This is a genomic window from Clostridium sp. MB05 (assembly GCF_046581255.1).
GTDB lineage: Bacteria > Bacillota > Clostridia > Clostridiales > Clostridiaceae > Clostridium.
In genome coordinates this window covers 1,284,557-2,207,302 of sequence record NZ_CP174370.1, presented here as the reverse complement: position 1 = coordinate 2,207,302, position 922,746 = coordinate 1,284,557, and the positions used below count along the sequence as shown (strand labels likewise).

Annotated in this window: 831 protein-coding genes, 1 tRNA gene, 11 pseudogenes, 9 riboswitches and 5 other annotated features (2 of these 857 only partly in view); of the genes and pseudogenes, 113 read left to right on the top strand and 730 right to left on the bottom strand. The window is 28.1% G+C overall.

Going from position 1 to position 922,746, the window contains the following annotated elements; translation table 11 throughout:
* Positions 1-1,401, bottom strand: the 5' portion of a protein-coding gene (locus ACH36K_RS10315) for a methyl-accepting chemotaxis protein (protein ID WP_411167544.1). 66 nt of this gene lie to the left of the window's left edge; the window shows 1,401 of its 1,467 coding nt (coding positions 1-1,401); the start codon lies at positions 1,399-1,401; its stop codon lies off the left edge, out of view.
* Between the two features lie 281 nt (positions 1,402-1,682).
* On the opposite strand from ACH36K_RS10315, the gene ACH36K_RS10310 reads away from it, so the two are divergent.
* On the top strand, positions 1,683-2,681 hold the full coding sequence (locus ACH36K_RS10310; protein WP_411167543.1) for a 3-oxoacyl-[acyl-carrier-protein] synthase III C-terminal domain-containing protein: 999 nt from the start codon (positions 1,683-1,685) through the stop codon (positions 2,679-2,681).
* Between the two features lie 155 nt (positions 2,682-2,836).
* On the opposite strand, the gene ACH36K_RS10305 is transcribed toward ACH36K_RS10310, so the two are convergent.
* Positions 2,837-4,486, bottom strand: a complete 1,650-nt coding sequence (locus ACH36K_RS10305; protein WP_411167542.1) for a peptide ABC transporter substrate-binding protein — start codon at positions 4,484-4,486, stop codon at positions 2,837-2,839.
* Positions 4,487-5,022: 536 nt separating this feature from the next.
* Between ACH36K_RS10305 and ACH36K_RS10300 the strand changes: the two are divergent.
* Positions 5,023-5,181 (top strand): annotated as a pseudogene (locus tag ACH36K_RS10300) (3-oxoacyl-[acyl-carrier-protein] synthase III C-terminal domain-containing protein); the annotation flags it as partial.
* A gap of 153 nt (positions 5,182-5,334) precedes the next feature.
* Here ACH36K_RS10300 and ACH36K_RS10295 read toward each other — a convergent pair.
* The 3 genes from ACH36K_RS10295 to ACH36K_RS10285 form a co-directional block, all read right to left on the bottom strand.
* Entirely contained in the window at positions 5,335-6,984 is a 1,650-nt protein-coding gene (locus tag ACH36K_RS10295; RefSeq protein ID WP_411167541.1) for a peptide ABC transporter substrate-binding protein, read from the bottom strand.
* Between the two features lie 635 nt (positions 6,985-7,619).
* Entirely contained in the window at positions 7,620-9,269 is a 1,650-nt protein-coding gene (locus tag ACH36K_RS10290; RefSeq protein WP_411167540.1) for a peptide ABC transporter substrate-binding protein, read from the bottom strand.
* Positions 9,270-9,773: 504 nt separating this feature from the next.
* Complete coding sequence (locus tag ACH36K_RS10285; RefSeq protein WP_411167539.1) at positions 9,774-10,202, bottom strand: GNAT family N-acetyltransferase; 429 nt, start codon at positions 10,200-10,202, stop codon at positions 9,774-9,776.
* A 496-nt stretch (positions 10,203-10,698) separates the two neighbouring features.
* Between ACH36K_RS10285 and ACH36K_RS10280 the strand changes: the two genes are divergently transcribed.
* Both ACH36K_RS10280 and ACH36K_RS10275 read left to right on the top strand, forming a co-directional pair.
* Positions 10,699-10,992: a zinc-ribbon domain-containing protein gene (locus ACH36K_RS10280; RefSeq protein ID WP_411167538.1), complete on the top strand. Its 294-nt coding sequence runs from the start codon at positions 10,699-10,701 to the stop codon at positions 10,990-10,992.
* Positions 10,993-10,998: 6 nt separating this feature from the next.
* Positions 10,999-11,358: a DUF2085 domain-containing protein gene (locus ACH36K_RS10275; protein WP_411167537.1), complete on the top strand. Its 360-nt coding sequence runs from the start codon at positions 10,999-11,001 to the stop codon at positions 11,356-11,358.
* Between the two features lie 98 nt (positions 11,359-11,456).
* Here the strand turns inward: ACH36K_RS10275 and ACH36K_RS10270 are convergent, their stop codons facing one another.
* The 7 genes from ACH36K_RS10270 to ACH36K_RS10240 form a co-directional block, all read right to left on the bottom strand.
* Positions 11,457-12,125, bottom strand: coding sequence for a DUF4272 domain-containing protein (locus tag ACH36K_RS10270; protein ID WP_411167536.1), 669 nt, complete (start codon positions 12,123-12,125; stop codon positions 11,457-11,459).
* A 16-nt stretch (positions 12,126-12,141) separates the two neighbouring features.
* A complete protein-coding gene (locus ACH36K_RS10265) occupies positions 12,142-12,342 on the bottom strand; it encodes a hypothetical protein (RefSeq protein WP_411167535.1) in 201 nt (66 codons plus the stop codon).
* A 79-nt stretch (positions 12,343-12,421) separates the two neighbouring features.
* A complete protein-coding gene (locus ACH36K_RS10260) occupies positions 12,422-12,865 on the bottom strand; it encodes a cell division protein ZipA C-terminal FtsZ-binding domain-containing protein (RefSeq protein WP_411170688.1) in 444 nt (147 codons plus the stop codon).
* A 33-nt stretch (positions 12,866-12,898) separates the two neighbouring features.
* Positions 12,899-13,339: a hypothetical protein gene (locus tag ACH36K_RS10255; RefSeq protein WP_411167534.1), complete on the bottom strand. Its 441-nt coding sequence runs from the start codon at positions 13,337-13,339 to the stop codon at positions 12,899-12,901.
* A gap of 56 nt (positions 13,340-13,395) precedes the next feature.
* On the bottom strand, positions 13,396-14,622 hold the full coding sequence (locus tag ACH36K_RS10250; protein ID WP_411167533.1) for a cytoplasmic protein: 1,227 nt from the start codon (positions 14,620-14,622) through the stop codon (positions 13,396-13,398).
* A gap of 1,154 nt (positions 14,623-15,776) precedes the next feature.
* Positions 15,777-15,989 carry a lysozyme inhibitor LprI family protein gene (locus ACH36K_RS10245; RefSeq protein WP_411170687.1) on the bottom strand — a complete coding sequence of 71 codons (213 nt, stop codon included), beginning with the start codon at positions 15,987-15,989 and terminating at the stop codon, positions 15,777-15,779.
* A 350-nt stretch (positions 15,990-16,339) separates the two neighbouring features.
* Positions 16,340-21,496 (bottom strand): polysaccharide lyase family 8 super-sandwich domain-containing protein, encoded by a 5,157-nt coding sequence (locus ACH36K_RS10240; protein WP_411167532.1) that lies wholly within the window; start codon positions 21,494-21,496, stop codon positions 16,340-16,342.
* Positions 21,497-22,206: 710 nt separating this feature from the next.
* On the opposite strand from ACH36K_RS10240, the gene asrA (ACH36K_RS10235) reads away from it, so the two are divergent.
* From asrA (ACH36K_RS10235) to ACH36K_RS10220, 4 genes are all read left to right on the top strand, one after another.
* Entirely contained in the window at positions 22,207-23,238 is a 1,032-nt protein-coding gene (asrA, locus tag ACH36K_RS10235) for an anaerobic sulfite reductase subunit AsrA (RefSeq protein ID WP_411167531.1), read from the top strand.
* Position 23,239: 1 nt separating this feature from the next.
* The gene (asrB, locus tag ACH36K_RS10230; RefSeq protein ID WP_411167530.1) at positions 23,240-24,034 is read left to right on the top strand and encodes an anaerobic sulfite reductase subunit AsrB; all 795 of its coding nucleotides are present in this window, start codon (positions 23,240-23,242) and stop codon (positions 24,032-24,034) included.
* Between the two features lie 12 nt (positions 24,035-24,046).
* Complete coding sequence (gene asrC / locus ACH36K_RS10225; RefSeq protein WP_411167529.1) at positions 24,047-25,096, top strand: sulfite reductase subunit C; 1,050 nt, start codon at positions 24,047-24,049, stop codon at positions 25,094-25,096.
* 79 nt (positions 25,097-25,175) lie between these two features.
* Positions 25,176-25,988: an alpha/beta fold hydrolase gene (locus tag ACH36K_RS10220; RefSeq protein ID WP_411167528.1), complete on the top strand. Its 813-nt coding sequence runs from the start codon at positions 25,176-25,178 to the stop codon at positions 25,986-25,988.
* 71 nt (positions 25,989-26,059) lie between these two features.
* On the opposite strand, the gene ACH36K_RS10215 is transcribed toward ACH36K_RS10220, so the two are convergent.
* From ACH36K_RS10215 to ACH36K_RS10200, 4 genes are all read right to left on the bottom strand, one after another.
* A protein-coding gene (locus ACH36K_RS10215; RefSeq protein ID WP_411167527.1) for an IS3 family transposase occupies positions 26,060-27,411 on the bottom strand; the annotation gives its coding sequence in 2 pieces (ribosomal slippage) (positions 26,060-27,018 and positions 27,018-27,411; 1,353 coding nt in all).
* 349 nt (positions 27,412-27,760) lie between these two features.
* Positions 27,761-28,777 carry a DUF4097 family beta strand repeat-containing protein gene (locus ACH36K_RS10210; RefSeq protein ID WP_411167526.1) on the bottom strand — a complete coding sequence of 339 codons (1,017 nt, stop codon included), beginning with the start codon at positions 28,775-28,777 and terminating at the stop codon, positions 27,761-27,763.
* A 12-nt stretch (positions 28,778-28,789) separates the two neighbouring features.
* A complete protein-coding gene (locus tag ACH36K_RS10205; protein ID WP_411167525.1) occupies positions 28,790-29,374 on the bottom strand; it encodes a DUF1700 domain-containing protein in 585 nt (194 codons plus the stop codon).
* Positions 29,367-29,690 carry a PadR family transcriptional regulator gene (locus tag ACH36K_RS10200; protein ID WP_322413089.1) on the bottom strand — a complete coding sequence of 108 codons (324 nt, stop codon included), beginning with the start codon at positions 29,688-29,690 and terminating at the stop codon, positions 29,367-29,369. The genes ACH36K_RS10205 and ACH36K_RS10200 overlap by 8 nt, the downstream gene beginning before the upstream one ends.
* A gap of 203 nt (positions 29,691-29,893) precedes the next feature.
* On the opposite strand from ACH36K_RS10200, the gene ACH36K_RS10195 reads away from it, so the two are divergent.
* Positions 29,894-30,205 carry a hypothetical protein gene (locus ACH36K_RS10195; protein WP_411167524.1) on the top strand — a complete coding sequence of 104 codons (312 nt, stop codon included), beginning with the start codon at positions 29,894-29,896 and terminating at the stop codon, positions 30,203-30,205.
* A 243-nt stretch (positions 30,206-30,448) separates the two neighbouring features.
* On the opposite strand, the gene ACH36K_RS10190 is transcribed toward ACH36K_RS10195, so the two are convergent.
* From ACH36K_RS10190 to ACH36K_RS10130, 13 genes are all read right to left on the bottom strand, one after another.
* Positions 30,449-31,669, bottom strand: a complete 1,221-nt coding sequence (locus tag ACH36K_RS10190; protein WP_411167523.1) for a radical SAM/SPASM domain-containing protein — start codon at positions 31,667-31,669, stop codon at positions 30,449-30,451.
* Positions 31,659-32,531, bottom strand: a complete 873-nt coding sequence (locus tag ACH36K_RS10185; RefSeq protein WP_411167522.1) for a class I SAM-dependent methyltransferase — start codon at positions 32,529-32,531, stop codon at positions 31,659-31,661. The genes ACH36K_RS10190 and ACH36K_RS10185 overlap by 11 nt, the downstream gene beginning before the upstream one ends.
* Before the next feature lie 25 nt (positions 32,532-32,556).
* Entirely contained in the window at positions 32,557-33,129 is a 573-nt protein-coding gene (locus ACH36K_RS10180; protein ID WP_411167521.1) for a class I SAM-dependent methyltransferase, read from the bottom strand.
* A 174-nt stretch (positions 33,130-33,303) separates the two neighbouring features.
* Entirely contained in the window at positions 33,304-34,128 is an 825-nt protein-coding gene (locus ACH36K_RS10175) for a Cof-type HAD-IIB family hydrolase (protein ID WP_411167520.1), read from the bottom strand.
* Positions 34,129-34,380: 252 nt separating this feature from the next.
* Positions 34,381-35,451, bottom strand: coding sequence for an ABC transporter permease (locus tag ACH36K_RS10170; RefSeq protein ID WP_411167519.1), 1,071 nt, complete (start codon positions 35,449-35,451; stop codon positions 34,381-34,383).
* The gene (locus ACH36K_RS10165; protein ID WP_411167518.1) at positions 35,442-36,536 is read right to left on the bottom strand and encodes an ABC transporter permease; all 1,095 of its coding nucleotides are present in this window, start codon (positions 36,534-36,536) and stop codon (positions 35,442-35,444) included. The genes ACH36K_RS10170 and ACH36K_RS10165 overlap by 10 nt, the downstream gene beginning before the upstream one ends.
* 12 nt (positions 36,537-36,548) lie before the next feature.
* A complete protein-coding gene (locus tag ACH36K_RS10160) occupies positions 36,549-37,484 on the bottom strand; it encodes an ABC transporter ATP-binding protein (RefSeq protein ID WP_411167517.1) in 936 nt (311 codons plus the stop codon).
* Positions 37,485-37,570: 86 nt separating this feature from the next.
* Complete coding sequence (locus ACH36K_RS10155; RefSeq protein WP_411167516.1) at positions 37,571-38,215, bottom strand: response regulator transcription factor; 645 nt, start codon at positions 38,213-38,215, stop codon at positions 37,571-37,573.
* Position 38,216: 1 nt separating this feature from the next.
* On the bottom strand, positions 38,217-39,368 hold the full coding sequence (locus tag ACH36K_RS10150) for a sensor histidine kinase (protein WP_411167515.1): 1,152 nt from the start codon (positions 39,366-39,368) through the stop codon (positions 38,217-38,219).
* A gap of 164 nt (positions 39,369-39,532) precedes the next feature.
* Complete coding sequence (locus tag ACH36K_RS10145; protein WP_411167514.1) at positions 39,533-39,727, bottom strand: hypothetical protein; 195 nt, start codon at positions 39,725-39,727, stop codon at positions 39,533-39,535.
* Positions 39,728-39,897: 170 nt separating this feature from the next.
* Positions 39,898-42,651 (bottom strand): glycoside hydrolase family 3 N-terminal domain-containing protein, encoded by a 2,754-nt coding sequence (locus tag ACH36K_RS10140; RefSeq protein WP_411167513.1) that lies wholly within the window; start codon positions 42,649-42,651, stop codon positions 39,898-39,900.
* 405 nt (positions 42,652-43,056) lie between these two features.
* On the bottom strand, positions 43,057-43,872 hold the full coding sequence (locus ACH36K_RS10135) for an alpha/beta fold hydrolase (RefSeq protein WP_411167512.1): 816 nt from the start codon (positions 43,870-43,872) through the stop codon (positions 43,057-43,059).
* A gap of 280 nt (positions 43,873-44,152) precedes the next feature.
* Positions 44,153-45,085, bottom strand: coding sequence for a DMT family transporter (locus ACH36K_RS10130; protein ID WP_411167511.1), 933 nt, complete (start codon positions 45,083-45,085; stop codon positions 44,153-44,155).
* Between the two features lie 321 nt (positions 45,086-45,406).
* Here ACH36K_RS10130 and ACH36K_RS10125 point away from each other — a divergent pair, with 321 nt between their 5' ends.
* The gene (locus ACH36K_RS10125) at positions 45,407-46,021 is read left to right on the top strand and encodes a nitroreductase family protein (protein ID WP_411167510.1); all 615 of its coding nucleotides are present in this window, start codon (positions 45,407-45,409) and stop codon (positions 46,019-46,021) included.
* 43 nt (positions 46,022-46,064) lie between these two features.
* Here the strand turns inward: ACH36K_RS10125 and ACH36K_RS10120 are convergent, their stop codons facing one another.
* Both ACH36K_RS10120 and ACH36K_RS10115 read right to left on the bottom strand, forming a co-directional pair.
* Positions 46,065-47,696 (bottom strand): SulP family inorganic anion transporter, encoded by a 1,632-nt coding sequence (locus tag ACH36K_RS10120; protein ID WP_411167509.1) that lies wholly within the window; start codon positions 47,694-47,696, stop codon positions 46,065-46,067.
* 147 nt (positions 47,697-47,843) lie between these two features.
* Positions 47,844-49,610 (bottom strand): methyl-accepting chemotaxis protein, encoded by a 1,767-nt coding sequence (locus ACH36K_RS10115; RefSeq protein WP_411167508.1) that lies wholly within the window; start codon positions 49,608-49,610, stop codon positions 47,844-47,846.
* Between the two features lie 518 nt (positions 49,611-50,128).
* Between ACH36K_RS10115 and ACH36K_RS10110 the strand changes: the two genes are divergently transcribed.
* Positions 50,129-50,329: a hypothetical protein gene (locus tag ACH36K_RS10110; RefSeq protein WP_411167507.1), complete on the top strand. Its 201-nt coding sequence runs from the start codon at positions 50,129-50,131 to the stop codon at positions 50,327-50,329.
* A 383-nt stretch (positions 50,330-50,712) separates the two neighbouring features.
* On the opposite strand, the gene uvsE is transcribed toward ACH36K_RS10110, so the two are convergent.
* From uvsE to ACH36K_RS10070, 8 genes are all read right to left on the bottom strand, one after another.
* Positions 50,713-51,690, bottom strand: coding sequence for a UV DNA damage repair endonuclease UvsE (uvsE, locus tag ACH36K_RS10105; protein WP_411167506.1), 978 nt, complete (start codon positions 51,688-51,690; stop codon positions 50,713-50,715).
* 296 nt (positions 51,691-51,986) lie between these two features.
* A complete protein-coding gene (locus ACH36K_RS10100) occupies positions 51,987-52,529 on the bottom strand; it encodes a DUF6512 family protein (RefSeq protein ID WP_411167505.1) in 543 nt (180 codons plus the stop codon).
* Between the two features lie 159 nt (positions 52,530-52,688).
* Positions 52,689-53,684, bottom strand: a complete 996-nt coding sequence (add, locus tag ACH36K_RS10095) for an adenosine deaminase (protein WP_411167504.1) — start codon at positions 53,682-53,684, stop codon at positions 52,689-52,691.
* Between the two features lie 142 nt (positions 53,685-53,826).
* Positions 53,827-53,926: riboswitch (purine riboswitch) on the bottom strand.
* Between the two features lie 58 nt (positions 53,927-53,984).
* Positions 53,985-55,115: a DEAD/DEAH box helicase gene (locus ACH36K_RS10090; protein WP_411167503.1), complete on the bottom strand. Its 1,131-nt coding sequence runs from the start codon at positions 55,113-55,115 to the stop codon at positions 53,985-53,987.
* Positions 55,116-55,269: 154 nt separating this feature from the next.
* Positions 55,270-56,625, bottom strand: coding sequence for a magnesium transporter (gene mgtE / locus ACH36K_RS10085; protein WP_411167502.1), 1,356 nt, complete (start codon positions 56,623-56,625; stop codon positions 55,270-55,272).
* 450 nt (positions 56,626-57,075) lie between these two features.
* Positions 57,076-57,780, bottom strand: coding sequence for a transglutaminase-like domain-containing protein (locus ACH36K_RS10080; RefSeq protein WP_411167501.1), 705 nt, complete (start codon positions 57,778-57,780; stop codon positions 57,076-57,078).
* Positions 57,781-57,815: 35 nt separating this feature from the next.
* Positions 57,816-58,586, bottom strand: a complete 771-nt coding sequence (locus tag ACH36K_RS10075; protein ID WP_411167500.1) for a helix-turn-helix transcriptional regulator — start codon at positions 58,584-58,586, stop codon at positions 57,816-57,818.
* Positions 58,587-58,713: 127 nt separating this feature from the next.
* Positions 58,714-58,989 carry a hypothetical protein gene (locus tag ACH36K_RS10070; protein ID WP_411167499.1) on the bottom strand — a complete coding sequence of 92 codons (276 nt, stop codon included), beginning with the start codon at positions 58,987-58,989 and terminating at the stop codon, positions 58,714-58,716.
* 249 nt (positions 58,990-59,238) lie between these two features.
* On the opposite strand from ACH36K_RS10070, the gene ACH36K_RS10065 reads away from it, so the two are divergent.
* On the top strand, positions 59,239-59,778 hold the full coding sequence (locus ACH36K_RS10065) for an RNA polymerase sigma factor (protein WP_411167498.1): 540 nt from the start codon (positions 59,239-59,241) through the stop codon (positions 59,776-59,778).
* Positions 59,753-60,751, top strand: a complete 999-nt coding sequence (locus ACH36K_RS10060) for a hypothetical protein (RefSeq protein WP_411167497.1) — start codon at positions 59,753-59,755, stop codon at positions 60,749-60,751. The genes ACH36K_RS10065 and ACH36K_RS10060 overlap by 26 nt, the downstream gene beginning before the upstream one ends.
* Before the next feature lie 86 nt (positions 60,752-60,837).
* Here ACH36K_RS10060 and eutM read toward each other — a convergent pair whose 3' ends face one another.
* The 41 genes from eutM to ACH36K_RS09855 form a co-directional block, all read right to left on the bottom strand.
* A complete protein-coding gene (gene eutM, locus ACH36K_RS10055) occupies positions 60,838-61,128 on the bottom strand; it encodes an ethanolamine utilization microcompartment protein EutM (RefSeq protein WP_411167496.1) in 291 nt (96 codons plus the stop codon).
* Positions 61,129-61,253: 125 nt separating this feature from the next.
* Positions 61,254-61,904 (bottom strand): phosphate propanoyltransferase, encoded by a 651-nt coding sequence (locus tag ACH36K_RS10050; protein ID WP_411167495.1) that lies wholly within the window; start codon positions 61,902-61,904, stop codon positions 61,254-61,256.
* Complete coding sequence (locus ACH36K_RS10045) at positions 61,905-63,464, bottom strand: acetaldehyde dehydrogenase (acetylating) (RefSeq protein WP_411167494.1); 1,560 nt, start codon at positions 63,462-63,464, stop codon at positions 61,905-61,907.
* A 38-nt stretch (positions 63,465-63,502) separates the two neighbouring features.
* Positions 63,503-64,276: a BMC domain-containing protein gene (locus ACH36K_RS10040; protein WP_411167493.1), complete on the bottom strand. Its 774-nt coding sequence runs from the start codon at positions 64,274-64,276 to the stop codon at positions 63,503-63,505.
* Between the two features lie 22 nt (positions 64,277-64,298).
* Positions 64,299-64,973 (bottom strand): cupin domain-containing protein, encoded by a 675-nt coding sequence (locus ACH36K_RS10035; protein ID WP_411167492.1) that lies wholly within the window; start codon positions 64,971-64,973, stop codon positions 64,299-64,301.
* 54 nt (positions 64,974-65,027) lie between these two features.
* A complete protein-coding gene (locus ACH36K_RS10030; protein WP_411167491.1) occupies positions 65,028-65,576 on the bottom strand; it encodes a BMC domain-containing protein in 549 nt (182 codons plus the stop codon).
* A gap of 1 nt (position 65,577) precedes the next feature.
* Positions 65,578-66,906 carry a 4Fe-4S dicluster domain-containing protein gene (locus ACH36K_RS10025; RefSeq protein WP_411167490.1) on the bottom strand — a complete coding sequence of 443 codons (1,329 nt, stop codon included), beginning with the start codon at positions 66,904-66,906 and terminating at the stop codon, positions 65,578-65,580.
* 17 nt (positions 66,907-66,923) lie between these two features.
* The gene (locus ACH36K_RS10020) at positions 66,924-67,187 is read right to left on the bottom strand and encodes a EutN/CcmL family microcompartment protein (protein ID WP_411167489.1); all 264 of its coding nucleotides are present in this window, start codon (positions 67,185-67,187) and stop codon (positions 66,924-66,926) included.
* Positions 67,184-67,486, bottom strand: a complete 303-nt coding sequence (locus tag ACH36K_RS10015) for a BMC domain-containing protein (protein ID WP_322459034.1) — start codon at positions 67,484-67,486, stop codon at positions 67,184-67,186. Before ACH36K_RS10015 ends, ACH36K_RS10020 begins: the two co-directional genes overlap by 4 nt.
* Positions 67,487-67,501: 15 nt before the next feature.
* Positions 67,502-68,347, bottom strand: a complete 846-nt coding sequence (eutJ, locus tag ACH36K_RS10010; RefSeq protein WP_411167488.1) for an ethanolamine utilization protein EutJ — start codon at positions 68,345-68,347, stop codon at positions 67,502-67,504.
* The gene (locus tag ACH36K_RS10005; protein ID WP_411167487.1) at positions 68,329-68,994 is read right to left on the bottom strand and encodes a cobalamin adenosyltransferase; all 666 of its coding nucleotides are present in this window, start codon (positions 68,992-68,994) and stop codon (positions 68,329-68,331) included. The genes eutJ and ACH36K_RS10005 overlap by 19 nt, the downstream gene beginning before the upstream one ends.
* A gap of 16 nt (positions 68,995-69,010) precedes the next feature.
* On the bottom strand, positions 69,011-69,451 hold the full coding sequence (locus tag ACH36K_RS10000; RefSeq protein ID WP_411167486.1) for a EutP/PduV family microcompartment system protein: 441 nt from the start codon (positions 69,449-69,451) through the stop codon (positions 69,011-69,013).
* The gene (locus ACH36K_RS09995) at positions 69,448-69,801 is read right to left on the bottom strand and encodes a BMC domain-containing protein (protein WP_411167485.1); all 354 of its coding nucleotides are present in this window, start codon (positions 69,799-69,801) and stop codon (positions 69,448-69,450) included. The genes ACH36K_RS10000 and ACH36K_RS09995 overlap by 4 nt, the downstream gene beginning before the upstream one ends.
* A gap of 27 nt (positions 69,802-69,828) precedes the next feature.
* Positions 69,829-70,782, bottom strand: a complete 954-nt coding sequence (gene cutD / locus ACH36K_RS09990) for a choline TMA-lyase-activating enzyme (protein ID WP_411167484.1) — start codon at positions 70,780-70,782, stop codon at positions 69,829-69,831.
* 164 nt (positions 70,783-70,946) lie between these two features.
* The gene (gene cutC, locus ACH36K_RS09985) at positions 70,947-73,487 is read right to left on the bottom strand and encodes a choline trimethylamine-lyase (protein ID WP_411167483.1); all 2,541 of its coding nucleotides are present in this window, start codon (positions 73,485-73,487) and stop codon (positions 70,947-70,949) included.
* Positions 73,488-73,537: 50 nt separating this feature from the next.
* The gene (locus tag ACH36K_RS09980; RefSeq protein WP_411167482.1) at positions 73,538-75,028 is read right to left on the bottom strand and encodes an aldehyde dehydrogenase family protein; all 1,491 of its coding nucleotides are present in this window, start codon (positions 75,026-75,028) and stop codon (positions 73,538-73,540) included.
* A gap of 47 nt (positions 75,029-75,075) precedes the next feature.
* Positions 75,076-75,381 carry a BMC domain-containing protein gene (locus ACH36K_RS09975; protein ID WP_411167481.1) on the bottom strand — a complete coding sequence of 102 codons (306 nt, stop codon included), beginning with the start codon at positions 75,379-75,381 and terminating at the stop codon, positions 75,076-75,078.
* Positions 75,382-75,406: 25 nt separating this feature from the next.
* Positions 75,407-75,703 carry a BMC domain-containing protein gene (locus ACH36K_RS09970; protein WP_411167480.1) on the bottom strand — a complete coding sequence of 99 codons (297 nt, stop codon included), beginning with the start codon at positions 75,701-75,703 and terminating at the stop codon, positions 75,407-75,409.
* 39 nt (positions 75,704-75,742) lie between these two features.
* Complete coding sequence (locus tag ACH36K_RS09965) at positions 75,743-76,009, bottom strand: hypothetical protein (protein ID WP_411167479.1); 267 nt, start codon at positions 76,007-76,009, stop codon at positions 75,743-75,745.
* Positions 75,996-77,123 (bottom strand): hypothetical protein, encoded by a 1,128-nt coding sequence (locus ACH36K_RS09960; protein WP_411167478.1) that lies wholly within the window; start codon positions 77,121-77,123, stop codon positions 75,996-75,998. The genes ACH36K_RS09965 and ACH36K_RS09960 overlap by 14 nt, the downstream gene beginning before the upstream one ends.
* Positions 77,124-77,676: 553 nt before the next feature.
* Complete coding sequence (locus ACH36K_RS09955) at positions 77,677-78,513, bottom strand: MerR family transcriptional regulator (protein WP_411167477.1); 837 nt, start codon at positions 78,511-78,513, stop codon at positions 77,677-77,679.
* A 362-nt stretch (positions 78,514-78,875) separates the two neighbouring features.
* Positions 78,876-80,024, bottom strand: coding sequence for a 1-propanol dehydrogenase PduQ (locus ACH36K_RS09950; RefSeq protein ID WP_411167476.1), 1,149 nt, complete (start codon positions 80,022-80,024; stop codon positions 78,876-78,878).
* Positions 80,025-80,296: 272 nt separating this feature from the next.
* Positions 80,297-80,791 (bottom strand): NAD(+) diphosphatase, encoded by a 495-nt coding sequence (locus ACH36K_RS09945; RefSeq protein ID WP_411167475.1) that lies wholly within the window; start codon positions 80,789-80,791, stop codon positions 80,297-80,299.
* 243 nt (positions 80,792-81,034) lie between these two features.
* Complete coding sequence (locus ACH36K_RS09940; RefSeq protein WP_411167474.1) at positions 81,035-81,580, bottom strand: cyclase family protein; 546 nt, start codon at positions 81,578-81,580, stop codon at positions 81,035-81,037.
* Between the two features lies 1 nt (position 81,581).
* A complete protein-coding gene (locus tag ACH36K_RS09935) occupies positions 81,582-82,022 on the bottom strand; it encodes a MarR family transcriptional regulator (protein WP_411170686.1) in 441 nt (146 codons plus the stop codon).
* Between the two features lie 264 nt (positions 82,023-82,286).
* Positions 82,287-83,354, bottom strand: coding sequence for a DUF4179 domain-containing protein (locus ACH36K_RS09930; RefSeq protein ID WP_411167473.1), 1,068 nt, complete (start codon positions 83,352-83,354; stop codon positions 82,287-82,289).
* A gap of 1 nt (position 83,355) precedes the next feature.
* Complete coding sequence (locus ACH36K_RS09925; protein ID WP_411167472.1) at positions 83,356-83,916, bottom strand: sigma-70 family RNA polymerase sigma factor; 561 nt, start codon at positions 83,914-83,916, stop codon at positions 83,356-83,358.
* Positions 83,917-84,226: 310 nt separating this feature from the next.
* Positions 84,227-85,342 (bottom strand): hypothetical protein, encoded by a 1,116-nt coding sequence (locus tag ACH36K_RS09920; RefSeq protein WP_411167471.1) that lies wholly within the window; start codon positions 85,340-85,342, stop codon positions 84,227-84,229.
* 4 nt (positions 85,343-85,346) lie between these two features.
* The gene (locus ACH36K_RS09915) at positions 85,347-86,576 is read right to left on the bottom strand and encodes an ABC transporter permease (protein ID WP_411167470.1); all 1,230 of its coding nucleotides are present in this window, start codon (positions 86,574-86,576) and stop codon (positions 85,347-85,349) included.
* A 2-nt stretch (positions 86,577-86,578) separates the two neighbouring features.
* The gene (locus ACH36K_RS09910; RefSeq protein WP_411167469.1) at positions 86,579-87,442 is read right to left on the bottom strand and encodes an ABC transporter ATP-binding protein; all 864 of its coding nucleotides are present in this window, start codon (positions 87,440-87,442) and stop codon (positions 86,579-86,581) included.
* A 111-nt stretch (positions 87,443-87,553) separates the two neighbouring features.
* A complete protein-coding gene (locus ACH36K_RS09905; RefSeq protein WP_411167468.1) occupies positions 87,554-88,660 on the bottom strand; it encodes a sensor histidine kinase in 1,107 nt (368 codons plus the stop codon).
* Positions 88,650-89,339 (bottom strand): response regulator transcription factor, encoded by a 690-nt coding sequence (locus ACH36K_RS09900; protein WP_411167467.1) that lies wholly within the window; start codon positions 89,337-89,339, stop codon positions 88,650-88,652. Before ACH36K_RS09900 ends, ACH36K_RS09905 begins: the two co-directional genes overlap by 11 nt.
* A gap of 157 nt (positions 89,340-89,496) precedes the next feature.
* Positions 89,497-91,704, bottom strand: a complete 2,208-nt coding sequence (locus tag ACH36K_RS09895; protein WP_411167466.1) for a glycoside hydrolase family 30 protein — start codon at positions 91,702-91,704, stop codon at positions 89,497-89,499.
* A 477-nt stretch (positions 91,705-92,181) separates the two neighbouring features.
* On the bottom strand, positions 92,182-93,636 hold the full coding sequence (locus tag ACH36K_RS09890) for a glycoside hydrolase family 1 protein (protein WP_411167465.1): 1,455 nt from the start codon (positions 93,634-93,636) through the stop codon (positions 92,182-92,184).
* A 65-nt stretch (positions 93,637-93,701) separates the two neighbouring features.
* Positions 93,702-95,132 carry a 6-phospho-beta-glucosidase gene (locus ACH36K_RS09885; RefSeq protein ID WP_411167464.1) on the bottom strand — a complete coding sequence of 477 codons (1,431 nt, stop codon included), beginning with the start codon at positions 95,130-95,132 and terminating at the stop codon, positions 93,702-93,704.
* 105 nt (positions 95,133-95,237) lie between these two features.
* On the bottom strand, positions 95,238-97,097 hold the full coding sequence (locus tag ACH36K_RS09880; RefSeq protein ID WP_411167463.1) for a beta-glucoside-specific PTS transporter subunit IIABC: 1,860 nt from the start codon (positions 97,095-97,097) through the stop codon (positions 95,238-95,240).
* A 256-nt stretch (positions 97,098-97,353) separates the two neighbouring features.
* Positions 97,354-98,187 (bottom strand): BglG family transcription antiterminator LicT, encoded by an 834-nt coding sequence (gene licT, locus ACH36K_RS09875; RefSeq protein WP_411167462.1) that lies wholly within the window; start codon positions 98,185-98,187, stop codon positions 97,354-97,356.
* A gap of 337 nt (positions 98,188-98,524) precedes the next feature.
* Complete coding sequence (locus tag ACH36K_RS09870) at positions 98,525-99,760, bottom strand: chloride channel protein (RefSeq protein ID WP_411167461.1); 1,236 nt, start codon at positions 99,758-99,760, stop codon at positions 98,525-98,527.
* A gap of 344 nt (positions 99,761-100,104) precedes the next feature.
* Positions 100,105-100,794: a radical SAM protein gene (locus tag ACH36K_RS09865; RefSeq protein ID WP_411170685.1), complete on the bottom strand. Its 690-nt coding sequence runs from the start codon at positions 100,792-100,794 to the stop codon at positions 100,105-100,107.
* A 1-nt stretch (position 100,795) separates the two neighbouring features.
* On the bottom strand, positions 100,796-101,356 hold the full coding sequence (locus ACH36K_RS09860; protein WP_411167460.1) for an ECF transporter S component: 561 nt from the start codon (positions 101,354-101,356) through the stop codon (positions 100,796-100,798).
* Between the two features lie 18 nt (positions 101,357-101,374).
* A complete protein-coding gene (locus ACH36K_RS09855; RefSeq protein WP_411167459.1) occupies positions 101,375-102,355 on the bottom strand; it encodes a nucleoside hydrolase in 981 nt (326 codons plus the stop codon).
* Between the two features lie 123 nt (positions 102,356-102,478).
* Positions 102,479-102,523: riboswitch (PreQ1 riboswitch) on the bottom strand.
* Between the two features lie 517 nt (positions 102,524-103,040).
* On the opposite strand from ACH36K_RS09855, the gene ACH36K_RS09850 reads away from it, so the two are divergent.
* Together ACH36K_RS09850 and ACH36K_RS09845 are read left to right on the top strand one after the other, a co-directional pair.
* The gene (locus tag ACH36K_RS09850) at positions 103,041-103,892 is read left to right on the top strand and encodes a Cof-type HAD-IIB family hydrolase (protein WP_411167458.1); all 852 of its coding nucleotides are present in this window, start codon (positions 103,041-103,043) and stop codon (positions 103,890-103,892) included.
* A gap of 66 nt (positions 103,893-103,958) precedes the next feature.
* Complete coding sequence (locus ACH36K_RS09845) at positions 103,959-104,810, top strand: MurR/RpiR family transcriptional regulator (protein WP_411167457.1); 852 nt, start codon at positions 103,959-103,961, stop codon at positions 104,808-104,810.
* A gap of 172 nt (positions 104,811-104,982) precedes the next feature.
* Here ACH36K_RS09845 and ACH36K_RS09840 read toward each other — a convergent pair whose 3' ends face one another.
* The 3 genes from ACH36K_RS09840 to ACH36K_RS09830 all read right to left on the bottom strand — a co-directional run bounded on the left by ACH36K_RS09840 (position 104,983) and on the right by ACH36K_RS09830 (position 108,304).
* Positions 104,983-105,828, bottom strand: a complete 846-nt coding sequence (locus ACH36K_RS09840; protein WP_411167456.1) for an HAD family hydrolase — start codon at positions 105,826-105,828, stop codon at positions 104,983-104,985.
* 180 nt (positions 105,829-106,008) lie between these two features.
* A complete protein-coding gene (locus ACH36K_RS09835; RefSeq protein WP_411167455.1) occupies positions 106,009-107,460 on the bottom strand; it encodes a glycoside hydrolase family 1 protein in 1,452 nt (483 codons plus the stop codon).
* A 112-nt stretch (positions 107,461-107,572) separates the two neighbouring features.
* The gene (locus tag ACH36K_RS09830; RefSeq protein ID WP_411167454.1) at positions 107,573-108,304 is read right to left on the bottom strand and encodes a MurR/RpiR family transcriptional regulator; all 732 of its coding nucleotides are present in this window, start codon (positions 108,302-108,304) and stop codon (positions 107,573-107,575) included.
* Between the two features lie 270 nt (positions 108,305-108,574).
* Here ACH36K_RS09830 and ACH36K_RS09825 point away from each other — a divergent pair, with 270 nt between their 5' ends.
* Together ACH36K_RS09825 and ACH36K_RS09820 are read left to right on the top strand one after the other, a co-directional pair.
* A complete protein-coding gene (locus tag ACH36K_RS09825; protein WP_322412774.1) occupies positions 108,575-109,060 on the top strand; it encodes a C-GCAxxG-C-C family protein in 486 nt (161 codons plus the stop codon).
* A gap of 11 nt (positions 109,061-109,071) precedes the next feature.
* Complete coding sequence (locus tag ACH36K_RS09820) at positions 109,072-110,001, top strand: TDT family transporter (protein WP_411167453.1); 930 nt, start codon at positions 109,072-109,074, stop codon at positions 109,999-110,001.
* A 156-nt stretch (positions 110,002-110,157) separates the two neighbouring features.
* Here the strand turns inward: ACH36K_RS09820 and ACH36K_RS09815 are convergent, their stop codons facing one another.
* The 4 genes from ACH36K_RS09815 to rfbA all read right to left on the bottom strand — a co-directional run bounded on the left by ACH36K_RS09815 (position 110,158) and on the right by rfbA (position 113,629).
* Positions 110,158-111,003: an aldo/keto reductase gene (locus tag ACH36K_RS09815; protein WP_411167452.1), complete on the bottom strand. Its 846-nt coding sequence runs from the start codon at positions 111,001-111,003 to the stop codon at positions 110,158-110,160.
* A gap of 270 nt (positions 111,004-111,273) precedes the next feature.
* On the bottom strand, positions 111,274-111,597 hold the full coding sequence (locus tag ACH36K_RS09810; RefSeq protein ID WP_411167451.1) for a hypothetical protein: 324 nt from the start codon (positions 111,595-111,597) through the stop codon (positions 111,274-111,276).
* Positions 111,581-112,639, bottom strand: a complete 1,059-nt coding sequence (gene rfbB, locus ACH36K_RS09805) for a dTDP-glucose 4,6-dehydratase (RefSeq protein ID WP_411167450.1) — start codon at positions 112,637-112,639, stop codon at positions 111,581-111,583. The genes ACH36K_RS09810 and rfbB overlap by 17 nt, the downstream gene beginning before the upstream one ends.
* A 108-nt stretch (positions 112,640-112,747) precedes the next feature.
* Positions 112,748-113,629 (bottom strand): glucose-1-phosphate thymidylyltransferase RfbA, encoded by an 882-nt coding sequence (gene rfbA / locus ACH36K_RS09800; protein ID WP_411167449.1) that lies wholly within the window; start codon positions 113,627-113,629, stop codon positions 112,748-112,750.
* Positions 113,630-114,046: 417 nt separating this feature from the next.
* Here rfbA and ACH36K_RS09795 point away from each other — a divergent pair, with 417 nt between their 5' ends.
* Positions 114,047-115,513, top strand: a complete 1,467-nt coding sequence (locus tag ACH36K_RS09795) for a glycosyltransferase (protein ID WP_411167448.1) — start codon at positions 114,047-114,049, stop codon at positions 115,511-115,513.
* Positions 115,514-115,826: 313 nt separating this feature from the next.
* On the opposite strand, the gene ACH36K_RS09790 is transcribed toward ACH36K_RS09795, so the two are convergent.
* Both ACH36K_RS09790 and ACH36K_RS09785 read right to left on the bottom strand, forming a co-directional pair.
* Positions 115,827-116,486: an acetyltransferase gene (locus ACH36K_RS09790; protein ID WP_411167447.1), complete on the bottom strand. Its 660-nt coding sequence runs from the start codon at positions 116,484-116,486 to the stop codon at positions 115,827-115,829.
* 43 nt (positions 116,487-116,529) lie between these two features.
* The gene (locus ACH36K_RS09785) at positions 116,530-117,606 is read right to left on the bottom strand and encodes a DegT/DnrJ/EryC1/StrS family aminotransferase (RefSeq protein ID WP_411167446.1); all 1,077 of its coding nucleotides are present in this window, start codon (positions 117,604-117,606) and stop codon (positions 116,530-116,532) included.
* A 598-nt stretch (positions 117,607-118,204) separates the two neighbouring features.
* Between ACH36K_RS09785 and ACH36K_RS09780 the strand changes: the two genes are divergently transcribed.
* Positions 118,205-118,780, top strand: coding sequence for a hypothetical protein (locus tag ACH36K_RS09780; RefSeq protein WP_411167445.1), 576 nt, complete (start codon positions 118,205-118,207; stop codon positions 118,778-118,780).
* Positions 118,781-119,012: 232 nt separating this feature from the next.
* Here ACH36K_RS09780 and ACH36K_RS09775 read toward each other — a convergent pair whose 3' ends face one another.
* From ACH36K_RS09775 to ribD, 13 genes and pseudogenes are all read right to left on the bottom strand, one after another.
* Entirely contained in the window at positions 119,013-121,250 is a 2,238-nt protein-coding gene (locus ACH36K_RS09775) for an ATP-binding cassette domain-containing protein (protein ID WP_411167444.1), read from the bottom strand.
* A gap of 432 nt (positions 121,251-121,682) precedes the next feature.
* Positions 121,683-122,015 carry a rubredoxin gene (locus ACH36K_RS09770; protein ID WP_411170684.1) on the bottom strand — a complete coding sequence of 111 codons (333 nt, stop codon included), beginning with the start codon at positions 122,013-122,015 and terminating at the stop codon, positions 121,683-121,685.
* A gap of 198 nt (positions 122,016-122,213) precedes the next feature.
* Positions 122,214-124,118, bottom strand: coding sequence for an OPT family oligopeptide transporter (locus tag ACH36K_RS09765; RefSeq protein ID WP_411167443.1), 1,905 nt, complete (start codon positions 124,116-124,118; stop codon positions 122,214-122,216).
* A 342-nt stretch (positions 124,119-124,460) separates the two neighbouring features.
* Complete coding sequence (locus ACH36K_RS09760) at positions 124,461-125,567, bottom strand: transglutaminase domain-containing protein (RefSeq protein ID WP_411167442.1); 1,107 nt, start codon at positions 125,565-125,567, stop codon at positions 124,461-124,463.
* Between the two features lie 220 nt (positions 125,568-125,787).
* Entirely contained in the window at positions 125,788-126,678 is an 891-nt protein-coding gene (locus ACH36K_RS09755; protein WP_411167441.1) for a hypothetical protein, read from the bottom strand.
* A gap of 306 nt (positions 126,679-126,984) precedes the next feature.
* A complete protein-coding gene (locus tag ACH36K_RS09750) occupies positions 126,985-127,116 on the bottom strand; it encodes a hypothetical protein (protein WP_411167440.1) in 132 nt (43 codons plus the stop codon).
* A 192-nt stretch (positions 127,117-127,308) separates the two neighbouring features.
* On the bottom strand, positions 127,309-127,980 hold the full coding sequence (locus ACH36K_RS09745; protein ID WP_411167439.1) for a hypothetical protein: 672 nt from the start codon (positions 127,978-127,980) through the stop codon (positions 127,309-127,311).
* A complete protein-coding gene (locus ACH36K_RS09740; RefSeq protein WP_411167438.1) occupies positions 127,959-128,837 on the bottom strand; it encodes a hypothetical protein in 879 nt (292 codons plus the stop codon). Before ACH36K_RS09740 ends, ACH36K_RS09745 begins: the two co-directional genes overlap by 22 nt.
* Before the next feature lie 215 nt (positions 128,838-129,052).
* Complete coding sequence (locus ACH36K_RS09735; RefSeq protein ID WP_411167437.1) at positions 129,053-129,715, bottom strand: HAD family hydrolase; 663 nt, start codon at positions 129,713-129,715, stop codon at positions 129,053-129,055.
* A gap of 4 nt (positions 129,716-129,719) precedes the next feature.
* On the bottom strand, positions 129,720-130,181 hold the full coding sequence (gene ribE, locus ACH36K_RS09730) for a 6,7-dimethyl-8-ribityllumazine synthase (RefSeq protein WP_411167436.1): 462 nt from the start codon (positions 130,179-130,181) through the stop codon (positions 129,720-129,722).
* A gap of 44 nt (positions 130,182-130,225) precedes the next feature.
* Positions 130,226-131,431 carry a bifunctional 3,4-dihydroxy-2-butanone-4-phosphate synthase/GTP cyclohydrolase II gene (locus tag ACH36K_RS09725; RefSeq protein WP_411167435.1) on the bottom strand — a complete coding sequence of 402 codons (1,206 nt, stop codon included), beginning with the start codon at positions 131,429-131,431 and terminating at the stop codon, positions 130,226-130,228.
* Positions 131,432-131,447: 16 nt separating this feature from the next.
* Positions 131,448-132,092: pseudogene (locus tag ACH36K_RS09720) on the bottom strand (riboflavin synthase); the annotation flags it as partial.
* A 30-nt stretch (positions 132,093-132,122) separates the two neighbouring features.
* Positions 132,123-133,199: pseudogene (gene ribD, locus ACH36K_RS09715) on the bottom strand (bifunctional diaminohydroxyphosphoribosylaminopyrimidine deaminase/5-amino-6-(5-phosphoribosylamino)uracil reductase RibD); the annotation flags it as partial.
* Between the two features lie 430 nt (positions 133,200-133,629).
* Positions 133,630-133,744, bottom strand: a riboswitch (FMN riboswitch).
* Between the two features lie 355 nt (positions 133,745-134,099).
* On the opposite strand from ribD, the gene ACH36K_RS09710 reads away from it, so the two are divergent.
* Both ACH36K_RS09710 and ACH36K_RS09705 read left to right on the top strand, forming a co-directional pair.
* A complete protein-coding gene (locus tag ACH36K_RS09710; RefSeq protein ID WP_411167434.1) occupies positions 134,100-134,378 on the top strand; it encodes a CD3324 family protein in 279 nt (92 codons plus the stop codon).
* A 281-nt stretch (positions 134,379-134,659) separates the two neighbouring features.
* Entirely contained in the window at positions 134,660-135,319 is a 660-nt protein-coding gene (locus tag ACH36K_RS09705; protein ID WP_411167433.1) for a FusB/FusC family EF-G-binding protein, read from the top strand.
* A 163-nt stretch (positions 135,320-135,482) separates the two neighbouring features.
* Here the strand turns inward: ACH36K_RS09705 and ACH36K_RS09700 are convergent, their stop codons facing one another.
* The 9 genes from ACH36K_RS09700 to ACH36K_RS09660 form a co-directional block, all read right to left on the bottom strand.
* Positions 135,483-136,958 (bottom strand): protein adenylyltransferase SelO, encoded by a 1,476-nt coding sequence (locus ACH36K_RS09700; protein WP_411167432.1) that lies wholly within the window; start codon positions 136,956-136,958, stop codon positions 135,483-135,485.
* A gap of 349 nt (positions 136,959-137,307) precedes the next feature.
* Entirely contained in the window at positions 137,308-138,078 is a 771-nt protein-coding gene (locus ACH36K_RS09695; RefSeq protein WP_411167431.1) for an ABC transporter permease, read from the bottom strand.
* Positions 138,066-138,710: an ATP-binding cassette domain-containing protein gene (locus ACH36K_RS09690; protein WP_411167430.1), complete on the bottom strand. Its 645-nt coding sequence runs from the start codon at positions 138,708-138,710 to the stop codon at positions 138,066-138,068. The genes ACH36K_RS09695 and ACH36K_RS09690 overlap by 13 nt, the downstream gene beginning before the upstream one ends.
* A 766-nt stretch (positions 138,711-139,476) precedes the next feature.
* On the bottom strand, positions 139,477-140,781 hold the full coding sequence (locus tag ACH36K_RS09685) for an MATE family efflux transporter (protein ID WP_411170683.1): 1,305 nt from the start codon (positions 140,779-140,781) through the stop codon (positions 139,477-139,479).
* Between the two features lie 66 nt (positions 140,782-140,847).
* On the bottom strand, positions 140,848-141,666 hold the full coding sequence (locus tag ACH36K_RS09680; protein WP_411167429.1) for a MerR family transcriptional regulator: 819 nt from the start codon (positions 141,664-141,666) through the stop codon (positions 140,848-140,850).
* Positions 141,667-141,705: 39 nt separating this feature from the next.
* Positions 141,706-141,834, bottom strand: a complete 129-nt coding sequence (locus ACH36K_RS09675; RefSeq protein ID WP_411167428.1) for a hypothetical protein — start codon at positions 141,832-141,834, stop codon at positions 141,706-141,708.
* 95 nt (positions 141,835-141,929) lie between these two features.
* Positions 141,930-142,334 carry an arsenate reductase ArsC gene (locus tag ACH36K_RS09670; RefSeq protein WP_411170682.1) on the bottom strand — a complete coding sequence of 135 codons (405 nt, stop codon included), beginning with the start codon at positions 142,332-142,334 and terminating at the stop codon, positions 141,930-141,932.
* 174 nt (positions 142,335-142,508) lie between these two features.
* A complete protein-coding gene (locus ACH36K_RS09665; RefSeq protein ID WP_411167427.1) occupies positions 142,509-143,561 on the bottom strand; it encodes a lipocalin-like domain-containing protein in 1,053 nt (350 codons plus the stop codon).
* 306 nt (positions 143,562-143,867) lie between these two features.
* Entirely contained in the window at positions 143,868-145,136 is a 1,269-nt protein-coding gene (locus ACH36K_RS09660; RefSeq protein ID WP_411167426.1) for an agmatine/peptidylarginine deiminase, read from the bottom strand.
* A gap of 112 nt (positions 145,137-145,248) precedes the next feature.
* Between ACH36K_RS09660 and ACH36K_RS09655 the strand changes: the two genes are divergently transcribed.
* The gene (locus ACH36K_RS09655) at positions 145,249-146,073 is read left to right on the top strand and encodes a MerR family transcriptional regulator (protein WP_411167425.1); all 825 of its coding nucleotides are present in this window, start codon (positions 145,249-145,251) and stop codon (positions 146,071-146,073) included.
* A 202-nt stretch (positions 146,074-146,275) separates the two neighbouring features.
* Here ACH36K_RS09655 and ACH36K_RS09650 read toward each other — a convergent pair whose 3' ends face one another.
* The 9 genes from ACH36K_RS09650 to ACH36K_RS09610 form a co-directional block, all read right to left on the bottom strand.
* Positions 146,276-147,325: a tyrosine-protein phosphatase gene (locus ACH36K_RS09650; RefSeq protein WP_411167424.1), complete on the bottom strand. Its 1,050-nt coding sequence runs from the start codon at positions 147,323-147,325 to the stop codon at positions 146,276-146,278.
* Positions 147,326-147,507: 182 nt separating this feature from the next.
* Positions 147,508-148,158, bottom strand: a complete 651-nt coding sequence (locus ACH36K_RS09645) for a response regulator transcription factor (protein ID WP_411167423.1) — start codon at positions 148,156-148,158, stop codon at positions 147,508-147,510.
* A gap of 16 nt (positions 148,159-148,174) precedes the next feature.
* Positions 148,175-148,810 (bottom strand): hypothetical protein, encoded by a 636-nt coding sequence (locus tag ACH36K_RS09640; RefSeq protein ID WP_411167422.1) that lies wholly within the window; start codon positions 148,808-148,810, stop codon positions 148,175-148,177.
* Between the two features lie 11 nt (positions 148,811-148,821).
* A complete protein-coding gene (locus ACH36K_RS09635; protein ID WP_411167421.1) occupies positions 148,822-150,246 on the bottom strand; it encodes a sensor histidine kinase in 1,425 nt (474 codons plus the stop codon).
* Positions 150,247-150,258: 12 nt separating this feature from the next.
* On the bottom strand, positions 150,259-150,993 hold the full coding sequence (locus ACH36K_RS09630) for a M15 family metallopeptidase (RefSeq protein WP_411167420.1): 735 nt from the start codon (positions 150,991-150,993) through the stop codon (positions 150,259-150,261).
* 305 nt (positions 150,994-151,298) lie between these two features.
* Positions 151,299-151,940 carry a 4Fe-4S binding protein gene (locus ACH36K_RS09625; protein ID WP_411167419.1) on the bottom strand — a complete coding sequence of 214 codons (642 nt, stop codon included), beginning with the start codon at positions 151,938-151,940 and terminating at the stop codon, positions 151,299-151,301.
* Between the two features lie 171 nt (positions 151,941-152,111).
* Positions 152,112-153,038 carry a C39 family peptidase gene (locus ACH36K_RS09620; RefSeq protein WP_411167418.1) on the bottom strand — a complete coding sequence of 309 codons (927 nt, stop codon included), beginning with the start codon at positions 153,036-153,038 and terminating at the stop codon, positions 152,112-152,114.
* Positions 153,039-153,415: 377 nt separating this feature from the next.
* Positions 153,416-153,622: a hypothetical protein gene (locus ACH36K_RS09615; RefSeq protein ID WP_322413649.1), complete on the bottom strand. Its 207-nt coding sequence runs from the start codon at positions 153,620-153,622 to the stop codon at positions 153,416-153,418.
* A gap of 196 nt (positions 153,623-153,818) precedes the next feature.
* Positions 153,819-158,585, bottom strand: coding sequence for a glycoside hydrolase family 2 TIM barrel-domain containing protein (locus ACH36K_RS09610; RefSeq protein ID WP_411167417.1), 4,767 nt, complete (start codon positions 158,583-158,585; stop codon positions 153,819-153,821).
* 295 nt (positions 158,586-158,880) lie between these two features.
* On the opposite strand from ACH36K_RS09610, the gene ACH36K_RS09605 reads away from it, so the two are divergent.
* The gene (locus ACH36K_RS09605) at positions 158,881-160,296 is read left to right on the top strand and encodes an amino acid permease (RefSeq protein WP_411167416.1); all 1,416 of its coding nucleotides are present in this window, start codon (positions 158,881-158,883) and stop codon (positions 160,294-160,296) included.
* A gap of 230 nt (positions 160,297-160,526) precedes the next feature.
* Here the strand turns inward: ACH36K_RS09605 and aspS are convergent, their stop codons facing one another.
* From aspS to ACH36K_RS09585, 4 genes are all read right to left on the bottom strand, one after another.
* Positions 160,527-161,816, bottom strand: coding sequence for an aspartate--tRNA(Asn) ligase (gene aspS / locus ACH36K_RS09600; protein WP_411167415.1), 1,290 nt, complete (start codon positions 161,814-161,816; stop codon positions 160,527-160,529).
* Between the two features lie 163 nt (positions 161,817-161,979).
* Positions 161,980-162,204: a binding site (T-box leader), on the bottom strand.
* Positions 162,205-162,260: 56 nt separating this feature from the next.
* Entirely contained in the window at positions 162,261-162,572 is a 312-nt protein-coding gene (locus ACH36K_RS09595; protein ID WP_411167414.1) for a PTS sugar transporter subunit IIB, read from the bottom strand.
* Between the two features lie 29 nt (positions 162,573-162,601).
* A complete protein-coding gene (locus ACH36K_RS09590; protein ID WP_411167413.1) occupies positions 162,602-163,783 on the bottom strand; it encodes a trans-sulfuration enzyme family protein in 1,182 nt (393 codons plus the stop codon).
* A 12-nt stretch (positions 163,784-163,795) separates the two neighbouring features.
* Entirely contained in the window at positions 163,796-165,094 is a 1,299-nt protein-coding gene (locus ACH36K_RS09585; RefSeq protein WP_411167412.1) for a PTS sugar transporter subunit IIC, read from the bottom strand.
* 151 nt (positions 165,095-165,245) lie between these two features.
* On the opposite strand from ACH36K_RS09585, the gene ACH36K_RS09580 reads away from it, so the two are divergent.
* Positions 165,246-165,965 (top strand): GntR family transcriptional regulator, encoded by a 720-nt coding sequence (locus ACH36K_RS09580; RefSeq protein WP_411167411.1) that lies wholly within the window; start codon positions 165,246-165,248, stop codon positions 165,963-165,965.
* A gap of 337 nt (positions 165,966-166,302) precedes the next feature.
* On the opposite strand, the gene ACH36K_RS09575 is transcribed toward ACH36K_RS09580, so the two are convergent.
* The 5 genes from ACH36K_RS09575 to ACH36K_RS09555 all read right to left on the bottom strand — a co-directional run bounded on the left by ACH36K_RS09575 (position 166,303) and on the right by ACH36K_RS09555 (position 171,065).
* A complete protein-coding gene (locus tag ACH36K_RS09575) occupies positions 166,303-167,025 on the bottom strand; it encodes a GntR family transcriptional regulator (RefSeq protein ID WP_411167410.1) in 723 nt (240 codons plus the stop codon).
* A gap of 131 nt (positions 167,026-167,156) precedes the next feature.
* Positions 167,157-167,873: an SIS domain-containing protein gene (locus ACH36K_RS09570; protein ID WP_411167409.1), complete on the bottom strand. Its 717-nt coding sequence runs from the start codon at positions 167,871-167,873 to the stop codon at positions 167,157-167,159.
* Between the two features lie 45 nt (positions 167,874-167,918).
* A complete protein-coding gene (locus tag ACH36K_RS09565) occupies positions 167,919-169,199 on the bottom strand; it encodes a neutral/alkaline non-lysosomal ceramidase N-terminal domain-containing protein (protein WP_411167408.1) in 1,281 nt (426 codons plus the stop codon).
* A 310-nt stretch (positions 169,200-169,509) separates the two neighbouring features.
* Complete coding sequence (locus ACH36K_RS09560) at positions 169,510-170,229, bottom strand: MBL fold metallo-hydrolase (protein ID WP_411167407.1); 720 nt, start codon at positions 170,227-170,229, stop codon at positions 169,510-169,512.
* A 248-nt stretch (positions 170,230-170,477) separates the two neighbouring features.
* Positions 170,478-171,065, bottom strand: coding sequence for a hydrolase (locus ACH36K_RS09555; RefSeq protein WP_411167406.1), 588 nt, complete (start codon positions 171,063-171,065; stop codon positions 170,478-170,480).
* A gap of 255 nt (positions 171,066-171,320) precedes the next feature.
* On the opposite strand from ACH36K_RS09555, the gene ACH36K_RS09550 reads away from it, so the two are divergent.
* Together ACH36K_RS09550 and ACH36K_RS09545 are read left to right on the top strand one after the other, a co-directional pair.
* Entirely contained in the window at positions 171,321-171,872 is a 552-nt protein-coding gene (locus ACH36K_RS09550) for a helix-turn-helix domain-containing protein (protein WP_411167405.1), read from the top strand.
* A 347-nt stretch (positions 171,873-172,219) separates the two neighbouring features.
* Positions 172,220-173,320 (top strand): PQQ-dependent sugar dehydrogenase, encoded by a 1,101-nt coding sequence (locus ACH36K_RS09545; RefSeq protein WP_411167404.1) that lies wholly within the window; start codon positions 172,220-172,222, stop codon positions 173,318-173,320.
* A 183-nt stretch (positions 173,321-173,503) separates the two neighbouring features.
* Here ACH36K_RS09545 and ACH36K_RS09540 read toward each other — a convergent pair whose 3' ends face one another.
* The 3 genes from ACH36K_RS09540 to ACH36K_RS09530 form a co-directional block, all read right to left on the bottom strand.
* Positions 173,504-175,441 carry a KUP/HAK/KT family potassium transporter gene (locus tag ACH36K_RS09540; RefSeq protein ID WP_411167403.1) on the bottom strand — a complete coding sequence of 646 codons (1,938 nt, stop codon included), beginning with the start codon at positions 175,439-175,441 and terminating at the stop codon, positions 173,504-173,506.
* Between the two features lie 296 nt (positions 175,442-175,737).
* Entirely contained in the window at positions 175,738-176,358 is a 621-nt protein-coding gene (locus tag ACH36K_RS09535) for a nuclease-related domain-containing protein (protein ID WP_411167402.1), read from the bottom strand.
* A gap of 229 nt (positions 176,359-176,587) precedes the next feature.
* Complete coding sequence (locus tag ACH36K_RS09530; protein ID WP_411167401.1) at positions 176,588-178,303, bottom strand: methyl-accepting chemotaxis protein; 1,716 nt, start codon at positions 178,301-178,303, stop codon at positions 176,588-176,590.
* Between the two features lie 446 nt (positions 178,304-178,749).
* On the opposite strand from ACH36K_RS09530, the gene ACH36K_RS09525 reads away from it, so the two are divergent.
* Positions 178,750-179,139 (top strand): hypothetical protein, encoded by a 390-nt coding sequence (locus ACH36K_RS09525; protein ID WP_411167400.1) that lies wholly within the window; start codon positions 178,750-178,752, stop codon positions 179,137-179,139.
* A 358-nt stretch (positions 179,140-179,497) separates the two neighbouring features.
* Here ACH36K_RS09525 and ACH36K_RS09520 read toward each other — a convergent pair whose 3' ends face one another.
* The 3 genes from ACH36K_RS09520 to ACH36K_RS09510 form a co-directional block, all read right to left on the bottom strand.
* On the bottom strand, positions 179,498-180,118 hold the full coding sequence (locus tag ACH36K_RS09520) for a VanZ family protein (RefSeq protein ID WP_411167399.1): 621 nt from the start codon (positions 180,116-180,118) through the stop codon (positions 179,498-179,500).
* 395 nt (positions 180,119-180,513) lie between these two features.
* Complete coding sequence (locus ACH36K_RS09515; RefSeq protein ID WP_411167398.1) at positions 180,514-181,740, bottom strand: amidohydrolase family protein; 1,227 nt, start codon at positions 181,738-181,740, stop codon at positions 180,514-180,516.
* A gap of 8 nt (positions 181,741-181,748) precedes the next feature.
* Entirely contained in the window at positions 181,749-182,819 is a 1,071-nt protein-coding gene (locus tag ACH36K_RS09510) for a hypothetical protein (protein ID WP_411167397.1), read from the bottom strand.
* A 269-nt stretch (positions 182,820-183,088) separates the two neighbouring features.
* On the opposite strand from ACH36K_RS09510, the gene ACH36K_RS09505 reads away from it, so the two are divergent.
* Together ACH36K_RS09505 and ACH36K_RS09500 are read left to right on the top strand one after the other, a co-directional pair.
* Entirely contained in the window at positions 183,089-183,262 is a 174-nt protein-coding gene (locus ACH36K_RS09505) for a DUF6440 family protein (RefSeq protein WP_411167396.1), read from the top strand.
* Between the two features lie 171 nt (positions 183,263-183,433).
* Positions 183,434-183,604 carry a hypothetical protein gene (locus ACH36K_RS09500; protein ID WP_322413194.1) on the top strand — a complete coding sequence of 57 codons (171 nt, stop codon included), beginning with the start codon at positions 183,434-183,436 and terminating at the stop codon, positions 183,602-183,604.
* A 134-nt stretch (positions 183,605-183,738) separates the two neighbouring features.
* On the opposite strand, the gene ACH36K_RS09495 is transcribed toward ACH36K_RS09500, so the two are convergent.
* From ACH36K_RS09495 to ACH36K_RS09450, 10 genes and pseudogenes are all read right to left on the bottom strand, one after another.
* On the bottom strand, positions 183,739-184,269 hold the full coding sequence (locus tag ACH36K_RS09495) for a GNAT family N-acetyltransferase (RefSeq protein ID WP_411167395.1): 531 nt from the start codon (positions 184,267-184,269) through the stop codon (positions 183,739-183,741).
* Between the two features lie 214 nt (positions 184,270-184,483).
* Positions 184,484-185,899 (bottom strand): sensor histidine kinase, encoded by a 1,416-nt coding sequence (locus ACH36K_RS09490; protein WP_411167394.1) that lies wholly within the window; start codon positions 185,897-185,899, stop codon positions 184,484-184,486.
* A 1-nt stretch (position 185,900) separates the two neighbouring features.
* A complete protein-coding gene (locus ACH36K_RS09485) occupies positions 185,901-186,608 on the bottom strand; it encodes a response regulator transcription factor (protein ID WP_411167393.1) in 708 nt (235 codons plus the stop codon).
* Between the two features lie 48 nt (positions 186,609-186,656).
* Complete coding sequence (locus ACH36K_RS09480) at positions 186,657-187,370, bottom strand: ABC transporter permease (protein ID WP_411167392.1); 714 nt, start codon at positions 187,368-187,370, stop codon at positions 186,657-186,659.
* 14 nt (positions 187,371-187,384) lie between these two features.
* Positions 187,385-188,131, bottom strand: coding sequence for an ABC transporter permease (locus ACH36K_RS09475; protein ID WP_411167391.1), 747 nt, complete (start codon positions 188,129-188,131; stop codon positions 187,385-187,387).
* Positions 188,125-189,045, bottom strand: coding sequence for an ABC transporter ATP-binding protein (locus ACH36K_RS09470; RefSeq protein ID WP_411167390.1), 921 nt, complete (start codon positions 189,043-189,045; stop codon positions 188,125-188,127). Before ACH36K_RS09470 ends, ACH36K_RS09475 begins: the two co-directional genes overlap by 7 nt.
* Before the next feature lie 177 nt (positions 189,046-189,222).
* Complete coding sequence (locus tag ACH36K_RS09465; RefSeq protein ID WP_411167389.1) at positions 189,223-189,426, bottom strand: hypothetical protein; 204 nt, start codon at positions 189,424-189,426, stop codon at positions 189,223-189,225.
* A 94-nt stretch (positions 189,427-189,520) separates the two neighbouring features.
* A complete protein-coding gene (locus ACH36K_RS09460) occupies positions 189,521-191,905 on the bottom strand; it encodes an HAD-IC family P-type ATPase (protein WP_411167388.1) in 2,385 nt (794 codons plus the stop codon).
* A gap of 233 nt (positions 191,906-192,138) precedes the next feature.
* Positions 192,139-193,182, bottom strand: a complete 1,044-nt coding sequence (locus ACH36K_RS09455; RefSeq protein WP_411167387.1) for a serine hydrolase domain-containing protein — start codon at positions 193,180-193,182, stop codon at positions 192,139-192,141.
* Positions 193,183-193,244: 62 nt separating this feature from the next.
* Positions 193,245-193,517: pseudogene (locus tag ACH36K_RS09450) on the bottom strand (GNAT family N-acetyltransferase); the annotation flags it as partial.
* Between the two features lie 409 nt (positions 193,518-193,926).
* Between ACH36K_RS09450 and ACH36K_RS09445 the strand changes: the two are divergent.
* Positions 193,927-194,625 carry an SDR family oxidoreductase gene (locus ACH36K_RS09445; RefSeq protein ID WP_411167386.1) on the top strand — a complete coding sequence of 233 codons (699 nt, stop codon included), beginning with the start codon at positions 193,927-193,929 and terminating at the stop codon, positions 194,623-194,625.
* Between the two features lie 109 nt (positions 194,626-194,734).
* Here the strand turns inward: ACH36K_RS09445 and ACH36K_RS09440 are convergent, their stop codons facing one another.
* From ACH36K_RS09440 to ACH36K_RS09430, 3 genes are all read right to left on the bottom strand, one after another.
* Complete coding sequence (locus ACH36K_RS09440; RefSeq protein WP_411167385.1) at positions 194,735-195,223, bottom strand: CarD family transcriptional regulator; 489 nt, start codon at positions 195,221-195,223, stop codon at positions 194,735-194,737.
* A 139-nt stretch (positions 195,224-195,362) separates the two neighbouring features.
* The gene (locus tag ACH36K_RS09435; protein ID WP_411167384.1) at positions 195,363-196,259 is read right to left on the bottom strand and encodes a GNAT family N-acetyltransferase; all 897 of its coding nucleotides are present in this window, start codon (positions 196,257-196,259) and stop codon (positions 195,363-195,365) included.
* Between the two features lie 130 nt (positions 196,260-196,389).
* Positions 196,390-196,584, bottom strand: a complete 195-nt coding sequence (locus tag ACH36K_RS09430) for a 2'-5' RNA ligase family protein (RefSeq protein WP_411170681.1) — start codon at positions 196,582-196,584, stop codon at positions 196,390-196,392.
* Positions 196,585-196,797: 213 nt separating this feature from the next.
* Between ACH36K_RS09430 and ACH36K_RS09425 the strand changes: the two genes are divergently transcribed.
* A complete protein-coding gene (locus ACH36K_RS09425; protein ID WP_411167383.1) occupies positions 196,798-197,013 on the top strand; it encodes a hypothetical protein in 216 nt (71 codons plus the stop codon).
* A 194-nt stretch (positions 197,014-197,207) separates the two neighbouring features.
* Here ACH36K_RS09425 and ACH36K_RS09420 read toward each other — a convergent pair whose 3' ends face one another.
* The 9 genes from ACH36K_RS09420 to ACH36K_RS09380 form a co-directional block, all read right to left on the bottom strand.
* On the bottom strand, positions 197,208-197,645 hold the full coding sequence (locus ACH36K_RS09420) for a VOC family protein (RefSeq protein ID WP_411167382.1): 438 nt from the start codon (positions 197,643-197,645) through the stop codon (positions 197,208-197,210).
* Between the two features lie 302 nt (positions 197,646-197,947).
* Positions 197,948-198,406 carry a VOC family protein gene (locus ACH36K_RS09415; RefSeq protein ID WP_411167381.1) on the bottom strand — a complete coding sequence of 153 codons (459 nt, stop codon included), beginning with the start codon at positions 198,404-198,406 and terminating at the stop codon, positions 197,948-197,950.
* A gap of 164 nt (positions 198,407-198,570) precedes the next feature.
* Complete coding sequence (locus tag ACH36K_RS09410) at positions 198,571-199,128, bottom strand: GNAT family N-acetyltransferase (RefSeq protein WP_411167380.1); 558 nt, start codon at positions 199,126-199,128, stop codon at positions 198,571-198,573.
* A gap of 171 nt (positions 199,129-199,299) precedes the next feature.
* The gene (locus ACH36K_RS09405) at positions 199,300-200,130 is read right to left on the bottom strand and encodes a pentapeptide repeat-containing protein (protein ID WP_411170680.1); all 831 of its coding nucleotides are present in this window, start codon (positions 200,128-200,130) and stop codon (positions 199,300-199,302) included.
* Between the two features lie 282 nt (positions 200,131-200,412).
* Positions 200,413-200,982 carry a hypothetical protein gene (locus ACH36K_RS09400; protein WP_411167379.1) on the bottom strand — a complete coding sequence of 190 codons (570 nt, stop codon included), beginning with the start codon at positions 200,980-200,982 and terminating at the stop codon, positions 200,413-200,415.
* 37 nt (positions 200,983-201,019) lie between these two features.
* Positions 201,020-201,133, bottom strand: coding sequence for a hypothetical protein (locus ACH36K_RS09395; RefSeq protein ID WP_411170679.1), 114 nt, complete (start codon positions 201,131-201,133; stop codon positions 201,020-201,022).
* Between the two features lie 176 nt (positions 201,134-201,309).
* Positions 201,310-201,567, bottom strand: a complete 258-nt coding sequence (locus ACH36K_RS09390; RefSeq protein ID WP_411167378.1) for a hypothetical protein — start codon at positions 201,565-201,567, stop codon at positions 201,310-201,312.
* Between the two features lie 322 nt (positions 201,568-201,889).
* Positions 201,890-202,243, bottom strand: a complete 354-nt coding sequence (locus ACH36K_RS09385; RefSeq protein ID WP_411167377.1) for a helix-turn-helix domain-containing protein — start codon at positions 202,241-202,243, stop codon at positions 201,890-201,892.
* A gap of 178 nt (positions 202,244-202,421) precedes the next feature.
* The gene (locus ACH36K_RS09380; RefSeq protein WP_322390243.1) at positions 202,422-202,706 is read right to left on the bottom strand and encodes a hypothetical protein; all 285 of its coding nucleotides are present in this window, start codon (positions 202,704-202,706) and stop codon (positions 202,422-202,424) included.
* 480 nt (positions 202,707-203,186) lie between these two features.
* On the opposite strand from ACH36K_RS09380, the gene ACH36K_RS09375 reads away from it, so the two are divergent.
* A complete protein-coding gene (locus ACH36K_RS09375) occupies positions 203,187-206,402 on the top strand; it encodes a discoidin domain-containing protein (RefSeq protein WP_411167376.1) in 3,216 nt (1,071 codons plus the stop codon).
* Positions 206,403-206,608: 206 nt separating this feature from the next.
* Here the strand turns inward: ACH36K_RS09375 and ACH36K_RS09370 are convergent, their stop codons facing one another.
* Positions 206,609-207,133, bottom strand: coding sequence for a biotin transporter BioY (locus ACH36K_RS09370; protein WP_411167375.1), 525 nt, complete (start codon positions 207,131-207,133; stop codon positions 206,609-206,611).
* A gap of 249 nt (positions 207,134-207,382) precedes the next feature.
* Here ACH36K_RS09370 and ACH36K_RS09365 point away from each other — a divergent pair, with 249 nt between their 5' ends.
* Positions 207,383-208,363: a biotin--[acetyl-CoA-carboxylase] ligase gene (locus ACH36K_RS09365; RefSeq protein WP_411167374.1), complete on the top strand. Its 981-nt coding sequence runs from the start codon at positions 207,383-207,385 to the stop codon at positions 208,361-208,363.
* A gap of 46 nt (positions 208,364-208,409) precedes the next feature.
* Here ACH36K_RS09365 and ACH36K_RS09360 read toward each other — a convergent pair whose 3' ends face one another.
* The 15 genes from ACH36K_RS09360 to ACH36K_RS09290 all read right to left on the bottom strand — a co-directional run bounded on the left by ACH36K_RS09360 (position 208,410) and on the right by ACH36K_RS09290 (position 217,535).
* Positions 208,410-208,751 (bottom strand): SdpI family protein, encoded by a 342-nt coding sequence (locus tag ACH36K_RS09360; RefSeq protein WP_411167373.1) that lies wholly within the window; start codon positions 208,749-208,751, stop codon positions 208,410-208,412.
* Positions 208,752-208,987: 236 nt separating this feature from the next.
* Positions 208,988-209,527 (bottom strand): GNAT family N-acetyltransferase, encoded by a 540-nt coding sequence (locus tag ACH36K_RS09355; RefSeq protein ID WP_411167372.1) that lies wholly within the window; start codon positions 209,525-209,527, stop codon positions 208,988-208,990.
* 96 nt (positions 209,528-209,623) lie between these two features.
* Complete coding sequence (locus tag ACH36K_RS09350; RefSeq protein ID WP_411167371.1) at positions 209,624-210,103, bottom strand: hypothetical protein; 480 nt, start codon at positions 210,101-210,103, stop codon at positions 209,624-209,626.
* 81 nt (positions 210,104-210,184) lie between these two features.
* On the bottom strand, positions 210,185-210,724 hold the full coding sequence (locus ACH36K_RS09345) for a hypothetical protein (RefSeq protein WP_411167370.1): 540 nt from the start codon (positions 210,722-210,724) through the stop codon (positions 210,185-210,187).
* A 350-nt stretch (positions 210,725-211,074) separates the two neighbouring features.
* Positions 211,075-211,263 carry a hypothetical protein gene (locus ACH36K_RS09340; RefSeq protein WP_411170678.1) on the bottom strand — a complete coding sequence of 63 codons (189 nt, stop codon included), beginning with the start codon at positions 211,261-211,263 and terminating at the stop codon, positions 211,075-211,077.
* A gap of 108 nt (positions 211,264-211,371) precedes the next feature.
* On the bottom strand, positions 211,372-211,836 hold the full coding sequence (locus ACH36K_RS09335) for a pyridoxamine 5'-phosphate oxidase family protein (RefSeq protein WP_411167369.1): 465 nt from the start codon (positions 211,834-211,836) through the stop codon (positions 211,372-211,374).
* Positions 211,837-212,040: 204 nt separating this feature from the next.
* Complete coding sequence (locus tag ACH36K_RS09330) at positions 212,041-212,388, bottom strand: NUDIX hydrolase (protein WP_411167368.1); 348 nt, start codon at positions 212,386-212,388, stop codon at positions 212,041-212,043.
* A 25-nt stretch (positions 212,389-212,413) separates the two neighbouring features.
* Positions 212,414-212,650, bottom strand: coding sequence for a hypothetical protein (locus ACH36K_RS09325; RefSeq protein ID WP_411167367.1), 237 nt, complete (start codon positions 212,648-212,650; stop codon positions 212,414-212,416).
* 114 nt (positions 212,651-212,764) lie between these two features.
* Positions 212,765-213,199: an NUDIX hydrolase gene (locus tag ACH36K_RS09320; RefSeq protein ID WP_411167366.1), complete on the bottom strand. Its 435-nt coding sequence runs from the start codon at positions 213,197-213,199 to the stop codon at positions 212,765-212,767.
* A 254-nt stretch (positions 213,200-213,453) separates the two neighbouring features.
* A complete protein-coding gene (locus ACH36K_RS09315; RefSeq protein ID WP_411167365.1) occupies positions 213,454-213,966 on the bottom strand; it encodes an adenylate kinase in 513 nt (170 codons plus the stop codon).
* A gap of 2 nt (positions 213,967-213,968) precedes the next feature.
* A complete protein-coding gene (locus ACH36K_RS09310) occupies positions 213,969-214,655 on the bottom strand; it encodes a helix-turn-helix transcriptional regulator (RefSeq protein WP_411167364.1) in 687 nt (228 codons plus the stop codon).
* 198 nt (positions 214,656-214,853) lie between these two features.
* A complete protein-coding gene (locus ACH36K_RS09305; RefSeq protein WP_411167363.1) occupies positions 214,854-215,564 on the bottom strand; it encodes a DUF5131 family protein in 711 nt (236 codons plus the stop codon).
* Positions 215,565-215,577: 13 nt separating this feature from the next.
* Positions 215,578-216,027, bottom strand: a complete 450-nt coding sequence (locus ACH36K_RS09300) for a hypothetical protein (RefSeq protein WP_411167362.1) — start codon at positions 216,025-216,027, stop codon at positions 215,578-215,580.
* A 169-nt stretch (positions 216,028-216,196) separates the two neighbouring features.
* Positions 216,197-216,529, bottom strand: coding sequence for a DUF3784 domain-containing protein (locus tag ACH36K_RS09295; protein ID WP_411170677.1), 333 nt, complete (start codon positions 216,527-216,529; stop codon positions 216,197-216,199).
* A gap of 31 nt (positions 216,530-216,560) precedes the next feature.
* Positions 216,561-217,535 (bottom strand): ROK family protein, encoded by a 975-nt coding sequence (locus ACH36K_RS09290; protein ID WP_411167361.1) that lies wholly within the window; start codon positions 217,533-217,535, stop codon positions 216,561-216,563.
* A 929-nt stretch (positions 217,536-218,464) separates the two neighbouring features.
* Between ACH36K_RS09290 and ACH36K_RS09285 the strand changes: the two are divergent.
* Positions 218,465-218,617: pseudogene (locus ACH36K_RS09285) on the top strand (DUF6262 family protein); the annotation flags it as partial.
* 119 nt (positions 218,618-218,736) lie between these two features.
* On the opposite strand, the gene ACH36K_RS09280 reads toward ACH36K_RS09285, so the two are convergent.
* Both ACH36K_RS09280 and ACH36K_RS09275 read right to left on the bottom strand, forming a co-directional pair.
* Positions 218,737-219,033, bottom strand: coding sequence for a YciI family protein (locus tag ACH36K_RS09280; RefSeq protein WP_322545853.1), 297 nt, complete (start codon positions 219,031-219,033; stop codon positions 218,737-218,739).
* Between the two features lie 97 nt (positions 219,034-219,130).
* Complete coding sequence (locus ACH36K_RS09275) at positions 219,131-219,478, bottom strand: winged helix-turn-helix transcriptional regulator (RefSeq protein WP_411167360.1); 348 nt, start codon at positions 219,476-219,478, stop codon at positions 219,131-219,133.
* 119 nt (positions 219,479-219,597) lie between these two features.
* On the opposite strand from ACH36K_RS09275, the gene ACH36K_RS09270 reads away from it, so the two are divergent.
* Positions 219,598-220,365 carry an EFR1 family ferrodoxin gene (locus ACH36K_RS09270; protein WP_411167359.1) on the top strand — a complete coding sequence of 256 codons (768 nt, stop codon included), beginning with the start codon at positions 219,598-219,600 and terminating at the stop codon, positions 220,363-220,365.
* A 176-nt stretch (positions 220,366-220,541) separates the two neighbouring features.
* Here ACH36K_RS09270 and ACH36K_RS09265 read toward each other — a convergent pair whose 3' ends face one another.
* From ACH36K_RS09265 to ACH36K_RS09245, 5 genes are all read right to left on the bottom strand, one after another.
* Complete coding sequence (locus tag ACH36K_RS09265) at positions 220,542-221,180, bottom strand: ImmA/IrrE family metallo-endopeptidase (RefSeq protein ID WP_411167358.1); 639 nt, start codon at positions 221,178-221,180, stop codon at positions 220,542-220,544.
* A gap of 185 nt (positions 221,181-221,365) precedes the next feature.
* Positions 221,366-222,070 carry a 5'-methylthioadenosine/adenosylhomocysteine nucleosidase gene (locus ACH36K_RS09260; protein ID WP_411167357.1) on the bottom strand — a complete coding sequence of 235 codons (705 nt, stop codon included), beginning with the start codon at positions 222,068-222,070 and terminating at the stop codon, positions 221,366-221,368.
* A 275-nt stretch (positions 222,071-222,345) separates the two neighbouring features.
* Positions 222,346-225,249 carry an exo-beta-N-acetylmuramidase NamZ domain-containing protein gene (locus ACH36K_RS09255; RefSeq protein WP_411167356.1) on the bottom strand — a complete coding sequence of 968 codons (2,904 nt, stop codon included), beginning with the start codon at positions 225,247-225,249 and terminating at the stop codon, positions 222,346-222,348.
* A 198-nt stretch (positions 225,250-225,447) separates the two neighbouring features.
* Positions 225,448-225,627, bottom strand: coding sequence for a hypothetical protein (locus ACH36K_RS09250; RefSeq protein WP_322382560.1), 180 nt, complete (start codon positions 225,625-225,627; stop codon positions 225,448-225,450).
* A gap of 33 nt (positions 225,628-225,660) precedes the next feature.
* The gene (locus ACH36K_RS09245; protein WP_411167355.1) at positions 225,661-226,533 is read right to left on the bottom strand and encodes an AraC family transcriptional regulator; all 873 of its coding nucleotides are present in this window, start codon (positions 226,531-226,533) and stop codon (positions 225,661-225,663) included.
* Between the two features lie 100 nt (positions 226,534-226,633).
* Here ACH36K_RS09245 and ACH36K_RS09240 point away from each other — a divergent pair, with 100 nt between their 5' ends.
* On the top strand, positions 226,634-228,820 hold the full coding sequence (locus ACH36K_RS09240; protein WP_411167354.1) for an alpha-galactosidase: 2,187 nt from the start codon (positions 226,634-226,636) through the stop codon (positions 228,818-228,820).
* A gap of 203 nt (positions 228,821-229,023) precedes the next feature.
* Here ACH36K_RS09240 and ACH36K_RS09235 read toward each other — a convergent pair whose 3' ends face one another.
* From ACH36K_RS09235 to ACH36K_RS09215, 5 genes are all read right to left on the bottom strand, one after another.
* Complete coding sequence (locus tag ACH36K_RS09235; RefSeq protein ID WP_411167353.1) at positions 229,024-229,431, bottom strand: YjdF family protein; 408 nt, start codon at positions 229,429-229,431, stop codon at positions 229,024-229,026.
* A 256-nt stretch (positions 229,432-229,687) separates the two neighbouring features.
* Positions 229,688-229,957: a hypothetical protein gene (locus tag ACH36K_RS09230; RefSeq protein ID WP_411167352.1), complete on the bottom strand. Its 270-nt coding sequence runs from the start codon at positions 229,955-229,957 to the stop codon at positions 229,688-229,690.
* 29 nt (positions 229,958-229,986) lie between these two features.
* A complete protein-coding gene (locus tag ACH36K_RS09225; protein WP_411167351.1) occupies positions 229,987-230,685 on the bottom strand; it encodes a hypothetical protein in 699 nt (232 codons plus the stop codon).
* The gene (locus ACH36K_RS09220) at positions 230,679-231,410 is read right to left on the bottom strand and encodes an ATP-binding cassette domain-containing protein (RefSeq protein ID WP_411167350.1); all 732 of its coding nucleotides are present in this window, start codon (positions 231,408-231,410) and stop codon (positions 230,679-230,681) included. The genes ACH36K_RS09225 and ACH36K_RS09220 overlap by 7 nt, the downstream gene beginning before the upstream one ends.
* A 152-nt stretch (positions 231,411-231,562) precedes the next feature.
* Positions 231,563-232,219 carry a TetR/AcrR family transcriptional regulator gene (locus ACH36K_RS09215; RefSeq protein WP_411170634.1) on the bottom strand — a complete coding sequence of 219 codons (657 nt, stop codon included), beginning with the start codon at positions 232,217-232,219 and terminating at the stop codon, positions 231,563-231,565.
* Positions 232,220-232,657: 438 nt separating this feature from the next.
* On the opposite strand from ACH36K_RS09215, the gene ACH36K_RS09210 reads away from it, so the two are divergent.
* The gene (locus ACH36K_RS09210; RefSeq protein WP_411170633.1) at positions 232,658-234,718 is read left to right on the top strand and encodes a methyl-accepting chemotaxis protein; all 2,061 of its coding nucleotides are present in this window, start codon (positions 232,658-232,660) and stop codon (positions 234,716-234,718) included.
* A 208-nt stretch (positions 234,719-234,926) separates the two neighbouring features.
* Here ACH36K_RS09210 and ACH36K_RS09205 read toward each other — a convergent pair whose 3' ends face one another.
* From ACH36K_RS09205 to ACH36K_RS09180, 6 genes are all read right to left on the bottom strand, one after another.
* Positions 234,927-235,685, bottom strand: a complete 759-nt coding sequence (locus tag ACH36K_RS09205) for a class I SAM-dependent methyltransferase (RefSeq protein WP_411170632.1) — start codon at positions 235,683-235,685, stop codon at positions 234,927-234,929.
* A gap of 165 nt (positions 235,686-235,850) precedes the next feature.
* A complete protein-coding gene (locus tag ACH36K_RS09200; RefSeq protein WP_411170631.1) occupies positions 235,851-236,723 on the bottom strand; it encodes a PHP domain-containing protein in 873 nt (290 codons plus the stop codon).
* 153 nt (positions 236,724-236,876) lie between these two features.
* A complete protein-coding gene (locus ACH36K_RS09195) occupies positions 236,877-237,104 on the bottom strand; it encodes a hypothetical protein (RefSeq protein ID WP_411170630.1) in 228 nt (75 codons plus the stop codon).
* Positions 237,105-237,327: 223 nt separating this feature from the next.
* Positions 237,328-237,759 (bottom strand): NUDIX hydrolase, encoded by a 432-nt coding sequence (locus tag ACH36K_RS09190; RefSeq protein ID WP_411170629.1) that lies wholly within the window; start codon positions 237,757-237,759, stop codon positions 237,328-237,330.
* A gap of 37 nt (positions 237,760-237,796) precedes the next feature.
* Positions 237,797-238,279, bottom strand: coding sequence for an NUDIX hydrolase (locus ACH36K_RS09185; RefSeq protein ID WP_411170628.1), 483 nt, complete (start codon positions 238,277-238,279; stop codon positions 237,797-237,799).
* A gap of 69 nt (positions 238,280-238,348) precedes the next feature.
* The gene (locus ACH36K_RS09180; RefSeq protein WP_411170627.1) at positions 238,349-238,870 is read right to left on the bottom strand and encodes a GNAT family N-acetyltransferase; all 522 of its coding nucleotides are present in this window, start codon (positions 238,868-238,870) and stop codon (positions 238,349-238,351) included.
* Between the two features lie 399 nt (positions 238,871-239,269).
* Here ACH36K_RS09180 and ACH36K_RS09175 point away from each other — a divergent pair, with 399 nt between their 5' ends.
* Complete coding sequence (locus ACH36K_RS09175) at positions 239,270-239,956, top strand: cadmium resistance transporter (RefSeq protein ID WP_411170626.1); 687 nt, start codon at positions 239,270-239,272, stop codon at positions 239,954-239,956.
* Between the two features lie 171 nt (positions 239,957-240,127).
* Here ACH36K_RS09175 and ACH36K_RS09170 read toward each other — a convergent pair whose 3' ends face one another.
* From ACH36K_RS09170 to kduI, 5 genes and pseudogenes are all read right to left on the bottom strand, one after another.
* A complete protein-coding gene (locus ACH36K_RS09170; protein WP_411170625.1) occupies positions 240,128-240,931 on the bottom strand; it encodes a carbohydrate-binding protein in 804 nt (267 codons plus the stop codon).
* A 24-nt stretch (positions 240,932-240,955) separates the two neighbouring features.
* On the bottom strand, positions 240,956-241,594 hold the full coding sequence (locus ACH36K_RS09165; RefSeq protein ID WP_411170624.1) for an RpiB/LacA/LacB family sugar-phosphate isomerase: 639 nt from the start codon (positions 241,592-241,594) through the stop codon (positions 240,956-240,958).
* 94 nt (positions 241,595-241,688) lie between these two features.
* Positions 241,689-242,477 (bottom strand): gluconate 5-dehydrogenase, encoded by a 789-nt coding sequence (locus tag ACH36K_RS09160; RefSeq protein ID WP_411170623.1) that lies wholly within the window; start codon positions 242,475-242,477, stop codon positions 241,689-241,691.
* Between the two features lie 91 nt (positions 242,478-242,568).
* Positions 242,569-242,871 (bottom strand): annotated as a pseudogene (locus tag ACH36K_RS09155) (SDR family NAD(P)-dependent oxidoreductase); the annotation flags it as partial.
* Positions 242,872-242,916: 45 nt separating this feature from the next.
* A complete protein-coding gene (gene kduI, locus ACH36K_RS09150; protein ID WP_411170622.1) occupies positions 242,917-243,744 on the bottom strand; it encodes a 5-dehydro-4-deoxy-D-glucuronate isomerase in 828 nt (275 codons plus the stop codon).
* A gap of 140 nt (positions 243,745-243,884) precedes the next feature.
* On the opposite strand from kduI, the gene ACH36K_RS09145 reads away from it, so the two are divergent.
* A complete protein-coding gene (locus ACH36K_RS09145; protein ID WP_411170621.1) occupies positions 243,885-244,745 on the top strand; it encodes an AraC family transcriptional regulator in 861 nt (286 codons plus the stop codon).
* A gap of 194 nt (positions 244,746-244,939) precedes the next feature.
* On the opposite strand, the gene ACH36K_RS09140 is transcribed toward ACH36K_RS09145, so the two are convergent.
* From ACH36K_RS09140 to ACH36K_RS09130, 3 genes are all read right to left on the bottom strand, one after another.
* Positions 244,940-245,536, bottom strand: coding sequence for a GNAT family N-acetyltransferase (locus ACH36K_RS09140; RefSeq protein ID WP_411170620.1), 597 nt, complete (start codon positions 245,534-245,536; stop codon positions 244,940-244,942).
* Positions 245,537-245,636: 100 nt separating this feature from the next.
* Positions 245,637-246,104 carry a GerMN domain-containing protein gene (locus ACH36K_RS09135; RefSeq protein WP_411170619.1) on the bottom strand — a complete coding sequence of 156 codons (468 nt, stop codon included), beginning with the start codon at positions 246,102-246,104 and terminating at the stop codon, positions 245,637-245,639.
* 74 nt (positions 246,105-246,178) lie between these two features.
* Entirely contained in the window at positions 246,179-246,484 is a 306-nt protein-coding gene (locus tag ACH36K_RS09130) for a hypothetical protein (protein ID WP_411170618.1), read from the bottom strand.
* 260 nt (positions 246,485-246,744) lie between these two features.
* On the opposite strand from ACH36K_RS09130, the gene ACH36K_RS09125 reads away from it, so the two are divergent.
* The gene (locus ACH36K_RS09125) at positions 246,745-247,176 is read left to right on the top strand and encodes a 50S ribosomal protein L7ae (protein ID WP_411170617.1); all 432 of its coding nucleotides are present in this window, start codon (positions 246,745-246,747) and stop codon (positions 247,174-247,176) included.
* Positions 247,177-247,382: 206 nt separating this feature from the next.
* Here ACH36K_RS09125 and ACH36K_RS09120 read toward each other — a convergent pair whose 3' ends face one another.
* From ACH36K_RS09120 to ACH36K_RS09075, 10 genes are all read right to left on the bottom strand, one after another.
* Positions 247,383-247,826 (bottom strand): hypothetical protein, encoded by a 444-nt coding sequence (locus tag ACH36K_RS09120; protein ID WP_411170616.1) that lies wholly within the window; start codon positions 247,824-247,826, stop codon positions 247,383-247,385.
* Between the two features lie 482 nt (positions 247,827-248,308).
* Positions 248,309-248,617, bottom strand: a complete 309-nt coding sequence (locus ACH36K_RS09115) for a hypothetical protein (RefSeq protein WP_411170615.1) — start codon at positions 248,615-248,617, stop codon at positions 248,309-248,311.
* 210 nt (positions 248,618-248,827) lie between these two features.
* Positions 248,828-249,016 (bottom strand): hypothetical protein, encoded by a 189-nt coding sequence (locus tag ACH36K_RS09110; RefSeq protein ID WP_411170614.1) that lies wholly within the window; start codon positions 249,014-249,016, stop codon positions 248,828-248,830.
* Positions 249,017-249,675: 659 nt separating this feature from the next.
* A complete protein-coding gene (locus tag ACH36K_RS09105; RefSeq protein WP_411170613.1) occupies positions 249,676-250,221 on the bottom strand; it encodes a flavodoxin domain-containing protein in 546 nt (181 codons plus the stop codon).
* A 36-nt stretch (positions 250,222-250,257) separates the two neighbouring features.
* Positions 250,258-250,512: a TfoX/Sxy family protein gene (locus ACH36K_RS09100; RefSeq protein ID WP_322382575.1), complete on the bottom strand. Its 255-nt coding sequence runs from the start codon at positions 250,510-250,512 to the stop codon at positions 250,258-250,260.
* Positions 250,513-250,563: 51 nt separating this feature from the next.
* Positions 250,564-251,019, bottom strand: coding sequence for a DJ-1/PfpI family protein (locus ACH36K_RS09095; protein WP_411170676.1), 456 nt, complete (start codon positions 251,017-251,019; stop codon positions 250,564-250,566).
* A 140-nt stretch (positions 251,020-251,159) separates the two neighbouring features.
* Complete coding sequence (locus ACH36K_RS09090) at positions 251,160-251,282, bottom strand: hypothetical protein (RefSeq protein WP_411170612.1); 123 nt, start codon at positions 251,280-251,282, stop codon at positions 251,160-251,162.
* A 46-nt stretch (positions 251,283-251,328) separates the two neighbouring features.
* The gene (locus ACH36K_RS09085; RefSeq protein WP_411170611.1) at positions 251,329-251,610 is read right to left on the bottom strand and encodes a hypothetical protein; all 282 of its coding nucleotides are present in this window, start codon (positions 251,608-251,610) and stop codon (positions 251,329-251,331) included.
* Positions 251,611-251,807: 197 nt separating this feature from the next.
* Positions 251,808-252,605, bottom strand: a complete 798-nt coding sequence (locus ACH36K_RS09080; protein WP_411170610.1) for a DUF368 domain-containing protein — start codon at positions 252,603-252,605, stop codon at positions 251,808-251,810.
* Positions 252,606-252,867: 262 nt separating this feature from the next.
* A complete protein-coding gene (locus tag ACH36K_RS09075) occupies positions 252,868-253,272 on the bottom strand; it encodes a hypothetical protein (RefSeq protein WP_411170609.1) in 405 nt (134 codons plus the stop codon).
* A gap of 501 nt (positions 253,273-253,773) precedes the next feature.
* On the opposite strand from ACH36K_RS09075, the gene ACH36K_RS09070 reads away from it, so the two are divergent.
* The gene (locus tag ACH36K_RS09070; RefSeq protein ID WP_411170608.1) at positions 253,774-254,595 is read left to right on the top strand and encodes an aminoglycoside adenylyltransferase domain-containing protein; all 822 of its coding nucleotides are present in this window, start codon (positions 253,774-253,776) and stop codon (positions 254,593-254,595) included.
* A 163-nt stretch (positions 254,596-254,758) separates the two neighbouring features.
* Here the strand turns inward: ACH36K_RS09070 and ACH36K_RS09065 are convergent, their stop codons facing one another.
* From ACH36K_RS09065 to ACH36K_RS09055, 3 genes are all read right to left on the bottom strand, one after another.
* Positions 254,759-256,150: a histidine kinase dimerization/phospho-acceptor domain-containing protein gene (locus ACH36K_RS09065; protein WP_411170607.1), complete on the bottom strand. Its 1,392-nt coding sequence runs from the start codon at positions 256,148-256,150 to the stop codon at positions 254,759-254,761.
* A 4-nt stretch (positions 256,151-256,154) separates the two neighbouring features.
* Positions 256,155-256,838, bottom strand: a complete 684-nt coding sequence (locus tag ACH36K_RS09060) for a response regulator transcription factor (protein ID WP_411170606.1) — start codon at positions 256,836-256,838, stop codon at positions 256,155-256,157.
* Positions 256,839-256,979: 141 nt separating this feature from the next.
* Complete coding sequence (locus ACH36K_RS09055; RefSeq protein ID WP_411170605.1) at positions 256,980-258,191, bottom strand: hypothetical protein; 1,212 nt, start codon at positions 258,189-258,191, stop codon at positions 256,980-256,982.
* Positions 258,192-258,459: 268 nt separating this feature from the next.
* Here ACH36K_RS09055 and ACH36K_RS09050 point away from each other — a divergent pair, with 268 nt between their 5' ends.
* Entirely contained in the window at positions 258,460-259,806 is a 1,347-nt protein-coding gene (locus ACH36K_RS09050) for an MATE family efflux transporter (RefSeq protein WP_411170604.1), read from the top strand.
* 45 nt (positions 259,807-259,851) lie between these two features.
* On the opposite strand, the gene ACH36K_RS09045 is transcribed toward ACH36K_RS09050, so the two are convergent.
* The 3 genes from ACH36K_RS09045 to ACH36K_RS09035 all read right to left on the bottom strand — a co-directional run bounded on the left by ACH36K_RS09045 (position 259,852) and on the right by ACH36K_RS09035 (position 263,131).
* Complete coding sequence (locus ACH36K_RS09045) at positions 259,852-260,637, bottom strand: class I SAM-dependent methyltransferase (RefSeq protein ID WP_411170603.1); 786 nt, start codon at positions 260,635-260,637, stop codon at positions 259,852-259,854.
* A gap of 580 nt (positions 260,638-261,217) precedes the next feature.
* A complete protein-coding gene (locus ACH36K_RS09040; protein ID WP_411170602.1) occupies positions 261,218-262,069 on the bottom strand; it encodes an aldo/keto reductase in 852 nt (283 codons plus the stop codon).
* 156 nt (positions 262,070-262,225) lie between these two features.
* Positions 262,226-263,131 carry a GNAT family N-acetyltransferase gene (locus ACH36K_RS09035; RefSeq protein WP_411170601.1) on the bottom strand — a complete coding sequence of 302 codons (906 nt, stop codon included), beginning with the start codon at positions 263,129-263,131 and terminating at the stop codon, positions 262,226-262,228.
* A gap of 219 nt (positions 263,132-263,350) precedes the next feature.
* Here ACH36K_RS09035 and ACH36K_RS09030 point away from each other — a divergent pair, with 219 nt between their 5' ends.
* Positions 263,351-263,920, top strand: coding sequence for a serine/threonine protein kinase (locus tag ACH36K_RS09030; protein WP_411170600.1), 570 nt, complete (start codon positions 263,351-263,353; stop codon positions 263,918-263,920).
* Positions 263,921-263,982: 62 nt separating this feature from the next.
* Here the strand turns inward: ACH36K_RS09030 and ACH36K_RS09025 are convergent, their stop codons facing one another.
* Positions 263,983-264,552, bottom strand: coding sequence for a GNAT family N-acetyltransferase (locus ACH36K_RS09025; protein ID WP_411170599.1), 570 nt, complete (start codon positions 264,550-264,552; stop codon positions 263,983-263,985).
* A gap of 224 nt (positions 264,553-264,776) precedes the next feature.
* Positions 264,777-265,856, bottom strand: a complete 1,080-nt coding sequence (locus ACH36K_RS09020) for a L,D-transpeptidase family protein (RefSeq protein ID WP_411170598.1) — start codon at positions 265,854-265,856, stop codon at positions 264,777-264,779.
* Positions 265,857-266,097: 241 nt separating this feature from the next.
* A riboswitch (TPP riboswitch) is annotated at positions 266,098-266,199 on the top strand.
* 63 nt (positions 266,200-266,262) lie between these two features.
* Here ACH36K_RS09020 and thiT point away from each other — a divergent pair.
* Both thiT and ACH36K_RS09010 read left to right on the top strand, forming a co-directional pair.
* Positions 266,263-266,907: an energy-coupled thiamine transporter ThiT gene (thiT, locus tag ACH36K_RS09015; protein WP_411170597.1), complete on the top strand. Its 645-nt coding sequence runs from the start codon at positions 266,263-266,265 to the stop codon at positions 266,905-266,907.
* Between the two features lie 102 nt (positions 266,908-267,009).
* The gene (locus tag ACH36K_RS09010; protein ID WP_411170596.1) at positions 267,010-267,285 is read left to right on the top strand and encodes a hypothetical protein; all 276 of its coding nucleotides are present in this window, start codon (positions 267,010-267,012) and stop codon (positions 267,283-267,285) included.
* Positions 267,286-267,482: 197 nt separating this feature from the next.
* Here ACH36K_RS09010 and pulA read toward each other — a convergent pair whose 3' ends face one another.
* Positions 267,483-270,422, bottom strand: a complete 2,940-nt coding sequence (pulA, locus tag ACH36K_RS09005) for a type I pullulanase (protein WP_411170595.1) — start codon at positions 270,420-270,422, stop codon at positions 267,483-267,485.
* 235 nt (positions 270,423-270,657) lie between these two features.
* A riboswitch (Fluoride riboswitch) is annotated at positions 270,658-270,731 on the top strand.
* 53 nt (positions 270,732-270,784) lie between these two features.
* On the opposite strand from pulA, the gene ACH36K_RS09000 reads away from it, so the two are divergent.
* Positions 270,785-271,972 carry a cation:proton antiporter gene (locus ACH36K_RS09000; protein WP_411170594.1) on the top strand — a complete coding sequence of 396 codons (1,188 nt, stop codon included), beginning with the start codon at positions 270,785-270,787 and terminating at the stop codon, positions 271,970-271,972.
* Positions 271,973-272,300: 328 nt separating this feature from the next.
* On the top strand, positions 272,301-274,646 hold the full coding sequence (locus tag ACH36K_RS08995) for a family 10 glycosylhydrolase (RefSeq protein WP_411170593.1): 2,346 nt from the start codon (positions 272,301-272,303) through the stop codon (positions 274,644-274,646).
* Between the two features lie 109 nt (positions 274,647-274,755).
* Here ACH36K_RS08995 and ACH36K_RS08990 read toward each other — a convergent pair whose 3' ends face one another.
* The 25 genes from ACH36K_RS08990 to ACH36K_RS08870 all read right to left on the bottom strand — a co-directional run bounded on the left by ACH36K_RS08990 (position 274,756) and on the right by ACH36K_RS08870 (position 307,960).
* On the bottom strand, positions 274,756-275,769 hold the full coding sequence (locus tag ACH36K_RS08990) for a sensor histidine kinase (RefSeq protein WP_411170592.1): 1,014 nt from the start codon (positions 275,767-275,769) through the stop codon (positions 274,756-274,758).
* Positions 275,766-276,437: a response regulator transcription factor gene (locus ACH36K_RS08985; RefSeq protein WP_411170591.1), complete on the bottom strand. Its 672-nt coding sequence runs from the start codon at positions 276,435-276,437 to the stop codon at positions 275,766-275,768. Before ACH36K_RS08985 ends, ACH36K_RS08990 begins: the two co-directional genes overlap by 4 nt.
* Positions 276,438-276,730: 293 nt before the next feature.
* On the bottom strand, positions 276,731-277,345 hold the full coding sequence (locus tag ACH36K_RS08980) for a VanZ family protein (RefSeq protein ID WP_411170590.1): 615 nt from the start codon (positions 277,343-277,345) through the stop codon (positions 276,731-276,733).
* Positions 277,346-277,465: 120 nt separating this feature from the next.
* Positions 277,466-279,463, bottom strand: coding sequence for an ABC transporter permease (locus ACH36K_RS08975; RefSeq protein WP_411170589.1), 1,998 nt, complete (start codon positions 279,461-279,463; stop codon positions 277,466-277,468).
* Positions 279,453-280,220 carry an ABC transporter ATP-binding protein gene (locus ACH36K_RS08970; protein WP_411170588.1) on the bottom strand — a complete coding sequence of 256 codons (768 nt, stop codon included), beginning with the start codon at positions 280,218-280,220 and terminating at the stop codon, positions 279,453-279,455. Before ACH36K_RS08970 ends, ACH36K_RS08975 begins: the two co-directional genes overlap by 11 nt.
* 201 nt (positions 280,221-280,421) lie before the next feature.
* The gene (locus ACH36K_RS08965) at positions 280,422-281,438 is read right to left on the bottom strand and encodes a lysylphosphatidylglycerol synthase domain-containing protein (protein WP_411170587.1); all 1,017 of its coding nucleotides are present in this window, start codon (positions 281,436-281,438) and stop codon (positions 280,422-280,424) included.
* 480 nt (positions 281,439-281,918) lie between these two features.
* Positions 281,919-284,444, bottom strand: a complete 2,526-nt coding sequence (gene mprF / locus ACH36K_RS08960; protein WP_411170586.1) for a bifunctional lysylphosphatidylglycerol flippase/synthetase MprF — start codon at positions 284,442-284,444, stop codon at positions 281,919-281,921.
* A gap of 459 nt (positions 284,445-284,903) precedes the next feature.
* Positions 284,904-287,465: a selenium-dependent xanthine dehydrogenase gene (xdh, locus tag ACH36K_RS08955; RefSeq protein WP_411170585.1), complete on the bottom strand. Its 2,562-nt coding sequence runs from the start codon at positions 287,463-287,465 to the stop codon at positions 284,904-284,906.
* Between the two features lie 74 nt (positions 287,466-287,539).
* A complete protein-coding gene (locus tag ACH36K_RS08950; protein ID WP_411170584.1) occupies positions 287,540-289,276 on the bottom strand; it encodes a hypothetical protein in 1,737 nt (578 codons plus the stop codon).
* A 98-nt stretch (positions 289,277-289,374) separates the two neighbouring features.
* Entirely contained in the window at positions 289,375-290,703 is a 1,329-nt protein-coding gene (ssnA, locus tag ACH36K_RS08945; protein ID WP_411170583.1) for a putative aminohydrolase SsnA, read from the bottom strand.
* Positions 290,704-291,011: 308 nt separating this feature from the next.
* Positions 291,012-291,665 carry an HAD family hydrolase gene (locus ACH36K_RS08940; RefSeq protein ID WP_411170582.1) on the bottom strand — a complete coding sequence of 218 codons (654 nt, stop codon included), beginning with the start codon at positions 291,663-291,665 and terminating at the stop codon, positions 291,012-291,014.
* Positions 291,666-291,766: 101 nt separating this feature from the next.
* The gene (locus tag ACH36K_RS08935) at positions 291,767-293,050 is read right to left on the bottom strand and encodes a sigma-54 interaction domain-containing protein (protein WP_411170581.1); all 1,284 of its coding nucleotides are present in this window, start codon (positions 293,048-293,050) and stop codon (positions 291,767-291,769) included.
* A 156-nt stretch (positions 293,051-293,206) separates the two neighbouring features.
* On the bottom strand, positions 293,207-294,427 hold the full coding sequence (locus ACH36K_RS08930; RefSeq protein ID WP_411170580.1) for a YgeY family selenium metabolism-linked hydrolase: 1,221 nt from the start codon (positions 294,425-294,427) through the stop codon (positions 293,207-293,209).
* Between the two features lie 312 nt (positions 294,428-294,739).
* A complete protein-coding gene (locus tag ACH36K_RS08925; protein ID WP_411170579.1) occupies positions 294,740-295,318 on the bottom strand; it encodes an NTP transferase domain-containing protein in 579 nt (192 codons plus the stop codon).
* 80 nt (positions 295,319-295,398) lie between these two features.
* Positions 295,399-296,760 (bottom strand): 8-oxoguanine deaminase, encoded by a 1,362-nt coding sequence (locus tag ACH36K_RS08920; RefSeq protein WP_411170578.1) that lies wholly within the window; start codon positions 296,758-296,760, stop codon positions 295,399-295,401.
* A gap of 68 nt (positions 296,761-296,828) precedes the next feature.
* Positions 296,829-297,302 (bottom strand): xanthine dehydrogenase subunit XdhC, encoded by a 474-nt coding sequence (gene xdhC / locus ACH36K_RS08915; protein WP_411170577.1) that lies wholly within the window; start codon positions 297,300-297,302, stop codon positions 296,829-296,831.
* Entirely contained in the window at positions 297,295-298,176 is an 882-nt protein-coding gene (xdhB, locus tag ACH36K_RS08910; protein ID WP_411170576.1) for a xanthine dehydrogenase FAD-binding subunit XdhB, read from the bottom strand. The genes xdhC and xdhB overlap by 8 nt, the downstream gene beginning before the upstream one ends.
* Positions 298,177-298,188: 12 nt before the next feature.
* Positions 298,189-300,480 carry a xanthine dehydrogenase molybdenum-binding subunit XdhA gene (gene xdhA / locus ACH36K_RS08905; protein ID WP_411170575.1) on the bottom strand — a complete coding sequence of 764 codons (2,292 nt, stop codon included), beginning with the start codon at positions 300,478-300,480 and terminating at the stop codon, positions 298,189-298,191.
* Positions 300,481-300,677: 197 nt separating this feature from the next.
* Entirely contained in the window at positions 300,678-302,438 is a 1,761-nt protein-coding gene (locus tag ACH36K_RS08900) for a sigma 54-interacting transcriptional regulator (RefSeq protein WP_411170574.1), read from the bottom strand.
* 195 nt (positions 302,439-302,633) lie between these two features.
* Positions 302,634-303,989 (bottom strand): uracil-xanthine permease family protein, encoded by a 1,356-nt coding sequence (locus ACH36K_RS08895; protein WP_411170573.1) that lies wholly within the window; start codon positions 303,987-303,989, stop codon positions 302,634-302,636.
* Between the two features lie 329 nt (positions 303,990-304,318).
* Entirely contained in the window at positions 304,319-305,674 is a 1,356-nt protein-coding gene (locus tag ACH36K_RS08890; RefSeq protein WP_411170572.1) for a uracil-xanthine permease family protein, read from the bottom strand.
* 423 nt (positions 305,675-306,097) lie between these two features.
* Positions 306,098-306,352 carry a hypothetical protein gene (locus tag ACH36K_RS08885; RefSeq protein ID WP_411170571.1) on the bottom strand — a complete coding sequence of 85 codons (255 nt, stop codon included), beginning with the start codon at positions 306,350-306,352 and terminating at the stop codon, positions 306,098-306,100.
* Between the two features lie 119 nt (positions 306,353-306,471).
* Positions 306,472-306,696, bottom strand: a complete 225-nt coding sequence (locus tag ACH36K_RS08880) for a hypothetical protein (protein WP_411170570.1) — start codon at positions 306,694-306,696, stop codon at positions 306,472-306,474.
* Between the two features lie 490 nt (positions 306,697-307,186).
* On the bottom strand, positions 307,187-307,600 hold the full coding sequence (locus tag ACH36K_RS08875; RefSeq protein ID WP_411170569.1) for a hypothetical protein: 414 nt from the start codon (positions 307,598-307,600) through the stop codon (positions 307,187-307,189).
* A gap of 21 nt (positions 307,601-307,621) precedes the next feature.
* Positions 307,622-307,960: an arsenate reductase family protein gene (locus ACH36K_RS08870; protein WP_411170568.1), complete on the bottom strand. Its 339-nt coding sequence runs from the start codon at positions 307,958-307,960 to the stop codon at positions 307,622-307,624.
* Positions 307,961-308,461: 501 nt separating this feature from the next.
* Here ACH36K_RS08870 and ACH36K_RS08865 point away from each other — a divergent pair.
* Positions 308,462-309,349 (top strand): hypothetical protein, encoded by an 888-nt coding sequence (locus ACH36K_RS08865; protein ID WP_411170567.1) that lies wholly within the window; start codon positions 308,462-308,464, stop codon positions 309,347-309,349.
* A gap of 55 nt (positions 309,350-309,404) precedes the next feature.
* On the opposite strand, the gene ACH36K_RS08860 is transcribed toward ACH36K_RS08865, so the two are convergent.
* The 3 genes from ACH36K_RS08860 to ACH36K_RS08850 form a co-directional block, all read right to left on the bottom strand.
* Entirely contained in the window at positions 309,405-310,133 is a 729-nt protein-coding gene (locus ACH36K_RS08860; protein ID WP_411170566.1) for a flagellar motor protein MotB, read from the bottom strand.
* 1 nt (position 310,134) lies between these two features.
* Positions 310,135-310,917: a flagellar motor protein gene (locus tag ACH36K_RS08855; RefSeq protein WP_411170565.1), complete on the bottom strand. Its 783-nt coding sequence runs from the start codon at positions 310,915-310,917 to the stop codon at positions 310,135-310,137.
* Between the two features lie 169 nt (positions 310,918-311,086).
* The gene (locus ACH36K_RS08850; RefSeq protein WP_411170564.1) at positions 311,087-312,304 is read right to left on the bottom strand and encodes a DUF6398 domain-containing protein; all 1,218 of its coding nucleotides are present in this window, start codon (positions 312,302-312,304) and stop codon (positions 311,087-311,089) included.
* 238 nt (positions 312,305-312,542) lie between these two features.
* Between ACH36K_RS08850 and ACH36K_RS08845 the strand changes: the two genes are divergently transcribed.
* Entirely contained in the window at positions 312,543-313,178 is a 636-nt protein-coding gene (locus tag ACH36K_RS08845; RefSeq protein ID WP_411170563.1) for a GerMN domain-containing protein, read from the top strand.
* 37 nt (positions 313,179-313,215) lie between these two features.
* A complete protein-coding gene (locus tag ACH36K_RS08840; RefSeq protein ID WP_411170562.1) occupies positions 313,216-313,395 on the top strand; it encodes a hypothetical protein in 180 nt (59 codons plus the stop codon).
* Between the two features lie 66 nt (positions 313,396-313,461).
* Here the strand turns inward: ACH36K_RS08840 and ACH36K_RS08835 are convergent, their stop codons facing one another.
* The 3 genes from ACH36K_RS08835 to purB form a co-directional block, all read right to left on the bottom strand.
* Complete coding sequence (locus ACH36K_RS08835; RefSeq protein WP_411170561.1) at positions 313,462-314,754, bottom strand: hypothetical protein; 1,293 nt, start codon at positions 314,752-314,754, stop codon at positions 313,462-313,464.
* 159 nt (positions 314,755-314,913) lie between these two features.
* On the bottom strand, positions 314,914-315,081 hold the full coding sequence (locus tag ACH36K_RS08830; RefSeq protein WP_411170560.1) for a hypothetical protein: 168 nt from the start codon (positions 315,079-315,081) through the stop codon (positions 314,914-314,916).
* Positions 315,082-315,232: 151 nt separating this feature from the next.
* Positions 315,233-316,663, bottom strand: a complete 1,431-nt coding sequence (gene purB, locus ACH36K_RS08825) for an adenylosuccinate lyase (protein WP_411170559.1) — start codon at positions 316,661-316,663, stop codon at positions 315,233-315,235.
* A gap of 158 nt (positions 316,664-316,821) precedes the next feature.
* Between purB and ACH36K_RS08820 the strand changes: the two genes are divergently transcribed.
* Positions 316,822-317,040 carry a DUF378 domain-containing protein gene (locus tag ACH36K_RS08820; RefSeq protein WP_411170558.1) on the top strand — a complete coding sequence of 73 codons (219 nt, stop codon included), beginning with the start codon at positions 316,822-316,824 and terminating at the stop codon, positions 317,038-317,040.
* 58 nt (positions 317,041-317,098) lie between these two features.
* Here ACH36K_RS08820 and ACH36K_RS08815 read toward each other — a convergent pair whose 3' ends face one another.
* From ACH36K_RS08815 to ACH36K_RS08635, 37 genes are all read right to left on the bottom strand, one after another.
* Positions 317,099-317,359: an HPr family phosphocarrier protein gene (locus ACH36K_RS08815; protein ID WP_411170557.1), complete on the bottom strand. Its 261-nt coding sequence runs from the start codon at positions 317,357-317,359 to the stop codon at positions 317,099-317,101.
* Positions 317,360-317,571: 212 nt separating this feature from the next.
* Positions 317,572-317,832, bottom strand: coding sequence for a stage V sporulation protein S (locus tag ACH36K_RS08810; RefSeq protein ID WP_016206312.1), 261 nt, complete (start codon positions 317,830-317,832; stop codon positions 317,572-317,574).
* 183 nt (positions 317,833-318,015) lie between these two features.
* Positions 318,016-319,560 carry a ribonuclease Y gene (gene rny, locus ACH36K_RS08805; protein ID WP_411170556.1) on the bottom strand — a complete coding sequence of 515 codons (1,545 nt, stop codon included), beginning with the start codon at positions 319,558-319,560 and terminating at the stop codon, positions 318,016-318,018.
* Between the two features lie 316 nt (positions 319,561-319,876).
* On the bottom strand, positions 319,877-320,917 hold the full coding sequence (gene recA, locus ACH36K_RS08800; RefSeq protein ID WP_411170555.1) for a recombinase RecA: 1,041 nt from the start codon (positions 320,915-320,917) through the stop codon (positions 319,877-319,879).
* Positions 320,918-321,093: 176 nt separating this feature from the next.
* Complete coding sequence (pgsA, locus tag ACH36K_RS08795; protein WP_411170554.1) at positions 321,094-321,684, bottom strand: CDP-diacylglycerol--glycerol-3-phosphate 3-phosphatidyltransferase; 591 nt, start codon at positions 321,682-321,684, stop codon at positions 321,094-321,096.
* Positions 321,668-323,005 (bottom strand): 30S ribosomal protein S12 methylthiotransferase RimO, encoded by a 1,338-nt coding sequence (gene rimO, locus ACH36K_RS08790; RefSeq protein ID WP_411170553.1) that lies wholly within the window; start codon positions 323,003-323,005, stop codon positions 321,668-321,670. The genes pgsA and rimO overlap by 17 nt, the downstream gene beginning before the upstream one ends.
* Before the next feature lie 85 nt (positions 323,006-323,090).
* Positions 323,091-325,496: a DNA translocase FtsK 4TM domain-containing protein gene (locus ACH36K_RS08785; protein ID WP_411170675.1), complete on the bottom strand. Its 2,406-nt coding sequence runs from the start codon at positions 325,494-325,496 to the stop codon at positions 323,091-323,093.
* A gap of 167 nt (positions 325,497-325,663) precedes the next feature.
* Entirely contained in the window at positions 325,664-326,413 is a 750-nt protein-coding gene (locus tag ACH36K_RS08780) for a ClpP family protease (RefSeq protein ID WP_411170552.1), read from the bottom strand.
* Between the two features lie 46 nt (positions 326,414-326,459).
* A complete protein-coding gene (dapG, locus tag ACH36K_RS08775; protein ID WP_411170551.1) occupies positions 326,460-327,662 on the bottom strand; it encodes an aspartate kinase in 1,203 nt (400 codons plus the stop codon).
* Positions 327,663-327,679: 17 nt separating this feature from the next.
* Complete coding sequence (locus tag ACH36K_RS08770; protein WP_411170550.1) at positions 327,680-328,006, bottom strand: YlmC/YmxH family sporulation protein; 327 nt, start codon at positions 328,004-328,006, stop codon at positions 327,680-327,682.
* A 76-nt stretch (positions 328,007-328,082) separates the two neighbouring features.
* Positions 328,083-329,390: a M16 family metallopeptidase gene (locus tag ACH36K_RS08765; RefSeq protein WP_411170549.1), complete on the bottom strand. Its 1,308-nt coding sequence runs from the start codon at positions 329,388-329,390 to the stop codon at positions 328,083-328,085.
* A 151-nt stretch (positions 329,391-329,541) separates the two neighbouring features.
* Positions 329,542-331,656 carry a polyribonucleotide nucleotidyltransferase gene (locus ACH36K_RS08760; protein WP_411170548.1) on the bottom strand — a complete coding sequence of 705 codons (2,115 nt, stop codon included), beginning with the start codon at positions 331,654-331,656 and terminating at the stop codon, positions 329,542-329,544.
* Positions 331,657-331,736: 80 nt separating this feature from the next.
* Positions 331,737-332,000 (bottom strand): 30S ribosomal protein S15, encoded by a 264-nt coding sequence (gene rpsO / locus ACH36K_RS08755; protein ID WP_411170547.1) that lies wholly within the window; start codon positions 331,998-332,000, stop codon positions 331,737-331,739.
* Positions 332,001-332,129: 129 nt separating this feature from the next.
* Positions 332,130-333,053, bottom strand: coding sequence for a bifunctional riboflavin kinase/FAD synthetase (locus tag ACH36K_RS08750; protein WP_411170546.1), 924 nt, complete (start codon positions 333,051-333,053; stop codon positions 332,130-332,132).
* A gap of 11 nt (positions 333,054-333,064) precedes the next feature.
* The gene (gene truB / locus ACH36K_RS08745) at positions 333,065-333,943 is read right to left on the bottom strand and encodes a tRNA pseudouridine(55) synthase TruB (protein WP_411170545.1); all 879 of its coding nucleotides are present in this window, start codon (positions 333,941-333,943) and stop codon (positions 333,065-333,067) included.
* Positions 333,943-334,920, bottom strand: coding sequence for a DHH family phosphoesterase (locus tag ACH36K_RS08740; RefSeq protein WP_411170544.1), 978 nt, complete (start codon positions 334,918-334,920; stop codon positions 333,943-333,945). The genes truB and ACH36K_RS08740 overlap by 1 nt, the downstream gene beginning before the upstream one ends.
* Positions 334,921-335,271, bottom strand: coding sequence for a 30S ribosome-binding factor RbfA (gene rbfA, locus ACH36K_RS08735; protein ID WP_411170543.1), 351 nt, complete (start codon positions 335,269-335,271; stop codon positions 334,921-334,923). It lies immediately after the preceding gene.
* 18 nt (positions 335,272-335,289) lie between these two features.
* Complete coding sequence (infB, locus tag ACH36K_RS08730; protein WP_411170542.1) at positions 335,290-337,335, bottom strand: translation initiation factor IF-2; 2,046 nt, start codon at positions 337,333-337,335, stop codon at positions 335,290-335,292.
* Positions 337,336-337,350: 15 nt separating this feature from the next.
* The gene (locus ACH36K_RS08725; protein WP_411170541.1) at positions 337,351-337,665 is read right to left on the bottom strand and encodes a ribosomal L7Ae/L30e/S12e/Gadd45 family protein; all 315 of its coding nucleotides are present in this window, start codon (positions 337,663-337,665) and stop codon (positions 337,351-337,353) included.
* A complete protein-coding gene (gene rnpM, locus ACH36K_RS08720) occupies positions 337,658-337,924 on the bottom strand; it encodes an RNase P modulator RnpM (protein ID WP_411170540.1) in 267 nt (88 codons plus the stop codon). Before rnpM ends, ACH36K_RS08725 begins: the two co-directional genes overlap by 8 nt.
* A 12-nt stretch (positions 337,925-337,936) precedes the next feature.
* Complete coding sequence (nusA, locus tag ACH36K_RS08715) at positions 337,937-339,016, bottom strand: transcription termination factor NusA (RefSeq protein WP_411170539.1); 1,080 nt, start codon at positions 339,014-339,016, stop codon at positions 337,937-337,939.
* 16 nt (positions 339,017-339,032) lie between these two features.
* A complete protein-coding gene (rimP, locus tag ACH36K_RS08710; protein ID WP_411170538.1) occupies positions 339,033-339,494 on the bottom strand; it encodes a ribosome maturation factor RimP in 462 nt (153 codons plus the stop codon).
* 260 nt (positions 339,495-339,754) lie between these two features.
* Complete coding sequence (locus ACH36K_RS08705) at positions 339,755-344,083, bottom strand: PolC-type DNA polymerase III (RefSeq protein ID WP_411170537.1); 4,329 nt, start codon at positions 344,081-344,083, stop codon at positions 339,755-339,757.
* Positions 344,084-344,248: 165 nt separating this feature from the next.
* A complete protein-coding gene (ispG, locus tag ACH36K_RS08700; RefSeq protein WP_411170536.1) occupies positions 344,249-345,298 on the bottom strand; it encodes a flavodoxin-dependent (E)-4-hydroxy-3-methylbut-2-enyl-diphosphate synthase in 1,050 nt (349 codons plus the stop codon).
* 14 nt (positions 345,299-345,312) lie between these two features.
* Entirely contained in the window at positions 345,313-346,350 is a 1,038-nt protein-coding gene (locus tag ACH36K_RS08695) for a M50 family metallopeptidase (RefSeq protein ID WP_411170535.1), read from the bottom strand.
* Positions 346,351-346,361: 11 nt separating this feature from the next.
* Positions 346,362-347,522, bottom strand: coding sequence for a 1-deoxy-D-xylulose-5-phosphate reductoisomerase (dxr, locus tag ACH36K_RS08690; protein ID WP_411170534.1), 1,161 nt, complete (start codon positions 347,520-347,522; stop codon positions 346,362-346,364).
* A 22-nt stretch (positions 347,523-347,544) separates the two neighbouring features.
* A complete protein-coding gene (locus tag ACH36K_RS08685) occupies positions 347,545-348,501 on the bottom strand; it encodes an AI-2E family transporter (protein WP_411170533.1) in 957 nt (318 codons plus the stop codon).
* Between the two features lie 342 nt (positions 348,502-348,843).
* On the bottom strand, positions 348,844-349,638 hold the full coding sequence (locus ACH36K_RS08680; RefSeq protein WP_411170532.1) for a phosphatidate cytidylyltransferase: 795 nt from the start codon (positions 349,636-349,638) through the stop codon (positions 348,844-348,846).
* Positions 349,639-349,654: 16 nt separating this feature from the next.
* The gene (locus ACH36K_RS08675) at positions 349,655-350,416 is read right to left on the bottom strand and encodes an isoprenyl transferase (RefSeq protein ID WP_411170531.1); all 762 of its coding nucleotides are present in this window, start codon (positions 350,414-350,416) and stop codon (positions 349,655-349,657) included.
* Positions 350,417-350,474: 58 nt separating this feature from the next.
* Positions 350,475-351,032: a ribosome recycling factor gene (gene frr, locus ACH36K_RS08670; RefSeq protein WP_411170530.1), complete on the bottom strand. Its 558-nt coding sequence runs from the start codon at positions 351,030-351,032 to the stop codon at positions 350,475-350,477.
* Between the two features lie 9 nt (positions 351,033-351,041).
* Positions 351,042-351,758, bottom strand: coding sequence for a UMP kinase (pyrH, locus tag ACH36K_RS08665; RefSeq protein ID WP_411170529.1), 717 nt, complete (start codon positions 351,756-351,758; stop codon positions 351,042-351,044).
* A 69-nt stretch (positions 351,759-351,827) separates the two neighbouring features.
* On the bottom strand, positions 351,828-352,739 hold the full coding sequence (gene tsf / locus ACH36K_RS08660) for a translation elongation factor Ts (protein WP_411170528.1): 912 nt from the start codon (positions 352,737-352,739) through the stop codon (positions 351,828-351,830).
* A gap of 84 nt (positions 352,740-352,823) precedes the next feature.
* Positions 352,824-353,525 carry a 30S ribosomal protein S2 gene (gene rpsB / locus ACH36K_RS08655; RefSeq protein ID WP_411170527.1) on the bottom strand — a complete coding sequence of 234 codons (702 nt, stop codon included), beginning with the start codon at positions 353,523-353,525 and terminating at the stop codon, positions 352,824-352,826.
* 351 nt (positions 353,526-353,876) lie between these two features.
* Entirely contained in the window at positions 353,877-354,653 is a 777-nt protein-coding gene (gene codY, locus ACH36K_RS08650; RefSeq protein WP_411170526.1) for a GTP-sensing pleiotropic transcriptional regulator CodY, read from the bottom strand.
* Between the two features lie 199 nt (positions 354,654-354,852).
* On the bottom strand, positions 354,853-356,943 hold the full coding sequence (topA, locus tag ACH36K_RS08645) for a type I DNA topoisomerase (protein WP_411170525.1): 2,091 nt from the start codon (positions 356,941-356,943) through the stop codon (positions 354,853-354,855).
* 45 nt (positions 356,944-356,988) lie between these two features.
* Positions 356,989-358,026: a DNA-processing protein DprA gene (dprA, locus tag ACH36K_RS08640; protein WP_411170524.1), complete on the bottom strand. Its 1,038-nt coding sequence runs from the start codon at positions 358,024-358,026 to the stop codon at positions 356,989-356,991.
* A gap of 16 nt (positions 358,027-358,042) precedes the next feature.
* Positions 358,043-359,566 (bottom strand): YifB family Mg chelatase-like AAA ATPase, encoded by a 1,524-nt coding sequence (locus tag ACH36K_RS08635; protein WP_411170523.1) that lies wholly within the window; start codon positions 359,564-359,566, stop codon positions 358,043-358,045.
* Positions 359,567-359,718: 152 nt separating this feature from the next.
* Here ACH36K_RS08635 and ACH36K_RS08630 point away from each other — a divergent pair, with 152 nt between their 5' ends.
* Positions 359,719-360,090, top strand: a complete 372-nt coding sequence (locus tag ACH36K_RS08630; protein WP_411170522.1) for a YraN family protein — start codon at positions 359,719-359,721, stop codon at positions 360,088-360,090.
* Here ACH36K_RS08630 and ACH36K_RS08625 read toward each other — a convergent pair.
* The 19 genes from ACH36K_RS08625 to pta all read right to left on the bottom strand — a co-directional run bounded on the left by ACH36K_RS08625 (position 360,077) and on the right by pta (position 377,326).
* A complete protein-coding gene (locus ACH36K_RS08625; protein ID WP_411170521.1) occupies positions 360,077-360,904 on the bottom strand; it encodes a ribonuclease HII in 828 nt (275 codons plus the stop codon). The two genes, ACH36K_RS08630 and ACH36K_RS08625, sit on opposite strands and share 14 nt — an antisense overlap.
* A gap of 4 nt (positions 360,905-360,908) precedes the next feature.
* On the bottom strand, positions 360,909-361,778 hold the full coding sequence (ylqF, locus tag ACH36K_RS08620; protein WP_411170520.1) for a ribosome biogenesis GTPase YlqF: 870 nt from the start codon (positions 361,776-361,778) through the stop codon (positions 360,909-360,911).
* A gap of 183 nt (positions 361,779-361,961) precedes the next feature.
* Positions 361,962-362,312 carry a 50S ribosomal protein L19 gene (gene rplS, locus ACH36K_RS08615; protein WP_411170519.1) on the bottom strand — a complete coding sequence of 117 codons (351 nt, stop codon included), beginning with the start codon at positions 362,310-362,312 and terminating at the stop codon, positions 361,962-361,964.
* 114 nt (positions 362,313-362,426) lie between these two features.
* Positions 362,427-363,140 (bottom strand): tRNA (guanosine(37)-N1)-methyltransferase TrmD, encoded by a 714-nt coding sequence (gene trmD / locus ACH36K_RS08610; protein WP_411170518.1) that lies wholly within the window; start codon positions 363,138-363,140, stop codon positions 362,427-362,429.
* A complete protein-coding gene (gene rimM, locus ACH36K_RS08605; RefSeq protein WP_411170517.1) occupies positions 363,130-363,627 on the bottom strand; it encodes a ribosome maturation factor RimM in 498 nt (165 codons plus the stop codon). The genes trmD and rimM overlap by 11 nt, the downstream gene beginning before the upstream one ends.
* A 232-nt stretch (positions 363,628-363,859) precedes the next feature.
* Positions 363,860-364,099, bottom strand: a complete 240-nt coding sequence (locus ACH36K_RS08600) for a KH domain-containing protein (RefSeq protein ID WP_411170516.1) — start codon at positions 364,097-364,099, stop codon at positions 363,860-363,862.
* A 44-nt stretch (positions 364,100-364,143) separates the two neighbouring features.
* Entirely contained in the window at positions 364,144-364,389 is a 246-nt protein-coding gene (rpsP, locus tag ACH36K_RS08595) for a 30S ribosomal protein S16 (RefSeq protein WP_008678375.1), read from the bottom strand.
* Positions 364,390-364,423: 34 nt separating this feature from the next.
* Positions 364,424-365,776 carry a signal recognition particle protein gene (gene ffh / locus ACH36K_RS08590; RefSeq protein ID WP_411170515.1) on the bottom strand — a complete coding sequence of 451 codons (1,353 nt, stop codon included), beginning with the start codon at positions 365,774-365,776 and terminating at the stop codon, positions 364,424-364,426.
* Between the two features lie 19 nt (positions 365,777-365,795).
* A complete protein-coding gene (locus ACH36K_RS08585; protein WP_411170514.1) occupies positions 365,796-366,125 on the bottom strand; it encodes a putative DNA-binding protein in 330 nt (109 codons plus the stop codon).
* Positions 366,126-366,308: 183 nt separating this feature from the next.
* Positions 366,309-367,220, bottom strand: a complete 912-nt coding sequence (gene ftsY, locus ACH36K_RS08580) for a signal recognition particle-docking protein FtsY (RefSeq protein WP_411170513.1) — start codon at positions 367,218-367,220, stop codon at positions 366,309-366,311.
* 10 nt (positions 367,221-367,230) lie between these two features.
* Positions 367,231-370,794, bottom strand: a complete 3,564-nt coding sequence (gene smc / locus ACH36K_RS08575; RefSeq protein ID WP_411170512.1) for a chromosome segregation protein SMC — start codon at positions 370,792-370,794, stop codon at positions 367,231-367,233.
* A gap of 189 nt (positions 370,795-370,983) precedes the next feature.
* Positions 370,984-372,018, bottom strand: a complete 1,035-nt coding sequence (locus ACH36K_RS08570; protein WP_411170511.1) for an elongator complex protein 3 — start codon at positions 372,016-372,018, stop codon at positions 370,984-370,986.
* Positions 372,011-372,709, bottom strand: a complete 699-nt coding sequence (gene rnc / locus ACH36K_RS08565) for a ribonuclease III (RefSeq protein WP_411170510.1) — start codon at positions 372,707-372,709, stop codon at positions 372,011-372,013. Before rnc ends, ACH36K_RS08570 begins: the two co-directional genes overlap by 8 nt.
* Positions 372,710-372,839: 130 nt before the next feature.
* Entirely contained in the window at positions 372,840-373,070 is a 231-nt protein-coding gene (gene acpP, locus ACH36K_RS08560) for an acyl carrier protein (RefSeq protein ID WP_322545591.1), read from the bottom strand.
* 76 nt (positions 373,071-373,146) lie between these two features.
* Positions 373,147-374,148, bottom strand: coding sequence for a phosphate acyltransferase PlsX (gene plsX / locus ACH36K_RS08555; RefSeq protein ID WP_411170509.1), 1,002 nt, complete (start codon positions 374,146-374,148; stop codon positions 373,147-373,149).
* A 57-nt stretch (positions 374,149-374,205) separates the two neighbouring features.
* Complete coding sequence (gene rpmF / locus ACH36K_RS08550; protein ID WP_008678357.1) at positions 374,206-374,391, bottom strand: 50S ribosomal protein L32; 186 nt, start codon at positions 374,389-374,391, stop codon at positions 374,206-374,208.
* A gap of 2 nt (positions 374,392-374,393) precedes the next feature.
* Positions 374,394-374,903 carry a YceD family protein gene (locus ACH36K_RS08545; protein WP_411170508.1) on the bottom strand — a complete coding sequence of 170 codons (510 nt, stop codon included), beginning with the start codon at positions 374,901-374,903 and terminating at the stop codon, positions 374,394-374,396.
* Positions 374,904-375,098: 195 nt separating this feature from the next.
* Entirely contained in the window at positions 375,099-376,298 is a 1,200-nt protein-coding gene (locus tag ACH36K_RS08540; protein WP_411170507.1) for an acetate kinase, read from the bottom strand.
* Between the two features lie 26 nt (positions 376,299-376,324).
* Positions 376,325-377,326 (bottom strand): phosphate acetyltransferase, encoded by a 1,002-nt coding sequence (pta, locus tag ACH36K_RS08535; protein WP_411170506.1) that lies wholly within the window; start codon positions 377,324-377,326, stop codon positions 376,325-376,327.
* Positions 377,327-377,551: 225 nt separating this feature from the next.
* Here pta and ACH36K_RS08530 point away from each other — a divergent pair, with 225 nt between their 5' ends.
* The gene (locus ACH36K_RS08530) at positions 377,552-378,757 is read left to right on the top strand and encodes a nucleotidyltransferase (RefSeq protein WP_411170505.1); all 1,206 of its coding nucleotides are present in this window, start codon (positions 377,552-377,554) and stop codon (positions 378,755-378,757) included.
* Positions 378,758-378,804: 47 nt separating this feature from the next.
* A complete protein-coding gene (ylbJ, locus tag ACH36K_RS08525) occupies positions 378,805-379,992 on the top strand; it encodes a sporulation integral membrane protein YlbJ (protein ID WP_411170504.1) in 1,188 nt (395 codons plus the stop codon).
* On the opposite strand, the gene ACH36K_RS08520 is transcribed toward ylbJ, so the two are convergent.
* The 6 genes from ACH36K_RS08520 to ACH36K_RS08495 all read right to left on the bottom strand — a co-directional run bounded on the left by ACH36K_RS08520 (position 379,978) and on the right by ACH36K_RS08495 (position 385,758).
* Positions 379,978-380,514, bottom strand: coding sequence for an ATPase (locus ACH36K_RS08520; RefSeq protein WP_322458768.1), 537 nt, complete (start codon positions 380,512-380,514; stop codon positions 379,978-379,980). The two genes, ylbJ and ACH36K_RS08520, sit on opposite strands and share 15 nt — an antisense overlap.
* A gap of 22 nt (positions 380,515-380,536) precedes the next feature.
* On the bottom strand, positions 380,537-381,013 hold the full coding sequence (gene coaD, locus ACH36K_RS08515; protein ID WP_411170674.1) for a pantetheine-phosphate adenylyltransferase: 477 nt from the start codon (positions 381,011-381,013) through the stop codon (positions 380,537-380,539).
* Positions 381,014-381,030: 17 nt separating this feature from the next.
* Complete coding sequence (gene rsmD, locus ACH36K_RS08510) at positions 381,031-381,585, bottom strand: 16S rRNA (guanine(966)-N(2))-methyltransferase RsmD (protein ID WP_411170503.1); 555 nt, start codon at positions 381,583-381,585, stop codon at positions 381,031-381,033.
* 64 nt (positions 381,586-381,649) lie between these two features.
* On the bottom strand, positions 381,650-383,680 hold the full coding sequence (gene recG / locus ACH36K_RS08505; protein WP_411170502.1) for an ATP-dependent DNA helicase RecG: 2,031 nt from the start codon (positions 383,678-383,680) through the stop codon (positions 381,650-381,652).
* Positions 383,681-383,764: 84 nt separating this feature from the next.
* Positions 383,765-385,399: a DAK2 domain-containing protein gene (locus ACH36K_RS08500; protein WP_411170501.1), complete on the bottom strand. Its 1,635-nt coding sequence runs from the start codon at positions 385,397-385,399 to the stop codon at positions 383,765-383,767.
* Between the two features lie 11 nt (positions 385,400-385,410).
* Complete coding sequence (locus ACH36K_RS08495; protein WP_411170500.1) at positions 385,411-385,758, bottom strand: Asp23/Gls24 family envelope stress response protein; 348 nt, start codon at positions 385,756-385,758, stop codon at positions 385,411-385,413.
* Between the two features lie 239 nt (positions 385,759-385,997).
* Here ACH36K_RS08495 and rpmB point away from each other — a divergent pair, with 239 nt between their 5' ends.
* Positions 385,998-386,189 carry a 50S ribosomal protein L28 gene (rpmB, locus tag ACH36K_RS08490; protein ID WP_008678335.1) on the top strand — a complete coding sequence of 64 codons (192 nt, stop codon included), beginning with the start codon at positions 385,998-386,000 and terminating at the stop codon, positions 386,187-386,189.
* Between the two features lie 251 nt (positions 386,190-386,440).
* Here the strand turns inward: rpmB and ACH36K_RS08485 are convergent, their stop codons facing one another.
* The 65 genes and pseudogenes from ACH36K_RS08485 to ACH36K_RS08165 all read right to left on the bottom strand — a co-directional run bounded on the left by ACH36K_RS08485 (position 386,441) and on the right by ACH36K_RS08165 (position 452,796).
* Positions 386,441-387,076 (bottom strand): thiamine diphosphokinase, encoded by a 636-nt coding sequence (locus ACH36K_RS08485; protein WP_411170499.1) that lies wholly within the window; start codon positions 387,074-387,076, stop codon positions 386,441-386,443.
* 1 nt (position 387,077) lies between these two features.
* Positions 387,078-387,725, bottom strand: a complete 648-nt coding sequence (gene rpe, locus ACH36K_RS08480; RefSeq protein ID WP_411170498.1) for a ribulose-phosphate 3-epimerase — start codon at positions 387,723-387,725, stop codon at positions 387,078-387,080.
* A complete protein-coding gene (rsgA, locus tag ACH36K_RS08475; protein ID WP_411170497.1) occupies positions 387,719-388,588 on the bottom strand; it encodes a ribosome small subunit-dependent GTPase A in 870 nt (289 codons plus the stop codon). Before rsgA ends, rpe begins: the two co-directional genes overlap by 7 nt.
* A gap of 111 nt (positions 388,589-388,699) precedes the next feature.
* The gene (pknB, locus tag ACH36K_RS08470) at positions 388,700-390,664 is read right to left on the bottom strand and encodes a Stk1 family PASTA domain-containing Ser/Thr kinase (protein ID WP_411170496.1); all 1,965 of its coding nucleotides are present in this window, start codon (positions 390,662-390,664) and stop codon (positions 388,700-388,702) included.
* Between the two features lies 1 nt (position 390,665).
* Positions 390,666-391,385: a Stp1/IreP family PP2C-type Ser/Thr phosphatase gene (locus ACH36K_RS08465; RefSeq protein WP_411170495.1), complete on the bottom strand. Its 720-nt coding sequence runs from the start codon at positions 391,383-391,385 to the stop codon at positions 390,666-390,668.
* Between the two features lie 15 nt (positions 391,386-391,400).
* Positions 391,401-392,432 carry a 23S rRNA (adenine(2503)-C(2))-methyltransferase RlmN gene (gene rlmN / locus ACH36K_RS08460; RefSeq protein ID WP_411170494.1) on the bottom strand — a complete coding sequence of 344 codons (1,032 nt, stop codon included), beginning with the start codon at positions 392,430-392,432 and terminating at the stop codon, positions 391,401-391,403.
* Positions 392,433-392,440: 8 nt separating this feature from the next.
* Positions 392,441-393,760 (bottom strand): 16S rRNA (cytosine(967)-C(5))-methyltransferase RsmB, encoded by a 1,320-nt coding sequence (gene rsmB, locus ACH36K_RS08455; RefSeq protein WP_411170493.1) that lies wholly within the window; start codon positions 393,758-393,760, stop codon positions 392,441-392,443.
* Positions 393,761-393,770: 10 nt separating this feature from the next.
* The gene (locus ACH36K_RS08450) at positions 393,771-394,469 is read right to left on the bottom strand and encodes a zinc metallopeptidase (RefSeq protein ID WP_411170492.1); all 699 of its coding nucleotides are present in this window, start codon (positions 394,467-394,469) and stop codon (positions 393,771-393,773) included.
* 45 nt (positions 394,470-394,514) lie between these two features.
* A complete protein-coding gene (fmt, locus tag ACH36K_RS08445; RefSeq protein WP_411170491.1) occupies positions 394,515-395,441 on the bottom strand; it encodes a methionyl-tRNA formyltransferase in 927 nt (308 codons plus the stop codon).
* 15 nt (positions 395,442-395,456) lie between these two features.
* Entirely contained in the window at positions 395,457-395,900 is a 444-nt protein-coding gene (gene def / locus ACH36K_RS08440) for a peptide deformylase (protein WP_411170490.1), read from the bottom strand.
* A gap of 11 nt (positions 395,901-395,911) precedes the next feature.
* Positions 395,912-398,110 carry a primosomal protein N' gene (gene priA, locus ACH36K_RS08435; protein WP_411170489.1) on the bottom strand — a complete coding sequence of 733 codons (2,199 nt, stop codon included), beginning with the start codon at positions 398,108-398,110 and terminating at the stop codon, positions 395,912-395,914.
* Positions 398,111-398,167: 57 nt separating this feature from the next.
* Positions 398,168-399,367 (bottom strand): bifunctional phosphopantothenoylcysteine decarboxylase/phosphopantothenate--cysteine ligase CoaBC, encoded by a 1,200-nt coding sequence (gene coaBC / locus ACH36K_RS08430; protein ID WP_411170488.1) that lies wholly within the window; start codon positions 399,365-399,367, stop codon positions 398,168-398,170.
* Between the two features lie 2 nt (positions 399,368-399,369).
* Positions 399,370-399,594, bottom strand: coding sequence for a DNA-directed RNA polymerase subunit omega (gene rpoZ / locus ACH36K_RS08425; RefSeq protein ID WP_322546209.1), 225 nt, complete (start codon positions 399,592-399,594; stop codon positions 399,370-399,372).
* Positions 399,575-400,213, bottom strand: a complete 639-nt coding sequence (gmk, locus tag ACH36K_RS08420; protein ID WP_411170487.1) for a guanylate kinase — start codon at positions 400,211-400,213, stop codon at positions 399,575-399,577. Before gmk ends, rpoZ begins: the two co-directional genes overlap by 20 nt.
* Positions 400,213-400,482, bottom strand: coding sequence for an extracellular matrix/biofilm regulator RemA (remA, locus tag ACH36K_RS08415; protein WP_042396960.1), 270 nt, complete (start codon positions 400,480-400,482; stop codon positions 400,213-400,215). The genes gmk and remA overlap by 1 nt, the downstream gene beginning before the upstream one ends.
* 14 nt (positions 400,483-400,496) lie before the next feature.
* A complete protein-coding gene (locus ACH36K_RS08410) occupies positions 400,497-401,378 on the bottom strand; it encodes a YicC/YloC family endoribonuclease (protein WP_411170486.1) in 882 nt (293 codons plus the stop codon).
* A 307-nt stretch (positions 401,379-401,685) separates the two neighbouring features.
* Positions 401,686-403,053, bottom strand: coding sequence for an NCS2 family permease (locus tag ACH36K_RS08405; protein ID WP_411170485.1), 1,368 nt, complete (start codon positions 403,051-403,053; stop codon positions 401,686-401,688).
* Between the two features lie 112 nt (positions 403,054-403,165).
* A riboswitch (purine riboswitch) is annotated at positions 403,166-403,267 on the bottom strand.
* Positions 403,268-403,339: 72 nt separating this feature from the next.
* Positions 403,340-404,311 (bottom strand): asparaginase, encoded by a 972-nt coding sequence (locus tag ACH36K_RS08400; protein ID WP_411170484.1) that lies wholly within the window; start codon positions 404,309-404,311, stop codon positions 403,340-403,342.
* Positions 404,312-404,787: 476 nt separating this feature from the next.
* Positions 404,788-405,183, bottom strand: a complete 396-nt coding sequence (locus tag ACH36K_RS08395) for a PBECR2 nuclease fold domain-containing protein (RefSeq protein ID WP_411170483.1) — start codon at positions 405,181-405,183, stop codon at positions 404,788-404,790.
* A 146-nt stretch (positions 405,184-405,329) separates the two neighbouring features.
* A complete protein-coding gene (gene spoIVA / locus ACH36K_RS08390; RefSeq protein ID WP_411170482.1) occupies positions 405,330-406,808 on the bottom strand; it encodes a stage IV sporulation protein A in 1,479 nt (492 codons plus the stop codon).
* A 175-nt stretch (positions 406,809-406,983) separates the two neighbouring features.
* Positions 406,984-407,979: an NAD(P)H-dependent glycerol-3-phosphate dehydrogenase gene (locus ACH36K_RS08385; protein WP_411170481.1), complete on the bottom strand. Its 996-nt coding sequence runs from the start codon at positions 407,977-407,979 to the stop codon at positions 406,984-406,986.
* A gap of 2 nt (positions 407,980-407,981) precedes the next feature.
* Positions 407,982-409,298 carry a ribosome biogenesis GTPase Der gene (der, locus tag ACH36K_RS08380; RefSeq protein WP_411170480.1) on the bottom strand — a complete coding sequence of 439 codons (1,317 nt, stop codon included), beginning with the start codon at positions 409,296-409,298 and terminating at the stop codon, positions 407,982-407,984.
* On the bottom strand, positions 409,298-410,632 hold the full coding sequence (locus tag ACH36K_RS08375) for a DUF512 domain-containing protein (protein ID WP_411170479.1): 1,335 nt from the start codon (positions 410,630-410,632) through the stop codon (positions 409,298-409,300). Before ACH36K_RS08375 ends, der begins: the two co-directional genes overlap by 1 nt.
* Positions 410,633-411,069: 437 nt before the next feature.
* Positions 411,070-411,726: a phosphate signaling complex protein PhoU gene (gene phoU, locus ACH36K_RS08370; RefSeq protein WP_411170478.1), complete on the bottom strand. Its 657-nt coding sequence runs from the start codon at positions 411,724-411,726 to the stop codon at positions 411,070-411,072.
* A gap of 24 nt (positions 411,727-411,750) precedes the next feature.
* Positions 411,751-412,515: a phosphate ABC transporter ATP-binding protein PstB gene (pstB, locus tag ACH36K_RS08365; protein ID WP_411170477.1), complete on the bottom strand. Its 765-nt coding sequence runs from the start codon at positions 412,513-412,515 to the stop codon at positions 411,751-411,753.
* 29 nt (positions 412,516-412,544) lie between these two features.
* Positions 412,545-413,369, bottom strand: a complete 825-nt coding sequence (pstA, locus tag ACH36K_RS08360; protein WP_411170476.1) for a phosphate ABC transporter permease PstA — start codon at positions 413,367-413,369, stop codon at positions 412,545-412,547.
* A gap of 2 nt (positions 413,370-413,371) precedes the next feature.
* The gene (gene pstC / locus ACH36K_RS08355; RefSeq protein ID WP_411170475.1) at positions 413,372-414,256 is read right to left on the bottom strand and encodes a phosphate ABC transporter permease subunit PstC; all 885 of its coding nucleotides are present in this window, start codon (positions 414,254-414,256) and stop codon (positions 413,372-413,374) included.
* A 61-nt stretch (positions 414,257-414,317) separates the two neighbouring features.
* Entirely contained in the window at positions 414,318-415,166 is an 849-nt protein-coding gene (locus ACH36K_RS08350; RefSeq protein ID WP_411170474.1) for a phosphate ABC transporter substrate-binding protein, read from the bottom strand.
* A gap of 210 nt (positions 415,167-415,376) precedes the next feature.
* The gene (locus ACH36K_RS08345; RefSeq protein ID WP_411170473.1) at positions 415,377-417,083 is read right to left on the bottom strand and encodes an ATP-binding protein; all 1,707 of its coding nucleotides are present in this window, start codon (positions 417,081-417,083) and stop codon (positions 415,377-415,379) included.
* A 3-nt stretch (positions 417,084-417,086) separates the two neighbouring features.
* Positions 417,087-417,785, bottom strand: coding sequence for a winged helix-turn-helix domain-containing protein (locus tag ACH36K_RS08340; protein ID WP_411170472.1), 699 nt, complete (start codon positions 417,783-417,785; stop codon positions 417,087-417,089).
* Between the two features lie 13 nt (positions 417,786-417,798).
* The gene (gene pgeF, locus ACH36K_RS08335; protein ID WP_411170471.1) at positions 417,799-418,536 is read right to left on the bottom strand and encodes a peptidoglycan editing factor PgeF; all 738 of its coding nucleotides are present in this window, start codon (positions 418,534-418,536) and stop codon (positions 417,799-417,801) included.
* A 145-nt stretch (positions 418,537-418,681) separates the two neighbouring features.
* Positions 418,682-419,137, bottom strand: coding sequence for a transcriptional regulator NrdR (nrdR, locus tag ACH36K_RS08330; protein ID WP_411170470.1), 456 nt, complete (start codon positions 419,135-419,137; stop codon positions 418,682-418,684).
* A 69-nt stretch (positions 419,138-419,206) separates the two neighbouring features.
* The gene (locus ACH36K_RS08325) at positions 419,207-419,533 is read right to left on the bottom strand and encodes a YlmC/YmxH family sporulation protein (protein ID WP_411170469.1); all 327 of its coding nucleotides are present in this window, start codon (positions 419,531-419,533) and stop codon (positions 419,207-419,209) included.
* 67 nt (positions 419,534-419,600) lie between these two features.
* Positions 419,601-420,374 carry an RNA polymerase sporulation sigma factor SigG gene (gene sigG / locus ACH36K_RS08320; RefSeq protein ID WP_411170468.1) on the bottom strand — a complete coding sequence of 258 codons (774 nt, stop codon included), beginning with the start codon at positions 420,372-420,374 and terminating at the stop codon, positions 419,601-419,603.
* A gap of 81 nt (positions 420,375-420,455) precedes the next feature.
* Positions 420,456-421,163: an RNA polymerase sporulation sigma factor SigE gene (sigE, locus tag ACH36K_RS08315; RefSeq protein WP_411170467.1), complete on the bottom strand. Its 708-nt coding sequence runs from the start codon at positions 421,161-421,163 to the stop codon at positions 420,456-420,458.
* 8 nt (positions 421,164-421,171) lie between these two features.
* Entirely contained in the window at positions 421,172-421,969 is a 798-nt protein-coding gene (gene spoIIGA / locus ACH36K_RS08310) for a sigma-E processing peptidase SpoIIGA (protein WP_411170466.1), read from the bottom strand.
* Positions 421,970-422,193: 224 nt separating this feature from the next.
* Complete coding sequence (ftsZ, locus tag ACH36K_RS08305) at positions 422,194-423,315, bottom strand: cell division protein FtsZ (RefSeq protein ID WP_411170465.1); 1,122 nt, start codon at positions 423,313-423,315, stop codon at positions 422,194-422,196.
* A gap of 533 nt (positions 423,316-423,848) precedes the next feature.
* Positions 423,849-424,904, bottom strand: a complete 1,056-nt coding sequence (locus ACH36K_RS08300; protein WP_411170464.1) for a type IV pilus twitching motility protein PilT — start codon at positions 424,902-424,904, stop codon at positions 423,849-423,851.
* A 116-nt stretch (positions 424,905-425,020) separates the two neighbouring features.
* A complete protein-coding gene (sigK, locus tag ACH36K_RS08295) occupies positions 425,021-425,716 on the bottom strand; it encodes an RNA polymerase sporulation sigma factor SigK (RefSeq protein WP_411170463.1) in 696 nt (231 codons plus the stop codon).
* A 234-nt stretch (positions 425,717-425,950) separates the two neighbouring features.
* The gene (locus ACH36K_RS08290) at positions 425,951-427,519 is read right to left on the bottom strand and encodes a penicillin-binding transpeptidase domain-containing protein (RefSeq protein WP_411170673.1); all 1,569 of its coding nucleotides are present in this window, start codon (positions 427,517-427,519) and stop codon (positions 425,951-425,953) included.
* Positions 427,520-427,626: 107 nt separating this feature from the next.
* A complete protein-coding gene (gene udk, locus ACH36K_RS08285) occupies positions 427,627-428,244 on the bottom strand; it encodes a uridine kinase (protein ID WP_411170462.1) in 618 nt (205 codons plus the stop codon).
* Between the two features lie 21 nt (positions 428,245-428,265).
* On the bottom strand, positions 428,266-429,501 hold the full coding sequence (locus ACH36K_RS08280; RefSeq protein ID WP_411170461.1) for a peptidase U32 family protein: 1,236 nt from the start codon (positions 429,499-429,501) through the stop codon (positions 428,266-428,268).
* Between the two features lie 4 nt (positions 429,502-429,505).
* Positions 429,506-430,150 carry an O-methyltransferase gene (locus tag ACH36K_RS08275; RefSeq protein ID WP_411170460.1) on the bottom strand — a complete coding sequence of 215 codons (645 nt, stop codon included), beginning with the start codon at positions 430,148-430,150 and terminating at the stop codon, positions 429,506-429,508.
* A 34-nt stretch (positions 430,151-430,184) separates the two neighbouring features.
* A complete protein-coding gene (gene mltG, locus ACH36K_RS08270; protein ID WP_411170459.1) occupies positions 430,185-431,192 on the bottom strand; it encodes an endolytic transglycosylase MltG in 1,008 nt (335 codons plus the stop codon).
* A gap of 96 nt (positions 431,193-431,288) precedes the next feature.
* Positions 431,289-433,115, bottom strand: coding sequence for a translational GTPase TypA (gene typA, locus ACH36K_RS08265; protein ID WP_411170458.1), 1,827 nt, complete (start codon positions 433,113-433,115; stop codon positions 431,289-431,291).
* A 154-nt stretch (positions 433,116-433,269) separates the two neighbouring features.
* Complete coding sequence (locus ACH36K_RS08260; protein WP_411170457.1) at positions 433,270-434,937, bottom strand: ribonuclease J; 1,668 nt, start codon at positions 434,935-434,937, stop codon at positions 433,270-433,272.
* 66 nt (positions 434,938-435,003) lie between these two features.
* Complete coding sequence (locus tag ACH36K_RS08255; RefSeq protein WP_411170456.1) at positions 435,004-435,477, bottom strand: Fur family transcriptional regulator; 474 nt, start codon at positions 435,475-435,477, stop codon at positions 435,004-435,006.
* Positions 435,478-435,511: 34 nt separating this feature from the next.
* Positions 435,512-435,787 carry a DUF1292 domain-containing protein gene (locus ACH36K_RS08250; RefSeq protein ID WP_411170455.1) on the bottom strand — a complete coding sequence of 92 codons (276 nt, stop codon included), beginning with the start codon at positions 435,785-435,787 and terminating at the stop codon, positions 435,512-435,514.
* 77 nt (positions 435,788-435,864) lie between these two features.
* Positions 435,865-436,281 carry a Holliday junction resolvase RuvX gene (gene ruvX, locus ACH36K_RS08245; protein WP_411170454.1) on the bottom strand — a complete coding sequence of 139 codons (417 nt, stop codon included), beginning with the start codon at positions 436,279-436,281 and terminating at the stop codon, positions 435,865-435,867.
* Between the two features lie 47 nt (positions 436,282-436,328).
* Positions 436,329-436,586 carry an IreB family regulatory phosphoprotein gene (locus ACH36K_RS08240; protein WP_008678270.1) on the bottom strand — a complete coding sequence of 86 codons (258 nt, stop codon included), beginning with the start codon at positions 436,584-436,586 and terminating at the stop codon, positions 436,329-436,331.
* 139 nt (positions 436,587-436,725) lie between these two features.
* Positions 436,726-439,365, bottom strand: a complete 2,640-nt coding sequence (gene alaS / locus ACH36K_RS08235; RefSeq protein ID WP_411170453.1) for an alanine--tRNA ligase — start codon at positions 439,363-439,365, stop codon at positions 436,726-436,728.
* Between the two features lie 60 nt (positions 439,366-439,425).
* Positions 439,426-439,598, bottom strand: a binding site (T-box leader).
* A gap of 63 nt (positions 439,599-439,661) precedes the next feature.
* Positions 439,662-440,693 (bottom strand): AI-2E family transporter, encoded by a 1,032-nt coding sequence (locus ACH36K_RS08230; protein WP_411170452.1) that lies wholly within the window; start codon positions 440,691-440,693, stop codon positions 439,662-439,664.
* Positions 440,687-441,169: a PRC-barrel domain-containing protein gene (locus ACH36K_RS08225; protein ID WP_411170451.1), complete on the bottom strand. Its 483-nt coding sequence runs from the start codon at positions 441,167-441,169 to the stop codon at positions 440,687-440,689. Before ACH36K_RS08225 ends, ACH36K_RS08230 begins: the two co-directional genes overlap by 7 nt.
* Before the next feature lie 93 nt (positions 441,170-441,262).
* Positions 441,263-442,345: a tRNA 2-thiouridine(34) synthase MnmA gene (gene mnmA / locus ACH36K_RS08220; RefSeq protein ID WP_411170450.1), complete on the bottom strand. Its 1,083-nt coding sequence runs from the start codon at positions 442,343-442,345 to the stop codon at positions 441,263-441,265.
* Between the two features lie 8 nt (positions 442,346-442,353).
* Complete coding sequence (gene nifU / locus ACH36K_RS08215; protein ID WP_411170449.1) at positions 442,354-442,785, bottom strand: Fe-S cluster assembly scaffold protein NifU; 432 nt, start codon at positions 442,783-442,785, stop codon at positions 442,354-442,356.
* Positions 442,769-443,968 carry a cysteine desulfurase NifS gene (nifS, locus tag ACH36K_RS08210; RefSeq protein WP_411170448.1) on the bottom strand — a complete coding sequence of 400 codons (1,200 nt, stop codon included), beginning with the start codon at positions 443,966-443,968 and terminating at the stop codon, positions 442,769-442,771. The genes nifU and nifS overlap by 17 nt, the downstream gene beginning before the upstream one ends.
* A gap of 2 nt (positions 443,969-443,970) precedes the next feature.
* Positions 443,971-444,423, bottom strand: coding sequence for an RrF2 family transcriptional regulator (locus ACH36K_RS08205; protein ID WP_411170447.1), 453 nt, complete (start codon positions 444,421-444,423; stop codon positions 443,971-443,973).
* A gap of 103 nt (positions 444,424-444,526) precedes the next feature.
* Positions 444,527-445,768 (bottom strand): replication-associated recombination protein A, encoded by a 1,242-nt coding sequence (locus ACH36K_RS08200; RefSeq protein WP_411170446.1) that lies wholly within the window; start codon positions 445,766-445,768, stop codon positions 444,527-444,529.
* 32 nt (positions 445,769-445,800) lie between these two features.
* The gene (locus ACH36K_RS08195; RefSeq protein WP_411170445.1) at positions 445,801-446,283 is read right to left on the bottom strand and encodes a hypothetical protein; all 483 of its coding nucleotides are present in this window, start codon (positions 446,281-446,283) and stop codon (positions 445,801-445,803) included.
* Positions 446,284-446,430: 147 nt separating this feature from the next.
* Positions 446,431-449,055 (bottom strand): bifunctional acetaldehyde-CoA/alcohol dehydrogenase, encoded by a 2,625-nt coding sequence (adhE, locus tag ACH36K_RS08190; RefSeq protein ID WP_411170444.1) that lies wholly within the window; start codon positions 449,053-449,055, stop codon positions 446,431-446,433.
* Positions 449,056-449,585: 530 nt separating this feature from the next.
* Positions 449,586-450,331 (bottom strand): annotated as a pseudogene (locus ACH36K_RS08185) (ABC transporter ATP-binding protein); the annotation flags it as partial.
* Between the two features lie 96 nt (positions 450,332-450,427).
* A complete protein-coding gene (locus ACH36K_RS08180; RefSeq protein ID WP_411170443.1) occupies positions 450,428-450,841 on the bottom strand; it encodes a HutP family protein in 414 nt (137 codons plus the stop codon).
* Between the two features lie 99 nt (positions 450,842-450,940).
* Positions 450,941-451,390: a MarR family winged helix-turn-helix transcriptional regulator gene (locus ACH36K_RS08175; RefSeq protein WP_322458737.1), complete on the bottom strand. Its 450-nt coding sequence runs from the start codon at positions 451,388-451,390 to the stop codon at positions 450,941-450,943.
* Between the two features lie 139 nt (positions 451,391-451,529).
* Positions 451,530-452,237 carry an MgtC/SapB family protein gene (locus tag ACH36K_RS08170; protein ID WP_411170442.1) on the bottom strand — a complete coding sequence of 236 codons (708 nt, stop codon included), beginning with the start codon at positions 452,235-452,237 and terminating at the stop codon, positions 451,530-451,532.
* Between the two features lie 154 nt (positions 452,238-452,391).
* Positions 452,392-452,796, bottom strand: coding sequence for a hypothetical protein (locus tag ACH36K_RS08165; protein WP_411170441.1), 405 nt, complete (start codon positions 452,794-452,796; stop codon positions 452,392-452,394).
* Between the two features lie 294 nt (positions 452,797-453,090).
* Between ACH36K_RS08165 and ACH36K_RS08160 the strand changes: the two genes are divergently transcribed.
* Both ACH36K_RS08160 and ACH36K_RS08155 read left to right on the top strand, forming a co-directional pair.
* Complete coding sequence (locus ACH36K_RS08160) at positions 453,091-453,411, top strand: cytochrome C biogenesis protein (protein WP_411170440.1); 321 nt, start codon at positions 453,091-453,093, stop codon at positions 453,409-453,411.
* A 130-nt stretch (positions 453,412-453,541) separates the two neighbouring features.
* The gene (locus tag ACH36K_RS08155) at positions 453,542-454,810 is read left to right on the top strand and encodes an FAD-dependent oxidoreductase (RefSeq protein ID WP_411170439.1); all 1,269 of its coding nucleotides are present in this window, start codon (positions 453,542-453,544) and stop codon (positions 454,808-454,810) included.
* Between the two features lie 62 nt (positions 454,811-454,872).
* Here ACH36K_RS08155 and ACH36K_RS08150 read toward each other — a convergent pair whose 3' ends face one another.
* The 11 genes from ACH36K_RS08150 to ACH36K_RS08100 all read right to left on the bottom strand — a co-directional run bounded on the left by ACH36K_RS08150 (position 454,873) and on the right by ACH36K_RS08100 (position 464,888).
* The gene (locus ACH36K_RS08150; RefSeq protein WP_411170438.1) at positions 454,873-455,670 is read right to left on the bottom strand and encodes an RnfABCDGE type electron transport complex subunit B; all 798 of its coding nucleotides are present in this window, start codon (positions 455,668-455,670) and stop codon (positions 454,873-454,875) included.
* Between the two features lie 13 nt (positions 455,671-455,683).
* The gene (rsxA, locus tag ACH36K_RS08145; RefSeq protein WP_411170437.1) at positions 455,684-456,262 is read right to left on the bottom strand and encodes an electron transport complex subunit RsxA; all 579 of its coding nucleotides are present in this window, start codon (positions 456,260-456,262) and stop codon (positions 455,684-455,686) included.
* 14 nt (positions 456,263-456,276) lie between these two features.
* Positions 456,277-457,005, bottom strand: coding sequence for an electron transport complex subunit RsxE (gene rsxE / locus ACH36K_RS08140; RefSeq protein WP_411170436.1), 729 nt, complete (start codon positions 457,003-457,005; stop codon positions 456,277-456,279).
* Positions 457,006-457,026: 21 nt separating this feature from the next.
* Positions 457,027-457,641: an RnfABCDGE type electron transport complex subunit G gene (locus ACH36K_RS08135; RefSeq protein ID WP_411170435.1), complete on the bottom strand. Its 615-nt coding sequence runs from the start codon at positions 457,639-457,641 to the stop codon at positions 457,027-457,029.
* A 6-nt stretch (positions 457,642-457,647) separates the two neighbouring features.
* Positions 457,648-458,538, bottom strand: coding sequence for an RnfABCDGE type electron transport complex subunit D (locus tag ACH36K_RS08130; RefSeq protein ID WP_411170434.1), 891 nt, complete (start codon positions 458,536-458,538; stop codon positions 457,648-457,650).
* A gap of 31 nt (positions 458,539-458,569) precedes the next feature.
* Entirely contained in the window at positions 458,570-459,496 is a 927-nt protein-coding gene (locus tag ACH36K_RS08125; protein WP_411170433.1) for a 4Fe-4S dicluster domain-containing protein, read from the bottom strand.
* A gap of 275 nt (positions 459,497-459,771) precedes the next feature.
* Complete coding sequence (locus ACH36K_RS08120) at positions 459,772-460,698, bottom strand: tetratricopeptide repeat protein (protein ID WP_411170432.1); 927 nt, start codon at positions 460,696-460,698, stop codon at positions 459,772-459,774.
* Between the two features lie 28 nt (positions 460,699-460,726).
* A complete protein-coding gene (locus ACH36K_RS08115; RefSeq protein WP_411170431.1) occupies positions 460,727-461,062 on the bottom strand; it encodes a hypothetical protein in 336 nt (111 codons plus the stop codon).
* Positions 461,063-461,078: 16 nt separating this feature from the next.
* Positions 461,079-462,212 carry an SEC-C metal-binding domain-containing protein gene (locus ACH36K_RS08110; protein WP_411170430.1) on the bottom strand — a complete coding sequence of 378 codons (1,134 nt, stop codon included), beginning with the start codon at positions 462,210-462,212 and terminating at the stop codon, positions 461,079-461,081.
* A 143-nt stretch (positions 462,213-462,355) separates the two neighbouring features.
* Positions 462,356-464,587 (bottom strand): AAA family ATPase, encoded by a 2,232-nt coding sequence (locus ACH36K_RS08105; RefSeq protein ID WP_411170429.1) that lies wholly within the window; start codon positions 464,585-464,587, stop codon positions 462,356-462,358.
* 1 nt (position 464,588) lies between these two features.
* On the bottom strand, positions 464,589-464,888 hold the full coding sequence (locus ACH36K_RS08100) for an ATP-dependent Clp protease adaptor ClpS (RefSeq protein WP_411170428.1): 300 nt from the start codon (positions 464,886-464,888) through the stop codon (positions 464,589-464,591).
* Positions 464,889-465,125: 237 nt separating this feature from the next.
* On the opposite strand from ACH36K_RS08100, the gene ACH36K_RS08095 reads away from it, so the two are divergent.
* Entirely contained in the window at positions 465,126-465,530 is a 405-nt protein-coding gene (locus ACH36K_RS08095) for a hypothetical protein (protein ID WP_411170427.1), read from the top strand.
* Between the two features lie 108 nt (positions 465,531-465,638).
* Here ACH36K_RS08095 and ACH36K_RS08090 read toward each other — a convergent pair whose 3' ends face one another.
* The 16 genes from ACH36K_RS08090 to ACH36K_RS08015 form a co-directional block, all read right to left on the bottom strand.
* Positions 465,639-466,187 carry a hypothetical protein gene (locus ACH36K_RS08090; RefSeq protein ID WP_411170426.1) on the bottom strand — a complete coding sequence of 183 codons (549 nt, stop codon included), beginning with the start codon at positions 466,185-466,187 and terminating at the stop codon, positions 465,639-465,641.
* A 79-nt stretch (positions 466,188-466,266) separates the two neighbouring features.
* Positions 466,267-466,491: a hypothetical protein gene (locus ACH36K_RS08085; RefSeq protein ID WP_411170425.1), complete on the bottom strand. Its 225-nt coding sequence runs from the start codon at positions 466,489-466,491 to the stop codon at positions 466,267-466,269.
* 40 nt (positions 466,492-466,531) lie between these two features.
* The gene (locus tag ACH36K_RS08080; protein WP_411170424.1) at positions 466,532-467,863 is read right to left on the bottom strand and encodes a PTS sugar transporter subunit IIC; all 1,332 of its coding nucleotides are present in this window, start codon (positions 467,861-467,863) and stop codon (positions 466,532-466,534) included.
* A gap of 447 nt (positions 467,864-468,310) precedes the next feature.
* Positions 468,311-469,402 (bottom strand): DUF871 domain-containing protein, encoded by a 1,092-nt coding sequence (locus tag ACH36K_RS08075; protein WP_411170423.1) that lies wholly within the window; start codon positions 469,400-469,402, stop codon positions 468,311-468,313.
* Complete coding sequence (locus ACH36K_RS08070) at positions 469,395-469,715, bottom strand: PTS lactose/cellobiose transporter subunit IIA (protein ID WP_411170422.1); 321 nt, start codon at positions 469,713-469,715, stop codon at positions 469,395-469,397. Before ACH36K_RS08070 ends, ACH36K_RS08075 begins: the two co-directional genes overlap by 8 nt.
* Before the next feature lie 26 nt (positions 469,716-469,741).
* On the bottom strand, positions 469,742-470,050 hold the full coding sequence (locus ACH36K_RS08065; RefSeq protein ID WP_322545722.1) for a PTS sugar transporter subunit IIB: 309 nt from the start codon (positions 470,048-470,050) through the stop codon (positions 469,742-469,744).
* Between the two features lie 198 nt (positions 470,051-470,248).
* The gene (locus tag ACH36K_RS08060) at positions 470,249-472,981 is read right to left on the bottom strand and encodes a sigma 54-interacting transcriptional regulator (RefSeq protein ID WP_411170421.1); all 2,733 of its coding nucleotides are present in this window, start codon (positions 472,979-472,981) and stop codon (positions 470,249-470,251) included.
* Between the two features lie 143 nt (positions 472,982-473,124).
* Positions 473,125-474,450, bottom strand: a complete 1,326-nt coding sequence (locus tag ACH36K_RS08055; RefSeq protein WP_411170420.1) for an APC family permease — start codon at positions 474,448-474,450, stop codon at positions 473,125-473,127.
* Between the two features lie 71 nt (positions 474,451-474,521).
* Positions 474,522-474,694, bottom strand: a riboswitch (Lysine riboswitch).
* Positions 474,695-474,756: 62 nt separating this feature from the next.
* Complete coding sequence (locus ACH36K_RS08050) at positions 474,757-477,192, bottom strand: heavy metal translocating P-type ATPase (protein WP_411170419.1); 2,436 nt, start codon at positions 477,190-477,192, stop codon at positions 474,757-474,759.
* 135 nt (positions 477,193-477,327) lie between these two features.
* Entirely contained in the window at positions 477,328-478,119 is a 792-nt protein-coding gene (locus ACH36K_RS08045; RefSeq protein ID WP_411170418.1) for an ABC transporter permease, read from the bottom strand.
* A gap of 1 nt (position 478,120) precedes the next feature.
* Entirely contained in the window at positions 478,121-478,939 is an 819-nt protein-coding gene (locus ACH36K_RS08040; protein WP_411170417.1) for an ABC transporter permease, read from the bottom strand.
* A 3-nt stretch (positions 478,940-478,942) separates the two neighbouring features.
* Entirely contained in the window at positions 478,943-479,944 is a 1,002-nt protein-coding gene (locus tag ACH36K_RS08035; RefSeq protein ID WP_411170672.1) for an ATP-binding cassette domain-containing protein, read from the bottom strand.
* Positions 479,945-480,174: 230 nt separating this feature from the next.
* Complete coding sequence (locus ACH36K_RS08030) at positions 480,175-481,050, bottom strand: hypothetical protein (RefSeq protein WP_411170416.1); 876 nt, start codon at positions 481,048-481,050, stop codon at positions 480,175-480,177.
* Positions 481,051-481,409: 359 nt separating this feature from the next.
* Positions 481,410-482,090 carry a response regulator gene (locus ACH36K_RS08025; protein ID WP_411170415.1) on the bottom strand — a complete coding sequence of 227 codons (681 nt, stop codon included), beginning with the start codon at positions 482,088-482,090 and terminating at the stop codon, positions 481,410-481,412.
* On the bottom strand, positions 482,083-483,252 hold the full coding sequence (locus ACH36K_RS08020) for a histidine kinase (protein ID WP_411170414.1): 1,170 nt from the start codon (positions 483,250-483,252) through the stop codon (positions 482,083-482,085). The genes ACH36K_RS08025 and ACH36K_RS08020 overlap by 8 nt, the downstream gene beginning before the upstream one ends.
* 139 nt (positions 483,253-483,391) lie before the next feature.
* Positions 483,392-484,198 carry a cation diffusion facilitator family transporter gene (locus ACH36K_RS08015; protein ID WP_411170413.1) on the bottom strand — a complete coding sequence of 269 codons (807 nt, stop codon included), beginning with the start codon at positions 484,196-484,198 and terminating at the stop codon, positions 483,392-483,394.
* Between the two features lie 485 nt (positions 484,199-484,683).
* On the opposite strand from ACH36K_RS08015, the gene ACH36K_RS08010 reads away from it, so the two are divergent.
* Complete coding sequence (locus ACH36K_RS08010) at positions 484,684-485,994, top strand: VanW family protein (protein ID WP_411170412.1); 1,311 nt, start codon at positions 484,684-484,686, stop codon at positions 485,992-485,994.
* Between the two features lie 61 nt (positions 485,995-486,055).
* Here the strand turns inward: ACH36K_RS08010 and ACH36K_RS08005 are convergent, their stop codons facing one another.
* The 5 genes from ACH36K_RS08005 to ACH36K_RS07985 all read right to left on the bottom strand — a co-directional run bounded on the left by ACH36K_RS08005 (position 486,056) and on the right by ACH36K_RS07985 (position 491,759).
* A complete protein-coding gene (locus ACH36K_RS08005) occupies positions 486,056-487,264 on the bottom strand; it encodes an NAD(P)/FAD-dependent oxidoreductase (RefSeq protein ID WP_411170411.1) in 1,209 nt (402 codons plus the stop codon).
* A 107-nt stretch (positions 487,265-487,371) separates the two neighbouring features.
* Positions 487,372-489,027, bottom strand: coding sequence for a hypothetical protein (locus ACH36K_RS08000; RefSeq protein ID WP_411170410.1), 1,656 nt, complete (start codon positions 489,025-489,027; stop codon positions 487,372-487,374).
* A 3-nt stretch (positions 489,028-489,030) separates the two neighbouring features.
* Positions 489,031-489,813 carry an ABC transporter ATP-binding protein gene (locus tag ACH36K_RS07995; RefSeq protein WP_411170409.1) on the bottom strand — a complete coding sequence of 261 codons (783 nt, stop codon included), beginning with the start codon at positions 489,811-489,813 and terminating at the stop codon, positions 489,031-489,033.
* A 71-nt stretch (positions 489,814-489,884) separates the two neighbouring features.
* Positions 489,885-490,859, bottom strand: a complete 975-nt coding sequence (locus ACH36K_RS07990; RefSeq protein WP_411170408.1) for an aromatic acid exporter family protein — start codon at positions 490,857-490,859, stop codon at positions 489,885-489,887.
* Between the two features lie 24 nt (positions 490,860-490,883).
* Complete coding sequence (locus ACH36K_RS07985) at positions 490,884-491,759, bottom strand: radical SAM/SPASM domain-containing protein (protein ID WP_411170407.1); 876 nt, start codon at positions 491,757-491,759, stop codon at positions 490,884-490,886.
* Between the two features lie 162 nt (positions 491,760-491,921).
* Between ACH36K_RS07985 and ACH36K_RS07980 the strand changes: the two genes are divergently transcribed.
* Positions 491,922-492,443, top strand: coding sequence for a J domain-containing protein (locus tag ACH36K_RS07980; RefSeq protein WP_411170406.1), 522 nt, complete (start codon positions 491,922-491,924; stop codon positions 492,441-492,443).
* A 63-nt stretch (positions 492,444-492,506) separates the two neighbouring features.
* Here ACH36K_RS07980 and ACH36K_RS07975 read toward each other — a convergent pair whose 3' ends face one another.
* From ACH36K_RS07975 to ACH36K_RS07965, 3 genes are all read right to left on the bottom strand, one after another.
* Entirely contained in the window at positions 492,507-493,616 is a 1,110-nt protein-coding gene (locus ACH36K_RS07975) for a M20/M25/M40 family metallo-hydrolase (RefSeq protein WP_411170405.1), read from the bottom strand.
* Positions 493,617-493,974: 358 nt separating this feature from the next.
* A complete protein-coding gene (locus ACH36K_RS07970) occupies positions 493,975-494,388 on the bottom strand; it encodes a hypothetical protein (RefSeq protein ID WP_411170404.1) in 414 nt (137 codons plus the stop codon).
* A 169-nt stretch (positions 494,389-494,557) separates the two neighbouring features.
* On the bottom strand, positions 494,558-494,896 hold the full coding sequence (locus ACH36K_RS07965) for a hypothetical protein (RefSeq protein WP_411170403.1): 339 nt from the start codon (positions 494,894-494,896) through the stop codon (positions 494,558-494,560).
* A 158-nt stretch (positions 494,897-495,054) separates the two neighbouring features.
* Between ACH36K_RS07965 and ACH36K_RS07960 the strand changes: the two genes are divergently transcribed.
* Positions 495,055-495,477 (top strand): hypothetical protein, encoded by a 423-nt coding sequence (locus ACH36K_RS07960; protein WP_411170402.1) that lies wholly within the window; start codon positions 495,055-495,057, stop codon positions 495,475-495,477.
* A gap of 71 nt (positions 495,478-495,548) precedes the next feature.
* On the opposite strand, the gene ACH36K_RS07955 is transcribed toward ACH36K_RS07960, so the two are convergent.
* Positions 495,549-496,451: an aldo/keto reductase family oxidoreductase gene (locus ACH36K_RS07955; protein WP_411170401.1), complete on the bottom strand. Its 903-nt coding sequence runs from the start codon at positions 496,449-496,451 to the stop codon at positions 495,549-495,551.
* 196 nt (positions 496,452-496,647) lie between these two features.
* Here ACH36K_RS07955 and yjeM point away from each other — a divergent pair, with 196 nt between their 5' ends.
* Entirely contained in the window at positions 496,648-498,150 is a 1,503-nt protein-coding gene (gene yjeM, locus ACH36K_RS07950; protein ID WP_411170400.1) for a glutamate/gamma-aminobutyrate family transporter YjeM, read from the top strand.
* Between the two features lie 40 nt (positions 498,151-498,190).
* On the opposite strand, the gene ACH36K_RS07945 is transcribed toward yjeM, so the two are convergent.
* Positions 498,191-499,615, bottom strand: coding sequence for a hypothetical protein (locus ACH36K_RS07945; protein ID WP_411170399.1), 1,425 nt, complete (start codon positions 499,613-499,615; stop codon positions 498,191-498,193).
* Between the two features lie 201 nt (positions 499,616-499,816).
* Here ACH36K_RS07945 and ACH36K_RS07940 point away from each other — a divergent pair, with 201 nt between their 5' ends.
* On the top strand, positions 499,817-501,019 hold the full coding sequence (locus ACH36K_RS07940) for a dicarboxylate/amino acid:cation symporter (protein WP_411170398.1): 1,203 nt from the start codon (positions 499,817-499,819) through the stop codon (positions 501,017-501,019).
* 47 nt (positions 501,020-501,066) lie between these two features.
* Here ACH36K_RS07940 and ACH36K_RS07935 read toward each other — a convergent pair whose 3' ends face one another.
* From ACH36K_RS07935 to ACH36K_RS07850, 18 genes are all read right to left on the bottom strand, one after another.
* The gene (locus ACH36K_RS07935) at positions 501,067-501,951 is read right to left on the bottom strand and encodes a ComEC/Rec2 family competence protein (protein WP_411170671.1); all 885 of its coding nucleotides are present in this window, start codon (positions 501,949-501,951) and stop codon (positions 501,067-501,069) included.
* Between the two features lie 224 nt (positions 501,952-502,175).
* Positions 502,176-502,646: a threonine/serine exporter family protein gene (locus tag ACH36K_RS07930; protein ID WP_411170397.1), complete on the bottom strand. Its 471-nt coding sequence runs from the start codon at positions 502,644-502,646 to the stop codon at positions 502,176-502,178.
* Between the two features lie 2 nt (positions 502,647-502,648).
* A complete protein-coding gene (locus ACH36K_RS07925; protein WP_411170396.1) occupies positions 502,649-503,413 on the bottom strand; it encodes a threonine/serine exporter family protein in 765 nt (254 codons plus the stop codon).
* A gap of 139 nt (positions 503,414-503,552) precedes the next feature.
* On the bottom strand, positions 503,553-503,975 hold the full coding sequence (locus ACH36K_RS07920; RefSeq protein ID WP_411170395.1) for a UDP-N-acetylglucosamine pyrophosphorylase: 423 nt from the start codon (positions 503,973-503,975) through the stop codon (positions 503,553-503,555).
* A gap of 78 nt (positions 503,976-504,053) precedes the next feature.
* Positions 504,054-506,672, bottom strand: coding sequence for a 3'-5' exonuclease (locus tag ACH36K_RS07915; protein ID WP_411170394.1), 2,619 nt, complete (start codon positions 506,670-506,672; stop codon positions 504,054-504,056).
* A 241-nt stretch (positions 506,673-506,913) separates the two neighbouring features.
* Entirely contained in the window at positions 506,914-508,692 is a 1,779-nt protein-coding gene (locus ACH36K_RS07910; RefSeq protein ID WP_411170393.1) for a M3 family oligoendopeptidase, read from the bottom strand.
* A gap of 108 nt (positions 508,693-508,800) precedes the next feature.
* On the bottom strand, positions 508,801-509,484 hold the full coding sequence (locus ACH36K_RS07905) for a helix-turn-helix domain-containing protein (protein WP_411170392.1): 684 nt from the start codon (positions 509,482-509,484) through the stop codon (positions 508,801-508,803).
* A gap of 197 nt (positions 509,485-509,681) precedes the next feature.
* Entirely contained in the window at positions 509,682-510,026 is a 345-nt protein-coding gene (locus tag ACH36K_RS07900; RefSeq protein ID WP_411170391.1) for an FMN-binding protein, read from the bottom strand.
* A 24-nt stretch (positions 510,027-510,050) separates the two neighbouring features.
* A complete protein-coding gene (locus ACH36K_RS07895; RefSeq protein ID WP_411170390.1) occupies positions 510,051-511,475 on the bottom strand; it encodes a flavocytochrome c in 1,425 nt (474 codons plus the stop codon).
* A 116-nt stretch (positions 511,476-511,591) separates the two neighbouring features.
* The gene (locus ACH36K_RS07890; RefSeq protein WP_411170389.1) at positions 511,592-512,290 is read right to left on the bottom strand and encodes a response regulator; all 699 of its coding nucleotides are present in this window, start codon (positions 512,288-512,290) and stop codon (positions 511,592-511,594) included.
* 2 nt (positions 512,291-512,292) lie between these two features.
* On the bottom strand, positions 512,293-513,831 hold the full coding sequence (locus ACH36K_RS07885; RefSeq protein WP_411170388.1) for an ATP-binding protein: 1,539 nt from the start codon (positions 513,829-513,831) through the stop codon (positions 512,293-512,295).
* Positions 513,832-514,128: 297 nt separating this feature from the next.
* The gene (locus tag ACH36K_RS07880; RefSeq protein WP_411170387.1) at positions 514,129-514,707 is read right to left on the bottom strand and encodes a hypothetical protein; all 579 of its coding nucleotides are present in this window, start codon (positions 514,705-514,707) and stop codon (positions 514,129-514,131) included.
* A gap of 92 nt (positions 514,708-514,799) precedes the next feature.
* The gene (locus ACH36K_RS07875) at positions 514,800-515,951 is read right to left on the bottom strand and encodes a helix-turn-helix domain-containing protein (protein WP_411170386.1); all 1,152 of its coding nucleotides are present in this window, start codon (positions 515,949-515,951) and stop codon (positions 514,800-514,802) included.
* Between the two features lie 120 nt (positions 515,952-516,071).
* Complete coding sequence (locus ACH36K_RS07870; protein ID WP_411170385.1) at positions 516,072-516,629, bottom strand: TlpA family protein disulfide reductase; 558 nt, start codon at positions 516,627-516,629, stop codon at positions 516,072-516,074.
* A gap of 14 nt (positions 516,630-516,643) precedes the next feature.
* On the bottom strand, positions 516,644-517,324 hold the full coding sequence (locus ACH36K_RS07865; RefSeq protein ID WP_411170384.1) for a cytochrome c biogenesis CcdA family protein: 681 nt from the start codon (positions 517,322-517,324) through the stop codon (positions 516,644-516,646).
* A gap of 223 nt (positions 517,325-517,547) precedes the next feature.
* Complete coding sequence (locus tag ACH36K_RS07860; protein ID WP_322459460.1) at positions 517,548-517,697, bottom strand: hypothetical protein; 150 nt, start codon at positions 517,695-517,697, stop codon at positions 517,548-517,550.
* A gap of 24 nt (positions 517,698-517,721) precedes the next feature.
* Entirely contained in the window at positions 517,722-518,150 is a 429-nt protein-coding gene (locus ACH36K_RS07855) for a DUF3783 domain-containing protein (RefSeq protein ID WP_411170383.1), read from the bottom strand.
* 110 nt (positions 518,151-518,260) lie between these two features.
* The gene (locus tag ACH36K_RS07850; RefSeq protein ID WP_411170382.1) at positions 518,261-518,782 is read right to left on the bottom strand and encodes a putative ABC transporter permease; all 522 of its coding nucleotides are present in this window, start codon (positions 518,780-518,782) and stop codon (positions 518,261-518,263) included.
* Positions 518,783-518,976: 194 nt separating this feature from the next.
* Here ACH36K_RS07850 and ACH36K_RS07845 point away from each other — a divergent pair, with 194 nt between their 5' ends.
* Positions 518,977-519,849 carry a cation diffusion facilitator family transporter gene (locus ACH36K_RS07845; protein ID WP_411170381.1) on the top strand — a complete coding sequence of 291 codons (873 nt, stop codon included), beginning with the start codon at positions 518,977-518,979 and terminating at the stop codon, positions 519,847-519,849.
* 69 nt (positions 519,850-519,918) lie between these two features.
* Here ACH36K_RS07845 and ACH36K_RS07840 read toward each other — a convergent pair whose 3' ends face one another.
* The 5 genes from ACH36K_RS07840 to ACH36K_RS07820 all read right to left on the bottom strand — a co-directional run bounded on the left by ACH36K_RS07840 (position 519,919) and on the right by ACH36K_RS07820 (position 524,838).
* Positions 519,919-520,572 (bottom strand): membrane-spanning protein, encoded by a 654-nt coding sequence (locus ACH36K_RS07840; RefSeq protein ID WP_411170380.1) that lies wholly within the window; start codon positions 520,570-520,572, stop codon positions 519,919-519,921.
* An 8-nt stretch (positions 520,573-520,580) separates the two neighbouring features.
* Positions 520,581-521,486 (bottom strand): permease, encoded by a 906-nt coding sequence (locus ACH36K_RS07835; RefSeq protein ID WP_411170379.1) that lies wholly within the window; start codon positions 521,484-521,486, stop codon positions 520,581-520,583.
* Between the two features lies 1 nt (position 521,487).
* Positions 521,488-522,111 (bottom strand): GTP-binding protein, encoded by a 624-nt coding sequence (locus ACH36K_RS07830; RefSeq protein WP_411170378.1) that lies wholly within the window; start codon positions 522,109-522,111, stop codon positions 521,488-521,490.
* 10 nt (positions 522,112-522,121) lie between these two features.
* Complete coding sequence (locus ACH36K_RS07825) at positions 522,122-523,063, bottom strand: CobW family GTP-binding protein (protein ID WP_411170377.1); 942 nt, start codon at positions 523,061-523,063, stop codon at positions 522,122-522,124.
* Between the two features lie 152 nt (positions 523,064-523,215).
* On the bottom strand, positions 523,216-524,838 hold the full coding sequence (locus ACH36K_RS07820) for a cell shape-determining protein (protein ID WP_411170376.1): 1,623 nt from the start codon (positions 524,836-524,838) through the stop codon (positions 523,216-523,218).
* A gap of 173 nt (positions 524,839-525,011) precedes the next feature.
* Here ACH36K_RS07820 and ACH36K_RS07815 point away from each other — a divergent pair, with 173 nt between their 5' ends.
* Positions 525,012-525,629 carry a DUF975 family protein gene (locus tag ACH36K_RS07815; RefSeq protein WP_411170375.1) on the top strand — a complete coding sequence of 206 codons (618 nt, stop codon included), beginning with the start codon at positions 525,012-525,014 and terminating at the stop codon, positions 525,627-525,629.
* 441 nt (positions 525,630-526,070) lie between these two features.
* On the opposite strand, the gene deoC is transcribed toward ACH36K_RS07815, so the two are convergent.
* The 4 genes from deoC to ACH36K_RS07795 all read right to left on the bottom strand — a co-directional run bounded on the left by deoC (position 526,071) and on the right by ACH36K_RS07795 (position 529,588).
* Positions 526,071-526,745, bottom strand: coding sequence for a deoxyribose-phosphate aldolase (deoC, locus tag ACH36K_RS07810; protein ID WP_411170374.1), 675 nt, complete (start codon positions 526,743-526,745; stop codon positions 526,071-526,073).
* A gap of 120 nt (positions 526,746-526,865) precedes the next feature.
* Complete coding sequence (locus ACH36K_RS07805) at positions 526,866-527,912, bottom strand: DNA polymerase IV (protein WP_411170373.1); 1,047 nt, start codon at positions 527,910-527,912, stop codon at positions 526,866-526,868.
* A gap of 11 nt (positions 527,913-527,923) precedes the next feature.
* The gene (locus tag ACH36K_RS07800; protein WP_411170372.1) at positions 527,924-528,874 is read right to left on the bottom strand and encodes a DUF4003 family protein; all 951 of its coding nucleotides are present in this window, start codon (positions 528,872-528,874) and stop codon (positions 527,924-527,926) included.
* Between the two features lie 438 nt (positions 528,875-529,312).
* A complete protein-coding gene (locus ACH36K_RS07795; RefSeq protein ID WP_411170371.1) occupies positions 529,313-529,588 on the bottom strand; it encodes a hypothetical protein in 276 nt (91 codons plus the stop codon).
* Between the two features lie 181 nt (positions 529,589-529,769).
* On the opposite strand from ACH36K_RS07795, the gene ACH36K_RS07790 reads away from it, so the two are divergent.
* Together ACH36K_RS07790 and ACH36K_RS07785 are read left to right on the top strand one after the other, a co-directional pair.
* A complete protein-coding gene (locus ACH36K_RS07790) occupies positions 529,770-530,291 on the top strand; it encodes a ferritin-like domain-containing protein (RefSeq protein WP_411170370.1) in 522 nt (173 codons plus the stop codon).
* 103 nt (positions 530,292-530,394) lie between these two features.
* On the top strand, positions 530,395-530,811 hold the full coding sequence (locus tag ACH36K_RS07785) for a hypothetical protein (RefSeq protein WP_411170369.1): 417 nt from the start codon (positions 530,395-530,397) through the stop codon (positions 530,809-530,811).
* A gap of 60 nt (positions 530,812-530,871) precedes the next feature.
* On the opposite strand, the gene thiI is transcribed toward ACH36K_RS07785, so the two are convergent.
* From thiI to ACH36K_RS07765, 4 genes are all read right to left on the bottom strand, one after another.
* Entirely contained in the window at positions 530,872-532,026 is a 1,155-nt protein-coding gene (thiI, locus tag ACH36K_RS07780) for a tRNA uracil 4-sulfurtransferase ThiI (RefSeq protein WP_411170368.1), read from the bottom strand.
* On the bottom strand, positions 532,023-533,168 hold the full coding sequence (locus ACH36K_RS07775; protein WP_411170367.1) for a cysteine desulfurase family protein: 1,146 nt from the start codon (positions 533,166-533,168) through the stop codon (positions 532,023-532,025). The genes thiI and ACH36K_RS07775 overlap by 4 nt, the downstream gene beginning before the upstream one ends.
* 543 nt (positions 533,169-533,711) lie before the next feature.
* Positions 533,712-534,149, bottom strand: a complete 438-nt coding sequence (locus ACH36K_RS07770; RefSeq protein WP_411170366.1) for an ACT domain-containing protein — start codon at positions 534,147-534,149, stop codon at positions 533,712-533,714.
* 126 nt (positions 534,150-534,275) lie between these two features.
* Positions 534,276-536,825, bottom strand: a complete 2,550-nt coding sequence (locus ACH36K_RS07765) for a calcium-translocating P-type ATPase, SERCA-type (protein ID WP_411170365.1) — start codon at positions 536,823-536,825, stop codon at positions 534,276-534,278.
* 243 nt (positions 536,826-537,068) lie between these two features.
* Between ACH36K_RS07765 and ACH36K_RS07760 the strand changes: the two genes are divergently transcribed.
* Complete coding sequence (locus ACH36K_RS07760; protein ID WP_411170364.1) at positions 537,069-538,709, top strand: putative manganese-dependent inorganic diphosphatase; 1,641 nt, start codon at positions 537,069-537,071, stop codon at positions 538,707-538,709.
* A 297-nt stretch (positions 538,710-539,006) separates the two neighbouring features.
* On the opposite strand, the gene ACH36K_RS07755 is transcribed toward ACH36K_RS07760, so the two are convergent.
* The 70 genes and pseudogenes from ACH36K_RS07755 to ACH36K_RS07410 all read right to left on the bottom strand — a co-directional run bounded on the left by ACH36K_RS07755 (position 539,007) and on the right by ACH36K_RS07410 (position 604,368).
* Positions 539,007-539,780, bottom strand: coding sequence for a flagellar hook-basal body complex protein (locus ACH36K_RS07755; protein ID WP_411170363.1), 774 nt, complete (start codon positions 539,778-539,780; stop codon positions 539,007-539,009).
* A 14-nt stretch (positions 539,781-539,794) separates the two neighbouring features.
* Entirely contained in the window at positions 539,795-540,577 is a 783-nt protein-coding gene (locus tag ACH36K_RS07750) for a flagellar hook-basal body complex protein (protein WP_411170362.1), read from the bottom strand.
* On the bottom strand, positions 540,570-540,734 hold the full coding sequence (locus ACH36K_RS07745) for a hypothetical protein (protein ID WP_411170361.1): 165 nt from the start codon (positions 540,732-540,734) through the stop codon (positions 540,570-540,572). Before ACH36K_RS07745 ends, ACH36K_RS07750 begins: the two co-directional genes overlap by 8 nt.
* A gap of 38 nt (positions 540,735-540,772) precedes the next feature.
* Positions 540,773-541,246: a hypothetical protein gene (locus ACH36K_RS07740; RefSeq protein WP_411170360.1), complete on the bottom strand. Its 474-nt coding sequence runs from the start codon at positions 541,244-541,246 to the stop codon at positions 540,773-540,775.
* A 110-nt stretch (positions 541,247-541,356) separates the two neighbouring features.
* Positions 541,357-542,082, bottom strand: coding sequence for a FliA/WhiG family RNA polymerase sigma factor (locus ACH36K_RS07735; RefSeq protein WP_411170359.1), 726 nt, complete (start codon positions 542,080-542,082; stop codon positions 541,357-541,359).
* Between the two features lie 14 nt (positions 542,083-542,096).
* On the bottom strand, positions 542,097-542,738 hold the full coding sequence (locus ACH36K_RS07730; RefSeq protein WP_411170358.1) for a flagellar brake protein: 642 nt from the start codon (positions 542,736-542,738) through the stop codon (positions 542,097-542,099).
* A 10-nt stretch (positions 542,739-542,748) separates the two neighbouring features.
* The gene (locus ACH36K_RS07725) at positions 542,749-543,612 is read right to left on the bottom strand and encodes a MinD/ParA family protein (protein WP_411170357.1); all 864 of its coding nucleotides are present in this window, start codon (positions 543,610-543,612) and stop codon (positions 542,749-542,751) included.
* The gene (gene flhF, locus ACH36K_RS07720; RefSeq protein WP_411170356.1) at positions 543,606-544,763 is read right to left on the bottom strand and encodes a flagellar biosynthesis protein FlhF; all 1,158 of its coding nucleotides are present in this window, start codon (positions 544,761-544,763) and stop codon (positions 543,606-543,608) included. Before flhF ends, ACH36K_RS07725 begins: the two co-directional genes overlap by 7 nt.
* The gene (gene flhA / locus ACH36K_RS07715; RefSeq protein ID WP_411170355.1) at positions 544,763-546,832 is read right to left on the bottom strand and encodes a flagellar biosynthesis protein FlhA; all 2,070 of its coding nucleotides are present in this window, start codon (positions 546,830-546,832) and stop codon (positions 544,763-544,765) included. The genes flhF and flhA overlap by 1 nt, the downstream gene beginning before the upstream one ends.
* Before the next feature lie 11 nt (positions 546,833-546,843).
* Entirely contained in the window at positions 546,844-548,688 is a 1,845-nt protein-coding gene (locus ACH36K_RS07710; protein WP_411170354.1) for a fused FliR family export protein/FlhB family type III secretion system protein, read from the bottom strand.
* A gap of 14 nt (positions 548,689-548,702) precedes the next feature.
* Positions 548,703-548,972 carry a flagellar biosynthesis protein FliQ gene (gene fliQ, locus ACH36K_RS07705; protein WP_411170353.1) on the bottom strand — a complete coding sequence of 90 codons (270 nt, stop codon included), beginning with the start codon at positions 548,970-548,972 and terminating at the stop codon, positions 548,703-548,705.
* 10 nt (positions 548,973-548,982) lie between these two features.
* The gene (gene fliP / locus ACH36K_RS07700) at positions 548,983-549,756 is read right to left on the bottom strand and encodes a flagellar type III secretion system pore protein FliP (RefSeq protein WP_411170352.1); all 774 of its coding nucleotides are present in this window, start codon (positions 549,754-549,756) and stop codon (positions 548,983-548,985) included.
* Between the two features lie 13 nt (positions 549,757-549,769).
* A complete protein-coding gene (locus ACH36K_RS07695; protein ID WP_411170351.1) occupies positions 549,770-550,138 on the bottom strand; it encodes a flagellar biosynthetic protein FliO in 369 nt (122 codons plus the stop codon).
* Positions 550,139-550,156: 18 nt separating this feature from the next.
* Positions 550,157-550,603, bottom strand: a complete 447-nt coding sequence (gene fliL, locus ACH36K_RS07690; RefSeq protein ID WP_411170350.1) for a flagellar basal body-associated protein FliL — start codon at positions 550,601-550,603, stop codon at positions 550,157-550,159.
* The gene (locus ACH36K_RS07685) at positions 550,596-551,345 is read right to left on the bottom strand and encodes a flagellar motor protein MotB (protein WP_411170349.1); all 750 of its coding nucleotides are present in this window, start codon (positions 551,343-551,345) and stop codon (positions 550,596-550,598) included. Before ACH36K_RS07685 ends, fliL begins: the two co-directional genes overlap by 8 nt.
* Positions 551,345-552,151 carry a motility protein A gene (locus tag ACH36K_RS07680; RefSeq protein WP_411170348.1) on the bottom strand — a complete coding sequence of 269 codons (807 nt, stop codon included), beginning with the start codon at positions 552,149-552,151 and terminating at the stop codon, positions 551,345-551,347. Before ACH36K_RS07680 ends, ACH36K_RS07685 begins: the two co-directional genes overlap by 1 nt.
* Before the next feature lie 14 nt (positions 552,152-552,165).
* Positions 552,166-552,357 (bottom strand): flagellar FlbD family protein, encoded by a 192-nt coding sequence (locus tag ACH36K_RS07675; protein ID WP_411170347.1) that lies wholly within the window; start codon positions 552,355-552,357, stop codon positions 552,166-552,168.
* Between the two features lie 136 nt (positions 552,358-552,493).
* The gene (locus ACH36K_RS07670) at positions 552,494-554,650 is read right to left on the bottom strand and encodes a flagellar hook-basal body complex protein (protein ID WP_411170670.1); all 2,157 of its coding nucleotides are present in this window, start codon (positions 554,648-554,650) and stop codon (positions 552,494-552,496) included.
* Positions 554,633-555,136: pseudogene (locus tag ACH36K_RS07665) on the bottom strand (flagellar hook-basal body complex protein); the annotation flags it as partial. The gene ACH36K_RS07670 and the pseudogene ACH36K_RS07665, both read right to left, overlap by 18 nt.
* 76 nt (positions 555,137-555,212) lie before the next feature.
* The gene (locus ACH36K_RS07660; RefSeq protein ID WP_322412523.1) at positions 555,213-555,599 is read right to left on the bottom strand and encodes a TIGR02530 family flagellar biosynthesis protein; all 387 of its coding nucleotides are present in this window, start codon (positions 555,597-555,599) and stop codon (positions 555,213-555,215) included.
* Positions 555,600-555,620: 21 nt separating this feature from the next.
* On the bottom strand, positions 555,621-556,325 hold the full coding sequence (locus tag ACH36K_RS07655) for a flagellar hook capping FlgD N-terminal domain-containing protein (RefSeq protein ID WP_411170346.1): 705 nt from the start codon (positions 556,323-556,325) through the stop codon (positions 555,621-555,623).
* Between the two features lie 12 nt (positions 556,326-556,337).
* Positions 556,338-557,837, bottom strand: a complete 1,500-nt coding sequence (locus tag ACH36K_RS07650; RefSeq protein WP_411170345.1) for a flagellar hook-length control protein FliK — start codon at positions 557,835-557,837, stop codon at positions 556,338-556,340.
* 17 nt (positions 557,838-557,854) lie between these two features.
* Positions 557,855-558,286, bottom strand: a complete 432-nt coding sequence (gene fliJ, locus ACH36K_RS07645) for a flagellar export protein FliJ (RefSeq protein WP_411170344.1) — start codon at positions 558,284-558,286, stop codon at positions 557,855-557,857.
* Between the two features lie 14 nt (positions 558,287-558,300).
* Complete coding sequence (fliI, locus tag ACH36K_RS07640) at positions 558,301-559,611, bottom strand: flagellar protein export ATPase FliI (protein WP_411170343.1); 1,311 nt, start codon at positions 559,609-559,611, stop codon at positions 558,301-558,303.
* A gap of 15 nt (positions 559,612-559,626) precedes the next feature.
* Positions 559,627-560,385, bottom strand: coding sequence for a FliH/SctL family protein (locus tag ACH36K_RS07635; RefSeq protein ID WP_411170342.1), 759 nt, complete (start codon positions 560,383-560,385; stop codon positions 559,627-559,629).
* Positions 560,369-561,385: a flagellar motor switch protein FliG gene (fliG, locus tag ACH36K_RS07630; RefSeq protein ID WP_411170341.1), complete on the bottom strand. Its 1,017-nt coding sequence runs from the start codon at positions 561,383-561,385 to the stop codon at positions 560,369-560,371. Before fliG ends, ACH36K_RS07635 begins: the two co-directional genes overlap by 17 nt.
* 4 nt (positions 561,386-561,389) lie before the next feature.
* Complete coding sequence (gene fliF / locus ACH36K_RS07625) at positions 561,390-562,952, bottom strand: flagellar basal-body MS-ring/collar protein FliF (protein ID WP_411170340.1); 1,563 nt, start codon at positions 562,950-562,952, stop codon at positions 561,390-561,392.
* Positions 562,953-562,972: 20 nt separating this feature from the next.
* Positions 562,973-563,272 carry a flagellar hook-basal body complex protein FliE gene (gene fliE, locus ACH36K_RS07620; RefSeq protein WP_411170339.1) on the bottom strand — a complete coding sequence of 100 codons (300 nt, stop codon included), beginning with the start codon at positions 563,270-563,272 and terminating at the stop codon, positions 562,973-562,975.
* A gap of 9 nt (positions 563,273-563,281) precedes the next feature.
* Positions 563,282-563,686, bottom strand: coding sequence for a flagellar basal body rod protein FlgC (gene flgC, locus ACH36K_RS07615; protein WP_411170338.1), 405 nt, complete (start codon positions 563,684-563,686; stop codon positions 563,282-563,284).
* A gap of 2 nt (positions 563,687-563,688) precedes the next feature.
* Positions 563,689-564,087: a flagellar basal body rod protein FlgB gene (gene flgB, locus ACH36K_RS07610; RefSeq protein ID WP_411170337.1), complete on the bottom strand. Its 399-nt coding sequence runs from the start codon at positions 564,085-564,087 to the stop codon at positions 563,689-563,691.
* Positions 564,088-564,658: 571 nt separating this feature from the next.
* Complete coding sequence (locus tag ACH36K_RS07605; RefSeq protein WP_411170336.1) at positions 564,659-565,516, bottom strand: flagellin; 858 nt, start codon at positions 565,514-565,516, stop codon at positions 564,659-564,661.
* A 282-nt stretch (positions 565,517-565,798) separates the two neighbouring features.
* Positions 565,799-566,896 (bottom strand): DegT/DnrJ/EryC1/StrS family aminotransferase, encoded by a 1,098-nt coding sequence (locus ACH36K_RS07600; protein ID WP_411170335.1) that lies wholly within the window; start codon positions 566,894-566,896, stop codon positions 565,799-565,801.
* A 53-nt stretch (positions 566,897-566,949) separates the two neighbouring features.
* Positions 566,950-567,885, bottom strand: coding sequence for a hypothetical protein (locus ACH36K_RS07595; protein WP_411170334.1), 936 nt, complete (start codon positions 567,883-567,885; stop codon positions 566,950-566,952).
* Positions 567,882-568,661 carry a class I SAM-dependent methyltransferase gene (locus tag ACH36K_RS07590; protein ID WP_411170333.1) on the bottom strand — a complete coding sequence of 260 codons (780 nt, stop codon included), beginning with the start codon at positions 568,659-568,661 and terminating at the stop codon, positions 567,882-567,884. Before ACH36K_RS07590 ends, ACH36K_RS07595 begins: the two co-directional genes overlap by 4 nt.
* Entirely contained in the window at positions 568,651-569,787 is a 1,137-nt protein-coding gene (locus ACH36K_RS07585) for a hypothetical protein (protein ID WP_411170332.1), read from the bottom strand. The genes ACH36K_RS07590 and ACH36K_RS07585 overlap by 11 nt, the downstream gene beginning before the upstream one ends.
* A gap of 92 nt (positions 569,788-569,879) precedes the next feature.
* Complete coding sequence (locus ACH36K_RS07580; RefSeq protein WP_411170331.1) at positions 569,880-571,625, bottom strand: glycosyltransferase; 1,746 nt, start codon at positions 571,623-571,625, stop codon at positions 569,880-569,882.
* 65 nt (positions 571,626-571,690) lie between these two features.
* Positions 571,691-573,850 (bottom strand): glycosyltransferase, encoded by a 2,160-nt coding sequence (locus ACH36K_RS07575; RefSeq protein WP_411170330.1) that lies wholly within the window; start codon positions 573,848-573,850, stop codon positions 571,691-571,693.
* A gap of 138 nt (positions 573,851-573,988) precedes the next feature.
* Complete coding sequence (locus tag ACH36K_RS07570) at positions 573,989-574,762, bottom strand: flagellin (protein ID WP_411170329.1); 774 nt, start codon at positions 574,760-574,762, stop codon at positions 573,989-573,991.
* A gap of 140 nt (positions 574,763-574,902) precedes the next feature.
* Complete coding sequence (locus tag ACH36K_RS07565) at positions 574,903-575,679, bottom strand: flagellin (RefSeq protein WP_411170328.1); 777 nt, start codon at positions 575,677-575,679, stop codon at positions 574,903-574,905.
* Positions 575,680-575,815: 136 nt separating this feature from the next.
* Positions 575,816-576,589 carry a flagellin gene (locus ACH36K_RS07560; RefSeq protein WP_411170327.1) on the bottom strand — a complete coding sequence of 258 codons (774 nt, stop codon included), beginning with the start codon at positions 576,587-576,589 and terminating at the stop codon, positions 575,816-575,818.
* 167 nt (positions 576,590-576,756) lie between these two features.
* Positions 576,757-577,098 (bottom strand): flagellar protein FliT, encoded by a 342-nt coding sequence (locus ACH36K_RS07555; RefSeq protein ID WP_411170326.1) that lies wholly within the window; start codon positions 577,096-577,098, stop codon positions 576,757-576,759.
* Between the two features lie 2 nt (positions 577,099-577,100).
* Positions 577,101-579,167, bottom strand: coding sequence for a flagellar filament capping protein FliD (gene fliD, locus ACH36K_RS07550; RefSeq protein WP_411170325.1), 2,067 nt, complete (start codon positions 579,165-579,167; stop codon positions 577,101-577,103).
* A gap of 108 nt (positions 579,168-579,275) precedes the next feature.
* Complete coding sequence (gene fliS, locus ACH36K_RS07545; protein WP_411170324.1) at positions 579,276-579,659, bottom strand: flagellar export chaperone FliS; 384 nt, start codon at positions 579,657-579,659, stop codon at positions 579,276-579,278.
* Positions 579,660-579,673: 14 nt separating this feature from the next.
* Positions 579,674-579,964, bottom strand: coding sequence for a hypothetical protein (locus ACH36K_RS07540; RefSeq protein ID WP_411170323.1), 291 nt, complete (start codon positions 579,962-579,964; stop codon positions 579,674-579,676).
* 15 nt (positions 579,965-579,979) lie between these two features.
* On the bottom strand, positions 579,980-580,333 hold the full coding sequence (locus tag ACH36K_RS07535; protein WP_411170322.1) for a flagellar protein FlaG: 354 nt from the start codon (positions 580,331-580,333) through the stop codon (positions 579,980-579,982).
* A 99-nt stretch (positions 580,334-580,432) separates the two neighbouring features.
* Complete coding sequence (csrA, locus tag ACH36K_RS07530) at positions 580,433-580,657, bottom strand: carbon storage regulator CsrA (RefSeq protein ID WP_411170321.1); 225 nt, start codon at positions 580,655-580,657, stop codon at positions 580,433-580,435.
* A 19-nt stretch (positions 580,658-580,676) separates the two neighbouring features.
* Positions 580,677-581,096 carry a flagellar assembly protein FliW gene (fliW, locus tag ACH36K_RS07525; RefSeq protein WP_411170320.1) on the bottom strand — a complete coding sequence of 140 codons (420 nt, stop codon included), beginning with the start codon at positions 581,094-581,096 and terminating at the stop codon, positions 580,677-580,679.
* Positions 581,097-581,109: 13 nt separating this feature from the next.
* A complete protein-coding gene (gene flgL / locus ACH36K_RS07520) occupies positions 581,110-582,105 on the bottom strand; it encodes a flagellar hook-associated protein FlgL (RefSeq protein WP_411170319.1) in 996 nt (331 codons plus the stop codon).
* 11 nt (positions 582,106-582,116) lie between these two features.
* Positions 582,117-583,952 (bottom strand): flagellar hook-associated protein FlgK, encoded by a 1,836-nt coding sequence (gene flgK / locus ACH36K_RS07515; protein WP_411170318.1) that lies wholly within the window; start codon positions 583,950-583,952, stop codon positions 582,117-582,119.
* Between the two features lie 17 nt (positions 583,953-583,969).
* The gene (locus ACH36K_RS07510) at positions 583,970-584,380 is read right to left on the bottom strand and encodes a flagellar protein FlgN (protein WP_411170317.1); all 411 of its coding nucleotides are present in this window, start codon (positions 584,378-584,380) and stop codon (positions 583,970-583,972) included.
* A complete protein-coding gene (locus ACH36K_RS07505; protein WP_322545457.1) occupies positions 584,373-584,654 on the bottom strand; it encodes a flagellar biosynthesis anti-sigma factor FlgM in 282 nt (93 codons plus the stop codon). Before ACH36K_RS07505 ends, ACH36K_RS07510 begins: the two co-directional genes overlap by 8 nt.
* A 182-nt stretch (positions 584,655-584,836) precedes the next feature.
* Entirely contained in the window at positions 584,837-585,946 is a 1,110-nt protein-coding gene (fliY, locus tag ACH36K_RS07500) for a flagellar motor switch phosphatase FliY (protein WP_411170316.1), read from the bottom strand.
* Positions 585,939-586,934, bottom strand: a complete 996-nt coding sequence (fliM, locus tag ACH36K_RS07495; protein WP_411170315.1) for a flagellar motor switch protein FliM — start codon at positions 586,932-586,934, stop codon at positions 585,939-585,941. The genes fliY and fliM overlap by 8 nt, the downstream gene beginning before the upstream one ends.
* Positions 586,935-586,950: 16 nt before the next feature.
* Entirely contained in the window at positions 586,951-587,349 is a 399-nt protein-coding gene (locus ACH36K_RS07490; RefSeq protein WP_322413014.1) for a chemotaxis protein CheW, read from the bottom strand.
* A 21-nt stretch (positions 587,350-587,370) separates the two neighbouring features.
* Complete coding sequence (locus ACH36K_RS07485; protein ID WP_411170314.1) at positions 587,371-587,730, bottom strand: response regulator; 360 nt, start codon at positions 587,728-587,730, stop codon at positions 587,371-587,373.
* A gap of 15 nt (positions 587,731-587,745) precedes the next feature.
* Positions 587,746-588,345 (bottom strand): chemotaxis protein CheC, encoded by a 600-nt coding sequence (locus ACH36K_RS07480; protein ID WP_411170313.1) that lies wholly within the window; start codon positions 588,343-588,345, stop codon positions 587,746-587,748.
* 14 nt (positions 588,346-588,359) lie between these two features.
* Positions 588,360-590,387, bottom strand: coding sequence for a chemotaxis protein CheW (locus ACH36K_RS07475; protein ID WP_411170312.1), 2,028 nt, complete (start codon positions 590,385-590,387; stop codon positions 588,360-588,362).
* A 14-nt stretch (positions 590,388-590,401) separates the two neighbouring features.
* Positions 590,402-591,166, bottom strand: a complete 765-nt coding sequence (locus ACH36K_RS07470; protein WP_411170311.1) for a CheR family methyltransferase — start codon at positions 591,164-591,166, stop codon at positions 590,402-590,404.
* Positions 591,167-591,174: 8 nt separating this feature from the next.
* On the bottom strand, positions 591,175-591,765 hold the full coding sequence (locus tag ACH36K_RS07465; RefSeq protein WP_411170310.1) for a CheB methylesterase domain-containing protein: 591 nt from the start codon (positions 591,763-591,765) through the stop codon (positions 591,175-591,177).
* Positions 591,766-591,780: 15 nt separating this feature from the next.
* On the bottom strand, positions 591,781-592,281 hold the full coding sequence (locus ACH36K_RS07460; protein ID WP_411170309.1) for a chemotaxis protein CheD: 501 nt from the start codon (positions 592,279-592,281) through the stop codon (positions 591,781-591,783).
* Positions 592,278-592,724: a chemotaxis protein CheW gene (locus ACH36K_RS07455; RefSeq protein ID WP_411170308.1), complete on the bottom strand. Its 447-nt coding sequence runs from the start codon at positions 592,722-592,724 to the stop codon at positions 592,278-592,280. The genes ACH36K_RS07460 and ACH36K_RS07455 overlap by 4 nt, the downstream gene beginning before the upstream one ends.
* A 15-nt stretch (positions 592,725-592,739) precedes the next feature.
* Positions 592,740-594,509 (bottom strand): DUF342 domain-containing protein, encoded by a 1,770-nt coding sequence (locus ACH36K_RS07450; RefSeq protein ID WP_411170307.1) that lies wholly within the window; start codon positions 594,507-594,509, stop codon positions 592,740-592,742.
* A 126-nt stretch (positions 594,510-594,635) separates the two neighbouring features.
* Positions 594,636-595,451, bottom strand: a complete 816-nt coding sequence (locus ACH36K_RS07445; RefSeq protein ID WP_411170306.1) for an aminotransferase class IV — start codon at positions 595,449-595,451, stop codon at positions 594,636-594,638.
* Between the two features lie 14 nt (positions 595,452-595,465).
* Complete coding sequence (locus ACH36K_RS07440) at positions 595,466-596,104, bottom strand: HAD-IB family hydrolase (RefSeq protein WP_411170305.1); 639 nt, start codon at positions 596,102-596,104, stop codon at positions 595,466-595,468.
* Positions 596,105-596,275: 171 nt separating this feature from the next.
* Positions 596,276-597,469 carry a pyridoxal phosphate-dependent aminotransferase gene (locus ACH36K_RS07435; protein ID WP_411170304.1) on the bottom strand — a complete coding sequence of 398 codons (1,194 nt, stop codon included), beginning with the start codon at positions 597,467-597,469 and terminating at the stop codon, positions 596,276-596,278.
* Between the two features lie 13 nt (positions 597,470-597,482).
* Positions 597,483-598,304: a PHP domain-containing protein gene (locus tag ACH36K_RS07430; protein WP_411170303.1), complete on the bottom strand. Its 822-nt coding sequence runs from the start codon at positions 598,302-598,304 to the stop codon at positions 597,483-597,485.
* Between the two features lie 222 nt (positions 598,305-598,526).
* Complete coding sequence (locus tag ACH36K_RS07425) at positions 598,527-598,856, bottom strand: DUF1292 domain-containing protein (protein ID WP_411170302.1); 330 nt, start codon at positions 598,854-598,856, stop codon at positions 598,527-598,529.
* Between the two features lie 144 nt (positions 598,857-599,000).
* Complete coding sequence (nifJ, locus tag ACH36K_RS07420; protein WP_411170669.1) at positions 599,001-602,513, bottom strand: pyruvate:ferredoxin (flavodoxin) oxidoreductase; 3,513 nt, start codon at positions 602,511-602,513, stop codon at positions 599,001-599,003.
* Positions 602,514-602,693: 180 nt separating this feature from the next.
* Positions 602,694-603,119, bottom strand: coding sequence for a flavodoxin (locus ACH36K_RS07415; protein WP_411170301.1), 426 nt, complete (start codon positions 603,117-603,119; stop codon positions 602,694-602,696).
* Between the two features lie 157 nt (positions 603,120-603,276).
* Positions 603,277-604,368, bottom strand: coding sequence for an undecaprenyldiphospho-muramoylpentapeptide beta-N-acetylglucosaminyltransferase (locus ACH36K_RS07410; protein WP_411170300.1), 1,092 nt, complete (start codon positions 604,366-604,368; stop codon positions 603,277-603,279).
* A gap of 298 nt (positions 604,369-604,666) precedes the next feature.
* On the opposite strand from ACH36K_RS07410, the gene ACH36K_RS07405 reads away from it, so the two are divergent.
* Complete coding sequence (locus tag ACH36K_RS07405) at positions 604,667-604,849, top strand: alpha/beta-type small acid-soluble spore protein (protein WP_322395167.1); 183 nt, start codon at positions 604,667-604,669, stop codon at positions 604,847-604,849.
* Positions 604,850-604,956: 107 nt separating this feature from the next.
* Here ACH36K_RS07405 and recJ read toward each other — a convergent pair whose 3' ends face one another.
* The 10 genes from recJ to ACH36K_RS07355 form a co-directional block, all read right to left on the bottom strand.
* A complete protein-coding gene (gene recJ, locus ACH36K_RS07400; RefSeq protein ID WP_411170299.1) occupies positions 604,957-606,738 on the bottom strand; it encodes a single-stranded-DNA-specific exonuclease RecJ in 1,782 nt (593 codons plus the stop codon).
* Between the two features lie 19 nt (positions 606,739-606,757).
* Positions 606,758-607,297 carry a DJ-1 family glyoxalase III gene (locus ACH36K_RS07395; RefSeq protein WP_411170298.1) on the bottom strand — a complete coding sequence of 180 codons (540 nt, stop codon included), beginning with the start codon at positions 607,295-607,297 and terminating at the stop codon, positions 606,758-606,760.
* A 16-nt stretch (positions 607,298-607,313) separates the two neighbouring features.
* The gene (locus tag ACH36K_RS07390) at positions 607,314-610,220 is read right to left on the bottom strand and encodes a DNA topoisomerase IV subunit A (RefSeq protein WP_411170297.1); all 2,907 of its coding nucleotides are present in this window, start codon (positions 610,218-610,220) and stop codon (positions 607,314-607,316) included.
* Between the two features lie 21 nt (positions 610,221-610,241).
* Complete coding sequence (locus ACH36K_RS07385; RefSeq protein ID WP_411170296.1) at positions 610,242-612,191, bottom strand: type IIA DNA topoisomerase subunit B; 1,950 nt, start codon at positions 612,189-612,191, stop codon at positions 610,242-610,244.
* Between the two features lie 206 nt (positions 612,192-612,397).
* Positions 612,398-613,789 (bottom strand): glycosyltransferase family 2 protein, encoded by a 1,392-nt coding sequence (locus ACH36K_RS07380; RefSeq protein WP_411170295.1) that lies wholly within the window; start codon positions 613,787-613,789, stop codon positions 612,398-612,400.
* Between the two features lie 312 nt (positions 613,790-614,101).
* Positions 614,102-615,448 (bottom strand): NADP-specific glutamate dehydrogenase, encoded by a 1,347-nt coding sequence (gdhA, locus tag ACH36K_RS07375; RefSeq protein WP_411170294.1) that lies wholly within the window; start codon positions 615,446-615,448, stop codon positions 614,102-614,104.
* A 181-nt stretch (positions 615,449-615,629) separates the two neighbouring features.
* Positions 615,630-616,274, bottom strand: coding sequence for a hypothetical protein (locus tag ACH36K_RS07370; protein ID WP_411170293.1), 645 nt, complete (start codon positions 616,272-616,274; stop codon positions 615,630-615,632).
* Between the two features lie 210 nt (positions 616,275-616,484).
* Positions 616,485-617,462, bottom strand: a complete 978-nt coding sequence (locus tag ACH36K_RS07365; protein ID WP_411170292.1) for a rhomboid family intramembrane serine protease — start codon at positions 617,460-617,462, stop codon at positions 616,485-616,487.
* Between the two features lie 78 nt (positions 617,463-617,540).
* Entirely contained in the window at positions 617,541-619,343 is a 1,803-nt protein-coding gene (gene pepF, locus ACH36K_RS07360) for an oligoendopeptidase F (RefSeq protein WP_411170291.1), read from the bottom strand.
* Between the two features lie 31 nt (positions 619,344-619,374).
* Entirely contained in the window at positions 619,375-619,773 is a 399-nt protein-coding gene (locus ACH36K_RS07355) for a DUF6762 family protein (RefSeq protein WP_322379199.1), read from the bottom strand.
* Positions 619,774-620,078: 305 nt separating this feature from the next.
* Between ACH36K_RS07355 and ACH36K_RS07350 the strand changes: the two genes are divergently transcribed.
* Together ACH36K_RS07350 and ACH36K_RS07345 are read left to right on the top strand one after the other, a co-directional pair.
* On the top strand, positions 620,079-620,750 hold the full coding sequence (locus ACH36K_RS07350) for a metal ABC transporter ATP-binding protein (protein WP_411170290.1): 672 nt from the start codon (positions 620,079-620,081) through the stop codon (positions 620,748-620,750).
* A gap of 27 nt (positions 620,751-620,777) precedes the next feature.
* Complete coding sequence (locus ACH36K_RS07345) at positions 620,778-621,575, top strand: metal ABC transporter permease (RefSeq protein ID WP_411170289.1); 798 nt, start codon at positions 620,778-620,780, stop codon at positions 621,573-621,575.
* Positions 621,576-621,621: 46 nt separating this feature from the next.
* On the opposite strand, the gene ACH36K_RS07340 is transcribed toward ACH36K_RS07345, so the two are convergent.
* Together ACH36K_RS07340 and ACH36K_RS07335 are read right to left on the bottom strand one after the other, a co-directional pair.
* Positions 621,622-622,032, bottom strand: coding sequence for a Fur family transcriptional regulator (locus ACH36K_RS07340; RefSeq protein WP_411170288.1), 411 nt, complete (start codon positions 622,030-622,032; stop codon positions 621,622-621,624).
* A gap of 62 nt (positions 622,033-622,094) precedes the next feature.
* Positions 622,095-622,649, bottom strand: coding sequence for a manganese efflux pump MntP family protein (locus ACH36K_RS07335; protein ID WP_411170287.1), 555 nt, complete (start codon positions 622,647-622,649; stop codon positions 622,095-622,097).
* A 189-nt stretch (positions 622,650-622,838) separates the two neighbouring features.
* On the opposite strand from ACH36K_RS07335, the gene ACH36K_RS07330 reads away from it, so the two are divergent.
* Positions 622,839-624,056: a 6-phosphofructokinase gene (locus ACH36K_RS07330; protein WP_411170286.1), complete on the top strand. Its 1,218-nt coding sequence runs from the start codon at positions 622,839-622,841 to the stop codon at positions 624,054-624,056.
* Between the two features lie 194 nt (positions 624,057-624,250).
* On the top strand, positions 624,251-626,170 hold the full coding sequence (locus tag ACH36K_RS07325) for an ABC-F family ATP-binding cassette domain-containing protein (protein ID WP_411170285.1): 1,920 nt from the start codon (positions 624,251-624,253) through the stop codon (positions 626,168-626,170).
* Between the two features lie 48 nt (positions 626,171-626,218).
* On the opposite strand, the gene dut is transcribed toward ACH36K_RS07325, so the two are convergent.
* From dut to ACH36K_RS07310, 3 genes are all read right to left on the bottom strand, one after another.
* Positions 626,219-626,659 (bottom strand): dUTP diphosphatase, encoded by a 441-nt coding sequence (gene dut, locus ACH36K_RS07320; RefSeq protein WP_411170284.1) that lies wholly within the window; start codon positions 626,657-626,659, stop codon positions 626,219-626,221.
* A 150-nt stretch (positions 626,660-626,809) separates the two neighbouring features.
* Positions 626,810-627,436, bottom strand: a complete 627-nt coding sequence (locus tag ACH36K_RS07315; protein ID WP_411170283.1) for a SpaA isopeptide-forming pilin-related protein — start codon at positions 627,434-627,436, stop codon at positions 626,810-626,812.
* Between the two features lie 78 nt (positions 627,437-627,514).
* Entirely contained in the window at positions 627,515-629,629 is a 2,115-nt protein-coding gene (locus tag ACH36K_RS07310) for an EAL domain-containing protein (RefSeq protein ID WP_411170282.1), read from the bottom strand.
* Positions 629,630-630,015: 386 nt separating this feature from the next.
* On the opposite strand from ACH36K_RS07310, the gene ACH36K_RS07305 reads away from it, so the two are divergent.
* Positions 630,016-630,762 (top strand): polysaccharide deacetylase family protein, encoded by a 747-nt coding sequence (locus ACH36K_RS07305; RefSeq protein WP_411170281.1) that lies wholly within the window; start codon positions 630,016-630,018, stop codon positions 630,760-630,762.
* A 57-nt stretch (positions 630,763-630,819) separates the two neighbouring features.
* Here the strand turns inward: ACH36K_RS07305 and ACH36K_RS07300 are convergent, their stop codons facing one another.
* The 7 genes from ACH36K_RS07300 to ACH36K_RS07270 all read right to left on the bottom strand — a co-directional run bounded on the left by ACH36K_RS07300 (position 630,820) and on the right by ACH36K_RS07270 (position 638,576).
* A complete protein-coding gene (locus ACH36K_RS07300) occupies positions 630,820-631,350 on the bottom strand; it encodes a tryptophan transporter (RefSeq protein WP_411170280.1) in 531 nt (176 codons plus the stop codon).
* Positions 631,351-631,471: 121 nt separating this feature from the next.
* Positions 631,472-631,702, bottom strand: a binding site (T-box leader).
* Positions 631,703-631,738: 36 nt separating this feature from the next.
* Positions 631,739-633,109, bottom strand: coding sequence for an MATE family efflux transporter (locus tag ACH36K_RS07295; RefSeq protein WP_411170279.1), 1,371 nt, complete (start codon positions 633,107-633,109; stop codon positions 631,739-631,741).
* A gap of 148 nt (positions 633,110-633,257) precedes the next feature.
* Positions 633,258-635,000: an EAL domain-containing protein gene (locus ACH36K_RS07290; protein WP_411170278.1), complete on the bottom strand. Its 1,743-nt coding sequence runs from the start codon at positions 634,998-635,000 to the stop codon at positions 633,258-633,260.
* Positions 635,001-635,058: 58 nt separating this feature from the next.
* Positions 635,059-635,184 (bottom strand): hypothetical protein, encoded by a 126-nt coding sequence (locus ACH36K_RS07285; RefSeq protein ID WP_411170277.1) that lies wholly within the window; start codon positions 635,182-635,184, stop codon positions 635,059-635,061.
* An 18-nt stretch (positions 635,185-635,202) separates the two neighbouring features.
* Positions 635,203-635,391 carry a DUF4250 domain-containing protein gene (locus ACH36K_RS07280; protein ID WP_411170276.1) on the bottom strand — a complete coding sequence of 63 codons (189 nt, stop codon included), beginning with the start codon at positions 635,389-635,391 and terminating at the stop codon, positions 635,203-635,205.
* Between the two features lie 732 nt (positions 635,392-636,123).
* A complete protein-coding gene (locus tag ACH36K_RS07275) occupies positions 636,124-636,990 on the bottom strand; it encodes a tRNA 2-thiocytidine biosynthesis TtcA family protein (RefSeq protein WP_411170275.1) in 867 nt (288 codons plus the stop codon).
* A 227-nt stretch (positions 636,991-637,217) separates the two neighbouring features.
* Positions 637,218-638,576, bottom strand: coding sequence for an FAD-binding protein (locus ACH36K_RS07270; protein ID WP_411170274.1), 1,359 nt, complete (start codon positions 638,574-638,576; stop codon positions 637,218-637,220).
* Between the two features lie 180 nt (positions 638,577-638,756).
* Between ACH36K_RS07270 and ACH36K_RS07265 the strand changes: the two genes are divergently transcribed.
* Genes ACH36K_RS07265 through ACH36K_RS07255 form a run of 3 tightly spaced genes read left to right on the top strand, consistent with a single transcriptional unit; the run spans position 638,757 to position 639,888 of the window.
* Positions 638,757-639,053 carry a spore coat associated protein CotJA gene (locus tag ACH36K_RS07265; RefSeq protein ID WP_411170273.1) on the top strand — a complete coding sequence of 99 codons (297 nt, stop codon included), beginning with the start codon at positions 638,757-638,759 and terminating at the stop codon, positions 639,051-639,053.
* Positions 639,050-639,313: a spore coat protein CotJB gene (locus ACH36K_RS07260; protein WP_411170272.1), complete on the top strand. Its 264-nt coding sequence runs from the start codon at positions 639,050-639,052 to the stop codon at positions 639,311-639,313. Before ACH36K_RS07265 ends, ACH36K_RS07260 begins: the two co-directional genes overlap by 4 nt.
* Complete coding sequence (locus ACH36K_RS07255; RefSeq protein WP_411170271.1) at positions 639,313-639,888, top strand: manganese catalase family protein; 576 nt, start codon at positions 639,313-639,315, stop codon at positions 639,886-639,888. Before ACH36K_RS07260 ends, ACH36K_RS07255 begins: the two co-directional genes overlap by 1 nt.
* A gap of 214 nt (positions 639,889-640,102) precedes the next feature.
* On the opposite strand, the gene ACH36K_RS07250 is transcribed toward ACH36K_RS07255, so the two are convergent.
* From ACH36K_RS07250 to ACH36K_RS07225, 6 genes are all read right to left on the bottom strand, one after another.
* Complete coding sequence (locus tag ACH36K_RS07250; RefSeq protein WP_411170270.1) at positions 640,103-645,466, bottom strand: glycosyl hydrolase family 95 catalytic domain-containing protein; 5,364 nt, start codon at positions 645,464-645,466, stop codon at positions 640,103-640,105.
* Positions 645,467-645,564: 98 nt separating this feature from the next.
* Positions 645,565-651,234, bottom strand: a complete 5,670-nt coding sequence (locus tag ACH36K_RS07245) for an endo-alpha-N-acetylgalactosaminidase family protein (RefSeq protein WP_411170269.1) — start codon at positions 651,232-651,234, stop codon at positions 645,565-645,567.
* 303 nt (positions 651,235-651,537) lie between these two features.
* Entirely contained in the window at positions 651,538-652,227 is a 690-nt protein-coding gene (locus ACH36K_RS07240) for a TraX family protein (protein WP_411170268.1), read from the bottom strand.
* A 145-nt stretch (positions 652,228-652,372) separates the two neighbouring features.
* Entirely contained in the window at positions 652,373-653,230 is an 858-nt protein-coding gene (locus ACH36K_RS07235; protein WP_411170267.1) for an MBL fold metallo-hydrolase, read from the bottom strand.
* 20 nt (positions 653,231-653,250) lie between these two features.
* A complete protein-coding gene (locus ACH36K_RS07230; protein WP_411170266.1) occupies positions 653,251-653,394 on the bottom strand; it encodes a hypothetical protein in 144 nt (47 codons plus the stop codon).
* A 29-nt stretch (positions 653,395-653,423) separates the two neighbouring features.
* A complete protein-coding gene (locus tag ACH36K_RS07225; RefSeq protein WP_411170265.1) occupies positions 653,424-654,716 on the bottom strand; it encodes a DUF2812 domain-containing protein in 1,293 nt (430 codons plus the stop codon).
* A gap of 151 nt (positions 654,717-654,867) precedes the next feature.
* Here ACH36K_RS07225 and ACH36K_RS07220 point away from each other — a divergent pair, with 151 nt between their 5' ends.
* Positions 654,868-655,254, top strand: coding sequence for a hypothetical protein (locus ACH36K_RS07220; protein WP_411170264.1), 387 nt, complete (start codon positions 654,868-654,870; stop codon positions 655,252-655,254).
* Positions 655,255-655,352: 98 nt separating this feature from the next.
* On the opposite strand, the gene ACH36K_RS07215 is transcribed toward ACH36K_RS07220, so the two are convergent.
* Complete coding sequence (locus ACH36K_RS07215) at positions 655,353-655,568, bottom strand: hypothetical protein (protein ID WP_411170263.1); 216 nt, start codon at positions 655,566-655,568, stop codon at positions 655,353-655,355.
* Between the two features lie 244 nt (positions 655,569-655,812).
* On the opposite strand from ACH36K_RS07215, the gene ACH36K_RS07210 reads away from it, so the two are divergent.
* Positions 655,813-656,328, top strand: coding sequence for a DUF6241 domain-containing protein (locus ACH36K_RS07210; RefSeq protein WP_411170262.1), 516 nt, complete (start codon positions 655,813-655,815; stop codon positions 656,326-656,328).
* Positions 656,329-656,717: 389 nt separating this feature from the next.
* Here ACH36K_RS07210 and ACH36K_RS07205 read toward each other — a convergent pair whose 3' ends face one another.
* Positions 656,718-657,707: a hypothetical protein gene (locus tag ACH36K_RS07205; protein ID WP_411170261.1), complete on the bottom strand. Its 990-nt coding sequence runs from the start codon at positions 657,705-657,707 to the stop codon at positions 656,718-656,720.
* 261 nt (positions 657,708-657,968) lie between these two features.
* On the opposite strand from ACH36K_RS07205, the gene ACH36K_RS07200 reads away from it, so the two are divergent.
* Positions 657,969-658,571, top strand: a complete 603-nt coding sequence (locus ACH36K_RS07200; RefSeq protein ID WP_411170260.1) for a maltose acetyltransferase domain-containing protein — start codon at positions 657,969-657,971, stop codon at positions 658,569-658,571.
* Positions 658,572-658,795: 224 nt separating this feature from the next.
* Here ACH36K_RS07200 and ACH36K_RS07195 read toward each other — a convergent pair whose 3' ends face one another.
* The 11 genes and pseudogenes from ACH36K_RS07195 to ACH36K_RS07145 all read right to left on the bottom strand — a co-directional run bounded on the left by ACH36K_RS07195 (position 658,796) and on the right by ACH36K_RS07145 (position 671,204).
* Positions 658,796-659,566, bottom strand: coding sequence for a GNAT family N-acetyltransferase (locus ACH36K_RS07195; RefSeq protein WP_411170668.1), 771 nt, complete (start codon positions 659,564-659,566; stop codon positions 658,796-658,798).
* A gap of 366 nt (positions 659,567-659,932) precedes the next feature.
* Positions 659,933-660,868, bottom strand: coding sequence for a DUF5692 family protein (locus ACH36K_RS07190; RefSeq protein ID WP_411170259.1), 936 nt, complete (start codon positions 660,866-660,868; stop codon positions 659,933-659,935).
* Positions 660,869-661,312: 444 nt separating this feature from the next.
* Positions 661,313-661,933: a TraR/DksA C4-type zinc finger protein gene (locus tag ACH36K_RS07185; protein WP_411170258.1), complete on the bottom strand. Its 621-nt coding sequence runs from the start codon at positions 661,931-661,933 to the stop codon at positions 661,313-661,315.
* Positions 661,934-662,158: 225 nt separating this feature from the next.
* Positions 662,159-662,617 (bottom strand): annotated as a pseudogene (locus ACH36K_RS07180) (amidohydrolase family protein); the annotation flags it as partial.
* A 45-nt stretch (positions 662,618-662,662) separates the two neighbouring features.
* Entirely contained in the window at positions 662,663-663,445 is a 783-nt protein-coding gene (locus ACH36K_RS07175) for a molecular chaperone DnaJ (protein ID WP_411170257.1), read from the bottom strand.
* A gap of 170 nt (positions 663,446-663,615) precedes the next feature.
* Positions 663,616-663,774 carry a hypothetical protein gene (locus tag ACH36K_RS07170; RefSeq protein WP_411170256.1) on the bottom strand — a complete coding sequence of 53 codons (159 nt, stop codon included), beginning with the start codon at positions 663,772-663,774 and terminating at the stop codon, positions 663,616-663,618.
* 264 nt (positions 663,775-664,038) lie between these two features.
* Positions 664,039-666,186: an alpha-amylase family glycosyl hydrolase gene (locus ACH36K_RS07165; RefSeq protein ID WP_411170255.1), complete on the bottom strand. Its 2,148-nt coding sequence runs from the start codon at positions 666,184-666,186 to the stop codon at positions 664,039-664,041.
* 68 nt (positions 666,187-666,254) lie between these two features.
* Complete coding sequence (locus tag ACH36K_RS07160; protein WP_411170254.1) at positions 666,255-667,988, bottom strand: glycoside hydrolase family 13 protein; 1,734 nt, start codon at positions 667,986-667,988, stop codon at positions 666,255-666,257.
* A gap of 18 nt (positions 667,989-668,006) precedes the next feature.
* Positions 668,007-668,915 (bottom strand): sugar ABC transporter permease, encoded by a 909-nt coding sequence (locus ACH36K_RS07155; protein WP_411170253.1) that lies wholly within the window; start codon positions 668,913-668,915, stop codon positions 668,007-668,009.
* A pseudogene (locus ACH36K_RS07150) lies at positions 668,915-669,869 on the bottom strand (carbohydrate ABC transporter permease). The gene ACH36K_RS07155 and the pseudogene ACH36K_RS07150 overlap by 1 nt, the downstream one beginning before the upstream one ends.
* A gap of 117 nt (positions 669,870-669,986) precedes the next feature.
* Positions 669,987-671,204, bottom strand: coding sequence for a maltose ABC transporter substrate-binding protein (locus ACH36K_RS07145; RefSeq protein ID WP_411170252.1), 1,218 nt, complete (start codon positions 671,202-671,204; stop codon positions 669,987-669,989).
* Between the two features lie 180 nt (positions 671,205-671,384).
* Between ACH36K_RS07145 and ACH36K_RS07140 the strand changes: the two genes are divergently transcribed.
* Positions 671,385-672,050, top strand: coding sequence for a helix-turn-helix transcriptional regulator (locus ACH36K_RS07140; protein ID WP_411170251.1), 666 nt, complete (start codon positions 671,385-671,387; stop codon positions 672,048-672,050).
* Between the two features lie 124 nt (positions 672,051-672,174).
* Here ACH36K_RS07140 and ACH36K_RS07135 read toward each other — a convergent pair whose 3' ends face one another.
* From ACH36K_RS07135 to ACH36K_RS07105, 7 genes and pseudogenes are all read right to left on the bottom strand, one after another.
* Positions 672,175-672,411 carry an HAD family hydrolase gene (locus tag ACH36K_RS07135; RefSeq protein ID WP_411170250.1) on the bottom strand — a complete coding sequence of 79 codons (237 nt, stop codon included), beginning with the start codon at positions 672,409-672,411 and terminating at the stop codon, positions 672,175-672,177.
* 186 nt (positions 672,412-672,597) lie between these two features.
* A pseudogene (locus ACH36K_RS07130) lies at positions 672,598-672,789 on the bottom strand (transposase); the annotation flags it as partial.
* 115 nt (positions 672,790-672,904) lie between these two features.
* Positions 672,905-673,894, bottom strand: a complete 990-nt coding sequence (locus ACH36K_RS07125) for a questin oxidase family protein (protein ID WP_411170249.1) — start codon at positions 673,892-673,894, stop codon at positions 672,905-672,907.
* A gap of 111 nt (positions 673,895-674,005) precedes the next feature.
* Positions 674,006-674,395 (bottom strand): DUF2809 domain-containing protein, encoded by a 390-nt coding sequence (locus ACH36K_RS07120; protein ID WP_411170248.1) that lies wholly within the window; start codon positions 674,393-674,395, stop codon positions 674,006-674,008.
* Between the two features lie 117 nt (positions 674,396-674,512).
* The gene (locus ACH36K_RS07115; RefSeq protein ID WP_411170247.1) at positions 674,513-676,066 is read right to left on the bottom strand and encodes an ABC-F family ATP-binding cassette domain-containing protein; all 1,554 of its coding nucleotides are present in this window, start codon (positions 676,064-676,066) and stop codon (positions 674,513-674,515) included.
* A gap of 200 nt (positions 676,067-676,266) precedes the next feature.
* Positions 676,267-676,554 carry a CD3324 family protein gene (locus ACH36K_RS07110; RefSeq protein ID WP_411170246.1) on the bottom strand — a complete coding sequence of 96 codons (288 nt, stop codon included), beginning with the start codon at positions 676,552-676,554 and terminating at the stop codon, positions 676,267-676,269.
* Positions 676,555-677,082: 528 nt separating this feature from the next.
* A complete protein-coding gene (locus ACH36K_RS07105; RefSeq protein ID WP_411170245.1) occupies positions 677,083-677,742 on the bottom strand; it encodes a hypothetical protein in 660 nt (219 codons plus the stop codon).
* A 328-nt stretch (positions 677,743-678,070) separates the two neighbouring features.
* On the opposite strand from ACH36K_RS07105, the gene ACH36K_RS07100 reads away from it, so the two are divergent.
* The 3 genes from ACH36K_RS07100 (at position 678,071) to ACH36K_RS07090 (ending at position 679,448) form a co-directional block, all read left to right on the top strand.
* Positions 678,071-678,217: a hypothetical protein gene (locus tag ACH36K_RS07100; RefSeq protein ID WP_411170244.1), complete on the top strand. Its 147-nt coding sequence runs from the start codon at positions 678,071-678,073 to the stop codon at positions 678,215-678,217.
* A 344-nt stretch (positions 678,218-678,561) separates the two neighbouring features.
* Positions 678,562-678,637: transfer RNA gene (locus ACH36K_RS07095), tRNA-Met, on the top strand.
* 175 nt (positions 678,638-678,812) lie between these two features.
* Entirely contained in the window at positions 678,813-679,448 is a 636-nt protein-coding gene (locus tag ACH36K_RS07090; RefSeq protein WP_411170243.1) for a hypothetical protein, read from the top strand.
* A gap of 236 nt (positions 679,449-679,684) precedes the next feature.
* Here the strand turns inward: ACH36K_RS07090 and ACH36K_RS07085 are convergent, their stop codons facing one another.
* From ACH36K_RS07085 to ACH36K_RS07070, 4 genes are all read right to left on the bottom strand, one after another.
* Positions 679,685-681,241: an ABC-F family ATP-binding cassette domain-containing protein gene (locus ACH36K_RS07085; protein ID WP_411170242.1), complete on the bottom strand. Its 1,557-nt coding sequence runs from the start codon at positions 681,239-681,241 to the stop codon at positions 679,685-679,687.
* Between the two features lie 182 nt (positions 681,242-681,423).
* Positions 681,424-681,981: a DUF3867 domain-containing protein gene (locus ACH36K_RS07080; RefSeq protein ID WP_411170241.1), complete on the bottom strand. Its 558-nt coding sequence runs from the start codon at positions 681,979-681,981 to the stop codon at positions 681,424-681,426.
* Positions 681,982-682,152: 171 nt separating this feature from the next.
* Entirely contained in the window at positions 682,153-683,205 is a 1,053-nt protein-coding gene (locus tag ACH36K_RS07075) for an ABC transporter substrate-binding protein (RefSeq protein ID WP_411170240.1), read from the bottom strand.
* Positions 683,206-683,406: 201 nt separating this feature from the next.
* A complete protein-coding gene (locus ACH36K_RS07070; protein ID WP_322413374.1) occupies positions 683,407-683,655 on the bottom strand; it encodes a hypothetical protein in 249 nt (82 codons plus the stop codon).
* Positions 683,656-683,824: 169 nt separating this feature from the next.
* Here ACH36K_RS07070 and ACH36K_RS07065 point away from each other — a divergent pair, with 169 nt between their 5' ends.
* Together ACH36K_RS07065 and ACH36K_RS07060 are read left to right on the top strand one after the other, a co-directional pair.
* Positions 683,825-685,174, top strand: a complete 1,350-nt coding sequence (locus tag ACH36K_RS07065; protein ID WP_411170239.1) for a putative DNA modification/repair radical SAM protein — start codon at positions 683,825-683,827, stop codon at positions 685,172-685,174.
* A gap of 13 nt (positions 685,175-685,187) precedes the next feature.
* Positions 685,188-685,934 (top strand): TIGR03915 family putative DNA repair protein, encoded by a 747-nt coding sequence (locus tag ACH36K_RS07060; protein WP_411170238.1) that lies wholly within the window; start codon positions 685,188-685,190, stop codon positions 685,932-685,934.
* 57 nt (positions 685,935-685,991) lie between these two features.
* On the opposite strand, the gene ACH36K_RS07055 is transcribed toward ACH36K_RS07060, so the two are convergent.
* Positions 685,992-686,369: a RidA family protein gene (locus tag ACH36K_RS07055; protein WP_411170237.1), complete on the bottom strand. Its 378-nt coding sequence runs from the start codon at positions 686,367-686,369 to the stop codon at positions 685,992-685,994.
* Between the two features lie 273 nt (positions 686,370-686,642).
* On the opposite strand from ACH36K_RS07055, the gene ACH36K_RS07050 reads away from it, so the two are divergent.
* Positions 686,643-687,665, top strand: a complete 1,023-nt coding sequence (locus ACH36K_RS07050) for a branched-chain amino acid aminotransferase (RefSeq protein ID WP_411170236.1) — start codon at positions 686,643-686,645, stop codon at positions 687,663-687,665.
* Positions 687,666-687,779: 114 nt separating this feature from the next.
* Here the strand turns inward: ACH36K_RS07050 and ACH36K_RS07045 are convergent, their stop codons facing one another.
* From ACH36K_RS07045 to ACH36K_RS06980, 14 genes are all read right to left on the bottom strand, one after another.
* Positions 687,780-688,565, bottom strand: a complete 786-nt coding sequence (locus ACH36K_RS07045) for a formate/nitrite transporter family protein (RefSeq protein WP_411170235.1) — start codon at positions 688,563-688,565, stop codon at positions 687,780-687,782.
* 129 nt (positions 688,566-688,694) lie between these two features.
* The gene (locus ACH36K_RS07040) at positions 688,695-689,474 is read right to left on the bottom strand and encodes a sirohydrochlorin cobaltochelatase (protein WP_411170234.1); all 780 of its coding nucleotides are present in this window, start codon (positions 689,472-689,474) and stop codon (positions 688,695-688,697) included.
* Between the two features lie 10 nt (positions 689,475-689,484).
* Positions 689,485-690,765 carry a glutamate-1-semialdehyde 2,1-aminomutase gene (gene hemL / locus ACH36K_RS07035; RefSeq protein ID WP_411170233.1) on the bottom strand — a complete coding sequence of 427 codons (1,281 nt, stop codon included), beginning with the start codon at positions 690,763-690,765 and terminating at the stop codon, positions 689,485-689,487.
* Positions 690,766-690,769: 4 nt separating this feature from the next.
* Positions 690,770-691,738: a porphobilinogen synthase gene (gene hemB, locus ACH36K_RS07030; protein WP_411170232.1), complete on the bottom strand. Its 969-nt coding sequence runs from the start codon at positions 691,736-691,738 to the stop codon at positions 690,770-690,772.
* A 1-nt stretch (position 691,739) separates the two neighbouring features.
* The gene (cobA, locus tag ACH36K_RS07025; RefSeq protein WP_411170231.1) at positions 691,740-693,227 is read right to left on the bottom strand and encodes a uroporphyrinogen-III C-methyltransferase; all 1,488 of its coding nucleotides are present in this window, start codon (positions 693,225-693,227) and stop codon (positions 691,740-691,742) included.
* Between the two features lie 5 nt (positions 693,228-693,232).
* Positions 693,233-694,105: a hydroxymethylbilane synthase gene (hemC, locus tag ACH36K_RS07020; protein WP_411170230.1), complete on the bottom strand. Its 873-nt coding sequence runs from the start codon at positions 694,103-694,105 to the stop codon at positions 693,233-693,235.
* Between the two features lie 23 nt (positions 694,106-694,128).
* A complete protein-coding gene (locus ACH36K_RS07015) occupies positions 694,129-694,788 on the bottom strand; it encodes an NAD(P)-dependent oxidoreductase (RefSeq protein WP_411170229.1) in 660 nt (219 codons plus the stop codon).
* Entirely contained in the window at positions 694,746-695,951 is a 1,206-nt protein-coding gene (gene hemA, locus ACH36K_RS07010) for a glutamyl-tRNA reductase (protein ID WP_411170228.1), read from the bottom strand. The genes ACH36K_RS07015 and hemA overlap by 43 nt, the downstream gene beginning before the upstream one ends.
* 213 nt (positions 695,952-696,164) lie before the next feature.
* Positions 696,165-697,127: a sulfite reductase subunit C gene (gene asrC / locus ACH36K_RS07005; protein ID WP_411170227.1), complete on the bottom strand. Its 963-nt coding sequence runs from the start codon at positions 697,125-697,127 to the stop codon at positions 696,165-696,167.
* Between the two features lie 11 nt (positions 697,128-697,138).
* Entirely contained in the window at positions 697,139-697,933 is a 795-nt protein-coding gene (gene asrB, locus ACH36K_RS07000; protein WP_411170226.1) for an anaerobic sulfite reductase subunit AsrB, read from the bottom strand.
* A gap of 1 nt (position 697,934) precedes the next feature.
* The gene (asrA, locus tag ACH36K_RS06995) at positions 697,935-698,942 is read right to left on the bottom strand and encodes an anaerobic sulfite reductase subunit AsrA (RefSeq protein WP_411170225.1); all 1,008 of its coding nucleotides are present in this window, start codon (positions 698,940-698,942) and stop codon (positions 697,935-697,937) included.
* 12 nt (positions 698,943-698,954) lie between these two features.
* Positions 698,955-699,731, bottom strand: coding sequence for a formate/nitrite transporter family protein (locus ACH36K_RS06990; RefSeq protein ID WP_411170224.1), 777 nt, complete (start codon positions 699,729-699,731; stop codon positions 698,955-698,957).
* Between the two features lie 129 nt (positions 699,732-699,860).
* Positions 699,861-700,571, bottom strand: coding sequence for a Crp/Fnr family transcriptional regulator (locus ACH36K_RS06985; RefSeq protein WP_411170223.1), 711 nt, complete (start codon positions 700,569-700,571; stop codon positions 699,861-699,863).
* Between the two features lie 284 nt (positions 700,572-700,855).
* Positions 700,856-701,254, bottom strand: coding sequence for a DUF2871 domain-containing protein (locus ACH36K_RS06980; protein ID WP_411170222.1), 399 nt, complete (start codon positions 701,252-701,254; stop codon positions 700,856-700,858).
* A 244-nt stretch (positions 701,255-701,498) separates the two neighbouring features.
* A riboswitch (purine riboswitch) is annotated at positions 701,499-701,600 on the top strand.
* A gap of 42 nt (positions 701,601-701,642) precedes the next feature.
* Here ACH36K_RS06980 and ade point away from each other — a divergent pair.
* The gene (gene ade, locus ACH36K_RS06975; protein ID WP_411170221.1) at positions 701,643-703,379 is read left to right on the top strand and encodes an adenine deaminase; all 1,737 of its coding nucleotides are present in this window, start codon (positions 701,643-701,645) and stop codon (positions 703,377-703,379) included.
* Positions 703,380-703,499: 120 nt separating this feature from the next.
* Here the strand turns inward: ade and ACH36K_RS06970 are convergent, their stop codons facing one another.
* From ACH36K_RS06970 to ACH36K_RS06925, 10 genes are all read right to left on the bottom strand, one after another.
* Positions 703,500-704,408 (bottom strand): PucR family transcriptional regulator, encoded by a 909-nt coding sequence (locus ACH36K_RS06970; protein WP_411170220.1) that lies wholly within the window; start codon positions 704,406-704,408, stop codon positions 703,500-703,502.
* 239 nt (positions 704,409-704,647) lie between these two features.
* Positions 704,648-705,883 carry an NAD(P)-dependent oxidoreductase gene (locus ACH36K_RS06965; protein WP_411170219.1) on the bottom strand — a complete coding sequence of 412 codons (1,236 nt, stop codon included), beginning with the start codon at positions 705,881-705,883 and terminating at the stop codon, positions 704,648-704,650.
* A gap of 36 nt (positions 705,884-705,919) precedes the next feature.
* Entirely contained in the window at positions 705,920-707,128 is a 1,209-nt protein-coding gene (gene hydF, locus ACH36K_RS06960; protein ID WP_411170218.1) for a [FeFe] hydrogenase H-cluster maturation GTPase HydF, read from the bottom strand.
* 12 nt (positions 707,129-707,140) lie between these two features.
* Positions 707,141-708,517, bottom strand: a complete 1,377-nt coding sequence (gene hydG, locus ACH36K_RS06955; RefSeq protein WP_411170217.1) for a [FeFe] hydrogenase H-cluster radical SAM maturase HydG — start codon at positions 708,515-708,517, stop codon at positions 707,141-707,143.
* A gap of 32 nt (positions 708,518-708,549) precedes the next feature.
* Positions 708,550-709,665 (bottom strand): [FeFe] hydrogenase H-cluster radical SAM maturase HydE, encoded by a 1,116-nt coding sequence (hydE, locus tag ACH36K_RS06950; protein WP_411170216.1) that lies wholly within the window; start codon positions 709,663-709,665, stop codon positions 708,550-708,552.
* 75 nt (positions 709,666-709,740) lie between these two features.
* Positions 709,741-709,986 carry a TM1266 family iron-only hydrogenase system putative regulator gene (locus ACH36K_RS06945; RefSeq protein ID WP_411170215.1) on the bottom strand — a complete coding sequence of 82 codons (246 nt, stop codon included), beginning with the start codon at positions 709,984-709,986 and terminating at the stop codon, positions 709,741-709,743.
* 391 nt (positions 709,987-710,377) lie between these two features.
* Complete coding sequence (locus tag ACH36K_RS06940; RefSeq protein WP_411170214.1) at positions 710,378-710,755, bottom strand: NUDIX hydrolase; 378 nt, start codon at positions 710,753-710,755, stop codon at positions 710,378-710,380.
* Between the two features lie 166 nt (positions 710,756-710,921).
* Positions 710,922-711,695 carry a YdcF family protein gene (locus ACH36K_RS06935; protein WP_411170213.1) on the bottom strand — a complete coding sequence of 258 codons (774 nt, stop codon included), beginning with the start codon at positions 711,693-711,695 and terminating at the stop codon, positions 710,922-710,924.
* Between the two features lie 153 nt (positions 711,696-711,848).
* On the bottom strand, positions 711,849-711,986 hold the full coding sequence (locus ACH36K_RS06930) for a clostri-philic family protein (protein WP_411170212.1): 138 nt from the start codon (positions 711,984-711,986) through the stop codon (positions 711,849-711,851).
* A 72-nt stretch (positions 711,987-712,058) separates the two neighbouring features.
* Positions 712,059-712,475 carry a DUF3785 family protein gene (locus ACH36K_RS06925; RefSeq protein ID WP_411170211.1) on the bottom strand — a complete coding sequence of 139 codons (417 nt, stop codon included), beginning with the start codon at positions 712,473-712,475 and terminating at the stop codon, positions 712,059-712,061.
* Positions 712,476-712,601: 126 nt separating this feature from the next.
* Between ACH36K_RS06925 and ACH36K_RS06920 the strand changes: the two genes are divergently transcribed.
* A complete protein-coding gene (locus ACH36K_RS06920; protein ID WP_411170210.1) occupies positions 712,602-713,921 on the top strand; it encodes an MATE family efflux transporter in 1,320 nt (439 codons plus the stop codon).
* Positions 713,922-713,976: 55 nt separating this feature from the next.
* Here the strand turns inward: ACH36K_RS06920 and ACH36K_RS06915 are convergent, their stop codons facing one another.
* Complete coding sequence (locus tag ACH36K_RS06915; protein ID WP_411170209.1) at positions 713,977-715,734, bottom strand: SUV3 family DEAD/DEAH box RNA helicase; 1,758 nt, start codon at positions 715,732-715,734, stop codon at positions 713,977-713,979.
* 306 nt (positions 715,735-716,040) lie between these two features.
* On the opposite strand from ACH36K_RS06915, the gene ACH36K_RS06910 reads away from it, so the two are divergent.
* Entirely contained in the window at positions 716,041-716,592 is a 552-nt protein-coding gene (locus tag ACH36K_RS06910; RefSeq protein ID WP_411170208.1) for a hypothetical protein, read from the top strand.
* Between the two features lie 33 nt (positions 716,593-716,625).
* Here the strand turns inward: ACH36K_RS06910 and ACH36K_RS06905 are convergent, their stop codons facing one another.
* From ACH36K_RS06905 to ACH36K_RS06845, 13 genes are all read right to left on the bottom strand, one after another.
* Positions 716,626-717,552, bottom strand: a complete 927-nt coding sequence (locus tag ACH36K_RS06905; RefSeq protein WP_411170207.1) for a patatin-like phospholipase family protein — start codon at positions 717,550-717,552, stop codon at positions 716,626-716,628.
* A 179-nt stretch (positions 717,553-717,731) separates the two neighbouring features.
* The gene (gene rplT / locus ACH36K_RS06900) at positions 717,732-718,088 is read right to left on the bottom strand and encodes a 50S ribosomal protein L20 (RefSeq protein WP_322382400.1); all 357 of its coding nucleotides are present in this window, start codon (positions 718,086-718,088) and stop codon (positions 717,732-717,734) included.
* 26 nt (positions 718,089-718,114) lie between these two features.
* Complete coding sequence (gene rpmI / locus ACH36K_RS06895; RefSeq protein WP_008677823.1) at positions 718,115-718,312, bottom strand: 50S ribosomal protein L35; 198 nt, start codon at positions 718,310-718,312, stop codon at positions 718,115-718,117.
* A gap of 20 nt (positions 718,313-718,332) precedes the next feature.
* Entirely contained in the window at positions 718,333-718,845 is a 513-nt protein-coding gene (infC, locus tag ACH36K_RS06890) for a translation initiation factor IF-3 (RefSeq protein ID WP_411170667.1), read from the bottom strand.
* A 32-nt stretch (positions 718,846-718,877) separates the two neighbouring features.
* Positions 718,878-719,018: a sequence feature (ribosomal protein L20 leader region), on the bottom strand.
* A 109-nt stretch (positions 719,019-719,127) separates the two neighbouring features.
* Entirely contained in the window at positions 719,128-719,442 is a 315-nt protein-coding gene (locus tag ACH36K_RS06885; RefSeq protein ID WP_322395073.1) for a rhodanese-like domain-containing protein, read from the bottom strand.
* 288 nt (positions 719,443-719,730) lie between these two features.
* On the bottom strand, positions 719,731-721,095 hold the full coding sequence (locus ACH36K_RS06880) for a PTS transporter subunit EIIC (protein ID WP_411170206.1): 1,365 nt from the start codon (positions 721,093-721,095) through the stop codon (positions 719,731-719,733).
* A 284-nt stretch (positions 721,096-721,379) separates the two neighbouring features.
* Positions 721,380-722,528: an N-acetylglucosamine-6-phosphate deacetylase gene (gene nagA, locus ACH36K_RS06875; RefSeq protein WP_411170205.1), complete on the bottom strand. Its 1,149-nt coding sequence runs from the start codon at positions 722,526-722,528 to the stop codon at positions 721,380-721,382.
* A gap of 2 nt (positions 722,529-722,530) precedes the next feature.
* Entirely contained in the window at positions 722,531-723,298 is a 768-nt protein-coding gene (locus ACH36K_RS06870) for a DeoR/GlpR family DNA-binding transcription regulator (protein ID WP_411170204.1), read from the bottom strand.
* A 301-nt stretch (positions 723,299-723,599) separates the two neighbouring features.
* On the bottom strand, positions 723,600-724,547 hold the full coding sequence (locus ACH36K_RS06865) for an ABC transporter permease (RefSeq protein WP_411169004.1): 948 nt from the start codon (positions 724,545-724,547) through the stop codon (positions 723,600-723,602).
* Positions 724,547-725,638 (bottom strand): ABC transporter permease, encoded by a 1,092-nt coding sequence (locus tag ACH36K_RS06860; RefSeq protein ID WP_411169005.1) that lies wholly within the window; start codon positions 725,636-725,638, stop codon positions 724,547-724,549. Before ACH36K_RS06860 ends, ACH36K_RS06865 begins: the two co-directional genes overlap by 1 nt.
* Positions 725,638-727,158, bottom strand: coding sequence for an ABC transporter ATP-binding protein (locus tag ACH36K_RS06855; protein WP_411170203.1), 1,521 nt, complete (start codon positions 727,156-727,158; stop codon positions 725,638-725,640). The genes ACH36K_RS06860 and ACH36K_RS06855 overlap by 1 nt, the downstream gene beginning before the upstream one ends.
* A gap of 162 nt (positions 727,159-727,320) precedes the next feature.
* Positions 727,321-728,403, bottom strand: a complete 1,083-nt coding sequence (locus ACH36K_RS06850; protein ID WP_411170202.1) for a BMP family lipoprotein — start codon at positions 728,401-728,403, stop codon at positions 727,321-727,323.
* 317 nt (positions 728,404-728,720) lie between these two features.
* Positions 728,721-729,608: a polysaccharide deacetylase family protein gene (locus ACH36K_RS06845; protein ID WP_411170201.1), complete on the bottom strand. Its 888-nt coding sequence runs from the start codon at positions 729,606-729,608 to the stop codon at positions 728,721-728,723.
* Positions 729,609-729,788: 180 nt separating this feature from the next.
* Between ACH36K_RS06845 and ACH36K_RS06840 the strand changes: the two genes are divergently transcribed.
* The 3 genes from ACH36K_RS06840 to ACH36K_RS06830 are packed head-to-tail and all read left to right on the top strand — an operon-like array spanning position 729,789 to position 731,833.
* Positions 729,789-730,700: a DUF5685 family protein gene (locus tag ACH36K_RS06840; RefSeq protein WP_411170200.1), complete on the top strand. Its 912-nt coding sequence runs from the start codon at positions 729,789-729,791 to the stop codon at positions 730,698-730,700.
* Complete coding sequence (locus ACH36K_RS06835) at positions 730,687-731,304, top strand: J domain-containing protein (RefSeq protein WP_411170199.1); 618 nt, start codon at positions 730,687-730,689, stop codon at positions 731,302-731,304. The genes ACH36K_RS06840 and ACH36K_RS06835 overlap by 14 nt, the downstream gene beginning before the upstream one ends.
* A 34-nt stretch (positions 731,305-731,338) precedes the next feature.
* Positions 731,339-731,833, top strand: coding sequence for a hypothetical protein (locus tag ACH36K_RS06830; RefSeq protein ID WP_411170198.1), 495 nt, complete (start codon positions 731,339-731,341; stop codon positions 731,831-731,833).
* 94 nt (positions 731,834-731,927) lie between these two features.
* Here ACH36K_RS06830 and ACH36K_RS06825 read toward each other — a convergent pair whose 3' ends face one another.
* The 3 genes from ACH36K_RS06825 to ACH36K_RS06815 all read right to left on the bottom strand — a co-directional run bounded on the left by ACH36K_RS06825 (position 731,928) and on the right by ACH36K_RS06815 (position 733,231).
* Complete coding sequence (locus ACH36K_RS06825; RefSeq protein WP_411170197.1) at positions 731,928-732,149, bottom strand: hypothetical protein; 222 nt, start codon at positions 732,147-732,149, stop codon at positions 731,928-731,930.
* Positions 732,150-732,331: 182 nt separating this feature from the next.
* On the bottom strand, positions 732,332-732,700 hold the full coding sequence (locus tag ACH36K_RS06820) for a YccF domain-containing protein (protein WP_411170196.1): 369 nt from the start codon (positions 732,698-732,700) through the stop codon (positions 732,332-732,334).
* Positions 732,701-732,862: 162 nt separating this feature from the next.
* A complete protein-coding gene (locus ACH36K_RS06815; protein WP_411170195.1) occupies positions 732,863-733,231 on the bottom strand; it encodes a CoA-binding protein in 369 nt (122 codons plus the stop codon).
* Between the two features lie 184 nt (positions 733,232-733,415).
* Positions 733,416-733,621, top strand: a binding site (T-box leader).
* Positions 733,622-733,675: 54 nt separating this feature from the next.
* Between ACH36K_RS06815 and leuS the strand changes: the two genes are divergently transcribed.
* Complete coding sequence (leuS, locus tag ACH36K_RS06810) at positions 733,676-736,132, top strand: leucine--tRNA ligase (RefSeq protein ID WP_411170194.1); 2,457 nt, start codon at positions 733,676-733,678, stop codon at positions 736,130-736,132.
* A 27-nt stretch (positions 736,133-736,159) separates the two neighbouring features.
* Here leuS and ACH36K_RS06805 read toward each other — a convergent pair whose 3' ends face one another.
* Positions 736,160-736,729 carry a TVP38/TMEM64 family protein gene (locus ACH36K_RS06805; protein WP_411170193.1) on the bottom strand — a complete coding sequence of 190 codons (570 nt, stop codon included), beginning with the start codon at positions 736,727-736,729 and terminating at the stop codon, positions 736,160-736,162.
* 97 nt (positions 736,730-736,826) lie between these two features.
* Complete coding sequence (locus tag ACH36K_RS06800; RefSeq protein WP_411170192.1) at positions 736,827-737,567, bottom strand: rRNA adenine N-6-methyltransferase family protein; 741 nt, start codon at positions 737,565-737,567, stop codon at positions 736,827-736,829.
* 266 nt (positions 737,568-737,833) lie between these two features.
* Here ACH36K_RS06800 and ACH36K_RS06795 point away from each other — a divergent pair, with 266 nt between their 5' ends.
* Complete coding sequence (locus ACH36K_RS06795) at positions 737,834-738,163, top strand: HesB-like protein (RefSeq protein WP_322545946.1); 330 nt, start codon at positions 737,834-737,836, stop codon at positions 738,161-738,163.
* Between the two features lie 94 nt (positions 738,164-738,257).
* On the opposite strand, the gene ACH36K_RS06790 is transcribed toward ACH36K_RS06795, so the two are convergent.
* From ACH36K_RS06790 to ACH36K_RS06760, 7 genes are all read right to left on the bottom strand, one after another.
* Positions 738,258-739,127: a methionyl aminopeptidase gene (locus ACH36K_RS06790; protein WP_411170191.1), complete on the bottom strand. Its 870-nt coding sequence runs from the start codon at positions 739,125-739,127 to the stop codon at positions 738,258-738,260.
* Between the two features lie 385 nt (positions 739,128-739,512).
* Positions 739,513-740,076 (bottom strand): hypothetical protein, encoded by a 564-nt coding sequence (locus ACH36K_RS06785; protein ID WP_411170190.1) that lies wholly within the window; start codon positions 740,074-740,076, stop codon positions 739,513-739,515.
* Positions 740,077-740,273: 197 nt separating this feature from the next.
* Positions 740,274-741,614, bottom strand: coding sequence for a VWA-like domain-containing protein (locus ACH36K_RS06780; RefSeq protein WP_411170189.1), 1,341 nt, complete (start codon positions 741,612-741,614; stop codon positions 740,274-740,276).
* A 13-nt stretch (positions 741,615-741,627) separates the two neighbouring features.
* Positions 741,628-742,713, bottom strand: a complete 1,086-nt coding sequence (locus tag ACH36K_RS06775; protein ID WP_411170188.1) for an AAA family ATPase — start codon at positions 742,711-742,713, stop codon at positions 741,628-741,630.
* Between the two features lie 19 nt (positions 742,714-742,732).
* The gene (locus ACH36K_RS06770; RefSeq protein WP_411170187.1) at positions 742,733-743,506 is read right to left on the bottom strand and encodes a hypothetical protein; all 774 of its coding nucleotides are present in this window, start codon (positions 743,504-743,506) and stop codon (positions 742,733-742,735) included.
* A 221-nt stretch (positions 743,507-743,727) separates the two neighbouring features.
* Positions 743,728-744,519, bottom strand: a complete 792-nt coding sequence (locus tag ACH36K_RS06765) for a rhomboid family intramembrane serine protease (RefSeq protein WP_411170186.1) — start codon at positions 744,517-744,519, stop codon at positions 743,728-743,730.
* 18 nt (positions 744,520-744,537) lie between these two features.
* Positions 744,538-745,101 carry a TetR/AcrR family transcriptional regulator gene (locus ACH36K_RS06760; protein WP_411170185.1) on the bottom strand — a complete coding sequence of 188 codons (564 nt, stop codon included), beginning with the start codon at positions 745,099-745,101 and terminating at the stop codon, positions 744,538-744,540.
* Positions 745,102-745,246: 145 nt separating this feature from the next.
* Between ACH36K_RS06760 and ACH36K_RS06755 the strand changes: the two genes are divergently transcribed.
* A complete protein-coding gene (locus tag ACH36K_RS06755) occupies positions 745,247-746,056 on the top strand; it encodes an N-acetylmuramoyl-L-alanine amidase family protein (protein ID WP_411170184.1) in 810 nt (269 codons plus the stop codon).
* 187 nt (positions 746,057-746,243) lie between these two features.
* Here the strand turns inward: ACH36K_RS06755 and ACH36K_RS06750 are convergent, their stop codons facing one another.
* The 12 genes from ACH36K_RS06750 to ACH36K_RS06695 form a co-directional block, all read right to left on the bottom strand.
* Entirely contained in the window at positions 746,244-747,782 is a 1,539-nt protein-coding gene (locus ACH36K_RS06750) for a response regulator (protein ID WP_411170183.1), read from the bottom strand.
* 13 nt (positions 747,783-747,795) lie between these two features.
* Positions 747,796-749,490, bottom strand: a complete 1,695-nt coding sequence (locus tag ACH36K_RS06745; protein ID WP_411170182.1) for a sensor histidine kinase — start codon at positions 749,488-749,490, stop codon at positions 747,796-747,798.
* A gap of 119 nt (positions 749,491-749,609) precedes the next feature.
* A complete protein-coding gene (locus ACH36K_RS06740) occupies positions 749,610-751,670 on the bottom strand; it encodes a DUF5054 domain-containing protein (RefSeq protein ID WP_411170181.1) in 2,061 nt (686 codons plus the stop codon).
* A gap of 19 nt (positions 751,671-751,689) precedes the next feature.
* Complete coding sequence (locus ACH36K_RS06735) at positions 751,690-752,538, bottom strand: carbohydrate ABC transporter permease (RefSeq protein WP_411170180.1); 849 nt, start codon at positions 752,536-752,538, stop codon at positions 751,690-751,692.
* 8 nt (positions 752,539-752,546) lie between these two features.
* The gene (locus ACH36K_RS06730; protein WP_411170179.1) at positions 752,547-753,428 is read right to left on the bottom strand and encodes a carbohydrate ABC transporter permease; all 882 of its coding nucleotides are present in this window, start codon (positions 753,426-753,428) and stop codon (positions 752,547-752,549) included.
* A gap of 78 nt (positions 753,429-753,506) precedes the next feature.
* Entirely contained in the window at positions 753,507-754,781 is a 1,275-nt protein-coding gene (locus tag ACH36K_RS06725; protein ID WP_411170178.1) for an ABC transporter substrate-binding protein, read from the bottom strand.
* A 400-nt stretch (positions 754,782-755,181) separates the two neighbouring features.
* Positions 755,182-756,744, bottom strand: coding sequence for a chloride channel protein (locus ACH36K_RS06720; RefSeq protein ID WP_411170177.1), 1,563 nt, complete (start codon positions 756,742-756,744; stop codon positions 755,182-755,184).
* The gene (surE, locus tag ACH36K_RS06715) at positions 756,726-757,511 is read right to left on the bottom strand and encodes a 5'/3'-nucleotidase SurE (protein ID WP_411170176.1); all 786 of its coding nucleotides are present in this window, start codon (positions 757,509-757,511) and stop codon (positions 756,726-756,728) included. The genes ACH36K_RS06720 and surE overlap by 19 nt, the downstream gene beginning before the upstream one ends.
* Positions 757,512-757,700: 189 nt before the next feature.
* Complete coding sequence (locus ACH36K_RS06710) at positions 757,701-759,692, bottom strand: ABC transporter permease (protein WP_411170175.1); 1,992 nt, start codon at positions 759,690-759,692, stop codon at positions 757,701-757,703.
* A complete protein-coding gene (locus ACH36K_RS06705; RefSeq protein ID WP_411170174.1) occupies positions 759,682-760,452 on the bottom strand; it encodes an ABC transporter ATP-binding protein in 771 nt (256 codons plus the stop codon). Before ACH36K_RS06705 ends, ACH36K_RS06710 begins: the two co-directional genes overlap by 11 nt.
* Before the next feature lie 114 nt (positions 760,453-760,566).
* Complete coding sequence (locus ACH36K_RS06700; protein ID WP_411170173.1) at positions 760,567-761,583, bottom strand: sensor histidine kinase; 1,017 nt, start codon at positions 761,581-761,583, stop codon at positions 760,567-760,569.
* Positions 761,574-762,254, bottom strand: a complete 681-nt coding sequence (locus tag ACH36K_RS06695; RefSeq protein ID WP_411170172.1) for a response regulator transcription factor — start codon at positions 762,252-762,254, stop codon at positions 761,574-761,576. Before ACH36K_RS06695 ends, ACH36K_RS06700 begins: the two co-directional genes overlap by 10 nt.
* A 209-nt stretch (positions 762,255-762,463) precedes the next feature.
* Here ACH36K_RS06695 and ACH36K_RS06690 point away from each other — a divergent pair, with 209 nt between their 5' ends.
* Positions 762,464-762,595, top strand: coding sequence for a hypothetical protein (locus tag ACH36K_RS06690; protein WP_411170171.1), 132 nt, complete (start codon positions 762,464-762,466; stop codon positions 762,593-762,595).
* Between the two features lie 47 nt (positions 762,596-762,642).
* Here ACH36K_RS06690 and ACH36K_RS06685 read toward each other — a convergent pair whose 3' ends face one another.
* A complete protein-coding gene (locus ACH36K_RS06685) occupies positions 762,643-763,407 on the bottom strand; it encodes a hypothetical protein (protein WP_411170170.1) in 765 nt (254 codons plus the stop codon).
* 375 nt (positions 763,408-763,782) lie between these two features.
* Here ACH36K_RS06685 and ACH36K_RS06680 point away from each other — a divergent pair, with 375 nt between their 5' ends.
* Positions 763,783-764,196 (top strand): EamA family transporter, encoded by a 414-nt coding sequence (locus ACH36K_RS06680; RefSeq protein ID WP_411170666.1) that lies wholly within the window; start codon positions 763,783-763,785, stop codon positions 764,194-764,196.
* Positions 764,197-764,383: 187 nt separating this feature from the next.
* Here ACH36K_RS06680 and ACH36K_RS06675 read toward each other — a convergent pair whose 3' ends face one another.
* The 4 genes from ACH36K_RS06675 to ACH36K_RS06660 form a co-directional block, all read right to left on the bottom strand.
* Positions 764,384-764,791 (bottom strand): secondary thiamine-phosphate synthase enzyme YjbQ, encoded by a 408-nt coding sequence (locus ACH36K_RS06675; protein WP_411170169.1) that lies wholly within the window; start codon positions 764,789-764,791, stop codon positions 764,384-764,386.
* Between the two features lie 29 nt (positions 764,792-764,820).
* Positions 764,821-765,657, bottom strand: a complete 837-nt coding sequence (locus tag ACH36K_RS06670) for a methyl-accepting chemotaxis protein (protein ID WP_411170168.1) — start codon at positions 765,655-765,657, stop codon at positions 764,821-764,823.
* Between the two features lie 267 nt (positions 765,658-765,924).
* Positions 765,925-768,087, bottom strand: coding sequence for a sensor histidine kinase (locus ACH36K_RS06665; protein ID WP_411170167.1), 2,163 nt, complete (start codon positions 768,085-768,087; stop codon positions 765,925-765,927).
* The gene (locus tag ACH36K_RS06660) at positions 768,062-768,766 is read right to left on the bottom strand and encodes a response regulator transcription factor (protein ID WP_411170166.1); all 705 of its coding nucleotides are present in this window, start codon (positions 768,764-768,766) and stop codon (positions 768,062-768,064) included. Before ACH36K_RS06660 ends, ACH36K_RS06665 begins: the two co-directional genes overlap by 26 nt.
* A gap of 283 nt (positions 768,767-769,049) precedes the next feature.
* Here ACH36K_RS06660 and ACH36K_RS06655 point away from each other — a divergent pair, with 283 nt between their 5' ends.
* A complete protein-coding gene (locus tag ACH36K_RS06655) occupies positions 769,050-770,162 on the top strand; it encodes a DEAD/DEAH box helicase (protein ID WP_411170165.1) in 1,113 nt (370 codons plus the stop codon).
* An 87-nt stretch (positions 770,163-770,249) separates the two neighbouring features.
* Here the strand turns inward: ACH36K_RS06655 and ACH36K_RS06650 are convergent, their stop codons facing one another.
* The 20 genes from ACH36K_RS06650 to mgtA form a co-directional block, all read right to left on the bottom strand.
* Entirely contained in the window at positions 770,250-772,400 is a 2,151-nt protein-coding gene (locus ACH36K_RS06650; protein WP_411170164.1) for a YhgE/Pip family protein, read from the bottom strand.
* A 13-nt stretch (positions 772,401-772,413) separates the two neighbouring features.
* Positions 772,414-774,564 carry a YhgE/Pip family protein gene (locus ACH36K_RS06645; RefSeq protein ID WP_411170163.1) on the bottom strand — a complete coding sequence of 717 codons (2,151 nt, stop codon included), beginning with the start codon at positions 774,562-774,564 and terminating at the stop codon, positions 772,414-772,416.
* Positions 774,565-775,157: 593 nt separating this feature from the next.
* Positions 775,158-777,419, bottom strand: coding sequence for a glycogen/starch/alpha-glucan phosphorylase (locus tag ACH36K_RS06640; RefSeq protein ID WP_411170162.1), 2,262 nt, complete (start codon positions 777,417-777,419; stop codon positions 775,158-775,160).
* 278 nt (positions 777,420-777,697) lie between these two features.
* On the bottom strand, positions 777,698-778,507 hold the full coding sequence (locus tag ACH36K_RS06635; RefSeq protein WP_411170161.1) for a nitroreductase family protein: 810 nt from the start codon (positions 778,505-778,507) through the stop codon (positions 777,698-777,700).
* Between the two features lie 84 nt (positions 778,508-778,591).
* Positions 778,592-779,305 carry a Crp/Fnr family transcriptional regulator gene (locus ACH36K_RS06630; protein WP_411170160.1) on the bottom strand — a complete coding sequence of 238 codons (714 nt, stop codon included), beginning with the start codon at positions 779,303-779,305 and terminating at the stop codon, positions 778,592-778,594.
* Positions 779,306-779,536: 231 nt separating this feature from the next.
* On the bottom strand, positions 779,537-780,343 hold the full coding sequence (locus tag ACH36K_RS06625) for a DUF438 domain-containing protein (protein ID WP_411170665.1): 807 nt from the start codon (positions 780,341-780,343) through the stop codon (positions 779,537-779,539).
* A gap of 34 nt (positions 780,344-780,377) precedes the next feature.
* Positions 780,378-781,076, bottom strand: a complete 699-nt coding sequence (ric, locus tag ACH36K_RS06620; RefSeq protein WP_411170159.1) for an iron-sulfur cluster repair di-iron protein — start codon at positions 781,074-781,076, stop codon at positions 780,378-780,380.
* Positions 781,077-781,241: 165 nt separating this feature from the next.
* Positions 781,242-782,894, bottom strand: coding sequence for a hydroxylamine reductase (hcp, locus tag ACH36K_RS06615; RefSeq protein WP_411170158.1), 1,653 nt, complete (start codon positions 782,892-782,894; stop codon positions 781,242-781,244).
* A gap of 130 nt (positions 782,895-783,024) precedes the next feature.
* Positions 783,025-784,923 carry an FtsX-like permease family protein gene (locus ACH36K_RS06610; RefSeq protein ID WP_411170157.1) on the bottom strand — a complete coding sequence of 633 codons (1,899 nt, stop codon included), beginning with the start codon at positions 784,921-784,923 and terminating at the stop codon, positions 783,025-783,027.
* Positions 784,923-785,675: an ABC transporter ATP-binding protein gene (locus ACH36K_RS06605; RefSeq protein WP_411170156.1), complete on the bottom strand. Its 753-nt coding sequence runs from the start codon at positions 785,673-785,675 to the stop codon at positions 784,923-784,925. The genes ACH36K_RS06610 and ACH36K_RS06605 overlap by 1 nt, the downstream gene beginning before the upstream one ends.
* A 95-nt stretch (positions 785,676-785,770) precedes the next feature.
* Complete coding sequence (locus ACH36K_RS06600) at positions 785,771-786,796, bottom strand: sensor histidine kinase (protein WP_411170155.1); 1,026 nt, start codon at positions 786,794-786,796, stop codon at positions 785,771-785,773.
* Complete coding sequence (locus tag ACH36K_RS06595; RefSeq protein WP_411170154.1) at positions 786,796-787,467, bottom strand: response regulator transcription factor; 672 nt, start codon at positions 787,465-787,467, stop codon at positions 786,796-786,798. Before ACH36K_RS06595 ends, ACH36K_RS06600 begins: the two co-directional genes overlap by 1 nt.
* Positions 787,468-787,580: 113 nt before the next feature.
* Entirely contained in the window at positions 787,581-789,431 is a 1,851-nt protein-coding gene (locus ACH36K_RS06590; RefSeq protein ID WP_411170153.1) for an FtsX-like permease family protein, read from the bottom strand.
* On the bottom strand, positions 789,431-790,177 hold the full coding sequence (locus tag ACH36K_RS06585; protein ID WP_411170152.1) for an ABC transporter ATP-binding protein: 747 nt from the start codon (positions 790,175-790,177) through the stop codon (positions 789,431-789,433). The genes ACH36K_RS06590 and ACH36K_RS06585 overlap by 1 nt, the downstream gene beginning before the upstream one ends.
* A 12-nt stretch (positions 790,178-790,189) precedes the next feature.
* On the bottom strand, positions 790,190-791,041 hold the full coding sequence (locus tag ACH36K_RS06580) for an undecaprenyl-diphosphate phosphatase (protein WP_411170664.1): 852 nt from the start codon (positions 791,039-791,041) through the stop codon (positions 790,190-790,192).
* 170 nt (positions 791,042-791,211) lie between these two features.
* Positions 791,212-792,192: a sensor histidine kinase gene (locus tag ACH36K_RS06575; protein ID WP_411170151.1), complete on the bottom strand. Its 981-nt coding sequence runs from the start codon at positions 792,190-792,192 to the stop codon at positions 791,212-791,214.
* Between the two features lie 10 nt (positions 792,193-792,202).
* The gene (locus ACH36K_RS06570; RefSeq protein WP_411170150.1) at positions 792,203-792,895 is read right to left on the bottom strand and encodes a response regulator; all 693 of its coding nucleotides are present in this window, start codon (positions 792,893-792,895) and stop codon (positions 792,203-792,205) included.
* 246 nt (positions 792,896-793,141) lie between these two features.
* Positions 793,142-794,164, bottom strand: a complete 1,023-nt coding sequence (locus ACH36K_RS06565; RefSeq protein WP_411170149.1) for an ROK family protein — start codon at positions 794,162-794,164, stop codon at positions 793,142-793,144.
* On the bottom strand, positions 794,164-794,793 hold the full coding sequence (locus ACH36K_RS06560) for an HAD family hydrolase (protein WP_411170148.1): 630 nt from the start codon (positions 794,791-794,793) through the stop codon (positions 794,164-794,166). The genes ACH36K_RS06565 and ACH36K_RS06560 overlap by 1 nt, the downstream gene beginning before the upstream one ends.
* Positions 794,794-794,968: 175 nt before the next feature.
* The gene (mgtA, locus tag ACH36K_RS06555; RefSeq protein WP_411170147.1) at positions 794,969-797,659 is read right to left on the bottom strand and encodes a magnesium-translocating P-type ATPase; all 2,691 of its coding nucleotides are present in this window, start codon (positions 797,657-797,659) and stop codon (positions 794,969-794,971) included.
* 346 nt (positions 797,660-798,005) lie between these two features.
* Positions 798,006-798,165, bottom strand: a riboswitch (M-box (ykoK) riboswitch).
* 233 nt (positions 798,166-798,398) lie between these two features.
* Between mgtA and ACH36K_RS06550 the strand changes: the two genes are divergently transcribed.
* Entirely contained in the window at positions 798,399-799,355 is a 957-nt protein-coding gene (locus ACH36K_RS06550) for an alpha/beta hydrolase (RefSeq protein ID WP_411170146.1), read from the top strand.
* 244 nt (positions 799,356-799,599) lie between these two features.
* Here ACH36K_RS06550 and ACH36K_RS06545 read toward each other — a convergent pair whose 3' ends face one another.
* Both ACH36K_RS06545 and ACH36K_RS06540 read right to left on the bottom strand, forming a co-directional pair.
* Complete coding sequence (locus ACH36K_RS06545; RefSeq protein ID WP_411170145.1) at positions 799,600-800,577, bottom strand: anti sigma factor C-terminal domain-containing protein; 978 nt, start codon at positions 800,575-800,577, stop codon at positions 799,600-799,602.
* On the bottom strand, positions 800,561-801,076 hold the full coding sequence (locus ACH36K_RS06540; protein ID WP_411170144.1) for an RNA polymerase sigma factor: 516 nt from the start codon (positions 801,074-801,076) through the stop codon (positions 800,561-800,563). The genes ACH36K_RS06545 and ACH36K_RS06540 overlap by 17 nt, the downstream gene beginning before the upstream one ends.
* A gap of 262 nt (positions 801,077-801,338) precedes the next feature.
* On the opposite strand from ACH36K_RS06540, the gene ACH36K_RS06535 reads away from it, so the two are divergent.
* Positions 801,339-801,821 (top strand): DUF5698 domain-containing protein, encoded by a 483-nt coding sequence (locus tag ACH36K_RS06535; protein ID WP_411170663.1) that lies wholly within the window; start codon positions 801,339-801,341, stop codon positions 801,819-801,821.
* Between the two features lie 92 nt (positions 801,822-801,913).
* Here ACH36K_RS06535 and ACH36K_RS06530 read toward each other — a convergent pair whose 3' ends face one another.
* The 7 genes from ACH36K_RS06530 to ACH36K_RS06500 form a co-directional block, all read right to left on the bottom strand.
* Positions 801,914-807,493 (bottom strand): GH92 family glycosyl hydrolase, encoded by a 5,580-nt coding sequence (locus ACH36K_RS06530; RefSeq protein ID WP_411170143.1) that lies wholly within the window; start codon positions 807,491-807,493, stop codon positions 801,914-801,916.
* Between the two features lie 224 nt (positions 807,494-807,717).
* Positions 807,718-807,858 (bottom strand): hypothetical protein, encoded by a 141-nt coding sequence (locus ACH36K_RS06525; RefSeq protein WP_411170142.1) that lies wholly within the window; start codon positions 807,856-807,858, stop codon positions 807,718-807,720.
* Between the two features lie 248 nt (positions 807,859-808,106).
* Positions 808,107-808,415, bottom strand: coding sequence for a PTS fructose-like transporter subunit IIB (locus tag ACH36K_RS06520; RefSeq protein WP_411170141.1), 309 nt, complete (start codon positions 808,413-808,415; stop codon positions 808,107-808,109).
* Between the two features lie 14 nt (positions 808,416-808,429).
* Positions 808,430-809,491 (bottom strand): PTS fructose transporter subunit EIIC, encoded by a 1,062-nt coding sequence (locus ACH36K_RS06515; protein ID WP_411170140.1) that lies wholly within the window; start codon positions 809,489-809,491, stop codon positions 808,430-808,432.
* Between the two features lies 1 nt (position 809,492).
* A complete protein-coding gene (locus ACH36K_RS06510; protein ID WP_411170139.1) occupies positions 809,493-809,945 on the bottom strand; it encodes a PTS sugar transporter subunit IIA in 453 nt (150 codons plus the stop codon).
* Positions 809,946-811,982, bottom strand: coding sequence for a BglG family transcription antiterminator (locus ACH36K_RS06505; protein WP_411170138.1), 2,037 nt, complete (start codon positions 811,980-811,982; stop codon positions 809,946-809,948). It lies immediately after the preceding gene.
* Positions 811,983-812,225: 243 nt separating this feature from the next.
* Positions 812,226-812,786, bottom strand: a complete 561-nt coding sequence (locus ACH36K_RS06500; RefSeq protein WP_411170137.1) for a beta-class carbonic anhydrase — start codon at positions 812,784-812,786, stop codon at positions 812,226-812,228.
* A gap of 359 nt (positions 812,787-813,145) precedes the next feature.
* On the opposite strand from ACH36K_RS06500, the gene ACH36K_RS06495 reads away from it, so the two are divergent.
* A complete protein-coding gene (locus ACH36K_RS06495; RefSeq protein ID WP_411170136.1) occupies positions 813,146-813,472 on the top strand; it encodes a hypothetical protein in 327 nt (108 codons plus the stop codon).
* Positions 813,473-813,829: 357 nt separating this feature from the next.
* Positions 813,830-814,345 (top strand): DUF5698 domain-containing protein, encoded by a 516-nt coding sequence (locus tag ACH36K_RS06490; RefSeq protein ID WP_411170662.1) that lies wholly within the window; start codon positions 813,830-813,832, stop codon positions 814,343-814,345.
* Between the two features lie 150 nt (positions 814,346-814,495).
* Here ACH36K_RS06490 and hisC read toward each other — a convergent pair whose 3' ends face one another.
* The 3 genes from hisC to ACH36K_RS06475 all read right to left on the bottom strand — a co-directional run bounded on the left by hisC (position 814,496) and on the right by ACH36K_RS06475 (position 817,634).
* On the bottom strand, positions 814,496-815,500 hold the full coding sequence (hisC, locus tag ACH36K_RS06485) for a histidinol-phosphate transaminase (protein WP_411170135.1): 1,005 nt from the start codon (positions 815,498-815,500) through the stop codon (positions 814,496-814,498).
* Positions 815,501-815,509: 9 nt separating this feature from the next.
* Positions 815,510-816,496, bottom strand: a complete 987-nt coding sequence (locus ACH36K_RS06480) for a D-isomer specific 2-hydroxyacid dehydrogenase family protein (protein WP_411170134.1) — start codon at positions 816,494-816,496, stop codon at positions 815,510-815,512.
* Between the two features lie 82 nt (positions 816,497-816,578).
* On the bottom strand, positions 816,579-817,634 hold the full coding sequence (locus ACH36K_RS06475) for a PTS transporter subunit IIC (protein WP_411170133.1): 1,056 nt from the start codon (positions 817,632-817,634) through the stop codon (positions 816,579-816,581).
* Between the two features lie 258 nt (positions 817,635-817,892).
* Here ACH36K_RS06475 and ACH36K_RS06470 point away from each other — a divergent pair, with 258 nt between their 5' ends.
* Entirely contained in the window at positions 817,893-819,899 is a 2,007-nt protein-coding gene (locus ACH36K_RS06470; protein WP_411170132.1) for a methyl-accepting chemotaxis protein, read from the top strand.
* A 94-nt stretch (positions 819,900-819,993) separates the two neighbouring features.
* Here the strand turns inward: ACH36K_RS06470 and ACH36K_RS06465 are convergent, their stop codons facing one another.
* The 20 genes from ACH36K_RS06465 to ACH36K_RS06370 all read right to left on the bottom strand — a co-directional run bounded on the left by ACH36K_RS06465 (position 819,994) and on the right by ACH36K_RS06370 (position 847,943).
* Positions 819,994-820,743, bottom strand: coding sequence for an SIS domain-containing protein (locus ACH36K_RS06465; protein ID WP_411170131.1), 750 nt, complete (start codon positions 820,741-820,743; stop codon positions 819,994-819,996).
* Positions 820,744-820,804: 61 nt separating this feature from the next.
* Positions 820,805-826,039 carry an alkaline phosphatase family protein gene (locus ACH36K_RS06460; RefSeq protein WP_411170130.1) on the bottom strand — a complete coding sequence of 1,745 codons (5,235 nt, stop codon included), beginning with the start codon at positions 826,037-826,039 and terminating at the stop codon, positions 820,805-820,807.
* 84 nt (positions 826,040-826,123) lie between these two features.
* Positions 826,124-828,148 carry a DUF6259 domain-containing protein gene (locus tag ACH36K_RS06455; protein ID WP_411170129.1) on the bottom strand — a complete coding sequence of 675 codons (2,025 nt, stop codon included), beginning with the start codon at positions 828,146-828,148 and terminating at the stop codon, positions 826,124-826,126.
* A 12-nt stretch (positions 828,149-828,160) separates the two neighbouring features.
* The gene (locus tag ACH36K_RS06450) at positions 828,161-828,901 is read right to left on the bottom strand and encodes a sugar isomerase domain-containing protein (protein WP_411170128.1); all 741 of its coding nucleotides are present in this window, start codon (positions 828,899-828,901) and stop codon (positions 828,161-828,163) included.
* Entirely contained in the window at positions 828,895-829,860 is a 966-nt protein-coding gene (locus ACH36K_RS06445) for an N-acetylglucosamine kinase (protein WP_411170127.1), read from the bottom strand. The genes ACH36K_RS06450 and ACH36K_RS06445 overlap by 7 nt, the downstream gene beginning before the upstream one ends.
* Positions 829,861-829,931: 71 nt before the next feature.
* A complete protein-coding gene (locus tag ACH36K_RS06440) occupies positions 829,932-831,212 on the bottom strand; it encodes an ABC transporter substrate-binding protein (RefSeq protein ID WP_411170126.1) in 1,281 nt (426 codons plus the stop codon).
* A gap of 74 nt (positions 831,213-831,286) precedes the next feature.
* On the bottom strand, positions 831,287-832,033 hold the full coding sequence (locus ACH36K_RS06435; RefSeq protein WP_411170125.1) for a carbohydrate ABC transporter permease: 747 nt from the start codon (positions 832,031-832,033) through the stop codon (positions 831,287-831,289).
* Positions 832,034-832,139: 106 nt separating this feature from the next.
* On the bottom strand, positions 832,140-833,075 hold the full coding sequence (locus tag ACH36K_RS06430) for a carbohydrate ABC transporter permease (protein WP_411170124.1): 936 nt from the start codon (positions 833,073-833,075) through the stop codon (positions 832,140-832,142).
* Positions 833,076-833,136: 61 nt separating this feature from the next.
* The gene (locus ACH36K_RS06425; RefSeq protein ID WP_411170123.1) at positions 833,137-833,436 is read right to left on the bottom strand and encodes a DUF3307 domain-containing protein; all 300 of its coding nucleotides are present in this window, start codon (positions 833,434-833,436) and stop codon (positions 833,137-833,139) included.
* A 95-nt stretch (positions 833,437-833,531) separates the two neighbouring features.
* Positions 833,532-834,668 (bottom strand): glycerate kinase, encoded by a 1,137-nt coding sequence (locus ACH36K_RS06420; protein ID WP_411170122.1) that lies wholly within the window; start codon positions 834,666-834,668, stop codon positions 833,532-833,534.
* A gap of 145 nt (positions 834,669-834,813) precedes the next feature.
* Entirely contained in the window at positions 834,814-835,965 is a 1,152-nt protein-coding gene (locus ACH36K_RS06415; RefSeq protein WP_411170121.1) for a CdaR family transcriptional regulator, read from the bottom strand.
* Positions 835,966-836,488: 523 nt separating this feature from the next.
* The gene (locus ACH36K_RS06410; RefSeq protein WP_411170120.1) at positions 836,489-837,400 is read right to left on the bottom strand and encodes a hypothetical protein; all 912 of its coding nucleotides are present in this window, start codon (positions 837,398-837,400) and stop codon (positions 836,489-836,491) included.
* Between the two features lie 80 nt (positions 837,401-837,480).
* Positions 837,481-839,268, bottom strand: coding sequence for an ABC transporter ATP-binding protein (locus tag ACH36K_RS06405; protein ID WP_411170119.1), 1,788 nt, complete (start codon positions 839,266-839,268; stop codon positions 837,481-837,483).
* The gene (locus tag ACH36K_RS06400; protein WP_411170118.1) at positions 839,268-840,995 is read right to left on the bottom strand and encodes an ABC transporter ATP-binding protein; all 1,728 of its coding nucleotides are present in this window, start codon (positions 840,993-840,995) and stop codon (positions 839,268-839,270) included. Before ACH36K_RS06400 ends, ACH36K_RS06405 begins: the two co-directional genes overlap by 1 nt.
* Before the next feature lie 430 nt (positions 840,996-841,425).
* Positions 841,426-841,929, bottom strand: a complete 504-nt coding sequence (locus tag ACH36K_RS06395; protein WP_411170117.1) for a GNAT family N-acetyltransferase — start codon at positions 841,927-841,929, stop codon at positions 841,426-841,428.
* Positions 841,930-842,086: 157 nt separating this feature from the next.
* Positions 842,087-842,548: a DUF1905 domain-containing protein gene (locus ACH36K_RS06390; protein ID WP_411170116.1), complete on the bottom strand. Its 462-nt coding sequence runs from the start codon at positions 842,546-842,548 to the stop codon at positions 842,087-842,089.
* Between the two features lie 86 nt (positions 842,549-842,634).
* A complete protein-coding gene (locus ACH36K_RS06385; RefSeq protein ID WP_411170115.1) occupies positions 842,635-844,005 on the bottom strand; it encodes a GTP pyrophosphokinase family protein in 1,371 nt (456 codons plus the stop codon).
* A gap of 233 nt (positions 844,006-844,238) precedes the next feature.
* Positions 844,239-846,611 carry an FtsX-like permease family protein gene (locus tag ACH36K_RS06380; RefSeq protein WP_411170114.1) on the bottom strand — a complete coding sequence of 791 codons (2,373 nt, stop codon included), beginning with the start codon at positions 846,609-846,611 and terminating at the stop codon, positions 844,239-844,241.
* 6 nt (positions 846,612-846,617) lie between these two features.
* On the bottom strand, positions 846,618-847,319 hold the full coding sequence (locus ACH36K_RS06375; RefSeq protein WP_411170113.1) for an ABC transporter ATP-binding protein: 702 nt from the start codon (positions 847,317-847,319) through the stop codon (positions 846,618-846,620).
* Between the two features lie 12 nt (positions 847,320-847,331).
* On the bottom strand, positions 847,332-847,943 hold the full coding sequence (locus ACH36K_RS06370) for a TetR/AcrR family transcriptional regulator (protein ID WP_411170112.1): 612 nt from the start codon (positions 847,941-847,943) through the stop codon (positions 847,332-847,334).
* Between the two features lie 138 nt (positions 847,944-848,081).
* Here ACH36K_RS06370 and ACH36K_RS06365 point away from each other — a divergent pair, with 138 nt between their 5' ends.
* Complete coding sequence (locus ACH36K_RS06365; protein ID WP_411170111.1) at positions 848,082-848,882, top strand: phosphotransferase; 801 nt, start codon at positions 848,082-848,084, stop codon at positions 848,880-848,882.
* Positions 848,883-849,012: 130 nt separating this feature from the next.
* On the opposite strand, the gene ACH36K_RS06360 is transcribed toward ACH36K_RS06365, so the two are convergent.
* The 3 genes from ACH36K_RS06360 to ACH36K_RS06350 all read right to left on the bottom strand — a co-directional run bounded on the left by ACH36K_RS06360 (position 849,013) and on the right by ACH36K_RS06350 (position 850,798).
* Positions 849,013-849,666, bottom strand: a complete 654-nt coding sequence (locus tag ACH36K_RS06360; protein ID WP_411170110.1) for a DUF3793 family protein — start codon at positions 849,664-849,666, stop codon at positions 849,013-849,015.
* Positions 849,667-849,678: 12 nt separating this feature from the next.
* A complete protein-coding gene (locus tag ACH36K_RS06355; RefSeq protein WP_411170109.1) occupies positions 849,679-850,104 on the bottom strand; it encodes a flavodoxin in 426 nt (141 codons plus the stop codon).
* Positions 850,105-850,291: 187 nt separating this feature from the next.
* Positions 850,292-850,798 (bottom strand): GNAT family N-acetyltransferase, encoded by a 507-nt coding sequence (locus ACH36K_RS06350; RefSeq protein WP_411170108.1) that lies wholly within the window; start codon positions 850,796-850,798, stop codon positions 850,292-850,294.
* 508 nt (positions 850,799-851,306) lie between these two features.
* On the opposite strand from ACH36K_RS06350, the gene ACH36K_RS06345 reads away from it, so the two are divergent.
* Positions 851,307-851,819, top strand: coding sequence for a ferritin (locus tag ACH36K_RS06345; protein WP_322412690.1), 513 nt, complete (start codon positions 851,307-851,309; stop codon positions 851,817-851,819).
* Positions 851,820-851,923: 104 nt separating this feature from the next.
* Here ACH36K_RS06345 and ACH36K_RS06340 read toward each other — a convergent pair whose 3' ends face one another.
* From ACH36K_RS06340 to ACH36K_RS06315, 6 genes are read right to left on the bottom strand one after another with little or no spacing between them, the layout of a single operon-like run.
* Positions 851,924-852,676 (bottom strand): ABC transporter permease, encoded by a 753-nt coding sequence (locus tag ACH36K_RS06340; RefSeq protein ID WP_411170107.1) that lies wholly within the window; start codon positions 852,674-852,676, stop codon positions 851,924-851,926.
* Positions 852,673-853,425, bottom strand: a complete 753-nt coding sequence (locus ACH36K_RS06335) for an ABC transporter ATP-binding protein (RefSeq protein WP_411170106.1) — start codon at positions 853,423-853,425, stop codon at positions 852,673-852,675. The genes ACH36K_RS06340 and ACH36K_RS06335 overlap by 4 nt, the downstream gene beginning before the upstream one ends.
* Before the next feature lie 17 nt (positions 853,426-853,442).
* On the bottom strand, positions 853,443-854,396 hold the full coding sequence (locus ACH36K_RS06330) for an ABC transporter substrate-binding protein (RefSeq protein WP_411170105.1): 954 nt from the start codon (positions 854,394-854,396) through the stop codon (positions 853,443-853,445).
* Positions 854,386-854,976 (bottom strand): UbiX family flavin prenyltransferase, encoded by a 591-nt coding sequence (locus ACH36K_RS06325; RefSeq protein ID WP_411170104.1) that lies wholly within the window; start codon positions 854,974-854,976, stop codon positions 854,386-854,388. Before ACH36K_RS06325 ends, ACH36K_RS06330 begins: the two co-directional genes overlap by 11 nt.
* A gap of 10 nt (positions 854,977-854,986) precedes the next feature.
* The gene (locus ACH36K_RS06320; protein WP_411170103.1) at positions 854,987-855,856 is read right to left on the bottom strand and encodes a UbiA-like polyprenyltransferase; all 870 of its coding nucleotides are present in this window, start codon (positions 855,854-855,856) and stop codon (positions 854,987-854,989) included.
* Positions 855,846-857,291: a menaquinone biosynthesis decarboxylase gene (locus tag ACH36K_RS06315; RefSeq protein WP_411170102.1), complete on the bottom strand. Its 1,446-nt coding sequence runs from the start codon at positions 857,289-857,291 to the stop codon at positions 855,846-855,848. Before ACH36K_RS06315 ends, ACH36K_RS06320 begins: the two co-directional genes overlap by 11 nt.
* Before the next feature lie 372 nt (positions 857,292-857,663).
* Between ACH36K_RS06315 and ACH36K_RS06310 the strand changes: the two genes are divergently transcribed.
* On the top strand, positions 857,664-858,032 hold the full coding sequence (locus tag ACH36K_RS06310; protein ID WP_411170101.1) for a hypothetical protein: 369 nt from the start codon (positions 857,664-857,666) through the stop codon (positions 858,030-858,032).
* A gap of 67 nt (positions 858,033-858,099) precedes the next feature.
* On the opposite strand, the gene ACH36K_RS06305 is transcribed toward ACH36K_RS06310, so the two are convergent.
* From ACH36K_RS06305 to ACH36K_RS06255, 11 genes are all read right to left on the bottom strand, one after another.
* Positions 858,100-858,723 (bottom strand): aminotransferase class III-fold pyridoxal phosphate-dependent enzyme, encoded by a 624-nt coding sequence (locus tag ACH36K_RS06305; RefSeq protein ID WP_411170661.1) that lies wholly within the window; start codon positions 858,721-858,723, stop codon positions 858,100-858,102.
* A 41-nt stretch (positions 858,724-858,764) separates the two neighbouring features.
* A complete protein-coding gene (locus ACH36K_RS06300; protein WP_411170100.1) occupies positions 858,765-859,370 on the bottom strand; it encodes an aminotransferase class III-fold pyridoxal phosphate-dependent enzyme in 606 nt (201 codons plus the stop codon).
* Positions 859,371-859,448: 78 nt separating this feature from the next.
* Entirely contained in the window at positions 859,449-861,374 is a 1,926-nt protein-coding gene (locus tag ACH36K_RS06295; RefSeq protein WP_411170099.1) for a peptidase U32 family protein, read from the bottom strand.
* 180 nt (positions 861,375-861,554) lie between these two features.
* A complete protein-coding gene (locus ACH36K_RS06290; protein WP_411170098.1) occupies positions 861,555-862,799 on the bottom strand; it encodes a sensor histidine kinase in 1,245 nt (414 codons plus the stop codon).
* Positions 862,800-862,801: 2 nt separating this feature from the next.
* A complete protein-coding gene (locus ACH36K_RS06285) occupies positions 862,802-863,482 on the bottom strand; it encodes a response regulator transcription factor (protein WP_411170097.1) in 681 nt (226 codons plus the stop codon).
* Between the two features lie 364 nt (positions 863,483-863,846).
* Positions 863,847-866,372 carry an ABC transporter permease gene (locus ACH36K_RS06280; RefSeq protein ID WP_411170096.1) on the bottom strand — a complete coding sequence of 842 codons (2,526 nt, stop codon included), beginning with the start codon at positions 866,370-866,372 and terminating at the stop codon, positions 863,847-863,849.
* An 11-nt stretch (positions 866,373-866,383) separates the two neighbouring features.
* Entirely contained in the window at positions 866,384-867,049 is a 666-nt protein-coding gene (locus tag ACH36K_RS06275) for an ABC transporter ATP-binding protein (RefSeq protein WP_411170095.1), read from the bottom strand.
* A gap of 189 nt (positions 867,050-867,238) precedes the next feature.
* Positions 867,239-867,760: a DUF1836 domain-containing protein gene (locus ACH36K_RS06270; RefSeq protein WP_411170094.1), complete on the bottom strand. Its 522-nt coding sequence runs from the start codon at positions 867,758-867,760 to the stop codon at positions 867,239-867,241.
* Between the two features lie 21 nt (positions 867,761-867,781).
* The gene (locus ACH36K_RS06265; RefSeq protein WP_411170093.1) at positions 867,782-868,633 is read right to left on the bottom strand and encodes a DegV family protein; all 852 of its coding nucleotides are present in this window, start codon (positions 868,631-868,633) and stop codon (positions 867,782-867,784) included.
* A gap of 343 nt (positions 868,634-868,976) precedes the next feature.
* Complete coding sequence (locus ACH36K_RS06260; RefSeq protein WP_411170092.1) at positions 868,977-874,241, bottom strand: SpaA isopeptide-forming pilin-related protein; 5,265 nt, start codon at positions 874,239-874,241, stop codon at positions 868,977-868,979.
* Between the two features lie 228 nt (positions 874,242-874,469).
* Positions 874,470-874,940 (bottom strand): L,D-transpeptidase, encoded by a 471-nt coding sequence (locus tag ACH36K_RS06255; RefSeq protein ID WP_322459045.1) that lies wholly within the window; start codon positions 874,938-874,940, stop codon positions 874,470-874,472.
* Positions 874,941-875,410: 470 nt separating this feature from the next.
* Here ACH36K_RS06255 and ACH36K_RS06250 point away from each other — a divergent pair, with 470 nt between their 5' ends.
* Together ACH36K_RS06250 and brnQ are read left to right on the top strand one after the other, a co-directional pair.
* The gene (locus ACH36K_RS06250) at positions 875,411-875,959 is read left to right on the top strand and encodes a 50S ribosomal protein L25 (RefSeq protein WP_411170091.1); all 549 of its coding nucleotides are present in this window, start codon (positions 875,411-875,413) and stop codon (positions 875,957-875,959) included.
* Positions 875,960-876,484: 525 nt separating this feature from the next.
* Positions 876,485-877,771 (top strand): branched-chain amino acid transport system II carrier protein, encoded by a 1,287-nt coding sequence (brnQ, locus tag ACH36K_RS06245; RefSeq protein ID WP_411170090.1) that lies wholly within the window; start codon positions 876,485-876,487, stop codon positions 877,769-877,771.
* Between the two features lie 139 nt (positions 877,772-877,910).
* On the opposite strand, the gene rpsD is transcribed toward brnQ, so the two are convergent.
* The 17 genes from rpsD to ACH36K_RS06160 form a co-directional block, all read right to left on the bottom strand.
* Complete coding sequence (gene rpsD / locus ACH36K_RS06240) at positions 877,911-878,504, bottom strand: 30S ribosomal protein S4 (protein ID WP_411170089.1); 594 nt, start codon at positions 878,502-878,504, stop codon at positions 877,911-877,913.
* Positions 878,505-878,781: 277 nt separating this feature from the next.
* Positions 878,782-880,461, bottom strand: a complete 1,680-nt coding sequence (locus tag ACH36K_RS06235) for an ABC transporter ATP-binding protein (RefSeq protein ID WP_411170088.1) — start codon at positions 880,459-880,461, stop codon at positions 878,782-878,784.
* Positions 880,462-880,742: 281 nt separating this feature from the next.
* A complete protein-coding gene (locus ACH36K_RS06230) occupies positions 880,743-881,774 on the bottom strand; it encodes an ArsR/SmtB family transcription factor (protein WP_411170087.1) in 1,032 nt (343 codons plus the stop codon).
* Positions 881,775-882,086: 312 nt separating this feature from the next.
* Positions 882,087-883,064, bottom strand: a complete 978-nt coding sequence (locus ACH36K_RS06225) for a diaminopimelate dehydrogenase (protein WP_411170660.1) — start codon at positions 883,062-883,064, stop codon at positions 882,087-882,089.
* 132 nt (positions 883,065-883,196) lie between these two features.
* Positions 883,197-884,450 (bottom strand): Nramp family divalent metal transporter, encoded by a 1,254-nt coding sequence (locus tag ACH36K_RS06220; RefSeq protein WP_411170086.1) that lies wholly within the window; start codon positions 884,448-884,450, stop codon positions 883,197-883,199.
* Between the two features lie 144 nt (positions 884,451-884,594).
* A complete protein-coding gene (locus ACH36K_RS06215) occupies positions 884,595-885,296 on the bottom strand; it encodes a DsbA family oxidoreductase (protein WP_411170085.1) in 702 nt (233 codons plus the stop codon).
* Between the two features lie 189 nt (positions 885,297-885,485).
* On the bottom strand, positions 885,486-885,689 hold the full coding sequence (locus tag ACH36K_RS06210; protein WP_411170084.1) for a heavy-metal-associated domain-containing protein: 204 nt from the start codon (positions 885,687-885,689) through the stop codon (positions 885,486-885,488).
* A 232-nt stretch (positions 885,690-885,921) separates the two neighbouring features.
* Entirely contained in the window at positions 885,922-886,569 is a 648-nt protein-coding gene (gene fsa, locus ACH36K_RS06205) for a fructose-6-phosphate aldolase (protein ID WP_411170083.1), read from the bottom strand.
* Positions 886,570-886,579: 10 nt separating this feature from the next.
* A complete protein-coding gene (locus tag ACH36K_RS06200; RefSeq protein WP_411170082.1) occupies positions 886,580-887,506 on the bottom strand; it encodes a transketolase family protein in 927 nt (308 codons plus the stop codon).
* Positions 887,507-887,519: 13 nt separating this feature from the next.
* Complete coding sequence (locus ACH36K_RS06195) at positions 887,520-888,332, bottom strand: transketolase (RefSeq protein WP_411170081.1); 813 nt, start codon at positions 888,330-888,332, stop codon at positions 887,520-887,522.
* Positions 888,333-888,413: 81 nt separating this feature from the next.
* Entirely contained in the window at positions 888,414-888,656 is a 243-nt protein-coding gene (locus ACH36K_RS06190) for a hypothetical protein (RefSeq protein WP_411170080.1), read from the bottom strand.
* Between the two features lie 106 nt (positions 888,657-888,762).
* Complete coding sequence (locus tag ACH36K_RS06185) at positions 888,763-889,599, bottom strand: PTS system mannose/fructose/sorbose family transporter subunit IID (RefSeq protein WP_411170079.1); 837 nt, start codon at positions 889,597-889,599, stop codon at positions 888,763-888,765.
* Positions 889,583-890,359: a PTS mannose/fructose/sorbose/N-acetylgalactosamine transporter subunit IIC gene (locus ACH36K_RS06180; protein WP_411170078.1), complete on the bottom strand. Its 777-nt coding sequence runs from the start codon at positions 890,357-890,359 to the stop codon at positions 889,583-889,585. Before ACH36K_RS06180 ends, ACH36K_RS06185 begins: the two co-directional genes overlap by 17 nt.
* Before the next feature lie 21 nt (positions 890,360-890,380).
* On the bottom strand, positions 890,381-890,851 hold the full coding sequence (locus tag ACH36K_RS06175) for a PTS sugar transporter subunit IIB (protein ID WP_411170077.1): 471 nt from the start codon (positions 890,849-890,851) through the stop codon (positions 890,381-890,383).
* 1 nt (position 890,852) lies between these two features.
* Positions 890,853-891,596: a BtpA/SgcQ family protein gene (locus ACH36K_RS06170; protein WP_411170076.1), complete on the bottom strand. Its 744-nt coding sequence runs from the start codon at positions 891,594-891,596 to the stop codon at positions 890,853-890,855.
* A 21-nt stretch (positions 891,597-891,617) separates the two neighbouring features.
* Complete coding sequence (locus ACH36K_RS06165) at positions 891,618-892,037, bottom strand: PTS sugar transporter subunit IIA (protein WP_411170075.1); 420 nt, start codon at positions 892,035-892,037, stop codon at positions 891,618-891,620.
* Positions 892,038-892,124: 87 nt separating this feature from the next.
* A complete protein-coding gene (locus ACH36K_RS06160) occupies positions 892,125-894,875 on the bottom strand; it encodes a sigma 54-interacting transcriptional regulator (protein WP_411170074.1) in 2,751 nt (916 codons plus the stop codon).
* 240 nt (positions 894,876-895,115) lie between these two features.
* Between ACH36K_RS06160 and ACH36K_RS06155 the strand changes: the two genes are divergently transcribed.
* On the top strand, positions 895,116-895,319 hold the full coding sequence (locus ACH36K_RS06155; protein WP_411170073.1) for a DUF3955 domain-containing protein: 204 nt from the start codon (positions 895,116-895,118) through the stop codon (positions 895,317-895,319).
* Positions 895,320-895,590: 271 nt separating this feature from the next.
* Complete coding sequence (locus ACH36K_RS06150; RefSeq protein WP_411170072.1) at positions 895,591-896,229, top strand: hypothetical protein; 639 nt, start codon at positions 895,591-895,593, stop codon at positions 896,227-896,229.
* Positions 896,230-896,398: 169 nt separating this feature from the next.
* Here ACH36K_RS06150 and ACH36K_RS06145 read toward each other — a convergent pair whose 3' ends face one another.
* Both ACH36K_RS06145 and ACH36K_RS06140 read right to left on the bottom strand, forming a co-directional pair.
* On the bottom strand, positions 896,399-902,830 hold the full coding sequence (locus ACH36K_RS06145) for a beta-N-acetylglucosaminidase domain-containing protein (protein ID WP_411170071.1): 6,432 nt from the start codon (positions 902,828-902,830) through the stop codon (positions 896,399-896,401).
* Between the two features lie 203 nt (positions 902,831-903,033).
* Positions 903,034-906,741, bottom strand: coding sequence for a family 20 glycosylhydrolase (locus ACH36K_RS06140; protein WP_411170070.1), 3,708 nt, complete (start codon positions 906,739-906,741; stop codon positions 903,034-903,036).
* A gap of 902 nt (positions 906,742-907,643) precedes the next feature.
* Between ACH36K_RS06140 and ACH36K_RS06135 the strand changes: the two genes are divergently transcribed.
* Positions 907,644-911,366 (top strand): discoidin domain-containing protein, encoded by a 3,723-nt coding sequence (locus ACH36K_RS06135; RefSeq protein ID WP_411170069.1) that lies wholly within the window; start codon positions 907,644-907,646, stop codon positions 911,364-911,366.
* A gap of 115 nt (positions 911,367-911,481) precedes the next feature.
* On the opposite strand, the gene dhaM is transcribed toward ACH36K_RS06135, so the two are convergent.
* From dhaM to dhaK, 3 genes are read right to left on the bottom strand one after another with little or no spacing between them, the layout of a single operon-like run.
* Positions 911,482-911,871 (bottom strand): dihydroxyacetone kinase phosphoryl donor subunit DhaM, encoded by a 390-nt coding sequence (gene dhaM / locus ACH36K_RS06130; protein WP_411170068.1) that lies wholly within the window; start codon positions 911,869-911,871, stop codon positions 911,482-911,484.
* 18 nt (positions 911,872-911,889) lie between these two features.
* Positions 911,890-912,513, bottom strand: coding sequence for a dihydroxyacetone kinase subunit DhaL (gene dhaL / locus ACH36K_RS06125; protein WP_411170067.1), 624 nt, complete (start codon positions 912,511-912,513; stop codon positions 911,890-911,892).
* Between the two features lie 12 nt (positions 912,514-912,525).
* Complete coding sequence (gene dhaK / locus ACH36K_RS06120) at positions 912,526-913,524, bottom strand: dihydroxyacetone kinase subunit DhaK (protein WP_411170066.1); 999 nt, start codon at positions 913,522-913,524, stop codon at positions 912,526-912,528.
* A gap of 603 nt (positions 913,525-914,127) precedes the next feature.
* Between dhaK and ACH36K_RS06115 the strand changes: the two genes are divergently transcribed.
* On the top strand, positions 914,128-915,072 hold the full coding sequence (locus tag ACH36K_RS06115; protein WP_411170065.1) for a hypothetical protein: 945 nt from the start codon (positions 914,128-914,130) through the stop codon (positions 915,070-915,072).
* 630 nt (positions 915,073-915,702) lie between these two features.
* Here the strand turns inward: ACH36K_RS06115 and ACH36K_RS06110 are convergent.
* Together ACH36K_RS06110 and ACH36K_RS06105 are read right to left on the bottom strand one after the other, a co-directional pair.
* The gene (locus ACH36K_RS06110) at positions 915,703-922,095 is read right to left on the bottom strand and encodes an Ig-like domain-containing protein (protein ID WP_411170064.1); all 6,393 of its coding nucleotides are present in this window, start codon (positions 922,093-922,095) and stop codon (positions 915,703-915,705) included.
* Between the two features lie 444 nt (positions 922,096-922,539).
* Positions 922,540-922,746: the 3' portion of a family 20 glycosylhydrolase gene (locus ACH36K_RS06105; RefSeq protein ID WP_411170063.1), read on the bottom strand. It continues 1,419 nt past the right edge of the window; only the last 207 of its 1,626 coding nucleotides appear in the window; the start codon falls outside the window, past its right edge; it ends in the stop codon at positions 922,540-922,542.

The following is a 922,746-nucleotide window of genomic DNA, read 5'->3' as shown; positions in this document are numbered from 1 at the left end:
CATTATGCTATTATTAAGCTCATCAATAGCAGCAAAAATTTCTTCCATAGCAGTTGCAGTGGCTTCTACATTTTCGCTAATATTATTTACTGAACTTAATGTATTTTTCATTGTATTTTCAAGCACTGTAGATTGTGATCCAACACTTCTTGAATAACTTAATACATTAGAAGTATTCTTATTAACATCTTTAAATAGCTCTTTAACATCATTTGTATGCTCATTACATAATTCGATTGACTTTTCTTCTTTTAATATTTCTTCCGCAACTACCTTGGTCTTATTAGATATATTATTCAATATTGATTCTACTTGATCTGTAGATATTTTTGAATCCTCAGCAAGTTTTCTTACTTCTTCTGCAACCACAGCAAAACCTCTTCCATGCTCTCCAGCTCTAGCTGCTTCTATTGATGCATTAAGAGCTAATAGATTCGTTTGCTCTGATATTTTTGTAATACTGTTAATAATATGAACTATTTTTGTATTTTCATCACTTAATTCATTTATCATAGACACTACATTTAAAATATTTGTATTTACCTTATTCATTTCAGAAGATAATATATCTACTTTATTATTACCTTCTAACACAACATTTTCAGTTGACTTAGATAATTCCTCCATAGTTTTAATGGCATTCGTAACTTCTTCTACTTTTTCTACTCCATCACCTATTGAAGCTTTCATTTCAATCATTACATCCACTTCTTTGGCTGCACTATTAGCAACATCGCTTGTAGAGCTAGTTATTTCTTCTGCTATTTGTCCTGTTGCAGAAATTCCACTTTTTATTTTCTCATTAGTTACTGTTAAAATTTTTATAGTACTATATATTTTTTCAAGTAGTAACTCTGCTCTATATTTAGCTTCTTCAGTAGCCTTATGAGTTTCTTCTAAATCTTTATAAATACGTTTGCTAGTAATAGCATTAATTGATAATATAACTGATCCTGCTATTATATATAATATATAAAATGCTAATTCATAGTATTCTACAGAAGCAAACAGAGTTGTTTTATAACCTAAGAAGAAATACACTACAAGTAATGTAGCCAAAACTGCTTCAATAATTAATATCCTTAAATCTTGATATACACTCATTACCAAAACACCATAATATACCAAAATAAAATTAGCCCAATTTGGGTCTGATATAAACATTATACATATAACAACAGTGTACATCATTACCGTATAATACATTGTTTGAATAATACATTTCTTTTTTATTAATATAAAATCAATTATAGCTAAAGGTATGGAAAGCCCAGCTAATATTAATATGGCGTTTCTATCTACCTTTAAAATTATATCAAAAATTATCCTTAATCCTACCGATAATATAAATCCTGCCAACATTATTTTATTCTTCAATTCCGCATTTTTTTTATAATCCATTACTGCTCCCCCTTACTCAATTCCATATTATTATTATTCGTAGTATTATTATATAACTTTACCATATCCTATATTTTTTTCTTTTTAATCCTTATATTCTATTAATATACATTTTATTACATCAAGAATATACAAATAACGCCTTATTATGGTATAGTTATGTATAAATGTATTTTTTCATATAATTATGTTAATTTATTGAAATATTTTTCGATAATTATAAATATGGATATATTTAATATTAAGAATATATTTAATAATAAAGATAAGGCGGAGATAAAATGAGCATAAAAATTAAAAACATCGAGTATTACACTCCTAAAACAAACTATTCTAATGAATATTTTTTGAAGCATTTTTCAGAGCAAGGAGTAGATATTTCCGGGTTATTGAATGTTACTGGAAGAGACCAGAGATATATTTCTGAAGATTTTCATGAAAACTCTTTAACTATGGCTATAGAAGCTTGTGAAAAAGTAATAAGAACTGCAAATATAGATATACAAGATATAAATTTAGTCGTATTTGTATCCAGTACCCCAGAATATCTATCTCCTACAAATGCTGTTAAAATTCATAATGCTTTAGGTTTAGCTAAAAATGCAAATGCATATGATATGAATGGTAACTGTGCAGGAATGATAATTGCAATGGATCAAGTTTGTAGAACAATGAAAAGCAATAACAGAATTAAATATAGTTTACTTGTAGGTTCAGATTTAGTAGTTAGATATTCAAGAAAATCAGAAGCTATTACTTATGCTAATTTTGGAGAATCTGCATGTGCTGTTTTATTAGAAAACACTGATGATAATATATCAGATTTCATAGATAGTTCATCTTACGTAGATAGTTCATTAAGCTGCTATATAAAATTTCCTCCTGAAGGATTTTCTAAGGTATTACCAATAGATGAAGATACACCAAAAGATAATAGAATAATAGAATGGATAGATTTTAATACAGATGAGGCATTCGCAAGTTCTGTTGATTCAATAAATGAAATACTAGGTCGAAATAATCTAACTAAAGATGATGTTAAATTATATTGTTTATCTCAATTTGCAAAGAAAAATATTGATATGATAAGAGAAGCTTTAGAAGAACCAGATCATAAATTTCCATTCGTAGGTGACAGATTTGGATATACAGGTGTTACAAGCCCATTTATGGCCTTAGCCGATTCTGTTTCAAATGGCACCATTAAGCATGGAGATTATGTTATTTTATGGACAGTTGGAGCTGGCGTAGTTGCTTCATGTATACTACTTAGATATTAATATAAAATCACAAAGTCAAATATGACCTTTTTGATACAAATTGTGTACTAGCCTTCTATAGACTAGTACAAATATAAAAGTTGTATAAGATTAATTTTAATATTTAATCTTATACAACTTTCTTAATTAATTATCATTTATTTTAATATTATTTTTTACTTTGATTCTTCTATATATGCTTTATCAAAGGCTACATGTCCTAAAGTTGAAACTCTAACACCCTTAACTTCTGGCTTAGCTCCCTTAACTTTAGTGTAGTAGTATAATGGTACGATTGGAGCTTCATCCATAAGGATATCTTCAGCTTTTCTCATAAGTTCCCATCTCTTATCTGGATCTGTTTCTTTTCTAGCATCTACAAGTAACTTATCGTATTCTGCATTTGAGAATCCAGCATCATTATTTCCTCCGCCAGTTTCCCACATATCTAAGAATGTCATTGGGTCAACATAGTCTCCATTCCAACCATGTCTAGCAATTTGGTATCCACCTTGTTGTCTTGTATTTAAGAATACCTTCCATTCTTGGTTAGTTAATTCAACTTTCACACCAATTTTAGCCCAATCTTGTTGAATAACTTGAGCTACATCCTTGTGAGATCCTTCTGTATTATACATAAACTCAAATGTTGGAAGTCCTTCTCCATTTGGGTATCCAGCTTCAGCTAATAACTTCTTAGCTTCTTCTGTATTAGCTTGATTTGGATTAAAGTATTCTTTGCTTGCAAACTCTTCACCTTTACTATTTAAAATTCCCTTTGGAACATAGCTATATGCTGGAACTTGTCCTGCTTTAGTAACTTTTTCAACTATACCTTTTCTATCAATTGCAAGTGATAAAGCTTGTCTTACTTTTTTATTGCTTAAAGCTTTTTTAACTTCTGGTGATGATATACTATCTTGCTTACCAACATTAAATGCTAACATGTATGTTGCAAGATTTGGATAAATAGTAACTAAACCTTCATTTTTACCAGATTCAATTTCTGCTGGAGGAACTGTATCAACCATATCAAATTCACCTGATTTTAATGAAGCATATGCAGTGTTTTGATCAGTAACTAATTTATAAACTATTCCTGGAAGTTTAATTTCTTTCTTATTCCAATAGTTATCATTCTTTTCAAAAATTAATTGATCTTTCATATCCCATTGAACTAATTTGAAAGGTCCATTTGAAACATAAGTTTCTGGATCAGTTGCCCATGTATCTGGATTAGCTGAAACCATATCTTCTCTTAATGGCATATAAGTTGGGAAAGCTGTTAATTCTGGGAAATACGTTGTTGGTGACTCTAAAGTTACCTTTAAAGTATGATCATCAACAACTTCTATTCCTAAGTCCTCTCTCTTAGCTTCTCCCTTATTGAATTTTAAACCATTCTTAATATAGAAAAATTGGTATGCATACTCTGCTGCTGTTTCTTTAGTTAAAGCTCTAACCCATGAATATTCAAAGTCTTTAGCTGTAACATCTTTTCCATCTGACCATTTAGCATCCTTTCTTAATTTGAAAGTATAAACTAACTTATCGTCAGATACATCCATCTTTTCAGCTACACCTGGCTTAGCCTTTTCATTTTCATCCAGTCTCATTAGCCCTTCAAAAGCATTATCAATAACAGTTCCTGATCCTGCTGCAGTATTTAAAGTTGGGTCTAGTGTTTCTGGATCCTCTCCTAAATTGTAAATTAGTTTTCTTCCGCTATCTACTGAATTATCTTTTCCGCAACCTGCGAAAACAGACATTCCAAGAGCAAGTGTTAGTGCTATTGCACAAATTTTTCTTAGCTTATTGCTTTTCATTGTTTTTCCCCCTTAATATTTATAATTTTTAACTTATTATTAAATAATAAAATTTAACCCCAATAAATTTCTTTTTATAAAACAAAAATTTGCACACAGTTTACATGTATATTTATTCTTGTAATTTAAACAAATGATACACTTTAACACATAAAATGTCAATATGTATTTTTTAAAATTTTTAATACTTTATAAAAAAATTTTTAATTTAAAAGAGTTTTTATAATTAATTTATTAAATAAATACGTATTTTACTATGCATATTATCAATTCACCTTAATGTAAATCCAGTTGAATTGTTAAAAACAATTTATGCACATAAAAATCCAATAATCTTTTATAATTTTATAGATAATATTAAAATAACTCAGAAAGACAATTTAAAATTTGTCTTTCTGAGTTATTAATTCCTATAACAACTATTTGGAATAAATAAAGCATGAATGAATTCATGTATAAACAAGAAAATAATAATAGAAATTAAATATATTAATATATTTAAACTTAGAGTTAATTCAAATTTAAATTCCTTATCTCCATTCGTAGGTGACAGATTTGGATATACAGGTGTTACAAGTCCATTTATGGTTTTAGCCGATTCTGTTTTAAATGGTACCCTTAAACATGGAGATTATGTTATCTTATGGACAGTTGGAGCTGGTGTGGTTGCTTCATGTATACTACTTAGATATTAATATCAAATTACAAAGTCATATATTACCTTTTACCCAAATTATGTACTAGCCTTCTGTAGACTAGAATAAATATAAAAGTTGTATAAGATTAATTTTAATAGTTAATCTTATACAACTTTCTTAATTAATTATCATTCATTTTAATATTATTTTTTATTTTGATTCTTCTATATATGCTTTATCAAAGAATACATGTCCTAAAGTTGAAACTCTAACACCTTTAACTTCTGGCTTAGCTCCCTTAACTTTAGTGTAGTAGTATAATGGTATGATTGGAGCTTCATCCATAAGGATATCTTCAGCTTTTTTCATAAGTTCCCATCTCTTATCTGGATCTGTTTCTTTTCTAGCATCTGCAAGTAACTTATCGTATTCTGCATTTGAGAATCCAGCATCATTATTTCCTCCGCCAGTTTCCCACATATCTAGGAATGTCATTGGATCAACATAGTCTCCATTCCAACCATGTCTAGCAATTTGATATCCACCTTGTTGTCTTGTATTTAAAAATACCTTCCATTCTTGGTTAGTTAATTCAGCTTTTACACCAATTTTAGCCCAATCTTGTTGAATAACTTGAGCTATATCCTTGTGAGATCCTTCTGAATTATACATAAACTCAAATGTTGGAAGTCCTTCACCATTTGGATATCCAGCTTCAGCTAATAACTTCTTAGCTTCTTCTGTATTAGCTTGATTTGGATTAAAGTATTCTTTGCTTGCAAACTCTTCACCTTTACTATTTAAAATTCCCTTTGGAACATAGCTATATGCTGGAACTTGTCCTGCTTTAGTAACTTTTTCAACTATACCTTTTCTATCAATTGCAAGTGATAAAGCTTGTCTTACTTTTTTATTGCTTAAAGCTCTTTTAACTTCTGGTGATGATATAGTATCTTGCTTACCAACATTAAATGCTAACATGTATGTTGCAAGATTTGGATAAATTGTAACTAAACCTTCATTTTTACCAGATTCAATTTCTGCTGGAGGAACTGTATCAACCATGTCAAATTCACCTGATTTTAGTGAAGCATATGCAGTATTCTGATCAGTAACTAGTTTGTAAACTATTCCTGGAAGTTTGATTTCTTTCTTATTCCAATAGTTATCATTCTTTTCAAAAATTAATTGATCTTTCATATCCCATTGAACTAATTTGAAAGGTCCATTTGAAACATAAGTTTCTGGATCAGTTGCCCATGTATCTGGATTAGCTGAAACCATATCTTCTCTTAATGGCATATAAGTTGGGAAAGCTGTTAATTCTGGGAAATATGCTGTTGGTGACTCTAAAGTTACCTTTAAAGTATGATCATCAACAACTTCTATTCCTAAGTCCTCTCTCTTAGCTTCTCCCTTATTGAATTTTAAACCATTCTTAATATAGAAAAATTGGTAATTATATTCTGCTGCTGTTTCTTTAGTTAAAGCTCTAACCCATGAATATTCAAAGTCTTTAGCTGTAACATTTTTTCCATCTGACCATTTAGCATCCTTTCTTAATTTGAAAGTGTATACTAATTTATCGTCAGATACATCCATCTTTTCAGCTACACCTAGCTTAGCCTTTTCATTTTCATCTAGTCTCATTAGCCCTTCAAAAGCATTATCAATAATAGTTCCTGATTCTGCTGCAGTATTTAAAGTTGGGTCTATTGTTTCTGGATCTGAACCTAAATTATAAATTAGTTTCCTTCCGCTATCTACTGAATTATCTTTTCCACAACCTGCGAAAACAGACATTCCAAGAGCAAGTGTTAGTGCTATTGCACAAATTTTTCTTAGCTTATTGCTTTTCATAAATTTATTTCCCCCTTGATATTTATAATTTTTAATTTATTATTTAATAATAAAATTAAACCCCAATGATTTTCTTTTTATAAAGTAGAAAGAACTTATATACATTTTTTATATATTTATTCTTACAATTTAAACAAATAATACACTTTATTCCACAAAATGTCAATATACATTTATCAGTAAATTTAATGTTTTTTATAAAAATTAAAAACCAAAAAGAGTTTTTATAATTAATTTATTAAACAAATGCAATTTTGTTACACATTTTATTAATTTACATCTATTTTATTTTAACTATATTTTATAGTATTGCTAAAAATGATTTTACGTATAAAAATTTAATGATTTTAATATAATTTTATAGATTATATTAAAATATCCCAGAAAGACAATTTATAATTTGTCTTTCTGGGATCATTAATTCCTATAACAACTATTTGAAATATATATTATGACCATTGCTAAGAATATACGAATTTTTAGTAACTTGTATATTAATCAAAATAACCCCCAATAAATTAACAGAAGATCCTCTATCATTTATTAGGTAAATATAAAAGTTGTATAAGATTAATTTTAATATTTAATCTTATACAACTTTCTTAATTAATTATCAGTGATTTTAATATTATTTTTTATTTTGATTCTTCTATATACGCTTTATCAAAGTATACATGTCCAAGCATTGAAACTCTAACACCTTTAACTTCTGGCTTAGCTCCCTTAACTTTATTGTAGTAGTATAATGGGATGATTGGAGCTTCATCCATAAGGATATCTTCAGCTTTTCTCATAAGTTCCCATCTCCTATTTGCATCTGTTTCTTTTCTAGCATCTGCAAGTAACTTATCGTATTCTGCATTTGAGAATCCAGTATCATTATTTCCTCCGCCAGTTTCCCACATGTCTAAGAATGTCATTGGATCAACATAGTCTCCATTCCAACCATGTCTAGCAATTTGATATCCACCTTGTTGTCTTGTATTTAAGAGTACCTTCCATTCTTGGTTAGTCAATTCAGCTTTTACACCAATTTTAGCCCAATCTTGTTGAATAACTTGAGCTATATCCTTGTGAGATCCTTCAGTATTATACATAAACTCAAATGTTGGAAGTCCTTCTCCATTTGGGTATCCAGCTTCAGCTAATAACTTCTTAGCTTCTTCTGTATTAGCTTGATTTGGATTAAAGTATTCTTTGCTTGCAAACTCTTCACCTTTATCATTTAAGATTCCCTTTGCAACATAGCTATATGCTGGAACTTGTCCTGCTTTAGTAACTTTTTCAACTATACCTTTTCTATCAATTGCAAGTGATAAAGCTTGTCTTACTTTTTTATTGCTTAAAGCTCTTTTAACTTCTGGTGATGATATACTATCTTGCTTACCAACATTAAATGCTAACATATATGTCCCAAGGTTTGGATAAATTATAACTAAACCTTCATTCTTGCCAGCTTCAATTTCTGCTGGTGGAACTGTATCAACCATGTCAAATTCGCCTGATTTTAATGAAGCGTATGCAGTGTTTTGGTCAGTAACTAGTTTATAAACTATTCCTGGAAGCTTAATTTCTTTCTTCCTCCAATAATTATCATTCTTTTCAAAAATTAATTGATCCTTCATATCCCATTGAACTAATTTGAAAGGTCCATTTGAAACATAAGTTTCTGGATTAGTTGCCCATGTATCTGGATTAGCAGAAACTATATCTTCTCTTAATGGTACATAATTTGTGAATGCTGTTAATTCTGGAAAATACGCTGTTGGTGACTCTAAAGTTACCTTTAAAGTATGATCGTCAACAACTTCTATTCCTAAGTCCTCTCTCTTAGCTTCTCCCTTATTGAATTTCAAACCATTCTTAATATAGAAAAATTGGTATGCATACTCTGCTGCTGTTTCTTTAGTTAAAGCTCTAACCCATGAGTATTCAAAGTCTTTAGCTGTAACGTCTTTTCCATCTGACCATTTAGCATCCTTTCTTAACTTGAAAGTGTATACTAATTTATCGTCAGAAACATCCATCTTTTCAGCAACTCCTGGAATTGCCTTTTCATTCTCATCCAACTTCATTAGCCCTTCAAAAGCATTATCAATAACAGTTCCTGCTTCTGTTGCAGTATTTAGAGTTGGGTCTATTGTTTCTGGATCTGAACCTAAATTGTAAATTAATTTCCTTCCATTATCTACTGAATTATCTTTTCCGCAACCTGCGAAAACAGACATTCCAAGAGCAAGTGTTAATGCTATTGCACAAATTTTTCTAAACTTTTTACCTTTCATAAATTTATTTCCCCCTTGATATTTATAATTTTCAATTTATTATTTAATAATAAAATTAAACCCTAATAATTTTCTTTTTATAAAGTAAAAAGAACTTATATACAATTTTTATATATATTTATTCTTATAATTTAAAGAAATAATACACTTAATTCCATAAAATGTAAATATATATTTATCAATAAATTTAATATTTTTTATAAAAATTAAAAATCAAAAAGAGTTTTCATAATTAATTTATTAAATAAATGCATATTTGTTACACATTTTATTAATTTACCTTTATTTTACTTTAACTATATTTTATTGTATTACTAAAAATAATTATATGCACAAAAGTTTAATCATCTTCTATAATTTTATAGACAATATTAAAATATCCCATAAAGACAATTTATAATTTGTCTTTATGGGATTATTAATTTCTATTTCTAAATAAAAAGTTATATTAAACTAAGATTGTTTAATATTGTAGCATTTAGAAACTATACTGTAATTTTTAAATTACTTATTTCCAAAATACATAGCATATTCACTTTCTTTTATATCTTCATTAATAAGCTCCTCTAAAATTACGAAATCATTTTTATGATAGAAGTTTATTGCATTTTTATTCTTTGTAAAAACATGTAATGTAAGATAAGGATATTTATCCTTACAAAAATCTATTAATTTTTGCCCTATACCCTCTCTTTGATATTCTTTTTTCACAAAAATTCCACCTATATAATTATCTTCAACAATACCTACGAAGCCCTTTATAATATCCTTTTCTTCAAATGTATAAACATCAACTTCTTTAAGCATTTCCTTAACTAAATCGTAATTTTTAATCCAATATTCTTTAGATATGAAGTCATGGGCATCTATATTTGTATCTAACCAGACTTTCATTACCTCATCTAATTTATTTAAATTCAAATTTTTTATCATACTCTTCTCCTCAATTTCTATAAATTTTAAAAGTAAGAGTTGAATACACTCATCAAGTTCACCCTTTCTAAAAATATATTTATGAAATGCCATTATAATTTTTATCTTACGTTCTCTTAAACTAGTAAATTTAATTGATTATCAAATATAATTTTCTTCTCAGCTTCTGTTAATTCTTCTTCTATCCCACACTTGTCTAAAAATTCCTTAAAAAACAATTTCCTTTTTATATTTTCATAATTATACCAGAAATCTATCTACTATTATAAATTATTTAGAAATAAATAATATAAAATTATTAAATATTTTCTTAAATAATTGAATTTTATTGCCATCTGCATAATAAAATATACTACATATATTATTTACTATTTTTTAATTTTCAACAAGATATAATATAATATATTCAAAAATCATATAATTTTACAATAACCCTATTATATTGACAATCAACCAATATTTACATATAATTTTTAATGAAAGGGGTGGAATTATAATGTTTTGTAAAAATTGCGGAAAAGAAATCGATGATAAAGCATCCATATGTGTGCATTGCGGAGTTCCAACAAACTCAAACCCAGCAGTTGTAGATAATGGTGGATTTGGATGGGGATTATTAGGATGTTGTATTCCGATTGTTGGTCTAGTTTTATTTTTAGTTTGGAAAGATACTAAACCAAAATCATCAAAAGCAGCTGGTATTGGAGCTTTAGTTTCAGTTATCCTTATAGTGTTATTATACGTATTTATTTTTATTCTTGGAGCTGCTGGAGCTATGGCTGGTTATTAAAAAATGTTGAAAAAATTTTTTTATAAGTGGCTACCAATTATCTTCGGATGCCATTGTAGAGCAGATAGATCTTTCTATTTTAAAAATAAGAAATTTCCTATATGTGCTAGATGTACTGGCGAACTAATCGGAATGATTTGTTCGCCATTTCTATTCTCTCTATATAATCCTAATATAATATACAATTTACTTTTAATGGCTCCAATGATTTTAGATGGTTTTATACAATTGTCAACTAATTATGAAAGTAATAACTTTAAAAGATTTTTTACAGGTCTTCTTTTTGGCTATGCTTTATGTAATATCTTTATAATATCGATTATTTTTATATGGCAATGTGGATATAACTTTGGTAGAAATCTTTAAATCTGCTACCTAATAAGTAAAAAAGCTATATTAGACTGAAATTAAGTCAGTCTAATATAGCTTTTTGTACTTTAATTTCTAATAGATTCTCTAATTTATTAAGTATCCGTTGAAACACTGTCCCAGTTATAATTATATGTACCTTTTCCAATAAGCCAGTTTAACCCCCAATGACGTTCGAAGACTACACCTGAATCTAAATCTGCTGGTGGATTTTTTCCATGTATTCTAGCATCTACACAAGCCCAATTATAACGATAAATTAAATCCGCCTCATCTAATATCTCATCTATACTTTTTAATCTAACTGTTTTCATAAAATCATTAAAATCTTCACAGTCTGCTACTGCATGAATTGCAAAGTTACAATCACATATTTGCGAAGGATATTCTAGTTTATCTACAATTCCTAGTGCCCAAATAAGTGTCCAATAAGCTTCATATTTCCATGCCATATTAATTACATCTTGCTTTTCTGGATTACCAAATATAATTTTCATCTCAGCTTCTGTTAATTCTTCTTTTACTTCATACTTATCTAAAAAGCCTTTAAAAAACTCTCTAGATTCTTCGATATTATCTCCACTATTAATATCACAGGCTACTTGAATAGAGATTAAACTTGCAATAGCACGCTTGGCTATTTCTTCTGCACTTCGCATCTCTATTTCATTTGCCTCCTCAATAACCGGAAGTTCCTCCATATATGGAACTTTATTAGCTTTTAATATTTCTATAGATTTTTGTTTTCTTTCTAATTGGTTCACGCTCTTTCCTCCTCCATTAATATTCATCACCAAAATCACTTGGGGCAAATTCTTGAGATGGTGTCTGAATACTTAATTGCAGTTCATAACCATTACTTGTCCCAAGTCTAATGTATTTTATTTTCTTTAAGTCTTCTTCTCTTAATATGTTATCTTTCTTATTTAAAAATTTACATAAGCATTCTTGTAGCCATCTTGATTTCAATTTTATTTCCATATCATAATCTCCATTATTTTAACATTCTTTATAATTGCAAGATATCGTCTTATATTTTACAAGTAGAAAATTAAATAATTTAAAATAAAAATAAAGCAGCATCCTCTCCAGGCTCTTGTCCATATTTATTAAATCTCTTTACTGTTTCCCTAATTTCTTTAATATAAAATTCCTTACTTATCTCTTCATTTTTCTCATTCACGATTGTTCCACCTATTTTCTCTTGTATGTAAAGAATCCCATTCCACATAATTTCAAAAACTTCTATCGGTTTATATGTTCTTGAAATATTCATTACAAACACTAAATCTTTATACTTAAATTCATTCATTTGATTTGGCATAAAATATCCTAGATTTGTATTTGTAGCTACTGAGAATAATACATCATCTCCATTTGTACAAGTATTGGGTAAATGGTACAAGTCCATATCTCTCCATTCTAAATTTAATTCTTTCATTAGAGTTTCTATTTCTTTTCCTAAAACTCCTTGGCTTTCTCTTGACTTCCAAGTTACAACTATATCATGCTCATACCCTTCTTCTAATTCATAGAATTATTCCAATTTTTGTGCTTTCAAAATAACATTTTCAATACTTTCTCTTGGCTCAATGCTTATTTTATATTTCCCTTTAAATTCATTTGTAATATAATTCAACTCTTCCTTTAAATTTTCTTTAGTTGCAGTTGCTACACAATCACAATTATCAAATATATCTACCATAATTGTCACAATATCGTAATCTAATTCCTCTCTATATCCTGTTCCAACTGCTAAAAACTTATCATATTTTACTGAATGACCATACTTTATATAGCCTTTTAACATAGCCACACATTCAGAATTACTAATAGTACCAGATATTAATTTTACATCTACTAACCAAGATGTTTTATCATCAGGAATGCGAAATATAATATTATTTATTGTATCAAAACTAACTGTATGTTTATTAAAATACACTGCTCTAGCTTGCCTATATTTAATTATTTCCATGAATAATACCACCTCTTAATAAGTATAATCTATTATAATTCTACAATTTATTATAATTAAAAATAATCATCAATTATCTTTTTAATTTCACCATAAGCAATACAATTATATTCATCATATTCAACTAGAATATTAATAAATAAATCTTCTACTTCCGTATCCCTATACTTAGATAAGAAATCAACACAAATATCCCATATCCCTTGAAATTCATTTAAAGAAAGAATCTTAAAAGATAATTCCTTAGCTTTAGTTTTATTATTAACCTTAAAATTGTAAAATATATACTCCAATTCTTCTAGAGGATCCTCTCCAATATAATTTAGTAATTCTACAATCTTTTCATCTGAGGTATCTTCTGCTAAAGATGATATAGCTATATCTCTATAATCTGGAAAATCTTCATTAGGTTTACTTATATTAATTGGTTTAGTTTGTTTTTCTTCTAAAATTATTTGTTTATATTTGTTCCTATTCCTTGTAATCTTATTTTTATTATTATAATAATTCTTTATCGCTTTTGCATTACTCAACTTATTAAAAGGAACATTATTACCTAAATAATTAATACCTTCTTCACCAGTATTGTAATTTTTATATAAATAAGGTTTTATTATTGTAATACAGCTAAGGGGTTTCCCTTCTAAATAAGAAGCTGTTGCTTTATGATGACCATCTATTAATAAAGCCATAAACCCTCTTAATTCAGTAGCAATACCAAATAATTTTTCACCATGCCTAATTTTTTCTCTATAATATTCTACTCTTTCATTGTTATAGCAATTAGTTCCTTGAGATGGCAGCATAAATTTAGGTGGTCCACAAATTGTTCCATAATTAGGACAATAATAGTATCCACTTGCATTATAATTTTTGCTTTTCATGTCTAAATTCCAAAAATAATTTCCTTCACCATCTGTAGGAATTAAATCTATTTCTTTTAATACATAATAATCACTCTCAAGCAAGGCTAGTATAGACTTAATTTTATCAAATCCATCTTCTATCTCTTTTATTGTATTAATATTATTTAAAATATTAATTACTTTGCTATCCACTTCCTCCCTACCTTCTGCTAACTGAATCATAGCAGAACAAGTTGGACAGTATTCTGTATTGCCCATAATCAAAGGTGTATCTCCTAAAAAATAAGTCATTTTTATTTCACCATTTTTATCCTTAGCAAAGCTACTATTTAATTTCCCACGTCCATTTTTTACTCTAAATAGAATATCTGAGTTATTTAACATTTGAATTCGTTCTACTTTCGTTTTTATTAACATGAAATCCCCCTTAGTGTTGTTATGGAAATTCTTTCATATTTTTTATTAATAGTGTATATCCTAATGCTATCATAACTATTGCAGTTAATTATTTCTAATTAAATTATATCATTTCCATAAAAGTGTACAAATTTATTATTTAGCTGTGTTCTAGATGTTTATATAAAAGTTATTTCACTACTAATAACAAATTTTTAGTAAAATCTTTAAAAGTTATAGTTTTCTGCATATTTAAACAGTATATAGATATTTTTTTATCTAATAAAAGAACTAATAAACCTAGGAAAATCAAAGGTTTATAAAGGTGGTCACGAAATGCGATCCCCTTTGAATATATAAAAAATAATTTATAAAGAGAGGTTTATATTATGAATAAACTAGAAATTTTTAAAAATGATACCTTTGGAGAAATTAGCTTTCCCTTTCATTACCTAATGTGATTACCATTGGTAATATCATACTAACATTTCCCTATTTTGTAAATAAATCAAATATAATTTTGTTCATATGTTTTCTAAAGTTTTACTTGAAAGTACTTAATCTCATATTAAATTTACTTTATTATTTACACTAATATATTGTTTTAAAAATAATGAGATAGTCTCATTATATATCTATATCCATAATGTTTATTAATTTTATTGTATTTATTATTAATAACAAGTTTTTATTAGAAATTTTAAAAAGTTATAGCTTTCTGCATATTTAAATAGTGTATAGAAATTTTTTATCAACTTAAATTCTTGATAAACCTAGTAAAATCAATGGTTAACAAGGGGCTAACGTTTCGTGAGGTCCTTTAAAAATAAAAAAATCAATTTAAAAAGTGGAGTTTATATTATGGAATGTCAGGTATGCAAATGAATAAAATTCTTAACTAATTAAAAGTACAATACAAATTTTCTGATAAATGGACTTTGTATCAAGATTATGCATCTGAATGATATACACACTCTAAAACAATTAATACACCTATAGGAAAGTTTATACTGTCAACATATTGGACTGAAAGAGTACGATCTTTTATCTATAGACTATTGAAAGAGAAACTAGGGATACTCCCTTGATGGAGAATAATTAAATGAGCTATATCAGATTGAGTATTAATTCAGCCTGATATAGCTTCTTTATTATTAAATGATTATTTTTCTATTTTATTTCATATATTTATTAACTAGTTCATAACATCTTTCTTTTGTAGTTTCACCTAAACTATCAGTATAAACTAATGGTTGCATGGTACCACCTTCAAACTTTTTCCCATTTTTCTCAGCAATAGAATCTCTAATATTTATCCATTGTATTTGCTTTTCCCTAACTTTATCCATTTTTTCTTGAGGTAATTGCTCTATTAAAACATTATATATTTAATTAAGCATATCATCCCATTTGTTATATTTAATACCTGCAGATTCTCTCATATGAATAGTAGTTCCATCCTTATATTTATCATTAGACAAAATAACTTTTATTTCTAATTCTAAGTTATCTAATTTGTTTAAATATATTTGTTTTTTACTATCAGTATATTGAAGAATATTACTGCTTGTATTTTTTTATTAATATCTTCATTTAATTAGTCTTTTTATACGTCGTTTAAAAATTAAGATTAAGTATCTTGGTCTTGACATAGAAGTTAAAAGTAAAGAATTTTGTTTAATTATGCAAAATAAACTTTAATAGGACTGTAACATCTCGTTACAGTCCCTCACATACTTTATTGTTCTCTTTTTCTTGGTCTAACCATTAAAGCAACTCCCAATGCTAAAATAATTAAACTTGTTGTAGTTAAAACATCTGTGCTTACTCTTGAACCTGTTTTAGGAAGATCTTTGCTTGCTTTAACATCATTTAATTCTTTATCACTTGTTTCTTTGATAATATCATTGTTGTTATTTACATCGTCAGTGTTTGTATTATTATTTCCATTAGTACCTGTATTGGAGTCATTTTTAGCAATAATACTTTCAACATCAACTTGAGTAATAAAATAATCACTACAATGTGTCAACTCAACATCAATATAGTATTTTCCATCTTTTTCGTAAGGTAATATCTTGGATTGTATTTCTTCAGCCTTCTTAGTTGTTGGATTATACCAGAAAAAGTTAACAGGCTTATTTGCATCAATTTTACTAATATCCACTGGTATTGTTACAGTCATTGGTGCCGGTAAATTACCATGATACTTAAATGATATAACTTGTGAACTACTATCATATTTTAATATTCCATTTTTATATGGTGCAACTTCATTTAAATTAAAATCCATATCTTTTTCTATGACTTTAATATTTTTAGGGTTGAATTTCCATACTAATTCCATACCTTGAGAATTCACTATAAATCCCATATTTTTATCTATTGTTTTGATCATCTCAAAAGCCTTTAGTGGTATTTCCTTATTATCATTTAATTCAATTTTAACTTCCCCTGTAAGCTTTTGTAGTATTTCTTTTAAAGTTTGTCCAATATCCTTACTTCCCTCTAATGATCCTTTAATTTCGAAAACCAATTTCACATTAGATTCATTGCCAGCCTTATCCACTGCAGTTATTTCTAAATAATGTTTTCCTATAGCATCAATTTCACCAAGTAGTTCTACTACTTTACCATCAAGTTCATAGGTAATTTTTGCACTCTCATTAACTACTACTTCTGGCTTAATTGTAGTATTTTTATATACTTCTCCATCCTTTACACCTGCTATGATAATTTGTGGAGCTATAGTATCTACTGTAAAAGTTAATGTTGTTTTGTTTCCTGCTTCATCTGTTACTACTAAAGTATGTTGTCCTTCTACACTTACTTCACTTTCATTAGTGAATTCTGCTTCATCTAATGTTGCTGTTCCTTCGTCAAAGCTTACTTTTACAGCCTTATCATATACTTTTCCATCTTCTACTCCTACTACTTTTGGTGCTGTAGTGTCTATTGTAAAAGTTAATGTTGTTTTGTTTCCTGCTTCATCTGTTACTACTAAAGTATGTTGTCCTTCTGCACTTACTTCACTTTCATTAGTGAATTCTGCTTCATCTAATGTTGCTGTTCCTTCGTCAAAGCTTACTTTTACAGCCTTATCATATACCTTTCCATCTTCTACTCCTACTACTTTTGGCGCTGTAGTATCTATTTTCTTAAATTTTACTTTAAAAGTATCACCATTAGAATTATTTACATTTACACTTAATTTTATTGTAGGTCCAAGTTGTGTAACTGTAACTTCTGAATCCGCTGAAACTACAGATTCTATCTGCTTATTTAATTCCACTTCTATTGTTCCATTATTTTTCATAGTAGGATCAGAAATAGAAATTTCTAAATAATCAGCTGATTCTTTAGTCATAATAGAAGATTTCTTATTTGCTGTTATAAAATCTATATTTTGTACTGTATCAGTAAAGAAGTTAGCACCAATCATATTAAGTTTATTTTCTTTAACAGCTTGTACACTTGATGTATTACTCAAAACAGTAATACTAGGATTCTTAGCATACTCTTCAACTTGCTGTTTTGTTTGGTTTGGTAGCATAACATATTCATATGATGCATCTGTAGGATTTACACCATGATCAAACCACATTTCAAGATAGTTATTTGTTATATTTAATGGTTGATCATTTGAGTCTACAGGGCCACTAGATCCAATTGCTTGCCATGTTCCTGTATTTTCAACATTTCTAACTTTAAGGTTTGTTTTATTAGGGAAGTAGTAACCTACATCTGCTCCACTAACATTTCCACTTATATAAGCCCAATTTGCACTCATAATATCTTGAGAATCACTATTTGGTTTTGGATCATTAGTTATATTTTGCTGAGTTAATGTTAAATTTTGATTTATGCCATTAACTGAGAATTCATTTGAATTATCTGACTTTAGCTTTCTATTATCAACTATAGTTTCTATATTTCTGCCATCAGTACTATTTATTCCAGCACCAAGAGCAACTATTTCATCCTCAAACATAAACCATGATTTTTTAGCTTCTAAAGATAATCTGTCCATCTCTTTTGTTTGAGTGTTAATTAATCCCTTTGGACCAATAGCATGATAATCCATTCCATTAATTCCATAATTACCTAGAACAGTTCCACCAACCCAGTCCCTATCAGAATTACATTTATTACCTTTACCATCAGTCATAGTTACTGTATCTACAGTAGTACCTGGAATTCTATATGGATTAATTGTTGGCCAATAATTCTTATAATAATTTAAATCATCATTATATAAATAAGTCATTCCAGCATTAGTGTACCAACCTCTTTTATTTTCATTATTCATGCTTTCAAAATTTGTAATTCTTGTTGAAAACATTGCTACACCAAATAGATAGTTATCTCCAACATGAACAGCTCTATCTGACATTGGTAGGTTTTTTTGATACTCTTGTTTTGCTGATGGAACAATATTTGGATCATTTAATATTCTGTCTAAATCATTCATAAGAGAAATTGGATATTGATTTAAATTAACTCCTCTCATATTATACATATGATCATATGATGTATCACTTTGTATCATTTGTTTTACAAATGAATACATTTCTGACTTTTGAACAGGATCTGTGATAATTCTAGCTATAAGCATCATTGCATTTAATGATGTATGTCCAACTGCATCCTCGGCACTTCTTGATATTCCTCTACCTCTCATCATATCAAGCATAATGCCATTGTATATGAAAGGTTTTAATGCATTGTCTACAAATTCTTTTAATATCTGTAGCTTTGAGCTAGAAATCTCCCATGGAGAACCTTGTAATAAACTTGCTATAGTTGGAACACCTGCAAAAAATACATTACCATAGCCTCCAACATATGATGTGGCACCTAAACCATATTGATCCTTATGTTGAATGAATGAACCATCAGTATAGAACCCATCTCCTTCAGTAGAATAAACAAGAACACTTTCAGTTGCATCTTTAGCCATTAATAACTGTTCATAATCCTTCGTTAATACACCCATTAGAGCTGAAATTCTAGCGCAATCTACTCTATTAGCACCCGTAGTTAACTTATAGGTTGGATTTGTTGGATTTAATTCAGTATAACAATTATTAAATGGATCTGGCATATAGAAATAAATTGCTTTCATATACTTTGTTAAATTATCTTTTGGAATGTCATTATATAATAGAACGCAAGCATTTTCTAATACCTGTGGAACCCCAATCTCCCAATTCCACCAGTTACCATATTCAACATTTAAATTTTCATTATATCTATTTTGATACATCCACTCAAGAGCATCTAATAAATCTGCTAGTAGATTAGTATCTCCCTTTAATGAGCTGTTATTCATTTGATAAGCCCTTGCCATTGCCTCAATTCTTTTATATGCAGTTGTTATGTACTCTGATTTTTTAAGATCTTTATTAGCTTGTGTTAGAGTAGGATCTATACTACTATCATCTAAATCAGCCCATAAATGAGTTCTTGACGGAGATTTATCCATTGAAGTCCAATAATTTTGAGCATCAGTAACTACCTTATCTACAAGTGCTTTTACATTAGGGTCGTTGTAATTATAATTACCTCCTGTAAGGTCATTAAACCATTTTAATCTTAAATTATAATAAACTGCATCATCTACAACTGGTGCGTTTACGATATGTTTAATATCTAATGTTGTTGATGCTGTTTTTCCGCCATCTTGAGTTTCTGCAGTTATTGTCACTACACCCTTATTTATACCTGTAACTACACCATTACTGTCTACCGTAGCTTTTCTTGGATCAGAACTTTTCCATATAAGTGTCTTATTAGTTGCATCAATAGGATTAAACTCTACTTGTCCACTTAATTCAAGAGTTTCCCCCTTTTGAACCTCCGTTCTTGTAGGTAATTTTATATCCACTACCTTGTTAAAACTTGATAGCACATTTAGTTCACATTTAGTACTTATGGATCCATCTAATGAACTTATGCTTATTTCAGCTGTACCAATGCTGTTAGCACTTACCTTTCCATTGTAGTCTACTGAAGCCACTGAAGGATTATTACTTGTATATCTTAACCCCTGATTTGATGCCTCTACTGGCCCTATTATAGGATTAAGTTTTATTTGAGTTCCAACACCAAGTGTTAAAGATTTATCAATTGATATATCTTTAACATCATAATACTTATAAATATTTAGATTATCTATAAGCATTTCTCCACCAACAGCATTACCAAATTGAACTATCCTAGCTTCATTAAATACATCCCATGTATCAGTTACGCTTATACCCGCTGTATTGTTATAAGTTGCTGATGGTAGTGGATGATTACTTTTCTTTAATTCATTATTTATGTATATATCTGCAGTATGTGTTGTTGTATCTACAACCAACTTAACATTGTACCATTTATTTATATCATAGTTTGATAATAATTGAGCTCCGCCTACCCCTAATGTAACGGTGCCGTTAGTGTTAAATACAACTAATTCAGAAAATGTATTTGATGGAGCCTTTGCTGCATCACTAAGTTTTTGTCTTATCATTACTCTACGTTGAAGCTTTTTATCCTTTAAGAATACGTCTACATCAACGACAGACTTACTAGAAATATTAAGACCTGATTTTGAAATTTGTAAATGTGGAGAAGCAGCTGTAGTTTTAAATAAAATACTATTATTATGATCATTATCAACTGATTCATTGGTAAAATAGTTATTATTATTTACATTGCCCAAACTTAAAGATACTCCATTTTGAACTATATTTGTAGCAGCATAACTTGGTCCTATATAGTTTTCAAAATCTGCTTGTAAATACATAGGTATAGTAGCAGCAAATGCGTTGATGTTTTTTCCAATACCAGGCATTAAATTTACTGTTAATACAACTGAAAGTATTGATGCTATTCTTTTTTTATTCATCATTTTCCCCCTAAATAATTTTAAATTTAACTATGTACATTTTTACTTATATTAAGAAATAAAAATTTTAATATTACTTAAGTACCTATAAGACTTTAACCTAAAAATTTAATTTATAAATAACAAAAAATCTATATATGCAAAATCTCAATAAAATATATAGATTGAAATCTTGTTAAACCGTTTTACTAAACTCGCTCATGTTCTATACTTTTCTTCACAATTGTATACCTTTACTCAAACTTAGTCAATATTTATTTTCACAATAACTATATCGTTTACATCATTGTCCATTAAATAAATTTAAAGTTAATATATTAGCTATAATAGTGTAAAAACACTTGAATAATTTTTCAACTATAAAATTATTCAAGTAAGAATGCACTATTATAGTAATAATTGTTTTTTGAATGATTATACCTTATTTACCAAATTATTTCTAAAGATTTAAAATCTCAATTTATTTAATAGTTATTTATGATGTTAGTATCAATCTTCTTTATTTATTTCAGATTTAGACATATCTTCAGCCATCAGAGTGTCTTCAAAAGCTCCCCCCATAACCCCCTATAAAAAACCCATTTCTCATTTCTATATAGGCTTTTACCTATCATTAACACATATTTTAAGTATTTCATTTATCTATAAAATTGGAGTATACTAAAGTTACAAATATTGTTAAAAATAAAACATAATTCGGAGGTATTCATATGGGATATAACCTTTCATTAAAGGAAGTAAATACTTTATTTGAAGAATTAAAAAAGGAATACAAAATTTATGCACCTAAAAGATTTAAAAAACAAGGAAGATACTCAGATACTGATATAATCAGGTATGATGAGGTTTCTACTGTTGAAGAAATCGAATTCAAAGAGAAATCCGATTATCCAGTTAAAGAAGTTATTACTCCTATTTCTCAAACACTTTACTTCTTTACAGAAGATGAATTTAGAGAAAGCTCTGTAGGTCATAATAAAAAGATATTAATCTTTGCCAGACCTTGTGATATTAATGCTCAAAGAAGACAAGATATGATCTATCTTCATAATGGTAACTTTAAAGATACCTTCTACAAAAGAATAAGAGATAGAGTTAAATTTGTATGTATTGAATGTGTTGAAGGATTTGATACTTGCTTCTGCACATCCATGAACAGTAATAAAACAGATGACTACTCATTAGCTGTAAGATTTAACCGTTCTTCTCTACTTTTCAATGTAAAAGATGAAGAATTTAGTAATTATTTTAACAACAAAACAGAGGAAGAATTTGAACTAAAGTTTATTGAAAACAATGAAGCTAATGTAACAATTCCAGAAATAAAGGATAAAGAAACTTTGATAGAACTTAAAAACCATCCAATGTGGGAAGAATACAATAAGAGATGTATCGAATGTGGAAGTTGTTCAATAGCTTGTAGTACTTGCTCTTGCTACACTACTCGTGATATTGTATATGATCCTGCTGGAAAAATTGGTGAAAGAAAAAGAGTACAAGCTTCTTGCCATGTAAATGGATTTGATGAAATGGCTGGAGGACATAAATTTAGAACTACTAAAGCTGATAAGATGAGATATAAAGTTCTTCATAAGATACATGATTATAAAGCGCAATTTGGAACTGAACATATGTGTGTTGGATGTGGTAGATGTACTGATAGATGTCCTGAACATATTTCAATTACAGCTACCTTTAATAAGGTAAACAATGCAGTAAATGAAATAATGGAGGTAAAATAATATGCAAAATTATATATTAACACCTAAGGCATATGAAATAATTAATGTTACTCATGAAACTGATTTAGAATACACCTTTAGAGTTGCTACAGATATAGTTCCTGAACACGGACAATTTCTACAATTATCAATACCTAAAATCGGAGAAGCTCCTATTTCTGTTAGTGGATTTGGTCTTGGATATATGGACTTTACTATAAGAGCTGTTGGGAAAGTAACAGATGAACTTTTTAAGCTTAAATCTGGAGATAAAATCTTCTTAAGAGGTGCTTATGGTAAAGGATGGCCAGTTGAAAAGTTTAAAGATAAAAATTTAATTATAATAGCTGGGGGTACAGGAGTTGCACCAGTAAGAAGTATCATTAATAAATGCTACTTTCAAGAAAATTACGTAAAAACATTAAATTTAGTATTTGGTTTCAAAAATGAAAATGGAATATTGTTTAAAAATGATTTAGAAAAATGGAGGAATAAGTTCAACACTATCTACTCTTTAGATAATGGTGAAAAAGAAGGCTGGGAACAAGGACTGGTTACTAAACACTTATCAAAATTACCTCTAGAGTCATTTAAGGATAACTATGAAGTTGTTATAGTTGGTCCACCAATAATGATGCACTTTACTGCTCTTGAAATGCTAAAGCTTGGTGTTCCTGAAGAAAAGATTTGGGTATCCTTTGAAAGAAAGATGTCTTGTGCAGTTGGCAAATGTGGGCACTGTAGAATTGATGAAACTTATGTATGTTTAGAAGGTCCAGTATTTAACTATACTAAGGCTAAAACATTATTAGATTAGGAGGATTTCATTATGAATCATGATATAAATGTTAAAAAGACTAGATTAAACTGTTTCCGTCAATCAAAGGTTCCTGGAGAATTTATGCTTCAAATGCGTGTTCCAGGAGGTACTGTTAATGCTAAATATCTAGGTGATGTTCAATATATTGCTGAAACCTATGGTAATGGTACTTTCCATATTGGAATGAGACAAACATTTAGTATACCTGGTATTAAATATGAAAATATTCCTTCTGTTAATGAATATATAGCTAACTACCTAAAGGAAGTTGAAATTGACGAATGTAACTGTGACATGACAATTGATGAGAATGGTTACCCGACAATTGGTGCTAGAAATATTATGGCTTGTATAGGTAATACTCATTGTATAAAAGCTAATGTTAACACTAAAGAATTAGCTAATAAAATAGAAAATTTAGTCTTCCCTTCTCACTACCACATTAAAGTTTCAGTAGCTGGATGTCCAAATGACTGTGCTAAAGCTCACTTCCAAGACTTTGGTGTTATTGGTCAAGCTAGAATGGAATATAATCCAGAAAGATGTATAGGCTGTGGAGCTTGTGAAAGAGCATGTGAGCATCATGCAACTAGAGTTTTAAGTTTAAATGATAAAGGACTTATAGATAAAGATCCTTGCTGCTGTGTTGGTTGTGGTGAATGTGTAATCGCCTGCCCTACAAGTGCATGGACAAGAAGTCCTAAGAAGTTTTATAGAGTTGTCCTAGGAGGAAGAACAGGAAAACAAACTCCTAGAATGGGTAAGACTTTCCTAAACTTCGTTACTGAAGATGTTGTACTAGCTATGTTTGCAAATTGGCAAAAGTTCTCTGCTTGGGCATTAGATTATAAGCCAGAATACTTACATGGTGGACATCTAATAGATAGAGCTGGATACCATAAATTTAAGGAAATAATATTAGATGGTGTAGAATTAAACCCTGAAGCATTAGTTGCTGATAATATCTTCTGGGCAGAAACAGAATATAGATCAAACTTTAATGTTAAGCCAATAGGACAACATAAAACAATAGAATCAAGTAGAGAAATTAGAAATTAAAAATATGCTATATCATTCACAAATTATTGCTCAAGTAAGTAATATATTTATATAATTACTTATTTAGTGGAGGTAATAATTGGGTTACTATATTGGTGTAGAACCAAATGTAAAACTCTATGTAGAGGATCTTAATCCAGAAGGATATAAAACAATATTATTTTTACATGGTTGGCCTGGTAGTCATAATTTATTTGAATATCAGTTTGATGAACTTCCAAAGATGGGATATAGATGCATCGGGATAGATATGAGAGGGTTTGGAAACTCAGATAGACCTTACTCCGGTTATGATTACGATCGATTATCAGATGATGTTAGATGTGTTGTTAATGCGCTAAAATTAAATAATTTCACACTAGCAGGACACTCAACTGGTGGAGCTATAGCTATTCGATACATGGCTCGCCATAAAGGACATGGAGTATCTAAGCTTGCTCTTTTTTCAGCAGCAGCCCCTAGTCTTATAAAACGTCCTAATTTTAATTATGGATTAGATAAAGAAACAGTTCTGCAACTAATTGAAGGGACATATACAGACCGACCTAAAATGCTTAGAGATTTCGGAGACATATTTTTCTTTCAGCATATAACTCAGGCATTCTCGGATTGGTTCTTTCAATTAGGATTACAGGCATCCGGATGGGCAACTGCATCTATTGCAAATACTTGGATAAATGAAGTGCTATTTTCTGATCTAGAAACTATAGATGTTCCAACATTAATTATTCATGGTATTCATGATAAGGTTGTTCCATTTGAACTTGGTGAAATACAACACAAAATGATTAAAAATTCAAAGTTCCTGCCATTTAATTTTAGCGGTCATGGAGTGTTTTATGATCAGAAAGACAAATTTAACGAAGAGTTAGTGAGATTTATTGAGGAGTAAAGTTTTTCAATTTAGAATATCTAAATAAAAATACCGTATTATTCATTAAAATGTATCCCTTGTAAAGGACATTATGAAAAAGACCGTACTAAGTTAAGAAGATGATTTCTGTATTGAACAGGAGTCATCTTCTTTAAGTTCCATTGATATCTATATTCATTATAATAAGTCATATATTGGTCTATCTCATTTCTAAGATCTTCTAAAGTTTGACACGGCTTTATGTTGACCTCATCTTTAAAATGTCCGAAGAACGATTCCTGCGGCGCGTTGTCCCAACAGTTACCGCGCCTAGACATAGATTGACCCAAGCCGCAATCTTTTACTAGCTTTTGAAATTTGGGACTTGTGTAATGTGCACCTTGATCTGAGTGAATAAAAGCTTCATTATGAATTTTTACACGTTCTGATTTTTTTAGATTAGTAAGAGTATCTATAACTATATCTAAAGTAAGGCTTTCAGATACGTTGTAGGCTAATATTTCATTAGTAGATGCATCTTTAATGGTCGACAAATAAGCCTTTTTACTCCTATCTTTATAGAATAAATAAGTGATATCAGTAAGTAGTACTTTACCCGGAATATTTTGTTTGAAATTTCTATTAAGTAGATTTGGTAAGACTTTATGTTCTCTGGTTGCTTTTACCATTCTCCTATATGGATTTGCTTTTCTATGAGGACAAACAATATTATATTTTTTCATAATTCTACGAATACGTTTTAGATTATATACAATTCCATATTCGCCTTCCAATGTCATTTTTATTTGCCTGGCACCTTTTTTACGATTTTTAAAATTAAATGCAGCTAAAACTACATTTTTAATCTCTAGGTCCTTATCGTTGCGCTTGCTACGCAAGCATTCGGATTTTGATGAAAAATAATTATAATACCCCGAACGTGACACACCAACTAATGCACATAAATAACTAGTCATATTTTTTAGTTTATATCTTTTAATTACTGATTTAATAAGAATAAATTTTTCTTTTGCTAATAAAACTATTTCTTTTTTCTCATCCTCCTTTCCATCATATCGAGCTTTTTTAGTAATTCATTCTCAGCCTTAAGTAGATTGTTTTGCGCTTTAAGACGTTCATATTTTTCTTCTATAGAAAATTCTTTATCAATAATTTTTCCTGACTTACCTTTTCTTGAATCATCTAATCCATGTATACCATTTTTCTTATATGCAGCACGCCATCTCTTACTTATTGACTCAACTCGTCCAACTCCTAATATGCTTATTACAAAACCATATTCTTCAAATATCTTTCGTGGGAATTTTCCTTTTTCGTATTCTGATATAAAAATACGTCTAAATTCATTCGTGTAAGTAATTGATCTTTCACTGACACTCTTTACATATTTATTATTAGCTAATAATTCTATTTCTTCCTTCGTAAATAACTTGCTACTCATCTAATCCACTCCTATCGTTATGTTTTATTATACATAAAAAAACCTATAAAATAGACATTTTTTAGTTGTCTATCTTATAGGGTACATTTTACATAGGTGAATTTTACGGTATTTTTATTTCATTTTATACCTCTTTTATATCATAATTTCGAAATCCAAATTTCAGCATCTTCAATACTTTTAAATGTTCTGAATTGATTTCCTTTATTAGCTTCAATAATCATTTCTTTAAATCTTTACCTATTAAATTGAAAATTCCACTGTGGAGTGTACTTCATTACTAATGCCTTTTCAAGTTCTTTTACATGCTCCACATTTTTATACTTTCTCCTAAACAGCTTACAATTTCTTATTTTACAAAATCAATTTTCAAATCTCCACTTTTACAATTAATATTAAAGTTATTTGAAGCTCCAGTATTTATTTCCTCTACATCCCCTTCAACTTCTTTGTCATCTATTTTATTAGTACCAAAATCCATATCTACTTTATATGAATATTCATTTTTGGGTAAACTAGTTTTTATGCTTATATCTCCAAAGTCACAATCTAAAGTATTATCACCCTTTAACTCACCATCTATATTAATTTCTCCTGATTTTGCTCTTACTAACAATCCATTAGTAACTAATTGAATTCCTTTAACATCACCAAAATCACTATTAATTTTAGCATTATTAGCAGTAAGTGTTTTTATATCTAACGTTCCTGATTTTAAATTGCTTTCAAAAGTAGTTGTATTAATATTTTCTGATATGACATCTCCAAAATCAACATATAAAACTAACTCTTCTAACTTAAGATTTTTAGTATAAACCTTCCCACTTTTTCCCGTTAAATTAATTTTATCTCCAGTAATATTATTAATTGTTGCATTTCCAAAATCACAATTAATATTTGAATTTTTAACCTCAATGTTATCAACTATTAAATTCCCGCTTTTATTTTGTATATCTAAATTATTTAAAGCTACATTTTCTGGAATGTACACTTTTACTAAAGTATTATTATCGATGAAACCCATACTGAAGGACATTTTTCCCCATCTTTTGTTACTTACAGTTAGTTTTTCATTTTCAACCTTGTAAGTTAGCTCTTCAACCTCTTCATTGTATTCAACTTCAATAGCGTATTTATCTGATTTAATCACTTCAATATCTCCAAAATCAACATCTATATTAACATCATTAAATTTTTCTAATTCCTTATTTTCTTTTATTATATTTGCCCTGTCATATATCTCAAGTCCATCTTTTCCCCATACAATACTACCATGACCTCCACTTAACAACCCTATAATTGCCATTGTTATGCCAAGTACTATTAAGCATATTGATAATAAAATTAATTTCTTTGTTTTTCTCATTATTATGCCCCCTTATTTGTTCTTTGATCTATTAACTTTACTTAAAAAGCTTTTAGTAATATTTCTAAATAATATAGCTACCTTTGGTACTATAGCTTTAACACCAACTGCTACTAAAATTCCAAGTCCAATTACTATTAGTCCTGTTCCTATATATAAACTACCTGTTGCTGGTCCCTGAAAGATCACTAGAAATCCTACAATAAACGCTACTACACCAGCTAATAAAAGTGTTAGTGCTACTGCAGCAAAAGTAAAAATAAGTGCTCCTACAACTATTATCATTGCAAATATAATTACTATTAATGCAATAGCTAATGGTAATGCTATTGGTGCAGCAAATATTGAAAGAATAATTAATAGTACCCTATTTATGCCACTCTTACTCTTTTCTTTTGTATTTGTATTAAATGCATAATCAGATAATATTTGTGATGCAATTGTTGAAGGTGACCCTAATTCTTTAATTACCTCTGCTTCATCTTTTTCAGCATCATCAAAATATTCTAAGTAATATGCCACTACATTATCAACTTCTTCTTTTGATAATCTCTTTAATTTTATTCTCAATTCATCAATGAAATTTTCCTTACTCATTATTTGTACCCCTTTCCAATAAAACTTTATCAACATTTTTTTTATACTCTTCCCATTGTCCTAAATATTCACTCAGCACTTGTTTACCTTTTTCTGTAATTTTATAGTATCTTCTATTTCTTCCTTGATAAGCTTGATCATATGTCGTTAAGCATTCATCTTTTTGCAACCTTCTAAGCACAGGATATAGTGTTGACTCTGAAATAGACATAATCTGTCTAACATTTTGTGTAAGTATATATCCATAAGTATCTTCTCTAGAAAGTACCGCTAAAACGCACGCATCTAATAAAGCTGCTCCTAATTGAAAAGCCATAACTTCACCTCATTTTTTATTTATATAATATGTATCTATATATAATACTATATATCATATAATATTATTCATCAAACATTTTTGCAACTAAATTTTCAAATTTTGTTTTAAATAACCATTAAAGGCCCCATTAAAACTAATAATTTATAAAATAAAACCAATACTATAAACTAGGAATACATTTAAAATGGAGGTGTATGGTTTTGAGTTTAGACAATATCTGTTGTAAGACCTGGCAAGATGTCCTTATAGAAAAAGGCTTCCACTCTTCTACTGCCAAAGCTCTTATTGGCTTTATTTCTTGGAATAAAGGAGAGGAGTTCTTTAAATTAGGAACAGAAATAACCCAGCTTCTTTCTGGATATGAAGGGAAAGTTTTTGCTAAAGATGTTACTGCTATTAATTATAATGATAAAGGATTATTATTTTTTAGCACAGACATTCCTCAAGAAATTGCTAATAAAATCTTTGAAGCAATTATGAGTTATGAGCAAAATGATGTTTATACTTTCTAATCTTATTCCATTGCTTAAATTATGTTATATTTCAAAATATTTTCTTGACATTACATATGACTTACCAGTCACAACTACAAACTGAACTCCAATATCTCGTGATCCTCTAATCGTTTGAATATTTTATTGGAAAATGATTATAAAATGATAAACTTATAAATTTGCTGAAAAACCCCTGTTTTTTTAACAGGGGTTTTTCAGCAAACTGGATAGATACTTATTATTATTTATTAAAAATTTATTCTACTTCTCTCCTCTAAGCAACCTATAATACTTAGGCAACTCCTCTTCACTACATTTATCACATTTCTTTGCATAGCAATAGTTCCTAGCTCTTTCTAATTTACTGTGCATTTTATTCCATATATCTTTAATATCTTCATTTAATACATTTCCAAAGGATTCAGGAACAAAATCACAAGGCAGGAAGTTTCCTTCATTATCTATATAGGAATGTTGCACCCCTGCTCCACATCCAAATTGATCTTTTGATTCAACATATGGAAACACTGAGGTTTTAGGATAATTTTTATCTCTATTAAATTTTACATGAAGATTGATAAGTTCTTTTTTCTCTTCTGCTGTAAATATAGCATCAGATTTTACTAGTAATGATCCGCATGGGATAGGTTCCAGTATTCTAACTTCATCTACTCCTAAGGTTTTTAAAAATTTACCAAGTTTATATATTTCTCCACTTTTTAGCATTTCCTTTGTACATACAACTTGAGCCATAGTATAAAGACCTGCTTCTTTGCAATGCTTTATTGCAGAAATTGAATTATCATATGCTCCATTGTGACCTCTCTTTTTATCATGATTTTCTTTGTATAGGCTATCAATACTTATTCCTACTCCAAAAAGTCCAGCTTCTTTTAATGCTTTTGCTTTATTAAGATCTAGTGAGTAGCCATTTGTAAATAAATATGAAATGCTTCTATTATCTATACTTGATATTATTTCTTCTAAATCATTTCTAAGAAGAGGCTCTCCTCCTGTGAATCCAATTATTCCAACGCCTAAATCTTGAATGGATTTTATTATGCTCTTCACTTCATCAGTTGTCATTTCTTTTGACTTATCATCTTTATCTTTAATAAATCTTTTTGCACTACAGTGCCAGCAATTATACATACATCTACCAGTAATAGCTATGTATGTAGAAATTGGTGCTAACCTCTTTCCTGTAGTATGATTATAAAAGAAGTCTTTGCCTTCTCCTGGAACCGCATCTACTATACTTTTATAAGCTACACTATTTAGTGGTGGTAAAAAGGAGTTAACTACAAAATCACCATTATGAATAGCTAATCTATCATTTTTTATAACATTCATTCCACATCTTATAACATTTATAGGCTTATAATCTTTGCTTTCCTTAAACCTCTTATGTATATATAGAAAGTTTTTTCTTACATCTTTGTTGAATACTGCTTTTATAATTGGCACCGTATTACTTATCATTTTTAAAAACCCCCCAAACATATTTATGAGTAATTGTATTAATTTCTTTTTCATTAAATAAATTAATCATTGTATCTTTAATCTTATTATCTTGCATATCTACCATAGCATCAAAGCCAGCTAATGCTCCTGTCGATGTTACAAAGGTGACTAAAGATTTGGTATCATCAAAAGTAAATATATGTGAACCACTTTTTACTTCTATTTTGGAAAATTTTTCTTTTTTGAACCATCTTGTGAATGTCTTATGATGAATTGGGTTAGGAAGTTCTTTCATTATTTTATTTATATTTTTATAGTTTTTTAAAATAAGTTTTGGATATATTTTTCTAACCTCTGGTAATGTATTTTTTAAATTAACTATTACTGTAAAATATCCGTCCTTTTTTAACACTCTAGAAACTTCCTTTATAATTTCATGAGGATTTTGATATTTAATTGCCCAAGCACATATAACAATATCAAAGCTATTATCTTTAGAACTTTTTAGAAGAGACAACATATCACTTTTTATAAATTCAGCATCTAAATTACAATTATTTTTAGCTTGATTTAGCATCCCCTCTGATATGTCTACTAAAGTGAACTTAGAAGATGGAATTCTAAAATTTATAAAACCACTATTAAAGCCTGTCCCACATGCGAGATCAAGAACTTTAGGAGATGATTTTGACTTAGTATCTATATATTTTATAATAACTTTATCTAACATTTCTTTATTATATTTATGCATTTCTTTTAAGAAAGAATCATTATAAACTTCACTTACTCTTGTATAAGAATTTGCTATATCCCTTAAATCTGTATATTTTTTAGTTAAAAATAATTTTATAATCCTTAATAACCCCTTTAACATTTGCATATAAATAGCCCCTTTATTTTTAAATTTATTTATTTCCTAAATATATATACTCATAGCCTGATGTTTTAACTATCTTCCCATTATTAAAATAATCAGAAGCTAATTTTTTCATCTCATTTTTAGATAGCATTTTAACTTTTTCAAAACAACTTCTTTCAAAGATATATATAAGCTTAGTTATTATATGAGTTCTATCAAATTCGTAAATAAGTATTTTACCCTTATATTTAAGTAATCTTTTACATTCCTTTAATGTTTCTTCTTTATCGCTTATATGGTGAAAGGAATCTCTCATTATAATTAAATCTATTGAAGAGTCCTTTAAATTAATGTTATTTGAACATCCATTTATAATATTAACTTTATTATTTTTTTCTTTAGCTATATTAGTCATTTTCACTTCTGGATCTAATATAGTTACATTAGCTCCTAAATTTATAAGTTCATTAGCTAATGTTCCAGTTCCCCCACCAATATCTAAAATTTCTAGATTAGAAATATCTCCTATTGTTTTTATGATTACTTGATTTTTATCTAAATTAAATATTCTCATAAATTTATCATATTGTTTGTAGTAATACTTAAATAAATAACTCATATTTGATATTTATCTCCTTAAAAACTCATATAAATTATATTAATTAAATAATACCATGTAATTCCTATAAATTGGAATATATTTCTTTATTTGATTTTTATTAGTAAGATTTTATGTATTAAAAAATTAACGGTAAATATCTATCAATATGATTAGTTATTTACCGCTTTCATATTATATTTCATAAATTTCTTTTAATGCTTTAGCTACTCCAGCCTCATCATTACTTACTGTAACCATACTAGCAATTTCTTTTAAACAATCTTCACCATTCTCTAAAGTAATAGGAAATCCTACTTCTAACAACATGGATAAATCATTCTCTCCATCTCCCATAGCAATTATCTCACCTCTATCAACTCCTAAGTCACTAGCGTATTCTATTAACGCTTTCCCTTTAGAGACATTTGCTGTTACTACATCTAAACTATTTTTAGCAGCCCTAAATACTTCAATGCCTTGAATTTGCTTTATTTTTTCATGCAAAGAAATTATTGTTTCTACATCATTTGAAGCATACATTATTTTAGTGATTTTAACATCATCATGTAAAAGTTCCTCAATATCATTAAAAATATTTATATCCATGTATTTAGCTAATCTTTTAGTAAATATAGCAAATGGATTTTTTTCTTCATTTAGTTCATTTGGGTTAAATGAATAAATAGCATCTAATGAATAAAATCTTGGATACATTCCATTGCTTTTAAAAAGATTATAAAGCTCCACTAATTGTTCTTTTCCAATATGTTTTAAATAATAAACTTCATTAGTTAAAACGTCTCTCATAGTAGCTCCATTACAGCCTAATATTGGAGCTTTTATTCCTAAAGTTTTTACATATTCTTTCGCCATCACATCTGGTCTACCAGTCACAACTACAAATTTAACCCCCATACCTTGTAATTTTCTAATTGTTTGAATATTTTCTTCTGGTATTTCGTTTTTGCTATTTAATAAAGTTCCATCAATATCAATAGCTACTAATTTGTACTTCATATATCTCTCCCCTTTTATATTTATTAACTATTATAGAAAATTGTCAAAGCTCACGACTAAGCTTATTTCTCGATTTGATTTTTATTAATTTAAATCTAACTTTTTTACAATAATAGCATTATAAAATTCCAATATCAACGTTATTTCAAATTTAGAAAATAAAGTTAAATTTCAATGCAATTATTAGCTATACGAGCATGGGATAAAAATAAAAACAACATTACTAAATAAATAATGTTGTTTTATTTCAAATTATTCTTTTACAAATTCTCTTAATCTAAAGCTTCCTGCTGTAAATAGTACTCCTGACATTAGTACTATTACTATAATAGGCATAAATATATTTCCCTTATTTATAATTTGTGCCATCCATGAAAATGGTGAAACTATACTTAAATTATTTATTATTTGTGGTACATTATCAAATTCTTGAAGTCCACTTCCAAGTATGCCTACACCAAATGATAACAATCCAAAGACTACAACTGCTAAACTTGCTATAGTTGGATGTTTAAGCCACCTTGTAGTAGCTACGATTAAGGAAGTAGTCATTAAACTGCATAAGGTAATTACTAATATGCCTTCACCTAAATTATAATTTGGTACTTTAAATATCTTTAAAGCTATAATTAAAGTTAATGAACTTACTATACTTTGCAAAATAAATGCAGATAAATATAAAGAACCTAAGATTACTTTATCAGAATTACCAGTTGATATTGTTCTCTTTAATACTTTTTGAGCTTTAAGCTTAATTATATCATCAATTAATATTGATCCACCTATCATCATAAAATAACATATCATAAGAACAGTCATAACAAAATCTTCTTTGCTTACTTCATTTTTATCAACTATTACAGCTTCTACAGTATTTGTACTTAGGCCATCATTTACTCCTTCTTCAAGTAATTCATTTACATAATTAGTTATAATATTATCTGCAATAACTGATCCCATTACAGCTTCATTACTATAACTTTTAATATTTGGTACATCACCATTATTTATATCTTTTTCAAAATTTTCATCTATTACATATATTGCTCCAATTTTTTTATCTCTTAATTCATTATAATTATCTTCAGCTTCTCCCTTTAATTCTTCTATATCATATTTTTCTGACAGATTATTTATTAAATCCTTAGAGTATTTACTTGAAGATTTATCTAATATCCCTAGTTTCCCTAGAGAAGTGTCATTTGAGCTTGGTCCAACTGCACCAAATAAAACAATCATAGGAAGAAGAAATGTCATAAGCAAAATTGCAGGATTCTTTAAACTTCTTCTTAAATTAATTATAGTTAATCTTATTAAGCGCATTTCCTTCCCCCCTCACATGAATTTACTTTTATTAATGCAATTAAAAGTAGTATTGCTGAAGCAGCAATTATTAATATTAAGTCTTTAGTATTTCCATTAAAATTTCCATTTAAATTATACAAAGTAAAAAGCTTTGAAATATAGTGTGTTGGTGCTAAGGTTGCTAAAGCATTACCCTCACCAGTAAGCATCTCCATTCCTATAATAGGAAGAGCAAAAAGTAATCCTCCAATAACTTTTCCATAGGTTGCTCCAAAAAAAGTATATATAAATTTACTTATTGAAACTACTAATATAGCTGAAGTTAAAACTAATATAATTAAAGGAATTAGATTTCCTGTAAAGCTTATTCCTGCAATTCTGAAGAAAAATACATATCCAGAAATAATTAAAGATGAATATACAAATAAAGCAAATGAATCATAATAAAAATATTGCTTTTTGGTTATAGGTGTTGAAGACACTCTTTTATCAAGATTTACGCTAATTTCTGCATAGTTAGTTTGTATAAGTCCAAAAATAAGCATACTAATTACAAATGCAATCATTGATGCAGACATTTTTTCATAACTACTAGAAGACTTCTTTGTGTCTATATCTATCTTTTCAACAATTGATTTTCCTGAGATCTTTTCTAAATCTTCATTTGATCCTCCAGATATATTAACATAAAGACTTTGATGATAATTATCTAAAATTGTTTTTAATGTATTTGTTGAGTTATTTAATCCTTCTTCTAATTTGTTTATATTTATTTCACCTTTTTTTAGAGACATGACATTATCTCCATATCCCTTTGGGATAGCAATTTCTATATTAGCTTTTTTATCAGTTATTCCAACAAGCTCTTTCATTTCTTCGCTTTCTAAAAAGGATATTAAATTTTTAGACATATCACTTTTGTCCATATCACTTATTTCTATTTTTAAAGTTTTAAGCTTTAAGGGGCTCTCCATAAGTGTCTTTTGGAAAAATCCCATAAAGGCTGCTAATAAGACTGGAAATAGTATAAGATATAAAATTGTTATAGCTCCATTAGATACCATTCCTTTTAAGGTTGTTTTTGTATAATATAATAATTTCAATTAAGTCACCCCCTAATCTCTTAGTGTCTTTCCTGTTAAAGCTAAGAATACATCTTCAAGTCTTGCATCTTCATAGCTTATTTTCTTTACATTAATACCATATTGCTCTATGATACTTAAAACATTATGAAGTTTAAAGTTTGAATCTATAGTTAAGGAAATTGTATCTTCCTGCTCCTTAACCTTTATTACTCCTTCTAATTTTTCAATATTTAAAATAACTTCGCCTGTAATATCTTTAGCTTCTATTAGTACTTTATTATTAGGAAAAATAGAAGTTTTAATTTCTTCTTCAGTTCCATAAGCAACTTCCTTACCTAAATCAATAATAAACACTCGCCTGCAAAGCTCCTCAACTTCTTCCATATAATGAGAAGTGTAAATAACTGTTGTCCCCCACTCTTTACAAATATTTTTAGTGAAAGTGAATATATGATTTCTTGATTGTGGGTCAACTCCAACAGTAGGCTCATCCATAATTAATACCTTTGGATGATGCATAATAGCAGCTGCAATATTTAATCTTCTTTTCATCCCACCTGAAAACTTTTTAACTTTTTCCTTCTTCTTTTCTTGAAGACCTGTAACTTCTAAGGCCTCTTTAATTCTTTCTTTAAGTTCTTTTCCTTTTAACCCATATAACGCGCCAAAAAATTCAAGGTTATCATAGGCATTCAGCTCTTCCATTAAAGCAATATCCTGTGGAACATAACCTATACATTCCTTAGCTTTTATTGGTTCTTTTAAAATATCATAGCCACAAATTTTAATTGTTCCACTATCTGGAGCTAAAAGACTAGTCATTATATTAATTAATGTGGATTTTCCAGCTCCATTAGGTCCTATAAATCCAAAAATCTCTCCTCTATTAACTTCATAGCTTACATTATCTAAAACTAACTTATCATTAAATCTTTTTGTAACATTTTTAACTTCTATAATACACATTTAAAATACCCCCTAGCTTTATCTTAATTCTATAATAAGATAAAGCTAGGGGGCTTGCCATTACTCTAAGTCACTATGTAAATGACTTAAGTCACTATTCCATTTTTAAATGCAAAAATTGCAATTTGTGTTCTATCTCTAAGATTTAGCTTAGATAATACGTTTGTAATATTATTTTTTATAGTTCCTTCAGATAAATAAAGCTTTTCTGAAATTTCTTTATTAGTTAAGCCTTCTGCAATATATTTAATGATTTGAAATTCCTTCTCTGAAAAATCATATTTCTCTATCTCTTTGCTATTGATATTTTGTAAATTTACACTAAGCATTTCATTTGCAACTTCTGGATGAACAACCATATTTCCCATATAAGCTGTTTTTATTCCTTCATAAATAACTTCATGAGAGCTATCTTTTAACAAATAACCAAAAGCACCATACTTTAAAGCATCTTGAATATATTCTTTATCTTTAAAGGTAGTAAGTATAATAACTTTAATTTTAGTAAATTGTTCTTTAATAAGCCTTGTACCCATAACTCCATCACAATCTTTCATTCTTATATCCATAAGTACAACATCAATATCTTTGTTTTTACATACTTCTAAAGCTTTATACCCATTTTCTGCCGTATCAACTACTTCAATTTCATCAAATGTTGAAAGCATAATTTTTAAACCTTCTCTAATTAACTTTTCATCATCTACAATTAATATTTTAATTTTCCCCATCCTAATTCTCCTTTTCCCTTTGAATTACAAATCTTACAAAGAATCCTTTTCCTTCTTCTGAGCTAAGATCAACTGTTCCACCCATTTCTTCTGCTCTTTCTCTTATATTCTTAAGCCCAAATCCGCTTTCTTCAATAGTACTGGTTCCTACACCATTATCTTTAAAAGATATTACAAAATCATTTTCTGTAAAATTCATGATTACTTTAACCTTTGATGCCTTACCATGTCTTAAAGCATTAGATAATATTTCTTGAGTTATTCTATATAAATGAGTACTTTGCTTTGTAGATAAAGTCCAACCACCCTTTGATAAAATGATGCTTACTTCTATTCCAGACATCTTTTCAAAGTTTTTACATAGCTCTTGAATTCTAATTATACCTCTGTAATTATCATAATCATCAGATTTAAGCTCACTTACAGCTTTCTTTACATCTTGAAAACTATCATTTATAAAATCTCTTAAGTTTCCTGCCATATCTTTCAAATTGCTTTCTTCTTTACTAGCTATACTTTCCATAGCAGATAATTGAATCATTGCTGTAGATAAAGCATGTCCAACACTATCATGTATTTCTCTTGATATTCTATTTCTCTCTTTAAGTACTGTTAATTCTTCTATTGAAGTAAGACATTCTTCAAGGTCATTATTAGCTTCAATTAGCTTTTCCTCTGATATCCTAAGCTTGTCATATAGCCTTTGAGCTTCTCTTTTTGTACTATATAGATTAGATATATAATTTAAAAGAATCACAAAAATAACCATAATAACTAAATTAATAATACCATTTTCTATGTTTTCATTAAATTTTGTAGATACAGCTAGAATAGATATTATAACTGCAAATAAATATTTCATATTATTGGACCTTAAAGTAAATGAATCTATGGTTATCCCTATTAAATAAAATAGAATACTTCCTCCAAAGTTTAAATAAGCTATTGGCGACACTATTAACTCTATAATCATTGAAAATATAGTTAATTTATCATCTTTAAAGAAAAACACTCTAAGATTATTATTTATTACAAATAACAAAACAAATATTATACTTTGAATACTTGTATTTTTTTCTTCAATAAATATTTGAGCTATTAAAATAATAAATGATATATATCGTGCTAATAATAATTCCTTACTTTTTCTCATAGTTCTCTCCAATTCTCTTTATAGTATAAGATAATAATACAACATATTTTAAAATTGGTGAATAGTAGTAAATTTATAAGTAAAAATAACCAAAAATAAAAGATGACTCCTGTTTGATACAGAAATCATCCTTTAAATAGCATATTATTTTAAACTTATATCCCTTACTTATATAAGTTATCTTCTATAATTTTATTAGCAAGAATACCTATATTAACTTCTTTAGTATCCATATATACATCAATAATTCTATCTACAAGAGTAACCTCAACGTACTCTATTTCTTTTCCGTCTTCATCTTTATACTTAATTATGTCATAAGTTATAATATCTTCTTTAAGTGCCTTCTTAGAAATCATAAGTTTTCCTCCTTAAGTTATATTCACTATATTTTAGCAAAGATTTAAAGCTATGTCCATTTAAATGAATTTCTAACTTTTGTGGATTAAATTTTTCTAAGGGCTTCTTATATTTCTAGTGAGGAGGTGTTTTTTCATCTCACTTTCTTGGAATTTTTTATGGAATATTCTTATTTTTTGTTCTTTCTTAAAACAGCACCAACTATAGTCATAATACTACCTAAAGCAACTGTACTTATTGGTGAAGTTCCTCCTGTATTTGGAAGATTAGAGTTTGGTTTATTATTGTTTGTACCTTCATTATTATTTTTGTCGTCATCATTGTCTGTACATGCATTGTTATCTTTTTCTTTTACAGTTACTTTAATAGTTGTTTCAGTCTTATTGTTATTACTATCTTCAACTTCATATATAACCTTATACTCTCCAGCCTTTGAAGTATCTACAGTGTTTTCTTTAACTTTAATTTTATTAGATATATCTCCATCTTCTTCATCTAAGGCTGTTACCCCTTCTAAAGGAACAAATTCATCTCCTATAGTTAGAACTTTATCTGAAGCAGTTATTACTGGAAAACTATCTGCTAATATATTAACTTTTGTTTCTGATGGTAAAGCTGTAAATACTCTATCATTACTATCTATTACTTCCATAGAATCTATCTTTATAGTTGATAAACCTACATTAGATTTAGATTTAAAAATTATATTAAAGCTTTCATTAGTTATAATTTTTTCTCCTAAAGCTTCTAAATTTACTACTAATTTATCATTTTCTATTTTACTATCTACTATTTTGATACCTTCACTATTAGACTCTGCTTTTACAAACTCTAAAAAATTGTTATCAAAATTAATTATTGCTGAGTATTTCTTACTATTTAAGCCTTCCTTAATATCCTTTAATAATATTTTAGTTTCAAACTCTTTTCCAACTTTAACATTTGAAGGTGCTTCAATATTTGTAGTACCCATTGAAGTTAAGTTAGTTATACCATATCCAAAGTTATATTTATTGCTAGTTAAGTCATAACTACCATCTTGCTTTAAATTTGGTATATCAACTGGAAGAGTTCCAACAGCTTCATGTGCTCCAAAAACTACATCGATAATAGCTGGAATATTTGGTCCAAAGGCTTTTGTAGGTGATAATCCTCCATCAGCTTCTGTTGGATCCATTCCTTTATATCCGTATGCTATTACCTTAGCTTGAGCTTCATCACGAGCCGTCACATCATAAGGATGACCAAGGCTACCTAAAACAACAGCCTTTCCCTTAGATTTTGCATATTCAAAAACTTCCGTTGGATATTTAGTTAGCCAACTGTCTAGTGATAAATGAGAAGATCTTGATATTTCAGATAACATAATAATTTTATCTGCTGAATCAATTTTAACCTTTATATCATCCTCTAATGTAGTTTTCTTATTATATGAAACTAAATCTAAATTAACATTATTTATTTTTCCTTCTTTTATTAATCTAGTTACACCAAATTTCATACCTGGCAACTCATTATCATATGGTGCTAATAAAAGTATATTTTCACCTTCCTTAGGCTTTAAAGGCAAAATATTATTTTCATTTTTAACTACAGTAATAGCATTAGCTGAGACTCTTCTCTCAATATCTCTATTTTCCTTTGATCCAACAATAGATTTAGCATTGGTAACCTTTTCTTCTAAAGTTCTATTGTCGTTTTTTAAATCCATTATACCTCTATCTATTTTTAACTTAACAATTCTCTCTGCTGATTCATTTATTCTATCTAATGGTATTTCTCCTGTATTTACAGCTTCTTTGATTGAATTTATAATATTCTCTAACTTAGACACATCATCTATACTTCTTAAAACAGTTGGCATTAAAGCAATATCAACGCCTGATTTGATAGTTAATTTAACAGCTTCTACTTCACCAAAATGATCACTAATTGCTTTCATGTTTAATGCATCAGTTACTACAACCCCATCAAAGGAAAGTTCATTTCTTAAAACCCCAGTAATTACATCGTCTGACAATGTTGCAGGATATCCAATTTGACTTCCATCTTTTTTTGAGGTGTAAGTATCCTTTTCTATTTGTGGAAATTGTATATGAGCAGTCATTATCATATCAACACCCTTATCTATGGCTGTTTTAAAAGGTTTTAATTCCATTTCTCTTAAAGCTTCTATAGGTTTATCTACTACTGGTAATCCATAATGTGAATCTGTAGCTGTGTCACCATGACCTGGAAAGTGTTTAGCTGCTGCTGCAACTCCTTGGCTTTGAATTCCCTCCATAATCTTGCTGCCTAATTTTCCAACTAATTCTGGATTGCTTGATATTGATCTTAAGTTAATAACAGGGTTATTTGGATTATTATTAATATCCATAGCTGGAGCAAAGTTAACATTAAGTCCTAAGGATTTTAATTCCCTTCCAATTACATATCCTGAATCATAAGCATCTATTTCACTTTTTGTAGCTCCTATAGCCATATTTCCAGGTAAGTTTGTACCTGTACCTAATCTAGTAACTATTCCACCTTCTTGGTCTATAGTTACTAGTAAAGGTAAGTTCCCATCTTTATCTTCAATTGCTACCTTTTGAAGATCATGAACTAACTTTACAGTTTGTTCTGTTTCTTTTACATTATTAGCAAATAAAATAACTCCTCCTAAATCATATTTGTCTACTATGTCTGATATTTCATCATTTAACACTGTCATATCACTTACTGCTTGAGCATCTTTAGCTTTCCATTGTCTAAAATCTGGCATTAGCATTTGTCCAACTTTTTCGTCTAAAGTCATACTTTTAACTATTTCCTTGGCTTTAGTTTTTGAATCTGTAGCATAGACTTTATTAGATGGTAGTGTAAATAATGAAGTGGTAATCATAGTTGCAGCTAGAAGTACAGCAATTTTCTTTTTATTCATAAAAATCCCCCTATAAAATAATAACTTTTTAATTTGTTAAAGATTGTTTATATTATTTTTTAATAATATTTAATTTTAACTTTTTTTATTATATTCTAGACTTTTCATAAAGTTTTTAACCTTACATTTTTTCTTAATATTTCTCTAAATTTTATTTATAGTATAAGATAATAATACAACATATTTTAAAATTGGTAAATAGTGGTAAAATAACAAGTAAAAATAAACAAAAATAAAAGATGACTCCTGTTTGATACAGAAATCATCTTTTAAATAGCATATTATTTTTTTAACTTAATTTATTAAAAGTACATTTTAAAATAATGTTTTTATTTTAAACTTATATCTTTTATTCTTGCTATAAAAACTATTAATCATGATTACTTCTTTTACTAATACTATTGATTATTTACTATTTTTAAATATAAACCCATATAACATACTGTTTAATTCCTTATATTTTTCAAAAATTGAAACATGACCACAATCTGGAATTATAATATACTCTGAGTTAGGTATTTCCCTAGCTAAAATATCTGAAAATTTTACTCTTTTAAGTAAATCATCTTGTCCAACTATAATTAAAGCAGGACATTTTATATTTTTAAGTTCATTTGTCATATAGACATCTTTTTTAAAAGTTTCATAAAGTATCTTTTGCCCTTCAAAATACTCTTTAGGCATTCTTTTAAAATCCTTTGCTCTTTCTTCTAACATTTTCTTATTATTAGTATAAAAGGAATTGCCATATATACTTGGAGCCATTCCTCTAAAAAATTTCTCTCCATCCATTGCATCACATAAAACTATCCATCCATCAATAAATCCTTTTAGTACTTCATCTAACTCACTAACAGAATCTATTACTGATATACTCTTTGTCATTTCTGGATACATAATTGCAAATTTCATTGCAACCTCTCCACCATAAGATGTACCTATTATATGAACCTTTTCTACTCCTAATTCTTCAAAAAGTTTTTTTGCATCTTCGGCATGTAGTGAAAATGTATATGGACCTTTTGGTTTATCAGACTTTAGTTGCCCTCTAAAATCATGTCTAATAACCATTAATCCTGTTTCTTCAAAAGTAGGTGATAAATAATTCCAACTATTTGTTGATGCCATAACTCCATTTAAAAAAACTACTGCTGTTTTTGAATTTAAATCACCACTTACCTCATAATAAATATTTACATCATTGATTTTGTAAAATGCCATACTCATTCTCCTTTTTTAAATTATACTAAATGTAAGTAATCACATACTTTTATTATATATCTTGTAAACATTTACTTCAATATTATTATCTGAAAACTAATTTTATTAACTTTATAAATGCTCTATTATATACCGTTAGTTTTTTTGATATTATAGTTACTTTAAGAAAAATTGTACTACCTATTATTTCTTTAATTACATAAAAAATAACTGTAATAAAGCTTAAAACTCTATTACAGTTACTATAAAAGTTATATATATATATTCTATTTATATGCCTCTAATTATTATTTTCTTTTTTTCTATAAACTAAATAAATTCCTGTACAAACTAATATTAGAGCTATTAATATCTTAATATCAAAAATATTTTCTTTTAAGAATATAGCAGATAATATAGTTCCAAATATAGGTACTAAAAAGTTAAAAACCGTTATTATTCCTACCTTATTATATTTAAGAAGCTGAGACCATAATGCAAAAGCTACTGAGGATAATAAAGCCATATATAAGAGTAACATACTCGATTTAACTGTGAAGTTTGAAAGATGTCCTCCTAAAACATATCCTAAAATAGTTAAAATAAGACCTCCTATTGCAAGTTGATATCCAGTTACAGTAGATGCATCTTTATTTTGAGTTATCTTCTTACCATAAATTGATGAAATTGAAAGTAAAAAAGCTGCAATCATTATGAAGCCTTCACCTTTAAATGAAAAACTACCTTCTAAAACTGATGTACCACCAAGATTAACTATAATAACCCCTGAGAATCCAACAATACATCCTAAAACCTTGTTATAATTTAGCTTGTCATTTTTATAAATAAAGTGAGCTAATAAAATGCTAAAAAATGTTCCTGTTCCATTTATAATTGCTCCTCTTACTCCTGTTGTATAAGACAGCCCTATATAAAAGAAAATATATTGAAGGGTTGTCTGCCCTAAACCTAATATAGTAACTTGTCCTAATTCTTTAGGATTTAAGTTAAAAACTTTAGATCCTCTTATTATTTGTAATAATAAAACAAAAACTCCTGCTAAGAAGAACCTATATCCAGCGAAAATAAGCTTTGATCCTATATCATTTCCTACAATATTAAAAAGTTCATATCCAATCTTTATAGCAGGATAAGCACTTCCCCATAATAATGTGCAAATGACTGCTAGCACAATTATATTTTTTCTGTTAGTATAAAATTTTGATTTGTCCAAATTTGTCTTTCCTTTCTAGTAGTAAATTATTTATATACATATTACCATATATTCTAATTTAATGTTATACCTTAAATACTTTTAAGTAATTTAATGGATTATCTTCTGATTTTATTCTTTAATTTTAAATTTTACTTGTATTTATAACTTATAATATTTTCTAAAGATTTAGTCTTTCTTAATTTTATAGTTACTTTTAAGTGCCTATGTAACTTAAAAGTAAGTACTTGATATTTATATACATATACTTGATAATATCATTATTAATTATATGAAAGTAATTATTAAATTAAGTTTTAATACATTTTGGAGGATAACGACATGATTAATAAAGATTTTATAAAGATTTTAGAAGAAAGATCTTCAATTCGTGAATTTGATAAATCTATAGAAATTTCAGAAAGTGAGCTATCAGAAATTTTAGCTTTAGCTACTAAATCACCTTCTGCTTGGAATCTACAACATTGGAAATTCATTGTGGTTAAAAGTGAGGAAGCTAAACAAAAACTTCTTCCAATTGCTTTTAATCAAAAACAAGTTTTAGATGCCGCAGCTACAGTAATTGTATTAGGTAACTTAAAAGCAAATGATAATGCTCCAAAGATTTATAACCCTATTGTAGATGCTGGACTTATGACTAAAGAATATAAAGACAAATTAATATCAGACATAAATAATGTCTATACTGTAGATGAAAGAGCTAAAAGTAGTGCAATACTAAATTCTTCTTTAGCTGCAATGCAATTTATGTTAGCTGCTAAGGCTTCAGGTTGGGATACATGCCCTATGACTGGATTTAATCATGAATTATTAGTTAAAGAGTTTAATATAGATAATGGGTTTATACCTGTAATTATTATTCCTATAGGAAAAGCTGCTGCACCTAGCTACCCAACAACTAGATTACCTATAAATGATGTAACTGAATGGGTTTAATAAAAGCAAAAAGAGATGTGATTTATGTCACATCTCTTTCTAATTAACAATATAAAGTACTTTTAATAGCTTGATCTGCACTCCAAAAAATCATATTCGAACCTATTTTTTCTTCAAATCCTGATTTATCAATAAAATCTTTTACTTGTTGCTGTAAACCACATAGCATTAATTTACAACCTCTATTTTTAAATTCAGTCATTACTTCATCTAAAGCTTGCAATGCTGATATATCCATTAAAGGAACTCCCCTCATTGATAGTATTATAACTTTAGCTTCTTCTATTGATAAAACTTGATTTTTAAACTTTTCTGCTGTTGCAAAAAATAAAGGTCCTGTAAAATATGCAACTTTTATATTAGATAAGTTACTACCTTCAAGGATTTTTTCATCTAATTTATTTTCATCTACCTCACTTATTGATATATCCATATTAGCAATTTTTACAATAAACAAAAGACTTGAAAAAATTACACCTATTAATATAGCTTGAGTTAAATCAAATACTATTGTTGCAAACATTGTTATTAAAAACTTTAATATTGCGCCTTTAAATTTTTTAGAAAATATATATTTTATACTTTCCAATTCATTCATTCTCCAAGTAGTTACCATTAAAACCCCTGCTAAGGCTGATAAAGGAATACTAGCCATAATAGGTGCTAATAAAAACATTGAAAGCATTAAAAATATTGCATGAAAAATACTTACTATTCTAGTTTTAGCTCCTGATTTTATAGCTACACTTGTTCTTGCAATAGCAGCTGTTGCAGGTACACCTCCAAAGAAAGGAATTATGAAGTTCCCAATTCCTTGTGCTATTAACTCTCTATTAGCATCAAATGAATCTCCTTTCATTTTTTTACCAACTTCACCACAAAGTAAGCTTTCAATCATAGCTAATGCAGCAATACTTATTGCTGGTGCTAACACACTTTTTATAACATTAATATTAATTGCACTAACATTAAGTCTTTCATCTAAAATTAATTTTTTTGGTATATCACCAATTACATCTATAGGTAATTTAAATACTAAGTTTATTAATAATGCAACAATTAATCCAATCAATGAAGATGGTATGATATTATTAAGTTTTTTTGGCCAAATAATCATAATACCAACTACTAAAGCTCCAATTAATAATGCATACCAATTTATATTTAGTGGTGACGTTACAAAGTTTATTAACTTTATTGCAGAAGATTCTGATGCTTTAGTTGTTACACCAAAAAAATTATCTAATTGTCCTATTGCAATTGTTAAAGCTATACCTGATGTAAAGCCTGTAATTACCGGTGCTGGTATATACGAAACTATTTTTCCAAGCTTAAATATTCCTGCCAATATAAGTATTAGTCCTGCCAATGCTCCAGCTATCCAAACTCCTTGTAGTCCATATTTTTGAAATAATACAACTAAAATTGCACTCATCGCTCCTGTTGGTCCAGATATTTGAAATGAACCTCCTGAAAGAGCTCCTATTACTAAACCTGATATTATTGAAGTTATTAGTCCAGCTGCTGCTGAAGCTCCACAACTAACTCCAAAAGCTAATGCTAGTGGAAGTGCTACTGCAGTAACTGTTATTCCTGCCATCAGATCTCGTTTAAAATTTAACAAATTATACCCCTTAAATTCCTCTTTAAGGTCATTAATATAACTTTTTAGCATTGAGATTACATCCCCTCGTGTTTTATTTAATTTTATCCACGAATAATTTTAACTCTAATATCAAATCAATACAAGCTAAGTTAAAGCAAGATATCGTTTACTTATAAAAATAAAAAAAGATTGTAAAAAATTACAATCTTTTTTATATTATATTTTAAATTTTTGTACCATTTCATTTAGCTTTTGTGCAAGATCTGCTTGACTTTGGGCAGTTTTAGCTACTTCCTCTATTGCCTTTGTTGTTTCATTCATACTCTCTCTAATATCTTCAGCTTTCTCACTAGACTTTTGAGAAGATTCAGCCATATTTTGAACTGCATCACTTACTTGACCAACTGTAGCTGTAATTTCTTCCGACATAGCAGCAATTTCATCAGACATTTTACTTACAAAATCTGAATCATCATAATATTTAATACCTGTATCACCATAGGCATCTAACTGGTCATTTACTTTTGTATTTACAAAATCTAATATATCGCTACCTGCTTCAATACTACTTTTAAATGCACCCTGTACTTTTGCAATTGTTTCTTGAATATTCTTTACTGCTTCTCCTGATTGTTCAGCAAGTTTCCTTACTTCTTCTGCTACAACAGCAAATCCTTTTCCTTGCTCTCCTGCTCTTGCTGCTTCTATAGCTGCATTTAAAGCAAGTAAATTAGTTTGCTCTGCTATTCCACCAATAGTATCAGCCATAACTTTTATACTTTCTACTATTTTTCCATCTTCTATGGCTTTTTCCATCTTTTCTTTCTTTTCATTATATATTTTTCTAGTTTCATTAATTGCATTTTCACTACTATGTTTAACTTCGATAGCTCTATCTTTAGCATTATTAGAAATATTACTTCCATCCATAGCCCTTGATGATAATATATTTATACTCGAATCTACTTCTTCAATAGATGCACTTATTTCCTCTGTAACAGCACCAGATTCTTGCATTCCAGAAGCAATTGATTCTACAGCTTCATCTATTATAACAACTTTAGAGAATAGTTCTTCAACAGTTGCTGAAAGTTCTTCTGATGATGCACTTATATCTTGAGAATTTTCCATAATTGTTTTTACTAAGTCTTTTACATTTTCTTGTGCTTGGTTTAAAGCATTGCCAGTTTGTCCAAACTCATCTTTTCTTGTAATAGTTATTTGATTGCTAAAATCATAGGAAGATAATCTTAATGCAAAATCTTTTATTTTAATTAGAGGATCTGTTATTTGTTTGCTTAAAATCATTGATAAAACTGCAGCTATAACTAAAGAAACAATAAGTAAAATCATATTAATAGTTATACTAAACATTAACTCCTTTTGTGCAATAGCTTCTCTATCTGCTATTATCTTATCTATATCATCTATATAATTCCCTGTTCCTATTACCCAATTAAAAGGAGCATATAATTTACTATAACTTCTTTTAGGTGATGATTCTGTTTCTCCACTCTTAGGGAACCAATAATCAGTATATCCACCACCTTCTTTTTTACCATTTTCAATTACATCTTTTATCATATAGTTTCCTTTACTGTCTTGAGAATTAAGTCTATTTTTACCTTCTGTTTCAGATCCTAAAAGAACAACATTTAATCCATCAACTGTATCAGCCCAAAAGTACCCTCCATTACCAAATTTTAAATTTCTTAATAAATCTGCACTTTGCTTTTTAGCTTCATCAAGGGTAATCTCACCTCTTTTAGCCTTTTCGTTTATTTTATCTATCATAGAAATTGCAATTTCTACTTGCTCTTTAATTCTTGAATCATAGTCATCCTTTAAACTCTTTCTTTGCATAGATAACGAATTAGAATTATTCTTGATAAATCCATATGTCATACTTCCAGCTATAATTATAGCTGTCAGTAAAGATATTATCATTGTAACAAGAATTACTTTGTGTTTGACTTTCCCCATAAAATCATCTCCTCTTTTTGAAAATTTAGAATTCATTAACATAATTTATAAAATTATTCCTTTTAAAATAATTAATATAGTGATTTTTCTACAAACTTCAACATATTTGTACATATTAATTATAATATATATATCGGCAATGCTTTTTATTAATTAATACTTATTCTATAATATTAAAATTAATATTTCTAAGCACTTCTCAAATAAAAAATTCACCAGACTATCGAAATAGTTCTATTCATTAAAATATGCTAACAAAATAAATCATGACCATAAGTACTGATATAAGTAATTATATTAAAGTAAGTGTAATAATCTGTAAAAGGCCTTTCATCAGGTATCATTTTTTATACTTTGTCAGTATGATACCTTTGCAAGCTAAAAATGTTAAGTTTAGTTGACAAATCTAAATTTTATTTTCATAATTACTGGAATTATAATCCATTAATTATGTATAATAAGAATATAAATAATTTATGGATTGTATTAAATTATTCATATTTGAGTGGGAAGATATTATGAGAAAATGTTTAAGATGTGATGAAGTTATGATTGAAGATTATATGTTAAAAACAGAAAATATAACTTCTACTGCGTCAGTTGTATTGGGAAAAGGGAGTGGAGTTTTTTCAGATAATAAAGGAAAGATAAAGGCTGCTATATGCCCAAAATGTGGTGAAATTTCAATATTTTTTGATAAGTTAGATAAAATTAAGTAGTGCATTTATTTAATATTAAGCGAAATAAGTATAAAAGGGGTTGTTGCACAACTAAGGTTGTTCGATGGCTTATTTTTTGCCCGAAATGAAAAAAAGCGAGTCAAAGACTCGCTAATGTTTTATAATTTATCTGTGAAAACAAAACTAAAATATCACAAAGATTATACTAAATTTAATGACAGCTATCAATTAGTTTTTTCATTAAATTTTGAAATGTTTATACCAGAGGATGACTCAGCTAGATTGTTAAACCACATATTGGAGGGATTAGATTACAGTACACTGTATAAGGCGTACTCTTCCTTAGTAGGAATTTTGCAATTTAACCTAAATTTCTATTTAAAGTAAAAAAATTCATACTTAAAATTGATTTTTTATTTATATTAGTTAATAATTAATGTAGTTTTATCCTTCCATTTATATTCAGGATTAATTTCTTTTATATCTTTAACTAGCTTAAATAAAGCTACATCTTTTTCTTTACATTCTAGCATTATATCAAAGTCTTTATTAATTTTTCTTGTTAATTCTATAAAATTTATAAAGTCTAAAGCATTTATAAAATCTGAATGTTTTCTATCTATTTTACCATCTAACTTTTCATCCCTTGGTGAAGAAAAGTGCATTTTAGGAGGTAAATTTTCATTACTCCATGTATCAAATATACCTTGTAGCATATCAGAAATATTTTCGTCATTATTATTGCAATTGTGGTGATGAATATCTAAAACCATTGGTATATTTAAAGTTTTGCATAATTCTAAAGTTTCACTAGCTGTATAAGTTTTATCATCATTTTCTATAATTAATCTTTCTTTTATTTTGCTAGGAAAATCTTTAAAATTTTCAATAAATCTTTCTATAGCCAATTCTTTCCCTCCAGTTGCTCCACCTATATGAATTACCATTTTCCCTTCTTTATAATTCATGTCTTCAAACCATTCAACTTGTCTAGTTAAATTTATAATTGTATTTTTAACAACCTTTAGATTATTACTGTTTATCACATTAAATTCATCCGGATGAGTATCTACTCTCATATTAGATTCTTTAATAAGATTACCTATATATTCGAAATCCTTTTTAAAAATTTTTCTATGTCCCCAATACCCGACTTCAGGGTGAGTAACTAACGGTACTAAGGCAGAAGTTATTCTATAAAAATGTATATCATTTTTTATATTGTATCTTAATATTTCTTCTAATGCATTTAAGTTTGAAGCAGTAATGCTTTTTAATTTTTCTAATCTTTTTTCTTCTGATATAATTTTACTATAATTTGTAAAGGTTACATTACTAGAACTTGTTATCTTCTTTCCTAATACATTTGAAATGGCAACATATCCAAGCCTTACTTTCATAAATTTTCTCCTATTTAATGATTAATTAAAAGTAGTTTTTCCTAATTAATTATTTTATAAACATAAAAAGCCCTTAGATTTTATTTAAATACTTTTAAAAACATATATTCATACTATCAAAGATGGTTTGTACTATTCAAATCAATGTAAATTATTAGCTAGAGATACAACTTAAAAGAGTTTGACTTTTTGTGTTCAATATATTGACATAAGACCAAAATAAGGTTGCCTAATCAAGACAACCTTATTTTAATATTTATATAACTAATTTATAAGTTTTATTAATTGATTATAATCTAAAGCCCGTATTGCCCTGTAATACTATCTTTAAAATATTCTATCATAGGAGGATTAAACGTAAAAAGAATAAAAATAATTATATGAATAGCTATACCTACTACAGCTATATAAAATAATGTTTTATTTTCTTTTGTTTTACAGGATATAAAGTATCCAGCTAATTGTCCTATTAAAATCCCTATAAAATAGGCAGCTATATCAACTATCATATTAGTTGTAAAACTTGCTTCTTTAAATAAAATATGCCATAACCCAACCAAAGAGAAGCATACAATTTCAAAAACTACTATAACTATAAATCTACTAAATAAAAAGTTTTTTACATGCCCTTTTACAAAAATATATTCTATAATAGAATATATTAATATTGGATATAATCCTATTTTCCAATGCTCCCACATACTTTCATTTACAGGTGCTATTAATCCTATCAGAACATTATTACCTAAAATATCATATAGATTATGCCATAAACATCCTATAAAAAATATTATAAATATACCTATAATCTCATACTTAAATAGCTTTTTACATTTCATATTATTACTCCCAAACACAATATTTACTATATATTATATGTTGATGTTAAACATATATACATTTTATATATTTCTATTCAGAATTATCTAATTTTTGTTCTAGGCTTATATCACTTTTATAATAATAATCAAAATAATATCTATAACTTATCTATTTTACTAAATTTGAAAAGAAAGTAAACCTACCTTTGTTTCTTCATCACAAAAGGCCGCATTTACACTATTTATATAAATTTCTCTATACTCATCTATGTTTACATTAAATGTTTCTATTAATTTATTTGTTTCTTCAGTTAAATTTACATTAGAAACAGTTCTATTATCGGTGCTAAGACTAACCTTTATACTATCATTATGATATTTATAAATAGGATGATCTTCATATGATGTTACAGCTTTTGTATCAAGATTACTTTTAGGACACATTTCTAATGTTACTCCATTTTCTTTAACTAAATTATATGCCTCATCATCATTATATATATACACTCCATGGCCTATTCTTTCAGCTCCCAAAAGTTTTATTGCATCTCTTACATTTTTACCGAAACCAGTTTCTCCTGCATGTATTGTAATTCTAAATCCCTTTTCCTTAGCAACCTTCATTGCCTCTATATATTCATAAGCAAAATCTTCTCTTTCAGATGCTGCTAAATCTATTGCTACAACACCTTTGCCAATATACTTTTCTCCTGCATCTATAGATTGATATACATGCTCTAAATCTAATCCTCTTATACAAGAAATTATTACATTACCTCTAATGTCGTATTTTTCCTCAGCCTCCTTTATTCCACTTATAACACTTTCTATAATTTCTTCTAAAGCTAGTCCTTTTTGAGTATGAAATACTGGTGCAAATCTAACTTCAATGTATTTAACATTTTCCTTTGCAGCATCTTCTAAAAGCTCATAAGCTACTCTTCTTAAATTTTCTTTTGTTTGCAAAACTTTATTAGGTAAATCAAATCTTTTCAAGTATTCATCTAGAGAATCACAATCTTCTGAAATAGTCAGTAAACTCTTAACGTAATCATAATCATAGCTGTCTAATTTTATATTTTCTTTTTTAGCTAATTCTATTACTGTCTCAACTCTTAAGCTACCATCTAAATGACAGTGTAGTTCTATTTTAGGTAAGTTCTTAGTATCCATAATAATTTTTCCTCCTTAAAAACATTTTTATATGTAAATTAAAAATCTTCCATTGATTAATCTGTTTATTTAAATTAACTAATATTAAATTTAAATAAATATATTTTTGTATAAAAAAAAATTCTTGATTACGAAGAAATCACAAATAAAATGATTTCCTCGTAATCAAGAATTATTGGTTCTTGGTAGAAACCCCTAATCCATATTATTAGGGTTATACGAAGCTATTTAATATATCTTTTTAAATTATATTAATTTTAGCACATATATTAAAATAGTCAATATGTAATTTAAGTTTTATTATTCTACATTTCCCTTATAAAGACGTTTTTGTTGAATGTTAATTTTAAAATTATTTTCATGTAATTTTATTAGAGATTCTTCTCTATCATCAACTAAAGAAAGTACATCTCCAGTTTCCCCTGCTCTCCCGACTCTTCCTGCTCTATGTAGATAATCATTAGAGTCTTCAGGAATGTCTAAATTAATAATATGAGTTACACCTTTTATATCTAAACCTCTAGCAGCTACATCCGAAGCAATTAAAACTTGAATTTTACCCGTTCTAAAACTTTCTAAAGCTCTTTTTCTATCTTCCATCTTTCCATTACCACCAATAGCATCTACTTTTACATTATTAAATTTTAAATATTCAACAGCTGTGTTAGTAGTATAACTATCATTATTAAATACTAAAACTTTTTCAGCTTTTAGTGCATTTATAAGCTTTCTTAAAGTTTCAATCTTTTTTCTGCCATCAGTTTTTATGTAGCTATGATTTATATTTTCATTAACTTTATTATGTTTAACTGCTACAACATTTATATCATTAGCTAAAGTCTTAGCAATATCTAAAGTTTTTCCATTTAATGTGGCAGAGAACATCATAACTTGAGTTTGCTTTTGAGTAGATTTTATAATGTCTTTTATAACAGGAAGATTATTTTTATCTAAAAGTTTATCTACTTCATCAATTACAATAGTTTTTATAGTATGAGCAGATACTTTCTTTTTACGAATTAACTCTAATATTCTTCCAGCAGAGCCAACTATAATATGAGGTTTCGCTTTTAAACTATCTATTTGCCTTTGGATATTAGCACTACCTATTAAAGATGTAGAAGTAATATCTAGTCCTGATGATTTTTTAACTTCATTTATTGTATTATTAATTTGAATAGCTAATTCATGAGTTGGAGCTAGTATTATACATTGCATTTCTTTTTTGCTTGTATCAATATTTTCTATTATAGGTAAAAGATAAGCTAAAGTCTTTCCTGTTCCTGTTTCAGACTGTCCAATTAAATTTACTTTATCAATAGCTAAAGGGATAATTTTCTTTTGTATTTCTGTAGGTTCTTTTATTCCCATAGCATTTAATCCATTAATAATTTTTTCATTTATTTTAAGATTTTCAAAGTTAATTTCCATAATCATACCTCTTTCATTAAATTATGTGCTTCTTAACTTTATCAGTAGTTTTAAATATTGTCAAAAAATATTTACGGAAGAAATAATAGAAATTCTTAACGTAGTGAATTAGTGATGAAGTAACTCTCATATCAACATTCTCATCTAACAGAGACTACATTAAAAGAGGTAAAAACATTTTTGCTAAACCTAAAAATAAGAAAAATCCAAAAACATCTGTTGCTGTTGTTAAAAATATAGCTGAAGCTAATGCTGGATCTACACCAAATAGCTTTAGAAATAATGGAATTAAAAATCCGAAAAAACCTGCTATAACTAAATTTCCAATCATTGCGACAAGAATAATTAATCCAAGATAAGGATTACCATACTCAATATAAAGTATTAACCCTGTTATAAATCCAGTGGCTGCACCATTTATTACACCTAAAGCAACTTCTTTAAAAACTAATCTCCAATTCTTTTTTAATTCTAATTCCCCAAGAGCAATACTTCTTATAACTAATGATAATGTCTGAGTTCCTGCATTTCCTCCCATACCAGCAACTATTGGCATAGCAGCTGCCAAAGCTACTACTTTAGCTATAACGTCTTCAAATAATCCTACGGTAAAAGAGGCTAAAAAAGCAGTTCCAAGATTAATAAATAGCCATGGCAATCTTCTTTTTATAGATATGGCTATTGGACTATCTAATCTTTCTTCCTTACTTACTCCACCTAAGTGTAAAATATCTTCAGTTTGTTCTTCTACAATAACATCAATAATATCATCAACTGTAATAATTCCCAAAAGAGAATTCTTACGATTAACAACTGGTATGACCTTTAAATCATATTTTGAAACAAGTAATGATACTTCTTCTTGGTCTACTTCTGGATTAACAGAGATTACATTATAATCCATTATGTTATGTAGCTTCTCTTGATCAGGTGCTACTAATATATCTCGTAAATCAGCGGTTCCAATTAACTCTTTTCTTTTATTTAATATAAATATTGTTTCAATTACTTCTGTTCTTGGTCCAATTTCCTTAATCTTCTTCAAAGATTCTACTATAGATAACGCTCCATTAAGGGCAATATATTCAGTTGTCATAATACCACCAGCACTATCTTCTGCATAGCCTAATAACTCTTGTAATTTCTTGATATCACCAGTCTTCATTAACTTCAATAAATCTTTTCTCATTCTAATTGGAAGATTCCCTAAAATATCAGCGATATCATCATTTGGCATATAAGAAAATAACTGTACTATAGCTTCAAAATCAAATAACTTAATAATTCTAATTTGTAATTCCTCACTGGATTGTTCCATAATTTCAGCCATAAGCTCATTATCTATTAAATCATAAAATTTCAATAAGTTTTCATCATCAAACTCCTCTAAAATTATAGCAATATCTATTGGATACATATTGTCAATAATTTCATATAATTTATCTTTATTATTTTCTATTAAGCTATCTATTAATTCTTCTTGTGTTTCTTTACCTGTTTCTTCAATCATATCTATCAACCTCTTCTATAGTTAAACATTATTGATATTCTATATTGAATCTTAGTTTCTTATCTCTTATAGTATATATTGCTTATTAATTGCCTATAGTATTCCCGTTTTAAAACCTTCTTTTGTAAAATATGCTTATTTAATGAATTAGTGGATATATGTAAGTTTACTTATTCCGTCGCTCCGCTCCAAGTCAACGCAATCTTACATATATCCACTTACAAACTGAAGGTAAGGAAAGTATAAAACAAGTCTACTTTTTTACATTGAGTTACTAAAAGCCTTATATAATCACATTTTCAGAACTTTAAACTTTTATACTTTCCTCTAAACATAAAAAACAAGGCAAATTATACTTAAAATAAATAATTGCCCTGTGTAATTTATTACTTTTAACTCTTTACTAAAGTTACTAATTTAATCTATATTTTTTCTTCTATTTTATCATCTCTACTGTTTAGAATTTCTAATTTTACTAATGTTCCTGTTCATCAAATGTCTAATAAAATTTCTATAAATAAACTTTTTTATAGGACTAATCGCTTGACTATGATTTTTAAAAAATTCATCTGGATTGTCAAATACACCATAATCTCTTACAATACCTTCCTTCTGTATATATGTGTCATTTTCATTCCAATCAATTATTGGATTTTGAAAATCTTTTGTTGCTACTCCATATCCACAAAAAGAGCCTGTACAATCTGAAAATTTACTTTGTAATTTATTTAGATAACTTACATCTAAAATAAATCCCTCAAGGTTATACCATTTAGAATTATAATAAACTTCTACCCAACTATGAACTATTTCCTTAGGTGAAAGCTTATAGTATAAGCCTTTCATAGCACCTTTTTGTAGTATTTTATCTATTGTAAAGCCATGCATTCTGCACTGAACTCCAACTGCACGCAATAATGCCATAAATAAAATCCCTTTTGTATTACACTGTCCATATCCGTCTTCTAAAACCTTTGAGGCAGGAATTGCATCATCCTCATTATACCCAAATGCAATATCATTTTTTACATAATTATATATCTCAAGAATTTTATTATAATCACTAAGATTTCTCCATTGCTTTTCTTCAACTAGCTTTCTAATGCAATCTGATGAAAAATCTAAAAGCTTTGTTTCTTCTAAATATCTTTCCATAAAATATAACCTCCATTTTCTTTATTGGCTATATTTTACTCTATTTTAAGATGAGGAACTTTCAAAAATACGCTATCTTTACGAATATTTTTCGCTGACATACCTGTTAACTTTTTACTTGTATATGCAAAGTGTGATGGACTATCAAATCCGGCTTTCATTGCTGCATCTGTTATACTACCATTGTCTAATAAATATATATATGCTTTTTTCAAGTTACATAATACAATATAGCTTTTAAGAGGTATCCCTATCTGCTTCTTAAATAGATGAGATATCCTACTTTCAGATAATGAAAGCATTTTAGAAAATTCTTTAAAAAAATTAACATCATAATCATATTCATCTAACATTTTTAGTAATTTAAGAATTCGTTCATCATATTTAATTTTCTTGTTTACTTCTATTTCTAAAATATTAAACATTGAAGAAGTAAAATCACTATATTTTTCTATATCTAAATCTTTAACTAGTTGTTGAAACTCTTTTTGAAGTAATCTAATTTCAGAACAATCAAGTACACAATACTCTTTTCCTAATAGATATTTTCTCTTAAATTGTTGAGCAATATCAGATGCTGCATCTATAAGCATTGTAAAATGAATATTATTATCTGAAGAAAAACAATGCTCTACATTAGTATTTACAATAATACATTTGCAAGATATATCTTCACCCTTTACTTCTATATTTAAATTATCCTTATAGCTCATAAACAATTGAAGCATATAATGCTTATGAAGTTCAGCATCAATAATATCTGTAAATGCTGATATATAACTTTCACTCATAAAAATATAATTCATACTCAACCTCCAATACATTATAAAAATAGTTTTTACCTCTTCATATTATATAGATGTTTATTATCTATACTATGCTTTATTATATAAACCATATCTTATAATGAAACCAAGTTTATTTACAGCATTATTATAAACCCATATCATCTAACACTTTATTTATGTACATTATAATATCTTCATCATTAACTTCAATTTTCCTCTCTAAATATAGCTGATTCCATATAAAATACTTCTTTAATAATATTGCTTCACTGATTTGAATATTTATTTCAAATAATTTCTCTACTAATAGCTTCTCTATATAAGCAATCTCAGAATTATCTCTTGTATTTTGCGCTAATAAAAAAATCTTACCAAGCTTATTATAAACTTCTTCACCTTTTTCTAATATTGCACTTTTCATACTTATACCTCATAAATTTTCGTTAAAACTTAATAAACTACTTTTTTAATTTCATAATTTTCTTTCTACTTGCAGTATATTATTTACATATATAATTATATATGTAAGTGATATTAAAATATAGTCGTTCTCCATACAGAACTGCTGAATTTCTATTTGAAGAACACTTAGATATTATTAATAAAAATTTTTCCAAACATGGAACAAATCAGCTATTTATAAAGTCTAGTTGGTATAAGGAGGGAACATATGGACGAAAAATTATTAATTAAAAAAGCTAAAAAAGGAAATAAAGAGGCTTTCATTGAGCTACTTAAAACTTATGAAAAAGATGTATATTTATTTGCAAAATATATGTTAAATAATGATGAGCTTGTCAGAGATGCAGTGCAAGAAACTATAACAGTTGTCTATGAGAAAATAAGCACTTTAAAAAATGATAACTCATTTAAGTCTTGGCTATTAAAGATATTAGGAAACAAGTGTAGGGATCTTTTAAAAAGAGAAAAAAATGTAACATATCTAGATTCACAAATAGAAGAGCAATATATTGACAATGGCTTTGCAGAAATTGAAATAAGGCAATGTATGGATGGTTTATCTGATGAACATAAGAAGATTATTATTTTGTATTATTTTAATGACCTAAGCTATAAAGAAATAAGTGATTTAATGGAAATTTCTGAAGGTACAGTAAAATCAAAATTATCAAGAGCAAAAGAAAGTTTAAAGAAGATAATAAGTAAAGAGGAGATGATAATAAATGAAACTAGAAGAAATGTTAAATGAAGAGAAAAATAAAGAAATTAATAAAGAATTTAAAGACTTCTATGAAGATACATTAAAAAATCTCCCAGATAAAAATAGAAATAAAAATAAAAAAAGTAACTTTGTAAAAGCAATAGCAGTAGTTATGCTATGTTTAGTTTTAACTCCCGTTATAAAAACATATGGAACTGACATATTGAAAAATATTTTGGGAGTAAAGGAAATTATAAATGATGCTGTTACAGCAGATTTATATTTAAAATATACAAATGATGAAATTGTCAATCTAGATTTTGGAGAATATAAAGTAACAGTAAATAATATTGGATATGATGATAACTTTTTAGTTTATGCATATAGCTTAGAAAGAAAAGATGGTAAAGATTTATCTCCTGATGAGAGTATGCAAATAGGGGTAAGACTAGACTTTGAGAAGAATGGATCCTCTTATGGTTCTAACGTAGATACAAAAATAGAAAGTAATAAGTTTTCTATGGTAGTATGGCAATATATTGGAGATTTAAATTTAGATGAAAATATTAAAGTTGAAGTAGTTGCAACAGATTATGTAAGTAAATTTAAAAGTGAAAAGAAAGCTAAACTAGAGCTACAAAAATCAAAGGAAGCTACTTCAAAGATAGTTGTACTTAATAAGGAGATAAAGGTTCAAGAAGGAAGTATATATTTAGATGAAATAGTATTCTCTCCTTTTGCTGCCATTTTTAAATCTGAAAACAGAGGAGAACTGGGAGATTGGAACAGAAAAGAAAAAGATCCTTATTACTATGCTATGTTTGATGAAAATGGATATCAAATATGGATGGGAAATCAAAGTCGTCATGGAATATCAGAAGAACTTACTAAAATAGGTAAAACTATATTACCATCTGAATATGTGGGAAAGAAAAAGTACACAATAAAAGTATATGATAGTAGAACATCTGAAGAAGTAGAAAATTCAGCTATAACTATAGATGTTCCAGAGATAAAATAGTTATTGGGAATTTTTAGACCTGTTGGGAGTGTTAAGTAAAAAGGAGCTATTGCAAAATAGTTTTGCAATAGCTCCTTTTATGTTAATTATTTTGTAGTGTCTTTAGCTGCTGGAAGTATTACTTCTACTTCTGAGTGTGGACGAGGTATAACGTGAACTGAAACTAACTCCCCAACACGTTGTGCAGCAGCAGCACCAGCATCTGTAGCAGCTTTTACAGCTCCTACGTCTCCTCTTACCATAACTGTTACAAGACCACCACCAACATATTCTTTACCAATTAGATAAACATTTGCAGCCTTAACCATAGCATCTGCAGCCTCTATTGAACCAACTAATCCCTTTGTTTCGATCATTCCTAAAGCATCATATTTCATTTTAAAATCCTCCATTTTATTTAATAATTTTTTGTTTAATAATTTTATATTATAATTTTTATTTTATAAGCTAATCTTTAATTTATGTTTTTTGATTTATATTTTAAAAATTTTTAATTTATATTTTACTTTATAATTTTGATTTTTGAACTAGAGCTAATATTCATAGCATTTGCTTCTTCAGTGTCAATATGGCATTCAAGTTTAGAGGCATCATTTGCTCTAATAGCTACATTACTGTAAATACCACCTCTTAAGTCATCAAACTTTATAGAGACTACTTGACCATCTGAAACACCAAAGCTTTTAGCATCTTCTGGTGTCATGTGTATATGTCTTTGTGCAACTATTACTCCTTCTTCAAGCTGAACTGAACCTTTTGGTCCAATTAAAGTGACTCCAGGTGTTTTGCACAAATCACCAGATAATCTTGGATGTTTAGTAACACCAAGTTTAAAACAATCTCCAGCTAATACTTCAACCTGAGTTTTACTTCTTGTAGGCCCAAGGATTCTAATTTTTTCAATAGCTCCCTTTGGTCCACAAATTGTTAAAGTCTCTTTGCATGCATACTGTCCAGGCTGTGACAAATCTTTCATTTTTGCCAGATGATAATCTTCACCAAATAAAATATTTAGATCCCTCTGTGAAAGATGTACATGCCTATTTGAAACACCTACTGGAATTTCAGATGAATCATTTTTCACTTCTGTATTAGCTCCATTAGCTTGTACAGCTTCCAGTAAAAGCTTCAATATAGCTTCACATCCATCCATCTATTGTTCCCCCTTCATCGCCTTTACTATCTGATTAACTAATTTCATAAGTTCTTCATTATTAGTAAATGTGCTATTCTCAGTGTTATCACACTTTGATGCTGCTACATATTCAGCAGGACTTAAAGTTCCACATTGATTTTGTATAGCATGACAGTTCTCAGCAGTTTTTATACGATTGAAAGTTGGATCAGCAGAAGCTAATGTTGCACAATCTTTTAAGCCATAAGCAACTCTCTTTATATTAACTAGATGCATTGGGGTAACATTTTCAGATACTGAACTACCTCCCCAAGTACCACAACCAAGTGTAAATGATGGCATAAGACCTGTGCTTGCACCTGTTCCACCTTGTGCACCTCCAGTATTAACTAAAATACGTGAAGCTGGTTTTCTAGCAAATTTCATTACTATATCTCTATCTTCAGTGTGAATACTCATTGTATGTCCAATTCCATTTTGAAGTAATTGAATACTTAATTCACACGCTTCTTTCCAGTCTTTTACTATATAGAATCCAAGTACTGTTGTAAGCTTTTCAAAAGATAAAGGATAACCTTCTCCTACACCTTTTTGCTCTCCGATAAGTACTTTAGTTCCTTCTGGAATAGAAATTCCTGCAGCTTTTGCAATAACTTGCGGAGATCTACCTACAAACTTAGCATTCATATTGTGTCCATTCTTAAACAACAAAGCACAAACTTTATTAGTTTCTTCTGTTGTCATAAAATATCCACCTTGCTTTTTGAATTCTTCAACAACTAAGTTATGATTGCATTCTTCACATATAATTGATTGCTCTGATGCACATATTGTACCATTATCAAATGTCTTACTTGCAATTATATTTCTAACAGCTTTTTCAACATTAGCACTTCTCTCTATATATGCTGGAGAATTTCCTGCTCCTACTCCAAGTGCAGGCTTACCAGAACTATAAGCAGCTTTTACCATACCTGGGCCACCAGTTGCTATAATGATAGCAACCTCTTTACTTTTCATTAATTCATTTGTTGCTCCAATGGTTGGTATAGAAATACATCCAATAATATCTTCAGGTGCTCCTGCTTCAATAGCTGCATCTTTCATTAATTTAGCTGCTTTAATTGTACATTCTGCTGCTGATGGATGTGGTGAAAATACTATAGCGTTTCTAGATTTAATTGCAATCATAGACTTAAAAATAGTAGTTGATGTTGGATTTGTAGATGGTACTATTCCCATTACTAAGCCAACCGGCTCTGCAATTTCAATCAGCTTATTTACCTCATCTTCTCTAATTACACCAATAGTCTTCATATCTTTTATTGCGTCATATAATATTGTAGATGCCATATGGTTTTTATAGGTCTTATCATTAACCTTACCAAACCCAGTTTCTTCTACAGCCATTTGCGCTAAACATACTGAATTTTCTTCAGCAACTTTAACCATATTACGTAAAATTCTATCAATTTGTTCTTCTGTATAATCTGCAATTTTTTCTGTTGCAACTTTTCCTAATCTTGCAAGATCTCTTGCTTCTTGTATAGAGCGCAAATCTTTATCAAAATTTCCCATTTTGTTATTCCTCCTTTTAGAATATTTGTGTATTAAAGTTATTTGTAATATGCTTTTATTTTACTAATTATTATCTTCTTACTTGCTTTTGAGATTGCTTTATTTGTAATCTCTAAATCATCATATTGACGAGCTAAATTTCTAAGGTTCATTAAATTAAGACTATTTAAAACTTTTATAGCTTTTTCCATTCCACTATCTTTTACTAGATTATCTACAGTATCTTTCTGTAAATTCTCTATATCAATTTCTAAAGATTTAGTTTTATTTTCATCTTTTAAATTTTCATCAGCTATGTTTTCTATATTCTCAATTACAATGTTAACTTCATCATTGTGATTGCAAGCTTCATTTATATTTTCAATGCTAATATCAGTATCTTTATTAAGATTAATATCTTTGTTATCATCGCTACTCTTATTAACATTTCTATCAGTATCATTATCAATCTTATCAATAACATTAATATCATCAATATTATCAGTATCATCATTAGCAGTATCATTTATATTAGAATCTTCTATGCTAACTGTTATATTTTTAATTCCAATAATACTATCTAACTCTTCATGTGGGCGTGGTATTACATGTTCTGAAACAAGCAATGAACTATCAAGCTTTTTAACAGCTGCAACACCAGCTTCTACTGCTGCTTTTACTGCACCTACATCTCCAGTTACTGCTACTGAAACAAGTCCACCACCAACATAAGTTTTATCAAAAATGCTAACATCTGCTGCTTTAAGCATTGTATCTGCACTTTCAATTGCTGCTAATAGTCCTCTTGTTTCTATTAATCCAAGTGCCTTCATAGCTTAATCCCCCCAAAGTTTACTATAAAAGATCCGCCCAGTTTGCAGGATAAGTAGTATAGAATACCCTTGCCTTATCTGGTGAACCCCAAACTACCTTAGAGCCTGATGGTACAAATAGTACATCTCCAGGATATGCAGTATAGGTCTTTCCATTAATCTCCACTGTTAAAGTTCCTTCAATAACATAATCGATTTCTTCATAAGTTAATTCCCAATCAAAGCGTGAATTTTCTATTGTTAAAAATCCAGCACTCATTTTAGATTCATCTTTGCTAACTAATTCCTGATAATAAGCCTTTACATTTGGATTACCTGTATCAAATACATCCATTTTAACTGTATTACCTCTAACAACCTTTAAACCACCTTTATCACTTTCAAAAGAGTAAGGTGTATTTGGTTTGTTTAAGCAATTAAGCATTTCTTGCACAAGACCTTTATCCATCATAGTTTTGAAAAATGTTAAAAGCATTTCACTATCTAGTCCATCTACACAAATTTTTTGTGCTTCATTTTGTTTTACTTCACAGGACTTTGTCTCACATTTAGGAGCTTCTGTAGTGAACTCTATTCCATTATTCTTTGCTAAATCTTTAGCTGATGGTGTAATAATTACATTACTATCAATATAAAATTTTGTTTCACCTTGTTTTATTAAGGCTTCAACATCTTTTGCACTAATTAACCTCTTCATTTACTCACATCCTTTCATTATAAAATTAATTTTATATAATGTTTTTACTCATTTTTAGAGTAAAGACTGTAGTAATCTGCCAGACGGAGATGGTATAATCTCTGCATTAACTAACAACCCTTTCTCCTCCATAATGGACTTTCCTGCATCAATACCTGCTTCAACTGCAGCTACATCACCAGTGAAGGTAAAGAAAGATTTTCCTCCAAGGCCTGTTCCTAGTCTAAGCTCTATTGGCTCCAAATTAGCAGCCTTTAAAACGGCATCTGCAGCTATAACCATATTTGCTATAGAGAAGGATTCTAAAATTCCTAGTGCCTGTATTCTCTCAGGCATTGTTGCTCCTGTAATTGCTGGAAAAACCAATGGACTTACATTTGGAATAATTATTGAGTCAATCCAAAACTCTCCTGCCATTTTTTCTCCTACACTTACTGATTCCTTTACAGCTGCAACGTCGCCACTAACTATTGCAATGTATTTTCCTGGACAAACAGAACTAGCAGTAACTATTTCAACTTCTGAAGTCTTAAGCATTTGATCCGCTGAATAAATTCCACGTGCAATGCTTGTAAATTCAACCATTCCTATTGCATTAGCCACATTAATCCCTCCTTATAGTTATAAAATCATTTTCAATCTCTATGATAGTTCCTGAAATACTCGTATGGATTGGAGCACCTAAACTTCCTTCTGGAACTTTACCTATTAAATCGCCAGCCTGAACATGGTCACCTATATTCACACTGCAAATAGATGGTGCACCTACATGCTGTTGCTTTGCAATATAAACTCTTTCAGGTTCTAATGTAATATCTGTTAAAGGAGCTGGTTTATCAAACTCTCTTAATCCTAGCCTAGCAATAAGTCTTTTACTTGGAACTAATCTATATTCACGAGCTTGTCTTCCTTCAAATTTATCTTGCACTGGCTTATACCTAATATTCTTTTCAGCAAGCTTTTGTTTAAAGTATAAATTAGCTGCTTTAGGATAAAGTCCAGCTGGACAAGAAAATAATTCACATAAATTACATTGACAACATAGTTGAGATATTTTTTGTCCTTCCATATCATCAAGATTATATGCCATAGCTCTCATCATTTTATGAGGTTGAGTGTTATGACCTAGTAGATATCGTGGGCACATATCAGTGCACATTCTACATTGCTCACAAGATGCTCTATTTACTCTTTTAGCTTGATCCATGCTAACAGACTTCTTACGAATCAGTGAATGACTTTTTTTAAGTATTACAAATCCTTTGTTTTTCTTTGTAACATATCCATCTAAACTTTTCATTACAGGTCCCATCATTGGACCACCATCAATAACTGCATAATCCTCAAAGTTATTGATTCCACTAAGCTTTAATACATCTATAATAGGAGTACCAACTGGTACTTTTACAGTTACAGGATTTGGAACATCTCCTGACACAGTGATATACTTTTCTGTAACTGATTTTCCAATAGAGGCATTATAGATATTTAAAGCTGTTTCACTATTAACAACTACACAACCAACTTGAATTGGAATACCAGCTTCCGGAACAACTCTTCCTGTAAGCTCATAAACAAGTACTTGTTCATCACCTGCTGGATAAATATCAGGAAGCTCTTTTACTTCAATTAAATTTCCTAATTGTAATTTGTTAATTCTATCTCTTAAAATATTAATTACTTCTTTATGCTTTCCTTTAATTCCTATAATTCCTGTCTTTGCATCAACTAGTTCTCTAGCTGCTTCAAATCCCTTTATTATCTCATCTGGAAATATCTCCATTAACTGTTGATCAACTCTCAAAAGAGGTTCACATTCTGCTCCGTTAAGAAGTATGTATTCTGCCTTTGATGCTAACTTAGCATGGGTAGGAAAACCTGCTCCACCTGCACCAATAACTCCTGCCTCTTTTACTTTATCTAAAAGACTCATTGTTATACCTCCTGAATTTATCTAAAATCACAATCTTCATCAATGATTCCTACAACAACTGCATCAACTGGAATATCATCATTACCTAACATTCTACGGGCAGAGGATCCAGTACATATAATTACTCTATCACCTATACCTGCACTAATAATATCTACTACTATTAGTCTTCTTCCTTCATTGATTCCACCAATTTCCTCAGCTAGCATAAACTTAAAACCACTAAGTGACTCAGCTTTTCTAGTTGCCCATACATTGCCAATAAGTTTTGCTGTTATCATAATGCTTTTCCTTCTTCCATCTTGATTTTAATTTCCTTGACTGCTGACTCCACAGAAGCTGTATCTCCAAAAATAGCAATTAAAATCATATTTTGCGGACAACTTCCTTTAATATCCTCAACTGTAACTCCAACAGCTTTTTCTGCAATATCTGCAGCACAAATCATTTCTATCATTCTTCCTTGAACAAGGCCAACTGCATCTATACTATTTAAATCTGTTTTGCAATTTACTCCCATACGTCGTTTTAGAATATCTATAGTCCCTTCAGAGGGTGATTTTATAATCCTAAAATCCATATCTTTTCACTCTCCTTATTCAATAATTTCTTTTGTACAGCTAAGGGCTATTCCTAATGGTGTAACAAACATTGGATTTTGAGGCTTATGTGTATATATTCCTGTTTGTTTTTGGATGATTTCTTCTATTCCAGTTAAACAACAAGTTCCACCCACTAAAGAAATCTCTTTAACATCATGGCCTTCTATATGTTCATTGATAATAGATGAAACTTTTTCAACTACAGGTTTTAATACTGGAAGTAATTCTTTATGCCTTTTATTGTCTCTTTTAAATTTATCTGCTTCTGCAAAAGACATGCCATAAGCTCCTGAAATAACTAATGAAAAGTGAGTTCCACCTGTTGGCTCATCCACTACATAAACGACTTCCCCATCCTTTAATATAGAAATACCTGTTGTTCCACCACCTATATCTACGACTGCTCCATTTTCAATTTTAAGAACTTTATTTGCAGCTGTAGGTTCATCTAATATACTTGTAAGTTCAAACCCTGCTGCTTGCACTACATTTTTAATAGCTCCTGAATCTAAAGCGTCTGTTCCTGGTGGAATAGCTGCTGCTGCATAAAGTAGCTCTGCACCTAACTTTTCTTCAAGATCTTCTTTTAATTCTCTTACAATCTTAACAGCACCAATATAGTCAACAACCATACCATCACGAACTACATCTGCATATCTATAGGCTCCTGCAACTGGTTTATAGTTTTCATCTAAAACAGCTAGTACCACACATGCAGTACCTAAATCAACGCCTGTATAGTAAATTGATGATTTTTCTATAATGGGCTTGTTTATAACTTCTTCAAAGTCATGAACAAGCTTATCACAATATTCAAAAGTTAATTCTCTCTCTGACATCTCTTTCCTCCAATAATTGAACAAATCATTTGGGATATGGTATTAATAATTGAATTTATATTTTTAATAACATCTTTCCCTAAATTGTCATCATCTTCATAAACTTCAAAAACATAAGGTTCTAATTCATGAAGAGCACAACGAAGTGTATGCAATTTTAGAATTTCCTTGCTTTTTTCAAGTTGCATATAAAACTCTGTAATTTCAAAGCAGTCATCAATGTCATCATAAAAATTATTTGAATTTATTCCAGTACATTCTTGACAACTAAGGATCTCTAATTCACTTTTTCCATCTATAAATTTTCTAATATTTGTAATCTTCTTACCTAAGGCAATAATATTTTGTGCTATGATAATATCTTCTTTTAAAATATCACTACTTGTAACAAGGAATATTGCTTCAATAGATTTTAATTTATAATAAAGCTTCTTCTTATTGTTATTTCCCCTTGGCAATGTTTTTGATTGCTTTACTTCAGGATTTTCCTTATTCTTGCAAGAAACCTCATCTAACATTTTTATACCTCTATCAGAAATATATTGTCTTGCTCCAGGTGTAAGGCGCTCTCCCTGAACTAATTGATAGGTACTAAAAGGTTCCTTCTTATATAAATCTCTTAAATACTCTTCAGTAATAAATTTCATTATTGCCCCCTTTGTTTTACCCTTCTTTTAATAAATATTCTTTTAAATCATCAATACCTATCCTTTTAGAAACACTAATGTGAAAATATGGCTCTGGAACTCCTATTATTCTTAATTGTCTTAAGCAATTTTCTTTATTTTCTGGCATTAAATCACATTTAGTTATTACTCCTATTACAGGGCATCTAAAGGACTTTGCAAATCCATGAGGATACACATCTGTGCATCTTGATTGGTCAATTAAAATTAATACATGAGATGCATCTTGGGCTGCTGCAATTATATGCTTATACATCCAAGAATTTTCTATATATGATCCTGGGACATCAATGGTATTTTTACCATAAATCATATCCTGTGTTCTTTTTAATTCACCTTGGTAATTATTTAATTCATTTACTAATGTGGTTTTTCCACATCTTGAAGGGCCAATTACCATTATTCTTTTCTTTCTCATGTTCTTGTAATGGGAGCAGGTGTAAACCCAAGTAAATTTTTCAACGTATCATTTACAGCAGTAAGTGCAGTTTCAACGCTCTGTACATCTCCATTTATAACTACACATCCTGTAAAACGATCTAAGAATCCGATTTCAACATCTGCGACCTTTGTAGCAATGTCTGCTGCAATAATAGCAGTTTCATAAGGAGTTAAAGTTAAAATTCCTATAGCTCCTTTTTCATCAATCCCTAAACGTTCATAGATATCTGGCATAGGTGAAGCAATAACATGAGCTATTGTGATTTGCTTACCTGGCACTGACTCTTGTATAACACGTTGTATATTTCTTTCAAGAAATTCTCCCATAAACCTTACCTTCCATTTTTTATTTATTTAGTGACGAATCACTTTAACAGGTAAATCATATTTTTTAATCCAGCTTTCAATTCTATCTAAGTCTTCATTGCTTAAGCTTGGATCTCCTTCAATTGGATATTCCATTCCTAATTGTTTGTATTTATTTACTCCCATCTTGTGATATGGAAGTAAGTCAATTCCTTTAAAATTCTTGTAATCTTTAAAAGGAATTAAAAATTTCATAGCATTTTCAATGTCATCTTGACAATCATTTACACCCTTTAATAAAGGCATTCTGATTTTAACATTATATTTGCGACGAAGAAGTTCTTTTAAGTTCTCTAATATTTGTTCATTTCTCACTCCAGTTAGTTGAAAGTGTTTGTCTGAATCAATATGCTTCATATCAAATAGAAATAAATCTGTAAACTCCGCAGCCTTTAATACTGATTCTAATTTTGCATATCCACAGGTTTCAATTGCAGTGTTTATACCTTCTTGTTTGCATGCCATAAGTAAATTACTAGCTGCTTCTGGTTGCATTAAAACTTCACCACCACCTAAGGTAACACCCCCACCTGAAACTTCATAAAATTCTCTATCTTCTTCAACAATTTCTACAATCTCAGAAATTGTTTTTACTTCTCCTACTATGGATAATGCTGAGTTTAAGCAAGCATTAGCACACTTTCCACACCCAATACAATCAATATTACGATTTACCTCATGCTTTAAAGTTTCGTTGGAAATAGTATGTATTCCAACCGGACAAACAGAAACGCAAGCACCACAATCAACACATGAATTACTTTTAAACATAACTCTATATTTCTTTAAAATTCCCTCAGGATTAGCACACCATTTACAACGTAATGGACATCCTTGAAAAAATATTAGAGTTCTTACTCCTGGTCCATCGTACATATTGTATTTTTGTACATTGAAAATTGTTGCTTTTCGTTCGATTATACCTAAGTTTTTATTCCCCATACTATTCAGTCTCCAGTCTCATTTATCATAACTTTAAATATATAATTTAATTGTTACCTTGCCACCAAAATCTTTAATTTCAGTGGCAAGATTTATAAAAATTAATTTATAGTCAAAAGATATTTATTTACTTGTCTGTAATTTACAAAACAATTTAAAGTGTTTTAAAAATGTGTTAGCATAGTTCTGCTGATAATTTCATCTTGAACATCTTTACATAACTCAACGAAGTATGCACTATATCCTGCAACACGAACAATTAAATCACGATATTGTTCAGGATGTTTTTGTGCTTCAATTAAGGTATTGTTATCTAAATAGTTGAATTGAATTTCACCAAGTCCAAGAGCACAAGCACTACGTAATAAAGTTATAATACCTTCTTCTCCTTCTTTTGTATCAAGAAGTCCAGCTATAAGCTTAAAGTTATGAACCATACCAATGTTCATATTGTCACAAGCCATTTTTGATACAGATTTAATTATTGCTGTTGGTCCCTTATAGTCTGCACCTTGAGTTGGACTTATACCATCAGATAATGGCATCCATGCTCTACGTCCATTAGCTGTTGCACCAGTTAATTGACCAAATGGAGTGTTATTAGAGATTGATAAAGTACCATGACTTAGTACTGAATATAAAGTTTTAAATTTACGGTGCTCCATTTCAGTAAAATTGATTAAGTCAGCAGCAATGTAATCTGCGTAATCATCATCATTACCATACTTAGGTGCTTCTAAACAATCTTTTCTAAGCTTTTCATATCCAACAAAATCAGCCTTTAATGCTTCATTTAATTCTCTTAATGTGTATTTCTTTTCTTCAAATACTAACCTTTTAATAGCAGCCATAGAGTCTGCATAAGTAGCTAGTCCACTCCATACTACTCCTGGTCCAAAGTTATACATTGCTCCACCAGCTTCAACGCCTCTACCTTTTTCCATACAACCTTCATACATTATAGACATTAAAGGTTTTGGAGCAAGATCTTTGTGAACACGTTGTGAAATTACAGTAGCAACACTACTCCACTTAGTTATATATTTAATTTGTTCCTTAACTGCAATTTCAAATTCTTCATAAGTTCTAAAGTTATCTATATTACCCATATCTGGACAAACTTGTTTTTTATACCAAAGAGGTACACCATTATTAAGTACAAGTTCTATACATATTGGCCATTGAGTGTAAGCAGTAGATGTCCATTGATAAAGTCTTCCTGATTTTTGAGGTTCAACACAACCCATTAAACAGTAATCTCTTGCATCTTCAATAGAAACTCCCTTTGCTAACATCATCTTTATGTGTATATCATCAAAGTGACAAGCTGGGAATCCCATTCCTGCACGAACTACATCAACTATCTTTTTAAGGTATTTATGTGGTGATTTCTTATGAATACGGCATGCTAATGATGGTTGATAAATCTTAACATGACGAACTGCATCCATAAGTAAGTAAGTTAAATCATTTGTAGCATCACGTCCATCTCTTGTAACACCACCAACACACATATTAACAAATGGTTGATATCCAGCGAAGAACTTAGAACCACCTTCACTTGTAATCCACATCATTTCAGACATTTTAATAAGCATACAGCCTGATAATTCAAATGCTTCAAAATCATTCATTCTGCCTGATTCAATATCAGCTTTATAATATGGATACATATATTGATCCACACGTCCTATAGACATACCTGTTTGGTTTTCTTCAACTACTAGTAAAGATTCTATAGTCCAAACTGCTTGAATTGCTTCCCAGAATGTGCTTGGCTTATGAGCTGGTACCCTTGCATTAACTTCAGATATCTTTTGAAGTTCTGCTTTACGCTTAGGATTTGTTTCTTTAGCAGCTAATTCTGCAGCATATTCTGATAAACGCTTAGCATAAATCATTACGCCTTCTGTAGTATCAATTACTGCTTTATAGAAATATATTTTTTCTATATCATCAGGATTTTCATACTGAAGCTTTTCAAGATTCTCTTTAGCTTCACGTTGAATATCTAACATACCCTTTTCCATTAAAATTACATCATATCCTGGGTTTGAGTCTCCTCCACCATTAATAGCATGATATGAACAGTCTGAAACAAAGGACTCACCTGAAAGTTCCCAAACACCGGCTTCACGATACTGATCTTCGCAGTATTCATCAACTGATTTACCTGCCCAGTATGGGAATAATTCTTCTTTCATAATCTTCTTATCTTCTTCAGAAATATAGAATGGATCTTGAGCACGATTACCTATAGTATCAATTTCATCAACCATCCATCTCCATGCTATATCAGGAGAAAATGCTCCTGCACGAGGTGCACCACATGGAGCTCCTACAATAAGTTCATTATCTTGAATTACTAAAGGTGCAGTTTCACAACAATATTTAAAACACTTAGCACGTAATAAAATCTTAGGCATACCAGGATTTTCTTTAGCTATCTTTGTAATAGCTCTTGCACGATGTGTTGTTATTGTTGGAACTTGTTTTAAATAGTTTTCCTTTAATTTTACTAAACGATTTGTTATTCCATCTGGAATTTTATCGCCTTCATTATTTAATACTGTTTTTGAAACAGGTTCTTCTTTTGAAATTTCTTTTGATATACTTTCAAACATCTTCATTAAAGATTCACGTTCTTCAGAAGACATATGTTCAGTAGCTTCCATAAACTTATTTGAAAATTCACGAATATCCAAATCCTTACCTCTCATTCTTTAAATATTTTTCAGATTTATAATCTTATCTTCTATTTTAAATTTTGTATTACCTTCTTTAATAGGCTTTCTAGAAATTCTACATTATCTAAAGTACAACCTTCTTTCACTTCAACCTCTTTAGATAAAGATGTACTTTCTTCTAATTTATCATTAACGATTTCATTAGCTTTACGTACTCCATATCCAACTTTTCTAATATATATTAGATTTCTTGGTGAAACATTATCAGATGTCATACCATGTCCTGCAGAACCACTACCTAATGTCATTGAAGGAAATAAATTAGTAGTTGCTCCCATACTTCCTAAAGCTCCAGGTGTATTTACTAGCACTCTACCTACTGGTTTTTTTAGTGCGAATTGACGGATAACTTCCTCATCTCTTGAATGTATAATTAGAGTATGTCCTTGTCTTTCACTTAGTAATAATTCAATACATTTTTCACAAGCATGCATCCAGTCATCTTCAATGTAATATGCTAAAACTGGACAAAGCTTTTCCCTAGAGTAAGGATTACTCTGTGAAACATACTTTTGCTTTGAAATAAGAACTTTTACATCATTAGAGACACTAAAGCCTGCTTTTTTTGCTAATTCTTGTGCTGATTTACCAACAACATCCGATTCAGCACTTCCATCATTATAGGAGAAAATTAAAGCAAGTTTCTTCGACTCTTCTTCATTCATAAAGTAAGCACCATTTTTTTCTAGCTCTTTCTTCACTTCAGATTCGATACAACTATCTACCACAATTGACTGTTCAGCTGCTGAAACAACTCCATTATCAAAAGTCTTACTAGCAATTATATCTTTAACAGCTTGTTTTATATCTGCTGTACGTTCTATAAAAGCTGGTCCATTACCATTTCCACCATATATTACTGGCTTTCCAGATTTATAGGCTTCTTTTAGTAAACTTGGTACACCTGTATTTATTATTAATGAAGCATCTTTATGATTCATTAGCTCTAATGTTCCACTTTTTGTAACATTATGAAGGTATGTAAGTGCTCCTTCTGGTAACCCATATCCTTCAGCTGCACGAATCAAAATATCTAAAGCTCTTGAAATTGTATTTTTAGCTCTTGGATGAGGTGAAAATATAATTGCATTTCCTGATTTTATTGCAATTAAGGCCTTATATATTGTGGTAGAAACTGGACTTGTTGATGGACAAAAGGCGATTATTACTCCCATAGGTACACCTACATCCATTGTTTTATTTTCTTTATCTTCACTAATTATTCCAACACAATTCATACCTTTTAATCTGTGACTTAGATACTTACAGATAAAATGATTCTTTATATACTTATCTTCCCATTTTCCGTAATCTGTTTCATCACTAGACATCATTGCAAGTTCTGAAAGATGCTTTTCTATTTCTTCAGTCATCCTTTCAACAATTTCATCAAGCTTTTTTTGTGAAAAAGTTGCTAATTTTCTTTGAGCTTCACGAGCATTTTCAACAAGAATTCTCGATTCTTGCATGGAGAGTAAATCGTTATCTATTATATTCATTTTTTTCTCTCCTTTTTATAAGAAATAACTATAATATTCTTTTACTTTTAAGGCATCAAATTAGTAATTTTGTAACGCTCAATAATCTTTTCAAGATCTGGGTGAGGTCTTGCAATAACAACTGAACTATAAAGGTTTCCACCTTCCATACTTTCAACTGCTTTTACTCCAGCTTCAACTGCTGTTTTACAAGCTCCTACATCTCCACGAACAAGAACCGATATATATCCTGATGCAACGTTTTCATAACCTATAAGTTCAACATCTGCTGCTTTGCACATGGCATCTGCTGCTTCTAAAACGAAAACTAAGCCAAAAGTTTCAATTAATCCTAAAGCTTCATAACGTGCCATTTAAACACCTTTCCTTTCATTAAATTTAAGAATCTATATCATGTACTGAAACAATATCTCCAACTTCTCTAATAGGACGTGGCATAACATTTTTTGCTGTTAGCTTACCTATTGCAGCTGCTGCTTCAGCACCTGCCTCTACAGCTGATCTAACTGCTGCTACATCACCTTTAACCATAATTGTAACTAGGGTTGATCCAACGTTTTCATATGATATTAATTCAACGTTTGCAGCCTTTAACATTTTGTCAGCTGCCTCAAGTGCCGGAACTAATCCGATTGTTTCTACAAGACCTAATGCTTCATCACCATAATATCTCATTCACAATTCCCCCCTCTCCTTTTAAGAAATTATCTTATCTTAGTCTTTAATATATCTATTTATTGTTGCTGCTCCTTCTTCATGAGCATGATAGTAAACTCTTAGCTCACCATTGTTATCCATATCAAATCTTGTTTCCTCAAGAAGGCCATTTGCTTCTGCTGTCATTAAAGCTGTAATTATATCTTTCTTATTAAGAGCTTTAAATTTACCATATTCACCTTTTAATGCATTAATTACATCATTAGCGCAGGCTTCTTCAACAGTAGTAAAATGCTTTAATATAGCATAATTAAGTGGCTTCATAATGGTCTACCTCCTTATCAGTATCTTTATTCTTCTTTCTAAATAAATCAAGTGGATTCATAGCAATAACTAGAATACCAAAAATCATTAGAACAGCTCCAATCCAAACTACTGGAGGTAATGCCCATCCATCCATTCCTGCGAATACTCCAAGTACAATCCAACAACAGAATGGTCCCCAGAATGAATAAGTACCATTACATGCCATACCAAGAGCTGCACCACACATACTATTACCGTTATACCAGCACATGTATGAAACGAATGCACAAAGTCCACTTAACGCAAACCAAATCATAGAAGAACTACTTGTAAATGCTTCAACAACTAAATTAGCTGAAAAACCAACTCCATCACCAAATATCATTCCAAAAATAGGAACTAGAATTATTAGATTTGATAAACCTGATGTTGCTTGACGGATTGTAATTCCAATCTCTGAATCAATCATTGATGTACCATATCCAGCAACACATCCTTCAAATCCCCATCCAAGAGCTGCTATAAATGCAATGCATAATCCAAGTAACATTCCTTCTGGAGCATCTCCTGAAAGGCTTGTACTACCAATAAGAAAACTTGAAGCAACACAAATTGCAATACCAGCCATCATACGTTTATTTAATTCTTGCTTAAATAATATTCTTCCTAAGATAGCACCGATAGCTGGACAAAGGGCTGTAATAGGAATAACTATTGATCCAGCCATTTGAAGTCCAACAACATAAGCTGTACTTGAAATTGGGCCTCCAATAAGAGCAGCTAGAATCATTACTCCACCTGGAGTTGTTCTAATACATCTAAAGAAATCACCAATTTTTCCTTTTATAGTTGCATAAATCATTGCCCAAACAGCACTACATGTATCATTTACTGCACTACCAAGAGCTCCCAGTAAATATGTAATTACAAGTACTGATAAGCCTGCATTGTTATCGCCATACCAATCGGCCCAAACACCTTTCTTCATTCCAAGTGTCATAAATGCGGAATAAAATCCATACATAAGACCTGAGAATAATGCGATAGAAATACCTTTTTTAAGGAAATTAGATGATAATTTCTTTTTAGCAGCAATTGCTGACGAATTAGCCGCTCCTGACATTTCACTCATAAATAAAACTCCCTCCATTTAAACGTTATCACGTTTGATTGTATATTATCATTAAATAAAGATTTATAATGACCATACTAAACTTTTAATAAGTATAAAATTACTTATTAAAAGCACTACAAGAACTCCTTTGAGTTTAATTACACTTGTTATAATTTTATCTCTAGGACATTTTATTTGTTTTGAAATTATGGAATAACTTTTCATCTTATGTATGTTTGTAGGTATTTTTTACTCTTGATTAAATTATAGTCCTTTCCCTATAGGGGAAAGTCAATATGTATTTTAATTGCACTGTTTAGTTTTATCTCTATAAATTTTTAATATAGATTTTCTTTTCATTAATTTTTTACTTAACTAGACCTAAACCTATTGTATTAAAGGTTTTAAAATAACCATCCAATATTTGTAATTATGTAGAATTATACTGATTTTTTTAATTTAAAAAATATAAAAAGCATCTTAACTGATAAATCTATAATAATTTATCCCTTAAAATGCTTTTATTTATAATTTATACGTTACCCTAAGGGTAACGTTTTCACCCAAGTCATTATTTTTTACCCCTACTAATCTTAACCATCACTTCTGTTACAAACTTATCAGTATTTTTAGTTGTCCAATAATCAGTAACATATCTTTCGTATGAATTATTTTCATATTTGTATTTATTTTTTTCTGCCCAATCTCTTATCTTTTTATATGTTTCATTAATTGTTTCATGTGAGCCTACATGATAGCAAGATGCTACCATACATCCACCAAATTCAACTGTTGCACACTCTTTACATTTTAATATTGTTTCCTGCATTATTTTCATCTTATTACACTTTCCATTCATCTTATCTTCAAAGGACGGAAACTGTATTATTACAGGACCAGTTATTGCATTATTTATATCTTCTATATAATTAGTAAATTCTATATTTATTATAGAATCCATATAATCATAATTAAATTTTTGATCTAAGTATACCATTCTACAGCTGTCCACATATTTTACTGAAACTTCTTTAATATCATTTTCTATAACTGTCTGGGCTTCAATTATAAGATCATACCAATCTTTTATAGATTTAAGTTTTAAATTTATTTCACTTTCTTCCTCCTTAAGTTCATCTATTTTATTTCTAAAGCTCTTTTCAAAAACTGAATAAGATGTTCCTTCAAGAAATTCCTTCATTTCTTCAAGTTTAAAGCCACTTTGTTTATAGTATTTTATCATTGGTACAGATAATAAAGTTTTTTTACTATAATATCTATACCCGCTTTCATCAGACACTTTATCAGGCGATAATATCCCCATTTTATCATAATACCTAAGTGCTTTTTTTGATAAATTACATATCTCTCCAACCTTCCCGATGCAATACAATTCACTTTGTCTCATAAAACAACCTCCCCTATTTTCTCCCCAGAATTTAGCTGTAATGAAATTCAGTTACATATCTTCCACCTTTATAGTTTACTTAAAATTTAAGTTATTTTCAATATTTAATATTTATATATATGGTTATTTTAAATGCATATAATTTTGCGTTATCCTTCTCTATCTATTTTAAATAAAAGGCTGTGTTAAATGAAAATGTTGATATGATAGTCACCTCATCAATAATTCACTAGGTTCATACAGAATCCATAGCGGCTTATAGACTGCCTACTTACTTTTAAAATAACTAATGCACTATGTTAAAACAGAACCACAAAAAAATCGAACAAAAAACCACTCATTTCTGAGTGGTTTTAATTAAACTATTTACTTCCTGAAACTTTATCTAAAATCTTTAATAAATCTTCTCTTGTTGCCTCTCTAGGATTTGTAGCTGTACAAATATCCTTCATAGCAGCAGTTATTATTTCTTCTTTTACTTCATTTAGTAAGTTTAAGTCTGATCCTTGCTCCTTTAATGTAGTAGGAATCATTAGTTTCTTTTGAAGGTCAACAATACATTTAATTAAATTGTTAACTCCAATAGGTACTGTAGAAGCATGTAAATTCAACACCTTTGCTAATCTTTGATACTTTCTAGCAGCTAAATCATATTCTTTATTATAATTATCTATATTTAAATTAGCGTTATATTCTATAACGTGAGGAAGTATTATTGCATTACTTCTCCCATGAGATATATGCAACTTTCCTCCTACAGCATGTGCTAAGCTATGTGTAATACCTAACCCTGCTGAGTTAAAAGCCATTCCTGCTAAACAAGATGCATTATGAATTTTTTCTCTTGCTAATAAATTATTTCCATCAGCAAAAGCCTCTGGTAAAAATTTAACAGCTAAAGAAAGAGCTTTTTCTGCTAAAGCATCAGAAAAATCATTAGAATCCTTTGAAACATAAGCCTCTATTGCATGTGTAATTACATCCATACCTGTGTCTGCTGTAATAGCTGCAGGTACAGAAGTTACAAGTTCAGGATCAAGTATTGCTACCATAGGAAGAAGTGATTTGTCTGATAAGGCATATTTTAAGCCTTCCTTTTTATCAGTTATTACTGCATATTGAGTAGCTTCAGAACCTGTCCCACTTGTAGTAGGAATAGCAAAACATTCTTCTATTTCAAAATCTGAACCTAGAAGTTTTTTTGAATATTCTCTTATAGCCTTAGCTGCATCAATTGAAGATCCACCACCAAGAGCTATAATAGTCCTTGCACCACAAGCTTTTAATTTTTGAATACCAGCAGCAATAATTTCCACTGAAGGATCTGGTACTATATCACTAAATATAGTTACCTCACAATTAACTAATCTTTCTTGAATCTTTGCAGCCATACCTGAAGACTCTATAAACTTGTCACATACAATTAACACTTTTTTATCTTTTATTTCACTTAATCGATTTAAAGAACCTTCTCCAAAATAAATATTGGTACTAACACTAAATTCTTTCATATAAATTTCTCCTAATTTTAAGTTTATAAAATATGAATAATTTAGTCATTCCTTAAATTTCAAAACAATAATTACCCTACAAATTAATTATAATCAATCAAAAATAAATCTTTATTTGTTAATTATACTACAATCATATTGAGATAGCAAATGATTACATGAGATTAATTCTATTTCTAAATAAATTTACTACTGAAATTTCTATTATTAGTTTCAGCGCCTTTATCTAAAGTTTTCATAATATATCTAGTCCAGTTAATTATTTAGCTTTATTATATATAATTCATTTTTTTAAGAGCATATATTAAAAATTCCTCTGCTAAACTTTCGCTTTTAATATTTTTTAGTGCATCTTTGAAAGTAAACCATTGTGCTTTATCAATTTCATCATTAATTTGTCCTAAATCTTCACTATCCGCTGTGCAAATAAAATTACACATTAGAGTGTTAGTTCTTTCAAAATATCTACTCTTCATATATTGATAATCTTTAATATTAAGACCTATCTCTTCTTTTACTTCTCTTACTAAAGTTTGTTCTGCATCTTCGCCTTTATTAATATATCCTGCTACAAGTATATTATCTAATCGTCCATACTGTTGTATAAGTAATACTTTATTTTTATCAGGGTTCAAAATAACTGCACTTATAGCTGAACTAAAAGTAGGAAAATGAAATACTTCACATTTATTACAATATGGAATTTCTCCATCATTATTACACTGCTTGTTTATTAACTTAGTTCCACAATTAAAACAATAATTCATACTATTACTCCTTGTACCTCTATATAATTTATAATCATTTATTTGCATGAATTCTCAATTTACATATCTTAGAATCAAGAACATTATAAATTATTCAATAAATCATTTTTCTTTTTCTGTAATACTATATTATAATTCCGTTATAAAGTAAATAAAAAAACCCATAGTTCATATTATATATATTTTACACTTATTTTGGGTATTATTCTTAGCATTATTACTAAGTGAGGTTTTATAAGTAATTTATAAAGTTTCAATTTCAACTTTTATCGCTGTAGCTCCATCTAACTGAATCCAATTTAGATTCGCCTTGAATTCAGAAGTAACTTTATCTAAATTGCATATATTTTCTACAACGTAAGCTCCTTTATTTTCAACATATTTATCTATTTCTACATGAGCTCTACCATGTTGAATTCCACTTAAATCAATACCTATTAATTTTACATTACAATCTAATAATTTATCTATAAGTTCATTAGTTAAATATGGACTTGATTTAGTATTAAAATACTCTTCACTTCCATATCCATAGCTTTCTAAGTATCCTGTTCTAAATATTACAAAAGAGCCTGCCTTAATTGATAAATTATCTAATATATTAACGTCTATAATATCTAAATTTCTAGCATCTACTACCCTAACATCTATTTTTGATGCTAACTCTATACTTGATAGATTATAGCAATCTATATGAGTTCCTATATGTTGCCTTTGATGTGCTGGCTGTGAGTCTCCCCACTTCAATATTTTTTCTGGAATATTAAATTCTGTTAAATGTAAATTCATATTATATTTCCTCCGATGATTCTATTATTTTATCTAAATAGTTATTAAATTTTATTAGGAATCTAGCTACAATCTCTTGATCTTCCTCAGTTATATCTTTAAAGAAATTATTATTTCTTTCTTCCCATTGCTTATGTTTTATTTCATGATATTTATATAATTCTTCACCTGATTCTGTTAACTTAAAATATATTTCTTTGTCATTCTCTGGCTTTTTATATTTAACAATAAGATTATTACTCAAAAGCTTTTTGCACAGTTTACTTATTGCACCTCTTGTCATATTCATATCTTGAGATATTTTAGTAACATTAGGCTCCTTTATTTTCCCTATAAAATCTAAGCAATGTATTTCTGAAATCCCATAATCTTCATATTCACCTTTAAATGCTAATTTTCCTATAGCTTCTTCCTTTTCATATATACTTTTTAAACTCTCCATAATAGTATTGATATTATCCACTTTAAAAACCTCCCTTAGAAACCTAATAAAATAATATTTATAATTTTGTTTCCTCAGAAACAATATTATTACATTTTTGTTTCCTTGTCAACATTTTATATGAATTAATCTAATATCTAATCCTTAATTTTATGTAATACAAAAAAGCTATCAGAATAATAATTCCAATAGCTTCTTATTAAAAAATTAAATAAAAATATTATTTTGTTATTCTCTATAAAACCTCTAGGTTTCCCAAATAAATTATTTTTCTAGCTCAATCACAATATCGTCCAATGTAAGTTCACCATCTCCATTACCTGATACTTGGTGTACATCATTTGATAAATGTACCTTAGGAGTTATTATTAGCTTAGTTGCATTTGGATCTAGTCTGCCAAAGTTTGACATAGAATCTCCTGAATATCTTCCTTCACTACCTGCATTTGTTGTACAACTTGTTGCAGTATAAACATTTCCTAAGTCATCTTTTACTTCTAGTATTGGAATATCTACAGAAAAATATTTTTCCTGTAATTCTTTAGAAACTTCTTGAAAATAGTCTAAGGTAAATGATACTTCAGTCTTAGAAATGCTCTTTATATTTAATTTAACTCCATTTTTTTCAGTCTCCTTATTTACAGATTGTTTAACATTATCCAATGCCTTTAGATTAATTTTAAAATTCCAATTTCCCTTTATTTCTTTAGAACTCTCAGAACTCATATCTCCTATATCTGCAAAGTTTAGTTCAAAACTTATAGCTTTTCTTTCTTCATCTATAGTAATATTTTCTCGACCTACATAAGTATTCTCATCAATTTTTTTTACTCCAGAATTTCCTCCTGTGCTTCCATTATAATCATTTATAGTAAGTCTAGGTCCATGCATATTAAAAAGTGGATTCTCCCCTAAATCTTTATCACTTTTTATTTCATAAGTATATGTTAATGTTCTTCCATTAAATATTGCTTCTTTTATAGTAATCTTAATACCATTACTTTCTTGCGTAAAATCTACTATATCTGCATAATCCTTATATTTATCATATGCACCTGTTCTGCCATTATCTAAAAATCTAAATATATCTCCAACTATAGGGATTTCTGCTGCATATGCTGGATTTGTTATTCCAACTGCTCCAATACTTCCAACCAATGAACAACATAACACTGCTGCAACTAGCCTCTTCTTCTTCCATCCTCTATTTTTATTTATACATTTCTTTAAATAATTTTTCACTTTTGCTTTTTCAACTTCTGATACTTCCATTGTTTCAATTTCACTTTCATCTATATCTACATCATTTATTAATTCATAAATATCCTTCATATTACATTACCTCCAAATTCAATCTAGTTGCTTGTTTACTAAGTAGCTTCTTACCTCTGTAAATCCTGTTATCTATAGCCGTTCTGCTCATTTTTAATTTTTTAGCTATATCCTCTGACTTTACACCTAATAAAAATTTCATAGTAAATATTTCTCTATCTAAAGGTTCAAGAGTGTTTATTAGCTTTATTAATTCATTCCTATTTTCCATAGTAATAATTTCATCTTCCACTAATCTATTAGTAGTTATTTCTTTGTCTTCTAAGCTTACATCAGAATTTTTAACTTCTTTTCTGTAATAATCAATAGCTTTAAACTTAGCTATTTTATATATCCATTTTTTAAAATCTACTTCTTCACCAGTGAATTTGTCTGTATTATTCCATACTGAAAGAAATACATCATTTATACATTCATCAATAATTCCATCTCTTTCAAGTGGTGAAAGTACTTTATATACAGCTGATTTAACTAAGCCTAAATATTTATCTACTATGAATTCTAAAGCATCCTCTTTTCCTTTTTTCAGTCTATCAATATAATTTTTTTCAGTACAACTCATTGAAATTTCTCCAATCTAATAGTTTTGTAAAAGCCTTTACACCTTATATAACGTAAATAAAATTATTTTCTCTCATTTTTTTATTTACTGTTTATATTTCTATTAAAAAAAACTCATCTAATTTCATTATACTTAACTCCACGATCACTTAGTTAATTTAAAATAATTTTTCCCATGTAAAATTTCAGCATATTAAAAAGAAGAAGGAGAACCTCCTCCATCTTGACTTGGTTCTCCTTAATTACTTAGACACATTATTAAGTTATTATTAAATTAGCTCTACAACATACTCTTTTTATTTCTATGTTAATTATATTTCTTCTCTACAAATTGCATGACTGAGTAGCATACCGAATGCAATAAACACCACAACCATACTCATCATAACTGCATATGGTCTCCAAATCGACATATCGAAATGAAATCCAGAAACTTCATTTATCACCTGTGATGATGCCAGTGGCAATGCATTTAAGATATATTGAAAGAATCTCCCTGGTATCTTGATAAATGAAGCCATGATAATGTAGAAAATATTTATTGAAATTCCTATTGCTGTAGTCAAATTTGTATTTGCTGTTTTGTAGGATATCCATCCCATAATAGTTGTTAAAGCCATTACTCCCAAAAGTTCACTTACAAATATCAAGAGTATTCCCCCTCCTAATGTAAAGTTTCCTATAGAAAATAACGCAAATACTTTTAAACTGCTCTTCAAAGCCTGAAGTCCCGTAGCCGAACCTAGAACTGACACCGTGCCAATTGTTGCCACTAAAGTTAACAGTAGACCATATATCATAACCGGCAGAAGGCGAACAGCCATCATTCTTTTTCCCAGCTTTGTTGCATAAATAATTTCCATACTACCATCTTCCATGCTATCAGAATAAGTAGCTGCTGCAAAAAATGTCACCATAAAGATAATTATTAGATAAATAACTTTAAGATTATCAATTCCTAAATTCCAATAATAATATCCTGGATACTTAACAAAAGGCGTCTTTACCTTGTTTAGTTCTTCCAATGCCTTTGCTTGATTCTTTTTAGGAATTTTTTCTATAAGTGCAATAGATTTTTTTCTCCAACACTCATAAAAATTTTTTGCATAATCATCTGGAAAGTCTTCAATTCTATTTTCACCATATAACACTTCAGGATGAACCTTAACTAAACCGTTTATAAAAGTTAAAAGTGATCGATATTTTATTTCATCTGATTTTTCATCTCTTACCTTTTTCAGTCCTAGCCATAATTTATCTTCCGTTATTTCACCAGAATAAACAGCTTCTTCTTTTAGTACTTCAGGTAGATTTTTCTCTCCTACTATCAGTATTGCATTTAATCCAATAGTCAAAAGAAGTATCCCTATTATTGAGAAAAGTACATATCTTGTAAAAAGTCGACGCTTTAACTCTTGATATATCATCTCTTTACCTCCTTCTATAGTTTAATGCGGTGAATACTGTGCTAAGTAAGAATATAACTCCACTTACTATTAGCAAAATTGATGGTATTAAGAAAACTTTTCCATAAAGTGTTATCATAGGGAACTTAGACAATCCTACGAATTGTAGATATGAAAATGTTGCTCCTCCAGGTAACAATATTTTAATTACATCAATAATTGGAGCATCTATATTAATAAATACACCTAATAGAAAAGCTCCTAGTATTGTCAATATAGAGAATTGAATTGCCTTTGAAGATTTCTTAGCTATAGATGAAATCCAAGTAGAAAAGCTTGCTACTGTTAAAATTCCTATAGCTCCAAAAACAAATAAATTTCTAAGTAATTCACCTTGGTTGTATGGAAGAAAGCTTTCACTAAAAACCTGTATTGATGTATTTAAAGCATCAGCAGGCAATAAAAGTCTCAGAAGCACAACATAAACACCAACTCCACAAAGATAGATAATAAATGCCATAACCCAAGGTATAACAATCTTTGCTACAGTGAGGTTTTTCCTACCCTTCATTGTAGTTGTGATAATCTCATCCATTCCATTTTCTTTATCTTTCGCTATAATGGAACCTGCAAAAATTCCTCCCATAATCATAAGAACAAATGAGAAAAACATCATATGTTCAATTCCGTTAGCCCATTGTGTAAATCCACTATAATAAGTATAAGGTTTTTTTACGCTATTCCAAATTGAAAGAGCTAATGCCTTTTCACTTTCATTATGTGCGTTTTTATCAATATAATCACGATAATAAAGATCTTCATTTTCATAAAAATGTCTTCCTGCATCCTTCGGAATATCCAAAAGATGCTCTGTAGACTCTCCTCTCATGTTTCTAAGTCTTAACTCTTGCATAACTAAAATGTCAGCATAGACAGCATGTTCTAATAGGTCTTTAGTCATCACGATATTACTTTTTTCACCATCACTCTTTAATGAGTTGAGAAACGTATCACAACCTCTTTGAAATTTATCTTCAGTCATTTCTCCAGCAGTAACGTTTCTATCCTTAGCTGCCACTTCTATTGCCGCTTTACCTTTATAGTCTTTGTAACATCCTGTCTGCATAAAGCCCTCAGTAGCACCCCCTACAATAAACCACGCCCATAATCCTGCTAATGTAATTGCAATTAATATATATGTTATCAGCCTTTTAAAATTAAGCTGTCTTTTTAACTCTTGAAAAAATATATCCATTTTTATACCTCCTTCACTTTTGAAAGGTAAAAATCATTAAGAGAAGGTGGAACTAACTTACTATTTGGTAATGGAACATCTGCAATATAGCGAATTGTAACCTGGCCCCCATGTTCATTACGAAAATTCATAATTCTATATTCATTTTCTATCCTTTTCATTTCATTTTCTGGAACAACTGTCTCAAATACATTACCATCAAGTCTTTGAATTAAAGAATCACTTTCTCCATTTGCAATTACTTCACCTTTTTCCATAATTACAAGATAATTAGCAATAAACTCAATGTCTGAAACAATATGTGTAGATAAAATAACAATTTTTTCTTTACTTATTGTTGTTAAATACTTACGAAATCTTCTTCTTTCTTCAATATCTAAACCCACAGTTGGCTCGTCTACAATCAAAATATTAGGATTATTTAACATAGCTTGACATATTCCAACTCTACGTTTCATACCTCCAGAAAGCTTATCAATCTTTTTCTTTCTGACTTCTGATAAATTAAATTGACTTAATAATTCACTGATTCTTTCATTTCTTAACTTTTTATCCATCCCTTTTAAAGATCCAATATAATGGAGAAAATCTTCCACTGATTGATTTTTATCATATCCAAATTGCTGAGGCAAGTACCCTATTTTATCCAAATATGCATTCCTAAGTTCAGCAATATTTACATCATCTAGCATTATTTTCCCTTTACTTGGCTTTATATTTCCAACCATCATTCTCATTAATGTTGTTTTTCCTGCGCCATTAGGTCCTAAAAGCCCCCAAATTCCTGGAGTAAATTCAAGATTTATGCCATCAACAGCCTTTAAATCTTTAAACTCCTTAGAAAGATTATAAACAAATAATTTCATATCTTTTCCTCCTTAATTAAAGCAAAATAAAAAACCTTTCTTCTATCTTCAGTATAACTAAGATAAAAGAAAGGTTTATTCATAAATTATTTAGTATTTATAAAGATTTTATTAAGAATTGGGTAAAGTAATAATAAATACAGTATGTCCATCCTGACTTTCAGCTTCTAAAGATCCCTGATGTCTTTCTACAATTTCTCTTGCAATAGCTAATCCAAGTCCTGCTCCAGATGATTGACTCCTTGACTGATCTCTTCTATAGAATTTTTCAAATATAAGTTTTAATTCTTGCTCACTTATTACGTCACCATCATTTTCCACAAATAATTGTATACTATATTCTCCTATTCTTCCGTTTATTTTTATGACAGAATTCTTGTTGCTATATGCTATGGCATTCTTTAATAAATTATTTAACACTCTAGCAAATAGTGATCCGTCGGCATAAATCTTCATATTAGGAGGAATATTTATATCAATTCTTAAGTTTTTATCTCTAAGTAGTGGATATAGTTCTTCAGTCAACTGTTCTAGGAAAAACTCTGCATTTAATAAACTTTTATTCAAAGGAATTTCATGAAGACTAAAACGAGCAATATCAAAAAACTGATTAGTTAAGTCTTCCAGTCTATGAGATTTTCCCAGAAGTTTTTTAATATAGTCTCGGCTCACATTCTCTGGCACCTCAGATTCATCTAAGATTGTGAGATAGCCAATGATACTTGTTAATGGAGTCTTTAAGTCGTGTGCTAAGTAGGTTACAAGGTCATTTTTTTTACTCATCTCTATTGCTATTTCCTGTCTTACAATTTCATTCTCATGTATAATCTTATTTATTTGAGAATCAATAATCTTTAGTTCTTGAACTTTTTCAGGTACCTCTTCTTTAGCTAATAAAGCTATTCTTTGCTCCAACTGATATATTATTTTTTTTCGTTCCTTATTTCGAGAATATCTTGTTGTAAAGTAAACAACAATTTCTAAAATAGCAAAACCTCCAACAGCTATAAGTGTCAATATATCTTTAAGGTGTGGCCAATAAAAGGTTCCCCTTGTACGTTCCCCTAAAAACGCTACTTTTTCTCTATCGTACAATATTTGCTTTTCAAAATATTCTGCTACAATTCCTTCCAATTCAAAATCAATAAATACCATTATTCCTATAAATATAAAAAAAGCTAAAACATAATAATTCCATTTCCATTTTTTACGCTTCAATGATATAACCTACCCCCCAAACAGTTTTAATATATTCAGGATGTTCAAAAGATTCCTCCATTTTTTCTCTTAAGTTTCGAATATGAACTGTTATTGTATTTGTAGATTTTGAATAATACTCATCCTCCCTAAGGAGATGAAACAATTTTTCTCCATTTAAGACTTGTCCTTTGTTTAATAGTAATATTTCAAGAAGGTTAAATTCTGTAGGTGTTAGTTTTAGCTCCTTTCCATTTAAATCAACATTCTTACTTTTTCTATCTAAGATTAACCCTTTATAATATATAGTATTATCTTCCTTTGTTTCTTCTCCATACTCCTTGTATCGTCTGAGCTGAGCTTTAACCCTTGCCATAACTTCCAGTGGGTTAAAAGGCTTAGTGATATAATCATCTGCACCATAAGTAAGACCTATTATTTTATCTTGATCTGCAGTCTTAGCAGTAATCATTATTATAGGATACTTATATTTTGTACGTATATTTTTACAAATATTTAGCCCATTTATATCTGGTAACATTAAGTCCAAAATAACTAAATCTGGTTCTTTATTTTCAAGAAGTTTAAAAGCTTCCTTACCATTTTCTGCTTCCCATATCTCAAAAGATTCAGACTTTAAATAGATTTTTAATATATCTCTAATATCTTCATCATCTTCCACAATCAAAATTCTCTCCATTTAATTCCTCCATATGTTTATATTAAAAAATATATAATGTCCTTAGTTCCATTTAAGTATAATTATACCAAATAAAATTACTATCTTCACGCTTTTTATATTTTCGGCTGTGTTAGACAATTTCCTCTAACACAGCCATATTCATAATTTCTTAATTTTATTTTTTAAGAAAATCTCCAATCCACTGGGTTCCATTATACCTACCACCTGTTCCGTTTAGTTTTAAGGTAATAGTGCCATTAAATGGATTAATGTCTTCATAATCATGATGCCTTTCACCATTAATCCAGAAATCTACATATACTCTAGCACTAGAGATAGGTCTATTATAGTCTAATTGTGTTATTTCTATTTTCTTGTCTCCTGAAATACTTCCTGAGTTTGTTAGATAATCACCAAGCCATTGAGTTCCATCATATTTACCCCCCTCTGTAAATAATGAAAGTTCTTTAGTATTATCCAATACACCGGTATTTTCATAGTCATAATGTTTTGCACCATTAATATAAAATTCCACAGCTACTTTTACATCTGAAATTTCTCTAGTATCATCATCTAAAATTACGATTTTATTTGGAGTATAAGTAATTGCAGTCCCATAATCAACTTGTAGTGATGTTCCTTGAGAAAAACTATTTTTATCACCTGTAATTCTTATCTTTATCTTATGATTTCCTAAAGGTAGATTACTTGGACTATAAATATAAGTGGAATCTTTAGATGATGAACTATAAAGATCTATATATTTTTCGGGACCATCGTCTACAGAAATCGCAGCAATACCTGATGTAGGGCTCTTTCTACCATATAATTCAATGTTAGTTCCAAAGAAGCTAATTTCAGCACTACTATTAATTTCTCCATTTATGAAATCACCAGTATAATTAATATCATTTATTGTTTCTAGAGTACCCTTTGAAGTAAAATTACTATTTGGTATCACAAATGTAGTAATAGAATTAGCAGGTAAAACTGCATTTAAGCATTTATCAGTTATTGAAATATCATCTTTCTTTTCAATATTTTCAGTGCTGGATGTTCTAAATACATTTGAAACTTCTGAAAGTGAATCAAAGTTAGTAAGATTATAAGAATTAGATATATCATTAGAAGTATTATTCATTGCTACAATTACAAGATTTTTTGAATCTTTATCGTAAGCAGCTATAGAATTTTTATCATCTATATCTATTAACTTATATCCCGCCTTTATAAATTTTGAAAATTGTCCAAAGGTATAATATTGTTTAGTAGTTGTGTACTGATAAGTTGTATCTAAGTAGCGAGCTTGTATAAATCCCCATGAATCACTTCTTTGTTCAATATTTTCTACTGGTTGCCAATATACCCACGCATCAGGCTTCATATCTCTTAAATCTCTTATAATTGTATCTGATAATGTTAATCCATTTGAAATAGCATTTAAATCTGTACCCGAGCCTGTGCCATATTCACTCATCCATAATCTCTTATTATTAGTCTTAGCGTATTCCCTAACACCTATTCTATCGCTACCACTATATGAATGAACATTAAACTGGGAAATAGCATTTTTTGCATTTGAATCATAATGATTCACATGGTCTGCTAATTTATCCATACTCCAAGAATCATTTGCAGTAATTTCAATCCCTGTTTGAGCAGAATCAATTTTAGCTTTTAATACATTTATAATATTTTTTTGTACCCATGGTTCTACTATCATTCCTTCTTGAGGACGGCCTGCCATCCAAAAACCATCAGGCTCATTAAAAGGTTCAATTGTTCTAAAGTTTATTCCCATAGTATCCTTTAAATGTTGAGTTACTTTTAAAAGATAATCAGCAAAATCGTTTTCGTATTTTGTATTGAAATTTGGAAGGGATAGAGTATTCCCAGCACTACAACCTGATTTAGTCATCCAATATGGTGCACTATTTGCAAAAGCTTCAAATATATTTACTCCTCTCTCTTTTGCTAACCTTAACATTTCACGTTCACCAGCATCACCATCCCAATTCCATACTCCTGGTGATGGTTGATAACCCTCCATTTCTGCATTTACAAAGCTTCCTGAATTCATATGGTTATGACCTGGATCATCGCCTCCCCCAATATTAAAACGAAGCACATTAATTCCTAGACCATCTTCACTAAATAATAAATCAGCAATTTCGTTTCTTTTATCTTCTGGCCATTTTCCAATTGTATTTCCCCACCAAGCAAGATTTACACCAAATCCTTCTAATGTTTGATATTGCATATTTGGGTCAACTCTTATAGTAGTAGCTGCTTGAGCTTTTTTAGGTAAAGTTATATTAGTACACAAAGATGTCAAAAGTGTAGCAGATAGCAATAAAGCTGTAAACAATTTTGATTTTTTCATTATAACACCTCCATTTTAAATTTATACATATATATTCAAATGTAAATTAAAAATGCAAACCAATTAACATATCTTATTAGAAAAAAAATACATGGAGCATCTTAATGTACTAATAATAAGATTTATATAAAAAGGCAAGCATATTTATAGCTATTTTTCTTCTTTTATTGTAATTTGAAATGAGAGCCTAAGACATAATTTTAACTAAAATGCTTTACTCTTAATACTTGATTGATATTCTAATGAATTATAAATTAAAGAATCACCCCTGACCGTTATATATCTTTTAAATATCTTAACTGATGTTAATAGTTTTATAGCACTTTCCGTAAATAAGAAATGTACTACTACATGTTTTTTAATTTTAAAAGGAGCCGTGCTCCTGATTATTTTAATCATTCTACAACAACTCCTTACTATATCTATTTAATTTAAATATACTTAATATCTTTAATATTCCAGTAAATATTAAAATTTTTATAACTCTTCACCATTTGTTTTTATTACATTTTTATACCAATAAAAACTCTTCTTTCTTGACCTATCCAATGTTCCTGTACCGTCATTTTCCTTATCAACATATATAAATCCATAACGTTTTTTCATTTCTCCAGTTCCTGCACTTACAAGGTCAATACATCCCCAAGGAGTATATCCCCATAATTCAACTCCATCATCAATAGCTTCTTTCATCTGCTCAATGTGAGCTTTTAAGTACGCTATTCTATAATCATCATTTATTGAACCATCTTCCTCAACTGTATCTATGGCACCTAAACCATTCTCAACTACCATTAATGGTATTTGATATCTTCCATATAATCTATTTAGTACATATCTTAATCCTTTAGCATCTATTTGCCATCCCCACTCATTTGCTTCTAAATATGGATTTTTAACACCTCTTGCAAAGTTTCCTTCAGCGCCTTGTACATCTGTATTTTCAGTAACACAAAGTGATGCATAATAACTAAATGTATAAAAATCTACTGTCCCATTTTTTATTGTTTCTAAATCTCCCTCTTCCATTTTAATTACTATATTATTATCTCTAAAGTAACGCTTTGCGAATCCTGAATATTCACCTCTTACTTGAACATCACCACATAAAAATACACTGAATTCATTTTTATATTCTGCTAATAATATATCATCTGGATGACAGCTATAAGGATAATAAGTAGGGTTAGCTATCATACATCCAATTTTAAACCCTGGATTTATTGAATGTCCTAATTGAACTGCTTTTGCACTAGCTACAAATTGATGATGTAATGCTTGGAAACATTCTTGATAATGCATATCTTCAAAACCTGTAAGTTTTATTTCTCTAATGCCGTCAAATAATACACCTGCTCCTAAAAATGCAGCAGCTCCACCATGTGTTGTGATATTTATTTCATTAAATGTTAACCAGTATTTTACTACATCTTTATATCTATTAAATACTACTTCACAGTATCTTATGAAACAATCTATAGTTTCTCTACTTAACCAGCCATTATGTTTTTTAGTTAATCCATATGGTGTTTCATAATGAGATAATGTTACTAAAGGTTCGATATTATATTTCTTTAACTCAGCAAATACATTATCATAAAATTTTAACCCTTCTTCGTTAGGCTCTAATTCATCACCATTTGGAAAAATTCTTGTCCAGTTTATAGACATTCTAAATGTCTTAAAGCCCATTTCTGCAAATAATGCTATATCTTCTTTATATCTATTATAAAAATCAATAGCTTCATGACTTGGATAGTAAGTACCTTCTTCTAATTCAGTAGTTATTCTTCTAGCTTCTGAAACAGTTCCTCCTGTTAGCATATCCGATGTGCTTAATCCTTTTCCGTCTTCTCTATATCCACCTTCAAATTGATTTGCAGCAGTAGCCCCACCCCATAAGAAATTTTCTGGGAATTTAATCTTACTCATTGTTACCTCCATAAGCTTTATCAAAAATTTTTTATTCTTTTGTATAGCTATATTTTTATTATATTTTATAACTCTTCTCCATTTGAAGAAATAACATTTTTATACCAATAGAAACTTTTCTTTCTAATTCTTTCTAATGTTCCATTTCCTTCATTATTTTTATCAACATATATGAATCCATAACGTTTCTTCATCTCTCCAGTTCCAGCACTAACTAAATCTATACATCCCCATGGAGTGTATCCTATCATTTCTACTCCATCTATTGTAATAGCTTTCTTCATTTCTGTAATATGTTGTCTTAAATAATCTATTCTATAATCATCATTGATTGATCCATCTGATTCAATTGTATCAACGGCTCCAAAACCATTCTCAACACAGAATAAAGGTAATTCATATCTATTATATAGATTATTTAATGATATTCTAAATCCAAGTGGATCTATTTGCCATCCCCAATCTGAAGCTTTAAGATATGGATTCTTAATTCCTTTAGACATATTTCCTCCAGTTAGTGTCTTTCCATCATTGTTTTCACTAACAACTAAAGACATATAATAACTGAATCCAATAAAATCTACAGTTCCAGCTTTTAAGATTCTCTCATCATCTTCTTCCATCTTGATTTCGATGTTATTTATCTTAAAATATTGTTTCATATAATTTGGATAATATCCTTTTGCTTGAACATCTCCAAAAAAGTATGTTCTCTTATTCATAAAGTCATCTACTTTTAAAACATCTTCTGGATTACATGTTTCTGCATATGCTAATGGATATAGTATCATACAACCAATTCTAAACTCTGGATTTATTTTATGTCCCAACTCAACAGCCTTAGCACTAGCTACAAATTGGTGATGAGCTGCTTGATATATAATCTGCTCTCTGTTCTCACCTTCTGTAAATCTAAGTCCTCCTGGTATAAATGGATTAACTGCTATAACATTAATTTCATTAAAAGTCATCCAATATTTAACTTTATTCTTATATCTATTAAAAATTGCATTACAATAATTAATGTAAAAATCAACTAATCTTCTATCTCTCCATCCACCGTATTTCTCAACTAGACCATAAGGCATCTCATAATGTGAAATTGTAACTACTGGCTCTATGCCGCACTTTAAACATTCATCAAATAAATCGTCATAATATTTTAAACCATCCTCATTAGCTTCAGCTTCATCCCCTAGTGGGAATATTCTTGTCCACGCAATAGATGTTCTAAAGCATTTAAAGCCCATTTCTCCAAATAATTTTATATCATCCTTATATTTATGATATAAATCTATTGCTTCATGTGAAGGATAATATTTTCCTTCTATAACTCCATTTGTAAACTCTCTTGGGACTCCAAAAGCCCCTGCTGTAGCTACATCTGATACACTTACTCCTTTACCGCCAACATTCCATGCACCTTCGCATTGATTAGCTGCTACAGCTCCTCCCCATAAAAATCCTTCTGGGAATCTATTTAAATTATTATTCATATTCTTCCTCCTAAAAATAAGTATTTAATATTTTATGAAACCTATATTGTTGATATTATATGATCCTAGTCAAAAAATATTTTTTTGACCAGGATCACTTTTTAACTACAATATTGTTAGTACTGTTTCTCCAGACTTAACATTTTTATTATCACTTGGTACCACTTCCAAATAATTATCTGTATTTGTAATGATTAGTGGTGTGACAACATCATATCCCTTAGCCTTTATTTTTTCTAAATCAAATTCTACTAATAAATCACCTACGCTAATAGTATCTCCGTCTTTAACATGAGCAGTGAAGTGTTCTCCACATAACTCAACTGTATCTAATCCAATGTGAATTAACATCTCAACCCCATCTTCTGAAGTTATTCCTATGGCATGTTTAGTTTTAAATATAGTCGAAATCTTTCCTTTTACAGGTGAAAATACTTTACCTTCATTTGGCTCAAAAGCAATTCCTTTTCCTACAATTCCACTAGCAAATGTTTCATCATTTACTTCAGATAGCGAAATACTTTTTCCAGATAGCGGGCTTGATATAGTGATCTTATTATTAAGTGGAGTCTTTTTCTCTGTCTTTTCTTCTATAGTTTCTTGTATTTCTTCTTCATTAACTGGATCTTCAAATCCTAATATCCAAGTAATAATAAAAGTAACAACAAAAGATATAGCCATTGCTATTATAATATTAACTACATTTGACAGTTCAGGACCTATATATACTGGCAATTGTAAAGGTGAACCTCCATTAGGAGCATAAGCTTTAACTCCAGTTAGTCCAGCATATAGCCCTCCACAAGCTCCCCCAATCATTACAGCATAAAGTGGTCTTTTTAATTTCATAGTTACACCATACAATGCTGGTTCTGTAATTCCTAGTAAACCTGTAATTCCTGCTGATGTACCTAATTGTTTTAATTCAGTATTTTTTGATTTAATTCCTACGCAAAGTGCTGCAGCTCCTTGCGCAACATTAGATAGCATCATTCCTGGAATAATTGTTTGGTATCCTTGTGATGCCATTTGTGCAAATACTCCTGGGATTATACTATAGTGCATTCCTGTCATTACCATTAAAGGTGAAAATGCTCCCATCATTACTGGTAAAACCCACGTAGCCTTACTATCTAAAAACATTATTCCGTTAGCTAAAGCATCACCAATTATAGTACCTAATGGTCCTATAACTATTAATGCAATTGGTGCCATAACTAATATAGTACATAAAGGAACAAATACAAGTTTAAGTGCTTTTGGAATAACTCTTTCAAAAAACCTTTGAACATATGATATTGCCCAAACTATCAATATAATAGGTACTACGGATGATCCATACTTAGCTAATGTTACAGGTAATCCAAATAATTTAACAGGGTCACCTACAGCAACTAATGCTGAAAAACTTGGATGTAATAAAACACCACCCAATACCATAGCTATATATGGCGAACATTTAAACTTAATTGCTGCTGTGTATGCTAATAAAATTGGCAAGAAATAAAATGCTGTATCCGCTACAAAATTCATAATATAATATGTCTGACTATCTTTAGACAGAATCCCTAGTGTTGTTGAAAGTGCTAAGAAAGCTTTTAATAATCCACAACCTGCTATAGCTGGTACTATTGGAACGAAAATCCCAGATATAATATCAAATACATCTGAAAACTTAAACTTTGATTCTGCTTTGCTATCTTCTACTGATCCCTTTTGCAAGTTCCCAAGCTTAATTAATTCATTATATACACTAGAAACATCGTTTCCTATTATTACTTGGAATTGACCGCCTTTATCAACAACTCCAAAAACTCCTTTAATCTTTTTTACCTCATCCTTATTTACTGTTGAAGAATCCTTAAGATTAAATCTTAGCCTTGTAGCGCAATGAGTTAAATGAATTACATTTTTCTCTCCACCAACTTTCTCCAAAATTTCAATTGCTGTTTTTTTTAAATCCATAATTAGTCCTCCATTTCAAATATTTTACTTAAATTAAGCTCTGAAATAATTTTGAATTGAAGGTTTTGCCTGATTTAACAGTTACAATCCTAACCTAATTCTTAATTGAATTAAATTTTTTGATAAGCCTCACCTCCTTTTAAATATATAAAAAACCTAAATTCAATCATTAAAAACACTCTACTATATAGAATATCTAACTATGAACTTAGGTTTTGCCTGCCTTGCCAGTTACAATCCTAACACTTTCTTTATATTATTTTTTTTGAACTACTCTTTCAATATGAATCGTTAAATATAACAACTCTTCTTTTGTAATATTATTGCCATATTTCATAGCAATAAATTCTTTAATTTTTTTACTACATTTAAAGGATCTAGGATATTTGTTTATTATCATATAATATAAATCATTATCAGTATCTTCATAATAGCTATTGTTAAAAATTCTTTCAGCAAAAAACTTTAAATGTGTTACAAATCTATAATAATTTAATGTTTCTTCGTCAAAATCTATATTTAAACTATATTTTGTAATATCCAGTATTTCTTGAACAATATTCATCATGTCCACTATTTCTGGTATATCTTTATTAAGTTGTCCATTTAAAATATGCAATGCTATTGAGGCGGCTTCATCCTCTGGCAACTGAATTCCTACCTTTTCCTTTATTATTTCTAAAGCTTTTATTCCTATTAAAAATTCTTGTTTATATAACCTTTTAATATCCCATAACATAGAATTTCTTATAAGAGTATTTTCTCTATATCTAGTTACTGAAAAACTTATATGGTCTGTAAGAGTTAAATATATGTTTTCATTTAACTTTTTTTCCAATTTATTTTCTGCATAGCTAATTATTTCTTCTGCTATTTGAATGTATTCTATTGGAATTTCACTAATTAAATTAATTAACTTATCAGTATTTAACTTATTTTCTAGTATAAAAATCTTGTTTATAAGGGATTTATCTATCTCATCACCCTTTTTCTTTTGAAATGCTATTCCTCTTCCCATAACTACTGTTTCTTCATTATTATCATTAAGTATTGTAATAGCATTATTATTTAATACTTTATGTATTATCACTTAGGTAACCTCCCTCTCTTAATTTCCTAATACATTTCAATTATTACAGAATTTTAAAAAATAAAAAACCTAAATTAATATAAAAATTTTTAAGTATTATTACTTAAAAAATCTTAAATTAATTTAGGTTTTGCCTGCACTATCAGTTACAATCCTAAAATCGTTCTTTATTTATATTTAGTTTATCACCATTTGTAAACATTGTCAACACGTTCTTACATTATCTTTCACAGATTGATTAATTTTAATATATGTATCTATTTTTATCGATTTTCCTTTAATTTTATTCATGTTTCACTTATAATTTTTTTATTTTACGATCTATATTTATGTATCTTTAATTTTTATTTTCAAGTTTATTAAACATATTTCCAGCAGCCGCTGCCATTATCATAGGTATTATAGCATTTGGTGGGAAAAAGAATATTAATAGAAATATTGCTACAAACATATTTCCTATTGCCTTACTTGCAAGACCTGTTACAATTATAGCAAGACAAAAAACTGGATCTAATGAAAATAACATTGATACACCATAAGCTGCACAACTACCTGCAAAAATCAATGGGAAGATGTGTCCTCCTCTATGACCTGTAGATAAGCAAATCTCAGTTAGTAGAAGTTTTAATAATGATAATAATATCAACATATAACCTGACATACTGCCCCATTCAAATACTAGTTTTTTCAACTCATGTTCTCCTGAAAATAATGTATAAGGAAAAATTGTTCCAAATATCCCTATAATTACTCCTCCGATTATTCCTTTTAGTAATTTTTTATTTTCAATAGATTTTAATGCTTTATGAAGTATAACACCATAAGCTTTATATATATATGCCAGTAACATAGCTATTAATATTAATGGAATTGCCCAAATAATCTCCTTTATTGTTATATTACTCTCTCCGAATTTAACAATGAATGATTCTCTATGATTAATCTTTGATAATAGAAAAAATGCTAAAAAACCAGATACAGTAGTAGTTGTATATACTATAGTTTTTATTTTTTTTAGAATCTTTGAATCATTTTCTTCCTCACCTGTTAATGTATATAGTCCAAATAAAGGTGCATTAAATATAATACTAGCACTTGCTTGAATACTATATTCTATTACAACATCTGAATTCCCAACTGCTATATTTTTCTTTTTAAACCTCTCCTTCATCTTATCTCCAATATATGTACTTATTCCTCCCACAATACCTGTTAATGCTGCTTCTGGCCCAACACTTGCTCCAAAAAAAAGTATTGTTAACGAATTAATTATTGAATTTTTTACAGATTTATATTCTATTCTTTTATTTTTCTTATACTCCTCTAAAGTTTCAGGCATATACTTGGGATATTCTCCAAGATATTTTTGAGTAAGCCCTACTAAAACACCACCAATAGTAGCAATAACTATCGTCCAATATTTCACATTTAAAAAATCACCTACTGTCTTCCATATAAAATTAGTTCCAAAGGTTACCAAACTTAGAAATGCCCATGTAAATGCACCTACTAATACTCCCATAAATATGCTATGAATCATCAATTTCAAATCTAATTTTGCAATTTTAACCAAAATATTCACTCCTCAGCTATAACTATTTAATTTTCTCGCTTTATTTAAATTGCATTTATTAATATATTTATAATTTTACTATATTTTTATAATAAATTCATAATTAAATAATATACCACTATTTTTAAATTTTTTCTATATAAAAAAACCACAATAATATATATCGTGGCTTTTTTGATTAAATATTATGTTATTTATTTTTTTGTATGCATCACTTTATTCTTAGCTATGCTTTAATATATTTTGAAATAGAATTATCTCTATCTATTACTAAATCTTCACTTTGTGTGTGAAATCATATATTATCAGCATAGTACGCTCAAACCTTTTATATAGTAGCTATATTACTCCCCTACACCAAAATCAGTATTCTCAAATAACACCTCAATTTTTTCTACTTTTTCTAAAAATCTATACTCATTGTTGAACCATTTAATTAACTCCTCATCCCTTTTTATGCTGGTACTATTTTCAGTAAAAATATTTATAGTTCCATAATCAAAATTATTTAATACTATATCAATATCATTTTTTATCATTTCTTTACTTTGCCCATTTATTCCCACTAATAGACACACTGAGGAAAAGTATTTTTTTACCTCTTTATAATCTTTAAAATTAGCATTTTTATTTAACACTATATTTCTAAAATCATTATTAAAACTTTCTACTCCAATTTTAAAAACTATTTCTATACCAAAAAAATCTCTCATTTCTTGTAATCTATTTTTATAACACCAATGACTTTCTAAAAATAATTTTTTAATATTCTTTTCTTTTATTATTTTTCTTATATGTTCTAAAGTGGCACTTGGCAATTCAAAACAACTTCCTGAATTAATTACTTCTAACACTCCATATATCCCCTTAACATTATCTAGTACTTCTTTATTAATCTTATTAATTTTTGATACATCATTTGAATTATCTTCTATATAATCACAAAATGAACACTTTCCCCAGATACATGGTAATGCCTTTAGTAATACTATTTCTCTTCTATTTTTTTCTGTTATCGAATTGTATCTATTCATTCTATTCATTCCTTACAATTTTACTCTTTATATTTAACGGCAACATTCCAATAATTGAAAAAACCACTCCAAAACTTACTGCCTTATCTAATAAATCAGTAAAAATTTGAGTTGAAAAAACGGCAGTTATAATACTTATACCTGAATTTTTTAATATTGCAACTAAAATACTTGATCCGGATGTTGTTACTCCATCAAATACAAATGAAGCAATAACCGCAGCCGTTGCTGATGCTAATAATGTAATTACTACTATTTTAAAAACAGATTTAATACCATTAGATTCTTTACTTTTAAATACTATTCCTGTACTAATACCTAAAACTAATTGTACTGGTATAAAATATAAAGATATTGGATCAAATGTAATACCATTAACTGTAGCTGATAACCCTCCAACTATTGCTCCACTTATTGGTCCAAATAATATTGAAACTAAAATAGTACCAATAGTATCAAGATAGATTGGAAGTTTAAGAGACAATGCAATAAATCCACCAACTAAATTAATAGCTATAGCTAACCCCATAAAAATTGTTTTATTTTTTCCCCTATTATTCATAACTTTTATACTCTCCTTCTAATTTAATCCATATTTGTCGTTATTTAAAACTGATAATATATCTTCCCTATGATTAGGAAATATTCTTATTAAAAACATCTTCATAAAATCTTTTGAATTTACTTCAGTTAAAACTAAGCAATTGCTTCTTTTTCTGTAAAAGTTTCCTTCATCTACTAAAGACATTCCTATAGCCTTCCCTTCTGTTACTATATCAACATAATACTCATTGCCTGAACATAATTCAGGATCAATAAAATACGCTATTGCAAGAGGATCATTTATAACGCACCCTAAAGTTCTTTCCTGAGCCCAATGAAAATCCACATAAAATCTTGTTATATTTATTATTAAATCTCCTAATGGTTCATTAAATTGTTTTATCATCTCTATGTAATTTGGAGTTAAGACACACTGTCTTGTAACATCAAGCCCCACCATTATAATTCTCCTATTTAGATCTTTAAATACCTTCTCTGTAGCATGGGGATCAACCCAAAAATTAAATTCAGCAACTTGAGAACAATTTCCAAAGCTTTTAAAGGCCCCACCCATAAGAACTAATTCCTTCATATTCCTTATTCCTTCCTCATCCTTTTCCAAAGCTTTTGCTATATTAGTTAAAGGTCCTAAAGCAATTACTGTAACATCTCTTGACTTTAAGGTCTCTAAAATAAAATCTACAGCACCTTCTTTATATCTTACTTCATCTATCATTGGTAAAAAGCTTTCGCCAAGTCCATCTGAACCATGAGTATCCTCAGCTGTAATTAACTCCCTCTTTAAAGGATCACAACTTCCAATATATACTGGTATGTCTAATCTATCTAAGGCTTTAAGAATCTTCAATGCATTTTCTGCTCCTTTTTTACCATGCACATTACCAGATACTATTGTAATACCTCTAACATCTAATTCCTCTGATTTTAATGCCATCATTATAGCTAAAGAATCATCAATTCCTGGATCACAATCTATTATTACCTTTTTCTTAATCATAATTTATCTCCCTTTATATAAATAATTTTTTCATAAAAAAATACCCTGAGAACCATCTCAAGGTATAAGTAACAAGACCATTAAAAAAGGTCGTACCAAGGATATAGTACGACCATAAAGTCTTTGTTCCTAGTTTTTTATAGAGGGATGGTTTCGAACCTCTCCCACAGAAACCTGTGGATTTTCTATTAAATTATAATCCTATAATATCATTTTTTACTCTTTACATCAATAGATCAATATTTTCCAATTAAATACTATAAGGAATCGTTAAGCTTTTGTAGCTAACTATAAATCCTAAGCAACTCTCACGCTTAATAGGATGATATGATAATATGAATCATCTCCCCTACTCCATTCTCTACTATATTCACAACTAATAACTGTTTTAGGCTATGTTCCAAATTCAAAACGCTTATGCTCAATAATTTGAATATATGATATATCTCTATACGTATAATTAACCACTACATTTCTGAGGTTTTTATATCTCCAATTGTATAATTTTCTCTTTTATACTTCTGTTAAATTCAGTAAAATTTTTTAAAAATGATAGACTTATTTCATATTATTATTTACTAACCTTATTATTTTTGATATATATTACTCATTATTCAATTATTCTATTCATTTATAAAATCAGTATTAGTATAATTAAATAAAAATAACTATGGAGGAAAGATAAATGAGTAATATAAGAGTAATTATTATGGATGTAGATGGTACATTAACTAATAGTAAAAAAGTAGTAACTGAAAAAACTAAAAATGCTTTAATTAAAGCACAAGAAGCAGGAGCTATACTAGTTTTAGCCTCAGGGAGACCTACCTCTGGATTAATGGATCTTGCTAGTGAATTGAAAATGAATGAAAATAATGGACTTTTAGTTTCTTTTAATGGGTCTAAGGTTGTCGATTGTCAAACTAATGAAGTTCTATTTAATGAAACTATGAGCATCGAAGAAGGACAAGCCGTTCTTGAACATATGAAGAATTTTGATGTTAAACCTATGATTGATAAAGGTAATTATATGTATGTTAATGATGTTTTCAATAATGAAGTAATGTACAACGGCTCACCTTTTAATATAATTCAATATGAAGCTCGTGGTGGTAAATTTAAACTATGTGAGAAAGAGGATTTAGCAGCTTTTGCTGATTATCCATTAAATAAAATTTTAACTGCAGGTGACCCAGAATATCTACAAGAAAATTATAAAGAAATGATGGAACCATTTAAAGATACTTTAAGTTGTATGTTTACAGCAGCTGTCTACTTCGAGTTTACTGCTAAAGGAATTGATAAAGCTAAGGCTTTAGATAGCGTATTAATTCCTATGGGCTATAAAAAGGAAGAAATGATTGCTTTTGGAGATGGGCATAATGATGCTTCAATGGTTAAATATGCTGGTATAGGAGTAGCTATGGCTAATGCTGTAGATGACTTAAAAGCTATAGCTGATGAAGTCACTCTATCTAATGAAGAAGATGGTATTGCTTATACACTAGATAAATATATAAAAGATATAGATATTTAAACTATCTATAAACTTTAAACACTAAAATTTAATAAAATATTATATAATGTTCATGAGGTGATCTTCATGAACATTTTTAGTAAATTGAATAAACTAACTAATTTAACTGAAAACGAAAAAACATTAGTTACATATATGCAAGATAATCCTGAAATTTTTGTAAAGATGAGTGCTGCTGAAATTAGTGAAGCATGCTTTATTTCAACTTCAACAATTTATAGATTATGTCAGAAGTTAGATTTAATAGGTCTATCAGAATTAAAAATACAAGTATCTTCTTCTATTAATGAATATTTGAAAGAGAAAAGTTTAATAGATTATAACTATCCTTTTAAAGAAAATGAAACACAATATGAAATTGTTCTTAGAATGAAGGAATTGTATGAACAAACCCTGGTATCTTCCTTAAATCTAATAGATCTTGAACAATTAAAATTAATTTCTGATGCTTTAAAAAAAGCAAAATACATAGATTTTTACACATCTGCTGGGAATATTTATTTTGCTGAGAACTTTAAATTTCAAATGCAAGAAATAGGAACATTTATTAATGTTCCTATAGAAGAATACCATCAACTATTAACAGCTTCTACTAGTGACGAAAATCATATTGCAATAATTGTATCCTTTGAGGGCAGAGGATTAATAGCAGAAAATATAGCTGAGATTTTAAAAAAGAATAAAACTCCAATTATTTTAATATCTTCTACAACTGAAAGTCCTCTTACTAAGTATGCAAACTATCAGTTGTATTTAAGTTCAAATGAAAACCACTTTAATAAAATTTCTTCTTTTTCAACAAGATTATCTTTATTATATGTTTTAGATTGTATATACACTCATTATTTTAAATTCGACTATGATAAAAATGTAAGTTATAAACTTAATGCATACAAAAAATTATCTAAAAAGCAATAATTAAGTTTATTTAATTAGTTATTTAATTAAATTAGTTTTAAAACATATTCTTTATATATATCCTTTATAAATTAAGTTTAAGATCCTTAGGTATTGATATAGAAGTTAAAAACAAAATAATAAGATGGATATTTTTCTTTGAAAAATATCCATCTTCTCTATAATCTAAGTTCTATATTAAATTGTTTTTCTTAAAGCTAAAATATATACCACCATTGCTAGCACTATATGTTACTTCATCAGCTATTTCAAGCAACTTTGGCTTTGCATTTTCCATCGCTACACCATGGTTAACACATCTAAACATCTCTATATCATTTTCTCCATCACCATAAGCTAATGTATTACTCTTATCTATATTTAAATAATCAATAACAAACTTAATAGCTGTATATTTACTTATACCTTTAATACCAACTTCCCCGCTCTCAGATCCAAATTGTGGTACTGTATTATGATATAGTTCTAAGTCTTTATTAAAAGTATTAAATACATCTTCATAAGGATGACCATTGCTAATAAATGAAATCTTATTTACATTACTATAATCAATTTGTTTATTCTTATGTTTATCTAATATTTCATTAAACCATTTAATTTCTTCTATTGCTTCTTCATAGGCCTTACTATTTTCATTAAGTCCATTAGTAACTTGTCCCAAAATAGCATCTTTGCAATTTAAACTTCCAAATAAACCATCATTTGATTCAATATAGTAAGCAATATCATATTTATTAAAATACTCTATTAATCTTATTACAAGTTCCTCAGGCATTTTTTTATGCATTAATGTTTCACCATCAACTTCAATATATCCTCCACCTGCGCAAATCATACCATCAAATCCAATTGACTCTATATCATCATTAATTTCTGGTTTTGACCTACCTGTACAAATGTACACTAAATGCCCATTATCCCTAGCTTCTTGAATTGCTTCTCTAGCTGATTTTGGTACTTCTCCTGCTAAATCACAAAGTGTTCCATCGACATCTATGAAAATCAACTTTTTATTCATTAATATTCTCCTCTAAATTATTAAGTCACAATCAAAGAAATAACAAGCCAGTATTTTCGCCTATTTGCCACTATACGTCGTCGTCAAAACCCTTACATAGTGGCACTATGAAAGGATTTTAACTCCTAGTCTCGTGACAAATATGCTTCAATCTTTGACTTGTTATTTCTTTTCAAGTGCCTAGTCTAGATTTTCTCCATTACTTTCTATAACTTTTTTATACCAATAGAAACTATCTTTCTTACTTCTACTTAAATCTCCGTTTCCATCGTTATCTTTATTTACATAGATAAATCCATATCTTTTTTTCATTTCTCCTGTTGATGCACTTACTAAATCTATACATCCCCAAGGAGTATATCCTATTAATTCTACTCCATCTTCAACTGCTTCTTTCATTTCAATTATATGATCTCTTAAATATCTAATTCTATAATCATCTTTAATAGATCCATCTTCTTCAGCTTTATCAACTGCACCTAATCCATTTTCTACAACCATCATAGGGATTTGGTATCTGTTATAAATGTTATTTAATACCCATCTTAAACCTTTAGGGTCAATTTGCCATCCCCAATCACTAGCTTTAAGATATGGATTCTTTGCTCCTCCCATTATGTTTCCTGTAGCATTTTCCACTTCCTTATCTGCTGTTGAACAGTTTGACATGTAATAGCTAAATGTATAGTAATCTACACAACCCTCTTTTAATATTTGCTCATCATTTTCTTCTATCTTTATTTCTATGTTATTTTCTTTAAAATATCTCTTTGCAAATCCTGGATATGCACCTCTTACTTGAACATCTGAACATAAGAAGTTATTTATATTATCTCTTTCTTGAGCTAAGAATACATCCTCTGGATTACATGTATAAGGATAAGTACACATATATGCAATCATACATCCTATTTTGAAATCACTATTAATTTCATGTCCTAATTTAACAGCCTTTGCACTTGCTATAAATTGATGATGAAGTGCTTGGAATCTAAGTTGTTTACTTTCATCTTTTTCATCTCCAAAGTTAAGTGCAAGATCAGCTCCACCTTCTGGTATGATTCCACCAGCCATAAGCCCACCAAATGGATGTGTTAAACAGTTAATTTCATTAAATGTTAACCAATATTTAACTTTATCTTTATATCTATTAAATATAGTTTCACAATATCTAACATAGCAATCAATCACTTCTCTACTTGCCCATCCATTGTACTTTTGAACTAATCCAAAAGGCATTTCATAATGTGATATTGTTACTAATGGTTCTATATTATATTTCTTTAATTCAGCAAAAACATTGTCATAGAAATTTAATCCTTCTTCATTTGGCTCTAACTCATCTCCATTTGGAAATATTCTAGTCCAATTTATTGACATTCTAAAAACCTTAAATCCCATTTCTCCAAATAATTTTATATCTTCCTTATAATGATGATAAAAATCTATAGCCTCATGGCTTGGATAGTATGTTCCTTCTTCTAACTTAGGTGTAACTCTTCTTGGCGTTGTGTGAGTACCTCCTGTCATAATATCTGCAGTACTAAGGCCTTTTCCACCTTCTCTATATCCACCTTCAAATTGGTTAGCAGCAGTTGCTCCTCCCCATAAAAAATCCTTTGGTAAACTCATCTTTTTTCCTCCTCTAAAAAATTTACTTGATGACTAAATTATATACTTAAATTCCTATTAAAATATTTTCATTCAAATTCTGAATAAAAAAGCGAGATGATTTGTAACTAACTCATCTCGCATTTTTTAACTCTTCTATTATATTATCTAAAAGTGCCATCATAACATAACGACTATTTTTTACTCCAATATCAATATCTAAAATAAGATGCTTGTTAAACAATTTTTTAGTTCTATTATCTAAATCTTGTATTGAAATAACTAATTTTTCGCCTTTACAATTTCTTATATATTCTTTAATAATTCTATTTCCATTAAAAAAATTTCCTGATGTAGTAAATATCAATAATAAACTATCACTACTTATATTTTGTATTTCTTCATTATCTTCAATAACTTTAACTATTTTTCCAAATGGGTGACATTCCATTTGAAAGTATTGTGCCATTAAATAGCAATAATTTAACCCTGATATATAAACTTTATCATAACTATTTATAGTTGAAGCTACATTATTAATATCTATATAATCTATTTTACTATAAAATAATTTTAAATCCTGACTTAATAAATTTATATCGGTATAATTATTATCTATATTATTTTTTACTCCCTCTATATAAAGCAAACATTCCTCTTTAAAAGCATTATAATCAACATAACCAAGCTTTTTTATAAATCTACTAGTAGTTGCTTGAGATACAAAACAAAGTTTTGAAAGCTCAGTTATATTATAATTAGGAACACTTTCTATATTATTAACTATAAAGGAAGCTATATTGTAATTTATATCTTCAATATTATGATTATTTATATAATTATTTAACTTATCTATAACTATCAATGGTTTTAATTCTCCTATTTTATGCCGAAAATTATTATAAATCATTTTCTAAAATTATACCATAAAATATTCCCTAAAACATCTATACTTGAAACATAAAATCATTCTAATATCTTCACCAATAAGTCCGAAATCAAATGCACTATTATCCCTTAATTCCTTCTCTTCTTTAAAATACTAGTATTTATTTATTTGATTAAAATATAAATTTGTATTTAATTTCCTTATAATTTATAATGAAAGTGATTATATAAAATGGAGGATTTTTGTATGAATGCGAAAAAAGAGGTAAGCATAAGAAAAATATCTGAAGATGCTGAGAATTTATTTAGAGGAGGATTTTTCTGCTCTGAAGCACTAATAAGTTCAATACGTTCTAACTTTGAGTTAGATATACCTGAAGAAATAATATCTATGGCTTCAGGATTCCCTGTTGGCATTGGACGTTCTAAGTGTCTGTGTGGAGCAGTTTCTGGTGGGGTTATGGCTTTAGGACTATTCTTTGGCCGTACTAAACAAGGAGATCCTAAAGTAGAGAAAAATTTAGAATTAGCAAAGGAATTACATGATTGGTTTAAAGAAGCTAATGGTAAAAATGCTCTTTGCTGTCGTATATTGACTAAAGAGTTTGATATGGCATCTGGTGCTCATAAAGAGCAATGTATACATTTTACAGGTATGGTTGCTGGAAAAGTTGCTGAAATAATAGTAAGAGAACTAAATCTAGTTAATACAGACACCTTAGTTACAGTATAGGAGTAAAAAATATGATAAAGAAAATACCACTCCCTATTTCAGGGGTAATGCTCGGATTTGCGGCTTTAGGTAATTTACTTCAAAGCTATTCTGAATCTATCCGTTTAGTATGCGGAGTTATATCTTTAATTTTAGGATTACTATTGATATGTAAAATTGTAATATATCCGTCTATGATAAAAGAAGATATGAAAAATCCAATTATGGCCGGTGTATCTGCAACATTTCCTATGGCTATAATGCTTTTATCTACTTATATTAAGCCTTTTATAGGACCAAAAGCTATTTATATTTGGTATTTAGGAATACTTCTTCATTTAACTTTAATAGTATACTTCTCAATAGAATTTATATTAAAGTTCAATATAAAAAAAGTTTTTACTACATATTTTATAGTTTATGTTGGACTAGCTGCTGCAAGTGTTTCTGCACCAACCTTTGAAAAAACAAATATAGGCACATTAGCATTTTGGTTTGCATTTATATTATGTATGATATTACTTGTGGTTGTAACATATAGATATGCTAAATATAAAGAAATCCCTAATTCATCTAAACCACTATTCTGCATATATACAGCTCCTGTAAGCCTTTGTCTTGCTGGATATATTCAATCAGTACAAACAAAGTCATTATTAATGATAACTTTCTTAACTATTTTATCATTCATAATATATATTATAGTTCTATTTAAATTACCAAAGTATTTAAAAATGCCATTTTTCCCAAGCTATTCAGCTTTTACATTTCCTTTTGTTATAAGTGGAATTGGAATGAAAATGACCATGTCTCACTTAAGTAAAATAGGATATAATATGGGATTTTTAAAATATGTTGTTTTATTACAAACAATTATAGCTACAATATTAGTAATATATACTTTATTCAGATTTATAATTTTTATAATTCCAGAGAAAAAAGATTATTCAATAACTCAATAATTTTAATCGTTAATTTACTTTTATAAAAGCAGAAGTAATAAGTTATAAATTAATAAAGAAAATAGCAACTCTCAAAAACAAAGTTTGCTATTTCTTTATTTCTTATCATTTATTAATCAATCTTCTGCCTATAAAAGAAATTACATATATTTTATATTACTCCTCTAATCCAGCAAAAATTTCTACAACATCAGGATCACGATGAGAGAAAAATGCACTTTCTCCTTTGTCTAATTTGGCAATATTATTCATATCATCATCATCTAATTTAAAATCAAATATATTAAAATTTTCAATCATTCTTTCTTTATGCACAGATTTAGGAATAACAATAACACCTCTTTGAATTAAATATCTTAATGCTACTTGAGCTGTAGATTTATTATATCTATCTCCAACTTTTTTCAGAGTTTCATTTGTAAAGATATTCTTTTCTCCTTCTGCAAGTGGTGCCCAAGATTCAATTTGTACCCCATATTTATCCATGATTTTCTTAGCCTTTACTTGTTGATTAAATGGATGTGTTTCAACTTGATTAATCGCTGGAACTATCTCATTAAACTTAATGAGATCTATTAATCTATCTGGATAAAAATTACTTACCCCTATAGCTCTTATTTTACCACTCTTATACATTTCCTCCATAGCTCTATATGTGCCATAATAATCATTGAAAGGTTGATGTATTAATACTAAATCCAAATATTCAAGTTGAAGCTTTTTAAGTGATTTCTCTATAGAAGTTCTTGCCTTTTCATATCCAGCATTTGATATCCACACTTTAGTTGTAATAAATAATTCTTCTCTTGGAACTTTGCACTTTTTAATTGCTCTTCCCACAGCTTCTTCATTACCATACGTCTGAGCAGTATCAATTGAGCGATATCCTACTTCAATTGCATCTAATACACACCTCTCACATTCCTTCAAATCTTCAATTTGATAAACTCCATATCCTAAAACGGGCATTTTCACCCCATTATTTAACGTTACATATTCCATATATTCCTCCTCATTTCCATAAGCTATTTTCATATATTTATTACTACTATTTCATATTATTATTTATACCTTATTTTAGTTTATTTTCATATTAAGAACATACTCTTCATATCATTCAATTTTCTTATCAAGATAATCTAATATATAATATATTATTTAAGATATTTATTTTATATAATTTAGAAAACTGATAAAAAATACAAAATAAGAACAGTTGATACAAGTTCAACTGTTCTTTCAAAATATATAATATAAAAAACATATTTTTTATCAGTTTAAGATACATAATTTATATTCCTCTTCCCAACCATCATGCCAAATATTATATTCATTGCCATCATTAATTTTATAAATATGTTCACCTCGTTTTTCTGGTGACGTATAATACTCAAAGTGCACTGCATAATTCCCATTACATATCTCATTAATTGTTCTATAAGTATTACATTTAATTATTTTATTTTTCAACGTAAAATATGATAAAATTTCCTCACTCTTGCTATTTTTTAGTACCCATACTACATTATTTCCATATACGCTAGCAAGAAAATGATTTTTAATAATTACTGGCATAATTTTACTTACTATTCTCATACATATTGTTGTAATAATTTTCGTACTCACCAGTCGTAATGTTATTTATCCAATCTTTATTATCTAAATTCCATTTTATTGTACTTTTTATTCCTACTTCAAAGGGAGTTTCTGGATACCAGCCTAATTCATCTTTTATCTTTGTTGGATCTATTGCGTATCTTTTGTCATGACCTTTTCTGTCTTCAACGTAAGTTATTAGTTTTTCTGTTATTTCTTTGTCTACTTTTTCGCTCAAGTAATTTATAATAGTTTTAACTATTTGTATATTAGTTCTTTCGTTGTGTCCACCTATATTATAAATTTCACCTACTGTACCACTATTTATAATAATATCTATTGCTTTACAGTGATCTTCTACATATAACCAATCTCTTATATTCATTCCATTACCGTATATTGGTAGACATTTATGATTTAAGCAATTGTTTATTAGTAAGGGTATTAATTTTTCTGGGAATTGGTATGGTCCATAATTATTTGAACATCTAGTTATATTTACAGGCATTTTATAGGTATCAAAGAAAGCTTTCACCATTAAATCCGCGCCTGCTTTGCTTGAAGAATATGGACTATGTGGATCTAGTGGTGTATTTTCAAGAAAATACCCGGTTTCACCGAGTGTTCCATATACTTCATCCATAGATATTTGTATAAATTTCTTACCTTGTTTAAATACACCTTGTACTTCCCATGCATTTTTAGCTACATTTAAAAGGTTTGCTGTACCTAAAACATTTGTCTTAACGAAAATCTCAGGTTCTTTTATACTTCTATCTACATGTGACTCTGCTGCAAAGTTCACAACATAGTCAATGTCATTTTCTGAAAATAATTTTTCTATTAACTCTTTATCACATATATCGCCTTGAATAAATGTATAGTTTGGATTATTTTCTACATCTTTTAAATTTTCTAAATTTCCTGCATAAGTTAATTTATCTAAATTTATAATTTTTATCTCTGAATATTTATTTAACATGTGATGAACAAAATTTGAACCTATAAATCCAGCCCCACCTGTTACCAAATACATTTTCATATATAACTACTCCTTTTTAGATATTAAATCACCATCTGCGATGCTGCAATATTAACGACTTCAGAAGGAGATTTAGACTCCCACTTATAGAAGCTGGAGTCTTTCCTCCTAAAGTGTCGTTAAAGATTCATCAGCAACTTGCAATAAATACCTACCATATTCTGTTTTCATAAAAGGTTCTGCTAATTTTAAAAATTGCTCTCTATTTATAAAGCCTTTTCTGTAAGCTACCGCTTCTATACAAGCTATACATAAACCTTGCCTTGTTTGAATAGTTTCTACAAAATTAGATGCATCTAAAAGACTTTTGTGAGTTCCTGTATCAAGCCATGCAAATCCTTTACCTAAAAGCTCTACTCTTAAATTTCCTCTTCTTAAATATTCATTATTTACTGCGGTTATTTCTAGTTCACCTCTAGCAGAGGGCTTAATATTTTTAGCTATATCAACTACATTATTATCATAGAAATATAACCCTGGAACAGCATAACTTGATTTTGGTTTTTCTGGCTTTTCTTCAATTGATACTACATTTTTATTTTCATCAAATTCAACAATACCAAACTCACTTGGATTGTCTACATGATATCCAAAAATAATAGCTCCTTCTTCTCTATCTACTACTCTTTTTAGTATTCCTGGAAAATCATATCCATAGAAAAAGTTATCCCCTAGAACTAATGCTACTTTATCATTGCCTATAAATTCTTCTCCAATAATAAAAGCGTCTGCAAGCCCTCTTGGATATTCCTGAACGGCATACTGTAATTTTAGGCCTATATCACTTTTATCACCTAATAACTCTTTAAAAGTGGCTATATCTCTAGGTGTCGAAATAATTAATATTTCTTTTATACCTGCAAGCATTAACACGGATAATGGATAATATATCATTGGCTTATCATATACTGGGAGTATTTGTTTTGATATTGCTTTTGTTACTGGATATAGTCTTGTTCCGGAACCACCAGCTAAAATAATACCTTTCATTTTTACCTCCTTATAGATTTTAGGTTTTGCCTTATAATTTGTTCATATATTAACTTCTAATAATTAATCACTTTGATATACTTATTATTTCTTACTATTAATGTCGTTATTATTTGAATGTGAGAAATATCTATAAGTATAATATTTCACCTTTAATAAATTGTTTTTTACATCTATATATACAATTATCTACAGAGTAAAAAATGCAACATACTAGATGAGGTTTACTTGAACCCACGATGTTCCATATTATTAATGTTATCTATTTAATATATTCAAATAGTACAAGCTTGGTTCTATATTTATTTTAAGCGAAACTAGTAGAATTTTTAATTTAATTAACATATTATAATACGACAGTAAATGTAAATAAGTAGAATTAAGAAAATATTACAAAAGAGGAGTGAGTGAAAGAATATGAAATGGGAATACAGTCTTCTTAACAGAATTAAAGGTTCTCTTTTAAATGAGCCTGGAGGATATAACTCATTACCAATATATTATATTATGGCGTATTTGGCATATTATTTTAAGTTAAAAAATTACGTTGAGATTGGTATGTATAAAAGTATTAGTCTATTTTCTGTTGCTCAGGCATTTAAGGATAATGAAGGAAAAGCTTATGGAATTGACTCTTCTCTCCTTGATGAAGTTAGAGAATACGATTTGGATAAAATATTAAGTAAAAGGAGCAATAAGTTTTTTGAAGGCATAGACTCTGAAGCTGAATATTTCCAAGCTATTGAAATAGATATGCTTCATATTGATGGTAACTATGATTTCCAAAGTGTTCAAGCTTATTTTAATAATTATTCACCACTAATAAGAGAGGGTGGGATTATTATATTTAATCGCATAGACTTGGATTCTGTAAAATTCTGCTATGATCAATATAAAAATGATTATATAATATTACTTGAAACAAATAATTTCGGTATACTGATGAAAAATCAGAAAAATTTAAACAGTGAAGTTGATATACCAAAAAAATTGAAAAATCTATATTTTAGATTGCTTGAGATAGAGAATAGAACAGAACAAAAAAAAGTTACCGTAAATGTAGGTGTATTAGCGTATAATCACGAAAAATATATAGTTGATTGTCTTAATTCAATAATAAAACAAAAGGGTGATTTCAACTTAAATATTATTATTTGTGAAGATAAATCCCATGATGGAACCGCAGGGATTGTTGAAGACTATATTAATAATGTAGAAATTGGCAAAAACGTAACTTTTGAATTTTTGAAAAGCAAAGAAAATTTAGGCATGGTAAAAAATTTAAAGCGATTATTAAAAGCTTGTAGCAAAAGCAAGTATACTGCATTAATTGATGGTGATGATTACTGGGAGGATGAGAACAAATTACAAACTCATATAGAATTTATGGAAAGCCACCCCCAGTGCTCTATTTCATTCGATGATATTATATTTTTTGATGAAAAAGAAAATAAATATAATTTTTATAATATACAGCAACAAATTAAAGGCGATATTTTAACTACATCAGATATAACAAGTATAAATTTTATTGCCAATCTCTCCTGCTGTTTTTATTATAGCAAGTATTTTGATCAAATTCCTAATGAGTTTTTTGAAATGTTTGTCGGAGATTGGATGTTAAATATTCAATTTTCAATGTTTGGAGAAATAGGACACGTCAAAAAAGCAATGACCGTATACAGAAGGCATGAAGATGGTATTTGGAACAGAATGAATGAAGATGATAAGAACAAACAAACTATAGAATTAATTGATGCTTACAATAAATTTTTAAATTACACCTATAACGAACAGTTTTCTAATATTCGTGAATTCTGTGAGTCAAAATTGGGCAATAGATATTTGGAATATCTTATGTACAGACCTAGTAGACTTGAATAATTTGCACTTTAAAGACAACGAACAAATAGTGATTGTTAATATCACCTCATTAAAAATTATTAACGCCATTTCAGAAGAGAGATCTCCCTATTCTATAAGTGTGAGTTCTCTCCCCTAGTAAAGAGAAACCTTCAGTGTGGTTATAAGGCTACAGAATATTTGTATGGTTTTGATAATTAAATTACTACTAGAAGTATTCAATAGTACTGAGTCTGCTTTATATCCATTACTGGTCCAAAATGGGTTTCCTTTAAATGATTTTTTAATCATTTAAAGGAAACCCTCTTTTACTCAACATAAGCTAATTTTTATTTTATAAATATTTTTCCCCAGCAATTCTATCTCGAATTACTTTCGCTGGATTACCATATGCTACAACATATTTTGGAATATCTTTTATCACAGTGGCTCCAGCTCCTATTATGGTATGATCTCCAATTTTTATTCCGTGAATCACTTTTGCACCTAAAGAAATAGATGTAAACAAACCTATTTTTACATTTCCACCAATAGATGAACCCGGGCCTAAACTTGAATAATCTAACATTTTACTGTCATGATCTAAGGATGAATTATTATTTATTATGCAAAAATCGCCTACTGTCGCCTCACTACTTATAGTAGTATTGGCCATTATCACTGTGCCTTTTCCTATTAATACATTCCTGGCTATTTGTGCAGAGGGATGAATTACTTTAATAAAGTTAAACTGAGGGATATAATGTGAAATTTTATCATAAACAATATATCTAATAAAATTATCTCCAATTGCAATAATCCCACCCTCTATTTTATGCATTTTTATCAAATTCTGTAAATCCTCTTCTTTTCCAATTATTTTATATCCGAAAGAGCTCGAACCTACTTCTTTAAATCTATCTAGCAGTCCAATAATTTCATATTTATTTTCTCTTTCAATACAATCAATTACAGCTTTCGCATGTCCAGAAGAACCAATAACGATAATATTCAAAACAAACATCTCCTAATAATTCATCGAGTATCTTTTTTAATACTCAGACTACTTTATTTATAATGCTAATAATGTTTTTTTGTACTTCCAATTCTAACGAATCATACAAAGGCAAGCAAAGGATTCTGCTTGAAATAAACTCTGAATTGTGTGCCTTATAAGTTTTGTCTTTTATATATGGTAAATTATTTAAAGATGGATAAAAATATCTTCTCGGATAAATATTTTCATTTGCAAGAGCTCCTTTTGCTTTTAATAAGTTTTCTTCATCTTTAAACACTATCGGAAAATAGCAGTAATTTAAGCTACTATTTATATTTCGCTCTTGTCTAATCACATTTTTACTTAGATAATTCATATAATTTTCATATACTTTTTTTCTATTTTCAAATATTTTGTCTATATCATCTAATACACATAATCCCATGGCTGCTTCAAATTCATTCATTCGTCCGTTAATACCAACCTCAGTTATATGCTCTTGGTCACTTATTCCAAAGTTAATTATTCTTCTGGCCTTGTCATAAATTTCATCATTGTTTATTACAAGTGCACCGCCTTCTATGGTATGAAAAATTTTTGTAGCATGAAAACTAAGGGTAGATATATCTCCATAATTGAGTACACTATTTCCTTTGTATTTAACTCCAAAAGCATGTGCAGCATCGTAAATTACTTTTAGATTAAATTTTTTTGCTATTTCATCTATTTTTTCTACATCACAGGCATTTCCAAACACATGCACAGGAATTATAGCTGAAGTAGTTTTTGAAATTTTCTCTTCGATTTTTTTATAATCTATATTAAAGGTGTCTTTATTTATATCCACAAAAATTGGATTGATACCTTGCCATACTTGACTACTAGTAGTTGCTACAAAAGAAAAGGGTGTTGTAATCGCTTCATCTTTTATATCTAAAAGATTATAGGCAATCTGAAGGGCTATTGTTCCATTTGCAACCAAAAGTATATGCTTTACTCCTAAATATTTTTCCAACCTATTTTGTAGTTCTTTTACTAATGGACCATTATTGGTAACATAAGCACGGTTAAATATTTTTTCTAAATATACTTCATATTTCTTTAGTTCAGGAAGGTAAGTTTTCGTTACGTTAACCATTTTTTCTCTCCTATACTGTTTTATTTTATAGATAAGTCTCTATATTATAATATGTAAAGACTCGGATTTTGCTTGTGTTATAGCTATTGAATGAACAAATATAGCGGAAGCTTTTTAGTGTTAGTATAATATTGTAGACACGAAAAGCCGAACTCATTAAATCAGCACCTGAGAAGCTGCAATATTGACGGCTTCAGAAGGCGATTGACCCCTTTGTATTCCTCTGTAGCAGATAACAATTCTCAATGAATTTGATACTATTATTTATACTTTATTTTAGTTTACTTTCATATTTAAGAATACGCTCTTCATACCCTCCAAGCTTATTATCAAGACGATCTAATGTGTAATATATTATTTAAGATATTTACTTTATATAATTTAGAAAACTGATAAATAATATAAAAAAGAACAGTTGATATAGGTTCAACTGTCTTTTGAAAATACCGTATTTACTTATCCTTTACATTCATTTATTCTTCTCCATACTAAATGGCGTAGGGTCTTAAAATGAGCATTATTAAGTAACACTACTTAGATTTGCTAATATACTATTAATGATAAGTCTTATAATAGTATCAATATAAAGGAGTATTATATGTATAATAACCAATTTTTCTTTTGTCCATATCACATGAATCAAGCTGCTTATCTCTCCTTCAATTCAACGTGGAGAACCATAGCCCAAAAATTTGCAGCCTTTAGTGGTACCGTTGCAAGTATTGAAGATTTTTACACAGGGCAAGATGATTCATCAGCAGGCTGCTATAAATTAATGTCGCTACAAAACATGGACATGGGGCCTGTAAATTTTGTAATTTCTCCGGGAACTTACTTTGTAAATCATGAGGTGATTGAGGTAGGCGACGAAGTAACAGGATTTTACGATGCAAATGCACCCGTACCTCTTATTTACCCTCCACAATATCGTGCAATTGTTATGGCTAAAAACACAGAACCTGAAAATGTTACTGTAGACTATTTTAATAATCAACTTATAAGCAGCGATGGAAATTTAAAACTAAATATTGCCCCATCTACAGAGATAATTCTAACAAATGATCAGATTTTTAATAGATACCCTGGAAATAGAAACCTAATTGTTCTTTATGGCCCTACAACATTTAGCATCCCTGCCCAAACTACTCCATATAAAATAATTGTTCTTTGCTAAATCAAAATATGCTATATTAGTGCATACAATTTACTTACATCATAGCCTTTCTAAAAAAATAGGATTGACTTTATTTTCACCTATAAAAATACCCTTAGCCAAGTAAAGTCAATGGCTAAGGGTAAAAGTCTCATTTATTTATGGTACAGTTCTCCGTAACTATTATAAATGATATGTATCTTATTATTTACTTTTTGTACAGCTACTATATAGCTTTTAAATAATAATATAATTATAGATACTTAGCAGTTAATGACTCATTGCACTCATATAATTCTTTAGGAGTTCCTTCAAAAATTATTTTTCCACCTTTAGTTCCACCTTCTGGTCCAAGGTCAATAATCCAATCAGCTCTTTTAATTACATCAATATTATGCTCAATAATAATTACTGTATTTCCGTTATCTACTATATTTTCAACAATATTTATAAACTTCTCAATATCAGCCATATGAAGCCCTGTTGTTGGTTCATCCATAATATATACTGAACTTTCCTTATGCAATTCACTAGCTAACTTTAGCCTTTGACATTCACCACCTGATAATGTATCTAGAGTTTGACCTAATGTTAAGTAACCTATTCCCATATCATAAATAGACTGTAGTTTTGTTTTAATAGCTTTTATATTAAAGAAATCAATAGCTTCTACTACTGTCATATCTAATACTTCAATTATATTTTTACCATGGAACCTATAATCTAAGACTTCCATCTTAAACTTTTTACCATCGCATACATCACAAGTACTCTTTATATTCTCCATAAAAGCAAGGTTAGTCTCTACAATTCCACTACCCTTACAATTTTCACATGCCCCTTCTGAATTTGAACTAAATAATGATGGATTAACGTTATTTTCTTTAGCAAAAGCTTTTCTTATATTATCCATAATTCCACTATAAGTTGCTAAGCTTGATCTTGAATTTGCTCCTACAGGACTTTGATCAATTAACACAGCTTCTTTGTTTTGTTTTAAAAATTCATCCTTAATTAATGTACTTTTTCCTGAACCTGCAACCCCTGTTACTAAAGTTAAAACACCCTTTGGTATATTAACAGAAATATTTTTTAAGTTATTTTTCTTACAATTAACAACTTTTAAATATCCCTTATGCTCTCTTACATCTTCTTTTATAGTAAGAGATTTATTTAAAGCATCTCCTGTTAAAGTTCCGGATTTAAGTAAATCTTCATAGCTGCCTTTATATACTATTTCTCCTCCATGTATTCCTGCTAGAGGTCCTATATCAATGATATGATCAGCAATCTTAATAACATCTGGATCATGTTCTACAACAATTACAGTATTACCTTTATCACGTAGCTTTTTTAAAAGATTATTTAACTTATGAACGTCTCTTGGATGAAGACCTATACTTGGTTCATCAAATATATACATTAAATCAACTAGGTTACTGTTTAGATGTTTTACCATCTTTATACGTTGAGATTCTCCCCCAGATAATGATGAAGTTTCTCTATCTAAAGTTAAATATCCAAGTCCTATATCAATAATATTATTTAATTTTTCAAGAATACCATTAACTAAAGGTTCAGCTTCTGGTTCTTTAATATCTGAAACAACTTTGACTAATTCATCGATTTGCATGCTAGTTAAATCTGCAATATTATAGCCATTAATTAAACATTTATAAACTCTTTCATGTAGTCTTCTTCCTCTACAAACAGGACATTCACCTTCAATTAGTAATTTACTAAGTTTCTTTTTAGCTGCTTCAGAAATTTCTCCTTCTCTCTTTAAATAAAGTCTATTAAACTTAACTATTAATCCCTCATAAGTTAAATTCATTGTCCCTACTTCATCTATCTTGATTTTTTCAGCCTCTCCATATAAAAACTTCTGTAACTCTTCTTCTGAATAATCAATTATCTTTTTATCATTATCAAAGAAGCCTGATTCGGTAAATAGCTTCCAATGCCATGATCCTACTCCAAAGCCTGAAAGTAAAATTGCTCCTTCATTTAAAGACTTATTCATATCAACTATCTCTTCCATATTAGGAACTAGCTTTTTACCAAGTCCCTCACACTCTGGACACATACCATTTATATCATTAAAAGAAAACATATTAGCTTTTCCTATATAGGTACTTCCAAATCTTGAATATAAAGCTCTTAGGAATGAATTAATATCTGTAATAGTTCCTAAAGTTGATCTAGAATTACCACCAATTCTACTTTGATCAATAATAATAGGTGTAGAAAGATTCTCAATATGATCGGCTTTAACCTCACCATATTTAGGTAAAAAGTTTCTTATAAAAGCACTAAAAGTCTCATTTAATTGACGTTGTGCCTCCTTTGCAACTGTTTCAAAAACAATTGAGGATTTACCTGATCCAGAAACCCCTGTAAATATAGTAATTTTTCTTTTTGGTATTTCTAATGATATGTTCTTTAAATTATTTTCCCTACATCCTTTTAAATAAATGAATTCATCTTCCACTTCATTCGCCTCCTTTAATTACTACTTATATATTATAATATTTTAATCTATTTGTAACTGCTTTAAAAATCTCTCTAAAGATTCTCACTCATACTACCTATAAGTGCTATAATCTAATTTACTCTTATTCTCTTTTATTTTATTTTCTTTGTCACCTTACCTCTTAAAGATATATATCTATACATTATTTCTGCTCTGAATATACTGAATTTATGGGCTATGGATATAGACCTTTCGATTACTTAGAAAAATTAACTGAAGCTTTCTATCTAGAAATATTTAAAAATTAATAAAAAAATTAGAAGAGTTGTCTCATTATCGATTAAGAGCTGTTAGTGATAGTACCTTTCCTATTCAATAGCTTCTAATTAATTGTAAACAAAAAAAGAGGCTGTATATTGTGAAATTACGATATACAACCCTAATATAATTTTACCACTTTCCGTTAGCCATATGTCCTGCAAGTTCTGCTTTACATCTTTGCTTTATAACCCAAGCTTCATTTTTTGCTTTTTCAAAACCAGATACACATTTCGGGTCAAGGTTTATTTCTATACCTTCTTCTGAAAGTTTAGCAATCTTTTCTGCTAATACAATGATTTCAGCATGTATGCTGTTAGTTCTATCTGAAGCATAAATTTTTTCAGCGTCTTCACTGCTAAGTTCAACAAACTTTTCTTTTCCTAAATTACATTTTGGACAAACTTCTGGAGCTTCAATTCCTTCAACATCAAGTTCACCATAATAGCATATTATCCTATTTATATCCTACTCAACAAACCTGTTACTCTATTTACTTTCAACATTTCTCTTAAATGAATAATAAGTAGCTACAAAATAGCATATATAAATAACTATTATCAATAATAATCCTATGCCAATATTGAATATAAAAGCTTTATCTCCAATATATATACTAATTAACCTCCTATTAATATAATAATCTTTTACTTAATTTAATTGTTATTTTTTATATGTTTCCTTAACTTTAGATGACATAATTGGTATTGTCGTTGCTATAACTAAAATTATTAATAATATTATTGCCATGGTATTACTAGATACAAAGCCTGTTGGAGTCATAGGAGTTATTACTCCTGTTAATTGTAATATCATTCCTACTAATCCTATTATAGAACCTCCTGCAACAAGCCCTGAAGATAAACTTATTCCATTTGACACTCTAAGTTCTCTTTCTTTATCACTTTTACTCATCTTTTCAACAAAGAAACGTATTAATGCTCCTACTAGTATTATAGAATTTGTTGATATAGGTAAATAAAACCCTATAGCAATAGTCATTATAGGCACGTTTAGTAAAAATAAGAATAGTGCCATAACAACACCTACTATAATCATAGGCCATGGTAAGTTTCCTGACATTATACCTGATGTTAAAGTCGACATTAAATTAGCTTGTGGAAGAGCAAAAGGTGCATCTACTCCTGTAATTGCTATTTGATCTTTTAGTATAAGAATTGTTCCTGTTACAACAACAACACCTACTATGCTAGCAATTGCAAAATAATTTTGCATTTCTCTTTTCCTTCCTTTTATAATATAAGTTACTTTTTGAGATTGGCTATATCCACCTGCTACTGATATAGCTACTATCATAAATAGTGCAAATAAAAGTAAAGATTTATTATCTGACTTATCAGTCCATCCCATTATAACAAATACTAATGTTAATATAACTAATGATGCGATTGTCATACCTGATACAGGAAGATTTGATGTTCCTATTGTACCAGTTAAACGTCCTGCAACTATTACAAATAATAAAGCTAGTATTAATGACACTATTGCTGCTAATATAGCCATAGTAATACTTTTAGAAATTATAAATGCAGATACAAATGTAAGTATAATTCCAACTAATAATATTAATATATGTCCTGAACTCTTTTCTGAATTACTATCATTACCGCTTTTTGCTTTTAAAGTTTCTTTTATTGAAAATACTATAGTTGGTATAAGTTTAATTGCACCTATTATACCACCACAAAGCATCATTCCTGCTCCAATATACTTAACATAATTTCCTGATATTAAGTTTACATCCATTTGATTAAGGACTATTGAAGGATCATTCCATGAATGTGCATTAGATTCTGCAAAATCAGTAAAGTATCCTATTAATGGAGCAACTCCAAAATTAGCTAAGACTGAACCTGCAAACATAGTTATGGCTACTTCTAATCCAACTATAAATCCGATACCTAATAATAGTGGATTTCCTTCAGTAGAAAATTTCCATTTGTAAAACTTACTTCCTACAAAGGTAATAGTATTGTTAATTAAATTTAAGAATGAACTTGTTAAAACATTTATAATACCACTTATTACAAACCCAATTCCCATGTACTTTACAGCATCTCCCCCCTCTTCTGAAGCAGTAAGAGTCTCTGATATTGCTAAAGATTCTGGATACATAAGTTTTTTATCTTCTTCAATTATTAAATAATTATAAACTAGTGATAATGCCCCTATCCCAAATAAAGCTCCTGCTATACTTACGCTTAGGCCTTCAAAAAAAGTAACATTACTGCCAATTAGTATAACAGCAGGTAATACAAAAATCATACCACTTGCTATGGATTCTCCACCACTTGACATACCTTGTATTATATTTTTACCAAATATGTTTTTTTTACGAGTAAATATGCCTAGAAGCATTGAACCTATTATGGCTCCTGGGATTCCTGCTGCAACAGTTAGCCCTGATTTCATACCTGAATAAGCAGTAGATGCTGCAAATACAGCTGCTAATATTATTCCTATTATCATTACAGCTAAATTTGATCCATTATTTTGTTTTTGTCCATGATTTTCTTCATAAGTCGATTTAGTCGCTTTTTTATTCATTTGTTACTTCCTTCCTTTGCTTAATGATTTTAATACGATTTTAGTAATATATTAAATCAAAACATATATTTTCACGCAATTTTTATTGTAGCAATATTTTATCTCTTAGTTAGCTTTCACAAAAAAATTCAATTTATTCTTTATGGTATTGAATACCATTGAGATATCTGTGTGAACACCCACCTATCTGAGGATAGGGATAAAAATCAGAGTACCGGTATTTTGGATTTTTATTTTAGAGATTTCAAGGCAATACTTAGTTTTAAGTATTTTTTTTTTATTTTTTATAAAATAAAAAACCAAGAAATTAGTTTTCTTGGTTTCTAAAATATTGTCATAATCTTAATTAAAACTTAGTGATACATATGCAGCTTTTGTTACTTCATCAATTTCAAGTGTGTATCGACACTGCTCTATATTTATTCCGCTTGTAAAAGCCTGCTGTATAGAATCTTCTATATCTGTTTGCCCACCTTTAAAATAAAGAATCTTATATGTTTTACCGCTTATATTACTTAAAAAATCTTCTTTTATATAGTTGGAGAATTCATTTTTATCTTTAACTACCACTATATTATCTCCATTTAAATCTTTCTCTACTAAGTTTAAATTATCAAAACTATATTCTGTTCTAGTTGCTTTTGGATAATTGCTTTCATCCCATTTATGGGTATCTTTTATTTGTTCATCTGTAATATTAAAATATGAATATCTAAGTTTGTTACTTCCATCATCCATTACAGGATCATCCCAAGTTGCATCTAAATGATAATACTCTCCGCCAAGTTTTACTAAATTCCATGCATGACTTATATAGCCATCCTTATTACGTGCCTCTCCAAGTATAGTCATTGTTTCTATCTCTGCTGCTTTTAATAACTTGTCCATAGCAACAGCATATCCCTGACAAACTGCTATACCATCTATTAGAGCTCCATAAGCTGTATATGATTCCTTTGGCATATCTTCTGAAAAAATTCTTTCATCATACTTACAATTATTAATTAAATAATCATGAAGAGCTCTTTCTTTTTCGTAATCCTTCATTTCTGCTCTTGTTACTGTACTTAGGATTTCTTCTACTTTTTTATTAATCTTATTATTCTTGTTAACTAATACCTCTTTGCTCTCATAATATTCTGGCTCTAATATTACTCTTACAAATAATTTTAAATCGATTGTCTTAACTTTTGTATTATCAAAATTACCTGAAAGCTCTAAATGATCTTCTAAAATATCATTTATAACAGCTCCGTTAAATATATTTTCATCATAGTTTTTCACATCAACAACTATTTCACTTTCATAATTGTATAACTGATTTTTTACAGCATCATAATAACCATCATAATCCTTAACTAAATTCCTACTAACTGCTTCACACCCTACCATCATTGATAGACACATTATAGCAGAAGCTAAAATTATCTTTTTAAATTTACCTGACATCTTTTCTCTTACCCCCTACCCACTCTCATAAAAAACTTTTTATGTATAACATGTAATATTATCGTTATACTTTCTCTTTCCTTAATAATATTATGCAAAGTATATAAGGACAAATAATCAAGAATTGAATCAAGTAAATATTTAATAACCTTATTTCGGCGATTTAGCGACTTACTTATGGTATGCTTCTCCGTATAGATAGTAAGTGAGGTTTTATTTTTTACATAAAATACTTACTTACTATCTTTGTTTCTATAACTTTCTTAGAAAGTCCTCCATGCGTAAGCTTAACAACATCATATTCATTATAGTTACAATAATCATACACTCTAAATTTAATTTCTCTTTTATTTGAAAAATCAGTAACATATACTTCGTAATATATACTTCTCCCTCTGTTTCCTTCTTTCATTACAATCCCTGTACATATTCCTTCAGTCTCTGTATATAGTCCCAAAATAGCATCTACAAAATATAATGTATCTGAAATAATAAAAATAAAAGCAATAACCATCATAGGAATATACACTAACCTAAAGTCACCTAAGAACGGTAATATAAATATAAGTCCAATCCAATTAATATGCTTAATTCTTTCAGTAAAACTTACTGATACATGAGGTACTAGCATAGGTTTAATCTTCCATAATAAACTGCTATCCTCATAAGAATGTTTATTATAAGCTTTTCTCCAATTCTTTTGAGTTTCAGAAAGTATAGCAACTGTCCTGATCTTACTTTTGAACATATACAAGTTTATATATCCAACATATATAATTAATGCTGAAATAATTATACTGATATTTTTTACAATAATAATTGTAAATATTATATATCCAATAAAAAATATATTTAATAGCTTCATACCATACTTTTTTTTATTAAGCTCTTTCTTCTCATCTTCTGAAAGCTTCCTACCCCTTTCAAAAAAATTAAAAAGGCAGCATATTAAAATGCAAAATAGAGTAAAAGAATTAAACTCATTAACAGCCTTTAGAGTTTCATATGAGCCTCCACTTATAAAATATGCAACATTAGTAGCTACATTTATCACTATCGGAAATATAGCAAAAAATAAAAAACTTTCAATACCTCTTTTTTCAGACCACATTTTCTCTCTCCTATATTTTGTAAAGTTAAACTAATTTTTTATTTATATAGCAATTTATTCAAGTAATTATATATTACTTTAACTATTTCGTAAATAATACAAATAAAACCCCCGCAACTACATTAAAAGTTATAGTTGATGAATTCTATATTCTACACATTATCTAGTATATCTAATCATCCCTATAAATTGGAATTTATCATGCTATTTGGATTTGTTAGCTTCTCTTACTTCATTTCTGATCTTTTCTACTAACATTCCAATATTAGCTCTATAATTTTCAAGCCGATCTTCTAATGCCTCAATTTACGATCTAGTAACAGCTTTTCGCCCATAAAATATTGTAGCAATTTCCCATTCTAATTCGCCAATCTTTTTATGAAGAAAATCAAATTCTTCTTTGTATAATTTTAATTCAAGAGTAAGTTTCTTTTCCATGGTATTCCCCTTTCTTTCAAATCGATAAATTCCTCTTTACCTTTCACTTTAAATTTATTATAACATATTTTGTAAATATAACCTTACTTATGATACACTATTTTTAGATAAAAAAAGAGCCTTAACCAAGTCATTTCAATGGTTAGGGCTATAAACCTCATTTACTTATGATACGGTTCTATATACATTATTCTAAATCTCATCTCTATTAATTAAAGCCTCAAACCACTTCTCATCACTACCAATTTCATTTCTATTTCTATCTACTGCTATAATTCTTAAGTTTGATGTATTGTCTAGTCTTAATTTTTCTTTATAATCATTTATTGATTTTCTTAAGTTAAAGCAGCCTCCATCTACGTAGTGAATGATACATATAGTTTTATTGTAATCTTCAATTAATTCTCTAAATAAGCCATTAATATGTCCATCATCGCAGTTAAAGGCAAATCCACATACACAAATAATATCTGATTCTTTAAATTTATTAAACATATCTACATATCTTTTAGACATCTTAACTGATGTCAATGGCTTTATACCACTTTGAGTAAATAAGAAGGGGACTATTATATGTTTTTTATCTTTATTTTCATCAAATGATATTATTTTATTTAAATATGGGTCATAGTAATCATTTATAGATCCATTTAAGTAATAAACTTCTTCTTTTATTATATCTTCTATGAATGAGTTATAGTTTGTTGTCCCTATTGCATTTATATCTGCAAATTCTTTTAGATATAAAACATCATGATAATATCCATTACCCTCTTTTATCTTTTCTGTATTGCTTTTTGCTATTGATTCGATATACCTTTTTACTGTATATAAAAATATAACTATTTTGTTAAATTTTCCCAATCAGTTTTAGGACTATAAATATATCTCCAGTTAGAATCAATTAATGTTTGATAATCTAATGCTCTTGAATATATATCCTCTAATATTTGTAATCCAAATCTAGTTATTTTCTCTTCATTACTATAATTTTCTTGTATATCTAAATCTTCATTTTCTATTAATAGCTCTAATCCCTTCATCCCTGTATTTGTATAATCTAATGTAAAGATTGCTCCAAGATCATCAAATAAATCTATGCTTTCTGGACTATCATAAAAAATTCCATCATTTAATCTATGTATTAAATCTTCACCTAATGATCCTATTAATAATTCAAGTATTGCTCTTGTTATATTTCTTATGCTTAACTTAAATTTATAGCTAACATTCTCTATTTCTAATAATTTTAAAAATCCAGAAAAATAGTTACTTCCAAAAAGTGAGTTATCTCCTCCTAGTAATGGATTTAACTTTATTATATGAGAGTAATTATATGAGCCTAATTCTAAACCTGTTATCTCTAAAAATACTTTATCTATATCAGTTCCATTATCATATAATCTTTGTGATATAACACCAACCTTCTCATCAAAATTATTTAAGTAATCTAATATATTGTTTCTTTTGTTTTCTAAACTACCTTTTACTATTGATTCATATTGTGTTTTAGTAAAAGCAGTTAATTTTTTATTATCAAAGCCTTCTGGTAACCATCTTGCATAATTTGATTGTTTATCAACGTTATTTAATTGTTCTTTTAAAATAATCTTATCATCACTAGTATTCATTCTAAAAATATCAAGTGCAAACTTTCCACCTGATGGCAATCCGTATGAACATTCAGCACCTGCTCCAAAAAACAAAGAAACTTTAGTCATAATACATTCCCTCCGAAGAAATATTTAATATGTTAATTGTAACATATTTACCATTTATTTACCTAAGATTTATTAGCATAAATATAAAAAAACAGGCACTTACTTGATTCATTTCCAATTATCAGTGTATGGTATATGCTACTTTACTATACACTCAAAAAAGAGGTAGTAGATCATATAAATTTAAATCTACTACCTCTATAATATATCTTAAATTAGCTAATGCTCATTATTAATTCTTTAATATCTTTAATATTTTTTGCTATTAAGCTAGCTTCCTTAAGTTCATCTTTATTACCAAATCCATACTCACATCCTACTGAATATAAGCTATTAATTTTTGCAATTTCAATATCAACAAATCTATCTCCAACAACTACAAAGTCTCCAACATACTTTTCTTTTATAAAATTAAATATTTTATGTTTTGGTGCAAAGTCAAACTGTTCAGTACAATAAAAATCTGTAAAATAGTCTTCTAACTTAAATATTTTCATATGCTTGTTCATATATTGAATTTTACAATTACTTAAAAATATTAAATTAAATTCACTATCTTTTAAACTTTTAAGTACCTCTATAGCACCATCATACAGTTCTGCCTTACCTTCTTCTAAATATTGAACCATAGCTGAGCCTATTATAGAACTGCATTTTTGCTTTTCTTGTTCTGGAAGGTTTGGCATAAAGCTATTCCACATATCCTTTGCACTATATCCTAACCATTTGCTTATCTCATAGTCCTGCCAGGTTTTCTCTTCAGCATAACCTCCTTCAACTAAGTACTTATAAGCTTTTCTAAATGCTGGTCCATAGATTTTTATACTATTGTGTAATGTTCCATCATAATCAAATATAATATTTTTAACTTTATTCATAATCTTAGAAGTTCTTTAAAAGATTTGCCATTTCTATTGCTGTTACTGCTGCATCATAGCCCTTATTTCCTGCCTTAGTTCCAGCTCTTTCAATAGCTTGCTCAATTGTATCTGTTGTTAAGACTCCAAATATTACTGGCTTTTCAGTTTGTAAGGAAACTGTTGCAATTCCTTTTGAAGCTTCAGCGCATACATAATCAAAATGAGGAGTTGAGCCCTTTATTACTGCTCCTAAACATATTATAGCATCATACCTTTTATTTTGAGCCATCTTCTTAGCTACTAGAGGAAGTTCAAATGCACCTGGTACCCAAGCAACGTCTATACTATTTTCCTCTACTCCATGTCTCTTTAATCCATCTAATGCTCCACCTAATAACTTTGAAACTATAAATTCATTAAATCTTCCCACTACTATACCAACATTAAGCCCTTGTGCTACTAAATTTCCTTCTATTATCTTCATTTCTTTTTTCCTCCTAATATTCTAATTTATTATTTATTTTAATTTTAATAATTTAACATATGATTTAATTTTTCTTTTTTAGTTTTTAAATAGAACTCATTTTTTTCATTATGATTCATCTGAATTGGAACTCTATCTACAACTTCTATTCCACACTCTGATAAACCATTTATTTTTCTTGGGTTATTTGTCATAAGTCTTAACTTTGTAACCCCTAAATCTTTTAATATTGCTGCTGCCACATCGTAGCTTCTCATATCTGCTGGAAAGCCAAGCATAACATTAGCTTCTACTGTATCATAGCCTTGATCTTGAAGAGCATAAGCTCTCATCTTATTTATAAGCCCTATTCCTCTACCTTCTTGTCTCATATAAAGTAATATTCCTGAACCTTCTTCAGCAATTCTTTTCATAGCTGCATCATATTGCTCTCCACAATCACACCTTTTAGATCCTAATGCATCTCCAGTTAAACATTCTGAGTGAATTCTTGCTAAGATTGGTATATCTTCATTTATTTCTCCTTTAACTAATGCAACATGATGTTCTCCATTTAATTTATTTATAAATCCAAGCATTTTAAAATCCCCATATCTTGTTGGCATTTTTATCTCAACAACTCTCTCAACTGAAGCTTCCATTGCTTCTTCTCTTTTTCTATACTCAACTAAATCTGATATAGTTATAATCTTTAAATTATGAGCTTTAGCAAATTCCATAAGTTCTGGTGTTCTTGCCATAGTTCCATCTTCATTCATAATTTCACATATAACTCCTGCTGGCTTTAATCCTGCAAGCTTAGCTAAGTCTACAGCAGCTTCAGTATGGCCAATTCTTTCTAATACTCCGCCATCTTTAGCTATTAATGGAAATACATGTCCTGGTCTTCTAAATTCCTCTGGCTTGCTATCTTCTAAAACCTTTTTAATAGTTAAAGCTCTTTCAAAGGCTGATATTCCTGTTGTTGTATCAATGTGATCAATAGCTACTGTAAAGGCGGTTCCATGATTATCTGTATTATTATTAACCATTGGATTAATATTTAACTCTTTCATTCTTTTGGCTTTTACAGGCATACATATAAGGCCTCTCCCATATTTAGCCATAAAGTTTATAGCTTCACCTGTAACCATATCTGCTGCCATTAATAAATCGCCCTCATTTTCTCTGTCAGGGTCATCTATTACAACTATTATTTTACCTTCTCTTATATCTTCTATAGCTTCTTCAATTGTATTAAACTTAAACATCTTCTCTCCTCCAATTTTATAGAAATCCATTTTCTCTAAGAAAGGTTTCACTTATTGATTCTTTTTTCATTGCTTCATTCTTAACTCTTAAACCTAAAAGTTTTTCAACATACTTCCCTATAACATCACACTCAAGGTTTACTGTTTCTCCTGGCTTTTTCTTTAATAAAATAGTTTCCTCTCCTGTATGAGGTATTATAGATACTTTAAATACCTCATTATCAACATAAGCAACTGTTAAGCTTATTCCATCTATTGCAATGGATCCTTTTTCAACAACATATTTCAAAATTTCTGAGGATGCTTTTATACTTACCCATGTTGCATTATCTTCTTTAACTAAAGAAATAATCTCTCCTGTTCCATCTATATGGCCACTTACTATATGACCTCCAAGTCTAGTTTCTAAACTTAAAGCTCTTTCTAAATTGATCTTACTTCCTATTGAAAGCTGTCCAAGATTACTTCTTCTAAGAGTTTCAGCCATAACATCAGCTTCAAATGTATTTCCACTTATGTTTGTTATAGTAAGACAAACTCCATTTGTGCATATACTGTCTCCTAATATTGTTTTATCTAAGACCTTATTTGCCTTGATTACAATCTTTGAAGATTTTTCACTATTTTTAATTCCTTGAATCACTCCAATTTCTTCAACAATTCCCGTAAACATCCTATTTTCAGCCCCCTTCAGATAACCTTCAATTAGCAAATCTCTCCCAACAGATATAACTTTCATATTTTCTAGCATTATTGCATTACTTAATTTTTCTATTCCTTTTCCTCCTACAGGAGTTTTTGATTTTTCTCCACCTATAATCTTAGGTGCTATATAAGCTTGTATTTTATCTACTATTTTATCTTCTAATGCTGAAAAGCTTAATGTTGATCCTCCTTCTAAAAGAATGCTATCTATATTTAATTTACCTAGTTCTACCATTAAACTTTGTAAATCTACCCTTTCATTTTTAGCTTTAATTATTATTACTTCTACACCTAGCTTTTTTAAGTCCAATACCCTATCTTTATTAGCTAATTCTGTTGTTGCAACAATCGTCCCAGCTAATTTATCAATCACTACCTTTGATTCCATAGGAATTCTAAGTGCACTATCTACAATTATTCTTATTGGGTTTCTTCCACCTTCTAACCTACAAGTTAACTCAGGATTATCTTTAATAACTGTATTAACGCCTACCATAATGGCCGATAGCTTATTCCTTAATTTATGAACTTCTTTTCTTGATTTCTCATTTGTAATCCATTTTGATTCACCTGATGAAGTAGATATTTTTCCATCTAAAGTCATAGCAGTCTTTAAAACCACAAAAGGTTTTTTTTCAACGATATATTTCATAAAAACTTCATTAACTTTTTTACATTCTTCCTCTAAAACTGATGTTACAACATCTATACCTGCATCCTTTAGCTTTTTAATTCCTCTCCCTGCAACTAAAGGATTTGGATCAAGAGCTCCAACAACTACCTTAGCGATTTTATTTTCAATTATTTTATCTACACAAGGTGGAGTTTTACCATAATGTGAACATGGTTCTAAAGTTACATAAAGAGTAGCACCTTTTGATTCTTCTATTAAACTACTAAAGGCATTAACCTCAGCATGGGCCTTCCCATATTCTTCATGGTATCCTTCACCTATTACTTTTTCATCCTTTACTATAACCGCACCAACCATTGGATTAGGGTTAACTTTTCCTACTCCTTTTTTTGCTAATTCAATAGCCATTCTCATATACTTTTCATCCAATATCATCATCTCACAATCATAATAATTTGAATTTAATAAATCTTAATCATATATAAAAACAAAAGCCCTGAGTTTTTGACTCAGGGCTTTTCTATAATAAACTACATAAAAAATCACTAATTAAATCTATTAATTAATCAATAACTTAAATAGATATAGTTATGTAATTAAATATAGTAATCTAAAAAATAGGACATATGTAAGTTTACTTATTCCGTCTCTACACTCCAAGTTAACGCAAACTTACACATATCCACGTACAAACCGAAGGTAAGGAAAGTATAAAATAAATCTACTTTTCCAAATTGAATTGCTAAAATCCTTATATAATAACATTTTCTAAACATTAAAAAAGCTCTGAAATATATAATATTTCAGAGCATAATACACAAATGGATATAGCTATTCTTAGATTTCTATACCTTCATATTTCCATCTTCTTCCATCCAGACTTTACTGTCGGCCTCGGAATTTCACCGAATCATGCCATAAGGCTCGCGGGCTTTACCGCCGGTAGGGAATTTCACCCTGCCCTGAAGATCTATTAAATTTTACACCTTAATTCTATATCTCTGATTATTATTTGTCAATATATTAATTTAATAACTTTTTCAATATATTTTCATTTAGAACAAAAAGATTTTCAATCCATATATTCAATTAAATGTTAATTATGCTATAATAGGCGTGACGTATTGGAGGTGTTTTTATGAAGGTCATTGGTACATTCAGCTCTAAATCAGCTTGCTCCTTGCAAAGACTACAACAAAGTCAGCTATGCTTTGTTTGGAGCCTAAGCTGTTAAATTAGCTGAAGTGCGAACATGTTTTAGGCTCTGTAACACATAACTTTCTAGTATTCTTTGCTTTAATACTATTATAATAGTTGAGGAGTAAGGAAATGAAATATATAAAAGCACAAGATGTGTTACCAGAGGAAATTGTAAAAATAATACAAGAATATGTAGATGGAGAATATCTTTATGTACCAAGGAAAAATGATAATCATAAAGCCTGGGGAGAAAAGAGTGGTATAAAAAGTAGTCTTAAAGTGAGAAATAATGAAATTTATAAAAAGTACCTTGCTGGGACTACTATTAATGAACTAACTAAAGAGTATTATCTATCAGAAAAAAGTATAAGAAGAATAATAAGTCAAGAAAAACTTTTATGCTCATAATCATTACAGAATTATTTGTTAGATTGAATGCTTATTTTAAACTATGATATGATTTCATCATGGCAATCCAATGAGAATTATCATTTCTAATTTAAACAAGGTTCAAAAGTAAAGTGATTATGAGTATGTAGTATGTTTTAAATCAGGATGATTATTTTTACTTTCAATTGGAGTAATAATAATCATCTTTTTTAGTTTGCTGATTGTAAAATAAAACTGTAAGTAAAGCTGCTTACATAAATAATAAAACAACATATATTAGAAAAGAGGTGTTAGATTTTATGAATGCTTTTATAAAAAAACATGAATATAATTATATAAAAAAATGTTTAAATGATTTAAATAATGCTTTTAGAGGTTGTATAGATGTTAATATTATTGAAGCAACTAAAGCATATATACAGGAAAAAATATTGCGTATTTTTACAAGTTTATCTAAAGAAGAAAAAGAAATACTTGATATTACTAGAATAAATGACCACTTGCAAATTGATAAGTATTTATCTGATTTGAATGAATATGTATATGGAATGACAAACATTACAAATGAGCAAATTAATAAATTGTTTAAAAAGGAAAAGAAATTTAAATTACCAACCTCAAATGCACAAGATTCAAAGAATGTGTATTTAGGTTGGATTGATGAATCTATTAGAAAATTATTTGTAGTTTACAATATGAATGGTAAACTCATAGGTATGGCATGTAGAATTCCAAATTATAGTTCCAATAATGCTCATATATGTACACTTTGTAATCATGTAGGCGAAAAAAATGAAGTAGCCTTTGTTTCAGCTATCTGTAAAACAGCTAATTCTAAGGAAGGTAACTATAAGTCAATAGGCTTTGATATATGTTTAGATAGTGCAAAGTGTAATGAGAGAATTGTATCAGTGGAAAAGCTTGAAAAAATTTTAAAGGATGTTAACAATATAAAATAGCAGTAGAATCTATCTTTAGCTATTCCTCACAATTGAAAAATCATGGACAGTAGGTAAACTTGTGTAAAATTAACTCTACCTACTATCCAATTATCTCATTATTAAATTCACTTTAGCTAAACTGTTGTCACATTAGATTATACTCAAAGTTGTATAATAAAAATTAAGTTCCACAAAATGTTCTATATGGACGTTTTGATGGTTCAGGCAATGTAGAATAGTATTCATAATCTTTAGAGTAATCATATGGTGATGAAAGAGCCTCTAGAAGTTTATCCATTACGCTATAGTCACCATTCTTCACTGCCGCTTCTAATGCCTCTTCTACTCTATGATTACGTGGAATTACTACTGGATTAGAACTTTGCATAAGTTGTTTTGATGCATCTTTTGACTCAGGTTGTCTTGTTAGTCTTTCTTGCCATATTTTATACCATTTTTTAAATTCTTCTGTTTTAAACATTTTAGTATCTTCTATATTATCAATTGTTAATTCACGGAATGTATTTGTATAGTCTTCACTATGCTGATACATAATTATTAAAAGGTCTCTTATTAATGCTTCATCTTCTAATTCTTCGTTAAATATCCCAAGCTTAGCTCTCATTCCAGAAAGCCAATTTGCTTTATATATCTCATCAAAATCTGAAACTGCATTTTGTGCTAATTCCACAGCTTCATCTTGATTAGTATGGAGAAGTGGTATTAGTGTTTCAGCAAATCTTGCAAGATTCCACGCAGCCAGTTTAGGTTGGTTTTCATAAGCATATCGACCTTGAGTATCAATAGAGCTAAATACAGTTGCAGGATCATATATATCCATAAAGGCACAAGGTCCGTAATCAATAGTTTCTCCACTAATTGCCATGTTATCAGTATTCATGACCCCATGTATAAAACCAACAAGTTGCCATTTTGCTATAAGCTCAGCCTGTCTTTTTATTACCTCTTGTAGTAAAGAAAGATATTTATTTTCTTTATCATCTACATTTGGAAAATGTCTATTTATAGTGTAGTCAGCTAATTCTTTAAGCTCATGAACATTTCCAAATCTTGAAGCAAATTGAAATGTTCCTACACGTATATGACTTGAGGCCACACGAGTCAGTATTGCACCAGGTAAATAGCTTTCACGTATTATTGGCTCACCCGTTGTAACAACAGCCAAACTACGAGTTGTAGGAATTCCAAAAGCATTCATTGCTTCACTTATAATATATTCTCTTAGCATTGGTCCTAATGCAGCTTTACCGTCTCCGCCTCTTGAATATGGAGTTCTACCCGAACCTTTAAGTTGAATGTCAACTCTCTCACCATTAGGAGTTATATGTTCTCCTATTAACACAGCTCTACCATCACCTAACATAGTAAAATGTCCAAATTGATGTCCTGCATAGGCTTGAGCAAGTGGCATGGAACCTTCTGGAATCTTATTTCCAGCAAATATCTCTAATCCTTCATTGCTTTGTAGAAACTTTGAATCTAGTCCTAATGATGTTATTAAAGAATAATTAAGTGCAACCAATTTTGGTGATGGCACATGACTTGGATTCTGTTCAGTAAAAAATATTTCTGGAAGACCAGCATAACTATTATCTAATTTAAAACCTGTTCCTATTATTTTCCTTTCTTCTGTCATAATATCTCCTTTGCTTATTTTAGTTTTTATATATAGTCTTTTTAAATATCCAATTCTATAATAACGTCCCACTTTTAGTTTCTACTTATAGGAACTTATTATACTAGATATATTTAAAGTAAAATCTCTTTGTAATTTAAATTATAATTGCTTAATATATATAAGCATCTAGATCCATTTTTAAAATTAAAGTAATTATAGCAATAACATATTATTAAAAATAATTATTATTAAATAAATATTATTATATATAATTATAACATGTTTACCATTTATTTACCCAAGTTTTATTATTATAAAAAAGATTATGGAAAAATTTTATTGTTTTCTCCATAATCTTATTTTAATTTTATAGAAATTGTTTTCTATTATTATATAAAGATTTATATCCTAAATTTAAAGATAAAAAGACAGTTAGGCAAACAGAGGTACAGATTGCAATCATAATAGCTATTTGGTACATAATAGCTGTAGTAGGTACTGTACCAGATAATATTTGTCCAGTCATCATTCCAGGTAAAAAGATTATCCCCATTCCAACCATGGAATTTAATGTAGGAATTAATGCAGTTTCTAAAGCATTGTTAGCAAAAGGCTTTAAAATATCTTTAGGGTCAACACCTAAATTAAGCAATGTGTTAATTTTATTTTTTTCTTTGTTTATGGAATCCATGAAAGTTTTTATCCCAATGTTTATTCCAGTCATGGCATTACCAATTATCATACCTGCTAAAGGTATGGTATATTGAGGATCAAATATAGATTTTTTCACTACTATACCAACAAAGAAAAATAGAATAAAAAGCCCTGCAAATGTTAAAGAAATTCCTATTGCAAGTTTAAAATAATTGTTTAAGTCTTTTCTACTTCTAATTACTCTATTAATAGAAAATGTAATCATGCCTACTAGAAAAATTACAGTAAATATAGGTTTGGGATTACTAAACATATATTGAAGTATATAACCTACAATCACAAGTTGAACTGACATTCTTAAACTTGCAATTAAAAGAAGTTTTGTTTGATTAATTTTTGATTTTTTCATTATAAATAACACTATAATTAGCAGTAAATAAATAAGTGAAAACTGAAAAATACCAAGTTTAGCTACTCCTTCCACAGTTTGTCCCCCTTAACTATTTCAATTTTATTCTCACAGAAATCATCAACAATACTTTTATTGTGGCTTACTATTACCATATCAATATTCTTTTCTTTACAAAATTTTATTATATTCTCCATTACTCTATGGCTATTCTCTTCATCTAAGGCTGAAGTTGGTTCATCTAATAATATAACTTCTGGGCATAATGATAAAAAAATAGATATATAAACTCTTAGACGTTCACCGCCAGAAAGGGTAGTTGCATTTTGCTCTAAAGGAACGTTTACTAAGCAAAGTTCGGTAATGTAACGTACATAATCAATTGTAGGAATAGGTTCATGTCGTAGTGAATAAAAGGTTTTAAAATTATCTAAAATGCTCTCATCAAAAAGAAATGGTTCCTGTGAAACCAAGCTTACATTACGCCTTAAAACAATGGGGTCATATTCCTCAATTGCTTTACCATTATACAGCAACTCTCCTGATATTGGACTTATGGAATTGTTCAACAGTTTTAAAAAAGTACTTTTACCACTTCCGCTCTCACCAACAATAAAATTGATTTTACCTTTTTCAATTCTTACATTATCATAAGTTAAATTAGACTTGTAAATAAGATTGCTCGCTTGAAATAATGGTTCATTCATTATATCCACTTCCTTTATCTATATTAAAGATAATATCACACCTAGCATGCCAGATATTTCCATAAATCTATAAAATTAACTTTCTACTTGATTATTAAAATATCTTTTTCGAGTTAAATCCGCTCATTGACTATAGGGTGACAAATAATATCTCTCTGAAAGACATTCCTTTTAAATAATCTTCATATATCCTTGCATTTCTATTGGATACTCACAAAGAATTTCAATAACAAGTTCATTTTCATTTATATAATATGCTTCTAATTTCTTTTGGATTAATTTATAATTTAAATCTTCTAAAATAACTTCAGCTTTATTTTTATTTGCATTTACTCTAAATTTTTCAATATTTATATAATGTGCTTTTTCATTACATTTAGGAGAATTTCTTTTTACTATCGATAAATTTTCAGAAACTAGTTCCCATTGATATTTTTTTTAATAGCTCATTTTTCTCCTCCTAGTCATTCAATTTTTAGGGTTTGCAAAGGCTATTTAATCATATTTTTATAATAATGCAATAGCCTATGCTATACATTAAAAATATCTCTTGTCATAAATAATTCATCCAATCTTTTTTTCTATATATATTTTATCAACTCTACATACTACATAAAACCTCAATCTTGTTTCATAAATAAAAATGAGCCAATATGATAAAAATCATATTGACTCAATACTTTAAAATAAAGCCTAATTTATTTATGGTACGGTTCCTAATAAATATTGTTAACTTTCATTATTGTAAATTCATCACAGAATAATATTATTTATTAATCACTGAATTAAACTCCCTCTTATAATTCATATGGCTAATCATTACTACTAAGAACACTAATAATTCTCCACCTAAATTACTAAGCCATATGCCGTTATCTCCTATTATTCTTGGCAATATTAGTAAAGAAATTTGAGTAGCCAGAAATCCTCTAAATACGCATATAGTAGTTGAAATTTTGCACATTTCGATACTTTGAAAATAGGATGCTTTAACTATATTAATACCAGCAAAGAAAGTTCCTAGGCTAAATATTTTAATTGCATTATATGTTGTTTCTATCAAATCGATATTGGTAGTAAAAAATGATATTATCCATTTTCCAAATATGAGGAAAATAAAATAATTAACAAAGGCTGCTACAAGCGCACTTTTTATAGCTAATGAATAATAGTATTTAACTTTTTCCTCTTCTCCAGCCCCGTGATAAAAGCTTAATAGCGGTTGCATCCCTTGGGATATACCTACAATTATCATATTTATAACTGTTAATATATAGTTTATTATGCTATAGGTTGCAGCACCATTTTCCCCAATTCTCTTTAAAATTACCATATTAAAAGCCATTGTTACAACTGCTATGGTACACTCTGTTAAGAATGCTGGAAATCCTATTATTGTTATATCCTTAATTGCTTTAAAGGATATTTTGCATCTTTTAAAACGGAGGACTCCTTTTCCACTTAGAAAGTAAACAATTGCTATGGCCATGCTTACAAGCTCACCTAACCCTGTAGCAATAGCAGCTCCTATAACGCCCCACTTAAATATAAAAATAAATATATAATCTAGCAATATGTTAGTTAATGCTCCTGCTATCATTGCAAACATAGCAAGTCTTGGTGCACCATCATTTCTTAAAAAACAGTTTAACCCCTGGCTTAAAACTAAAGGTACAGAAAATATGAAACAAAACCTTATATAATTATACACATCCTCTATTAAAGAATCCGGTGCTCCCAAGACATAGGCTATAGGTTTTGAAAAAAATACACCTACTATAAATATTACGATTGCCACTATAATTAAGAATAAAATAGATTCATTAAATTTATTTATAGCCTCCTGTTTTTTACCAGCTCCTAAGTTCATCGCAACTAATGTTGATCCACCAACAGAAATTATTAGCCCTAATGCTGTAGCTATCAGGTTTGGTGGGAATGCTATATTTACTGCTGCTAGTGCATTACTTCCAACCCCTTTACCAACAAACATTCCATCTACAACAATGTATAATGACGTAACTAACATTCCAATTACAGCTGGAATTACATAGTTAAAAAATTTTCTCATCAATACAATCCTCTCCTTACAGAGAAGAATTATATACTCTACAACTATTGTAGAGTCAAGAAAATTTTAATTTGCAACCTTTATAAATAATTCCATAAAACATTTCTCTTTATCATCACAGAACTCTGAAGCTATATAGCTTTCATACAAAGTTCCTTCAACTCTTAAATTTTCATCCTCAATAAATTTAAAAAGTTGTTTTACATATTTTTCGTGGTTACTATAATAGTCAATATAAAGGATAGATGCATATAATCCTTCTTTAAGTTCACAAATCTTAATCTTTTCATCTTCTTCTATATCGTTATCCGTAATATTAAAATAAATATTATATTTTGCCTCTTCTTTTCTATTAAACTCTTCATAGTTTATTTCATATAGAACTTCCAAAGTCAAAAGGTCATTTAGCTTAGGAAGTTTATTTAAGGCTTTTCTAAAATTTATTTCTGCATCTTCTAAATCTTTATTAGCCATATTTACCTTAGCAATTTTCTTTTTAGGTTTTTCATTTAGAAATGCTGCTCCTAAAGATTTCGTAAGCATAGACTTTATGTATTGGCTTTTCTTTTGAATTAAGTTTCTTTGCTTTTGCAACTCCTTAATCTGTCTATCTATTTCATATTCTTGATTTTGTAAGAGTCCAAGTGAGTCTTCTATATTAACTTTGTTTGATATAATTTCTTTTATTTCTGAAAGAGATAATCCTAATTTTCTATAAAATATTATAAAATCTAATTTATAAAATTGTTCTAAAGAATAGTATCTGTATCCATTATCCTTAACTAAACTTGGTTTTAAAATCCCCAATTTATCATAATGTCTTAATGTTTGAACAGACAAGTTAGATAGTTTAGATATCTCTCCTATTGAAAAATATTTTTCCATAATAAACCTCTCTTTAATGGCACCCATATTAGTTATAACTTACATATAAAACCTATTATATATTTCTGTTTGCATTTCTCTGTGTATTGCCCAAACATTGCAATTTTGATTAGCCAATACTGAAACAGTAATATATTCTGTACATATATTTTTAAATTCAAGAGTCACTTACAACATCCCTATTATATAAAAAATAATTCTGTGTACAATTTTACCACTATAATATTGATTATAACATATATTTTCTTCTCACATGGCTCCTCCTATATTTCATTATCTTTAATTCTTCTTGCTAAATCTTTCACTTTTTCTTCTATAATTTTTGCAACTTTAATAAATTCTTCATCAGACTTACCAGTAGGATCTTCTAATCCCCAATCTTCAATATGATTAGCTAGTAAAACAGGACATACAACATTACATCCCATTTTTATAACAATATCTGCCTTTGGTATATCAGTAAGCAATTTAGATTTTTGAGTTTCATTCATATCTACTTTATATAAATCTTTTATTATTCTTACTGCATCTTGATTAATTTGAGGTTTAGTTTCAGTTCCTGCTGAATAACTTTCAAAAACCTCACTTCCGTATAATTTACCTAATGCTTCTGCTATTTGTGATCTACATGAATTATGAACACATACAAATGCTACCTTCTTTTTCATCATTAATATCTCCTTCTATTTAATTATTTGTAATAATTTATCTTCTTATGAACTCAAAAAAACTTGACAATTAAAAGTTTATTGTCAAGTTTTTATAGATTATATTAAATCTATATTAGAATCATACCATAAGCCAAATTTAGTAAAAATTTTCAAATTCATTATTTAAATATTTTATTTTAACATCATTATTTCATATAATGATTTGTCTTTTATTGTCTCATTTATATTCTTATAATTTATATTAATTTCTGTTTCACCATTAAACCTAAAATAATATGGATTAACTATCATCCCTGAAATTTTTCTTTTCAAAAATGGCAACCCACTTAATAAACTTCTATCCTCTATTAGCTCAGGATTAGATATACTAATTTTTATATTATCCTTCTCATCTTCCCAATTAAAATTCAATTCCTTAGGATATTGTTTACCACCTGGATGGGTAATATAGTTACTTTTTTCTAAAGTAAGTTTACTTCCATCACCTGTTAAAATTTTATCTCCCTTTGCAAACATAAATAAATTAACTCTTTCAGATCCATATTTTTTATCAGCTACCATTTCAAAAAATATTGCTTTGTAATCTCCTATATCTAATCTTCCCCAATACCAATGATTAATAATCTTAGTTAGTGGTACGTTACCCCAGTTATGGTCATGATACCCTCTTCCTGCTACTTCACGTTCCTTTCCTTCAAATTTAATTTTACCATTTACTGTTCCATATGGTATTGGTACAAACCAAGCAAAGAAGTCCTTTTTTTCTTCTCCAAAAAAGGCCTTTCCTACTCCAGGTCTCCAAGAAGGAACAACACGATTAAATTGTAAATCTGCAGATATATCTTCAAAATCTACATGTAAATTATAAGTTTTCAAGTCTCCTTTAACCCAATTATTAGCTACCTTGACATCACATTGCTTATCTGATGCAGAAAAGTCCTCTTTAGGAAATTCTACTAATTTTAAGTAAGTTTTTCCCTCCGGTGTTGTTATGCTAAGCTTTACAAGTGGTGTTAATGGTACCTTTATATTTGCATATGACTTTGTAAAAAATATAGCTACAACAGTTGTCCCATCATCTAAGTGAGCATCAAAATACCACCATTCAAACTTACCTGAACTAGTATCAATCCTAATTCCATCCTCCCAAATGGCAGGTTCTTCCTTTAGCCCTTCTTTTTCAAACCATTCTTTAGACATTCCTACCTCAAGTAACTTATTCATAAATATCTCCTCCCAATATTAATTATTAAAATATCCCCACTTAATATTATATCATTTTTAAAAAACACTATTACTTTATTTTCCAATATGGTTGACATTTATGTGTTTTAATTTTACAAAACCTAAATTTCATTAACACTTATCATATTAATGCTTTTAGAAGAAAGTCTACGTTACTTATGGTACGGTTCTCAGTATCATTTGAAAGTGAGGTTTATGTTGATATAAGCTAATAAACATATTGAACCAAACAAAGCAGAAAAATTTATTATAACATTATCTTATAACTAAACTTCTAATACTGACCTACTTACCATTTGAATGAGCAATATTCTTTGTAATACAATGAATACCCCCCCCTAAAATATTAAGTGCTGTTGTGTTTATAGTAATTACTTTTCTATCAGGAAAAATACTTTCTAAAACTTTTTTTGCTTGTTCATCTTTTTCCTTTATTGATAATGGAAGTCCTTCTTTCCAATAACTCTGACCTAAAACAATACCATTTACAATAAGGAAATTACAATAACTAAGTGCTGTTTGCATTTTAATTTTTCCAGTTGGGAATTGAGAACCATCTTTTAATGTATCTCCAACTAATCCTAAAGACTTTTGATGATTCCAAAGGTAGTTCCAAGTCTCATTTAATATATCTCCAGATTCTGCTGTTATATATATTGGATCTGGGCAAGGCATACGTAATATTTTAAATGGATTTCCATTAATATCTGTAGCATTTTTTAAAATTTCATATGCTTTATCTAATCTTTCTTTTGTAATTTTAGCAGAGTTTAATGTATTTGCTTCTTCATCACTTATCTCTGCAAGTAAAATAGTATTTTCACTTACAAATCGGCACATTTCATCAATATGCCCATTTGCTGATGCAGAACGATATACATTCTCTCCATCTACTACATCTAACACTCCTTCAAATCTATTTTCATCATCAAAAGTAGGATGTGGAACCCAAATTACCTTTTCAACATTAAATAATTGTTTAAATTCATCTTCAACTTGTTGTTTAGAGTATAGTGGATTACGCTTTGTTACCTCAGTATCTTCAATAGTAATAAGTACTCCATTACCATTAAACTCTTTATCACCACCCTCAGAAATAAGGTTAGAATTTATAATATCAAAACAACCAAGATCAATTGATTGATGTGCTGCTATCTTAGCCGAAGCAATTGAAATTTCATCAGTTCCTTCTTCTTCTCCATAAGTATTGAATTTAAAGTTTATAAGACGCATATTACCTTCCTCATCTATAAGGATATCTGCACCATAATCACGAGCCCAGCTGATTCTATCTTCATATTGTGTAAAACGAATTTTAGTTATATCCATTCCTGAATTTACTAGTTTTTCTTTACAAGTTGTAATTGATCCCTCTACACCACAATTTACAAACACTTCAACTTCATCAATAAGGTTCTTTATAACCTCTACAAAAACATCATGAACATTATATCCTTTTGTTGGATACGCATCTGCAGGCCAACAAAGCATAACTGCTTTCTGCTTCTCAAATTCTCCATAATATCTAAAAGTACTTTCATTTACCTTGTTCATTTTTTCTATCTCCATTTCATAAAATTATAATTTATACTTTCCCTTGAAGTCTAAATTCATACTCCTTATAATAAAGTATAGTGTTACACGATAGTCAATAGGAGGTTTCATTATGAATGAAAATAAACAAGTTTATTTTACAACTGGTGAATTTGCAAAAATTGTTGGTGTTTCAAAACATACACTTTTCCACTATGATAAATTAGGAATATTTTCCCCTGAATTAAAAGGAGAAAATGAGTATAGATACTATTCTGCTTTTCAAGTTGAACCATTCTTTGTTATATCTTCACTAAAAGAATTAGGAATGTCATTAAAAGAAATTAAAGCATATTTAGACATAAGAAAACCAGAAGAACTAATATCTCTTTTAAATACACAGAATGAAAAAATTGATAAAGAAATCAATAAACTTGTTGCTATAAGAGAACTAATTTCACAAAAAATAAAAAGTACACAATCTCTATTTAATATAAATACAGAAAAAATTTTTATATCAAAAGAAAAGAAGGAATTACTGTTTCTTACAAATGCACTTCCCAATACAGATGAACGAAGTATAGCTGTATCTTTTGCAAATCATATGAAACGTTGTACTGAGAACAATATTACTTCTCCCTTCTCTGTAGGACAAATAATCAATCTCCAAAGTATATATAAAAGCGATTATAATTCATATAGCTTTTTTTATACAAAAATTTTATCACCATTGCTAGACGCTAATATCTATTCAAAAGGGGAAGGTAGCTATTTAACTTCTTACCATACAACTGGTTATAACTCAATAGAAGAAACCTATTTAAAAATGCTTAGATTTGCTAGTGAAAATAAATTACTTTTAGATGACTATTTTTTTGAAGATGTCATTTTAGACGAATTATCGGTAACTGGATATGAAAACTTTGTTATAAAAATTTCTATTTTAATTAGGGAGTAATTATTATTTTTCTTTTTAACTAAATATAATTCAAGAAGGCTACACTCTATAATTAATTATTTAACTTAAATGAAGCTAAACTAATAGCCAGAATGTAGCCTAAAAGATCTATTTTTAGTAATCCAATTTTAGTAAAAACCTCATTTACTTATGATACGGTTCACTCTACATAATTCTAATTCATTGGATAACACGCCTAAAGCTACCACAAATAATCTTGCTGTAATCTAGCTCTCTTTTCTTTATTAAAGCCATATTCTTTTTCTAAATATTCATCAATAGAGCCGTATCTTTCTTTGATTGCATTTAAAGCACTTTCTATATATTCTTTTCTTACCTCCATAAAGACTTTGAAAATCTCTTTGCTGTCTTCATCCGTTAACAAATTGCCAAGAGATTTAAATAATGCTTCATTCATATTTGAGCGATATACATTAGTTAATAAATAGTCTTCTATAACAGTTTCCTCTGGTACTCCTAATGCTAGTAATACTAATGCAGAACCTATACCTGTCCTATCTTTACCAGCTGTGCAATGCTGAACTATTGGCATTTTATCTGGACATTCAATACACTCCATAAGCTTTTTAAAGGCTTTGTTATCAAATAGCATCTCTAGATAACACTTTTTAAGAAGATCCTCTAGATTACCTAATGCTTTTAAGCTTTTACTTTCCTTCATTAAGGAAAACATATCAAAATTAACATCACTATTATCAAAAGATTTTATTCCAGAAATATTTATATTTCCAATTCCTTCAATTAATGGATCTGGTTTTGCATTAACTTCACCCTTTGAACGATAATCCAAAATTGTTTTTATACCTAAACTTTTTAGATATTCTATATCTTCTTCTGTTAACCCAGCTAATTCATCAGAACGATAAAAAATATTCCATTTAACCCTTCTACCATCCTTTGTTTTATATCCTCCTATATCACGAAAGTTACTAGTACCATTAAATGGTACTAATACTTCCGCAACTATTTCTGAAAAATATCCCTCAGCTTTTAAAATAAAATAATTTCTTCTTGTAGTATCTGGATCATCAAAAATAACTTCGTATTTTTCTTCTACTGTTGTAATATATTCTTCAATCCCATTTATCTCTGGAGTTCTATTCCAGTAAATTTCAACCTGCTTAAGTTCTTTTTCTGACTTCCAACTAATATTTATTTTGTTATCATTAATCCTTGTAATCTTTACATCTTTAAAATATTTTTTATCTTTTTCTACCTTTAAAAAATCCACACTCACTCTCTCCTTTTTGTAGTTTACTTATTAAATTTTATTATATCACAGAAAAAGCACCAATCTTTCAAGATTAGTGCTTTAGCCTCTTAAACTCATATAATAAATTCTATTCACTATCCCTAAGGATGCATAAGGCCAACATAAAGATTGATTAATCTATAATAAAAGCTATTTTTCATTTAGTCTTCTAGCCTATAGCCTATTTTAAATACAGTTTTAATGTAATCTTTTAGCATCAATTTTTCTCTTAATCTTTGTACATGGATATCGACAGTTCTTGTCTCACCAATATAGTCAAATCCCCATACCTGTTCTAATAACTGCTCTCTAGATAGGGCAATATTTTTATTTTGCATAAACATCATTAATAATTCATATTCTTTTAAAGTTAAGTCCACAATTTCATTATTCTTCTTTACAACTCTTTTATTAGTATCTATTTCAAGATGTTTGAAATTTATTACTGTCTCATTCTTTTCATATCTTCTTGCAACTGCTTCTATTCTTGCTATTAATTCTATAATTTCAAAAGGTTTAACTATATAGTCATCTGCCCCTAGTCTTAATCCTTTAACTTTATCCATAACAGAGTCTTTAGCTGTTATAAAAATTACTGGAACATCTTTTTTCTTAATGGTTTCTATTAAATCAAACCCGTTGACACCTGGAAGCATAACATCTAATAATACTAAATCAATTTCTTCTAACTGAAATAATCTTTTTCCTTCATTTCCATCTCCAGCAACAGCAACTTTATGCCCTATCATCTCTAAATTTATTGCAATTAAATCTCTAATAGCAACATCATCTTCTACTATTAATATATACATTTAATCTTGTACCTCCCTATGTATTAAATGATATTAACTTTTTAGAGTCCATGTCAACTACAAACTCATAATATCCAGTATCTGATTTTAATAATAATATGCCTCTATTACCTTTATAAAACCCATTAACTACATAATCTGACGGGTCTATATTCATCTTTTTCATCATTGGTGTTGCTATTTCTATAAAACTATTTAAATCTTCTTGCTCTGCTTCTTTATCTAACCCCCGATTATAATACTCTTCCATCTCTTTATTTACTATAATTACCCATGCATTTTCAACTTTTTTTGTATTTGAATTAATTATAATATTGTATTGTGAAATTACTATATTATTTTTTATATTTTTCCAATTAATACTCCAATAAAAATCTCCATTATTTTTTGACAAATTTATTGCTTCTCTTAATTCATCTCTTATAATTTTTTCATTAAATCCCTCTTCAAAAACATTTTGTGCATATTTTATAGCCTCTTCCCTTGTAAGAAATTCTTCTTGCTTTTTTTCTAAATTCTTATTTTGATAATTTGTTAAATCACTTTCAGAATATATATTTCCTTCAACATATTTTAATTGCTTGCTACAACCATTAAAAGAGGAGACAAATAGTATTAATAAAAAGCATGTTAAATTTTTTATATAACTCATGTTCATCCTCCTTATATATTATTAAATGTTAAAATAACCTCTGTTCCTATTTCTTCCTTACTATCAATTCTTAGTTTGATATTAAATAGGTTACAGATTTCACTACAAATAGAAAGTCCCAATCCCATACCATTTTGTGATCTATCTCTTGCTTTATCCACCATGTAAAAAGGTTCTAATATTTTTTCTAAGTCTTCTTTCGGAATTCCACTTCCATAATCCTTTATTTTCACCTCAGAATATTCTTCTTGTTTTTTTAAAATTAAAATATCAATATTATCATTATATTTAGAAGCTTTGATAGCATTTTCTAAAATATTTTTTATTAATACAACCGTTAATTGTTTTTCTGCAATAATATAGCTTTCCTTAATATCTACATTTACTTTCAAATGAATATTTTTACTTTCTAACTTATTTCTTAATGCATTAATGGCTTGATCTATGCTATTTTTCACATTAACTTCTTCTAATTCTATAGTTTCATTTTTAATTCTTGTTAATTTAATTAATGTAGAGCTTAAATTTTCTAATCTACGTCCTTCTGAATTTATATATGATAATGCTTTTTCCTTAATTTCATCATTAATATTTGCCTTTAACAATAAATCTGAATATCCTATTATAGAAGTTATTGGTGTTTTTATTTCATGAGTTAAATTATTTATAAACCTTTCTTTTTCAATGTTCATATCTTCTAACTCATTCATTTTTGATTGAAGGGATTCTAGCATATTATTAAAGTTTTTAGCTAAGATTCCTACCTCATCTTTTCTACCTATATCTTCAGCTCTATTATCGTATTTCCCATTAGATATTTTAACTGATAAATCTGCTAGCTTTACTATTGGTTTAGTAACACGTTTAGATATTATATACATTCCAATTACTAAAAATATATTTATAAGAATACTTAATATAAAGAATAATTTATAATTTTCTATCTTTTCTCTATATAAGTAGTTAATATCTTTTGTTAGTACTAATTTATAGTCATTATTTTGTATTTTAAACTCTGACCCTACTAACAGTACCTTCTTACCATTGTCATCTCTTATGGTAAAAAGCTTCTCTGAACCATTTATTTTTTCTAATAACTCATTAATTCCTTCAGGTTTATATTCCCTTGTAGAAGTAATAAGCTCATTTTGAAGGCTAAATATTTGAATATTCTCAATATTGGATACATTACTATATACATAGTTTCTAAGTATTAATTCAATATTGTCAACGCTCATTTCAAAATTTATTAAAGGATTAGTATCGTAACTTAAATATATTGAGTTAATTATGTTCTGTTGATTTTCTATAGCATCAGTTATCGTTCTCTCCAAATTAGAATAGTGCATTTTCTCAATGAATATTACTCCTATTCCTGTTATTAAAATTATTGTTAATGTTACGGAATATAAAAATATCTTTTTCCAAAACTTCATATAATTCACCTATTAATTTTTATTAATGTATTCTTCTAAGGTTAACCCTTTTTTCATTATTTCTGTTGATGCTTCTTCCCCAACATATCTTATATGCCATGGTTCATAAGCATATCCTGTAATATTTTCTTTTCCTTTTGGAAACCTTAATATAAATCCAAATTTACTCATATTATTTTGTAACCACCTAAATGATTCTGTATTTTCAAAGCCTTCATCTAATGTTCTATATTCATCAGCTAATACATCCATTGCTAAACCTGTCTGATGTTCACTTTCCCCTGGTTTTGCCACGTATCTATTAGCTTGTGTTTCCCCAACATTATTAACTTCATTTTTATATACAGTTTCTTGATAAGCATACGACCTATATCCTGATATTGCAAGTAAATTTATACCATCTTTTTTTGCAGCTTTAAATAACTTTTCTAAAGCTATTGTAGCATCAGTTCTTACATACTTGACCATACCATCTCCTACTCTTTGAAATCTAATTGATGGAACTACTAAGTCATTAGGTTCATAGTTTGATTTTATTGGATTATTTTTATTAACTAAAATTAAGTTTTGAGAGTTTATATTTTGATTTATAGTATTTGTCATAGTCTCTGTTGAATCTAATTTATCACTCTTATTCAATTCTACCTTTTCAGCATTTGAATTCTTACTTTCAATTATTACAAAACAAATTATCAACATTAGAAATACTACTAAATATATTTTAAACCCTCTTCTTCTTTTTTGCATTTTATTAATCAACTCCCTAACAATACTTTACTTCAGTCATTTATCAAAACCTTATATTAGTTGTTTCAGAGTTGTAAAATATTTCTTTTATTGTATTATATTTAGTTCTTTGTGAGATTTGCGATAATACTTAAATTTTAATAAAGACCATTGATAATTCGAAGGATAAACCTTGATTATGCAAAATAGATTATTAATTTACCAAAATTTTCTGTTTAAATTATATACTCCATAAAAAACACTCCTTACACTTCAATTTACTTAAAAGTATAAGGAGCATTTATACGGATTCCTTATTAATTAAATTATTTTTTTAAAATTTTAATTGATTTCTTAGGGCATTTATATAAACATTTTTCACAGAATATACAATCTGGATTCTTTACCGTATCATTTTTATATTCTTTTGGTGAAATTCCCATAGGGCAAACTTTTGTACAAAGTCCACATCCTACGCAAGATTTATCTACTGATAAGTTTACCTTTCTTCCTTTAAATTTTGCTATAAAGTAAGATAAAGAACCCATTGGGCAAAAATTGCACCAAGCTCTTGAGTTAGTAAATAATCCTAATACAATTCCAACAATAGTAGTTATCACGATTATTCTATAAAAAACAAATCCTATTCCATATAGATTTCCCCAGTTTCTATATAGTCCAAGTCCAAAGTTAACCATAATAAAGAATATCATAAATACTCTAAAGCCTGTGCTTTTTAAAAACTTTGGAGCCTTTTTCTTAGGTGTAATTTTAGATATTACATTGTCATAAAAATTTCCTCTTGGACAATAGTTTCCACACCAATATCTCCCCGTTCCAGCTAACGCTAGTATTATTGGTGCTAACATACAAATAATTGCCACAATTGCAAACCTCATATCAAATAAAGACACTATGACAACAAATAGAAATATTAAATAACTGTACTTTTTGTATAAATTTTTCACTAGTAAATTCCCCCTACAAATGTGATTACTTGATTATTATATATATAAATCTTAATTTTATATGTAACTTTATCACATTTATAGAAATCTCAATCTAATTTAAGTTAATTTAATTATATATTCTCAGACATAATTTTCTTGTATGCTTTTGTATCAGTACGGTTAATAAATTTATATAGCTTTAAAAGCCCATAAGTTTGTAGCTTCATTCATAAATATATCTATATCCCATGTTTGTTTACTTTTTATTTTGCTATCAGGATCATTTACTATTATCTTATTATTACTATCAACTCCAGTTAATACTATAAAATGTCCAGTAGTAGTAAATGTTCCAGGTCCCATACTTGCTATTATAGGTTGTCCTTTTTTCAAAGTGTTTATTATAACTTCCTTATTTAGTGATAACTCTTTACCCGTTACCCCAAAATTTTTGGCTCCCTCAGTCATAAGGCTCCAAGTTGAACCTACTCCCTCTGCTAAATACCCATTCTTTTCACTAAAATCTGCTACAACCTTTGGATTTATATTTGTATTATCTGTAAGCCCTACTGCTACCATTGATAGAGCTGTAGGCCCACACCCATTAATTGCTATAAACTCTGAACCATACTTTTCGTATCCCCATCTTTCATCCCATTGTATAAAAAGTGGAATTTGTCCTTTTTTATAATCCTGTTTTATAGATATAGCTTTATTTTTTGCCGCATCATAATTAGGGTAATTTGCTACAAAATCTATCTCTTCATCCTTTTTTGATGCTAATTCTAAAAGTTCTTTTGGATAGGCATCTATATTATTTAATATCTTATTAATTTCAGGATATTTATTTGCTTTTTTTAATAAGCTTTGTATTACTGGATCCTTTGAGTTTTTTACTTCTTCTGGAATTTTACTTAAATTATCTTCTTCAACTTTTTGTACCGTTTCTACTTTTTGTACCTCTTTATTATTAATCATTGAACTAAATATTTTTTCACTAGTTTTATAACCTATATATCCTATTAATGCTACTGTTACAATAAACATTGTAAATCTAAGCTTTCTAACTTTTCTTCTTCGCCTTTTAATTGATTTTACTCTTCTTTTTGATGTCATAATACATCTCCTTATCCTACTATGTTTTATTACTACTTCTCTAATTTTTTAATTTTACCTCTTTTTTTTATTTTTATCAAATATTTTATATCTCAATCTCTACTACAATAAATTCACACTAAATTTTTATAGAAAATTTATATTAGTTGTTTCAAAATTGTAAATTTTATAATGAATTCATTTAATCTTTATTTTTTTTATTTATCAAAAGTTTTAATTTGTTACATAAAAAAATGTGAGTTAATTCTCAATTAACTCACATTTTTATTACTATTATAATTATAAAAACTTATTTACTTATGATTGATTTTAGCATATTACTATTTTTTTATATTAAATCATAGTTATACATATTGATTAGATTACTAACTCAACTTCTACTCTTTTAGCTGCTTATTAAGAAGAAATACATTTTCTATTTCATTTCCCTGTCCATCATAGTATTTTACATCTGCTCCTGTTATATAACCTAATGTATCTCTATCAAGTACACTACCTTGAATCTTCAATAATGCTTCTTCATTCATAGGCAACTCTAATTCTTTTGTTTCATAATCTCTTTCACATACTATCTTCACTTTCATATCTATCATTCTCCTTTATAATTTTAGTATGCTTCAATAAAACCTAAAATATTTCACATTACTAATTTTCCTTTATTTTTTTACTTTTTGTTCTGATCCATAAACCATCACTGATTTTGTTATATAAAAATAAGAGAGTACAGACTCTTAATCAATACTCTCTTACATTTTATAATTATCTTTACTATTTTAGCTTTTACTTTCTTTTTCTATTTATATAGAACCCTGTAGCCGTTGTAATTATTCCAATTAATCCTATAGCAGCTGCTGGTGTGCCTCCTGTATTAGGTAACTTACCATTACCTTTTCCATTTCCAGTATCAGTATCAGTACCACTACCAGTATCACTACCATTATCTTTTAATTCAAGCTTTTCTATAGCAACCTCTAACCAATCTTCTGCATCTTTTACTTCCTTTTTAGTAGATTCTTCATTATCAAAAGTCTTCTTAGCTGATGCTAATGCTTTTTCTAAAGCCTTCCAGCTTTTCTTCGTATATTGTGATGAGTCAAGAGCTTCAGCCTTCTTTATTAAATCATCTAATTTATTTTTGCTTGGCTTTAATATTAACTCTGAGTAAGCTTTATTTAAATCATCATGAGCCTTATTGACATCTTTTTGTGTAGCACTTGAATCGGCTAATACCTTCTTAGACTTTGTTAGCTCCTTTTGTAACTTCTTCCAAGTTGATGGAATATACTCATTTTCATTTAAAGCTTCAATCTTTTCTACTAATTTATTTAAATCCTCCTTTGATACTGTTGTTTTTTCGTCTATTGTAAAGTTTATTTTATAGGTATTCATTGTACTTGATTCTGATAAGACTTTTATTGTTGTTTCTCCCGGAAGCTTATCTGCATTCGTAACAAACACTTTAGCATTTTCATTTGCTTTTGTTACTGTTACTTCTGGAACTTTTTTTGTACCTGCTGGTAAAACTACATTATATTGATAGTTATTTGGATAAAAGTCTTTTATTGCTGTTCCATTAACTTTTATTTCTGAAAGTGATGTGTCTGTACTCTTAGCATTTTTTATAAATTTAGCATCTGCCCATGCACCATGATCATACTTGATATTTCCCTCATAAGAATCAATATATAGTGCTAGCTCTTTAACGCCTTTTAAATCTACTTGCACTTTAGAAGCATTCCAAGTACTATAAATTCTTCCACTATTGAATACTTCTACTCCATCAGCTTCTACTCTAGCTACTATTGATGGACCATATCCTGATACACCTCTATCTAGACCAACATATGATTCAAACTTATCATAATCCTTTCCTTCTAAGTTATAAACTATTTTTGAATCCGAATTTGTTCCAATTCCTTTATCAAATATAGTTATATTATTATCAACCTTTACTCTTAATGGATTTCCAACTACTGTTTGGTCTTTTTTAACTTCATACATTCCTGCTGTTGCACTGTCCCATTCCACGTCTGATGCATAAACTATATTATTAGTTTTGAAGTTTAACTTATAAGTCTTATTGAATATTTTCCCTAATAATTCATCTTTATAAGTTACCTTAACTGTAGCTATACCAGATATTGTTTCCACATCGCTAACTTCTACTATTACATTATCATTAGCTATTTCAACTTCTATTACTGGAGGAGTATCTAACGAACCTTCTAAATACTCTATATCATATTCTGTAATATTTTCATTGAAGTTTGCTATATTTACTCCATTCACTTTAATACCATTAACTAAATTCTTTTGTAAGCTTGAATTTGATTTACTTATTTCCATTGGTGAATCTTCTTTACTTACACCATTTATCTTAAATGTGTAATTATACATTTTTCCACTTTCCATCATAAATTCTGGATGTGGAGTTGCTCCCCAGCTATTGTCTCCACCTACACCCATTTGTTTGTAGTTAAGTCTTAATACTACATTTCCTGTCTTTTGAAGCTCATGTGGATGACGTTTTCCTGAAGAAAGCTCCTCTGGTGTATATTCTAATGCATTAAATTCTATTATTGGTAAGCCTGATGCCATTAATCCAACACCATCATTGTTTGTTAAAGTCATCCATCTTACATCTGTTCTATTTCCTGTTTCTGATGGTTCGATATATGGTATAAATAACTCATCTACCTTTTTATTGTATACACCAACATCATAACCTGTATTTCTGTCTATATAGTTTTCCTCTGGTCCTCTTCCATACCAAGTTACATTTTCAAATTCTGATGGTAGTTGAAGCATCATACCTATTTCAGGTATTTCTGATAATCCTTCACCTGCTTTTAATGTATTACTTACTACTACTTCACCATTTCCATAAACTGTATAATCTAATTTTAATGTTGATTCTACTTCTGTTGGAACAATTAATTCTAGTTCTATTTTAGCAGCCTTATCATCAATTTTCACAATATTAATATTTTTAACTGTTGAATTTTTACCTGCTTCTTTCCATGTTGCTAATCTCTCTTCTGCTCCGTTTCCTCTATCATTATCATTTGGAGCTCTCCAGTAATTTGGTACTAGAGGTTCTTTTATTAATTCTACTTTTTTACCATTATCATTAAATTTATATGACTCTAATGCTCCTGTATTTTTATTTATTTTAACATCAAATTCGCTACCATCTATTGCTACAGCATCACTATTTTCTTTTACATTAACTGATGACATTGATGTTATATCTAAAGCTTTTTCTAATGGATTATTAAATGGAAGCTTAAATTGTTGTTTTGCAATCGTATGTCCTGCACTTGCCCAAGACTCATCTCCCTTTAGAGTAAAGCTTATATTTAACCAATATTCTGTTCCTGGTATTATTTCTGGAGTCGTAAATGGAATTGTCATCTCTTTGCTTGATAATGGATCTACAGATATATCAAAATTTCCTTGTTGTATAACTTTATCATCTGCTCTTAATTCCCAATTTCCTTGATATTTCTCTGTATTTGTAAATAAAAATTCATTCTTAATATTAATTTTACCATTTACAACGTCTACATCCTTTATTTTTATTTCTTGATATACTTTTTTAACTTCTTGAAGCTCAGGCTGTACTGTTCTATCTGCTGAGACTAATCCATTTGCACAGAAGTTTCCATCTGTAAAGTCTTCATCTCCCCAATCTCCACCATAGCTAAAATACTCTTCTCCTGTATTTTGATCTGTCATTTTTATTGATTGCTCAACCCAGTCCCAGATGTAACCACCTTGCATATTATCATATTTATCAAATACATCCCAATACTTTTGTAGATTACCTACACTATTTCCCATAGCATGAGCATATTCACATTGAATATATGGCTTTTTGTTATCCTTATCTTGTCCATAAGACTCCATTTCCTCTATTGTTCTATACATTCTTCCGTACACATCTGCTACATCTCTATATGGCTCATAGTGTATAGGTCTTGTAGGGTCCTTTTCTCTTATCCAATTAGCTGCATGTTCGAAGTTTTTTCCTCCACTTGATTCGTTACCTAATGACCACATTATTATAGATGTTTCATTTTTTGATCTTTCTAACATAGATCTTTGTCTATCTATAACTGCCTCTTTCCATTCTGGTCTACTTTGTGGAATTTCATCTAATCTTCCATGAGTTTCTAAGTTTGCTTCATCCATTACATATAATCCATATTCATTACATAAATCATACCATCTTGGATCGTTTGGATAGTGAGATGATCTTACAGAGTTTATGTTGTTTTGCTTCATAAGCTCTATATCTTTAATCATACTTTCTTCTGTTAAAGTTCTAGCTGAGTCTGGAAGGAATTCGTGTCTATTCACTCCCTTAAAAGATATTGGTTTTCCATTTATTTTAACCTGACTATCTGATATTTCTATTTCTCTAAATCCAAATTTATTACTTATTGTTTCTATTACATTTCCCTTTTCATCTTCAAGAGCAATAACAATTGTATATAAATTTGGTGTTTCTGCTGTCCATTTCTTTGGGTTTTCAACTATTGTATTAAGTTCAGCAATGGTATCCTCATTATTTGATGCAGTTATGCTTATTTCTTGTGATAGATCTTTAATTACATCTTTATTTTCATTGTAAATTAGTCCTCTTACTTTGTATTTTTCATCTTTCTCTATACCATAATTCGAAACGTTTACTTTTACATTTAATTGTGAATTTACATATTGTTCATCTAAATCAGTAACTAATGTATAGTCCCTAAGATGTGCTTTTGGTGTAGAATATAAGAATACATCTCTGAATATTCCACTTAACTTAATCATATCTTGTGATTCTAACCAGCTACCATCGCTCCATCTATGAACCTTAACTGCAATTTCATTTTCCCCTTCTTTTAGGTATTTAGCTATATTGAAGTCATGTCCTGTAAAGGTATCTTCACTATATCCTACATATTCTCCGTTTATATATAAATAATAAGCTGATTCTACTCCCTGGAATGAAACGAATACTTCCCTATCATTCCATCCTTTCGGTATAGTAAAGGTTCTCTTATAATATCCTATTGGATTATAATCTGTTGGCACATCTGGTGGATTTGGATTTGTCGCTTGATATTCCCAAGGGTAAGCTGTGTCATTATATCTTGGTTGATCATAGCCATGTAGTTGCCAGCTTGATGGTACAGCTAGAGTATTCCATTTACTAGTATCATAATCAGTCTTATAGAAATCTTTTATATCTTGTGACGGCTTGTCCACTATATTAAATTTCCAATCTCCATTTAAAGTTTGATAATTAGTTGAATTTGAATAATCTGAGTAATTAGGATTGTTTAACGCTTCTTCAATTGTGTTATAGGGCATAATAGTGGCATGGGCTCTCTCCCTATTATCTTCAAATTTTTCAGGATTGCTTGCCCAGAACTCCGTCCCATTACTTGTTTGATCCATAACATCTGCTAAGATACTTGGATACACATTATTTAATAGGATACCAGTACATAATGTAACTGCTAACACTTTAGCTAATGTCTTTTTGCTTAACATAATACTCCCTCCAAAATTTATTTTACTTTATTTTACTTTATTTTACTAACAATATATTAACACTTATTTTATATTATGTAAATGTTTTCCATAGATATTTTTATCTTATTTTCAATATTATGGTATATAAGAGCAAATTTTGCATTATACTCTCTAAAGTTTAATTTATTGTATTAAGTAAAAAAATAAGGAGGTGTTGCACTTCCTGCAGACATATTTCAACTATTCAGTATAAATCCTACCTTTTTAGGAAAACTATTTTCTATATACAAAGTAAAAATGGAGGTATAAAAAATTGAAAGAAAAACAAGAAACTCCTTCAAAGAAAATAAGCAAAGATGAATTTATATCACAGGAAGATAGTAAAAAGGAGGAAAATAAGCTCTCCGCTAAGAATTTATTGTGGATTGGGCTAGGTGGTATCATTGGATCTAGTTTTTTTCTTGCGTCAGGGTTACCTATAAGCTATGCTGGTCCTGGAGTTATTTTTTCTTATCTATTAGGTGGTTTATTAACAATCCAGATTGCAGGTGCACTAACCTCTCTCTCTGTTAATCATCCCGTTAGTGGTTCCTTTAAAGTCTACGCTGAAGAAATCTTAGGGTCTTTTATGGGATTCTATGTAGGTTGGACTTTTTGGATAGCAGCCATTCTAAGCATAGGGGCTGAAACCATTGCCATGGCTATATTTTCAAAATTATGGTTTCCAAATATCCCTGTATGGGTATTATCAATAGCTTATTCAGCAATAGTAATTGCTATAAATGCATTTGGCTTGAAAAACTTTGGTAAAATTGAAACAGTTATGTCTTTCATTAAGTCAGCTGCCTTAGTAGTATTTATTATAATCGGTATAGCAACAATATTTGGAGTATTTAATACTAATAATCCAGTTGGAATTACGACTCTATTAGATAACGGAGGCTTATTCCCCAAAGGTTTAATAGGACTACTCCAATCAATGTTAATTGTTATCTTTTCCTATGCTGGCATTGGTGTGGTTGCTATGGCATCATCAGAGGTTAAAGATCCAAGACAGGATATACCAAAGGCTATGCTTATCCTTCTCTTAGTATTAATTTTTTTATATGTTGTCTCAATTTTAACAGTTGTCTGCCTAATACCATGGAATACTATTTCAATGGAAAAATCGCCATTTATATCAGCCTTAGAGTCAATTAATATCCCCTTTGCTGCTTCAATCATGAATGCAGTGGTCTTGGTTGCATCATTTTCCGTAATGACAGGATCATATTTTTCTGCCATAATGATGCTAGTTTCTTTAGGAGAATCTCATGAAGCTCCAGCCTTTGTGAGAAAGAAAGGTAAGAACGGAGTATTTTATGGAAGCTTAATTCTAACAGCTATAGGGCTAATTGCTATCAATATAGCTTCATATATTTTGCCTAGCAAAATTTACGATTATTTAATTTCGGCATCGGCTTATTTTTCATTTTTTAGCTTGGGTACTATTTTACTTTGCTTTCTACTGTGGCGAAAAACTGTTGCAAATCAGCAAGTTTACAAATCCCCTTTAGCATTTGGTGCTCCCTGGTCAACAGTTATCACATTAGGAATAATATTTGTTTTATTTATATTTTCATTAAGCATTACCGATCAACGTATGGGATTTTATTTTGCTTTAGGTATTTCAGCTATTATCTCTATAGCTTACTTATTTATTCGTGGTAAAGTTAAAAATAGAGCTTAATATTATACAATATACATAAAAATCACCGTAGGTACTAACTTTTAAATCTGGTACCTACGGTATTTTAATTTAATTGTTATTTGAAAATATCTTAATATAGTTAAAGCTGGTTCTATTTAATATGTTAGGATTATCTATAAAAATCTTCATATTAACTCAAAATAAGAATTATCAATAAATCATCGATTATATCTATTTTCTTTAAATCATAAGCTAAGCAATCCTTATAATTATGGAATTAATCTTTTTCTATCTCTAGTAATTAAAGTCGCTTCTCTTACATTTTCTAATCCTAAAATCTTTGCTGTTATTCTCTCTAACCCAATAGCTAACCCTCCATGTTTAGGCATTCCATACTTAAACAATGCTAGATAGCTTTCATAACTTTTAGGATTAAGACCTTTATATTTCATATTATCTACTAGCATGTTATAATCATGAATTCTTTGACCACCTGTAGTAATTTCTATTCCCCTAAATAATAGGTCAAAACTATGTGTTTCATCTTCCCCATTTGGCATTGTATACATTGGCCTCTTTTTCCTAGGATAATTAGTTAAAAATATAAAATCACTATTTAGCTTTTCTTTTGAATATTCACACAGAAGTTTTTCTGCTTCGGGGTCTAAATCTCCATCTAGATCTTCTTTATTGTAATATTTTTTCAATATATTAAGTGCCTCTTTAAACTCAAGCTTAGGTATTTCTCCATTTATTACTGGCAATTGAACTTGTAATAAATCTAAATATTCTTTTCCTTTCCTATTTAGTGATTCCAATATAGATATTAATAACCTCTCTTCTATTTCCATAATATCTTTTTCATCTTCAATGAATCCCATCTCTAAATCCATACTTATATATTCATTAAGATGCCTATTAGTGTTATGCTCTTCTGCTCTATAAGCGTGACCTATTTCAAATACTCTTTCAAATCCCGCTCCAACCATCATTTGCTTGTAAAATTGAGGGCTTTGAGCTAGATAAGCTTTATTTTCAAAGTATTTCACCTCAAAAACCTCTGTACCTCCTTCTGCACCCTCTTTAACAATCTTAGGAGTATGAATTTCTGTAAATCCTTCTTTGTTTAGAAACTCTCTAAATGCATTTACTATTAAATTTTGTACTTTGAAAATTGCATTTATTTTTGGATGCCTTAAACTTAATGCTCTATTATTAATCATTGTATCTAAATTCACTTCTAAATTTTCTTTGTTTATTTCTATTGGAAGTTCACCTTCAACTTTGCTTATAACCTCTATACTTTCTACTTGTACCTCAAATGTGCTTAAGGAATTACTGCTTTCTTTAACATTTCCAATAATAGACACTACTGACTCAATACTTATTTCTGATAAATCAAATTCATTATTATTCACTATACATTGAACTAATCCAGATCTATCTCTAATAATCACAAAAGTTATAAACTTTAATTTTCTAATTTTATAAATCCACCCTTTAATACATACTTTTTCATCTATAAATTCTCTTAATTCACTTACTAATTTTCTTTTCATTTTATTATTACCTCCAAAAAAATAATCCCCTTGAGTAAAAAAACTCAAGGGGCAAAATATTTCGCGGTACCACCCTTTTTAACAATGTTCTACTAAATTAGAATATACACCATATAGAATGAGCTCTTTTCTATATACTTAAAAACAAAAAGCTCCCACTCCTTATAGGAGTGAAAGCATATCTTCACGGTACCATCCTAATTTAATAACGTATTAATACATTATTATCTCCAGTCCCTATAACGGAGGAAAACCGACTTATCCTAATATATATTTCAGATAAGTATCTCCAGGATGTCTTTCAATATTACTTTTCTCATAGGCTTACACCAACCCTACTCGCTTTGGATACTCAGTAAATATTTACTCTTCCCTTCAAAGAATTTAACTTTATTACATACTACTCTTAAGCAATTAATTTGTCAACAGATATTTAGAATAATGTTATTTAATTAAAGCAAGTGCTTGATTTAAAACTTTTTCTCCGTTCATCATTCCGTAATCAGACATATTGATAACAGCTAAAGGAATATTTTTTGAAGCTAATTTCTTTTCAAATTCATCTTTCATAAAACGAACTTGAGGGCCTAAAAGTATTACATCTAACTTTTTACTTTCGATATTACTATCAAATTCCATTGCTGAAATTGCAAATATTTCTGCTTCAATTCCTTTATCTGATGCAACCTTTATCATCTTATTAACTAACAAGCTTGTGCTCATTCCAGCAGAGCATACTAACATAATTTTTTTCATTTTTATTCCTCCTATATAATAAAATAGTCTTATTTATATACAGTATTAAATGATTGTTTTAAATCGTTAATTAGGGAATTAGTTTCCTCTAATCCTATGAACAATCTAATGTGTGTAATAGACATTCCTCTATTTTTTAAATCATCTTCATTTCCGCCTTTATAGGCTGGTAGAATTAAACTTTCAAACCCTCCCCAGCTAACTCCGATAGAAAAAATCTTTAGATTATTAACAAACTTTATCATTTTATTTATATCTTTATCCTTTAACTCAAAAGATAATAAACTTCCATATCCATCCAGGTATTTCTCAGATAATTTTTTTTGAGTATAATCTTTCGTAGTGTAAGGATGATAAATAAATTTTACATTTTTATTTGTGCTTAGAAAATCAATTACTTTTTTTACAGACTCTTCATGCTGCTTCATTCTCAAATTTAAGGTTGTTAGAGAACGAGTAGTTAACCATGAATTAAATGGACTATTAACAGCTCCAAAATTCATAAATCCATAATCAGCAATTTTATCAATAGTATTTTCATTACTTATAACAACACCTGATACTACATCTGAATTTCCGTTAATATATTTAGACATTGAATGTATGCATATGTCTATTCCATATTTCAAAGGATTTTGGAATATAGGTGTTGCCCAAGTATTATCAATAATAGTAACTATATTTCTTTTCTTCGCTAAATATGATATAGATTCTAAATCAACTAACTCCATAAATTGAGAACTTGGACTTTCTAAATAAATTATTTTAGTATTATCTTTTATATATTTTTCTATATCTCTACCTGAATATCCTTTTACGTTTGAATGTTCCACTCCATATTTTTTTAAAGAAGTGAAAAACCTATTAGCTTGTCCATATATTGTGTTTATAGATAGTAAATGGTCTCCAGTCTCAATTAAACTTAATATCGTAGCTGAAATAGCAGCCATTCCTGAGCTAAATACTTTAGCCCTTTCGCCTCCTTCTAAACAAGCTAATCTTTTTTCTAATAATGAAGTCGTTGGATTACTACCACGAGTATAAATAAAATTATCTTTTTCATTGTCTGTTTTGCTCATAAAATCTTCATAAGTGTTAAATTTAAAATTACTTGTCTGTACTAATGGAAATACAGTACTATTAAAATTACTTATTTCATCTTCTGCGAAGTGAGTGCATATGTTATTTATAGTTTCTTTATTACATTTCATATCTGACTCCTACTAATTTACTATAATTGCTTCTTCCTTTAACATTTTATTATCTGTTTCTTCCTTTAACATTTGATTATCTATTGATTTAATAAATGGATAGTATATTAAAAAGGCCACTACACAAAGAACTAGTTGTAGAATAACTCCACTTATACCTGAAACTAAATATCCACTAATAAGTACAGGTGTAGTCCAAGGGATCATTATGCCATTTGTTATAGCAACTAATCCAATTTTCATTGAATAATAAGTAATTAAACCTAGAATTGGTGTAGTTATAATCCAAGGAATAAATAAAGTTGGGTTTAAAACTATTGGTAATCCAAATATTATTGGTTCATTTATATTAAAGATAGCTGCTGGTAATGAAAGAGCCCCTAAAGTTTTAGTATGTTTTGATTTTGTAACAAAGATTAAACTTAAAACTAAAGGTAAAGTAGAACCTGACCCTCCGATTAGCATAAATACGTTTCTCATTTGTTCATTTATAATATTAGCTTGAGGAAGTCCAGCAGAGAATGCTTCTAAGTTTTCAGCAGACATTACTTGCCATATTGGTCTCATAACTGATCCTACTATATCATTACCATGTAAACCAAAGAACCATAATACTTGTCCTATAACTTCTGCTACAATTAGAGATATAACGTTAGTTCCTAAAGCTAATAAAGGTGCTTGAACTACTGTAAATACAAAGTTGTGTATATCACCGAAACGTGTCATTGCAAATAAGCCTCTTACTATTACAGCTACAATAGCGATTATCGCAATTGGAAATAATGCGGCAAATGACTTCGAAACAGCTGGTGGAACTGTATCCGGCATTTTAGGTTCTATATTTAAACTTTTAATCTTAATGTATGCGTTTGTAGAAATGAATGCTATGAATATTGCTATAAACATTCCTTTAGCGCCTAACCACTCTAAATCTAATTTTCCATCTACTACAGGTGTAAGAATCATAAATACCATTAATGAAATCATTACAGCATAAATTTCATCTGTTTCTTTAATTTTTGCATAATGATAAGCTAATGATAATAATATTACAAGTCCCATAATGCTTATTGTTGCTGTAGACGCTGTTTTTAATAAATTTTGTAAAACGTTTTCTCCAAAGATAGAGTTAAGGAATTCATCATATCCTCTTATTGGTAGATAAGCGAATAATAAGAAGAATGATCCTATTATAAAGAAAGGCGACATTGACATCATAGCGTTCCTGATAGCAGTTAAGGGTTTATTGCTTGCAATCTTTCCTGCTACAGGTAATAAATTTTTTTCGATGAATTCAATTAAACGGTTCATATATTTCCTCCTTATACTTTTTATATTTAAATTGCACATTCTTATTTTAAATTTGTCTAGGGTAATTTAAAATAAAATATTATTTATTTTAAATCTCTTTAATTTAAATTTGCTTTATGCTAATATAGATATGTAAAAGGAGGTGTTGTGTTTGTTTAAGTATCAACAAATTGCTTCAAAGATAAGAGCAGACATCATAAATGGAAAATACAATGAATCAGGAAGGCTACCAAATGAAGCTACATTATCTAGTTTATATAATTGTAGTCGTATGACTATAAAACAAGCTACCGACCATCTAGTAATTGAAGGATTAATTACAAAGAAAAAAGGTGCTGGTATGTACATAAGACCTAGATTATCTAATAAGAACTCTAGTCTATATTCAAATAAACCTAACGTATTTGGATTTAATAATAGCTTTAAAGATTTAAATACTATTACTAGAATAAAAACTTTTGAAGTTATTAAAGGTGATGATTCAATCACAGAAAAACTAAATTTAAAATCTGGCTCATTTCTTTATCATGTTGAAAGAGTTCGTATTATTGACGATGAACCTATAATTTTTGAAAATTTATATTTTCCTATAGATGTCATTGTAGGATTAACTGAAGAAATAATCTGTAATTCAATATATAACTATATTGAAAATGAACTGAATATAAAAATATATAATGCAGATAAGTTTATTAGAGCAGTTCTTCCATCTAAAGAAGTTCAAGGCATATTAGAAATATCTGAATATGACCCAGTTATAGAAATGCAACACGTTGTTTATAGCTCAAATGGAGAGCCTCTTGAATATGCTAACTTATGTTATAAAGGAAGCAAATATCAAATGCACTTTATTACTCAAAATTATGAATAAATATTTTAATATATTTTAATATATTTTTACCAAACTAAAATAATCTTATTTTTTATTTGTATTGTACTTTTGAAGCTAGTTCTTTAAACTCACTATCATATTTACAATTTATTTACCCAAATTTTATTATAAAAAAAGATTATGAAGATCTTTAATTATATTCTCCATAATCTTTTTTATTTAAATTAAGTTTTCTAATTATATTATGATATATATCTCATTAAGACGTTTATCAATAATTTAACATGATAAGAAAATTGTTTTTTAAATAGTTAAACTAATACTATAGAAACAATTTTATTATAAAGTAAGCTTTACTTAATTTTAAAGAATAATATTATTCTTTAATTACATATCTTAAAACATAAATATCACTATTTACATAATCTATACCAAATTCTATTGGTTTAGAATATTGATCATAATTTGTAGTAGCTATTTCAATAACAATTGCTTTCTCTGTTTCTGAAAAGAATTTAGCTTTTTCTCCAACTAATTCAACTGCTTTTAACTTTTGGTAAGAATGATTTATTTTAATATTATAATATTTTCTTAATATATCGTAAAATGATTCATTTTCAAAAGTATATTGATTAAGGTCAGGAAACCTATCAGCTGAAATAAATACTTTTTCTATTACTACTGGATTATTATCTGCATATCTTAATCTTTCTAAAACATAAACTTCACTATTTACAGGTATTTTCAAATTATCTGCAATATAATTATCAGCTTTAATCTTATCAAACATTAAAACTTTAGAAGAGGTTTTAAATCCTAAAGCTTCCATTGTTTCACTCCAGCCTTTAGAAACAGAGTTCATTGTTTTTTCAATATTAAAATGAGCTACAAAAGTTCCCTTACCTCTTATACGAGTTAACATTCCCTTGCTAACTAAATCATCAATGGCTCTTCTTACTGTCATACGGCTTGTATTAAAAATATTACAAAATTCCTCTTCTGTGGGAATAAGTTCCCCTTTTTCATATCTTCCATCTTTTATTGCATCTTTAATATAATCAATAATTTCTTTATAAATAGGCTTTCCTGAATCTTTCATTATCTAGTCACCTGCTCTTAACTTAATATATTTATATATACATTTTGTATATATTTTATATTCATACAGTATATTAGTCAATATTACTTTAAGTCGACTACAATTCTTTAATATATTACTTATTTTTAATATTAATAGTATTTATTAAATAATTTGTTATTATATTCATCTGCTCCATCTAAGTTTGAACTTTTAAATACTGGTGGCTCTATGCCTTCTTTTACTAATTTATCAATAACAGTTACGATTATAGCTTGAGCTATTGCTATTCCTGTAGCATCTGAAGTTGCTCCTATTGGAACATTAAATCCTTCTATATAAAATGCAGCATCACCCTTTTCAGCACAATTATCTATTACTACATCAGCTATTTCATACATATTTTTCCCTGACTTATGTCTTGATTTAACTTGAGTTGAATGCTTAAGAGATGTTAATGCAATAACACTAGCACCTATTTCCTTGGAATATAAACACATCTCCACAGGCACATTATTTCTTCCTGAATTAGAAACAACCATTATAGTATCATTTTTATCTACTTTATATAAATCTAAAATGCTCTTTGAATATCCATCTAATCTCTCTAAATATGTGCTCTTATTAGGCATTTCATGTAGCATTAATTCTGGAGGCAATATTCCTTTTACATATGCTAGTCCACCAGCACGGATATATAATTCTTCAGCTACCATATGGGAATGCCCTGATCCAAACACGTAAAATCTTCCACCCTTCTTACAAGATTCTACTATTAAATCTGCTGCTTTTTCTATATTTTCGCTTTGAGTTTCTTGTACTTCTTTTAATTTTGATATTACAAATTCTAAATATTTATTTGTTATCATTTCTATACACCCCTTATTATTCAATACTTTTAATTACTCTGTTTTTTATAAAAAGTCTTCCTTTAATTTATCTAAAATAAATAAAATTATTTTTTCTCCTTGCCCTCTTTTTATAATACTTGAAGAAGCTTCGTAGCATTTACTATCAAAAGATTTTTTGTCAGCAAAATATAAATAATATCCATTTGTATATCCTAAAATTATGTTCTTTCCAGTCTCTTTTATTTTCTTACCTAAACTTGAAAAAAGCTCTCCAGGTATTGTTATAAAGTTCCAATCATTTATTTTTATTATATTTATTTCTATACTTAGCTTGTCCATTTTATCTATATACTTAGCAAATCTTAAATTTGTGCAAGCTCCTTCATACTCTGATTCTATTAATCTTAAATCCCCAGGAGAAATTCCCTCTTTCTTAGCTTCTTCTACTTTTCTTTTTAATTCATATAAAATCTTTTCAGCATTTTCAGCACTATCTATATCTTTAATTTCTAAATCTAAGTTATAACTTTTAACTTTTAATTTATTTATAGTTCCTTTATATATTGGATTTTCTAAACTACTTTTAATTGCACTTGCTAAATTTTCTCCAAGCCTATCTACTTCATTAAATGATGATTCTTTTCTTGTAAATCTAGTACTTATATCACCAGCACTTCCATTGGTGAAAATAATCATATCGTATGAATCTTCTAGATATTTTAAAACACCAGATGGAAGATCAGCTGTAATATATAAATTTTCTTGGTTCATTATTGTTGGGTGACATGCAAAATTATACATTAATATTTTTTTACCATTACTAAGTAGAAACTCCATTGTAAATAATCCTGTATCCCAAGGAAATTCAGTATTATGTCTTTCAGTACATACATCATAAACATTTGAAACGCCTATTTGTATTTCACACTTTTCTCTATTATCTAAGGCAACTTTTACTCCTTCTGCCAACTTCCTAACATAATCTTCAACTAACTCTTTATTATAATCTCCAAAAACACTCTCTAAACCCTTAAATATTCCATTTATATTATCTGAAACTCCTTTAGGCCCAGAATGAGTATGTGTAGCTCCCACTATTATATTGTTTTTCTTTATTCCTAAATATTTGACTTTATCATATATTTTTTCAACAAAATAATTTTCTACACAAAGGATATCCATTTGTATAAAACATAACAATTCATCTTTATTATCAATTATTAATATCCTTCCAAACAACTCATCATGAATACCTTTTGATTGTCTAAAATTATCATACCCTGAAAGTAATACTCCAATTGGTGGCGTTATATTTACCTGTGAAAAACCAACTCTTGTAGACATATAATTTCCCCTTTCCATTACATTTCAATTAAATACTTTAATTAGCTTTTAATAATTATTTTATTTATGCATATCTTCCTATATATTAATTTCATAATATGTATATACAATTTGTATATACATATTATATCTTTATCTAAAATTTAAGTCAACAAAAAACAAAACTATATCTAATGAAATTATTTTTGCTATCTAGCATTTTTAATAGTTGATATAAAAAAAGATTATGGAAAATTTTTTATTGTTTTTTCCATAATCTTCGCTTTAATTTAAGTTAACTTTTCTAAGTATCTCATAATATTTTTTAATATCAAATTCTTTTAAGTGCGTTTACTATATCCCTCTCATATATTCCACCATGATAACATATCATCCTATTTATATCATAATTTAAAAGCTTTTCAACAGATTTCTTAGCTTCATTAATATCTAAAGTGTACTGAGGTAATGCAATAACTAAATCTCCGTTGTCTATAACTAAAGCATCTCCAGCTATTAAAGATTTACTTTCTTTATGGTAAATAGATATATGTCCTGGCATATGTCCAGGTGTAAATACTATTTCAATCCCTCCACAGAAATCCAAATAATCTTTATCTTTTAAATGTATATCTACATTACAGATTTCTATTGATTCAAGCATTTTATGGAAATTTTTAGCTTGCTCTTTTTCTTCTTCTGGCAAAGAATTACATATACTTTCTGCCTGTTGTAATCTTAATGATTTTTTATTACCATTAATATATGGTGCATCTTCTTTAGATGCTAACACTTGTACGCTAGGATATTTTCTCTTAAATTCTGCCAATGCTCCCATATGATCAAAATCATGGTGTGTTATAATTATTTTAGATAATTTTTTTATATCAATTTCATTACTTACTGCAACATCTTCAATTAACTTTAAAAAGTTAGGATACCCACAATCTATTAAAATCATTTCCTTTTCATCTTCTAGTATAACTGGATAAATAGTATTGTTTTCTCCATCAAAGCTAAAGTTTACTTCTAATATATTGACTTTACTCATGTTAGAGACCCCCTAGTAAATTATTAATTGCTTTAATAATACCATAACCATAAAAAATATAGTTAGTACATGAATAACTCTGTACCATATATGATCATAATACAGTGCAATTAAAGAATTTAACTAAAAATATTTTATTTAATTTTTATTCTAAGTTTTCTAATAATTCGTCTAATGCTATTTTCAGTAAGATAATATTTATTAATTTAATATATTCTTCTTTATTTTCTTTATAATAAATATATCTACTATTTATTATAAACTTCCATTTGCTTATTAATATGTTCTTCACAAGAACGCATAGCTAAAATTGTCTCTTCAAATAATTTATCTAATTCCCATCCAAGCATCTCTGCACCTTGCTTAATTACATCACGTGAACATCCAGCTGCAAATTTCTTATCTTTAAATTTTTTCTTAAGACTTGAAATTTCCATGTCCATAACACTCTTTGACGGACGCATTCTTGCAGCTGCACCAATTAATCCTGTAAGTTCATCTACTGCAAATAATACTTTTTCCATTTGATGCTCTGGTTTAGGTTGTTCCTCTAAACAAAGCCCATACCCGTGACTAGCTGCTGCTCTTATTAACCTTTCATCAATACCTCTTTCTCTCATAATTTCCTGAGTTTTGCTACAATGCTGTTCTGGATACATCTCAAAATCTAAATCGTGAAGTAGTCCCACTAAAGACCAAAAGTCTGCTTCATCTTCATATCCTAATTTTTCTGCAAAATACTTCATAGCACCTTCAACGGTTAAAGCATGTTGAATGTGAAATGACTCCTTATTGTATTCAGTAAGCAAGTTCATTGCTTCTTCTCTTGTTATCATAATAATATCCTCCTTTAAAACTTTATAAAAATTTTAACTTTCAAAAATATTATATCTACACCATAACGATTCATAACTCTGATAAAATTTAGCTTTTTAATTTCCTAAATTAATTCATAAATATTTTTTATCTCTATTGATTCCTATAAATAGTTACGATATAATATTTTACGAACGTAAAATATATTTAATGTTAATTATATTTTACACTTGTAAATTATAATTGTCAATGTGATTATAGGAGGTTATCCCTTAATGAATATAAATTTTATTATTGCAGAAAATCTAAAAGCACTTCGTACTGAGCGCAATTTAAGTTTGGGTCAACTTGCTGAATTATCTGATGTTAGCAAAGTAATGATATCTCAAATTGAAAAAGGTGATACTAATCCAACTATAAATACTTTATGGAAAATAGCTAACGGATTAAAAGTTCCTTATACTTCATTACTTGAACAAAAGGAAAATGATACTTGTATTATAAGTAAAAAAGACATTGAAGCTCAGCTTACTGAAGAAGGACATTATCGATCATATTGTTACTATACAAGTACACCTTATCGTAATTTTGAACTTTTTCAAATTGAAATTGATGAAGGTTATTCGTATAAATCCTTAGGTCATTCTGAAAAGTCACAGGAATATATTATGGTACTTGAAGGTGAATTGACATTAAAAATAAATAATAAAATTTATAAATTGAATCCTGATGATTCTATAAGCTTTTCCGCATCTACTGAACATATATATACTAATAGCGGAAATGGAATTTTAAAAGCTACAATAACAAATTTTTATCCAGCCTAATACTTAGGCAGGATATTTTAGGATTATATACCAATATCTAAATTCAATAAATTTATTCCAGCATTTCTTAAAAAAAATAAGAAGCTCCCTTCAAATAAAATAGAACCTATATAATAGACACTTGTAAAAGGTAGCCTATCTATATAGGTTCATTTTACATATGCCCTCACTTTTTATTAGGTATTTGTCTGTTTTTTATTTATACATGTACCATTAACATTGTAAATGAATAATATGATAATTAAGCCAATAATAACGATACTAAGTGATACTTTTATATTATTGTTTTGGTTAGTTTTTAAACATAGATTCTCATATGTATTTATTTAATTTGGGAGGATATCATTATGAAAAAAATAATTCATAATATTTTGCACAGTGTAATATTTCGTAGTAATAATAAGCCTAATACCAAAAAAAATTCATCTAAATTAAGACAATTTCCCTATGAAATTCAGGTTATAGCTGAAAATCTATATGTGCCTTGGGCAATAGATATAAGTGATGAAGGCAAAATATATTTTACAGAAAGATCTGGATCAATTAGAATTATTGAAAATGGTAAGCTTTATCCTCAACCACTTATCAAATTTAGCCAACCATTTACAAGTCAAGGAGAAGGTGGTCTAATGGGGATTGCTTTAGATCCAAATTATTCACAAAATCATTACATTTATGTTATGCATTCATATATAGAAGGCAGCGAAATATATAATCGTGTTGTAAGATTAATTGAAAATAATAATAAAGCATACATTGATCGTGTTCTTATTGACAAAATTCCTGGAGGACGAATTCATAATGGTGGAAGAATAAAAATTGGTCCAGATAAAAAATTATATATAACAACTGGAGATGCAGGAAATGCTGAATTAGCACAGGATCTAAAAAGTACAGCCGGGAAAATACTTAGAATAGAATTAGATGGTAGTATTCCAAAAGACAATCCAATTATTAATTCTCCTATTTATAGCTTTGGTCATAGAAACCCTCAAGGTTTAGCTTGGAATTCTAAAAATATATTATATGCATCAGAGCATGGACAGTCAGCTCATGATGAAATAAACATAATACAACCAGGAGCAAATTATGGCTGGCCTTTAGTTCAAGGATATGAAGAATCTAAAGATATTACAGTTACTAAACCTTTAATACAAAGTGGAGAAGAAACATGGGCTCCATCTGGCATTGCCTTTGCTAATCAAGGCCTATGGAAAGAAAAGTTACTTGTTGCTAATTTACGTGGACAACAATTACTTACTATTTCTTTAAATGGAAAAGGGACAATAGTTAAAAATATAGAGCCCTGGTTAAAAAATGAATATGGCCGCTTACGTGAAGTTATTCAAGGTAAAGATGGATCAATTTATATAACAACAAGTAATAGAGATGGCAGAGGAAATCCTGCTATATCTGATGATAAGATTCTTCGTCTTATTCCAAAATAATATTAAGTTGCTTAAAATAAAACTCTTTTATTTTAAATAAACAATTACATTTTCAACTCATCTGTAAAAAAGATAAAGGAGATATATCTTATCTATGATATACCTCCTTTATTCCATTAAGAAATCTTATATATTTATTATTATGTAAATATTAATTTTTTTAATCACTGCTATAATATTTTTTTAGTTTACTCTTGTTAATTTTAATGTCTCTTTATGTCCTATAATAATAGGTACCTTCTCTATTCTAACGTTACTAGTATCTATTCCAAACCATCTGGCTGGTGAGACAGTTAATTTCTTAATTAATAACTTTGTACTTGTAATAAAGCTATCCCATCTAGAAAGTTCACTTTCGTTAGAAAGTATTTCCTCTAATAATATAAATCTAAAATCTCCAACAATAAATTTTCCATTTTGGCTAATCATATAGTCCTTTTTAGTAAATTCAACCTCACCACTACTAGCTAGATCTTGGATAATTTGATGTAAAAACACATTAATTTTTTGATCTACACGGAATCCAAGGTTAAATTGAATACTAAATGCTTTATTTGGTACAATTGTTCTCACAGTATATTCTGTTGTATATGGTTCATCTGTTACCCTAACATTTACAAACCAATAAAAATTTGCACGTTTTGGTTGTTTATTAAATATAGAAAATATTATTTTACTTTCTATCTCTTTATAATTTTGTGATTCAGTTAAATAAACAAGATTAGTAGCATATAAAGGTATTTCCTTATCTTCTTGTAATGATTTAAAATGCTTCTTATAAGATCTTATATCAACATATTGACTAAATCTTTTTCTAATTATTGTACCATAAATCCAAATATACATAAGGAATATAAGTGCTCCTGAAATTATAATAGTCACATATCCACCATGTATAAATTTAAATAAATTAGCATATAAGAATGCTGTTTCTATAACCATAAAAGTAGCAAATACTATTATAGACATAATTTTTTTCTTTTTGTTAAATCTTATATATTGAGATAATAAAATAGTCGTCATAAGCATTGTTATAGTAATTGCCAAACCATATGCTGCTTCCATATTTTCTGATTTTTGAAATTTTAAAACTAATAAAACACAACCAACATATAATAAATAGTTAACAGCAGGTATATATATTTTCCCTTTATCATCATTAGGATATCTAACTTGAAGTTTTGGGAACATATTTAATTTAATAGCCTCAGAAACCAATGTAAATGATCCTGTTATTAAAGCTTGGCTAGCGATTACTGCTGCAATTGTAGCTATTATAGTTCCTGGTATAACAAACCAACTTGGCATAATTAAAAAAAATGGATTTTCTTTAATTACACTTCCTTCTCTTAGCATTAGCCATGCTCCTTGTCCTAAATAGTTTACTACTAAACATATTTTTACAAATGTCCATGTATAGTGAATATTTTTCTTACCACAATGACCAAGGTCTGAATAAAGTGCTTCTGCTCCAGTAGTACAAAGGAAAACAGCTCCTAAAATGTATACACTTCTAGGATTGGTTGCTAGTAATCGAATTCCATAATAAGGATTTAAGGCTTTTATTATTTGAGGATATTGCATTATTTGGCTAAAACCTAAAGCAAAAAGCATTAAAAACCATATAACCATCATTGGTCCAAACATTTTTCCTATTACATCAGTTCCAAATCTTTGAAGTAAGAATAATACCGTTAATATACTTATTACAATTATAATTATTCCCTTAGTTTCTATTGGAAAAACTAAAGTTAGTCCCTCGATAGCAGATGTTACTGTTACTGGTGGTGTAATCATCCCATCTGCAAGTAATGATGCTCCACCTATGACAGCAGGTATAATTAGCCATTTAGCTTTTTTCCTTACAAGAGTATATAAGGAAAATATACCCCCTTCACCTTTATTATCTGCCTCTAAAGTTATCATTACATATTTTATTGTTGTTTGAAGCGTCAAAGTCCAAAAAACAAGAGATACTCCACCTAAAATAAGCTGATTTGATATGTATCCATTGTCTACTCCAAGCATTGATTTCATAACATAGAGAGGTGATGTACCTATATCTCCATATACAATACCTAATGCTACTAAAAGAGACGCTATGCTAATTTTCTTGTTCATTTTTTATTATTTCCTTCCTATGTTTGCAAATTTAAAAATCTAACTTAATCATTATAATCCTCGCTTCTTTTAATGTCTACATCACTTGTATTTAATATTTTATCTTTATTTATAGATATAGTTATATGTATTTATCTAAATATTTATTCTTTATAACAATACTCTAAAATACTCTAAAATACTTAATAATACTCCAAAATATAAATCAGGAAGAAATATAATATCTTCTTCCTGATTCCAAATAATATAAAGTTTTTTAACACTTATATATAGGTTACTATAAAATTAATGTTTCTCTATGATATACTTCTATTAATCCTCTTAACATGTTTTTTCCTAGCTCTAACACTATGTATGTTTCCTTTTTTTATTAAATTACAAATATTTTCTATTTCTTCTTTTGAAAGTTTTATATCTGATGGGTATTTTCTTATAAATTTCTTTAGTTTTTTCAATTGAATTACTGAAGTTTCTGTTTTTACTTTTTTTAGTTTTGATTTATTTGTAAAGACTATTACTGAAATAAATATATCTCTTTTACCTAGATATTCTTCTAAGGCTTTTATGTGTCCATAGTTTTGTCTTATTGGGTTGTAAAATTGATTTTTATTTCTATTTAGAACCTGTGTCCAGTATTTTGAGTATTGTTCTCCATAAATTGAGCCACTGTAATCCTTTGTTTCTATTACAAATACTCCTTTTTTTCCTATTAGGACATGATCTATCTGGCTTGTGCCATTCTCTCTTTTTATCATTATGTCACTTAACAACTTATATCTAGGAATCTTTTCTAGAACCTCATTTACTTCTTCTTCTCCTTTGTTTATTTCTTTTTTCCATCTTCTTTTTTTAATTAATGCTACTATAACTATTATTACTAATATTAATATTACTAAAATTATCTTTTGTATATCCATTTTCCTTCTCCTAATTTTTTATCTCTTGTGCATTATTTATTTCTATCCTTTCTATTTTAGTTTTTACTTACATTTTATATTTTACTATTATCTTTGTAAATAAGGTTATTCTAATGTTAAAATAAAAAGGTTAGACATCAATTTGTCTAACCTTTTTCACTTACTATATTTACTATTGTTATAAATAGCTTTTTCAACTCTATCTATATGACCTTTTAAAATCAATTAATTAAATTTTAAATTTTTGTATCATTTCATTAAGTTTTTGTGCAAGCTCTGCTTGTCTTTGTGCTGTTTGAGCTACTTGTTCTATAGCCTTTGTAGTTTCATCCATACTTTCTTTTATTGTAACTGCTTCTTCACTAGATTTTTGTGAAGCTTCAGCCATATTTTGAACTGCTTCACTTACTTGTCCAACTGTAGCAGTAACTTCTTCTGACATAGAAGCAATTTCATCAGACATTTTACTTACAAGATCTGAATCACTGTAATATTGATTTCCTGTTTCTTTGTAGTTTTCAATTTGGTTATTTACATTTGTATTTATAAAATCTAATATATCCTTACCTGTATCTATGCTACTTTTAAATGCAGCTTGAACTTTTGAAATAGTTTCTTGAATACTTAATGCTGATTCTTTAGATCCTTCTGCAAGTTTTCTTACTTCTTCAGCTACTACAGCAAAGCCTTTTCCTTGCTCTCCTGCTCTTGCAGCTTCTATAGCTGCATTTAATGCAAGTAAATTGGTCTGCTCTGCTATACTCCCTATAGTATCTGCCATAACCTTTATAGTATCTACTATTTTACCATCTTCAATAGCTTTTTCCATATTTGTTTGTTTTTCAGCATATATTCTCCTTGTTTCTTCAATTGCTTTTTCACTATTATCCTTAACTTCTGAAGCTCTTTCTTTAGATTTATTTGCATTATTGCTTCCTTCCATAGCGGTTGAAGATAATACATTTATACTTGCGTCTACTTCTTGAACAGAAGCACTTATCTCTTCAGATGTAGCACTTGATTCTTGCATTCCTGCAGCTATGTTATTTACAGCTTCATCAATAGTTTCTGACTTTGATAACAATTCCTCTGCTGTTGCTGAAAGTTCTTCAGAGGATGCACTTATATCTTCTGAGTTTTCCATAATCATTTTTATTAAATTATTTACATTTTCTTGAGCTGCATTTAAAGCTACACCTGTTTGTCCAAATTCATCCTTTCTTGTAATAGTAAGAGGAGTTGAAAAATCATAGTTTGATAATCTTTGTGCAAGATCTTTTATTTTATTTAGCGGATTTATTATATTTTTACTTAATATATATGCCATTAAAATTATAATGACAAATACTATCACTGTATAAATTATTACTGTGTATACAACCTCATTAAATTGTTCTATATTTCTTAAATTAGCTTCTTCAGCTGATTTTTCATTTATCTCAATACATTTTACCAGTTTTGGAAACATAGATGATATTGTATTTGTTATTTCTGAATTATAAACTTTAACTGCTTCATCATAATTATTTGCTTTTACAAGATCTATTACTTTAGATTTTAACTCTCTATATTTTAATAAATCTTCTTTAAAATCAAAATATATATCTTTTTCTTCTTGAGTAGCAGCTAAACCCTCATATTCCTCCATGATTTTTTTATTTTGTTCCATAATATTATCAAGAGTTTTTACTTCTTGATCTATCTTAGATTTATCCTTTTCAAAAATAATTTTAAATACATTAGCATTATCATAATTTAAATTTGATTTTATTGCTTGTAAATCTTTAATAGATATTAAGTTAACATTATACATTTTTTTTGCACTTTCATTTATAGTCCTAGAGCTTAATATACCCTCTCCTCCAATTAATAATATAAAAATACATATTACTGAAAAGATTGTAATAAGCTTTTTCTTTACTCCTAAATTAATAAAAAATTTCATTTTAATTCTTCCTTTCTTCTTTGTTGTTTCTATATAACTTTTTCTTCCTTATAAATACTCGTCCTTTTTCTATATAATTTTAAAATATTTTAGTAAAAAATAAATTTTTTACAATTAATATATAATTTCATTAAAATTTATATTAATATTATAATTGAAACCTTTTCTTTTTAATATTTTTTATATTGTCTAATATTTTCATTTTGGTTTTTATTTTTTATATTTTATAATCATTTACGAGTATTTTATTTAAGGTAATATAGAGAAATTCACTTTAGAATAGATATCCTAATTATTTAGCTACTAAATTGATTAATATATTTTCCTCTTTTTACTTATATATGTATCAATTTTCTTCCTTTTAAAGTTAATATAGTAAAAATTTATTTCTTTTAATTGTTAATTATAATATACTAATATAAAGACTTTTGAAATGAGGAGATATATTGAATAAAACTACACTTGTTAACTTTAGTAAAATTATTTTTAGCTTATTTATAATTTCCACTATAGCTATGTTATTTATTGTGTATAAAAATATTAATCATCCATTAGCCACAAACTTTGGAATTTATTATTTATATTTAACATTTTTTGTAGTTATATTTACTCCTATAATAGTTATTATTAAGATTAGAAAATTAAAATGGATAGAAATAAAAAATAGATTAATTAAATTTATTGCTTTATTTATTTTATTAGGATCCTTGAACTTAATTCTTGATTACTTTTTTAAACCTGGCGATATAGATTTAGTTAAAAATCTAACTTTAGCCTTTGGTTTTTCATTTGGAATATCATTTTTAAATGTTTTATTCCTAAGTAAGAAAGATTAGATTATTACCTCATTATTTATATGGTTAAATGAAAATAGTATCAATATTAAGTAATTATTGATACTTTTTTATTAAATAATAGTTTATTACCTTATTCTTTATAGAAAAACATGTGTAATTATTATTTCATCGAATAATTAAAATATTATTTCCTATAGGTAAAAAAATAGTTAGTAAAACTACCTCTAGTCTACTAACTACTTTCCTAATATCACTTTTGTTAAACTAAATTTAAAAATATTGTATAGATGTCTTGTTCTTCTTTTATTTTTTAATAATTATAATTAATCACACTGGTGAAAATTATACCATTTATAATCTATATAAAATATTAAAAGAATAGCTTTTATCCTTTTCCCTAACTTAAAAATGTACTTATAATTGCAATTATACTGTACAGATAGGATTCTAATTTAATAATTACGCTATCATTAGAAGCACTTTTAACTACTGTCTTATTAGAAAGCTTATTAAAAATCTTACTCATAATATTAAAAATAAACCATCCGCAAATAGTTCCTATGGCATTCATTATTAAATCATTAATATCTGATGCACGAAATGGAATAAATAATTGACCAATTTCGATAATAATTGAAAATAATATTCCTGCAAATAATGTCGGTAATAATGTTCTATACTTTTCCCATAATGTTGGTAATAAGAATCCAAATGGCATAAAAAATATTATATTAAGTATAGCTGAAATTTCAAGTCCATCGTTAAAAGGTAATAAATTTATAGTAGGATTAAATATTGGCTTATTTGATGCTAAAAGTCTTTGCCATTCACTTAAAGAAGGAAACCCTACTACCTCTTTTAATGCAATCATAAGATATAACATAAATAGATATCCAAAAAAGTAATGTTGCCATTCTATTTTCTTTTTAAGCTTATTACTATTTCTATTTAATAAAAAATTTAAAATAGTTATTAGAAAAATTGACATTATCATTGATATCATATAACTTTTCATCATAATAATTTTCTCTTCCCCCGTTAATATTCAATTAAAAAGTAATTCAAAGAACTCTTTTTACTCATTTTAGATTTTTAAACATATTATACCATTTATTTAGCGAGTATTCTAGAAGGTTTCTCCAAAAGTAATTTTATTATAATATATTTTACCTACCATTTTACTACAATTGTTATTTATAGATATTAATATTATAATTTAGAAAAATATCTAAAATAAAAGGAGGTATGCTTATTGTTCTTTTATTTTATTAAATTTAATTTTCATCCTAAAATAAAAAAGCTATCATTTCTCATATTACTGTGAAATAATAGCTTTTAATCTTTAGCTCTGTTAGACATTTTTGTTGATATGATAGTTACGTAATCACATATGATGGAATTTTAATATCTGACCTATCTATTCTCCCTATCTACAACGCATTGTCCTTCATAAAATACTTTTATAATATCTTTAGTATCTGTAATATCTAATCCAGGAATACCTCTACTTGCAATAAAGTTTGCTTTCATTCCAATTTTTAATGCTCCGATTTTATCTTCTAATCCTAAAACTTTAGCTCCATTTAAGGTTATTAATGATAAATTTTCATTTTCATCTAATCCTAAGTTTTTTAATATTATCATTGATGGATTTGATATTTTCATTAATACTTCTGGTCCTTTTGGATTATCATCATTAAAGTTCAACCATGGCAAGCCAGTATATGGAGGTAAATATGAATCTGTCGCTATTGCAACAAGTATTCCTTCCTTAACCATACTTGCAATTTCTTCTGGTAAGTTTGGTGTTAAATGTGTTCCTCCTAATGGAGTTGCAACAATACTAATATTTAAATCTTTTACTTTTTTCATTAAATCTTTAGTTATTCCATGGCCATGATGTATAATATCCATTTTAGCTTCTAAAGCCATTTCTATTCCTTCTACTCCAGCTACATGACAGCCTATTTTCTTTCCTTTTTTATGGAACATTTCTACTATTTTATTTATTTCCTCTTGTGTATAAATTATTTCCCCTGCTCTTGGAACTAATTTTTCTTTTAAATTAGCAGGAGTTGCATTAATAAAGATATTTTCTCCTGGATACTCACTTTCTTCAATTAGCTTTTCTATTATTTCTTCATTAGTAAGAGTACTTTTATCAACTGTATTTTTTCCTGTTATAGATGTTAAATTTACTAGATTTTTAAAACCAATTGTTATGCTATTAGTTGAAAATACTATATCTATAGGTAGTTTTTTCACTCTTTCTTTATACTTATTTAAATTTATTTCATACATTGGTGAGCCACAAATTTGTTCCCCAAAGGCTGTAATTCCTGACATTAATCCATTTAAAATTAAAGCTTCTTGTGCTATTTCATAAGTAACTTCAGTTACTGGATAAACTGTTGATGGTGCATATTCAAACAAATGTGTATGACAATCTACAAGTGATGGTGTAATTACTAAATCTTTAAAATCCATTATTTCTAAATTTTTATATTTTAATTTAATACTATTGAAATCTCCTATATCTTCTATAATTCCATCACTTACTAAAAAAGCTCCATTATATAACGTTCCTAAATCACTTACTGTAATAATTTTATTTGATTTAACTATATATTTATTATCCATATAAACCTCTAAATAATTATTGGTGTTAAAAGTAATCCTATAATTAAACAGCTTATAATTCTAATAGCTGTACCTAATAAAGCTGCAAATAAGGCATCCCTTTCATTTAAATCTGAATTTTCCTTCCAAGTAACTGGTATCTGTCCAAATATCACTGATAATGGTAATCCTGAATTAGCAAGTACAAATCCTCCTACTACAAGAGCTGGTGCTATATTACTCATTTCACTTAGTTGAGCCATTGCCAGTGTGGGACTAGCAAGTATTGATACTATACCTGTAGCTGGTTCTATACTTAAGCCTTGTAATACTGTATTCATAAAGCTTTCAATTAATGACCAAATTCCGAAAAAATCAAGAACTCCAATTATAGTAAATACAGCTGCTACTGCTGGAATAATAACTAAAAATAATAGATGAGCTCCTTCTTTTGCAGAACTAAAAATAGTATCTAATATCTTTGTTTCTGGAGTGAATCTTGGTAATTCTTCTAATTCTACTGCTTTAGTATCCCTATAAACAGTTTTTGATAAGATAATTGGAACTAAAACTATAGGTAAAAATATACTAACTATCACTAAAGGTAATGCTGATATACCAAACTTAGTTAAAACAACTATACCTAACACAAGTGTTGCAAAGGATTGAGGTGATTGAATCATTGTAGCTATAGCAATTTTTTGCTCTGCCTTTGTAGCTTTTGCCTTAATTAAAACTGGACCAGCTATAGCCCCTGCTGCATTTATATCACCTAAAACATTATATATACTAGGAATAATTACAGATGGATTTATTTTAAAGACCTTCATTATTGGAATAAAAATTCTAATTAGTGCATCTGTAAATCCTAATCTCTCTAAGATTCTACCTACTATTACACTTATGATAATTGCTACACCAACCTCACTTAATAGAAATACATTTACTACTATTGGGAATACCTGTTTTGTAATACTATCGAATAAACCTGATATAGATTCTGGAGATACTAAAAGAGTTATAAAGGATAAAATAACTAATGCTAGACCTAATATTTCAATACCTCTCCACTTCTTCCTAGAATTCTTGTTTAATTCCATTTTCTATTCTCCTAATATTTTTGTGTAATATATAATATTAGGAATCTACGAAATTGTTTACCTTAGTTTGTAATGTCTAATAATCAACCTCTTCTTTGTAAAGTAAAATATTTAGTCATAGCCACTAAAGTTTTATTGTATATAAATTGTAAAATTGTTTTAAATTTACTTTTACTGCTATATAATAGATATATGGTCTAATAATTCCTCATTGTATATGGCTATAACTTATAAAAGTATCAAAAAATTTAAATTTAGGAGGTAATTTTATGAGGCAAGATAAAAGATTTGAAATTGTATCTACACAAGGAGCTATAGAAAGTTATAGAGTAATAGTTGATAAAGAAACTGGTGTTAATTACTTATATGTTAGCAATGGGACTTCTGGTGGATTAACTGTTTTACTAGACTCTGAAGGAAAACCAATCATAACAAAAAAATAAATAATGACTCTTAATCTTTAAGTTGTTTTACACAAAACTATATATAATTTATATTTAAAAATATTGAAATTTATTATAATATAAGACAAGCTATTATATAATTAATATATATTAAGAAAATCGTTAGATAGGTATAATTAAATTATACTTATAGATTGGGGGTAAATTAAAATGGATGAAAGTGGTAATACTGTAGTGAAAGAGACTATTAAAAAAGGAATTTCTTTCGGTTCTTGTTTAGCAATGATTATATCTTATACTGCATGGAAATCAATACCTTGGGCAATTTTTCACGGTATTCTAAGTTGGGTGTATGTTATTTATTACTGGATTACATATTAATAATATAGATTGTGTTAGATAAAGGTGTTGTTTAAGAGAAGTCATCTTGACTTCTCTTAATTGGTATAATAAAAGAACCCTATTTCTAGAGTTCAATATTGATTAGTTTATTTTCTTGACTATTTTAAATCATACTACTTACACCATTCTTTCTTCAATATAGCATATTCGTATGTATCAAGCCATATAGGCTCACCATTAATATCAGTTTTAAAATATATATTTTTCAAAAGCAACCCCTCACGTCTCATGTGTAAGCGTTCAAGTAGTTTCCAAGAATGTTCATTCTTTGGGCTACACATTGCTATAATACGTCTCGCTCCTAAATGTTCAAAGGCATAATTAAGTAATGCTTTTGCACTCTCTGCTGCATAACCTTGCCCTTGGTACTTCCTATTAAACACATATCCTAATTCCCATGTATCAAAGTCTCCTTCATCCAAATATAAGTTTCCAATTAACTTTCCACTTTCTTTTAAGCAAACTGCATAAAAAGACTCATCATTTGATCTTCTAATTGTCTCTTCCTTAGCCTGATTTTCTGAATAAACATCATATGGTTCGAATTTAACAACTTCTTCATCTGACAAGTATTCATATAAATCCTGCCAGTCATTTTTTTGAAACTTTCTAATAATTAATCTATCTATAACTATGTTTTCCATTCTAATCTCCCTTATTATCTATAGGAGAATGTACCTCCTACAATTTGTTTCCTCAATAAAAATTTCTGCTTTCATATCAAGTTCCTCCTTTCCCTAAAATTTAATCTATATATATTAATAGATTACTAAATAAAATATAACTGATTCTACTTCTTAACTAAAATTAAATAGTTAAGAAGTAAAGAACATTTATATTACAATTATATCATCAACTTCAAAATAATGTATATAACGAAGCTAAATATATTGTTATCTTCGTTCCTGATCCTACTTTACTTTCAATATCAATACTTCCACTATGCCAAGCTATAACTTCTTTAGCTATTGCCATTCCAAGTCCTGATCCTTTAGATGATGAGCTTGTGGTTACACCTCTATAATATCTATCGAAGATATTTCTTAAATCCTCTTCTCTTATTCCTTGTCCGTTATCTTCTATTACTATTTTTATATGTTCTTCTTCTTTTAAAATAGATATATCAACTATAGTATCTTTAGAATTATGCTCTAATGAATTAATTACAAGATTATTTAATGCTCTTTTTAAATACTTTTTATCACAATTTAATAGTATTTTTTCATCATCATAATTAAAGTTTATTTCTCTTTCGCTATACTTACTATTATTTAATAAATCTATTATAATTTCCTGAGATAAAGCTACTATATTCTCTTCTTTAAAACTAATTGGTAGTACTTTATTTTTTAATTTGTAAATTAAGGATAAATCATTAACTAATTCTTGAATATACTCACTATTGTCTAAAATACTACTACCATACCTTTTAGCATCTTCAATATTTATTTCATATGCATCACCTTTTAGAAGTTCTGCATACCCCTTAATTGAGCTTAGTGGAGTTTTTAAGTCATGACTGATATTAGCTATCCATTCTTCCTTTGCTTTATCTACTTCTTTACGATGAATTTCATTTTCCTTTAAAATAACAGATAAATCATTTATATTTTCACTTACTTCTTTATATATTCCTTGCTTATTTTTCTTATCTTTATATATTCCATTTTTTAAATCATCAATATCCTCAACTACTGATACCATTGGTTTAACTAAATTCTTACTGAAGATATAGGATACAATAATCATTACAATTAAAGCAAAAACTATAATTGCTATATGATACTTTAGACTTTCTTCTGTAAAAGTCATCTTAACTTTAAAAATCTTATTTATTGGTAATCCAACTAATAATGTATAGCTTTCATTTCCACTAACTATATTACTTGTTGAAATAGTAGTAGGTGCCTTACTTTCCCATGGGTTTTGTATAAATTCTATTAAATCTGCTGTTAAATAGCTACTTGGTACATTTTCTGGTTTATTTACTTCATATACTTCATTATTTTCTTTGTTTAAAACTTGTATCCAAATATTATTTTCTATTAATGTATCAATATTTTTATCATCTAAATTAAATTCATTATCTCTCTCTAAATCTTCTATATATGTTTCTACAAACTCTGAAGGTCTAAATGATACGCTAAATAGTTTTTCTCCAAATGTTATATTACTATTATATATTACTAAATTTAGCACTATATAAACTGTCATAGTTATATAATAAACTAATACCATAGATATTAGTAATTTTATCGTTAATTTTACTTTCATATTAATCAACTAGCTTATAGCCAATCCCCTTTAATGTTTTTATATGCTTTGGATCACTTGGATTATCTTCTAGCTTTTCTCTTAAATGTCTTATATGAACCATAATGGTGTTATCATAACCATCATAATCATATCCCCAAATTTCCTCACATAGTGAACTTTTACTAAATACTTTGTTCTTATTTTTTGCAAGATATAAAATTAGTGAATATTCCTTTGCAGTTAGTGATATATTTTCTCCTCGCTTTTTTACTTCTCCTGTATCTTCGTTTATAGATATATCGCCAAATACATATATCTTTTCTTTTTTTGTTTCACTGATGATATTTCCTCTTTTTAACTGTGATTTTACTCTAAGTACAACTTCTTTAATATTAAATGGCTTAGTTACATAGTCATCTCCACCAGCTTCTAACCCTTTAATTTTTTCTTCATCCTCACCCTTTGCTGTTAAAAAAATTATTGGACACATTGAAAATTTTCTAATTCTATCACAAACTTTGTATCCATCTATATCAGGTAAATTAACATCTAAAATTATTATATCTGGATTTGTTTCTTTAGCTAATAAAATTGCATCTATTCCATTATCAGCCTCATATATTTCCTTAAATCCTTCTTTGATAAATACTTCTTTTAATAATGATAATAATTCTCTTTCGTCATCTACTAGCATTATTTTTTTGTCTAATATTTCATCTATAGCCACGATAGTTCATCCCCCTTATCATTAGTTGTATTTTACCATAATTAGACTTTATTTTATATCTGATTTTGTAAAACTTATAAAATCTAAAGAGAACATTGCTAAAGATAATAGTATAGAAGCACCTAATATTATATATCTTTGTGAATTTGTTATGTTACCTCCAACTACCATCATGGAATATGTCCATGGAGCATAAACCCAAAAGCTACTTTGTGCAATAAATATATTTGTAATTAGCATAATAACTCCAGCAGATATTACTGGTATTATACTTGAAAAGTTTCTACCAATTATAAATAGTAAAATTATTATTGGTAATGTTGTAATAAAAATTTGTACTCCATAAGATAATATATTTAAATTAAAGCTTACGCTTTTGCTTATATAGAATCCTCCTAAGGTTGTGCAAACAATATATGATAATAATGAAGTAATTAAAGTAATTATCATTACCCTGTACTTAGAGAAATAAATACTACTTTTCTTAATAGGTAAAAGCATTAACTGTTTCCAGCCACTATTGTCATTTTCAACCTTTGTTATTACACATGCTGTATATATATTTAGTAGTGGTAAAAGTAGTGACAAATAAGCAACTGATGAAAATACTAATATTGCTTCTGAAGGATTTAGTCCACCTACAGAGCTTAAGTTTTGTGCTTGCTTTACAACTATTAATATTATTGGTATTGGAAGAAGTAACGCCATAAATAATAATGAGCTCTTTTTAATTTTTAATAATTCTACTTTTAATAATTCCATTTCTATACCTCCACCTAATAAACTTCCTTATTATTAAAATATCTTTTTATCAATAAGGAACCTATAAAAATTATAACAGCTGATATAATTAAAACTAAAGTTATTTCATCTCTACCTTGAGTTATTGAAAGTAATGAAAAACCATAAGGATTAATATTTTTAATAAAGTTTTCACTATAGTATAAATTTGAAGAAACAATACTTAACACTGCAGCTATACCTAAGGATACAAGTAAGTTCTTATTTTTTATATTTAAGAATAAATGTATAACCATTATTACTAATGATGCTATTAACTGTATAGCAAACATAACTATAAAAAATCTCCAAGGTATAGGCTCTTGAAACTTAAATATTTTACCTACTGCTATTAAAGAGAAAATATTTAATAATAACATTACTATAGAATAAAAACTTGCTACTATATATTTTGATAGTAAAATATTTGTTCTCTTTATTGGTTGAGTTAATAAAAATGTCCAAGAATTATTTTTATATTCACTTTCAAATACTGTTGCTAAAATCAACGCTGCAAATATAGGCATAAAGTCATTAAAATATAACATTCTTTGCTCCTTTATTAAAACTTGCCATGATGTTAAGCCATTTTCAATTGCTTTTGGTAATAGCCAACTTTCATATCTTATTAATAAATCTACACCTAAAAGCACAGATACTCCTAAAGGAATAGCTAGTACAAATAAAATAACTAGATTTCTTTTTTCCTTAGCAAATTCGTTTTTTATTAAACTTATTAGCATGCTTCACCCTCCTTAGTTAATCCTAAGAATATTTCTTCCAAAGAGCTTTTTTCTTCTGATAAATAATTCAATGCATATCCTGCCATAACAAGTTCTTTGCAAATTGTAGATGCAGATACATTATTTCCTTTAACCTTTAACTTACCACTTTCTTCATTAACTCTATAACCTCTTGAAACTAATAGCTTACATACTAAGTCATTTTCCTCATCATTTTCTATACCTATTAATACTTCATTAGTTGAATTTTTCTTTAAATTATTTAAAGAGCCTTGATATAGTAACTTTCCTTTATTTATTACAGCAACTTCAGTAGCAACTAATTCAATTTCACTTAATATATGACTAGAAATTATTATAGTAATATTTTTTTCTTTAGCTAAGTATTTTATTAAATTTCTTATTTCTATAATTCCAGCTGGATCTAGACCATTTGTAGGCTCGTCTAATATTAAAAGCTTTGGATTTCCCATAAGAGCTTGTGCTATTCCTAACCTTTGCTTCATACCTAGTGAAAACTCTCTAACTTTCTTATTTCTAGCATCCCATAAATTCACTAGCTTTAACTTCTTTTCTATTTCTTCTTTATTTACTTTTAATACTCTTCTTAATATATCTAGATTTTCATAAGCTGTTAAATGACCATAATATGATGGACTTTCAACTAAAGCTCCTATATCCTTTAATATTTCTTCTCTATTATTTCTTATTGATTTTCCAAAAACACTAATTTCTCCACTAGTAGGCTTTACTAGCCCTAGTATCATTTTTATTGTTGTAGATTTTCCTGCACCATTTGGTCCTAAAAACCCATAAACCTCTCCTTCTCTAACCTTTAAATTTACATTATCAACGCTATTTGCATTATTAAATTTTTTAACTAAATTTTCTGTTTTAACAATATATTGACTCATAATTACTCTCCTCTTCAACTTTATGAGTTAATTATAAGTTACTAACCTTAATGTAAATTTTAGGTTACCTTAATTCTAGCTTAATTTTAAGACTCTATTAGATTAAAATGTTGATTTGTAAAACCAAATAAGGTAGTCAATATTGACTACCTTATTTTAATTAGAACTTAATTATCTTTAATTAAATCTATATGGATTTTTCTTTTTCATTAAACAATAGCACATATATATACCCCAAACGATTATAAATACAAAAGAAATTCCTTCACAGAAGCCAAATGTAAAATCTGATAATGAACTCTTTAATATATGACTTAAAGATAAAATCAAGTAACCCAATGCTGAAAATAATAGCATTACAAACTGAAATCTTTTATTCATTTTACTAACCCCCATAAAATTATTATATATCATTCTACTAAATTATATGAATACTTCAAATAAATTGAAATTAATTTATTGCTTATTTAAATTACTAATATTTTTTATCTCCTATCTTCTTCACTATTCCTGTAATTAAAGTTATCAGTGGCCAAGATAATACTACTAAAAATAATGCTATAAACATAAATACACCACTTAAAGGAGTAAATATGAATACGTTTCTTGCTAAAGGAACTATAAAACTTATCATGAAAATGCCTATCATACTCACCACTAGAGTTAGTCTCCAAATATTTAAAGGATAAGCTACTCTAGCTAATACTACAAGACCTATTCCACCTGCCACTATTACAGATAATGTTCTGCATTCCTCTAATGAAAGGCCTGCAGTATATGTAAGAATAAATATGGTTACTGTACTTAATGCTATTACCACTCCATTAGGAATGGAAACTTGTAATATTCTCTTTAAAAATCCTTTTTCCACTCTATCCTTATTAGGTCCTAATGCTAAAAAGAAAGAAGGAATTCCTATGGAAATAGATCCTATAAGAGTTAGTTGTATTGGCATTATAGGGTAAGGAAGAAGTGCTATTGCAAATATAGTGGATAGGATTATAAAATTAATTGCCTTAGTTAAATACAACTCTGATACTTTTTCAATGTTATTTATCATCTTTCTTCCCTCTGACACTACTTCAGGTAAAGCACTAAAGTTAGAATCAAGCAAAACTAATTGAGCTACTGCCCTTGTTGCATCACTACCTGATGCCATAGCTATACCACAATCTGACTCCTTTAATGCTAATACATCATTAACCCCATCTCCAGTCATTGCAACTGTATGCCCCTTTGACTGAAGGGCTTTAACTAACGCTTTCTTCTGATGAGGAGTAACCCTTCCAAATACAGTGTTTTCCTCAACCACCTTAGCTAATTCCTCTTTGTCATCTGGCAAAGTTCTAGCATCAACATAATTTTTAGCTCCTAAGACTCCAGCTCTCTCTGCTACTGCAGCAACTGTAACTGGATTATCTCCAGAAATTATCTTTAAAGTAACTCCTTCTTTTCTAAAATACTCTAATGTTTTTGGAGCTTCTTCTCTAATTATATCCTCTATTAGTATAAGAGCTCCTTTCTCCATATTATTAGGTAACTTCTCACTTAATTCTTCTCCATTAAAGTTAGCTAATAATAATACTCTTCTTCCTTTTACTGCTTCTTCCTCAACCTGTTCTCTTATATCTTCGTATGAATCTCCTAAAATCATTTCTGGAGCCCCTAATACCCAATTTCCTTTATCTTCAATGGTTATTCCACTCCATTTTCTAGCTGATGAAAAAGGTACCTTTTTTAATATATTTAAGTTTGATGAAGTGCTATATCTTTCTAAAATTGCATGTTGAGTTGGATTTGTGTGAGGAAATGCATGAACTATAGCTGATAATACCTCGTCTATATCTTCCTTACCTCTTTCACCTAAGGCCACAACATCAATTAACTTTAAAGCTCCCTCTGTTATAGTCCCCGTTTTATCCAAACAAAGTACATCAACTCTAGCTAAAACCTCTGTAGCTGGCAGTTCTTGAACAAGAGTTTTCCACTTGGATAATCTAACTACGCCTACAACAAAAGTTAAGCTTGTTAATAATACCATTCCTTCTGGAACCATTCCAACTATTCCAGCTGTAGTCCCTATTACTGCTTCCTGCCAGCTTCTCTCACTAAAAAGAATTTGCGTTGTTACCAACAATCCTCCTATTGGAATTATTAACCACATTATTATTTTTAATATTTTATTTGTGGCTCCTTGAAGCTCTGAATTAATCAATTTAAATTTTCTTGCCTCATCTGCAAGTTTTGCGGCATATGTATTGGCTCCTACATTGCTTACTTTAGCATAACCCTCTCCTGCCACTACAAAGCTTCCTGATAGAAGATTACTACTTTCTTTTTTCCCAACAGAATCTGCTTCTCCAGTTAATAGTGATTCATCTACTTCAAATTCACTATCTTTAAGCACTATTCCATCTGCTACTATTTGATTTCCTGGAGTTAAAATCATTACATCATCTAAAACTAGTTCTTCTACATATATCTCCTTAGCCTCTCCATTCCTAATAACCTTAACCTTAGACATATTAAGTACAGAGAGCTTTTCTAGTATAGACTTTGCCCTAAGTTCTTGTATTATTCCTAATAAAGTATTACTTATTATAACTCCCGCAAAAAGTGCATTTTTAGGAGAACCTGCAGTTATTACAATTACTGCCAGCACTGCATTTATAGCATTAAAAAGAGTAAATAAGTTTGCCCTTATTATTTGTCCTATTGTCCTTGATGGTGCTTTAGGAAGTATATTTACCTGTCCTTTTTTAATTCTTTCCTGTACTTCTCCTTCGGTCAGACCTACAACTTTTGCCCCTAATTTGTCATTATTCACTGATTCATCCTGAGTTTCTAAATTTCTATCCATCTATCGCTTTAACTCCTTATTATAAAAACCTAAAATTAATACTTTTAATCTTTATTAACTTTAAATAATTCTATTTAACCATATATTAAATATACTTATCCTTTAAGAGGATTTTAATACAATGTAGTCACCTTAATTTCTTTGCTTTATAAATATTTTATATCATTAATCTTCACTTAACCTTAAAAACTTCTTAATTTTTACTTAAAATTTATTTTTAAAATAATTAATTCTTATTTTGCTGCCATTGCAAGTTGCATTGATATTCTAATAGGTAATGACGGACCTCCCATTTGATTTAAGTCACCTACAAAAAACAAATCCTTTTGAGGATAATAAAAAGCAAATGAACCTGTTGATCCTGTATGACCAACTAACTCACCTTCACCTGAAAAGAGCGTCACTACGCCACTCAAAGGAACTTGCATATATCCGCCTCCGTATCTAATTGGTCCCATTAAAAATTGTAACTTTCTATATATTGATAACTTGCCAAAAATAGCTTTGTTAAATAGTTTTCCTCCAAAGAATGCTTTGATAAATATCATCATTTCACTAGCAGTAGTAACACCTCCCCCACTTGATCCACAACAAGAAAGGTATTTAGGACGTTTCAATACTGTGTTTTTATAATAAATGTTAGGCACAACATTATCTTCATTTTCTATAAGATATGTTTTCTTTAGTCCCAAAGGGAAAAATATAAATTTCTCATATGCTTCCATTAGCGTAGTACCATTTACCCTTTCGACAATTTTACCTAACATATCAAAATTTATATCAGAGTAATAAGCTTTTCTCTTTGTTCTTGGTGCAAAGTGTGGTTTTACTTTCTTTATACACTCTACAGTTTCTTCAAATGTAATACAGAAATCCTTTTTTACTATTTTATTCTTCGTGGATGCTTTTCCCTCTTCAAATATATCTGGCAAACCGCTTGTTTGGAACATTAAATCTGATAATGTAAGATCAAAAGAGTATTCTTTCCCATAATAGACATGTAATCCCCTTAACATAGAATTGTTAAAATACTTTGTAATCTTATCATCAAGTGATAGCTTACCTTGTTCTTGTAATACTAAAATACAAGTAGTTGTAAATAATTTTGTAATGCTAGCCATTAAAAGTGGAGAATCTAATTCTTTTCCACCATAACTCTTACTAAATGAAAAGTCACCACTTGTATTTTCAATAAATAGCACACTTTCATGAATTTTTTTTAGGTTTGTAAATTTATTAAAGATTTTTTCAAACTTTTCTATTTTATTTATTTTCATAGACCCTCCTTTCAAGATTACATATACACTATATTAGGATTATATTCTTTATTATCTGTAAACTAATATAATTTAGCCATATAATATTCATCTACATACTTTCCATCAACTATCATAGAATTCTTTTTAATTCCTTCTACATTAAAACCATTTTTCTCATATAGATGTTTTGCACTAGTATTAGGATACATTACTGTTAACTCAAGTCTTGTAACAGAGTTGTCTTTTGCCCATACATCTAATTCTGAAAATAGTTTCTTGCCAATTCCTTTACCACGAAAAGCTTCACGAATACCAACAACAATATAAGCTGTATGTTTAATTCTTCTTGGTACTCATCTTTGAGCAGAAAGGAATCTTTACTTTACGAATATTCATTAATGCTACCTCCATTATAATTTTATTTTACTATATCTTATAATTATTTTTCTATTAAATTCCAAAAATTTCATCAATTATACCAATTATATATAAATTATTACGTTTTTAAAATTACTATTAAACATAAAATAAAGGAAGCTCTTTGGGGATTTTTCATTGTTATTAAATAAAAGCTTTGAAACTAGCTGCATATTTTGTAGGAATAAATTCAATAATTTCATAACTAGCTATTTTTTCTTTGTAAAATTGGTCTTCACTAATAGGTTTGATATAACTGAGACTTAGTATAAACATATTGATTCTATCATTTAAATGGGTTATTATAATGAAAAAAGTTATTCTCTATAAGAAAGGATTATAAATATGAGCAAAAATATTGTAGTTATAACAGGTGCTGGCAGTGGATTAGGTGCTGCATTAGCCAAAAAATATTCCAGTTTAGACTATCACGTATGTTTACTCGGTCGGACTAAATCAAAGCTTGAACAAACAGCAAAATTTTTAACTAACAGTTATTCTATTTATGAAGTAGATGTTACTTCAAAACAAATGGTATCTCAAATAATTCAATCTATACAAGATGATTTTGGATCAATTCATTTGCTTATTAATAACGCTGGCGTTGGATTTTTTGATTATGCAGAGAACTTGAGTGAAGATTCAATCCACCAAATGATTGATATTAATTTAAAAGGAACAATTTTTTGTACTCAAGAAGTGTTAAAAGGGATGAAAAAACATAATGAAGGAACAATTGTAAATATTGTTTCTACAGCTGGTAAAGAAGGAAAAATAACAGAATCCGTTTATTGTGCAAGTAAATTTGGTGTAAGGGGATTTACAGAGAGTCTAGCCCTAGAATTGAAAAAAACTTCTATTAATGTATTGGCTGTATACATGGGCGGTATGAAAACTGAGTTTTGGGATGGTGTATTTTCAGAGGAACAAGCCAAGAAATTAATGGACCCTAATGATATCGCGGATATTATCATTGATAATATTAAACCAAGAAAATATTTAGCTGTAACCGAAGTTGTTATTAAAAATCAAAAGGCTAATTGAGCTAAAAAAAGTAGTTACTAAAGCTAATAGATTTAGTAACTACCTCTCTTTTAATACTATATTTAGATATGTATTATAGACATTTGTATTTCTAGATTTATTAATGATATTAGATATTATTTTTAATATATTCTTGAACTTCATCAACATCAATATCTAAAACTATTGCTAATTCCTCATATAAATGCTTTCTTGCACTAATCATAATATCTTCATCAGTTTTATTAAGTTTTTTACCTAATAAATTTTTTTCATTTTCTTCTATTTTTATAGAGTTAATAACCTTTATAATTTCTTCATTATTTCCACTTTTAATAATAGATTTAAACTCTTCGTTTCTCCTTCTTGTATCCTCTATATCAATAGTCTCATTTTTAGAAATTCCTTCTATTAAATTCATTACTTCACTTTTTGTTAGGAGTTCTCTCATTAAAATTTTCTTATTATTTACAGGAATTTTAATAGTCATTTTATTATTATAAACTGGAGATAAAATATAATATTCTAACTCTTCATTTCTTGAAGAAACCTTTTCTATGTCTATAATTTTGCAAACACCGTTTGAACCATATACAACATAATCATTTATTTCAAACATAAATTTCCCTCCTTATATATTTACTTCATACTAAAAAAAGTAGCTCCTACAGCTAAAAACTTTTAGGAACTACCTGTTGTATATTAATTATACCATAAATATAATAATATTGCTTAAATCTTTCTAATAATATATATTGTTAAATATTTACTTTATAATAATTCATCACTGATTCTTCTTTAAAGCCACAGGATTTATATAAATTTAGAGCATTTTTATTTTTAACTTCTACATCTAACTCAACATCATATATACACTCTTTATTTAAATTACTCAAAACTTCCATCAAGGTTTGTCTTCCATACCCCTTACCCCTGAATTCTGGAATAATTCCAAATCCACTTATGAAGGCAGTATTTTTATCCTTACTTACTTTTATTTTACCAATAGTTTTCTTATATAATTGGATTAAATAAGTAATAGTATTATTCTTTTCTTCATCTTCTGGTAATATTAATTCACTGCTTACATATCCAAAGAAAACCTTATTTAAATTCTCAATTTGATCTACATCTTCATTTTTACACTTCACTAAAGAAATATCTTTATTATTTTCCCGTATATCATAGTTTAAACACTTCATTCTACATTCAGAAAATGAATAAATAGCTTCTGTATTTTTTATAAATTCTATTGCTGGAGTCGACTTATCATCGCAAAGTAATAATATCTCATTAAAATTTCTTTTCTTACATTCATCAATAACTAGTTTAATAAGTTTTGTAAATATGCCTCTTCTTCTAAAGCTAGGATGAACTATTCCATTTATTTCAGCAACATTTGCTCCAAAGCTTGAAATTCCTATATATCCTATTAAATCATCATTAATATAATATAAAAATTCATTTATATCATTTAATGATTTTTCATAATCTTTATAAATTTGTGTTCTATACTCTAACTCTAACTTCAAATTTACTTTATCTTCTTTTATACAAATATCTTCTAACTCTTTTATTTCCCTATGTTCCTTTTCATTTATATACTTTTTAAGAATAATATGTTGATCTAATACTTTATTATTTATATTAACCAAACAAATCCCCTCCCCATATTTATATTTACTCTTCCTCTTTCATAAAAAAAATAATTTATATAGTAAGTCCTTTAATTTTTTAGATAAACCATTTACGACTTCTCTGCGTGTTTTAAGAAAACTATAGAATTTATTTTAAATCAAATGAACCATCTCTAAAATCACCTGTAAAATCCTTCAAAGAAACACTAAACTTCTTTACATCTTTCAAAGCCTCATTAAAATGTTCTTTTAATTCATTAGTAGATATATCACTTTCAAACGGGAAAACAATGGTGATATGTGGGTCAATACAATTTGCAAGTGGGTCATACTTTCCCCTTATACTTTTAATAATATTAATGTTATTGAAATCTAGAAATAAAATTACTGACCTTTTCGAAATATCACTCCTATAAACTTATAATACCTTTAAAACTTGTGAAAATTAAAATATATACTAATTATAGCATTATATTCATATATTATTTCAATATAATAGTTAAATTTATAATTTTTGTATATAATATATATTAGAATAGTGGAGGTGATGATGTATATGAAAAAGTTAAATAATTATACAAATTGGGGATTGCTATTTTATGTTATTTTCTTGTTATCAAATTGCTTTAATTTATTTCCAGAATTTATAAAAGGATTAGGTGTAGGATTAGGCTTTACATTAATCTTTATTGGAATATATTCCGAAAAACACGATATGTCTAAATTAAGAAATTATAAAAAAATGCTATTAAGACGAGTATTATCAAAATAGCATTTGCAATGAATATTTAAAGAGGGATAATGTCCCTCTTTAAATATAATATAAAATCAGCATTATTTTAAAACAAAGCCTAAATTTAAGGCAAAACCCATCTTAAATTCATTATAAATAATGCTATGCTTAAATAAATTTTTTATTTATAATAATTTACATCATAAGAATAGGATGAATTTTAAATCAATGTATTAATTCAAATAATTTGAGTTTTCAAAGTAGGTTTTATTGCTATAAATAAGTCCTATCCCAATCAATCTTTTATCAATATCTTCAATAACAAATTCATAACTACCATAATCTGTTTTATGTGGTTTTGATACTATATGAACACCTTTGGAAACAAACTCTTCATAAATTATATCAACTCCACCAACTGTGTCAGTATCAATATAAGCATCATAACCTGCACCATATCTTTTAGTGTTTGATTGCATTTGCCCAAACTTCGATTGTACAATTACAAACTCAATAGAATCTCTATATATCGTTGCAAAATTATCACGCTTATCATAATGTGTTGCAAATTTAAATCCCAGTTTTTCAGCATAGAAATCTACAGTTTTTTGTACATCTTCAGATATAAAAACTGGACATACATTTATTAATTTAACTTCATTATTTTTCAATAAGTTCCCCTCCTTAATTTTGTAATTAGCAATGTCAATATTAGAATATAATTATTCATAGTATATTAAATTTGCTCAATACATACAGGCTGCATCACTTATTTTTACGAAATAAATTAACTTTAGATAAAATGCATATAAGCAAAATAAATCCTAATCTTAGTTAAGTATCATCAGTAAATATTCCCTTATTTAATAACTTGATAACTTAATAAATAATCATAATTTCATCTCATAAAAATTAATTATTTCTAAATATATTAAGATTATTGATTATTAAATCAGGAAATTATAGTGATTTTTTACATGCAGGACTTCACAAAATCTATAGGATGCTGAATTATTGCAGATGTTTCTTCAACAGAATATCCTTCTGATAAATATCTTTTTGCAATAATAGCCATAGATTCACCAATTTCAATCATATGGTAATCAGGATCATAAATTCTAATAACCCGTTGCTTCCATTCATGCATTTTAGTTTTATGAACATACTCAATATTAGTGTATGATTCTAATTTCTTAACAAAAGTGTTAAAATCATCAACCTCAAAATACAACTCCATATTGTTAGACTTTTTAAGTATAGATTCTTTTCGTATATCTGTTAGCCAATGAAAATCTTCTTGTATAGCAAATCCCCCACTAAATGTCACATTTCTACCAAAGTCAAAAGTAACAGTTTGTTCAAATAATTCACAATAAAACCTCTTCGATACTTCAACATCTTTTACAGCCAATAAAGCTAATTGGAATTTCATATAACACCTCTTAATAATCTAACTGAATTTTACTTTACAATATCTTACCATCATTAATTATAACATATTTTCAAATATTTGGTTATTTAATTTTCAGATATAACAGCTTTTATCCATTTCATAATATAATTAGATTATGTATAATAAAATAATGTACGAATTTATCAGTCATTATTTTTATATAAAAACTTTCCCATTATAACCGTATTATAATAATTTCCATCTTTATGAATACGATCATTTATTAATAATCCTTCTTCTACAAATTCATATCTTTTATATAATTCAATTGCTTTTTTATTTGTTTCTACAACAGTTAATGAAATTTTTTTAATTCCTGCAGTATTTGCCCATATCAAAATATTTTCTAGTAGTACTTTACCAATCCCATATCCCCAGTATTCTTTTAATATACATATTCCAAACTCTGCTTTATGTCTAAATCTACTTAGTTTATTTCCTTCACAACGTGTAAATCCTACTATCTTTCCATTTACCTCTGCTATTAAAAATAAAGTTGTTTTTGATATAGTATCTTTATAAATTATTCTTTCAAAATCTTCTGGAGTTAACAACCCTTCTCCTGGCTCCCTATCAAGGTTTTCTGTTTCTCCATCTATTTTAACTCTTAGGTTAGATAATTCCTCAGCATCTGCTTTTGTTGGACAACGAAGTATCCATGCTAAATTTTTACCTTCAATTCTTTTATCCTTAATTACCATAAACTTCTCCCATTAATATTCTTAAATAAAAAATATCGTATACTCTATTTGAATAATACGATATTTTCTATTTTTAATTTTATCCTTCACTTTTGTATTCTTTCTATGATTAATATTCATTTATAATATAAACTATATAGTTGAATATACTTTTTATTTTTGATTACTTAATCATTTTAACCAGTGATCTGGTTTAATTAGTGATTTAGGTAATCTTGTATTAACATCACCTTTAGCACTATTAATTTGAGCTTGAGTTAAGAAAATACTATTAATTAAATTTGCTCCACTTAAATCCGCATCCCTTAAATCAGAACCAATTAAATCTGCCCAACTTAAATCTACGCCTCTTAAATTTGATGCAATTAGAAAAGCTCCACTTAAATTTGCACCTCTTAGGTCTTTTTTTCTAAGATCTGCACCCATAAGATTTAAGCCCCCACCTATTGCTTTCTTTCCTTTTAAAGAATTCTTACCATTATTAACTTTTTTCCTCAAAAATCCTCTAGTTTGTAGAAGTAAAGAATTAACGCCTACTCTAATGGATGTTAAATCTAAATTTATAATTGATTCTGCCTCTAAATGCGTTAGATTTTCTATTTCATCTATCTTTTCAATCAGCTTGTCTTTATTTATATTGCTATTGTATTGTAACCTAACAGCTTCATTAAGATACCAGAGCATTTCATGAAGTTGCTTCATAATAATAAAAACATCAAACATTTGCTTTGAAGACTCAGGATTTTCCTTCCAATCACGTCCAGAATAAGTAATTTGAGCTACCTTTTGCCCTGCACCAATGCAATCATATGCTATACAACCTTTTAGTCCCTTTTTATTAAGATCTTCATGAACTTTACATTTAAAATCACCTTTTAAATTAATACAAGGTTTACCTGCATCTTTATTAACTGGAAATCCATCCATAGAAGAAAAATATAGTGCAACACAACATAGTCCAAAGCACTTTTCACAATCAGGCTGTAGTTCTTTATAATTCATTTTTATCCATCTCGCATTCATAAAATATATTATATAAATTATATCATATACATATTATTATTCAATTTCTAAAGATATTTTCTCCCTATTATTCATTAAAATCTATAGTTATTGTATTCCTACCTCCTGCTGCTCTTATAGTAAACTTATTTTCATAAATCACTATACTAATTTATCTCATTCATCATATAACCACAGAAATTATTAATTTTATATTTTTTACCTTCTAATAAATAATTCTTTTGGTAATAAGATAATGCTTATAGTATTTAGAATCTAAAACTAAAAATCATATTTAAAATACTCCTTAAGGAATTTAGCCATAGGTTCTTTTTCACTATCTCCCCCTATATAATCTAAATCTTCATCATAAAAATACAAATATGCTATGCTTTTCTTCTCTTCAGATATTCCAATCATACCAAAGGACTTAGGATATTTCGTGTTAGGAGTACCATTGTTATCTATAACTCTAAATGTATAACTCTCTACTGAAAACTCATATTCAGGAATGTAGTATTTACTTTTATCAAATTCGGACTTGATTTTTTCATCTAAAAAAGTATATTGTTCATTTAATTTCTCTTTTTCACTCTCAAATGTATTATCATCATAGCTCACAATAAGGGCAACTGAATGAGATTCAAATATTAACATAGATTTATGTGTATATTTGTATTCTATATTCTTATATTCAGGCAAATCTTCTAGCTCTGGCATAATATCTTTTGCCTTTGAATCAATTAATCTTCCACTATTAAGATAATCTTCAACATTTAAGCTTTTATTACTACAACCAGTAATAAAAATACTAAAAGCAATTGCAATAAAAATAAAGTATTTTTTTCTCATTAAAAATCACCTTTCTAAAAATAATTACTTATTTTCTTTAATTAGATCCATATATTCCTCCTAAAATTGAGGTCATTAAAACTTGCATTATACTTTGCCCAACTGGATAATGCCATAATCCAAATAAAATCGAATATATAATAGCTGCTATAACTGGAGATTTAATTAGAATCTTAACAAGTTGCTTTCCTATTCCATCTTTTGAAAATCCTACTGTTGAAAATATTGTTTTTTTGAATATGACATGTTAATATAATAAATTCTATAATACTTAGGCTTAAAATAATTGAAGTATCTATAGATACTCTTTTAGCAATTTATTTATATTTAAATAATATACACACACTGAGCATATGCTAAATAAATAAGCAGTATTAATACAAAACTAGAAAAAATTATAATTTTCTTTCTTCTATCAATATTATGGCTATTATCAACAATTCGTCTATTTAAAACACCAGTAAGCATTGGTAACATAAAAAACAATGATATTCTTTCACTAACTGAATATATTAACAAAATTAAAGTAACTATATTTATAGCTACTGCTGAAACAACTGGGTTTTTATATATTATTGACATCATATCTTCTTCCCGCTCCCTTAAATCATGATTAATTAAAATATATATAACTTATTTTTAATAAATAGCTTAACTCTAAATAAAATGAGTATCAATAATACAAATTCTAGTCTTAGATAATCCATGTAAATCCAAAATCAGCTTCTACATTTTATCCTTAAATTCATTATAAATAACTTCTCTATCCTTTTAACTACCAAAGTCCTCTTCAAAATATCCACAATCACAACATATATATTTTGTAGATGTAGAAATTCTAAAAGCATTAATACTTAAGGCATTATTGTATCTGGTTTTATCATGTGCTTTCACTATTTTATTTGAATTACATCTTAAATCTTGATGTTTCAACCCATTTATCTAATGCTTTTTTACTAAATATAAATTGTCCAGATATTTGCACACATGGTATCGATTCATCTTTAATAATTACTTGAGTTAATCTTTCCTGACTTATACCCAAGTATTGTGATGCCTCATCTAATGATAAAATATCTTTTGAATCTAAGTTATTATTTTCTTGACTAATTGTATTAGTAATATTAAATAATCCTTGGCTTATCCCCTCTCCAATGAATCGTCCATTATTTTGCATACCATTAGATATTATTGAAGCACTAATAATAATTGAAAGTGATAAACAAAAAATAGAAATAGGTAATAATTTTTCTTTTGACATAGCACATTCCCCCTACTATTAATTAATATTTTAAAGTATCTTTATAGTAAACCAATGCAATTATTCTATATGATTTTAAATTGTCCTCTATCTTAATTGATACCTTTGCATCTAGTCTATAAAAAATTATTTATTCACTTTAAAGAAACACTCTATATAAATCTTGTAAGATACTATATTAAATTAGTGATGATATAGCAATGAAGCCTAGAAAAATTGTAGATAAAGCCATTCCTGCTTTTCCATAATAACTTTCTCTATTTTTATATCCAATTAAAATAGATATACAAAATAAAATAATAGATACAATTGAATATGGAAGTGGTATTCCTAAAGAATTTAATATATGTTGACCTATATACTTACCACCTATATAGGTAAATGAGAATATTACAGCTATTGAAGATATTATTAAGGACATATATCCGTTGTTACTTTTTTTAGAATTTGTTATTTCTTTCATAATTCATACCTCTTTCAAAATTTACTTTATTAATTAGCTCTGTTAGACATTTTCATCTAAGACAACTTATTAATAAAACATTATAACCAAAAACAATCCATTTTTTAGGTTATATGTAAATAATAACATATATTTCTTCTATTTAAATAATAATTTAAATAATCTCTAATAAAAATAATTAAAGGAACTGTCGTACTAAATAATTAGTGCACAGCTTTATTTTTTGCAAAAAGATTCTATCGTGAATCAGACGTTTTATTAATTAAAACTTCCATTAAATATTGATTGCATGATACTAGCTAACGATTCATTGCGTTTACTAAGTCAATTCGTAGAGGAACAACTAAAATTGAGTCTACATAGATGAATTAGATATTAGGGTATATATTTTATTGAAAATTAGTAAAAAATATGACACAAAAATGGCTAAATAATAATAAAATATTTTGTAATAACTTTAATGAGTATAAGGAATATTTTATGAAAAAACTTAAATTTCTATTTATTTGTTTAGCTATGATGATATTACTTGCATTAACAAACTATAACCCAGGTATGAAAGTAGTCTTTGCAGCAGATACTACCAATATAGCTTTGATGAAAGTCGCAACGGCAGATAGTTGGCAAGCCATATATGGAAACAATCCTGATAAGGGTAATGATAGTAGTTTATCCACAAAATGGTGTGCTAATGATGGAGCGTGGGGACATTGGTGGAAAGTAGATTTAGATGGATTTTATTCAATTACTGGTTCAGAGGTTACTTGGGAAAAAGATAATAAAATTTACAAGTACAAAATAGAAGTATCAAGCGATGATAAAAATTGGACTACAGTAATAGATAAAACAGATAATACTAATAAAAATCAAATACAAAAGGATGATTTTGTTATAGATAACGTTAAGTTTGTGAAGATTACAGTTACAGAAACAGAAAGTGGAATCTGGGCTAGTTTTTATGATTTTAAAGTATTGGGAAAGGAAGCTCTTGGAGAGCCATATGTTTCTAATACTTTTACACCAAGTAGTACAGAAAGAAAGAACATGAATTTTAATACTGACTGGTTATATAGTAGTGAAGATATATCGAATGGTATGGATATTGAGTTAGATGAAAGTAGATTCACTAAAATAAACATACCTCATGCAAACAAAATTTTAACAACTAGAGAAAATATTGATAGCAGTCAATTTCAATTTATATCTTGGTATAGAAGGCATTTTAGTTTGCCTTTAGATTATAAAAATAGTAGAGTTATTGTTGAATTTGAGGGAGTAGGTACATTTTCAAAGATATATGTTAATGGTACATTTGTTACAGATCATAAGGGAGCATATACATCCTTCAAAGTTGATATAACAGATTATATAAACTTTGGAGATGCTGATAACGTTATCTCTATTAAAGTTGATTCTACTGAAAGAAAAGATATTCCACCAGAAAATTTCTTAGTGGACTATTATTTATTTGGTGGTATCGCAAGAGATGTGAATTTAATAATTACAAATCCTTTATATGTAGATAGAACATACCTAGTTACATCTCCAATTGATTACAATAATACAAAAAGTGTAGTAGTTTTGACTAAGACAAATGTAATTAATACAAGTGATAGTTTAGTAAACTGCAAAGTTAAAACAAATATAGTGGATAAAGATAATAATATTGTTGCTATTGCAGAAACAGTTGGAGATGTTCCAGCTAATGGGTCTTATGAATTTAACTCTCAGACTACTAGAATAGTAAATCCCGATCTTTGGCATCCAGATAATCCGTATATGTATAAAGCTTATACACAAGTAATTTATAATGATGAAAACGTAGATGAATATATAACTCCAATAGGTCTTAGATGGATTGAGTTTAGTAGTAAAGATGGCAAATTTTATATAAATAATAAATACTTAAAGTTGAGAGGACTAGATAGACATGAGACATTTCCTTATATAGGACGCGCAGCCGCTGATAGGTTACAAAGAAAAGATGCGGATATCCTTAAGTATGATTTAGGATGCAATATGATAAGATGTTCTCACTATGTTCAAGATCCAGAATTTTTGAATAGATGTGATGAGATTGGATTATTAGTATTAGAAGAAGCTCCAAGCTGGGGAAATATAGGAATGTCTGATTGGAAAGAAGTATTTATTAATAACATAAAAGAAATGATTTTAAGAGATAGAAACCATCCAAGTATAGTAACTTGGGGAGTACGGGTTAATGAATCTATAGATGACAATACTTTTTATAAAAAAACAAATGAAGTTGCAAGAGGACTAGATCCAAGTAGAGCAACTACAGGATCAAGGTTTACTTCAAATTATTTAAGTACATTTTTAGAGGATCTATTTGGATTTAATGATTTCACAGGGGGAATAAAGGCCCCTAGAGTATTGCCGTGGCTTGTAACAGAATATGAAGGACACATATTTCCAATAAGATCTTTTGATGATGAAAGTAGGCTTTTACAAAATTTCACAAGACATGCTAGCGTTCAAAATGAATCTTATGGAAGAAGCGATGTATCTGGAGCATTAGGATGGTGTGCATTTGATTATAATACACCTATAAGTGATAGTGTTAGCAGCAATAATATAAGATATCATGGCACCTATGATCTTTTTAGAAATCCAAAGCCAGTAGCTGCGTTTTATAAATCTCAAAATAATAGAGATTTATATGGAAGTATGGTATATATAGCAAATTATTGGACACCAAATGTTCCATCAAATATAACTGTTGCAAGCAACTGTGATGAAGTTGAAATTTTTGTTAATGGAGTATCTAAGGGCATAAAGAAACCAAATACTTATATGAATTTACCGTATCCATTAACTGTTTTTGATAATATTATCTATGAAACTGGAAATATACGAGCAGAAGGAAGAGTTAATGGTAATGTTGTAACAACATTTACAAGATATACTCCAGGAACTCCTAAAAAGATTATATTAAAAGCAGATGATACATCTATAGTAGCAGATGGAAGTGATACAACTAGAGTTTATGTAGCTGTTGTTGATGAGAATAATCAAGTAGTACCTTATGCTGATAATAATATAAAGTTTACTGTTAATGGACCATGTACATTAATTGGAGAGAACCCATTTAAATTAGAAGCTGGACAAGGCGCAATATTTATACAAAGTAAACTGGAGGATTTAGGACAGATCACTATAAATGCAGAATCAAATGGATTAATTAGTAGTGACATAACAATAGATACAACTGAACTTAAAGATTCAAGAGTACCTTGTAATTATAGCAATAAAACCATTGATCCACAGCCAGGCGATAATTTGGCTTTAAATAAATTTGCAACTTCTGATAGCGAACAATTAGGAAAAGGAAATAGTGCATATAAAGCTAATGATGGAAATTTATCAAGTAGATGGTGTGCAAACAATAGCAATGCTAATCATTGGTGGAAGGTTGACCTTGGAGATATTTATCCTATAGATGGAGTAGAAATTAATTGGGAATATGCAGAATTATATAATTACGTAATAGAGGTTTCAATTGATAATAATAATTGGATAAAGGTTGTAGATAAGAGCAATAATGACAGTAATGAGAAAAATCAAATGAGTGGCTTTTCAAAAGAAAATGCTAGATATGTTAGGATAACAGTTACAGGACTAAAGAGTGGTTATTGGGCTAGTATGAATGAATGTAAAGTATTTTATGCAAAGTGATATATTGAATAGAAAAATTGAAGACATTATGATATCTTTTGTTAATTTATAAGCTATAAGGTTTATGAGGTACTACTCTAATGATTAAAATAAAGGTGATAAAAATAACATGAATTTGATGATGTTAATTTATAATATTTTTAAGGAGCTATCGCACTAAAATAGTTAGTGCACAGCTCCTTTATAAATTACTTTCTAGTATATTTTTAAACTTTTAAGATTTTATTTAGTTTTACTGCAATGTATGAACTTAAAAAGCACTTAAATATATCACCAATTATAAATGGAACTACTGCTAAAGATAATGCAGACATAATACTAATTTTTTGTGATATGCTCATAAAGACTGCTCCAAAAGCGTATAGTACAGGCATTCCTACAAATATTGTAACAGCTAAATATCTTTTAAAGCTGTTATTCTTTCCTTTTAAATAGCTCATTAATGGAGCAATAGCTAAAAATCCTAATATAAAACCACCTGTTGGTCCAAATAATTTACCAAATCCACTTGTTCCTCCTGAAAAAACAGGTAATCCAAAGGCACCCAATAAGATGTATAATAAAACAACTATAAATGATTGCTTAGGTGTAAGTATTAATGCTACTAAATTAATTGCAATTGTTTGTGCTGTTACCATTGTAGGAGTAAATGGTAGTGGAAAAGAAATATATGCTGATATACAAATTATTGCTATACAAATTGACATTTTTGTCAATTCTTTTATTTTCATATTAATCCCCCATTTCTATGTATTCTGTAAAATTACATTTAAAACACAATATATTGTTAACATTTTTATATATTTCATCACTTATTTGAGTTAATGATTTTGCAAAATCTTTTATAAAGTAATCTAATATATTCTATATAATACTTCCTATTTTTATAATAGTCAACTATTTTTATATTTTAAGGTGACAATCATTATGGTATAATATATTAATAAGATAACAATAATGAAAATAAAATAGGTGGAAACATGAGTGTAAAAGATAAAACTTTAAGTGTACTTGAAAATAACAAAGGAAATTACATATCTGGTGCTGATCTTGCTAAAGAACTTTCAGTAAGTAGAAATGCTATTTGGAAAGCAATAAAATCATTACAAAATGAAGGATATAATATTTGTGCTGTTACTAACAAAGGTTATTGCCTTTCTACTGATACAGATATCCTATCTTCTCAAAGTATTTCTAAATATTTAAATAAAGGTGATAATGATTTTAATATTAATGTTTACAAAACAATTAATTCAACTAATAGTGCAATAAAAGAGCTTGCACTTAATGGAGAAAAAGAAGGTACAGTAATTATTTCAGAAGAACAAACTGAAGGACGAGGAAGATTCGGTAGAAAGTTTCACTCTCCTAAAGGTACAGGAATTTATATGAGCATTCTTCTACGCCCACAACTGCATGCTTCAAAGGCTTTTCTTATTACTGCTGCTACTGCTGTTGCTGTTGCTGAAGCTATAGAAAATGTTTCTGATAAAGAAGTTAAAATTAAATGGGTTAATGATATATATTGTAATAATAAAAAAGTCTGTGGAATATTAACAGAGGCATCTTTTGATTTTGAAAGCGGTATAATTGATTATGCTGTTTTAGGTATTGGTATTAATGTAAGAACACCAAAAGAAGGCTTTGCAGAAGAAATTAAAGACATTGCTACAGGTATTTTCGAATATGAAACTTCAGCTTCATCTGATATTAGAAGTAAACTTATAGCTGAAATTTTAGAGCGCTTTTGGAACTATTACAAACATATTGAAGATAAATCTTTCCTAAAATCATATAAAGAAAGATCCCTATTAATCAATAAAGAAGTAAATATACTTTCTAGTAAATCCTCTGAAAGAGCTGTAGTTCTTGAGATTGATGATGAATGCAGACTTAAAGTTAAAATGGAAGATGGTTCTATTAGATTATTATCTTCTGGTGAAGTTAGTGTTAGAGTATAAAAAGAGGATGTATCAAAATAAATTTTGATACATCCCCTTCTAATTTTTATTTATACAACAACTTTCTACTTCCGTCTTTATTAAAAACTTTTCTCAAGTGTACTTCATCAAGAACAATCATAATAACAACACCTATTAAAACTATTATATTTTGATAACCTATACTAATATTTTTAATTAAGTAATTTAAAACAAATTCTAAAGCAACATAAATGAAGCCCAATATAAGAAAAGTATTGCCTGAATATTTTTGTGCCTCATTCCATGTATCTTGATTTTTCATTGATAATGGGGTTCTATAACCATATATAGAATTCATTTTTCGTGCTGGAAAAGTCTTAAGTATAAAACCAGCCACTATACATATTATTCCTACAAGACCTATCATATTTACCTCCTAAATTCATTCAAAATTTAAATATTGCCATAATAAATTAATACTATTTTACTATTTATCAAGTATATAGGTATAAGTTTCTCCTCCAAATCAAACAAAACTGTAGTTACTTAAAATAATTACTTAATACCTACAAGAGTACCTTGATGAAAAACCATCTTACAATTTCCATCATTGCATTTCCATATTGAACTACGAATTGAAGATTTTTCATTATAATACACAACTTAATGAAAATACTCTGAATTTAAAATGCTATAATAAAGTATATTAACCTCTTTATTGTCTAAGAATTTTAATCTTTCTTTTTTAGTAAACCTATATTTAAATCCACACTTTTCATTTACTCTTTTAGAATTATTATTAAAATCAAAATGACCACACCAAATTAAGTCTAAATTTAATTTATTAAAACCATAATCAACTAAGCAATTTACAGCTTCAGGAACATAACCATTTCCCCAATATTTAGGATTTAAAACATATCCTATTTCTCTTTGCTCTAAATTAGTCAAATTAATATCAGGCTTTCTCCTATGCAGCCCAATACCACCAATAACTTTATTTTCAGCCTTTAAAACTATGGCATAAGTGTCATTATTACGTATAAACATTTTTATTTTTTCTTTACTTTCATTTTCATCTTTATGAGGTGGCCATCCAGCATTTGGACCCACTAAATCACTTTTAGCATATTCATATAAATCCGCGCTATCACTTTCCTTCCATTGCCTTAATACCAATCTATTGCTTATCAATTTTTCCATTTAATACTCCCCTTTTATCTCACAACTTAATACAATTTTAAACTAAATAACCATATAATCACATATACTTCTTTTATAGCAAATTATTAATAGAATTTATTGATAATATTTTATTTCTTTTAAGTGCTGATTGTGTATTCCTATATGACCAATTCCAAGAATTATTATAGATATAATCATCCAAATTACCTTTCCATATACCCCTAATAGTAAAAATGCAACAACAGGAAGAGTTGCTCCTGGCACAGGAATACCATAGAAACTGCGATAAAAATTTTTTAAAGTATGTTCCCCTATAAAATATCTAATCCAATATATCTCGTATAAAATCATCAAAATGAATGATGAAATTAACCATAGACTCCATAGAGAAAAATGAGTAGGATTGAAATCAGAGAAAATCAAAGCACAACATGTTACAGATACTTGTCCAATACGTTCAAATAACATCAATAGTTTATTTTCATTGCTATAATCATAATCTTCTGGCTGATGCTTTGTCCATATAATGTTTGGTATAAATAACATCAACAAATAAATTAATCCTATATATGAAAATCCTAAATGTCCTATCATAGAATCTCCTCCAAATAATATATATAGTTATATTAATATTCAATAATTAGATTAATTAATACTATATTCTATCCGATAAATCTATCTAGGAAATGCATACTCAATACAAGTTGAATAAATTCTACCATAATAATAATCAGATAATAGCCCTTTAGTATATTTCTGATATGCTTCTTGACATATTTTTTCTATTTTTTCTGTATTATCCTTAGTCATTGTTAATTTTATAATTTTATTAAGTAAATCATCTTCTATTTGATTTTTAAGCTCAATTACTAAATTCATTCTATCTTCATCACTTAATAATTTCATATATAAATAATCACTTTTCTGAAATGAATTTATCTTTTTTGAATGTCCTCCTCCATGATATGTTTCTGCCACTAATTCAAAAAGCTGTCCACATTTACTACATTTAAAATTATGGATCATAAAATCATCATACCAACCTCCAGCTACTGCTCCTGTTTTGTCAAATTCACATGATTCTTCTATCAATAATATTTTATTCTCATGAACTGTTGTAAGCATCTTATCTTTATAACTAATGTATGCTTTTCTGTAGTCTATCGGACATGTAAACTTATCTATTAAATAAATAGAATCACAAATTATACACATTTTATTCTCCAATCTAAATTAATAAGTATGTAATTATATACTATAATTACATACTACTCTGAGTCTTTTGAAACGAACTCTTCATCATACTATAACTACGCCTATAATACCAAGTATCTTTTTAAGTTCATTAGTTATATCATTTTAAATTTAAAAATCCCAGCACCAATATATATTTTATTTTCTCTTAATTTAAGACTATTTTAAGTATGACATATCACTTAGTCGTTTAATAATACGTTTTCCATCCTTTGTCTCACTTAAAAATGAAATACCACCTGCCATACCAAATAAGTCACATTTATTTAGCATACTAACATCTAACCCCAACCACATTGCATTAAAAATACTTAGTGTATCGCCATGGATACTATAATGATATTTTCATGTTTATCTGATAATATTATTTCATAAAACGATGTTAATCTATTCCATACATCTCTACGAGATTCTGCATCATTAAAAATCTTATCATCTACAGTTTTTTCTTGACATTCAATATTTTCTCTTAACCATTGAACTGATTTTCCCACTGCTATCCCTAGATTTCTTTCTCTTAATGTTTCAGTAATAATAGGAGTAATATTAAGATATTGTGAAACTTAATAATTAAAATCCTCTTTAAATGAATTTTACTAATAATAAAATTATCTTCTCCCTTTTCCAGAAATATGATCTATACTTATCTTTATAACTTTAGTTTTATCACTTGCATTTTTAATATATGTTTTGCCTTTTTCTATATAATCTGCTGAGTACTTATTTATTAATTCTAAAAGAGCTAAGGTTTTTTCGTCATCAAAAACTTCTTTTGCTCTTCCAAATATTATTACACTTTCATATTTAGTACTAAATTTATCTGGTAATACATCAGTTTGCCCAACTACACAAAAAGATACTTTATCATTTTTCTTTATATTCTCTAACTTATGTCCTTCTACAGCACTATGAAAATATATTGAGTCATTTGCATAAACATAACTTAACGGCACCCCATACGGATACCCATTTTCATCTACTGTAGATAAAATTCCATACTCACATTTTTTTAATACTTCTATTACTTGTGAACCTTCAATTTCTCTATCTTTTCTTCTTATTTCCTTAAACATCGTTAACTCTCCTTCTATAAAATATTTATTATCAAGTAAATTTTGCTCAAAAATATTGGTGTATATTAATTTAATTTTATTCTATAAATGAGGACTCATTCCCCTAATTTTATCTTCATTTTCTATTACTCTAATAATATCTAAAAAATACCGTATATTCACTCTAAATAATACGGCATCTTATTAATTTAGATAAATTAGAATTTAGTCAAATAATGCTTTCCAGTTTGTACTTTGATATGCTTCAAAACACATTTTGATTTGTTCTTCGTTATTTTTTTCTGTTGCTAACAATGGTAAGTTATCTAATGAAAAATAATCACTTTTTATTGTTTCAATATTTGTCTCAAATTCCCCATCTATCAAAGAACATAACAAAAAAACTTTACATACTTTATCTAAAAGTATATCTGACTTTAAGCTTATCATTTCTGCTGAAATTTCTCTAATTCTTTCGAAACGTTCTATATCAGACTTATCTTTGCAATAGTATAGTGCTCCTTGTGAAATACTTTGCAGTTCAACAGCCCACTCTAATAACTTATTATCCATTTACTATTTCTCATATTATTTTTATCTATATTTTATAAATTCCATTAGGATTTTTCCTAAAAAAATCCTCAATCTCATCTAATTTTTTCAAAGCTTCGTCTTCATCTTCATAGCTACATATCTCAATTGTATTTTTCAAAAAGAATAGTTGAGAACCATAAGTTCCTTCTAAAATAAATCGTCTTAGAATTAACCTCTCTTCTCTAATAGAAAACATCCTTATGTTTATAAGCTTCATGTTATCCCTTGTCCTTATTATCATAAATGTTCTTCCTTTTACTTAAATTTAAATAATTATTTATCAATTAACTTTATAGTTTGTTTTCATATACTACTTTTTAATACTTAAATAAATTTCATTACCTCTTGTTGATTTTTACCATCCATAAATGTCAAATTGAACACCAGACATATAATTTTCTATTGCTCTCTTGATATATGGTATAGTATTAATTGGAAGATTTTTTATTTCAAACCATGATAGATCATCGCATTTTTCTGGCTCCATATTAACTATCTCATTATTCCATGAGTCTGTTGCAAGAAAAAAGTCTATTCTTTCAACTTCTGACTTCCTATGCATAACTCCCACAATCTCTAGGTTATTTGAATTAATATCTATTCCTGCTTCTTCCTTTGCTTCTCTTATCATTGCTGCTTTTACATCTTCGTCTCCATCTAAATGCCCTGCAACTACACTATAATTTCCATCTTCGTATCCTGTATTAAGTCTTCTTAACAACAATATCTTGCCTTCTTTAATAAGTAAAAGATGTGCAGCAACTGGCATTTTAAATTTTTCACTTGCCAAATGAATCTCCTCCTTTTATAGTACAAAATATAAAACAATTATGCATAATTGTTTTTATAAACTTCAATAAAGTTTTAAATATCTCACTATTTAATTTTCTAATCTTATATTTTCTTAATTACCTTACAATAACTTCACATTCTGAAATAAAGATTAAACTAATTTGTATTATATCAAAATTATTTCTAATTTCTTAGTTAAATTGAAATTTGACGGGCTGAGGTTATGCTCATAATCTCTATGGTAAACGGAAATTATAGTTCAACATCTACCTTGTATTCTTCATCAATCAGAATATAATCGCATCTATATTTTTTACACATTTCTAAATTAGAATCATTTTCTTTTATCAGCATTTCTGGACTTAAAAATGAATCATCAAGGCGACCCTCTATTACATTTGCATATCCTTTAATATCTAAAAAGTTATTATCAATATATTTTTCTGTCATTACAAGACAATAATACTGAATGTGTTCAAGATATTCATCGCTGAAATCATCCTTCCAGTTGAAAGGAATATAGCACCCTTCAACAACCAAATTTTGATTGTTTTCTATTGCGGTTTTTGCCATTTCCCTTACGATCGGCCATAAGTAATTTGTTAATAGGTCATCATTTTCCGGCGTAAGGGTAGTCTGTCCACTGCGAATTAAACCCATCTTCAAATGGTCTATAGATAGATATGGATAACCGTATTTTTTAAGTAACTTCTGTGCTAAAAGTGTTTTTCCTGTATGTGAACTACCGGCAATTAGAATTATCATTATTACTCAATAGCAATATATACATCCATATAATAGATACCCTCTTTATTATATTCCTTTTCAAAACATGATAAGACTTCTTTATTTTCTTTATGACGTAGACCATTTACTTCCATATATCGTATAAGTGTTTTGTATGCATTCGGAATCATGGAGAATGGTGACTTAAATGGCTCCCTAATCGTAATAACTACATACTGCTGGTTTGCTTGTATAATTTTCTCCGAACAATCTAGTGGAAAATCCTTCGGTATTATACACGCAACTGCATAGCCATGCATATGGTATACATTTATCTGTTCCTGTGAAACAAAAGGGAAATCCCAGCCAATTATTTCAGGTTTCTCAATGCCACAAAAAATAGCCCAATCGTATATATGTTTTTTTGCATCATCTTCTGGTTCACCACTAATTACTACATATTTGACATATTGGAATGAAGGCACCATTTTTACACGAATATTTGTATAAGCTTCGTTGTCCGAATTCATATTTCCCAGTACCATTTCATCTAAAGAACAAGAAAAAAGTTTGCAAAGTGTAATAGCCTTTTCCATTTCTGGAAAAGCAGAATCCATCTCCCATTTTGATATTGTTTGTCTAGATACATTCATTTTTTCAGCCAATTCATCTTGCGTCATTCTTTCATGCATTTTTCTAAGAAACTGTAAATTTTGTCCAAAACTCATTTTATTATCCTCCTATTTAATTGATATCTAAAGTGTAACTGATTAAAAATGAGAAGTACACCAACTTACATTTTCTCTTTTTTAAGTATGTGCAACTTGAAGTTGCACGCTGTAAATACTGCATATATAAATGAGTTTCTATAATCTATTATATAAATTCTATTTTCCAATCTACTCTGCATATTGGAGTTTGTATAACTATATATTGTAGTTTATATTTGCCAACTTAGCTTGTTTACATAAATCTTTCACTTGCAACTTATACAGTTTTCCATCCTTTATAAAATTTGTGCCACACTGCCTAAATTCAAAGTTAACATTTGCCTTTACACATTGACTCCTTATGTCAAGTACCCAGTCATAATCTAATGTTCTTGCGTTCTTATCAGATTCACCACCAACTACAACAAGCTCAATATCTTTTAAATAATTTTCAATATTTATTTTTTCTAATAATGGTTGAGCTGTTATACATTTATGCTTTATAGGTAAATCTTTAAAAATAGATAATTTATAATCAGCATTTTTTTGATTTTCTATAGTGCAACATATAATCACATTTTCGTAACCATCATTCCAATCTTCAGGTATACAATAGCTAAATCTATCTATTCTTTTAGTTAAAAATAAGAACTTTAAATCACTTCTTTTCTTTATCATTCTCCAACATTCAGCTCTCCAAGCATCTGCTTCTTCAATAAAGAAATCTGATGAAAAGCATAAATATACTGTACCTGATTTAAACTTATAAGTACCATTAGTTAGTTTTTCTATTGGTTTATAAAAATCATTTGTTTTAATTATATTATTAGTATCTATATTCTTTTTAAAATCACCTTTATGAATATAACAATATTTGCAACCATCACTACATTTTTTACACCCACGCCAAGGATTCCACATATCCATACTTAATTACCTGTTAAAACCTTGACTTATCATAATTATACGGAATACTGGTACCAACCACTACATCATCTATTTTTTCAATAATTAGCCAATCATCCATATTGCTTTTATGGTCAAATTCTAAAGGAGTTATTTCTTCTACATTCTCAAACTCTACTAAACATAAACACTTTTTATGCCATCTTTGTTTTTGCTTTTCCGTTAATTGTAGTTTATTATTATCTTCAATATTTTTTGTTATTTCTTCATCATTTAGCTTAATGAAATTTTGAACATCACAAACCACGGCTTTAGCTGTTATTTTCTTTGAACCTTTTTCCATGAAATATAACACTTCATCCTTGAATACTCTACTATGTGGGATTTTTCTACCAGCCGCACCTCTGATAATCATAGTTTTACTTCCTTCTAAAATTTTTGATAATTCTTTTGTTTTATCATCACAATAAACCAAGTGTACCATTCCCTATACCTCTTTCTTTTAGTAATTTATCTTTTATACTTGAATAACAAATTCCTATTTTCCTGTATGTTATACAAATTATACCATATCATTGTTGGTATAATTAGTTTATTTCTCTAAATCAAATTTTAGTGAAATACAAAAAGCCAATGATTTAAATCACTGGCTTTTATTTATTTTTTATCTTACCATTTTTATTAACTTCATATATCCCTTTTATAATTCCTACTATTACAACAAAAGTCTGTGCAAAAGTTACATAATTATAATACTTGCTATTAAAAAAAACACCTATCACACCTAATAGAATAATAATTAAGCCCGTATATAGCATGTTTCCTCCCATTATCCTTGATACTTTATCTTTGTCATGTTTTTTTTCATCAAATCCATTTAGCATATCTCCTGCATTTTGACTTTTAATTATCCAACCTAAGAAAGTAAAAAATCCTCCAAGAAGAAATGTAATTATAATTAATCCATAAATATCTACATCCCTCATCACTAACACTTCCATATCTCCCCTGGTTTATCTATTCTTCTTTTCTCATATGCTTACTTGCATAAATTGCAGCACCTAGCATTCCAGAAGCATCCCCTAAATATGCTATTATAATCTCACAAGTATTTTTTGAGATTTGCAACGCATGTGCATCTACAATTTCCCTTGCAGATTTCAACAATCGTTCCCCAGCTGCAGCCATTCCGCCACCAATAATAATACATTCTGGATTATATAAATTGATTACATTAGCAAGCCCATAACCAAGCAGTTCTCCAGTTTCATAAAAAGTATTTATAGCAACCTCGTCACCTTTGTCAAAAGCTTCAGATACCATTTTTGCAGTAATTTTGTCATAATCGCCTTTTACCCATTCATGGATTATGCTATGCTCTCCCTCTTGCATTTTTTCTTTTAATGTTCTTAACATGCCAAGAGCAGATACATATCTACCTAAACAGCCAGAACTTCCACAACGACAGGGCCGACCTGAGCGATACATGTTCATATGGCCAATTTCTCCTACACTTCCAGTAGCACCGTATAATACATGACCATCTACTACAACACCAGACCCTAACCCAGTACCTAAAGTTAACAGAACAACATTTCTTTTGCCTTTTCCTGCTCCAGAATACCATTCTCCATATAAATTCATCCGCACATCATTATCAATAAATGTGAGAATTTTTAATTTGCTTTCAAACCATTGTGATACAGGGACATTTTCCCACTTTAAGAAATTTGGTGAAAATTTTGATATTCCTGTTTTAGTATCCAATAATCCAGGAACTCCAATTCCCATACAAAGTATTTGACTTTCTTGAATGCCAGAACCTTTTAATAATTCTTGAATACTATTTAACATTCTTGATAGAACAACATCAGAACCTTTTTCAGCTTGTGTCTGTATCCGACATTCTGCAACTTTTTCAAAATTGGTTGTAAATATAGCAGATTTTATATTTGTACCACCTAAATCTATACCAATATAATAGTTATTCATATCTTATCTCCTTAAATTCCTATTTTCCTAAAAGTTAATGCATAATAAAATACAATTGTTAATAATATATAAAAAAATCCTCTTGCTAACAGTTTACTTCTAGCTTTTATAAATCTTCAAATTTTCTTTCTATTATTTACTTTTAGATTTTTTATGTAAATATCTAAATATAATGCCTTTTGGAAATTATATCATATTTTTATATAAACTGTATATTTTTAACCTTTTTATTTGTTTGTATATAATATGCTTTTTTATTTTATTCTATCATCATTTACGAGTATCTCTCTCTCTTGTATTAATTAAAAATATAAAAAACACCTTACAAATTCATAAGATGTTTTCACTTTGTTATTTTCTTTATCCCATCATTTAAGCCTTCTTTTTAGCATTTAATGATTCATTTATGTGAACTACATTATGCCTTTATATATTTTTGTATGCCCTGGAACTAAAGGCATATCTTGCTTTATAGCCTCCTTATCAACTGTTATTAAAGCATTATTTGAAAATATGGCTCCTAAAATTTCTTGTTCAATTATTACTTCTTAATTTGTAAACATAATATCCATCCCCTTAATCAATATAATCTTCTATATTCATATTAATATTTCTTTTAAGCTCAGACTTGTATTTACAATAGTTACGCCATATTTCCCCATTATTCATAAATTTTTTTATATCATTAGGCTTGCTTATAAAATTTTCAAAATCCCAAACATAGTTATAATAATACTCACTTTTATAAACCTATTCTTAAATGATCATATTTTTTAATACTACTAAAAAATATTTTTATTTCTACATGTATTCCAAAGAGATTATATAAGAATTTGACTATGTTAGAGGAAAATGTTGATATGAAAATAACTATAAGCAAAAAAATATATAATTTGATAAATTATGGTAATTATAGTAAGCTATATATAATGAATGAAAGAGTTAAGTATGATAAGACAGCTAAATCTAAAGATATTATCATAATGGCAAAAGATAAGAAAATTAAAGAACTTGAAAAAGAAAATAAGAAATTAAAAGAAAAGTTAGAAATCTTAAGGGGCAGATCATATGAGATAATCTAGTTTTATTAGTTCACATTTGTAGATTATTGTAAGCATTTTTAAGAGAACCTAAATGATTCCCTTAAAAATGTCATAATTTTTCCAGCATTTTTAGCTGTTTATTTAAATTTATTCATGAATTAGTTTTTAAACCACTCACTAGCTATCGGCTGAACGTAATGAGGTGTAAACTCTGTGACACGATATTCCTGTACACCAGAAACCTTAAGTGGTTCAGCAGATAGATAAGCCTCAACTTTCTCTAAGGATTCAGCTTTCATAATAAGCATTCCACCACTCATATCATCCTTAACTCCAGACACTAGTATCACCCCTGCATCTATTGCCTTTTGAGAATAAGCTATATGTTCATTCATAAGATTTTCGTCCATTGGAACTGAATTTTTTAATATACCTTCAATAACAAAATATTTCATTTTTTATTATCCTCCTTTATACGAAATATATTTATACTATATTATATTATACTAGTAGCTGGTGGACAATATAAAAATATGTTAATAGGAATATGCACTATATATTTATTTTATTCTTTTTTTCAAATCCCCCTTGCTCTTCTCCCCAATCTTTTAAAGCTTTTAATACAGGTATAATCTTCTTTCCTTGCATTGTTAATCCGTATTCTACATGTGGCGGAACTTCAGAATATTGAATTCTAAAAATCATTCCATGGCTTTCTAATTCCTGCAAAGAACGAGTAAGCATAATATTTGTAATGCCTTGAACTTGCCTCTTTAATTCATTATATCTAACATTTCCATATGATAATCTCCATAAGATAGGAAGTTTCCATTTTCCGCTAACAAAATTAAATGCGTTAATTACATCGCAGGAACCATCGTACCAATCCCCTTTATTCATTTTTATCCCTCCATTTGAAATTATGAATCTAAGGCACAAAAATGTGCGTACTTGTAAATATATACCTTATAAATATAATAATAGTAGCAAATAATTATAAAAAAGAAAAGGAGAACCCTATGATATTCTATTTTTCTGGTACTGGAAACAGTTTGTGGGTAGCAAAAACCCTATCAAAATACCAAAATGAACAAATATTATCTATTGCAGATTTAATGCAAAAAAAGAACACTCCATTTTCCTTCTCCATAAAACCTGATGAAATGATTGGATTTGTGTTTCCAATTTATGCTTGGGCACCACCTAAAATAGTTATGGATTTTATAAGAAATCTTAAGATTACTAATTATAACAATCAATATACTTTTGCAGTATGTACCTGTGGCGATACTTCAGGACGTGCTATAAATGCCTTACGTACAAATTTAAAACATCAAAATATTATACTTAACAGTGGATTTTCTATTTTCATGCCAAATAACTACATTATTCTTTATGATGTAGATTCAAAAGAATTAACATCGAAAAAACTAGTACAAGCAGAACAAAGAATTGAATATATAAATGATATGCTTTCACAAAAAAAGTATGATATATTTGATTGTTATGAAGGAAATATGCCTAGCCTTAGAACTAAACTAATCAATCCCCTGTTTAATACTTTTGCTATGGGCACTAAAGCTTTTTATGCTAAAAGTAGTTGTATTTCTTGTGGACTATGCTCCAATGTTTGTCCAACAAAAAATATTCAATTAGTAGATGGAACTCCTAAATGGGATAAAGAATGCACAAAGTGTCTTGCTTGCATTCATAGATGTCCAGTTAGAGCTATTCAATATAGAAAATCCACAGAAAGCAAGGGCAGGTATTATAATCCAAATTGCTGATAACCTTTTTACGTCATATTATCAGTCCGTTATCTCCTTAAATGTTTTATTTTTATTTCTACGCCTTTAACAAAAGAGGAAAGATTAGAATAAATAGCTAGTAAAGCTCAATATATTTTACTAGCTATTTTAGCGTTCCTCGTTTAAAGATTTTATATAAAATTTAACTTAGATTATCAATTTTTATTTTCACAACATTGTATATCTGGATTATCTACTATTTCTAATTCAATTGAAGGCATTTCTATACCTATAGTACTCATATTCATTATAAAATCTTTTAATATTATTTCTGGCGCTTCACAATTAATTTCATATTCTCTACTTATTAGATTATCTATAGTAATATTTTCATAGCCAATGTTACTAAGTACCACTTTAAGATTTCTTTCTCTACTTAATGAACTTGCTACACATGCCATTTGAAAAAAACCATACATTGCTACTGACATTTCAAAATTACCCCAGTTTTCTCTAAAGTAATCAAGGAAATAAATATCTTCTCCAATTGGTCTAGGAATTCTTTTTAAAGCATTAGTTACTATATCCTTAACTTTTAATAAATTACTCTGTTTATCTACTTCCATCCAATATGCAACTGCAAAGTCATTAACAAACTGCTCTTCATCTGCATTTGAAAATGAAAGCCCTTTATGTGAAATTAAAATATGTCCAAGCTCGTGTATTATGTTATACCAATGAAAATATAAATCAAAATTTTCTTGTATGTTTTTATCTCCAAATAGCATTCTATAATTATCCTTTTGTTCTTCTGTACCAGTTTTATATTTACCTGTTATAATTTTATATCTCATAAGTCCCTCCAACCTCCATAATATTCCATATATTGAATATAATTATATAAAATACATATGAATTTTTCAATCATTTATAAAATTATGTAAATTTAAAACTATATTAGAATAAATTATTGATTCAAAAAATACTAAAGTACGTTATTTATAGTACCTTCTCCTTATGTCCCTATTAAGATTATGAGTTAGTCAAGATGTATTCTTTTGTTTAATGATTCTAATATTTTTTGCACAACATTAATAGATCTATTTGATGCCGTTACGCAGTTATTTTCGAATGCTTCTATGCCATATTCCTTTTCAGTATCAGTTATTGACCTTATTGCTATAAAAGGAATTTTATTTACATAACAGACATGAGCAATACTTGCTGTCTCCATATCTACGCAAAGTGGATTGTATTTAGAAATTATATCACTACGCCCACTACTGCTTATAAATGCTTCTCCAGTAACAATTTTTCCAAAGAATATATTATGTGTAAACATATTGTTATTAACCATTTCCTTACATAATTCTAATAATTTAATATCTCCTTGAAAATATATGCTTTTCATCCATGGATGGTATTCTGTTAATATCCCTTCATCCACATCATGATATGCTGTTTCCGTTGATATAACTGTATCTCCAATACTCAATTTATTATCAATTGCTCCTGCTACTCCAGTTACAATAACATGAGTAACTTGAAACTTGTCTATTAAAATTTGAGTTGCAATAGCGGCATTAACCTTGCAAACCCCACAATATAGTGCAACAACATCTATATTTTCATATTTACCACTATAGAATGTTAACATTGCATGAGCTTCTATTTTCCCATTAAAAATTTGCTCAATAAAAGGCATAATCTCCTCTTCTGATGGTCCTATAATTCCTATTCTCATAAATATATCCCCCATTTAATTCTTAATTTCTGTTAATTTACTAATTATTTATTCTATAACTATACAACTACTTAGATTTATTGTAAATATATTCCTTAGACTTAATCCTTTTCTTATAATTTATCTAGTTACAAAGTAATAAAATAAAAATAGCTATAAACGTAAATGAATTAAAATTCATTTACCGTTTATAGCTTTTTATTTATCATAAATAACCTCATAGCTTATTTAGAGATAATCTAGTGTTATTTATAAATGATATAATTTTACTAGTTTTATTTTTTATTGACTGCTTTCTTAGATTTATTTTCTAAAGCTAACTTTCCCACATATATCATAAATAAAGATATTATTATTAACAATAATGATCTATTTACAGCACTACCGGTTTGGGGTAATTTCCCAGAATTATTATTTTCTGGTTTATTTGTGTTATCACTATCTTCATTTCCTCCATTATTATTGTCATCTTCATTATCTTCTATAACTGTAACATTTATCTTTTTAGAAGTACTAGCACCATTACTATCAGAAACGCTATAGTTAACTATATATTCTCCAACCTTACTAGTATCTACAGTATTCTCTACAACTTTTATAGATGATGTTAAATCTCCATCTTCCTCATCATAAGCTGTTACATCTTTTAATGGATCAAAGTTTTCATTTAATTTTAATGTTTTATCATTTGCAGTTATAGCAGGAACTCTATTAATAGTTGACGATGGTATATATATTCTATATTTCTCTATTTCAGATTTGAACTCAGAAGATTCTTTATCTACTATTTCAAATAATTCTTCTAATGTGTATTTTCCCTCTCTTACATAACTATTTCCTGTTAGCTTGTCTATGAAATTAGTACTTAAATATTTAAACTTATCTGGATACATATCTCTAACTGTATATAACATAGCATAGCCTGTCTTAACTGAGTTGAAGCTATCTCTATCTGTTACATATACTTGTACTCCACCACAAACTTGATTTTTTCCTGTTGGATAATTTGCAGTATCTGATGCTGAATATTTTGAGAATTGTGGTGTGAATGAAGCTGCTCTAAATTTTACTCCTGGTAAACTTAGAGAATTTAGTTCATTAGCTAAATCTATAGCATTAATCCATGGTGCTCCTATTAATTCAAATGGTCTTGTTGTTCCTCTTCCTTCTGATACATTTGTTCCTTCAAATACACAAGTTCCTGTATATACTATTGCTGTATCTAATGTTGGCATATTTGGTGAAGGCATTACCCATGTATCTAAACCAGTTTCATCATAATACATATCTTGTGACCATCCACTCATCTTCACTACTTTTAAATCACAATTAATATTAAATTTTTCATTAATATATTGTGCATATTCACCCACAGTCAATCCATATCTTTGAACTATAGGATACATTCCAACGAATGAACTAAAATCAGTGTTAAGCAAATTACCTTGAACTTCACTGGATACAGGATTAGGTCTATCAAATACAACAAATGTCTTATTATTTTCAGCACATGCTTCCATTGCATAAGCTAGAGTATTTATATATGTGTAGAATCTAGCCCCTACATCTTGCATATCATAAGCTAGTATATCAACATTTTCAAGCATTTCTGGAGTTGGTTTCTTAGTTGATCCATATAAGCTATGAACTGGAAGTCCAGTAATATTATCAACTTCGCTTCCTACACTATCTCCTGCTTGTGCATATCCTCTAATTCCATGTTCAGCTGCAAATAATGTTGTTAAATTAGTATTTTCATATAATACATCTATAGAACTTTTAAAATTACTATCTATACCAGAAGGATTTGTTATTAGCCCTACTCTCTTATCTTTAAATATATCTAAGTTTTCTTCTAGATTGTCTATACCAAGTTTAATACTATTAATATTTTCTTCATTGTTATTTGATTCTTGATAAATATAATACTTTTCTGTTTTTGCCTTAAAGTCATTAGATTCCTTATCTACTATTGCAAATAATTCTTCTAATGTATATTTTCCTTCTCTTACATAGCTATTACCTGTTAACTTATCTATGAAATTAGTACTTAAATATTTAAACTTATCTGGATACATATCCCTAATTGTATATAACATAGCATATCCAGTTTTAACAGCATTAAAGTCATTTCTATCAGTTACATATACTTGCACTCCACCACAAATTTGATTTTTTCCTGTTGGATAATTAGCAGTATCTGATGCTGAATATTTTGAAAATGTTGGAGTAAATGATGCAGCTCTAAATTTAACACCTGGTAACCCTAAAGAATTTAATTCATTACTAAGATCCATAGGATCAATCCAAGGAGCACCAATTAATTCAAAAGGTCTAGTAGTTCCTCTTCCTTCTGACACATTTGTTCCTTCAAAAACACAAGTACCAGTATAAACTATTGAAGTAGTTAGTGTTGGCATATTTGGAGATGGCATAACCCATGTATTTAATCCTGTTTCATCATAATACATATCACGAGTCCAGCCTTCCATTTCAACAACTTCTAACTTACAATTTATATTAAATTCTTCATTTATAAATTTAGCATATTCTCCTACTGTCATTCCATATCTTTGCACTATAGGATACATTCCAACAAATGAACTGAAATTAGTGTTAAGTAAATTACCTTGTACTTCTCCACCAATTGGATTAGGTCTATCAAATACAACAAATGTTTTATCATTTTCAGCACATGCTTCCATTGCATAAGCTAGAGTATTTATATATGTGTAAAATCTAGCTCCTACATCTTGCATATCATAAGCTAGTATGTCAACGTTTTCAAGCATTTCTGGAGTTGGTTTTTTAGTTGATCCATATAAGCTATGAACTGGAACTCCAGTAACCTCATCAACTTCATTTCCTACATTATCTCCTGCTTGTGCGTTACCTCTAATTCCATGTTCAGCGGCAAATAAGGTTGTTAAATTAGTCTTTTCATATAATACATCTATAGAACTTTTAAAATTACTATCCATACCAGATGGATTTGTTATTAGCCCTACCTTTTTCCCTTCAAAAATTGTTAAATTTTTTTCTAAATTGTCGATACCTAATTTTACTTGAGCATTACTACTTGCATTTACAGTTTTTATATCTTTAATCTGAAATAATACTGAAGAAATTAAAAATCCACATGTAATTATTCCAATTTTTCTTTTTAACTTTAAATTCATGAAATTATCCCCCTATTTTATAACTATTTCTTAATAGATTAATAAGAAATATATACTAATTTTTTCATTTAAAAGTTTAAATAGTCATACAGTATAATAGAAACTTTAGTGCATCATAGTATAAATGATCAGGATAAAACTACCTAATCAACTTATCTTACGTATAGTTATTTTTATATTTTAATTCATTACAAATCTTTATTTCACATTATTCCCTCCATTCTTTTTAAAAGGTACACCTTTGTTTTTTATTAAATTTAAATATAGTTTATATTTAGTAATATATTCATATTTATAACAAATTATTAATTTTCCCTTTTTCTCAATTAAATCATCATGGCTTCCACGTTCTATAATCCTACCTTGTTCTAGAACCATAATTACGTCTGAATTTTTAACTGTAGATCAGCATCATTTAAAAATAATTTTATTTATATCGTATAGATTATCATTAGTTCTAAATTCTGTAGGCGACACTCCAAGGCTCTTTTTAAAAACTTTACTAAAATAATTCCCGCAGGAAAATCCTACATTTTGTGAAATTTCTTCTACCGTCATATCCTTGGCAAATAATAAAAGCTTAGCTGCTGCTTGCATCCTTACCTTTAATAAATAATTTCCTGGAGTTAACCCAACCTCTTTTAAAAACTCTCTACATAAATAATATTTTGATACTCCTACTTTTTCACATATTTCTTCAAGTCCAATTAATTTATCATAATTATTATCAATATACTCCTTACTTTTACTCACTTTTGGATTTAAACTTAACTTCCTTTGATTATGATTATAATAATCTAATAATTCCATAATTAATCCGTAAGCATAATTAGAACATTTATATACACTATCTATTTCGTCAAATAAAGCTGCTTCGTAGACCTTCCACATTTGTTTTAAAAATTTTGAGTCTTCTTCTATATGTATTACATTTCCCTTAATATAATTTATATTATGAAAAAATGCCATTGCTTCTTTTGAAAACTCTATATAAAGAATTTCTAAATAATTTGAGCTTTTAGGAAGACAATAGCAATGCTCTCCTGGTACATTAACTAAAAAGCAATCTCCCTTTTCTAAAGAATAGATTTTACCCTTTATTTCAATTTCTCCTCTTCCTGAAATAGTGTATTGAAGTAAACAATAATCTCCACTTCGCTTTCTTCCATCCCATATATAATTATGATCAGTTATCTTTTCCCAACCTATTCCTCTAATCATAATTAGTGGAACATTAGATATAAATTTAAATCCTATTGATTTTGGAACTATTTCTCTAAGCAATATTTTACCCTCCCATAGCATTTTTTACTCTTGTTTATACCACTCTTCTCTATATATTATTAAATCATAGATAATTTTTTATGAAAAGAGGTTATGTGTCATGGCAATATTTTATAGCGATAGTAAAAAAATTTTCCACCTTCAAGGTAAAAATACAAGTTATGTCCTTGGAGTAATTAATGATGGATACTTAGTGAATTTATATTGGGGTGCTAAGGTTAAAGAATATAATATAAGCAATCCTATTGTTTTTGTAGATAGAGGATTTTCACCAAATCCAACTCCTTTTGATAGAACATTTTCCTTAGATACTATTCCTCAGGAATATCCATCACATGGTAATGGTGATTTTAAAACTCCTGCTTTTCAAGTACAATTAGAAAATGGCTCTACTATAATGGATTTACGTTACAAGTCACATAAAATTTATAAAGGAAAGCCAAGCCTTAATGGACTACCAAGTACTTATCCATTAAGTGAAGATGAGTGTGAAACTTTAGAAATAACCCTTGTTGATGAATTAACTAAACTAAATGTAGTATTAATTTACTCAGTATTTAATGATTTCAATATTATAACAAGATCTGTAAAATTTATAAATAAAGGTAAAGAAAATTTAAAACTTTTAAAAGCATTAAGTGCAAGCATAGATTTTCGTGATGATGAATTTGAGCTTGTTACTCTTTATGGATCTCACGCTAATGAAAAAAATATTGCAAGAAGAAAAATTGTATCAGGCACTCAAAAGGTTGAAAGTCTAAGAGGTTCAAGTAGTGCTCAGCAAGCTCCATTTTTAGCTCTTGTCAGAAAAGATACCAATGAAGATAGAGGTGAAGTCTTCTCATTTAATTTTATTTATAGTGGAAACTTTACTGCTGAAGTTATGCTTGCTCCTTATTACACCACAAGAGTTGGAATGGGAATAAATCCTTTTAACTTTAACTGGTTATTAAAAGGAAATGATGAATTTCAAACACCAGAAGTAGTTATGACCTATTCCTCTAATGGGCTTTTAGAAATGTCTAAAACTTACCATGAGCTCTATACAACAAGACTTTGCAGAGGAAAATTTAAAGATAAAGAAAGACCTATTCTTATAAATAACTGGGAAGCTACTTACTTTGACTTTAACGAAGAAAAAATTAAAACTATTGCTTCAATTGGAAAAGAGCTTGGAATAGAATTGTTTGTCTTAGACGATGGTTGGTTTAAAGGAAGAAATTCTGATCTTACTTCTCTTGGTGATTGGATTGTAGATAAAGAAAAACTTCCAAATGGGCTTAACTCTTTAGCTAAGTATGTAAATGACTTAGGAATGGAATTTGGTTTATGGTTTGAACCTGAAATGATTTCTGAAGATAGCGATTTATATAGAAACCACCCAGACTGGTATATTCATGTTCCTAATAGAACACCTACAATTAGTAGAAATCAATTAGTTTTAGATTTATCTAGAAAAGAAATTTGTGATTATTTAATTAAAACAGTAAGCAAAATTTTATCTAATGCAAATATTACTTATGTTAAATGGGATATGAATAGAAATATAACTGATATATGGTCACCTTCTCTTCCTTATGATAGACAAGGTGAAATTTCTCACAGATATATGCTAGGACTTTATTATATTATGGAAAAAATAACTTCAGCTTTTCCAAATATTCTTTTTGAAAGCTGCTCAGGTGGCGGTGGAAGATTTGATGCAGGTATTCTTTATTACATGCCTCAAACTTGGACTAGTGATAATACAGATGCTATTTGCAGACTTAAAATTCAATATGGAACTAGCTTAGTTTATCCTCCAATAACTATGGGTTCTCACCTTTCAGCTTCACCTAACCATCAAGTTGGAAGAGTTACCCCTATTGAAACTAGAGGTTATGTTGCAATGTCTGGTAACTTTGGATATGAATTAGATTTAACAAAGTTAACTGAAGAAGAAAAAAATATAATTAAAAGTCAAGTTTCACTTTATAAAGAAATTAGACCAATAATTCAATTTGGAGATTTTTATAGAATACTTTCACCATTTGAATACAATGAAGCTGCATGGAATTTTGTATCTAAGGATAAAGAAGAAATTGTTGGAATGTATTTTAAAATTCTTTCAGAACCAGGTGCAAAAATTAGAACTTTAAAATTTAAAGGATTAGATGAAAATGCTAAATATCAAAACCTAGAAACTAAAGAGATTTTTGGTGGAGATGAGCTTATGAATGTTGGTATAAGCATACCAATGGAAAAAAGGGACTTTGAAAGTATACTTTGGATATTTAAAAGAGTTTAAGTTGTATAAAAATACCATTTAAGATAAACTATTAATTTTAATATAAATTTAATTTAATAAAAAGCAGCCAATACAAATAACTAGTTCAAAGTACCGGCTGCTTTTTAAATATTTTACTTTATTCTTCTCTTTAGATTTGGAAATAACCAAATTTTATAAAAAATATTATTTAAGTTATTTCCCAGAAAATACCACTACATTTTCTAGTGACCTTTCTTTTTTTCCTTCTTCTTTTGTTGTCTTTTTTGAAATTTTATTTTTTCTTCAATTTCTCTTTTTTCTTTTGACAAAAGCTTATCTTCACCTTTTTTATTCTCATAATCAAGTTTAAGGGCTTGTTGAGCTTTTGTACTTATGCCTTTTTCTTTAGTTGATTTTTTGATTTCTCTTTGCATTCTTTTAGGATTAACCTTTAATTGTGGCTTTTCATCTAATATCATATTCCTACTAAATTTAAGCTTAAAGTAATTTTTTAAGAGAAACCCATAAACTTCATAATCCTTAGGCTCCTGTCCAAAAACTACTCTACATACCTGAATTTTATCATTTTCTATCCTTTCAAAAATACCTATCCAAAATGGATTATCAAAAAATACTGTTAACTTTATCATTTTCTCCTCCTGTTTAAAGCTTAATTAGAGAAGGGACAACCCCAGGAGGGCAGGTTACTGACGAATTTCTTCGCATCCGGACTACCAACCGAATAGTGTTTTTATCTCAAAGCTATTTATTTCATCAATATTATATCACTAATAAAAATTGTTGGAAATATACTTTTCTGTTTATTATTTTTATCTCTCTATTAAACTAATGAACTAGAAACTAAATACTCATTAAGCTCTATAATTGAGTTAATATTATAAAAAACTATTTGCTCTTTTTCATTCTTATAGTATTAGAAATAACTGTTGTAACTCCTACTACACAACTTCCTATTCCCCATGCTCGTCCTTTTAATACTCCTGCTATACCAGTAACAATAAGCCCTACGCCAACTGTTTTCCCAATAGCTCCTCCTACCCTTCCTATTTTTTCTGATGGATTTGTAAGTTTCTGTACTGTAGCATTAGATTTCTGTAAAGTTTCTCTTGATAATGTTTTTGTTGCTTCTATTAACTTTTCATTATATTTTTTCATAATATATCCTCTCTTTAATTTAATTATTTCTAATCAACTTCCATATTATTTATTTTATTTGCTAACTCTAAGATCACAAAAGCTATAGAGCATAAAATAATTAAAACAACTATACTAATTACTGCTACGTTATCAATACTATAGACAATTATATTTCCTAAAATTCCTGATAAAATAAATGACGTTACTAACGCTGTTGGCACAGACTTTTTAATAAATCCTATTCTCATAGAAATAATTCCAATTCCACCAACGCCTAAAATACTTATAAAAATTCTCTTTAAAGTAGAAAATAAAAGCTCTAAAGAAAAAGTATCTTTTACTATAGGTGAAATTATTTCAGTTATACTAAAAAGTATGAAAGGTATTGTAGTGCAAATAAATATGCTTATTGATGAGAATATAAAAACTATAAGTATTTTTGATATTAATATTTTCTTACGATTTACTGGATATGAAAATAATAATCCTAGCCTTGCACCTTTATAATCATTTATCACTAAATTTACATACATAATGGTTGACATAATACTAAATATAAGCAAACTTATTATTCCTACAAACTTAAAAATATTATTATAATTTTGAAATTCAACTTCATTTTCTACTTTTGCTACATAAGCAACAAAATAGGTGAAAATAATTAATATAACGCATGAAATTATACTTGCCAAAATATAAGTATCAATTTTATTTCGTTTTAACTCTTGCTTCATTAAATTTAACATAATTTATTTCCTCCACTCATTATATTAAAAAAATACTCCTCAAGACTTTTATTGTATTTACTATTAATTTCTTCTAATTTAACCTCTTCTACAATAGTTCCGTTTACAATTACTCCTACTGTATCCACAATATATTGAAGTTCACTTAAAATATGACTAGATAATAAAATTGTCATTTCTTTATTTTGTGTAAGATTAAGAAATAATTCTCTCATTTCTTTTATCCCTATTGGATCTAGTCCATTTAGAGGTTCATCTAATATTAATATTTCTGGATTATGAATAATAGCTCGTGCTATAGCTAACCTTTGCCTCATCCCAAGAGAGAATTTTGAAACTGGTTTATTTCCTACATCCTTAAGTCCTACCATATGTAATGCCTCTGAGATGTTAATTCCTTCTCTTACTCCCATATAGTTAAGATGAATTTCTAAGTTTTCCATTGCTGATAAATGTTCATAAAATATTGGTACTTCAATTAAAGCTCCAACTTTACGTAATATATTATTATTAGATTTTGTTATATCTTCTCCTAAAATCTCAATAGTTCCTAATGTAGGTTTAAGAAGTCCGATAATTAATTTAAAGATTGTGGTTTTCCCTGCTCCATTTGCACCTAAAAATCCGTAAATAGAACCACGACTTACATTCATATTGCTACAATTTATTACAGTATTGCTTCCAAATTTTTTTATTAAATTTGTTGTTTTAATAGCTAAATCCATATTCTCTACTCCTTTTAAAACCAACCGTTGGTTTGTATGATTGAAAAATAAATCATATTCTTAGCAAACTAATTCTAAACTTTGTTTTTATACTAAGAATATGTAACTTATAAATTAATACTATTATCAATGTTTTAATATAATTACTTTATCTATTCTTCCTTAAATCCTTTCATATTGCTATATCCTTTCATAGTGTTTTCAATCAATTCATCACTAACGATATCAATACCTAGCTGCCTCATCATTTGTTGTAAGAATTTTAATCTCTTTTCTGTTTCAAATAAATTACGGCTAAACAAAACTGGATTAGTCCATATATTTAGTAATAACATAAAAATTTCTGCACATTCATCAGGATATTCTGTTTTAATTGACCCATCTTTAATACCTTCTAATAGTAATTTAGAAATAATACTTGCATCCTCATTTACATTACTTTGTAATCCTGAAACAACAAATTGTGGACTTTTAATTTGTGAACTTAAAATTAAATCTATAGCATGAGCTTCTCTATCAGTAACACTAGATATTAATATCTTTTTTAGTTTTTCTCTTGCATTTTCAGCTTTTGTATTTTTAATTAAATCATCTAACATTTCTTTAACATAAATAGATCGCTTATTTAAAACTGCATTTAAAATTTCCTCTTTTGATTTAAAGTGGTGATAAATCGCCCCTTTAGATAGTTTTAATTCATCCATAATATCTTGTATTGTTGTTTTTTCATAACCATTTTCTATAAATAATTTTGCAGAAGCTGATAATATTTGTTCTACAGTCTGTTCCGGATATTTATTCCTAGCCATAACTACCTCCAATATATACCGACCGTTGGTTTGATTAAATATTATCATAGCTTTCTGACTGTGTCAATAATATAAAAATAAACTTTCCCTTACTCTTATCTTCGTATTTATCTCTTTAATATTGCTATTTGTAAGTCCATTTACAAATCTTTACCTTCTTTCCTTTAGTATAATTTTACTTATTGCTTCAATACTAATTCTTATGAAATTAAGTACTAAAAATTATATATGGATTTGTGAAAAATGTGGTAAATCCTTTCAAATTAACTTAAAAGAAAATATTCAGCATTATAATTTTCAGACAATAATCTCCAAATTTATAGTAAAATAATTCTAAAAATGATACAATATAAGTGGTATTTTTTTATTCTTTATAAATTAAATTTAAAATTATATTTAATTTATATTCTAAAATAACACTAATAATGGGGGAATATTATGAGGATTAAAGGTATTAAAATTAAAAGTATTAAAGTAAAGATGCTATTGCTATTGCTTCCTGTAGTTATAGTTTCAATGCTTACATTAGGCTTTACCAGTTATTTAAGTTCAAAAAAGATAATAAATAATGAGCTTGAAATAAATATGAATAGTGAGCTAGATAAAAAATCACAGGAAATTGAAAAAAGTTTAGAAAGACATAAAAAAATATCTGAAGGCTTAGCTAAAGTAGTTCAATCTTCCTATTCATCTTTAACTAAGGACAATTCTGCAAACATATTAAAAGGTTTAATCGAAACTAATGATGAAACCTTTGGGGCAGGAGTTTGGTTTGAGCCATTTAAATACAATAAAGACATTGAGTTTTTTGGCCCTTATGCTTATAAAGATGAAGGTAAGGCAACTTATTCAGATCAATATAACAATACAAATTACACATCAGGCGATTGGTATCAATTAGGCAAAAATACAAATAAAAGTGTTGAATGGTCATCACCTTATTATGATGATTTTTTAAAAATTTCCATGGTAACGTGTACTACTCCATTTTATGATTCAAATAATAATTTTATTGGGGTTACTACAGCTGATATAAATTTATCTACTTTACAATATAATATTAAAAATATGAAAGTAGGTACTAATGGCAGGGCATTTTTAATAGATAAAGATGGATTATATATTGCAGATGAAGATTTATCTAAAATAATGAAAACTAATATAAAGGATGATAAAAACTCTACCCTTGCATCTTTAGGTGAAAAGATTCTATCTGATAAAAATGGACAAGGAACATTTGAGGATGATTATGGAGTTGAAAAAGTATATTATAAAACTATAGCAGATACTGACTGGATTATTTCTATATGTATTCCTGAGAATGAGGTTTATTCACAAGTTAATTCACTTATGTATAAAATTGGATTTATAATATTAATTTCAATTTTAATAGTAGTGGCATGTATAGTATTATTTACAAATTACATAGGAAAGAATATAAAAAAAGTTAATAGTTTTGCTATGAAGATGGCAAATGGAGATTTAACAGAACAGCTAGAAGTAAATAGTAGTGATGAATTTGGTGAAATGAGTAATCATTTAAATAAAATGACTAAAAATATTCATTCTATTATAGAAGGAGTAATGGAAAACTCTGAGAACATAAGTGCATCTGCTGAAGAACTTTCAGCAACAGTTGAAGAATTGTCTGCTAAAACTATAACAATTAATGAAGCTGTAAATACCATTGCAAGTGGTATGCAGGAATCTGGTGCCGTTACTGAAGAAATAAGTGCATCTATTGAGGAAGTAGATTCAAGTATAAATGTTCTATCTTCAAAAGCCATGGATGGAAGCAATAATGCAAGTAAAGCTAAAGAAAGAGCAAGCAAGGCACAAGACAACAGTAAAGTTGTAAAGCAAATAGCTAAAGATTTATATATTCAAAAAGAAGCTAATATGAAAAGGGTTATGGATGAAAGTTCAGTAATAGATACTATTAGAGTTATGGCAGATACTATATCCTCAATAGCAGATCAAACAAATTTACTTGCACTTAATGCAGCTATTGAAGCTGCAAGAGCAGGAGAACAAGGACGTGGTTTTTCAGTAGTTGCAGAGGAAGTAAGAAAACTTGCTGAACAATCCTCTTCAGCTGTAGTAGAAATACAAAACACTATAGAATCAGTAAAAAAAGTATTTAATAAAAGTATAGATACTGGTAGTGATATACTAAAGTTTATTGATATAGACATAATGAAAAATTATGATGAATTTGAAGAAACAGGTAAGAAATATCATTCTGATTCTGATTTTGTAAGTAATATGTCTGAAGAAATAGCTGCTATGTCTGAAGAAATTACTGCTACAGTAGGACAAGTAACTGAAGCAATTCAAAATATGGCTGAATCTTCACAAGAGTCTAGTGAACAAGCAGAATCCATAAAGGAGAATATGCACGAAACTACAAAAGCTATAGAGCAAGTGGCTCAAACGGCACAAAGTCAAGCTGAACTTGCACAAAGATTAACTGAAATGATACAACAATTTAAAATATAAGTTTTATAACTCTAATTTCTTAGAAAAACAAAGGCTATTTAAGATATAATAGAAAAAACCTAAAATAAATATTAAATGAAACTTTATTTTAAATATATTAATAAAGAGGAACAAAAAAATATTGTTCCTCTTTTAAATTACATTAATTAATCTAATTTTTAGCATTTAACCATTTTTTTATGCTTATTAATAAAACTTATTTATTCTACTATTTTAAATTTTTACCTACAGCAATAAACCTATGCTCACAGCTTTCAATGTAAGGCTTACTTTTTAACTCTTCATACATTTTACATAACTCATTAAATGCATTATCTACAGTAAATCCTGGAAACTCCCATTGAATAATTTTAGCAAAATATATAATTGCCCCCACGTCATAAAAATGTAAATATGGAAAATACTCATTTTCATATAATACTTTAAAATCATTTATACTAAATTCATTTAAAATATAGTTTAGATTAAAGTTTTCATATTGTCGATTAAAATCTTTTATAAGTCTATTTGAAAGAATTTCATTATTTCTTTCACCTACTTGTTGAGTAATAAACATTCCATTAGGCTTTAATATTCTTTTCACTTCTTTCATACTATAGGATGCATGCTTATTTATAACTATATCAAAGGTATTATCTTCAAATGGTAAGTTATCATCATCAATAACCTCTTTCACTGTGATTCCTAATGGTTTTAATTTTTCCTTACATAATTCTATATTAGGTTTCCAAGATTCTGTTATTGATGTATTTTTATATGGATGCTTTAATGATAATAAGAATTCTCCTCCACCTGTCCCCATATCTAATAAATTATAATGAGGTTTTAAATAACCTTTTAATATTTCTTCATAATCACACGGTAATTTTTCCTCTTCCCATCTATTATCTAAATAAGAAAAATCCCATCCCTTAAAGCTCTTTTCTTCATCTATCTTCCATTGCTCTTTTAATTTATCATAATTCATAACTAATCCTCTTTTCATATTATTAAAATTCTACTTTTTAAATTCTATATGAAAATCGATGCAGTTAACTGATAGTAAATTAAATATTCTCGATACAATCTACTATCAGATTATACTAACTGCATCGAGTAGTTACTTAGAATTATTTTCACTTTTAATATCCTCCTACTTTAATATTTCTTCTATTGAAATATTTTCAGGCTCAAAATCAAACTTTCCAATTTCTATATTAGGCTTAATTTTTCCATGAAAATCACTTCCACAGGTTATTATCATATTATTATTTATAGCTTTATTATAAAAATACTCAACTTGATCTTTTGTATGATAACTGCTATAAACTTCTATACCATCTATTCCTTCTTTTATTAATTCATCTATTAAATCTAAGTTATCCTTTAAATTATTCCCTGGATGAGCTATTACTGCTTGACCACCACTTCTATGAATTAAATTAATTGCTTCTTTTAAGCTGATAAATTCCATTGGAATGTAAGCAGGTTTTCCCTGTGCAAAATAATCCCAATAAAAATTTACATAAGGCATATCACTTCTATCTCCACCATCTTGATATGGCTTTAGTATAGGAGATTTTCTATTTTCATCGTCTTCTAAAAAGATTTCTGCAATTAACTCTCCTGTAACTACTCCATTTACTGATCTTTTAAGTACCTCATCCTCACTAAGGTTTAATCCTGTATATTCTTTTATCTTTTTTATTTTTTCCTTTGAAGCTGCTATTTCTTGATTAAATATACTTTCTTCAAGTTCATAAAAATCTTTTTCTTTGTAATCTATGTTATATCCAAGTAAATGTAAATCTATATTATTAAAGGTACAATCTATTTCTATGCCTGGTATTACTTTTATATTTTTTCCCTTGCTATAATTTAAAGCTCTTTCTATTGCCTTAACAGAATTATGATCACTTATAGAAATAATTTCAACATTATTTCTAATTGCTCTATCAATAACTTCTTCTGGAATAAACTCCCCATCACTAAAGCATGTATGCATATGCAAATCTATTCTGCTCATTTCTACCTCCTAAAATTCAATAAATTAACCAGTATATTTATAATAATATATTACATCATTTAAATAATATATAATTTTCAAATATAGAAAATTCTCATTCTTATTAATGAATTTATCGCTTCTATATTTTCATATCTATCCTAATTTATTAAACTACTCTTCTATTTTATTATTTGTAATTCCTATAAAATTTCTTCCATGTGGTCCTACTGCTCCATCAGCATCAATGTCCATTGGTATTACCTTTTGTGATCCATCAAAATATTCTACTAATGCAAAACATACTATTGGTAAAGTAAAATTTACACCTTCATTACTAGTGTACTCAGCATAAATATCTCTTGAATTAGGTATTATTTGAATTATTTTATAATCTTCCATTTCCCTTTATCCTTTCTATAAGGTTTTCTTGTCTCTATATTTAAGTGTTAATTGTAATATATGTAAATTAATTATATCATAAACACATTTTTATTGCGTAGTCACATATGAGCAATTTTTTTAGAATTTCATTATTTAAGTAATAAATAATAGAAATTCTTAAACTAGTGAATTAGTGATGAAGTGGCTTTTATATTAATATTCTCCTCTAACCCAGCCTAATTTATAAATCTTGTAAACTTCTAAATTCTTCAAATTTCTTAGCTAAATATGGTTGAATTAAAGGATATGTTAAATTTTCTGGTATTTTATCAAAAAGCTTTATTTCAGCTATTTCATAATTAGGTAATTCATCAAATTCATATACATCTGCATAGCTTAAACTTCCAAAAGATTTATCTTTATTGTTTTCAACGGAATATATACAAATGGGAGTTATATTAAAACTTTTTGCACCAGTTTCCTCTACTAGTTCCCTTGAAGCTGCCTTACTAATACTTTCATTTTCTTCTCTATGTCCACCAGGCATTTCCCATGTTTGTCTATCTTTATGTCTTACATATACTAATTTCCCTTTATACTTTGTAACAATAACTGCAAACTTTACTTTACTATCATCTATTGTATTTAAATCATAAAAATTTACTTTTATCATAACTTCCTCCCATTATCCTAGTTATTACTTTCTAATATTATTCTTTTGTTTCAATTATATGTTCTACACAGTTTGGTAAATTCATAATTTTTTCTTTTAAAAATAAAGGATATATGTATAAATCCTTTATTTTCTCTAATTCTACCCAAGTAAACATAAGGTTATGTTGCCCATTTTCATTAGTAATAAATTCATTGCCTTTTTTAAATATACTTTCATCTTTAATATCAAGTAAATAATATAACCCTATTTCATGAAATCTATCTCCACTTTGTTCTTCAATAAATAAATTTTCAACTACCCACAGCAATCTATTTACTTTAGTTTCTATTTTTACCTCTTCTTTAATCTCCCTAATTATGGCGCTTTCACTAGTTTCATGCATTCTAACTCTACCACCAGGAATATAATAATAAGGTGAGTTATCATCCTTCATTATAAGCAGTTTATTATCATGAATTAATATACCTGCAACCCTATAGTTAAAGCGTCCAACTTCTGTTTTAAATGTAATATCCACTAATCTACCTCCAAACAAAGTTATTAATATACTATATATCTTTAAAATATTTTCTTATTAAAAATTACTTTATAATTTAATCCAATAACGTTGTATTAATATATCGTTTTCTAATACTTCATTTTCAAGTACAGCACCATTTTTTATCATTGTTTTTGCTGAAGCCACATTGCTACTTTTACATGTAATTAAAACCTTGTCCATTCCCTTTTCTCTACATATATCAAGAGCTAATTTTAACATTTCTGTTGCATATCCCTTTTTTCTTTCTGTTGGACGAATTCCATATCCAATATTGCCTCCATAATTATATAAATAATCATTTAAACTATATCTAATATCTATAGCTCCTAAGATTCTTTTACTTTTATTATTGACAAGAAAAAATATATCTGATGGAACTCTATCATCTTGCAAATTAACTCCTAATGAGTTATTTTTAGCATTTTTAAGATATTCATTGTAATTAGTAGCTTCACCCTTAAGTGCAGATGGTGTTATTCTCTCCTTTACATTTTCTATTTCTGTAATAATATCTTGCCATTCTTCTCTAAACTCTTCTGATGGAGATACTAATTTTAAGTTATTCATTTTTACTCCTCCTTAAATCTATGTATTACAGTAATTAATTTATGTATTATATAATAACTTTTAAAGCTTATTCTTAATATGCTTTTTTCATAATGTACATACACTCATATTTATCCATTGGATTATTAATTTTTACAATATGAATATCACATTTATTTATATACATTAATTATACCTAAATATCTATAATATAAAATTAAAATTACCAATTATTATATATTTTTACTGTTTCACTATGATAAATTTATCTATTACGGACCTTAATTAACAATTATAAATTTATAGCCTTTTATTTCATATATAGTATATAATTTTAATATAAATTAATTAATATTTGTATTATATCATGTAGTAAAACAACTATTATTAATTTAAATAGGTACTAGGGAGGAAACCTTATTGATTAGGACAATGATAACTGCCTTTGTTTCATTTGCTAGTACAAATATTGATGATATATTTGTACTTATGCTGTTTTTTTCTGAAATAAATAATGGTATGAAAAAACAACATATTGTTATTGGACAGTATTTAGGTATTGGACTTTTAACTATAATAAGCATTATAGGTGCTTTAGGTATATCAATAATTCCAAGTGAATATGTTGGATTGCTTGGATTAGTTCCTATATATTTAGGAATAAAAGCTTATGTTGATCATAAAAGGGAAGGCAATAATAATGAAGATATAGTTCAGCAAAACCTTCAAAATGGTGAGAATAAGAAAATTGTGGAAGCAACTGATGTACAAGAAAAACCTACACTGAAATTTTTAAAGAATTTTATTAATCCAAGTGTTATAAAAGTATTCAGTTTCACATTAGCTAATGGTGCTGATAATATCGGAATTTATATACCTCTTTTTACAAGTATGAATTTAGTTGATATTGTGATAACAGTGCTAATGTTTATGCTTCTAATAGCACTCTGGTGTTTTTTTAGTATAAAATTATCAGAACACCCTTTTGTGCAAAAAAATATTGAGAAATATAAGAATATTTTTGTTCCAATAATATTTATAGGGTTAGGAATTTTCATCTTAATAGAGAATGAAACAATTGGTTTTATTTATACAAGAGTCTTTTAGATAGTTGATAATTTTCTTATTAACAATATTATCAATTAGATAGTAAAAGAAAGAACATACTATATATACATAGTATGTTCCTTTACTTATTTTTTGAGATTTCTTAAAAATTAGGTTTTGGTAATTTAAAAGTCCTCTTTAAAGTAATTATCTAACAAATCTATTTTAGAATTATTTATTAGGCATTAATTCTTTCCCAAAAACTTGAATTTGACTTAATGCTGGAAAAGGTGATGGGTCATCAGCTTTTATTAAATCGCTAAATGTTAACCATTCTATTTCCTTCTCTGGGAAAGTTATAACATGAGCTTTATCACTTTTTTCTAAATCACATGTTAATTCTGAGTTATCTGAGAATCTAAAAGTAACCTTTACCCACCAATTATCGTGAGGAAAATCTGATCTTGTGTATAAAACAATTTTATCAGTTACTATAGTTCTACCAAAGTCTAGCTTAAAACAAGCATCATCTCGCATTCCTATTCCCCATGATTCATAAGGCCATTTTCCATGGTCATGATTCTCACAGTTTCCATTTATTGCATTTCTAGCTGCGAAAACAGCTTCGCCTCTAGTTTCTATATTAGCTGATGCATGTGGGTATATACCAGTGATTCCTTGCTGATCCATTTTATTAAGTGCTAAATTTTTATAACATTCAATTTCGTCTTTTCTAGCAACTCTTACTGATAATAAATGTTTCTCTCCATAGAATACCTTTGGTGAATAGCTTACTCTTTTTTCTTCAAATGGAATTTCATAAGTTATTTTATTTTCTGTTACATAAACAAATGACTCTCCAATTGCATCGTCAATTTCTGCTACAAGATAAACTCCTGTTTCTGATGTTTCTATTTGAATTTTATCTCCACTCTTATATTCTTCTTTAAATACAAGCCTAGCTTCATCATATTCTGATATTTCAGCTTTAACATTTCCTTCTTTATCTAGTATTTTTAATGTTAATTTAACCATAATATCTCCTAAATTTAAAATATATTAGCCTAAAAGCTTTTCAATATATTCTTTTATTTCATCATTTTTGCAGTTAGCAAAGAAGTATTCTTTAAACTTAGCTCCACTTACAGCACCTTTTAACAACTCTTGGTCTATGTTCTTTAAAATTGTTAACATATCTGTATGTGTAACTTTCTTAACCTCATCTAATATTTTCTTATTTCTTTGTTCCGGAATAACTCTATCTCTTGGATATCCTTGTCCGCTTTCTCCTTGGAATAGTTTTTCAAATATATATTCCAGATTTAATTCTGCTCCCCATCCAAAACCTTTTGCAAAAGGTAATGCTATTGCATTTCCATCGTTAATTTGTGCAAACATATATGCATCTGATGGATCTACAACGTGTCCGCATAATACTCCTGGGAAAGAATTGCAAGCAAGCATTGCTCCTTCTCCAGTTCCACAACCTGTAATTACATAATCTGCCGCTCCAGAGTTTAATAATATAGCTGTTAAAATACCATTTTGAACATATGTTAATTGTGCTTCGTCTTCTGCACTATACATCCCATAGTTAAAAACTTCATGACCTTTTGGTTCTACTACTTTTTTTAAAGCTGCATATATCATTGAATTTTTTGCCGCTTGGCTATTTTCATTTATTAAAGCAATTTTCATTGTTCTCTCTCCTTTTTCATTTATTATATCCCCCGGGCATAATATTTTCCATTTAATGAAACTTTAACACCCTAGGGGAAGCTATTTTACAATATTATTTTGGTTGTTTTCCGATGTATGCTAATATACCACCATCTACATATAAAATATGTCCATTAACAAAATCTGAAGCATCAGAAGCTAAGAATACAGCTGGACCGCTAAGATCTTCTGGTGTTCCCCAACGTGCTGCTGGAGTTTTAGCTATAATAAACTCATTAAATGGATGTCCGTCTGTTCTAAGTGGCTCAGTTTGTGGTGTAGCGATATATCCTGGTCCAATACCATTACATTGAATGTTATATTCACCATACTCAGATGCTATATTCTTTGTTAACATCTTAAGTCCACCCTTTGCTGCTGCGTAAGCTGCAACTGTTTCTCTACCAAGTTCACTCATCATAGAGCAGATATTTATTATCTTTCCGTGGCCTTTCTTAATCATTCCTGGTATTACAGCCTTTGACACTATAAATGGTGCATTTAAGTCTACATCTATTACCTTACGGAAGTCTTCTGCTTTCATTTCAAGCATTGGAATTCTTTTTATTATACCTGCATTATTTACAAGTATATCAATTACTCCAACTTCTTCCTCTATTTGCTTAACCATTTCATTTACTCTTTGCTCATCTGTAACATCACATACATATCCATGTGCTTTTATTCCATGCTCTGCATAAGCTGCAATTCCTTTGTCAACAAATTCTTGACTAATATCATTAAATACAACTGTTGCTCCTGCTTCCCCATATGCTTTTGCTATTGAAAATCCTATTCCATAAGATGCTCCTGTTACTAAAGCAACTTTTCCTTCTAATGAAAAATTCTTCATAATATCCATAATAAATTCCTCCTAATTTTAACTTTTATATTTTAATAGTAATATTTATCTTAATTCAGTCATTTTAACAGCATCCATATCATCAAAGTCTTTGTTTTATCCAACCATACCCCTTTACAAGTATATCAATTACTCCAACTTCCTCTTCTATTTGCTTAACCATTTCATTTACTCTTTGCTCATCTGTAACATCACATACATATCCATGTGCTTTTATTCCATGCTCTGCATAAGCTGCAATTCCTTTGTCAACAAATTCTTGACTAATATCATTAAATACAACTGTTGCTCCTGCTTCCCCATATGATTTTGCTATTGGAAATCCTATTCCATAAGATGCTCCTGTTACTAAAGCTACCTTTCCTTCTAATGAAAAATTCTTCATACTATCCATGATAAATTCCTCCTAATTTTAACTTTTATATTTTAATAGTAGTATTTATCTTAATTCAGTCATTTTAACAGCATCCATATCATCAAAGTCTTGGTTTTCTCCAACCATACCCCAAATGAAAGTATAAGCTCTTGTTCCGGAACCTGAATGTATTGACCAACTTGGTGATATTACTGCTTCTTCATTTCTCATAACAATATGTCTTGTTTCTGTAGGTTCACCCATATAGTGCATTACAACGCTGTCGTCTTTCATTTCAAAATATAAGTAAACTTCCATTCTTCTGTCATGTGTATGACATGGCATTGTATTCCAAACACTTCCTGGTTTTAATTGAGTCATTCCCATTACTAGTTGACAGCTTTCTACTTGTCCTGGAAGTATGTATTTTCTTATTACACGATGATTAGATGATTCTAATGATCCTAGCTCTACAGTTACACAGTCTTCTGGTTTAATAAGTACTGTTGGGTATTTTGTATGAGCTGGAGCACTATTGAAATAGAATTTAGCTGGATTATTTTCATCTTCACTAGCGAATTCAATATTTTCAGTTCCCATTCCAATATACATTCCATCTTTATAATCTAATGTATATTTTTCTCCATCTAATGTAATAGTACCTTTTCCACCTATATTTATTACTCCAAGCTCTCTTCTTTCTAAGAAGTATTTAGCTCTAAGTTCATCACCTGCTTCTAATGTAAGAGGTTTAACTGGCACTGCTGCACCTATAATTATTCTATCGATGTGGCTATATACCATTTTTACTTCATTTGTAACAAATAAGTTTTGAATTAAAAATTCCTCTCTTAATTGATCAGTAGTATAATGCTTCACATCTTTTGGTGATGCTGCTGTTCTTAATTCCATCTCAAAATCTCCTCCTTCATATCTTATGATACTAGTTTAACATTTTAAATTTTCTATTTCTTGTGTTATTATGTCATAAATATTGCAAATATTGAACTTAAACATTATAATTAGGATAAACTGTGAAAGAGGGTGTTATTGTGAATGAATTCAACTCATGTGAGGCTGCAATAAAAAGTGCTTTAGAAAACAAATACTTTTCGATAGCTCACTTGTATAAAGAAGAAAAATCAATGGCTATGCATATACATGATTCCTATGAGATTTATTATTCAATAACAGGCGGAAAACAATTTCTTATTGGCAATAAATTTTATGATATTAAGCCTGGTGACTTATTTGTAATAAATCAATTTGAAAGTCACTACATATCTAAATTAGATAAGATAGTTCATGAAAGAATTGTTCTTTCAATTGATCCTGAATTTTTAAAATCTTCTTCTAGCAAGAAAACTGACCTAAACTATTGTTTTTCTAATCGTAATAAAGATTTTAATCATAGAATTTCTTTAAATAAGGAACAGCAAGGTCGTTTTATATATTTTATTAATAAAATAATTGCATCTGAAGGCTTTGGAAGTGATATAATTGAATATTCAACATTTTTAGAACTGATGATTTTTTTAAATAAGGTTTATATTAGTAATGAGCGTTCTATCTCTGAAGAATATTCTTATAAATATAATCAGCAGGTAGATGAAATAATAGAATACATAAATACTAACATAACTGAACCTATTACAATTGAACACTTAGCAAGTAACTTTTATTTAAGTCCATCTTATATTTGTAGAATATTTAAAGCAGCTACAGGAACAACAATTAATAAATATATTTCTGGAAGAAGAATTTCCATTGCTAAAGCTATGCTTGCAAATGGAGAAACTGTTAATGATGTTTGTGAGAAATGTGGTTTTAATGATTATAGTAATTTTCTTAAAACCTTTAAAAAAGCAGTTGGTTTTTCACCTAAGAAATATTCAACCTTCACTACAAGCTAGCAATTATAAAATAATATAAGTAAAAATATATAAAACCATAAATCATAAATAAAAGAAAAAACAGTTAAAAGATTATATAGAATTATCTTCTAACTGTTTTTTCTTTTTAAAAATTTTATTCTTTATGGGAATATTGTATATTTAAATATTACTCCACCTCTTTATTGTTCTCAATAATTTATAGCAAATTAAAATTATTTTATGGTTCGTTTCATTTCTATAAAAAATCCAAGTCCCTGTAACATGATAAAAGGATTATATATTCTTTTATATTCTTCAAATCCAATTTTCTCATATAATCTTTTAGCATTTTTATTTTTAGATAAAACTTCAATATAGCACTCCTTAAAATCAAGTTCATTGAATACAAAATTTATAAGTTTTGTTGCTATACCTTTTCCTCGATATTTTTTATCAGTTGTCAGATAATCAATATAGACATCTTTTTCTCCTTTTACTGTTGGCTTCTCCATAATATAGCTCATTTGCTTATAAACTATATAACCCTTTCCTTTTCCTAAAAGCTTTTGGCAAATGGATTTATTGAAACAAGTAGGACGTTTTATGTTATTTCCTATCCCTAAAAAACCAACAACATTATTTTCAAATAAAGCAACATAAATCATTGAGAAATCTAATGAATGCAAAAATAACTCTTGTAATATTTTTTTGTCCTTTGAAAAAGAAAGTATTTTATAAAAACCATCAACAAATAATTTAACAGCTTTAACCTTATATTCATCATCTAAATTTGATAATTTTACTATTTTAAAATTTTCTATTAATTTCACCTCACTTCAAAACAAATACTAGCAAACTCATAACATCTAAGAAATATATAATAATTGTCTCAGAATATGGCACTCTTACCAACCAAGATTACTGTAAGTGCTAGCGATTTGCTTTAATTAAATCCATATCTACATCAAATAATTCATTTATATCTATTCCATATAAAATATCACCTATATCTCCTTCTAGTTTAACCTTTTTGATACCAAAATTCTCATTTAAAATAAGTGTTGAACTTATTGAATTAATAATAGTTTTTGTAGCTGTGCTTGACCCATAAATGCCATGTTCAGCTAAAGGTACACTTTCATAGATATAGACATATGCTACTTCATCTTTAACTGATACATCTAAAATCTCTAGCTCTTTAGGTAGCGAACTTATTAATTCTTTACTTTTAGGTCCTTCTATTAATGCCTGTATAGCCTTTTGTGGAGTAGCATCTTCAATATATCTCTCTTCTCCAATAAGATATTCTGCATTAGAATCTGAAAAATATAGATTAACAACTTCTTCTTTTCCATTATTCTTAGATGAACATCCAGTAAACATTAAAAGTAAGACCATAATGGATGATAATTTCTTAAAACTAGTCACATCACTCTTCACCCTTCTAATAATTAAACTTTATTATAGCTAAGTTACATTACTTTACTTATATATTTCTTTTGTCTTTTAAATCCTATAAAGAAAATTAAGCTTTGTAAAATAAGAAAAAGCCATGGAGCTATATCGATACTCCATATAAATAAAGAATATATAATATATAAAATTCCTAAAAAATAAATCATTCCTCTGAATTCTTTTATATACGTCTCTTTATCACTAATTTTATATCCATATCTTACTCTACAAAAAATTCTTTCCGGAATAAATTTAGATAAAATTATAATCCCAATACCAAATAAACTAATTATTAGTGATATAGCTATTTCAAATAACTTCATAATACTCTCCTCTACTCTATAAACCATATATAAATCACATATAAATCACATATGATTATTATTAAAATAGTTGCTTTAATAATAATTAATAAATATAAAGAATCAAACATCCTCCCCATTTATATCCATTATATTTAATTAATGTTATAATTACCATAAAAATATACTATAATTCAATACACACTTATATAAGATTATTGAAAGAAGGGAAAGTTAAAATGAATTTTTAAAAAAGGATAATACTAACGGTTATTTTACTTATGATAATTAGTTTATTAATTGGATGCAGTAATGATATCACGAATTCTATTTATGATAACAATGCTAAAATAGCTAAATCATATGATTCTTTTGGATTAGATGATAGCAAGGAAACAATAGAATCAGGAGTATATACAGGAAAGCTTAAATTAAGTGGGTGTGGAACCATCTGGAGATATGAAAGTGATTCAGATTTTAATTTAGAAGCTCCGTGTAAATTATCAGTAAAAAGTGGAAAAGCAAAAATAGTTTTAATATCACCTGATGATACAGTTACTAATCTTGTAGAAATCTCAAATAAAGATACTACAGATGAAAACACTACCTTAACTTTACCAATAAAAAAAGGTATTAACCGTATAAAAATAGTAGGTTACGATAAAGCAGATATTAATATTGAATTAAATATAACTAAAGGTGATTTTCAATAAATATAAAGAATATTTTCAATAAATAAGTTTATAATAATACATTTAAATTTACAGTGTTAATTAATAATATTTACAAAAGCCACTAATTAAAAATATTAAAAAAACAGCAAATTAAGGGAAGTAAAAGTACTTCCCTTAATTTATATATGTATCTATAATATCATAAATCCATAAGATATTATTTTTATAGTACTAGTCATTATTTTCTAACTTCTAGACATATATTTTTGGAATAACCTGTCTGCTATTTCTGGATTAGATTGTTTTAAATCATTTAAATATACAAGAGCACTTCCCTTATATTCTTTTTCTTCTCCAAGTAAAATGACCTCATAGCAGCTTCTTAAAATATTTATTACACAATTTTCATAATGATTTTCTTTGCAACTTTTACAAGTCTTAAGTATATCTACTACCCCTTCCATTATATATTCTTTATCATATATTTTAGTATCTGTAATTGGAATTTTATTACATCCATCTATAACATATGTAACCTTATTAATCATACAATTCTTTATACATTCTGTCCCATATCCAACTAAACATTTTTCTCTTTCGCATACTCCACATTCACTTTCAGATAAACAGCATGGTCCTAACTTGTCCACCAATCTACTAAAGTTAATTTCTTTAAATGCAATTCCCATTTTTTATCCTCCATTTATTATAAACATATCTAATTTAGGCTATTTTTCTGCTTAACTATACATTCTTAAAGCATTTTTTTAATTCCTAAATTATAATTTAATAAATTCTTCACTCAAAATTTCTCTATAAAGAATTTATAAAATTTCTTCTATATTATACCATTCACGTTTCATTTTATCCAACTTTTTACCAGTAAGCCTTATAGATATCATTGCTTTTCTTTACTTTCTGCATCTATATTATTAAATACAAAACTATTATTACTAAATAGTTTTATTAATTTTAGCTAATCTAGTAGCAAATATAATAAAGTAAGTAAAAAATAAGTGATAAATAATTTCCTGTATTTAAATAATATTAAAAATAATTATTTAAATAATAAAAATCATATTCAGTATTAATACCATTTAGACATCTAAGTACTGCTATTTAAATATGTAAAGATGGGTATTTTCGTCTTTTAATACTCATATGACTAAATTTACTTATCACTTTTTTTATTTTTTATTTTATTGTTTTCTTGTTGATTATTTTGTTGTTGGTTATTTTGTTGTTGATTGTCTCCTTGCTGATTGTTTTGCTGCTGGTTATTTTGTTGCTGATTATTTTGTTGTAAAGATTCTAGACGTTGTTTCTGTGCCGCAATAGTTAACAATATACTCCCTATGTCTACAATAAGATTTCCAAGAACATTTATTTCATCAGTACTCTTACCTTGAGCTATTGTAATAGCAATAGCATTACCTAAAATTGCCAATTCTTCCGGACTTAAATTATCTGTACATATCATTTTAGACTTCTCCTACTATAGAATACATTTATCTTTTTAACTATTAAATAATATGATTATATTTCTAAGGATATGTGTATTTCCTTAATAGTATAAATGCTTAACGTTAAATTAAACTTTTTCTAAATTTAAAAATACTCAACATTTTTATTCAAAATGCTGAGTATATCTGTTATATTATTAACTTAATAAATCTTTTAAAATTACATACTAAATTATTTTTTTTATTAATATAATAATACTTTTAAATAAACTTCTTTTTTTATTGCTTAATTTTTGATAAGTTTCTTTTCTAATCTGAATTGAACTTAATCCTTCCTCTTTGCAATATTTTTCAAAGTCCATAGTGTTTTTTCCACTTTTAATTACACCATTTACAAATTCCTCAATCGTAGCCATCTATAATTCCTCCATTTCTATTTATTTCACCTATTTCCTTATGATTGTTTCTAACTTTTCTTAAATTGCTCATCTTACAAAATCCTCCTTTAAATTATTTTTATATAAAAATGACCCTAGTTTACCCAGGGTCATTAAAATATCACTTTATTTAATAAATAAATGCATAAAAAAACCATGAGCATAATAACTCATGGTGGTATACTTAATAAATTTAATTTTTCATAAAAAAATTATAAACTATCTCCACTGGTAGAGCTACTAATAAAAAACGAACTATATTTAATTTTATTCTTATTTTCCTTTAAATAAATAAACATATCTCTACCTCCTTTTTCAAAATTTATTAATTATTACTTTTTTATTATACAGTTCAATTCACATTTTGTAAATACTTAATATGTAAAAAAATAATAATTTTAGTAGTTTTTTATTCTGAGTTTTCCAATTAAGGGAATTCTTTCAATATATTCTTTACAGCATACGTAATTTATATCGATACATTTGTATTGAATTTCTTCTAGTATATTCCATCTACTTATAATAGTTTTCTCTCAAGTCTTAATTTCATGATATTTACTTATAGATTTACATTCTTATTAAATAAAAATAGAATTACAAAAGATAAGATTACTTCAAAAATCATAGTTATAAAAGTGCTATAAGGATTGACGGTAAGATTCATTTATATAATCTTCAATTTCTTTTAAATTTTCTCTACTTGTCCAATCTGCTGCCTTGTCCATGGATTCTATAAATGCTTTTTCCCAAGACTCAAATTTATCTGGATCTTTTTTGCTTAGCACTCCTTTTAACATTCCAATTAAAAATTTATCTCTAAAACTCATGCTTTTTAAATCAAACATTCCTCTTAGATAGAAAAGCTTAATGTTCTTTAGTTCATCTGAAAAATTATGTTCTTTAAGCTGAATATATGCCTTTTCATCATATGGTGAAGCTCCAACCATAAAAACTATTATGTTTTTATTTTTTAACTTATTATAATTCTTCTTTATTAAAGATAAACCCGCTATTCTAGAACCATATATTCCTCCTCCATAAATTATTGTGTCATAATCATCAAGGATTTCAATTTTACACTTATCTTGTGAATATGGATCTGCCTCAATATCCTCTGATAACCATTCAGCGTATTTTTTTGTTGCTCCATACTTGCTTTTATATATCACTGCTACCTTTGACATATAACCCCCCTATTTTTTTATTTAATGCTTATCATTTTATTTAATATTATTATAGAATTCTTTTAATTCAATTTTTACTTCTTTTGATAGATTGTGCCATCTTATTCCTTGTATTGCCCCTTCTAATGCATATAATCTATTAATACAAGCTGATCTATCTATACTTCTTATGTTTAACCAAGCTTCTTTGCTTCCAACTTCCTTTAATCTATCAATTGTATCTATTCCTATCTTATTAAGTTGTTCTTCTAATTTTTCTCCTATATTAGGTAAATCTGATAACTTATTCATTAAATAACACTCCTATAAATTAGCTTTAAATTTGTACTTACTCTAATGGTTTTATATACCTCTTATGATATTATAAAAATTATCTTTATCATATTTACTTTCAAATAAATTAAAATAATCACATATTTCTATTGCAAAATCAATAAAAGCTATACCTTGCGCAGTTATAATATTTTTATCTCTTACTACTCTATCTTCAATAAAAGTTGCTCTCGGAAAAGGATCCTTTTCTCCAAATATCTCTTTATGCTTTTGAGTCCACTCTGAAGCAGGAGTTGTATATTTAACATTATTAAGAATACCTGCCTTAGCTAAAAATACCGTACCAGCACCACATATTGCTGCAATTATCATTCCCTTTGAGTTTAAGTTTTGAATTAATTCTATTAATTCAGGTCTAGTTTCTCCATACCATCCACCAGCTATTATTAAACCTTCAACTTCCTCATTTAACACATCACTAACTAATCTTGAAGGTTTATATAAAAATCCAGATCGTCCTTCAATTAATTTATCTTCATATGCAATTGTAATTATTTTTTATCAGTACTTGTATTTAATAAGTGCATAATAAATGTAATTTCATAATCTGTCATTCCATCAAAAATGAATACTAGTATCCTCACCATATTTTTCCCTTTTTTATTTTAATTAAATTTGGGTAATTCCCATATATTTTCCCTTATATTGCTTTTGTGCATAATTAAAAATTTATCTTTATTAACTATCAATGCTTTAGTTGCAAAATATATTATTTTATTATCCTCCATACCTAACCCCTTCTATCAATATGAGTAACTCACTTAAATGCTTGTACTATCTGTAAAAAAATACTTTTATAGATGCACTTGTGAAAATTATAATACCTAATAAAACCATGAATACTCCGACACTTTTATTTCTCTTTCTAACTACTTTAGAGTTTACTCTATTTGATAGCTCAATTTGACTTAATCCTCCGAATAATTGAGTTAATCCTAAAGATATCATAATATAGTCAATATTAATATACTTCATAAAATATAGTACGACTAAGCAAATAGTTGTAACTGAAAAAATAATGGCAAGTATTGACCATACTTTTTTATTAATTTGCATAAATATATTCCTTTCTATTTACAATACTTAATAATTATTAAATTTAATATCTTTATTATATACAATTCTAAATATTATTTAAACATTATTTACCATATATACATATTAATTCTTCTTAATTATTATTTTTATATAAATTGTATAAAAAAACTGTATTAAAGTTTCTTTACTTACTAACTTTAATACAGTTCTTAAATTTATTCATTTCTACTTATATAATATGTAAATATAAATCCTAAAATTCCAAGTATAACACCTATTACACTGCTTAATCCATCAACTCCTGGAAATACTGAAAATACTGATCCTAGTATAAATCCAAATATTAATATATAAGTTTGCTCTGGATATTTTAAAAGTAGCACTTCAATTATTCTAGCTGTAGCTAAGGTACCAACTATACCTCCTATTACTAATGGTATTAAAACTGGAATATTCATTTGCACAACTGCTGTTATAACTGTGTTGTATAGCCCTAAAACATAAAGCATAAATGAACCACTAATTCCAGGTAGTATAAGTGCCACTGCTACTACTACTCCACCAATAAGAAGCCATAAGAAATTACCTAAACTTAATGAAGTTATTATAGCTGATGCATCATTATTTGGTGTTCCCATCATTAAAACAATTATTATTCCAGCAAGTAAGTATAAAATGCTACTTTTATTAAAGCCTTTAACAGTTGCTTTTCTAAACATTAGTGGTGCCCCACCTAAAATAACTCCTATAAATAAATATCCAACTGGTATAGGATAATTATCAAATAAAGTTTTAACTATATTACTAAATAGAAATATTCCTACTACTGCTCCTATACCCACTTGAAGCAATATTTTATATTGATTTTTAAAATCCTTTAAAATATTATTAACTGCATGAAGTAATTTATCATATATTCCAAGAATCATAGCAATAGTTCCCCCACTAACCCCTGGAACAATTTGAGATATACTAATTGCTACACCCTTTAGAAAATTCTTTAAGAATTCCATATCTGCACCTCTATTGTAAAATATTAATATATTTTTTCCATACTAGCATAATACTCCTGACAAAGTCAAAGCTATTAACATAGATTTAACATTAATATTATTCAAGTTTAATTTTCAGTAAATTATTCATCATTGTAAGTGGGGTGCTAAACTATTAATTTGTTATGTTTATCTTTATATTTATTTCAACATAAATCATTCTTAAAAACTACTTATATCAACGCTTTAAGTGTAGTTACTACATAAAATTATTAAATACCTACTATATACCCCATTCCTCTTTTAGCTTATTAACTATCTTCATCATTTCACCATCATCATTTGCTATATCTGGGTGGTATGTCTTTGCTAAAGTCTTATATAGTTTCTTATATTTACTTTTATCTTCCTGATTGTGGTTACTATGTTTATTACTTTGATAACTACCATACGAATGATAACTACCATATGAATTATAACTATTGTAGTTACTATTAAAATTTTCGTAATAACTACGCTCCTGTTCTTTTTTAGTTTTATACTGCTTTTTTATATTGTTTAACATTTCCTCATTTCTAAACACTCCAAATATATCATAACAATAATCATATGAATCTTTGCCATATACCTTTTCAAACTTTTCTTTTTCTTCTAACTTACTCTCTACTTCTTGTATTACACAATACATTATTTAATCACCTTCTTTGTAGTTACTTCAAAATTCCGTATAGTAGCTACATTTTTATTTTTAAATGCTTCGTCATAATTAAGAACCTTAAATATATTTGACTAATCTTATATTAATCCATATTCATGATGTATTAATGGATTTACTTCTTTTATTGCTTTTATTAGCCTTCTTCTATTAAATTTATCTACATTCTTAAATGATCAAAAAGTTACAACATTAACTTGACATTTATACTATCTCATAAGTAAATTTATTTAACATCTTTTCTTTTGTAGTGTCATTATATATTTACCACTACTTTTCACCTTTCCTATTTTCTTATCTCTATATATTCTAAATCTTTAATAAAAGATTTTAAAACATCAAATCGATATATATGGTAAATTTGTTTTAAATTTACTTTTATTTATGTATAATAAACATATTAATTGAAAAGCAATTGTAAAAAATATAAAGTAATTAATAGCAAAAATATTTTTGAAAAGTAAAAAGGTGAATATGATGAATTATATACCTGAAAAAGCTGAAGAGATTATAGACGAGCATATTAAAATCATTGAATCAAGCTTACCTAATTTCCTTGAATCATATTATATTTATGGTTCTATTTCATTAGGGGCATTCGATTCCATTTTTAGTGATATTGATTTTATTGCAGTGATTAAAAGAAAAGTAAATGAAGAAGATATAAATACTCTAAAAAAAATCCATGCCGATATGCAAAAAAAATATCATAAAACTATTTTAGATGGACTGTATGTATTGAATAGTGATCTAGAGTCTTTAAACAAAAGCAAAAGTTCATGCCTTAGATTTAACGATGGAAAATTTCAAGGTTTTAAAAGCTTTGATAGAAACTCCATAGATGCCTACCAATTAAAAAAATATGGTATAACTATAAAAGGACAAGTGATAAGAGATTTTAATTATGAGGTAAACTTTGATATTTTAATTGATGAAATGAGGAATAATCTTAATACTTATTGGATTAATTGGATTAATGACTGCAGGAAGTTAACATCCATGAAATATATTGGCTTATTTGTAAGTTTAAATATGATTGAATGGGGAGTTTTAGGTATTTCTCGCCTTTATTATACCTTCAAAGAAAGAGATATAACATCAAAAATTGGTGCTGGGGAATATGCATTACAAAATGTCCCTGAAAGATGGCATAAAATAATTAATGAGTCCATGAGATTAAGAAAAGGTAATAAAAAATCCTACTACAATTCTATTTTTGAAAGAAGAAATGATGCCTTAATATATATTAATTACATAATTCAAGAAAGCAATGAACTTTTTAATGAGAAGAAGTAATTTTCATTATTAATATATAGCAATATAAAAGGATGCATACAGGATGTCCTCCTATATCAGCTAATTTCCAGAGTTTATCAATAATTTTATGTAAACTTTAGAAAAATAATTTATATTTTGTAGGTTGGATAGTATGATCACATATCCAACCTTTATCCTCACATTATTTTAAGACAGTACCTTCATTTAATATTAATTTAAATATAATATCATCATCTATAATCTCATAAGATAAAATCCAGCCATTTTCTTTAGCTAATTCACTACATAAATATAATCCAAGTCCTGAACTACTTACTTCTTTAGATATATCCTTGTAACTATTATATTTTATAAATGGTTCTAATAGCTTATCTCTTATTTCTAAAGGAATTTCAGCATATTTATTTTTAATTTCTAAGGTTATTTCTTTTTCATCTTCATATAGATTTATATTGATTTCATTATCCACTGAATATTTAATGCTGTTATCTAAAAGGTTTAAAATAATTTGTTCAAAATCCTCTAAAACTCCATAGAACATAACTTCTTGTAAGTCTTCCTTTATATAAATACCACTACTTTTAAGCCTTAATTCTAAATCCTCTAATATCTCTTTAATTATATTAGTTAGTGAAAATTCACTTTTAGATTTGCTCTTATTAATTTTCCCTCTTGAGCTTTCTAAAATCTTCTCAACTAGCTTTTTCATCTTCTCACATTCAAGGACTATTCTACGACTTGCTCTATTTAAAAATTCATCATCCATTTCTTTTATATTTTCATCTCTTAGTATTTGAGAATACAAAGAAATAGCTGTAACTGGAGTTTTTAGCTCATGGGTAACATTATTAAAAAATTCTCTTAAGGTCTTCTCTTGGTTATTTAATTGATTTTTCATAGAATTATATGTTTTAGTTAAATCAGCTATTTCATCTTCTGTATTTATTTCTATATCTTTAATATCTTTTCCTAAAGTAAATTCCTCCATAGAAATGCTTAAGTTTCTAAGTGGCTTTGTAACCTTCTTAATAATCATAGATATAACTAATATAATTGTTATAACTACAAATACTTGTCCTAAAATTATAATTCCGATTGTTTTTATCATTTTATTATATTTATATGAATAATCCTTTTGTATTATTAAATTACCACTGAAGTTATCTTTAATATATAAAGAATAATTATAAGTTGCAAAGTAAGAATTATTTGAATGCTTAAACTTAATTATAGATTTAATATTATTACTTTCTTTTATTATACTTGTTATTTCTTCATTATTTATAATTTTTCCTACAGATTGATTTATATTGCCATTATCATCAGCTATACTAACATAACCTTGTGTTATTTCATTAATTGGAGATAATGCTTTCCAAATAGGCTCTCCCATTATTTCATTTTGCCTTATTATATTTAAAGATGTTAATTTGATTCTATTCATTTCTTCTATGATATCATTCTTAAAAGACTTATCTAAAAATAATGAAATAAATATAGTAAATATTATATTTATGGTTACAACTGAAATTATTGTCCCAATTAAAAGCTTTCCTCTCAAGGTTTTATTCAAAATATCACCTCATTATATATCCTATTCCAAATACTGTTTCTATAATAGAATTGTCTTTATCTTCGTTAAGCTTTTCTCTTAATCTTCTTATATGGACATCAACAGTTCTAGTGTCTCCTTGGTAATCATATCCCCATACCTTATCTAATAAATCATCTCTTGAAAATACAACTCCCTTATTTTCGTATAAAAAATTTATTAAATCAAACTCCTTTCTCCTTAAAGGAACCTCTGTACCTTCCTTTATTACACTTCTATCTCTTTTATTAATTTCTATAAGCCCTTCTTCTTTATCTTTATTTGAAGTAATATTTTCTTCTAGACCTTTTTCATTTCTTCTAAAGATTACTTTTATCCTAACTAAAACCTCCTTAATTTCAAAAGGCTTTACAATATAATCATCAGCTCCAAGTTCTAAACCTAATATTTTATCTATTATTTCCCCTCTTGCAGTTAACATTATTACATAAGTACTCTTAGCTATTTCCTTGCATATATCAAAACCATCAATATCAGGTAACATTAAATCTAATAAAACTAAATCTGGTTTAAACTCTTTAACTTTTTCTAACGCCTCCTTTCCGTTAAATACACTTCTTACATCATATCCTTCTTTTCTAAGCGCAAATGTTACTGCATCATTTATTGAATATTCATCCTCAACTACTAATATCTTTTTCTTTCCCATAGCTCCCCCATAAATTTATTTTTCTTTTAAGATGGAAGTTTTTACATAGCTTAATTAACTTGTTTAAAAGCTATTAAATTTATAAATTATTTATAACTTTTTTATATTAAATTTTTTTAATCAAGTATCTTGACTATATATTTAATCTTCATTCTTCGTTATTTCTATAATAGAATATTTTATATCTTCTTTTATTACTAGAGCATTATAATCTTTAATATTTTCTTCATTATATTTAATTTTAGTAACCAATATACTATTTCCCTCTTTATTAGCTACCCCAAAGAAATATCTATATCCTTCAGAATCATCTAATTTATATATTAAATTTATTTCTCCATCATCACTGATTTCTGCTAAATATCTATTTTCATTATATAGAACAATAAAAAAATTAGTATTATTAACTTTTCCTATTACGATTTTTTCTTTATCCATAGATATAAACTCATCTGATTTAACTTTATAAAAAAGATTACTATAATCATAAAACTCCTTAGATTCATTATTATGGATATTAAGGATTAACTTATCTTCAAAATAAAAACTTCCTAAATATCCGTATTTATAATATATTTCCAAATCCTCTACTCCAATATCTTTATACAACTCAAAAACTATCTCTTTTTCTTGTAATTTTAGCTTATAAATTTTTCCTAAATTATCTATAGCCATTATAGCTTCTTCATTATTATCAAAATAAAATTTAATATACCTATTGTTATTGTTTCTAACAACATAATAACTCTCATTTTTTAAATCAATAATAATTATTTCCTCATTATTTATAGATTTCCCTTTATCTTCTACATTAAAATATCCCTGAATATAATAATTTTCATTTCCTTCTAGCTTAGCCCCCCTATTTTCAAAGTTTTTGAGCTTTAACTCTATGGAATTATATATTTTTTCATATCCTTCTAGTTCAAATTTATTTTTATTTACTATATCTATATAATAAAATTTTCTTTCACTTAATCTATTATAGTTAAGCATATATACCCCTGAATCTATACATCCATAAGTATCCTTTATAAAGCCTATCTCATCTTTATCAAACTTACCTTCTTCTACCCTTTTAAAAGCTCCACTACTATCAATATAGTAAGGTATTTGGAACTCTTCAGGAGCTCCACTATTTTTAGGAGACATCGTTCCATAAATTATCTCTGAATCATAAAACAAAGGCATAAAAGATTTATCTCTTTCTGTATTTTCAATATTTTTCTCAGTTATTTTATACTTATCAGATGTCTTATTATCCTTAGTATTTTCTTCTAATACTTTAGTATTATTGCAACTAACCATAGCTATAGAAAATATAGCTATCATCAGTAAAATTATTTTTTTCATAAGAAAAAACCTCCCTATACTTTTAATTATATATTACCTGGAAGTTTTTACATAGTTTAATTAAGTTGTTACAAAGTTATTAACTATTTTAAATAATATGAACATTACAATCTCATTTTCTAAATTTGAAATAAAGTTGCTAATAAATTTTTATAGTGCTATTATTTATAATGTTTTTAAAATAGTTAAGTAACTAATTGTAATATTAAAGTCTATAATATACTTTATTTTACTATATTACAGATTTCTAAATAAAGGGGGGCTATTTTTGACAAAAGATATGACAACAGGAAATCCTGTGAAACTTATTTTAACTTTTTCTATTCCTTTACTTATTGGTAATGTATTTCAACAGTTTTATAGTATGGTTGATACTATAATAGTTGGTAGATTTCTTGGAGTTAATGCATTAGCAGCGGTAGGATCTACTGGAGCCATGGTGTTTTTAGTTAATGGTTTTGTTATTGGACTAACTAGTGGTTTTGCTGTTCTAGTTGCTCAAAAATTTGGAGCTAATAATGAAGAAGGAGTAAGGAAAGCTTTTGCTAGTTCTTTAGTTTTATCTGCCTTAATGACTATAGTTGTTACTTTTATAAGTGTTGTTTCTGCAAGACCTTTACTTGAGCTTATGAACACTCCTTCTGATATTATTCAAGATTCATTATCTTATATAATCATAATATATGCTGGTAATATTGCTATAATATTTTATAACATTCTTGCAAGCATATTAAGATCTCTTGGAGATAGCAAAACACCTTTATATTTTTTAATTATTTCTTCAATATTAAATGTTGTATTAGATATTGTATTTATTGTTAACTTCTCAATGGGAGTAGCTGGAGCTGCTTATGCAACTGTTATTTCACAAGCTGTTTCTGCAATTTTATGTGCAATATATATAATAAAGAAATTTCCTATTTTAAAGCTTAAAAAGAAGCATTGGAAAATTAGAAAAAGCTATGTTCAAAAGCAATTAAGAATTGGTGTTCCAATGGCTCTCCAATTTTCAATAACAGCTGCTGGAGCAATGATACTTCAAAGCGCACTTAATTCTTTTGGTTCTAAAGTAATTGCTTCATATACTGCTGCCTCTAAAGTTCAACAACTTGTAATGCAACCTGCTGTTACATTTGGAGTTGCTATGGCAACATACAGTGGACAAAACCTTGGAGCTGGAAGAATTGATCGTATAAAAGAGGGAGTTAAAAAATGTACTATGATAAGTATAGTTGTAAGTATTATATCTACTATAGTTGTTATATTATTTGGTGGTGCTTTTACTAGATTATTTATGAGTGGTAATGATTTAGAAGTTATAGGATATGCAAGACAATATTTAAATACAGTTTCTATATTCTATATACCGCTAGGACTTATATTTATATATAGAAATACCCTTCAAGGAATTGGAGATAGCTTTGTTCCTATGATGGCTGGTGTTGCTGAAATGGTAGCTAGAACAGTTGTTGCATTTACATTGCCAATTCTACTAGATTTTACAGGAATTGCTTTAGCTGATCCTGCTGCATGGATAGCTGCTGCTGTACCTCTTGCCATTACTTATTTTAAAAGAATCAATGTCCTTATGAAAGAAAAAGAGCTTGCTAATTAATAAATAAAGTAAGCTGTATCTAAATTAATTTAGATACAGCTTGTTTTATTTATGCAGTTCATAAAATATTTCTTCAGCGCCTTGAAAGTCAAAATCACTTTTATTAAAATTCGTATATTTATTTACTATTTTCAATCCACACTTCTCAACAATTTCATCAAGCTCATTAGGTTTGTATAGTCTTAAATAAAAGTCTTCATGTTCTGAACGAATATATTCACTATTGATATAAAGCTCATATACTCCCGGCAAATACATAATTTGCTGATAGGGATTATATGCAGATTTTTCTTTTAATAAAATTTCAAACGAGCCCTTTTCTACTCTTTTTCTTTCTTTAAAATCATCAGTTTCAAACTTATATTCATCAGCATAAGATTTATTATTGCGATAGTTAATGTCAGTTGCCACACCCAAAACGATTTTCCCTGATGATTTTAAGCTATTTTTCATCATCTCCAGGGCGTTGTTAATATCTCTTCTGTTAGTTAGTAATGAAAAAGAAATTGATGCAATAAAAATAAGGTCATACTTTTCTTTGCTATGATTAAATGTGGTAAAATCACATAAACCAATTCCTGTTGAAAGATTATTTGACAATAGTTTTTCTCTACATCTCTTTATCATATCCTTAGATAAATCAAAACCATCAATATCAAAACCCTTCTTTAAAAAAGGAATTAAAAATCTTCCTGAACCACACATAGGTTCTAAAATTTTCATATTTTCATTTGCAAATGAAAGTAAAAAATCCAATTCATCTTTTGGCGCTTCGGGCTTATGAATATCATAAAATAAAGAGCACAGGTCGCCATAGTAATATTTATCCATAATTCATCTTTCTCCTAATTAATTTTTTTCGAGACATAATTTGATAGCCTCCATAGCAAAATTTAAAATATAAGTATGACAATTTCATTATAGCAATCTATAATATATTCTACTGTTCCATTCTTGCTAAATGATGTTGTGTTAATCCATAACTAGGAATATAATGTAGATGTTTACTAATATTTCAAAAGTAATAAATATAATATTATTCGAGAACTTTATATAGACTAAATTGTTAACTGTGCCTTAAAATAGATTTATGTAAGCAACTTAACTAATAAAACTCTGGCTAATTTCGAAGTTATCTATAATGGTGAAATTAAGACTATTGCTCCTATGACAAACTTATTTCTAAACCTTTAAAATTAATAACGTATGAAAAAAATAATGTTAACCTTATTGTAAGTAGAGGTATTAGTAATAGCCTATTTCCTTTTAGAATAAATAATAGACCTCATATTCCTATAGTCATTTTAAAGAAATAAGGAGAGTCTCCCTAATTGGAAACTCTCCTTATTTCTAGTCATTACTCTCAAATCTCTTGCACTTCTATATGAGGAATATCATCTTATCCAAGTGTTTAAAAATTTATATTATCTGGATCCATTCCTGATCCACCACAATTAATTAAATTATCTATAAACTTTATATCCTCTTCTTTAAGTTCAAAATCAAACACTTCAGCATTTTCAGCAATTCTACTTGCTGTTACTGATTTTGGAAGTGGTAAGTTCCCTTTTTGAAGTGACCACCTTATACATATTTGTGCTATAGTTTTTTCATACTTATCTGCTACATCTTTTATTTCTTTTACTTCAAATATTTTTCCTGTTGATAAAGGACTCCAAGCCTCAACTAATATGTTATGTTTCTTACAGAATTCAACTGTTTCATCTTGATTTAATCCTGGATGTATCTCTATTTGATTTACCATAGGAGCTATTTCACAATTTTCTAATATATTTTGAAGATGATGAGGTTTAAAATTACTTACTCCTATTGCCCTTATTTTTCCTTGTTTATAAAGCTCTTCGAAAGCTCTCCAAGTTTCTATATTTACTTCTTTCCAATTTTCCTTAAATATCTTAGGAATTGGCCAGTGAATTAAGTATAAATCTACATACTCTAGTTGTAAATCCTCCAATGTTTTTTCAAAAGCCTTTAAAGTGCTTTCATATCCTTGTTCTGTATTCCAAAGCTTACTTGTAACAAATATCTCATTTCTAGGTATACCACTGTTTTTAATAGCTATACCAACGCTTCTTTCATTACCATATACTGCTGCTGTATCTATATGTCTATATCCCACTTTTAATGCTTCTTCTACAGATGAAATAGCAATTTCACCATTAGGTGTTTGCCATGTTCCAAATCCTACACATGGAATTTGTATTCCATTGCTTAATATATAAGTGTCTTTTAAATTTTTCATAAAATTTCCTCTCCTTATATTTTTAATATTATATTATCTAAAAATTCATAGGCTTTCTACTTAAAATATTATTTAAGTTAATTATAGTTCAATAAGGTTAATCATTAAAGAATAAGCTATACTTATTGATAATTCTACTATATTCATTTTTACTAATTAAGTATGAGAAGTTATTGGAAAGAATACACTTTCACATTTAAATTCTCCTTTGCAATTTTTTACAAATAAAGCATTATCATCATCCATTTTAGGTTTAATACTTACCTTAAATTTTTTACTTTCTGCAATAAAATTAAATATTATAACTTTATCATCTTTCTCTAGTATTTTTAATATTATATTATCTAAATTTATGGGCTTTTTACTTAAAATATCATTTAATATAAGTTCTTTATCATTTCTTTCCATTATAGCTACAGCGTCATCATCCTTAATATAATAAAGATTCTCTCTATAAATATAATTACAATAAACCTTAAGTGGCCATTCATCTTTTATAACTCCAAGCTTATTTGAAACTTGAACTCTATTTTTACACATTTTATCTATTATCTTCTTATCTTCTTTTAAATCTAAATTTAACTTTTTAATATTAGTTGTTTTCTTATTCTTTATATCTTCAATATAAATTATATTTTCAGTGTTTATCTCATATGAAGTTTCATTTACTCTATTAAATCCAAACTTAGGATAAAAGTTTAAAACAGAATTATTTGCAAATAAATATATAAAATCTACCTTCTCTTCATATTCTTTAAATATTTCATTCATAAGCCTTCTTATTAGACCTTTATTTCTATAATTTTTATCTGTCATTACTGTTCCTAATTGAATTGCTTTATTAATCTTTCTATTCTGGACTATAGTAAATTTATTTATAGAAACATTTGCAATTACCTCATCATTATGAATATAGGAATATGAAATATAATTATCATTGCAATAGCCCTCTTCAAACCACTGTTCAAAGTCTAATCTAAAGGTATCTGCTGCTAACTTACTAAAACTTTTTCTATATTTTTTATTTTTCTTTAAATCTTTTACCAAAATAAATTCATCCATTATTTTCCCCTTAACCTTCTAATTTATCCTAAATTACAAAATTCTTAACTAATTTTATTTAAGTTCAGAGACTTTCTTTAATACTTGACTTGCCTAAAATTTTTTCTTTACTTACTACAAATATAATTATTACATTATAATCTAAATAATCCAATTACTAATAACATATTATTTTTGTTTGCATATAATATTTAAAAGCAATTAATTAAGTGTGGTATTATGAACTACTTATTAGAAATTCAAGATTGTAAGCTATTAGGTTCTGGAGCTGAAGGTTCTGTTTATTTAACATCAGAAGGTTATGCACTTAAAACCTTTAAAAATATAAAAGCTGCTAAAAGTGAAGAAGAAATATTAAAAAAAACTTTAGACAGTCCCTTTTTCCCAAATCCAATTTTAAGGATAAGTAATATTTTAATAAGGGAATATGTAGGTGGAGAAAATCTTTTTAAATACATTACTAAACATGGATTGCCTTATAATTTATCAAAGGAAATTATAGATTTAATTGAAGACCTAAAAAGGCTTAAGTTTAAGAGAATTAATATTAGAAATGAACATATATTTGTAAACTCTAAGGGTAAAATAATGGTTATTGATCCAAGAAAAACTTTTACTAAAATTACTCCTTATCCTAAGAACATAATAAAAATACTAGTTAAACTTCATTTATTTGATAAGTTTTTAAAAGATGTTTTACAATACAGACCAGATTTAATCCCTTATTGGACTGATGCCTATAATTATCTTGCTTCTCCTAGAAGAAAAAGAAGTTATGGATATGGCTAATTAAGTAAAAACTAGAGCTAAATTCTAATGGATTTAACTCTAGTTTTCACTTCTAAAAAATATTACTTCATATACTCTGATTTTAATATTGAATATAACTCTAAATTAACTATTCCTTTTCCTGTCCATATATTCCCTTCTCTTATAGTACCCTCTTTTATAAAATTATTTCTTTTTAATACATTTTGAGATTTAATATTTTCAACCATTACATATGCTTGTATTCTGTTTAATTCTACTTCATTAAATAAATATTTTATTAAGGTCTTAACAATATTACTAGCTATCCCCTTACCAAAGTAATCTTCATTTAAAGTATATCCTATGGTAACTACACTCACTTTTTCATCTATATCAAAAATTTCCGCTACACCTACAAGCTTTTTAGGATTAGATTTAAGAAAAACACCTAAAAAAACTATCTTTTTCTTTTGAAAATCTCTTTGAAAATGAGCAATCATATTTTTTACTGTATCAATAGATTTCTTTGCATTTCCAGGTTTATATTTATATAAATTTTCATTTGCACAAATTTCATATAAATCCTCTAAATTAACTTCTTCTATTTTACTTAATATAATTTCTTCACTTTCAATATAAGGAAATTGACTAAATAATAAATCTTTTTTCATAATATTACCTCCCCTTTATAAGTGTTTATCAAATTATAGGTATATTAATTTTAAATTTTTTTTCCTTTTATTTATAAAGTTTAAATTTGTTCCATATTTTTCATATATCATAAAATAATTATAAATAATTTTTACTTAGCCTACAACTTATTAATAAAAAAAGCTATACACTAATAAATTTATTAATGTATAACTTTTCTTTTAAATAATATATTAATTATTTGTTAATAGCTATAAAGTTCACCATAACTTAAGGCAAGAGCTATTTTAGGGTTCGAACCTGGATTTATCCATTGTAAAATTTCTTTCATCTTGCTTTGTTCAACAGCTACACATCCCCAAGTTGGAACCCCAACATCTACATGTAAAAATATTGCAGAGCTTTTCCCTGGAACAACTGGCCATCTATTATAATCAATTACTAAAGAGTATTTATATGAATTGCTATGATCTATTAAATGCTCTGCTGAATTCCATCTACCATTTGGTTCTCCAAACTGCATTGTATTGTAATAAGGTGAATTAACATCATCTACCCAATATTCTGAACCATCTAATACTCTATATGGAACTCCACTTCCTGGATTTTGTGCTGCTCCAAAAGCTTCTGTTAAACTATATACACCTGTAGGAGTACATAAATCCATTTCATAAACTTCACTTGCATTTTTCATTCCATTTTCACCTAATCTTGCAAACATACTATCATATTCATACCATTTTCCATTGCTATCTTTTTGCCATAGAACTAACTCAGCTGTACTACCGCCTGTACTCACAACTGAAATTATTTGATTAGAATTCTTAGCAACTGATGTATTGGCAATCTTAGGCTCATTATTAGACGGAGCTATAGATTGAGTATTTGAATTTGAAGTATTATTCTCAACCTTTGAAGCCTCTTCTTTTTTCTTAGCTTCTTCAGGTAATGCTATTTCATTTTCTTTTTCCTGTTTTTCTTCTTCCTTCTTTTTCTCTTCTTCTATTTTTGCTTCATCTTGAATTCTCTTCTCAACCGAAGATTTTAAGTCCTTTAACTTATCTAAAACTTCATTTGCTTCATTTAGTTTTTTACTGCTTATAGCTTTGTTAAAGTCTTCTTTTAATTTACTATAAAGCTCTTCTTCATCATTATTCATATTTAAAATTTTAATATTATCTGCTTCTTCATATACTTCTTCTATTTTTGCATCTAATACTCTATCTTTTTTTACCTTGTTCACATAAAAAGCACTAAATCCTATAACAATAAAAATTAGTACTAACGATGCTATAATTAAATTTATCTTTTTGTTTTTTATCATTTTTCCCCCCCGTATATCAAAAAGTCTTTTGTAAATTAGTATTAAAATTATGTTCAGCATTGTAAATAAATTATTGGTAACTCTAATTATTATCATACATTTTTTTATAAACCAAATAAATAGTAAATTATTCCAATCAATTTCAAACTGATACCTTCTTATTTCTCTATATAAAATACTATATTAAAAATTATTGACTTTTATTTCATTCTTATGTAAACTTTACTTATAAATTAAATAAAAGAAGTGCTAGGGGTGCCTTTAGGCTGAGAGATGATTTTTCATTAACCCTCTTTACCTGATCTGGATAATACCAGCGTAGGAAAGTCACAATGTATTTTTATGGAATTAAATTATTATAAAGCTATAAACGTACCTCCTAGCATATTTTTAGGAGGTATTTTTAATGGAAAATTTTATTAACACATTAAGAGAAAGCTTTAGTGAAATATTAAAAAGCCCGCTTTCTTTAGCTACTCTTTTAGGAGTTATTATTTTAATACTTACTTTTATTAGATTTAAAAAAATAAAGCTTGATTCAAAGATTATGGCTAGAATTGGTATTGCTTTAGCCTTAGCTACGATCCTTCACCTTGTAAAGATAGTAGATTTACCTAATGGTGCTGGTAGTATAAATTTAGGTAGTATGGTACCAATACTACTTATTGCTTTTATTTACGGTCCTGAAATAGGTATGCTTACTGGATTTTTATTTGGGATAATATATTTAATTATCAGCCCTTATATACTTCATCCAATTCAAGTTTTATTTGACTATCCTCTTCCTTTTATGGCAGTTGGACTAGCTGGGTATTTTAAAGATAAAAAACTTTTAGGAACATTTTTCGGTATGTTTATTAAATTTATATTTCACTTTATATCAGGGTTTATATTCTTTGGACAATTTGCACCTGAAGGATGGTCTCCAGCTTTATATTCTCTTGTAGTTAATGGTGCTGTTGTTGGAGGAAATCTTATTGTAGTTTTAGTTATTATAGGATTATTACCTATAAATAGAATTATAGAAGGAAGTAAACGCCTATCTCATTAATTTTATAATTTTACATTTTTTTCACTTAGAGTTATTATTTCTTAAATTTTATAGTATAATATTTAAGAAATAATAACTTTAAGTTTTAGGGGAGTGAAAATAATGGATAATAATTTAACTAACAACACAAATAATGATATTAACTACGACAAGTATTCTCAACCAATGACATTGAAAGATTGGATAATTACACTTCTTTTAATGTTAATTCCAATTGCAAACATAGTTTTAATGTTTGTTTGGGCTTTTGGATCAAATGTGAATAAAAGTAAGAAAACTTATTTCCAAGCAACTCTTATTATGATTGCTATTGGAATAGTATTCTGGATCATATTTGGATCAATAATTATTGCAGCTATTTTAAGCTCTGGATATTAAAAGTTTTATTATATATGATTCTAATTTACTATTAAACTTGCTTTTTGAATTTTAACTATTGATTTCAATTTAAATATAGATAATGTAGAATATTAATTAGAACATATATACTACAAAAATTAAGAGGCTACGTTAAAGTTAAAATCCTTCATGTAGGATTCATTTTAGATTTAACTAGCCTCTTATTTTAATAATTCTTATGAATATATAATCATAATTGAATAAGATTTTAATTGGGGAATAAAACCATATTTAATAGTTTTTATAGTTTCTATCCCTGCATAACTATGGTCTGCTATAATATTCCACTCACCAGATTTTGATTCAGGAATATGTTGATTTACATTATAATCATCTATAGATGTTCCATTATAAATTACAATTAAATCATTTAAATTTTTTTCAATATTGTATAGGTTTCTAAAATGCCACTTTATTACTCCAGCATTTTCATCTCCATTTAAAAAACTAATCTCAATGTTGTTATTTATGTCATCTCTACTATCTAGTCTAAATTCCCTATAGTTTTTTCTGATATTTATTAATCCCTTTACATAATTAAATACATCTATATATTTTGCTTTATCCCTCCAAAAAATTGCATTTATATTATCTGGACTTTTATAACTATTGTGGTCTCCATTTTTTGTTCTTAATATTTCTGCTCCACCTTGAATAAATGGTATTCCTTGTGATGTTAATATTATTGAAAGGGATAAAATATTTCTTCTTACTAAATGATTATCTAAAACATTATTTTCTAATATTTTTCTATATTCATCTTCTTTAATATTAGGTTTTAAGCTTTTCTCTATTTGATCCCAGAGAGTGTAGTTATCATGAGCATCTACATAATTTATAGTTTCCTTAGGATTAAATGTTAATGTATTTATAGAGCCTTTTAAACCCTCTATTATATTCCATGCAGTAGGTCCATTATGTTGATTTCCATTTGAAAATCCATTTGATGGACTATTATTTCCCCTTATAAAATCTCTAAAGGTGTCATTAAATACGGAAAAATCTTCACCTCTTTGCCTTCCCTTGTAGGTTCCATTTAGTAGTGACGATTCTCCTCCTTTCCAAGGCTCTCCATAAATTAATATATTGTCGTCAATTTTCTTTATTAAGCTAGTTATTTCTTTCATAGTATCTATATCTATTAATTCCATAAGATCAAATCTTAAACCATCAATATGGTAATCCTTTATCCAATGAGTTATAGAATCTATAATAAACTTTCTAACCATAGGCCTTTCTGTTGCTATTTCATTACCACAGCCTGAACCATTAGTAAATCTTCCTCTATAATCTGTTCTAAAGTAATATGATGGAACAAGGCTATCTAAATTTCTAGTTTCTTGCATATGATTATAAACTACATCCATAACTACTCTTATTCCATTTTTATGAAGAACCTTTATCATTTCTCTTAGTTCTATTATTCTAGCTATTGGATTATATGGATCACTTGAATAACTGCCTTCAGGAGCATTATAATTTTTAGGATCATATCCCCAGTTTCTATTTCCTTTTTTGTTTGATTTTCTTTCATCAACTGAACCAAAATCAAATATAGGTAATAAATGTACATGAGTTATTCCAAGTTCTTTTAGATGATCAATACCTGTTTTAACTTCAATTTTTCTTTTTGTATCTTTGTATCTAGCTCCTTCTTTTGCTAGTCCTAAATATTTTCCTCTAATATTTTTATCTATTCCACTATCATCGCTTATAGTAAAATCTCTTACATGAATTTCATAAATTATAGAATCCTCTTTTCTTACAAGTTCTGGTTTTTTATCAAATAGCCATCCTAATGGCATAGTTTTTATATTATTTGTATCCATTAAAAAGCCTTTTTCACCATTTATACCTACAGATACTGTATAAGGGTCTACTGCATAGTTTATTTTTATATATTCTAATCCATTTCTATCTATATCTTTAAAGTAAAGCTTATATAGATAAAATTTCCCTTCATTTTCTTTTCTATTTATTTTGTTATAATAAGTTCCACTTATATTATCTCTTTTCATTTGATGTAAGCTTTTTTCATTTTCGTTTATATCATACCAATTATCATATAAACATAACTCTACCTTAAAAGAAGTTGGAGCCCAAACTCTTAAATATATATATTCTTTATCATAGACAATGCCCATATCATTTTCTTTATAATAATAACTGTCTAAAAACCTTCTCATCGTAACTTTACAAGGAAGGAATGTCTTACTTGATCTTACTTCAACTAGATCCATTGGTGATATATTTAAATTTAAATTTATAAACTCTACTTTTTTTAAATCCTTATAAATCACATATTCACAGTTTTCTTCTTTTACTTCATTTATATAAATATAAAACTCAGTTACATCTAATGGTTTTTTAGATAAAAAGGCTGTTATTTTATCCTTATCATCCATTATTGCCGTCTCTATTCTTGGTCCTATATATTCTATAACCTCTTTTAAATCTAGTATAAGCTTATCTTCACCATAAATTATATAACAATTTTTCACTCCTTTTGGTATTTCAAAGGTAGCTGTTTGTTCTGACCAATCATTACCCCAATTATCTCCCCAAGCTTTTCTTCTTGCAATTATATTTTCTTCCTTTACAAAAGCACATCTTCCAAAGTCACTTTCTTGTAATAATTCTATGGGGTAAGAATCTCCCTCATTAGAAAAACCCCATAAACCCCATTTATATCCATCACCAAAATAATCACCATCATTTTTTATAAAATGTATTAATGTATCTTCTACTTCTTTTAACACAATAGGAAATTCCCTAGAAGCTTTTTCTCCAGTTTCTTTATCAATACAACTTATTTGAATCGAGCTTTTATCTTTTAGTGATTTACTTATTTTAATGATGTCTTTTTCTATGTTTATATCTGTTCCTTTATAATCAATTGTCCAATAAACCTCTCTTAGTTCTTTTATTCCAAATATAGATTCTCTTAATGCTACAAGCTGAATTTCTTTACCTAAGTGAAATTCATTACAGGAAGCCTTAATTTCTAGTAAATTACCATCAAAACTTTCACTATTCTTTAATAATTTATTACTTATTTTAAAAGAGTTGTTATTACTTATGTCATTATACTTTATATCATCACTATATCTTACCATTATTTCAACTCCTAAAATTTTAATATTACATTTTATGTCTATTCTTAATTATTGCCTCTATCTATTTTTCTTTAATCATTTGAAAATTCAGATTCTTCTATAATATAAGGTATTCCTTATATAACTATATATTTCACCATAAATATTCCATCATCATATAATTTTCTAGAATTATGTCTTCAATTTTATTTTAAATTTTCATTGATTTCTTAATTTTTATATGGTAATATTTATAATGATTTAAGGGAATGAAGTTCTCCCTTGACTTATGTCAAAACCGCTTACTAAGCTAATGACTTCTGCAATGTTTTTTGCAGAAGTCATTAGCTTTTTTTAATTATTAAACAAAGGAGGATTTTTATATGTTAACTAGTTTAGCTCTTATTATTTTATCTGGTATATTTATGGGTTCTATTTTTTCTAAATTAAAATTGCCAAGTCTCGTAGGTATGATATTGACAGGAATTATATTAGGACCTCCTATGCTTAATTTAATAGATGGAAGTATTTTAGGAATTTCATCTGAACTTCGACAGATAGCTCTTGTAATAATTTTAACTCGTGCAGGTCTAGCATTAGATATTAAAGATTTAAAAAAGGTTGGTAGACCTGCTATTTTAATGTGCTTCGTTCCTGCTACCTTTGAAATACTGGGATTTATATTGCTTGGACCTAAACTTTTAGGATTATCTTTACTTGACTCTGCAATAATGGGCACTGTTATTGCTGCTGTTTCTCCAGCTGTTATAGTTCCTAGGATGCTAAAACTTATGAATGAAGGTTATGGAGTTAAAAAAAGTATTCCTCAATTGATTTTAGCTGGAGCCTCTGTAGATGATATATTTGTAATAGTGTTATTCACTTCATTTACAGGCATTGCTACAGGTAGTAGTAGCTTTTCTTATATGTCTTTATTAGAAATTCCAATTTCTATAGTACTTGGAATAATATTAGGCATTATGGGTGGCTTAGCTCTTGTCTACCTATTTAAAGAGATTCATATGCGCGACTCTATTAAAATTCTTATAATATTAAGTGTATCGTTTTTATTTATAACTATTGAAAACTTATTAAAGAACGTTATTCCTATTTCTGGATTACTTGCTATTATGAGCCTTGGCGCAACTATATTAAAAACTTACCCTAAATTAGCTACTAGGATATCTCTTAAATATTCAAAGCTTTGGGTTGCTGCCGAAATATTTTTGTTTGTTTTAGTTGGAGCAACTGTAAATATTAAGTATGCATTAAATTCCGGGATAGTAGCTATTCTGTTAATCTTAGGCTCATTATTATTTAGAATGATTGGAGTTTTAGTTTGTTTAATTAAAACTGAATTAACTTTTAAAGAAAGAATATTTTCTGTTATAGCATATATGCCAAAAGCTACAGTTCAAGCTGCTATTGGTGCCCTACCACTTTCAATGGGTCTGGCCTCTGGTGAGATTATACTAACAGTTGCAGTGCTTTCTATAATAATCACTGCTCCACTAGGTGCATTTTTAATTGATAGAAACTATAAAAAATTATTAATTACTTCAGAAAAATAAATTCTATAGATTCTAAAAAAACTATATAATAACCAAGTAATTTAAAAAGCTAAGTCTAAATTAAATTTTCAGGCTTAGCTTTTATTATGGAATTCTTTCTATATTGACTTTGGCAAACATATGCTATATTAAGTTATTTATTTTTAAAATTAAAGATGATTTTTTTATTTTCCTAAGTTATAAGAGCTTTTTTACTTCCCATTTTTGAAAATATATTTCAATTTTTAAAAAATATGTTGAAATATTAAATCTTATAGGTTACAATAGGAATAACATGTAAACATTTCCATGTTATATATTTACATTTTATTTATTAGGAGGGGTATTAATGAATAAGAAAAAGACTTTAGCTCTGCTTTTACTTGCTAGCATAACTAGTCAAACACTAATTTCAACTAAGGCATTCGCTTTAGAAAATGAATCACCACTATTTAACTTTAAGGAGTACAATTTCCAAACTGGAGAAATTACTTATGATGAGACTAAACCTGTTTCTCTTTATAAGGATGGACCTCAAGTCACTATTCCAAATGAATTCATAAATCCAAAAGAACAATTTAGAACAGCTTGGCTTTCGACTGTATTCAATATTGATGTTAATACAGTTACTCGTGATGCAAATCTTTCTTCTGAAGAAGAATTTAAGATTCAATTTACATCTTATCTAGATAAATTTGAAGAATTAAATTTTAATGCAGTTACATTCCAAGTAAGTCCAATGCTTGATGCTTGGTATAAATCTGATATTGCACCTTGGTCTCAATATCTTCATGAAGGTGGAAATAGTTACACTTTCCAAGGTAAAGATCCTGGATTTAATGGATTTGACCCTTTAGAATGGATGGTTTCAGAAACTCATAAAAGAGGTATGGAATTCCACGCTTGGTTTAACCCATATAGAGTCACTAATAACGCTGATGAAAGACCTGTTTCTGAAAAGTTAAATGAGCTTGCAGAAAGCAACTTTGCAAGATTACATCCAGAGTTAGTTTATGAATTCCAAAATAAACTATTTTTAGATCCTGGTAAACCTGAAGTTATTGACTATGTTGTTGCTAGAGTTAATGAAGTTGCAACTAAATATGACGTAGATGCTATTCACTTTGATGATTACTTCTATCCTTATAAATATACTAAGGATGGAAATACTATTGTTTTCGCAGAACAAGGTATAGATAAACAAACTTTCATTGATTATAATAGAGGATTTGGAGAATATAATTTAGAAAATGCTGCTAAATGGAGAGAAAATAATATAAATATTCTTATAGGAGCTATTAAAAATGAAATCGATACAATAAATACAGCTAATGATAGGTCAATACAATTTGGCGTTTCTCCATTTGGTATTTGGGGACATGCTGAGGTTTATCCAGATGGATCTAATACTCCAACTGGTTCAACTTCAAGTCTTAGAGACCAATTTGCTAATACTAGAAAATGGGTTCAAGATGGATTAGTAGATTATTTAACACCGCAAATATACTGGGCATTTAATACTCCTGCTGCTCCATATGGTGAACTATTAAAGTGGTGGGATACTCAATTTGAAGGAGTTAACAATTCTCATCTTTATATTGGACATCCAAACTATAAATATATAGATGCTTCTTGGGATGCTAACTTTAAAAATCCATATGAAATAGCTAATCAATTAAGATTTAATCAAAAATTTAAAAATGTTAAAGGTAGTGGTTTCTTCTCTTATAATAAGCTATTACCTCAAACTGTTGGTGGAGCTGGAGATAAATATGATGTATTAAATCATGCAAATGCTATTTTAAAGAAGGATTACTTTAACCTACCATCTAATGTACCAGGTAAGCCTTGGTTAGATAAAGTAGCAACTGTACCTGTGTCAAATGCTAAGTATGAAATAAATGGAAATCAAATTAAAATTAGTTGGGATGATACTAATACTGATAGTAAATTCTACTGTGTATATAGACAAGAAGGTAATTTAGATGCAGTTGATATAACTAATCCAGCTAATTTAATTGGCCGTTTTGGAGTTGAAGCTGGAAAAGAATTTGTTGATAAAAATGTAGATGCTAACAAAACATATACTTATGCTGTTACTGTAATAGATAATGCTTCAGTAGAAAACGAAGCTAAAGTATTTAATAAAGAAATTTTAGATAAAGAAGCTGCTGCACTTCCTGTTATTGAAGCAATTAATAAGATTCCTTCATTAGATAAATTAACATTAGAAGATGAAGCTATTGTTGTTTCAGCTAGAGCTTTAGTTAAGGCTTTAAATAATGATTCTTATGTTACTAACCTAGATGTTTTAGTTGCTGCTGAAAATAGAATAGCAGAGCTTAAAGCTGAACAGGTTAAGGAAGAAGAACAAAAAGCTAAAGAAAATGCTGCTATTGATGCAATAGACAAGCTTCCTGCTTTAGAGAATATAACTTTAAAGGATGAAGAAGCTATAAAAGTAGCTAGAGAATTAGTTACTATTGCAAACAATGATTCCGCTATAACTAATTTAGACAAACTTGTAAAATCTGAAGCAAAAATTAAAGAATTAAAAGAAAATAAAAATGAAAATGAACAAGGTAAGAATGAACAAGGTAAACTTCCTACTACTGGTGGAAGAAATTCATCACTTTTATTAAGCTTTGCTTCAATTCTAACTATAGCTGGAGCGGCTTTATTTAAGAAAAAATAGCCTATAAATAAAATATTTAAAATAAAAAGCACCCTAGTAAGAATTAAGTAATATACTATTCTTACTAGGGTAACTTTATTTTAGTTTTATATTTAATGGCTACTCTATTCTATCTAAACATTGTAAATTTACCTAAAGGAAATACTATTTCTACTTTTGTTCCTTCATTTTTTTTAGAATCTAATTTAAGCCCCAATCCTAATTTATCGCAAAGGCTTTTACATAAATATAATCCTATTCCTGTTGACTTACCAAAAAGCCTTCCATTTTCCCCTGTAAATCCCTTTTCAAATACCCTATCTATATCTCTTTCATTAATCCCTACTCCATTATCTTCAATAATTAATGAATTGCTATTTTCATTTGACTTTGAATATATTTTTACTTTACCTTTTCCTTTTTCGCTATATTTAATGGCATTCCCTATTAATTGATTAATAATAAAACTTACCCACTTAACATCGCTAAATATCATTACATTTATTTCATTGAGCTCTAATTTTATTCTTTTATTTATAAAATCTCTAGAATTATTTCTTATTGCAATTTTAACTGCCTCTGATAAGTTAAACTCTTTAATTATATAATCTTTACTAACATCTTCACTCTTAGAATAATATAATACCTGCTCTATAAAACCTTCTATTTTCTTTATTTCATAAGATACTTTTGAAGCAATTTCGCTCTCATTATTTTCTAATATTAACTTTGTTGAAGCAATTGGGGTTTTAATTTCATGAACCCATGTTTCTATATATTCTCTATACTCTATTTGTTTATTTTTAAAGTATTTAACATTTTCATTCATATTTTTATTTGTTTCTTTTAATACATCATAAACTATTTTGCCTTCTAAAAAATCGGGTTCTTCAATTACCTCTGGCAAAAGATATTTTTTATCTAATTTTTCTGATATAGAAATCATATCATTATAAAATTTATTTCGTTTAAAATATTCAACTAAAATATTAGCTATTAACGGCAATATCCATGTTGAGAAAATCAATACAGTCAACCATATATTTCTATTTGCAACTATTAAAGTTATTGCTACAAGTATAAATAAAAAAATATTTATTATTATTATAGCTTTTCTTTCCTTTATATACTCTAATATACTCATGGCATTATATAACCTAATCCTCTTCTAGTTTCTATAATATTATCTAGACCTATTTCTTCTATTTTCTTTCTTAATCTAGTTACATTTACTGATAATGTATTATCATCTAAAAATAAATCAGATTGCCAAAGAGCATCCATTAAAGCATCTCTAGAAACTATTTTACCTCTATTTTTTATTAGATGAGCTAAAATTTTAAGCTCATTTTTAGTAAGCTCTACGGTTTTAGTTTCATAAGTGATGCTTCCATTTGCCAAGTTTAACTTTAAATCACCGTAAGATATAACTTCTTCATTACTATTTTTTCCATAACTTCTTTTTAGTAAAGCAGAAACCCTAGCAATTAATATTTCTGTGTTATATGGTTTTGTTATAAAATCATCTGCTCCCAAATTCATGCTCATAAGCTCATCAACTTGACTATCTCTACTTGTAACTATAATTATAGGAACATCTGATTTTTTTCTTACTTCTCTACAAATATAATAACCATCATAAAGTGGAAGGTTTATATCTAATAATATTAAATTTGCATTACTATTATCTATATATTCTATAATATTTTCAAAGGAATCTGGTGCTTCTACATCATATCCATACCTTTCTAAATACGTCTTTAATTCTTCTCTTATAGATTCTGAATCTTCAACTATAACGATTTTATACATTTTTCACCTCTATTTTAAATTATTATCATTATGTATTTTTAATATATTTATTATATACCAAAACTTGCTATTTATCATACAAACTTAACTTATTTAATCATATAATTTATATTTTATATCTACTTTCAAAAGAATATCAACCTTATTTGGGTAAATAAGCTAGGCTTTAAAGTGCAGAAAAATTTTTCATAGTAAAATCAAAAGTATTTCCATAGTAGAATTCTCAATAAAATCATAAAGAAAAAGCCAGCATTACTTGCCGACTTTTTTAATTCTAATAATATTATAATTTTTCAGCCCAAAAATGAACTTATAATTGCAGTGACAATATATAGATAAGGTTCTAATTTAATAATTATACTGTCACTATTAGAAATTTCAACTACTGTTTTATTAGCAAGTTTATAAAAAGTATTGCTCATAATATTGAAAATAATCCACCCACAAATAGTTCCTACCGCATTCATTATTAAATCATTAATATCTGTTTCACGATGTAAAACAAATAATTGACTAATTTCAATAATAATTGAAAATACTATTCCGCTGCATAATGTTGGCCATAATATTCTATACTTTTTCCATAATGTTGGCAATAAGAATCCAAAAGGCATAAAAAATATTACATTAAGTATAGCTGAAATTTCAAATCCATCGTTAAAAGGTATTAAATTTATAATAGGATTAAATATAGGTTGATTTAATCTTGAAAGTCTTTGCCATTCTTCCAGAGAAGGAAATCCCACTACTTGTGTTAAAGAAATTATAAGATATATTATAAACATATATCCAAAAAGGTAATGTTGCCATTTTATTTCCTTATCATGGTTCCTTCTATTTTTCTTTAAAAGAATATTTAAAACAGTAATTATAAAAATTGATATTATAAAACTTTTTAACTCACCCATTTCCCTATCCCCTTTTTATATTAATTGGGTTATGCTCTCAATAATTTCGCTACGAATTTTCGTATAACTTTAAATATTGCACCCTTAAAACAAACCCATTGTATTATGATTCTATTTCTTTTATTTAACTATATTTTTATATCCTGTATATGTTGCATAGAAATATCCAGCATATACTGCTACTAAAGTAAATAAAGTAATAAATGATGATACTCCTATACTTGGCTTGTTAAATAATGTTATAAAATCATTTATAACACCAATTCCAACCATTGAATGAACTATAGCTAGAGTAAGCGGAACCATGAAGTATATTAAAGTTTGTTTAAATATAGTTTTATTAATCATCTTTTTAGATGCTCCAATTCGCTTAAGTGAGCTATATCTTTCCTTACTATCAGCAGCTTCTGATAATTGTTGCAATGATAATACTGCTGCACTAGAAATTAAAAATACAATTCCTAAATATATTGCAATAAATAATATAACAGTTGTCATGCTTTTATTAGCAATATATATTTGATCTCTTGTATATCCTATAACAAAATCGCTATAATCATTTTTTGTATAACTTCCACTCATAAAATCTGAGAATAACTCAGCATACTTATCTTCGTATTTTTTATCAGGATAATTAACATTTAAAATTGATCTAGAAGGAATTAACTCTTCTTTAAAATCGTCTGGAACTATAACAGTAAATATATTTCCTGATAGTACGTCAGTATAGAAAGATTTAGTTATTAACTCTGAGTTTGCTATATTATAACTTTTATTACTAATAGTTATACTTTTTGCATTTTTAGCGAACTCTTCTATCTTTTTAATTTTATTTCCATACGTGGAAGATATCAGAACTTCATTTTGCTTTAAAGACACTTCTTCTTCTCCTCTAAGAATCATTATATTATTGTAATCTGATACCTTTATAATATCTATAGAATTATCTCCGAAGCCTTTAATATCATTTGGATTTTTTATATAATCTTTAAGAACATCTTTTAATTTTTCATTTGATTTATATTCAGTATAAAATATATACTTCTCATCATTATTAAATTTAACATTCAACTTATCTAGGTTTTCTTTTATATCCTTTGAATTAGTTTTTTCATCTAAGTACATTATAGCTGATGCAGAAAATGGTGTAGTATCTTTTAAACTGCTCTCTACGGCATTTTTAAAACTAAGTCCTGTTGAAAGAGTTGTTATTGTTAAAAATAGCATTAATGAAATTACTGTCATAGATACAAAGTTAGTATTTATTTTGCTGCTTATTTGTCTTAAAACAAATATATTAAGTTCTTTAAAGTAAGTTTTTTTGCTTCTTTGTACTAAAGATATACTAAATCCACCTAAGCTTATAAAAAATAATAAAGTTCCTACTATTCCTAATATTAAAGACATAACAAACTTAATATCCTCTGGTCTTAATCCTGCTTTTATTACTAAATAATATGCAGCTGATAATATTAAAATTGAAACTATAAAAATTATAATATTTACAATTGGATTTTTAAGTTTTACATTTTCACTTTTTCTTGAAGCTGTTAGCATATCAATTAATTTATATTTTGAAACTACAATAGTATTAAATACCATAACTAATAAAAACATAATTCCAAAGTAAATTGTACTTTTAATAATTGCTTCAAATGATACAACAAACTTATATTCTCCCATCGCTACATCAAATAATTTAGCTGTAAACACTGATAGTCCTTGAGAAAATACAATCCCCACTATTAGCCCTGCTACTAATGATATAACACCTATTATTAGCGTTTCGCCAAGTAACATCTTAGAAATCTTATTTTTTCCCATTCCTAATGTCATATAAATTCCAAGTTCTTTTTTACGCTTTTTAATTAAAAAGTTATTTGCATATATTATTAAGCTTCCAAGAATAAATGATACAAATATTGATACAACTCCTAAGGCTTTACTTAACCCTGCTATTGTGTCTGATTGGCTACTATTCATTTCAAATAATGCTTTTTGAGATTCTATAGAATTAAAACTATAAAATATGCAAACTGCAAATGTTAATGTTAAGAAATATATTGCATAATCTTTTAAACTCTTTTTTACGTTGTTAAATGCTATCTTAGAATACATCGCCTGCGTCACCTCCTAAAAGAGTAACTACTTCTATAATTCTGTTGAAGAATTCCTTTCTAGAGTCCCCTCCCCTTACAAGTTCATTAAATATCTTTCCATCTTTGATAAATAAAATTCTATGTGCATAACTTGCTGTAAAGGCATCATGAGTAACCATTAATATTGTTGCTTCTAATTCTTTATTAAGAGTTTCAAAAGAATCTAAAAGTAATCTTGATGATTTAGAATCTAAAGCTCCTGTAGGTTCATCTGCTAATATTAATGATGGGTTAGTAACAATTGCTCTTGCTGAAGCTACTCTCTGCTTTTGTCCTCCTGACATTTGGTAAGGATATTTACTTAATACTTCTGTAATACCAAGGCTATCTGCAACACCTTTAATAAGTCCATCAATTTTATTGTGACTTCTACCTTGAATAGTCAATGCTAATGCTATATTTTCATAAGCAGTTAATGTATCTAACAGATTAAAATCTTGGAATATAAAGCCTAATTCATCTCTTCTAAATTTTTCAAGTTCTTTTAATTTTAATTTTGTAATATCTTTATCATTTATTATTATATTTCCTGTTGTTACAGTATCTATAGTTGAAATACAATTAAGTAATGTTGTTTTCCCACTACCTGATGGTCCCATTATTCCAACGAACTCACCTTTTTCAACTTTAAAACTAATATTGTCTATGGCCTTAGTTACATTTTCTTTATTACCATAATATTTTTCGATTTTTTCTACACTTAAAATGTTTTTCATATTTCTCCTCCAATAATGTACTATATGTTTTATTTAATATTTATTATTTCTGTTTACAAATATAGTTTAACCTACGATTAAGTAATTACATATTTATCTAACTTTCATTAACCTTTCATTTTTGTAAGATAACTATAGTTAAGCAAAAAAAACAAACCTTCTTAACTTAAAGGTTTGCTGTATATTTATTATAATAACTTTTTAAACTTCTTTACTTTTATTAGAGCTACTTATCTTATTTTGACTATATAACTTTATTTTATTAATAAGTTTTTTAACAATAATCTTAAATACATCAATATAATTTTTATTTATTTTCTTTTTAGTTTCATATACTAAAAGTACTATTCCAACAGTTAATGGTATAATATAATAACTTACCCTATATAAAACTAAAGCTAGTAGTGCTTCTTCTTTATTTATTCCTAATGCTCCTACCCCTAAAATAAATGAAAGATCAAAACCTCCAAGCCCTCCAGGCATCATGCTTACAATCCCTATAGCTGAGGACACTACATATATTGGAAATATTCTTGATATTGTTAACTTAGTTCCTAGCAATTTAAGAATACTATATAATAATAAAGCCATTGCTGTCCATTCTAAAATTGAAATTATCATTATTTTAATAGTCTTTATAGCATTTTCACGTTTATCTTTATTTACATATCTATATAAATTATATATTAGAAGAATTGGTGCGTAAAGCCCTGCTAAAAATATACCTAATTTCACTAATTCCATTTTTTTTAAATCATCTATGTTTAATACTGAATAAATAAAGCAAAGTAGTGAAAATCCAGTAAAATTTAATAATACTACCTTTGAAACCTCTTTTACCAAAGCTGCTTTATCTTTAATATAAGGTGAATAAAAATAGCTTTTAAGAGCTATTGCAGCTGCACCTCCAAAGCCTATTATACTTGAAATTGAACTTGCAATCCAAGAAGACTTATAAAGACTTTTATTGTCTAATGATATATTGCATGTGTCTTTAATTATAAAATCATATAACGATAATGGTAAATATGATAGTATTCCCAAAATTATAATAATACTTAAGCTTATAAAGGAAAGCTTGTCTCTATAAGAGTAAAATGTATTTATATCGAAATCTGAAAATAATCTTTTAAACTGAATAAGTATAATCATTGATATACCAAGCATAAAAATTACTTTCATCCATACTTTTACTTTGTCTTCAACCTTAACTAACATATAAATTCTCCCTGCTAAATTAATTTATATAATAAAAAATATTTACCCAACCTTTATCAGTATATATTAATAACAATATAAATTCAAAAGTTTTTATATCATTTATATATAAATTAAGGAAAATTATTTTATTTACTACTATTTAAATAATTAATATGTTTATTTCTAGTCTATTAATTATAGATTAAATTTCTCTTCATCATATCCTGCAAATAATACTAATGCTACAACAGTTAATACATCTTTAATTTTTTTCATAAAAATCATCTCCTTGCTTAACTTTATATATTTATTATATTGTTTATCTATACTTTATAGTATTTATGTATATTACTTTAAACTTTCATTTATGTAATGTAACACTAAAAATTTTTATAAAAAATCACCTTCCTAAGTGAATGATAAAATAGTTTTTATCTAAATTACTTAAAAAGGTGATTTTAATTACAAAATTTAATTTTATTTTATAAACTACAAACTCTAACTTGCTTTAACTTTTCTATGACATAAATATATTATCTGAATCATAGTAAATGGTAATGAGCTTTTTTTTCTATATGCCAAATATTTTGGTACCCATTGTTTTGTATATTTTTCTTTAAAGCTTCTTAATCCTGTAAAGGAATAAAACGATTGTCCATGAATGCATATTTGAGCTGCAATCTTCTCACTTATAAAGGAGTATTTTGATGTCCCTACATTAGCTAATGGAGCCATTCCAATATCAAAATTCTTATAATCATTCTCTTTACCATAAGCTATAAGATTTATCATAAGGAAATCCATTGTACCAATTATTGCATCATTTGAATACCTCATTAAATCTATAGAAAAACTTCTTTCCGAATCATACATAGGCATTAAATTAGCAAAACACTTAATTTTTCCATTTTCATCTTTAACTACTGCCATTTTATCTAATGATAAATATTCTTCATTAAAAAAGCCAATTGAAAAACCCTTTTCGTATCTCTCTCCAAGCCATTCATTAGAAACTTCTCTTAACTCAGCTATAAAATCCTTGTTAAAGGGTGGCTCTATAATCTCAAAGGTATATCCAGCTCTTTCTATCTTATTATAAGTTGCTCTTAATCCTCTTGTCTTTTTCCCTGATACAGAAAAATTGGATAAGTCTACAACACCTTCTTGTCCTAGCTTCATAAATTCATAACCATATTCATGAAGCATAGGTATCATTTCTTTATCTACCTGATAAAATATAGGAGTGTATCCGTATCTATCTGCTAAATCATAAAATTCTTCTATTGCACTTAATATACTATTTCTATCTCCTATTGGATTTCCTAAAACAACTAATTTATCTGATTGTTTTTGATATTGAATAAGAACTGTATTGTCTTCATTAATGAATACATATTTATCTTTTAAATATATTAAATGTGTTAATGGATTACCTTTATAATTACTTAAAATATTTTTTATTTTATCTTTATTATCTTCAAAGGTTTCAAATGGATATCTATTTCTTTTATTAATTAAATAAATTACCCCTATGAATATTATTGAAATTATAAATCCTATTATGCTACTAATAAATAAGTAATTATAACCATTTTCTACCACTTCTTTAGTGTAAGCACTAAATTTATGCAATCTTTTAGGAAATCTAGGAAAATACATTATTAGATATACTAATAAAAATCCAAATAATGCAATTGAATCCTTAAGTAGTTTTTCCCATGAAAATACAAAACTTTTCCTATAAAAGTTATGTCTACTTAAAAACAAGAAAATTATCACAAAGGTCAAAAATCCAGTTTGCCAATAACGATATACTCCAATTACTGAGCCTGTCCAAGCAATTGATACTAAAACCATAACAATTTTAAAAGTTTGCTTTGATTTATATAAAAGCATAGTTGAAATTGCAATAAGTAAAAATCCCATAACTATTTCCATAGTAATAGATAAATTATTTATTGGTTCTCTCATTACATACATCCTTCTAAAAGTAGACTTCATATGCGGCATTACTCTAAATAATAAAATCATTACTCCAGTTAAAAATATTAAAATTGATGATACTGTATATGAAAGATTAGTTAAAATTGAAGTAAATATATTGTTATATTTTTTATCTATTTCTTTTTTAATTTCATTTATAAATAAGATTAATCCTATAAATAAAGGTACTATATAATAGCTTACTCTATACAAAACTAGAGCTAATAATGCTTCTTCCTTTGGAACACCTAAAGCCCCTACTCCTAAAATAAATGATAAATCAAATGTTCCAAGACCTCCTGGAACCATGCTTATTATTCCTATTGCACATGCAACTACATATATAGGGAATATTTGAGATAATCCTAATTTAGTTCCTAATAAAGTTAATATTCCAAATATTAAAATTACTGATGTTATCCACTCTAGTATAGATGTGCACATTATTTTAATTGTTTTAATTGCATCTTTACGTTTCTCTATATTTCTATATCTAAATAAATTATAAATTAAAAGACTTGGCGTATAAAATGAAGCTATTATTATTGCTAATTGAACTAATTGAAAATCTCTTAATTTTGAAATATTAAAAATAGAATAAACAAAACATACCATAGAAAATCCAGTAAAATTTAATGCTACAACTTTAGATACTTCTTTCACTAATTTGCTTTTATCCTTTATGTATGGTGAATAAAAGTAACTCTTCAAAGCTATTGCTGAGGTGCCTCCAAAACCTACAATACTTGAAATAGAACTTGCAATCCAAGAAAATCTATAAAGACTCTTATTATCTAAATCTATTTCACAAGTATCTTTTATGATTAAATCGTATAATGATAAAGGAAAATAAGATACAATTCCTAATATCCCAATAATCACCAAACTAAATATAGATAGCTTATCCTTATAAAAGTAAAATACACTGGCATTAAAGTCTAAAAATAGTTTCTTAAACTCCATAAATATTATTGTAAAAATAGCTAATATAAAAGCTACTTTTATTAACATTTTTAGTTTCTTCTCGAGTTTTAATTTCATATAAATTCTCCCTACAAACTTATTTTATACTTTTAAAATAATTAAATTAATAATGATACGCTTATAAGTATATATTAATCAACTAACTAATTTCAAAAGAAAACTTAATATTTATGTTTATTTTAAGGTTATCTTAAGATTATTTTAATATATCATTATTTCTTTTAATCTTTTATTTATATTTAATAATTCTCTCTATTATAGATTGAATTTTTCTTCATTATATCCTGCAAATAATACTAATGCTACTACTGATAAAACATCCTTAACTTTTTTCAAAATAATCATCTCCTCATTTACTTTATCTTATGTTTCTATTATAGTATCTCTTAATAATTTATGATATTTATTTACCTTACTTAATCCTTTCATTTTTGTAATATAAATATTTTTTATTTTAAAAGTATATAAAATAAAAAACAGCATTAATAATCTAATGCTGTTTTTATATAATTATATTTAAACTTTTTTTAATTTTTTATAAAAAGTATTTTGTAATGGTAATTTAGTTCTAAATTCTCCATCTAGCTTAAAGTAAGCTCCTTGCATAGCTGGTGCTGCTGGGACAACAACAATTTCTCCAACGCCCTTTGCTCCATAAGCTAAACTAGCTTTATTTTTTTCAACTAATATAGTTTCAATTTCTGGAATCCCTGTTGATCTAAATAATCCTAGTGTACCAAACTTAGCTAAAGGAACTCCATCTTTTAATGGATAGTCTTCTGTTAATGCATAACCAAGTCCCATAACTACTCCACCTTCTATTTGTCCTTCTACTGCTACAGGATTAACAGCTCTTCCAATATCATGAGCAGCTATAACTTTAATTACTTTTCCATTATCATCTAAAACTACTACTTGAGTTGCATATCCATAAGCAACATGGCTTACAGGATTAGGCTTTGTACTTCCCATTGGATCTGTATCTGAAACATATTCTCCATAAAACTCTTGACCTTCAAGATCTTCTAGTGATTTACTTTTTAATGCCTCTTTTAACTTTAAAGATGCTACTCTTGTTGCTTCTCCTGTAAATACAGTTTGCCTTGAAGCTGTTGTAGTTCCTGAATTTGGAGTTGTAAAGGTATCTGGATTATCTACTGAAACATTTTCTGGATTTATTCCTGTAGTCTCACATAAAATTTGTGTTGCTATAGTTCCGAGCCCTTGTCCTATACAAGCTGCAGAAGTTCTAATAACTGCTTTATTATCTTTAATCACTATTCTACATCTACCTGTATCTGGAATACCAACTCCTAACCCTGCATTTTTAAAAGCACAAGCTATTCCAACATGATCATTATTTTCGTAAGCATCCTTTACTGCTTCTAAAGTTTCTACTAAAGCAGTTCCTTCATCAGCAATTTGTCCGTTTGGTAATACTTGTCCTGGTCTAATTGCATTTCTATATCTAAATTCCCATGGAGAAAGTCCTACCATATCTGCAAGCTTATTTATATTACATTCATTTGCAAAAGCTGATTGAGTAACACCAAATCCTCTAAACGCTCCTGCTGGTGGATTATTAGTATATACTGCTATACCTTCAATTTCTATATTTTGATAATTATAAGGTCCAGCTGCATGAGTACATGCTCTTTGTAGTACAGGTCCACCTAATGATGCATAAGCACCTGTATCTGATATTATTCTTCCTTTCATTCCTGTTAGAATTCCATTTTCATCACAAGCTGTAGTAAATTCCATTTCCATAGCATGTCTCTTTGGATGAATAATTAAGCTTTCCTTTCTACTTAAAGCAACTTTAACTGGTTTTTTTGTGAAGTAAGTCAAAAGTGCTGCATGATGCTGAACACTCATATCCTCTTTGCCTCCAAATCCTCCACCCACAAGCATACTTTTAATTCTTAGCTTGCTTGGGTCTAGATTTAAAAGCTTTCCTATTTCACGAAGCTCATCATAAACTCCTTGACCACCTGTATAAACTGTTAAAACTTCATCTTCATAATTTGCAACTGCACATTCTGGTTCTAAAAATGCATGCTCTGTTGGAGGAGTGCTATACCTTTCAGTTACAACATACTTAGAGTTTTTTATAGCCTCATCTGCATCTCCTCTTTTTAAATATTGCCTACTTAATATATTCCCACTTGAATGAACTTTTGGAGCATCATCTTTCATACCTATTTCAGGACTTGTTACAGGTGGAAGTTCTTCATAGTCTACTTCTATAAGAGTTAATGCTTCTTTTAATATCTTTTTATTCTTAGCTGCTACTAAGGCAACTGCATCTCCTAAGTATCTAGTTTCTTCTCCGATATCTATCATTGCTGGCCAATCTTGAACTAAATGTCCAATAAATCTATCTCCTGGAATATCCTTTGCTGTTATTACTGCATAAACGCCTTCTAAAGCTTTTGCTTTTGATGTATCTATATTTTTAACTAAAGCTCTTGGATATTTTGCTCTTAAAGCTGAACCATAAAGCATTCCATCAAAATGTAAATCATCTGCGTATTTACCTATTCCTAATGTTTTAATCTCGGCATCAATTCTAGGTAAATTTTCTCCAACTAATCCTTTACAATAAACCTTAGGTACCTCTTCATTATTTCTTAAAAGCTCTGCAACTAAATTAATTGCTTTTATGATTTTTACATATCCTGTACATCTACATATATTACCTTTAAGTGCATTTTTTATTTCATCTTCAGTAGGATTTAAATTTTTATCAAGTAATCCCTTTGCACTTATAACCATTCCTGGAATACAGAATCCACATTGGACTGCTCCACATTTACCAAAGGCATAAGCAAAAGCATCTCTTTCTTTTTCACTAATTCCTTCAACTGTAATTACTTCTTTATTTTCAAGTCTACTTAATTTTTGAATACATGCTCTTTGTGCTACCCCATCTACTAGGACCATACAAGCACCACAAGCCCCCTCTGCACAACCATTTTTTACAGATGTTAATTGTGCTATATCTCTTAAATAATCAAGTAAACCCATATCTTCATCTACTGATAAACTTTTACCATTGAGCCTAAAATTATACATTTAACTTGCTCCTTTCAATTATCAAACTAATAATTTTAGTGTTTTATAAATAAGGCATCTTTTAGATATCTTATTTATACATAATTTTTTAATTCGTCTTCGTTTAAAACATCTATTTTGTCAATATAGTAAGGATAATCTTTTAAAATTGTTTCAACAGTAATTTCTAATTTGCTCTTATCTTCTTTTGAATTAACTACATAGATATATTCTTTTCCATCTTCTCTTAATAAGAATTTATCTTCTCCAATTCTTAATAATCCAGTATTCTTTGAATTCTTATACTCTTCTAAATCTTGATAAATAGTTGTTTTCTTAAGATATGGAAATCCACCCTTTGGACAGAACATATGGCAGTTACCACATTCATTACACATATTTTCAACGTGAGCTATTTGATAATTAGCTGAGAGCTCTTCAACAGCCACCTTCATATTGGCTCTATTTGGACATACATCAACGCAAATTCCACAGCTCTTTAAGCAATCAAAAGTCTCTAGTTTATCTTCTAAAACTTTACCGTTGCCTTTGTTCTTGTAATTAGTATCATTCTTTGCCTTATTAGCTAATTCACTTAAAGCTTCAAGATTTAATCCTTCAGGTGTATGTCCTGCTTTTTTTATTTCATTTAATACAGCATTATTATTTGTATATCCTTTTGGTTGTAAATATAATGTTGCTATAGTAATAGGTGCAATTCCAGTATTAAATACATCTAATGCATTGTTTTTGTCTATTCCACCTGATATAGATATGTTTATGTCATTAAACTCACTAGCAATGTTTTTAGCTACATTTATCGCTATTGGGTAAAGTGGTTTTCCAGACATATACATAGCATCCCCGGGCATAACATTTCTAGTATTAACTACAGGTAATGTATTTGTTAACTTAACTGCGAATGTTACATTATTTTCTTTAGCTATTTGTAATAGCTTAGTTATTATTTCTTTAGCCACGTCAAACTGTAAGTCATGTTCAAAGTCTTCTCTTTTTAATTCTATGTCACTGTAACCTAAATCATCTAAAATTTGTCTTACAGCATCATATCCTAATAATGTAGAATTACATTTTAATAATGTATTTATTTTCTTATTAGATATTAAATGAGTTGCTATGTCTAAAATTTCACTTGCTTTACATCCATGCATTGTAGAAAGTGTAATTATATTTGTAACCTTTGAAGTAATCTTATCTATATCTTCTAGTTTAAATTTTTTAAATTTATCTATATTTTTCTTTAATACCTCTATACACTCTATAAATGCCTTAGTATTCTTTGCCTCTTTAAGGTCATCAATAAAGTCAGAAATTTTCTTTGACTGAATTCCCTTAAGGTCATACCCTACACTTATATTAAGTATAAAATCTTTTACATCTGATAATCCAAGTTCAATACCTATAACTTGTAATAATACTGAGGCTTTAATGTACTCATCTCTTGCTTCTTCAACTGTTAACTCTGTAGACCATTCTACATTGTATCCTACATTTTTAACATCAATACAAGGCCTTGCTATCATTTCTTGCATTTCTTTTCCATCTACTATTTGAACAGTCTTAGGTTCAAAATATCTGCATCCTGTTAGATAAGCTGCTAAAAAGTTTTGAGTTAATTGTGTATGAGGACCAGCTGCAGGACCTACTGGGAATCTTAAGTATTCTCCACAAAAATCCATTTCTATACTATTATCAATATCTCTATAAAAATCTTTTTCTTCTATTCCGAATATTTTTCCTTTTGTATAATAATCTTTAAGCGTTAGCTCAAGAATTTTTTCAAAAGACATTACTTTCATTACATCACTCATGGTTGTTCCACCTTTCTTAAAACAAATTTTATATGAATTCATATTGCTATATATTTTTACTATAAATAAAAAATTTTTAAATATATAATTAAGAACTATTACATTTTATCCCATAATTTTTGTGCTATTTTTCTTGAATTTGCAAATATTTTTTCTTCATCTATATTTACTAATTCTCTATTTTTCATCACAACTTTTCCATTAATTATAGTTGTTAAGACAGATCTACCTGTAAATCCAAAAAGCATATGACCATTTATATTATTTGCATTCATTGGAGTCAAAGGATTGTAATCAACTATAATCACATCTCCATAAGCACCTTCTTTTAATATTCCAAGTTCCTTGTTAAAGAATCTATTTGCTATATTTCTATTATTTTCAAATAACAATTTAAATGTCTCATTAAAAGCTACACTTGGATTACATCTATTATGTCTTTGTATTATAGGGAAGACCTTCATGGATTCAAACATATCACTAGTGTATCCATCTGTTCCCATTCCTATATTTATTCCTTTATTAATTATTTCTAGTACTGGAGAGCATCCAACTGCATTTCCCATATTAGATTCTGGATTGTTAACTACATTTGTATTAGTATATTTTAGTAAATCCATTTCTCTATTATTTATATGAACACAATGAACGGCTAAAGTTTTTTCTCCTAATATATTAAAATCATAAAGTCTTTCAATTACTCTCTTCCCACCATTCTTTAAAGCCTCATGTAAATCAGATATTCCTTCTGCGGCATGAATATGAAATCCTGAGTTTAGTCCTTGTATTTCCTTTGCACACTTTTCTAAAGTTCTATCACTTAAAGTAAAGGAAGCATGAAGTCCAAATAAACCTTTTATTAAATCATCCTCTTCTTTATTTGCATATTTTATAAAGTTTACGTTTTCATTTATACCTTCATCAGTTATATTAAATCCATCTCTATCTGATACTTCATAACATAAAGATGTTCTAATACCAAGCTCTTTAGCCACATCCCCTATAGTAAATAGACTATCAGTTATGCTCATAGGACTTGCATGATGATCAAAAACAGTAGTAACACCATTCTTAATACAATCAATATATGTTGTATATGCACTATATTTTGTATCCTCAAGTGTTAGTTTTTTATCTAGCTTCCACCAAAGTCTTTCTAATATTTCATTAAAATTTTGTGCTGGATCTTCCTTTGCATCCATTCCTCTTGCAAAAGCACTATAAATATGATGATGTGTGTTAATAAGCCCTGGCATTATTACTTTGCCTTTAGCATCAATAAATTCAAAATCCTTATATTTAATTTTTAAGCTTTCAAAATCTCCAACTTCAACTATTACCTTATCTTTTATAGCAACAGCTCCATTATTTATAATGGGGTTATTAATATCCTGAGTTATAACTATACCATTACCTATTAAAATCATTTATTTTCCCTCCAGTATAATATAATCAAAATTATATAAAGCATTATCCATGCCAAAATTGTAATAATTGAATTATTATATTCTATTTTTTTCTACTTAGTTATATAAAAGTATTAATGATGATTAAAATTTTTATTTTAAATCAATATACTTTTATAGAGTGACTTTAAAATTAATAAAATTTAAATTTATTATCAATTTAGTAAATGTAATTATCATTTTAAGAATAAAAAATAGCCTCTGAAATTTATACTATTAAAGCATAATTTTCAGAAGCATTTTGAATTTCCAGTAACTTCAAACCAATTCTATAATACCAAATCTCTTAATTCACTAACACTTGATAAATAGTAATTTGAGTTATCTTTCATGAAATCAATTATTTCCGGTATTAAATGTGACCATCCTGCACTAGCAAAATCAACATCACAACTTTTCGCCATATCTAATCCTGGTTTTAAATCATCAACAACTAAGATATCTTTACTACTTAAATTAAAGACCCTCATAGCTTCTTTAATCGGATATGGGTTTGGTTTTCTCTTATCCACTTCAAGATCCCAACCAAATATTTTATCTGGTACTATACCACAATTAATCATATAATCTCTTTTAATTTGTTCACTTTCTGAATGTGAGGCAACACAAATTATTCCACCTGCATTTTTAAAATCTTTTATTAACTCTGCGAAGCCAGGATAAAACTCTGGAATTTTTGACTTCGTATAGCTAGTCCATACTTTATATTGATATTCCTGCTCTTCTTTATTAAATTTCAAAATATCTTTGCATAGTTCTGAAAATCCTGGGCTAAAACAATTTGAAACAAAGTCTTCAAGTGTTAATATCTCTGTATTTGGTCTTAATACTTTAAGTGCCTCTACAAATGATGGATAATGTATATTAGGTGTACTCATTGTAACTGTATCATCATGATCTAAAATTAAGCATTTGTATTTCATTTATAAAACCTTCCTTAACATAGTTTATCTATATATGATTTTATATAAAATTCTACTATATTTAGTTTATATTTTAAATAAAATAAGTATTTTATTTTATATTAACTTTTTCTATATAAAGTAGCTAGTCCTATTCCAAGCTTCTTTGCAGCTTTAGATTTCCCTTTAGTGTCATGTCCATATTTTTCTAATGCATAATTTATATATCTCTTTTCTAGCTCCTCTAATGTTATAAAATCTCCATCTATAATATTATCCAAAGTACTTTCTTCATGTGAGCTATAATATTCTAAAATGTAATCAGGTAATATACTACAAGTTATTCTGTTATCATCATCTACAAGATTTATCATAAACTCTACTGCATTTTGTAATTCTCTTATATTACCTTGCCATGGATAATTTTTAAGTTTTTCTATAACATCATCTTCTATATCTATTTTTTCTAAATTATACGTTGTACAGTATTTATCTATAAAACTTAATACCAATTGTCTTATATCCTCTTTTCTCTCTGAAAGATTAGGTACTTCTATTGGTATTACATTTATTCTATAATAAAGATCTTCTCTAAATTTCTTTTCTTTTATCATTTCTTTTATATCTTTATTAGTTGCAGCTATAACTCTTATATCTAAGTTTATCATTTTATTTGAGCCTATTTTAGAAAATTTTCTTTCTTGAAGAACTCTAAGTAATTTTACTTGAAGAGAAAGAGGCATATCTCCAATTTCATCTAAAAATATTATTCCTCCATTTGCAAGCTCAAACTTTCCAACTCTACCATTATTATTTGCTCCACTAAAAGCACCTTTGGAATATCCAAATAACTCACTTTCAAGAAGTGCTTCTGGTATAGCAGCACAATTTATAGCAATAAAAGGTTTATTTCTTCTATTACTTTGTGAATGTATAGCTCTTGCTACTACCTCTTTTCCTGTTCCACTTTCCCCTGTTATAAGTATAGATGAAGTTGAATTAGCTATTTTAATAATCTTTCTTTTTATATTTTTCATAGCTTCAGACTCTCCAATTACGGATTCTAATTTTATTTCTCCCCAAGCATTACTTTCTGTTATATTATTACACTTATTCTTTTTGCATATCTTATTTAATATAACTATGCTTTTATAATTATAAGAGTCCAGATTAGTTTCTAAAAATTCCCCTATTCCATCATATTCAATACCCTTTGCCTTTAATCCTATTGTATTTTTATCTGCATCCTCTGATGTGGATATTTCTACCTTTTCTAAATCAATACTTTCAATACTTAAGGCTTTTCTTACGTAATTGTTTGCATAAATTACTTTGTTGTTAGAATTTAAAATTATAATTCCATCACTTATTCGACTAGCTATGTCCTTAATAAACTTTTCTTCCATGCTATCACCTTTTGTTTTATATTATTGATTATAATCCTCTCATATATTATCTTACCATTTTTTCCTTACCCTTACAATTATTATAATGATAAAAAACTGAAGGTAAGAAAAGTATAAAAAAAGAAGCTTTAGAAATTCTAATACTTCTTTTTTCCTTTATTTATTTTTTATTTTATTTATATATATTGTAGGAATTAATGCATACATAGCAGCTGATTTTACTATTTCACTTTTCCATGTTCTTTCATTCGGAGCATGAGCTTGATCTTCATGCCCTGGCCCAAAACCTATACATGGAATTCCGTATCTTCCCATTATAGATACTCCATTAGTTGAAAAGGTCCACTTATCTACTATAGGCTCTACATTAAATAGGTTTCTATAAGCCTCTATAAAAGTTTGGCAAACCTCATGCTCTTCTGGAATAACCCATGTTGGAAAGTATGAATCTGTTTTATATGAAAGTCCAGTATAAGATTCTTTATCATAATTATATATTGACACATCTGCTTTTGCTTTCTTTACTGAAGGTAAATTTTTAATTTGATTTATTGCAAATTCATAGCTCTCACCATCTGTTAACCTTCTATCTACTGAAATGCTACATCCATCTGCTACTGCACATCTTGAAGGAGATGAGTAAAATATTTCTGATACTGTTAATGTTCCTTTTCCTAAAAAGTCATTATCCATTAGCTCTTTATCTAAATCTTTTAATTCATTTAATATAGGAGCCATCTTAAATATAGCGTTTTCTCCTCTTTCTGGTGCAGATCCATGGCAACTTATTCCATTAGCGCTAACCCTTATTTCTACCCTTCCTCTATGACCTCTATATATATTACAAGAAGTTGGTTCTGTAATAACTACAAACTCAGGTCTTATATTATCCTCATTAATTATATATTGCCAGCATAAGCCATCACAATCTTCTTCTTGTATAGTACATGTTACTAATAAAGTATAATCATCTTCTAAATTTAGTTCCTTTATTATTTTCCCAGCATATACCATAGCAGCTATTCCACCACCTTGATCACTGGATCCTCTTCCTATGATTATTTCTTCATCTTCGTCGCCTTCATAAGGATTATAATTCCAAAGACTAGGATCACCAACTCCAACAGTATCTACATGTCCATCTAATGCAATTAAATGACTTCCTCTTCCTATATAAGCCAATATGTTTCCCATGGGATCTATCTCTACTTTATCAAAACCTACCTTTTCCATTTCTTTTTTTATTCTTAATATCTTAAGCTCCTCATTGCAACTTTCACAAGGTATGGCTATTATTTCTCTTAAAAAGTTACTCATATCATCTTTATACTTTTCTGCACACTTTACAATTTCTTCATAGATATATTTATAATCCATATTGGACCCCTCCATTTTAATTTATGTACTATATATATAACTAAATTTATATTCAGCATAATTTGTGCCAAATCTATATTTAAAGCTTTATTTATAGGTTAATTTTCAAAATAACGTTTTTAATCTTATATACTTTTATATTAATTAATTTTTTAAGAGCTAAATCTATGGAATAAAATTGCTATTTAAGCAGTGTCTTTAAAATATAAGATAGAAATTTCTATATATTTATAATAATTATAAATAATCTCTATTATATGAAATAAAGCAGTTATCAAAATAATAATTTATATCATTTTGATAACTGTTTCTTTATTTTTTTATAACTTCAATAAACTCTTTATAATCCTCTATAGTATCTATATCCTGTAAAAATAAGCAATTATCTATATCTACATATTTTACTAGATCTTTATTATTCCTAATTACTTCTTTTCCTCCAACATCTCCTTGTAAATTTTCTAAGTTCTGTTTTAAGCTTTTAGGAAAAATTACAGGACTTCCTATTTTATCAATAAATCTAGGAATTATTATATTTTCTTTATACAAATTAGAAGCATCTATTAATTTATTTATGGATTCTGTATCTATAAATGGCTGATCTCCACAAAAAAACATAAAGTTATACTCTAAATTTGCTTCTTTTAATCCTAGCTTTATGGATTGACTTTGGCCATAACCTGGAGATTCATTTTTTATAGGCTTTATTCCATAATTAATAGCAAGTTCTATAACCTTTTTATCATTTCCAACCAAAATTATATTTGAAAAATTACTTATCTTTATTGTTTTTATTACTTTTTCAATTATTAATTCTTTACCGATTTTCATTAAAAGCTTATTTTTCCCCATTCTTTTACTGAAACCAGATGCCAAAATTATTGCATTCATTCTTACACCTACTTCCTTATTTTCAAGTAACCGCTTTCATATATAGTTGGAAATTCACAAAATTATACTATTATAATTCATTATATTTTGCTAAATAAAGTTTCTACTGCTTTTCTTGCTTCAAAAGTAGTCTTTTCTTCATCTATGGTAGTAAGTTTACCATCTTTTACGACAATTTTTCCTGCTACTATTGTATAGTCAACTGGTGATTTACAACCTACAGTACCTAATATTGATTTTGGATCATATTGAGCCCCTATAAACTCTATTCTATTAGAGTTTATCATAAATAAATCTGCTGCTTTTCCAACTGAAAGCTCACCTATATCTTTTCTTCCAAGAACTCTTGCACTTCCCTTTGTTGCTATTTTTAGTATATCATAACCTGTTGGTGCTTTATTACTCCAATTTAATCTATGAAGTAAATAGCAAACTCTAAGCTCTTCTAAAAGATTAGATCCATCATTGCTTGCACTTCCATCTACAGCTAATCCAACTGGAACATCTAAATTTATCATTTCTGGAATTCTTGCAATACCTGATGATAATTTCATATTTGATATAGGGCAATGCGCTACTCCTGTTTGTGTTTTTGCTAAAACCTTAAGCTCATCATCATTAAAATGAATTCCATGAGCATACCATACATCACTACCAATCCAATCAATGGTTTCCATATATTCAAGTGGTCTCATATTAAATCTTTCAAGAGTATACCTTTCTTCATCCAATGTTTCTGCTAAGTGTGTATGAAGTCTTACGTTATATTTTCTAGCAAGTTTTGCACTTTCCTTCATTAACTCTGCAGTTACATTAAATGGAGCACAAGGCGCTAAGACTACTTGCCTCATAGAAAAATCATTCGCATCATGATATTTTTTTATTACTCTTTCTGAGTCATATAATATCTTATCCATCTTTTGAACAACTGAATCTGGTGGTAACCCTCCATCTTTTTTACTTAAATTCATACTTCCTCTTGAAGCATGAAATCTAATTCCTAAATCTTTAGCTGAATTAAATTGTGCATCTATAAGAGTTTCTTCAGCTTTCTCTGGGAAAAGATAATGATGATCAAAGCAAGTTGTGCAACCATATTTCATTAGTTCTCCCATTCCAACTAAAGCACTATATCTTACAGATTCTGAAACTACTCCCTTCCAAATTTCATACAAAGTAGTTAACCAATCAAAAAGTTCCATATTTTGAACTTGTGGTAAATTTCTAGTGAAGGTTTGGAAAAGATGATGATGACTATTTACAAGTCCTGGATACACATACATATCCTTAGCATCAATTACTTCTTCTGCTTCAAAAATGTCGTTACCTATATATTTTATAATTCCATCTTCTATATATATATTTACGTTTTCAAAGAGATTATCTTTTTCGTCACAGGTTACTAAAGCTTTAATATTTTTTATAAATAAGGTTTTTTTCATATTGACCCCTCCAAATTTTATAACTTTAATAGTCACAAGCCCTTTTATATTTAACTTTATAGAGTTCTTTAATCTTCTAAAGATTTCTTAGTTGCATTAAATATCTTTTGATATCCTGTGCAACGGCATAAATGTCCTGATATTTCTCTTTTTATCTCTTCATCTGTATATTTTTTTCCACTATTTACAAGAGAAGTAGTTGTAAGAACTAATCCTGGAGTACAAAAACCACATTGTACTGCTCCTTCATCTATATATGCTTTTTGCACCTTTGAAAGTTCTCCATTTCTCTCTAATCCTTCTACAGTTAGTATCTCTTTCCCCTCTGCCCATACAGCCATATATATACATGAATCTATAGGTGTTCCATCAACTAAAACTGTACATGCACCACATTCACCAACAGAGCAACCTCTTTTTACTCCTGTATAGTGTAATCTTTCTCTTAATACTTCTAGCAGTGTTTCTCTTATATCTACTTCTAAAGTATGTTTTTTTCCATTTACTATAAGAGTTATTTTCTTCATAAAGTCGCTACTCATTAACTTCTCCTCCTGCTCTTTTAATAACTTCTAATATTCCTCTTTTAGTTAATTCTTTAATTAGATGAGTTCTAAAATCTTTAGATCCTCTCCATGAATTTCTTGGTTTTGCATCTAACATAGCTTTTTCTGATATTTTTTCTATATTATCTATGCTTATATCTAAGTTTTTAGAAAAATCTTCAGCTTGTACACATCTTATAGGAGTTGGGGCCGCTACCCCTAAAGCTATTCTCAAATCCTTAAATTTATTTTCTTCTATATGTGCAACTACTGAAACTCCAAGCATTGCAATATCCATTGCTTTTCTATTGCTAAATTTTATATAATTTCCTTTGTAACCTTTATAATCTTCTTTTTTTATTATTATTTTTGTTAATATTTCATTTGGAAGAATGCTAACTTTACCAGGTCCAAGATAAAAATCTTTTATAGGAACAAGTCTTTCTTCTTTCTTACTCTTTAGTAAGAGAGTCGCATTTAAAGCAAAAAGAGTTGTTGCGCTATCTGCTGAAACTGCTCCATTACATACATTTCCACCTATAGTTGCCATATTCCTTACTTGAGGCCCTCCCATGGAAACACCTGCTTCTGATAGCACGTATATATTTTCATTTATTATTTCATTTCTAAATATATCAGTAAATGTTGCCATAGCTCCTATTTCTATCTCTTCTTTATCATTTAGTTTTATATCTTTTAGCTCTTCTATGTCTCTTAAACTTAAAAGTTCCACTCCTTGCATGCTTCCATGATGCAACTTTATTAATACATCTGTGCCACCAGCTATTATTTTTACATTTTCTCTACTTTCTAAAATGTCTAAGGCTCCCTCTATGGTCTTAGGTCCATGAATATTCTCTATATCAAACATCTCTATTCCCCCTTATATTAGTCCAACTTCCTTAAATCTTTCAAAAACTGACTGAGGATTCATCGGAATTTTGTTAAATGAAACTCCTGTTGCATCTAATACTGCATTACGTATTGCTGGTGCTGGAGAAATTGTTGTATTTTCACCTAGTGATTTTTGACCAAAACCAGCTGCTGGTTCAAATTTCTCTATAAAGGCTGACCCTATATTAGGAGTGTCCATTATTGTTTGTAACTTATAATCAAGCAAATTATTATTTAATGGTTTTCCAGTTTTCTCATCAAATAACATTTGTTCTGATAAAGCATATCCCAATGACATACTAACTCCACCATGAACCTGTCCTTCTGCCAACTTATGGTTCATAATTATACCTGAATCGTGAACATTGTATATTTCTAGAACTTCTATTTGTCCTGTTTTTATATCTACTTCGACCTCTGTAAAAGTAACTCCATAGGCTATTGCATTACTTCTAACATTAACAGATGTATCACTTGTAATAGGGCAGGATTTTATTCTGTCATAATAGGACTCCATAGCAATTTCTTCTAATGAACATACAATTCTACCTAATTCTTTTTCTATTATATTGCAATTTTCAAGGTCTAAAGCCTCTTTTTCTAATCCACACTTAGAACTTGCAAAGTTTAAAACCTTCTCTCTTACTTCTAATGCCGCCTTTTTTACTGCTGCTCCTGAAACAAAAGTTTGTCTAGATGCATAAGACCCTGTATCAAAAGGAGTTACATCAGTATCTTGAGTGCTTATAACATGTACCATATCCATAGGTAATCCTAAAGTTTCTGCTACCATTTGACCAAAAACCGTATCACTACCTTGTCCTATTTCAGTTGCTCCGATTTGTAACTGAACTGAACCATCTTGATTCATAACTATTCTTGCTCCTGCTGCCTCTAAAGCAACTGGATGTGTTCCACTAAAGTAGCTAAAGCAAGCCATTCCTATTCCTTTTCTTTTGTCTCCACTTTGATTTTTATATAAGTTTTTCTTTTCATCCCATTTTATTAGCTCTTTTCCTTTTTTAATACATTCAGGCAAAGCAAAAGCTCTTGCTATATTCTTACTAACTGGTTCTACATAGCCTTCACTTATTAAATTATTTAATCTAAATTCTATAGGATCTATATTTAATTCTCTTGCTATATCTTCAACATGGCTTTCTATGGCAAAAAACATTTGAGGTGCACCATATCCTCTCATAGCTCCTGCAACTGGTAGATTTGTATAAACTGTTTTGGGATTATATTTAATTGAATTAAAATCATATAATGGTCTAAATTTTCCTCCTGCACTCATGGTAACTGAATGACCATGTGAAGCATAGGCTCCATTATTAACTAAGTTCTCTATATATATTCCAAGTAATTTTCCTTCTTTTGATACTGCAGTCTTAAATTTTAATTTCATAGCATGTCTAGTTCTTGTATCTATAAAACATTCTTCTCTACTTAATCCATATCTTACTGGTCTTCCATGCACAGCCAAACTCATTGCTACTGTTAGTGGTTCAAGAACTACGTCTTGTTTGTTACCAAATCCACCTCCAATATATGGTTTAATTACTCTTATTTTTCCCCAAGGTATCCCAAAAGCTTGCCCAACTATTCTTCTAACTATATGAGGGATTTGAGTTGATGATACAACAACTATTCTTCCTTCTCCATCAACATAAGCATATGCACTGTGGTTTTCCATTTGACAGTGTTGAACCATGCTAGTTTCAAAGGTATCTTCAAAAATTCTATCCGCATTCTTAAAGTCTTCTTCTACCTTTCCTGATTCTGATCCCATTTGGCTCAAAATATTATTAGGTATTTCTTCATGTATTGCTGGAGCTCCTTCTTTTATAGCATCTTCCGGCTTTATAATATGAGGTAAAACTTCATATTCAACCTTTATAAGTTTTAAAGCTCTTTCGGCTATTATTTCATCAGTTGCTACAACTGCTGCTACTGCATCACCAACAAACCTTGCCTTATCAGTAAGTATTAACCTATCTTCAATATCTCTATGACTTTCCTCTAAAGACCATGGATGTCCTGCTGTTCCAAACTTAATATTTGGTAAATCCTTATAAGTTATTACAGCTTCTACTCCTTCTAATAATTTAGCCTCTTCAACATCTATACTTTTTATTTTAGCATGTGCATAAGGACTTCTTAGAACTTTTCCAACTAGCATATCTCTTTCAAAAAAATCGTCTACATACTTAGCTTTACCTGTTACTTTAGCAACTGCATCTAATCTATTTACGCTACTCCCTATTACTTTGTAAGTCATTTTACACCTCCACAAATTTTTTGTAATTATTTACATAACTAGAATATATAAAATTTTATTGCTATATATATCCTGTCAATGCTTGCGTATTGTGTTTATTACTTATATTTATTTTATAAAAAGCCAACACCTCTAAATAATTTTATTAGCTTTTTATTTACTAATTTGCTGTAATTTCTTTATGATAAAATTATCTTCTACCTTAATAATTTATACTCTTCTATCTTTCTATATAAAGTTGCTATTCCTATTCCTAATTTTTGTGCTATCTTCTTTTTGTTTTCAGTGGTAGTACCATATAAATCTAGTGCTTTTTTTATTTCTATTTCTTCTAATTCCTTTAATGGTATAATATCCTCTCTATCTATAAATAATTGTGCTTTTTCTGCAGATAAAATATTCTTTGGTATAACTTCCTTATCTATTATTCCATCTACACCTATCATATTAACTATAAATTCTATAGTATTTTCCAACTCTCTAACATTTCCTGGCCAAGAATAGCTATAAAAAGCTTTTTTTACTTCTTCAGTAATTGTTATAGATTTAAAACTCTTATCTAAAAGATTTGTGTACTTTTCTATAAAAAAGCTTATTAATATCTCTATATCATCTATTCTCTCTCTTAATGCTGGAATTTCAAATGGAATAACATTTAATCTATAATATAAATCTTCTCTAAACTTATTTTCTTTTATAAGTTCCTTTAGATTTTTATTTGTTGCTGCAATTACTCTAACATCTATATCTATTTCTTTATTTGATCCTACTCTTGTTATCTTTCTTTCTTGTAAAACTCTTAAAATCTTTGTTTGAAGATAAATTGGCATATCTCCTATTTCATCTAAAAATATTGTTCCTTTATTAGCAAGCTCAAACTTACCTATTTTCCCCATAGGGTCTGCTCCAGTAAATGCTCCCTTAACGTAACCAAATAATTCGCTTTCTAATAGTGTATCTGGAATTGCTCCACAGTTTATGGCTACAAAAGCCTTAGTTTTTCTATTTCCTTCATTATGTATAGCTCTAGCAAAAACCTCTTTTCCTGTACCACTTTCCCCTGTAACTAATACTGTAGAAGTTGAAAGTGCTATTTTCTTCACTTTATTCTTTAGCTCTTTCATAATTTTGGTTTGTCCTAATATATTTTCTGTCTTAATAACCTTTTTTATATTAGTATATTCTGAGATATCATCTCTAAAACCTTTATAATCTCTAAAAATAAATATCTTATCAAATTGTTTATCATTTATCCCCATAGAAAAAATATTGCCTATAAATTGAAAACTTTGATTTCCTATAGAAACTTTGTAAATTTCCATTTGAAATAAACTATCACCAGTTGATTCTATAACTACCTTTGATGCAAAAAAATTATCTACATGCTTTATAAGTTCAACACCTTTTGAATTTATATGAGTAACTTTATCATTTTTATTTAACACCATTACTCCTTGATCCATTTTATCTATTATTAGATTTAAAGATTTTACTACTACATCTTCTCTTTTTCGTTGTATATTTTCATAGGCTGCAGTACTTATAAACTCTGCTATTTGTTCCATAAAAGCTCTATAGTTTTCGAATCTTTCCATTATATGATGTTTTTGTTCTTTACTAAAACAAACTAAGCCTATAACTCCTATTATTCTACCCTGTAATTTTATTGGAGTACTCATTTCAAAAACTTCTTCACACTTTCCTCTTTTTATGCAATTTCTGCAAATGCTATCTTTACCAGGTTCAGTTATAGCTTTAAATTCTCCTGTTTTTAATACTTCTCTATAAGCATATCCTTGCTTCGATATATCTTTATCTATTCTATTTCTATATGCGCCTGTAGCTGCAATTCTTATTAAGTTTTCATCTACTACTTCTACATCTACCATAAGTATTTTTTCTACTATATTGATGTATTTCATTACAGCACCTTGAATTTCTTTCAATATAGATGACATATCTAAACACCTCTTTAAGTTTTATAATATAAGTTAAATATTTTAATATTTTACTTATATATAATTAATAGCAATTCCCATGCCATTAATTACCTTTTTGTAAATTTTATAATTATCATATGCATTTAATTTATAATATATTAAAGGCTATACATAAAGCCTTAATTTATGCTTATGTGTAGCCTTTTTATAATACTATCCTTCTATTTTGCTTCTTTCATTTTCTTCTTCTTCTATAGTTTTCTTTGGTAATATTAAATTTAATAATATTACTGATATAGTTGTTATTACCACCGGTGAAGTTCCAAAAACCATGTTCACCCCACTTGGAAATGCATCTAAAACTCCAGGAACTTGTGTTACTCCCATTCCAAGAGCAACTGAAAGTCCTACAATGCTCATGTTTCTACTTGACAATTCATCTTTAATTATTATCTTAATACCTGTCATTGTAATCATAGCAAACACTATTATAGTTGCTCCTCCTAAGACACTTTGAGGTATTGTTGTAATTAATGCTCCAAATTTAGGTATAAAACCTGCAATTAACATAAATAAAGCCGCTATCATAACTACAAATTTACTAATAACTTTTGTCATTGCAACTATTCCAACGTTTTGACTATAAGTAGCTGTCGGAAGTCCTCCAAAAAGCACACCAAGTACACTGGCTACACCGCTTCCTATTATTCCTCCTGATATCTCAGTATCTTTAGCATCTCTACTAAGTCCTCCTTCTGTTATAGCTGAAAGATCTCCTACAGCTTCTACAGAATTAACTATATATATTACACTAATAGATGCTATAGCTGAAGGTATAAACTTAATTCCAAAATGAAACGGAGTAGGAACTTGAATCCATGCTGCAGTTGAAATTGCTGTAAAATCAACTCTTCCCATAATCATGGAAATTATATAACCTACAATTATCCCTATTAATATTGAAGCTAGTTTAACATATCCTTTTGTAAAATGATTACAAAACAAAACTACAACTAATGTAATTATAGCTATTGCCCAATTAATAGGAGATCCAAAATCACTTACATCTGTTCCTCCAGCCATATATCTTATAGCTGTTGGATATAAAGATAATCCTATAGAAAATACAACAGTACCTGCAACTAGTGGCGGAAATAATTTTCTCATAGGTTTTAAGAAAGCGCCAAATAATATAGCTACAAATCCACCAGCCAGCTGAGCTCCAAATATAGCTTCTATTCCATAGGTTGATCCTATAGCAATTAATGTCGGTACATAAGTAAAGCTTACTCCTATTACCATTGGTAATCCTGATCCTATCTTCCATACAGGATATAATTGCATCAACGTTGCAATTCCTGCAATGAAAAATGAACATTGAACTAAAAGAGTTTTATCACTTAAATCCAATCCAGTTGCCCCTGCAACTATAAGAGCTGGTGTTACATTTCCAACTATCATAGCTAGTAAATGTTGTAATGATAAGGGCATTGCTTTTTTTAGCGAAGGAACTCCATCTAAATCAAAGACTGAAGTACTCCTCTTTTTCCTTTTACTCATTTCTAACATAATAATATATTCCCCCTCATGTAAGATTTATAATTTAATACATCACTCGAGAATATATCATCATTATCAACTGAAGAACTTTCTTCTCATTTTGATAATAACGCTATTCTTTTATATTATTTTTGTATTTCATAACCTTTTAAATTCCTTTTAATATTATTTTTCTTACATATATATGTTTGGAATTTCTATAATTCAAAAGGATTTTTAAAGCTTGCTTCACTTAAGTTAAAAATAGTAAATACTATAACTTTAAAATATTCTTATATTTATTTATAAACTATTAAAGACTATACATAAAATTTTAGTTCTATATATAGTCTTTTATTTTATATCTCTATTTTGCTTCTTTCGTTATCTTCTTCTTCTATAGTTTGTTTTGGTAGTATTAAATTTAATAGTATTACTGATAAAGTTGTTATTACTACTGGTGAACTTCCAAAAACCATATTAACCCAGCTTGGAAAAGTATCTAAAGCACCTGGAACTTGTGTTATACCCATTCCAAGAGCAACAGAAAGACCTACAACGCTCATATTTCTACTTGAAAGTTCGTCTTTAATAATTACTTTAATTCCTGTCATAGTAATCATAGCAAATACTATTATGGTAGCTCCACCTAAAACACTTTGTGGTATTGTTGTGATTAATGCTCCAAATTTAGGTATAAAACCTGCAATTAACATAAATACAGCTGCTATCATTATTATAAATTTACTAACAACCTTTGTCATTGCAACTATTCCAACATTTTGGCTATAAGTAGCAGTTGGAAGCCCTCCAAAAAATGCACCTATTATACTTGATACTCCATTTGCCATTATTCCTCCTGATAATTCAGTATCCTTAGGTTCTCTATTAAGTCCCCCTTCTGTTGTAGCTGAATAATCTCCTACAGCTTGTACAGAATTAACTATATATATTATAACCATAGATATTATTGCAGAAGGCATAAATTTCATCCCAAAATGCAATGGGGTAGGAACCTGAATCCATCCCGCTTCAGTAATTGCTGTAAAATCAACTTTGCCAATAACTATAGAAAAAATGTATCCTACAACTATCCCTATTAATATTGATGCTAGCTTAACATATCCTTTTGTAAAATGATTACAAATTAAAACTACAACTAATGTAACTATAGCTATAGTCCAATTAATAGGCGATCCAAAATCCTTTGCAGTAGCTCCTCCAGCCATATATTTTATAGCTGTTGGATATAGAGATAACCCTATTGTAAATACAACAGTTCCAGCTACCAAAGGAGGAAATAACTTTCTTAAAGGCTTTATAAATGCTCCAACTAATATAGCTGCAAATCCTCCAATTAACTGTGCTCCAAATATAGCTTCTATTCCATAGGCTGAACCTATGGCTGTTAGCGTTGGCACATATGCAAAGCTTATTCCCATTACTACTGGTAATCCTGAACCTAGCTTCCATACAGGATATAATTGCATTAATGTTGCAATTCCTGCCATAAATAGTGAGCATTGAACTAAAAGAGTCTTATCGCTTAAACTTAACCCAGTTACTCCTGAAACTATAATAGCAGGTGTTACGTTTCCAACTATCATAGCTAATAAATGTTGTAACGATAATGGCATTGCTTTTTTTAATGAAGGTGTTCCATCTACCTCAAAAATAGAAGTGCTCTTAGCTTTTCTTTTACCCATTTCTAACATAATAATATATTCCCCCTCATGTAAACTTATTAATTTAAACTTAATACATCACTCGAGAATATAATAACTATTATCAAAACGAGAATGGATTCTCGGATTGATAATAGACTTATTCTTTTATACCACTTTTGTAACCGTTTAAATTTTTTTGACATTATTTTTTCACATAGCTATATGTTTTAAATTTCTATAACTTAAAAGAGCCTTTAAAGTTTCACTTATTACAAAAGCAATAAGTATGCCAAACTTTAAAAGCCCTTTAAAATTTACTTAATATTCAGTCTTTTCAGTCACTTATACTATTTTTAATAGATTACACAAAGTATTAAAATGATAATTAAATTAACTTATAAATAGCGAGTTTCCTTACATTTATTTATTAATTTATCTATATCAAATTAATAATTTTTTATCATATTGATATTACCAAATAATTTCATGCTTTATATTAAGCTTAACTAGCAACCTATATATAAAACTAACTACATCCCACATATTATCTATTTCATCTTCACAATCTATTATTAAATATGAATTTTTATCTTCTGTATAGCATTCAACTATTATATCATAACCTTCTTCAACAAAATAATTTTCTAAAGTCTGGGCTAGATTATCTCCCTTTTCATATAAATAGTCTTCTCCTAACTTTATCTCTATTACATAATTTAATTTCATTAAATTATATAAATCTAAAGCGTTCTTACAAAACTCAATAAGGATTTTAATTTTTTTTATTATGTACTTTCTTTCAATTCGTTGTCTCAAATTTTCCCTTACCCTCTATCTTAATATATTTAATGTTTAATCTTCTTTTTTAATTTTGTATCTTCTATATAAGATACAATTATAGATAATATCATAAAGAAAATTCCTACGTATAATATAGGTCTATTATCCTCAATCGGACATGCTCCAACAGGTAGATGTTGTCTTACTTCATATATTTTATAAAAACCATATAAACTTATAACTATTGCTATAGTAATTAGTATGTTTGATAGTTTAATTAAATTCTTCATAATTACTTTTGCCTTTCGTAAAAATATATCTATATTATAGCACATTTATATAATTATATATATTTTTTAATTTATTGAAAATCATATATATAGGTTCTATTAAAGTTTCTACATTTAATATATTATTTCAATTATTGTAAGTTATATGGTTATAAGATGACTTTAAAGAACCTATATATGTAAAATTTAAAAATATATCTGATTCTAATTCGCTATTAAACTTATATTTTGACTTTTAACTATTAATTTTAATTTAACCGTAGATGATGCGGAATGTTAATTAGAACATATATATACCATAAAAATTAATTTAAATAAAAGTTTATAACTTAAATCAAAATTATTAAAAATACTATTTTTATATGTAACAATTATGTATTTATATTCATATAATTAAAGATAGCTATTAGCTTTATGGCTAATCCATATAAATTCATCTCCTTCATTAATTATATAAAAAAGAATCAAAGCATATAGCATTGATTCTTTTTTATATTTCTCCAAATCTAATATTTATTTTCTTAAATGCAATTTCCTTACTTAAAGTCAGATTTTCCATATCTATTTTAATTTTAAATATATTAGGGCATTTTTCCTCTCTCCATAATTTCATAAACTTAGGAGTCGCAGTTAAACTTGCATAATATTTTTCTTCAAAATCGTCCCAAAACTCAAAAAACTCTAGTTTGCTATCTTTATCTATACATAAGCTTTCCTTATTTATATTGTTTACTAAAGGCACAAAATACCTAAGTGGAACTTGATAATTATACCTTCCTTTTATCTCTTTAGCTTCAATTATAGCTCTCTTTAAAAAAGGATAATTAACTAACTCTTTATCCTTTATCCTTATTTTAAAAATAGGCTCCTCATTTTTACCTTTTTGTATTTTAAATTTAATCATTTGTTTCACCCTTAGTTTATTTTATTTCCATGTATCCCAAACTTCTTTTTTATATCCAATAGTAGCCATATTACCATTTCTTACTATTGGAGACTTAAATAGTTTAGGATTCTCTAATAAAATTTCTTCTTTCATTTCACTACTTCTAATTTTATCTAAATTTAAGCCTTTATATTCTTTTGCTAGTTGATTTATTAATTCATTTATGGAAACTTGCTTTTTTACAGAATTTAGCTCTCCCCTACTTAATCCCTTTAAATCTATATCAATGAATTGAAAGCTTATTTTTCTCTCTTTAAAATATCTTTCTGCCTTTTTAGTATCAAAGCATTTTTTTCTTCCAAATATTTGTATATTCATATTCTTCATCTCCTTTTAAACGTCAATCTATTATACCATAAAATTATTTTTTATATAAAATAGGAATAATACATTAATATACTTAATATTATTTTATAGTACTGAATTATTATTTGTATTATTTAAATCCTTGCTTAAAAAGCTTGGTTATAAGGTTTAATAGCAAATATCTATTATCTCACAGCTTTTTAAATTATATCTTGGACATTTTACTATTCTTAATATTTAATTAGCTAGAGAGTAGATTTTCTATACAGCATTAAGAAAGCTACTACATACTTTTTATGCTTTCTTAATGCTGATTTATTTTCCTAAAAACTATCACTTTTTTTATATAATACTCTATATTAATAATTAAGATGAATTTTAAGGGTGATGATTTTGCAGTATCTTATTATAACTTTAAAAATTTTTATTATAGAATATATAATTCTTTTTCTACATGAACTTAGTCACTATGTAGTATCTCTAATTTTAGGTTTTAAGTGCTCTTTTTATTATATGATTCCTTTTACCATATACAGAAAAGATTCTAAAATAAAACTTAAATTAAGACCATCAATACAGAGTGATATAACTAGTAGATTGCATTTTGATTCAATAAAAATTTCTTCTAAATTAGAGTATAATATACTTTTAAAAAGATTAAAAATCTTTCTTTGGATTGGTCCTATATTTGATTTTATAGCTTTTATAGTATTATTTTGTATAGGAGTTACTTATGTAAACCTATCATACTTAGCTTTAATTTCTTTAATTCATCTTTCTATAAGCACAATTAATTTCTTTAATAGTGATGGAAAATATGCAATTGGATCTAAAGAAGATAATAGAATTGCTTTTGATTTAATTAGAAATGCTACTATTTGTGGAAATGCTGAAGTTTCTTGTGAAAGTAAAAGAATTCTTACTGACATTCATATGGAAATATCTGAAAATATAACTCTAGAAAGCTTTGATGTTAATAATTTATGGGAATTCTTAAACAATATATCTTTCTACACTAATTCCCTATTAAGTTTTTTGAATAAAGATCTTTTAACTATTCATTCGTCTTCCTTTGCTTTTTTTGAAGGCTTAATAAATGATTTTGATAATATAAAAAAATATGATTATAGACAAATACAAAAAACTTCTATTTCTATAACTTATTATTTAATATATAAAAAGCTTAATGATATATCTTTTTATCCTAGTTCATTAATCATGGCTAAGATTTATGATGGGTGTAACTCCATTTATTTTAGAAAACTATTAGATTTATATTTCAAAAATGATTCTGGAAATATAGATTATCTAATTAATGAAGATAATATGCCTATTTCTATATCTTATTGTCAGGGATATAATAAATTACTATTTAATATTATAGAGTTATATAATTTATAGAATTTGTTAAAAGCACTGTAAAATCATAATATTTTACAGTGCTTTTAATTAAATTTTAATTTACCTCTGTTCCATCAAATTTATTATTTAAAATAAGTATATCAACCCTTCTATTTTTTGCTCTTCCTTCTTCTGTATTATTATCAGCACTACTTCTATATTCGCCATAACCTACGGCAGATAATCTATTTGGAGAAATTTCTCCATAATTTATTAAAAACTCAACTACATTAGAGGCCCTAACAGATGAAAGTTGCCAATTTGAATGGAAATCACTATTATTTATAGGTATATTATCTGTATGTCCTTCCACTCTTACATAGTTATCAATTTTATTTAAAATCTTTGATACAGAAATAAGCTTAGGTTTTAATTCGTCTTTTATATCTGCTTTTCCACTATCGAAAAACACACTATCTGTAAAGCTTATAATAAGACCTCTTTCTTCAATACTAGTTGATACGCTTCCTTCTAACTGTAAATCTTTTACTATATCATTAATTTGATTTTCTATTCCCTTTAATTTTTCTTCTTCTGTTTGAACTAACGGCTTTAACTCACCAGCATTATCACTTGAACTTCCAGAATTCTCCTCACTCCCTAACACCGTTGATCCACCAGTAAAAACTGCTCCCATTGAAGTAGCTAATTGTTTATATTTTGTTTCATTTACAGTTGAAGCTGAATATAGTACCACAAAAAATATCATAAGTAACGTTATAAGATCTGAATATGTAAGTAGCCATCTTTCATGATTTTCTGGTTTTTCTACTCTTTTTTTCATATCATTTTTCCTCACCAGCTTTAAGCTTTTTCAATTCTTCTTCTGTTAAAAAACCTTCTAATTTACTTGTTATAGAACTTGGACTAGCTCCAGCTTGTACAAGTAATAGTGCTTCTATACACATCTCTTTTTCTATTATTTCTTCACTATTTAATATTTTTAGTTTATTAGCTATTGGAAGCCACAATAAATTTGCTGTCCCTATACCATAAAGCGTTGCTATAAATGCTACTGCAATTTTAGGCCCCAAAGTGCTTGGATCATCTAAATTACCCAGAACTTGAACTAGTCCCATTACTGTTCCTATAATTCCCATAGTAGGAGCATATCCTCCTGCTGCTTCAAAAATAGAAATTCCTTGATGATGTCTTTCTGATATTTGCTCTAACATAGTTTCTAATGATCCTTTCATTATTTCTGGATCAATTCCATCTACAATCATTTGTAAGCCCTTTCTTATAAAAATATCTATGTTAGGATTGTTTAGGTCTAATTCCAAGCTAAGTAATCCATTTTTTCTTGTTTTAACTGCAATCTCCTTAAAAAATTCTACATTTTCTACAATACTGCTTTCTCTCTTCTTAAATGCAATTGCAATAACTTTAGGAAATCTTTTTAATATTTTTCCTGGAAAAGCAACTCCAATAGCCCCTATCGTTCCTCCTACAACTATTAATAAAGCTGTAAATTGATATAAAGCTCCTAAAGCTCCTCCTTCTAATATAAATCCTAAAATGATACAAGTAAATGCAAATATTATACTAATTATTATCGTAATGTCCATATTTCACCATCCATATAAATTTATCTTCTAAATTATATATTCTTTATTTTCATATATCAATTTCATTTTTCTGTTGTTTTTTATCCATTTAAGTCCATTTTATTGCATAAAAAAAAACTATTGTGCACTAACTAATTTTATCGTTATAATACACAATAGCTTAAAATTTTTATAGTTTTTTCTTAACTGCCTTAACCCATTCCTTTGCTCCACGAACTGAATCCCAAGCTGTTTCTGCATTTTTCATATAGTATATTGCATCTTCTTCCGAACCTAGACTCTTTAGTTCTGGTGGGTTTTTAGGAATTCTTTTTTGTTTTATAATATAATCTATAACAAATTGATTAGAAGCATTCGCGATTCTTAATGCCCTCTCTGCCTCATCTTTTTTACCAACTTTAAATAAATAAAGTGCCTTTGAAAACTTTGTAGATGGTAAATAATCCCCCTTATACCTTTCTAATAGATTCTCCGCCTCCTCATCTAAACTCTCTGAGATGAGCCAAGAAAGCAATATGCCTCTTATTAATAGCCTATCCTCTGGACATAACTCTATTAAATCATTAAATTCTTTTATAGCCTCTAATTTTTCATTTATACTCCAAAGTAAATTTCCAAGTCTATATTTTGCACTATAATAAGGCCTAGTAATTTCTAAATCTAAGAATTTTCCAATATAATTTTTTAGATTTTCTTTTCCTATAACATTCTCAGCGGCTTCTATTCCCTTAATTACTAAAGCTTTTTGTTCTTTTATATTTAATGAGTTATCATATGAAAGTATTATATACGCTTCTGCACAATTTTTACTTATTTCTAATGCTTCTCTAGCTAACTTAACTTTCTTATTATAATTCTTTTGGTTCCATGCTTCATTAGCTAATTTATTAGCTTTTTTTAAGTCTTCATCCTCTTTAACATTAACTTCCATTTTAGAAACACAGACTTCATCTAATGCTAACTTTTTTACAATTTCTTTACTTTCTTCTTTATCTTCTTTACCTTCTATTTCACCAACTTCACTCTTTAAAGAAGTTAATAACCATTTTTCATCTTCTATATCTATTAATGATCTTACTTCCTTCGATTTTGAAAGCCCTGTACTACTACTTACATTAAATATTTTATATAAATCCCCAGCTTTAATATTAATTTCTGTTTTATTTGTAAATAGTCCATTTTTTAATCCCAAAGCATGTACAATTCCACAAGCCCATGAATTTGCTTTTCCTTTATTTATAGAAGTTGTCTCTAATTTGCATATTTCTTTACATAAGTTCTCTGCAAGAAACAAATATTTTTTATTTAAGCTTTTTTTACAAACCTCTTCAATAGCACTCATTATTTCTAAATATCTTTCATTATTTACCCTAGATGTTTTTTGCATTACTTATTTTCTCCTCTTTCCTTTATGGTATTTGGAATCCCGTAAATTAATTCTCATCTTTAATGATTATTACTTAATTAATAATTTAAGCCAATGTTTTATATTATATTCTATATTAATACTTTTTTCAAATAATAGCATTTTTAGCTATTAGTTATAATTAAAATTTTGTAAATTTGTAACAATTGCCGAATTATGCTATAATATAAGAAAGATAATTTCAAAGGGGGAATTTTGAATGAAAAAGAACATTATAGCTACATTACTATTATTATTTATACCTTTTTCAATAATTTCTTGTACTCCTAAAACTCCAGCTAAAAACGATACAACCTCTAATATTAATGTAAATGAAAATAATTCATCTAAAATTAATGTTAATGAGAATAATTTAGCTGAAAATGATACAATTAATAAAGAGAATAATAATACTCCTCCAGAAATAATAAATGATAATGCTAAAATATATTATTACGATGCTGTTAATGATAAGATAGTTTATATAAATGAAACTATTGAAATAAAAAATAAAGCAGTTGCAACAGCTTTGGTCAATGAGTTAAAAAAGGCTCCTAATGACGAGGTTGCATCATCAATATCTACAGACATTTCACTTATATCAGCTAATGTTGACGAAGATAAGGATTGTATAACATTGAATTTTTCTTCTAACTTTGTAAAAGCTCAAAACCTAGGTGGTGGAGCTGAGTCAAGTACCCTTAATGCTATATGTAATACATTTGGTAATTATTTCAATGTAAAAAACGTTATAATAACATTAGAAGGTAAACCTTATAGCTCAGGTCATATTTTGATGAAAGATGGAGAAGCATTTAAGGTTGATTTAAGCAATACTGTTGAACTAAGTAAATAATATCTAATAAGTAAATACTAACTAAGGAGATTTTAAAATGAGATATGATGAAAGCAAATGCCCTAATTGTGGTAATACAACTAAAGGCGATATAGTTTATAAATGTACTCATTGTTATGATATTTATTGTGAAGCTTGTGCGGGAGATGGTCCTTTAGATACCACTTGTCCTCATTGTGGAGATCTATCTGCTGAAAGACTTTATGACATTAAGTAACTCTATAATAAATATAATACTAAAAATAAGTTTATATCATTAATTTAATGATATAAACTTATTTTTTTATTTATACTCAATTCCTCTTGTATAAAATAAATCATCTGATATAGCTGCAATTCCCTTTATCTTTTTACCTTTTTTTATTCTTTCTTCTTTTATAGGATCTAATGGATATGCATTTCCATTAAACTTTAATACTCTAAAATCCTCTCTCTCATTATCTAGTACTTTTAGTATTAAGTTTCTATATTCATTAGTTTTGTCTTCCGAAATAATTATAGGGCTTGTTGCATTACTTATTTTTGATATTACTTTATACTCATTATTTATTTTATCTAATACAGCTAAAGTTGCCCCTCTTTCAGTACAAAATCTAGGTCCTTCTAAATAAACTAAAACCTGATAACTATCACTATCCTTTAAATTTACTTTATTATATAAATAAGTAACTTTATCTTCTTCTGGATTTAATAAAAATTCTTTCTCTATTGTTCTCTCTATTAAGTTGTCCTTTATAACTTCTGATTCTATAAATTCAACTTTTGAAAAATCTATATACTCTTTTCCACCTATATTATTTAATACTTTTTCTTCACATCTAAGTAATGAATTAGGCCTTTTCTCTCCTAATATAGTAACAAAAGAATTTATTTTTTCAAATTTTGTATCTTTAAAGCTTAGAATGCAATTTAAATTTCCTAAAATATCATTTTCATTTATTCCTATTATCTTTTGTATTGATAAAATATCTATTTTATCATTCCTACTTAAATTTATAGGACTTATTTCAGATACAGGCAAAACCTTTCCAAATATCTCCTTTTTCAACTTTCCATTAGAGTCATAAATATTATTTAAATAAGCTTTATCCTTTTTACTTATATCTATTAAGTAATTTATATTAGTATTTATATCTACTAAATTAACTTTATAATTATCTTGATATAATACTTGATAAATTTCTTCTCTCTTATAGTAGCCTGTATCAAATATTTTCACTTCTTTATCACTATCTATTGAATACATTTCTCCTAGTATATAGCCATTATTCTCTTTATTTTCTATTGTAAATAGTATTTCCTTATTCTTATCAATTTTAAAGTTTTCTAAAGTTATTTTAGGATTATACCCTCTTATTCCTCTTAAGCTTATATCAATCATACTTCCATTTTCTCCGTCAGAAACTATAATTTGCATATTACTATAAACTGCATTCTTCCCCTTTCCCTCTACATTACCTAATAAATAAATAATATCTTCTTCTCTTTTTCCCTTTACGTTACCGATTTTAGTTATTATTACACTCTTTTGATTGGGTACTTCTAATTCAGTTCTTAATAAATCTTTTATATACATTAATATAGCAACCTCTTTTTAATTATTATTACAATACATACTATTACACTATAATAAATTTTGTTATTTTAAATAAAAAAATAAGGTAGGAGTACCCTACCTATAATATAACTTGCAACTAATTGTTAGACATATTTTTTTATTTTCTTTAGGTTTAAATTAAAATGCTCCTTCTCCATCACAAACTGGGCATTTAAAACTACCTTCTCCACTACATGTTACGCATCTTAGATTAGGTGATTTTTCTGTACCACAATCACAGCTTATTCTGCCAGTTCCGCTACAGCTAATACATTCATTCATATAAATATCTTTATTAACCTCCACAGATTCGCCTCCTATTATTAGTTCCATTAATTAATTATTGTCTAACAAAATAAATTTATTCAATTTATAAGTAAAAGTTGTTAAATATCTCTAAAACTACTAAAAGTCATAATGTATTATAAAACACATTATGACTTTTAATAATTGTAAGTTAAACAGAAATTTCGCTCTTAACTTTTAATGCTTCTTTATTATCCTCAATTATAGGATTTATGTAGTTTTCTATAAATTCTACAACTTGACTTGGTGCTCTTCCAACAAACTTAGTAGGATCTATTATATTTAATATTTCACCCTTACTTAACTTAAAGCTATCATCATTTATAATTCTTTCTATTAAATCGTTATCTAAGCCCTCTCCCTTCACTCTTTGAGCTGCTGCCATTGAATGAACTCTTATTTTTTCATGAAGCTCTTGCCTGTCTCCACCTCTTTTTACAGCTTCCATCATTATATTTTCTGTAGCCATAAAAGGAAGTTCATTATTAACATGACTCTTTATTACTTTTTCATATACTACCATATTTTCAGCAATATTAATATAAAGGTTTAATACTCCATCTAAAGCTAAGAATGCTTCTGCTACTGCAATTCTTTTATTAGCTGAATCATCTAAAGTTCTTTCAAACCATTGTGTTGCAGCTGTTATTGCTGGATTTAATGAATTTACTATAACATATCTTGCTAAAGAACTCATTCTTTCACTTCTCATTGGATTTCTCTTATACGCCATTGCAGATGATCCTATTTGATTCTTTTCAAATGGTTCCTCAACTTCTTTCATACTTTGTAGTAATCTTAAATCATTACTAAACTTATAAGCACTTTGTGCAACTTCTGATAATCTATTTAATACTATAGAATCTAATTTTCTAGGATATGTTTGACCTGTTACGCCATAGCTCCTTTCAAATCCCATCTTTTTAGCTACTATATTGTCTAACTCTTTAACTTTTTCTTCATCATCATTAAACAAAGTCATAAAACTTGCTTGAGTACCAGTAGTTCCCTTGACTCCCCTTAGCTTTAAAGTAGATAATAAGAAATCTATGTTCTCTATATCTAAAACTAAATCTTGCATCCAAAGAGTTGCTCTTTTTCCTACTGTAGTTAATTGTGCAGGTTGAAAATGGGTAAATCCAAGAGTTGGCATATCTTTATATTTCATTGCAAAATTTGATAAATGATTTAATACTGTTACTATCTTTTTCTTTACTAGTAATAGAGCATCTCTCATAATGATTATATCTGTATTATCGCCTACATAACAGCTAGTAGCTCCTAAGTGTATAATTCCCTTTGCATTAGGACATTGTAATCCATAAGCATATACATGACTCATAACATCATGTCTAACTTCTTTTTCTTTTTTTATAGCCTCTTCATAGTTTATATTATATATATTAGCTTTAAGCTCTTCTATTTGCTCTTCACTTATGTTTAACCCTAATTCTCTTTCTCCTTCTGCTAAAGCAACCCATAATTTTCTCCATGTTGAAAATTTCATATCATCTGAAAATATATAACTCATTTCTTTTGATGCATATCTTGAATTTAACGGTGTACTATATAAATCTCTCATCCTTAGATAACCTCCGAATAAATTTTTATTTTTCTTATTTATAATTCGTATTATAACATAATAAAATTATTTTTTCAGCTTTTTTAAATTATTTTCAGTTATATTTTGATTATTTTTTAATATATATATACTGTATTAATTCATAAGGGGGATAAATTATGTGTAAAATTAATTTAATGGATAAAATATCTTTTATATTAGTATTAATTGGTGCTATAAATTGGGGATTTATAGGATTACTAAGTATAAATCTTGTTACTTTATTAGTTGGTGGCTCAGTTTTACTACAAAGAATAATATATATAGCTATATTTGCAGGAGCTATTGATTTAGTTTTATTGATGTTTAAATGTAATTCCTTAAAACTATTTAATTAACTACATACTATATATTATAAATAGAAAATAAAAAAGTGCCCCTTGGCACTTTTTTATCTTAGTCTTCTAAGCTAGCTATTAAGTTAACAATTTCTTCAACTGCTAAAGCTTCGTCATCTCCACTTGCTAAAACAGTTACTTTTGCTCCTTTAGTAACTCCTAAAGAAAGAACTCCGATTAAACTCTTAACGTTAGCTTTCTTCCCATTAAATTCAATGCTTACATCTGATTTGAAAGATGAAGCCTTCTTTACTAATAAAGTTGCTGGTCTAGCATGTAAACCAGTTCCGTTGTTTACTACAACCTCTTTAGATATCATTAAACACACCTCTTTACATTAAATTTAAAATAGTTATCTACTTAACTATTTCATTATATATGCAAATAAAAAAAATTTCAAGGTTTATAATGGGCTATTTAACTTATTATGAAAAAGAACTACCTTAATGTAGTCCTTTTCTTTATTTTGCCCAAATAAATTCTCTCCCCAATTTAAACTCCATTTAAATAATATTTAAAATATGGAACTTACTATCTTGGTTGAACGATTAGTTTTATTGCTGTTCTTTCTTCACCATCTATTTCTATATCAGTGAATGCTGGAACACAAACAATATCTTTTCCGCTAGGGGCAACGAAGCCTCTTGCTATAGCAATTGCTTTTACTGCTTGATTTATAGCACCTGCTCCTACTGCTTGAATCTCTACTATATTTTTTTCTTTAATTATGGCAGCTAATGCACCTGCCACTGAATTTGGATTTGATTTTGTTGAAACCTTTAATACTTCCACTTGTCTTTACCTCCTAGATAAAAATCGTTTACAATAAAATTCAAAGTATTTACCCTTGCATTATATATATTCTATGACTACTAGAAAAATCCTTCTTTATTTTGAAAATTTTTTTATATTTAAAAAAATTCTTTCCCTTAATAAAAAATAAGGTACATTTTGCTTTGCAAAATGTACCTTATATTATTTAGCATAATCTACTGCTCTTGTTTCTCTTATAACATTAATTTTAATTTGACCTGGATATTCTAACTGTTCTTCTATACTCTTAGCTAAGCTTCTAGCTAATTCTATAGATCCAGCGTCATCTAAATGATCTGGTTTAACCATAATTCTAATCTCTCTACCAGCCTGAATCGCATATGATTTTTCTACACCTTCGTAAGAATTTGCAATTTCTTCAAGTTTCTCTAAACGCTTAATATATGCTTCTAGAGTTTCTCTTCTAGCACCTGGTCTTGCCGCTGATATAGCATCAGCTGCTTGAACTAATACAGCTTCTAGTGTTAACATTTCAACATCTCCATGATGCGCAGCTATAGCATTATATACAGCTTGTGATTCTCCATACTTCTTAGCTAAATCTCCACCTATTACAGCATGGCGACCTTCTTCTTCTTGTGTTGCTACTTTACCTATATCATGTAGTAAACCTGCTCTTTTAGCTAAGTTTACATCTAAGCCTAGCTCTGCAGCCATAACACCAGCTAAATATGAAACCTCAATAGAATGTTTTAACACATTTTGTCCATAACTAGTTCTATACTTTAGTCTACCAAGTAGTTTAATTATTTCAGGATGAACACCATGAACACCAGTTTCTAATGTTGCTTGTTCTCCTTCTTCTTTAATATCATTTTCAACATCCTTAGTAGCTCTTTCTACCATTTCCTCGATTCTAGCTGGATGAATTCTACCATCCACAATTAACTTTTCTAAAGCTATTTTAGCAATTTCTCTCCTTACTGGATCAAAACTTGATAAAATAACTGCTTCTGGAGTATCATCTATAATTAAATCTACTCCTGTTAATGTTTCAAGAGTTCTGATATTTCTACCTTCTCTACCTATAATTCTACCCTTCATTTCATCATTTGGAAGGGCAACAACATGTACTGTTGACTCTGATACATGATCTGCGGCACATCTTTGAATAGCAGTTGTTATAATTTCTCTTGCCTTTTTATCTGCTTCTTCTTTAGCCTTTGCCTCTATATCTTTGATCATAATAGCAGTTTCATGAGTTATTTCTCTTCTTACTTCTTCTAAAAGAATTTCTCTTGCTTCTTCAGTAGACAGAGTTGCTATTCTTTCAAGCTCCTCTCTTCTTTTAGAATATAGCTCCTGTACATTTGCTTCCATTTCATCGATTTCTTGTAATCTTTTATTTAGTGCTTCTTCTTTCTTTTCTAAAAGATCACTCTTTTTGTCTTGGGATTCTTCTCTTTGAATAAGTCTTCTTTCAAGTCTTTGAATTTCGTTTCTTCTTTCTCTTGAATCCCTCTCCAGATCATTTCTAAGTCTATGAACTTCTTCCTTAGCTTCTAAAATTGATTCCTTCTTAGTAGCTTCAGCTTCTCTCTTAGCATTTTCCAAAAGAGTTTCTGCTTCTTTTTCTAAGCCTTCTATCTTTGTTTTAGAAGCGCTTTGTATAGCTTTATAAAGTACTAAGCCTAATACGACTAATACTATAATATCAACTATTACCCAAATAAGAATTTTATCCATAACAACACCTCCTCCATTCATATAAACTTATAGTTTAACAGAAAATGTAGTAGGCATCATACTTAATCTAACTGATATTTGAAATATGATAAAACCAGTATTTGTTATTATTTTATCTTAAAATTAAAATTATGTCAAGTTTAGTTACATAAATAAGGAAACAAATTTTAATTGTTTACATAATTATGAAATCCTTGTTTGAGATTATTTTCTGCCAAATATAAATAATAAAGTCGATAATAGTAATTAGAATATTACTATTATCGACTATTATTATTAACATATTTATCTAACTATATTCGAATTATTATTAAATTTATTCTTCTTTGCCATTTTTATTTGTAGAAACCTCTTTCATAACTGGTAAATCATATTTTTCTCTTATCTTATTTTCTATTTCTAATGCTGTTTCAGCATTATCTTTTAAGTATTGTTTTGCATTTTCTCTACCTTGGCCAAGTCTTATATCGCCATAAGAAAACCATGCTCCACTTTTTTGAACTATTCCTTCTTTAACACCTACATCTACAATATTACCAGTCCTTGATATACCTTCATTATACATTATATCAAATTCAGCTTGCTTAAATGGAGGAGCTACTTTATTTTTCATTACCTTAACTCTTGTTCTGTTTCCTACAATGCCTTCACCTTGCTTTATTGAATCAATTCTTCTAACATCAAGTCTAACTGAAGAATAGAACTTTAAAGCTCTTCCACCTGTTGTAGTTTCAGGATTTCCAAACATAACTCCAACCTTTTCTCTTAATTGGTTTATAAATATAGCCACACAGCCTGTTTTTTGGATAGTTCCTGTTAATTTTCTTAAAGCTTGGGACATAAGTCTCGCTTGAAGACCAACGTGAGAATCACCCATTTCACCTTCAATTTCTGCTCTTGGAACTAATGCTGCAACTGAGTCAACTACTATAACATCAATTGCTCCTGAACGAACTAAAGCTTCAGCAATTTCAAGCCCTTGTTCACCTGTATCTGGTTGTGAAACTATAAGATTTTCAGTATCAACCCCTAAATTTCTCGCATAACTTGGATCTAAAGCATGTTCTGCATCTATAAACGCAACAGCTCCACCATTTTTTTGAGCTTCAGCAGCAATATGTAAAGCTACTGTTGTTTTACCTGAACTTTCTGGTCCATATATTTCTATTATTCTTCCCTTAGGAACTCCCCCTATTCCTAAAGCTATATCCAAGTCAAGACAACCTGTTGAAATAGATTCTATATTTAATGAACTATTCTCACCTAGTTTCATTATAGATCCTTTACCAAACTGCTTTTCAATTTGACCCATTGCATTTTCTATAGCTTTTAACTTATCAATATCTATATTTCCCATATAGCACCTTCCTCTCTAAAACGAACATTTGTTCTATAAATAAATTATAAAGTATTTATTGAATATAGTCAACATCTAATATATATTTTTTTAACATAATATTTTCCATATTAAAAGTTCCAACTAATTAGATGGAACTTTTATTTTAAATTATACCCATTTTTTTCTATTATAAACTATTTATTAGTATCTATTATCTTTTTATTTTTTTTAAAGTAATCATACCCTGATACTATTGTCATTATTACAGCTAAAAACAATAGATATTTGGGTCCATATTTAATAATTATCTTAAATGTATCGCTTGCTGATACTAATGACATTAAATATTTTGAAGACCCTATATTTACTTGAATTAATGAAACTATTATAGCTGCTATTTGCGTAACGGTTTTAACCTTTCCCCACATACTTGCAGCAATTACCTTTCCTTCTGATGCAGCAATTGTTCTAAGGCCTGAAACTGCAAACTCTCTTGCAATTATCACTACAGTTGCCCAAGCTGGTACAACTTGAAGTTCAACTAATGAAATTAAAGCAGCTGTAACTAAAAGTTTGTCTGCAAGTGGATCCATAAATTTTCCAAAATTAGTTACTTGATTTCTACTTCTTGCAATATATCCGTCTAATTGATCAGTTAAAGATGCAATTATAAATATAAAAGTAGCTATGAAAGTTCCATATGGAATGTCATTTACCGCAATAAATATTAAAAATAACGGTACTAAAAATATTCTTAACATTGTTAGCTTATTTGCTAAATTCATTACATACCTCTCCTACTAAATCATACTCTAAAGCCTCTTTAATTTCTACCTTAACAAATTCTCCTCTTTCAAGGTTTTTAGTGGTATTAATTAATATAATTCCATCAATTTCTGGCGCCATTTCTGAACTTCTTCCAATAAAATATTTTCCTTTTCTTCCATCTATAATAGTATCATAAACTTTAGATATTTTCAATTTGTTTAACTCTTGAACTACTATTTTTTGGACCAACATAAGTTCTTTTTGTCTTTCTTCTTTTACTTCTTCATCTATCTGATTTTCCATAACTGCAGCTGGAGTTCCGTCTTCTTTTGAATATTTAAAAACCCCAACATTATCAAGCTTATATTCATTTAGAAAATCACAAAGCTCTTTAAAGTCTCCCTCTGTTTCACCAGGGAATCCAACTATAAGAGATGTTCTAAGAGTTATCCCAGGAATTCTTTTTCTTAATTTATCTATTATTTTTGTTATTGTTTCTTTATTTGTTCTTCTTGCCATACGCTTTAATATGTTATTACTTATATGTTGTATAGGTAAATCTAGATATTTTACAACCTTTGGATTTGTTGCCATTTCTTCAATTAATTCTTCTGTTATTTCTTCTGGGTAGCAATAAAGTAATCTTATCCATTCTATGCCCTTAACTTTTGAAATTTCTCTAATTAATTCATGAAGTTTATTTTCTTTGTAGATATCCACTCCATAATAAGTTAAGTCTTGTGCTATTAAAATAATTTCCTTAACTCCATTTTCAGCAAGAATATTTACCTCTTTTAATATATTTTCTATATTTCTACTTCTAAACTTCCCTCTTATCTTTGGTATTATACAATAAGTACAATAGTTGTCACAGCCTTCTGCTACTCTTATATAAGCTGTATGTTTATCGGTAGTTAAAAGTCTTATTCCTTCATTTATATTTTCATCACTATAATTTGCTGCAAGTATCCTTCTTTCGCCTTTTATAAAGTCTAATATAAGCTTATGTAGCTTCATATAGTCATTAACACCCATAAGTATATCAATTTCTGGCATAAGATTTAAAAGCTCTTCACCATATCTTTGTGTTAAACATCCTGTTGCTATAAGCATTTTACATTTATATTTATTTTTATACTCAGCCATTTCTAGTATAGTATCTATAGATTCTTGTTTTGCACTTTCTATAAACCCACATGTATTTACTATTATTATTTCAGCTTCCTTAGGATCATTAGTTATTTCATAAAATTTATTTATTGTTCCTAGTATAAGTTCAGAATCTACTCTGTTTTTATCGCATCCTAAACTTATCATACCAACTTTATACTTTTCCAAAGATACTTCCTCCTACGTTTTCTACATTATTTCTCACTTAGCCTAAACTTATTTTAATGTACAAAAATAATATTTACAAGTTTTTTTAATCTTCAATATTTAATTCTTCTTTTGAAACTAGAACCTGCCTTGGTCTACTTCCATCTTTTTCAGAAATAACACCACGTTCCTCAAGTTCATCCATTATTCTTGAAGCTCTATTAAAACCTATTCTAAGCTTTCTTTGAAGGAATGATGTAGATGCTTGATTATATTCTATAACAACCTTTATTGCTTCCTCTAAAAGTTCATCACCATCTTCTGAATCTTCAACTCTGCCACCTTCTTTTATTCCATTTTCTATATGCTCAATTATAGATTTTTCATAGTCAGAATTAGATTCTTCATCCTTTATAAAGTTTACAACCTTTTCTACTTCTTCTTCTGATATAAATGCCCCTTGAACTCTAAGAGGTTTATTTTCACCTATTGGACAATATAACATATCCCCTCTTCCAAGAAGCTTCTCAGCTCCAGTAGAATCTAGTATTGTTCGAGAATCAATTCCTGATGAAACTGCAAAGGAAATTCTTGATGGTATATTAGCCTTAATTACACCTGTAATTACATCTACAGAAGGCCTTTGTGTTGCAATTATTAAGTGCATTCCTGCAGCTCTAGCCATTTGAGCTAATCTACATATATAGTCTTCTACATCATTTGGACACGCCATCATTAAATCTGCAAGTTCATCTACAATCATAACTATATATGGTAACTTTTCTTCAATCATCCCTTTTTCATACAGAGCATTATAGCTTTCTATATTTCTTACAGATGAATCTGCAAATAACTTATATCTTTTATTCATCTCATTAACTGCCCAATTTAAAGCTGCTGCTGCTTTTTTAGGATCTGTTACTACTGGAATTAAAAGGTGTGGTATTCCATTATAAACGCTAAGCTCTACCACCTTAGGATCTACCATAAGTAGTTTTACTTCATTTGGACTATATTTATATAATAGACTAACTATAAGTGTATTTATACATACAGATTTACCTGAGCCTGTTGCACCTGCAATTAACATATGAGGCATTGTAGCTAAATCTCCAACTACACATTTTCCTGTAATATCTTTTCCTAATGCAAAAGCTAACTTTTTATTTGAAGTTTCAAACTCTTTAGAGTCTAAAACTTCTCTTAAAAATACTGATGTTTGTTTATTATTAGGAACTTCTATTCCTATTGCCGCTTTTCCAGGTATAGGAGCTTCCATTCTTACACCACTCGCAGCAAGTCCTAATGCTATATCATCTTGTAAGTTTACTATTTTTGAAACCTTTACTCCAGGACTTGGTTGAATTTCAAATCTAGTTACAGATGGTCCCTTCGTTACTTGAACTACCTTTGCATCTACTCCAAAATCATTAAGTATCCCTTCAAGCTTCCCAGCATTTTCTATAAGTTCTTTTTTATCTTCACTTTTAAGCTTCATTTTGCTATTTATATTTAAAAGTTCTACTGATGGATGCTTGTAAATTTTTTCTTCTTTTTTCTCATCTATTAAACTTTCTTCTATTTCTTTACTAACTACATCTTTAACTGTATTATCTAACTTTTCTTTTTTCTTAGCTCTTTCATCAACCTTTACTTCTTTATTGAAATGATTTTCTGCAATTCTTTCTTCATCAAAAACTTCTACATTAAAAGGATTAATCTTTTTGCTTTCTTTAAATTCTTCACCTGAATTTTCAATAGCATTCTCATCTAATGATGAATTTTTCATAAAATCTAGAATCTTTATTTTATTATTTATTCCAGTTATAAATTCTTCTCTTTCCTTTTCTTCCCTCTTTGGTACAACATCTATTAAAGGAGTATTTTCTTTTTCCTTTACTATATTAACTTCCTTATTCAAAGCTTTTTCCTTTGTTTTAAGCTTTTTACTTTTTTCTTTAAAAAACATAACTATATCGTATAATGTTATATCAAAAAGAAGTACTGTTCCTATAACCCATAAAGCCGAATATAATATATATGAACCAATATAACCAATAAGTCTACTTAAAGGGTAAGATAGCAGATGTCCTAATAACCCACCATGAATACCTTTTATACTTACAATTTCAATCCATGTATTATAAAAACCATCTTTCTTTTCTAATATATGAATACTACCAGTAGAACATCCTAATGTTATAGCTAATATAATAAGAGTTATTCCAAAAAATCTTCTTGTTACTTTGATACTTCCTTTTGAAGCTATACTATGATATCCAAAATAAATTAAATATAACGGAAGTACAAAAGCACTAACCCCTACTAACTTATATATTACCTCCCTTGATAAAATAGATAAGGCACCTGCCCAAGTAGTATAAATTGCTATAGCTAATAAAATTCCTACAGCTATATAAATTATACCTTTAATATCTCCATTTTCTTTTATATCACTTTTTTTATTAGTGTCCTTCTTTTTACTAGTATTTTTTGCCTTAACTCTAGACACATAATCACCTCGCTGTTTTCCCATTTACTGTAAGTTACTCATTTACATAATAATATTATAAACTTTATAGAAAAAAAAGCAATTTAAATAACTACCTATTATTTAAACTGCTTAAATTAATATATCATATTATAAATAAAAACTGTCATTTTCATAAATTTCTATATCTATTCTTCCTTTTCTTCTGTCAATTCCTTTTCTTTTTCTTCTATTAATTTTTTTAATTTACTTAAGGCATCCTTTATTCCCCCTACTTCATCTATAAGCCCACAATCTACAGCTTGTTTTCCTATTAAAATAGTTCCCATGTCATTTAATAATTCATCCGATTTTAACATCATTTCTTTTAATTCATTTTTATCTATTTTTGATGTTCTTACTATAAAGCTATCTATTCTTTCCTGCATTTTTTGGAAATAATTAAATGTTTGAGCTACACCTATAACAAAGCCATTCATTCTTATTGGATGTACAATCATTGTTGCTGAAGGTGTTATAAATGAATAGCTAGATGAAGTTGCTAAAGGTACTCCTATTGAATGTCCACCACCAATTACTATTGATACTGTTGGCTTTGAAAGAGAATTTATCATTTCTGAAATAGCCAATCCCGCTTCAACATCTCCTCCAACTGTATTTAATACTATTAATACACCTTTTACATTATCATTTCGCTCCATAGAGATGAGTTGAGGAATTACATGTTCATATTTTGTTGACTTAGATTGAGCTGGTGAAACTTGATGTCCTTCTATTTGTCCTATTATTGGTAATATTTGAATGCTTTCATCTTGCGCTACTTCGTTTGCAGTTCCGAACTCTTTTATTTCTTCTCTTTTTTCTTTAGATTCTCTTAAATCTTCTTCATTTTCTATATCTTTATTTCCATCAGTCGATGAGTAAAAAAAATTATTCATAATAAAATCCTCCTATACAGTATTATTTTGCACAGGAGGATTTATTTTATTCACCTAAGTTAAATGCTTTATGAAGTAAATTTAGTGCTTTGATAATATTCTCTGATTGAATTAAACACCATATAGTCATATTAGAGTCAGCTGTTTGAAGAATTTCTATTGAACCCTCTGATAGGGTTTTTATTATTTTTGCCATTATTCCAGGGACTCCATTCATTCCAATACCTACTATAGCTATAGTGCTACAGTTTTCTTTTATATTGTAATTTATCTTCACTTCTTTAAAGACTTTTTCTAATTTTTCCTTTTTACATGAATCTATGGTAAAAATTTGTTCAGTTGGAAATATATTTATAAGATCTAAGCTTATACTACTTTTTGCTAAAGTTTCTAATAAATATCTATAATTAGTGTTATCTTTATTTTCTTTTAATCTTACTGTTACTTGTATTCTATTATTTAAATGTGTTATTCCTGAGATAACTTTTTTATGATCACTTGTCCCGTAACTGTTTACTAAAGTTCCCTTGCAATCATTCATTGTATTTTTTATAACTATTGGAATATTAGCTCTTCTTGCACACTCAACAGCTCTTGGATGTATAACTTTTGCCCCCTGATCTGCAAGTTGAAATATTTCATTGTAACTTATTGTGTCTATTAATGCTGCATCTCTTACTATTCTTGGATCAGCAGTCATTATACCATCTACATCTGTATAAATTTCAATTGCTTCTGCATTTAATGACATTCCTAATATACAAGCAGATGTATCACTTCCACCTCTTCCCAAGGTAGTTAAATATCCTTTTTCAGTTACACCTTGAAAACCTGTAACAACTGGAACTTTACCACTCTCTAAAATGTTTTGTATATTTTCTAGGTTTGTGTAAATTAGTTCAGCTTCGGAAAAGCTATCATTTGTTATAATACCTGCTTGACCTCCAGTAAGTGGAACTGATTGAATGCCTTCATTTATTAAGACATTACTCATTAATACTGAACTTATTATTTCTCCACAGCACATAAGCATATCTGTTGCTTGTAGGTTATTTCTCTTAAAATTATTATCTAATAATGATAATAAAGTATCTGTAGCATAAGGTTCACCTCTTCTTCCCATAGCAGATACTACTACTACAGGAGAAAAGCCTTTATTTATTGCATTTTTAACCTTAGATACTACTTGATTTCTTCTTTCTTCAGTAGATACAGATGTACCTCCAAATTTTTGTATAATTATTTTCAAGTAATAACCTCCCTAAGTTATGCTCTTGCCCTCCTTATCTTTTCCTTATCAGCTGAAACTACAATAACATTTGCTCCAACTTTAGTTACATAATTCCAAGGAATTTCTACATATTCTCTTCCTCCAAATAAACCCAATTTACTTCCAGCAACAGCAGCAACTACAAATTGTAAATTTCCATCTTCATCAATTATAAAATCTAGAGCTTGTTGAGTATCATATTTTTCTGCTTCTTCTGTATTAAATATTTCAAATCTTTCTAAATCACTAAGAAGCCTATACTTATACTCTCTTTTAGGATCTTCTTCATAATATTCCCCTTTTCTTTTATCGCCTCTTAACATAAGATTCACCTCCATACTATCTTATGTAAATCTTATGCTAATTAGAGATAATTTAGTACATAATATTATGGTAATATTATATACTTTTTAACCCTTCATTATTAGAGTTATCATAAGCTTTTATATTAGGCTCTATAATATGATTTAACTTTTCCCATTCTATATCTTGACCTACATATGATGAGCTTATTATGCCTGGTTTAAAGCAAGTATCTAATACATATTTTATGTCTTCACTATTTATATTGTTAATTCTTTTTATTACTTCTTCTTGAGTTTTAATCTTATTCTGAAGCAACATGCTTTTTGCATTAGCAAACATTCTAGATGAAGTACTTTCTAATCCTAATATATAACTTGCTTTTATTTTTTCTTTATTAATTTCTAATAAATCTTTTGAAATTCCTTTATCCGCAAACTTTTTAAGCTGCTTATTAATTACATCTAAAGCTTTATCTGCTGATTGCTTACTTACACCTGTATATATATTATTTATTCCTACGCCTAAATATGGTTGACCATATGAATAAATAGTATAGCAAAGACCTAATTCTTCTCTAACATTTTGGAATAATACAGATGATGCTCCTCCTCCAAAAACATTATTTAAAAGGACTAATGCATAAGATTTTTCGTGAGCATATGGTAATCCATTTAAAGTCAAATTTATATGAACTTGTTCTATTTGTTTATTTGTATAGTTACTTTCATTAAGTAAAATAGGTGTCTTGTATTCAGGTACATAGTGTCCTTCACTTTCCCAAGAACCAAAGTTTTCTTCTATCATCTTCATTAACTCTTTTTCATCAAATTTTCCACAAACAGATATTACTGAATTATGCGGTGCATAATGAGATTTAACAAATTTCTTTATCTTATTACTATTAAATGATTTTATATTATCTATACTCCCAAGTATAGGATATGATAATGAATTATCGCCAAATACTGCTTTTGATTGATTATTATCTAAAACATCTTCTGGAGTATCTTCACTCATATTTATTTCCTCAATAACTACTCCTTTTTCTTTTTCTATTTCTTCGTCATCGAATTTAGAATTTAATATCATATCAGCTAGTATTTCTATAGATAAATCTAAATGTGTACTTAAAGCTTTTATATAATAGCAAGTTGCCTCTTTACTTGTATATGCGTTAATTTGTCCACCTACATTTTCTATTTGTTGAACTATCTCCTTTGAAGTTCTATTTTCTGTTCCCTTAAAAAACATATGCTCTATAAAATGAGATATACCATTTAGCTCTAAGTCCTCGTTTCTTGAACCATTTTGAACCATCACCCCAACACTTATTGAATTTACATGATCTATATATTCTGTTACAACTCTTAATCCATTTTTTAATGTATATATATTGTACATAGCTCCTCCTCTTTATCCATTTTAAATTTATTCTATATTACTATTATTCTATATTATTTTAGAGTTATGTAATACTAATTATTTATATTTAATTAAAATTTTATCATATAAAGAAAAAAAGGCAATAAATTGCCCTTTACTAACTTTTTTTCTATTCGCTTTTTTCTGTTTCACCTTCTGAATCATCAGTTAATGCATCTTTTCTTGAAAGATTAATTCTTCCTTGATTATCTATTTCAGTTACCTTAACTAATATTTCATCTCCCACAGATACAACATCTTCAACCTTATTTACTCTTGCCTTATCTAATTTTGATATATGGCATAATCCTTCTTTATTTGGAAGAATTTCAACGAAGGCTCCAAATGTAGCTATTTTTGTTACTTTTCCTAAGTAAACTTCTCCAGCTTTAACTTCTTTAGTTAAGCCTTCTATAATAGCTATTGCTTTATTTACGCCATCATGATCTGCTGAAGATACAAATACTGTACCATCTTCTTTAATATCAATTTTAACTCCAGTTTCATCGATAATCTTGTTTATAACTTTTCCACCTGCACCTATAACATCTCTTATCTTTTCTGGATCAATACTTATTATTAAAGTTTTAGGAGCATATGTTGAAACTTCTTTTCTTGATTGTGGAATACATTCACTTATTTTATCTAATATATGCAGTCTAGCTTTTCTAGCTCCCATTATAGCATCTTCTATAACTTTAAAGCTTAAACCTTTTATTTTAGTATCAACTTGTATTGAAGTAATACCCTCTGTAGTTCCTGCAACCTTAAAGTCCATATCAGCAAAGAAGTCTTCTATTCCTTGAATATCTGTTAAAACTTCTTCTTTTGAAAAGTCTTCTGAAGTTATAAGTCCCATTGCTATACCAGCAGCTGGTCTCTTAAGAGGTACACCCGCATCCAAAAGAGCTAACGTACTACCACAAACTGAAGCTTGTGATGTAGAACCATTAGAGCTTAATACTTCTGATACTAATCTAATAGTGTATGGAAACTCTTCTTCTGAAGGTATTAATGGCTCTAAAGCTCTTTCTGCTAAAGCTCCATGTCCTATTTCTCTTCTTCCTGGTCCTCTAAGTGGTCTTACTTCACCTACTGAATAGGCTGGGAAGTTATAATGATGCATGTATCTCTTAGATTCTTCTTCACCTATCCCGTCAATTATTTGAATATCACCTACAGCTCCCAATGTAGCAACTGTCATTACTTGAGTTAATCCTCTTGTAAATAATCCTGTACCATGAGTTCTTGGAAGAATTCCAACCTCACAAGAAATTGGTCTAACCTGATCAAAGGCTCTTTCATCTGGTCTTCTGTGATGATTTAAAAGCATATCTCTTACAACTTCTTTTTGTAAGTTATAGATTATTTCTTTTACATCAGCTAGGTTTTCTGGATACTTTTCTTCAAATTCTTCATAAACCTTTTCATTTACTTCGTCCATTGCAGCATTTCTTTCATCTTTATCCTTTATCCACATAGCTTCTTTAATCATTTCACTAGCATATTCTTTAATAGCATTTTCTAATTCTTCACTTGGCTTATATAGTTCTGGAACCATTTTTTCTTTTCCAAATCTACTCATAGCTTCTTCTTGGAATTTGATTATATCTTGACAACTATCAAATCCAAATTTAATTGCACTAATCATAACATCTTCTGGAATTTCTTGACCGCCAGCTTCAATCATCATAACTCTTTCACTAGTTGCGCAAACAGTTAATTGAAGTTCACTTTCTTCTCTTTCTTTAGATGTTGGGTTTAAAATGAAGTTTCCATCGATTAGACCTACTTGCACAGCTGCAACAGGTGTTGTAAAAGGAATGCTTGATAAACATAATGATAATGACGCTGCATTAATTGCTAGAATTTCTGGTAGGTTATCCTTTTCAACTGATACTACTGTGCAAACAACTTGCACATCATTTCTATATCCCTTTGGAAATAATGGTCTTAAAGGTCTATCAACTGCTCTTCCAAATAATATAGCATTTTCTGAAGGTCTACCTTCCCTCTTAATAAATCCACCTGGAATTTTTCCTACTGAGTATAATCTTTCTTCGTATTCTACGCTTAGTGGAAAGAAATCTATACCCTCTCTTGGTTTTTCTGAAGCATTTACATTAGTTAAAATAACTGTGTCTCCATAGCTAATAAATGATGCTATATTTGATAACATCCCAACTTTTCCAAATTCTAATTTAAGCTCTCTACCAGCTATAGTTGTTTTCATTACATTGTTCATTTTGTAACCTCCCTTCGGGCTTATCTCTTATCATTTAAATTTGTTAAAATAATAGAGCGGCTTAAAAACCGCTCTAAAGACTATCTTCTTAAGCCTAATTTTTTGATTATAGCTCTGTATCTTTCGATATCTTGAGCAGCTAAGTAATTTAAAAGACCTCTTCTTTGTCCAACCATCATTAAAAGACCTCTTCTTGAGTGGTGGTCTTTCTTGTGCATCTTTAAATGACCAGTTAAAGAATTAATTCTTTCTGTTAATAAAGCGATTTGCACTTCTGGTGAACCAGTATCTCCTTCATGTCTTCCGTGTTCTTTAATTATTTCTTGCTTTCTTATTGCGTCCATTGTTCGCACCTCCGTAAAATTATCCCCTATATCCAGGAAATGAGCTAGCACCCTCATATCTTAGAATTAGGTTCTTCTTTGCTATTATAACAAATCATATACATATTGTAAATTATAAATTTATATAAATTATATTACTATATCCTTATCTTTTGCAAATTTTTCATCTTTTTTTATTTGTGCAACAAGTTCTTCTAAAGAGTTAAACTTTATTTCACCTCTTATTCTTTCTATAAAATAAATTTTAATCTCCACACCATAGATTTCTTCATTAAAATTTAATATAAAAGTTTCTATAGTTAATTGTTGCCCATTTACTGTAGGATTATTCCCGACAGATGTAATTCCTCTGTAAATTTTATTTTTATATTCTACATTGGTATAATAAACTCCTTTTTGGGGAATTATCATTTTCTCATCAAACTCTAAATTTGCAGTTGGAAATCCTATAGTTCTTCCAAGTTTTTTACCATGAATAACTTTACCTTTAATTAAATATGGCTTAGACAACATCTTAAAAGCTTCTTCTACATTTCCCTCTAAAATAGCTTTTCTTATTCTTGTACTACTTATTACATCATCTTTATACGTATATGGTTCTATTATATACAATTCGTATCCATATTTTGCTTGAAGACTCTCTAACAGCTTTACTTCACCTAGATTTTTATATCCAAACTTAAAGTTAAAGCCAACTACAATTCCTTTTACATTATAGTCTAAACAAAGCAATTTTATAAAATTCTCTGCCGACATTGACATAAACTCTTTAGTAAAGCTTCTAAGGACTACTATATCTACATTTTCTTCTTCTAAATACTTAAGTTTTGTTTCTAAATCCATAATTAATTTAGGTGCATTTTCTGGATTTACTAATGTTTTAGGGTGATTCTTATATGTGAACACCATGCTTTTCCCATTTTTTTCTTTAGCTATTTCTACAGTCTTTTTTACAAGAGATAGGTGTCCACAATGAAGTCCATCAAAGCTTCCCAACGCAACATAGTTACCCTTTTCCTTCTTATCCATAATAATATCATCTATTACTATCATATCCTGCTCCCCTAATTAATTAATAATTTTTCTATTTTAAAGCCCTGATGATCGCTTTTTCCAAGTCCAATAAAATTTCCACTTTCATCATAAACTCTATATAGTTTTCCTAATTCAACATTATCTTTAGTAAATCTCTTATCAAAAACTTTAACGCCATTAATTAAAAGCTTTGAAAATCTATTTAAAACTATTAATTTATTATAGGTATCTAATGCATCTTCTATACTTATAATATAATTCTCTATATTCTCTGAATTTATATTATCTATATTAATGGATTCTTCTTCAGTAAATTTGGATGTCTTTCTTCTTTTTAGCTTTGTCATTGTAGCTCCAACTCCCAAAGCCTCACCTATATCATAACAAAGACTCCTTATGTAGGTCCCTTTAGAACATGTTACCTTCATTCTAATATAGGGATTATTTATTTTAATATCTTCTATTTCATATATTTTAACAAGTCTACCTTCTCTTTCTACTTCTATGCCTTTTCTTGCTAGTTCATAAAGTCTTACCCCATTTTGCTTTATAGCAGAATACATAGGCGGTATTTGAGAATATTCACCTTTAAATAAATAAATAGACTTTAATATTTCTTCCTCTTCTATATTAGAAGGATCTTTTTCATCTATTATATCTCCCTCTAAATCATATGTAGTAGTTTTTATACCAAGCTTAAATTCTACTTCATATACTTTATCTGAATTCATTATATAATCTATAATTTTAGTTCCTTTTCCTATACATACCGGTAAAACTCCACATGCTTCTGGATCTAATGTTCCAGTATGTCCTACTTTACCAGTAGATGCAGCTTTTTTTACAATTCTAACTACATCAAAAGAAGTCATACCAGTATTCTTAAAAATATTAATTACACCGTCCATTACAACAACTCTTTCTCTATTTCTTCTAGAATTTTATCCTTAGCCTCTTCTAATTTTATCCCCTTTAGAGTTATCCCTGCTGCTTTTACATGGCCTCCGCCACCTAATTTTTCTGCAATATTTCTAACATCAAAATTATTCTTTGATCTTAAACTTGCTTTAGAACCATTTTCTACTTCTTTAATTAATACGGCAACTTCAACACCTTTTATTTGTAATCCAAAAGAAATTATATCTGATGTATCTCCTATTTCTACTCCTAACTCTTCCCCATAAGAAATAGGAATTTTAATAAGAGCCACTCTTCTATCAAACAATAATTCCATATTATTTAGAGCTTTACCTATTAATCTAATCTTCTCAAAACTTTTATTATCAAAAAGATTTTGATGTATGTTTGTATTATTTACACCTATGTTTTTTAATCTTGCTGCAATAGTATGAGTTCTAAAGGTTACATTTGAATGTCTAAAAGCACCTGTATCCGTAACTAATGATGTGTAAAGGCATGTTCCTATTTCCCTTATGTCATCCTTTTCCTCATTAAAATTTAAACCTAATATTTCTAATAATTCAAATACTATTTCTGCTGTTGCTGCTGCCTCTGTATCTACATAATTTAAATCTCCATACTTATCATTTGAAATATGGTGATCCACATTTAATATACTTCCTTTAAAATTATCTAAGTTTGCAGATATTCTTTCGTAATTTCCACAATCTAGAACTATAACTATAGGAGTGTCTTCAGTTGGAGATGTTAAATTTCCTGTAGCTTCATTTGCAGCAGAAAGAAATTGAAGATTTTCTGATATTATATCCTTTGAAATTAAATAAGCGTCCTTTTTTATACTTCTAAGTCCATTTAATAGTGCAAGTGCACTACCTACCGCATCACCATCTGGTGATACATGGTAGGTAATGCCTATTTTTTTACTATTTAAAATTGCTTTACTTACTTCTTGTAAAGTAGCCATCTATTTTTCTCTAGCCTTTTCTATAAGCTCTTCTATCTTCATACTATAGCTTATAGAGTCATCAAGTTCAAATAGAATTTGAGGAGTATTTCTCAAATTTATTCTTTGACCTATTTCTTTTCTTATATATCCGCTTGCACTTTTTAATGCTGCAAAGGTTTCATTCTTTTCTTCTTCATTATTTCCAAATATACTTACAAATACCTTTGCATATCTTAAATCCTTTGTTACTTTAACTGCTGTAATTGAAACCATAGCCGTCATTCTAGGATCCTTGATTTCATCTCTTATTATAACGCTTATTTCTCTTTTAACTTCTTCGTTTATTCTTCCGCCTCTGTAATTAGCCATTTAAAATCACCTCTTTATTTAAAGCTGTTTTCTTTCAATTGCTTGCATACTAAATGACTCTATTACGTCACCTTCTTTAAGATCATTGAATTTTTCTACGCTTAAACCACATTCATATCCTGTGTTTACTTCCTTAGCATCGTCTTTGAATCTCTTAAGTGAAGCTAAAGTAGATTCAAATATTACTATTCCATCCCTTATTACTCTTACTTCTGAGTTTCTTAACATCTTACCATCTGTAACGTAACATCCTGCAATTGTTCCTACATTAGAAATTTTATAAACTACTCTTACTTCTGCTTTACCATTTACAACTTCTTTGTATTCTGGATCAAGCATTCCTATCATTGCTGATTTAACATCTTCTATTGCATCATATATTATTCTATATGTTTTAATTTCAACACCATCTCTATCCGCTATCACTGTTGCATTTGAATCTGGTCTTACGTTAAATCCTATAAGTAATGCATTTGATGCTGTTGCTAGTGTAACATCTGTTTCTGTTATAGCTCCAACACCACCGTGAATTACTCTTACCTTTACATCTTCTGTTGAAAGCTTTTCTAAAGATTGTTTTATAGCTTGAACTGAACCTTGTACGTCAGCCTTAACTATTATTCCAAGCTCTTTAACAGTTCCTTCTTGAATTTGATTATATAAATCTTCAAGAGAAACTCTATTAGCTGAATGGAAGCTTTCATCCTTAATTTTTTGCTTTCTAATTTCAGCCATATTTCTAGCTGTCTTTTCATCTTTAACAACAGTAAATCTATCTCCTGCTGCTGGTACTTCTGAAAGTCCTAGTATTTCCACTGGTATAGAAGGTCCAGCTGATTTAATACTCTTTCCTTTATCATCAAACATAGCTCTAATTCTACCATATGTAGAACCAACTAATATTGAGTCTCCTACATGTAATGTACCATTTTGAACAAGAAGTGTTGCAACTGGTCCTCTACCCTTATCAAGCTGAGCTTCTATAACAGTTCCCTTAGCCTTTCTCTTTGGATCAGCTTTAAATTCTGCCATTTCAGCAGTTAATAGAACCATTTCTAATAACTGTTCTAAGTTATCACCTGTTTTTGCTGATACAGGAACACAAATAGTGTCTCCACCCCAGTCCTCAGCTACTAATTCATATTCTGTTAATTCTTGTTTAACTCTATCTATATTAGCTCCTGGTCTATCTATCTTGTTTATAGCAACTATCATAGGAACTCCAGCTGCTTTACAGTGATTTATAGCTTCTTTTGTTTGAGGCATTATTCCATCATCAGCTGCAACAACTAATATAACTACATCTGTAATTTGAGCTCCTCTAGCTCTCATTGCTGTAAAAGCTTCATGTCCTGGAGTATCCAAGAATGTTAGCCTTTCTCCATTTAAGTTAACAGTATAAGCTCCTATATGTTGAGTTATACCACCTGCTTCATTAGATGTAACATTTGCTTTTCTAATAGCATCTAATAATGAAGTCTTACCATGGTCAACGTGTCCCATAACTGTAACTATCGGTGGTCTCTTCACTAAATTTTCTTCAACCACTTCTTCTTCTTCTTCAACTATTTCTAACTCTTCTTTTTCTTCTTTTTTAACAACTAAACATTCGTATTTTTCACATACTTTTTCAGCAGTTTCAAAATCTATCTCTTGGTTTATTGCAGCCATAACACCTGTAAAAATAAGTGTTCTTATAACATCAGTAGTTGGTTTACCAAGTTTCTCTGAAAGTTCTTTTACAGTTATTGTTTCTCCGATTTCAACAACTCCTGATCCGCCTTCTCCAATTGAATCAACTTCTTCTACTTTCTTTTTCTTTCTCTTTTTAGCTTGATTATTAACTTCTTCAGCCAATATTTCTTCGTATTCATCAACTATAGTCTTATCTTCTGAAGATCCATTTTCTCCGATTAATTCTTTAATTAATTCTGCATCTTCATCCTCTATAACACTCATATGATTTTTAACATCTACGCTAAATTCATTCATTAATAATTCTATAAGCTCCTTTGAGCTTATTTGCAGTTCTTTTGCCAATTCATATACTCTGATTTTTGACAATAAAATCACCCCCGGTTAAATTTTAACTTTTTCCCCTTCGTAAAGGGTATAAAGCTTTTTAGCCATATTTTCATCTGTTACAGCTAATATTTTCACTTCTTCTCTTCCAATAGAAGCACCTAATTCTTCCTTAGAAAAGTCTTCTATAAATTGTATATTCTTCAATACACAATGATTTTTAAATTTCTTTTTTGTACTAATTGAAGCATCATTGGAGATTATGAATAAAAAAATAGCTTTTCTATTTCGTTGTTCATCGCACTTACTATACCCTTCAACTAAATTTCCTGATCTTTTAGCTAAACCTAGAAAATTAAAAAATTTATTCATGCTTAATTTCTTCCCTTAATCTATTATATATAACTTCATCTATTGCTATATCCAAATTTCTTGAAAGCCTCTTTGCTTTAAAAGCTTTCTCTAAGCATTCTATATCTTTGCAAATATATGCACCTCTACCTGATTTTTTTCCAGTCAAATCAACTGAAACTTCACCTTCTGGACTTTTCACAACTCTTATAAGCTCTTTTTTAGGTTTCATCTCCATACATCCAGTACACATTCTTAAAGGAACTTTCTTTACTTTCATAAAAATCCTCCCTTATTCTAATACTTCTGATTTTTCTGCTTTTAACGCTTCTGCTTGAGATTTACTCTTTATATCTATCTTCCAGTTAGTTAATTTTGCTGCAAGTCTAACATTTTGACCTTCTTTTCCTATAGCAAGTGATAATTGGTTATCATCTACAACTACTTTTGCTGACTTTGATTCTTCATCAGCCACAACTTCTAAAACTTTTGCAGGGCTTAATGAAGCTGCTATAAACTCTTCTGGGTTTTTACTCCACTTAATTATATCTATTTTTTCACCTTTAAGTTCATTTACTATATTTTGAACTCTAGTTCCTTTTGGTCCAACACAAGCACCCATTGGATCTACATTTTCATCATTTGAGTAAACTGCAATTTTGCTTCTTGAACCAGCCTCTCTTGATATGCTCTTTATTTCAACAACACCTTCATATATTTCAGGTACTTCTAACTCAAAAAGTCTCTTTACTAATCCTGGATGAGTTCTTGAAACTAAGATTTGTGCTCCTTTTGATCCATTTTTTACTTCTACTACATATAGTTTTATTCTTTCGTTGAATTTATATTCTTCTCCTGGAATTTGTTCGTTTGGTCCAATAGAACCTTCTATTCTTCCAAGGTTTACAAAAGTATTACCTTTGTCTTTTCTTAAAACAGTTCCAGTAATTATATCATATTCTAGTTCTTTATATTCAGAATATACTATGTTTCTTTCAGCTTCTCTTATTCTTTGAGTTACCACACCCTTAGCAAGTTGTGCTGCGACTCTTCCAAAATTCTTTGGTGTAACTTCTAAATCAACTATATCATCAAGATCATATCTTGGGCTAACTTCCTTAGCTTCTTCTAAACTTATTTCAGTTACATCATCATATACGTCTTCAACTACTACTTTTTGAGCGTACACATGAATTTCCCCTGTTTCTCTATTTATGCTTACTTTTACATTTTGTGCTGAAGTAGTTGGACTAGCATAGTTCTTTTTATAAGCTGCAACTAAAGCATCCTCTATCGTAGTAAAAATTAAATCTTCGCTAATCCCCTTATCTTTAACAATTTCTTTAAGAGCACCTATAAACTCTTGGTTCATTTTAATATCCTCCTTGTTATATTTCCCCTTCTAAATTGGCTGATTTTATTTTATCTTTTGGAATTGTAACTAATTCATCAGATTCAACTGTTACTGATTCATCATTTACTTCCTTTAATATACCTTTTATATTTTTTATTCCATTTAATGATTTCGTGAATCTTAGCATTACTTCTTTTCCTATTTGTCTCTTAAAATGATCATCTGTAAATAATCCTCTATTTAAACCAGGTGATGATACTTCCAAGAAATAAGCTACAGGGATTGGATCATTTTCATCCATAATATCACTGACTCTTCTTGATAGAGCTTCACAATCTGATAAAGTAATTCCACCACCGTCTTTATCAATATATATTCTTAAATAATATTCTCCATTTTCTTTTACATATTCAATGTGATAAATCTCATAATCTAATTCTTCTGCTACAGGTTTTACTAATTGATTAATTGTTTCTAATAATGCATCAACCTTCATATTAACCCTCCTTTTCTATATTCAGTTTTAAGACTTTAAATATTTACTAGCTAATCTATAAAAAAAGCAACTATTTGTAGTTGCAATTAAATAGAAAGAGCGGGCATTTATCATTCCCACTCCTAACTTCTAGCTATTAGTAAATTACTTCTTTTATTATCCTATCATAATTTCCTAATTAATACAAGGGGTAGTTGGATAAATTATTCAGCACCATGTATTTATTAGTTGCCCTATTTATAAGACTTTTATACTAAAAATTAGAATAATGATAACTGATTTGTTTCTGACATTCCTTCAAGACATCCATGATTACTTAAAGTCTCTATAACAGTCTTTGAAACTTTAGCTCTTATTCTTAAGTCTTCCTTTGATATAAATTCTCCTTGCTTCCTAGCTTCTACTATACTTTTTGCAGCATTTTCTCCAACCCCTTCAAGAGCTCTAATTGGAGGCCTTATTCCCTCTTTTTCTATTGTGAATTTAGTTGCTTCTGATATATATATATCTACTTTTAAGAAATTAAGTTTTCTTGCATAAAGCTCATAAGATAGTTCTAAAACTGTAATTAAACCTTTATCTTTCGCTGTTATTTTATTCCCTAATTCATAAAGCTCATCTAACTTAGCTTTTATTGCTCCAGGTCCCTTACAAATAAGATCAGCATCAAAGTCATCTGCTCTTACAGTAAAATATGTTGCGTAGTAAGCTTCTGGATAATAAACTTTAAAATAGGCAATTCTTACAGCCATCATAACGTAAGCAACTGCATGACCTTTAGGAAACATGTATTTTATTCTTTTACATGATTCTATATACCAATCAGGCACATTATTTTCCCTCATTGTCTTTTCAAAATCCTCTGTTAGTCCCTTACCTTTTCTTACACTTTCCATTATTGTAAAAGCCATTTTAGGTGGTACCCCAGCATACATTAAATAAACCATTATATCATCTCTTGTAGAAATACAATCTTTTAATGTAGTGTATCCTTCTTTTATAAAATACTGTGCATTATTAAGCCAAACATCTGTACCATGTGAAAGTCCAGATATTCTAACTAAATCTGCAAAACTTTTTGGCTGAGTGTCTACAAGCATTCCTCTAACGAATTTTGTACCAAACTCAGGTAAACCATAACTTCCAACTTCACATTCAAGTTCCTCCTTTGTTACACCAAGAGCTTCCGGAGATGTAAATAAGGATATAACCTTTTTATCATTTAATGGTATAGTTTTAGGATCTACTCCTGTTAAATCTTGAAGCATTCTAATCATAGTAGGATCGTCGTGCCCAAGTATATCAAGCTTAAGCAATCTACCTGAAATAGAGTGATAATCAAAATGTGTAGTTGTTACATCTGAAGTTGGATCGTCTGCTGGTCTTTGTATTGGCGTGAAATTGTAAATTTCATTATCACTCGGAACAACCATAATACCACCTGGATGCTGCCCTGTAGTTCTTTTTATTCCTGTACATCCAATAGTCAATCTTTCTATTTCAGCCATGGAAGCTCTTAATCCTCTTTCATCTAAATACTTTCTAACATATCCATAAGCTGTTTTTTCAGCAACAGTGCCTATTGTTCCTGCTTTAAATACATATCCTTTACCAAAAAGAACTTCGGTGTACTTATGAATTTCTCCTTGGTTATCCCCTGAAAAATTAAGATCTATATCAGGTTCTTTATCACCTTCAAAACCTAGGAAGGTTTCAAATGGTATATCATGCCCCTCTTTTATATATGTAGTTCCACACTTTGGGCAATCCTTATCTTCTAAATCTGCTCCTGAGCTTACTGATCCATCTAAGAAGAATTCCGATTTTTTGCAATTTGGACAAACATAGTGAGGAGGTAACCCATTAACTTCTGTAATGTTTGACATTGTTGCAACAAATGATGATCCAACAGATCCTCTTGATCCAACCAAGTATCCATCTTCTAGAGATTTAGCAACTAGTTTTTGTGCAATTAAATAAAGTACAGCATATCCATTATTTATTATAGAGTTTAGCTCCTTATCTAACCTTTTTTGAACTACTTCTGGAAGAGGATTCCCATAGATAGAATGAACCTTCTTCATAGTCATTTCTCTTATTTCTTCATCTGCACCTTCTATTTTTGGTGGATATGTTTCATCAGGTATAGGTTTTAATACTTCTATAGAATCTGCAATTTCTCCAGGATTGGTTATTACTACTTCCCTTGAAGCTTCTCCTCCTAAATATGAAAATTCCTTTAACATTTCTTCTGTGGTTTTTAAATATAGCGGAGGCTGATTACTAGAATCAGAAAATCCTTGACCTGCCATTATTATTCTTCTAAAAACTTCATCTTGAGGGTCTAAAAAATGGACATCTCCTGTTGCTACGACAGGTTTGTTTAGTTCTCTACCTAAATTATATATTTTCATATTTAAAGCTCTAAGTTCATCTTCATCTTTTACATTCCCTTTATTTATAAGGAATTCATTATTTGTTATAGGCTGAATTTCTAAATAATCATAAAAATTCATAATATCTTTTAATTCTTCATCACTCTTACCATCTAAGACAGCTCTATACACTTCACCAGCTTCACAAGCTGACCCTATAAGAAGTCCATCTCTCATCTCCATAAGTTTACTTTTTCTTGTTCTAGGATGCTTTTGGAAATTATCTATATGAGCTTCTGATACAAGCTTATATAAGTTTTTCATTCCAACTTGAGTTTTAGCAAATATTATTACATGATGAGCTTTTTCTTTTTTAATATCCATCTTTTCAAGGAATTCTTTATTTAAATCATGCAAACTATTCATATTTAATTCTTCTATCATTTTTTTAATAGATATTAAGAAGATTTCTGCAGTAGCCTTTGCATCATCTACTGCTCTATGGTGGTTTTCAAGAGACACACCTAGATGTTTAGCTACTAAATTTAATTTAACTCTTTTTAATTCCGGATATAAAAACCTTGCAAGGGGTACCGTATCTACTATAGTAGAATTAAATTCTAAACCTAAGTCAGTACAATTTTTCTTTATAAATCCTGTATCAAAAGCAGAATTATGAGCAACTACTACTGAATCTTTTATAAATTCCATAAACTTTGGAAGAACTACTTCTATAGAATCTGCATCCTTAACCATTTCATCCGTTATTCCTGTAAGTTCTGTTATCTTATATGGAATTCTGCATTTTGGGTATATAAACTCACTAAAGGTATCTATTACTTCTCTTCCTTTTATTTTTACAGCACCTATTTCTATAATCTTATCATTTTTAGCTGAAAAACCTGTAGTTTCTATATCAAATACTACATAAGTATCATTGAAATCTTGGCCATTTTCATTTAAAGCTATAGGTATTCCATCATTTACTAAGTATCCTTCTACTCCATATAAAACCTTGATTTTATTTTTCTTTGCTGCCATTTGTGCATCTGGAAAAGCTTGCACTACTCCATGGTCTGTAATTGCAATTGCTTTATGGCCCCACTTTGCTGCTCTTTCTATTATTTTACTTGCTGATACAACGCCATCCATAGCACTCATAGTCGTATGGCAATGAAGCTCAACTCTTTTTTCTTCAGCTCCATCCATTCTTTCTATTTTACTCATCTTTAAGATATCTCTACCCATTATTACTACTTCTCTTGCATAGGTGTCATAAATAGCCTCTCCTCTTACTTTACAGTAAAGACCTTTTTTTACCTTCTCTAAAACTTCTTCTGTTTCTTGAGGCTTTAGAAAACACTTCACAGTTATAGAGCTTGTATAATCTGTTATAAAAAATGTTAATATAATTTTTCCAGTTTTCGTTTCTACTATATCTGTTTTAAATACTTCACCAATTACAGCAACTATTCCTGAGGTTTCATCTATATCTTTAATTGGAATAGCTTCTTGACTTATGCCTCTTCCTAAGATACTATTTTCACTTTTAGGCTCTCTTTTAAATTCCCTCTTTTCATAAGTTTTCTTAGGTTTATTAGCTATCTTTTCCTCTTTCGGTTTATTTAAATCTTCAATTGAAATATTTCTTCCACTAAAAATTTCTTTTAAAACTTCTTTTTCCTGTTCAAGCTTCTGACTATAATTACTCTCTATTTCTAAATCAGAATCATACTCTAAAATCACCTTAGCTTTTATACCAAATATATTTTCTATATTAAGTGAAATTTGCTTATGGATATCTTTAACATTTAAGTGTTCATTTATTTTCTCATATCCACTTTTTATAGTTATAGTGTTTTCCTTTATTGTCTTAACTCCTTTTATTAAAACAGACTTAGATAAAGGAACTCTTTTCATAATATCTTCTATAACTTCAAGCCAATGCTTTTCTAATATCTCTTCAAGTGTTAAGGTGGATATATCTCTGTAAAATAACACTTTTATATCTATTTCAATTCCTAAAGTCTTTTTTATAGCTCTTTTCACATCATCTTCTTCTTGGTTATTTAATCCATATTTTCCTCGCAAGACCACTTTAAGAAGATTGCTTTTCCTTAAAAATTGAAACTTTACTATATTTATTTCTTTATCTTCTAATGATTCATTTTTATTTATTTCTCTTTTTATAAGTTTTAAAGCATCTTCGCCCAAATAAACACCACCTTTATAATTGACTATTAAGGCATCCTCTAATATTTTAATGGAAGTTTATTTACATAGTCCTAATTTAACGAAAGAATTGACAATGTCAAATAATCAATTCAGGCTAGATTTTCTAAACTTAATTAATCATTATTCATTGTCAATTATTTTTAATTACATATTTTCTATTTCTTTCATTAATTCATCTATTAAATCTTCTTCTTTTACTTTTTTAATAATTATGCCTTTTTTGAAGATTAAGCCTTCGCCTCTTCCACCAGCAATTCCAATATCAGCTTCTCTTGCTTCTCCTGGTCCATTAACAGCACATCCCATTACTGCAACCTTTATATTCTTATTTATACTCTCTAGCTTTTTCTCAACTTCTTGTGCTATCTTTATAAGGTTTATTTGAGTTCTTCCACAAGTTGGACAAGAAATAAATTGTAATCCACTTTCCTTTAATTTTAAAGCCTTTAATATTTCTTTTGCTACCTTTATTTCTTCAATTGGATCGCTTGTTAATGATACCCTTACAGTGTCCCCTATTCCTTCTGCTAGAAGAGTTCCAAGTCCTATACTTGACTTTATAGTTCCCCTAAAAGGAGTACCTGATTCTGTAACTCCTAAATGTAGAGGATAATTGCAAGATTCACTCATAAGTCTATAAGCTTCTATCATCATAACTACATCAGAAGATTTTATTGATACTACTATATCATAAAAATCTAATTCTTCTAATATTTTTACATGTCTTAAAGCTGATTCAACTAATCCCATAGCAGTAGGTTTTCCATCTCTTTCCAAAATATCTTTTTCTAAAGAACCTGAATTTACACCTATCCTAATAGGAATATTTTTACTTTTTGCTGCTTCTGCAACTATTTTTACTTTCTCAGTGCTTCCTATATTACCTGGATTAATTCTTAGAGCTGAAACCCCGTTTTCAACAGCTGCTAAAGCTAATTTATAATCAAAATGTATATCTGCAACTACAGGTATTGGAGATGCAGCACATATTCCCTTTAAAGCTTCTGCTGCTTTCATATCAGGAACTGCACATCTAATTATGTCACATCCCGCTTTATATAAAGTATTTATTTGATTTAATGTTGCTTCAACATCTCTTGTATCTGTATTGGTCATTGATTGGATTGAAACTGGAGCATCTCCTCCTAAATAACAACTTCCAACCTTTACTTTTCTTGTTTGTTTTCTTTCCATTTTTCTTCCCTCTCCTAAAATTGTATTGGGAATAATATGTCTTTTATCGTAACTAGTATCATAAGTCCAAAAAGTAACATTAATCCAACATAATTTACTGCCCCTACCAATTTATCTGGAACTTTTCTTCTTGTAATTAGCTCAATTAATAATATTACCGTCCAACCACCATCTAATGCTGGAAATGGTAACATATTAAACACTGCTAAGTTTATACTTATGAATGCTACAAAATACATAAGATTCCATATTCCGTTTTTTGCAGCTTGGCTTGACATTCTAATTATAGATACAGGCCCTCCTACATCTGTTTTAAAGTTTACCTTTCCAGTAATCATCATTTTAATACCCTTATAGGTCTGATTAATTGCTGATAATGTTTCTTTAAAACTTTGTTTAAAACTTTGCATAATCCCTGGATTTTCTACAGTTTCAAAGCCAAAACCTATTTCATATCTTTCCCTTTTATTTTCATTTTCCTCTTCATTTTCCTTTACAAGTCTAGGAGTAATTATTATCTCCTGTTTTTCCCCATTTCTTTCTATTAAAAAGTTTATAGGTTTATCTTTAGCCATATTTATTCCTACAAATAAATCATCAGCAGAAAAAACCCTACTTCCATCAACCTTTAAAAATTTATCTCCCACTTCAAGCCCTGCTTCTAAGGCAGGTGAATTTTCAGTTACTGTTTTTACTTGTGGCAATCTATATCCAAATTTATTTAAGAAAATTGTAAATATAATTATAGCAAATAAAAAGTTCATAACTGCTCCTGCTATAATTACACTTATTCTTCTAAGAGGTGACTTTGAAGAAAAGCTTCTTTCATCTTGAACCTCTTCTTCCTCCCCCATCATTTTAACATATCCTCCTATAGGAAACAAACCTATCGAATATTTAGTTTCTTTTCCTTGAGTAGAAAATATTTTAGGACCCATTCCAATAGCAAATTCTTCAACTTTTATACCATTCACCTTAGCCATTATGAAATGACCAAGTTCATGGACTATTATAAGTAAACTAAACCCTAATAACGCATAAATTATATACAATATATTTCCTCCTAACTCCACCTAGCCTTTATATATTCTCTAACTTTATTATCTAACTCAATTACATTCTCTAAAGTTACTTCTTTAGATTTTTCTTCCTTGAAGTACTCTAAAACCTCCTCGATTATTTCTGCTATTTGTAAAAACTTAATTTTTTCTTCTAATAGTAAAGCTACAGCTTCTTCGTTAGCTCCATTTAATATACAAGGTGCTAACCCACCCTCTTTTCCAACTCTATAAGCAAGTTTTAAACATTTAAAGGTATCTATGTCAGGCTTTTCAAAAGTTAATGTTCCAATTTCATAAAAATTAAGTCTTTTTGCTATAGCATGTTTTCTTTCTTTTTTATTTAAAGCATATTGAATTGGAAGTTTCATATCTGTTGAACCCAGCTGAGCTATAACACTCGCATCATTATATTCAACCATTGAATGAATTATACTTTGTGGATGAACAACTACTTCTATATTTTCATACGGACAGTTAAATAAAAAATGAGCTTCTATAACTTCAAGTCCTTTATTCATAAGAGTTGCTGAATCTATAGATATTTTTTGTCCCATATTCCATTTAGGGTGCTTAAGAGCATCTTTAACAGTGACATTCTTTAGCTCTTCTATATTTTTTCCTCTAAAAGGTCCACCTGATGCTGTTAATATAATTTTACTTACATCTTCTTCATTATACCCATTTAACGATTGGAATATAGCGCTATGTTCTGAATCAACTGGTAAAATTTCCACTCCCATTTCCTTTGCTTTTTTCATAACTAGCTCACCAGCAACAACTAATGTTTCTTTATTTGCTAAAGCTATGTCTTTTTTTGCTTCTATCGCCTTTATAGTTGGTCTTAATCCTATCATTCCTACAACTGAAGTTACAACCATATCTATTTCTTCTAAAGATGCAATTTTTTCAAGACCTTCTATTCCTGAAAATACTTCTATGTTTAAATTGTTTTCTAGACAATGGGTCTTAATTGACTTAACGCTTTCTTCATCCATCATAGCTACGTATTTAGGATTAAATTCATTTATTATTTCTTTAATCTTTTCTACAGATGAATTAGCTGTTACGCCTATAAGCCTTATTTCATTATTTGAACTTCTTATTACCTCTAAAGTTTGAGTACCTATTGAGCCTGTAGCCCCTAAAATTGAAATGTTTTTCATTTTTACCTCCTAGCTTCAGTATTTAACTACTGTAAATCATATCTTTTGCAATTATACTATAAATTGGACCTGAAATAATACCAATAAATCCAAACATTTTTACCCCTATATAAATTGATACTATTACCATTAATGGATGAATTTCTAATTTACTACTCAAAAACTTTGCTTCTAAAATTTCTCTAGTGAATCTTTCTAATAAATATAGTGAAATTAATCCAAATACTAATAAGTACTTCTTCATTATAATATTGTATATTATAATTGGTATAAAAACAATTGTTGTACCAATAAAAGGAAGTATGTCTAAAACTGCACATACACTTCCTAAAAAAATACTATTATGTATTCCAAGCACCTTAAATCCTAATGTTATTATAACTGCACTTAATAATATCAATTTAACTTCTATCTTAAAAACCTCTTTTAAATTTTTAATTTTTTGTGAAAAACTAGCTATTATTTCTTTAGGAAATAAATTTTTTAATAAATTATAAATTTTATTTTTATCTACTAGTATAAAATAATCTATTATATTTGCTAAGAAATATGATACTAACCCATCTCCTGTAATTATAGCGCCCTGCATTATCATATTGCCATTAAAGACTCCACTTATAGTTTGAATCATCTTATTTAAATCAAAATTTAATAGTATCTTGATATTATTAATAAAAGTATCTACTTCTACCATATTATTTCTATAAAGCTTTTGAAAGAATCCTAATATGGCATTTCCAAAATAAAATATCACTATAAATATGGATATATTTACTATAATTAAGCTTAATATTGCAGATATTACTTTAGGTATATTTCCTTTTATAAAGAATTTATATAAAGGTTGTGTTATTAAAATCATCATTATTACTATACAAAAAGGCTGAAAGTAATTTTTTATTAATATAGTTATTAACACTACAATAATAAACGCACTAACTAAATTTATTATTTTACTATAAGTTTTATATAATTCCATAGCATTACTCCTTGTTATTTCATACTATGATTATATTAAGCTTTTTACTAATACATACCTTTCACCCTTAATTTAGTATAATATAAAATAATTTTATTTTTCCAACTAAAAAAGTAGATATATATATAAATTTACTTATTCCGTCGCCGAACTCCAAGTCAACGCAAACTTACATATGTCCACTTTCAAACTGAAGCTAGGAAAGTATAAAATAAATCTATTTTTCAAAATCCAATTGCTAGAAGTCTTATATACTTACATTTTGAAAAATTTTATACTTTCCTTAAAAATTAAAAAAGGTAGAGAATTAATCCATCTCTACCTTAATCTATTACTTTATAATTATATTCCTACTATAAAAGTTAGATAATAAAAAACTACTGCCGCATTAAATAATATAGAATCGCATCTATCTAATATTCCGCCATGTCCAGGAATTAGATTGCTATAGTCTTTAATTCCAACATATCTTTTTACTGATGATGCCACTAAATCTCCGAATTGTCCCATTATTCCACATAAAGCCCCTATTAAAAAGAAATGAATAATTGAAACTTGCTGTACATTAGCTCCAATTATTAAACCAAATATTCCACATCCAATTGTACTTCCTAAAAATCCACCTACTGATCCTGCTATTGTTTTCTTCGGACTAACTTCGGGGCACAACTTTCTTTTTCCTAAGTATTTTCCCACATAATAAGCTGTAGTATCAGCAAGCACAGATCCTAGGAAAATTAACCATACCAAGTATTGTCCTCCAACCTTACTGTTAACCATAGGTATAAAACTAAATAATATCCCTACATATAAAAATCCTAATAAAGTTATTGAAACATCTATAAATGTGTATTTTAAATTTACAACAGGCAGTATTAATAAGATTATTGTTGCTAACACTATAATATACATAATTTCTTCAAAGTTATTTTCTCTTAAATAAAAAACTGCTAAAAGTGCATAACCAATTATAGGAATAGGATTAAATTTCTTTTCCTTTAAAGCCTTATAAAATTCATATAACCCACCTACTGAAAGTACTATTGTAAAAGCCTTAAGCCAAATTCCACCTAGTAAAATAAACAGTATAAATGGTGCTATCATTGCCGCCCCTAAGTATCTACTATTCAACTTCATTTCTCCACCTCAACTACTATACTCCGCCATATCTTCTATCTCTATGTTGATAGTCATATATGGCTTTATGTAAGTGCTCTTCTTTAAAGTCTGGCCAACATACATTAGAATACCAAAATTCTGAATAAGCACATTGCCATAATAGAAAATTACTAATTCTTTGTTCTCCTGAAGGTCTTATTATCAAGTCAGGATCTGGTATATCATTGGTATATAAATGTTCTTCAAAAACTTCTTCTGTTATATCATCTAAATTTATTTTCCCCTTCTTAACCTCTTCTGATACCATTTTAACAGCTCTTATTATTTCATCTCTTCCTCCATAATTAAAAGCTATATTTAAGATTACTCCCTTATTATCTTTAGTGATTCTAATTGCTTCATTAATTTCTTTTTGCGCATCAATAGGTAGCTTAGTAATATCTCCTAAAACTCTAATAACCACACCATTTTTATTTAACTCTTCTAACTCACTTCTTAAATATTCAACTAGTAATTTCATCAATGCTGAAACTTCATCATCAGGTCTTTTCCAATTCTCAGTTGAAAATGCATATAAAGTTAAGTATTTTATACCTAGTACATGTGATTCCTTTATAACTCTTCTTATAGTTTCTACACCAGCTTTATGCCCCATAGTTCTTGGAAGTTTTCTTTGTTTAGCCCATCTCCCGTTTCCATCCATGATTATAGCTATATGTTTAGGTATACTTTCATTATCTAAAACTATCTTTTCTTTACTTCTCTTGTTTTTACTAGTTTTAAAAATATCTAACATATTTTTATGTTCCCTCCACCACTTCTAATAAGGAAAAAAACCTGCTAAAGAGCAGGTTTTAAATTGACATAATCTCTTTTTCTTTTGCCACAATTATTACATCTATTTCCTTAACGAAGGAATCTATTATCTTTTGAACTTTTTCTTCTGAATTTTTAAGTTCATCTTCACTGATTTCTCCATCTTTCTTTAATGCTTTTATTTTATCATTAGCTTCTCTTCTTATAGATCTTAAAGCAACTTTTGCTTCTTCCCCTGTTTTCTTAACATTTTTAACAAGATTTTTTCTTGTTTCTTCTGTTAATTCAGGAATAACTAATCTAATTACACTACCATCATTTGATGGGTTAATTCCTAAATCTGAAGTAAGTATAGCCTTCTCTATTTCTTTCATTAAACTCTTTTCCCATGGAGATATTACTAGTACTCTTGGTTCAGGAGCTGAAATATTAGCTACTTGACTTAATGGACATGGGCTACCATAGTAGTCAACTTGTATTCTATCAAGCATTGTTGGGTTAGCTCTACCCGCTCTCATAGTTGAAAGATCAGATTTTAACACAGATATAGTTTTTTTCATTTTTTCTTCTGCTTTTTGAATAATGTCCTTAATCATAAAAACCTCCTATTTTTTAGATGAAACTAAAGTTCCTATTTTTTCACCAGAAATAGCTCTCTTTATATTTCCTGGTTCTTCTAATCCAAATACTAAGATTGGAATACTATTATCCATACATAAAGAAGTTGCAGTAGAATCCATTACTTGTAATCCTTGTTCTAAAACTTCTATATAAGTAAGTTTATCATATTTTTTAGCATCTGGGTACTTATATGGATCTTTATCGTAAACTCCATCAACCTTTTTAGCTAAAAGTATTACATCTGCTTCAATTTCAGCTGCTCTTAGCGCTGCTGTAGTATCAGTTGAGAAATATGGATTTCCTGTTCCTGCTGCAAAAATTACTACTCTTCCTTTTTCTAAGTGTCTTACAGCTCTTCTTCTTATAAAAGGTTCTGCAATTTCTTTCATTTCAATAGCAGTTTGTACTCTAGTCATAACTCCATTTTGTTCAAGGGAATCTTGAAGAGCTAAAGCATTTATACATGTTGCAAGCATTCCCATATGATCAGCTTGTGATCTATCCATGCCTTCACCACTTCTTCCTCTCCAAATGTTTCCTCCACCAACTACTAAGCCTACTTCTACTCCCATTTCCACTAATGCTTTAACTTCTAATGTGATTCTCTTTACTATATCAAAATCAAATCCAAATCCATTTACTCCAGCTAAAGCTTCACCTGAAACTTTTAGTATTACTCTTTTATATTTACTTTTCTCCATTCTTAGTACCTCCGCATATTATTTGGTTACTTCCTAAAAAAAGAGAACACATATGTGTCCTCCTTTGTATTACTTAGTCATCTTAGCTACTTCTTCAGCGAAGTTATCTTCTGCTTTCGCGATACCTTCTCCTCTTTCGAATCTTACAAACTTATTAATAGTTATAGGAGAACCAACTTCTTTTGATTTTTCTTGAAGGTATTTGCTTATGCTCTTATCTCCATCTTTTACCCATGCTTGATCTAAAAGACATACTTCTTTATAGTATTTTTGAATTCTTCCAATTACCATTTTTTCTACTATGTTTTCTGGTTTTCCTTCATTTAAAGCTTGAACTCTGTAAATTTCTTTTTCTTTTTCTAAAGATTCTTGATCTACATCTTCTCTACTTAAGAATGCTGGATTAGTAGCAGCTACTTGCATACATACATCTTTTGCTACTTCTGTTAAAACAGTAGTGTTATCAGCATCACATCCTAATTCAACAACAACACCGATTCTTCCACCACCATGGATATAGCTTTCAACTACACCATTTTCTAAAGTAAATTTAGCAAATCTTCTTACAGTCATGTTTTCACCTAACTTAGCTATTAAAGCTGTAAGCGCTTCTGAAACTGTATTTTCAGCATCAAATTTTTCAGTAACAAACTCTTCTACTGTAGCAACTGAAGTTTTTGAAGCCATTTGAGCCAATCTGTCTGCAAAGCTTACGAATTCTTCGTTAGCAGCAACGAAATCTGTTTCACAGTTTAATTCAACTATACCAGCAGATTTTTTATCTTCTGCTATGTAAGTTTTCACTATTCCTTCCGCAGCAACTCTTCCTGCTTTTTTAGCAGCAGCAGCAAGACCCTTTTCTCTTAATATTTCAATAGCTTTTTCCATATCTCCTTGAGATTCTGTTAAAGCCTTTTTGCAGTCCATCATTCCTGCGCCAGTTTTGTCTCTTAATTCTTTAACTGATTGAGCAGTTATCATAATGTAAATTCCTCCCAACTTAATGTAAACCTTATTATTTAGGTTAAAAGGTAAATGAGAAAACTCACCTACCCTTTAATTTTATTATTCAGCTAATTGTTCGCCTTGTCTTCCTTCGATTATACCATCAGCCATTTTTGCAGTTATTAATTTAACAGCTCTTATAGCATCATCGTTACCTGGAATTACGTAATCAACTTCTTCTGGATCACAGTTAGTATCAACTATACCTACTACTGGTATTCCTAATATCTTAGCTTCTGAAATAGCATTCTTTTCTTTTCTTGGGTCAACTACGAATATAGCTCCTATGTTTGAAGCATCTAAATTCTTAATTCCACCTAAGTTCTTTTCTAATTTTTCCATTTCGCCTTTTAACTTTATAACTTCTTTCTTTGGTAAAACGTCAAATGTTCCGTCTTCTTCCATAGTCTTTAAAGTTTCTAATCTGTTAATTCTAGTTTTGATAGTTTTGAAGTTAGTTAACATACCACCTAACCATCTATTATTAACAAAGTGCATGTTTGATCTTATTGCTTCTTCTTGAATAGCTTCTTGAGCTTGTTTCTTAGTTCCTACAAATAAGATATCTTTTCCTTCTGTTGCAACTTCTTTTATGAAGTTATAAGCTTCGTCTACTTTTTTAACTGTTTTTTGAAGATCTATTATATATATTCCATTTCTTTCTGTGAATATATAAGGAGCCATCTTAGGGTTCCATCTTCTAGTTTGGTGTCCAAAGTGTACACCTGCTTCTAATAATTGTTTCATTGATATAACTGCCATTTTCTTACCTCCTGGTTTTTCCTCCACTATCTTCTTATAAAGTTTCCTTAAAATAAGGCACCATCTTTACAAATCTAATAGTGTGCGTATTTGTTACCTTTGTTAGTATAACATAAGGTTATTACAGTGGCAACATTTTTTTCATCTAAAAATCAATAAATGTAAATTAAAATAATATTTACATTTATATTAAAGATTTATATCTATGCCTTTAAATTTTATAGTTAAAAATAATTTAATTATATATTTTTACATTTATAATTTATAAAATATTAATATAATTTTTCAAACCTTCTTCTATATACTAAAAGCGCCAAATTATTCTAAGTAATTTGACGCTTTTAGTATATGCTAATTTATCTTTTTTAATTCATCTAATAGCTTTTCATTTAATATTTTTATATGTGTTCCCTTCATTCCAAGAGATCTTGATTCTATTACTCCTGCACTTTCAAATTTTCTTAATGCATTTACTATAACACTTCTTGTTATACCAACTTTATCAGCAATTTTTGATGCAACTAGTAATCCTTCACTTCCTTCTAATTCATTAAATATATGTTCAACAGCTTCTAACTCTGAATAAGATAAAGTTCCTATAGCTAATTGAACTACTGCTTTCTTTCTTGCTTCTTCTTCTATTTCTACTTGTTTAGATCTTAATATTTCCATTCCTACTATTGCAGCACTATATTCAGCTAACACTAAATCTTCATCTGTAAACTCTTCTCCAAATCTTGCAAGCATTAAAGTTCCTAGTCTTTCTCTATTACCTATTATAGGAACTATTGTAGTTATTTTATCTTTCATAATACAACTTCCTTGTCCTTCAAAGACACATAATCCCTTATTATTTAGATTAGCAATACTTTCATGAATATTTAATAAATTATCATTATATTCCTTTGGAAATCTCTTCTCATCTATAACTTGATTTTTCATAATATCACACTCAAAGTTTTTTGAGAATGTATATCCAAGTATTTTACCTTTTCTACTTGTTACATATACATTACATGATAATACTTCACTTAATAATGAACATATGTCTTCAAATGCTACAGGATCTGTACCGGATTTTTGTAGTATTTTATTCAACATTCTTGTCTTATTTAATAATGATGACATCCCATCTTCCTCCTATAAATAAAGCCATTAAATTTTTTGAAAATTTAAAATTGCACAAATTTTCTCAAAATATCTTTATTACTTATTTATACTATCATAAGCCCTACTTATTTTCAACAAATTTTTTGCACTTTTCGACATTATGTATAGAAAACAGGTCATTTTATTAATTTATTAAGCTTTAATTGATTTCTATTGTTTATTTTTCATTATTTTCTGTATTTAAATTAATAGTCTTATTACAATTTGAATTTGAACATTGAGCATAATTACCTTTTGTTTTATTATATTTTAATACCATATAAGCTCCACATTCTGGACATTTATCTTTTAAAGGCTCATTCCAGCTTATAAAATCACACTCTGGGTAATTACCACAACCAAAGAACTTCTTTCCTTTTTTACTTTTCTTAGCTAAAATTTTGCCCCCACATTTTGGGCAAGGAGCATCTATTTCCTCTACTATAGGCTTAGCGTTTTTACATTCCGGATACCCTGGACATGCTAAAAAATTTCCATACCTTCCATGTTTTATTACCATCATACGACCACATTTATCGCAAGGTACATCACTTACTTTATCTTCTATAACTACTTTAGATACTTCTTTTTCAGCTTTATCTATAGCAATTTTTAATGGTCCAAAGAATTCTCCAACTACTTTTCTCCATTCTTCTTGACCTTCTTCTATGTGGTCGAGGTTTCTTTCCATTTCAGCAGTAAAATCCACATCTACAATTTGTTTAAAATACTCACTTAACATATTATTAACTATAAATCCAAGCTCTGTTGGAATTAAATTTTTCTTTTCTCTCTTTATATAGTCCCTACTTAATATTGTAGTTATTGTTGGTACATAAGTACTTGGCCTTCCTATACCTTTTTCTTCTAGTGACTTTACAAAAGATGCTTCACTATAACGTGCAGGTGGTTGTGTAAAGTGTTGTTTTCCTTCTATATCAACCTTACTTAATTCATCATTTTCTTCTAACTTAGGTAATGAAACATCTTCATTATCCTCTTCTGTTGCATATTCATAAAGCTTCATGAATCCATCAAACTTTATAGTAGATCCACTTGCTTTGAATTTATAATCTCCATTTTTAATTTCTATACTATTAGTATTTAATTCACAAGAAGCCATTTGACTTGCCATAAATCTATTCCAAATAAGAGAATATAATTTATATTGCTCAGATGTTAATGAGTTTTTCGCCATCTCTGGTGTAATTTCAATTATAGATGGTCTTATAGCTTCATGAGCGTCTTGTATATTTTTCTTTCCTTTATAAATTCTTGGAGAACTTGGAGCATACTCTTTTCCGTAAGTAGAATTAATAAATTCTAATGCTTTTCCTTGAGCTTCCTCTGATATTCTAACAGAATCTGTTCTCATATAAGTGATTAATCCTACTGTCCCATATCCTTTAACCTCTACACCTTCATATAAGACTTGAGCTATAGACATCGTTCTTTTAGTCATAAAATTTAACTTCTTTGATGCTTCTTGCTGCAGTGTACTAGTAGTAAAAGGTGGTAATGGATTTTTAAGTTTTGATCCTTTTTTAACCTTAGTAACTATAAATTTATCTTTCTTTAATTCTTCTATTATTTTATTACTTTCTTCTTCAGTATTAATTTCAATTTTCTTATTCTTATAATGAGATAACTTTATAGAAAATTTTTTTCTATCTTTAGTTGCTGTGCAATCAACACTCCAATATTCTTTTGGTTCAAACTTATTAATTTCTTCTTCTCTATCACATATAAGCTTCAATGCAGCTGATTGAACTCTTCCAGCACTTAATCCCCATTTTACATTCTTCCATAAAATCGGGCTAATTTCATAACCAACTAATCTATCTAATATTCGTCTCGCCTGCTGAGCATCTACTAAGTTGGTATTTATTTCTCTTGCTTCCTTTATAGATGATTTTACTGCACTTTTAGTTATCTCATTAAATACTATTCTACATTTTTCATCTTCTGAAATATTTAAAATATTGGCTAAATGCCATGATATTGCTTCACCTTCACGATCAGGGTCCGTTGCAAGATAAACTTTATCAGCTTTTTTTGCTGCTTTTTTAAGTTTAGTTAAAAGTTCGCCCTTGCCTCTTATAGTTATATACTTTGGATCAAAATTATTCTCTATATCAACGCCTAATTTACTTTTTGGCAAATCTCTCACATGTCCCATAGATGCTTCTACTGTATAATTCTTTCCAAGATACTTTCCTATAGTTTTAGCCTTTGCAGGTGATTCTACTATTACAAGATTTTGTCCCATACATAAAACTCCAGTAAATTTTATGGAGTTTACACCCCCTTAAATTTATAATGATTTTGCATAATAATTGCCAGGAAGGCAAATAATTTCATTTCTATTTTGCATTTCAAATAATAACTCAAATAATACCTTTCTGTCAACATTTACAGTTTTTATTATATCATCTAAGTGTTTTGGTTCATCATTTATTACCTTTAACAAACTAATTTTATATTCATTTACTTCCATTTTTCTATCTTTTTCTTTATTTATATCAAAAAAATCATATAAATCATCCATTTCAGTAAAAGGTTTTGCTCCGTCTCTTATTAGTTTGTTACATCCTTCACTATTTCCATTTAGGACTGGGCCTGGAATAGCCATTATCTCTTTTCCTATACTTAACGCAAAGTCTACTGTAATTAAAGATCCACTTTTTTTAGTAGCTTCAATTACTATTAATTTTTCACTTATACCACTTATTATTCTATTTCTTCTAGGAAAATTATAAGGCATAGGCGGAGTTCGCGGTAAAAATTCTGAAATTAATAACCCTTCCTTTATAACTTTTTCGTATAAAAACTTATTACTTTTAGGATAAACAATATCTATTCCACAACCTAAAACCCCTATGGTTTTTCCTCTAAATTCAATAGCGCTCCTTTGTGCCACAGAGTCTATTCCTGATGCTAGCCCACTAACAACAGTAATATTATTTTCACTTAATTCTTTTCCTATTATTTTAGCTACTTCTACACCGTATTGTGTACATTTTCTTGCCCCAATCACCGCCGCTAACCTCTTATTTAATAAATCAATATTTCCTTTATAAAATAATACATATGCCGGATCTGTAATATACCTTAAACTTTCTGGATATTCTTTTGACTTAATTGTAATATATCCTATTCCAAAACTATTTATGTAATTCCTAAACTCATTAATTCTTTCATCTGTATTTAGGTCAATTTTAACTTTTTTGAATTCTTTAATTTCATCTTTATATTTTTTAATTGTAGTTTCATCCCCATATTTTTCTATTAATGAAACTTTCTTTTCATTCGATATATTGGCTAAAATAAACCATAGTTCGTCACTGTTCATAAAATCCATCCTTATATTAAATTATTTCTCCCTCTACATTTTTTCTATATCCTAACGCTTCAAAAATATGATGTTCACATACATTTTCAGAGTTTTCTAAATCTGCTATGGTTCTTGAAACCTTTATTATTTTGTCATAACCTCTCATAGTCAAATTAAATTTATCGTAATACATTTTTAATAAGTTTTTTGTTCCTTCAGATATATTAAATAGCCTTTCTATATCTTTACCTTTTACTTCTGAATTATAATTATACCCGCTATTTTTATATCTAAATTTTTGCACTTCTCTAGCTTCTAATACTTTATCCTTTATTTTACTAGAAGTTAACCTATCTCTTCCTTTAGCTATGTCTTCGTATTTTAATCTAGGTACGTAACTTAATAAATCTATCCTATCTAACAGGGCTCTAGATAATCTATTTAAATACCTCTTTCTTTCACCCTCAGAACATGTACATCCATTTTCATCTATTCCTCCTAAATAAAGTCCACATGGACAAGGATTAAAGGCTCCAACTAATAAAAAATTTGATGGTAATTTATATGTTCCATTTATTCTATTGATATTTATAACTTTTTCTTCTAATGGTTCTCTTAAAATCTCTAATACCTCTCTTTTGAACTCTAAAATTTCGTCTAAGAAAAGCACTCCATTATGAGCTAAAGTAATTTCCCCTGCCTTTACCTCTTTACCTCCACCAGCTAAAGCTACTCTAGTTATTGTGTGATGTGGATTTCTAAATGGTCTATTAATTCCATTCTCTCCCGAAAACATTCCTGAAGCACTATAGATTTTTGCGATTTCTATTTCCTCTTTATATGTAAGAGGTGGCAATATAGATGGCAATGCCTTTGCAAGCATAGTTTTGCCTGAGCCAGGGGAACCAAAAAGCAATATATTATGTCTACCAGCAGCTGCTATTTGCATTGCTCTTTTTGATGTACTTTGCCCTATTATATCTGAATAATCTAATAATTCCTTTTTTACACTCTTAATCTCCTTATCAAAAATAAATGGTAATAAATCCTCATTATTAATAAAAGAAATAACCTCTTTTAATGTTTTAAAAGGATAAAAATTACCTATATTAAAGGATCTTAATTCCTTTAAATTATTTATAGGAAATATAAAATTGTTTTTCTTATTACTTTCACCTTCAAAAATTATTGGCAGAATCCCTTTTATTTCTTTTAAATCTCCTCCTAATGAAAGTTCTCCAAAAACTATAAAATCACTTAAATCTTTTTTAGATATTTGATTAGACTCCATTAATATTCCAATAGCTATCGGAAGATCAAGTAATGAACCTATTTTTCTAATATCTGCTGGTGCTAAATTTATCGTTATTCTTCCTAGTGGAAACTCAAATCCACTGTTTATTATTGCTGACCTTACTCTTTCTTTAGATTCCTTTATGGAAACATCAGGAAGACCTACTATATTAAAACTAGGCATCCCTTTATTTATATCTACTTCTACATTTATAAGTATTCCATCAAGTCCATTATGAGTGGCGCTTATTATTTCCATTGACATTATCATCACCTCTTAAACATTATTGACATTATAATTTAATTATTAAACATTAATTTTTTAAAAAATGATTTAAGATATTATTCTTGTCAATATTATAAGATGATGATTATTTAATATTATTTTAAAATAATATAGAATTGTGGTGATATTTTATGAATAGCTATAATAAATGCATAGGTACATATGGTGAAGACTTAGCTTCATCTTATTTAAAGTCTAAAGGATATTATATATTAAATAGAAACTTTAGAAATAAGCATGGTGAGATTGATTTGATATGCAAGTATAGTGATTTAATTATTTTTGTAGAAGTAAAAAGTAGGTACAATTATTCATACGGAATACCCTCTGAATCTGTTACCTACTCTAAACAAAAACAAATAATTAATTTATGTAAATTTTATATACTTTCTAGAAAATTATTTAACTATAACTGTAGATTTGATGTTATAGAAATATATTTTAATAAAAATAATGAATCTTATTTTTTAAATCATATAGAAGATGCCTTTAGAGGCTATTAATTGGAAGTATATTTTTTAAAAATGATCTTCTATGTATTTTACATGGTCCAAATTCTTTTAGTCCATCTACGTGCTTATTAGTGCCATATCCAGCATTTTCATCAAAACCATAATAAGGATATTCCTTTGAATATTCCTTCATTAAATTATCTCTATATACCTTTGCTAAAATAGATGCAGCTGCTATTGATGCTGATTTTGCATCTCCTTTAATAACGGATTTATTATGTATATTAATTCCTTTAATTAAATATCCATCTGATAATATAAGCTCCGGTTTTATCTTCATAGATATACATGCTTCTAAAAATATTTTATTATTACAATAAGCTATACCTTTTTCATCAATTTCATTATTTGAACTTTCAGAAATGTAATATGCTAATGCTTTTTCTTTTATTACTTCTGATAAAGATTCTCTTTTCTTTTCTGATAATTTCTTAGAATCATTTAACCCAAGTATCAGTTCATCATCTATTGCATCTAAGTCTAGTATTACTGCACATGCTACTATTGGTCCTGCAAGTGGCCCTCTCCCTACTTCATCTACTCCAGCTATATAAGAATATTTTCCAAAGCCTTTATCAAAGTTATACATCGACCTTACTCTTTGGATTTCTTTTTCTATTTTTTCTTTTTCTTTATAAAGCTTCACCCCTAAAGCTTTAACATTTTTTCTCTTATCTGAAGAAAGTAAATTTATTAAATCCATTAAATAAATATTATCTTTTTCTTCACTTACCTTTATATTATCTATATATGATTTTATATCTTTATAACTTAATTCTTGAATATCATTATTTAATAAATCCATTATTTTATTCCTCTAATCCCTCTTCATCATCTGGACGCTCAAGTGAAATATTACCTATTTTTCCTCCTCTAAACTCATCTAGAAGAATTACAGCTATTCTATTATAATCTATTTCTCCACCTTTAACTAAGCATCCTCTTTTTCTAGCTATACTATTCAAAGTTTCTAGGGGATCCTCATCTATTTTATCGATCTTATATCTTTCATTTAAATTTTCTCCATAGAAGCTTTGAAGCCTTTTAACTAAATTATAAGAAAGTTCTTCGATGTCCATTATTTCATCTTTTATAGCTCCTGTGAAAGCTAAATTAAGAGCTGTTTTTTCATCCTCAAATTTAGGCCATAAAACTCCAGGTGTATCTAGCATTTCAATGTCCATTTTAGTTTTTATCCATTGTTTGCTCTTTGTAACACCAGGTCTATCACCTGTCTTTGCTATATTATTTTTAGCCATCTTATTTATAAATGTAGACTTTCCTACATTTGGTATACCAACTACCATAACTCTCATTTGTATTTTCACTAAACCTTTAGATTTAAGTCTATCATGTTTTTCTTTTAATAATAAATCTAATGTTGGCTTAATTTGATTTAATCCTTTTCCTGATAAGCAATTTACTTCTATAACTTTTACATTTTCTGAAGATAAATGATTCATCCACATTTTTGTTACTTTAGCTTCTGATAAGTCACTTTTGTTTAAAAGTATTACTCTTGGCTTTCCTTCGCAAAGCTTATCTATATCAGGATTTGCAGAACTTCTTGGTATTCTAGCATCTCTAATTTCAATAATTGCATCTACTAATTTTAAATTTTCTTTTATTTCTCTTTGAGTTTTTTTCATATGCCCTGGAAACCAATTTATTGTAGCCATATTTAAATTCCTCCATATCTAATTAATTATAAGTGTATTATATCCATTTATATTCTCTATATATCAATAATAAACAAATTAACTTTTAACCACATTTTTTAATAACTTCATTTTTCAATAAATATATGATCTAAAATAAAGAAAAAGGGACTTATAAAAGTCCCTTACTTAATCATTAGATAATTATCTAACGTTTAATTCTTTAACTTTAGCAGCCTTACCTACTCTATCTCTTAAGTAGTATAATTTAGCTCTTCTTACTTTACCTTTTCTTACAACTTCCATTTTATCGATAATTGGAGAGTTCATTGGGAAAGTTCTTTCTACTCCAGTTCCGTAAGCAACTCTTCTTACAGTGAAAGTTTCTCTTAATCCACCATTTTGCTTCTTTATAACTGTTCCTTCAAACATTTGTACTCTTTCTCTTGTACCTTCTTTAATTTTAACGTAAACTTTAACGTTATCTCCTACGCTGAAATTTGGAAGATCGTTTCTCATTTGTTCAGCTTCAATAGCTCTTATTATTTCGTTCATTGTGTAGTCCCTCCTTAATATAATATTTAGACGTTCTTAACAAATAATTGACAGAGGACCGCCCGTACTAACACAAAGGTTATTTTAACATAAGTTCTGTTATATTTCAACAATTTATTTATACTTTTCTAGTATTTTTTTATCTTCTTTTGTAAGAGTTATTTTTCTATATAAATCTTCTCTTCTTTCCTTAGTTATTATTAAAGATTGAGATCTTCTCCATTTCCTTATATTTTCATGATGACCTGAAAGCAATATCTCTGGCACCCTATCTCCTTCAAACTCCTCTGGTCTTGTGTACTGAGGATATTCTAATAATCCATCTGAAAAGGATTCATCCATATAACTTTCTTCTTTCCCTAAAACTCCACTTTTTAGCCTTAAAATGGAATCTATCACAGGAATAGCAGCCATTTCTCCACCAGTTAATACAAAATCGCCCAAGGAAACTTCTGAGTCTATATATTTATATACTCTTTCATCAATTCCCTCATAATGACCACATATAAATATAAGCTCATCTTCTTTAGATAATTCTTTAGCCATCTCTTGATTAAAGGTTTTTCCTCTAGGTCCTAAGAAAACAACTTTCCCTTTATTAGTTTTTTTACAATGTCTTATAGAGTCTACTAATGGCTGAGGAGTCATAACCATTCCAACTCCACCACCATATGGGTAATCATCTACCTTTTTATGTTTATTTAAAGTAAACTCCCTTATATTTAAAGCTTCTATTTCTACTATATTTTTTTCCTTAGCTTTTCCTATTATACTATGATTAAATATGTCAAACATTTCAGGAAATAATGTAAGAATACTAATCTTCATCTTGCCATTCTCCTACTGGTTTTATTGTAATTTTTCTATTTTCTATATCTATATCTGTAACTATATCTAAAAGTACAGGAATTAATAATTCTTTAGGCTTTCTTATCCAATATACATCATTATTTTTTGTTTGGATTACATCATAAACTTCTCCTAAAGATTTACCTTCTGTATCATAAACATTGCACCCAACAATATCCGCAATAAAATATGTATCTTCTTCTAAAGGAACTGCATATTCTCTTGGAATTTCCATATACTTATTTTTATATTTTTCAGCTTCTTCTATTGTATCTATTCCTTCTAATTTAACTATTATCCTATCTTTTTGATATTTACATCCTTTTATTTTCTTCTCTATTCCATCTATTAATACAAACTTTAAATCATTATATCTTTTGGGATCATCTGTTAAAGCTATAACTTTAACTTCTCCCTTTAACCCATGAGTGTTTACTATTTTTCCAACTCTTAAAATATCTCTCATTTTAGCACCTCTTTTTTAATTAAATTATTTATATTAAATCATTTATTTAACTTAGTATTTTCCATATATACTAAAGTTAAAACACTAACTTTTAATTTAACATATTTAATATTTCTAATACTTCTACAAACATGCATAGAAGCATTAGAAATATTATAATTTAAAAATTCAATTTATTTTATTAAACTATCTTTTTATAGTAATTTTATGTTTAAAAAGAGTTAGGATAATCCTAACTCTTTACATCAATAATTTCTACTACTACTTTTTTCTCTTCTTTCATTGCTGCTGCTTTTACAACAGTTCTGATAGCTTTAGCTATCCTTCCCTGTTTACCTATTACTTTTCCCATATCTGCAGGAGCAACCTTTAGTTCCAGAATAATTGATTGCTCTCCTTGGATTTCATTTACATGAACTTCATTTGGATTATCCACAAGGGATTTAGCTATAATTTCAATTAATTCCTTCATAAACACCTGTAATTAAACTAATTACAGAGTTCACCTCCTAAAAATTACTTATTTAATCCTGCTTGAGCAAAAAGTCTCTTTACTACATCTGTAGGTTGAGCACCATTTTGTACCCATTTAGTAGCTTTTTCTTCATTGATTTTAACTTCAGCTGGTTCAGTTAAAGGATTGTAATATCCTATTTCCTCGATGAATCTACCATCTCTTGGAGCTCTTGAATCAGCAACTACTATTCTATAGAAAGGAGCTTTCTTAGCACCCATTCTTCTTAATCTGATTTTTACTGCCATGTATTTCACCTCCTTTTAAAGTGTATCATTTATATTAACTCATAAAAGGTAATTTACCAAAGAATCCTTTTTTAGATTTCTTTTGAAAGGACTTCATTTGTTTCATTTGCTTTCTCATCATATCAAAGCCCTTAATGAGTTTGTTAACTTCTTGTAATGATGTACCTGAACCTTTAGCAATTCTCTTCTTTCTTGAAGATGATCCTGCTATAAGCTTTGGATTTCTTCTTTCCTTTGGAGTCATTGAAAAAATTACAGCTTTAACTCTGCCTAATTGTTTTTCACCAGCATCAAAATCTATATCTTTCATTTCCTTAGGAATTCCAGGCACCATTTCCATTATTTTGCTTAGAGATCCAAGCTTTTTCATTTGTTCCATAGCTGTTAAATAATCTTCATAAGTGAAGTCATTTTCTAACATCTTTGCACTTAATTCTTTAGCTTCTTTATCATCGAAGGCTTGCTGAGCTTTTTCAATTAATGAAAGAACATCTCCCATTCCTAGTATTCTTGAAGCCATTCTATCTGGATAGAAAACTTCAAAATCGCTCATTTTCTCACCTACACCAATGAATTTAATTGGTTTCTCAGTAATATGTCTAATTGATAAAGCAGCCCCACCTCTTGTATCACCATCAAGCTTAGTTAATATAACACCAGAAACATCTAATATATTATTGAAGCTTTCAGCAACATTTACGGCATCTTGCCCTGTCATAGAATCTACTACAAGTAGTATTTCTTGAGGTTTTACTTCTTCTTTTATAGATTTTAGCTCATCCATAAGATTTTCATCTATATGAAGTCTACCAGCTGTATCTATTATTATAACATTATTACCATTTTCTCTTCCATGAGCTATACCTGCTTTTGCAATATCAACAGGATTAACTTTATCACCCATTTGAAAAACTGGAATATCTATTTGCTTTCCAACTACCTCTAATTGTTTAATAGCTGCTGGTCTATATATATCACAGGCTACTAAAAGAGGTTTTTTATTTTGTTTTCTAAGTTGTAGTGCAAGCTTTCCAGTCATTGTAGTTTTACCTGCCCCTTGTAGTCCAACCATCATTATTACTGTTGGTCCTACAGAGTTAAAGTTTAACTTACTTTCACTACCACCCATAAGATCCGTAAGTTCATCGTTAACAATTTTTATAACTTGTTGAGCTGGAGTTAAACTTTCTAAAACTTCATTTCCAACACACTTTTCACTGACACTTGAAATAAATTTCTTAACTACTTTAAAGTTAACATCAGCTTCAAGTAACGCAAGCTTTACTTCTCTCATAACTTCTTTTATATCTTTTTCAGTTAGCTTTCCCTTGCCCTTAAGTTTTTTGAAAGCTTCCTGCAATTTATCTGATAAACCTTCAAAAGCCACCTTAAACCCTCCTATGATTTTACAAATCTTTTAATATACTTTTATACTTTTTATAATCCTCTTCAGAAATTGAGTATTTATTTTTTAAATCCTCAAGAAGATTTGTAATTATTTTTTCTTGATTAAAACTTTTCTCAAGTAAATTAAGTTTACTTTCATAGGATAGAAATTGTTTATAGCATCTCTTTATTAAATCATGGATAGCCTGACGACTCGTGTTATTCAATTCAGCAATTTCGGCTAAGGATAAATCCTCATTATAATAAAGCTCCATAATTTTATACTGTTTCTCTGTTAGTAATGGACCATATAAATCCATTAATAATGAAATCTCAACCCTATCTTCCATTTCATCACCTTACCCACAAAAGAGATTTTAACAAAACCATCCCAGGCTGTCAAGTATTTTTACTTAACACTTGTAAAAAATTTAATAATCACGAAAAAAGTTAAGAAAACACCTTATTATTAAAACTATTAAAAAGCCTTTCCTTCACTAATTCCTATTTATTTCGGACTTTTTTATTGTTAATTAAAATAATGCTTCTGCAAATCCTTCAGCATCAAACTCTTGTAAATCTTCTATACTTTCTCCAACTCCTATATACTTAACTGGTATATTTAAAGTATTTTTTATAGAAATTACAACTCCACCTTTTGCTGTTCCATCTAACTTCGTTAAAATTATACCATCTATAGGACAAGCCTCCATAAATTGCTTTGCTTGAACTACTGCATTTTGTCCTGTAGTTGCATCCAAGACTAATAAGGTTTCTTTAGCTGCATTACTAAACTCTTTATCTATTATTCTACCTATTTTAGATAACTCATCCATAAGATTCTTTTTGTTATGAAGCCTTCCAGCAGTATCACAAATTAATAAATCAATATTTCTTGATTTAGCTGCACTTACAGCATCAAAAACTACTGCTGCAGGGTCAGAACCTTCCATATGTTTTACTATATCAACTCCAGCTCTTTGGCTCCATACTTCTAGTTGGTCAATGGCCGCAGCTCTAAATGTATCTGCTGCTGCAAGTAAAACCTTTTTGCCTTCTTTTTTATTCTTAGCCGCAAGTTTTCCTATAGATGTAGTTTTTCCAGCTCCATTTACACCTATTACTAATAATACTTTCTTATTATCAGTTTCTTCTTTTTCTTCGGCTCCATCAAGTAGCATATCCTTTATCACCGCTTTTAAAGCAGGATAAACTTCACTTGGATCATTTATTTTTTCTTTTCTAATTTTTGCTTTTAATCTATCTATAATTTCTATTGTTGTATCCATACCTATATCTGACATAACTAAAATTTCTTCTAGTTCCTCATATAAATCCTCATCTATAGTTATAGCTAATTTTAATGTTTCGTTAATTTTATCCGTTAACGCGTCCTTAGTTTTTGAAAGTCCTGATTTTAAATTATCAAAAAGTTTTCCAAACATTTTTTACCTCCTAATTATCTTTGCTTAAGTCAACTGAAACTACTTTTGATACTCCTTTTTCTTCCATAGTTATTCCATACATAACATCACTTGCTTCCATAGTCCCTTTTCTGTGTGTAATAACTATAAATTGTATATTGTCTGAAAACTGTTTTAAAAACTCTGCATATCTATATACATTTGCATCATCTAAAGCTGCTTCTATTTCATCTAATATACAAAAAGGTGTAGGCTTCATCTTTAATATTGCAAATAGCAATGCTATAGCTGAAAGCACCTTTTCTCCACCAGACATTAAGTTTATATTTTGAAGCTTTTTACCTGGTGGTTGAACATTTATTTCTATATTAGCTGTTAGCTCATCACCTTCACCTAAAATAAGTTCTGCATTTCCACCCTTAAATAAATCTTTAAAAGTTTCATTAAAGTTTTCATTTAGTATTTTGAAGTTTTCTCTAAATAGTTCTTGCATTTTTGTAGTCATTTCATAAATAACTGTCATTAGCTCGTCTTTTGCTTTATTTAAATCTTCTTCTTGTGCTGACATAAATTCATATTTTTCACAAACCTCTTCATATTCAGCTATTGCTGCTAAATTTACTGTTCCTAATGCTGTTATTTGAGTTTTTAATTTAAATATATCATCTTTAATTTTTGAAATATTTTCTACTTCCAATGCAATTTCCATGGCCTCAGCTAAAGTTAAATCTAGTTCTTCATTTAATCGTTTATAGTAATTATCTTTTTCACTTTCTATTTTAGCATATACTATTTCTCTCTTATTTAGTTCACCTTCTAGTATCCTTAATATCTCTATTAATTCTTTTGCTTCTCCATCTCTTATTTTTAACTTATCTTTTAAAGTTATTCTCTTAACTTCATCAACCTTAAATATATCCTCAAGCTCATTTAATCTTTTATTTACTTCATCTATTAAGTTTACTTTTATTTCTATTTGATTTTTTAAATAGTTTATATTACTTTCTTTTTCATTATTTTCTTCTTTAAGCTTTAATATCTTTTCTTCTTTTTCTTTTTCCTCTTTCTCTTTTCTTTTTATTTCAGATTGCTTTCCATAAACTACTTCATCTAGTGTTGCTTTATTTATTTTCAATTGTATAGCTTCATCTTTTATTTTATCAAACTTATCCTTCTTATCTATCAATGATGCTTGAATTCTCAAAATTTCATTTTTATTTAATAAGCTATCTTCTTTTAATTTGTTTAATAAATCTTCTTTATTTTTTATTTCTTCTTTTAGCTTATTTAAATTTTCATTATTTAAATATAATTCCTTCTTAGAAACTTCAAATGAATTTTTAAGCTTTAACCCCTCATTTTCTAGAGCTTTTATTTCACTTTCATATCTTGTTATATCAATAGTTTTTTCATGAACCTCATCGCTTTTATTTAAATTGTCCTCATCAATAGTCTTTATTTCTTCTTTAATATTATTTAGTGAATTATATTCTGATGAATATTTTTCTTTATTTTTTAAGATATTTTCTTCTAATTCTTGAAGTTCTCTTCTTCTACCTAAAATACTAGAGTTATTCTTTTTATAAATACTTCCACCTGTAAGGGCTCCGCCTGGACTAATAACTTCTCCATCTAAAGTTACTATTTTAAGTTTATAGTTTCCAAGTTTTGAGATTTTTAATGCAGAATCCATATCTCTTGCAATTATAGTTTTTCCTAAAGAATAATCCATTATTTCTTTAAATTTAGCATCAAAATCAATTAAATCAGATGCTAAGCCTAAAAAACCTGAAAGATTACTAATTTCATTAGAAATATTTAATCTATTTCCCTTAATAATATTTAAAGGTAAAAAGGTAGCTCTACCTAAAGAATTTTTCTTAAGATAATCTATTAATAATTTAGCTACATTCTCGTCTTTAGTTATTATATTTGAAATAGCTCCACCTAATGCTATTTCTATAGCAGTTTCATATTCCTTATTAACAGTAAATATTTCACCTAGAACCTTAGTACCTTTTCCATAGGATATTTGTCCATTATCTATTCTTTCCATAAGTCTTTTTACTGATAACTGATATCCTTCATAACTTTTTTCTAAGTCTCTTAAGGTAGTAAATTTACCTTCTAAAGTACTAATATTTTTAGATATTTCTCTTATAAGCCCCTCTTTTTTTGTAGAAAAACTACTTAAAAGAGAAAGCTTTTTCTTATTTTCCACTATAGTATTTTTTACTTCTTCTCTTATTCTTTTAGATTCCTGTATACTTTTCTTTAATCCCAATATAGTAGCTAAATTAATACTTATATTTCCTTCTATTGTTTTTAAAGCATTTTTTCCATTTAAGCCTAGTTCTTCTTTATTTAATATTTCTTTATTCAGTAAAACTATATTATTGTTTGTTTCTGAAGTCTCTCTTAAAAGCTCAAATTCCTCTTCCTTAAGGTTTTGAACTTCTTTTTCTAAATCTTGAATCTCTTTATTTAAGTGATAAACTTCTTTTTCTAATCTTTTAATATCATTTTCTTTTTGAACTTGTTCTTTTATTTTTTCTTCAAGTTCCTTACCCAACTGATTTTTTTCTTCTAAAGAAATTTTCAAGCTATTTTCTAAAGAATCTTTTTCTAGAGAATCTTTATTTATTATTTCCTCTAAATTTTTAATTCTCTCTTTAAATATCTCTATATTCTTTAGACTTTGGTTTAACTCTTCTTTTTTACTGTAATATTCACTTTTTTCTTTGTTATTTTTATTTTCTAACTCTTCAATTTTACTTTCTAAAACTAAAAGTTCTTCTTTATCCTTATGTAATTTATTTCTTTTAGTTTCTATATCTTTTTTTCTTTCATTTATATCTTTACTTACATCATTAATTTCATCTTCTATTTTTTTTATATTGTTAACTAATATAGAAACCTCTTTTATTCTTAATTCTTCTGCTAAAGTCTTATATTTTAAAGCTTTTTCTCTTTCAATTTTTAATGGTTCAATTCTTTCTTCATAGGTAGAAATTATATCTCTTATTCTAATTAAATTATTTTCAGTATTAGATAATTTTTTTTCAGCTTCTTCTTTTCTGGATTTAAATTTAACTATACCAGCAGCTTCCTCTAATAATGCTCTTCTATCTTCTGCCTTACCACTCAGTATGGCCTCTATTTTACCTTGTCCAATAAGTGAATACCCTTCTTTACCTATACCTGTATCCATAAATAGACTATTTATGTCTTTTAATCTACATTTTTGATTATTTATTAAATATTCTGTTTCACCTGATCTAAATATTCTTCTTGTAATAGTAACTTCTGAATAATCAGTATCTAATGAGCTATCTGAGTTATCTAATGTAAGTGAAACCTGGGCCAGTCCAACTGGTTTCCTATACTGGGTTCCAGCAAAAATAACATCTTCCATTTTTCCCCCTCTAAGGGTTTTTACACTTTGCTCTCCAAGAACCCATCTTACTGAGTCAGATATATTACTTTTCCCACTACCATTTGGCCCTACTACTGCTGTTACTCCTTTTTTAAATTTTAATTGGGTTTTATCCGCAAAAGATTTAAACCCTCTTATCTCTAGGGATTTTAAAAACATAGATACACTCCTTACCTATATCAATGATACCAATAGACTCATTGAAAACATGATAGCTAAAATTATAGTAATTACATATATCATTTTTTGTCTTGTTTTTTTCTTCATAATTACCACTCCTATTCTTATTTAAGTTTATAGTAAAGATAGTGAAATATCAATAATAAGGTAGGCAAAATCTTGCCTACCTTATATACTAACTTTTTCTATTCTTTTTAGTACAATAACATTAACGCTTCCTCTGTTGATCTTATCCTTGGTAGTTACTAGTATTTTTCCTTTATGATTATCTTTTAAATTATTAAAATAAAGTTTTTTATTCGCATAAAGCTTACTTAGATCCTTTGAGTTTATTTCAATTATTATATCTTCATCACAATTTATAACTGATTTTATTTTATCACAAATTAAGCTTCCCTCTACAAGTTCCCTAAATGCTGGATGAAAAGGTCCATCTATTATATCTTTTCCCCAAGTTATGGTTTCAGTTGGTTGAAGACCAATCCTAATTATGTTAACATTAGCACTATTATACAACATATATAACTCTTTAGATATTTCAACAGCTTCTTCTAATGAATAAGGCTTATATTGACCTCTCTCATACATATCTGCCATAGGTGTATCTTTAATTACTAGTGAAGGATATATTCTACATATATCTGGTTCCATTTCTATAGACTTTTTCACTGTTTCAATATCTTTTTCAAAAGTATCACCTGGAAGTCCTGGCATTATTTGATGACCTAATGTAATTCCATATTCTTTTATAAGATTAGATGCTTTTTCTACATCTTCTGCACTATGACCTCTTCCTGATAACCTTAATACTTCATCATCTAAAGATTGAACTCCAAGTTCAATTACATCTACTTTATAATCCTTCAAGTAGTCTAATATATATCTATTTATTGCATCAGGTCTTGTTGACATCCTTATTTTATCTATATAGCCTTTTTCTTTATATTCTTTTGCAACTGCTAATAATTCTTTTTGTTTATTTACATCTATAGCTGTAAATGTACCACCAAAAAATGAAATTTCAACAATTGCATTTTTATAATCTATAGTTTTAAGATAATCATCAACTGTATCTTTTACATCTTTATCAGTAACCTCTTCTTGAATAACCTTTGCTATTCTATCCTGATTACAAAATACACACTGATGAGGACATCCTTGATGAGATATAAATATAGGTATAATATAATGCTTTTTACTCATTTAATTCCTCCAAAACTCGTAAAGCTTCTTTTGCTGCATTTTGCTCTGATTCTTTTTTACTATAACCTTCTCCATTCCCAAATTCTTTATCCTCTATTATAACTGACGTGAAAAACTTTCTTCTATGTGGAGGCCCTTCATACTTTAGTAGTTCATAAACTATTGAAACTTCACCTGATTTTTGCATTTCTTCTTGAAGCTTAGTTTTATAATCTAAAACTATATCATTATTTATTGCTTTATCAATTATATCTCTAAAATACCCTATTATAAAATCTTTAGCAAACTCAAGTCCCTTATCTAGATAAATTGCTGCTAATAAAGCTTCAACAGCATCTGCTATTATAGATACTCTTTCCCTTCCTCCTGTTAACTCCTCGCCTCTACTTATTCTTATAAAAAATCCTAGATTTAACTTTTTACCAATTTCATAAAGTGAATTTTCGCAAACTATTAAACTTCTTATTTTTGTTAATTCACCTTCACTCTTGCTTTTATAATTTAAAAATAAATATTCAGTAATACATAATTGAAGAATAGAATCTCCTAAAAATTCAAATCTTTCATTATACTCCTGATCCTTATGTTGATTTGCATAGGAGCTATGAGTCAATGCAGTCTTTAAAAGCTTTGGCTCATTAAATGTTAAACCTATACTCTCCTCAACCTCTTTTATATTAAACTTCGCCATTTTATACACTCCTTGAAGTTTATTCTTCAACTTGCTTTCCAAGAAATTCTTTTTAATAGAGCAAATTCAAGAATAAACCAAATTCTCTGTAAATATTAAATATAAAATCCCGCATTAAAGCGGGATTACATTACTCTTCAACATGACTCTTTAAATACTTAACTACATCTCCAACAGTTTTAAAATTTTCTGCTTCTTCATCTGGAATTTCTGTATCTAACTCATCTTCTAAAGCCATCATAAGTTCAACTAAATCTAATGAATCTGCATTTAAATCGTCAACGAATGAAGAGTCCATTGTTATATCATCTTCGTTAATGCTTAATTTTTCAGCAATTATTTCTCTAACTTTTTCAAACATTTAATTCACCTCCTACATACATCATTTAGATAATATTATATATTATTTATCTAGTCAATATGCATATTGGCATAAATTATATATTATTTTGAAGTTCTGATTTTATTTTTTCTAATACACCCTTATCATAAAAAGTTTTAGTTTGCCTTATAGCATTTTTGAAAGCTTTTCCATCAGAGCTTCCATGTGCTTTTATACAAATACCTTCAACGCCTAAAAATGGTGCTCCACCATATTCTTTATAGTCAAACTTTACTTTTAATGATTTAAATACAGGTTTTAAAAGACCAGCACCTATCTTACTCATTATTCCTGATGATAAAATTTCTTCTTTTATCATTTTTAACAATGTGGATGCTACTCCTTCATACATTTTTAACAATGTATTTCCTACAAACCCGTCACAAACTAAAACATTTACATCACCTTTTGATGTATCCCTTGGTTCTACATTTCCAACAAAATTTAAATTCTTCTCTTCTTTTAATAGCTTATGAACACTTTTAGTTAATTCATTACCTTTTTCTTCTTCTGCTCCTATGTTAACTAGGCCTATGGAAGGATTCTCATTACCTATTACCCCTTGATAATATACTTTTCCCATCTTAGCAAATTGTACTAAGTAATTAGGCTTACAATCAACGTTTGCTCCAGCATCAACTATCATGAAGCTACCATTTTTACCTGGCATAATTGGAGCTAAAGCCGGTCTTTCCACACCTTTTATTCTTCCAACTATAAGTGTGCATCCAGCTAAGAATGCACCTGTACTCCCACCTGATATAACAGCATCACATTCTTTATCTTTAACAAGCTTCAATGCTTTACATATGCTTGAATCCTTTTTCTTCTTTAAAGCCATTACAGGATGCTCATTTGGAGAAATAACATCTCTTGCATCAACTATATTAACTAGCTTTTCATCATATTGGTATTTCTTAAGCTCTTCTTCTATTTGCTCTTTAGGACCTGTTATATAGTATTCTATTCCTTCGTATTCCTTTAAAGCTTGAATAAGGCCTTCTACTACGGCTTTAGGTGCATTATCCCCACCCATACCATCTATAGCTATCTTCATAATACCATTTCGCCCCTTTTCTTTATATATAAAGAAAAGAAAGTCATTAGACTTTCTTTATTCTTCTACTGAAGCAACTACTTCTTTACCTTTATAGAATCCACAATTCTTGCAAACTCTGTGAGCTAGCTTCATTTCGTGACATTGTGGACACTCAACTATTCCAGGTAAGCTCGCCTTAAAAGTTTGAGCTCTTCTTGAATTTCTCTTTGCTCTATATGTTTTTCTAGCAGGATTTCCCATTACTACACCTCCTTATTTCCAAACAACTCTTGTAACTTTGCCAGTCTTAAGTCTACATCATTTGTCTCACATTGACAAGAACCTTCATTAAGATTTTTACCGCATTGGTAGCAAAGTCCATTACAGTCATCTGTGCAAAGTCTCTTAATAGGTAAGGTTGAAATACTAATACTTTCAACTATTTCAGCAATATCTAATGTATTGCTATCTACAAAAATAATCTCTTCATTATCTTGAAGTTCCTTATTATTTGTAAACCTTTCTTCTATATCAATATCTATTGGATAGATAAAGGTCTCTAGGCATCTTGAACAATTAAGTTTCAATTTTGTCTTTATGGAAGCTCTTAGAGTTAAAACATCTCCAACAGAGGTAACATTTCCAACTACATTTACAGCTTCTACAGCTTCAATTTTTTCTCCATCAAAATAAAGTGGAGCTAATTCATATGTTATATTGATTTCTTTTTTTCTTTTATTTAATGAAATTAAGTCTGAAAATTGTATAATCATATGTATTTGCTCTAGACTATGTCCTCATATCCTTTAGGATACATTATACACATTATGTGTATAGCTTGAGCAAAGCTTCATTTCACTCCTTAGATAAATATTTGCCGAATAAACACAATTTATTATATAAAGTGCACCATTAAAAGTCAAGCAATTTATTGTAAATTACCCAACTAATAATTATGCACCTTAAATCTATTTGCTTATTAATTCAACAGTATCTCTTGCTATTACTAATTCTTCGTTAGTTGGTATAACAAAAGCTTTTACCTTACAACCTTCTTTTGATATTTCTCTTACTTTTCCTCTAACGTTATTTCTTTCAGTATCTACTTCTACACCTAAGAACTCTAGCCCCTTTAAAATTGCCTCTCTAGTTTCTGGACCATTTTCTCCAACTCCAGCTGTAAATACTATAGCATCAACACCACCCATAATAGCAGCATATGATCCAATTGTAGCTCTTACTTTATATTCAAATATAGAAAGTGCTAACTTTGCTCTATGAACGCCTTCTTTAAATGCAGCATCTTCTATATCTCTAAAGTCGGAACTAATTCCTGATATTCCAAGAACACCTGATTTTTTATTTAGCAAATCATTAGCTTCATCAATAGATAAACCTTCTTCTTTCATTAAGAAAGTAACTATAGCTGGATCTATATTCCCACTTCTTGTTCCCATTGCAACACCTTCAAGTGGAGTAAAGCCCATTGATGTATCTATAGAAACCCCATTCTTAATAGCACATAAACTTGCACCATTTCCTAAGTGACATGTAACTATTTTTAATTCTTTTATGTCTTTACCCATAACTTCTGCAACTTTTTGTGATACATATCTATGTGAAGTACCATGGAATCCATATTTTCTTATTCCGTGTTTTTTATATAATTCATATGGTAGTGCATATAAATATGCCTCTTCTGGCATAGTTGAATGGAATGCATTGTCAAAAACTGCTACCATCGGAATATTCGACATTAATTCTTCGCAAGCTTCTATACCAATTACGTGTGCTGGATTGTGAAGTGGAGCTAATTTAAAGCATTCTCTTATGTAATCTTTAACTCCTGCATCTATAATTACTGAACTCTTATACTTTTCTCCTCCGTGAACAACTCTATGTCCAACTGCTGTTATTTCATCCATTGATGAAATAACTCCGTTTTCTCTATCTACTAAAGCATCTAAAACTAGCTTTATAGCAACTTTATGATCTTCCATAGGTTGTTTAACTATATATTTATCTCTGCCTTCAACCTTTTGAGTTAAAACTGATCCTTCAATTCCTATTCTCTCTACTAATCCTTGAGCTAATGATTCTTCAGTAGTCATATCTATTAATTGATATTTAAGTGATGAGCTACCGCAATTAATTACTAAAACTTTCATTTTCTCTTACTCCTTCCTAATAATTATTATTTTTGAGCTTGTGCTTGAACTGCTGTTAATGCAACAACATTAACTATATCATCAGAGCTACATCCTCTTGATAAATCATTTATTGGCTTTGCAAATCCTTGACACATAGGTCCAATGGCTTCTGCATTAGCAAATCTTTGAACTAATTTATATCCTATATTTCCACTTTGTAAATCTGGGAATACAAGAACATTAGCCTTTCCTGCAACACTGCTATTTGGAGCTTTTTGAGATGCTACTTTTTCAACTATAGCTGCATCTAATTGTAATTCTCCATCTATTAATAAATCTGGTCTTAATTCCTTTGCAAGCTCTGTAGCTTTTCTAACCTTATCTACCATTTCATGATCTGCACTTCCCATAGTTGAGAATGAAAGCATAGCCACTTTTGGTTCTATTTTACAAAGGTTTTTAGCAGTATCTGCTGTTGCTATAGCTATTGCTGCTAATTGTTCATAAGTCGGATTTGGATTAACTGCACAGTCTGAGAATAGAAGCATTCCTTCTTCTCCATACTTTGAACCAGGTACCATCATTATAAAGAAGCTTGATACAACTGATACTCCTGGTGCAGTCTTTATTATTTGTAATCCTGGTCTTAGTAAATCTCCGGTTGTATGTACTGCTCCTGAAACCATTCCTTCTGCATCGTTTAATTTAACCATCATAGTTCCAAAATATAATGGATCTCTTACTATTTTATCAGCTTTTTCTAAAGTCATTCCCTTATTTTTTCTTAATTCATAAAACTCATTAACATAAGCTTGTAATCTTTCTGAAGTGTTAGGATCAACTATCTCTACCCCTTCTAAATTTACCCCTAATTCACTAGCTTTTTCTTTAATTTTACTGTTATCTCCAACTAAAATTGGATATGCTAAACCAAGCTCTTGTATTCTTTGAGCTGCTACTAAAGTTCTTTCCTCATCCCCTTCTGGAAGAACTATTTTTTTTCTGTCAGCCTTAGCTGCATCCCATAATTTATTCATAAGTTCCATAATTATTTCTCCTTTCAAAAAGATACTAACTCATCTTCATATACTAATATACTCCTAAATAACTATAGTTTTCAACATAAAAATATCCGAAAGATTTAATTCTTTATATTATAAATATTCAGAATTTTTCTCATTATATAAATAACCTACATATTATACTTTAATTTTTCTATAAAATCTTATTATGATATAATATTTTTATATTTCCCATTAAGGAGTGTATTTATGAATATAACAGGAATAATAACAGAATATAACCCTTTCCACAACGGTCATCTTTATCACTTAAATTCTGCAATAAAAGAAACAAACGCTGATGGAATAGTATGCATAATGAGTGGTAATTTTGTTCAAAGAGGTGAACCAGCATTAATTGATAAATGGAAACGAGCAGAAATGGCTATTTTAAATGGAGTTGATTTAGTTTTAGAATTGCCTACATTTTACGCTTTATCTTCTGCAGAATTTTTTGCAAAGGGCTCAATATCTATTCTTGACTCAATTGGAGTAATCAATAACATATTTTTTGGTAGCGAATGTGGTAATATAGATATTTTAACTAAAATTGCAAAAACTTTAGTTTCTGAATCTAAAGAGCTACAAGATGAAATAAAGGAAAACTTAAAGACTGGAATTACTTATGCAAAAGCTAGAGAAATATCTCTTATAAAAATTTTAAATGATAAATCAATGGAAGAAGTTTTGTCAAGCTCTAATAATATTTTAGCAATAGAATATATAAAATCCTTACTTAAATTAAATAGTGCTATTTCTCCTCTTACATTAAAACGAGAAGGCTCAAATTATAACGATAAAAAGTTAACTGACAAATATGCTTCTGCAACTAGTATAAGAGAGAGTTTTAAAAATAATTTATCTCTAGGGGACCTAAAAAATTATTTACCAAGTAAATCATTAGATATATTATCTTCTCTAAAAGAAAACTCTTACCCTTTTGTTTTCGAAAAAGATATGTATCCGTACATTAAATATAAACTCCTTGCTAATTGTATAAATTTTAACAATCTTTTTGAAATAAGAGAAGGATTAGAAAATAAATTTTTAAAAGAAATTTATTATAGTAATTCTTACGAAGATTTAATACTTAAAATAAAAACTAAAAGATATACTTACACTAAAATATCTAGATTAATGGCTCAAATATTTTTATCTTTAGATGAGTTTTCCTATGATGATTTAATAGATAAAAATAACCTTTATGCTAGAGTATTAGGATTTAATAGTACTGGAAGATCCATATTAAAAGAAATGAAAAAGAAATCTAGTATTCCAATAATAACTAAGGTACCAAGGAACATATCTAATCCCCTATTAAAATTAGATATTCAAGCTACCAAGGCTTATTCTTTGTTAAATAGCTCCCTTAATCCATTAAGTGATTATTTGCAATTACCCATAATAAAAGATTAATATTAAAAAGTCATAGGCATATAAATACTATATAGGAGGTAAATTTTATGTTTAGTATTTTTATTTTATGGCTTTTTATTTTTTTTCTTGTGGCATTATTATTAAAGCTATTAGATGTAAAAAAAAATTATATTATATGTTTTGCAATTACCATCTTTATAATTATATTTGTAATTAATTTAGAAGTTAGTATATCAGCAGCAATTAGTGGAGCTAAGTTAGTGGTTGTTGCAATACTCCCAACCATATTTCCATTTAGCGTCATATGTAATTTGTTAATTTATTATGATGGAATAACTCTTTACTCGAAGATATTAGGGCCTTTAATCTGCAAGCCACTAGGTCTTTCAAAAAGTTGTTCTTTCCCTTTAGCGGCAAGCTTTATATGTGGTTATCCATTAGGGGCAAAATATTCTTCTGATATATATGATCTTGGATATATACATAAAAGTGAATACGAAAGATTATTAAATATAGCATCTAATGCTGGCCCTATATTTATACTAGGATCTGTCTCAGCTTCTATGCTTTATGACGTAAAACTTGGTTATATCCTATTAATAGCTAATTACTTATCTATAGTAGTTGTAGGTTTTTTAACAAGAAAGAACTCTAAAAATATAACATCTTTAAAAAAAATGGAAAGCACTTATAAAGAAAATCCTTTTGGAACTAATTTAAAAAATGCAATTGAAAGTGCAATTTCTACCACTATAAATGTAGGCGCCTTTGTTATAATATTTTCAGTATTTATAAGCATAATAAAAAGCAACACTTATATAAGTACTGCTTTTGAAAACTTAGAAAACTTAATAAAATTACCTAATGGAATCTTATATAACCTTTTTTTAGGTAGTATTGAATTTACAAACGGTTGTAAATTAATTTCTACTTCTAATATCTCCATGAGCTTAAAACTAAGTATGATGAGCTTTATTTTATCATTTTCTAGCTTATCAGTAATTGCTCAAGTAAGCTCTATTGTAAGTAAAAATAATCCTAACATGAAAAAATATATTTTCTATAAATTTATTCAAGGAATAATAAGTTTTATAATAACTTTTATTTCAAGTAATATAATTCAAATTTCTACTACTACATCAAATATTACTAATGATAAAATATATAATATTTTATCATTTTATAAACTTTTTATTCCTTTTATAGTATTCCTTTTACTGACACTTTTAATATCTATGTTATTAAAACATGTTAGTATATTACATTCCTCTTAACTCAGAAATGTTTTCTTTAATTTTTGATCCAGTTTTACTTAGATCTTCATCAATTTCTTTTGCTACTAACTCGAAGGATTTTTGCATATTTTCAATTAATAGGTTTCTTTTTTCTTCAATTTCCCTATCTAATTGAGCCAAAATTTCTGTTGAGTACTCTCTTGATCCAATTCTAATTGCCTTGGCATCTCTTTGAGCTAGGGCAATTATTTCATTTGCTCGAATTTTAGCTTCCTTAACTATATCATGATTTTCAATATTTTGCTTCATTATTTCCATTGTTTCTCTTTTTACAGTCTCGTACTCCTTTTGAGCATCTCCAAGTATTCTATCTTTTTCTGTCATCACCCATTGTGCTTTTTTTAATTGATCTGGTAGATAATTTATAACTTGATCTATTACTTCTAAAAATTCTTTTTTATCAACTACACTTTTCCCTGTTATAGGCACTTTAGGTGCTGTTTCTATTAATTCTTCTAAATACTCTAAAAGTTCTATAATATTAACTTCAATCTTCTCCATCCCTCTTCCCCCTTGGTAAAAATTATCTAAACTTATCCTTAACTTCTAAAATTAATTCTTCAGGTACAAGTCCTTTAATGTTTCCACTAAACTTAGCTACTTGCTTTACTGAAGATGAGCTTACATAAGAATATGCTGAAGAAGTCATCATAAATACAGTTTCAATATCTGGATCAAGCTTAGAATTCATAAGTGCCATTTGAAACTCATATTCAAAGTCAGATACCGTTCTAAGCCCCTTTAAAATAACCTTTGAATTATGCATTCTTGCAAAATCTACTAATAATCCGTCAAAACTTAATACTTCTACATTTTTTAAATTCTTCGTAACCCTCTTAATTAATTCAACTCTTTCTTCAATATTAAATAAACATTTTTTATCCATATTGACTAAAACTGCAACTATAAGCTTATCATAAATTTGGGCTCCTCTAGTTATAATATCTAAATGTCCATTTGTAATAGGATCAAAGCTCCCAGGATAAACTGCTATATTCATGTTTTTCACCTTTTTATTTACTCCTCATATTTATAAAAACATACTGTTGTATTACCATATTTTCTACTTTGTAATAATTTAATATCTCTATATCCATGATATATATCTTCTATAGAATCTATCTTTGTTACTATTATTCCATTATCTTTGAGCATATTATGTTCTTTTACTATTTTTAATGCTTCTGGAATCATCTCCTTGCAATAAGGCGGGTCTATAAATATAATATCAAAACTTATTCCCTTTTTACTTAACATTTTTAAAGCTTCGTATGAATCCATATTTAATGGAGTACAAAAGTTTTCAAATTTTAAATTTTTGATATTTTGTTTTAATAAAGGAAATGTTGAACTACTTTTATCTATTAGATAAACTTCTTTCGCACCTCTACTTGCTGCTTCTAAACCAAGGCTTCCTGTCCCTGCAAAAACATCTACAGCAATTGCTTCTGGTATGTATCCTTGAATTATACTAAACATAGCTTCTTTTACTCTATCTAAAGTTGGTCTCGTTTCCATAGTTGCAGGAGGTATTAAATTTCTTCCTCTTGCTTTTCCGGCTATTATTCTCATTTAGTTTCCTCCTTAGGTACTATCATATCAATTTTATCATAATATTTCTTTATATACAATTTTTTTAATTAAAACAAATATATCGACTCCATCTTTCAATAGAACTTGATATTTCATTACATAATTTTAAATGCTCCATTTCTTTTGAACTAACTAATATATTGGCTTCATACCTTGCACACTTTAATATATCTATATCTTCATATATGTCTGAAAGGACTAACCCTATATCCCCACTTTGTTTTAATCCAAACATTTCTCCTGCTCCCCTAAGCTTTAAATCCTGCTCAGATATGTAGAAACCATCTGTCGATTCTGTCATTATTTCCATTCTCTTTTTTGTTCTTTCATTTTTTACCTTACCTATAAGAACACAATAAGACTCGTATTCTCCTCTACCTACTCTTCCCCTTAATTGATGAAGCTGAGCCAATCCAAATCTCTCTGAGTTTTCTATTATCATCATAGAAGCATTTGGAACATTTACCCCAACCTCAATAACAGTTGTGGAAATTATAACATTTATCTTATTTTCTTTAAATAATCCTATTATCTCATCTTTTTCCTTCGGCTTCATTTTACCATGTAACATTTCAACACCTATATTCTTAAATACTCCACTTTTTAGCTCTTCATAAAGTTTTTCTACAGAATTTAGCTCCATCTTTTCATCATCTTCTATTAATGGACATACTATATACACTTGCCTTCCCTTTTTTATTTCATCTAAAGCTAAATTATAAGCTAACATTCTATCATTTTCTGAATAAAACCTTGTATCTATCTTTTTTCTTCCTGGTGGTAACTTGTCAATTATTGAAACATCTAAGTCTGAATACATATACAAGGCTAAGGTTCTAGGTATAGGAGTTGCTGTCATAACTAAAACATCAGGCCTTCTCCCTTTATTTATAAGTTTATTTCTTTGTTCTACTCCAAATCTATGCTGCTCATCTGTAACAACTAAACCTAAATTAGTAAAGTCTACATCTTCTTGAATTAAAGCATGTGTTCCTATAACTATAATTGGCTCTCCTGTCGCTATTCTTTCTTTTATTCTTCGTTTCTCTTTTAAACTAGTACTTCCTGTTAACAATTCAATTTCTACGTTAAAACCTTTTAAAATTTTTGATGTTTCGGCATAATGTTGATTTGCTAAAATTTCTGTGGGTACCATAAGAGAAGCTTGATAACCATTTTTAATTACATTGAACATTGCTATTATAGCTACTATGGTTTTACCACTTCCAACATCTCCTTGAACTAGTCTATTCATTGAATATTTACTTTTTTGATCTCTTAAAATTTCTCTAACAACCTTAGTTTGAGCATCTGTTAAACTAAATGGAAGCATTTCTTTTAATGTAGATAATTCATTATGCCAATAAAATGAAATACCGTCATTGCTTCTTAGCTTACTTTTAAGTAATAAAAGTTTCATTGAATAAGTAAATAGTTCTTGAAACTTTAATCTTATTATCGCTTTTTCTAATTCACCTTTTCCCTTTGGAAAATGTATTTCTCTTACAGCTTTATCTAATTCTATCATTTTATATTTATCTAATATTTCTTTTGGCAAATTATCAGCTATTAAAACTTTATCTAGTATTTGGTTTATCAGCTTTGTTATTATCTTATCTGTTAAATCACTTTTTAATGGATACTTGGGTATTATTTCACTTTTTTTAGCATCACTACATCCAATCATTGGATTCACTACTTCTAACGAATTACCTACTCTTTTAAATTTCCCTACTAAATCGTAAGATTCATTTAATTTATAAGAATTCTTTATATACCTTTGATTAAACCATTTTCCAATAACTATATGTCCTTTGTAATCAAATTTTATTGTAGTTATTATCTTTCCAGTTTTAGTTTTAACATCTCTATCATATCCTATTACCCTACAAGTTAAAATTTGCTTTTCTTCACCATCTATTTCGTTAAAATCTATATCTCCTTTAATAAATTCATAATCCCTTGGAAAATATAAAAGTAAATCATATATTGTAAAAATCCCACATTTATTAAGCTTTTCAGTAAGCTTTGGTCCTACTCCTTTAAGAGCAGATATTTCCATTGATATATTCATTTGCTCACCTCAAAATTTTATTCATAAATATTAAAGCACAAGTCTCTACTTATGTAAATAAAGTAGTAACTTGTGCTTTTATAATTATTCCACTGACATTAAGAAATAGTAAAGCGGTTGTGCTCCTCTATAACATTGAACATCTAAATCTTCATATTTATCTTCAATTTTCTCTACAAATTCTTCTGCTTCTTCTTCAGTTACATCTGCTCCATAGAAAATTGTTATAAGCTCACTTTCTTCATCTATCATATCTGAAAGTATTTCTTCTGCAACATCACAATATGATGTTCCAACTTTCTTTATTTTCCCTTCAATTAGTCCAAGCATATTACCTTCTTTTATTTCTATGCCATCCATTTCTGTGTCTCTAACTGCATAAGTTACAGAACCTGTCTTAACCATTTCTATTGCATTTTTAAGATTTTCTAAATTTTCATCTACTTCTGCTTCTGGATTAAACATAGTTATGCATGTTATTCCCTGTGGAATTGTAGTTGTTGGTATTACCCTAACATCCTTATCTGATATTTCAGCTGCTTGATTAGCTGACATTAGTATATTTTTGTTATTTGGTAAAATAAATATATGCTCTGCATTTAACTTTGAAATACACTCCATTATATCTTGAGTTGAAGGATTCATTGTCTGACCACCTTCAATTACATATTCAACACCTAAATCTTTAAATATATTAGTTATACCTTCTCCCATAGCTACTGATACAAAAGCATATTTTACTTCTTCGCTTTCTTCTGTAGCTGATTCTCCTTGATTATATTCTTCTTTAGTTAAAAGAACTTCTCTATGTTCTTCTCTCATATTATCTATTTTTATTTTAGATAATTCCCCTAATTGAACAGCTTTTGCTAAAACAGAACCTGGATCATTTGTATGAATATGTACCTTTATTACATCCTCATATCCCACTACTATAGTTGAATCACCCATTTTTTCTATATCTGATCTAAAATTATTTGCTTTATCTGCATCTGCTAAAATTATAAATTCAGTACAATATCCAAATTTAATATCTATATCTTCTGTTCCTTGAGCACCTTGCATTTTAGCTTCAGCTGGTTTAATATCTTTTATTTCTGCCTTTATGTCATTTTTTAAGGCATCATACATACCTTTAAGAATTATATAAAGCCCCATTCCGCCTGAATCTACAACCTTTGCTTTTTTTAAAGCTGGTAATAATTCTGGAGTTTTATCTAGCATTACCTTAGATTCTGTTACAATTACATCCATAAGGCTAACTATATCTTTTACATCTGTATCAATAGCTGCATCAGCTGCTGCTCTAATGACAGAAAGAATCGTTCCTTCTGTAGGTCTCATAACAGCTTTGTAAGCCGCATTACTACCTTCCTTAAAAGCTATTGCAAGTTCCACAGTATTTACTTCTGTCTTTCCTTCTAAGCCTTTAGAAATACCTCTTAATATTTGAGAAAGAATTACTCCTGAATTTCCTCTTGCTCCCATTAAAGCTCCTTTAGCTAGCTTTTTAGAAGTTTCACCTATTGATTCAGAATTTAATCCTTCTATTTCCTTAACTGCAGCTTTAAATGTTGCTGACATATTTGTTCCTGTATCTCCATCTGGAACTGGGAACACATTTAAAGCATTAACGTATTCGCTTTGCTCTAACAATTTATTGCTAGCATTAACAACCATGTTATAAAAATCATGGCCATTTATTTTCTGATATTTCATCTTTTTACCTCCTAGACTCTAACTGCTTGAACATTTACTGTAACAGATGAAACTTTTAATCCAGTAAAGTTTTCCACACTATAACGTACCTTTTGTATTATGTTATTTGCAATTACAGAAATCTTTGTTCCATATTCAACCATAACATATAATTCTATAACTAATTTATCTTCATTAAATTTTAGTTTAACGCCTTTACTTAAATTCTCTATTCTCATTAATTCCCATAAGCCTTCAGTGGCATTTTTAGAAACCATACCAACTACTCCATAACATTCCATAGTTGAAAGACCAACTATCTTAGCAAGTACCTCTTCAGAGTAATGTATATTTCCAAATTCGTTTGAATATCCTACCATATAGAATCCTCCTTATAAATATCCTTATACTATATTTTATATTAGTTACATTTATTATTCAAGTAAATATTATACCGCTTATTATATGGAGTTAGCTATTATTATATAAATATTTCTATAATTAAAAAGTTTTTTCTTTTTTTTCTCATTTTCTCTTGCTTTTCTCACACTTACTATGTTAAAATTTAATCTGTCCTATTGAAGAGAAATTATCTTCAAAAATAAGGAGGTGTTTTCAAGTGGCAAGAAGATGCGAAGTTTGTAATAAAGGGGTTGTATCTGGAACTCAATACTCCCACTCACATCGTCAATCAAAGAGAACTTGGGCTCCTAACATAAAGAGAGTAAAGGCTTTAGTTAACGGAACACCAAAAACAGTTCATGTATGTACAAGATGCCTTAGATCTGGTAAGGTTCAAAGAGCGATATAAGTTCAAATAAAAAATGCAATTGAATTAACAATTGCATTTTTTATTTTATAAAGAATTTGTTTCGTATTAAGCTTTTTATTTTTCCTATGTAAGCTTATTTTTTTCTTTTAAAAAATCTTATAAAATTTGAAATAAATTTGGGTAACTTTATAGCTATTATTTTCATAAATTCTCCCTCCAATAAAAAATCACTCACCTATTTATTTACATTGTATGCAAATAAATAAAATGAGTGATTACTTTTTTATATTTTAATCTTTTGTATAAAGAACCATTAAAATTCCACTATCAAATGTTACCTTAATATCTTTACCAACAAATTCATTGGAGGTTGTTAATCCATCTCCTAAAGATAAATCATAATTAAAAAGTTCATATTTAGCTCCACTTATAGTAAGTTTTTTTACAATCTCTGAATATGCATGAAAGGATACTATATCTCCTTTACTTCCCTTTAATAAAATATTTTTATCTGTTAGAAACATTTTATTATTATCATCAACTATTTCAACATAGACTTCTTTTTTTAACCCCTTAAGCATAAGACCAATATTACTTAAAGAGTGATCATATCTTGTTCCTGTTACACCTAAAAGTAATATTTTCTTTGCTCCTTTCTCAATAGCTAATTCAAAAGCAATTTGAGTATCTGTAAAATCTTTTTCTTTCTTAAAGGTTATTTTTTCTACTCCTGAAGCTTCCATAGAGTTTATTACATCTATATTTGCTGAATCAAAATCCCCTAATATGTAATCTGGAGAAATGCTATATTCATGCAAAATTTCACAACCCTTATCAGCACCTATTATAATATCAGCATCCTTAATAGTTTCTAATAGTATGTCTTTAGATGGTGACTTTCCTCCTGATATTATTACAGCTTTCATTTTATTCTCCTCTTAAGACTTTTATATTTTCTTTTAAATTTCCATCACCAAAAATAGCTGAACCTGCAACTAAAACATTTGCTCCTGAATCTATTATAACTTTAGCATTTGTTTTATCTACTCCTCCATCTACTTCTATTAGTAAGCCTTTATTAGACGATAAACTCATTTCTTTAACTTCTTTTATTTTGTCTAAAGCGTAAGGTATAAATTTTTGACCTCCAAAGCCAGGATTAACTGACATTATAAGAACTAAATCTAATTTATTTATAATATCTTTTAAGACAAAAGTTGGTGTTCCTGGGTTTAATGAAACCCCAGCTTTTACACCTTTTGATTTAATGTATTCTATAGCTCTATCTATATGCTTTTCAGCTTCATAATGTATAGTTATTATATCTGCTCCAGCTTCTATAAAATCATCTATATATCTTGATGGATTCTCTATCATCAAGTGAACATCAAATACCTTATTAGTTTTATTTCTTATTGATTTTATAACTGGTAATCCAAGACTAATATTAGGTACAAAGTTTCCATCCATAACATCTATATGAATAAGATCAGCACCTGCCTTATCTAAGTTTATAATTTCTTCACCTAACTTTGAAAAGTCTGCTGATAATATTGATGGTGATATCTTTACCATTTGTATTTTTCCCCCTCTAACAATTCTTCTAGTATTCTTATATAAAAATTATATCTTGTTTCGTTAATTTTACTTTCTTGTAATGCTTTTTTTACTGCACATTCAGGCTCTTTATTATGAAGGCATCCTCTAAACTTACAGTTATGATTATATTCTTCAAATTCTGGAAAACAATATCTAAGTTCTTCTTTTTCCATAAAACCTATTTCTATATTTGAGAATCCTGGGCTATCCACTAAATATCCATCTTCTATTTCTATAAGCTCACTATGTCTTGTAGTATGTTTTCCTCTACCTATTTTTTCTGATACAACTCCAGTCTCCATATGAATTCTATTAATAAGTGTATTTATAAGAGTGGACTTACCAGCACCTGATGGTCCACATAAAACTGTTTCATTATTTTTTAATCTTTCTTTAAGGAGTTCTATACCTTCTCCCTTTTTAGCATTTATAAATAAAACGTCATATCCTATATCATTAATTTTTTTCTTAACTTCTTCTTTTTCCTCTTCTGTTGCTAAATCTACTTTATTTAAGCAAACTATTGCCTTTATATTATTGTATTCACATAAAATTAGAAATCTATTTAAAAGATCAAAATTAATGTCTGGACTTTTTATTGCAAATACAACAAAAGCTTGTGTAACATTTGCTACAGTAGGCCTTATAAGCTCTGATGTTCTATCAAAAATATCTTCAATTACTCCCTTTGAATTAGAAACACTTATATCCACACTATCTCCAACCATAGGCTTCATATCCTTATGTCTAAATTTCCCTCTAGCCTTACATTCTATAATACCTTCTATAGTTTTAACATAGTAAAACCCACCAATTCCCTTTATTATTTTTCCTTCCATGCTTCCTCCAAATAATTTAATCTTTATATTTATAATAAACAGATTTCATCAAAAAATGCAAATAATTTTTGCATAAAATAAAAATCAGCTAAAAGCTGATTTTTATTTCAATTACTGATTTCCATTATTGCCACTATTATTAACGTCTGGCTTTTGGGGCTTATCTGACTTTTTTGCTTTAATTTCTACAGTTTGCCCTTCTTTTATTTGGGTAGTAAAGCTTTCAACAATATCTCCACTTCCAATTATCTTGTAGCTTATATTATTTCGATCAAGTATTGTTTTTGCCTCATTTACTTCCATTCCTACTTCAATTCCTAACGAAGCAATATCTATAGTTTTTTCTTCAAATTTTCCTACTGTCAAAGTTATTGGAGTTCCTTCAGTACGTTTAGAACCTGAATCAGATTGACTTAATATTATACCATCTTTAGATTTATCGTGAGTTACTTCATAATTAACACTTACAGTAAGTTTAAGTTTTTCTAACTTATCCTTACCTTCAGCTTCTTTTTGGCCAACTACCTCAGGTACATCAACAAGCTTAACTTCTGGACCTTTACTCACAATTATTTCTATTGAAGTTTTTTTGCTTATTTTAGTATCATATTCTGGACTTTGCTTAATTAAATATCCTTTTTCTACAGAATCGCTAAATTCTTCTTTAATATTATAATTTTTAAGTCCCTTAACATCTAAAGTTTTCTTTATATCTGTAACTTCATAATTTCTAAAATCAGGCATCTCTACTTGTTCTTCTCCTGCTGAAACAACAACTTTTATAGTTGAATCCTTCTTTACTTTTGTCCCTGATTTAGGGTCAACTTCTAATATAGTATTCTCTGGCTTATCACTATTCTTTTTATCTTTTACTTCTAGTTTTAAGCCTAGTTTAGAAATCTCCAATTTAGCTTCATCTACAGTTTTTCCAACTATATTAGGTACTTCAACTTCCTTACTACTTCCCTTTCCACTAGCTAAGAAAAATCCTACAGAGCCTAGAATAAGCACTGCAATTATAATACCAATTGTAATTAAAGCTTTTTTTATTCCATTTTTATTCTTATTTTTCTTTTTATTTGAAAAATCATCCTCATCTTCAAAATCATCCTCATCATAATCTTCTTCAAAGTCATCATCATAGTAATCATCTTCTAATTTAGAAACATGGGATGTCTTTTGATTTTGAGCATTTATTGGTGTCATAATAATAGTGTGATCACTATTATCTACTACTGAATTACCAATAACTACGTCAGGATTTTCTTGTATTTTTTGCAAGTCCTGAATTATTTCCTTAGAATTTTGATACCTTTTTATAGGCTCTTTTTCCATTGCTTTAAGTATTAATTTATTTAAGCTATCTGGAATAGCTGAATTAATATTTTTAGGTGAAACAGGTTGTTCTTGCAAATGCTTTAGTGCTACTGTAACTGGAGAATCTCCTTCAAAAGGCAATCTTCCTGTTACCATTTCATATAAAACTATGCCAAAAGAATATATATCCGCTCTGAAATCTATATAAGTTCCTTTTGCTTGTTCAGGTGAAAGATAATGTGCTGATCCAATAATACTGGTAGTATTCGTTATAGTTTGAGAATCCGTAGATTTAGCTATTCCAAAGTCGGTAACTTTTACTTCTCCAGATTCAGTAACTAATATATTTTGTGGTTTTATATCTCTATGAATTATGTTATTTTTATGTGCACAATCTAAAGCTTTTGCTATTTGAAGTGCTATTTTTATAGCAGTATTATAACTAAGCTTCCCACTATAATTAATAAGTTCCTTTAATGTTTTTCCACTTATATACTCCATTACTATATAGTCCATTTCATCTTGGGTTCCTACATCTAAAACATTAACTATATTAGTATCTGATAAATTTGCAATGGCAGTTGCTTCTCTTTTAAACTTTTGAGAAATTTCTTCATTGTCTGCAAATTGCTTTTTTAATATTTTTACTGCAACATATCTATTTAGCTTATTACATTTTGCTTTATAGACTTCAGACATCCCACCTTCCCCTACTTTTTCAAGAAGCTCATATCTACCACCTAGTATGATTCCATTCATATTACACCTCTCCTCCAAATAACATTACAGTTATATTGTCTCTTCCACCTTTACTTCTTGCTAGTTCAACAAGTTTATCACAAATATCCTGTAAGTCTTTTTCTTCTATTTCAAATGATAAAACCTCTTCTAAGTTTATTTCATTAGTTAACCCATCAGTGCACATAACAAAAAAATCAAATTTATTTTGTTTTAAGTTAAATATATCTATTTCTACAACTTCCTCTGTCCCTATTGCTCTCGTTATAACATTTTTTTGAGGATGCTTTATAGCTTGTTCCTCAGAAATACTGCCACAATCTAAAAGTTCCTGAACTAACGAATGATCTTTCGTTAGTTTTGTAATACTATTAGATTTTATCCCAAAGCAACAACTATCTCCAACATTAGCTATTTGAATATTATTTTTAGTTATTAAGCATGCAACTATTGTTGTTCCCATGCCATTATAAGTTTCCTTACAATGAGATAAATTATATACCTTCAAATTTGCATGCTTAATAGCATCCTTTAATATATCTTTACTACTTCCATTCTCAAAATTATCTTTTATGTATTTTATTAAGGATTTAGACGCAGTCTTGCTAGCAATTTCACCAGCATTATGCCCTCCCATTCCATCTGCTACTACATAAATTTTAAAGTTATCTTCTTCATAAAATTCTGCATAATCCTCATTTAGGTTTCTTACGTTACCAACGTCACTTTTTATACCAACCATAAACACCCACTCCCCCTATTTTTTAGCCTTTAAGAAATTTCTCCTTAACTGACCACAAGCCGCGTTAATGTCACTACCCATTTCTCTTCTTACTGTAACTTCGATTCCATTCTCACTTACTATCTTTTCAAATTCCTCTATTGTCTTTTTTGACGGTCTTTTTAGTGTGTTTTCTTTTATTTCATTAACAGGTATAAGGTTAACGTGACAAAGTCTACCCTTTAACAATTTTGAAAGAGATTTTGCATCTTCTTTTCCATCATTTATACCTGATACTAATGAATATTCAAAAGTTATACGTCTTCCAGTTTTCTCAATATAATAATCGCAAGCATCTAATATTTCTTTTATAGAATATTTATTTGCAATTGGCATTATTTCTCTTCTCTTTTCATCACTAAAAGCATGTAGTGATATGGCTAATGTTATACTATACCCCTTGTCTGCTAACTCATAAATCTTAGGAACTAATCCACATGTTGAAAGAGTTATATGTCTTTGACCTATATTTAGTCCATATTCAGCATTTACTAAATCTAAAAATTTAGTAACATTTTCGTAATTATCAAGGGGCTCCCCACTCCCCATTAATACTATATTAGAAATTCTCTCTCCAATAATCTTTTGAGCTATTATCACTTCTGATAAAATTTCACCTGCAGTTAAATTTCTAACTCTACCTTCTAAAGTTGAGGCACAAAACTTACATCCCATTCTACATCCAATCTGTGTAGAAATACATATAGAATTCCCATGCTTATATTTCATTATTACACTTTCAATGATGTTTCCATCATTGAAAGCTAATAATAATTTTTGTGTACCATCTAATGTAGATTCAAAACTTTCTATTACTTCTGGAATTCCTATATGAAAATTCTCCTTAAGCTTTTCTACTAACTTCTGTGGTAAATTTTTCATTTCTTCAAAATCCCATACATTTTTGTATATCCAAGAAAAAACTTGCTTTGCTCTAAAAGCACTTTCTCCATTTTCCTTCATCCATAAGGAAAGTTCTTCTAAACTATAATCTAATATATTATTCATTATATCACCTATTTTATCTTCTTTATTTTTCCCATAAAGAAACCATCCATAGAATCACTTGGTAATATAGTTAAACTTCCATCTCCATTATATATAAAGTTATTGTTGTTCCCTATATATATTTTTTCTATAGCTGCATCGTTATGCTTTGATAAAAACCATTGTATATTTTCTTCATTTTCTTCTTTATTTAATGTACATGTAGAATAAACAAGAGTTCCACCTGGTTTCAAGTATTGCCAAGCATTTTCCATTATTTCTCTTTGTATTGGAACTAAATCTTTTAATTGTTGTCTTGTTTTATTCCATTTTATTTCTGGTTTCTTTCTTATTATTCCAAGTCCTGAACAAGGCACATCTATTAAGACTTTATCTCCATAACTTATATAGTTAGAATCAAGCTTAGTAGCATCCATAGTTTTACACACTATATTACCTAACCCTAATCTATTTGCATTTTCTTCTATAAGAGATAATTTATGTTCATGCAAATCAAAGGCTAATACTTCTCCTGTGTTACATAATAACTCAGCAATATGAGTAGTTTTCCCACCTGGTGCTGCACAAAGATCTAAAACTTTATCTCCTTCTTTTAAATCTAGTAATGGTGCAACAATCATCGCACTTTCATCTTGAACTGTTATAAGTCCTTCTTTAAACAATTCATTATCTTCTATTCCTTTTCCACCTTGTATAGCTATAGCTTCTGGACATGCATATCCTTCTTCTATATTATATCCAGTATCTTCAAGTCTTCTATAAACATCATCGTAGTCAGACTTAAATTCATTTACTCTAACAGTAACTTTTGGTGTTTCATTTAAGCCTGCCATTAATCTCATAGTTCTTTCTTCACCATATTGTTTTATGAAAAGTCTTATCATCCATGGTTGAAAAGAAAATTTGTATGCAAGTTCATCTATTCTATTTCCTGGAACTAAAATTTCCTTTTCATCTTTTATATAGTTTCTTAAAATACCATTTACAAGCTTAGATGATTCTAAAGAAACTTCTTTAGCCTCTTCAACTGCTTCATTACAAGCTGCATATTCTGGTATCTTATCTAAAAAGTACATTTGATAAATTGCTACTCTTAATATATTTAATACAGTAGTATCAATTAGGTTTATATCCTTAACAAAATTTCCTATTAATACATCTAAGGTTCTTTTTCTTCTTAAAGTTCCATAAACAATTTCTGTTATAAGTCCTTTATCCTTATCTTCTATTTCTCTGCTACTAAGTTCATTTGAAAGAACTAAATTAGAATATGCTCCTTCTTCTAAAACTCTTTGTATTATTTGTCTTGCAAGTTTTCTACTGTTCATTCTTCACCTCTTAATTATCGTTATATCTATTATTTATAGCTATTAATCTTAATAACTGAGAAATAGCCATAAGCGTTGCTGCTACATATGTCATTGCAGCTGCATCTAGAACTTTTTGTGCTCCTTTTAATTCATCTCCATATAAAAATGTTCTTGTTTTTAATATATTCAATGCTCTTGTAGATGCATTAAACTCCACTGGAAGAGTTATTAATTGATAAATTACTGCTCCTCCAAAAAATATTATTCCAACCTTTGCAAATAAAGGATTGCCTAAGAATATACCTATCATGAATAACCATATTGATAAGCTACTTCCTATATTAACAGCTGGCGCTATTCTAGTTCTTAAAACTAAAGGGGCATAATGAGTTTGATGTTGAATCGCATGCCCACATTCATGAGCTGCTATACCAGCAGCTGCTATAGTTGCTCCATCATATACTTCTGGTGAAAGTCTTATAACTCTTGCTGATGGATCATAATGATCTCCAAGATGTTTTCCATATCTTTCTATTCTTACATCAAAAAGACCTGCACCATCTAATATACTTCTTGCAACTTCACTTCCAGTAACACCACTTAAGGTTCTAACAGTTCTATACTTTTTGTAAGCACTATCTATCTTAAATTGTGCCCAAAAAGCTATTATTATAGCTGGTATTAAAATTATATATGTTGGATCAAATAAAAATCCTGGGTAAAACATAAAACCCTCTCCTTTTATATAAATTTTAAACTATACTTATGTTGATTAAATAACCTTCTTATTTAGTTCTATTTCATTACCATTTATATACTGTTCTATAGTTAAAGGCTTTCCATTTGGAAATTGAATTTTTTTAATTAATAATACTCCTGAGCTAGTTGAAACTTTCATTCCTTCTTTGGATACACTAATTATAGTTCCTGGCTCTTTATTACTAGTTTCTGATAAAATTTTACTTTCATAGATCTTCATAGATTTTCCATCATAAGTAGTATGTGCAATTGGCCATGGATTTAAGCCTCTAATTAAATTATGAATATCCTTAGCAGAATTATTCCAATTTATTTTTCCTAATTCCTTATTTAACATTTTAGCATAAAATGTTTCTTCACTTTGTTTTTCCGGAGTAATTTTACCTTGTACTAATCCCTCTATAGTATTTATTAAAAGATCTGCTCCTCTATTCATTAAGATATCATGTAAATCACCTGTTGTCATATCATCAGTTATTTCTACCTCATCTTTAAGAAGCATATCTCCAGTATCAAGTCCTACATCCATTAGCATAGTAGTATTACCTGATTTCTTTTCACCTTGTATTATAGCCCAATTTAAAGGAGCTGCTCCTCTATACATTGGTAATAATGATGCATGTAAATTTATACATCCATATTTAGGTATATCTAATACTTCTTTAGTTAAAATTTGTCCAAAAGCTACTACTATTATAAAATCTGGCTTTAATTGTTTTAGATAATCTAAAGCCTCTTTGTCTTCTTTTAGCTTAACTGGCTGAAAAACAGTTATATTATTTTCTAAAGCTACCTCCTTAACTGGAGAGTAAGCCATCTTTTTTCCTCTTCCTTTTGGTTTATCAGGTTGAGTAAATACACTTTCGACTCCATACGTCTCTATTATTTTTTTTAAAGATGGTACTGAAAAATCTGGAGTTCCCATAAATACTATTTTCATGTTAATCCTCCTTTGCTATTTTAGATAATCTACAAATAAAGTCCCATTTAAGTGATCATTCTCATGAAGTACAGCTCTTGCTAAAAAGTCTGTTGCTTCTAATATAAATTCTTTACCTTTTTCATTTAAAGCTTTTACCTTTACATAGTTAGGACGTTCAACATCTGCAAATTCTCCTGGTACACTTAAACATCCTTCTTCTCCCATTTGAGTTCCTGAAACCTCTAGTATTTCTGGATTAATAAAAACTCTAAGACCATAATCATCATATATATCTATAACAAATATTCTTTGAAGTATTCCAACTTGAGGTGCTGCAAGACCAACTCCATCAGCTTCATACATAGTATCTGCCATATCATTAATTAACTTTAATGTTCTCGGTGTTATTTCAGTAACAACCTTACACTTTTTCCTTAATGCTTCATCGCCATTTTTTCTTATATTTCTAATTGCCATTTTATTACCTCCTAAGTCAAGTTATTTGGATTAATATCAATAGTTACTTTTACTTCATTATATACATTCTTGTTTAATTGATAAAGTTTATCTTTTATTTTTTTGCAAAAATCTAAAGATAAATCACCTTTAAATAATATTTGCCATCTGTAATTATCTTTTATTTTAGATATAATACATGGAACTGGTCCTAACATTTCTACATTTAGATAATCTTCTTTAATTTTTTCTAAATCATTTTTTAATATATTCATAAACTCTTTTAATGATTTTTCATTTTTTGAAGACCCATTTAATAATAGTATTCTACCAAAAGGAGGGTAATACATCAAACCCCTAGCCGTAAATTCTTCATTATAAAACCCTTCATAATCATAATTTTTTGCATAGATTAAACTATAATGTTGTGGATTATATGTTTGAACTATAACTTTACCTTCTTTGCTTCCCCTTCCAGCTCTTCCTGCAACTTGTGTTATTATTTGAAAAGTTTTTTCTGCTGATCTATAGTCTGGTATGTTTATTGACATATCAGCAGCTAAAACACCTACTAAAGTAACATTTTTAAAGTCTAATCCCTTTGATATCATTTGTGTTCCTATAAGTATATCTCCTTCTCCACTTTTAAAAGAGTTATAAATATCTTCATGAGAATTTTTATTTCTTGTTGTATCTACATCCATTCTTAAAACTCTTGCATCTTTGAAGTACTTTTTAACTTCTTGTTCAACTCTTTCTGTTCCTGCACCAAAATGCTTTACATATTTACTATTGCATTTTGGACAAACTTTTTGCTGTTTTTGCGCAAAGCCACAATAATGACATACTAGGTATCCATTTCTATGATACGTCATAGATATGTCACATTTATGACATTTAAATACATATCCACAACTTCTACATGATACAAAAGTTGAAAAGCCTCTTCTATTTAAAAATAGAATAACTTGTTCTTTTCTATTTAAAGTTTCTTTAATTTCTAAGAAAAGTTTTTTACTAAACATAGATATATTCCCACTATTTAATTCTTCTCTCATATCAACTACATCCATTATAGGCATAGGCTTATTATCTATTCTATTATTTAACTCTATTAGTTCTATTTCTCCTATAATAGCTCTATAGTAAGTTTCTATAGAAGGGGTTGCAGATCCTAATATCACTTTACATCCCCTTATCTTACTGATAAATTCTGCAACTTCTCTGGCTTGATACTTCGGATTTTGTTCTGACTTATAAGTATTTTCATGCTCTTCATCTATTATGATTAAACCTAAATTTGAAACAGGTAAAAATAAAGCACTTCTTGCTCCTATAACAAGCTTAGCCTTTCCAGCTTTAACTCTATACCATTCATCATATCTTTCACCATCTGATAATCTACTATGGAATACTGCTACTTCCCGTCCAAATCTTCCTTTAAACCTTTCAATCATTTGAGGCGTTAAAGAAATTTCAGGAACTAATACTATTGAAGATTGCCCTTTAGAAATGGCTTCATTTACAAGGCTCATATAAACCTCAGTTTTTCCAGAACCAGTTACACCTTTTAATAAAAATACATTATTAGAAGATTTTTTTATTATGTCTATAGCATTATATTGATCATCATTAAGCCTTGGCTCTTTATAATATTTATATTCTTTGCAGTTATACCTATATACTATTTCTTCTTCTACCTTTAAATAACCATCTTTTATTAATTTATTAATTTTATATAGAGAAAGTGAATAAATGTTTGTAAGCTCACTTTTATTATATTTTCCATTGTTACACCTTACAAAATTTAATATATCTCCATACTTTTTCTCAATTTCTTCACTATAATTAGTATTCTCAACTGCTATAACCATTTTAGATTTATTTTTAGCACCTTTTAATATTCCTTGAGGAATAAGCAATCTAATAGCATCTATATATTTACACAAATAATTTTCTCTTATAAAGTTTATAAGCTTTAAATCATCTATACTTAAAAGCGGTTCTATAGATTCTATATTTTTTATCTTTTTTATTTTTATACCTTCTATTTTTTCTTCTATTATAGACACTACAAATCCATCTGCAATAGAATTTTTAATTCCAAAAGGCACCTTTACCCACTGACCAATTTTTATATCATTCTTGATTTCCTCTGTTACTTCATAAGTAAATGGTTTATCTATATCTAAAGCATCACTATTTATCACAACTTCTGCATATATTTTCAAATTTATCACCCTTTTATTAGGTAGTATTTTTCCCTTATAATAAGAAGAAAGCGCATTTTAGCGCTTTCCTAATATAGTTTCAAAGATCTTTAATGCAACTTCTTTTTTACTCATCTTATCTAAATATATTTCTTCTCCACCTTTTGAAATGATAATAACTTTATTATCATCACTTCCAAATCCAGTGTCAGCACTTGTAATATCATTTGCTACTATATAATCTAAATTCTTTTTTTCTAATTTTTTTTTCGCATTTTCTACTATATTATTACTTTCTGCTGCAAAACCTACAAGAATTTGATTATTTTTCTTTTCACCAAGAATTTTTAATATATCATTATCTCTTACAAAGGTTAAGGTTAAATCTCCTTCTCCTTTTTTTATTTTCTCATTACTATAGTTTTTTATTTTATAGTCTGCAACTGCTGCAGATTTAATAACAATATGACTTTCTTCAAAATTGTCTAAAATTGCATTTTTCATTTCTTCATTTGTTGTTATATTTATTACTTTTACTCCATCAGGTGGATTTATATTAGTAGGACCCGATACTAATGTAACATTAGCACCTCTACGCTTAGCTTCTTCTGCTATATAATACCCCATCTTTCCTGTTGATCTATTTGTAATAAATCTAACTGGATCTATTTTAGAATAAGTAGGCCCTGCACTAATTAAAACATTTTTACCTATTAAATCTTTAGACTGTTCTTTTTCATTTAGAGCCTCTAATACTCTTTCTACAATTGTATTTACATCTGCCAGTTTTCCTTTTCCTAAGTCCCCACAAGCAAGCCTTCCCGAAGCTGGTTCTATAAATTCATATCCATATTTTTTTAACTTTTCTATATTATCTTGAACTATTGGATTTTCATACATATTAGTATTCATAGCAGGTGCAAAAATAACCTTTGCTCTTGTTGCCATAATAGTTGTAGATAACATATCATCAGATATTCCATTTGCAACTTTACCAATTATATTTGCAGTAGCTGGTGCTACTAAAAAAACATCTGCCCTTTTTGCTAGTGATATATGCTGTATTTCAAAAGCCTTTGGTTCAGCAAACATATCTGTTACCACCATATTTTGACTTAATGATTGAAATGACAATGGAGTTACAAACTTAGTTGCAGAATCAGTCATAATCACTCTTACATCAATATCCTTTTTCCTTAAAGCACTTATAATATCTAAAGCCTTATAAACTGCAATTCCTCCACTTATACCTATACATACACACTTTTTATTATTCATTTTTATTTTAAACCTTCTTTTGTAGATGTAGCTTCATATCCAACTTCACCTTCATTAACTTCATTTATAGCAATAGTTAGAGGCTTCTTTGATTTTGTTGCAACTAATGGCTCACTTCCATTTATTATTTGTCTTGCCCTTTTTGAAGTAACTATTACTAATGAATATCTATCATCTACCTTTTTAAGTAAATCCATTATTGATGGATTAATCATAGAGTTGTTCATGAATTAAACCCTCCTTAGAATCTAAAATTGTATTTTCTTTTATTCTATCAACTCTGCATTTTTCTGCAGCTATAATTGACTCAACTTTTGATACCGCTATATCTAAAGTATCATTTACTACAGCATAATTATATTTTGAAACATAGTTTATTTCTTTATATGCATTTTTAAATCTTGTCATTAAAGATTCCTCTGTTTCACTACCTCTTTTTATTATTCTTTGTTTTAATTCTTCCATTGAAGGTGGAAGTATAAATATAAATACACCTTCTTTAAAATTCTCTTTTACTTGTAATGCTCCTTGTATATCTATTTCTAATATAACATCTTTTCCTTCTTCAAGCATTTTTTCAACATTAACTTTCGGAGTACCATAAAAATTTCCATGGACATTAGCATATTCTAAAAATCCATTTTCTTTTACTTTTGATTCAAAAACTTCTTTTGTAAAAAAGTAATAGTTTACTCCCTCTACTTCTCCTACTCTTGGAGCTCTTGTGGTAGCTGAAACTGAAAGATAAATATTTTCATCTTTCTCTAATAAGGCTTTACAAATAGTACCTTTTCCTGCTCCCGAAGGACCTGAAATAACTATTAAAACCCCTCTATTGCTCTGCATTATTCATCAACCTCATCTACTGCCTCATCTTTAACTACAAGTCTATGTGCTACAGTTTCTGGCTGAACTGCTGATAGTATAACGTGATCACTATCTGTTATTATAACAGCTCTTGTTCTTCTACCATAAGTGGCATCTATTAACATTCCTCTATCTCTAGCCTCTTGTATTATTCTTTTAATAGGTGCTGACTCTGGACTTACAATCGCAACAAGTCGATTAGCTGAAACTATATTACCAAATCCAATATTAATTAATTTTATACCCATTACTTTCCTCCTAATTATTCTATATTTTGTGATTGTTCTCTAATTTTTTCTATTAGATTTTTTATGTTAATGACATAGTTTGTCATATTCATATCGCTTGATTTTGAAGCTATTGTATTAGCTTCTCTATTCATTTCTTGGATTATAAAGTCTAATTTTCTTCCTATTTGGCCCTCTTCATTAAATGTTTCTCTCATCTGATTCAGGTGACTCTTAAGTCTAGTTATTTCTTCATCTACAGCTGATTTATCTGCTATTATAGCTATTTCTTGTGCTATTCTAGCTTCATCTATTTCTATTCCATCAAGTAAATCTTTAAGCTTATTTTCAAGCTTCTTTTTATATGTATTTGGTACTGTATCTGCTATTTCTTCTATTTTATAAACTAATGATTCTATTTCATTTAGTTTACTTAAAATATCTTCTTTAAGCTTTTCACCTTCATTAAGTCTCATATTATCCATCATAATAAGAGATGAATCTATAAGGGGTTTTATTACTTGCCAAATCTCTTCTATAGAACTTTCTTCTTCTACAATTGTTATAACATCTGAAAACCTAGCAATTTGAGTTGCTGTTATATCATTTTTTACACCTAAATTTTCCTCTATTTCTTTTAAACAATTATAATAACTCTCTGCAAGCTTTAAGTTTAGCTTTGCTACCCCTTCACCAGTTGAATAACTCTTTTGATTAATAAATATATCTACTTTTCCCCTAAAAAGCTTCGTATTAATCAATTTTCTAATTTCCTCTTCTAAAGAAATTATACTTTTAGGTAATCTGATATTTATATCTAAGTACCTACTATTTACACTCTTCATTTCTACTGAAAATAAATATTTATTTCCTTCTTCACTGCTAGCTCTGCCAAAGCTAGTCATACTTTTAACCATATATGCCTCCAAAGTTTATCTTTTATTCTTTATATATATTGTTCCCATAAATTCTTATTAACTTATATAAATTAGAACTATAAAATCCTTATATTAATTAACAAACTTCTTTAGAACATATATATATTAGTTCATATATAATTTAACTGTCAATATAATGTTCACAAATTGTTAACACTTTATTTTTCAATAACTAAAAAGAAGTAGAAAAGTTAATATTCCACTTCTTTTTAGGCTTATTAATATAAAATACTTTTTTAATTTATAAAATTGAACATTTTAAATATATTTTATATTTAATTACGTCTTATAAAACAGTTAGCTTAAATATAAAAATTATAGCAAGAATTATCATAACTACTGAAACCTTTGTTTTGCTTTCTTTATTTTTACAGAATACATTATGAACTAAATTTATAATTACATATGATAATATTCCTATAGTTAAACCATCACCAATACTATAAGTTAAAGCCATAGCTGTTATTGTTAAAAAGGCTGGAACACCTTCTGTTATATTTGTAAAATCTATTTCCTTTACAGCTCCAAGCATTAAATATCCAACATAAATTAATGCAGGTGCAGTTGCACAAGATGGTATTGCTATAAAAATTGGTGAAAAGAACATTGATAATAAGAATAATATTCCTGTAGTTATAGCTGTATATCCCGTTCTACCCCCTGCTGCTACTCCTGTTGAGCTCTCAACATATGTTGTAACAGTTGAAACCCCCATAACTGCTCCAAATGTTGTTGCTATAGCATCAACTAATAAAGCACGTCCAGCATTAGGAAGATTACCATCTTCATCAAGCATATTTGCCCTTGATGCTACTCCAACTAAAGTACCTACAGTATCAAAAAAATCTACAAACAAGAAAGTACAAACGATAACAATAAATTTACCTATGTTTTCTAGATTCGCTATATGAGAGAAATCTAATTGTCCTGCTATTGGTGCAATACTCTCAAACTTAAATATACCCTTAGGTAAATATATTCCAATACTAGATGCTGCTTCTGGATTTATTAAAGCGTATCCCCAAGCTAGTAAAGTACTTGTAACTATACCAAATAAGATAGCTCCTTTAACATTTTTCTTGTCTAAAACAGCTATTATTATAACTCCTACTAATGCTATTACAACTGTTGGAGTAAACTCCCCCATGCTAACTAATGTTGCATCATTTTTTACAACCAAACCTGATCCTACCATTCCTATAAAGGCTATAAAAACACCTATCCCTGCCGTTACAGCATGCTTCATAGTCATTGGAATCGCATTTACAACAGCTTCTCTTACTTTAAATAGAGATAACAATATAAATATAATACCTTCGATAAAAACTGCTGTTAAAGCTGTTTGCCAAGAAATTCCCATTCCTATTACAACTGAAAAAGCAAAGAAAGCGTTTAGTCCCATTCCTGATGCTAAAGCAAAAGGTAAATTAGCAAATAACCCCATTAAAATACAAGCCATAGCTGCTGTTAAACATGTAGCTGTAACTAATGCCCCAGCAGGCATTCCAGTTTGAGATAGTATATTAGGATTTACAGCTATTATATAAGCCATAGTTAAAAAAGTTGTAACACCTGCTACAATTTCCCTTTTAAAATTTACATTTTCATTTGATAGTATAGGCAATAAGCCTTGCTTTTTTGATGAGTTTTCCATTACAATCCCCCTAATATTATATATATATATATATAAAGTCGCTATAAATTATCTAAATAGATAACTCATAGCGACTTTTCACCAAATATAAATTATATAACTATAAAACTATATAATTCACACTTTTACTCATAGTCAAGATTTTTACGGTATCCTGGTAGAAACTAATGACCCTTATTGTCACTATTATATGAGGTATCTCTTACGAATATTATTATACCCTAAATTTTGTAAACCTGTCAACCGAAACGTATAAATTCTCATTATGTTAATCTAAAATTCGTATTTATTGTTGAAAAAAGTCTTTTATATCAATTTCTTTTTTACTTGAAATAGCTACTAGAAGCTTTATCCTCGCTTTTTGTCCAGGCATACTCTCTTCAAAAAGCACCCCTAAATCCTTAAGCATCTTACCTCCACCTTCATATCCATATGATTCATATACCCTTCCTTCAAAACATCTAGAAACTACAACTACAGGAATATTTCTATTCAACGCCCTTTTTATTCCATCAAGCATAGTTGGTGGAACATTTCCTCTTCCCATTGCTTCAATAACGATTCCTTTATATCCTTTTTCTATAAAATAATCTATGTAATCAGAATCCATTCCAGCTACGCATTTAATTAAAGCAACATTTTTCTCTATGCTATCAACATTATAAGCTTTATATTTCTTTGTGTTTCTATAAAATAAAACCTTATTGTTGTCTACTATTCCTATAGGTCCAAAGTTAGGAGTTCTAAATGCATTAAGAGCCATAGAATTTGCCTTAGTTACTTCTGCTGCTGAATTTAATTCACCATTAAAACAAACTAAAACTCCTCTCCCTTTTGCATCTTCAGAAATAGCAGTACATATTGATGTTGCTAGGTTAAAAGGTCCATCATATCCAAGTTCTGAACTGCTTCTCATTGCACCAGTTACTACTATAACTTTTTCTGTATTTATTGTTAAATCTAGAAAATATGCAGTCTCTTCTAAAGTATCTGTTCCATGGGTTAATACAACCCCCTCAATATCTTCTCTATCTACTAATCCTTTTATAAATTTGCTAAGCTCTAACATATTTTGAATTGTCATATGTGGAGAAGGTTTACTAGAAAAACTATACGACTCTACCTCTGCAAATTCTTCTATCCCAGTTACCATAGACATTATTTCTTCACCAGTTAAACTAGGGACTGCTGCCTTTATTCTTTCATCAACTTTCATAGATATTGTTCCACCATTAAAAACTACTGCTACCTTTTTCATACTTCCCCTCCTAAAGTTAATAATTAAATATTTTATCTTATTTAAATTTAATATCTGCAACTATTACATCATAAGTTCTTTAATTTAATATAATTATATATAAAAAAGTCGCCAAGACGAGCTTGCCGAGTCGTCGACTTTTTTCACGCATGTGCATTTCCGAAGCTTGCCTGAGGAAAATCTTGCACGCGTACTTTATTCTATTTTTTTACTCTATAAGGCTAACTTTAATAACTTATATGCTATAAATAATTTATTCACAGATTTTAGAAATATAATTTCCTATGGAGTAAAATAAAAACTCTTGGATAGTCCAAAAGTTTAAAAATAGATTATTGGTAGGTCGACTTATCCTACATCTCTTATTACTGATATTTCAGCGTGTGAGGAGCCATTTCTCACCTCAATAATCATATTTATTTTAAGCCAATATACATATTATAGCTTTAGGATTAAAATGTTTCAACTTTTATTTATTATTTCCATCTTATAAGCTTTCCACTATATAGCTTATTATTTATTTTTACATCGCTTATAGGATACATTGTAGAAACATATATATAATCTCTTTTATTATCTATATCTATACCTATTAGTATATTGCTATCTACTTTTTTTATTAATTCAATGTGAGTTCCCTTTTCAGTTAGCTTATATACCCCTATATAATCTGGATCTTCAATTACTTCTCTCATGAACTCTATTAAATTTCCAGATATTTTTTTACTTAAGTGTTTACCATGTCTCTTTTTAATATGCTTTATTACTCCTGGGGATGCATAGATGGTACCTGTAAATTTTACCCCTAAGTTTTCTGCCATTTTTTCTTTAAAATATCCTACTCTCTTATAGGCACAAAATTTTTCTTCCATAAATATTCCTCAATTCTGTATAGTGTATATTAGCTTTAATTTTTAAACATTCTATATAATATATTATTCATTGATGATACATAAATTTACTAATATTTTAATAGACAAAAAAAAGGTTAGTCAAATTTATGACTAACCTCTTTATATTATAGTATTATACAGATTAAACCACCGCTACCTTCATTTATTATCTTTTGAAGGGTTTTTTGAATTTTTATTTGGACATCATCTGGCATTTTATATAATTTATTTTGTAGGCCTTCTTTAATTAATACCTCTAAAGGCTTTCCAAACATATTACTTTGCCATAATGATGCAGGATCCTTTTCAAATTGATCCATTAATGATTTTACCAATTCTTCACTTTCTTTTTCTGATCCCATTATAGGGCTTATTTCAGTTTTAATATTGGCTTTTATAAAATGTAATGACGGAGCTGATGCTTTTAATTTAACTCCAAACTTAGTTCCTTGTTTAACCATTTCTGGCTCTTCAAATTTCATTTCTGCTAGTTGTGGTGCTACAAGACCATATCCAGTCTCTCTTACATCAATTAACGCATCCTTTACTTTATCATATTCTTTCTTAGCAAAATTAAGTTCTTTTATTAATGATAATAAATCACTTTCTGATTGAACATTTAAATCGCAAATTTCACTTAATATGTTATAGAATATTCCATCTTTAGGTTTCATTGTAATTGTAGCTGTACCCTCTCCCAAATTAACTGAACTCATTTCTGTTGGAGCTAAATTCTCTTCTTCTTTTAATAAATTTAATGTAGACCTAATATCTCTAACCTTGCTTATGTTTTCACACATTTCTTTTACTATATTAAAGAAATTTTTCTTAAGCCAATGCTCAGGCTCTAGTTTCTCAACCCAACTTGGCATATTAATATTTATTTCCTTTACAGGGAACTCCTTAAGTACATGCTTAAATATATCTTCTACATCATTTTCATTCATGTTTGCTACATCCATAGCTTGAACTGTAACATCATATTTTTCTTCTAAATCTTTTTTCATTGCTCTTGTTTCTGGAGCATTGACATATTTAGTGTTAAGTACAACTATAAAAGGCTTATTCATAGCCTTTAATTCTTCTATTACTCTTTCTTCCGCTTCTAAGTACTCACCTCTTTCTATGCCCGTAATACTACCATCAGTTGTTACTACAAGGCCTATGGTTGAATGATCTGTTATAACCTTTCTAGTTCCTATTTCTGCTGCATCTTCAAAAGGTATCTCGTATTCATACCATGGAGTATTTACCATTTTAGCTTCTTCACCATCCATATATCCTACTGCACCTTTTACAATGTATCCAACACAATCAACCATTCTAACTTTAAATTTTATGTCCTCATCAATAGTTATTTCTACTGCCTCATTCGGAATGAATTTAGGTTCCGTTGTATGAATACTCTTTCCTGATCCGCTTTGAGGTAATTCATCCTTTGCTCTTTCTTTCTTATAGTTATTATCAATCTTTGGTATTACCATAAGGTCCATGAATTTTTTAATAAATGTTGACTTACCTGTTCTAACAGGACCAACAACACCTACGTATATGTCTCCCTGTGTTCTTTCAGCTATATCCTTGTATATATTAAAACTGTCCACGGTGTACCCTCCCATTTATTTTTAACACTATATATATATTCAAGGATATAAAAAAATATACAACTTTTTAAAATTTTAATTCTTCCCTGAATTTTATATATAATAATATATTATTTCAAATTAGATAATATTACTTAACAATAAAGGAGAAGTAAAATTTACTTCTCCTTTATTGTTAATATATTTCGTTTTTTCTTTCTCTTTCCATTAAATCTACAACAGCCTCTTTAGGATTTTTATTTTGAAACAATATTTTATATAGAATATCTGTTATAGGCATCTCTATATTTAAGTCTTCTTTTAATTCATAGAAAGCCTTGCAAGCTTTAATTCCTTCTACTACCATTCCAACTTCATTTATAGCTTGATCAGTTGTTTTTCCTTCACCAATTAAAAATCCTGCTTTTCTATTTCTAGAATGAAGACTAGTACAGGTTACTATAAGGTCTCCCATTCCAGTTAGTCCAAGAAATGTCTCAGCTTTTCCACCTAGTTTCATTCCTATTCTAACTATTTCAGCCATACCTCTAGTCATAAGAGCTGCTTTTGAATTATCGCCATACCCAATTCCATCACAAACCCCAGCTGCTAATGCTATTATATTTTTAACTGCACCACCAATTTCAACACCTACTAAATCATCATTTGTATAAACTCTAAAGTTTCTATCTATAAATAGATCTTGAACTTTTTTTGCAGCCTCCATATCACGCGAGGATACAACAACTGTTGTTGGTATATTAAAAGCTACTTCTTCTGCATGACTAGGCCCAGATAATATTACAGCTTTATTATTAGGTAATTCTTCTTCTATAACTTGAGACAATCTTAAATTACTCTTCTCTTCGATTCCCTTTGCTATACTTATAATAATAGCATCATCGTTTATTTTTCCTTTTAATGATTTCGCTACAATTCTTATTACATGAGATGGAACTGATAAAACTATAAAATTTGCATCTCTTATAGCATCATCTAGATCAATATAAGCAGTGACATTTTCAGGTATATGTAAATTTTTAATATATCTGTCATTTTTTTTATTTATATTAATATCATCAACTACATGTTTATCTCTATCATATATACTAACTTTATTTCCCTTGTTAGCTAATAATATTCCTAGAGCAGTACCAAAGCTACCTCCTCCTAAAAAAGTCACATTCCTCATAATTATTCCTTCCTCTCCCTATATTCTACTTGAATACCTGTTCCACTAAAATCAAAACTTTCTCTTAATTGATTTTCTAAATATCTTTCGTAAGAAAAATGTGTTGCACTCGAATCATTAACAAAGAAAATAAACTTTGGAGGCTTTGAAGCAACTTGAGTTGCATAGTATATCTTCATTCTCTTTAGACCTACTATTGGAGGTTCTTTCATAAGAACTGCTTTGTTTATAACTTCATTTAATATCCCAGTAGGAATTCTCTTTGAATAGTTATCATAACATTCTTTTGCAATTTCTAATACTTTATGTGTTCTTTGTCCTGTCTTAGCGGATATAAATAAATATTTTGCATATTTTAAGAACTTAAGGCTCATTTGTAAATCTTCTTTATATCTTTGCATAGTTTTATCATCTTTTTCAATTAAATCCCATTTGTTAACTATAACCATTATAGCCTTATTCATTTCATGAGCATATCCTATTATTTTTTCATCTTGCTCAGTTACGCCTTCTGTAGCATCAATCATTAAAATACATACATCAGCTCTTTCTATTGCTGCATAGGTTCTAATTACTGAATATCTTTCTATTTCCTCTTTTACTTTGCTTTTTCTTCTAAGTCCTGCTGTATCAACTAGGATAAATTTTCCATGCTCTGTTTCTAAATTGCTATCTATAGAATCTCTTGTTGTTCCAGGTATATCTGAAACTATTAATCTATCTTCTCCAAGTAATTTATTTATTAAAGAAGATTTTCCTACATTAGGCTTACCTATCATGGCTATTCTTATAAATTCATCATCTTCATCATCTTCATTATATTTATCAAAGTTTTCAACTACTCTATCTAGCATATCTCCAAGACCTAATCCTTGTGATGCTGATATTGTTACTGGATCTCCTATACCTAAGTTATAGAACTCCCAAGCATTATCTTCCTCTTTTAAAGAATCTACTTTATTAACAACTAAAACAACTTCTTTTTTGCTTTTTCTAAGCATACTTGCTACTTCATGGTCAGCGGGTGTTAATCCTTCTTTACCATCAACAACAAACACTATAACATCTGCTGTTTCAATAGCTATATTAGCTTGCCTTCTCATTTGTTTAACAATTATATCTTCTCTTTCCGGTTCTATACCACCAGTATCTATCATTGTAAAATTATAGTTAAGCCATTCAGCTTGAGCATATACTCTATCTCTAGTTACACCTGGAGTGTCTTGAACTATAGATATCCTTTGCCCTGCTAACCTATTAAATAAAGTAGATTTACCTACATTTGGTCTTCCAACTATAGCAACTATCGGTTTACCCATTATTTTTCCTCCTCACAATTTGCATTTATTATGTCAATAAGGTCATCTCCTGTATAATCACAAACTATCACCTTAACGCCTAACGCTTTTTCTAAATCTTCAATTCTTAAATCATCCAGCATAATCATATCTGCTGGCCCAAGCTCATAACCTTTTCTAAACATATTATTTGGCATAATTAAATAATCTGTTTTTATCTTTCCTTTCAATTGATCTATTATATCAGTTCCAGTTAAAAGTCCTGCTACTGTTATAGTATTTCCAAAGAAATTATTAGTAACCTTATATACATCTATTTCAATATTAGCATTATTCTTCATTATAAGATCTGCGGATCTTTTTATCTCATCGTAAGCTAATTCACCAGTTACCATTGAAAAACTTCCCTTGGAAGTTGTATCTAGAAACTCTACAGATCTTTGAACAACCTCTCTAAAGTATCTAATCATACCTACTCCATCTTCTAACTGATCATATTCTGAGTAAAATTCTTCATTCGGAACATCTAAGCCAGCTACTACATAAAACTCATCTGATAATCTAACAAATGGAGCTCCTGTTTCTTCTATAAATTTCTTTTGTAGATCTTGAATCATCGTAATTTCATTCTTTGATGTTTCTTTTGTAAATGTATCTACATGAGGTAAGTTTTCTCTAAACTTAGTAATCCCTATAGGTACAACTGCAACATTTTTTACATATGGATGTAATTCGTATAAATCAGTTACAGTTTTTCTTAATTCTTCTCCATTATTTACATTAGGGATACATACTATTTGTGCATGCATTTCAATTTCTGCATCTCTTAGCTTTTTAAGCCTTTCCATTATAGCTCCAGCAAATCTATTTTTCAACATCATTACTCTTAGATCTGGATTAGTTGTATGTACTGAAATATTTATAGGACTTATCTTATATCTTATTATTCTATCTATGTCTTCATCTTTCATATTAGTTAAGGTAACAAAGTTACCTTGTAAAAATGATAATCTTGAATCATCATCTTTAAAATATAAAGTATTTCTCATACCTTTAGGAAGCTGATCTATAAAGCAAAACAGACATTTATTTGAGCAACTTTTTGCTTTATCCATTATCCCACCTTCAAATTCAAGGCCTAAATTTTCTCCATATTCCTTTTCAATTTCGTATTCCCATACCTCACCATTAGGCTTTTCAATTTCTAGAAGAATTTCTTCGTCTACTGCTAAAAATTTATAATCTATAATATCATCTATAGGCGTACCATTAATTGATAGTAATACATCATCAACTTCTATCCCAACCTCTTCTGCAATACTTCCAAGGTCTACTTTTTTAATTAAATTTTTCATATTTTTTCACCTCAATGTCTTAAACATATTATCTTTAATCATGTCATTCTATATAATAATTTTCTCCATTTATAAAAGAAAATATCTAAAATTCTCATGAATAAGCCATTTTATACTTAAAATAAAGGCTTATATTCTTATTGAGCAAACTTCACCCAAGTATAATAATCACTTGATGTTATATTACATTAATAATAATATCTAGTCAATAAAAAAGTCGCCAAGGCGAGCTTGTCTAGCCATGGACTTTTTAGCGCATGTGCATTTTCGAAGCTTGCCTGAGAAAAATCTTGCATACGCACTAAATTCGCGTTTTTACTCTTTAGGATATACCTTTAATAACTAAATATCTCACAATAGTTGTCTAAAATAAATATAAAAACATAACTTCCTAAAGAGTAAAAAACATCCCCATTATAGGGGATGTTTCATTTTATCTATTCGTTTAAGTCAACATAATTACCTTTCTTAGAGAATATTATCCATTCACATATGTTTGTTACATGGTCTCCAATTCTTTCTAAGTACTTTGATGCGAATAGTATTTGTGTTCCTTGATTTATCATTGATTCATCTGTTCCCATTTTCTTTAATACAATTGCAAACATCCCTCGATAAATCTCATCTACTCTATCATCCATATCACAAATTTCATATGCAGCTTTTTCATCTCCATTTACATAAGCCTCAATTGCCAGCTTTATCATACTTGTAATTATATCAACTATTTGCCAAACTGGAGCTATTTCATTTGAAAAGTTAACACCTTTAACTCTTGGAACTATTTTGCAAATATCTACTGCATAATCTGCCATTCTTTCAAGATCAGTTACTATTTTAGATGTAGTATATATACTTCTTAAATCTCTTGCAACTGGTGATTCAGTAGCCATAAATTTAATACACTTTTCTTCTATTTCCCTTTGAAGATTATCTACTTTATCATCGTTTTTTATAACCTCTTTAGCTAAATCTGAATTTTGATCTTTAAGTGCAATCATACTATCGTATATTTGTTTTTCTACTAAGCTAGCCATCTCAATAAGTTCTGAGTTTAGCAATTTTATCTTATTGCTCATTACTTCTCTCATCATTTCAAATCACCTCTTATATATTTTTTAACCGAATCTTCCAGTAATATAATCCTCTGTTCTCTTATCCTTAGGTTTATAGAATATATCTTCGGTATCTCCATATTCTATTATTTCACCATTTAAGAAAAATGCTGTTTTATCTGCAATTCTTCCTGCTTGTTGCATATTATGCGTTACTATTATAACTGTATACTTCTTTTTTAATTCTTCCATTAACTCTTCCATTTTATTAGTTGAAATAGGATCTAATGCAGATGTTGGTTCATCCATTAATATAACTTCAGGTGAAACTGCTATGGTTCTAGCTATACATAACCTTTGTTGTTGACCTCCTGATAAACCTAAAGCACTTTTTTTCAATCTATCTTTTACTTCATCCCAAAGTGCTGCACCTTTTAAGCTTTTCTCTACTATTTGATTTAGAGTTTTTTTATCTTTTATTCCATGAAGTCTAGGACCATATGCTATATTATCATAAATTGACATCGGAAATGGATTTGGTTTTTGAAAAACCATTCCTACTTTCGTTCTCAATGCAATTACATCTTTACTTTTATAAATATCGTCTCCATCAACTAATATTTCTCCATCTATTTTAACGTTATCTATTAAGTCATTCATTCTATTTAAAGTTCTTAAAAATGTTGATTTACCACAACCAGAAGGTCCAATAAATGCAGTAACTTTATTTTCCTCTAAATCTATATTTATATTTTTTAATGCTTGATTTTCACCATAATATAAGTTTAAATTTCTTACTTTTATTTTAGGCACTACTTCCTTTGACATCCTTACACCTCTTAGTTTTTTATTCTTAATTAGTAATTTGCCTTACTAAACTTCTTAGTTATTAATTTTGCTGAGATATTTAACACTAGTATTATAACAATTAAAACTATTCCAACAGCAGCAGCCTGTTCTATATCACCTGCTTCCTGAGTAACTAAATAAGATTGAACAGTTAATGTTCTCGCACTAGACATTATACCTTTAGGCATTTTTGCAACAGTACCTGCTGTTAAAAGTATTGCTGCTGACTCTCCAACTACACGTCCTACTGAAAGTATAACTCCAACTAATATACCTGGTATAGCACTTGGAACTACAACTTTATAAAGGGTTTGGAACCTTGTAGCTCCAAGCCCTAGTGAAGCTTCCTTATATGAAGAAGGAACTGCTTTTAAGGCCTCTTCTGTTGTTCTAATTATAACTGGTAATATTATAATTGAAACTGTTAAAGATCCTGCTAATAAAGAATATCCAAATTTTAAAGTAACAACAAAAAATATTGATCCAAATAATCCATATACAATAGATGGTATTCCAGATAAGCTTTCTGTTGCAAATCTTATTAACTTTACCATTTTCCCTTGTTTTGCATACTCTGTTAAATGAATTGCTGCAAGTACTCCTATAGGGGTTGCTACTATTATAGATATAAAAACTGTATATAAAGTAGCTACTATCATAGGTAAAATTCCACCATTACCTGATGCTGAATAATTTTTAGTTAAAAAATCTATACTTATGTGCTTATATCCTTTAATAAATATAAAACCTAAAATGCATATTAATATTCCAACTGTAAGTCCAGCAGAAATCCATAATAGCCCCTTTAAAATATTTTCTTTTAATTTTCTCATCTTTAATTACCTTCCTTATTAGAAAGTTTACTTAATACTAAATTTAATAATAATATAAACAAGAATAATATAACCCCTGTTGCAAATAACATCTCCTGATGAGTTCCAAACGCATAACCCATTTCTAATGCTATATTAGTAGTTAATGGTCTAACAGGATCTGTTAATAATTTAGGAATAATAGGTGAGTTTCCTGCTACTAATATTATTGCCATAGTTTCTCCTATTGCTCTACCTATCCCTAGCACTACAGCTGCTAAAATACCAGACTTTGCAGCTGGTACAACCACTTTAAATGTAGTTTCTATATGTGAAGCTCCAAGAGCTAAAGAGCCCTCCTTATAATGTTTAGGAACTGCTCTTATGGCAGTTTCTGAAACTGTTACTATTGTTGGTAGCATCATAACAGATAAAACTATTATAACTGCTAAAAGGCTTTGTCCCTTTGGAAGATTGAAAGTATTCATAATCCATGGTACTATCACTGCCAGACCAAACACACCATATAGAACAGAAGGAATGCCAGCTAATAATTCTACTGATGCTGATATTATTTTGCCCACTCTTTTTGGGGCAATCTCAGCTATAAATATAGCTGTTAAAATCCCAACTGGTACCCCTATTATAAGAGAACCCAATGTTCCAAATACAGAAGCTAAAACCATTGGCAAAATACCGAACTTTTCTGATGTAGGTATCCATTTTGTCCCAAATAAAAATTCTTTAAATGAATATCCTTTACTAATAAAAGGCGTTAATCCCTTATAAAATACAAAACTTATAATTAATAACAAACTTATTACTGCAATAAGAGCACTTACCAAAAATACTCCTTTTGATACATTTTCTACTATATACTTACTATTATTCTTTTTAACATTCAACATGCTTAACCCTCTCCTATGAAAGTAAGAATGCCCTTAAAGGAGCATTCTTGATAACCTAAAGTTATTTAACTGGAATTAACTTATTTTCTTTAACTATCGTTTGCCCTGCATCGCTTAATATAAAGTCTATTAGCTTTTGACCCGCTTCTGTTAAGTCTCCCTCTTTGGATAATACTAAGAATGGTCTTGAAATCTTATATTGACCTGATTTCACTAAATCAGCATTAGGCTCAACTCCCTCAACATTAACTATATTTACTTTATCATCTAAGTATTCAAAGGATACAAATCCTATTGCATTTTCATTTCCAGCTACCATTTCTTTTAATCCACCATTACCATTAGAAATCATCGCATCAGATCTTAGTTCTTCTGATTTATATTTAACTATTTCTTGGAATGCATCTCTTGTTCCTGATCCTTCTTCTCTTGAAGCAACAACTATTGGTGCATCTTTTCCGCCTTCAATTTCTTTCCAATTAGTTATTTTACCAGTATATATACCCTTTATTTGATCTAATGTAATATTCTTAATAGGATTACTTTTATTAGTTATAATTGCTATACCATCATATGCTATAACTGTTCCCTTAACTTCTTTTGCCTCTTCAGATTTCAATTCTCTTGAAGACATTCCAAGTTCTGATACTCCATTTATAGTGTCTTTAATTCCTGCTGATGATCCTACTTGATTTATCTCTATTGAAACATTCTTATTATCGCTTTCATACTTTTCAGCAAGCTTCTCCATTAATGGTCCAACTGATGTTGATCCTGAAATTGATATTGTTGTTGACTCTTTCTTGCTTTTTTTGTCGCCTTCTTTATCGCTTGAACAACCTACAAAAGCCCCTCCTACCATTGAAACTAATAAGGCAGTGCATATAAGTTTTAAGCTCTTTCTTTTCATAAAATTCTCCTCCAGATTAATAATTTAAATTTTAAAATTTAAATCTATTCATTTTTATTATTAATTTTCTTTACATACTAATATTAATCCCTAAAAGTTAAATAAATATTAGTTAAAAGTTAAGAAAAGTTATATAAATGTTAAAAAATTTTAACAATAACAGCTTTTTATATGCAAAAAAAGGAAAAGATTAATAAAATCCTTTCCTTTTTAATAGATAGAGTCATTAAATTTTATACTTTTTCTTAATTTTATAGTGAATTTAGTACCTATATTTAATTTAGACTTAACAAAAATTTCTCCATTAAACATCTTTACTATATGTTTTACTATTGCCAACCCTAAACCTGTTCCACCCTTAGCTCTTGATTTATCAACTCTATAAAACCTTTCAAATATTCTTGGTAAATCTTCTTTTGGAATGCCAACTCCATTATCTTCTACTTCTATATAAACATATTCTTTAATATCATAAGTTATTATCTTTATATTAGATCTATTGCTTGAATACTTAATCGCATTTTCTACTAAATTTAATATCATTTGAAAGAACTTATCACTATCTCCAATTAATTCATTAGTTCCTTCATTTATAAATTCAATAGTTATTTCTTTTTTGCCCATTTGAGGAGTCACCATATTTATTACATCTTCTATAACTTTATTTGGATTAAATTTATCTTTTTTCATTTTATGATTATTTTCAATATTAGAAAGAATTAAAATATCATTTATTAAATTTGTAAGCCTTTCTGCTTCTTTATCAATTATATCTAAAAATTTATTTCTAGTATTTATATCCTCAACAAACTTAAGTGTTTCTGCAAAACCTTTTATAGATGTTAATGGTGTTTTTAACTCGTGGGAAACATTTGCAACAAATTGGCTTCTAATATTTTCAAGCCTTTTTATATCTGTTATATCTTGTACAGTTACAACAACTCCTATAGGTATCTTTTTATCATTTATTATAGGAGATTTTTTTATTCTAAGTTCTTTTGGTATAGGATGAATAAGTTTTATTTCTTTCGTTTCTATTGCTGGTATATTTCTCATGAAACTTATTATATCATAATCTATTATATACTCTGATATATTTTCACCTATAATATCCTTTGTTATTCCAAACAAATTTTTAGCATATGGATTTATTAACATTACTTTTTGCTTATTGTCTATAGCAATTACTCCACTTTCCATACTTTCTAAAATGGCCTCTAATTTATTCCTCTTGTCTAAAGAATCATTTATTTTAGATTGTAACTGATCTGCCATATTATTGAATGTACTTGCTAATGAACCTATTTCATCATTTGTATATATATTCACCCTTCTACTATAATCTCCATTAGCTATTTTGTTTGTCGCAATTTCTAGTTCTTTAACAGGATAAATAATAGCTCTTATTAGCTTTAATGATAGCCCTAAGGATAAAAGAACTACAAATATTATTACAATAATATAGTATTTAATATAATCTTCTGAAAAGACCCTTATTGTATATAAAGGTAATGAAGCTCTTATTATCATGTTATCATTTATCTTTGTTGCATAGTAAACTACATTAGTCCCTTGAGTACTACTATATCTAGTTGAAGACGCCTCGTCATTTTTAAATGCTGCAATTACTTCTTCTCTATTTAAATGATTTTCTAAATTTTCATTATCTGTATCACTTAACACATTTCCATCTTTATCTATAAGTGTAAATCTAACTTTAGTATTATTTATTTTAAAATCTTGTAAGTCCTCATTATTAAATCTATTTAATTTTATTACTAAATTGTTATAAATAGATAAAACTTCCTTAGTTTTATCTATTTCTTTAAGGTTTACTAAGGCAATAAAAGAACATGTAACTATTAGTAATGCAAATATTACAGTTATTAATGATGATAATAATATTCTTTTTTTCATAGCTTAATTATTAGGATTAAACCTATATCCTACTCCTCTTATAGTCTCTATAAATCTTGGATTTTTATCATCTACTTCAATTTTCTTTCTTAAATATCTTATATGTACATCTACAGTTCTAGTTTCACCTACATATTCATATCCCCATATTTTATCTAAAAGAGTTTCCCTAGTTAATATTTTACCTCTATTTTTAACCAATATTTCTAATAATTCAAATTCTTTTAATGTTAAATCTATTTTTTTATCTTGTATAATTACTTCTCTTCTATCAAAGTTTATAAATATACCATTAGCCTTAAAGATTTCTTCACTTCTATCTAAGGATTTTGTTCTTCTTAAAACTGCTTTTATTCTTGCTAATAATTCTCTTATAGAAAAAGGTTTTGTCATATAATCATCTGCGCCAAGCTCTAATCCTAATATCTTATCTAATTCTTCCCCCTTTGCTGTAAGCATTATTACAGAAATATCTTTAGTTTCACTATCATTTCTAATAGCTTTACAAACATCAAATCCATCTAATCCAGGAATCATTAAATCTAATAACATAAGTTTTGGATTTTCTTCTTTGGCAAGTCTTACAGCATCTAACCCATTATTAGCTGTTATAACCTTATAACCTGAGCTTGTTAAATTATAACTTATTAATTCAACTATATGATCTTCATCATCTACTACTAATATCTTTTCTTCTGACATAAGTAACTCCTCCTTACTCTATAAATGCAAATGAAAATAATCGACCATAAGTACCCTCTGATTTTCTATAAGAATAAAGTTCTATATCATTTTCACAATAAGTACATAAATCAAGTAAATATATATTATTATCCATAATACCTAAATCTTTTAGGTCCTTTACAATGCATTCTTTTAAACTTAAATTTCTTCCATTAAATAGTTTTTCCTCATCTATACCTGTTTTATCTAAAAAGTTTTGTTTCAATTCATTAGAAACTTCATAGCAGCATTGTTTTATATGTGGACCTATGAAAATCTTAGTTTCTTTTATATCTATTTTAAACTCTTCCTTCATCTTTATTAATGTTTTCAGTACTATTGAATTAAATGTTCCTTTCCATCCACTGTGAATAGTAGCAATAGCCTTAGATTTTTCATTAACTATAATTATAGGAACACAATCGGCTGTAAATACCCCTATTGCAATATCTTTCTCAGAAGTTATTATTCCATCTCCTTCTTCTTCTTTTATGTTTTTATAATCTTTGTTATAAATATAAACCTTGTCACTGTGGACTTGATTTAAATAAATAACATCTTTTAACTTAAAATCTTCCTTTATACTATTTAAATTTTCTACTCCATACTCTGTATGCCTATTAAAACTTCTATCTTCTTCTGCTGTAGAAAATACTACATTTGTACTACCAACTTTGTAAATTAAAAAATCTCTTTTTTTATCAAAATTATTTGGTGTTAAGATTATCATAACGCCACCTCTTTTAATTTATTTTAATACATTTTACCATTTATTGATCATATTTTCTATTTTTTTAATTATTTAAGTATATTTTAACCTATTTTTAACCAAAAAAGTTAACTTAAAATAGATCTTTCTATTTTAAGTTAACTAATTATTCCTTAGAAACTAGATTTTTAATTTCTTCCAAAAATGTATTTATGTCTTTAAATTGTCTATAAACTGAAGCAAATCTAACATAAGATATTTCATCTAAATTCTTAAGTCTTTCCATAACCATTTCTCCAATAATCTTAGACTCTACTTCTGTTATCATCTTATTAGAAATAGATTTTTCTATATCTTCTGCCAGCTCTTCTATTTGTTTTCTTGATATAGGTCTCTTTTGACAAGCTATTATAAGTCCATTAATTATCTTTTCCTTATTAAAATTTTCTCTTGTCAAATCTCTCTTAACAACTAATATAGGAATGTCTTCAACTTTTTCATAAGTAGTATATCTTTTATTACAACTTAAACATTCTCTTCTTCTTCTAATAGTAGTGTTATCGTCTGTAGATCTAGAATCTACAACTTTACTCTCTTCAAATAAGCAAAAGGGACATCTCATTTCTATCCACGCCTTTCCTAAGTATTATCTTAAGTATATATAAATTATACAAGCTTTTTTAATCTATTGCTAGATATTATTTGATAAATTAAAATCATCTATATCAGAACCATTAACTAATATAACCTCTATACCTGCTTTTGTTACTTTACTCCATGGTATTTCCAAGTCCTCTTCCTTACTAAACCAACTCTTGTTAGCTCCTGGTAATATAATTGATATTACTTTGCTTTCTTCAACATCAATAACAAAATCTTTTATAAAACCCATTTTAGATCCTGTTTTTATATCTATTACCTCCATTGTTCTAAGAGCATTTAAAGAATGTAATAAAAGTTCTTCCTCAGTCTCTGAATACATATCAGCTTCTACTTTTGTGTTATCAAATAACCCCATAAACTTATCCCCCTTTAAATAATGGCATGTACATATTTTATTAGTTTAAAAGAGCTCTTTAAGAGCTCTATACATATTTTCTCATATGCTTTAATGCAGTTTTTTCTAATCTAGATACTTGAGCTTGAGATATGCCTATCTCATCCGCTACCTCCATTTGAGTTCTTCCATTAAAAAATCTTAATGTTAGTATTAATTTTTCTCTATCATTTAATTTTTTCATAGCCTCTTTAATAGATATATTTTCAAGCCAGTTTTCATCAGTATTTTTAGAATCACTTATTTGGTCCATTACATATATAGCATCTCCACCATCATGATATATAGGTTCAAATAGAGACACTGGATCTTGAATAGCATCTAATGCAAATACTACCTCTTCTCTTGGTAAATTAAGTTCTTTAGCTATTTGTGAGATATTAGGTTCCTTATTATTATCTTTTATAAGTTTATCTCTAACTAATAATGCCTTGTAAGCAATATCCCTTAATGATCTACTTACTCTTATTGAATTATTATCTCTTAAATACCTTCTTATTTCACCTATTATCATGGGTACTGCATAAGTTGAAAACTTAACATTTTGACCCAAATCAAAGTTATCTATGGCTTTCATTAATCCTATACATCCAACTTGAAATAAGTCATCAACATTTTCCCCTCTATTATTGAATCTCTGTATCACACTTAAAACTAACCTTAAGTTTCCCTTAATAAAAGTTTCTCTAGCATCTTTATTTCCATCTCTCATACTTAAAAGTAGTTCTCTTTTTTCTTTCTCTTTTAATATAGGTAGTTTGGAGGTATTTACACCACATATCTCTACTTTATTAATAATCAAGCTCATCAACCCCTTCGGAAGTAATAACATACTGCATTAAAAAGTATCCCCGAGAGTTATAGCTTTTATACTAAAGACAACCTAAATCATTTTATTGATTTCTTTTTTTAATCTATTTATTATTTTCTTTTCTAATCTAGAAATATAAGATTGAGATATTCCAAGCATGTCAGCTACTTCTTTTTGTGTCTTTTCTCTAGTACCATTTAAACCAAATCTTAGCTTTACAATTTCTTTTTCTCTATCATTTAAATGTTTTAATGCTAAAAATAATAATTCTCTATCAACTTCATCCTCTATTAAGTTATAAACTGTGTCATTTTCTGTTCCTAAAATATCAGATAGTAAAAGTTCATTACCATCCCAATCTATATTTAAAGGCTCATAAAATGATATTTCTGCTTTTACCTTACTATTTCTCCTTAAATACATCAAAATTTCATTTTCAATACATCTTGAAGCATATGTAGCTAACTTTATTTTCTTTTCAGGATTAAATGTATTGACAGCTTTAATTAATCCTATTGTTCCTACAGATATTAAGTCTTCTACGCATACTCCTGTATTTTCAAATTTTCTAGCTATATAAACAACTAGCCTTAAATTTCTCTCTATTAATATATCTCTTATAGATTCATCTCCATGTATAAGCTTTTCTACAAGTTCTTCTTCTTCTTCTTTTTTTAATGGTGGCGGAAGTGCATCATTCCCACCTACATAATGAACTTCTCTTCTAAAAATTTTAATCTTTTGTAAAATCCTATTTATTAATACTCTTAAACTTATCATAATATCACCTATATTACCCCTCTTGATAGTAATGCATTAAATTCATTTTCTTTACTTAATTTATTTTTACAACTACAAATTATAACTTCTACTGTTTTCCATTCTTTATCTTCTCCTCGAATTCTAACTCTTTCACTTTTGAATCCCTTTAAATTTCCTTCTTCTCCTATAGTGCTATATGGAATATAAAATTCTTCATCACTTGGTAAATTAAATCCATTCAAAAAATTATTTTCTATTATTATACAAGGCAAATTTGTTACAGGTTCCCTTAGGGCATTTCCAGTATCTAATAAACCTTTTAAAGATAAAGTATTCTTCTCATGTGAAATCTCTATTTCGTATATAAAATTTTTTATTAAGGCTCTTTCTCTTAAGTAATCTACTACTCTAACTATAACTATGTATAGTATCATTATTGAGATTATTAAATATTTTATAGAATAATTTCTAATTTCAAAAACTCTAAAAACACTATATTGATTGTCCATCATTGAAAAGGCAAAACAAATCCCGCATAATGTAAAAGATACTATCAAAAAAGTTGCTGAAGCCTTTATTATATTTATTGTTTTAAGGTTTTTATTAGTTATTACTATCATTAACAAAACAACAGCAATTTTAAATGGTAAAGATGTTAAAATACTATTTTCTAAAAATAAAGCTATTGTATAAAAAGCTCCTACTATAGCCCCAATATAAATAGTTTTGCTATATTTATATCTAAGTACTTTCATAGTAATTAATAATAAAAATAAGTTTACAATAAAGTTTTCTATTATAAGTATATCTATGTAAACTACCATACGCATCTCCCCCTCTGTAATTAAATTATAAACTGTTAGCTTTTAAAATTTTGTCATAAAAACTCTTTATAAAATATATTTTCATCCCTTATTTACTACATATATTTACACTTATTTGATTATTTTAATAAAAAATAACAAGGAAATACTATAATTATTAATATGTGATAAAAATAAAAAAAGACTAAGAAAGCATCACTTTCTTAGTCTTTTTTATAATTTACTTATTTTCTTGATCTTAAGAAACTAGGAATATTTACACTATCAGTTTCAATATCTAAAAGAGGATCTACTCTTTTTGTTGGTTCTGATATCTCTACTTCACTTTTCAATGGTTGTTCTTTAACAATTCTCTTTTCAAATATAGGCTCGTGATTTAATATTTTATTATTATCTTCTTCGAAACCTGTAGCTATAACAGTTATTCTTATTTCATCTGTTAAAGTTTCATCTATAACTGCACCAAATATTATGTTTGCATCTGGGTCTGCTGATTCTCTTACTATATCTGCTGCTTCATAAACTTCTATAGCACCTAAATCAACTCCACCTGTAAAGTTTATAATAACTCCTGTTGCTCCATCTATAGATGTTTCAAGTAATGGAGATGAAATAGCTTGTCTTACAGCATCTTGCGCTTTATTATCCCCTGTTCCATGTCCAACACCCATATGTGCAAGGCCTTTATTTAACATAACAGTTTCTATGTCAGCAAAGTCCGCATTAACTACCCCTGGGATTGTAATAAGGTCTGAAATAGCTTGTACCCCTTGTCTTAATACATCATCAGCTAACCTAAATGAATCTAAAAGAGTTGTCTTTTTGTCAGCCATGCTTAATAATCTTTCATTTGGAATTATAACTAAAGTATCAACTGCCTTCATAAGGTTCTCTATCCCCATTTCAGCATGTCTCATTCTTCTTTTTCCCTCAAATGGGAATGGCTTTGTAACTACTCCTACAGTTAATATGTTCATAGATTTAGCTATTTCTGCAACTACAGGAGCTGCACCAGTTCCTGTTCCACCTCCCATACCAGCTGTTATAAATACCATATTTGCGCCTTTTATAGCTTCTGCTATTTCTTCTCTACTTTCCTCTGCAGCCTTTTTTCCTATTTCAGGATTAGCTCCAGCTCCAAGACCCTTTGTTAACTTTTCTCCAATTTGAATTTTAACATTAGCATGAGATAGCATTAAAGCTTGTTTATCTGTATTAACGGCAATAAACTCAACGTTTTTTAGCCCTTCAGCGATCATTCTATTAACGGCATTTCCACCGCCGCCTCCACAACCAATTACCTTGATATTGGTTAATTCTTGCATATCTACTTCGAAATCTAACAAAATAATTCCTCCTTTAGAAAATATCTACTAGTAATTTTTCTACTTTGTTTCTTCTCTTCTTAATAATCTCAATTCAATCCTAATATATAGTAATATATATTAATTCTACATCATACTGTACCTTTTTAACAATACTTTAATAAACTAAATAAGAAAGATTTTGTTATTTAAAGACAATAAATGTATATTTTCGAACTTTTATTTACATTTTATTACTTAAATTCTTTGTGATTATTCTTACAATATGGAAATTAATATAAAATCTATTCACTTTTATAAAAATAACCATTATTTTTATAATTAAATTTAATAAAATTCAATTATTATTTTATCATTTATAATTAAATAACTCAACTATTTAGTTCATATTATAATAATTTTTAAATAGTATTATAAGCCTACATCATTATCTATTATTAAAATATATTAAAAATATTTATAAATCTTATATTCAACAAAGATTTTAAATTTCCTTTATTAAATTTTATTATTTTATAAATTTTAATAAAAAAAACAGAGATGTTCTCTGTTTTTTATAAAACCATTATTCTTTTTATAGTTTCTCTATCAACTGAATATGTTAGTGCAGTTTCTTCATCTATAATTCCTTTTTTATATAATTCTACTAATGCCATATCCATTGTTTTCATACCATATTTTCCACCAGTTTGAATAGCTGATTCTATTTGGTGTGTTTTACCTTCTCTAATTAAATTTTGAATTCCTGGTGTTGTAGTCATCACTTCTAAAGATGCAACTCTCCCCTTATTATCTTCAGTTGGTACTAGCTGTTGCGATATAACTCCCTGTAGTACTGCAGCCAGTTGAACTCTTATTTGTTGCTGTTGGTGTGGCGGAAAAACATCTATTATTCTATCTATAGTTTTAGCAGCTCCTATTGTATGTAGAGTGGAGAATACTAAATGACCAGTTTCTGCTGCTGTTATAGCAATAGAAATAGTTTCGAGGTCTCTCATCTCCCCTACAAGTATAACATCTGGATCCTCTCTTAAAATAGCCTTAAGTGCAGTTTTATAACTTTTACTATCTTTTCCTATTTCTCTTTGATTAATTATGCACTTATTATGCTTATGAAGATATTCTATTGGATCTTCTAATGTTATAATATGCGCTTCTCTTGTATTATTTATTTCATTTATCATAGCTGCTAATGTTGTACTTTTACCACTTCCAGTTGGTCCAGTAACTAATACTAATCCCCTCTGTTTGTTTATTATGTTCTTTATTACCTTTGGGTGTTTTAGCTCATCTAAAGTCGGTATTTTTAATGCAATTACTCTTACAGCAATAGCATCACTATTTCTTTGTTTAAATATATTTACTCTAAATCTACCTGTTCCCGAAATAGAGTAAGATGTATCCATTTCACCTATCTTTTCATATAATTCAAAATTATCTCCTAGTATTTCCTTAGCAAAATCTCTTAATGCATTAGGACTTAATTTCTCAGTCCCTAATTTAATCAAACTACCATTAACTCTTATTGTTGGGGGTAATCCAACTGTTAAGTGTAAATCCGACGCTTCTTTTTCTATTGTCTCATTTAATAAATCATTTAACACATACATTGCTTTATATCCTCCATGTTGATATAATATGTTTCTTTTACATATTCGATAAAAATTCCAACATTCCTTCTTTATATTTCATAATATTTCAACATAAGATATATTTATATATGTTTTTATTTGCTAGACATCTCTTTTCTCAATTTTCTAAGAGCTTTTTTTTCTATTCTAGAAACATATGATCTCGATATTCCAAGTAATGCTGCTATTTCCCTTTGCGTTCTACATCTTCCATCAATTAATCCGTATCTCATTTTTAAAATTTCCCCTTCTCTTTCACTTAGAGAAACACAAATTTTATTGTACAATTGTTTAATTTGAAGATTACTTTCAACTTTTTCTAATACTGAATCTTTGTCACTACTTAATACATCAATTAAACATATTTCATTACCTTCTTTGTCCACTCCAATTGGATCTTGTAAATAAATTTCATTTTTTTGCTTCTTATTATTTCTAAAAAGCATTAATATTTCATTTTCTATACATCTTGATGCATAAGTAGCTAATCTAGTTCCTTTTGATGAATCAAAAGAATCTATAGCCTTTATAAGTCCAACTGTTCCTATAGATATTAATTCATCTATATCTTTATTTGGAAAATTATACTTCTTTACTATATGGGCTACTAACCTAAGATTTCTTTCTATCAATATACTTTTTGCTTCCTTATCTCCATTTTTTAAAAGTTTTAAATAATGCTCCTCTTCTTCTTCTTCAAGCGGTTTTGGAAATGTATTATTTCCTGTAATATAACCAGTTAAAAATATAGAATTACATAACAGCTCTATAATATTAGATAAAAAAAACACAGAACTTCCTCCTCGTAGTGCTTATTATATAATATGATGAAATCCAAAAATATTGCTTGTGTTTTTTAAAATAAAATTGGAATATTTTCTTATATAGACTTATAAAATTATTTTATCTTTTAATAATTAGTTTAAAATAAAAAAAACTATTTAATATATATTGTTTATGAACTTATAGCATAATAAAAACTGCTATAAGTTCAAATTTTTATTTGAGCTTTATAGCAGCTTCATTTATTTAAGAAGTATTTTTATTATATCCCTAAAAATAGGTGCTCCAGTATTTCCCCCACCTAGTTCTCTTCCATCTGGGTGCTTTTCTCCAATATTAGGTGCGATAACAACTATAGTATATTTTTTTCCTTCCATTTCAAAATATCCTGCAAACCACCCATGGTTAGTACCACCAGTTCCTGTAGAGGTTCCTGTTTTTCCTCCTATGTTCACACCTTCTACCTTAGCCTCAAAGCCTGATCCTTCCCAAATTACCTTTGACATGGTTTCTTGAGATATTTTAGCTGCGGTTTCACTAAATATTCTAGTAGATTTTTCTTTAAATTCTTTTACAACATTATCATTATTATCTATAATTGATTCTACTATTGTAGGCTTTATATAAATCCCATTATTTACTACTGTATTGTATAATCCTGCCATTTGTACTGGTGTAACCATAATAGTTTGACCTATAGATATATTGTTCATGCTATTTTCTTCAGTAGGTTTAACTCCTGAAGCTTCATTTCTATTTTCTCCCTTCAAGTTAAATACCGGCTTAAATAACCCCATTTTTTCCATATATCTCACCATTTTATCATATCCAATTTTTGCTCCTACTTTTGCAAAAACATCATTACAAGATACTTTCAACGCATTCTCTACAGAGATATCTCCATGACCGTAGGCTTTGCCATTTTTACTGCATATTTCTCCTGTACATGAAAAAACATCATAAGGACTTATTAATCCTAAATCTAATGCGACAGTTTCTGTTATGACTTTGAATATAGAACCGGGTTCATATCCTAATTGCTCTATTCCTAAATTTACGTTAGCTTGAGTTTCGTCCTTTTGAACCATAGCTCTTATTTTACCGCTTTCTGCTTCAGAAACTACGACACCCACATTCTTTAAAAAAGAATAATCCTCTTTTTTAAGTACTTCCCTAATCTTTTCTTCCCACTCTTCATTTATAGTTAGTTTTATATTATTATTTTCTCCCTCATTTAATAAGCCGTCTCCATAAATAGCTTTTTCATCTAAATAAAACTTTGCTTCTGGGTAATTATTGTATTTTATATAATAATTTAAGTCATTCTCTAAAGAATCTTCTACTACATTTTCATCATTTATATTAGCTAAAAAATTATTCGTTTTCCAAGCTTCTTTAGTATCTACTTCATCATATTTATATGTGTATATTCCTTTTATATTTTTTAATTTATTTACCTTATTAAAAGTTTCTTCACTAACTGTATAATATATTTTTCCATTATTTTTCATTAAATCTGAATAATTAAAGTCAGGATTCTCAGATTTCATTATAAAATTTAAAGCCATTAAATCTTCTAAGGTTTCTTCATAATTATTAAGCATAAAAGGCTTTGTATCTACTATAACAATGTACTTTTTTGTATAATCCATTAAGTCTTTTCCATTAGTATCAAATATTCTATACTTCATTTGAGATAAATTTTCAGATTGATAATTTTTCATTTCACCAGAAACATATGATGATGGATGTATTTGAAGGAAATATAATCTTAATATTAATAATAGAATAATTAAAAGATAGCTCCCCATTATAATTACAACTCTTTTAAAATTTACTTTATTTTTTACTTCTAACAAAAAAACACCTCCCTAGGCTTAATTCTAGCCTTTAGAGGTGTCTTTTATACATTTATTTACTATTTTAATATATCTTTTATCTTTGTAACAAGTATATCTATAGCAACTTTATTTTGTCCGCCTTCTGGAACTATAATATCTGCATATCTTTTAGTCGGCTCTGTAAATTGCATGTGCATAGGTCTTACTACACTCAAATATTGGTTAATAACTGATTCAACAGTTCTTTCTCTTTCATTAATATCTCTTACTAATCTTCTAAGAATTCTTATATCAGCATCTGTATCTACATATACCTTTATATCTAATAGTTCTCTAAGTCTTTCATCTTCAAGTACTAATATACCCTCAACTATTATTATATCCTTAGGTTCAACTCTTACTATTTCTTTTGCTCTATTATGCTCAGCAAAATCATATATAGGCTTATCTATTCCAATCCCATTAATTAAATCAGACAAATGCTTAATTAATAAGTCATTATCAAAAGCTTTTGGATGATCATAGTTAGTTTTTACTCTTTCATCCATAGTTAAATGACTTTGATCTTTATAATACATATCCTGTTGTATCATTGCAATACATTCATTGGAAAAACTTGAGTATATAGCATCTGCAATACTACTTTTGCCTGATCCGGTTCCTCCTGTTATCCCAATTAATATTGGCTTTTTCATTATAGTTCCCCCTTCTTTTGTCTAAAGCTCTAAAACTTTCTTTCCTTTAATTAACATGTCTTTTTCTTTTAATGGAGTTTCAACCTTAGCTTTGAACATCATATGAGCTCTATTAGCTACATTAGTTTTAACATCCTTTTCCACATCGAACATCTCATTTAAAGTTATATTAAAGTTAGGTGTATGAGCTCTTAAAACTTCAACTTCATCTCCTTCAAAGACTCTATTTTTTTGAAGAATAGTCGCCTCTTTAGTTTCTGAATCATAACTTTGAACAATACCTACTATATCATAATCTCTTACATAAGATGATACATCATAGTTTTGTTCACCTGTTTTACCAAAGAAGAAACCTGTATGATACTGTCTATGACTTATCTTTAATAATGTATCCATCCATTCTTGCTTAAACTCGTAAGTTTCTGGATTAGCCATATATGCATCTATAGCTTCTCTATAAGCCTTAACAACAGAAGCAACATAGAATTCACTCTTCATTCTACCTTCTATTTTAAAAGAATGTACTCCACTTTTCATAAGTTCCGGAATATGCTTTATCATACATAAATCTTTTGAATTCATTATATATGTACCATCATCATCTTCTACAACTGGATAATATTCACCTGGTCTTGTTTCTTCTACTAAGTAATATTTATATCTACACGCATTTGAACATATCCCTTTATTAGCATCTCTTCCTAACATATAGTTTGAAATAAGACATCTTCCTGAATAAGCTATGCACATTGAACCATGTATAAATACTTCTAATTCACAATCTTCTGAAATATTCTCTTTTATAACATTAATTTCATTAAGTGTTAATTCTCTAGCTAAAACTACTCTCTTAACACCTTGTTCATACCAAAACTTAGTTGCCATCCAGTTAACTGTATTAGCTTGAGTACTTAAATGTATTTCTAAATCTGGTGCTGCTGATTTAGCAGCCATTATTATTGAAGGATCTGCTACTATAATTGCATCTACGCCTAAATCATATAAACCTTTAATATATTCTTCTACACCCTTTAAATCATGGTTTCTTGGGAATACATTCATAGTAACATATAATTTTTTACCTCTATCATGGCAATATTTAACTCCTTCAGCCATTTCATCATTGGTGAAGTTATCTGAGAAAGCTCTTAAATTTAACCTTCCTCCACCTATATATACAGCATCTGCTCCAAAATCTATTGCTATTTTTAATTTTTCTAGACTTCCTGCTGGTGCTAAAATCTCTGGTTTTATCATAATTTTACCTCCTTTTAGTCACTGCAATTCCATCCCCCATTGGTATTACAGAAGTAATTAAATTTCTATCTTTTGATACTAATTCTAAGTATTCTCTCATTCTTTTAACTATTGTTATTTTTCTTCTTTTTACTAATTCATTTGATGCAACCATACCTCTAAACAAAACATTATCCGCCACTATAATTCCATCTCTTTTTAATAGCCTTAAACAATGTGGTAAAAAATGATTGTAGTGTCCTTTACCTGCATCCATAAATATTAAATCATAAGGTTCATTTAGATTTTCTAAAATCTCTAAACAATCTCCCTCTTTAATTTCTATTTTTTCACCAAGACCATACTTATTAAAATTTTCTCTAGCATATCTTACCATATTTTCGTCACGTTCTATAGTAGTAATACTTGGTTTTGTTCCTGAAGCTTCATACATTAAAATGGCCGAATATCCAATGGCAGTTCCAAGTTCTAAAATTCTTAAAGGTTTTTTCATACTAACCATAAACTCTAAAAATTTCGCAGTTTCCTTTTGAGCTATAGGAACCTTATTTTCCTTTGCAAAACTTTCTAGTTCTTTATACTTATCTTCGTTTTCTGGTATTAAGTTTCTTATATATTCTTCCATATAATCATGGGTTATTCCACTCATGTTAATCCTCCGAATAGATATTATGTCTTTTTATTTAATATCCAAGTTCTTTTAGTTTATTCATAAAATCATCATCATTATTAGTAAAATAATGTGTTTTATCATCTTGCAAAACATAAAATAAATAATCTGTTTTTTCAGGTTTAAGAGCAGCTTTTATAGATGCTAAACCTGGATTAGATATAGGCCCTATAGGTAGCCCATAATTTTTGTATGTATTGTATGGAGAATTTATTTCTAAATGACTCTCTAATACCGTATTAACATGTTCTCCTAATGCATAAATTACTGTTGCATCAATTTGTAGCATCATGTTAATATTTAACCTATTAATTATAACAGATGAAATCATAGGTCTTTCACTATCTATTCTTGCCTCTTTTTCTATCATAGAAGCTATATTTACAACAGTTTCTATATCCTCATCTTTAACTGTCATATTTGTTTCTTTAAGAGCTTCCTGTAGGACTTCCTTAAATCTAAAAACCATTTTACTAATTATTTCTCTAGGTGTTTCTCCAACTTTTATTAAATATGTATCTGGAAATAAATATCCTTCTAAATTATATCTCTTTTCACTATTTATTTTCACAAATGATGGTGGTTCATACTCTTTTACAGCTCTAATGAAATCATCTTTGCTACAAATTCCTTCTTTTTCTAGTTTTTCAGCTATATCATCAATTGTGTATCCTTCAGGTACTGTAAATTTAACTACATCTAGTGTAGAATCACTAGTTAATGTATTTATTAATTCATTAACACTTAAATCATTACGTAAAACATATTCACCTGGCTTAACATCTATGTTTTTACCTGAAAGTTTAACATATAATTTAATAATCGGTACACCTTTAATTTGATTTTCCTTAGATAATGAATCTATTATACTATAAAAACTATCCCCTTCTTGCACATTTATAACTATATCTTCAGATGTATTAAAAGGTTTGTTTATTATTCTTTTAAATAAAACAAAAGAACTTATTGTTAATATTAAAATGATTATTATGGGAATCATTTTTGACTTAAAGCTTCTCATAAAAACCCCCTATATATAAAGTAAATAGCCATTATAGGCTATTCACTTTATTATAATACTTTTTTTTCAACTTATAAAGACATTTTATTTCATTTATTATTTTCTATTTCTACTTGTTATTCTTCTTCTTTCTGCTGAATCTAAAACTCTTTTTCTCATTCTTATGCTTTCTGGTGTAACTTCAACTAATTCATCTGAATTTATAAACTCAAGACATTGCTCTAATGTCATTTGTCTTGGAGGTATTAATTTAACTGCATCATCTGATCCTGATGCTCTAGTATTAGTTAATTTCTTTCCTTTACATATATTAATATCTATATCTTCAGCTCTAGAACATTCTCCAACTATCATACCTTGATATACTGGTATTCCAGCATTTATAAATAATATACCTCTTTCTTGAGCATTGAATAATCCATATGATATTGCATCTCCATCTTCAAATGAACAAATTGAACCTCTACTTCTTCCTGGAAGTTCTCCTTTATAGCTATCATAACCATGGAATACATGGTTCATTATTCCATTACCTTTTGTATCAGTCATAAATTCATTTCTAAATCCAATTAATCCTCTTGCAGGTACTATGAATTCAAGTCTTGTATAACCATTAACAGCAGAAGTCATATTTACCATTTCAGCTTTTCTAGGTCCAAGCTTTTCCATAACTGGTCCCATAAATTCTTCTGGTACATCTACAGTTAAATATTCCATTGGTTCTACTTTCTTGCCATTTTCTTCTTTGAAGATAACATTTGCTTTCGAAACTTGGAACTCATAACCTTCTCTTCTCATTGTTTCAATAAGAATTGATAAGTGTAGTTCCCCTCTTCCTGAAACTTCGAAGCAATCTGAAGATACTTCATTAACTCTTAAACTTACATTTGTTTCTAATTCTTTTAATAATCTATCTCTTAAATGTCTTGAAGTTACGAATTCACCTTCTCTACCAGCAAATGGAGAATCATTAACCATAAAGTTCATACTTAATGTAGGCTCATCTATTTCAACGAATGGTAATGCTTCAGGTTCTTGAGCATCTGCAATAGTTTCACCTATATTACAATCTGGAATACCACTTAATGCTATTATATCTCCAAGTGAAGCTTCTTGAGCATCTTCTCTATTTAATCCGTTATAAGTAAATATACTTGAAACTTTATAATTTGATGTAGTTCCATCTTTTCTTACTAATGCAACTTGTTGATTCTTTTTAACAATTCCTCTATGTATTTTACCAATTGCTATTCTACCTACATATTCGTTTGTATCTAAAGTAGTAACTAACATTTGGAATGGTCCGTCTATATATCCCTTTGGTGCTTCTACGTTTTCTAATATAGTTTCAAATAATGGAACCATATCAGTATTTGTATCTTCAACATTATATCTTGCAAATCCTTCTCTTGCTGATGCATATATTATTTGGAAATCCAATTGTTCATCATCTGCACCAAGCTCTAAGAATAATTCGAATACTTCATCAATTACTTCTTCTGGTCTTGCATTTGGTTTGTCTATTTTATTTATAACAACTATAGGTTGTAACCCTAGTTCTAATGCCTTCTTTAAAACGAATTTAGTTTGAGGCATTGGTCCTTCATAAGAGTCAACTACTAATAGAACAGAATCAACCATTTTAAGTACACGTTCAACTTCACCACCAAAGTCAGCATGTCCTGGAGTATCTACTACATTTATTTTTACTCCGTTATACATAATAGCTGTGTTTTTTGAAAGAATTGTAATTCCTCTTTCCTTTTCTAAGTCATTTGAATCCATAACTCTTTCTTCTACTTTTTCGTTGCTTCTAAAAACATGGCTTTCTTTTAAAAGAGCATCTACCAATGTAGTTTTACCATGGTCAACGTGAGCTATTATAGCTATATTTCTTATATCATCTCTACTTATTAATTTCATCTAACTTCCTCCAGTATATTATTTTATAATGTAAACCTATAACTTATTTTTCCCAAAATAAAATTGGATACACTGGTATCCAATTTTAAATAAAAATTTATTTTAGACTATAATACATTTTAAGATTATTATTCTAAAATGTCAATATCACAGATTATATTTCCATGATTATTGGTAATATCATAGGCTTTCTTTTTGTTTTTTCATAAAGGTAACTTCTAAGCTCATCTCTTACTTTAGACTTTAAGCTTGCCCAATCAGTTATGTTATTTTCCTCACATTCCCTTAGTGCATTCTTAACTATTTCTTTAGCCTCGTCCATTAATCCTTCTGATTCTCTAACATAAACAAATCCCCTAGATATTATATCTGGACCTGCAATAACTGAATTATTTTCTCTTGATAAAGTTACTACAACAGTTAATATTCCATCTTGAGATAAGTGTTTTCTATCTCTTAGAACTATGTTTCCAACATCTCCAACACCTAATCCATCAACAAAAATTTGCCCTGAAATAACTGAACCATTTTTTCTTATACTACTTCTGTTTACTTCTATAACTCCACCATTTTCTGGTATAAGGACATTGTTTTCTGGCATACCTAATGATATAGCTAATTCTCCATGTTGTTTTAAATGTCTATATTCACCATGAATAGGTATGAAAAATTTAGGTCTTACTAAAGATTGCATTAACTTTAGTTCTTCTTGACACGCATGCCCAGACACATGAATTTCTGCTAAAGATTTGTATATGACTTCAGCACCTTTTTGGAATAATTGATTTATAACCTTTGAAACTAACTTTTCATTTCCAGGTATAGGTGTTGCCGAAATTATTACAGTATCTCCTTCAACTATATTTACTTTTCTATGTTCTGAATTTGCCATTCTTGTAAGGGCTGACATTGGTTCCCCTTGACTTCCTGTAGTAATAATAACAACTTGATTATTATTATATTTATTAATTTGATCTATGCTTACTAGAACATCTTTTTCAAACTCCAAATATCCAAGTTCTGCTGCTACTGCAACTATATTTTCCATACTTCTTCCTGAAACTGCAACTTTTCTTCCATACATACTAGCAGCATCAATTATTTGCTGTATTCTATGAACATTAGATGCAAAAGTAGCAACTATTACTCTCCCCTTCGCCTTTGAAAATAGTCTTGCAAAACTTTCACCTACTACTTTTTCAGACATAGTGTAACCCGGCTTTTCAACATTAGTTGAATCAGCCATCATAGCTAAAACTCCTTTTCTACCAATCTCAGCAAATCTCGCAAAATCCATTGGTTCTCCATCTATCGGGGTGTAGTCTATTTTGAAATCTCCTGTGTGTAGAACTACTCCAAGTGGAGTGTGTATTGCTATTGCTACTGAATCTGCAATGGAGTGATTAGTTTTTATAAACTCCACTGATACGGAATTTAATTTAATTACATCTCTTGGCTTTACTCTTATTAGTTCTGTTGAACTTAACAATCCATGCTCCTTAAGCTTCGTTTCAACAATTCCAAGTGTTAACTTTGTTCCATATACAGGTACATTTAATTGTTTTAAAACATATGGTAATGCTCCTATATGGTCCTCATGTCCGTGAGTTAAAAATATTCCTCTTACTTTATCTTTGTTTTTTAATAAATAATTAACATCTGGTATTACTAAATCAATACCGAACATATCTTCTTCTGGGAATTTTAGGCCACAATCTATAACTACTATATCATTTTTATACTCAATTACAGTTATATTTTTACCTATTTCATTTATCCCACCTAAAGGAATAATCTTAACTTTTGCCTTTTCGTTTTTCAATATGTCCCCTCCTTCTTCTTAAAATATGTATTACAAAGGTTGTCATCTCCTTAGAGAGTAGCTCCTTTATTTATCCTGCTTATAATTCATCTCTTTTTGGCATTTTCTACAAACACCAAAGAATTTAACACTATGATCTAAAATTTTGAATCCATATGATCTCTCAACTTCTTCTTCAAGCTCATCTAAAAGATCATCTTGAACTTCTATAACACCCTTGCATTCATTACAAACTAAGTGATGATGTCTATGACCTTCATCCTTGCGAACTAATTCATATCTGCTACAACCATCATTTAAGTCTAGTTTGCATATAACCCCTAATTCTTCTAATAAAATAATCGTTCTATATACAGTAGCTAAACCAATTTCCGGACAACTTTTTTTAACTTCATCATAAATTTCTTCTGCAGTTAAATGTTCTCCTTCTTTATCTATAATAGTATCAACTATAGCTCTTCTTTGAGGAGTTAACTTATACCCTTTTTGTTTTAAATCTTCTTTTAGAACATTAAAATCTATACTATTTGATTGTTCCACAGACAACACCCCTTTCTTTATTTATAGTTAGCTTTTATTCTTCATCGGCAAAAATAGTATCATAAGCTTCTTGAACTGCCGCTAATTCAACTTCATCATCTATAGGTATTAAAAGATCATCTCCATCTTCATCTACTCCTACCCTTAATGCAAATATATCATCCTCAGTATAATCATTATCATATACTATGACATATTCACTCTTTTCTTCTGTATCAGGATTTACCATATCAAAAAATGCAACAACATTTAACTTTACTAAATTTCCATCCTCATCATATAATTCCAATTGTTTTAAATCTTTATCCATTAAATTTCTCTCCTTTTTATAATTGTAATTTTTAGATTATAGGTTGTCAATAATAATTTTCAATTGGGAATCAAATATTATTTCATACTAAGTCTATCTAAGTACCCTTGCAATATGTACGTAGCCGCTATTTTATCAACTATTTTCTTCCTTTTCCCTCTTGATAAATCAGCCTCTAGCATAGCTTTATGTGCAGCTACTGTAGTTAATCTTTCATCCCACATCTCAACTTTTATTCCAGTAGATTCTTTTATAACTTCTGAAAGCTCTAATACTCTTTCTCCAGATTCTCCTATGGTGCCATTCATATTTTTAGGCAAACCTATAACTATAGTTTCTACTGAATATTCTTTACATAACTTTTTAATTTCTTCTATGTCTTGCTCTTTTTTAGTTCTTCTTATTGTAGTGATCCCTTGGGCAGTCCATCCTAATGGATCACTTATAGCAACACCTATAGTTTTAGATCCAACATCTAAACCAAGTATCCTCATATTTATCTCCTTAAACACTAAAGAGTGCCCGATTAAACGGGCACTCTTTATTTTATTTCTAAATAAGATTTTATAACTTCCTCAAGAATTTCATCTCTTTCAAGTTTTCTTAGTAAAGCTCTTGCTCCGTTGTAGCTTGTAATGTAAGAAGGGTCCCCTGAAATAAGATATCCAACCAACTGGTTTATCGGATTATAACCTTTCTCCTGTAACGCATTGTAAACATCTGTTAGTATTGATTTTGTTAAATCTTCTTTGTTGATGTTTAAGTTAAATTGCATTGTTTGATCTAAGTTATTATTCATATAACTGCTGCTAATTGCAGCTCACCCCCTTACTTATATTTAGTTAATAGTATCCCTAGTAATAGTATTTCACATTTTTAAAATTCTATTCACTGATTTTACTTAATTTAATTATACTCCATATAATTATAAAAGTACACTATTTTACTAAAGATTCTATTACTGAATATGTTTTTTCTATTGCAGATTTAATATTTTCAGGATTCTTACCACCAGCTTGAGCCATATCTGGTCTTCCTCCACCGCCTCCGCCAACAACTGCTGCAACTTCTTTAATTATCTTTCCACAATGGATTCCTTTTTCTAATACATCCTTTGTAGCCATAGATATTACATTAACCTTTCCACTTACATTACTTAATAAAACAACCACTCCACTTGAAAGCTTGCTTCTCATTTTATCCCCTAGATCTCTTAAGGCATTTCCATCTATTCCTTCTAGTCCATAAGCTACAACCTTAACTCCCTTTACATCTTTAACTGAAGCTAAAATATCATCCTCAATTCCTGATGTTAATTTACTCTTAAGTTCTAAAATTTCTTTTTCCTTTTCTTTAATTTCTGCACCTTGTGAAGCTATCTTTTTGAGTACATCTTTTTCATTGCATTTCAATGCACTACATGCTTCTTTTAAAAGTCTTTGCTTTTCTTCCATATGCTTTATAGCATTTAATCCAGTTACAGCTTCTATTCTTCTTATTCCTGCTGCAACACCAATTTCAGCTATTATTTTAAATAATCCAATTTCTCCTGAGTTATGAACGTGAGTACCTCCACAAAGCTCTTTTGAGAATTCTCCAACACTTACAACTCTAACTTTATCACCATATTTATCATCAAATAAAGCCATTGCACCTGATTCTCTTGCTTCATCTAAAGTCATAAGATTTGTATCTACTGCAAATACTTCCATTATCTTTTTATTAACTAATTCTTCAACTTTTTCTATTTCTTCTTCTGTTAACCCTTGGAAATGTGCAAAGTCAAACCTTAATCTTTCATCATCCACATAAGAACCAGCTTGATTAACATGCTTTCCTACAACTTGTTTTAAAGCTTCATGCAACATATGTGTAGCGGTATGGTTCTTTGCTATATTATTTCTTCTTAAGATATCTATTTTAAGATTTGCTTCTTCATTAATTTTTATTGTACCATCTACAACCTTAACGTAATGAATAGTTTTTCCACCAACATTTTTCTTTGTATCATAAACATATGCTTCTCCAGAAGCTGTCTTTATAGTTCCTTTGTCTCCTACTTGACCACCCATTTCAGCATAGAAAGGAGTTTTTTCAGTAACTATATACCCTTTTTCTCCATTAGATAATTCTTCTACAAAATTATTATCATCAGCTAAAACTAATATGCTTGATTTTTCATCAATATTACTATAGCCTATAAACTCTGTATTTATAGAAGCATCAATTTTATTTATTGGATTCTCATCACTTCCCATATATGATGACTCTCCCCTTGCACTTCTAGCCCTTTGTCTTTGCTCATCCATCTCTTTTCTAAATGCTTCGTGGTCAACATTCATTCCCTTTTCTTCTAATATTTCTTCTGTTAATTCTATAGGGAATCCATAAGTATCATATAACTTAAATGCCTTTTCGCCTTTTAATATTTTTTCGTTAGAAGACTCCATTTCTTCTATATAATTATTTAAAATATTCATTCCAGAATCTATAGTTTCATTAAATCTTTCCTCTTCTAAAGAAACTATTCTCTCTATATATTCTTTGTTTTCTAAAAGAATTGGATAAGCACGGCTATAATTTTCAACTACTGATTCAACTATTTCAGTTAAGAATAAATCCTTTATTCCAAGCAGTCTTCCATGTCTTGCAGCTCTTCTTAAAAGTCTTCTTAATACATATCCTCTACCTTCATTACTTGGTTGAACCCCATCAGAAATAAGCATAGTTACTGATTTAACATGGTCTGTAATTATTCTTAAAGAAATATTCTTAAGCTTATCTTCTCCATATTTCACACCTGAAAGTTCTGATACTTTTTGTAGTATATTTTTAACTGTATCTATTTCAAATATATTATCTACACCTTGCATTATTGTTGCTATTCTTTCAAGTCCCATTCCTGTATCTATATTAGGATTTGCTAATCTATTATAACTTCCTTCTTCATCCCTATCGAATTGAGTAAATACAAGATTCCAAAACTCAACTACTCTATCTTCGTCACTAGCCATTACAAATTCATCTACATTTGTAATTACTCCTTCACCTCTATCATAGTGAATTTCTGTACAAGGTCCACATGGTCCTACTCCTATTTCCCAGAAGTTATCATCTTTTCCAAGTCTAAATATTCTCTTTGGATCTACATCTGTTTTCTTGCACCATATATCAAAAGCTTCATCATCTTCTAAATATATAGTTACATATAATTTATCTTTTGGAATTTGAAGAGTTTCAGTTATAAACTCCCAAGCCCAAGGAATAATTTCTTCTTTAAAATAATCTCCAAAAGAAAAATTCCCAAGCATTTCGAAAAATGTTCCATGTCTTGATGTTTTACCTACGTTTTCTATATCACCTGTTCTTATACACTTTTGACAAGTTGTTATTCTTTTCCTTGGTGGTTCTTGTAATCCAGTAAAATATGGCTTAAGCGGTGCCATACCTGCATTTATCAATAATAATGATTTATCATTTTTAGGGACTAGAGGGAAACTCTCTAATCTTAAGTGATCCTTTGATTCAAAAAAGCTTAAATAAGCTTCTCTTAATTCATTCGCTCCCATGAATTTCATAACTATTACCTCCAATTTCGCTTTATCTTTATAAAATAAAAAAAGTTTCCATCCCTATAAAAAAGGGACGAAAACATAAATTCCGCGGTACCACCCTAATTATGTATTAAAAATACATCACTTAGATAATATAGCTCCAAGATAGCTTCAATATATAATGTAAGAAGTTTTCAGCATCCACTTCCTCTCTGCATACATAAACTATATTTACTCATTCTTTTCAACGCTAAATATTAAATTTTCTTATATTTCAATGAAATTATAGTTTATTTATTAAAATATGTCAATTATTTTATTTAAAACAAATAATTATTAATATCATCATATATAACCTTTATTATAACTCCTATTGGAACTGCAACTATCATACCTACAAAACCACCTAACTTCTCCCCTACTAAAAGAAGTATTATTATAATTATAGGATGCATATTAGTACTATCTCCAGTTATTTTAGGAGACAATATATTTCCTTCTATTTGTTGAATTATAAACACAGCAATAAGTGTCCACAGAGCCTTATTAGGTGATTCCATTAAAGCTACAAATATAGCTGGAACTCCACCAATTATTGGGCCAAAATAAGGTATTATATTTAGTACACCATTAAAGATTCCAAGTATTAAGGCAAATTTCACTCCTATAATCATGAGAACTGCAAATGTTAAAACTCCAATTATTCCCGATAACAACAACTGACTTATTATGTATCTCGCTAGAACTTTATCTATATGACTAATAAGCTTTTTAGTTATTATTCTTTTTTCTGTAGGTAATATTAATAAAAGTTTATTATAAATTAAATCTCCATCTACTAAAAAATAATATGTAACTATAGGTATAATGGCGAGAGAAATTAAACTTTCAAAACACATAAATAACTTCTCAAGGAAATTGCCAGCGAGATTGCTAAAAAATATATTTACTTCCTCACTTATTTTAAAATATAGTGTTTGAAAAAATGATATATCATTTAAATGCATCTTATAAGCTAAATTTTCAATATATTCATCAATATTATCTAATATGTATCCAATATTATAACTTTCTCTTATTAATGAAGGTATTACTATATATGAAATTAAACATAAGCTTAATAATATTATTAATATAATTGAAATTGATGATATTTTTTTGCTTATATTAAATTTCTCACTTATACTATCTCTCATAGGTTTTAGAGCATAAGCTAAAATAAAGCTAATAAAAACAATATTTACTATACTATTTATTGTATTTATTTTTATATATAAAATTAGGATTATTATAAAAGATAAGATTATTAAAATTGGATTTATCACTTTTTTATATTTTTTATAGCTCAGCATGTTTTTCTCTTACGAGGCAAGCTTTGAAGCCTAACCTCATCACTACCATAATATAAAATAAAATCTTCCCCTAATACACAATTTTTTAAAAGCAATATTTCCTTACCCTTTATTATCCTATCAAATATTCCAGAACTCATTATTAATCCTTTTATAGAAAAATCATTTTTTTCTATAATTAAATCCTCTAAAATCCCTCTCATAACATTATTTTTATCTTTTATATCAATATCTTTTATTGATTTAAATGATAATCCCTCTTTTTCACTTAACTCTTTTACAATCATAACTTCTTCTAAAGAAATTATATCATCAACCTTTACAAAATTCTTTTTGCTAAATAAAAAGTAGTTAGATATAAAAAAACCTTTTATTTCACCATTGTAAAAATCGATATAAATATCATCTACTATCCCTAAGTACTTCCCCCTTATATTATAAACCTTTAACAAATAGAAATCCTTGGTCTTTAACATAGTTAATCTCCTTTCTATAAAACAATAACTATATTATCCCCCAAAGAACAAAAAAAAATTCTCATTGATCATCTATGAGAATTTTTATTTTATTTATAGAATTTTTTCTATTATTCCACCACCAACAACTATATTTCCATCATAAAATACAACTGATTGACCTTTAGTAATTGCTCTTTGTTTATCTTTAAAAGAAACTTTAACTCTACCATTAGGAAGTGGTGAAATTGTAGCTTCTGCTGGTTTTGCTTGATATCTTACCTTAGAAGAAACCTTTATTTCTTCATTTAAAGTATCAAATGGAATAAAGTTAACATCCTTAGCAACTAAGTCTGTCTTAAACACATCTTCTTCTGGCCCTATAACAACTTCATTAGTTCTTGGATTTATATCTGTAACAAAAACAGGAGTACCTAAAGATAAACCTAACCCTTTCCTTTGGCCTATTGTATAATAAACTATCCCCTTATGCTTACCAAGTACATTACCATTTTTATCAACAAAATTTCCTTGTTGTATTTCATTAGGTCTAACTAGTGTAATATACTTACCATGATTATTATCAGGTATAAAACATATTTCTTCACTATCTTTTTTATTGTGAACAGCAAGACCAATTTCTTTAGCTATTTCCCTTATTTTATCTTTAGTATAATCTCCACAAGGCATTAATGTTTGACTTAATTGTTCTTGAGTAAAGTTATATAAAGCATATGTTTGATCCTTTTTATCATCATCAGCCTTTATTAAAAAATATCTACCATCTTCATTTTTTTCTATTTTAGCATAATGTCCTGTAGCTACATAATCAGCTCCAATACCTTTAGATCTTCTTAAAAATTCATCAAACTTTATATGTTTATTACAAGCTATGCACGGATTTGGTGTCTTTCCTTCCATGTATTCTTGAACAAAATAATCTATAACTTTTTCTTTAAAGGAATCCTTAAAATTTAGAACATAAAAAGGGATTCCTAATTTGTCAGCAACTCTTCTAGCATCTTCTACCGATGAAAGTGAACAACATCCACCTTCTCTTTCAATATAATCTTCAGATTCATCATCAAAATGTTTCATTGTCACGCCTATTACATCGTAACCTTGTTCTTTTAAAAGGTATGCAGCAACAGAGCTATCTACTCCACCACTCATACCTACAACAACTTTCTTTTTCATACTGTTACCTATTCATGACCGTGAACATGATCATGTATATCATCATGCTCTTCAAAATCCCAAAGCTCTAAACCTGAATTTTTTCTATAATCATTAATTGCCTTATGAATTGCTTCTTCTGCTAATACTGAGCAATGCATTTTTACAGGTGGAAGTCCATCTAAAGCTTCTGCAACTGCTTTATTGGATAATTCCCAAGCTTCTTCTACAGTCTTTCCTTTAATTAATTCTGTTGCCATTGATGATGAAGCAATAGCTGATCCACAACCAAATGTTTTGAACTTAACATCTTTAACTATATTTTCTTCAATTTTTAAATAAACCTTCATTATATCTCCACATTTAGCGTTTCCAACTTCCCCTACTCCATTTGCATCTTCAATTTCCCCTACATTTCTTGGATTTCTAAAATGATCCATTACCTTATCGCTGTACATCATAATATTTTTCTCCCTTCTTTAAAAAGTCTTCCCATAATGGAGACATATTTCTAAGTCTTTCTATAATAGGTGGAACAACTTCTAATACATAATCTACATCTTCCTCTGTTGAAGCATCACCTAATGTTAATCTTAAAGATCCATGAGCTAACTCATGAGGTAAACCTATTGCTAATAACACGTGAGATGGATCAAGTGATCCTGAAGTACATGCACTACCACTTGATGCACATACCCCTTCAAAGTCTAAAGATAGAAGTATTGATTCACCTTCTATAAATTCAAAAGTTATATTAGCATTACCTGGCAATCTTTTATCACCTTTAGGTCCATTTAATCTTGTATGAGGCACCTTTAATAATCCCTCTATTAATTTATCTCTAAGTGCAGTTAATTTCCTATTATGTTCTTCTAAACTCTCTGTTGCAAGTTCTATAGCCTTTCCAAGACCAACTATTGAAGATGTATTTTCAGTACCTGCCCTTCTAGCTCTTTCTTGGCCACCGCCATGAATTAAATTATCTATTCTTACACCTTTTCTTATATAAAGTGCACCCGTTCCCTTAGGTCCATAAATCTTATGTCCTGCTAATGATAATAAATCTATATTCATTTCTTTAACATCTACAGGAATATTTCCAATTGCTTGAACTGCATCTGTATGGAATAATACTTTTCTTCCTCTACAAATTTCACCTATTTCTTTAACAGGTTGAATTGTTCCAATTTCATTGTTTGCAAACATAATTGAAACTAATATAGTTTTATCAGTTATAGCATTTTCTAATTCTTGTAAATTTATAAATCCCTCTTCATCAACATTTAAATATGTTACTTCAAATCCATTTTTTTCTAAATACTCACAAGTGTGAAGTACTGCATGATGCTCAACTTTAGTAGTTATAATATGATTTCCTTTTTTTCTATGGGCTGATGCTATTCCCTTAATAGCCCAGTTGTCTGCTTCTGATCCACCTCCTGTAAAATAAACTTCATTTGGATCACAAGTCAAAGCTTTTGCAACTCTACTTCTAGCTTTATCAATAGCCATTTTAGTTTCTCTAGAAATACCATAAAAAGATGATGGATTTCCATATTTCTCTGTGAAATACGGCATCATTTCTTCTAGAACTTCTGGTTTAACATATGTAGTTGCTGCATAATCCATATAAACATTTCTCATATTTATTCGCTCCTCTTTACAATCTTAATGGATTGATTTTCATCCTTCATTCTCGTATAGTCATCAACTATATCTTGAAGTGTTATATTTTTCATTACTTCATCAATACTATTTTTAATTTTTTCCCATAACAATCTAGTAGCACAAAAATCAATATTATCACACTCTGTTCCTTCAATACATTCTGCAATCTCAACAGGGCCTTCAAGAACATCCATTACATCTGCTACTGTTATATCCTTTGGGGCTCTATTTAATACATAACCACCTTGAGCTCCCCTTATACTCTTTATAAGTTTAGCTCTTCTAAGTGGTGAAAATAATTGCTCCAAATAATATTCTGATATACTTTGTCTTTGTGATATTGTTTTTATTGAAACGGGGGCATCTCCATAGTGCATTGCAAGGTCTACCATAGCCTTGACCCCGTATCTACCTTTAGTAGAAAGCTTCATTATACTTCCCCCTTTTTAATGTTGACCATTTTAGTAGCCTTTACTTTTATATCTTATCAAACCACTCTACTATTGTCAATAATTCCAACTCTTCTCATAAAGCCTATTTTATGCTGGTCCAGTACTTATTTATACTTTCTTCATATTTATTTTTTTGAGGAAAATAGTATTTTGTATTATCTAAGTTATCAGGCATATATTGTTGTTTTATATAATGATTTTCATAATCATGGGGATATTTATAACCTCCAACACCTAGATTCTCTGCTCCACTATAATGGGAATCCTTTAGGTGATTTGGTACATCTCCTATATTTTTATTTTCTAAATCCTTTATTGCATTAGAAATAGCTAAATATGCACTATTTGATTTTGGTAATGTTGCTAAGTATATAACAAGCTCTGATAATATTAAAGAAGCTTCTGGAAGCCCTACCTTTAAAGCCAGTTCTATACCTGAATTAACAACAGTCAATGCATTGGGATGAGCAAGCCCTACATCCTCAGCTACTATTACAGAAATTCTTCTTATTATTGCCGTTAAGTTTCCTGATTTAATAAGCCTAGCTAAATAGTGTATAGCTGCATCTGCATCACTACCTCTTATACTTTTCTGAAGAGCACTTAACAAATTATAATACTCATCTCCACTTGCATCTGCTCTCATATGAGATTGATTTAAGCTTTCTATATATTCTACAGAAATATTTTTTACTTTTTTAAGTTGAGAATTTATAGCAAGTTCTAATATATTGTAAGCCTTTCTATAATCTCCTTGAGAAATTTCACTGATATATTTTAATGCTTCTAATGAATATTCCACCTCTATATCTTCATTAATTAACTTCTTTATTGCCTTTTCTAGCCCCTCAGTTATTTCTTCTATATTTAAAGCTTCAAATTTAAATATGTTGCATCTACTTAATATAGCCTTATGAATTGCAAAATATGGATTCTCTGTAGTGCTAGCTATTAATGTAACTCTACCATTCTCAATAAATTCTAATAGAGCTTGTTGTTGCTTTTTACTAAAATGTTGAAGCTCATCTATATATATAACTACTCCATTATAATTAAGTAAACTATCTAAGCTTTCAGTTATTTCTTGAATATCTTTAACAGAAGCTGTAGTTGCATTTAACTTATAGAATTTTTTATCCACATAGTTAGCCATTATATTAGCTAAAGTTGTTTTCCCCGTTCCTGGTGGCCCATATAATATACAGTTAGGAATCATCTTGTTTATAATTAAATTATATAAAGGTTTCCCTTTAGCCAATATATTTTTTTGACCTACAAAATCCTCTAATCTTTTAGGTCTCATTATTTCTGCTAATGGTTTCATATCATATCCACACTTTCTTAAATACTTTAACTTTATTTAAATCCTTCATTTAATTCTGCTGCTTTTTCAAGGTTTTCATACTCAGTAAGCCCCTCTATAAAATATAGTCCATCTTTTTCTCTTGCAACAACTTCAACAGGAATATTTTCTCCTATTGCTTCATCACTTGCTTTTTCATCACCATGAATCTCTACTGCCTTTGCTTTTATATTTAAAATCATACAAACCTTATATTTACCATTTTCTTCTTTAATACTTTTAACTGAGCTTTCATATTTTTCAAGATTTAGTTCGCCTATATATAAGGAATAAAATTCTACATAATTGCAAACATAAAAGTTTTTTTCACTTATATGCTTTTTCATAGTATCATTATATCCATTTTTATAAGATAAAACTAAATCTATTGTTTCTTTTATGTCTTTTTCTTTTCCTTTACTTATACCCTGAGAACATCCAAACATAAGTATTTGTATAAATATTAAAAAAGTAACTACTAAAATTCTTTTTTTCATAAACTTCCTCCACGTTTAATGTTAATCTTATAAACCCTTAAATAAGTTGTATTTATAAATAATATCATATTTTTTTCGTATATATGTATAATTAGACAATAAAAAATAGAGGATACTTTTAAAATCCTCTATTTTTTCTCTTATATATTATTTTTTCTTAGTTTCTTTTTTAACTTCTTTTACTTTTGGTCCTTCATAAGCATTTATATACATTTGTTTAATTTCGCTCATTAATGGATATCTTGGGTTAGCCCCTGTACATTGATCATCAAATGCTTGCTCAACCATTTCATCAATTGTTGCATAGAAGCTTTCTTTTAATACTCCTGCATCTGCTATTGATTTTGGCATTCCAACTTTATCTTTTAATTCGTCTATAGCCTTTGTTAATAATTCAACTTTTTCAGCTTCTGTATTTCCACCTAGTTGTAGGTAATCTGCTATTCTAGCATATCTCCAAGCTGCATTTGGATATTTGTATTGAGCAAAGGCTGTTTGCTTAGTTGGTGCATCAGCTGCATTAAATCTAATTGATTCATTTATTAATAATGCATTAGCCATACCGTGTGGTAAGTGATGGAATGAACCTAGCTTATGAGCCATTGAGTGACAAATTCCAAGGAAAGCATTAGCAAATGCTAAACCTGCTATTGATGCAGCGTGAGCCATCTTTTCTCTTGCTTTTACATTTGTACTTCCTTCATTGTATGCTACTGGTAAATACTTAAATACTAATCTTATTGCTTCTAAAGCTAATCCATTAGTATATTCTGATGCTAATACTGAAACATAAGCTTCAATTGCATGAACTAAAACATCAATACCTGAAGCAGCTGTTAATCCTCTTGGCATACTCATCATAAGTTCAGCGTCAACTATAGCCATATCTGGAGTTAGTTCGTAATCTGCAAGTGGATATTTAACACCTGTTTTTTCATCAGTTATAACTGCAAATGGTGTAACTTCTGATCCTGTACCAGCAGAAGTTGGAATAGCAACCATCATTGCTTTTTCACCCATAGTTGGGAATTTATAAACTCTCTTTCTTATATCCATAAATCTCATAGCTAAATCTTCGAATCTAACTTCTGGATGTTCATACATTACCCACATAATTTTAGCTGCATCCATTGGTGATCCTCCACCTAATGAAATTATAACATCTGGATTGAATGCAAGCATTGCTTCTGCACCTTTTTTAGCTGCTGCTAGAGTTGGATCTGGCTCAACTTCTGAGAATATTCTAAAGTCTATTCCATATCTTTCTAAAACATCTGTTATTCTAGCTGTATATCCAAGTTCAGCCAAAATTTTATCTGTTACTATAAATACTTTCTTTTTACCCATATCATGTAATTCTTGTAAAGCGATTGGTAAACATCCATATTTGAAGTAAGTCTTTTCTGGAACTCTAAACCAAAGCATATTTTCTCTCCTCTCAGCAACACTCTTTACGTTAATTAAATGCTTAGGACCAACGTTTTCTGAAACTGAGTTTCCTCCCCATGATCCACATCCTAGTGTTAATGAAGGCGCTAGTCTAAAGTTGTATATATCTCCAATAGCTCCTTGTGATGCTGGCATATTTATTAATGTTCTTGCAGTCTTCATAGCTGCTCCGAATCTAGCAATTCTCTCTGTTGATTTTATTTGATCTGTATAGAATACAGACGTATGACCCATGCCACCTAATTCTATTAATCTACAAGCTTTTGTTAGAGCTTCATCAAAAGTTTTAACTCTGTACATAGCAAGTACTGGTGATAATTTTTCATGTGAAAATGGTTCTTCTAATTCTACTGATTCAACTTCTCCAACTAAAACTTTAGCTCCTACTGGAACTTTAACCCCAGCCATTTCAGCTATCTTGTATGCTGGTTGGCCAACCATATTAGCATTTAAGCCACCTTTTTCATTTAAAATTATCTTTCTAACCTTATCTACTTCTTCACCTTTTAATATGTATGCTCCTCTTGCAGATAATTCCTTTTTAACTTCTTCATAAACTTCATTCATAACTAAGATGCTTTGTTCTGATGCACAAATAACTCCATTATCAAAAGTTTTTGAAAGAAGTATTGAGTTTACAGCCATTTTTATATGAGCTGTTTCATCTATAATAGCTGGAGTATTTCCTGCTCCAACTCCTAAAGCTGGTCTTCCTGATGAGTAAGCTGATTTAACCATTGCAGGACCACCTGTAGCTAGTATTATATCGGATTCTCTCATAACATTTTGTGATAATTCAACTGATGGTTCATCTATCCAAGCTATTATTCCTTCTGGTGCACCTGCTTTAACAGCTGCATCTAAAACTATTTTAGCTGCTTCAATTGTAGCTTTTTTAGCTCTTGGATGTGGTGATATAATTATTGCATTTCTTGTTTTTAATGCAATTAATGTTTTAAATATTGCTGTTGATGTTGGATTTGTAGTTGGAACTATAGCTGCTACAACTCCTATAGGTTCTGCTATTTTAGTTATACCAAAAGTATGATCTTCTTCTATAACTCCGCAAGTTTTCATATCTTTATATTGATTATATATATATTCTGCAGCAAAGTGATTTTTAATTACCTTATCTTCTACAATTCCCATTCCGCTTTCTTCAACTGCCATTTTAGCAAGTTTAATTCTATTGTCACTTGCTGCCATAGCTGCTTGTCTGAATATTTCATCTACTTGTTCTTGTGTGTAAGTGGCGAATACCTTTTGCGCTTCTCTTAATTCTTTAATTCTTTGAGTTAATTCTTGTGCATTTGTTACAGCCATTTTAATTCCTCCTACATATCTATATAATAATTTTATTTTCTAAATTTTCTTTTTTGTCTATCGACTAAGTACAAGTTTATTTTAGTATATTGTCTATTTTTTGTCAATCTTTTTTGTTAAAAATTTATCATATTTTAAAAAATTATTTTTTAGTCCTATTTTAATACATTATTATAAAGTTATTTTACACATATTTAAACCACTTTCCCCTTATTATGTTCATATAATATAATATTCGACTTTGATTATTAAGTTATTTTCTGATTATTTGTGTTATTTTGAATATTGATATAATCTAATCGTAAATAATCTCTTAAATGTATATGGCATTTTAAGTAATATTATTGTTATATATATAACAATAATATTTTAATTTCTTACTTTTCATCTTTTTAAATACTCTCATCTAGATTTTAATATACAATTAGAACTTAATTACTATTACTTTTCCTAAAAATCATATTAAATATTCATATCATATAAAGGTTGTTATAAAAATATAAATAAAACCTTCTATTTATTCAATAATACTATGCTAATAAAGTTCTATCACTTAAGTCTTCATTTACATTAGCTTCCTCAAATAATTTCATTAATTTGAAATGAGTTAACTCTTCTTTTTCCTTATCTTTTACATCAATTATAATTTGTCCACTATGCATCATAATAAGTCTATTTCCACTTTTAATAGCTTGTTTTAAATTATGAGTTACCATAATAGTAGTTACTCCAGTTTCTTTAACCATTTTTCCGTTATATCCATTATCTTTAAAGAAGTTTTAGGATCTAAGGCTGCAGTGTGCTCATTCAATAATAATAATTTGGGCTTTGTCATAACAGCCATTAATAATGTCAAAGCTTGTCTTTGTCCCCCAGATAATAAATTTACTTTTGTATATAATTTATCTTCTAATCCTAAATCTAATTCTTTAAGAATATTTTTATAATAGTTAATTCTTTTTTTATTTATTGCGAAAGATAATCCATAAATTTTTCCTTTGTTATCAGCTAACGATAAGTTTTCTAATATAGTCATGTTCGGTGATATACCAATAGATGGATTTTAAAAAACTCTACCTATATTTTTTGACCTTTTATATTCATCCTTATTTGAAACATCTTCTCCATCTAATAGTATAATTCCACTATCACACTCTATATTACCAGATACTATATTTAATAACGTTGATTTTCCAGCACCATTAGATCCAATTATACTTATGAAATCTCCTTTTTTTACTTCTAAAGAGAATTTAGAAAAAACTTTATTTTCATTATTTTTTTGTAAATAAAAATATTATAGAGCTAAAAATAAATTAAAGTTTAAGGGGCTGTTATAAAATAACAGCCCCTTAAACTTTAATTTTACTATTTATTCTGGAACAGCTCTATGTCCTATTCCTATTACAACCTCATCTAAATGTAATAGTCCAACACTAAGGAAAATACATACACTTAAGTGCTCACCTTTTCTAGCAATGCCTACTTTTCCTCCTACATTTTGACCACTTGCTCTATTCCAAACTTGCATTAAAGCATCTCTTGTTGCGCCTATTACTCCACCTTCATGCAAGTGTTCTTCTCTTATTACTCCATTTCTTTTAGAGGCTACTAAAGCCCTTTCTAATATTTTAGAAGTTGAGTCATTTATATTTCCACCTATATTAACAGCAGTAACTAATACACCTTTTTTCTTGAATTCAGTTTTTAATTCTTCTTCCTCTTCTCTTGATGAAATAGCCATTCTTACTGAATATTTAGCAACATCTAAACTAGTGTTTCCCATAATATCCTCCCACACTCTAATTATTTACCCCTTAATAATATCACAAATATATTACTGAATATAGTAAAATTAAACTGTTGAAAGTAAATAACTGAAAGTTTATTCTATTGATTCACATTTCTCCTTAAAATAATTATTAAGCTTTTCTAAAGATTCTACAAGGACATCTCTTTCCTTATCTAAAAGTCCACCCATCATAGATTTAACCATTTCATTATGAAATCTTTCGTGTAACCTATGTGCGACTTTTCCTTTCTTGGTTAACTCTACAAGAACTACTCTTCTATCTTCTTCTATTCTTTTTCTATCTACATACCCCTTTTTAATTAGCCTATTTATTGCTGTTGTTAAGGTACCCACAGTAATCCCTAAGTCTTGTGCAACCTCACTCATCATTCTTTGTTTTCTTCCTATTGCTTCAATAGTGTGCATTTCTCTAACTGATAAATCTGAAAAATGTCCATTTCTTAATGTTTTTTCTTCAATCTGTAGTATTTCGTTAAATATCTTTACTAATAACTCATTAACTACATTTTCACTTCTTTCCATAATAACTTTATCCCATCCTTTTTCTATAGTTCCTCAATTAAATAATAATCTAATATAAACTAAAATTCAATTACATAATGAATATTTTTATATAAAATATTTTGATTATCAAAGTTATTTTACCTTTATTATATTAATATCATTTTATTACATTTAAATATACTATATTTTTATTATTTTTTAGATCATTTAATATAGTTTCAAAGCTAATATATTGAGGCTTTAATATAGTATAAATTGCATGAACTTCTTCTTTTGAACTATCTTCTTCTAATAAATACTCTATAACTTTAATAATTAAATTTTTACCTTCTAAATACTTTTCTATTTCTAACTTAGTATCGTCTAAATTATTATACTTAATTTCAATTTTTTTAATTACATTTTTAGATATGAACCTGTTTTCTATGCTTTTTAAAAATACTAGAGTTATTACAATTATTATAGCTCCAAATATACTTACATAATACTCGCCCATGCCTATAGTTAATCCTAAACATGCTACCACCCATAATGTTGCTGCTGTTGTTAACCCCTTTATATTACCTTTAGTATGCACTATAGCTCCAGCTCCAATAAACCCAACTCCAGTTATTACTTGAGCGCCTAATCTTCCATAATCTATTTTTATAATTTCACTTAGATCCTTGTTAGCTTCAATAATTGCTATAGCCTTATTTCCTATATCAATTTGTAGCAAAGATATTATTGTAGCTCCTACACAAACTAGTATATGTGTTCTAAGTCCTGCTGCTCTGCGTTTTCTTTCTCTTTCATATCCTATAATACCACCAACAAAAACTGAAAATATCAACCTTATTATTATTTCCCTAATACTTAATGGCATGTTTTCCTCCCTTAAGAGTTTATAATATTATAGTATTTAATTTATATAAATTTGCCATCAGCCTATATATTTAGTAAAGCCTTATGAATATATAAACTTATAAAAATAAATTGAAATAATATTATAAAGGGAGCTAATTTTTAGCTCCCTTTATTTAAAGCATTGTGATCGATAATAAAGTTACTATTATTCCTATAGTTATAATTAGATAGTAAAACCTATTCTTACTTTCATTATCATATAGCTTTAATTTTTCTATCTTCCCTTTTGGATATATTACTTCAATTTCATCTCCTCGTTCTAAATTAATCTTATTACTTAAATATGAAAGCGCTATTTTTACTTTTTTATCATCATCTTCAACCTCTAATATAGGATATAAATTCGCATTATATACTGTATTATATTCAGTTCCAGGCATAAGATAAGTGTAACTTTCAAAACCTATTACTTTAGCTTTTTTTATAATAGATTTTTTATTTAATATAATATTTTTCTCTAAATAAAAGAAAGTAAACATAGTTAAAATCAACCCAATAATTGCAAATAAAACTCCCATAGAAATCCCCCATTTAATGTATTATTTTATTATCTTCTTCACTAATATAGTATGCTATATCTTTTTAAAAGATATCTAATATGCTATTTTTCATATTTTTCTAATAAATTCTTTAATTATCTACTATTTTCTTTCACAATCTATACTATTAATAATAATTTATTAGTTTTTTAGGCATTTTATAAACTTTTTTAAATTTAACTTTTGTAAATAATAGACATTTATTTCGTTTACTAATTTACGTTATTAGGCTATTATTTAATTATAGCTATTAATAGGAGGTATCTTGTTTATATGAATTATACAAAAGTTAAGTTTGAAATATATATTCCTTCTGATTATTCAGACAAATTAAGAGAAGCTATAAATAGAACAGGCGCTTTAACTATAGGAGATTATGATAACTGTATGTCTATAAGTGAAGTCTCTGGATATTTTAGACCTTTAAAAGGATCAAATCCTCATATTGGAAAAGAAGGAGACTTATCTATTGAAAAAGAGGCTAAGATAGAGTTTAGATGTGATAAGGATTTAGCCTTTGAGGTTATTAATGTTATAAAAAACCTTCATCCATATGAAGAACCAGTTTATAACATATTTCCAGTAATAAATTAAATAATAAAGATATTTGTGGTGGCTTAATTATAGTCACCATTATCTTTATGTTATAAATTTTATTTATAAGTAGCATTTTTATATAATTAGAATAATTTATTATAAACATTAATATATGAGGTACAAAATAATGAAAGTTGTTATAATTGGTGGTGGATTTGCAGGCTGCCAAGCTGCTATACAATCAAGGAAAATGGGTGCTGAAGTTCATATCTTAGAAAGAACTGATATGCTTTTAGGAGTTGGAAATGTAGGAGGTATAATGAGAAATAATGGTAGGTACACTGCTTCCGAAGAACTATCATTATTAGGAGCTCCGGAATTAATAGACATAATGGATTCTTTAGCTATCCATAAAAATATAGATTTTTCTGGTCATAAACATGCAAACTTAACGGATATAGGTAAAGCAGAACCAGAAATCAGAAGATATATCTTATCTTTAGGTATTAATATACATTTTAAAAATAGAGCCATTAATGTACACCTAGAAAATAATACTATAACTAAAATAAAATTATCTGATGGGTCCTTTATGGATGGTGATGTCTTTATTGAAACTACAGGTTCTACCGGATCTATGACTAACTGCTCACGTTATGGAAATGGATGCTCAATGTGCATTTTAAGATGTCCAAGCTTTGGAGGTAGAGAAAGCTTAAGTTCTAAAGCAGGTATAAAAGACATTATTGGAGAAAGAAAGAACGGTATACCAGGCGCCATGAGTGGATCCTGTGAATTACCACGTGAATCTTTATCTAATGATATATTAGATAAACTAGATAAGTATGGAGTTGTTTCATTGCCAATTCCTAAAGAGGATATTAATTTAGATAAATTAAGTGAAAAAGTGTGCCAACAATATGCTTTAAAGGATTTTGCAGAAAATATTATTTTATTAGATACTGGTCACATTAAACTTATGACTTCATATTATCCTTTAGAAAAGCTTAGAAAAATACCTGGACTTGAAAATGCACGATATATAGATCCTCTATCTGGTGGCAACTCTAATTCTATTAGATATCTAGCCTCTAGTCCTAGAGATAATACCATGAGAATACTTGGCATAGATAATATGTTTTGTGCTGGTGAAAAATCCGGATTTTTTGTTGGCCATACAGAAGCAATGGTTACAGGTGCACTAGCTGGATACAACGCTTTTAAATATATCTCAAAGGAAGAACCATTAATACTTCCTAGAAGCTTAGCAATTGGAGATATAATAGCTTTTGCAAATGAAACTCTAGACATGGAAAATGGAAAAAGTATTAGACATACATTTTCTGGTGGAGAGTACTTTGAAAGAATGAAAGAATTAAATTTATATACAACAAATAAAAATGAAATTCTAGATAAAGTACAGACTCTAAAGCTCCTAAATATATTTAATAAATAAAAAATGTTAGCCTTAAATTAATTTTAAGGCTAACATCTCTTCTTAATTAAATATAGTTACTACTAATTAGAAAATATATTTTTTATCGCTCCTGTTGGACATTTCTTAGTACATAATTGACAATTTACACACTTATCATAATCAACCTTAGCTAAATTATTAACCACGTGAACAGCATCTTTAGGACAGTTTCTTTCACAAAGCTTACATCCTATACAGGCTGCTGAACAATTTTCCTTTACGTGCCTTCCTATTTCAATATTGTTACACTCAACTCTTACTTTCTTTGAAACTGGAACAGATTCAATAAGTCCTTTAGGACATATATTTATACAAGCTCCACAATTTGTACATTTGTCTACATTTACTTTAGCAATTCCATTTATTATTTCTAATGCATCAAACTCACAAACATTTACACAACTTCCAAGGCCCAAACATCCATATGAACATGACTTTGAACCTCCATCAATCATAAGTGAAGCTGTTAGACAATCACTTACCCCTTCTAACTCATATCTTGATTTAGCTGAATCACAATTTCCATTACATTTTACAAAGGCAGTCATCTTTTCAGCGGCATCTACCTTAATACCTAAAATCCCACCAATATCTTCTGCTGTTTTTGCTCCCCCTACAGAGCATAAATTAGGCTTTGCTCCTGCTGTTACAACTGCTTCAGCATATGCATCACATCCAGCAAAACCGCATCCCCCACAGTTAGCACCCGGTAAACATTCTCTTAACATTGGTATTTTAGGATCAACCTTTACTTCAAAAGCTTTTGCTGCAAAACCTAGTAGTACTCCAAAAATCAACCCTAGAATTCCCAAACTTAAAGCTGCAAATAAAATATTCATTTTAACTCTCCTCCTAGTGAATTAATCCCTGGAATCCTAAAAAGGCAATTGACATTAAAGCTGCTGTAAATAATGTAATTGGTAATCCTCTTAGAACTACTGGTATATTTTCATTATTATCTATTCTTTCTCTTATAAAAGCTAGTAGCACTATAGATAACATATAACCTAATGCAGCTCCTAAACCATTTACTATAGACTCTATAAAGCTATATCCTTCTTGTATATTTAAAGTTGCCACACCTAAAACTGCACAATTTGTTGTTATAAGAGGTAAATATATCCCAAGTGCTTTATGAAGAGCTGGAGATAATTTTTTCATCGCCATTTCAACAAATTGAACTAATGCTGCAATAACTAGTACATTAGCTATTGTCTTTAAGTATTCTAATTCTAATGGAACTAGCATTCCATTATATACAATCCATGACATTATAGAAGCTAATGTCATAACGAAGGTTACTGCAAGTCCCATACCTATAGCTGAATCCTTTTTCTTTGAAACTCCAAGGAATGAACATATTCCTAGGAATTTTGAAAGAACAAAGTTATTTACAAGCATTGCTGCTATGAAAATCATAAATAATTCCATTTGTTACACCCCTCTTAGTCCTTCTTTTTCTCTTTTATTTCTATTTCTTTTATTTCTATTCCGTTATTGCTTCCACAAGAACCAGTTCCACATCCTGAACAACTTCCGCAACTATGTTCTAAAGATTTAACTGCTTCTCCAGTTCTAGCTGCTTTTCTTATATTGTAGGCATTTAAAATTACCATAAGTCCACCTAAAGTAAAGAATGCTCCTGGTGCTAATATCATTATAGAAGCTGGTTTAATGCTTTCTGGTAATATTTGAATTCCTAGAATTTGTCCAGCTCCTAAAATTTCTCTAAAAGTTCCTATTAGGAATAATGCAATTGTAAAGCCAATTCCCATTCCAATAGCATCAAAAATAGATGGTAAAACTGGATTTTTTGAAGCATATGCTTCTGCTCTACCTAAGATTATACAGTTAACAACTATTAATGGTATAAAAATTCCTAAAGATGAATAAAGACTTGGAACATATCCTTGCATTAACATATCTACTATTGTAACGAATGATGCAATAACTACTATATATGCTGGTATTCTAATCTTATCTGGAATTAATTTTCTTATTGCTGAAATCATCATATTAGAAAATATTAAAACTATAGTTGAAGCTAGTCCCATACCTAATGCATTTTTAGCATTTGTTGTAACTGCTAAAGTAGGACACATAGCTAAAACTTGAACAAAAATCGGATTTTCGGTAATTATTCCATTTTTTAATCTTTCAATTAATTTATTCATTTTTCTCCTCCTAATTTATTATTAGTTTGCACTTGCTCCTGTATCTGCGTCAGTACCTTCTTGTGGTGCTAATTCCTCACCTTTTATATTTTCTAAATAAAAAGAAATTGCTTCATTTACTGCAGTCACAGATGCCTTACTTGAAATTGTAGCTCCTGATATAGCTTCTAATTCATTATCTTTATTAGGAGTTGTTTTAACTACTTCTAAATATCCATTTGCAGGTTTACCTTTAAATCTTGAAGTAAATTTATCTTCTGAAATTTTAGCTCCAAGACCAGGTGTCTCACTATGTGATAGAACTTTAACTCCTGCAACTTTATCATCTTTTGATATACCTACAACAAAATCTATTGGTCCATGGAAGCCTTTACTGTTGATCTTTAATACATATCCAACAACGTCACTCCCACTTACTGCTTCGTATATTTCCTTTACATTGCCTTCTGAATCTAAATTTATATCCATATCTTTAATACCTTCAGCTTGTGGTAATATATAACTTAAATCCTCTTTACTAATTTTAGAATTTTCTATAATTGCTTCTTTAGTTAAATCATTAGCAAAACCAAGTAATAGTCCTGCTATCATAGTTATAATTAGAAGGATTCCTCCTAGCTTAAAATTCTCTTTCATACTCTATTAAGCCTCCTTCTTAACTTTTATTTTTTTAGTTGTAAAATATTCTATAAGAGGAGTAAATAAATTAGTTATTATTATTGCATAATAAGGCCCTTCTGGATTAAAACCTTTTACTGCTATAATTGATGCACAAACCCCTGCTATTAATCCAAATATGTACTGCCCAACTTTTGTCATTGGTGTTGTTCCATAATCTGTGGTCATAAATATTCCTGCTATAAAAAATGCTCCTGGAAGTAATAAGTCTTTTCCAAAATAATTATACATTAGCATTGATGATATTATAAATGTAAGCGGAGCTCTTAAACTAATTCTTCCTCTTAACACTAAATATAATCCACCTATACATAGAGCTAAAATAGAAACTTCTCCTATGCTTCCATTTGCTTGTCCTATTATTTTGTCTATTAAAGGTACTACTACTTCTGAAGTTTCAGATGCTGATGATGTTGCATCTGCTACTGGTTTTGCCATTACTCCAGCCCATGATGCAATTAAAAACGCCTTAGTTGCAGCTGCTGGATTCATAAAGTTCTGTCCAAGACCACCAAAAAATTGTTTTACAACAATTGTTGCAAATATTGATCCTATAATTGGTATCCATAATGGAACATAGGTTGGCATAATAAGTGCTAAGATAATACCTAATACTATTGGACTTAAATCACTTAAAAAAGCCCTTTTCTTTACAAACTTATTCCAAATACCTTCTGCTATAATACTAGTTAAAACTGTTGCAACTATTACTTTAACAGCATCAATTTTATAAAAATATACTCCTGCAAATATTGCCGGAATTAATGCTATAATAAAATCGATCATTATCTTATTAATCCCAAGCCCCTTTTTAATATAAGGTGCTGGTGATATTTTAAGATTTCTATTTTCCACACTCTTCACTCCTATTCAGATTTTATATTACTTATTTGAATGTTTTTGCAGTTTTTATAGTTTGTGCGATTTCTATATTAGAAGGACATACAAAGCTACATAAACCACAATCAATACATTTTTCTCCACCAAATTTAATAAATTCTTCTTTTTCTCCCATTTTATTAAGTTCGACTAATTTTATTGGATTTAATCCTTCTGGACAGATTCTTAAACATTTTCCGCATCTTATACAGCTATAGCTTTCCTCAGATAGTGAATCTTTTTCTGTTAAGAATAGTATTCCTTTAGAATTGTCTGATACTACTGAATCTAAATTATATATAGGTGTTCCATTTATACTTCCACCATCAATAACCTTCTTAAGTTCATCAGCTTTACCATTTAAAGCTTCAAAGACTTCTTTATATGTTGTTCCTTTTTTTAACGCAACAACTTTTCTACCATCTATAGCACTTCCATAAACAGTAGATAATATCTCTACTCTTTTTCCTCCTAAAGTTTGTCCCAATTGTACTACTTCTACTAAATCATAAATAATAGCCTCTTGAACATTTCCATAAGCTTTAGAAATTAATTTATTAGAATATAAATCTGTTATAGGTGATACTTTTATAACTTCTCCATATTCTTTCAATGCTTCTTGTAGACTTTTATCTTTTCCATCTACTACAAATTTCATTTCTGAAATTGACTTAATTTTTTCTAGTCCTTTTTTTAAATCTTCTTTTCTTTCTTTTACTATTGTTCCATATCCATTTAAATTAGGTTGAAAACTAAAAGCTTTAATTATAACTTTTTTACCTCTATTATTTTCATAAGGTAAAATCAAGCTTTCTTCGATTTCCTTAGCATTTAATTCTTTAGAATTATCAACTGATAATTCTAATATGCTAGCATCACTAAGTGTAAATAATTTGTTTAAAACATTTACACTATTAAAAAGACTACTTAACACTATAAAAAACCTCCTACTTTTATGCAAGTATTTACCGTTAAAATATACCACATTATCCGTATATTTTAACGGTTACAATGATATAGTACCATAAATAGAGTATTCTCACAACTTTTGTAATATTTTTAACAAAGTTTTTAATAAAAATTTAAAAATTTTTATACAAAACATTATAAACTCAAGAATCTCCATTAAAATCACAAAAAAGATTTTTTTAAAATTTGTTTTTTAGTTATTTTTTTAACTATTCCCTTTCAAATGAAAAAAGCAAGCTATTACAGCTTACTTTTTAAATAGTCATTATATTCCTTTAAATTTCTTAATTTATCTAATTCTTTGTCCTTCATCATATAATCTAAAAATAAATCATTTAATTCTATACTCTTTACTAAATCCTTAAAAGATTTATGTAATTCATCTATATTAGAGTAAAAACAACTTCTATTATAATATAAAAAGCCTGAATCGCTATTATTTTCTATTCCTTCCGTAATAACTTCTATAGCTTTATAAAAATAATTTTTCTCTCTATATAAAACCGCTAAATTTAAATAACTATATGGATAATATGGATTTTTTTCTATAGATTTTTTATAATATTTCTCTGCCTCATTGGCTTTATTTAGATTTTTAAGCAAAACTCCCATATTAAATAGAATTCTAAAATTGTTTGAATCTATTTCTAATGCCTTTTCCATATATTTAAGTGCTTTCTGAAACTCTCCAAGTTCTTCATAAATACATCCTAAATTTGCATTTGCCCATAAATCCTCTGGAACTAAATCTAAAGTCTTATTATAATATTTTATTGCATTTTGCTTATCACTTATTCCATCATATGCATTTGCTAGATAAAAATATGCTCTATCATAGTTATTATCTAACTTAATAGCAGTTTTATAATATTCTATAGCCTCTTCTAAAAATTCATCTTCATCATATAAAACCCCTAAGCCATAATAAGCCCTTGCATCTTTTTCCTCTACTAATATAGCCTCTCTATATTTTTCTTCTGATAAGTCCTTATACCCTAATTTATCATATAAAAGTGCCATATCTAGTATAAGCTCTATATCTTTTCTACCCTCTTCAAATCTATATGCCTTTCTGTAAAACTTTAGTGCTTTTGCATATTCTTTTTCAGTTATAAAGCCTCTTGCTATATTAATATAATTTTCAAAAAGATATCTATTATCTTTCATTTTATGACCTCATTTTAATTTTATTTATCTAATCTGTAAAGTTTCTTATTCCTTTACTCATTATGTTAAAGAAAAATATTTCTATTAGAATTATAAACACTATAACAATAAATATATTCATATTAAAGTATATTGATGCAGATGCTAAGAAAATATATAATGATCCCTCTAATAAAACAACTTCTCCAATCCATTTAGAAAATATCTTTATATCTTTAATTTCTGAAAGATTAAAATTATTATTTATCATAGAAAAACTTTCTACTATAACTTTTAAAAGTAAAAGTTTCCTTTTTAATAACACAGTTATTCCAAGTATAAGCTCAATAAGTCCCCATATTAATAATATATATTTAAAAACCATACTTAACTCCCCTTTATTATTTACCACAACACTTTTTATATTTTCTATTACTTCCACAAGGACATGGATCATTTCTTCCTATCTTGTCACTATTTACTATAGTCTTTTTATTATTTTCAATTTCACCTTCTGAATTTCCTTTTAAAGTCCATCTTCTTACAGTCATATATAGCTTTTTCAACTCTTCTTTAAGTATATTATTTTCTTCTTCACTTTCTATTTCATATGCCTCTAAAAATATCTCTATAGCCTCTTCCAATGAAGCTTCATTTTTTATAGCTATAGAAAAGCTATCTATTTCCTCTTTTAGTATCTTTTTATCTATAACAAAAAGTTCATTTAGAACCTTTTCAAGCCTATTAGCTTGTTTGTTTTCTTCAATATAATCAGGTTTTGCAGCTTTAAATAAAGTCTTTTTATCAAACTTTGCAAAACTTATATCTGTATTTTTATTAGTTTCTTCTATTATTAATCTAGGTTCTTCTACATCTATATGATAAATAATATCCTCATCTAATTGATAATCAAAGCCTAGTTCTTGTCCATCTAAAAGTAAACTTCTAATTCTTTCTTCTTCAAACTCATAATTGTAATCTTCTCTAATAATCTTACAAATATCTTTTATTGTAAGAGCACCATAAAAATAAATTATTCCAGCTGAAAGCTTTATAACTTCTGAGTTTAAAATAGAATTTAATCTTAATTCTTGATTTAACTTATCTTTTATTATATCACATAATTCTTTAGGCGTTACCACAAATAGTTTTGCTTTTTCAACTCCAGTAAACATTATTCCTCTATTTCTAAAATAGTTAGCATTTATCAGCTCTGAACCAAAATATTGTTTTTTACCATTTAAATTTATTATTTCACTTAAGTATGAAAATGCATCAAAATCTAATAAGTTTAATATATAATCAATATTATTTATAATTCCATCTTTAACTTTTAATAGAGCATCTGATTTCTTTAATGATGTAATTCCTTTAACTGAATATTTACTTCCTACTTTCACTAATTCTTCTTTAGTCATTCTATCTAAATGATATTCTAAAGATTCATTATCTTCTACATCTTTCCAAAGCTTTTCTACTTTTCTAATATCTTTTTTTATTATTTCTTCTTGTATTTTACTTATATCCTTATCCATACTAGTCACCTCTTAACTTCAATTAAAAAACATATACAATTATATATGTTTTTTTAATTTGTGTACATATTAAGATTTTTAACTTAATAAAATAGATGATATAATTTTTAGCTATATCATCTACTTGTCTTTTAATAATTTTTTTAAATTCGCTCTATTTTGAACTCATTATTTTCTATAAATACTTTACACTTCCCTCCTTTTGAAAGCCCTCCAAATAGCAATTCATCCACTAATAATGGCTTTACCTCAGAATTTATTACTCTTAATATTTCTCTCGCTCCAAACTCTTTAGATAATCCTCTTTCACTTATAAACTTAATACATTCACTACTAAATTCTAAATTTACGTTTTTACTAAGAAGTTTTTCACTAAACTTCTTTAGTTCTTTTTCTGCTATTTCCGTAGCTATTTCTTTGTTTATTTGGTTAAACACAACTATTTTATCTAACCTATTTCTAAATTCTGGAGTAAATATTTTCTTAACTTCATCATTTATAGCTTCCATTTTTATAGAGTCTCTTCCAAAACCAACAAGATTTTTACCTATATCTCTTGCGCCAGCATTAGAAGTCATAATTATTATTACGTTTCTAAAATCAACCTTTCTTCCTCTATTATCTGTAAGTGTTGCATAGTCCATCACTTGTAATAATACACTTAAGATATCTACATGCGCCTTTTCTACTTCATCTAATAGTAGAACACAGTTTGGTTTTTTTCTTATAGTGTCTGTTAATAATCCGCCTTCTTCATAACCTACATAACCTGGTGGAGACCCTATAAGCTTTGAAGCAGCATGTTTCTCTCCATACTCACTCATATCAAATCTAACCAAATCAATTCCTAGTGTCTTTGCTAGTATTTTTGCTATTTCTGTCTTTCCTACTCCAGTTGGCCCAACAAAAAGCATTGATGCAATTGTCTTATTATCATCATTAAGCCCTGCTCTAGACATCTTTATGCATCTTGTTACTTCTTCTATAGCAGTATTTTGTCCAAAAATATTTTTCTTAAGTTCACCTTCTAAAGCTTTAAGAGAATTTATCTCTGTATTTTCAATGGTTTGTTTTGGTATAAGACAAATCTTTGATATTATTTCTTCAATTATATTTTTATCTACAATTCCATCTTTATAATATTCTCTATTTATATCAACATAAGCTCCTGACTCATCTATAATATCTATTGCCTTATCTGGTAAAAACCTATCACTTATATACTTTGAACTTAAATTTACAGCCAGTTCTAGTGCTTCTTTTGTGTATCTTACATTATGATAATTTTCAAAATTTTCTTTAATTCCTTCTAATATTTTTATGCTTTCTTCTATACTAGTTTCTTTAACCTCAACAATTTGAAATCTTCTTATTAAAGCCTTATCTTTTTCAAAATATTTCTTATACTCATCAAATGTAGTTGCTCCTATAAACCTTATTTTTCCCTCTAGTAAATATCCTTTTATTAAACTACCACCATCTAATGAGCCTCCATTTAAAGCACCTGCCCCTACTATATTATGGATTTCATCTATATAAACTATAGGATTTTCATAGCTTTTTATTTCATCTAATATTTGTTTTATTCTTTCTTCAAAGTCTCCTCTATATTTTGTACCCGCAAGTATTGATCCAATATCTAAGGAAAATATTTGTGAATTTTTAAGCTTATCTGGTACATTTCCTTCTTTTATAAACTTTGCAAGCCCTAAAGTTATTGCTGTTTTTCCAACACCCGGCTCTCCTACATGAACTGGATTATTTTTAGTTCTTCTACAAAGAATTTGGATAGTTCTATCTATTATATCCTTTCTTCCTACTAAAGGATCATTTTCCTCATTAGATAGAGTGTCTGTTAAATTAATACAATAACTACTTAATATACTCTTTTTGGAGCTATTTCTATTATTAATCCCCATCATATTTATAGAGTTTCTAGTTGCATTATGTTCTCTAGATTTGTTATGAGAAAGTTGAAATAGCAAATCTGATCTATTTATATCTTGCTTCTGTAAAAAATATGCTGCATAACTGTCTTTAAGAGCATAAATTGCTGCTATTATATGTTCTAGTTCAACTATATTTCTCTCACTAAATGCAGCTTGTTGTGTTGCTAATATAAATATATTTCCTATTCCATAGCTTTCTTCTGGATCTTTATCCTGTGATTTTTCTACATACTCATTTATATAGCTTATTAAGTCATTTTTTAGCTCTTCTATGTTACAATTTAATTGGCTAAGTATTTCTTTAAAATTTTCTTCTTCTAATGCACTTAGCAATAAATGTTCCGGTGTTACATATTCATCTTTATTTTCTTTTGCCATTTTATATGCTCTAAGTAAAATATCCTTAACAACTTTACTAATATCCATTTTAATCCTCCTCTACTGTAAGCTTAAAGGGAAATTCTTCTTCCTTTGCAATAGCCATAGCTTTACTTGCTTTAGATATAGCTATATCATATGGATATATTCCCGCTGTTCCCTTACCATTTTTATGAACTTCTATCATTATTTTGTTAGCTTCCTCTATACTTTTATTAAATATATCACCTAAAATAGCAACAACAAACTCCATAGTTGTAAAATCATCATTATGCATTATAACTCTAAACCTTTTAGGTACTTTTATATCTACAAATTCTTTTTCTATTACATTAACATTAGTTTCCAAATTAATTCCTCCATAATTGTAATTTTTTATATAAATATTATTTAAAATTATAGAATTTTTGATATCCTATATAAATCATACTAAAATATAATTATATATATTATATTATTTAAAGTCATAAAATATCAATCATAATAAACCAACTGATTAAACCTATTTAAAATACTTTTAAGCATTTATATATTTTCTATGTACCTAATATATGCTAAATCATATATTATAATGAGGTGATAAAAATTGGAAGATCAAATTTTAAATTTAGTAAATATAACATCTCATGCTAAAAACAATACAGATATTACATTACAAGAAACAAACGAAATCCTTAAACAACTACCTAAAATATTAAATCAAATGAAAAGTGTTATTTTAAATACTAGTCATAACCTTGCTGTTTTACAAACAGAAGTCCAATTTATAAAAACTGAACAAGATAAGTTTAAAACTGATATTACTCAAGTTCTAAATATTTTATCAGATAAATATACATCCATAGATAAGGTTCGAGAAGATTTATCTGTGTTAGATCAAGTTTTAGGAAAAAGAATGACTGAGCTAGAGGATGAACTAGTATTAACTCAACAAATGTCGACCAAAAGTTTGAATGAAGTTCTTAAATTCAAAGAACATTGGAAAATCTAATAGGACTGTATAGTAATTACAGTCCTACTAGATTTATCTTTTACTTTTTAAATAAACTACGTGTAAATTAAAAGGATAAATACAATGATAGCATTTATCCCTTAAAATTTATTTAACTTCCATAGTTCCTGTTACTTTTGATTTTTCATCCATATGGAATGTATTTTTTGCATCTTCATTTTTGAAATAAACATTCCCATCTATTATTGCATCTTGTAATATCACTCCATTTACTTCTACATATACATCCCCTTTAACTGTTCCACCTTCAATTTTTGCATTTTCATCTTTTATTGTAAGCTTTGGTGTAGTTAATGTATATGCCGCTGCTTTAGCATTGTTTTCACCCTTTTTATATAATGCTAAAACTCGAGGTGTTACCACCATTTTACTCGGATCATTTTTGTCAGCTTTTTTAAAGCCAGTATTAAGTACTACTTCTTTAGTAGTGTTAACATCATTTTCTAAAATTACAATCCAGCTTCCTTCAACTGCTTTAAATAGATTTCCTTCGTCTGTTACTCTTGATGGAGATGTCACAGCATCTGTTACTGGTGGTGTATTTTGATTTGTAGTACCATTTTCGGTTTTTTTATTACAACCAACGGATATTAGTGCTACCATTACTAAAGGAATTATTAATGATTTAGATTTCATATCAATGTCCTCCTTAAATTTTTCATTAATAATTTTCCCTTATTTATATTAAATTATTTATACTTAATTTATTTAATAATTAAAAACTTAATCCTGTAAGCAAATAGAACAATAATAAAATACTTATTATTGCACAAATATTAGTAGCTGCTTTTGATTTTCTTTTTTTAACATTTTCATCATTTTTATCTTCTGTTACATAACTAAATAAACTTTCAAATTTTTGTTTAAAATTACTCATAATACCAACTCCTAAAATTTGTGCAAAAAGGATAGCTTTAATACTATCCTTTTTGCTTTTCATTCTATTTTAATATTATTATTTATAGGGCACTTTATCCTTCTTAAGCAATTTCTGCTTGTTCCATTTCTAAGTTCTTCTTATCAGCATAAGCAACGAATGGTAAGTAAATTAATACAGAAACTACGATATTTAATAATGCTACTGCACCACCTTGCCATTGACCAGTTGCTAAGATTGCGGATATTACTGGTGGACAAGTCCACGGAACTATTACTGATGCTGGTGCAACAAAATGTATTGCACTTAATCCATAAGCTATTAAAGCTGATGCTATTGGAGCTAATATAAATGGTATAATATATATTGGATTTAACACTATTGGTAATCCAAATATAACTGGTTCATTAATGTTAAAGAATGCTGGACCTGATGCAATGTTTCTTATTGATTTATTAATAGCACTCTTTGACTTAATTATCATAGCTATCATTAAAGCAGCTGTTAATCCAGATCCACCAAGGTTAACATATGAATCTAGGAATTGGCTGTTTATAATGTTAATTCCTTCAGTATTTCCTGCTGCTATAGCTGCCATGTTTTCAGCTGTTAATGCAAGGAATATTGAACTTATAATTGGTGCTAATATATTTGATCCATGTAATCCAAAGAACCATAAAATTTGTTGTATTAATATTAATAGTAATAATACTGGTAAAGAGTTTGCAAGTCCCATTAATGGTTTTTGTATTAATGTATAAACTTGTAAGTAAACTTCTTGGTATCCAAAAGCTTCTAATATAGCAAATACTATACCTACTAAAGTTAAAGTAATCATTGTTGGTAATAAAGCTGAGAATGATCTTGATACTGCTGGTGGTACTCCATCAGGTAACTTAATAACTAACTTCTTATTTTTAGCTAACTTAGCAAAAATTGTACCTGTAATTAAAGTTGTTATTAATATAGTAATTAATCCTGAAGGTCCAAGCCATTTTGTGAATAAACCAGGTTCCCATCCAAGTGTTCCAGCATCAAATCCTCCCCAAGTAACTGGAGCTTTGTAAGCAAACATATTTGTTAAAATTAAGCATGATGCTAATGTAACTAATCCAGTTGCAAATCCATCAACATCATATGACTTACCTAAAGCATATCCTATTGATATTGCAGCGAATAATCCCATAAGGAACATTGATCCCCCATATACATTTAGCGCAATTACATCTAACCAATGCAAAGGTTGCCCTACAGCAAATAAATCCTTAACTGATTGAATTGGAAAGTTGTGAATTAAAAGACCGAAAGAACCAATAATCATAAGTGGCATTATTGTAGCAAAACCATCACGTATAGCTACTAAGTGTCTTTGAGCACCTATTTTAGATGCTATAGGAACAATATAACGTTCCATCCAATTCATGAATTTTTCCATTTAAATTCCCCCTTAAAATTTTTTGTTTATTTTTACTGATTTTCTCTAGAATGTTTTTTATTGATAATTTCGCTATAAAGAGTAAACCAGTTAATAGCACTTCTTAAAATCCTTTACATTAAAACTTTGTTTATTTTTGTTTTTCTCTTGCTTATATATAAAGCAATTTGCGTGCCAACTTTTTTCAAAACATTTTTTCTTAAACCCATTGATATATCTAGCTTTCATCAACTGTTTTTTTACACACTTATTTTTTTATTTCTGTGTAATTGCATTACACAAACTATCTAAAAATTTATTTGTGTAATAATATGTTAATATTTCAAACTTTGATAACTTATATACTATAAATAATTTATCCATAGATTTTAAAAATATAATCCCATATAGAGTAAAAAAAATTCTGGCAAAAACCAGAATTTTTTTAACCACTAGATTAAATAATATCTATTTTTCTAATTTAAATGAAAATTTACTCCAAGGTTTTATATAATCTAATAAAAATATTTCATCTTCAACTATCTTAGCAACTACATTTGTCTTTCCAGTATTTTTCATATCCTTTAAAGCTACTTGTAGCTCTCCTGCATATCTAGTGTATAACTCCGTATCAATTAAAATATCCCCTCTTTTTATATTTGCCAAATTATATGGTGGGAAGCTTTCCCCTTTATATTTAACTCTACTTTGAGTACTTCTTGCCATGTATTCTGAAGAATCTCCTCTATTAAAATGAAACTCTTCTAAAACTATTTTTTTATCTAAATTCCTTATTTCATCTACTAATTCAATAGTAAACTCTAACATTTCCTTGTTTAACTCACTTAAAGCTTTAAGTTCATCTTCTGATGCAAAAGCATTTGCTATTATAACATCATCAATTAAATCTGTTGCAAATAAGTGCTTCGCTTGTACATCTATCGGCAAATCTCTATGCATTTCTAAAGTGCATAGCCCCTCTGATACTGGCCAAGGCCCATATTCTGCAGAAGATGAATTAACAAAGGCTGCTGTTCTTATTCCTAACTCTTTAAATTGCTTACTTGAATTTATAAAATTTTCATAAGATAGGCCTGTATAAATATGAGGATAAAAGTTATGACATCCATAAAGGTTATTTAAATTAGCCTTATATGAAAGTATATTATCTACATATTTTGTCCCATTACTAATGTTTAACTCTATTTTCAACCCGTACTCGTTAAATGTCATAACTGACTCTTCATATCCACTAAACCCCATATCAAGCCTTATACCTGAAAGCCCCATATCTTTGAATACTTTTAAATCAAATATAGATGCCTTTAACTTATTAAATACAGTTGGATCTATATCTGCTATAACCTCCATATCATTTTCATTAGCTACATTTAATATATCCTTAAATTCAGCTAAAATACCGTCAATATCTTTATCACTTGCAGATATTAAACATGTAAATATTCTTTTAAACCCATACTTAGCAGCAAGCCTTATATAATCTTTTATTTTATCAATTGAAGTATTATTAGGATATATTGATATCCCAAGCTTATTCATTCTTATATTCCACCTTATTTAATTTTTCATGAAGATCTATAATTTCTTCTGCTAAATCCTTTACAACCATTGATGTCATTAAATGATCTTGTGCATGAACTAATAATAATGATACTTCACATCTATTTCCTGATGCTTCTCCTTGAATTAAGCTAGTTTGCGTTGCATGGGCATCACCTAAAGTCTCTTTTGATTTTTCTATTAATTCTCTTGCTTCATCAATTTGTCCACTTTTAGCTAATTGCATGGCTTCCATTGCATAGCTTCTAGCTTCCCCACTAAAGATAATTAGATCCATTATAATTTTTTCCATTGGTTACACCCCTTTTACGATTATTGCTACTTATTGCTTATTAAAAGCGCTTGTTTTAAAACCTTTTCCCCATTCATTGTTCCATAGTCCACTGTGTTAATTACTTCCACTGGAACCCCCATTGGCTCGAATTTAGCTTTCATTTTACTTAATAAAAATCTAACTTGTGGCCCTAATAATAATACATCTATTTCATTTTCATGTTTCTTTAATTCTGCCTCTCCAACAGCATTTATTGTACAATCAATTCCTTGAGCCTTAGCTGCTGCTTGCATCTTACTAACTAATAATGATGTTGACATTCCTGCTGAACAAACAAGTAATATTCTTTTCATTTAAATTCCCTCCTCATATATAATTCCTTACACTATATCTAATAGCAATTTTAATGCCAAATTGAATTTCATAAAAATTCTAATTACTATTAACTTGAAGGTCCCTTTTTTAGGGACTTTCAAGTTACATTAAAAGAAACTTTAGTGTGTAACACTTAATTACACACTTTTAGATCATATTATATATTGAATCTTATTTTACACAGAGGTCTTATTATTAACTACCATCTTAACAATATGGGCTAACTCATTTTCACCTATATTTACATTATAATTTTCTTCTAAAAGTTTTAAGCATTGTTTTATAAGTATAAACTCTCTATTATTAGAATGTCTAAATTCATTTAACATAACAAATGGAGTTTCTTTACCACCTTTATTTAACTTATCTATTAGAAAACATATATGAATAAGAATACCAATCTTTACTTCATGAATTAACCTAATATTTAAATGCTCTTCAATATGAATTAAAGTTTTTCTTATATCTCTTATTAATTTATATGAATCTATATTTTCTATTTGTTTTTCCATGCTTTCCACTATCTTATGATACTCTTCTTCTTGTAATATAAGTTTTTCTAAATCGTTAATCCCTTCACCTGAAAGTATATCTGCTGCAGATATAAATGGAATATTAGGAACATGAGTATTCATCACTCCAACCATTGCAATAATATTATATTTTTGTTCTAAAGATTCTATATTACTGTAAAAATCATCTTTATCTAATATGTTAAGTGCATGAATCTTAATATTTGTTTTACTATTCATATTATTTTCTATTATTTCTTTTAATCTTTGTGCTGATCCATCTCCAGTAAAGCAGGATGTTATTATAATGCTTTCCTTTTGGTCTATTTTAGATGCAGCTCCTTGAATTCCATATCTCTTAATTTCTAAGCATGATTCATATATTTCTTTTAAACCTCTTCCATTTAAAGCTTTTCTACCAGCTTCAATAACTAATAAAGTAGTAACCATATCAATAGTTTTTACATTGATATCAGTTTCATCCTTTATCATATCTGCAAAATTAGTCAAAGATCCCATATCTACTAATAAAAAGATACCTTTTCCAGTATGAATTTCCTTTATTTTTTCCATAGCTAATTTATACATATCTTCTGCTTTCATACTTAATGGCATATCCAAAGCCTTAACATATTCTTCTCCAATTAGAGAGTTTGCAACTTCTACCATAGATGAAGCTGTAGAATGACCATGCATTATTACTAAAACAGCCACTCTTACATCCTTTGCTTTATCTTTTTCATAAGGATTTGTGGCTAAGAACATAGTTATATAACCGATTTCGTCTAAGGGAACTTCTATTACAAACTTTTTATCTATTATACTAGCTACTTCCATTGCTACTATAAATTCTCTAGCATACTCGCCTCTAATAAAGTTTAGTTTAGGATGAAATATCTTAACACCTTTCCTTATTCGCTCTAGGCTACCTTGAATATGAAGGGCTAACCCAAAATAAACTTTTTCATCGTAATCCCTATTTAATTTTTTTGATGCATATAAAAGAATTTCTTCAACTAAATTAACTATTTCAACATCAACAACTTTTGATATTTCTTCTTTTCTAAATCTTTCTGGCAAATCTCGTATATATTTTCTGAAATATTTTTCTATATCTATATTTAATATTTCATCTATTTCTTTTTCTTCTATTCCATCTTTTCTTAACTCTTCTATTTTTTGCTCTATTCTATCATAAAACATAGTTCCATCTTTAAATTCTTCTAAACCTGTTTTATCTTCAATTAAAGCAATTTTATCTTTATATGAAAACTTAAGCACATCTCCCATATTACTTAATATCTCATCAACTTCATCCCTATATTCCTGTAACTTCATAAGTCCCACTTTCACTCGTTGATGCAAATCTTCTTGATCTACCAATATATAATCTTTATTTTTTGCTTTATATTTCAAAAAGGCTCTTGCACATGAAAGTTGAATATCACTTTTTAACTGTCCTATATTATTAGGACAATCATATAATAAAAATGATATTAAAGCACTTTTATTGAAATAAATACTTTTTGATACTCTTTGCGATTCAATTTCTATAAATTCCCTTAATAAGTAATATCTTTCCTTTATATTTTTTTCTTTTAAGGATGGTAACGTTATAACCATTGGTATTCTTCTACTAAAGGTTTTAAGTAAAAATGATTGAGGATCCTCAGTTGTAGCTGCAATGATTTGTGCTTCTACATGAACTAATTTTTCTGTATCACCTAAAACTCTAAAATAACCTTTATCAATATATGTAAATAACATTTCTTGACCTTGTGGAGATAATCTATGAATTTCATCTAAAAATAATATTCCCCCATTTGCTTTCTTTAGTAAACCATCTCTATCAGAATCTGCACCTGTATAAGCACCTTTCTTAACACCAAATATTTGTGCTATAACTAGTTGTGGATTATCTGCATAATCAGCACAGTTAAATCTTACAAAAGGTGCTTCATCATTTATAACTTTAGACTCAATTGCAAAATTATACATAGCTTCTGCAAACATAGATTTACCAACACCAGTTTCCCCTAAAATTAAAGTGTGTAATCCTCTTGGGGGATATAAAATTGCTGCCTTGGCTTGTTGAATCGGAATCTGCAAACTTAATTTTGCACCAACTAATGTGTCTAGACTATTTCTTTTTTTCTCTTTTACGACTTTCTTATTTTCTTTTGATTTAGATACTTCAGTTCTTACTATAGAACTATATTTTACTGGATGGCCATCTATTTTATCAACTACACCATCTTTATAAAGCTGATTTAAATATCTGCTTACATTAGCCCTATCTAAGTTCATAAAAGCACTAAGCTCGCTTGCTGTTATTCCTTTTTTACTTTTCATTTCTAACCGCTTTAAAGCATCATAAACTTCATTTATCTTACTCATATTTTTTAATATCACCCCAATGTAAACATTTATTTGCTATTAATTTTAACATACATTTATTTTTTTTTACATTAGTAAAATTTTTTAATTCAAAATAAAAACCCTTCTAAAATTTTAGAGGGTTTTTTTCTAATATTTATAATTTAGTTTAAATTGCTTTTATTCTTATGGTAATTATATATATAGAATGGCACTCCTAATAACATAAGTATAAATCCCCACATTACAATTTCTGCTCCTGAACCATATATTGTCCATAATGTATATATAAATGCTAGTAATGGAATTATTCCTTTTTTAATGAAAATTTGTAAATTAAACTCACTTGACTCTCTAAACATAATCATCATTTCTGCTGCTGCAGTTAATAAATATATTGGCAAAAATGCTAGCGTTGCTAATATAGTTATAAATGTAAATGCTGAAACCATACTTTTTTGGTAATTCATTATTAAAAGTATATTAACTAATATGGATCCAATTATTAAAGCATTAGCTGGAGTTGAATATTTAGGATGTAATTTCCCAAAACATTTAGGAAATACACCATCTTCTCCTGCTGCATAAGCAACTCGTGCAGTTGATAATAACCACCCAATAGTTGTTCCTAAAATACATATAACTACTGAAATTGCTAATGGCTTTCCAATTGATGTTCCTAAAATTTTAGTTAATATATCAGTAAGCGGTGCAGAACTTGAAGCTAATTCTTTGTTAGACATTACCCCCATACTAGCAACACTTATTAATATGTATATTACTGCTGATATTAGCATTCCATAAATAGTGCTTTTCTTAACATTTTTTTCTGGATTACTAATTTCTCCTGCAGTTACTGTGGCACTTTCTAAACCTACAAATGCCCATAAAGTTGATGTTGCCGCAAGAGGTATTGAATTTACTCCCTTTCCTTCTGGCATTAAAGGCAATAAATTGGAACTATCAAAATTTAAAAATGCTATGACTATAAACAATGCGAAAAATACAATTTTAAATACAGTTACAAATGATTGAACCTTTCCAGCTTTTTTTACTCCAACAATGTTTATAAATGTAAATATCCATAAGATAGAACTTGTATAAATTATTGATATTAGTGGATTATTTAGTGCTGGAATTATAGCTGCACTATAACTTGCCAATGCTACTATTATAGCTGCATTTCCTATCCATGAACCATTCCAATAAAGCCAAGCGCTTAAAAATCCTGCAAATTCTCCAAAAGCTTCTTTTGTGTATTGATAAGCTCCTCCAGTAGATGGATACTTTGAACCTAAATTAGCAAAGGATATAGCTATTAAAATAGATCCTATAGTTGTTATTACCCATGCAATAATAGTTGCCATTGGACCTGATAATTCTGCTAATGTAGCAGGTAACATAAAAACTCCTGAGCCTATCATATTTCCACAAACAAGCATTGTAGCCATAAATAAAGTGATTTCTTTTTTCATATGTTTCTTTTCCATTTTTTTCTCCTAAAAAAAGTAAGCTCAAAGATTATTCTTTGAGCTTATATTTATTGCAAACTTTAGACAATAATAAAGATAGCTCTCCACAAAAATATTGTGGCAGTTTTGTATATATTTTATACAATCCCAGCATATAACCTTTAAGCTAAGCTATATACTTCGGCAATAACCCCTTTCATATTAAATCATAGTGCTTACCTCATTAATATTACTTTTAGCTATTGCAGCCTCTACCAATAAAATATTAAATTTCCTTCTTAATTCTATCAAAATTTATATATATGTCAAGGAAATATCAAATATTTATACATTTGCCTTAAACTTTCTAAGCCTTAAGGCATTTAATAATACTGATACTGAGCTTAAACTCATTGCTCCTGCTGCTATCATAGGATTTAATAATGGTCCACCAAACACATGAAGAATTCCCATTGCTACTGGTATTCCTAGTACATTATAAGCAAATGCCCAAAATAAATTTTGCTTTATATTATTAATAGTTGCTTTACTTAATTGAATAGCCTTTATAACATCTATTAAATCACTCTTCATTAAAACTATATCTGCCGACTCTATTGCTACATCTGTACCTGATCCTATTGCAATTCCTACATCTGCTTGAACTAATGCTGGGGCATCATTTATACCATCTCCCACCATAGCAACCTTCTTATTTTCGCCTTGTAACTTTTTAACTTCATTTGCTTTATCTTCTGGTAGTACTTCTGCTAAAACTATATCTATTCCAACTTCTTTTGCAATTGCTTTAGCTGTTTTTTCATTATCACCAGTAATCATAGCCACTTTTATTCCCATACTATGAATTGCTTTTATTGCCTTTTTACTATTTTCTTTCACAGTATCAGCTACTGCTACAATTCCTTGGATTTTATTTTCTACTGCTAAGAACATAGGTGTTTTACCTTCTTCTGCTAACTTATTTGATTTCTCTTCTAAATCTTCTAAGTTTATTCCCCTATCCTTCATTAACTTTTTATTTCCTAAAAGAATATTTTCATTTTCTATTTTAACTTCTATTCCATGTCCTGGTATTGCCTTAAAACCATTTATTCCTTTTAGTTTGAGACCTTTATCTTCAGCTTCTTTAACTATTGCCTCACCTAATGGATGCTCTGATCCTTTTTCAGCACTAGCTGCTAAAATTAAAATTTCTTTTTCACTTATATCCTTTGTTATTATATTAGTTACTTTAGGCTTTCCTTCTGTTATAGTTCCTGTCTTATCAAATACAATAGTCTCAACTTTATATGCAGTTTCTAACGCTTCTCCACCTTTTATAAGAACTCCATTTTCAGCTCCCTTGCCTGTTCCTACCATTATTGCAGTAGGTGTTGCTAATCCAAGTGCACATGGACAGGCAATAACTAGTACTGATATAAATATAGTTAGTGAAAATACTGCTGACTCTCCTGATATATACCATCCTAATGCAGCTATAATGGCTAATATAATTACAGTTGGTACAAAATATGCTGATATTACGTCTGCAAGTTTTGCAATTGGCGCTTTTGTTCCTTGAGCATCTTCAACTAATTTAATTATTTGTGCAAGAGCAGTATCATCCCCTACCTTAGTAGCCTTATATTTAATAAATCCTGTTTTATTTATACTTGCTCCAATAACTTTGCTTCCTATACTCTTTTCCACCGGAATACTTTCACCTGTAAGCATAGACTCATCTATTGATGTATTTCCCTCTATAACCTCTCCATCAACAGGTAACTTTTCACCTGGTTTTACTAATACAACGTCTCCTACTATTACTTCTTCAATAGGAACAGTAATTTCATTACCACTTCTAATAATGTTTGCAGTTTTAGGCGCTAATCCCATAAGTTTCTTAATTGCCTCAGATGTTTTTCCTTTTGATACAGCTTCTAAATATTTTCCTAAAGTTATTAATGCAAGTATTACTGCTGCTGATTCAAAATATAAATGCATTGCATAATCATGATCACCTAGATTTATTTTATATATAGCAAATAACCCATAAATCACTGCTGCTGAGGTTCCTATTGATATTAACGAATCCATGTTAGGACTCAGTTTAAATAAGTTTTTAAATCCTATTAAATAGAATTTATATCCTACTATCATAACCGGTATAGTTAATAATAATTGCGTTATTGCAAAATTTAAAGGATTCATCATAGGATCTATAATTTTCGGCAAATGCATTCCTACCATGTGTCCCATTGATATTATTAGTAATGGAACTGTAAATACTAAGGATAATACAAATCTATACCAGAGCTTTTTATAATCTGGAATTTTATTTGAGGAACTCTCCTTTTTCTCTTCTATAATTAATTTATATCCCGCTTTTTCTACTATGCTTTTTATATCTTTGATAGATATTTTATTTTCATCAAAGCTTATATTAAGCTTTTCAGTAGCAAAATTCACAGATGAACCTAATACACCATCAGCTTTTTTAGTAACTCTTTCCACTCTATTTGCACAAGCTGAACAAGTCATTCCCTCCACTTTAAAACTATAGCTCTTAGTCTTCTTTTCTACACTATATCCAGCTTTTTCAACTGCTTTCTCAATGTCCGAGCTATTTAACTTTTCATTGTCATATTTAATACTTAAAGTTTCTGTAGCGAAATTCACACTTGCACTATCTACTCCTTCAAGCTTGTTCATTACTCTTTCGACTCTGCTTGCACAAGCAGTACATGTCATACCTGATATTTTAACTTTTTCTTCTTTCATATTAAACCCTCCTTTTTACCCCTCCCCAGGGGTGTGGTATAACTTTATTATACTCTTTTCATTTATAATGTCAATAATAATTCTCAATATAAATAAAATAGACATATGTATACATTGTACACATATGTCTATTATTTAACTTCCCGCACTCTCATATACGCTAATACCTTTTAGCCATATTTTATATGATACTATTATAGATATTAAACTTACTAAAAACGGTAAAAGTACACCACTTAACATATTCCCTTTCCCAATGAAATATGCTCCCGGATAATAACCTGTAAATGCAAATGGAATAAGAAATGTTAATATAAATTTTATAGCAGCCGGATAAATACTTATAGGATATTTAGCAAATGTACTTATCTGATATGTCATAAACATATATGACTGTGAGAATTTTACCCAAAATGCTATTGATGCTGTTGCAAGCTTTATAGATGTATATATTAATGTTGCACATATAACTACAAAAATAAACTCTACTATCTTAATAGGTGAATAGATAATATTTAAATTTAATGATGCTGTTATTAATAAAATTAAACCAATTATAACTTCTCCAAATCCATCTGGTTGAAAACTTTCAGATATAACTTGAAATAATGGATTTATAGGTCTTAATAAATATTTATCAAATTCACCTTTAACTATAGTTTTCCAACTAAATATCCATAGATAATCAGTAAAAATATGATCTATACCTCTTGGTATTTGAGCAAATCCATATATAAATAATATTTCGTAAAAGCTCCATCCATCTAATGTAGGTATAACGTCAAAAATTAACTTTATAAATATAACTCCAGCAAATTGAACAAATATAAATCCTATAAGCCCTAATATAAAATCAAGTCGATATTCCATTAAAGTTTTTATATATTGTTTAAGAAATTTTACATATAATTTTATATATCTATTCATTTTACCCTCCTAATATAGTTAATTCTTTTATTAAAGCTTTCCACATTAATCTAGCTATAATCATAAGTATTAAAACCCATAAAAATTGAATAGACATAGCTTTAATAATTTCAATATTAGTTAACTTTCCTATATATATCATACTAGGAGTATATATCATAGAACTAAAAGGAAGAAAATTAAATACACCTTGTATCCAATTAGGAAAAAATACTATAGGTATTAATGCACCCGATAATAATTGTGATATAGCATTCATAATTTGAGCTAATCCCCACATATTTGTTACTTTAAAAGATAATAATCCAAAAATATAGCTATAATAAAAATTAATCATAAACCCATTAATAATACTTATAAAATATAAAACTATATTTATAATTGAAAAACTACCTCCATAAGCTATTTGTAATATAGTTACTATTATAAAGCCTATTAAAAATACAACTATGAAGCTATACATTAGATTTCCTAGGGATTCAAAAAACATTCTTTTTTTATAATTTATGGGTCTAATTAAATTTATGGCTATAGACCCATCTTTAACTTCCCTACTTATTGAATGACTTATATCTGAACTAGTTACTACAGTTGTTATAAATGATATAAGCACATATATTATCATTTCATTTAAACTAAATCCTTTTATAATTAAAGTTTCTGAATTCCTATATATTGCTTTCCACAAATAATATGTAACAAACAACATAATAAGCTCACCTAAGAAAAATATAATTGCATTTGCTCTATAAGATAAATTTTTTTGAAATGTATTTTTTGTAAAGGTTAAATATGATTTTATGTCAAAAATAGACTTCAATATTTACACCTCTTTTCTATATATCTTTTTTATTATATCTTCAATGCTTGTCTCAACAATAGAAAAGTCCAATACATTAAATTTATTTATAATTTTAGAAATTATTTCTGCTTGAGTGATAACGTTTCTATTGAATCTTATTATAATTTTGTTATCTTGAGATTCCATATTTAAATTATCATCACTTATATTTAATTCATTATTAATATTAAACTCATTATAGCCATTCAAATTCTTCACTTGAACTTCAATAGTTGTTATATATCCATAATTATCTTTTATTTCTTTTAAACTACCATCGTATATCTTGATACCATTATCTATTATTATAATTCTATTACATAATTCCTCTATATCATTTAAATCATGAGTTGTTAATATAATTGTAGTTCCGTATTTTTTATTTATTTCTTTTATTGCACTTCTAACCTTTTCCTTAACAACTACATCTAGTCCTATAGTAGGCTCATCTAAATATATTATTTTAGGATTATGTAATAATGCCGCAGCTAAATCTGCTCTCATTCTTTGTCCAAGAGACAATGTTCTAACAGGACTCAGTATGAAGTCATTTATATCTAAAACCTCACTCAAAAATTCCATTCTTTCTATATAATCGTTATCATTTACTTCATATATATCCCTTAGAAGAGAAAACGTTTCCGAAAGTGGTAGATCCCACCATAATTGAGTTCTTTGTCCAAACACAACACCTATATTCTTTGCGTTCTTTTCTCTATCTTCATATGGAATCAATCCATTTATGGAAATGTTTCCAGAAGTAGGCGTCAAAATTCCTGTCATCATTTTTATAGTAGTCGACTTTCCTGCGCCATTTGCACCTATATATCCTACAATTTCTCCATCATTTATTTCAAAACTAATATTATCAACTGCTTTCTTGATTACATATTCTCTTGAAAAAAAAGATTTGATTGCTCCTTTAAATCCAGGATACTTCTTGTTACTTTTAAATTCCTTAGTTAAACCTTCGACTTTTATCATATTTTCACCAACTTTCAAACTACAATTAAATATTTCCAATTAATTCTACAGCCCACTAACTATATAGTCAATAAAATATACTTTTAAAATACTTTTATTTAAAATATTTGTATTTTAATACAATATATAGTCAATTAAATTGTTTTATTTTATAAAATTTACTATTAAAATCTAAACAATTTGATTTTTATAACTAAAAAGCCACCTAAAATTAGGTGGCTTTGAATTTATTATTTAACAGAATCTAAGACATCTTTTACAGCTTTTACATAAGTTCCAACTTTAATTGATACTCCTGACACCGCATCAGTATTTCCTTCATCATTAGTTAACTTAACCTTTGAAAGATCGAAGTTATTTTCAATCATGAACTTTTCTAATAATTCCATTTGTTCATGCCATTTCTTTGCTTCGCCTTCCTTCATTACATATTTTCCTTCTTCTGAAGCTTTTCTCTTCATTGTTCCATCTTCTTGCTTAACATCAATATTTACTCCTACTGGTTTTCCATGATCAAATACAACTTTTGTAACCACGATATCTTTTTTCTTTCCAGTTGAATCATAAGGTGTCTCTGCAATTTTAGCTCCAGTATAACCTGCTTCTAGTTCTTTTCCTGACTTAACTGAATCTACAACTTCTTTAATAGCATTTAAGTATGAACCAACTTTAATTGATACTCCTGATACTGCATCAGTATTTCCTTGATCATTAGTTAGTTTAACTTTAGATGTATCTACTTTGTTTTCATTAAGGAAGGCTTCTAACAACTCCATTTGTTCTCCCCAGTTCTTAGCTTCACCTTTCTTCATTACATATTTTCCTTCTTTAGCTGCTGCCTTTTTCATTGATCCATCTTCTTGACGAACATCAACTAAAACCTTTACAGCCTCCCCATCTTTAAACTCCACTTCTGTCACTATAACATCACCTTTTTTACCAGTTGAATCGTATAAAGTTTCATAAGTTTTAGTTCCAGTAAACTTTTCACTTTTCTCTGTTGATGTAGCATTGTTACTATTTGAATTAGAAGCTTCTTTACTCCCACATCCAACTAGTAATGCCGTTGATAATAGACATACAGCTATAATTTTTTTTGATATCATAAAACCTCTCCCCCTAAAATGAACTTTACAAGACAATTTTATAATGACTTTGTATTTTTTTCAACAATATCGTTAAATTATTATCTTATATATATATCAATTTCACTTATTTATATAATATAAATTATTAATTTATTTATATTATAGGTTATTAAAAGTATTAATATTAAAAATATTAATACTTCATTATTGAATAACTATATTTTACCAATTACAATTGTGTATTCTATAAAATAACATATTACATTCTTACCCCATTGTAAACGTATGTATAAATTTAATACTCATCTTTTTTTAACGCTTATTTCTCTATTTTTTAATAAATATATATTAGTTTTATACTTATATCTTTACAAAAATTACTTTAATTTATTATTATAAAAAACCTCTATATCATTTCTAATTGCATATATAGTAGCTTGTACTCTATCTTCAACTTCTATTTTTTTAAATATACTTGTAATATAATTTTTAACTGTTTTCTCTGATAAGAATAGCTTTTCAGCTATTTCCTTATTCTTTAACCCCTGTGATACTTCATATAATATGCTTAACTCTCTATTAGTCAATAATCCTAAAGCTTGGACTTCTTTATGGCTATCCCTTATATTACTTTTAATATCTAAAAATATAGCTTTAATTAGAGATTTATCAATATATTTTTCTCCTAAATACACACTTCTTATTGCAGTTACAATTTCAGTTCCAGCTGACTCCTTCAATATATATGCATCTGCTCCTATGTCTATTGCTTTCATTATAGTTTTTTTATCATTTTCAACCGTTAGCATAACAACTTTTATATCATTATAATCTTCTTTTAAAATTTTTAATGTATCTAATCCATTCTTTATTGGCATATTTATATCTAATAATATTACATCTGGTTTTTTATCCTCTAATGTTAAGAGTAACTCTTCCCCATTTCTAAATTGTCCTAATATTACTAAATCATCTTCAAAGCTTATTATTCTAGTCAATCCTTCTCTAATTAAATCATGATCATCAACTATTATAACTTTTATCTTATTATTAAGCATTTTCTTGTACCTTTCTACTTATTGGAAGTCTTATTTTATATATTGTTCCATTTCCACAAGATGATTTTATCTCTATTTTTCCCCTTAATTGTTTAACTCTTTCAAATATTCCAATTAATCCATAGCAATTACCTTTTTGTTTTACTTTTAATAAAGTTTCCTTAACATTAAACCCAACTCCATCATCTTGAATGTAAATACATATACAATCTTTTATATAATTAATTTTTAATTCTACAAACTTAGCTTTAGAATGTTTTTTCATATTATTAAATATTTCTTGAATAATTCTATATGTAGCAACTTGTATTATTTTTTCTACTTTATACTCACCTTCATCAACAAGTGCTTTTATTATTATATTATTTTCTGATGATATGATATTTACCATTTCCTTTATAGCTTCATATAATCCTAATTCTTCTAAGGACAATGGTCTTAAATCATATATTATTCCTCTTACTTCTTTTAAAGCCATTCTAACATTTGATTTTAAATCATCTAACTCCCTTATTCCTTTATCTAAATCCTTTTTTACAACAACCTTACAAAAATCTACTCTCATCATAGCATTTGCTATATATTGTGCAGGACCATCATGTATTTCCCTAGCAATTCTTCTTCTTTCTAATTCCTGATTTTCTAAAATCTTTATTCCTGTTATCATTTGAAACTTTTCATCTTTATCATTTAAAATATTTAAAACATTTCCTTCTAGATATCCTAATGCTATATTTATTTGATTCACTGCACCTTCAGCTTCTTGTATACTTAAACTATAATTTTTCAATGTTCTCTCTAGCGAATCTCTTTTCTGAACTAATTCTTTCTCTTCATTTTGCTTAGTTACATACTTTACTCTTATATCTAATGCTTCTTCATATATTTCTTTAAAAAAATTATTATCTGAATCTGATAATTTTTTAGACTCCTCAACTAATTTATTTCTCATAGATCTATCTATTTTCTCTAAATAATCTACTTCATCAATAACTACAGACAGTCTATTTTTAACTTCTATAAGCTCATTTTTTTTCACTTCTAATTCATCTCTCATTTTATCAGCTATATGAAAAATTTTACTCTTACTTGAGTCTATTTCTTTAATTACATCATGAATTACATCTTTTACATTATTTGTGAAATTAATTTCTTTTTCCATAATACCACCAGTCATATTTTAATAGATAAATAATTAAATACTATTTTAAAATAACATAAATCCGTAAAATAGTAAAATATGTATAGTATTTTATAACATATAAAAAAATACTACCCTAGATTAACTCTAGGATAGTATTTTATATAGCCCATTTTTTGTTTTTAGTAAATGAGACATTCATCCATTTTTTTAAATCAAAATGATTTGTATTATTATCTATTATTTCTCTAACCTTGTCCATATCTTCTACTGATCTTATCTTTGAATCCTTAGATACTATAAAATCAATTTCTATTCTAAGCTCTCTACCTACTTTAGCAACTCTAGCTATAGAATCCTCTAAGTTATACTCTTCTTCAATTTCTTTTACTAATGTATTTATATCATAATTGATTTCATCATCAACCTTAAAATTAGTTACTTCTCTAAATGCTTCTAATATAGAAGTTATAGGCATTCTTAAAAATATTGTAGAACTTAAAATAACCATTCCTGGATCCACATAATTTGCTAAATTTGCTAACCCAATAGATTTTAAAAGTATTGAAACTAAAAATCCTACTAATACTCCTACACTTAACATAGCATCCATGAACCACTGATTACTTTCAACTTTAACTATCTCAGATTTTAGATTTTTTGATTCCTCTCTCATATATAAATAGACTGCAGTACATCCAATAGATGAAATCAATGCATATCCTAATGCGAATCCTGCTTCAACATCATTTCCTCCATTTAAAACTTCCCTTATAGAAGAAATCATGTTTATAGAACAAGTTATTAAAAGTACTAATGACTTAATAATTACTAATATAGGTTCTAATGTAGCCTTTCCAAAAGGATAATTTTTAAAATCGTTTTTGTTTATAAAATTAGTAGTAATAATTGCAAATAATGCTAAAATTAAACTTATAAATGAGTACAGTCCATCAAAAGTTATCATTTCTGAGTGTATAGCTCATCCCCATGTAATACCTAAGGCAGCGAAGAACAATCCACCTACTGCTGAAAACCTAAGAATTCTGTTTTCCGCCTTCATAATATCACTCCTTTATACAAAAATATTCTAATAAAATTTTATTCTTTTACACTTATTTTCTCAACTCATTAAAATGTTATATAACTTCTATTAATATGACTATTCTCACTTTTATATTCTTATAAGAAAAGCATAAAAGTACATTTTATGTATTATATCTATACAAGGTAATACTCTAACTTACTATAAAGTGCTTATATTAATTTTTTACATTATTGTACTTATATTTATATATTTTTTATATTTCTTAAAATTTGCGGTTTTTAATAATATAAAATGTATATTTATATAGTAATTTTTTTCCATAAGTTCTTGAAATTATTAGCGCTTAGAGGTAAACTATATATGTCAATTGAATGACAAAGTAATTTTATAGAAAGTTGGTATTTATGAGTAATAATAATCTTAATCCTCAAACACCAGAGGAAGTGGTAAAAATTAAAGAAAAAAGTATAATTCCAATTTTAAAATCTTGGAAGTTTATACTTGCCGTATTTCTAATCCTAATTTCCGTTTTAGGTTATTGGTTAATTAAAAATATCAATTTGGTTAATAGTTATTCTGATAAGGTATATCCTGGTGCTTATATACTAAATAAAGATCTAGCTGGATTAGATAGTAGTGATTTGCACACTACCATTTTATCTTTAGTTGATGATATAAGTAATAAAAAAATTAGTGTTCAAGCTAACGGAAAAAACTTTGATATCTTATATAAAGATTTAGAAGCTACAATTAATTATGAAAAGCTTGAAAGTGAAATTTTAAGCTTTGGAAAAAATGATGGTTTTTTCAAGAAAGTAAATTTAATAAAAAGACCTGAAAATAGGGAGTATGAATTTGAAGTTCTTTTTAATGATGAAAATTTAAATTCATTCGTTACAAATATCTCTACTAATGTAGATACTAGCCCTACTAATGCTTCTATAAATATTTCTGGTAATTCTATAAATATATCAAATGATTCTACTGGACTTAAATTAAATTCAACAGAATTATTAGAAAATATAAAATCTAAAATAAAGGATATGAAAGCACCAAATGTGGTAGAGGTTGTTGGAAATGTAGAAGTTGTTGAAGCTAATATTAAAGCTGATGCATTAGGCACTGTAAATAATAAGATTTCATCATTTTCCACAAGCTATCCTGCGGGTCCAAGTGGTACAAACCTTCAATTAGCTGCAACAAATATAGATAATACAATAGTTATGCCTGGTGAAACTTTTTCAACCGAGAAAGCAATTGGCCCAACTACTATTGAAAATGGATTTGTAGCTGCTAATACCTACGTTGGTGGTCAAGTAGTTCCAGGAATAGGTGGCGGTGTTTGCCAAGTTGCCTCAACACTTTACAATACGATGTTAAGAGCCGGAATACTACCTACAGAAAGACTTAATCATATGATGAGAGTTTCATATGTTCCTATAGGACTAGATGCAACTTTAGCTGATAACCTTATTGATTTAAAATTTACAAATAATTTTGATTTTCCTGTTGTAGTAAACTCTTATGCAGGAAATGGGAATTTAACCATTGAATTTTGGTCAAATGATACTGTTAAAAACGGAATAACTTATGAACCAGTATCAATACCTTTAGGTCCATTAAGTGCAGATGCTTATCTTCGTGGATATAATTCAAATGGTGAACTAGTTGTTGATAAGTATTTAGATAGAAGTACCTATCAGCCATTTCAATAATTAAACTATGTAAAAATAAAAAGATAATTTGCATTTATTTTAGCAAATTATCTTTTTATTTTTATTCTCCTAGCATCCCTGCTAAATATCCAGTTGAAAAAGACATTTGAAGATTATATCCACCAGTTTCAGCGTCTATATCAATAACTTCTCCAGCAAAAAATAATTTTTTTATTTTCTTTGATTCCATAGTAGAAGAATTTATTTCTTTTACACTAACTCCCCCACTAGTAACCATAGCTGCTTTAATTGTAATTGTATCTTCTGCAGTTAAAGGCATTTCCTTTATATATTCTATTAGTTTTAATTCTTCTTCCTTTTTTAACTCTGCAATTTTAACTTCACTTAAATTCAGAATATTTAATATTTCTTTTATAAAATTTTGAGGTAAGTAGACTTTTAAATTATTTAATAAACTTTTATTTGAGTTAGATCTAATTATTTTAGATAATTCATCTTTAGATATTTCAGGTAAAAAATCTAATTTTATTTCTACTTCTTTTTCTTTTAAAATTTTATTTATGTAAGAGGAAAACTTTAAAACTCCAGGACCTGATATACCAAAATGAGCAAATATCATATCTCCTTGACGTTGAATTTTTTTCTTTTTTATAGTAGTACTTATAATTACTTCTTTCATTGATATTCCTTGAAGATTCTTAATAAATCCTTCTTTTATAACGAGAGGAATTAATGCTGGGTATAATGGATTTATAGTATGCCCGTGATTTTGTAATATATCATACATGCTACCATCAGACCCTGTAGTAGGATAACTTTTTCCTCCTGTTGTTACTATAACACTATCTGCGTATATTCTTTTTCCTTCTTCTGTTACTATTCCTTTAATAGACTCATCTTCCACTATTAAATCATTAACCTTTGTATTGTATAAAACTTTTACATCATTCTTCATAAGATCTCTCTTAAATATTTCTATAACTTCATCAGCCTTATCGCTTTTTGTAAATACTTTTTGATCATATTCCACTTTATATTCTAAATTATTATTTGAAAAATACTCAAGTAAATTAGTATTTGAAAAAGTATAAAATGCACTATATAAAAATTTCTTATTTGTTACTATTTTATCGAAAAACTCTTCTATATCTCTATTATTAGTTATATTACATCTTCCACCACCAGTAAGCTTTAACTTTTTACCTATCTCATTATTTCTTTCAATTAAAGTAACCTCATTGTTTTTTGAAGCTGATAATGCTGCCATTATACCAGAAGGTCCTGCTCCAACAACTATAACCTTTGCCATAATCTATCTCCTTAAAATAATCTCATTTAATCTTTGAACTATATTATATACTAAAAATAAATTAAATAAAATCACTTAAACTTCTAATTTAAGTGATTTTAAACCTTTTATTTCTCTATTAACTTTTTCTTTGATACATTAAATACATTTTTCCATAATAAAATATCTATTCCTAATAATACTACTGCATAAATATATAGCCAAGCTCCAGCAAAAGTTGCTCCTAAATGTCCCACTATTACTATAAGTATAAGAACTAAAGAAAATAGAAGTGAAATAATACTATCACCATTATTAGTTCCCTCAAACTTTTCTGAAAAAGGATATGATTTACTACTGACAGAAAAATTTAATATTATAATTAACACTAAAGATAAGAATGCCACTATTAAATGTTTTATTACAGAAAAAGAAAATAACATAGTAAATATTATTGATAAAACTATATATGGAGGTATAATTAATTTAAAAATTGTACCTTTAATTACCCCTTTATATATTGAAGATACCTTATTAATTGGAGCTACTTTGTATATCCATGCTCCATTATACCTTTCAGAATATCTAAGCATTATAAGTATATTAGGTATCATTAAAGCAAAAGCATATATAGTAAAAAACGACTTAGAATTCATTAGTTGCTCTCTCATATGGCTAAAACTTACTCTCTCAAGTCCTATCATCATAAATATAAAAGGAAATAAAACTCCCATAGCCATGCTAGGATATACCTTAAGCTTAAATTCACGCTCTGAATCTATTATACCTATTGAGAAGTTAAAAAAAGCTCTTTCTATATTATCTCTACATATAAAATTACTAAGCTTTAAGGAAAGCTTGTCCTTCTTTCTCTTTTTTTCACTGTTATTATTTAACTTTTGTAAATACTTTTCAAAGGTTGGTGTTAATTTCATATAAAGTAATATAGATGCTATTGGTATAACTAAAGCTAATACAGACATTGTTATTAAATGTATGTCTACTACTCCCCCATCTATTATTGCTAATGGAGCTGCAAACCACATAGGAGCAATAAAATAATGCCATCCTTTCATTTTATATGCAACTTTATCTATAGAAACAAATTGGAATATCCTAGGCACAATCTGATATCCTATTATCATAAATACACTTAAAGCTATTTGCACAAAATTTATCATATCTTTTAGTTTTTCTCCATCAAAAAACTTTAAAACTAAAAGGTATGCTAAAGCAGTTATCATTATCATAAATACATCTATAAGTACTATTTCCAGTAAAAATATTAAGAAAAATCCTATTCCATATTTAAAAGCTGCTAATAAAGAAAATCCAGTTAATGCTAAGGTTAAAGAAATTATATATATACAAACATGAGTGATTTTAGCTGCATTTATAGTTTTATTATTGACCCCTTTTGTAGCAATTATATTTTTATCCCTTACATCTAATATTACATAAGAAAAATCAGATATAAATATAGTAAGTATCATAAACATAATAGCTGCAAAATACATTGACATTTGGTACATTATATTTATTTTAAAAATCATTATAGATGCAAAAAATAACCCAATAAAAGCATATAATAGTAAGGACTTGTAAAACTCATTAGAATCCTTTTTCTTCTTTTTAACGTCATTATTAAAAACTGTTGCCTTTCTTCTTCCATCCATAGTAAGCTTAGTAGAAAGTATAAGCTTCATCATATCATAGTCAACACCAGCTTTATCATATATCCATTTTAATCTATTTAATATCTTAAATACTTTAAAATCTCTCATACTTTATACCTCGTTAACTATAGATATAAAGTTTTCTGCTAATTCTTTATATTGATGGAATCCTGTAAGTTCATTAAATATACTTTCAAGAGAGCTTTCTTTATAATTATTTTTTAGTTCTTCAAAATTACCATCTGCTATTATTTCACCATTATTAATTAAAATAATTCTATCGCTTATTTTCTCTACTACTTCCATTATGTGAGAAGAATAAAATATAGTTTTTCCATCCTTTGCAAGATGAGCTAATATCTCTTTAATAATCATTACACTATTGGCATCTAATCCGCTTAATGGTTCGTCTAAAAATAATATTTCTGGGTTATGAAGTAGACTTGATATAAGTATAAGTTTTTGCTTCATACCTTTAGAATAAGATGAAATTCTTTTTTCGTAAGCATCTAATATTCCAAGTATATTCATTAATTCTTTAGCTTTATTATCTGATTTATTATAGTCTATTCCATATAATTGAGCTATAAATGTAAGATATTCCCTTCCTGTTAAACTATCATATATTTCAGGAACCTCTGGTACATAACCTATTTTCTTTTTATAACTACCATCACCTATAGAAACTTCTTCACCAAAAACTTTTATTTCTCCAGTGTATCCTGTAACTAATCCCATAATTAATTTTACAGTAGTACTTTTTCCAGCACCATTTGGTCCTATGTATCCTATTATGCTTCCTCTATTAACCTGAAGATTTATTCCCTTTAAGACTTCTTTATCTCCAAAGCTCTTTTTTAAATTTATTAATTCTAAAACATTATTATTACACATATTATCATCCCCTTTAAATAATTTTACATTATTAATTAAAATTTGTAAAATATTTACTACAGATCATTTTATTACTTTTTTTCATTTGATAAATCATAATTTAATACAAAGTTTCTCTTTATATTTAATAAGTCTTCCATATCATTTAAAAACTGAAGAAGCTGTGCTCTATTTTCAAATTCTTCTCTTGTCTTTGGAAGAGACATTTTTTTAAAATCATTTTTTAGTATATTTAATTTTTCTAGTAACTCTTTACAATCATTTGTCTCTTTAATTTGATCTGCTACGTTTTTAGTAAACTTAGATATCATGTGAGTCTGTTCGAAGGACATATAAAAACGCTCAAAATGCAGTCTCATTTTCTTTATAATATCGAATTGATTTTTCCTCATATTTATATAATCAGTGTAATAGGAATCAATTTTATAAAAATTATTATTTGCTATTTTATAAGCTCTTTCATTACTTTCTTTTAATCTTTTTTCTAAATCTCTCATTAAATTTTCCTCATCTATATCTACTGTATGAGTTACTAAGGATTTAGACATTTTTGACATAATTACACTATATCCTTTTTCTATATACTCCTTGTCTTCATTAAATTTAAGATGAAGAGATGGCATAAAAATATTAGCTATTGATGCCACTCCAATTCCAATTATCATTATTAATAACTCATTTATTATCCAATATTGATTTATTGAATTTGATACGAGTAAATGAGTTGATAGTACTACAGCAGGAACCATTCCCTCTGAAATATTAAAATTCGAAGTAAATGGTATAAAAATTAAAAGAAATAATCCAAAAGTTAAAGGATTTTGCCCTATAAATCCATATATTAAAACTGATAATACAATAGCTACTAAGCAGGCTACCACTCTATTTTTTCCTACTATTAATGCCTTTTTTCTAGTATCTTGTATACTTAAAATTGCTATAACTGCTGCAACTGCTGCAAACTGTAAATCTAATAAATTTGCTAATAATAATGATACAGTTGCAGCTATAGACATTTTTACTGCTAAATTATAAATATATTTCATCTATAACCTCTCTTTTAATATTAATTATTTAAATTTTCTTTTTGCGTAGCCACATCTTTTACATAAGTCTTCAACTGCACGTCTCCTAGAAAAGCCATCATATATATTTCTTGCTCTTTCTGACTTTAATATATCTTCTAAACTTTCAGTAAATATATTTCCTAATGGTATTTTTCCTTCGCTATCTAAACAGCATGGTACTACTGTTCCATCTAATAAAATACCCATTTGATCCCTAAGTCCATGGCAAAATACTTCTTCACTTAAAAGTGAAAGATTAATATCTGGCCAACTAAATTTTTCTGCCATATTTAGATATACTCTTTCTTTTAGTTTCAGGTTTTTTTTCTCAATTAAAGCTTCACTTAAACTAAAATCAAGAGATAACTTCTCTTCTATTAATCTTAATATATTTGAGTTTAAATCATTATTAGCCTTTAAGTCCTTTGTATCTATATTCCAAAGTCTTAAAGCACATATAACTTCACTTTTTCTATTAGCTTCATTAATAAAATCTAGTATATTATTTATATACTCATAAAAATCTATATTGTTATCATTAGCTTCAAAGCTATGTAATGATAAATTTACTTGTCTTAATGCTTTACTAGATATTAATATACTCTTTACCTCATTTATTAAAGTTCCATTAGTTGTTATATTCACTTTTAAATTAGCTTCTTCTGCAATTAAAAGAAAATCCCTTAAGTTTTTATTTAAAAAAGGCTCTCCCATTAAATGAAGATAAATATGATTAGTGTATCCCTTAACTTTATCTATAATTTTTTTAAAATCTTCTTTGCTCATAAAGCCTAATTTTCTGCTAGTTTTAGGACAAAAGTTACAACTCAAATTACAAATATTAGTTGTTTCTATATATATTTTCTTAAATCTTGTCATCTGTTATCTCCTCTTTGATTATATTTATAAAATTAATTTATCACATTCTTGTCTTCTTTCCAAATATATTTAAATTTTATGACGAAATTAAATTGTAACATAATTAATTAAATAACTATATATTTATAATAAGTATATAACTATGAAGGATGTGAAACTATTTTGGATCCATATAAAGTTTTAGGGATTACTCCAGACTCTTCTAAAGATGAAATTAAGCAAGCTTATAAAAATATATTAGATGAATATAACCCTAATAATTCAGATTTTAACTCTCGCCCCCTTGCGGAAGAAGTAATTTCCGAAGCTAATATAGCCTATGATGTTTTAGTAAACGGTGCTATATATAAAGAAATTAGAAATCTTATAGATAATAATAATATTTCTTTAGCTGAAAGTAAATTAAACCTTCTAGACTTAAAAGACTCTGCTGAATGGAATTATCTCCAGGGATTTGTTTACTTTAAAAAAGGATGGTTTGACAGTGGAGTTCAACATATTGTAACGGCAAACGAACTTGATCCAAATAATGATGAATATGCCAGGACTTTAAACACTTTAAAAGCTCGTGCTAATGAAATAATAAATTATTATAAAAAGACTAACACTCAACCTCAACCTCAGAATAATATGAATGCTTGTGGTGGAGGCAACATGGGTGGTGGAAGTGGAGGAATGTGTTAGTTAAAATTAGCAATAATATAAGGAACAGTAAATAATCTTATATACTGTCCCTTATTATTTTTATTATTTATTTTTAACTAATTCTAATATTAATTTTGATAGTTTTTCTAGATCATCTATTATCATATGCTCTTCTAATGTATGTGGTTTTCTCTCTCCACTAGAAAGGTTAACTGCTTTTATACCATTTCCATTAAGTATATTAGTATCGCTTCCCCCTCCTGATGATGCTGTTTTTCCCTCTATTCCAATAGCTTTCATAGCTCTTTTAGCTTTATTTACAATTTCATCATTTTCATCTATTACAAATTGCCCAAATACTCTATTTACTTCTATTTCGACTTTACCACCAAATTTCTCAGCATATTTTTTAAACGTTTCTATCATATGAGCTGTTTGATCTTCTAAAGAATTTATATCTGTACTTCTTGTTTCTGCTTCAATAATAACTTCTGGGCAAACTATATTAGTAGCAACTCCACCACTAATTTTACCTATGTTTGCAGTAGTATTTTCATTGATTCTAAGTAATTTCATATTAGAAATAGCTTCTGCTGCTATTTGTATTGCACTAATTCCTGACTCTGGAGAAACTCCTGCATGAGCTGGCTTTCCTATAATTTTTACTAAAAGCTTATCTTGAGCCGGTCCCTTTACTATAATAGTTCCAATATCTCCACTTGAATCAAAAATATAAGCTTTCTTAGATTTTATCTTAGAATAATCTAAACTCTTAGCTCCATATATTCCTGCTTCCTCTGCAATTGTAAATACAACTTCTATATCTGGATGCTGGATTTCTTCTTCCTTTATAGCTGTTAAGGCTTCTATAATAGATGCCACTCCACCTTTATTATCTCCACCTAAAATCGTTGTTCCATCTGAATAAACTATTCCATCTTTTATTACTGGTTTTATTCCTTTTCCAGGTGTTACTGTGTCCATATGCCCACAAAGCATTATAGTTTCTCCTTCAATATTGCCTTTTAACCTTGCTATTATATTTCCTGTATTTGAACCTACTATTTCACCTGCATTATCAAATTCCACTTCAAAGTCTAATTTTTCTAAATCTCTTTTTAATCTTTTTGCAAATTCACCTTCATTATAGCTTTCAGAATCAATCTGGATATACTGTAAAAACCTTTCGAGAACTCTTTCCTTATTTATCATATGTCTTCCTCCTAAAACAATTAAGTATATAATATATTTTACCAAAATATTAGATACTTAACAGCTTTTTTAATTTTAAGATTTAATAGACTTAAATCTTAACTTAATAAATAATTAATTCAATAAAACCCTATTTATGATTTATTATATTTTCTCTAAATTTCTTGTATAATTACTTAAACTTAATAATATTAATAAATATATAATTATTTAGGAGAATATTATGGGTAAATCAAATCAAAACAAGAAGGCTAATGCAAAAGATAAAAAGAATGATAAAAAAGACTCATCAAAAAAAAACTCAAAAAAGAAAAAATAAGTATTAATATTTATAATATTCTTTGTCAAAACTCTTATTTTATTCTAATTGAGTTAATAACCTTCTCATTACATCTTTTAGCTTTCCTTCGCCAGTATCTTCATGAGTTACTGCAATTACTAGCTTTATATCATTATCTGATGGATCCCATTTATAAGCCTTCATATCCATTATTGCTTCCTCTGGTAAAACATCTTCCATATCAGTAGCTAACTCTTCAGATAAGCTTATGTATTCTTCAAAAAGTTCATCTTCATTTAAACCTTCTATACTATAATCATCTTCTATAATTCCATTTAATGTATCTATATCTATACTCAAGTTAAAAGCTATTGTGTCTTCCCTTTTAGTTCCCTTACTCATATCTTTAATAATCTTAAATTCTGTATTATTCTCAATTTCATTTTTTACTTCTTCTGTATCAACTACTTTTCTTCCAAATGCAACGTACATAATTTCGCCTCCTTATTAATAAATATTTACATCTTTTATAAAGTTATACCTTAAAGTTTTCTGTTGATTTCTTAATCAACCCCTTTAGCTTTTTTTAATTCCTTTAAATACTTTTTATGATCTAATTAGGAAAAGCTTAAATAAACCTTATATGTACTTTAATCTTAACTTACTTTTTTATCTTTATAGTATTCATTACATCATTAAATAAATTGTTATAGAAATTATCAAATCCATCATCATCTAGATTAATTTCTTCACTATCGCTTATATAAAACTTGTCCATAGTGGATATAATTAAATCAAACTTTTTCAAATCATTTTCTTCTAATAATATATTGAATAAGTATGCTAAATGATTTTGCATATATTTTTGCATTTCTTTAATATCTTTATCTTCTAACTTTCCCTCATCATATAACTTTTTAACAGGCCCATTTCTAAAGATAAAATAAGCTGATGCTTTTGTTATTTTAATTATATAATCTTTTGGTATTCTATCCTTCATTTGCTCACCTCAAAACTTATTGCTTATGTATATTTAACTATATTTAATAGTAAAAAACAACCCTACTATGTTAACAAACTGTTATAATTGTCATATTAATTGATGAAAATCATTCTTTGTATTATAATATATTTAATATATTTTACAGAGGTGTTAAAATGAGATTTTTTCAAGGTATATATGGAATAGATTTATTATCATTAGTGTTGTTACTTTTAAGTTCTATACTTAATATATCTCATTATACAAGACTTATAGGATATGCAATATTTATAATTGTTATATTTAGAACATTTTCTAGGGATATCTATAAAAGACAACGTGAGCTTAATTCATTTGTTAGATTTATAAATAAGCCTTTATCAAAATTTGGATTTACTATTCCAAGCAATATTCCTCCTATTGATTTAAGATATTTTTCTTTTGCACTTACAATTCTAAAAAATAAAATAAATGAAAAGAAAAATTATAAAATAACAAAATGTCCAAGCTGTAGTCAAAAGTTAAGATTACCTAGAAAGAAAGGTAAAATAGTAGTAACTTGTAAAAGATGTTATAATAAATTCGATTTTAGAACTTAGAATCATTAGATGCTAAAATAGCAGGATAGAAATCTAATATAAATAGATATCTATCCTGTTTTAATTATATCTTAAGGAATATCTATCCCTCTTCCTGCTATATATATCTCAAACCATTGGTCTCTTGTAAGATTTATTTTCGTTGCTCTAACAGCTGATTTAATTCTATCTATCTTTCCAGAACCAACTATTGGCATAATCTTACTTGGATGCATTAATATCCATGCATATACAACTTCATCAATATCCTTCGCTTCGACTTCATCTTTTATCTTATTTAAAACCTTTCTAACTCTAACTGACGCTTCATCTTCCCCCTTAAATATTCTTCCTCCAGCTAAAGGTGACCAAGCCATTGGGCTAACTCTTTTTTCAAGCATTAAATCAAGTGTTCCATTTTCAAAATGCTCTAAATTTAAAGGAGATACTTCTATTTGGTTAGTCACTAGCTTATCATCTAAATATGAATTTAACATATTAAACTGTGCTGGTAAAAAGTTAGATACACCAAAGTTTCTTACTTTACCTTCACGCTTTAATTTTGTAAATGCTTCTGCTACTTCCTCAGGATTTAATAGTGCATCTACTCTATGAATTAATAAAATATCTAAATAATCTGTTTTAAAATTTTTTAAGGATCTTTCAGCTGACTTTATTATATGTTCTTTGCTTGTATCATAACAATGAGATTTATTCTCTGGTCTATTTACTGAAGGAAACTTAATTCCACACTTAGTTACTATTTGTAAATTTTCTCTTAGTCCATTTTTTAAATTTAATGCCTCTCCAAATTTTTCTTCACAGCAAAAATTACCATAAATATCAGCATGATCTATTGTTGTTATACCTAATTCGTAAACTTCTTCAACTAATTTTAATAGCTCTTCATTACTTAATTTCCAATCCATTAATCTCCAATGTCCATGAACTATTCTAGACATTTCTAAATTATCACTTAATTTAACTTTTTCCACTTATATTCACCCTTTCAATTTCATTTATCACAAATATATATTTAACATTTTCATATATAATTTACTATTAAATTATATCATAGCTTTTTAAAACTTTATTAATAATTAAAATATTAATAATGGTGAAAATTCCCTTAATATATTGCTTTAATATTGTACACAATAAATTCAAGTAATATTTTAAGGAGGTTTAATAGTGAGCAATAAAAAATTAGATAATGAAAAATTAACTTTGTCCGCTCTTATATTAATTATTTTTACATCAGTCTACGGCTTTAATAATATTCCAAGAGCCTTTTACTTAATGGGCTATTCAGCAATTCCATGGTATTTATTTGCAGCATGTTTTTTCTTTATACCTTATGCATTTATGATGGCCGAGTATGGTGCAGCTTTTAGAAAAGAAACTGGTGGAATTTATACTTGGATGGATAGATCAATAGGACCTAAATATGCCTTTGTTGGTACATTTATGTGGTATAGTTCTTATTTAATTTGGATGGTTAACGTATCATCATCTATTTGGGTGCCTTTATCCAATTTAATTTTTGGATCTGATAATACTTCAACTTGGTCTTTGTTTGGATTAAATGCACCAAGAACACTAGCTATATTAGGATCTATCTTCGTTATATTAATAACATTTATATCTTCTAAAGGTCTTAAAGGAATTGCTAAAGTTGCCTCTGTTGGAGGTATATTTGTAACTAGTGCTAACTTAGTTCTATTAATTGGTGGATTAATAGTATTAGTAGGAAATAACTTTAAATTAGCTCAGCCTATAGATGTTAATGCATTCATATCCTCTCCTAACCCAGCTTATCAATCGCCTTTAGGAATACTTGGATTTCTTGTTTTTGCATTATTTGCTTATGGAGGCCTTGAAGTTGTTGGAGGGTTAGTAGATTCAACTGAAAATCCTAAAATTACTTTTCCAAGAGGAATAAAAATAGCAGCAATATTTATTGCTATAGGCTATTCTCTTGCAATTTTATTTGAAGGTTTTTTTATAAATTGGAATAATGTTTTGAGCGGTAAAGACGTTAACATGGCAAATGTGTCATATATAGTTATTAAAAATTTAGGTATTGAAATTGGAAAAGTTTTTGGTTTATCCTCTTCTTCAATTGATACTTTAGGATTTTGGTTTGCTAGATACATTGGACTTGCAATGTTTTTAGCCTTACTAGGAGCATTCTTTACATTAGCTTATTCTCCATTAAAGCAACTAATAGAAGGAACACCCGCTGGAGTCTGGCCTAAATCATGGAGTGAGAAAGATAAAAATAATATGCATTCAAATGCAATGTGGGTACAATGCATTATAGTTGTAGCAATAATATTAATTTCATCTTTTGGAGGTAAAAGTGCAAGTATATTTTTAAATTACTTAGTTTTAATGGCGAATGTAGCTATGACAATTCCATATATGTTTTTATCTTTTGCGTTTATTTACTTTAAAAAGAAGAAGGAAATTGAGAAGCCTTTTGAAATATACAAAAAAAGCTCATTTGCTACTGCCGCGGCAATTATTGTAACTTTAACTGTTGGTATTGCAAATTTATTTACAATACTTCAACCAGCAATAGAAGCAAAAGACTACATCTCTACTATATTTCAACTTGTTGGACCTATAGTATTCGCAGCTATAGCCCTAATTTTATATTCTTTATATGAAAAGAGAATTGCTAATAAATAGAATAATGGATGTAAGTTATCTTACATCCATTATTCTATAATCATTTATTTTCTTGCAATAATTTAACTTTTTCTAGTTCCCTTATAAAGCTATCTCTATTAGAATTATCTATATAAAAAACACACATTATATTATCATCTAATTCATTAATAGTTGTCGTAATTCTTGTATGATTTATTAACTTATCTACTTCAAATTTTCTATTTAAATTTAAATATTTATTCTTGCCATTAATTTTTATATTTTTACAGTTATCCAGTACCTCTACCTTAACATCCTCTTTTGTTTTAATTCCTATAATCATTCCATTTTTAGTGTATTTAAAAGAATAGCCGTCTTGCTCAAAACTTCCCATCTCCTCTATACCATTTATAATTTCCTCATAGTTATCCCATTCTCTTTCTATATTTTCTTTATCATAATAATAATATCTTATATACAAATCTAAATTAAAAATTTTACTACTACTGCTTTCTATATCAAAATCATCTTGGATATCTTTATGATAACTTTCTTTTAATTTTTTATTTATCTCAAATATGTTTTCTTTTATTCCTTCACAATTTTCTCTTACCTTATCTATTGCTTCTTTGAAATTCTCGGCATCTATAGGTTTATTTAATTGAAAGTCCATTAATATGATTTTAGAGTTATATCTTATTAAACCAATGTTGAATTTAATTTCATCATTTTCATTTTCTATCGAAGTTAAATTTTTTATAACATCACTAGTATTTTCTATAGAATTATTATTCTTTAAAATGTTTACTACTATATCTAAAAACTCAACTCTTTTATTAAGCTTCTTCAGAACTATAGATACATTTTCTACTTTTCTTTCCCCGACTAAAGTTACCATTTCTGATAAATCTGATAATACCCCACTATTACATTTGTCTAATTTTAGTATTAGCCCATTAATGCTGCTGTCAACCTTAATATTGTACTCATTTCTTAAATTAACTTCAATTTCTTCTTGTAACTTTCCTTCTCTGTCCGCTATATATCTATTTACAGAATCTTTATCTAATAATAGCTTTTTTGCTTTATTTAAATATCTTAAGCAATTATAATAACCTTCCATCAACTTTCTCTTATTTTGCCTATCACAAATTACATATAAATTTCTATAATTTCTTATTAATAGGTTAATGGCAGATAAAGCTTCTATAATCGATATTTCCATTTCACTTTTCACTGTTGATAATTTATATTTATGATCATAACATAACTCTTCATGATCTCTATTTCCACTTAAAAAATTCTTTAATATTGAATTTTCTAATTCTAATCTAGCTAGATTTATGTTATAAATATCTTTTCTTAAATAATGATAGCTTTCCAGTAAATCATCCTCTTCACTATATTCCCTAATAGCCTTAAATATATCACTTAATATCTCTATTGCTTCATCTAGTTTTTCTTCACATTTTGAAGACTTTTTAAAAATATTTAGCATATTCATAACATTCTCCTTCCTATCTCTACTGCATCTTATGTCAAATGCATTATATTTATTTAGGTTATCCCATTTTAAGGTATTAATACATTTTTAGAATTTATTAATATTTTTCTTGACATTTTTTCCTTAAAGTTGTATTATGTATCTAAATTAAATACATGTGTTTTTTATATGAATACATTTTGGTAAAAAGGGGGCTTTAATATGAAAAATAAATCATTAATACTAAAAATATTTATAGCATTAATAACAGGCATAATTTTGGGGCTAGCCTGTAAAAACTTTAACGTTGGTTTTCCAATTAGACTTCTAGCAACTTTCAGTGAGCTATTTGGAAGTTTCTTATCATTTATTATTCCATTAATTATGATTGGTTTTATTGTTCCTGGAATAGCTTCTCTTGGGCATAAATCTGGAAAAGGATTATTGATTACAACCTTAATTGCGTATATTTCTACACTATGTGCAGGATTTTTAGCATACTCAGCAGGGTCTTATTTGCTTCCTAAGTTATTAAAAGCAAATTCTTTAGTTATAGATTCAGGTACTGGGGTAAATCCTTTCTTCAAAATTGATATTCCTCCTATGATGACTGTAATGTCTGCTTTAGTATTTTCATTTATTATGGGGATAAGCTTATCTAAAATTAAAAATAGTAGTATATTAAATATCTTTAATGAATTTAGCTCAATAGTTTCTAAAATTGTCTCCAATGTTCTTATACCTATAGTTCCTATATATATTGGAGCAATTTTCGCTAAACTTAGTTTTAGTGGAGAAATATTTAGTACTTTAAAAAGCTTTGCTTTAGTTTATATAATTTTATTTCCTATTCAAGGAATATATCTTTTAATGCAATATTCAATTGCTGGTAGTATTAAAAAAGAGAATCCATTAAAACTTCTTAAAAATATGATTCCTGCATATTTAACAGCTGTTGGTACTCAGTCATCTTCTGCTACAATCCCTGTAACAGTTGAATGTGTTAATAATAATAAAGTTAATGAGGAAGTAACTGATTTTGTAGTTCCTTTAGCTGCAACTATACACTTAGCTGGTGATACTATTACTCTTGTATTAACATCTATGGCTGTCATGTATATGACTGGTAGAACTCCTAGCTTTGTATTAATGCTTCCATTTATATTTATGCTTGGAGTAACTATGGTTGCTGCTCCTGGAGTTCCTGGTGGTGGAGTTATGGCGGCTCTTGGAATATTAGAGTCAATGCTTGGTTTTGGAACACTTGAAAAACCTATTATGATTGCGCTTCATGCTGCTCAAGATAGTTTCGGAACTGCAACTAATGTAACAGGGGATGGAGCTATTGCTATAATAATCGATAGTGTTTTAAACTCTAATGAGGTAGTGGCAGAAAATTTAGAAGAACTTAGAGTTCTAGAATAAATAAAAAGAGAGATGAAAAAATAAATTCATATCTCTTTTTGCTTACTCTATTTTTTAGTTTTTATATCTATATTTTCTCCATCAGATAATATTGTTATTTGCCCTTGTTTATCTGTTCTATAAGCCTTTATTCCATAATTATTTATTTTTTGTAATGTTTCTTTGTGTGGATGTCCATATTTATTATCTACTCCACAACTAATTACTCCATACTTTGGTGAAACTGATTCAATAAATTCTTTTGTTGATGAGGTACTAGATCCATGGTGTCCAAATTTTAATACATCGGCATCTAAATTTTTAGGATATTTAGCTACAACGTCTTGCTCAGCATGAGCTTCTGCATCACCTGTAAACATATAGCTTGTATTTCCAAATGTTAATTTCATTATAGGTGAATAATCATTAAACTCTTCATATGATTCATAAATTGGAGAATAGACATCTATTTTTGCTCCTTCTCCTAAATCAAAATTCATTCCTTCTTTTATAACTTTTACTTTTAAGCCTTCCTTCTTAACAGCATTTATCATATTTTCGAAAGTTTTTGTATTATGAGTTACCTTAGGCATATAAAAATTTTCTACTTTATATTTTTCAAAAACTTTTTCCATTCCACCAATATGATCTTCATGAGGATGAGTTGCTATAACAATTTCAAAGTCATCTATATTTTTTTCCTCTAATTGTTTTATAAGCTTATCTGCATCACTCCTTGGCCCTGCATCTATTAATATATCAAAATCATTTACTTTAATATAAGCTGCATCTCCTTGTCCAACATCTAAATAAGATATCTCTAATTTACCACTTGAAACCCCTGTATTGAAATTTTTAATATCTTTCCCAAAATATAAAGATATTAATGCAATTATTCCAAATACAATAATAGTTATAAATTGTGCTCTTTTGTTTCCCTTATGCTTTCTCATAGTTTCTTCAAAAGATTTTTTAAATTCTTTTTCTTTAGTCAAAGCTTTATCTCTCCTTACTTCCAAACATATATTCTTATATTAATACTTATTATATGTTTTTATAGAAAAAATGTCAAAAGGCGTTGCATTCTGTCCTGCAACGCCCCATAGCCATAGTCAAATTAAAAATATAACTTCTGACTATGCTAATATTATTTGCTTTTTTATTAATTTTATTCTTTTTAATTACTTAGATTTTCAAAATTTTCTTGGGTCTTTAATTTTTTGCTTGAATTATATTTTATTAAGGTCTTAGTAATGGTTGAAACTAATATAATTCCAAGAGCTAGTACTCCTGCCGAAGCTAAAGTTTTTATTCCAGTTTCCAAGGACTTCATAACATTCCCTGTAATAGCTTCAACCATTGTATAATACATGCCGCCACCAGGAACTAATGGTATTAAAGCTGCTATTACAAATGTAGTTACTGGTGTCTTTAATATTCTTGCAAAAATTTCTGAATACACACTTAGTCCCACAGCTGCCCAAAATAAAGCTGTTGTATCAGAACTACCCACCTTTATTGAAAACTTGTATATAAACCATCCTAATGCACCACATAAAGCTGAAAAAAATAAATTTTTACCTTTAATATTAAAAACTATTCCAAATGCAAAAGATGAGATAAAAGCAGATAACACTTCAATAATCATATTTATACTCCTCCAAATACTCTAATCCAAAAACTTAAAATTACACCAGTACCAACAGCAACTGCTATAGCTGTCAAAAATGCTTCTGCTCCTCGTGCAAGCCCAGATACTAAGTCACCTGCAACAGTATCTCTTATTGCATTAGTAATCGCAAGTCCTGGAACTAAAAGCATTATAGACCCTATTATAACCTTGTCTATATCAAAGGCTAACCCAACTTTTATAGATATAATTGCCAAAAAAGCTAAAATTCCAGCACAAATACTTGTTATAAAAAATGAATTTAATCCTATTCCTTCTCCCTTTATAGAAAAATGTTTAACTACTATTCCTATTAAAAATGCTGCAATAGCATCTCTTAAAGATCCTCCAAATAAAAAAACAAACCCAAAGGCTCCTATTGCTGAAAATAAAATTGTCACCTTATTTGAATATCTCTTTTCTTCCTCTATTTCTTTAAGTTTAATCTTCAATTCCTTTACAGTAAATTTACTTTTTGATATATTTCTTGCTAAATCATTAACCTTATGAATCTTTTGCAAATCTACTGATCGATTTAAAATTCTAACTACAAGTGATTTTATTTCTCCTTCATGTGAAGCTGACGCTATAATTACTGTTGGAGTAGCATAACTATCAGCTACCTCTATTCCAAATGAATTACAAATTTTATTCATAGTTTCTTCAACTCTATAAGCTTCTGCTCCACTTTCTAACATTATTTTCCCTGCATAAGCTGCTACTTGAAGTATATTATTTATTTCCATTTCTTTTCCCTTCTTTTATATTTAACTGCATATATTATACAATTCTCATAACAGCCTGTCTATATTGATTTTACTCTTTTAAAAATTTTATTTCTTAACAAAATAAAGGAAAAAATCTTATAGATTTTTTCCTTTAAAACTATATATTATTAATTATATTTGATATACTTTGAACTGAAGTATTTCTTATAGTAAAAATCATGTCTTCACCTATTCTAAGCTTACATTCATTTTCATTTATTTTAACTTTATTTAAATTTAATCCTGTAGCTCCAAATTCCTTATATTTAGTTGGTGCTACATCTATTTCAAATTTACTATCTTTAGCTCCTGTAATTTTTATTAAACTTCCTTCACATTCATTACCTTGTATATTTAAAGTTATTATATTATTTCCTTTTAGAACTATTTTATCTTCTGGAACTGCTATTACTGATACCTTTCCAGTCATAGTCATCCATCCACCACTTAACTTTATTTTAGAAAGTAATTCAACTTTGTATTCTTTTGTGATATTACTTAATAATTGTCCTAATTCATATACGTTTAAATTGTATTTCATCTTTCTTCATCCCTCACAGTATTTTATAAAATATATTTTATTATACTATAACTCTATACGAATAACTATAAATATCTTTTAATAATTATTATCTGTTTCTATATACTCTCTATCTATATATTCAAGAAATCTACTTGTTTCATTTTTTCTATTGTAATCTTCATTTAAATGTGCTACTAAATATAAATGTTTTCTCGCTCTAGTTAATGCTACATAAAAGGTTCTTTTTTCTTCTTCTAAATTATTTGATTTAATTGACATATAGGCTGGAAAAGTATTTTCTTGAAGTCCAACAATAAACACACTATTAAATTCCAACCCTTTAGATTGGTGAACAGTTATAATTGGAATTCTCTTCTTATTAGTTCTATTTATAATTAAATTTTCAAGCTCTCCATTAGAAAGACCTGTTAATTTAATTATATCTAATAAAGAATCTCTATTACTTTTTTTATTATCATCCAATTCTCTTACTAATACATAAAAATCTCTAAGTCTTTCTATCTTTTCTCTTCCTTCTTTAACTGCTTCAAGACCTCTTCCTGAATATAATGTTTTTATATTAAACTTATTTATAATCTCTACTATTATATCTTGCGGTCTTTTAAATTCAACTTCTTTAAATAATTCATTAAGCTTATCACTAATATATGAAAATGCCTTTAAATACTTAGACATATAATTTATTCTTTTAATAGACGTCGGAATTAAATCATTATTTATGGCTCTAACTAGTAAATCACTAGTAGCCAATATATCGTCCATAGCATCATGACTTGGTTTATTTCTAGTTTCAAATATATTGCTTAATGTTTCTAATTTATAATTAATTAAATTAGAATGAAATCTTCTATATATATCTAATGTGTCATAAAAAGTTTTGAATTTATGTTCTTCTAAATTATTTCTATAAAGCTCGCTTGTTAAAATATTTATATCATATTGAACATTGTGTCCTACTACTACAGTATCTTTTGAAAACTCTAAAAATTCTTTTAATACCTTTTGCTTATCTTCACCTTTTTCATTTAAAAATTCATCACTAAAGCCATGTACATTAAATGATGATCCTACAGACTTTTTATTTTTTAAAAACTTTTCAAAGCTATCAATAGGTTCTCCATACTTATTTATTTTTATAGCTGCTATTTGAATTATTTCATCTTCTGTTACATCTGTTCCTGTGCTTTCAACATCAAAAACTATTATATTATCTTTTGCAAATTCATTTATTAATAATGAATACTTTTCACCATAAACTCTTGCATTTATATCTATAAAATCTGATAGAGTAATTCCAACCTCTCTATATTCTTTTGATTCAATAATTTGAAAGGTTTTATCACCAATACCTGTTGGAAGCCTTTTTACTATTCTCTTTAAGCTAACATTGTCATATTTATTTGCAATAAGCTTTAAAAAAGCTATTATATCTTTTATTTCTTGCCTTCTAAAAAACTTAAATTGATCTACTAATATAAATTCAAAATCTGCTCCTTCATAGCCAATTATATTTCCTAGCTCTCTACTTAATTTTATATTATAATTGTTATCTCTACTTAAGATACAAAGCTTCGATATATCTTCGTCTTTTTCTTTTAAAGATTTTACTTCCTCAAATATAAATCTAGCTTCTTCTCTTAAAGTATTACACATCTTTAATTGTATTTTTTCTCCATTATCTTCTGCTTCTGAATATATTTCATTTCTATATATAGATTTATATTGTGATTCAAAAGCATTCTTTAAAAAGCTTAAAGAACCATTAGTTATATTCTTTGTTGATCTATAATTTTTAGAAAACACTATTTCAATTGGATTATAAGATTCCTTAAAGTATTCTAATATTTTATATGGTTCTGAACCTCTCCAACCATAAATAGTTTGAAACATATCTCCACAAAGCAAGATGTTATTTCCTTTAAATATCTTTTCAATTATAAAATATTCTAATGTACTTGTGTCTTGAACTTCATCTATATTTATATATCTATATTTTTCTCTTAAATTTAAAACAAGTTTATCGTCCCTTAAAATTTCCTTTGCCTTTGAAGTTAAATCTGCAAAATCTAATCCGTGATTATTATAAAGCAATGAATTATATAAATTAACTAAAAAATGGCCTTTTTCTAATAGAAAACACTTCATTTCATTATTCAGAGTACCTTTTTCACTACAAATAGAATTTATTTTGCTTTCCTTATATTTGAATATATTTTTTATAGTTTCACTATAATCATCTAGAATATTATTACTATATAAATTAAGCTTTGCTCTTTCTATTTTTATCATTTCTATAAATTGCTGAAGCTTAAAAACTGAGTAATTATAATAATTACATTCTTTTATTATTTCTCTACAGTCTTCTTCATCAAAAACTATGAAGTCAGTAAATATATCCGTTCTTTTTTTTGCATCATTTTTAATTAAATCATAACAAAAACTATGAAAAGTTCTTATAGTGATATCTTTAGCTTCTTCTTTAACAACTTTTTCTACACGTTCTCTCATTTCTGCACATGCTTTATTAGTAAAAGTTATGCATAGTATTTCTGATGCCTTTGCTTTTTTGCTATTTATAATATTGGAAATTCTACCTGATAAAGTATTAGTTTTACCGGTACCTGCAGAGGCAAGTAATAAAATGTTTTTTTCTAATTCATTTACAACTAAAGCTTGTTCTCGATTTAAATTCACATTTACTCCTCCTAGCTTTAATATTTTAAGTTAATTTTATCATATATAACTAAGTTAATATAACAATATTATAGTAACTTAGTTATAAATATAATTTATGTTATTTTGTTTAAAAATACTGTAATGTTATAATAGAATATATGATATTCTATAAAAATAGTAACCATAAGTGAACTATCTCGAATAAGCTTAAATTAACATAAATTTAAAGGGTGTCGCAAAAGCTGACACCCCTTCTTTATTAATTTATTTCATAGCTTAATTCTATAAACTTCTCTATATCTTCTTCTATAAGTTTTAAAGAGTTTCTCCAGAAGTTAACATCATGAACATCTATATTCATTATTTTTGTTACATCACAAACCTTTTCTTTTCCTGTAACAGCTAATAATTCTTCATATTCCTTGCAGAAGCTTTCACCTCTATTTAAATATTCAGCATATAAACCTTTTGCAAATAAGTTTCCAAAAGCATATGGGAAGTTATAGAAGTTATCTGTAGCATAATAGTAATGTGGCTTCCAAGTCCACATATATTTATGCAATAAGCTGCTATCAAGCCCATCTCCATAAGCTTCCTTTTGAGCTTTTATCATAACATCATTAATTTCCTCTACTGAAAGAGAACTTTCTTTTCTTTTTTCAAAAATTTCACTTTCAAATAAGAATCTTGAATATATATCAACTATTACTTGATTGCAATCTGATATTTCTGCTTCTAAAATAGCAAAAGCTTCTTCTTTAGTTGCATCTTTTATTGCACCTCTTTTAACTATTATTTCACAGAAATTAGATGCTGTTTCTGCCAAAGTCATTGGATATTCTGAATTTAATACAGTTTCATTTCTTAAGCAATGACTATGAAATCCATGTCCAAGCTCATGTGCCATAGTTACAACATCACTAAAGCTATTACCATAGTTTAATAGTATTCTACTTTCATTTATATCTTTTATACTTTCGCAGAATGCTCCACCTACTTTACCTTCTTTAGGCATTACATCTATCCAATTATTATTAAATGCTTTTATAACAAAATCTGCTAAATTATCACTAAAGCTTCTAAAATTCTTTTCAACAAAAGCCTTCCCTTGTTCGTAAGAAAATTTCATTTCTTTATTTATAACTGGTGCGTATAAGTCATAAAATGGTAATCCATTCTTATGTCCTAAAATTTCAGCCTTTCTTTTTAAATATTTTCTAAAGGATGGTAAACTTTCTTTTATAGCCGTAAGCATAGCATTTAAAATATCCTCATCCATTCTTGACTCTTCTAAAGTCATATGAAGAGGTGCCTTATATCCTTTAAGCTCTGAAGTAGTTAAAACTTCTCCTTTAATTCCATTTAAAGCTGCTGCTATTCCCTCTTCTATTTTTTCATAAGACTTAATTTCTGCTTCATAAGCTTTTTTTCTTAAGTCTGCATCTGGACTATATGCCATGTTTAATACAACTGTTAATGGTAATGATTTATCTTCATTATCAATATTAATATCAACTTTATGTGTTGATATTAATAAATCCTTATAATTTAACCAAGCATCTGAACCTGTATTTCTCATTTTAGCAATTATAGCTTCTTCTTTTTCACTTAGCATGTATTTATTTTTTTCTATTATTTCTTTTATAAAAAATTTATGCTCTTTTAATAAATTAGATGAATTAATTAAACTATCTATATTATCTATATTTGCTACCCATTTGTAAATTTTAGTTAATGGTTCTGCTAAAAGACTATATTTAGAATTTATAACATCTAAATACTTTCTTCCTTCTGAATTTTTTGAGTCAGTACTTAAAGTTAAATTTGCATAAGCACCTATTTTATTTAAAAGTAAATCTATACTTTCTAACTTATTTATTAACTCTTCTAATTTTATTAAATCATCTGATTTTTGATCAGTATTTTTAGCAAATGTTTTAAGTTCTTCTATTCCTTCATCCACTCTTTTTAAGTCTAACTTAAACTCATCTGAAGTAAATGATGGATATAACTCTTTTAAGCTCCATTCTAATGACATAATTACTCTCCTTTTATACTTATTTTTAATTATATGCTCTGTTAAACATTTTTTTCTAACATAGTCTAATTATATTATTAAAATTATTTTTATTCAATTATTTACCACTTATATTGAATAATTTTTATTTCTAAATTCTGATGGCGATATTCCTACTATCTTTTTAAAGGTATTAGTAAAATGACTTTGATCATGAAATCCTAACAATATGCTTATTTCTAATATACTTTTTTCTGTACTTAACAGTAACGTTTTAGCTCTTTCAATCTTTATTTCTCTTAAATACTTCATTATAGATATGCCCTTATGTTTTTTAAAACAAGTTGATGCATAGCCTACTGATATATTTAAATTATTACATATTGTTTCTAGTGATGTATGATTTTCAATATTTAAATGAAGAGCTTGTAAAAGCTTGTTAACTGTAAAGCTATCAGTAATTTCTGTATCATTTATTAATAAATCCATATATTCATTTATCATTTTTGTCTCAATCATTTGTAAACTGCTTATACTATTCGCCTCTTTAATTTTCCTATAAAATTTATTATAAATTGGATGAAGATACTTTTTAGATATTCCATTTCTTATGATTTCCCTAGTAAATACTGCATTCCAAATTATTAAATCATCTCTTTTATGATCTTTATCAACATCATCTATAACTTCAGATTTATGTTTTTCATTAACTATATTTATTATTTCTTCTTTGTTTCTTGACTCCATTAAAAGTGATATTTTGTTACTAAAAATATTAAAATCGGATTCAAAACTTTCATATCCATCCTTCATAATTTATCTCCTAATTATATTTAATAAAAAGTATATACATATTATATTTTAAATATACAAATTCTATCAACAAATTTTATTATAAATTCAATATTTTTTTAATATGCAAGATATAAATTAAAACAATTTAAATAAAAAAGTAGGTAGATTCCATTTTATAAAATCTACCTACTATATATAAAAATCTAAGGGCTTTTTTATTTAGCTGCTGCTTCTAAAGCTTTATTTACAGCTTCTAATACACCTTTTGATGAATTAGTTGCACCTGATATAGCTTCAACACCTTCAGTGCTTTGTTTCTTTATTATTTCCGGAACTAAGTTTTCTTTAACACCATCTACTAAAGTCTTAGTTTCATGTTGTTCTGTTAAGTTTACTTCTGATATCTTTCCTTTTTCAACTTTAACTTCTACTTTTATTGCTCCGGAAGCTCCTTGTCCTTCACCTGTATATGTTCCATCTTTATATTTTCCGCCACCACAGCCAACAAGTACTGTTGCTGATAATGCTATTGCTCCTAATATCGCAGTTAACTTCTTCATCTTATGATCCTCCTAAAATTTTATTTATTTTTTTATATATGAAGCTGCATTCTTTCCTGCAGTTCTACCAAATGTAACTATATCTGCTAATGCGTTTCCACCTAGTCTATTCCCCCCGTGTACTCCACCAGTTACTTCTCCAGCTGCAAATAAACCCTTAATAACATTTCCATCTTTATTTACAACTTCAGCATTTGTATTTATTTTTAATCCACCCATTGTGTGGTGAACAGCAGGTGTTACAGGTATTGCATATACCTTACCTTCATTTAATTGTCTTGGAAGATCTTCTCTCTTGAATTCTGAATCAGTTTTAGCTGCTGCAAATTCATTATATTTATTAACTGTTTGAATCATTGTATCTTTATCTATTGATAGTTTTTCTGCTAATTCTGCTACCGAATCTGCTTCTGTAACTAATCCCATATTAAAGTATTCTTCTGTTGCTTTTAAGCTCTTTCTTAATCCTTCATCAAAGAAAAGATAAGCTATTCCATCCTTTTGTTCTAATATAGCCTTAGAAACAACATCTCTTGTAAATAATTCATTTGTAAATCTCTTACCATCTTTATTAATAAGTATTGCACCATTTCCTCTTACTGCTTCTGTAACCATTACAGCCTTTTCAGGAACAACTGTTGGATGTGTTTGAATTTCTGTCATATCTACTAAGTCTGCTCCAAGTTTTTCTCCAAGAACTATCCCATCTCCAGTAGCCCCAGCATGGTTAGTTGTTGCAAATCCTTTTAAGTCTTCCTTATAGTTAACTACCATTTCTTGATTAGCTGAGAAACCACCAGCTGCTATAACAACAGCTTTTGTATTTATTGTATATTCTTTACCTTCTTTATTTGATACTTTAACTCCTGAAACATTACCATCTTTATCTACAACTATTTCTTTTGCTTCATTCCATAATCTTAAATCGACTTTTTCTTTTTCAGCAGCCGCTTTTAACGTATCAACTAAGTGAGCTCCTACTGCTGCTCCACCTGTTGGTCTGTGTGTTCTATAATTTGTAGCTCCTGCCATTCTACCGACATCTGATAAGTCTGCACCTAAATCTGTTAACCACTTAACTGAGTCTTTAGCTTCATTAGATAATTTCTTAACTAATTCAGGGTTGTTCTTTTCATATCCACCCTTCATTGTATCGTTGTACATAGTTTCAATAGAATCTTCTATGCCTTTTGATTTTTGTTGTTCAGTTTCTGCTGCATTTAATCCACCAGTAGCTCTATTAGTATTTCCTCCTACTATAGGCATTTTTTCTAAAACAACAACATTCTCTACTCCCTCTTGTTTAGCTTGTACTGCCGCAGATAAACCTGCTCCACCAGCTCCTATAACCACTACGTCAGCAGTTTCTTTTTTTCCACCACAACCAACTAAAGTTGTTGGAACTAATATTAAAGCTGACATTATTAATGCTAAAGTCTTCTTCTTCATTAACATTTCTCCCCTTAATCCTTAATTATTCTTTAAATATTTACAACTTTAGTATATTTGTTAATTTATAATCAATCAATATTGTGGTCTTATTGTTTATTTTGGTCTTTTTGGTCTTATTTTTTGATTATGTAAAAGTTTGTAGGCCTTCCTATCTTACCATATTCTTGAATTATATCTACTTTTCCTTCTCCAACCATTTTTTCTAAGTATCTTCTTGCTGTTACCCTAGCAAGCCCACTTCCCTTTGCGACTTCTTCTGCTGTTAATTTAGTTTTATTTTTAACATTCATATATTCTATTATTTTGTTATATGTCTTTAAACTTAATCCTTTACATAATTCTCTTTCTTCTGCTTCCTCTTCAATATAATCTTTATTTATTTTTAATATGTACTGATCAATGTATTCTTGATTTATATTATCTATATTTTTCATTTCAAAAAATCTATCTTTATAATTAGATAATGCTTCTTTAAATCTTTCAAACTTAAATGGTTTTATTAAATAGTCTACAGCTCCATATTTAAAGGCTTCATCTACTGAAGCCTTGCATTTATCTGCTGTAATTAGTATTGTATCAATATTAATTTCTTTTAATCTAATCCATTTTAACAAATCTAATCCTTTTCCATCTGGTAGAAATACATCTAGTAAAATCAAATCAACCTTACTTTTATCAATTTTCTCTTTAGCTTCTTTTATATTACTTGCTTCTCCAACTACTTCAAACTCTTCTAGCTTCTCTAAAAATTTTGTATTTATTTCTTTTACCATTGGATCATCTTCAATAATAAAAACTTTTATCTTAGTCATTACTATATTTCAACCTCCCATTTAGTTATTTTATCTGAAGTTAACTTTAAACGTCCATTTAATGAATCTATAATATTTTTTATGTTATATAAGCCAAGTCCTCTGAACTCTCCCTTTGTACTAAATCCTCTTTTAAATATTTTTTCTTTTATTTCATCTTCAATCTTATTTCCATTATTTTTAACTATTATTTTTATTTTTTCTTCTTGGAAAATTCCCACATACACATATCCACCCTCTTTTCCTTTTACTTCTTCTATAGAATTCTCTATAAGATTTCCTATAATGGTTAATATATCCTGTATTCTAATATTGCTAGGAATAGTTTTTAAATGCGAGTTTTCATCAATTTCGAACTTTATTTTCATTTCATCAGCTTTATTATATTTTGAAAATAGTAATCCTTGTAATGATAGTTCTTTTATTTTACTTAAACTATCTGTAATTATTCCTCTTGTCTCTGTAGTTTGAAATATATATTCTAACGCTTTATCATCTTCCTCTAATTGTATTAATCCTGCTATAGTATGTAATTTGTTCATAAATTCATGATTTTGAGCTCTTAAGTTCCAAGTTAATTCCTTTACACCTGTTAATTCTTCAGCCATATTATGCACTTTTGTAAAGTCCTGAAAACTAGCGATTGCTCCTACAACTTTACCATACTCTCCTATAATACTATAGAAATTTCCCATAACTATAATATTATTATCTAATCGTATTTCCTTATTAAATATTCTACTTCTTCTATACATTACTTCATATAATAAGTTTATTATCTTATTATCTATTTCCTCGTCTGAATTTATCTTTAAAATTTCCAATGCTTTATTGTTTATTGTTGTTATATGTCCTGAACTATTTAATGCTATTAACCCTTCTTCTATATTATTTATAATAGATTCTTTTTCTCTAAGCTGAATAGCTATCTCTTCAGGTTCTAATCCGTAAATATCTTCTTTTATATTGTGTGCTAACTTTCTTGCAAGAAATATTATTACTATTAATACACCTATAAATACTGGTATTAAATCGAAAACATATTCTCTAACCTCTTCTTTTAAATCTCTCTTTAAAATTCCTACAGATACTACTCCAACTTGCACCCCATCTTTGTAAATTGGCACAAAAGATCTAATAGATTTTCCTAAATGACCTTCTCCTTCAGATATATAAGTTTCACCATTTTCTAAGGCTAATTTTTCATCTCCACCTAAAAATTTTCTACCTATATTATCTGGAATTGGATGAGAATATCGTACGCCTTCGTTATCCATGATTGTTATAAATAATAAACCTGTCTTTAATCTTACTCTTTCAGCAAAGTTTTGTACTTTAAGATTGGTAGGGTCTTCTTTATCTGCTAACTCTTTTTGAATCATCGGATTCGCTGCTATAACAAAAGCTGTATCTGTAAGACTTTTTCCTATTGTTTCAGAAACTTTCTTATTTATTATAGCTAATGAAAAAATGCTTATAATAAATATAACAGCTATAAATATAGCAATTGTTAATTTTGTAATCTTTTTTTCTAGATTCATTTATATAGTCCTCTATGTTTTACTTTATTTAATATTTTTACACAATAATTATACATTAATATATAGCTTACAACAAATAAAAAAGTGAACATATATAAGTTTACTTATTCCGTCACTCCGCTCAAAGTCATCGTAAACTTACATATGTCCACTTCCAAACTAAATGTAAGGAAAGTATAAAACAAATCTATTTTTTCAAATTAAATTTCTAAAAACATTATCTATTCACATTTTCAAAACTTTAATCTTTCATACTTTCCTAGATATTAAAAGGATGAGAAAAATTTCTCATCCTTTCTATATATTCTTTATTATATTTAATACATATGATTTAAATTCTTCAAAGCTTCCATTTTGTATTGAAGCCCCTTTATTTATCTTTCCACTATTAAAATTATACTCTGCTGATCCATAATTAAAACTTGCACTTGAAACTATTATACTAGACTCTGTAACTCTATAGTTAACTTTTGACATCATTACATCTCTGCAAAATTCTATAAAATCATTAGCTTTTTGTACATCTCCACAGGAAACAACTCTCATAGTAAACTTAAATAATTCATATCCTCCAATAAGCGGAATCATAGTTCCATTTGCCATATAAAATACTTTTCCCATATTATAAAAATATTTCATATCTCCAAAACTCATTGTTCTAAATTCATAGTTAATATCTAAGCTTTCATTATTTAATCCTTGGAATTTTTCTACTATATCATCCCATGCTTTTGCTTCTGCACTTTTATTATTGCTTATAATACTTTTAAATTTTGAAAAAGCATTTTCTAAATCCTTATCTTTATTTACAACTGATCCATTAACACTCACACTGTATTCATTATTTTCATATATTAATTCTACTCTATTATTCATATTAAACTCTCCTTATTAACAATTATAAAATTATTATTTAATAATAATTATTATAACATAATTTATTTTAACATTTCAAGAAGTAATATTTTTTAACTATATATACTAGTTCCGGGTAATACTACTTTAAAGTAGTCATCTTCAATAGAGTTTATTAGCTTTACTTTTCCAACTCCATAAAAGGCTTTTTTAATCCTAGAAAATCCTTCACCACTATTTAAAAACCTTTTATTGTTATCCAATGTTATTAGCTTTTCATAAATCCACATATTTCTTTTACTATGACTCGATACTTTATCTGAACTACTTTTTTCTATTAAAGCTCCTGGACTAATTATAGATATAGTCCTAAACCCAATATTAATCTCTATAATTCTATTAGTTGATGAATAATCTCTATACAAAACTGCATTTTTTATCCCCTCCACTATTGCTGATTTAGGATAATTCTTAGGCAATATATTAGAAACTATTGTTTCTGACTTATCTACCATTTGCAGAATACTTCCTTGAATTATTATAACCTCATTTTCATTTTTATTTACTTTATTTATTATCTTTATCATATTTTGAGGTAGCCATAAGCTATTATAATTTGAAAAAATTAATAATCCACCTAAAGTACAATTCATTTTTTCACTTTCTTTTTCCCTATATGCTATTCTAGAATTTTCTAAAAGAAATTCTTTATTTTCTTCATTAAGCTCTATTCCCTTATTTTCAAAATATTTTTTAAGTAAATTTTCATCTAAAAATGATATATTACTTTTCATTATAATAGATGTTTCCATAAAAAAATCTAAGTTTTCTTCAAAAGCTTCAATTAACTCCTGTTTTCTCATAGTATCAGTTGTAGAACCTCTTCTTATATAAAAAGCCCCATTTTCCCTAATCTGATATGGTTTTTGATCTCCTGAATATATAGTTATTATACAAATTTTTTTATCATATATCTCAACTGTGTCTACTGACACTGGAATTGGTGGTTCACATCTTGATGTAATTATTTGTTGCACCTTTTCTTCATTAATTATATCAATATCATTTAGTCCAATAATCTTCTTACTTTTATCTTCAATGCCAACTATTATATATCCTCTTCCACCTCTAGAATTGGCAATTGCACAAACATCTTTTGCAAGTTCCTTTTTGCTACTTTCATATTGTAAGGATAGCTTTAATTTAAAATCTAGCTTTACTCCTTCTTCCTTTTTTATTAAGGACATTAACTTTTTGCTATCCACTAAACCATCCTCCTATCTAAAAATAACTACTATATAATGTTATATTACTATAAAAATATAAGATCAGACACATAAAATTTTGCCTGATCTTACACTTTTACATATATTTATTATTTGTCACTATTTTATAAGCTTTTTAATATAATTATTTAATTCTGTTTCAGTTACTGCCCCTTCTTTATCAACTACTATATTTCCATCTATATCAATAAGTATTGTTCTCGGAATCCCTCTAACTCTGTATGCATTTGCAGCACTTAATTTTTCATCAAATAAAATATTCATATCAAAATTATTCTCTTTTATATACTTAAGAGCTTTTTCCTTAGTTTCTCTTTGGCCATCAGTTAGATTAATCATAAGTATTTCAACATCATCACTATATTTTTTCATAGCTTTTTCAAAATATGGCATTTCTGATTTACATGGTCCACACCAACTAGCCCAAATATTAATTATTACTGGTTTCTTTCCTTTGTAGTCTGATAATTTTATAGTTTCTCCAGCTTCATTATAAACTTCAATGTCAGGTGCTTTCTTAGTTTCTTCAGCTCCTTTTTTATCTATAGTTTCAACTGGCATAACATCTTCTGATAAATAATTATACCCAAGCTTAACTATAACCAATAAAAGAACTAATGATATAACTATGGTTATTAACCTTTTCTTATTATTCAAAACCCTTAAACCTCCTAATTAAATGTAAGTAATCCTAGTAAAGTATTTAAATATCCTGTCATCATTAAAATACCTATTAATATAAGTAATACTCCTGAAATAATATTTATAGTTTTATAGTTTCTCTTTATAAAAGTAAAAGCTCCCTTTAAGCTCTCTATAAGTAGTGCTGATATTATAAAAGGGATACCTAGGCCTAGACTATATGTAAGTAACATAAATATCCCTTCCATTGAATTCTGACTACTTGCAGCTATCATTAAAGCTGATCCTAAAAAAGTTCCAACACATGGAGTCCATCCTATTGCAAAAATTACACCAAATAAAACTGATTTTCTTAAATTAAGATTATTTAAGTCACTCTTAGTTTTTAACTTAAAACTTCTTTCTAATATACCTATTTTAAATAATCCAATATAATTAAGTCCAAATATAACTAACAAACCTCCAGCAACAATGTTGAAGACATTCATATATCTTTGTATAAAAGCTCCAAACGTACCTGCTGCTGCTCCTAAAACAGTAAAAATTATTGAAAATCCAATAACAAAACCTATTGAGTTTATTAAAGCCTTATTCTCCTTATCATTTTCATTACTTCCCATAAAGTAAGATATATATATAGGTAACATAGGTAATATACATGGAGAAATAAAAGTTATTATCCCTTCCAAAAATAAGATAAAATAATTCAATTAACCACTCCCTTACTCTTTTGGATAGTATATCATAATACTTGGAATAATAAAATAAGTTACTTTTTTGATACCTTACTATTGTATAATAAGAAACTATGCTCCTTATATCTATAGTAATTACTAAATATATTACACAAAAATAGCTAGTATATTTTTCAAATTTTACACTAGCTATCTTCTAAAAACATTATCATAAATTTTAATGTGAAGTACCTTAAATTTAATGATTTAAATTTATCTTTATGGCCTCTAAGTCATCTTCATTTATTTCAAGTAATTTAATTATAGTTTCTTCATCTAAACCTAAATTTTTAAGATTTAAAAACCTTGCTGTTACTGTCTGTAATTCTACTTCTCTCTTTACGCCCATTTTTTATCTCACTCTCTTAGAATATTACTCTTCATCATGACTGAAGTCTTTTCCTGTTTTCAGTGCTATTCTTTCAGCAACTAGATTCTTTAACAATACATTTACAGTCCACTCAATTGATGTCTCAGTAACAGTTGCTTTTAAAACATTATTAATTCTAAATTTCTTTAAATTTTCAATAAATATTCCCATCTTCGCACCAGAAATATTATTAAATATTATAGCTTTATTTTTTATTCCATCTTCTGAATCATTTGATATATTACCCTCTAGTACATCTTTCAAGATTGAATTTCCATGTTTATAATTTAAAGTTATTTTATCTTTAATTCCTAACATTCCAGCAAGATTACCTATTGTTTTTATTTCATTTGAATTAAAGTTACATAATATTATACAACTTCTACCTTCTTTAACTTCTGTATCTTTAATATCTAATTTTTCAAATGACATATCTTTCTCCTTTTTATCTATTAAATTTCTATATCTATATCATATAAAAATAATAAAAATTAAGCAACCTTCAAATTCATTATGTTACTGAATATTTTAATATGTAAATTTTAACTTTGCATTGCAGGAGATCTATAGAGCATTTTAACTGTTATTATAAAATCAAATAACATTATAAATAAACCTATAACATTTGGTATCCTCAAAAATCTTTCTAAGCTTAAGTACATACTATTTATAATTGGTTGAACTAAATTTATACCAATATAGCATAAAATCATCCAATATATAGAAAATCTTAATGTTATTAATCCTTTATAATTATATTTCAATTTAGAATAATCCCAATATTCTTTATTAAATATTTCTTTTAATAAATATCCACTTATAAATTCAACAGTTGTTGGAACTATTAAAGATATTATAAGAATTTCTGATAAGTTTAAATCAAGATATCTATTAAATAATACTAAAATTGTAAAAGCAATACCATACATAGGCTTATACGGCCCCTTCATAAATCCTTCTTTTTTAAACTTACCACATATAATATAGCTATATATTCCTTCTATTAGCCATCCAACAATTGAGTATAGTAGAAAATTAAAAATAGTAAAGTTTATCATAGTCATAAAAACACACCAACCTTAATTAATTTTACTCTTAGTTTAACCAAAGTATATTAATTGATACCTCTTTCCCCTATTTACTTTTAAAAACATATCTCTCTAGTCATGTTTTTTACATTTTATATAATATAGGCTCATTGTAACTTTTGAAATTTGTAAGAATAAAATGAAATTATAGGTTATTTGTAAAGGAGCGATTGATTATAGAATCAAATTATAAAAAAGTAAAATTTATACTTCTAATATTGCTAATTGCTAATGTACTTGTTGCAGCTTCAAAAATATTAGTTGGATTAGTTATAAATAGTTCTAGTGTTATGGCAGATGGATTTCACTCTATTTCAGATAGTGCTTCAAATATTGTTGGCATAATTGGAATTATTCTTGCATCAAAACCTAAAGATAATGATCACCCTTATGGTCATAAAAAGTTTGAGACAATCGCTAGTATGTTCATTGGAACTATGCTTTTATTTATATCTTTTAATGTAATTACATCTTCTATAAACAAGCTGTTTAACCCTTCTGCATTAGAAGTTAGTATAGAAAGTTTAATTATAGTATTAATAACATTATTTATTAATATTTGTGTTGCATTTTATGAAAGAAATCAGGGAGTTAAGCTTAATAGTCAATTATTAATAGCAGATTCTCTTCACACTAGAAGCGATATATTTGTTTCTATTGGAGTACTTATAGCTTTGTTCGCTGTAAAGTTAGGACTTCCACCTATTATCGATACTATATTTTCATTTATAGTTGCTTTATTTATATTACATTCTTCTTATGAAATATTTAAAGACAATATCTCTACCTTAACTGATAAGGTAATATTAGATGAAGAAGTAGTAGTAGATATTTTAGAAGAGTTTACACACATAAAAAATGTGCATAATATAAGATCTAGAGGCTATAAAGATTATGTATTTTTAGATATGCATATAAAAGTAGATTCTAATTTAAGCATTGATGAAGCTCATAAATTAGTTCATGAAGTAGAGGATACACTTTCTAATAGACTAGGTAAAAAAATAGATGTTATTATTCATGTAGAGCCTAATAAGATGTAAATTTCAAATTAATAAACAAAAAGGAGCTAGTTATAAAAAATTAAAAACTTTATAACTAGCTCCTTTTTGTTAAAAATATTGGTTATCTGGTGGGTTCACCTTTATATATTCTATTATATTAAAGTAATATTCTCCATTATATTCTATTTTACCTAAAGCTTTAATCCACTGACCTTCCTTTAAATTATCCTGACAAAATGAATTTAAACCTGTAATTACAGAATCAGCTACACAACAATTCATTTCTTCTCTTGCTAAAATAAAATTTTTTTCACTATTGTATTTATGAACAAATCCAGTAAATACAATATGTTTACCTAGAAAATCAATACCATTTTCATTTATTTCATCTATTATATGATGATTTTCATAAGATATTTCTAATGAATCATTAATCCCATTACTTTTAAATTTATATTCACCCATTCCTAAATCGTTATTTAAAATACTATTATTAAATGTAATAACTACACCTATCATTAAAGTAAATATTATTGGTAAATAACTAATAGACCTATCTACTCTAGAATTAAAAGTTATTACTTTAAAAAGTTGTACTATAATGAAAATTGGTAATATTGCTAAAGCTACATAAAGATTTTTAGCAGTTTTAGGACTTAAAAACTTATACACATCCCCAGATGTCATTAAGTAAGCAATAAACATTGTTAAAAGTATTAATATTAATAACCATATAAATTCATCTACATTGAACTTTCTCATATTTCCTCCTATATGATTATTGTTAAGCTTGCTGAAAAGGCTAGTACAACTAGTGTAATTACTGCTATAAGCTTAAAAGCAAATTCCTTTTTAAAATATGATCCCATTATTATAACATTCTTTAAATCTATCATTGGACCTAGTATTAAAAATCCTGAAATTGCTGGTAATCCAAAATTCGCTAAAAACCCTTTTGCTATAAAAGCATCAGCTTCTGAACATAAGGAGAGCAAGAAGGATATTAACATCATTATAATTATAGATAGGTATTTTCCATTTGACATTTTATTTAACATATATTCATTAACTATGGTTATAAAAACACTTGATAAAAAAGAACCAAATATGTAGTACTTAAGTATATTTGAAAATTCCTTATTAGCGTGCTCTAAACATAATCTTATTTTAGATTTATTATAAAAGTATTGTGATTCTATACATCCGCAATCACAAATATTTTTATAATTATTATCATCCTTTATAACCTCTGTTCCTCTTCTAGAAATAGATTCTATTAATAGCCCTATAATAATAGCACATAACACCCCTCCAAATATTCTTATTAATACTACTTTTATATCATTAAAAGCATAATATGTTGAGGCTATGACTACAGGATTTACTATTGGCACTGAAATCATAAATACTATTGCTACTCCAACTGGGACTCCTTTTTTTATTAAGCTTTTTGCAATAGGCACTATTGCACATTCACATATAGGTATAAAAATTCCAATAAAAGCTGCAAATAATATGGATATAAATTTATTTTGGGGTAATATTTTTTTTACTATGTCTTCTGAAATATACATTTGTATAGCTGCTGAAATTATAGAGCCGATCAATATAAATGGTAAAGCTTCTAATATCATACTTATAAATATAGTTGCCCATTTTTCTAACCCTAAAGTCACCTTATTTTTCTCCCTTCTTAAAAAGAGTTGAAAGTTTTCTATATAATAACCCCTTTTTAAAATAACTACTTGATTTTAAATCACTATCTAATACATCTATACTTTCTGAATATATTATTGGAGCTGTAAAATTAATATTTTCAATTATTTTTATTAACGTACTCTTTTTACTTTTATCTACTAAATTCAAATTATTTAACACAATAAGCTTACTTGACTGTATAAATGGAACAAGTATTTCTCCCATATTCTTTAAATATATTTCTAAAGTACTAGCATCACCTATATAGTAATTTCCATAAAACTTTACTACTTTACTTACCTCTCTATCATTAATTAAAGTACTTATTATATTCAAATCATAAGTTCCATTAAACTCAATTATTAGTTTGGTATAGTTATTTTCTTTTACTTTATCTAAAATTGTTTCTTTTAGATATTTTGAATTCCTTAGGTAAACTATGTGTACACAATCCAAACTTCTTATTACATCCTTAGATCCTTTTTCTAATAAAATTACTAGTATATTTTCATCTTTACATATATCTGTAGTTAAATATGAACTTATAAAAGATGTTTTACCAGATCCTAAAAAACCACTTACAACTTCTAATTTACACTTCATTTATTAATCCTCATTTAAAAAGACTTTTTATTTCTTCTTTATTTAAATTAATTCCTATAAATGAAATTACACTTTTATTAATTTCTTTTATTTCTCTAATTTGAAACTCATCCTTTACAAAATCAAATTGCCCATTACTTCCATCTAATAGCTTAATAATCCCTTTTGCTCTTAGTACATCCCCATAGCTTTTTGAAGCTGAAATAAATTTAAACTTAGAAACTAACTCTGCCTTAGATATTTTAGAATTTGGATAAATTGCAAAAGTTTCAAAAACTTCATCTGCACTTTTATTCTCTATATCATTTTTGTTTAATTTCACTTTTATGCCATTACTTTCTCTTATATTTAATCTACTATATTTATTACCCTCTAAAATATGATCTCCATCTACCTTATCCCATGGATCAGTTATTATTGAAACTCTTGAATTTATTCTTTTTAATTCTAAAACTATCCCTTCTATTTTTTCTTTATTTAACTTTTGAGTTCTACTTAAAACTACCTTTTTTGTGTTTAATATTTGATCCTTATAAAATTCTTTAAAGTTTTCAATATACATACTAAATTTTTCTGGATCTACAACAGTTATTATATTTTCCACCTTTGTTTTTTCTTTAAGTTCTTTATCCTTAAAAACTTTAATTATATCTGTTAACTTAGCTACTCCTGAAGGCTCTATTATTATTCTACTTGGGTTATATTTTTCTATTACTTCTAATATAGCCTTCTTAAAATCTCCTTTAACTTGACAGCAAATGCAACCTGAATTTATTTCCTTAACCTCTATATTTGAATCTCTTAATATAGCTCCATCAATGCTAACTTCTCCAAACTCATTTTCTATTATTGCAATTTCCCTCTCATAATGCCCTTCTTTAATTAATTTTTTAATAAGCATAGTTTTACCTGCACCTAGAAATCCTGAATATATATCTATATTTACTTTCATATAACACCTCTATATAGTAATTGCTTATATAATTGTTCTAAACATTTTATGTGACAAATAATTAATATATTCATAGATTGTCTAAATAAAAAAGCTATAAACCAAATAAAGATTTCTCTAAATTTTAGTTTATAGCTTTTAATTATCTTAAATTAGCTTTGTACTTTTTTAAAAGTTAAATTTTCAAAAGAGTTAGTTAAAATAAATTTACCTTCCCCAACTTTTATAAATTTCACTCTAATCTTGTCTCCTACAGAGCTTAAAGCCACTTCTCTTGAAGTCTCTGTTGAAACTGTATAAATATTTTCACTACCTTTAATCTTTATATCATAAATACTAGTTCCATCTTTTACTACTAATCCTATTCTTTCTATTTCTCCTTCTAAAACTTCCTCGCTATTGCTTCCTTCTAGAGAAATATTAGTATTAGTTAGACCTTCTAAATAATTATTAAGAGTTGACTGAAGTGAATCACCAACACCAACTACATTATAATTTTTCACATTTACCATAGCATATTGTTTTACTAATCCATTAGAATCCTTTAAAGTAGTAAAATAAGTAGGTTCATTTTGTATATTTATTAGATATGGGAAAGTTGCTGTATATTTATATTGTTGAACCTTACCTTCTGCTGACTTCATACTTGCTGTTTCTGTTGCTCCTGAAGTCTTATACATACTTGTTTCTCCAGTTCTAGTATTAGTTAAAGTAAATCCAACTAAACCTTCATCATTTCCTACTGATGTTATTCCAGTATAGTAATAGCAAGTATCATTATTATATATTAAATTCATTCCCTCTGTAGTTTTCAGCTTGTCCTTGTCACTAAAATTGAATATTCCATGTACAAGTTCTCCCCATTTATCTATATAATTCATTATATATCTATCTGGTTGAATTCGATCTATCCATTTTGGTGCATCATTTATATCATATACCTCTGAATCTCCTGTTTGTGCATCTATTACTAACACTCCTGTTGCTTTAGCTTCTGTAAATCCAATTGCATTATCATATCTTGTTATTGCCCAATAAGGATTTCCTTCATCATCTAGTTCAAAAGTAAAATCAGTATGTCCAGCTCTCATATCTCTTAAATAAGATGCTCTCTCTAAATCACTAAATAAAAATGCAGATTCTAAATACTTTATTTTAATATCTTTTCCATTTAATTCTGTAACTAATTGAACATCACTTTCATTAGTTGCACTAATCTTTATATATCCTGGAGTTCCTTCTCTATTTGTAATCCATTTAAATAATGAAGAATGCTCTAATGGTGCAACATAATAAAGCTGTTTGTTTACACTTTGAAGAGTTAAATCACCTATTGTTACTTGACTACCTAAGCTTGGAATCTCACCTAACTTTTTATCTGCTAACTTATAGGCAACATCTTTATCAATTATCGGTAATTGCTTTAAGTCAATATGCTTTATTTCATTAGTGAAGTCTACTTCATCAACCTTACCTATTAATTCTCTATGAGCTTTGTAGTTAATTAAAGGACTAAAGATAACTAACCCTAAAATATATAAAACAGCTACAAAAGCTGCTAAAGCTCCATATTTTTTGTTCATTGTTATAATTGCATAAAATGCAGTTACAACTACAAATACTGCTACAATGTAAAATAAACTTAATGTTATATCTAGTATTAGATTACTACTAAAAAGTAAAAATACCCCTACTATTAAGTAAGCCGATATTAACCAACCTAGATACGTTGAAAGTTTTCCTTTTTTCGGTGCAAAATTTCGTATATTCTCCATTTTAATCCCCCTAATTATATCTTTTACTCCGTTATATGGTATATAATACAATATAATATATTGTTTGTAAATACATTTTCACTAAATTTTTTAATAAAACATTTTATAGATTTAGTTTACTATTTTGTAAATTATTGTATAATGATATTAGTATAAATTTTAGAGGTGTAAAAATGAATAGATTAGAACTAAAATCAAAAGCAAAGAAACAATTAAGAGGTCGTTGGGGAGTAGCACTAATTACTGTCTTCGTAGCTAATTTAATAATTAATTCTAGTATAACCAAAGAAACCATTGACTTTTTTGGAGAATTTTCTAGCTCTGTTTCTATTTCTATTAATATAATCTCACTTCTTTTTGGTGGAGTTATATCTGTAGGACTAAGTAAATTTTTACTAAATTTCATAACTAATAATGAAGAGCCTCAGTTTAAAGATTTATTTTCAAATTTTAATATTTACTTTAAAACTCTAGGCTTATATATTTTAATGATGCTTGCAATTGGTATTGCAACTTTATTTTTGATAATTCCTGGAATTATAGTAGCTTTAATGTTTTCTCAAGCTTTTTATATTTTAGCTGAAGATCCAAGTAAACGCATATTTGAATGCTTAGAAGAAAGTTCAAATATGATGTCAGGTCATAAATGGGATTTCTTTGTATTAGAATTATCCTTTATAGGTTGGTGGCTTTTAGCTATTCTTACCTTTGGTATAGCTGGGTTATGGATTTCTCCTTATCAAAATTTAACAGAAGCAAATTTCTATTTAAGTTTGAAAAATTACAAATAATAATTTTCTTTACTCCGTGGCATCACTCCAAGCTGTCATAAAATTATTATCCTCACTTAGAATTACTAAATAAATAAATTATAAAAATTTTATAATTTTCTAAAGAATAAAAAACAACAGGAGTTACTAAGCCTAACTCCTGTCATTTTTTTATATATAATATAAGTAAAACTAATTATTGATAAAAGAGTCTACAACATAAACTACTTTTAATTGCAGAACTCTTAATTAACAATCATTTACCCCATTGATTATCTGTAGCTGTCTTCTTATCTCTATGACCTTCAGTAACGCTACTATTTCCTTTTTCCTTATGTTTTTTATTATTTCCATTGTTCATAATAAACACCTCCTATATAATACAAATTTATTATCTGCATTTATAAAATTTTAATTCTATAAAAAATGTTCATTATATGGATTTAAATATAAAATTTAATATTAATATGTTGAGTTTGATTCTGTTCCTTCACATATTGATATTGAAGCTGAAGCACCAATTCTTGTAGCTCCATTCTCAATCATAGCTATAGCATCTGCATTACTTCTAACTCCGCCTGAAGCTTTAACTCCAAGTTCTGGTCCTACTGTTTCTCTCATAAGTTTTATATCACTAGCAGTAGCTCCTCCAGTGCTAAATCCTGTAGAAGTCTTTACAAAGTCTGCCCCAGCTTCTTTTGATAATTTACAAGCAGTTACTTTTTCTTCATCAGTTAAAAGGCAAGTTTCTATAATTACTTTTGTTAAAGCCTTTCCTTTTGCAGCATTAACAACAGCTTCTATATCCTTTTTAATATATTCTAAATTTCCTTCTTTTAGCTTTCCTATATTTATAACCATATCAACTTCTGTTGCGCCCTTTTTAATAACATCTTCAGTTTCAAAAGCTTTTACTTCTGTTGTAGTTGCTCCTAAAGGAAATCCAATAACCGTACAAACCTTTACATCGCTACCCTTTAACATAGTTGCAGCTTTTTCTACCATAGCTGGATTAATGCAAACTGATGCAAAATTATACTCTAATGCTTCATTACAAAGTTTTTCAACTTCCATTTCTGTAGCATCTGCCTTTAAGATAGTATGATCTATCATTCTTGCTAAATCTTTTTTATTCATATAAGATCTCCTCCTGTATGTTTAACTATTTTTTCTCTAGAAGTTTATTATAAATGAAAACCTCTAGTAATTAAAGAGGTTTTAAAACAAAGACTATTTTTTATAAAGATTAATTCATTTTTAAAATAAACTAAGTTGTTCCATTGTATTTTCCTTAAATGATGATATAGTAACTCCTATTAATCTAACTCCTTTTTTTAGTTCCTCATTATTTAGTATTTCCTTGCAAGTCTTATATATATCCTCAAAATTATTTGTATAGTAACTTAATGTTTTACTTCTTGTATGATTTTGAAAATCACTTGTTTTATATTTTACTGTTATTGTTTTACCTTCTATATTTGCTCTCATAAGATATTTACTGATTTCATTAGAGAATTCCTTTAAATAAATAATTAACTCTTCTTTATCATCAGTATCTGTTTTTAAGGTTCTTTCTTTGCCATAAGATTTTCTATCTCTTTCTACTTCTACTTCTCTATTATCAATTCCACGTATTCTATCATAAATTTCTAAACCATATTTTCCAAGATACTCTATATAAAAACTTTTTGGCATTTCATATAAGTCCTTTATTAAAAATATACCTATGTTATTTAGCTTTTCAACTGACTTTTTTCCCAATCCATGTATTTTAGATATTGGAAGCGGTAGCAAAATTTCAGGTATCATTTCTTTTGTTATAACCTTAATACCATTAGGCTTATTCCAATCAGATGCTAATTTTGCTAAAAATTTATTATATGATATCCCAATTGAAATAGTTAAACCAATTTCTTTGAAAACTCTGCTTTTTATATATTTTGCAGCCTCTATTCCATTATTAAAATTACTATTAGTTATATCTAAATAAGCTTCATCTATTGAAAGAGGCTCTATAATTTGGGTAACATCTTTTAATATATTGAATACTTGATTTGAAACTTCCTTATATCGAATATATCTAGTTCTTAAGTATATTGCATGTGGACATAATTTTTGTGCTATAAAAATAGGCATTGCAGAATGTACTCCGTACTTTCTAGCTTCATATGAACAAGTAGAAACAACTCCTCGTTCACTTACTCCACCAACTATTACTGGCTTTCCTCTAAGCTTTTTATTATCTAGTTGTTCTACTGATGCAAAAAATGCATCCATATCTACATGTAAAATCAACCTTTCCATATTTACTCCCTTTAAGCTAAGGCTTCAGCAAACATCCCTTTATTTTTCGACTTTATAAAGCAATATACTCCTTGAGCTAATAGTTCATCTATATAGTTTCTTTTATCAGAAATATTTATAAATGATAATATAGATATTGCAATAATAGTTCTAAAACCTTTATCCATATAATATTCATATTCACTTTCTTCTTCACAAAGAGTATCTACTACGTCTTCAATTAAATCAATGTTTTTTCTCATATCATTATTTGATAATACTCCTAGTAAAGGTAAGAATTGTTGAGCTAACTTTATATCTCTTTTTTCTAATTGTAGCATAAATTCTATTGTTCTATACATATTTCCTGAAGAACCATTTAACATTATTGCATTAGTTAGTCCTTGAATACTATTTTTTGACTTAATATTTAAATCTGTCATATGACTATAAATAGTCTCTATAAACTCATCAATTGTACTAACATCTATGTCGTTCAATGCCCATAATGCACAAACTAAATAGTCATCTTCTCCAGTTATATTATAATATTTTTCCTTTAACAAAATATAAACTTCCTTCATTTTATATGCAATTTCATTCTTATCCTTATTATTACCATACTTAGCTATAACAAATGCTGTTAGTACTAAGTAATCACATTCATTAAATCCTTGAAATTTAAGAATATCCATAACTTCATATATATCATCTATTAGTTGATTTTCATTACCTTCTTCTAATGAAATTAATAAAGATAGAATATAAAGCATGTCCCCTCTAAAAGGTGACACCCTAGAAGAAGTTCCCTTTATATACTTTCTAATTTCTTTTACTTTTTCAAATGGAATTTCTTTTTTGTAATGAGCGAAAACTAAAGATGCAAAATGGTTAATTAAATCTCCATCATTTCTAAGATCTTTTTTTGCATTTCTATAGTTCTCAATTGTCAGATTAATTCTGTCTATGAGAAGTTTCTCCATATATAATATTCCCTCACTTTACTTTAAGCATATTAATTACTCAAGACTATTATACTATAAAAACTGTGTCAGTTTTATAACAAAATTATAACAATTTATAAAAATTAAATTAAAGGTTCTCCTTTTATCTAAAGTTTAGGTAATACATAATATGTTTAGCTAATGCTATTGTTTACTTATTTAAGGCTATTTTATAGTTATATGATACATTTATAATTTTTAGTAATAATTATGTTTATAAATAAACTAAAAAAGAAAGATTATATATCATACATTTATAAATATTTTAAGTAGCTAAAATAAAGTGAATAATATTTTTTTTATAGGCAATAATACTAATGGATACATCGATTAGTATCCTCTTAGTATTATGAAAAAAGATGGGAGACTTAATAAATCTCTCATCTTTTTATTTCTTATATAAGAAAGTATTATCCTTTATAAGCTTCTAACATAAAACCCTTTATTATATACTTCTTTATCATATTTTATCTCAATACCATTACATAACTTCTCATCTTTTTTAGCTATAACGAATTTTACATCACTAATTATAACTTCAAAATCTTCATCTGAAATAAAATCTGCATATAAATCATATGCAGGCTTTCCACAACCGATAGCTACTACCTTTACTCTTATTTGATTATAGTTGCTTTTTTCCACTTCACTTAACAATGCCTCTTTAGTTTTTTCATCAAATATTATGTTCATTTTATCCTCCTTTAGTTTTTTAATACTCATTTTAAGTTTAATTGTATATTATTCCTAAAATTAAAAATAATATAGTATATATTATACTACTATATTGTTTTCATATTTCAACTATTAGTTTTATATCACTATAAATGATATCTTCATATATTATAATAATAAATAATTTAAAGGTGATATCATGAAAAGTGATTATAAAAACTTAAATCTTAACTGCTCATTAGACTTACCTTATCCACAGATTGAAGTATGTAAAAAAAATATAGATTATGCTAACTTAATTAAAGTTAATTATTGTGGTATGGTTTCAGAATTAACAGCAGTAGCTCAATATACTTACCATGAATTAATAACTGATGATTATGTTAAAAACACTTTAAGAGGAATTGTAATTGTTGAAATGCATCATTTAGAAATCATTGGAGAGCTAATTTCTGCACTTGGTGGTAATCCTACTTTTTCTATAAAGAAGAAAGGTAAAGACTTTCATTGGAATTCAAAATTTATAAATACAGATAACTCACTAAAAAAACTACTTATATCAGATATTTCTATGGAAAAAGAATCTATAAAACAATATAGAAAAACTGCTAGTGTAGTAAAAGATGAAAACATAATTGCCATAATTAATAGAATAATATTAGATGAGGAGCATCACATAAACCTTTTAAATAGGTTGTATGAAAGAGAGTTAGGTAATTAATTTAACTTTTTGTTTAATTAATAATGGAATTATGTTATAATGACCTTGTTATTATAATTATTTGATTATTACAATATTTCTTAAATATAAAGGAGTTTTAAGTATGGGTTTCAAAGATAAGATGAGTAAATATTTTACAGATGCATATATGGAAAAATACGGTGATAGAATGACCAGTACTGCTGGTACTGTTTTATCTGTAAAAATTGAAGAAAAAAACATATTAGGTATTATGAGAAAATTAACTATTAATATTTTAATAAAGCCAGATATGGGTAAAGGTGTAGTTAAAACTCAATATAAAGCTAAAAAATGGTTTAAAAAGCCAACTTTTATTGAAGTTAAACAAGGTCATAAAGTAATAATTATGGGAATTGAAGGTGAAAAAGGTAAGGCTGATTCAGAAGTTATTACTATTTCAAATATAGCTAACTTAACTACTAAGAAAGACTTACAACCATTCGATCACAGTCAAATAAAGAAAGCAAGGCAGCAAGCTACAAGAATGAGAACAAGATAATAAAAACAGCCTATACAGGCTGTTTTTGTTTTACATTAATTTAATATAATAATCTATTATTTAATTAAAAACTACAAGTTCTGTTTCTTCTATAGCTTTATTTACTAATTCATCTATATTTAATACTGACTCTGATTGTCTTATCAAATCAACTCTTGGTTTTGTTTTAGGATGTTTTGGAACAAATATAGTACAACAATCTTCATAAGGTAATATTGAAGTTTCATATGTTCCAATTTCTCTAGCTATATCCATTATATCTGTTTTATCCATAGCTATTAAAGGTCTAAATACTGGTCTGTCGGCGCAATCATTACTTACCATTAATCCTTCCATAGTTTGGCTTGCAACTTGACCTATACTTTCTCCTGATGCTACTGATTGAATTCCATATTTTTCTGAAAGTGAGCAAGCAACTCTCATCATAAATCTTCTCATTATTATAGTTAATTCATCTTCTCTACATCCGTTTATTATTGCCATTTGTATTTCTGTAAATGGTACTATATGCAAGTTTACTCTTTCTGTATATGTTGAAAGTATCTTTGCTAAATCTTTAACCTTATCTTTAGCTCTTTCTGATGTATAAGGATGACTATGATAATAAACACAATGTAGCTCAACACCTCTCCTAGCCATTAGATATCCTGCAACTGGTGAGTCTATACCTCCTGACAACATAAGCATAGTACTACCATTTATTCCATATGGTAAACCTCCAGCCCCTTTAATTTTATCTTTAGTTGTATATATGTATGCATTTTCTCTAATTTCTATATTTACTAAACACTCTGGATTTTTAACCTTAACTTCTAATCCATTCATATGATAAACTACATATGCCCCAACTTCTTTAGAGGTTTCTAATGAGTTTTTAGGAAATAATTTATTTGCTCGATTTGTCTCGATTTTAAAGTTTTTTGGATTTGCTTCTTTAACCTTTCTTAGTGCTTCTTCCTTAATTGCTTCCATATCCCTTGGAACTTCTGTTACTATGCAAACTTCTGAAACACCAAAAACTTTTCTTACTCTTTCTGCAGCTTCTTCTATATCATCAGCTTTAATAAAGTATCTTCCCTGATCTGATATTAAGCTATATTCTATTCCCTTTAGTTTTTTCTTTATATTATCTCTAAGCTTTTTTTCAAATTTATTTCTATTTAAACCCTTTAAAAAAATTTCTGATGCATATTTAACTAATATCAATTTATTCATTTTTTGACTCTCCTTAAAAATGTTAATGAGCTTTTTAGAACTTCTATAACTTTATCAACTTCTTCTTTAGTATTAAACTTTGAAAATGAAAATCTGATAGCACTTTCTATTTCTTTATTGCTTAATCCTAAAGCTTTTATTACATAACTTCCTGCTACTACACTACTTTTTGATGTACAAGCAGAACCAGTAGCTACAAAAATATCTCTATCCTCTAATAAATGAAGTAACACTTCAGCTCTTACTCCAATAAAAGAAACATTTAATATATATGGTGTAAAATCACATCTTAGTGGACTATTTATTCTTATATTATCTATTTCTTCTAGTCTTTTTATCATATATTCTTTTAAACTATTTACGTAATTATAGCTTTCATTTTTCTGATTTGATGTTATTTCTGCTGCCTTATGTAAACCTACTATAGCTGGAACATTTTGAGTTCCACCTCTAACTCCCCCTTCTTGACTTCCACCACTTATAAGAGAATTTAAAACTATTCCTTTTTTAATATAACAAAATCCAATTCCCTTTGGTCCATGAATCTTATGAGAAGCTACAGATAACATGTCTATATTCATTTTTTTAACATCTATATCTAGTTTTCCATAAGATTGAACTGCGTCAACATGAAATCTTGCTCTAGAGCTTTTCTCTTTTATTATTTTTCCTATTGCTTCTATATCCTGTATAGATCCAATTTCATTATTTACATGCATTATAGAAATTAATACAGTATCTTTAGATATAGCCTCACCTAACTCCTCTATATCTATTTTCCCATCTTTATCTACTTCTAAATATGTAACCTTAACACCATTTTTTTCAAGTTCCTTATAGGCCATTAAAACTGAATGATGCTCAAAAATTGTAGTAATAACATGATGCCCTGTTTTAACTAAACCTTTAATTATTAAGTTGTTTGCTTCACTTCCACCTGAAGTAAAGTATATTTCTTCCTTAGATGCATTTATGCTTTTACCTAAAAATTCTCTTGCTTCTGTAAGTCTTTTTTCAGACTTTATTCCTATCTTATGGAGAGAAGATGGATTACCGAAGTATTCCTCCATTGCATTTGAAACTTCATCTATAACTTCTTTGTAAGGTTTTGTTGTTGAACTATTATCAAAATAAATATCCAAGCATTATCCCTCCTTTATTATCATATTACTCTATTTTAGCATTTCCTAAACTTAAAATTTCTAACTATCATAAAAATACCTATATAAAATATATTCTTAAATCATAATAGTAAGATTAATTCAGTATAAATTAAAATCCCTCTATCTTTTTACCATATTTAAACTTACTATATCAAATTTCTAAAAATAAATAAAGGTTTAATTTATTAATATGATTTTGCTCATGATCTAGTAAAAAAGATTATCTCTTTAAATATATAGTTATATCTAGAGATAATCTTCTATTTTACTTATTATCACTCTTCATCTTTCTATACTCTATAATAAGTATAATTGTTGTTATTAAAATCACTGTAAATATTGACCAAAGTATTTCTAACAAAGGCTAATCTCTCCTAAAATATTTATATAATATATTTTATAAATATTATTAAGAAATATTACCAAACTATAATCTTATAAAAATAAAAGAAAGAATAATTTAAAATTATTCTTCCTTTTTAAAAGATTAAAACCTCTAAAGAAACTTAAATCATAATTAAATTATTCCATGGCTACAAACTCTACCTTTTCTACATCTTTTAAAGTAGCTAAATATTCAAGTAAAGTTTTTAGATCCCCACTAAGTGATGATATATCAATTGTTAAGCTTAAATTAGCTCTTTTATTCATAGGTATTCCTTGGTTTATTGTTATTATGCTACCGCCTTCTTCAGAAATATAATTTAATATTCCTGAAAGCACCCCCTTGTTGTCTTTTATCATCATATTAATAGTTACCTTTTTTCCTTGCTCAGTTTCTACAAGTGCAAAAACTGAGTCCTTATATTTATAATAAACACTTCTACTAATATTTACAGTTTTAGCTGCTTCAGTAATATCCTTAACCTTACCTTCTTCTAATAGCCTTTTTGCATCTACTACTTTTTCATAGACCTCTGGCAAAACTCTTTTATCTACAACTAGAAAATTTCCCTTCATAGTACCACCTTCAAATAGAATAACCTTCAATTATTTATAAGAAACTTTTTTATTTTGTAACTTATTATGTTTATTATAAACTAAATTATATTATTTGATAAGTGAACTTTTTTAAATATATATTTATTATTTTTTTGATTTTATAAATAAATACACACTATTTATTAAGAAGATTATTCCTGAGTAGAATAGCACAATTCCCCATTGCTCAATCTTTAATGGTACAGTATTAAATACATCTGCTAAAAATGGAATATATAATATTGAACATACCATTAGCATTGAGACAGCTACAGCTCCAACTAAATAAGGATTACTAAATACCTTAATTTCAAAAATTGAATGTCTTTCTGATCTACATTCAAAAACATGCAGTAATTGTGACATAACAAGAGTTATTAAAGCTAATGTCCTACATGTAGCTAAATCCATTCCATACAATCTTCCTGTCATAAATGAAAGTAAAGTACAAATTCCAATTAAACATCCTCTTACTACAATCTTTGACCATAATCCTCTTGCAAAAATACCTTCACCTTTTTCTCTTGGTTGTTGCATCATTATATCTCTATCTGGAGGATCTACTCCAAGAGCAATTGCTGGTAAACCATCTGTCGCTAAGTTAACAAATAGTATTTGTATTGGAGTAAGCGGATTAGGTAAGTAAAATAATGATGCTAAAAACATTGTTAATACTTCACCCAAATTACAAGACAATAAATATCTTATAAACTTTCTTATATTATCATATATTACTCTTCCCTCTTCTACAGCTGATACTATAGTTGCAAAATTATCATCCATTAATACCATCGATGCCGCCTCTTTTGTTACATCTGTTCCTGATATTCCCATAGCAATTCCTATATCAGCTTCTTTTATTGCAGGAGCATCATTTACACCATCTCCAGTCATTGCAACTATATTATTTTGCTTTTTAAAGGCTTTTACAATTCTAAGCTTATGATGTGGAGATACTCTCGCAAAAACTCTTACATTTTTTACTTTTTTCATAAGATCTTCATCACTAGTTTTCTCAATTTCTTCACCAGTCATTGCTTGATCATCTGTATTACATATATTTATAGATTTAGCAATTGCTAAAGCTGTATTTTTATGGTCTCCTGTTATCATTACAGGTTGTATTCCCGCAAGTTTACACTTTAACACAGCATCTCTTACTTCTACTCTTGGTGGGTCGATACTTCCTGCAACACCTAAAAATATTAAATCTTTTTCTAAACCTTCACTCTTTACTAAATTATTTTCCTTATATGCTGCAGCTATGCATCTTAAGGCTCTATTTGACATTGATTCAATATATGATGCTACTTGCCTCTTCTTTTGAGCAGTTAATGGTTTTATAGTTCCATTTTCTAATATGTGAGTACATCTTTCTATAACTCTTTCTGGAGCTCCCTTCATATAACAAACTTCCTTTGTTCCTTCCCTAACTATAACACTCATCATTTTTCTAGAAGAATCAAATGGAATTTCATAAACTCTTTGTGCATTAGACACAAATGCTTTAAGTAAGTTTGTATCTTTAAAAAATGCTTTTATTAATGCAGTTTCAGTAGGATCTCCATATAAAGCTTTTTCTATGTTTTTAATATTAAAATCATAATTACAGTCATTACAGTAAACTAATGCTTTCATTATATTTGAATGATTGCTTAGTTCCTCTTTATCAACATCGTATATCTTTCCGTTCATATATATTTCTTTAACTGTCATTTTATTCTGAGTTAATGTTCCTGTTTTATCTGAGCATATAACAGATGTACACCCTAAGGTTTCTACTGCTGGAAGCTTTCTCACTAATGCATTTTTCTTTAACATTCTAGATACACCCAATGCTAAAGCAACAGTTACTATAGCAGCTAAACCTTCTGGTATTGCTGCGACAGCTAATGAGACTCCAAGTAAAAACATTTCTGTTATTTCATTACCTCTAAGTATTCCAAGAACAGTTACTACAGCACATATAACTAAGCATAGTGCCACCAGTATTTTTCCTAGTGAATCTAATCTTTCTCTTAACGGAGATTTTTCTTCTTCGATATTATCTAAAAGATTTGCTATTTTCCCCATTTCTGTATTCATTCCAATACCATCAACAAGAAAAACACCTCTACCCTTTAAAACTGTAGTTCCCATAAATCCTTGGTTTTTCCCTTTTTTAGAATCTTTAGATACTCCTACTGATTCTCCAGTTAAAAGTGACTCATCTATCATTACACCTGAAGCTTCAATAAATGTACCGTCTGCTGGAATTCTGTCTCCAGCTTCTAAAATTACTAAATCACCCAATGTAACTTCTATTGAGTTTAATACCTTTAAAACTCCATCTCTAATTACTTTACATGTTGGGGCTGCAAGTTCCTTTAATGCCTCTAATGACTTTTCTGTTCTATATTCCTGTACAAAGCCCATTATTGCATTTACAATTACTATTATAAGTATTGTTATCGCATCTGCTTTATCTCCCATTAAACCAGATATTATAGTTGCAGCTATTAATACCCAAACAATAAAATCATTAAATTGAGATAAAAAAATTATGATAGGTGATGTTTTTTTCTTGTGGGATAATTCATTTAACCCATAAGTGCTCTTCCTTTTCTCTGCTTCCTTTGTAGATAGACCCCTTGATATTTCTCTTTCCTGTATCACTGGTTGTCCTCCTTAAAATAGTTTCTATATATTATATTTAGTAAATTAAAAGATATGATTTTTTTTACTATTTCATATTTAATATATTTTTATTAATATTTATTCTACAAATTTTTCATTACTTACTTAATAATATAGTTTAATATACAAATTTCTACATATACTTTAATTAGATAGCTTTACAAATCGGTAATATAAATATAGAATATGTATATATAATTATTAACTAAGGAGGGTCATAATTTGAAAGACGTAATTTATGTAACTGGACATAAGAATCCAGATTCTGATTCAATATGTGCAGCTTTTTCATATGCTGAATTTAAAAATAAGACAGGCAATATGCCTGCAATACCAGTAAGACTTGGAAATGTAAGTCAAGAAACTCAATATATTCTTGATTATTTTGGAGTTGAGGCTCCTAGACTGTTAAAAACTGTAAAATTAAAAATTGAAGATTTAGAATTTGATAAGATAACTCCTGTTTCACCAGAGATATCTTTAAAAACAGCTTGGAATATAATGAAGGATAGAAATATAAAAACACTTCCAGTAGCTGATGAAAATGAACATTTACTTGGAGTTTTAGCTATTTCTAACTTAACTTCTTGCTATATGGATATATGGGATAATAGAATTTTAGCAAAAAGTAGCACTTCTCTTGAAAATATAATAGATACTTTATCAGCAAAGGAAATTTATGTTGATACTGCAAGAAAAAATTTCCCTGGTAAAATAGTTGTTACAGCTATGCAACCTGATAGCATGAAAGACCATATAGAAGAAGGAGATATTGCTATAGTTGGAGATAGAGAAGAGGTTCAAAATGCCTTACTTGATCTTAAGATATCACTTATGATAATTACAGGGTCTCATGCACCAAGTACTGCTATAATTGAAAAAGCTAGAGAAGCTAACATAAGTATTATTACAACTCCACATGATTCATTCACTGCATCAAGACTTATAATTCAAAGTATTCCTGTTGGATACGTAATGATTAAAGATAATTTAGTTACTTTCTCAACTGACGAATTAGTTGAAGATGTAAAGAAAGTTATGATAGATACTAGATATAGAAGCTATCCTGTTATTGGAGTAAATGGTAAAGTTCTTGGTGCAGTATCAAGATATCATTTAATCTCTAATTATAAAAAGAAAATTATTCAAGTTGATCATAATGAAAGAAGTCAATCTGTTGATGGACTTGAAGAAGCTGAAATTCTAGAAATTATAGATCACCACAGAGTAGCTGATATCCAAACTAGCGGTCCATTATATTTTAGAAGTGAACCTATTGGAAGTACTTCTACTATAGTTGGTAAATGTTTCTTTGAAAATGGAATAAGACCTTCAAGACAAGCTGCTGGACTTTTATGTGGTGCAATAATTTCAGATACTCTTTTATTTAGAAGTCCAACTTGCACTGCTCAAGATAAAAATATTTGCTTAAAGCTAGCAGAGATAGCTGGAATAAATGTAGAAGAATTCGCTAAAGAAATGTTTAAAGCTGGAACTTCATTAAAAGGAAAGACAGTAGAGCAAATCTTTAATCAAGACTTCAAACCATTTACAATTGAGGATACAAGAGTTGGTGTAGCTCAAGTAAATACAATGGATATTGAAGGATTTATGCCACTTAAAGATGAAATGCTAGCTTATATGAACACTAAGGCAAAAGAAGCTAAATTAGATATGGTACTGTTACTACTTACAGACATACTTAACGAAGGCTCACAAATACTAGTTGCTGGAGATAAACCAGAAATAGTTGAAAAAGCATTTAAAGTTACACTAAAAGATAGTACTGCTTTCTTAGATGGAGTACTTTCAAGAAAGAAACAAGTAGTTCCACCAATAACATCAGCTGTAACATCAAAGTAATTTTAAATTTCACTTGAGATTGTTATGTAGTTTCTAAAATAAAAAAGTTCACCTATGTAAGTTTTGCTTATTCCGTCGCTTCGCTCCAAGTCATCGCAAAATTACATAGGTGAACTTCAAAACTAAAGGAAGGAAATTATAAAAAGTTATTCACATAGTAAGCTTTTTATAATTTCCAAAGAATAAAAAGGCTGAGAAAATCTCAGCCTTTTTCATTTTATAGTAAAAATTAAGAGCTAAATATTCTAAACTTAACTCTTAATTCTTCACTATTAATTATCTATTATTAGTTTTGTTTTATTTTGATCTCATATTATTAAGCATTCCCCACATTTCATCTGCAGTTCTAACACCTCTTGAACTTAATTCAAATGCTCTTTGTGTTACTATCATATCTGCAAATTCAGTGGCTACGTCAACATTTGAACCCTCTAATGCACCTTGATATATGTCAAAATCTGCAGTTCTTTGAACCTGAACTCCTGGTGATGGAGTAAAAAGGTTATCTCCTATTGATAAAAATGCCCTATCTCCTACTGCCGTATATACTGGAATTTCTGCAACTTGTACAAAATTACCTTTATCCTTTATGTAAACTTGTCCCTTTTTATCTACAAGAAAATTGTTTTTATTAAAAACAACATTATTCTCTGAATAACCATTTAGATAATTAAGATTTAGTTTATTACCCCTATTATCTACTAGTCTTCCTCTAGCGTCTATTGCCAAAGCTCCATCTCTTGTATATGCTTCTTCTCCATTTGGTGAAATTATTTTAAAATATCCATTTCCATCTATAGATAAATCCGTACTTATTGAAGTTTGTTGAAGCATTCCTTGAGAGTTATCTCTAAACCACTCTGAAGTTCTTGTACCTGTTCCTATAACAGAAGTCTTGTCATTAAGTGGAACACCATTTCTATCTAAAGATTCTGTTAATAAATCTTTAAACCCAACTTCCATTTTCTTATACCCCATAGTAGTTGAGTTAGCTAAATTATTAGATATAGCATCTAATTTATCCTGATTTGCATTCATTCCTGATTTACTAGTCCATAAGGTTCTTAGCATAAGTTTTCCTCCTACTATCTAACTACTCCGATTTCATTTGCAGCTTTACCTAAAGTTTCATCAATTGTTTGAACAACTTTTTGATTAGTTTCAAAACTTCTCATAGTAGTTATCATATTTACCATTTCATTTGAAATATTTATATTTGATCCTTCTAATGCTCCTTGTGTTACCCAAACCTGTGCATTGTATATAGGGTTCTCTCCCTTATAATAGTTATCCCCTACTTTTTTTAGTTGTCCATAATCTTCAAAATCAGCTGTCGCTAATGTATGTGTTGCTCTATTTCCTATATATAAGTTATTATTTTTATCTAAAACAAATTTATCTCCACCTATAAATATTGGCTCTAGTGCGCCTGTATTTTTATTTGATCCAAGAACTCTATCTCCATTGGTATTTATAAGGTATCCATCATTTCCAACTTTAAAATTTCCATCCCTTGTATATAAAACTTCATTTCCATTATCAGTTTGTCTTTGTATAGCAAAAAAGCCTCTTCCCTCTATTGCAAAATCTGTTGGTTTATCTGTACTTTTAATAACCCCTTGAGTAAAGGCTGTATCTACACTATCTATTTTAGATCCTAAACTTAAAGTTCCAATTCTTTGAGTTACATTTTTACCATTAACTATTTTGTCCCTATTTTGAATCATCACGTCATCAAAACTCTTTATTGATAAATTATCACCCTTAAATCCAGTTGTATTAGCATTTGTTATATTATTTGTTACATTAGCCTGTCTATTTTCTAAGGATATTAACCCTGATACAGCTGTATATAGACTTCTAATCATTATTCTCATCCCCTTTAAATAGTACTTTACATTCACTGTCATAATGCATTCCAAGGCCTCTAGCCTTTTCTTCTATTTTGCTATTTGAAATTTCTTTATTGTAACTATAACCAAACATAAATATTGAAGTTAATACCATTCCTATCCCTATTCCCATAAGAATTTTTTTATCAGTTAAGAAATCTAATATTATACCTAGTTTTTTAATAAACTTTTTATTAATAATACTTCCCCCTTGCCTATGGATAGTTCTTCACATATTTTATCATCAGTTAACCCATTTTCTAAAAGCTTTTTAACTTTTTCTAGCTTATTATTTTCAAGGTTAACTTTATTCGAAAAATTTATTTCTGATATTACCTCTTCATTTATACTCTTATCTGAACTTTCTTCTGTATAGTTTTCAATATTACTTCTATTATCGTCCATTAATGTACTATTCTTAATATCATTGATAGATATTTTTAATTCCTCTATTTCTTTTTGTAAGTCTAATATTGTTTCTGCTAAATCTTTTCTTATCGAAATTATTTCCAAGTCATAATCTCTATTATTATTTACTTCTTCTCTTTTCAATATTTTTTCAAAAGATTTATCTTCTTTTTTTATAGCTTTAATATTTAAAATTATAAGTATAATTCCTATTAGTATTATTAATATAGGAAGCATTTTATCCTCCCCTTCTATATATGTTTCAATTAAGAATCTTAATACATTTATATTTTTATAAAACTAAATCCTTACTAATTATATTTACATATACTTCTAAAGTTAAAACCTTATATATAATTTACTTTTTGCATTATTCCTCTTAAATTTCTTATTGCTCTACTATGTAATTGACAAACTCTAGATTCCGATACCTCTAGGATTTGTCCTATTTCTTTTAGGGTTAATTTTTCATAATAATATAAGTTTAAAATAAGCTTATCTTTCTCCTTTAATTTTTCTATTGCTTCTGATAGTATTTCTATCTTTTCTTTATATTCCAATGATTCTTCTGGAGAAATAGTATTTTTATCTTCTAAAGTTTCCATAATTGTAACATCATCATCATCGGAATAAATTATAGATTCCAATGACATTACTGACATATAATTTATATAATTTTCTACTTGAGCAACTTCTTGAACTGATATATTTAATTCTTTTGCAATCTCTTGTAAGCTCGGCTCTCTCATATACCTATTTTGCAACTTCTCTACAGATTCATTATATTTAGCAAGCTTATCCATAGCACCTTTTGATATAGGTCTATTTTTTCTAATTTCATCAATCATTGCACCTTTTATTCTTAATGTTGCATAGGATGAAAACTTCATTCCCTTGCTTGAATCATATCTACTAATTGCATCTAAAAGCCCAACAATTCCATAACTCACTAAATCTTCGTATTCTAAATACTTAGTTTTGCCAAGCATAACTCTAGAAGCCAAATATTTAACTAATGGTATATACTTTTCGACTACTTGCTCTTTATGAATTATAGGGCTTTGACATTCCATACTAATAACCTCCTCTAAATAAGTTCCCTTTGCTTTCTCATTATTGTAAATACAGTTCTTATTATTTTTTCTCTAGTTGTATTATCTATATCATAAAATTTTATACCACATATATACCTTTTATCATCTGTCTTATCAGCTCTTACTACCTTGCCTCTTACAGTTATTTTTTGATTTTCATAAATTAAGTTTGCAACTATAATATCTTCAGCCTTTATTTCTTCCTTTATTTTAATTCTCATACCTCCACCACTTAAGTCTAGTAATAGAGCATGTTCATATTTTTCTTCCCCTTTAATTTCTTCTTTTAAATCTTCTTCTCTTATATAGTTAATTACTTGTACAACATTAACCCTTACATAATCTCTTCTTTGAATTCTTGTTATATCATAAGGTTTACTTAATCTATAAAAAGAAATATTTTTTTCTGTAGTTCTTCCTATAACTTTACTTTTATATCCAAAAAGATTACCCTTATTATCATAATAAATTTGTTCTATTACGTCTCCATCTTTTAAGGTTAAATAAACTCCATCTGTTACTGGAATAGTTATTAAGACCTCGTTGTCCGTTATATCTTGAATTGTAGATTTATACATATTCTCTTCCCACAGAACATCAATTCTAAAATTTATACCCAATTCTAACTTTGCCATGACTAACCCCCTAAGAAAAAATATTAAAGAATTTTTTAAATAACCCTTGAGCTCCTATACCTACAGATTGTTTTTTTTCTCCTATAATTTTCTCTGCTATATTTTTAATACATTTAGCTGCATCACAATTAGGATATCCTATTACAAATGGATTTTGCTCCCTTACAGCCATAATCAACTTTCTATCTTCATATATAATACCTAAATGATTGACCTCTAAGGATAAAAATCTATTTACTGCTGTTTTAAATTTTAAAAAAGTTTGATCTCCCTCTTTTTTATCTAAAACTTTATTTACTACTATATTAGCATTATTTTTTATTTTAAAGTGATCCACAGCCTTTAATAAGCTATATCCATCTGTTAATGAAGTCGGTTCTGGAGTTGTTACTAATATCAAATCATCTGAGCATGCAATAAAAGCTAAAACACTTCTACTTATTCCTGCTCCTGTATCTATAAAAATATAATCAAATCCTTCTAACATTTCAATTTTCTTTAGAAATAAGTCCCTTTGACTTTGCTGAAGATCCTCTATATTATTAAGTCCACTTCCTCCTGGTAGAAGCTTTACCCCTTCTGGTCCATCAACTATTATATCTTCTATTGCTAGCTTTCCATTCATTAAATCTAAAACACTGTTTTTAGGATATATACCCATTAATACATCATCATTTCCCATACCTATATCTGCATCAAATATTAAAACTTTTTTCCCTAATTCTACTAATGTGATTGCTAAATTTACTACAAAGTTACTTTTACCAACTCCACCCTTGCCAGATGTTATAGTTATTATTCTTGCTTTTCTTTTAGAACTTTCTAGGAGTTCACCTTTTGCTAGTCTTCTTAAGCTTTCTGCTTGATCTAACATATAGTTTCCTCCCCTAGAATAAGCTTTTGTATTTCATCATTAGAAGGTATTTTTATGTCATCAGGAACATTTTGTCCAGTTGTAATATATGCTATAGGTTTTCTTGATCTTTTTACTATATTATATATACCTCCATAGGAGCTTGTTTCATCTAACTTTGTTATTACTAATTTTTCATAACAAAGCTCACTATAACCATTTAAGATTGTTATTATATCTCTATTTTTTGTAGTTCCACTTATAACTAACATTATGTGATCTGCATTAACTTTTTGAGTAAAAGCCCTAAGCTCAGATATTTGCATCGTATTTTTACTACTTCTACCTGTTGTATCTATTAAAACTACATCGCAATCTTCTAGCTCTTTAACTGCATTTTCCATCTCTTTTAATGTTATAACTACCTTAAATGGAATATTCATAATTTCAGCATAAGTTTTTAGTTGTTCTACAGCTCCTATTCTATAGGTATCTATAGTTATTAATCCAACCTTCTTCTTTTCTATTAAAGCTAATCTTCCAGCAAGCTTTGCTATAGTTGTTGTTTTTCCTACTCCCGTTGGCCCAACTAAAACTACCTTACCATTTAAATTTTCATGGCAAATGTTAATTTCCTTATCTAATAACATAGTAAAATATTTTTTAAACTCTTCTATATTATTATAATCTTTACTTAATAATTCTTTTATCAAATCATCATCAATATCTATATTTTTTAGATATTCTTCTATTTCATTTTCTTCTTCTTCCTTATTAGTATTTCTAATAACTTTATTTAATAATTCTTTTATTTCTTTAACTTCATTTTGCATATTCTTATCATTATTGTTTAAATAATTATTCTTATCAACAATGATAGTTTCTTCTTTATTTATTTTTTTATCTTTTTCACCAATTATTTTTTTTATACTATCTAAGGATTCTTTAAAATCTATTTCAGTTTCTTTTTCTTGAGTAAAATTATTCCTTTTGCCTATTTTATTATTTTCTAAAGCTGCTGTGACTTCAATTAGTTTTGGTTTAAAGTATCCTTTAACACCTGGTTCTTTTACTTTTCTTTGACTTATTATAATTGCATCCTTACCTAGTTCATATCTTATTCTAGTTAAAGCTTCATTCATATTTTTAACTAAGTACTTTTTTATTACCATTATAATGATACAACTCCTTCAGTTCTTATTTCTACATCATTTGGAATTTCATTTAATGATATAACCATTATATGTGGAAATACCATTTCTATAAGCTTCCTAAATACTGGTCTTATATTTGGTGAAACCAGTATAACTGGTTGATTATTATAGAAATAAACCCTATCCATAGTATCCCTTATACAGTCAAGTATTCTTGTAGTTGTATCTGGATCTACTGCTGGGAATGAACCTTGCATTGACTTTTGTGTATTAGCTGCTATTATCTCTTCTATTTGTGGAGATAAAGTAACTACAGTTATACTTCTATCTTCATCTATTATCTGATTGCAAATAGTTCTAGCTAAAGAAAATCTAACATATTCAGTTAATAGTTCTAAATCCTTTGTAAGTCTTGAATTATCAGCTAAGGATTCCATTATTGTAACCATATCCTTTATTGGAACTTTCTCTCTTAATAAATTTTGTAATACCTTTTGAAGTTCACCTATAGTCATAAGATCTGGTATAAGTTCATCTACAACAGTACTATATTTTTCTTTTGTATTATCAACAATTAATTGAACCTCTTGTCTTCCAAGTAATTCGTAAGAATGTGCCTTTATTGTTTCAGTTAAATGTGTAACCATAACAGTTGTTGGATCCACCACTGTTAGACCTTTTATTTCAGCCTCTTCTCTTTGATCTTTATTTATCCAAACTGCTGGTAAATTAAAAGTTGGCTCAATAGTTCTTATACCTGCAATTTGTGAATTATCTCCTGATGGATCCATACAAAGAAGCATATTTGCCATAAGCTCAGAAGAAGCAATTACAGTTCCTCTAATTTTAATAACATATTCATTAGTCTTTAACTGAAGATTATCTCTAATTCTTATAGGTTGAACAACTACTCCCATTTCTATTGCGCATTGTCTTCTAACAGATGCAATTCTTTGAAGTAAATCTCCACCTGTTGATTCATCTGCTAATGGAATTAATCCATAACCAATCTCAACTTCCATAGGTTCTACAGAAATTAAAGACATTACATTCTCAGGCTCTTTTCTTTCCATTTCAGTATATTCTTCTTCAACCTTAGCTAATTCTGCTTCCTCATTTCTTTGCTCTTCTTTAAATAAAAGATATGAGGCTACACCACTAGCTACTGATGCTAATAAAAATGGAAGCATTGGCATTCCTGGAATTAAGGCCAAGAAAAACATTACAGCTGAAACTATTCCTAAAGCAACTGGGAAAGTTGTAAGCTGATTAGTAAATGTTTTACCAAAATTATCAGATGATCCTGATCTGGTTACTAGTATACCTGATGCTGTAGAAATTAATAATGCTGGCACTTGGCTAACTAGTCCATCACCTATAGTTAATCTCGTATAAAGTTCCCCTGCTTGGGCTAAAGACATATTTTTTTGCATTACTCCTATTACAATACCTGCAATTATATTAATTATAGTTATTATTATTCCTGCTATTGCATCCCCCTTTACAAACTTAGATGCCCCATCCATTGCTCCATAAAAGTCTGCTTCTGATTGTAAATCCTGTCTTCTTTTTCTAGCTGTTGTTTCATCTATAACACCTGCATTTAAATCTGCATCAATACTCATTTGCTTACCCGGCATAGCATCTAGTGTAAATCTTGCTGACACTTCTGAAACTCTACCAGCACCATTAGTAATTACTACAAATTGTACAATTACTATAATTAAAAATATTATAATTCCAACTACATAATTTCCACCTATAACAAACTCTCCGAAAGCTTGTATTATACTTCCCGCATCTCCTTCTGTTAAGATAAGTCTTGTTGATGAAATATTAAGACCTAATCTAAAAAGAGTTGTAACAAGTAGTAATGTTGGGAATACAGATAATTGTAATACATTAGTAGTAAACATTGTAATCATTATAATTACAGCTGACAGCGTAATATTAAATGCTAGCAAAATATCTAATAACAACGGTGGAAGAGGTATTATCATCATAAGTACAATACCTAATACACCAAAGGCCACCAATACATCTGTGTTTTTCTTTAAATTTATTTTATTATCTAAAAGCAACCTCATCCCATCCTTTTTTATCTAGTACGTCCTTTTTTCTTATCTAACTTATAAACCATAGCCAAAATTTCTGCTACAGCTTGATACATATCTTGAGGAACTTCTTTATCTATTTCTACTGAATTATAAATCAATCTTGCTAAAGGTTTATTTTCTATTATAGGAACCTTAGATTCTATAGCCTTTTCCTTAATTTTCATTGCTATGGCATCTGCACCTTTAGCTACAACCTTAGGAGCTTCCATTTTACCTTCCTCATATTTAATTGCCACAGCTAAGTGAGTAGGGTTAGTTATTACTACTGTAGCATCTCCAACTGATTCCATCATTCTTCTTTGAGACATTTCTCTTTGTTTTTGTTTTATTTTTGATTTAATTTGAGGATCTCCCTCCATTTGTTTATATTCTTCTTTAATTTCCTGCTTAGTCATCTTAAGCTCTTTGTTATGTAGCATAAATTGCACAAAATAATCTATAGCTGCTAGTGCCACTAACAGTATACATATTTTTATAAATATTCCTAATATTAAAGACTTAACTTCAACTCCTAAAGTAGGAAGATATAAATTTCCTATTTGCATTATTTTATTGAAATTATCTTTTATGTATGAATAAGCTATAAAGATAACTATAGTTATTAATATTAGGTTTTTTATTAATTCAACTAATGCTTTTTTAGAAAACATATTTTTAAATCCATTAATAGGGTTTAACTTTCCAAATGAAGGTTTAATAGCATCTTTTACTATTAAAAATCCCGATTGCATTAAACTTGCTGCAACTCCAGCTATCATTATTGGAATAATAACAGGAATTATAACCATTGCTATTTTGCTTACTACAAGAGTGTTTATACCCTTCAAGCTATTTTCTGTTACCTCAATAGAGGACATATCTCCAAGAAAATATATTATATTTCCCTTTAATGATGATACAATAAATCCACTTGCTATCGTAATAACTAATATTGTAGCTATCATAGTTAATGCTAGTCCTACATCCTTACTTCTAGCAATTTGTCCTTTTTTTCTTGCATCACTTTTTTTCTTTGGAGTAGCTTCTTCTGTTTTTTCATCAGCCCCTATTAAAAATACAAGAGGAACCGCAGTCATTATCTTCCTAAATATCTCTGGCAAATATGTTATGCTACTAATAAATAGCTTTATTATAATAGGTAATGATATTGATATAGCAATTATACCTACCAGCATTTTAACTGGCATTCCAAGTATCATTACATTTATTTGAGGTACTGCCCTAGATACAAGACCCATGCAAAGGTCTGTCAATATTATTATCAATACTATTGGTATTGCAATTTTCAACCCTATTATAAAGTAATTAGCTATTACTTCTATAAGAACCATCATTGTATCTGGATAAAGTATGCCTTTACCCATTGGTAAAATTATAAAACTTTCAATAAGCGATTTAATAAGCATATGATGCCCATCTACTATAAAGAAAATTACTAATGCTACATAATGAAGTAAATTACCACTTATAGTTGTGCTTGTTTTGCTATTTGGATCTATTGTATTAACCATACTTAATCCTATATGTACATCTATTAAACTTCCTGCCATAAGTATTACCTCAAAGGCTATGTTAGAAATCAATCCAAGCACTAATCCAGTGGTAACTTCTGAAATCATATAAATAATTAAATAATAATTACTGGTAATTGAATTTATATTTGAGTAATCTATTCCTCCAAGTAAGGCAAAGGAAAAGATTAGTGAAAACATAGCTTTTAATATTTTTGGTGTTCCATTTGGGAAAAATACATTTGTTATAGCAAAAAAAGCTGTAACTCTTAAAAATATAAAAAACAGAGCTAAAAAGTAGGTTGTATCTACCATACTTCACCTACCTCCTAAGTAGATATTTTAATAATAAGCTCAAATATTCTTTCTGTAAAAGCTACTATGGTATGCAGCATAAAACTTGATAAAATAAGTCCTGTAGCTGCTATTCCTATAAGCTTTGGAACAAAAGTTAAAGTTTGTTCTTGAATTTGAGTAGTTGCTTGAAATATACTTATTATTAATCCAATTAAAATTGATACTATTAATATAGGACCTGCTATCTTTAATGATGTATATAGTGCATCTTTTACAATTCCTATAATTAGATTTTCACTCATATTCTATCACCTATCCTCCAAAGCTCATAATTAAGGATTTCACCATTAAGTACCAACCATCTACCATTACAAACAATAACAGTTTAAAAGGTAAGGCTACCATTACAGGTGGAACCATAAACATACCCATTGACATAAGCACACTTGCAACTACCATATCTATTATTAAGAATGGTAAGAATAATAAAAATCCTATTTGAAAGGCTGTCTTAAGCTCACTTATTGCAAAAGCTGGTATAACAACAGTTAATGGTACATTATCTTTTGTTATTTCTTCTGTGTTTAATTTTGATGTTTCAACAAATAGCTCTAAATCCTTTTGCCTTGTTTGCTTAAGCATAAATTCCCTTAATGGCTTACTTGCAGCCTTCATAGTTTCCTCTTGATTTATTTTATTTTCCATAAATGGCTTAAAGGCATTGTTATTTATCTCTGAATATACTGGTTGCATTATAAATATAGTTAAAAATAATGCTAGTCCAATAAGTATTTGATTCGGAATTGATTGTTGTGCTCCTAAAGCATTTTTTAAAAATGAAAATACTACTATTATTCTTGTAAAAGATGTCATCATTATTATTATTGATGGTAACAATGTTAAAATAGTTAGTACTATTAATAATTTTATATTATCAACATAATTTTGAGGAGAAGTAGATTCACCACCTACTGAAATGTTGACATCTGGTACATTTATAGGCTCAGCACTTACAGCTTTATCAAAGGTAAATATTAAAGCTAATGCAATCAACATCATAAACAAATATTTTTTCTTTTTACTCATACAAATCTTCCTTCTAGTTATATTTATTCCTAAGTTTATTTATTTTACTTTTTAAACCTTTTATAGCTACTTCATATTGCTGATTAACTTCCTCTTTTTGTCTTTTCTTCTCCTCTTCTATAAGTAATATATCTTCTTCTGATATTTCATCTAACTTTTCAGTTTTATTAGTAGATGAACTCATTACATATCCTTTTTTCCCAACTTTTAATACTACTATTGAAGTTTCTTTTGATATTTGTGTTCTTTCTAAAACTTTTATATACTTTCCTTCATTAGCATTGTAAAATTTATTTCCACCTATTTTAAAGAGTAAATACATAAGACCAAATACTACTATTAATGCAAATATTAACTTAAATATTAAAAATGCTAAATCCATATTTAAATCTACTTCCTTCTATTGTACTATAATATCACTTATGTACACGTCTTTTAATACTCCTGATTTTAGCTTTTGATTCATTCTAGCAATTATATCACCTTTTAAAACAGCTTCATTTGCTGGTTCAAAACTCTTAGCTTTACAAGATTTTATATAAAATACAGCTACATCTCTAAGTACAACTTTTTTATCTTCTATTTCTTTTACTAACTCTTTATTATTTTTATCATAGCTTATAGAAAGATTTAGCTTTACATATCTTTTTGTTCCTTCATCACTTAAGTTAACAAATATTTCTCCAACTTCAAAAAAAGCTTCCTCCATAACAACTGGCTTTGAGACATTATTTTTATTCATAAAGTAATATACTCCCCCAAATGTTCCCCCACCTAAAATTGCCATGATAGCAATAATTATAATTAATTTGCTTTTTTTCTTTTTAATATTCTTCTCTTCAGCCATTATTTTTTTCCTCCTTATCAGTTGTCACAATCAAAATATCAACTCTTCTATTTTTAGCCATATCTTCATAAGTATTATTTGGTGCTACTGGATGATGTTGACCATATCCTGCTGCACTAAATCTAGTAGGGTCTTGCCCCATAACTTCAGTAAAATATCTAACTACATTTACTGCTCTATCTGCAGACAACTCCCAATTCGATGGAAACTTTGAAGTATTTATTGGTCTGTTATCTGTATGTCCTTCCACTAGTATTGGATTCTTTACTGATGCAATAAGTGAATTTATTTTATTAAGTATTTCTTTACTGTCCTCTCTTAAAGCTGAACTTGATGTTTCAAATAATATATTATCTCTAAGTTGTATTACTATTCCTCTTTCACTATCAATTATATCTACAACGGAGGCCAAGTTATTTTCATTTACAAATTCCTTAACATCCTTATACATTTTTTGTTGTTCTGTCATCTCTATTTCAGGAGGTATATTATCTGTAGCTTCTCCTCCAACTAATGGAACTTCTCCATTGTATAAGTCATACTCCATTAAAGTATCTCCTGATTGTCCAGTCATCATTGAAGTAAAAGCCTGAGCTATACTCTTAGTTTTTTGAGAGTCAACAGTTGCCATTGAATATAGCAATACAAAGAATGTAAGCAATAGAGTTACAGTATCAGCATAAGTTGCTAACCACTCATCCCCTCTTAGTCCTTCACCTTTATTTTTCTTCTTTCTAGCCATTAAATAACAACTCCTTCTCCATTTTCAATGCTGTTATTTAAATATTCTAATTTTTCCTTAGGAGGTAAGTATGTTATTAATTTTTCTTCTACTATCCTTGGGTTTACCCCTGATTGTATTGCAAGTATTCCCTCTAGCATCATTTCCCTTTCTCCGACTTCTTTTGCACTCTTTTGCTTTAAATTAGTTGCAATAGGGTTACATAAAAGATTAGCTATAAGTGATCCATAAAATGTAGTTATTAAAGCTTTTCCCATACCAGATGCAATATTGGATACATCCGTTAAATTTGCAAGCATTTGTATTAATCCTATTAGCGTGCCAAGCATACCAAATGCAGGCGCATAAGCTCCCCAAGCTAAGTATATACCCGATCCTCTATCATGCCTATTTTCCATTTCTCCAATTTCTAATTCTAATATTTCTCTTATTGTTTCTGGCTCAATACCATCTACAACCATTTGTAACCCTTTTTTTAGGAAAGGATCTTCCATTTCAGATATATCATCTTCTAAAGATAATAAACCCTCTCTTCTTGCTTTTTTAGAAAGATCTGTAAATTGTAAAATTATATCCTTTACTGATGACTTGTTTTCCTTGAAAGCTTGAACAAAAAGCTTTCCCATATTTTTCATCTCTTCTAATGAATATGTTATTAGAAGAGCTGATAAAGACCCTCCAACAGTTATTATTACAGATGATACATCCCAGAAAATTTTAAGACTACTTCCAAGAAGCATTCCGTAAAGCATTAATATTGAGCCTAATATTAACCCTACTAAGGTTAACGCGTCTGACTTTTTCATAATATTGCCTCCCATTATAACCTATAAGTAACAATCTTGTTTTTATATCTAAGTACTTCTTCTACTACCTCTTCTACACTTTCAAGCACAATATATTTTTTACCATTAGTTAATGTTATTAAAGTTTCAGGAACTTCTTCTATTTTTTCTATATGGTCTGCATTTAAAATAAAATCTTTATTGTTCATAGCTGTTACTTTAATCATAGAATCACCCTCTTTATTTTAGTAAAATCATTTTAGTAACTTTATAATATATAAATGAATTTACTTTATATAATGAAACCGCTTTGCTCAGCTAATTCTTTTAACTTAACTGAGCATTAGCGATTTTACCTTTTAACTATCTCTTTAAGTTAATTATATCTTGTAATATTTCATCTCCTGTTGTTATCATCTTTCCTGATGCTTGGAAAGCTCTACTTGAAACAATCATATCTGTGAATTGTTCTGCTAAATCTACATTTGACATTTCAAGCATACCTTGAAGATTTTCTCCATATCCCTTTGAATTATCATCATTTAAAGTTCCTATACCACTTTTTATAATGGCATCACCTGAGTTAACTGATCCACTATAAAGGTTACCTCCAAGTTTAGTTAACCCTTCTGGATTCTTAAAGCTTGCCATTGCAATTTGTCCAAGTGCTGCTACTCTACCATCTTCAAGCACTCCATTTATTATACCGTTTTTATCTATAGTATAAGTTTTAACTCTAAGTTCAGTATCTGTTCCTGGTATTCTTACCTTATCTGGAATTTTAAGAGTTTTTAATTCTCCATCATATGATTTAAGATTTTTTGTTCCATCTACAAAGTTAATTGTTCCATTTTCATTCATACTTTCTATTGGAGTTCCTCCATTTGTTTCTTCTGAAGTTACTCCTCCAATTTCCATTGGTTTTCCTGTAGCTGTTACTCCTTGAGCTATTCCTTTTCCTTCTAAAGCTCTAGTTAACGCATCTTGTATATTCTTAGCTGTAATGGCATTTGCTGTTACAAAATCTCCATCTATTGTTATTGTTTTATTCTTTTCATCTATAGTTGCTTCTGTCTTTGTTCCTGGAGTTATTTTTCCAACTTGGAATTTATATCCGTTTAATGCTGCACCTTCATCAAAAAGTATTTCTATTCCACCTACTTTGATCTTACCTGGTGCTTTATTAACTTCACCACCTTCAATATTATCAGAGGTTAATCCTGTATATGGTTTAGAAGTTCCTGACACCTTAACCTTTGGTAAATCAGTAGGATGAGCTGCTACTAAAGCTGCATTTATTTTATCTTCTAAATCTCTTGCTCCAACCTTTTTAGTGAAATCTCCTTTAATAACTAATTTAGGAGGATTTCCTCCAGCTGCTGCCTTATATTCTACAGATAATCCTGGTTCATTTATATCTGTAATTTCAAATTCTAAATTATTTAATAATGTTCCAGTAGGAAGTTCTACATTTAATCCAGCTATATTTAATGCTTTTGGGGATGTTGCTGTTACACCATTTTGGAATTTCACTTTATTTGTTACATCTGCTAAATTTATATTTCCTGTAACAGTCAATTGAGTCTTAACTCCATTTGCCTTCAACGCATTATTTAATTTTGTTTGTATCTCTGTATTAGTAAATTTAGCTGGTACTGTATTAAAATCACCATTTATTATTATATTTCCATTTTCAACCACTACTGTAAGAGGAGTTCCTATTGCACTTTCTCCTACAGAAATGGTGTAGTCATTAAGCTCTCCATTAGTTTGTCCTGCAAAAGTAAATCCACCAACTGATAAGTTAGTTGTACTTCCATCCTTAGCATTTACTATGTTTGCTGATGCATCAACCTTACCTGATGCATCAGACGCACCCTTTATATTTCCTAATGTAGCTGGAGTTCCCGTTACCTTTGCTTCTTGCTTTATTCCAGCTGCTTTAAGTTGATTATTTAATTCATCTTGTAAATCTGATGCATTAAATGATTTATTTAAGAAATTAGCATTTATTACTATTTTTTTTCTACCCTTTTCTACATTAACTTGAAGTGGATCTTTTGATATTTCACCTATTTCAAAGCTGTATCCATTTAGATCGCTACCTTCATTAAGTTGTATAGTAAATCCACCTATTGTAACAGCTTTGGGTGGTAATGCATCTGCTCCTCCTACAACTGCATCTGAACCTAATCCATCAAAACTTATAGGCTTTCCTCCAACAAATACTTGTTGAGATATACCTGCTGAAGATAATCCTTTATTTATTGCAGATTCAACTTGAGCCGGTGTTAAAGCACCTGATGATGAAAAATCTCCATTTACTATAATTAATTTTTCAGCTTTATTAATATCTGCTGATGTAACAGTTCCTGGTCCTACAGCCCCTAAAACAACTTTATATCCATTCAATTGTGAACCTGGTCCAAATCTGAAATCTAATCCAGCTGTATTTACTGAATTAGGAACTTGTCCTGTTGCTTCTTGTGAGCTATCATCATTAGTTAATGAATAACCCATAATTCTAAATCCATCTCCAGTTAATAGGTTTCCTTGTTCATCTAGTATAAATGAACCATCTCTACTGTACATTATTTCACTACCTGAATTAACTAGTGATTGTGCTGTTATATTATGTGCACCTGCTCTATGATTTACTTCTAATGTTCCATCATAAATTGCAGGTCCTTTACTTACCATAAAGAATCCATCACCATCTATAGCTACGTCTAAAGCTCTACCAGTTGGTTGCATCATACCTTGAGTCATAACTGAGTCAATACTTGCAAGTTGAACTCCAAGTCCTACTTGGCTAGCATTTACTCCCCCTTGGTTATTTGATGGAGCCATTGCATCTGATACATTTTGACTTAACATATCACTAAATCTTGCTCTAGATGACTTAAATGATGTTGTTCCTACATTTGATATATTGTTTCCTATAACATCTAGTTTAGTTTGATTAACCTTCATTCCACTTATACCGGAATACATTGATCTTAACATAAATTTGACCTCCAACCCTTTAAATTTTCTTGTCTCTATCATTCAACAAGAATTAAGCTTCCTATATAGGTCCAGCTTATAAAATTACAACACTATCTATATTTGTAAACACATTTTCTTTTGCTCTTTCTTTTTCTATAGCTGTTATTACCGTTTTATTTTCTATACTCGCAATTAAAGCCACATCCTTATAAATCATTACAGAATTTTTTGCACCCTTGTCTTGTGCTATTTGAAATCCTTTTGCTATTTCCTTCATATCTGTATCTGTAAAATTTATTTCTCTTAATCTATCTGCTGCATGTTTAGATAGTGTATACTCTTCATTATCTTTATTTATCGTTTCATTTAAAATATCATTAAACTTACTTTTGTAGTGATTATTTTTTTCATTTACCCTTTCATTTGGTAACTGAAAATTACCTACAGGATAAGCTTTTCCATTTATAACTCTAAAGCCCAAAAAATCACCTACTTTAACAATTTACTTGTCTTCTTCTGGCTCACTAGGTTTGATTTCTTCCTTACTATTTGAAGCCTTAACTATCTTATCATAAGTAAATTCTTTTATTTCATCCGAATCATGTAGCTTAATTCGTACTTTAACTACACCTTCATCTTTTACTACTCCTAAAACTTCTCCAGTGAACTTATTTCCATCTTTATCTTTCTCATTTAGCTCAACATGTTTTCCAATAAATGAGGATGCAACTAAGAATGACATATTACCATTAATATTATTAATTGATGGTAATGAATAATCAGGAACATCTAAAACTGTCATAACATCTGCTATATCAAAATCTTTATAGACATTTTGTCCTTTTTCGCTTATTTCTACTGATAATGTAGTTTTCCCAGCAGTTGTTGTTACAGCCTTTACAACTCCTGTATAAGGTTTACCTTCATTATCTACACTTTTCATGGTAACGCCTTTACCAATCATAGAATTATTAGCATAATTTGACATAGTATTGTTTAAGTTAGTCGCCTGTTCCATTGAAGCAAATTGTGCCATTTGTGTAACATATTGAGTAGAATCATTATTTCCCATTGGATCCATGTTAGATAATTCTGCAGATAATATTTTTAAAAATGCATTTTTATCCATATCTTGTCCTGGCTTCATTATCTTGGTTCCTCTATCTGTTGCTCTTGATCCAGTATAGTTATTTATAGCATTAGACATTTCTCTTCCCCCTTATGCTAATAAATTTACATTACTTTCATTAAGTAAATCTTCTTTTATTTCATCTTCTTCAGTAAATATAACCTTTCCACTACTTGTACTTTCTTGCCCATTTTTAAAGTTTTCTGATGAATTCTCTTTACCACTAAAGAAAGTTGTATCTTCGTTATATATTCCTATATTTACTTCTTGAATTCTTATATTTTGTTCTGATAAACTCTTCTTAATATCTTGTAAATTAGAGTTTAATAAATTGTATGTTTCCTTTGATGTTGCTTTTATTTCTGCTCTCATTATTCCTTCTTCTGAAAGAATTTTAATTGTCATCTCACCAAGCTCTTTAGGATATACTTTCACCTTTAATTCCTGCATTGCATTCTTCATCATAAACTTAACATTTTTTATTATGTCTAAGTCTAGAGTTTGCTTATTAACAGCTACAGGTTCTTTAATTGTTTCTATATTGATTTTATTAAATTTATCATAAGAATTTAATATCTTTGAAAATGAACCCTTATTATCTCCATCTATAATTTTAGATAATATTTTATCCTCATCACTATTTTCATCAATATCATATTTTTTTAATGAATCATTAATATTTAAATCTTCATCATAACTAGATTCATTATTTAATTGACTTTCTACTTTTTCTATAATTGGAGTTTTATTAGTATCACTTTTAACTTCAGGTAATTTACTATTAATCCCATCTTCATTTTCATAGTTTTTTACACTTAATAAACTAGTGATAATTTTTGTTTTATCTTCATCTCCAATATTAGAGGATATCTTTTCTACACTTTCTTTTGGTAATAAATCTATCAAAGATAAAATTCTATTAGCTAATTCTTTTTTATAGCTATCAATAGATGTTTCATCCAAATTTTTTGATTTTATATTTTCTAATATACTATCTGTTAATGTTTTTGCTTCTTTTAATAAAGCCCTTAACTCCTCAGAATTATTCTTATTATTAATATCTAAAAATTTTATATCTATTAATGGATTGTTGGACTTTACTTCTTCTTGTCCATTAAATAATGTTAAGAATACTTTTTCTACATCTTCAGAGCTTAGCTCCTCCAAATTGATACCAACAAAATTTTCATCTTCTATATTAATATTTGATAAGTTTTCATCAGAAATATTTTTATTTAACAAACTTGAAAGCAAAACTAAAATTTCACTTAAAGAATCTACATCTGAATCATTTCCTGGGAAATCTTCTTTTTCTGATATTTCATTTAATTTCTTAGATAGTTTAGTTAAGGTATTTTCATCACTATTAGAGTTTTTTGATACTAATGGCTCTTGGCTAGCATTACTATCTTTTGATTTCACATTGTTTAGAGTTAATTCTTTAGAAGAATTATTTTTAACCTCTTGATTAAAATATTCCTTAAACCCTTCTTTAATCTTATTTTCACTCTTTAAAACATCATTTTTTAAATTCACCCTAGAATTTTGTAATTTACTTTCTAAGTTAATAAAAGCCTTTGTATTTATCATCCTTTACTCACCTCCTTTCAATGCTTTCTCATATATGCATATAAAGCAAGCTCGTCAATTAAAATTTGTTCCTGTCTGTCTAATTCCTTATAGAACTCTGTAGATTTTCTTTCTTTTAATATATCTACTGTTTTTCTTTCTATTTGCTTTTTAAGCAAATCCTCTCTTCTTATATCAAGCTCCTTTAGTTTTACATTTAAGTTTTTTTCAGTTTCGTCAATTCCCTTATCTAAAGCAAATAAATAATTTCTTTTTATTTTTTGATAAGCTAAACTTTCTCCTTTATTTATTCCACTATATTTTTCATAATTACATCTAAGGCCATTTAGCTTTTCTTCTTCTATTTGTTTTTCTCTTTGTGTTTTAGTAAATAATCTTTTACTTTCTTCTTCTTTTTCTGTTCTTATTTCAAGAAGTTTCTCTAGACTAAACTTAAATTTATCTGCCATATTTATCCATCCCTTTAGCTTCTAAACATAGAAATTAGATTTTCTAAAGAAGTATCAAAATCTGATTTTTCTTCAATTCCCTGTTTTAAATAACTATTTAATCTGTCATTATATTGAATTGCTATATCTATTTTTTTATTACTTCCTTTTACATAAGCTCCTAAATTTATTAAATCTTCTGCCTCTTTATAAGTTGCAAGCAAATCTCTTCCTGTTGAAGCACATTCTTTATGAATATCTGCCGCTATGTTGGGCATAAGTCTACTAACACTATTTAAAATATCTATTGCTGGATAATGATTTTTGTGTGCTAATGATCTTGATAATACTATATGTCCATCTAATATACCCCTTACAGTATCTGCAATAGGTTCATTAAAATCATCTCCATCAACTAAAACTGTATAAAAAGCTGTTATAGAGCCTTTATCAGATGTTCCTGGTCTTTCCATAAGCTTAGGTAGTTTTGCAAATACAGAAGGAGTATATCCCTTCTGCGCAGGAGGTTCACCAATAGCTAGTCCAACTTCCCTTTGAGCCATTGCAAATCTAGTTACAGAATCCATCATAAGAATAACCTTCTTGCCTTTGTCTCTAAAATATTCTGCTATAGCTGTGGCTGTTAACGCTCCTTTTATTCTTATTAAGGCCGGCTTATCTGAAGTTGCGCATACAACAACAGATTTCTTCATTCCTTCTGGCCCTAAATCTTTTTCTATAAACTCTAAAACTTCTCTTCCTCTTTCACCTATAAGAGAAATTACATTTATATCTGCTTCTGCTTCTCTAGCTATCATACCTAAGGTTGTACTTTTCCCAACTCCTGATCCTGCAAAAATTCCTATTCTTTGCCCTTCTCCAACAGTTAGAAAACCATCAATAGCTCTAACCCCTGTAGGAAGAATTTCTGTTATTCTCTTTCTTGATAATGGATCTGGCGGTTGATTTTCAAGAGGATATCCGTCTCCTTGAAAAATATCCTCTCCTTGAAGTGGATTACCTAATCCATCAAGAATTTTTCCTAGCAAATCATCTGAACATTTTACTTCTAAAGGCTTTCTTTCTGGCACTACTCTACAACCTGGAGAAATTCCTATAAGCTCTCCTAGAGGCATAAGTAAAACTGCATCTTCTCTAAATCCAACAACTTCACATTTAATAGGCTGATTTTCCTGATTATATACAGTACAAAGTTCTCCTACAAAAGCCTTAACTCCCTGTACTTCAATAGTAAGTCCTATTACCTGTTTAACTGTACCTTCTAAATAATATGTATTAACTTCTTGAATTTTTTTATTTAGTAAATCAAAATCTATATCTATCATATCTTCACCTAATGACTACTTAAATAATGCTTCTTCAAGTTTTTCTAAAGCAATATCTAAACCAATTACAGCTTTTCCAGTATTTTTTTCTATTACTGCATTTCCACTTTCCATTAAAGGATCTTCTAGTATAAATATATCTCCTTTTATAGCATAAGCCTTTTTATAGTAGTCCATTTTATCTTCAATTGAATTTACATGTACTGGATTACACTTTATTATTATATTTTCCTCACCCTTAGCTTCTTCTAAAATATTATTTAATAAAGGTAACATCCCATTAGAAGCTGTTATTTCTTTTTTAGCTATAACCTTTGCCATTTCAAAAGCTATCTTTATAATTTCTTTTTCTTTTTTTTGTAAATATTCTTTGTATTTAATGTTTGCAGACTTCAATATTCTTTCTGCTTCTTCTATATTTTCTCTAACATTTCCCTCAGTCTCTATTCTCACCTTTTCTAGACCTTCTTTATATCCATCTTCAAAGCCATTTTCTTTGCCTTGATTATATCCATCTTCATAAGCTTCTTTTTCTATTTCAGCAGCTTTTTTTCTAGTATCCATTATTAATTCTTCAGCTTCAGTTTTAGCTTTTTTTAATATATTAGCTCCAAGACTTTCATAGCTTTTTTTAATTTCAAGCTCTAATGACTTTTTCTCTTGTTCACTTTCATCCTCTAAAACTTCTGCTTTAGTAATATAATTTGTTTGTATTTTCTTTTTAGAAGATTCTAAGGCAGAATTTCTTTTTATAAGATTATATGATAATTGCATCTTCTCCACCTCTTGAAATTATTATTTCTTGAGCATCATCTAACCTTCTAATGATAGAAACAACTTTTTGTTGAGCTTTTTCTACATCCATTAATCTTACAGGTCCTAAGAATTCCATATCTTCCTTAAGTGCCGCTGCTGCCCTCTTAGACTGATTTCTGTAAACAACATTAGCAACTTCATCAGAGCATCCTTTAAGTGCAAGAGCAAGCTCCTTACCATCAACTTCCCTAAGAATTCTTTGTATAGATACATCATCAAGAGTGATAATATCTTCAAATACGAACATTGAGCTCTTAACTATATCTGCAAGTTCTGCATCTTCTCTCTCTAAGCTTTCAGTAATATTCTTTTCTGTTGTTCTATCAACTTGATTTAAAATATCAACTAAAGTTTCAACTCCACCAAGTGAAGTCATTTCACTTCTAACAACACTACTTAATTTACCTTCTAAAACTTTTTCTATTTCCTTAATTACCATAGGAGATGTATTACTCATAGTAGCTATTCTATATGCTACTTCACTTTGAGTATCTTCTGGTAATTCTGCTAAAACCTGTGCTGCTTTATCTGCTTGAAGATAGCACAGTATTAGTGCTATTGTCTGTGGATGCTCATAACTTATTACGTTTAAAAGTTGATGTGCATCAGCCTTTCTAGCAATAGCAAATGGCCTATACTGTTGAGTAGCTTCAGTTACTTTACTTAATATATCATTTGCCCTTTGTGTTCCTAAAGCTTTTGAAAGTAAAGTTCTTGCGTATTCTATACCACCTTCTATAATATAATCCCTTGCTTTATTCATTTCTAAAAATTCATCTAATATAGTTTGCCTCTGCTCCGAAGTAACAGAAGATATATTAGCTATTTCATATGTTATCTTTTGTATTTCTTGTTCTGGAAGCTTCTTTAAAATTGCTGATGATGCCTCAGGTCCAAGTGTTATAAATAATATAGCAGCTTTTTGTACTCCATTTAATTTTGATGAATCCCTTGCCATCTTATCACCTCTCATTCTCAGCCAACCAAGATTTCACTATATCTGCTACTTGATCTGGTTTGTCAGTTGCATATTGCTTTATTTCATTCTCTATATGAGCTTTTGGATTTATACTTTCAAAGTTTATAGACGGCATAGCTACTGTATCTTCTCCTGAAAGTCTATCATCTATGATAACATCTAATAAGTTTTCTTTTGCCGCTTCCTTCTTCTTAGATTTCTTTCTAATTAAAATTAAAGTTACTATTACACCAATAAGTGCTAATATACCTAAAACTGCATATAATATTATTTTATTTCTCTTTTCTTTTGCTAATAATTCATTTATAGAATCAAATTCTTTTTGAGCTTCTTCTTTAGTAAGCGGATCAAATGTCATTCCAACTACTGATACACTATCTCCTCTCTCGGTGTTAAGACCTACTGCATTTGCTACAGATTTTTCAATAGCAGCTTGTACATTTCCATCTATATTTCCATCTATAAATACAGATGCTGTTAGTCTTTTAACTTCACCTGGTGCACTAATAGTCTTAACTTCAGTTTTCCCACTTTCATAATTAGTGCTTACTTCCTCCCTAGAAGAATTATTATTAGTATTTTTTTCTTCTATGGTATTTCCCATATTATTATCTACAGGCCCTTGACTGTTTTGTCCTGCTCCTGCTCCATTATTTTCCTTAACAGTTTGTTGACTCACAATAACTTTATTAGGATCTATTGTTGTTTGTGTTTTTTGTTTTGAATCAAAATCTAAATCAACATTAACAGAACTTTTAACCTTACTTTTTCCTACTACTGGTTCTAAAAGCTCAACTATTGATTTTTGAAGATCCTCTTCATATTTTTTTTCTAAAGAAAATTGTTTTTCTATAGATTCTGCGCTTACTTCTCCACCTTCTGATTTATTTAAATCTTTAGTAAGAAGATTCATATTGCTATCTATTACTTCTATATTCTCTTTAGGTATGTTTTCGGTACTACCTGAAACAAGTGCAACTATTGATTCAACTTGTTCTTTACCTAATTTATTTCCTGGAATCAGTTTTAAATAAACTGCTGCCTTTCCAGGTTCTTTATCTTTTACAAAAACTGAATCCTTTGAAGGGGTTATATGTACTCTTACTGTATCTATTTGAGGAAAACTTTTTATAGTTTTCTCTAACTCACCTTGTTGCATTACTAATTTCTTTAACTTAAATTCTTCATCTGTCATACCAAATGAATTTCCTGTATCCATTAGCTCGTATCCTTTACTTCCTCCTGAAAGTTCTGGTGCAAGCTCTAATCTCAATTCATCAACTGAAGACTTTGGAACCATTATAGTTTCTCCTTCAATCTTCATATCTACTTTTTTTTCCTTTAGCTTATTTGTTACAAGTTGTGCATCACTTGGATCTAAATTTGAAAATAATACCTTATATTTAGTAGATGAACTATAAAAAACCAAAGATCCTATTGCAATAATGACTGTTACTAAAGCAATTATTATTGCAACTCTTATACCTTTACTAAATGATTTGAATTTTTCCCACAACTTGCTAAAGCTTTCTTTAAGCTTATTCATCAATAGCACTCCTTACCATATTACAATTGCATTCTAGTTAATTCCTGTACTGCTTCAACAACTTTATTTCTTACTTGTATTGCTAATTGAAGTGACATCTTCGCTTCTTCCATACCTAACATCATTTGGTGAACATCTACATTTTTCCCTGAAATGAAGTCATTTGTTATATTATCAGCTTCAACTTGTTTTTCATTTACTTTATCTAAACTATCCTTTAAAATATTTTGAAAATTACTTCCATTAGAATTAACTTTATTATCAGACACTATATTATTTTCAAAAACCTTTTCAGTTGGAACAAAATTATTTATTATCATTTCTTATCTCTACCTTCCTAACTCTAATGATTTTGTGAACATACCTTTTGTAGCATTTAAAGTATCAACATTCGCTTCATAAGCTCTAGATGATGCTATCATATCTGCCATTTCATTAAGTAAATTAACATTAGGCATAGTAACATAACCATCTTTATCAGAATCTGGATGGCTAGGATCATAAACTCTTCTTAGTGGAGATTCATCTTCTACTATTCCAACAGCCTTTACACCATTTAATTCCTTTGCCTTATCTAAATTTTCTTGAAATACGGCAATTTTTCTAACATAAGGTTTTCCATCTTTCCCTCTTGTTGTTGTAGCATTTGTTATATTGGACGTTATTGTATCCATTCTTAATCTTTCTGCTGATAAACCACTTGCACTTATTCTCATAGTATTAAATAAACCCATAATTATCTATTTCCTCCTGATATAACACTCTTTGTCATATTTAATTTCGAATTTGCTTGAGTAATTAAAGCATTGTACATTAATGTATTTGATGCTTGATTTACTTTTTCTAAATCCATATCTACGTTATTACCATCAGTTCTCATGCTTGTACTTTTGTCTGTTTCTACTTTGATTAAAGAATCATTTAAATTACCAGATAAATGATTTTTGTTAGTTTTCTTCAAGCTAAAATCTTCTTTAGCCTTTGATAAATTTTCTTCAAACGAAACATAGGACTTCTTGTAATCTTTAGTGTTTATATTCGACATATTATTTGCTATTACCTTACCTCTTAATGAGGAAGCATCTAATCCAAGTTTTATAAATTGCAATGTTTTGTCGTTATTATTTATATTCATAAGCTTCTCTCCCTAAAACAACATTTTTTATTCTATAATTTAGAAAAATATTTTTTATTTATTGCATTAATTACGAAATTTTTCCTACTTTTATATTATAGTTTAATCTAAATTATTTTTCTATAATAATTTTTATAAAAATCATCCTCAAATTTTTACATTCATAACCTAATAATCATTTAATTTATCGAATTCTATATATTTTTACATATTGTAACATTATTTTTATGCATATTATCAAAAACATTGTATTTATTTTAAAAAAAAGAAAAAAACAGAAGAATTTTGAAAATTCCTCTGTCGATAAATTTATTTCATATTTTCTAAAACTCTTAAAATTCTTGGGGAAATCTGTTAGTTTGTTGCATTAAATCTATAATTTAATCTAAATTATTTTTCTATAATAATTTTTCATAAAAATTTTTTTCATTTTTTTATATTTATACTATAATAATTATTTAATTTATCTAATTTTATTTTTTCATATTGTATAATTATTTATATATATTAGTAGAATCTTGTGTTCCTAAATAAAAAACAGAGGAATTTTCAAAATTCCTCTGTAGATAAATTATTTCATATTTTCAAGAACTCTTAAAACATCTTGTGGAAATCTGTTAGTTTGTTGCATTAGAGCTATTGAAGTTTCGTGTAGAATTGAATTTCTTGAATATTCTACCATTTCTAAGGCTAAATCTGAATCTCTAATTCGGCTTTCTGCACTTTCTAAATTAAAAGAACTTCCACTTAAATTTTGTGATGATGTTTCCATTCTATTTTGAATTGCACCATATCTACTTCGTACAGAATTTACAGTACTAATTGATGATTCTATAATTTTTAAATTTTTCTCTAAATTATTTTTATTAGTTGCATCCATATCTTTTAATGAATTTCCTTCTGAATCAATAAGCATATCTGTAGTTATATTAAATATAGGTATATTTATTTCTTCCTTTGCATTTGCTCCAACTACATGATTTAAATACTTAGGATAATTATTATTTGTAACTTTATCTGAATTTAATAGCTTAACTCCATTAAATTCAGCATTATTAACCGTATGATCTATGTGTTCTTTTAATTGATTTATTTCTACTTGAATTATTTTCAAATCCTCGTCAGTTTTTACTCCTTGTGCTTGAACTGTTAATTCTTTTACTCTTATTAAAGCTTCACTAATAGTTGATAAAGCTCCATCTGTAGCCTGTATCATAGAAACTCCATCTTGTAAATTTTTTTCTGCCATTTGCAAGCCTCTAATTTGCATTCTTAGACCTTCACTAACTCCTAACTTATTAGGATTGTCCTTTGCAGAGTTTATTTTACTTCCTGTACTTATCCTATTTAAAGCTGATGATTGAACTGATAAATTCTTTTTATAATTTCTATATACATTTAAAGATTGCATATTTTGATTTAATCTCATAATATTCTCTCCTATATTTATATTAATTTATTCTTTATTTTTAAATTATCGTTATTTTAATAAAATTCTTTATATTATAAATATAAATAGAAGTTATTTCTATTTGTTAACTAGATAATATTTTTATATTCTTCACTATATGTATAATTTTATTATCCTAAAAATAAAACTCTAGAAACTTACAAATAATTAGATAAATATCTGTTCAATACTTCTACTACTATAATGCTCTTCATATAATAATAACTAAACATTCAACTACTTAGATCCTATAATTTAAAATTAGTCATTCAAAATAATATCACAAATTCTATCTACATCTTCTAAATCCAAATCCGCATAGAGTGGAAGACATAAAACTCTATCTGATATATATTGGGCAACAGGTGTTTTTTGAATATCAAATCTCCCTTTATAACATTCAAAACTATTAGTAAGTGGATAAAAATATTTTCTAGCAAAAATATTTTCTTCTTTTAACTTTTCAAATATTTCATCACGATTTAATTTATAGCCATCAAATACTACTGGGAAATAAGCATAGTTTTTCTTTACTCCTCTTTGAGGTTTACACAACTTAATTCCATTAACATTACTTAATCTTTCAATATATCTTTCTACTACAGACTTTCTCTTTTCTATTTCTTTGTCTACGTGACGAAGGTTACAAATACCCATTACTGCCTGAAATTCATTCATTTTAGCATTTCCACCCACATATTCAACGGATTCTGATCCTGTAATACCAAAATTCTTTATGTCATGTAATATTTTAGATAATTCTTCATTTTTATAAGTCAATGCCCCACCTTCAATAGTATTAAATACTTTTGTAGCATGAAAGCTAAACATAGAAGCATCTCCAAAGTTAGCGACATTTACTCCTTCTATCGTTATACCAAAAGCATGTGCAGCATCATAAATAACCTTTAGATTATGCTTATTTGCGACTCTTTCAATTTCTTTAATATTACAAATGTTTCCATAGACATGAACCGGAATAATAGCTGAAGTTTTATCTGTTATTAAACTTTCCAACTTTTCCACATCTATAGTATAATCATAAGGATTTATATCACAAAATACTGGTTCCAATCCATTTCTTACTATAGCATGAGTTGTAGAAGCAAATGTGAATGGAGTTGTTATAACTTCCCCAGTAATATTTAAAGCTTCTATAACACATTCTAATGCAAGATGTCCATTAGTAAAAAGTGTAATATTAGGAGTATTTAAATACTCTAATAATGCTTTCTCTAACTCCTTATGTTTTGTACCCATGTTAGTAAGCCAACAGCTTTCCCATAAATCTTTAATTTCTTCTATGTACTCCTCAAAATTTGGCATTGACGAACGTGTTACTTGAATTAGTTTACCCATAATTTTGCCTCACATCAATTTTATAATAATTCTTATTTGATATATAACAATAATCATTTACTGATAGCATATCCGAACCCTGTTTTACCAAATCCATTTCCATTATAAAACATAATAAATAAATCATTAACTTTAATTACATATGGATATGAAATAGCCTCTGAATCCCATCCTGATTTTGATAGATCAATATTTATTTCATCATCTAATCTTATCCAATTGATTCCATCCTTTGACTCTGCATATCCGCCCCTATAGCCTTTTTCTATATTTTTTCTAAATCCATCTATCATCCTTCTGCTATACCACATCTTATAAATTCCATTATCAAATATTACACAAGGTCTAGCTACAGCTTCATAAGAATTATTTGGCAATATACAATCTACATTTTCTCTGTTCCAATTTATTCCATCATTAGATGTAGCATATTTTATATGATAACATATCTCAGGCTTGTCATTAATAATTTTCCATTCAGTTCCACTTGTGTAATAACATTTCCATATATCTTTCTCCTTTATTACATCAATAGCACCTGTATAGTAAGGTTCTTCTTTATTCCTATCTAATATAGGTCCATCATATAACCGTTTAAATGTATAACCATTATCCTCACTTACTGCTAAACCAATTGAATTCCTTGTATGAACTGTTGTACTAGGATTCCATCCTATATAATACATATAAATCAAATTTTTTTCTCTAATTACAGAGCATACATTTGCACCTGAATCATCAAACGCCCCTATTTTTCCTAAGTCTATAACCGGTTTATCGTGAATATAAATAACCTTTAAGTTATTCATATCTGAAATATCAATGTCAACAAAAGTTGTTCTAGTATGATTCCCCTTATCCCTAACTCCAAAATAAACTCTTACCGTTTTATCATCTATTAATAATGGTGTTGGTTTATGACAATGACTATATGCCCACTCTGATGTTTTATCTACATTAAATACTAATCCTTTTTTTTCAAATATCATAAATATCTCCTCGATTGCATTATAAAAATTGGTCTATTTAAAAATTCACCTAATTCATCATTACGACAAATATTATTATTATTTAAATCATAATATTTGATTTCTTGTTTTGATAACTGAGCTATACCAATTTGAGTTATTTGCCAATTATCATTAGTTCCTTCTGCTATAAAATCAATTAGCTCCTTCTTAGTACCATTTTCAAATAAACACATACTTCTAGTTCCCTTCCAATTAAATCCTAGCTGAAAAATTAATATTCTTGTTATTGTTGAAAGGCTATTTATTTGTTCTATAATACTTTCTTTTGCCTTCTCTTTTGAAAGCTCAACATCTCCATAATCATCTCCTACATGATGTAAAACATTTAGTAATAGAGTAATATCATATTTATTTTTTTTAAATTTATCTAATTCATTAAATAAAAAATATCTGTTAGTAACTTCTATTTTATTTTCTAAATTCAGTACTTTCGATGCTAATTTTACAAACTCTGAATGAGTTTCATTACCTTCATAATAATGAACACTATTAACACCATTATCTATCATTTCTAAAGTAAAAAAGCCACTATTTCCACCAATATCTAAAACCGTCTTATTCTTTATATTTAAATTTTTTAAAATATATTCTAATCGTTCATTTTCATAAGTAAATTTAATATCTGCATCTATATTTCCTATTTTTTCTTTCAATTTTTTAGAAAGAATTTGATAATTTGAATGTTTGCTTTTTGCATAATACATATTTTTAAGTTTCAAAATACTATCGTCCATTTAAAAACTCCTTTTTAAAAATTTCTATTGTATCATTTCTTCTATATATATCATTTTCTATCCATTTTGGTAAAAAATTAAGAAATTCATTTTCAACTATATTATAAAAATTTAAATTCAAGTTGTTTTTTAAGGTCATCATAATACCTCCGAGCCAAAAATATTTTATTGGATTTTTAATAGGTTTAAGTTTAGGTAAGGATTCTATCAATCCATAATCATGTAGAAAAGCCTCAAAAAAGTTCACTCCTGCATCTACAAAAAGTTGAGATGGTCCCCAAAATCTTGGGTTAGCTTCTATCATATAATTTACATTATCCTTTTGTTTTACTTCTACCATTACTAAACCATTAAACTTAAAAGATTGAAATAATTTTTCATATTTATAAGATTCTTCTGAGTTATGAAAATTTGTTGAAATAGCAGCTAACATAGACTTACCCTCTGGCTGTTGTACTAAATTTTCTTGTGAAAACTTATAAATCATACCATTTCTATGAAAATAATAAAGTAAGTAAAGACTTCTTCCCTCTAAAAATTCTTGGTAGTAAAAATCTTCAGTGTTATAATTTTTATAGAATAACTCAAGTTCCTCTGAATCTTTTATTATTATAGGTGATAAAACCTCTCTTCTCGAAGATGAAAAATACTTTTTAGGCTTAGCCACTATTGGCAATGTTAAATTTAAACTAAATTCAAATTTTTTAGGAACTATAATGTGATTTTGCAAACAAATTTCTCCAAAACTATATTTATCAGAAACCAATTCATATAATTCTTTCTCAACCAATGGAATTATACAACCAATTTTCTCAAATGACTTTCTTTCTTCAATTAGTAATCTATTTAATGCTTCAGTTGTAGGAGCAATAATGTATTCCCTTTCATTACATTGTTCCTTAACCTCTTTAATAGTTGATAATAAATCATCTAATATAAGAGTTACTGAATTACGTATAGCTAAAACTTTATCTTTATACTTCGTAAGAAATATATCATCGTCCTTAGATTTTGCTATAATTGCATAATCTACTTTCTTTTCATTTAATGTACGCAAAAATGAAACTATTGCTCTTTGATTAAATCCTGAAAAAATTAAAACACATTTTCTCTTATTGACATACATAAAACCACTTCGCTTTCTATTACTCGCTATTGTAAAAAATTTATTTAATCTTTTAAATTCACCCTTATCCGAAATAGTTTGAATTTTGAAATTTAAATAATAGATACAATTTTTTCATATGAATATTTATATTTCTTAGAAATACTTATTAATAAATCCAATGCTTGCTTTTTATTTCCACAATCCCATAAAGTAGTAAACCTCCAATGAACATAAGAAAAAACTCTATTAATAATCCAAGTTTCCATCTCATCTTCATCCACCAATTTCTTACTTATTATATATGATTTTAACTTTTCAAATTCTTTTATTGTAGAGTAATCAAATTCAATTGGTATATTAAGACTTATTCCATTTTTGTGTATTCTATATACAGCAACACACTCATTAATAAATCCAACATCTCCAACTAGCATAAGATTTAAATATAAAAACGTATCTCTACTTTTGGTTTTCTCACGCCCAAATTCCGTAAGTTTTAATTTTTCTATATCAAATACTGTGGTTAGTGATCCTATAATATGTGTATAAACCGTTGTTTCATAATTGATAAAGTAATCAAGTCCATTTAAAATTCTCTTATTTTCAAAATGTGTATACACTTCCTTTCCTGAGATTTCATTTTTTATTTTGCAATTAGCCCATACAAATGATACATTAGGATTTTCTTTCAAAAAGCTTACGGCTTTAAATATATAATCATTTTTTATTAAATAATCATCATGATTCAAAATCATTCCGTATTTTGATGATACATATTTTTCCATTAAATTTTGACTATTAATACCAGCACCAAGATTAGTCTTATTTCTTATATATTTAATTCGCCCACAGTTATAATACCCCATCATCATCTTATCTGTACCATCTGTAGAACAATCATCCCCTACTAATATCTCTAAATTTGGATAATCCTGCTGAAGGCAGCTATCTATTGCTTTCTTTAAGTATTCTTTTTGATTATATGTTGGAATAATAATTGTCACTTTTGGATAAATTGAATTTTCTATTTCCAATTTTTCATTGTGTATTTTAATTTCATGTAATTCACTATATTTACTTAATATATCTATAATTTCTTTTTCCATTTGTAAATTCTCTACATATTTATTAGCCTTACTATAAAACTCATATGCTTTTATATGGTCTTCTTTCAACTCATAAAGATAAGCAAGATTATAATTCAAATCAAAGTTTTCTCCATATATAAATAAGCCTTCTTTTAATATTTCTTCAGCTCTATCAATATTATTCTCTAGAATTGCTATAACACCTTTAATAGAGTAAATCTCTACATCATCTTTAACTATTTCTTCATATTGAGTTATCATATCTTTAGCTTCTTTTAATAATTCTTGAGATATTAAATATTGAATATTATTTTTAAATTCTTTTTTATAGTTATCTAGCTCATCTTCTATTTCTCTAGTTTCATTTCCAGTTTCATATGTTGTGTTATTTTCTATTACCTCTACATCTAGTTCTTTTAAGGCTTCATATACAGTATCTGACTCCTTTTCATTCTTAGCATTTTTTAAAGCCTTCTCATAATAATTAATCGCTAAGTCATTTTCATTATTATATTTATATAAATATGCTAAGTTATATAATAAATCAAAATTATCTGAATCTATTGAGAGTCCTTTCTCTATTATTTCTCTTGCTTTATCATTATTACCTTCAATAATAGATATAACTCCTTCAATTGAATAAATATCTATATCATCTCTATTTTCATCTTTGTATTCTTCTAAAAGGCATTTTGCAGTTTGTATGTCTCCCTCTTCTACTAATCTTTTTATATCTTTTTTTGTAAATTTTTCTCTATTAAACTCCAATAACTTCACATCCATTCTTAAATTACTTAAAATTTTTAATTAACATATTGTTAAATACTAGTTATTTATATTTCAATTAAATCATTACCTCTACCAATTTGAAGTAATATCTCATTTATATTATATATAATGTCTTTATTTTTACTGTTAACTATGTATCCATTTAAAAGTTTATCTAACGCTCCATACATATTACCTTCTATATAATTTATTACACCTTCAACATTATATATTTCTGAACTATTCCCTACAATCATACTTAATTCATTAATCATATTTTTAGCTGAAGATAATTCACCTAAATTAACTAACTCATTAACTAATGTTAAAGCTTCCTGCTTTTCTTCTGCAAGATTTTTATCATTACTTATATTTTCTATTTCACTTTGTATAACTTCATAAACTTCTTTATAGGAGTTATATTCTTTTACATGAGATTTTAAATTTCTTATAACATTTACCAAATCATATTCCTTATCATTTATTATATCTCTAAGTTTATACCAAAACTTTTCTTCCTTTGATAATATACTCTTATATTTATCTATTTCTAATACTTCTTCAGTATAAATTTTATTAATTAATCTATATTTATTAATTAATCTTCTATTTACTAGGGATTTAAAATTTTCTCCAATTATTCTGCTACTTTGTATTAGCATTTCCTCTATATGGTCTAACACCATAAGTTCACTCAAATTAGTAGTCAATATTTTGTCCTTGCTATATTCTAATAAAATTTTTATACAGCTATAATCCATAGTTAATTTAAATATATATTTTCTTATAGCGTTATAATCTAAATCATATAAAAATTTAATATACTCTTTATCTTTATTTATTAACTCCGTTAATATATCAGCTTTCCATTGACTATAGATATTAAAATTTATTGATAATTTCTCTATATCTTCTGCTTGTCTCATTTCAACTATTTTTAGATATATATCTATCACATTATCAATATTTAAATATTTCTTTAAGGTTTCATTCTTAGCATCTATATCTATTTTTAAAATTTTATTATTGATTGAATTTATTATAAAATCATATATATTTTCGGAATCATTATCCTTTAATAATATTTTTAAATCTTCTATTTTATCTAACATAATTATAGATGTACAATATGTCTGTAAAATTGCATCTTTTTTAATATCTATATCTTTAGATTTTATTAAATTATATGAATTAATATATTTTTCTAACTTTACATAAGATACAGATACTACTTCTATAATTTCCTCTTCTCTATCTAATGAAAATTCTTCTAAATTAATATCAACATTAAAATTATTATTTTCTTTTGATTTTCTAACTTCAAAATATTTTTCCCCATATCTTATTGCTTCTTGATAATTGCCTTTATTAAAATAACAAACACTTAATAAATAATAAGTATCTAAAACATTTTTATCTACATTCATTACTTTTTTACATATTTGTATACATTTATCATATTCTTTTACTGAATATAGCTCCTTATAATATGTAGCAAATACAAATAAATATTTTTTAAATAATTTATCATTATTTCCTATCATATTTACTGCTTTATTTATATAAACTAATCCCTCTTTTTCTTTTTGAGCTAAAAAGTAACTTTGTGATAATTGAAAATATGTATATATATCATCGCCATTTTCTTCTATAAATTTCAATAAAAGATTAGTGTTTCTTTTGAATTTATACTCCATTAATTCATAGTCATCACTGATATATCCTTTATGGTTAAGTATTATATTAGAGTTTAATATAGGATTTTTACATATAGGCCTCTCATGTATTATTCCAATATATTTAAGAGCTGAATCTCTTTTAAATAATCTATATATATTTCCTAAACTACTATTCGTCTTGGAACTATCTGTAAAGTTTTTTATTTGAACAGTTACAGTATTATATTTATCTATTTTTTTACTGGTAAATAATCTTACTATTTCTTCTGGGTCTTCAATTACTTCATCTGCGTCTAAAACTAAAACCCAATCACCAGTACAATAACTTAATGAAATATTTCTCATTTGTGCAAAATCATCCATCCATTGGTGAAAAAACACATTATTTGTATATCTTTTAGCAATTTCAACAGTATTGTCTGTACTTCCCGTATCTACAATTATTATTTCTACATTCAATTTTTCATTAATTGCTTTTATAGATTTTAGTGTCTCTTCTAAATTTTTCTCTTCATTTTTAACCATCATTGCAATACTTAGCTTCATATTATCACCTCTTATTAATTGTCGAATTATTAATTAATTTCTTAATGAAATTAATTGATAATTTAAAATCTATTAAAATAAAAAAAATAAAAGTGTAGTTAATTTTAATAAATTAACTACACTTTATAATTATTTAAATTATCTTAAAAGTTGTAAAACACCTTGTGGTTGTTGGTTAGCTTGGCTAATCATTGCTTGGGCTGCTTGTTGAAGAATATTATTCTTTGAGAAGTTCATCATTTCTTTAGCCATATCAACGTCTCTTATTCTACTTTCAGCTGCTGTTAAGTTTTCACTTGTAGTGTTTAAGTTGTTTATTGTATGTTCTAATCTGTTTTGTTGTGATCCATAAGTTGCTCTTTGTAAGTTTATTTCATCTATTGCTCCTTCAATGTTAGCAACAGTACTCTTACTTGTTAAAGCTAATGTATCTCCTAATGCAGCTTTTCCTATAGTTAGTAATCCTGCAGCATCTTGAGTTACTGTAATTTCAACAGTTGAAGTAAATACATTTTTACCATTAAACTTAGTATTAGTATTAATGTTACTTATTTCTTGTGTTAATGTATCCATTTCTAACTCAATATTTTTTGTATCTTCAGCATTATTTGTTCCATTTTTTGCTTGAACAGCTAATTCTTTCATACGAGTTAACATAGCAGAAACTTCTGTTAATGCTCCTTCAGCTGTTTGGATATAAGAAATACCATCTTGAGAGTTTCTTGATGCTTGATCTAATCCTCTGATTTGTCCTCTCATTTTTTCTGAAATTGAAAGTCCTGCTGCATCATCTCCAGCTCTGTTTATTCTTAAACCTGAGCTTAATTTTTCCATTGACTTTCCTGATGCATTAGTATTGTTTGTCATGTTTCTGTGCGCATTAATTGCATTCATATTGTGATTTATTATCATTATAAATTCCTCCTTGATTTTTAAATTGACATCCTTGTCTTTATTTTATTAAAAAACTTTAATATTTTAATAAGGAAACTCCTCGTCAATACCTCTGAGGAGTAAGTTTCCATAACTAAATCATAGATTTAAAGTATCAATTATCTTAATAATTGTAAAACACCTTGTGGTTGTTGGTTAGCTTGGCTAATCATTGCTTGGGCTGCTTGTTGAAGAATATTATTCTTTGAGAAGTTCATCATTTCTTTAGCCATATCAACGTCTCTTATTCTACTTTCAGCTGCTGTTAAGTTTTCACTTGTAGTGTTTAAGTTGTTTATTGTATGCTCTAATCTGTTTTGTTGTGATCCATAAGTTGCTCTTTGTAAGTTAACTTCATCTATTGCAGCTTCAATTTGACCTACAGTGCTACCACTACCTAATGCTATAGTTTTTGTAAGAGTAGCAGCTCCTATATTTAATAATCCTGCTGCATCTTGAGTTACTGTAATAGCTACATTAGTTGAAGTAAATACATTTTTACCATTAAACTTAGTATTATCTGTGATATTTTTTACTTCATCTTTTAAAGTATTCATTTCTAAGTCTATATTAGCTGTATCTTGAGTATTATTAGTTCCATTAGCTTTTTGAACTGCTAATTCTTTCATACGAGTTAACATAGCAGAAACCTCTGTTAATGCTCCTTCAGCTGTTTGGATATAAGAAATACCATCTTGAGAATTTCTTGCTGCTTGATCTAATCCTCTGATTTGCCCTCTCATTTTTTCTGAAATTGAAAGTCCTGCTGCATCATCACCAGCTCTGTTTATTCTTAAACCTGAGCTTAACTTTTCCATTGATTTTCCTGATGCATTAGTATTGTTTGTCATGTTTCTGTGTGCATTGATTGCATTCATATTGTGATTAATTATCATTATAAATTCCTCCTTGATTTTTAAGTTGACATCCTTGTCTTTATTTTTTTAACTTTAATGTTTTAATAAGTTTACTCCTCTTCAATACTTCTGAGGAGTAAACTTCCCTAGCTATATCATAGATTTAAAGTGTAACTTATCTTAATAATTGTAAAACACCTTGTGGTTGTTGGTTAGCTTGGCTAATCATTGCTTGAGCTGCTTGTTGAAGAATGTTATTCTTTGAGAAGTTCATCATTTCTTTAGCCATGTCAACGTCTCTTATTCTACTTTCAGCTGCTGTTAAGTTTTCACTTGTAGTGTTTAAGTTGTTTATTGTATGTTCTAATCTGTTTTGTTGTGATCCATAAGTTGCTCTTTGTAAGTTAACTTCATCTATTGCAGCTTCAATAGCACCTACACTACTACCACTATTTAATGCTATAGTTTTTGTAAGAGTAGCAGCTCCTATATTTAATAATCCTACTGCATCTTGAGTTACTGTAATATCTACTGCTGAAGTAAATACATTTTTACCATTAAACTTAGTGTTATCTGTAATATTTTTTACTTCATCTTTTAAAGTATTCATTTCTAAGTTTATGTTAGCTGTATCTTCAGTATTGTTAGTTCCATTAGCTTTTTGTACTGCTAATTCTTTCATACGAGTTAACATAGAAGAAACTTCTGTTAATGCTCCTTCAGCTGTTTGAATGTAGGAAATACCATCTTGAGAGTTTCTTGATGCTTGATCTAATCCTCTAATTTGTCCTCTCATTTTTTCTGAGATTGAAAGTCCTGCTGCATCGTCTCCAGCTCTGTTTATTCTTAATCCTGAGCTTAGTTTCTCCATTGACTTTCCTGATGCATTAGTATTGTTTGTCATGTTTCTGTGTGCATTAATTGCATTCATGTTGTGATTAATAATCATTATAAATTCCTCCTTGATTTTTAAATTGACATCCTTGTCTTTTTATTTTATATTCAAAACCTCTATCATTTAGCTATAGAAACTCTAAATATAAAGCTAAGCTTATTAAGCTTCATAGTATAAATATCGTATATAAAATTTTAACTTTATAGTAATTTATAATTTTTTTAAATTTTTGTACTAAAAAAACTATTTATTCTTTTATTACTTTCATATGCATTACTAGCATTTTTTCTTTTATTTAATTCAGCTATTTCTAACTTTATTTTTTTCTGTGACTTTTCTATAGAATCATGTAAAATATTATCTAACTCCAGTAATCCCTTTGATAAGTATAATTCTCTTATTTGTGCATTAGCTAAAGTATCACCTTTAAATATTTCTTTAATTAATAATTCTCTCTCAACCATAGCCTTATCAACTTCTTCTAATTTAAAATCATCTTTTAAATATTCAAGTGTAGCTTTAGTAATTTCCTTATACTTTTCTAATAAATCCTCTAACATCATAATTATTTCATTCCCAATTGTTGCATTAAGTAACCTTGTTGGGAATTATATTTATTCATAATATTTTCTAATTTAGCATATTTACTATATAAAAGTTGCTCTCTTCTTGAAAAGTCCCTTTCCATATCTTTCATTTTTTGTTCATATTTTTGCATGGATCTAGTTATATCATTTGTATATGCTGTAGATGATCCTTCAATTCCGGCTTTTTTAATGATTGGAGAACTAACTGTTACTACTTCACTGTTTAATACCTCTTTTAACCTTTGCATTATTCCAGTACCTACATATTTTTGGTTAGATGAAAGACTTTCATTAGTTGGTTTTATTTTAGTAAACATATTAACAATCTCATCTGCATTTGTTTCTAATGCTTCTGTCAACTTATTTTCATCTACAGTAAATGTCCCATTTTTTACTCCAGAATAATCTGCTACAGGCTTTATACCTATCTTTTCTAAGTTGATACTACTGCCTTCAACTAAAGTTCTCATTGCTTGCTTCATACTATTTGCAATTCTAGTTAAATCAGAATCTCTACTAAGTTGTCCTTTTTGGACTTTTTCATTCCAAAGCTTTACTTCACTTTCTGACATTCCTTTCTTTTGCTCTTCTGTTAATGGCATAAAGCTTTTATCTCTTTTTTCCATTGTAAATGTATTTATTTTTTCTATTAACTTATTATAATCATTAATAAAATTTACTAATTTATCTTTAGTTTCAGTTGTATCTGTTTTCCCTGTTACTTTAACACCTTCTGCTGGTATATCACCCGTAAATTTAAATGTTACTCCATCTAGTGTTATTGTATTAGAGTTCTCTGTATGTTTATAAACTCCACCCTTACTATCTTTAAATATAATTTCTGCACCTCTAGATGGGTCAGAAACTTTAGCATCAGCTGGTACAATAGCTACATCTACTTTATAATCTGCTCCAGCTTTATCAGAAGTTAATACTATATTCGTTCCATCTGACTTAGCAGCAATGTTTATACCTTGTTCTTTTAAAACTTTATTTAAATACGTTTCTAAACCTTCAGATGAATCTTTTTTAGATAAATCAATAACATTGCCATTAATAGATATTCTTTTATTCTCTACATCAGTTATCTTTAAGGTGTTTGTACTAAAAGTTGCATCTTCTCCCAGTTTAAAAGAGCCTGTCTTACTATTTATGTTAATACTAGGATCCACAACATCTTTACCTAAAACTGTACTCTTAAATGTAATATCTCCACTTACATCAACTACAGCAGATAACTTATATTCTTTTAAACTTTCATTTAAAACTTTTTGTAATTTTTCATTATCTATACCTGAAGCGTCATTTTTTTCAATGCTTTTTCCATCAATAGCAATAGATTTTTCTTCTCCATCTATAGTTAATTTAATGGTATTCGTACCACTTATATTAAAATCACTTGCTTTAAAACCTGTTATAGTTGCTGCTGTTGCATTTTTACCGTCTACTTTTATTCCAGCGCTACTACTCAAGCTTCCTCCAATAGTAAATGTACTGTCTTTACCTAAAACCGTAGATTCAAATATAAAGCCTTTTACATTTCCAGCTTCAGTCCCTGCAAAATCACTATATCTAACAGATACATTAATTCCTGATTCTTTTAGTTCTCTATTTAAATTATTGGCTCTCTCTTTTTCTGTAGATCCTTTTAAAATGAAATCTTTCCCATTTATAACTAGTTTGTCATTTTCAGCTATTCCTGCTGTTATTACCATTTTGGCTGCAGTCGCTGTAGTACCTGTAATTGTATAATTTTCTGCTTTTGCATCACTACCACCTGTAACAGTTAATATGTCTTCATTAGAAGATTTTAACTTTACAGTTGACCAGTTTTGAGTAAGAAGCATACTATCCTTCTTATTAACATCAAAATATTTATTATAAAATTCCCTAGAGTCCTTTAATACTTCTCTATAAAGCTTTTGTTTTATTTCAAGTATTTCTTTTTCTTGACCTTTTCTATCTATTTTTATTCTATAAGGTTTCATAGAATCTTTAACTATTTGATCCATATCTAAACCTGTTGCTAAACCTGTTACCCTCATTTTACCCTCCTTGTTGATAATTAACAAATAAAAATAACATTTAATGTTAGAAAATCTAATTTAATTTTTAAATTTATATTAACTATCTTTTAATTCTAATTTGTAATTTTATTTAGAGTTTTTTGCAATTTCATATGCTTCATACCATGTATCTCTTACGTTTTCTATTACTGGCATTAATTCATCCATTGCCTGAGTATCTTTCTTTAAATTTATTTCTACTAATTTTGTTTTTATAAACTCATAAACTTTATATATTTGCCTTGCCCACTCTCCTGCATTTTGATCTAGGCTTACCATTAATTCTGTAAATATATCTTGAACTTTCACTAAGTTTTCGTGACTTTTTTTAATATCTTTATTAGCTAAAGATTCTCTTGCTATTTTTGAAAACTTTACAGCTCCATCTACTAACATTAATAATAATTGTTCCTTTGATGCGTAGTTTACGCTGTTATTTTTATATACGTTTAATGCATTATTACCATACATTTTATTGTTTCCTCCTACTTTTTAACATCTAAAAAGGTACCATAACCTATTGCATTTAAGTTTTCTTCTTTTTCACCATTAAGGCTTATAGTGGGTTTTTCTGGCTTTGTGGCATCAACAGTAATTTTATTATGTTTCATCTGTTCTCTCTCTTCTTTTACATATTCATCAAAAAATTTTTTCTTTTGCTTTTCGCTATCTTTATTAATGATTATGCTTGATTTTCTATGAACCTTACCATCTTTTGTTTTTTCATAAATCTTTCTTCTAAGATCTGTGTCTATTTTATTTAGTAAGAAATTCATAGTTACCCTCCCCTATTAAGCCTTCTTGTCTATTGCAATCCCTACTAGCTCGCACATTTTTGCTACTAGGTCTAAAATTTTCTTAGGTGGACATTCCATTATTACTTCCTTTGTATCTTGATTTATTATTTTAATCATTACATCTCCAAGCTTTTCATGGATAGAATACTCTGCATAGGTATGTTCATCTTTTAGAAATTTATTTAATTTGTCTATAGCCTTTGTTATATCTTCTTCTCTATATCCTTTATCCTTAGTTGTTACAGCTTCAATTACATCCTTGTTCACTACAACTTGCTTAACTTCTGCATTTTTTACCACATTTAGGTTAGCTTGTCCTCCTTGACTTGTAACCTTTATTTCCATCATCTTTTCCCCCTTTCCTTAAATTAGTAAATATGAAATCTGTAATTTAAATCAAGTTATTATATATTTTCTATAAGATTATTTAAAATTAGTTAAATATATTTATCTTTTACTAATATTTTTTAGTATATCTAGATTTACATTAATTTTAGTTGCTTCTCTATTTTCATTTTGAACTTCTTCATAAAGCTCTTTTCTTAATATAGTCATTTCTTTAGGCGCTTTTATTCCAAGTTTTACACTTCCATCTTCGATTTTAGAAATTGAAATCTCTATATCATCACCTATTAAAACAGACTCTCCTTTTTTTCTTGTTATAACTAACAAATTTAACCCACCTTTTTAATTAATATATTTTTTCTTTTATACTATATTTTTCTTTATCTATAATATATTGTTCCCCTTTTTTATTTTTTATATTTATTACTAGAGGCGCCTTTAAATTTGCTGTTATATCTTCTACTTTAGAATTTAATGTTACAATTGAATATAATAAAACATCTTCTTGATTTTCTATATTTAGCTTTTCTATAATTTCTTCACTTAATTTTATTTCATAATCATTATATATAAAAAATGGAGGAATTATTATAAAGCCTATATCTTTATCTTCTATTGATTGTAATATATTAAAAGGACTATCATTTTCTACTTCTTTTATTATATATTTTTTTAAATTATCGAAGCCTGGTATTCCTTTTACAAAGTTTATTATTTCATTATCTTCATATATCATTTTCCCATGTATTGGTGATGTTAATTCCATATTATATCTTCTCCTATCTTAGGAAATCTAACAGTGATGGTTGAATTATTTTTGCACTTACTTGAAGAGATGCCATATATACACTTTGAGCTACCGTTGCTTGAATATTTTTTTCTGCAAAATCTATATCTTCTGTTTGTGATAAAATATCCTTCAAGTTAAAATTTTGTTCTTCATTTTGATTTCCTGCAGATTCCATTCTATTTTGTTTTGAACCTACTTCTGCTCTTATCTTTAAGAGATTTGATATAGTTTCATCCATAGTTTTTAAATTTTCATTTGTTACTTTGCTACTCTCATTCGGATCAAGTGAAGCTATATTATTTGTAATATCTTTAAGTAAATTAATTACATTTACATCTGATCCATTTTTATCTTTAAATAGCAATACATCTGTTGCTGAGACACTATAATCCATAACAACGCCTTGAGAAACCTCAACACAAAGTTTCTTATTAATCATATTTATTTGATTTTCAACTTCTGGATCCAAATTATCTAATTCTAAAATTTCTCCATTTTTTCCACTTAAATTAAGAACATTATTTCCTGTTACTATATCTTTGTTAGATGCTAATGGTTTTGAACTTCCCTTAGTTCCTCCAAATATATATTTACCATCAAAGCTTGTATTTAATATTTGTGATATTTCATTTACCTTTTCATTCATTTCATCTCTAATAGCTTTTTTCTCATCACTTCCATAAGCTGCATTACCCGCTGAAACCATAAGTTCTCTAAATCTTTGAAAGCTATTTCCTAATTGTTCTAAAGCTGTATCAGTTGTATCTAACCAGTTTGTTGTATCTTTTATATTTTCATTATATTGAATATTCGATCCTATATCACTATGCAATTGCATACTTCTAGCTACTTTAAAAGGATTATCTGAAGGTCTTCTAATTTCCTTTCCTGAAGTAAGCTGATCGTTTAATTTTTTCATATACCCTTGATTTCTGCCAAGATCTTTTAAAAAGCTTTTGCTCATCATCTGATTTGTAATTCTCATTTACTTACCTCCTATCTCTTTAAGCCATTTACTATTACATCTAAAAGTTCATCTACTGTTGATATTATTTTTGCATTTGCATTATATGCATGTTGGAATTGTACCAAATTAGCCATTTCTTCATCTAAATTTACACCTGATACAGATGCTCTACTTTCCTCTATGCTATATAATAAATCTTCTTGGTTTGTTACCATTCTTTGAGCTTCCTGCGTTTGTACTCCTAATCTATCTATAGTGTCCTTAAAGTAAGAATCCATCTTCATTCCTGAAGTACTATTTTCAATCTTAAGTCCATTATTTAAAAGAGAATTTCCTCCCTTAAATTTATCAAACATATCTTTTCTTGTTATTACAGTTTCATTTATATCTTGAATTCTTATTAATGAATCTCTAAGTTGTGCAATAGCTAAAGCTCTAGCTCCATCGCTATCTCCATCCATAATATTTTCATGAGTATATGGAAATAAATCATCATGTGTTTTAGTTTTTATCTTCATTACATCTTCTAATATTTCCTTATTTACAGAAATATTTTTAGCTGTTATATCTTTCTCAGCTAGTAATGTTTGATCTAAATTCCCTAAAACTCCATTACCTCCATATTTAGCTATATCTTTATTAACAAAGAAAGGAAGAAAATCTTTTTCAGCTCCTGCTGTGTTATTTAGAGGATCTTCAATTCCACTGTGAATTGCATTTACTGAAAAAGCCATTGCTTTGGCTAATTTGTTTAATTGATTCATGTAATCTTCTATATCTTTTTGAACAGATACTAATCCATTAACATTTCCAGATTGAGGCTTGAACACCATAAGTTGAGAATAACTTATAACTTCTCCATCTCTTATTGGATATCCATCTCCTTTAGCTGCTTGACCATTTTTATCTGCCCATATAATTCTATTATCTTTAATCTCTTTAGCTTGCTCTGGAGTTATTCCTGTCACTTTTAAAGTTTGCTTATTAGCATCACTATCCACATTTCCATTTTTGTAATATGTAACTATATATGTTTTCCCAGAAAAATCACTAGTATCTAGTTCTACATTAGTTACATATGAAAATCTTGCTGCATCACCATTAGGACTAGAATTAACTAAAAGTGGTGCTTTCATACTACCAACCTCTGTTGGTTTTAAATCTATACCATTAAATTCTCTTTTATCAACTTGTATTGAAAATTTATAACTTAGTTGATCTAACAGTAAATCTCTTTTATCCATTAAATCATTTGGTGTATTTCCGGCTACAGTAACACTGATTATTTCTTGATTTACTCTATCTAGTTGCTCCAATAAGCTATTCACTTCAGTAACTGAACTTTTAAGCATATCTTGTGAATTAGTTTGTAAGCCTTCAAGCTTTGTATAGGTGGCATTTAAAGCATCTGTTAATGCTGCTGTTTGCTGAGCCACTACAGTTCTAGCATTTGAACTGTTAGGTTGCTTAGATAACTCTTGAAAAGAATCAAAAAACTTTCCCATTAATGTTGAAATTCCTGTGTCTGACGGTTCATTAAAAACACTTTCTACTTCATAAAGAAAGTTATTTCTTAAATCGTACTTTCCTAATACGGAATTCTCTCCCCTTACTTGATAATCTAAAAAGTTATCTCTTACTCTTTCTATCGCTTGTATTTGTGCACCTGTTCCCATTTGACCAGGTTGAATTGATGACCCCATTGATGGGCCACCAAAAGGTCTAGTTGTTTCTATTTTAGCTCTTTGTCTTGAATACCCAACGGTATTAGAATTTGCAATATTGTGAGAAGTTACATCTATACTTTTTTGTTGTACATTCATACCTCTTTTTGCTATATTAAATGTTGAAAATAATCCTGACATTTCTTCGCCTCCGCTTACTACCTCTTTATAGTTCCATAGGAATTATATACAGGTACATCTCTCTTAGGATTTATTAAATTTAAAAGCTTATTTGTAAAGCTTAATTGTTGCTTTATTAGTAACTCATTTGTATCCTTTTGAAGTATCATTTCATTTAATAGTTTTTGTATTCTTCTGTATATGTCATCTAAATCATTATCCTTTGAATCTTCTACTATCTCTTTAATAGAGTGTTTTCCCAAAGCCCTTCTTCTATTAACTTCAATTTCTGCTACAGTTTTATTTTTTAGCTTTATCTCTTCTACTATAGACTCCATTCCAAATACATCTTTATTTATAATTAATTTATATTGTTTATCTAATAAAACTAATAATTCATTTAATTCTGCTTCTTCATCCATAAGTACATTCTTTAAATTATTAATCATATTTTTGCCCTCTCATGGTATATATCATTTCTTTAGCAATAAGCTTTGCATCACATTTATATACTCCATTGTGAATCATGTTTTTAATTTCTAAAATTTTCTTACTATTATCATAATTAACATCATTTACTGAATAATCATTTAATGTTCTAGCTACTTCTGATAATTCAATCCTATCATAAGATTGTTTCTTTTCTAATCTATCTATTTTATTAGAAGTTACTTTATTATAATAGTTAATTCCATTTGTATAACCTACACCTTTAATATTCATAATCTCCTCCTAATAATATTCTTATATATTTATTTATCGTATTTCTTAGTTATAAGTTTATACATTAATTGAAAATAGTTAATTTCACTTATATTTTATCTGTTAACATTTCCTTTAAGTTAAATTTATCTAATACAAAAAAACTATATCAAATTAATTTGATATAGTTTCTTTAAATATATTTATTTAAGTGATTTTATTCTATCTGCACCACTTATAATACTAGTTATTCTAACTCCAAAATTTTCATCTACAACTACAACTTCACCGTAAGCTATTTTTTTGCCATTTATTAATACCTCTACAGGTTCTTCTGCAAGTTTATCTAATTCTATTAAAGATCCTGTACTTAAGTTTAATATATCTTTAATGCTCTTTTTTGTTCTTCCTAAAACAACAGAAACATTTAATGGAACATCTAGTATTAAATCAATATTTTTATGAGATTCTCCTATATTTCCTTGTGAAAGAGGTGCAAAGGTAGCTCCATGTACTTCTACAGATTTTTCTACTTTTCTTTCTTCCACAATATGAATAGGCTTTTCTTCTATATTATATGAATTACTACTATTTTCTTTATTTGTCTTAGTTTCATTTACAACTTTTTCTGTATCAACTTCAGTCGCAACTTCTTCATCTTCACCCATCATTATTGATACTATTTTTTTCGCAGTATTTATAGGTAATATTTGCATTATATTAGAGTTTAATAACCCTTCTATAGTTAAATCAAAACATACCTCTACAATTTTTTCATCTTCTGGTATGTCCTCTGATATATTTTGTGCTATATCATTCCATATTTTTGATTTTGGAGGTGATATATTTACTTCTCTTGCAAACATAGTTGCCATAGATGTAGCTGCTGAACCAATCATTTGATTCATTGCCTCTTGAACAGCACTTACTTCTATTTCTGATAATTCAGTAGTTTCAACTTGTCCATCTCCACCCATCATAAGATTCGCAATTACAGCTGCATCTTTAGTTTGCATTATTAATATATTTCTTCCAGTTATTCCTGATACATATTCTACATCTAAAATTATATTAGGATATTTGAATCCATCTTTAATTTCTCTTAATGTTGTAATTTTTACTTTTGGAGTTGTTATATTTACTTGTTTATTAATAATTTGATAAAGAGCTGTTGATGCTGATCCCATGGATATGTTTCCAATCTCACCCAAAAGATCTTTCTCTATATCAGATATTGCCACAGGCTCTTTATTCTCTGTGCTCCCATTTAACAATGAGTCTATTTCCTCTTGAGATAAAAACCCATTACTCATTCTCAATCACATCCTTATCTAAAATATCTAAAAATTCTATTCCTATGTTTTTTCCCATAATCCCAGGTTTTGCTATAAAATATTCTTCATCTTCTACAAAAACTTTAACTGGATCACTATATTGAGAATCTAAAATTAAAACGTCACCGTTAACTAACTTTAAAAAGTCATCAACATTTATTTGTGTTTTCCCCAGCTCAACATGCATATTTACCTCTACAGGCTCTATACCTTTTTTAAGCTTTTCTCTAGACTCATCTTCAAGCTCAGATTCATCAACCTTAAACCAATATTGAACAACAAGTTTGTCTAATACTTTTTCAACACTTAAATATGGAATACATAAATTCATATATGTTGTGCTTTTTCCTAATTCAACTGAAAAACTAAGTAAAGCAACAGGCTCATTAGGTGCTAAAGTTTGGTTAGCCGATGGATTAGTTTCAAGGACTTCAAACTCTGGCTTTACATCTAATATACCATCCCAAGCTAGTACTAAGCTCTTTATCATTTCTGAAGTTATATTTGATAAAATATTTTTATCGATTTCAGAGAATTCTTTTGCACTCTCTTCTCTATTTCCTGTTCCTCCTAAAAGTATATCTAACACTTGAAATGAAAATTGAGGATTCATTTCAAGTAATATATTACCTTGCAAAGGTGGCATCTTAAATACAGTAAGTATAGTTGGATTTGGAATAGAGTGAATGAATTCTTCGTATGTTATCTGCTCCACGCTTTGAATATCTACTTTAACATGTTTTCTAAGCTGTCCAGAAAGATAATTGCTAATTATTCTTGCAAAAGCATCATGTACCATTTCTAAAGTTCTAATATGATCTTTTGAAAACTTCTGAGGACTTCTAAAATCATATTTTTTTATTTTATGCTTTTCTTCTTTTTCTTTTAGTTCTTCTGGTTCAACATCTCCTGTAGATAGGGCAGATAAGAGAGCATCTATTTCACTCTGTGATAAAACCTCTGCCATTTCTCTCCCTCATTTCCTAGTGATTTAATAGTTTCTCTATGTCTATTATTGTTAGTAATTTACCCTCTAGGTCAATTACCCCTTTTATATATCCTTCTGTATTATGTGTTTCTAATTTTTGCAACTTATACTCATCTATATCTATAACTTCCTCAACCTCATCTACAGATATTCCAATTTCCTCTTCATCAACTTTTAATATTATTATGTTGTTTTGTTTTTTATCAGACTCTATATTTAACAATAAGTTTATATCAACTAAAGACTTTATGCTCCCTCTAAGATTTATTAAACCTCTTATGTAATTTGGAGCTTTAGGCACTCTTGTGATACTCATCATATCATTTATACTTAATATTTTATCTGTCTCCACTGCAAAATGTTCTTCACCTAGTTTAAATATTACAAATTGCATTTAACTTCCTCCTAAATAGTTTTAACCAACTACCTTTCTTATTGCTTCTAAAACTCTATCAGCTTGGAATGGTTTAACAATAAAATCTTTTGCACCTGACTTAATGGCATCCATAACCATTGATTGTTGTCCCATAGCTGAACACATTATGACTTTTGCTCCTGGATCAAACTCTCTAATTTCTTTAACTGCTTCTATTCCATCCATATCTGGCATTGTTATATCCATTGTAACTACATCTGGATTTTCTTTTTTATATAAATTTACTGCTTCTATACCATTGCAAGCTTCTCCTACAACTTCAAATCCATTCTTCTGTAATATATCCTTTATCATCATTCTCATAAAAGCTGCATCATCAACTATTAAAACTTTTGTCATTTTAATCCCTCCAAATTATTTTATTCCTAATGATTCTAAAATTTTTTCTAATGATCCCGGAGATGGTACGAAATAAAAGTGACCTTGTATTTTATTATCTCCTTCTCCAATAAATAGTGTTTCTATATCTAAAACATACTCTTGGTGCTGTCCTGTTTCAACAAATGTTGAAATAAGTATTGCACTTAGCATGTCATTAGCTACTGCTGGTACTGATACTGTGGCCTTTAACCCTGTAAAACTTGCAATTGCATTCATAAAAGATGATGATATTATATTACCTATTTCTCCTATAACGGAAATACCCATTTCCGTTATACTTTCTTCATCAATACAAGTCATCTTAGATATCATATTTAAAGCTACATCTTCTTCAAAGACATAAAGAATACTTCCTGGAATGTCGTCAAGTACTTTTACTAATACAGCAACAACTCCATTTTCTTTATAACTGTTAAATAATTCATCAAATTCTATTAAATTCATATTTGGAACTGACATATCTATCTTAGTTCCAAGTAGCATTGATAATGATGTTGCAGAATTACCTGCCCCTATATTTGAAACTTCTCTTAAAGCATCTAATTGAAATGAAGTTAAATCCTTGTATTCCATAAAGATCCTCCCTTCTAAATCAATGCTGCCACATCAAGAATTAATGTTACTAAACCATTTCCTAATATTGTAGCTCCTATATATTCCTTTAGTGATTTTAATGTCTTTCCTAAAGGTTTAATTACTATCTCTTGTTGTCCAAATAATGAATCAACAAGTAATCCAACAGTCTTCTCTCCAATTTTAACTATAATTATAAACTTCTTTTTACTTTCTTTAGTTTCTATTCCTAATCTTTCATTTAGTCTAATTAAAGGTATAATATCATCTCTATAAACTATTACTTCTTCACCATTTGTCTTTTTAATATTTTCTTCTTTATAATCTATAACTCTATCTATAAATCCTAATGATATTGCTAAAGTTTCATCTCCAACCTTAACTAAAAGAGCTTGTATTATTTGAAGTGTTAATGGTAGTTTTATAACGAAACTTGAACCTCTACCCTCTTCGCTAATTACATCTACAGTTCCACCCAGTGATGAAATTTTTGTTTTTACAACATCCATTCCAACACCTCTACCAGATATATCTGTAACTACTGTATTAGTACTGAAGCCTTGAGCAAAAATCAGATTTCTTATATCATTATCACTTAGCCCCTCAGTGCTTATTCCAACTTTTTCAGCCTTAGCCTTTACTTTTTCAATATTTATTCCTGCTCCATCATCACTTACTTTTATTAATGCTTTAGTTCCTTCTTGATATGCAACTAATTTTATAGTTCCAACTTCACTTTTGCCCTTTGCTGATCTTTCTTCTTTAGTTTCTATTCCATGATCAGCTGCATTTCTTAAAAGATGTATTAATGGTTCACCAATTTCATCTATAACAGTTCTATCAAGCTCAGTTTCGGCACCTTCTATAATGAAGTTTATTTCTTTCTTAAGCTCTAAAGATAAGTCTCTTATCATTCTTGGGAATCTATTAAATACTACTTCTAACGGTAACATTCTTATTTTCATAACTAAGTCTTGTAAGTCTGAAGTTGTTCTTTCAACTTGTTCTAATGTCTCTATTAATTCCTGTGACTTATCATTTATAACTATTTGTTCTAATCTAGTTCTATATATAACAAGCTCAGAAACCATATTCATAAGCTTATCTATTCTTTCTAAATCAACTCTAACAGATTGATGTGCTCTTTTATTATCTCTTTTCTTATCTTGCTTTTCTATTTTATTTGATGTATTTATAGTATCTTTTATTTGAATTTTCTCTATTTCTTTTACTATTTGATCTTTTGGTTCAATACTATCTACTTGGTGATTTTCTTCTAAGGTTATATAATCTACTTTCACTTCTCTAACTTCAGAAATATTGCTTACTAAATTTTCTACTTCTTCTTTTGATTTAGCTGTTATCAAAACAAAGGTTAACTCCGTATCAAATTGTTCATTTTCTATATCTTCAGTTGATGGAAAAGATTTCAATATTTCCCCTTGTGTTTCAAGTTCTTGAACTATTAAAAATGCTCTTGCTGATTTTAACAAAGTATCTTCTCTTAAAGTTATTGCTATACTAACTCCGTTAAAACCATTTTCATTTGCTTGTTTCATTACTGATAAGTCATACTCGTTTAAACTTACACTTATAGAATCTTCTTTTATGTCCTTGTCTTTTTCTTTAATTATTTGTTCTTCATTACTTATTGAAACATTTTTATCATCAGCAACACTTTCTAAGGCTCTTATTATATTTTCTATTTCTATTTCTTCATCATTTCCTTCTTCTATATTGCTAACCATTCTTTCTAAAGTATCTAAACAATCAAATAATACTGTAACTACATTGCTAGTAACCTTTAGTTTACCTTCTCTAAATTTCGATAAAACATCCTCCATCTTATGGGTTAACTCTGCTATGTTATTAAATCCCATAGTTGCGGCCATTCCTTTTATAGTATGAGCTACTCTAAATATTTCATTTACTTTATCTATATTATTTGGCTCTTGCTCTAGATCTAATAAAGCTTCATTTAAGGTTTGTAAATTATCCATTGATTCTTCTAAAAACATTCCCATATATTGAGATACGTCCATTTTATTTCACCCCTTTATACTTTCTTATAGATAAAAGTAGAAACTTTCTCTAATCCATATTCCTTGTAATTGTATATGCTTTCTGTTGCTCCAACAAATAGTAATCCCCCACTTTTTAAAGAGTTTGAAAACTTTTTAAATATTTCTTTTTTTACATCATTTTTAAAATATATTATTACATTTCTACACACTATTAAGTCAAAATCTTTTTCATAATTACCTAAAATTAAATCATGCTTTTTGAAAGTAACAATAGATTTTATTTTACTGTCTATGATATATTTATCTTTTAATATTTTAAAATATTTTCTTTTATAGTCTTCACTTACATTTTTCACTTCTCCTTGGACATATTCTCCAAGCTTTGCCTTTGCTAATATAGTGCTGTCTATATCAGTTGCAATTATATTGTTTCTTCCCACTGGATTTATTTCATTTAGCATCATCGCTATACTGTAAGGCTCGCACCCTATTGAACAGGCTGCACTCCAAATTTTCAATTTATTATTAGTTAAAATATAGTTTTTTAAAGTTTTCTCTAATTCCTTAAACAACTCTGGATTTCTAAAGAATTCTGTAACATTTATAGTTATAAAATCTAAAAATCTTTGTCTTTCTTCATCATCTGATAATAAAAGTCTTTTATAATCATCTAAAGATTTTACTCCTATTCTTGACATTAAGCTTCCAATTCTTCTATTTAATTGTTCCGGCTTATATGCATTTAAATTAATATTGAACTCTCTATATATCCAATTGTGAAATTCTGTAAAGTCCATATATCCTCCTAATTTGCATTAACTAAGCTTTTTATTTTAGAACCTATATCTTTTAATGAAAGTACATAGTCCACGCATCCGGTTTCGTAAGTTACCTTTGGCATTCCATAAATAGTAGAACTATTTTCATCTTGTGAAATAGTTATGCCTTTATTCATTTTTACAACTACAGTTCCTTCAGCTCCATCTTTTCCCATCCCTGTTAGGACAACTGATATTATTCTATTAGTATATATAGCTGATGCTGATATAAATAATTTATCAACAGCAGGTCTTACCCCCCAAATTGGAGGTTCTTTATTAGTCCTTATAACTCCTGGCTTTTCCACAGTCATATGAAATCCTCCTGGAGCAATATATACTTTATTTTTTTCTATCTTAATACCATCACTAGCTTCTAAAACATCTAGAGCACATTTTTTATTTAACCTTTCTGCAAAAGCTTTGGTAAATCCACTCGGCATATGCTGAACTACTAAAACAGATATGTCTAGATCCGTAGTTAATTCTGAAATTACTTTTTCTATTGCATTAGGACCACCTGTTGATGCTCCTATTAAAATTATGTCTCGTCTACTTTTCAAAACGTTATGTACCAATAGTGCATCCACCTCCTATAGTCTTTTTAGACTACTTCCAATACTTCTAATTGTAACTGCACCATCTTCACTTTCTAAAATCATAGTTCTTCCTTTGTTTCCTCCTGTATCTTCCGCTATTAAAGGAATAGATAATTTTTTTATAGTTTCTACAACAGCAATGCTATTTCTTTTCCCAATATCACTAATAATTTTCTTATCTGGAAAGTTAAACATTGACGCTCCACCTGCTATTTTAGCTGTTATGTTACTCTTTCTACATCCAAGAGATATCATTTTTGATAGCAAATTTTCAATTCCTAAATCAGCGTACTTAAAAGGATTGACTACGTTTTTGAATTGTGTACTATCTGGTAACATTATATGAACTAATCCGGAAATTCTTTTTTCCTTATCATATAATGCTATACCGACACAGGATCCAAGTCCCATGGTTATTAATCTATCTGGGGCAGAAACAATAGCTCCATCTGCTATTCCAACTCTAACCTCTTTCTTCTCCTCCAAATTCGTCACCCCTGAAAAATAATCTCTTCTTCTTCTATTGTTAATATTTTTTCTAAGTCTAGCATTATAATTATATTATTATTTTTCTTTACTAGTCCTTTTATATATTTTTTTGATATTAATGTTGAAAGACTTTCTGGATTGCTTATTTCCTCATCCAATATACTTTGAACTTCACTAACACTATCTACTGATATTCCAAATTTACCTACATCTCTTTTTACCACTATAATTTTTTTATCCGAGGTATTTTCTAATTTTAGCTTAAATTTTTTTACAAGACTTATGATAGGTAAAACTCCATTTTCATAGTTAATTACTCCATCTAAAAAACTTGGTGAGTCTGGTAAAACAGTAGGTTCTTCGTAACCTAGAATTCTTTCTACTTCCATTATATCTGTGGCATAAAACTCATGACCTAGTTTAAAAACTAATATTTTTATCTCCTTCATTATCTCTTTTTCCTCCTACAGAAGTAATTTATCTACAACTAAACTACTATCTTTATCTATATAAGCATGTACATTTTTTGATGGCTTTTCTAAAATATATTTTTTATTTCCTATAATGAAAATAGTGTTATGATATGCAGTGTCTACAAAAATTTCTCCATCTTTATCTACTTCTAAGTTAGTAAATACTCCTGAATCACTACCTACAATTGAAGCATTAATACACTTACCCGCTTTTAAATGCCCACCTCTACATACAGAATTTTTTAAACAAAATTTAATATTACCAGATGAACTTAATTTACTAGTAAACAATCCTTTACCAATTATATTTATATCGCCTACAACGATTATTTCAGACTCTTGCGCATATTCTATAGTTAAATCTGAAGTTATTATTGTTTCTTTTTCTAATTCTTCTAATTCCTTATTTAATTCTTCTATTATTCCTTCAACTTCAGTAATATCTTTTATATTACTAGGAGCTGCACCTATAAGCTTTCCTCTAATTAATTTTATAACTTCCGAATTGTAGCAACTATCTTTCATAGCATTCGACATAGCCTTAACACAATTCTTAGAAACACTTTTATATTTTGTTTCTATTAATAATTTAACTATCATTCCATCAGTTATATCCTTTTGAATTAAATTATGCTCTTTTAAATAAACAACATTAGCTACTAGAGACTTTAAATCCTCTTTCAACTCATTTAAGGTTTTAATTCTAATCTCTTTAACTAAATCTGCTCCTCCAACTTCAACAACAGAATGAACTACATTGCCCAAAATTTCCGATGTATTCTTCGACTCTATAAAAGCATTAAATACTCCACTTTTTACAAATACACTACCACCTGAAGTTATTTTCATACCTTCAGTAACTTTTCCATTTATTTGAACATTAGCGGGGAATTTAATATTTCCTGTAGCCATTGTAACATCCTTATTTAATATATATATAGGTTCAACCCATATAGTACCTTTATTAAAACTTGGTTTTCCATCTATAGTTGATATTATTAAGTTATCTTTTAGCTTACAACCTTGTCCAGCTAAAAAATTGATTTTTTTCTTTTCCTTTCCTGGTATTCTTTCAGAAAAAACACTTTTCCCATCAACACCATTTTCCCCTTTTATAATTTCGGCTAAAACTTCATTAGCTTTAACACTTGTTATATAATTAAAATCTCTAAAATCTATTTTTTCTTTATTTTCATCTATTTTTATTTTTTTGCTATAATTAAAAAATATTTTTAAACTATCTTCAATTGGAGGTTTTACTTTTACGCCTTTTGCCACTAGCATTTTATTTATATCTTTATTAACTTTTATGTATTCTATAGAATCTTTATCTATTCCATAAGATATACCAACTTTTTTTAACTCATTAATTAATTGATCTTCTATAATTATAGGAGGTTCAATTCCTTCTTCTATATCTAATTCTAATATTAAATTATTAGTTTCCTCTAAATCTTTTAAGTAATATATAACCTCTTTTTTATAAGAAATCGATATATAAGCCTCAGTTTTATCTGAATTAAAGCTTATATCTATTGTTCTTTTTCCAGGCTCCTTTAACGCCTTAAATTCTATAGAGTCTTCTTCTTTTACAGTGCCTGTTCTATTTATCTTCTCACCATTTATGTATAAATCCCCATCTAAAGGTGGTGAAATGGTAGCATATTTACCATTTCCAATTGGATTTTTAATTATTATCTTTCTGTCTTTTACCAAAACGCTTCCATCAACGTTATTAACCTTATTATAATTTTCTTCCATTCACCCCAACGCCTCTCTATTCTTACCATACTCTACCATACTTTAATTTCCATTTAATAATATCATACTTTAAAATTTTTTTAAATATTATTTAATTTTTTTTAAAATACAGTGCTAATTATCATATTAATATCTAAATTTTTCTACATATAACTTTATTTCTTCATCAAATTTCTTAATCAACTTTCTCATAATCTCATTTTCTATATTTAAATTTATATCATCTACTTTTGATATTGGAAGTATTTTAGGCGAAGTTCCTGATATAAACATAGCATCTATTTCTTTTAAATCATTAAAATTTATTTTCTTTTCTTCAAAAGTTATTCCTAAGTTTTTAGCTAAAGAGATTATTCTACCTCTTGTAACTCCTGGTAAAACATCTTCTAATGGAGAAGTATATAATTTTTCCTCTTTTATCATAAATATATTAGATTTACTGCCCTCTGTTATAAAACCATTTGAGTTCACAAGTATCGCTTCAAATACATTAGATTTAATAATTTTATCTGTTACTTTTTTTCTAAAATTACTATCAACCACCTTTGCATTAGGATTTATTCTTTCTCCGTGATAAAGTATAGTTTCAACTCCATTTTTATACATATCATTGCTTGGGTAATTATGTTTTATAGTAAAAACTTTCATTGTGTCTGTTTTTATATCGAAAGTAAGCTTTATATTGCCACACTCTAAATTGTTAGCATCTATAAGTCTAATTAAGTAATCCTTTATCTTATCATACTTATAAGAAAATGGTTTTTCCATTAATCTAAAAGAAGATTCTAATCTTTTTATATGATCTTCATAAAACAAAGGAACTTTATTAATCACTCTTATAACTTCATATATAACTCTTTCTTTTTCTGTTGTATCATTTGTATAATTATTTATACTTTCCAAATGCCCATCTTCCAAATAATATTCTAAAATAGCTTCCATATTAATTCTCCTTACTATTTCCATTTTAATACTTTAAATTTATTTTTCTTTTTATAATTTATTAAATATGCATTTCCAACTAAATCTAGTAAAGGTTTATCTGATAATGAATCTGAAAACATATAGGAGTTTTTATAATCAACATCTATGTTATCTCTTTTTAAAACTTCTTTAAGTCTCCTTACCTTTTCTTCACCCTTACAATTTTCTCCTTGCATTCGTCTTATAAATTTACCATCTTTTAAAGTAAATTTTGTTCCTATAATCATATCAACTTCCTTTATAGCATAAAACTCCCTTAAATAAAACTCCGGAGAAGCTGATATTAAATATATTTTATATCCCTTCTGTTTTAAGTTTTTCATCATTTCTATAGCATCTTTATATAATATTTTTTCTAAAACATCTTTATAGAAACCTTTAATTAATAAAGCTAATTCTTTTTCGTCTATTCCATCTATAAATTTAAGAAAACTCTCTTTAACTCTTTTTTCATCATATATTTTTATAGAATACATCAATCCACTATACAAAGCTCTTGGAAGAAATTTAATATTCCTGATATCCTTAATAATAACATATTTAAATAATTGCATTAGAGTTTCTTTTCTAGTTATAGTATAGTCTACATCAAATATTGCTAGTCTATCCATCCCAACCCCTCCTAGGCTATTTCACTATTAATTATATACTATAATCTGCTATATTTAAACAAATTAGTCACTGAGTTGACTTTAAAGTATAGACTATATCTGAAGACAAAAAAAATATTACTGTTTAAGATATATCTATAAAGTAAACTACTCAAACAATAATATTTTTTATTAACTTAATTTTTTTAAAAATTCTTCTAATCTATTTAATCCTTTTTTTATAATCTCTATAGATGTTGCATAAGACAACCTTATATAACTATCTAACCCAAAAGCTGCTCCTGGTATTACTGCAACATTTTCTTCTTTTAATAAGCTTTTGGAAAAATCTAAAGATGTTAGTATCGGATCTTTATCTATTGATTTCCCATAATAGTTTTCTACACAAACCATTATATAAAAGGCCCCTTTAGGTCTTATAATTGATACACTATCTATTTTTTGTAATCTATCAATCATGTAATTTCTTCTTTTTTCAAACTCTTTTATCATAGCCTCTATATTAATTTGGCTTCCAGTTAAAGCTTCAACAGCTGCATATTGAGAAATTGAATTTACATTTGATGTAACATGGCTTTGGACACCGCTCATAAGGGTAGCTATTTCTTTGCTAGAAGCAGAGTATCCTACCCTCCAACCAGTCATAGCATAGGATTTAGATAATCCATTAATTACTATAGTCCTATTAAATGAATCTTCTGATATAGAAGCAATACTTATATGCTTTTCATTATCATATATTAATTTTTCATATATTTCATCTGATATTATTATTAAGTCATTTTCTTTTGCAAACTCTGCAATTTCTATTAACTCTTTTTTGCTATATATACTTCCAGTTGGATTGTTAGGACTATTTATTAAAATGGCTTTAGTTTTATTTGTAAGAACCTCTTTCAAATCTTTAATTGTATATTTGTAATCATTCTCTTTAAGAGTGTTAACAAATACTGGTATACCATCTGCTAATTTAACTAACTCAGGATAACTTACCCAATAAGGAGTTGGTATTATAACCTCGTCTCCAGAATTAAGTATTGCCATAAAAGCATTTGCTAGACTTTGCTTAGCTCCTGTAGATACTACCACTTGGCTAGGTTCATAACATAATCCATTCTCTTGTCTAAATTTATTACAAATAGCTTTCCTTAATTCTAAAATTCCACTTGTTGCTGTATATTTTGTTTTTCCTTCTTTCATAGCTAATATAGCTGCATTAATTATATTTTCTGGAGTATTAAAATCTGGTTCACCTGCGCCAAAACTTATTACATCAACTCCTGATTCTTTCAATGCTTTTGCCTTTGCTGTAATTTCTAATGTTATGGATGGGTTAATTCCCATTGCTTTTTTTGATAAATCCATTTTATACCTCCATTTATTTTTTAAAATTTATAAGTTTGTTTAATAATTCTTCATTTATTCCATAACTACCTATTGTATTCTCATTGCAACATTCCTTACCATGATAATCACTACCACCCGTTATAAATAATTTATATTTTTTGCATATATTATAGAAACTATTAGTTCGTTCTCTAGAATGACTAGGATGATATACTTCTATTCCCTTTAATCCATAAAACTTCAAGTCTTTTACTATATTTTCTATTGCTAACCCTTTATAAATTTGTCCCGGATGTGCTAGTACCGCAATTCCCCCTGAATTATTTATAACTTGTATGGCATCTTTATAGCTTAATTTGCACCCTCTTACGTAAGCAGGCTTTCCCTTGACTAGAAAACTAGTAAAAGCAGCTTTATAGTTGTCAAAGTATCCTTTTCTAACCATTGCGTTAGCAACATGACTTCTTCCAACTGTAGAGTCTAAATCAATAGCTAAATCATCTATAGCTAAATCAATATTATTTCTTTTTAACTTAAAAAGTATTTCTTCTACTCTATTTATTCTAGCTTTATTTAATTTATCTACAGTATTTATTAAGTTTTCATCTTTTATATTTATAAAATATCCCAGTATGTGTAACTCTAAATCTTCATACTCAGCACTTAACTCTATTCCAGGTATTAAATTTATATCATCATATGAGTTATTAATCACATATTGTGACATTATGGAATCATGGTCTGTTATAGAAATATTTTTCACTCCTAAGCCTTGAGCAGTTTTTATAATTTCTTCTGGTGTCATGTTGCCATCTGAATAATTTGAATGAATATGTAAATCTGCATAGTTCATTTTAACACCCTATTTCTTAAGTATATATATATATTAAAAATATATCATTATTAATATAAAATAACAATTAAAAAAATTGTAGATAGTAATTTTCCTTGCTCCGTTGTTTCACTCGAAGCTGCCATAAAATTACTATCTACACTTAAAATTAATAAAGAAAGAAATTATAAAAACTTTATAATTTCCTATAACATAAAAAAAGTGCCTTATTTGGCACTTTTTTTATTCTTCATCAACTAATTCTTCACTATAAAATTTTGATACTCTATCAAACTCTTCTTCTTCTGGAACTACTAATTCTCCATCTTCAGTTGATCTAAATAAGTAAACTGAATCTTCATTTGGATCTTGAGCTAAAATATACTCATTTTCCTCAAATTCAAAAGCATCTATAATTGGACATGATACAACATTTCCATTATCATCTTCTAAATCTACAACAAAATGCTCGTGATGGTCTTCTCCACATCCACATCCTTCATGATGATCATGTTCATGATGATTTTCACACCCAGTTCCTTCGTGGCATCCACATTTATTTTCATTATCCATTGTTATAATCCTCCTTCATGTAGGTTATCATTCTATTTAATTCTACCCTTAATCAATAGAAATTAAAAGCAAAATATTAAATTATTTTTCAATTGATGTTATTAAATAAAAAAATAAGGGGCTAAATAGCCCCTTATTTTAAAACTATTGTTGTTCAGCTAATCTCTTGTAGTTTGCTAATCTTTCCATAGCATCCTTTTCTGTCTTCTCAAATAGAGCTTCAGCTGCTTCTGGGAATGCTTTTGCTAATGAAGCATATCTAACTTCTCCCATTAAGAATTCTCTAAAGCTACTCTTTGGCTCCTTAGAATCTAATGAGAATGGGTTCTTAGTTCCAATTAAACTTGGATTGTATCTGTATAGTCCCCAATATCCAGATTCAACTGCTTTTTTAGCTTCATCTTGGCTATTAGCCATACCATTCTTAATACCATGGCTTATACATGGAGCATAAGCAATGATTAATGATGGACCATCATAAGCTTCAGCTTCTGCTATTGCCTTAAGAGTTTGATTCTTATCAGCACCCATAGAAATTTGAGCTACATATACATATCCATATGTCATAGCCATCATTCCTAGATCTTTCTTCTTAGTTCTCTTACCTGATGCAGCAAATTTAGCTATTGCAGCAGTTGGAGTTGATTTTGAAGATTGACCTCCAGTGTTTGAGTAAATTTCAGTATCAAATACAAGAACATTTACGTCTTCTCCTGAAGCAAGAACGTGATCTAATCCACCGTATCCGATGTCATATGCCCATCCGTCTCCTCCGAATATCCATTGAGATCTCTTAACTAAGAATTCCTTATCCTTTAAGATTTCTCTTGCATAATCAGCATCAACATTTCCTAAAGTAGCAAGAACTCTATTACCTCTATCTCTTGTACCTTCTCCACTATTCATGTGATCTAACCAGTCTTGAAGTACTGCTTTAACATCTTCTGAAGTTTCTACTTCTAGACCCTTCTTCATGTTATCAGCTATTCTTTCTCTTATAGCCTTAACTCCTAAGAACATACCTAATCCAAATTCAGCATTATCTTCGAATAATGAGTTAGCCCAAGCTGGACCGTGTCCTTCATTATTTACTGTATATGGAGTTGCTGGAACTGATCCACCCCAAATTGATGAACATCCAGTAGCATTTGCAATCATCATTCTATCACCGAATAATTGAGTTACAAGCTTAGCATATGGAGTTTCTCCACAACCTGCACAAGCTCCTGAGAACTCAAATAATGGTTGTTCGAATTGGCTACCTTTAACTGTGTTCTTATTCATTGGGTTCTTCTTAGGTGCAACATCTTTAACTGCATAATCCCAAGCTTCAATTTGCTCTTCTTGAGTATCCATTGGTTTCATTATTAATGCTTTACCAGGTGCTGGACAAACTTGAGCACAGTTTCCACAACCTGTACAATCTAATGGAGTAACTCCAATTGTATAGAATGTTGGTTCTTCTGTCTTTAATGCCTTTGCAGGAACAATTTTCATTGCTTCTGGTGCATTTTCTTTTTCATTTTCATTTAATAAGAATGGTCTTATAACAGCATGTGGACATACATATGCACATTGGTTACATTGGATACATTTATCTTGTTGCCATTCTGGAACATTAATAGCTATACCTCTCTTTTCATATGCAGCAGTACCTGCCATGAATGTACCATCTTCCATTCCATCAAATGCTGAAACTGGAAGGTCAAATCCCTTTTGAGCATTAATTGGCTCAACAATATTTTTGATGAAGTCTGGAATATCATTTCTATCTTCCTTAGCTTCATCAGCAGCATTCTTCCAATCTGCTGGAACTTCTATTTTAACTACAGATTCAACACCTTTATCTATAGCGGCATTGTTCATATTAACAACTTTTTCACCTTTTTTACCATATGACTTAACAACAGCGTCTTTTAAGTATTTAACAGCATCTTCAACTGGAATGATGTTAGCAATCTTAAAGAATGCAGCTTGCATTATCATATTGATTCTTCCACCAAGACCAATTTCTTGTGCTATCTTAACAGCATTTAAAGTGTAGAAATCTATGTTATTTTCAGCTATATATCTCTTCATTGAAGCTGGTAATTTTTCATTAACTTCTTCTGGTGTCCAAATTGTATTTAATAAGAACTTACCATTTTTCTTTAATCCTTCTAATACATCATACTTATAAACATAAGCTTGATTATGACATGCTATAAAATCAGCTTTATCAACTAAATAAGGTGACTTAATTTGTTTCTTACCAAATCTTAAGTGAGATACTGTTATACCACCTGATTTCTTTGAATCATATGCGAAATATCCTTGAGCATACATATCTGTATGGTCTCCAATAATTTTTATAGCACTCTTATTAGCACCAACTGTACCATCTGATCCTAATCCCCAGAACTTACATGCTTTAGTTCCTTCTGGAGTAGCATCTATATCACCTGATATTTCTAATGAAGTATTAGTTACATCATCAACTATACCAATTGTAAATCCATCCTTTGGATTTTCTGATGCTAAGTTAGCATATACTGAAGCTATGTGTGCTGGATTTGGATCTTTTGAACCTAATCCATATCTTCCTCCAACTATAACTGGAGCATTTTCTCTACCATAGAATGCACTCTTAATATCTAAGTATAATGGTTCTCCAATTGAACCTGGTTCCTTTGTTCTATCTAAAACAGCTATAGATTTTACTGTAGCTGGTATTACCTTTAATAATCTTTCTGTTGAGAATGGTCTGTAAAGTCTTACTTTAACTACCCCAACTTTTTCTCCCTTTGAAGTTAAGTAGTCAATAGTTTCTTCAGCAACGTCAGTTGAAGATCCCATTGTAACTATTACTCTATCAGCATCTGGAGCACCATAGTAATCGAAGCAGTGGTATTCTCTTCCTGTTAACTTAGTTATTTCAGCCATGTAGCTTTCAACAACTTCTGGAATATCTTCGTAGAATCTATTTACTGATTCTCTAGTTTGGAAGTATATATCAGGATTTTGTGCTGTACCTCTTGTTACTGGGTGATTTGGGTTTAAAGCTCTCTTTCTAAAAGCATCTAAAGCATCATAATCAACTAACTTAGCTAATTCATCATATTCTAAAACTTCTATTTTTTGAATTTCATGTGAAGTTCTAAATCCGTCAAAGAAGTTCATAAATGGTATTCTAGTCTTTATAGAAGTTAAGTGAGCTACTGCTGCTAAATCCATAACTTCTTGAACTGAACCTTCTGCAAGCATTGCAAAACCAGTTTGTCTTGCAGCCATAACGTCTTGATGGTCTCCAAATATACTTAATGAAGAAGTTGCTAATGCTCTTGCTGATACATGGAATACTGTTGGAAGCATTTCACCAGCAATTTTGTACATATTTGGGATCATTAATAATAGACCTTGTGATGCAGTATATGTTGTAGTTAATGCACCAGCTTGTAAAGATCCATGAACAGCTCCAGCTGCTCCAGCTTCTGATTGCATTTCCATAACCTTAACAGGTTGTCCAAATATGTTCTTTCTTCCTTGTGCTACCCATTCATCAACATGTTCAGCCATTGGTGATGACGGTGTGATTGGGAATATAGCAGCTACTTCTGTAAATGCATAAGATATATGAGCAGCAGCCGTATTACCATCCATAGTTTTCATTTTTCTCATCATGTTTGACCTCTCTTCCTTATATATAAAATTTTATAAATACGTTAAATACAGAAATTTCAAACTGTATTTATTATTAAGAAATAAATTTTGGGCAAGAAAAGATTCAATCGCTTTAATTACGTCTCCGTACCCAACCCCTATCAGGTACTTCCCTGAGTCTTTATCCCCTCAAAGAATCTATTTTGTTAATTCCTCACCAAGGTTCTTTGCCTCTAAAAGCTCTTCCTCACTTGGCGATTCTTTAACGGCGATGTGTCCTGCAACATTAAAGTCATAGTCATTCATACGTTGAACCCAGTCAACCATGAATTTTCCATCGTCCCATCCATATGATCCAAATAATACTATCTTCTTTTGTTTGTTAGGTAATAGCTTAAATTGATTTATAAATGGTTCCATTTCATGTTGTTCAATTCTATTATTATCCATTGATGGACTTCCGAAAGCAACTGCGTCAGCTTCAGTTACATCTTCAACTGTTGCATCGCAAACATACTTGACATTTACATCTGCACCAGCTTCTTTAGCACCTTCTGCAATTGAGTTTGCAAGAACCTCAACATTGCCTCCATTACTCCAATAAATAACAGATATTTTTTTCATAATTACATCACCTCATCCTTTGACTTAAATTAAGTCATTTTTTTGGATATGCACTACCTATTTTTACTTACTATTTTATTATATAACACTATTTTTATTTTGCAAGTTTTATACATGCCATATTAATTGAATATAACCTTTGCACATAAAAAATAGCTTATTTTATTTTATTTAACTCTATACTTTGGATTATTACTCTAAAAATCGCATCTACACCATTAGTAATACCACTATTTTTCATATTTTTTATTATAGTATCTTTTTTATTTTTAAGTTCTTCAATTTTTGATAATAGCATTTCTTGATTTTCCATCATTTCATCTTCATCAAGCACTACTGAATATCCTTCTTTTTCAAAGGATTTTGCATTTAAAATTTGATCTCCTCTACTTATCTTCTTAGATAATGGAATTAAAAGAGTTGGTTTTTTTAGTGCTAATAACTCAAATATTACATTTGCGCCAGCTCTTGATATTACATAGTCTGCTGATTTTAATAAATGTGGAAGTTCATCTTTTACATACTCATATTGTATATATCCTTTAATATTATTTAACTCTTCTGCTAAATTACCTTTTCCGCAAATATGAATAATATTAAATGTTTCCAATAGTTTATTTATATTTTTTCTTACTTCATCATTAATGCTTTTAGCCCCTAAGCTCCCACCTACTATAAGTAATATTTCTTTATTATCTTTGAATCCGCAAATTTCTTTTCCCCTAATACTACTTCCGTTTAATATTTCTTTTCTTATAGGTGTTCCTGTTAATACTCCCTTTCCATCTTTTACATAATTTAAACTTTCTCTAAAAGTAACACATAACTTTGAACAAAATGGTGAAGATAACTTATTAGCTAACCCTGGAGTTAAATCTGATTCGTGGGATACAACAGGAATTTTTCTCATTGAAGCTGCAATCACTACAGGTACTGCAACAAACCCTCCCTTAGAAAATATTATATTAGGTTTTTCTTTTTTAAGTATTTTATTTGCTTCTACAACTCCCTTCATAACTTTAAAAGGATCTGTAAAGTTTTTAACATCAAAATACCTTCTAAGTTTTCCTGAAGAAATTTGGTAGTATGGTATATTGGCATCTTTTATTATTTCTTTCTCAATGCCATCCTTGCTACCTATATATTTTATTTCAAATCCTTCTTCTTTTAACTTTGGTACTAAAGCTAAATTAGGGGTAACATGTCCTGCCGTTCCTCCCCCAGTCATTATTATTTTGTATTTATTCATTTAAACACTCCTTTTAAAACTAATATTTTATGAAATATACTATTAAATACTTATCCTCTATTTATAAAACATATAAAAAAATTATTATTTTTCAAAATAAATTCCTATATCAATATATCATATTATTTTAAACAATTTAAATGTTATTTTTAAATTTTAAGTAAGAAAAAAACTTTATTTTAATAAAAATGTAATGTACTCTCTTCCACTATTATACCCTTCTTCCTTAACTTACATATTATAATTACAAAAAAATTGCACAAGCTATAATCACAAAGGAAAAAGGAGGTGAAAAGACATGGCACAAAAATTAGTACCAGAAGCTAAAAATGGATTATCTAAATTCAAAAACGAAGTAGCTAATGAAATGGGAGTACCATTTTCTGACTACAATGGAGAACTATCTTCAAAACAATGCGGTAGCGTTGGAGGAGAAATGGTTAAAAGAATGGTAGAACAATATGAAAGAGGCATGAAATAGTTTTTCATTTGTTATATCATTAATGTATTACTTATAAATAAAGTAATGCTACAAATAAAGGAGTTATCTTAAAGTGATTAATATCATATTAAGATAACTCCTATTTATTAATTAACTCTTATATGTTTTATCATAAGCTGAATATTCCTTCTACCATTAAACTCATTAATATTAGGATAATAAATTATATCTGCCATTGTATTTATATAGCTACTGTCGCAAGCTCTTGAAAAATCTTCTTCTCCATACCTATCTATATAGTCTTCCTTAAAACCAATAAATTTATCAAAGCTTACACCATCTATATATAAATATTTTTCATTAAATTTAAATTTAAATCTAAGCTTTAAAAAATTCTTCTCTTTTCCTAAAAGCCATATTCTTTCTACAAGAACATTTTTTACTGCAAATAAAGGGCTAGAATTCCCTTTACCAAAAGGTCTTAAACTTTCTATTAATTCTATTAACTCTTCATTTAAGTAATTCAAATTAAGTGGAGAATCTATCTTTACTATAGGAATAATATCTTTATCACTTAAAGAACAGATAGAGTTTAACTTTTTTCTTAATAATATTATATTTTCCTCCTTAAGTGATAATCCCGCAGCCATTGGATGACCTCCGAATTTTTCTAATAATTCACTGCACTTACTTAGTTCTTCAAATATATTGTATCCTTCTATTGATCTTGCAGATCCCTTAGGCATTTCCTTTCCTTTAGTTATCACTATACAAGGCATATTAAATCTTTCTTTTACTCTGCCTGCAACTATACCCGCTATACTCTCATGAATTGTATCATCATAAACTACTATTACTTTTTCTTCTTTTTTCTTTTCTTTTTCTATTCTTTCTATAATTCTTTCCGAACTTTCTTTTGTTAAATCCTGTCTTATCGTATTTAGTTCATTTAGCTGCATTGCTAAAAGTTTAGCTTTCTCTAATTCTTTAGTGATCAATAATTCCACAGATAAATCTGCTGTTTCCAATCTACCAGTAGCATTTATACAAGGTCCTACAACAAACCCTAAGTGGTATTCTTCTATTTTTTTATCACTTAATCCAGTTACTTTTCTTAACTCTTGTATCCCAAGATTTTTACTTTCATTTAATAGCTCTAATCCTTTTTTAACTATTATTCTGTTTTCATCTACTAAATCTACAACATCACAAACTGTTGCTATAGCTGCAAACTGTATAAGATTTAAAAATTTCTCTTCACTTATATTAAATTCATCATATAAACACTTTGAAAATTTTAATGCAACTCCCGCTCCACATAATTTTTTAAATGGATAGCTACAATCTCCTCTTTTAGGATTTACTACTGCATCAGCCTCTGGAATAGTTTCTACTAGTTCACTACTAATATTTTCTCTAATTGGTATATCATGATGATCTGTAATAACTATCTCCATTCCTAATTCCTTAGCAAGCTCCACTTGTTCAAAAGCTGAAATTCCATTATCACAAGTTAAAATAACTTCATAACTTTCTTCTTTAAGCTTTCTTATTCTACCACTGTGCATTCCATAGCCTTCATCTTCTCTATTTGGGATATAATAGCTATAATTAGCTCCAATACTATTTAATGCATTAAAAAATATCACAGTGCTAATTACTCCGTCACAATCATAATCTCCATAAATTATTATTTTTTTATTATTTAAAACAGCATTTTTTATTATATCTATACCCTTTTTCATATCAGCCATAAGATATCCATCATAAAAATCATGAATTGTTCCATTAAGAAATCTACTAACTTCTCCAACTGTATCTATGCCTCTATTGGCTAAAAGCCTTAACACTAAAGGATTTTCATTTATAGAATTAGAGAGCCTTAAAAAGCTCTCTTTTTTATTTACTAGTATCCAATTTTCTTTCATTTTTCCCCCTTAGGCAAACCTAAAATAACATAGCTTTTTTTATAGAATTCACCTTATCTTTTGAAATTTGAGATAGTATTTCAAAAGCAAAAGGAATTGCTGCTGCCGGTCCTTTTCCTGTAATTATATTACCATCTACTACAACTAAATCTTCTTTATAATTACAATCACTTATTTCATTTTCAAATCCAGGGTAACAAGTCATATTTTTATTTTTTGTTATTCCTGCTTTACCTAAAGCTATTGGACCTGCACAAATAGCACAAATCCACTTATTTGAGTTGTTAAACTTATTTATAAGTTCAATAACTCTTTCACTCTCCTTCAAATTTCTAGCTCCTGGCATTCCACCTGGTAAAACTAAAAAGTCGTAATCTTCTATTTCCTTACTCATAATATTTTTGTCAGCTTTCACTTTTATATTGTGAGAAGTAATAACTTCATCACCTTCTAATGAAAATGTGTGACATATTACTTCTGCTCTTCTTAATATATCAACAACTGTTAAAGCTTCTAAAGTTTCAAATCCATTTGCTAATAAAACTGCTGCCTTTGCCATAAAATCCCCTCCTAAATTATAACACTTCTTTAATCTCATCATCTAAAGAAATAGTCATTATACTACTCCCTTTTCCAGCTCTATTTTGAAGTTTTATATCTTCTAATTCTATTGCCCTTTTTTCTTTATTTTTTGAAATTAAAGTTATTTTATCTAAAGAAGTTAAAGCTATTTCATCTACATTTCTTTCGTATTCTCTACCTATTAATGAACCATAAATAACCTCATCATTTTCTTTTAAGCTTATACCTGTAACTCCTGATGCTACTTTTCCCATTGCATTAATATTTTCTGATGAAAATTTTATTCCCATAGCCTTTTTAGTTATGATTATAAGTTCTGTTTGTGATTCATTATATATTTCAACAGATATTAACTCATCATTTTCATATTTGAATTTACATGAAATTTGTGAAGAATAACTTCCCTCAAACTCTAATAAAGAAGTCTTTTTAACCATTCCCCTTTTAGTAAAGAAATAAATGAATTTATTTGATTCAAAGTTTTTTATAGAGATTAACTTTATAACTTTTTCGCCTTTTTCTATGTTATCTACTATTTTCTCTAAAGGAAGTTCTCCTGTTGCTACTCCTTGAAGTAAGAATGCTGGAATTTTAAATACTTTTCCCATATTAGTGAATAATAATACATCACTTAAAGAATCTGTACTTGTTTTTAAATTATCATTCTTTTTAATAGAGTTAAATCCTTTTATAGTTCCCTTAGCTGTTATTCCTATTGAAAAAGCTACAAACTCTAGATTTTCACTATAATTAACCTTTATTATCTCATCTTTACTTGGTAAATTAAATAATACTGTTGGTAATATATTTCTAGGTTGATCCTCTATATTAGGAATTGGTAATCCAAAGGACAATCCTTCCTTAGTGACAAATGACAAGAAGTCTTTTCTTTCATCTTCTTCTAATATTATTATATTTATAACATCTTCTTCATCCTTAAGCTTTAAAGCCTGAAGTTTTGTATAGCTTGTTTGGAACTTATCTAAAGAACTCTTTTTAATTCCACCTCTTGAAGTTACAAATTGAATATATTTATTGGGCATAAATGAGCTTACTGAAAATACCTCTACTATAGTTTCATTTTCTAAATTTAGTGTCTTTATTATATTATCTACTCTTTCCCCTTTTTCCTTCCACTTACACTCTGGAATATTTATCCCTTTTGTTTGATACATATTTCCTTTGTTTGTAAATAACAATAAGCTTTCAGTTGTGTTAGATTTAAATAAAAACTTTAACTCATCCCCTTCTCTATAGTCAATATCTTCAGCTTTTGCACTTAATCTATTGAAGGTTTTTAGAGGAATTCTTTTTATAAATCCATCTCTTGAAAGTGTCACCATAACATCTTCAACAATTATAAGTTCCTCTATATCGATTTTTGCTTCATTATCATCCTTTATTATAGATGTTTTTCTAGGATTTCTATATTTATCTGATACTTCTTTTAATTCTGTTTTAACTACTTTAAGCAACTCTTTTTCTTCTGATAATATCTTTCTAAGTCTTTTTATAGTCTTTTCTAGCTCAGCATATTCTTTTTGAAAAACCTTTATTTCTAATCCAGTTAATCTATATAACATTAACTCTAAAATTGCTTCTGCTTGCATTTCTGTGAAACTAAATTTATTTATAAGATTTATCCCTGCATCTTTTTTCGACTTAGATTCTCTAATAGTTTTTATAATATCATCTAGTACATCTATAGCCTTTATAAAACCTTCAACTATGTGGAATCTTTTTTCTGCAATTGCTAATTCTTTTATAGTTCTTCTTGTAACTATCTCTTTTTGATGATTAACATAATGCTTAATTATAGTCTTAAGTCCCATCGTTTGTGGCTTTCCATCAGCTAAAGCTACCATATTGAAGCTTACATTACATTGTAAGTCAGTTCTTTTAAATAGATACTTAAGTACTTTGTCTGCCACTTCCTCATCTACTGCTTTTCTTAATTCTATAACCGCTCTTACTCCGCTTCTGTCAGACTCATCTCTTATATCTATTATTGACTCTAAAGCCTTTGAATGTCTTTTGTCTCCAGTCATTTCAGATATAGTTTGAAGTAATTTCGCTTTATTCCTTCTGTAAGGAAATTCAGTTATAACTATACCAACTCTTCCATTTTCAAGCTTTTCTATACTAGTTTTAGCTCTTAAAGTTACTTTTCCTTCTCCAGTTTCATAAGCAGAAAGCATAGAATTTTGACCTATAATAACGCCACCAGTAGGCAAATCTGGGCCTTTTATATAATTCATCAACTCTTTAGTAGTTATTTCTGAATTATCTATATAAGCTAAAACACCATCAGTAACTTCTCCTAAATTATGTGGAGGAATATTTGTAGCAAGACCTACAGCTATTCCAAAGCTACCATTCACTAAAAGATTTGGATATCTACTCGGTAATACTTTTGGTTCCATTTCACTATCTGAATAGTTTGGAATCATATCAACAGTATCTTTATCTATATCTCTAAGCATTTCCATAGCTATTGGAGCAAGCCTTGCCTCTGTATATCTCATAGCTGCAGCTCCATCTCCATCCATAGATCCCCAGTTCCCATGACCATCTATAAGAGTTTCTCTTGTTGAAAAATTCTGAGCCATTATTACCATTGCATCATAAACTGATGTATCTCCATGTGGATGATATTTACCTAATATATCTCCTACTATTCTGGCTGACTTGTAATATGGTCTATCAGGAAATGCTTTTAATTGGTAAGCACCATATAAGATTCTTCTATGAACTGGCTTTAGTCCATCTCTTACATCTGGTAAAGCCCTATCCTTTGCAACTTCAATAGCATAAGGCAAATAGTTATCAGGCATTGCCTCTTCTAAAGGGACCCTAATTATATTATTATCCCTTGGTATATCATTAACTTTCTTCGCCATAACTTTTCTCCATCCTATTAATTAAAATTCTCCATATCTGTACATATAAGTTTTTCTCGGCTCAACTATATCACCCATAAGTAATGAAACCATTTTCTCTGCTTTAGCCGCATCATCAATAGTTACTTGTAATAAAGTTCTAGTTTCTGGATTTAATGTAGTTTGCCAAAGTTGATCTGGATTCATCTCTCCAAGTCCTTTATATCTTTGTATAAGTGCACCTTTTCCTATTTCCTTTTTTACACTTTCTAGTTCATCATCACTGTATGCATACTTATGAACCTCTTTACCTTTAACATTTTTGTAAACCTTATATAAAGGTGGTTGTGCCAAGTATAAATGACCATTAGCAATTAAAGGTTTCATATATCTATATATATAGGTCATCCATAGAGTTCTTATATGGTATCCATCTACATCAGCATCACTCATTATTATTATTTTGTCATACTTTAAATCTTCTTCCCTATAATTTTCTAATGTGCCTGTACCTACTGCAGTATTAAATATTTTAAGTTCTTCTGATGCTAATACATTTTCAAGCTTTTGTTTTTCTGTATTCATTATTTTACCTTTAGAAGGCATTATTGTTTGAAATCTTCTATCCCTTGCTTGTTTTGCAGATCCACCAGCAGAGTCTCCCTCAACCACTATAAATTCATTAACAGTGTTATCTTTTAATGTACAAACAGCAACCTTTCCTGCAAGCGGTGCAGCACCTTTTCCTATCTTCTTTTTTTCAGCCTCATTTATCTTCTTAATTTTATCTCTTCTTTGAGCTGCTTGAAGAGCATTATTCATTAGCATTGTAGCTAATTCTTTATTATCCTCTATCCATTCACTAAACTTAGTATATGCTAAGTCATTCATCATAGTATAAGCTTCAGTACTACCCAATTTAGTTTTTGTTTGGCCTTCAAATATCGGATTAGTAATTTTAATTCTTACTATAGCTGTCATTCCTTCTCTTAAATCATCACCTTCAAAATCCTTATCCTTTTCTTTTACAAGTCCAAGTTTTTTAGCACCTTCTTTAAAGGCTCTTGTCATTCCAGTTTTAAATCCTGTTTCATGAGTTCCAGCTTCTGTTGTTGGAATATTGTTAACATAGCTTGCTATATTTTCTGTTGTAGAATCAGTAAACTGAATACAAAGTTCTCCAAACATTTGTATATTATTAACTGCTCTTTCTCCCTCAAAATAAATTGGTTCTTGATGTAAAGCTGTTTTACTCTCATTTAAATATTCTATAAAATCTAAAAGTCCTCTTTCAGAATAATATTCTTTTCTAAATTCTTCTTCTTTTCTTAAATCTATTAATTCTAGATATATTCCTTTGTTTTGAAAAGCTAGTTCTTGTAACCTTTCGTCTATTATGTCAACTTTAAAATCTACAGTTGAAAAAATCTCTTTATCTGGCATAAATGTAACTTTAGTACCTGTATCTTTTGTCTTTCCTACTACTTCTAACTTAGTAACAGCAGTACCAGGCATATCTCTTTTAAGCTCTTTATCATAAGAATATTCAAATTTTTGTTTATATATATTTCCATTTTGATGCACTTCTACTTCTAACCATGAAGATAATGCATTAACAACTGCAGCACCAACTCCGTGCAATCCTCCTGAAGTTTTATAATTCTTATTATCAAATTTTCCTCCGGTATGTAATTCAGTAAAGACCATTTCCACTCCAGATTTCTTTTTAATCGGATGAATACCTGTTGGAATTCCTCTTCCATTATCTTTTACAGTAATACTTTTATCTTTATTTATAATAATTGTAGCTTTATTTCCATATCCATTAGATATTTCATCTATGGAATTATCTAAAACTTCCCAAACACAATGATGTAACCCCTTTGTTCCTGTAGATCCTATATACATACCAGGTCTTATTCTAACTGGTTCTAGCTTTTCTAAGGAAGTTAAATCAGTAACATCATATCCTTTCATTAAATCTTCACTCATACAAACCTCCAAATAACTATTAATAGGTCAAATCCTATTTTTTATTAACTTACTTTAATCTTACATACTCATTATAATCTTTTTAATTTTATCATAATTAGTTTATAAATAAAAATATAAATCTTTATAAGAAAAAAGTCAAACAACTGTTCGTTTTTAATATCTATAATAAAAAAGTGGAGGAAAATCCCTCCACTTTTTTTATATTATTGAACATCACAAATTTCTACATTTCTAACATGTTTAGTTGGATTCCATTCTTTATTATTTTTTCTTAACATACCTTCGATAGTTATTGGCACCCAAGTTAATGTATATAAAGAATATAATAAGAATCTAAAAAATAGTATAAGCTTCTTTTTACCTAAGAATAATGCTGTAGCTAATAAGAACGCTACATTATAAACTATATCTATTAATAATATTTGTGCATAATTATCTGCTGCTTCTGCAAATATAGGCAATACAAATACATTAGATGCATAGAATATTAACATTGCCAAAAGACCTGGTGATATTTTTTTATCTAATCTTAATATTAAAGGTGTAATTAAAAATTGCATAATACCAATAACCTTAAAGAAAATATCTCCTGTTAAATAACTAATTATATATATATTACCATCTCCAGTCATACCTTGAGCAAAACTTAATATTGCCGATATACCAATCATTAAAGTAAAGAAAGGTTGTATAACATATAAAGCACAATCTAAAACAAACCACTTTCTTTCTTTTATACCTTTTTTTATAAGCTTAAAGAAATATCTAGATGCTACATCTGTAAAACCTTGCATCCATCTTCTTCTTTGAACCCAGGATTGCTTTAAGGTTAAAGGTTTTTCATCATAAATTATAGCATCATGTGCCCAACCTACTTTTTCTCCATTTAAAATTAGCTTACAACTAAATTCTAAATCTTCAGTTAAACAAGTTGCTCCCCATCCAAATTCCTTTAAAACATTTGTATCTATCGCAAATCCTGTTCCACCTATTTGGTTAGATAATCCGACATTTGCTCTAGCTAATTGATACATTCTATTTTGAGTCCAAAATGCTATAGAATATGAAGCTGCTATCCATGAATCATTTGGATTTTTACTATCTATGTAGCCTTGTACTACTTTATATCCTTCTAACATTTTTGAATTTATTTCCTTGCACCAATTTTTTGAAACTAAGTTATCAGCATCAAAAATTGCTACTGCATCATATTTTTTTTTCATCTTAAATATTTTATCAAACATCCACTCTAGTGCATATCCCTTACCTTTTTGCTCTTTGTTGAACCTTTCATAAACATATACACCATATTTTCTTGCTATTTTCGCAGTATTATCTGTACAATTATCAGCAATAACAAAAATATCAAAAAGTTCTCTAGGATAATTCTGATTCAGCATGCTTTCAATTAACTTACCTATTACTACTTCTTCATTATGAGCTGCTACTATCATTGCAAATTTTTTAGTTGGTGTATAATTTTTATTTTCAGCTTTTCTTTTTAAACCAAAGAAAGCTAATATAAAATAATACATCATCATTACAAAAACAGTTAGTTGAAAAACAGCCGTTACAGAATAAATAATTTCTCCCATTACATCCACTCCTATAAATAAAGGAAATTTTCCTTGTATTACTATTTTCAAACATTATCTTTGACATCTTTATTAAATATATTCTAATAGCAATAAAAAATCAAGTATAGAAATCTTAAAATTTAATTAATATTACATAAACCTTGAATAATCATATATATTATTTTCTCCTATATAAATAAATATATAATTAATATACTTATGTAATAATTTCCTAAAGAGTAAAAAACCATTTAACTACAAAGTTAAAACTCTGCAATTAAATGGTCTTTCTATTAATAAACTCAAAATAGGGGTTGCTATTTTTGAGATTTATACTATTCCTTGAGCTAACATAGCTTCTGCAACCTTTATAAAACCAGCTATATTAGCACCCATTAATATATTTCCAACTTCACCATACTCTTCAGCTGCATTTTTAGAATTTTTATAAATATTTATCATTATATCTTTAAGCTTTGAATCTACTTCTTCAAAGCTCCAAGAAAGTCTCATACTATTTTGTGACATTTCAAGAGCTGAACAAGCAACTCCGCCAGCATTTGCAGCCTTTGCTGGTCCAAACATAACTCCAGATTTTTGGAATAATTCTATTGCTTCTAAATCTGTTGGCATATTTGCTCCCTCAGATACAACTTTTACTCCATTCTTAATTAATATTTCTGCTGACTCTTTATCTATTTCTCCTTGAGTTGCACAAGGAAGTGCTATATCACATTTTATCTCCCAAATCCCTCTAAATCCTTCTACGTATTTAGCATTTGGTACGTAATCTAAATATTCTTTAATTCTTCCTCTTTTTACTTCTTTTATATTTTTAATTATATCTAAATTTATTCCATTTTCATCATATATATATCCATTTGAATCGCTTAAGGAAACTACTTTTGCTCCTAAATCTGTTGCCTTTTCACAAGCATATATAGCAACATTTCCTGATCCTGATATAACTACAGTTTTATCTTTAAAACTTAATTTATTATCATTTAACATTTCTTCAGTAAAGTACACTAATCCATATCCCGTAGCTTCTTTTCTTGTTAAACTTCCTCCATAAGTAAGTCCTTTTCCAGTCAATACTCCTTGGTCATTGGCATTCCTAATTTTCTTATAGTATCCATACATATATCCTATTTCTCTAGCTCCAACTCCAATATCTCCAGCTGGAACATCTGTATCTAATCCTATATGTTTACATAACTCTGCCATAAAACTTTGGCAAAATCTCATAACTTCACGGTCAGACTTTCCTTTTGGATCAAAATCTGAACCGCCTTTTCCTCCACCTATTGGCAAGCCTGTTAATGAATTTTTAAATATTTGTTCAAACCCTAAAAACTTTATTATACTTTGATTTACAGATGGATGAAATCTAAGACCTCCTTTGTATGGTCCTATTGCACTGTTAAATTGAATTCTAAATCCTCTATTAACTTGAACATTTCCATTATCATCAACCCATGGTACTCTGAAAAATATTTGTCTTTCTGGCTCAACTATTCTTTCTAATATTCCTTCTTCTATATATTCTGGATGTTTTTCGAATACTGGCACTAAAGAATTAAGTACTTCTTTTATAGCATCTAAAAATTCTTTTTCTCCAAAATTTCTTTTTTCAACCTCATTTATAACTTTATTTACATATTCTCTTCCTAACATGTGCCCCAACTCCTTCATCTCTAATAATATATATATCATACATTATCATGGTATTTTTTGCTATATTTTTCTTAAATATTCTATTTAATTATTAATTTAATAATTATATAGTGTATTTTATGTTTTTTTAAAATTTGAAAACATTTTTAAAAGTGTTATTAATCGTCTAATAATTCTTCTCTTAAGATTTATCCCATAAAATTTTTTTTCTATTTTTCTCAACATCTCTTATTATATATTCTATTACTTTAATATTTTTTCCCTTACTATGAATATAAATTGGTATTGCTGTTATAACTCCTACTGAAGTTCCACAAATTATATCCCACATAGTATCATTTAAACTTCCATTTTGGGCATGGAGCCCAAATAAAGAATCTGTTGTAAACTCCCATATTTCCCAAGCCCCTGCAACTGCTGTTGCAAATAAAATAACAAATATAACTGAAGCTAATGGATTAATATCTTTTCTTGATTTTTCATTAGTTAAATATAAAAATAACACATACCCAATTATAGCAATTACAGATCCAGATAATAAATGTAAGAATTTATCATAGTTAGTTATTGAGTAAAAATTCCATACACTTGCTAAATACATTGATAAAAATATAAAAGTCATATTTATATAATATATAGTTTTAGAACCTTTAAGAAAGCTCCTTATATACAATAAATATGCACCTACTATAGTTACAAAAGTAAGTCCTATCCTAAAAAGTTTTTCTTCATCTCTTACTACAAAATAATATATAGCAGTTATTATTAATATAATAGTAAATATAACTGCAAATATAAATTCATTATTATATTTTTTATTTTTCATGACATCACCCCTATAATTTAATATTAAAGCTCTGTTAGATATTTTTGTTGATATGATGGTTGCATAATCACATATAATAGAAATTCTTAAACTAGTGAATTAGTAATGAAGTGACTTTCATATCAACAATTTCCTCTGACACAGTCAATATTAATAATTATAACAAATTATCAAACTTATTTTTATTTTATAAATATTCTTCACTAAATGTTAACTAACGATAAAATTCTTCTTTTTAAATAATATAAATGATGCTAACGCTCCAATAACTAATCCACCTAAATGTGCAAGATTATCTATATTAGGAATAGTTATACCTATAATAACATTTAAACATATTGTTTCTAATATGTTTTTTACATATTGCTTTCCAATCTTGTCTCTTTCCTTTAATCCCAAAATAAGCATTGCTCCTAAAAGTCCAAATATCGCACCTGAGGCTCCCACGGATGGAATATTAGGACTAAACAAGTAACTGAATACAGATCCACCTAAAGCAGATATAAAGTATATTAATATATATCTTTTACTTCCATATACAGCTTCAACTTCTCTTCCTATTATATTCAGTGCACTCATATTAAAGAAAATATGAATTATTCCGCCATGTAAAAATGCTGATGTTAGTAATCTATAGGCTTCCCCACTATTAATTAAATCATTAACTTTTGCACCCATTTCTTTTAAAGTATTATCATCTATATAAATTAAATGTTTAGATTTAATAACTTCAATTAAAAACAATAAAATATTTACAATAATAATAGTGTATGTAACTTTATATTCATTAAAACTTATCTTTCTTTTTTTATCTATATTTGATATATAGTCTACTATAGGTATAAATCCTTTAGCACCCTCACTGCAATATAATACTTTTTTTTCTTTTAAAGAAAAGATTAATTTATTGTAATTACTTTCTTCATGATTTGTATAATCTTTAGAAGTTAATATTATTAAATTTAAAATAAAAGGCTTATCTAATGATTTTGATAGATATTCTCTTGCCTCATTTAAATCTACTTCCTCATCAGAATCTTTTACTACTATAACTGCAACAACTGTTTCTTCTAAATCTAATAATCCTATCCATTTATTTTTATTATGAAAATCACTGTGATAATCCCTCATAAAAAATTTTAGTTCTTTAGTTAATAAGTTAAAAAATACTTTTTCAAACTTCTCCACCTTCATTCCCCCTTATAGCTAATTAATAAGCAATTGATAAAACTACTTACCAATTGCTTATATAAATAAGATATATAATTAATTAATTTCCTTCTCTAGCATATCTAAAAGTTCATTAAATCTATCTATAGTTGCTTCTAAAGGTTTGGAAGTTGTCATATCAACTCCGGCTTTCTTTAAAATTTCTATTGGATAATCACTTCCACCACTCTTTAAAAATTCAATATATTTTGGAACAGCCTCTTCTTTTCCTTCTAATATTGATTTTGCAAATGCTGATGCAGCTGCATATCCAGTTGCATATTGATAAACATAGAAATCTGAATAAAAATGAGGTATTCTAGCCCATTCAATATCAATTTCTTCATCTACTATCATACCTGGTCCAAAATACTTAACATTTAAGTCATGCCACTTCTGATTATAGTCTTCTGCAGTTAAAGATACTCCACTTTCCAAGCTTTCATGAGTATATAATTCAAACTCTGCAAACATTAATTGTCTAAATACCGTTGTTCTTATTTGCTCTAGTTCTTGATTTATTAAGTATAGTTTTTTCTTTTTATCAGTTTCCTTATTTATTAAATAATGGATAAGAAGTGCTTCATTTGTAGTTGATGCTACCTCTGCACAAAATAATGTATACCCTGCATAAATATATGGTTGCTCTTTTCTTGAATAGTAAGAATGAATAGAGTGGCCCATTTCATGAGCTAGAGTTGAGACATCATGTAATTCATAATTATAGTTTAATAAAACATATGGCATTGTTTTATATCCACCCCAAGAGTATGCTCCACCTCTTTTTCCTTTATTTTGATATATATCTATCCAACCATCTTTAACACCATTTTCAAATATGCTTAAATATTCTTCTCCTAATGGTTTTAATCCTTCTAGAACCATATCTACAGCATTATTAAACGCTATATGTTCCTTTGGTATTTCTATAACTGGCACATATAAATCATACATGTGCATTTCCTCTAATCCTAGTAATTTCTTCTTTAAATCAACATATCTATGTAAAGATTTTAAATTTTCATCTATAGTTTTTATAGAATTCTTATAAACCTCTACTGGTATATCATTTGGTTTTAACGATGCTTCTAATGCTGAGTTATACTTTCTAACCCTTGCACTAAAATTGAAATTTTTTATAGAGCTTGTTAAAGTAGTTGCAAATGTATTTTCTAAGCCTTTATATTGATTAAATAATATTTTAAATGCTTCTTCTCTAACTTTTCTATTCTTACTTTTTATAAAGCCTGAATAATTTCCTTCAGTTAACTGAACCTTCTCCCCATCTTCATCTACTATATCTCCAAACTTCATATCTGCATTAGTTAACATATTATGAATTGAATGTGGTGCATCTAAGCAATCTGAAACTGAAGCTAATAATTCCTCTTGTTCTTTACTTAATATATGAGGCTTTTCTTTTAAAATATCCTCAAACATAAAATTATACATTTTTAACTTTTCATTACCATTTATTATATTTCTTATAAGTTCATCATCCAATGATAATATTTCTGGAACAAAATAAGCTGTATATGAGGCAAATTCTGCCATATAAGAATCTACCTTATTCATCATAGCCTGATATTTAGAATTAGATGTATCTTCATCAGATTTTAAATGAGCATAAACATAAACAATTTCTGCTTTTATTCCTAAGTCAACATATTTTTCTAAGTACTCTAAAATATTTTCATCATTATTTAATTTACCTTCGAAATTTTTAAGGGATGGCGATTCTTTTTTTAATTCTTCAAATGCCTCTTCCCATTCCTCATCACTTGAAAAGATTTTATTAACTTTCCACTTATATTTTTCTTCTATTTCTTCTCTCTTTTTTAATACCTTTGATTCACTCATAATTTTTGCCTAATATCTTAGGCCCTCCTTTCTAATTATATTCTTCTTCCTTGCCTTCAATATCTTTAAAAGCATTTTCCATAGACTCTTCTATTAAATCTACACATTTTGATATTCTTTCCTTTATAAGCTCGTAATCATCTACATAATTAAATTTTATTAAAAAAGTAGGATTATATTCATCTAAAAGATCCTCTATTTCAAATTCTTCTTTTATAAAGGAATCATAATTAAAAACATCATATATTGCTGAGTATTCCCATTCTTCTACATCTTTATTTGTATCAAAATATAAATTTACAATTCCATCTAAAACAAAAAGTTTTTTTACGTATAAAGCTCCTTCTGAAACTTGAAAACTGCCTAATTCCTTTGTTATAAACCCTGTCTTCTTATCCTTTTCCATTAATACTAAACTTGAAAAATCCATATATATTCCTCCAACCTATTTACTTTAGTTTTATGTAACTTACCTATATTATATGTTTTATCCATAGAATAAAGCAATATATGTATTTATTTAGTGGTAATTTATTCTACATGCATGTTTCAAAATACCTTATTTCGGTAAGAATACCAATAAGAAAAAATTTAGGCTTTGTTAGAGGAAAATGTCTAAAAGAGCCAAAAATCAAATTTAATATTAATTTAATTTTTATGTTTAAAAGTAATTCTTGCAAATTATTTGCATTTTCATATATAATAAGTCTAGAATATTTAGGAGATGATTTTTAAATGATTAATATAAAAGACTTATGTTTTTCATATTCTAATAAACCACCATACTTACTTAATAATATAAATTTAAATATACCTAAAGGTATATATTTATCTATAGTTGGTGAAAATGGAAGCTGTAAAACAACCCTTATTAAATTAATACTTGGATTATTAAAACCAACATCTGGGTTAATTGAAATAAAAACAGACTCAATTGGATATGTACCTCAAAGGCTAGATTCTTTTAACTCTCAGTTTCCAATTACAGTTAGAGAAGTATTGTCATGTCATAAAAAGACATTGAAAAATAGCGATATAGATATATCTAATATACTTGAAAGTGTTAATATGCTCAATTATGAGAATAGATTATTAGGAATGTTATCTGGGGGGCAACAACAAAGGGTTCTTGTAGCTAGAGCATTAATGGGAAATCCTGATATTATTATTCTTGATGAACCTTCTACTGGAGTTGATGAAGCAAATCAAATTGAAATATATAGTGTTTTAAAAAAGTTAAATGAAGTTAATAAAAAAACTATTATATCAATAGAACATAATATAGATATTGCTTTAAATAATTCTACTCATATACTTAAAGTTAATAGTGGAGAAATTTCATTATTTACAGTTGAAGAATATAAAGAATTTAGAAATAAAAATTTAAAATTAAATGATGCTATTTAAGTTTATTATATTAGAAAGGTAGATTTTATGTTTCAATTAGATTTTATGCAAAATGCCTTTATGGCTGGCTTTATAATATCAATACTCTGTCCTTTTATAGGACTTTTTTTAGTCCTTAGACGTTATTCCATGATTGGTGATACCCTTTCTCACTCTTCCTTTGCTGGAGTTGCTATAGGATTAGTTATAGGGGTAAATCCTTTAATAACTGCTTTCTTGTTTACAACTTTTTGTGCAATAATTATAGAGTTACTAAGAGGTTATTACAAAAAATATGCTGAACTTGTAATGTCATTAGTATTAACTTTTAGTTTAGGAATTGCAATAATTTTAATAAGTAGTGGAAAAGCTTCTGCAAAGGTAAATTCCTTTCTATTTGGAAGTATCCTTACAGTTTCTAGAGAAGATATTCTACTAATACTAACAGTTGGAATAATATGCTTATTATCATTGATTTTTCTTTATAATAAACTTATATATATAACTTTTGATGAAGAAGGAGCAAAAACCTCTGGTATAAAAGTAAAATTGATAAATTATATTTTTACTATCTTAGTAGGTGCTACAATTTCTATGTCAATACGAGTAATGGGAATACTTGTTATTTCATCTATAATGGTAGTTCCAGTAGCTACTGCTATGCAGTTAAAAAAAGGCTTTAAATCAACATTATTATACTCTATACTTTTTGGAATGATTGACATTATGCTGGGTTTATTCCTATCTTATTATATAAATAGTGCTCCAGGGGGTACAATTGCACTTACATCTGTATTTACTCTTATTATAGTTATAATTATTAATAAATTTTTTAACTTTAAATAATGTAAACAAAAAAGTTTAGGCTTTACTATTAAAACCTAAACTTTTTTTATTTACCCTTTTTACATTTATCACAAATTCCATTAAGCTCTAATTTGTGCTCAGTTAGACTAAACCCAACTTGAGCTTTTATAGCCTCTTCTATTTCTTCCATTGGACATGGTATTTCTACAGACTTATGACATACATCACATTTTAAAGTATGTTTATGGTTTTCTCTTTTAAGGATATATATTGCAGGTCCGTCTATATTTATCTTTTTTATTATATTCTTTTCTTCTAACAACTCTAATGTCCTATATATAGTACTAAGATTTAAATTTTCATTTTGATTTTTACATTCACAATATATATTTTCTGCTGAAAGCCCCTTATCAGAAGACTCTATTATATTTAAAATTGAAATTCTTCCTGCTGTGACCCTAATTCCATTTTCTTTCAAATAAATTTCCCAGCTCATTTTATTCTCCTAACGTTCTAACTTTTATATAATTATATCACTAATATTCTACATATTAAATATTAAAAAAATATCATTTTAAATCCTAATGCTAATAGTATTAATCCACCTAACAAATTTGAATATTTGCATATAAAATCAACTTTTCTGGCATATCTACACATAAAAAATCCTGTTGTGCATATTATCAAAGATATTAATCCAACTAAAATAGCATAAGTTAATAACAATAATGAGTAAACTTCATGAAAGGCTGTAAATCCAACTACTAAAGCATCAATATTTACTGACATACCTAAAATTATATACATTGATTTCTTTATTAAAATATAATCATCTTTATTATCCTTCTTAAAGTATTCTAATATCATTATTATCCCTACTAATACAACTACGACTCCACATATCATATGAGGAATGGCTACAATATATGTATCAAAAAACTTTCCCCCTATTCCTCCTAACAATATAAATAAAAATTGAAAAAATGCAAATGAAATTATAAACCCTATTTTATTTCTTCTTTTTAATATAGGATTTATACCTAAAGTTATACTAACTCCAAGTGCATCCATAGCTAAAGCTATACCTATTAAAATCACTTCTCTCAATTCCATATTATAGAAACCTCTCCAAATTATATAATTATACTTTATATATAATTATAAAGTGTAGTATTTATGTATTATTTTTTTTAAATAAGTACTTTTAATATGACAAATTTTATTGTATATTATTAAATAGAGTATATAATATATTAAAAAGTATATCATATTTTGTAATTTTATATAAAGGAGAGTAACTTAATGGCGAATTGTATAATTGCTCAATCTGGAGGTCCAACATCTGTTATTAATTCTAGTGTGGTAGGTTTGTTACATGCAAATAAAGATTTAGGTTCATTTGATAAAGTTTTTGCAGGTTTAAATGGAATTGAAGGAATATTAAATGGAAATATAATAGAATTATCTTCCTTCTCAGAGGATGAAATAAATGCATTCAGATACACACCATCTTCTGGTTTAGGTTCTTGTAGATACAAAATGAAAAACTTAGAAGAATCAAGTGAAGAATACGACAAACTTTTAGATATATTAAAAGTAAATAACATAGAAGCATTTTTTTATGTGGGTGGAAATGATTCAATGGATACCATTGCTAAACTAGGTAAATATGCTAAACAAACTGGAATAGATATAAAATTTATAGGTATTCCCAAGACAATAGATAATGATTTAATGTACACCGATCATACTCCTGGCTTTGGTAGCGCTGCAAAGTTTATTTCTACAACAGTACTTGAAACATATTTAGATTCATCAGTTTACATAAATAACGGAATATTTATTCTAGAAACAATGGGTAGAGATACAGGCTGGCTTGCTGCATCTTCTTGTATAGCTAGACTAAATGGAGAATCAGTTGCAGATTTTATATATTTACCTGAAGTTGCTTTTAGTACAGAACAATTTCTTTTAGATGTTAGAAAAAAATTTAAAGAAAAAAATAAAGTCTTCATAGTAGTTTCTGAAGGATTACGAAATTCTGATGGAAAATTTATAACTGAAGTTGAAAAACAAGCTCATGATAAGTTTGGACATGCTCAACTTGGAGGTGTAGGCTCCTATCTTAAAAACTTAATAATACAAGCTGGTATAACCTCTAGAGTTAAGTCTTTAGAACTAGGTGTATTGCAAAGATGTGCAATTCACTGTGCTTCAGATATTGATTTAGAAGAAGCCTTTGAAGCTGGTTACTCAGCATTAAAATTTGCACTTGATGGAAATAGTGGATATATGGTTGGAATAAAAAGAGAATCTAATTCTCCTTATAAATCATCTCACTTTCTTGTAGACGCAGATAAAATAGCTAATAATGTTAAATACTTCCCTAAGGAATTAATTAATGATGAAGGAAATCATATAAAAGAAGAAGCTTTAGAATACTTCTTACCACTTATTTCTGGAACGCCTTCATTAGTTTTAGATAATCACTTACCAAAATTCAAAACAATTTGTAAATAAACTAAAGAAAAACAGGTAATCTATATTGCCTGTTTTTTTATATTCAATAATATTAACTTTTATATCAAGTACAAATTTAATATAAATTTGCAATTTGCTTAGCCTAATACCTTAGAGTATAATAAAATTGGAATTATGAAATTTAGTAAACTTTATATAGATTTAATATCACAAGATAATACTAGGAGGATAAAATGATAGTTTTAAGTTGCAAAGATATATCGAAAAGTTACGGAATACGAGATGTATTAAAAAACATTACATTTTCAATTAATGAAGGAGATAAAGTTGGAATTATCGGAGGTAATGGAGAAGGAAAATCCACCTTATTTAAAATAATATCTAAGGAAATATCGCAAGACTCTGGTGAAATATTTATAGATAAAAATAGAACTATCGGCTATTTAACACAACATGTTGATTTAGACTTAAATAATACTATATATGATGAAATGAACTTAGTTTTCAAAGAAATTATTGATATTGAGAATAGGCTACATACTCTAGAGATAAAGATGAGTGAACCTTATGATGAGAATAATGCAGCATATCATGAAAAAATTATAAAAGATTATACTACACTTCAAGATTTATATTCTCATAAAGGCGGCTATACATATAAAGGTGAAATTTCAAGAGTATTAAAAGGACTAGGATTTTTAGAAGATGACTTTTATAAAACTATAAATACCCTTAGCGGAGGTCAAAAAACTAGAGTTGCACTTTGTAAGCTTCTTTTAAAGAATCCTGATATAATTTTACTTGATGAACCAACTAATCATCTTGACTTAGAAGCTATTGAATGGCTTGAAGAATATTTAAAAAATTATAAAGGAACTGTTTTAGTTATATCACATGATAGATTCTTCTTAGATGCTGTTACAAACAATACCTTTGAAGTTATTAATGGTCATGTTAATTGCTATAATGTTTCTTACACTAAATTCATTGATCAAAGAAAGAAAAATTATGAAGCTCAACTTAAAGCCTATAACCTTCAGCAAGCTGAAATAAAAAGACAAGAAGCAATAATAGAAAAATTTAGAAGCTTTAACAGAGAAAAAAGCATAAGAGCTGCTGAAAGTAGAGAAAAGGCTTTAGATAAAATGGAAAAACTAGATGAACCTGATAAAGAAAAGGAAGCCTCTAAAATTAAATTTGAAACTTCTGTAAAAAGTGGTCATGATGTTCTTCATATTGAGAATCTATCTAAAAGCTACGGAGATAATAAACTATTTTCAAACCTTAATTTAGATATTAAAAGAGGTGAAAAAGTAGCTTTAATCGGAGAAAATGGTCGTGGCAAAACAACACTTTTCAAAATAATCTTAGATAACTTAGATCCTGATAATGGCAAGGTTATTCTTGGTACAAATGTAAATGTTGGATATTATGATCAAGAACAATCCGATTTAAATTTAGATAAAACTATATTAGATGAGGTATGGGATGAATTCCCTAATTTAACTACTTCCAAGTTAAGAGGTGCATTGGCATCATTCTTATTTACTGGTGATGATGTTTTCAAAATAATAAATACTCTTAGTGGCGGAGAAAAGTGTAGAATTAATCTATTAAAGCTCATGTTATCAAGATCAAATTTATTATTGTTAGATGAACCGACAAACCATCTTGATATAATGTCAAGAGAAGCACTTGAAGATGCTCTTTTAAGCTATGATGGTACATTAATGGTTATATCTCATGATAGATACTTCTTAAATAAAGTAATTAGTAGAATACTTGAACTTAATGAAGATGGTATTAAAGAGTTTTTAGGAAATTATAGCTATTATCAAGAAAAGAAAATTAATCCTAATAGATTTGAAATTTTAGAAGAATTAGCAAATGGAAAAACTAAAACTCAATTGAAAGATGAAAAAAAGAAAAAAAGAGAAATTGAAAAAGAGGAAAAGGCTTTAAAGCTTAAAATAAAAAAAATTGAAGATGATATAGCAAAAGGGGAAGATGAATTACTTTCTCTTCAAGAGAAGCTTTGCCTTGAAGAAATTTATTCTAATCCATTTGAAAGTGAAAGAGTAAATAAAGAAATAAAAGAGTTAGAAGAAAAAATCGCTCAATTATATGAGGACTGGGAAGATTTTGATAACTAAAAGGGACTGCCTAAAGACAGTCCCTTTATTTTATATAAGATTTCTATATTATCTTTTTCCTGTTGAGCCAAATCCGCCCTCTGCTCTTTCAGTTTCACTAAGCTCTTCTACTTCATCAACTTCAACATACCATACAGGCTTAACTACCATTTGTGCAATTTTCATGCCTTTTTCAACCACAAATATTTCTTTTCCATGGTTTATTAATATAATTCCTATTTCACCTCTATATCCTTCATCTATAGTTCCTGGAGTATTTAAAACTGTAATACCATTCTTTAAAGCAAGTCCACTTCTTGGTCTAACCTGTGCTTCTGTTTGAGGTGGCAGCTCTATCTTTATTCCTGTTTTTATTAATGCCGTTTCTGATGGATTTATTTTTACTTCTTCTACTGAATATAAATCTAATCCAGCATCACCTTTATGTGCATAATTAGGTATTATAGCCTCACTATGTATTTTTTGGACCTTTAGTTTAAATTTATTCATTTGTATTCCTCCCCTAAAAATATTATCTATATTGTAACAAGTTATTCTTATTTATGTCTACACTTATTAAATTTAAAATAAAAAGAGATAAATTTAATCTTTAATTTATCTCTTTTTATAGGTGTATAAATACTTAAACAAATTCTCATCCTATCTTCTATAATAAGCCATCTTTATTCTATTTATTACACATATACTAGAAAACTTATTATTCTTATCTATAGTAACCTCATTCCACGTATAATAGGCAGGCTTCTCAAAGAACCTTCTATCAATTATGGAAATAACTCTATAACAGCCGTTTTCTAAACTATCAAACCTAACTTTTCCCTTTTCATCAGTAATTTTTGAGTCATATAATTTAGGCGATACTCCATTTAATAAATATAAATTAATTCTTGCTCCTTTAAGATCTACTCCATCTTTACTAGCAAGCTTTGATATAACCTCAATAGTTCCTTTTTCTTCTACTTGATTATAGCTATTAAAACCAATATCAGAATCATTCTCTATTTCGGAGTAAATATCACTATATCTTTCTGAATATTTTTCATCATGCCAAATATTTTCACTAAAATTACTTTCTATTACTTTCTTTTCTTCTTCCTTATTACATATGTTGTCTTTATTAATAGTCTCTACAGGTTCTTCATCTCCGAACTCTCCATCAACATTAATAAATAGATTTAAATTTCCACTCTCATCTACTGCATATTGATCCTCTTCGTAATTATTATTTTCGTCACTATGATATTGATCATCTATTGTTATTTTCATATATACCTCCAAAGCATAATATAGTTACATAATATGCTTTGCATTACAATTTGGTGATAAAATTATTTTAATATACAATTATATCATCATATTAACAGCCTCATCAAACTCAATAGGCTTACTAAAATAATATCCTTGTATAACATCACAGCTAATTCTCTTTAAATATTCTAGTTGTTCTTTAGTCTCTACCCCCTCTGCGACTACTAGTAAATTTAAATAATGTGAAAGTTCTACAATACTATTTATTATATAATCACTTTTTTCTTCTATAATTATCCCATCTATAAAGCTTTTATCTATCTTTAGAACATCTATTGGCAAGGTTCTTAAATAACTTAAAGATGAATATCCAGTACCAAAATCATCTAGTGCTAGAGTAACTCCAAGCTTCTTTAACTTTTCTAAAGTATTTATATTCTTTTCAGCTGATTTCATTATTATACTTTCTGTTATTTCAAATTCTATATATTCAGCATCTAAATCATACTTTTTTAATGAATAATATATAAATGATAAAATTTCTTCATCTCTAATTTGCACTTCTGATAAATTAATTGCCATTTTAAATTTTTTATCAGTTTTCAAAGTAAGCTCCTTACACTTTTTAAAACTTTCATCTATAATATACTTCCCTATAGGTATTATAAGCCCTGAATTTTCTGCTATTGGTATAAACTCATTTGGAGATACTACACCTAATTCATTACTATGCCATCTAACAAGTGATTCAAATCCTATTACATCTTCTGTATCAATCTTAACCTTAGGCTGGTACAACAGTTTTATTTCTTCATTATCTATAGCTATTCTTAAGCCTTTTTCAATATTAAACTCTCTATTTAAAATTTCTAATATTCCTATATCAAAAAATTGATATCTATTCTTTCCATTTACTTTTGCAATATACATTGCCATATCTGCTCTCTTTAATAGTATGGCTGTTTCTTTCCCATCTATAGGGTATATACTTACCCCTATACTTAATGTACAAAAAACCTCTTTATCATTTATTATTATTGCTTTGCTTAATTTTTTTATTATATTATCTAAAATAGCTTTAACTTCATGTTTGTTCCTCAAATTATATTGAGCTATTACAAACTCATCTCCCCCATACCTTGCAAAAAGAGAATCTTCTATTTCCATATCATTTATAATTTTTGAAAACTCTCTTAATAATAAATCTCCAACGTCATGCCCGTATGTATCATTAATATATTTAAAATTATCTAAGTCTATAAAAATGAAAGCTATTTCTTCATTTGGATGATTTATTATATGATTTGTAACTTCTCTTACAAAATATCTTCTATTTGGAATTCCAGTTACTTCATCATTAAAGCTTAAATAATTAATTTCTATTTCTTTTTTCTTTCTATCTGTTATATCTGAAAGAGCCCCATAAATAAATAAATCTCCATTTTTCTCTAATGTCTTTTTACCTTTGCTTTGGATCCACACTACTCTATTATCTTTGCTTAATATTCTATATTCAATAGAGTAAAATTCTTCATTCTTTGAATTTATTACTTTTTCTATTTGCTTCTTATAGGTATCTATATCTTCTTCTAATATATATTTTTGCCATTTAGAAGCTGAAATAATTAAATCTCCTTCTCCATTTATGTCTAAATATCTCTTTATGCTATTATCAACTGAGATTATATTTTGATTAACATTCCACCAAAACACTATATCCTTAGACCCTTCTAAAGCTAACCTACTTTTATTTTCTATAAGTTTATTCATATTTTCTATTCGTTTTCTTTCTGTTATATCAACAATAAATCCCGATAAATAGAAAACATTATCTTTTTCTTTTCCCTTTCCCTGAATTTTGACTATTAATTTCTCTCCATTTAAATTTCTAATTGAATGTTCTAAAATAAAATTATCTAATGTTCTATTTGCTATTATATTTTCAATAAATATTCTTATATCTTCTTTTTCATTTTCATCAATAAAAGAAAACCATTGTAAAAAACTTTTTATATCTTCATTAATCTTTAAAATATCTTTTATTTTTTCAGATACATATAATTTTTCATTCTCACTATTCCATTCCCAAATAGCGCCTTCTAATGCATCTACTGCCATTGTATATTTTCTTTTATTAGACTCCGCTAATTTATACAACTTTTTATACTTTCTATTTGTATATACTAATCTAAGCATTAATAACAAAATCATAATAAGAAGTAGAGAAGATATATTTTCAAAATTAATTTGAAATAATATCATAATAAACCACAAGATAGTAAATATGAAAATATAATTTTTTCTTTTTTTCACAAATATCACCAATGCCTTTTCTTTAAAATGGTACTAATAATTATATATTTTATCATATCCTTCCATCTATTAACATATTCCTAATACTATTAAATAATAAAAAAGTGGACATATGTAAGTTTACTTCTTCCGTCACTACGCTCCAAGTCAACGGAAATTTACATATGTCCACTTAAGAACTTAAGGAAAGAAATTATATTTAATTTCCAAATAATAAATATTGTATTCTATAACTTTTTAGGAATACTAGTAATAATGCTATTAATTTTAGGAGGCTAGAGAGTATGAAAGTTAAGATTTTAGAAAAATATTTAGTCACTCTATCCTTAGTTTTAACATTTTCTTTTTCTTTTATAAACGATGTTAAGGCTTTAGATAATAATGAAAAAACATCTAATGAAACTGGAAATGAAAAAATTGTATATCTTACATTTGATGATGGTCCTGGTGGGAGACCAACTATCGAAATTTTAGATATATTAAAAAGAGAAAATGTTCCTGCTACATTTTTTGTTATAGGAGATCAAATAGAAGGTCAAGAGAAAACTATATTAAGAATGAAAAACGAAGGTCATAGCATAGGACTCCATAGTTTTTCTCATAATAGGCAAAAACTTTATTGTAATGATGAAAACTTTTTAAAAGAAATGCTTCGGGATCAGGAAATATTATACGAAGTGACTGGGGAAAAATATAATATATTAAGATTTCCCTTTGGATGTAATAATAACTCTTATAAACTAGATCAAAAGTTAGTAGATTTATTACACAAGAACAACCTCAAGATATATGACTGGAATATCGATAGTGGAGATGGAGCTAATGCTAAATTAGATCCTAAAACTATTTCAAAAAAAGCTTGTACTAATGGTGATAAAAATACAGTTGTTATTTTAATGCATTGTTCACACATAAATAAAAATACTTCTTCAGCATTGCCTTCTATAATTAAGTATTATAAAGATAACGGTTATGTATTTAAAGCAATTGACGAAAGTACACCTGAATTATATAAGATAATAAAAAAATAGTACATTAGCCATAATATGAGCATCTTATATTATGGCTAATTATTTTTTATTATAAAACTATTTACTTATTTGTAAACCGCTAGCTTTTAATGCTATTCCAACTGCCTTATATAGTACTAGTCCTAATAATATGTTCATTATTGAAGCAGGTATAACAACAATAAAAACTAAACTATTAAATGAACCTGGTAATCCTACTAATATACTTGCTGATCCCAAAAATACTAATCCACTTAATATAGTTCCAAAGCTTAAAGCTAGTACCATTTTTATATTGTTATTTACTCTAGTTCCCATAACTTTAAACATAAAGTAAATTACATTTGCAGTTACTATTTTGTCTATAATATTAGGTAACTGACCTCCAGGGAACTTAGTAGTTAATGCTGTTAATACCCCTATTATTATACTTGATATTAAAGCGCTTTTATAATCACTATTTATTATTATAATTATAAATAACATTGCCAAAGCAAAGTCTGGTTGCATTGGTAATCCTAAAGCTGGTGTAATTTGATGTAATAGAGTTCCTATAGCTATTAATATTGCATTTAACATCATTCTTTTTACATTCATATTTCTATTCATACTAATCTCTCCTAATTTTTAATAATTTATTAAATTAAACTTTTTTATCTCCTCTAGTTCATAACATAATTACCAGCTCCTTTAATTATTAATTTAAATAAAAAAATGCCCTATACAAATTGTATAGGACGATATTACTCCGCGTTGCCACCTAAATTGCTTTTAAAGCCTCTCTCTCAGGTACTAACATACCTTAGTCCTTATATCGCAGGACTTACGGATCAACTACTTTAATAAATTTCGTATCACTCCTCAGAGGCCCATTCACTATTTGCTATAGTACCGAAATCACACCACCTTCGGCTCTCTGAAACCTTACATAATAGTTACTATCCCTCATCAAAGGAATTTTTAATATTGATTTAATACTATACTATGTTATTTTATACTAATTGTCAATAATTTTTAGTGTCTTTTTTCTATTTGGAATTATTATCATAAAAGTAAATAACACTAATAGTAGAACCCCTTTTATTATGCTTGTACCACTTATGCTCCACCAAACACCATTTATTCCAAATGATTCTATATTACTTAATAAAATAGCTAATGGTATTCTTAATCCTGTAAATACTATACTAACCCAAGAAGGCGTTACTGTATTTCCCAGACCTGAAAATGCTCCTGCAGTAGTTATTTCTATACACATAAACAGTTGAGAATATCCTAAAATTTTTAGATATACAGCTCCTTGTGAAATAGCTTCTAACTCTGGTATAAACATCGAGAAAACTCTTTCACCCGCAAAAACTAATAGTATTGTAGAAAAAGTTCCTACTACTATAGCCATAATCATAGTAGCTTTATACCCCTTTAATATTCTATCCCATCTATTTGCGCCATAGTTTTGACCAACAAAAGCTGTTAATGCAGCAGCAAACCCCTCCGCTGTCATCCAAGATATTGCTTCTATTTGAGATCCAACTTTTTGAACAGCAATTGAAACTGATCCCCAAGATGAAATAACTCTACCTATTACCATTGCAAAAAAAGCAAACATACAGTTTTGAAGAGCTGTTGGAATTCCTAACTTGCATATTCTATAAATACAAGTTTTATCTATATATTTTTTATTTTTTAAACTTAAACTATATCCATTTTTAATAAAAGATACTATAAAGATAATTGTAACTATTACTTGAGCTCCAACTGTAGCTAAAGCAGCTCCTGCTACCCCAAGCTTAGGAAATCCAAAGAGCCCAAATATCAATATTGGATCAAATACTATATTAAATACCAATCCAATTGTATTAATTAAAAAAGGAATTTTACTACTACCTGAAGCGTTAAAAATCCCCGTAAATAAAGGATTCAAAAAGCTAAATATCATTCCAATAGAAACTATTATTAAGTAGTCTACTGCCATATTTGTTATCCTGAAATCTCCTAAATTAAAGAAACCTATTAACTGATTTCTAAAAGTAATTAATATAGCTGTATAAATTAATGCAATCAACATATTTATTAATAAACTATTATATATAAATTTATTTTTTTCTTTGAAATCTTTTTTACCTATAGATTGAGCCACTCCTACTTCTGCACCTATTTTAGATATAAATACAAGTGAATTTCCAAACCAAGTAAAAAAACCTGCAGTTCCTACTGCTGCAACTGCATCACTACCAATTCTTCCAACCCACATCATATCTATCATATTATAGGCCATTTGTATAAATGATGTTCCTAATATAGGTATAGATAGCTTCAACAATGTACTTGTTATATTTTCTGAAACTAAATCTACTGACTTTTTCATATATGCCCCCTTTAACCTGCTAATACTCAACTTTAAATTATATATTAACTAAAACTTTTTTCAATATTTTTTTGAACAAGTTTTATTTTATAATTAATATTATTAAAATAAAACTATTAAAAAATAAAGGATTACTAAATGTAATCCTTTATTTATTTAACATGCCAATTATATTTTCAAAATGATCAGGTTTGCTATAATAAAACCCTTGTACAGTATCACAATCTATACTTTTTAAATAGTCAACTTGTTCCTTTTCTTCTACTCCTTCTGCAACAACTGTAATGCCTAACTTATGTGATAGCTGAATTATATTTTCAACTATATATCTGCTTTTATCATTTTCAGTCATATCAATAACAAAACTTCTATCAATTTTTAGTACATCGATTGGTAATTTAGTTAAATGGTTTAAAGAAGAATATCCTGTACCAAAATCATCTAAAGCAATAGATGTCCCAAGCTCTTTTATTCTTAGCAAACACTCTATATTTCTATCAACTGATTTCATTATCATACTTTCAGTTATTTCTACCTCTATATACTTAGGTGAAACGTTAAATTCTCTTACTAAAGAGTTAAAGTACTCTATTAAATCATCTTCTCTTAATTGTATTTCAGATAAGTTAACTGCAATTTTAAAATTATCGTATCCTTCTGACAATAAATACTTTACTTTCGCAAAAACTTCTCTTAATACAAACTTTCCTATAGGTATTATAAGTCTAGTGTTTTCTGCAATAGGAATAAATTCGGCAGGACTTACAAATCCTATTTCCTTACTTTTCCATCTAAGTAATGCTTCAAATCCATTTACCTCATCATCTGTAAGTCTAACTTTAGGCTGAAATATTACAAACATTTCATTATTTTCTAATGCTGTTCTAAGGCCTCTTTGAATTGAATAAATTCTATTTATCTCTCTAGATATGTTGTTATTAAACATTTGCCATTGATTTTTTCCATTACTCTTAGCAATATACATTGCAGCATCAGCATTTTTTAATAAGACTTCAAAATCCTCACCATCGTCTGGAAAAACTGCTATCCCTATGCTAGCAGAAGAATAAATACTATTACCATTTATATTATATGGACTTTTTAATATATCCATAACCTTTTTTACTACAATATTTATTTCATTTAGACATTTTATTGATGGCATAAACATTAAGAATTCATCTCCACCAAATCTACATATTAATTTATTATCTGCAAATAGCTTTTTTAAATCCTCAGAGAACTTCTCTAAAAATATATCTCCACACTTGTGACCATAAGAATCATTTATAAATTTAAAATTATCTATATCTATTATTATTAAGGCTCCTCTAGACTCTAATAAAATATGATTTTCAAGCTCTTTTTCTATTATATTTTTAAATCGTTTTCTGTTATTTAATCCTGTAAGTTCATCATAATGAGTTATATATTCTAATTTTAAATGAGTTTCTTTTTCTTTTGTTATATTATGTATATATCCCTCAAACTCTATAAATTCACCATTGCTATTTTTCTTAATTTGTCCTTTAATACTAATCCATACTTCTTCACCAAATGTATTAATTATCTTTATCTCTATTTCTTCTAAATCATTCTCTATAGCATTAATTAAAGTATCAATATAGTCATTATGTAAATATTTTTTAAATTCTTTAAAATCAGTTACAATAAATTCATCGTCCAGCCCAATAATTTCTTTATTATTACCATAAAGCATAATTAAATTTTTTTCTATGTTAGCCGAAATAAATAGTCCCTTAATGGACTTTATAAAAGATTCTTTTGAACTTAATAGCAACTCCTTTTGCTTATCTTTTAAGTCCAAAGAATCTTTACCATCATTATCCAGGGAACCAACATCCTTGTTATAAATCTTTTCCCTAATCATAACTCTTAATCCTTCTCAAAGTATATTTTCTATCGCTTTTTATTTTTAAAACTAACTATTAATTATCTACTTTTACCTTCGAATCATCATTTGATTTTTTTTTATTATCATTAATTAATGTGGCAACTAAAGTAGCTCCTGCTGCCACCAATACTGCTAACTTTCCAAAATTTTTAAGTTTCATAATTCTCCTCCTTAATTATTACTTAAACTGATTTTCATCTTTTATATACTCATACCCTATTTTGTTCAATTTATTTTTTAGTTCTTCTTCAGTTACTCCTAAATCATCACATAATACAGATAAATTAGAGTAAAAATCTCTTAATTTCATATTTACTATACTTAATATGATATTAGGATCCATAGATAAAAAACTTTCTCTATCCATACCATTTCTCCTTTTATCCTTAAAAATTTTATAAATATAAAAAATATAATTTTTATTTATTTGAAATCTTAAATAAAATATAACATATATTTTTTAATAAAAAAAGTGTATTATAAATCTTTTAGTGTATTTATTAAAATACTAACTCTATCTTATTATCGTAATTAAGTATAATTTTTTTATATATTTTATGTATTTTTTATAAAAAGTAAGGAACTACTCTTAAAAATTTATATATTTTTGAGTAGATTCCTTTTTTATTATTTATTAAGTTTTACTATTTTACTTCTGGTACTTTAGAAGCTTCACTTTTCTTTGGTGATTTATATCTTTTTTTCTCCCAACTTGCTTGCTGATCTTTTTTTGCCATTATGTTCACCTCCACTACATTATTAGTATTTATAATCTATTTTTAATTATTCCCTATTTAATTTAATAAATTATTATTGCATAAAAAAGTCGTCAAGGTGAGCTTGCCGAGCCGTCGACTTTTTTTCGCGCATGTGCATTTCCGAAGCTTGCCTGATGAAAATCTTGCACGCTCACTTTATTCTATTTTTACTCTATAGTGCTAACTTTAATAACTTATATGCTATAAATAATTTATCTATATATTTTAAAATATAATTTCCTATAGAGTAAAAAAATAAAGATATTATGTATAAAATTATATTTTTAATTTTAATAACATAATATCTTTAAACAATATATTTAATATTTAATATTTAATTTTTATTCTTCATCATATACTTCTAAATACTTAGTCTTTACACCATCTTTTTCCCAACCAAGTATAGAATCTAAATTAACATTTTCTGCTGCTTTAAATATTGATTTTTCTACACCATCAAAATTTTTCTTAAGCTCTTTTATTAACTCCTTTATTTCATATCTCTTATTACCTATCTTTTCTGCTGCAACCATACATGCACAATTTAAAGGCCAGATTCCTGCATTGTTTGTAAATCTTTTTATATAATCCTCTTCCACATAGTAAAGAGGTCTTATTAACTCCATTTCTTCAAAATTAGCTGCTTTGAATTTAGGAAGCATAGTTTTGAAATTTCCTGCATATAGCACATTTAATAACGTAGTTTCTATTACATCATTATAATGATGCCCTAAAGCTAATTTATTACATCCAAGTTCTCTTGCTTTGCTATAGAGAGACCCTCTTCTCATTCTTGCACAAAGATAACATGGATAATCTCTTGCCATTTTATCTACAACTTCAAAAACTTTTCCTTCATAAATATGTACTGGTATTCCCAAATGATTACAATTTTCTATAAGTAATTCTTTTATTTGTGGATGATACCCAGGATCCATGGCTATAAACTCTAGTTCAAAGTTCATTTGACCATGCTTTTTAAGTTCTTGGAAACATTTCGCCATTAATAGAGAATCTTTTCCTCCTGATATAGCTACAGCAATTTTATCTCCTTCTTCTACAAGGTTATAATCCTTAACCGCTCTTACAAATTTAGTCCAAATATGTTTTCTATATTTTTTAACAAGGCTACGCTCTATTTCTTCCAAAGGCTTTTTCTCTTCAGTGGGAATAAGTCTCTCGCAGCCTTTTCCTGATATGCTACTCATTATATCACCTCATTTAATAATCTTTTTCAATTATATCACTTTTTAATATTATTGTCTTTATAGATATTACTTCCATAAATATATCTTTAACCTATTAACTATATAAAAATAATATTTTTCTCAATATCACATATATTTATAAAATCATATAACATGTACAACTTTGATCTTATTTAAACTTTTTCTTGTAAATAGTATTATATCTCACTTTGATTATAATAAATTCTTTACTTTTCTCTTTTAATAACTTGTGGAAACTTAAAAACATTATATGGATCATACTTTATTTTTATCTTTCTCAAAGAATTCATATGCTCCCCATAATATTCTTTCTCATAGTTTTCTAATTCAGCTAAAGGAAAATTAACGAAAGACCCTACTGTTAATTCTTTCACTGTATTAAACTTTGTTCTAACCCATTCTTTATTTTCTTCTTCATATATATCATTTTCCCAAACAGATTGTAATCCCATTATAAATTTGGCATCTCTATAATAAAAAGCTGTATCTAATTTGTTAACATCAGAAATCGCCCCACCTGCACCATAAAAAGATACTGCTGAATATACAGCTCCTTCTGCTGGATTATCTACTAATTCTATAATCGCTTTTATTTCATTAGCACTATAATCCTTATAAACAAATCTTCCAGTAGATTTATATTTTTCGTAGTCCGGATGACTATCTTGAATCCATCTATTACATTCTAAAACAGTCATATACTTTAAATCAAATTCTACATTATCAACTATTTCTTTTAAAGACTTCAATATATTCAAAGCTTCTTTATCATTTCCATAAAATAACCCAGTAATCTTAACGCCTCTTCCTTTTACTGCTGAATTATATATAGCAGTTTTTAGATTAATTCTTCTATCTAAACTTTTATACAAATGTTGCAAAACTTCAACAACTTTAATATTATCTTTATTACTTATATTTGGGTAGTTTATATTAATTAATGTTCCCATTTTTATTTTTTCTTTTAATTGTAGTGTCATAGAAGTTATTATTCCAAAATTTCCTCCGCCACTTCCTTTACAAGCCCAAAACAAGTCACTATTTAAATTTTCATTTAATAATAATTTCTTACCTTCGTAATTTATAAGTTCAGCTTCTATTAAACTATCGCAGGCTAATCCTAAAAATCTACTAGAGTATCCCCATCCCCCTCCTAGTATTAAACCAGGAACTCCAACAGTAGGACATCCACCTCCCGGAAATGCATAACCTCTACTTCCTAAAGCTTCATATATCTCTCTATTTCGAACTCCGCCTCCTATTTTTACAATCTCTTCTTTTTCATCTATATAAATTTTATTAATTCTGCTTATATCTATAACTGCAACATCATTGCCCGTTGAATATCCTTCGTAACTATGAGTTCCAGATCTTACTTTTATTTCTATAGAATTATTCTTTGCCCATACTATTGAATTGACAACATCATCTTCATTATGGCAATAAATAACTACTAATGGATATTTTTTTATAGCTCTATTCCAAGAAATTATACTTTCTTCATATCTAGAACTACCTTTTTTAATTACTTCGCCAGTTAATCCTGAATAGTCAATTTCCCTCATTCAATCACCTTCTGAAAATTATTTTTATATATTAGATGATATCATATCATATCCTAAAATCAACAAAAAAACATCTTTAATTTAGTCTTTATTTATTTGTAAATTTATCTTTTAAATATTAAATGCAATTTTCATCACATTTTTACTTTTTTTTACATAGTTTGTTACTATATATAATAAATGAAAGGATGTTTATTTGTGTGTTCTAATACAGATACCAATTGTGAAAAATGTAACTCTTGCATAGAAGATCCTAGCAAACTTTATTGTAATATAGCTTGTAATGACACTAGCAAAAATTGTCGCGAATCCCATAAAGTTTTTCTCCCACCTGTATATGCTAGAGCATTTGTTAAACTTCAACCTTATGAAAACTTATTCGATATTGAAAATGCTTTTGAAGCTGGCACAGTATTTAAAGACTTATATAGTCCATATTGTGATGTAAAATACATTAAGGGGGTAACAAAAAAATGAAACATCATGAGTATTTAGAAAAAATACAAAAACTACAATTCTTTGCTCTTGATTTAAATTTATATTTAGACAACTTCCCTACTTGTGAAAAAGCAAAGCATGATTACGAAGTAATTTCTTGTGAACTTAAGAAGACTATTTGGGATTATGAAAAAGAGCATGGTCCATTAACAAATTTTGGTTCTGCATACTTTCAAAACCCTGAAGCATGGGTTAATAGTCCATGGCCTTGGGAAAATATGCACGGAGGTAAAAATTAATGTGGTATTATGTTAAAACTTTACAACACCCAGTTAACTTAAAATCTACAGATTTAAAAATGGCTAGAACTCTCATTACTCAATATGGTGGTCCTGATGGGGAGCTTGGAGCTGCTCTTAGATATTTAAATCAAAGATATACAATGCCAACAAATAAATCTAAAGCTCTTTTGACTGATATTGGAACGGAGGAAATGGCTCACGTAGAGATTCTAGGCACAATGGTTTATCAAATTATGGAAAATGCTTCTATAGATCAAATTAAGGCTGCTGGCTTAGATGGCCATTATGCAGACCATGGTAAAGCTCTTTTCTATACAGATGCTACTGGAAACCCTTGGACAGCTACTTATATACAAGCTAAAGGTGATGTAATTGCCGATTTACATGAAGATATGAATGCTGAACAAAAAGCTAGGGCAACTTATGAATGGTTGATTAACTTAACTGATGATGCTGAAATAAAGAAAATATTAGGCTTCTTAAGAGAAAGAGAAGTTGTACACTATCAAAGATTTGGTGAAGCTTTAATGGATGTCCAAGATAATGCTAAACCTTCAGATTTTTGTAAATAGTACAAATTAGGGCTACTTTAATAAAAAGTAGCCCTAAAAAACAGCTTTAATTTCAATTTAATTTTTGTAAACTCAGGTTGAATTATAAATATAAAAAACATATTTTTCACAAATTTTAGTATAGCTCAAAGAGTATACAGATTTAAAAATCTGCCTACTTTTGGGGAATTATCTAATATATCATTTTTAATATGACTATATTATGTCTTTATAACTATCTCTTTCTTTTTACCATAAATGCACCTACTAAAGAAGTTATTGTTCCAAATAGTCCTAATGCTATTGGTGAATTACCACCTGTATTAGGTAAGCTATTAACACTATCCTTTCTGCTATCATTACCATCTTCGTTGTTATTATTGCCATTGCCGTTTCCATTACCATTGTTGTTTTCATTGCTAACATTATCCTTTTTTAATTTTAATTCATCAATTGCTTTACTTAATGTTTTTATAGCTTCATCAACTTCTTCTTGAGTTGCATCTCCTTTAGATAAAATACTCTTTGCATCATTTAATGTAGTTGTAAGGTTTTTCCAACTTTCCGTTGTATAATCTTCTTCTTTTAAACCTTCTGCTATTGCTATTGATTTCTTTAATTCTGCTTTATTTACTTCTACTGGCTTCTCACCATCTACTTTTTCTAAATCTTCAATTGCCTTTTCTAATGAAGATTTTATGCTATTTACCTCTTCTTGTCCTGCATCTTCCTTAGATAATATTGCTTTTGCTTCTGCTAATTTATCAGTAAAGTTTTTCCAACTTTCTGCTGTATAATCTTCTTCTTTTAATGATTCTGACTCAGCTATTAATTTATTTAATTCTCCCTTATCAACTTCTACTGGCTTTTCATTCTCATTAATTTCTAATAATACTGGATTAAGTGATGTATTTCCAAACTCATCAAATGCTATTACTATCACAGTATAACTCTTACCATATTCTAATCCTGTCAATTCATACTTTATATTTTTCGTTACATCTAAAAGAGTTCCATTTACATATATCTTATATCCATCTACACTTCCATTATCTACTGCTTCACTCCATGTAAGAGTTGCATTTGGTATTGGATTACTACTAACTTTTAAATTCTTAACATCACTTGGTCTCTCTTTATCTAATATAAATTTAGTTGTTACATTAATACTTGGAAGTGCTCCTTCTATGCCGTTCTTATTTATTGCCTTTACCTTAAATGTATAAGTTACTCCTGGAGCTAAATCACTTACCCTATAATATAAGCTTGTTGTATTAGTCAATAATATTTCTTCTCCTGTTAAATTATCAACTCTATAAACATTATAACTTGCTGCATCAGGAACTAATGTCCACCTTAGCATTAATGTAGATGATTCAATCCCTATAGCTTCAACCCTTGCATCACCTACATCTGGAGGCGTTGTTAAGGGTTTCTCTTTTAGGCCTAAAGCTGCTTGATTTAATGTGTTTGTTGCAATTTTAATATTTTCATCCTTTACATTATCATCATTCATTACCTTTATTGCATTAATATATGCTTCTTTAAATTGTTTCCATGTTTCTTCTGTATAATTTTTTTCTAATCTATTGCTATTATCTTCAATGCTTGTTTGTAAATTATTTTTGTTTACTATAGAGTTTGATTCAGATGAAAATACTTTAAAATAATCAAGATTTACTTGATATTTACCAGAACGTTCTTTTGAAATCAGCTTAATAGTATGTTCACCACTTGGTAAATTCTCAAAAGATTTAATTAATGCTTGTGCTTCATCATTACCTTCTAAAGAGTAATTCTTTGCTTCTCCACCATCAATTGAGATATCAAAACTTGCAAAATTAGTATGCTTGTGTACATAAATTTCAATTCCTGTTCCATTAAATGTGTATTCAATGATACTACCTAATGCTGCAGCTGTATTATCTGTTTCTGTCTTCGTTCCTTCATGATGTTTATTGGGTTCTCCTGCCCATGTTGACCAATTACCTGTCCATTTAATTGCAGGATTCTTTGTCCATCCATTATTATTTATAGCATCTTCTACAACAGTTTCAATTATTGAATCTGATATAGCAATTTTAATATCTACTGAGTTCTTTATTGATTCATCTTCTTTAGATGTAGCTGTGACACAAATAGTTCCATTGCTTGAATTTATAGTTAAAAGACCTTTCTCATCAATAGTAGCAAGATTAGTTTGATTTCCTAAAGTATCTGTTACTTTCCATGCTACTTCTTTATTTGTTGCATCTTTAGGATTAATATTAGCTAACATTTGCAATTTACTATTAGCTTTGCTTAAAGTATATATGCCTGATTGTGAAGTCACATTTATATCTTTTACCTTTGTTATTGTGTTATCTATAACCTTAAATGCATCCAATTCCACTTTTGCCTTTGTTGCACTATTATTTTTTGTTGCTGTTGCCCTAAGTGTAATTGTATGCTTCCCTTTAGGTAGGTCATAATTTGTATAAATAACCTTTTGCCTCACTGTAGAATCACTATAAGTATCTACTTCCCCTTTACTAATACCATCAATAAATATCTCATACTTACCTCTATCTCTATTAGTTACTGCAATAACCTCTATCCCTGTACCAACAAAAGTTAATTCCGCTGTTTCATTTCCAATTGGATTCTCTAAAAACTTAACTGTACCATTATAATTAACAGCTTCAGACCAGTTACCCCAATTACCAGTATAATCTACACGTGGATCTTGATCATCAATATACCCTGCCATACTTCTTAGATCCTTTACCGTTACTGCATCTGATAACTTAGTTTCCTTTCCATCAATAACTGCTGAAATCTTATATTTAAATGCACCTAGAATATCTTGAGCATTTTCATCTACGAAGGATGTATCTGAAAGCTTACTTCCAACTAATAATAAATCACCTTTATCTATTTGACGATATACATTATAAACAACATCTTTGCCCTCTACAGCATTCCATGTTAAATCAATGATTTCATTTCCAACCCTATAAGCATTTAATCCAGTTGGTGCTTCAGATTTTGAAGCTGGAATATTATAAATCGTATAAGTTTCACCTTTAGTTGTTTCAAAGGATACTTTTTCATCCTCTAAAGCTGTATATTCTACTAATTTCCCTTTAGAATCTTTAATAATTGATAAACCTATATTTTCATATTTTGCAATACATTTTCCTCCATTATTAGATATAATAGTGAACTTAGTTGCTTGTCTATCTTTCCATTCCATGCCAACTTCAAAATTGCCTCTAGCAACTAAACCAGATACATAACCATCTTTCCATACATCAGGCATGGCAGCCATTAAATTAATATAACCCATATTACTTTGCATAAGCATTTCAGATACCCCTGAAGTCATACCAAAATTTCCATCAATTTGAAATGGCGCATGATTATCCCAAAGATTTGTCAATATACCACTATTGAATAATGTACGAATTAGCTTATACGCACGGTTTCCATCTCCTGTCCTAGCCCATGTATTAATTCTTTGGCCCATTGCCCAACCAGTACTTTCATCACCACGGTCATTAAGGGAAATTATAGCTGCTTCAAGTAGTTCAGGAGTTTCTATAGAAATCAAATCACCAGGGAACAGACCTAAGAGATGAGACATATGTCTATGACCTTTTTCTCCTAAGCTTCCTAAAGTGGTTTCTTCATACCACTCTTTAATTTGGCCACTATCTCCAATTTCAATAGGTCCCTTTAGATTTTCTTTTATGGATTCCCATTGCTTAATTTTTTCTGGATTTTCGCCTACTAATTTACCAGCTGTTATAACATCATCATACATCTGCCAAATTAAAGATTGTTCATAAGTATTTCCATTAGTTCTTGGCCCATGCTCTGGAGAATATGCTGGTGAACATACTAATTTACCAGTAGCAGGGTCTTTAATTAACATTTGTTCGTATAAAACTGCTTCTTCTTTTAGCATCGGATAAATTTTTGTTTTCATAAATTCTAAATCACCAGTATACTCATAGTATTCCCAGGCATTTTGTAGAATCCAAGGCACTGCCGCTGGAGACCACCCCCAATCAAAACTCCAACCAGGAGCTGTCCACCCAAATGGAGTATTTTGTGTATGGGCCATAAATCCATTTTCTGGTTTTTCTTCAGTGCTTTTTATATTTGCATAAATTTCTGCCGTAATACGACCTGGTTCTCTTAATGAATCTATATAATCAATTAATGGTAGTGCTGTTTCTGCCATATTAGTAGAATAAACTGGCCAATAATTCATTTGTAGGTTAACATTCATGTGATAATCGCTATGCCACGGAGAATTATTTGCTCCAGTCCATATACCCTGTAAATTAGATGGCAATGACCCATCACGTGAAGAAGCTATAGTTAAATATCTTCCATATTGAAACAACATAACCTCAAGATCTCTTTGCTCAGATTCTGGTGCAGTACCATTATTGTAATTTCTTAAAAGCTGATCAGTAGGAATACTTGATGGCGTTTGCCCTAAATTTAAATCAACTCTAGAAAAAATCTCTTGATAATCTGATAGATGTGATTTTAATAAACCTTCATATCCTTTTTTTGTTGCATCTACAATACGCTTATTAATTTTAATTGCTAGCTCTTCATCAGTTTCTCCTGTTCTGTATTTAGGATAATCATTCTTATAATCCGTTCCCATTGCAGTTAGTATAAGAACATAATCAGCATCTTTTACATTTACTTTTCCATCAGCCAAATCAGTAATTGTACCACCTGTATTTATTACCTTAGTTTGAGAGTTAAATTTCATTTGATTATCATCTAAGTGTCCAGAAATTGTGATTAACCCATCTTTTGCAGTTCTAGTAAATGTACGACTATACCCATTATTTGTATTACGTCCTTCGCCATGGCTGTTATCTGGCTCTATTCTAACATCAAAGGATAATTTACCTTTTTCACTAGCAGAAATTTTTGTAACCATTACATTATCAGGGTAACTAATAAAATATTCTCTATTATAGTTAACATTATCATAATCATAATTTACACTTGAAATTGCAGTATATAAATCTAAATCTCGAACATAATTTTGTACATTATTAGCTTTTATATTATCTTTAAAATCTAAATACATATTACCATAGCTTAAATAATAACCATATCCTTTTGTACCAGCATCATCACTAACACCTGTTAATTTGTTACATAAACTATTAGCTGTATCAGTATCCCCTCTAGCATATGCATCTTGAATTGCCTTCATTATTGGAACATCTATCCCATTAACTTTAACAGTTCCATTAGATGCTATATTTCCCCCACTATAATCAGAGCGACTTTCACTTGGTCCACCTGACCAAAGTGTTTTTTCATTTAATTGAACTCTCTCATATTCCACACCACCAAATATACTTGCTCCCATATATCCATTACCTATTGGCAATGACCATTTTTCCCAACCATTATAACTATCCTCTGCTGGAGAATCATACCACAAGCGTAAATCATTATGATTTTTTGAAGCTGTATTATCTTGCACATTGTTTTCTAATGCAAATATGGTTTTTCCAGTTGATAATAACATCGATATAGCTAATATTGCTGATAATACCCTTTTTTTCTTTATCATTTTACTATCCCCCTAAAAATTAAGACGTCTCAAAATATAATATTTTATGCTTACATTTTGAGACGTCTATTTAATTTAATATTTTATTTATTCTATTATTATCTTTTTTTCCTTTTCATCATGAATGCACCTACTAGAGAAGTTATTGTTCCAAGTAATCCTACTGCCAATGGCGGAGTTCCTCCTGTAGCTGGTAACCCATTATTATTGTTATCATCATTATCATTACTGTTACCATTATTGTTGTTATCTTCTACTTGCTTTAAGGAACTAACTGCTTTTCTTAAATTTTCTATAGCATTATTAACTTCTTCTTGTGTTGCATCTTCCTTAGATAATATAGCCTTTGCTTCTTTTAGTACATTTGCAAAGCTTTCCCAGCTTTCCTCTGTGTAATCTTCTTTCTTTAAACCTTCAGTTCCAGTTACTAATTTCTTTAATTCTGCCTTATCAACTTCTACTGGTTTTCCATTATCTATTTCTTCTAATGCTTTTATAGATTCTTCTAATAAAGTCTTAGCATTATTTACCTCTTCTTGTGTTGCATCTTCTTTAATTAGTATAGCCTTTGCTCTTTTTAATACATTTGCAAAGTTTTCCCAACTTTCCTTTGTATAATCTTCGTCTTTTAAAGCCTCAGCTAATGTTATTGCCTTCTTTAACTCTGCCTTATCAACTTCTACTGGATTTTCATCATCTACTTCTTTTAATGCATTTTTAGCTTCTTCTAATAAAATCTTAGCATTATTCACTTCTTCTTGTGTTGCATCTTCTTTAATTAATATAGCTTTTGCTTCTTTTAATGCATTTGCAAAGTTTCCCCAGCTTTCCTTTGTATAATCTTCTTGTTTTAAATATTCTGATTTAGTTATTAAATCATTTAATTCTGCTTTATCTACAACTACAGGAGTTTCTCCTCCATTTCCAACTTTTATATTCACAGTATTTGATGTTACTGTTTCACTCTCAACTGTTACTTTTACAGCTAAATTAGTCTTACCATCCTTTAAGCCTTTTATCTTACCATTTTCAATAGAAATAACATCAGCATTTGAAGTAATATATTCTACTATAGTATTAGCATAAGATACTTCACTATTATTATCAGGAGTGCTACTATTAGTATTCCCATCAGAAGAAATTACATCATCATTTAAAGTAATATATTCTACTATAGCATCAGATAAATTAACATTGTTACCATTACTCATAAGAGCTTTTACATTAAAGTCTGCTGCTAAACCAACTGGTAATGTATTTAAGCTAGTATTTAAGTTTACATATTTTAATGTTGAATTTGCTTCTTCCTTAATTTCCTTAATATAAACATTATCTAATATAATCTCTTTATATCCTTTTCCCTTATCTAAAGAAATATAATAATCATCTTTAGCTTCAGTAGTAAATACTTTCGCTCTTTTCTTAGCATTAGTGAATTTTCCAGACTGAACATCAGTAGCAGCTAATGGAATACTTAATAATGTTCCACTTGATAATGATTTAACATTAATTGAATATCCAGGTGTAGCATCTGCAAGAGAATATAAAAATCCAAGTTCATATTTTGTGTTAGGTTTTAATTTTAAAGTTGATGAATCAGTTACAATCATTTCTCCTATTTCACCATCTTGTTGGTTACTCTTTAAAGAGAATCTACCATCAAGAACCCAGTTCATTTTTTGTCTTTCATACAAATCTTTTTCTGCTAAGTGTGTTCTATTTGAAGTTCCTCTACCTGGAGCTAAGAAGAATGGTGTAATTCCTTCATCAACATTTTCAAAATCTTCATAGAAAGCATATCCATCTTTATTAGTATGTCCAGGATGTTCCCAGATTCTAAAATCATCTACTAATACTTCAGCTGCTCCTGACTTTGCTTCTAAATAAATTCTAGCCTCTTCTACTCCTTCTGGAACTGTAAATTCTACTTCCATCCTAACAAATGTATCATTTATCCATTTAACACCTTCACCTTGTCTTGCTTGTCCTCCTTTATTAATTACATTGGTAATATTTTCATTGCCTAATTCTGCTCCTAATGTTACTTCTCTATTTCCATCATTTTTTACCCATGTAGATAGAGAATAAGTTTTTCCCGGTTCTAACCCATTTATAGTTTGACTTATTTTTCCGTCCTTAGCTCCAATAGAAACTACATCATTTCCCTTTCTTGTTGAAATATCTTCATTTATAAATGTTATATGATTTGTATCTCCATCTTTCGATTCTTTATTCCAATATTTCCAGCTTTGAGAATCAAATCCTGGATCATTTATTTTTGAAGCTTCTCCCCATGAAGCTATTCTCTCTTCTTTAACTTCTCCCTTTGTTACTATATAAGGAGTATTTTGTTTAACATTTAAATTTACTTTTCCATTAGATACATTTACAGTTTTAACCTTTGTTCTACCTAAATCAGATAATTCATAAAGCTCCACAGTTTTTAAATTTCCCCAGCTATTAGGCAGTTCCCACTCTGATGAAGTACCAATTGGATTCCAGTGATAAATCTTTTCATCTTCTTCAACAGGATTCCAAGGTAGAAATAAGGTAGTTTTTCCTTCTCCAATTGAATTAATTGTATTTTCTGGAGTAGTTGCAACTAATCTACTATCCTTATAGTAATTTATATTGCTTCCCTCTCTTACTGCTCTTAAACCTTCGTTAAAAACAACTTCATCTTCAGTCATTTTCATTATATCAAAGTGTTGCATATACTTAGTTGGCAGAACTTGATTATAGAACCTTTCTACTCCACTTACACCTTCTATTGAATGATTATTTCCCCATCCATTTGATAATAAATGTTTACTACCCTTTAATAAAGGATTTGATAAGAAACCATCCTTAGTGCTATTTCTTATAAATCTTAATATTTCACTTGTTCCACCTTTATTTGGATATGCTGGATCTGAACCCCAGTGATTCCAAATTACATGTTCTTCTAAAGGACTATGAAATTCAGTAGCTACTGGGAATCCTAAATCATTAAGCTTTTCTCCAAGCTGATGAGCATTCCATCCATTTCCAGTATAAACATCAACGTAAACCCATCCTAAATCTGGTGCATCCGCCTTAAGTTCATCTAACCTTTTAAATAGCTCTCCACTTACAACATCAGCTCTTTGATCAACATAATAAGCTTGATCTAACCATCCCCATCCAGGTGCTTTTTCATTAACAATTCCATCTGGATACTTAAATGCATCTAGTTGATATTCAGTTGCATTTACATGAACTCCTATTTTAGCATTATATTTAGCACCTTCATTTATTAAGGTATTAAAATCTTTAACACCACCTTGTCTTATTCCTATGTGTCCACCATAATCTGGAATAACATCATCGTGACCTTCCCCTTGGTAACCTTTTTCAAGTACCATTTGTCCAAACCCATCAGTATAATTGTATAACTTCTTTACAGTGTCTAAGGTTCTTAAAAATGGACTTTGAGTATATCCAATATTAAAAGCTATATATGAAAGGTTATTTTTAATATCTTCTCCGCCCATGGGAGCCTTTACATTATTTCTATATTCTATTGCTGCATCTTGCCAATCTACTTTATTATCTGCATTCATATCCTTTGTTATCATTACTTCTGTCCATAATTTATCTTCAGCACTATATAAATCAGTAGCTGAATCTAATACCTCTCTATATGTCCATGCACCTGTACCCATTCCTGTAACTTTATAACCATTTCTATTTTGAGTGTTTAAAATTATTCTGCTAGAATATTCTATTACATTATTATTCATAGTTATTGCAAATTTATCATCATTGATAAATGCATATGTTTTATTTTTTACTGATGGCTCTAAGTCTTCAACTGTACTTATTTCATCGGTTATTTGATGCCACGCTCCTGTTGATAAGGTTCCTGCTATAGCTCCACCTTCGTTACTCTTAACAGTTGCAAAACTATTGTTAGGAAAAGAAACTTTCTTTACTTTAAAATCACCAGTTTCTTTTATATCAGTTATTTCCATTCTTACTTTATTATTATTAACAGATATACTCGCAGTTAAAGTAACACCTATTTCTTCAATTGTCATAGTATAATTAGCTACGTTATTTTCTACAACACAAGCTACCTTAGGAAAATATTTTTCATTGTTTATTTCAACTTTATTATATCTATCCTCTTGTCCTATTAATGTTGAATTATCATCTTTCCATTTATAATCTATTATTCTTGGAAAAGTATTATCAAGATTAACCACTATTTTATCTGATTCTATACTTTTTACCTGAACCTCTGGTAACTCTCCATCTACTTCTGGAGTAATTTCCTCAACCTTTATGTTATCTAAAGTTACTGTTTTGTTAGCAAACCAACCTACTAACCCAACTTTACCTGGATTTTTAGGAATACTTCCTGTTGTTGCACTACCTAATATTTCATCATTTATCCATAATGTTATATTATTATCCTCAACCTTTAGCTTTAACTTATAATTTTTATTTGCTTCAATTTTTATTGTTCCCGGAAATGATCCCCAACTTTCTTTTCCATTATTGGCAGCTTTCCATACCCAAGAACCAGAATCATAGCACACTGCTCCCCAATTATTTATATCTTGCATTCTAAAGCCTAATCCAATTCTTCCACTATCACTATTAACAGCAAAATCTGTTTCATAAGTAAAATTCTTCACATTTGGAGATTTCATATCAGAGGCTATAGAAACTCCATTCATTGGTACTTTTAATGCTCCATTTTCTAATTTTACTGATAGTCCATTAGGCTTTAAAACTTGCCAATTTCCACTACTTTCTGCAGAATCAAAATTTGATTCATAATATATCTTTTCTCTTACAACTATATTAGCAGCTGCCTTAGCTACTTTTTCAGATGTCCCCTTTATCGTACCTACAAGAGTAAATTTACCAGCACTTGAATACTTACTTGGATCAATATAATCCCAAATAACAACTTCTTCTCCAGTGCTGCCATCACCATATGTTACATTAACTTTATAAGGTAACTCTGGTTTTGAATTAACTAATGTTTCTATATCTATAGGCTGTACACTTACAATATCATCTTTAATTACACTATCAAGTTCCTTAATTTTTAGATAGTCAACCTTTATATCTTTATTATCATACCATGTTCTAAATCCTAATTTACCTGCCTCTTGTGGAAAATTATCTAATGATATCATGTCATTAAATATTTCTTCTCCATTTACAGTTAATGTTAAGTTGTTTCTTTTTAGCTTTACATTCATCGTTACCCATTCATCACTTTTTATAGAGGGACCTACTATATCATCCTTCCATGCAGTTGGCGTTTCTATTAACCATCCAGTTTTAATATTATAACCTACAAATCCGTAAGTACTTGCATCCTTCCCCCTAAATATAAGCCCAAATCTTCCTGGATCTTGTCCATTTTCAGCATTTAACTTAAATTTTATTTCTGCTTCAAAATCCTTTAATTCAGGGCTTTGATCTTCAATGAAAATTAAATTATTATTACTAGTACCTCTTTTAATTTCTAAAGCTCCTTTTGCCCCTGTTACCTCATCCATAAAATCAAAATTTTCTTTAATAGAGCCATCTCCCAAAAGTCTTGTCCAAGAGTTGCTATCATGGTTACTATATTCTTGATCGTACACAAGGGAGTCATTTACCTTTTGAATGCTATCTACTTTTACAGTATCTAGATTTTCAGCTAAAACCGAAACTGGAATTTGTCCAATAGCAACTGCAGCTGCTATTATAAAAGCAATACTCTTATTAAGTGATTTTCTTCTCATAATATCCCCTCCATATATTGATTAGTGTATACATTTACATCCATATTTATATTTTAATCTATTATTAAGAAGATTAATTCAACAAAATTGGTATAAAATGTAATAATGTTGCTATCTTTTATAGTTTTAATTTGAAATAAACAACATAATTACTACTTTTAATGCAATTAAATCATGTAAATTTTTATAGTTAGACTTATAAGAAGCATGAGTAGACGGTTATTTTCTATACTCTTTAATATTAATTAATAAAAAATAAAGTAAGAGAGCTGTATATATTACAGCTCCCTTACTTTATCTTTACTATAATCTTATTAATTGAATTATTATTAAATGAGCTGGATAAAATACGTAAAACATCCACTTTGTAAAGCTATTCTTTAATCCTAATTTACCATTATATAATAATATTAATGGTAGTGAAAATATCATCATCCATTGATAATCAAAAATCATCAATTGCGCATATGCACCTTGTGCAAATAATATTGGTACTATTGGCAATATTGAGAAACCCATATACGCTAATGATAATATTCCTTTTTTATTTCTAAAGAAATAAAATATTAGTGTCATTCCAAATCCATAAATTGAAGCTTCTGTAAACATGTATGCTATACCTATAACTATTAATATAATAATTGTTGTTATATATATTTTTTTTGTATTTACAGCTTTTCCATATTCCAATATTAATAAAATTAAAATAGATAATGTTAAAGATAAAAATATATTATTATCTATTCCTAGTATATTATCAATTCCAATCATAATTAAACCAAATAAAAACAATCTTCCAAGATACTTCATTCTACTTTTAGTATAAAAAAATCCTTCTACTATTAAGAAGAAGAATATAGGTGCTGAAAGCTTTCCTAAATATCCAAACCAAATTGGTATATCATATATTCCATTTAAATAAGTATATATATGATCCATTAACATAGTAATAATTGCTATAACCTTTAATGTAAAGGAATTAAGTATTTTCATTAATTCTATCCTCCATAACTTTATAAAACAATTTTATCTTTTATTCTAATTTGCATCTATCGCTTTACCTTTCATTAAGGTTACATTATTGTAAGAAAGTAAAATGCCACTAAGTTCTGTATTAGTGGCATTTTGCTTTCTTAATTTAAATATTAAATTTCTTTTTATTACCTTGAACAAAAGCAGTAATATCTTCTATATCATCTTCTGTAAGTTCTTTTTCCCTCTTATTTAAAACTAATTTTTTAGCTTTTTCTAAGTTAGTTTCATCACCTACTATATCTCCAATTTCCTTTATACTATATACAAAGTCCATAAATTCAGAATTTGTATATTTAGGATGATGTGCTGGAATATAAAAATTTGAGTTATAGAAAATTAACCTTTCTAATAATGGATAAAGTTTTTCTTTAGTATAACTATATAGTCCATTATACATATCTAGATACATAGCATCTCCCATGAAAGTAACTCCTTCTTCAACTACAGTTACTAAGGAACAATCATTTGAATGATCAGCGTCTATCCTTTCTATTTTTACAGTAACATTACCTAAATCAATTAATATTTCTCTATCATATAGAATATCTGCTTTTGGTATATTTATTTTTCTGTCATTATTCGGATGTTCAATTTTTATATTTTCTTCACAAAATTCAATTTCTTCTCCATTTTTTACTCTTTCTCTAATTGCTTCATCGCTCCAACTTAAATTTCTCATCCATTCTATTTTCTCATTTGATTTATTATTAAATACATTTATTAAATTCATAGTTTCAATTCCAAAAACATGATCCCAATGCCAATGTGTAAGAACTAAATACTTAAGCTCTGTAATATTTAGTTTTCTTATGTAAGATAAAAATTCTTCTGCATGTGCTTTTGAATTTCCACCATCTATTATTAAAGAATATTTATCTCCTATAACCACTCCTAAAACTGGCCTATCTCCCTCGTGTACACAATCCATATAGTAAACCCTTTTTGTTAGTTTATTAAACATATTAGTTGCCTCTTCCTACATTAATTATTTATTGTATTTTCTTTATGACCGCATTCCGGGCACTTATAATATTTCTTTCCATATTGATTATTATCATAAGCATATTCATATTCCTTCATAACTTCACCACAAATTGGGCAAATCTTTTTATTATTATCTTCCAAAACTTTTCCTCCTATAACTTACAGTTAATCTATCTAAAAATTTTATCATAAGTTTTCTTTAACATATCACATTTTATATTTTCATCATCTCCAAAAATTTCAATAATCTTTTTATCAGAAACTAGGATATAATTATTACTCTTATTATTTCTATAAACTTTAACATCTGCTGGTAAGTCAATTTTTATCTCACTATATGAAATATTATAGTCTTTAAACCAATCCATCATTTTATTAAAATTCCACTCTATAACCCAATTATAATTACTTTCAAATAGCTCATAAGATAGCTTTCTATTTTTCCCATTAGCACTATAAAATATTGTATGAGCTAAAAAACTTTTATTTTCATCAATATATATACTTTGTTCATCTATTATTTCATCATTAAAATCCTTTAAAGTTAATGCATACTGACTTAAATCTTTTTTTTCATTATTACTATTAAATAAGCTATTAATAATAAACTTATTTATAAATAAAATTGATACTATAGTAATAATAAAGTACATAATTATATTTACTTTTTTCGTATTTTTATTAGTATACTTAACAGCTAAATTAATCATTATATATATAGCTAAAAAAATAGAACTAATAACAAAAATAATTCCTAATGAAAATATTTCTCTTTTTACAATCAATAAGCTAATTATAATAAAGAAGAATACTATTGCTAAATTCATTATTAAAGATTTAAATTTTATCCATTTTAATGACTTTACTTCAACATTTTCATAACTCTCTTTAGTTATATCTCCTTTTATATACAATCTAATAAGTCTTATTAAATCAGTAATATTTATTATTAAGCATAAATATATAAAAAATATTAATAAGATCGTTGTGTTATTTGCTAAGAAGTTTAAACTATTTCCATTAAATATTGTATTGTACTGACTAATTCCTAAAATTATAAATGTAAGTAATCTAAGCAGTATTTCCTTTAATGAAGCCTTATTTATATATATAAACTTATCTAATGTACCTCCATAAATTTCTCCTGATATTTCAGGGTCTTCACTGCAAAATATTTGTACCTTTTCTATTTCACAAACAAAGTTCCATCCATAATTATTAAACTTTTTTCTATGTTCTAAGGAAATGTTACTATTCTTTCCATCTAAAAAAGTAATCCCATTAACCACATCTACATAATATTTAATTTTCATTGGATCTATTCTTTTAAACTTAAAAAACTTTCCAAAAGCACCTTCTAGTTTCCATCCCTTTAAGGCCATTTCTTCAAGATACCTCTGTAGCTTTTTATACTCATATGGCACAAAATCTATTATTAAAATTTTTATATTTCCTATTCTCATAAATTTCTCCCCTAATTTGTTATATATATTAATTTTACAGTATAGATATTCATTTTGCTAGTAATTGGAAATATTTTTCTAGCAATTTCATTTATTGCATGTTATAATTTACCAAATAATAAACGCAATAAATTATTTAGGAGGTTCTTCTATGACAAAGATACTTAATAATGAAATTGTTCTATGCTCTATAAATTCCCATAAAGAAATAAAAAATCACTCTGTAATTATAAATTTTATTTCTAATTTATTTGGGCCTGTTGGAATAATTACTAATGATTTCAAACTAATTCTTACTATCGAAAACTTATATATAGAGGCTATAAACTATGCTGCTTGGGGCGGTTTACCTGAAACTGCTTATACAGAAAAGATATCTTTAAATGATATAAAGTCTTTTGATGTAAAAAATGAAAGAAATGAAGAATTTATTTGTTTAACTACTTTTAATGGTAAAAAAATTGCTTTTATTAGAGATAATACTGAAAAAAATAATTTAGCTTCAGAAATGGCTAATTTAATATATAAAAATAAATAAATTTAGATTTTTCCACAAAAATATCCCCTATAAAATAGATACTAAAAAGTAAATCTATTTTATAGGGTTCTCTTATCCTTAAATGATACTTCATCTATCTATATTAAAAATTTTAAAATAAATATATATACTATAATTAATATAACAAATATCAATACGCCTCCTTTAACATATGGCAGCACTGATTTGCTATTTTTCATATTTTTAGGTTTTTTATCTTCAAAAATATTAACTATATCTATTTTTTCAATTATGCTTAAATATTCATTTGAAAAAGGTTTATATTGTATTGTCTCAATACCTTTAACTTTCAATTCAATTATAACTTCTTTATTCTTCAGCAGTGTAATTTAATGTCTCAAAATATCCTTCAATTAATTCATCATTATCAAAATAATCTCTTATCTCAGATAGATTTTTTTGTAAATTCTCCTCGCTTAAACTACTCATAATTATTCTCATCTCTTATTCTATATATTAGATGGTCTTTATATAAATTCTATATTTTGTTCCTTAACAATAAGTATTTTATTCAAATTATACAATTTATGGGTTATAATGGTTTTAACTAATTGTGTTAAGGGGGGATTTAATATATCTAAGCTATTTAAAAATAAACCTTTAATTATTACTTTAATTGTATTACTTTTTATTGCTACAAGTGTATTTTCATTCTTCTACTACAAAGAACATAACTCTGGCAATTTAAGTGCTAAAGAAAATATTTCTGAAATAAAAAAGCTTGATAAAGAACTTTCTGAAGAAAATTCTAATGAACTTAAAGAAAATACCTATTATTCTATTGAAAATATTTATGATATACTTCATAGAATGAGTAATAGTAAAATTGTTGCTGAAGATAATCAAATTTGGGGTCGTCTTCCAATGAATTCTAATGATATTTCTACACTAAAAAATCTTATTGAAAAAGTTGATTATAAAGATAGAGACTACATGTTAGAAGTACTTTCTAGATGGGAAAATAATGATTTCTCACAAGCCGTTGAGGAACATAATTACTTTTGGAAAAAGCTTGGTGGTACTGTTGGAAAGGCGGTTTCTATAAAGGAATAATTGTTATTTTAGTAGTTTGATTTTTAAAAGAATTTCTATATTAAAACATAAATAGTACAAGAAATTTTTTAAAACCTCTTGTACTATTTTTTATTCCTGTTTCTCATATAATTTAATAAAATTAGAAACTTCGTTAATCATTAAGAAGCTTCTTAATTTCAGTAATGTTTTTTCCTTGTCTTTTTAGTAATTTAATTTCTTCTATTCTTTCAACTGCCTTTTCTCGAGGAAATTTTCTTGCTCAAAGAGTATCATCCCTTCTTCCGTATAAAATTTAAGCGTACTATATCTAGAATTAGTACGTCTCACTAATTCGCCAATTGACACATACTCAGATTCCAATATTTTTTCCATAGAACGTTGTCTAGACATTAGCTTATACAACTCCCTTAAATAGGATACTTTCTAAGACGTACCCCATGAATAGCTACTCTTCCTTGAATAGCTTCTGGAATGGCTTCATATATAATATTATCAATTTTAATAAGTGGAACCTTTCCCTCACGAATTACAGTATATGAATGACCATTGGATTCTAATCGTGCTTTTACCGCATCTAACCTTTGCTTAGAATTTGGAAACCATTCCTCTGTATCAATAAAAATTGATTGTGAACGCTCAATTACTGGAAATATAAAATTTATCCCTGTACCAGTAGGCGTTTTTATAGCATTTTTCTTCATATTCAAAAATTCTTTTACAGCCATTTCAATACCATGGTATATATGCACATCATATAACGTTTTTGCTATAGGAGTGGTTAATGATAATTCATTTATTCTCTTAGCTACTATTTCTAACTCACTCTTTGAAAATATATCTTGTAAACATGCACTTTCACGAAGAAGCCACAACATAAAAATAGTTTCATCTGCTACTGGCTCCTCTTCTAAAAATTCTGCACAAATGGTCTCTGTAACATTTGTATATTTTTGCATATTACTTCTATATTCTTTTATAGAAACGCCCGCACTTTCATAAAATAAGTCACAACATAAAATATTGGGGATTTCTTCAAGTAAATCAATCCCTTTTAAAGAATCTGCTATAGTATGCTCAAGATTTTTTAAATAACTGCTTGATAAGTTAGAAGACTTTGTTAACCACCAATTTAAGTTTCCTTCCAAACTATCTTTTTTATTAAATAGAGGCTTAAAAATCGCTTCTTGATATAAAGTTATATTAGGATCATCTATTAAAGATTTCTGTAAAACTAACTTATCCTCTACTTGTGTGAAATATCCCTCTAAATAAGTCTCTAATATAACTGCTGCTGCAATACAGTGAAGAGATATTTTCTTTACTGTATTCATATGAAGACTATCTTGAGAATTTAACGCAATAATAGAAAAACTTTGTGCTAATTTTAATTCTTTCATAAATATTCTCCCTTTTAATCCTAATTATTTTTCTTAATATAATCAACTATATATAATTTTACTTACTACTTACGATTCAATCATACTACTATCATACTTATTTGTGAATAGATTCCAAAACCATTCAAGCATTTTTTAGAAAAATCACTTAATTATGGGGAAAATAAACTGTTACATGGTTATTTCATAAGCAATGATCATTTACATGTGTTAAAATTCAATATATAAGATTAAATTTTTAATAATAAGAGAGGTATTAAAATGGGAGTAAGGGAAAGAATGCAAAATGGTCAAATTTATACAGATTTATGTGAAGGTTTACCAGAAGAACGCCTTCATGGAAAAGAACTAGTTTATGATTTTAATCACACTCGTCCAAGTGAGGAAGAAAAAAAAAGTGAAATACTAAAAAAACTATTTGGTCATCTTGGCAAAAATATATTTATTGAACCTCCACTACATGTTGCTTACGGTAGTCGTATACATATTGGAGATAACTTTTATGCTAATTTTAATCTTGTGTTAGTTGATGACATAGATATATTTATCGGCAATAATGTTATGTTTGCTCCAAATGTTACAATATCCGTAACTGGTCACCCTGTACATCCTGATTTAAGAAAAAATGGAGATCAATTTTCTTTTCCTGTTACAATTGAAGACAATGTTTGGATAGGAAGCAATGTAGTTATTTTACCTGGAGTAACCATCGGTAAAAATTCTGTAATAGGAGCAGGTAGCATTGTTACAAAGGATATTCCTGAAAATGTAGTGGCTGTAGGAAACCCCTGCAAAGTTTTAAGACCTATTACCGATAGAGATAAAGAGTATTATTATAAAGATTTAAAAATAGATAGTTTTTAAATAAGGCTGTGCTAGAGAAAAATGTTGATATGACAGTTACTTCATCACTAATTTAAGAATTTCTCATATGTGATTACGCAACTATCATATCAACGAAAATATCTAACAGAGCCTTAGATATTAATATAAAAGTCTTTAGATTTTTCAATATTAATTACAGATAATTAAGTATTAAACTATTAAACTTCATTTTTATCTTCCTTCATTTTTATCTTCCTTCATTTTTATCTTCCTTCATTTTTATCTTCCTTCATTACTTTTCTTATTTTCACTTCTGCGAAAGCTGGATAAAAACCTGATTTTAATGCAACCTTTTGTGAAATTATATGAGATTCAACAGTTCCATAAAAGGGTACCTTTCCTCTTCTTAATATTTCATTTTTCAAAGCTTGTACGATAGTACTAGCAACTCCTCTTCCCTTTGCCTCTGGTAAAACATTAACTCCAATTTGCCACATAATTTTAGAATCTTCACTAGCTCCAGCCATACCTAAAATTTTGCCCTCATCATCTACTGCAGCAACTGCTAATACATCTGGATAATTGCTATTAAAGGCAAAGGCTTCATCAAATCTATCATCACCTTTAAATTGATATATTTCATCTTTTTCATACCATTTTAAATTAAAATCTATATTACCTATGAAAGATTCATCCTTTGGTAAATAGTAATGATGTGTATTTTCTATTTCATAACCAAATTCATTTAACTTTTCATCTATTCTTCTTAGAACTGAGTATAAAAACATCCATTCTCCTGGAAATCTAGATAATTTTTCAATGCACCAATCCTTAATGCATTTATCTGAAGATATTACTACCTTTCCATTAAATACAAGTATCTTTACTATTCCTTCTTCATCACTGTATTTCCTACTTCCATCTATTATCTTCTTATCTGTAATTAAATTATTTTGATTATTAAAGTCTTCAATGCTACAATTATAATCTTTCGCTAACTGTTCTTTTACCTTAAATAAAATCTCTTCCTTCATAAATTTCAATTCCTCACTAATCATTCTTTTACCCATTATAGCATCTAAGTTAATGAAACACTATAATTCAATTATTTTGTATATTAGGAATATTTTTATTCTACTACTAATAGTTATTAAGGATAATTTTCAATTATATTTCTTGTAATAAATTTTTATTAATATTTTTTAAAAATTATAGCTTTCTGCATATTTAAATAAATAGAGATATCTTTTATATAATAAATCTCTTAAACCAAGTAAAATCAACAGTTTACAAAGGAGCTAACGTTTCGTGAGCCCCTTTGAATTCTTAGTTTTTAGGCATAAAAATAGTACAAGATTCTTAACTTCTTGTACTATTTTTCATAATCTTCTTAAAATTTCTTATATATTAGCTTCAAATACTTGTCCATATGCTCTTGTATCTTTATATATCTCATCTTTTAATGCATTGAATTTGTTTTTACGTATTTTACTAAATTGATAAACTACTAATGCAATATTAGATAGTAAAGATATTAAACTAACAACAAAGAAAGCTGTTGAGTTATGAGTAGTAGATACTGGTGCTATACGATCAGCAAATTGCGGTACAGTCATTATAAACATAGTCCATAACCCTAGTGTGTGCGCACGATGTTGTAGCCACGCTCCTCTTTTTATAAAGAAAGCTGGAATTGTGCATGAAAGTAATAATATTACTCCACAATAGAATGAATGGTCTGCTATACAGTTGTAAGTATATGCAAAATTCCATAAATCGTAAGCTATAATCCAAGGCCAAATCATGTCAGGCCAAATCATATCTTTTGTTTCACTTTTAGAAATAAATATGCCTGTCCAACCACAAATTGCTATAATATTAAGCAACCCTGCTATACCATTCATAATATTCCAAGGTCCTGACATTACCCAAAGGTTATTTATAGTTTCACCATTCCATGCTCCATATGAAAAACATTGAAAATCACGAATAGATGCTTCTAAAATATTAACTGCTAGTATAATTGCTGGTAAAGCTAATGCCCACTTCTTTTTAGAAAGTTTGGAACTATAGCGAAGTGCCATAAACCAAACACATCCTGCTAATGCTGAATAAGTTTTTACCCAGTTAAACCAATTTCCTGTACCATATTCATTCCCAGGTGCTGCAGTTGTTGGCCAAACAAATATTGTTAGAAGTATCGGTGTAACTACAAATAATGCTATACCCCCCCACTTTGTTGAACGACCAAATTCATTGAAAGCCATTAAAGCAAATAAAACAAAGAAAAAAATGGCCCAACCGCTAAATCCAATTGATTCATATAAAATGCCCATAATATATAATTCCCCCTAATAAATAAATTTTGTTATAATTCTATAGACATTACTAATTATTCCCTCAATAAGTATATTCCCATTGGTTAATTTATGTCAAATTACCATAAATTAGACTAGTTAGTTTAACTTTCATTTTTATTAACTTACTTCAATTTTCTACATATTTATACCATTGTTGTAAACGATGACTTAAAAATAAAATTTAAAGTAACCTAATATTATTGTTTATTTGTAGCTTTAAAATTTCTATTTAATATGTTATTTCTACGACTATTTCTTTCTGATTCTATAGAACACTTCTTACATCCTCACCATATGTAAACAAAGTGTTCCAATTAGAATCCTATATGTAATCATACACTCATACTTTAAAGTGCTTATACTTTCTTATAATCATTAGCTGCTATTTAATATTGGCTTTATGTCTATTTATAATAAAATTTAATCAGGTAATTGATTCTTATATTGCTGATTGCTTATTTTTTCAATTTCCTCAACATAATCATTATCATCCTTATCCTCATCATAATCATATTCTGCTACATTCCTAATCTCATTAAATCTTCCTACTGCTTGGTAACTATCCTCTTCATCAAACCCGACCTCATCTTTATCATGTTGCCCAGCTCTATGCACAAATGGTGTACCAATTACACTTTCTTCAACTACTCTCTTATTAGAATTATAAGTTTTTACTGCACTAACAACATCTTGACATTCAATACAATTTACTGCATAAGGTAAAAACTCTAATCTCTCTTTATCAATATCTTTTCCACATGTTTTACACTTACCATAGCTTCCTTCATCTATAGTTCTTAATGCATCGTCTATTTTATCTAGTAATCCCCTTTCATTCGCTTCAAGAGCCCTACCTTTCTCAACTTCAAAGGTTTCACTAGCTATATCAGCTGGGTGATTGTCATAAAATGATAACTCACTTGAAACCTCTGCATTAAATCTAGTCATTCCATTATTATCTAATTGGTCAATAAGATCAGTAATTCTCTTTTTTTCTTGATTAAGTTTATTTTTATAATATGTTAATTCTTCTCTATTCATTTAAATCATCCTTTCAAAAGTAATGCCTAATTATATTGTCCCAAAAAGATGATTTTTTAGTACACTAATTATAATATTGGTTGAAAATAAAACATAAAACAATATAAATCTCTTAATAAAGCAAAACAGTAGACAGATTCCTTTTTAGGAATACTATCTACTGTATTATTTCTATAGATTAAATTAATACTCTATATATCAGAAAATCTTAAATCTATTTGATAATTATTTTTTAAAATTCACTTCTTTTTCTTTATTTATATTTATAAATGATTTACTTGGTATAGTTTTAGCAATTACTTTTCCTTTTCTTATAGAATATAAAACTTCTGCTCTTCTTCTAACAGCATCATAACCACTTTCAGCATTTAGTAAAATTAAGTTACCTGGCTTTCCTATTTCTATTCCATATTTATCTTCAATATTTAAAGTCCTTGCACTATTGGTTGATATAAATTTTAATGATTCATTTATATCATCATAGCCCATCATTTGGCATGCATGTAATCCAAAATGAACTACTTCTAACATATTTCCTGTTCCTATTGGATACCATGGATCAAATATATCATCATGTCCAAAGCATACATTTATCCCTGCTTCATTAAACTCTTTAACTCTTGTAATTCCTCTTCTCTTTGGATATGTATCAAATCTTCCTTGTAGATGAGTGTTTACTAGAGGTCTTCATTTTTAAATTAAAGTTATACAAAATCCAATTTTTTAGTCTTAAAAAACAAATTTTTTTAATTTATCATTTATTTTACCTAATATTGATGGAACTACTTTTAAAATACTTGGTAAAAATAGAGAAACTAGAAATGCCACAGCACATAATACAAATACTTCATAATACATAGGTTGTCCAACATAAACTTGATATCCATGTATAGACGCAACTGCTATTGCTCCTATTATAATAATCTTAGTTGCAATCCAAGATATTAAATTTATTACCTTGCATAAAAATATTATTATAGACAATACAGCTATTACAGGTAATGCTATTATTTTTAATAGTATGTTAACTGCTTCACTTATCGTAGATGATTCACTTTTTTTCCTATTTGCGACTTTTTTAGTATTATCTCTTTTATACTTTTCTTTATTACCTTCTTTATTTCTATCTTTTGAAGGTTTCTTTTTATCACTTTTTTGTTTATTCATTAATGAATTATTAGAAGATGATTTTTTACTTCTCTTCTTAATTTCTGATTTATCATCATCTTGAAAATTATCATACTCATTCCAAGTATCTCTTTTAAAATTTTTTTGTGGATTCTCATTTAAGCTATTTTTATTAGAATCATTAACAAAAGTTTCTTTATACTGATTTTTTTCTCTTTCAAATTTTATTTCTTCATAAGCTTTATCAAATACTTTTATAAAAGCCTTTGCTCTTCTTTCATCTTTAATTTCTTCTTTTAATTTATTTACTTTGTTTTCATATGCTATTTTTATTTCTTCCATTGATGCATTTTCATCTACACCTAAAATCTTATATTGCTCCATACATCTTCTCCATACTATATATAAAACTATATTTACTATCTTTTGATTAACAATTATTATATCAATTTTTTTCAGTCAATTAAAAGGTAAATATATCCTATAGTATGATTAAAATAAATATTAGTTTCAAAAATTATAAAATTTTCTTTCATACCTTTAGGAAGTATAATCTACTCATTATATGTATCCATATAATCATTCTCGGAGACATAAAAACAAATAGGAACATGTCTTTCATAGCATTCTTCACACATTTCCTTTAAACATTCTGGACATTCTCTTATATCATCTTCATGAATACAGTTTCCACATAACTCACATTCTATCATACACTATCACCTCTAAACATATAATTTAAAATTATATCCCTATCTGATCTTCCTTTCAACTTTATTTTAATTACTACCACATTTATATAATCCTATATAAATACACGAAAGCTCTAAGCATTTTATACTTAGAGCTTTTGCATATTAAAAAGTACACATAAAGATTAAATTTATCTCTATGTATACTTTTCTTTTATGCTATCTATTTTTTATGATATACTCATAACTTTTCCTATCCAATATTCATACTCTCTTGTATTTATATTATTGCCAGTCAACAACTACTGTGCCTGTTGAATTTGTAGGTACTGTATATACGTGATTATTACCACTTTCCCAAGTTACTAAGGTGCCATTTTTCTTAATGAATTTGTATTCAATACGTGTTCCTGCAGGTACGCTTACATCATAATACCATGTTGGATACTTATATACTACCTGATTATATAAGGCTCCGATAGCTTTGCTTGCATTCCATGAACCTAACTCAGGAACACTCCCAACAAGATAAAGATTTTCACCCAAATTTGTCGTAGCATTTTTCACAACAAATCTTACAGTCACTAAGTCACCACTTACCACATCATAATTTCCATAGATATTACTTTCTATACCTCCAGCTGTTCGAAGTGAAACAGCTACCTTTCCTGCAGGAACATTAGGTACTTTAACCTTTATCTCATTATCACTCCAAGATACAACCTCTGCAGCAACATTTCCAAAACGTACAGTTCCTTTTCCACTTCCAAAGCCCTCTCCTGTTATAACTACTTCTTGTCCTACTTTAGCCATTGGATGAGCTACGTTTCCTATATTAGGTGTACTGGTATTTGTATTATAACTCCATACTGCAGCAGAATTGCCTGCTAAATTAAAATTATTAACTGCACCTTTATTTACTACAATATCATTTCCATTAACTGTCTTACCTAATACATCACTATAATTTCCTGATGGTAATGAAGTGACTAAACCACTAATATTAACACTACTACTTCCCTTATTTAAAGCAACAACTACAACATCATCACCAAATTTTCTTTCATAAATATAAACATCATTATTTATCCATTTCTGTTTTGTATCACCATACCCAAGAGCAGAATTTGATTGCCTTAAAGGTGATAATGCTTTAATTATTTGATAAGCATTGGTATTAGTATTAAATCCACTCATCATACCTCTATTATATGGATCTCCATCACCATTCATATATTGCTCTGTTCCATAGTATATTGCTGGTACCCCTCTTGATGTAAGTGTTAGAACTAATGCTTGATCTACAGATGTATTATTATTTGAAGTTGAGAATCTGTCCATATCATGGTTATCAACAAATATTACTTGATCATTAATGTGTTCATAATCTGTTGCTGTGGAAGTAAACATTGAATCTAATGCATACATATTACTCTTTTTATCTCTAAAAACTTGTCTAACTGTTTGTGCATATCTAAAATCTAATAAACTCATTCCATTATTATTAGCAAAACTACTATTATTAGGATCTACTTCTCCAACACCTAAAAACCATTCTCCAAATGTAAACACAGGTCTATAAGAATAAATAGTATCCATAAAACTCTTTTGCCATTCAAAAGGCATATGTTTTACTGCATCCATTCTAATACCATCAATGCCCATATCTAACCATAATTTAATTGCAGCTTTAAAGTAGGAATCTACAGTTGAATTTAAATGGTTTAAGTCTGCTAAATCATATAGGTTTCTATATATTCCATCTTCTAAGGTTGAAAAATCTGTTCCACCATAATGATTAAATAAATTTTTACTATCGTTAGTTAATCCACCAAGTAATGTGCCATTATCATATAACTTTCCATTTTCAGCATAGGTAGGAGTATCCTCTGATGCTGGGGAAGTATGATTAGGTGCAAAATCAATTATTACTTTTATTCCCTTACTATGAGCAGTATCAACTAATCTTCTGAAATCATCAAAATTACCGAAGGCTGGATTAGTTTTCTTGAAATCTCTAGCCCAATATCCATGATAAGCTGTTCCTCCTGAATTTAATACTGAGTAGATATTTTCAACTGGTTGGGAAATCCATAGAGCAGTTATTCCCATATTAGTTAAGTATCCATCATTAACTTTGTCTATAATTCCTTGCCAATCCCCTCCAAAATATTTTTTATAATCACTCTTAGTTGAATCATATAACCCTCCTGAAGGGTTATTTGCTTTATTTCCATCATAAAACCTATCAGTTACTACCTGATAGATTACATCCTTTGAGTAATCAACCTTATTTATTCCATTTTGACTTGTGGCATAAGTTTCTGTATTGGATTGAGCAAATACTGTCTTATAGTTAACTGGACCTACATAACTTACTATAAGCAATACTAATGATAACATTGAAATTCCAAATCTTCTTAAAGTTTTCATTTATACATCCTCCTTAAATTTCATTTTTAAACATTAATTTAGGATATCTTTGTATTAAATAAATATTTCTACTTTATCATTTTTAAAATTTTAAATTCCATTGGAGCTAAAACTAAATTTTCCTCAATTTCTCTATCATTATTATTTAATAGCTCTTTAAAATTTTTATATAAATTTAATTCTACTTCTACCTCAATCTCATTATTATTAATTGCAACAATAACCTTATTGTTATCATTATTGACCCTTTCAAACACTATAACATTATTGTTACAATAAATCTCATTATATTCACCGTAAATAAGTTCACTATTTTCTTTTCTTATCTTTATTAACCTTTTGTATAAATCAAATAATTCTCTTTTTTGCTTTTCTTTATCCCATATCATACATTTTCTTGATAATGGTTCCTCTCCTCCATCTAAACCTATTTCATCTCCGTAGTATATATATGGAACTCCTATATAACAAAATTGAAAAGCTATGGCTAACTTCATTCTTTTAATATCATTTTTGCATTCTGTTAAAAATCTTTGTGTATCATGGCTTCCAAATAAATTCCATAATTGTCTAGTTATAGATTCTATATATATAACCCTGTTTTGAGCTAAAATTTCACTAAATTGCTGAACCGATATAGATCTTTTAGCGAAAAAATCTATCAAAGCTCCTTTAAAAGGATAATTCATAATGCTATCAAGTTGATCCCCCTTTAAAAATGATGTTGCTTCATGCATTATTTCTCCAACAATAATTGCATTATGATTTGCTTCTTTTACTGTTTTCTTAAATGCTCTCCAAAAATCATGATCAACTTCATCACAAACATCAAGCCTCCAACCATCAACTCCTACTTCATCAATCCAAAATTTAGCTACATTTAATAAATATTGCGTAACTTCTTTATTGGAAATATTAAACTTAGGCATTGTATAAACATTATTTGCAAAGGTATAATAATTAACCCTTTCCTTATCAATAGGATAGGAATCTACTAAATACCAATCCTTATATAAAGAGCTATCACCATTTTTAACAATATCTTCGAAGGCAAAAAAATCATCTCCTGAGTGATTAAAAACTGCATCTAATACTATTTTCATATTTCTTTTATGACACTGTTTAACTAACTCTTTAGCATCTTCGATATCACCAAACTGTGGATCTATTACAAAATAATCACCTATATTATACTTATGATTTGATGAAGATTTAAATATTGGAGTTAAGTATATTAAATCTATTCCTAATTCCATTAAATAATCTAGCTTATTAATAATCCCCTTAAGATCTCCTCCGAACATAGAAGTCCTTGTTACCTCTTCTCCCCATTCCAACACATTAGGTGGATTATTACTACTGTCTCCATTACAAAATCTATCAACAAAAATTTGATATACTACAGATTCCTGAAGCCATTTCACTTCATCATATAAATCCCCTTTAGCTATATATGGATACTGAAATGCTGTAGCTTCCTTTCTATCTATCTCATTATTCCTTATACCTCTTTCATCTAGGTAAAATGAATTTCCATATAAATCAGTTAACTTGAAATAATATCTGTATCTATTTCTATCTACAGAAATGTCTACATGATAATAATCAAATAAATCTGTTTTATTCTTTATATACATTTCAACTACATTAAAGTCATTTTCCCAATCATATCTATCTTTATAATATAGTTCACATTTTTTTATATCATTTTTAGCTGTTCGTAAAACTATTGATAAGGTATCTAAATCTTTTCCATAAGCATATGGTACATCTGTTATATGGTATATTGCGTGTCTATTCACCTCTAGTTCCTCCTATAATTATTCCTTAACTGCTCCAGCAACTAATCCACTTGCAATAAACTTTTGTATAGACATAAATACAATTGCAAGAGGTATTGATACCATTACTGATGCTGCTGCATACTGTGGCCAATTTGTTACTTTATCACCCATTAACCCTTTTAACCCTACTACAACTAATCTCATTGACTTTTCTTTAATTAAGGCAGAAGAGAATACAAATTCTCCAAATAGACCAATAAATGAAAAGAAGAATATTACTACTGCCATAGGCTTACTTAATGGTAAAATTATATTTGTAAATACTTGCCATGTAGTTGCACCATCCACCTTCGCTGCTTCATCTAATTCCTTTGGTAGTCCATCCATAAAACCTTTCATTAGCCAAATATTATAAGCACTCCCTGTACAAAGGATTAAGGATAAAAACCATAAGTTGTCCATGCCATATTGAAACTTATATGCTACAGCTAGTATCGCTGGTACTGTCATACTTGCTGGAAACATTTGTACTATAAGTAATCCCATTAATCCTTTTTTCTTACCTCTAAATTTAAATCTTGAAAAAGCATACGCTGCTGGCAAAGTCATTAATATTTGAGCAGTAGAAACTAATAAGGCAACAAAGGTAGTGTTTACCATCCATTTTAAAAATCCATTATTATTTAATAAAACTGCTTTATAATTCTCAAATGTTATTGTCTGTGGGATTAATGATTTTTGCATAAAGCTTGTACCAGAAGATATGGATGCAGAAACTATTGCAAATACAGGAAATAATATTACTAGTATTGATATCCAAATAAATATTCTTTTTATCCATAATATGCTTCTTTCCCTAACAGATATTTTACGTTTATATTGTAAGTTATATACAGTAATACTTTCCTTATTTTTAACTTTGATATTAAGATTACTCTCTGCCATTAATCTTCCACCTCCTTAAACTGACCTGAAATATTCATATTAATTATTGATAATGCTGCAATTATTATAAAAATCAATATTGACATTGCAGCACCTAGCCCAAAATTCCCTTGACTAGTTGACATTTTATATGTTGCAGAGCCTAAGAGGTCTGTCCAACCTGCAAATGATGATCCTGCCTTTGTTGGTTCCTCCCTCTGTCAATAAAAATGCTGAATTAAAGTTATTAAAATTAAAAGCAAAATTAGCAATTAATAAAGGATATGAGGTTTTTGCTAATGATGGTAAAGTTATCTTAAAGAACTTTTGTATACCACTAGCTCCATCTATATCTGCTGCCTCATAATAAGTAGTTGGAATAGCTGTTAATGACCCTATACAGACATTCATCATATAGGGAAATCCAAGCCAAATATTTACTAATATCACTACTAATCTTGCTGAAAAAGGTGTTGTTAGCCACATTACTGGCTCATTAATAATGTGTAAGTTTTGAAGTATAATATTTATAGCTCCATACTGACTGTTAAACAAACTTTTATATGAAATTATAGTTATAGCCCCTGGTAATGCCCAAGGTATTATTAATAGACCTTTATATATAAATGATTCCTTCATATTTTTATCGTTAAGTACAAGTGCAAATATTAGACCAACTAAATAGCAACCTAGAGTTGATATTGTTGTAAAAATTAATGTCCATATTAAAAGAGGAAAGAATTCTGATTTTAATGGACCAACTAATACTTGTTTAAATTGATATAACCCTACTATGCTCCATCCATTTTCACTTCCATAAGGATAATTCTGATTTTTTATACTATAATCAGTAAATGCTAAAAAGATATTGTATAAAGTAGGTAGTACACTTAAAATGGCAATACTAATTAATGCTGGCGCTAGATACTTATATGCTTTAATATTATCTTTATATCTAATTTTTTCTTTCTTCATACATTTCCTCCTCCACCAAAGCAACTCTTTATTGATACTGATAATCTAATTAGTAATTAAGAGGAAGGCTTAAGTCCATTCCTCTTAAAAACAAATAAAATTTGGGAGCATAATTAATTATTTTGATACTCCTATAGCATCTTTAACTGCCCTTTGGATATCTTCCGCAACAGTCTTTGGATCTTCACCTAATAATATTCTTTGTATATTTTTAACTCCATCCCAAATAGCTTGAGTTTCGGAAACGTTTGGCATTGGAACTGCAGATTTTAATTGCGCTATAAAACCTTTAGTATAGTCATTATTAGCAACTTCACTCTTCTCTAATTCTGATTTAAGAACTGAAATTCTATTACCCACTTCATATAATTTATCACCACTATTTTCAATTAAATATTTCATTAACTTCCATGTATCATCCTTAGACTCGGATTTGCTACTTACAAATGCTGATTGAACACCCATAAATGATTTTGCTGGTACTCCATTAATTTTAGGGATTGCAGTAATACCAAAATTAACTCCTGCTTCTTTAAAACCACTTACATCCCATGGTCCACCAATATAAAATATTGCTTCACCAGACTTAAAAGAATTATTTGCTATATCACCTGTTATATCTGGAACCATAAACTTGTCCTTTTGAACTAAATCTTGTAAGTATTGATATGCTTTTATAGAACCTTCGGAATTAAATCCTAAATTATTAACATCTAAACTACCATTTCCACCACCAAACACATATCCACCATATGATTGAACAAATGCTGCTGTATAGTAGAAATCATTAATCGGAAATTGGAATCCTGATGGTCCATGGGCTTTAGCTTGCTCTACTAATTCATTCATAGTTTCTGGTAATTTACTAACAATATCCTTATTATAAAATAACGCGTATGTTTCCATTGAAATCGGAACACCATAAGCCTTTCCATCATATGAAACTGCATCCCATACATTACTACCTACATAATCATCTCTATTAACGAAATCACTTGGCACTTCTTCTAACAATCCTGCTGCCTGGAATGTACCTAAATTATTATGTGCAATTCCAAATAACATATCTGGTCCTTTAGCTGAATTTGCTGCTTGCAAGAATTCTTGATAGCCTGAATTATCTTTTAAAACCTTAACTTTCTTATTATTATCTTTTGCCCATTGTTGAGCAATTTCATTTACAGCTTCAACTTCATTGTCCATTAAATTTGACCATACAACTATTTCTTTATCATCATTTTTTTTACTATTATTACTACTTGCACATCCCCACAATGCTGAAACTCCCATTACGACTGTAAGCATTGATGCAACTAATTTAACTTTTTTATTCATAAATAATCCCTCCATAATTAGGCTAATAATTAGAAAACGATTGCAACCTTTATATTTTTATTATACTTATTATTAAAATTAACTTTTGTTTAAAATTGAATTTTTTTGTTTATTTTGTATGTATTTTCCTCTAATTGTTATATAATTTATTTAATATTACTTTTTTTGGGGGATAAGGCTATGTATGATTCTGATGAGTTTCTATTTATTAATGAGGTTACTTTTTTAATAGAAAATAAAGATCGTAATACTTTACTAAACTTAACTTTGGATAAACATGAGAATGAAACAAAAGAAAATTTACAAATAGTAACCAAACAAAATGATCTTATAATGTGGAATGTAATATTTGCTAGAGAGGTTTTTAGAAATGGTAGTACAAAGACATATCTTCATACCTTGTACAATAAGTATTATAACGCTATACAAAATACTAAAAAGTTATATAATTTGCAACAACTAGAAATTGATATGATTAATTCATATTTTGATATATTAATTAATTATGTTGAATTAAAAAACAATCTAATCTTAAATAAAATAATAGGATATCTTTATATTCATATAGAAAACAGTATTACTTTAGAAGAAATGGCTAATGACCTAAATTTATCTGTTGGATATTTATCAAATACTTTCAAAAAAAATATGGGAATTTCAATAATGAAGTACCTTAAAGATCTGAAAATTAATAGAGCTAAGGTACTTCTTATTACAACAAATAAAAGCATTTTAGAAATATCTACTGTGCTTTGTTTTTGTGATCAAGGAAACTTTTGTAAATCTTTTAAAAGTATTGTTGGTTTAACTCCAAGTCAATTTAGAAATCAAAACATACAAATTTAAATAAATGGGCTGTATCAGATTGAACATTTTTGTTCAATCTGATACAGCCCCTTCTTCTGGAACTACTATATGATTTTCAAAGCCCCATCATTGTAACATTATCCATATATAGTTTTATTATATTTTAAATTAAATCATAATTTTTCATAGCATAATATAAACCATCATGATCAATATCTTCTGTAATGTATTCGCATAATTCTTTTATTTCCTCTGGAGCATGTCCCATCGCAATGCTATGATTTGCAAACTTTAACATATCAAAATCATTATAGTCATCTCCAATGGCATATATATCCTCTTTATCTATATTAAAATAATCTAAGATTACTTTTATACCAGCACTTTTAGTAATTCCCATTTCACTAATTTCTCCACCTGAGAACACTTTGCCTAAGGATAACTTAACCACATTATATTACTTGGAGTTAACTCTAAGTCAAGAATTATTTTGCTTTTTTAAATAATTTCCTAAATATATTTTATTTGTTACAAGCATATTTATATGATCAGGTCATGCATTAGTCCCTATAATTTATAATACATCTCTTTTACATATTTCACGTAATATCTTACCAGTTTCTAATTTATACTTTTCATATATAATCTGTCTTCTATATTTCGGTGCAAATACTATATGATATTGGCACCTCCATTCTGTATGTGATAAGCTTTCTATGTCGTTACCTATACGACACCTGTTATGATTTTTTGTTTTACGATTGTCAGTCGCTTTCATTCTATCATGGGAGTTCTTTTTTGCTCAGAGCTAAAGCCATTTTATCCACTTGAATAGCCAGTGGTTATCAAAGCAATATAAAAAACCTTCCAAGTAGTATTGGAAGGTTTACTTATTAATTTAAAGTTCTTAAATATGCCATGTACTTATATACTTCGTCACCTGATTTTTCAAATTCAAGTCTACATGCATTTACAAGTTTTATTGTATGATCATTATTCGAATTAATACTTGTCTTTATTATATCCTTAAATTCAGGTAAATTTTGTGGAGTATCAACACTTAAATCTCTAACTTCAGGACTACCTATTGTAATATAAGCAGCTAAAATAGCTAACCAATAATCCTGTAATATATATTCCTTATCCTTAACTAAAGGCAATAAGTTTTTAAATGCCTCTTTAGATGTAACTGCATGTAATATTGTAAAATTCTTAGTCTTTACAAATAATTTATTTATAATTATATCTAATTGTGATAATACCTCTGAATCATTTCCTTTTAAAGTAAAAGCATTCTTCTTAAATCCATCTAATCTGTATATCTTTTCTATCCTATCAACAATTAAATTACCACTATAATCTTCACCCTTAACTGATTCTACAAGTATTTTAAGAGACTCTAATGGATTTTCTGATTTAGACGGTAGAACATCAGATTGATGTGGTGTAAAGGTTGAGGCAAAATAACTTAGTGATTTTATAACCTCTTCCTCATTTTCACTTCTTACAGCAAATGATAATCTAATTAATGGATGAAAGGCACGAGCTGCAACTCCCCTAATTAATTTAGGTAAAAATTCTCCTATTATCTCTAAATAATTTGATTTATTTATTTTTTGAGAAAAATAATCATAATATGAACCTAAAGAATCTTCAACTCCTAAGTATTCCTGAAAATTTTCATCACCTATATTATATAGTTTAGAAAGGTCTTCCTTAGATATTTTTATTCTCTCAATTGTTTTATCTAAATATTGTTCTATTTCATTAAAAGGAACTCCTAACTCATATAGTGAATAGCTTACCATAGGTATATGGCTAGATAATCCTCCATTGTAATCACTGGCATAATCTTTATATTTATTAAAAAATTCTTTAAACATAACTCCTCCTATTGAAAAATATTATCAATTATATTTTACCACATTGGTAATACTTGTCAATGAGTCAGTGTTTATAATTACTCTTTAATGCCAAAGGCTATCCAACACCCATCAATTTCCTCTAATACAATTTTCCTTTAAGGTCTCTCTATTATCCCATATTATTAAAACTATACTTCCAATTAAATAACATAGAATATCCTTTATATCGAATGTACTACCAAAAATAATTGAAAGTATTTTATTATCTTGTAAACTCATAACTTCTAGAATATTAAAATATTGCACAACTTCAACAAATGATGCAAAAACAAATAAATATATAGCTAAAAACCTTATTGGCTTTTTAATAAAACTTCTTGTAAAAGTATACATTAATATAATTACTAGAATATCTCCAATATATGGTCTAATAATTCTATCATTTATAAAAAGTGCAATTCCAACCTCAATTAAAAATAAAGTAATGAAAGCTATTAAGTATTTAATATTAATTTTCATATATTCTCCTAGTGACTACTTATTAACCTTTTTCCACCTTAACACAATTAACTATCTATTCTTAATTATACCAAAAAGAGCTAGCAACAAGCTAACTCTTAAAATTTATAAACTTTACTATTCTTTTGTTGTCCATTTCTCACAATTCCACACATCCGTTACCACATCTTTGTAGAACTCTGGTTCGTGACATACTAAAAGAATACTACCTTTATATTCTTTTAACGCTCTTTTTAGCTCATCTTTGGCATCAGCATCTAGGTGATTTGTTGGCTCATCTAGAATCAAAATGTTAGTTGGCTTATTTAAAAGCTTACAAAGCCTTACTTTTGCTTGTTCTCCACCACTTAAGATATCCATAGTACTTTCAATATGCTCCCTAGTCAATCCACACCTAGCAAGCTTTGTTCTTATCTGAGTTTGGCTATCTTTTGGAAACTCATCCCATAATTCTTTTATCACAAGTTTCTTTGTAACCTCTTCCTTCACTTCCTGCTGGTAATAACCGATATTCTGAAGGACTCCTAGAGTTACCTCTCCGTCTATTGGGTTCAATAGACCTATCAAACTCTTTAAAAGCGTAGTTTTACCTATTCCATTAGCACCTATAAGAGCAATCTTATCCTCCCTCATCATCTTTAAATTTAATAGAGAGGTCAATGGTCTTTCATAGCCAATGACTAAATCCTTTGTTTCAAAGATTAAGCTTCCAGAAGGGCTAGCTTCTTGAAAAATGAAATGTGGTTTAGGCTTATTTTTTACTATTTCTATTCTCTGGATTTTGTTAAGCTTCTTCTCTCTGGACTTTGCCATAGCAGCTGTAGATGCCCTAACCTTATTCTTTCTTATATAATCCTCAAGAATTTCAATCTCCTTCTGTTGTTTATTATAGTCTATTAATATCTGTGTTTTTCTCTCCTCGTACAATTTTAGGAACTTCTCATAGTTGCCTACATATCTAGTTAATTTTTTATTTTCTAAATGATAAACTACATTGATAACACCATTTAAAAATGTATTGTCATGGGAGATTACTATAAAAGCATTTTCATAGTTTGATAAATATCCATTGAGCCATTCTATATTCTCCTCGTCCAAGTGATTTGTTGGCTCATCCAAAAGCAAAATATCAGGTTTTTCTAGGAGCAATTCCCCAAGTAATATCTTGCTCCTCTGTCCACCACTTAATTGCGAGGTTCCTCTATCCAGTAAATCTTTAAACCCAAGACCTGTGGCTATTCCTTCTATTTTAGATTCTATAGAATAGAATTCACCTTTCTCTAAGGTTTCCTGTAATACTCCTATTTTATTAAGGGCCTTCTCCATTTCTTCCCTAGCCATGGTACTCATATTTTCATATATCTTATTTAAATTTTTCTCTATATTAAAAAGCTCTGTAAAAGCTGTTCGCAAATACATCCTCACTGTATCCTCATCTCTAAGTTTCACATTTTGATCCATATAGCCAACTGAAACCTTTCTGTTCCACTCTATAGTTCCTTGATCTGGCAATATTTCATTGGTAATCAGCTTTAGGAAGGTAGTCTTTCCCTCTCCATTAGCACCAACTAGACCAATATGCTCTCCATTTAATAAATTAAAAGACACATCATTAAAAATCTGTCTATCCCCAAACCCCTGTGACATGTTAGTCACTTTCAAAATACTCATTTGTTAATTCCCCTCTTTTATTTCATTTCTAACCATTGCTATTTTTCATTGCTTCAAGAGAAAAGCATTCGTAACAATCATCTATTTTAGCTTAGCATGTTCTAAATCAAAACTACAAGTTCATAAACATTTCTGTAAAGATCTCTATCAAAAAAGCAGGTGATACAACCTATAACCTAAGTCATATTACCTGCTTATAATTACGGGGAATATACTTCCCTATTTTTATACAATCTCACTATTCTTCTTATACTAGCCTCGCTTAAATAAAAGGCATTAGATAATTCCTTTACAGAAGTTCCCTCTTTATATTTGCATATAATCTTTCTATTTCTAATATCCAACTCCTTCAAGGCTCCACTGTTCTCTCCCCAAGTCTTTTTATTTTCATCTTTTCTTGGGATATATAGATATTCTCCATCTATATATTCCTGAACTATTTTCAATATTTTCTCTGGAAGAATATCTTGCGCTTTTTCATATCTCATAAATCATTGCTCCTTTATCTACACTTATTTTGTAAATAAGGCACAACGATTAATAAAACATATATATCAAATTAATCTTTTAAATCAGCTCTGAACAACTTGTTTCATGTCTTACAATCGTTGTGCAGAGCTAACTACAGCGCAGTTATTTTCAATCACTTTCAATCACCTCATTATAAATTACAATAGCCTATAAGTAAGATTATACCTCAATTCAATTAACTTATAAAGTTAAATTCATCATAGAACTACCTTCAATTTATATATTATTTTATTTTTATGTCTATAATCACAATGTTATTGTTCATAAAATAAAGGTTAAGAATACTTTTATGCTTCTCAACCTTATAATTAGCTGTTTTAACTCTAAATCTTTGTTAATATTATTTTATTTAGTTTTTCAGCAGATCAATTCTACCTATATTATCATTATAAAACAAAATATGTATTAATTTTACGATCTCTTATTGACCTTTAATATCTTCAATCTTTATAAATTAGATATATTTTCTAAAATATAATATTACATTAAGATATTCTACCTTTATACTCACCATTAATTTTAAATATATTTACACCATACATATTTGAATATGCTTTCTCACTACCTTCTGGCATTAGCTTTAATTGGATGCTTAAGTCACAATTAGCATTTTCAATTAATGTCATATCTTTTTCTATTTTTAAAGGCTCTACATTAATATTCTTTCCATCAGCAACATCAAGATCTAACCTAGTCATCTTCAACATTTTATCTAATTTTGATTTATCTTCAGCTGTAATAGGTATTAACTCACTATAATCATCATTATCACTAACTATTCTATCATCAATATTTTTTCCAGCAAAAAAATCTTTTAATAATTGAACTGCAAAATCCACCTCTGAATAATCACCTTTTTTATAGTTAATTCCTTCTTCAACATCAACTATTACTGTATAATCTTCTAAATCAGCTACATTGCCTTTTGCATTAGATGAACTATCCTGTGTTTTACTATCTCCTACAGCTTTATCATTATCTGATTTACTATCCTTAGAACCATCCTTCTCTGAAGAATTATCTTTTTTATCCTCTACTTTAGGTTTATTATCACCCTTTTGATCTTTCTCTGTTTTACCACATGCTATTAGACTTGTTGATAAAATACAAATAGACATAATTAGCAATAAAAATTTCTTTTTCATCATGTATCCTCCTTTTTCCTGTCTAGTTAATTATATCATTATTATATAAATTTTGTATATATTGATTTTTTCATTTATATATTTAAATTAATATTAAAGATTGTTACATAATAACAAACAAGCTCCAAGCCTTAATATTATAAAGGCTTGAAGCTACTTCTTATTAATTATCTAATAGTTATCATTATACTATTTTAGTTGTCCATTCCTCACAACCATTTCCACAATAATATGTCTTTATGTTTTTAGGAGTTCTACTGGCTACGATTACCACTTATTTCAACTAGATATATAATATTTTTATTATAGCTAAAGGATGATTTATTTTATGAAGCAAATAAAAAGATTTATTATTATAGCTTTGTTATTATCTATATCACTACCACTATACCGATTTACTCCTACTAGAATTACTCCAAAAGAAGAGCTATCCGAAGATGATATAAAAATAAATATGTACTATTTTAAAAACTAATATTATGAGGTGAATGTTGAAAATGGTTTATTAATCTTATTTAAGCAAAATTTATATAACTAAGCATAAAATCAAAGCATATTTTAAAATATATTTATTTAAGTTGCTTTTTTATATAATATAATTTGGTTTTGAATAGAATTTTATTTATTATAAATCATTAGCTATGGTTTTAAATCTTAATTTAACTTTTTCTTATTTCTTAGCATTTGATATCATCTGACATGCTAAGCCATCTCTTGTCATCATATTCCACAATATGATGTTATCTCGCTTTGACATCAATCTTTATTAAGCATATACTAATAATACAAGTTGGCCAAGCCAATATGTAAACTTAATATCGCGGGATGGAGCAGTTGGTAGCTCGTTGGGCTCATAACCCAAAGGTCGTAGGTTCAAGTCCTGCTCCCGCAACCAAAACCTTACTCTTACTGTAAGGTTTTTTTATTATTTAAAAGCTTCTGAATCATTTGTTAATCCTCTCTCAAAATTTTATTTAAATCATGTTAATTAATTGAAAGATAACAGAGCTAATTTACTCATCCTATGTTATACTTTCATTTAGATCATTATGAAAGAAGGTACATATTTAATGAATTATAAAACTTTTGAAAATAAATTTTATGTTAAAGAACACATTGCTTATGCCACTGTTTTAAAGAAAGATGGAAGTGAGTTAGTTTTCCAAATAGATGCTGACGATATTGAAAGAATAAAATCTATGGGAACTTGGTTTGCTGAATGGAATAAAGATTTTAATGCTTATACAATTCAAAATATAAGCAAATCAAAAGGAACTAAGCATTTAAAACAAAGTCTTCAAACAGTTATTTTAAATGCTAATCCAAAAGCTCCTGTTAAACATATTAATGGAAATATGCTAGATAACAGAAAATCTAATTTAGAAATAGTCCCAAGTGCTCAAAAAAATCAATATGAAAAAGTTGATGATAACACCATTGCTATCATCCTAACTAATAAATACGGCACTCCACATGCTAGGGCATTAATTTCTTCTGAAGATTTAAATACTGTTATAACTGACGAGTTTAGTTGGGTTCAATATAAGAAGAATGGAGTTATCATAGTTATCGCAAATACTCCACAGGGTAGAATTCATTTAGATAAACTTATAATGAATCCTACTGAATCTGAAATTGTACATCACATAAACTTAAACCCTCTGGATTGTAGACGTAGCAACTTAGAAAACAAAGTAATCGAATAAATATCCTAAAGAAAGCCTAGTGATGTAACACTAGGCTTTCTTTATTTATCATATATAAAATTTTTATAAACATCTTATTTTTTATTATTTAATAGTTCGATTATCTTATCTATCCATTCATGTTCCCTAATTTGCTCACCTACAAGTAACACCAGTAACTAAGTCTATTAATCTCATTTGCTTGAGGTACGGTTCACTCTTTATAATCCTAAATCCAATAGTACTAAAACAAGCTATTATACTATTTTAGTTGTCCAATCCTCACAGTTCCATATCTCTGTCACAACATCTCTATAGAATTCTGGTTCGTGGGATACTAGTAAAATTGATCCTTTGTATTCTTTTAATGCTCTCTTTAATTCGTCTTTTGCATCTACATCTAAGTGATTTGTTGGCTCGTCTAGGATTAATATATTTGTTTCTGTATTTAGAATCTTGCATATTCTTACCTTTGCAGCCTCTCCACCTGATAAAACCATTATTTTTGATTCTAATTGCTTTGTTGTTAAACCACATTTAGCAAGTGCTGCTCTTATCTCGTATTGTGTTTTACTTGGAAACTCTTGCCACACTTCTTCTATACAAGTATTTGTATTTCCCGATCTATCTTCTTGCTCAAAGTAACCTATATGTTGATAGTCTCCTCTATGAACTTTTCCTGATAGTGGCTGTTGTATTCCTAGTAAGCTTTTAAGTAATGTTGATTTACCAAGTCCATTTGCTCCAACTAAAGCTATTTTTTGTCCTCTCTCCATTAATAAGTTTAATGGCTTAGTTAGTGGCGAATCATATCCTATAACTAAATCTTCAGTTTCAAATATTGTTTTTCCAGCTGTTCTTGCTATTTTAAAGTTAAACTCTGGCTTTGGTTTTTCCTTTGAAAGTTCTATTACTTCCATTTTATCAAGTTTCTTTTGTCTTGATTTAGCCATATTAGCAGTAGCAACATTTGCTTTATTTCTTGCAACGAAATCTTCCAATCTAGCTATTTCCTTTTGTTGCTTTTCATAAGCTTGCTCTAATCTCTTTTTGTTTTCTTCATATAATCTCTTAAATTCATAATAATCTCCAACATACCTTGTTAACTTTCTTTCTTCAACATGATAAATTAAGTTAACTACTGAATTTAAAAATGGTATATCGTGAGAAATTAATATAAATGCATTTTCATAATTATTTAAATATCTCTTAAGCCATTCTATATGTTCTTCATCTAAATAGTTAGTAGGCTCATCTAAAAGTAGTATATCTGGATTTTGAAGTAATAACTTTCCAAGTAGTATCTTTGTTCTTTGTCCACCTGATAAATCATCAACATCTTTATCTAAACCTAAATCTAAAAGTCCAAGACCTTTAGCCACTTCTTCTACCTTTGCATCTATTACATAAAAACCATTATGATCTAATAAATCTTGAATAACTGCTGTTCTTTCAAGCATTTTTTCTAGTTCTTCTGGAGTACAATCTCCCATTTTTTCATAAAGAGAGTTCATTTCTGTTTCTAAATCAAATAAATACTTAAAAGCATCTCTTAAAGCATCTCTTATACTTTGTCCTTTTACTAAAGCTGCATGTTGATCCATATAGCCAACTCTAACATTATTAGACCAAATAACCTTTCCTTCATCCGGCATAAGCTTATCTGTTACTATATTCATAAATGTTGACTTACCTTCACCATTTGCTCCAATAAGACCAACGTGTTCCCCCTTTAATAATCTAAAGGATACATCTTCAAAAATAGCTCTATCTCCAAAGCCATGACTCATATCTTTAACTGTTAAAACGCTCATTTTTATCCTCCTGGTTGTTGTTTTAATTCTAAATTTACCTATTTCAAATTTAATTTTATTATCTTTAAATAAATATATAATCTTTATTTAAACTTACATACAAAAATAAGATGTGACACCAATCACACCTTATTTATTATAAACTATAATTCTACAAAATAAATAGATTTTTTTTAACAATTTTAGTATTCATATTCTTTTATATCTTCGCAGATAGATATTTTAAGAGGATTATTTTCAACAAGCTTTTTATAAGAACATAAAAAGTCATTTAATTCTAAGTCAGTTAAATCAATTTTACCTGAGCTTTTTAAAATTACATTAATATCTTCTGTTAAGATACTTACATCATTTTTTTCATTTTTAATAAAATAACTATTTACAGTACTAACTTTTAGTCTATCCTTATACTTCTCTTGAAAGCTCATAGTTTTTCTTGTCTTTTCAAAATCACCTGCTCCTGGAATAATATTATTAAGACCTAATGACTTTACCTGCTCTTCAATAGATGAAGCATCAAATCCGTATCTTTCCATAAGCTTTGTTTGCATTTTCAAGAACTTATCTTGAGATATGTTATTTTCCTCCATATAAGCCATAATCTTTTTTGTAAAATCGGCCATATTTAATTTTCCAGAAGACATATCATAATAAAGAGAATACATATATGATTCAAATTTATCTATATCTTTATCATTTACTCTATTTTTTAATTCATTAAAATCTATAACTCTGTCCATAAAATAATCAACTCCTATACCTTTAGTAGATGTTATTAATATTATACTCCCATTATAAGTTTTATTCTATTAGGTTAATACAATATTAATATTTTTTTAAGAACAATTAAATATAGTATATCCTTTTACTATTGTATTATAGATTTCATATAAATGTTATATATCTTATAATTAATTTGCAGCTTTAACAGCATTCCAAACTTCTTCGTATAATCTTAATTGATCTTGTGGTAAATACCTATAAACTTCACATCTATCCATAACTTCTTTTGGCATATAAGCACCTTTATTATTTTTAACTTCTTCTGATTGCTCCTCCATAGCTAGCTTATTTGGAGTTGTATAACCTATCTCCTCTGCTATTTTATAAGCATTATCTTTTTTACTTACAAAGTTTATAAATTCCTCAGCTGTTGCTTTATCACTTGCATTAGTTGGAATTGCCCATGAATCTAACCAGTAATTAGCTCCTTCTTTCGGAATTACATACTCTAAATTTTCATTTTCATCGGCTAAAGTTAACCCTTCTCCAGACCATATCATAGCAATGGATGTTTCTCCCGAAGTCATCAAATCTTTAACCTCGTCAGCTCCATACTTTAATACTAATGGTTTTTGTTTTATTAGTAAATTTTTAGCTTCTTCAAGTTCTTTTTCATTAGTTGTATTTAGTGAGTATCCTAACTTTTTAAGTGCCATCCCTATAGCATCTCTTTGAGCATCTAATACAAATATTTGCTTCTTATATTTTTCATTCCACATTATATCCCAGCTATCAACTGTTTCATTAACTAAATCTTTATTATATATTATTCCTATTGTTCCATTCATATATGGTACAGTATATTCATTATTAGGATCATAAGCTTGTCCCATATCATTTTCATTCATTTCCTTTAAATTTGGAATTTTTTCTTTATCTATTTTTTGAAGCAATCCTTCTTGGATCATTCTATCTGCCATATAATCTGCAACTAAAATTGCATCCCATTTTGTTTTTCCTGAAGATACTTCTATATACATAGTCTCCATATCATCAAAAGTTTTATAATTTACTTTTACATTGTACTTATCTTCAAACTCTTCAATTACTCCTTCTGCTATATTTTCTCCATAGTTTAAGACATTTATAGTTTTTTTATTACTTTTTTGACATCCTGCAAATAAAGTAACAGTTAAAATCATACTGCATATTAAAGCAGATATTTTTATAGATTTTTTCATTAATTTATCTTCCTTTCTATCTTTATATAATAATCATTATTTAGCAATAATAATTATATAATTAATTTTACTAATTGCAAGTAAAAAATCTCCAAGTCACTATTTATATATTATTAAAAATAATATTATTATATATCTTTTTTATACTCTAATAATAAAAAAATATTAACCACTTAATAAATGGTTAATATTTAAATAGTACTATACTTCTATTAATTTTGCTGTAACACCCTCAATTGCATTTAATTCTTCCATAAGCTTATTGATTTCTTCTTTTTCATCATGAATTAAATTTAATATTACAAGACCTGAGTTAGCACAAGATGTCTTGCTTGCTTCATGTAAACCTAACCTAGTTTGGATTATACATCCGTATCTTGTTAAAACCTCTTGAACTGTTGGTGCAATTGATACTCTAGGTTCTATTTTTATTGCCATAATAGTAAACATAATCCTACCTCCGTAAACTTTATCACCTTCTATATTATCCTACTTAACCTCTATTTATTCAATAATTATGAAATTAGTAATTTATTAATTTATATTTAATTACATATTGAAATAAGAACATTTGTTCTGTATAATTATTTTAAATACTTTATAAAGAAAGGTGATCTCTTTGAATATAGACGAAAAGCTTAATATTCTTTCAGCTGCTGCTAAATATGATGTGTCCTGTTCTTCTTCTGGATCTAAAAGAAAAAATTCTAATAATGGGTTAGGAAATGCTTCAAATAGCGGTATTTGTCATAGCTTTACTGCTGATGGACGATGTATATCTCTTCTTAAGATACTTTTAACCAACTATTGTATATATAACTGTAAATATTGTGTTAATGCTTATAGCAAAGATGTTCCTAGGGCAATGTTTACTCCTGATGAAGTAGTCTCATTAACTATTAACTTCTATAAACGTAATTTTATTGAAGGATTATTTTTAAGTTCTGCTATCTTTAAAAATCCTAACTATACTATGGAGCTACTTTTAATGGTAGTAAAAAAACTTAGAACTGAAGAAAGATTTAATGGCTATATTCATTTAAAGGCTATACCTGGAGCTGATGAATCATTAATAAAGGAAGCTGGAAAATATGTTGATAGAATGAGTGTTAACATAGAATTGCCATCAGCATCTAGCTTAAAACTTCTCGCTCCACAAAAAAGCAAAGAAAATATCTTAGCTCCAATGGGTATTATAAAAAATTCAATAATAGAAAATAAAGATTTAAAGAAGAACATAAAATCAGCACCATTATTTGTACCTGGTGGCCAAAGCACACAACTTATTGTTGGTGCAACTCCTGAAAGTGATTATAAAATATTAAATTTATCAGAAAATTTGTATAATAGATACAATTTAAAAAGAGTCTATTATTCTGCTTATGTTCCTGTAGTAAGAAATGAAAAAGCCCTTCCTGATATTACTCATCCACCATTAGTTAGGGAACATAGATTATATCAAGCAGATTGGCTATTAAGGCTTTATGGATTTAAAGCAAAGGAGCTTTTGAAAAACGAAAATGATAACTTTGATTTAAATTTTGACCCTAAAACTTCTTGGGCATTAAATAATATAGAAAATTTTCCAGTAGAAATAAATAAAGCATCCTATGATACCCTTCTTAGAATTCCAGGAATAGGTGTACGTTCAGCTAGAAGAATATTAATTACAAGAAAAGTTCATTCTTTAACCTTTGAAGATTTAAGAAAGCTTGGAATAGTTTTAAAAAGAGCTAAATATTTTATAACCTGCAAAGGTAAGTATTATGGAGATGTATCCTTTGATGAAGAAAAAATTAGAACTAGATTACTTTATATGGATAAACCTAAAGTAGAAAATGAAACTTCTGAGCAACTTTCTTTTTTTGATAATATATATCCTTCTTCATCTAATGGGATTTTATTACCTGAACCAAAAAAGATAATTATGCCAACAGATACTATAACCTCTCTAACTGGAGAATTTTAAAGGTGGTGTTTTCTTGCTTAAATTAGTATATGAAGATTCCTTTGAGGGTTTTCTAACTGCAATTTATGATAGCTTTTACTCAAAAAAGCAAATAACAGCACTTTGTACTCAAAACCAATTAGATATTGATCTTCTATCTGAAATTAAATATGTTGATGTTGATTTTGAGAAGTTCAGTAAGGTTAAAAATTCAATAGTCACAAAAATTGACCCTTTAGCTTTAAATAAAATTTACAAACTATATTTATCTAACTATAAAGATAAAGGAATCCTTTGTTATAGATATTTAAAAATTGCTTTTAAACTAGGTAGCAATATTCATAAATATCTACACTTAGATGAAGTAAGAGATTTAGATTTAATAGATAGACGTATTTCCATAGAGGCACATAGATTTGAAGGTTTTGTAAGATTTAAATCTATAAATAATAATTTTCTCTATTCTTCTATAGAACCTGATAACAATATATTAGAAATTATTTCACCTCACTTTCAAAGAAGGTTTAGTGATGAATATTGGATAATACATGACATAAAAAGAGAGATCGCTTCAATTTATAATAAAATTTCCTGGGAAATCAAAGAAATGGATAATGAAATTTATAATACATTAAAAAATTATAATGATGGTTTTCAAGACCTATGGAAAGGATATTTTAAATCCACAACAATAAAAGAAAGAATAAATCCTAAGCTTCAAAAAAGACAAATGCCAAAAAGGTATTGGGCTAACTTGTCTGAAATAGATTCTAATAAATAAGATGATAAGTATAAACTTACCATCTTATTTATTATTTAAACTAAATTTAATTTAAACCTATATAGTTGCAATAGCTTCTATTTCTATTACGCAGTCTTTAGGTAGTCTTGCTACTTCAACACAACTTCTTGCTGGTGGATTTTCTTTAAAATACTCTCCATAAACTTCATTTACTTGTCCAAAATCATTCATATCTTTTATGAAAACTACTACTTTTATTGCTTTATCTAAGCTACTTCCTGCTGCCTCTAAAACTCCCTTTACATTTTCTAAAGATTGTCTTGTAGCTGCTTTTATTTCTGTTACTAATTCTCCTGTAGCTGGATTAACTGGAATTTGCCCTGAAGTAAATACCATATCCCCTATCTTAATTCCTTGTGAGTATGGTCCTATTGCTGAAGGTGCATTATTTGTTGAAATAATCTCTTTTTGCATTTTACTACACGTCCTTTCATATTATTTGTATATAAAAATTTAAAAAACTAATACTAATTGTGAGCTCATCAAACTCATAAAGGATATTTAAAACTAATTTCGGCATCTCCATGAAGTTTTAAATATCCTCTTAATTTAAATATACCTTTTTTTTCCTTAAATTTCAATACAAAATCTCATTAATAGATTTATTTAAATATTTATAAGTTTATTAATTTATTGAATAGTGGTATAATTAGTACACTATAGAGGCCACAAAGGAGGTAATAATATATGAAGAAGAATATTAATATTGACTGGAATAATCTTGGTTTTAATTATATTAAAACTGATTATAGATATGTATCTGTTTGGAAAGATGGTCAATGGGATGATGGTAAATTAACAGAGGATAATATGCTAAAGATAAGTGAGGCTTCTACCGCTTTACATTATGGTCAACAATGCTTTGAAGGCTTAAAGGCTTATAGAAGAAAAGATGGGAAAATTCAATTATTTAGAATAGATAGAAATGCCCATAGGATGAATGAAAGTAACGCTAAGCTACTTATGCCTGAAATACCTGTTGAAAAATTTATAGATGCTTGTATGCAAGTGGTTAAAGCAAATGAACATTACGTTCCTCCATATGGAACTGGAGCTACGCTTTATTTAAGACCATTTATGATTGGTGTTGGAGATAACATAGGAGTTAAACCTGCCCCTGAATATATTTTTTCTGTATTTGCGGTTCCTGTTGGACCTTATTTTAAGGAAGGACTAACCCCTTGTAACTTTATGATAGCTGATTATGATAGAGCAGCTCCTTATGGAACTGGAGGTCAAAAGGTTGGTGGAAATTATGCTGCCTCATTACAAGCTCATAAAATTGCTGTTGATAGAGGATTTGCTGATTGTATCTATTTAGATCCTGCTACACATAAAAAAATTGAGGAAGTTGGAGCTGCTAATTTCTTTGGAATAACAAAAAATAATGAATTTGTTACACCAAAATCTCCATCAATTCTTCCTAGTATAACTAAATATTCTCTTATGGAAATAGCTAAGGAATACTTGAATATGCCTGTATACGAAAGAGATGTTTATGTAGATGATCTAGATCAATTTAAAGAAGCTGGCGCTTGTGGTACGGCTGCCGTTATAACTCCAATTGGAGGAATAGAATATAAAGATAAACTTCACGTATTTCATAGTGAAACTGAAGTTGGTCCTGTTACAAAAGAACTTTATAGAATTCTTTGTGGAATTCAATTTGGTGATGTTGAAGCTCCTAATGGATGGATTTTTGAAGTTTAGTTTGTAAAAAATGGCTAGGTATTTAGTTTTATACCTAGCCATTTTTATATGTATTTTAAATTTATAGTTATTATGTATTTTAATTTATTATGTCATAAATATTAAATTAAATATTTACTTTTTATCACTATTTCCACTTGTAATATAATAGTATGGTAATGCTAAAAATAGCACTCCACCAATAAAGTTTCCTAATGATACTAGAATTATATTATATGCATATCCACCTAAAGTTATTGTTGATGGATCTATTAAATATCCCATAGCTAAAAATCCCATATTAGCTACACTATGCTCAAATCCTGCTGTTATAAATGTAAATAAGCACCAAAATATCATTAATATTTTAGCTGTTTCTTCTTTTAATTTATAGCACATCCAAACAGCTAGACAAACTAGTATATTACATAATATACCTCTTAATAAAAGCTGACCTGCTGGAGTACTTACTTTAGCATATGCATTATTTACTATAAACTCTCCAATATACTCACTTTTTCCTGATGTTAAGCCAGCTTGTACAAATAGTATTGCTCCTAGAACACCGCCAAGTATATTTCCAATCCAACTTGCAAACCATATTTTAACGGCATCTACCCATGTTACTGTTTTCTCTAAAGCTCCCATTGTCATTATCATGGCATTACTTGTAAATAAGTCTCCTCCAGCCATTAATACTAAACTAAGTGCTACTCCAAAAGATGCTCCCATCAAAATTTTATATGTTTCTATACCGTTATGATGCATTATTCCGCCTATGGTATAAATAAGCATAATTCCTAAGCTTACAAATAAACTTCCAAGCATTGAACTCACTAAGTATCTTCCTTTACTTCTTCTTAGTAATGTGCTTTTAACTTCCGCTGAATGGGCTAAGTTATGAATTTCTTTACTGTACATGATACACCCCACATTATTGTTATTTTTTTAACAAGTAATAACACAATAACTTGAATTTTTACTTACAGTAAAATATTTTACAATGAAAAACAAAGTTTTGCAACGAAAACTTTGTTTTTGTTTTTTATTTTATTTAAGATCTTTTTTTATTTTATTTATGTAATTCTCTCTTATTTCCTTATATTCTAAAAGAGGCTTTTTACTCACTTTAACATTGATACCATTTTCTTCTATGGATGCTTTCCATGAATTACTTTCTCCAAAAATATCTTTTTTGATATGATTACCTGGAAGCATAAGTAATGGAGCTAATATTACTTTTTTTATATTATCTTTCAATAATTCATTTATAATATCTTCTTTTTTTACTTCACCCTCTAATGTTCCTATATAAATATTTTTATAATCATTTTCTATAAATACTTTTCTTAGAGTCTCATATGCTTCTGTATTGATAGTTTTAGAACCATGTCCAACAAGAACTATATTTTCATTTTTTAATAAATCCTTTTCCATAGTCTTAACTATTAAATTGCATGATTCCTTAAAATCATCTTCTTTATTACTTATAAGAACATTTCCTAAGATAATTTTTGAAAATGAATAATCGTATTCCTTTATTGTTTTTTCTATATTTAAATATTCACTTCCCTCAATTACATGAAGTGGCTGTATATATACTTCCTTATATCTGTCATTACTTAAATTGAATAGTACTTCTTCTAATCTAGGAATTACTTTTCCATATTTATTAAGTAATAAATTAGATAATACACTTGAAGTAAAAGCCTTACATACGTGATATTTATCCTTTAGATCTTTTCTTATTTCATCTTCAAATGATTCTAATTCCCTTACTCCTTCTAAATTAGCTGTTCCAAAAGAAACAAGAATTATTGCTTTTGACATATGCACCTCTCTATTCTATATTAAAATTTCTAAATACATTTAAAAACTTATTTATATGCTCCTCTGTATGAACTGTACTTAAAAATAAAGCTTCATACTGTGATGGTGGTATATTTATTCCATTTAATATCATATGTTTAAAATACTTTATAAAAATTTCAGAATTACATGTTTTAACATCTTCATAAGTTTTAACATCTTTTAAATCTGTAAAAAATATAGTAAACATTCCCCCATATCTATTTATAGTTAGCGGAATACCTTTTTCATTTGATATTTCTTTTAAGCCCTCTTCTAACATCTTACCTAGATTATCTATTTTTTCATAATACTCATCTTTATTCTTTTTCAACTTATTTAAAGTTGCAAGCCCAGCTGCCATAACAATAGGATTTCCAGACATAGTTCCAGCTTGATATACTTCTCCAACCGGGGCTAAGCATTCCATTATTTCTTTTTTCCCACCATATGCTCCAGAAGGAAGTCCCCCTCCTATTATCTTTGCATATGTTACTAAATCAGGCTTTGCACTAAATAATTTTTGTGCTCCGTCAAAAGATACTCTAAAGCCACTCATAACTTCATCAAATATTAATAGAGCACCATATTTATCACAAAGCTCTCTTAAAATATTCATAAAGTCTTCTTCTGCCTTTATAACTCCCATATTTCCTGCAACTGGCTCTATTATAACTCCTGCAATGTCATCTCCATATTTCTCAAATAAGGATTTAACACTTTCTTTATCATTATAGATTCCTATAAGTGTATTTTTTATACTATCAGCTGGTACACCTAGAGATCCTGGAATTCCATTTGTTAATACACCCGATCCCGCTTCAACTAAAAACCCATCAAAATGTCCATGATAGCAACCTGCAAACTTTATTATTTTATTCTTTTTTGTATATCCTCTTGCTAGTTTTATTGCACTCATAGTAGCTTCTGTACCAGAGTTTACCATCCTTATCATTTCTATATTTTCTAAGTTTTTGCATAAAAATTTAGACATTATTAGCTCTAATTCTGTTGGAGCTCCAAATGCTATTGCACTTTCAGAAGTTTCTTTAATACACTTTACTACATCTTCATCGCAATGTCCTAATATCATAGGTCCCCAAGCTAATACGAAATCTATATACTCATTGCCCTCTTCATCTATTATTATTGCCCCTTTTCCACTTTTTATAATAGGAGGTGTCATTGTAGTGTTTTTATAAGCTCTAACTGGAGAATTAACTCCTCCTGGCATATATTTTTTTGATTCGTGAAAGATAACTTGATTTCTCATAACCTTAATCCTCCTTTAACCACTTTGCAGCTTCTAATGCATAATAAGTTATTATCATATCTGCACCAGCTCTTTTCATTGAAAGTAACATTTCTAAAGCTACTCTCTTTTCATCTATAAGTCCAGCCTCTGCTGCTGCCTTTACCATTGCAAATTCACCACTAACATTATAAGCACAAATTGGTACATTTATTTTATCTTTTGCTCTTCTTATAATATCTAAATACGACATTGCTGGTTTAACCATAATTATATCTGCACCTTCGTTTATATCCCATTCTATTTCTCTTAGTGCTTCTTCAGAATTAGCAGGATCCATTTGATAAGTTTTTCTATCTCCAAATTGAGGTGCTGAATGAGCTGCTTCTCTAAAAGGTCCATAAAAAGCTGATGAATACTTAGCTGCATAACTCATTATAGCCACATTTTTATATCCATTTTCATCTAAAACTTTTCTCATTAAGGCAACCCTTCCATCCATCATATCTGATGGTGCAACCATATGAACTCCTGCCTTTGCATGGGATAAAGCTATTTTACCTAGTATTTCTAATGTCTTATCATTATCTACTTCATTACCATCTAAAATTCCACAATGCCCATGACTAGTATATTGACACATACAGATATCTGTAATTACATATAAACTCTTTGAAATTTCTCTTATCTTTTTTACTGCTTGTTGTACTATTCCATTATCACTAAAGCTTTCTGATCCATATTCATCTTTGTGATTTGGTAATCCAAATATAATCACACCCTTTATATTGAGATCCTCAACTTCTTCTATTATTTCATGTAGCCTATCTATAGACCAATGATAGTTACCTTTCATTGATGTAATTTCTTCTTTTATATTTTTCCCTTCAACAACAAAAATAGGGAATATAAAATCATTTGCTGTTAATGTATTTTCTCTTACCAAATCCCTAATTGCTGCATTTGCTCTTAATCTTCTTCCCCTTTTAATCATCTTACTTATCCTTTCTTTCCTTATAATTACTATATATCTCTATTATTTCATTTAAAAAGCCATCCTCTGAATGCTTTTTACACATATGACTTTTTATGCCATTTGATTCTAGAATTTTATATGTTTGAGGGCCTATTGCGATATTAAATTTATCTTTAATTCCATCTACACTAAGCATATTTATCATATTATTTACAGTGCTAGGGCTAGTATATAATATAAAATCTACTTCCTCAAATACTCTTTTATTTTTTATATCTCCACAAAGTGTATTATATGTATGAACTCTATCAACATATAATCCTAGCTTTTCAATTGCTTCTCTTAAATATTCCCTACTTCCAGAAGAGCAAGGTATTAATACACTTTCTCCATTAACTAAATGTGGTGAAAGCTCATTAAATAAACCTTCTCCAACAAACTCTCTTCCCATTATAAAGGCTTGAATCCCTCTTTCTTCTAAAGCTTTTTTAGTTGCTTTACCAATAACTGAAAATTTAGCTTTAATACTTCTTATATCTATTTTATTTTCTACTAAATAATCAAAAAACATATTAACACCATTTACTGAAGTTAATATTATATGGTTGTATTCACTTAGTTTATCCTTAATAGAATTTAAATTTTCTTTAGTTTCTTGTATTTTTATAGAGTTTATTTCAGTTACTTCTGCTCCTAAATTTCTTAACTTCTTCTTTAAATTAGATGACTGCTCTCTTGATCTTGTTACACATATATTTAATCCAAAAAGTGGCTTTTTCTCATACCAATTAAGCTTATCATTTAACTCCACAACATCTCCCATAACAATTATACATGGCGATTGTAGTTTAGATTCAACTACTTTTTGCTCTATATCTTGTAAAGTTCCAACTACTTTCTTTTGCTTTGAAGAAGTTCCTCTCATTATTACTGCTACTTTGGTACTTTCATCTTTGCCGTTACTTAATAAATTTTCTATTATACCTTTAAGATTGTTTAATCCCATCATAAAAACTAAAGTACCTTTTTCTTTAGATATGGCTTCCCAATTTATATTTAGCGCTCCAGCAGTCATTCCTGTAACTATATGAAAGCTTTGTGCCATTTCTCTTTGTGTTATTGGAATACCTGCATAATTTAATACTGATATAGGTGAAGTAACTCCTGGCACAACTTCAAATTCTATATTTTCTTCAATTAAGGAAAGAACCTCTTCTCCACCTCTTCCAAAAACATAAGGATCTCCCCCTTTAATTCTTCCAACAGTATGCCCTTCTTTTGCAAGCCTTATTAAAGTTTTATTTATTTCCTCTTGAGTTTTATAATGGCATCCTGGCTCCTTACCACAATAATAAATTTCACAATCCTCTTTTAAATAATTTAATATATTATTTGAAACTAATCTATCATATAAAACAGCTGTACAATTTTTTAAAATTTCAACGGCTTTTAAAGTTAATAATTCCTCATCTCCTGGTCCAGTACCAATTATATAAACCTTGTTCATTTTTATTATCCTTTCAAAATTTTTTCGGCAAGCTTTAAACCTAGTTCTATATTTGTATCCTTATTACCAAGTATATCTTTTTTTACTATTTTTCCACCCAAATCAAAGGTTCCTATCATATATAAATCATTGCCTTTTATCTCTGAATAAACTCCTATTACACTATGACATCCACCATTTAATCTTCTCATAAAACTTCTTTCAGCTTCTACTGAAGTTCTAACTTCCTTATTGTCCAATCCCTTTAAATACATATTGTATTCACCATCTTTTAATGCTTCTATACCTAAAGCACCTTGCCCTATTGCTGGTAAAAATATTTTAGGATCAAAATAATCAGTTATTATATCTTCTAAGTTTAGTCTCTTTATTCCAGCAGCTGCTAAAATTATTCCATCCATATTTTCTTTTTTCATTCTTTCTAATCTTGTTTGTACATTTCCTCTTATTGGAACTATATTTAAGTCTTTTCTTAACTCCCTTAACATTGCCGCTCTTCTTATACTACTTGTTCCTATAATTGCTCCCTCTTTTAAATCTTCAAAATGAACTCCATTACTTGATACAAATACGTCTCTAATATCATCCCTTTCAGGAATTGCTACTAATTCAAAATCTTTAGGCAATTCAAAAGGCACGTCTTTCATACTATGTACAGCAGCATGAGCCTCTTTATTTAAAAGTGCATATTCTATTTCTTTAACAAATAACCCCTTACCACCTATTTTATCTAATGTTACATCAAGCCTTTTATCCCCTTCTGTAACTACTAATAATTTTTTAGAATCTATGTTATATTTCTCCTTAATAAGTTTAATTATCTTATCTGTCTGAACCTGTGCTAATTTACTTTTCCTAGTTGCAATAATTAAATCCATAAAATATCTCCTATAAATATTAATTAATATATTTTACTTACTATTTCTTTTCCAAAAAATAATTCTATTACTAGTTTGTCTTTTCCTTTTTCATAAATATATTTGAAATCTTCACTACATACAAACTCTATGATTTTATTTTTATTTTCCAGTATAAATTTTGCCTTTTCTCTAATACTAGATGAATATCCTATAAAATTATCATACTCTTTTAATACATCAAAAACCTTATTAGCTATTATTATTAATCCCTTTGGATTTCCATGTTTAGTGTTTACTGCAAAACTTATATTATCTAATTCTCTTTGTACAGGTGCTACTGCCATACCTCTTAAATAGTCAGCTGCAAATATATATATTTTAAATTCCTCATCACAGTCTTTTTTTATTTCTAAATTTTTTTTATAGTCATCAGTTGCTATTATTATTAAATGCTTATCTCTTAAAAAGTCTTTGTTATAACTGCCTTTAATAAGATTAATATTTTTAAGTCTATAAAATTCTTCTATAAAATCTAAAGATAATACTTCAACTATACATCCCTTTAATGCAAAGTTTTTGCCTTTTATATAACCTACTTTTCCTCCTCCTATTATTCCCACCCTTAACTTTTGTGACATCACAGAAAGAAATGTATATTCTAAACCTTCTTCAAGAATATCTTTTCTAATATCTTCATACATTCTTCTCCTTGCCCCTTTAACCTTTCTTCTTTTAAAACCTCAATTGCTTTATTAACATAATAATCTGATGTACTTTTTATAAGCTTTTCTGCAATTTCTATGTCTCGTTTATCTTTACACTTATTTTTTAAGGTTGTTTGTCTTTCTTCTATAACTTTAAAACTATTGTTTTTCATTTCATGTATAATGTAGGATACATCTCTTATATCCTGCCAATTAAAATAATTTTCTATGTGCTCATCTATTATACTTTTGAACTTAATCATTCTATCTTTTCTTAATTTTTTATTCTCATCATCTATAGAACTTATATCATCTATATCATAAAGCTCCACTCTTTTAAAATCTTTAATTTTATCATCTACATCTCTAGGAAGGGCCAAATCAAATATTATCAAATTTCCTCCTGTGGTTTGTATATGTTTTTTTTCTATAATTAAATGTGGTGCTGAAGTGCATGAAACTACACAATCCATTTCATTAATTATGCTTCGTCCATCCTCATAATTCATAACCTTAACTCTTTTATGATCAATATCTATAACACTTTCAGCTTTTCTAACTACTAAATTTAATTCATCTATATTATTAGAAAGAGCATATTTAACCACAAGCTTTCCAACTTCGCCATATCCTATAACCATCATTTTATTAGCATTTTTCTTCATTGATTCATTTACTGCTATTGATGCAGAAGAAACTGGTATTTCATAAAGCTTACCTTCTGTTCTAAATTTCTTTCCACAAGTGATTGCTTCTTGAAATAATCTTTGAAGTTTACTTTTAACAGCTCCTATATTATAAGCAAGGCTGTATGCTTCTTTTATTTGCCCAAGTATTTGATCCTCTCCTAATATTTTTGAATGAAAACCACAAACTACTTCCATTAAATGTTTTACTGAGTCTTTCTCAGTTAAATAAAAACAATATTCTCTTAAATTAATATCCCATTTAAGTATATCAAAAATCTTTTTTAATCCTTCTTCTCCATTTAAAGAACCATTAAAATAAATTTCTGTTCTATTACAAGTGCTTAAAATAACAGCTTCATCAAAATATTGAAGTAACTCTTTTGTATATTCTTCTCTCTTTTTTTGAGACAAAGCTAATTTTTCTCTTATTTCCACTCCAATATTCTTCCTAATACCTAAAAGCTGAATCATAATCTTACTCCTAATCCAATTATTTTAGTTATATATTTTTTATATTATTCTTATTATACTCTTATTACAAATTTTTTTCATATTTTAAAGTTAATTTAAGGCCACTACTTATCTTATAGTGGCCTTATTAATTATTTATATCTATTTTACATATTTATCTATTACTCTGTCTAATAGATAATATTAATTCTTATTATAGGCATTTGCCTATAATTAATATTTTACTCCACTCCAATAAATATTGTTCTTCAAAATAGCTTTATCTGAAAGCTCTACCCCTTCAAGACCCCACTTTTTAAACTCCATAAAGCCTGTTCTATCCACTATATATCCTATATGCTCTTTTCCACCTGGAGAGTTTCTATCAATATATTCTTCAACATACTTATAAGTATTTAATATTATTTTTATTATACTTTCTTCATCAACCCATATTATAAAATCTTCAGCTAATCTTGGATTTTTCTTTCCTGTTCTACCCATTATAGCTAATCTATAATATTTTTCTTTACTTCTTGTCCAAGCTCCTGTTGGACAATTGATAACACATTCTCCACATCCTATACACTTACTATGATCCCTTACAGGTCTATAATTTTCTGGATGTAATGCTTCTGTTGATTTTTTCTTACAGGCTCTAATACAAGCTCCACATGATATACATTTATCTTTATCAAATTGTGGCTCTGTCATTCCTATTATACCAAAATCGTGCATTCTCACTTTAATACAATCATTTGGACAACCTGTTAATGCTACCTTAAAGTGTAAATCATTTGGGAATATAGCCTTTTCTATTTTCTTAGCAAAGTTTGTTGTATTGTAATTAGCATATGGACATACATTATTTCCTATACATGCTGATACATTTCTTGTTCCTGCTGCTGTATATCCCTTTCCTGGAATTTCCTGATTTATTTCTAGGCCTGCTATTATAGGTTGAAGAAGAACGTTAACTTCTTCTATATCATTCATATCTATTCCTGGAATTTCAAATCCTTGTCTTGTAGTCAAATGAACTGTTCCATTACCATATTTGTCTGCAATTTCTTGAATTAATCCTAAATATTCAGCCTTTAAGAATCCACCTGGAACTCTTATTCTTGAAGCTGTTAATCCTCTTCTTTTTGTAACTCTAAAGGCATTTTTTTTCAGCTTTTTAGTATTAATATCCATAGTGTCTCCTCCTAATCTATTAATTTCTTTCCTTTTGAATAATTAAATACAGGTCCATCTAAACAAATATACGTATCGTCTATTCTACAGTGTCCACACTTTCCTATTCCACAGCACATTTTTCTTTCTTGAGAAATCCATATATTTTCTTCCTTAATTCCAAGCTTTAAGAATTCTAACACAGTAAATTTCATCATCATAGGTGGTCCAACAACAATAACTTGTACATTTTCCTTATCTTCTATATGAAGTTCTGGAACATATTTTGTTACAAGCCCAACTCTACCTTCATATCCTTCCATTGCTCCATCTACTGTTAATATAAGGTTCATATTTTTTTTCCAAATTTTTATATCTTCTTTAAAAAGAATATCCTCTGGTGATTTGAATCCTGAGATAAGAGTAAATCCCTTTGAATCCTCTTTATTCTCTGAAAAATAATCTACAATTCCTTTAACTGGTGAAAGTCCAGTTCCTCCAGCAACTACTATTACTTCTTTGCCTTTATAATTATCTATGTCAAATCCATTTCCATATGGACCTCTTAAAAACAGTTTGTCGCTAACATAATTATTAAATATTTCATCTGTAACCTTCCCAACTCTTCTTATAGTTAAGTCAACATAGTTTTCACCTATTCCACTTACTGATATAGGGGCTTCTCCAAACTTCGGAAGAGAAACTTCAAAGAATTGTCCAGGTTTAACTTCTCCTTTAAAAGCCATTCTAAAAGTGTATTCTATTTCTGTATGCTTAATAACTTCTAATATTTCTGATATAAAAGGAATATATTCGTTTGTATTCATATTACTTCACCTCTTCCATAGCCTTTTCTAATTTATTAACACAGTTTGAGAATGAAATATATTCAGGACATGCATCATCACATCTTCCACATCCTACACACATATGATATCCCCATCTCTTTTTGTAGTCATAAACTTTATGAAGAACTTTAAATCTCATTCTTTGTCCCTTTTCTTTTCTAAAACTATGTCCTCCAGCCATATCTGTATATCCATCTACTTGGCATGAAGCCCAAACTCTTCTTCTTTCTCCAACTTTTCCATTATCCTTGTAGAATATGTCTTGCATAGTAAAGCATGTACAAGTTGGACAGACAAAGTTACATCTACCACAGGCTATACATCTTTCTGAGTATTCATCCCAAACCTTTGAATTCATAACTTTTAATTCTAAATTATTTGGTATATTAACTTTAACATCATTACTTTCAACAAAATCTGGAGTTACATCTACTGATTCATTATTTAATGATGTAAATATATCTTCTAATTCTTTATCTTTTATATCTAAATATACTGCTTCTCCATCTTGTTTTACATATGCATTATATTCATCTGTCTTATTTGTTTCCATGCTTACACAAAAACAGTTTTCAAAGCTTTTTTCACATCCCATTAAAACAAACTTAGCTTTTTCTCTTAACTTTTTATAATATGGATCTTCAAATTTATTTCTTAAATAAATATCATCAATTCTTCTTAATGAATGCATATCACAGCTTCTTAAGAATATTAATATAGATTTTTCATCAACCTTTGGTTCTTTAACTTCATCCTCTGTAAAGAAAAATACTGTTTGCGTTATTGGAAGTAATACTTCCTTATAGGAAAACTGTGACTTTTTATCAAAGTCTATTTCTTCTATTTTTGATATTTCACCATATCTAACTATATCAGTATCTGAGAAAGTTCCCTTTCCCTCAAAAACTTTTGGTGCATATATCTTATACTTTTTTGATAACTCTTTTAATCCGTTGTTAAATTCTTCTACTTTAAGCTTATATCCCATATTAAACACCTCTTAGTTTACTTTTTTCTTTCTAGATATGATGTAATAAGGTATTGCCATAAATACGGCTCCTCCAACCATGTTCCCCAATGTTACCATTGCAATATTATAAGCATATCCTCCTATACTTACAGCTGCTCCAGCTGGTGAAAGTAATCCTATTGTTAACAAAGTCATATTAGCTACACTATGCTCAAAACCTGCTGTTATAAAAACAAATAAGCACCAAAATATCATTATAAGCTTTGCTGTTTCCTCTTTACATTTAAAGCTACACCATACAGCTAAACAAACTAGAATATTGCATAATATTCCTCTAAAGAATAAATCACTTGCCGGTAAAGACATTTTAGTAGCACTTGTTTTTGCTATAAATTCTCCAACTGGACCTGATGCTAAACCAGCCATAAAAAATAATGAGCCTGCAAGTATTGAACCTGTTAAGTTTCCAATAAAGCTTACTATCCAAATTTTAATTGTATCTCCCCAGGAAACTGACTTATTTAATGCTCCAACAGTCATTACAAAGTTATTTCCAGTAAATAATTCTGATCCTGCAAATATTACTAAACTTAATGCTACTCCAAATGATAATCCCATAACAATTTTTGTTGCAGGCGAATTAGCTGAATTAAGTAATCCTCCTACTGTAAAAATTAACATAATACCGAGTCCAACATAGATTCCTGCTAGCATTGAACTTATAAAATATCCTAATCTATTATCTTTCAATAGTTCAACTTTTGCTTTTGCTGCTGATGCAACCTTATTAAATTCTTCACTATACATTGCTTTTCCCCCTCATAATTGTTATTATAATCACAATCTTTATGATAAAATTATAAGTCCTGGAAAAGATAAAAACTGTGATGATTATCACAGTTTTTATCTTTTATTTTTTATCTTTTATTTTTTATTTTATTTAATTCTTTTAACTTCCTCTATTCCCTTAAAAAAATTAGCAATTTCATCTTTGTCTTTTACTACTATTCTTTTTTTCTCATATATTATTAGATTCTTTTCTTGAAGAATTTTTAGAGCTCTAGATATAGTTTCTCTTGGTGCTCCAAACATATCTGCTAAATATGTTATGCTTATATTTAAATCTATTAAAGTTCCCTCTTCAACATCTCTTCCATAATCCTTGCATAATTTCCAAAGCTTTGCTGCAACTCTCTTTTCCACTTTTATAGGAGTTGAATTTTTTAATTGTCTATATAGCCTTCTGACTTTAATACTTAAGGATGAAATAATTATTTTTGTAAGTTCAAAATCTTTCTTCATAATTTCTTGAAATTTTACTCTATCGAATGATAATATCTCTGCTCTTTCGAAAACTTCGCAATTAATAGAAGCTGCTAAATCATCTAAAACTACAGCATTTATAACAGTATTTTCACCTAAAATAAATATAACTTTCTTTTGGGCAGATTCATTTAATTTATATAAAGCAACCTTTCCACTATAAACTATATAAATTTTATTTACTTCCTCTTTATCTCTAAATATGTGACTTCCCTTTAAATAGCATTTACTTTCACCAATATTAGATAATTCTTCTATTGCAGCTTTAGAAACTTTATTAAATAAACTCATATTCATTAATTGATTTTTAATTAACTCTTTCATCTCAATACACCATTCCTAATTAAAGTACTTTATCATTAGACTATGTTAAAGGAAACATTCATATGATAACCACTTCATCACTAATTTTTTACGTTAATGAGCTCTAACAGAGCCTATTATTAAAATATATATTAAAATTTATAAAAGTGCAAAATAAAAAAGTGAGCATATGTAAGTTTAATTATTCCGTCACTCCGCTCCAAGTCAACGCAAACTTACATATGTCCACCTCCAAACTGAAAGATAATTTATTATTTTAATTATATATTTACTATATAGTTAACTTATTCCTTAATTGATTTATTAACAATAACTACAAACCATATCATAGCCACTCCAAGCATAGCATGTCCAAGTCCTGCTATATGACTTAATCCTGCAAAGTCAGTTCCTAATACTTGCATTACTCCTCTAGCTGCAAATGTTGCTAAAACATATATTAATGATATATTGTAAAATATCATCCATTTTTGAAAATGCTTAGCTTTTGATAGTTGAAAGTTCTTTTCTAAAAGTAAAACTAAAATAAAGAAAATAAATCCTAACGTTAATGCATGTGTATGTACAACTGAAAGTACTGTTTTCCCTTCAAATCCATTAATTTTTGTAAACTCCCTATAAAATACTCCCATTGCTAAACCTAATACTAAATAAAAAGTTGCAAAATTAAAATATTTTTTCATATTCTTTCTCCCATTCTAATATTAATTATTTTTTAATAGTAATTATATAATACGATTTCTTTTTAAATATTTCAATATAATCTTTTTATTTATTTTATCGTTAATTATCTTAAAAGCTTTTAACACAATGCTTTCTTATAAAAGTATAGATCATAAAATATAGAAATTTAAAAGTTCTTTATTTAAAGTTAGTTAATATTATATATTATAATAATTTTCTTTGACAGCTTGTCTGGTATTACATATAATAAATAACAATAACCTTCCTATAAGCTTAATAATATGGTTTAAGCGTTTCTACCATACTACCGTAAATAGTATAACTATGAAGTTTCGATCCAGGTGAGGTTGTTTATTATTATATTTAAATATACTCAGAGGTGGATTTATGAATAAAAAAAATTTTATATCTCAAATTAAGGCTTCTAGCAAAGCTGAAATATGTGACTTAGTTATTAAAAATATAACTATTGTTGATGTATTTCAAAACAGTTCCTTTAAAGACAATGTAGCTATTAAAGACGGATTTATTGTTGGCTTTGGAGATTATAGAGGAAAGGTAGAAATTGATGGTACGGATAAGTTTATTTGTCCTGGCCTTATTGATGCCCATGCACACATTGAATCTTCACTTGTAACTCCAAAAGAATACTACAAAGCTGCATTATTACACGGAATCACTTCTATAGTTATTGACCCACATGAAATTGCTAATGTACTAGGAGAAAAAGGCATTAGACTTATTATGGATTTATCTAAAAATACACCATTTGATTACTATTTTATGCTTCCTTCTTGTGTTCCAGCTACTTCATTTGAAACTTCTGGAGCTATATTAGAAAGTGAAGATTTATATCCTTTATATAAAGAATATAATGTCCTAGGACTTGCTGAAGTTATGAATTTTCCAGAGGTTATAAATTGCTCTGATGGAATGATAAATAAACTTTGGGATGCTAAATCAAATGGATTCATAATTGATGGTCATTGTGCTGGATTTACAAAGGATATGTTAAATGTTTATGCAACTGCAAATATTCTTACAGACCATGAATGCCACACTACAGAAGAAGTTATCGATAGACTAAGAAGAGGAATGTATGTCCATATTAGAGAAGGTACGGTGGCTAAGAACTTAAAAGAGTTAATAAAAGCAGCTTCAATTTCTAATAGTAGACGAATTTGTTTTTGTACAGACGATAAACACATAGATGATCTAATATTAAACGGAAGTATAAATAGCTCTATAAGAATGGCTATATCTTATGGCTTATCCCCTGAAACAGCAATACAAATGTGCACATTAAACCCTTCAGAATGCTATAAATTAAAGTACAAGGGTGCAATAGCTCCTGGTTATATGGCAGATTTTATAATATTAGATGACTTAGAAAATTTTAAAATAAATTCTGTTTATAAAAATGGAACTATTGTAGTAGAAAACAATAAGCTACTTTATAACTCATCTAATGATAAATATGATTTTCCTAAATTAAATAGTATTAATATAAAAGATATTTCTTTAAAAGACTTAGAAATAAATTTGAAAAATAAATCAATATTAAACGTAATTGAAATTAATCCTAATAAGCTTGAAAGTAATCATATAAAAATAAATATAAATAATTTAAGAAATACTACTTTATTTAAATCTGATACAAAATTAGATTTATTAAAAGTTGCAGTTATTGAAAGACATAAAAACACTGGAAATATAGGACTTGGAGTAATTAGAGGTCTAAACTTAAAAGAAGGTGCAATTGCTACAACAATTGCCCACGATTCTCATAACCTAATTACTTGTGGAACTAATGATGAAGATATTTTAGTGGCAATAAATGAACTAAAAAAAATAAACGGTGGCATTATCGTAGTTAAAGATAAGAAGGTTTTGGCATCAATTCAACTTGAAATTGCTGGGCTAATAACATCAAGAGCATCTTCAGAGGTAACTTCTGACTTAGAAAAGCTACACTTAGCAATAAAAGAAATAGCTCCTAATATAAACTTCAATCCATTTTTAACTTTATCATTTTTATCACTACCAGTTATACCAGAGGTAAAAATAACGGACAAAGGATTGTTTGATGTAACAAAATTCGAATTTATAGATAATGTAAATTAAAATTTTCAAAAAATATTCTAATAAAAAATAACAAGACTGTATCAAATTGAGTTTTAAGAACAATCATGATACAGTCTTATTTTTATGCTTTTCTAGCTTATATAAGCTTAATTAAGATTATTAGCTATTTTTACTATTCATATATAAAATATAAAGAAATGTTGCTTCTTTAAAGCTACGTATATCAAAACCTGTTTCTTTCTTTATTTTATCTATTCTATACATTAAAGTATTTCTATGAATATATAGATTTTTAGCTGCTTTTGTTAAAGATAAATCACATCTTAATATTTCTTCAAGGGTATGTATTAATTCATGGTTGAAACCCTTAAATATATCCTTGTACTCTTCTTTTAATTCATAAGAATATTCCGCACTTAAATTAAATATAGCCTTTTCTAAAAACATATTCTTAAGGCAATAAATTTCTGGCTTAATTTTAAATTTTTTTCCTATTTCTAAAGCCTGTACCGCTCCTTTATATGCTTTTCTAAAACCCTCAAAGCTATAATCTAAATCACTAATACTTATTTTAGCATTTACTCCCACAGTTTGAATTATTGTATCATTTAATGAAAAGGCATGTTCTTCTTCATCTTCTAAATTTCCAATAACAATTATTCTGTCATATATTTCTCCAACATAAATATCATTATCTAAATATGTATCCTTTACAATTTCTAATACTTCGCTTTCCTTGATAGCTTCAATAAGTAGCATTTTATTTGATTTAGTTATTATATCATTACTTAATGCATCCCATTGCTTTCTACCTTCTAACAAATCTTCAATTATGTTTTCTTTTGAAATACACTTATTTAAAATATATTCAATTATAGGAATTGTTCTAATATCATCTTGCTCTAAAACAATTTTATATACTTTATTATTTACAGATATCTTTCTTATAACTTTTGATTCTGTTAATGGTAAATTATCAAAAATTTCATTGTTATTGCAATCTAATAATCTAATCTTTATATTTGTTTTTTCGCATACTTCATTTAATAATTTAACTATTGCTCCCATAAAACCCCTCACTTTATTTAATAAATTCTTTTTATACTTATATTATATATGAAGATTCAGATAATTAAATATTTTATTTTTTTAGTTTTACTAATTTCAAAAATTATAGTCTTGATTTAAATTTATAACTTTTTATTTCTTTTATTTGTATATTATAAGGTTTTATATAAAATCAAAAAGACTAATACTATATTTAATTAATATTGTACTTAGTCTTTTTTTATAAATCATATCTTTTTCTATTTTTCTTGTAATATATATTTTTCTATTTCTTCAGCTACAATCTTAGCATGAGAGGCTGCCTCTACAACGGTTTTTGCTCCTGTTACTACATCTCCAGATGCAAAAACACCTTTTCTTGTAGTGTGGCCACATTTATCAGTAACTAATAATCCCCATCTGTTAGTTTCAAGTCCAGTTGTATTTGAAACTATATTATTTCTTGGAGATTGACTTACAGCTATTATTATAGAATCACATTCAAACAAGCCCTCTTGTCCTTCTTTAGTTACTGTATTAACTTTTCCATCTTCTCCTACTACATTTTCTGTTTCTATATATTTAACACCATTTTCAGTTAATTCTAATGGAGATTTGAATAATTCAAATTTAACACCATCTGAAATTGCACCTTCTAATTCTGCTTTTGTTGCTGGAATATTTTCCATACCTTTTCTGTATAATATATACACTTCTTCCGCACCATTTCTCTTTGCTGTTCTAGCAGCATCCATTGCAACGTCTCCAGCGCCTATAATACAAACTTTCTTTCCTAGTTTATATACATTAGGAGATTTTAAATAATCTATTGCATAATGAACATTTCCTAAGCTTTCACCTTTGATGTCTAAAGTTCTAGGATTCCATACTCCAGTTCCTATAAATATAGCCTTATATCCATCATAAAATAACTTATCTAATGTAATAACTGGTCCAACTAATGTATTAGGTCTTATTTTTACACCAATCTCAAGTAATCTTTCTTCATAATGATCTATTATACTGTTTGGCAATCTAAACTCAGGTATTCCGTATCTTAAAACGCCACCAATTTTATCATGGGAATCAAAAATAGTAATCTTATAACCTTTTTGAGCTAGTATAAAAGCTATTGTTATCCCTGCTGGTCCCCCACCAATTATTGCAATACTATCATTTAAGTCTTTTTCCTTTTCTAGTCTAACATTTTCTAAATAATACTTAGATATATGCCTTTCTATATCGCAAAAACTTACTGGCTCATCTTTAATTCCTCTAATGCAATTACCCTTACATTGATCCTCATGAGGACAAACTATAGAGCACACTAAAGATAATGGATTGTTTCTAAATAGTATTTCCCCTGCCTTTGCTATTTTTCCTTCTTTAAATAAAGATATAACCTCAGGCACTGGAGTACTTATAGGACAATGAACCTGACACTTTGGATTTTTACACAAATAGCATCTATGTGATTCCATCATTAGTTCTTTCATTTTTAGCCTCCCCTTTTCATTTGTATTAAATAACCGTTATATTATATCATCATTTTTAATATTAAACAAAGACAAGCTTCTTTCTAATATTCCGTTTAAGTAAGCTAATAATATACCATAATTGGTTATTGAAACACCTTTTTCTATGCATTGGTTTACCCTATTTACTACTGTTTTTCTATTTATCATACAGGCTCCACAATGGATTATTAAATCGTATTTATCAATATCCTCAGGGAAGTCATGGAATATACTATATTCGTAATTTAGATCTGTCCCTACAAAATTATTTAATAACTTTGGTATTTTTACTCTCCCTATGTCTTCGTGAGATACATTGTGTGTACAACTTTCTGCAATTAATATTTTTGAATTCTCTTTTAAATTCTTTATACTTAAAGCACCCTTTATAAATTCTTCAAAATCACCTTTTTGTCTTGCAAACAACATTGAAAAGCTAGTTAGTTTAATATCTTTAGGAACAATTTTATCTACTTCTCTAAAGGCTTGGGAATCTGTTATAACTAAATCTACATTATTTAAATCTTCTAGTGCATCTTTAAGTTCTGTATCTCTTACTACATAACTTTTTATACCATGATCTAAACAGTCTCTTATGCATTGAACTTGTGGTAGTATTATTCTTCCCTTTGGAGCTTCTGAATCTATTGGTACTACTAAAATAACTTTACTGTTATATGGTAATAAATCTCCTAATATAGGCAACTCCTCTTCTTCATTCCTTAGCCTTTTTATAAGTTCTTCTCTTAAAAGCTCTATTCCTTCTCCACTATATGAAGATAGAAAAATTGCTTCCTTAAATTTTCCCTTTATTTCTTCTGAAACTTTAGATTCTACTTTATCTATCTTATTTATAACAACTATATAAGGTATATTATATTTTTTAAAATTTCTTTTAGCTTTTTCAAATTCTTTTAAATCAATATCATTTACATCAAATATATAAATTGCTATATCTGTCCTTTTAAGTATATCTAGTGTCTTTTTAACTCTTATTTCCCCAAGTTCACTTTTATCTCCAAAACCTGCTGTATCAATCATAAGTATTGGCCCAATAGGTATAAGTTCCATAGCCTTTTGTACTGGGTCTGTAGTTGTGCCTTCTTTTTCTGAAACAAGAGAAATTTCTTGTCCTAAAAACTTATTTATTAAGGATGATTTCCCTGCATTAGTTTTGCCATAGACAGCTATATGTTTTCTATTTGCATTTGGTGTAGAATTCATAGTAAATTCCTCCTATAGATATAAATCTCTTTCACCATCTTTAAGTTTTTGTAAGTTGTTTTTTAATAGCTTTTTAATATCATCTCTCTTTATTCTTTCTGCCTCAGTTTCAATAACAGCTTCTGCTTTTTTTAGTATTTCTTTATCACCATAGTCTAATGCAAATTCTAATAAAGTCATCATAGCATTAGGCTCACATACATTTTGTATTTGACCTGATTTTGCAAGTCTCATAAACCTTTCCCCAGTTCTTCCTTTTCTATAACAAGCTGTGCAATAACTTGGTATATATCCATCATCTAAAATTGACTTAAGAACTTCTAAAGGTGTTCTTTCATCTGCAGTCTTAAATTGAAGAACTTCCTTTCCTTCTTCTCTTTCTTTATATCCACCAACTCCAGTACTTGAACCTGCACTTACTTGAGATACACCATATTTTAAAACTTCTCTTCTCATTTCTGCTGTTTCTCTAGTAGACATTATTATTCCTGTAAATGGAACAGCAATTCTTATTATAGCAACTAGCTTTTTAAACATTTCATCATCGATTAAGTTAGGAAATTCCTCTAAACTCATTCCTTCAGCTGGCTTTAGCCTTGGCATTGATATAGTATGGAATCCTACTCCAAATTTTTCTTCTAAGTGCCTATTATGCATCATAAGTCCTAAAACTTCAAACTTAGGATCAGCTAACCCAAATAATACTCCTCCACCAACATCATCAATTCCAGCTTCCATAGCTCTATCAAAAGCTGTAGTATGATAATTGTAATCTCCCTTTAATGATTTTGGATGCATTTTTTCATAAGTTGGCTTATGGTATGTTTCTTGGAATAATATATAAGTACCTATTTTAGCTTCCTTTAGCTTTTTATATTCTTCTACTGTAGTTGCTGCTATATTAACATTAACTCTTCTTATTTCTCCATTATCATTTTGTGTTTTGTAAATAGTATCTAAACATTCTAATACATATTCTATTGGCGCATTAACTGGATCTTCTCCTAGTTCTAATGCGAGTCTTTTATGTCCCATTTTTTCTAATATTCTAACCTCTTCTGCTACTTCTTCCATTGTTAACTTTCTTCTTGCAAATGAATTACATTTCTTATATCCACAATAAACACAATTATTTACACAATAGTTACTGACATATAAAGGAGCAAATATTACAACTCTCTTACCATAAATAGAATCTTTAATTTCTCCTGCTAATTTGTATATTTCTTTTAAGTCATCTTCATTTTCAGCTTGAAGTAATACTGCTATATCTTCATAAGACAATCCTTCTCTTTTTTTAGCTCTTTCTAAAACAGCTTGTATTTCTTCTCTTCTTGCACCTTTTGCTTCTTCTAAAATTCTTTCAATATACTCATGATCAATAAACATATAAAACACCCCTATAATCTATAATCTATAATTTATTTATTTAATTTAATTATTTGTATATTTTCTGTAATAGACTTCTCTTCTATTTTATGTCCATTTTCTTTTTTCCAAGCCATATTGTCACCTCTTGTTACTTCAACCTTAAATCCAGATCTATTTATTCTTCCTTCTATGCACTTTCTACATTCTGCTGCTTCATCTCCTGTACATATCTTCCCATCATAAAGTGAATACTTTTCTCTTACACTTGTTGGAGAGAGATTTGGCATAACTACATTTCCGCCAGCCTTTATTCCCTTTTCTCTACCTGTTGGATCGATACTTCCAAGTGAAGTTGTAGATGGGAGTAATACCTCTGGTAATAATAATCTTATTAAAGCCAACAGCGTAGTTGTTTTTTCAACAGTTCCAGCCTTTTCCTCTTTAAGAGGAGTATCTTTATGTGGTATGAATGGACCTATTCCACACATATGAGGTTCTAATTCTTTAACAAACAATAAATCATTAACTAAATCTTCATTAGTTTGCTTTGGAAGCTCAACCATAAAGCCAGCCCCTACTTGATACCCTATTTCTTTTAGATTTCTTAAACATTCTCTTCTTTCTTCAAAACTAGCACCTGGATGTAATTCTTCATATAATTCCTTAGTTGCAGTTTCATGTCTAAGTAAGTATCTGTCTGCACCTGCTTCAAACATCTTTTTATATGATTCATAGCTTCTTTCTCCTAAAGATAAAGTGATAGCATTATTTGGATACTTATTTTTAATCAATTTTATTATCTCTACCATTTTATCGTCAGTAAAATAATCATCTTCCCCACCTTGCAACACATATGTTTTATATCCTAATCTATCACCTATTTCCACACATTCCATAATTTCTTCAGTTGTTAATCTATATCTATCTGCATTTTTGTTGCTTCTTCTTATTCCACAATACACACAATTCTTTTTACAAAAGTTTGTAAACTCAATAATTCCCCTCAAATAGACCTTATCACCATAAGTCCTCATTCTAGTCTCATGCGACTTTTGAAGCAAATAAATTTTATCTTCTTCATTTAAGTTATCTAATAAGAAAATAAGCTCCTCTTTGCTAGCATTATTAAACTTATAAAGTTTATCTATAATACTTTTAACCTGCATATACAACCCTCCAATTGCTATTAATAGCACTATCCAAAATATTTTATTTTTTAATATTTACTAAAAATTATATTATTACATTTCTTTCTTACTAATAGCTGTTTTTATGGTTACTCCATCAATATTACCTAATTTTCCAGTTAAACTATTAATTTCATTTATCTCCCCTATAACTACTATGGATACAATAGATATTCCCTCTTCTAATGGAATCCCCATTCTTCCTCTAATGTTTCCTCTAAAACCTGAAATGACATCATTAAATTCAGCATTACACTTGCTTGGCTCTTCTAAAATTGCACTTATTACCCCTATTTTCATAATTTGATCTTTCTCCTTTAATTTAAAAGTAAAAAAAGCTTATTTTCCTTATTAAAAGAAAATAAGCTTTGTATATTAATAATAAAAATTATAACAACAATAAATATAAACTAAGTCTTTCTATAACTTAATTTATAACTTTTATTATTAATATATACCTACCACTTTCTTTCAAATCAGATTTCTCTTTTTTGTTAGATCATGTTTATTAATTTTAAAAAGTATTAAAACAAATATAAAAACAAACGAATAAAGACTTTCTCTAAACAAATGAATTTATATTAGTCTTATTATCTATATGATAATTATTCCAGTTTATGATGTCAATAGAATTGCTTAATATATAAACTAGTAAAAGAGTTATGATAAAGCCTCATAACTCTTTTATTCTTTATTTATCATAATATATTAAAAGTTTTTCCCTCTCACCTGGAGCAAACTCATATTGATCAATTTCATTTAAAGATATCCATCTTCCTTCAACTATATCATTACCATATGTTATTCTTTCCTTTATCTCTCCTTTATAAAGTAAAGATACTAATTCTTCATTTAATTCTTCTGATAATTGTTCTAAGTTAAAAACTATTGATTTTAAATCTTCTTTAATAGCACGTGAGATACATTTCTCTGCTGTTTCTTTACCTCTTAGTTTTCTAGCAATAATGTACCATAACTTAGGTTCATTTTTTTTAGTTTTTCTTTGAACTATAAATACATTATTGAAATCATCTTTAATTATTATTGAGCACTCAGTAATTTTAGCCATTATTGTTCCCCCTTAAGTCTAAATACTTATATTATATATTTGATATTAATATGTGATTAAAGGTGATATAAAAATTAATCAAAAGATCATATTAACCTACTACTTCTACTATTCTACAAAAAACCAAATTCACCTCTGGGATTTTTTTTACAAATACTTATAAATGCTATTTTCTTATATCAATTAAATAAGACTTCACTACAGCTAAAAACTCTCTAGAATACATAACAGGAATTAGTGCTGGTAGTGTCTTATTAGTATAAAAACTAATATTATTATACCCTAATTTTTTTCCTATCATGTTACTTCTAAAAGCATGAAAATCTGATGTTATTATCTTTATATCTAAATCTGATATATTTTTATTACTATTTTCTTCTAATATCTTTTTAGAAAACATTAAATTCTCATTTGTGCTTGTAGATTTATTTTCCATTATTATTATATTTTCATCTATTCCCTTATCTACTAAATATCTTTTCATTGCTTCTGCCTCTGAAATATCTTCGCCTCTTCCTTGTCCCCCAGAAACTATTATATTAGTTTTTTTATCTTGCTTATTTATATATTCAATAGTTTTATCTAATCTTTGCCTTAATGTAAGACTAGGTGTCTCTCCTTTAACACCAGCCCCTAAGACAATTACATAACTTGAATAGCTTTCATTTTTCTTAGGAAACACTACTATTGCCGTCTCAATAATTATAAATATTAATAAAAATCCTACTATGCAATATTTAACTATAATAAATAAATTTTTAATTATTTTTTTAGACTTTATATATTCCTTAATTTGTTTTTTAGTATAATGATACATAATTAATGCAACTCCTAATACAAAAAACACTTCACTAAAACTAATTTTTCCTAAAAATAAATTTATACAAATTACATATATAACTAAAAAAACTCCTATTATTAAATCTATTTTTCTTTTCATAATACACTCCTATTTATTATTTATTAGTTAAATATTACCATATTCAACTCTAATATTGCTAATTTATATTAAATATAATTATATTTTAATTATTATATATAAGAAAAAGGATAAAGCATTAAATCTTTATCCTTTTTAAAGCTAAGCATGAAACTATTTTATTGGATTTCCGTCAAAATCTCTATATTCACTTTGATTTTTATCATTTCCTACATTATTTTGATTTTTATGTAGTCTTCTTCTTCTTTCTCCTTTTTGCATTGGAGTTCTTGTTTCTGAGTTTCTTGGCATATAAAACACATCCTTTCAAAAGTATTTTATACCCTTAAATAATTTTAATACATTATTTATTTGTTTTCTAATTTAAACTTCAAACTCTTCAATTTCTATTGCATATGTTCCACAGTTTTTACATACCATAACAGTTACTAAATAGCTTTTATCTACAATTCCTTCTCTATTTAATCTAGTAAAAGACTTTTTATCATATTCATCATCTATACTACTCGTAACATATTTATTATTTTTTCCATAGACATAAAAGTGAACCTCTAAAAAATCAAATGCCTTTTTCTTTTCCTCTTTTCCAGCCTTGCAATTACTACAACAGTTTTCATAATATGCTTTTTCAAACTCTACTTCATTACTATTTATAAGTAATTCTAATATTTTGTTTTCATCAATATCTTTTAATTCCTCATTTTCATCATTAGCAAAATACTCTAAGTTATCTTCTCCTAAAGAATATTCTTTTTCATCAAACTTAAATTTATATATCATTTATATCTTCCTTTCAAAGTTAAACTCTTTAATCCTCTATTTTATAAAAACTCCCCTTATGTTCCCATTATACCATAATTTACTGTTATAATTAACTTATATTAATAGACAACAAAGGAGAGTCGTATGAATAGTAATGTTTCTTTAAAAAAACAATTTTTAAATTTTCTATTTCCATCTGTTACTGCAATGTGGATTTTTTCATTATATACAATGGTAGATGGTATATTTGTAAGCAGAGGTGTTGGTGAAACTGCTCTTGCAGCTGTAAATATAGCCATGCCTTTTGTAAATTTTATTTTTGCTATATCAATGTTATTTTCAACAGGTGTTTCTACTATAATTTCAATTTATCTTGGAAAAAATAATATAAAGAAAGCTAATGAGATATTTTCCTTTAATTTATTTTGTATGCTTATAGTTTCTTTAATAATAACATTATTATGTTTAATTAATATTGATAGTATATCATTATTTTTAGGCGCTACTGAAAACAACTTTAACCTAGTTAAAGATTACTTAAAAATAATTATAACCTTTAATGGATTTTTTATTGTATCATATTGTTTAGAAGTTTTAACAAAAGCTGATGGATATCCTCATTTAGCAATTATAGGTATGTTAATTTCAGCTCTTACCAATATAGTTTTGGATTTTTTATTTGTTATTATTCTAAATCTTGGAATCAAGGGTGCAGCTTATGCAACTATTATATCCCAAGGGGTATCCTTTATATTCTTTTTTTCACATTTTATGAGTAAAAAATCTAAACTAACCTTAACTAAATTTAAATTAAATATAAAATACTTAAAAAGAATATTATCAATTGGGTTTCCAGATGCAGTAACAGAGCTAACTTCTGGTATAGTTATATTGCTTTTTAACCAAACTATACTTCGCCATATTGGAGAAAATGGTATTGTTACTTATAGTATAATATGCTATGTCAGCACTTTAGTTATAATGACTATGATAGCAATAACACAAGGAATTCAACCATTATGTAGCTATTATTATGGAAAAGAAGAATTTAATATCATAAAGAAATTAATAAAAATGAGTCTAAAAGCAGTTGCTATATCTTCAATAGTAATCTTTTCAATATGTATTCTTTTTGCTAATGAAATTGTCTATATATTTATAAAAGATCCTTCATCCTTTACATATATATATTCTGTTTGGGCATTTCGTCTATTTTCAAGCGCATTTTTAGTGCTTGGATTTAATATATTGATATCTGGATATTTTGCTTCTATAGAAGAGGCTTTTAAGGCAACCATAATATCTATTGCTAGAGGACTTATATTTATTTCTATAGCTTTATTTTTCCTATCCCATTATTTCGGAGATACAGGTATATGGATTGCTACATTAGTTTCAGAATTAATTTGTCTTTTATTATCATTGTCCCTATTGCTAAGGAGAAACAAAGTAATTAAACAATAAAAAGTAGCTATATGAAATTGATAAATAAAATCAATTTTCATATAGCTATTTTTAATTAGATCCTAACTAATATTTCATTAATATCATTACTTACTTTAATTCTTTCCTCATATATCCACTTAAAATCAAACTCTAAATTAAATATCTTACAAAATGAGTAATACATATTTATTCTTTGATAATAACACTCTAATTCATCTAAATTGCCTTTGAAGCACTGAGGCCTTGTTATAATCTTATTTTTTATAACAAATAATTCTTCTACATAATCTAAAAAAGTATTCATAAGCTCATCTTTTGATATATCAAATGGTATCTTTAATAAGTTCCATTGAATTTCTTCTTTAAGTTTATATCTTTTTATATTTTCTAATATTATCAGATACTCATTTATATCCATCTTCCTATAATAATCTAAAGTATCTTCTCTAGTAGCCCATAGAGCTAACTTTTCATTTAGTGGTAAACTTTTAATATTTAAAATAGCCTCTGAAGGTCCTAAAACAGCTTCAGTTATTATTCTGTCCTTTTCCTCTAATTTGTCTTTTATAAATCTTTGATTATCTCTTACAGTTGCTACATATCCAACCTCGTATATTCCTTTTCTTCCTGCTCTTCCAGCTACTTGTTTTACCTCTTGTGATGTAAGTGGTCTTATTTCTTCTCCATCAAATTTTTGAATATCTAAAAATACTATTCTTTTTATAGGTAAATTTACCCCCATCCCTATAGCATCAGTAGTTATAAGGACCTTGTTTTCTTTATTTATAAACATATCATATTGCTTTCGCCTAACTTCTGGCGGAAGATCTCCATAAATTATGCTACTCTTTATTCCAAAACCTGAATACTGCTCTGCAATTTGTAATACTTTTTTCTTAGAGAATACTACTATTGCATCCCCTTCTTCTACATCATTATGAGTAAAATTTTTATCTTGAACTTCTAATGGTACGCTTCTTTTATAATCCTTAAATTCATATTCATCATTGCAATCTTCTATTATCTTTTCCACTATTCTTTTTGCATTTAAGGCTCCACAAATATGAATTTCATTACACCTAAGTCCAAGCAAGGCTCTTGTCCACGCTGCTCCCCTTTGTGCATCATCAATCATTTGAATTTCATCAATAATTGCTATATCATACTCTCTTTTTAAATTTACTTTTTCTATTGTACATGAAGTATGTGTAGCTCCTTCTTTTAATATTTCTTCTTCTCCTGTTAGAAGATTACAAATAACACCATGGTTATTTAATTTTTCGTAATTTTCTAAAGCAAGAATTCTAAGTGGAGATAAATAAACACCATTTTTAGCAACTTTTAATCTTTCCATTGCTGTATAAGTTTTTCCTGTATTAGTTTCACCCAAATGCACATGAATTTTTCTCTTTATATTTCTAGCTAACTTATATTCATCTTTAGGATTATCAGGAAAGTTTTCTTCAAACTCCTTAGAAATTAACTTTGGTATATGCTGCTTAGTTAAAACAGACATAAATCCTGAGTTTATAAAGCTATTATAATTACCTCTTATTACTTGATAAAAATCAAAATCTGTATTATTTTTTTTATTATAGTCCTCTAATAATCTTTTAGATACATGTTCTAATAATTCTTCATATCTTTCATATATGTCTGAAAACTCCTTAAACCCTTCATTTTCCATATCTTTAAGTTGTCTTATCTTTTTCCTTAATGAAGACTCCTGCTCAATTAAAGCACCAGCTTTTGAATTATGAGCTATTTCTTCTATTTGATTTATTTGAGATTTTAATTTTTTAAAATCTCTTTGCATGGCATTTTTTTTCAAATAATCACCTCTCGTATAATATACTATTGTAAAATTTACATTTGTAAATTACATTCTTTTATTATTTAATATAGTTATAGTTTATATATATTTAATAAATATTATTTATTTTATTCTACTAAATTTATTATCTTAACAAAACCTATTAATATTATATTAATAAAAAATACAGTACTTATTAATATTTTTAATAAAATTTGTATATCTTTATGTTTTCTTAAGGATAAATTAAGCTTTATATTATATAATCAATTATATGAATTATCTTATATATACTACTTTACTATCGGGGGATGATTTTATAATATGGACAATAAAGACATATATTTAGTATTTTCTAATACTGGTACATTGCTTGCAAGATGCATCAACTATTACACAAAAGATAAATATGTACACGTTTCATTAAGCTTTGATAACTCCTTTAATAAAATGTATTCCTTTGGAAGAGTTTTTCCTCAGATTCCTTTTATTGGAGGGCTAGTAGAAGAAAATTTACAAGATGGTGTATATAAAAGATTTCAAAAAAGTAAATGTGTTATATATAAAATTAGTGTAGATGATGAAAAATATGAATTGTTAATAGAAGAGTTGGAAAAATTTTTGAAAGATCAAAAGAAGTATAAATATAGTTTGCTTGGATTAATAGGTGTTGCTATTAAGAGACCAATAAAAAGAGATAATCATTACTTTTGTTCTGAATTTATATCCCATCTTTTAATTAAAAGTAATATTTATGATTCTAATAAGCTTCCTTCTCTTACAAAACCTAGTGACTTATTAGATATTAGTCATAAGGAATTTATATATGAAGGGTTAGCCTATGAGTATAACCAATGTTCTAATTTAATGTATTAAAAAAACTGAGAATTAAAATCTCAGTTTTTTTAATTATGAGCTTATATTAATGTCATTTTCCTTATTGCTTTTCAATGCTCTCTTTATAAACTCATATATCTTATATAGTCTTGGAAAATTTCTCTCTTCTTCTAGTTTATTCTTAACTTCTGTCATCTTCATTATAGGTTCTAGAAGTGAAATAGTATCTTCATATCCTTCTTTTATTCTATTCTTCTTTGCTTCTTCATCTAAGTTTAAAGTGCCATTAATTACACTTTCATTTAGATTTCTTGGATATATATCTATTATTTTAGTATTGGGATACAAATATCTATCAATCCTAGCTTCCTTAGATAAAGATACTACTATTATTATATCACAGCCCTCTCCATAAACCGGCTGTATAGGAGTATTATCCGCAACCCCTCCGTCTATATATTTACTTCCTAATATTTCTGTAGGCTCATATATAAGTGGTAGCGATGCTGATGCAATTACAATTTCTTTTCCTAATTCTTCATCAAAATCATTTATTTTAAAATATTTAACTTTAAAATCTGGCAATTCCGTACAAGCTGCATAACAAATTTTATTATTCTTTTTCACTTTATTTATATTTAAATACTTATTTATTATTTCTTTCGCACCTTCTTTTGAAACTGCACCTTCTTCTATTTTTTGATTCATATACTTTTTGGCTATATTTAAATTTTTCCCACCAAGTATAAGTCCTACGCCTTTTTTAAAGAGCTCAAACTTACTAATAGGAATTAGTTTATCTATAGTTACCTCTTCCCATAGGGCTTCTGCATAAATCATATCATCTTGTGCAAAAAGTACAGCATTAAAAGCTCCAATTGATGTGCCTGAAAAAACACTTATGTATTTATCAATTCCTAATTCTTTTAATGCCTTCCAGACTCCAAGCTCATATGCACCTTTGCCTCCACCGCCTGATAATACCAATCCTATTTTCATTTCAATCCCCCCCTTTATTAAAAACCATTATTTCGACAGTAGATAAATCTTATATCTACTATTATATAATAAATACACTATTTTTGTTAATTTTCTTATATATTATAATAATCATTTATTTTGTACGTAAAAAACACCTTAAAAATAAAATTTTAAGGTGTTTTTAAAATAGTGTTAAACTATTTTATTGAATTTTTCGCTAATTCTACTAAATCTGCAAATGCTTTTGGATCATTTATAGCTATTTCTGATAACATCTTTCTGTTCATATCTATTCCAGCTAATTTAAGTCCATTCATAAATCTTGAATATGAAAGTCCATTCATTCTTGTAGCTGCATTAATTCTCGCTATCCAAAGTCTTCTGAAATCTCTTTTCTTTAATCTTCTTCCAACATAAGCATTTCTTAAAGCTCTTATTACTGATTCATTAGCAGTCTTGAATAGTCTGCTTTTTCCACCGTAATAACCTTTTGCAAGCTTTAATACTTTTTTATGATTTTTACGTGAATTTACCGCTCTTTTAACTCTTGCCATGTTTAATCCTCCTAAAAACCTCTATATTATAGGTATGGTAATAATTTCTTCATTGCTTTTTCTTGAGTAGTTGAAACGTAAGAAGTCTTTCTTAAGTTTCTCTTTCTTTTAGAACTTTTCTTTGTTAATATATGACTCTTAAACGCCTTAGCTCTTTTTAACTTTCCAGTTCCAGTTTTCTTAAATCTCTTTGCTGCACCTCTGTGGGTTTTCATTTTTGGCATGATACTTATCTCCTCTCAAGTTACGCTTTTTTAGGACCTACAACCATTGTCATATTTCTGCCTTCATGCTTAGCAGGCTTTTCAACAACACAAACATCTTCTAATTTAGAAACAAAATTTTCTAATATTTTTTTTCCAATATGTCCTAGTTGTGCTTCTCTTCCTTTAAATCTAACAGTGATTTTAACTTTATCTCCGTCTAATAAAAACTTTCTAGCATTTTTTGCTTTTATCGCAATATCATTTTCTTCAATTGTAAGACTACATCTTATTTCCTTAAGAGTAGTTACCTTTTGCTTTTTCTTAGCTTCTTTTTCTTTCTTTGCTTGCTCATAAATATACTTTCCTAAATCCATCACTCTACATACTGGTGGATTAGCATTTGGAGAAATCATAACTAAATCTAATTCCTTCTCCTCAGCAATTTTTTGAGCTTCTTTTGTTGGAATTACGCCTAATTGATTACCTTCTGAATCAATCACTCTAACTTCCTTTACTCTTATAGCTTCATTACAAGTAAAATCCTTACTTATACCAGGTCACCTCCAAAATTTTAAATAAAAATATAACAAAAAATAGACGACATATTTTGCCGTCCTCTAGTACTTATAAAAACCTAGTTATATTTAACTAGAAATTATTACAAAACTATCTACCTTACTAAGCCTTGCCGTAAGGTGAGAAACGGCTGTTTCTTCTTAATACATCAGTTATTCTATCATTATTTTTATTGTTTGTCAATATTTCTACAATATTTATTTTTTACATTTATATCTTATATTATACTATATTAACATAAAAATTAAAATTACATTTTATTCTATATCTTCATTATAATCTAATATTCCACCTCTTAGATTATATAAATTTGTGAATCCTTCCTCTTCTAATATTGTACAAGCAACGCTACTTCTTACTCCCACCTTACAATAAACTAAAATAGGTTTATTTTTATATTCTTGTAAATCTTCAATTTCCCACTCTATTTCATCTACTGGTATGTTTATAGAATTACTTATTTTAGATTCTTTAAATTCATTTGGATTTCTAACATCTATTATCAGCAAATCTTCATTACCTTTAATTAGTTTTTTAGCTTGATTGCTATTAATTGATTTTATATTACTCATTTGTTCACCTCTTATTGTTTCTAATTCTCTATAAATCAATTCCGATTTTTGTGATTTCTATTTTGTTTTCACTTATTATTAATATAGCTATTATACTAATTATTATCTTTTTTCGCCATTAATATTTATAATTTATTAATAAAAAAGTGAGCCTACATAATTTTGCTTATTCCTTCGTTCCCCTTCAAGTCACCCCAAACTTACATATGCCACTTACAAACTTAAGGTAAAGAAAGTAAAAAACTCACTCTGCTTAACATAAGCAAAATGAGTTTAATATTTTTTTCTTTACTCTTCTATTGGATCATCAAAGCCTAACAATACTGTAAATAAATATCCTGCTATATATGAAACTAAAACTCCAATAAGAAATACTAACATTTTTCCATCTGCTATTAATAAAGCTAACGGTAATCCAGATACACCTATAGCCACTGATCCTACCTTTAAAAATGCCATAACAGCACCACCAACTCCAGCACCTAAACAAGCTCCCAAGAAAGGCTTTCCTAAAGGTAGTGTTACTCCGTATATTAAAGGTTCTCCAATACCCAAGAATCCTGGTATTAATCCATTTTTAGCAGTCTTCTTTAATCTTTGATTTTTAGTCTTAACTAAAACAGCTATAGTAGCACCAACTTGTGCCATCCCTGCTGTTGCTAATATTGGAAGTAAAACTGTATATCCAGCATTTGCTATTAAGTCTGCATGTATTGGTGTCAATGCTTGATGCATTCCAGTCATAACTAGCGGTAAAAACAATGCCCCTGAAACAGCTCCTGAAAGTACTGATACTAGAGTATTGTCTGAAGAAATAGTTTGAGCCACTATAAATCCTATTCCATCTGAAATAAATCCACCTACTGGTTGTAAAATAAATAATGCAGCTAATACAGATACTGATAAAGTTATTAGTGGTGTTACAAATAAATCTACTACATCAGGAACATATTTTCTACAAGCTTTTTCAATAAATACAGATAATAGAACTACTAAGATTACTGAAATTATTCCTCCTCTACCTGGTGTTAAAGCTTTACCAAAGAGATTTATATTTGCAAGTGTTCCTGATGAAAGAATACCTCCTAATACTCCTCCCATCATAGGCATCTGCGATCCAAATTCCTTAGCAGCATTTACTCCTACTAATATAGATAAAATTGAGAAAACTCCCCCACCTATTAACCCTATTATTTGTCCTATAGTTGTTGCTTTATATGCATCCCCAAATCTTACATTACATATATTATTTATTGCTAAAACAAGTCCACAAGCTACAAATAAAGGAATTAAAGGAATGAATATATTACCTAATTTTCTTAATGCATTTTTTACTGGAGTATTATTTTTTCCTTTTAGCTTTGTTTTTGTTTCCTTAACTGCTTCTTCACCAATAACTAATGATTTTCCTACTATTTTTTTTACTTCTTCAGTAATTTTATTAACTTTTCCTAAACCATATATAACCTGTAATTGACCATTATCCTCTACTACTCCTAAAGCTCCCTCAGATTTCTTTATTGATTCTAAATCAACCTTAGTTAAATCCTTAAGTTCTAACCTACAACGAGTCATACAATTACTAACTGATTTTATATTATCCTTTCCACCAAGCAAATCTACCAGTTGTCTTGCAATTTCTTGATTTGTCATAATAATACACTCCCCTATAAATAATAAATAATTCCTAGTTAAACTTAATAACGAGAAAGAACCTGAATAAATATATCCTCCTTACACATCCCACCTATCTAATTGCTAATTTAAAAGATTTATAAATTATTTTTATAATACACTTAATCTATATGCTTATTTCTTTTTTAATATAATCTTTATAGAAACAAAATTTTAATTTCCAACAAAATTTTACTTTTTTATTTCATTTTAAATAGAAAAGATCCTCACCATTTTCATTGTAAAGATCTTCTTTAAATATTTTATTTAAAATATTGTTTTCCTTTAATAAATGTCTGAATTACATTATATTTATCATCTAATAAAACCAAGTCTGCATCATAATTTAATTTTATTTCACCTGTATTATTTAAGCTTAAAATTGAAGCAGGAGTTTTGGAAGCCATCTTTACACTATCACATAAAGATATTCCAAATTCAACACTAAGTCTAAGAGATTTATTCATAGTTGTAGTACTAGAAGCTAAGGTACCATCTTTTAATCTAGCTACTCCATCCTTAACAACTACATGATGTCCTCCAAATAGATAATTTCCATCCCCTACCCCCATTGCTTGTAAAGCATCTGTTGTTAAAACCATTCTATCTGCTCCTTTTACTTTGTGCATCAACCGAATAATTCCTGGATGAAGGTGTATACCATCTACAATAGCTTGCACACTTACATTATCATCTTCTAGTGCTGCTGTAACTAATCCTGGTTCACGATGATGAATAGCTGGCATTGCATTAAAACAATGCGTAATATGTGATGCCCCTTCTTTAAAAGCCTTTCTTGCTTCTTCATATGTTGCAGTAGAATGTGCAATAGCAACTACTACATTTCTATTTCTTAAGTAATGAATTAATTCAATTCCACCTGGTAACTCTGGAGCAATTGTAACCATTTTTATAAGATCTCCTGCTTCCTTAAAAATAATATCCATTTCCTCTAAATTAGGATGTCTTAGATGTTTAGGATTTTGCATACCTTTTTTTTCAACATTCAAATATGGTCCCTCTAAATGAATTCCTACTATCTTTGCTCCTTCTTCATTTCCTAATACCTTTTTAACACTACTAATCATAGAAAGTAAATCTTCAAGTGAAGAACTTACAGAAGTTGCTAAAAAGCTTGTACATCCAGTTTCAGCACATTTTTTTGACACTTCTTGAATACTTTTAGTTGTTCCATCCATCATATCATGATTATTTGCACCATGAATGTGTACATCTATCATTCCAGGTATTAATAAGTTATTATTTCCCTTAATAACTTGATGATTTATTTTTTCTTCTATATTTTGATTATAGGGAATTATTGATGTGATTTTTCCTTCATCAATATAGATATCAACATTATTTATTTTTTCTCCTAAAATTACCCTTACATTTGAAATTAAAGTTTTCATATCTATTCCTCCTCACTTGCAATAATTAATTTAATATTATATTCATTAATTTTTTTTTGTAATGAAGAAGGAATAATTTTATTTGTAATTATTGTATCTATTCCTTCAAATCCTATTTTAAATGATGAGGTTTGATTAAATTTTGATTCATCTAAAACAATACAAACCTTTTTAGAACTACTAAAAATACTTTTTTTAACATTAATATCTTCTAGATCTGAGTAAAAAATTCCTTCTGAATTAATTCCTGATGCACCAATGAATGCATAATCAAAATAAAATTGACCTAGTTGATCCAATAATGAAGACCCATGCATAACATGAGATTCTGGATTAAAATAACCTCCAAGAAGAAATATTTTATTATCTCTATTCCTAGAAGAAAATGATATTGCATTATCAATAGAATGAGTAACAATAAATAGATCTTTTTGAGTCATATATTTTGCCATAAAATTTACTGTTGTAGATACATCTAATAAAACAGTATTGTTATCTCTTATTAAACTTGCTGCCTTCCTGGCAATAAGTTCTTTTTCTTTGGAGTTTACAACTAATCTTTCTGAATACTTTTCAATTTTAGCCTTTATTAATGGAAGAGAGATTCCACCTCTATACCTTTCTGCTAATCCTTGTTCTGTTAGCAGTAAAATATCTCTTCTTGCAGTATCCTTTGAAACTGAAAAAATTTTACCTAACTCTTCTTGAGATAATTGTTCTCTTTGTTCTAATAGTTCTAATATTTTAACTAAGCGTTGTTTTTGATCCATAAATCTCACCTCATTTACAATATATCATATAAAAAACTTATATGCAATATTTTAAGTTTTTTATATTAAATTTTAAGTTTTATTAAGTTTTATATTGGGTTTCTAATTTAACTTTAATACTATATTTAATTAAAAGTAAAATATTAAATATTATAAATTTATTATTCTTACAATTGATATTTTATATTTTTTAGAAACTATTTAGCTATAATAAATATTAATATAACAATAGATAATTCCATAAATGATTATAAATATAAAAAAAGGTAAGGAGTTTATAAACTCCTTACCTTTTTTATATTTATCTCTTACCAGCATCAAATGGTTCACCAGAAGCCTTTGGAGCTTGTGATGATTTAGAGAATAGTACTAATGCTATTAAAGTAACAACGTATGGGAAAATCTTTAATAATACACCTGGTATAGATGCTAATGATGGTATAACTTGAGATACGTTTGCTATAGTTGAAGCAAATCCGAAGAATAAAGTTGCTCCTAGTATCCCCATAGGTTTCCATTGTCCAAATATTAATGCTGCTAAAGCTAGGAATCCAAGACCAGCAACATTTCCGTTAAACTCACCAGAATATGTTACTAATATTATAGCTCCACCTAAAGCTGATAATCCGCCAGATATCATAACACCTATATATCTCATTTTGAATACGCTTATACCAGCTGCCGCTGCCGCTTGCGGATGTTCCCCACAAGCTCTTAATCTTAATCCAAAACTTGTTTTATATAATAAGAATACACTTAGTATTAAAATTGCTATTACAAGCCATGTTGTTGCATAAGTTTTAGTAAAGAAAAGTGGTCCTATTACAGGTATATTTGATAATACTGGTATATCTTTTGGAATAAATCCATTTGTTACTCTTATATTACCACTACCTGTCATATTTCTTGCTAAGAATACTGTTAATGCTCCAGCTATCATATTTATCGCTGTACCACTAATTACTTGATTAGCATTTAAGTTTATACTTGCAAATGCATGTAATAAGGAGAATAAAACTCCTGCTAAAGTTGCAACTAAAAGACCTATCCATAAAGCCCCTGCAACTCCGTTTGCTTGTAGTTTTGATACTGTTAATGCTCCAGCAAATGAACCTATTATCATAAGTCCATCTAATCCTATATTTATAACTCCACTTCTTTCACAGTAAAGTGCTCCTAACGCTGTTATTAAAAGAGGCACTGTAAAAGAAATTGCATATGGAAAAATTTGTTGTATTATGCTCCACATTATTTTTCCACCACCCTTTCAGCAGAACTATTTTTACCTTTTGAATCGTCATCTTTTTTTGATTTTTTAAATCTTTTTATTACTTTATCCATTATCATACTTGTTGCTGCAAAGTAAATTATTGTTGCCATTATAGTGTCTGCAAGTTCTGGTGGTACCTTTACCGCAGCATTCATAAATCCTTTTCCAACATATAGTACTCCAAAGAATAACGCTGAGAAGAAAACTCCAATAGGGTTACTTGCTCCAAGTAATGCAACTGCTATTCCATCAAAACCTTGAGTTGGCATAACTCCTATTTGCATTATATTTGCGTTACCTGTATATTGTATAGCACCTGCAAGACCTGATAATGCTCCAGCTATCATCATAGAAACAATTATATTTCTATTAACAGGCATACCAGCATATTCTGCTCCAAATCTATTAAATCCAACAGCTTTTAATTCATATCCTAAAACTGTTTTATTTAATATAAACCAAACAACAAAAACTGCTGTTATTGCTAAGAAAATCCCTAAATTTATATATGATCCACTAAATATACTTGATAACCAAGAAACTCTTAAAGTAGCTGTTTCTGGTAACATTCTTGATTCAGTTTCTAAGAATTCTCCTTTAAAATATTTTGGGATGTTATAGTAAACTATCCAATAAGCTATCCAGTTCATCATTATTGATGATACAACTTCGTGAACGTTGAATTTAGCCTTTAATAATCCTGGAACTGTAGCCCATAATGCTCCTCCTAAGATTCCTACTAATACAACTATAGGAACAAGTAAAGCTTTAGGTAAATCCAGTGTTAAACCTACAGCAATTGAGCAAAATCCTCCAAATAGCATTTGTCCGGGAGCCCCTATGTTAAATAATCCTGTTTTAAATGCAAAGGCAACTGAAAGCCCTGTAAGTACTAATGGAGTTGCAGTAGCTATAGTGTTACCTATTCTCTCTAGGTTCATTAATCCGCCTTTAAATAAATACTCGTACCCTTCAACAGGATTAAATCCCATGATTACCATTAATATGGCACCTGCAATAAGACCTAAGATTACAGCCATTACAGATTTTAAACCTTGATTTTTTTCCATTAGCTTTCACCTCTCTTTATTCCTGCCATCATTAATCCAACTTCGTTTTCGTCTGTTTCAGAGGCATTTACTACTCCTATTAGTTCACCATTGTTAACAATAGCAATTCTATCTGAAACGTTTAGTACTTCATCTAATTCTAGTGATACTAAAAGTACAGCTTTCCCACTATCTCTTTGCTCAACAAGCCTTTTGTGTATGTATTCTATTGATCCTACATCTAATCCTCTTGTTGGTTGAACAGCTATTAATAAATCTGGATTTGATTGAACTTCACGTCCAATTATTCCTTTTTGCTGATTTCCACCTGATAAAGATCTAGCCATAGATTTTCCACCTTCACCTGATCTTACATCAAAGGTTTCTATAATGTTATTTGCATATTCTGTTATTTTACTTCTATTTATAAGTCCATTTTTAGAAAACGGTTCATTTTTATAAACTTTAAGAACCATGTTATCTTCCATAGTATAATCAAGAATTAGTCCTCTTTTATGTCTATCTTCTGGAATATGTGCTATTCCATCGTCAATTCTATCTCTTATTGAAGTTTTAGTAATATCCCTTCCGTTAAAGAATATTGCTCCACTTTCTATTTCTCTCATTCCCGTTATAGCTTCAACTATCTCAGTCTGTCCATTTCCTTCTACACCAGCTATACCAACTATTTCTCCTTTTCTTACTTCTAAAGAAAAGTCCTTTAATCCTAATACTTTTTTATTATTTTTAACTGATAAATTTTCAATTTTTAATACCTCTTCCCCTGGGGTTGACGGTTTTTTATTTACTTTAAAGGATACTTGTCTACCTACCATCATTTTTGCCATATCAGCTTCAGTAGTAGTTTTTACATCAACTGTTCCTATACATTTACCTCTTCTTATAACAGTACATCTATCTGCAGCGGCTTTGATTTCTTTTAGCTTATGTGTAATTAATATTATTGATTTACCTTCTTTTATAAGGTTTTTCATTATTTCAATTAAGTCTTCTATTTCTTGAGGAGTTAAAACTGCCGTTGGCTCGTCGAAAATAAGCACATCAGCGTTTCTGTATAACATTTTTAAGATTTCAACACGTTGTTGCATACCAACAGATATATCTTCTATCTTTGCATATGGGTCAACATTTAATCCATAAGTTTTTGATAACTCATCTATTCTTTTAGCTGCACTTTTTACATCAACTGTTAAGAATTTTTTTGGTTCAAGACCTAATATAATATTTTCTGTTACAGTAAAGTTTTCAACTAGTTTAAAATGCTGATGAACCATACCTATTCCTAAATCATTTGCTACATTCGGACTAGAAATTTTCACTTCTTTTCCATTTACTTTTATTATTCCAGCCTCTGGTTGATACATTCCAAATAACATTCCCATTAATGTAGATTTACCAGCACCATTTTCTCCTAAAAGAGCATGGATTTCTCCCTTTTTTAGCTGTAAAGTTACATTATCATTTGCTATAATTCCTGGAAACTCTTTTCGAATGTTAAGCATTTCTACTACATAACTCATTAAGTATCCTCCCTTTATTAATTAAAAGATTTTTAATTACATCATCTCTATTCCTTTTTATTGTCAAATTGTAAAATTAAACAAATTCAGGTGTATATAAGAAAAAGACGGTACTTCCGTCTTTTCCTATGTTATTAATTCTTTTATATAAACTCTATAAAATTACTTAATTAAATCACCTTGTTTATCTGATACAGTAATCTTTCCGTCTTTAATTTGTTTAAGTACTTCAGCAACTTTATCTGAAGTTTCTTTACTTAAATTAGGATTTTCTTTTGGAATACCAATACCATCATTTTTAGCATCAAATATTAAAGTCTTTCCACCTTGGAATTTTCCATCTAACTCATCTTTAACCATATCAAAAGTAGCTGTATCTATCATTTTCATAGCTGAAGTTAATACTACAGATTTATTGTCTTTGTAAATTCCATCTGCATATTGGTCAACGTCAACACCTACTATCCATGCTTCTTTTCCAGCGTTAGCTCTAGCTTTAGCTTCATTTATAGCTCCAACTCCAACTCCACCAGCTGCCGTAAATATTGCTTTAACTCCATTATCAAACATAGTTGCAGCTAATTGTTGACCTGCAGCAACATTATCAAATGATCCTTGATATACTACATTTTCTTTCTTTATGTTCATTTTTGTTCCAAAATTTTCATTAGCATATTTAACACCTTGTTGGAATCCCCAGTTAAACTTTTGAGGTGCTGGTATTTCCATACCACCTATAAATCCTAGTTCTCCTTCTTTTAGTTGAAGTGCTGTTGCAACACCAGCTAAGAATCCTGCTTCTTGTTCAGCAAAGAATATAGCCACTGTATTATCAGCTACAACTGGCTTAAAGTCTCCACTATGTGGATTACCATCTATTATTACAAACTTGGCATCTTTATATTTTTCTTGTGCTTTAAATACAGCTGTTTCAAATTTAAATCCAGGAGTAACTATAAATTTATATCCTGTATCATAAAGATTTCCTATTTCCTTCATATAGTCAGCTTCTGTTGTTCCTGATGGCTTTAAATAGTTAGCATCTATTTTTAGATCTGTTTGTGCCTTCTTTATACCTTCCCAAGTACCTTGGTTAAATGACTTATCATCTATAGTTCCTGCATCAGTAACCATACCTACTTTTAAGTCCTTTTCTTTTGCTGCTCCATCTGATTTATTGCCACAACCTACTAAACCAGTTATCATAAGCGCTGATAGTGCTAAAGCTATTGCTCTTTTTTTCATGTTAAAAATCCCCCTTAGACTTTTGTAATTTAGTTGTTATAATTTTTTTAAAAGGTTTCCACATAGAAACTTTTAAAAAAATTATACAATATATAGTTCGTAAATACAATATTTTTCTAAATATTATTTTCATTATTAGACAAATTTATCCAAAATGAATAACCTTTTCAAATATTTTTTATGAAATTTATTCTTAATATTGTAAAAAATAAAACTAACTATACGAATTATATCGACTTTATAATTTATAATTTTCGATTATCTTTTAGGGATTTCATATTATTTTAGTCTCCCATCTAAAAACAAATTGGTTGACCTTATTTTAAAAATTCGCTAAATATACTTTTAAAAGCTTCTATATCCATAGGAGACATTCTAATTCTTTTTAATGAGTACATACCATCAGAAGCTTTTGCTATTCCAACTTCTGTTGTAACAGCTGCTTTTATACCTAATTCTTTTTCTACTTCTATCGTTTCATCATCGTATCTACCAACTGGATAGCAAACAAATTTACTATCTACTCCAACTTTCTCTTTTAATGTATTAATCCCCTCTTTTATTATTGCAATTTTGTCTTCTCTTGATATTTTAGTAAACTCAATATGTCTAGAGGTATGATTCTCTATTCCCATTCCATCCTTATGCATTTCTTTTAGCATATTAGAATTCATATACCAACCATCAACATCAGTTTTGTCAGTTATTATAAAAAAAGTAGCCTTCATACCATGTTCTTTTAATATTCTGTAAGCCTCTGTATAGTTGTCTGCGTATCCATCATCAAAAGTTATTGCTACTGGCTTTTCAGGAACTTTACCTGTATTAAAAGCTTCTACAACATCTTCTAACAGCATAGGTGTAAATCCATTTTCCTTAAGCCATTTGACTTGTCCTTCAAACTGACTTATTGGCACTAGTAAGTTATTATTAGGATCGGTATCTGCTATAGAATGATACATTAATATAGGTATTCTTACATCGTTCACATTTAAATTTACATAATTAATTTTATCCTTTTCTTCTATTTTAGTATTTTTTTCTTCAATATTTTTCTTTGTTTCTTCATTAGAATCCTTATTATTCTTTTCTACACTTACTGTATTATTATCAGCACTAAACTTATAATTTTTTATAAATAATATTCCAAATCCTATGACTAGTATTACTACTAAAGCTGTAGTTAATTTCATTATTTTTTTCATAATATTATATTCCCCTCTTTCCTATATATTTTGAATATATATTGATAGGAATAATTTGTCAATATTTCTATTCATAATTGTTTCTATTTTTTTAACACTTTCTAATTTTTCCTTTAATCATTGTTAATAATATATTATTTTTGTATAATTAATCTAAACTAATATTAAGGAGTGTTTTTGTTGTTTGGATATGTGACTCCTCTTAAAGCAGAACTTAAAGTTAAGGATTTTACAAAATTTAGAAGTTATTACTGTGGATTATGTTTTCAACTTAAAAATAGTGCTGGAAACATACCTAGAGCAGTATTAAACTATGATATGACTTTTTTAGCAATACTTATAGATTCTTTATCAATAAAAGAACCTAATATTGAAATTAAGCGATGTATTGCTCATCCTACTGATAAAAAACCTGTAATTATAGAAAATGATGCATTGCATTATGCTGCAGCCATGAATTTAACACTTTTTTATCACAAAGTAAAAGATGATATTCAAGATGATAATAATATTAAAAGTAAGGTTATAGAAAGAATACTTTATCCTTATCAAAAAAAAATTAATAAATCTATAGATAATATAAATAAGATAATCAAGAAAAATCTTCTAATATTAACTGACTTAGAAAATAATAAAAACTTTTCATCTATAGATGAAATATCTCATCCATTTAGTGATATAGTTGGAAGTATTTTGAAAGAATATCCAAATGAGCTTATTGATGACTCTACTGAGTTAAGAAATAATCTTTATAGACTTGGATACACTTTAGGAAAGTGGATATATCTTATTGATGCATTAGACGATTTAAAAGATGATATATTAAATAAAAAATTTAATCCAATAAACTTTTTATTAAATAACAATAATCAATCCTATGATGATTTAATTCCTTTAATCCAAGAAAGATTAGAATTTACGATTTTAAACTGTTCATACAATTGTAAAGACCTACTTTCAAAACTACCTTTAAAAAGGAATGAAGATATACTTAAAAATATTTTAGAATTAGGTATGATGGATAAATATATTAGTATTTTAAATAATACAAGTGAAGATAAAAGGAGTGACTATAATAATGAATCCATATGAGGTACTAGGACTTAAACCAGGAGCAAGTCAAGAAGAAATAAAAAAGGCTTATAGAAGTCTTATTAAGCAATATCATCCAGATCAATATGGAGATAACCCCCTTAAAGATTTAGCAGAAGAAAAAATGAGAGAAATAAATTCAGCTTATGATGAATTAACAAAAAATCCAAATAACTCTTATCAAAATTCTAATTCACAAAACTATAATTCATCATATAATAATGGATCATCTAATGACAGTTATATGTTTTCAGAAGTAAGAAGACTTATTCAAATGGGTAATTTTCAAGAAGCAGAAAATAGACTAAATGGTATGTCTAACAGAAATGCTGAATGGAATTTTCTTTATGGAGTATTATTAACTAACAAAGGATGGTTTGATGGAGGCCTTAAACATATTCAAACTGCAGTAAATATGGACCCAAACAATTTTGAATATAGACAAACCCTAAACTCTCTTCATCAAAGAACTAGATCATATAGTAATAATTACTATAGAACAACTGGTGGGAATACAGCTAGCGCATGTGACTGTTGTATCAATCTTTGGTGTTTAGACTCAATTTGTGAATGTATGGGTGGAGATCTTATAGGGTGTTGCTAGCATCATAAATTATTAAATGGTGGTGTTTTAAATTATGAAATCAAAAGAAATTGCTCTAAGTGCTGTCTTAGTAGCACTCACTAGCATAATTTTATATTTAAATTTGTTAATTCCCATAAACACATTAAGCATCCTTACATTAGCTTCATTTATTATTCCAGTTGCAATGATAAGAGGTTCAATAAAAAGTGCTTTTTTAGTGTACATCGCCTCTACAATAATAGGTTTTTTCTTTTTACCAATTAATATAGTTCTATTATACGGAATATTCTTTGGAGTATATGGAATAGTAAAATGCTATATAGAAAAATTAAATAAGTTGTATTTAGAAATAATATTGAAATTATTATTTTTTAATGCTATTTTATTCATCTTGTTATTTTTGTTTAATACTTTTCTTTCAACAGAAATAATAAAACTACCATTATGGTTGGTATATGTTGTTTCACAACCTGCATTTTTAATATTTGATTATGCATTAACATTACTTATTTCATTTTATATGCAAAAAATACACAATAAAATTTAAAATAAAAAAGTAGACATATGTAAGTTTAATTACAAACTGAAGGTACGGATAGTATTAAACAAGGCTGATTTGAGTAAAATCAGCCTTGTTTATTTTAATCTATTAATGAAAATAACACTTCAAAAGCACCTTCAATTATTTCTCCTACAACAGATATTAATCTTTCTGTTGCTTTTCTCTTTTTAGAGCTTTCTACTTTTAATTTTTTAGATTCTTCAATATACTTATTTATAGTTTCAGTATCTGAATTATACACATATGCATCTTCATATGACTTAACTTCTCTATACAAGATAGTGTTTTCATAGTTATCCAAAATACCATCCCCCATCATTATTTGCCCTTACTCATTCTAATAAAATACCATTTAAATAAATTACAACACATATCAATTACTATATATTTTTTACTTAATACTAATATAAACCATAATACTACTAAATATAAAGAATATATTTATTTAATAAAAATATACGAAAAGTTTATAATTAAAAGAATTTATTTTGTTATTATCTCTTTTCCAAAAGGCATTAGAGCTAATTTGGCTAGTTTTAAAGATTGTTTAGCAAATGGTATTCCTATTATTGTTATGCACAAAAGGAAAGCACTTATTAAATTCGCTATACATAATTCTATACCACCAAATAATATCCAAAAAATATTTAAAACAATATTTACTCCACTATCATTTTTAGTAACTACTTCTTTCCCAAATGGAGCGAATTGCAAGCTAGCCAGCTTAAAACATTGCATTCCTACTGGAATTCCTACTATAGTAATACACCAAACTACTCCAGCAAAAAGCCAAGCTAAAGCATTAATAAATCCTCCAAAAATAATCCAAATTAAATTTCCTAAACATGACATTAAAAATTCCTCCTTTTTTAAAATTCCTAAATAACTATAGACTATAAGCTTAGTTGTCTTATAATTTATAGGTTTGAATTACACTTGTCCACTTTTAAGAACTTTAAGTAAGTATCTATAAAATTATCTAATAAATTGATTTATAGATACTTGCTCTCTTATTTAATTATTTCCTAACTGGACCAATGCACAATTTTCTATTGCTACTATTGAGTTTTCAATGCAATACTTTAATATTTCTTCACTTTCAGCACCAGGTTGTATTAAAACATTTTTTATTCCTAATTCATTAGCTTCTTTAATAAAACTTATTCCAAGCTTAGCATTTATACATAAGTCTATAGCGTCTATTTTATATGGTACTTCTTTTAAGCTAGTATATATTTGATTTCCTCCTTTGGTGTGAACACCACTAACAATATATCCTTTGCTTTTAAATTTATTTAATATTTTATAAGCATACTTAGACTCATTAGATACATCTCCTACAACTACCCAATTTTTTAATTTAATCATTTCATTTATATTCATAAATCTACCTCCTATATAGGTTATTTTTTTCATATGAACCTTTACAATATCATAACTTAATATATGATTAATATATCCATTTGCTAATTTTTAATTACTTTTTCTATTATATTATATTTAATTAATTGATTCTAGTTGTTGACTTATATTGTAATAAAATATATAATTGTGTATAAATTATATATTTACTGCTTTGAATAGGAGTAGTACTATTACTTTCAACCTTAAGAGAGCTGTTGATTGCTGCAAAACAGTGGTTGAATTATAGGAACTTGCCTAGGAGCTTACTTGTTAAAAGCAAGTACGGGAAACCCCGTTATAGATTTGAGTGAGAAAAATATTTATTTTTCTAATAAGAGTGGTACCGCGAATATGTCCTTCGTCTCTTAATTGAGATGAAGGGCTTTTTTTATATTATTTTTTATTTTTAAAGGAGGAATTATCGTGGCTAATTATGGAACTTCCGTTGATAAGAAATGGCAAGATAAATGGGAAGAAACAAATCTTTATAAATTTGACCCAAATAAAGAAGGAGAAAAACTTTATGTTTTAGAGATGTTCTCTTATCCTTCTGGTAGCCAATTACACGCTGGTCACTGGTTTAACTATGGACCTGTTGATTCATGGGCTAGACTTAAAAGAATGCAAGGATATAATGTATTTCAACCAATGGGATTTGATGCATTTGGACTTCCTGCTGAAAACTATGCAATAAAAACTGGAATTCATCCAAAGGATTCAACAGAAAAGAATATAGAAACTATGGAAAAACAACTAAGAGCTATGGGAGCTATGTTTAACTGGGATAATGAAATAATAACTTGTAATCCTGATTATTATAAATGGACTCAATGGGTATTTTTAAAACTATATGAAAAAGGTTTAGCTTACAGAAAAAAAGCTCCAGTGAACTGGTGCCCATCATGTAATACAGTTTTAGCTAATGAACAAGTTCTTGAAGGCGCTTGTGAAAGATGTTCGACTGAGGTAACAAAAAAAGATCTAACTCAATGGTTCTTAAAGATAACTGACTATGCTGATGAACTATTAGAAAAATTAGACACTTTAGATTGGCCTGAAAAAACTGTTGCAATGCAAAAACACTGGATTGGTAAATCTACTGGTGCAGAAGTTACATTTAAAGTTAAAGATTCTAATATTGAATTTGATGTATTTACTACAAGAGTTGACACACTAAACGGAGTTACTTATGTTGTATTAGCTCCTGAAAATTCATTAGTTGATGAACTTACTCTTCCAGAATACAAGGATACTGTTGAAAACTATAAAGATGAAGCTAAAAAGCAATCTGATATAGAAAGACAATCTTTATCAAGAGAAAAAACTGGAGTCTTTACAGGATCTTACGCTATAAATCCTATAAATGGAAAAGAAGTTCCTATTTGGATCGGAGATTATGTATTAGCAACTTATGGAACCGGTGCTGTAATGGCTGTTCCTGCTCATGATGAAAGGGATTATGCATTTGCTACAAGGTTTAACTTATCAATAGAAAGAGTAATAACTAGCAAAGATGGTACTAGTACTGATGCTGAACTACCTTATTGCGAATATGGTGTATTGCTTAATTCCGGAGAATTTGATGGATTAACTACTGAAGAAGCTAAAGAAAAAATAGTTGATAAATTATCTTCTATGAAGCTTGGAAGTGCTAAAGTCAATTATAGACTAAGAGACTGGTTGGTATCTAGACAAAGATATTGGGGTGCACCAATTCCTATGATTCACTGTGACCACTGTGGAACTGTTCCTGTACCTGAAAATCAATTACCTGTAGAACTTCCATATAATGTTGAGTTTACTCCAGATGGAAAATCACCACTAGCAAAATGTGATGAATTCATAAACACAACTTGTCCTAAATGTGGAAAACCAGCAAAAAGAGAAGCTGATACTTTAGATACATTTGTTTGTTCTTCTTGGTATCAATTAAGATATCCTGACAATAAAAACTCTGAAAAGGCTTTTGATAAAGATCTTATTAATAAAATACTTCCAGTAGATAAATATGTAGGCGGCCCAGAACACGCTTGTATGCATTTATTATATTCTAGATTTATAACTAAAGCTTTAAGAGATATGGGATATTTAGATTTTGATGAACCATTTAAGTCATTAACTCACCAAGGATTAATTCTTGGTCCAGACGGATTAAAAATGAGTAAATCAAAGGGGAATACAATTTCTCCAAATGACTATATATCTCAATATGGTTCAGATGTATTTAGAATGTATTTAATGTTTGGATTTGCTTATATCGAAGGTGGAGCTTGGAGTGATGATGGACTTAAATCTGTTGCTAGATTTGTAGATAGAATTGAAAGATACTTAGATATAGCTAGAGAAGCTATTGAAAAAGGTGAAAATAATAAGACTGCTATAGATAAAGCAGAAAAGGAATTAAACTTCTGGTTACACAATTCAATTAAGGGTGTTACTGAAGATGCTGAAAAACTTCAATTTAATACTGCAATTGCAAGAATGATGGAGTTTATAAATGCTTTCTCTAAATATCTTCAAGAAGATATTAAAAATTTAGATTTCTTAAAAAAGAGCTGCATAGATTTCTTAAAAATCCTTGCACCATTTGCACCTCACTTTGCTGAAGAGCAATGGAGTTTACTAGGTTTAGATTTCTCTATCTTTAACGAAGCTTGGCCAAAATATGATCCTAAAGCTTTAATTAAAGATGAAGTTGAAATAGCTATTCAAGTTAACGGTAAAATTAAAGCTAAGATAAATGTTTCAACTGATCTAGATGAAGAAGGAATTAAAGCTTCTTCATTAGAAAATGAAATGATAATTTCTGCTACTGAAGGTAAAACTATAGTTAAAGTTATAGTTATAAAGGGTAGACTTGTAAATATAGTTGTTAAATAACTTAAAGGGTAAAGTATTTAAAATACTTTACCCTAAATTTTTCTCTTTATTATATTTTTTTAATGTTATATAAACTAATACAGTTGCTACTAAAGTAATAATTAACCTTATAAAATTTTCTTCTATATTTATTAAATCATAGCTTATTAATGCTTCTAGTGCTATTGATGGAATCTTTCCAAAGAATGTTGCAATAACAAAAATAAATTTATTAACATTACTAATGGAAGCAGCTAATGTCACAAAACCTGATGGTATAAATGGAATTAATCGCCCTTCAAATATCAAAAAACCTATTCTATGACCTTTTCCTTCTATAATAGCCTTCAACAATTTATTTTTATCCTTCAATCCTTCTATCTTCTTTTTAAATCCTAGTCTATATAAAATAAAGCTCACATATCCTCCTATTGTTTCACCTATTAAAGAAACAATAAAACCTTCAAGTGGTCCAAAAAATGCTATATTAGCTCCTGTAATAAAAATTGATGGAACTACCCCAAGTAATGCTATAATTGTACTCATAAATATAGATATTATTATAGCAAAGTTACTATATTCACTAAATATACTTATTATATTATCTAAACTAAACATGATATTTATCCTTAACTATCATCTGTAATAAATTTATATATTTCCTATAACTATAACCATTATAATTTATAAATTATTAATACTAAGTTATTAATTTCTACTCTAGTACTTTTTTAAATTCTTCTAATATCTCGCTTACTAATTTTTCATCTAACTGTCTATAGTAGGGCAATAAATTTGAATCTTGAAAAGCAACAAATATTTTTTTACTCATTTCCATCCAAGTTTCTGGTATATATACCCAAACTATTTCTTCATATCTACAGCTTAATAAAAAATGTTCTACTCCCCAAAATATATATTCATTTATATTATGTATTTCATTAAATTTTATATAATCATCAACTACTTTTTTAGTTAACTTATATTCATATATATCAACATAGAAGAAATCAAAACTTTCCGTCTTCGCTTTATAAGCATCTTCATTTATTATTATTATCTTAGAGTTATTTTTGAAACTTAAATTATATAAATCTATAATATCTTTTTCCTTTTCGTAAACTACGACTTTTTCTACATCCTTCTTTTTAGCTAATTCTTGTACAACATATCCAAGTCCTAATCCAACTACTCCAACAATACCTTTTGCATATTTTATAAACATATATGAACTTTCTATTTCTAATGGTGAGACTTTCATCCAAATGTTATTAGGCCCATATAATTCTAAAAGACTTAAATTTAACTTTTCATGTTTATTATACATATATCCATCAATATAATCTTTTTCTTTGTCAGTACTTTTTATTTCAAAACTCCCAATCTTTCCTAAAGATATAGCGTTATTATATTCTTTTATTTTATCTATTATATATGTCTTATCATATGGCTTCAAAATAATACTTCCCTTCTGTATGAAACTTTACTATATTACACATACTATTTTATGTAAAGTTAAAATTTTATATTATAATACTTATATATTATTTTAATATATATACTCATAATGTTTCTATTAAATATTATATTGACAATAAATAGTAATGACAATAACTATTTATTAAAATTTACTATTTTTTATATTAAAAAACACTTGATATTTAAATGTACTGTGTTATACTAATGATATAAATTATCATTTAACAATAGAAGGTGAATAATATGGATAAAATATTAATAAGTGAAGAAGCATACAAAGAATTTAAAGGATTCTTAGACGAGAATGAAGTTGAAAACTATAGCATAAGAATTAACTTAGCTGGTTTTGGTTGTAGCGGTCCTGCTTTCAACATATCTGTTGATGAAGCAAAAGAAGGAGATGTTACTCAAAAAGTTAACGATATTACTTTTGTAGTAGAAGAAAAACTTGTTGATGAATTCGGAGGATTCAAATTACTTTCAACTGAAGAAAATGATGGTAGAGGCTTATCATTAAAACCAGTTATAGAAGTTGAAGGCGGATGCGGATCATGTGGTGGCGGATGCCACTAATCTAGTAATCTAATTGATTAGATTCTTAAAAAGTGTTATGCTTTAACATAAAAAAAGCTGTATTATTAATTTAATACAGCTTTTTTATTTAGCTTTACCAAGCTAATATTTCAGCACCATCTTCTGTTACTAACACGGTGTACTCCCACTGTGCTGAGTATCCACCATCCTCTGTTAAAACAGTCCACTCATCATCTTCATCTACAAAAACTTCATAAGTTCCTTCATTAATCATTGGTTCTATTGTAAACATCATTCCTGGAACAAGTATCATTCCTTCTCCTCTTTTACCATAATGACTTACAAAAGGATCTTCATGGAATTTTAATCCTACTCCGTGTCCTCCAAAAGCTCTTACTACCGAAAATCCATTAGCTTCTGCATGTTCTTGTATAACAGCTCCTATATCACCTAAGAATCCCCATGGCTTAACAGCTTCAAATCCTTTTTCTAAGCACTCCTTTGCAACTTTAACCAGCTTTGAATCCTTTTCTGTAACGTTACCTATCTTATACATTCTTGAAGCATCAGAATAATATCCATTATAAATAGTTGATACATCTACATTTACTATATCTCCATCTTGTAATACTTCATCATCACTAGGAATTCCGTGACATACAACATCATTGATAGAAACACAAACACTCTTAGGAAATCCCCCATAATTTAATGGTGCAGGTATTGCTCCACTATTTACTGTAAATTCATGAACTATCTTATTTATTTCTTCTGTTGTCATTCCTACCTTAATATTTTTCTCTACTAAATCTAATACTGCATTATTAATTTTAGCACTTTCTTTTATTCCTTCTATTTGCTCTGAATTTTTTATTAAATCCCTAGTTGGTACTTCAAATCCTTCAGATTTAAGTAGCTCTAATTTTTCATCAAATTCAATATGACACTTTTTGTACTTCTTTCCACTTCCACACCAACATTGATCATTTCTATTTAAATTCATATTAAACCTCCTAAAAATTTCATACTCATAATATATTCATTATTATCTATTATAACTATTTTATATGCTATTATTACACTCTAAGTGTACTTATAATTTAAATAAATTATATTAAATAATATTATTTATTATTATCTATAATATAACTATATCATACTTTTCTAATTATAGAGAAAAAATCAAATAAAAAAGTGAACATATATAAGTTTACTTTTTCCGTCGCTCTGCTCCAAGTCAACGCAAACTTACATATGTTCACTTCCAAACTAAAGGTAAGGAAAGTATAAAATAAATCTACTTTTCTAAATCAAATTGCTAAAATCCTTATATATTAACATTTTCAAAATTTTAGACTTTTATACTTTTCTAAAGAGTATTTTTAAAACTATCTTTTTATAGTAAATTCATAATTTAAGTACGGCTCAATTATAGAGTTCATCCCTTTTAGAATATCTATCCAATAATTTTTCTTTATTGTTTCTACTTCTTTATCTTCTTCTTTAATATTCCTAAAATTTTTATTGTTAAACTCTTTATAAAACTCATCTATTTGCTGAGACATATTACTCATAGCTAAAAAGTTATTTAAATTTTCTCCATCTAATACAAGTTTTTCATTATGATTATTCATTTGAATATTTAAATATTCAAATAATAAACTTTCAATTCTTGAATAAACCTCATTTGGTGTTTCCATTAAAGTTTTTGATTTTTTATTTATAGATATAATCTCTTCTTTTTTGTAATCTCCATACTTTGACCATAAATTTGTAAATGCTTTAGATATTGCACCGTAATTTTCATATAACGAAAGTAACTCTTCATTACTAATACTTTTTGCTTTTATACATTGATTTAATGTATTTAATGCACCTTCATTTCTGCTTCTTATTTCTTCAACACTTCTATATGTTTCTTTTCCTATTAATATTTTATAACGCGAATTCATCGCCGATGTGTAAACGTTTATAACTAAACTTGTAAGCAGTATAATTATTATAAAAAGAATACTATTATTTTTACTTATTTTATAAGACCTCATAACACACCCCCACAATTTTATATTATATCATAATTCATTATATAATTCTACTATTGATATACTTGTACAAACATTAAAAGGTAGCATACTAAATAGTAAGCTACCTAAAAATATCTTCCATGCTCTTGTTGATACTCTTTAATCATATCCAACCCAGTAGTACCACCCTCACCTTTTTCAGATCTTCCTTCTATTCTTTTTATCTCTCCATAAGCTCTAGATAAGGATAAATCTTCATCTCCAGTTAGGACCCAAATGGTATTTGAATTAAAAGGTCTAACTTCAAGTTCTTTTTCTCCAACACCATCAGTAAAATATATAAGAGCATGATTTCTTAGTTTGTTATCTCTTATATATTTAAATACAGGTGAAAATTTAGTAGATCCAACATTAGAAGTTCTTTTCTTTATATCATTTTTTGATTTTATTTCATAAACTCTTCTTATTTCATTGTCACATTCAATTACTGTAATTTTATTAATTCTTGTTTTTGTTATTTCTAATATCTCAATCATAATTTTATGAACTTCTTCTTCACTCATAGAAGCACTTATATCTATTGCAACTATAACTTCTGGAATACTATTGGGTAATGTACCTCTTATATCTAACCTTTCTGGTTGTCTTCTATTCCTTCTTGTTACTGTCTTCTTTTCTCCAGCTCTAAGAGATGGAATTATTTTTTTTAATGCTTCTTGCCATGATATTTCTGCCTTCTCCGTATAAGCTTTAATAATTGCTTCAATGTCCTTTGGTGCCTTCCCCTTAAAAGAACTTATAGCAACCTTCTTAGTCATGTCTTTTATAGAATCATAATTCAGGTTACTTTCTTCCCATACATCATGAGCTTTTGATATATCAATCATCTCTCCAATAGACCCATCATCTGATTTCACACTTGTTGACAACTTTGATTTTATTACTTTTTCTATTCTTTCTGCATATATTTCGATAGTGTTATCTTCCCTAAGTTCTAGGTTATATTCTTTATTTACTGTCTCTATTTTAAAACTATCCATTGGTAAACTTTTAATAAATTGATTAATAGAAATATCTAAAGCTAAATTTACAGCAGTAGTAGTATACTTATTCTTAAGCTCTCTTTCTCTTTGATGATGGCCATACATTATATGATATATTTCATGTTTAAAAAGTGCTTCCATCTCTTTTTTATCACACATTAGAAACAATATGGGATTAAAATACATCTTAAATCCTTCCATTTTAGGTATAGTAGCTAAAGGCCATGCTATATTAAATCTAACACTTCTTTCAATCTTCACTAAAAATTGTCCAAAGAAACTATCTTCACCTTCTAACATATCTATAACTACAGATTCTACTAATGAAAAGAACTCTCTTTCAAAGCTACTATTTAATCTACCAGTTTCTTTTATATCTAAAGCTTGTTTTAATAAATTATTTCGTTTATCTTCAAATAGCATATATAATCATTCCTTACTCAAAAATATTAAAGAATGCATCTAAGAATGTCTCTTCATTTAGCAAATCATTATATAACTCTTCAGTAGAATCACTCTTAGTTTCTTTCATTATTCCAAGTCTTAAATCCTTTGGATAGCAAGTTAGCAAGTCACCAAATAATTTTCTATTATTATCTGTATTATTTTCCTCTAAATACCTTAAAGAATTCTTAGCTAAAATATACAATCTTGAATGACTTTCTTTTCTTATTTCATCTTTTAATTCTATTGGTAAAATAATATATGAAAATAAATCTTCTGGTTTAATTAAAGGATTTTTTACAGATTTTATATAGTTTATAAAATCTGTTGCTATACTTACTCCTACATTACCTTTGACTACATTATAAAATATGTCAGTTGAATACTTATTATTGTTTTTAACATAAATATTATAAGCCTTAGCCACTCTCTCCCAGCTTCTTGGAGTTGACTTTATAGATTCCTTTGAATTTGGAGTGCTTAAATACTCAGGAAATGTTGATAAGAATTCAATTATATGGTCATGTATATTTCCATCATTACTCATAGCCCATTTAATCCACTCTTTAATATCAGAGCTTAACTCTACCCAAACGAATCTATCCTCTTGTGCTCTATCCATATCCACAACTTGATAATCACTATCTTCAAATCCATCATATTTATTAGATGGGTTCATAGCTGCTACTATTTTTACATTATCAGCTAATTTATATCCATTTATTTCTCTATTTAATATTAGATTCATAAGTTCTTGTTGTACTGCATGCTCACACCTGTTTAACTCATCAATGAATAATAGCACACCATTGTACTCATTATCTCTTATTGCTTCTTCTACTTCTATAAGTTTATAATGTGTGGCATATTTAGTTCTTCCATTTTCAACTAAAGGAAGCCCTCCAATTTCACCTTCTTTTAAAAGATTTGCATCTATATTTACTAAATGATAATTATCACTTTTACATATTTTTTTAACTAATGAAGTTTTACCTATCCCAGCTTCACCTATTATTAAAGGAACATTTCCTGATTCTAAAACCAAATCTATAGTACTTATAGCTTCTGAAAATTTCATATTATCACCTCTTGCTGCCTTATCTTGAAAGTTTATAATCAACTAATAAAATTTTAGCTTTTTTACTTCCATATTCTCTTATAAAATTAATCTTATCCATTTCTAAAATTTCAAGTTCTAAGAAGTCCTTAATATATTTTTCATCTATAAGATCTTCTTTTACCTTATCTATTACCACATTAACTACAAATTCTACATCTATAGAATCATATACGTACTTAACAATTTTTATATTATCTCCAATTAGTATTCTTAATTCATCTAAATTAAAATCAATATAGTTAATTGCTTCTTCATTCCCTTTAACAGCTTCTCTCCTAGCCTCTAAGCTTGGATTATTTATAAATTTTATAGCTGCCCAATATTTATTTATAGCCTCAAGTTGTACCTTTTCTGATGGATCTTTAATATATTTTATTGCATCATAATCTTTAGATACAGCTCTTAATTGCATTTCCTCACTAGGATTATTTATAAATTGAATTGCCCAACCTTTTGCATTAATAGCTTCAAATTTAACTTTTTCTGTAGGATTTTTAATGTATTTAAGGGAATTCCATAATAATCTTACTGCTAATATAGCATTTTCTTCATCTAAATTTTCTATATACTCAACTGCTAATGGATTATTTTTAATAGCAGCTTCTTTAATTTTGTAATTAGGATTTTCTATATACCTTATTGATAATCCATTTTTCTTAACAGCCTCAAGCATCAAATCTTCACTTGGATTTTCTATATGTCTTATATATAAAGGATTATCATATATTCTTTTTAAATCATTATTTTCCATTCTTTTTCCTTCCTTATCATTAAAGTTAATCTAAAAAATTAATAATTTCAAATTATGTATATTTCGTTATTAATTATATTATACTATATTTAATTAATAATTACTATTACTTGTAGTTAATAATTATTATTATTTATAAATAATAATAATTATGTTTTTAATATAAATCAAAAAAGGTAAAAGTATCCTAAAGAACTTTTACCTTTTAAAATCTTATTTATTTATTTATGCTCATGATCTCTTATGTGATTAATACAATAACATTTTTTACCTGAACATTTTGAGCAATATCTAAACTCCATATTAGAATCGTCATTTTCTGTAATTCCGCATACTACACATTTGTGTAATATCTCTCTTTCTTTTACTTGAGCTTTAAATTTTTGTTGCCTATGATAATTTTTAGCTCCATTTTTACTTCCAGTAATTATATCCTTAGCAAAGAATAGAATAAAATTAATAACAGGGATCACCACTAATACCATTTGTCCTAAAGATCCAGCAAAAACAAAGTTTATTCCAATTAATATCCAATTAAATATAGCTATATATTTTACTTTTACAGGAATTATAAAAAATAATAATATTTTGAAATTAGGATATATTTTTGCAAAAGCTAAGAACAAAGAAAGATTAACATAAGATCCTGTTGCTTTAACTCCTGTTAAAAAGGACACTAATACAGTTGCTAACATACCTACTAAGTAGTAAATATTAAATTTAAATCCTCCCCATTCTTGCTCAAGGCCTGAACCTGCTAAATAGTAAAAGTATAATGAAAAAACTAACCAAAAAACAGATTTACTTTGTGGTACAAATATAAATGTTATTAGCCTCCATACTTCTCCATTCATTACCTTTTGTGGATCCAATACAATATTGTTTATTAGATTAATATCACCACTCATCATATTTAATGCATATACGAAAGCATTTCCTATTACTATAATAAGCATCAAATTTCTTATATAAAAATTTCCGAACTTTTTTTCTAATTTATTTAATAAATTCATAAATTAACACTTACTCCTTTATAGCTTATTTGTAACTATATATATTAAATCATCTATTGAAAATTCCTTATTCTTCATTACTATAGTTATCATATTACTAATTAAAAATGATGTTAACTTTCTAGTTTCTATATTAATAGTTATCTCTTTATTTTCTCTATGAAAATCTATTATTTCATCTACAATCAAATATAAGTGTTCTAATACGTCATATCTTTTACAATCATTAGAATTTTTATTATTTTTTATATTTTTTCCATTTTTAGTTAGTTCAAAAAATACTTCTTTATGGTATAATAAAAATTTTTCTAATCCTAAATATATTAACCGCATCTTTTCTTCAAATGCTATGTCTTTGTCTTTTACTTCTTCAAGCTCTTTAAGTATCTCTGTCCAAGTGTTATTAAATATTTCACTAACTAATGCCATTTTATTTTCAAAATAGTTATATACTGTTCCAAGTCCTATTTCACATCTATTAGCGAGTTCTCTCATACTAAAGTTATTATAACCCTGGCTTCTTAAAAGTGTATCCGCTTCTCTTAATATTGTTTCTCTTGGATTTTGTAATATTTTCGGCATGAAAACTCCCCCTTTATTACAGTTTATATCAATACTCTTATATTATCAACTGAGTGATCTCTTTTATTTCGCTTCCATTTATTTACATTTATGATTATGTTAAGTATAATTATATTATATTATTATAAGTTAAGAGGTATGTATTATGGAAAATCAAAAATTTGATATCGCATACAAAAGAAAAATCCTATATAAGCGAAAGAAAAGAAGACAATTAGTATTACGTATTTCTCTTATGTTTACTGGATTTTTCATACTTTCACTTATCCTACTATTAAACAATAAGTATAGTAATAATAACACTTATGTTAATAATAAAGTTACATCATCGTCTTCTAATGAAGATCCCTTTATAGTATGCATAGATCCTGGTCATGGCGATTGGGATACAGGAACTAAAGGGGTAACTGGTGTTCTAGAAAAGGATATAGCTTTAAACATCTCTTTGAAACTTGGAAAACTTCTTGAAACAAGTAAAGTGAAAGTAGTTTATACAAGAACAAACGACTCTCTTCCATGGCTAAAAACCGCTAATGATAGTTTAAAAGAAAGAATAAAAATACCAAAAGTATTTAATGCTGACTTGTTTATATCAATACACTGCAATAGTGATTCTAGTAATCCTGATTCAAAAGGATTAGAAACTTGGTATAAAGCTTCAAATGAAGAAAGTAAAAGTTTAGCCAATACTATACAAAATAAATTATCAAAATTAAAATATACAGATGACAGAGGTTTAAAAACTTATAAAAATAAAGATGATGCTCTTGCAGTTTTAGAATTAACTCCTAGTATTTCAGCATTGATAGAGTTAGGTTTTTTAAGTAATTCTTCTGATGAAGAATATCTAAAATCTGATAAAGGTCAAGAAGCTTGCGCAAAAGCTATAAGCGAAGCTATTTTAAATTATATTAAAAACAATAAAGAAGCTTTAATTAAGGATAATATACAATAATAGTTCAAAAACACTATAAATAATTTATCCATAGATTTTAAAAATATAATTAACTATAGTGTAAATAAGAAGCTGCCTCCTGAGAATGCTTTGAAAATCATTCAGTGGCAGCTCTTTTGTTAATTAAGTTAGATAAGTATATCTTTTATTATCCTTAACTATAAGTTTATTAAGAACGCCTATTATATTAGCTTTCATTTAATTTAAAATACTCTCTTCTAAATTCTGCTGGACTAATACCAACTTCTTCTTTGAACATTTTACAAAAATGGCTTGAATTATTGTAACCAACCTCTTTAGCAATAGTTACAATTTTCATATTACTTTCTTTTAATCTTTCTTTTGCAACTTTAATCCTTATCTTTTTAAGGTATTGTGCAAAACTATCGCCTGCATATTTTTTAAAGTAGCTACAAAAATAATTTTTTGATATATTAACATAATTTGAGATATCATCTAATGTAATTTCCTCACCGTAATGTTTATTACAGTAATCTTTCACCATTAAAATCACTCTAGTTTTTTCCTGAAAGCTCTCTACTCCAATGTCAAAAAACTTTTCAAATAACGATTCAGTAAATTCTTCTAACTCATTTAATGTAGCACATCTTTTTATGTCATTTATATCTAAATTATCTAAGATATATCTAGTTTCAACATTTTCAACTTGCATGTTGGATTTAAATATAATAACAATTTCATAAATACTTCTATATATATATTCTGGCCAAACATCTTCGTTATTTCTTATGTGCTTATAATATTCTCTTAAATACGCCATAAAACTATCTCTATCACTTTTGCTTATCCATTTTTTTATATTTAGTGTATCAATGTGATATGCTCTTTTTATAAAATCTACAATTTCATACTTTTCACACCATACTAAACGTCCTGAAAAATTTTTATAAAAATTAACTTGTATTAAGTTACTAATTTTATTATACTCTTGAATCAAATCACTATAATCATGACACATTTTGCTTAAATAAACCACTTGACCATTTTTTATTCTTGATTTAATTATACTAACAAATTGTACCTGATCACATTTATCAATTAAAATACAAATTGTATTTGCATCAATCTTAAAGCTAATTAAACTTTTTTTATATTGTTTGTCCGAGATGGAATGTATATAATTTAGAATTTCTATTTCAGCATTACTATTTTTATTTGTAATATAACATAAACGAAAATCTTTTAATAATTTAATGTTACTATTTTTAACTTTATTTATGAATTCTTCTTGACTGATTTCTTCTAATAATAATTTTTTTGTTAAGATTTCTTTAAATTCTGGAAGTACCTCATTATATTTATTCTTTATGTACTTATCCTCTTTTTCATTTTTTACAGCTTCATATAATTCTTTTATTGTACTTTTTAAACTACTTATGTTAATAGGTTTTAACAAATAGGCAAATGCTCCAAAATTTAAAGCTTCTTGAGCATAATTAAACTCACGATAAGCTGAAAGGACTACTACCTTGGTTTTCAGATTATTTTTTTTTAGCAATTTAATTAATTCTATTCCATTTAAAAGTGGCATGTTTATATCTACAATTGCAATATCAGGTTTAGTAGTGCTGATCAAATGAAAAGCTTCCTTACCATTTGTTGCATAACCAAGTACTTTTATTCTAGAGTTGCACATAGGAAGTAACTTTTCAAGAGATTGTATCGTTAACATTTCATCATCAATAATCACTGCTGTCAATTCCATATATTCCCCTCCTTTATAGTATCAATGTTATTGTAGAACAATAATTTTCTTTGCTCTCAATTTTGATACCACTTTCTTGATTATAATTTAATTTTAGACGTTTATTTACGTTATATAATCCTATATGATTTACTGGTTCTTTTTCATATTCTAATGATTCTAAAATTTCTTCATATTTTTCTTTACTAATTCCATTACCATTATCACTTATTTTAAGAATAAGGTTATTATTATAAAATTCACCTTCAATAGTTACATGCTTTTTATCTAATTTATTTTTAAATCCATGTTGTATGGTATTCTCAACAATAGGTTGTAATATTAATTTAGGGACTAAGATATCATTTAGTTGCTCATCTACTTTTATATACAGATTTATACTGTTATTAAACCTTATGTTTTGAATATCAATATATTTTTGAACATACTCTATTTCTTTACTAAGTGGAACCATATCACTTGATTCATATAGTATATAATCAAATAAATGACTTAAAGCATCAACAACATAAATTATGTCGTCATTTCTTTCTATAATTGCTAAAGATGTTATACATTGCAATGTATTATTTAAAAAGTGTGGATTTATTTTTGCTTGTAAAGCTTCTATTTCAGCTCTTTGTTTGCTAAGTTTAGTTGTATAAACTTCCTTAATAAGTAAATCTATTTTATTAATCATTTCATTATATCTTCTATATAAAGTATCAATTTCTTCAAAACCAGATACATCTTCTACAGCAGTTTGAAAATCTCCTTTTTCGGCTTTTTTCATAGCTTTAGATAAACTTTTTATAGGCTTTGTAGCCTTATAGCCAATAAAAATTGAGATTGATATAGTAGAGATAATAGCAACTAAGCTTACTATAGTAGTAACTTTTTTTATATTTATTAATGGTTCACTTATTTTCGAAAAATCAATTTTATATCCTACATACCAATTAGTAGATGGAATTTTACAGTAAGATAAAACCTCTTTATTCTTAAAGATGGTTGTATCCTTTTCAAAATTCCAGTCATCTTTTTCAAATTTAAAATCAGCATATGGAGCATAAAATAAATCTTTATCTTGATCAATTAAATAACAACTATATTCTCTTGCTAAATCATTTCTACTGCAAATTTTATTTATTTTTTCAAACTCTAAAGAATAAACAACTGCGGCAATTGTATCTTTACCATTAGCTTCCTTAATAGGAAAATAAACCAACATATTTTGTTGGTTTTCTCCTCCATAAAGATAATCCTTTTCATTAACTGATAAAAATTGCACATCATATTTTGACATATTTTTTGAATCTTCTATTATATCTTTTATTGCATATGAATTATAATTTACCCCTTGATTATGATTGGAATTATAATTTATACCTTCATTATGTGTTGAACTATTATTAAAACTATCTGACAAAATTATTATATCTTTTATATCATTATTGAATATAATAACTTGGCTCATTTTTTCATTAATAGACTTAACATATTTAACCCTGTCATTTTCTGAAATGTCTTCATTTAGTTTTTGTATATTTTCTTTTAATTGTTTATCATTTCTAAATAAATTTATTTTAGTTATACATTCTTGAAAATATATGCTTAAGTTATTTGCTATTTGACTTGTAATCTGAAACACATTATCTATTTCTTGCTTTTCAGATGTATTAAAGGAAATATTATAGGATATTGCACTTATTATACTAATAGATATCAAGATAATTAAGGAATATAAAATTATTATAGTAAATCTCATACTTTTAAAGATTCTTTTATAAAAATCTCTTTTTATCATCTTTCACCCATTCTTTCAATAAGCTGCACCTAATAATACAACTAATTTGTTTTTATTCTTATTTCAAAATCAAAATAGCAATTATCTTCACACCACATCTTAAAATTTGTACCCCATCTGTTGTTAAATAAATTAAAATAGAAACCATTTTCTAAGTTATTAACTTTATGATCCATTTTATATAAATTTCTACCACCAATACTTACTAGTGGTGAGTGTAGGTTTTTAATTTCTAAAACACCATCTGCTCCATGATAATATAGTGCTTCTACACAATGTTGATTTCTATTTCCACCTTTTAATACATTTAATGGAGAAATCAATTGATCTATTTTTTTCATCATGAACCTATTTGGATTTTCAACATCAAACTTCATTTTAAACCATATAGCTTCAGGTATTTTCCCAGGATCTTTATCAAACCATTGAAGGTTACATCTTATAACATCTTTATCGAAGTTATAAGTTATTTCAGCTATTCTTGGAGAACTATACTTTGAAGCAGCTTCATCATCAGATTTAATAGAAACATATATATTATTTTTTTCTTTTATTATACTTGTCACACTAAAATTATAGCAAATATTTTCCAAATCATCCACAAATTCTAGACCTGGTTTTGAAAAATCTGGTTCTGACCACCACATAGTTTCATAAAAATTTCTATTGTATTTATAGTAATTATCTGAGCAAATTTTAGCATCAAAAACTTCATATTGTAATTTGCCTAACTCTCCAGATTTAATCCATTTTTTATCCATACATTCAAGATAATTAATAGCTCCTTCCCCATTAAACTTAACTTTCCATCCATTAATTTCTATTAAATCACCTATTTTAATGAGATTTCCTTCAATAGATTTTTTTAGTGGAATAATATTATTTAAGGCTAACTTTGCTTCTTCTTTTAGTTCCCTTGGAAGTTTTTCAATGGCTTTTAAAATATATTCTCTCTGTTCTTCATGAGATTTTTCATATTCTTTATAAGAACCTTTAAATTCACCATTTCTATACTTAGCGATATCATCTTTTAAAAATTCATAAATTTGAATATTTCTTATTGTAAGAGACTCTAAAGTGGTAATATCAGCTTTTCTTGCTTTTAAAAAGTCTTCTTTAGTCCAATTTTTAAAATCCGCTAAATATTTTTTATAATCAAGTCCCCAGGTATGTTCTGTTATAAGCATAAGGTTTGTCATGAGCTCTGTATATTCATAGCTACCTTCTTTTAATAATCCTTCTTTAAGCCATTTATTTTTTAATGTTAATAAAGTTTTAAACTGCACAACCTTTACAGGATCTGAAGCAACTCCATGTATCCATGTATCTCCAATTTCTTCTTCTATGACAGGGAGTTTGTCTTTTATTTTAATAACTGCCTTAGCAAATTCATCTAATGTTGATGCTTCTACCTCGGCATTAGGATATTTAGCTTTAATACGGTTAAATTCTTTTTCAACATCTTCTTCTGATTGTGGTCCTAGGTTATCTCCAGTATGGGCAAATTCAAGTACTTCATCTAACCCATCTATAGAGAATGAAGCCCCATAATCAGATGCATAGTGAACAATTAACTCAGCTCCATTTATTTTCCAAAGAAACATTTCAGGAACCATTGGAACCATAGATGACCCATTTACACCAATATGCATGTATTTTAGACCAGCCTCAGCCATATAAGGAACTATAGAAATAGTATGTCCTGGCACATCAGTCATTTTAGAAGCAATAGTTGTTTTATTATACTTTTTATCTAGTTCTTTGCTTATATTAAGACTATATTTAAATAACTCTTTGTCCATTAATTCAGTATGTGTGGTACATGATATTCCATGCCAAGTTATATAACCAAGTTTTATTGCCTTTTCGAAATTTTTAATTGCATCTTTTGAAGCATTTTTTAAGTAATAATCTATTAAAAATGATCCTACAGTCCAAATAAACTTTTTATTTTCTGGTGTATTAAGTTTAAAAGCCAAATTTACTGCATTAGGTATATATTCATTTGTGTATCTATCCAAAACATTTTGGGCAAAATCTGTAAAGCCAATGTCTAAGTGAGTTTTATAAATTACATGTACTTTTTTTATTTTAGTGTTCATTTTATACCTCCATTAAAAATTAACCTTTCACTCCAGAACCAATAATACTTTCTATAAAGTTCTTTTGGAAAATTAGAAATATAATTAAGATAGGAATCATTACCATAGCACCTGCTGCTATTAATCCACCATAATTTACAGCATTATCAGAACCCTTTGATAATTGAGTTAATACCATAGAAAGAGGTCTCATTTCTTCTTGGGTAATTATTGATTTACACCATGCAAATTCAGTCCAAATAAATGTAAATGCCAAAATTACAAGACCTGATATGGCGCTTTTTAACATGGGTAGTGCAACGGAAAAAAATGTTCTTATATTTCCACATCCATCTATCTTAGCTGACTCTAAAATCTCATTAGGAATATATTTTGAAAATTGATAAATATATACTATTCCGAATCCACTATATATAAATGGAAGAACTAATCCAAAGTAAGTATTAGTAAGATTGAAAGTTTTTACAATATCAAATAAAGGGAAATAAGTTAATTCTCCTGGTATCATTAATGTCATCATTATAAACATAAAGATGGTCTTTTTAAAAGGGAATTTATACTTTCCAAATACATATCCAGTAATAGTACTAAGAGATACTTGAATACTTATTAATAAAATTGATGTTATTGTAGAAGTAATAAAAGCATTCTTTAAACCGCCTGCATCAATAGCAAATTTGTAATTTTCTAGACTTGGGTCTTTAGGTATCCAATTAAAAGGAATCTTAAATAATTCACCTTGTCCTTGAAAAGATGCAGAAGTCATCCATATTATTGGTATAAGAAATATAGCTGTTACAATAAGCATTATTACTATTAATAAAATTGGTTGTAATTTAATCTTTTTTCTAGTAGACTTTTCACTCATATAATCACCTAATCATCAAAATATTTTGTAGCTTTCATCTGAACGATGGATACTACAAGAGTTATTAAAAATACAATAACTGCTATTACTGAAGCATATCCTACATCTCTAGTTTTAAAGCCTTGCTTAAACATATACATTATTATTGTTTCTGTAGATTGGTATGGTCCTCCACCTGTTAAAAGCTCTACTGATGGATAAGTTCTTAAATATGCCATTGTTGCATAAATCATAGAAAAAACAATTGTTGGTTTTAATTGCGGTAAGGTAACATACCTAAAAGATTGCAATATTGAAGCTCCATCAATTTTAGCTGCTTCATACAATTGAGTATTAATATTTGATAAACCTGAAAGAAATATTACCATGTAATAGCCTGTACCATTCCAAACATGCACAATAATAACTGCTACAATAGCCCAAAAAGGTTGTATTAACCATCCAATACTATCAAATCCTAAGCTATTAAGTGTCGTATTTATAAGACCATTCTCTGTTCCAAATAATAGTTTAAAAATAATAGCTGCTACTACTCCTGGAACTAAGAAAGTTGAAAAAATAGAAGCACGAACAAAACTCTTACCTTTTTTCATGTTAAAAACTGCTATAGCTATAAGTAAAGCTACTATAAGAACAAGAGGAACACTAAAAATAGTTATAGTAAATGTGTTTTTTAGAGCTGTATGTGCATTAGTATCAGCAAAGAATTTAGTAATATTATCAAGACCAACAAACTTAGGCTTTTTTATAAAATTATAGTTAAAAAACATATAATAGATGTTTTTTAAAAAAGGATAATATACTATAACTGCAAAAAATAATATTGCAGGTCCTACAATGCTCCATACAAAAGCTTGATCTTTATAGCTAGACTTCAACTTCCTTTTCATATTATCATTCCTTTCATATAAATAAGAGGGTATGCATGGAACTTAAAGAAATAGCCCACCAAACCCTCATTTTTTATCTTACTTTGTTAGACCTTTGTTAATTTCGTTAGCTGCATTTTCTAAAACTGTTTTTGGATCTTCTTGATTAACTAATATTCTTTCTACAGCAGCTTTATATACATTTTGTGCGTCTGGGAATGCATACAATCCATCAAAAGCTATATATTTTGCAGTTTTTAATTGTTCTTGTTGAACTTTTTTAGATTCAAGAACTCCATCTTTTTCCCATAATTTTTGTTTTTCTGTGTTATCATATATAGATAAGTCTGTAACACCTCTATCAGCTTTTACTTGGAATTCTTCTGAATACATCAATTTTAGAAACTCAATGGCTTTTTCTTTATTTTTAGACTGCTCAGTAATAACCCAATCACATCCTCCTATAGGAGCAACACTTAGTCCAGTTGATCCTGCAGGTGCTGGAGCATACCCCACATCTATTTTTGCATCTAATGTAGCAGGAATAGTCCATTCACCAGTGATGTAAGTTGCTAATTGTCCATTGAACCAAAGTTGATCTGATGTCCCATCAGGAATAGGTGCCCAACCATTTTTAACAAACTCTTGCATTTTTGTATGGGCTGCAATAGATTCTGGTAAGTCAATTAAGGTTTTAGTATAGTCTTTATTCATAAAATCTGCGCCTAATGAAAATGCCCAAGTAGATATGTCCCAAACACTCCCTGTAGATATATTTGCAGCATATACGTTTTTACCATCTTCAGTTTTGGTTCCACTTTCCTTAATCTTTTTACCTAAAGTTTCTAAATCAGCAATAGTTTTGGGAACTTCTACTCCTAGCTTTTCTAACAATTTCTTGTTATAGAACATATACATAGTGTTTGTGTTGTAAGTTACAGCACAAATGTCGTCACCGAATTTCATACGTTCTAATTGTCCTGGTGTTAGTTTATTGTAAATATCCCAATCTTTTATTACATCTGTCAAATTCATAGCAAGTCCATCATTATAAAATTCTTTTGCCCATCCTCCTGTTTTACAAATATCAGGTATATCTCCCATGCTCATAAGTGTAATTTGTTTTTCTCTTGTAGCATTCCAAGGGCTAGATATAATTTCAAATTCTGCATTTGGATATTTTTCTTTAAACATATCCATAGCAAGGTCTAAATTATCATCTTTTTCTCCAGTAGTAGAAATTCTAAGTGTAAATGATTCATCATTTCCTTTGCTTGTACTATTTTCACCTGTATCTTTGTTTCCACATCCTACTAATAAGCCTAAACATAATGTAGACGTTATCATAAGACTTAGCACTTTCTTAAATATCATAAAAACAACTCCCCTTTTATAAACTTTTATTTATAAAAACATACTTTATAGTTAAATATTAACATTTATACTTGTAAGATTATATATCGTATTATTATGATTTATATAATATTATTATCATAATTTAAGCTAGTACTTTCTATATTTCATATTACTAATACTATAATCTCTAAAGACTTTAATTCAAATATAACTTATTCTTAAAACTTTCTTTTATATTTATTCTAATAAGTATTATTAACTTAATATTAGTTATAAACTTTGATAAATTTTTTAGTATATAAAAAGGAGGTAACTTTATCCTAGCTATATTTAAACTTAACTACTTTCATTAATGATCTTAAATTAATAAGAGAACTATAAATTAAGGGTTTTAATTTATAGTTCTCTTTTAATTTTCCTAGACTAAAGTAAGTTTATTAATTTCTTCTATTATAAAAGCTCTTTTGTCTATATTCACTAAAGCTACTATGTAATCGCCACTTATTAATTTTACAGATCCCCTTGGAATTATTTCTTTTTCTCCTCTTTTTATAGAAACAAGTAAACAATCCTTTGGCCATTCAATTTCGCTTATAAATTTTTCTTCTACTAAGCTTCCCATTTCAACTACAAACTCTAATATAGTTTTCTTATTATCATTTTCTTCTTTATTTACTCCAACTTTTTTAAGAAGTCTTTCTAAGAGGACTTCGTATATAGGTTCATTTCTTAGAAATTCTGATGTTATATATGAAATTATTACAACTACTGATAGTGATAATAAATGATTAAATGAACCTGTCATTTCCATAATAAGAACTATACCTGTTATAGGAGCTTTTACTACAGATACAAAATATCCAGCCATACCTAGTGCTATAAAGTTAATTATAAATGAACTACTTACACCTAAAATATCTATTGAAAATACTCCAACAATATCTCCAAGAACAGCTCCAAGAAGTAACATTGGAAGGAATATACCTCCTGGTACCCCTGATCCAAAACAAACTAATAATAATAGGAACTTTAATAAATATATTATTATTAGAAATAAAATAGATTGTTCTCCCGATGATAAATCTAATATTAATTCATGTCCTCCTCCCAATAACATAGGAGATATCAACCCAATAACTGCTGTTATTATAAATGGTATCATCACTTTAACTTCTTGAGGCACTCTTTCTAATTTAGAATACAAATCTTGAAATAAGTATATTCCTTTTGAAAATACAACTCCCATTACTCCTGTTATAATACCTAAAATAATTAATATCCAGTAATATTTTAAAGGCAATGCATTCATAGTATTAAATTTTAATGCTGGCTCCATCCCTAAAAAATTTTTCGATACAAAGTCAGCACTTATAGCAGCTGCCATAGCAGGTAATAAGACTAATGGAGAAAAATTTCTATGGATTTCTTCTAATGCAAATACTATTCCTGATAGTGGCGAATTAAATGCAGCAGAAAGCCCTGCAGATGCCCCCGCTGTTATTAAAAATTCTTTTTTTACAGGAATTTTTTTATAAGTTTTTTCTGCAACCCCTTCTCCTATAGAAGCACCAATTTGTACTGATGGACCCTCCCTTCCAAGAGAAAGCCCTGCTGATAATGCTAACACTCCACCTAGAAATTTATATATCAGTATTCTAAGCCAATTCATTTTTAACTTATTTATAACTCTTCCCTTTACTTGTGGAATACCACTACCAGAAATCATTCCTTCTTTTTTAACCATAATTCCAACTATTATTCCTATTATAGCTAAAACTATTATTACTAAAAGACTATTAATTAAACCCTTATTTCCCCATAAATATAGCTTATTAAAAACTCCATATGACTTTTTTATAGCTATTCTATTTAGTACTATAACCCCGCCTGTAATTAAGCCTATGATAATTCCTTCAATTATTAATCTAAATTTCATATTTTTTCTTTGTAGCAATATATCTTTTATCTTTTCGTCTTCCATTCTTCCATCACCTTATCTTCAAATATATTCTTCACTTCATCTAATATCTTAAAATTAGTAAAGTCAAAATGCAGTGGTGTTAATGTTACATACCCCTCTGATAAAAAATACAAATCCGAATCATCTTCTAAAATGTTATTTCTCGTTCCTTTTGTCATATAAATCTTATCTTCATTTTCTTCTATTAAAATATAATCAGTTTTATATGTTGATTTTCCTAACCTACAAACCTTAAATCCTTTAATCTCTTCTTCTTTTACATCTGGAACATTAATATTTAAAACCACATTATCTTTTAAATAGCTTTTTTCTGCTATATCTACAATCCTACTTACCCAATTAACTGCTTTTGTATAATCCTCATCTTCTCTACTCCAATCTACTTCCATAGAAATAGCAATTGATGGCACACTATATATTGCTCCTTCTATAGCTGCAGATACTGTCCCGGAATATAATATATCAGTTCCACAATTTAATCCTCTATTCACCCCTGAAATAACTAAATCTATATTTTCTCCAAGTAATGATAATCCTGCTTGAGTACAATCAGCTGGAGTTCCAACTAAACTATAGGATTTAAAGCCTTTATCTATTTGTTCTTCTCTTATTTTTATAGGGCTGTGAATTGATATAGAATGACTGGATGCACTTTTTTGTTCTCTAGGCGCAACAACTATCACTTCATGTTTTTTAGATATTTTTTTTGCTAAAGCTATTATCCCTCTCGCATCTATTCCATCATCATTTGTAATTAATATTTTCATATAAGTCCTCCTTCAATTAAATTTTAATTATTGCTATAAGCCTTAATAAAAACTATTCTTTATATTATTACTTTTTACTTATATATTATATACTATCATAAAATTAAATGAGATGAAAAAGAGTGATATAGTCTTATTAAATTAAACTATATCACCCTTTTAAATAATTGTTTCTATTAAAATAATTTATTATATTCTTTGATTTATATTTTTCTTTGCTCCAAAGTAAGTTGCTATAAAATATCCACCATATATTATTAATAATACAACTAATGCTATTAATATATTATTCATTATACTTATGCCGCCAAAAGCAGTTATGATTTTTTTCGAAAATTCTAATCCTGCTATTGAATGTATTAACGCTAAAGCTAGTGGCATCATAAAATATATTGCTATTTGACTTAATAAAGATTTATTAATTAATTCTTCATCAACACCTATTTTTCTTAATAGATTATATCTCTCTATGTTGTCTGTTGATTCAGATAATTGTTGAAGAGCTAATACCGCTGCTGCTGTTATTAAAAATATTCCTCCAATATAAATTCCTAAATATGATATTATTGCTCCAAGACTTGATGAATCTGCTAATAACTCATCTTTTGTAAGAGAATATATATTGCCTTTTTCTTTTTCAGCTATAGGATCTACCTTTTCTTTAATTAATTGCTCAATATTATTTTTATTCTTATCATAATTTAAGTTCAAGAATGAGCTTATTGGTGTTAGACCTTCAGTAATTGAATCATTAACTACAATAGTACACATGTTACTTTTCATCATATGATCATAAGCGACAACCTCAATAACATCAATTTCACTTGGTTTTAGTGTAAATCCATTTATATTTATCTCCTTATTTTCATCTAAAGCCTTATCAAATACCTTTATAGAATCATTTACATCAGTAAATATTGCATATTCATCATTATTTAATTTTATACTTTCCTTATTTGCCATATTCATAATTTCATTAAATTTTGATAAGCCTATAATTTGAACTGGTTGATTTGAGAAAACTTGATAATAATTTTTAAGTTCTTCTCTTCCTTCCTCTGACAAAATATCATTATATTTTAAATCACTATTGTAATTTATATAATTCACATATTCATTAGAGTATTCATTTAAATCTACTCCATTTTCTTGTAATATATTTTCTATATTAGTGCCTTTAAAGTTCCAAAATGTTAAATCATATTGGGTTAAATCTTTTATATCGGCATTCATGGCGCTATTTATACCAAGTCCTCCTGCAAGCATGCAAATTCCAATAAATAGCATTAAACATATAAAAGCCATAGACATAAATACTGTATTTATCTTACTATTTATTTGTCTTAATAAAAACATATTTAAATTCTTTAAATAATGCTTTTTATTAGCTTGAACTAACTTTAGTAAAAAGCCTGATAAAGAAAAGAAAAATAAAAATGTTCCTACTGTACCTAATAATATACTTACACCAGTTACATTAAGACTTACTGTGGCTACTCCATTTTTTAAAACCATATAATATGCATATCCAATCATAATACAGCTTATAATAAATGTTATTACAGAAATCCAAATGTTTCTTATTTTTATTTTTTCATTCTTTCTTGATGATGTTAACAAATCAATAAGATTAACCTTTCTTATTGCTATTGAGTTAAACATTAACACAATTAAATATATAGTTCCAAAACAAACTAAAGTTTTTATCATTGAACTTGATGAAAAAGTAAACTTAAATTTAATAAGATTTACTTCAAACATTTTAGCTGTTACTACTGATAACCCTTGTGATAAAAGTACTCCTATACCTAAGCCTATAGCTAAAGATATTACACCTACTATTAATGTTTCTATAAATATTATTCTAGATAAACTGCTTTTTTCCATTCCTAATGTCATATATATTCCAAACTCTTTTTTTCTTCTTTTTATTAAATAGTTATTTGCATATATAATTAAAAATGCTAAAACAAATGATACAAAGATTGACGCATACCCCATTATACCATCTACTTGCTCAAAGGCTGATGCTTGAAATTCATTTAACTCCATCATAATGCTTTGAGATTGTATTGAATTAAATGTATAAAATATACATACCCCAAATACTAATGTTAAAAAATATATAGTATAATCTCTAAAACTTCTTTTCAAATTTCTAAATGCCAACTTAGAATACATTGTTTTGATCACCTCCAAGAAGAGTTATTACTTCAATTATCTTCTCAAAGAATTCTTTTCTCGAATCACTTCCCCTAACTAATTCATTAAATATCCTTCCATCTTTAATAAACAAAATACGACTTGCATAACTAGCAGAGAAAGCATCATGAGTAACCATCATAATTGTTGCATTCAGGCTTTTATTCAAACTTTCCAAGCTTTCTAAAAGCATCTTGGCTGATTTAGAGTCTAAAGCCCCTGTTGGCTCATCTGCTAATATTAATGATGGACTTGTTATTATTGCTCTTGCAGATGCAACTCTTTGCTTTTGTCCACCCGACATTTCATATGGATACTTATTTAAAACCTCTTCTATATTTAATTTTTTAGCTATTTCTTTTACTCTTTTATCTATTTCCTTATGATTGATTTTTAATATAGTTAAAGCTAAAGCTATATTTTCATAAGCTGTTAAAGTATCTAAAAGATTAAAATCCTGAAATATAAATCCTAGCTCTTCTCTTCTAAATTTTGATATCTTTTTGGAATTTAATTTTGTAATATCATTTCCTGATATATAAATATGTCCACTACTTACCTTATCTATTGTTGATATACAGTTTAAAAGTGTAGTTTTCCCACTTCCTGATGCTCCCATAACACCAACAAATTCTCCTTCTTCAACTGCAAAACTTATATCATTAATTGCTTTTGTAACATTACCTTTCCTTCCATAATACTTTTCTATATTACTTACTTTCAATACTTCTTTTCCCATATTATCTTTCCTCCTATTTATTACTATAGGATAATTCTAAGATTTATTGTGCCTTCAATCCATAGAATAACATAACAGAAAACTTACACTTTTGTAATATAACTATATTTAAAATTACTTTTCAAAAATCATCATTCTATTTATAGGAAATATTATTGATACTTTAGTTCCAACATTAAGCTCTGAAGTCAAATTTATTCCAAGTCCAAGCTTTATAGCTAACTTTTTACACAAATATAGACCTATTCCTGTTGATTTTCCAAATCTACGCCCATTTTCTCCTGTATATCCTTTTTCAAAGACCTTAATTACATCTTTTTCACTCATTCCAATTCCTGTATCTTCAATATATAAAATAATGTTTTCTCCTACCTTATTTGTATAAAACTTGATTATACGTTCACCATTTCCAATATATTTAATAGAATTAGATATTATTTGATTTATAATAAATTCAATCCACTTACTATCTGAATAAACAATTACATCTAAATCTTTTACTTCAATTTTTATTTTTCTTTCTATTAAAGTATTAGCATTTCTTTTTATAACTTTATTAATGGAGTTCTTTAGGTTTAATTCTTTTATTATATAATCCTTTTCTAAAGCATTACTTCTAGTGTAGAAAAGAGCTTGTTCAATATAGTTTTCAACTTTATATATTTCATCATCTATACTTTTTGTAATATCTGATTTATTATTTTCTATAAGTAATTTACAGCTGGATATTGGAGTTTTTATCTCATGGACCCATAACTCTATATATTCTCTATATTCATTATTATTTATTTTTAAAGAAGCAATTTCATCATTCATAGCTTTATTAGCTTCTTTAATTACATAATATAAAATCTTACTATCTATAAAATTCCCCTCATCTACAACATCTGAAATTAAATATTTTTTATCTAATGTATCTAAATTAGAAATCAACTCATTATAATACTTTTTTTTATTAAAATAGTCATATACATGAAATATTAATCCACTAATTAAATTAAGTATAAACATAAATGCAATAGCATATGAATCTACATTTAAAGCTCGCAAAAGTATTGAACTAAATATCAATATAGATAAACTTATAATTACAAATAATATTCTTTCTTTAATAAAGTCCATTAATCCCATATTAATATATACCCTTGCCCTCTCTTAGTTTTTAAATAGTCTATTGCTCCTATTTCCTCTAGCTTTTTTCTTAACCTATTTATATTTACTGTTAATGTATTATCATCTACGAATTCGTCAGACTGCCATAAAGCTTCTATTATTTCATTTCTAGATACTATCTTTTCCTTATTTTTTATTAAAACATATAGTATTTTACTTTCATTTTTGCTAAGTTCAATTTTTTTATCATTATAGTCAACTTCACTTGTAGATAAGTTATGTAAAAGTCCTCTATATTCCAATATTTCTGAATCAGAATTATTATAAGTTCTTCTTATTATTGAAGATATTCTAGCTAAAAGTATTTGAGTATTATAAGGCTTTGTTATGAAATCATCTGCTCCTAAATTCATACTCATAAGCTCGTCCACTTCACTATCTCTACTTGTTACAACTATTATTGGGACAGAGCTTCGTCTTCTAATTTCTCTGCAAATATAATATCCATCATAATAAGGAAGATTAATATCTAATAAAATTAAATGATATTTTTCTTTCATAACCTCTTCTACTATATTTTCAAAATTTAAGGAATAACTAGCTTCATATCCATATCTATTTAAGAAAGTACATAATTCCGTTCTAATTTTATCTTCATCTTCTATTATAAAAATTTTCTTTGTATCCATTTTTCCTCCTAATAATAAAAAACCACTATTTTCTTGTTTTTCCACTATATTAAATTATATATCAAAATTTCATATTATTTAAGTATAATAAAGATTCTACTTTTAAATATATCTTACATAAGTTTTATTTTATACACTTATAAATAATAATATTTTCTAATAATAGGGGAATTCTAATTATTGATAATAATCATTAAGGAGGATTTTAAATGAAAAATAAAAATTCAAAAGATACTACTAATCCATCATCACCTAACTATGATAAGATGATTAAAAATAAATCTAATGAAAAGACTCCATATGGGGAGAATGAGCCTTCGACTCGTACAACACATAAATAGAAAAAGAGCTATATTATTGGAAAATTACCAATAATATAGCTCTTTTTTTATCCTAACAACCTATTTACTATGTCATTTGCTTCTGAGGCTATTGGCATAATGTTTTTTACAAATGAAATTGTTGTATTTATACTTGTAAGTAAATTTAAAACCTTTTTTATATTTTCTTTAAACTTTGCATTCCTAGAAGCTTCCACACAAATATTTTTATTAAACATTATACTTCCTAGCCCTTGTTCAACGGAGATCTTTAATCCATCCATTCCATACATCTTATATTCATCTATTTTATAGTATAAATCAGTAAGTACACTATTTAAAAACTCCTTTAGTTCTTCATTTACTTCTAACTCATTTAATTCTTCTATTAATATGTGTATTTTTTCCTTGAACTTCATTAAATTTTCTTCTTCTATATTTCTATATTGATTACTTACATCTAAAGCTAATGCTAAACCGCTTATTGATATTAGTATTTCTTTTGTTATTATATTGTCTAACTTGTGTATATCATCATCTAACCCTATTGCCATAATCTTTTTTTCAAAGTTAGTAAGAGTTTTTACTAATCCATCCTTAGAATCACTCTCTATCTTATTAGTTAACTTCTTAATATTCTCTATCATTTCTACAATTTGTATGATAGATTTAAATATTTTTTCGTCGTCGTTTATATCTAAATCAAAGACCTGAGCAAGAACCGATTCTACTGTTCTAAATCTACTTTGTTTACTAGAACTTTTACTACAAAACTCCTTTGCTTCACTTAAAATTTCGTATAGCCTAACTGCTGGATTAGTTGATAATACCATACTACCCCCTCCATAAAATTAGTTACAGTTAATACTTCTATACAGCATTAAGTTTTCCTCTTTTTTCCTGTTAATTTAATAGTTTTTTAAGTTTTAAATATTATTATATTATAAATAATATTTAATTTTATCCTTTACTATATATAATGCTATAAATTTATATTATATGCATATTTAGATATTATTTATATTATTTTATCTATATTTACTTTTCAATTTATATAATTAACATGTTTAAAGAAAATAAAAAATTTTTATTGATTTCCATTATCATTTCATAGCTTTATTAATACTGATAGTATATAATTAATTTAAAGTCTTATATGGAGGAAATTTACATTGATAAAAAAAATAAATGTTAAAGGGGCTTCTAATATGTGGATAGTCTTTGCACTTCTCTCAGCATTTTTTGCTGCATTAACTTCAATTTTAGCTAAAATAGGAATAGAAAATATAAACTCAAATTTAGCTACGGCAATACGTACTGTTGTAGTGTTAATAATGGCTTGGGGAATAGTTTTTATTAATGGAAGCTACAATCAAATTTCTAATATAAATCAAAAAAGTTGGATATTTCTAATTTTATCAGGTATTGCTACAGGCTTATCCTGGTTATTTTATTATAAAGCTCTTCAGATTGGACAAGCTTCAAAGGTAGTTCCAATAGATAAATTTAGTGTTGTAATTAGTATGATTCTAGCTTTTATAATTTTAAAAGAAACTCTCACTGTAAAAACATTATTAGGCGGTATTTTTATTACAATTGGAACTTTTATAATGATACTTTAAATATTCAAAGCCTTTTGCTTGTACAATATAAGGATACTCTTTTAAGAAAAGCATTCAAAATGATTTATAGAAACTAAATTTTATTACTAAAAGATATATTAATATATGAGATTTATTTATAAAAAAATAGTAGATAGACTCGTATAAAAGCAAATCTATCTACGCTGTACATAATTATCTTATAATTTTATCCTTTTACTATTTTCACATAAAAAGTTCTTTCTCTTGGACCATCAAATTCACAAAAATAAATATCTTGCCATCTCCCAAGTATTAACATTCCATCATTAAGTATTAAAGTTTGTGATACTCCCATAGTTGATGATTTCATATGAGCATGAGAATTTCCTTCAAAATGTTTATAATTTTTATCAATAGTTGGATATACTTTTTCAAAACCATAAATTAAATCTTTTACCACATCTGGATCTGCATTTTCATTAATAGTAATTCCTGCTGTTGTATGAGGACAATAAACTACTACAATTCCTTCTTTGATATTAGAAACTTTAATATCTTCATTTATAATTTCTGTTATGTTAACCATAGATTGTCTATCTTTTATTTTTAAATTATGCTTAAAAAGATTTGTCATAATACCCCTCCTATAATCCTAAATACAGCCTACATTTTTTCTGCCATCTCTCTTAGATTTGTAGATGTTTTATTTAACTCCTCTATAGTTGCTGCGATCTCCTCTAATGAAGAGACTTGCTCACCGAAGCCACTATTCATATTAGAATACTTCTCTGTAATATCATTAAAAGCTTCTCTAACACTTAAAAGCTTATCCTCTATTTCCTTTAATGAATCTTTGCTATTTTTCGCCAAGTTCCCCATTTCCCTAGCTACCACAGCAAATCCCTTTCCCAGTTCTCCAACTCTAGCTGCTTCAATCCTAGCATTTAAAGAAAGAAGATTATTTTGGTTAGTTATTTCCTTAACTATTGATAATATTTTATCAGTTCCTGCAACTTCCTTCTTTACTATTGTTGATTTCTCATTTATATTTTCACTTTCAAGGGCAGCATTTTGAACACTCATTGCAATTCCTGCTACTATTCCACTAATTTCCGATAAACTTCTTTCTATATTTTCTGCTATACTTAAAATTCTATTTTGCCTTATCAAACTCTTACAAATAGATATTGAACCTACAATTTCTTTATTATTATCATATATTGGAAATGCATATACTTTATACGGAACTCCAAAAACTTCCTTAGGTATTATTTTATTTATAGTTCTTTTACTCATCATACACTCATATGCTGCTGATCCTTTTAATACTTCTTGTCCCACAGTTACTTTTAAAGGAATACTCTCTCCCTCATATACCTTTATACACTCTTTAATATTATTAAAAGCTACCAATAATTTTTCTTCAAACAACTCATTCAAGTAAGTAGTTACTTTATCAAAAACTAACATAATATCATTTTCTTCAACTTTATAAATCATAAACTCTCCCCCTATAAAATATCATATTTATATTATTGTTATTTTATTGTAAACCTTTATATCAAGTTATATTATATCTCAAAAGAGACTGTTGCAAAATAGATTTTACATTTAATTTTTCAACTACTTCTTTTACAAATTTTATTTTAAATATTAAAAAAGACATCAATTAGATAAATATTATATCCTGTTGATGTCTTTTTTAGCTATTATAAGATTTTAAAGTTAACTGTTAAAATTATTTTAGTCTTACGCTAATATTTTCTATTACCTTTTAAATTTTAATATTACTTTAAATAAATCTCCATCTACTTCTATATTTAAGGTTCCTCCTTGTAATTCAACAAAACTTTTTGCTATTGCTAATCCAAGTCCTGAACCTTCTGTATTTCTTGATTCATCTCCTCTTGCAAATCTTTCTACTATTTCTTCAGCCGCAAAATCAATTTCATTGGCAGACATATTTTTTAAAGTCACATAAACCTCTTCATTTTCATCTATTATATCTATATAAACTCTTGAATTTGGCATTGAATATTTAACTATATTTATTAACAGATTTTCAAATACTCTAAAGGTTTTTTGACTATCTAACGGTACTATAACTTTGCTTTCTGGAAAATTCCACTTGAATTTTAATGAAGACTCTTCTATTTTATCGCTTAACTCAAATTGAGTTTGTTTCATAAGAGAAACTATATCTACATTAACTATATTTAATTGAATATTCTTACTTGTTGCTTTACTTACTTCAAATAAATCCTCAATTAAATTTTTAAGTCTTTGAGATTTTCTATCTAATGTATCTAAATATATCCTTCTATCTTCTTCACTTACATTTTCACCTTTTAGTAAGTCTATATAAGTAATTATTGATGTTAATGGAGTCTTTAAATCGTGAGATACATTTGATATAAGCTCAGTTTTCATTCTTTGGCTTTTTACCTCTTCATCAACTGCATTTTTGAATCCCTTTTGTATCTTTTGTAGTTCATCTTTTAGTGGTTCAAAAACTCCAAGTTCTTCTTCTATAGTAACATCTAAATTTCCCTCTGCAATTTTATTTGTAGCCTTAAGCAATATTTGATATTTATTTTTTATATTATTAAAATGTTTCCTTAAAATAAAGAATAGAACTATTGTATATATTATAGATACACCTATTCCGAAAAACCATATGCTACACATAAAAATTAAAACTATAAGATTAACTGCTAATATTTTAATTATTACTTTATTAGACTTATCTTTTAAATTTATATCTGTAATACTATTATATATTTTTATCCATAAATTTTTTAAACACTTAAAAAATTTATATATTATTGTGTTTTCTTTTATATAATTCTTTATTCCTTTATTAAATATAGATTTAAGTAAAACTATAGTTGAAAACGCTGTAATTAATAAAATAAACCAGTACGCTACATTTCCTATCATTAATAATGGAGTTGTTAATATAACTGGAATCCCAACTTTAGCTAAAGCTTCTTTAATCCATTCATTGTTTGCAGTCCAGTAAGATATATTCGGAGATAACGAAACTAAAGCTGTAATTACAGTAATTATAATTGTATTTATCTCAAAAGGCATTTTAATAAAATTTCTAATTCCAATAATGTCTTTTGACTTTCTATATGGAATAATTAAAGATATAAGCACTATCACTGCATAAGCTATCAAAACATAAATTATAATGATATCTCCATAAGCATAACTATTAAACCTATTCATATAATTACTTATTCTATCTACATACTTCAATTCCTTAGGAACTGCATAGGTTATAGTTATATTTTTAGGGTTTGATAATGTAAGATTACCATATCCATCTATTAAATTTCTCCACTGAAAATCCATAAATATATCAATTGTACTTTCATCAGCTCCCTTTATTTTATTTACCTTAATACCACCATATTCATCGAAGTCAATTACCATATAATATCCATAATAACTTTCCAAATCATTTAATAGATCTTTATTTGTTTCATTAGATATTAAAGCACCTAAATTTTTATCTGTATTCGTAGATGAGACTTTGCTTTGCTTATCTATAATATAATAATCTAAATTTTTCAAATCTCTTTTTAATATTCTATTCCAATTACTTAATTCAGAATTAAGTCTTTGTTTTATATAATTATAATCATATTTATCATTTTTGAATTCCTTAAAGAATATTTCTTCTGAAGAAATGTCTCTGTTTTGTTCCTTTTCTAAAAGATCTTTATATAATACAAAGCTTCCCTTAAATAAATCCATTTGAAAATAATAATCTTCATAATATGGAGGTTTTTCTTTTTCATTTGCAAGTTTAGCTATTCTTGGATAAGATGCTACTAAACCCACTGATGTTAAAATAACTAATATAAATACTACTGTGCTTAATAGGTAATTTTTTTTACTGCTTTTCAATTTTGTATCCAACTCCCCACACCACCTTTAAATATTTCGGATTCTTAGGATTAATTTCAATTTTTTCTCTTATATTTCTTACATGAACCATTATTGTATCAGTATTGATTGCTTGCTCGTTCCATACTCTTTCATATATTTCTTCTGATGAAAATACTCTCCCTGGATTTTGCATAAGTAGCTGAAGTATCTTAAACTCAATTGGTGTTATTTTAACTAGATTTCCGTCAACACTTAATTCAACTTTATCAACATTTAATTCAAGACCTCCTATTATAAAACTGTTTGTTTTCTCTTTTTCTACACCAAGAGCATTTAAATATTTAGAGTATCTTCTTAACTGAGAATTTACTCTAGCTAATAATTCTAGTGGAGTAAATGGCTTCGCAACATAATCATCAGCTCCTATATTAAGTCCTACTATTTTATCAACCTCCTCAGATTTTGCTGAAAGCATAATAATAGGAAAATCATATTTTTCTCTAAGCTTTACAGTCATAGTTATACCATCCATTTTAGGCATCATTATGTCCACTATTGCTAAATGAATTTCTTCCTTATTTATAATTTCTAGTCCTTCTATTCCATTGTATCCTTTAAAAACTGTATACCCTTGGTTCTTTAAGTATATTTCAATAGCATCTGCTATCTCCTTTTCATCCTCTACAACTAAAACATTATATGAATTCATAACTTAACTCCTTTTTTAAAATACTATCAATATTATACAATAAAATTTCTACTTAATCCCTATTACCTAAAGTATATCTTCTAATCCTAAAGAGATACTTTAGGTAATTCTAAAGATTTTCTAAATATAAAATAAAAAACTTTATGTTGATTATTTATTAATTTAATGTTATTATTATTAAGCAGTTGGTACGTAAGTGCTAATTATTTGTGGAGCTTGGTTGTCTTTCGCCGGATACCAAGCTCCACTTTATTTTATTTTAAATTATGAAAGGACTTAATTTATGAATTTTAAAAATTTAAAAATAGATGATAACTTAATAAAGAAATTAAATAATTATAATATAAAAACACCTACTGAAATTCAAGTTCAAACTATTCCTTTAATTATGAATAATAATGATATTATTGCTAAGTCAAAAACAGGTTCTGGGAAGACTCTAGCTTTTTTATTACCTATTCTTCAAAGAGTAAATAATAATTCTAAAAATACAGAAGTATTAATTTTATCTCCAACAAGAGAATTAGCTATACAAATCACTGAAGAAGCTAATAAATTTAATATAAGCAATTTAGGAATACTAGCAGCTTATGGTGGTAAAGATGTAGGCTCTCAGTTAAAAAAGCTTGATAAAGGAATCAATATAATTATTGCAACTCCTGGAAGACTACTTGATCATTTAGAAAGAAAAAGCATAAATTTAAGTAAGTTAAATACTGTAGTTATAGATGAAGCAGATCAAATGCTTTTAATGGGATTTAGAAATGAGATAGAAAAGATAATGTCTTATGCTCCTAAAAAATTACAAACTCTTTGTTTCTCTGCAACTATAGATTCTAAAGTAAAGAAATTAGCTTATAGATATATGAATAATCCTCAAATCATTGATATTACAGAAGAAGAGGAATCTATAATTCCTAACATCAAACAACAAGTAGTTAAAACTACTGATAGATGGAAAGTTGATGCTTTAGTTAAAATCTTAGAAGATGATAATCCTTTTATGTCTATTATCTTTTGCAGAACTAAAAGAAGAGCTGACGAGCTAGAAGCAAAGCTTTCCTCTAAAGGTATAAAGACTGAAAAAATACATAGTGATGTTCCTCAAAATAAAAGAGAAAAAATAATGAAGTCTTTTAGAAACTGTGATATTCAATATTTAATAGCTACAGATGTTGCTTCAAGAGGTATAGATATTACTGGAGTTACTCACATATATAATTATGATGCACCTGAAAGTGTTGAAAGTTATATTCATAGAATAGGAAGAACAGCTCGTGCTGGAGATAGTGGCTACACTTGCCTTATTACTGATCCTAAAAATTATAATATTTTAGAGGAAATAGAAGAATATTTACAATATAAAATTCCTGAACGTGAAGTTAACTTTAGATAAAAAAAGCTGCAACTACAGCTTTTTTTATTTTGAATAAAAGACAAAAAGGATATAGACTCTTAATTTCTATATCCTTTTCTTATATTTTTATATCTCTGCTTCTTCAAATTTATGTTCCATAAAGTGAATTAACTTATGAAATGGTTTCTTTAATATTGAAAGAATTATAAACACTAATGAATATACTACAAGTGCTAATACACTAGTTATTACAGTTTTCCAAACTGGTCCTGCTATTGCTTCTCTAAATCCATTTATAGCATATGTAAATGGCCATAATGGATATAAAACTCCAAATATCTCAGGGTTAGTTTGTATTGGATATATTCCTCCAGCTCCTGCTATCTGAAAAACCATTATAATAACTGCAATAGCTTTTCCTACATTCCCCAAAATAGATACTAAAGTGAAAATTATTATTGTAAAAGTAATAGATGTTAAAAATGAAAAACCAAATAATAATGGTACATTATACACCTTTATTTTTAATATTAACCAGTCACCTAAAGTTACTATAAATGCTTGAATTAAACTTATACTAATAAAAAGAAGCATCTTACCAAAATGTCTTTGCATCATACTAGGTTGTGGCCCATATTCAAAATCCTCACAATGCGTTGTTAACAAAGCTCCTGCTAAAAGTGCACCAACCCATATGGCTAATACTGTATAGAACGGAGTTAATCCAATTCCAAATACACCTTTACCATATACTTCAATTTCACTTACTTCTATTGGTGAAGATATAAAATTAGCTATTTCTTCTGGATTTTTTCCCATTATGCTTATAATTTCATCTAAACTTTCTTCATTTAAATTATTTAATTTCTCATTTAATTCTTTTATATTTTTTTGTAATGTAGCTATTTTTTCGCTTAACCTTTCTGCATCATCCATTGCTTCATTACTCGATGCTATACCATAATTAGCTAAAGCATTTAGTTGTGGTACTATTACTTTTGATGTTTCTAAAATTGAATTTAAATTATCTAAACTTAAGTTCGTTGTATTAGCAACATTGTTAATAGTATTTGTACTATTTCTATAATATTCATTTGATATTGATATTATATTGTTAACAGCATCCTCATTTAATTTTATAACATTATCTATATTATTAGAAAAGCCTTCTTCGATCTTACCGTTATTTACTTTATCCTTTAATTCATTTAATATATTTTCTTGATTTTTTAATGTTTTTTCTAAATTCTTAAGATTCGATATTAATAAATTTAACTTTTCATCATTTAATGTTGAGTTAATTTCTTCTAATTCTTTAATAGAAGCATTTGCTAAAGCTTCCATAGTTCCTGTATAGCTTTGTAATTGATCAATATTCTTTATAATATCCTCTTTAGGCATATTTATATTTTTCATACTTTTTAACATTGTATCTATCTTTTGTGATAGCGCCTGTAAGTTAATAATATTACTATTGATGTCTCCATTAAGTGTAATTAAATTATTTTTACTTTCATTTACTAGCCTTTTACTTGCTTCTGCTGCATCTTGCAAATCATTTATTTGTTCTGTAATAAGTGGTAAATCATTTTTTATACTGTATATATAATTATTTAAATCCTCTGCATTTTTTGATGAATCATTAATATAATTTTGTATACTTTCTAAATCATTTTCTGCAGTACTTATTACATCTTTAATACCAAGAACTTTAGGCTTATTATTCTCTAAATGTAATCCTACTTTATTTAATTCATCAAACGCTTTTTTATTAACAGTTTCTATAAAGTTTGATTTTATTTCTTTTGTTAATTTATCTTTAGCTACATTAGTAATTTTTGTAGCAATGGCATTAGCCTTTTCATTTGATTTATATATTATATTTGGTTTTTTAGGACTTTTTGTAGTTAAACTTACTAATCCACTTGAGAAATTTTGCGGAATTTCTATTATCGCATAATAAGTGCCTTGATTTAATGCATTATTTGCCTGCCATTCGTCTAGAAATTCCCACTTTATTGAAGTATTTTCTTTTAAATTTTCAACAACCTCATCCCCAACATTTATTTCTGTAGAATTTACTACTGCTCCTTCATCTTTATTTACTACAGCCACAGGCAAATTACCAGTATTAGCATATGGATCCCAGCAAGCCCAAATATTTATCCAAGCATATAGTGAAGGTATAATACATAATCCTATTACTACAATCATTGCTGCATAATTTTTTTTAATTTTAATTAAATCTCTTTTAAATATCTTAAATAACATTTTCATTATTTTACCTCCATTATTCACCTATACCTGATTCATGGAATTTTTTTTCAAACTTGCTAACTACGCTATTTAATCTTGGCTTGAAAATAAAACCTAATAATATATATAATGCACTAAATATTAATAGTACTACTATATCTAATGTAACACTAGTTGCTAATGGTCCTGCTATTGACTCCCTAAAGCCTCCTACAGCATAAGTAAACGGGAAAAATGGTTGTAATATTCTAAATATAAGAGGATCTACTTGTACTGGATAACTTCCTCCACAACCTGCTAATTGGATAATCATAAATATTATATTAATTGCTTTTCCTACATTTCCAAGTAATGATACATTAGTAAATATTATTATTGAAAATGTTATAGCTGATAAAACTGAAAATATTACCATTAAAAATGGATTGACGGAGTAAACTTTGAGTAAAAATATATTACCTAATGCTATTATTAAACCTTGTATTGTAGCCAATATTACAAAGGTAAACATTTTACCAAAATACTTATGTCTTATTGTAATTTTTTCATCCCATTTAATCTTAGGCGCTTCTGTTTTTAATACTGATGTTAATATTAATCCACCAACCCAAAGAGCTAAAACGGAATAAATTGGTGCCATTGCTGAGCCATAGTTTGGAACAGAATATACTTTTACTTCTTTTATATTAAATGGATTTGATATAAAAGAAGCAATTAAATCTGGATTACTTTGAAGTATTGCAAGTATGCTATTTATATTTTCATCATTTAACTTTGATAATTGCTCTCCTACATACTTTATATCATCTTTATACATATTTAATTGTTCTAATATATCGTCTGAAACTTTGTTTGTAAGTTGACTTCCTTGAGCTGCTGAGTTTATCAAAGTAGCTATTCCATTTACTGATTCCTTTGATTTTGTTAATAATTGAGAACCTTTTTGTGTTGCATCAGTTAAACTTGTAGCTATTTCATCTAATACTGGCATTGCATTATTTTTAAAATTGCTTGTTAATTTATCTATATCATTTGAAATTTCCTTTAAATTTGCTTTTAATTGATTTATAACTTCTTTTTTATCTTCGCTTAAAGTAGAATAACCTTTTGTAATTGAATTCAATATATCAGTTTGTTTATTTAATTTATCTTGAACTGTCTTTAAATCAACTATTGAGTCTCCAATTCCTTTATTCGGTTTTTCTTTATTAATAGCTTCAAGATATCTTATATTAGAATCTGTACTATTATTTACTACATTCATATTACTATTTAAAGCATTTAATTTACTACTTATATCTGTAGTACTTTCATTAACATTAATAGTATCTAATATGCTTATAATATTATCTATACCAACCTTCATTTGATTTAGATTTTGATTTAATACATTGAAAGATGTATTAAAACTATCATTTGTTGATTTTATTAAATTTGCAGTGTTTTGAGTTATTGTTTCTCTACTTGTTATCCCACTTGTTAAAGTAGGAATAGAAGCTTGGACTTCTTTTAAATAGTCATTTAAATTTCCCGAATTTGAATTAACATTTTCTAAAACTGCTATTATAGAATCCATCTCTTTAGAAATTGTTATAATAGCATTTTTAAGCTTTACTATATCATTACGATTTTTATCTATATCCTCTTGATATCCATTAATCTTTTCAAAAGCTTTTTTATTAACAGTTTCTATAAAATTCGAAGTAATTTCATCTATTAAAGTCCCTTCTGCTACCCCTGCAATTTTACCTGCTACTGGATTTGCTTTAGTATCAAGCTTATATGTTATTTCTGGTTTCTTGCTTTTATCAGTTGCTATACTCGTTAAATCCTCTGAAAAAGTTTCTGGTATTTCTATAGTTGCAAAATATGTTCCATCAATAACTCCCATATCAGCCTCTTCATTATTAACGAATTTCCAACCTATATTTTTATTTTCTTTAAGCTCCTCTACTACTTCAGCCCCTACATTTATATTTTGTCCTGCAATAGTTGCTCCTTTATCATTATTTACTACTGCTATTGGAATAGTACTTGTGTTTCCATAAGGATCCCAACAAGCTTTTATATTAACCCATGCGTATAAAGATGGTATAATACATACTCCAATGACAATAATCATTGCTACTGGATTTTTTATAATACTTTTTAAGTCTCTTCCAAAAACCGTCATTATTTTTTTCATATCATTTATTTCCTCTACTACTTTGATTACTATAATTTTAAAATTAACTAAATACAATTTTAATTTTCTTTAATACAAAACTCATAAAATAAATTAATACATTATTAATTCTATAAATTTTATACACTCAATTAATATAAACTTAATCATCCCTTCTTTAACTACATATGCTTACATTTTCATATTATACTCCTTAGTCAGATTTTTTACTATATGCAAAAAACCATAGAAAACATTTACCTATATTAAAAATATAAATTATTTTTTCAATCTTTATTTTCAATTTAACATTTCTCAAAATGATTAATTAAATTTTCTATAAATATAATTTTTCATTTTACTGGTTTAAATTATAAAATTATACAAAAGTTCAATTTCAAATGATGGAAAAAACATATTAGCCGATGATATAGATATATATTGGATTGATTCTACTACTGCCATAGTAACTCTTTATGAAGAAGAACAATCTCATGAGAAAATATGAGTAGTATTTGATAAATAAATTACTTATGAGATATTATAAGTAATTTAAATAAAAAAAGCTGCTTATGCAGCTTTTTTTGTTTGTAGTTGTAATTTATAATCATCTTCTACTTTAGTTTCCAGATTTCCTTATTGTATTGTTCAATAGTTCTATCTGAAGAGAAGAATCCGGCTTTACTAATGTTAATTAAAACTTTTCTGTTCCAAGTTTCTCTATCTTCATAATCTTTAAATACTACTTCTTTAGTCTTGATATAATCTTCAAGATCTAATAATGTCATAAACCAATCTTTATTAATTAATTCTTTATGAAGTCTTGTTAAGTTTTCTTTATCTCCAACTGCTACCATTTCATCATTTACTATAAAGTCAACTAATTCTTTTATTGCAGGCTTTTCATAATATTTCTTTGAAACATAATCTGCTTTCTTATAGTGTTCAATAACAGTTTCACTTGACTCTCCGAAGATATAAATGTTGTCATCTCCAACTAATTCATGTATTTCAACATTAGCTCCATCTTCAGTTCCTAAAGTTAATGCTCCATTTAGCATAAACTTCATATTCCCTGTTCCTGAAGCTTCTTTAGATGCCAGTGAAATTTGTTCTGAAACATCACAAGCTGGAATTAGTTTAGATGCCTTTGTTACATTATAGTTTTCTATCATAACAACCTTTAAGTATTTGTTAACTTCAGGATCATTATTTATAATTTCTTGTAAGCATAAGATAGTATGAATTATATCTTGAGCTATTATATAAGCTGGTGCAGCTTTTGCTCCAAATATCATTGTTATTGGAGTTGTTGGGATATTTCCCTTTTTAATATCTAAATACTTATGAATAATATAAAGTACATTCATTTGTTGTCTCTTATATTCATGAAGTCTCTTTATCTGAATATCAAATATAGAATTTTCATCTATTTCAACATTTTGAGTTTCTTTTAAATAATCCTTAAGAGCAATTTTATTATTCTTTTTAATTTCTCCAATCTTATTTAAAACAGCTTTATCATCTATATATTTTAATAAATTTTCTAATTTAGTAGCATCCTTTTTAAAGTCTTCTCCAATTAATTCACTTATAAACTTAGTAAGTTCATTATTGCAGTGGATTAACCATCTTCTAAATGTTATTCCATTTGTCTTATTATTAAACTTTTCTGGATAAATATCATAAAATGGCTTTAATTCTTCTTCCTTTAATATATCAGTGTGAAGAGCAGCAACTCCATTTACGCTAAATCCATAGTGAATATCCATATGTGCCATATGAACTCTATTATCCTTATCTATTATAGCTACTTTTTCATCATCATATTTTGCTTTTACTTTATTATCTAATTCTCTTATAATAGGCATTAATTGTGGTACAACTTTATCTAAATATTCTATTGGCCACTTTTCTAATGCTTCTGCTAATATTGTATGATTTGTATATGCACAAGTCTTAGATACTATTTCAATAGCTTCTTCCATTTCTATTCCCTTTTCACCTAAAAGACGAATTAATTCAGGAATAACCATTGATGGATGAGTATCATTTATTTGAATAACTACATGATCATATAACTTGTGTAAATCATATCCATTTTCTTCTGCTTCTAATAAAATTAATTGAGCTGCATTACTTACCATAAAGTATTGTTGATATATTCTTAATAAATGTCCAGCTTTATCGCTATCATCTGGATATAAGAATAAAGTTAAGTTTTTCTTTATTTCTTCCTTATCAAAGTTTATACCCTCTTCTACTAATGTTTCATCTATTGTATCTATATCAAATAAACGAAGCTTATTACAAGCCTTATCATAACCTGTAACATCTATATCATAAAGACTTGATGTAACTTTAAATCCTCCAAATAAAACTTCGAATTTTATATCTGATTTATTTAACCAACTTTCACTAGTTATCCATGGATTTTTAACTGTTTTTTGTTTATTACTTTCAAATACTTGTTGAAATAATCCAAAGTGATAATTTAAGCCTACTCCATCCCCATTTAATCCTAAAGTTGCAATTGAATCTAAGAAACATGCAGCTAGTCTTCCAAGCCCACCATTACCTAATGATGGTTCTAACTCTACTTCTTCTATTTCAGTTAATTCTTTACCATTTGCTGATAATACTTCTTTAACTTCTTCATAAAGACCTAAATTAATTAAGTTATTTGATAATAACTTTCCTATTAAAAACTCTGCTGAAATATAATAAAGTTTTTTGTCTCCTTTATTAGTTCCTTTTTTCTTTATTGATCCTTTTGTTAATTCTAATAAAGCTAAATAGATTTCTTCGTTGCTTGCTTCCTTTATTGTCTTATCAAATCTCTTTTCTAGAATTTTTGTTAAGTTTTCTTGTAACATATTCTATCCCACCTCTAAATAAAATTAATTTATAATTATTTTAATTTTGAATATTCTAATTTTTAGGGTTTCTTAAACCCTTTACACGTATTATAATACCAATTATAAATTTATTAATTTGTATATTCATTCTTTTATTTGTATATTATTTATATAAATTAAAAAATTTTTATATTTATTTGTCTTATAGATCTTTTTTTAATTATATATAAATCAATCTCTATTACACTTATATACAAAATAAAAAGAAAGCCTTTAAAGCGACTTTCTTTTTATAATTATTCCCTTATCCATGATATAACATATTCGTATTTACTTTGAATATTGACATTCATAAATTTAAATTCTCCATTGATTCCTTTTTCCTTTGTATATAAATCAAAATGACAAAGAGCTATACCTATATCTATTCTATTCATATCAACTTTTCCCTTTGTATATACGTGTATATCTTTATTTACCTTTATTATTCTCCAAGGTTGCTTATTAACAGCTGATGGTGCTAATCTTACCATTTCTAATGCTTCTCCATATTCTTTTGCATTTTCCATCGAAAGTGGAATATTAAAGCTTTCATTAAAGAATAGCTCTAAATATTTTTTTCTATTGTTTTTATTGTTTCCAATAATAGATGCTAGTAAAGATTTTTTTCCACCTTCATAACCAACTGGAGATACTATTGGTAATATTTCATTATCTTTAAGATTAATCGCTTTTGCAAAGTCTCCTCTACTAAAGCTTCCCCCTAACCAAACCGTTCCAAGCCCTAATGAAGTGCAATATAAAATTACTTTTTCAAGAGTATAGCCTAAAGTTTGTAGTGCAAAGTCTTTATCTTCACAAGCTGCTACCAAATAATAATTTGCTCCTTTTATAACACCATAAGTACCAAGTTTAATTTCATTTTTAAAATTATCCTTTTTTATCAAACTAATTCTTATATTTATTTTAAAAGGATTATCTACTTTGCTTATATAATCTTCTAAATCTTTAATAATTTTATCAGATAAAGGCTTATTACTGTAATTTCTAACTGAGTATCTAGATTTTATTATTTCTGTTATTGGCTTATTAAATATTAGACTCATATTAATCTTTCCCCCAGACTATATTTGTCACTTTAAAAATTCTAATTATTTACAATGTAATTATGTCCTTTAATACACACCTTCTTAAAAGATAGATCCTTCTAGCAAATTCAAATTATTTACTACTATTTTTTTATTTCCAATAATCTCTATGATACCTTCACTTTCTAATAAAGTCAGTTTCCTACTTAATGTCTCTCTAGCTATTCCACAATAATTGGCAATTCCTTCTCTATTTAGTGGTAAGTCTATTTCAATTTTTCCATTTATGTCTTTTCCATATTTATCTGAAAACTCTAAAAGCATACAACATATTCTTGCTTCCGGATTATTATTAGATAAATTTCTTGTTAAATTCTCTACTTCTATTAATCTTTTATTTAATTCTGAAAGAAGCTTTAAACAAATAGAAGGATTAGAGTATAGTATTTCTTTTAAATCTTCTCTAGAAATAGTACATAGTTCAGTATCTTTAACAGCTATTGCAGATACATTACTTTCAAGGGTATCCCCTAATATATTATTTTCTCCAAGAAAATCCCCAACAGTTAATATATTTATAATTTGCTCTTTCCCCTCTACTGTATTTTTAGTTATTTTTATCATGCCTTCACTTATAATAAAAAGCTTTGAAACTTTATCTCCTTCTAAAAATAAGCTTTTTCCTTTTTTCAAAGCCATATGTTTTCTTATATCTATTATTCTATCTAACTCAGACTCAGAAAGTGATTCAAATATAGGTACTTCTCGTGCATATAATCTACTAGCACATTTTTCACAACAAAAGTCACAATTCAAAATAAATACCTCCTAATCAAAATCATAATATTATCTTAATTATACTATAAAACTCAAATTTATAATTAAAATTATATGATTAATAGGAAACACCTATTCACATACTTTCTTAGGTGTAAGTTATGCTAACTAAATCAAAGATTTAGATCATCACTTAGGAGGTATCTATTATTTATAATGCTGAATAAGATATATATATTTAACTAATGTGAATTAATAAAATATCTTTTACTATTTACACTCTTCCGGCGTAAATGTGCAATATCCTATATTATCACATTCTTTTTTCATATTGGTCCATTTAGTATCACTTTCTATACTTTCTAACGCCGTAGGATATAATATATAATTTTCCTTAAAGATATGATCTTTTAACTCAAAGCAAATAGCATTTGAAAGTCTTTTTAGTTCTATTTTATATTCATTAAAGTCTAAAAGAGAAACAGATTCGCTTAATTTCTTTAACTCTTTCTTCTTTTTTCTTAAATCTTCATGTTCAAGTCTCATTATTCTTGTCGGCCCTGTGATCCCCCTTGTTTCAAGCTCAGGGAATAAAACATCCTCTTCTCTTTTGTGGTGTGGCTCAGCATCTAGTATATTATTAATTAATTCAGTTACTCTTCCAAATTCTTTTCTGCTTTCATCAAAATTACCCATGCTTAATATTGTCTTTGTTACTTCATCTAACTCTTTTAAGAAATTTAAAATTAATTCATGCTCTTCTATTAGTGTATATAAAACATGTCCTTTTGATATATTGCTTTGTAATTTCTCAAGTTCACCTTTTAAAATCATCATATGAATTTCACATAAATGCCTTAATTCACTTGGATTCATTCCCTCTTCTACTAAGCTCTGTTCTGCCATAGAAAGCTCTAAAGGACTTATTGATTTAACAAGTTTTAATCCCTTTTCCTTTAGCTCTTCTGTTAATCCTTCCTCATTTAATCCTCTTAAAAGTGTAGTTAATTCTTTTATTTTTTCTTCATTAACAGCTCTATTTACTCCATTATCTAAAATAAATCTCTTATTTTCCAAATTAATCACCTCTATATTTTTAATAAAATTTCTATTAATATCTCTTAAATAAAATGTTGTTTTCTTTATGGATATGAACAAATAAGTCTTTCTCAAGTTCATGCATTTTTAGATATAATAATTTAAAGCTTGTACATGCCCATTCTGGAGCATTATAATCATCTGTAATATCTACTAGTTCTTTAAGTATATCCCCTGCTGCTTCATGTTCTCCTATAAAGCTTTCTATTTCTTTTCTTAATTTATCTTTTTTCACTTTATCATTAATCTTTTCAAATTCAATTATCTTTGGAAATAGTATTTTTTCTTCTTTTATTAGATGTTCTTCTAATTCGCATTTTAGTGCTCCAAAAAGTTTATGAACTCTTGTTAAAACTTCTGGTAAATGATCATAATGAACTTTAAACACTTTTAACAATAATGGATCGATTTCCTTTAATAATTCAAATGTTTTAATATGATGAGTATTTACTATATGATTAATTAATTCCTCTGAAGATCTTTTATTCCAATTTATATATGAAGAATTATCAAATATAAATTCATCAAGTTCATTATTCACATCTTCAATAAATTTTTCCACATCAATTTCTTTTTCCTTTAATGCAGCTTCTAAATTTTTATTTCCACCACAGCAATAATCTAATTGCATATCATTAAACTTTTCTACAATTGCAGGATAAATAATAACACATTCACCTAGACTTAAATTTACATTTATATTATTTTTCATATTAATTCCTCCAAACATTTAGTTTTCTTATCTATGAGTAAATTATAAGAAAATATTAAAAATAAAAATGTGATTTGAATCAAATTTTAAATATTTATTTAATTCTATAAAATGAAAAGATACAGTACTTTTTGTATCTACTGTATCTTTTTAAATAATTAAATATTATACTAACTGTTTAAGGCAATCCTTCAAATCCTCTTCTGGAGTACTAATTGGTCTAAGATTAAATGTATCTACTAAATATTGCAATACATTTGGAGATATAAAAGCTGGTAATGAAGGCCCTAAAAACATTCCCTTTATTCCAAGAGATAATAATGCTAATAAATCAGCAACAGCTTTTTGTTCATACCATGATAAAATTATTGATAATGGTAAAGAGTTTACATCTGTATCAAAAGCATCCGCTAATGATGTAGCAATTTTTACAGCAGAATAAACATCATTACATTGCCCTACATCTAACAGTCTTGGTAAGCCAGCTACCTCTCCAAACTCTAATTTATTAAATCTATATTTACCACAAGCTAGTGTTAATATTATGCAGTCATTTGGTACCTGCTCAGCAAATTCTGTATAATAGTTTCTTCCTGGCCTTGCTCCATCACAACCACCAATTACAAAGAAATGTCTTACCTTTCCTTCTTTAACTGCAGATACTATTTCTTCAGCATGACTTAATGTTGCTTTGTGCCCAAATCCTACTAATATTTCATGATCTTCTTCATCTTCCTTAAATCCACCTAATTCAAGAGCTTTATCTATTATTTCCGAAAAGTCCTTATATCCACCTTCATCTACACCTATATGTTTTATTCCATCCCAACCAACAACACTAGTAGTATAAATTCTGTCCTTATAACTTTCTCTTGGTCTCATCAAACAGTTTGTTGTCATAAGAATACATCCTGGTAAATTATCAAATTCTTTTTGTTGATTTTGCCAAGCTGATCCATAGTTTCCTACTAAATGCTTATATTTCTTTAATCCATCATATCCATGAGCTGGCAGCATTTCTCCATGTGTATATATATTTACGCCTTTCCCTTCTGTTTGTTCTAGTAACATTTCTAAATCTCTTAAATCATGTCCTGAAACAACTATAAAAGGCCCTTTTTTTCTATTTACATTTACCTTATGCGGCATAGGGTTTTTATACTTAGTTGTATTTGCATCATCTAATACTTTCATGACCTGTGTTGCCATATCACCAGTTCTCATAGTCATACGTATTAACTCTTCTAATTTAATTTCATCATTAGTTAAAGATTCTAATGCTATAAAATAAAACTGATCTAATTGATCATTATAAAAATCTATAAATCTTGCTTGATGTCCATATGCTGATATTCCTTTTAATCCATATAAAATGGTTGATCTTAATGATCTTATATCAGGGTCTAATGATTGATCATACATAATTCCTGCTTTAACTGAATCTTTTAACATTTCCTCTTTACTTGAGCTTAAGTTATATTTTGCTTGTTCTGGATAATCTCCTTTAGGTGCTCTACTACGTAATGATTCTTTAATCTTTTGTGAGTCCTTAAGAAGTTTTACATGAAAGGCTACATCAAAATTCACGTTAGTTAATGTTGTAAATAATCCATTTTCAACAAATTTAACAATTTCTTTATCTATAAGTTCTCCCTTTTCAATTAAAGGCTTTGCATAACATGCAATTCCTTTTAATTGATATATTAACAAATCTTGAAGATTTGCTACCTCTGGAGTCTTTCCACAGACCCCCATTTTGGTACATCCCTTTCCCCCCATTGTTTGCTCACATTGATAACAAAACATAGAATTTTCCATTTCTTTATCTCCTTTCTGTTTATAACCCTATTATCACTTATATATTGTTATTTTATTCATATGTACTAAATGCTTAGGTAATAAAAAAATTCACGAATTTGTAAATCTCGTGAATTTTTTGTTTCTCTAATTAGCTTTTATTAATTCCTATAACTTTCTTAAATCCCATAATGGAAATAATACAATTAATAATAAATATAATTGTGCAAATTATTAAACTCAATAAATATACAGAGTTTAAATTTTCCTTCATAAAGTCAGCTAATGTATTAATTGCAAAATAGCTATGAATCGATCCAACTGCTAGTGGAATAAAGTAAAATAATGATACTTCTCTTCTTATGGATTTACTTATATCCTTCTTAGAAGCTCCTATACTTAGTAGTGTTTTATACTTTTGCTTATCTTCATTAGCATCACTGTAAATTTTTATATAAATTATACTAGCTTCAGCTAATGCCATAACTAAAAATAAGAATCCTCCAATTGCATAAACAAATTTCATAAAATTAATTCCCTCTAATTCATATAAGCCATAATAACCCTTTGTAGTTTCTGGATTAACATATTTACCTATTTCATTTATTACATTTAATATTTCTTCTTCATTTTCTATTTTAGTACCATAAAAATTTATTTCAGTTGATGTTGCTTTAAGCTTTTCATATTCATCATTATTTACAACTATAGTCGGATAATTTAATGCCTCACCAAAAACCGTAACTCTAGTACTTTCACTTACTTCAAATGGAATATCATTTAATGTAATCTCTTTAATATTTGCTAATAAGCTCATAAGTGTGCCAGGTCTTTCAATATATATTACGTTTTTACCTTGGACCATTTCTTCATTAAACTTATCTAATTTTTTTTCATCACCATTAGCTTTTAATATCTTAGCAAAATTATCATAAGATACAACTATATATTCGTTATTTTGATATTCAGGAACATCTTTTAATGTACTATTAAATTTCAATACTTTAGTACTTAATGAATACTTTTCTTCTCCTACACTCTTTAATATATCTGAAATCTTTTCTGAATTAAATTCATCTGTAGAAGAAATAGCTAAAGAATATAATGTAATATTTTTTTGACTATTTTCATATGTGGTCTTCATTGAAAAGGCCGTTCCTAATACAGTTGTAGTTGTAGCAGTAAGAATTGCTATAGTTGAATAAATAGTGTAGTTCTTCTTCAATCTATAAGCTAAATTATTTATAGTTATAATATTTGAGCCCTTGTATAATATAGATTTCTTATTAATTAAAAAATTAAATATTATTGGAAATACAGCTCCAAATAATCCATATGTTCCTATACAAACTAATATTAATGTCTTAACAGCATTAGTCGCTTCTTTATCTACTAAATAATAACCATATCCTATTAAAGTCAATGAAATTATTGCAACTATATAAGTAATAAAATTAACCTTTGGCATCTTCTCTTGCTTTTTACTTGCATTTAAAAGATCTACAATTTTACTTCTAACTATACTTATGAAACCTTTTATACTCATAAATAAGAAGATACACATAAAAATTAGTACAGTATAAATAATAGAATTCAAGCTTACATTAAATGAAACATCTATATTAAAATCTGCAATTTTAAAAACTATAATTTGAAAAAACTTTGATAAAACAACACCTATTGTCGTTCCTATTATTGATGCACTTACTCCAATTAACATCATTTCAATAAAATATATTTTCCCTATTACAAATGAGCCAAGCCCCATAAATGCATAAATTCCAATTTCCTTTTTTCTATTTCTTAAAAAGATATTAGATGCATACCAAATAAAGAAAAACATAAATATTACTAAAATAATGGTTATCATTTGTAATACAAGCTTACTATATTCCTCATTCATATCACCAAGGACATTCATTACATCTCCATCCATCATTATTAAGAAGTTACTTAATACAACTACAGAAAATATCATAGAGATAAAGAACATAGTATAAACTTTTATATTGTTCTTAAAGTTGTTATAAGCTATATTAAATACGCTCATTATTTAGCACCTCCTAAAGATGCTAACATATCAATTATTTTTCCGTAAAACTCTTTTCTATTATCTCCTTTATTTAATTGACACTTTATTTCCCCATCACTTAAAATGTAGACTTTATTTGAATAACTTGCAGTAACAGCATCATGAGTAACCATAACAATAGTTGCCTTTTCTTCTTTATTTGCTCTACTTAAAGATTCTAATAAATCTGATGATGATCTTGAATCTAATGCTCCAGTAGGTTCATCTGCAAATATTACTTGCGGACTAGTTATAAGTGCCCTTGCTGCTGCCCCTCTTTGCTTTTGTCCTCCAGATAATTCGTATGGATACTTCCTTAAATGTTCCTTAAGTCCAAATATTTCGGCGATATTAATAACTTTATTTTCAATATCTTTAGTTCTCTTTTTACCTAGTGCTAGAGGTAATGCTATATTATCCATTAAATTCATATTATCTAAAAGGTTATAGTCTTGAAATATAAATCCTATTTTATCTCTTCTTAAATTAGATAGCTCTTTATTCTTAACCTTAGTTATATTTAACCCATCAAGAATTATTTCTCCTTTAGTAGGTTTATCTAATGTGGATATCAAATTAAGCAAAGTTGTTTTTCCTGCTCCTGATGGCCCCATTATAGAAATAAAATCACCTTCATTTACAGTAAAATTTATTTTATTTAATACTCTTGTCCTAAATCCCTTAACACCATATTCCTTAGATACATCCCTTAATTTTAAAATTTCCTTCATAACTAAATCCTCCAAAATTAATTTAACTTTAACTATATTTTAATAGTTTTTTAATTTGGATTCCTTCACTTAACCTTACCTTTTAAATTCTAATGTTACATTTTAGTAACCTTTAAATAATCTGATATCTTATAAAAATATATATTAAACAAAGCATATTCATCCTTAATTGACTCAACAGAAATTCCATGCTCTAATTTATTTAATATCTTCTTTGTAAAATAAAGTCCCATTCCAGTAGATTTATATACTGTATTTCTACCATTACTACCTGTAAAACCTTTATTAAATATCCTATCAACATCCTCTCTTTCTATACCAATTCCATAATCTTTAATACATAGCTTTATATGATCACTATGGTTTTCTGCATAAAACTCAATTTTACCATTTCCGTTTGAATATTTAATAGCATTATTAATTAATTGATCTAAAACATAAATAATCCATTTACCATCACTATAAATATTATAATTCAAATTATTTGTAGTAACTTCCATCTTATTTTTTATTAAGAAAAATGCATTATTTCTTATTGATTTCTTTACTATAGTTTCTAAATTTTCTTCTTTAATAAATATATCTTCTGAGGCTACAGTGGCTCTGCTACCATACATTACTGAATTGACTAAAAAATTAATCTTTTCAGTTTCATTTTTAACACTATTAGCTGTGTTATCATCTTCCACTTCATCTGAAATTATATTTAATGCTGTTATAGGAAGCTTTATTTCATGAATCCACTTAGAAATATATTCTTCCATATCCCTTAATTGTTCTTCATATGTATTTACTTTTCCATCATACTTTTTTTCTTTATTTTTTATAATATTTAACATTATCTCTTCTTCTAATGAAGTTCCTTTAATATCTTCTATAGAAATATCATTTTTATTTGAAATTGAACTATATATATCATGGTACTTTTTCTTCCAATTAGTGTACTTTATATAAAAATATATTACATAAATAGCAATTATAATAAAATCTAAATAAACTAAATCTCCAATTCTATAATTAAATGAATTTATAGAAACTAAATATATATTAATTATTAATAATAAAATTATTGAAAATATAATATTAAAATTTTTATCCTTTATAAATCTTATTAATCCCATTAAATCATATACCCTATCCCCTTCTTGGTCTTTATAAAATCATTTAATTCTAATTCATCTTTAAGTCTACTTCTAAGTCTAGTTACATTTACTGTCAATGTATTATCACTTACAAACTCATCATCATTCCATAAACTCATCATAATCTTATCTCTTGATACTACCTTACCTTTATTCTTAATAAGAATTGATAAGATTTTCATTTCATTTTTAGTTAGATCAATAATATTATCTTCATACTTAAAAGTGCACTTCTCCATATCTAAAATAGTATCCTTATAATAAATAATAGAATCTAAACTAACATAATCATAACTTCTTCTAAGAATTGCATTTATCTTAGTTATTAAAACTTCTATAGAGAATGGCTTAGTTATATAATCATCTCCGCCATTATTAATACCCATAATTAAATCCATATTAGAATCTCTTGAAGATAAGAATATTATTGGAACTTTAGATATTTCTCTAATTTTTTCACACCAATAAAAGCCATCATAATAAGGTAAATTAACATCCATTATTACTAAGCTTGGTTTCTTATCTATAAATTCCTCTCTTATATTATTAAAATCATCTATTGAATCAACGCTAAATCCCCATTTACTTAGTGATAAAGAAAGCTGTTTAGCTAAATCAAAATCATCTTCAATTAATAAAATTTCCTTCATTATAGATACCTCTCAACGTTTTTTATCTAAATTATACCATTATACATATTAAAATAATAAATATATTAATTTTAATCTAAAAAATAAGGATGATATTTAATCACCCTTATTTTTTATAAATTTCTTTTTATCTTAATCAAATATCTTTTTCTAATAATAAGGAAATATATCACTTGAATAATTAAAAAGCTTCCCATTACTGTAATCGCTGATATACTTATTTCCATTTCAAATGCATTGTTTAATGCTAATAGTGCAAATAAAGAATGTATTACTGCAACTATATAAGGAAGTAAAAATAATACTCCAATTTCGATAGTTGATATTTTCTTTATTTCTTTAAAGGTTAATCCTATTTTATTTAGATTATTATACTTCACTTTATCCTCTTCTATATCCATATAATATTTATTATATAGAAAGCTGGCTGTAGTCACAAAGAAAATTATTCCTATAAATATTGCTAAAAACATAAATATTCCATACCCTAATTTAATGGCTTCTAACATATTAGCTTTTATTAGAAGAATCTTTTCTTTACTATAGTTTTCTTCTGGAAACTTATCTACATATATTTTAGATATATCCAGAGTTTCTTTATAATTATCTACATTAATACTATAAAATGAAAATGCTAAAGCATTGATTTTATTATATTCTTCATCATTTATAATATATAAATTCTCGTATAAAGCTGGAAGCACTCTATCTTCTAAAGCTGAAGTAACTTCTATATTAATACTATCAATTGATATATTTTGAAGCCCTTGTGTAACTTGTGCTTCTAATACAGCTTCATTTTCATTAAGAATTATATTATCTTTTTTAAGTGAATTAGCTAACATATTATAGGTACTTTCACTTATTATATTTATCTCATTATTATTATATTGTAGTGATTTTATTTCACCATTAACCTTTGTATAATTATAGTTATATTCCTTTAAATAATCTTCAAAAAACATTATTCTTTCATCAATATTTATATTATCTTCCTCAAAGGAATAGAAAAATGCTTGAGGAAAATTTTTATCCACTTCTGATTCCTTATTAAGCCAAAAGGAATATACTCCTCCAATTGACGTAAATGCCACTGCTGAAGTTATTGTTATAATAAAAAACATCCTTGTATTATCCTTTATTCTATACAAAAGATTTGAAACCCATAATAATGCTGTTTTATTCATGTAAAACCTTCTAATGCTTCTTAGTTTATTTACTATAAAAACACTAAGCTGGGAAAACAATAAATAAGTTCCAATTATAACAATTACTGTTACAGGTACAATTCTATATATTATATTTTTCATGGTGGAAGTAATTGAAAAATAATACCCTACAATAATTAATATAATACAAATTAATGTAAGAATATTTGATGCTTTAGGTTCATTCTTTGGTTTTTCTGTTGCTTTAAGTAATGATAAAACCTTGTCTTCTTTTATTATACTAGCAGTGAAAATAGAAATTATTCCTCCTATTAAAATAAAAGCAATTATTGTAATTATCATTGCCTTAGTTGGAAAATAAAAAGTTAAAATATTATAACCCAATAATTTTCCACTAGCTACTAAAAATATTTTTGAAAAAATTAATCCTAATATAATTCCAATCACACCAGATATAGAACTAATTAAAATATTTTCAATTATAATCATTTTCTTTATTTGTTTATCTGAAGCTCCTAAAATATATAGTGTTCCAAACTCTTTATATCTACTTTTTAAAAATACACTTACAGAATAAAATATAAAGAAGCATAAAAATACGTATGCTATTACCATAGTTAAATAAAATCCAACTTGTAAGTAGTTGCGAAAGCTACTTATATCTAATTCTGGATGCAGTATTAGCATAGTAAATGAAAATAATAACGCTGCTGAAATACTACTACTTAAGAAATATCCAAAATATGCCCTTATATTTCTTCCTACATTTCTAGTGGCGAACTCTATAAAATTCATTATCTTCCCCCTCCTAGTAACGCAAGAACATCTAAAATTTCTTGATAAAACTGTTGTCTATTATCTCCTTTATAAATTTCATTATATATTGATCCATCCTTTATAAATAAAATTCTATTACAATAGCTGGCTGCTAATGGATCATGTGTGACTATCATTGTAGTGACATTTTCCTCCTTATTTATTTTTTCAAATAGCTCCATTACTATCCTCGATGCTTTTGAATCTAAATTTCCAGTAGGTTCATCTGCTAGAAGAATTGATGGATTGTGTATTAAAGCTCTTGCAACTGCTGTTCTTTGAGCCTCACCTCCAGATATTTCAAATGTTCTTTTATTTAGCAATTCTCTTATACCAAGAATATTTGCTACCCTTTGTAGCCTTTTATCTTGCTCATTTATTGATACGCCATCTAAAGTCAGTGGTAACAATATGTTTTCACCAATAGTCAATGTGTTTATTAAATTAAAATCTTGAAATACGAAGCCTAACTCTCTTCTCCTAAATAATGCTAATTCATCTCCTTTAAGTATTAAAGGATTAACATTGTTTACTTTTATTTCTCCTGAAGTAGGTTTATCTATTGTAGAAATCATATTTAAGAGTGTTGTCTTTCCACTACCCGAAGGCCCCATTATTCCTACAAATTCTCCCTTTTCTATATTAAAGTTAATATTATTTAAAGCGCTAAATACAACTTTATTTCCATATATCTTCTTTAAGTTTTTAACTGTTAAAACTTCCATTTTTCTCTCCCTCTATACCGTTAATATTATAACTTTTTTAAATACTAATATAGCAAGTAAAGTTCCTACTAAAATCCTGTATATTGCAAATATTCTCATAGGCTTTTTCTTTAAATAACCAATAAATTTTTTAATAACTATCATTGATACTATAAAGGCAACAATAAATCCTAATATTAATGCAATCCATAAAGTCGATGTCATTATAGAGTAATCAAATTCAAATAAGTCTTTACCTGATGAACCTATCATTGCTGGAATAGCTAAAAAGAATGAAATTTCAGCAGCTATTGATGTTGACATTCCTGCAATCCATCCCCCCATTATAGTTGATGCACTTCTAGACATTCCTGGCCAAACAGCTAAAATTTGTAGTATTCCTACCTTTAAAGCTTGAATATAACTTATATCATCTATGTTATAAGCTTGCTTTTTTCTATTTCTAAATATATTTTCCACTATTAATAATAAAATGCCGCCTACTATGAAACCTATAATTACAGCTTCTGGTTTAAATAAAGATTTTATTTTCTTATAAAATAATACACCTATAATCCCCATTGGAATAGAAGCTATTATAATATTAATTCCAAACTTAAACCCTACTCTACCTTCTTTTCCTTTAGTAATTATAAATCTAAAAAACTCTATTATACTTTCACTAATTTTCTTCCAATAAATTACTACTACTGCTAATATTGCTCCTAATTGAATTACTACCTCAAACATCTTAACAAATTCACCATTAAAATTTATTAAGCTTCCAATTAATATCATATGTCCTGTAGAAGATACAGGAATAAATTCTGTAAGTCCTTCTACTATCCCAATTATAATCGCTTTTAATATGAATATTATATCAATCACCTTATTTATCCTCCTTTAAACTTTATATATTTAGTTTAATTGAAGATCCTTATGGCTACTATCTTTAAACCTTACGTAATTATTACATGTGTGTCACCTTCAACTATTCTATTTTTAAAACTTCTGGAACCTAGGTGAATTTACTAAAAAAAGTAGGATTACTTCTCCTACTTCTTAAACATTACTGTAACTGTTGTTCCACATCCAATTTTAGAATCTATTACTACCTTATGATCTAATTTATCACAAACCTTTTTTACTATGTATAAGCCCATACCTGTAGACTCACCAAATTTACGTCCATTTTCCCCTGTAAAGAATGGATCAAATACTCTTTTAATATCTTTTTTATTTATTCCTATGCCCTCATCTATAACATATAATATAACAAATCCTAAGTCTTCTTCAGCTTTTATTATTAATTCTTTTCCAATACTCCTAGAATATTTTATTCCATTAACAATAAGCTGTTCTAATATAAATTTAACCCACTTTGCATCACTATATATTTCTATTTTTTTATCTATTTCAACTACTGGTTTTATTTTATTTTTAATAAATAAAGTTTTTTCTTCATTTATTTTATTAATAACTAAATTATATAAAGAAATTTTCTCTATTATAAAATCTTTTTGAAATGAATCTAACCTAGCAAAATACATTGCCATATTTAATCCTTTATTTAACTTATATACTTCTTTTTTAATATTTTCAATAGGCTCATCACCTTCATATTCCTGCATTTGTAACTGTATTACTGATAGAGGTGTTTTCATTTGATGAACCCACTGATTTATAAATGTCAAGTGATCTTCATGGCTTTTGTTGAATTCCATAATTTCATCTTCATATAAACTATTCGCTCTTTTTAAAACATTAGATATACCTTCTCCTAAAACTGAATCTCCTAAATTTAATATAGATTCATCTAAGTTATTTAAGCTCTTCTCTAAAAATTTATAAACTTCTTTATTCTTATAATATCTACTTCCTAAGAAAACAAATAAAATAAATGTATTAAATAATAATATATAGAAACACTCATTTATATTTAAATTACCTAAAAGTTTTATATAACTTAAGGTAATAATAAGGCTTAAGAAATATATAATTATATATCCTTTACTATCCTTTATAAATAATTTCATTTTTATTCTCCTACCAGGTTTTATTTAACCTATATCCAACTGTTCTTACAGTTTCTATTCCGTTATATATTCCAATTTCTTGAAGCCTTTTTCTTATTCTGCTTATATTAACATTTAATGTATTTTCTTCTACAAACTCAATATCATCCCATATCTTTTCTAAAAGAAAATCTCTATCTACAACTTTAGGATATTTTTTAATAAGATATTCTAATAATATACCTTCCTTTTTCGTTATTATTAATTTTTTATCATTGAACTCTATTTCGGATCTCTCTGGATAAAATACCAATCCATCAAGTTCTACTATTCTTTCATTTATTTTAGGAGCATAATCTCCAAAGGCTCTTCTTATATGACTTTTTATCTTTGCCATGACAACCTCATAATAGAAAGGCTTGGTTATATAATCATCTCCACCATTTTCAAGAGCCATAACTTGATCCATCCCACTATCCCTAGCTGATATAAATATTATTGGAACTTTTGACTCTTGTCTTATTTTCCTACACCAATAAACCCCATCAAACTTAGGTAAGTTAACATCTAATAATACAAGATCAGGATTGAATTCATTAAATTCATCCATTATATTTTCAAAGTTTTCTACTACTTTTACATCAAATTGGTATTTAGATATATATTCTTTTAATAAAAAGCTTATTGATAAATCATCTTCTATAATATATATTTTATAATTCATATTATCTACTCCTTAATAATTATGAAATTACATTAATTATACAATTATTCCATGCATATTTGTATTACATTTTAGTAAGGTATTTATATAAGAACTCTTATTAATTATGTGTTTCTTAGTAAAAAGAAAAGTTATGGCTTATATTAAATTATAGCCATAACTTTCAATTTTATTTAAAAGTATTTTGGTTACGCTAGTAAAAACTATAACGCCCTCCATACTTATAATAAACCTCTATAAATTCAATCAAATTTCAACTAATTTAACTTCTTTATTTATTAAGCTTAATGCTTTTTCTTTTATTCCTTCTAAAGCATAATCACCGTCTTTATTTTCTATTAGTATTTTAGTTTTTATATTAAATTCTTTATCATACTGATTTATTATTTTATCTTTCATTTCATATTTAAAATTACTTCCACCTAAAACTACTATTTTAGGATTAATTATAGCTGATATAGTTTTAATGGTATTTATAATTATTCTGCAATATGTATCGTCATCTAAATCCCTCATAATAGCAACATTTAAAAATGTATCTTGCATAGGTATAAAACCAATTTCACCTGCATATCCATCGTCACCTTTCAAAACATTTCCATTTACTATTATTCCTGATCCTACCCCTAATGAAGTAAAGCTTATATACACAAGACTCATACTTCTACAATTATTCTCTTCTACATAATTATTATAAAAAGCTATAGAAGTTGAGTTTATATCATTCTCTAATATTATCGGAATTTTATACTTTTCCTCAAGCTGTTTCTTTATTTTTATCTCTTTCCACTCTTCCATCTTAATTCCAGATAAGAACCCATCTTTAGTCACTATTCCTGGTACACTAATTCCTATTCCTTCTATATTAGAATAAACTCTATATAAACCTTCTATGGCATCTATTATAGTTTTAGTATCCTCTACACCATTTATTAGTTTAGCATTTTCTTCTAAGACTTCACCTAAAGCATTTACCACTCTATATACTATTTTTGCTTCTTCTACTGAAAGTACTATTACATACCTTTTATTAGAATTAATTTTATATCTTTCTGCTCTTCTTCCACCGCTCGATTCATCCAATCCAATAGATATTATTTCATCTATTTCAATTAATTCATTAAGTATTCCTCTTACAGTTGTATGGCTTATTCCTGTATCTTTAACAATTTCACTTCTCGTTGCATTACCTCTAGTCCTTATAGAATTCATTATTAATGAAGTATTTACATTTTTAAGTTCCTTTGGTGTTCCTGCAATTTTTTTCATTAAATATTTAACTCCTTTAAAATATCTCTTGGCTCTTTTAAATTAAAATCAGCTTCTATACCATCTAAGCTATCTGCTCCCCACATGGCTATTCCAAAATCCATACCAGCTGCTTTTGTAGCTTTAAAGTCAAATATTGTATCACCTATATACATACACTCCTTTGGTGATATATCTAGTATTTCGACAACCTTAAGCAATGGATCTGGATAAGGTTTATGCTTTTCTGTATCATCAGCTAACACTTCACATTTAATATATTTTTGCAATCCAGTAGGTACAAAATCTATTTCATATTGATTTTTCATTTTAGAACTTGCTATTGCACATATGATTCCTTCTTTATATAAAGTTTTTATAACTTCATCAAGGCCATCATATAATGTAGCTCCTTCTTCAAATTCATTTACATACTTCACCCATTTATCGTAAGATTTCTCTATATCCTTAAAACCTAATTCTTCTATTGTCTTTTTTCCTGCATATGCTTTATATTTCAATAAGCTTTCATATGATATATCTTGTCCAAGTTCTTCTTTAATTAACCTTTGGAGAGGTATCATATTCATTCTTTCTGTATTTAAAATTGTTCCGTCTAAATCAAATATTACACATTTGTATTTTCTCAATTTTCTCTCTCCTTAACTTTTAATATAACCTTTTAAAAGTTTATTGCAAAAGTATTTTATCATAATTTTATAAATTATTCAACAATTAACAATACTCTAAATTTATATATATTCATTGCTCCTTAAATAAAAACAAGCTAAATTTAAAACTTAGCTTGTTTTCTTTAATAAATATTTACAATAACTCACCATATCTATTTATAAAAGCTTTCTTTAAAACTGTTGCTAATGCCATATAAAGAATTATTATTATAACTAGACAAGGGAAATAAATTGCTGGCATAGCAACCATATCTAAAGCCTTTCCAAAAGCTGTATAAGGAATTATAGTTCCTATTGCTATTCCTAATGTTGTTAATGTTGTAAGCTTCCATGATGCACGGCTTTGAATAAATGGAATACGTGGTGTCCTAATCATATGAATTACAAGAGTTTGAGACCATAGTGATTCAACAAACCATCCTGCATGGAAAAGTCCCATAAACCCTAACTGTTGCACTTCATTTAGTGTATGGAATTGTCCGCCAAATACAAATGGACAAATAAAGAAATACATTAGAATATAAGTTGCAATATCAAAAACTGAACTAGTTGGTCCAATCCAAATCATAAACTTGCTAATGGAGCCTGCATCCCATTTACGAGGTGCTTTAAGATAATCTTCATCTACATTATCCCAAGGAATAGCTATACAAGAAATATCATAAATTAAATTTAGCATTAAAAGCTGTATTGGCATCATAGGTAAGAATGGTAAGAATATACTTGCTGCTAGAACAGAAAACATATTTCCAAAGTTAGAGCTTGCTGTCATTTTAATATATTTAATGATATTTGCATATATCTTTCTGCCTTCTATTACTCCATCTTCTAAAACCATCAAATCTTTTTCTAACAATATAATGTTAGCTGATTCTTTAGATATATCTACTGCTGTATCTACAGAAATCCCAACATCTGCTTCTGTCATAGCTCCTGCATCATTTATTCCGTCTCCCATAAAACCAACAGTATGTCCATTATTTCTTAAAGCCGCTACAACACGTACCTTTTGTTGTGGTGAAAGCTTAGCAAATACATTAGTTTCTTCTACTGCTTCACTAAGTAGTTCATCATCTATTTCTTCAATATCTGATCCAAGCAATAAATTACTTACTTTTATTCCAACTTGATGACAAATTGAAGATGTTACAGCATCATTATCTCCAGTAAGAATTTTAACATTAACACCATACTCCTCAAGAGCCTTTATTGCTCCAGCTGTACTTTTCTTTGGAGGATCTAAGAATGCAAGATATCCTATTAGAACCATATCAGCTTCATCTTTTACTGAAAGTTCTCCTACTTTTGATGGATTATTCTTTTGAGCAATACCTAATATACGCATTCCTTCTCTATTGTAGCCTGCAACTGTCTCTAGAATTTCATCTTTTATTTTTTCTGTAATAGGTTCTATTTTCCCCTTATATTCTACATGTGAGCAAACTGATATCATTTCTTCAATTGCTCCTTTTGTAATAAGTTGAGTTTTACCATATTTATCTTCAACTACTACACTCATACGACGACGACTAAAATCAAATGGTATTTCATCTACTTTTTTATAATCTTTCCATAATTCAATCATATCTTTTTCATTTGCATGATTTACTATAGCTATATCCATTAAGTTTTTTAATCCTGTTTGATGATAGCTGTTAAGAAAAGCATGGCGTAATACTCTACTATCTTCATTTCCTTCAATATCAAGAGAATATTCTAAAACAACTTTATCTTGTGTAAGTGTTCCAGTTTTATCAGTACAAAGAACATCCATACCTCCAAAATTTTGTATTGCATTTAAATCTTTAACTATTACTTTTTTCTTTGACATAGAAACTGCACCTTTTGCAAGGTTTGCTGAAACAATCATTGGTAGCATTTCTGGGGTAAGACCTACTGCAATAGAAAGAGCAAATAGAAATGCTTCCATCCAATCTCCTTTAGTAAAGCCATTCATGAATAGCACTATCGGAACCATTACTAACATAAATCTAATTAATACCCAGGATACTGAGTTTACACCTTTTTCAAAGCTTGTAGTAACTTTTTTACCTACTATTTGCTTTGCCATAGAACCAAATATTGTATCGTCTCCAACATTAATTGCTATTGCTGTAGCTGAACCACTAATAACATTACTTCCCATAAAAGCTAAATTATTCATCTCAACAGGATTTTTACAATCACTTATAATAGCCTTATCTATTTTTTCAACTGGTTCACTTTCACCAGTTAATGATGACTGACTTATAAATAAATCCTTAGACCTTAATATTCTAACATCAGCTGGAATCATATCACCAGCAGCTAAATGAATTATATCTCCAACTACAATTTCATTAATTGAAATTTCTTGTCTTCCAATTTCTTTACGCTCTACACTTATAGTTGTCTTAACCATTTCACTTAGCTTTTCAGCTGCTTTACTTGACCTTGCCTCTTGTACAAAACGAAGGATTCCACTAACTAAAACCATTGTAGTTACTATAATAACTGATGTTGCATCTCTGTTTGCTGGTTCAACAATAGCTATATCTGTAATGAATGATATAACTGCTAAAATCAATAAAATTATAGTAAATGGATTAATAAAAGCTTCTAAAAGTCTTTTTAATAAAGAGTCACCTTTTTGATGAGTAACTTCATTTTTTCCAAACTTCTCTCTCATTAATTCAACTTTACTTTCTTCATAGCCATTATAGCTTGTATCATATATCTTTAATATAGCACTTTCATTTTGAATTGCAGCTGAAATTAATCTATTCTTTGTTTCAGCTAATCTTAATTCATTAGTAGTGTTTTTTTTCAATATTCTTTTTTTCATTGTCTTTCCCTCCTAAAAAATAGATTTTAATATTTTTTTAGAAAGTAAGACATAAACCCAAAAGAAATACTAATGTAAATTATTCAATTGTAATGAGCAAGAGGAATGAATGTACAATCTAGTACATAATAAATTCATCGTGCTTACGAAAATCATACTTCTCCCTAATGAGTCTATGTTCTTACTACTCTCTTCATCCATTCCTCTCACCTCCAAAAATTCAAAATATATAAACATAAAATTGATTAAAAATAAAAAACCCTTACCAAAGCTAAAACAATGGTAAGGGAAATAAAATTCCTAAACTATGCAATAATTAATTGCAATAAAAATATAAAACAAAAAAATTGTTTCACCATCGTTCAAGCTTCAGCTTCACAAGGCGATGAAATTGCATTAGTCTATGCCTTGGATTCGACATAGACTGCTAACCTTCTCATAGTGTCTCCACTATTTTGCGGCAGCAACCCTTATCCTTGTGGTAACCTCACCTACCGAGATATTTAATTTTCGAATTTTAATTTCTAATTCTACTTCATCATATGAAATTACTCTATATTTGTCAACCCTTTTTAATATTTTTATTTAATTTAATTATAAAAAGTAAGTTTATAGATCAATTTTTAAAATTTAATTCATATTATTATTCTAAAGTCACTTTCAAATAATTTATTGTGAAATTTATTTAAAAGTGATAAAATAACCCTTAATAATATTAGAACGATCCAAGGAGGTAACTATGAAAAAGAAAAATATAGTACTACTTTCAACTGGTGTTTTAGCCACTTTATCAGTTGGCGCCTTAGGCTTTGTAGGAAATTACTTTTATAACTTAGCTCTTAATCCAAAAACTTCCAAAGATATTATTTTTGGTAAACCTGAAGAATCTGAAGATACAATTGGAGAAGTTGTAAATGAAGATGTAAATTGGCTAACCAGTAATTCAAACTTTTCTGATGAATATATAACTTCATTTGATAATTTAAAATTGCATGGATATAAAATACTAAACGAAAATTCTACTAACAAGTGGGTAATAACTGTTCATGGATATACTTGTGAAGGTTCCGATATGAACCTTTATGCTAGAAAATTTTATGATATGGGTTATAATGTTTTGATCCCAGATTTAAGAGCTCATGGAAATAGCGAAGGTAGTTACATTGGAATGGGATGGAATGACAGACTTGATATTATAGAGTGGATAAATTTAATTATTAAAAATTATGAAAATACAGAAATAATACTTCATGGAGTATCTATGGGAGCTGCTACTGTTTCTATGGTATCTGGTGAAAATTTACCTAATAATGTAAAGGCAATTATAGCAGATTGCGGTTATACATCTGTTTGGAATCAATTTTCTCATAAATTAAAGGGGCTTTATTCACTTCCAGACTTTCCTGTAATGCATGCTTCTTCATTAGTATCAAAATTTAGAGCTGGATATAACTTAAGAAAAGCATCAGCATTAAATCAAGTTTCAAAATCTAAAACTCCAATACTTTTTATTCATGGTGATAAAGATGACTTTGTTCCATATTTAATGATGGACGAACTATATACCGCTACGAGTTCTGAAAAAGAAAAACTTACTATTGAAGGAGCGGGACATGCTAAAGCATCAAAAGTAAATCCTGAGCTTTATTGGTCAACAATAGAAACTTTTACGAATAAATATGTGGACTTAAATTAATAAAAAATACTTTGTGCTAATTATTAGTACAAAGTATTTTTTGTTTATAATTCTAACTATGTCCATTAACAATTACATCTAATTTACCTGTTTCAGAATCTATAGCAAGTCTATAAAGTGATATACCTTCTGACATTAAAGAATGCCTTTTTATTTATATAATTTAATTTTAAAAACTCCTAAGGGAGTTTTTTCTTTAATTTCAAATTCTAAATTCTGCATTTTACATTATGCGACAGCACCTTTAATATATTGGATCAGCAACTATTCCAAAAGAACTAGCCTTTATAATTGGTAATCCAACTATTTCTTTTAATTCCTCCTTAGTTCCATGAACTACTATCCCTAAAATTTCAGCATCATCAGCTGATGTCTTTCCTCTTTCCATTATTTCATCATATAACTGTTTATGATTCATATAAGGACTTTTGCTTAATCTCTCTATTAACTCATTATATTTTTCATTATACTCATCTCTATTAAAATTCTTAGAATTATAACACTCTATCCCAATAGTTTCTACTTCTTCTATTCCACTTGATTTAGAATCATAATTATCAATTTTATATTTAAACTCTTCCATTTTTTTATCAGTAAATTCATCTAACCATAGCCATGTTATATCAGTATTTTTTAACTTACTCTGGATCATATACAACTCAGAAATTTTATATGGTTTATCAAAGGAAATTGCTAACTCGACCACCTTTCCATTGGGTATTTTTTCTATATAATCTAAGTCATTTTGATATTCTTTATAGTCTATCTCAGGATGAAAAAATCTTAACTTTCTATATCCATATTCATTAGTATATACAGGCCAATCACTATTGTAATTACCATATCCCATACCAACTACTCTATCAAATCGACTATTATATCTTTCATTTCCATTAATGCCAAACCTAGTTATAGAATCATCTATAATTATATTTCTGCCAGCAATACTTTTAGAAATCTTTTTAAAACTTGTTCCACCTAATACTCCTAATAAATCATTTGCTTCACTTATATATCCGTTTGGTATAGTTAGTTTTACTATTGCCTCTTGTTTTTCATATGACATCTCACTATACTTTAAAGATAGTTTATTATTAATAAAACTTCCTATTATAAAAACTAAAGCTGATATGATAACTATTTTTATAGTTAGTTTAAGTTTTGCTATTCTCATAGATTTTTTTATTTTTTTCTCATCTAAAAAATTATCTATATCCTTCATTTATTTTATTCCACTCCTTTTTAAAACTATTTCTTGCCCTATACAAATACACCTTAATTGTATTTTCATCTAATCCTAATAAAATAGAAATTTCCTTATAACTTAAATCAATTTCATATTTAAGTATAATTAAGCTCTTATATTCTTCTTTTAATAAATTTAAAGTCTGTAAAATTTTCTGCGATTTTTCTTTATTTATAATATTTTCTTCTAAGTTGAAATTATCTACTAATTCTTCATAAAAGTTATCCTCATAAATAGATTTAGAATTTATAACTTTACCTCTTTTAACCATATTTTTATAATTATTTATAGAAACCTTAAATAGCCAAGAAGGTAGATTTCTAATGTTTATTTCTGTTATGTATTCCATTGCTTTTATAAAGCTATCTTGAACTATATCTTCAACATCACTAGGTCTACATCCACACTTTATTAAATAAAGACAAATAATATTAAACTGTTGCTTATATAAATTAATAATTAAATCTTTATCCATTATTCCTCCCTTCTTAAAATAAGGCCTTATATAAATAAGACAATTATCAAAACAAAATGTGTACAATTATATATTAATTTTTTCAAATAATTATTTCCAAAATAAAACATTATCTATATTATTATCTTAAATACTACATATTTCTGTCTATACTTTAATTTCCCTTATATGAAACTTTTATCTACTTAACTTATAATAAAATTATAAAACTATAGTAGGGATTACTTTGATAAATGCATTAGCAATATTTATTTTGTAGCTAATTTATGTTCCACTTCTAACACTAAGAACTACATTTTTTGTTAAAGGTAAAAAACTTCAAGCCTCAATGTTTGCTTTTTTAGAAGCCATAATTTACATAGTAAGTCTTGGAATTGTATTTTCTGACTTAAAGAATTTTCTAAATATAGGAGCCTATATCTTAGGCTATGGAATAGATATCTATCTTGGAGGTAGAATTGAAGAAAAACTTGCCATTGGATATAGATCAATAGATGTAAATTTAACACTATATAATTCTAAATTAGTAACTAAACTAAGAGATTTAAAATTTGGTGTTAATACTTATGAAGGAGAAAGAATGAATAAAGAGAAAAGATATAAACTTGAAATTATTTCTCATAGAAGTAGAGAAAATGAAGTTATTTCTTTAATTCAATCTTTAGAGAAAAATGCCTTTATAGTTTCTTATGAACCTCCTCAATTTAAGGGTGGTTATATTACCAAGCAATTTAAAAAATTATAATATAATAAATACAATAAGAGCCATAAATTGCTTTATGGCTCTTAAATTAATTTAACACTCAATCGAACATTAATTTACAGATATTTATCCATTTATTTATTTTTTTTCTTCTTAGAGATAACCATTCCAGATGTTGCCATCGCAACGCCTAGTAATGATAAAGCAACTGATGAAGTACCACCTGTACTAGGGAGTTTTCCTCCATTGTTTGGCTTATCTTCATTATTTCCATTGTTGCTTCCATCTCCGTTATTGTCCCCATTACCTGGCTTACCGTCATTATTATCTTTTTCAACTAAAGAGTTCTTTGCATTTTCAAGATTTCTGTAAGCTTCATTTACTTCTTCCTGAGTAGAATTTTCATTATTTGCAACTTCTTTTGCTTTTGCTAATGCATCCATCATTGCATTCCATGATTCTTCTGTATATTTAGTTTGATCTAATAACTTAACTTCTTTGATAAGCTTATTAAGTTCATCCTTAGATACACTTTCTGGAATTTTCTTTAGAGCATTTATAGAATGTCCTAATGACTTTGTAGCATCATCAACTTGTTTTTGTGTTAATGAAACTGTTTCATAAACTTTTTTAGCATTTTCTAAAGCTGCTTTAAATTCTGATTTTCCTTCATCTAAATATTGATCTAAATCAATTGATTCAGCACGTTTAATCATTTCATTTAAGTCATTTCTATTTAATAAAGTCAACTGTGAATGTGCTTCTATTAATCCATCATAAGCACCTTTATAAATATCGTATTCACTACCATCTTTAATAGATTCAGCATATTGAATAGCTTCTATAAACCTTGCATAACTATCACTTGTATAATCAGCTTCATTGTTTGATTCTAGCTCAAGAAGACAATTATTTAATTCAAAAGCAATCTTATATTGCAATGTAGCAATAGCATTATCAATATTTTTAATAGCAACTCTTACATCATTATCAGTTACATCTTTATTTTCCAATACTTTATTAGCATCAAGCATTTTATTTTTGAAAATATTAAATCCTACATAATGATATTCACCAGAATTTTCAAGAATCTCTTTGTTTTCATCATATTTTGCTTGTAACTTAGATTTATCAGCTTCTGGAGTTGGTTCTTCAAATTCAAACCAATCAATATTTGCTACCCATTTACTAGAACCTTCAGTATGTAATTTTACATACACATTATGTTTTCCAGTAATATCTTGGTTTAATGTTGTTTTTACAACTGTGTAATTTGCCCATCCATTTGTAGTTGGTAATTCAATTGATCCTACTGGATTTCCATCCATATTATCTAGATAGATATCCATTCTTGAATTGTTACCAGCACTAGATGGATTATGAGAATAACGTACTGACATTTGTGTCTTTCCATTAAATTGAACACCATTATAGAGTAACCATGAATTATCTCTTGTTCCTCCAACATTAGTTAATTCTTTTCCACTGCTATCTTTACTATTTTCAATTTTTAATTCTCCATTACTCCAATCATTTTTATTTTCTGCTTCAATATGACGAACGGCTGCTTTTTCAAATTCCATATAATCTATATTTGCAATATATGGTCTACTATCAGTAGTTCCTCTTAACACAAAGCAAAGATTATGAACACCAGTTAATGTCTTATTTAATTCAGCACTAACAACTTGATAGTCAGTCCATCCAGTAGTTAATGGCATATTTACAGTTCCTAATAACTCTCCATCTTTATTTCCTTCTCTCACTTCAATTCGTGCATCTAAAGCACAAGCATCTACACGTGTAGAATATCTAACATTGATTTTTTTTGCATCAAGATTATCAAAGTTTACATTGTTATATTGAATCCAAGCACCATCATATGTCCCACCTAAATTACTAGCTTCATTCTTTAAGTCATTACCAGACCAGTTATCACTTCTTTCAGCTTCTAACTTAACTGTACTGTCAACTGCTGTTTCTCTAAATTGTAAATAATCTACATTTGCTACATAAGGTTTTTCACCAGTTGTTCCTCTAAAAACAAAGTATACATCATGTTTACCTTTTAATATTTCAGGATTATCCATAGCCACTTGAATTGTTTTATATGTCCCCCATGCTTTTCCTGTAGTAGGTAACTCAACAGTACCAATTAATTGACCATCTACTCCATCTACTCTTACTTCTAGACTACTATCACTTGCACAACGATCACTTGCATTATCATAACGAAGTCCTAAGATTAATGTATTTAATCCTTCAAAATCAAGTCCATCATATCTTATCCAAGCACCATCATATGTCCCACCTAAATTGCCAGTTTCATTCCTTAAGCTTTCACCAGACCATGCATCACTTTTTTCAGCTTCTAATCTTGAAAATCCATCACTTGGAATAATTAAATGTTCTTGAGCATTTACAATATTAGCAATAGCTAATTCTATTTCTTTGCTACTAGCATTTTCTTTTTCTAAAAGCTGCTTTCCTTTTTCAATTTCATCTAATAAAACCTGATAAGATGATTTGGTATAAGCACTAGCTCTAATATACTCTGCTTCTGCAATAGTTCTTTTCAATTTAGATGTATGATCATAATCAAAATCTAATAATAATGCTGTCATTCCTCCGCAAGAACTCATTCCAATTTCACTAGCTTTAGCTCCATCAAATGCATCATCACTAAATGAAAGTTCAATTTCAATATCTGAATCATGACTTTTTGCTTTTCCTTCAAAACTTAATACAACAGTTTTATCTCCTGTTTTTACAGCTTTTGAATTTAATCCTTCAGGAAGGTTTGTTATTCTTACTTTTCCTGTCTCTACAAAATCTTCATTAAGGTTTCCAGTAAATACTGAATCACCGCTTAAAGTAATTGTAGCTGTATCTATTATAGAACCATCATCATTTTTACCTTCCTTAAACTCAGTTAATGAATATGATAATTGATCATCATCAAACATAACTTTAATGTTATCTTTTATTTTACGAATACTATTTGTAATAGGTGTTTTTGTTGCAGAGTCTGTTATTTCAATTGTTAGATTGCTAATACTATCATTTAAAGCATGACGTTCAGCTTTTCCATCCAATGAAACAACTACTTTATTTTTATCTGTTTTTACAGCTGAAGCTTTGAGACCTTTAGGAAGGTTAGAAATTTTAATTTTTCCTAATGCTGTTAAATCTTCATTTACATCACCTGTAAATTCATTTGTTTTTAAGGTAATTTCTAACTTTTGATCAAAAGAGCCATCATTTAATTTAGACTCTTCAAACATTCCTGTTGAATAAGCGATTTCATCGTCATCATAAGATGCTGTATTTGCTTTATCACTACTTGATTTAGCTGTAACACCATCTTTTGCCCAATCAGAAGGTTGATTTCCCATTTCAAAAGATAATACTCCACCTCTTGTGATTTCAGAATAGTCAACCCAAGTACGATTAAATGATTGTCCATTTAATGTTGCTGATTGAATATACTGATTTTCATCTGAAACATTGTTTGCTTCAATTGTGAATGTTTTTCCATTTCCTACATCTAAAGATACTCTTTCAAAGAATGGTGAACCTATTTGGAATGTTGTATCACCTGGCGTCATAGGGAATATACCCATTGCTGCTGAAACAAACATCATAGCCATAGTTCCGGCATCATCATCCATTGTTTCTAGGTATCCATCTGGAGCTAATCTATACAGCTTTTCTTTAACTGCTCCACTTGCATATCCTGTATTCCATGTTTCTCTTGTATAAATTTGTCTTACCCAATATTGAGTTTTGTCAGGTCTACCTACAAAGTTGAATAAATATGGTGCATGCAATTCTACTTCATTAGCTGCATTGTGTAACATCGCACTACCATTATCTGGATCATGTTCTCCAAAAAGATATTGTAATGCTTCAAGCATACCTTCTTTACCACCCATTAAATCCATTAAACCATTAACATCATTTGATCCATACCAACTATATTGCCACATAGAACCTTGGTATAGTCCATCTGCTCCAATTTTTCTTGGATCACTTCCACTCCAATTTCCATTTTTATCTTTGTTCCATACTAATCCTAATTTACGATCACTAAATGGGGATTGTACAGCATCTTTTCTAAACATGTTTTTATAGTTAAATGAACGATCTAAGAAATATTGCGCTTCATCTTCTTTACCTAAAGCTTCTGCAATAATTGATAAAGCCCAATCATCATATCCGTATTCCATTGTACGATCCATACGATTAGGAACATACCCTATTTCTTCTACTTCATCTGTAATAACTTTATTTGCAATTTTTTTAGCTTCTTCATATGCTTCTTCTAAGTTATCTATATCAGTAAACCCTTTAGCAACACCATCAGCAAGTAAAGCCACTGCATGTTCTGTTCTTACATTAGGGACTGGTTGTTTATCATGTGACCATGTTACTATACCATAATCTAATGCATCTGAAATTGATCTAACCATATCTTTATAAGTATCTGGCATAACTAATCCGATCATAGGATATTTACGATAATCATCCCATAATGTCCATGAATCATAGTGAGTATAATCTTTAGCCTCATGTATTTTCCCATCAGTTCCTCTAAAAGTTCCACTTGTACTTGTTGCATTTACTGGAGTCATAAACATATGGTACAAATGTGTATAGAATAATTTCTTTAGATCACCAGTAGGATCACTTGTTTCAGAACTTTCAACTCTAACTTTACCTAATACATCATTCCATTGTTTATCAGCTCTCTTATATGCTGTGTCAAAATTCCAATCTTTTATTTCATTGTGCATATCTATTTTTGCTTGTTCAACGCTTATTGGTGAAATACTTACTTTTAATTCTAATTCTTCATTTTCTTTAACATCAAAATTAAGAATAGCACCTAAATCATTTCCTTTTTGAGATTTTTCATCACTTAGATCTTTCCCATTCCAAGTTTTTACATAATTGGCTAGTTTGCTTGTCTCCATATAGAAGTACATTGTGTATTTACCAGATCCTCCTACATTTTTCCCACTAAATCTACCACCAATAGCTGTAGTCATATCACTTTCTTCTAATACATCTAAATAAGCATCTCTTATATCAGTTCCATGATATGTGTAATTTAAATCTGTAACAATATTAACTTTTCCAGCTTCGGGGAATGTATAGCGATGAAAACCTGTACGTTGATCTGTTGTCATTTCTGCCTTAATCTTCCCCATTTCTGTATTATCAGAAACTTGATTATCTTTTCCAGTTTTAGGTGTTAATTCAACACTATAGTAACCTGGTTTAGCAGACTCGTCTTCTTTTGTATATTTCATAGCACGTGTTTCTGCTTTAGGTCTTTCTGTGTATTCTACATATGTAGGAGTAACTAAGACATCTCCTCCTGCCCCTTGTCCTCCAACACCTTCAATACGTGTATGAGAAAAACCTTGAATTTGCAACTTCTTATAATCATATCCAGCATGATCAAGTGTAGCATGAGGATATGTATCTGGACTTAATTTAACAAGTCCATTTGGTACAACACTTCCAGGAAATAGCTGTCCATAATCCACTTCTGTACACACGAAGGGATCAACATACTGCGTATAGTTATCTTCTTTTTCAACTGCATATACGGGTTTAACCATTGATGGAACTGTTCCAGAAATAAATGATAAAGCAATAGATAGAGCCAATGCTCTCTGCATTAAACTTTTACGTTTCTTTTTCATATTTACCTCCAATTTAATTAATATTTAGACACAAATAACTACATTCTAGAATAATAATCACCTAGTCTTCTCTTTTCAAACCCTATCAAAAGTATATCTACTATCATCCTCTATACCTTTTCTAGTCACTCTCATCTTAATAAAATGAATACTTTTCCATGAGATAGATATTTTGTAATTCTTTTTTTACAAAAAGTAAACCGTAGCTAGTGATATATGCAACTTTATTTTAAAGATATATCAAATTCATCTTCAATAATTCTTAAAACTTTTTCTCTATCTGAATCATCTAAAAAACTTAATTTTTCATACCAATCATTATGAATATAATGACCTTCTACTAAATTAGCTTTATTTAAGTTCATAGAAGGCTAGTATAACAGAAGAATAATTGATTCATTCATTAATTATTTAACTCCAGATAAATGTAAAAGGCTAGAAAGAAAAAAATTGCTTAATAGTTCAAAAAAATGTTTACCTTATTCACATAGATCCAAACTAACTTTTTATCTACTATAATATTTATTTTAAAATAAAAGTAGATAGATTTCCTAACAAATCTATCTACTTTTATAATCTAAAACCATTAAAGTAACTACAAATATATTCGTTATTACTTAAATGTATTTACAATCTTTGTTACAATTGCATCAGCTTTTTTTATAATATCTGATACTCCCATTTTCAAAACTTTTTTACCTTTAAATCTCTCTTCACCTTTAATTGATATATCATTTGTTAAGATTACACATACTGCTTCTTCTATATCTCTTTTCTTTAATTCATTTTCTACTCCTGCACCACCTTGAGTTTCTATGATTACTTCAACTCCATGGTTCTTACCAGCTAATACTAATGCTTCTGCTGCCATATAAGTATGTGCAACTCCTGATGGACATGATGTAACACCTACAATTTTCATAATTAAGTCCTCCCTTATAGTTCTTCAAAGTTTAGTTCAAAATCTTCTTCTTCTTTTACTTTATTATCATTATCTTTATTTACCTTTTTAAGCATATTTATCATTACAGCAGTTACTATGGATCCTCCAACTACACCTAAAATGTACCCTAATTTCCCTTCGACAACTGGTAATACTATAAGCCCTCCCCAAGGAGCATGATTTAAAACTCCAAATAAGAATGGGATAATATTTCCTACTATTGCACCTACCATAATTGATGGGATAACACGTAATGGATCATTTGCAGCAAAAGGTATTGCCCCTTCTGTAATTCCTACACATCCCATTAATAAAGCACCTTTGCCAGCTTCTCTTTCTTCAGTATTATATTTTTTAGGTGCTAATAATGTAGCTAATCCCATACCTATTGGTGGAGTACATATAGCAACCCCAACACCACCCATTAAATATGGTAATGTATCAACTTGAGTTTGTGCAAATAATGTAGCAACTTTATTTACAGGTCCTCCCATATCAAATGCAGTCATACCACCTAAAATTGTAGCTAGAGGAATTTTACCAACATCACCTAAACCAGCTAACCAACTTGTAAGTCCTTCCATAACAGCTGCTATTGGAGTTCCTATCACCCAAACTATAATACCTCCAGTAATTAATGTTCCAAATAAAGGGTATAAGAATATTGATCCTAATGATTTTAATGAAGTTGGTAATTTAATTTTCTTTAACTGATTAACAACAACCCCTGCAATATATCCTGCAATCATCCCACCTAAAAAACCAGCGCCTACTTCTTTTGCTAAATAAGCTCCTAGCATACCAGGTGCTAAACCTGGTTTATCTGCAATAGAATATGCAATATATCCACCTAATACTGGTATAAATAATGTTAAACCAGCTAGTCCTATTTGGGCTAACCCTGCTAACCATCCTTCTGTAGGAGTAGTTGGAACATCATTTAACATTACTGATAGTGAAAATAAAATTCCTCCTGCAACTATAAATGGAATCATATGTGATGTTCCAGTTAATGTATGCTTTTTTAATGTTAATAAACTCTTTCTCCAATCCATTTTATTCACCTAATCCTTCCCTTAACATATTATAAATTTCTTCTTTTTCACTAATTGATAACTTTTCTATAAATTCCTTATGCATTAACCTTCTAGCTAGTCTTGATATTATTTTTATATGAGTATTTCCTTCATCATTACCTGGAACAGCTATTAAAATTATTATATTAGCCAATTCTCCTGTTTCAGGATTCCATAAAATTTTATTCTTCAATCTACCAAAACAAATTGCCGGTCTCAAAACGTTTTCTGTTTTCCCATGTGGAAGTCCAATATCATTTCCAATTGAGGTTGGAGATAATTTTTCCCTTGCAAGGACATCTTTGTAAAACTTCTCTGTATCTGTTATTACACCTTGTTCTTTTAGCTTCTTTACTAACACTAATATCGCTTCATTTTTTTCTTTTTCATCTATATCAAATATAATGCATTCTCTTTTTACAATTGAATTCATTTATAAAACTACCTCCAATTCTGATTTTCTTATTATTTCTTTAATTTCATTTAATGAATTAGCTTTTTCTAATCTGTTAATTAAATTTGTATTTTTCATCATTCTCATTAAAACTACAACTGCTGGAATATGCTCTTTTTTATCTTTACTTGCTAAGCAAAAAATTACTTTTGCTTTTTTTTCACCAAACTCTATATATTCTCTACTAACTATTAGACTAATACAACTTCTATATACTCCAGTAATGCCTCTGCCATGTAATAATGCAAAACTATTGTCTGTTATTGAATAAAATCCCACACTTTCTATTGTATTAATTATGTCTTCTTTATAGCTTTCGTCTATAAAATTTTCCTTTTCAAGTAGTTTAGTGGACTCTTTTACAGCTACTTTCCACTCCATCTTTTCTTCATAAAATTCAATGCAATTATCAAATAATAGATCGCTAAGTTTACTAATCTTTGATGGTGTAATAAGATTTTCGTATCCAAATTCTTTTTTAATAATATCAAGAACCCTCATTTTATCAATTTCATTTAAAAAATTTAGTTTTTCACTTATAGAATAATAATTAGCTCCTATCTTTTTTCTTTCTATTCCCATCTTTTCAATATTTGCATAATCCTTATCAGACAATACTGGATTAACTATTAAACATCCTTTTTTATTTTGAACATTTATTTTTACTGTAGATATTATAAAATCTATATTTCGCCAGTTATTATAAGTAGTCAACTTATATACAGGTATAGTATCTACAACATTTACTTGAAATTCATGTAATAAAGATTCCTTTAACATAGCAGTACTTCCATAACCATGTCCACAAACTAATAATATATTTTTAGTTGATGTCTTTGTTATACGCTTTATACTTGCAATAAAATATATAGTTAAATAGGTTATTTCATCATAATTATTAATGTTCTTTAATCCATCAATATCTTTAATAACTTTTGAAACAGCATGAAATACATCTATATACTTTTCAGGAAGTATTGAAAATACTTCATCATAAAGATTTATTCTTCCGGTAACTCTCTTTATTAAAGGTATAATATGATTTAATAGTCCATCTATTAATATATTATCCTTACTAAAGTCTATATCCATTTCTTTTGACATAGCCTCAATCAAATGTGATACTATTGTTTCAATATAAATTAAATCCATATCTCCATCTAAACCAACATCTTTATTTATATAATTTATTAATCTAATAAGTACCTTTTGCTTTTTATGACTTATTTTTATTTTTATAATTGCTTCTAAATCAATTATAAAGTTATCATATATATCAGAATACTGATTTTTTATTGTTGATTCCAATGGATTTTCTTTTCCTTTTAATATAAACCAAATAACTACTAATATATTTGATACATACCACTTGTAAGCATCATCAGTTAAAATACAGTTCATATTTTCAAGAAGATCATCTATCCATTTAATTACATCGTTTAATTCAATTGCTGAAAACGCATTTTCTATAATATCTACTGCATAAGATTCAAAAGCATTTAAAGTCAATTTTTCACCCTTTAACAAATATACATATTTTTCAAATTCATTATTAACTAAGGCTACTCTATTATTTTTTAATCCATCTAGAAAAAAATGATCAGTATAAGTAATCTTAATATTATTTTTAGATAATTTATTTTCTAAGAATGTTATATCATTTTTTATTGTTGATCTTGATACTTGAAAATCTAAGCTTAGTTTATTAATTTTCAGTCTACGATTGTCTATTAATAAAATTAGTAAAATTAAAGAGACTCTTTCTTCTTGAGAATAAATAAAATCGTTTTCTTTTGTTAGAATAGAAGTGTTAATATTTTCAGGAAAAATAATGCTTCCCTTTGATAATTTTTCAATTAAGGACATTTTATTATATTCTAAAATGTTATTAATTCTGTCTATGTCATATCTAACATACCTTTCTTTAATATCTAAACTAGTTGATATTTCTTTGTACGTACTTTCCTTATTACTTTCCAAATAATCAATTATTTTTAACATTCGTCCGCTTAACAACTTATTTCCCCCTCAATAAACCACCTCTGACAATAATAATTATATATAAAAAATATCACACATATAAGTTAGAGGTTTTGTAATTTTTTTTTCATAATTTAGACTGGACAAATTTTGTATTTTTTTTTACATAATATCTAAACCTATTTTTATAAGTGAATATACAAATTAGCATACATAATTTATAAAAATAGCTTTTCATCATAAACATACAATGAAAAGCTACTTTTATTTTATATTTATTTAGTTATATCCATTTATAATAACATCAAGTTTACCAATTTCCGGATCTATTACTAGACCATGAACTGATATTCCTTGTGGCATTAAAGGATGTCTTTTTATTAAATTAACACTATCTTTTATAGATTCTTCTACTGAATCAAATCCATGTAACCACTTTTTCACATCAATTCCGCCATTAAAAAGTGTATTTATAGCTTCCTGTGAGATTCCTCTATCAATAGCTTTTTCTAATAAATTTTCTGTATTTAAATTACACATCCCACATCCATGATGGCCAATCACAAAAATTTCATCTACATTAAATTCATAAATTGCAACAATAACGCTTCTAATTACACTTCCAAAAGGATGCATAATTGATGCTCCAGCATTTTTAACAATTTTAGCATCACCATTTTTTAAATTTAATGCTTTAGGTAGTAAATCTGTAAGTCTGGTATCCATACAAGATAAAATAAGTATCTTTTTCTTTGGCTCTTTTGAAGTTTTGTACTGTTCATATTCTTTATTCTCAACAAAATTTTTATTAAATTCTAATATATCATTTAATTTACTCATATAATCTCCTCTCTTATCTTTTTTAGTCTTTTTATTATTTTATACTAAGATTTTAATATTTCATATAGTTTTTTATGTAATGTTAATTGACTTTTTTGAACTCTTTTTTTTACACATATACTTATTTTAATTTCATTATATTTATGTTACTATACGAAAAGGAGTATTTAATGATATGGTTAAATTATTAAATTTAAACTTTAGTAAAAAATCTTAGAGACGTAACCTTTTGTTTATTAATTATATTTACAAAGTATCTTAAATTTAATATTTAATATTTATTATTTAATAATATAACTAGCTTTTGAAGAAAATATATATTATGATTATAAAAAATACAAATATAAGGTGGTACATATATGACAGTTTATGCAATAACATTTTACTTAAATGAAGACTCACATTCATGCGGATGTGAATCCCATGATCATGACCATAACCACGATCATGAACATCATCATAATCATCGTGATGATTATGAAATAGTTGGAACAATAAAATCACTTGGAGCTTGGGCTAACTTTATGCCTGATAGCTATTTAGTTAAAACTGATGTTTCAGCTAAAGAAATAGCAGAAAAAATTAAAGCATTCTTAGAACCTAATGATTTACTTTTTGTAACTAAAGTTGATGAAGATGATGTTGCATCTTTAACTCCTGGAGTTGTAGATTGGATAAAAGCTTAGTAACTAAAGAAATATAAGAGAGATGGATTTTATAGTAAATCCATCTCTTATATTTATTTAGTATTTTTAATAATAGAAGTACTATCTAATCTTAACAAAAAAATTTAACTATGTATAAGTTTATAATTAGTATATTTAATTATAAATTCTTCAATATTAGCTAAATTTAAATAATTTCATTACATAATCTGTCTACTAAGATTTCACTAATATAATAATTCTAAAATTAAACATTATCTCATCTATTATTCTTTAAACTTTCTTATACTATAGTTAATTAATTTTTTCTAATATGAAATACTTACCTTATTAACTTATAATAAAGTAAAACTAAACTAGAAGGAGGTATTAAAATTGATGAATGCATTAACAATTTTTATTTTACAACTTATTTATGTTCCTCTTTTAACTCTTAGAACTACCTTCGTTGTAAAAGGTAAGAAGGCTCAATCATCATTATTTGCTTTTCTTGAAGCTATTATTTATATAGTAAGTCTTGGGATAGTTTTCTCTGATTTAAGTAACTTACTTAATATAGGTGCTTATATAATTGGATATGGTATTGGAATATACTTAGGAGGAATAATAGAAGAAAAATTAGCCATTGGATATAGATCTATTCATGTAAATTTAACAAATTATAACCAAGAGTTAATAGATAGACTACGAAGTTTAAAATTTGGTGTAACTATTTATACCGGAGAAGGAATTAATAAAGAAAAAAGGTACAGACTTGAAATAGTTTCTCATAGAAATAGAGAAAATGAAGTTATATCTATTATTGAATCAATGGAAAAAAACGCCTTCATAGTTTCTTATGAACCTACACAATTCAAAGGTGGATATATAATAAAACATATAAAAAATTTGTAAATAAACTTTAATAACCCTATAAGAAAGTTCTTATTTTAATGATAAAATTTAAACAATTGTATTTAACTTAACTTAAGATATAAAAGGAAGTTATTAAAAAATAACTTCCTTTTATATCTTAAAGAATTATTAAACTTGCAAATAATTTAGCTAAAGATTATAGTTAAAAAACTTTTTTATGATCTGTATAACTTTCTCATTCTGATCCTTTGTGCCCATTGAAATTCTAACAAATCCATTCATTCCTATTAAAGCACCATCTTTTATTATTATGCCTTCTTCTTTCATAAAGTTTACGAACTCCGTTGCTCTATGACCTAATTTAATCATAATAAATGATGCATATGATTTTATATATTCTAAATCAATCTCTTCTAAAGCTTTTTCATACATTCTAAGCGCTTCTTTATTTTCAATTCTAACTTTCTCTACATACTCTTTTTCATCTATAACTCTTACTGCCAAAGCTTGTGCATAAGAATTTAAATCAAAAGGTCCTATAACAAAATTAAACTCATCATTTATTTTAGGTCTAGCAATGCTATATCCTACTCTAACACCAGCTAATCCATATGCTTTTGAAAAAGTTCTTAATATTATAACATTAGAAAACTCTTTATAAATTTTTATAGAATCTAATGGATCCTTATCTAAAAATTCTACATAAGCTTCATCTAAAACTACTTTAACATAAGATGGAACCTTTTTTAAGAATGCTATAATCTCTTCATCAGTTAATAATGTCCCTGTTGGATTATGAGGATTTGATATCCAAATTAATCTTGTATTTTCATTTATTTTTTCTAAAGTTGTATCTAAATCAATTCCATAATTCTTTAATGGAACTTTAATATACTTACATTCTTTTATTTTTGCAGCAATCTCATATGTCGGGAAAGCTACTTCAGGCATTATTACTTCATTATTTCCTCTTACTAAGCCAAAAGTTAAAGCCTTAATTAAATAGTCTGAACCGTGAGAGCAAACTACTTCTTCTTTTGTCACGCCAAAATGCTGAGCAATCTTTTCTCTCACTAAACCATTTGTCACATCTGGATATAACTTAGGGTTTATATCTTTTATGTAGTCTTCTATATTAAAATGATGCTTTATTTGGTTCTCATTTGAATCTAACTTAATTAACTCCCAACTCAAATTTATCACCTATGCTAACTTATTTTTGCAATCATTTGTTGTTTCAAAATCATATAAATTTTGTAATGAATATTCAACCATATTTGCTACTGCTTCGTCTGTATAGAATCCATAATGAGGTGTTACTATAGCATTAGGGAATGATTTTAAAGTTAATAATGTCTCATCTTTAATTACATTATTTTGATGATTATTATGGAAAATTCCATACTCATATTCATAAACATCTGTTGCTACACCGCCAATTTTTTCACTCTTTAATCCTTCAATTAAAGCCTTAGCATCCATTAATTGTCCTCTAGATGTATTTATTAAAATTACTCCATCTTTCATTTTAGCAATTGTTTCTCCGTTTACTAAATGATAATTATCATCTGTTAATGGACAGTGAAAAGATATTATATCTGCTTGTTCAAATACTTCATCTAATGTTTTATATTCTAAATATTTTGCAGCATTTTCACTTGGGTATAAATCATATCCAATCATCTTACAGCCAAATCCAGAAAATGCTTTAATAGCAGTTTGTCCGATTCTTCCTGTTCCTATAAATCCAATTGTCTTATTTCTTAATTCAAATCCAATTAATCCACCTAATGAAAAATCTTGAGCTTCTACTCTTCTAAATGCTTGTTTAAAGTTTCTTGCTAAACATAAAGTAAGTCCTACTGCAAATTCTCCTACTGCATTTGGTGAATAAGCTGGTACATTTGATACACCTATTCCGAATTCTTTAGCTGCTTCTAAATCAATATTATTATATCCTGCAGAACGAGTTGCTAAATATTTAACACCTAATTTAGAAATAAGTTCTATTGCTTCTCTATTTGCATTACAATTTCCTAATATACTTACAGCATCGTACCCTTCTGCTAAATTAGCATTTGAAGGTCCAAAAGACTCCTTTAAAATTGTAATTTCATGATTATACTTGCTTGAAAATTTTTCAAAACTGCTCATTTCATCTGGTCTTACACAATAAGCTAACACTTTCATAATTAAAACTCCTTTTTATACACTTTATTATTTTTATTAAAAAGAAATATAGTAGGAGTTACCTCCTACATATAATTTCTTTTTATTCAAATGTTAATTTGTAATCTTCTTCTGAAACTATTTTTACAATCTTAGTAAACACATAGTTAAATAAAATTCCTAATGCTATTGGAACAACTACGAATATTAAAGTAACTATAATTATGTTTGATGTTGTATATCCACCCATTAAATTTAAAGCATTTATTGGGCCTATTAGTCCTGAAATACCAAATCCAGCACTCATTGGTGTACCTTGAATATTAAACATTCCAGCTAATGCTCCTAAAACCGCAGCATTACAAAGGACTGGAACCATCATTATTGGCTTCTTAATTAAGTTAGCCATTTGCATCTTAGGAGAACCAAGGAAATGTGCTATTGAAGTACCAAATGAATTTACTTTCCATCCACCAATAGCTAAACCAAATCCTGCTGCTACTACTCCTAAATTAGCTGCACCTGATCCTACTCCTGCAAGAGCAATCGCTGTCGCAACAGCAACAGTAGAAAAAGGTGAAACAATTAAAAATGCAAAAGATACAGATATTAATATTCCCATTACTATTGGTTGTAAAGTAGTGAATTTATTAATAACATCACCAATAGCTAGTGTTATTCCTTTAACATATGGTAGCGTAACAATACCTATTGTTCCTGCTACAATTACAACTATTGCTGGAACTAATAATATAGTATACGCTTTCAATTTGTTACCTAAAAGAAGAACAAGTCCAACTGCTATAGCTGCTGTAATTGCAGCATTAATTACATCACCTGTACCTGCAAATACAAAGGTACCTTTTTCAGCAACTTTTGCTACACCCGATCCAATTACAGTAGCCATACCTACAGAAGCTGTTTGAATCGGAGTTAATTTAAATTGCATTGCAATACAAACTCCAATTACCATTGGTGTAAGTCTCATTGCAAGTACAGTTACATCAAAAATTGTTTGTGCTGGAGCAAAATGAGGGATTATTGCTTTTAATAACTCCCCTAATAGGGCATTTGGTATAAGTGCTACTACAATACCAATACTTAACCCTGTTAATAGCTTGTCCGAAAACTGCTTAGCTGTCATCTTATCATTGCTCATAATTTCCGTCTCCTTTATCTTATTTAATTTAATTTTAAAAATCCATCTATAATATACATTAAAATATTTATTTTGTCAATTTTAAGTCAAACTTTATCACTTTTTCCTGGAATTCCATTTCACTCCTGTCTTAATATATCTAAATTTAAGATAATTTGTATATTTATAATTCCTATTTTTATAGATTATAGAATTAAATTCTAAAGTTTCCAGTACACTCCCTCGATAATTTATATAGCACAAAAATAGGAGGTACATATGAAAAATTTAAACAAATCAATTAAAGCAAAAATAATATTACTTTCTTCATCTTTATTGCTAACATCACTTTTAATTCTTACAGCTGTTACAACCTTTGTAGTAAATAAGCAAGTAAGTGATGAATCAATAAAAATGATGAATGAATTAGCTCAAAGAAGTGCAGGTGACTTAAAAGAATATGTAAATAAATATCTTATGTTATCTGAAACATTAGCTTCAACTGTATCTATGTCTTCATATTCAGATATTGAAAAAAACTTAAAATCACTTAACAAGTATCTATCTCAACATAATTTAGATACGATACTAATTGCAGATAAGTCTGGTAATGCTTTAAATACTGATAATAAAACTCTAAATATTGCAGATAGAGATTATTTTAAAAATGCTATGTCAGGTAAAACAACAGTTAGTAGTCCATTAACAGATAAGGTTACCGGAAAAACTCTAATTGTTTATGCATCTCCAATTAAAAATAACGGAGAAGTAGTAGGAGTACTGTCATTCGCAAGAGATGCCAAAGAAATATCTAACAAAGTAGCAAATATAACTTTTAGAAGTACAGGAAAAACATGTTTAATAGACAGTAATGGTAGAACTATAGGACATTATGAATACGAAAGAGTTCAAAAAGGCGAAAATATTATTGAATTAGCTAAAACTAATCCTGAATTAGCTGAACTAGCTAAAAGTATTGAAAAAATGAAATCTGGTGAAACTGGAGTTGATGAATACGGATTCAATGGGACCAAGAGAGTAATCTCTTATGTTAATATTCCAGAACTGAATTGGTCTATAGGCCTTATGGTTGATAGCAGTGATCTATTTTCAGTAGTTTATACTATTTTAAAAATAGTTACTACTATTGGTATAATAACTTTAATTCTTTCAGTAGTTATAGCTTATAAATTCTCTGATTCTATTAGCAAGAGATTAACTTTAGTTTCTAATATAGTTTCTAACTTTGCAAAAGGAGACTTTTCTCAAGTTCTTCCTAAAAAAGAATTAGATGAAAAAGATGAAGTAGGCATAATACTTACTTCTATAGAAAAATCTCAAACTTCTTTAAAGGATATGATTTTCTCTATTAAGAATTCTTCAAATACTTTAGAAAACGAAGCTTTATCTTTAACTAATATGTCTGAAGATTACTTAACTTCTTGTAAAAACATAATTGCAGCAACAAAAGAAAGTTCTGAAGGTACATATACTCAAGCTAATCAACTTTCAAATATAGCAGTTGCTATGGATACATTTGATGTTAATTTAAATTCTATAATTTCATCAATTACTAATATTGCTACTATGGTAAATAATATTAATCATAAATCAACAGCATCTAATAAAGACATAGCTGAACTAGTAGTAACAATAAAAACTTTAGAAAATAACTTTAAATCTTTTAGTAACAGTGTATTAAGCATGAAAAATAACATTACTGATATTACGACTATAACTGATGTTATAAATTCATTATCAGAACAAACTAATCTTCTTGCTTTAAATGCAGCTATTGAGGCTTCAAGAGCTGGAGAAGCTGGCAAAGGTTTTGCTGTAGTAGCAGATGAAATAAGAAAACTAGCAGAAGAAAGTAAGTCCTCTTCTAGCAAAATTACTTCTATAGTGCAAAACGTTCTTACTGAAACTTCAGTTATTGTTAAAGAAAATAATAACATAAGCTCATTGCTTCAAACTCAAATAGGTGAAACAACAAAAGCTATGAATAGCTTTGATGAAATTATATCTTTAGTTCATGATGTTACTAAAGAAATAAATGTTTTAAATAAGAGTTCGGATGATATATCCTCAGGAAAGCAAAATATAATAGATAGCATAAATAATTCTTCTGCTATATCTGAAGAATTAAGTGCAGCTACTGAAGAAATACATGCTTCATCAACTGAATTATCTACTTCAAGTGAAAGAGTTTCTGATTCAGCTGAAAACTTACATGGATTAACACAATCTATATTAGATAAACTTAGTCAATTTAAAATAGATTAGATAAAAAATAGATGCTTGTAAAATAAATTTTTATTACTTATTTTACAAGCATCTTTATTTTTTATATTAAAACCTATTTATAGTATAACTAATATTAATATTTGTAATGTATTGCATCTTTATACTCATTAAATATTTTTTGATTTAATTCATCTCCCCCATCAAGATTTGCACTATAGAAAATAGGCGGCTTATCTATTCCTTTATTTATTAACTCCTGTGCAACTTCCGCAACTATTGAATTCATTATAGTTGCAGCTATTACAGTTGAAGTTGGTCCTACCTTTTGATCAATACCATCTATTTCTACACAAGCATCTCCAATATCCCCATGATTGTCTAATACTATATCAGATATTTCATAAAGATTTTTTCCTGAAGGATGTCTTGATGTAACAGATTTAGAGTATTTTAAATTTGTAATGCATATTACTTTAGCATTTCTTTTTTGGGTTTCAATAGCTACTTCAATTGATACAGGATTCCTTCCTGAAACTGAATGAACTATAACTATATCACCTTCCTTTACTTGTGTTTTATTCATAACTGCACTACCATAACCTACTAATCTTTCTACCTCACTAGTTAGAGTAATTGGCGATGTATCTAACATAAGAGCCTTTGCAAATATAGGATTAATAACTACAAGTCCTCCTGCCCTATAATAAAGTTCTTCACTTATAATTCCTGCATGAGAAGCTCCAAAAACAAAGATAGATTTTTTATTTAAAATAGCATCTACCATTAATTTTACTGTAGCTTCCATATTTTCTTTTTCCTTTGATTCAACAGTATTAATTAATCTCTTTATTATATCAAAATATTTAAACTCCAAACTTTTCACTCCATTCGAAAATCAAATTTACTTAAGAAGGCTTAGAGAAAAATCTCCAAGCCTTCTCTTTTTATTCAGCTACTTTTTTATTTTTCATTATCAAATAACCTCCTACTGATATAGCTATAAGTGCAAGTATGACCATACTAAAATACCCTATAGCGTCACCTGTATTTGGAATAATATTATTATCATTTATATTTCCACCATTGCCCGTGTTTCCATTATTATTTGAATTTCCTCCGTTATTTGTACCTCCAACATTATCAGTACTTCCTCCGTTATTACCGCCATTGTCTCCACCTGTTTCTCCGTTATCTCCACCCGGCTTTTCATTTTCTTCTGATTCGAGCTGTTTAATTTTTTCTACAGCAGCTTGTAACTTATCTATATTAGTTACTAAAGCCTTATCTTTTTCTGAAAGAACATTGAATCTATCCATTAAAGACATAACTAATGATTTATGCTTTAATATAATATCATCAGGTAAATTATTAATGTCTTCAATTAACGTTTTTACCTCTTCTGTTATTGCTTCTGTGTACTCTGAATATGCTCTATCACCAACAGCTTTTATTGCAAATCTATAATCCTCTAAATAATCATAATCTAAAGTAATTTCATAAGAATTGATATCTTCTTTTGATTCTACTCTAGTAGACCAATTGTTATTTAACTTGTTATCTAGTTCATAAATTACATATTTCTTCGCATTATCTACAGCTGACCAGGTAAGTCTTATCTTACCTTCATCAGTTCTCCTTACAACAAAGTCTTGAACCTTATTAGGTGCAACATCTGTTCTTTCTATTGTATAACCGTCATATAAGCTGTTACTATTTAATAGATATGATTCAATTTTTAGCTCTGAATTATTAACTTTTATTCCTGTATATACTTGATCCTTTGGTTGTTCAGTCTTTTCAAACAAATCAAGATTAGCATCTGGATGTTGATCATAATATTTAAATCCTGATGTATTACTTATTAAATACATAGTTCCTTTTGGATCTTTTACTTTTCCCTCAGTAACTACATCACCAGTTTTTTCCCCATTATAAAGTTGACTTGTTCTTGCATATATATGGTCATGGCCTTGAAGAACTAAATCTATACCTAGTTCGTCTATAACTGGCCCTAACATTGGTTTAACAACTTCTACTATATCCTTATCTTTAATATGTGATGACGTACTATATAAAGGTTTATGAAGAACAACAATTTTCCACTTTTTATCTGTTGCTATCATATCTCTTTTTAACCATTCAACTTGTGGCTTAAACATTTCCTGACTTTCTGCCATTTCTGTATTAAGCATTGCAAAATGAACATCATTATAATCAAAGGAATAAACTGAATTTAAAGGAGTAGCCATAACATCATTAGTTATTGGTAAATTAAAATGATTATTAAATCCTGTGTTATTTCTTCCTTCATGGTTTCCTACAACTGGAGCCATAGGCAAGTTTAATAAATCACCTTTAGCTTTTTCAAATAAATGTATCCATTCTTGCTCATTGTTAGGTACATTTAATCCTGCATCAACCATATCTCCACCCATTATAAAGAATTTAGAATCATTAAACCTACTATAGGCAGCGTTAAGTGTCTTTGCCCAAACATCATAGTCACCTTCATTTTTACCTTGAGCATCTGTTAAGTATAAAAATGAAAACGCTCCTTCACTGGATGTTTCAAAACTTCCTATTTCACTCCAAGTAGTTCCATCTCCAACTCTATAAAAATATTTTGTTCCTGGTTGTAAATCACTAGCAACTACTTTATGACTTTCATAAACTGCATTATCACCATTTAATTTTGTACCTACTGTTTCACATACTCCATTAAATACTGTAGCTTTAGAAAAATCTATATCTTGTCCACTATCCTTAACTACTTCTAACTTTGTCCCCTTAACATCTTTATCTGTATACCAAGCAAATCCCATTGAAGTTTCTGTATTTCCATTTGGAGTCATTACTAAAGTAAAAGGCTTTCCTGTTTTGCTTTCTTCTTCCTTTGGAGCTTCATTACTATAAAATTCTATTTTATCTAAATTTACTTTTGCTGAAGCATTAGCTGACTCATAAACAAACTTAACTGTATCTCCTTCATTCAAATTAATATTTATAATTTTTCCTTCATACTTATTATTTGAATTTATTTCTGGAAAATATATATTTCTAACTACCTTGTCATTAACATACATTGCAAGTCTTCCATCATCTTCAGAAGAATAATTAACAACCATTTTATTAGCTTTAGGTACATTTATAAATTCTGTATAAGCACCCTCACTACTTAATCCACCAATAGCCATACCGCCTGAAGCATTATTATCAAAATATTTATTTGCTGATCCATTTAAAGTAGCTTTTTCAGCTTCTATCATTTCTATATATTCTTCTTCAATTTCTGACTGCTCTAAGGCGTTGTATAAAATATTTCCTGTAGAATCAATTGGTAAATTTAAACCTAATAATTTAGACATTGTAGGAACAAAATGAGAGTTGTAAATTTTATCAGTATAAACTTCTCCTTTTTTGACTCCATTTCCCCACATAAAAGAAGCAATATTTTGAGCTTCTTTTTCTAAGCTATCATGTTGCCCTCTTGCAGTTAAAGCTGAAACTTGTGGTCCTTGGAAATGATATGGAGTTTTAGGTGATACTATTAAGTCCGCAAAACTTTTTCTTACACCTCTTTCTTCCATTTCATCTGGTAGCATTATTTCACCAATGTAATCTTGGTCCTTAAGAACCTCTAATATTTTTTTATTTTTTTCAGCTATTACAGATTCATCAAATTCACCTACATATGAAACTTGTGCTTGTAAACCTACTGTTACAATAGCTATATCTGTTCCTTCTGATGGTACTGATGTTTGACTTGGATGTAAAAATTCACATTTAAAACCATCACCTAAACTTTCTATTGCACTAGTTAAAGCTGGCAATTTACTCTTTGTACTATCATCTAAAGGAGAGTTTTGTGAACCAAAGTTTGCCATCCCGTGATCTGCTGTTAAAACAAAAGTCATTTTGTCATAAACTCCAGAATCCTTGCAAGCTTGAATAAATTCACCTAACTTTTTGTCCATTAATTCTAATCTATTTACTACATTTTCTTTTCTTTCTTCTTCTGTTTTAGCCAGTTTTACCCCATAAGTTTCAGCTTCATTATGTCCTACACCATCTAAATCATCCATATATAAAGCTATAAATCTTGGAAGTTTATCTAAAGTTATATCTGAAACCTTTAGGTTTTTAACTAGTTCTATAGCTGTATCAAAGCGTGCAACTGCATCTGTGTATCCTGTTGTGCCTGGATCTGAATTAATATATGGGTTTACTTCATCACCAATTACTGTACCTCTATCTTCAAAGGCAAATTGATTTATTGATAAAGCATTTAACCCTTGCCTTACTACGCTTTCAGCCATTGTTTCACTTTCATTTCTTCTTGATGGAGCTTCTTGAATAACTGTATTTTGATCCTTATTAAAATATCTATAGCTATTTCCTGTATATTTTGATGTTGTTCCTGATGCTATTGCAGCTTGCATAGGATTTGTAATTGAAGGAATTCCTGTAGTTGCATTTGAAAAATAAACACCTTCATTATTTTTTATATTACTAAGTGTTGGAATTTTACCTTGTTCTTCTGCTAAATCTACATAATAATTAGCAAATCCATCCCAATTTATATATACAACTGTATTTCCTTCTGGAATTTCAGGCTTAACTACATATTTAACCTTAGTAACTAAGTTTGAAGTTTTACCATCTTTATTAGTAGCTGAAATATGAATATCATTATTACCTTCACTTAATGTTATTTCTGCTGAAAATTTATTATCTAAAGTAGATACTTCAATACCATTTACTTTAACAATTGAATCCATATCAACAGTTCCTGTTAAAGTAATTATATCTTTATAGACTGTTAAGTTGTTTTTAGGATAGGTGACTGTTATTTTTGGTGCTGCTGATACTTGTTCAAATATCCATGCTTTACCTTCATTATTATTAGGTGCATTAGCTCTAAGGATATTACAAATAGTTGCTGGAATATCTTTAATACTTAGTTGTCCTTTAACACCACTACCATTTTCAATATCATTTCCTGAAACTACACAAAATACTTCTTTATAATTTAAATTATCTGTCCTAAATACCCCTGAGGCTGCTGCTGAGAAACTTTTTCCTTCTATTGGATTAATTAAATAATCACAGTAGTCACTTGATAAACCTAACTCTTTATTAGAATATACTTTTTCAATATTTTCACCTATATCATTTGTTTTATCATTTAAATATTCTAATACCTTAGTTTTATCTTCTTCAGTAGCTTTATTAGTAAAATATAATTGAGCAAATGACATAATATATTGCTTAACAACTACAACTTTTGCATCATTAACAATTGGTCCGCCACCACTTTCCACTGCCTTTACCTCTGTTGCTGATGTTATTTTACTAGCTAAACTTGCTGTAGTAATTTTACTTCCAATAGTATAAACAGTTGATAATGAATTTAAAATTATTGTTGTATCATCATACTTTCCATTATCATTTAAAGCTTTTATAACTTTTCCTATATTTGCATCAATAAGTCTTATAGTATCATCTAATTTATTATTTATTGATGAGTCTGTTCCGCCCCATCCCACCATTTTTATGTCATTAGAGTAAGCTGTTATAAGTCTTGGTGTATTATCCTTATTAATAGCTTCCACTATATCTTTTGTTACTGTCTCTATTGATAAAAGCTTATCTCCTTTATCATATTCTTTAAGAACATAGTTTTCATTTCCTTCTTTATAAACACCTCTACCATCAATAGATTTATCAGCAAGTTGCCATCCAGTAGCTAGTACATTTATTCCATTATTATCTTCTATAAACTTTTCAAATATAGTTTGAGCTTCCATTTTAAAAGCCACATTTGTATCATTTATACATGTATTGTTATTTCTATCATAATATCTATATAAAAATCTATTTGTATCTGTATCTGCCCCCGTTAAAGCTGCTGCTTGTGAACCTCCATAAGCAGGAATAACAGTTTCTACTTCTCTTAGTCTTGTCCCATTGTTAATTAATAAATCAATATTAGGTGTTTCTACTCCCCTTTCCTTTATTTCTTCATACATTTTATCTGATAAGCCATCAATTACAATATTAATGACTCTTTTGTTATTTGTTCCTTCAGCAAATGTTGGTTTAAAATGTACCATTGATAATAATAAAAGTGTTGACACTATTAACGAAATACCCCGTTTTACCTTATTAAATCCCCTCATAATTTCCTCCTAAACATAATTAAAATTTAATTTTATATTTAGAATGCTAACCACTAGTTGAAGTTTAATTTCCCCTATAAATTATTAACTATTTATTATAAAACAATATAATCTACTTTCTTCCATAGATAACTCAAATTCCTTTTTATTAACCTCTATATCTTTTTTATTCCAGCTAATATCGTAGGACTCTATTGTCTTAATTTCTTTTTCTAAGGCTAATTTTAATTTTGCTTCTTTTAACTTACTACAATTTCCCGCAATAACTACATGCTTACTATTAGATATTTCATAAACTGCTGCATCGCACTCTGCCGTAATACCTTCTATATACTTGTTGTCCAAAAATACTGCTTCTTTTACAAATTCATGTATATTCTTTCTAAAATTTAATGCTTCTTTTGCATAAACATGGTATTCCCCAGCTTTTTCAGTAAGTCTTGTTGTTATTCCTAACCATAATATATTTCCAAGAATTATAGCTCTTTGCATATCTTTAAAGAACCATTTATATTTTTTACTTTCATCATCTTCCCAACCTCTTGGATTTACCATATTAACTTGTACAAATTCAGGGAAAGTATATTTAAAAACATTATAATGCTCATCATAATCTGCACCATTCCAAGTTAAATTTCCCCAAGTATAACTTCCATAAATATCACCACAGTTTTCTGTCATTATATAAGAATCCTTGTTGTATTTTCTAAGCCTTTCTAAAAGTTCCCTTAGAACATATACATAACCATTATTAAAGTCACCAATATCTTCATGGCTATGTTCTTTATTGTAACAAGGCATTGGCTCTGCTGAAGCAAGTTGATCTAAATAAATGCCATCTGAGCCATAAGCTTTAACTGTAAACTCTGCTGTATCTAATAAAAACTCTCTCCACAATTTATCTGATGGACAATTTACAGTAAATTTCTCTGGTCCATAAGTTTCGAAAATATTTTCACCATTATGAGTTTTAATTGCCATCTTTTCACCTAAAGTTTTATGATAATCAGATTTAACATCAAATATTCTTGCATTAATATATAAGGTTGACATTCCTCCATTTTCTCTTATATATTCAAGGCCTCTTCTAAACTCCATAGCTGAGCCAAGCTCCATATCTGGATAATACTCTGGATAGAAAGAATCGAAGCCTGTCCTATTCCAACTAGCAATGAACATATGATTTACCCCAAGTTCTTTTCCTTTTTCATAAAGATATGGAATTTTATCAAAGGTATTTTCTATTGCTCCTGATCTTTTAAAGTTATAACATTGATTTAATGCATATTGTTCTTTTAAGTACTCTGGGTTATGATTAAAATCTAAATATTTTTCTATATATTTTCTATATATTTTTGAACCATAATGCCAATCTTTATTTGTAATTGCTACTACATATTCTCCTGTATTGTACTTTTCACCATATTTAATTTTTTTATGCTTTCTAAATGAAAATCCCATCCAAGGATTTTTATCATCTCCACTTGTTTCAGCTAATATACCTGTAACTGGGAATCTTTCATCATGACTACCAATATATAATCCATTTTCTTTATCGTAATAATACATCCAACTCATAGATGCAAGCCCACAGTAATTTATTTCTCTTCTATAATAATCCTTATATTTAACACTGCTTGCACGCCAAAAATCTTTCTTATTTTTTCCATATTCCTTTACTGGATTTATTGTTTTTTCACCTGCATGATGAGGATAAATAATAATATCATCAGCAAAGTTTTCTCCAAGATATATTCCTGATATATTGGGCATTAATACTTCAACTATCTCTAAATATTCTTCTAAGTTTTCTATTTCCGAACTTATTATTAACTTATCTTCTCTTGCAGATAAATTTATTTTTGCTTTCACTTTGAAGCTAGAAAAGCTTTCAAAGATAATTGTTTGCTTTTCTTCATTTTCTATAACTTTTGCTTTTTCAGGAATTAACTCAATTTTTTCATTATCTTTTATTGCATATAATAAAATTATTGGAGACTTTGGATTATTTTTTATATACTCATCATTAGTAACTAAATTTTTTATACTAATAAAATTATTAACATCAGAAGAATATTCTGAAATAAAAGTCTTACCTTGTAATTTCATAACACACCTCTTTTAGTATCCATTATTTGTATAGTTATCTATTGCATCACTATTAATTTTTGTCGCATTTGGCATATGATTTGATATATAAACACTTGGTTTCAATCCCATCTCTAGTAGTTTTTCAACTACAGTACTTTGAATAGCCCACATTACATAACTTGCACTTATTCCACTTGCAGGGCATATATTTTGTCCTAGTTCTTCAACCTCTACAAGCGTATCACCGTAGTTACTACGATTATCAATAGAGTAACTACATGCTTCAAATAATCTCTTTCCACTTGGATGCTCTGATTTTAATTTACTTGAATAGTCTACTGTTGTAATAGCAATAGTTAAACAATCAATTTCATTCCCTTTTAAAGCTAAATCTACTGGAAAGTATTTATACCCTGAAACTGATCCAATCATAATTATATCTCCAGGTAAAATATTAGATCTTCCAATAACAAAATCAGCAAATCCAGGTATAGTATCATATCCTATAGCTCCATTTGAAGCTGAAGGTCTATATCTAACTGGATTATCTACTTCACATGTAATTCTTATTGGCTTTAATGCCATCATACCACCAGTACGCCCTACCCCTTCAAACATTAACATGTGACCTGTATCCATAATGTGCCAAGCTTGTCCTTTAGCTAACCTTTTCGCTATTTCATCTGATACTTCTATAATTTTTTCTCTTTGAGATGTTTCAATATCAACTAAAACTTTTTTCATATTTTCAAAATATTTATCCATTAACATTTTATATAGCCTCCTTTATATTTCTTCAAATTATTCCTTATTACATTACTTTCTATATTAATGTTTAGTTCATTTTTTAATACACATAGCATTGCACCAATTAATGGGTCATACATTGGCTGAGAATATGTCAAATTACTACACTGATATTCTAATTCTTCCTTGAAAATATCTATAAATCCTTTGCCTATTTTAGATACCCCTCCAATTAATGAAACCTTCAATTGATCCTTCCCTAATCTCTCATTGACATAAGCTACAAGCCTCACTAATTCCTTTGCAGCCTCTCTTAAAATCTCTAATGCATACTTATCACTATTTGATGCAGCCTTAGCTACAACTTTACAAAGACTTGCTACCTTTTCCCTTGTAAAATCCTGCTTATATATCTCGTCTCGCATTTCAATCTCATTATTAACACCTAACTCACTAAAGCATAAGTCCCTAAGATATCCTAATTTAATATCCCTATCATAAAAATCTACTATTTTTTCAAGTAGAAGTATTCCTATATGATAGCCACTACCTCTATCACCAATTAATGGGCCCCATCCACCAGTTGAAATTTTTTCATCATTACTTGAAATTCCTACAGCAAATGAGCCTGTGCCAGATAGTGCTACTATTCCCTTACTAGTTCCTAGTGCACCATAAAAAGCATTGTCTATATCTCCAAAGCAAGTTATGTTATTTACTTTTAGTCTTGATTTGAGCTCTTCTTTACATTCATCAAAACCAGGTATAAATAATGTTATTGATTCTATTTCTTTTATTGATAAATTAGCTTTTAATATACATTCTGATATACCTTCTAAGACATTATTAATTGCCGTAATTTTGCTAATAAAATTAGCATTGGCACCAGATTTTTGACAATATCCTAAGACTTCAGCCTCTTCATTAAAAACTAAAAAATCAGTTTTTGTTCCACCACCATCACAAACTAAAAACTTTTTCATATTATTACTCCTAGAATATTTTAATTTATAATAAATTTGGGAAGGTACACACCATCCCAAATTTATCTTTTCTATTTATTTAAAATTGCTTTTCCTTGCTCATCTACACGTTTAGCAAAATCCTCTGGACTTATAGATCCCCCCCATAATGCTTCGCACTCCTTTTGGAACATATTTTGGAACTCTGAACCATTTATATTAACTGGGAATGGTACTGCATCCTTTAATGAGTCAACAAAATATTTATTGTACGGTTTTTCACCAACAAATGCAGTTGTATCAACAAGGTTAGATGCTGGTAATCCAAACTTCATATCTAAAGCTATTTGTTGTCCTTCTTTACCTGATAAGAATTCAACTACACGCCATGATAAATCTGGATTAGCTGCTTTCTTTGGAATAGTCCATGTATTTACAAAGGATGTTGATCTACTAACACCATTTACATATGGAATTGGTAAAACTGTATAGTCAGTTTTATTTGTATCAAAAATTGATGCTGCTGATAATGATCCCATTTGCATAGCTACTTTATTAGCCATAAATGCTGAATATTCATTATCTCCAAATTGTGTAGCTTGTGCATTAGTTGGACAAACTTTGTAAGTATTATTTAAGTCATACATAAATTGAACTGCCTTCTTTGTATTTTCATCAGTTGTAAATACACTTGATTTTCCGTCTTCTGAGTATAATCCTCCCCCAAATGCGGCAATATGAGCAAAAGTTTGATCAGTAAAGTTTTTCCAATAATATCCCCATTGAGCCTCAGCTCCGCTACCTTTAGTTAATCTTTTAGCAACTTCAGTGAATTCTTCCATTGTCCATTTATCACTTGGAATCTCAATGCCTGCATCAGCAAACATCTTTTTATTAATATACATTACTCTAGGAGTAACATCACGTCCTGCTGCATACATCTTACCATCAACTGTAAGAGCTTTTTTTACAACTGGATATAGCGCTTCTTTGTATTCTTTACTTGCTAAATCATCAATTGCCATGATAGTATCTGATTTCGCATAACGTGGAACTTGATCCATCGCAAGCATCATTACATCTGGAATTTCTCCGCCAGCAAGCTTTGTAACCATGGTATTGGCATAATCACTTGGAACTGTTACAAACTCTAATTTAATATCTGGATTTTCAGTTTCAAATTGATCCTTCATTTTTTGTAAATGAGCAAATTTAGTAATATCCCACCATGTATAAACCTTTAATGTAGTTGGCTTAGCATTATCTTTTTTCTTATCATCTTCAGCTTTTTTTCCCCCACCACAGCTTACTAGTCCAATTGTCATTATCATAGCTAATAACATAATTAATAGTTTTTTGATATTATTTTTCATAGCAAATCCCCCTATTTTTATAGTTTATTATTAAAAACAATTATCAATTGCTTTTATAATCTAAAATAACTTCTCTATTTCCCACCAAAACCCGAGTTCATAGTAGATGCCATAAAGTATTTTTGAAGAGTTAGGAATACGATTACAATAGGTATAATACTTAATGTTGCTCCTGATAGTAATACAGCCCAATTTGGTTCACATTCTTTTAAATATTTTAATCCTACTGTAATTGGAAGCTTGTCATAATCACTAATTACAAGCATTGGCCATAAAAATGAATTCCATACACTTCTAAATGATAATATTATAGTTGTTGCTATTGCAGGCTTTGCATTAGGTAATACAATTCTGAAAAAAACTCCTATTTTTGAACAACCATCTATTATTGCTGCATTTTCTAAATCCTTTGGAATACTTAAAAAGTATTGTCTAAAGAAGAAAATATTAAATGCATTAGAAGCTGTAAACATACTGGATAAAAATAATGCTGTAAATGTATTAAATAAATTCATATCAGTTATTATTTTATAATTTGGTATAAGAGTAACATGACTTGGAATCATCATAGTTGCAATAAAAGCAAAGAATAATATGTTTTTTCCTTTAAATTCAATTCTTGTAATTGCATAAGCTGCTAATGATGCTACTGCTATCATTGCTATTGGTATAGTTATTGATAAAAATAGTGAGTTAAACATCATCTTACTAAAAGGTAATACTTCCATTAATCTATCATAATTTTGCATAGTAAATGTGTCAGGAATAAGATTAAGCGGATTCCCTGAATATAGCTCTTGAACTGGCTTAAAAGATGACATAAGGGCCCATAAAAATGGATATATCATAACTAAACTAAGGATTATCATAAATATATGGTAAAAGACGTTACCTATTGATTTTTTCTTTTTCATTCCCAAATTCATTTTATTCCCCTCCTTGCTCATTACGATATTTATATTGAATCATTGTAATTACCATAATTACTGCAAAGAATATCCAAGCTATTGCTGATGCATATCCCATATTATAATTTCCAAAACCTTGTTCATAAATGTAGTACATAATTGTACTAGTTGATCCAAGTGGACCTCCCCCAGTCATTATGAAAATTGATTCGAACATATTAAATGCTTCAATTACTAATAATATAATTACTACAAAGGTTGTATTTGATAGCATTGGTACTGTAATTTTAAAGAATTTTTGTATCCCATTTGCTCCATCAACCTCAGATGATTCATAAAGACTTTCCGGTATAGTTTGAAGTCCTGCAAGGAACATAAGCATATAATATCCACTCATTTGCCACACACGCATTATTATTAGAGCCATCTTGCTTGAGTCTGTGCTATTTAACCACATTGGTGGATTAGAAAAACCTATTGAAATTAAGAAATTATTTATAATCCCCATATCAGGATTAAATATCCAAAGCCATACCATACTCACTGCTATAGTAGATGTTATACTTGGTAGAAAAAGAGCGACTCTATATGCATTACTTAGCTTCCCTGCTTTTTTATTTATTAGCAATGCTAGTAATAATGAAATAATAAGTACTATTGGTACAAGAAAAACTACAAAGTATAATGTGTTTCCAAAATATTTATAAAAGTAATCATCCTTTGTAAATGCCCTAATATAGTTTTCAAGTCCTACAAATTTTGGTTTTGTCATTAGATTATAATCTGTTAGTGAAAGATAAAATGAGTATATTATTGACCCAAATGTGAATATTGAAAACCCAATTAATGCTGGTGATACAAATAACCACCCTGTTAAAGCATCCTTTTTCTTTAAAGTAAGTATTCTTTTCTTTTTATTTTTTATTTCCATATTAGGAGTAATTTCAGTTTTCATTTATTTCCCCCTTCTATTAATCAAGGCTTACTTCTTTTGATAAAATTATCTAAATTTTAAGCTATAAAGCAAAGATACATATTAATATAATGTAGTGAATCACTTGATCCACTAATAATGCATATTTATCTCCTATGTATTTAGGGGATATTCCTCTTGCCTTTACATAATCTATTGGAAAATGTGTTGCTGCTATTATTGCAAGCTCACCGGCTGTAAATGAATATTCCATAATGTAAGCAATAACCATAATTCCACAGGAGTATAAAATTGAGTGAACAAATAGTACATAATTATCTTTTCCTTTACATTCAGACAAATGTTGAGTTTGAAAAAGATAATCCCCTGTCAAGTGAGACATTAGTATAAATAATATAAATTTAATAATAATCCCCCCTTTAAATTCATTTTTATTCTTAGGTTCTTACTAAAGTTTAATTAAGTTTTACATTACTACTATTTTGAGTAGATTGTACAAATCACTCTCATTATACGTTCTGATATATCTACTATAAGTTTCCTTGAATCTTCGATACTCTCTTCTACAGTCATAGGCTTATTGTTAATACTAAAAATACTTGTAAACCCATAATTGTATAGCTCTCTATATCCTGGCCCTATAGCTCCACATATTGCAATTACTGGTATATTTTCTTTACTTGCTTCTCTTGCAACTCCTGAAGGTGTTTTACCAAACTTTGTTTGAAAATCTATCTTTCCCTCTCCTGTAATAACTAAATCTATATCTTTTAAAATTTCAGCAAACTTAGCTTCTTTTAAGATTATGTCTACACCACTTTCAAGCTTTGCCCCTAAGGCTATAAAAGCTGCTCCTGTTCCTCCTGCTGCTCCTGTTCCTGCCACATCTAAGACATCGACTTCAAAGTTATCTTTTAATATTTTTGAGTAATGCCTTAATGCATTATCTAAATTCATTATGTCATTTTCATTTGCTCCCTTTTGTGGGCCAAAGACCGCAGACGCTCCATTAGGACCACAAAGTGGGTTATCAACATCACATGCAACTTTAATGTTACATCTTAATATAGCTTTATTAAGATTTTTACTATCTAAGTGATGAAGCTCCATTAAAGCTTTTCCTCCTTCAGGAATATCTCTTCCATCTGCATTTAAAAACCTTAATCCTAAAGCTCTAAGCATACCTGCTCCACCATCATTAGTTGCAGTTCCTCCAATTCCTATTATTAAGTCTGTACATCCTTTAGCAATTGCATCATTTATTATTTGTCCTGTACCATATGTGGATGTAATTAATGGATTTAGTTCTTCTTTACTAAGTAAATTTAAACCTGAGGCTGCTGCCATTTCAATAACTGCAGTTTTCTCGTCTCCTAGTATTCCATAAAAGGAATCTACTTCCCTTAATAATGGATCACAAACCTTTATATTAACTATTTTTCCTCCTGTTATATTAACTAGAGTTTCAACTGTTCCTTCCCCACCATCTGCCATGGGAATTTTAATAATTTCTATATCTTTGCTATATCTTTTTATCCCCTTTTCAATACAGTCTGCTACTTCTATTGAAGATAAACTTCCTTTATAAGAATCTGGGGCAATTAGTACCTTCATATGATCACCACCTCATCTCTATCTTTAAAAACTCTACTCCCTTATAGTAAACATTTACAACCCCCTTAACAATGTGCACAGAAACCAAAATAGCACGAATTTTCTGATAATTTATTTGTGCATCATGCATAAAACAATATACAAATTATCTATTTTTAAGTTCTCTCTTAATATCTTCATAAATTAATATAGCTAAATATATTTTTGTACATTCATATGGCTTTGTTAAATCTACATCATATAATAACTTAAACTTATTTAGTCTATAAGTAATTGTATTTCTATGAACATACATTACTTTTGAAGTTTCACTTACCCTCATATTATTTGTAAAATAAACCTTTATTGTTTTAATCATATCTTCTGTTATCTTATCTTCACCTTGGAATAAAGTTGGAAAATATGTTTTAATATATCTAGTTTTAAACTCTTTAGAAATTCCTTTCATTAAAAGTTTTAAGTCATAATCTTTTACATTTATAAATTTCTTCTTTGTATCATAAGTTTGAATAGAGTTTACTAATGATATTTGTGAATATGCTCTTTTGTAATCTAAAATATCATTACAGTCTTCTCCTATAATAAAAATATAATTGTTAATTTTTTTACTGCTTAGTCTATCTTTAAACTTTTCTATATACCCTTCTACATCACTACAATTTCTAAATAAAAGCACTAACTTTTTATTTGATAAATTTAATATTTCGACATCTACATTATAAAGAAGTTTTTTAAACTGTCCTTCAATGTCTTCATATATTTTTTTCATTATGTCATCTTTTTCTTCCTTTACCTTAAGCACTACCATCTTCCTTGAATCAGATATGTTTAAATCAAGTAATTTTGCTCTTGAGTAGTATGCATCCAAATCTTGTATCTCTATACCTTGAATTAAATCTTTAAAATAGTTCTCAACATTATTCTTTTTTACTTTTTTTGAAAGTTCAGTATCTGATTCATTTACAATTAACTCAACTATTTCCTTAATAAGTGGGCCATAAGGCAATACTTCCTCTACGGTTCCTGTAATTCCTACTACCCCTACAACCTTATTATCATATGTAATAGGCATATTAATTCCCTCTTGACAGCCTCTATACATATGCCTATTAGATGAATTAATTACTACATTTCTATTGCTACTTCCACATAATCTTGCTCCTTCATGAAATGTATTAATACGCTTCTCATTGCTTGATGCAATAATAACACCATCTAAGCCCATAATATTAATATCTTTGTCCATAATTAAAGTCAATCTTTTAATTAGTTTTACACAGAAATTATAATCAAGCATACCTTTCCCTCCCAAAAACTCTCTAATAGCATCTTATAATATTATTATCACACTACCTCATTATTAACATTTACATAATTTATCTATAAAATTTTATAATAAAAGGAGGAATTTATATCCTCTTAATACTAATCCTCCTTTTTACTGACATAAATATATTTTATCATAAAAACTGTTATTTTTTTCATAATTTCCCATAGTTAAATTAATCATGTATCTAGCTATTCCCAATAATACTTTCTTTTTTGATATAGTATATTATTATTTAATAGTAGTAAACATAAAAAATAGATACATACCTGTGATAAATATAAAATGCTATAATAAACCCAGTAGTTAACCAATGACTCTGCTCCTGCCAAATAGGCAGTTGGTAGTTTACAATAGCTTATCCTACTGGGTTTTAAAATTTAATATAATATTAAGAGCCTGCGATTAATTACATTTACATAATTAGTCACAGGCTCTCTAAAAATTATAATTAATCAAGAGCAGTAAAAATTACTTTATCACTCTTAATTAATTACATATCTACGTTATCCATATTTATAGCAATTGAAATAAATCTTAATAAACTAGCTAAGAACACTTTCCAAGCTGTAATTACTGGACTTTTGTCTTCATTACATCTATTCTCTAATATAGCTTTTTGTAAAGCTTTATAATTAATATCTAAAAATACTCCTGTTGAATATAGAAGTAGTAAATTTATCATTTTAGGAAAATTCTCTGTATCAATAAATTCCTTTGATTCATTAGTATTACATAATCCATCTAAAACTTTTGCTCTTAAACTATATAAATAATAAATGTATAAAAGTACAGCTAATGATATTATATGAATTGTGTCTATAGATAAATTTATTGTACATAATTGAGATAATAATGTTTCTTTAGGTGTACTATTATTGGAAAGTATAACCAATAGTATTATATAAATTGTATCTCTAGATAAGCCTAACATATCTAATTGAGATAGTAATGCTTCTATATTTGCATTAGGTGTATTATTATTGTTATTGTTAATATTGCTAGCAAGCAAAGATAATAATATTATATAAATTGTATCTCTAGATAAATTTAATATATCTAATTGAGATAATAATACTTCCATATTTTCATTAGGCGTATTATTGTTGTTAGCATTATTATTATTGTTGTTAGCATTATTATTGTTGTTCTCGTTATTATTATCGTTATTGTTAATATTATTAGCAAGTATAGATAATATTATTATATAATTTGTATCTCTAGGTAAATCTAATATATCTAATTGAGATAGTAATGCTTCTATGTTTTCATTAGGTGTATTATTGTTATTATTAAATTCATCTTTATCTTTATTTTCAACTTCTACTTTACTATTTTCTTTACAATTTGAAGTGACATATTCTTTATTACATTTTTTAGCTTTTTTAGACTTTTTAGATTTCAATATACCACCTCTAGCACATTAGTTATTTCTAGTACTAAAGTATGCATTTATTATATATAGGATACTAAATAAAGAAAATATTATTTAGTACTAGCTTCTTTATCAGCAAACTGACTATTATATAATTTTTCATAGAATCCACCCTTTTTCATTAAATCCTCATGAGTTCCTTGTTCAATTATATTTCCATCATTCATTACTAAAATTAAATCAGCACTTCTTATAGTTGAAAGCCTATGTGCTATTACAAAGCTAGTTCTACCATTCATTATATTTCTCATGGCTTTTTGAAGTAATAATTCTAATCTTGTATCTACAGAACTTGTTGCTTCATCTAAAATTAATATAGCTGGATCCTTTAATATAGCTCTTGCTATTGTTAAAAGCTGTTTTTCTCCTTGAGATATATTAGATGCTTCTTCATTTAAAAACATATTATATCCATCTGGAAGTGTTTTTATAAAATGATGTACATTGGCTATTTTAGCAGCATCTATTATTTCTTCTTTTGTCGCTCCAAATCTACCGTACTCTATATTATCATAAATCCTTCCATTAAATAACCATGTATCTTGTAGAACCATCCCAAATATTGAACGTAAATCTTCACGTTTCATATCTCTTATATCTACACCATCTATCTTTATAGTTCCACCTTGGATTTCATAAAATCTCATTAAAAGATTAATTAATGTAGTTTTTCCAGCACCTGTTGGTCCTACTATTGCAACCATTTGTCCACTCTTAACTTCTGCACTTAAATCTTCAATTAAAACTTTATCTTCACTATATCCAAACTTAACATTTTCAAATGTTACATTTCCCTTTGGATTTTCTATTTTTATTGTCTTTTCTATATCTGCTACTTCTTCCTCTTCATCTAAAAATTCAAATACTCTATAAGTAGCTGCAACTGCTGATTGTATTGCTGATGATAATTGTGTCACTTGAGATAAAGGTTGATTTATTTGCCATATATAACGTATGAAGGCTTGCAGATTACCAACAGTTATTCCTCCACCTATTGCTGTTATTGCTCCTGTAACTCCAACAACTGCAATCCCTAAATAGCTTACAAGGTTAACCAGTGGAGACATTATACTTGATATAAATTGAGCCTTAAATCCTGTATTGCAAAGTTCTTCATTTGTTTCCATAAATTCCTTTAGCGCATCATCTTGTTTTCCATATAACTTAATCTCATTAAATCCAGTGTACATTTCTTGTACTTTACCATTTAATTTACCTAATGCTTTTTGTTGCTTATTAAATAGGTTTTGCGACTTACTTACTATAACTTTTGTAATTAAAATACTTAACGGAATTATAACTGTAGCTAAAAGGGCAAGCTTTACATTTATTGAATACATCATTATAAGTGCTAAACTTAATGATAAAAATGCATTAACCACCTGAATAAAACTTTGTTGTAATGCATTAGAAATTGTATCTACATCATTTGTTATACGACTTAAAACATCTCCATAGCTATTATTATCAAAATATCTTATAGGAAGCTTCCTTATTTTATTTTGTACTGCATCCCTTATATCCTTCATTGTATTTTGAATTGCATTTGTTAATAGAAAACTTGCTATAAATGTAGACCCTGCACTACTTATATAAACCCCAAATAATAAAATTAAAACTTTAATAATATAATCAAAATTAACTGAAGCTCCTTGAACACCCTTTATAATTAATTCAAAATCCTTTGTTAATTGTGTAATAATTAATCCCTCTGTTCTTGGAGCTAATGCTACAAATATAGCTGATGATATAATAAATAGTATTGCTCCTCCAAATGACCATTTATAGTTTTTTATAAAAGGAGCAATCTTTTTTACTACTAATTTAAATTTCTTCATTACGCAAGCTCCTCCTCTGTAAGTTGTGATAATGCTATTTCATGATAAATTTCACAAGTCTTAAGAAGATCCTTATGAGTACCAATCCCTACTACTTCTCCTTCATTTAGTACAATTATCTTATCTGCATCCATTATTGATCCTATTCTTTGAGCAACAATTAAAACTACTGAATTCTTAGTTTCAGACTTAAGTCTTTTTCTTAAAACAGCATCTGTTTTAAAATCTAAAGCAGAAAAGCTATCATCAAATATATAAATTTCTGGTTTTCTAACTAATGCTCTTGCTATCGAAAGTCTTTGCTTTTGTCCTCCTGATACATTTGATCCACCTTCACTTATTAACTCATCAAACTTTTTAGGTTTTCTAGAAATAAAATCATAAGCTTGTGCAATCTTTGCAGAATATTCTATTTCACCTGTATCAGCATTTTTCTTACCAAACTTAATATTACTTGCTATACTTCCTGTAAATAAAAGAGTTTTTTGAGGTATGAATCCAATTTTCTTACGTAGAGCTTTCAAATCATAATCTCTTACATCTACTCCATCAATTTTAATACTACCTTGTGTGACATCATAAAATCTTGGAATAAGATTAATTAATGTACTCTTACCACTACCTGTACTACCAATAAAAGCAATTGTTTCTCCCTTTTTAGCCTTAAAGGAAATATCTTTAAGTACAGCCGCTTCACCATTTGGATATACAAATGATACATTATCAAACTCCACTAAACCTTTTATAGCAGTTTCCTTAACTCCATTTTCTGGACTCTTTATTATAGGATCTTCATCTAATATTTCTTGAATTCTATTAGCTGAAACTTGAGCTTTAGGATACATTATAAACACCATTGAAAATAGCATAATTGAGAACATTGCATGAAATAAATATTCAATAAATGCTACTAATTGCCCAACTTGAAGAGTTCCTACATTTATCATCTTACTTGATACCCAAAATATAGCTATTATTGCTAAGTTAAGAAGAAAAAAGAACATTGGTTGAGATATAGCCATAAGCTTATTAAGTTTCTTTGAAACCTCTGCATATAAATTATTTGTTCCACTAAATCTTTCACCTTCATACTTATCATTTCCAAAAGCTCTTATAACTCTTATACCTGTTAAATTTTCTCTTGATATTCTATTTAACTTATCTAGTCTATTTTGCTGAGCTTCTGATAAAGGCTCTGAAATCTTTGCAATAATTATAACTCCACCTATTATAAACGGGATTGTTATAGCTAGTACTATAGATAATGAGAGACTTGTTCTAAGTATCATTACTAAACTAATTGTAAACATTACCGGTGTTATTAATGCCATTCTTAATAGAGTATTAGTAAATTGAAGTAGTACAAAAGCATCATTTGTTGTTCTTGTTATCATTGATGATACCCCAAATTTATCATACTCAGTGTGTGAAAATTCTTGAGACTTTTTAAAGATATCATTTCTAATATCTCTTGTTATTCCAGTTGAAATTCTTGCTGAACAAAAGCCTAAAAGTATTGTTCCAAGGACACCTGTAACTGAAATAATTGCAATAATTAGTCCCATTCTTTTTATATAATTTATATCGCTGTTTACTATTCCTTTATCTATAACTTTTGCCATTATAGTTGGTATTCCAAGTTCAACTAAAGCAAAGCCGAAAACAGATATAATATTTAATATAAGAAGCGCCTTATAATTTTTTAGATACTTTAATATTAATTTCATTGCTGTGAATCACTCCTTTTCTTTAATAAATAAAATAAAAAATGAAATAAACAGACTATAGTACTATTATTTCATCCCTTAAAGAACTATATGTAATTATATTGCTATAGTTTATTACCGAACTTTATTTACGCATTACTTTTAGAAATTAGTCTTAGAATTCTTTTAATTGGATTATATTCCTATAATCATGACATTTCTAAACTTAGAAAATATAAGATAAACTTTTCAAAAGATGCTTTGAGAAATACTATATGTTAATTGTTTATTAGTTAGAAGAATATATTATTTCCTCTTTTAACTATATATTCAATTTTTCATTACATTGTAACATAGGTTAAAATAAAAATCCATATTATTTAATATAGATTTTTATCTTATGATTTTATATTATATTGTGAATTATAATTTAATTCTATATTTAAAATAATTAGATCTCTTTTTCAAAAGCAACTCTTTTACTTTTATCTAATAGATATATTACACCACAATATTTAAAATTATTTTTTTCTAACAACTTTTGCATAGTTAAATTATCTTCATGAGTATCAATCTTTATATTTTTTATACCTTTAGATAAACAAATTTTTTCTGCTTTTTTAATTATTTCTGTTCCAATTCCTTTTCTTTTTGAATTTTTAGAAACAGCTATTCTATGAATAACTGCATATCTTCCATTAGAAATCCATTTTCCTTCATAAATTGCATCGTAAGTTTTTTCTCCATCAAAAGATATTGCTGCCGTACCTATGATTTCATTATTTTTCTCTAAAACATAGCTACATTCATTCCCTATGTCCTCCAAAACAGATTCTTCATTTGGATATCCTTGTTGCCACTGATCAACTTTATTTTCATTTAAAAATCTCTTAGCTTCATTAATAATTTCCATTATGCATTTTAAATCATTTTTTGTTGATTTTCTTAACTTCATTATATTGATCTTCTCCTTAACATCGAATCTATTAATTAGTATTATATAACAACAATTATCATTTTTATAATAATATTTATAATTAAATTTAGCAAATCATTATTATATAAAATAATTAACAAGAAAAATCCATAGCATTCACCATGGATTTTTACTCTTATAGTTTTATATTATTTTCTAGCTTTTCTATAGCTTCTTCTATCCTCTTTATCTTTGTTTCTTCTTTTTTAGCAGATGTTATCCATTGAAAGTATTTTCTTTTGTTTGAATATGATAGACTTTCATAGAATTTATATGCCTCTTTATTTAACTTAAGTCTTTCTTCAAACTCAATTGGTAATTCTATTACTCTTTCCTCTTCATCCTTTTCTATCTCAACACTTATAACGTCTCCATAAGTCTTTCCTATTTTATTTCTTATTTCTTTTGTAATTCCTATCATATAACAAGGTAACCCCATTTTTACTATAGAACCTCTATACTCTATACTATCAAACTTTGCTTTAATTTTTACTCTTTTTGCTCCGAATTCCTGTTCAACATCTAAAGGTATTTCTATATATGTAGCATCTTTTCCTTCATGCTTTTTTAATTCTGCTTCAAATTTATATTTTTTCATAGTTCCTCCTAGGTTCTATAATAATTATATTTTATATAATTTTTTTATTCTAAAAGTACTTTATTTAATATAATAAACTTCTATATTTATATTCTCGAAACAATATCTAGTCGTAACCTATTTAAGTAATCATCCTTTACTGCTTCCCATTCTATATATGACTTTATATTTTCTTGTATTAAATCAACTGATTTATTTATAGCCTTATTTACTACCATTATATTACTATCATATATAAATTTTATAGAATCTACCTCTCTAAAACTTAATGCTATTTCTTTCATAAATAAGTTTTTTATATCCTGTGCTTCTTCTTTTTTAAATAACAAATATAAATTTGGAAGCTTAGTACTCTCATAAAATCTATTTTCAATGAAATTTATAAAATTCTCAAAATCCTCAGAATTATTTCCAAGTTCAATTTCAAATAGTATTCTAAAAAATAAATTCCATTTAAAATCACTATTTATTGACTTTAATATTGTATTACCTATAATATTACAAAAATCACTTTCAAAATGTAAATCCCTCTCAAATTTTAACTCAGTGTTGAAGCTAACATCATTTGTGCTAATATCATTTAATCTAGCTAATGTCTTTATTAAGGTTTCACTATAATCCTCTAATTTTTTAGCGTTATTTGTTCTAAAAATATATTTCATTATAGTATCACAAGATTCTCTAAAATCTATGATAAATCCAATATCATTTTTCATCTTTCTTGAATAAATATCATAAATTATTTTGGAAAGAAGCTTTTCTAATTGTTCTTTTCTAGCTTCAGGGTTAATAGAGTTTACTTTATTAAATTGATTATCTACTGCAAGAAGTTGTCTATCTATCATATAAAGATTTTCCTTTATAGACAACATTATATTTTTTATAAATTCATCACCTAACATATAATTATTATTTTTATATATTACTTTGTGCTCTATTTCTCCCCAAAATATGTTAACAAGAGATTTAATTTGTAACTCAAATTTAATACTTCTGTTATTATGCTGATACAGTCCATCTATTCTATATATTCCAAAACCATTTTTCTGCTTTTGTGGTTGTTTACTTTCTAACTCTAGTCTTATATTAGCATTATCATCATTATAAAAATATCCTTTTAAACCCTTTATATTGAAGTGTTTTTTTAACATTTTATGTATTGTCTTTTCATCTTCAATAAATCTACATTCAATTCTAACCCCCACTAGATCTGAAAGATTTGATATAAATTCCTCCGAATTCTTATACTTTTTATAATAACTATTTCTTAATATTTTTTCCCTTAAACTTGTTGTTGATTTTACTCTTGAATTTATATTTAAATATCCTTCATTATAGTCTTCTAATACCTTTGCAAAATATGATTCTATATCCTTACTTATTTCTTCTAGTTCACTTCCTAAATCTTCTAAAGACGCAGTAACATTCTCAACAAAATTAAATAATTCTAATTCCATTAAACTCCTCCTAATTTGTTTTAAAATCCTATTTTAATGTTCAAGATTACATAATATGTTTCTAATTTATTTATAAAAAAATAATTTCTATTATGCTTACATTATATCATGAATATTGCATATTTTTTAATGATATAATTTTATCATTAATGTTTTATTAACTAAATATACTATTTCAATTAATATAAAAAGAGCTGAATAACTCCAGCTCTTTACTAATTAATAAATTACATCTATTCCCTATATTCTTTCAAAATTTCTTGCAAAGCAATTTTATTTATTTTTCTTTTAGCTCCGTAGCTTCCTATTAAAAATATTACGATCACTATTAATAAACCAACTACTCCATGCCATGGCTTAAATTCAAGAGGCATTACCATATTAAATCCTGTGGCTAGATAATCCACAAAGAAATTCATTGACGCTATGGTTATTGGAATACTTATTAAAAATGCTATTATTGAATATCCTAAATAGCTATTTAATATCATTGAATTAACTTCTTTTTTGCTATATCCCATTACTTTTAATAATGATATATTATAATAATTATCTTCTACTGATAGTGAAGTCAATATTGAAAGAATTATTGCAGCCATAAATATTGCTGATAATAACATTCCTCCAATAGCTACAATTACAAATTTTTGCATTGATGCTGCTTGATCTATTATATCTTGCTTATTTGTAACAGTTAAATAATCCTTCTTGTCTAGAGAGTCTTTCGAATATACACCATTAAATAAACTTGAATCCTTATTGTCTGATATTATATTACTTAGCTTTTCTCTGTCTATATATATGGTAGAACTACTGTAGTCATCCGCTATTTCTTTTATTTCAAATGTATAGTCTTGATTATTAATATTTATTGTTATTTCATCTCCAATTTTCTTTTTGTTAAACATTTGAAAGCTCTTTGTTACTATAATTCCATCTTTTATTTCTTCAGTAACATCCTTATCCTTTTTATTATATAATCTAAATAACTTACTCTCTATATCTATCCCCTTAACTTCAATTGATTTATCTTCGTATTTTATCGATGGTAATGTTAAGTATTTATCATCATCATTATTTGTCCTTGGAAGTTCTTTTGTTATATCAACTATCCCATCGTACTTATATTCCTGGATTTTATAATTATCCATAGTCATTTTACCCATAAAATCTGGCATAGTTAAACTAAACATAATCATAACTGATGAGGAAATTACACCTATTAAAAACACTATAAATTTTCCATAATCTCTTAGTAAGAAAGAATATTTAAATTTAGTTGTAGCTTTTGTCTTACTTAATATTTTATCTGCTATTTTATTTAGTTTATTAATGCCTTCACTTTTACCAACTCTTAATAAATCTAAAGGTCTTGTTTTAAGCATTCTCATAATTATTAAAAAGGATAATGAGAATATACAAATAAATGGAACTAATATTGAATAAATTAATGACTCATAAGCAAAAACCATTTCTTCATGTGGGAATAAATAAAACACTGAATAAAATTCTTTTAATGGCTCACTTATAAAAAAACCTAAAACAGCTCCTAATAATAAAGTAGGCAATGAAATTATAGTTATCATTATTAAATATGGCTTTGCTATTTCTCTTTTTCTATAGCCCAAAGCCTTCATTATACCTATTTGACCTTTTTCTCCATTTATAATTTTATATAAAATTATTGATACAATAATTATTGCAATAAATGCAATACCAGAACTCATACTTACAGTTGCAACTTTACCTGCTTTTACCTCTTCATAAATTGCTCCACTTCTCATGGTTTCCTTAGTTAAATTTATATTAGTTATAAACCCAAGGCTATTATCATCCCTATAAGTTTCAATTACATCTTTCTTAAAATTTTCTGTATCAAAATTTTTATTACCTTTACCAGATAGCCTTATCTCTTCTTTTCCTTCTAGGTTATAAAATTCATCATTTGATACTAAGGCTAATGATATTGTTTTTGCATCTAATATAAAATCCGTTCCAAACATAGGTAATGTGTAATCTGGAAAAAGAACATAACCTACAATCTCATACTTCTTATTATTTATTTCTATAGTATCCCCTATAGTTAAATTATTCATTTGGGCAAAAACTCTTGTTAAAGCTATTTCATTTTTACTTTCTGGCTTTTTTCCCTCTTCTATTTTTGATTTGTTTATATTTTCTGAATCCTTTAAAAATCTAAGCTTTACTGCAGTACTGTTAAGATTAAAAGTTACATCTTTTCCTTCTCTCGCCTCTAAATCATACTCCTCATATCTATCATTGAAACTCTTAATTCTATTGTCTAATATTTTGTCAAAACTATCTTTATCAATTGCTTTTAAGTTAGTTAATGTAGTTATAGGGTTTATTTGCAGATTTTCTTTTATTAATTCTTCATACTCTTTGGCTGTTAGTGAGTTTATCATATCTATAGAAAAATCCTCTTGATTTCCTTCAGTAAGATATTTATCTATAGTGTTTTGCATTGTTTCCATTGTATTAAACATAGCTGTAAATAAAAATGAGCTTAAGAAAATAATTATACAAACACCTAAAAATTGAAATTTCTTTTTCTTAAATAACTGTAAGGTATTCTTAAATAGCATAATTATCTACCCCCATATAATTTCAGATGGATTTATCTTTTCTTTATTTATAACTGTCTCTACTATTTCTCCTGAATTCATTTTTATAACTTTATCAGCCATCTTAGAAATTCCCGTATTATGTGTGATCATAACTACAGTTGTTTTATAATCTTTATTCATTTCTTGAAGCAACTTTAATACTTCTTTTGCAGTCTTTTCATCTAAAGCTCCTGTTGGTTCATCACAAAATAAAATCTTTGGGTTTTTAACTATACTTCTTGCGATAGAGACTCTTTGTTGTTGTCCTCCTGATAATTGTGATGGGTATTTATTTTTCTCATTTGTTAGTGATACCTTTTCTATAATTTCATCTATATTTATTGGATTTGCACTTAAATTCGCTCCAATATCTATATTTTCTCTAACTGTTAAATTTTGAAGCAAATTATACTGTTGAAATATAAAGCCTAAATATTTTCTTCTAAATAAAGTTAACTTTTCTGTATTATAGTCTGAAATACATTCATCTTTAAAGTTTATTTTTCCTGATGTTACTGTATCGAGTCCACTAATTACATTAAGTAATGTACTTTTTCCGCTTCCACTTGGCCCTAGAATAACTATAAAATCCCCTTCTTCAATATTCATAGAAACATTTTTTAAAGCATAGGTTTCTACTTCACCTGCTTTATATATCTTGGTCACATCTTTTAATGATAATAACATACTTTTCACCTCTTACTTATATACTAATTCCTTTATAAAATTTAAATACTTATTAGACTCTTTAATTATTTCTTCAAGATCTTTAATCATTTGTTCTTGATTGTTTTTATACTTTCTAGATATTTTTTCTGATAAACCATTCATTGTTAAAAGTATTGTACTAAGAGTCATTTCTATATCTATTCCATCTTTAAATTTTGAGTAATCAACATTTGTAGTCATTAACTCAAAAAACATCTTTGAATATTTTTCATATTTTATAGAAAACTTATCTTTAATATCCTCATCTGCCTCTGTAAAAGCCTGAATAATCAACTTATTTTCATTTGGATACTTTAAAAATATATTTAACTTTATCTTTTGTATTTCCTTTATTTTCTCAAATATATCAGTACTTTTTATATTTAATTCCTCTTCAATCGTAATACCAATATCATTTAAAGTTTTTTCAACTACAAATAGATATAAGTTCCTTTTATTTTTAACATAATTGAATAGCGTACCTTTAGAAAATCCACATTCCTTTACAATATTATTAGTTGATGCTAATTCATATCCCTTTTCAGCAAATTCTTTCAAGGATACTTCATAAATAAGTTCCTCTTTATCCTTAGGTATATTCACCACTTCACCCCTCCTCCAATATTTAATTATCATAATTATATACCTCCATGACCACATGGTCAATGACTTTTAAAAAATATTATATCCTATATTTAAATAATGATATAATACTTTTAGTAATCTTTTAAGGAGATAGAAATGAGTACTTTTTTAAAAAATAATGAACTTACTAAATTAGGAGGACTTAATAATTCAAATTACTTATTGAAGTCTAATAATAAAAAATACGTTTTAAGAATACCTGGTAAAGACAATAAAAATAATTTTTACTATGAAAATTCTATACTAAATTTAGTCCAACCACTAAATATTTGCCCAGATATAATCTATCATAGTAAAGATAACGGAATTCTCATAAGTAAATTTATAGAAAGTTCTCAAATCAGCATAGATATTTATAATTCGAAAAACTTTCTAAATACCTTAACCTTTACATTAAAAAAATTACATAATTTAGAATATAATAATAATTTTAATCCATTTGAAGTTATTGAAAATAATATAAACTTTTTAATTAATGATAAATTTGATTTCAATCATAACATAAATCAAATATTGAAGAAATTAAAATATCTTGAAAAGAAATTAACTAAAGAAATAACCTATGGATTGTGCCATAACGACTTAAATATTTCTAATATTTTGTACTCTAATGAAAAAGTTTATTTTATAGACTTTGAATTTTCTGGGATGGGTGATATATTCTTTGATTTAGCAACCTTATCCTGGTTTTTGAATGAAGATATGAAAGTCAAATTACTTAAAAATTATTTTGGACATTACTCACTAGAACAAAAAGAAAAGTTAGAAGATTATCTATTTATAGTTAAACTTTGGAATGCAACTTGGAGTTTTATTAAATCAATTAATTCAACTTCAGATTATGATTATAAAATTGGTGGAAACATGATATTAGATGATTTAATGAATTCACTATAGATATTTCACTATATTATCATGAAAATAATTAGGAACCCTAAATTATTTAAGGTTCCTACATGATGAGAAAAATTTTATATATTTATATTGTAAGTAAAAATATATCCCGAAATTTTTTTAAGAAGATTTTTTATCCAAATACTATTTTTTGATTTTTTTCAAATTTATCTTTTAATATATTAGATAAATTAATATGTCTATTACCAATTAATATATTTTCAGCTGTATGCTCTTTTACTTTATCAAAAAGAGCAAATACAGTCTTTGCTTTGTTGCACTCATTATAAACTTTCCAATATCCACAAGCTAAGCACTTTTTTTCAGTACATTCCATAAAATCTTTTACATCTTCTAATGGATATCCTAAAAATATCCCAAGTTCATGTGGGCAATTGTATATACTATATCTTTCTTTTAATTTTTGTAATACCTCTTTTATATTAAAGCAATTTTCATAACCAATAGAACCTAAGAAATTTAAACTTTTATAATTACTTATTACCTTTTTAAGCAATTCTTCACTATATATAAAAACAATTAATGCTTTATCATTTTCTCTTAGTTCAATATAATTCAGCCCTAATTTTTTCAGATATTCTTCTCCATAGGTATTCCATAAAAAATATGTTTTCTTATTATTATTTTTAAATAAATTTAAAGTAATTGATGGTTTTAGTTTCGCACTTATTAAAGCAACATTATAAGATATGAAATTTTCTATATATTCCTTATCCTCCATTCTGTTTAATAATTTATAAAGACTATCAACTTTACTAACCATCATTTACTCCTCCAGTTATTTGTTAAGCTTATATATTTGTCTTCCGTATTCTACACACTTTTCTTCATCTTCACCTTCTGGTAGGTAATTAACTATTAATGATTCTAAAGGTAATATACCTCCTGATGCTTGAACTCTCTCTTCAAAACTTGCCATCCATTCTCCTGTTCCCCAACCATAAGATCCAAATAAAACTACTTTCTTGTCATTTAAATCTTTTTCTATCGATTCAAAGAAAGGTAAAAATTCACCTTCTTCAAGTTCCTCATCTCCCATAGAAGGACATCCTAATATAAGAATATCTTCATTAACTATTGAATTTACATCTTTAGATGATATATTTATTAGTTCTCCCATACCACCTTCCTCATTAATTCCCTTTAAAATTAAATTTGCCATAGCCTCAGTATTTCCAGTACCACTCCAATAAATAATTTTCATATAGTCTCCTCCTTTTATTTGAGAATGATTATCATTATTATATCTATATAATATACTGCTTCCCAAATAAAGTCAATATATTTTTTATATTTTGCATTTATTTGAAATATAAAGAGTCTGTTTATGAAAATATTTATAAATCTTCATAAACAGACTCTTTAATGTTTAAATATAAGCTAAAATAGCCTTACGCAGCTATTCTCCAAAACTCTTCCATATTAATATGATATTCGATTTCCCTTTCAAGCTCTTTTACTTGCTTAAATCCAATACCTTTAAAAAGATTTTGAGATCTTTTATTAACTTTTTTTATTTTAGCAACAACTCTATCTGCTCTCATATCAAAAAAAGCTACTTTTAAAGCTTCTACCACTGCATTGTGTCCTATTCCTTTACCCCATAATTCCTTTTCACCTACTGCAATAACTATTTCTACTAATTCATTTTTCGGTACTAATCTTAAAAATCCTACTGTTCCATATATATTTTTAATAGTAAAAAATCTACAATTATTATTAAATAAATGAGTTAAAATAGGCATATTAATTCTATTTATAACGTTAATTAGATTGCTTTTAACATTAGCATCTTCATTTAAATGACTAATTATTTCCTCATCACTAAGCCAATTGCATATTTTTTCCGCATCAGATCTATACACTTCTTGACTTAGATTAATACTACTTACTTCCACAAAGTACAACTCCTTAGTTATATTTATAAATCTATAAAACTTTATAAATTAATTATTACTAGTAATACTCATATATTACTATCATTATCTATATAAGTAAAAAACACTATCTTCTGTTACTTACATTTAACTCATTTTTTGTATCCTTATCTTTATTTTCTAGCATTTTACCATTCAACTTATATTTCCCATTTTTAGTATTTTATTTCCATTTAAAGTTATTAAAAGTATTTTTCTGTAATTTTGTCTTTATAAATTTTATTAATCATATTATTTTTTATATTCTTGTATTTAATTTAACCATATTAAACTTCTAATCCTATATAATTGGAATTATTAAGGTATTATTCTTCTTAAGAAAGTCAATATTAATAGTATTATATAGAAGATTAGTATATAATAAGATTTATAATAAAATTTTGGATTTAATAGAAAATTAGTTAAATTTGTTTACATAAATAAATTTATATAAATTAAAAATTCTAATTTAAATTATAGGAGGAAACAAATGTTAAGTGAAAATCTATTAAATAATCTTAATGAACAAGTTAATTTTGAATTTTATTCATCTTATACTTACTTAGCTATGTCTGCTTATGCTGAATCAATTGATTTAAGTGGATTTGCTAATTTTTTTAGAGTTCAAGCTCAGGAGGAACTAGCTCATGCTATGAAGTTATATGATTATATTTTTCAAAAAAATGGTGTAGTTAATCTAAAAGAGGTTCCACAACCTGAAGGAAACTATGATAACATTATTGATTTATTTGAAAAAGGTTATGAACATGAACAGTTAGTAACTAAGAAAATTTACCAACTAGCTGACATTGCTCTTGAAGAAAAGGAACATGCAACAATTAGTTTACTTAAATGGTTTATCGATGAACAAGTTGAAGAAGAAAATAATTTCAACTCATTTTTAAAGAAAGTTAGAAGATCTGATGGAAATCCTGCAGCTATATATATGTTGGATGAAGAACTTGCGAAAAGAGTTTATACACCTCCAACAACTACTGCATAAATAATCTAAACCTCAGATAAAAAACCTCATGAGTTAATTAACTCATGAGGTTTTTAATTGTATCAAAGAATTTGTGAATTAATAGATATTATTAACTTTTAAAATCATATATCTCTAACTTTCCATCTACATACTATATCTTCAATACAGTCTACTAAAATAAATAATATTAATCCTAAAAAACTTAAAATTACTATAGCTGCATACATATCTATATAATCAATTCTTGTCCATGCATCTTGTATAAAATAACCTACTCCAACTTTTGTTCCATAAGCTTCTACAAAAAATAAAATTGAAAAAGCTGTACCTATAGCTACTCTAACATTAGTTAATATATCTGGTAATATTGCTGGAATAGTTACATGGCGAATTAATTGAAACTTTGTTGCCCCTAAACTGATTAATGGATTATAATTTTCATTTATTATATTTGATACTGCATCTCTTACTGATACTATTACTTGAAAAACAGTTATTAAAACTATCAATGTTATCTTCGATCCATCTCCAAGCCCATATATAGTCATAATAACTGGTAATAAAGCAGTTTTAGGAATGGGATAAGTAAAATATATTAATGGGTTTAATAATTTATCTACTTTCTTTGAATATCCCATTAGTATTCCTAATGTAATTCCAATAGCAAAGGATATTAATAGTCCTATAGACACTCTATATAAACTCTCTAGTATATGTGTATAAAACTTTTCTTTAAAAAGCTCAGGTATATAACTATATATTTCATGTGGCTTAGGCACAATTCTTGAATTCATAACCATGCTAAAAATATACCAAAGTACATTTAATATTATAAATCCCTTAATAAATACACCAATCTTTTTTAGTGCTCTCACTTATCCCAGCCCCTTTTCACCATATTTTTTATATGTGAAAATAATCTTGAATAGTCTTTATCTTCTTTATAATTTTTATTATTAAAAAGTGTATTATCTATTACTTCGATAATTTCCCCTGGAGTGTTAGACATTACAATTATTTTTTTACCCATATATAAAGCTTCATCTATGCTATGAGTTACAAAAAATGTAGTCATTTTATTTTCATTCCAAATGTCTAGAAATAATTCTTGTGCCTCATCCCTTATAATAGCGTCTAAAGCTGAAAAAGCCTCATCCATTAGAAGTAAATCTGGCTTCATCAAAAAGCTTCTTACTATTGAAACTCTCTGTCTTTGCCCTCCACTTAATTCTCTTGGAAATCTATTTTCTAATCCATTTATGTTCAATCTTTTCATCATTGTATTCATTTTTTCTATAGTTTCACTATTAATTTTTTCACCTCTTATTTTAAAAGGTAAAAGACAATTTTCTTTTACTGTTTTCCAAGGTAAAAGCCCAAAATTTTGAGGAATAAGTCCAATTTTATGAATATGAGGGTTAAGCTCTTCTTTATCTAGAAGAACCTCTCCCTCATACTTTTTTATTATCCCTGATAGTACATTAAGTAATGTGGTTTTACCACAGCCTGAAGGGCCTATTATTGCACATATATCATCACTTTCAGCCTTAAAACTTACAGACTCTAAAGCTTTGACTCTTTCTTTGGATTCATAGAAAACAGATATATTTTTTATCTGTATCATAAAAATTCCTCCACAAACTACTTAACTGCTATATCACTGATTACATCTTTAGCTTTTAGATCTTTTTCTATTATTCCATTAGATTTTGACCAATCTAATACTTCTTGAACCTTTTCTTCTGCTGGTAAATAATTTTTATTAAATTCAGGTAACTCAATCTTTCCCTTCATATCTTCTGAATATCCAACTGTTGATATAATTAAATCTTCATATTTACTTATATCATTACTATTAATATCATCAATAGCCTTGTCATAAGCCTTATAGAAACTCTTTACTACTTCAGGATTTTTATCTATAACACCTTGTAAAAATGCAGTAGTTGAAATCATTATATCTTTATTATATATTTTAACTATTTCTTTTCCACCATCTGCAATTGCTTTATCATTAAATGGTGCTGGCAATATAGCTGCATCTATTTGATTATTTTTAAGTGCTTCTAATCTTGCTGGCATTGCTGGTATTGCTACTTTTTCAACTGCATTAGCATCTATTCCATTCTTACTTGTTATATAATAAGCTAAGTAATCAATCATAGTACGCTCTGATATTCCAATTTTCTTTCCTTTTATATCATTTATAGAGTTAACTCCAGAATCTTTTCCAGATACTAAAGTCCAGTAACCATTAGTTGTTCCTGTAATTTTCATATCTATTCCTGAATTTTGATAAATAGAAATAGCTACTTCATCACATAATACTCCATCTAATTCTTTCGCTTGAAGTGCTGCATCTCTATCTTTGGCTGCTTTAAATATTTGAAGATCAAGATCTACTCCTAATTCATCAAAGTATCCATTTTCTTTTGCTATTACTAATGGTACAGCATCAATAGATCCCATTACACCTACTCTTAGCTTAACCTTTTCTTTTGTTTCTTTTGGAGTTTCAGCTTTGTTTCCACAAGCCACTATAGCTGTTGATAAAACCATTGCCATAGCTAAACTTAATATTTTTTTAATTTTCATTAGATTTGTCCTCCCACTTGTTGAATAGTTTATTATTTATATTAAGATAATCTAATATCTTTCCGATTAAAAAGTCTACCAAATCATTCATTGAAGTTGGATGATGATAAAATCCTGGCATTGCAGGGATTATTCCAACTCCAAGTTTTGATAATCTAAGCATGTTTTCTAGATGTATTGAATTAAGAGGGGTTTCTCTTGGAACTATTATAAGCTTTCTTCCCTCTTTTAAAGCTACATCTGCTGCTCTGCATAATAAATTTTTAGATAATCCATGACTTATTTCAGCTAATGTTCCCATAGAGCATGGTAATATTATTACTGCATCATATTTATTAGACCCACTAGCTACCCCTGCAAATAGATTATTATTATCTTCAAGCTTTACATTTTTATAATCTTTTGTTAATTCTTTAACCCATGAGTCTAAATCTAAAGCTAGCTCATACTTAAATACTTGTCTCCCTTTTTCTGTGGCTACAATATTTACATAAATTTCTTCATTTAATAACACTTCTATTAACCTTTTAGCGTATATGCTTCCACTTGCTCCAGTAATTCCAACAACTATTTTTTTCATGTTTTTCTCCTTATATTAAACAGTCTAATAAACCAAAAACTAAAAACACAATACTTATTACTTGGTTAACGTTATATGAAGCAATTTTAACATTCTTTAAATTAACTTCACTTACCATGTTGTGCTGCACTATAAATAATATACCTATTATAAATAATCCTATGTAATATAAAGTTCCTAGCTCATTTGATAATAAGCCTACTATTACTAAACAAATTAATGCAATTACATGAAATGCTCTTGATATTAATAAAGCATTTTTAACTCCAAATCTTGCCGGTATTGAGTGAATTCCATTATTAGTATCAAACTCATAATCTTGAGCTCCATAAATAATATCAAAACCGGCTACCCATAACGTGTTAGCTGCTCCCATTACTAATGGAAGAAAAATAATCTTGCCAGTAACAGCAAGCCATGCACCTACTGGTGCTGCTGCTGAAGTTATACCAAGAACTAAATGACACATCCATGTAAATCTTTTAGTATAAGAATATATTATCATTAGAAATAAAGCTATTGGCGAAAGTATTAAACAAATTGTATTGAGCTTCCATGCCGCAAAAACCATAATTCCAAAACATATTACTACAAAAATAAGTATTTCTTTTTTATTCATTAAACCTTGTGGAACTTGCCTTGTAGCTGTTCTTGGATTCCTTGCATCTATTTCAGCATCTATTACTCTATTTAAAGCATTTGCTCCTGTTCTTGCCCCTAAAAAAGCTACTACTATCCAAAATATTGTATTAAAATTCAACTTTCCATTTCCCGCTAGCAACATAGAAATCAAAGCAAAGGATAATGAAAAAATAGTATGAGAAAACATTACTAAGGTTCCATAATCGGTAATCTTATTTTTCACTTTACTAAATTCCATATTCTGACCACCTTTTATCTACTTGCTTCTTCATTTCTTCTGACATTTCTATATCTTCTGGCCATTCTCTAGTATGACCTTCACTAGGCCATTTTATCGTAGCATCTATTCCTATTCTGCTACCATAGAAAGGTATGTCTGCTGCATGATCTAGTGCATCTAATGGTCCTTCTGATATTACCAAATCTCTTTTAGCGTCAATATTATTAAATACCTTCCAAGCTACCTTAGATACATCTTGAGGATCTACATCTTCATCTACTATAATAATCATTTTTGTATACATCATTTGTCCCATTCCCCATAATGAATTCATTATTTTTCTTGCATGTCCTGGGAACTTCTTTTTAATAGATACTATAACACAACTATGGAATACTCCTTCTAATGGGAAATTAATATCTATTATTTCTGGATTCATCATTTTTAATAATGGTAAGAAAATTCTCTCTGTAGCCTTTCCCATATAGCAATCTTCCATTGGTGGCTTTCCTACTATTGTAGTTGGATAAACAGGACTCTTTTTATGCGTAATACATGTTACATGTAATACAGGATAATCATCTGCTAAGGAATAATATCCAGTATGATCACCAAAAGGTCCTTCTCTTCTTAACTCTTCATTTACATCTACATATCCTTCAATAACAAATTCAGCATCTGAAGGAACATAAATATCATTTGTAATTGATTTAACCATATTTATAGGCATTTTTCTAAGAAATCCTGCAAACATCATTTCATCTACCATTTTAGGTAGTGGTGCTGTTGCAGCATATGTAATTGCTGGATCACAACCTAATACTACTGATATAGGCATTTTACCGCCAAGCTTTCTATATTGTTCATATATTTCTCTTCCGTCTTTATGCCAGTGCCAGTGCATACCTGTAGTGTTTTTATCATAAACTTGCATCCTATACATACCCATGTTTTGAATACCAGTATCAGGATCTTTAGTTATAACTAAAGGAAGTGTTATAAACTTTCCTCCATCTTCTGGCCAACACTTTAATATAGGTAACTCTGATAAATCAGGATCATGATTTATAACTTCTTGACAAGCTCCCTTTGTAGGTAGTTTAATAGGAAACATGGTTGCCATTCTACTTAGTCTAGGTAATGATTTAAATTTATTAATAAGTCCCATATAATTAGCCATATCAATAAATTCTTCTATATCATTTCCAATATCATTTAACTTTTCAACCCCTAATGCCATGGCCATTCTTTCATAAGTTCCCATAGCATTAATTAAAACTGGATACTTTGATCCTTTAACATTTTCAAATAGTAATGCTGGACCATATTCCTTTGAAACTCTATCTGTTATTTCTGTGATTTCTAATTCTGAATCTACTTCAGCCGTTATTCTCTTTAATTGATCCTTTTTTTCTAACTCTTTAATAAATACTTGCAAATCCTTAAAAGACATAAAACACCTCCAAATTGTTGTTTGCCTTCACCATTTTCAACTTTACTATATTACTATATTTTTCTTACTATTTCAACAAACAGCTTGTACTATATATTACTTTTAACATTTCATTTATATCTAATTCCAGCTATAATTATAAATATATATGTTTCAATTAATAATCTACATCCTTACAGTATAATAAGATTAAAAGTAAATAGTCTTATTTAAGTAAAATGACAAAATTGAAAGCATATATATTATTTAAATTTTTATATAAGTTGCTGAAATACTTACTTTATTTAAATACTAACAAATTTAAAAATAATTCATTTAAGGTAAAATATTTATTACAACTTATATACTAAAATAAACTTTAGGAGGATCTCCATGGTTCAATTAACAAAAAAATTTAAAGATTATAATGTAAATTGTATAGCTATAAAAATGGGAAATGATTTGAATATAAGTATCTATGGTGGTGACACTCCCCATATTGGTGCTGTTGCCCTTGGAATCCCTAGAGAAAGTCTTTTAGATAAAAATAAAATAAGCTCTTCTGTATCAATACTAACAATTACAGGACATAAAGAAGATATAATAGTTCAAAATGTTGCTAAAAAAATATCTAGCACTCTTAATAGTACTGTAGTTATTTCCTGCGGAATACATATTGATAATATTACATTTGATGAAATTGAAAGCTTAAATTCTATAATAGACGAACTTGTAAATGAATTAATACAAAATATTAAATAATTCTTATGTCAAAAGCATGGACAGTAGCTAGTTTTGTTTAAAGTCAAATCTACCTACTGCCTTTTTATTAAACTTCATATAAAACTTCATCTAAGTTTTTAATTAAAACTTCTATATTTTCTTCAGTTATTACTAATGGCGGTTGGAAAGCTAGTACATTTCTATTTAATCCATTCTTACCTACTATTAGTCCTCTATCCTTTAACTTTTCTAATATTATGTCAGTTTCTTCTGTTGCCGCTTCTCCATTTTCTTTTACTAGTTCTGCTCCTAGCATAAGACCTAAACCTCTAACCTCTTTTATTATATTGTATTTATCTTTTAAACCCTCTAATTTATCTTTTAATATTTTTCCTAATTCTTCAGCCTTCTTGCACAACTCATTTTTCTCTATATAATCTAAAACTGCCATAGCAGTAGCTGATGAAACTGGGTTCCCTCCTAGTGTTGATGCAGATGGCTTCGTAAATGATTTTGCTATTTCATCATTAGTACAAAATGCTGATATTGGCATACCATTACCAAGTGCTTTTGCCACTGTCATTATATCTGGTACAACATCATAATTCTCTATAGCAAACATTTTTCCTGTTCTAGCAAAACCTGTTTGAACTTCATCAACTATTAATAATATTTTATTTTCTTCTAATATTTTTTTAAGTTCTTTAAAGTACCATAATGGTGGAGTTATTATTCCTCCATTTCCTTGTATAGGCTCAGTTATTAAAGCTGCTATATTTTCAGCTCCTCTTTTTTAATTATATCTTCAATACTTTTTAATGATTCTCTTGCAGCATCCTCTGTATTAAGATTTTCATCCCATACATTACTTGCAAAGTGAAATACAGGTGATAATTCTGGATCAGCTCTCCACATTGGTATTGCTGTGGCACTCATAGTCAAATAAGTTCTTCCATGTAGTCCGTTATTTAATGCAATAAACTCCTTTTTACCTGTATATAATCTAGCTAATAGCATTGCTCCTTCATTTGCTTCTGAACCTGTACAACAGAAAAATGAACGTCTTAAGTTTCCCGGTAGTACCTTAGATAATCTTTCTGCTAAATTAACCATTTCCTCAGTTAAGTAAATAACTGTTGTATGCTGAAGTCTTTGCATTTGCTTAATTGTTGCATCTAATATTTCCTTATTACAATGCCCACAGTTCATTACTGATACTCCAGCAAAAAAGTCTATATACTTATTCCCCTTATCATCATATAAATACTGCATGTCTCCCTTTACTATTTGTGGGGGATTCTTGTAAAAATGATTTCCTTGAGATGATGGAAACAAGTACTGCTTTTTCTTTTCGATTATTTTTTCTGCTCCAATCAAAATCTATTCCTCCTCAATTATATTGCCTTTATACTAAAAGTTTATCTGCTTAAAATACCCTTTAGAAATATTTTCTACTTAATTAAATTGCATTGCTCCTAAAGTAAAGCCTAAACAATCATAATCAAACTCATTAAATATTTCACTACAAAGTTCTAAATTCTTTAATGCCTTCTTATAATCTTTTATAATATTTCTCAATGTATCACTATCATAGCTACATCCTTCAATTCTAAAAGACTTAGCTCCTAGTTCATTTAGTTCCTTTAATATTGGCATATAGCATAACTCTTTTGATAATAGCATATGATTATTTCCATTATTGTCTCTATATACAGGATGTTCATTTCCTTTATCATCTATTAATAAAAGAACATTTTTATCTCTATATTTTCTATCACTATTTTTATTAGCCTCTAATACTTTAGTATTTTCATATAGATCATGACTCATATACATTACAACTGGTGAACCATGAACTATTATTTCTAATGGTAATGATGACTCCATTAATATTTCCTTTGTATTTATTACTGGAGATTCACAGGATAATGTTCCTAAGGTTACTCCTTGATTTTCATAAAAATCTGCTGAAAGCTTATTATATATATTTAATGAATAGTCTCCAATAAGATCTAATCCTAAATCTTTAAACTTCTCTATGCTGCCTAAATTAGTAACTAATATTCCATCAATGCCTAAATTAGTATTTCTTAATAAATCGTTATAATTAGAAAAATCTTCTTCATACATCATTCTTGGTAATCCTAAATAAATTTTAGAATTTCTTTTATTCTTAACTATATCTATTATTTCCTCTTTGCTAAATGGACTATTAGGCTGGAATACTTCCCCTGATAAATATATATTATCTACACTCTCTTCTATAGCTACCATAGCTGCTTCATATGAATTTACTTTTACGCTTAGCTTTACTTTATCTTTTGATTTTTTATCAACTTTAAGAAGCTCTTTAACTTCTACTACTCTTTCCTCACTTATTTCAAACTCATCAACAGGTTTACTAAATACTTTACCTGTGCTATAGAACTTTCCAGTACCTTCATAACGCTCATTTATATAAGAAAGTCCTGGATTTCCAAAGGCATAGGCTGTTGAAAAATCTCTCTTTCTATTTTCATATAAGCTTTCTGCTTCTTTCTTTCTATCATACTGAATAGGATCATTTATATATCTATCTATAGCATCACTATATGTATTTATTAAATTTATAAGATAATCAGCATCTCTCATTCTTCCCTCTATTTTAAAAGAAACAACTCCAGCATCAATTAATTCTGGAATATTTTCATACATATACATATCTTTTACTGCCATAGGGAAAGTTGTATCATATTGTTGTCCTTCTTTATTAGTCTTATAAGCCCAACGACATGGCTTCATGCACATACCTCTGTTACTGCTTTTTCCAAATAACATTCCACTATAAAGACATTGTGAGCCATGAGCTACGCACATATCCCCATGGACAAAGTATTCAAACTCCATATTTGTCTTTTTTGAAAATTGTTTTACTGTATTTAAATCTATATCTCTAGATACAACTACTCTTGTAATACCTAACTCATGTAACTTTTTTATAGTTTCAAAATTATGTACATTCATCATTACAGATGAGTGAATATTTAAATTTAGTCCTAAATCTTTAATTAACTTTACTACGCTCATATCTTGTACTATTAAAGCATCTGGTTTAATCTTCTCAAGGAATCTAAGATATTCCTCAGCCTGTAATAAATCCTCTGAACTTAATAGATTATTTACTGTAATATAAACTTTTTTATTTAGAGAATGTGCTAGATTTATTGCTTCCTCTAGCTCTTCATTTGTAAAATTAAAGTCTTTTCTATGCAAACGCATATTAAATATTTTCCCACCTAAATAAACTGCATCAGCTCCACTTTTTATTACTTCCTTAAAGATTTCATAGTTTCCAGCAGGAGCTAATAACTCAACTTCTTGATTATTAAAGTATCTACTCATCTTGTGTTTCCTCTTTCTTGTATATTGTTATTATTTTAACCTTTATTAATTATATCACAACAACTAAAAAAGTGGACATATGTAAATTTACTTACCAAGGCTTTAAATGTAGTTACTACATAAATTTATTAGATACCTACTATATACCCCATTCCTCTTTTAGCTGATTAACTATTTTCCCTAGTAATGTATAAAGCTAATAATAAATGTAGTTCCTACGCCTTCTTCACTTATTAGTCTTATTTCTCCTCCAAGTTCCTCTATTATACTTTTAGATAAAGATAATCCAATACCTATGCTCTTTGGATTTATACTACCTTCACCTTTATAAAATCTCTTAAATACGTTATTTATATGCTCCTTTGGTATTCCTGGTCCATTATCTTTAATATATATTTTAGTTATTAACTTACCTGCTGATACTCTTATTTCTATCTCTTTTCCTTCTGCTGTATGCTCAATTGCATTTTTTACAATATTTGATATTGCTTCTCCTAGCCATCTTCTATCATGAAATAGTTCGCAATCCAAGTCTCCTGTTATAACTAATCTTTGATCTTTCTTCTTTGCCTCTTCTATTAATGAAGATATTGATAAGTTAATTGTTTCTCTTAATGATTGCTTTTCTTTATAAAACTTAATAACTCTAGCCTCTAGTCTTCCTACCTTTAAAAGATTCATTATAAGCCATTCCATTCTTAATTGCTGCTCTTCACATTTTTCTAAAAACTTCCTTCTATCTTCAAAAGGCATATTTTCATTTTCTTTCATAATATCAGTAAACATAACTATAGATGCTAACGGTGTTTTTAATTGATGTGATATATCAGATAAAAAATCCTTTAAGTATTCTTTTTCTTCTTTTAATAAATGAATTGATTTATTAGCTCTATCTCCCATATAATTTAAAGAGTTAATTAATACAGCTATATCCCCTTCTTCATATACCCCCTTAATACTCTCAAACTCTCCTGATGACGCTTTAGATATAATTTTAATTGCACAATCTAACTTAGAATATATTCCTTTCAATTCTTTAATAAATATTAAATAAAGTAAAACTGTAAATATTATACTTATAGGTAAAAATGTAAGAAATATTTTTATATAAAATTTATTAGTTACTTCATTTGTTATTATTGATAAATCATCATCATATCCATAACTCTTTAATAATTTCTTTGCTTCATTTATCTCTTCATCAGTTTTTATCTCATAAAATCCTTTTATTACATGATTAATATCTTCGCCTTCTATAACACTGCTTAAAACTGATGTGTTTTGATCAATTAATGTCTTATTTATATTTTTCACTACTCCATATGAAGCTACAAAAATTATTGATATACCTATTATAAAAATAATTATAAATTTTATTGTTACTCTTTTTACTTCAGGATTATTATATAGTCTTTTTAAATCCATTCTCATTCACCTATCCACTTATAACCTATTCCTCTAACAGTCTTAATGTATGGTCTTTCTTTATCTTCTTTAATCTTCTCTCTTACTCGATTTATATATACTGTAAGGGTATTTTCTTCTATAAAGTCCCCTTCAATATCCCAAAGTTTTTCTAATAAAGTCTTTCTAGTTAAAACATTTCCTTTATTTTCAATTAATAATAATAATAATTTATATTCCACTGAGGTTAACTGAAGCTTTTCGCTCTCTTTATAAACTTCATACTTTAAAGGAAATATAATTAAATCTCTAAATATAATTTTATTATTATCTTCTTTTATAGCAGAACCCTTTCGTCTAGCAACAGCATTTATTCTAGCTACTAGCTCCCTTACTCTTACTGGCTTAGTTATATAATCATCTGCTCCTAAATCCAATCCCATTACTACATTTACCTCTTCATCACATGCAGTTAAAAAAATTATTGGAACATCACTTTCTTTTCTAAATTCTTTACATAAATCATATCCATTACCATCAGGTAAATTTACATCTAATAATATAATATCTGGATCTATAGTGTGAATTTTTCTCCTTGCTTCTTTTGCTGTAATAGTATGAACAACATTAAAGCCTTCATTTTTTAGAGAATATTCAATTCCCATTGCTAGTGTAACATCATCTTCAACTAATAAAATATTCATATTTCCTCCTAAAGAACCTATCTATATCTATTTTAATATAAATCAAAATAATTTACAAAATGGGTTATTTTATCCAATTTGTTATAGGAAACTTCTTTTATAAATTTATGCTACCATTTCTCATAAAAATTTTTCATATTTAAATAATTTGGATTTATTTAATAATAAAAAAGTCGATATATATAGGTTTACTTATTCCGTCGCTTTGCTCCAAGTAATCTCAAGCCTATATATATCGACTTGAAAACTGAATGATGTAAATTATCAAAAGTTATTCACAGGGTAAATTTTTTATAATTTCCTAAAGAATAAAAAATGCTACATTATATATGTAGCATTTTTATAATTAAATTTATTATTAAAACTATTCTTCTTCAGAAATACCTTCTACTACTGTTAATTTTTTTAATTTATTCATAGGAAATACTGTAGCTATATATGTTACTCCAACTGCGCATACTATTGAAAGTCCAAAGGCAATAAAGTCAAATTTATATTTAATTTCTGCAAAACCTGCTGATATTTTTATTAATACTGCTAAAAGTATTGCTGATATTACTCCACCTATTATTGCTGCAATTATTCCATATAAAGTTCCCTCTAATAATACACTTTTCTTAAGCTGCTTTTCTGTCATACCTATAGCTTTTAATGTTGAAAATTCCCTTTTTCTTAATAAAAGATTTGTTGATATAGTATTAAATATATTAACGACAGATATTATTGAAACTATTGCTATAAAACAATAAACAAAAAATTCTACTTGCTTATATATACTTTCTACTTGATTAAATGCCTCTCCCATATCCATATAACTATATCCCTTATCTATAGAGTTTTCATTAAAATATTGTACTGCGTCATTTCTAGCATTCACATCATCATTAAAGCTAAAAAATATAGCATTATATTTAAAATCTTTCACCATACGACTATATAAATCTTCATGGAACATTAATTGAATCCCATTCTTAAGATTATTTCCAACAAGAGGCTCTCTATCAGCTATTGCCACAATCTCTAACTCGTAAAAATCACCATTCTTTATAGCTTCTTCTATTTTATTTATACTATTTTCTAACCTTGAACTATAATCATCAATCTTTGGTATTTTTATCTTATCTCCTACCTTATACTTTGTTGCCCTAATAGTTTCTACATCACCATTTTCATTACGTACTTTAGTACCATCTAAAAGTATTACTCCATTTTCCTTTAACTTAGTTAAATCTAGACTTCCTGATACAATATATCTTTCAATTGCCTTTAGCTCATCATCTCCCCCAATATATCCTCGACTACCACCAAAGTCTACAAAACCTAATGCATTATAGTTTTCACTAAATTCCTTTGAATTAGTTTTAGCAGCATAATCTTTATTAACATATTCAACTGGCAGTGCAAAATTTAAACCTTCTGAATAATACTTATAAATACTCCTAACAAAGCTTAGCTCTTCTAATTCTTTAACTTGTTCATCTTTTAACATTTCACCGTTAGAAAGTGATAGTGCAGAATCATAAAGTGAATATTGATATTGTTGTAATACACCTTGTTTTGCGAAGTCTAGAAATCCATAAAATACATTAAAAATAATTATTGAAATTGTTAATGCTAGGGATGTGACTACAAATCTAACTGGTGTTCTTCTAATATTTTTATATGCTATATTTCCCTCTATTCCAAATATTTTAGTTACTAATTTCCCTTTTCTTCTCTTAAGCTTACCTAACTTAATTTCATTTTTATTTCTTATTGCATCAACAGCAGATATTTTATTAGCTTTCTTAGCTGGTCCAATTATAGATAATAAAATTGTAATAGCAACTAACAAAGCTGTACCTAAAATTATACTTGGATAAAATCCCACCTTAAAATCCTCTATAAACATTAAAGTATCACCAATAAATATCTTTATTCCATACTTTAATGATAAAAACCCTATTATGCAGCCTAATGGAAGGGCTATAATTCCCATTAAGAAACCTTCTTTAAATATAATTCTTCTTATTTGCTTTGGTGTAGCCCCTATTGCTTTAAGTATTCCAAAATATCTAATCCTCTCTATTACAGATATATTAAAGGAATTATATATAACAACTATTGTGCATATCATTATAGTTATAATAACAAAAATGGACATTTTCTTTAATGAACTAGTTACATAACTATTCCCACCATTGCCAGTTAAATATAATAACTCGTGATTATCACTCTTATTTTTATAATCAATATTATTTTCTCCCATAATTTTTGATATAATCTGTTGTTTATTTTTCTTTGATTTTAAATTTATATATAAGGTATAATCTAAATTTTCTTCTAGATTAGTATCATCAAAATATCCCATTAATCCTATTGCTGAATCAGAAACATATGAAGTCCCTTCTTCTATTCCAACTATTTTTAATACCTTAATATTTTCAGAATCATCTTTTAATGTAATTTCATCCCCAACATTCACATTTAATATTCTTTTATAAGATGTATTAATTATAACTTCATTTTCATTAATTGGTGTACGTCCTTCTAATATTTTAGAAGTTTGCATTTTTTCATAGTAATCTTTATTTCCTCTGCTTATAGATATATCTTTTTCAACACCATCAATTTTATAGTTAGTGTTATCATCTACTATTATTGATGCATCTTTTACTTCTGCATTATTTTTTATCTTTTCTCCTTGATCATTGGTAATATTATATAATACAAACTCAGCATCTCCGACACTTCTTTTTTTCTCTGCTATCATTGAATCTCTAAAGCTCAAAAGAAATGTTCCTACAGCAAAAATTAATACAGTTGCTAAAACTATTCCCATTACTGTTAAAGAGGTACGCTTCTTGTTTTGCTTCATATATCTATTAGATATTTCACTATAACTTTTCACTATATTACCTCCTATTCACAAACTTTACCATCTTTTATTTTAATTATTCTATCTGCATTTTCTGCTATACTTATATCATGGGTAATTACTATTGCTGTTTGATTATATTTTCTTACTGAGAGCTTTAACATATCTAATATTTCCTTTGATGTCTCACTATCTAAGTTTCCAGTTGGCTCGTCCGCTAAAATAATAGCTGGTTTATTTATTAATGCTCTTGCTATTGCAACCCTTTGTTGCTGCCCACCTGAAAGCTCTGATGGAAGATGGTTCAACCTATCTTTAATTCCTAAGGTTTTAACTAAATCTTTAAAATATTCATCATCTACTTTTTGGTGATCTAAAAGTGCTGGCATCTTTATATTTTCTTCTACTGATAAAACAGGTATTAAGTTAAAAGATTGAAATACAAATCCTATTTTTCTTCTTCTAAATATAGCTAATTTTTCTTCTTTTAACTTATAAATATCTTCTCCATCTATAATTACCTTTCCACTTGTTGGTCTATCTACTCCTCCAACCTGATGAAGAAATGTACTTTTTCCTGAGCCACTTGCACCAACTACTGCTACAAATTCCCCTTTTTCCACAGTTATGCTAACATTATCTAAAGCGATTACTTTATTACCATATTTTCCATACATCTTACTTAAATTTTCTGTTTTTATAACAACCATTTTTTATTCCTCTCTTTCTCTTATTTATCCTATGCCTTTATAATAAGATAGAAATATTACTATAAGATTAAATCTATTATTACAAATTTGTAATAAATAATTTTTTTACTTTTCTCTATGATTATATAATAAAAGACCCATTCCTATTAAAAATAAAAATGGATCTTAATTAAAAGATTATATATCTAATTATGTTTTATCTAAAAGATATTTTTTTATATATATCTTATGTGCAAATGACATTACTGTAGATCTAACTACTTCTGCCTCATAGATAATCTTTTTAGTAGAACTATGCCCCGAAAAATTTCTTGTAGTAAAAACAGATTTTAAAGCTTTTTCAAGTTCTATACAAAAAAAATCATATGCTTCTTCTATAGGACAAGTATTTATCTGTTTATTTATAAGAGTACATATTTCTTTTAAAGTAAATACTTGTTTTAAAGTACAAACTACAATTAAATATGCTAAATGTTTTTCATCATATTTTTTATCTTTTGGAGGATAAACTACCTTTTGTTTTACATAATTATTAAGCATTGTAGGAGTTAGTAATTTCTCATCACTATTAATATTTATTACACTTAATACATCCTCTATATATGTGATAACCTGCTCTTTATACAGAGATACTTTAGGTAGTTCATCAAACCTTGGGCAATGAAAATCTAAAAACTCATTAAAATTTTCACCCCTATTACTTTTATCCATTATAGCCTCCAATTTATATCATCATTTTAATAAATCATGCTTTTTTATTACTTGTATCGCAACGCATCCTGGACCACCTTGTGTAGTAAATGCTGGACTTAACAGCTTAACTTCTATATCAACACCTTTAATATTTTCTAATATAACCTCTTTTGCTTCATCTACTAACTCTTCTTTACAAGCATGAGAAATATAAATCTTATAACTTGAATCAATATTATTTTCAGTTAATGATTCACATACCTTTTTAATTGCCTTTTTAAATGTACGTTTAGTAGTGAATTTTGCAAGAGACTTACCATCTTCTGAAAGTACCATTACTGGAACTAATTTAATTGCACTACCTATTTTACCAACTAAAGATGAAACTCTTCCACCCCTTGCTAAAAACTCAAAATCGTGTGGAATTAAAAATGACTTTGATGTTTCAATTTTTTCATTTATTTCATTTAAAATCTCAGTCTTTGTATATCCACTCTCAACAAGTTTAACAGCTAAGTCAACTAAATATCTGTGAGGCCCACAAAGAGTTTTTGAATTAATTACTGTTATACGCTCTGGATTATTATCCATATTTTTTGCCATACATGCTGAGTTATATGTACCTGATAAACCATCTGCCATTGAAATATTTATTATTTCATCCTCTGGATATTTACTATATAAATCTAATACATATCCAATAGATGGTTGTGAAGATTTAGGAATATGTCCTTGGTTTATAATATCAATAAATTCTTCTGTATTAATATCTTCATATTCCCTATATGTCTTGTTATTAATGCTAACTGTAAGAGGAGCAATATCAACATTATTAGCTTGTCCCTCTTTGATAGAATAAAGTGTAGATGAGTCTGATACAATTTTTATCATCTTTTCTCTCCAATTTCGTATTTTAATCTAATATATGTAGTTTTCAAAACTATTTGTTTCAGATTATCATACTAAGTAATCGATGTCAATAACATTTTTTCAAGTATTTAAACCAATAATTTCTATCTATCTTTAGTTAATTTCATTACTTCTTTATTGCTAAATTATATATTTATATTATTTAACTTCTAATCCCATTGAATAATAGTATAAATATTATATTCATACTATTATTCAATGAGATTTTAAATATTATCATTAATTAAACTTAATAAAAAAGATGATTTTAGTTAGTTACTAAAACCATCTTTTTTCTTTAAATATTTTAATGTTACTTATTTTATTATTCTGATACTTTCCTTTTGAATAAAAATACACTACCTAGGATTATTGCTAGTAATCCTATTAATAATAAAATCCTTACATCAAAAGTACTTCCAGTCTTAGGCAATAGTTTATCTTCATTTGTATTTTTATTACTACTTCCATTAGAACTTTCATTAATACTTTCATTTTTTATTTTATCATTCTTAACATTGAATATTTTCTTTTCTGAAGAAGTAATCTCCACTTTAATTTCTTCATCACTTATCTTGTACCCATTTGGTGCCTTTGTTTCTTTAATTGTATATATTCCATAATCTACAGCTTCAAATCTAGCTATTCCATTAGCATCACTTATTGCTGTCACTATAGCTTTACCATCCTTATCATATAAGGTAAACTCTGCTCCTTCAAGGACATTCCCATTATTATCAACCTTTTTGATTTCAATTGTTCCTTTTATTCTAGTATTTTCAACTTCATAATAGTAAACAACTCCATTTTCCATAATTGATACTTTTATAATGTCACTTGATGATACGTATCCTTCTGGAGCTTTAGTTTCTTTTATATAATAATCTCCATAAATTACATCATTAAATACTATAATCCCATCTTTATCAGATACAACTGTTTCTAATGCATTATTATTAGAATCGTATAAAGTAAACTCTGCTCCTCGTAGCACCTTTCCATCTTGATCTAATTTCTTTATTTTAATTGATGCCTTAATTTTTGTATCAGTAATTGTTCCTGCTTTGTAAGTTTTTCCTGTTTCTGTTCCATTTACTTCAACATTCAATATTTCATCTGAAATATTGTACCCTTCAGGTGCTCTTGTTTCTTTAATTGTATATATTCCATAATCTACAGCTTCAAATCTAGCTATTCCATTAGCATCACTTATTGCTGTCTCTATAGCTTTACCATCCTTATCATACAAGGTAAACTCTGCTCCTTCAAGGACATTTCCATTATTATCAACCTTTTTGATTTCAATTGTTCCTTTTATTCTAGTGTTTTCAACTTCATAGTAGTAAACAACTCCATTTTCTATAATTGATACTTTTATAATGTCACTTGATGATACGTATCCGTCTGGAGCTTTAGTTTCTTTTATATAATAATCTCCATAAATTACATCATTAAATACTATAACCCCATCTTTATCAGATACAACTGTTTCTAATGCATTATTGTTAGAATCATATAAAGTAAACTCTGCTCCTTGCAGCACCTTTCCATCTTGATCTAATTTCTTTATTTTAATCGATGATTTAATTTTTGTATCAGTAATTGTACCCGCTTTGTAAGTTTTCCCTGTTTCTGTTCCATTTACTTCAACATTCAATATTTCATCTGAAAGATTAAATCCTTTTGGAGCTCGTGTTTCTTTTATTGTATAACTTCCATATGATATATCAGTAAATGTTGCAAGTCCATTTAAATCAGTTATTACCTTTTTAACTTCCTTACCAGTTTCATCAAATAAAGTAAATTCTGCATTTGAAAGGTAATTGCCATCCTCACCTTTCTTTATAACTTCAACTATTCCTGTAATTCTTTCATTTGTTAAAGTATCTTTTAATATAACACCATCATCTTTAATACTAAAATAGTACTTGTTATTATTTAATAGATACCCTGCTGGTGCCTTAGTTTCAACGAAATAATAGTCTCCATAGACTAAATCATTAAATTCTATAGTTCCATCTTTACCTGTTATCTTAGTATCTACTAATATATCGCCCTTAGTATATATTGAAATTGTTGCTCCAGGTAAAAGTTCTGAAGTAACTGAATCCTTTTTGCTTATATTAATACCACCATGTATCTTTTTATTTGTTAACGTATCTTTTAATATAACACGGTCTTCCTTAATACTAAAATAATGCTTATCAGTATTTAACGTATATCCTTCTGGTGCTTTAGTTTCTAGGAAATAATAATCTCCGTAAACTAAGTTATTAAATTCTACAATTCCATTAGCCTCTGTTAGCTTGCTATCTACTAGTTTATCATCAATAGTATATATTGAAATTGTTGATCCAGGTAATGCCTCAGAAGTAGATAAATCTATTTTAGTTATACTAATACCACCATATATTTTTTTATTTTCTAATTTATCTTGTATTACTACTCCATCATCTTTAATACTAAACGGATGTTTATTGCTATTTATAACATAACCTTCCGGTGCTTTAGTCTCTATGAAATAATAATCTCCATAAGGTAAATTACTAAATTCTACAGTTCCATCAGCTTCTGTTATCTTACTATCTACTAATTTATCATCATTAGTATATATTGAAATCGTTGCTCCTTTTACTGCTTTAGATGTTTCAGAATCAACTTTTAATATTTTAATTCCACCCTTAATAATATTATTTTTCCATACATATTTTATATTTTTTATATCACTTTTACTACTTATATTAAACTCATATAATCCATCTTTAAAGCCTTCTTGATTTGTTAAAGTATATCCAATAGGTGGTGTTATCTCTTGAACATAATAAGGTATATCATATTTTATCTTATCAAAAGTAAGAGAACCATTTTCATCAGTAATACCAGTGCTTACTATATTTTTATACTTATCTAAAAGATTAAATTTTGCACCTTGTAACTTTTTAGAATTATGATCACTATCTACTTTTGAAATAGTAATACTACCCTTTTCACCTATTCCACCACTTCCACCACCTTGGAATACTACATTTACAGAACCTGAAGTACCTTCTTCTATAGTTTTACTTCCTATAAATGAAGCAGTATTCTTAAAAGGTGATTTATATTTATCAGTTACATTTGTTCTAAAAGTTAATAAATATGGACTATTCACAGGACCTGGAAAATTAAAAATAAATTCTCTTTTTATGCTATCATATTTAACGCTATTTTCATCTAACTCTACTTTTTCTCCTTTAGTAAGAGTTCCATTTGAATTTAAAGTTTGATTATATAGTTCTACAGATGTTGTATCTAATTCTAATCCTTCTTGTAATATATCTTGAACTTTTGCATTGTCTAATTGAATAGAATTAGAATTTATATCTATATTCCAATCAATATAATCATTTCCAATCTTATAATCAGCACTTTTATCAATTATTGCATTAGATACAGTTTTAGAAGCTTCACTACTTACATTTGGTGGTACTAAATCTCCTGATAATTCTGCTTTATTTCTTATAGTTTTATCTCCATTTGAATGAAATATAGTTAAATCAGTAATTTTAGTTTTAAAAGTAATTATATAAGTTTCATTAATTTCATTTGGAAATGTATAAGTTAATGTTCCTGTCTTCACACTATCATTGTCATCTGCTTTTTTGTATGAGAATTTTTTTACATCTGCTCCTTTATCTATAGTTGCAGAACCTTCTACATATTCTTGCCCTATTGGAATATTATCTGTAACTATTACGTTTTTCATTTTCATTGCATTTTTATTTACTCTAATACTCCATGTTAACTCATTTGTTATATAATTATAGTTTTCAATATTTTTCTTTATAACTTCACTTGACACATCTTGTGTACCAGTAGAGGAAGAAGGCTTACTTAAATTACTACCTGTTAATGTTGCTGTATTATAATACTTTTCATTAGCTATGTTCCCTGAGAAAATATTATTGTCTGTTACTTCTGTTTTAAAAGTTATAACATAGTATTTATTAATTGGTCCTTTAAATTCATATTTAAGAGTTCCTGTTTTTTCTTTATCGTCTTTATTTGCTGGTATATAAGTAAAACCATTAATATCTGCGCCACCATCTATAGTTGCAGAGCCTTCTACATATTTTTGTCCCATTGGAATATTATCTGTAATTACTGCATTTTCTATATTTATCATGTTACGATTAACAATAATTTGCCATTTTATATGATGAGTAGATGGATCATACTCTATACCACTTTTTTCAATGACATAGCTTGGAACACCTACTTCATTACTATTAGCAGATGGTTCTCCATTAATTCCATTTCCACTAATGCTAGCAGTATTAGTATATACCTTCCAGTCATTTGATTCATGAGCTTCTTTATCTATTATATCAGTAGAAAATGTAATAACTTGAGGCTTGTCTACCGTACCTGGAAAAGTGTACTCCAATACATTATTATTGTATACATACCCAGATGTTGGTTGTCCATTTACTTTAAAGCTTCCATCAGTAAGCTTCAATCCTACTGGAATATTATCTGTAATTTTAGGATTTGTAAGAGTTAATCCATTATTATTAACATTAATAGTCCACTCAATCCTTCTTGTTACAGTTCCATCTTGATTACGTATTTCTACATACTTACCACTTTTATCAATGTAATCTGTAGTTACAGTAACATATGCCGTATTAGATGTTATCTCTGTACCATCATGATTTAAAATTGCTTTATTATATATGTCGGTGCTAGCCCCTTCTGTTTCAAAAACTTTAGGATCTGTTACCTTGGTTTTAAATGTTACATTATATACATCATTAATTGTATCCTTAAATTTATAAATTAAAGTTCCAGTTTTATCACTATTGCCATTAGTTGCCTTTTCATATGTAAATCCACTTGCGTCTGCTCCATTATCTATAGTAGCTGATCCCTCTACATATTCTTGTCCTATAGGAATATTATCAATTAACTGAGCATTATTAACAGTAACCCTCTCATTATTAACTTTAACATTCCAAGTAATTTCATTTTTGCTTGCATCATAGCTTCCAGTTTTTTCAATAGATGTTGATGGCTGCTCTGGTTGATCAAAATTCACGTCAATAACAACTGGTTCTGCATCACCACCTAATTCAAATACTATTTTCTCTGGATTTATATCTCCTATATTATCTCTATCAAAAATAGTATCTATATAAAAATAGCCGTCTATATTAGAATGTGTACTTGCATAGTTTGTAAAAACAATTGTTATTTCTCCATTTGTATCGAAATGTGCCTTAGCTATTACATTTCCATCATCATCTTTAATATCCATATCAAGTGGATATTGAATAGCTATTTGCTTTGGCATATTCATTTTAAATACTTCTCCGTCTTTTACATCATTTGCATTTGGAATAGCAAAGCTATATTTTATACGCACCTGAGAACTTTTATCAATTCCATCCTTTAGAGGTCTATCTTGTAAATCACTTATAGTAACCCCCGTTATAAATGAAAACTTTTTTGTTTCATCAGCTTTTGCAATATTAATAGGCTTTATTCCAGAAAATATCTGAAATATAAATATAACCGTCATTGCAATTGCCGAATTTTTTATTTTTTTCATTAAACCGACTCCCCTTCAAAATTATTTGTAAAAAATATCTAACTGCTCCTGTAAACATTAACAATTAGATAATAATAATTATTATTTAATTTTAATAGCACTTTAAAGTATAACAATAATTATTTATAAATCAATCATAAATTACTAAATTTATGATAAAATCAAAAATTTCCCATTAACATCAATATATTTCTATTAAATTTAAATTTATTTTATTATTTTAATACTTTAACTAATATAAACCTTGGTTCCTTTTGGAATATTCTCATATATCCATTTAGCATTTTCTTTAGAAAGTCTTACACATCCATCTGATAAAGCCATACCAAGCCTTCCATCCCTTACACTTCCATCAAGATTATAAATGATTGAGTGAAATAAGTAGTTTCCATGAAATTGTGTATAGTACCAACATTTATATCCTTTCTCTACACCAAAATATAGTCCCTTAATTCCGATAGTATAAGTTCCCTTCGGTGTAGGTGTAGATGGTTTACCAATAGTGCAAATATAGCTGTGTATTAACCTCCATTTATTTGTTGACCCTTCAAATACATTAACTTTAAACTTTTTAAGATCTACCCATATAAAGTAATTTGTGCTACTAGAAAAATTTCCTAAATTAACAAATTTACTAGCAGTATCAGTGTAGTCCTCTCCCCTATTAAATTTTCCAAAAATCTTATTAATTATTTTCATAGTTACCATCCTTAAAAATTTTTTCTAAAATATAGTATTCATAACTAATAATTTATGAAACAAAATAAATATTTACTTATAGATTATTTATATTTTATTTAAAATTCTATAATAGTTTAATATGCATATATAATCTCTTTAAAAGCATATATACTAAATTTCCCACTTTAATAATATTTTTCAATTTTTATTGATTTATCATAATATTCTGTGTTTTTCTTTAATACTTCTCTTTTAAATAAGCATTCTATTAACAAATCTATACTTTCTTATCTTTGATTTTAATTTGTGTATCTATTAGACTTGATTTAATAGCATAAGGGAGGATGATGCATATGTGGGGCTTTGAAATTAAGCTCTAGGTGCGGTTATTTAAATATCTCATATTATGAGTATTTTAACCTTAACTTCTATAGAGCTTAATAAATAAATACATAAACAATAAAAAAGTTAAGAAAGAGGTATTTATTATGTCAAATATAGCATTTAAGGTATATGAAAGAAACGAAAAAACAAATCAAAATAAGCTTAGAAAAAATGGACAAATTCCTGGAATAATATATGGGGAATTCCTTCATGGTACAATCCCTGTAAAAATGTGCAATGCAGAACTTAGAAGAATGCTTAAGAAAAATAATAGCGGATCTATTATAGAGGTTGAGCTAGAGGATAAGAAACTTAATTGTGTAGTTAAGGAAGTTCAAAAAAATAATCTACATGAAATATTGCATGTAGATTTTCAATATATTAAAGCAAATGAAGTAATAAAAATGAGAATTCCTATAAAAACTATTGGACAAGAAAATTTAGAATCCAGGAGATTAACGTTAGAAACTCATAACCTATTTATAGATTTACAAGGAAATGTTGAAATAATTCCTGAATCAATTGAAATCAATGTAGCTGATATGCAAGCTGATGATAAAATATTTATTGAGGACATTGTTATTCCACAGGAAATAACAATTTTAACTGACCCTAAAACTTTACTAGCTGTTGTAAGCAGCCAATACATTTAATCTATATATCGTATAAATATTATATAAATTAGAATAAAAAGGGATACTATGGATACTTAATATAAATTATCTATTCATATATCCCTTTTTCATTTAAATATTTAAATTCAACACTACTTATTTCTCCAATAAAAGTTCCTGCCAACAACTTATCTTTTAATATTTATTTAGAAAATATATTTTTCTATTGCAATTTTCAAATTTAATCTATATAATTATTTTAAAATATTTATAAATTTTAATTTTTAGGAGACTTAAAAGAATGATAAAAAATATAAGCTTACCAAATTTGCTAAAACTTAATAATTTCTTCTTTAGCTTTTTTAGTTAGGTTTGTATTTATGAGTTTATATATTAACCATAGATACAAACACGCAATTGTTTGTGTCTATGAAGGCTAAAGTTAATTTGTTATGTAAAGCCACATAGATAAACACTATGTGGCTTTACATCCTAGGCCTTAAAGCCACATAGTAAATATACTATGTGGCTTTTTTATATATAAAACATGAAAGAGGGATCAATATGAAAAAAAATAAAAATAAAGATGTAATAATTATTGCTTTTGCAGTATTCTCAATGTTTTTTGGTGCTGGAAATTTAATTTTTCCTCCTTATATAGGAGTAACTTCCGGTAGTAAATGGATTGTGAGCTTTTTAGGATTTATATTCTCTGATGTTGGACTTATTCTTTTGTCTATAGGTGCAATAGCAACTGCTGGGTCATTTAAATCAATTTTAGAGAAGGCAGGTAATAAATTTGGCCTTATTTTAGAAATTATAATAATGCTTTGCTTAGGTCCAATATTAATTGTTCCAAGAACTGCTGCTACAACTTTTGAAATGAGCATTAAGCCGCTTCTTAGTTCAGTTAATCCAGTTTTATTTTCAATAATATTCTTTTCTATAGTTCTTATTTTAACAATAAGACCTACTAAAGTTATGGATATATTAGGTAAATTCTTAACCCCAATATTATTAATTGCACTAGCTGCACTTATAATAAAAGGAATTATTTCACCTATTGGAAATTTAAATATTAACATAGAATCTTCAAATTTATTTATGACAGGACTTACTCAAGGATATCAAACTATGGATCCTCTTGGAACAGGCGGCATTACTGCACTCATGATATCTTCTTTCTTAAGTAAGGGATATAATAAAAAAGAAACTATGGGACTTACTATAAAATCAGCTATAATTGCCGGTATAGCACTTTCTTTGGTATATGGTGGTTTAACATACTTAGGAGCAACTGCATCTACTATTTATAATTTAAATATACCTCAAACTACATTATTAATTAATATAACAAATACGCTTTTAGGTAACATAGGAACAATAATATTAAGCATAGTTGTAGCCTTTGCATGTCTTACTACAGCTATTGGTTTGACTTCTGTTACAAGCAAATACTTTGAAGATGTCACAAATAAAAAGTTAAAATATAATTACATAGTAATTTTTATATGTGTATTTAGTGCTATTATATCTAACTTTGGTGTTGATAAAATAATATCTATTTCAGCTCCTATATTAACAATAATTTATCCAGTTTCTATAGTTTTAATCTTAATGAATTATTTCAGAAAAATATTTACTAGGATTGAAATTTATAAAGGAGCTGCTTATGCCACACTTTTAACCAGCCTACTTACTGTTGTTGATAGCTTAGGAGTAAATATAGAATTTATTAACAAATTACCTTTTGCTAGTATTGGATCTAACTGGATTATACCTGCTATAATAGGTGGATTTATAGGGTTAATTTGCAGTTATAGAAGCAAAAAATATTTAAGTAATTATTAAAAAGATTTTTTCTGCTTAATCATTCTATGATTTATTCCTATAAAAAGAAAGCTATACACTGCACTGTATAGCTTTCTTTAATGGCAAAATATACTTTAATTTTAAGAAGTTATGAAACTTATGCTATTAGCTAAGATAATTATCTAGAGTAGAATTCAACTATTAGATTTTCATTAATCTCTATCGGTATTTCATTTCTTAATGGAAGTCTAGTGTAAACAGCCTTAAACTCATCTAAATTAGAATCAATATAAGGTAACACATTTACATGATTTTTTATAATTCCAAGATAATTCTCAGATTTTCTTGATTTTTCCCTTAAAGAAATTTCTGTTCCTGGTTCTACTTTATAAGATGGAATATCTATCTTCTTTCCATTAACAAGGATATGTCCATGATTGACCATTTGTCTTGCAGCTCTTATAGAGTTTGCAAATCCCATTCTATATACAAGATTATCTAATCTCGATTCTAACCTTATTAATAAAGCTTCACCAGTTGTACCTTCTTTAGTCTTAAAAGCATCTTCAACATACTTTTTGAATTGCTTTTCTAAAACTCCATAATAAGCTCTTAGTCTTTGCTTTTCTAATAATCTTATGCCATACTCGGATAACTTCTTATCTGCTCTGCTTGTTCCCTTAACAGCCCTATTCATAGCTTTTGGATGTCCTACGACATTTAATCCAAGTCTTCTGCACTGCTTAAATCTTGGGCCTCTTTCTCTAGCCATAGTTTCCCTCCTCTTTAAAATTAAATTATGCATTTATAATATCACAGATTCTTTTTAATTGAAAATCATTATCAGTTCATTTAAGCTTATTATATCAAATTATTTTAATTATTCTCACTATCTCTCCTTAATTGATAATATTTATCAATTAAGGAGCATATGAAAAATATTTTTAATTTTATCTTAATTTAAGAACTTGACTCTTTTTTACTTGATACACTTTTTAATATAATTTATGAGTTCTTTTGAAAAATTCTCTATTACTATTATATAAATACTATACATTATAAAACTCAAAAAATTTCCCCTTTTTATTTGATAAATCTTCAAAATTTCCTTTTTCAACTATATGTCCCTTCTCCATATAAATTATTTCATCATACAATTTTAATAAATCTTCACTAGTCTTATGAGTAATAGTAATTAAAGTTAAATTATCTATATCTAATAATTTACTTTCTATATCACAAGCAGTTTGCATATCTATTGAAGAGGTTCCTTCATCTAACACGAGAATTGGAGTCTTTTGAATCAAAGCCCTAGCTATTGCAATCCTTTGTCTTTGACCACCTGAAAGGTTGCTCCCATTTTCCCCAACTAAATAATCTAACCCTTCTGAATTATTTCCTATAAACTTATCTACACCACTTAACTTTAATACATCATCAATCTCTTCTTTAGAAAATTCATTGTATAAACAAATATTATCTCTTATATTCTTATCAAACATATAAACATTTTGGTGTATTATAGAAATCATTTTATTTAGTTCATCAATATCTAAATTTCTTATATTATCACCATCATATCTTATATCTCCATTAAACTCTGAGTAGTAACCAAGCATTAACTTTATTAAAGTAGATTTACCGCATCCACTTTCTCCTAAAATAGCATACTTTTTATTTTTATCTATATTTAAATCTATTCCTTTTATAATTTGTGTATCTTCATCATAGTTGAATGATAAATTTGATATTTTTATATTATTATTAAGAGAAGGTTTATCTTTCCCTATTAAACCAGTATCAACATAATTTGAAAAACTATCTATTCTTTCAAAAACAGGCTTCATACTACTGATTTTAGGAACATTATTCATTATCATAATTACAGGTTGAACAAGAGTGCCAGAAAGTTGAACTATAGCAATAAGCATTCCCATTGTTAAATTTCCCTTTATAACTAAATAAGCTGATAAAAATATTGCTACAAATTGGGTCCCCATACCTAGTGTTTGAGATATAGATTCATTTATAACAAATAGCTTGTCTGCTGCAAATTTTGTATTTGCTAAAGTGTTATTTTCATTTTCGAATTCTTTCAATGTATTGTCCTTTAAACCATAAGATCTAATAACATCATATCCTAAAAATATATCTTTAATTTTGGTTGTAAACAATGATAGTCTATTAGAAAGTGCCAACTGCTTGTCCTCTAACACCTTACCCAAAATAGCTGGTGATATAAATATTAATATCATGCTTATAAATAATCCACCAGTCACTAATGGACTTATATAAACTAATAAGATTACTGTAACTAAAAACATAACACTATATTGAAGTATTTCAAGTAATGGCCTAATACAGTTTTCTTCTATTAATTTCATATCATTAGTTAAGACAGAAATATAATCTGCTGTGTTTGTAGATGTGAAATCCTTATAGTTACTTTTAAATATCCCTGTAAATATTTTACTCCTCATCATTTTAGTTAAGTTTCTTATAAATATTTTACTTAAAATGTCATATATAAAATATATAATCCCTATAAAGATACCATAAATTCCTGAATATAAAAGTATTTTACTAAACCCCTCCATATTTCCACTAGTAGCTACATCTATTGTTCTTTGTATAAATAAAGACAATCCCACAACTGATATAGAAGATATAGCACTAAATATAACCGTAATTACTAATAAAATCTTATTCCTTTTAATACATTCTTTCATTCTATCTCCTCCAAGTAAATATATATTAGATAATATTGATATATATTAGATATTTTTCTAATTTATATCAATATATGATATTTTTTAATTTTTGTCAAACAAATTAGATAACTTTCTAATTTGTTTGGAAGTAGTCAATGTCTTCTTTTACAAATGTTATTTTAAATATGAAAAAAGACATCAATTCGATAAATATTATATCTTATTGATATCTTCTAAGTTATTATTGGCTTTTCAAAGTTTAACTATTGCAGTTATTTTATTATTGCAACATCATAATTTTATAATAAAACTCTATTAAGTTCTTCTATAAACTTTTCAATTCCTTCATTATTTAAAGAGTAATACACCTTTCCATTTTTCTTTTCTACAATAACCATATTACTTTCTAATAAAGTTGCCATATGATACGAAACAGTAGCAGGCGTCAAACTCAAACTCTTGGCTATTTCCAAGCTATACTTTGGATCACCCTTTATAAGTGAAATTATATCTAACTTACTTTTATCAGCTAAAGCTTTTAATTTTAAAATTATCTCTCCCTTATTTCCAATTGCTTTAATATGCTCTTTATGTATAATTTCGTATAATAATCCAACAAAGTATGTATCTTTAATTTCAATTAATGAATTTACAAAAGCTAGTGTTGGTATTACAGCATAATTTTGAGAAGATTTAGTCTTATTATTAGTTATAATTTCACATTTACCAGACTTAATATATTTACTCAAATCTGATATTAACTTAGGTAACTTCTTTTCAATTACTTTATAAGCTTCATTATATGCACCTCTGTTCTTCTCTAACTCCTCAATTAAATCCTTATAATAACTTTTAGGACTTTCTAAAATAAGCATTAATTTCCACTTTATATTTTCAGCTATATCTAACTTTCTTAAAAACCCTAAAATATTATTAAGAGTTTTAATATCATCTATAGAATTTTCTAGCTCATAGGCCTCATTTATAATATCTAATATCATCATTTTAAGCTCTTCTTCACTAAAATCATCTAATGAGCTTATCATCTTCTCATTCTTTATTATTAAAAGTGCAAGAATAATAAAAATACTTGAGTCCTCTTCTTCCAATAAAAACAAGTCCTTTTTATTAACTACCTTATATTTATTAAATTCTTTTATATACTTATCAATAATCTTGAAATTCTTTTTTATAAATAATTCACCATTGACTCCATGAGAATCGAGTTCCTTAATTGACCTACTTATAAGCATTTCATAATTCTCACTGACAAAAAGCAATCCTAGTATTTCGCAAATTGGATTTAGCTTTTCAGTTATCTTAATATTCATGTTTTTCACTCCTATAAGTTACTTTAATTTATTATAGCATACTCTATAACATGATTTTTTATATAAGCTAATATTTTTAATATAGAAATACTCGCACTTTACTCTATAGGGTTAACTTGAATAACTTATATTCTATAAATAACTTATCCTTAGATTTTAAAAATACAATTGTAAAATAAAAAGGAGCATATCGCCCCTTTTTATTAATATGAAACTATAACAAATTGCACTTACTTTAGCAAATTGCATTTACTTTACCTAAATAAATAAACTCTATTAGAATTTATCTATTTTAAATGATTTGCTATAATCTTATAACAATTCTTTTCTTAATTCTTCTTCTGACTTTGTTGATAAATAGCTAAAGGGAATATCCAATACTGTCCGTGCTCCTGTTTGTCCCTCTTTAGCTAGTCTATAAACTGCTCTTGAATAAGCTAATAAAACATTAGCAGTAAACTCCGGATTACTATCAAGTTTTAAATTAAATTCTACTCTATGCTTTGTACTTTCACCAGTAACTCCTGTACGAATAACAAAGCCACCATGAGGCATTCCCTTGTGATTTGCCTTAAAATCTTCTTCATTTATAAAATTTACTGTAGTATCATAGTCTGAAAAATAGTTTGGCATATTCTTAATTTTGTTTTCTATAAAGCTTAAATCAGCCTCTTTTTTAGGTACTATATAACAAATTCTCTTATGCTTTTCTCTATCTGACAAATCTGGACATTCTCCTGCTCGTACACTCTCCATAGCACTTTCAATTGGTATAGTGTATTGAACACCATATTCTACACCTTCTATTCTCCTAATAGCATCCGAATGTCCTTGACTTACTCCCTCTCCCCAAAAAGTATAGTCTTTTCCATTTGGAAGTATAGCTTGAGCTAAAAGACGATTTAATGAAAACAATCCTGGATCCCAACCAGCAGATATAAGAGCAATCGTACCAGCTTTTTTTGTCACTTTATCTACTCTATTAAAATGTTCTGGTATATTTACATGAGTATCAAAACTATCTATTATATTAAAATTTTCTGCAATATTTGGGGACTGTTCTTGTAAATCAGTAGCAGATCCTCCACAAAGAATCATAACATCAATTTTATCCTTGTATCCTGATATCTCTGAAATATGTACCATTCTTGAAGATGAGTTTAACATATCAGGATTCCTTCTTGTAAAAATAGCTTCTAAAATAAAATCTGACTTTTTTGATAAAGATGCTTCTACACACTTTCCGAGATTTCCATATCCAACAATCCCCACTCTAATTTTTTTATTCATCTCTTTCCCTTGGCTTCTAAAACCAAGTATTCCCCCCTTTATATACATATTTTATTATTAAGTTTGCTTTAAAGCCTTAATAATTTAAACTTATAATAAGTTTATTATATTTATATGCATTTCCCCACATTATTAAAACAAAGAGATTAATAAAATTATATTTAAAACAGTTACTATTCCAGCAACTAACCATAGTATAATATTTTCTATTGTTGTATTTTTATACTCTCCCATTACTTTTTTAGATGATGTCAAATATATTTGTGTAAAAATTGTTATAGGCAATTGTACGCTTAATAGCATTTGTGAATACACCAATCCTTTAAATGGATCACTAATAAAAAATATTATTGCTAAAGCTGTTAATATAGTTATTATAACTCCTATTTTAGTATTTTTTTCTTTTATATCATAGGGCTCTTCAAATAAGCCTGCAAATATTGACCCTCCTGCCATACCTGCAGTTATAGTAGATGCTACTCCTGCAAATAATAAAGCTACTCCAAATACTACTGCTGCACTGGTTCCAAGAACTGGTCTTAATAGTTCTTGAGCTTGACCTAATTCTGTAACTACTACATTATTTTTATAAAATGTTACAGCAACTATAATCATTGCACTGTTTATAATAAATCCAATTACCATAGATAATATTGTATCTAAAAATTCGTACTTTAATTGTCTTTCTATTATAGTTTTGTCTTCTAAATTCCACTTTCTACTTTGAATTACTTCTGAATGCAAGAATAAGTTATGTGGCATAACTACAGCTCCTAAAACACTCATTATTATAATTACTGAGCCAGTCGGAATAGATGGTACAATAAAGCTTTTTGCAGCCTCAACCCAATCTACCTTTACTAATGCAACTTCAAATATAAAAGCCAATCCAACTAAAGATACAAATCCTATAATTATTTTTTCTATCTTTTTATATGAATTTGAAAATAGCATAAATAATATTACTGCTGATGAAATAATTGCACCTATCTTAATAGGTATCTTAAATAACATTTCTAAAGCTATACTTGCACCTAAAATTTCAGCCATCGCAGTACTTATAGCAGCTAAAATTGCTGTAGCTGTTATTGCTTTAGCAATAGTAGGCTTTATATATTTGCTTATTGCTTCTGAAATACATAGACCTGTAACTATACCAAGATGTGCTGCATTATGTTGTAGTATAATAAGCATTATTGTTGATAATGTTACAATCCAAAGTAACTTATATCCAAATGTAGATCCTGCTGCTATATTTGAAGCCCAGTTACCTGGATCTATAAATCCTACTGTAACTAAAATTCCTGGTCCAATATATTTTAAAAATTCTTTTCTATTAAACTCTAACTTTTCTTTTTTATTTTTTAGTACATTAATCTTCTTCATATTTTATTCACTTCCTCAATATCTATTATACAATAATAAATATTAATTAATATATTTTTTTAACAAATACCAACATATCTATGATTTCATGATATAAATAAAAACCACGAAATCAAATCGCGGTTTTTATTTATATTTTTGTTTTCAATTTTTACAATATCCATCAGTACATATATTTACACTATTTTCATTATTCAAAGCAACAGAAATTTTTTCATCCTCTAATACCTTATTTAAAGCATTTAAAAATATATCTGTTGATTGAGCTCCAGATACAGCAAATTTATCATTAAATACAAAGAAAGGTACACCCGTTATTCCTAATTGGCTTCCCCTTTTTTCATCTCTACGTACTGACTCCTCATAATCATTATTATTTAAAACTTCTAGTGCTTCTTCTTTATCTAAACCGATACTAGCTACTATATTAGCTAATATTTCATAATCACTAACATCTTTAGAATCAGTAAAGTAAGCTTTAAATAATCCCTCCGTCATTTCTTCCATTTTCCTATATTTATTTGCAAAATGAATCATACGATGTGCATCAAAGGAATTTGTTGGTATAAGTGTATCAAAGTTATAAGTTAAACCAAGTGTTGCAGCTTGTTTTATTATATTGTCATTATTTAGCTTAGCTTCTTCATAACTCATTCCATATTTACTTGCAATAAGTGCATGTATATCTTCTTCATAATGTTTTGGTGAACTAGGGTTTAACTCAAAACTACGATATATCACTTCAACCTCTAAACTATTATCAAATTTTTCTAAAGCAGCTTCAAATCTACGTTTTCCTATATAACAAAATGGACAAAAAATATCTGACCAAATTTCTACTTTCATTTTCATTTCTCCTTACATTTTTAGTTTTAACTAGTTTAATTCATATTTTATTCACTCTTTAATATATATTATACAATAATAAATATTAATTAATATATGTTTTTAATAAATATCACAATATTCTATGCTTTCATGATATAAATAAAAGCAGTCTATAATTTTTAAATTATAAACTGCTTCTTATCTTAATTAATCAATTTTATGTCCTGTATTTTCTATACAACTTCTTATAGATTCTTGTGTTGCTGGTTCATTATAAATTACTTCAACAGAGCCTCTTGCCATATCAACACATACCTGATTTACTCCTTCAACCTTTTCTAATGAATTTTTCAGTTGTGTTTTCATATTTTCATTAGCTATTCCACTTATTCTACAATGTAATCTTTCCATACTTATCTCCTTTCAAAATTGATACAAGTATAGTATGTTCAAAAACATCTTAATATATATTATATCTACTCAAATTTTAAAATATTAGTTTAGTCTGTACTTAATATATAATAATAAGGTATTGCTCTTATTGTTAAATCATTCTAACAAACAGCCTTATAGAAAAAATCTAAAAAACTCTAAGTAATCTTCTTTAAACATTACTTAGAGTTCAAATTAACTTATACTAATCCTATTTTTCAAATACATCTTTATAGTCACTAATGAATTTTTCAATTCCGCTATCAGTTAATGGATGTTTAACCATTTGTGTTATTACTGAATAAGGAACAGTTGCAATATGAGATCCTTTCAATGATACATCTAGTACATGCATTGGATTTCTAACACTTGCAGATATTATTTCTGTCTCTATTTTATGAACTTTAAATATTTCAGCTATTCTTTCTACAAGATCAATCCCTGGATTTCCTATATCATCTAATCTTCCTAAGAATGGACTAACATAGCTAGCCCCCGCTCTTGCAGCCAATAAAGCCTGCAATGGAGAAAATATCAAAGTAACATTTGTCTTAATTCCATCTTTAGCTAAAAGATTAGTTGCCTTTAACCCCTCTTCACACATTGGGATTTTAATAACTATATTTTTATTAATGGCTGCTAATTCTTTTCCTTCTTTATACATCTCTTTACTCTTTAAACTCATTACCTCTGCACTTATAGGTCCATCTACAATTGAGCAGATTTCATTTATAACTTCTTTAAGATCCCTTCCCTCTTTTGCAATTAATGATGGATTAGTTGTTACACCACATATAACTCCTAATTCATTTGCTTTTCTTATTTCTTCTATGTTTGCAGTATCTATAAAAAGTTTCATATCCAGCCTCCTAATTTAAAATTTCTTTCACTTTCTTTATGATTTCATCCTTAGTTAACCCATACTTATACATAAGTTCATCAGGAGTTCCTGATTCTCCAAACGTATCATTTATTCCTAACATATTTACAATTGTAGGCTCTTTACTAGAAACTATAGAAGCTACCATAGCTCCAAGGCCTCCTATTATTGAATGTTCTTCTGCTGTTACTATTCCCTTTGTTTCTCTTGCAGCTTTTAATATTATTTCTCTATCTATAGGCTTTATTGTTGAAATATTTATTACCCTAGCATTAATGCCCTCTAATGATAACTTTTCTGAAGCTTCAATAGCTTTTTGCACCATCATTCCTGTAGCTATTATAGTAACATCATCTCCTGAAACTACTTCAACACCTTTTCCAATTTTGAATTCATAATCCTCATTAAATATATCCTGTGTATTACATCTTCCAAGCCTTAAATATACAGGTCCTTCATAATTAGCTGCTGCCTTAATTGCTTGCATAGTTTCTCTATGATCTGCTGGAACAATAACAGTCATATTAGGTAGAGAATTCATTAAAGCTATATCCTCTACAGATTGATGGGAGCCTCCATCTTCTCCAACTGTTATCCCTGCATGAGTAGCTGCTATTTTCACATTCATTTTAGGATAACATATTGAATTTCTTATTATCTCAAATGCTCTACCTGTAGCAAATACTGCAAAGGTACTTGCAAATGGAATATATCCCACATTAGATAGTCCTGCAGCCATTCCCATTAGATTTTGCTCTGCTATTCCCACATTAAAAAATCTATCGCTAAATTTATTTTTAAACTCGCTTGTTTTAGTTGATTTCGACAAATCCGCATCTAAAACTACTATTTTTTCATTTTCACTCCCTAATTCCAACAATGCCATTCCATATGATTCCCTAGTCGCTTTTCCCATACTTGCTTCCCTCCTATCCCTCAATACTCTTTATAGCTTCTAATCTTTGTTCTTCACTAGGTGCTTGTCCGTGCCATTCTGCTTTATCTTCCATAAAGCTAACACCCTTCCCCTTTGTAGTATTAGCTATAATTACAGTTGGTCTGTCCAACGATTTTTCTGCTTTATTGAAGGCTTCATGGATTTCATCAAAATCATGACCATTACACTTAACTACATTCCACTCAAAACTTAAAAATTTATCTTCTAATGGTGCTATCCCCATAACATCTTCATTTTTTCCATCTATTTGTAATCCATTATAATCAACTATTGCTACTAAATTTGATAATTTATAATGAGCTGCTGCCATTGCCGCTTCCCATACTAATCCCTCTTGCAATTCTCCATCACCTAGAACTGTATAAACATTAGCTGGTGATTTTCTAAGCTTAAGCCCCAATGCCATACCTGCTGCATTTGATATCCCTTGTCCAAGAGAACCTGTTGATACATCAACGCCTGGAACTTTTTTCTTATCTGGATGACCTTGTAATAATGCCCCAACTTTTCTCAATGTCTTTAATTCCTCTTTTGGAAAGAATCCTTTTTCACAAAGTACTCCATAAAGAGCTGGTGCTGCATGTCCTTTACTAAGTACAAATCTATCTCTTTCATCCTTTAAATAATTATCTTTATTTATATTCATTTTTTCAAAATATAAATATGTTATTATATCTGCACAGGATAGTGATCCACCTGGATGTCCTGATTTTGCTTCATATATCATATTTATAATATTTTTTCTAACTTCTTTTGAAATTTGTGTTAACAATTCCTTATTCATAAGCCTGCCTCCTCCTTCTTCTTTTATGCCCTTTTAATCATATCTATTTAATAAATCATTTAGTTCATTTAACATATTTAATTAATTGATAGTAATATCATCTTCATAATCAAAAATATAAATAACATTACAATCACCTTTTTTGGCACAAATAAATTCTATCTTATCCACACTTATATTATTAGTATAAGTATATATAAATACCTTGATAGTACTATCTACAGCTTTAAGTGTGTATTTATCAACACAGTTAAGTAATAATATAAACTCTTTATCATTTGCAATAAAATAGTCATTGCAAATTTTTTTAAGAATATCATCCATTTACTTAAATGCAATATTGTTAATGAAGACCACCGGCCTAACCGATGGTCTTCATTAAACAATAAAGAAAAAAAGTGGATAAACCTTTTCTTAGTGATTCATCTTATTACATTATTCCAAAAAATGAAGCAATACAACCAAAAATCAATAAGAATACTAAAATACGAGTTGTTTTAATATTTTTTCCTAATAGCCAGTACATCACTCCAAATGCACATGCTGGTAGTAAACAAGGCATAATTTGATCTAAATACTTTTGTAATGGTTCAACGATTTGCCCAACTCCAACTTCTAATGTAATCGGCATACTAACTGTTGAAGCAATCATCCCCCCAATTACCATTAACCCTAACACTGATGCACATTTTGTAACTTTTTCAATAACACCATTGCTTGACATGTTTGTAAAGAATTTTACCCCATATTTAAATCCGAATTTTAAACAATAGAAACGAGCTAAGAATCCTGGAATATTTATAATAAGCAAGAACATAATTGGTCCCATAATGCTTCCTTCTTGTGCGAAAGAAACACCAATCCCAACTGCGATTGTTAATAAAGTACCCCAGAAGAATGAATCTCCTAAGCCTGCCATTGGCCCCATTAATGAAGTTTTTACGGCGCTGATTGAACTTTCATCAAAATTTTCATCCCTTGAATTTTGTTCTTCCATTGCACCTGTAATACCTGCTAGTAGTGTTACTATATGCGGAGTACAAGCCATAAACTCTAAGTGACGCTTTAACGCTTTTGCCATTTTATCCTTATTATCTGAATAAAGTCTTTTTAAAATAGGAATCATTGTATAGCAATACATTAAGTGTTGTTGACGCTCATAGTTCCATGCTGAATCTAACGTACAACTTCTTGTAAATACTTTCCAAAAGTCTCTTTTTGTGATTTTGCTATTTGGATCAATCGTGTTCTTAGAATTCGTTTTCATCTACGTAAGCCTCCTCTATATTTCCTGATTTATTGTCTCGCGTATAGAAAGCAATTAGCGCTATAACTAAACCTAATAATGCTACACCAAATACTGGAATTTTTAAGTAAGCTGTTAATAAGAACCCTAAAATTAGGAATGCCACTAACTCTTTTGTAACAATCATTTTTGCTAACATTGCAAACCCTACTGCTGGTAAGATTCCTGCAGCTACATCCATACCGTGAATAATCCATTCTGGAATCATTGCTAATACGTTTTCAATTACTGGAACACCTACATAGAAAGAAATTGCTACTACAAATGCTAAGACTATCATATTTCCAATTGCAGAAATTCTACACAGCCATTCTACTTTTGATGCATTCCCTTCTTCTGCATATTTATCAGCTAAGTGAGCTACCCATACTAATACAAACATCATTAATAAGTTATTAAATAATAATGCTAATGTAGCTACTGGAATAGCCAATGCAATTGCTGCCCCTATTTGAGCATTACTTATGATAACAAATGCAGTTCCAATGATTGATCCTGCTGTCATGTCTGGTGGATTACTTGCACCAATTGGAACTGCTCCCAAGAATGCAAGTTCTAATGCCGCTCCTACCATAATACCTGTTTTAATATCTCCTAATACTAGCCCTGTTAATGTAGCCATAATAATCGGACGATTCCACATTGTAGAACCCGCATAATTGTGGAAATAACCAAAAAACGCCACTAAACCAATTAATATAGCTTGAAATCCTAAGCTCATACACTTTTCCTCTCTTTCCTTTTAGATTAATTTTAAAGCATTTTGTTTTATATCACTTGGCACTAAACGAACTTCTAATTCAATTCCTTTACTCCCTAATTCTTTCATCATTTTCACATCATTTTCTGATACAAAAACAGCTTTTGAAATTTGTTTACGATCTTCTGTTGCTTTCATACCGCCAATATTAATTGATGTGATAGCCGGAGCTCCATTTGCTAGGCGATAAGCATCTTCTACACTCTCTACTACAATAAATAATTTATATTTATCTGTAACTCCGCTATTTAATGCTTTTATAGAATCATCGATGCTTTTCATAACTAGTTTTACCCCAGTTGGTTTTGCAATTTTCATTGCAGTCATTTTTAATTCATCTTTCATTAAATTATCACTAGCAACTAAAATACAATCAGCTTCTAAAAACTTTGTCCATGAAAAAGCTACTTGTCCATGCACTAAACGATGATCTATTCTTACTGCCTTAATCATATTATTGTCCTCCCCTTCTAATTTCTTCTACAGCATCAATCAATGTTTTCACATGTGATCCATCAACATCTCCTGTATCTTTGTATGTATCTTTGAAGTAACTTCCTACAATAGCAGCATCTGCAACTTCAAATTGTTTTTCACAACTATCTGGAGTTAATCCTGCACCAACTACTAGTGGGAAATCACCCATGATAGATCTAAATTCATTAATTTTATCCATAGATGTTTCTTGTCCAGTTGCATCTTGAGTTACAACAATCGCATCACAACGAGTCATACCAATTGTTAAATCTTCTTCTAATGATCTTCCAGATAAATATGGTTGGTATTTAAATCTTACTCCACCAAGAATATATCCATCATATTCTTCTCTCATTTTTTTAATAAATGCTTCAAATCCTGGATCATCTCTTAATTGTAAGTGACCAGCTACTGAATCTAATTGTACAAAACTAGCACGGAAACGTTTAGCTAAATCAAACCCCATTGCATCAACATTCAAACAGTTAACTCCGTAGACAATATCCAAATCACTTTCTTTCAAATATTGTAGAACTCTTTCCATGTCATAGTAATTTCCGTAGTAATTTTCAACAATTACTGCATCTACACCATTTTCCATATAAATTTTGATTTCTTCTTTTGCTCTTTCAAAAGTTTCTTCTTGAGTATCTCCTTTTAAGTGCAACATTGCAAAGATTGGTTTTTCATTCTTAAATAAACTTAAAAAATTCTTTTTCATAATATTCCTCCTAAAATTTTATTAAAATTCTTCATTTTCATCTGCATTTAAACTTTGATAATCTAAAAAGGTCATTCCTTCTCTTGCTTGACTAATTATTATTTCACTTTTCTTATTTGATATCTCCTCTGGAAAAGATAATAAAATATCTAAAACTAAATTCATATTCATTCCAGAAAACAACTTAACATTCTTATACACGCATAATTCCATTAATGCAGTATGAACACTACCTCCCTTTATATCTGTAATAAAAATGAATTCTGTATCCTCCTTACTTTCTACATCAAGCCTAATTTCATTTACATAATCAACTGGACTCTTTCCTATATATAAGGAATATGTTTCTATATCATTTGCCATATCACCGATGATTAATTTAATTGAATTATGCATTCCTTTTGATAATTCCCCATGTGTTGCTAAAATTACTCTTCTCAATAGATTCATCTCCTTTCAATATTTATATAAAGCAAAAGACGTGCCAACTATCAGTCGATAGCCTACACGCCTCTATTTTCCTTATTATTATTTATTACTTTTTATATAGTCGAAGATATACCCTATTTCTTCGACAGGTATTTCGACACTAAAATACTTCTCTACTTCAGTTAATGATTCTCTCACTATTTCAATAAACTCTTTATTTTCTTCTTTAAACTTCTCTATACAGTCATAAGTAGTTATATGAGTCTTAGTTATTAATCTTTCTAACAAACATGATAGATGTACATATAGACCTATCTTTATACTTGTCATAAGTTCAATATTAAGTTTCTTCTCCATCTCATCTACTGCAACACCTACAACCTCTAGTACCTTTTCCGCATTTAATATTGTAAGATAATCTACTATATTAGATAGTGAAAACACCTTTACTATATTGTCCTTAAATGTTTTTATCTCTTCAGCAGTTAAATATTCACTGAATATCTCTTCTAAATACTCTAATTTATTATTAACTATAATATTTTCAAGAGATATAAATGGAACCTCTTCAATATTAGGATTTATAGTTCCAATTACAAGCTTAATATCATATTTATCTTGTAATTCCTTTAATGTCTTTTCATCAACTATTAATCCATAATCCTGTGGTATTATATTTATCTCTATTTTTCTTGGTAAACTTCTATTTATTAATTCTGCAATCTTTTTAGAGGTTCCAATTCCAGTTGGACATACTGTTAAAATAACCTTCTCTAACTTTCTATTTTTAATGTACTTATAACTAGAGTAGTTCTTATTGCAAGATTCTTTTAGTATCTCTTCTACTTCATATCCTTGAATTAATTTTAAACCTATATCTAAAGCAAGCTTAGTATTTATATTGTTTATTATTCCTATATTTATGTTTGTGTCATTTTGTATTCCTTTATATATATCCTCTAATGATCCCATATCAACTAGAAGTATAATTTCATTAAAATTCCCCTTCTTATTTATATAGTCTTTAATCTTTTTAACTATCTCCTCAGAACTAACCCCTAACGGCATATCTATTGCATCAAAGATATAACAATCTAATAATTTATTAGCAGCATCTGCAATACTACTTGCTGTTGAATAGCCATGACTTAAGATAATCCCAGGTATTCTATTAATATCCACTTCTCTATTATGAGATTTAATATTCATAGTTAGAAAAGCTAATTCCATTCCTCCTAAAGTTACATCTAAGCTATTCTGTAATAAATTGTTTATTTCAACAGCTATATGATGCTCTCTATTTAGTTTAACTTTTACTTCTTCCTCTACTTTTTTTATTAATTCTTTATTCGTATTTTCCCATATACTTATTTCGCTTCTATTTTGAATATAATCATTTAAATATCTTGAAAAAGCTATAATATCATTATTAGGTATATTTATCCTATATTGATTAATTGTAAGATCAAAAATATTTTCTAACACAGTCTTTATATACTGTACCTTTTGATAATTAGCCTCTATATTGGAATAAACTATATAATCATAAGACCTATTTAACTGCTTATCATAAGCTATTAAAAAATCTTTGAAAGGTAAATTTTTAATTTTATTATCTAAATAACTTTTTATTATACTTTCATACAGTTCTACAATTTTACAATTATTCTCTGCTCTTTTTTCCGGATTAATTTCTTCAATATTTATCATTTTTTTATCTAAGGCTCTTTCAACTACAACTTGATCCTTGTTGTTAAAGGCCAGTAAAAATTGAGGCATATTATATATATTTACATCTAAATATTCCGAATTATCAATTTGTTGTAAAAATGCATTTGCACAACCTGCTTTTATATAATTTTTTATTTGTCCTATGTTTCCTGATAAATTACAATTTAATAATGCTTTATAAACAGCATTACTAATTCTAATTTTTTTCCCTATATTTTCTGATTCCTTTTTAAATACATGATATATAATTCCCTTTCTTTCCTCAATTGGCCTATCTTCTAAAGAAGGTATTGTTGCTATAATAGCAATTCTTCTAAGAAGAGTCTTTAACAATACATCTTCTGGATTTTCAGTAGTAGCAAATACTAATCTTACATTAGCCTCATGCCAAGTTTCATTATCACCAACCATGTGATATATTCCCTTATCCATAAATAAGAATAATTTTTCCTGACATTCTGGCTTTAAGCAATGTACCTCATCTAAAAATAATATTCCTCCATCAGCTGCTTTAATCAATCCAACTGTATCCTTATCAGCACCTGTGTATGATCCTTTTTTTGCTCCAAAAAGATTCGCTGTTAATAATTCTGGATTATTTGCATATTCTGAACAATTAACAGTAACAAATTTCTTATCACTCGATACCTTTCTTGTATTTACAGCATACTCATACATTAAATTCGCCATATAGCTCTTTCCTGTACCAGTTGGTCCATAAAATAATATAGGTAGTCCATCTGGAGGATATGCAATTGCAGATTTGCATTGCTCTACAACATATTTTAAGCTGCCCTTATATCCAATTAAATTCATGAAATCCTTTTTTTCTTCTAAAAAAACTGTAAAATACTCTTCAATTTCTTCAATGCTATAATTTTCTTTATCTATACGTTTTTTATACTTAAGTTCTAATTCCTCTACATCTAGAAAATAAACTGGTCTTCTATTAACCTTTATCGCTTTTCTCTCATTAACAAACTCATTTAAATACTGGCTAGCTAAATTTCTACTTATTTTAAGCTCATTGCTTATATTAGTTGCAGTAAGTTCTTCTAATGTATCTATAGTAATATTTTTAGTTTTTTCTTTTAACATCTTTAGTATCTGATTCTTCATACCATCCTCCCGCATTATATGTAAACCTATACTTATTATAACATATCTTATCAATCGTATATTATAAATATCTAAATAGTTCTTTAACTAATATTATAGAATATACTATCATTTTAATAACAACATATTTTTATTGTTATTCAATAATTTATTATTGACTTGCATATATATATGTATTATACTCTATTTATAAAGTCACTAACAATAAAAGACTAAATTACATTATATGGAGGTTTTAAAATGAAAAAATATATTATATCATTAATATCACTTATTATTTCAGCGTCATGCATTGTTTTATTTAATATTATAGGAAGTGAAGTTGCTCCAGATGGAACACTTATTGAACCTTTCTTCTTAATACCACTTTTCTATGTATTCTTAGCTATATCTATAATTTCATTTATAGTATCGTTTGTGCTTAAATTAAAAAAATCTCATTAATTATAATTTTAAAATACTTATATATAAAATTATTTTTTAGATTAGAATATAGAAAAACCTAGATATTAATAATTATTTTTTAAATTACTAATATCTAGGTTTTTTATTTATATAGCACTTTTTGATTCACTAAAAACAAATTCAAACTTATTATAATAAACATTTAATTTCTATTTTCAATATAATCATTTAAATATATAAACAGCTAAAATAAAGTAAGTCAAAAGGAGTACTTTTCATATACTAATATTGTTAATACTATCTTAATTAGGTGATTAAAATTAAACTTTATGAAGGAATAAATATAAATAAACTGCAATTGCTTGGAAGTGGAACACAAGGAAAAGTATATAAAATAAATTCAAACCAATGTATTAAAATCTTCAAAAAAAAGCAAGTATGTAAAGATGAATTATCTACTTTACTTATGGCTCAAACAAATTCGCATTTTCCAAAACTCTATTCATATGGTGAAAGGCATATTATAAGAGAATATATAGATGGAATCGAATTAGATAAATACTTATTATCAAATCCACTTACATCTGATATCTCAAATAAAATTAGTAAAGCTCAGCTTAATTGGCTTCAAGAGAAAACTTCTAACTGTAATAAAAACAAACTTCTTTTTGTTCACTCACCAGCATTTCCTACTAGTGCTCACCTTGGTCATTGTCTTGATTTATACCCTAATGATAGGAATGATTTTTTAAGAACTGTTGAGAAATGTAATATTAATATAATTTTCTCAGGACACGAACACAATTATTCAAGAAGAATTATAAGTAATACTTTTGATAGCGGATATATTTATCAAGTTATTACAGGTGGCGCTGGTGAAAAACTTCGTGATAAATATAAAAGTAAAGAAGGAGTTGTTGTTTCTCCTATTGCTGTATATCATTTTTAAGTTGTAGATGTAGATATTGATTACATTAAAGTAGCTGCTATAACCTCAAAAGGGAAAAAAATAGATGAATTTAAAATAAACAAATCTACTTAAAAAGGAGTTATTTTTAAAATAACTCCTTTAGCATAATGATTATATTAAATTATTATCCACCCAACAAATAAATTAACTATTCTTCTCTTTTTCTTTTCTTTAAAGTTACTCCTCCAGCAACAACTGCCGCAGAACCTAAAAGTAGTATTAATGAAGAAGAAACAGCTGCTCCAGTACTAGGTAATTTACCACCTTTTCCGCTGTCTTTATTTGGCTTCTTGTTATCTGAATTATTGTTTCCATTGTTACCTTGATTATTATTTCCATTATTATTGTTACCTGAATTATTTGAGTCTCCCTTTACCACTAAATTAGTTAATGCTACCTCTAAGTCTTTTTCAGCCTTAGCAATCTCCTTTTCTGTAACATCTTCATCAGCAAATACTTTCTTAGCTGGAATTAACGCCTTCTCTACATTTTTCCAACTCTTCTTAGTATATTTAGTTGAATCAAGACCTTCAGCTTTATTAATTAATCCTTCTAACTTATCTTTATTTGGTTTTAATCTTAGTTCTAAAAATGCTCTCATTAATTTGTCATAAGACTCTGCCACTTCTTTTTCCATAGCATTACTGTCATTTATTATTGCATTTGCTTCATCTAATGCAAATTGTAGCTTATCCCAAGTGCTTGCAATAAATTCGTTTTTATCTAGCTTATTAATCCTATCTACTAATGCAATTAAATGTTCCTTATCTCCTTTTTTGAAGGATAACATATGCATTGCTTTACTTAATCTATCAAAAGCTTTATCTACAGAATCTTGCCTAGCACCTAAATTTGATAATACAGCCTCGGCCTCTTCTAAGGCCTTCTTAAACTCTTCTACTACTACTGGAACAACATTTTCTAAATCTTCTTCTGTTATTTTCTTTGCTTCCTCAACTGCAATTTTTAAGTGTTCCTTAAATACATTAATATTTGCATTTTCTTTAACTATTATTTCATAAATCTTTGGAGCAGGTTTTCTTGAATCAAATTCTAATTTTACTTCAAGTATCTCTTCATTAACACTTAGAGTTGTTAATTGTTCCTCTAAACTTCCTACTTCTCTCCAATTACCCTCTGTATTCTTAACACTTATCTTTGCTTTACTTATTCTTTCTGAATCTTGTAAGAACACTATTTCTTCAACTTTAGTTGTTCTTGTCATTTTATAAACTAATGCATCACCTTCACTTACCTCATCCGCCTCAAAAGCAGTAGATAAATCTCTATCATATAATGCATCCCATCTACCTGCTGGACTTCCTGTGACTAATTCAACATAATCATCACCAAAATCCGGAACAGTTTTATTAAATTCTAATTCATATAATTGTATCCAGTATCCTGAATTTTCTCCATTAGCTTTTATTCTAATATATCTTGTCATTTTACCTTCAGCATTTTCAGTAGCTACCTTTTTCCCACCTTCATCAGTAAATTGTAAATCACCTAAGGATGTCCAATTGATACCATCTTCTGAGATTAAATATTCTGAATTTCTCATATAATCCATATTTCCAAAATATGAAGTTACATCATAAAGAGGTATTTTATTTCCAAGATCAACTTGAATATAATGGTCTTTTGATGTAGCTTTATCTGACCAATACTTAGTATCCATATTTCCATCTAAAGCTTTATCAATAGAATAACTTTGATATTGTCCTATATTTTGAGATATGCTAGGATTCGCTTTATAAACTGGTTTTGTTATTAATCTAGTTATATCAATAACCTTTGTATCTCCATTTGTACTAACTAATCTAACATAAGTTGCAGCTACATTAGAAGTAGTCTTCATTATATTATCTTCTACAATTGTCTCTGCCTTTTGCCACTCTAACCCATTTAATGAGTACTCAAGTCCTAACCCCTCATAATCACTAGCCTCAATTACAACTTCACTTAATTTAGTTGCCTTAGGAAATGCTATTCCAATATAATCATAATCTCCTAACTTTACTTCAGTTATATTTTCAATTGAATATGATCCATTTTCGAATTTTACATTAATATTATCAATTCCATCTAATGTACCTATAGCCTTAGCTTTCTCATCAACAAATATAGATTTAGAAAGAATAGTATTTGATAATCTTATAGCATCTTTTATTATTGGTTTAAGTCTCTTTTCACCTACTGCTACTACATACTCTACTTCAACTAAATTTCCATTATTATCTTCTGCTCTCTTTACCTTATAACTTTCCATTAAATCTAGTTTTTCTTTAGCTAAATTATTTTTATTTAACCAATTTTCGATTTTACCTTCTTCTGCAGCTATTAATGATTCCATTGCTGCTGCTCCTGCTTCTCCTAAAGCTTTGTATGCATCTAAGAATACTTGTGTTTCCTCAAGTAAGTTTTTATTATTTATATTACTTACAAGTTTATCGTAATCTGATATGATAAGCTTAAATTCATCTAATAATGCATTAGCTGGTTCAATTATTGATTCATTATTTGCTATACTATTGGATAAATTATTTATTTTATCTGTCAAATACCAAGACTCATCATATTCAAAAGGACCACTAGCACCACCACTATCTTTTAAATAAGAAGTATTAGATGCAAATCTCATAAATTCTTCCTTAGCCCCTGGAACAAGTTTTTCTATAGAAGTCTCCCAACTCTTCATATAATCAAATGAATCAGTATTCCATGTATAGTCAGCTATGCTATATAATGCAACCTTAGACGCCTCCGCTTGATTCATAGGATTAGAAAAGAATCCACTAACATTATCTAAATCTTTATTAAGATTGTGTAATGGAGCCATTAGAAGTCTGCTATCACAATAATCATTAACAGGATAGTTCCACCAAACCGCCATATCCTTGTCTACACCTGTTTGAATCTTAGGCCACTCAAATACATCTCTAGATACATTGGACATTGTTGCATGTCCTGTCCACATTACTTGAATATCTTCGTGTAATGTTTGCATGAATGGCTTAAAATAATTATTCATACTTGGTCCCCATGCAGAGTTATATCTAGCTGAAATAACAATCATAGGTGCAACATCACCTTTAGCCTTTACAAACTCAGTATCTATTCTATTAATCCATTCTGCTTGTTTTTTTCCATTAGTCCAGTCGTCTGTATCGTCAAATAATACTCCAAATTGGCGAACCCCTAAATCATATAATTGTTCAAACTTATTAATTAATGAATCAAAATCCTCATCTGTAAATTTCAAAGTAGCACCTGGATGTATTGTCCAACAGAAATTAAAGTTATTTTCTGCACCTGCTGCTGCAAGTTCCTTAATTTCTTGTGCCTTATCTTCTGGATATAACTTCTTCCAATCCTTCCTGTGATAAGGGTCATCCTTTGGAGCATAAATATAAGTATTCATCTTATATTCACTTGTATCCTTCATAAGGCTCATTCTATCCTCATGACTCCAAGGTATACCGTAGAACCCCTCGATAAACCCTCTAAACTCTATTTCTGGATAGTCTGAAATAACTACCTCAGCAAATTTATCATCTGAACCTTTTTCTAATATTTGTCCTAAGCTTAATACGCCATAATATGCTCCATCTTTATCTGAACCAATAATAGTTATATCCCCATTTTTATTATCATCATCACTAGTCTTAAGTACATAACCTTCTTTATTTTTTAATGCTTTATCATTTACTAAATCGTCATCTACACATTCATCACAATGATTTTTATCAGAAGTTATCACTATATTAGCCTTATTCTCATCTATATTGTCAGATACAGCATACTCTATATCATTTTTCTTTAATATTTCATCTAATTTAGTTATTGTTGACTTTTCTTGATCACCATGAACAACTACATTTACTTCACCAGTTAATGACATGCCTTCCTTTGATAAATATTTAGTTTTTTGAGGAATTGGGTAAACTATTGGCTCTTTATTATCCCCTGATTCTCCATATATAGGTGGTAATTCAATATCTTTATTTAATCCCATTATCTCTACTTCATAAATTCTTGCTGCTTTATCACTATTTTGCGTAGGCTTGTCTACTAACAATTTAACATATCTACCTTTAGTTACTGGAATTGGATTATTAGTTACAGCCTTATTATTTTTATCTACCTTTAATACCTCTTTATAGTTTTGTCCATCACTACTAACTTGTATCCTATAAGAAAGTGTATTCAACGCTGGTGATTCTGCACCTGCTTCTGCATGTTTAATTATTACATCGCTTATTGTACTTACTGTTCCTAAATCTATAGTTAAAGTATGTGTTCCATTACCTGAAGCACACCACTTAGTGTTTACATCTCCATCTATTGCAAACTTTGGTGCTTCTCCTGGAGCTACAAAACTTGATGCAGTTGCTGTTTTTCCGAGTGAAAGATTAAATTTTTCCTCTTTTGCTACATTTGAAACAGTAATCAAACCTTCTTTTACTATTTCATCCTCTCCTAATGGATTCTTTACCTTAAGAGATACTGAATATATTCCCTCTTCTGCATAAGTTACAGTTGGATTTTCTTCTGTGCTTGTTTCTATATTAGCACCTTCAAATGTCCATTCCATATCCACTGCCGATAATGAACTTGTACTTGTAAAAGTAACTTCTTCCCCTGGAGCTACAAATGTGCTTGATATCTCAAATCCTGCCACTGGATAAGGATCAAATGCTAATGCTTCATTTATAAATGCTAATGCTGTTTTTTCTGAAACCTTAGCTCCAGAATTTAATTTAGACATATTATCATTTAATATACTCTTTATTCTATAAACCTCTGATTCATTATTATTAACTAAATCAATTAACATATCTAAAGCTAATTTATCATTTTCACCTAAAAGCCTTAACTTATCCAAATTAGATTTACATCTTGATAATACCTCACTTGGTAATTCAGCCTTTAATTTATCTGCTGCATTAATCATACTATCAAACTCTTTATATAAATAATCTATTTCATAAGAAGCATCTTGTCCTTTAGCTAACTTTTTCAATAAACTATCCATATTAGCTCTTACCTCTGGTGCATCAGCTCTACCTGTAGAAGCCCATCCACCTTCCATTCTTGTAGAATGATTTGCAAAAACCTTCATTTCTTCTGCTAAATCTCCATATAACATTTCTATAGCTTTATTCCAAGCTTTATCATAATCATAAGCTTCTGTGTTCCATGAATAGGCTGCACCTGTAGCTAATGCTATTTTAGAAAATTCTGCATGCTCCATTGGGTTCATTGTAAAGAAGTCCACTTCATCTTTTAAAGCTTTATCAGCATTATATATTGGTCCTAATGCTAGTTTTTCTTTCATATAATCAGTAACAGGATAATTCCACCATACTCCCATTCTCTTACCATATATAGAATTTACAAACTGTGCATTTTCTAAATCTATTCCTTCTGAAACAACTACTGGCCCTGTCCACATAACCATTATGTCACTATCCAATGTACTAGAAAAATCTCTAGTATATGGATTTAATTCCTCAACTCTTCCCATAGAATGAGTATCATACTCTGTTGGAACTGTTATAAGTGGTTTTACATCACCTTTAACCTTAACAAACTCTTCATTAAATCTATTTAGTAAAGTGGCTTGCTTTATTCCATCCTTATTGCTGATATCATCAAATAATATTGCAAAACTTCTAACTCCCATATCATATAGTGATTGGCATTTATTAATTAATGCTTGAAAGTCTTCTTCCCCAGCATCTCCATCAAATCTAATATCTATACCTGGAGAAATTGCAAAAACAAAATCCACCTTATTTTTTTTCGAAGTTTCTATTAACTCACTCATTCTTGACATTTCACTTTCAGGGTATGGAGCTCTCCATTGTTCCCTATGATAAGGATCATCCTTTGGAGCATAAATATAAGTATTCATTTTATGCTCTCCATAAAATTCAATTTGATTTAATCTATCTTGATGAGTCCAAGGATTTCCATAAAAGCCTTCAACTATTCCTCTTGTCCTCATTTTAGGTTCATCACTTATTTTAACTTCTGTAACAGTAGTTTCCCCTCCATCACTCTCAGCTAGCTGTGTTAAAGTTTTTACCCCATAGAAAGTACCATCGCCATCCTTACCTTCTATTAATATAGTTCCACCTTTACCTTCGCTATCATCAACAGCAAGTACATACCCCTCTTCTTCTAATTCTACAGTATCTTCAATACCTAACTTTTCCTTTGCAGTATCCATATCAGCTATATCATCTTCCACTTCACCAATTATTAAAGTAGTAGAAGCTTCATCATATGTTTCATTTACTGTAATATTATTTTCAACTAAAAACTCATTTAAAATTCTTATAGCATCTTCATCGGCAACATCACTACCTTTTATATTTACAGAAGATGTTATTGTCAATACTCCATCATTTATCTCTATATTTTGTGGAACTGGATTTAAGTTAGGTAGTGTTCTTTCTACCTCTGTACTATTATTAGTCACAGCATCTATTTTGGTTACTGTTAATCCATTAATAATAAATACTGTAGCCATTGCTGTGGCTAATAATTTTCTAATCATTTTACTTTTCAAAATCAATCCCCCCATAATAAACTTTATTCTTTTAACCCAATAAACATTTTCACTTAATGCTTAATTGTACTTCATAATATTATATTGTTCATTCTCTTAATTTATTTATAAAAATTAAGAGAATTATGTCTTTTAAAAATATAAAATAGAGAGTGACATAAGTATTCTATCTATCTTATGTCACTCTTTAATGTTACTTCGTCTTATTTACTTTTTCTCTTTAATATAAATACTCCTGCTGTTGCAAGCACCGTTCCAAATAATCCTACAGTAGCTGCTGGAGTTCCACCTGTATTAGGTAATTTACCACCTTTTCCTCTGCCTTTATTTGGCTTCTTGTTACCTGAATTATTGTTGTTTCCATTATTATTGTTGTTTCCATTGTTATTATTACCTGAATTATTTGAGTCTCCCTTTTCCTCTAAATTAGCTAAAGCTAGATTTAAAGTTTTAGTTGCTGCATTTACTTCTTCTTGTGTAGCTTCTTTATCTTTTACTACTTTACTAGCACTCTTTAATTCTTTCTTAAGCATTGCTACACTTTCCTTAGTATATTTAGATAAATTCATATTCTTTACTTTATTTATTAAATCTTCAAGAGCAGATTTATCTGGAACTAATCTTAAATCAAGGTAAGATTTAAGTAAGTTATTATAAGCTGCATCTACTTCCTCTTGAGTCGCATCTTCATTTGCTAAAACCTTTTCTGCATCTTTTAATGCTTTTTCAAACTTATCCCAAGTTGACTTAATATATTTATCTTTATTTAAGCCTTCAACCTTATTTACTAAGCTTTGAAGAGCTGTCTTATTTATATTCTTCTTAACTAAAGCATCTATAGCTGTCTTTAAGTTATTTAATGCTTCATCTACTTCCTCTTGCATTGCATTTTCATCAGCTATTACCTTTTCTGCTTCTCCAAGAGCTCTTTGTAAGTTCGCCCATGAATCTGATGTATACTCTTTCTCAACTAATGCTTTTACTGAATCTGCAAGTACTTGTAATGCTTCCTTATTTCCTTGTTTAAACTCAAGCATCCATATTGAATTAACTAATCTCTTAAATGCAGCATCTACTTCTACTTCTGTTACATCATCATTTCCATAAACTTCTTTAGCTTGTGCTAAGGATTCATTGAATTCCTTAACAACAGCTGGTACTACACCTTCTAATCCACCATTAGCTACTATTTCATCAGCATAGTCTATAGCTATCTTTAATGCTGTCTTATCAACTTCTGGTTCAGGATCAACTGTTCCTTCAATAATAGTTACTGTTGTAGCTTCATCAGCCATATCAATAATCTTTCCTTCTTCATCAGAAATTTCACCATTTGTAATGTTAAATGCTATATTCTCTCCGGCAGCCTTAGCAGTAAATTCTAAGTTAACAATATCTTTATCATTTTCTATAGCTACACCCTTTGTAGCAACAACTACAGTTATAGTTCCATTATTATCTTTAGCTGAAACTATATATTTAGAATTATCAACTGATGTTGCGTTAGCAAAGTCTACTTTTTCTTTATCATAAGCTACATCAAATTGCATAGCATACATATTATCAGCAGCTAAATCTTTAACTCCTACTTTAGTATCAAATTTATTTCCAACAGTTATTTTATCTGTTGGTAAAGTAACTTTAAATCCTACTTCTGCGGGTACTTCTTCTCCACCTTTTACTATTTCAACAATTTCCTCTTCTGTTAATGCTCTATTAAATATCTTAACCTCATCTAAAGAACCCTTCATATTTCCTAAGTCAGCTAATCCTGGCTTAGCATTGGCACCAATTCTCTTAGCTGGTCCATTTATTTTTGCTGCTATTTTATCTTGTAATTGTCCATTTACATATAAAGCTGTACCTGTTCTATCACCTACAAATGATAAGTGTACCCACTCTCCCTCTGGAGCTGCATAATTAAATGTATAATCTCCTACACCAAATTGTGTAATACCTACTTTTTTGGTATTTTTCCATTGTTCAAGCTTTATTTCCCCTTCACTTCCTCCAATTAAAACTGCATTTGTCCCAGTATTTTGACCTTTATTAACCCAAAGTGTAGCAGACCAATCACCCTTTAAATCATTTATTCCTAAATCAACGTATCCAGTTCCATCGAATGAAAGTGCACTTCCATTTCTACCACTAGTCCATGTAGTTCCACCTTTTATTGTTCCTGGATATAAACCATTTTTATCATTAATTACTGTTCCTTCCGCTTCATCCATATTCCACTCAGCATTTACTGGCTCATATGGAACTTCCCATATATTAGGATCTTTAAAGTAATTTATTCCTTGATTTTTCATTCTTTCGCCATGAGCAATTAATCGTGGTTTATAAGTTTCCCATTCTGTATATTCTTTTTGTGACCAACCGATTTCAGCTAATCCTAACAACCGCGGGAAAGCCAGAAATTCAAGATTTTCAGTTTTACTTTCTCTTATAGTTTCACTCCATAATGGTGCTTCAATACCAATAATTCTATCTCTAGCACCATAATCAGTTGGATCCCATTCATATGCTTGTTTAACTGAAGTTGGACCTGCCCAACTTAGACCTAACTCAGTACTTCTATCATATTTTTGATCAATATATGCTTTATTAGCTGGAGAAACTAATTGTTTTAAATCCCCTTTGAAATTATTTCCAGTTGCGGAGCTATTATCCCAGTATTGACAAATAGCATTTTCATCACCTGTTACTACTTCATCATAACCTTGCCATCCGATTGTAGTCATATTATAGTTATGAGCTATTTGAGTTACTCTTTGACAGAATTTCTTGTAATCTTCTTTACTGGTGTTATGAGCTTCATCTCCACCAACATGAATTGTTTTAATTAATGGAGAAATTTCAGATATTTGTTTAAATACAATATCTACAAATTCATAAGTATTTTCATTATTACATTCAAATGAAGAATATCCTACATCATAATCTTTAGATGGTTTTGTATTATCCTTTGGACCAACAGGTTTTCCATCTTGAGTTGAATTTAAATAATTTAAAGAAACCAATGCAGCCCAAGTATGTCCTGGCATATCGAATTCTGGTATAACTTCAACATATCTTTCATTTGCATATTCTACAATTTCTTTAAATTCTTCTTGTGTATAATATCCACCTTTATCACCATAAACTGATGATTGGGCTCCAATTTCAACTAATTTATTAAGGTCTTCTTCTTTTTCACCAATTGTTCCTTTAATTTGAAGACGCCAACCTTGGTCATCAGTTAAATGTAAATGTAATTTGTTAATTTTATATTGAGCAGCATTATCAATATATCTCTTAACTTGATCAACACTAAAGAAGTGTCTTGCAGTATCTAGCATTGTTCCCCTATATTCATATTCTGGCTTATCATCAATTTCTGAGCATGGCATGCTCCATTCTTCACCTGTAACCACTTTACTTTTTTCAATACCTGCTGGTAGTAATTGTCTTAATGTTTGTACTGCCCTAAAAATACCTTCTGGCTTATATGCTACTACTTCAACACCATTAGTTGTAACACTTATTTTGTATCCTTCATTACCTTGCTCTTCTTCTCCACCTACAGTTGTTAAGTATATATTTCCATCTGGAACATTAGCTCCTTTCACTACATCGAATGGAAATCCTGTTGATTGGCTAAACTTATTTGAAATATACTCCCCTGTTTTAAATATTTCATCTGTTTCTTCTTCAGTGTTTCCTTGTACATAAATAGATGTATTTTCTGTTAAAATGAATTTTCCTTCTGTTTGGTAATTGCTAAGTGGCTTTGGTATAAGTGCCCTTTCAAGACTTACCTCATTATTAACATCAGTTGCCTTTGTTTCTGCAAATGATATAGTTGGAGTTAATGTAAAGAGATACACAAAACTTAATATAGTGCATATTTTAGATTTTAATTTTCCCATTTATCCTACCCCCTAAAATTCTAAACTTAAAAATTATGATACTTAGTTATAAATAAACTTTTATCTTCTAAATAATCTTTTTATTATTTCACCTCCAAACTTTATTAATTATTTAATAAATATTCACTTTCACCTCCTCTATAATCTTTTATAAACTCTATTAATTTCAACATATTATAAAAAGAGTTAGTTTTTGTACTTTTTTATTTATTATACAAACAGCTTTATCAACATTTAAAATATGATCCTTAAATTTTTTCTTATGTAATAGTCTTCTTAGGAATTTTATCTTTAATTCTACATTTGAGCATAAAAAAAAGCTCTCTTACTAAAATTGTGAGAAAGCTAATGCCCAACTGGTAACACGCAACACAAACTATTCCATTTAATTACTTTTATTCAATTATATACCATATAATCCCATCTGTAAATGTATTCACTGAATATTTTTGTATATTTATCCAAAATAAGCTTTCCTTCTAATAGTTGAGCTACATATTACTATTTATTTAAATAATCTATCCTAATCCTATTTACAAAAATTGGAATAAAAGTTAAGATAGTATTATATTATTAATAATATAGTTAATTAACGTGTTACTGAAAAGGCATGAGTTAGTTCTTTATTACCGAGGGACTAGCTCTTTTCTTTTTTAATTATATTTAACTAAATATAGCTTCAGTAAATTCTTAAAGGAGGTGTTGTCTACCATACTATTCTTTAGTTAATTAAACTTAATTTTGGGTAATACAATGAAGGAGGGATAATTAGAAGCTAAATTAATACCTTACACTTTAATAACTATACAATTCTTTACGCTTTACTTAATTCTAAGGTTATTAAACTATTTTAAATTACTAATGTATTAGATTTAAAATAAATATTTTAGGAGGAATTATTAATGAAAAAGAAGTTTATAGCTCTTATAAGTGCCATAATATTTGGAAGTATGACAATATCACAATCTGTTCAAGTTAATGCATTTATGAATGAAAATAAAAATATAATATATGAAAATATACAGTCTCAAGAAATTGACTATAATTTAGCTTTAAATAAAAAAGCTTATTCATCTGGAAATGAGACCTCATCACTATCACCTAACAAAGCCTTTGATGGAAACCGAGCATCAAGAGATTCAAGATGGTCTAGCTCTAGCTTTAATGAAAATGTAGGCGCTTGGATTTATGTTGATTTAGAAGAAGTTAAAGAATTTAAGGAATTCCATCTTTATTGGGAAGCTGCTGCAGGAAAGGAATACGACATACAAATAAGTAATGATGCAACTAATTGGGAAACAGTTTCTAGTATTACTGATGGTGCTGAAGGAAAAAAAGTTATTACTCTCGATAAGCCCGTATCTTCAAGATACGTAAGGTTGTTTATAAAAAAACATAGCCCTGCGGTTTGGAACTGTGTTTCACTATATGAATTTGAAATCTATAAAGAAACTCCACCTAAAGATATTAATGATATAGCACAAGATTTTACTACTCAACCTACTGTCTCTGAAGATGGAAAATCTATAATTTTACCTGACGCTCCAAAAGGATGTACTTTAAAGTTATATGGTACTGATAGAGCTGAAGTACTGGATTTAAACGGAAACATAACAACTCCATTAGAAGATGTTAGTGTAAACTTATTATATGAGTTAGCATATAAGGATAATGTGGAAAAAACAGCAATTACTAAAAATATAAAAATAGATATTCCTGGCAGCCATTCCCCTCAAGATGGAGAAAATGAAAAACCATTTGTTATTCCTTCATTAAGAGAATGGGCTGGGGATGATGGTCAATATACTTTAACTGACGATTCTACTATAGTTGTAAATCCTGAATTCAAAGACAAGCTTGAAAGTTCAGCAGATATTACAAAAAAAGATTTAAAAGACATTACAGGAAAAGATTTTAATGTAGAGTTTGGCTCACCATCTGAAGGTGATATCTATTTAACATTAAATGAAGAAGATTCTACTTTAGGTAAACAAGGATATGAGCTATCAATAGATGACTATATAACTATTATAGCCCCGGAACAAACAGGAGTATTTTATGGAACAAGATCTGTATTACAAATATTAAAGCAAGATGAAGGAAAAGATAATGTTCCAAAAGGTGAAGCAAGAGATTACCCTAAGTACGGAAAAAGAGGTTTTTCACTAGATGTAGCAAGAAAATACTTCCCTCTTAGCTATTTAGAGGATACAGCAAAACTTATGTCCTGGTATAAAATGAATGATTTCCAAATCCACCTTAATGACAACGCCTTCCCTTCAATGTTCGGTAATGATTGGTCTAAAGTTTATACTGGATTTAGAATAGAATCCGAAACTTATCCAGGATTAGCATCAGAAGATGGACATTATACTAAGGAAGAATTTAAAAACTTTCAAAAAGAATTTATTAATTATGGTATAAATATTATACCGGAGCTAGATACACCAGCTCACTCTTTAGCAATATCACATTATATGCCTGAAATAGCAAGTGAGAAATATGGTCCTGATCATTTAAATTTAGAAAATCCAAAAACATACGAGTTTGTAAAAAATCTATTTGATGAATATTTATCAGGAGATGACCCTGTATTTGTTGGTCCAGATGTCCATATAGGTACTGATGAATATAAAGGTGCAGATCAACCAACTAAGGAGTTATTTAGAAAATATGCTGATGATCTAATCAACCTTGTAAATGATTACGGAAAAGACCCTATGTTCTGGGGATCACTTACTGCTTTAAATGGCAAAACTCCAATAAGTAATGATGCAACTGTTGCTTGTTGGTATAATGGATATGCTGATCCTATAGAAATGTCAAAACAAGGTTATGATCTAGTAAGTATACCAGATGGTTCAGTTTATATTGTTCCAGCAGCTGGATACTATTATGACTATTTAAATACCAGTAGCCTTTATAACAATTGGGAGCCAAATAAAATTGGCAATGTAACTTTCCCATATGGATTCCCTCAACTTAAAGGTGGTATGTTTGCTCTTTGGAATGATAAGTATGGAAATGGAATTTCTAAACATGATACACATGACAGAATATTCCCAGCAGTACAAACTTTATCAGAAAAAATGTGGAGTGGTAGTGATAGTAAAATAGATTATAGCACCTTCCAAACATTAAGCCAAAATGTAGGGGAAGCTCCAAATGCTAATATATCTCATAAAATTGAAGAAGAACTTCCAAATAATGAGGTTATAGGAATTGATTTTGATAATGAACTAACAAACAAAAGTGATTTAGATGTAACTTTAGAGGGTAAAAATATAACTATGAACATGGATGGAAGAATTAGAAATTCTGTTAAATTAAATGGTGGAGAAAGTTATATCGAAACTAATATGGATTCACTAGGCTTTGGATGGACAATGTCTACATGGATTAACCCAAGTGAAAACAATAAAAATGATGCTGTAATTATGGAATCTAAGGAAGGAAAATTAAAGTTAAAGCAAGGAGACACAAATAAACTAGGTTTTTCAAAAGAAAATTATAACCATTATTTTAATTATATTGTCCCTGAAAACAAATGGACACATATAACTTTAACTGGTGATAATAAAGGAACTAGCTTATATGTAAATGGTCAATTCAAAGAAAGATTGGAAGGTAATGGAATCCCTGGTGTAGTTGGTGGTGAAGGCAGTAGATATATTCAAACATTCGTTTTACCACTTAATTATATAGGAAGTAAGACTAATTCTTTTAATGGATGTTTAGATGATTTAAAAGTTTATAATAGAGTTTTATCCAATGAAGAAATAAGCAAACTTTCAGGAATTGAAATAGAAGCTCCACAAGAAAACTTAGCTTTAAATAAGACTGCTACAGCATCATCATCAGAAGTGCCTTATTTAGGACCTAATCAAGCTGTAGATGGAGATAAAACATCCAAAAACTCTAGGTGGTCTTCAAATTATAACGATAATGAATGGTTTCAAGTTGATTTAGGAAAGGTTGAAGAAATATCTTCAGTAAAGATATTCTGGCAATCAGCATATGCAACAAAATATAAAATTTTAGTTTCTGAAGATGGAAAAAACTATACAGAAGTTTACAATAAAGAAAATGGATCAGGAGGAACAGAATCACTACTCTTTGCTCCAGTACAAGCACGATATGTTAAGTTCCAGGGTGTTAAGAGAAGTTCTGGATATGGATATTCTTTCTATGAATTTGAAGTGTATGGATCTGTAAGTAGAAAAAGTTTAGAAGATGAAATAATTAAAGCAAAAGCCTTCTTAAGTACTATAGTTGAAGGTACTGAAAATGGTCAATACCTAAAAGGTGTTAAAGATAAACTCACTGAAATTATTTCTAACTCTGAAAAAGTATACAATGATCCTATGGCTACTGAATACGATATTGCCTTCGAAGTTCAAAACTTAAAAAATGAAATATATATCCTCAATAAGTATTTAATAACTGATACAACAGGAGATGTAAATAAAGATAAGCTTATTAATATATCGGATTTAGCAATAGCTTCTAAGCATTATGGAAATGTAGATGATACAAATATTAAGAGCATTAACTCTGATATTAATTATGATGGAAAAGTAGATGATTATGATTTAAACTTTATATCAAGTAAAATATTTAAATAAAATAAAGGAACAGTGGGTAGATTTAGTTTTTCAAAAATCTACCTACTATCCCTATTTCTTTTAGTTGAAGAATTTTCCACATTGATTTTACACTTAACCGTGCTTACTAATCTCTTTATGGCATTTTATTTAATTTCATAACCTCTACTGAATCTTTAATTTCTTGTAAATTTCTTCCCATAGATGCCTCTACTATTGCAGTAAGTCCACCTTCAACTATAGCTGTATCTGCAATGATAACTTTATCTCGTAGCTCTTCATCTAAAAATTCTATAGCCATTTCTGCATTCATATAAGCACTTCCTAAATCAAATAACACAAGTACTCCATCCTCACTATAAACTTCTTTTATGCATTCGGTTATTTTCTCCATATCAGTTCCTATTCTATTGTCCTTTGTTCCCCCTGCTGTTGCTACTTTTGCTTCTGGGGCCATTTGCATTGATAGCTCCTTAATCCCTTCTGCGATATTTTTACTATGTGAAACTATAACTATACCAACCATGATTATATCCTACCTTTGCTATACTTCTTGTGAAATTGTTTTTAATATAAGATACATAGATGTAGCCCCAGCATCTTGATGTCCAATACTTCTATCACCAACATAACTTGCTCTTCCCTTAGTTGCTACTATATCCTTAGTGCTAATCATTCCTTTTTCTGCATTTTCTTGAATTTTATTTAATACTAATTTAGCTTCTATACCTTCTGCCAAAGCCTTTTTGCCTGATAGAAGTGCTGGTTCAAGAGAATCTATCATAGTTTTCTCTCCTAAAACTCCTTTGCCTCGCATCTTAATACCTTCTAGTGCCGCATCTAGCATATGAATAAAATCTTCTATTCCTATTTCAGTTTTCTTTGCTATAACCATTGATGCTTTCATAAAAGCTGTACCATATAAGGGACCTGATGCTCCACCTACATTAGATACTAAAGCCATTCCAGAAGCCTTTATTATATTGCTTATATCATCATCTTGTAATGTATCTATTTTATCAACTACTGCTGCAAATCCCTTGCTCATGTTTAATCCATGGTCACCATCACCAATTGCTGCATCTAACTCAGATAAATATAGTTTATTTTCTTCCATAACTGAATTTATCTTTCTTAATATTTCTTTTACCTTTATTCCATTTATCATAAGTATATCCTCCTATTTAAAAACTTTTAATGCTGGTGTATCTGCTTCTTCATCTAATAAACTCTTTAATTCCTTATCTAATTTTAAAATTGAAATTGAGAATCCTGCCATTTCTAGAGATGTCATATATTCACCTATAAAGGTTTTATATATTTTTATCTCTCTTTCTCCTAACATTTCATGTAGCTTTTTATTTACTATATAAAGTTCCATAAATGGTGTAGCTGCTAAACCATTAACCATAACTGCTACTTCTTCACCTTTTTCAATATCTATGTTTAAAAGTATTCTTTCCACTAACTGCTCTACTATAGAGTCAGCTGTTGAAATCTTTTCTCTATGAGTTCCTGGCTCACCATGAATACCAATTCCAATTTCAACTTCATCTTCAGCTAAATTAAAGTTTGGCTTACCAGCTGCTGGTACTATACAAGATGATATTGCCATTCCCATACTCTTAACGTTTTCAATTGTCTTCTCTGCAACTCTTTTAACCTCAGAAAGATCTCTACCTTTTTCAGCCATAGCTCCTGCAATTTTATGAACAAATACAGTGCCTGCAATTCCCCTTCTTCCAGCTGTATAAAGGCTATCCTCAACAGCAACATCATCATTCACAATTACACTAGCAACTTCTATACCTTCCATTTCCGCCATTTCCTTAGCCATATCGAAATTCATGATATCACCAGTATAATTTTTTACTACTAACAACACACCTTTGCCACTGTCAACAGCTTTAATCCCTTCATAAACTTGATCCAGAGTAGGTGATGTAAATACTTCTCCACAAACAGCCCCATCTAACATTCCATATCCAACATAGCCTGCATGAGCTGGTTCATGTCCACTTCCTCCACCAGAAATAATAGCAACTTTATTAGTAGCCTTATCCTTTCTTACTAAAACATTTCCTTCTTCTATCTTTCTTAAATACTCAGGATATGCATACTCAATACCTTTTAACATATCATTTAAAACATTACTTGGATCATTTATTACCTTTTTCATAACCACACTCTCCTCCCAAAAATATCTTTAATTATATTTAAAGCAGTAATTATGCCAAATATATTTATGATAAGATGTCTATTATCTACTTTATGAAAAGTATTTAAATCTACCTATTTATAAATTATTTGACATACTTGAATACTACTAGCTTTCACATCTATCATAGTAAAATATTATCATCTTTTACAAATTTTATCAATACATTAGGAATTATAAAGACGTAACAATGGTTTTATTTCTTTATTTAGATGATAATAATATTATTAGTTAAACCCTTATTTTACACTTCATATTCTTAGCATTACTCTTTGAATATATAAAAGAACCCCCTAAAAACTTACGGTAGTATCTTAAGTAGTTTTTTAAACTCTATTTTATTATTTTAGAACCAAAAATTTGTCACAAAATCATTTAATATTACTTGCTATATTAATGAATTTTTGGTATAATTACACAAATTTAAAATATATTAAGACACTATTATAACTAACTTAATTTTTTAAATTAATATTGGGGGATATTAATTTTTCTAAATTAAGCTTATAAAAATATTAATTTTTATTTGTGTATATTAATAGATGGTAATGGAGGTAATTTGAAATGAAAGATAAACTACTTTTAAGTCTTGCTGAGTCAACTAACTTAAATTCTATTAACAAGCAGGATGTTTTATTTGGAAACTATAGGGGATATAATATTTCAATAAATTCAATAAACTATGTATATTATATTGATTTTCCTATAAAACTTACTTCTGAATTTGGGGAAGATAAACTGAATTCTTTTCTTCATGATTTAACAACTGAATTTAAAAAACTTAATTATGCAGCATATAAACCTTCTAGCATTCAACTACAATATACCCCACAGTATAAAAAGCATCGTAATCCAGAAATAGTATTATCTATATTAAATAAGTTAATAGATTTTGCTATTATGAACAATTTAGTTACTTGCTGTAGTTCTTGTGGTGAAGGGATAGAAGTAACACCATTTTTATTAGGCTCTACTGTTATTCCTTGTTGCAAGAACTGCCAGTTAGAAATAAAAAATACAATAACTGAACAGCAAAATAATGTTCAAAACAAAGGTAATAATGTAGTTGGTGGAATTGTTGGTGGCTTTATAGGAGCATTACTCGGATCTGTTCTTTGGATAATTATATATCAAATGAATTATATAGCTGCAATCGCTGGACTAGCTATTGCTGTTTGTTGTATTAAAGGGTATCAAATGCTTGGAGGAAAACTTAATTTATTAGGTGTTATCATCACCTCTATAATTACTATCTTAATGGTTTATTTAGCTAACCACTTTTCCTTAGCTATTGATATTTACTCAGAATTTAAAATGGATTATTATATAACATTCTTTGATGCATTGAAAGCTGTTCCAGATTTCTTAGAAGAGCCTTCTATTAGAGAAGCATTTATGAAAGATTTGCTTATTGGTTATCTTCTTACTGCTATTGGTTCATTCTCTTATATTAAAAAAGCATATAGAGAAGCTAATTATAAAATAAAAGCAGAAGAAATAAATTTGTAAATTATTAATGAAAATCAAATTAATATAAGACTTTTAAATATACTGTTAGTATAAAATAATGGACACTTCCATTCTTAGCTAGATAAAATATTAATTATCTAAGAATAGGAGTGTCCATTACTTTATATAAATTTTATAAAAAAATAGCCATTATATTAGTGTTAGTCCTTGTATTTTATTTCTTCCTATAATTCCTAAGACTAAAAAAATAAGTGTTGCTAATAAAATTACTATTATTGTGGTTACCATGATATTATAATTAGTAGCTACACCAAATATTGATGTTATTGTAGTTACTATGACATTATAATTAGTAACTACACCAAATCCTGATGTTATTGTGGTTACTATGATATTATAATTAGTAACTACACCAAATCCTGATGTTATTGTGGTTACTATGATATTATAATTAGTAACTACACCAAATCCTGATGTTATTGTGGTTACTATGATATTACAATTAGTAACTACACCAAATATTGATGTTATTGTAGTTACTATGATATTACAATTAGTAACTACACCAAATCCAGCTAATATTATTAATTCTATAAAAAAGAAGAATTGTAAAATGAATTTGAAATGTCATCTTACAATCCTTCTATATTTTATTTCTAGTAAACTCTATTATTCTTCTCTTTTTCTTTTCTTTAAAGTTTTAGCTCCTGCAATAACTGCTCCAGCTCCTAAAAGTAACATTACTGTAGATGAAACAGCTGCTCCAGTACTAGGTAATTCACCACCTTTTCCGTTGTCTTTATTTGGCTTATTGTTTCCTGAATTATTGTTTCCATTATTTCCATTGTTGCCTTGGTTATTGTTATCTCCATTATTATTGTTATTACCACTGTTTCCTTCGTTGTCTTTTTTCTCTTCTAAACTAGCTACAGCTAATTCTAAATCTTTAACGGCTTTTTCTACAATTGAATTAGTGGCTTCTTCATCATCTAAAACTTCACTTGCTCTATTTAATGCAGCCTTTAAATTTCCAACTGTCTTATTAGTATATTTAGATAAATCCATTTCCTTAACTTTATTTATTAAATCATCAAGTTTAGACTTATCCGGCTTTAATCTTAAATCAATATATGATTTTAATAAATCTTCATAAACTTTATTTACTTCAACTTGTGTAGCATCTTCTTTTTCATATATAACCTTAGCATGTGCTAAAACTTCTTCTACTTTTGCCCATGTAGATGGTATATATTCTTCCTTATTTAACGCTTCAATCTTTTCTATCATATTCTTAAGATTTAATTTATTTGCAGGCTCTGGCTTAACCTCTAACTTGCTAATAGCATTAACTAATTTATCATGAGCCTCTTTAACTTCCTTCTCTAAAGCATTTTCATCTGCTGATACCTTTTTAGCTTCTTCTAATACTTTTTGTAAGCTTGACCAAGTTTCTTCAGTGTACTTACCTTCAATTAAAGCTTCAACTATTTCAATCTGTCTATTAAGCTCTGTCTTATCTCCAGCCTTAAACTCAAGCATATGAATTGCATTAACCAATCTAGTAAATGTTTCATTAACTTCTTCTGTAGTAGCGTCAACCTTAGCATAAACTTTATTAGCATCTTCTAATGCAGCTCTAAACTCTTTAACAACCACTGGTACAACACCTTCTAAAGCTCCATTAGCTTCAGCATCTACCGCATAATCTATTGCCATCCTTAATGCTGTTTTATCAACTTCACCTTGTTCAACTTCTCTTTCTAAAGTTATTCCATATTTTACTTCTTTAAGTCCATTTTCAGATCTTACAGTAACCTCTAGCTTCTCTGAATTATCTACAGTATAAACTACAGATGCTGATGCATTGTTAGTTGCATCTACTGTTATTGCTGGTAAATCTTCATTAGCCTTTAACTTTATTGTATAATTATATCTATCTGAAGCAAAGCTTTCTAAATCTTTTCCATTAACTTTTATTCCATTTACAATGAAATCTGAATTTTGTACTACTCTCTGTTCAAAGGATTGCATTTCTCTTATTGCTAAACCTTTACCACTCTTAGCTTTCATCTTTATTCTTAAAGCCTTTGTCTTTACCATATCAAAAGTATAATAATTTGTATCTGTCGGTGATGTAATTTCTGGATTAGAAACTAAATTAGATACTTTTACCCAATTACTATCATCGTTAAATGGGTTTTCTGCCTCCATTAATACCTGTCCTGGTTTATTTGGTAGAACAACCTTATCTCCAACATAATATTGTATTTCAAAACTTTCTGGAAGGCTGCATCCATGATCTTCAAAGAAATTAACTTCTAGATTATTTATATATTTATCCTCTGGTACATCTGTTCCGAATATAACTCCAACCCAATCACCACTTCTTCTTGAAGCGTCTGCCCAGTTAGTCCATCTCTTATTATCTATCATTTCATCATTTACAGATTTAATGGTATCATATGGTTCATGTGTATATGAAGCTATTGCCATTGCCAAATCGAAACCTACTCTTGTTCCTGCAAAGTTAATACCTTTTACAGTTACATCAGTTACTCTGATACTTGCATTTACAATTTTATCTGTTCCTTCTACTGTTCCATTTACAGCAAAAGTTCCAACTTTACTTAATAGCTCTTTATCATAATCTTCCCAAGTAACAGGAAGATCAACTATTGTTCCATCTGTATAGTAAGACTTTACCGTTTGTGGAAGCTTTGGTTCCACCTTTACATTAGTTGCAAGTGAAACATTTTGTACTGCTGATAACCCCTTAACAACCACTTTTGCCTTAGCTTTTAATGCTTGTCCTTCAACAGTTCCTTCTACTTCAAATACCCCGTACTTATTATAAAAATCTTCCTTTATATTATCCCAAGTAATCTTTACCTCTCTAGGTAATCCAATATCATATATTGCTTTTACCTTTTCTGGTAATATTGGTGCAACTCCCTTGTTCGTTTCTACATTTACTTTTTCATATGAAATAATCGTCTTTTTAGCTGGATTCTTTCCAATATTTATTTCTATATCTTCAGTACTAACAGTCTTACCTTTATAAGTTACTTCCGCATTTAGAATTACTGTTCCTTCTGTATAAGCATATAACTTACCATTGTCTATTTTCGCTTCCCCAGAATTCTTAGAAGATATGTTATATTTAGCTTGTATTTGATCTTTGCCAATTGAAGAAGCATCTTCTAATGTTCCCTCTATTATAATATCAACAATATCATCCTCAATTATATTCTTCTTAGATAATTCTATTGTTGCTGAAGTTAATTGTGGATCACCTTCTGAAAAATTAACTATATAACTATTAGTTTTTCCATCTTCTGCTGTAACCATAACAGTAGCGTTACTATCAACATTTAATGCTGGAACTACAAATACACTTGCATTATCCTTAGCAGTAGCTATAACTACTGGTACCTTTGAAGCATATGGTAGATTAATTGCATACTGATTGGTCTTCTCATTAAAACCTTCAATACTAGCATCATTTACTTTAATATCACTTAATAACGCTGTAGCATTACTCTCTACTACATTAGAGTAAATGTAAAATTCAGTAATACCAACTGCCTTATTAGCTACAGTATCCTCTTTTAATAAAGTTCTTATTTTAGTTGTATCTACTTCATCAAAAGTAATTTCTTCTGTGCCTTCTGCTGAAAATCCTGTTGTCTTACTTTGATTAGAAACAGAAACCCATTCATTACCGTTCCAATATTCAACTAAAATCTCACTCGGAATAGCAACTCCACCATCAGTATATAGTGAAATTCCTATTTTACTTATAGAATATTCTTTATCAAGCTCTATACCAACATATTCATCATAGTTTTCTCCAGGTTTCCCCCAGTTTGTCCATCTGTTTTTAGGGCTACTCACCTTAGAAACTATACCATCATTTATATTATTTACACTATCATATAGACTAAAGCCATCAAATGCTCTTGGATATGTCTTACCTTCATTTAATGCTATATTTACTTCTTTAAAATTATTAGATACAACTACAATAGCTTTAGGATGTAAGCTTTCTACACCTGCAATCTTACCTTCTATTGTAATAGTTTTAGGTGAATTAACATCCTCTGCTGTTAACTCTCTCTCCCAAGTTACTGGACACTTCTCTATACTTCCATCATTACTTACTACTGACACTTCAGTCGGAAGCTTGTCTTTCTTTCCAACAGGTAATAACATCCTAGAATCTAATACCCCAATAATATCTTTAACTATTACTTTAATATTTACTGGAATATCACTACCTGCTACAGTTCCCTTAACTTTAAATATTCCAGGAGTTTTTAAAGCATCCTCTGGAACTGAATCCCACATAACATCTACTTCTTTTTTGCTTCCATCTGCATAAAGTGCTGTTACTTTCTCTGGAAGCTTTAGTTCCCCATTAATAGGTACTGTAATATCACTTACATTATATCCAAGAATCTTATTTTCACTTAATTTTTCTTCCGGTACAGTGTATACTGTTGTGTTATCAGAAGAAAGTCCCGGACTTGTTGCTTTTAATGTAAATGAACCAGCATTTTTTGTTGATTGAACAATAACTAAAGCCTTACCACTAAAAGCTTTTCTCTTATTATCTTTATATCTCTCAGCAGTTGCAGCATTACCATTGTCAACACCAACAATTTTACCATTACCTTTAACGTCAAAATTTATTAAGTTGTCAGCATCTGGAACTAAAGTTCCATTTTCATCAACTACATCAACTGTAATAAATGATAAATCATATCCATCTGCAGTTATAACTTGTCTATCTGCGCTTAAATCAATCTTTTTAGCATCATTAGCAGTTTTAACTACATCTCTTGCAATTTCTTTACCCTTTTCATCCTTTGCAACAGCAGTTAATTTACCTGGTTTATAAGGAACTCTAAATTCTAAGTGAAGCTTGCCATCCTTAGTCTCTTTATAAGTTCCATTGTAACCTGCATTTGTAACTTCATATGCTTTACTTTCTACTAAGTTACCTAAATCAGTACTTGTTACATCTTCATTAAAATATAAGTCAACAGAATTAGCATTAGTATATGCATATACTAATATCTTATCTCCATCAACCTTTATACTATCATCATTCTCCCAATTCCAATGTGGTAATAAATGAACCATTGGATCATCTGACCATTGACTTTGATAGAAATAGAATGCATCCTTCTCAAATCCAGCTGTATCTATAGCTCCAAAATATGAAGATTTTGATGGAAATTTATCATAATAAGGAGTTGGTTCTCCTATATAATCAAAGCCTGTCCAAATATATTCTCCTAGTACATATTTTCTATCTCTATTTATCTTCCATGAGTCTTCTGCTGTTTTACCCCACGCAACACGATCATTATCATAAGAAGATTGTTGTAAATCTGGATGATTATCGCCTATACCAATTTTTTCTGGATGTGCATATACTCCTCTACTTCTTACAGCAGAAGAAGTTTCTGAGCCATAAATTATCCAATCTGGATATTTTTCTTTATATTTATCATATTCATGTTCCGCATAATTAAAGCCTACAGCATCTACAGTACTAGATACGTTTTCGCAAGCTCCCCCCCCAAATGCAAGTTGAATTTCTGCAGTTGTTGTAGGTCTTGTAGTATCAATTTCCTTAGCCCACTTCTGAAGATTTTTTGCTACTTCTAACCCCTTAGATTCACTTGTTTCCCATATTTCATTTCCTAATGACCACATCATTATACTTGGATCATTCTTTCCTCTATTAACCATTTGTTTAAGATCATACTCTGCCCAAGTCATATCTCCATGAATTGATTTTTGCTCAAAAAATCTTGCATAATCATATGGATTCTTTCCGCCATACCAAGTATCAAAAGCTTCTTCAACAAGAAGAATTCCCTCTTCATTACAAATATCTATTAAGTGTTGTGAAGCAGGATTATGAGTAACTCTTATAGAATTTACTCCCATCTCTTTTAACTTTTTAACTTGTCTTCTTATTGATGTCTTATTATCAACAGCTCCTAAAGAACCTTGGTCATGGTGCATACATACACCTTCAAGCTTCATTTGTCCTCCATTTAAGAAGAACCCGTCATTGGTAGTCATATTAAACCATCTAATACCAAAATCTGTTTCATACTCATCTACTATTTTATTATCAATAATTACAGTAGTAGCCACATTATATAAATATGGATTTTCAGTTCCCCAAAGTATTGGATTATCAACAGTTACATCTGCATTGAATTTCTTAGTAGCACCTGAACTAACTACTTCAGTAGTTACATTTTCCGCTACGCTATTTTCTTCGGCATCTACTATAACTGATTTAACGCTTACTTCTTTGTCTGTAGATTCCTCATTCATAATATCTGTTTTAATATTAACTTTAGCTCTACCTAGTTTGTATTCGTTTTCTAAGTCTGGTGTAGTTACATAAGTACCATATTCTGCAACATGAACATTTTCAGTTACTGTAAGATTAACATCTCTATATATACCACTACCTGAATAAAATCTACTACTTGGTTGCTTATTATTTACCTTTACTGATATAACGTTTTCAGTAACGCCATCACATATTACATCCTTTGTTATGTCAAATGAAAATGGGGTATATCCATAAGGATTATTACCTATTTGCTTTCCATTTACATAAACATAACTATCCATGTATACTCCACCAAAGTTAATGCTTATTTTCTTTCCTTCCATTTCTTTAGGAAGCACAAAACTCTTTCTATACCAGCCAATTCCACCATCTAGATATCCCCCATTATAGCGTCCTGGAGAATTTTTATTAAAATCTAACTCTATGCTCCAATCGTGAGGTAAGCTTAAATTTCTCCACTGACTATCGTCAAAATCTTTTTCTTTTGCTTCTGCTACATCCCCTAAATTAAATTTCCAATCATCATTAAATAATATAGTTCTTTGTGATTCATTATTTATAGTACTAACTATTTCACTATTATCTCTTGCTATAGTATCTGCCAATGTTGTTATTCCTGAAGAAGTCGTAATTACTACTGTAGCTATAACTAAGCTTAATATCTTTTTAAACTTCATACTTTATCTCCCCTCATCATTTTAACCATCTTTTGTCAATACCCTTTAACTAAACGTTTTATTCTTACCTCCTTAAATCTTCTATAAGATATTTTCCATATTAAACTTTAAACTATCTTACAAAATATCATCATAATTGACTTAGCTTACATATTTAATTGTAGAACCTTAATAAATTGACTTCTATACGAAAAACTTAACAAATGTATGAAAATTCTTAACTTTAATGTAAAAATCTAAATTTATATTAGAAAATTATCCTTATTAATTTATCAGTTCAAAAACCTTTTTCCCTTTGTTTAAGCTAAAAAAAGCCATCTATTTAGTACAAAAGTACTTTAGATGACTTTTTAAAGCTATAATAATATTAAATTTAATAACATTTGTTAGTGCGACAGCCCTATATTTAAATTTATTTTTTCATTTTAAACATTATTCTCTTTTTCAATTCTTTTCAGATCCCCATATATTACTGTCTTTATAATAATTTATCCCCTTATTTTTCATTATCTCCCCGTGTTTCTCTAATCTAATCTTATATTCATTCCAATCCCTAGACTCTTTAGGGGTCCAGCCTATTTCAGAATAACCTAATAATCTTGGATATATCATATAATCCATAGCTTTTGTATCAGAAATTGTTTCTGTCCA

Excerpts from the sequence above, each read along its gene's own strand:
- ACH36K_RS06380 (WP_411170114.1), bottom strand. The coding sequence starts at position 846,611 with ATGCTATTTAAGAATACCTTACAGTTATTTAAGAAAAAGAAATTTCAA.
- ACH36K_RS09400 (WP_411167379.1), bottom strand. The coding sequence starts at position 200,982 with ATGAGAAAAAAATACTTTATTTTTATTGCAATTGCTTTTAGTATTTTT.
- ACH36K_RS10005 (WP_411167487.1), bottom strand. The coding sequence starts at position 68,994 with ATGAAATTTATTACTGAAGAGTATTTAAGAGATTTATATAAGAAGGAA.
- ACH36K_RS08020 (WP_411170414.1), bottom strand. The coding sequence starts at position 483,252 with ATGGAAAAAGAAATTAATTTCACAAATAATGTAAAAGATGTAATTCAT.
- ACH36K_RS08840 (WP_411170562.1), top strand. The coding sequence starts at position 313,216 with ATGAGATATGATGAAAGCAAATGCCCTAATTGTGGTAATACAACTAAA.
- ACH36K_RS09965 (WP_411167479.1), bottom strand. The coding sequence starts at position 76,009 with ATGAAGCCACTTAATTATGCTATATTAAAGCATTTTACTACTGTTGAA.
- ACH36K_RS06650 (WP_411170164.1), bottom strand. The coding sequence starts at position 772,400 with ATGAAAATGTTATTTAAGATATTTAAAAGAGATTTAATTAAAATTAAA.
- asrB (WP_411170226.1), bottom strand. The coding sequence starts at position 697,933 with ATGAATACAAACGAATATATTCCTTTTATATCAGAAATATTAGAAGTT.
- ACH36K_RS09000 (WP_411170594.1), top strand. The coding sequence starts at position 270,785 with ATGTTAACTAGTTTAGCTCTTATTATTTTATCTGGTATATTTATGGGT.
- ACH36K_RS06850 (WP_411170202.1), bottom strand. The coding sequence starts at position 728,403 with ATGAAAAAAAGAGCAATAGCTTTAGCACTATCAGCGCTTATGATAACT.
- ACH36K_RS07315 (WP_411170283.1), bottom strand. The coding sequence starts at position 627,436 with ATGAAAATAACAATAGATGATCAATATCATAGTGACGAAAATAATAAT.
- ACH36K_RS09215 (WP_411170634.1), bottom strand. The coding sequence starts at position 232,219 with ATGGCTAGGAATAAATATCCGGAACAGACTGTAGAACAAATATTATCA.
- ACH36K_RS08760 (WP_411170548.1), bottom strand. The coding sequence starts at position 331,656 with ATGAACAATGTAATGAAAACAACTATAGCTGGTAGAGAGCTTAAATTA.
- ACH36K_RS06610 (WP_411170157.1), bottom strand. The coding sequence starts at position 784,923 with ATGAGCGTATTTAATATAGCTTATAACAACTTTAAGAACAATATAAAA.
- ACH36K_RS08570 (WP_411170511.1), bottom strand. The coding sequence starts at position 372,018 with ATGAGTAAAAAGCATTATATTATACCTATATTTATATCTCATCAAGGA.
- ACH36K_RS07895 (WP_411170390.1), bottom strand. The coding sequence starts at position 511,475 with ATGAAGAAGAAGACTTTAGCATTAATAATGTCAGCTTTAATATTAGTT.
- ACH36K_RS06770 (WP_411170187.1), bottom strand. The coding sequence starts at position 743,506 with ATGGAAAATAATGATTTAAAAAGAATATATGATAATCCTTTATATATA.
- ACH36K_RS09925 (WP_411167472.1), bottom strand. The coding sequence starts at position 83,916 with ATGAGTTGTACTGAAAAAAATTATATTGATAGACTGAAAAAAGGAAAA.
- ACH36K_RS07605 (WP_411170336.1), bottom strand. The coding sequence starts at position 565,516 with ATGAGATTAAATCAAAATATGCAATCTTTAAATGTATATAGAAATTAT.
- ACH36K_RS10210 (WP_411167526.1), bottom strand. The coding sequence starts at position 28,777 with ATGAGAAAAACAAAGAAATTAATTTTATTATCAATATGCTTAATAGTA.
- ACH36K_RS09975 (WP_411167481.1), bottom strand. The coding sequence starts at position 75,381 with ATGGCACGTTATGAAGCTTTAGGATTAATTGAAACTTTTGGCTTAGTT.
- ACH36K_RS07555 (WP_411170326.1), bottom strand. The coding sequence starts at position 577,098 with ATGATGTTAGAGGATTTATTAGAAAAGTATAAGGAAATTACTAAAGCT.
- ACH36K_RS08485 (WP_411170499.1), bottom strand. The coding sequence starts at position 387,076 with ATGAAAGCTGTAATAATATCAGGAGGAAAGTCACCATCTAAAGACATA.
- ACH36K_RS09620 (WP_411167418.1), bottom strand. The coding sequence starts at position 153,038 with ATGACATCAAAAAGAAGAGTAAAATCAATTAAAAGGCGAAGAAGAAAA.
- fliE (WP_411170339.1), bottom strand. The coding sequence starts at position 563,272 with ATGATAATAAATAATTTTGTTCCAACTGAAAAGGTTTTTGAAAATAAT.
- ACH36K_RS08225 (WP_411170451.1), bottom strand. The coding sequence starts at position 441,169 with ATGTTAAAGACCAAGGATTTCTATTTGTTAAAGGTTTATAATATAAGG.
- ACH36K_RS08880 (WP_411170570.1), bottom strand. The coding sequence starts at position 306,696 with ATGAAGAATTTAATTAAACTATCAAACATACTAATTACTATAGCAATA.
- ACH36K_RS07245 (WP_411170269.1), bottom strand. The coding sequence starts at position 651,234 with ATGAGAAGAAAATCACTTAATAAGAGTATTGCTTTTATAATAGCAGCT.
- ACH36K_RS08340 (WP_411170472.1), bottom strand. The coding sequence starts at position 417,785 with ATGTCAGAAGAAAAGATATTAGTAGTAGATGATGAAGATCATATAGTT.
- ACH36K_RS09280 (WP_322545853.1), bottom strand. The coding sequence starts at position 219,033 with ATGAAATATTTTGTTATTGAAGGTATATTAAAAAATTCAGTTCCAATG.
- ACH36K_RS09085 (WP_411170611.1), bottom strand. The coding sequence starts at position 251,610 with ATGCAAATTAATAAAAAAGTATGGTCAATACTTGCCATTATTTTTTCA.
- ACH36K_RS06315 (WP_411170102.1), bottom strand. The coding sequence starts at position 857,291 with ATGTCTTTTAAGGATTTGCAAGTATTTATTAAAGAGTTAGAAAAAAAG.
- ric (WP_411170159.1), bottom strand. The coding sequence starts at position 781,076 with ATGAAAAATAATATAAATGTAAATTTAAGTCTAGGTGAATGTGTTATT.
- ACH36K_RS09665 (WP_411167427.1), bottom strand. The coding sequence starts at position 143,561 with ATGAATAAGTTACTTGAGGTAGGAATGTCTAAAGAATGGTTTGAAAAA.
- ACH36K_RS10110 (WP_411167507.1), top strand. The coding sequence starts at position 50,129 with ATGAGAAAATGTTTAAGATGTGATGAAGTTATGATTGAAGATTATATG.
- ACH36K_RS09375 (WP_411167376.1), top strand. The coding sequence starts at position 203,187 with ATGAAAAAACTTAAATTTCTATTTATTTGTTTAGCTATGATGATATTA.
- ACH36K_RS08545 (WP_411170508.1), bottom strand. The coding sequence starts at position 374,903 with ATGATTATACAATTTTCAGACTTAATTTCATTAAATAAAAGAAAAAAA.
- ACH36K_RS09380 (WP_322390243.1), bottom strand. The coding sequence starts at position 202,706 with ATGAAAGAAATAACAAATTCTAAAAAAAGTAACAACGGATATATGTCC.
- ACH36K_RS07250 (WP_411170270.1), bottom strand. The coding sequence starts at position 645,466 with ATGATAAAGAAAAAAAGGGTATTATCAGCAATATTAGCTATATCGATG.
- dhaK (WP_411170066.1), bottom strand. The coding sequence starts at position 913,524 with ATGAAAAAGGTAATAAATGATCCAAGTAATGTTTTAAATGATATGTTA.
- ACH36K_RS07170 (WP_411170256.1), bottom strand. The coding sequence starts at position 663,774 with ATGATAGAATGTGAGTTATGTGGAAACTGTATTCATGAAGATGATATA.
- ACH36K_RS08085 (WP_411170425.1), bottom strand. The coding sequence starts at position 466,491 with ATGAAAAGCAAAAAGGATAGTATTAAAGCTATCCTTTTTGCACAAATT.
- ACH36K_RS06330 (WP_411170105.1), bottom strand. The coding sequence starts at position 854,396 with ATGAAAATTAAAAAAATATTAAGTTTAGCTATGGCAATGGTTTTATCA.
- asrC (WP_411167529.1), top strand. The coding sequence starts at position 24,047 with ATGAATCATGATATAAATGTTAAAAAGACTAGATTAAACTGTTTCCGT.
- ACH36K_RS09315 (WP_411167365.1), bottom strand. The coding sequence starts at position 213,966 with ATGATAATTCTAATTGCCGGTAGTTCACATACAGGAAAAACACTTTTA.
- thiT (WP_411170597.1), top strand. The coding sequence starts at position 266,263 with ATGGAAAATTTTATTAACACATTAAGAGAAAGCTTTAGTGAAATATTA.
- ACH36K_RS09470 (WP_411167390.1), bottom strand. The coding sequence starts at position 189,045 with ATGAGTCAATATATTGTTAAAACAGAAAATTTAGTTAAAAAATTTAAT.
- ACH36K_RS08240 (WP_008678270.1), bottom strand. The coding sequence starts at position 436,586 with ATGAATAATAACTTAGATCAAACAATGCAATTTAACTTAAACATCAAC.
- ruvX (WP_411170454.1), bottom strand. The coding sequence starts at position 436,281 with ATGAGGATACTTGGTTTAGATGTTGGATCTAAAACTATAGGTGTTGCT.
- ACH36K_RS09045 (WP_411170603.1), bottom strand. The coding sequence starts at position 260,637 with ATGGATAAATATTACTATGGCGACCTGTGCTCTTTATTTTATGATATT.
- ACH36K_RS09495 (WP_411167395.1), bottom strand. The coding sequence starts at position 184,269 with ATGGAAAACATAGTTATAGATAGATTAATTATTAGAAAGTTTCAAAAA.
- ACH36K_RS06395 (WP_411170117.1), bottom strand. The coding sequence starts at position 841,929 with ATGAAGTTAAGAAAATCAACAAAAAATGATTTAAAATGCATAATGGAA.
- ACH36K_RS06725 (WP_411170178.1), bottom strand. The coding sequence starts at position 754,781 with ATGATATTTAAGAAAGTGCTAAGTCTTATGATAACGTCTACATTATGT.
- ACH36K_RS09595 (WP_411167414.1), bottom strand. The coding sequence starts at position 162,572 with ATGAAAAAAATTATGTTAGTATGCTCTGCTGGAATGAGCACAAGCTTG.
- ACH36K_RS06355 (WP_411170109.1), bottom strand. The coding sequence starts at position 850,104 with ATGAAAATTATTTATTGGAGTGGTACTGGAAATACTGAGGCTATGGCA.
- ACH36K_RS06970 (WP_411170220.1), bottom strand. The coding sequence starts at position 704,408 with ATGGGAGCAATAGTTAAATTATTAAATGAAGTATGCGAAAAAACAAAT.
- ACH36K_RS06170 (WP_411170076.1), bottom strand. The coding sequence starts at position 891,596 with ATGAAAAAGAATTTTTTAAGTTTATTTAAGAATGAAAAACCAATCTTT.
- tsf (WP_411170528.1), bottom strand. The coding sequence starts at position 352,739 with ATGATAACTGCTCAATCAGTTAAAGAATTAAGAGACAAAACTGGCGCA.
- ACH36K_RS08275 (WP_411170460.1), bottom strand. The coding sequence starts at position 430,150 with ATGAGTGGAATAACCCATGATTATATGGAAGAATATATAAGAAACTTA.
- ACH36K_RS09190 (WP_411170629.1), bottom strand. The coding sequence starts at position 237,759 with ATGATAAAAGTAAATTTTTATGATTTAAATACAATAGATGATAGTAAA.
- ACH36K_RS07040 (WP_411170234.1), bottom strand. The coding sequence starts at position 689,474 with ATGTCAAAAGCAATAATTCTTGTTTCTTTTGGAACAGCTAATTTAGAA.
- gmk (WP_411170487.1), bottom strand. The coding sequence starts at position 400,213 with ATGCAGAGCAATAGAGGGGTTTTAATAGTTATTTCAGGTCCTTCGGGA.
- rlmN (WP_411170494.1), bottom strand. The coding sequence starts at position 392,432 with ATGAATAATATATTAGATTATAGTTTAGAAGAACTTTCCTTATGGATG.
- ACH36K_RS07655 (WP_411170346.1), bottom strand. The coding sequence starts at position 556,325 with ATGTCTAATGCTATAAATAACTATACTGGATCAAGAGCAACAGATAGA.
- ACH36K_RS09260 (WP_411167357.1), bottom strand. The coding sequence starts at position 222,070 with ATGAGAATAGGAATTATAGGACCATCAGAAGAGGAGATTATGCCTTTT.
- asrC (WP_411170227.1), bottom strand. The coding sequence starts at position 697,127 with ATGGATATTAATACTAAAAAGCTGAAAAAAAATGCCTTTAGAGTTACA.
- ACH36K_RS09060 (WP_411170606.1), bottom strand. The coding sequence starts at position 256,838 with ATGGGAAAGAAAAAGATATTAGTAGTTGAGGATGAATATTCAATAAAT.
- mltG (WP_411170459.1), bottom strand. The coding sequence starts at position 431,192 with ATGAGAAGCTTTAAGTCAAAAATGATTCCCATAATAATCATTTTAATA.
- ACH36K_RS07770 (WP_411170366.1), bottom strand. The coding sequence starts at position 534,149 with ATGAAGGGAAATTTTCTAGTTGTAGATAAAAGAGTTTTGCCAGAGGTC.
- ACH36K_RS10020 (WP_411167489.1), bottom strand. The coding sequence starts at position 67,187 with ATGATAACAGCAAAACTTATTGGCAATGTATGGGCAACTAGAAAAGCT.
- ACH36K_RS06605 (WP_411170156.1), bottom strand. The coding sequence starts at position 785,675 with ATGAAGGAAATTTTAAAATTAAGGGATGTATCTAAGGAATATGGTGTT.
- ACH36K_RS06645 (WP_411170163.1), bottom strand. The coding sequence starts at position 774,564 with ATGAAAAAAATAATGACGGTTTTTGGAAGAGACTTAAAAAGTATTATA.
- ACH36K_RS08015 (WP_411170413.1), bottom strand. The coding sequence starts at position 484,198 with ATGATAACTTTTGATGGACTGTACTCATTTATAAGTTTAATTTTAGCA.
- ACH36K_RS06345 (WP_322412690.1), top strand. The coding sequence starts at position 851,307 with ATGTTAAGTGAAAATCTATTAAATAATCTTAATGAACAAGTTAATTTT.
- ACH36K_RS07425 (WP_411170302.1), bottom strand. The coding sequence starts at position 598,856 with ATGGATAATGAAAATAAATGTGGATGCCACGAAGGAACTGGGTGTGAA.
- ACH36K_RS07070 (WP_322413374.1), bottom strand. The coding sequence starts at position 683,655 with ATGTTTACTATTATGGCAATAAAAATAGAACCTAGAGTATCAATTGCA.
- ACH36K_RS09760 (WP_411167442.1), bottom strand. The coding sequence starts at position 125,567 with ATGTCAGGTAAATTTAAAAAGATAATTTTAGCTTCTGCTATAATGTGT.
- ACH36K_RS06390 (WP_411170116.1), bottom strand. The coding sequence starts at position 842,548 with ATGAAAAAATATAAATTTGAAGCAGAATTAAAAAAGCATGAAGGAAAA.
- nifJ (WP_411170669.1), bottom strand. The coding sequence starts at position 602,513 with ATGAGAAAAATGAAAACTATGGATGGTAATACGGCTGCTGCTCATATA.
- gdhA (WP_411170294.1), bottom strand. The coding sequence starts at position 615,448 with ATGTTAGGAAGAGAATATGTAAATAAAGTTATAAATGAGGTTGAAAAA.
- ACH36K_RS10070 (WP_411167499.1), bottom strand. The coding sequence starts at position 58,989 with ATGAAAAGTGCAATATTAGAAAAAGGTGAAGAAGTTTATAATAAGCTT.
- ACH36K_RS06795 (WP_322545946.1), top strand. The coding sequence starts at position 737,834 with ATGGATAAAATATTAATAAGTGAAGAAGCATACAAAGAATTTAAAGGA.
- ACH36K_RS07535 (WP_411170322.1), bottom strand. The coding sequence starts at position 580,333 with ATGATGGAAATAAAGGTTACAAGTCAAGGAGGACAAGCTAACCTAAAT.
- pstA (WP_411170476.1), bottom strand. The coding sequence starts at position 413,369 with ATGAGAAAATTAAAAGAAAATATTTTAAAGGGGCTATTATGGATTTCT.
- ACH36K_RS07430 (WP_411170303.1), bottom strand. The coding sequence starts at position 598,304 with ATGAACTATGCAGATTTACATATTCATTCAAATTATTCAGATGGCAAC.
- rpsP (WP_008678375.1), bottom strand. The coding sequence starts at position 364,389 with ATGGCAGTAAAAATCAGATTAAGAAGAATGGGTGCTAAGAAAGCTCCT.
- ACH36K_RS09840 (WP_411167456.1), bottom strand. The coding sequence starts at position 105,828 with ATGAATAAAAAGTTGATTTTCATAGATGTCGATGGAACACTTTGTGAT.
- ACH36K_RS09700 (WP_411167432.1), bottom strand. The coding sequence starts at position 136,958 with ATGACAGAAGAAAGGAAAATAATAGGAACAGGTTTTAAATTAGATAAT.
- rplS (WP_411170519.1), bottom strand. The coding sequence starts at position 362,312 with ATGAACGAAATAATAAGAGCTATTGAAGCTGAACAAATGAGAAACGAT.
- ACH36K_RS06460 (WP_411170130.1), bottom strand. The coding sequence starts at position 826,039 with ATGAGGGGATTTAATAAGGTAAAACGGGGTATTTCGTTAATAGTGTCA.
- ACH36K_RS06880 (WP_411170206.1), bottom strand. The coding sequence starts at position 721,095 with ATGACAAATCAAGAAATTGCAAGACAACTGGTAGATTTGCTTGGTGGA.
- ACH36K_RS09565 (WP_411167408.1), bottom strand. The coding sequence starts at position 169,199 with ATGTCTACAAGAGTTGGTTTTTCACAGGTAAATATAACGCCACCAATT.
- dhaL (WP_411170067.1), bottom strand. The coding sequence starts at position 912,513 with ATGATAAATGGAATAAAGGTAAAAGAAATATTAAGAAAGATAAATTCA.
- ACH36K_RS09615 (WP_322413649.1), bottom strand. The coding sequence starts at position 153,622 with ATGAAAGTGAAGATAGTATGTGAAAGAGATTATGAAACAAAAGAATTA.
- ACH36K_RS07280 (WP_411170276.1), bottom strand. The coding sequence starts at position 635,391 with ATGGATAGAGAAAGTTTTTTATCTATGGATCCTAATATCATATTAAGT.
- ACH36K_RS07195 (WP_411170668.1), bottom strand. The coding sequence starts at position 659,566 with ATGAAGGAAGAGATTTTATTTAAGGTAAAAGAACAGTTAGCGAAAGAT.
- ACH36K_RS06425 (WP_411170123.1), bottom strand. The coding sequence starts at position 833,436 with ATGTCTCACTTGACAGGGGATTATCTTTTTCAAACTCAACATTTGTCT.
- mgtA (WP_411170147.1), bottom strand. The coding sequence starts at position 797,659 with ATGAAAAAAAGAATATTGAAAAAAAACACTACTAATGAATTAAGATTA.
- ispG (WP_411170536.1), bottom strand. The coding sequence starts at position 345,298 with ATGGAAAGAAAACAAACAAGAAAAGTAAAGGTTGGAAGTTGTTATTTA.
- ACH36K_RS06590 (WP_411170153.1), bottom strand. The coding sequence starts at position 789,431 with ATGAATTTTATAGAGTTCGCCACTAGAAATGTAGGAAGAAATATAAGG.
- purB (WP_411170559.1), bottom strand. The coding sequence starts at position 316,663 with ATGAGAGATTTATATAGTACACCGTTAAATTCAAGATATGCATCAAAA.
- ACH36K_RS08875 (WP_411170569.1), bottom strand. The coding sequence starts at position 307,600 with ATGATTAAATTTAAAATACAAAAAGGTAAAAATGAGGAGCCTATTTTT.
- ACH36K_RS08325 (WP_411170469.1), bottom strand. The coding sequence starts at position 419,533 with ATGGGGTTATTTGATAACACAAAAGTAGAAGCTGATATGTATTCAGAG.
- nusA (WP_411170539.1), bottom strand. The coding sequence starts at position 339,016 with ATGAACCAAGAGTTTATAGGTGCTCTTAAAGAAATTGTTAAAGATAAG.
- ACH36K_RS06310 (WP_411170101.1), top strand. The coding sequence starts at position 857,664 with ATGGTTCAATTAACAAAAAAATTTAAAGATTATAATGTAAATTGTATA.
- ACH36K_RS06835 (WP_411170199.1), top strand. The coding sequence starts at position 730,687 with ATGAATCCATATGAGGTACTAGGACTTAAACCAGGAGCAAGTCAAGAA.
- ACH36K_RS06495 (WP_411170136.1), top strand. The coding sequence starts at position 813,146 with ATGACAGTTTATGCAATAACATTTTACTTAAATGAAGACTCACATTCA.
- ACH36K_RS06420 (WP_411170122.1), bottom strand. The coding sequence starts at position 834,668 with ATGAAGGTACTAATTGCCCCAGATTCTTATAAAGGAAGTTTATCTTCA.
- fliM (WP_411170315.1), bottom strand. The coding sequence starts at position 586,934 with ATGGCAGAGGTTTTATCACAGAGTGAAATAGATGCTCTCTTATCTGCC.
- ACH36K_RS06180 (WP_411170078.1), bottom strand. The coding sequence starts at position 890,359 with ATGAGCTTAGGATTTCAAGCTATATTAATTGGTTTAGTGGCGTTTTTT.
- recA (WP_411170555.1), bottom strand. The coding sequence starts at position 320,917 with ATGGGAAATATAGATATTGATAAGTTAAAAGCTATAGAAAATGCAATG.
- ACH36K_RS06845 (WP_411170201.1), bottom strand. The coding sequence starts at position 729,608 with ATGAAAAAAATAATGAAATTAACTACAGCTTTAGTAGTAATACTAGTC.
- ACH36K_RS07505 (WP_322545457.1), bottom strand. The coding sequence starts at position 584,654 with ATGAATATTAAAGGTGTAGGTTATACAAATGGAATTAACTATTATAAT.
- ACH36K_RS07105 (WP_411170245.1), bottom strand. The coding sequence starts at position 677,742 with ATGAAAAAGAAATTTTTATTGCTAATTATGTCTATTTGTATTTTATCA.
- ACH36K_RS06925 (WP_411170211.1), bottom strand. The coding sequence starts at position 712,475 with ATGATATATAAATTTAAGTTTGATGAAAAAGAATATTCTTTAGGAGAA.
- rnpM (WP_411170540.1), bottom strand. The coding sequence starts at position 337,924 with ATGAAAGTAAAGAAAGTTCCTTTAAGAATGTGTACTGGATGTATGGAG.
- ACH36K_RS07120 (WP_411170248.1), bottom strand. The coding sequence starts at position 674,395 with ATGAAAATTAATATTAAATACTTAATAGCTTTCATTACTTTATTTTTA.
- hemB (WP_411170232.1), bottom strand. The coding sequence starts at position 691,738 with ATGATTAAAAGGGGAAGAAGATTAAGAGCAAATGCAGCAATTAGGGAT.
- ACH36K_RS09900 (WP_411167467.1), bottom strand. The coding sequence starts at position 89,339 with ATGGAGAGAATTTTGATTGTGGAAGATGATGAAGATATTAGAGATATA.
- ACH36K_RS09750 (WP_411167440.1), bottom strand. The coding sequence starts at position 127,116 with ATGGAAAAGAAACTTACTCTTGAATTAAAATTATACAAAGAAGAATTT.
- ACH36K_RS09995 (WP_411167485.1), bottom strand. The coding sequence starts at position 69,801 with ATGGGAGAATTTCTTGAAAGAAATATACAACGTGTTATACAAGAGTCA.
- nifS (WP_411170448.1), bottom strand. The coding sequence starts at position 443,968 with ATGAGAAATGTTTATATGGATTATGCAGCAACTACATATGTTAAACCA.
- ACH36K_RS06430 (WP_411170124.1), bottom strand. The coding sequence starts at position 833,075 with ATGAAAACTGAAATTACTCCTAATATGGAAATAAAAAATAAAAAGAAA.
- ACH36K_RS06865 (WP_411169004.1), bottom strand. The coding sequence starts at position 724,547 with ATGTGGAGCATAATACAACAAATTTTTCCATATGCAATTTCTTTTACA.
- ACH36K_RS06440 (WP_411170126.1), bottom strand. The coding sequence starts at position 831,212 with ATGAAAAATAATATCAAAAAACTATTAATTATGTTATTAGCTATGATA.
- ACH36K_RS07815 (WP_411170375.1), top strand. The coding sequence starts at position 525,012 with ATGAATAGATTAGAACTAAAATCAAAAGCAAAGAAACAATTAAGAGGT.
- ACH36K_RS09740 (WP_411167438.1), bottom strand. The coding sequence starts at position 128,837 with ATGACTAAAGTTTCTTTGTTTTTTGGAGCAGGTGCTGAATGTTCATAC.
- ACH36K_RS09100 (WP_322382575.1), bottom strand. The coding sequence starts at position 250,512 with ATGAATAAGTTATCAGATTTACCTAATATAGGAGAAAAATTAGAAGAA.
- ACH36K_RS07270 (WP_411170274.1), bottom strand. The coding sequence starts at position 638,576 with ATGAGGGAAATTGACTATTCAGGATTAACTGGCGAAGTAATTAAAAAA.
- ACH36K_RS07685 (WP_411170349.1), bottom strand. The coding sequence starts at position 551,345 with ATGGCTAGAAAGAAGAAAAATAAAGGTGAAGGACTAAGAGGGGATGAG.
- ACH36K_RS08045 (WP_411170418.1), bottom strand. The coding sequence starts at position 478,119 with ATGAATAGATATATAAAATTATATGTAAAATTTCTTAAACAATATATA.
- flgB (WP_411170337.1), bottom strand. The coding sequence starts at position 564,087 with ATGAATATAAATAATAACGACAAAACATTGCAATTTATAAAACTTGGA.
- ACH36K_RS07325 (WP_411170285.1), top strand. The coding sequence starts at position 624,251 with ATGATAGTTTTAAGTTGCAAAGATATATCGAAAAGTTACGGAATACGA.
- ACH36K_RS06990 (WP_411170224.1), bottom strand. The coding sequence starts at position 699,731 with ATGTATAGTGAAGAATTTAATAAGGTTGCATCAGCAGCAAAAGCAAAA.
- ACH36K_RS08385 (WP_411170481.1), bottom strand. The coding sequence starts at position 407,979 with ATGAGGAATGTGACTTTTTTAGGAGGAGGTAGCTTTGGTACTGCTCTA.
- ACH36K_RS07435 (WP_411170304.1), bottom strand. The coding sequence starts at position 597,469 with ATGGATTTATCAAAAAAAGCAATGGGAATTAACCCATCCATAACATTA.
- ACH36K_RS07345 (WP_411170289.1), top strand. The coding sequence starts at position 620,778 with ATGTTTCAATTAGATTTTATGCAAAATGCCTTTATGGCTGGCTTTATA.
- ACH36K_RS09825 (WP_322412774.1), top strand. The coding sequence starts at position 108,575 with ATGAATGCGAAAAAAGAGGTAAGCATAAGAAAAATATCTGAAGATGCT.
- ACH36K_RS06885 (WP_322395073.1), bottom strand. The coding sequence starts at position 719,442 with ATGAGTAATATAAAATCAATTAATAGCAATCAAGCTAAAAAACTAATT.
- ACH36K_RS10140 (WP_411167513.1), bottom strand. The coding sequence starts at position 42,651 with ATGAATAAAAAGAAAATTGCTGTACTTCTAGCTGCAACTATGATTACC.
- ACH36K_RS06455 (WP_411170129.1), bottom strand. The coding sequence starts at position 828,148 with ATGAAATTACAAGGTAAGACTTTTATTTCAGAATATTCTTCTGATGTT.
- rny (WP_411170556.1), bottom strand. The coding sequence starts at position 319,560 with ATGGATAAAATTCTTATTTGGGTAATAGTTGATATTATAGTATTAGTC.
- ACH36K_RS09710 (WP_411167434.1), top strand. The coding sequence starts at position 134,100 with ATGAAATATATAAAAGCACAAGATGTGTTACCAGAGGAAATTGTAAAA.
- ACH36K_RS06445 (WP_411170127.1), bottom strand. The coding sequence starts at position 829,860 with ATGAAAAAGTTTTTAGTTTGTGATGGTGGTGGAACAAAAACTGATTTT.
- fliP (WP_411170352.1), bottom strand. The coding sequence starts at position 549,756 with ATGAGTAAAAAGAAAAAATATTTGTTTATGATGTTGATTGCATTAGCT.
- ACH36K_RS06735 (WP_411170180.1), bottom strand. The coding sequence starts at position 752,538 with ATGAGTGAAAAGTCTACTAGAAAAAAGATTAAATTACAACCAATTTTA.
- ACH36K_RS08630 (WP_411170522.1), top strand. The coding sequence starts at position 359,719 with ATGAATAGCTATAATAAATGCATAGGTACATATGGTGAAGACTTAGCT.
- ACH36K_RS09165 (WP_411170624.1), bottom strand. The coding sequence starts at position 241,594 with ATGAAAATTGCTTTAATAAATGAAAATAGCCAAGCGGCAAAAAATTCA.
- ACH36K_RS06140 (WP_411170070.1), bottom strand. The coding sequence starts at position 906,741 with ATGGGAAAATTAAAATCTAAAATATGCACTATATTAAGTTTTGTGTAT.
- ACH36K_RS09555 (WP_411167406.1), bottom strand. The coding sequence starts at position 171,065 with ATGATAACAAGAGAAGAAGCAATGAACTTGCTTACTGAATACAATAAG.
- ylbJ (WP_411170504.1), top strand. The coding sequence starts at position 378,805 with ATGTTTAGTATTTTTATTTTATGGCTTTTTATTTTTTTTCTTGTGGCA.
- ACH36K_RS08070 (WP_411170422.1), bottom strand. The coding sequence starts at position 469,715 with ATGGAAAAAATTATAATGGATCTAATTATCTTTAGTGGGGAAGCTAGA.
- dxr (WP_411170534.1), bottom strand. The coding sequence starts at position 347,522 with ATGAAAAACATTTCAATTTTAGGGGCTACAGGCTCAATAGGTACTCAA.
- ACH36K_RS06190 (WP_411170080.1), bottom strand. The coding sequence starts at position 888,656 with ATGGATGATATTCTTAAAAAAATTTGCAATGACTATTTTATTGCAAAT.
- ACH36K_RS07305 (WP_411170281.1), top strand. The coding sequence starts at position 630,016 with ATGAAAGTTAAGATTTTAGAAAAATATTTAGTCACTCTATCCTTAGTT.
- ACH36K_RS09815 (WP_411167452.1), bottom strand. The coding sequence starts at position 111,003 with ATGGAATATGTAACGTTAAATAATGGGGTGAAAATGCCCGTTTTAGGA.
- ACH36K_RS06210 (WP_411170084.1), bottom strand. The coding sequence starts at position 885,689 with ATGGAAAGATTACATTGTAGAATAAGTGGAATAGCTAATGAAAATATG.
- ACH36K_RS08500 (WP_411170501.1), bottom strand. The coding sequence starts at position 385,399 with ATGAAATATCAGAAAATAAATGGCCATGATTTTTATAACATGGTTGTT.
- ACH36K_RS07600 (WP_411170335.1), bottom strand. The coding sequence starts at position 566,896 with ATGGGTAAACTAATTCAAGTAACACGTTCGTCAATGCCAAATTTTGAG.
- ACH36K_RS07190 (WP_411170259.1), bottom strand. The coding sequence starts at position 660,868 with ATGGGCATTTTATATGAATCAATTGGATTTAGCGGTTGGGCCATTTTT.
- ACH36K_RS07055 (WP_411170237.1), bottom strand. The coding sequence starts at position 686,369 with ATGCAAAAAGAGATTATTTCAACAAATAATGCACCTTCAGCAATAGGA.
- ACH36K_RS07115 (WP_411170247.1), bottom strand. The coding sequence starts at position 676,066 with ATGAGTATTTTGAAAGTGACTAACATGTCACAGGGGTTTGGGGATAGA.
- sigE (WP_411170467.1), bottom strand. The coding sequence starts at position 421,163 with ATGATAAGTTTAAGAGTATTAATAAATAGGATTTTACAAAAGATTAAA.
- ACH36K_RS06750 (WP_411170183.1), bottom strand. The coding sequence starts at position 747,782 with ATGGAATTGACAGCAGTGATTATTGATGATGAAATGTTAACGATACAA.
- ACH36K_RS08410 (WP_411170486.1), bottom strand. The coding sequence starts at position 401,378 with ATGGTTAAAAGTATGACTAGCTTTGGCAGAGCTAGCAGTGAAGAAGGA.
- ACH36K_RS07740 (WP_411170360.1), bottom strand. The coding sequence starts at position 541,246 with ATGCTTCCTATATTAATAATACTAATAGGAATTATACTTATAATTTTA.
- ACH36K_RS06515 (WP_411170140.1), bottom strand. The coding sequence starts at position 809,491 with ATGGATTGGAGAAAGAGTTTATTAACATTAAAAAAGCATACATTAACT.
- ACH36K_RS06930 (WP_411170212.1), bottom strand. The coding sequence starts at position 711,986 with ATGCCAAGAAACTCAGAAACAAGAACTCCAATGCAAAAAGGAGAAAGA.
- ACH36K_RS07795 (WP_411170371.1), bottom strand. The coding sequence starts at position 529,588 with ATGAACATAATATTTGATGAAAAAACTAAAGAGGCATTGTTAAGTGAA.
- ACH36K_RS09855 (WP_411167459.1), bottom strand. The coding sequence starts at position 102,355 with ATGATTAAGAAAAAGGTAATAATAGATTGTGATCCAGGAATTGATGAT.
- rfbA (WP_411167449.1), bottom strand. The coding sequence starts at position 113,629 with ATGAAAGGTATTATTTTAGCTGGTGGTTCCGGAACAAGACTATATCCA.
- pgsA (WP_411170554.1), bottom strand. The coding sequence starts at position 321,684 with ATGAATTTAGCAAATAAGCTAACAATGTTAAGAATATTTTTAGTACCG.
- ACH36K_RS06525 (WP_411170142.1), bottom strand. The coding sequence starts at position 807,858 with ATGAACTTAAATAAAGCTAATTTAGTAGAAGGTCATTATATTCATAAT.
- ACH36K_RS09345 (WP_411167370.1), bottom strand. The coding sequence starts at position 210,724 with ATGTGTATAATTTGTGATTCTATTTATTTAATAGATAAGTTTACATGT.
- ACH36K_RS06565 (WP_411170149.1), bottom strand. The coding sequence starts at position 794,164 with ATGAAAAAAATTGCAGGAACACCAAAGGAACTTAAAAATGTAAATACT.
- ACH36K_RS08975 (WP_411170589.1), bottom strand. The coding sequence starts at position 279,463 with ATGTATTCTAAGATAGCATTTAACAACGTAAAAAAGAGTTTAAAAGAT.
- ACH36K_RS06905 (WP_411170207.1), bottom strand. The coding sequence starts at position 717,552 with ATGAAAATAGGATTGGTATTATCAGGCGGTGGAGGCAAAGGTGCATAT.
- rsmD (WP_411170503.1), bottom strand. The coding sequence starts at position 381,585 with ATGAGAATAATAGCCGGAAAAGCAAGAGGAAGAAATTTAATACCTCCT.
- ACH36K_RS09820 (WP_411167453.1), top strand. The coding sequence starts at position 109,072 with ATGATAAAGAAAATACCACTCCCTATTTCAGGGGTAATGCTCGGATTT.
- ACH36K_RS09445 (WP_411167386.1), top strand. The coding sequence starts at position 193,927 with ATGAGCAAAAATATTGTAGTTATAACAGGTGCTGGCAGTGGATTAGGT.
- ACH36K_RS07445 (WP_411170306.1), bottom strand. The coding sequence starts at position 595,451 with ATGGAAGCTATTTTAGAATATTATTTGGAAGATGGGCATTTGGAAAGT.
- ACH36K_RS09265 (WP_411167358.1), bottom strand. The coding sequence starts at position 221,180 with ATGAGATATAAAATTATAACAGGTAAATATAAAACTGGTACAGAAGAA.
- ACH36K_RS08870 (WP_411170568.1), bottom strand. The coding sequence starts at position 307,960 with ATGAATATACAAATATTTGGAAGAAAAAAATGCTTTGATACTAAAAAG.
- ACH36K_RS09440 (WP_411167385.1), bottom strand. The coding sequence starts at position 195,223 with ATGTTTGAAATAAATGATTATGTTGTATATGGTTCAAACGGTGTTTGC.
- ACH36K_RS06400 (WP_411170118.1), bottom strand. The coding sequence starts at position 840,995 with ATGAAATTAATATTAAAGTATCTAAAAAATTATAAGGCGCTTCTTATA.
- ACH36K_RS09780 (WP_411167445.1), top strand. The coding sequence starts at position 118,205 with ATGTATAATAACCAATTTTTCTTTTGTCCATATCACATGAATCAAGCT.
- ACH36K_RS07110 (WP_411170246.1), bottom strand. The coding sequence starts at position 676,554 with ATGAGATATGAAAAAGCGCAAGATATTCTTCCAGAGAAAATATTGAAA.
- dprA (WP_411170524.1), bottom strand. The coding sequence starts at position 358,026 with ATGAACAGTGACGAACTATGGTTTATTTTAGCCAATATATCGAATGAA.
- ACH36K_RS09500 (WP_322413194.1), top strand. The coding sequence starts at position 183,434 with ATGGATGAAAGTGGTAATACTGTAGTGAAAGAGACTATTAAAAAAGGA.
- ACH36K_RS09235 (WP_411167353.1), bottom strand. The coding sequence starts at position 229,431 with ATGATAAAGTTAACAGTATTTTTTGATAATCCATTTTGGATAGGTATT.
- ACH36K_RS09795 (WP_411167448.1), top strand. The coding sequence starts at position 114,047 with ATGAAATGGGAATACAGTCTTCTTAACAGAATTAAAGGTTCTCTTTTA.
- spoIIGA (WP_411170466.1), bottom strand. The coding sequence starts at position 421,969 with ATGGTAGTTTACATAGATATACTTATAATAGAAAACTTTATTGTAAAC.
- ACH36K_RS08625 (WP_411170521.1), bottom strand. The coding sequence starts at position 360,904 with ATGGATTTATTAAATAATGATATTCAAGAATTAAGTTATAAAGATATA.
- ACH36K_RS06265 (WP_411170093.1), bottom strand. The coding sequence starts at position 868,633 with ATGATAAAAATTGTATCAGACTCATCTACACTTTATTCTATCAAAGAG.
- ACH36K_RS08105 (WP_411170429.1), bottom strand. The coding sequence starts at position 464,587 with ATGGATATTAGTAAAGTTGTTAAGGATATTTTACTTAGAGCATATAAA.
- ACH36K_RS09180 (WP_411170627.1), bottom strand. The coding sequence starts at position 238,870 with ATGAATAACTTAAAATTAGTATCTCCATCAGAAGAGTTTAGAGAAGAA.
- ACH36K_RS07910 (WP_411170393.1), bottom strand. The coding sequence starts at position 508,692 with ATGTCATTAGAATGGAGCTTAAAAGAGTTATATCCATCATTTACTTCA.
- ACH36K_RS07200 (WP_411170260.1), top strand. The coding sequence starts at position 657,969 with ATGGGAGTAAGGGAAAGAATGCAAAATGGTCAAATTTATACAGATTTA.
- adhE (WP_411170444.1), bottom strand. The coding sequence starts at position 449,055 with ATGGCTGTAACAAATGCACAAGAATTAACTCAAAGAATTAAAGAATTA.
- ACH36K_RS08925 (WP_411170579.1), bottom strand. The coding sequence starts at position 295,318 with ATGAATGCAATAATTTTGGCATCTGGTTTCAGTAAAAGAATGGGGAAA.
- ade (WP_411170221.1), top strand. The coding sequence starts at position 701,643 with ATGAATAAAAAAAATTTTATATCTCAAATTAAGGCTTCTAGCAAAGCT.
- ACH36K_RS09195 (WP_411170630.1), bottom strand. The coding sequence starts at position 237,104 with ATGGAAGATTATAAAATAATTCAAATAATACCTAATTCAAGAGATATT.
- ACH36K_RS08750 (WP_411170546.1), bottom strand. The coding sequence starts at position 333,053 with ATGATAGTAATAGATGATATTATTATGGATAAGAAGGAAAAGGGTAAC.
- ACH36K_RS06475 (WP_411170133.1), bottom strand. The coding sequence starts at position 817,634 with ATGAGCAATGATAAGATGACAGCTAAGCAGTTTTCGGACAAGCTATTA.
- ACH36K_RS09300 (WP_411167362.1), bottom strand. The coding sequence starts at position 216,027 with ATGGTACACTTGGTTTATTGTGATGATAAAACAAAAGAATTATCAAAA.
- ACH36K_RS07840 (WP_411170380.1), bottom strand. The coding sequence starts at position 520,572 with ATGAGAAAGTTCAATGTAGATGAATTTATATGGTTATTAATATTAATA.
- ACH36K_RS06855 (WP_411170203.1), bottom strand. The coding sequence starts at position 727,158 with ATGAGTTATGTAGTAGAAATGCTTAACATTCGAAAAGAGTTTCCAGGA.
- rpsD (WP_411170089.1), bottom strand. The coding sequence starts at position 878,504 with ATGGCTAGAGAAAGAGGCCCAAGATTTAAGCAGTGCAGAAGACTTGGA.
- ACH36K_RS06920 (WP_411170210.1), top strand. The coding sequence starts at position 712,602 with ATGAATAGTAATGTTTCTTTAAAAAAACAATTTTTAAATTTTCTATTT.
- ACH36K_RS07925 (WP_411170396.1), bottom strand. The coding sequence starts at position 503,413 with ATGGAAATAAATAATATACTTCAAGTAGCAGCTTATGCAGGGAAAATA.
- ACH36K_RS09980 (WP_411167482.1), bottom strand. The coding sequence starts at position 75,028 with ATGAATATAATAGATAACGATTTACTCTCCATGCAAGAATCGAGAATT.
- ACH36K_RS10065 (WP_411167498.1), top strand. The coding sequence starts at position 59,239 with ATGGACGAAAAATTATTAATTAAAAAAGCTAAAAAAGGAAATAAAGAG.
- ACH36K_RS07355 (WP_322379199.1), bottom strand. The coding sequence starts at position 619,773 with ATGGATTTTTCAAGTTTAGTATTAATGGAAAAGGATAAGAAGACAGGG.
- fsa (WP_411170083.1), bottom strand. The coding sequence starts at position 886,569 with ATGAAACTTTTTATAGATACTGCAAACATAGAAGAAATAAGAAAAGCA.
- ACH36K_RS08120 (WP_411170432.1), bottom strand. The coding sequence starts at position 460,698 with ATGAAAGATAATAGATATCTTTTTGAAAATTATATTAATATAGCAAGA.
- trmD (WP_411170518.1), bottom strand. The coding sequence starts at position 363,140 with ATGAAGATTAGTATTCTTACATTATTTCCTGAAATGTTTGACATATTT.
- ACH36K_RS08250 (WP_411170455.1), bottom strand. The coding sequence starts at position 435,787 with ATGGATAAAGATTTAAAACAATTGGAATTATATGATGAGGATGGAAAT.
- ACH36K_RS07565 (WP_411170328.1), bottom strand. The coding sequence starts at position 575,679 with ATGATAATTAATCACAATATGAATGCAATCAATGCACACAGAAACATG.
- ACH36K_RS06695 (WP_411170172.1), bottom strand. The coding sequence starts at position 762,254 with ATGGATACAAAGAAAATTTTTATAATAGAAGATGAAGATAAAATTAGA.
- ACH36K_RS07490 (WP_322413014.1), bottom strand. The coding sequence starts at position 587,349 with ATGCAATTTGTAATATTTAAACTAGGTGAAGAACATTTTGCAGTGGAG.
- ACH36K_RS09090 (WP_411170612.1), bottom strand. The coding sequence starts at position 251,282 with ATGGAGGATAATAAAATAATATATTTTGCAACTAAAGCATTGATAGTT.
- ACH36K_RS08165 (WP_411170441.1), bottom strand. The coding sequence starts at position 452,796 with ATGGGAGTTTTATTTGCAATTATTGGGTTGATTTTAACTATGTTTACT.
- fliD (WP_411170325.1), bottom strand. The coding sequence starts at position 579,167 with ATGAGGGTAACAGGTTTAGCAACAGGTTTAGATATGGATCAAATAGTT.
- ACH36K_RS09055 (WP_411170605.1), bottom strand. The coding sequence starts at position 258,191 with ATGAAAAAAATAATTTTACTGATGATAGCTATATTTTCTATAGCTATG.
- mprF (WP_411170586.1), bottom strand. The coding sequence starts at position 284,444 with ATGAAATTAAAACTCGAGAAGAAACTAAAAATGTTAATAAAAGTAGCT.
- ACH36K_RS08075 (WP_411170423.1), bottom strand. The coding sequence starts at position 469,402 with ATGAATAAGCTTGGGATATCAATATATCCTAATAATACTTCAATTGAT.
- pulA (WP_411170595.1), bottom strand. The coding sequence starts at position 270,422 with ATGGTAAGATATAGTGATGATATAAAGTATAATGACATAAGTAATAAC.
- ACH36K_RS07695 (WP_411170351.1), bottom strand. The coding sequence starts at position 550,138 with ATGGATTTAGCATTTTTAATATTTAAGTTAATATTTGCATTAATAGTA.
- ACH36K_RS10155 (WP_411167516.1), bottom strand. The coding sequence starts at position 38,215 with ATGGGGAAAATTAAAATATTAATTGTAGATGATGAAAAGTTAATTAGA.
- ACH36K_RS08175 (WP_322458737.1), bottom strand. The coding sequence starts at position 451,390 with ATGGAAAGAAGTGAAAATGTAGTTAATGAGTTATTAGTAAAGATATTT.
- ACH36K_RS09205 (WP_411170632.1), bottom strand. The coding sequence starts at position 235,685 with ATGAATTATGATAAATTAAAAGAGCAATGGAAGATAGATGAAGAAAAG.
- ACH36K_RS06550 (WP_411170146.1), top strand. The coding sequence starts at position 798,399 with ATGAAAAAGAAAAATATAGTACTACTTTCAACTGGTGTTTTAGCCACT.
- ACH36K_RS08000 (WP_411170410.1), bottom strand. The coding sequence starts at position 489,027 with ATGAGAGATTTTAAAGTATTTAAGATATTAAATAGATTAAAATGGATA.
- ACH36K_RS06415 (WP_411170121.1), bottom strand. The coding sequence starts at position 835,965 with ATGCTTGATTATAATTTCTGTGTAAAACTAATTAAAAGATTGACTTTA.
- ACH36K_RS06270 (WP_411170094.1), bottom strand. The coding sequence starts at position 867,760 with ATGGATAAAAGTAATAGGGGTGAAAATTTTAATGAGTTTTTAGATTTT.
- ACH36K_RS09330 (WP_411167368.1), bottom strand. The coding sequence starts at position 212,388 with ATGGATAATAAGTTATTAGAGTGGGCTGTTGAACTGCAAAGTATTTCA.
- ACH36K_RS09335 (WP_411167369.1), bottom strand. The coding sequence starts at position 211,836 with ATGTTTAAGGAAATAAGAAGAAAAGATAGAGAAATTGAAGGTTCACAA.
- pta (WP_411170506.1), bottom strand. The coding sequence starts at position 377,326 with ATGGAACTTATGAATAAATTATGGGATGCAGCTAAGGCTGACAGAAAA.
- ACH36K_RS07235 (WP_411170267.1), bottom strand. The coding sequence starts at position 653,230 with ATGTTTAATAAACTAACAAAAAGGGTTTACTATATGGATTGTGTACAC.
- ACH36K_RS06635 (WP_411170161.1), bottom strand. The coding sequence starts at position 778,507 with ATGAGTCTAATATTTAATAAGCCAATAACAGAAATAATAAAATCTAGA.
- ACH36K_RS07905 (WP_411170392.1), bottom strand. The coding sequence starts at position 509,484 with ATGAAGGATGGATATGAAAGTTTTGAATCCGATTTTAATATTTTTAGT.
- pstC (WP_411170475.1), bottom strand. The coding sequence starts at position 414,256 with ATGTTGAATGTTAAAAAGAATAATAGTAAGTATATAGTAGAAAATGTA.
- ACH36K_RS07880 (WP_411170387.1), bottom strand. The coding sequence starts at position 514,707 with ATGAATAATAGAGTAGAATTAATATATGAAAATAATGAATACAGTGTG.
- ACH36K_RS09350 (WP_411167371.1), bottom strand. The coding sequence starts at position 210,103 with ATGATAGGACATTTAGGATTTTCATATATAGGATTAATTTATTTGTTG.
- ACH36K_RS08980 (WP_411170590.1), bottom strand. The coding sequence starts at position 277,345 with ATGGGTGAGTTAAAAAGTTTTATAATATCAATTTTTATAATTACTGTT.
- ACH36K_RS09570 (WP_411167409.1), bottom strand. The coding sequence starts at position 167,873 with ATGATAACAAATAAATATTTAGAATTTGTAATATCAAAATTAAAAGAA.
- ACH36K_RS06470 (WP_411170132.1), top strand. The coding sequence starts at position 817,893 with ATGAAAAATTTAAACAAATCAATTAAAGCAAAAATAATATTACTTTCT.
- ACH36K_RS09465 (WP_411167389.1), bottom strand. The coding sequence starts at position 189,426 with ATGAATAAAAGATTTCAGTTTGTAATGCTATTATTTTCAGCATTGGGT.
- ACH36K_RS09475 (WP_411167391.1), bottom strand. The coding sequence starts at position 188,131 with ATGCTAATAAGTTTAATAAAAAACGAATTTGCTAAGGAAAAAAGAAAT.
- ACH36K_RS06530 (WP_411170143.1), bottom strand. The coding sequence starts at position 807,493 with ATGAAAAAGAAACGTAAAAGTTTAATGCAGAGAGCATTGGCTCTATCT.
- ACH36K_RS06675 (WP_411170169.1), bottom strand. The coding sequence starts at position 764,791 with ATGACAAATCTTTTTAAGCATAATTTAAAAATAAAAGATAGACAATCT.
- ACH36K_RS07560 (WP_411170327.1), bottom strand. The coding sequence starts at position 576,589 with ATGATTATTAATCACAACATGAATGCAATTAATGCACACAGAAACATG.
- ACH36K_RS07080 (WP_411170241.1), bottom strand. The coding sequence starts at position 681,981 with ATGGACAGAGTTATAGATTTTAATGAATTAAAAAATAGAGTAAATGAT.
- ACH36K_RS08010 (WP_411170412.1), top strand. The coding sequence starts at position 484,684 with ATGAGTAATAATAATCTTAATCCTCAAACACCAGAGGAAGTGGTAAAA.
- ACH36K_RS07255 (WP_411170271.1), top strand. The coding sequence starts at position 639,313 with ATGTGGTATTATGTTAAAACTTTACAACACCCAGTTAACTTAAAATCT.
- ACH36K_RS09120 (WP_411170616.1), bottom strand. The coding sequence starts at position 247,826 with ATGGGAATTGCATTTAAAGAAATTAACTTTAGTAGATTGGTGGACAAG.
- ACH36K_RS07275 (WP_411170275.1), bottom strand. The coding sequence starts at position 636,990 with ATGAGTAGCATATCAGGAAAAGGCTGCGAGAGACTTATTCCCACTGAA.
- rpmI (WP_008677823.1), bottom strand. The coding sequence starts at position 718,312 with ATGCCAAAAATGAAAACCCACAGAGGTGCAGCAAAGAGATTTAAGAAA.
- ACH36K_RS08540 (WP_411170507.1), bottom strand. The coding sequence starts at position 376,298 with ATGAAAGTTTTAGTAATTAATTGCGGTAGCTCATCACTTAAATATCAA.
- ACH36K_RS07830 (WP_411170378.1), bottom strand. The coding sequence starts at position 522,111 with ATGAAGTGTAAATTAGAAGTTGTAAGTGGTTTTTTAGGATCTGGTAAA.
- ACH36K_RS09510 (WP_411167397.1), bottom strand. The coding sequence starts at position 182,819 with ATGGAATTAAACAAGAATTCTAGGAAGAAGTGGAGAGGTATTGAAATA.
- ACH36K_RS07735 (WP_411170359.1), bottom strand. The coding sequence starts at position 542,082 with ATGGAATGTCAAAGCCCTATAATTCATAAAGAGCAAGTAGTCGAAAAG.
- ACH36K_RS09785 (WP_411167446.1), bottom strand. The coding sequence starts at position 117,606 with ATGGTTAACGTAACGAAAACTTACCTTCCTGAACTAAAGAAATATGAA.
- ACH36K_RS09910 (WP_411167469.1), bottom strand. The coding sequence starts at position 87,442 with ATGAAATTATTTGTTTATAATCTTTCTAAGGAGTTTAAAGATTTAAAG.
- ACH36K_RS06365 (WP_411170111.1), top strand. The coding sequence starts at position 848,082 with ATGAGTACTTTTTTAAAAAATAATGAACTTACTAAATTAGGAGGACTT.
- ACH36K_RS06940 (WP_411170214.1), bottom strand. The coding sequence starts at position 710,755 with ATGGCTAAAATTACTGAGTGCTCAATAATAATTAAAGATGATTTCAAT.
- ACH36K_RS06755 (WP_411170184.1), top strand. The coding sequence starts at position 745,247 with ATGGAAAATCAAAAATTTGATATCGCATACAAAAGAAAAATCCTATAT.
- ACH36K_RS06500 (WP_411170137.1), bottom strand. The coding sequence starts at position 812,786 with ATGAGTAAATTAAATGATATATTAGAATTTAATAAAAATTTTGTTGAG.
- ACH36K_RS09200 (WP_411170631.1), bottom strand. The coding sequence starts at position 236,723 with ATGAGCAGAATAGATTTGCATATGCATACATGCTTTAGTGATGGGGAG.
- ACH36K_RS10115 (WP_411167508.1), bottom strand. The coding sequence starts at position 49,610 with ATGGGGAAAGTCAAACACAAAGTAATTCTTGTTACAATGATAATATCT.
- ACH36K_RS06220 (WP_411170086.1), bottom strand. The coding sequence starts at position 884,450 with ATGAAGAAGATTAATGTACTAAAAAATAAAAAAGAAAAGTTAGAGTTT.
- ACH36K_RS07475 (WP_411170312.1), bottom strand. The coding sequence starts at position 590,387 with ATGGACGTATCTCAATATATGGGAATGTTTTTAGAAGAATCAATGGAT.
- ACH36K_RS09585 (WP_411167412.1), bottom strand. The coding sequence starts at position 165,094 with ATGAACCGTTTAATTGAATTCATCGAAAAAAATTTATTACCTGTAGCA.
- ACH36K_RS08300 (WP_411170464.1), bottom strand. The coding sequence starts at position 424,904 with ATGTATGTGTTAAATGATTTATTAAATGAGACAATAGAAAAAGAAGCG.
- ACH36K_RS09560 (WP_411167407.1), bottom strand. The coding sequence starts at position 170,229 with ATGAGTAAAGTCAATATATTAGAAGTAAACTTTAGCTTTGATGGAGAA.
- ACH36K_RS08920 (WP_411170578.1), bottom strand. The coding sequence starts at position 296,760 with ATGAAAAAAACCTTATTTATAAAAAATATTAAAGCTTTAGTAACCTGT.
- ACH36K_RS09960 (WP_411167478.1), bottom strand. The coding sequence starts at position 77,123 with ATGAGTGAAATGTCAGGAGCGGCTAATTCGTCAGCAATTGCTGCTAAA.
- hemA (WP_411170228.1), bottom strand. The coding sequence starts at position 695,951 with ATGATTCAGCTTTTAGGTATTAGGAAGAATATTGGAGTGGAAATAAGA.
- ACH36K_RS07260 (WP_411170272.1), top strand. The coding sequence starts at position 639,050 with ATGAAACATCATGAGTATTTAGAAAAAATACAAAAACTACAATTCTTT.
- ssnA (WP_411170583.1), bottom strand. The coding sequence starts at position 290,703 with ATGATTTTAATAGGTAATGGTATAGTTATAACTCAGGATATTAATAAC.
- ACH36K_RS07350 (WP_411170290.1), top strand. The coding sequence starts at position 620,079 with ATGATTAATATAAAAGACTTATGTTTTTCATATTCTAATAAACCACCA.
- ACH36K_RS07415 (WP_411170301.1), bottom strand. The coding sequence starts at position 603,119 with ATGAAAAAAATATCTGTTATTTATTGGAGTAATGGAGGCAATGTTGAG.
- ACH36K_RS06115 (WP_411170065.1), top strand. The coding sequence starts at position 914,128 with ATGAAAGATAAACTACTTTTAAGTCTTGCTGAGTCAACTAACTTAAAT.
- ACH36K_RS06600 (WP_411170155.1), bottom strand. The coding sequence starts at position 786,796 with ATGGGATTAATAAGATTTATAAAGGATAAAAATTTTAATATTATATTT.
- ACH36K_RS07825 (WP_411170377.1), bottom strand. The coding sequence starts at position 523,063 with ATGAAAGTAAATATAGATATATATTCAGGATTTCTAGGTGCAGGTAAA.
- ACH36K_RS09305 (WP_411167363.1), bottom strand. The coding sequence starts at position 215,564 with ATGGATATGTGGAATCCTTGGCGTGGGTGTAAAAAATGTAGTGATGGT.
- ACH36K_RS09040 (WP_411170602.1), bottom strand. The coding sequence starts at position 262,069 with ATGAAAAATTTAAAAGACACTTATATATTAAGCAATGGAATACAAATT.
- ACH36K_RS07085 (WP_411170242.1), bottom strand. The coding sequence starts at position 681,241 with ATGAGCGTTTTAACAGTTAAAGATATGAGTCATGGCTTTGGAGATAGA.
- flgK (WP_411170318.1), bottom strand. The coding sequence starts at position 583,952 with ATGTCAGGATTATTTTCAACATTTAATATAGCAAAAAGAGGTATGAAT.
- ACH36K_RS06110 (WP_411170064.1), bottom strand. The coding sequence starts at position 922,095 with ATGAAGTTTAAAAAGATATTAAGCTTAGTTATAGCTACAGTAGTAATT.
- ACH36K_RS07730 (WP_411170358.1), bottom strand. The coding sequence starts at position 542,738 with ATGGCAAAGTTAGAATTGGGTATAAATTTTAGAATTGATGTTCTGTGG.
- ACH36K_RS07850 (WP_411170382.1), bottom strand. The coding sequence starts at position 518,782 with ATGACTATGATAAACTTTACTATTTTTAATTTTCTACTATACTCAATT.
- ACH36K_RS07595 (WP_411170334.1), bottom strand. The coding sequence starts at position 567,885 with ATGATATTTGAAAAAAAAGGATTAGTATTTAATGTAGATAAAACATCA.
- ACH36K_RS10170 (WP_411167519.1), bottom strand. The coding sequence starts at position 35,451 with ATGCGCTTAATAAGATTAACTATAATTAATTTAAGAAGAAGTTTAAAG.
- hydG (WP_411170217.1), bottom strand. The coding sequence starts at position 708,517 with ATGTTTATTGATCATGAGTATATTGAAAGAATTTTAGAAGAAGCAAAA.
- phoU (WP_411170478.1), bottom strand. The coding sequence starts at position 411,726 with ATGATGAGAGAAGTAATGAGCAATAAGATAAAATTGCTAAACTCAGAA.
- ACH36K_RS08520 (WP_322458768.1), bottom strand. The coding sequence starts at position 380,514 with ATGGAGAAGATTGAAGTTAATATTATAGAACTTTTAGAGTATTTAGAA.
- rsmB (WP_411170493.1), bottom strand. The coding sequence starts at position 393,760 with ATGAACAGTAGAAAACTTGCAAGACAAATAATACAAAGAGTTTTAGAA.
- pyrH (WP_411170529.1), bottom strand. The coding sequence starts at position 351,758 with ATGGAGAAAAGTAAATATAAAAGAGTAATACTAAAAGTTTCAGGTGAA.
- ACH36K_RS10040 (WP_411167493.1), bottom strand. The coding sequence starts at position 64,276 with ATGAAGGCACTTGGATTAATAGAAACAAGAGGACTATTAGCAGCAATT.
- ACH36K_RS09690 (WP_411167430.1), bottom strand. The coding sequence starts at position 138,710 with ATGAATGAACCATTATTTCAAGCGAGCAATCTTATTTACAAGTCTAAT.
- ACH36K_RS09540 (WP_411167403.1), bottom strand. The coding sequence starts at position 175,441 with ATGAACAAGAAAATTAGCATAGCGTCTCTTTTAGTAGCATTAGGTATT.
- ACH36K_RS10000 (WP_411167486.1), bottom strand. The coding sequence starts at position 69,451 with ATGAGAAAGAAAAGAATAATGGTAATTGGCCCTTCAAGATGTGGAAAA.
- ACH36K_RS09135 (WP_411170619.1), bottom strand. The coding sequence starts at position 246,104 with ATGGTCTTACTTTTAATGTTTACTGGATGTTCATCTAAGAATAATGGA.
- ACH36K_RS08405 (WP_411170485.1), bottom strand. The coding sequence starts at position 403,053 with ATGGAAAACTCATCAAAAAAGCAAGGCTTATTGCCTATACTATCAAAT.
- ACH36K_RS07575 (WP_411170330.1), bottom strand. The coding sequence starts at position 573,850 with ATGAAGCTAAGTATTGCAATGATGGTTAAAAATGAAGAGAAAAATTTA.
- ACH36K_RS06285 (WP_411170097.1), bottom strand. The coding sequence starts at position 863,482 with ATGAATATTTTATTAGTTGAAGATGATGTTACACTAGCAATGGGAATT.
- ACH36K_RS07285 (WP_411170277.1), bottom strand. The coding sequence starts at position 635,184 with ATGAAACTTAAAAATTTTGGAAAGTTAGCAGTATTGGTGGCAGCAGGA.
- ACH36K_RS06705 (WP_411170174.1), bottom strand. The coding sequence starts at position 760,452 with ATGGGAAAAGAAGTATTGAAAGTAAGTAATATAGAAAAGTATTATGGA.
- ACH36K_RS09725 (WP_411167435.1), bottom strand. The coding sequence starts at position 131,431 with ATGTTTAAGTTTAATACAATTGAAGAAGCTATAGAAGATATAAGAGAA.
- ACH36K_RS09735 (WP_411167437.1), bottom strand. The coding sequence starts at position 129,715 with ATGAATAAAGTTAAAAATATTATATTTGATTATGATGGAACATTACAC.
- ACH36K_RS07855 (WP_411170383.1), bottom strand. The coding sequence starts at position 518,150 with ATGTCATTTGAAAAATTAGATATTAAAGATACAGAAGTTAAAGAAGGT.
- ACH36K_RS06435 (WP_411170125.1), bottom strand. The coding sequence starts at position 832,033 with ATGTCATCTTTTAAGCCAGTTCAAGAGCTATATTCAGGGAATCCGCTT.
- ACH36K_RS06765 (WP_411170186.1), bottom strand. The coding sequence starts at position 744,519 with ATGAATTTATTAAATAAATTAGAAAAAAAGTTCGGAAATTTTTATATA.
- ACH36K_RS07755 (WP_411170363.1), bottom strand. The coding sequence starts at position 539,780 with ATGCTAAGAACCTTATGGACTAGTAAATCAGGAATGAATGCAAATCAG.
- ACH36K_RS07965 (WP_411170403.1), bottom strand. The coding sequence starts at position 494,896 with ATGAAGGATAGAATACCAAAAGATTATATAATTAAAATAACAAAAGCA.
- ACH36K_RS07960 (WP_411170402.1), top strand. The coding sequence starts at position 495,055 with ATGAGATTTTTTCAAGGTATATATGGAATAGATTTATTATCATTAGTG.
- ACH36K_RS07185 (WP_411170258.1), bottom strand. The coding sequence starts at position 661,933 with ATGAATAGAGAAGAATTAACATATTATAAAAATAAACTTAATCAAGAA.
- ACH36K_RS10295 (WP_411167541.1), bottom strand. The coding sequence starts at position 6,984 with ATGAAAAGCAATAAGCTAAGAAAAATTTGTGCAATAGCACTAACACTT.
- ACH36K_RS10135 (WP_411167512.1), bottom strand. The coding sequence starts at position 43,872 with ATGGCATTTTACAAAATCAATGATGTAAATATTTATTATGAGGTAAGT.
- ACH36K_RS07820 (WP_411170376.1), bottom strand. The coding sequence starts at position 524,838 with ATGGAGAATATACGAAATTTTGCACCGAAAAAAGGAAAACTTTCAACG.
- ACH36K_RS06870 (WP_411170204.1), bottom strand. The coding sequence starts at position 723,298 with ATGGATCAAAAACAACGCTTAGTTAAAATATTAGAACTATTAGAACAA.
- ACH36K_RS06780 (WP_411170189.1), bottom strand. The coding sequence starts at position 741,614 with ATGCTATTTGAAGATAAACGAAATAATTTATTAAAACAAGCTTTAGAT.
- ACH36K_RS07975 (WP_411170405.1), bottom strand. The coding sequence starts at position 493,616 with ATGATAAATAAGGAAAGAGTTCTCGAAAGGTTTTTACAGTATATCCAG.
- pstB (WP_411170477.1), bottom strand. The coding sequence starts at position 412,515 with ATGTCAAAGGAAGTAGTGCCTAAAATAAAAGTAAGAAATTTAAACTTA.
- ACH36K_RS08855 (WP_411170565.1), bottom strand. The coding sequence starts at position 310,917 with ATGGACATTACGATAATAATTAGTATAATATTTGCATTTACTTGTATC.
- ACH36K_RS06585 (WP_411170152.1), bottom strand. The coding sequence starts at position 790,177 with ATGGAAGTTTTAACAGTTAAAAACTTAAAGAAGATATATGGAAATAAA.
- ACH36K_RS07390 (WP_411170297.1), bottom strand. The coding sequence starts at position 610,220 with ATGGCGAAGAAAGTTAATGATATACCAAGGGATAATAATATAATTAGG.
- ACH36K_RS10180 (WP_411167521.1), bottom strand. The coding sequence starts at position 33,129 with ATGAGTTATTTATTTAAGTATTACTACAAACAATATGATAAATTTATG.
- ACH36K_RS06720 (WP_411170177.1), bottom strand. The coding sequence starts at position 756,744 with ATGGAAGACGAAAAGATAAAAGATATATTGCTACAAAGAAAAAATATG.
- ACH36K_RS07165 (WP_411170255.1), bottom strand. The coding sequence starts at position 666,186 with ATGAAAACTTTAAGAAGATTTGGAATTTCAATGTTATCATTAGTATTG.
- ACH36K_RS09935 (WP_411170686.1), bottom strand. The coding sequence starts at position 82,022 with ATGGAGAGTTTAAAAAGTATATATGAAAAGGAAGAAGCTATAGGAAAA.
- ACH36K_RS09950 (WP_411167476.1), bottom strand. The coding sequence starts at position 80,024 with ATGAAAGAATTTAGTGTTAGTACCAATATTTATTTTGGAGAAGGTTCT.
- ACH36K_RS09355 (WP_411167372.1), bottom strand. The coding sequence starts at position 209,527 with ATGGAAAAATTGATAAGCAATAGATTGGTATTAAGGCAATGGAAGGAA.
- ACH36K_RS08600 (WP_411170516.1), bottom strand. The coding sequence starts at position 364,099 with ATGAAGGAATTAATTGAAATTATAGCTAAATCCCTTGTGGATAATCCA.
- ACH36K_RS09810 (WP_411167451.1), bottom strand. The coding sequence starts at position 111,597 with ATGAGAATAGTAAGTAAAATTATGCCAGTAATTATTAAAAATCATTTT.
- ACH36K_RS07145 (WP_411170252.1), bottom strand. The coding sequence starts at position 671,204 with ATGAATAAAAAAGTTAAATTAGTTGCATCAATGCTTACAGTCGTAATG.
- ACH36K_RS10025 (WP_411167490.1), bottom strand. The coding sequence starts at position 66,906 with ATGAGTCTTTTAGATAAAGTAAAAGAGGCAGGAGTTATTGGTGCAGGT.
- ACH36K_RS08860 (WP_411170566.1), bottom strand. The coding sequence starts at position 310,133 with ATGAAAAAAAGAGTAGAAAAACCAGAAAATCATGAAAGATGGCTACTT.
- ACH36K_RS09310 (WP_411167364.1), bottom strand. The coding sequence starts at position 214,655 with ATGAGTTTTGGACAAAATTTACAGTTTCTTAGAAAAATGCATGAAAGA.
- asrA (WP_411167531.1), top strand. The coding sequence starts at position 22,207 with ATGGGATATAACCTTTCATTAAAGGAAGTAAATACTTTATTTGAAGAA.
- ACH36K_RS09505 (WP_411167396.1), top strand. The coding sequence starts at position 183,089 with ATGAGGCAAGATAAAAGATTTGAAATTGTATCTACACAAGGAGCTATA.
- ACH36K_RS09255 (WP_411167356.1), bottom strand. The coding sequence starts at position 225,249 with ATGAATTTAAAGTTAAAAAGAAAAATTGGAATAATTACATGTGGATTT.
- ACH36K_RS08110 (WP_411170430.1), bottom strand. The coding sequence starts at position 462,212 with ATGGATAAGGATATAAGTAAAATACAAGAAGAAATAATAAAAAAAGAT.
- ACH36K_RS06335 (WP_411170106.1), bottom strand. The coding sequence starts at position 853,425 with ATGATACAGATAAAAAATATATCTGTTTTCTATGAATCCAAAGAAAGA.
- rsxA (WP_411170437.1), bottom strand. The coding sequence starts at position 456,262 with ATGGAATTATTTATGATTTTCATAGCAGCAATGCTTGTAAATAACTTT.
- ACH36K_RS07225 (WP_411170265.1), bottom strand. The coding sequence starts at position 654,716 with ATGAGAATAGGAAATATAAAAATTTTAATAATAGATTTTGTGCCATAT.
- ACH36K_RS07570 (WP_411170329.1), bottom strand. The coding sequence starts at position 574,762 with ATGATAATAAATCACAATATGAATGCAATTAATGCGCACAGAAACATG.
- ACH36K_RS07385 (WP_411170296.1), bottom strand. The coding sequence starts at position 612,191 with ATGAGTGAAGATTTAATGAAAGGATATGATGTTACTGATTTAACTTCC.
- ACH36K_RS06790 (WP_411170191.1), bottom strand. The coding sequence starts at position 739,127 with ATGAATTTAAATAGAAATGATCAATGTTGGTGTGGAAGTGGAAAGAAG.
- ACH36K_RS07585 (WP_411170332.1), bottom strand. The coding sequence starts at position 569,787 with ATGTATGTCAATAAGAGAAAATGTGTTTTAATTTTTTCAGGATTTAAT.
- ACH36K_RS07290 (WP_411170278.1), bottom strand. The coding sequence starts at position 635,000 with ATGATTAGGGAAAAGATTTATAACAAGGATGTTGGTTCCCTGGATAAT.
- ACH36K_RS07885 (WP_411170388.1), bottom strand. The coding sequence starts at position 513,831 with ATGAATCTAGAAAAAAAGATTACAAAATTAACAATTGCTATATTTATA.
- ACH36K_RS08725 (WP_411170541.1), bottom strand. The coding sequence starts at position 337,665 with ATGAATAAATTTTTTAATTTTCTAGGTTTAGCTAAAAGATCAGGAAAT.
- brnQ (WP_411170090.1), top strand. The coding sequence starts at position 876,485 with ATGAAAAAAAATAAAAATAAAGATGTAATAATTATTGCTTTTGCAGTA.
- ACH36K_RS06985 (WP_411170223.1), bottom strand. The coding sequence starts at position 700,571 with ATGAAAGAGTTAATTAAAAATCAATTAATGAATATGAGTTTATTTAAT.
- ylqF (WP_411170520.1), bottom strand. The coding sequence starts at position 361,778 with ATGGCTACAATAAATTGGTTTCCAGGGCATATGAAAAAAACTCAAAGA.
- ACH36K_RS10120 (WP_411167509.1), bottom strand. The coding sequence starts at position 47,696 with ATGCTAAAAAGTTATATTAATGACCTTAAAGAGGAATTTAAGGGGTAT.
- ACH36K_RS07785 (WP_411170369.1), top strand. The coding sequence starts at position 530,395 with ATGGGTTTCAAAGATAAGATGAGTAAATATTTTACAGATGCATATATG.
- fliY (WP_411170316.1), bottom strand. The coding sequence starts at position 585,946 with ATGAGTAATGGGTTTTTATCTCAAGAGGAAATAGACTCATTGTTAAAT.
- ACH36K_RS07300 (WP_411170280.1), bottom strand. The coding sequence starts at position 631,350 with ATGAATAGAAATATGAATGTAAAAAGAATGATGTTAAATGCAATATTA.
- hemC (WP_411170230.1), bottom strand. The coding sequence starts at position 694,105 with ATGGATTTAATTATTGCAACTAGGAAAAGTAAATTAGCACAGGTTCAG.
- asrB (WP_411167530.1), top strand. The coding sequence starts at position 23,240 with ATGCAAAATTATATATTAACACCTAAGGCATATGAAATAATTAATGTT.
- ACH36K_RS09410 (WP_411167380.1), bottom strand. The coding sequence starts at position 199,128 with ATGGTAATTAAGGATAAAAGAATTGAAGGTAAAAATTTAGCATGGATA.
- ACH36K_RS07405 (WP_322395167.1), top strand. The coding sequence starts at position 604,667 with ATGGCACAAAAATTAGTACCAGAAGCTAAAAATGGATTATCTAAATTC.
- ACH36K_RS08935 (WP_411170581.1), bottom strand. The coding sequence starts at position 293,050 with ATGGAAGAAAAGTTTATTAAGGACATAGCTAGTCGAATAAGTGATGGA.
- ACH36K_RS09170 (WP_411170625.1), bottom strand. The coding sequence starts at position 240,931 with ATGGTTAAATTAACATTAAAAATACTAGATAAAGAAGGAAATGTTAAA.
- ACH36K_RS10125 (WP_411167510.1), top strand. The coding sequence starts at position 45,407 with ATGATTAATAAAGATTTTATAAAGATTTTAGAAGAAAGATCTTCAATT.
- ACH36K_RS09575 (WP_411167410.1), bottom strand. The coding sequence starts at position 167,025 with ATGAAAGATTCAGGAAAGCCTATTTATAAAGAAATTATTGATTATATT.
- ACH36K_RS08950 (WP_411170584.1), bottom strand. The coding sequence starts at position 289,276 with ATGAGTGATGTAATGAAAGTAATGTCTTTTGAAAAAATTCTTGAGCTA.
- ACH36K_RS06250 (WP_411170091.1), top strand. The coding sequence starts at position 875,411 with ATGTCAAATATAGCATTTAAGGTATATGAAAGAAACGAAAAAACAAAT.
- ACH36K_RS06385 (WP_411170115.1), bottom strand. The coding sequence starts at position 844,005 with ATGGAATTAGAATTATTTAATTTTGTTGAGAATGTTACTGCGTCTTTA.
- ACH36K_RS06690 (WP_411170171.1), top strand. The coding sequence starts at position 762,464 with ATGAAAAATAAAAATTCAAAAGATACTACTAATCCATCATCACCTAAC.
- ACH36K_RS09970 (WP_411167480.1), bottom strand. The coding sequence starts at position 75,703 with ATGAGATATTATGGTGATGAAGCATTAGGTCTTGTAGAAACAATCGGA.
- ACH36K_RS09080 (WP_411170610.1), bottom strand. The coding sequence starts at position 252,605 with ATGGAATTCTTAAAGAATTTTCTAAAGGGTGTAGCAATTAGTATATCT.
- ACH36K_RS10090 (WP_411167503.1), bottom strand. The coding sequence starts at position 55,115 with ATGGAAATTAACTTTGAAAATCTTAAAATAAATGAAAAAATTATTAAT.
- ACH36K_RS06545 (WP_411170145.1), bottom strand. The coding sequence starts at position 800,577 with ATGAAGGATATAGATAATTTTTTAGATGAGAAAAAAATAAAAAAATCT.
- ACH36K_RS09755 (WP_411167441.1), bottom strand. The coding sequence starts at position 126,678 with ATGTGGTCTGAAAAAAGAGGTATTGAAAGTTTTTTATTTTTTGCTATA.
- remA (WP_042396960.1), bottom strand. The coding sequence starts at position 400,482 with ATGGGTATAAAATTAATTAATATTGGATTTGGTAATATAGTTTCAGCT.
- ACH36K_RS09835 (WP_411167455.1), bottom strand. The coding sequence starts at position 107,460 with ATGAGTTTACCAAAGGATTTTTTATGGGGAGGAGCAACTGCTGCTAAC.
- ACH36K_RS07310 (WP_411170282.1), bottom strand. The coding sequence starts at position 629,629 with ATGATTTTGTTATTAATGCTTAGATTAGTATATACAAATAGAAAGTAT.
- eutJ (WP_411167488.1), bottom strand. The coding sequence starts at position 68,347 with ATGTCAGAGAGAGAATTAACTTTTGAATATTGTGATAAGCTTGTTCAT.
- dut (WP_411170284.1), bottom strand. The coding sequence starts at position 626,659 with ATGAATAAATTTAAACTAAAGGTCCAAAAAATACATAGTGAGGCTATA.
- ACH36K_RS09035 (WP_411170601.1), bottom strand. The coding sequence starts at position 263,131 with ATGGATGAATTTATTTTGGTAAAAGATTTAAAGAAAAATAAAAAATAT.
- flgC (WP_411170338.1), bottom strand. The coding sequence starts at position 563,686 with ATGGGTTTATTTAATACTATGAGAATAAGTGCAAGTGGTTTATCAGCA.
- dhaM (WP_411170068.1), bottom strand. The coding sequence starts at position 911,871 with ATGGTTGGTATAGTTATAGTTTCACATAGTAAAAATATCGCAGAAGGG.
- ACH36K_RS09705 (WP_411167433.1), top strand. The coding sequence starts at position 134,660 with ATGAATGCTTTTATAAAAAAACATGAATATAATTATATAAAAAAATGT.
- rpsB (WP_411170527.1), bottom strand. The coding sequence starts at position 353,525 with ATGGCAGTTATATCAATGAAACAATTATTAGAAGCAGGTGTACACTTT.
- ACH36K_RS09765 (WP_411167443.1), bottom strand. The coding sequence starts at position 124,118 with ATGAATAAAAAAGCGACTAAATCGACTTATGAAGAAAATCATGGACAA.
- ACH36K_RS09275 (WP_411167360.1), bottom strand. The coding sequence starts at position 219,478 with ATGAATAAAGGGGATTGGTACGATGGTTCCTGCGATGTAATTAACGCA.
- kduI (WP_411170622.1), bottom strand. The coding sequence starts at position 243,744 with ATGGAATTAAGAACAGCAGCATCACCAAAAGATGTGAAGCATTATACT.
- ACH36K_RS09945 (WP_411167475.1), bottom strand. The coding sequence starts at position 80,791 with ATGAATTATTGTTTTAATTGTGGAACTAAGTTAATAAACAAGCAGTGT.
- ACH36K_RS07725 (WP_411170357.1), bottom strand. The coding sequence starts at position 543,612 with ATGTTAGATCAAGCAGAAAGCTTAAGAAGACTAGCAAAAGGTGAACTC.
- mnmA (WP_411170450.1), bottom strand. The coding sequence starts at position 442,345 with ATGAAAAAGAAAGTTGTTGTAGGTATGAGTGGTGGAGTAGATAGCTCT.
- ACH36K_RS08780 (WP_411170552.1), bottom strand. The coding sequence starts at position 326,413 with ATGAATAATTTTTTTTACTCATCGACTGATGGAAATAAAGATATAGAA.
- ACH36K_RS06195 (WP_411170081.1), bottom strand. The coding sequence starts at position 888,332 with ATGAATAAGGAATTGTTAACACAAATTTCAAAAGAAGTTAGAAAAAAT.
- ACH36K_RS07295 (WP_411170279.1), bottom strand. The coding sequence starts at position 633,109 with ATGAAAAAGTCAGTAGATTTAGTTTCAGAAAATATAACAAGTACATTG.
- nagA (WP_411170205.1), bottom strand. The coding sequence starts at position 722,528 with ATGAAAACTTTAATTTCAAATGTAAGGGTAATTTTAGGAGAAAAAATA.
- ACH36K_RS09545 (WP_411167404.1), top strand. The coding sequence starts at position 172,220 with ATGAAAAAAATAATTCATAATATTTTGCACAGTGTAATATTTCGTAGT.
- ACH36K_RS08180 (WP_411170443.1), bottom strand. The coding sequence starts at position 450,841 with ATGGGAAACACTAGTTTAGATGTTGCTAAATATTCAGTAAGAATGGCT.
- ACH36K_RS07635 (WP_411170342.1), bottom strand. The coding sequence starts at position 560,385 with ATGCAATTATCATATAATCTTATAAAAAGAAATTCTGCCTTAGAATCT.
- ACH36K_RS06510 (WP_411170139.1), bottom strand. The coding sequence starts at position 809,945 with ATGAATTCAATTGTAAAAAGAGAATGCATTATATTTGATATAGATGAA.
- ACH36K_RS07680 (WP_411170348.1), bottom strand. The coding sequence starts at position 552,151 with ATGAAAAAGTCAGACGCGTTAACCTTAGTAGGGTTAATATTAGGCTCA.
- ACH36K_RS08035 (WP_411170672.1), bottom strand. The coding sequence starts at position 479,944 with ATGATAAAAGTCGAAGGTTTAACTAAGGAATTTAAAAGTAACAAGAAG.
- flgL (WP_411170319.1), bottom strand. The coding sequence starts at position 582,105 with ATGAGAATTACAAATCAGATGATGAGCAAAAGCTTTTTAAAAGATCTT.
- ACH36K_RS10035 (WP_411167492.1), bottom strand. The coding sequence starts at position 64,973 with ATGAAGAGGTTAATTAGTGCAAAAGATGTTGAAGCCTTAATAAAACAA.
- ACH36K_RS08495 (WP_411170500.1), bottom strand. The coding sequence starts at position 385,758 with ATGGTAGGATATTCAAACGAATTTGGAAATATACATTACTCTGAAGAG.
- ACH36K_RS08900 (WP_411170574.1), bottom strand. The coding sequence starts at position 302,438 with ATGTCATCTATATTGAAAGAAATTCAAGGTGCTGTAATGAAATACATC.
- xdhC (WP_411170577.1), bottom strand. The coding sequence starts at position 297,302 with ATGAGTAGCGACTTTATGAAGAAAATAACTCTTATAGTAAATGGAAAA.
- ACH36K_RS07650 (WP_411170345.1), bottom strand. The coding sequence starts at position 557,837 with ATGATAAATACAAAGGCTTTTATTAACTTAGAAAGTAAATTACAAAAT.
- ACH36K_RS08815 (WP_411170557.1), bottom strand. The coding sequence starts at position 317,359 with ATGATATCTAAAGAGGTTGTAGTAAACAACGGAACTGGTTTACATGCT.
- ACH36K_RS09220 (WP_411167350.1), bottom strand. The coding sequence starts at position 231,410 with ATGGATTTAGCTATTAAAACAACAAATTTAATAAAAAAATTTGGAAGC.
- ACH36K_RS07330 (WP_411170286.1), top strand. The coding sequence starts at position 622,839 with ATGGCGAATTGTATAATTGCTCAATCTGGAGGTCCAACATCTGTTATT.
- rimM (WP_411170517.1), bottom strand. The coding sequence starts at position 363,627 with ATGAGAGATATTTTAAGAGTTGGAAAAATAGTAAACACTCATGGGTTA.
- ACH36K_RS09115 (WP_411170615.1), bottom strand. The coding sequence starts at position 248,617 with ATGATATGTACAGATAATTTAAGTCCGGAAGAATTGGCAATTTTAGGT.
- coaD (WP_411170674.1), bottom strand. The coding sequence starts at position 381,013 with ATGAATATAGCAGTTTATCCTGGGAGCTTTGATCCTATTACAAATGGA.
- ACH36K_RS06595 (WP_411170154.1), bottom strand. The coding sequence starts at position 787,467 with ATGAAGGAAATTTTATTAATTGAAGATGATTTTGATTTAGCTAAACAG.
- ACH36K_RS07395 (WP_411170298.1), bottom strand. The coding sequence starts at position 607,297 with ATGGCAAAGGCAGCAGTTTTATTAGCAAATGGATTTGAAACTTTAGAA.
- ACH36K_RS08030 (WP_411170416.1), bottom strand. The coding sequence starts at position 481,050 with ATGATATCAAAAAAAATTATAGCTGTATGTCTATTATCAACGGCATTA.
- fliL (WP_411170350.1), bottom strand. The coding sequence starts at position 550,603 with ATGGCTGAAGAGAAGAATATTAAAAAGAAAAAAAGCAAATTAATTATA.
- ACH36K_RS06815 (WP_411170195.1), bottom strand. The coding sequence starts at position 733,231 with ATGAATATAAATGAAATGATTAAATTAAAAAATTGGGTAGTTGTAGGA.
- ACH36K_RS09030 (WP_411170600.1), top strand. The coding sequence starts at position 263,351 with ATGAACTACTTATTAGAAATTCAAGATTGTAAGCTATTAGGTTCTGGA.
- ACH36K_RS09530 (WP_411167401.1), bottom strand. The coding sequence starts at position 178,303 with ATGAAATTTTTTATTAATTTAGGAGTAAAGAAAAAGCTTATTACAATC.
- add (WP_411167504.1), bottom strand. The coding sequence starts at position 53,684 with ATGGATACTAAGAACTTACCTAAAATAGAACTACACTGTCATTTAGAT.
- ACH36K_RS06775 (WP_411170188.1), bottom strand. The coding sequence starts at position 742,713 with ATGAAATTTTCAGAAGCTATAAGTACTATAGATTTGGTTTTAGAATCA.
- ACH36K_RS09550 (WP_411167405.1), top strand. The coding sequence starts at position 171,321 with ATGAATATAAATTTTATTATTGCAGAAAATCTAAAAGCACTTCGTACT.
- ACH36K_RS06910 (WP_411170208.1), top strand. The coding sequence starts at position 716,041 with ATGGACAATAAAGACATATATTTAGTATTTTCTAATACTGGTACATTG.
- ACH36K_RS07450 (WP_411170307.1), bottom strand. The coding sequence starts at position 594,509 with ATGGAAGAAAATTATAATAAGGTTAATAACGTTGATGGAAGCGTTTTG.
- ACH36K_RS08985 (WP_411170591.1), bottom strand. The coding sequence starts at position 276,437 with ATGTATAAAATCGTTATAGTTGAAGATTCAGAATCTATAAGAGAAGAA.
- rimP (WP_411170538.1), bottom strand. The coding sequence starts at position 339,494 with ATGAAGGTTGATGCATTATTAGAAACAATTAATCAATTAGTAAAACCT.
- ACH36K_RS07590 (WP_411170333.1), bottom strand. The coding sequence starts at position 568,661 with ATGGACGATAGTATTTTGAAACTTAAAAATATGTATTATGCAAAAAGC.
- ACH36K_RS06275 (WP_411170095.1), bottom strand. The coding sequence starts at position 867,049 with ATGGTTGTTATAAAAACAGAAAATTTAAGTAAGATGTATGGAAAATAT.
- fliQ (WP_411170353.1), bottom strand. The coding sequence starts at position 548,972 with ATGAGTGAAAATCTAATTATAGGAATTGTAAAAGATGCACTATATACA.
- ACH36K_RS06860 (WP_411169005.1), bottom strand. The coding sequence starts at position 725,638 with ATGGAAAAAAATCAAGGTTTAAAATCTGTAATGGCTGTAATCTTAGGT.
- ACH36K_RS07540 (WP_411170323.1), bottom strand. The coding sequence starts at position 579,964 with ATGAATTTCTTACTAAATAAAATAGACACAGATCTTAGAAGAAAGATT.
- hydF (WP_411170218.1), bottom strand. The coding sequence starts at position 707,128 with ATGAATTCTACACCAAATGCAAATAGAAAACATATAGCTGTCTATGGC.
- ACH36K_RS09105 (WP_411170613.1), bottom strand. The coding sequence starts at position 250,221 with ATGTCAAAGGTAGCAGTGATATATAAAAGCAAGTATGGAGCAACAAAA.
- thiI (WP_411170368.1), bottom strand. The coding sequence starts at position 532,026 with ATGAATAAATTGATATTAGTTAAATATGCATCAGAAATTTTTTTAAAG.
- ACH36K_RS09070 (WP_411170608.1), top strand. The coding sequence starts at position 253,774 with ATGATGAATTATATACCTGAAAAAGCTGAAGAGATTATAGACGAGCAT.
- ACH36K_RS10050 (WP_411167495.1), bottom strand. The coding sequence starts at position 61,904 with ATGGATGGATGTGAAGCTATATTGAAGCTTTTACTGGAAGCTGTACAA.
- ACH36K_RS06160 (WP_411170074.1), bottom strand. The coding sequence starts at position 894,875 with ATGAAGAATCAGATACTAAAGATGTTAAAAGAAAAAACTAAAAATATT.
- ACH36K_RS09405 (WP_411170680.1), bottom strand. The coding sequence starts at position 200,130 with ATGAATTATAAAGAACTACAGCCTGATTGTGAAAAGTGCTTTGGACTA.
- ACH36K_RS09020 (WP_411170598.1), bottom strand. The coding sequence starts at position 265,856 with ATGATAAAAAACAAAAAGATAAATTTAATTATAGCATCGTTAGTACTA.
- ACH36K_RS08740 (WP_411170544.1), bottom strand. The coding sequence starts at position 334,920 with ATGGCTACTTTACAAGAAGTAAGTAAAGCAATTTTAAATAGTAAAAAA.
- hcp (WP_411170158.1), bottom strand. The coding sequence starts at position 782,894 with ATGGAAAATTCTATGTTTTGTTATCAATGTGAGCAAACAATGGGGGGA.
- ACH36K_RS09160 (WP_411170623.1), bottom strand. The coding sequence starts at position 242,477 with ATGGATATTATGAAGAATTTTTCATTAGAAGGAAAAGTTGCTTTAGTA.
- fliS (WP_411170324.1), bottom strand. The coding sequence starts at position 579,659 with ATGTATGGTAATAATGCATTAAACGTATATAAAAATAACAGCGTAAAC.
- uvsE (WP_411167506.1), bottom strand. The coding sequence starts at position 51,690 with ATGAAAGTAAGGCTTGGATATGTTGCCATTTCAAATGTATTAGGAAAG.
- rpoZ (WP_322546209.1), bottom strand. The coding sequence starts at position 399,594 with ATGAACAACTCTATGATTAATCCATCAATAATGGATTTACTTAAAAAG.
- flhA (WP_411170355.1), bottom strand. The coding sequence starts at position 546,832 with ATGAGGTTGCTTTTAGATAATAAAATAAATTTAAAGAAAAACACAGAT.
- ACH36K_RS08345 (WP_411170473.1), bottom strand. The coding sequence starts at position 417,083 with ATGAAAAAAAGAATATTATTATCATCATTAATAACTGTAATATTTGCA.
- ACH36K_RS09635 (WP_411167421.1), bottom strand. The coding sequence starts at position 150,246 with ATGAAGTTTTGGAAAAAGATATTTTTATATTCCGTAACATTAACAATA.
- ACH36K_RS06360 (WP_411170110.1), bottom strand. The coding sequence starts at position 849,666 with ATGATGGTTAGTAAAGTTGATAGTCTTTATAAATTATTAAACAGAATG.
- ACH36K_RS07675 (WP_411170347.1), bottom strand. The coding sequence starts at position 552,357 with ATGATTAAAGTAACAGCTATGAACAATAAAGATTTTATTTTAAATGCA.
- ACH36K_RS07240 (WP_411170268.1), bottom strand. The coding sequence starts at position 652,227 with ATGAAAATACTTAATTCCTTTACATTAAAGGTTATAGCAATTATTACT.
- ACH36K_RS07135 (WP_411170250.1), bottom strand. The coding sequence starts at position 672,411 with ATGGGAATTACTAAAAGTGCTGGTATAAAAGTAATCTTAGATTATTTT.
- ACH36K_RS06700 (WP_411170173.1), bottom strand. The coding sequence starts at position 761,583 with ATGGGATTAATGGACTTTATTAAAGAAAGAATATTATTTGTAATTATA.
- ACH36K_RS07410 (WP_411170300.1), bottom strand. The coding sequence starts at position 604,368 with ATGAATAAATACAAAATAATAATGACTGGGGGAGGAACGGCAGGACAT.
- ACH36K_RS10255 (WP_411167534.1), bottom strand. The coding sequence starts at position 13,339 with ATGGAAATAATTAAATATAGGCAAGCTAGAGCAGTGTATTTTAATAAA.
- ACH36K_RS06685 (WP_411170170.1), bottom strand. The coding sequence starts at position 763,407 with ATGGTATTATCAACTAATCCAGCAGTTAGGCTATACGAAATTTTAAGT.
- fliW (WP_411170320.1), bottom strand. The coding sequence starts at position 581,096 with ATGGAATTAACATCACCAATACATGGGAAAATGATATATGAAGATAAT.
- ACH36K_RS09865 (WP_411170685.1), bottom strand. The coding sequence starts at position 100,794 with ATGAATAGATACAATTCGATAACAGAAAAAAATAGAAGAGAAATAGTA.
- ACH36K_RS07220 (WP_411170264.1), top strand. The coding sequence starts at position 654,868 with ATGACAAAGATACTTAATAATGAAATTGTTCTATGCTCTATAAATTCC.
- ACH36K_RS09460 (WP_411167388.1), bottom strand. The coding sequence starts at position 191,905 with ATGGATAGAAATTTAGAAACTCAGGATGAATCAGTGAATAATGACAAA.
- ACH36K_RS06980 (WP_411170222.1), bottom strand. The coding sequence starts at position 701,254 with ATGAAAAAATATTTTAATTTTGCAACTTTTTATTTAGTATTAGGTTTA.
- ACH36K_RS08135 (WP_411170435.1), bottom strand. The coding sequence starts at position 457,641 with ATGAAAGAGAATTTTAAGCTAGGAGGAATCCTTCTAATTATAACTATG.
- ACH36K_RS06710 (WP_411170175.1), bottom strand. The coding sequence starts at position 759,692 with ATGTATTCTAAGTTGGCATTTAGAAATTTGAAAAGAAGTTTTAGAGAT.
- ACH36K_RS07090 (WP_411170243.1), top strand. The coding sequence starts at position 678,813 with ATGAATTATAAAACTTTTGAAAATAAATTTTATGTTAAAGAACACATT.
- ACH36K_RS10280 (WP_411167538.1), top strand. The coding sequence starts at position 10,699 with ATGTTTTGTAAAAATTGCGGAAAAGAAATCGATGATAAAGCATCCATA.
- ACH36K_RS09860 (WP_411167460.1), bottom strand. The coding sequence starts at position 101,356 with ATGAATAATAGGGGAAAAAATAAAACAATTTTTATGGGGTTAGCTATA.
- ACH36K_RS09130 (WP_411170618.1), bottom strand. The coding sequence starts at position 246,484 with ATGAAGTTATTTGAAATAGCTATATCACTAATAATTAGTTTATTTGGT.
- ACH36K_RS08280 (WP_411170461.1), bottom strand. The coding sequence starts at position 429,501 with ATGATAAAACCAGAGATTTTAGCACCAGCAGGAAGTCTAGAAAAATTA.
- ACH36K_RS06175 (WP_411170077.1), bottom strand. The coding sequence starts at position 890,851 with ATGATTAAGGCAGTAAGAATAGATCATCGTTTAGTGCATGGACAAGTA.
- ACH36K_RS07480 (WP_411170313.1), bottom strand. The coding sequence starts at position 588,345 with ATGGAATACAAGGATTTAACTTCATTTCAATTAGATGCTTTAAGAGAA.
- ACH36K_RS09250 (WP_322382560.1), bottom strand. The coding sequence starts at position 225,627 with ATGGTTCTAGAACAAGGTAGGATTATAGAACGTGGAAGCCATGATGAT.
- ACH36K_RS10015 (WP_322459034.1), bottom strand. The coding sequence starts at position 67,486 with ATGGATTTTAGGATTATAAAATCACCCTCTGAAGGGACTATAGATATT.
- rpsO (WP_411170547.1), bottom strand. The coding sequence starts at position 332,000 with ATGGACGCAATAAGAAAGCAAGAAATAATTAAAGAACACGGAAGACAT.
- rfbB (WP_411167450.1), bottom strand. The coding sequence starts at position 112,639 with ATGAAAATGTATTTGGTAACAGGTGGGGCTGGATTTATAGGTTCAAAT.
- ACH36K_RS07100 (WP_411170244.1), top strand. The coding sequence starts at position 678,071 with ATGAAGCAAATAAAAAGATTTATTATTATAGCTTTGTTATTATCTATA.
- rnc (WP_411170510.1), bottom strand. The coding sequence starts at position 372,709 with ATGGCGAAGTTTAATATAAAAGAGGTTGAGGAGAGTATAGGTTTAACA.
- ACH36K_RS08465 (WP_411170495.1), bottom strand. The coding sequence starts at position 391,385 with ATGGTTGGTATAAAAAGTGACGTTGGTAACGTAAGAAACCTAAATGAG.
- ACH36K_RS09290 (WP_411167361.1), bottom strand. The coding sequence starts at position 217,535 with ATGAATAACTATTATATTGGTATAGATTTAGGTGGTACAAATATAAAA.
- ACH36K_RS09640 (WP_411167422.1), bottom strand. The coding sequence starts at position 148,810 with ATGAGTTATATAAAAAATTTAACATGCTTTTTATTAATACTATTTGTC.
- surE (WP_411170176.1), bottom strand. The coding sequence starts at position 757,511 with ATGAAAATATTAATTACAAATGATGATGGAATAGATGCGAGAGGGATA.
- ACH36K_RS07710 (WP_411170354.1), bottom strand. The coding sequence starts at position 548,688 with ATGGTAGATACAACCTACTTTTTAGCTCTGTTTTTTATATTTTTAAGA.
- ACH36K_RS06680 (WP_411170666.1), top strand. The coding sequence starts at position 763,783 with ATGTGGATAGTCTTTGCACTTCTCTCAGCATTTTTTGCTGCATTAACT.
- ACH36K_RS07805 (WP_411170373.1), bottom strand. The coding sequence starts at position 527,912 with ATGGAAAGGTTGATTTTACATGTAGATATGGATGCATTTTTTGCATCA.
- ACH36K_RS08080 (WP_411170424.1), bottom strand. The coding sequence starts at position 467,863 with ATGGAAAAATTCATGAATTGGATGGAACGTTATATTGTTCCTATAGCA.
- ACH36K_RS08850 (WP_411170564.1), bottom strand. The coding sequence starts at position 312,304 with ATGCAAAAAACATCTAGGGTAAATAATGAAAGATATTTAGAAATAATG.
- ACH36K_RS09515 (WP_411167398.1), bottom strand. The coding sequence starts at position 181,740 with ATGGATAATAAATATATAGTTAAATCAAATAAAATTATTACAGTAAGT.
- ACH36K_RS09885 (WP_411167464.1), bottom strand. The coding sequence starts at position 95,132 with ATGAATAATAATTTAAATAGATTCCCAGAAGGATTTTTATGGGGAGGA.
- ACH36K_RS07940 (WP_411170398.1), top strand. The coding sequence starts at position 499,817 with ATGAAAAATAAATCATTAATACTAAAAATATTTATAGCATTAATAACA.
- ACH36K_RS08685 (WP_411170533.1), bottom strand. The coding sequence starts at position 348,501 with ATGGAATTATATAAAACTTATAGTAAAATAATAAATTTAGTTAGTGCG.
- rsgA (WP_411170497.1), bottom strand. The coding sequence starts at position 388,588 with ATGGAAGGAAAAATAATAAAGGGAATTGGTGGGTTTTACTATGTTAAA.
- rpe (WP_411170498.1), bottom strand. The coding sequence starts at position 387,725 with ATGGTAAAGATATCACCATCAATATTATCAGCAGACTTTTCAAAGTTA.
- der (WP_411170480.1), bottom strand. The coding sequence starts at position 409,298 with ATGGGTAAACCGATAGTTGCTATAGTTGGAAGACCAAATGTAGGTAAA.
- ACH36K_RS08845 (WP_411170563.1), top strand. The coding sequence starts at position 312,543 with ATGAAAAAGAACATTATAGCTACATTACTATTATTATTTATACCTTTT.
- ACH36K_RS08090 (WP_411170426.1), bottom strand. The coding sequence starts at position 466,187 with ATGAAATCTAAATCATTAATAATTCCTTTAGTAATGGTAGCACTAATA.
- ACH36K_RS09225 (WP_411167351.1), bottom strand. The coding sequence starts at position 230,685 with ATGTTAAATTTAATGAAGCAAGAGTTAAAACGAAATAAAATTGATACT.
- ACH36K_RS06965 (WP_411170219.1), bottom strand. The coding sequence starts at position 705,883 with ATGAAAGAACTAATGATGGAATCACATAGATGCTATTTGTGTAAAAAT.
- pknB (WP_411170496.1), bottom strand. The coding sequence starts at position 390,664 with ATGAATGGAATCATACTAGGTGGTAGATATGAGCTTCTTGAAAAAGTA.
- xdhA (WP_411170575.1), bottom strand. The coding sequence starts at position 300,480 with ATGACTTACAAAGTAATAGGGAGTAGCGTAAATAGATTAGATGCAGTT.
- ACH36K_RS07335 (WP_411170287.1), bottom strand. The coding sequence starts at position 622,649 with ATGGAATTGAGAGAAGTGATTTTAATAGGTATAGCTTTAGCTATGGAT.
- ACH36K_RS09270 (WP_411167359.1), top strand. The coding sequence starts at position 219,598 with ATGATATTCTATTTTTCTGGTACTGGAAACAGTTTGTGGGTAGCAAAA.
- ACH36K_RS08230 (WP_411170452.1), bottom strand. The coding sequence starts at position 440,693 with ATGCTGAGCTATAAAAAATATAAAAAAGTGATAAATCCAATTTTAATA.
- ACH36K_RS09915 (WP_411167470.1), bottom strand. The coding sequence starts at position 86,576 with ATGGATATATTTTTTCAAGAGTTAAAAAGACAGCTTAATTTTAAAAGG.
- ACH36K_RS07985 (WP_411170407.1), bottom strand. The coding sequence starts at position 491,759 with ATGACAAGATTTAAGAAAATATATATAGAAACAACTAATATTTGTAAT.
- ACH36K_RS08065 (WP_322545722.1), bottom strand. The coding sequence starts at position 470,050 with ATGAAAAGAATATTACTTGTTTGTTCAGCAGGAATGTCAACATCATTA.
- ACH36K_RS08115 (WP_411170431.1), bottom strand. The coding sequence starts at position 461,062 with ATGGTTTTTAAATATATATTATTAATATGGGGACTTATTGAGCTTATA.
- ACH36K_RS10285 (WP_411167539.1), bottom strand. The coding sequence starts at position 10,202 with ATGATAAAAAATTTGAATTTAAATAAATTAGATGAGGTAATGAAAGTC.
- udk (WP_411170462.1), bottom strand. The coding sequence starts at position 428,244 with ATGAAAAAGCCAATATTAATTGGGATAACAGGAGGAACCGGATCAGGC.
- ACH36K_RS08885 (WP_411170571.1), bottom strand. The coding sequence starts at position 306,352 with ATGAAATTAAATTATGTAATAGAGATAAAGTTAGGAGAAGACTATTTA.
- ACH36K_RS09295 (WP_411170677.1), bottom strand. The coding sequence starts at position 216,529 with ATGAGGGATGTAGATATTTATGGATTAATTATAATTACATTTCTTCTT.
- ACH36K_RS10250 (WP_411167533.1), bottom strand. The coding sequence starts at position 14,622 with ATGTTAATAAAAACGAAAGTAGAACGAATTCAAATGTTAAATAACTCA.
- ACH36K_RS08290 (WP_411170673.1), bottom strand. The coding sequence starts at position 427,519 with ATGGGGAGCTATCTTTTAATTATTCTATTATTAATATTAAGATTATAT.
- ACH36K_RS09940 (WP_411167474.1), bottom strand. The coding sequence starts at position 81,580 with ATGAATTTACATTTAACAGAATTTAATATTCCAGAAAAAATATTGAAG.
- ACH36K_RS09850 (WP_411167458.1), top strand. The coding sequence starts at position 103,041 with ATGAGTAATATAAGAGTAATTATTATGGATGTAGATGGTACATTAACT.
- ACH36K_RS08835 (WP_411170561.1), bottom strand. The coding sequence starts at position 314,754 with ATGTATATAAAAGATTTATTAAGAACTGAATTAGAAGTACCCAATCAA.
- cutD (WP_411167484.1), bottom strand. The coding sequence starts at position 70,782 with ATGGGGAATAAAAACTTAGGTATAATCGAACGAAAAGCAACAATTTTC.
- ACH36K_RS09880 (WP_411167463.1), bottom strand. The coding sequence starts at position 97,097 with ATGGATTTAAAAAAAACAGCAATTGAAATTTTGGAGAAAGTTGGTGGA.
- ACH36K_RS07370 (WP_411170293.1), bottom strand. The coding sequence starts at position 616,274 with ATGAAAAATAAAAAATATAATAATGAATTTATATTTGCAGTTATATTT.
- ACH36K_RS08820 (WP_411170558.1), top strand. The coding sequence starts at position 316,822 with ATGTGTAAAATTAATTTAATGGATAAAATATCTTTTATATTAGTATTA.
- ACH36K_RS07265 (WP_411170273.1), top strand. The coding sequence starts at position 638,757 with ATGAAAGGATGTTTATTTGTGTGTTCTAATACAGATACCAATTGTGAA.
- hemL (WP_411170233.1), bottom strand. The coding sequence starts at position 690,765 with ATGAGAAATCAAGTTATCTTTCACGAATCAAAAAAATATATGCCAGGA.
- ACH36K_RS08170 (WP_411170442.1), bottom strand. The coding sequence starts at position 452,237 with ATGCCATTAAGTATTAGGGAAATAATAATAAGGTTGATATTTTCAGTT.
- fliG (WP_411170341.1), bottom strand. The coding sequence starts at position 561,385 with ATGGCAAGGGATTCATCAAAATTAAATGGAGTACAAAAAGCTGCTATA.
- ACH36K_RS09210 (WP_411170633.1), top strand. The coding sequence starts at position 232,658 with ATGAGGATTAAAGGTATTAAAATTAAAAGTATTAAAGTAAAGATGCTA.
- ACH36K_RS07945 (WP_411170399.1), bottom strand. The coding sequence starts at position 499,615 with ATGAATATGCTAAATATTTTTAAAAAGTCTTCAAAATGTGAAGAAAAA.
- fliF (WP_411170340.1), bottom strand. The coding sequence starts at position 562,952 with ATGAATAAGCTTAAAGAAAGCTTTAGCAAGTTGTGGGAAAAATTCAAA.
- ACH36K_RS09075 (WP_411170609.1), bottom strand. The coding sequence starts at position 253,272 with ATGTATTGTGTAATACAAGAAGTAGAGAGTAAGTTAGAAGAAAAAGAA.
- ACH36K_RS09360 (WP_411167373.1), bottom strand. The coding sequence starts at position 208,751 with ATGATAGGTCTTGTAGGAATAATATGTATAGTGGCTGGTTTTATACTT.
- recJ (WP_411170299.1), bottom strand. The coding sequence starts at position 606,738 with ATGAAAGAAAATTGGATACTAGTAAATAAAAAAGAGAGCTTTTTAAGG.
- ACH36K_RS06820 (WP_411170196.1), bottom strand. The coding sequence starts at position 732,700 with ATGTCATGTTTAGGAAATTTAATTTGGATTATTTTTGGAGGATTTATT.
- ACH36K_RS09425 (WP_411167383.1), top strand. The coding sequence starts at position 196,798 with ATGAAAAAGTTAAATAATTATACAAATTGGGGATTGCTATTTTATGTT.
- ACH36K_RS08025 (WP_411170415.1), bottom strand. The coding sequence starts at position 482,090 with ATGCTTAATAATAAGATAAAAGTTATAATAGTTGATGATCATGATTTA.
- ACH36K_RS08060 (WP_411170421.1), bottom strand. The coding sequence starts at position 472,981 with ATGAGTAAGATAAATGAAGTTTATGATGCTTTAAAGCGGTTAGAAATG.
- ACH36K_RS09930 (WP_411167473.1), bottom strand. The coding sequence starts at position 83,354 with ATGAAGGATATTTATGAATTAATAAATGATGTAGATATAGATGAAAGT.
- ACH36K_RS08895 (WP_411170573.1), bottom strand. The coding sequence starts at position 303,989 with ATGTTAGAAATGAGTAAAAGGAAAAAGAGGAGTACTTCAGTCTTTGAT.
- ACH36K_RS09895 (WP_411167466.1), bottom strand. The coding sequence starts at position 91,704 with ATGAAAAAATCAAAATTGTTTACAGCTTTATTGCTATCTGCTACACTT.
- rplT (WP_322382400.1), bottom strand. The coding sequence starts at position 718,088 with ATGGCAAGAGTTAAAAGAGCGGTAAATTCACGTAAAAATCATAAAAAA.
- ACH36K_RS07455 (WP_411170308.1), bottom strand. The coding sequence starts at position 592,724 with ATGAAGGAGATAAAAATATTAGTTTTTAAACTAGGTCATGAGTTTTAT.
- ACH36K_RS07470 (WP_411170311.1), bottom strand. The coding sequence starts at position 591,166 with ATGGACTTTACAGAATTTCACAATTGGATATATAGAGAGTTCAATATT.
- ACH36K_RS09845 (WP_411167457.1), top strand. The coding sequence starts at position 103,959 with ATGAACATTTTTAGTAAATTGAATAAACTAACTAATTTAACTGAAAAC.
- ACH36K_RS09125 (WP_411170617.1), top strand. The coding sequence starts at position 246,745 with ATGATAATTAGTTTATTAATTGGATGCAGTAATGATATCACGAATTCT.
- truB (WP_411170545.1), bottom strand. The coding sequence starts at position 333,943 with ATGGACGGTGTAATTAATATTTTTAAGAATACTGGTATGACTTCTTTT.
- xdh (WP_411170585.1), bottom strand. The coding sequence starts at position 287,465 with ATGTATAATTTTAGGCTCAATGGTAAAAGTTTATCAGTAGATGAAGAT.
- ACH36K_RS06785 (WP_411170190.1), bottom strand. The coding sequence starts at position 740,076 with ATGAATTCGCGTTATAAAATATTAATAGGAAAAGAAACATATAGAAGT.
- ACH36K_RS10190 (WP_411167523.1), bottom strand. The coding sequence starts at position 31,669 with ATGATAAGTAATACGGTGCCAATTATAAAAGCAGTATTCAACAAAGAT.
- rsxE (WP_411170436.1), bottom strand. The coding sequence starts at position 457,005 with ATGAATAAATTAATTGAAAGATTAAAAAATGGAATAATTACCGAAAAT.
- ACH36K_RS09655 (WP_411167425.1), top strand. The coding sequence starts at position 145,249 with ATGAATGAAAATAAACAAGTTTATTTTACAACTGGTGAATTTGCAAAA.
- ACH36K_RS06325 (WP_411170104.1), bottom strand. The coding sequence starts at position 854,976 with ATGAAAAAAATAGTTGTTGGAATTACTGGAGCAAGTGGAAGCATATAC.
- ACH36K_RS09370 (WP_411167375.1), bottom strand. The coding sequence starts at position 207,133 with ATGAAAATAAAAGAATTGACAAAAATGTCAATTTGTATAGCAATAATT.
- ftsY (WP_411170513.1), bottom strand. The coding sequence starts at position 367,220 with ATGTTTGGAAAACTTTTTGATAATTTAAAATCAGGACTTTCAAAAACT.
- ACH36K_RS07670 (WP_411170670.1), bottom strand. The coding sequence starts at position 554,650 with ATGGGTTATTCATTAACTAATGATGATAGCTCACAAGAAGCAACAGGA.
- ACH36K_RS10080 (WP_411167501.1), bottom strand. The coding sequence starts at position 57,780 with ATGGAAAGATATTTAGAAGAAACAAAGCTTTTAGATTTTTCATCAGAT.
- ACH36K_RS06215 (WP_411170085.1), bottom strand. The coding sequence starts at position 885,296 with ATGAAAGTAGAAATTTGGTCAGATATTTTTTGTCCATTTTGTTATATA.
- ACH36K_RS10075 (WP_411167500.1), bottom strand. The coding sequence starts at position 58,586 with ATGAATTATATTTTTATGAGTGAAAGTTATATATCAGCATTTACAGAT.
- acpP (WP_322545591.1), bottom strand. The coding sequence starts at position 373,070 with ATGTTTGAAAAAGTTAGAGAAATAATTGCTGAAAAATTAAGCATTAAC.
- ACH36K_RS09110 (WP_411170614.1), bottom strand. The coding sequence starts at position 249,016 with ATGGCTACGATTGAGGAATTTGTAAATGGTGTAATTAAAAGTGGAAAA.
- ACH36K_RS09325 (WP_411167367.1), bottom strand. The coding sequence starts at position 212,650 with ATGATAATAAGGACAAGGGATAACATGAAGCTTATAAACATAAGGATG.
- ACH36K_RS09660 (WP_411167426.1), bottom strand. The coding sequence starts at position 145,136 with ATGAACAAGGTAAATGAAAGTACTTTTAGATATTATGGAGAATTTGAG.
- ACH36K_RS08005 (WP_411170411.1), bottom strand. The coding sequence starts at position 487,264 with ATGGCAAAGGTTATAGTTGTTGGAGCAGGACCTTCTGGTATAATGGCA.
- ACH36K_RS06255 (WP_322459045.1), bottom strand. The coding sequence starts at position 874,940 with ATGAAAATAATTAATAAGATTTTTGGAAAATTTAATAGGGGAGAGGAC.
- ACH36K_RS07210 (WP_411170262.1), top strand. The coding sequence starts at position 655,813 with ATGGTTTTAACTAATTGTGTTAAGGGGGGATTTAATATATCTAAGCTA.
- coaBC (WP_411170488.1), bottom strand. The coding sequence starts at position 399,367 with ATGAATAATAAAAAGTGTGTATGTATAGGTATAAGTGGAGGAATTGCA.
- ACH36K_RS08770 (WP_411170550.1), bottom strand. The coding sequence starts at position 328,006 with ATGTTAAGAGGCGATAAAAGAAAAGGGGAATATTATGAAGAAGATCCT.
- ACH36K_RS08585 (WP_411170514.1), bottom strand. The coding sequence starts at position 366,125 with ATGGAAGATAGGGTTGAGATTTCATTATTAATGGATTTATATGGTCCA.
- ACH36K_RS08160 (WP_411170440.1), top strand. The coding sequence starts at position 453,091 with ATGAATTATACAAAAGTTAAGTTTGAAATATATATTCCTTCTGATTAT.
- ACH36K_RS10305 (WP_411167542.1), bottom strand. The coding sequence starts at position 4,486 with ATGAAAAGCAATAAGCTAAGAAAAATTTGTGCAATAGCACTAACACTT.
- ACH36K_RS08940 (WP_411170582.1), bottom strand. The coding sequence starts at position 291,665 with ATGAAATACAAATGCTTAATTTTAGATCATGATGATACAGTTACAATG.
- ACH36K_RS06235 (WP_411170088.1), bottom strand. The coding sequence starts at position 880,461 with ATGAAAGAATGTATTAAAAGGAATAAGATTTTATTAGTAATTACGGTT.
- aspS (WP_411167415.1), bottom strand. The coding sequence starts at position 161,816 with ATGAAAAGAAAATTAGTAAGTGAATTAAGAGAATTTATAGATGAAAAA.
- ACH36K_RS10160 (WP_411167517.1), bottom strand. The coding sequence starts at position 37,484 with ATGTGTATTATAGAAGTTAAAAATGTTACAAAAAGATTTAATGATAAG.
- ACH36K_RS10310 (WP_411167543.1), top strand. The coding sequence starts at position 1,683 with ATGAGCATAAAAATTAAAAACATCGAGTATTACACTCCTAAAACAAAC.
- ACH36K_RS08450 (WP_411170492.1), bottom strand. The coding sequence starts at position 394,469 with ATGTTTTACCCAGGATTTTTATTTGATCCAACATATATAATTTTAATA.
- ACH36K_RS07380 (WP_411170295.1), bottom strand. The coding sequence starts at position 613,789 with ATGGGAGAAATTATTTATTCTGTAACGGCTGTTTTTCAACTAACTGTT.
- ACH36K_RS06660 (WP_411170166.1), bottom strand. The coding sequence starts at position 768,766 with ATGAATTCATATAATGTTTTAGTTGTAGAGGATGAAAAGGAGATAGCA.
- fliJ (WP_411170344.1), bottom strand. The coding sequence starts at position 558,286 with ATGGCAGATAAATTTAAGTTTAGTCTAGAGAAACTTCTTGAAATAAGA.
- ACH36K_RS08970 (WP_411170588.1), bottom strand. The coding sequence starts at position 280,220 with ATGAAAAACATTTTAAGTGTAGAAAAAATCGAAAAATATTATGGTAAT.
- ACH36K_RS06405 (WP_411170119.1), bottom strand. The coding sequence starts at position 839,268 with ATGAAGAAATTTAAATTAGTAGTAAAAAAGATTGCTCCTTTTATAAAA.
- ACH36K_RS09610 (WP_411167417.1), bottom strand. The coding sequence starts at position 158,585 with ATGTTAAGCAAAAAGACATTAGCTAAAGTGTTAGCAGTTACATTATGT.
- ACH36K_RS09890 (WP_411167465.1), bottom strand. The coding sequence starts at position 93,636 with ATGAGTAAGATTAAATTCCCAGAAAATTTCTTATGGGGTGGGGCTACT.
- rpmF (WP_008678357.1), bottom strand. The coding sequence starts at position 374,391 with ATGGGAAATCCTGCTAGAAAAACATATAGAGCAAAGAGAAATTCAAGA.
- ACH36K_RS06540 (WP_411170144.1), bottom strand. The coding sequence starts at position 801,076 with ATGGATAAAGATTTAATTATTAATTTATATAAGCAACAGTTTAATATT.
- ACH36K_RS08205 (WP_411170447.1), bottom strand. The coding sequence starts at position 444,423 with ATGAAGCTTTCTACTAAAGGTAGATACGGGGTCAAGGCTATGGTAGAC.
- ACH36K_RS06320 (WP_411170103.1), bottom strand. The coding sequence starts at position 855,856 with ATGGAATTTAGTAAAGTGAAAAATAAGATTACCGATTATGGAACCTTA.
- ACH36K_RS08195 (WP_411170445.1), bottom strand. The coding sequence starts at position 446,283 with ATGAAAAAAAGAATTTTAGTAGTTACTTTTTTAATATTTATACAAATA.
- ACH36K_RS08200 (WP_411170446.1), bottom strand. The coding sequence starts at position 445,768 with ATGAAACCATTAGCAGAAATAATGAGACCTAAAAGATTAGAGGATTTT.
- ACH36K_RS07935 (WP_411170671.1), bottom strand. The coding sequence starts at position 501,951 with ATGAGAAAGCATAAGGGAAACAAAAGAGCACAATTTATAACTATTATT.
- ACH36K_RS08995 (WP_411170593.1), top strand. The coding sequence starts at position 272,301 with ATGAATAAGAAAAAGACTTTAGCTCTGCTTTTACTTGCTAGCATAACT.
- ACH36K_RS06670 (WP_411170168.1), bottom strand. The coding sequence starts at position 765,657 with ATGATTTATAAAGTTGAAGAAAATGATATTATGTTAGTTTTTGATAAA.
- ribE (WP_411167436.1), bottom strand. The coding sequence starts at position 130,181 with ATGAAGATAATAGAAGGAAATTTAGTAGCACAAGGGCTTAATGTTGGT.
- ACH36K_RS10175 (WP_411167520.1), bottom strand. The coding sequence starts at position 34,128 with ATGAAGTACAAATTAGTAGCTATTGATATTGATGGAACTTTATTAAAT.
- ACH36K_RS09490 (WP_411167394.1), bottom strand. The coding sequence starts at position 185,899 with ATGAAAGTAAAATTAACGATAAAATTACTAATATCTATGGTATTAGTT.
- ACH36K_RS06945 (WP_411170215.1), bottom strand. The coding sequence starts at position 709,986 with ATGAAAATAGGGGTAATAAGTGCAATTTTAGAAGAGCCAAGCAAGTGT.
- ACH36K_RS08400 (WP_411170484.1), bottom strand. The coding sequence starts at position 404,311 with ATGAAAAAGGTAGCAGTAGTTTTTAATGGTGGAACAATATCTATGAAA.
- ACH36K_RS06290 (WP_411170098.1), bottom strand. The coding sequence starts at position 862,799 with ATGGATTTAAAAAGACTATATAATAATCCTGAAGTAAAAAGAGTAACA.
- xdhB (WP_411170576.1), bottom strand. The coding sequence starts at position 298,176 with ATGTTTGATATAGAGAATATTCATGGACCTAAGACCATAGAGGGAGCC.
- ACH36K_RS09535 (WP_411167402.1), bottom strand. The coding sequence starts at position 176,358 with ATGGATATACAAAAGATAATTTTAGTAATATTAATATTAGTAATAATA.
- ACH36K_RS07140 (WP_411170251.1), top strand. The coding sequence starts at position 671,385 with ATGTATGATTCTGATGAGTTTCTATTTATTAATGAGGTTACTTTTTTA.
- ACH36K_RS08530 (WP_411170505.1), top strand. The coding sequence starts at position 377,552 with ATGAATATAACAGGAATAATAACAGAATATAACCCTTTCCACAACGGT.
- ACH36K_RS09670 (WP_411170682.1), bottom strand. The coding sequence starts at position 142,334 with ATGAAAAAGAAGGTAGCATTTGTATGTGTTCATAATTCATGTAGATCA.
- ACH36K_RS07125 (WP_411170249.1), bottom strand. The coding sequence starts at position 673,894 with ATGTTTAAAGAATTTTTTAATAAATATAAAGATTATGCCAGTGATTAC.
- ACH36K_RS07900 (WP_411170391.1), bottom strand. The coding sequence starts at position 510,026 with ATGAAGAAGTTAACTGCGATATTAGGAGCAATAGCATTATCAGCAACA.
- ACH36K_RS06260 (WP_411170092.1), bottom strand. The coding sequence starts at position 874,241 with ATGAAAAAAATAAAAAATTCGGCAATTGCAATGACGGTTATATTTATA.
- ACH36K_RS06490 (WP_411170662.1), top strand. The coding sequence starts at position 813,830 with ATGAATGCATTAACAATTTTTATTTTACAACTTATTTATGTTCCTCTT.
- ACH36K_RS06225 (WP_411170660.1), bottom strand. The coding sequence starts at position 883,064 with ATGAATAAAAAAATTAGAGTGGGGATTGTTGGATATGGAAATCTCGGA.
- ACH36K_RS09590 (WP_411167413.1), bottom strand. The coding sequence starts at position 163,783 with ATGAAATGTAATAAAGAAACTATAAATAACATATGCACTCACTTCGCA.
- ACH36K_RS07175 (WP_411170257.1), bottom strand. The coding sequence starts at position 663,445 with ATGGAGCAATATAAGATTTTAGGTGTAGATGAAAATGCATCAATGGAA.
- ACH36K_RS09415 (WP_411167381.1), bottom strand. The coding sequence starts at position 198,406 with ATGAAATTCCAATTAGCTTTATTGGCTGTAAAAGATGTTGAAGTATCG.
- ACH36K_RS08675 (WP_411170531.1), bottom strand. The coding sequence starts at position 350,416 with ATGTTAGATATTTTTAAAACTAGTAAAAACAAGAGAAGTAAAGAAAAG.
- ACH36K_RS10100 (WP_411167505.1), bottom strand. The coding sequence starts at position 52,529 with ATGAAATGTAAAAAGCTATTTAAGTATGAGATTATAGGTATATTTATA.
- codY (WP_411170526.1), bottom strand. The coding sequence starts at position 354,653 with ATGTCATCATTATTAAATAAGACAAGAATGTTGAATAAAATACTACAA.
- ACH36K_RS10150 (WP_411167515.1), bottom strand. The coding sequence starts at position 39,368 with ATGAGAAAAAGTAAGGAATTATTATTAGCACGATATATATCATTTATT.
- ACH36K_RS06230 (WP_411170087.1), bottom strand. The coding sequence starts at position 881,774 with ATGAATATTAAGATAACTGAAAAGCTAAATCCAATTTGCGAAATACTA.
- ACH36K_RS08635 (WP_411170523.1), bottom strand. The coding sequence starts at position 359,566 with ATGTCAATGGAAATAATAAGCGCCACTCATAATGGACTTGATGGAATA.
- ACH36K_RS07970 (WP_411170404.1), bottom strand. The coding sequence starts at position 494,388 with ATGTACGTTGCATTTGGAAGAAAAGTAGTTGATACAGAAGAAGTAAAA.
- alaS (WP_411170453.1), bottom strand. The coding sequence starts at position 439,365 with ATGAAATTCATGGGAGCGAATGAATTAAGAGAAGCTTATTTAAGCTTT.
- ACH36K_RS06730 (WP_411170179.1), bottom strand. The coding sequence starts at position 753,428 with ATGAAAAGGAAGTTGAAGTCTAGCTATAAAGATCAAGCTTTTGTATGG.
- ACH36K_RS09630 (WP_411167420.1), bottom strand. The coding sequence starts at position 150,993 with ATGCAAAAAAGAAGAAGAGGGTTTAAAATATATTTAGTAGTATTTCTA.
- ACH36K_RS08055 (WP_411170420.1), bottom strand. The coding sequence starts at position 474,450 with ATGGAAAAGAAACATATGAAAAAAGAAATCACTTTATTTATGGCTACA.
- ACH36K_RS10185 (WP_411167522.1), bottom strand. The coding sequence starts at position 32,531 with ATGCAAATGTTAAAGGGGTTATTAAGGATTATAAAATTATTTTTAACT.
- ACH36K_RS10290 (WP_411167540.1), bottom strand. The coding sequence starts at position 9,269 with ATGAAAGGTAAAAAGTTTAGAAAAATTTGTGCAATAGCATTAACACTT.
- ACH36K_RS06295 (WP_411170099.1), bottom strand. The coding sequence starts at position 861,374 with ATGAGTAGATACTTTAATAATCAAGAAGTTGAGTTATTAGCTCCTGCT.
- pepF (WP_411170291.1), bottom strand. The coding sequence starts at position 619,343 with ATGAGTGAATCAAAGGTATTAAAAAAGAGAGAAGAAATAGAAGAAAAA.
- ACH36K_RS08765 (WP_411170549.1), bottom strand. The coding sequence starts at position 329,390 with ATGTACAATATATATACATTAAAAAATGGATTAAGAGTTGTAACAGAA.
- ACH36K_RS09455 (WP_411167387.1), bottom strand. The coding sequence starts at position 193,182 with ATGAAAATAAATAAAATAGAAAAGTTTGAAAAAATCTTTAATAAATTT.
- rbfA (WP_411170543.1), bottom strand. The coding sequence starts at position 335,271 with ATGGCTAATTACAGAGGCGGAAGAATAAACGAAGAAGTTAAAAGAGAA.
- ACH36K_RS07750 (WP_411170362.1), bottom strand. The coding sequence starts at position 540,577 with ATGATTAGAAGTCTATATACAGCTGTATCAGGGTTAATATCCTTAGAA.
- ACH36K_RS07340 (WP_411170288.1), bottom strand. The coding sequence starts at position 622,032 with ATGAGCTGGGAAATTTATTTGAAAGAAAATGGAATTAGGGTCACAGCA.
- ACH36K_RS07995 (WP_411170409.1), bottom strand. The coding sequence starts at position 489,813 with ATGTGTAATAATAATGTTTTAGAATTAATAAATTTAAAAAAGAGCTTT.
- ACH36K_RS09365 (WP_411167374.1), top strand. The coding sequence starts at position 207,383 with ATGAGTGTAAAAGATAAAACTTTAAGTGTACTTGAAAATAACAAAGGA.
- ACH36K_RS06760 (WP_411170185.1), bottom strand. The coding sequence starts at position 745,101 with ATGCCGAAAATATTACAAAATCCAAGAGAAACAATATTAAGAGAAGCG.
- ACH36K_RS08155 (WP_411170439.1), top strand. The coding sequence starts at position 453,542 with ATGAAAGTTGTTATAATTGGTGGTGGATTTGCAGGCTGCCAAGCTGCT.
- asrA (WP_411170225.1), bottom strand. The coding sequence starts at position 698,942 with ATGGGATATAAGCTTAAAGTAGAAGAATTTAACAACGGATTAAAAGAG.
- smc (WP_411170512.1), bottom strand. The coding sequence starts at position 370,794 with ATGTTTTTAAAATCCCTAGAGATAAGAGGGTTTAAATCTTTTGCGGAT.
- ACH36K_RS06935 (WP_411170213.1), bottom strand. The coding sequence starts at position 711,695 with ATGAAAAGAAAAATAGATTTAATAATAGGAGTTTTTTTAGTTATATAT.
- ACH36K_RS08680 (WP_411170532.1), bottom strand. The coding sequence starts at position 349,638 with ATGAAGTTGAATAGTAGATACTTAGGGGCGGCAATGATAGCACCATTT.
- mgtE (WP_411167502.1), bottom strand. The coding sequence starts at position 56,625 with ATGATTGAAGAAACAGGTAAAGAAACACAAGAAGAATTAATAGATAGC.
- ACH36K_RS07015 (WP_411170229.1), bottom strand. The coding sequence starts at position 694,788 with ATGTATGAAGATATTAGAAAAGATATTCTTGAAGAAGGTTTAGAATAT.
- ACH36K_RS10060 (WP_411167497.1), top strand. The coding sequence starts at position 59,753 with ATGAAACTAGAAGAAATGTTAAATGAAGAGAAAAATAAAGAAATTAAT.
- ACH36K_RS08965 (WP_411170587.1), bottom strand. The coding sequence starts at position 281,438 with ATGTTAGTTAAGGTTGAAGACAAAGTAAAAGTATGGATGAAAGTAATT.
- cobA (WP_411170231.1), bottom strand. The coding sequence starts at position 693,227 with ATGAACAAGGTTTATATAATTGGTACTGGACCAGGAGATGAGGAATTA.
- ACH36K_RS08990 (WP_411170592.1), bottom strand. The coding sequence starts at position 275,769 with ATGAGTATATTAGAGTATATAAAGGAAAGAAAAGCTATAATAATAATA.
- ACH36K_RS06520 (WP_411170141.1), bottom strand. The coding sequence starts at position 808,415 with ATGAAAATTGTAGGTGTTACATCATGTCCATCAGGAGTTGCACATACT.
- ACH36K_RS07510 (WP_411170317.1), bottom strand. The coding sequence starts at position 584,380 with ATGATTAATAATTTAAAGAATGTACTTATGGATGAAGAAGCAGAATTA.
- ACH36K_RS08350 (WP_411170474.1), bottom strand. The coding sequence starts at position 415,166 with ATGAAAAGAAAGAGCTTAAAACTTATATGCACTGCCTTATTAGTTTCA.
- ACH36K_RS08395 (WP_411170483.1), bottom strand. The coding sequence starts at position 405,183 with ATGGAAGAAAAATTTTGTGCCTATAAGAGAGTAGGATATTTTAAAGAA.
- recG (WP_411170502.1), bottom strand. The coding sequence starts at position 383,680 with ATGAATATATCAATGGAAATATCTGCTCTTAAAGGAGTAGGACCAAAG.
- ACH36K_RS10200 (WP_322413089.1), bottom strand. The coding sequence starts at position 29,690 with ATGGCTTTTCAATTAGGAGCAGCTTTATTAGATGCGTGCGTTTTAGCG.
- typA (WP_411170458.1), bottom strand. The coding sequence starts at position 433,115 with ATGAAATTAATAAGTAGAGATGATATAAGAAATATAGCTATAATAGCT.
- flhF (WP_411170356.1), bottom strand. The coding sequence starts at position 544,763 with ATGGTAATAAAAAAGTACTTAGTTAAAAATATGAATGAAGCTTTAACT.
- ACH36K_RS10045 (WP_411167494.1), bottom strand. The coding sequence starts at position 63,464 with ATGGGAAATTTTGATAAAGATTTGCGCTCTATACAAGAAGCAAGAGAT.
- ACH36K_RS08890 (WP_411170572.1), bottom strand. The coding sequence starts at position 305,674 with ATGTTAGAAATGGGTAAAAGAAAAGCTAAGAGCACTTCTATTTTTGAG.
- ACH36K_RS09685 (WP_411170683.1), bottom strand. The coding sequence starts at position 140,781 with ATGAGAAAATTTTTTAACTATGTAATTCCAGCTGTAATTGGAATGTTA.
- ACH36K_RS07990 (WP_411170408.1), bottom strand. The coding sequence starts at position 490,859 with ATGAAATATATTTATAATTTAGCAGTAAAAATGTCTATAGCTGCAACT.
- ACH36K_RS06135 (WP_411170069.1), top strand. The coding sequence starts at position 907,644 with ATGAAAAAGAAGTTTATAGCTCTTATAAGTGCCATAATATTTGGAAGT.
- ACH36K_RS06740 (WP_411170181.1), bottom strand. The coding sequence starts at position 751,670 with ATGAACACTAAAATAAAAAAAGTACATGTAATTTATAAAACTCACTTA.
- ACH36K_RS06185 (WP_411170079.1), bottom strand. The coding sequence starts at position 889,599 with ATGAAAACGAATTCTAAGAACACGATTGATCCAAATAGCAAAATCACA.
- ACH36K_RS07075 (WP_411170240.1), bottom strand. The coding sequence starts at position 683,205 with ATGAAAAAATCTATAAAAATATCTGCTTTAATATGCAGTATGATTTTA.
- ACH36K_RS07745 (WP_411170361.1), bottom strand. The coding sequence starts at position 540,734 with ATGGGAATAGGGATAGGAATGGTATTAACTTCAATATTTATGTTTGGT.
- ACH36K_RS06480 (WP_411170134.1), bottom strand. The coding sequence starts at position 816,496 with ATGAAAGTGTTAGCTTATTGTGTAAGACCAGATGAAATGAGCAGTTTT.
- ACH36K_RS07045 (WP_411170235.1), bottom strand. The coding sequence starts at position 688,565 with ATGTACAGTAAAGAAATTCATAACTTAGCCCATTCAGCGGAAGTTAAA.
- ACH36K_RS09010 (WP_411170596.1), top strand. The coding sequence starts at position 267,010 with ATGGATAATAATTTAACTAACAACACAAATAATGATATTAACTACGAC.
- ACH36K_RS09240 (WP_411167354.1), top strand. The coding sequence starts at position 226,634 with ATGGCAATATTTTATAGCGATAGTAAAAAAATTTTCCACCTTCAAGGT.
- plsX (WP_411170509.1), bottom strand. The coding sequence starts at position 374,148 with ATGAAGATAGCTATAGATGGTATGGGTGGGGATAATGCACCTAAAGCC.
- ACH36K_RS08375 (WP_411170479.1), bottom strand. The coding sequence starts at position 410,632 with ATGAAAAATTTAATTAAAAAAGTAGACCTTGGAAGTATTGCAGAAGAG.
- def (WP_411170490.1), bottom strand. The coding sequence starts at position 395,900 with ATGGCAATTAGAAATATAAGAAAAAATGGCGATGAAGCATTAAGGAAA.
- nifU (WP_411170449.1), bottom strand. The coding sequence starts at position 442,785 with ATGATGTACAGCGATAAGGTAATGGATCATTTTAGAAATCCAAGAAAT.
- ACH36K_RS07050 (WP_411170236.1), top strand. The coding sequence starts at position 686,643 with ATGAAGAAGAATATTAATATTGACTGGAATAATCTTGGTTTTAATTAT.
- ACH36K_RS10265 (WP_411167535.1), bottom strand. The coding sequence starts at position 12,342 with ATGGAAATAAAATTGAAATCAAGATGGCTACAAGAATGCTTATGTAAA.
- ACH36K_RS09645 (WP_411167423.1), bottom strand. The coding sequence starts at position 148,158 with ATGTATATATTAATAGTAGAAGATGATGTTGCTATTAGAGATTTAATT.
- ACH36K_RS09920 (WP_411167471.1), bottom strand. The coding sequence starts at position 85,342 with ATGATATATCAAGAGTTAAAGCGTCGACTTTTTACAAGATATGTACTT.
- ACH36K_RS10205 (WP_411167525.1), bottom strand. The coding sequence starts at position 29,374 with ATGAGTAAGGAAAATTTCATTGATGAATTGAGAATAAAATTAAAGAGA.
- ACH36K_RS06450 (WP_411170128.1), bottom strand. The coding sequence starts at position 828,901 with ATGTTAATGGATAAATATTTTGAAAATATGAAAAAAGTTTTAGTTGAT.
- frr (WP_411170530.1), bottom strand. The coding sequence starts at position 351,032 with ATGATTAAGGACATTATTCAAAAAGCAGAAGAAAAAATGAAAAAAACT.
- ACH36K_RS07860 (WP_322459460.1), bottom strand. The coding sequence starts at position 517,697 with ATGGGCGTAAAGAGAGAAGTAGAATTACAGACAGTAACAGCAAGGTTT.
- hydE (WP_411170216.1), bottom strand. The coding sequence starts at position 709,665 with ATGCAGGTTAAAAGTATTATAGATAAACTTTATAAGTTTAATAATGCT.
- topA (WP_411170525.1), bottom strand. The coding sequence starts at position 356,943 with ATGGGACAAAATCTTGTAATAGTAGAATCACCTGCAAAGGCTAAAACT.
- ACH36K_RS09385 (WP_411167377.1), bottom strand. The coding sequence starts at position 202,243 with ATGTCAAAAGAAAAATTATTACCTATTTCTATTTTTTGTTTATCACTT.
- ACH36K_RS07930 (WP_411170397.1), bottom strand. The coding sequence starts at position 502,646 with ATGATTATTGAAGTGTTATCTGCTTTTATCTCATCTTTTGCATTTGGA.
- ACH36K_RS09390 (WP_411167378.1), bottom strand. The coding sequence starts at position 201,567 with ATGATGTCAATAATATATAAAAACCCAGTTGTTTCAGCAGTAGCTATA.
- ACH36K_RS06375 (WP_411170113.1), bottom strand. The coding sequence starts at position 847,319 with ATGTTATTATCATTAAAAGATGTGACCAAGATATATAAAGCAGGTGAA.
- ACH36K_RS07155 (WP_411170253.1), bottom strand. The coding sequence starts at position 668,915 with ATGGCAGAGAGTAATCTTAATATCAAAGTTAAAAATAAGGAAAGTATT.
- ACH36K_RS07485 (WP_411170314.1), bottom strand. The coding sequence starts at position 587,730 with ATGACAAAAGTTTTAATAGTTGATGATGCAGCTTTTATGAGAATGATG.
- ACH36K_RS08150 (WP_411170438.1), bottom strand. The coding sequence starts at position 455,670 with ATGAATATTTTATTTGCAGCTTTAAGTTTGGGAATTCTAGGGTTGATT.
- deoC (WP_411170374.1), bottom strand. The coding sequence starts at position 526,745 with ATGAATAAAAAAGATTTAGCAAGAATGATAGATCATACTATCTTAAAG.
- ACH36K_RS06655 (WP_411170165.1), top strand. The coding sequence starts at position 769,050 with ATGAATTTTAAAAATTTAAAAATAGATGATAACTTAATAAAGAAATTA.
- ACH36K_RS06830 (WP_411170198.1), top strand. The coding sequence starts at position 731,339 with ATGAAATCAAAAGAAATTGCTCTAAGTGCTGTCTTAGTAGCACTCACT.
- ACH36K_RS10145 (WP_411167514.1), bottom strand. The coding sequence starts at position 39,727 with ATGATTTCTAAGAAGGCACTTAAAGAAGATATTATAACTTATGACATA.
- ACH36K_RS06155 (WP_411170073.1), top strand. The coding sequence starts at position 895,116 with ATGAAAAAATATATTATATCATTAATATCACTTATTATTTCAGCGTCA.
- ACH36K_RS09025 (WP_411170599.1), bottom strand. The coding sequence starts at position 264,552 with ATGAAAAAAGATTTATTATTTAGTCAATTTCCTTATATTGAAAGTGAA.
- ACH36K_RS06640 (WP_411170162.1), bottom strand. The coding sequence starts at position 777,419 with ATGTTACAAGAAAACTTAACAAAAATTCTAGAAAAGAGATTTGATAAG.
- ACH36K_RS09955 (WP_411167477.1), bottom strand. The coding sequence starts at position 78,513 with ATGAGACAAAGTGAATTGTATTGCATCGGGAAGGTTGGAGAGATATGT.
- ACH36K_RS07440 (WP_411170305.1), bottom strand. The coding sequence starts at position 596,104 with ATGGATAGACTAGCAATATTTGATGTAGACTATACTATAACTAGAAAA.
- ACH36K_RS07205 (WP_411170261.1), bottom strand. The coding sequence starts at position 657,707 with ATGAAAGAATTAAAATTAGCACAAAGTTTTTCTATTATTGCGTTAAAT.
- ACH36K_RS07790 (WP_411170370.1), top strand. The coding sequence starts at position 529,770 with ATGAAAAGTGATTATAAAAACTTAAATCTTAACTGCTCATTAGACTTA.
- ACH36K_RS06570 (WP_411170150.1), bottom strand. The coding sequence starts at position 792,895 with ATGAATTATAAAATATATATTATAGAAGATGATTTATCAATAAGCTTT.
- fliI (WP_411170343.1), bottom strand. The coding sequence starts at position 559,611 with ATGATAGATATAGATTTTGATTTACTAAATAAAAAAATTCAAGAAGTT.
- ACH36K_RS09520 (WP_411167399.1), bottom strand. The coding sequence starts at position 180,118 with ATGATGAAAAGTTATATGATATCAATGATAATGTCAATTTTTCTAATA.
- ACH36K_RS07890 (WP_411170389.1), bottom strand. The coding sequence starts at position 512,290 with ATGACTAAGATAAAAGTTTTTATTATTGAAGATGATCCAATGGTAAAA.
- ACH36K_RS06575 (WP_411170151.1), bottom strand. The coding sequence starts at position 792,192 with ATGAAATTATTTATAAAGGATAGTAAAGGATATATAATTATATATTTC.
- ACH36K_RS08930 (WP_411170580.1), bottom strand. The coding sequence starts at position 294,427 with ATGGATTATAAATATATCTATGAAGAAATTGTAAAGTGTGCAGAAAAG.
- fmt (WP_411170491.1), bottom strand. The coding sequence starts at position 395,441 with ATGAAAATAGTATTTATGGGAACTCCAGATTTTTCAGTACCATCTTTA.
- ACH36K_RS10240 (WP_411167532.1), bottom strand. The coding sequence starts at position 21,496 with ATGAATAAAAAAAGAATAGCATCAATACTTTCAGTTGTATTAACAGTA.
- ACH36K_RS09230 (WP_411167352.1), bottom strand. The coding sequence starts at position 229,957 with ATGAAAAAATATAATGAAAAGTTAATAGAAGCAACAAAAACATTATCA.
- pgeF (WP_411170471.1), bottom strand. The coding sequence starts at position 418,536 with ATGATAATCTTAACACCAAATAATTTTGATAAAAAAAGAGATTTTTTA.
- ACH36K_RS08050 (WP_411170419.1), bottom strand. The coding sequence starts at position 477,192 with ATGAAAGAAGAAAAAGTTAAAATATCAGGTATGACATGTACTGCTTGT.
- eutM (WP_411167496.1), bottom strand. The coding sequence starts at position 61,128 with ATGAAATATGATGCTTTAGGAATGATCGAAACAAAGGGATTAGTTGGT.
- nrdR (WP_411170470.1), bottom strand. The coding sequence starts at position 419,137 with ATGAGATGTCCCTTTTGCTTATTTGAAGAGAGTAAAGTTGTAGATTCT.
- ACH36K_RS09680 (WP_411167429.1), bottom strand. The coding sequence starts at position 141,666 with ATGGAAAAATATTTTTCAATAGGAGAGATATCTAAACTATCTAACTTG.
- ACH36K_RS06805 (WP_411170193.1), bottom strand. The coding sequence starts at position 736,729 with ATGTTTAGTTTAGATAATATAATAAGTATATTTAGTGAATATAGTAAC.
- ACH36K_RS08865 (WP_411170567.1), top strand. The coding sequence starts at position 308,462 with ATGATTCCTTTTACCATATACAGAAAAGATTCTAAAATAAAACTTAAA.
- ACH36K_RS09480 (WP_411167392.1), bottom strand. The coding sequence starts at position 187,370 with ATGGAATTATTAAAAGTAGAATTATTAAAAATTAAAAAGAGCTCATTA.
- ACH36K_RS07920 (WP_411170395.1), bottom strand. The coding sequence starts at position 503,975 with ATGAAATACAATTTAAACGTATATGAATTAGGACAATTATTAAGTAAT.
- ACH36K_RS07800 (WP_411170372.1), bottom strand. The coding sequence starts at position 528,874 with ATGGAGAAACTTCTCATAGACAGAATTAATCTGACAATTGAGAACTAT.
- ACH36K_RS06200 (WP_411170082.1), bottom strand. The coding sequence starts at position 887,506 with ATGGGAAAAGCGACTAGGGAATCATATGGAATGGCATTGTTGGAATTA.